This window comes from Brevundimonas bullata (assembly GCF_014207965.1).
Taxonomy (GTDB): domain Bacteria; phylum Pseudomonadota; class Alphaproteobacteria; order Caulobacterales; family Caulobacteraceae; genus Brevundimonas; species Brevundimonas bullata_A.
Genome location: NZ_JACHLM010000002.1, coordinates 1 through 807,892, shown reverse-complemented (window position 1 = coordinate 807,892; position 807,892 = coordinate 1). Strand labels below are relative to the sequence as shown.

At 66.3% G+C, this 807,892-nt stretch carries 829 protein-coding genes, 16 tRNA genes, 1 other RNA gene, 4 pseudogenes, 1 riboswitch and 1 other annotated feature; of the genes and pseudogenes, 440 read left to right on the top strand and 410 right to left on the bottom strand.

Going from position 1 to position 807,892, the window contains the following annotated elements:
• From HNP51_RS08650 to HNP51_RS08615, 8 genes are all read right to left on the bottom strand, one after another.
• Positions 1 to 392: hypothetical protein (locus tag HNP51_RS08650; RefSeq protein ID WP_221415773.1), on the bottom strand; the 392-nt coding region annotated here is incomplete at its 3' end.
• 46 nt (positions 393 to 438) lie between these two features.
• Positions 439 to 774, bottom strand: a complete 336-nt coding sequence (locus tag HNP51_RS08645; RefSeq protein ID WP_184269045.1) for a hypothetical protein — start codon at positions 772 to 774, stop codon at positions 439 to 441.
• 3 nt (positions 775 to 777) lie between these two features.
• On the bottom strand, positions 778 to 1,221 hold the full coding sequence (locus HNP51_RS08640) for a hypothetical protein (RefSeq protein ID WP_184269043.1): 444 nt from the start codon (positions 1,219 to 1,221) through the stop codon (positions 778 to 780).
• Positions 1,222 to 1,234: 13 nt separating this feature from the next.
• Positions 1,235 to 7,747, bottom strand: a complete 6,513-nt coding sequence (locus tag HNP51_RS08635) for a fibronectin type III domain-containing protein (protein WP_184269041.1) — start codon at positions 7,745 to 7,747, stop codon at positions 1,235 to 1,237.
• Positions 7,747 to 8,199, bottom strand: a complete 453-nt coding sequence (locus tag HNP51_RS08630) for a DUF6950 family protein (protein ID WP_184269039.1) — start codon at positions 8,197 to 8,199, stop codon at positions 7,747 to 7,749. Before HNP51_RS08630 ends, HNP51_RS08635 begins: the two co-directional genes overlap by 1 nt.
• Entirely contained in the window at positions 8,199 to 8,840 is a 642-nt protein-coding gene (locus tag HNP51_RS08625) for a hypothetical protein (protein ID WP_184269037.1), read from the bottom strand. The genes HNP51_RS08630 and HNP51_RS08625 overlap by 1 nt, the downstream gene beginning before the upstream one ends.
• A complete protein-coding gene (locus tag HNP51_RS08620; RefSeq protein ID WP_184269035.1) occupies positions 8,840 to 9,430 on the bottom strand; it encodes a hypothetical protein in 591 nt (196 codons plus the stop codon). Before HNP51_RS08620 ends, HNP51_RS08625 begins: the two co-directional genes overlap by 1 nt.
• Positions 9,430 to 11,835 (bottom strand): phage tail tape measure C-terminal domain-containing protein, encoded by a 2,406-nt coding sequence (locus HNP51_RS08615; protein WP_184269033.1) that lies wholly within the window; start codon positions 11,833 to 11,835, stop codon positions 9,430 to 9,432. Before HNP51_RS08615 ends, HNP51_RS08620 begins: the two co-directional genes overlap by 1 nt.
• Positions 11,836 to 11,944: 109 nt before the next feature.
• On the opposite strand from HNP51_RS08615, the gene HNP51_RS08610 reads away from it, so the two are divergent.
• Positions 11,945 to 12,283, top strand: coding sequence for a hypothetical protein (locus HNP51_RS08610; protein WP_184269031.1), 339 nt, complete (start codon positions 11,945 to 11,947; stop codon positions 12,281 to 12,283).
• 539 nt (positions 12,284 to 12,822) lie between these two features.
• Here the strand turns inward: HNP51_RS08610 and HNP51_RS08605 are convergent.
• The 16 genes from HNP51_RS08605 to HNP51_RS08530 all read right to left on the bottom strand — a co-directional run bounded on the left by HNP51_RS08605 (position 12,823) and on the right by HNP51_RS08530 (position 23,290).
• Positions 12,823 to 13,035, bottom strand: coding sequence for a hypothetical protein (locus HNP51_RS08605; protein ID WP_184269029.1), 213 nt, complete (start codon positions 13,033 to 13,035; stop codon positions 12,823 to 12,825).
• Between the two features lie 56 nt (positions 13,036 to 13,091).
• Positions 13,092 to 13,493 (bottom strand): hypothetical protein, encoded by a 402-nt coding sequence (locus tag HNP51_RS08600; protein WP_184269027.1) that lies wholly within the window; start codon positions 13,491 to 13,493, stop codon positions 13,092 to 13,094.
• On the bottom strand, positions 13,493 to 13,918 hold the full coding sequence (locus tag HNP51_RS08595; protein WP_184269025.1) for a hypothetical protein: 426 nt from the start codon (positions 13,916 to 13,918) through the stop codon (positions 13,493 to 13,495). The genes HNP51_RS08600 and HNP51_RS08595 overlap by 1 nt, the downstream gene beginning before the upstream one ends.
• A gap of 92 nt (positions 13,919 to 14,010) precedes the next feature.
• Positions 14,011 to 14,436 (bottom strand): hypothetical protein, encoded by a 426-nt coding sequence (locus HNP51_RS08590; protein WP_184269023.1) that lies wholly within the window; start codon positions 14,434 to 14,436, stop codon positions 14,011 to 14,013.
• Positions 14,433 to 14,831, bottom strand: a complete 399-nt coding sequence (locus tag HNP51_RS08585; RefSeq protein WP_184269022.1) for a hypothetical protein — start codon at positions 14,829 to 14,831, stop codon at positions 14,433 to 14,435. Before HNP51_RS08585 ends, HNP51_RS08590 begins: the two co-directional genes overlap by 4 nt.
• Positions 14,832 to 15,206 (bottom strand): hypothetical protein, encoded by a 375-nt coding sequence (locus tag HNP51_RS08580; RefSeq protein ID WP_184269020.1) that lies wholly within the window; start codon positions 15,204 to 15,206, stop codon positions 14,832 to 14,834.
• Positions 15,203 to 16,183 (bottom strand): head morphogenesis protein, encoded by a 981-nt coding sequence (locus HNP51_RS08575; protein ID WP_184269018.1) that lies wholly within the window; start codon positions 16,181 to 16,183, stop codon positions 15,203 to 15,205. The genes HNP51_RS08580 and HNP51_RS08575 overlap by 4 nt, the downstream gene beginning before the upstream one ends.
• 46 nt (positions 16,184 to 16,229) lie before the next feature.
• Complete coding sequence (locus HNP51_RS08570) at positions 16,230 to 16,463, bottom strand: hypothetical protein (RefSeq protein ID WP_184269016.1); 234 nt, start codon at positions 16,461 to 16,463, stop codon at positions 16,230 to 16,232.
• A 28-nt stretch (positions 16,464 to 16,491) separates the two neighbouring features.
• Positions 16,492 to 16,980, bottom strand: a complete 489-nt coding sequence (locus HNP51_RS08565) for a DnaT-like ssDNA-binding protein (protein ID WP_221415772.1) — start codon at positions 16,978 to 16,980, stop codon at positions 16,492 to 16,494.
• 2 nt (positions 16,981 to 16,982) lie between these two features.
• Positions 16,983 to 17,393: a hypothetical protein gene (locus HNP51_RS08560; protein ID WP_184269014.1), complete on the bottom strand. Its 411-nt coding sequence runs from the start codon at positions 17,391 to 17,393 to the stop codon at positions 16,983 to 16,985.
• A 56-nt stretch (positions 17,394 to 17,449) separates the two neighbouring features.
• Entirely contained in the window at positions 17,450 to 18,499 is a 1,050-nt protein-coding gene (locus HNP51_RS08555; RefSeq protein WP_184269012.1) for a major capsid protein, read from the bottom strand.
• Positions 18,500 to 18,513: 14 nt separating this feature from the next.
• The gene (locus HNP51_RS08550) at positions 18,514 to 18,963 is read right to left on the bottom strand and encodes a hypothetical protein (RefSeq protein WP_184269010.1); all 450 of its coding nucleotides are present in this window, start codon (positions 18,961 to 18,963) and stop codon (positions 18,514 to 18,516) included.
• Positions 18,963 to 20,234, bottom strand: coding sequence for a hypothetical protein (locus HNP51_RS08545; protein ID WP_221415771.1), 1,272 nt, complete (start codon positions 20,232 to 20,234; stop codon positions 18,963 to 18,965). Before HNP51_RS08545 ends, HNP51_RS08550 begins: the two co-directional genes overlap by 1 nt.
• A 29-nt stretch (positions 20,235 to 20,263) precedes the next feature.
• The gene (locus HNP51_RS08540; RefSeq protein ID WP_184269008.1) at positions 20,264 to 21,643 is read right to left on the bottom strand and encodes an anti-CBASS protein Acb1 family protein; all 1,380 of its coding nucleotides are present in this window, start codon (positions 21,641 to 21,643) and stop codon (positions 20,264 to 20,266) included.
• Positions 21,643 to 23,028: a PBSX family phage terminase large subunit gene (locus HNP51_RS08535; protein WP_184269007.1), complete on the bottom strand. Its 1,386-nt coding sequence runs from the start codon at positions 23,026 to 23,028 to the stop codon at positions 21,643 to 21,645. The genes HNP51_RS08540 and HNP51_RS08535 overlap by 1 nt, the downstream gene beginning before the upstream one ends.
• On the bottom strand, positions 23,012 to 23,290 hold the full coding sequence (locus HNP51_RS08530; RefSeq protein ID WP_184269005.1) for a hypothetical protein: 279 nt from the start codon (positions 23,288 to 23,290) through the stop codon (positions 23,012 to 23,014). Before HNP51_RS08530 ends, HNP51_RS08535 begins: the two co-directional genes overlap by 17 nt.
• 40 nt (positions 23,291 to 23,330) lie before the next feature.
• Between HNP51_RS08530 and HNP51_RS08525 the strand changes: the two genes are divergently transcribed.
• Positions 23,331 to 23,978, top strand: a complete 648-nt coding sequence (locus HNP51_RS08525; RefSeq protein WP_184269003.1) for a DUF4145 domain-containing protein — start codon at positions 23,331 to 23,333, stop codon at positions 23,976 to 23,978.
• Here HNP51_RS08525 and HNP51_RS08520 read toward each other — a convergent pair.
• From HNP51_RS08520 to HNP51_RS08460, 13 genes are all read right to left on the bottom strand, one after another.
• Positions 23,975 to 24,421: a hypothetical protein gene (locus HNP51_RS08520; protein ID WP_184269001.1), complete on the bottom strand. Its 447-nt coding sequence runs from the start codon at positions 24,419 to 24,421 to the stop codon at positions 23,975 to 23,977. The two genes, HNP51_RS08525 and HNP51_RS08520, sit on opposite strands and share 4 nt — an antisense overlap.
• 163 nt (positions 24,422 to 24,584) lie before the next feature.
• Positions 24,585 to 25,286: a hypothetical protein gene (locus HNP51_RS08515; RefSeq protein WP_184268999.1), complete on the bottom strand. Its 702-nt coding sequence runs from the start codon at positions 25,284 to 25,286 to the stop codon at positions 24,585 to 24,587.
• Positions 25,283 to 25,810, bottom strand: coding sequence for a hypothetical protein (locus HNP51_RS08510; protein WP_184268997.1), 528 nt, complete (start codon positions 25,808 to 25,810; stop codon positions 25,283 to 25,285). Before HNP51_RS08510 ends, HNP51_RS08515 begins: the two co-directional genes overlap by 4 nt.
• Positions 25,811 to 26,338: 528 nt before the next feature.
• On the bottom strand, positions 26,339 to 26,647 hold the full coding sequence (locus tag HNP51_RS18980) for an HNH endonuclease (protein WP_409360109.1): 309 nt from the start codon (positions 26,645 to 26,647) through the stop codon (positions 26,339 to 26,341).
• Positions 26,648 to 26,724: 77 nt separating this feature from the next.
• The gene (locus tag HNP51_RS08500; protein ID WP_184268993.1) at positions 26,725 to 27,057 is read right to left on the bottom strand and encodes a helix-turn-helix domain-containing protein; all 333 of its coding nucleotides are present in this window, start codon (positions 27,055 to 27,057) and stop codon (positions 26,725 to 26,727) included.
• On the bottom strand, positions 27,054 to 27,461 hold the full coding sequence (locus HNP51_RS18975) for a helix-turn-helix domain-containing protein (RefSeq protein WP_184268991.1): 408 nt from the start codon (positions 27,459 to 27,461) through the stop codon (positions 27,054 to 27,056). The genes HNP51_RS08500 and HNP51_RS18975 overlap by 4 nt, the downstream gene beginning before the upstream one ends.
• Complete coding sequence (locus HNP51_RS08490) at positions 27,458 to 27,874, bottom strand: hypothetical protein (RefSeq protein ID WP_184268989.1); 417 nt, start codon at positions 27,872 to 27,874, stop codon at positions 27,458 to 27,460. Before HNP51_RS08490 ends, HNP51_RS18975 begins: the two co-directional genes overlap by 4 nt.
• A complete protein-coding gene (locus HNP51_RS08485) occupies positions 27,871 to 28,029 on the bottom strand; it encodes a hypothetical protein (RefSeq protein WP_184268987.1) in 159 nt (52 codons plus the stop codon). Before HNP51_RS08485 ends, HNP51_RS08490 begins: the two co-directional genes overlap by 4 nt.
• A 10-nt stretch (positions 28,030 to 28,039) precedes the next feature.
• Positions 28,040 to 28,513: a single-stranded DNA-binding protein gene (ssb, locus tag HNP51_RS08480; protein ID WP_184268985.1), complete on the bottom strand. Its 474-nt coding sequence runs from the start codon at positions 28,511 to 28,513 to the stop codon at positions 28,040 to 28,042.
• A 2-nt stretch (positions 28,514 to 28,515) separates the two neighbouring features.
• Positions 28,516 to 28,788: a DUF2312 domain-containing protein gene (locus HNP51_RS08475; RefSeq protein WP_184268984.1), complete on the bottom strand. Its 273-nt coding sequence runs from the start codon at positions 28,786 to 28,788 to the stop codon at positions 28,516 to 28,518.
• A gap of 14 nt (positions 28,789 to 28,802) precedes the next feature.
• Positions 28,803 to 29,015 (bottom strand): hypothetical protein, encoded by a 213-nt coding sequence (locus HNP51_RS08470; protein ID WP_184268982.1) that lies wholly within the window; start codon positions 29,013 to 29,015, stop codon positions 28,803 to 28,805.
• On the bottom strand, positions 29,015 to 29,470 hold the full coding sequence (locus HNP51_RS08465) for a hypothetical protein (RefSeq protein ID WP_184268980.1): 456 nt from the start codon (positions 29,468 to 29,470) through the stop codon (positions 29,015 to 29,017). The genes HNP51_RS08470 and HNP51_RS08465 overlap by 1 nt, the downstream gene beginning before the upstream one ends.
• 203 nt (positions 29,471 to 29,673) lie before the next feature.
• Positions 29,674 to 29,874, bottom strand: a complete 201-nt coding sequence (locus HNP51_RS08460) for a hypothetical protein (RefSeq protein ID WP_184268978.1) — start codon at positions 29,872 to 29,874, stop codon at positions 29,674 to 29,676.
• A 374-nt stretch (positions 29,875 to 30,248) separates the two neighbouring features.
• Here HNP51_RS08460 and HNP51_RS08455 point away from each other — a divergent pair, with 374 nt between their 5' ends.
• The 5 genes from HNP51_RS08455 (at position 30,249) to HNP51_RS08435 (ending at position 33,629) form a co-directional block, all read left to right on the top strand.
• The gene (locus tag HNP51_RS08455) at positions 30,249 to 30,869 is read left to right on the top strand and encodes an XRE family transcriptional regulator (RefSeq protein WP_184268976.1); all 621 of its coding nucleotides are present in this window, start codon (positions 30,249 to 30,251) and stop codon (positions 30,867 to 30,869) included.
• Positions 30,870 to 30,911: 42 nt separating this feature from the next.
• On the top strand, positions 30,912 to 31,454 hold the full coding sequence (locus tag HNP51_RS08450) for a hypothetical protein (protein WP_184268974.1): 543 nt from the start codon (positions 30,912 to 30,914) through the stop codon (positions 31,452 to 31,454).
• 32 nt (positions 31,455 to 31,486) lie between these two features.
• A complete protein-coding gene (locus HNP51_RS08445) occupies positions 31,487 to 31,813 on the top strand; it encodes a hypothetical protein (RefSeq protein WP_184268972.1) in 327 nt (108 codons plus the stop codon).
• Positions 31,810 to 32,064 (top strand): hypothetical protein, encoded by a 255-nt coding sequence (locus tag HNP51_RS08440; RefSeq protein ID WP_184268970.1) that lies wholly within the window; start codon positions 31,810 to 31,812, stop codon positions 32,062 to 32,064. The genes HNP51_RS08445 and HNP51_RS08440 overlap by 4 nt, the downstream gene beginning before the upstream one ends.
• An 80-nt stretch (positions 32,065 to 32,144) precedes the next feature.
• On the top strand, positions 32,145 to 33,629 hold the full coding sequence (locus HNP51_RS08435) for an ATP-dependent endonuclease (RefSeq protein ID WP_184268968.1): 1,485 nt from the start codon (positions 32,145 to 32,147) through the stop codon (positions 33,627 to 33,629).
• 40 nt (positions 33,630 to 33,669) lie between these two features.
• Here HNP51_RS08435 and HNP51_RS08430 read toward each other — a convergent pair whose 3' ends face one another.
• The gene (locus tag HNP51_RS08430) at positions 33,670 to 33,840 is read right to left on the bottom strand and encodes a hypothetical protein (protein ID WP_184268966.1); all 171 of its coding nucleotides are present in this window, start codon (positions 33,838 to 33,840) and stop codon (positions 33,670 to 33,672) included.
• A gap of 197 nt (positions 33,841 to 34,037) precedes the next feature.
• On the opposite strand from HNP51_RS08430, the gene HNP51_RS08425 reads away from it, so the two are divergent.
• Positions 34,038 to 34,238, top strand: coding sequence for a hypothetical protein (locus HNP51_RS08425; protein WP_184268964.1), 201 nt, complete (start codon positions 34,038 to 34,040; stop codon positions 34,236 to 34,238).
• 54 nt (positions 34,239 to 34,292) lie between these two features.
• Here HNP51_RS08425 and HNP51_RS08420 read toward each other — a convergent pair whose 3' ends face one another.
• The gene (locus HNP51_RS08420; protein WP_184268962.1) at positions 34,293 to 34,640 is read right to left on the bottom strand and encodes a hypothetical protein; all 348 of its coding nucleotides are present in this window, start codon (positions 34,638 to 34,640) and stop codon (positions 34,293 to 34,295) included.
• A gap of 107 nt (positions 34,641 to 34,747) precedes the next feature.
• A complete protein-coding gene (locus tag HNP51_RS08415) occupies positions 34,748 to 35,815 on the bottom strand; it encodes a RelA/SpoT domain-containing protein (protein ID WP_184268960.1) in 1,068 nt (355 codons plus the stop codon).
• A 169-nt stretch (positions 35,816 to 35,984) separates the two neighbouring features.
• Here HNP51_RS08415 and HNP51_RS08410 point away from each other — a divergent pair, with 169 nt between their 5' ends.
• From HNP51_RS08410 to xerC, 18 genes are all read left to right on the top strand, one after another.
• Positions 35,985 to 36,293, top strand: coding sequence for a hypothetical protein (locus HNP51_RS08410; protein WP_184268958.1), 309 nt, complete (start codon positions 35,985 to 35,987; stop codon positions 36,291 to 36,293).
• A complete protein-coding gene (locus HNP51_RS08405; RefSeq protein WP_184268956.1) occupies positions 36,290 to 36,484 on the top strand; it encodes a hypothetical protein in 195 nt (64 codons plus the stop codon). The genes HNP51_RS08410 and HNP51_RS08405 overlap by 4 nt, the downstream gene beginning before the upstream one ends.
• Positions 36,481 to 36,756 carry a TetR/AcrR family transcriptional regulator gene (locus HNP51_RS08400; RefSeq protein WP_184268954.1) on the top strand — a complete coding sequence of 92 codons (276 nt, stop codon included), beginning with the start codon at positions 36,481 to 36,483 and terminating at the stop codon, positions 36,754 to 36,756. Before HNP51_RS08405 ends, HNP51_RS08400 begins: the two co-directional genes overlap by 4 nt.
• Entirely contained in the window at positions 36,756 to 36,983 is a 228-nt protein-coding gene (locus HNP51_RS08395; protein WP_184268952.1) for a hypothetical protein, read from the top strand. The genes HNP51_RS08400 and HNP51_RS08395 overlap by 1 nt, the downstream gene beginning before the upstream one ends.
• A gap of 86 nt (positions 36,984 to 37,069) precedes the next feature.
• Positions 37,070 to 37,804, top strand: a complete 735-nt coding sequence (locus HNP51_RS08390) for an ERF family protein (RefSeq protein ID WP_184268950.1) — start codon at positions 37,070 to 37,072, stop codon at positions 37,802 to 37,804.
• Positions 37,804 to 38,010, top strand: a complete 207-nt coding sequence (locus HNP51_RS08385) for a hypothetical protein (RefSeq protein WP_184268948.1) — start codon at positions 37,804 to 37,806, stop codon at positions 38,008 to 38,010. Before HNP51_RS08390 ends, HNP51_RS08385 begins: the two co-directional genes overlap by 1 nt.
• Positions 38,007 to 38,747 carry a hypothetical protein gene (locus tag HNP51_RS08380; RefSeq protein WP_184268946.1) on the top strand — a complete coding sequence of 247 codons (741 nt, stop codon included), beginning with the start codon at positions 38,007 to 38,009 and terminating at the stop codon, positions 38,745 to 38,747. The genes HNP51_RS08385 and HNP51_RS08380 overlap by 4 nt, the downstream gene beginning before the upstream one ends.
• Positions 38,747 to 39,175: a recombination protein NinB gene (locus HNP51_RS08375; RefSeq protein WP_184268944.1), complete on the top strand. Its 429-nt coding sequence runs from the start codon at positions 38,747 to 38,749 to the stop codon at positions 39,173 to 39,175. Before HNP51_RS08380 ends, HNP51_RS08375 begins: the two co-directional genes overlap by 1 nt.
• Positions 39,172 to 39,564 (top strand): hypothetical protein, encoded by a 393-nt coding sequence (locus HNP51_RS08370; RefSeq protein WP_184268942.1) that lies wholly within the window; start codon positions 39,172 to 39,174, stop codon positions 39,562 to 39,564. Before HNP51_RS08375 ends, HNP51_RS08370 begins: the two co-directional genes overlap by 4 nt.
• 130 nt (positions 39,565 to 39,694) lie before the next feature.
• Complete coding sequence (locus HNP51_RS08365; protein WP_184268941.1) at positions 39,695 to 40,078, top strand: hypothetical protein; 384 nt, start codon at positions 39,695 to 39,697, stop codon at positions 40,076 to 40,078.
• Complete coding sequence (locus HNP51_RS08360; protein WP_184268939.1) at positions 40,075 to 40,659, top strand: hypothetical protein; 585 nt, start codon at positions 40,075 to 40,077, stop codon at positions 40,657 to 40,659. The genes HNP51_RS08365 and HNP51_RS08360 overlap by 4 nt, the downstream gene beginning before the upstream one ends.
• Positions 40,656 to 40,985: a hypothetical protein gene (locus HNP51_RS08355; RefSeq protein WP_184268937.1), complete on the top strand. Its 330-nt coding sequence runs from the start codon at positions 40,656 to 40,658 to the stop codon at positions 40,983 to 40,985. Before HNP51_RS08360 ends, HNP51_RS08355 begins: the two co-directional genes overlap by 4 nt.
• A complete protein-coding gene (locus HNP51_RS08350; protein ID WP_184268935.1) occupies positions 40,982 to 41,218 on the top strand; it encodes a hypothetical protein in 237 nt (78 codons plus the stop codon). The genes HNP51_RS08355 and HNP51_RS08350 overlap by 4 nt, the downstream gene beginning before the upstream one ends.
• On the top strand, positions 41,215 to 42,066 hold the full coding sequence (locus tag HNP51_RS08345) for an HNH endonuclease (protein ID WP_221415770.1): 852 nt from the start codon (positions 41,215 to 41,217) through the stop codon (positions 42,064 to 42,066). The genes HNP51_RS08350 and HNP51_RS08345 overlap by 4 nt, the downstream gene beginning before the upstream one ends.
• Positions 42,063 to 42,803 (top strand): MazG-like family protein, encoded by a 741-nt coding sequence (locus HNP51_RS18345; protein ID WP_221415769.1) that lies wholly within the window; start codon positions 42,063 to 42,065, stop codon positions 42,801 to 42,803. Before HNP51_RS08345 ends, HNP51_RS18345 begins: the two co-directional genes overlap by 4 nt.
• A complete protein-coding gene (locus HNP51_RS08335; protein WP_184268933.1) occupies positions 42,800 to 43,219 on the top strand; it encodes a thermonuclease family protein in 420 nt (139 codons plus the stop codon). The genes HNP51_RS18345 and HNP51_RS08335 overlap by 4 nt, the downstream gene beginning before the upstream one ends.
• Positions 43,216 to 43,452, top strand: coding sequence for an AlpA family transcriptional regulator (locus HNP51_RS08330; RefSeq protein ID WP_184268931.1), 237 nt, complete (start codon positions 43,216 to 43,218; stop codon positions 43,450 to 43,452). Before HNP51_RS08335 ends, HNP51_RS08330 begins: the two co-directional genes overlap by 4 nt.
• A complete protein-coding gene (xerC, locus tag HNP51_RS18840; RefSeq protein WP_184268929.1) occupies positions 43,449 to 44,522 on the top strand; it encodes a tyrosine-type recombinase/integrase in 1,074 nt (357 codons plus the stop codon). The genes HNP51_RS08330 and xerC overlap by 4 nt, the downstream gene beginning before the upstream one ends.
• Positions 44,523 to 44,554: 32 nt before the next feature.
• Here the strand turns inward: xerC and HNP51_RS08320 are convergent.
• Positions 44,555 to 44,628: transfer RNA gene (locus HNP51_RS08320), tRNA-Cys, on the bottom strand.
• A 132-nt stretch (positions 44,629 to 44,760) separates the two neighbouring features.
• Between HNP51_RS08320 and HNP51_RS08315 the strand changes: the two genes are divergently transcribed.
• The 5 genes from HNP51_RS08315 to HNP51_RS08295 all read left to right on the top strand — a co-directional run bounded on the left by HNP51_RS08315 (position 44,761) and on the right by HNP51_RS08295 (position 51,422).
• Positions 44,761 to 45,390, top strand: coding sequence for a protein-L-isoaspartate O-methyltransferase (locus HNP51_RS08315; RefSeq protein WP_184268927.1), 630 nt, complete (start codon positions 44,761 to 44,763; stop codon positions 45,388 to 45,390).
• Positions 45,391 to 45,528: 138 nt separating this feature from the next.
• Positions 45,529 to 47,097, top strand: a complete 1,569-nt coding sequence (locus tag HNP51_RS08310; RefSeq protein ID WP_184268925.1) for a TolC family outer membrane protein — start codon at positions 45,529 to 45,531, stop codon at positions 47,095 to 47,097.
• Positions 47,098 to 47,266: 169 nt separating this feature from the next.
• Positions 47,267 to 47,827: a DUF2497 domain-containing protein gene (locus HNP51_RS08305; RefSeq protein ID WP_184268923.1), complete on the top strand. Its 561-nt coding sequence runs from the start codon at positions 47,267 to 47,269 to the stop codon at positions 47,825 to 47,827.
• Positions 47,828 to 47,958: 131 nt separating this feature from the next.
• Positions 47,959 to 50,691 carry a valine--tRNA ligase gene (locus HNP51_RS08300; RefSeq protein ID WP_184268921.1) on the top strand — a complete coding sequence of 911 codons (2,733 nt, stop codon included), beginning with the start codon at positions 47,959 to 47,961 and terminating at the stop codon, positions 50,689 to 50,691.
• Positions 50,688 to 51,422 carry a TlyA family RNA methyltransferase gene (locus tag HNP51_RS08295; protein WP_184268918.1) on the top strand — a complete coding sequence of 245 codons (735 nt, stop codon included), beginning with the start codon at positions 50,688 to 50,690 and terminating at the stop codon, positions 51,420 to 51,422. The genes HNP51_RS08300 and HNP51_RS08295 overlap by 4 nt, the downstream gene beginning before the upstream one ends.
• Positions 51,423 to 51,495: 73 nt before the next feature.
• Here HNP51_RS08295 and HNP51_RS08290 read toward each other — a convergent pair whose 3' ends face one another.
• Entirely contained in the window at positions 51,496 to 52,128 is a 633-nt protein-coding gene (locus tag HNP51_RS08290; protein WP_184268916.1) for a glycine zipper 2TM domain-containing protein, read from the bottom strand.
• 156 nt (positions 52,129 to 52,284) lie between these two features.
• On the opposite strand from HNP51_RS08290, the gene HNP51_RS08285 reads away from it, so the two are divergent.
• The 7 genes from HNP51_RS08285 (at position 52,285) to msrB (ending at position 58,043) form a co-directional block, all read left to right on the top strand.
• Positions 52,285 to 53,529, top strand: a complete 1,245-nt coding sequence (locus tag HNP51_RS08285) for a class I SAM-dependent RNA methyltransferase (protein ID WP_184268914.1) — start codon at positions 52,285 to 52,287, stop codon at positions 53,527 to 53,529.
• Positions 53,530 to 53,790: 261 nt separating this feature from the next.
• Positions 53,791 to 54,792, top strand: a complete 1,002-nt coding sequence (gene rsgA, locus HNP51_RS08280) for a ribosome small subunit-dependent GTPase A (protein WP_409360108.1) — start codon at positions 53,791 to 53,793, stop codon at positions 54,790 to 54,792.
• A gap of 92 nt (positions 54,793 to 54,884) precedes the next feature.
• Complete coding sequence (locus HNP51_RS08275) at positions 54,885 to 55,211, top strand: hypothetical protein (RefSeq protein ID WP_184268910.1); 327 nt, start codon at positions 54,885 to 54,887, stop codon at positions 55,209 to 55,211.
• A gap of 315 nt (positions 55,212 to 55,526) precedes the next feature.
• The gene (gene rplM, locus HNP51_RS08270) at positions 55,527 to 56,003 is read left to right on the top strand and encodes a 50S ribosomal protein L13 (RefSeq protein WP_114816264.1); all 477 of its coding nucleotides are present in this window, start codon (positions 55,527 to 55,529) and stop codon (positions 56,001 to 56,003) included.
• A 2-nt stretch (positions 56,004 to 56,005) separates the two neighbouring features.
• The gene (gene rpsI, locus HNP51_RS08265; RefSeq protein WP_184268909.1) at positions 56,006 to 56,491 is read left to right on the top strand and encodes a 30S ribosomal protein S9; all 486 of its coding nucleotides are present in this window, start codon (positions 56,006 to 56,008) and stop codon (positions 56,489 to 56,491) included.
• A gap of 86 nt (positions 56,492 to 56,577) precedes the next feature.
• On the top strand, positions 56,578 to 57,513 hold the full coding sequence (argC, locus tag HNP51_RS08260; RefSeq protein WP_184268906.1) for an N-acetyl-gamma-glutamyl-phosphate reductase: 936 nt from the start codon (positions 56,578 to 56,580) through the stop codon (positions 57,511 to 57,513).
• 32 nt (positions 57,514 to 57,545) lie between these two features.
• Positions 57,546 to 58,043, top strand: coding sequence for a peptide-methionine (R)-S-oxide reductase MsrB (gene msrB / locus HNP51_RS08255; protein ID WP_184268904.1), 498 nt, complete (start codon positions 57,546 to 57,548; stop codon positions 58,041 to 58,043).
• A gap of 6 nt (positions 58,044 to 58,049) precedes the next feature.
• On the opposite strand, the gene HNP51_RS08250 is transcribed toward msrB, so the two are convergent.
• Genes HNP51_RS08250 through phaC form a run of 3 tightly spaced genes read right to left on the bottom strand, consistent with a single transcriptional unit; the run spans position 58,050 to position 61,212 of the window.
• Positions 58,050 to 58,877, bottom strand: coding sequence for a rhamnogalacturonan acetylesterase (locus tag HNP51_RS08250; RefSeq protein ID WP_221415768.1), 828 nt, complete (start codon positions 58,875 to 58,877; stop codon positions 58,050 to 58,052).
• On the bottom strand, positions 58,874 to 59,251 hold the full coding sequence (locus HNP51_RS08245; RefSeq protein ID WP_184268902.1) for a hypothetical protein: 378 nt from the start codon (positions 59,249 to 59,251) through the stop codon (positions 58,874 to 58,876). The genes HNP51_RS08250 and HNP51_RS08245 overlap by 4 nt, the downstream gene beginning before the upstream one ends.
• The gene (phaC, locus tag HNP51_RS08240) at positions 59,248 to 61,212 is read right to left on the bottom strand and encodes a class I poly(R)-hydroxyalkanoic acid synthase (RefSeq protein WP_184268900.1); all 1,965 of its coding nucleotides are present in this window, start codon (positions 61,210 to 61,212) and stop codon (positions 59,248 to 59,250) included. Before phaC ends, HNP51_RS08245 begins: the two co-directional genes overlap by 4 nt.
• A 79-nt stretch (positions 61,213 to 61,291) precedes the next feature.
• Between phaC and HNP51_RS08235 the strand changes: the two genes are divergently transcribed.
• The 7 genes from HNP51_RS08235 to HNP51_RS08205 all read left to right on the top strand — a co-directional run bounded on the left by HNP51_RS08235 (position 61,292) and on the right by HNP51_RS08205 (position 65,380).
• Positions 61,292 to 61,741 carry a hypothetical protein gene (locus HNP51_RS08235; RefSeq protein WP_260398410.1) on the top strand — a complete coding sequence of 150 codons (450 nt, stop codon included), beginning with the start codon at positions 61,292 to 61,294 and terminating at the stop codon, positions 61,739 to 61,741.
• Between the two features lie 78 nt (positions 61,742 to 61,819).
• Positions 61,820 to 63,622: a single-stranded-DNA-specific exonuclease RecJ gene (recJ, locus tag HNP51_RS08230; RefSeq protein ID WP_184268896.1), complete on the top strand. Its 1,803-nt coding sequence runs from the start codon at positions 61,820 to 61,822 to the stop codon at positions 63,620 to 63,622.
• Positions 63,623 to 63,727: 105 nt separating this feature from the next.
• Positions 63,728 to 63,802: transfer RNA gene (locus HNP51_RS08225), tRNA-Glu, on the top strand.
• A gap of 159 nt (positions 63,803 to 63,961) precedes the next feature.
• A tRNA-Glu gene (locus tag HNP51_RS08220) sits at positions 63,962 to 64,036 on the top strand.
• A gap of 155 nt (positions 64,037 to 64,191) precedes the next feature.
• The gene (locus tag HNP51_RS08215) at positions 64,192 to 64,734 is read left to right on the top strand and encodes a cold-shock protein (RefSeq protein WP_184268894.1); all 543 of its coding nucleotides are present in this window, start codon (positions 64,192 to 64,194) and stop codon (positions 64,732 to 64,734) included.
• Positions 64,735 to 64,759: 25 nt separating this feature from the next.
• Positions 64,760 to 65,236, top strand: a complete 477-nt coding sequence (locus HNP51_RS08210) for a DUF192 domain-containing protein (protein ID WP_184268892.1) — start codon at positions 64,760 to 64,762, stop codon at positions 65,234 to 65,236.
• 67 nt (positions 65,237 to 65,303) lie between these two features.
• A tRNA-Pro gene (locus HNP51_RS08205) sits at positions 65,304 to 65,380 on the top strand.
• Positions 65,381 to 65,460: 80 nt separating this feature from the next.
• Here the strand turns inward: HNP51_RS08205 and HNP51_RS08200 are convergent.
• Both HNP51_RS08200 and HNP51_RS08195 read right to left on the bottom strand, forming a co-directional pair.
• Positions 65,461 to 65,988 carry a hypothetical protein gene (locus HNP51_RS08200; RefSeq protein WP_184268890.1) on the bottom strand — a complete coding sequence of 176 codons (528 nt, stop codon included), beginning with the start codon at positions 65,986 to 65,988 and terminating at the stop codon, positions 65,461 to 65,463.
• Positions 65,989 to 66,094: 106 nt separating this feature from the next.
• Complete coding sequence (locus HNP51_RS08195) at positions 66,095 to 66,814, bottom strand: polysaccharide biosynthesis/export family protein (protein ID WP_184268888.1); 720 nt, start codon at positions 66,812 to 66,814, stop codon at positions 66,095 to 66,097.
• A gap of 122 nt (positions 66,815 to 66,936) precedes the next feature.
• Here HNP51_RS08195 and HNP51_RS08190 point away from each other — a divergent pair, with 122 nt between their 5' ends.
• Both HNP51_RS08190 and HNP51_RS08185 read left to right on the top strand, forming a co-directional pair.
• The gene (locus HNP51_RS08190; RefSeq protein WP_184268886.1) at positions 66,937 to 68,382 is read left to right on the top strand and encodes a chain-length determining protein; all 1,446 of its coding nucleotides are present in this window, start codon (positions 66,937 to 66,939) and stop codon (positions 68,380 to 68,382) included.
• Between the two features lie 56 nt (positions 68,383 to 68,438).
• A complete protein-coding gene (locus HNP51_RS08185; RefSeq protein WP_184268884.1) occupies positions 68,439 to 69,140 on the top strand; it encodes a hfsB in 702 nt (233 codons plus the stop codon).
• On the opposite strand, the gene HNP51_RS08180 is transcribed toward HNP51_RS08185, so the two are convergent.
• The 5 genes from HNP51_RS08180 to HNP51_RS08160 are packed head-to-tail and all read right to left on the bottom strand — an operon-like array spanning position 69,137 to position 74,715.
• Positions 69,137 to 70,102, bottom strand: coding sequence for a glycosyltransferase family 2 protein (locus HNP51_RS08180; RefSeq protein ID WP_184268882.1), 966 nt, complete (start codon positions 70,100 to 70,102; stop codon positions 69,137 to 69,139). The genes HNP51_RS08185 and HNP51_RS08180 overlap by 4 nt on opposite strands.
• A complete protein-coding gene (locus HNP51_RS08175; RefSeq protein ID WP_184268880.1) occupies positions 70,099 to 70,842 on the bottom strand; it encodes a polysaccharide deacetylase family protein in 744 nt (247 codons plus the stop codon). The genes HNP51_RS08180 and HNP51_RS08175 overlap by 4 nt, the downstream gene beginning before the upstream one ends.
• On the bottom strand, positions 70,839 to 71,771 hold the full coding sequence (locus tag HNP51_RS08170) for a glycosyltransferase family 2 protein (RefSeq protein WP_184268878.1): 933 nt from the start codon (positions 71,769 to 71,771) through the stop codon (positions 70,839 to 70,841). The genes HNP51_RS08175 and HNP51_RS08170 overlap by 4 nt, the downstream gene beginning before the upstream one ends.
• Complete coding sequence (locus tag HNP51_RS08165; RefSeq protein ID WP_184268876.1) at positions 71,768 to 73,219, bottom strand: lipopolysaccharide biosynthesis protein; 1,452 nt, start codon at positions 73,217 to 73,219, stop codon at positions 71,768 to 71,770. Before HNP51_RS08165 ends, HNP51_RS08170 begins: the two co-directional genes overlap by 4 nt.
• Positions 73,219 to 74,715, bottom strand: coding sequence for an exopolysaccharide biosynthesis polyprenyl glycosylphosphotransferase (locus HNP51_RS08160; protein ID WP_311769917.1), 1,497 nt, complete (start codon positions 74,713 to 74,715; stop codon positions 73,219 to 73,221). Before HNP51_RS08160 ends, HNP51_RS08165 begins: the two co-directional genes overlap by 1 nt.
• A 195-nt stretch (positions 74,716 to 74,910) precedes the next feature.
• On the opposite strand from HNP51_RS08160, the gene HNP51_RS08155 reads away from it, so the two are divergent.
• Positions 74,911 to 75,002, top strand: a tRNA-Ser gene (locus tag HNP51_RS08155).
• A gap of 11 nt (positions 75,003 to 75,013) precedes the next feature.
• Here HNP51_RS08155 and HNP51_RS08150 read toward each other — a convergent pair.
• Positions 75,014 to 75,205, bottom strand: coding sequence for a hypothetical protein (locus HNP51_RS08150; RefSeq protein WP_260400760.1), 192 nt, complete (start codon positions 75,203 to 75,205; stop codon positions 75,014 to 75,016).
• Positions 75,206 to 75,498: 293 nt separating this feature from the next.
• Here HNP51_RS08150 and HNP51_RS08145 point away from each other — a divergent pair, with 293 nt between their 5' ends.
• From HNP51_RS08145 to HNP51_RS08130, 4 genes are all read left to right on the top strand, one after another.
• A complete protein-coding gene (locus HNP51_RS08145) occupies positions 75,499 to 76,896 on the top strand; it encodes an ammonium transporter (protein ID WP_184268870.1) in 1,398 nt (465 codons plus the stop codon).
• 138 nt (positions 76,897 to 77,034) lie between these two features.
• Entirely contained in the window at positions 77,035 to 77,709 is a 675-nt protein-coding gene (locus tag HNP51_RS08140; RefSeq protein ID WP_184268868.1) for a TorF family putative porin, read from the top strand.
• A gap of 116 nt (positions 77,710 to 77,825) precedes the next feature.
• Positions 77,826 to 78,128, top strand: coding sequence for an SCP2 sterol-binding domain-containing protein (locus tag HNP51_RS08135; RefSeq protein WP_184268866.1), 303 nt, complete (start codon positions 77,826 to 77,828; stop codon positions 78,126 to 78,128).
• A gap of 104 nt (positions 78,129 to 78,232) precedes the next feature.
• Positions 78,233 to 79,441 (top strand): acyl-CoA dehydrogenase family protein, encoded by a 1,209-nt coding sequence (locus HNP51_RS08130; protein ID WP_184268864.1) that lies wholly within the window; start codon positions 78,233 to 78,235, stop codon positions 79,439 to 79,441.
• Between the two features lie 67 nt (positions 79,442 to 79,508).
• Here the strand turns inward: HNP51_RS08130 and HNP51_RS08125 are convergent, their stop codons facing one another.
• On the bottom strand, positions 79,509 to 79,808 hold the full coding sequence (locus tag HNP51_RS08125) for a hypothetical protein (RefSeq protein WP_184268862.1): 300 nt from the start codon (positions 79,806 to 79,808) through the stop codon (positions 79,509 to 79,511).
• Positions 79,795 to 80,295 (bottom strand): sigma-70 family RNA polymerase sigma factor, encoded by a 501-nt coding sequence (locus HNP51_RS08120; RefSeq protein WP_260398383.1) that lies wholly within the window; start codon positions 80,293 to 80,295, stop codon positions 79,795 to 79,797. The genes HNP51_RS08125 and HNP51_RS08120 overlap by 14 nt, the downstream gene beginning before the upstream one ends.
• Before the next feature lie 278 nt (positions 80,296 to 80,573).
• Between HNP51_RS08120 and egtB the strand changes: the two genes are divergently transcribed.
• The gene (egtB, locus tag HNP51_RS08115) at positions 80,574 to 82,721 is read left to right on the top strand and encodes an ergothioneine biosynthesis protein EgtB (protein ID WP_184268860.1); all 2,148 of its coding nucleotides are present in this window, start codon (positions 80,574 to 80,576) and stop codon (positions 82,719 to 82,721) included.
• Between the two features lie 71 nt (positions 82,722 to 82,792).
• On the opposite strand, the gene HNP51_RS08110 is transcribed toward egtB, so the two are convergent.
• Together HNP51_RS08110 and HNP51_RS08105 are read right to left on the bottom strand one after the other, a co-directional pair.
• Positions 82,793 to 83,023 carry a general stress protein gene (locus tag HNP51_RS08110; RefSeq protein ID WP_105562276.1) on the bottom strand — a complete coding sequence of 77 codons (231 nt, stop codon included), beginning with the start codon at positions 83,021 to 83,023 and terminating at the stop codon, positions 82,793 to 82,795.
• A 97-nt stretch (positions 83,024 to 83,120) separates the two neighbouring features.
• The gene (locus HNP51_RS08105) at positions 83,121 to 83,276 is read right to left on the bottom strand and encodes a hypothetical protein (RefSeq protein ID WP_184269180.1); all 156 of its coding nucleotides are present in this window, start codon (positions 83,274 to 83,276) and stop codon (positions 83,121 to 83,123) included.
• 112 nt (positions 83,277 to 83,388) lie between these two features.
• Here HNP51_RS08105 and HNP51_RS08100 point away from each other — a divergent pair, with 112 nt between their 5' ends.
• Positions 83,389 to 83,664, top strand: a complete 276-nt coding sequence (locus HNP51_RS08100; RefSeq protein ID WP_184268858.1) for a hypothetical protein — start codon at positions 83,389 to 83,391, stop codon at positions 83,662 to 83,664.
• Between the two features lies 1 nt (position 83,665).
• Here HNP51_RS08100 and HNP51_RS08095 read toward each other — a convergent pair whose 3' ends face one another.
• The gene (locus tag HNP51_RS08095; RefSeq protein ID WP_221415767.1) at positions 83,666 to 84,367 is read right to left on the bottom strand and encodes an MBL fold metallo-hydrolase; all 702 of its coding nucleotides are present in this window, start codon (positions 84,365 to 84,367) and stop codon (positions 83,666 to 83,668) included.
• 170 nt (positions 84,368 to 84,537) lie between these two features.
• Between HNP51_RS08095 and tig the strand changes: the two genes are divergently transcribed.
• The 4 genes from tig to HNP51_RS08075 all read left to right on the top strand — a co-directional run bounded on the left by tig (position 84,538) and on the right by HNP51_RS08075 (position 88,128).
• Positions 84,538 to 85,881: a trigger factor gene (gene tig / locus HNP51_RS08090; RefSeq protein WP_184268856.1), complete on the top strand. Its 1,344-nt coding sequence runs from the start codon at positions 84,538 to 84,540 to the stop codon at positions 85,879 to 85,881.
• 161 nt (positions 85,882 to 86,042) lie between these two features.
• Positions 86,043 to 86,963, top strand: a complete 921-nt coding sequence (locus HNP51_RS08085) for a hypothetical protein (RefSeq protein WP_184268854.1) — start codon at positions 86,043 to 86,045, stop codon at positions 86,961 to 86,963.
• 112 nt (positions 86,964 to 87,075) lie between these two features.
• Complete coding sequence (locus HNP51_RS08080) at positions 87,076 to 87,717, top strand: ATP-dependent Clp protease proteolytic subunit (protein ID WP_184268852.1); 642 nt, start codon at positions 87,076 to 87,078, stop codon at positions 87,715 to 87,717.
• Positions 87,718 to 87,807: 90 nt separating this feature from the next.
• Positions 87,808 to 88,128: a hypothetical protein gene (locus HNP51_RS08075; protein WP_178827264.1), complete on the top strand. Its 321-nt coding sequence runs from the start codon at positions 87,808 to 87,810 to the stop codon at positions 88,126 to 88,128.
• 16 nt (positions 88,129 to 88,144) lie between these two features.
• Here HNP51_RS08075 and HNP51_RS08070 read toward each other — a convergent pair whose 3' ends face one another.
• On the bottom strand, positions 88,145 to 88,792 hold the full coding sequence (locus HNP51_RS08070) for an HAD-IB family hydrolase (RefSeq protein WP_184268850.1): 648 nt from the start codon (positions 88,790 to 88,792) through the stop codon (positions 88,145 to 88,147).
• Between the two features lie 194 nt (positions 88,793 to 88,986).
• Between HNP51_RS08070 and clpX the strand changes: the two genes are divergently transcribed.
• The 4 genes from clpX (at position 88,987) to HNP51_RS08050 (ending at position 93,549) form a co-directional block, all read left to right on the top strand.
• Positions 88,987 to 90,255 carry an ATP-dependent Clp protease ATP-binding subunit ClpX gene (gene clpX, locus HNP51_RS08065; protein ID WP_184268848.1) on the top strand — a complete coding sequence of 423 codons (1,269 nt, stop codon included), beginning with the start codon at positions 88,987 to 88,989 and terminating at the stop codon, positions 90,253 to 90,255.
• A gap of 362 nt (positions 90,256 to 90,617) precedes the next feature.
• On the top strand, positions 90,618 to 93,017 hold the full coding sequence (gene lon, locus HNP51_RS08060) for an endopeptidase La (RefSeq protein WP_184268846.1): 2,400 nt from the start codon (positions 90,618 to 90,620) through the stop codon (positions 93,015 to 93,017).
• Between the two features lie 138 nt (positions 93,018 to 93,155).
• On the top strand, positions 93,156 to 93,431 hold the full coding sequence (locus tag HNP51_RS08055; protein ID WP_184268844.1) for an HU family DNA-binding protein: 276 nt from the start codon (positions 93,156 to 93,158) through the stop codon (positions 93,429 to 93,431).
• 41 nt (positions 93,432 to 93,472) lie between these two features.
• A tRNA-Val gene (locus tag HNP51_RS08050) sits at positions 93,473 to 93,549 on the top strand.
• Between the two features lie 65 nt (positions 93,550 to 93,614).
• On the opposite strand, the gene cobU is transcribed toward HNP51_RS08050, so the two are convergent.
• Positions 93,615 to 94,136, bottom strand: a complete 522-nt coding sequence (gene cobU / locus HNP51_RS08045) for a bifunctional adenosylcobinamide kinase/adenosylcobinamide-phosphate guanylyltransferase (RefSeq protein WP_184268842.1) — start codon at positions 94,134 to 94,136, stop codon at positions 93,615 to 93,617.
• A 37-nt stretch (positions 94,137 to 94,173) separates the two neighbouring features.
• Positions 94,174 to 94,383: riboswitch (cobalamin riboswitch) on the top strand.
• A 135-nt stretch (positions 94,384 to 94,518) separates the two neighbouring features.
• On the opposite strand from cobU, the gene HNP51_RS08040 reads away from it, so the two are divergent.
• The 11 genes from HNP51_RS08040 to HNP51_RS07990 are packed head-to-tail and all read left to right on the top strand — an operon-like array spanning position 94,519 to position 104,328.
• Positions 94,519 to 96,474 carry a TonB-dependent siderophore receptor gene (locus HNP51_RS08040; RefSeq protein WP_184268840.1) on the top strand — a complete coding sequence of 652 codons (1,956 nt, stop codon included), beginning with the start codon at positions 94,519 to 94,521 and terminating at the stop codon, positions 96,472 to 96,474.
• 4 nt (positions 96,475 to 96,478) lie between these two features.
• The gene (cobD, locus tag HNP51_RS08035) at positions 96,479 to 97,489 is read left to right on the top strand and encodes a threonine-phosphate decarboxylase CobD (RefSeq protein WP_184268838.1); all 1,011 of its coding nucleotides are present in this window, start codon (positions 96,479 to 96,481) and stop codon (positions 97,487 to 97,489) included.
• Complete coding sequence (locus tag HNP51_RS08030; protein WP_311769916.1) at positions 97,486 to 98,334, top strand: ABC transporter substrate-binding protein; 849 nt, start codon at positions 97,486 to 97,488, stop codon at positions 98,332 to 98,334. The genes cobD and HNP51_RS08030 overlap by 4 nt, the downstream gene beginning before the upstream one ends.
• The gene (locus HNP51_RS08025) at positions 98,331 to 99,317 is read left to right on the top strand and encodes an iron ABC transporter permease (RefSeq protein ID WP_184268834.1); all 987 of its coding nucleotides are present in this window, start codon (positions 98,331 to 98,333) and stop codon (positions 99,315 to 99,317) included. The genes HNP51_RS08030 and HNP51_RS08025 overlap by 4 nt, the downstream gene beginning before the upstream one ends.
• Positions 99,314 to 100,090, top strand: a complete 777-nt coding sequence (locus HNP51_RS08020) for an ABC transporter ATP-binding protein (RefSeq protein ID WP_184268832.1) — start codon at positions 99,314 to 99,316, stop codon at positions 100,088 to 100,090. The genes HNP51_RS08025 and HNP51_RS08020 overlap by 4 nt, the downstream gene beginning before the upstream one ends.
• Entirely contained in the window at positions 100,080 to 101,024 is a 945-nt protein-coding gene (gene cbiB / locus HNP51_RS08015) for an adenosylcobinamide-phosphate synthase CbiB (protein WP_311769915.1), read from the top strand. Before HNP51_RS08020 ends, cbiB begins: the two co-directional genes overlap by 11 nt.
• Positions 101,012 to 102,061, top strand: coding sequence for a nicotinate-nucleotide--dimethylbenzimidazole phosphoribosyltransferase (gene cobT, locus HNP51_RS08010; RefSeq protein WP_184268828.1), 1,050 nt, complete (start codon positions 101,012 to 101,014; stop codon positions 102,059 to 102,061). Before cbiB ends, cobT begins: the two co-directional genes overlap by 13 nt.
• A complete protein-coding gene (locus HNP51_RS08005; RefSeq protein WP_184268826.1) occupies positions 102,055 to 102,825 on the top strand; it encodes an adenosylcobinamide-GDP ribazoletransferase in 771 nt (256 codons plus the stop codon). The genes cobT and HNP51_RS08005 overlap by 7 nt, the downstream gene beginning before the upstream one ends.
• Positions 102,822 to 103,349: a tyrosine phosphatase family protein gene (locus tag HNP51_RS08000; RefSeq protein ID WP_184268823.1), complete on the top strand. Its 528-nt coding sequence runs from the start codon at positions 102,822 to 102,824 to the stop codon at positions 103,347 to 103,349. The genes HNP51_RS08005 and HNP51_RS08000 overlap by 4 nt, the downstream gene beginning before the upstream one ends.
• Positions 103,346 to 103,954 (top strand): cob(I)yrinic acid a,c-diamide adenosyltransferase, encoded by a 609-nt coding sequence (gene cobO, locus HNP51_RS07995; protein WP_184268821.1) that lies wholly within the window; start codon positions 103,346 to 103,348, stop codon positions 103,952 to 103,954. The genes HNP51_RS08000 and cobO overlap by 4 nt, the downstream gene beginning before the upstream one ends.
• Positions 103,954 to 104,328, top strand: a complete 375-nt coding sequence (locus tag HNP51_RS07990) for a DUF1636 domain-containing protein (protein WP_184268819.1) — start codon at positions 103,954 to 103,956, stop codon at positions 104,326 to 104,328. Before cobO ends, HNP51_RS07990 begins: the two co-directional genes overlap by 1 nt.
• 84 nt (positions 104,329 to 104,412) lie before the next feature.
• On the opposite strand, the gene HNP51_RS07985 is transcribed toward HNP51_RS07990, so the two are convergent.
• The 4 genes from HNP51_RS07985 to HNP51_RS07970 form a co-directional block, all read right to left on the bottom strand.
• Positions 104,413 to 105,381 (bottom strand): DUF6607 family protein, encoded by a 969-nt coding sequence (locus tag HNP51_RS07985; RefSeq protein WP_184268817.1) that lies wholly within the window; start codon positions 105,379 to 105,381, stop codon positions 104,413 to 104,415.
• A 43-nt stretch (positions 105,382 to 105,424) separates the two neighbouring features.
• Entirely contained in the window at positions 105,425 to 107,617 is a 2,193-nt protein-coding gene (locus tag HNP51_RS07980) for a TonB-dependent hemoglobin/transferrin/lactoferrin family receptor (protein WP_184268815.1), read from the bottom strand.
• A 511-nt stretch (positions 107,618 to 108,128) separates the two neighbouring features.
• Positions 108,129 to 108,205, bottom strand: a tRNA-Asp gene (locus HNP51_RS07975).
• A gap of 111 nt (positions 108,206 to 108,316) precedes the next feature.
• Positions 108,317 to 109,927 carry an AbgT family transporter gene (locus HNP51_RS07970; RefSeq protein WP_184268813.1) on the bottom strand — a complete coding sequence of 537 codons (1,611 nt, stop codon included), beginning with the start codon at positions 109,925 to 109,927 and terminating at the stop codon, positions 108,317 to 108,319.
• 210 nt (positions 109,928 to 110,137) lie between these two features.
• On the opposite strand from HNP51_RS07970, the gene HNP51_RS07965 reads away from it, so the two are divergent.
• From HNP51_RS07965 to HNP51_RS07870, 20 genes are all read left to right on the top strand, one after another.
• Complete coding sequence (locus HNP51_RS07965; protein WP_184268811.1) at positions 110,138 to 110,515, top strand: NADH-quinone oxidoreductase subunit A; 378 nt, start codon at positions 110,138 to 110,140, stop codon at positions 110,513 to 110,515.
• Positions 110,516 to 110,592: 77 nt separating this feature from the next.
• Entirely contained in the window at positions 110,593 to 111,114 is a 522-nt protein-coding gene (locus HNP51_RS07960; protein ID WP_409360107.1) for a NuoB/complex I 20 kDa subunit family protein, read from the top strand.
• Between the two features lie 23 nt (positions 111,115 to 111,137).
• Entirely contained in the window at positions 111,138 to 111,737 is a 600-nt protein-coding gene (locus tag HNP51_RS07955; RefSeq protein ID WP_260398408.1) for an NADH-quinone oxidoreductase subunit C, read from the top strand.
• A 95-nt stretch (positions 111,738 to 111,832) separates the two neighbouring features.
• Positions 111,833 to 113,011 (top strand): NADH-quinone oxidoreductase subunit D, encoded by a 1,179-nt coding sequence (locus HNP51_RS07950; protein ID WP_221415827.1) that lies wholly within the window; start codon positions 111,833 to 111,835, stop codon positions 113,009 to 113,011.
• The gene (gene nuoE, locus HNP51_RS07945) at positions 113,008 to 113,682 is read left to right on the top strand and encodes an NADH-quinone oxidoreductase subunit NuoE (protein WP_184268803.1); all 675 of its coding nucleotides are present in this window, start codon (positions 113,008 to 113,010) and stop codon (positions 113,680 to 113,682) included. Before HNP51_RS07950 ends, nuoE begins: the two co-directional genes overlap by 4 nt.
• Entirely contained in the window at positions 113,682 to 113,951 is a 270-nt protein-coding gene (locus HNP51_RS07940) for a hypothetical protein (RefSeq protein WP_184268801.1), read from the top strand. The genes nuoE and HNP51_RS07940 overlap by 1 nt, the downstream gene beginning before the upstream one ends.
• Before the next feature lie 6 nt (positions 113,952 to 113,957).
• Complete coding sequence (gene nuoF, locus HNP51_RS07935) at positions 113,958 to 115,271, top strand: NADH-quinone oxidoreductase subunit NuoF (protein WP_184268799.1); 1,314 nt, start codon at positions 113,958 to 113,960, stop codon at positions 115,269 to 115,271.
• Positions 115,272 to 115,275: 4 nt separating this feature from the next.
• Positions 115,276 to 117,321 carry an NADH-quinone oxidoreductase subunit NuoG gene (gene nuoG, locus HNP51_RS07930; protein WP_184268796.1) on the top strand — a complete coding sequence of 682 codons (2,046 nt, stop codon included), beginning with the start codon at positions 115,276 to 115,278 and terminating at the stop codon, positions 117,319 to 117,321.
• A 3-nt stretch (positions 117,322 to 117,324) separates the two neighbouring features.
• On the top strand, positions 117,325 to 118,401 hold the full coding sequence (nuoH, locus tag HNP51_RS07925) for an NADH-quinone oxidoreductase subunit NuoH (RefSeq protein WP_184268794.1): 1,077 nt from the start codon (positions 117,325 to 117,327) through the stop codon (positions 118,399 to 118,401).
• Positions 118,401 to 118,613: a hypothetical protein gene (locus HNP51_RS07920; protein WP_184268792.1), complete on the top strand. Its 213-nt coding sequence runs from the start codon at positions 118,401 to 118,403 to the stop codon at positions 118,611 to 118,613. The genes nuoH and HNP51_RS07920 overlap by 1 nt, the downstream gene beginning before the upstream one ends.
• On the top strand, positions 118,613 to 119,104 hold the full coding sequence (gene nuoI / locus HNP51_RS07915) for an NADH-quinone oxidoreductase subunit NuoI (RefSeq protein ID WP_040345161.1): 492 nt from the start codon (positions 118,613 to 118,615) through the stop codon (positions 119,102 to 119,104). Before HNP51_RS07920 ends, nuoI begins: the two co-directional genes overlap by 1 nt.
• A gap of 63 nt (positions 119,105 to 119,167) precedes the next feature.
• Complete coding sequence (locus HNP51_RS07910; protein ID WP_184268790.1) at positions 119,168 to 119,794, top strand: NADH-quinone oxidoreductase subunit J; 627 nt, start codon at positions 119,168 to 119,170, stop codon at positions 119,792 to 119,794.
• The gene (nuoK, locus tag HNP51_RS07905; RefSeq protein WP_105563431.1) at positions 119,794 to 120,102 is read left to right on the top strand and encodes an NADH-quinone oxidoreductase subunit NuoK; all 309 of its coding nucleotides are present in this window, start codon (positions 119,794 to 119,796) and stop codon (positions 120,100 to 120,102) included. Before HNP51_RS07910 ends, nuoK begins: the two co-directional genes overlap by 1 nt.
• A 13-nt stretch (positions 120,103 to 120,115) precedes the next feature.
• Positions 120,116 to 122,185, top strand: a complete 2,070-nt coding sequence (nuoL, locus tag HNP51_RS07900; RefSeq protein ID WP_184269160.1) for an NADH-quinone oxidoreductase subunit L — start codon at positions 120,116 to 120,118, stop codon at positions 122,183 to 122,185.
• A gap of 5 nt (positions 122,186 to 122,190) precedes the next feature.
• Positions 122,191 to 123,678: an NADH-quinone oxidoreductase subunit M gene (locus HNP51_RS07895; RefSeq protein ID WP_184268788.1), complete on the top strand. Its 1,488-nt coding sequence runs from the start codon at positions 122,191 to 122,193 to the stop codon at positions 123,676 to 123,678.
• 7 nt (positions 123,679 to 123,685) lie between these two features.
• Entirely contained in the window at positions 123,686 to 125,128 is a 1,443-nt protein-coding gene (gene nuoN / locus HNP51_RS07890; protein WP_184268786.1) for an NADH-quinone oxidoreductase subunit NuoN, read from the top strand.
• 6 nt (positions 125,129 to 125,134) lie between these two features.
• Positions 125,135 to 125,896: a biotin--[acetyl-CoA-carboxylase] ligase gene (locus tag HNP51_RS07885; protein WP_184268784.1), complete on the top strand. Its 762-nt coding sequence runs from the start codon at positions 125,135 to 125,137 to the stop codon at positions 125,894 to 125,896.
• Positions 125,893 to 126,699 carry a type III pantothenate kinase gene (locus HNP51_RS07880; RefSeq protein ID WP_178826935.1) on the top strand — a complete coding sequence of 269 codons (807 nt, stop codon included), beginning with the start codon at positions 125,893 to 125,895 and terminating at the stop codon, positions 126,697 to 126,699. The genes HNP51_RS07885 and HNP51_RS07880 overlap by 4 nt, the downstream gene beginning before the upstream one ends.
• A 6-nt stretch (positions 126,700 to 126,705) precedes the next feature.
• The gene (locus HNP51_RS07875; RefSeq protein ID WP_184268782.1) at positions 126,706 to 128,379 is read left to right on the top strand and encodes a ribonuclease J; all 1,674 of its coding nucleotides are present in this window, start codon (positions 126,706 to 126,708) and stop codon (positions 128,377 to 128,379) included.
• Positions 128,379 to 128,717, top strand: coding sequence for a DUF3088 family protein (locus HNP51_RS07870; protein ID WP_184268779.1), 339 nt, complete (start codon positions 128,379 to 128,381; stop codon positions 128,715 to 128,717). The genes HNP51_RS07875 and HNP51_RS07870 overlap by 1 nt, the downstream gene beginning before the upstream one ends.
• A gap of 183 nt (positions 128,718 to 128,900) precedes the next feature.
• On the opposite strand, the gene HNP51_RS07865 is transcribed toward HNP51_RS07870, so the two are convergent.
• Entirely contained in the window at positions 128,901 to 129,260 is a 360-nt protein-coding gene (locus tag HNP51_RS07865) for a 5-carboxymethyl-2-hydroxymuconate Delta-isomerase (RefSeq protein ID WP_184268777.1), read from the bottom strand.
• 90 nt (positions 129,261 to 129,350) lie between these two features.
• Here HNP51_RS07865 and HNP51_RS07860 point away from each other — a divergent pair, with 90 nt between their 5' ends.
• From HNP51_RS07860 to HNP51_RS07845, 4 genes are read left to right on the top strand one after another with little or no spacing between them, the layout of a single operon-like run.
• Positions 129,351 to 129,617 carry a DUF1467 family protein gene (locus tag HNP51_RS07860; RefSeq protein WP_178826887.1) on the top strand — a complete coding sequence of 89 codons (267 nt, stop codon included), beginning with the start codon at positions 129,351 to 129,353 and terminating at the stop codon, positions 129,615 to 129,617.
• 58 nt (positions 129,618 to 129,675) lie between these two features.
• Positions 129,676 to 130,992 (top strand): proline--tRNA ligase, encoded by a 1,317-nt coding sequence (gene proS, locus HNP51_RS07855; RefSeq protein WP_184268775.1) that lies wholly within the window; start codon positions 129,676 to 129,678, stop codon positions 130,990 to 130,992.
• Positions 130,989 to 132,299 carry a lipoprotein-releasing ABC transporter permease subunit gene (locus HNP51_RS07850; protein WP_184268773.1) on the top strand — a complete coding sequence of 437 codons (1,311 nt, stop codon included), beginning with the start codon at positions 130,989 to 130,991 and terminating at the stop codon, positions 132,297 to 132,299. Before proS ends, HNP51_RS07850 begins: the two co-directional genes overlap by 4 nt.
• Positions 132,292 to 133,008 (top strand): ABC transporter ATP-binding protein, encoded by a 717-nt coding sequence (locus HNP51_RS07845; protein ID WP_260398382.1) that lies wholly within the window; start codon positions 132,292 to 132,294, stop codon positions 133,006 to 133,008. The genes HNP51_RS07850 and HNP51_RS07845 overlap by 8 nt, the downstream gene beginning before the upstream one ends.
• Positions 133,009 to 133,037: 29 nt before the next feature.
• Here HNP51_RS07845 and msrA read toward each other — a convergent pair whose 3' ends face one another.
• Positions 133,038 to 133,670, bottom strand: a complete 633-nt coding sequence (gene msrA / locus HNP51_RS07840) for a peptide-methionine (S)-S-oxide reductase MsrA (protein WP_184268771.1) — start codon at positions 133,668 to 133,670, stop codon at positions 133,038 to 133,040.
• Between the two features lie 317 nt (positions 133,671 to 133,987).
• Between msrA and dnaE the strand changes: the two genes are divergently transcribed.
• The 18 genes from dnaE to lpxB all read left to right on the top strand — a co-directional run bounded on the left by dnaE (position 133,988) and on the right by lpxB (position 153,149).
• On the top strand, positions 133,988 to 137,443 hold the full coding sequence (gene dnaE, locus HNP51_RS07835) for a DNA polymerase III subunit alpha (protein ID WP_184268769.1): 3,456 nt from the start codon (positions 133,988 to 133,990) through the stop codon (positions 137,441 to 137,443).
• Complete coding sequence (locus tag HNP51_RS07830) at positions 137,443 to 137,856, top strand: DUF3224 domain-containing protein (RefSeq protein ID WP_260398381.1); 414 nt, start codon at positions 137,443 to 137,445, stop codon at positions 137,854 to 137,856. The genes dnaE and HNP51_RS07830 overlap by 1 nt, the downstream gene beginning before the upstream one ends.
• A gap of 13 nt (positions 137,857 to 137,869) precedes the next feature.
• The gene (locus tag HNP51_RS07825; RefSeq protein ID WP_184268767.1) at positions 137,870 to 138,220 is read left to right on the top strand and encodes a GFA family protein; all 351 of its coding nucleotides are present in this window, start codon (positions 137,870 to 137,872) and stop codon (positions 138,218 to 138,220) included.
• A gap of 164 nt (positions 138,221 to 138,384) precedes the next feature.
• Positions 138,385 to 139,230 carry a 30S ribosomal protein S2 gene (gene rpsB, locus HNP51_RS07820; protein WP_184268765.1) on the top strand — a complete coding sequence of 282 codons (846 nt, stop codon included), beginning with the start codon at positions 138,385 to 138,387 and terminating at the stop codon, positions 139,228 to 139,230.
• Between the two features lie 102 nt (positions 139,231 to 139,332).
• Complete coding sequence (gene tsf / locus HNP51_RS07815) at positions 139,333 to 140,274, top strand: translation elongation factor Ts (protein ID WP_184268763.1); 942 nt, start codon at positions 139,333 to 139,335, stop codon at positions 140,272 to 140,274.
• 139 nt (positions 140,275 to 140,413) lie between these two features.
• Complete coding sequence (gene pyrH / locus HNP51_RS07810; protein ID WP_184268761.1) at positions 140,414 to 141,151, top strand: UMP kinase; 738 nt, start codon at positions 140,414 to 140,416, stop codon at positions 141,149 to 141,151.
• Between the two features lie 39 nt (positions 141,152 to 141,190).
• Positions 141,191 to 141,748: a ribosome recycling factor gene (gene frr / locus HNP51_RS07805; RefSeq protein ID WP_184268759.1), complete on the top strand. Its 558-nt coding sequence runs from the start codon at positions 141,191 to 141,193 to the stop codon at positions 141,746 to 141,748.
• Between the two features lie 30 nt (positions 141,749 to 141,778).
• On the top strand, positions 141,779 to 142,546 hold the full coding sequence (gene uppS, locus HNP51_RS07800; protein WP_184268757.1) for a polyprenyl diphosphate synthase: 768 nt from the start codon (positions 141,779 to 141,781) through the stop codon (positions 142,544 to 142,546).
• Positions 142,546 to 143,364 (top strand): phosphatidate cytidylyltransferase, encoded by an 819-nt coding sequence (locus tag HNP51_RS07795; protein WP_184268755.1) that lies wholly within the window; start codon positions 142,546 to 142,548, stop codon positions 143,362 to 143,364. The genes uppS and HNP51_RS07795 overlap by 1 nt, the downstream gene beginning before the upstream one ends.
• Entirely contained in the window at positions 143,361 to 144,557 is a 1,197-nt protein-coding gene (gene dxr / locus HNP51_RS07790) for a 1-deoxy-D-xylulose-5-phosphate reductoisomerase (RefSeq protein WP_184268753.1), read from the top strand. The genes HNP51_RS07795 and dxr overlap by 4 nt, the downstream gene beginning before the upstream one ends.
• Before the next feature lie 14 nt (positions 144,558 to 144,571).
• Entirely contained in the window at positions 144,572 to 145,798 is a 1,227-nt protein-coding gene (locus HNP51_RS07785) for an RIP metalloprotease (RefSeq protein ID WP_260398380.1), read from the top strand.
• 53 nt (positions 145,799 to 145,851) lie between these two features.
• Positions 145,852 to 148,251, top strand: coding sequence for an outer membrane protein assembly factor BamA (gene bamA, locus HNP51_RS07780; RefSeq protein WP_184268751.1), 2,400 nt, complete (start codon positions 145,852 to 145,854; stop codon positions 148,249 to 148,251).
• A 32-nt stretch (positions 148,252 to 148,283) separates the two neighbouring features.
• The gene (locus tag HNP51_RS07775; protein WP_184268749.1) at positions 148,284 to 148,868 is read left to right on the top strand and encodes an OmpH family outer membrane protein; all 585 of its coding nucleotides are present in this window, start codon (positions 148,284 to 148,286) and stop codon (positions 148,866 to 148,868) included.
• A 10-nt stretch (positions 148,869 to 148,878) separates the two neighbouring features.
• Entirely contained in the window at positions 148,879 to 149,892 is a 1,014-nt protein-coding gene (lpxD, locus tag HNP51_RS07770; RefSeq protein WP_184268747.1) for a UDP-3-O-(3-hydroxymyristoyl)glucosamine N-acyltransferase, read from the top strand.
• Entirely contained in the window at positions 149,889 to 150,353 is a 465-nt protein-coding gene (gene fabZ / locus HNP51_RS07765; protein ID WP_184268745.1) for a 3-hydroxyacyl-ACP dehydratase FabZ, read from the top strand. Before lpxD ends, fabZ begins: the two co-directional genes overlap by 4 nt.
• Positions 150,350 to 151,138, top strand: coding sequence for an acyl-ACP--UDP-N-acetylglucosamine O-acyltransferase (lpxA, locus tag HNP51_RS07760; protein WP_184268743.1), 789 nt, complete (start codon positions 150,350 to 150,352; stop codon positions 151,136 to 151,138). Before fabZ ends, lpxA begins: the two co-directional genes overlap by 4 nt.
• Positions 151,135 to 151,986, top strand: a complete 852-nt coding sequence (gene lpxI, locus HNP51_RS07755; RefSeq protein ID WP_184268741.1) for a UDP-2,3-diacylglucosamine diphosphatase — start codon at positions 151,135 to 151,137, stop codon at positions 151,984 to 151,986. Before lpxA ends, lpxI begins: the two co-directional genes overlap by 4 nt.
• Complete coding sequence (gene lpxB, locus HNP51_RS07750) at positions 151,983 to 153,149, top strand: lipid-A-disaccharide synthase (RefSeq protein WP_184268740.1); 1,167 nt, start codon at positions 151,983 to 151,985, stop codon at positions 153,147 to 153,149. Before lpxI ends, lpxB begins: the two co-directional genes overlap by 4 nt.
• A gap of 6 nt (positions 153,150 to 153,155) precedes the next feature.
• Here lpxB and HNP51_RS07745 read toward each other — a convergent pair whose 3' ends face one another.
• The 4 genes from HNP51_RS07745 to gltX all read right to left on the bottom strand — a co-directional run bounded on the left by HNP51_RS07745 (position 153,156) and on the right by gltX (position 156,775).
• The gene (locus tag HNP51_RS07745) at positions 153,156 to 153,575 is read right to left on the bottom strand and encodes a hypothetical protein (protein ID WP_184268738.1); all 420 of its coding nucleotides are present in this window, start codon (positions 153,573 to 153,575) and stop codon (positions 153,156 to 153,158) included.
• A gap of 106 nt (positions 153,576 to 153,681) precedes the next feature.
• A complete protein-coding gene (locus HNP51_RS07740; RefSeq protein ID WP_184268736.1) occupies positions 153,682 to 153,855 on the bottom strand; it encodes a hypothetical protein in 174 nt (57 codons plus the stop codon).
• A 137-nt stretch (positions 153,856 to 153,992) separates the two neighbouring features.
• The gene (gene gltA / locus HNP51_RS07735) at positions 153,993 to 155,294 is read right to left on the bottom strand and encodes a citrate synthase (RefSeq protein WP_184268735.1); all 1,302 of its coding nucleotides are present in this window, start codon (positions 155,292 to 155,294) and stop codon (positions 153,993 to 153,995) included.
• A 65-nt stretch (positions 155,295 to 155,359) separates the two neighbouring features.
• Complete coding sequence (gene gltX / locus HNP51_RS07730; protein ID WP_184268733.1) at positions 155,360 to 156,775, bottom strand: glutamate--tRNA ligase; 1,416 nt, start codon at positions 156,773 to 156,775, stop codon at positions 155,360 to 155,362.
• Positions 156,776 to 156,854: 79 nt separating this feature from the next.
• On the opposite strand from gltX, the gene HNP51_RS07725 reads away from it, so the two are divergent.
• On the top strand, positions 156,855 to 158,942 hold the full coding sequence (locus HNP51_RS07725) for a ComEC/Rec2 family competence protein (RefSeq protein WP_184268731.1): 2,088 nt from the start codon (positions 156,855 to 156,857) through the stop codon (positions 158,940 to 158,942).
• On the opposite strand, the gene lexA is transcribed toward HNP51_RS07725, so the two are convergent.
• Positions 158,923 to 159,615: a transcriptional repressor LexA gene (gene lexA / locus HNP51_RS07720; RefSeq protein ID WP_184268729.1), complete on the bottom strand. Its 693-nt coding sequence runs from the start codon at positions 159,613 to 159,615 to the stop codon at positions 158,923 to 158,925. The genes HNP51_RS07725 and lexA overlap by 20 nt on opposite strands.
• Before the next feature lie 63 nt (positions 159,616 to 159,678).
• Here lexA and HNP51_RS07715 point away from each other — a divergent pair, with 63 nt between their 5' ends.
• Genes HNP51_RS07715 through HNP51_RS07700 form a run of 4 tightly spaced genes read left to right on the top strand, consistent with a single transcriptional unit; the run spans position 159,679 to position 166,051 of the window.
• The gene (locus HNP51_RS07715; protein ID WP_184268727.1) at positions 159,679 to 161,079 is read left to right on the top strand and encodes a DcaP family trimeric outer membrane transporter; all 1,401 of its coding nucleotides are present in this window, start codon (positions 159,679 to 159,681) and stop codon (positions 161,077 to 161,079) included.
• Positions 161,076 to 162,743, top strand: coding sequence for an aspartate-alanine antiporter (gene aspT, locus HNP51_RS07710; protein ID WP_221415765.1), 1,668 nt, complete (start codon positions 161,076 to 161,078; stop codon positions 162,741 to 162,743). The genes HNP51_RS07715 and aspT (HNP51_RS07710) overlap by 4 nt, the downstream gene beginning before the upstream one ends.
• 15 nt (positions 162,744 to 162,758) lie before the next feature.
• Entirely contained in the window at positions 162,759 to 164,447 is a 1,689-nt protein-coding gene (aspT, locus tag HNP51_RS07705) for an aspartate-alanine antiporter (protein WP_184268725.1), read from the top strand.
• 20 nt (positions 164,448 to 164,467) lie between these two features.
• The gene (locus tag HNP51_RS07700; protein WP_184268720.1) at positions 164,468 to 166,051 is read left to right on the top strand and encodes a bifunctional aspartate transaminase/aspartate 4-decarboxylase; all 1,584 of its coding nucleotides are present in this window, start codon (positions 164,468 to 164,470) and stop codon (positions 166,049 to 166,051) included.
• Between the two features lie 23 nt (positions 166,052 to 166,074).
• Here the strand turns inward: HNP51_RS07700 and pelA are convergent, their stop codons facing one another.
• On the bottom strand, positions 166,075 to 167,112 hold the full coding sequence (gene pelA, locus HNP51_RS07695) for a pectate lyase (protein ID WP_311769914.1): 1,038 nt from the start codon (positions 167,110 to 167,112) through the stop codon (positions 166,075 to 166,077).
• A gap of 108 nt (positions 167,113 to 167,220) precedes the next feature.
• Positions 167,221 to 170,631 carry a TonB-dependent receptor gene (locus tag HNP51_RS07690; protein WP_184268717.1) on the bottom strand — a complete coding sequence of 1,137 codons (3,411 nt, stop codon included), beginning with the start codon at positions 170,629 to 170,631 and terminating at the stop codon, positions 167,221 to 167,223.
• Between the two features lie 379 nt (positions 170,632 to 171,010).
• On the opposite strand from HNP51_RS07690, the gene HNP51_RS07685 reads away from it, so the two are divergent.
• Entirely contained in the window at positions 171,011 to 172,042 is a 1,032-nt protein-coding gene (locus tag HNP51_RS07685) for a family 43 glycosylhydrolase (protein WP_221434174.1), read from the top strand.
• Positions 172,039 to 173,340 carry a polysaccharide lyase family 1 protein gene (locus HNP51_RS07680; RefSeq protein ID WP_184268715.1) on the top strand — a complete coding sequence of 434 codons (1,302 nt, stop codon included), beginning with the start codon at positions 172,039 to 172,041 and terminating at the stop codon, positions 173,338 to 173,340. Before HNP51_RS07685 ends, HNP51_RS07680 begins: the two co-directional genes overlap by 4 nt.
• Positions 173,341 to 173,377: 37 nt before the next feature.
• On the opposite strand, the gene HNP51_RS07675 is transcribed toward HNP51_RS07680, so the two are convergent.
• On the bottom strand, positions 173,378 to 175,003 hold the full coding sequence (locus tag HNP51_RS07675) for a family 43 glycosylhydrolase (protein ID WP_184268713.1): 1,626 nt from the start codon (positions 175,001 to 175,003) through the stop codon (positions 173,378 to 173,380).
• Between the two features lie 59 nt (positions 175,004 to 175,062).
• Positions 175,063 to 176,655 carry a pectate lyase gene (locus HNP51_RS07670; protein ID WP_184268711.1) on the bottom strand — a complete coding sequence of 531 codons (1,593 nt, stop codon included), beginning with the start codon at positions 176,653 to 176,655 and terminating at the stop codon, positions 175,063 to 175,065.
• Positions 176,656 to 176,777: 122 nt separating this feature from the next.
• On the opposite strand from HNP51_RS07670, the gene HNP51_RS07665 reads away from it, so the two are divergent.
• The 9 genes from HNP51_RS07665 (at position 176,778) to HNP51_RS07625 (ending at position 188,366) form a co-directional block, all read left to right on the top strand.
• Positions 176,778 to 179,765, top strand: coding sequence for a DUF6298 domain-containing protein (locus HNP51_RS07665; RefSeq protein WP_184268709.1), 2,988 nt, complete (start codon positions 176,778 to 176,780; stop codon positions 179,763 to 179,765).
• A gap of 31 nt (positions 179,766 to 179,796) precedes the next feature.
• Positions 179,797 to 180,801 (top strand): LacI family DNA-binding transcriptional regulator, encoded by a 1,005-nt coding sequence (locus HNP51_RS07660; RefSeq protein ID WP_184268707.1) that lies wholly within the window; start codon positions 179,797 to 179,799, stop codon positions 180,799 to 180,801.
• A 69-nt stretch (positions 180,802 to 180,870) separates the two neighbouring features.
• Complete coding sequence (locus HNP51_RS07655) at positions 180,871 to 182,010, top strand: fumarylacetoacetate hydrolase family protein (RefSeq protein ID WP_409360103.1); 1,140 nt, start codon at positions 180,871 to 180,873, stop codon at positions 182,008 to 182,010.
• Positions 182,007 to 182,765, top strand: a complete 759-nt coding sequence (locus tag HNP51_RS07650; protein ID WP_184268703.1) for an SDR family NAD(P)-dependent oxidoreductase — start codon at positions 182,007 to 182,009, stop codon at positions 182,763 to 182,765. Before HNP51_RS07655 ends, HNP51_RS07650 begins: the two co-directional genes overlap by 4 nt.
• A gap of 73 nt (positions 182,766 to 182,838) precedes the next feature.
• On the top strand, positions 182,839 to 184,269 hold the full coding sequence (locus HNP51_RS07645; RefSeq protein WP_184268701.1) for a sugar porter family MFS transporter: 1,431 nt from the start codon (positions 182,839 to 182,841) through the stop codon (positions 184,267 to 184,269).
• Positions 184,270 to 184,356: 87 nt separating this feature from the next.
• Positions 184,357 to 185,799 (top strand): aldehyde dehydrogenase family protein, encoded by a 1,443-nt coding sequence (locus HNP51_RS07640; protein ID WP_184268699.1) that lies wholly within the window; start codon positions 184,357 to 184,359, stop codon positions 185,797 to 185,799.
• 5 nt (positions 185,800 to 185,804) lie between these two features.
• A complete protein-coding gene (locus tag HNP51_RS07635) occupies positions 185,805 to 186,659 on the top strand; it encodes an SMP-30/gluconolactonase/LRE family protein (protein WP_184268697.1) in 855 nt (284 codons plus the stop codon).
• Positions 186,656 to 187,513: an aldose 1-epimerase gene (locus HNP51_RS07630; protein ID WP_311769913.1), complete on the top strand. Its 858-nt coding sequence runs from the start codon at positions 186,656 to 186,658 to the stop codon at positions 187,511 to 187,513. Before HNP51_RS07635 ends, HNP51_RS07630 begins: the two co-directional genes overlap by 4 nt.
• A 1-nt stretch (position 187,514) precedes the next feature.
• Complete coding sequence (locus HNP51_RS07625; protein ID WP_184268695.1) at positions 187,515 to 188,366, top strand: rhamnogalacturonan acetylesterase; 852 nt, start codon at positions 187,515 to 187,517, stop codon at positions 188,364 to 188,366.
• Positions 188,367 to 188,373: 7 nt separating this feature from the next.
• Here the strand turns inward: HNP51_RS07625 and HNP51_RS07620 are convergent, their stop codons facing one another.
• Positions 188,374 to 190,170, bottom strand: a complete 1,797-nt coding sequence (locus HNP51_RS07620) for an IlvD/Edd family dehydratase (RefSeq protein WP_184268693.1) — start codon at positions 190,168 to 190,170, stop codon at positions 188,374 to 188,376.
• Between the two features lie 115 nt (positions 190,171 to 190,285).
• Here HNP51_RS07620 and HNP51_RS07615 point away from each other — a divergent pair, with 115 nt between their 5' ends.
• On the top strand, positions 190,286 to 191,041 hold the full coding sequence (locus tag HNP51_RS07615; protein WP_184268691.1) for a FadR/GntR family transcriptional regulator: 756 nt from the start codon (positions 190,286 to 190,288) through the stop codon (positions 191,039 to 191,041).
• 111 nt (positions 191,042 to 191,152) lie between these two features.
• Here HNP51_RS07615 and HNP51_RS07610 read toward each other — a convergent pair whose 3' ends face one another.
• Together HNP51_RS07610 and HNP51_RS07605 are read right to left on the bottom strand one after the other, a co-directional pair.
• Entirely contained in the window at positions 191,153 to 191,806 is a 654-nt protein-coding gene (locus tag HNP51_RS07610) for a ChrR family anti-sigma-E factor (protein WP_184268689.1), read from the bottom strand.
• The gene (locus tag HNP51_RS07605) at positions 191,803 to 192,381 is read right to left on the bottom strand and encodes a sigma-70 family RNA polymerase sigma factor (protein ID WP_260398379.1); all 579 of its coding nucleotides are present in this window, start codon (positions 192,379 to 192,381) and stop codon (positions 191,803 to 191,805) included. The genes HNP51_RS07610 and HNP51_RS07605 overlap by 4 nt, the downstream gene beginning before the upstream one ends.
• 124 nt (positions 192,382 to 192,505) lie before the next feature.
• Between HNP51_RS07605 and HNP51_RS07600 the strand changes: the two genes are divergently transcribed.
• From HNP51_RS07600 to HNP51_RS07585, 4 genes are read left to right on the top strand one after another with little or no spacing between them, the layout of a single operon-like run.
• Complete coding sequence (locus HNP51_RS07600) at positions 192,506 to 193,831, top strand: NAD(P)/FAD-dependent oxidoreductase (RefSeq protein WP_184268684.1); 1,326 nt, start codon at positions 192,506 to 192,508, stop codon at positions 193,829 to 193,831.
• Complete coding sequence (locus HNP51_RS07595) at positions 193,828 to 194,631, top strand: DUF1365 family protein (protein ID WP_184268682.1); 804 nt, start codon at positions 193,828 to 193,830, stop codon at positions 194,629 to 194,631. Before HNP51_RS07600 ends, HNP51_RS07595 begins: the two co-directional genes overlap by 4 nt.
• The gene (locus HNP51_RS07590; protein WP_184268680.1) at positions 194,621 to 196,084 is read left to right on the top strand and encodes a deoxyribodipyrimidine photo-lyase; all 1,464 of its coding nucleotides are present in this window, start codon (positions 194,621 to 194,623) and stop codon (positions 196,082 to 196,084) included. The genes HNP51_RS07595 and HNP51_RS07590 overlap by 11 nt, the downstream gene beginning before the upstream one ends.
• Positions 196,085 to 196,115: 31 nt before the next feature.
• Positions 196,116 to 197,339 carry a cyclopropane-fatty-acyl-phospholipid synthase family protein gene (locus HNP51_RS07585; RefSeq protein ID WP_184268678.1) on the top strand — a complete coding sequence of 408 codons (1,224 nt, stop codon included), beginning with the start codon at positions 196,116 to 196,118 and terminating at the stop codon, positions 197,337 to 197,339.
• Between the two features lie 7 nt (positions 197,340 to 197,346).
• Here HNP51_RS07585 and HNP51_RS07580 read toward each other — a convergent pair whose 3' ends face one another.
• Genes HNP51_RS07580 through HNP51_RS07570 form a run of 3 tightly spaced genes read right to left on the bottom strand, consistent with a single transcriptional unit; the run spans position 197,347 to position 199,968 of the window.
• Positions 197,347 to 198,513, bottom strand: a complete 1,167-nt coding sequence (locus HNP51_RS07580) for a glutathionylspermidine synthase family protein (RefSeq protein ID WP_184268676.1) — start codon at positions 198,511 to 198,513, stop codon at positions 197,347 to 197,349.
• A gap of 3 nt (positions 198,514 to 198,516) precedes the next feature.
• Complete coding sequence (locus HNP51_RS07575; RefSeq protein WP_184268674.1) at positions 198,517 to 199,257, bottom strand: PspA/IM30 family protein; 741 nt, start codon at positions 199,255 to 199,257, stop codon at positions 198,517 to 198,519.
• Positions 199,258 to 199,272: 15 nt separating this feature from the next.
• Positions 199,273 to 199,968, bottom strand: a complete 696-nt coding sequence (locus HNP51_RS07570; protein ID WP_184268672.1) for a YjfI family protein — start codon at positions 199,966 to 199,968, stop codon at positions 199,273 to 199,275.
• 135 nt (positions 199,969 to 200,103) lie between these two features.
• On the opposite strand from HNP51_RS07570, the gene HNP51_RS07565 reads away from it, so the two are divergent.
• From HNP51_RS07565 to HNP51_RS07555, 3 genes are read left to right on the top strand one after another with little or no spacing between them, the layout of a single operon-like run.
• Positions 200,104 to 200,751, top strand: coding sequence for a YjfK family protein (locus tag HNP51_RS07565; RefSeq protein WP_184268670.1), 648 nt, complete (start codon positions 200,104 to 200,106; stop codon positions 200,749 to 200,751).
• Positions 200,752 to 200,774: 23 nt separating this feature from the next.
• Positions 200,775 to 201,188, top strand: coding sequence for a DUF350 domain-containing protein (locus HNP51_RS07560; RefSeq protein WP_184268668.1), 414 nt, complete (start codon positions 200,775 to 200,777; stop codon positions 201,186 to 201,188).
• A 5-nt stretch (positions 201,189 to 201,193) separates the two neighbouring features.
• The gene (locus HNP51_RS07555) at positions 201,194 to 201,808 is read left to right on the top strand and encodes a DUF1190 domain-containing protein (protein ID WP_260398378.1); all 615 of its coding nucleotides are present in this window, start codon (positions 201,194 to 201,196) and stop codon (positions 201,806 to 201,808) included.
• On the opposite strand, the gene HNP51_RS07550 is transcribed toward HNP51_RS07555, so the two are convergent.
• The 6 genes from HNP51_RS07550 to HNP51_RS07525 form a co-directional block, all read right to left on the bottom strand.
• On the bottom strand, positions 201,805 to 203,547 hold the full coding sequence (locus HNP51_RS07550) for an amidohydrolase (RefSeq protein ID WP_221415762.1): 1,743 nt from the start codon (positions 203,545 to 203,547) through the stop codon (positions 201,805 to 201,807). The genes HNP51_RS07555 and HNP51_RS07550 overlap by 4 nt on opposite strands.
• Before the next feature lie 16 nt (positions 203,548 to 203,563).
• The gene (locus HNP51_RS07545) at positions 203,564 to 204,994 is read right to left on the bottom strand and encodes an alginate export family protein (protein ID WP_184268665.1); all 1,431 of its coding nucleotides are present in this window, start codon (positions 204,992 to 204,994) and stop codon (positions 203,564 to 203,566) included.
• Positions 204,995 to 205,114: 120 nt separating this feature from the next.
• On the bottom strand, positions 205,115 to 205,549 hold the full coding sequence (locus HNP51_RS07540) for a hypothetical protein (RefSeq protein WP_184268664.1): 435 nt from the start codon (positions 205,547 to 205,549) through the stop codon (positions 205,115 to 205,117).
• Between the two features lie 306 nt (positions 205,550 to 205,855).
• Positions 205,856 to 209,245, bottom strand: a complete 3,390-nt coding sequence (locus tag HNP51_RS07535) for an error-prone DNA polymerase (RefSeq protein WP_184268662.1) — start codon at positions 209,243 to 209,245, stop codon at positions 205,856 to 205,858.
• A gap of 7 nt (positions 209,246 to 209,252) precedes the next feature.
• Positions 209,253 to 210,827, bottom strand: coding sequence for a DNA polymerase Y family protein (locus tag HNP51_RS07530; RefSeq protein ID WP_184268660.1), 1,575 nt, complete (start codon positions 210,825 to 210,827; stop codon positions 209,253 to 209,255).
• Entirely contained in the window at positions 210,718 to 211,506 is a 789-nt protein-coding gene (locus HNP51_RS07525) for an ImuA family protein (RefSeq protein WP_184268658.1), read from the bottom strand. Before HNP51_RS07525 ends, HNP51_RS07530 begins: the two co-directional genes overlap by 110 nt.
• Positions 211,507 to 211,601: 95 nt before the next feature.
• On the opposite strand from HNP51_RS07525, the gene HNP51_RS07520 reads away from it, so the two are divergent.
• The 4 genes and pseudogenes from HNP51_RS07520 to HNP51_RS07505 all read left to right on the top strand — a co-directional run bounded on the left by HNP51_RS07520 (position 211,602) and on the right by HNP51_RS07505 (position 217,695).
• Complete coding sequence (locus HNP51_RS07520; RefSeq protein ID WP_184268656.1) at positions 211,602 to 211,952, top strand: hypothetical protein; 351 nt, start codon at positions 211,602 to 211,604, stop codon at positions 211,950 to 211,952.
• A gap of 53 nt (positions 211,953 to 212,005) precedes the next feature.
• Complete coding sequence (locus tag HNP51_RS07515; RefSeq protein WP_184268654.1) at positions 212,006 to 213,259, top strand: TolC family protein; 1,254 nt, start codon at positions 212,006 to 212,008, stop codon at positions 213,257 to 213,259.
• Positions 213,256 to 214,431, top strand: coding sequence for an efflux RND transporter periplasmic adaptor subunit (locus tag HNP51_RS07510; RefSeq protein WP_184268652.1), 1,176 nt, complete (start codon positions 213,256 to 213,258; stop codon positions 214,429 to 214,431). The genes HNP51_RS07515 and HNP51_RS07510 overlap by 4 nt, the downstream gene beginning before the upstream one ends.
• 12 nt (positions 214,432 to 214,443) lie before the next feature.
• A pseudogene (locus HNP51_RS07505) lies at positions 214,444 to 217,695 on the top strand (efflux RND transporter permease subunit).
• 170 nt (positions 217,696 to 217,865) lie between these two features.
• Here HNP51_RS07505 and HNP51_RS07500 read toward each other — a convergent pair.
• Together HNP51_RS07500 and HNP51_RS07495 are read right to left on the bottom strand one after the other, a co-directional pair.
• Positions 217,866 to 217,955 (bottom strand) — tRNA-Ser (locus tag HNP51_RS07500).
• 120 nt (positions 217,956 to 218,075) lie between these two features.
• Complete coding sequence (locus tag HNP51_RS07495) at positions 218,076 to 219,005, bottom strand: DMT family transporter (protein ID WP_260398377.1); 930 nt, start codon at positions 219,003 to 219,005, stop codon at positions 218,076 to 218,078.
• A gap of 126 nt (positions 219,006 to 219,131) precedes the next feature.
• On the opposite strand from HNP51_RS07495, the gene HNP51_RS07490 reads away from it, so the two are divergent.
• From HNP51_RS07490 to HNP51_RS07470, 5 genes are read left to right on the top strand one after another with little or no spacing between them, the layout of a single operon-like run.
• A complete protein-coding gene (locus tag HNP51_RS07490) occupies positions 219,132 to 219,968 on the top strand; it encodes a septal ring lytic transglycosylase RlpA family protein (protein WP_311770663.1) in 837 nt (278 codons plus the stop codon).
• A gap of 37 nt (positions 219,969 to 220,005) precedes the next feature.
• Positions 220,006 to 220,632: a dTMP kinase gene (gene tmk / locus HNP51_RS07485; RefSeq protein ID WP_184268648.1), complete on the top strand. Its 627-nt coding sequence runs from the start codon at positions 220,006 to 220,008 to the stop codon at positions 220,630 to 220,632.
• On the top strand, positions 220,629 to 221,609 hold the full coding sequence (locus HNP51_RS07480; RefSeq protein ID WP_184268646.1) for a DNA polymerase III subunit delta': 981 nt from the start codon (positions 220,629 to 220,631) through the stop codon (positions 221,607 to 221,609). Before tmk ends, HNP51_RS07480 begins: the two co-directional genes overlap by 4 nt.
• On the top strand, positions 221,606 to 222,391 hold the full coding sequence (locus tag HNP51_RS07475) for a TatD family hydrolase (RefSeq protein ID WP_184268644.1): 786 nt from the start codon (positions 221,606 to 221,608) through the stop codon (positions 222,389 to 222,391). The genes HNP51_RS07480 and HNP51_RS07475 overlap by 4 nt, the downstream gene beginning before the upstream one ends.
• Positions 222,388 to 223,197: an MBL fold metallo-hydrolase gene (locus HNP51_RS07470; protein WP_184268643.1), complete on the top strand. Its 810-nt coding sequence runs from the start codon at positions 222,388 to 222,390 to the stop codon at positions 223,195 to 223,197. Before HNP51_RS07475 ends, HNP51_RS07470 begins: the two co-directional genes overlap by 4 nt.
• Positions 223,198 to 223,346: 149 nt before the next feature.
• On the opposite strand, the gene HNP51_RS07465 is transcribed toward HNP51_RS07470, so the two are convergent.
• Complete coding sequence (locus HNP51_RS07465) at positions 223,347 to 223,751, bottom strand: hypothetical protein (protein ID WP_184268641.1); 405 nt, start codon at positions 223,749 to 223,751, stop codon at positions 223,347 to 223,349.
• Positions 223,752 to 223,875: 124 nt separating this feature from the next.
• Positions 223,876 to 227,166, bottom strand: a complete 3,291-nt coding sequence (locus tag HNP51_RS07460; protein WP_184268639.1) for an autotransporter domain-containing protein — start codon at positions 227,164 to 227,166, stop codon at positions 223,876 to 223,878.
• A gap of 303 nt (positions 227,167 to 227,469) precedes the next feature.
• Between HNP51_RS07460 and HNP51_RS07455 the strand changes: the two genes are divergently transcribed.
• The gene (locus tag HNP51_RS07455; protein ID WP_184268637.1) at positions 227,470 to 228,720 is read left to right on the top strand and encodes a glycosyltransferase; all 1,251 of its coding nucleotides are present in this window, start codon (positions 227,470 to 227,472) and stop codon (positions 228,718 to 228,720) included.
• A gap of 95 nt (positions 228,721 to 228,815) precedes the next feature.
• Here the strand turns inward: HNP51_RS07455 and HNP51_RS07450 are convergent.
• The 4 genes from HNP51_RS07450 to HNP51_RS07435 form a co-directional block, all read right to left on the bottom strand.
• Positions 228,816 to 228,892 (bottom strand) — tRNA-Asp (locus HNP51_RS07450).
• 118 nt (positions 228,893 to 229,010) lie between these two features.
• Positions 229,011 to 229,808, bottom strand: coding sequence for an indole-3-glycerol phosphate synthase TrpC (gene trpC / locus HNP51_RS07445; protein ID WP_184268635.1), 798 nt, complete (start codon positions 229,806 to 229,808; stop codon positions 229,011 to 229,013).
• Positions 229,805 to 230,839: an anthranilate phosphoribosyltransferase gene (gene trpD, locus HNP51_RS07440; RefSeq protein ID WP_184268633.1), complete on the bottom strand. Its 1,035-nt coding sequence runs from the start codon at positions 230,837 to 230,839 to the stop codon at positions 229,805 to 229,807. Before trpD ends, trpC begins: the two co-directional genes overlap by 4 nt.
• Before the next feature lie 4 nt (positions 230,840 to 230,843).
• A complete protein-coding gene (locus tag HNP51_RS07435; protein WP_184268631.1) occupies positions 230,844 to 231,434 on the bottom strand; it encodes an aminodeoxychorismate/anthranilate synthase component II in 591 nt (196 codons plus the stop codon).
• 109 nt (positions 231,435 to 231,543) lie between these two features.
• On the opposite strand from HNP51_RS07435, the gene HNP51_RS07430 reads away from it, so the two are divergent.
• Positions 231,544 to 231,732 carry a hypothetical protein gene (locus HNP51_RS07430; RefSeq protein WP_184268629.1) on the top strand — a complete coding sequence of 63 codons (189 nt, stop codon included), beginning with the start codon at positions 231,544 to 231,546 and terminating at the stop codon, positions 231,730 to 231,732.
• On the opposite strand, the gene trpE is transcribed toward HNP51_RS07430, so the two are convergent.
• Both trpE and HNP51_RS07420 read right to left on the bottom strand, forming a co-directional pair.
• Complete coding sequence (trpE, locus tag HNP51_RS07425; protein ID WP_184268627.1) at positions 231,729 to 233,270, bottom strand: anthranilate synthase component I; 1,542 nt, start codon at positions 233,268 to 233,270, stop codon at positions 231,729 to 231,731. The two genes, HNP51_RS07430 and trpE, sit on opposite strands and share 4 nt — an antisense overlap.
• Positions 233,267 to 235,198, bottom strand: a complete 1,932-nt coding sequence (locus tag HNP51_RS07420) for a peptidylprolyl isomerase (RefSeq protein ID WP_184268625.1) — start codon at positions 235,196 to 235,198, stop codon at positions 233,267 to 233,269. Before HNP51_RS07420 ends, trpE begins: the two co-directional genes overlap by 4 nt.
• 131 nt (positions 235,199 to 235,329) lie before the next feature.
• On the opposite strand from HNP51_RS07420, the gene tpiA reads away from it, so the two are divergent.
• The 3 genes from tpiA to HNP51_RS07405 all read left to right on the top strand — a co-directional run bounded on the left by tpiA (position 235,330) and on the right by HNP51_RS07405 (position 238,375).
• The gene (gene tpiA / locus HNP51_RS07415) at positions 235,330 to 236,079 is read left to right on the top strand and encodes a triose-phosphate isomerase (RefSeq protein WP_184268623.1); all 750 of its coding nucleotides are present in this window, start codon (positions 235,330 to 235,332) and stop codon (positions 236,077 to 236,079) included.
• A 96-nt stretch (positions 236,080 to 236,175) separates the two neighbouring features.
• On the top strand, positions 236,176 to 236,601 hold the full coding sequence (secG, locus tag HNP51_RS07410; RefSeq protein WP_184268621.1) for a preprotein translocase subunit SecG: 426 nt from the start codon (positions 236,176 to 236,178) through the stop codon (positions 236,599 to 236,601).
• A gap of 121 nt (positions 236,602 to 236,722) precedes the next feature.
• Positions 236,723 to 238,375, top strand: coding sequence for a CTP synthase (locus HNP51_RS07405; RefSeq protein WP_184268619.1), 1,653 nt, complete (start codon positions 236,723 to 236,725; stop codon positions 238,373 to 238,375).
• Between the two features lie 218 nt (positions 238,376 to 238,593).
• On the opposite strand, the gene HNP51_RS07400 is transcribed toward HNP51_RS07405, so the two are convergent.
• From HNP51_RS07400 to HNP51_RS07385, 4 genes are read right to left on the bottom strand one after another with little or no spacing between them, the layout of a single operon-like run.
• Positions 238,594 to 239,082 carry a DUF411 domain-containing protein gene (locus HNP51_RS07400; RefSeq protein ID WP_184268617.1) on the bottom strand — a complete coding sequence of 163 codons (489 nt, stop codon included), beginning with the start codon at positions 239,080 to 239,082 and terminating at the stop codon, positions 238,594 to 238,596.
• 2 nt (positions 239,083 to 239,084) lie between these two features.
• On the bottom strand, positions 239,085 to 239,282 hold the full coding sequence (locus HNP51_RS07395; protein WP_184268615.1) for a heavy-metal-associated domain-containing protein: 198 nt from the start codon (positions 239,280 to 239,282) through the stop codon (positions 239,085 to 239,087).
• Positions 239,279 to 239,698, bottom strand: coding sequence for a Cu(I)-responsive transcriptional regulator (gene cueR, locus HNP51_RS07390; protein ID WP_184268613.1), 420 nt, complete (start codon positions 239,696 to 239,698; stop codon positions 239,279 to 239,281). Before cueR ends, HNP51_RS07395 begins: the two co-directional genes overlap by 4 nt.
• Complete coding sequence (locus HNP51_RS07385; RefSeq protein WP_184268612.1) at positions 239,698 to 242,178, bottom strand: heavy metal translocating P-type ATPase; 2,481 nt, start codon at positions 242,176 to 242,178, stop codon at positions 239,698 to 239,700. Before HNP51_RS07385 ends, cueR begins: the two co-directional genes overlap by 1 nt.
• Positions 242,179 to 242,300: 122 nt before the next feature.
• On the opposite strand from HNP51_RS07385, the gene HNP51_RS07380 reads away from it, so the two are divergent.
• Both HNP51_RS07380 and HNP51_RS07375 read left to right on the top strand, forming a co-directional pair.
• Positions 242,301 to 244,073 (top strand): copper resistance system multicopper oxidase, encoded by a 1,773-nt coding sequence (locus HNP51_RS07380; RefSeq protein WP_184268610.1) that lies wholly within the window; start codon positions 242,301 to 242,303, stop codon positions 244,071 to 244,073.
• Positions 244,070 to 245,284: a copper resistance protein B gene (locus HNP51_RS07375; RefSeq protein ID WP_184268608.1), complete on the top strand. Its 1,215-nt coding sequence runs from the start codon at positions 244,070 to 244,072 to the stop codon at positions 245,282 to 245,284. Before HNP51_RS07380 ends, HNP51_RS07375 begins: the two co-directional genes overlap by 4 nt.
• Positions 245,285 to 245,911: 627 nt before the next feature.
• Here HNP51_RS07375 and HNP51_RS07370 read toward each other — a convergent pair.
• Positions 245,912 to 246,889: a prolyl oligopeptidase family serine peptidase gene (locus HNP51_RS07370; protein WP_184268606.1), complete on the bottom strand. Its 978-nt coding sequence runs from the start codon at positions 246,887 to 246,889 to the stop codon at positions 245,912 to 245,914.
• 144 nt (positions 246,890 to 247,033) lie between these two features.
• Here HNP51_RS07370 and HNP51_RS07365 point away from each other — a divergent pair, with 144 nt between their 5' ends.
• Positions 247,034 to 247,807, top strand: a complete 774-nt coding sequence (locus HNP51_RS07365) for a LytTR family DNA-binding domain-containing protein (protein ID WP_184268604.1) — start codon at positions 247,034 to 247,036, stop codon at positions 247,805 to 247,807.
• Positions 247,808 to 247,976: 169 nt separating this feature from the next.
• Here HNP51_RS07365 and HNP51_RS07360 read toward each other — a convergent pair whose 3' ends face one another.
• From HNP51_RS07360 to HNP51_RS07350, 3 genes are all read right to left on the bottom strand, one after another.
• On the bottom strand, positions 247,977 to 251,027 hold the full coding sequence (locus HNP51_RS07360) for a TonB-dependent siderophore receptor (RefSeq protein WP_184268602.1): 3,051 nt from the start codon (positions 251,025 to 251,027) through the stop codon (positions 247,977 to 247,979).
• A gap of 211 nt (positions 251,028 to 251,238) precedes the next feature.
• A complete protein-coding gene (locus HNP51_RS07355) occupies positions 251,239 to 252,024 on the bottom strand; it encodes a LytTR family DNA-binding domain-containing protein (RefSeq protein ID WP_184268600.1) in 786 nt (261 codons plus the stop codon).
• Positions 252,021 to 253,133 carry a sensor histidine kinase gene (locus HNP51_RS07350; protein WP_184268598.1) on the bottom strand — a complete coding sequence of 371 codons (1,113 nt, stop codon included), beginning with the start codon at positions 253,131 to 253,133 and terminating at the stop codon, positions 252,021 to 252,023. The genes HNP51_RS07355 and HNP51_RS07350 overlap by 4 nt, the downstream gene beginning before the upstream one ends.
• A 134-nt stretch (positions 253,134 to 253,267) precedes the next feature.
• Between HNP51_RS07350 and HNP51_RS07345 the strand changes: the two genes are divergently transcribed.
• The 5 genes from HNP51_RS07345 (at position 253,268) to HNP51_RS07325 (ending at position 258,678) form a co-directional block, all read left to right on the top strand.
• Positions 253,268 to 253,696: a MarR family winged helix-turn-helix transcriptional regulator gene (locus tag HNP51_RS07345; RefSeq protein WP_184268596.1), complete on the top strand. Its 429-nt coding sequence runs from the start codon at positions 253,268 to 253,270 to the stop codon at positions 253,694 to 253,696.
• A gap of 385 nt (positions 253,697 to 254,081) precedes the next feature.
• Positions 254,082 to 254,549 carry a hypothetical protein gene (locus HNP51_RS07340; RefSeq protein WP_184268595.1) on the top strand — a complete coding sequence of 156 codons (468 nt, stop codon included), beginning with the start codon at positions 254,082 to 254,084 and terminating at the stop codon, positions 254,547 to 254,549.
• 1,332 nt (positions 254,550 to 255,881) lie between these two features.
• Positions 255,882 to 256,796 carry a hypothetical protein gene (locus HNP51_RS07335; protein WP_184268593.1) on the top strand — a complete coding sequence of 305 codons (915 nt, stop codon included), beginning with the start codon at positions 255,882 to 255,884 and terminating at the stop codon, positions 256,794 to 256,796.
• Positions 256,765 to 258,102, top strand: coding sequence for a S41 family peptidase (locus HNP51_RS18835; protein WP_184268591.1), 1,338 nt, complete (start codon positions 256,765 to 256,767; stop codon positions 258,100 to 258,102). Before HNP51_RS07335 ends, HNP51_RS18835 begins: the two co-directional genes overlap by 32 nt.
• A 231-nt stretch (positions 258,103 to 258,333) precedes the next feature.
• Entirely contained in the window at positions 258,334 to 258,678 is a 345-nt protein-coding gene (locus HNP51_RS07325) for an ATP-binding cassette domain-containing protein (protein ID WP_184268589.1), read from the top strand.
• A 438-nt stretch (positions 258,679 to 259,116) separates the two neighbouring features.
• Here the strand turns inward: HNP51_RS07325 and HNP51_RS07320 are convergent.
• From HNP51_RS07320 to HNP51_RS07290, 7 genes are all read right to left on the bottom strand, one after another.
• Positions 259,117 to 259,193: transfer RNA gene (locus HNP51_RS07320), tRNA-Pro, on the bottom strand.
• 71 nt (positions 259,194 to 259,264) lie between these two features.
• Complete coding sequence (locus HNP51_RS07315; protein ID WP_184268587.1) at positions 259,265 to 259,681, bottom strand: MerR family transcriptional regulator; 417 nt, start codon at positions 259,679 to 259,681, stop codon at positions 259,265 to 259,267.
• Positions 259,682 to 259,687: 6 nt separating this feature from the next.
• Positions 259,688 to 259,996 (bottom strand): integration host factor subunit alpha, encoded by a 309-nt coding sequence (locus HNP51_RS07310; protein WP_184268585.1) that lies wholly within the window; start codon positions 259,994 to 259,996, stop codon positions 259,688 to 259,690.
• Positions 259,997 to 260,067: 71 nt separating this feature from the next.
• Positions 260,068 to 261,045, bottom strand: a complete 978-nt coding sequence (locus HNP51_RS07305) for a beta-ketoacyl-ACP synthase III (RefSeq protein ID WP_184268583.1) — start codon at positions 261,043 to 261,045, stop codon at positions 260,068 to 260,070.
• Entirely contained in the window at positions 261,042 to 262,115 is a 1,074-nt protein-coding gene (plsX, locus tag HNP51_RS07300) for a phosphate acyltransferase PlsX (RefSeq protein ID WP_184268581.1), read from the bottom strand. Before plsX ends, HNP51_RS07305 begins: the two co-directional genes overlap by 4 nt.
• A 98-nt stretch (positions 262,116 to 262,213) precedes the next feature.
• Positions 262,214 to 262,747 carry a DUF177 domain-containing protein gene (locus HNP51_RS07295; RefSeq protein WP_184268579.1) on the bottom strand — a complete coding sequence of 178 codons (534 nt, stop codon included), beginning with the start codon at positions 262,745 to 262,747 and terminating at the stop codon, positions 262,214 to 262,216.
• Positions 262,744 to 263,271: a ubiquinol-cytochrome C chaperone family protein gene (locus tag HNP51_RS07290; RefSeq protein ID WP_184268577.1), complete on the bottom strand. Its 528-nt coding sequence runs from the start codon at positions 263,269 to 263,271 to the stop codon at positions 262,744 to 262,746. Before HNP51_RS07290 ends, HNP51_RS07295 begins: the two co-directional genes overlap by 4 nt.
• Positions 263,272 to 263,358: 87 nt before the next feature.
• On the opposite strand from HNP51_RS07290, the gene bamE reads away from it, so the two are divergent.
• Positions 263,359 to 263,838, top strand: coding sequence for an outer membrane protein assembly factor BamE (gene bamE / locus HNP51_RS07285; protein ID WP_184268575.1), 480 nt, complete (start codon positions 263,359 to 263,361; stop codon positions 263,836 to 263,838).
• 137 nt (positions 263,839 to 263,975) lie between these two features.
• Here the strand turns inward: bamE and HNP51_RS07280 are convergent, their stop codons facing one another.
• The 10 genes from HNP51_RS07280 to glyA all read right to left on the bottom strand — a co-directional run bounded on the left by HNP51_RS07280 (position 263,976) and on the right by glyA (position 272,939).
• On the bottom strand, positions 263,976 to 266,126 hold the full coding sequence (locus tag HNP51_RS07280; protein ID WP_184268573.1) for a sodium-translocating pyrophosphatase: 2,151 nt from the start codon (positions 266,124 to 266,126) through the stop codon (positions 263,976 to 263,978).
• A gap of 180 nt (positions 266,127 to 266,306) precedes the next feature.
• Complete coding sequence (locus HNP51_RS07275; RefSeq protein ID WP_184268571.1) at positions 266,307 to 266,735, bottom strand: hypothetical protein; 429 nt, start codon at positions 266,733 to 266,735, stop codon at positions 266,307 to 266,309.
• Positions 266,736 to 266,777: 42 nt separating this feature from the next.
• Complete coding sequence (gene thiL, locus HNP51_RS07270; RefSeq protein WP_184268569.1) at positions 266,778 to 267,767, bottom strand: thiamine-phosphate kinase; 990 nt, start codon at positions 267,765 to 267,767, stop codon at positions 266,778 to 266,780.
• Positions 267,754 to 268,248 carry a transcription antitermination factor NusB gene (gene nusB / locus HNP51_RS07265; RefSeq protein WP_184269138.1) on the bottom strand — a complete coding sequence of 165 codons (495 nt, stop codon included), beginning with the start codon at positions 268,246 to 268,248 and terminating at the stop codon, positions 267,754 to 267,756. The genes thiL and nusB overlap by 14 nt, the downstream gene beginning before the upstream one ends.
• A 41-nt stretch (positions 268,249 to 268,289) precedes the next feature.
• The gene (ribH, locus tag HNP51_RS07260; RefSeq protein ID WP_409360106.1) at positions 268,290 to 268,754 is read right to left on the bottom strand and encodes a 6,7-dimethyl-8-ribityllumazine synthase; all 465 of its coding nucleotides are present in this window, start codon (positions 268,752 to 268,754) and stop codon (positions 268,290 to 268,292) included.
• Positions 268,748 to 269,884 carry a 3,4-dihydroxy-2-butanone-4-phosphate synthase gene (gene ribB, locus HNP51_RS07255; protein ID WP_114818080.1) on the bottom strand — a complete coding sequence of 379 codons (1,137 nt, stop codon included), beginning with the start codon at positions 269,882 to 269,884 and terminating at the stop codon, positions 268,748 to 268,750. Before ribB ends, ribH begins: the two co-directional genes overlap by 7 nt.
• Positions 269,881 to 270,471: a riboflavin synthase gene (locus tag HNP51_RS07250; RefSeq protein WP_184268567.1), complete on the bottom strand. Its 591-nt coding sequence runs from the start codon at positions 270,469 to 270,471 to the stop codon at positions 269,881 to 269,883. Before HNP51_RS07250 ends, ribB begins: the two co-directional genes overlap by 4 nt.
• Positions 270,472 to 270,531: 60 nt before the next feature.
• Positions 270,532 to 271,164, bottom strand: coding sequence for a RibD family protein (locus HNP51_RS07245; protein ID WP_184268565.1), 633 nt, complete (start codon positions 271,162 to 271,164; stop codon positions 270,532 to 270,534).
• Complete coding sequence (nrdR, locus tag HNP51_RS07240; RefSeq protein WP_184268563.1) at positions 271,164 to 271,643, bottom strand: transcriptional regulator NrdR; 480 nt, start codon at positions 271,641 to 271,643, stop codon at positions 271,164 to 271,166. The genes HNP51_RS07245 and nrdR overlap by 1 nt, the downstream gene beginning before the upstream one ends.
• A gap of 12 nt (positions 271,644 to 271,655) precedes the next feature.
• On the bottom strand, positions 271,656 to 272,939 hold the full coding sequence (glyA, locus tag HNP51_RS07235) for a serine hydroxymethyltransferase (protein ID WP_184268561.1): 1,284 nt from the start codon (positions 272,937 to 272,939) through the stop codon (positions 271,656 to 271,658).
• Positions 272,940 to 273,121: 182 nt separating this feature from the next.
• Here glyA and HNP51_RS07230 point away from each other — a divergent pair, with 182 nt between their 5' ends.
• Positions 273,122 to 273,853 carry an IPTL-CTERM sorting domain-containing protein gene (locus HNP51_RS07230; RefSeq protein ID WP_184268559.1) on the top strand — a complete coding sequence of 244 codons (732 nt, stop codon included), beginning with the start codon at positions 273,122 to 273,124 and terminating at the stop codon, positions 273,851 to 273,853.
• A 9-nt stretch (positions 273,854 to 273,862) separates the two neighbouring features.
• Here the strand turns inward: HNP51_RS07230 and HNP51_RS07225 are convergent, their stop codons facing one another.
• The 6 genes from HNP51_RS07225 to gor form a co-directional block, all read right to left on the bottom strand.
• Entirely contained in the window at positions 273,863 to 274,048 is a 186-nt protein-coding gene (locus tag HNP51_RS07225; RefSeq protein WP_184268557.1) for a DUF6898 family protein, read from the bottom strand.
• On the bottom strand, positions 274,048 to 275,274 hold the full coding sequence (hemA, locus tag HNP51_RS07220; protein ID WP_260398375.1) for a 5-aminolevulinate synthase: 1,227 nt from the start codon (positions 275,272 to 275,274) through the stop codon (positions 274,048 to 274,050). Before hemA ends, HNP51_RS07225 begins: the two co-directional genes overlap by 1 nt.
• 324 nt (positions 275,275 to 275,598) lie before the next feature.
• A complete protein-coding gene (gene mmsB, locus HNP51_RS07215; protein WP_184268553.1) occupies positions 275,599 to 276,498 on the bottom strand; it encodes a 3-hydroxyisobutyrate dehydrogenase in 900 nt (299 codons plus the stop codon).
• Between the two features lie 79 nt (positions 276,499 to 276,577).
• Entirely contained in the window at positions 276,578 to 277,342 is a 765-nt protein-coding gene (locus HNP51_RS07210; protein WP_184268551.1) for a class I SAM-dependent methyltransferase, read from the bottom strand.
• 28 nt (positions 277,343 to 277,370) lie between these two features.
• Positions 277,371 to 278,117 (bottom strand): class I SAM-dependent methyltransferase, encoded by a 747-nt coding sequence (locus HNP51_RS07205; RefSeq protein ID WP_260398374.1) that lies wholly within the window; start codon positions 278,115 to 278,117, stop codon positions 277,371 to 277,373.
• A 76-nt stretch (positions 278,118 to 278,193) separates the two neighbouring features.
• Positions 278,194 to 279,579: a glutathione-disulfide reductase gene (gene gor / locus HNP51_RS07200; RefSeq protein WP_184268546.1), complete on the bottom strand. Its 1,386-nt coding sequence runs from the start codon at positions 279,577 to 279,579 to the stop codon at positions 278,194 to 278,196.
• Positions 279,580 to 279,839: 260 nt separating this feature from the next.
• On the opposite strand from gor, the gene HNP51_RS07195 reads away from it, so the two are divergent.
• The gene (locus tag HNP51_RS07195; RefSeq protein WP_184268544.1) at positions 279,840 to 280,820 is read left to right on the top strand and encodes a hypothetical protein; all 981 of its coding nucleotides are present in this window, start codon (positions 279,840 to 279,842) and stop codon (positions 280,818 to 280,820) included.
• On the opposite strand, the gene rpiA is transcribed toward HNP51_RS07195, so the two are convergent.
• Both rpiA and glmU read right to left on the bottom strand, forming a co-directional pair.
• Complete coding sequence (rpiA, locus tag HNP51_RS07190; protein ID WP_184268542.1) at positions 280,810 to 281,493, bottom strand: ribose-5-phosphate isomerase RpiA; 684 nt, start codon at positions 281,491 to 281,493, stop codon at positions 280,810 to 280,812. The genes HNP51_RS07195 and rpiA overlap by 11 nt on opposite strands.
• The gene (gene glmU / locus HNP51_RS07185) at positions 281,490 to 282,851 is read right to left on the bottom strand and encodes a bifunctional UDP-N-acetylglucosamine diphosphorylase/glucosamine-1-phosphate N-acetyltransferase GlmU (RefSeq protein WP_184268540.1); all 1,362 of its coding nucleotides are present in this window, start codon (positions 282,849 to 282,851) and stop codon (positions 281,490 to 281,492) included. The genes rpiA and glmU overlap by 4 nt, the downstream gene beginning before the upstream one ends.
• Positions 282,852 to 282,923: 72 nt before the next feature.
• Between glmU and HNP51_RS07180 the strand changes: the two genes are divergently transcribed.
• The 3 genes from HNP51_RS07180 to HNP51_RS07170 all read left to right on the top strand — a co-directional run bounded on the left by HNP51_RS07180 (position 282,924) and on the right by HNP51_RS07170 (position 285,338).
• Complete coding sequence (locus tag HNP51_RS07180) at positions 282,924 to 283,610, top strand: HAD-IA family hydrolase (RefSeq protein WP_184268538.1); 687 nt, start codon at positions 282,924 to 282,926, stop codon at positions 283,608 to 283,610.
• A 276-nt stretch (positions 283,611 to 283,886) separates the two neighbouring features.
• The gene (locus HNP51_RS07175) at positions 283,887 to 285,176 is read left to right on the top strand and encodes a dicarboxylate/amino acid:cation symporter (RefSeq protein ID WP_184268536.1); all 1,290 of its coding nucleotides are present in this window, start codon (positions 283,887 to 283,889) and stop codon (positions 285,174 to 285,176) included.
• Between the two features lie 87 nt (positions 285,177 to 285,263).
• Positions 285,264 to 285,338 (top strand) — tRNA-Val (locus tag HNP51_RS07170).
• Positions 285,339 to 286,015: 677 nt separating this feature from the next.
• Here the strand turns inward: HNP51_RS07170 and HNP51_RS07165 are convergent.
• The 4 genes from HNP51_RS07165 to HNP51_RS07155 all read right to left on the bottom strand — a co-directional run bounded on the left by HNP51_RS07165 (position 286,016) and on the right by HNP51_RS07155 (position 288,566).
• The gene (locus HNP51_RS07165) at positions 286,016 to 286,879 is read right to left on the bottom strand and encodes a Ku protein (protein WP_184268534.1); all 864 of its coding nucleotides are present in this window, start codon (positions 286,877 to 286,879) and stop codon (positions 286,016 to 286,018) included.
• Positions 286,880 to 286,975: 96 nt separating this feature from the next.
• Complete coding sequence (locus HNP51_RS07160) at positions 286,976 to 287,212, bottom strand: DUF5961 family protein (RefSeq protein WP_184268532.1); 237 nt, start codon at positions 287,210 to 287,212, stop codon at positions 286,976 to 286,978.
• Positions 287,213 to 287,317: 105 nt separating this feature from the next.
• Positions 287,318 to 287,443: a hypothetical protein gene (locus HNP51_RS18540; protein ID WP_260398373.1), complete on the bottom strand. Its 126-nt coding sequence runs from the start codon at positions 287,441 to 287,443 to the stop codon at positions 287,318 to 287,320.
• Between the two features lie 229 nt (positions 287,444 to 287,672).
• Positions 287,673 to 288,566 (bottom strand): SDR family oxidoreductase, encoded by an 894-nt coding sequence (locus HNP51_RS07155; RefSeq protein ID WP_184268530.1) that lies wholly within the window; start codon positions 288,564 to 288,566, stop codon positions 287,673 to 287,675.
• 842 nt (positions 288,567 to 289,408) lie between these two features.
• On the opposite strand from HNP51_RS07155, the gene HNP51_RS07150 reads away from it, so the two are divergent.
• Positions 289,409 to 289,831: a low affinity iron permease family protein gene (locus HNP51_RS07150; RefSeq protein WP_184268528.1), complete on the top strand. Its 423-nt coding sequence runs from the start codon at positions 289,409 to 289,411 to the stop codon at positions 289,829 to 289,831.
• 118 nt (positions 289,832 to 289,949) lie between these two features.
• On the opposite strand, the gene HNP51_RS07145 is transcribed toward HNP51_RS07150, so the two are convergent.
• Complete coding sequence (locus HNP51_RS07145) at positions 289,950 to 290,642, bottom strand: MgtC/SapB family protein (protein ID WP_184268526.1); 693 nt, start codon at positions 290,640 to 290,642, stop codon at positions 289,950 to 289,952.
• A 629-nt stretch (positions 290,643 to 291,271) separates the two neighbouring features.
• On the opposite strand from HNP51_RS07145, the gene HNP51_RS07140 reads away from it, so the two are divergent.
• The 7 genes from HNP51_RS07140 to xth all read left to right on the top strand — a co-directional run bounded on the left by HNP51_RS07140 (position 291,272) and on the right by xth (position 300,065).
• On the top strand, positions 291,272 to 293,713 hold the full coding sequence (locus HNP51_RS07140) for a membrane-bound PQQ-dependent dehydrogenase, glucose/quinate/shikimate family (RefSeq protein ID WP_184268524.1): 2,442 nt from the start codon (positions 291,272 to 291,274) through the stop codon (positions 293,711 to 293,713).
• Between the two features lie 362 nt (positions 293,714 to 294,075).
• The gene (locus tag HNP51_RS07135) at positions 294,076 to 294,684 is read left to right on the top strand and encodes a flavodoxin family protein (protein WP_184268523.1); all 609 of its coding nucleotides are present in this window, start codon (positions 294,076 to 294,078) and stop codon (positions 294,682 to 294,684) included.
• Between the two features lie 451 nt (positions 294,685 to 295,135).
• Positions 295,136 to 296,077, top strand: coding sequence for an NAD(P)/FAD-dependent oxidoreductase (locus HNP51_RS07130; RefSeq protein ID WP_184268522.1), 942 nt, complete (start codon positions 295,136 to 295,138; stop codon positions 296,075 to 296,077).
• 65 nt (positions 296,078 to 296,142) lie between these two features.
• Positions 296,143 to 296,430, top strand: coding sequence for a SemiSWEET family sugar transporter (locus HNP51_RS07125; protein WP_184268520.1), 288 nt, complete (start codon positions 296,143 to 296,145; stop codon positions 296,428 to 296,430).
• 344 nt (positions 296,431 to 296,774) lie between these two features.
• Positions 296,775 to 298,514, top strand: coding sequence for a hemerythrin domain-containing protein (locus HNP51_RS18970; RefSeq protein WP_221434173.1), 1,740 nt, complete (start codon positions 296,775 to 296,777; stop codon positions 298,512 to 298,514).
• 76 nt (positions 298,515 to 298,590) lie between these two features.
• Complete coding sequence (locus tag HNP51_RS07115; protein WP_184268514.1) at positions 298,591 to 298,782, top strand: hypothetical protein; 192 nt, start codon at positions 298,591 to 298,593, stop codon at positions 298,780 to 298,782.
• A gap of 509 nt (positions 298,783 to 299,291) precedes the next feature.
• Positions 299,292 to 300,065 (top strand): exodeoxyribonuclease III, encoded by a 774-nt coding sequence (xth, locus tag HNP51_RS07110; protein ID WP_184268512.1) that lies wholly within the window; start codon positions 299,292 to 299,294, stop codon positions 300,063 to 300,065.
• A gap of 18 nt (positions 300,066 to 300,083) precedes the next feature.
• Here xth and HNP51_RS07105 read toward each other — a convergent pair whose 3' ends face one another.
• From HNP51_RS07105 to HNP51_RS07090, 4 genes are all read right to left on the bottom strand, one after another.
• The gene (locus HNP51_RS07105) at positions 300,084 to 300,548 is read right to left on the bottom strand and encodes a hypothetical protein (protein ID WP_184268510.1); all 465 of its coding nucleotides are present in this window, start codon (positions 300,546 to 300,548) and stop codon (positions 300,084 to 300,086) included.
• A gap of 83 nt (positions 300,549 to 300,631) precedes the next feature.
• Positions 300,632 to 300,976 (bottom strand): hypothetical protein, encoded by a 345-nt coding sequence (locus tag HNP51_RS07100; protein WP_184268508.1) that lies wholly within the window; start codon positions 300,974 to 300,976, stop codon positions 300,632 to 300,634.
• A gap of 79 nt (positions 300,977 to 301,055) precedes the next feature.
• The gene (locus HNP51_RS07095; protein WP_184268506.1) at positions 301,056 to 301,328 is read right to left on the bottom strand and encodes a hypothetical protein; all 273 of its coding nucleotides are present in this window, start codon (positions 301,326 to 301,328) and stop codon (positions 301,056 to 301,058) included.
• Between the two features lie 32 nt (positions 301,329 to 301,360).
• A complete protein-coding gene (locus tag HNP51_RS07090; RefSeq protein WP_184268504.1) occupies positions 301,361 to 301,579 on the bottom strand; it encodes a hypothetical protein in 219 nt (72 codons plus the stop codon).
• 262 nt (positions 301,580 to 301,841) lie between these two features.
• Here HNP51_RS07090 and HNP51_RS07085 point away from each other — a divergent pair, with 262 nt between their 5' ends.
• Positions 301,842 to 301,943, top strand: coding sequence for a DUF378 domain-containing protein (locus tag HNP51_RS07085; RefSeq protein ID WP_184268502.1), 102 nt, complete (start codon positions 301,842 to 301,844; stop codon positions 301,941 to 301,943).
• On the opposite strand, the gene HNP51_RS07080 is transcribed toward HNP51_RS07085, so the two are convergent.
• Genes HNP51_RS07080 through HNP51_RS07070 form a run of 3 tightly spaced genes read right to left on the bottom strand, consistent with a single transcriptional unit; the run spans position 301,940 to position 304,313 of the window.
• Positions 301,940 to 302,680: a ParB N-terminal domain-containing protein gene (locus HNP51_RS07080; RefSeq protein ID WP_184268500.1), complete on the bottom strand. Its 741-nt coding sequence runs from the start codon at positions 302,678 to 302,680 to the stop codon at positions 301,940 to 301,942. The genes HNP51_RS07085 and HNP51_RS07080 overlap by 4 nt on opposite strands.
• A 27-nt stretch (positions 302,681 to 302,707) precedes the next feature.
• Positions 302,708 to 303,655 carry a toprim domain-containing protein gene (locus tag HNP51_RS07075; protein ID WP_184268498.1) on the bottom strand — a complete coding sequence of 316 codons (948 nt, stop codon included), beginning with the start codon at positions 303,653 to 303,655 and terminating at the stop codon, positions 302,708 to 302,710.
• Positions 303,656 to 303,662: 7 nt separating this feature from the next.
• Entirely contained in the window at positions 303,663 to 304,313 is a 651-nt protein-coding gene (locus HNP51_RS07070; protein WP_184268496.1) for a RadC family protein, read from the bottom strand.
• A 584-nt stretch (positions 304,314 to 304,897) separates the two neighbouring features.
• Here HNP51_RS07070 and HNP51_RS07065 point away from each other — a divergent pair.
• Together HNP51_RS07065 and HNP51_RS07060 are read left to right on the top strand one after the other, a co-directional pair.
• Entirely contained in the window at positions 304,898 to 305,134 is a 237-nt protein-coding gene (locus HNP51_RS07065) for a hypothetical protein (protein WP_184269178.1), read from the top strand.
• Complete coding sequence (locus HNP51_RS07060; protein ID WP_184268494.1) at positions 305,127 to 307,202, top strand: glycoside hydrolase family 65 protein; 2,076 nt, start codon at positions 305,127 to 305,129, stop codon at positions 307,200 to 307,202. The genes HNP51_RS07065 and HNP51_RS07060 overlap by 8 nt, the downstream gene beginning before the upstream one ends.
• Positions 307,203 to 307,235: 33 nt before the next feature.
• Here the strand turns inward: HNP51_RS07060 and HNP51_RS07055 are convergent, their stop codons facing one another.
• Positions 307,236 to 307,457, bottom strand: coding sequence for a hypothetical protein (locus tag HNP51_RS07055; RefSeq protein ID WP_184268492.1), 222 nt, complete (start codon positions 307,455 to 307,457; stop codon positions 307,236 to 307,238).
• A 313-nt stretch (positions 307,458 to 307,770) separates the two neighbouring features.
• Between HNP51_RS07055 and HNP51_RS07050 the strand changes: the two genes are divergently transcribed.
• Together HNP51_RS07050 and HNP51_RS07045 are read left to right on the top strand one after the other, a co-directional pair.
• Entirely contained in the window at positions 307,771 to 309,561 is a 1,791-nt protein-coding gene (locus tag HNP51_RS07050; protein ID WP_184268490.1) for a response regulator, read from the top strand.
• A gap of 166 nt (positions 309,562 to 309,727) precedes the next feature.
• Complete coding sequence (locus HNP51_RS07045) at positions 309,728 to 310,924, top strand: DUF6880 family protein (RefSeq protein WP_184268488.1); 1,197 nt, start codon at positions 309,728 to 309,730, stop codon at positions 310,922 to 310,924.
• Between the two features lie 9 nt (positions 310,925 to 310,933).
• Here the strand turns inward: HNP51_RS07045 and HNP51_RS07040 are convergent, their stop codons facing one another.
• Both HNP51_RS07040 and dinB (HNP51_RS07035) read right to left on the bottom strand, forming a co-directional pair.
• Complete coding sequence (locus tag HNP51_RS07040) at positions 310,934 to 311,503, bottom strand: alpha-ketoglutarate-dependent dioxygenase AlkB (protein WP_184269134.1); 570 nt, start codon at positions 311,501 to 311,503, stop codon at positions 310,934 to 310,936.
• A 5-nt stretch (positions 311,504 to 311,508) separates the two neighbouring features.
• Positions 311,509 to 312,597: a DNA polymerase IV gene (gene dinB, locus HNP51_RS07035; protein ID WP_184268486.1), complete on the bottom strand. Its 1,089-nt coding sequence runs from the start codon at positions 312,595 to 312,597 to the stop codon at positions 311,509 to 311,511.
• 206 nt (positions 312,598 to 312,803) lie between these two features.
• Here dinB (HNP51_RS07035) and HNP51_RS07030 point away from each other — a divergent pair, with 206 nt between their 5' ends.
• Positions 312,804 to 313,046 carry a hypothetical protein gene (locus tag HNP51_RS07030; RefSeq protein WP_184269176.1) on the top strand — a complete coding sequence of 81 codons (243 nt, stop codon included), beginning with the start codon at positions 312,804 to 312,806 and terminating at the stop codon, positions 313,044 to 313,046.
• Positions 313,047 to 313,222: 176 nt separating this feature from the next.
• Here HNP51_RS07030 and HNP51_RS07025 read toward each other — a convergent pair whose 3' ends face one another.
• From HNP51_RS07025 to HNP51_RS07005, 5 genes are all read right to left on the bottom strand, one after another.
• Positions 313,223 to 314,395 (bottom strand): zinc-dependent alcohol dehydrogenase, encoded by a 1,173-nt coding sequence (locus HNP51_RS07025; protein ID WP_184268484.1) that lies wholly within the window; start codon positions 314,393 to 314,395, stop codon positions 313,223 to 313,225.
• A gap of 18 nt (positions 314,396 to 314,413) precedes the next feature.
• A complete protein-coding gene (locus HNP51_RS07020) occupies positions 314,414 to 314,962 on the bottom strand; it encodes an SRPBCC family protein (RefSeq protein WP_184268482.1) in 549 nt (182 codons plus the stop codon).
• 41 nt (positions 314,963 to 315,003) lie between these two features.
• Positions 315,004 to 315,462: a hypothetical protein gene (locus HNP51_RS07015; protein ID WP_184268480.1), complete on the bottom strand. Its 459-nt coding sequence runs from the start codon at positions 315,460 to 315,462 to the stop codon at positions 315,004 to 315,006.
• Positions 315,463 to 315,467: 5 nt separating this feature from the next.
• Positions 315,468 to 316,058, bottom strand: coding sequence for a DUF4142 domain-containing protein (locus HNP51_RS07010; RefSeq protein ID WP_260398372.1), 591 nt, complete (start codon positions 316,056 to 316,058; stop codon positions 315,468 to 315,470).
• Between the two features lie 287 nt (positions 316,059 to 316,345).
• Complete coding sequence (locus HNP51_RS07005; RefSeq protein WP_184268478.1) at positions 316,346 to 316,561, bottom strand: hypothetical protein; 216 nt, start codon at positions 316,559 to 316,561, stop codon at positions 316,346 to 316,348.
• Between the two features lie 149 nt (positions 316,562 to 316,710).
• Here HNP51_RS07005 and HNP51_RS18965 point away from each other — a divergent pair.
• Together HNP51_RS18965 and HNP51_RS18830 are read left to right on the top strand one after the other, a co-directional pair.
• A pseudogene (locus tag HNP51_RS18965) lies at positions 316,711 to 316,884 on the top strand (DUF6766 family protein); the annotation flags it as partial.
• 61 nt (positions 316,885 to 316,945) lie between these two features.
• Positions 316,946 to 317,365 carry a DUF6766 family protein gene (locus HNP51_RS18830; RefSeq protein ID WP_311769920.1) on the top strand — a complete coding sequence of 140 codons (420 nt, stop codon included), beginning with the start codon at positions 316,946 to 316,948 and terminating at the stop codon, positions 317,363 to 317,365.
• On the opposite strand, the gene HNP51_RS06995 is transcribed toward HNP51_RS18830, so the two are convergent.
• Both HNP51_RS06995 and HNP51_RS06990 read right to left on the bottom strand, forming a co-directional pair.
• Positions 317,362 to 318,132 carry a DUF72 domain-containing protein gene (locus HNP51_RS06995; protein ID WP_311769911.1) on the bottom strand — a complete coding sequence of 257 codons (771 nt, stop codon included), beginning with the start codon at positions 318,130 to 318,132 and terminating at the stop codon, positions 317,362 to 317,364. The two genes, HNP51_RS18830 and HNP51_RS06995, sit on opposite strands and share 4 nt — an antisense overlap.
• Positions 318,129 to 318,377, bottom strand: a complete 249-nt coding sequence (locus tag HNP51_RS06990) for a hypothetical protein (RefSeq protein WP_184268476.1) — start codon at positions 318,375 to 318,377, stop codon at positions 318,129 to 318,131. The genes HNP51_RS06995 and HNP51_RS06990 overlap by 4 nt, the downstream gene beginning before the upstream one ends.
• A 214-nt stretch (positions 318,378 to 318,591) precedes the next feature.
• Between HNP51_RS06990 and HNP51_RS06985 the strand changes: the two genes are divergently transcribed.
• From HNP51_RS06985 to HNP51_RS18960, 3 genes are all read left to right on the top strand, one after another.
• Entirely contained in the window at positions 318,592 to 318,786 is a 195-nt protein-coding gene (locus HNP51_RS06985) for a hypothetical protein (protein WP_184268475.1), read from the top strand.
• A gap of 109 nt (positions 318,787 to 318,895) precedes the next feature.
• Positions 318,896 to 319,093 (top strand): hypothetical protein, encoded by a 198-nt coding sequence (locus HNP51_RS06980; RefSeq protein ID WP_184268473.1) that lies wholly within the window; start codon positions 318,896 to 318,898, stop codon positions 319,091 to 319,093.
• A gap of 94 nt (positions 319,094 to 319,187) precedes the next feature.
• Positions 319,188 to 320,000: a histidine phosphatase family protein gene (locus HNP51_RS18960; protein WP_184268471.1), complete on the top strand. Its 813-nt coding sequence runs from the start codon at positions 319,188 to 319,190 to the stop codon at positions 319,998 to 320,000.
• On the opposite strand, the gene HNP51_RS06970 is transcribed toward HNP51_RS18960, so the two are convergent.
• From HNP51_RS06970 to HNP51_RS06950, 5 genes are all read right to left on the bottom strand, one after another.
• Positions 319,933 to 320,838 (bottom strand): manganese catalase family protein, encoded by a 906-nt coding sequence (locus tag HNP51_RS06970; RefSeq protein ID WP_184268469.1) that lies wholly within the window; start codon positions 320,836 to 320,838, stop codon positions 319,933 to 319,935. The genes HNP51_RS18960 and HNP51_RS06970 overlap by 68 nt on opposite strands.
• A gap of 54 nt (positions 320,839 to 320,892) precedes the next feature.
• The gene (locus HNP51_RS06965) at positions 320,893 to 321,411 is read right to left on the bottom strand and encodes a ferritin-like domain-containing protein (protein WP_184268467.1); all 519 of its coding nucleotides are present in this window, start codon (positions 321,409 to 321,411) and stop codon (positions 320,893 to 320,895) included.
• Positions 321,412 to 321,488: 77 nt separating this feature from the next.
• Positions 321,489 to 322,313 carry a cyanophycinase gene (locus HNP51_RS06960; protein WP_260398370.1) on the bottom strand — a complete coding sequence of 275 codons (825 nt, stop codon included), beginning with the start codon at positions 322,311 to 322,313 and terminating at the stop codon, positions 321,489 to 321,491.
• Positions 322,306 to 325,086 carry a cyanophycin synthetase gene (gene cphA, locus HNP51_RS06955; RefSeq protein WP_184268463.1) on the bottom strand — a complete coding sequence of 927 codons (2,781 nt, stop codon included), beginning with the start codon at positions 325,084 to 325,086 and terminating at the stop codon, positions 322,306 to 322,308. Before cphA ends, HNP51_RS06960 begins: the two co-directional genes overlap by 8 nt.
• Positions 325,083 to 325,274, bottom strand: coding sequence for a hypothetical protein (locus HNP51_RS06950; protein ID WP_184268461.1), 192 nt, complete (start codon positions 325,272 to 325,274; stop codon positions 325,083 to 325,085). The genes cphA and HNP51_RS06950 overlap by 4 nt, the downstream gene beginning before the upstream one ends.
• A 158-nt stretch (positions 325,275 to 325,432) precedes the next feature.
• On the opposite strand from HNP51_RS06950, the gene HNP51_RS06945 reads away from it, so the two are divergent.
• The 3 genes from HNP51_RS06945 (at position 325,433) to HNP51_RS06935 (ending at position 327,892) form a co-directional block, all read left to right on the top strand.
• On the top strand, positions 325,433 to 326,347 hold the full coding sequence (locus HNP51_RS06945; RefSeq protein ID WP_260398369.1) for an iron-containing redox enzyme family protein: 915 nt from the start codon (positions 325,433 to 325,435) through the stop codon (positions 326,345 to 326,347).
• A complete protein-coding gene (locus tag HNP51_RS18825; RefSeq protein ID WP_184268459.1) occupies positions 326,344 to 327,270 on the top strand; it encodes a methyltransferase in 927 nt (308 codons plus the stop codon). The genes HNP51_RS06945 and HNP51_RS18825 overlap by 4 nt, the downstream gene beginning before the upstream one ends.
• 94 nt (positions 327,271 to 327,364) lie before the next feature.
• Positions 327,365 to 327,892, top strand: a complete 528-nt coding sequence (locus tag HNP51_RS06935; protein WP_184268457.1) for a hemerythrin domain-containing protein — start codon at positions 327,365 to 327,367, stop codon at positions 327,890 to 327,892.
• Between the two features lie 350 nt (positions 327,893 to 328,242).
• On the opposite strand, the gene trhA is transcribed toward HNP51_RS06935, so the two are convergent.
• Positions 328,243 to 328,896, bottom strand: a complete 654-nt coding sequence (gene trhA / locus HNP51_RS06930) for a PAQR family membrane homeostasis protein TrhA (protein ID WP_184269125.1) — start codon at positions 328,894 to 328,896, stop codon at positions 328,243 to 328,245.
• A 117-nt stretch (positions 328,897 to 329,013) separates the two neighbouring features.
• Between trhA and HNP51_RS06925 the strand changes: the two genes are divergently transcribed.
• Positions 329,014 to 329,754: a glutathione S-transferase gene (locus HNP51_RS06925; protein WP_184268455.1), complete on the top strand. Its 741-nt coding sequence runs from the start codon at positions 329,014 to 329,016 to the stop codon at positions 329,752 to 329,754.
• Positions 329,755 to 329,929: 175 nt separating this feature from the next.
• Here HNP51_RS06925 and HNP51_RS06920 read toward each other — a convergent pair whose 3' ends face one another.
• The 4 genes from HNP51_RS06920 to HNP51_RS06905 form a co-directional block, all read right to left on the bottom strand.
• On the bottom strand, positions 329,930 to 330,193 hold the full coding sequence (locus tag HNP51_RS06920; protein ID WP_184268453.1) for a DUF6894 family protein: 264 nt from the start codon (positions 330,191 to 330,193) through the stop codon (positions 329,930 to 329,932).
• Between the two features lie 229 nt (positions 330,194 to 330,422).
• Positions 330,423 to 331,514 carry a sensor histidine kinase gene (locus tag HNP51_RS06915; RefSeq protein WP_260398368.1) on the bottom strand — a complete coding sequence of 364 codons (1,092 nt, stop codon included), beginning with the start codon at positions 331,512 to 331,514 and terminating at the stop codon, positions 330,423 to 330,425.
• A gap of 129 nt (positions 331,515 to 331,643) precedes the next feature.
• Complete coding sequence (locus tag HNP51_RS06910) at positions 331,644 to 332,246, bottom strand: cysteine hydrolase (protein WP_184268449.1); 603 nt, start codon at positions 332,244 to 332,246, stop codon at positions 331,644 to 331,646.
• Positions 332,247 to 333,152: 906 nt separating this feature from the next.
• Complete coding sequence (locus HNP51_RS06905) at positions 333,153 to 333,380, bottom strand: hypothetical protein (protein WP_184268447.1); 228 nt, start codon at positions 333,378 to 333,380, stop codon at positions 333,153 to 333,155.
• 189 nt (positions 333,381 to 333,569) lie between these two features.
• Between HNP51_RS06905 and HNP51_RS06900 the strand changes: the two genes are divergently transcribed.
• Positions 333,570 to 334,367, top strand: coding sequence for a Crp/Fnr family transcriptional regulator (locus tag HNP51_RS06900; protein WP_184268445.1), 798 nt, complete (start codon positions 333,570 to 333,572; stop codon positions 334,365 to 334,367).
• Positions 334,368 to 334,889: 522 nt separating this feature from the next.
• Here HNP51_RS06900 and HNP51_RS06895 read toward each other — a convergent pair.
• Positions 334,890 to 335,126: a hypothetical protein gene (locus HNP51_RS06895; RefSeq protein WP_184268443.1), complete on the bottom strand. Its 237-nt coding sequence runs from the start codon at positions 335,124 to 335,126 to the stop codon at positions 334,890 to 334,892.
• Positions 335,127 to 335,368: 242 nt separating this feature from the next.
• Positions 335,369 to 335,432 (top strand) — a sequence feature (sul1 is cis-regulatory element that is thought to sense ions involved in sulfur or methionine metabolism; They are found in Alphaproteobacteria).
• Between the two features lie 64 nt (positions 335,433 to 335,496).
• Here HNP51_RS06895 and HNP51_RS06890 point away from each other — a divergent pair.
• The 4 genes from HNP51_RS06890 (at position 335,497) to HNP51_RS06880 (ending at position 337,792) form a co-directional block, all read left to right on the top strand.
• The gene (locus HNP51_RS06890; RefSeq protein WP_184268441.1) at positions 335,497 to 336,972 is read left to right on the top strand and encodes a SulP family inorganic anion transporter; all 1,476 of its coding nucleotides are present in this window, start codon (positions 335,497 to 335,499) and stop codon (positions 336,970 to 336,972) included.
• 79 nt (positions 336,973 to 337,051) lie between these two features.
• Entirely contained in the window at positions 337,052 to 337,348 is a 297-nt protein-coding gene (locus HNP51_RS18520) for a hypothetical protein (RefSeq protein WP_260398367.1), read from the top strand.
• Positions 337,349 to 337,392: 44 nt separating this feature from the next.
• On the top strand, positions 337,393 to 337,536 hold the full coding sequence (locus HNP51_RS18515; protein ID WP_260398366.1) for a hypothetical protein: 144 nt from the start codon (positions 337,393 to 337,395) through the stop codon (positions 337,534 to 337,536).
• A gap of 67 nt (positions 337,537 to 337,603) precedes the next feature.
• Complete coding sequence (locus HNP51_RS06880) at positions 337,604 to 337,792, top strand: hypothetical protein (protein ID WP_184268439.1); 189 nt, start codon at positions 337,604 to 337,606, stop codon at positions 337,790 to 337,792.
• 386 nt (positions 337,793 to 338,178) lie between these two features.
• Here the strand turns inward: HNP51_RS06880 and HNP51_RS06875 are convergent, their stop codons facing one another.
• On the bottom strand, positions 338,179 to 339,450 hold the full coding sequence (locus HNP51_RS06875; protein ID WP_184268437.1) for an NAD(P)/FAD-dependent oxidoreductase: 1,272 nt from the start codon (positions 339,448 to 339,450) through the stop codon (positions 338,179 to 338,181).
• A 178-nt stretch (positions 339,451 to 339,628) separates the two neighbouring features.
• On the opposite strand from HNP51_RS06875, the gene HNP51_RS06870 reads away from it, so the two are divergent.
• Positions 339,629 to 340,132 (top strand): hypothetical protein, encoded by a 504-nt coding sequence (locus tag HNP51_RS06870; RefSeq protein ID WP_184268435.1) that lies wholly within the window; start codon positions 339,629 to 339,631, stop codon positions 340,130 to 340,132.
• On the opposite strand, the gene HNP51_RS06865 is transcribed toward HNP51_RS06870, so the two are convergent.
• The gene (locus HNP51_RS06865; protein ID WP_311769910.1) at positions 340,129 to 340,758 is read right to left on the bottom strand and encodes a Crp/Fnr family transcriptional regulator; all 630 of its coding nucleotides are present in this window, start codon (positions 340,756 to 340,758) and stop codon (positions 340,129 to 340,131) included. The genes HNP51_RS06870 and HNP51_RS06865 overlap by 4 nt on opposite strands.
• 592 nt (positions 340,759 to 341,350) lie before the next feature.
• Here HNP51_RS06865 and HNP51_RS06860 point away from each other — a divergent pair.
• Together HNP51_RS06860 and HNP51_RS06855 are read left to right on the top strand one after the other, a co-directional pair.
• Positions 341,351 to 341,758, top strand: a complete 408-nt coding sequence (locus tag HNP51_RS06860) for a Crp/Fnr family transcriptional regulator (RefSeq protein WP_184268433.1) — start codon at positions 341,351 to 341,353, stop codon at positions 341,756 to 341,758.
• 61 nt (positions 341,759 to 341,819) lie between these two features.
• A complete protein-coding gene (locus HNP51_RS06855; protein ID WP_184268431.1) occupies positions 341,820 to 342,128 on the top strand; it encodes a helix-turn-helix domain-containing protein in 309 nt (102 codons plus the stop codon).
• A 341-nt stretch (positions 342,129 to 342,469) separates the two neighbouring features.
• On the opposite strand, the gene HNP51_RS06850 is transcribed toward HNP51_RS06855, so the two are convergent.
• The 5 genes from HNP51_RS06850 to HNP51_RS06830 form a co-directional block, all read right to left on the bottom strand.
• Complete coding sequence (locus HNP51_RS06850) at positions 342,470 to 343,114, bottom strand: hypothetical protein (protein ID WP_184268429.1); 645 nt, start codon at positions 343,112 to 343,114, stop codon at positions 342,470 to 342,472.
• A gap of 36 nt (positions 343,115 to 343,150) precedes the next feature.
• Positions 343,151 to 343,498: a hypothetical protein gene (locus HNP51_RS06845; protein WP_184268427.1), complete on the bottom strand. Its 348-nt coding sequence runs from the start codon at positions 343,496 to 343,498 to the stop codon at positions 343,151 to 343,153.
• A 191-nt stretch (positions 343,499 to 343,689) separates the two neighbouring features.
• Complete coding sequence (locus HNP51_RS06840; protein ID WP_184268425.1) at positions 343,690 to 343,884, bottom strand: hypothetical protein; 195 nt, start codon at positions 343,882 to 343,884, stop codon at positions 343,690 to 343,692.
• 582 nt (positions 343,885 to 344,466) lie between these two features.
• Positions 344,467 to 344,730 (bottom strand): DksA/TraR family C4-type zinc finger protein, encoded by a 264-nt coding sequence (locus HNP51_RS06835; RefSeq protein ID WP_184268423.1) that lies wholly within the window; start codon positions 344,728 to 344,730, stop codon positions 344,467 to 344,469.
• A 49-nt stretch (positions 344,731 to 344,779) separates the two neighbouring features.
• Positions 344,780 to 346,081 (bottom strand): site-specific integrase, encoded by a 1,302-nt coding sequence (locus HNP51_RS06830; protein ID WP_184268421.1) that lies wholly within the window; start codon positions 346,079 to 346,081, stop codon positions 344,780 to 344,782.
• A gap of 558 nt (positions 346,082 to 346,639) precedes the next feature.
• On the opposite strand from HNP51_RS06830, the gene HNP51_RS06825 reads away from it, so the two are divergent.
• Both HNP51_RS06825 and HNP51_RS06820 read left to right on the top strand, forming a co-directional pair.
• Complete coding sequence (locus tag HNP51_RS06825) at positions 346,640 to 347,167, top strand: hypothetical protein (RefSeq protein WP_184268419.1); 528 nt, start codon at positions 346,640 to 346,642, stop codon at positions 347,165 to 347,167.
• Positions 347,168 to 347,180: 13 nt separating this feature from the next.
• Positions 347,181 to 347,843 (top strand): hypothetical protein, encoded by a 663-nt coding sequence (locus HNP51_RS06820; protein WP_184268417.1) that lies wholly within the window; start codon positions 347,181 to 347,183, stop codon positions 347,841 to 347,843.
• 444 nt (positions 347,844 to 348,287) lie between these two features.
• Here HNP51_RS06820 and gcvA read toward each other — a convergent pair whose 3' ends face one another.
• From gcvA to rpmF, 13 genes are all read right to left on the bottom strand, one after another.
• Positions 348,288 to 349,238: a transcriptional regulator GcvA gene (gene gcvA / locus HNP51_RS06815; protein WP_184268415.1), complete on the bottom strand. Its 951-nt coding sequence runs from the start codon at positions 349,236 to 349,238 to the stop codon at positions 348,288 to 348,290.
• Positions 349,235 to 350,239, bottom strand: coding sequence for a cysteine synthase A (locus HNP51_RS06810; protein WP_184268413.1), 1,005 nt, complete (start codon positions 350,237 to 350,239; stop codon positions 349,235 to 349,237). Before HNP51_RS06810 ends, gcvA begins: the two co-directional genes overlap by 4 nt.
• Before the next feature lie 67 nt (positions 350,240 to 350,306).
• Positions 350,307 to 351,713 carry a dihydrolipoyl dehydrogenase gene (gene lpdA / locus HNP51_RS06805; protein ID WP_184268412.1) on the bottom strand — a complete coding sequence of 469 codons (1,407 nt, stop codon included), beginning with the start codon at positions 351,711 to 351,713 and terminating at the stop codon, positions 350,307 to 350,309.
• 2 nt (positions 351,714 to 351,715) lie between these two features.
• Positions 351,716 to 352,195 (bottom strand): glutathione peroxidase, encoded by a 480-nt coding sequence (locus HNP51_RS06800; protein WP_184268410.1) that lies wholly within the window; start codon positions 352,193 to 352,195, stop codon positions 351,716 to 351,718.
• Positions 352,196 to 352,210: 15 nt separating this feature from the next.
• Complete coding sequence (locus tag HNP51_RS06795; RefSeq protein WP_184268408.1) at positions 352,211 to 353,509, bottom strand: pyruvate dehydrogenase complex dihydrolipoamide acetyltransferase; 1,299 nt, start codon at positions 353,507 to 353,509, stop codon at positions 352,211 to 352,213.
• Positions 353,506 to 353,814, bottom strand: coding sequence for a DUF5076 domain-containing protein (locus HNP51_RS06790; RefSeq protein ID WP_184268406.1), 309 nt, complete (start codon positions 353,812 to 353,814; stop codon positions 353,506 to 353,508). The genes HNP51_RS06795 and HNP51_RS06790 overlap by 4 nt, the downstream gene beginning before the upstream one ends.
• Entirely contained in the window at positions 353,811 to 354,128 is a 318-nt protein-coding gene (locus tag HNP51_RS06785) for a DUF5076 domain-containing protein (RefSeq protein ID WP_184268404.1), read from the bottom strand. The genes HNP51_RS06790 and HNP51_RS06785 overlap by 4 nt, the downstream gene beginning before the upstream one ends.
• Positions 354,125 to 355,465: a pyruvate dehydrogenase complex E1 component subunit beta gene (locus HNP51_RS06780; protein ID WP_184268402.1), complete on the bottom strand. Its 1,341-nt coding sequence runs from the start codon at positions 355,463 to 355,465 to the stop codon at positions 354,125 to 354,127. The genes HNP51_RS06785 and HNP51_RS06780 overlap by 4 nt, the downstream gene beginning before the upstream one ends.
• 3 nt (positions 355,466 to 355,468) lie before the next feature.
• Positions 355,469 to 356,500, bottom strand: coding sequence for a pyruvate dehydrogenase (acetyl-transferring) E1 component subunit alpha (gene pdhA, locus HNP51_RS06775; protein WP_184268400.1), 1,032 nt, complete (start codon positions 356,498 to 356,500; stop codon positions 355,469 to 355,471).
• Positions 356,501 to 356,614: 114 nt separating this feature from the next.
• Complete coding sequence (locus HNP51_RS06770; protein ID WP_114816617.1) at positions 356,615 to 356,935, bottom strand: septum formation initiator family protein; 321 nt, start codon at positions 356,933 to 356,935, stop codon at positions 356,615 to 356,617.
• A 149-nt stretch (positions 356,936 to 357,084) separates the two neighbouring features.
• Positions 357,085 to 358,362 carry a phosphopyruvate hydratase gene (gene eno / locus HNP51_RS06765; RefSeq protein ID WP_184268398.1) on the bottom strand — a complete coding sequence of 426 codons (1,278 nt, stop codon included), beginning with the start codon at positions 358,360 to 358,362 and terminating at the stop codon, positions 357,085 to 357,087.
• A 98-nt stretch (positions 358,363 to 358,460) separates the two neighbouring features.
• The gene (locus HNP51_RS06760; protein WP_184268396.1) at positions 358,461 to 359,057 is read right to left on the bottom strand and encodes a hypothetical protein; all 597 of its coding nucleotides are present in this window, start codon (positions 359,055 to 359,057) and stop codon (positions 358,461 to 358,463) included.
• Positions 359,058 to 359,170: 113 nt separating this feature from the next.
• The gene (gene rpmF, locus HNP51_RS06755) at positions 359,171 to 359,353 is read right to left on the bottom strand and encodes a 50S ribosomal protein L32 (protein ID WP_114816620.1); all 183 of its coding nucleotides are present in this window, start codon (positions 359,351 to 359,353) and stop codon (positions 359,171 to 359,173) included.
• A 210-nt stretch (positions 359,354 to 359,563) separates the two neighbouring features.
• Between rpmF and HNP51_RS06750 the strand changes: the two genes are divergently transcribed.
• The gene (locus tag HNP51_RS06750; RefSeq protein ID WP_184268394.1) at positions 359,564 to 360,523 is read left to right on the top strand and encodes a hypothetical protein; all 960 of its coding nucleotides are present in this window, start codon (positions 359,564 to 359,566) and stop codon (positions 360,521 to 360,523) included.
• On the opposite strand, the gene HNP51_RS06745 is transcribed toward HNP51_RS06750, so the two are convergent.
• From HNP51_RS06745 to lipA, 3 genes are read right to left on the bottom strand one after another with little or no spacing between them, the layout of a single operon-like run.
• Positions 360,520 to 361,650, bottom strand: coding sequence for an NAD(P)/FAD-dependent oxidoreductase (locus HNP51_RS06745; RefSeq protein WP_184268392.1), 1,131 nt, complete (start codon positions 361,648 to 361,650; stop codon positions 360,520 to 360,522). The two genes, HNP51_RS06750 and HNP51_RS06745, sit on opposite strands and share 4 nt — an antisense overlap.
• A gap of 5 nt (positions 361,651 to 361,655) precedes the next feature.
• The gene (locus tag HNP51_RS06740) at positions 361,656 to 362,108 is read right to left on the bottom strand and encodes a type II toxin-antitoxin system RatA family toxin (RefSeq protein ID WP_184268390.1); all 453 of its coding nucleotides are present in this window, start codon (positions 362,106 to 362,108) and stop codon (positions 361,656 to 361,658) included.
• Between the two features lie 6 nt (positions 362,109 to 362,114).
• On the bottom strand, positions 362,115 to 363,086 hold the full coding sequence (gene lipA / locus HNP51_RS06735; RefSeq protein WP_184268388.1) for a lipoyl synthase: 972 nt from the start codon (positions 363,084 to 363,086) through the stop codon (positions 362,115 to 362,117).
• A 198-nt stretch (positions 363,087 to 363,284) separates the two neighbouring features.
• Here lipA and HNP51_RS06730 point away from each other — a divergent pair, with 198 nt between their 5' ends.
• Together HNP51_RS06730 and HNP51_RS06725 are read left to right on the top strand one after the other, a co-directional pair.
• Entirely contained in the window at positions 363,285 to 364,841 is a 1,557-nt protein-coding gene (locus HNP51_RS06730; protein WP_184268385.1) for an AMP-binding protein, read from the top strand.
• Positions 364,842 to 364,949: 108 nt separating this feature from the next.
• Positions 364,950 to 365,369 carry a DoxX family protein gene (locus tag HNP51_RS06725; RefSeq protein ID WP_184268383.1) on the top strand — a complete coding sequence of 140 codons (420 nt, stop codon included), beginning with the start codon at positions 364,950 to 364,952 and terminating at the stop codon, positions 365,367 to 365,369.
• A gap of 20 nt (positions 365,370 to 365,389) precedes the next feature.
• On the opposite strand, the gene ygiD is transcribed toward HNP51_RS06725, so the two are convergent.
• From ygiD to HNP51_RS06705, 4 genes are all read right to left on the bottom strand, one after another.
• The gene (gene ygiD / locus HNP51_RS06720) at positions 365,390 to 366,145 is read right to left on the bottom strand and encodes a 4,5-DOPA dioxygenase extradiol (protein ID WP_184268381.1); all 756 of its coding nucleotides are present in this window, start codon (positions 366,143 to 366,145) and stop codon (positions 365,390 to 365,392) included.
• Positions 366,146 to 366,149: 4 nt separating this feature from the next.
• A complete protein-coding gene (gene wrbA, locus HNP51_RS06715) occupies positions 366,150 to 366,752 on the bottom strand; it encodes an NAD(P)H:quinone oxidoreductase (RefSeq protein ID WP_184268379.1) in 603 nt (200 codons plus the stop codon).
• A gap of 88 nt (positions 366,753 to 366,840) precedes the next feature.
• Positions 366,841 to 367,308, bottom strand: coding sequence for a hypothetical protein (locus tag HNP51_RS06710; RefSeq protein WP_184268377.1), 468 nt, complete (start codon positions 367,306 to 367,308; stop codon positions 366,841 to 366,843).
• On the bottom strand, positions 367,283 to 368,146 hold the full coding sequence (locus tag HNP51_RS06705; RefSeq protein ID WP_184268375.1) for a D-alanyl-D-alanine carboxypeptidase family protein: 864 nt from the start codon (positions 368,144 to 368,146) through the stop codon (positions 367,283 to 367,285). Before HNP51_RS06705 ends, HNP51_RS06710 begins: the two co-directional genes overlap by 26 nt.
• 112 nt (positions 368,147 to 368,258) lie before the next feature.
• Here HNP51_RS06705 and HNP51_RS06700 point away from each other — a divergent pair, with 112 nt between their 5' ends.
• Genes HNP51_RS06700 through HNP51_RS06690 form a run of 3 tightly spaced genes read left to right on the top strand, consistent with a single transcriptional unit; the run spans position 368,259 to position 371,073 of the window.
• Complete coding sequence (locus HNP51_RS06700; protein ID WP_184268373.1) at positions 368,259 to 369,623, top strand: MFS transporter; 1,365 nt, start codon at positions 368,259 to 368,261, stop codon at positions 369,621 to 369,623.
• Positions 369,624 to 370,412, top strand: a complete 789-nt coding sequence (mazG, locus tag HNP51_RS06695; RefSeq protein WP_184268371.1) for a nucleoside triphosphate pyrophosphohydrolase — start codon at positions 369,624 to 369,626, stop codon at positions 370,410 to 370,412. It begins immediately after the preceding gene.
• 19 nt (positions 370,413 to 370,431) lie between these two features.
• Complete coding sequence (locus HNP51_RS06690; RefSeq protein ID WP_311769919.1) at positions 370,432 to 371,073, top strand: HAD family phosphatase; 642 nt, start codon at positions 370,432 to 370,434, stop codon at positions 371,071 to 371,073.
• 8 nt (positions 371,074 to 371,081) lie between these two features.
• Here HNP51_RS06690 and HNP51_RS06685 read toward each other — a convergent pair whose 3' ends face one another.
• The 7 genes from HNP51_RS06685 to dusB all read right to left on the bottom strand — a co-directional run bounded on the left by HNP51_RS06685 (position 371,082) and on the right by dusB (position 379,969).
• Positions 371,082 to 372,710, bottom strand: a complete 1,629-nt coding sequence (locus HNP51_RS06685) for a Na+/H+ antiporter (RefSeq protein ID WP_184268369.1) — start codon at positions 372,708 to 372,710, stop codon at positions 371,082 to 371,084.
• A 4-nt stretch (positions 372,711 to 372,714) separates the two neighbouring features.
• Positions 372,715 to 374,028: a GTPase HflX gene (gene hflX, locus HNP51_RS06680; protein WP_184268367.1), complete on the bottom strand. Its 1,314-nt coding sequence runs from the start codon at positions 374,026 to 374,028 to the stop codon at positions 372,715 to 372,717.
• Positions 374,029 to 374,274 (bottom strand): RNA chaperone Hfq, encoded by a 246-nt coding sequence (hfq, locus tag HNP51_RS06675; RefSeq protein ID WP_003164861.1) that lies wholly within the window; start codon positions 374,272 to 374,274, stop codon positions 374,029 to 374,031.
• A 108-nt stretch (positions 374,275 to 374,382) separates the two neighbouring features.
• The gene (locus tag HNP51_RS06670) at positions 374,383 to 375,243 is read right to left on the bottom strand and encodes a D-amino-acid transaminase (RefSeq protein WP_184268365.1); all 861 of its coding nucleotides are present in this window, start codon (positions 375,241 to 375,243) and stop codon (positions 374,383 to 374,385) included.
• On the bottom strand, positions 375,243 to 376,652 hold the full coding sequence (locus tag HNP51_RS06665) for a sigma-54 dependent transcriptional regulator (RefSeq protein ID WP_184268363.1): 1,410 nt from the start codon (positions 376,650 to 376,652) through the stop codon (positions 375,243 to 375,245). Before HNP51_RS06665 ends, HNP51_RS06670 begins: the two co-directional genes overlap by 1 nt.
• Positions 376,653 to 376,661: 9 nt before the next feature.
• Positions 376,662 to 378,914 (bottom strand): PAS domain-containing sensor histidine kinase, encoded by a 2,253-nt coding sequence (locus tag HNP51_RS06660; RefSeq protein WP_184268361.1) that lies wholly within the window; start codon positions 378,912 to 378,914, stop codon positions 376,662 to 376,664.
• On the bottom strand, positions 378,914 to 379,969 hold the full coding sequence (gene dusB, locus HNP51_RS06655) for a tRNA dihydrouridine synthase DusB (protein ID WP_184268359.1): 1,056 nt from the start codon (positions 379,967 to 379,969) through the stop codon (positions 378,914 to 378,916). The genes HNP51_RS06660 and dusB overlap by 1 nt, the downstream gene beginning before the upstream one ends.
• Positions 379,970 to 380,033: 64 nt before the next feature.
• Between dusB and HNP51_RS06650 the strand changes: the two genes are divergently transcribed.
• Positions 380,034 to 381,185 carry a bifunctional 2-C-methyl-D-erythritol 4-phosphate cytidylyltransferase/2-C-methyl-D-erythritol 2,4-cyclodiphosphate synthase gene (locus HNP51_RS06650; RefSeq protein ID WP_184268357.1) on the top strand — a complete coding sequence of 384 codons (1,152 nt, stop codon included), beginning with the start codon at positions 380,034 to 380,036 and terminating at the stop codon, positions 381,183 to 381,185.
• Here HNP51_RS06650 and HNP51_RS06645 read toward each other — a convergent pair.
• Positions 381,182 to 382,486, bottom strand: coding sequence for a diguanylate cyclase domain-containing protein (locus tag HNP51_RS06645; RefSeq protein ID WP_184268355.1), 1,305 nt, complete (start codon positions 382,484 to 382,486; stop codon positions 381,182 to 381,184). The two genes, HNP51_RS06650 and HNP51_RS06645, sit on opposite strands and share 4 nt — an antisense overlap.
• 196 nt (positions 382,487 to 382,682) lie before the next feature.
• Here HNP51_RS06645 and HNP51_RS06640 point away from each other — a divergent pair, with 196 nt between their 5' ends.
• Complete coding sequence (locus tag HNP51_RS06640) at positions 382,683 to 383,603, top strand: YihY/virulence factor BrkB family protein (RefSeq protein WP_260398364.1); 921 nt, start codon at positions 382,683 to 382,685, stop codon at positions 383,601 to 383,603.
• Here HNP51_RS06640 and HNP51_RS06635 read toward each other — a convergent pair.
• Both HNP51_RS06635 and HNP51_RS06630 read right to left on the bottom strand, forming a co-directional pair.
• Positions 383,569 to 383,811: a sulfurtransferase TusA family protein gene (locus HNP51_RS06635; RefSeq protein WP_184268353.1), complete on the bottom strand. Its 243-nt coding sequence runs from the start codon at positions 383,809 to 383,811 to the stop codon at positions 383,569 to 383,571. The two genes, HNP51_RS06640 and HNP51_RS06635, sit on opposite strands and share 35 nt — an antisense overlap.
• Entirely contained in the window at positions 383,808 to 384,302 is a 495-nt protein-coding gene (locus HNP51_RS06630; RefSeq protein WP_184268351.1) for a CinA family protein, read from the bottom strand. Before HNP51_RS06630 ends, HNP51_RS06635 begins: the two co-directional genes overlap by 4 nt.
• 83 nt (positions 384,303 to 384,385) lie before the next feature.
• Here HNP51_RS06630 and HNP51_RS06625 point away from each other — a divergent pair, with 83 nt between their 5' ends.
• Positions 384,386 to 386,662 carry a spermidine synthase gene (locus tag HNP51_RS06625; RefSeq protein ID WP_184268349.1) on the top strand — a complete coding sequence of 759 codons (2,277 nt, stop codon included), beginning with the start codon at positions 384,386 to 384,388 and terminating at the stop codon, positions 386,660 to 386,662.
• Between the two features lie 130 nt (positions 386,663 to 386,792).
• On the opposite strand, the gene mfd is transcribed toward HNP51_RS06625, so the two are convergent.
• Together mfd and HNP51_RS06615 are read right to left on the bottom strand one after the other, a co-directional pair.
• Positions 386,793 to 390,239, bottom strand: a complete 3,447-nt coding sequence (gene mfd, locus HNP51_RS06620; RefSeq protein ID WP_260398363.1) for a transcription-repair coupling factor — start codon at positions 390,237 to 390,239, stop codon at positions 386,793 to 386,795.
• A gap of 11 nt (positions 390,240 to 390,250) precedes the next feature.
• The gene (locus HNP51_RS06615; RefSeq protein WP_184268345.1) at positions 390,251 to 390,568 is read right to left on the bottom strand and encodes a succinate dehydrogenase assembly factor 2; all 318 of its coding nucleotides are present in this window, start codon (positions 390,566 to 390,568) and stop codon (positions 390,251 to 390,253) included.
• A gap of 83 nt (positions 390,569 to 390,651) precedes the next feature.
• Between HNP51_RS06615 and recG the strand changes: the two genes are divergently transcribed.
• A complete protein-coding gene (gene recG, locus HNP51_RS06610; RefSeq protein ID WP_184268343.1) occupies positions 390,652 to 392,742 on the top strand; it encodes an ATP-dependent DNA helicase RecG in 2,091 nt (696 codons plus the stop codon).
• On the opposite strand, the gene HNP51_RS06605 is transcribed toward recG, so the two are convergent.
• The 4 genes from HNP51_RS06605 to kdsA are packed head-to-tail and all read right to left on the bottom strand — an operon-like array spanning position 392,739 to position 397,221.
• Positions 392,739 to 393,842 (bottom strand): DUF3089 domain-containing protein, encoded by a 1,104-nt coding sequence (locus HNP51_RS06605; protein WP_184268341.1) that lies wholly within the window; start codon positions 393,840 to 393,842, stop codon positions 392,739 to 392,741. The two genes, recG and HNP51_RS06605, sit on opposite strands and share 4 nt — an antisense overlap.
• Positions 393,839 to 394,840 carry an ADP-glyceromanno-heptose 6-epimerase gene (gene rfaD / locus HNP51_RS06600; protein WP_260398362.1) on the bottom strand — a complete coding sequence of 334 codons (1,002 nt, stop codon included), beginning with the start codon at positions 394,838 to 394,840 and terminating at the stop codon, positions 393,839 to 393,841. Before rfaD ends, HNP51_RS06605 begins: the two co-directional genes overlap by 4 nt.
• Positions 394,837 to 396,300, bottom strand: a complete 1,464-nt coding sequence (gene rfaE2, locus HNP51_RS06595) for a D-glycero-beta-D-manno-heptose 1-phosphate adenylyltransferase (protein WP_184268339.1) — start codon at positions 396,298 to 396,300, stop codon at positions 394,837 to 394,839. The genes rfaD and rfaE2 overlap by 4 nt, the downstream gene beginning before the upstream one ends.
• A gap of 18 nt (positions 396,301 to 396,318) precedes the next feature.
• Positions 396,319 to 397,221: a 3-deoxy-8-phosphooctulonate synthase gene (gene kdsA, locus HNP51_RS06590; protein ID WP_184269114.1), complete on the bottom strand. Its 903-nt coding sequence runs from the start codon at positions 397,219 to 397,221 to the stop codon at positions 396,319 to 396,321.
• Positions 397,222 to 397,348: 127 nt separating this feature from the next.
• Here kdsA and sseA point away from each other — a divergent pair, with 127 nt between their 5' ends.
• Complete coding sequence (gene sseA, locus HNP51_RS06585; protein WP_184268337.1) at positions 397,349 to 398,191, top strand: 3-mercaptopyruvate sulfurtransferase; 843 nt, start codon at positions 397,349 to 397,351, stop codon at positions 398,189 to 398,191.
• A 3-nt stretch (positions 398,192 to 398,194) separates the two neighbouring features.
• On the opposite strand, the gene HNP51_RS06580 is transcribed toward sseA, so the two are convergent.
• Positions 398,195 to 399,499 (bottom strand): dicarboxylate/amino acid:cation symporter, encoded by a 1,305-nt coding sequence (locus HNP51_RS06580; RefSeq protein ID WP_184268335.1) that lies wholly within the window; start codon positions 399,497 to 399,499, stop codon positions 398,195 to 398,197.
• Between the two features lie 32 nt (positions 399,500 to 399,531).
• A complete protein-coding gene (locus tag HNP51_RS06575; RefSeq protein WP_184268332.1) occupies positions 399,532 to 400,635 on the bottom strand; it encodes an amino acid ABC transporter substrate-binding protein in 1,104 nt (367 codons plus the stop codon).
• Positions 400,636 to 400,713: 78 nt separating this feature from the next.
• Here HNP51_RS06575 and metC point away from each other — a divergent pair, with 78 nt between their 5' ends.
• The 3 genes from metC to HNP51_RS06560 all read left to right on the top strand — a co-directional run bounded on the left by metC (position 400,714) and on the right by HNP51_RS06560 (position 402,944).
• On the top strand, positions 400,714 to 401,907 hold the full coding sequence (gene metC / locus HNP51_RS06570) for a cystathionine beta-lyase (RefSeq protein WP_184268330.1): 1,194 nt from the start codon (positions 400,714 to 400,716) through the stop codon (positions 401,905 to 401,907).
• A gap of 98 nt (positions 401,908 to 402,005) precedes the next feature.
• A complete protein-coding gene (locus tag HNP51_RS06565; RefSeq protein ID WP_184268328.1) occupies positions 402,006 to 402,212 on the top strand; it encodes a hypothetical protein in 207 nt (68 codons plus the stop codon).
• Positions 402,213 to 402,533: 321 nt separating this feature from the next.
• Positions 402,534 to 402,944 carry an aspartyl protease family protein gene (locus HNP51_RS06560; RefSeq protein WP_184268326.1) on the top strand — a complete coding sequence of 137 codons (411 nt, stop codon included), beginning with the start codon at positions 402,534 to 402,536 and terminating at the stop codon, positions 402,942 to 402,944.
• 359 nt (positions 402,945 to 403,303) lie between these two features.
• Here HNP51_RS06560 and HNP51_RS06555 read toward each other — a convergent pair whose 3' ends face one another.
• Both HNP51_RS06555 and HNP51_RS06550 read right to left on the bottom strand, forming a co-directional pair.
• On the bottom strand, positions 403,304 to 404,566 hold the full coding sequence (locus tag HNP51_RS06555) for a Y-family DNA polymerase (protein WP_184268324.1): 1,263 nt from the start codon (positions 404,564 to 404,566) through the stop codon (positions 403,304 to 403,306).
• Positions 404,563 to 404,982 carry a LexA family transcriptional regulator gene (locus HNP51_RS06550; protein WP_221415760.1) on the bottom strand — a complete coding sequence of 140 codons (420 nt, stop codon included), beginning with the start codon at positions 404,980 to 404,982 and terminating at the stop codon, positions 404,563 to 404,565. The genes HNP51_RS06555 and HNP51_RS06550 overlap by 4 nt, the downstream gene beginning before the upstream one ends.
• 294 nt (positions 404,983 to 405,276) lie before the next feature.
• On the opposite strand from HNP51_RS06550, the gene HNP51_RS06545 reads away from it, so the two are divergent.
• Positions 405,277 to 405,564: a BrnT family toxin gene (locus HNP51_RS06545; protein WP_184268322.1), complete on the top strand. Its 288-nt coding sequence runs from the start codon at positions 405,277 to 405,279 to the stop codon at positions 405,562 to 405,564.
• Positions 405,515 to 405,796 (top strand): BrnA antitoxin family protein, encoded by a 282-nt coding sequence (locus HNP51_RS06540; protein WP_184268320.1) that lies wholly within the window; start codon positions 405,515 to 405,517, stop codon positions 405,794 to 405,796. The genes HNP51_RS06545 and HNP51_RS06540 overlap by 50 nt, the downstream gene beginning before the upstream one ends.
• 83 nt (positions 405,797 to 405,879) lie before the next feature.
• Here HNP51_RS06540 and HNP51_RS06535 read toward each other — a convergent pair whose 3' ends face one another.
• The gene (locus HNP51_RS06535) at positions 405,880 to 406,905 is read right to left on the bottom strand and encodes a phage portal protein (RefSeq protein ID WP_260398361.1); all 1,026 of its coding nucleotides are present in this window, start codon (positions 406,903 to 406,905) and stop codon (positions 405,880 to 405,882) included.
• A complete protein-coding gene (locus HNP51_RS06530) occupies positions 406,898 to 408,808 on the bottom strand; it encodes a terminase large subunit domain-containing protein (RefSeq protein WP_221415759.1) in 1,911 nt (636 codons plus the stop codon). The genes HNP51_RS06535 and HNP51_RS06530 overlap by 8 nt, the downstream gene beginning before the upstream one ends.
• 164 nt (positions 408,809 to 408,972) lie before the next feature.
• Here HNP51_RS06530 and HNP51_RS06525 point away from each other — a divergent pair, with 164 nt between their 5' ends.
• The 13 genes from HNP51_RS06525 to HNP51_RS06465 all read left to right on the top strand — a co-directional run bounded on the left by HNP51_RS06525 (position 408,973) and on the right by HNP51_RS06465 (position 416,329).
• Positions 408,973 to 409,872, top strand: coding sequence for a GPO family capsid scaffolding protein (locus HNP51_RS06525; RefSeq protein WP_184268316.1), 900 nt, complete (start codon positions 408,973 to 408,975; stop codon positions 409,870 to 409,872).
• A 62-nt stretch (positions 409,873 to 409,934) separates the two neighbouring features.
• On the top strand, positions 409,935 to 410,963 hold the full coding sequence (locus tag HNP51_RS06520) for a phage major capsid protein, P2 family (RefSeq protein WP_184268314.1): 1,029 nt from the start codon (positions 409,935 to 409,937) through the stop codon (positions 410,961 to 410,963).
• Between the two features lie 42 nt (positions 410,964 to 411,005).
• Positions 411,006 to 411,962, top strand: a complete 957-nt coding sequence (gene gpM, locus HNP51_RS06515) for a phage terminase small subunit (protein WP_184268312.1) — start codon at positions 411,006 to 411,008, stop codon at positions 411,960 to 411,962.
• A gap of 152 nt (positions 411,963 to 412,114) precedes the next feature.
• Positions 412,115 to 412,603, top strand: a complete 489-nt coding sequence (locus HNP51_RS06510; protein ID WP_184268310.1) for a head completion/stabilization protein — start codon at positions 412,115 to 412,117, stop codon at positions 412,601 to 412,603.
• Positions 412,603 to 412,830, top strand: a complete 228-nt coding sequence (locus tag HNP51_RS06505; RefSeq protein WP_260398360.1) for a tail protein X — start codon at positions 412,603 to 412,605, stop codon at positions 412,828 to 412,830. Before HNP51_RS06510 ends, HNP51_RS06505 begins: the two co-directional genes overlap by 1 nt.
• Positions 412,831 to 412,833: 3 nt before the next feature.
• Complete coding sequence (locus HNP51_RS06500) at positions 412,834 to 413,073, top strand: hypothetical protein (RefSeq protein ID WP_184268308.1); 240 nt, start codon at positions 412,834 to 412,836, stop codon at positions 413,071 to 413,073.
• Positions 413,070 to 413,312, top strand: coding sequence for a hypothetical protein (locus HNP51_RS06495; protein WP_184268306.1), 243 nt, complete (start codon positions 413,070 to 413,072; stop codon positions 413,310 to 413,312). Before HNP51_RS06500 ends, HNP51_RS06495 begins: the two co-directional genes overlap by 4 nt.
• Positions 413,309 to 413,773 carry an N-acetylmuramoyl-L-alanine amidase gene (locus tag HNP51_RS06490; RefSeq protein WP_221415758.1) on the top strand — a complete coding sequence of 155 codons (465 nt, stop codon included), beginning with the start codon at positions 413,309 to 413,311 and terminating at the stop codon, positions 413,771 to 413,773. The genes HNP51_RS06495 and HNP51_RS06490 overlap by 4 nt, the downstream gene beginning before the upstream one ends.
• Positions 413,773 to 414,258: a hypothetical protein gene (locus HNP51_RS06485; protein WP_184268304.1), complete on the top strand. Its 486-nt coding sequence runs from the start codon at positions 413,773 to 413,775 to the stop codon at positions 414,256 to 414,258. The genes HNP51_RS06490 and HNP51_RS06485 overlap by 1 nt, the downstream gene beginning before the upstream one ends.
• A gap of 179 nt (positions 414,259 to 414,437) precedes the next feature.
• Positions 414,438 to 414,923: a hypothetical protein gene (locus HNP51_RS06480; RefSeq protein ID WP_184268302.1), complete on the top strand. Its 486-nt coding sequence runs from the start codon at positions 414,438 to 414,440 to the stop codon at positions 414,921 to 414,923.
• The gene (locus HNP51_RS06475) at positions 414,920 to 415,105 is read left to right on the top strand and encodes a hypothetical protein (RefSeq protein ID WP_184268301.1); all 186 of its coding nucleotides are present in this window, start codon (positions 414,920 to 414,922) and stop codon (positions 415,103 to 415,105) included. The genes HNP51_RS06480 and HNP51_RS06475 overlap by 4 nt, the downstream gene beginning before the upstream one ends.
• A 44-nt stretch (positions 415,106 to 415,149) precedes the next feature.
• Positions 415,150 to 415,641: a phage tail protein gene (locus HNP51_RS06470; protein WP_184268299.1), complete on the top strand. Its 492-nt coding sequence runs from the start codon at positions 415,150 to 415,152 to the stop codon at positions 415,639 to 415,641.
• Between the two features lies 1 nt (position 415,642).
• A complete protein-coding gene (locus HNP51_RS06465) occupies positions 415,643 to 416,329 on the top strand; it encodes a phage virion morphogenesis protein (RefSeq protein ID WP_184268297.1) in 687 nt (228 codons plus the stop codon).
• On the opposite strand, the gene HNP51_RS06460 is transcribed toward HNP51_RS06465, so the two are convergent.
• Positions 416,326 to 416,529, bottom strand: a complete 204-nt coding sequence (locus HNP51_RS06460) for a hypothetical protein (protein ID WP_184268295.1) — start codon at positions 416,527 to 416,529, stop codon at positions 416,326 to 416,328. The two genes, HNP51_RS06465 and HNP51_RS06460, sit on opposite strands and share 4 nt — an antisense overlap.
• 90 nt (positions 416,530 to 416,619) lie before the next feature.
• On the opposite strand from HNP51_RS06460, the gene HNP51_RS06455 reads away from it, so the two are divergent.
• The 16 genes from HNP51_RS06455 (at position 416,620) to HNP51_RS06380 (ending at position 430,331) form a co-directional block, all read left to right on the top strand.
• A complete protein-coding gene (locus tag HNP51_RS06455; protein WP_311769909.1) occupies positions 416,620 to 417,561 on the top strand; it encodes a baseplate J/gp47 family protein in 942 nt (313 codons plus the stop codon).
• Complete coding sequence (locus HNP51_RS06450; RefSeq protein ID WP_184268293.1) at positions 417,558 to 418,556, top strand: phage tail protein I; 999 nt, start codon at positions 417,558 to 417,560, stop codon at positions 418,554 to 418,556. Before HNP51_RS06455 ends, HNP51_RS06450 begins: the two co-directional genes overlap by 4 nt.
• 24 nt (positions 418,557 to 418,580) lie before the next feature.
• Positions 418,581 to 419,702, top strand: coding sequence for a hypothetical protein (locus tag HNP51_RS06445; protein ID WP_184268291.1), 1,122 nt, complete (start codon positions 418,581 to 418,583; stop codon positions 419,700 to 419,702).
• Positions 419,699 to 419,971, top strand: a complete 273-nt coding sequence (locus HNP51_RS06440) for a hypothetical protein (RefSeq protein WP_184268289.1) — start codon at positions 419,699 to 419,701, stop codon at positions 419,969 to 419,971. The genes HNP51_RS06445 and HNP51_RS06440 overlap by 4 nt, the downstream gene beginning before the upstream one ends.
• Complete coding sequence (locus HNP51_RS06435; protein WP_184268287.1) at positions 419,968 to 421,938, top strand: gp53-like domain-containing protein; 1,971 nt, start codon at positions 419,968 to 419,970, stop codon at positions 421,936 to 421,938. The genes HNP51_RS06440 and HNP51_RS06435 overlap by 4 nt, the downstream gene beginning before the upstream one ends.
• Positions 421,939 to 421,947: 9 nt before the next feature.
• On the top strand, positions 421,948 to 422,382 hold the full coding sequence (locus HNP51_RS06430; RefSeq protein WP_184268285.1) for a phage tail assembly chaperone: 435 nt from the start codon (positions 421,948 to 421,950) through the stop codon (positions 422,380 to 422,382).
• Positions 422,383 to 422,466: 84 nt separating this feature from the next.
• The gene (locus HNP51_RS06425) at positions 422,467 to 423,045 is read left to right on the top strand and encodes a phage baseplate assembly protein V (protein WP_184268283.1); all 579 of its coding nucleotides are present in this window, start codon (positions 422,467 to 422,469) and stop codon (positions 423,043 to 423,045) included.
• A complete protein-coding gene (locus HNP51_RS06420; RefSeq protein WP_184268281.1) occupies positions 423,042 to 423,419 on the top strand; it encodes a GPW/gp25 family protein in 378 nt (125 codons plus the stop codon). The genes HNP51_RS06425 and HNP51_RS06420 overlap by 4 nt, the downstream gene beginning before the upstream one ends.
• 2 nt (positions 423,420 to 423,421) lie before the next feature.
• Positions 423,422 to 424,606, top strand: a complete 1,185-nt coding sequence (locus HNP51_RS06415) for a phage tail sheath subtilisin-like domain-containing protein (protein ID WP_184268279.1) — start codon at positions 423,422 to 423,424, stop codon at positions 424,604 to 424,606.
• 67 nt (positions 424,607 to 424,673) lie between these two features.
• Positions 424,674 to 425,186, top strand: coding sequence for a phage major tail tube protein (locus tag HNP51_RS06410; RefSeq protein WP_184268277.1), 513 nt, complete (start codon positions 424,674 to 424,676; stop codon positions 425,184 to 425,186).
• Positions 425,187 to 425,244: 58 nt separating this feature from the next.
• Positions 425,245 to 425,676: a phage tail assembly protein gene (locus HNP51_RS06405; protein WP_221415757.1), complete on the top strand. Its 432-nt coding sequence runs from the start codon at positions 425,245 to 425,247 to the stop codon at positions 425,674 to 425,676.
• Positions 425,677 to 425,684: 8 nt separating this feature from the next.
• Positions 425,685 to 425,822 carry a GpE family phage tail protein gene (locus HNP51_RS06400; RefSeq protein ID WP_184268275.1) on the top strand — a complete coding sequence of 46 codons (138 nt, stop codon included), beginning with the start codon at positions 425,685 to 425,687 and terminating at the stop codon, positions 425,820 to 425,822.
• Positions 425,823 to 425,831: 9 nt separating this feature from the next.
• Positions 425,832 to 428,381 carry a phage tail tape measure protein gene (locus HNP51_RS06395; RefSeq protein WP_184268273.1) on the top strand — a complete coding sequence of 850 codons (2,550 nt, stop codon included), beginning with the start codon at positions 425,832 to 425,834 and terminating at the stop codon, positions 428,379 to 428,381.
• A gap of 70 nt (positions 428,382 to 428,451) precedes the next feature.
• Complete coding sequence (locus tag HNP51_RS06390; RefSeq protein ID WP_260398359.1) at positions 428,452 to 428,859, top strand: phage tail protein; 408 nt, start codon at positions 428,452 to 428,454, stop codon at positions 428,857 to 428,859.
• Positions 428,856 to 429,893, top strand: coding sequence for a contractile injection system protein, VgrG/Pvc8 family (locus HNP51_RS06385; protein WP_311769908.1), 1,038 nt, complete (start codon positions 428,856 to 428,858; stop codon positions 429,891 to 429,893). Before HNP51_RS06390 ends, HNP51_RS06385 begins: the two co-directional genes overlap by 4 nt.
• A gap of 87 nt (positions 429,894 to 429,980) precedes the next feature.
• Positions 429,981 to 430,331, top strand: a complete 351-nt coding sequence (locus HNP51_RS06380) for an ogr/Delta-like zinc finger family protein (protein WP_221415756.1) — start codon at positions 429,981 to 429,983, stop codon at positions 430,329 to 430,331.
• A 27-nt stretch (positions 430,332 to 430,358) separates the two neighbouring features.
• On the opposite strand, the gene HNP51_RS18820 is transcribed toward HNP51_RS06380, so the two are convergent.
• The 4 genes from HNP51_RS18820 to HNP51_RS06360 form a co-directional block, all read right to left on the bottom strand.
• Positions 430,359 to 431,084 (bottom strand): hypothetical protein, encoded by a 726-nt coding sequence (locus tag HNP51_RS18820; RefSeq protein WP_184268272.1) that lies wholly within the window; start codon positions 431,082 to 431,084, stop codon positions 430,359 to 430,361.
• 538 nt (positions 431,085 to 431,622) lie between these two features.
• Positions 431,623 to 432,330 (bottom strand): hypothetical protein, encoded by a 708-nt coding sequence (locus tag HNP51_RS06370; protein WP_184268270.1) that lies wholly within the window; start codon positions 432,328 to 432,330, stop codon positions 431,623 to 431,625.
• Positions 432,327 to 432,752, bottom strand: coding sequence for a hypothetical protein (locus HNP51_RS06365; RefSeq protein WP_184268268.1), 426 nt, complete (start codon positions 432,750 to 432,752; stop codon positions 432,327 to 432,329). The genes HNP51_RS06370 and HNP51_RS06365 overlap by 4 nt, the downstream gene beginning before the upstream one ends.
• Before the next feature lie 661 nt (positions 432,753 to 433,413).
• Positions 433,414 to 433,689 (bottom strand): hypothetical protein, encoded by a 276-nt coding sequence (locus HNP51_RS06360; RefSeq protein WP_184268266.1) that lies wholly within the window; start codon positions 433,687 to 433,689, stop codon positions 433,414 to 433,416.
• 148 nt (positions 433,690 to 433,837) lie between these two features.
• Between HNP51_RS06360 and HNP51_RS06355 the strand changes: the two genes are divergently transcribed.
• Positions 433,838 to 434,383, top strand: coding sequence for a hypothetical protein (locus HNP51_RS06355; protein WP_184268264.1), 546 nt, complete (start codon positions 433,838 to 433,840; stop codon positions 434,381 to 434,383).
• Between the two features lie 8 nt (positions 434,384 to 434,391).
• On the opposite strand, the gene HNP51_RS06350 is transcribed toward HNP51_RS06355, so the two are convergent.
• A complete protein-coding gene (locus HNP51_RS06350) occupies positions 434,392 to 434,706 on the bottom strand; it encodes a hypothetical protein (RefSeq protein ID WP_184268262.1) in 315 nt (104 codons plus the stop codon).
• The gene (locus HNP51_RS18955) at positions 434,703 to 434,933 is read right to left on the bottom strand and encodes a helix-turn-helix transcriptional regulator (protein WP_221415755.1); all 231 of its coding nucleotides are present in this window, start codon (positions 434,931 to 434,933) and stop codon (positions 434,703 to 434,705) included. The genes HNP51_RS06350 and HNP51_RS18955 overlap by 4 nt, the downstream gene beginning before the upstream one ends.
• 143 nt (positions 434,934 to 435,076) lie before the next feature.
• Here HNP51_RS18955 and HNP51_RS06340 point away from each other — a divergent pair, with 143 nt between their 5' ends.
• Positions 435,077 to 435,310 (top strand): hypothetical protein, encoded by a 234-nt coding sequence (locus HNP51_RS06340; RefSeq protein ID WP_184268258.1) that lies wholly within the window; start codon positions 435,077 to 435,079, stop codon positions 435,308 to 435,310.
• Here HNP51_RS06340 and HNP51_RS06335 read toward each other — a convergent pair.
• Positions 435,299 to 435,946: a TerB family tellurite resistance protein gene (locus tag HNP51_RS06335; protein WP_184268256.1), complete on the bottom strand. Its 648-nt coding sequence runs from the start codon at positions 435,944 to 435,946 to the stop codon at positions 435,299 to 435,301. The genes HNP51_RS06340 and HNP51_RS06335 overlap by 12 nt on opposite strands.
• 277 nt (positions 435,947 to 436,223) lie before the next feature.
• Between HNP51_RS06335 and HNP51_RS06330 the strand changes: the two genes are divergently transcribed.
• The 11 genes from HNP51_RS06330 to HNP51_RS06280 all read left to right on the top strand — a co-directional run bounded on the left by HNP51_RS06330 (position 436,224) and on the right by HNP51_RS06280 (position 440,219).
• Positions 436,224 to 436,505, top strand: a complete 282-nt coding sequence (locus HNP51_RS06330) for a hypothetical protein (protein WP_184268254.1) — start codon at positions 436,224 to 436,226, stop codon at positions 436,503 to 436,505.
• The gene (locus HNP51_RS06325; protein ID WP_184268252.1) at positions 436,502 to 436,816 is read left to right on the top strand and encodes a hypothetical protein; all 315 of its coding nucleotides are present in this window, start codon (positions 436,502 to 436,504) and stop codon (positions 436,814 to 436,816) included. Before HNP51_RS06330 ends, HNP51_RS06325 begins: the two co-directional genes overlap by 4 nt.
• A complete protein-coding gene (locus HNP51_RS06320) occupies positions 436,813 to 437,094 on the top strand; it encodes a DUF2312 domain-containing protein (protein ID WP_184268250.1) in 282 nt (93 codons plus the stop codon). The genes HNP51_RS06325 and HNP51_RS06320 overlap by 4 nt, the downstream gene beginning before the upstream one ends.
• A complete protein-coding gene (locus HNP51_RS06315; RefSeq protein WP_184268248.1) occupies positions 437,094 to 437,321 on the top strand; it encodes a hypothetical protein in 228 nt (75 codons plus the stop codon). The genes HNP51_RS06320 and HNP51_RS06315 overlap by 1 nt, the downstream gene beginning before the upstream one ends.
• 88 nt (positions 437,322 to 437,409) lie before the next feature.
• The gene (locus HNP51_RS06310) at positions 437,410 to 437,808 is read left to right on the top strand and encodes a helix-turn-helix domain-containing protein (RefSeq protein ID WP_184268246.1); all 399 of its coding nucleotides are present in this window, start codon (positions 437,410 to 437,412) and stop codon (positions 437,806 to 437,808) included.
• Positions 437,808 to 437,960 (top strand): hypothetical protein, encoded by a 153-nt coding sequence (locus tag HNP51_RS06305; protein WP_184268244.1) that lies wholly within the window; start codon positions 437,808 to 437,810, stop codon positions 437,958 to 437,960. Before HNP51_RS06310 ends, HNP51_RS06305 begins: the two co-directional genes overlap by 1 nt.
• Positions 437,960 to 438,433, top strand: coding sequence for a TetR/AcrR family transcriptional regulator (locus HNP51_RS06300; protein WP_260398358.1), 474 nt, complete (start codon positions 437,960 to 437,962; stop codon positions 438,431 to 438,433). Before HNP51_RS06305 ends, HNP51_RS06300 begins: the two co-directional genes overlap by 1 nt.
• On the top strand, positions 438,430 to 438,648 hold the full coding sequence (locus tag HNP51_RS06295; protein WP_184268242.1) for a hypothetical protein: 219 nt from the start codon (positions 438,430 to 438,432) through the stop codon (positions 438,646 to 438,648). The genes HNP51_RS06300 and HNP51_RS06295 overlap by 4 nt, the downstream gene beginning before the upstream one ends.
• Before the next feature lie 23 nt (positions 438,649 to 438,671).
• Positions 438,672 to 438,989, top strand: coding sequence for a hypothetical protein (locus tag HNP51_RS06290; RefSeq protein ID WP_184268240.1), 318 nt, complete (start codon positions 438,672 to 438,674; stop codon positions 438,987 to 438,989).
• The gene (locus HNP51_RS06285; RefSeq protein WP_184268238.1) at positions 438,986 to 439,186 is read left to right on the top strand and encodes a hypothetical protein; all 201 of its coding nucleotides are present in this window, start codon (positions 438,986 to 438,988) and stop codon (positions 439,184 to 439,186) included. The genes HNP51_RS06290 and HNP51_RS06285 overlap by 4 nt, the downstream gene beginning before the upstream one ends.
• Positions 439,173 to 440,219, top strand: coding sequence for a tyrosine-type recombinase/integrase (locus HNP51_RS06280; protein ID WP_184268236.1), 1,047 nt, complete (start codon positions 439,173 to 439,175; stop codon positions 440,217 to 440,219). Before HNP51_RS06285 ends, HNP51_RS06280 begins: the two co-directional genes overlap by 14 nt.
• Before the next feature lie 22 nt (positions 440,220 to 440,241).
• Here HNP51_RS06280 and HNP51_RS06275 read toward each other — a convergent pair.
• From HNP51_RS06275 to HNP51_RS06260, 4 genes are all read right to left on the bottom strand, one after another.
• Positions 440,242 to 440,318: transfer RNA gene (locus HNP51_RS06275), tRNA-Arg, on the bottom strand.
• Positions 440,319 to 440,347: 29 nt separating this feature from the next.
• Positions 440,348 to 440,653 carry an ETC complex I subunit gene (locus HNP51_RS06270; RefSeq protein WP_184268234.1) on the bottom strand — a complete coding sequence of 102 codons (306 nt, stop codon included), beginning with the start codon at positions 440,651 to 440,653 and terminating at the stop codon, positions 440,348 to 440,350.
• An 84-nt stretch (positions 440,654 to 440,737) separates the two neighbouring features.
• Positions 440,738 to 441,040: a sel1 repeat family protein gene (locus HNP51_RS06265; RefSeq protein ID WP_184268231.1), complete on the bottom strand. Its 303-nt coding sequence runs from the start codon at positions 441,038 to 441,040 to the stop codon at positions 440,738 to 440,740.
• Positions 441,041 to 441,117: 77 nt separating this feature from the next.
• A complete protein-coding gene (locus HNP51_RS06260; protein ID WP_184268229.1) occupies positions 441,118 to 441,837 on the bottom strand; it encodes a glutathione S-transferase N-terminal domain-containing protein in 720 nt (239 codons plus the stop codon).
• Positions 441,838 to 442,016: 179 nt separating this feature from the next.
• Here HNP51_RS06260 and HNP51_RS06255 point away from each other — a divergent pair, with 179 nt between their 5' ends.
• Positions 442,017 to 442,568, top strand: a complete 552-nt coding sequence (locus tag HNP51_RS06255; RefSeq protein ID WP_184268228.1) for an RcnB family protein — start codon at positions 442,017 to 442,019, stop codon at positions 442,566 to 442,568.
• Positions 442,569 to 442,728: 160 nt separating this feature from the next.
• On the top strand, positions 442,729 to 443,652 hold the full coding sequence (locus HNP51_RS18505) for an RcnB family protein (protein ID WP_260398357.1): 924 nt from the start codon (positions 442,729 to 442,731) through the stop codon (positions 443,650 to 443,652).
• Between the two features lie 148 nt (positions 443,653 to 443,800).
• Here HNP51_RS18505 and gatB read toward each other — a convergent pair whose 3' ends face one another.
• The 4 genes from gatB to HNP51_RS18950 are packed head-to-tail and all read right to left on the bottom strand — an operon-like array spanning position 443,801 to position 447,165.
• Positions 443,801 to 445,294, bottom strand: a complete 1,494-nt coding sequence (gatB, locus tag HNP51_RS06245; RefSeq protein ID WP_184268226.1) for an Asp-tRNA(Asn)/Glu-tRNA(Gln) amidotransferase subunit GatB — start codon at positions 445,292 to 445,294, stop codon at positions 443,801 to 443,803.
• 2 nt (positions 445,295 to 445,296) lie between these two features.
• A complete protein-coding gene (gene gatA, locus HNP51_RS06240) occupies positions 445,297 to 446,775 on the bottom strand; it encodes an Asp-tRNA(Asn)/Glu-tRNA(Gln) amidotransferase subunit GatA (RefSeq protein ID WP_184268224.1) in 1,479 nt (492 codons plus the stop codon).
• On the bottom strand, positions 446,776 to 447,063 hold the full coding sequence (gatC, locus tag HNP51_RS06235) for an Asp-tRNA(Asn)/Glu-tRNA(Gln) amidotransferase subunit GatC (RefSeq protein WP_184268222.1): 288 nt from the start codon (positions 447,061 to 447,063) through the stop codon (positions 446,776 to 446,778).
• Positions 447,064 to 447,078: 15 nt separating this feature from the next.
• Positions 447,079 to 447,165, bottom strand: coding sequence for a hypothetical protein (locus HNP51_RS18950; protein ID WP_409360105.1), 87 nt, complete (start codon positions 447,163 to 447,165; stop codon positions 447,079 to 447,081).
• Between the two features lie 17 nt (positions 447,166 to 447,182).
• Here HNP51_RS18950 and ruvX point away from each other — a divergent pair, with 17 nt between their 5' ends.
• Genes ruvX through dprA form a run of 5 tightly spaced genes read left to right on the top strand, consistent with a single transcriptional unit; the run spans position 447,183 to position 451,699 of the window.
• The gene (ruvX, locus tag HNP51_RS06230) at positions 447,183 to 447,647 is read left to right on the top strand and encodes a Holliday junction resolvase RuvX (protein ID WP_184268220.1); all 465 of its coding nucleotides are present in this window, start codon (positions 447,183 to 447,185) and stop codon (positions 447,645 to 447,647) included.
• 40 nt (positions 447,648 to 447,687) lie between these two features.
• Positions 447,688 to 448,671 carry an aspartate carbamoyltransferase catalytic subunit gene (locus tag HNP51_RS06225; RefSeq protein WP_178823187.1) on the top strand — a complete coding sequence of 328 codons (984 nt, stop codon included), beginning with the start codon at positions 447,688 to 447,690 and terminating at the stop codon, positions 448,669 to 448,671.
• Positions 448,668 to 449,966: a dihydroorotase gene (gene pyrC, locus HNP51_RS06220; protein WP_184268217.1), complete on the top strand. Its 1,299-nt coding sequence runs from the start codon at positions 448,668 to 448,670 to the stop codon at positions 449,964 to 449,966. Before HNP51_RS06225 ends, pyrC begins: the two co-directional genes overlap by 4 nt.
• A 15-nt stretch (positions 449,967 to 449,981) precedes the next feature.
• Positions 449,982 to 450,617, top strand: coding sequence for a glycerol-3-phosphate 1-O-acyltransferase PlsY (plsY, locus tag HNP51_RS06215; protein ID WP_114816977.1), 636 nt, complete (start codon positions 449,982 to 449,984; stop codon positions 450,615 to 450,617).
• Positions 450,614 to 451,699 carry a DNA-processing protein DprA gene (gene dprA / locus HNP51_RS06210; protein WP_184268215.1) on the top strand — a complete coding sequence of 362 codons (1,086 nt, stop codon included), beginning with the start codon at positions 450,614 to 450,616 and terminating at the stop codon, positions 451,697 to 451,699. Before plsY ends, dprA begins: the two co-directional genes overlap by 4 nt.
• A 2-nt stretch (positions 451,700 to 451,701) precedes the next feature.
• On the opposite strand, the gene HNP51_RS06205 is transcribed toward dprA, so the two are convergent.
• Entirely contained in the window at positions 451,702 to 451,890 is a 189-nt protein-coding gene (locus tag HNP51_RS06205; protein ID WP_184268213.1) for a hypothetical protein, read from the bottom strand.
• Between the two features lie 152 nt (positions 451,891 to 452,042).
• Here HNP51_RS06205 and topA point away from each other — a divergent pair, with 152 nt between their 5' ends.
• Complete coding sequence (gene topA, locus HNP51_RS06200; protein ID WP_184268211.1) at positions 452,043 to 454,703, top strand: type I DNA topoisomerase; 2,661 nt, start codon at positions 452,043 to 452,045, stop codon at positions 454,701 to 454,703.
• A 59-nt stretch (positions 454,704 to 454,762) separates the two neighbouring features.
• Here topA and HNP51_RS06195 read toward each other — a convergent pair whose 3' ends face one another.
• Positions 454,763 to 455,119, bottom strand: a complete 357-nt coding sequence (locus HNP51_RS06195) for a hypothetical protein (RefSeq protein WP_184268209.1) — start codon at positions 455,117 to 455,119, stop codon at positions 454,763 to 454,765.
• 217 nt (positions 455,120 to 455,336) lie between these two features.
• Between HNP51_RS06195 and HNP51_RS06190 the strand changes: the two genes are divergently transcribed.
• From HNP51_RS06190 to HNP51_RS06180, 3 genes are all read left to right on the top strand, one after another.
• Entirely contained in the window at positions 455,337 to 456,923 is a 1,587-nt protein-coding gene (locus HNP51_RS06190; RefSeq protein ID WP_184268207.1) for a DEAD/DEAH box helicase, read from the top strand.
• Positions 456,924 to 457,010: 87 nt separating this feature from the next.
• A complete protein-coding gene (locus tag HNP51_RS06185; protein WP_184268205.1) occupies positions 457,011 to 458,069 on the top strand; it encodes a GGDEF domain-containing protein in 1,059 nt (352 codons plus the stop codon).
• Between the two features lie 41 nt (positions 458,070 to 458,110).
• Complete coding sequence (locus tag HNP51_RS06180) at positions 458,111 to 458,902, top strand: 1-acyl-sn-glycerol-3-phosphate acyltransferase (protein ID WP_184268203.1); 792 nt, start codon at positions 458,111 to 458,113, stop codon at positions 458,900 to 458,902.
• A gap of 6 nt (positions 458,903 to 458,908) precedes the next feature.
• Here HNP51_RS06180 and HNP51_RS06175 read toward each other — a convergent pair whose 3' ends face one another.
• From HNP51_RS06175 to HNP51_RS06120, 12 genes are all read right to left on the bottom strand, one after another.
• Positions 458,909 to 459,121: a hypothetical protein gene (locus HNP51_RS06175; RefSeq protein WP_184268201.1), complete on the bottom strand. Its 213-nt coding sequence runs from the start codon at positions 459,119 to 459,121 to the stop codon at positions 458,909 to 458,911.
• Positions 459,122 to 459,194: 73 nt separating this feature from the next.
• Positions 459,195 to 459,998, bottom strand: a complete 804-nt coding sequence (locus HNP51_RS06170; RefSeq protein ID WP_184268199.1) for a MetQ/NlpA family ABC transporter substrate-binding protein — start codon at positions 459,996 to 459,998, stop codon at positions 459,195 to 459,197.
• A 16-nt stretch (positions 459,999 to 460,014) separates the two neighbouring features.
• On the bottom strand, positions 460,015 to 460,671 hold the full coding sequence (locus HNP51_RS06165) for a methionine ABC transporter permease (RefSeq protein WP_184268197.1): 657 nt from the start codon (positions 460,669 to 460,671) through the stop codon (positions 460,015 to 460,017).
• The gene (locus HNP51_RS06160) at positions 460,671 to 461,660 is read right to left on the bottom strand and encodes a methionine ABC transporter ATP-binding protein (RefSeq protein ID WP_184268195.1); all 990 of its coding nucleotides are present in this window, start codon (positions 461,658 to 461,660) and stop codon (positions 460,671 to 460,673) included. The genes HNP51_RS06165 and HNP51_RS06160 overlap by 1 nt, the downstream gene beginning before the upstream one ends.
• Before the next feature lies 1 nt (position 461,661).
• A complete protein-coding gene (locus tag HNP51_RS06155; RefSeq protein WP_184268193.1) occupies positions 461,662 to 462,060 on the bottom strand; it encodes an iron-sulfur cluster assembly accessory protein in 399 nt (132 codons plus the stop codon).
• A 10-nt stretch (positions 462,061 to 462,070) separates the two neighbouring features.
• The gene (locus tag HNP51_RS06150; protein ID WP_114816506.1) at positions 462,071 to 462,469 is read right to left on the bottom strand and encodes an SUF system Fe-S cluster assembly protein; all 399 of its coding nucleotides are present in this window, start codon (positions 462,467 to 462,469) and stop codon (positions 462,071 to 462,073) included.
• Between the two features lie 5 nt (positions 462,470 to 462,474).
• Entirely contained in the window at positions 462,475 to 463,713 is a 1,239-nt protein-coding gene (locus HNP51_RS06145) for an aminotransferase class V-fold PLP-dependent enzyme (RefSeq protein ID WP_184268191.1), read from the bottom strand.
• Complete coding sequence (gene sufD / locus HNP51_RS06140; protein ID WP_184268189.1) at positions 463,692 to 464,714, bottom strand: Fe-S cluster assembly protein SufD; 1,023 nt, start codon at positions 464,712 to 464,714, stop codon at positions 463,692 to 463,694. Before sufD ends, HNP51_RS06145 begins: the two co-directional genes overlap by 22 nt.
• Positions 464,711 to 465,460 carry a Fe-S cluster assembly ATPase SufC gene (gene sufC / locus HNP51_RS06135; protein WP_105564941.1) on the bottom strand — a complete coding sequence of 250 codons (750 nt, stop codon included), beginning with the start codon at positions 465,458 to 465,460 and terminating at the stop codon, positions 464,711 to 464,713. Before sufC ends, sufD begins: the two co-directional genes overlap by 4 nt.
• Before the next feature lie 9 nt (positions 465,461 to 465,469).
• A complete protein-coding gene (gene sufB, locus HNP51_RS06130) occupies positions 465,470 to 466,936 on the bottom strand; it encodes a Fe-S cluster assembly protein SufB (RefSeq protein ID WP_184268187.1) in 1,467 nt (488 codons plus the stop codon).
• Positions 466,937 to 466,939: 3 nt separating this feature from the next.
• Complete coding sequence (locus tag HNP51_RS06125) at positions 466,940 to 468,076, bottom strand: cysteine desulfurase family protein (protein WP_184268185.1); 1,137 nt, start codon at positions 468,074 to 468,076, stop codon at positions 466,940 to 466,942.
• On the bottom strand, positions 468,073 to 468,543 hold the full coding sequence (locus HNP51_RS06120) for an Rrf2 family transcriptional regulator (RefSeq protein ID WP_184268183.1): 471 nt from the start codon (positions 468,541 to 468,543) through the stop codon (positions 468,073 to 468,075). The genes HNP51_RS06125 and HNP51_RS06120 overlap by 4 nt, the downstream gene beginning before the upstream one ends.
• 161 nt (positions 468,544 to 468,704) lie before the next feature.
• On the opposite strand from HNP51_RS06120, the gene HNP51_RS06115 reads away from it, so the two are divergent.
• The gene (locus HNP51_RS06115) at positions 468,705 to 469,355 is read left to right on the top strand and encodes an alpha/beta hydrolase (RefSeq protein ID WP_184268181.1); all 651 of its coding nucleotides are present in this window, start codon (positions 468,705 to 468,707) and stop codon (positions 469,353 to 469,355) included.
• A gap of 9 nt (positions 469,356 to 469,364) precedes the next feature.
• Here HNP51_RS06115 and HNP51_RS06110 read toward each other — a convergent pair whose 3' ends face one another.
• From HNP51_RS06110 to HNP51_RS06095, 4 genes are all read right to left on the bottom strand, one after another.
• Entirely contained in the window at positions 469,365 to 470,342 is a 978-nt protein-coding gene (locus HNP51_RS06110) for a TerC family protein (RefSeq protein WP_184268179.1), read from the bottom strand.
• Positions 470,343 to 470,482: 140 nt separating this feature from the next.
• A complete protein-coding gene (locus HNP51_RS06105; RefSeq protein WP_184268176.1) occupies positions 470,483 to 471,178 on the bottom strand; it encodes a DUF6624 domain-containing protein in 696 nt (231 codons plus the stop codon).
• A gap of 58 nt (positions 471,179 to 471,236) precedes the next feature.
• The gene (locus HNP51_RS06100; RefSeq protein ID WP_184268174.1) at positions 471,237 to 472,187 is read right to left on the bottom strand and encodes a DMT family transporter; all 951 of its coding nucleotides are present in this window, start codon (positions 472,185 to 472,187) and stop codon (positions 471,237 to 471,239) included.
• 5 nt (positions 472,188 to 472,192) lie between these two features.
• Positions 472,193 to 473,335, bottom strand: coding sequence for an anhydro-N-acetylmuramic acid kinase (locus HNP51_RS06095; protein ID WP_184268172.1), 1,143 nt, complete (start codon positions 473,333 to 473,335; stop codon positions 472,193 to 472,195).
• 184 nt (positions 473,336 to 473,519) lie between these two features.
• Here HNP51_RS06095 and tyrS point away from each other — a divergent pair, with 184 nt between their 5' ends.
• The 3 genes from tyrS (at position 473,520) to HNP51_RS06080 (ending at position 476,084) form a co-directional block, all read left to right on the top strand.
• On the top strand, positions 473,520 to 474,776 hold the full coding sequence (tyrS, locus tag HNP51_RS06090) for a tyrosine--tRNA ligase (RefSeq protein ID WP_184268170.1): 1,257 nt from the start codon (positions 473,520 to 473,522) through the stop codon (positions 474,774 to 474,776).
• 167 nt (positions 474,777 to 474,943) lie between these two features.
• A complete protein-coding gene (gene bcp, locus HNP51_RS06085; protein ID WP_184268167.1) occupies positions 474,944 to 475,411 on the top strand; it encodes a thioredoxin-dependent thiol peroxidase in 468 nt (155 codons plus the stop codon).
• Positions 475,412 to 475,526: 115 nt separating this feature from the next.
• Positions 475,527 to 476,084 (top strand): polymer-forming cytoskeletal protein, encoded by a 558-nt coding sequence (locus HNP51_RS06080; RefSeq protein WP_184268165.1) that lies wholly within the window; start codon positions 475,527 to 475,529, stop codon positions 476,082 to 476,084.
• Positions 476,085 to 476,135: 51 nt separating this feature from the next.
• Here the strand turns inward: HNP51_RS06080 and prfB are convergent.
• The 4 genes from prfB to dapA form a co-directional block, all read right to left on the bottom strand.
• Positions 476,136 to 477,252, bottom strand: a protein-coding gene (gene prfB, locus HNP51_RS06075; RefSeq protein ID WP_184268163.1) for a peptide chain release factor 2 whose coding sequence is annotated in 2 segments (ribosomal slippage) — positions 476,136 to 477,182 and positions 477,184 to 477,252 — 1,116 coding nt in all. Because the reading frame shifts where the segments join, the coding sequence is not laid out codon by codon here.
• A gap of 130 nt (positions 477,253 to 477,382) precedes the next feature.
• Positions 477,383 to 479,767 carry a penicillin-binding protein 1A gene (locus tag HNP51_RS06070; RefSeq protein WP_184269091.1) on the bottom strand — a complete coding sequence of 795 codons (2,385 nt, stop codon included), beginning with the start codon at positions 479,765 to 479,767 and terminating at the stop codon, positions 477,383 to 477,385.
• A gap of 104 nt (positions 479,768 to 479,871) precedes the next feature.
• Positions 479,872 to 480,339 carry an SsrA-binding protein SmpB gene (smpB, locus tag HNP51_RS06065; protein ID WP_184268161.1) on the bottom strand — a complete coding sequence of 156 codons (468 nt, stop codon included), beginning with the start codon at positions 480,337 to 480,339 and terminating at the stop codon, positions 479,872 to 479,874.
• The gene (gene dapA / locus HNP51_RS06060; RefSeq protein ID WP_184268159.1) at positions 480,339 to 481,223 is read right to left on the bottom strand and encodes a 4-hydroxy-tetrahydrodipicolinate synthase; all 885 of its coding nucleotides are present in this window, start codon (positions 481,221 to 481,223) and stop codon (positions 480,339 to 480,341) included. Before dapA ends, smpB begins: the two co-directional genes overlap by 1 nt.
• Before the next feature lie 115 nt (positions 481,224 to 481,338).
• Between dapA and HNP51_RS06055 the strand changes: the two genes are divergently transcribed.
• Positions 481,339 to 483,369 carry a lytic transglycosylase domain-containing protein gene (locus tag HNP51_RS06055; protein WP_260398356.1) on the top strand — a complete coding sequence of 677 codons (2,031 nt, stop codon included), beginning with the start codon at positions 481,339 to 481,341 and terminating at the stop codon, positions 483,367 to 483,369.
• Between the two features lie 38 nt (positions 483,370 to 483,407).
• On the opposite strand, the gene HNP51_RS06050 is transcribed toward HNP51_RS06055, so the two are convergent.
• The 4 genes from HNP51_RS06050 to HNP51_RS06035 are packed head-to-tail and all read right to left on the bottom strand — an operon-like array spanning position 483,408 to position 486,578.
• Positions 483,408 to 484,172: an ABC transporter ATP-binding protein gene (locus tag HNP51_RS06050; protein WP_409360102.1), complete on the bottom strand. Its 765-nt coding sequence runs from the start codon at positions 484,170 to 484,172 to the stop codon at positions 483,408 to 483,410.
• On the bottom strand, positions 484,169 to 485,158 hold the full coding sequence (locus HNP51_RS06045; protein WP_184268155.1) for an iron ABC transporter permease: 990 nt from the start codon (positions 485,156 to 485,158) through the stop codon (positions 484,169 to 484,171). The genes HNP51_RS06050 and HNP51_RS06045 overlap by 4 nt, the downstream gene beginning before the upstream one ends.
• Positions 485,155 to 485,928, bottom strand: a complete 774-nt coding sequence (locus HNP51_RS06040; RefSeq protein WP_221415754.1) for an ABC transporter substrate-binding protein — start codon at positions 485,926 to 485,928, stop codon at positions 485,155 to 485,157. The genes HNP51_RS06045 and HNP51_RS06040 overlap by 4 nt, the downstream gene beginning before the upstream one ends.
• Positions 485,929 to 485,945: 17 nt before the next feature.
• Positions 485,946 to 486,578 carry a TetR/AcrR family transcriptional regulator gene (locus HNP51_RS06035; protein WP_184268151.1) on the bottom strand — a complete coding sequence of 211 codons (633 nt, stop codon included), beginning with the start codon at positions 486,576 to 486,578 and terminating at the stop codon, positions 485,946 to 485,948.
• Positions 486,579 to 486,878: 300 nt separating this feature from the next.
• On the opposite strand from HNP51_RS06035, the gene HNP51_RS06030 reads away from it, so the two are divergent.
• Genes HNP51_RS06030 through HNP51_RS06020 form a run of 3 tightly spaced genes read left to right on the top strand, consistent with a single transcriptional unit; the run spans position 486,879 to position 489,876 of the window.
• Positions 486,879 to 488,150 (top strand): glycosyltransferase, encoded by a 1,272-nt coding sequence (locus HNP51_RS06030; protein WP_260398355.1) that lies wholly within the window; start codon positions 486,879 to 486,881, stop codon positions 488,148 to 488,150.
• Positions 488,151 to 488,167: 17 nt separating this feature from the next.
• Complete coding sequence (locus tag HNP51_RS06025) at positions 488,168 to 489,064, top strand: class I SAM-dependent methyltransferase (protein ID WP_184268146.1); 897 nt, start codon at positions 488,168 to 488,170, stop codon at positions 489,062 to 489,064.
• Entirely contained in the window at positions 489,064 to 489,876 is an 813-nt protein-coding gene (locus HNP51_RS06020) for an RNA methyltransferase (RefSeq protein ID WP_184268144.1), read from the top strand. Before HNP51_RS06025 ends, HNP51_RS06020 begins: the two co-directional genes overlap by 1 nt.
• Positions 489,877 to 489,879: 3 nt before the next feature.
• On the opposite strand, the gene HNP51_RS06015 is transcribed toward HNP51_RS06020, so the two are convergent.
• Positions 489,880 to 491,169, bottom strand: a complete 1,290-nt coding sequence (locus tag HNP51_RS06015; RefSeq protein ID WP_184268142.1) for an MFS transporter — start codon at positions 491,167 to 491,169, stop codon at positions 489,880 to 489,882.
• A 63-nt stretch (positions 491,170 to 491,232) separates the two neighbouring features.
• Positions 491,233 to 493,683 carry an ATP-dependent helicase HrpB gene (hrpB, locus tag HNP51_RS06010; protein ID WP_184269087.1) on the bottom strand — a complete coding sequence of 817 codons (2,451 nt, stop codon included), beginning with the start codon at positions 493,681 to 493,683 and terminating at the stop codon, positions 491,233 to 491,235.
• Between the two features lie 160 nt (positions 493,684 to 493,843).
• Between hrpB and HNP51_RS06005 the strand changes: the two genes are divergently transcribed.
• Positions 493,844 to 495,502: an amino acid permease gene (locus HNP51_RS06005; protein WP_184268140.1), complete on the top strand. Its 1,659-nt coding sequence runs from the start codon at positions 493,844 to 493,846 to the stop codon at positions 495,500 to 495,502.
• A 186-nt stretch (positions 495,503 to 495,688) separates the two neighbouring features.
• Positions 495,689 to 495,773: transfer RNA gene (locus HNP51_RS06000), tRNA-Leu, on the top strand.
• A gap of 7 nt (positions 495,774 to 495,780) precedes the next feature.
• Here the strand turns inward: HNP51_RS06000 and HNP51_RS05995 are convergent.
• The gene (locus tag HNP51_RS05995; RefSeq protein ID WP_184268138.1) at positions 495,781 to 496,605 is read right to left on the bottom strand and encodes an NAD(P)H-hydrate dehydratase; all 825 of its coding nucleotides are present in this window, start codon (positions 496,603 to 496,605) and stop codon (positions 495,781 to 495,783) included.
• A 119-nt stretch (positions 496,606 to 496,724) separates the two neighbouring features.
• Between HNP51_RS05995 and HNP51_RS05990 the strand changes: the two genes are divergently transcribed.
• From HNP51_RS05990 to HNP51_RS05980, 3 genes are all read left to right on the top strand, one after another.
• A complete protein-coding gene (locus HNP51_RS05990; protein ID WP_184268136.1) occupies positions 496,725 to 497,063 on the top strand; it encodes a P-II family nitrogen regulator in 339 nt (112 codons plus the stop codon).
• A gap of 75 nt (positions 497,064 to 497,138) precedes the next feature.
• Entirely contained in the window at positions 497,139 to 498,548 is a 1,410-nt protein-coding gene (gene glnA, locus HNP51_RS05985; protein ID WP_114817033.1) for a type I glutamate--ammonia ligase, read from the top strand.
• A gap of 122 nt (positions 498,549 to 498,670) precedes the next feature.
• Positions 498,671 to 498,916, top strand: coding sequence for a hypothetical protein (locus HNP51_RS05980; RefSeq protein WP_184268134.1), 246 nt, complete (start codon positions 498,671 to 498,673; stop codon positions 498,914 to 498,916).
• A 477-nt stretch (positions 498,917 to 499,393) separates the two neighbouring features.
• Here the strand turns inward: HNP51_RS05980 and tatC are convergent, their stop codons facing one another.
• The 3 genes from tatC to HNP51_RS05965 are packed head-to-tail and all read right to left on the bottom strand — an operon-like array spanning position 499,394 to position 501,083.
• Complete coding sequence (tatC, locus tag HNP51_RS05975; RefSeq protein WP_184268132.1) at positions 499,394 to 500,281, bottom strand: twin-arginine translocase subunit TatC; 888 nt, start codon at positions 500,279 to 500,281, stop codon at positions 499,394 to 499,396.
• Positions 500,278 to 500,838, bottom strand: coding sequence for a Sec-independent protein translocase protein TatB (gene tatB / locus HNP51_RS05970; protein ID WP_184268130.1), 561 nt, complete (start codon positions 500,836 to 500,838; stop codon positions 500,278 to 500,280). Before tatB ends, tatC begins: the two co-directional genes overlap by 4 nt.
• Positions 500,839 to 500,864: 26 nt before the next feature.
• Positions 500,865 to 501,083, bottom strand: coding sequence for a twin-arginine translocase TatA/TatE family subunit (locus tag HNP51_RS05965; protein ID WP_184268129.1), 219 nt, complete (start codon positions 501,081 to 501,083; stop codon positions 500,865 to 500,867).
• A 110-nt stretch (positions 501,084 to 501,193) separates the two neighbouring features.
• Here HNP51_RS05965 and rnhA point away from each other — a divergent pair, with 110 nt between their 5' ends.
• The gene (rnhA, locus tag HNP51_RS05960) at positions 501,194 to 501,646 is read left to right on the top strand and encodes a ribonuclease HI (RefSeq protein WP_184268126.1); all 453 of its coding nucleotides are present in this window, start codon (positions 501,194 to 501,196) and stop codon (positions 501,644 to 501,646) included.
• A 10-nt stretch (positions 501,647 to 501,656) separates the two neighbouring features.
• Here the strand turns inward: rnhA and HNP51_RS05955 are convergent, their stop codons facing one another.
• Genes HNP51_RS05955 through HNP51_RS05945 form a run of 3 tightly spaced genes read right to left on the bottom strand, consistent with a single transcriptional unit; the run spans position 501,657 to position 503,646 of the window.
• Entirely contained in the window at positions 501,657 to 502,115 is a 459-nt protein-coding gene (locus HNP51_RS05955; protein WP_114817398.1) for an NfeD family protein, read from the bottom strand.
• Between the two features lie 3 nt (positions 502,116 to 502,118).
• Entirely contained in the window at positions 502,119 to 503,156 is a 1,038-nt protein-coding gene (locus HNP51_RS05950; RefSeq protein WP_184268124.1) for an SPFH domain-containing protein, read from the bottom strand.
• A 25-nt stretch (positions 503,157 to 503,181) separates the two neighbouring features.
• The gene (locus HNP51_RS05945) at positions 503,182 to 503,646 is read right to left on the bottom strand and encodes an NUDIX hydrolase (protein WP_184268122.1); all 465 of its coding nucleotides are present in this window, start codon (positions 503,644 to 503,646) and stop codon (positions 503,182 to 503,184) included.
• Positions 503,647 to 503,723: 77 nt separating this feature from the next.
• Here HNP51_RS05945 and HNP51_RS05940 point away from each other — a divergent pair, with 77 nt between their 5' ends.
• From HNP51_RS05940 to HNP51_RS05925, 4 genes are all read left to right on the top strand, one after another.
• Positions 503,724 to 505,127, top strand: coding sequence for an FAD-binding oxidoreductase (locus HNP51_RS05940; protein ID WP_184268120.1), 1,404 nt, complete (start codon positions 503,724 to 503,726; stop codon positions 505,125 to 505,127).
• 94 nt (positions 505,128 to 505,221) lie between these two features.
• Complete coding sequence (yaaA, locus tag HNP51_RS05935; RefSeq protein ID WP_184269085.1) at positions 505,222 to 505,995, top strand: peroxide stress protein YaaA; 774 nt, start codon at positions 505,222 to 505,224, stop codon at positions 505,993 to 505,995.
• A gap of 65 nt (positions 505,996 to 506,060) precedes the next feature.
• Positions 506,061 to 506,858, top strand: a complete 798-nt coding sequence (locus HNP51_RS05930) for a 3-hydroxybutyrate dehydrogenase (RefSeq protein WP_184268118.1) — start codon at positions 506,061 to 506,063, stop codon at positions 506,856 to 506,858.
• A gap of 140 nt (positions 506,859 to 506,998) precedes the next feature.
• Positions 506,999 to 508,024 (top strand): patatin-like phospholipase family protein, encoded by a 1,026-nt coding sequence (locus HNP51_RS05925; RefSeq protein WP_184268116.1) that lies wholly within the window; start codon positions 506,999 to 507,001, stop codon positions 508,022 to 508,024.
• On the opposite strand, the gene HNP51_RS05920 is transcribed toward HNP51_RS05925, so the two are convergent.
• Together HNP51_RS05920 and HNP51_RS05915 are read right to left on the bottom strand one after the other, a co-directional pair.
• Entirely contained in the window at positions 508,021 to 508,941 is a 921-nt protein-coding gene (locus HNP51_RS05920) for an L-threonylcarbamoyladenylate synthase (RefSeq protein ID WP_184268114.1), read from the bottom strand. The two genes, HNP51_RS05925 and HNP51_RS05920, sit on opposite strands and share 4 nt — an antisense overlap.
• Positions 508,938 to 509,489 (bottom strand): cytochrome b, encoded by a 552-nt coding sequence (locus tag HNP51_RS05915; protein ID WP_184268112.1) that lies wholly within the window; start codon positions 509,487 to 509,489, stop codon positions 508,938 to 508,940. Before HNP51_RS05915 ends, HNP51_RS05920 begins: the two co-directional genes overlap by 4 nt.
• 122 nt (positions 509,490 to 509,611) lie before the next feature.
• Here HNP51_RS05915 and HNP51_RS05910 point away from each other — a divergent pair, with 122 nt between their 5' ends.
• The gene (locus HNP51_RS05910) at positions 509,612 to 511,396 is read left to right on the top strand and encodes an acyl-CoA dehydrogenase (RefSeq protein WP_184269083.1); all 1,785 of its coding nucleotides are present in this window, start codon (positions 509,612 to 509,614) and stop codon (positions 511,394 to 511,396) included.
• Between the two features lie 87 nt (positions 511,397 to 511,483).
• Here the strand turns inward: HNP51_RS05910 and HNP51_RS05905 are convergent, their stop codons facing one another.
• Complete coding sequence (locus HNP51_RS05905) at positions 511,484 to 512,284, bottom strand: serine protease (protein ID WP_184268110.1); 801 nt, start codon at positions 512,282 to 512,284, stop codon at positions 511,484 to 511,486.
• Positions 512,285 to 512,348: 64 nt separating this feature from the next.
• Between HNP51_RS05905 and HNP51_RS05900 the strand changes: the two genes are divergently transcribed.
• The 4 genes from HNP51_RS05900 to HNP51_RS05885 all read left to right on the top strand — a co-directional run bounded on the left by HNP51_RS05900 (position 512,349) and on the right by HNP51_RS05885 (position 516,174).
• On the top strand, positions 512,349 to 514,571 hold the full coding sequence (locus tag HNP51_RS05900) for a S9 family peptidase (protein ID WP_184268108.1): 2,223 nt from the start codon (positions 512,349 to 512,351) through the stop codon (positions 514,569 to 514,571).
• The gene (locus HNP51_RS05895; RefSeq protein ID WP_184268106.1) at positions 514,568 to 515,110 is read left to right on the top strand and encodes a GNAT family N-acetyltransferase; all 543 of its coding nucleotides are present in this window, start codon (positions 514,568 to 514,570) and stop codon (positions 515,108 to 515,110) included. The genes HNP51_RS05900 and HNP51_RS05895 overlap by 4 nt, the downstream gene beginning before the upstream one ends.
• Before the next feature lie 100 nt (positions 515,111 to 515,210).
• Positions 515,211 to 515,287: transfer RNA gene (locus HNP51_RS05890), tRNA-Asp, on the top strand.
• Between the two features lie 359 nt (positions 515,288 to 515,646).
• Positions 515,647 to 516,174, top strand: a complete 528-nt coding sequence (locus HNP51_RS05885; protein ID WP_184268104.1) for a helix-turn-helix transcriptional regulator — start codon at positions 515,647 to 515,649, stop codon at positions 516,172 to 516,174.
• A gap of 119 nt (positions 516,175 to 516,293) precedes the next feature.
• Here the strand turns inward: HNP51_RS05885 and HNP51_RS05880 are convergent, their stop codons facing one another.
• Genes HNP51_RS05880 through HNP51_RS05855 form a run of 6 tightly spaced genes read right to left on the bottom strand, consistent with a single transcriptional unit; the run spans position 516,294 to position 523,247 of the window.
• Positions 516,294 to 517,751 carry a UdgX family uracil-DNA binding protein gene (locus tag HNP51_RS05880; RefSeq protein ID WP_184268102.1) on the bottom strand — a complete coding sequence of 486 codons (1,458 nt, stop codon included), beginning with the start codon at positions 517,749 to 517,751 and terminating at the stop codon, positions 516,294 to 516,296.
• On the bottom strand, positions 517,751 to 518,992 hold the full coding sequence (locus tag HNP51_RS05875) for a putative DNA modification/repair radical SAM protein (RefSeq protein WP_184268100.1): 1,242 nt from the start codon (positions 518,990 to 518,992) through the stop codon (positions 517,751 to 517,753). The genes HNP51_RS05880 and HNP51_RS05875 overlap by 1 nt, the downstream gene beginning before the upstream one ends.
• A 56-nt stretch (positions 518,993 to 519,048) precedes the next feature.
• Positions 519,049 to 519,348, bottom strand: a complete 300-nt coding sequence (locus HNP51_RS05870; RefSeq protein ID WP_184268097.1) for a hypothetical protein — start codon at positions 519,346 to 519,348, stop codon at positions 519,049 to 519,051.
• Complete coding sequence (locus HNP51_RS05865) at positions 519,345 to 521,891, bottom strand: cbb3-type cytochrome c oxidase subunit I (RefSeq protein WP_184268095.1); 2,547 nt, start codon at positions 521,889 to 521,891, stop codon at positions 519,345 to 519,347. The genes HNP51_RS05870 and HNP51_RS05865 overlap by 4 nt, the downstream gene beginning before the upstream one ends.
• Complete coding sequence (gene coxB / locus HNP51_RS05860; RefSeq protein ID WP_260398354.1) at positions 521,888 to 522,817, bottom strand: cytochrome c oxidase subunit II; 930 nt, start codon at positions 522,815 to 522,817, stop codon at positions 521,888 to 521,890. The genes HNP51_RS05865 and coxB overlap by 4 nt, the downstream gene beginning before the upstream one ends.
• A gap of 10 nt (positions 522,818 to 522,827) precedes the next feature.
• Complete coding sequence (locus tag HNP51_RS05855; RefSeq protein ID WP_311769907.1) at positions 522,828 to 523,247, bottom strand: c-type cytochrome; 420 nt, start codon at positions 523,245 to 523,247, stop codon at positions 522,828 to 522,830.
• Between HNP51_RS05855 and HNP51_RS18945 the strand changes: the two are divergent.
• Positions 523,218 to 523,898, top strand: a pseudogene (locus tag HNP51_RS18945) (c-type cytochrome); the annotation flags it as partial. The gene HNP51_RS05855 and the pseudogene HNP51_RS18945 overlap by 30 nt on opposite strands.
• On the opposite strand, the gene HNP51_RS18500 reads toward HNP51_RS18945, so the two are convergent.
• The 4 genes from HNP51_RS18500 to HNP51_RS05835 form a co-directional block, all read right to left on the bottom strand.
• Positions 523,894 to 524,628 (bottom strand): cytochrome b, encoded by a 735-nt coding sequence (locus HNP51_RS18500; RefSeq protein WP_260398353.1) that lies wholly within the window; start codon positions 524,626 to 524,628, stop codon positions 523,894 to 523,896. The pseudogene HNP51_RS18945 and the gene HNP51_RS18500 overlap by 5 nt on opposite strands.
• Complete coding sequence (locus HNP51_RS05845; protein WP_260398352.1) at positions 524,625 to 525,350, bottom strand: cytochrome c oxidase assembly protein; 726 nt, start codon at positions 525,348 to 525,350, stop codon at positions 524,625 to 524,627. The genes HNP51_RS18500 and HNP51_RS05845 overlap by 4 nt, the downstream gene beginning before the upstream one ends.
• Positions 525,351 to 525,413: 63 nt before the next feature.
• Complete coding sequence (locus HNP51_RS05840; protein ID WP_184268086.1) at positions 525,414 to 526,721, bottom strand: sorbosone dehydrogenase family protein; 1,308 nt, start codon at positions 526,719 to 526,721, stop codon at positions 525,414 to 525,416.
• Positions 526,721 to 527,143: a DUF2231 domain-containing protein gene (locus tag HNP51_RS05835; RefSeq protein WP_184268084.1), complete on the bottom strand. Its 423-nt coding sequence runs from the start codon at positions 527,141 to 527,143 to the stop codon at positions 526,721 to 526,723. The genes HNP51_RS05840 and HNP51_RS05835 overlap by 1 nt, the downstream gene beginning before the upstream one ends.
• 179 nt (positions 527,144 to 527,322) lie before the next feature.
• Between HNP51_RS05835 and HNP51_RS05830 the strand changes: the two genes are divergently transcribed.
• Both HNP51_RS05830 and HNP51_RS05825 read left to right on the top strand, forming a co-directional pair.
• On the top strand, positions 527,323 to 528,342 hold the full coding sequence (locus HNP51_RS05830; RefSeq protein WP_184268082.1) for a ligase-associated DNA damage response exonuclease: 1,020 nt from the start codon (positions 527,323 to 527,325) through the stop codon (positions 528,340 to 528,342).
• Positions 528,342 to 529,958 carry a cisplatin damage response ATP-dependent DNA ligase gene (locus HNP51_RS05825; RefSeq protein WP_184268080.1) on the top strand — a complete coding sequence of 539 codons (1,617 nt, stop codon included), beginning with the start codon at positions 528,342 to 528,344 and terminating at the stop codon, positions 529,956 to 529,958. The genes HNP51_RS05830 and HNP51_RS05825 overlap by 1 nt, the downstream gene beginning before the upstream one ends.
• 18 nt (positions 529,959 to 529,976) lie before the next feature.
• Here the strand turns inward: HNP51_RS05825 and HNP51_RS18495 are convergent, their stop codons facing one another.
• Together HNP51_RS18495 and HNP51_RS05815 are read right to left on the bottom strand one after the other, a co-directional pair.
• Positions 529,977 to 530,234: a SemiSWEET family sugar transporter gene (locus tag HNP51_RS18495; protein ID WP_260398351.1), complete on the bottom strand. Its 258-nt coding sequence runs from the start codon at positions 530,232 to 530,234 to the stop codon at positions 529,977 to 529,979.
• A 50-nt stretch (positions 530,235 to 530,284) separates the two neighbouring features.
• Entirely contained in the window at positions 530,285 to 531,499 is a 1,215-nt protein-coding gene (locus HNP51_RS05815; protein ID WP_184268076.1) for an FAD-binding oxidoreductase, read from the bottom strand.
• A gap of 73 nt (positions 531,500 to 531,572) precedes the next feature.
• On the opposite strand from HNP51_RS05815, the gene HNP51_RS05810 reads away from it, so the two are divergent.
• Together HNP51_RS05810 and pdeM are read left to right on the top strand one after the other, a co-directional pair.
• Positions 531,573 to 534,035: a ligase-associated DNA damage response DEXH box helicase gene (locus HNP51_RS05810; RefSeq protein ID WP_184268074.1), complete on the top strand. Its 2,463-nt coding sequence runs from the start codon at positions 531,573 to 531,575 to the stop codon at positions 534,033 to 534,035.
• On the top strand, positions 534,032 to 534,754 hold the full coding sequence (pdeM, locus tag HNP51_RS05805) for a ligase-associated DNA damage response endonuclease PdeM (RefSeq protein WP_260398350.1): 723 nt from the start codon (positions 534,032 to 534,034) through the stop codon (positions 534,752 to 534,754). The genes HNP51_RS05810 and pdeM overlap by 4 nt, the downstream gene beginning before the upstream one ends.
• Positions 534,755 to 534,779: 25 nt before the next feature.
• Here the strand turns inward: pdeM and HNP51_RS05800 are convergent, their stop codons facing one another.
• The 9 genes from HNP51_RS05800 to HNP51_RS05760 form a co-directional block, all read right to left on the bottom strand.
• On the bottom strand, positions 534,780 to 536,561 hold the full coding sequence (locus HNP51_RS05800; protein ID WP_184268072.1) for an SLC13 family permease: 1,782 nt from the start codon (positions 536,559 to 536,561) through the stop codon (positions 534,780 to 534,782).
• Positions 536,562 to 536,659: 98 nt separating this feature from the next.
• A complete protein-coding gene (locus HNP51_RS05795; RefSeq protein ID WP_184268071.1) occupies positions 536,660 to 537,283 on the bottom strand; it encodes a hemerythrin domain-containing protein in 624 nt (207 codons plus the stop codon).
• A 125-nt stretch (positions 537,284 to 537,408) separates the two neighbouring features.
• A complete protein-coding gene (locus HNP51_RS05790; RefSeq protein WP_184268069.1) occupies positions 537,409 to 538,548 on the bottom strand; it encodes a hybrid sensor histidine kinase/response regulator in 1,140 nt (379 codons plus the stop codon).
• The gene (locus tag HNP51_RS05785; protein WP_184268067.1) at positions 538,545 to 539,120 is read right to left on the bottom strand and encodes a chemotaxis protein CheB; all 576 of its coding nucleotides are present in this window, start codon (positions 539,118 to 539,120) and stop codon (positions 538,545 to 538,547) included. The genes HNP51_RS05790 and HNP51_RS05785 overlap by 4 nt, the downstream gene beginning before the upstream one ends.
• Positions 539,117 to 539,953 carry a protein-glutamate O-methyltransferase CheR gene (locus tag HNP51_RS05780; RefSeq protein WP_260398349.1) on the bottom strand — a complete coding sequence of 279 codons (837 nt, stop codon included), beginning with the start codon at positions 539,951 to 539,953 and terminating at the stop codon, positions 539,117 to 539,119. The genes HNP51_RS05785 and HNP51_RS05780 overlap by 4 nt, the downstream gene beginning before the upstream one ends.
• Positions 539,950 to 543,375, bottom strand: a complete 3,426-nt coding sequence (locus tag HNP51_RS05775) for a response regulator (RefSeq protein WP_260398348.1) — start codon at positions 543,373 to 543,375, stop codon at positions 539,950 to 539,952. The genes HNP51_RS05780 and HNP51_RS05775 overlap by 4 nt, the downstream gene beginning before the upstream one ends.
• Before the next feature lie 145 nt (positions 543,376 to 543,520).
• Complete coding sequence (locus HNP51_RS05770) at positions 543,521 to 543,826, bottom strand: energy transducer TonB (RefSeq protein ID WP_184268065.1); 306 nt, start codon at positions 543,824 to 543,826, stop codon at positions 543,521 to 543,523.
• A 203-nt stretch (positions 543,827 to 544,029) separates the two neighbouring features.
• The gene (locus tag HNP51_RS05765; RefSeq protein ID WP_184268063.1) at positions 544,030 to 544,674 is read right to left on the bottom strand and encodes a hypothetical protein; all 645 of its coding nucleotides are present in this window, start codon (positions 544,672 to 544,674) and stop codon (positions 544,030 to 544,032) included.
• Between the two features lie 26 nt (positions 544,675 to 544,700).
• Positions 544,701 to 545,048, bottom strand: coding sequence for a hypothetical protein (locus HNP51_RS05760; RefSeq protein WP_184268061.1), 348 nt, complete (start codon positions 545,046 to 545,048; stop codon positions 544,701 to 544,703).
• 593 nt (positions 545,049 to 545,641) lie between these two features.
• Between HNP51_RS05760 and HNP51_RS05755 the strand changes: the two genes are divergently transcribed.
• Positions 545,642 to 545,815, top strand: coding sequence for a DUF1328 domain-containing protein (locus tag HNP51_RS05755; RefSeq protein WP_184268059.1), 174 nt, complete (start codon positions 545,642 to 545,644; stop codon positions 545,813 to 545,815).
• Positions 545,816 to 546,043: 228 nt separating this feature from the next.
• Positions 546,044 to 546,787 carry a Crp/Fnr family transcriptional regulator gene (locus HNP51_RS05750; RefSeq protein WP_184268057.1) on the top strand — a complete coding sequence of 248 codons (744 nt, stop codon included), beginning with the start codon at positions 546,044 to 546,046 and terminating at the stop codon, positions 546,785 to 546,787.
• A 31-nt stretch (positions 546,788 to 546,818) separates the two neighbouring features.
• On the opposite strand, the gene HNP51_RS05745 is transcribed toward HNP51_RS05750, so the two are convergent.
• Positions 546,819 to 547,694 (bottom strand): Crp/Fnr family transcriptional regulator, encoded by an 876-nt coding sequence (locus HNP51_RS05745; protein WP_184268055.1) that lies wholly within the window; start codon positions 547,692 to 547,694, stop codon positions 546,819 to 546,821.
• On the opposite strand from HNP51_RS05745, the gene HNP51_RS05740 reads away from it, so the two are divergent.
• Positions 547,693 to 548,481 carry a Crp/Fnr family transcriptional regulator gene (locus HNP51_RS05740; protein WP_184268053.1) on the top strand — a complete coding sequence of 263 codons (789 nt, stop codon included), beginning with the start codon at positions 547,693 to 547,695 and terminating at the stop codon, positions 548,479 to 548,481. The genes HNP51_RS05745 and HNP51_RS05740 overlap by 2 nt on opposite strands.
• 23 nt (positions 548,482 to 548,504) lie before the next feature.
• Here the strand turns inward: HNP51_RS05740 and HNP51_RS05735 are convergent, their stop codons facing one another.
• On the bottom strand, positions 548,505 to 548,717 hold the full coding sequence (locus HNP51_RS05735; RefSeq protein WP_184269073.1) for a hypothetical protein: 213 nt from the start codon (positions 548,715 to 548,717) through the stop codon (positions 548,505 to 548,507).
• A gap of 89 nt (positions 548,718 to 548,806) precedes the next feature.
• Positions 548,807 to 549,022: a hypothetical protein gene (locus HNP51_RS05730; protein WP_184268051.1), complete on the bottom strand. Its 216-nt coding sequence runs from the start codon at positions 549,020 to 549,022 to the stop codon at positions 548,807 to 548,809.
• Positions 549,023 to 549,228: 206 nt separating this feature from the next.
• Between HNP51_RS05730 and HNP51_RS05725 the strand changes: the two genes are divergently transcribed.
• The gene (locus HNP51_RS05725; protein WP_184268049.1) at positions 549,229 to 550,425 is read left to right on the top strand and encodes a DUF6880 family protein; all 1,197 of its coding nucleotides are present in this window, start codon (positions 549,229 to 549,231) and stop codon (positions 550,423 to 550,425) included.
• Between the two features lie 10 nt (positions 550,426 to 550,435).
• Here the strand turns inward: HNP51_RS05725 and HNP51_RS05720 are convergent, their stop codons facing one another.
• A complete protein-coding gene (locus tag HNP51_RS05720; RefSeq protein ID WP_184268047.1) occupies positions 550,436 to 551,011 on the bottom strand; it encodes an alpha-ketoglutarate-dependent dioxygenase AlkB in 576 nt (191 codons plus the stop codon).
• Positions 551,008 to 552,087: a DNA polymerase IV gene (gene dinB, locus HNP51_RS05715; RefSeq protein WP_184268045.1), complete on the bottom strand. Its 1,080-nt coding sequence runs from the start codon at positions 552,085 to 552,087 to the stop codon at positions 551,008 to 551,010. Before dinB (HNP51_RS05715) ends, HNP51_RS05720 begins: the two co-directional genes overlap by 4 nt.
• A 330-nt stretch (positions 552,088 to 552,417) precedes the next feature.
• Between dinB (HNP51_RS05715) and HNP51_RS18490 the strand changes: the two genes are divergently transcribed.
• Complete coding sequence (locus HNP51_RS18490; RefSeq protein WP_260398346.1) at positions 552,418 to 552,561, top strand: hypothetical protein; 144 nt, start codon at positions 552,418 to 552,420, stop codon at positions 552,559 to 552,561.
• 37 nt (positions 552,562 to 552,598) lie between these two features.
• On the opposite strand, the gene HNP51_RS05705 is transcribed toward HNP51_RS18490, so the two are convergent.
• Positions 552,599 to 554,683 (bottom strand): catalase, encoded by a 2,085-nt coding sequence (locus HNP51_RS05705; RefSeq protein WP_184268041.1) that lies wholly within the window; start codon positions 554,681 to 554,683, stop codon positions 552,599 to 552,601.
• 1,127 nt (positions 554,684 to 555,810) lie between these two features.
• Positions 555,811 to 555,884: transfer RNA gene (locus HNP51_RS05700), tRNA-Gln, on the bottom strand.
• A gap of 213 nt (positions 555,885 to 556,097) precedes the next feature.
• Between HNP51_RS05700 and HNP51_RS05695 the strand changes: the two genes are divergently transcribed.
• From HNP51_RS05695 to HNP51_RS05655, 9 genes are all read left to right on the top strand, one after another.
• Positions 556,098 to 556,174 (top strand) — tRNA-Pro (locus tag HNP51_RS05695).
• A 77-nt stretch (positions 556,175 to 556,251) separates the two neighbouring features.
• On the top strand, positions 556,252 to 556,800 hold the full coding sequence (locus HNP51_RS05690; protein ID WP_184268039.1) for a DUF924 family protein: 549 nt from the start codon (positions 556,252 to 556,254) through the stop codon (positions 556,798 to 556,800).
• A gap of 81 nt (positions 556,801 to 556,881) precedes the next feature.
• On the top strand, positions 556,882 to 558,036 hold the full coding sequence (locus HNP51_RS05685; RefSeq protein WP_184268038.1) for an SH3 domain-containing protein: 1,155 nt from the start codon (positions 556,882 to 556,884) through the stop codon (positions 558,034 to 558,036).
• 86 nt (positions 558,037 to 558,122) lie between these two features.
• Complete coding sequence (locus HNP51_RS05680) at positions 558,123 to 559,070, top strand: SH3 domain-containing protein (protein WP_311769906.1); 948 nt, start codon at positions 558,123 to 558,125, stop codon at positions 559,068 to 559,070.
• A gap of 265 nt (positions 559,071 to 559,335) precedes the next feature.
• Complete coding sequence (locus HNP51_RS05675) at positions 559,336 to 560,193, top strand: thymidylate synthase (RefSeq protein ID WP_184268036.1); 858 nt, start codon at positions 559,336 to 559,338, stop codon at positions 560,191 to 560,193.
• Between the two features lie 5 nt (positions 560,194 to 560,198).
• Positions 560,199 to 560,513, top strand: a complete 315-nt coding sequence (locus HNP51_RS05670; protein ID WP_184268034.1) for a phosphoribosyl-ATP pyrophosphohydrolase — start codon at positions 560,199 to 560,201, stop codon at positions 560,511 to 560,513.
• Positions 560,514 to 560,604: 91 nt separating this feature from the next.
• Entirely contained in the window at positions 560,605 to 561,276 is a 672-nt protein-coding gene (locus tag HNP51_RS05665) for an aquaporin (protein WP_184268032.1), read from the top strand.
• Between the two features lie 51 nt (positions 561,277 to 561,327).
• Positions 561,328 to 561,855, top strand: a complete 528-nt coding sequence (locus HNP51_RS05660; protein WP_184268030.1) for a dihydrofolate reductase — start codon at positions 561,328 to 561,330, stop codon at positions 561,853 to 561,855.
• A gap of 15 nt (positions 561,856 to 561,870) precedes the next feature.
• A complete protein-coding gene (locus HNP51_RS05655; protein WP_184268028.1) occupies positions 561,871 to 562,191 on the top strand; it encodes a YbjQ family protein in 321 nt (106 codons plus the stop codon).
• Here HNP51_RS05655 and HNP51_RS05650 read toward each other — a convergent pair.
• The gene (locus tag HNP51_RS05650; protein ID WP_184268025.1) at positions 562,188 to 563,258 is read right to left on the bottom strand and encodes an Mrp/NBP35 family ATP-binding protein; all 1,071 of its coding nucleotides are present in this window, start codon (positions 563,256 to 563,258) and stop codon (positions 562,188 to 562,190) included. The two genes, HNP51_RS05655 and HNP51_RS05650, sit on opposite strands and share 4 nt — an antisense overlap.
• 77 nt (positions 563,259 to 563,335) lie before the next feature.
• On the opposite strand from HNP51_RS05650, the gene miaA reads away from it, so the two are divergent.
• Positions 563,336 to 564,220: a tRNA (adenosine(37)-N6)-dimethylallyltransferase MiaA gene (gene miaA, locus HNP51_RS05645; protein WP_184268023.1), complete on the top strand. Its 885-nt coding sequence runs from the start codon at positions 563,336 to 563,338 to the stop codon at positions 564,218 to 564,220.
• Here miaA and HNP51_RS05640 read toward each other — a convergent pair.
• Complete coding sequence (locus HNP51_RS05640; protein ID WP_184268021.1) at positions 564,174 to 564,620, bottom strand: helix-turn-helix domain-containing protein; 447 nt, start codon at positions 564,618 to 564,620, stop codon at positions 564,174 to 564,176. The two genes, miaA and HNP51_RS05640, sit on opposite strands and share 47 nt — an antisense overlap.
• A gap of 67 nt (positions 564,621 to 564,687) precedes the next feature.
• On the opposite strand from HNP51_RS05640, the gene HNP51_RS05635 reads away from it, so the two are divergent.
• From HNP51_RS05635 to HNP51_RS05625, 3 genes are all read left to right on the top strand, one after another.
• Positions 564,688 to 565,536, top strand: coding sequence for a class I SAM-dependent methyltransferase (locus HNP51_RS05635; protein WP_184268019.1), 849 nt, complete (start codon positions 564,688 to 564,690; stop codon positions 565,534 to 565,536).
• A 46-nt stretch (positions 565,537 to 565,582) separates the two neighbouring features.
• Positions 565,583 to 565,949: a transfer-messenger RNA gene (gene ssrA, locus HNP51_RS05630) on the top strand.
• 74 nt (positions 565,950 to 566,023) lie between these two features.
• Positions 566,024 to 566,521 carry an SspB family protein gene (locus HNP51_RS05625; RefSeq protein WP_184268017.1) on the top strand — a complete coding sequence of 166 codons (498 nt, stop codon included), beginning with the start codon at positions 566,024 to 566,026 and terminating at the stop codon, positions 566,519 to 566,521.
• Between the two features lie 566 nt (positions 566,522 to 567,087).
• Here HNP51_RS05625 and HNP51_RS05620 read toward each other — a convergent pair.
• On the bottom strand, positions 567,088 to 567,438 hold the full coding sequence (locus HNP51_RS05620; RefSeq protein WP_184268015.1) for a RusA family crossover junction endodeoxyribonuclease: 351 nt from the start codon (positions 567,436 to 567,438) through the stop codon (positions 567,088 to 567,090).
• A 103-nt stretch (positions 567,439 to 567,541) separates the two neighbouring features.
• On the opposite strand from HNP51_RS05620, the gene fumC reads away from it, so the two are divergent.
• From fumC to HNP51_RS05605, 3 genes are read left to right on the top strand one after another with little or no spacing between them, the layout of a single operon-like run.
• Positions 567,542 to 568,933 (top strand): class II fumarate hydratase, encoded by a 1,392-nt coding sequence (gene fumC, locus HNP51_RS05615; RefSeq protein ID WP_184268013.1) that lies wholly within the window; start codon positions 567,542 to 567,544, stop codon positions 568,931 to 568,933.
• Positions 568,934 to 568,981: 48 nt separating this feature from the next.
• A complete protein-coding gene (locus tag HNP51_RS05610; RefSeq protein ID WP_184268010.1) occupies positions 568,982 to 569,224 on the top strand; it encodes a type II toxin-antitoxin system CcdA family antitoxin in 243 nt (80 codons plus the stop codon).
• The gene (locus tag HNP51_RS05605) at positions 569,221 to 569,535 is read left to right on the top strand and encodes a CcdB family protein (RefSeq protein ID WP_311769918.1); all 315 of its coding nucleotides are present in this window, start codon (positions 569,221 to 569,223) and stop codon (positions 569,533 to 569,535) included. Before HNP51_RS05610 ends, HNP51_RS05605 begins: the two co-directional genes overlap by 4 nt.
• Before the next feature lies 1 nt (position 569,536).
• Here the strand turns inward: HNP51_RS05605 and HNP51_RS05600 are convergent, their stop codons facing one another.
• Together HNP51_RS05600 and HNP51_RS05595 are read right to left on the bottom strand one after the other, a co-directional pair.
• Positions 569,537 to 569,932 (bottom strand): YccF domain-containing protein, encoded by a 396-nt coding sequence (locus tag HNP51_RS05600; protein WP_184268006.1) that lies wholly within the window; start codon positions 569,930 to 569,932, stop codon positions 569,537 to 569,539.
• 97 nt (positions 569,933 to 570,029) lie between these two features.
• Entirely contained in the window at positions 570,030 to 570,263 is a 234-nt protein-coding gene (locus HNP51_RS05595) for a DUF2171 domain-containing protein (protein ID WP_184268004.1), read from the bottom strand.
• An 87-nt stretch (positions 570,264 to 570,350) separates the two neighbouring features.
• Between HNP51_RS05595 and HNP51_RS05590 the strand changes: the two genes are divergently transcribed.
• Positions 570,351 to 570,944 carry a glutathione S-transferase family protein gene (locus HNP51_RS05590; RefSeq protein WP_184268003.1) on the top strand — a complete coding sequence of 198 codons (594 nt, stop codon included), beginning with the start codon at positions 570,351 to 570,353 and terminating at the stop codon, positions 570,942 to 570,944.
• The gene (locus tag HNP51_RS05585; protein WP_184268001.1) at positions 570,944 to 571,129 is read left to right on the top strand and encodes a DUF4169 family protein; all 186 of its coding nucleotides are present in this window, start codon (positions 570,944 to 570,946) and stop codon (positions 571,127 to 571,129) included. The genes HNP51_RS05590 and HNP51_RS05585 overlap by 1 nt, the downstream gene beginning before the upstream one ends.
• Here the strand turns inward: HNP51_RS05585 and HNP51_RS05580 are convergent.
• Positions 571,126 to 572,046 (bottom strand): EamA family transporter, encoded by a 921-nt coding sequence (locus HNP51_RS05580; protein WP_311769905.1) that lies wholly within the window; start codon positions 572,044 to 572,046, stop codon positions 571,126 to 571,128. The two genes, HNP51_RS05585 and HNP51_RS05580, sit on opposite strands and share 4 nt — an antisense overlap.
• 143 nt (positions 572,047 to 572,189) lie before the next feature.
• Between HNP51_RS05580 and HNP51_RS05575 the strand changes: the two genes are divergently transcribed.
• From HNP51_RS05575 to HNP51_RS05565, 3 genes are read left to right on the top strand one after another with little or no spacing between them, the layout of a single operon-like run.
• Positions 572,190 to 572,600 (top strand): YbaY family lipoprotein, encoded by a 411-nt coding sequence (locus HNP51_RS05575; protein ID WP_184267999.1) that lies wholly within the window; start codon positions 572,190 to 572,192, stop codon positions 572,598 to 572,600.
• Between the two features lie 3 nt (positions 572,601 to 572,603).
• Positions 572,604 to 572,840: a ribbon-helix-helix domain-containing protein gene (locus tag HNP51_RS05570; RefSeq protein WP_114816994.1), complete on the top strand. Its 237-nt coding sequence runs from the start codon at positions 572,604 to 572,606 to the stop codon at positions 572,838 to 572,840.
• Positions 572,837 to 573,556: an SIMPL domain-containing protein gene (locus HNP51_RS05565; RefSeq protein WP_184267997.1), complete on the top strand. Its 720-nt coding sequence runs from the start codon at positions 572,837 to 572,839 to the stop codon at positions 573,554 to 573,556. Before HNP51_RS05570 ends, HNP51_RS05565 begins: the two co-directional genes overlap by 4 nt.
• Positions 573,557 to 573,625: 69 nt before the next feature.
• Here HNP51_RS05565 and HNP51_RS05560 read toward each other — a convergent pair whose 3' ends face one another.
• Both HNP51_RS05560 and HNP51_RS05555 read right to left on the bottom strand, forming a co-directional pair.
• Complete coding sequence (locus HNP51_RS05560) at positions 573,626 to 573,937, bottom strand: hypothetical protein (protein WP_260398345.1); 312 nt, start codon at positions 573,935 to 573,937, stop codon at positions 573,626 to 573,628.
• A gap of 11 nt (positions 573,938 to 573,948) precedes the next feature.
• Positions 573,949 to 574,134 carry a hypothetical protein gene (locus HNP51_RS05555; protein ID WP_184267995.1) on the bottom strand — a complete coding sequence of 62 codons (186 nt, stop codon included), beginning with the start codon at positions 574,132 to 574,134 and terminating at the stop codon, positions 573,949 to 573,951.
• A 150-nt stretch (positions 574,135 to 574,284) separates the two neighbouring features.
• Here HNP51_RS05555 and HNP51_RS05550 point away from each other — a divergent pair, with 150 nt between their 5' ends.
• The 3 genes from HNP51_RS05550 (at position 574,285) to HNP51_RS05540 (ending at position 580,239) form a co-directional block, all read left to right on the top strand.
• Entirely contained in the window at positions 574,285 to 576,627 is a 2,343-nt protein-coding gene (locus tag HNP51_RS05550; RefSeq protein WP_184267993.1) for a UvrD-helicase domain-containing protein, read from the top strand.
• Positions 576,628 to 576,905: 278 nt separating this feature from the next.
• Positions 576,906 to 578,129, top strand: a complete 1,224-nt coding sequence (locus tag HNP51_RS05545) for an O-antigen ligase (RefSeq protein ID WP_260398344.1) — start codon at positions 576,906 to 576,908, stop codon at positions 578,127 to 578,129.
• A 4-nt stretch (positions 578,130 to 578,133) separates the two neighbouring features.
• Entirely contained in the window at positions 578,134 to 580,239 is a 2,106-nt protein-coding gene (locus tag HNP51_RS05540) for a DNA topoisomerase IV subunit B (RefSeq protein WP_221415750.1), read from the top strand.
• A 154-nt stretch (positions 580,240 to 580,393) separates the two neighbouring features.
• On the opposite strand, the gene HNP51_RS05535 is transcribed toward HNP51_RS05540, so the two are convergent.
• The 8 genes from HNP51_RS05535 to HNP51_RS05500 form a co-directional block, all read right to left on the bottom strand.
• Positions 580,394 to 580,822: a molecular chaperone DnaJ gene (locus tag HNP51_RS05535; protein WP_184267989.1), complete on the bottom strand. Its 429-nt coding sequence runs from the start codon at positions 580,820 to 580,822 to the stop codon at positions 580,394 to 580,396.
• A gap of 7 nt (positions 580,823 to 580,829) precedes the next feature.
• Positions 580,830 to 581,678, bottom strand: a complete 849-nt coding sequence (locus tag HNP51_RS05530) for a division plane positioning ATPase MipZ (RefSeq protein ID WP_184267987.1) — start codon at positions 581,676 to 581,678, stop codon at positions 580,830 to 580,832.
• A gap of 96 nt (positions 581,679 to 581,774) precedes the next feature.
• A complete protein-coding gene (locus tag HNP51_RS05525; RefSeq protein WP_184267985.1) occupies positions 581,775 to 582,416 on the bottom strand; it encodes an SPOR domain-containing protein in 642 nt (213 codons plus the stop codon).
• Between the two features lie 71 nt (positions 582,417 to 582,487).
• Positions 582,488 to 583,249 (bottom strand): chorismate mutase, encoded by a 762-nt coding sequence (locus HNP51_RS05520; RefSeq protein WP_184267983.1) that lies wholly within the window; start codon positions 583,247 to 583,249, stop codon positions 582,488 to 582,490.
• Positions 583,250 to 583,553: 304 nt separating this feature from the next.
• Positions 583,554 to 584,126 carry a prephenate dehydratase domain-containing protein gene (locus HNP51_RS05515; protein ID WP_184267981.1) on the bottom strand — a complete coding sequence of 191 codons (573 nt, stop codon included), beginning with the start codon at positions 584,124 to 584,126 and terminating at the stop codon, positions 583,554 to 583,556.
• Positions 584,123 to 585,493, bottom strand: coding sequence for a class II 3-deoxy-7-phosphoheptulonate synthase (locus tag HNP51_RS05510; RefSeq protein WP_184267979.1), 1,371 nt, complete (start codon positions 585,491 to 585,493; stop codon positions 584,123 to 584,125). The genes HNP51_RS05515 and HNP51_RS05510 overlap by 4 nt, the downstream gene beginning before the upstream one ends.
• Before the next feature lie 60 nt (positions 585,494 to 585,553).
• A complete protein-coding gene (locus HNP51_RS05505) occupies positions 585,554 to 586,600 on the bottom strand; it encodes an enoyl-CoA hydratase/isomerase family protein (RefSeq protein WP_184267977.1) in 1,047 nt (348 codons plus the stop codon).
• A 440-nt stretch (positions 586,601 to 587,040) separates the two neighbouring features.
• Complete coding sequence (locus HNP51_RS05500) at positions 587,041 to 588,180, bottom strand: isobutyryl-CoA dehydrogenase (protein ID WP_184267975.1); 1,140 nt, start codon at positions 588,178 to 588,180, stop codon at positions 587,041 to 587,043.
• Between the two features lie 258 nt (positions 588,181 to 588,438).
• Here HNP51_RS05500 and hemB point away from each other — a divergent pair, with 258 nt between their 5' ends.
• Complete coding sequence (gene hemB / locus HNP51_RS05495) at positions 588,439 to 589,443, top strand: porphobilinogen synthase (RefSeq protein WP_184267973.1); 1,005 nt, start codon at positions 588,439 to 588,441, stop codon at positions 589,441 to 589,443.
• A 172-nt stretch (positions 589,444 to 589,615) separates the two neighbouring features.
• Here hemB and HNP51_RS05490 read toward each other — a convergent pair whose 3' ends face one another.
• Positions 589,616 to 590,110 (bottom strand): flavin reductase family protein, encoded by a 495-nt coding sequence (locus tag HNP51_RS05490; RefSeq protein WP_184267971.1) that lies wholly within the window; start codon positions 590,108 to 590,110, stop codon positions 589,616 to 589,618.
• Between the two features lie 66 nt (positions 590,111 to 590,176).
• Positions 590,177 to 590,779: a DUF922 domain-containing protein gene (locus tag HNP51_RS05485; protein WP_184267969.1), complete on the bottom strand. Its 603-nt coding sequence runs from the start codon at positions 590,777 to 590,779 to the stop codon at positions 590,177 to 590,179.
• Between the two features lie 115 nt (positions 590,780 to 590,894).
• Here HNP51_RS05485 and HNP51_RS05480 point away from each other — a divergent pair, with 115 nt between their 5' ends.
• Entirely contained in the window at positions 590,895 to 591,794 is a 900-nt protein-coding gene (locus tag HNP51_RS05480; RefSeq protein WP_184267967.1) for a flagellar motor protein MotB, read from the top strand.
• 111 nt (positions 591,795 to 591,905) lie between these two features.
• The gene (locus tag HNP51_RS05475; RefSeq protein ID WP_184267965.1) at positions 591,906 to 592,643 is read left to right on the top strand and encodes an arginyltransferase; all 738 of its coding nucleotides are present in this window, start codon (positions 591,906 to 591,908) and stop codon (positions 592,641 to 592,643) included.
• Between the two features lie 162 nt (positions 592,644 to 592,805).
• Here HNP51_RS05475 and HNP51_RS05470 read toward each other — a convergent pair whose 3' ends face one another.
• The 3 genes from HNP51_RS05470 to parC form a co-directional block, all read right to left on the bottom strand.
• A complete protein-coding gene (locus tag HNP51_RS05470; RefSeq protein ID WP_184267963.1) occupies positions 592,806 to 593,822 on the bottom strand; it encodes a M48 family metallopeptidase in 1,017 nt (338 codons plus the stop codon).
• Positions 593,823 to 593,828: 6 nt separating this feature from the next.
• Entirely contained in the window at positions 593,829 to 594,398 is a 570-nt protein-coding gene (locus HNP51_RS05465; RefSeq protein WP_184267961.1) for a LemA family protein, read from the bottom strand.
• A 77-nt stretch (positions 594,399 to 594,475) separates the two neighbouring features.
• On the bottom strand, positions 594,476 to 596,677 hold the full coding sequence (gene parC / locus HNP51_RS05460; protein WP_114818061.1) for a DNA topoisomerase IV subunit A: 2,202 nt from the start codon (positions 596,675 to 596,677) through the stop codon (positions 594,476 to 594,478).
• 113 nt (positions 596,678 to 596,790) lie between these two features.
• Here parC and HNP51_RS05455 point away from each other — a divergent pair, with 113 nt between their 5' ends.
• Together HNP51_RS05455 and HNP51_RS05450 are read left to right on the top strand one after the other, a co-directional pair.
• A complete protein-coding gene (locus HNP51_RS05455) occupies positions 596,791 to 596,955 on the top strand; it encodes a nitronate monooxygenase (RefSeq protein ID WP_184267959.1) in 165 nt (54 codons plus the stop codon).
• Positions 596,956 to 597,051: 96 nt separating this feature from the next.
• A complete protein-coding gene (locus HNP51_RS05450) occupies positions 597,052 to 598,779 on the top strand; it encodes a cytochrome c biogenesis protein DipZ (RefSeq protein ID WP_184267957.1) in 1,728 nt (575 codons plus the stop codon).
• Here HNP51_RS05450 and recO read toward each other — a convergent pair.
• The 3 genes from recO to HNP51_RS18480 are packed head-to-tail and all read right to left on the bottom strand — an operon-like array spanning position 598,776 to position 599,985.
• A complete protein-coding gene (gene recO, locus HNP51_RS05445) occupies positions 598,776 to 599,507 on the bottom strand; it encodes a DNA repair protein RecO (RefSeq protein ID WP_184267955.1) in 732 nt (243 codons plus the stop codon). The genes HNP51_RS05450 and recO overlap by 4 nt on opposite strands.
• On the bottom strand, positions 599,507 to 599,704 hold the full coding sequence (locus HNP51_RS18485; protein ID WP_311769904.1) for a nuclear transport factor 2 family protein: 198 nt from the start codon (positions 599,702 to 599,704) through the stop codon (positions 599,507 to 599,509). Before HNP51_RS18485 ends, recO begins: the two co-directional genes overlap by 1 nt.
• The gene (locus HNP51_RS18480) at positions 599,704 to 599,985 is read right to left on the bottom strand and encodes a nuclear transport factor 2 family protein (protein ID WP_260398343.1); all 282 of its coding nucleotides are present in this window, start codon (positions 599,983 to 599,985) and stop codon (positions 599,704 to 599,706) included. The genes HNP51_RS18485 and HNP51_RS18480 overlap by 1 nt, the downstream gene beginning before the upstream one ends.
• Positions 599,986 to 600,293: 308 nt before the next feature.
• Here HNP51_RS18480 and HNP51_RS05435 point away from each other — a divergent pair, with 308 nt between their 5' ends.
• The 3 genes and pseudogenes from HNP51_RS05435 to HNP51_RS05425 all read left to right on the top strand — a co-directional run bounded on the left by HNP51_RS05435 (position 600,294) and on the right by HNP51_RS05425 (position 603,425).
• Complete coding sequence (locus HNP51_RS05435; RefSeq protein WP_184267953.1) at positions 600,294 to 600,734, top strand: VOC family protein; 441 nt, start codon at positions 600,294 to 600,296, stop codon at positions 600,732 to 600,734.
• A 155-nt stretch (positions 600,735 to 600,889) separates the two neighbouring features.
• Positions 600,890 to 602,360, top strand: a pseudogene (locus HNP51_RS05430) (acetyl-CoA hydrolase/transferase family protein).
• Positions 602,361 to 602,483: 123 nt separating this feature from the next.
• Positions 602,484 to 603,425: an MBL fold metallo-hydrolase gene (locus tag HNP51_RS05425; protein ID WP_184267951.1), complete on the top strand. Its 942-nt coding sequence runs from the start codon at positions 602,484 to 602,486 to the stop codon at positions 603,423 to 603,425.
• On the opposite strand, the gene HNP51_RS05420 is transcribed toward HNP51_RS05425, so the two are convergent.
• The 12 genes from HNP51_RS05420 to folK form a co-directional block, all read right to left on the bottom strand.
• A complete protein-coding gene (locus HNP51_RS05420; RefSeq protein ID WP_184267949.1) occupies positions 603,422 to 604,663 on the bottom strand; it encodes a serine hydrolase in 1,242 nt (413 codons plus the stop codon). The genes HNP51_RS05425 and HNP51_RS05420 overlap by 4 nt on opposite strands.
• Before the next feature lie 18 nt (positions 604,664 to 604,681).
• On the bottom strand, positions 604,682 to 605,635 hold the full coding sequence (gene era, locus HNP51_RS05415; protein WP_184267947.1) for a GTPase Era: 954 nt from the start codon (positions 605,633 to 605,635) through the stop codon (positions 604,682 to 604,684).
• A complete protein-coding gene (gene rnc, locus HNP51_RS05410) occupies positions 605,632 to 606,345 on the bottom strand; it encodes a ribonuclease III (RefSeq protein ID WP_184267944.1) in 714 nt (237 codons plus the stop codon). The genes era and rnc overlap by 4 nt, the downstream gene beginning before the upstream one ends.
• Positions 606,345 to 607,271: a signal peptidase I gene (lepB, locus tag HNP51_RS05405; RefSeq protein ID WP_184267942.1), complete on the bottom strand. Its 927-nt coding sequence runs from the start codon at positions 607,269 to 607,271 to the stop codon at positions 606,345 to 606,347. Before lepB ends, rnc begins: the two co-directional genes overlap by 1 nt.
• 57 nt (positions 607,272 to 607,328) lie before the next feature.
• A complete protein-coding gene (gene acpS, locus HNP51_RS05400; RefSeq protein ID WP_184267940.1) occupies positions 607,329 to 607,730 on the bottom strand; it encodes a holo-ACP synthase in 402 nt (133 codons plus the stop codon).
• Positions 607,727 to 608,485 carry a pyridoxine 5'-phosphate synthase gene (locus tag HNP51_RS05395; protein WP_184267938.1) on the bottom strand — a complete coding sequence of 253 codons (759 nt, stop codon included), beginning with the start codon at positions 608,483 to 608,485 and terminating at the stop codon, positions 607,727 to 607,729. The genes acpS and HNP51_RS05395 overlap by 4 nt, the downstream gene beginning before the upstream one ends.
• A gap of 15 nt (positions 608,486 to 608,500) precedes the next feature.
• The gene (gene pyrE / locus HNP51_RS05390) at positions 608,501 to 609,085 is read right to left on the bottom strand and encodes an orotate phosphoribosyltransferase (RefSeq protein ID WP_184267936.1); all 585 of its coding nucleotides are present in this window, start codon (positions 609,083 to 609,085) and stop codon (positions 608,501 to 608,503) included.
• 47 nt (positions 609,086 to 609,132) lie between these two features.
• Positions 609,133 to 609,912 carry a TIGR00730 family Rossman fold protein gene (locus HNP51_RS05385; RefSeq protein ID WP_178827798.1) on the bottom strand — a complete coding sequence of 260 codons (780 nt, stop codon included), beginning with the start codon at positions 609,910 to 609,912 and terminating at the stop codon, positions 609,133 to 609,135.
• A 30-nt stretch (positions 609,913 to 609,942) separates the two neighbouring features.
• Positions 609,943 to 612,096, bottom strand: coding sequence for a bifunctional (p)ppGpp synthetase/guanosine-3',5'-bis(diphosphate) 3'-pyrophosphohydrolase (locus tag HNP51_RS05380; protein WP_184267934.1), 2,154 nt, complete (start codon positions 612,094 to 612,096; stop codon positions 609,943 to 609,945).
• Between the two features lie 197 nt (positions 612,097 to 612,293).
• Entirely contained in the window at positions 612,294 to 612,653 is a 360-nt protein-coding gene (rpoZ, locus tag HNP51_RS05375) for a DNA-directed RNA polymerase subunit omega (RefSeq protein WP_184267932.1), read from the bottom strand.
• 93 nt (positions 612,654 to 612,746) lie between these two features.
• Positions 612,747 to 613,172 carry a cupin domain-containing protein gene (locus HNP51_RS05370; protein ID WP_184267930.1) on the bottom strand — a complete coding sequence of 142 codons (426 nt, stop codon included), beginning with the start codon at positions 613,170 to 613,172 and terminating at the stop codon, positions 612,747 to 612,749.
• A gap of 53 nt (positions 613,173 to 613,225) precedes the next feature.
• Complete coding sequence (gene folK / locus HNP51_RS05365) at positions 613,226 to 613,765, bottom strand: 2-amino-4-hydroxy-6-hydroxymethyldihydropteridine diphosphokinase (protein WP_260398342.1); 540 nt, start codon at positions 613,763 to 613,765, stop codon at positions 613,226 to 613,228.
• Between the two features lie 30 nt (positions 613,766 to 613,795).
• On the opposite strand from folK, the gene HNP51_RS05360 reads away from it, so the two are divergent.
• Both HNP51_RS05360 and HNP51_RS05355 read left to right on the top strand, forming a co-directional pair.
• On the top strand, positions 613,796 to 614,377 hold the full coding sequence (locus HNP51_RS05360) for an NYN domain-containing protein (RefSeq protein WP_184267928.1): 582 nt from the start codon (positions 613,796 to 613,798) through the stop codon (positions 614,375 to 614,377).
• Complete coding sequence (locus HNP51_RS05355; protein WP_184267926.1) at positions 614,374 to 615,018, top strand: uracil-DNA glycosylase; 645 nt, start codon at positions 614,374 to 614,376, stop codon at positions 615,016 to 615,018. The genes HNP51_RS05360 and HNP51_RS05355 overlap by 4 nt, the downstream gene beginning before the upstream one ends.
• Before the next feature lies 1 nt (position 615,019).
• Here the strand turns inward: HNP51_RS05355 and HNP51_RS05350 are convergent, their stop codons facing one another.
• On the bottom strand, positions 615,020 to 616,237 hold the full coding sequence (locus tag HNP51_RS05350) for an N-acetylmuramoyl-L-alanine amidase (RefSeq protein ID WP_184267924.1): 1,218 nt from the start codon (positions 616,235 to 616,237) through the stop codon (positions 615,020 to 615,022).
• A 453-nt stretch (positions 616,238 to 616,690) separates the two neighbouring features.
• On the opposite strand from HNP51_RS05350, the gene HNP51_RS05345 reads away from it, so the two are divergent.
• The 3 genes from HNP51_RS05345 to HNP51_RS05335 are packed head-to-tail and all read left to right on the top strand — an operon-like array spanning position 616,691 to position 621,705.
• Positions 616,691 to 619,387: a ribonuclease E/G gene (locus HNP51_RS05345; protein ID WP_184267922.1), complete on the top strand. Its 2,697-nt coding sequence runs from the start codon at positions 616,691 to 616,693 to the stop codon at positions 619,385 to 619,387.
• Between the two features lie 54 nt (positions 619,388 to 619,441).
• The gene (locus HNP51_RS05340; RefSeq protein WP_184267920.1) at positions 619,442 to 620,866 is read left to right on the top strand and encodes a M48 family metalloprotease; all 1,425 of its coding nucleotides are present in this window, start codon (positions 619,442 to 619,444) and stop codon (positions 620,864 to 620,866) included.
• Positions 620,867 to 620,895: 29 nt separating this feature from the next.
• Positions 620,896 to 621,705 carry a thioredoxin domain-containing protein gene (locus tag HNP51_RS05335; protein WP_184267918.1) on the top strand — a complete coding sequence of 270 codons (810 nt, stop codon included), beginning with the start codon at positions 620,896 to 620,898 and terminating at the stop codon, positions 621,703 to 621,705.
• A 60-nt stretch (positions 621,706 to 621,765) separates the two neighbouring features.
• Here HNP51_RS05335 and HNP51_RS05330 read toward each other — a convergent pair whose 3' ends face one another.
• The 3 genes from HNP51_RS05330 to thiS form a co-directional block, all read right to left on the bottom strand.
• Entirely contained in the window at positions 621,766 to 623,460 is a 1,695-nt protein-coding gene (locus HNP51_RS05330; RefSeq protein ID WP_184267916.1) for a lipopolysaccharide assembly protein LapB, read from the bottom strand.
• 73 nt (positions 623,461 to 623,533) lie between these two features.
• Positions 623,534 to 624,322, bottom strand: a complete 789-nt coding sequence (locus tag HNP51_RS05325) for a thiazole synthase (protein WP_184267914.1) — start codon at positions 624,320 to 624,322, stop codon at positions 623,534 to 623,536.
• Between the two features lie 196 nt (positions 624,323 to 624,518).
• Positions 624,519 to 624,716: a sulfur carrier protein ThiS gene (gene thiS / locus HNP51_RS05320; RefSeq protein WP_184267912.1), complete on the bottom strand. Its 198-nt coding sequence runs from the start codon at positions 624,714 to 624,716 to the stop codon at positions 624,519 to 624,521.
• A gap of 104 nt (positions 624,717 to 624,820) precedes the next feature.
• Between thiS and aroQ the strand changes: the two genes are divergently transcribed.
• Genes aroQ through aat form a run of 4 tightly spaced genes read left to right on the top strand, consistent with a single transcriptional unit; the run spans position 624,821 to position 627,856 of the window.
• Complete coding sequence (gene aroQ, locus HNP51_RS05315; RefSeq protein ID WP_184267911.1) at positions 624,821 to 625,294, top strand: type II 3-dehydroquinate dehydratase; 474 nt, start codon at positions 624,821 to 624,823, stop codon at positions 625,292 to 625,294.
• A gap of 13 nt (positions 625,295 to 625,307) precedes the next feature.
• Positions 625,308 to 625,793, top strand: coding sequence for an acetyl-CoA carboxylase biotin carboxyl carrier protein (gene accB, locus HNP51_RS05310; RefSeq protein ID WP_184267908.1), 486 nt, complete (start codon positions 625,308 to 625,310; stop codon positions 625,791 to 625,793).
• Positions 625,794 to 625,801: 8 nt separating this feature from the next.
• The gene (gene accC / locus HNP51_RS05305; protein WP_184267906.1) at positions 625,802 to 627,154 is read left to right on the top strand and encodes an acetyl-CoA carboxylase biotin carboxylase subunit; all 1,353 of its coding nucleotides are present in this window, start codon (positions 625,802 to 625,804) and stop codon (positions 627,152 to 627,154) included.
• Positions 627,155 to 627,160: 6 nt separating this feature from the next.
• Positions 627,161 to 627,856, top strand: coding sequence for a leucyl/phenylalanyl-tRNA--protein transferase (gene aat, locus HNP51_RS05300; RefSeq protein ID WP_184267904.1), 696 nt, complete (start codon positions 627,161 to 627,163; stop codon positions 627,854 to 627,856).
• On the opposite strand, the gene HNP51_RS05295 is transcribed toward aat, so the two are convergent.
• Entirely contained in the window at positions 627,823 to 628,518 is a 696-nt protein-coding gene (locus HNP51_RS05295) for a DUF2155 domain-containing protein (RefSeq protein ID WP_184267902.1), read from the bottom strand. The genes aat and HNP51_RS05295 overlap by 34 nt on opposite strands.
• On the bottom strand, positions 628,515 to 628,907 hold the full coding sequence (locus tag HNP51_RS05290; RefSeq protein ID WP_184267900.1) for an NADH:ubiquinone oxidoreductase subunit NDUFA12: 393 nt from the start codon (positions 628,905 to 628,907) through the stop codon (positions 628,515 to 628,517). Before HNP51_RS05290 ends, HNP51_RS05295 begins: the two co-directional genes overlap by 4 nt.
• Positions 628,908 to 629,126: 219 nt before the next feature.
• On the opposite strand from HNP51_RS05290, the gene HNP51_RS05285 reads away from it, so the two are divergent.
• The 3 genes from HNP51_RS05285 to HNP51_RS05275 all read left to right on the top strand — a co-directional run bounded on the left by HNP51_RS05285 (position 629,127) and on the right by HNP51_RS05275 (position 633,295).
• Positions 629,127 to 631,766 carry a TSCPD domain-containing protein gene (locus HNP51_RS05285; RefSeq protein ID WP_184267898.1) on the top strand — a complete coding sequence of 880 codons (2,640 nt, stop codon included), beginning with the start codon at positions 629,127 to 629,129 and terminating at the stop codon, positions 631,764 to 631,766.
• A gap of 57 nt (positions 631,767 to 631,823) precedes the next feature.
• Positions 631,824 to 632,315 carry a pentapeptide repeat-containing protein gene (locus tag HNP51_RS05280; RefSeq protein WP_184267896.1) on the top strand — a complete coding sequence of 164 codons (492 nt, stop codon included), beginning with the start codon at positions 631,824 to 631,826 and terminating at the stop codon, positions 632,313 to 632,315.
• A 65-nt stretch (positions 632,316 to 632,380) separates the two neighbouring features.
• Positions 632,381 to 633,295, top strand: a complete 915-nt coding sequence (locus HNP51_RS05275) for a pentapeptide repeat-containing protein (protein WP_184267894.1) — start codon at positions 632,381 to 632,383, stop codon at positions 633,293 to 633,295.
• Between the two features lie 74 nt (positions 633,296 to 633,369).
• Here the strand turns inward: HNP51_RS05275 and aspS are convergent, their stop codons facing one another.
• Positions 633,370 to 635,199: an aspartate--tRNA ligase gene (aspS, locus tag HNP51_RS05270; RefSeq protein ID WP_184267892.1), complete on the bottom strand. Its 1,830-nt coding sequence runs from the start codon at positions 635,197 to 635,199 to the stop codon at positions 633,370 to 633,372.
• Between the two features lie 175 nt (positions 635,200 to 635,374).
• On the opposite strand from aspS, the gene HNP51_RS05265 reads away from it, so the two are divergent.
• The 3 genes from HNP51_RS05265 to HNP51_RS05255 are packed head-to-tail and all read left to right on the top strand — an operon-like array spanning position 635,375 to position 639,870.
• On the top strand, positions 635,375 to 636,049 hold the full coding sequence (locus HNP51_RS05265) for a DnaA ATPase domain-containing protein (RefSeq protein WP_184267890.1): 675 nt from the start codon (positions 635,375 to 635,377) through the stop codon (positions 636,047 to 636,049).
• 51 nt (positions 636,050 to 636,100) lie between these two features.
• Complete coding sequence (locus tag HNP51_RS05260) at positions 636,101 to 638,332, top strand: RNA degradosome polyphosphate kinase (RefSeq protein ID WP_184267888.1); 2,232 nt, start codon at positions 636,101 to 636,103, stop codon at positions 638,330 to 638,332.
• Entirely contained in the window at positions 638,332 to 639,870 is a 1,539-nt protein-coding gene (locus HNP51_RS05255) for a Ppx/GppA phosphatase family protein (protein WP_184267886.1), read from the top strand. The genes HNP51_RS05260 and HNP51_RS05255 overlap by 1 nt, the downstream gene beginning before the upstream one ends.
• A 59-nt stretch (positions 639,871 to 639,929) precedes the next feature.
• Here HNP51_RS05255 and rnd read toward each other — a convergent pair whose 3' ends face one another.
• On the bottom strand, positions 639,930 to 641,081 hold the full coding sequence (gene rnd, locus HNP51_RS05250) for a ribonuclease D (protein WP_184267884.1): 1,152 nt from the start codon (positions 641,079 to 641,081) through the stop codon (positions 639,930 to 639,932).
• An 81-nt stretch (positions 641,082 to 641,162) separates the two neighbouring features.
• Here rnd and purM point away from each other — a divergent pair, with 81 nt between their 5' ends.
• On the top strand, positions 641,163 to 642,200 hold the full coding sequence (purM, locus tag HNP51_RS05245) for a phosphoribosylformylglycinamidine cyclo-ligase (RefSeq protein WP_184267882.1): 1,038 nt from the start codon (positions 641,163 to 641,165) through the stop codon (positions 642,198 to 642,200).
• 180 nt (positions 642,201 to 642,380) lie between these two features.
• On the opposite strand, the gene HNP51_RS05240 is transcribed toward purM, so the two are convergent.
• The gene (locus tag HNP51_RS05240) at positions 642,381 to 643,967 is read right to left on the bottom strand and encodes a S10 family peptidase (protein WP_184267880.1); all 1,587 of its coding nucleotides are present in this window, start codon (positions 643,965 to 643,967) and stop codon (positions 642,381 to 642,383) included.
• 168 nt (positions 643,968 to 644,135) lie between these two features.
• Between HNP51_RS05240 and purN the strand changes: the two genes are divergently transcribed.
• The gene (gene purN / locus HNP51_RS05235) at positions 644,136 to 644,738 is read left to right on the top strand and encodes a phosphoribosylglycinamide formyltransferase (protein WP_184267878.1); all 603 of its coding nucleotides are present in this window, start codon (positions 644,136 to 644,138) and stop codon (positions 644,736 to 644,738) included.
• Positions 644,739 to 644,847: 109 nt separating this feature from the next.
• Entirely contained in the window at positions 644,848 to 646,917 is a 2,070-nt protein-coding gene (locus HNP51_RS05230; protein ID WP_184267876.1) for a M13 family metallopeptidase, read from the top strand.
• Between the two features lie 82 nt (positions 646,918 to 646,999).
• Here HNP51_RS05230 and HNP51_RS05225 read toward each other — a convergent pair whose 3' ends face one another.
• Positions 647,000 to 647,209, bottom strand: coding sequence for a hypothetical protein (locus HNP51_RS05225; protein WP_178827508.1), 210 nt, complete (start codon positions 647,207 to 647,209; stop codon positions 647,000 to 647,002).
• 122 nt (positions 647,210 to 647,331) lie between these two features.
• Positions 647,332 to 647,751, bottom strand: coding sequence for a nucleoside-diphosphate kinase (ndk, locus tag HNP51_RS05220; RefSeq protein ID WP_114816655.1), 420 nt, complete (start codon positions 647,749 to 647,751; stop codon positions 647,332 to 647,334).
• A 96-nt stretch (positions 647,752 to 647,847) separates the two neighbouring features.
• Between ndk and HNP51_RS05215 the strand changes: the two genes are divergently transcribed.
• Both HNP51_RS05215 and HNP51_RS05210 read left to right on the top strand, forming a co-directional pair.
• Complete coding sequence (locus tag HNP51_RS05215) at positions 647,848 to 649,731, top strand: ABC-F family ATP-binding cassette domain-containing protein (protein ID WP_184267874.1); 1,884 nt, start codon at positions 647,848 to 647,850, stop codon at positions 649,729 to 649,731.
• Complete coding sequence (locus HNP51_RS05210) at positions 649,731 to 649,979, top strand: DUF2164 domain-containing protein (RefSeq protein ID WP_184267873.1); 249 nt, start codon at positions 649,731 to 649,733, stop codon at positions 649,977 to 649,979. The genes HNP51_RS05215 and HNP51_RS05210 overlap by 1 nt, the downstream gene beginning before the upstream one ends.
• Positions 649,980 to 650,139: 160 nt before the next feature.
• On the opposite strand, the gene HNP51_RS05205 is transcribed toward HNP51_RS05210, so the two are convergent.
• The 5 genes from HNP51_RS05205 to HNP51_RS05185 all read right to left on the bottom strand — a co-directional run bounded on the left by HNP51_RS05205 (position 650,140) and on the right by HNP51_RS05185 (position 653,003).
• Positions 650,140 to 650,418, bottom strand: a complete 279-nt coding sequence (locus HNP51_RS05205; RefSeq protein WP_184267871.1) for a hypothetical protein — start codon at positions 650,416 to 650,418, stop codon at positions 650,140 to 650,142.
• Complete coding sequence (locus HNP51_RS05200) at positions 650,409 to 650,696, bottom strand: hemolysin (protein WP_184267869.1); 288 nt, start codon at positions 650,694 to 650,696, stop codon at positions 650,409 to 650,411. The genes HNP51_RS05205 and HNP51_RS05200 overlap by 10 nt, the downstream gene beginning before the upstream one ends.
• 19 nt (positions 650,697 to 650,715) lie before the next feature.
• Positions 650,716 to 650,967 carry a hypothetical protein gene (locus HNP51_RS05195; RefSeq protein WP_311769903.1) on the bottom strand — a complete coding sequence of 84 codons (252 nt, stop codon included), beginning with the start codon at positions 650,965 to 650,967 and terminating at the stop codon, positions 650,716 to 650,718.
• Between the two features lie 71 nt (positions 650,968 to 651,038).
• The gene (locus HNP51_RS05190; protein WP_184267867.1) at positions 651,039 to 651,500 is read right to left on the bottom strand and encodes a DNA polymerase III subunit chi; all 462 of its coding nucleotides are present in this window, start codon (positions 651,498 to 651,500) and stop codon (positions 651,039 to 651,041) included.
• A 27-nt stretch (positions 651,501 to 651,527) separates the two neighbouring features.
• Positions 651,528 to 653,003 carry a leucyl aminopeptidase gene (locus HNP51_RS05185; protein ID WP_184267866.1) on the bottom strand — a complete coding sequence of 492 codons (1,476 nt, stop codon included), beginning with the start codon at positions 653,001 to 653,003 and terminating at the stop codon, positions 651,528 to 651,530.
• Positions 653,004 to 653,099: 96 nt separating this feature from the next.
• Here HNP51_RS05185 and HNP51_RS05180 point away from each other — a divergent pair, with 96 nt between their 5' ends.
• The 8 genes from HNP51_RS05180 (at position 653,100) to HNP51_RS05145 (ending at position 663,544) form a co-directional block, all read left to right on the top strand.
• A complete protein-coding gene (locus HNP51_RS05180; RefSeq protein ID WP_260398341.1) occupies positions 653,100 to 654,293 on the top strand; it encodes an LptF/LptG family permease in 1,194 nt (397 codons plus the stop codon).
• Positions 654,290 to 655,393 (top strand): LPS export ABC transporter permease LptG, encoded by a 1,104-nt coding sequence (gene lptG / locus HNP51_RS05175; protein WP_184267864.1) that lies wholly within the window; start codon positions 654,290 to 654,292, stop codon positions 655,391 to 655,393. Before HNP51_RS05180 ends, lptG begins: the two co-directional genes overlap by 4 nt.
• 40 nt (positions 655,394 to 655,433) lie before the next feature.
• Positions 655,434 to 657,875 (top strand): LPS-assembly protein LptD, encoded by a 2,442-nt coding sequence (locus HNP51_RS05170; RefSeq protein ID WP_184267862.1) that lies wholly within the window; start codon positions 655,434 to 655,436, stop codon positions 657,873 to 657,875.
• Between the two features lie 95 nt (positions 657,876 to 657,970).
• A complete protein-coding gene (locus HNP51_RS05165) occupies positions 657,971 to 659,323 on the top strand; it encodes a peptidylprolyl isomerase (protein ID WP_184267860.1) in 1,353 nt (450 codons plus the stop codon).
• Complete coding sequence (pdxA, locus tag HNP51_RS05160) at positions 659,323 to 660,339, top strand: 4-hydroxythreonine-4-phosphate dehydrogenase PdxA (RefSeq protein ID WP_184267858.1); 1,017 nt, start codon at positions 659,323 to 659,325, stop codon at positions 660,337 to 660,339. Before HNP51_RS05165 ends, pdxA begins: the two co-directional genes overlap by 1 nt.
• 147 nt (positions 660,340 to 660,486) lie before the next feature.
• Positions 660,487 to 661,299 (top strand): 16S rRNA (adenine(1518)-N(6)/adenine(1519)-N(6))-dimethyltransferase RsmA, encoded by an 813-nt coding sequence (rsmA, locus tag HNP51_RS05155; protein ID WP_311769902.1) that lies wholly within the window; start codon positions 660,487 to 660,489, stop codon positions 661,297 to 661,299.
• Between the two features lie 7 nt (positions 661,300 to 661,306).
• Positions 661,307 to 662,464, top strand: a complete 1,158-nt coding sequence (locus HNP51_RS05150; RefSeq protein ID WP_184267856.1) for a pyridoxal phosphate-dependent aminotransferase — start codon at positions 661,307 to 661,309, stop codon at positions 662,462 to 662,464.
• Positions 662,465 to 662,500: 36 nt separating this feature from the next.
• A complete protein-coding gene (locus HNP51_RS05145; RefSeq protein ID WP_184267854.1) occupies positions 662,501 to 663,544 on the top strand; it encodes a L,D-transpeptidase in 1,044 nt (347 codons plus the stop codon).
• Positions 663,545 to 663,676: 132 nt separating this feature from the next.
• On the opposite strand, the gene HNP51_RS05140 is transcribed toward HNP51_RS05145, so the two are convergent.
• From HNP51_RS05140 to HNP51_RS05100, 9 genes are all read right to left on the bottom strand, one after another.
• On the bottom strand, positions 663,677 to 664,129 hold the full coding sequence (locus tag HNP51_RS05140) for a nucleoside deaminase (protein WP_184267852.1): 453 nt from the start codon (positions 664,127 to 664,129) through the stop codon (positions 663,677 to 663,679).
• A 5-nt stretch (positions 664,130 to 664,134) separates the two neighbouring features.
• The gene (gene gmk, locus HNP51_RS05135) at positions 664,135 to 664,776 is read right to left on the bottom strand and encodes a guanylate kinase (RefSeq protein WP_114816669.1); all 642 of its coding nucleotides are present in this window, start codon (positions 664,774 to 664,776) and stop codon (positions 664,135 to 664,137) included.
• Positions 664,766 to 665,650, bottom strand: coding sequence for a YicC/YloC family endoribonuclease (locus HNP51_RS05130; RefSeq protein ID WP_184267850.1), 885 nt, complete (start codon positions 665,648 to 665,650; stop codon positions 664,766 to 664,768). The genes gmk and HNP51_RS05130 overlap by 11 nt, the downstream gene beginning before the upstream one ends.
• The gene (gene mltG / locus HNP51_RS05125) at positions 665,647 to 666,840 is read right to left on the bottom strand and encodes an endolytic transglycosylase MltG (protein ID WP_184267848.1); all 1,194 of its coding nucleotides are present in this window, start codon (positions 666,838 to 666,840) and stop codon (positions 665,647 to 665,649) included. The genes HNP51_RS05130 and mltG overlap by 4 nt, the downstream gene beginning before the upstream one ends.
• Position 666,841: 1 nt before the next feature.
• Positions 666,842 to 668,122 (bottom strand): beta-ketoacyl-ACP synthase II, encoded by a 1,281-nt coding sequence (fabF, locus tag HNP51_RS05120; protein WP_184267846.1) that lies wholly within the window; start codon positions 668,120 to 668,122, stop codon positions 666,842 to 666,844.
• A gap of 118 nt (positions 668,123 to 668,240) precedes the next feature.
• Complete coding sequence (locus tag HNP51_RS05115; RefSeq protein WP_105564338.1) at positions 668,241 to 668,480, bottom strand: acyl carrier protein; 240 nt, start codon at positions 668,478 to 668,480, stop codon at positions 668,241 to 668,243.
• 181 nt (positions 668,481 to 668,661) lie between these two features.
• Positions 668,662 to 669,402 (bottom strand): 3-oxoacyl-[acyl-carrier-protein] reductase, encoded by a 741-nt coding sequence (gene fabG / locus HNP51_RS05110; protein WP_184267844.1) that lies wholly within the window; start codon positions 669,400 to 669,402, stop codon positions 668,662 to 668,664.
• A gap of 107 nt (positions 669,403 to 669,509) precedes the next feature.
• On the bottom strand, positions 669,510 to 670,454 hold the full coding sequence (gene fabD, locus HNP51_RS05105; RefSeq protein ID WP_184267842.1) for an ACP S-malonyltransferase: 945 nt from the start codon (positions 670,452 to 670,454) through the stop codon (positions 669,510 to 669,512).
• Positions 670,455 to 670,792: 338 nt separating this feature from the next.
• Positions 670,793 to 672,076 (bottom strand): Nramp family divalent metal transporter, encoded by a 1,284-nt coding sequence (locus HNP51_RS05100; protein ID WP_184267840.1) that lies wholly within the window; start codon positions 672,074 to 672,076, stop codon positions 670,793 to 670,795.
• Between the two features lie 248 nt (positions 672,077 to 672,324).
• On the opposite strand from HNP51_RS05100, the gene rpsF reads away from it, so the two are divergent.
• The 7 genes from rpsF to alr all read left to right on the top strand — a co-directional run bounded on the left by rpsF (position 672,325) and on the right by alr (position 679,651).
• Positions 672,325 to 672,705 (top strand): 30S ribosomal protein S6, encoded by a 381-nt coding sequence (rpsF, locus tag HNP51_RS05095; RefSeq protein WP_114816676.1) that lies wholly within the window; start codon positions 672,325 to 672,327, stop codon positions 672,703 to 672,705.
• 11 nt (positions 672,706 to 672,716) lie between these two features.
• Positions 672,717 to 672,995, top strand: coding sequence for a 30S ribosomal protein S18 (rpsR, locus tag HNP51_RS05090; RefSeq protein ID WP_114816677.1), 279 nt, complete (start codon positions 672,717 to 672,719; stop codon positions 672,993 to 672,995).
• A gap of 1 nt (position 672,996) precedes the next feature.
• Positions 672,997 to 673,581 (top strand): 50S ribosomal protein L9, encoded by a 585-nt coding sequence (gene rplI, locus HNP51_RS05085; protein ID WP_184267838.1) that lies wholly within the window; start codon positions 672,997 to 672,999, stop codon positions 673,579 to 673,581.
• Between the two features lie 367 nt (positions 673,582 to 673,948).
• The gene (locus tag HNP51_RS05080; protein WP_184267836.1) at positions 673,949 to 676,393 is read left to right on the top strand and encodes a TonB-dependent siderophore receptor; all 2,445 of its coding nucleotides are present in this window, start codon (positions 673,949 to 673,951) and stop codon (positions 676,391 to 676,393) included.
• 182 nt (positions 676,394 to 676,575) lie between these two features.
• A complete protein-coding gene (locus tag HNP51_RS05075) occupies positions 676,576 to 676,941 on the top strand; it encodes a hypothetical protein (protein ID WP_184267834.1) in 366 nt (121 codons plus the stop codon).
• 124 nt (positions 676,942 to 677,065) lie between these two features.
• The gene (locus tag HNP51_RS05070; RefSeq protein ID WP_184267832.1) at positions 677,066 to 678,562 is read left to right on the top strand and encodes a replicative DNA helicase; all 1,497 of its coding nucleotides are present in this window, start codon (positions 677,066 to 677,068) and stop codon (positions 678,560 to 678,562) included.
• Between the two features lie 51 nt (positions 678,563 to 678,613).
• Positions 678,614 to 679,651: an alanine racemase gene (gene alr / locus HNP51_RS05065; protein ID WP_184267830.1), complete on the top strand. Its 1,038-nt coding sequence runs from the start codon at positions 678,614 to 678,616 to the stop codon at positions 679,649 to 679,651.
• Between the two features lie 3 nt (positions 679,652 to 679,654).
• On the opposite strand, the gene HNP51_RS05060 is transcribed toward alr, so the two are convergent.
• The gene (locus tag HNP51_RS05060; RefSeq protein WP_184267828.1) at positions 679,655 to 680,296 is read right to left on the bottom strand and encodes a Yip1 family protein; all 642 of its coding nucleotides are present in this window, start codon (positions 680,294 to 680,296) and stop codon (positions 679,655 to 679,657) included.
• A gap of 160 nt (positions 680,297 to 680,456) precedes the next feature.
• Here HNP51_RS05060 and radA point away from each other — a divergent pair, with 160 nt between their 5' ends.
• The 6 genes from radA to HNP51_RS05030 all read left to right on the top strand — a co-directional run bounded on the left by radA (position 680,457) and on the right by HNP51_RS05030 (position 686,575).
• Positions 680,457 to 681,830: a DNA repair protein RadA gene (gene radA / locus HNP51_RS05055; RefSeq protein WP_184267826.1), complete on the top strand. Its 1,374-nt coding sequence runs from the start codon at positions 680,457 to 680,459 to the stop codon at positions 681,828 to 681,830.
• Positions 681,831 to 681,864: 34 nt separating this feature from the next.
• Positions 681,865 to 682,401: a CvpA family protein gene (locus HNP51_RS05050; RefSeq protein WP_184267825.1), complete on the top strand. Its 537-nt coding sequence runs from the start codon at positions 681,865 to 681,867 to the stop codon at positions 682,399 to 682,401.
• Positions 682,402 to 682,483: 82 nt separating this feature from the next.
• On the top strand, positions 682,484 to 683,989 hold the full coding sequence (purF, locus tag HNP51_RS05045; RefSeq protein ID WP_184267823.1) for an amidophosphoribosyltransferase: 1,506 nt from the start codon (positions 682,484 to 682,486) through the stop codon (positions 683,987 to 683,989).
• Positions 683,990 to 683,995: 6 nt separating this feature from the next.
• Entirely contained in the window at positions 683,996 to 684,337 is a 342-nt protein-coding gene (locus tag HNP51_RS05040; protein WP_184267821.1) for a VOC family protein, read from the top strand.
• 83 nt (positions 684,338 to 684,420) lie between these two features.
• Entirely contained in the window at positions 684,421 to 685,182 is a 762-nt protein-coding gene (locus tag HNP51_RS05035) for an SDR family NAD(P)-dependent oxidoreductase (protein ID WP_184267818.1), read from the top strand.
• A 154-nt stretch (positions 685,183 to 685,336) separates the two neighbouring features.
• Entirely contained in the window at positions 685,337 to 686,575 is a 1,239-nt protein-coding gene (locus tag HNP51_RS05030; RefSeq protein ID WP_260398340.1) for an O-antigen ligase, read from the top strand.
• Positions 686,576 to 686,642: 67 nt separating this feature from the next.
• Here HNP51_RS05030 and der read toward each other — a convergent pair whose 3' ends face one another.
• From der to HNP51_RS04985, 9 genes are all read right to left on the bottom strand, one after another.
• Entirely contained in the window at positions 686,643 to 688,268 is a 1,626-nt protein-coding gene (der, locus tag HNP51_RS05025) for a ribosome biogenesis GTPase Der (RefSeq protein WP_184267814.1), read from the bottom strand.
• Between the two features lie 32 nt (positions 688,269 to 688,300).
• Positions 688,301 to 689,725 carry a PQQ-like beta-propeller repeat protein gene (locus tag HNP51_RS05020; protein ID WP_184267812.1) on the bottom strand — a complete coding sequence of 475 codons (1,425 nt, stop codon included), beginning with the start codon at positions 689,723 to 689,725 and terminating at the stop codon, positions 688,301 to 688,303.
• A gap of 23 nt (positions 689,726 to 689,748) precedes the next feature.
• Positions 689,749 to 690,465, bottom strand: a complete 717-nt coding sequence (locus HNP51_RS05015) for a tetratricopeptide repeat protein (protein WP_221415748.1) — start codon at positions 690,463 to 690,465, stop codon at positions 689,749 to 689,751.
• A 202-nt stretch (positions 690,466 to 690,667) separates the two neighbouring features.
• Positions 690,668 to 691,090, bottom strand: coding sequence for a hypothetical protein (locus HNP51_RS05010; RefSeq protein ID WP_184267808.1), 423 nt, complete (start codon positions 691,088 to 691,090; stop codon positions 690,668 to 690,670).
• Entirely contained in the window at positions 691,080 to 691,637 is a 558-nt protein-coding gene (locus HNP51_RS05005) for an RNA polymerase sigma factor (protein ID WP_184267806.1), read from the bottom strand. Before HNP51_RS05005 ends, HNP51_RS05010 begins: the two co-directional genes overlap by 11 nt.
• A 25-nt stretch (positions 691,638 to 691,662) precedes the next feature.
• On the bottom strand, positions 691,663 to 692,139 hold the full coding sequence (locus tag HNP51_RS05000; protein WP_311770660.1) for a DUF6249 domain-containing protein: 477 nt from the start codon (positions 692,137 to 692,139) through the stop codon (positions 691,663 to 691,665).
• Between the two features lie 19 nt (positions 692,140 to 692,158).
• Entirely contained in the window at positions 692,159 to 692,455 is a 297-nt protein-coding gene (locus HNP51_RS04995; protein WP_184267802.1) for a hypothetical protein, read from the bottom strand.
• Positions 692,445 to 692,972 (bottom strand): RNA polymerase sigma factor, encoded by a 528-nt coding sequence (locus HNP51_RS04990; RefSeq protein WP_184267800.1) that lies wholly within the window; start codon positions 692,970 to 692,972, stop codon positions 692,445 to 692,447. Before HNP51_RS04990 ends, HNP51_RS04995 begins: the two co-directional genes overlap by 11 nt.
• Before the next feature lie 27 nt (positions 692,973 to 692,999).
• The gene (locus HNP51_RS04985) at positions 693,000 to 693,419 is read right to left on the bottom strand and encodes a hypothetical protein (protein WP_184267798.1); all 420 of its coding nucleotides are present in this window, start codon (positions 693,417 to 693,419) and stop codon (positions 693,000 to 693,002) included.
• 170 nt (positions 693,420 to 693,589) lie between these two features.
• Between HNP51_RS04985 and HNP51_RS04980 the strand changes: the two genes are divergently transcribed.
• Entirely contained in the window at positions 693,590 to 693,829 is a 240-nt protein-coding gene (locus HNP51_RS04980) for a DUF2188 domain-containing protein (RefSeq protein ID WP_184267797.1), read from the top strand.
• Here HNP51_RS04980 and HNP51_RS04975 read toward each other — a convergent pair.
• The 3 genes from HNP51_RS04975 to HNP51_RS04965 form a co-directional block, all read right to left on the bottom strand.
• A complete protein-coding gene (locus tag HNP51_RS04975) occupies positions 693,826 to 694,179 on the bottom strand; it encodes an ArsC family reductase (protein WP_184267794.1) in 354 nt (117 codons plus the stop codon). The genes HNP51_RS04980 and HNP51_RS04975 overlap by 4 nt on opposite strands.
• A gap of 59 nt (positions 694,180 to 694,238) precedes the next feature.
• Complete coding sequence (locus tag HNP51_RS04970) at positions 694,239 to 694,718, bottom strand: hypothetical protein (RefSeq protein WP_184267792.1); 480 nt, start codon at positions 694,716 to 694,718, stop codon at positions 694,239 to 694,241.
• Positions 694,719 to 694,833: 115 nt separating this feature from the next.
• On the bottom strand, positions 694,834 to 696,153 hold the full coding sequence (locus tag HNP51_RS04965) for an Hsp70 family protein (RefSeq protein WP_184267790.1): 1,320 nt from the start codon (positions 696,151 to 696,153) through the stop codon (positions 694,834 to 694,836).
• A 120-nt stretch (positions 696,154 to 696,273) separates the two neighbouring features.
• Here HNP51_RS04965 and HNP51_RS04960 point away from each other — a divergent pair, with 120 nt between their 5' ends.
• The 8 genes from HNP51_RS04960 (at position 696,274) to HNP51_RS04925 (ending at position 705,763) form a co-directional block, all read left to right on the top strand.
• Positions 696,274 to 697,449: a DNA cytosine methyltransferase gene (locus tag HNP51_RS04960; RefSeq protein WP_184267788.1), complete on the top strand. Its 1,176-nt coding sequence runs from the start codon at positions 696,274 to 696,276 to the stop codon at positions 697,447 to 697,449.
• 435 nt (positions 697,450 to 697,884) lie between these two features.
• Positions 697,885 to 698,916 carry a UDP-glucuronic acid decarboxylase family protein gene (locus HNP51_RS04955; RefSeq protein WP_184267786.1) on the top strand — a complete coding sequence of 344 codons (1,032 nt, stop codon included), beginning with the start codon at positions 697,885 to 697,887 and terminating at the stop codon, positions 698,914 to 698,916.
• 180 nt (positions 698,917 to 699,096) lie between these two features.
• Positions 699,097 to 700,446: a glycosyltransferase family 2 protein gene (locus HNP51_RS04950; RefSeq protein ID WP_260398339.1), complete on the top strand. Its 1,350-nt coding sequence runs from the start codon at positions 699,097 to 699,099 to the stop codon at positions 700,444 to 700,446.
• Positions 700,447 to 700,459: 13 nt separating this feature from the next.
• On the top strand, positions 700,460 to 701,596 hold the full coding sequence (locus HNP51_RS04945) for an NAD-dependent epimerase/dehydratase family protein (protein WP_184267782.1): 1,137 nt from the start codon (positions 700,460 to 700,462) through the stop codon (positions 701,594 to 701,596).
• A 93-nt stretch (positions 701,597 to 701,689) separates the two neighbouring features.
• Positions 701,690 to 702,415: a cellulose biosynthesis protein BcsS gene (gene bcsS, locus HNP51_RS04940; protein ID WP_184267780.1), complete on the top strand. Its 726-nt coding sequence runs from the start codon at positions 701,690 to 701,692 to the stop codon at positions 702,413 to 702,415.
• Between the two features lie 218 nt (positions 702,416 to 702,633).
• The gene (locus HNP51_RS04935; RefSeq protein WP_184267778.1) at positions 702,634 to 703,749 is read left to right on the top strand and encodes an endo-1,4-beta-xylanase; all 1,116 of its coding nucleotides are present in this window, start codon (positions 702,634 to 702,636) and stop codon (positions 703,747 to 703,749) included.
• A gap of 122 nt (positions 703,750 to 703,871) precedes the next feature.
• Entirely contained in the window at positions 703,872 to 705,389 is a 1,518-nt protein-coding gene (locus HNP51_RS04930; protein WP_184267775.1) for a sensor histidine kinase, read from the top strand.
• Positions 705,386 to 705,763 (top strand): response regulator, encoded by a 378-nt coding sequence (locus HNP51_RS04925; RefSeq protein ID WP_184267773.1) that lies wholly within the window; start codon positions 705,386 to 705,388, stop codon positions 705,761 to 705,763. The genes HNP51_RS04930 and HNP51_RS04925 overlap by 4 nt, the downstream gene beginning before the upstream one ends.
• On the opposite strand, the gene HNP51_RS04920 is transcribed toward HNP51_RS04925, so the two are convergent.
• From HNP51_RS04920 to HNP51_RS04905, 5 genes are all read right to left on the bottom strand, one after another.
• The gene (locus tag HNP51_RS04920) at positions 705,750 to 707,336 is read right to left on the bottom strand and encodes an NAD(P)/FAD-dependent oxidoreductase (protein ID WP_184267771.1); all 1,587 of its coding nucleotides are present in this window, start codon (positions 707,334 to 707,336) and stop codon (positions 705,750 to 705,752) included. The genes HNP51_RS04925 and HNP51_RS04920 overlap by 14 nt on opposite strands.
• Positions 707,337 to 707,380: 44 nt before the next feature.
• Positions 707,381 to 707,512 carry a hypothetical protein gene (locus tag HNP51_RS18475; RefSeq protein WP_260398338.1) on the bottom strand — a complete coding sequence of 44 codons (132 nt, stop codon included), beginning with the start codon at positions 707,510 to 707,512 and terminating at the stop codon, positions 707,381 to 707,383.
• A 65-nt stretch (positions 707,513 to 707,577) separates the two neighbouring features.
• Positions 707,578 to 708,792 carry an imidazolonepropionase gene (gene hutI / locus HNP51_RS04915; protein ID WP_409360104.1) on the bottom strand — a complete coding sequence of 405 codons (1,215 nt, stop codon included), beginning with the start codon at positions 708,790 to 708,792 and terminating at the stop codon, positions 707,578 to 707,580.
• Between the two features lie 157 nt (positions 708,793 to 708,949).
• Positions 708,950 to 709,840 carry an agmatinase family protein gene (locus HNP51_RS04910; protein WP_260398337.1) on the bottom strand — a complete coding sequence of 297 codons (891 nt, stop codon included), beginning with the start codon at positions 709,838 to 709,840 and terminating at the stop codon, positions 708,950 to 708,952.
• 5 nt (positions 709,841 to 709,845) lie between these two features.
• On the bottom strand, positions 709,846 to 710,544 hold the full coding sequence (locus HNP51_RS04905; protein ID WP_221415747.1) for a UTRA domain-containing protein: 699 nt from the start codon (positions 710,542 to 710,544) through the stop codon (positions 709,846 to 709,848).
• A gap of 96 nt (positions 710,545 to 710,640) precedes the next feature.
• On the opposite strand from HNP51_RS04905, the gene hutU reads away from it, so the two are divergent.
• The 4 genes from hutU to HNP51_RS04885 all read left to right on the top strand — a co-directional run bounded on the left by hutU (position 710,641) and on the right by HNP51_RS04885 (position 715,246).
• Positions 710,641 to 712,305 carry a urocanate hydratase gene (hutU, locus tag HNP51_RS04900; protein WP_184267762.1) on the top strand — a complete coding sequence of 555 codons (1,665 nt, stop codon included), beginning with the start codon at positions 710,641 to 710,643 and terminating at the stop codon, positions 712,303 to 712,305.
• Positions 712,306 to 712,472: 167 nt separating this feature from the next.
• Positions 712,473 to 714,002 carry a histidine ammonia-lyase gene (gene hutH / locus HNP51_RS04895; RefSeq protein ID WP_184267760.1) on the top strand — a complete coding sequence of 510 codons (1,530 nt, stop codon included), beginning with the start codon at positions 712,473 to 712,475 and terminating at the stop codon, positions 714,000 to 714,002.
• Between the two features lie 19 nt (positions 714,003 to 714,021).
• The gene (locus HNP51_RS18940) at positions 714,022 to 714,663 is read left to right on the top strand and encodes a CatB-related O-acetyltransferase (protein ID WP_184267758.1); all 642 of its coding nucleotides are present in this window, start codon (positions 714,022 to 714,024) and stop codon (positions 714,661 to 714,663) included.
• A gap of 106 nt (positions 714,664 to 714,769) precedes the next feature.
• Entirely contained in the window at positions 714,770 to 715,246 is a 477-nt protein-coding gene (locus HNP51_RS04885) for a hypothetical protein (protein WP_184267756.1), read from the top strand.
• A 22-nt stretch (positions 715,247 to 715,268) separates the two neighbouring features.
• Here HNP51_RS04885 and HNP51_RS04880 read toward each other — a convergent pair whose 3' ends face one another.
• The 3 genes from HNP51_RS04880 to HNP51_RS04870 are packed head-to-tail and all read right to left on the bottom strand — an operon-like array spanning position 715,269 to position 718,959.
• Positions 715,269 to 716,030, bottom strand: coding sequence for a peptidase (locus HNP51_RS04880; RefSeq protein WP_184267754.1), 762 nt, complete (start codon positions 716,028 to 716,030; stop codon positions 715,269 to 715,271).
• 59 nt (positions 716,031 to 716,089) lie between these two features.
• On the bottom strand, positions 716,090 to 717,121 hold the full coding sequence (gene fni / locus HNP51_RS04875; protein WP_184267752.1) for a type 2 isopentenyl-diphosphate Delta-isomerase: 1,032 nt from the start codon (positions 717,119 to 717,121) through the stop codon (positions 716,090 to 716,092).
• A 2-nt stretch (positions 717,122 to 717,123) separates the two neighbouring features.
• Entirely contained in the window at positions 717,124 to 718,959 is a 1,836-nt protein-coding gene (locus HNP51_RS04870) for a PPC domain-containing protein (RefSeq protein WP_184267750.1), read from the bottom strand.
• A gap of 94 nt (positions 718,960 to 719,053) precedes the next feature.
• On the opposite strand from HNP51_RS04870, the gene folD reads away from it, so the two are divergent.
• The 5 genes from folD (at position 719,054) to HNP51_RS04845 (ending at position 723,145) form a co-directional block, all read left to right on the top strand.
• Entirely contained in the window at positions 719,054 to 719,977 is a 924-nt protein-coding gene (folD, locus tag HNP51_RS04865) for a bifunctional methylenetetrahydrofolate dehydrogenase/methenyltetrahydrofolate cyclohydrolase FolD (protein ID WP_184267748.1), read from the top strand.
• Positions 719,978 to 720,071: 94 nt separating this feature from the next.
• Entirely contained in the window at positions 720,072 to 720,776 is a 705-nt protein-coding gene (locus HNP51_RS04860; protein WP_184267746.1) for a LemA family protein, read from the top strand.
• Between the two features lie 10 nt (positions 720,777 to 720,786).
• Complete coding sequence (locus tag HNP51_RS04855) at positions 720,787 to 721,656, top strand: YgcG family protein (RefSeq protein WP_184267744.1); 870 nt, start codon at positions 720,787 to 720,789, stop codon at positions 721,654 to 721,656.
• Positions 721,656 to 722,354 carry a TPM domain-containing protein gene (locus tag HNP51_RS04850; RefSeq protein WP_311769901.1) on the top strand — a complete coding sequence of 233 codons (699 nt, stop codon included), beginning with the start codon at positions 721,656 to 721,658 and terminating at the stop codon, positions 722,352 to 722,354. The genes HNP51_RS04855 and HNP51_RS04850 overlap by 1 nt, the downstream gene beginning before the upstream one ends.
• A gap of 44 nt (positions 722,355 to 722,398) precedes the next feature.
• Positions 722,399 to 723,145, top strand: coding sequence for an endonuclease/exonuclease/phosphatase family protein (locus HNP51_RS04845; RefSeq protein WP_184267739.1), 747 nt, complete (start codon positions 722,399 to 722,401; stop codon positions 723,143 to 723,145).
• Here the strand turns inward: HNP51_RS04845 and HNP51_RS04840 are convergent.
• Positions 723,130 to 724,608 carry a phospholipase D-like domain-containing protein gene (locus HNP51_RS04840; RefSeq protein WP_184267737.1) on the bottom strand — a complete coding sequence of 493 codons (1,479 nt, stop codon included), beginning with the start codon at positions 724,606 to 724,608 and terminating at the stop codon, positions 723,130 to 723,132. The two genes, HNP51_RS04845 and HNP51_RS04840, sit on opposite strands and share 16 nt — an antisense overlap.
• Before the next feature lie 154 nt (positions 724,609 to 724,762).
• Between HNP51_RS04840 and HNP51_RS04835 the strand changes: the two genes are divergently transcribed.
• The 3 genes from HNP51_RS04835 (at position 724,763) to HNP51_RS04825 (ending at position 728,368) form a co-directional block, all read left to right on the top strand.
• Positions 724,763 to 724,942 carry a hypothetical protein gene (locus HNP51_RS04835; RefSeq protein WP_184267735.1) on the top strand — a complete coding sequence of 60 codons (180 nt, stop codon included), beginning with the start codon at positions 724,763 to 724,765 and terminating at the stop codon, positions 724,940 to 724,942.
• A 147-nt stretch (positions 724,943 to 725,089) separates the two neighbouring features.
• Positions 725,090 to 727,657 (top strand): tipN, encoded by a 2,568-nt coding sequence (locus tag HNP51_RS04830; RefSeq protein WP_184267733.1) that lies wholly within the window; start codon positions 725,090 to 725,092, stop codon positions 727,655 to 727,657.
• Positions 727,658 to 727,774: 117 nt separating this feature from the next.
• A complete protein-coding gene (locus tag HNP51_RS04825) occupies positions 727,775 to 728,368 on the top strand; it encodes a hypothetical protein (protein ID WP_184269057.1) in 594 nt (197 codons plus the stop codon).
• Here HNP51_RS04825 and HNP51_RS04820 read toward each other — a convergent pair.
• Entirely contained in the window at positions 728,365 to 729,528 is a 1,164-nt protein-coding gene (locus HNP51_RS04820) for an MFS transporter (RefSeq protein ID WP_184267732.1), read from the bottom strand. The two genes, HNP51_RS04825 and HNP51_RS04820, sit on opposite strands and share 4 nt — an antisense overlap.
• Before the next feature lie 49 nt (positions 729,529 to 729,577).
• On the opposite strand from HNP51_RS04820, the gene HNP51_RS04815 reads away from it, so the two are divergent.
• Positions 729,578 to 729,949 carry a DUF423 domain-containing protein gene (locus HNP51_RS04815; RefSeq protein WP_184267730.1) on the top strand — a complete coding sequence of 124 codons (372 nt, stop codon included), beginning with the start codon at positions 729,578 to 729,580 and terminating at the stop codon, positions 729,947 to 729,949.
• Between the two features lie 33 nt (positions 729,950 to 729,982).
• Positions 729,983 to 730,957 (top strand): prolyl aminopeptidase, encoded by a 975-nt coding sequence (gene pip / locus HNP51_RS04810; RefSeq protein ID WP_184267728.1) that lies wholly within the window; start codon positions 729,983 to 729,985, stop codon positions 730,955 to 730,957.
• Between the two features lie 113 nt (positions 730,958 to 731,070).
• Here the strand turns inward: pip and HNP51_RS04805 are convergent, their stop codons facing one another.
• The 7 genes from HNP51_RS04805 to HNP51_RS04775 form a co-directional block, all read right to left on the bottom strand.
• Entirely contained in the window at positions 731,071 to 731,553 is a 483-nt protein-coding gene (locus tag HNP51_RS04805; protein ID WP_184267726.1) for a DUF6173 family protein, read from the bottom strand.
• Between the two features lie 28 nt (positions 731,554 to 731,581).
• Complete coding sequence (gene rodA, locus HNP51_RS04800; protein WP_184267724.1) at positions 731,582 to 732,739, bottom strand: rod shape-determining protein RodA; 1,158 nt, start codon at positions 732,737 to 732,739, stop codon at positions 731,582 to 731,584.
• On the bottom strand, positions 732,736 to 734,727 hold the full coding sequence (gene mrdA, locus HNP51_RS04795; protein WP_184267722.1) for a penicillin-binding protein 2: 1,992 nt from the start codon (positions 734,725 to 734,727) through the stop codon (positions 732,736 to 732,738). Before mrdA ends, rodA begins: the two co-directional genes overlap by 4 nt.
• Positions 734,724 to 735,242 (bottom strand): hypothetical protein, encoded by a 519-nt coding sequence (locus HNP51_RS04790; protein WP_184267720.1) that lies wholly within the window; start codon positions 735,240 to 735,242, stop codon positions 734,724 to 734,726. The genes mrdA and HNP51_RS04790 overlap by 4 nt, the downstream gene beginning before the upstream one ends.
• The gene (gene mreC / locus HNP51_RS04785; protein WP_184267718.1) at positions 735,239 to 736,432 is read right to left on the bottom strand and encodes a rod shape-determining protein MreC; all 1,194 of its coding nucleotides are present in this window, start codon (positions 736,430 to 736,432) and stop codon (positions 735,239 to 735,241) included. Before mreC ends, HNP51_RS04790 begins: the two co-directional genes overlap by 4 nt.
• A 117-nt stretch (positions 736,433 to 736,549) precedes the next feature.
• Entirely contained in the window at positions 736,550 to 737,590 is a 1,041-nt protein-coding gene (locus HNP51_RS04780; RefSeq protein ID WP_114818699.1) for a rod shape-determining protein, read from the bottom strand.
• Positions 737,591 to 737,905: 315 nt separating this feature from the next.
• Positions 737,906 to 738,619 carry a TVP38/TMEM64 family protein gene (locus tag HNP51_RS04775; protein WP_184267716.1) on the bottom strand — a complete coding sequence of 238 codons (714 nt, stop codon included), beginning with the start codon at positions 738,617 to 738,619 and terminating at the stop codon, positions 737,906 to 737,908.
• 121 nt (positions 738,620 to 738,740) lie between these two features.
• Between HNP51_RS04775 and HNP51_RS04770 the strand changes: the two genes are divergently transcribed.
• Positions 738,741 to 739,946, top strand: a complete 1,206-nt coding sequence (locus tag HNP51_RS04770; RefSeq protein ID WP_184267714.1) for a pyridoxal phosphate-dependent aminotransferase — start codon at positions 738,741 to 738,743, stop codon at positions 739,944 to 739,946.
• 7 nt (positions 739,947 to 739,953) lie between these two features.
• Here HNP51_RS04770 and HNP51_RS04765 read toward each other — a convergent pair whose 3' ends face one another.
• Both HNP51_RS04765 and HNP51_RS04760 read right to left on the bottom strand, forming a co-directional pair.
• Positions 739,954 to 740,367 carry a hypothetical protein gene (locus HNP51_RS04765; protein ID WP_184267712.1) on the bottom strand — a complete coding sequence of 138 codons (414 nt, stop codon included), beginning with the start codon at positions 740,365 to 740,367 and terminating at the stop codon, positions 739,954 to 739,956.
• A complete protein-coding gene (locus HNP51_RS04760; RefSeq protein WP_184269055.1) occupies positions 740,367 to 741,341 on the bottom strand; it encodes a polyprenyl synthetase family protein in 975 nt (324 codons plus the stop codon). The genes HNP51_RS04765 and HNP51_RS04760 overlap by 1 nt, the downstream gene beginning before the upstream one ends.
• A 143-nt stretch (positions 741,342 to 741,484) precedes the next feature.
• Here HNP51_RS04760 and HNP51_RS04755 point away from each other — a divergent pair, with 143 nt between their 5' ends.
• The 3 genes from HNP51_RS04755 to HNP51_RS04745 all read left to right on the top strand — a co-directional run bounded on the left by HNP51_RS04755 (position 741,485) and on the right by HNP51_RS04745 (position 743,996).
• Positions 741,485 to 742,255 (top strand): tRNA1(Val) (adenine(37)-N6)-methyltransferase, encoded by a 771-nt coding sequence (locus HNP51_RS04755; RefSeq protein WP_184267710.1) that lies wholly within the window; start codon positions 741,485 to 741,487, stop codon positions 742,253 to 742,255.
• Positions 742,256 to 742,429: 174 nt separating this feature from the next.
• Positions 742,430 to 743,041 carry a TIGR02466 family protein gene (locus HNP51_RS04750; RefSeq protein ID WP_184267708.1) on the top strand — a complete coding sequence of 204 codons (612 nt, stop codon included), beginning with the start codon at positions 742,430 to 742,432 and terminating at the stop codon, positions 743,039 to 743,041.
• Positions 743,042 to 743,105: 64 nt separating this feature from the next.
• Complete coding sequence (locus HNP51_RS04745; protein WP_184267706.1) at positions 743,106 to 743,996, top strand: alpha/beta hydrolase; 891 nt, start codon at positions 743,106 to 743,108, stop codon at positions 743,994 to 743,996.
• On the opposite strand, the gene HNP51_RS04740 is transcribed toward HNP51_RS04745, so the two are convergent.
• Positions 743,993 to 745,501 carry a serine hydrolase gene (locus HNP51_RS04740; RefSeq protein ID WP_184267704.1) on the bottom strand — a complete coding sequence of 503 codons (1,509 nt, stop codon included), beginning with the start codon at positions 745,499 to 745,501 and terminating at the stop codon, positions 743,993 to 743,995. The two genes, HNP51_RS04745 and HNP51_RS04740, sit on opposite strands and share 4 nt — an antisense overlap.
• Before the next feature lie 178 nt (positions 745,502 to 745,679).
• Between HNP51_RS04740 and ettA the strand changes: the two genes are divergently transcribed.
• From ettA to metH, 6 genes are all read left to right on the top strand, one after another.
• A complete protein-coding gene (ettA, locus tag HNP51_RS04735) occupies positions 745,680 to 747,347 on the top strand; it encodes an energy-dependent translational throttle protein EttA (protein ID WP_178823659.1) in 1,668 nt (555 codons plus the stop codon).
• Positions 747,348 to 747,632: 285 nt separating this feature from the next.
• Complete coding sequence (locus tag HNP51_RS04730; RefSeq protein WP_184267702.1) at positions 747,633 to 748,562, top strand: 2-hydroxyacid dehydrogenase; 930 nt, start codon at positions 747,633 to 747,635, stop codon at positions 748,560 to 748,562.
• Between the two features lie 115 nt (positions 748,563 to 748,677).
• The gene (locus HNP51_RS04725; RefSeq protein ID WP_184267700.1) at positions 748,678 to 749,640 is read left to right on the top strand and encodes a metalloregulator ArsR/SmtB family transcription factor; all 963 of its coding nucleotides are present in this window, start codon (positions 748,678 to 748,680) and stop codon (positions 749,638 to 749,640) included.
• On the top strand, positions 749,640 to 750,587 hold the full coding sequence (gene metF / locus HNP51_RS04720; protein WP_184267699.1) for a methylenetetrahydrofolate reductase [NAD(P)H]: 948 nt from the start codon (positions 749,640 to 749,642) through the stop codon (positions 750,585 to 750,587). The genes HNP51_RS04725 and metF overlap by 1 nt, the downstream gene beginning before the upstream one ends.
• A gap of 189 nt (positions 750,588 to 750,776) precedes the next feature.
• Complete coding sequence (locus HNP51_RS04715) at positions 750,777 to 751,859, top strand: homocysteine S-methyltransferase family protein (protein ID WP_184267697.1); 1,083 nt, start codon at positions 750,777 to 750,779, stop codon at positions 751,857 to 751,859.
• A 127-nt stretch (positions 751,860 to 751,986) separates the two neighbouring features.
• Positions 751,987 to 754,653: a methionine synthase gene (metH, locus tag HNP51_RS04710; protein WP_184267695.1), complete on the top strand. Its 2,667-nt coding sequence runs from the start codon at positions 751,987 to 751,989 to the stop codon at positions 754,651 to 754,653.
• Between the two features lie 280 nt (positions 754,654 to 754,933).
• Here metH and HNP51_RS04705 read toward each other — a convergent pair whose 3' ends face one another.
• Complete coding sequence (locus tag HNP51_RS04705) at positions 754,934 to 757,891, bottom strand: TonB-dependent receptor domain-containing protein (RefSeq protein WP_260398336.1); 2,958 nt, start codon at positions 757,889 to 757,891, stop codon at positions 754,934 to 754,936.
• A 367-nt stretch (positions 757,892 to 758,258) separates the two neighbouring features.
• On the opposite strand from HNP51_RS04705, the gene HNP51_RS04700 reads away from it, so the two are divergent.
• The 3 genes from HNP51_RS04700 (at position 758,259) to HNP51_RS04690 (ending at position 760,355) form a co-directional block, all read left to right on the top strand.
• Entirely contained in the window at positions 758,259 to 758,780 is a 522-nt protein-coding gene (locus tag HNP51_RS04700; RefSeq protein ID WP_184267693.1) for a hypothetical protein, read from the top strand.
• Positions 758,781 to 758,786: 6 nt separating this feature from the next.
• Entirely contained in the window at positions 758,787 to 759,194 is a 408-nt protein-coding gene (locus HNP51_RS04695; protein ID WP_184267691.1) for a TIGR01244 family sulfur transferase, read from the top strand.
• A gap of 234 nt (positions 759,195 to 759,428) precedes the next feature.
• Positions 759,429 to 760,355: an MBL fold metallo-hydrolase gene (locus HNP51_RS04690; RefSeq protein ID WP_184267689.1), complete on the top strand. Its 927-nt coding sequence runs from the start codon at positions 759,429 to 759,431 to the stop codon at positions 760,353 to 760,355.
• A gap of 65 nt (positions 760,356 to 760,420) precedes the next feature.
• Here HNP51_RS04690 and HNP51_RS04685 read toward each other — a convergent pair whose 3' ends face one another.
• From HNP51_RS04685 to HNP51_RS04675, 3 genes are all read right to left on the bottom strand, one after another.
• Positions 760,421 to 761,065, bottom strand: a complete 645-nt coding sequence (locus HNP51_RS04685; RefSeq protein WP_184267687.1) for an IPTL-CTERM sorting domain-containing protein — start codon at positions 761,063 to 761,065, stop codon at positions 760,421 to 760,423.
• 268 nt (positions 761,066 to 761,333) lie between these two features.
• Complete coding sequence (locus HNP51_RS04680) at positions 761,334 to 762,035, bottom strand: DUF1499 domain-containing protein (RefSeq protein WP_184267685.1); 702 nt, start codon at positions 762,033 to 762,035, stop codon at positions 761,334 to 761,336.
• A gap of 18 nt (positions 762,036 to 762,053) precedes the next feature.
• On the bottom strand, positions 762,054 to 763,685 hold the full coding sequence (locus HNP51_RS04675) for a long-chain-fatty-acid--CoA ligase (RefSeq protein WP_184267683.1): 1,632 nt from the start codon (positions 763,683 to 763,685) through the stop codon (positions 762,054 to 762,056).
• Between the two features lie 272 nt (positions 763,686 to 763,957).
• Here HNP51_RS04675 and udk point away from each other — a divergent pair, with 272 nt between their 5' ends.
• Together udk and HNP51_RS04665 are read left to right on the top strand one after the other, a co-directional pair.
• Entirely contained in the window at positions 763,958 to 764,602 is a 645-nt protein-coding gene (gene udk / locus HNP51_RS04670; RefSeq protein WP_184267680.1) for a uridine kinase, read from the top strand.
• Positions 764,603 to 764,688: 86 nt separating this feature from the next.
• Positions 764,689 to 765,303, top strand: a complete 615-nt coding sequence (locus tag HNP51_RS04665) for a TetR/AcrR family transcriptional regulator (protein WP_184267678.1) — start codon at positions 764,689 to 764,691, stop codon at positions 765,301 to 765,303.
• A gap of 8 nt (positions 765,304 to 765,311) precedes the next feature.
• Here the strand turns inward: HNP51_RS04665 and pdxH are convergent, their stop codons facing one another.
• The gene (pdxH, locus tag HNP51_RS04660; protein WP_184267676.1) at positions 765,312 to 765,974 is read right to left on the bottom strand and encodes a pyridoxamine 5'-phosphate oxidase; all 663 of its coding nucleotides are present in this window, start codon (positions 765,972 to 765,974) and stop codon (positions 765,312 to 765,314) included.
• Between the two features lie 145 nt (positions 765,975 to 766,119).
• On the opposite strand from pdxH, the gene HNP51_RS04655 reads away from it, so the two are divergent.
• From HNP51_RS04655 to HNP51_RS18810, 6 genes are all read left to right on the top strand, one after another.
• A complete protein-coding gene (locus tag HNP51_RS04655) occupies positions 766,120 to 766,857 on the top strand; it encodes a DnaJ C-terminal domain-containing protein (protein ID WP_184267674.1) in 738 nt (245 codons plus the stop codon).
• Between the two features lie 10 nt (positions 766,858 to 766,867).
• On the top strand, positions 766,868 to 767,953 hold the full coding sequence (gene aroC, locus HNP51_RS04650; RefSeq protein WP_184267672.1) for a chorismate synthase: 1,086 nt from the start codon (positions 766,868 to 766,870) through the stop codon (positions 767,951 to 767,953).
• A gap of 214 nt (positions 767,954 to 768,167) precedes the next feature.
• Positions 768,168 to 768,863, top strand: a complete 696-nt coding sequence (locus HNP51_RS04645) for a pirin family protein (protein ID WP_184267670.1) — start codon at positions 768,168 to 768,170, stop codon at positions 768,861 to 768,863.
• Positions 768,864 to 769,092: 229 nt separating this feature from the next.
• Entirely contained in the window at positions 769,093 to 769,365 is a 273-nt protein-coding gene (locus HNP51_RS04640; RefSeq protein WP_184267668.1) for a hypothetical protein, read from the top strand.
• 83 nt (positions 769,366 to 769,448) lie between these two features.
• Positions 769,449 to 770,069 carry a DJ-1/PfpI family protein gene (locus HNP51_RS04635; protein WP_184267666.1) on the top strand — a complete coding sequence of 207 codons (621 nt, stop codon included), beginning with the start codon at positions 769,449 to 769,451 and terminating at the stop codon, positions 770,067 to 770,069.
• Positions 770,070 to 770,164: 95 nt separating this feature from the next.
• Positions 770,165 to 770,812 carry an AraC family transcriptional regulator gene (locus tag HNP51_RS18810; protein ID WP_184267664.1) on the top strand — a complete coding sequence of 216 codons (648 nt, stop codon included), beginning with the start codon at positions 770,165 to 770,167 and terminating at the stop codon, positions 770,810 to 770,812.
• On the opposite strand, the gene HNP51_RS04625 is transcribed toward HNP51_RS18810, so the two are convergent.
• The 3 genes from HNP51_RS04625 to queC all read right to left on the bottom strand — a co-directional run bounded on the left by HNP51_RS04625 (position 770,809) and on the right by queC (position 772,712).
• Positions 770,809 to 771,195 carry a VOC family protein gene (locus HNP51_RS04625; RefSeq protein ID WP_184269051.1) on the bottom strand — a complete coding sequence of 129 codons (387 nt, stop codon included), beginning with the start codon at positions 771,193 to 771,195 and terminating at the stop codon, positions 770,809 to 770,811. The two genes, HNP51_RS18810 and HNP51_RS04625, sit on opposite strands and share 4 nt — an antisense overlap.
• Positions 771,196 to 771,360: 165 nt before the next feature.
• The gene (queE, locus tag HNP51_RS04620; protein ID WP_184267662.1) at positions 771,361 to 771,996 is read right to left on the bottom strand and encodes a 7-carboxy-7-deazaguanine synthase; all 636 of its coding nucleotides are present in this window, start codon (positions 771,994 to 771,996) and stop codon (positions 771,361 to 771,363) included.
• Complete coding sequence (gene queC / locus HNP51_RS04615; RefSeq protein ID WP_184269049.1) at positions 771,993 to 772,712, bottom strand: 7-cyano-7-deazaguanine synthase QueC; 720 nt, start codon at positions 772,710 to 772,712, stop codon at positions 771,993 to 771,995. Before queC ends, queE begins: the two co-directional genes overlap by 4 nt.
• 207 nt (positions 772,713 to 772,919) lie before the next feature.
• Here queC and HNP51_RS04610 point away from each other — a divergent pair, with 207 nt between their 5' ends.
• The 6 genes from HNP51_RS04610 to HNP51_RS04585 all read left to right on the top strand — a co-directional run bounded on the left by HNP51_RS04610 (position 772,920) and on the right by HNP51_RS04585 (position 777,209).
• Complete coding sequence (locus HNP51_RS04610) at positions 772,920 to 774,536, top strand: response regulator (RefSeq protein WP_184267659.1); 1,617 nt, start codon at positions 772,920 to 772,922, stop codon at positions 774,534 to 774,536.
• Positions 774,537 to 774,637: 101 nt separating this feature from the next.
• On the top strand, positions 774,638 to 775,126 hold the full coding sequence (locus HNP51_RS04605) for a PaaI family thioesterase (protein ID WP_184267658.1): 489 nt from the start codon (positions 774,638 to 774,640) through the stop codon (positions 775,124 to 775,126).
• The gene (locus HNP51_RS04600) at positions 775,123 to 775,530 is read left to right on the top strand and encodes a PaaI family thioesterase (RefSeq protein WP_184267656.1); all 408 of its coding nucleotides are present in this window, start codon (positions 775,123 to 775,125) and stop codon (positions 775,528 to 775,530) included. The genes HNP51_RS04605 and HNP51_RS04600 overlap by 4 nt, the downstream gene beginning before the upstream one ends.
• Before the next feature lie 113 nt (positions 775,531 to 775,643).
• A complete protein-coding gene (locus tag HNP51_RS04595) occupies positions 775,644 to 775,991 on the top strand; it encodes a hypothetical protein (protein ID WP_184267654.1) in 348 nt (115 codons plus the stop codon).
• A gap of 90 nt (positions 775,992 to 776,081) precedes the next feature.
• On the top strand, positions 776,082 to 776,516 hold the full coding sequence (locus HNP51_RS04590; protein WP_184267652.1) for a hypothetical protein: 435 nt from the start codon (positions 776,082 to 776,084) through the stop codon (positions 776,514 to 776,516).
• A 57-nt stretch (positions 776,517 to 776,573) separates the two neighbouring features.
• The gene (locus HNP51_RS04585; RefSeq protein WP_184267650.1) at positions 776,574 to 777,209 is read left to right on the top strand and encodes a helix-turn-helix transcriptional regulator; all 636 of its coding nucleotides are present in this window, start codon (positions 776,574 to 776,576) and stop codon (positions 777,207 to 777,209) included.
• 63 nt (positions 777,210 to 777,272) lie between these two features.
• On the opposite strand, the gene HNP51_RS04580 is transcribed toward HNP51_RS04585, so the two are convergent.
• Together HNP51_RS04580 and HNP51_RS04575 are read right to left on the bottom strand one after the other, a co-directional pair.
• Positions 777,273 to 777,752, bottom strand: coding sequence for an SH3 domain-containing protein (locus HNP51_RS04580; protein ID WP_184267648.1), 480 nt, complete (start codon positions 777,750 to 777,752; stop codon positions 777,273 to 777,275).
• A 273-nt stretch (positions 777,753 to 778,025) separates the two neighbouring features.
• Entirely contained in the window at positions 778,026 to 779,696 is a 1,671-nt protein-coding gene (locus HNP51_RS04575) for a lysine--tRNA ligase (RefSeq protein ID WP_184267646.1), read from the bottom strand.
• Between the two features lie 120 nt (positions 779,697 to 779,816).
• On the opposite strand from HNP51_RS04575, the gene HNP51_RS04570 reads away from it, so the two are divergent.
• Positions 779,817 to 780,722, top strand: a complete 906-nt coding sequence (locus tag HNP51_RS04570; protein WP_184267644.1) for a hypothetical protein — start codon at positions 779,817 to 779,819, stop codon at positions 780,720 to 780,722.
• Here HNP51_RS04570 and HNP51_RS04565 read toward each other — a convergent pair.
• Positions 780,719 to 781,177, bottom strand: a complete 459-nt coding sequence (locus HNP51_RS04565; protein ID WP_184267642.1) for a MaoC family dehydratase — start codon at positions 781,175 to 781,177, stop codon at positions 780,719 to 780,721. The genes HNP51_RS04570 and HNP51_RS04565 overlap by 4 nt on opposite strands.
• A 107-nt stretch (positions 781,178 to 781,284) precedes the next feature.
• On the opposite strand from HNP51_RS04565, the gene queA reads away from it, so the two are divergent.
• From queA to tgt, 4 genes are all read left to right on the top strand, one after another.
• Positions 781,285 to 782,385, top strand: coding sequence for a tRNA preQ1(34) S-adenosylmethionine ribosyltransferase-isomerase QueA (queA, locus tag HNP51_RS04560; protein ID WP_184267640.1), 1,101 nt, complete (start codon positions 781,285 to 781,287; stop codon positions 782,383 to 782,385).
• A gap of 19 nt (positions 782,386 to 782,404) precedes the next feature.
• On the top strand, positions 782,405 to 782,689 hold the full coding sequence (locus tag HNP51_RS04555; protein WP_184267638.1) for a hypothetical protein: 285 nt from the start codon (positions 782,405 to 782,407) through the stop codon (positions 782,687 to 782,689).
• A 9-nt stretch (positions 782,690 to 782,698) separates the two neighbouring features.
• Positions 782,699 to 783,166, top strand: a complete 468-nt coding sequence (locus HNP51_RS04550) for a hypothetical protein (protein WP_260398335.1) — start codon at positions 782,699 to 782,701, stop codon at positions 783,164 to 783,166.
• A 265-nt stretch (positions 783,167 to 783,431) separates the two neighbouring features.
• Entirely contained in the window at positions 783,432 to 784,547 is a 1,116-nt protein-coding gene (gene tgt, locus HNP51_RS04545; RefSeq protein ID WP_184267634.1) for a tRNA guanosine(34) transglycosylase Tgt, read from the top strand.
• 3 nt (positions 784,548 to 784,550) lie between these two features.
• On the opposite strand, the gene HNP51_RS04540 is transcribed toward tgt, so the two are convergent.
• Positions 784,551 to 785,105, bottom strand: a complete 555-nt coding sequence (locus HNP51_RS04540) for a hypothetical protein (protein WP_184267632.1) — start codon at positions 785,103 to 785,105, stop codon at positions 784,551 to 784,553.
• A gap of 58 nt (positions 785,106 to 785,163) precedes the next feature.
• The gene (locus tag HNP51_RS04535) at positions 785,164 to 785,706 is read right to left on the bottom strand and encodes a hypothetical protein (RefSeq protein ID WP_184267630.1); all 543 of its coding nucleotides are present in this window, start codon (positions 785,704 to 785,706) and stop codon (positions 785,164 to 785,166) included.
• A gap of 302 nt (positions 785,707 to 786,008) precedes the next feature.
• Between HNP51_RS04535 and HNP51_RS04530 the strand changes: the two genes are divergently transcribed.
• The 3 genes from HNP51_RS04530 to HNP51_RS04520 all read left to right on the top strand — a co-directional run bounded on the left by HNP51_RS04530 (position 786,009) and on the right by HNP51_RS04520 (position 789,072).
• A complete protein-coding gene (locus HNP51_RS04530; RefSeq protein WP_184267628.1) occupies positions 786,009 to 786,281 on the top strand; it encodes a hypothetical protein in 273 nt (90 codons plus the stop codon).
• 352 nt (positions 786,282 to 786,633) lie between these two features.
• Entirely contained in the window at positions 786,634 to 787,323 is a 690-nt protein-coding gene (locus HNP51_RS04525; protein ID WP_184267626.1) for a VIT family protein, read from the top strand.
• A 426-nt stretch (positions 787,324 to 787,749) separates the two neighbouring features.
• Entirely contained in the window at positions 787,750 to 789,072 is a 1,323-nt protein-coding gene (locus HNP51_RS04520; RefSeq protein ID WP_184267624.1) for a site-specific integrase, read from the top strand.
• Between the two features lie 105 nt (positions 789,073 to 789,177).
• Here HNP51_RS04520 and HNP51_RS04515 read toward each other — a convergent pair whose 3' ends face one another.
• From HNP51_RS04515 to HNP51_RS04500, 4 genes are all read right to left on the bottom strand, one after another.
• A complete protein-coding gene (locus HNP51_RS04515) occupies positions 789,178 to 790,716 on the bottom strand; it encodes a Fic family protein (RefSeq protein ID WP_114818132.1) in 1,539 nt (512 codons plus the stop codon).
• Positions 790,717 to 790,991: 275 nt separating this feature from the next.
• The gene (locus HNP51_RS04510; protein WP_184267622.1) at positions 790,992 to 792,611 is read right to left on the bottom strand and encodes an FMN-binding glutamate synthase family protein; all 1,620 of its coding nucleotides are present in this window, start codon (positions 792,609 to 792,611) and stop codon (positions 790,992 to 790,994) included.
• 323 nt (positions 792,612 to 792,934) lie between these two features.
• Positions 792,935 to 794,617: an MDR family MFS transporter gene (locus tag HNP51_RS04505; RefSeq protein ID WP_260398334.1), complete on the bottom strand. Its 1,683-nt coding sequence runs from the start codon at positions 794,615 to 794,617 to the stop codon at positions 792,935 to 792,937.
• Between the two features lie 106 nt (positions 794,618 to 794,723).
• Entirely contained in the window at positions 794,724 to 795,158 is a 435-nt protein-coding gene (locus HNP51_RS04500; protein ID WP_184267620.1) for a hypothetical protein, read from the bottom strand.
• Between HNP51_RS04500 and HNP51_RS04495 the strand changes: the two genes are divergently transcribed.
• Both HNP51_RS04495 and HNP51_RS18935 read left to right on the top strand, forming a co-directional pair.
• Entirely contained in the window at positions 795,151 to 796,008 is an 858-nt protein-coding gene (locus HNP51_RS04495) for a CoA transferase (RefSeq protein ID WP_184267618.1), read from the top strand. The genes HNP51_RS04500 and HNP51_RS04495 overlap by 8 nt on opposite strands.
• Positions 795,915 to 796,124 (top strand): CoA transferase, encoded by a 210-nt coding sequence (locus HNP51_RS18935; RefSeq protein ID WP_221415775.1) that lies wholly within the window; start codon positions 795,915 to 795,917, stop codon positions 796,122 to 796,124. Before HNP51_RS04495 ends, HNP51_RS18935 begins: the two co-directional genes overlap by 94 nt.
• 182 nt (positions 796,125 to 796,306) lie before the next feature.
• On the opposite strand, the gene HNP51_RS04490 is transcribed toward HNP51_RS18935, so the two are convergent.
• The 5 genes from HNP51_RS04490 to HNP51_RS04470 all read right to left on the bottom strand — a co-directional run bounded on the left by HNP51_RS04490 (position 796,307) and on the right by HNP51_RS04470 (position 802,424).
• Positions 796,307 to 796,741 carry a MerR family transcriptional regulator gene (locus HNP51_RS04490; protein ID WP_184267616.1) on the bottom strand — a complete coding sequence of 145 codons (435 nt, stop codon included), beginning with the start codon at positions 796,739 to 796,741 and terminating at the stop codon, positions 796,307 to 796,309.
• A gap of 114 nt (positions 796,742 to 796,855) precedes the next feature.
• The gene (locus HNP51_RS04485; RefSeq protein WP_184267614.1) at positions 796,856 to 797,632 is read right to left on the bottom strand and encodes an NAD(P)-dependent oxidoreductase; all 777 of its coding nucleotides are present in this window, start codon (positions 797,630 to 797,632) and stop codon (positions 796,856 to 796,858) included.
• A gap of 37 nt (positions 797,633 to 797,669) precedes the next feature.
• A complete protein-coding gene (locus HNP51_RS04480) occupies positions 797,670 to 799,025 on the bottom strand; it encodes an MFS transporter (RefSeq protein WP_184267612.1) in 1,356 nt (451 codons plus the stop codon).
• Between the two features lie 235 nt (positions 799,026 to 799,260).
• Complete coding sequence (locus HNP51_RS04475) at positions 799,261 to 800,025, bottom strand: SDR family NAD(P)-dependent oxidoreductase (protein WP_184267610.1); 765 nt, start codon at positions 800,023 to 800,025, stop codon at positions 799,261 to 799,263.
• Between the two features lie 119 nt (positions 800,026 to 800,144).
• The gene (locus tag HNP51_RS04470) at positions 800,145 to 802,424 is read right to left on the bottom strand and encodes a TonB-dependent receptor (RefSeq protein ID WP_184267608.1); all 2,280 of its coding nucleotides are present in this window, start codon (positions 802,422 to 802,424) and stop codon (positions 800,145 to 800,147) included.
• A 440-nt stretch (positions 802,425 to 802,864) separates the two neighbouring features.
• On the opposite strand from HNP51_RS04470, the gene HNP51_RS04465 reads away from it, so the two are divergent.
• Genes HNP51_RS04465 through HNP51_RS04445 form a run of 5 tightly spaced genes read left to right on the top strand, consistent with a single transcriptional unit; the run spans position 802,865 to position 807,720 of the window.
• Positions 802,865 to 803,962 carry an acyl-CoA dehydrogenase family protein gene (locus HNP51_RS04465; RefSeq protein WP_221415774.1) on the top strand — a complete coding sequence of 366 codons (1,098 nt, stop codon included), beginning with the start codon at positions 802,865 to 802,867 and terminating at the stop codon, positions 803,960 to 803,962.
• Positions 803,962 to 804,978, top strand: coding sequence for an acyl-CoA dehydrogenase family protein (locus HNP51_RS04460; RefSeq protein WP_184267604.1), 1,017 nt, complete (start codon positions 803,962 to 803,964; stop codon positions 804,976 to 804,978). The genes HNP51_RS04465 and HNP51_RS04460 overlap by 1 nt, the downstream gene beginning before the upstream one ends.
• Positions 804,975 to 805,775, top strand: a complete 801-nt coding sequence (locus HNP51_RS04455; protein WP_184267602.1) for a crotonase/enoyl-CoA hydratase family protein — start codon at positions 804,975 to 804,977, stop codon at positions 805,773 to 805,775. Before HNP51_RS04460 ends, HNP51_RS04455 begins: the two co-directional genes overlap by 4 nt.
• Before the next feature lie 12 nt (positions 805,776 to 805,787).
• Positions 805,788 to 806,918: an acyl-CoA dehydrogenase family protein gene (locus tag HNP51_RS04450; RefSeq protein ID WP_184267600.1), complete on the top strand. Its 1,131-nt coding sequence runs from the start codon at positions 805,788 to 805,790 to the stop codon at positions 806,916 to 806,918.
• 22 nt (positions 806,919 to 806,940) lie between these two features.
• The gene (locus HNP51_RS04445) at positions 806,941 to 807,720 is read left to right on the top strand and encodes an SDR family oxidoreductase (protein ID WP_184267598.1); all 780 of its coding nucleotides are present in this window, start codon (positions 806,941 to 806,943) and stop codon (positions 807,718 to 807,720) included.
• The last annotated feature ends 172 nt before the right edge of the window (positions 807,721 to 807,892 follow it).

The following is an 807,892-nucleotide window of genomic DNA, read 5'->3' as shown; positions in this document are numbered from 1 at the left end:
TCGGTGCGCAGGCGGACGACATCGGCGTGGGAGATCTCGAGCTGCTTCCTCAGATCGGCCACCAGGCGCGCCTGTTCCGCCTCCCGCGCCACGGCGGCGCGCACCTCCGCCTCGGCTTCGGCCACGCGCTGGCGGAACTCGTTCAGCGTGTCCTGCATCCGCTCTATCTCTTCGCGAAGAGACGCCGTTGTCCCGGTCAGGGCGCTGGCGATGGCGGTGATGACGGCCGCTTCCCCCGTCGCCTCATCCTTGGCGGCCGTGGCGTCAACCGCTCGGCGTGATGGGCGTTGAACCCAGGCGGTCAGCACGCCCCCGAGACCAAGGGCGGTCAAGAGCGTGACGATGCCCTCCCACGACGCAAAGGGCGTGGAGATGTGGTGGCCTGCTGACATGCGGGCTCCTGCGAGATGGATTGAGGGAGGGGACGGCCCGGGGTCGTCAGACTTCCGGCGCCGCCGCGTTCTGCGCCGCCAGCGACCGAATGCGGTCGTTCATCGTTTCCAGCACCTGGGCCGTGCTGAAGGCGAGGTTGGGCAGGGTGGCGTCCATGTCGGCCAGAGCCATGGCGTTGGCGCGCAGGCATGCCGCCAGATCATTGGCCGAACAGGTCAGCGGCCCAGCGCCGCCGAGGCCGAGATCGAGCAGCGGCGACAGCTTGGCGCGGTTGGCGGACTTGCTCGCTTCAGCCGCAGCGGCGTCGGCCTGAGACACCATCAGGCGGGCCGCTTCGATTTCTTCCGGCGTGGGGACCGTGGGGGTTTGGTTCGTCGGCATGGGTCAGGCTCCTTCGATGTCGGCGTCGAGACGCGCGAGGTTTTCGGGGGTGTTGTTCACGTCCAGCGGGACCGCGTCGCCGTTCGGTCGCCCCCAGTAGATCCGCAGGCGCTCTTCGCTGATGGTCTCGTAACCGGGGACGCTGCCGGGCAGCAGGCGGGTGACGTCGTCGCCGCAGTCGAGCATCAGCCAGTCCTTGGGCTCCGGCGGGCGCTTTTTCCCGCCTCGCTTAGCCGCGCGGGCCTTCTCGATCTCGGTCGCCGCGTCGTCGGCGGTGTGCTGAAGGAAGTCGCCCGTCAGCCCCCGGAAAGTGGACATGACGACCGACCGAAGCATCGGCTTCTGTTCGTTTGGCGCGTCCAGGGCGGTGGCCAGGATGGCGACGACGCTGTCAGCGGGGATGCTGGTGATCGTGCCGTCGTGCTTGGTCAGGATGGCGTTAGGCATGGGGATCGCTCCTCTAGGTTTGATAATAGACGCCGCTCAGGCGAGCGTTGCTGGTGGAGGCGGCTGTCACGTCGTCCGTCCCGCTCATGCCCAGCTGCAGCAGCAGTTTGCGGTCGCCGCGTTGGCTGACGTGGCCCTCGACCAGGGTGTAGGGCTGGCCCATTGCGATGTTCGCGTTCGCGACCGGCGCCGTGACGTAGCCCGAGGCAACGATCCGCAGATCGCCGCCACTCTTGTTGGTCGAAACAACCCGCCAGTTCAGGCCATAGACCGGGGCCTCCGAAGGCGGGGCCTTAGGCGAAAGGATCGCCTGCCAATCGGCGCGGAAAAGGAATGACCCGGTGTTGTAGAGGTACTTGCTGGCGACGGTCGCCACCGTCGTCCACCCCGAACTCAGACCTATGGATGTCGCGCTCGGGGTGCCCGAGTCAAAAGGGCCGTTGGATACTTTACCTCCGAAGAAGCCCTCGGTGTCGCTGATCCCCAAGATGCCGTTGTCGTAGGTCTCAGCCCCATAGGCGACGGTATCGGGCCCCGACCACAGGTGCAGATTAGACCCGACACCAAAGCCGGGGCCGAGCGTAGTGCGGCGCCCGCCCTGCACGATGCTGATCGGGGCGGCGAACACGGCCCGGCCGCCCACCAGTTTAAGGGCGGTGACGACCGCGCCGCCGACCACGTTGGACAGCGACAGCTCGGTGGCGACAATCCCAGCCGCAGACCCGGAAGCATCCGCCCGCGCCCAGATCTGGAACGGATCGCCCCCCGCGCCGCCGGTCACGTCGAACCGCACCGTCGAGAGGCGGGTCTGGGCGTCAGCGACGGCGGCGGCGGTGATGTTCAGAGACGCCGACAGATCCGACAACGCGCCTCCACCTGCCGGAGCGCTAAAGACGGGCAGGTCGGTGGCGGTGGCGATCAGGCGGGCCAAAGTCGGGCGGCGCAACTCCATGTCGGCCACGCCGCTGGACCCGTCCCACCCGAGAATGACCGTAGCCTCAGCCCAGACAAAGCCATCGCCCGGCGCCGTGTTGATCACGCCGATGCGCTGCCATGCTGTTTCACCGTGGGCGCTCTGAGCATTTCCTAGCGAGGTGGAGCCGGTGCCGTCCTTGGCGCACCAGCGCACGTCGATGAACCAGCGGGCCGATCCCGCACGGGTGCGACCGTCCATGGCGAAGCCGATCTTTTCACCGGACGCCACAGGCCACATCTTGCGCGCCGGGGCGCCGCCCGCCGACTTCGACACCCCGCCGCCGTCCATGGCGATGATGCCGTAACGGGTGGACGATCCGTCGAACTCGCCGCCGGTCTTCAGGAAGCGGATCGCCTCGCCGCCCGGGGTGACGGACACAGACGGCAACGGACCGCCAAAGCCCCAGATCGGCGTGAAGCCATAGGTGCCCTGCGACAGGTCCGCGTTGGCGTACTCGTTCTGTTGACCGACCTTGGCCGCCAGGCTGGCGCTGATCGAGGCCGACGCCGCCGAAGCCGAGGCGCTGGAGGACTGGGCCACCGCCGTCGCCGCCGCCGCCTGGGCGTCGTTTCGGGCGCCGATGGCGGCGTCACGGGCTGTGACCGCCGTGCCCGACGCCTGAGACGCGGAGATAGCCGAGCCCGCCGCGCCAGACGCCGACGACGCCGCCTGATTGGCGAAGGTCGAAGCCTCGCCCGCCTTGGTCGCAGCCGTGGCCGCCGAGCCGCTGGCCGCCGTCGCCTTCTCTCCCGCCGTGGTGGCGGAGGCGCTGGCGCTGCTGGCCGAGGTGGCGGCGGCAGAGGCGCTGCTTTCGGCGGCCAGCTGCGTCGTCACGTTGCGGATGGTCAGCAGCTTCAGACGCGACTGGCGATCCGCCGCTGTGCCGAAGTTAAGGAGCGCGCCGAACCGGACGAAGGCGGCGTCGGCGTGAGCCGCGATTGTCTGAACCCCTCCACCGCTGAAGGCGGCAGGGGTCACGCCAAGACCGAAGCGGATGACGCGACGGGTCGTCTGGCCAACCGGACTATTGGCCCAGATGTAATATTCGTAGGGTGCCGGAGTGGCGTTGTAGTTCGCCGTCAGCCGCACCGCATAGGGAGAAGCTGTCGGAGCAACCGACCCCGCCAGCCCCTCGACATCAATCGTCACTTCATAGATTTCGCCCTGCTTCCACGGGACGACAGATTTGAAGAGCACGCTTTGGTTGGCGCCAACCAGAGAGGTGACCGTTCCGCTCGCGACCTGCGCTGACGGCAGGTTTGGCTTTGACGCGGGTGCACCAGCCCCGCCCGCACTAGTCAGCAAATCCGCCGCGATCACGTCCGGCATGAGCGCAACGGCCGCCGACACCGCCGCATCCTTGGCCGCCGACGCAGACACCTGAGACGCCGCTGCCGCCGCTGCAGAGTTGCCCGCCTCATTGGCCTTGGTCGAAGCGGTGGAGGCCGATCCCGAAGCCGCCGTGGCGAAGCCCGAAGCCTGATCGCGCGAGGTGGCCGCGTTCTGGGCGGCCGAGGACGCCGAAGCCGCCGATCCGGCCGAGTTGGTTTCGGACTGAGAGGCCTGGCTCGCCGCCGTCTGCGCTTGAGCGCGCGAGGTGTCCGCCGCCGTGGCGCTGGCCTGCGCCGCGATGGCCTTCTCACCGGCCAGGGTGGCGGATGCGGCCGCGTTGGCCGCCGACGTGGCCGAGGCCGTGGCTTGAGCCTTGGCCGCTTCGCTTTCGGTGACGTCCTCGATCCAGATGCCGTCGAGCGCGGCAAAAGCCCCTGTGACTGGCGCGTAGTTCAGGAGCGCGATCAGTCGGACAAACTTGGTTCCAAACCGGAACTTGTTGGTTTCGCCGTTGCCGCCTTCAGCAGACTCTCCAGTAATTATTCCGGACGTGCGCTCCACCCACCCAGTGCCGGCGGGGAAGGTGGTCCCGGTGACAACGTCGTAACCCAGTCCGGTGTTCAAGCCTGCAGCCGAGCCGTCAGCCAGTCGTGACGACTTGCCGACATAGACCTGCACGGGAGCATCTGGCCCGACGAAGAAGCGGGTGCGGATGCGATACTTCCTCGTCGTATCTACAGGGAACAGCTTCTCGGTGGCGATGTCACGACGGACGCCAGGAGTGGGAAGAAATACACCTGAGGCGCCATTATAGGACACATAGTAGGTGCCCTGGGCCGTGCTCAAAGGGGTCCCAGGAATAGTCGCAGACAAGCCAGACTGCCACCCCGTCAGCCCATCCTCGAACCCTTGGTTGCCACCGGTGATGATGGTGTTATCGCGGGCCTTTTCGGCGGCGACCAGCGCGGTCACATTCCGCAATGTAAGGCTGGAGATGCGCGACCTGGCACCGGTTAAGACGGTCGCGCCAGTAGGATTGCGGTTGACTAGTGAGCCGAAACGAACCCAGTCGCCCACTGCTCCGGTAATATTCCAAATACCTGTAACACCTGAAACGCCGAAACCGATACGACCAGTAATGGTCGTCTTGGTTCCAACGGGCGTAACCAAACTCGCAGAGCCGTTGCTTGCTGATTTCGACGTATAGTCGGGGTTCAGTGTATTGATGTATAGCCGCGCATGAGGCGGGCCATTGGTGTCCGTAAGGCCCTCGACAGCGATAGATAGCTCGTAGATCTCACCCTGTTTCCAGGGAACTACACCCTTGAAGGCGACAAAACTGTCCGCTGAAGTGACTGTGTTCCACACACCGTTGACGACATCGGACGGGGGAAGACTGGCCATAGAGGCAGGACTTCCAACGGACGCCCGCGACAACAAATCTGCCTGAATAACGTCCGGGAAGCCCGCGATGGCCGCCGCCAGCGAGGCGCCATAGGCCGCTTCCGCCGCCGTCTTCGACGTGTTCGCCGCCGAGGCGCTGTTGCCCGCCGCCGTGGCCGACCCTGCCGCGTTCTGGGCCGAGGTGTTGGCCGCATTGGCGAAGCCCTGCGACTGGTCGCGGGCCGTGGCGGATTGACTGGCGGCGCTGGACGCAGTGGCCGCAGACCCCGCCGCATTGGTGGCGCTGTCCGCCGCCTCGTTACGGAAGGTCTGGGCCTGGGCGCGTGCGGTTTCAGCTGCGAGTTTGGCGGTGTTCGCCGCGCTGGCCGAGGTTCCCGCCGCATCGGCCGAGGTCGCGGCGCTGGATGCGCTCGCCGCCGACGCCGTGGCCGAGCCTTGAGACGCGTCCCGAGCGCTTTCCGCAGCCACCTTGGAGGCGTTGGCCGCCGTGGCGCTGTTCCCGGCCTCATTGGCCTTCGTCGTCGCCTGAGAGGCGCTGCCCGCCGCCGCCGTGGCCGAGCCGCCCGCCGCCGTGGCGCTGCCCGCCGCAAGCCCGGCCTGTTGCGTCGCCGTGGCCGCCGCGTTCGTGGCGTCCTGCGCCTTGGTCGTCGCCGTGGCTGCGCTCGCCGCCGAGTCATTCTTGCTGGTCAGGGCCGACGCCGCCGAACCCGCCGCATCGCCCGCCTTGGTCGAGGCCACGTCGCGGGCCGCCTGGGCCGCGCCCTGGGCGATGACCGCGTCCGCCTTGGCCTGGTTCGCCGCCGCCGCGCTGTCCGCCGCCGCCGCCGCGCTCGCCGCCGCGCTGACCGTGTCGCCATAGACCGCTTCCAGATCGGCCACGCCCTGCTGCGCCGCCGACGCCACCGCCTCTACGGATTGCAGACGGTCGGTGATCTCGGTGACGGGCTTGCCGTTCAGGTGGGTGGTGTCTTCGGCGACGAGCCCAGGCGCCGTCTCCGGGCCGTAGATATGGCGGTCGGAGTAGTTCTGGTTCCGCTGATACTGGACCGCGACGTAGTAGGTCTGCCCCGGCTGCAGCGCGTCGATGGGAATGGTCTCGACCGTCGGCGGACCCTGATAGACCTGCTTCCAGGGACCGTCCGGCGTCGGCCCGTATTCCACGATGATGGCCGTGGCGGTCGAGTTGGAGACGATGCCCGTCAGATCGAAGCCAGGCAGTTGCGTGCCGCCCGGCGCCGGCGGACGGACGATGATGGTCCAGTCTTCGGGCAGGGGCGGGGAGACGAAGGTGGGGTCGGTCGGCGTTAGGACCGGGAAGGCAGGCAGCGTGGTCGTCTTGCCGAGCGCCAAGGCGTGCTTGCTGTCCGTCTCCGAGCGGAAGCCGATGCGGACCTGGGCCGTCTTCGGGTCGTAGGATCGGCTCAGGACGATGCACTTCACCCCGTCCATCAGGAAGCCGGGCTCGTCGATGTCGAAGGTGTCGCCGCGCTTGAGGTGGCGCATGTGCGCCTTGAGCGGGATCGTGCCGGAGAAGGGCTCTCGAGCATCGAGGATGTCGTAGGCCGCCAGTTCCGCCGCCTGCTTCAGCAGAGGCACGAACCGATAGTCGATCTGGTCGCCGTGCTTGCCACCATCGTCGGTGACGTACTGCGCGAAGGCCACGGGGTTGGCCGGCGTCAGCACCCAGCCGGCCGCCTCGCTCATGAAGCGTGGCGTGATGGTGTTCAGACGGTTGAACAGGCTGGGCGCCGTGTCCAGTTCGATGTCGCCAGCGGTGTCGCGCGCGGTGATGGTGGCGACCGAAGCGCGCGGGGCGCCCCGGCTGACGCAGCTGATCTTGCCCGCGTGGCGAGCCCGCACGGCGCCGGCCGCCTGAAGCAACTGGTCGAGGACGGCCGAAACGTCCTCAGACGTGTCGGGCCAGGCCGCGAGCTTCCAGCCATTGGCGTCGGCGATGTTGGCGACTTCGACAAAGGCCGGGACGTCGATGCCGTCGATCGATGCGCCGATGCCCCCGACAACCTGACCGTTCTCGACCAGGCCAAGAGCCCAGTTTAGGGCGCCGATGCCGCCGTCCTCGATCCAGCGATAGGTCGAGCGGACACCCAGGCGGCAAGGCCCGGCGCCGCCAGGATAGGTGTCATCGTATCGCGGGTCGTAACCGAAGATGCCCTCGGCCACATGGACCGGGTCTGGGATGCCAGCAGGGAAGGCCGTGCCCTTGGAGTTCTCGCCCAGCACCTGCAGGTAGCAGGCCTTGCCGGAGAGCCGCGCCGCGCTCGACCATTCAAACGAGGAGCCGCCGAGCTTCAGGCCGACCGGGACCGTGAGCGCGGTGTCAGGCTGCGCGCCCGACCGGCGCACCATCCACATCTCGCCCTGCCACTGCGACGAAACGGCGATGCCGTTGGCGCCGAAGGTGACGGGCTGCTTGTCGCCGGAGAAGCTCGTCACGCCCCGGATCGGCCCTGCGCCCGACAGGATGCCGACGATGCCCTGATACATGTTGTCGGGGCCGAACTCGTCGCGCTGGACGATCTTCCCCGCGACGCCCATGCGCCCCATCAGGAAGGGGATCGGCTGGTCCGGGTTGGAAGTCCACTCGTCCGGCGACGCGGAGCCCTGGCTCTTGGGCTTGTCCAGCATCCCTCCGACAGCCACGAGGCCCGAGCTGATGGTGTTCAGTGTGCCGACCGAAACCCCGAACAGGGTGGTCGTGCCTGCCAGCGCCGGCATGGCCAGGGCGCCGACGCCGGTGGCGATCAGGGCTGCGGCGCCAATGATGACGCCGACCGTCTTGAGGGCCTTACCCATTAGATGACCCTCCAGGCGCAGTAACCCAGCTCGTCGCGGGCAAAGTCGGTGACGTTCGTCAGGATCTCGGCGTCGGGGCTGGCCTCGGTGTAACCGAGCAGGGTCCGCCCGCCGTCGTCCTTCATGCAGATGGCCAAGGCGCCCAGCTTGTGGGTCGTCGGCAGAGCGACGATGTCGGCCGTGCGCGCCATGGCCGGGGCAATCCGGGCCAAGTCCAGGCTATCCAGCGCCTCGATCAGGTTGGCGAAGCCCAGCGCCTTGAGCGTCTTCAGGCCTTCGGCTTCGGACTTCCAGCGCAGGCCCTTGGCCCAAGGCACCGACACGCCGAGCTGACGAAGGTCATGCAGGGCCAGCAACGGACAATCGCGCGTGCCGGGCTTGTAGGGCTTGTGATGGAAGCGTTTGCGGCAGGCCTCGGCCGCGCGCTTGCGGCGTTCTCTCGGGTCGATCATCAGTAGGACGCCTGGTTTGCAAAGCCGCCGCCGCCGCCATTGCCGCCGCCGCTTACGTAGCCACCGCCGCCGCTGCCCGCCGGGGAGTTGGCGCGCCAATAGACCTTGCGGCCCAGGCCGGTGACGTAGGCGAGGCCCAGTTCGCCGGGCCAGACGGATTGATGGAAGGGGTTCGATAGGCGCCGGTCTTCGTTCGGCTCGTTCAGCAGCGCCTCTTCGGTGCCGCACTCCAGCACGACCTCCCAGCTTTCGCCGTTGATCACGCGCGGGAAGTCCACGATCCCCCGGAACAGCAGGTCGGGCGTGCCGATGAGCAGGCCAGTGTCGCCGTCGAGGGTCGCGTCCCACACCTGGATCAGGCTCTTGGCGTGCTTCCCATCCGCCACGGCTGCAAACCCGGCCTGGTCGGGGGGGATGATCGTCAGCGTCGCACGGGTCGTCTGGCTGTCGATGCCGTCTTCAAAGGTCGGCAGCTCGCCAAGCACGCCATAGGTCGGATCGCGGGCGAGGAAGACTTCGCTTCCCCAGGGGATGAAGCCGCCCGTCGACAGCCGCAGGGTGAAGTCTGCCGTTTCCCACTTCAGCAGCTGGACAATCCACGCGACGGGCTGCTTGCGGGCGGCGATAGAGGCGGCGTCCATTATTCGCGCTCCTCCAGGGTGAACCGCAGGCGGACCAAGCGATCCGTCCCGACTTCCAGAGATTGGGGATCGACCGTTGCGAAGCCCTCGGCGCGCGGCTGGGCCACGTCCACGACAGCGTTGTTCGCAGGCGGCAGGCGCAGCAGCGTCAGCAAGGGCAGGGCGACCTGGCCGTCACCGGCAACGGTCGTCAGCGTGCGCACCTTGTAGGCGAACAGCTGGCCCAGTACCGGGAAGCTGATCCACTGGCCCTTGCGGAAGACGTAGCCGGGCGTCAGCCCCTTCAGGTTCAGAGTCCGGCCGATCTGGTTGGCGCCGTCGATCAAGGGCGATCCCGGTGCGCCGGTGTCCAGACCGGGTTGATAGATCTTCATGATGACCGTGTCGGATTCCGACAGAAGGTCGTCCCACTCCAGGCTGGCCACGTAGGACTGCGGAGCCAGGGTGATGTCCCAGGCCCAGCGGGTGCCCGGCCGCATGTAGCGGTTAACCGGACCCTGCGACGCCGGGCGCTGCTCATTGCGCGAGCTGATGGGCCGCGGCGTCATGGAGGACGGCGCGGGACGGGTAGGCAGGACCAATGCGGCCATTATCGTCTCCGGCGGCCGACGGCGTGTTGCTGCTGCTTGGCGGTCTGGCTCTGGGCCAAGGCAGGGACGTCCTTCACGGCACGCCCGTAGGCTCGGTCTTCGCTTTGCGAGCCGATGGCGTTCATCTGGTCCAGCAGCTCCTGCGTCAGGACAGCGCCGCGCAGGTCGAAGTAGGGCGCGTTGCCGGGGCGAGGCCCGACGCTGCCGAATGAACCGCCCCCGACCAAGCCGCCGTTGGCGTAGCCGGGCAGGGTGCCGAGGCGCATGGCTTCCAGCTTCGGCAGGCCGATGCGGGACACGGCGCGCTGCGGTAGGACGAACTCGCCTTTGTGGACGATACCCGCAGGCTCCATGACGCCGCCGGCGCCGGTGTAACCGCCCTCCGAGAAGCCGAAGAGCGAGCGGCCGAAGCCGATGGCCTTGGACAGCCAGTCGGATGATCCGCCGCCCTTGGCCGCACGAGCCAGAGCCTTGGCGTCGCCGCCGCGCGAGGAGCCGCCGCCGAAGAGCATGTTGGCCAGCGGCTCGGTGATCGACTGGCGTACGGCGATAGAGGCCAGATCAGCGATGATCTGTTTGGCGACGTTGGAGAAGGTCTCGCCGAGGTCCTTGCTGTTCATGATCGCATCGACGATCCCATCATTCAGCGCATCGAGGCCGCGGGCCGCGACGTTCTCATAGGCTTCCGCGATCTCGCCGGCCGTCTTCAGGCTCTGGTCGCGCCAGGCCTCCAGCGGCGACATGGTCTGGCGGTTTACCGCGGCCGACTGAGCGGCCTGAACCTGCCCCAGCGCGTCACGGCGCGCCTGTTTGTCGCCGTCCGTCAGGCCCGGCGTGCGGCTGAGTTCCGTCTCCAGGTCTTCCCGGGCGCGGCGCTGAGCCATGGCCAGCAGCCGTAGCTCGATCTCCCGGCGCTCCTTGGCGGTGCGGGCGGCGCTGGACTGGAGCGACAGCAGGTCCGCCGTCAGGTCGGTGAGGGCGCGCTCCTTCGCCAACCGCTCGTCGGCCAGGTCGCGGGCGAGGATGTCTGCGGACACCCGATCCTCCAGGGTCGCCGTCTGGGTCTGGATCAGCTTGAACTGGTCGAACTCGGCCTGCTTGTATTCCCCGCGGGCAAGCTTGCTTTCCAGCTCAGAGGCCTCGGCTTCACGCTCCAGCTTCACCTGGGCCTGGGCAAGGTCGAAGCGCTCCTGGACGGTCATCACCTCTTCGTCGGCAATGCCTAGGGCGCGCTGGCGGGCGCGGAAGATCTCTTGCTCGACGCGTTCGGCGCGGCGGGCTTCGCGCTCGGCTGCGCGTTCAGCGTTGTTGTTGGTGGTCGAGCGGCCGGGCACACTCCCCAGCGTCGGGCTGCCGCTAGAGGAGGACCGGCGCGGAGTACGGGTTGGCGCATAGCGTCCCGTTCCGCTCGCCAAGTCTTCCAGGGCGTCGGTATTCACGAGGTTCGGGCCGTTCACAGCGAAACGACCCATCTTCCATAGGCCCTTTACCAGCCCCAGGGGCGAAGCAGCTGTGCCCAGGGCGTCGCCGAGCCCGAATCCAGTGACGCGTTTGGCGGCCTGCGACTTATCGATGAAATCGCTGAGCGCATTGATGGCGTCGGCGATTTGGGAGGTGAAGTTCAGCACTTCGTCGCTGAGGTTGATGAACGCCTCAGCCATCTGAATGCCGATGACCTGCGAAAGGTCCTCAAGCTGACCCTGTGCGTCGGCGCCCTTCTTGATGATGTCCGCGTCCATAACGAAGCCGAGCGCCGCAGCTTCATCGCGCAGGCGGGCAACCTCTTCTCCACCCTCGCGCGCCGCTGTGGCCAGCGATCCCAGCCCGATCTGTTCGGCAATAGCCTGACGATCGTTCGGGTTCTTCAGCGCCGAGATGCGGTCCATCACCTGCTCAAGAGCCTGATCTGCATCCTTGATCTTGCGGAGGTCATCCTCATCGAACATCAAGCGAGTGAAGGGCTTCATTGCCTCCTTCGAGATGCCGGCCTGCGCCTGGGCGAACTTCGTCGCAAACTTCTCCAGGTCGGCGTCGACGGCGGCCGCATCCTCGCCGGTCTTGCGGGCCACATAGCGCCACTCTTGAAGGGCGGTCGTGCCGATGCCGATCCGGCGGGCGCTGTTCGCCATGTCATCGGCCATCTTAAGGCTGGCTTGGCCCGCCTGAAATGCGAAGGTTGCCGCTGCTGCAAGTACGGCGGTCAGGGCAAGAACGCCGGCCGTTGCCGCGCGCGTCATCTTCTCAATGCCGGAGCCGATATTGCCCGCGCCGGTGCTGGCTTTCTTCTCTGCTCGATCGACGAACACGTCTAAGTCGCGCTCGGCGGCCTTGATGTCTTGACCCAATTTCTGGCGGGTCGCTCGAAGCTCGAATTCGGCCGAGCCGACTACGGTGCCGTCAGCCATGGAGCCTCCATAGAAAAAGGCCCGCCGAAGCGAGCCATGTTCGAATTCTGTTCAGGGTGACGGCGTTCTGCGAACCGGGCAGGGTGCCGCCTCATTCTGGGAGGGCGACATGGCTGGACGTTACGACGACCGAGCGATCGGACGGGTTTCCATTACCGCGCTGGAACCGGTCATCCTCGACCCGCTGGCCGGCGGCGAACCCGAAGAGGGCATCGGCGGAACCATATCGATCAACATACAGGCGTCAGACGGCTCGCCCTTTGGGCCGGGCCTTACCGTTGGCGTCGCTGTGGCGGCTTCGCCTGACATGAGCATGAGAGACGCTCAAAAGCTCGTTCTAGCCGCTGCACGCGACCTTCTAGTGCGGCTCGCGGAAGAGGAGCCGGATTCTCTTCAATGGCACTATGAGCAGGGTCAAAAAGAGATGCTGATGAAGCCGCGAGATTGAGGCTGGAATCCTCTCGCGGATCATAACCCTGAACGACGCGGCCCCCGTCGCTGAGCTGGACGGCCTCACCGGCCTGGATGGGTTGAAGGGAAACTTTCATAGCCAACTCCATGAAAAAGGGCGGCCCGAAAGAGCCGCCCTCGCTGTACTTTCGATGCGATCTATCGCTGGCTTGGAATAGACAGCTCCTCTGACGCCTCGTAGCCGACGACACGTACGCACCCTTCCCGCTCACTGTCGTTGCAAAGCACGTCCGCTGTTACCCAAGCCCGCGTATCGCGATTTCGAACCTCGCAGCGGAGCCTTAAACGGCCTTCAGGTGAGGCAGTGCTTGTGATGCGCCATGGGAACATCAGGGACGAACGTTCAGGATCGGCATTGCCTGCGGCGGCAGCGAGATAGAGGGCGTTTACGCAATGAGCCGCATTCGTGGCGTTCGCGGCATCCTTGGGAGGTGCCGCAGACGGCGAACACGAAGCCAAGGCCAGAATGGCTACCAGTGATCGAACTTTCATACGCCCTCCCGATTTACCGAAAGGCTATTCCGCATCCTCGGCCGGCTCAACCTCCAGCCCCCAATCGGCGGCCATCCGGTCGAATACGGCTGCGGCGAGGGCCTCATCGCCTTTCGGATCGGGCTTCTGAAACCACTCGCTGATGTAGTGGGCCGGGCCTCTCAGTTCCTTGGCGCGGGCGAACCGCTCACTGAACCATCCAGCATAGAGACCGGCCTCGACCCGGCCGCGCCCCATCTCTTGGAGCCGTAGCGAGAGGTTGTAGGGCGTCAGCCTCCAGAATTCGGCCTCAGTCAGACCTGCGCGGATCGCCGCCCGAAGATGCGCCTCGACCACGTCGGCCGGGCGCTCTTCTGAGGGTTGGCGGTGTCGGCTTCGACGGACCTCCCGGCGGGACCGTATTGCGCCAGTTCCCAAGCGCCCCAGGCAGCCTTGAGGCAGACGGCGAGGGGATACTCGGCCATGGGGGCGGCCAGCACTTCCGCAGCGCTGATCTCGCCGTCAGACAAGACGTCCAGCGCCTCGGCCATAGCCGTCGAGGAGCCGGCACGGCCGCGCTGCATGGCCTTGAACTGCTCCAGCAACCAGTCATGGCCCTTGGCGTCCAGCGCGGCGTAGGTCAGTTGCAGCGGAACCGTCCGCCCATCCGGCAGGGACAGGCGGACGATCCCGAGGCGTTCGTCGGTCGGCGTCATCAGGCAGCCGTGGCGCGAACCGGGGCGGCGACCGGCTCAAGGGTGCCCGAGTACATGACCTTGCCGTCAACCTGGGCGCCCAGCGTCAGGTTCGGGACAGCGTTGAAGCTGATCTGCTTCGCGCCAGCGCCAGCGCCGAGGACGACGCGGAACGGCAGGGGTGTGTTGGTCGCCTCGGCGGTGAACAGGGCTTCCTGCTGGGTGTCGCCCTGCTGGTAGTGCATTTCGAAGCTGTAGGCCGAGGGCTCGCGGGGGCCGTTGATGTACTCACGCGTGCCCGGCGTGGTGTCGAAGTCGGTGGCGTCGATCTTGTTCGGCGAGAAGCCGCCGCCGTTCAGGTTGGTGACGCCGGGGATCGCTGCATAGGTCGGGGTCTCGCCCGTGCCGAGGTGCAGCTTCAGGAAGCCTTGGACCAGAGTGGCCATGGGTGGTTCTCCTATCGAAAAGGCAGGGGATCAGGGCGCCGCGAGGGCGTGAAGCGCGCGAACCGCCTGCCACGGTCGCGGATGGGGGAAGGTCAGGTGTTGACGAGATCCAGGCGGATCGAAACGCGCCGGCCGATCAGGGACGGGTCGGTCGTCGGGGACTGCATGGGTCCGTTGACCCGGCAGACGTCGCACCTGCCGCCGGTCACGGTCAGTTCGCTGGGGCGGTTATGGAAGAGGTCGCGCACCGCCCGCATCAGCGTGTCGAGGTCGGCGCCGGAGCCGGTGTCCCGCTGATAGCCGCGCACGTCTTGGAGGATCAGGCGGCCGGTCTCGGTGAAGGTTTCCATAGGCTCGTCGCGCGTCGGCACGGCGATGATCAGGAACGGCTTGGTTGGCGGCGTGTCGAGGAAGTCGTCCGGCGCCCGCTCGGAGAAGATGGCCGGGGCGCCGTTGTACGTCGCCAGCGAGGACGCGAGGCCAGCCAGCCGGGCGAAAATGGTGGCGGTCGAGTTCATTCCTTGGCTCCAGCAATGAACGCGTCGCGCAGCTCGTCGGCGTAGTCGGTGGCCAGCAGGGTCAGGAAGGGGCGGGCGGCCATGCGTTCCGTGCCCTTCTCCAGAGCCTCTGCCTGGGCAGAGTTGGCGACGATGCGCCCGACCACGTCCTCGCCCTCGCGCCTGATCTGCTCGTCCGCGTTGGTGTTGGCCGAAAGTGCGCCGGTGTCTTTGGCGGGAGGCTCGCCCGGCGCTGAGGCCTGGTGCTTGCCGTAGACCTTGCCGCTGCCGGGCCGGTTGAGGATGTCGCCTTTGAGGATTTGCTCACCCTTGCCCAGCGCTCCCCGGAGGCCAGCCTCGCCCGCGTCGGTGGCGATCTTGGCGATGACCCCGTCGTAGAGCGTGACTTTGCCCATCTAGCGGCCCTGAAGCTCGTACAGGGCCGCGGCGGGATCGCCGGTCTTGGCGATGACTTCGAATGTGGATGGGGTCAGGCCCTTGGCGGGGTCCGGCGCGGTGATCTTGTGGCCTTTGGCCGGGATGACGCCGGCGGGGAGGCTGCCGCCGAGGACGAGAACCAGACGGTCAGTGCCAGGGATGCCCAGCGATGCGCGCCGGAAGTCGCTGTAGTCGGTCACCAGCGCCTTGCAGGGGTGCGAGGTCGGCGGGCCCGAGATGTAACCGCCCTGGCCGTCCGAGACCTGCGCGCCGGGCACGATCAGCGTGCCGTCTTCGAAGTCCTCGGCGAAGTCCTCATAGGCTTCAGCCTGAAGGCCGGTGATGATGCTCATGCGGCCCTCCGGACGGAAATGCTTTCATCGCAACGACATGCGACGATCTCTTCGGCTACCGCGCCTAGCGAGGTGTCGCCTGGGAACATCAGCAGCGCGCCGCTCGGGCTCTGGAAGGGCTGGGAGAGGCCGCGCACCGTCTGGCCGCCCATGGCGTCGTGCGTGTCCCGCTGGCGTCCGTCCTGGGTGGTGTGCCAGCCGCGTTCGATGTCGGTCTCGGCGACCCGGCCGTCGTCGACCAGCTGCTGATAGGCTTCGTGCTTGGCGGCGCGGATGGCCGGCAGACCCTCGGTGCGGGCGATGACCTCGCCGCGGAGTTGTACGAGGCGGGCGGAATAGCGGGTGACCATGAGCGAGGCGGTGTCGCGGTCGATGGCCTTGCCTTCCCGGATCGCCTTCAGAACCGTGCGATCATAGCGGCGGTCGCGGCGGGTGCGGGTCAGGTAGTGCTTCAGCAGCTTCCGATCGGCCGAGGCCAGTTCGATGCGAGCCGCCTGGACATAAGCCCGTTGCGGGGCGGATAAGCCAATGAGACCTCCAGTCCTTTGACCTGTCGCTCTTGAAATGCGCCCGACCAACTCAAGAGCGACCGAACGGGGATGCGCGCCGCGTGCCATGCCGTCGGCGATGAAATCTCTGGCCTGCTGGCGCTCCCCATCGACCAAGCCGGTGATCAGGTTGCCCGAGAACTGGCGGATCCAGCTGGCGGCGCGCTGATTGCCGGGGTCGAAGCGGAAGCCGATAGATACGGCGGCGGGCATGGATGCGACGGCGCCCTGGCCGCCAGCGATGAAGGCCTCGGTGATCTTTGCTTCCAGCCCGGCGAACGCGGCACGGCTTAGATGCAGGGCATCCATGGCGCCTTGTAAATCTCCGCGCTCCAGCGCTGCGATGACCTTCTGCAGCTCGACGTTGCTGCGCAGGTCGTTGATCGCCGCCATGAAGGCCTGCGCGACCTCCAGGCCATACTTCGCCATCAGCTCCCGGAAGAGCCGTTGTTGCGTCGGGCGTCTGGCCATTGGGTTAGGGCTTGAGGGCCCGAGTGAGGCGCGCGGCCTCGGCCATCAGGTCGAGGTAGGCTTCGAACTGCGCCTTTGCGGTCTCGATGATCTTTTGCTGCTGCTCGACAGGGTTGTCGTGCAGGATGGCTTTCTGCAGGAGGTCGGCCGACGAGATGATGTCGAGCAGCGTCTCCGTCGCCATGGCGGACGGCATCTTGTGCGCCGTGAAGCGCGGATCATCGCTGTTGCCGCTCATGGGGGGTAAGCTCGCACAGGACTGCATGTCAGCCAACCGCCCATAGGCCGAGGCTCGCCAAGGTGCCTTCCGGCTTCAGATAGGGCGCGAGCAGGCCTTCCACGGCGCTCAGCTTCAGGGTTCCGTCCGCGATCACGTCGCCAGACCCCTCGAAGAACTCCTTTTCGATGGGGCCGATCTTCTTGCGTTTCACGGCGCCGGTGGCGGTGGCAGACACAGACAGGCTGCCGGGCTTGATCGCTTCCTGATAGGCCGCAGCATACGAGGCGTTCTCGACCGCAACCGGGATGATGTCGTCAGGAATGTCTTGCCCGTAGGCCTTGGCGCCGGCACGCGGCCATGCGCGCTCCTGGGCAATGCCGAGGGTAGGAGCGCCCCAGAAGCGGGAGCTATACACCCCGTCGAGGTATTGGCTCCCGCGCTGGCGCAGGATGGCGGCGACGGGCGCGCCAGCAGGCAGGGTCAGCCCGTTGAGGGCCAGCCATGCCGTGAACCCGCTGTCGCTCCCGTAGGCCATGATCAGGCCGCAGCCTTGTCGAAAGCAGCCTTGGCGCTCTCGGTGGCGAAGGCCAGCTTGTCGTCGTCCGACAGGCTGTCGAAGCCGTCCAGGTCGTTCTTGCGAACCGACTTGCCGACGGGCTGGTCGGCGCCGTCGAAGATCGACCACCAGCCGGGCGACTTCTCCTTGGCGGTGAACGGGCCGACCGGGGGCACGAACTCGGCGGGGGGCTGGTCGTTGCCGGGCTTCTCGCCGGCCTTGGGATTGGTCACTGGGGTCTTGCCGGGCTTCTCGCCGGCCGAGATCGTCTCGTAGCGACCAGCCCAAGCCGTGGGCTCGCCCTGGACGGTCAGTTCGGTGCCGACCGGGATTTCCTTGCCTTCGCCGTCGTGGATGCCGCCGGCGGTGATCTTGATGCGGGTGTCGCTCATGGCGATCTCCTTCCATCAGGAGGAAGGGCCAAGGCCGGAGCCCTGGCCCCGCCGCCTTAGTTGATGACTGTCGAGGCGAAGACGCCCGACTTGCCGTTGTAGTCGCCGCGGACCTCGATCCCCATCGCGCCCATCACCAGGAATTGGTAGTTGTCGGTGGGGTTCAGGCGGGTCATCGCCGTGGTGTTGACCGCCATGCCGATCAGCGGGCGGACGTACCGAGCGTTCGGCACGAAGCCGAAGAACTGGTTGCCGGTCAGCTTCCAGGTCACCTCGATCTTCTTGATCCGGCGGTTGCGAGCGATGAACTCGCGGATCGTGCCGTCCTTGAAGCCGGCCGCGTTGGAATACGACTTGTCCCAGGCGCGGGCGATGTCCGGCGAGATGTAGAGGTTGACCGCCTCGGTGATCAGGTTGGCGTCCAGCATGGCGCCGAAGGGCCCCACGAAGAAGGCTTCCAGCTCGTCCGACGTGGCCGTTGTCAGGTCGATGTTGGCGCCGCCGGCAGCCGAGCCGAGGTTGATCAGCTTGGTCAGCGGCGAGTTGCGCAGGCCATAGGCGGTGTAGCCCTGGAACTTGATCGTCGCATCGCCGTCCAGCGCGTAGTCCGCCATGTTGCGATTGATCTTGTCCAGCGCGCCTTCCTGGTCGTCGGCCAGGGCGTCGAAGTTGGCAGAGCGGAGGGTGTTCCACTCGCGCCACTCGCGGCCATAGCCGTCGGCGAAGATCGGCACGACCGTCCCGCGGTAGTCGTAGATGGTCTTGTCCATCGCAACCGGGACCTGGCCCGACAGCGAGCGGTGGACCGGGTTGTTGGTGTCGGACGCCACGCGGGTCAGGTGTGCCATGGTGCCGATGTTGACCGGCTTGGCCAGGGCCATCAGGTCGGACATGAACACCTGACCGCCGTCGTCACGCATGACGCGGGTGGTGATGGTGTCCAGCTCCAGCCAGGCGTCGCGCGGCAGGATCGCCGAGGCGTTCGCCTGGAAGCTCGCGAAGTGGTCTTCCACGTGGTGGAAGTAGTCGCGCGAGACGCCAAGCTGGTCCCACCACTCGCCGTGGGGCCGGGAGTTGGCGATGAGGTTCTCATCGAAGTAGCGCATGTGCCGGGTCTCCCTTAGGCGACGGCCGTGTTCCGACGAGCAATGCGCACGCGCACCAGCTGGTCCGAACCGGAGGTGTTGTTGAAGGCTTCCTCGGCAACCACGGCCACGTTCTGGCCGGTCGTCGCGAGGACGAAGCGGCCGGTCGCGTTGGTGGTCAGTTTGGCGCCGCGAGCGACGTTGACGCCGGTGGGGACGCGGACGTTGAAGAACTGCTCGTCCAGCGCTTCCATGCCGATGATGGTGTCGCCGGCCGGCCAGGCGTCATCCGTGCCCTTGAGGGCCAGATAGTTGTCCTGAGCGATGTAGAGCTTCTCGCCCGAGTTGGCCCCGGCCTGAGCGAAGTTGGCGCCCGATTCCACCAGCGCCGTGCCCGGCAGGATCGCGGCGGCGCAGATGCGTTCCTGAACCTGCGGGGTGACCTCGGTGACGGGGCCGGCGTAGATCTTGTTGAGCCGGGCCATCAGTTCACCGCCTTCGGGGCGACGTGGCCCTTCTTCTCGCCGGTGCGCGGCTGGAAGCCGTTGACCAGCGGTGCGGCCTTGCCGGGTTCAGCCTGCTTGACCAGGGCGCGGGCGGCGTTGAGCGTCAGCTCTTTCGCCGTGGCCTCGTCCATCAGGTTGGCGGCGACGATCTTGCCGACCAGTTCGGTCAGCTCGGCTTCGTCTTTCGCCTTGGCGCTGTTGGCCTGCGCCTCCAGCTGGTCGTTGATCGGCTTCATAGCCGCCGCGACCGCGTTGCCGATGGCCGTTGCCAGGGCATCGGGCTTCATGCTCTCCGAGAGGGCGTCAACCTTCTGGGAAAGCGCGTCGAACTGGACCTTATCCATTTCGTCGTCATCCTTCGATTTGTTGGTGGAGGGTTGTTCCCGCTCGGTGCCTAGGGCCTCGATTAGGGCTGCTTTGATGCGCTCCATGAGCGAGGCCTTGCGGCTCTTCTCGATGGCGCGGACGGCGCTTTCGACCGCCCATCCAAGCTCGCGGTCCGCTTCTTCTTGGAAAACGGAGTTCACGACCTGAATCTCGTTGCCCGCCGAGTTGACCATCATGCCGACGCCCTGTTCCGGGGTGGCCGCGCCTTCCTCATCCAGAAGGATGGCGTCGTGGTCGAACTCGATGTCGCGAGCGGTGAACTTGTGGGCCACATCGCCGTTGGCCGCGTCCATGATGGCCAGCAGGCCGGTGGAGGTGTGGATGGGCCCCGCCGCCTCAATGGCCGCCAGCACGCGCTTGCCGCCCTCGGACTGGTTGGCTCGCTCGACGTCGATCACCTTGTCCAACAGCACCCGGCCGCCTTCCTGGCGGACGTTCTCGTTCCAGGCGCCGATCCAGCCTTGGTTCAGGCCTTCGGGGTCACGGGCCGACAGGAACTTGCCGTTGACCGAAGGGTGGCCCAGCGGTGCCGGGGTTCGCTCCAGGGTCTTGAACGACTTCGCGATCTCGGCTGCCGGATAGAGGATGTCGTTCATGACGACGTCGTCGGGCAGGGTGGCCGAGGGGACGATGATCACGTCGCGGCCGTTGCGCTTCTCGCGGCGGATCGCGGCGGTGTTGGCGAGGGTGCGGATGTTCACGCGCACCTGGTCGCCAGCGGCGAGGTCGCGGTTCACGACGAACGAACGGGCCGCAGGAACGGGGATGACGGGGCTATGCCCACGCTTGCGGCCCATCGTGCCGGCGCAGGCGCCACAGCCACACCAGACGATTGGCGTGTAGGCGTTCATGCTCTTGGGCATGGGCGGCCTCCTTAAGATTGTGGGAGTGGTCAGGCCTCGGCGGCCGGGTCGTTCTCAGGGTCGCCGAGGGCGTCCCGCTCATCGTCGGCGCCCGGCTCGTCGCGGAACCGCTCTGCGTCAGACAGTGGCTCCATCCCAACCACGGCGCGGATGTCGTCGCCGGTGAAGACGATCTCGCCGGTGGGCTGCTTGGAGTTCACGTCGGCCATCTTCACAGCGCGGTCGATCTTCTCGCCCATCGAGGACTCGGTGAGGTCGGTCCACGACAGGAACCAGTCCTTCGCGGGCAGGATGCCGAACTTCTCGAGCCGGTTGACGAAGGTCATGATGGCGGGGACCACGATGTTGGTCCGGCGCCCCATGTTGACCTTGGCCCACTCCTCGCTGTCCTCGGTCGAGGCGCGCTCGCCGGTCTGGGAGCCGATCAACACCTTCATGGGGATCGACCATGACGCGGCGAACGATTGCGCGGCCACGGCGAAGAAGTGCTCAGGCGAGGGCAGGGTGACCTGCATGGGCGTCGCCTTGATGCCTTGGAGCAGCAGCGACTTGTCAAAGCCCTTGTTGAAGCCCTCGACCTGCTCGTCGATCTTGTCGACCACGTCGGCCACGCCGACGCCCATGGCCGCAGCCATGCTCTCGATCTTGGCGTCCTTGTCGATCTCCAGGCTCAGACCGGACTTGGCGTTCTTCCAGAAGCCCTCGCCGCCGCCGCCGCGGATCTTCTCCATGTCCAGCAGGGCGTTGTAGCCGGGCTCCAGCGCGGATCGGCCGTTCAGCGTGCCGTCACGCGACCAGACGATGACCCGGTCGGGGTGGATTTCGAAGGTGCGGGGCTGCTTCTGCTGGCCGACCGCGCTCTCGGCGAAGCTGAACATCTTCGGCTGGCCGTAGGTGTCCGAAGTCTCGTCCGTGTCCCACTCGTTGACGGTCAGCTGGCCTTCCCAAGCTGGGATGACCTCGACCAGCCCCAGCAGGCCACCAGGCACGCGTGTCACCGGCGCCTTGAACGGCTGGTTGTCGGCAAAGCGCATGATCAGGCCCGAGTAGGCCCCGACGAGGCCGCGCCTGTCGCACTCGGCTAGGTGCTGCCAGATGCGCAGGTCGGCGAAGCGCTGGCGGATGTCAGTCTCGACCTTGGTCTCGCCCTGGTCACCGCCCTCGGTCCCGTCGCGCTGGAACTCCTGCAGGAAGGGGTTGTCCTCCCAGGTCTTGCCGACGGTCTTGTCCACGGCCGCGCGGGCCAGCGGGTTGCGGCAGTAGGCGTCGAAGGCCAGTTCGAAGCTGATCTGGTTGGGGTATCCGAAGTCAGCCGCGTGGTTGTGCTTCTGGGCGCCGAAGAAATAGCCGGGGAACATAGCCTGCAGCGAGCGCTGGGCCACGTTGACGAGTAGGTGGCGGGCGCTCATCAGCGGTGCCGGTTCTTCAAGAACATGGCGACGGTCGAGCCCTCGGCCCGAGGCGCAAACGCCATTACGAAGGCATCAGCCTTGTTGGTGGAGGGGATGTCCCGCTTGGCGAGGTCCTTCTTGCTTTCAACCTTCACTTTGCCGCTCCCGTCATAGTCGCGCCGTGGCGTCGAAAGCTCGTCGATCAGCAGGTCCAGGTGATCGCAGTCAGGGGCGATGCTGATCAGCTCGCCCTCATCGAACGTCATGCCCTTGGTCACGGCATTGAAGGTGTTCCGGAACCGGGCCGCGACTTCCCACCAGGCCTGCGCCTTGAGGTTGAGGTAGAAGTCCTCGTTGGCTGGGCTCTGCGGGTCCTTCGGATCAATCCGCGCCTTGGGGTTCAGGATCGCGCCCGAGGCGTTGAACTTGTGATAGGCGATCTGCGCTTTCTTCTGGTCGTTCAGGCTGGCGAAGTGGGCCCCGGCGAATGCGCCAACGCCGATGCTATCGTAGTCGATCTCGGCGCCGGCCTCGGCCGCCTGAGCATGAACTCGAGACGCTGACTTGAGAAGTTCGTCTTCCCCTGCCTTCCACTCGTCTACGCGGACAGCCTCAATGCCGTAGGCCTCGACCGTCGCGCACTTGTCGTCGCCACCGTCAGCGACATCGAAGCCGATCCGACGACGACCAGAGGAGGGCAGGTTGAGCACGGCTCGTGCGTTGATCGCGGCCATGATCCACGATCGCTTGATGATCACCGCCTCGTCGTCCTCCTTGGGCTCGCCCAGGTAGACGTGACGAAATTCCTCCTCGTCCTCAGCCTTTTTTGCCTCAATGACTTTCAGGATGGTGCGGGAGAGGAAGGGGTTCTCGGTGTAGTTGATGGTCCGGACTATGGTGTCCGGCGGAGTGTTTGTGACGAAGCGGCGATAGACGAAGTCCGTCACCAATCTCGGGTTGAAGATGATCCAGAACTGCGACCCGTCCTTCCGAACGGTCGGTTCCAGGATCTCCCACTGCGCGGCCGTGAGGTTGTGCGCCTCCTCGATCCAGCACACGTCGATGTCCTCGAGCGACTTGATCTCGTCGATTTGGCGCCAGAGGCCGTAGAAAATGAACTCGCCGCCAGTCGCGTTGTGGACGATCCGGTTGTTGGTGATCGTGAACTCGGCCTTCAGCCCAAAGCGTTCGATCTGGATCTTGAGGAGCGTGTAGACGCTCTCCTCGATCTTGTTCTGGAACTGGCGGGTGCAGAGGAAACGAACCCGGTAGTTCGCCGCCAGGAAGATCGCGAAGCCAGCGGCGTCCCAACTCTTTGACGATGACCGCCCGCCCTTCAGGACGCGGTTGCGGGCCGGCGTCTGCCAGAAGTCCCGCAGTGCTGGGTTAAGCGTCGCCGCCATAGAAGTCGTTCAGGGTCTTGGGTGTCGTCACTCGGGCGTCAATGTCGAGGGCCTGCTTCGGCTTGCCGTGGCCGCGATCAAGCAGGGCGTTGGCGGCCGCGACTCGGGCGGCCGCGGGCTGAAGGACGTCCTTCATAATCCCAGCGAGCGTTTCCAGAGCTTCGGCGGTGAAGGCCTGGGCCGCGTCCTTGACGATCACGGTCGCCTTGTTCGGTGCGCCCTTACGACGGCCAGCACCGGGACGTGCGCCTCCTCGGGCCATCGTTTGATTTCCTTTGATTGTTTTTCAGAGGCGCCTCAGCATGGCGCTCTTAGCCGTTCTGGGGGGAACGATGGCCGTCCATTCACACAACTGCCCGCACTGCGGAACTGACAGCGTGGCGTTCCATGTCGCTTGGAGCTACGCGATCAACGACGCGCATCGCGTAGCTGTTGGCATTTGCGGTAAGTGCCGACTGCCCCTGACCACCTACCTGTATGGCTACGAGACCAGTCCCGAGAAGTTCGCTGGAGATCTTACAGACCGATGGCAGGTGGTAGACGTTTGGCCTGCCCAGACCGAACTTTCAGCTCCTCGACACACGCCCCAAAATGTCGCGCGTCGATACCTAGAAGGCGAAGAGGCGTACCGACGTCAGAGCTGGAACGCCGCCGTAGCGATGTACCGATCAGCGCTTGATATCGGTACAAAAACGATGCCGGGTGTGCCGGAAGGGTTGAGCTTCTTCAATCGCCTGAAGTGGCTCCACGAACATCATCACATCACGCAGCAGATGAAAGACTGGGCCGATCACGTCCGGGTTGAAGGGAACGAAGCCCTCCACGATCCTGATGAGTTCGAGGAAGCTGATGCCAAACCCTTGCGTCTCTTCACTGAGACGTTCCTTCGGTACATCTATGAGCTTCCTGGGGAAGTAGCAGTTTTCCGGGGCGAGGTTCCGGCCGCTTAGTTTTTGGCAGAAGTTTTCGGTTCGGCCTTGGGTTCAGCCTTCACGCGCTCGGCAACACCAGCAGCTTCTAGGCGGTCGGCAGCCTTGGCGTCCGAAGCAGTGAACGGAGCGCCAGCAGCGGCAGCTCCGTCAGGCACGGAAAAGCCGACGAGGGCTTTCATGAGGACCAAGGGACACCCCTTTCGCAAACCATCGATCTGTGGTGAGAGTGGGTAGCCATTAACATGGAGGAAAGTATGGCTGTTGTGCTTGTTACGTACGACCTGAAAGCGCCAGGGCGAAACTACCAGCCCGTTTACGATTATCTGAAGTCGTTCACGTGGTGCAAAGACCTTGAGAGCGTTTGGTTGCTCGACACGACCACATCCACCCAAACGATCCGCGACGAATTGCAAAAGCGCGTTGACGGCAACGACAAGGTGTTCGTCGTCAGATTGAACCAAACCTGGAACTCGTTGAACTTCGGCTGCGCTGAGTGGCTGAACCGACCGGGCAGGGGCTGGTAACAAAAGGCCCCGCGCTCGAAAGAGGCGGGGCTTATCTTTTGGACGCGCGAAGCGACCCTGCCTTTTGGTACCCTGCGCCGACCGGTCGAACAAGGACCGCCTAGCCAAAATCTGGCCCCCTGAACCACGTCACCTTTTTCTGGTGAGGCTCGACCGGCTGCGCGTCGTTCGCGACCGTCTTCGGCTTGGCGCTGGCGACACAGCGAGCGTGGATCAAGTTCTCGCCCAAGGCGCGGATGCGCGCCGTCTGGCCCTCGTCCGCCGTCTCGCCCGTCTCAGCCTCCACGGTGGCGCGCCAGTTCTTCGCCAGCGCCTTCTCTCCAGTCATGAGGATGGAGAGCAGACGGGCATCCGAAGGGCAGAGGTGCTGGAGCGTCTTCTTCACGCGCGTTGCTGCGTCGATGGCCTCCTGGGTGATGTTCTGGCCGGGAGCGCCGTCGGTCGTGGCGCGGATGAAGTCGGGCCGGCGCTCACCACCTGAGGCGCCAGCAGCAAGCTGGATGTCCGTCTCATGGGCGCGGAACGCCTCATAGGCGCGCTGCGACAGGGACGGTTTGCCCTTCGGGTACTCGGCAGACGGCTTTCCCTTGCGGCTGCGCATGATGGTGAAGACATCCTGGCGCCAAGCGCCAAGGATCTCGCCAGTCCGCTTGTCGGCGTTCACCTCGGCGCCCTGGGCCTTGAGGCGAGCGGCCTCGGCGCGGCGGTCGCGCAGGACGTCGTTGGCCACGACCTGCGCGGATGGCGCTTCGGCGGCGCTGATCTTCCGAATGGTGACCTTGTGTTTCTTCTTCCGGCTCATGCTGCACTTCCTTGGATCGATGTGTCGTTGGCGGGGACCTGCTCAGCCAACACGCGGATGGCCAGGCGCACCAAGCCAAGGCCGACGCTGTGCGGCTCGGAATAGCGCTTGGCCTTCTCGAGGAACTGGCCGGGCGTCGGGGCGAACCGGGCGTTGCTGCGGCGCCAGTCGCGCGCAGTGGCTTCGATCACTGCAAGGGGCAGCCCTTCGAGATCGTCGTACCAGTCGTCCAGGCGCGTGGCGGCGGCGCTCTCGGGCAGATCGGGTCGAGGGTAGTGGGCGAACAGCCGCTCCATCACCGCCGCCGCATCCCACGTCTTGGCGGGCTCGTTGGCCGGTTGAAGCTGCGCCTCAAGCTGCCGCAGGGCGGGAAGGTCCGAGATCGTGAACTCCCCCGCCTTCACCCTGTCCCGGAAGAGCCCCCCGGCGAGCAAGGACGCGAAGAGCTGCTGATTGGTCACGCTCGGCACGGGAAGGCTGGGCGTAGGAAGCTGAGGAGCGGTGATCGTTTGCAGGGCGGTCATTGCGGTTCTCACGGATCGGAGGCGGTTCGTCGTCCCAGCGGCCGGCATTCAGCCAGGTGGCGGGGTGCGGAGTGAAATCAGGGTCGGTCCAGCCGGGCAGTGCGCGCTCAACCCCGGCGAGGATCACGGCCAGCGGGTCGTCCTCGGTGATCCGGCCCATGGCTTTCGCGAACGCCTTGGCTGCGGCGTCTTTGCCGACCTTCCGGGGGTAGGCCTGCCAGAACGCCAGGAAGCCTCTCGCCAAATCGACCTTGGAGGGGCCCTTACGCGCGGGGAGTCTCACACCAGGTGTGGGGGTGGGTTGTTGGGGGGTCTGGGGGGAAGAAGGGAGGGGGAGAGGTGAAGTGACGTCACCTGTTACGTCACCCGTTACGTCACAAGCGGCGACCTCAGCTTTGCGGGCACGGTAACGGGCCTGCCTTTCAGCGCCGGACGAGCGCGGTGTCTCGGCGTTCATGGCCTCCATGACCTCAATTGCCTGTTCGAGGGTCAGCCCGAAGTCGGCCATTTTTCGTAGCGCGGAGAGATTCATTGAACGCCCCCCCATTCGGACGCGGTCATGTCGCGCTTGCTGGAGTTGCAGGGCTTGCACGCCACACAGAGGTTCTTCAGACGGCTCGACCCTCCTCTCGACAAGGGCATGATGTGATCAATCTGGGGGACGGTCACCGAGACCCCGCAGTACCTGCAGCGGTAGCCGTCACGCTTGATGACTGCGCGCCGGATGACGCCCCAAGACTTGGCACTGACCCCCTGGGACCTCAGTTCATAATAGCGGCGGTTGCGCTCTTGGCGGGCGGTGCGCGCTGGGGGCGAGGGCGCAACTGCGGCCTCCATCTCGGCGACAGCGCGCACCAGGTCGTCTCCGGACACTCCGGCTGCGATCAGATGCTTCAATGCTGTCGCGATGACGCTCATCCCACCACCTCGACCAGACGAGCCAGAACGGCGGCGCGGCCGGGCTCGGGTAGGAAGTATCCGCCTTTGTCGCGTCCGCTGGCTGTGATGATCGGAGAGCCCAAGCCGACGTCATCCAGCGCCTCGCGCAGGAGGCAAATGCGGGTCTTGATGACGTTGCGGGCGTCGGTGATGTGCTGGTCCATCCAAGGACGAGCCCCGGCAAGTTGATCGACAGACAACGCACGACCGTTGGCATCGAGCAGCGCGCACAGCATCGCCGCCTTTGTGCGGCTCCCCAGAAGTTGGAAGGCCGCCACCTCGAGGCCGAGGCGTTCCAGCGGGCTCATGCCGCTCGCACCAGTTCAGTCCTGCGGGCATGCAGGAGCGCGCCGAGGTGCTTTGACGCGGCGTCGATCTGAACAGCCAGCAGGGTGTCCACCGGGTGCTCTGGCTCAGCGTAGAAATGCACCATGACCTCGTCCACCACGCGCGCGATACGGTCGTCGGTGTTCATGAGGCCTTCGATCTTGCGCACACCGTGCAAGACGGTCGTGTGATCGCGTCCGCCGAGCAGGCGACCGATGTGGGGCAAGCTCATGTGGGGGCAGAGCTGGCGGATAGCGTACATCGCGATCTGCCGAGGCCGTGCGAGCGAGCGGCGGTGACTGGAGACGCACAGGCGCTCAAATGTCATGCCGTGGCGCTCGGCCACGAAGTCCGCCACGTCGCGGGCTATAATGCGCCCGGTCATGCCGCCCGCTCCGCGGCTTCGTCGGCGCGCCGCTCAAGGCAGCGGCGCACTGTCTTGGTCGAGCAGTTCATGATCGCTGAGGCGGCAGCCTGGGTGATCTCGCCTTTTTCGACCAGGGCGAGGGTCCTGTGATCGGCCTCCGTCAATTCCCGGGGCGCCGCGCCGCTGGCGGGGCGACGTTCGGGTTGCACGGTCGGCGGCACGGCGGCGGGGGTCGCGTCGTTGGCCGGCGCAGGCGCCAGCACCCGGCGCACGTCCTCCATACTGAACCCGGTCTGTTGCGCGATATGCTGGGCGCCCAGACCCTTGGCCTTCATCCGGTGGATCAGGGGGGCGTCGACGATGGGGCGGCGCGACTTGGGGGCGTGGCCCATTGAGGACAGGCTTCCACCCGCGTTGGTGGCGCGGGTCATTGGATCACCCGCCCGTCGCGGATGCGCACGTCCTTCCCCTCGGGGATCGGATGCTCTGACACGGCATAGCCGGTGCCGCGCGCGTCTTTGTAGGCCACCATGTACTGGCCGTCGCGGCGTTGCGTGCAGGAGGCGACATTGACTGTTCGGGTCATGGTCCAGCCCTCAGAACGGAATGTCGTCGTTCAGGTCGTAGCTCTCGCGCTGACCTGAAGGTTTGCTGGCGCCGCCGGCGGAGAAGCCGGACGAATAGTCGTCGCCCTTGTTGCGCTCACCCTCATCCTGCGGCTTGCCGCCGAGCATGGTCAGGACGCCGCCGAACTTCTGGAGAATCACCTCGGTCGAGTATTTCTCGACGCCCTGTGCATCCGTGTATTTGCGGGTCTGGAGGGCCCCCTCGACGTAGATGGTCGAGCCTTTCTGCAGGTAGTTCTCGCATGTCTTCACGATGTGCTCGTTGAACACGACGACCTGATGCCACTCGGTTTTTTCCTTGCGCTCGCCCGACGCCTTGTCGCGCCAGCTTTCGGACGTGGCGATGCGCAGGTTGGCGACGCGGTCGCCGCTGTTCAAAGTGCGGATCTCCGGGTCACGGCCCAGGTTGCCGATGAGGATGACCTTGTTGACGCTGCCGGCCATGATCAGACCTCCCCGAGCGCGGAAAGGTAGAGGTCGAGGACGGCTTCGGCCTCTTGGCGCTTGGCCTTGTCGATGCGGCGCAGGCGGACGACCTGACGGATGATCTTCACGTCATAGCCTTCGCCCTTGGCTTCGCTCAGGACTTCCTTGATGTCGGTAAGGACAGCGGCCTTGTCTTCCTCAAGTCGCTCAACGCGCTCGATGATGGAGCGCAGACGGCCTTGGGCTGCGGATGTCAGAACATCGGATGATGCGTCGAATGTCGTATCGGTCATGGGGTTCTCTCGGATCAGGCGTGAAGGGGTTTCGGCGCGACCGCGGCGTAGGCCAGCTCGGCGGCCATCTGCTCGGCGCGGGCATGGATGAGCGCGGTGCGTGTTTCATGCATGCGACGGGTGTCGCCCCGGTCCTCAGCGGCCCGGCGAGCGGCATAGGCCTTGGCGAAGGCTCGGTTGGCCGCGTCGAGGCGCATGGCGGCGCGGGCTCTGCGAATGCCGAACATCAGCGAACCTCCCGCAGACGCGTGACGTTCGTGGCGACCGTGCGCAGCTCGCGCGCCTCATTCTTCAGGCGGTCCACGCCCTCCATCAGGGCGTCGAAAGCCTCGAAGTCACCAGCTTGCAGCGCGGCAGCAATCGGCAGGAGTGCCGCGGAGGCCTGAACTACGTCGTGCGTTTCCTTGAGGGGGCAGGCGGCCGGCGAAACCGTCGGCGGCTCGATCGACAGGGCCAGGGCGCCGAAGACGACTGACTGGCCGCACGCGTCCTCCAGCGTCCACACCTGTTCCCAGGTCGGGATGTCACGTGCGTGTTCGGGGTTGGCGCTGCCGAGTTGTGAGACGCGCTGGCGGCTTATGCCGAGATAGGCGGCTGCAGCGTCCTGACGACCGGCCCGGATCACCAGCTTGGCGAACAGGGCCTTGAGACGTCCGTAGTCGAATGTTCCATGTTCGTTCATTGCGGTTATCCAGAGGCATGCAAGGTGACGCTTCGTCGGCGCGGGCCTACTCAGGCGGCATGAAGCGGTGGGTCGGGTTCAGGATCGTTGGCGGGGACAGGGAGTGTTGCGGGCGCAGGGCGCAGCACGCTCGGGTGCAGCGTCTGGATCAGGACGGCCCGCACGATGTTTGCGATCTGGGCTTGGTCCGCGTCGGTCATGAGCTAGCCGGCCTTGCGAGCGCTGATGGCGTTAGCGGCTGCCTCGCGGCTGGGCGGCTTGCCGAGCCATGCGACGAAGAGATCGGCGACGGCCAAGGTTGCATCGGAACGACGAGAGATGTTCTCCCAGTTGCCATGTCCGCAAAGCTGAACGGCCAGCCGAAGAGCCTCGGCGCGAACCGGGTTCAGGTCGTGGTCAGCCATCGCAGACCCCACTTGATGATGTTCGCCCCCCATGGTCAGGCGGCTCGCTGTCGGACTTCGGGGTCTTCGGTGTCGTTGGCGGGGCAGAGGGGCGCGGTCAGTAGGTCTGCCGCCTTCACCTTGCCCTTCGTCAGTCTTTCGATCTGGAATGCCCGTGCTGGCGACGGGCGACTACGGCCTCGCCGGATGCGGGAGGCTTGCGAGCGGTCGCAGTCGATGACACTGGCTAGCCATCGGTCATCCCGACGATTGGCGTCCATCCAGGTATTGAGCTTGGTCATGGGTGGAAAGTGCATGATATGCACGATGGTAGTCAAGCTAGAATGTGCATATCGTGCGCTGGCGTGATATGCACGTTGGTGGCCACTAGGGGCATGGCGCGAAAAGCTAAGGCCCCCATTGAATCGCCCTTCAAGCTGAAGGCATGGCGCCAAGAGCGCGGCCTTACTCTTGACCAGGTCGGCGAAGCTTTGGGGATGACCGGGCAGAACTACGGCAAGATCGAACGGGGCGGCGTCGAGCTGCGCGAGACCTATCTAGAGCCTTTGGCGGATTTGTATGGGATCCCGAAGTCCGCACTTATGCAGATTCCCGGGCATGGAATTGCCGATACGACCGAAACTGTCCCTGTCGTTGGCTACGTCTCGGCGGGCGCCGAGCTGGCGCTGTACGACCAAGGGCAGGGGCCTTTCGACTACGTGTCACCGCCGCGAGACAGCAAGCCTTCGACCGTCGCCGCCTCGGTGAAGGGCGTCAGCCTCGGCCCCCTGCTGGACGAAGCGCTGATCTTTTATGACGACGTGCGCTCGCCGGTGACGGCAGACCTGCACGGCAAGATGTGCGTCGTTGGGTTGGAGGACGGGCGTGTCGTCGTGAAGCAGCTCATGCCTGGTGACAGTGGGCGGTTCCACCTACTTTCAAACTCGTCCGAGCCGCCGCTTCTGAATGAGACTGTGGCGTGGGCCGCCAAGGTCACAGATATACGTCCACGATGAATTAACAATCACAGCTGAATGTGAATGCCTTTGGGGGGCATAATGAATAAGCTATTTGTAGGTATTGCACTGGCCGCGTCGTTTGCGCTTCCAGCATCGGCTCAGTCCGTTAAGAGCGAGGTCACAGCGACGAATGGCGTGGTCGTGACTGTCTATTCTGACGATTTTGCAAATCGATATGAATATTCGGCCCCCGTGATCAATTTCCCTGACGGCTACGCCTTGGTCGCGAGGATCGTCCGCCCCGGAATCACCCCGAAGACCAACATCCAAGGGAGCCTCTCATATCGGGGTGAGTGGAGGCGCTACAGCACCGCCTTGTTCCGAGGCGGTGCAGAGGCCAGCTACAATGCCGGCAGCCGAGAGGTGGTAAGTTGCAGCGGCTCCAGATACGGCGGCGGCTGTAACTTGAGGGAGGGCTTCTCTATTGACCTCGCGCCCGCCCAAATCCGCGATCACACGCAAGACGGTGTCATCGACATCCAGGTGAGGGCGCAAGACACCTCGACGGCCCTTATTAAGATCCCAGCCAGCTACATCGAGGCCGTCAACGAAGTGGCCGGCCATAGGTCATCTGCCAAGTAGGGGCGGGCGGATAACCTCGGGGGAGGGGCAAAATGAACATAGCCGCCAGCGCCGGCGCCAACGCCGCGATCATCGCGACACTGGCTCGCAGCAAGGTCATTGAGCATTTCCAGAAGGCCGGGGCGCTGAGCCCTGAGACTGCCTTGCCGCTCCCGGCCAAGAGTTCTCGCTCCATTGTGGACGCTCTGATCAAGCAGAAGGTGCTGATCCCTGCCGGGGACGGGTTGTTCTACGTGGATCTGGACGCCGACAAGCAGTGGCTTCGCGCGCAGGGCAATGTGGCGGTCGCCGTGATCATCGGGCTGGCTGTTCTGCTGGGGATCGTGATGGTCATCGTGGCGGTGGGTTCAGCGGCATGAACCGCAAGCTCTTAATGCGCGAGGCGAGGAGCCTGGCCCACCGCATTGCCCAACTGAAGCCTTTCGACTGGGTCGCCAGCGGTGCGTTCGTAATTATCCTGTCTTGGCCGAAAAAGCTGATCTGGCGCCCTTGGCCTGACTGGCTGGTCGCGACCGCCATGGGGATAGGCGGGGCGCTGGTGGCCTATGGGGCGCTGCTCTGGCTGCTGAGCCTCCGCGCGGCCAAGGTGAATGCCTCGGGGGAGGGGTGATGATTGGATTAATGTGGCGATGCCACGACGTACCGGCGGCGCGAGGTCGTGCCGCCGGAAAATGGAAGCGGGGCACATAGATGGCAGCACAGTATCAATCTGAAATCCGCGAGAGCGTAGTCAGAGATCTGCTTGACAAGATCAAGAAGCAGAGCGTCGGGTCGTATCTTCGGCGTATTAAATTGAACAAGGTTCGAGCATTTGAAAATCAGTCCGTTGATCTTGATTTTCCGGTAACCGCGCTGATCGGGACGAACGGAGGCGGGAAGTCGACCATTCTCGGCGCGGCAGCCATCGCCCACAAGTCCGTCAAACCTGGGCTGTTTTTCCCAAAAAGTTCCATCGGCGACCAGTCGATGTCGAACTGGGGTATCGGGTATGAGATAATTGAAAAGAAAAAGAATCCCACTCAACCAATATCTCGCAATGCGAGATTTAGAAATTCGAAGTGGGTGCGGGACGATCTGATTGATCGGCCGGTCCTATATTTCGGAATCCAACGAACTGTTCCGGCGAGCGAGAGACGAGAATTCAAAAAATTCGCGACGTTCAGCTACAAGTTTAAGGGGGTTAGAACAGAACTTAGTGGGACCACCCAAGAGCAAGTCGCTAGAATATTGGGTAAAGACGTATCTAAGTTCGAGCAAGCTGCCGTCTCGACGACCCAAAGTTTCTACGTTGGTGGTGATGGGAATATCACCTATTCAGAGTTCCATTTTGGAGCCGGTGAATCTTCTATCCTGCGGATGGTAAGTGAAATTGAGGCCGCCCCCGAAAACGCAATTGTGTTGATCGAGGAAATCGAGAACGGACTTCATCCCGTCGCGACCCGGCGAATGGTCGAGTACCTCATTGATGTGGCAAGTCGTAGATCGATCCAGACCATTTTCACCACCCACTCTGAGGATGCGTTGACGCCGCTACCGCCCGAAGCGATTTGGTCATCCATTGACGGGCGAACTCGGCAAGGAAAGATATCGATTGAGGCGCTTCGCGCCATCACCGGTCGCGTGGACGAACGGCTAGCAATTTTCGTCGAGGACGATTTTGCTAAAGAGTGGGTCGAAGCCATTGTGAGGTTCAAGCTACCCCAAAACATGGAAGAAATTGGCGTTTATCCAGTAAGCGGGGACTCGCAAGCATTTGCGATACACACTTCGCATCGGAATAACCCTGCTATTGCAGACCGGTTAAAATCTCTGTGCGTCTTAGATGGTGACAGTGAAAAAATTGAAGACGGTGCGGCGGGGGTATTGAAGTTGCCTGGGCGGGTACCCGAGGCAGTGGTGTTTGATTACGTCCGAAACAACATCGATTCCCTCTCCATGAGACTCGCTGTGTCGATGCACCTTCCTCCGGACAAGGAGGGCACAGTGCGAAAGGTCGTGGAGGACGTGTCAAATACAAACCGGGACCCGCATCTCTTGTTTTCTCAAATCGGACTTCGCAGCGGTTTGGTTCCTACCAAAATCGTATCGTCGGCGTTTTTGTCGTTGTGGATTGATGGTAATCCTGTCGATTCCCAGAGAATAGCCGATGCTATAGTCGAAGTACTTACTTCGTAGCATTGGCTCCGCCCCGCCCCGCCCCGCCCCGCCCCGCCCCTCACCGGGCGGGGTTTTTGCTTTCCCGCTCCAGCGTGTCCGCCTCTTCCCGATACTCGTCGGCGATCCGGCCGAACCGCTCGCGATCTGCCTTGAAGGGTGAAAGCCTGGCCATGTTCTCGGCATTGCGCTGAAGCTGGCGAAGCTCCGATACTCGGGAGGGACGGGTCATTGTGAAGCGGAACTCGGCTACTGCGGTCGGGCACTGGCTCCAGGGCAAGTCCTGAGCCTGTCGCCGATACGGCCCGTCTGAGGGCTTGGATGACCTCGCAGTTCCCTAAAGTTGTTCAACATTATCGTGTAGCTCAGCCGTAGGAACGCCCGTTTCCGCAGCTGCTTCATCTCCCGTAACCAGCAGGGAGATGCGACATGACCGACGTTCAACCGAACCCGGATCGCGAACAGGATCTGGAAACCACGACGCCGCAGCCGGACGAGAACCCCCAGCAGCGGGAACACCTTCGGGAGCAGGCTCAGCGTCAGCCAGGTCAGGAAGATCCGGCGCCAGCATCGGGCGGCGAAGGCGCTGCCGGGGCAGGCGGTCCTGGTGGCTTCGGCACAGGAAGCTGAAGCCCAGCTCATTGAGCACATCGAACCCCGTCCGAAAGGGCGGGGTTTTTGCTGTCAGGCTAGTGCTAGTTGCTGCTTCAACGCCTCCACCGCCTCGCGCGTGAGGTGGAACGGCATCTGATGCGAGACGCCTTCGATGAGGAACGAGAGGACCACGCCGCCGGCGTCATCTGCCAATAGGTCGAAGCCGTCGATTTCGAGCGCGGTCACGTTACGCTCCTCTGTGGTCCCCGGCGTTTGCTTGGTCGAGTAGGCGATTGCCAGGCCAGCGAGACCGGGCAGCTTCTCGCGGGGTATGGCGAGGGCGATCCGGCCAGCCTCCTTAGTCTCGAACCTGAACAGGCCGTGGCTTTCATCCACGGTCGGGGCGGCGGCGAGGGACTTTACGGTCAGCGCTTCCATGGCTCGACCATATCACCGACTGGCGTGTTGTCAGGCCGCCTCTTCGTCTCGTCCGTCAGCAGCCAGCGGATCTATCTGGGTCCAGGTGTCGCCCTGGTCGGTGCAGGTTAAGCTGGTCGCCATTTCCAATAGCGCAGCCATGTGAGGTATGGCTTGCCCACCGACGCGCGTCCGAGCGCCCTGCGTATCTGATCGACAAAACTGCCGACATCCATGAAGTAGTTGGGATAGGCGGCGATCAGTCCTTGGACGCTGTCAGCCTCGACCACGACCGAGTCGGAACTCGCGCCTTCGGCCGCTGTGATGCCCAGCAGGATTGTGTCCAGGTTGTTGAGAGGCTTGACGGTGACCCTCATGGCCGACCGATCAAGGGTGATGACGTATCGTCCGCTGTATGAGCGCGCGCCCTGGTGCAGATGGTTTATCGCACTCCGATAGCTCTCCAGGGTTTTGATCGCCTCTACGCGCTCCTCAAGGTCCGCGACTTCTTCAAGGCGCGCCTTGGCGTCGTCCGGGGCACCTGACGGGATCGGTAGGCCTTCATGTGTCGCGATTTCCGCAGACATGAGAACAAAGAACCGGAGCCAATCAGCGCAGCCGACGCCCGCCTTCATGTCTTCGCCGCGCATGAACCCCACGGCTTCGAGCGCAGTGGCCCAGGCATGCTGCAACTGGGTGCGAATTTGGATTTCGACTGCTCGGTTTCTGAAAGCCTCGTCATCACCTTGATAGCGCATCATCAGGTGGGCGCTCCGGTAGCCTGAGGCCTTGGGCGATCCGATGTGGTCGTCGATCTTGGCGACCTTGTGCCGTGAGCGCCCTTCCTGAAACCGCCCTATGACGGCTTCAACAGCGGGCATGTCAGGCATAACGGCCCGGACCCCGGCGATGTCCTGAACGTCCCACAGGTTAATCCGCGACCGCTGTAGTTTCTTGCGGATCGACGCCATGCGCTTAATACGGCCCGCGACCACGGCCTCCGAGGCCACAGCCCTAGCTTGCTGATGCAGGCTCAGGCGCAGGCTGTGAAGCGGAAGTAAGTGCGAGGCGCGCCAGTCGTGCGCGGTCCTGAAGTGAGCGGCGGCCTCGTCGATCCGGTCGGTTGGAATGCTGGCACGCAGTACATCCCCCGCCGTGATGACGTCTGCGCGTAAAGGCGGCGCCGTCCAGGCCATGTCGTCCCCCAGGCAAGGGGCAACCCTATTCAAAGCCATCTCAGTGAGTCCAGTGTTCGGCTGGGTCATGAAGGTGGTGTAGCACAAAAGTGCATAACGCGCACATTTCCCCTTGACGATGAAAGTGCATAACGTGCACAGTCCTCCCAACACCAAGGGAGACCACCCGATGTCCCAAGACCCCAAGAGCCAAGCCCGCGAAGTCGCGCTGGCCCACGGTTCCGCCGCTCAGGCGCTGAACGTCCTCGGCCCGATCAATGGCGATGATGCCCACGATCTGCGCCACGAACTTTACCTGCTCCTGTCGCTCGAGAACGGCTCGGCGATCGCCGATTGCCAGAAGATCGTCGATGTCGCCAAGGGCGAGGGCCTGATCGCTTGGACGCAGCGCCGGGACGACACCCAGCGCGCCGCCGACCTCTGGAAACGCGACCTGCTGATCTGCAAGGCCGCCATGTTCACGACGGTGGCGGCATGATGGAAGTCATCATCTGCCCGGGCTTCAACAAGCTCTACCGCGTCGCCCTCGTGGATGACGCTGGCAGCTTTGAAGCCCTCTCCGAACACGACGCTCCTGAGCAGGCGATGGCCGCCAAGCTGCTGGCCCGCGCCGCGCAGGCGCGCGCCGATCTGATGCTCAACAAGATTTTCCGGGAGACTGCCAAGTGAACCGCCGCCAACTGGCTAAGGCGCAGACTCGCGCCCGCATCATCGCCGCCGCTCAGAAGGTCTGGGCTGAGCCCGGCTCCTACGAAGACGGCACCATACGGGTCATCGCCACTGCAGCCGGTATGTCTACCGGCGCCATCTTCGCCAACTTCGAGGGCAAGGAAGGCCTCTGGCGTGAGGCCATGGGGTACGAGCCTCCGATCGACAGCGCAGCGGTGCGTGCAGCCCTTCGCGCGGCTGCGCCCCGACCCGTCCTGGCTGAGGCCGCGTGATGGGATCGGTCGTCCCGTTCCGGCGCCCGGCGCACGCTCAGTCCCTGATCAAGCACACCGCGACGCTGTCGTGGCTGGATCGTCAGGGCGAACAGCGTCGCGAACGCCACGCCGCATGGACCTCCGTCGAGGCGGCTCAGATGGCCTGGAAGCGCGCTCGCTCGCTGCGCCTGTGCGGTGAGGCTCTGACCTTCCGCATCGACCATCGCTCGCAGGTGGTCCTGTGACCGACGCAACCCCTTCCTCCGCAGCCCAGAGCCCTCGCGTCGCCAATAACGGCGCGGGGGAGGGCGCGGGACAATCCGAGAGCATCATGACCGCAGTCACAACTACCGGGCCTGCCATCTACCGCGCCATCGCCTCTGTCATGGCTGACATGGCTGTGGAGGGCATCGGCAAGGACAAGCGGAACACCCAGCAGGGCTACAACTTCCGTGGGATCGACGACGTCTACAACGCGCTCGCGCCCATTCTGGCCAAGCGCGGCCTGATCATTCTGCCTCGCGTCGTAAGCCGTGAATGCGTGGAGCGCACCACGGCCAAGGGCGGCGCGATATTCTACACGACCGTCCAGGTCGAGTTCACGCTGGTTGCCGCCGAGGATGGGTCGTCGCACGTCGTCACCACCTACGGCGAAGCGATGGATAGCGCCGACAAATCCACGAACAAGGCGATGAGCGCCGCGTTCAAATACGCCGCCATGCAGGCTTTCTGCATCCCGACCGAGGGCGACAACGACGCCGACGCGACCACGCATGAAGTTCGGGGCCGCCAAGCCGACACCGGGCCGAGCGCAGCGGCTCAGTTTGCGGCCGACCAACTCCGCAACGCCAAGACCGGCGACGAGTTCAAGCACTTCTGGAACAGCCAAAAGGAAGGCCTGCGCCAGAGCCTGAACGACGGCGATTACGCCCACGTCGTGAAGGTCATGCAGACCGAAGCCAAGCGCTTCGCCGTCGACAAGCCAGCGGACACGTCCGCCGACCAGAAGACCGCCAACGACTTCCCCGGCGACACCCCCTTCGACAAGCAGGACGAGGCCGCCTGATGACCTTCTACGTCAACTCCAAGGGCCAGGACGTTGAGATCTCCTCCATGGCGTATCCGCACCTGTGCTCCGCTCACGCCAAGCTGGTTCGCGAACAGCGCGACGGCCTGCGCCAGAAAGAAATCGACGCCATGGCGGCAGAGATCGCCGCGCGCGATGTCCAGCGCGCCGAAGCCGAGGAAGCCGGCGAGGGGTTCCGCGCATGACCGCCGAAGTCATCCACCTCAAGAACGAGCCGCCGACGCCATTCGACGCGCACCGCATCAACCTCGACGACCTTCTGGTCGAGGCCCGTAACTGGGCCGACGGCGAACCAGCCGCTACCCAGGCGCAGGTCGATGAGATCGCCCGGCTGATCGATGATCTGAACGCTGGCGCCAAGGCCATGGAGGCCGAGCGCGTGGCGGAGAAGAAGCCGCTCGACGAAGCCGTCAAGGAAATCCAGGACCGCTACAACGTCTACCTCGCCCCGCTGTCGAACAAGACGGTCAAGGGCAAGGTGCCGCTAGCGATCGATGCGCTGAACGCCGCCAAGCGCCCCTTCCTGGTCGCCCGGGAAGCCGAACTGGAGGCGGCGCGCAGCGCGGCTCGTGCCGAAGCTGAGGCTGCTGCTCAGGCCGCCGCCGAAGCTGCACGAAAATCCAACGCCGCCGACCTGGAGCAGCGTGAGGCTGTCGACGCGAAGATCAAAGCCGCCGAGGACGCTCAACGCGCCGCCAAGATCGCGGACAACGCCAGGGCTCACGCTCATGGTGGCGGTCGGGCCCAAGGCTTGCGCACCCGCGTGCTGGCCGAAGTCACCGATCTGGACGCTGCTGTCCGCCACTACTGGACCGAGAGCCGTCCGGCCTTTGCTGACCTGATCCAGAAGCTGGCCGACGACGACGCGCGCCAGAACCGCCGCGCCGCCAAGGGCGTGACCTTCCGCGAGGAGCGTTACTGATGTCGCGCAACCTGCTCCGCTTGACGCCCGGCGCCCGCCGCGACGCCCATCTGTGGGTGGATAAGGCCTTGTCCCTCTGGACGCCCGGTAAGCCCTTCCTTCTCGAAATCCGGGAGCCGAAGCGCACCGACGAACAGAACGCCGCGCTCTGGTCATTGCTCGGCCAGATCACGAAGCAGCGCCCGCTCCACAACGGACGGAAAATGACCGCCGACCTCTGGAAGTCCGTCTTCATGGACGCTCTGGGCCACGAGGTTGACTACTGCGCCAGCCTGGACGGTGAGCGCATCTTCCCGCTCGGCCATCGGTCGTCGCACCTGAGTAAGGCGCAGTTCTCGGACCTGCTTGAGCTGATCCTGCATTGGACTGCAGAGCAGGGCCTGACGATCAAGCACTTCGACGCCGAGCCCGAACGGGTGGCCGCATGACCCGCGAACGCGTCGTCATCGAGAAGCGCAAGCCGCTGTCCCGCCGCGAAAGCCTCCACCTCATGCTGGAGCAAAAAGGCATCTGCGCCTGCGGCTGCGGAGAGAAGCTCCAGCCCATGACTGAGGGCGTCATCGATGAACACCGCGTCGCCCTGGCGCTCGGCGGCACCAACGACCTGTCCAACCGGCACCTGTTCCGCAAGCCCTGCGCCCGGAAGAAGACCGACCAGAAGGACACCCCGGCCATCGCCAAGGTGAAGCGCATCGAGGCGCGCCTGAACGGCACTCGCCGCCCTCGCAAGCCCATCCCGAGCCCCGGCTTCGACAAGACCATGACCAAGAAGTTCGACGGCTCAGTTGTCCGCCGCTCTCAAGAGGGGAAAGCCTGATGGGTGGTCAGCCCCAGAAGCGGCCGCTGCCGTGCTCTGAGCCCGGCTGCACCGCTCCCGGCGTCGTCCGCGTGCAGGGCAGCAAGTCCCTTTTCTGCTTCACCCACAAGCCAGTCGGAAGGAAGATCCTGTGAGCAGTACTGTTCAAATCGAAAGCCGCCTGTTTGACGGCGCCCGTCTGATCAAGACCATGGATGCCGACGCCGCCAAGGGCGTCACCTGGGCCTTTGAAGACGGGCGCATGGCTCGCGCCGATCTCTGCCAGAAGATGCTTGAAGACGGCGTGATCGCCCCCGAGGAAGACGGGCTGTTCCCCGGCCTTGGCCAGACTTTCCGTCTCGCACCTTATCCGAAGCCGCTGGAGGACTTCGTGTCCGAGCGGTGCGGACCTGACTGGGTCGTGGCGAAGCGCCGGAGCGCCAAGCTCAAGGCCGCCCATCGCACCGTCATCCTTCCTCGCGAGTTCGCTGCTGCTGAGCGCGAATGGGCTGCGCGCCATCGGGTGGCAGCATGACCTCCGTTCCTCACTCCGGCGCAAAGAGCGTGACCCCCGGCGGTTCTGTCGCTGGCGGGGCGGGCTGGAGGTGCTTCCATTGCGACGAGACCTTCACGGATCGCCGCTGCGCCGCCGCTCATTTCGGAGCGGATGAGGACGCCGCTCCGGCCTGCCAGATCAAGGGCAGCGAGGTGGGTCTGGTCGAGGCGTTGCGCCGGGCGGAGAAGGATGCGGGCGATGCGTGGTTCGCGATCCACAACGAAAGCACCGAGGCGGCCCAAGCCTACTACGCGCAGAACTCGCGCCATCGCGAGCAAATGGTAGCCGTTGAGCAAGCGGGCTATGATCGCGGCCTTGCTGACGCCAAGGCGCACCCCGAAACGCTCGGTCTGACCGCTGACGCGCCTGATCTGCTGGAGGCTCTGCGCGAAGCCCGCGACGCGCTCCACCAGCACTACGTCGATTGGGACGGCGAGCCAGAAGACGCCGTCTCGCTCCAGCTTGCCCGCGCGAAATGCGACGCAGCCATCGCCAAGGCTACGGCAGGCGAGACCCGCAACGCCGAACCCATCCACCGCCGGGACGGAGACGAGGGGTGACTTACATCCGCGTCGAGCAATCTGAACGGCTGGCCCTGCGCGACAAGGTGGGGGAGATCGCCGTCATCGCCCTCGGTCAGCACGGCGGGCGCTGGTTCTTCGCTCTGAGCCATCAGCAGCGCACCGGCGACATGTGGGGCTCATTTGGCGGGATCGGCTTCCGCGAAGGCGAGCCTGGCGCCGCCAGCCGTGACGAAGCCCTGAGCGCCGCTATCGCCTGTGCCCGCGTCCGCTGGGCCAAGCGCACCCGCGAAATGGCCGCGCACATCGCATGGCTCGACACCCTCATCCCCGAACAACGCGACCTCTTCGGAGCAGCAGCATGAAGAACAAGCTCTCAGACTTGAACAACCACCTGTTCGCTCAACTGGAGCGGCTAGGCGAGGAAGACCTGACCGCCGACCAGATTGACAAGGAGGTCAACCGCTCCAAGGCCATCATCGGCGTGGCGGCTCAGATCGTCAGCGCTCAGAACCTCAACCTTCGCGCCGTCGAACTGATCGCTGAACACGGCGAGCGTTTCCACGACAAACTGACGATGATCGAGGCCCCACGATGAGGGGCGCCAGGATCATCTACAGCGCCGCCGAGATGGCTTGGTTGGAAGCCAACCGGACGATGGTCATCAGCGACTTTCACCGGGCGTTCCAGGCGGCGTTTTCGCGCCCTGACATCTCGGCCATGAACCTGCACGGCCTTCGGAAGCGCAAGGGCTGGAAGACCGGGCGAGAGGGCGACCGCTACAAGGGGCGTCACCGGAAGTTCAGCGCGCCGGAGATGGCGTGGCTTGAGGCCAACCGCCTTCTGCCGATCTCGGACTATCACGGCGCCTTCATCGCCGCTTTCCCGCGCGAAGACGTGCGCCCTGCTAACCTCCACGCCCTGCGTAAGCGGATGGGCTGGAAGACGGGCAGGACCGGCCAGTTCGCCAAGGGGCAGACCCCGCCGAACAAGGGCCAGCGCTGCCCCGAGGGCGTCGGCGGGCGGCACCCGAACGCTCGAAAGACGCAGTTCAAGCGGGGCCAGGAGCCGCACAATACCAAGCACCTGGGCCATGAGCGGCTGAACGTCGACGGCTATGTCGAGATCAGTGTCGCCGAGACGAACCCGCACACCGGCTATGGCCGGCGCTACGTCCACAAGCACGTTCACCTCTGGGAGGCGCTGAACGGGCCGGTCCCTGAGGGCTTCTGCCTGAAGTGCCTGGATGGCGACAAGACGAACACCGATCCCGCCAACTGGACCGCCATCTCTCGCGGCGTGCTGCCTCGCCTCAACGGCGGCAGGGCCACGCGGATCATGGCCTACGACACGGCGCCCGACGAACTGAAGCCCGCGCTTCTCACCATCGCCAAGATCGATCACCGCGCCCGCGAACTGCGGCGCCAGCGGAAGGACGCAGCATGACCCGCGCCGCTGAACACACCCCATCCCCCCAGAGCGTCGTCGTGCCGGACCGCGCGATGGAGCAGATAGCCTTCAACCTGTGCTCGCTGCACGACTTCGATCCGGCTTTCGTGTCCGGTCAAGAGCGGTTTGCACGCGCCGTCATCACCGAGTTTCTGAGATCCGCCCCCGCCCCGTCATCTCTGGCGGGTGGGGAGGTGCTGTCCGCAGGAGAGCGCGCCTTCACAGCATGGGCTGCGACCAGCGGAGCGAATGGTACGTCCCTCATGTGGACGTGGGGCGAGATGCCCGCCTCCCAACAGGAACGATGGGCGAAAATCGCTCTCGCCGCCCTATCCCCGGAAGCCCCAGCGCGGGAGGCGACAGCCTTTGCTATGCACGACGGCATGACCACGCATCCGACGCTTCGATCCGCCAACCTCGCCCGCCAGAACGAGTGGGACCAGGACAACCAGATCACCGCCGCTTATCGGGGCAACGAGCTGGCGGGCGAAGTCGGAGAGGCGTGCAATGTCATCAAGAAGCTGGAGCGGGAGCGGCTGGACATCTTGGGATCGCGCGCGACGGTCGGCGAACTGGCTGACGAGCTCGCAGACGTCCTGATCTGCGCCGACCTGATCGCCATGCACTACGGCATCGATCTGGAAGCTGCAGTGGCGCGGAAGTTCAACGCGACCAGCGAGAAGGTCGGGCTTCAGACGCGTTTGGCGGCGCCGACCGATGGGGGTGAGGCATGAGCCCCATCGTCCTGATCTGCGCCACCCTCCTGATGAGCGACGGCGACAGCGGCCGCTGCGTCACCGACGACGGCACGCGCCACCGCGTCCGCCTTGCCGGGATCGACGCCGGGGAGGTCGCGCCGTTCACGCGGTGCCGCCAGCGGCCCGATGTCTGGGCCTGCTCGCCGGCCGCCCGGTCCACCGCGGACCGTGCGAAGGCTCGGGCTGTCCAACTCGCCGCCAGCGGCGCCCGCTGCACCATCACAGACACGGACCGCTATCGGCGGAACGTGGCGGTCTGCACGGTCAACGGGCGCGACCTGGGCTCCATCCTCGTCCGCGAAGGCCTGGCCATCTCGGAAACCAACTTTGGCGACCCCTATCGGCGCGAAGAGCGTCAGGCACGGGAGCAGGGAAGGGGTATCTGGCAATGACCAACCGCAACGTCCTGCCAATGAGCTGCCCGCCGCGCGGCCTGTCCCGCGTCGAGGGCGCGGCATACATCGGCATCAGCGTCAGCAAGTTCGACGAGATGGTCGCTGATGGCCGGATGCCGCCGCCGCGGCCGATCGACCGCCGCAAGGTCTGGGACCGCCTGGAGCTTGATGCCGCCTTCACCAACCTTCCCCACATCGAGGAAGACAACCCCTGGGATCAGGTTGCGTGAAGAAGCCGAAGTACGTCTCGGCCTATCGGGACCGACACGGCGTCCTGCGCTGGCGGTATCGGCGGCCCGGCCTTCCACAGAGCCAGAGCCGGGAGTTGTTCGGCTCTGAGGCGTGGTGGACCTGGTACGCGGCAGCCGAGGGCGCGAAGAAGGTCTCGGTGGGTGAGAAGCGCACGATCCCCGGAAGCCTCAGCGCTGTGGCCGTGGCCTATTACACCTCGGCCGACTTCAAGCTATTGGCGCCGGTCACGCAGAAGACCTACCGCAACATCATCGACCGGTTCCGCGACACGGCCGGTGCCCTGCCTGTCGCCAAGATCGCGCCCGCGCATGTGAGGAAGTGGGTCGACAACCGCGCTGATCGTCCCGCTGCGGCGAACACCTTCCTGAAGGTCTTCCGCGCCCTGATGCGCTTCGCCCTCGAGCGAGACATGGTGAAGGCGGATCCGACGATTGGCGTCCGCCCGGTCAAGAACAAGACCGAGGGGCATCACACCTGGTCCGAGGCCGAGATCGCGACCTATGAGGCGAAATGGCCGCTGGGCACCCGCGAGCGGCTGGCTTTCGACCTGCTGCTCTATACGGCGCAGCGGTCAGGCGATGTCCGCCAGATGGGCCGACAGCATATTTTGGACGGCCATGTCGTCGTTCGGCAGGAAAAGACCGGTCAGCCGCTCGAGATCCCGATCCATCCGCGGCTGAGCGAATCAATCAAGGCCTTCCACAGCGGTCAGCTGATCTTCATCGCCACCCAGCACGGCGACCCCTACACGGCTCGCGGCTTCGGCAACTGGTTCACCGATTCGGCGATCGCGGCGGGCCTTGAGAAGGGCAGGACGGCCCATGGCCTGAGGAAGTCAGCGGCACGGCGCCTGGCCGAAGCGGGCTGCACTTCGCACCAAATCGCCGCCATCACTGGACACAAGACGCTGAAGGAGGTGGAGCGATATACCCGCGCCGCAGCCCAGAAGGCGCTTGCTGGGGCGGCTATGGAACGGGTGAAGACCAGCACGGACGGGGAACAAGCGTGTCTAACCGAACCCGAAACGGTTAGACAATCGGCCCCCTAAGGGGTTGTTTTATTTTAGGGATATTCTCGCGATGGAGGCCTGACCGGGAATCGAACCCGGGTGCAAGGATTTGCAGTCCTCTGCGTCACCACTCCGCCATCAGGCCATTGAGTCTCGAAATCGAAACCCGAACCATCGCGAGGGGCGTCAGCTATCAGATCGGATTGTCGGCTGCAACGCACGGACCTATAAGCGCCGCAGATTTCTTCGCTTTAGTTGAACTTAAGGACCTCGGAACATGGATTTCGCCGCTGCGCGCAAGGTCATGGTGGACTCACAGGTCCGCGTGAACGACGTCACGGACCGTGACCTGCAAGCCGCCATGGGCGCTGTCGAGCGCGAGCGATTCTGCGCCGCTGAGCGCGCCTTCGCCGCCTATGCCGACATCGAACCCGAAATCACGGGCGACCGTCAGCTGATGCTGCCGCGCGATCTGGCCAAGCTGCTGCAGGCCGTGGACGCCCGTTCAGGCGAAACAGCGCTGGTCATGGCCGGGCCCTACGCCGCCGCCGTTCTGGCGCGCATGGGTCTGACGGTCACGGCCCAGGAGTCGGACGCGGCGGTGTTCGAGGTTGCGGGCGCGGCCCTGGCCGATGAGGGCGTTTCGACCGTGGTGGCCCCGCTGAGCGAGCCGCAGGGCGAAGGCTACGACCTGATCGTCAGCGAAGCGGCTGTGCCGGAGCGTCCCGAATCCTGGCTGGCGACGTTGCGTCCGGGCGGTCGCCTGGCCGTGGTCGAGCGTGCGGGTCCTGTGGGCAAGGCTGTGCTATATGTACGCGGTCGGGACGGCGTTTCGCGGCGAGAACTTTTCGATGCGATGCCGCCGGTTCTGGCTGAACTGATTCGTACCCCCGCCTTCGCTTTGTAGGTTTGCGGGCAGGGCGACGGAGTTCAACGTCGTCAGCGTGAAAAAATCTTAACTGGCGTAAAGCGAGGCTTGCCTCCAACTACGCCGTTCAAGGCACCACAGGCGCCCTCGTCGGGGGTGTCAGGCAGGAACAGGTTCATGTTGAAACGCTCGCGCGCGCTCGCTTCGGTCGCTCTCGTCACTCTCGTCATGGGAGCCGGTGCGGCGCCCGCGTGGGCGGAGACCCTGCAGGATGCGATCGGCCTGGCCTATCGCACCAATCCGACGCTGCTGGCCCAGCGCGCCAACCAGCGGGCGCTGGACGAGACCATCGTTCAGGCCCGTTCGGGGCTGCGCCCGACCATTAGCGCCTCGGCAGGCGTCGACTACAGCCGCACCCGCGCCGATCGCGTGACGACCGCAGGACAGTCGATTCCGATCGACACCAACGGCGACAGCATCCCGGACGCTTTCGGCGTGCTGCCCGGCGGAACGACTGGCGGCACGACGGAAAGCGACGGCGCCACCGCCAGCATCAGCCTGTCGCAGAATATCTGGACCGCCGGCCGCACGGCGCGCGGGATCGACGCCGCCGAGGCCAATGTCCGGGCGGGTCGTGAAAACCTGCGCGAAGTCGAGCAGCAGGTGATGGCCTCGGTTATTCAGGCCTATGCCGACGTGGTGCGGGACATGGAGATCCTGCGCATCCGTCAGGAGAACATCACCGTCCTGCGTCGCCAACTGGACGAATCCAACGCCCGCTTCGAAGTGGGCGAGATCACGCGCACCGACGTGGCCCAGTCCGAAGCGCGTCTGGCCCAGTCTGACGCCGATCTGGCCAACGCCCAGGCGCAACTGTCGGTGTCGCGCGCGGCCTATGCCGCCGTGGTGGGCCAGGCGCCCGCCAATATGGAAACCCTGCCGGTCCTGCCGGGTCTGCCCAGCGACTTCGATGCGGCTCTGGACGTGGCTCTGGTTGAGAATCCGGGCGTGCGGGCCGCCGCCTACGCTCTTCAGGCGGCTGAAGCCAACGTAGCCGCCGCTCGCGCAGAATATCTTCCGTCGGCGCGATTGCAGGCCTCCTATGGCGGCACGGCGAACGACCTGTCGGGCTTCGACCTGACCGACCGCACCAACTTCACCGCCGGCGCGACGGTGTCGGTGCCGCTGTTCACCGGCGGGCTGAACCGTTCGCGGGTGGCCCAGGCGCTTGAGCGCGCCAACGCCGCCCAGATCGGCGTCGAGGGCGAGCGTCGCGGCGTGTTGCAGAGCGTCAGCTCGGCCTATGCCCAGACTGTCGCCGCGAAATCCACGCTGCAAGCTGGCGAGCAGGCCGTTCGCGCGGCATCGGTCGCCGCCGAGGGCGTGCGTCAGGAAGCTCAGGTGGGCCTGCGCACCACCCTGGATGTGCTGAACCAGGAGCTGGAGCTGCGCTCGGCTCAGGTGACGCTGGCCAGCGCCCGGCGCAATCAGTACGTGGCCCAGGCTCAGCTGCTGGCCGCCATGGGGCGTCTGGGCGGGCCGAACCTGGACCCGACGATCGCCGCCTATGACGCCGAGGCCAACTATTCGTCCGTGCGCAATCGTGGCGGTCTGCCGTGGGACGGCGTGGTCGAGGCGCTGGATCGCGTGGCATCGCCTTCGATCCAGCCCGCAGCCGACGTCGAGGACGCCCCGATCGACGCCCAGCTGAAGAGCGAAATCGTCCGCACGGCGCCCGGCAACTAAGACCGGATTAGCCTGACAGGCGAAAAACGTCCGTTGATTCCGACGGTCGTTGGTGCGACGACAGGACAGGGGGAGGGCGAGTCTGCTTGTCCAGCCCCTGACCGTCGCGCGCCATTCGGCGCCTGTCGGCGGTCCCCAAGGTTAAGCCCCGCTCGCCCAAGGTTCTGCCATGACCGACCAGACCGCCCAAGAACCGACGATGGAAGAGATTCTGGCGTCGATTCGCCGGATCATCTCTGAAGACGACGCCCCGGCGGAAACCGCCGCCGCTGCGCCGGAGCCGGTCGTTGAGATCGCGCCCGAGCCGGAACCCATCTTCCCGGCTGCGGCCGAAGCGCCTGCGCTGGTCGAAGAAGAAGTTCTGGAACTGACTGAGCGCTATGAGGCGCCCGCGGCGGAATCGATCGGCGATCTGGAGGTCGCCGACGTGGCCCCGTTCCCAGCCGCCGCCGAGCCGGTTGCAGCACCCGTTTACGATTCCCTGGTCGGCGAAAGCGCCGCCGCGAGCGCCGCCTCGGCCTTCGCCGGTCTGGCCGCCACCTTCCAGAAGCCGGAAGCCCCGGTCGCCGCGCCGCAGGATATGCCCTTCGTCAGCGGCAATACGGTCGAGGCCATGGTCCAGGCCATGCTGCGCCCGATGCTGAAGGAGTGGCTGGACGCCAACCTGCCGGGCATCGTCGAGGCCCAGGTACGCAAGGAAGTAGAACGCATCGCCCGCAACGCCGGCTAGCCCTTCGCTTCACCAGACACTAAGTCATTGAGGGCGGCTCCGGCGGGGCCGCCCTTTTGCTTTTGAAGAAACCCACCCCTCATGCAGCGACGCACCGCGTGCGGAGCGGTAGGGACCTAAAGAGAAGACCCATGCTCGAGAAGACTTTCGAACCCCAGGCCGCCGAACCGCGTCTTTATGCCCAGTGGGAAGAGAGCGGCCTGTTCAAGCCGCGCGACGCCAAGGCCACGGATGGCGCGGCCGACGCCTATTCGATCGTCATCCCGCCGCCGAACGTGACGGGCTCGCTGCACATCGGCCACGCGCTGAACAATACGCTGCAGGACATCCTGGCCCGCTATCACCGGATGAAGGGCAAGGCCGTGCTGTGGCTGCCCGGCACGGACCACGCCGGCATCGCGACGCAGATGGTGGTCGAGCGTCAGCTGGCGGCTGCGGGTGCGCCGGGACGCCGCGACATGGGCCGCGACGCCTTTATCGAGAAGGTCTGGGAGTGGAAGGCGGAATCGGGCGGCACCATCGTGCGCCAGCTGCGCCGCCTGGGCGCGTCGTGCGACTGGTCGCGCGAACGCTTCACCCTGGACGAGGGGCTGAACGCCGCCGTCCGCAAGGTCTTCGTCAAGCTGCATCAGGACGGTCTGATCTATCGCGACAAGCGTCTGGTGAACTGGGATCCGCATTTCCAGACCGCCATTTCCGATCTGGAAGTCGAGCAGCGCGAGCAGGACGGCCACTACTGGCACTTCGCCTATCCGCTGGCTGATGGCGTGACCTATGAGCACCCGGTCGCCTTCGACGAGGACGGCAAGGCCACGGAGTTCGAGACGCGCGGCTTCATCGTCGTGGCCACCACGCGTCCCGAGACCATGCTGGGCGACACCGGTGTGGCGGTTCACCCCGAGGACGAGCGGTACGCGGGTCTGGTCGGTAAGGAAGTCATCCTGCCGATCACCGGCCGTCGCATCCCCATCGTCGCCGACGACTACGCCGATCCGACCAAGGGGTCGGGCGCGGTGAAGATCACCCCGGCGCACGACTTCAACGACTTCGGCGTCGGCAAGCGGGCCGGCCTGGCCGCGCTGAACGTGATGGACGCCTTCGCGCGCATCACCAACGAGGACGTGCCGGAAATCCCCGCCGATCTGGTCGGCCTGGACCGCTTCGCCGCGCGCAAGGCCATCGTCGCCCGCGCCGAGGAAGAGAACTGGCTGCGCGAGATCGAAAAGACCAGGCACGTGGTCCCGCACGGCGACCGCTCGGGCGTGGTCATCGAGCCGTGGTTGACGGACCAGTGGTACGTTGACGCTCATACACTCGCTCAACCAGCGCTGAAGGCGGTGGAGCAGGGCGACACGGTCTTCGAGCCCAAGAGCTACGAGAAGATCTATTTCGAATGGCTGCGCAACATCGAGCCCTGGTGTATCTCGCGTCAGTTGTGGTGGGGCCACCGCATTCCGGCCTGGTATGACGCTGACGGCCAGATCTACGTCGCCGAAACCGAGGAAGAGGCCATCGCCCAGGCGGGCGGCAAGGCCCTGACGCAGGACGAGGATGTTCTGGACACCTGGTTCAGCTCGGCCCTGTGGCCCTTCTCGACCATGGGCTGGCCCGAGAAGACCGAGGATCTGCAGCGCTTCTATCCGACCAGCGATCTGGTGACGGCGGCGGACATCATCTTCTTCTGGGTCGCCCGGATGATGATGATGGGCCAGCACTTCATGGGCGAGGTCCCGTTCAAGCGCGTTATCATCAATGGTCTGGTCCGCGACGAGAAGGGCCAGAAGATGTCGAAGTCCAAGGGCAACGTCATCGACCCCCTGGGCATCATCGACGAGCTGGGCGCCGACCCGCTGCGCTTCACCATGGCCATCCTGTCGGGCACGCGCGACATCAAGTTGTCGAAGCAGCGCATTGAAGGCTATCGCAATTTCGGCACCAAGCTGTGGAACGCCGCCCGCTTCAGCCAGATGAACGAGGCCAAGCGCGTCGAGGGCTTTGATCCCGCGACCGTCGAGCAGACCATCAACCGCTGGATCCGCGGCGAGCTGACCAAGGCCGAGCGCGCCGTGTCGGAAGCCATCGAGGGCGGTCGTTTCGACGACGCCGCCAGCGGCCTGTACCGCTTCGTCTGGAACGTCTTCTGCGACTGGTATCTGGAACTGGCCAAGCCGGTGTTCAACGGCGCCGATGAAGCGGCCAAGGCCGAGACGCGGGCTATGACGGCCTGGACCATCGACCAGACGCTGAAGCTGCTGCACCCGGTCATGCCCTACATCACCGAAGAACTGTGGGCTGAACTGGGCAAGGAAGGCCCGGCCCGCGACGGCCTGCTGATCGGCGCGGAATGGCCGGTGCTGCCGGACGCCTTTATTGACGCCTCGTCTGAGGCCGAGATCGGCTGGCTGGTCGATCTGGTCGGTGAAATCCGCGCACTGCGGGCCGAGATGAACGTGCCGCCGTCGGCCAAGCCGCCGCTGGCCTTCGTCGCGCCCGACGCCGTGACCGCCGAGCGGATTGCGCGGCACCGCGACCTGATCCTGACCCTGGGCCGCGTGTCCGAGGTTAACTCGGCCGAGGCCGCGCCCGCCGGGGCCGTGACCTTCGTCTCGGGCTCCACGACGGCGGCGCTGTCGCTGGCCGGGATCATCGACCTGACCGCCGAACGCGCGCGTCTGGAGAAGGAGATCGCCGTCTTTGAGAGCGACATCGGCCACGTGAACAAGAAGCTGGGCAATCCCAACTTCGTGTCGCGCGCCGCGCCGGAAGTCGTCGATGAGCAGCGCGCCAAGCTGGCCGAGGCCGAAGAGGGCAAGGTCAAGCTGCAGGCGGCGCTGGCCCGTCTGGATGCGATGGCCGGCGCATGAGGAAGGTCCGTCTGGACCAACTGTTGGTCACGCGGGGCCTGTCGGAAAGCCGGTCCAAGGCCAAGGCGGCCATTGAGGCGGGCGGCGTCACCGTGGACGGCGCGCCCGCCAAGTCGGCCTCGCAGTCGGTCAGTGACGACGTCGAGATCGGCTATGCCGCCGCCCACCGCTGGGTGGGACGCGGTGCGCTGAAGCTGGAACACGCGCTGGACCTGTGGCCGGTCGCGGTCGAGGGACGGACGGTTCTGGATGTCGGCGCCTCGACCGGCGGCTTTACCGAGGTCTGCCTGGATCGGGGCGCGCCGCAGGTCTTTGCGGTGGATGTCGGCTTCGGCCAGATGCACCCGAAGGTCGCCGCCGATCCGCGCGTGGTCAATCTGGAGCGGACGGATGCGCGCGATCTGACCACTGCGACCGTTACCGAAGCGCCGTCGCTGATCGTCTGCGACGTCAGCTTCATCGGCCTGTCCAAGGTGCTGTTGACGGCTCTGGACCTGGCGACGCCGGACGCGGACCTGATCACCCTGGTCAAGCCGCAGTTCGAAGGAGCGGGTCCTCAGGACGCGGGCAAGAAGGGCGTGGTCAAGGACCCCGAGGCTCATGCCGCGGCGGTCGACAGCGTCCGGGCGTGGCTGGAATTGGTCGGCTGGACCGTTCGTGAAACGACCGAAAGCCCCATCACTGGCGGTGACGGCAATATCGAGTTCCTGATGTGGGCGCGGCGAACCTGATCCCCAAATAATAGAGGGCCGCCGGATAACCGGCGGCCCTCTTCACGTCGTCGATCGACAGGGGGGCTGAAACTTAATCGACGACGCGATAGCGGCCGTTCTGGTCGGGGCAGGTGCGCACGTAGCGCGTTTCGCTGCGACCGTCGGGCAGACGAATGACGCTCTCGGCGAGGCGGCATTGGTCGTTGTTCTGATTCTGATAGCGATAGTCCGGGGCGGGCTGGGTGTAGCCCTGGTCGTACTCGCGATAGTCTCGGCCATAGTTGTCGTCGTAGCGACGGTCATAGCCCGAGTTGTCGTAGCCGTATGCCGGGGGGACATAGGTTCCGCCATAGGGCTGGCTGTAGCCCGAGTTCGACCGATAACGGCTGTCGCAGTTGGCGGAGCTGTTGCCCACGCCGGCGCCGATAGCCGCGCCGAGCACGCCGCCCAGGACGCTGCCCTCGGTGCGACGGCCACGCGCCGCCAACTGCGAGCCGGCCACGGCGCCAAGGGTGGCGCCGAGCACGCCGCCGGTCGTCGCGCGGTTCCGCGCATCGCCGACGCAGGGGTCATAGCGACCCTGCGAGCCGTAGCTGTTGTAGGCGGGCGGGTAGCCGTAGCCATAGGTCTGGGCGCTGACGACGCCCGGAGCCATGAGCGAACCGGCCACAGCGAGGGCGGCGACAGCAGCGGCGGATGCTTTTTTGGACAGATGACCGATCATCGTTCGTGTTCCTGTGACAGATCCCGAAGCTGAACGGCTTCGCTACGCTGTCTGTTGCATCGAGAAATAGGGGGGCGAAGCTGAACGGCTTTTGATCGTGTCGTTCATCTTCGTTCAGGTTTCAGATTTGGCGCGAGAGCGGGTAGAAGCCGCGCCATGACGCAAACGCTGACAATCGCCCGCATGGGCCACCAGGGCGACGGGATCGCCGAAACCCCCAATGGCCTCGTCTTCGTGCCGGGCGCCCTGCCGGGCGAGGTGATCTCGGCCGAGGTCAAGGACGGACGGGCCGAGCAGTTCGACCTGCTCGAACCCAGCCCTGACCGTCGCCCGATCCATTCCGAGACCTATGCTGAATGCGGCGTCGCGCCGATGCAGCATTGGGCGGACGAGCCGTATCTGGCGTGGAAGCGCGACGTCGTGATCCAGACGCTGGCGCGTGAAGGTATCGAAACCGAAGTCGAGGCGACCGTGGCCGTGCCGCAAGCGAGCCGCCGCCGTCTGGCGCTGCATGCGCGCAGCGGCCCGGGCGGGCGCGTCCTGCTGGGCTTCAAGGCGCGGCGGTCGTGGCGGCTGGTCGAACTGACCGACTGCCCTGTGTCTGATCCGGCGCTGATCGCCGCCCTGCCGGGTCTGGCCAAGGTGGCGGCGCCTTTCCTGGGGCATCCAAAGTCGGCGCCGACCCTGCATGTCACCCTGACTGACACCGGGCTGGATGTGGACGTGACCGGCGTCGAGAAGAAGTCGGGCGGACTGACGGCGGACGTGAAGGCGCGGGCCATCGCGGCGGCGCATGAGGCCGATCTGGCGCGGCTCAGCCTGGATGGCGACACCCTGGTGATGGCGCGTCAGCCGCGCATCACCTTTGGCCGGGCGACCGTGCCCCTGCCGCCCGCCGCCTTCCTGCAAGCCGCGCCAGCCGCTGAGGCGGCCATGGTCAGCCGGGCGGTGGAAGCGGTGAGGGGGGCCAAGAAGGTCGCTGACCTGTTCTGCGGCGCCGGCACCTTCACCTTCCCTCTGGCCGAAGTGGCCAGCGTCATCGCCGCGGATTCGTCGGCAGCGTCGATCGCCGCCCTGAAGGCGGGCGTGTCCACGGCCCAGGGGCTGAAGACCATCGACGCCCAGGCGCGTGACCTGTTCCGTCGGCCGCTGTCGCCCTTCGATCTGAAAGGCTGCGACGCCATTGTGTTTGACCCGCCCCGCGCCGGGGCTCTGGAGCAGACCCAGCAACTGCCGGGCACCAAGGCCAGCGTCGTCGTAGGCGTATCCTGCAATCCCCAGACCTTCGCCCGTGACGCCCGCATCCTGATCGACGCTGGTTTCCGGCTGGAGAAGGTAACGCCCATCGACCAGTTTCTGTGGTCGACCCACGTTGAATTGGTCGGCGTCTTCCGGCGCTGATCGCAGATCTGCTTCTGGGGGCGACGCCGGCTGCGCGCAGAGGGCCTTGCGAAGAGGTTCTGGGCAAGTCATTTGCAAGGCGTCCGTCACGTGGCTGGTCGTCGCGGGCTGGCAGCCTCATAGAGTGGTTCATGGCCAACTGGCGGCAGGTCGCCTGACGATAGGGATGCCCCTGACTTGATCGAGCAATATGGATGGTCCGATCCGCTGGCGGCGGCCTTTGCGCCGCATGCGCGAGCGGGCCACACGCCCGGACGGATCGTGCTGCAGCAGCGCGACGGCTATCTGGTCGTCACGGGTGCGGGCGAGGTGCGCGCCAAGGCGTCCGGGCGGCTTCTGCACGAGGCCAAGGAGCTGGGCCACCCCGCGGTGGGCGACTGGGTGGCGCTGTCGCAGAACCCGCACGAACGCACGGCCACCATCCACGCCATCCTGCCGCGCCGCACCGCCTTTGTGCGCCGGGCGGCGCACAGCACGCGCGGCCTGCAGATCATCGCCGCCAATATCGACGTGGCCTTTATCGTCACCTCGATGAACGCCGACCTTAATCCGCGTCGGATCCAGCGCTATCTCGCCGCCGCCTGGCAGAGCGGGGCGCGGCCCGTGGTGGTGCTGACCAAGTCCGACCTCAGCGACGACCCTCAGGCCGTGGCCGACGAACTGGCCGCCCAGATCGCCGCCCTGGAGACCGGCTGTCCGGTCCTGTTGGTCTCTGCGCGGGAGGGCGTGGGGCTGGAGGCCCTGCTGTCCGAGGTCAAGCCGGGCGAGACCTGCGTGCTGATCGGGTCGTCGGGTGTCGGCAAGTCGACCCTGGTCAATGCCTTCCTGAATGAAGATCGGATGGCGACCCAGGCTATTCGCGAGTCCGACGACCAGGGACGCCACACCACCAGTCACCGTGAGCTGATCCGGTTGCCCGGCGGCGGCATGATCGTGGACACGCCCGGCATCCGCGAAGTGGGTCTGATCGACGCCGACGAGGGGGTCAGCGCCGCGTTCGACGACATCGAAAACCTGCCGCAGAACTGCAAGTTCAGCGACTGCAGCCACGCCAACGAGCCGGGCTGCGCCGTACGCGCTGCGCTGGAAGGCGGAACACTGGACCCTGACCGCTGGGCGCATTTCCAGAAGCTGAAGCTGGAGCTGGCGGCAGCAGACGAGAAGGCGGATCGATTGGCCAAGGACGTCGAGCGCCGTCGTCTGGCGGGGCTGCAGAAACACTACCGCGCCACCAAGCGCAATGACCGGGGCTCGCGGGACTAATCGACCGCGATCACCGGATCGTTTGCCGAAATCAGGCGGCATCGGTCGGCAAACGGGTTAGGGGTGGGGCTCCACCCCCAAGAGAGATGACCATGCCTGCTTATACAATCGTCACCACCAGCGCGACCGAAGGCAGCGAGGCGGCCGAGGTCAACACGTTGACGGACGACTTCGCCAACGAGAGCGAAGCCGTAGGCTATTCGCGCCGCATGGCCGAAGAGATGATCGGCATGGCCGGCCAGCTGTTGCTGGACTTCGACTACAGCAATGTCAGCCTCTATGACGGCGACCTGCTGGAAGAAGATCTTGAGCCCGAACACGCCGCCTTCATCGGCATGTGGGTGTTGGATCTTGAGGGCGCCGCCTTCGTCTCCGCCGAGGAATACCGGGCCGAAGAAACCGAGGCCGAGCCCGCGTAACCGTGGGTTTGACGCCGGTTCGTCGCCTTCCAGGCGATGACCGGCGCTGCCACGGCGTGGAGCCCGATGGCGCCCTGTTTTGTGGCGTGCCGAGCGGCGGCGTTCGTCTTGCAGCAAGGGGTGGAAGGCTGATCACGCCTGCAAACGTTGGGTATTTTAATACCGTTTAATATAAATCGTTTTAAATCAATGCTTTGACCTGAAATGGTGTCGGGAACTGGTGTTGACCTGCTGTGGATGACCCTCTATCAGCACGCCTTCCGCTCATTCCTGCCTTGGGATGAGCCGCACCGTTCGTCTTTCAGGACCCTCAATATGCTGAAGAGCACTACGGCTTCGATGAAGCCGGCAGAGGTCGAAAAGAAGTGGATCCACATCGACGCCGAAGGCGTCGTGGTGGGCCGTCTTGCGACCTTCATCGCCAACCGTCTGCGCGGCAAGCACCTGCCGACCTACACCCCGCACGTTGACATGGGCGACTACGTCATCGTCACCAACGTCGACAAGGTGGTGTTCACCGGCAAGAAGAACACCGACAAGGTCTACTATCGCCACACCGGCCACCCGGGCGGCATCAAGCAGACGACCCCGGAGAAGGTCCTGAACGGCCGCTTCCCCGAGCGCGTGCTCGAGAAGGCCGTTGAGCGCATGCTGCCGAAGGAAAGCCCGCTGGCTCGCAAGCAGATGACGCACCTGCGTCTGTTCGCCGGCGCCGCCCACGAGCATGAAGCCCAACAGCCGCTGACCATCGACTTCAAGTCGGCGTCGCCCAAGAACACCCGGAGCGCCTGAGCATGACCGACGTGACTGCTGAAGCCACCGGCTTCGACGCCCTGAAGAGCCTGGGCACCGTCGAAAACGACGCCCCCGTCTATGAGCAAAAGCTGGACGCGCAAGGCCGCGCCTATTCGACCGGCAAGCGCAAGAACGCGATCGCTCGCGTCTGGATCAAACCGGGCACCGGCAAGATCACCATCAACGGCAAGGACCAGGAAGTTTACTTCGCTCGTCCCGTCCTGCGCATGATGATCGCCCAGCCGCTGACCGTTTCGGACCGCGCCACGCAATACGACGTGATCTGCACCGTCGAAGGTTCGGGCCTGTCGGGTCAAGCCGGCGCCATCCGCCACGGCCTGTCGCACGCTCTGACTCACTTTGAGCCGGAACTGCGCAAGGTCCTGAAGCCGCACGGCTTCCTGACCCGCGACAGCCGCGTCGTCGAGCGCAAGAAGTACGGCCGCGCCAAGGCACGCCGCAGCTTCCAGTTCTCGAAGCGCTAATCGCTTTCAGGCGATTTGGATTTGGGGCGCTTCGGGGAAACCCGGAGCGCCCTTTTTCTGTCCGAAAACAGGACCAGACCGACGACATGACCCACACCATCTTCATCGACGGCGAGGCCGGGACCACGGGGCTGGAGATCCGCGAGCGTCTGGAGGCGCGCACGGATCTTGAGCTGATCCTGCTGGGCGACCGTCGGCGCGACGTCGCGGCGCGGCGCGAGGCGCTGAACAGCGCCGATGCGGTCATCCTGTGTCTGCCTGACGATGCGGCCAAGGAGGCCGTGTCGATGATCGAGAACCCCAGCGTGCGGGTCATCGACGCCTCGACGGCGTTCCGGGTCGATCCGGCCTGGACCTATGGTTTCGCCGAGATGGACGCGGGTCAGCGCGCGGCCATCGCCGCCTCGACGCGGGTGTCTAACCCCGGCTGCTATCCGACGGGCTTCATCGGCCTGATGCGGCCGCTGGTGCGGGCGGGTCTGGTGCCGACCGGGCATGCGGTCACGGTCAATGCTGTGTCGGGCTATTCCGGCGGCGGCAAGGCGATGATCGCCGAGTTCGAGGCCGAGGGAGCATCGACCGCCTTCCGCGCCTATGGCCTGACGCTGAAGCACAAGCACGTGCCGGAGATGACCCTGCACACGGGTCTGTCGCGCAACGTCCTGTTCGCGCCCGCCGTCGGCGCCTATCGCCAGGGGATGCTGGTCGAGGTTCCGCTGCACCTTTCGGTCCTGCCGGAAACGCCCTCGGTCGAGCGGCTGCACGGCGCGCTGCTAGAGGCTTATGACGGTCAGCGCTTCGTCGAGGTCGCCGACCTGGATGAAACCGAGGCCATGACCGGCATCGAGCCGGAGGCCCTGAACGGCACCAACCGGATGAGGCTGCACGTCTTTGGCGACCGGGGAGGGGAGCAGGCGCGTTTGGTCGCCCTGCTCGACAACCTGGGCAAGGGCGCCTCGGGCGCGGCGGTGCAGAACCTGAACATCATGCTGGGTCTGGACGAAGCTACGAGCCTGGTCTGAACCAAAAGCGTCAGGCCACCGTATAGGGGGGCATGGACGCTGTATTCGATCGCCGATCCGTGCTGCTGGGCGGCGTCGCTGTCGCCTTGAGCGGCTGTGCGCCCGAGGCGGCGGACGCTTCGGAAGGGCAGTGGGCGACTTCACCGTTTCGCCGGATCAGCGACGCGGAGTGGCGGCGGCGGCTGGGCGACGCCTCGTGGCGGGTTCTGCGGCATGAGGGCACCGAGCAGCCCTTCAGCAGCCGTTTGAACGACGAGCGTCGGCGCGGGGTCTTTGTCTGCAAGGGCTGCGCTTTGCCGCTGTTCCAGTCGGCGTGGAAGTATGACAGCGGCACCGGCTGGCCGAGCTTCTTCCGCGTCATCGAGGTCAATATCGGGACCAAGACCGACCGCCGAATCGGCATCCCCAGGACCGAGTATCACTGCGCCCGCTGCCTGGGGCATCAGGGGCATCTGTTCATGGACGGGCCGCCGCCGACCGGGCGGCGCTACTGCAACAACGGCGCGGCGCTGACCTTTCGGCCGGCCTGACGCAGCTCAGGGGACGAGGCGGGGAGCCAGTTCCGGGGCGACGGCGATCAGGTCGCGGGCGACCAGAGCGGCGATGACGGCGGCGCCTTCGAGGCCGAGGTGAGTATAGTCGAAATCATCGACATGGCGACCATGCGCGGTCGCGGTCGCGGTCGCGGTCGCGGGCGGGGGTGAGGCGGGCGGCGTCGGGGGCGTGTTTCCGGCGAGCAGGGCAGGCGCGAAGTCTGGCGGCGGGGCGCCGGGGGATAGACGCGCGGCGTCCAGCGCGCCGAGGCGCTGGACCAGTTCGGCGCTGCTGGCGTTCAGGTCGATCAAGGGCGTGTTTGTCTCTGAGGCGACGGCGCGAATGGCGTCGGCCCAGGGGACGAGGGTGTTTTGAAGCTGACCGCTCTTGAAGTGGCGGCGGGTCAGCGGCGTCAGCAGGACCGGTCGAGCGCCGCGAGCGCGGGTTTCGGCCACATAGACGCGCAGGTTGGCGGGGAACTGGGTCGCCAGGTCTGTGGAACTGCGCTTGCCGGGCTGATCGTTGTGGCCGAACTGGATCAGCACCCAGACCGACTGATAGCCGGGCGTCGCCATCTCGTTCAGCGCCAGATCCCACGAGCCCTCGGCGCGATAGGTCGAGGTGCTGCGCCCCTGACGGCCAAGGTTGACGCAGGCCAGGGCCGACAGGACGTGCTGGCCGCAGAAGGCGCCGCCCCAGCCGCTGCCGACCGCCGTGGTGGAATCGCCGACCAGTATGATCTTGTCGGCCTGGATCGGCGTGTCCTGAGCGGAGGCCGCGTCGGCGGCCAGCATGAGGCCGGCCAGGGCCCCGACGACCAGACGCCTCATCCCGCCTGACGAGCCTTGAGCGCAGATTCCACGGTCACGCCGAACCACAGGCTGGCGATGATGACCAGCAGACCGTAGTCGTGGCCGGGCCAGAAGACGGGAATGGCCGCCGACATGATCACCATCATGGGAAACAGACTGGCCCAGGCGGCGGTCGAGGCGGCGTCTGAATGGATCATCGGCGGGCGAGCCCAGCCCATCTTCCGGGCGAGAAGGGCGTTCAGCGGGATGAAGGCGACGACCACCACCAGGACGATGATCCCGTATTTCAACGCACCGCCCGGCTGGCCGAAGACGCTGGCCGTCAGGATCAGCAGCAGCAGGGCGATGCCGGTCGTGATGGCCAGCAGCAGGTTGGGTTCGATACGCTTCAAGACTTTACTTTCACATAGGCGCCGGGCGCGGGCTCGAGGGGTTTGAGCGGGCCGGTCTTGGGGTCACGCGCCGGGATCTGATCGCCCGACTTTTCATGCAGCCAGGCGGACCAGTGGGTCCACCAACTGCCTGGATGCTGTTCCGCCTCCGCTTGCCAGTCCGCGAGCGTGTCGGGAAGGGCGGGGTTGGTCCAGTGCTGGTATTTGTTGGCGCTGGGCGGGTTGATGACCCCGGCGATATGGCCTGATCCGGCGAGGGTGTAGGTCACCTGCCCGCCGAACAGGCGCGCCGAGCGATAGACCGAGTTCATCGGCGCGATGTGGTCCTCGCGGCTTGCCTGGAAGTAGAGGGGAATGGTCACCTTCGACAGGTCGATGCGCTGGCCGCCAATCTCGAACTCGCCCTTTGCCAGGGCGTTGTGGCCGTACATCTGGCGCAGGTAGTCGAGATGCAGGCGCTTGGGCATCCGCGTCTGGTCAGCGTTCCAGAACAGTAGGTCAAAGGCCGCCGGCGCCTTGCCCATCAGATAGTTGGACACGAAGAAGGACCAGATCAGGTCGTTGGCGCGCAGGGCGTTGAAGGTGTCGGCCATGGCGGCGCCGGGCAGGACCCCGCCGGCGGCGTCCATTTGCTGTTCGATCTCGGCCAGCCAGTGTTCGTCGGTGAACAGCAGCAGATCGCCGGCCTCGGCGAAGTCATGCTGGGCGGCGAAGAAGGTGGCCGAGGCGACGCGGGCGTCCTTGCGCGCCGCCATATGGGCCAGGGCCGCGCCGAGCAGGGTGCCGCCGATGCAGTAGCCGACGGCGTTCAGCTGTTTCTGGCCGGTCTGTTCCAGCGTTTTTTCGATTGCGCGATAGATGCCCTTGTTCAGGTACTCTTCGAAGCCGAACTCGGCCTTGTCCTGATCCGGGTTGACCCAGGAGCAGACGAATACGGTGAAGCCCTGAGCCGACAGCCAGCGGATCAGCGAGTTCGCCGGCTGCAGGTCCATGATATAGAACTTGTTGATCCACGGCGGGATGATCAGCAACGGTATCGCGTGCTGGGCGTCCGTCGCGGCGTCGAACTGGATCAGTTCGAACAGCTCGTCGCGCCAGATCACCTGGCCGGGGGCGGTGGCGACGTTTTCGCCCACCTTGAACTGGCCGTAGTCGGCCTGACTGATCTTCAGCTTGCCGGCGCCGCGCTCCAGATCGGCGGCGAAGTTCTGCATTCCCTTGACCAGCGACTCGCCACCCGTCTCGGCCAGGGCCTTCAGCGCGGCGGGGTTGGAGGCCAGGAAGTTGGCGGGCGAGAAGGCGTCGGTCAGCAGTTTGGTGAAGAACTCGGCCTTGCGCTTCACGCGCGGATCGACGTCCTCGACGCTGGAGACCAGGCCGTTCATCCATTCCGACGTGACCAGATAGGATTGGCGCATGACGTCGAAGACGGGGTTTTCGCTCCAGGCCGGGTCGCGGAATCGCTTGTCTGTGGAAGGGGCGGGGGCGACCTCTTCGTCCATGGCGCGGCGCGAGGTGCTGGACCACAGGTCCATGTAGCGGCCGAACAGGTCGGCCTGGGCCTGGAACAGCTTTTCCGGGCGGGCGGCGAGGCTGGTCATGACCGAGGTCATGGCCGGGGCGACGTTGAACGGATCAGGCGACAGGGCGGCGGGACGGTCGGCTTGCGACAGGGCGGCCTCGGCGATGGCCGACTGGGCCGTCATGGCCGCCTTGGCCAGGTTCAGCGACAGGGTTTCCAGCAGATGGCGCTGATCGGCGCCGAAGGCGAAGGGATCGGCGGTCTCGGGTTGAGGCGGAGGCGCGGCCTCAGTCGGGGCTGCGGCGGGTGATTCGGTGGCGAGCGCGGGCTTAGCAGCCTTCTTCGGGCGGGGTTTGGCCGAGGTCGGGCGGCCCGATTTGCGTGGCGTGGCGGCGACCGCCAGCGGGGCGGGGGGAGCCTTGGTCGGGCGCTTGGCCATGGGCGAACCTCCGGAACCGGCGCGCGTGCGGCCGCGAGCCTTCCTCCGGGATCGATGATGGCATATGACCGGGGGTGAGATGAACGTGTTCCTGTCGAAAAAGACGATCCTGCCGGCGATGACCGGTCTGTTGTTGCTTACGGGCGGCTGTGTCGGCTCGTTTGACCCGGAGACGGACGCCACGTCGCCGTTGGCGCCGCGCATTCAGGAACTGGTCGAATCCCATCGGGAGTACCCGCGCTGGGCCGATTTCCCAGCCGCGCCGACGGACCTGCCGCAACCGGCCCAGGTGGCGGCCAATGTTCAGGCGCTGAACGCCGACAGCGGCGCTCTTGCCGGTCAGGTGGCGAAGATCGACTGGACCTTGGACAGGGATCCGACGGCCTTTATCGAATCGATCCGGCAACGCTTCGACCCGGTCAAGATGGCCCCCATCGGCGCCCAGACGCCGGAGGAGGTCGAGGCCTTCGCCGCAGCCTTACGTCGCCGCGCCGCTTCGCCGCCGCCGATCGACCGCCCGCGTCCCTGAAAGCACACCCTGTCGTCTGGCCAATGTCGTTTGGCCGACAGAATCCCGGAATGATGTTCGGGCCAATAAGGATTGCCCATGGCTGACGGTGGAAACGCTCCCGCCTTCCTCGACGTGTCGCGCTCGCTGTCGGGCCGTGCCTGGCGTCAGCGTCCGGCTGATGCGGGTACTATTCGAGCCCATATGCAGGCGCTCGATCTGGATGAGCCAATGGCGCGGGCCCTGGCCGCACGCGGCGTGGCGGCGGATCAGGGCGAGAACTTTTTGAGGCCCACACTTCGGGCCCTGTTCCCCGATCCGTCCAGCTTCATGGATATGGACACGGCGGCGACCGCCATCATCGACGCGCTTCAGGCCGGCAGCAGCATCCATGTCTTCGCCGACTACGACGTGGACGGGGCGTCCAGTGCGGCGCTGTTGGTGCGCTGGTTCCGCACGCTGGGCGCGGAACTGCCCATCTATGTCCCCGACCGTCTGACCGAGGGCTATGGCCCCAGCGCGCGGGCGTTCGATACGCTGAAATCGCGCGGCGCCGATCTGGTCATCACCGTCGATTGCGGGGCAGCGGCCAACGAGGCTGTGGCCCACGCCTCGGCCATCGGGCTGAACGTCGTGGTCATCGACCATCACATGATGCGCGAGGAGCCGCCGGCCTGTCTGGCTGTGGTCAATCCGAACCGGCCGGGCTGCAACTCGGGGCAGGGCAACCTGGCGGCGGCAGGGGTGGTTTTCGTCCTGCTGGCGGCGCTGAATCGTGAGGCGCGGGCGAGGAACCTGTTCGAGGGCAAGGCCGAGCCGGATATCCGCCAGTGGCTGGATCTGGCCGCCATGGGCGCCATCTGCGACGTGACCGGCCTGACGGGCTTCAACCGGGCCCTGACCAGTTTGGGACTCAAGGTCATGTCGGATTGGAAAAATCCGGGTCTGAAGGCCCTGCTGGCCGCCGCCGGGGCCGAGCCGGGACCGGCCAAGTCCAATCATGCGGGCTTTATCCTGGGCCCGCGCATCAATGCCGGCGGGCGGATCGGCAAGTCGGATCTGGGGGCGCGTCTGCTGTCCACCGACTTTGCCGACGAGGCGCGGGCGCTGGCGCAGGAACTGGACGCCCTCAACATCGCCCGGCGCGAGGTCGAGGCCCAGGTGACCGAACAGGCGGTGCGCCGGGTCGAGGCGACGGGCGCGCACGCGGACGAGTCGGCCTTGGTCGTCGTCTCGGGCGAGGACTGGCACCCCGGCGTGGTCGGCATCGTGGCCGGGCGTCTGCGCGAACGCTGGAGAAAGCCGGTGGTGGTGATCGGCGTCGACGCCATCAATGGTCTGGGCAAGGGTTCAGGTCGGTCGCAGCCGGGCATGAACCTGGGCCGCGCGGTGCAGGCGGCGTGGAACGAGGGCGTGCTGATCGCCGGGGGCGGGCACGCCATGGCGGCGGGCCTGACGGTGGCGGCTGATCGCATCGACGAACTGAGGGCCTTCCTCAATGATCGGCTGTCGGGCGAGCGGGCCGAGGCCGTAGCCCAGGACTGGGTCGAGGTGGACGCGCTGATCGACCCGAGCGCGGCGACGCGCGATCTGTTCGAGGCCTTCGAGCAACTGGCCCCCTATGGCCCGGCCAATCCCGAGCCCTTGTTCGCCCTGCAGGGCGTGCAGGCGCGCGAGCCGGTGGCGATGAACGGCGGTCATGTGCGGTGCCGTCTGGTCGGTGCGGACGGGGCCTCGGTGCGGGCGATCGCCTGGCGTTGCGCCGATCTGCCCAGCGGCAAGGCGCTGCTGGCGGGGCAGGGCGGGCTGAACCTGGTCGGGCGTCTCAAGGCGGACGACTGGAACGGCCGTCGCGGCGTGCAATTCGAGATCGAGGACGTGGCCGACCCGCGCATGGTCTAGATCTCGATCGTGACCGAGCGCAGGTCTTTGAAAAAATGCACAAACTGCGCAGCAGACGCTTGCAACCGCAGAAATCGGCGGCTAATACCCGGTCCTCCGCGCAGCGGTCCCTTCGTCTATCGGTTAGGACGTCAGGTTTTCAACCTGAAGAGAGGGGTTCGACTCCCCTAGGGACTGCCACGCGGAGCTTTCCTCTCCCGGACATCGTCATCATCTACGCGCCTGATCGGGCTCGCGTTTTCGCGCGTACGGCGTCGATGTGACGTGTTTGTTCGGAAAGTTGAAAAACAGGCTTGCGTCATCCGTCAGGGGTGCTAATAGGCCGCTCCTCCGCGCAGCGGTCCCTTCGTCTATCGGTTAGGACGTCAGGTTTTCAACCTGAAGAGAGGGGTTCGACTCCCCTAGGGACTGCCACGCGGAGCTATCCCCAAATCATTATTTTCGACATTCCCGCGACAAGCGCAGGCTTTGTTTGGCGTTGGGCTTAAAATTGTCATTTTTGATTTTCCGCGGTTCACAGAACCGTGTTAATCATAGCCGCTGTGCGCGTTGCAGGCGGGGGTTGTGAGTTGTCGGATTTCGACCAGATTGAAGCATCGGACATCGTTCTCATCGCCGGCACGGTGAAATGGTTCGATCCGGGCAAGGGCTATGGCTTCATCGTGCCGGATGAGCCCGACCTGACACAGCTGAAAGATGTGCTTCTGCACGTCAGCAGCCTGCGCGATGGCGGCCATGAGGCTGCCGCTGAGGGCGCTCCGATCACCTGCGAATGCGCGCGACGCGCCAAGGGCTGGCAGGTGGTGCGTGTTATCGATCTGGGGCAGGGAGCGCCTTCGCCGATCCGCCGTGAGGTCACGCGTTCGACTGCGGCGCCGCGCGCTGTTCTGGAGGCTGGCGGCCCGATGGAGGGCGCAGTGGTCAAGTGGTTCAATCGCACCAAGGGGTACGGTTTCGTGGTGCGCGACGGCGCGGCTGGCGATATCTTCGTCCATGTTGAAACGCTGCGGCGCTGCGGGCTGGATGATCTGGTTCCTGGTGATGCGGTGCAGGTGCGGTTCGCCGACGGCCCCAAGGGTCTTGTGGTGGCCGAGATCAGGCCGGGCGAATAGGTTTCGCCCTTTGAGGGGCGAAGTCATGGGTTTCTCGCGTCGTATTCTGCTTGCGGGCGTCCTTGCGGGCGCAGGCCTGGTCTCCGCCTGTGCGCAGAGCGGGCCGGTGGACGCCGCTGGACGCGCGCTGGAGCCGTTGAGCATCGTCACGGGCTCGGGCGAGCACAAGTTCCTGGTGGAGATCGCTGACGACGACGCAGAGCGCGCGCGGGGGTTGATGTATCGCCCACCGTTGGAAGCCGACCGGGGAATGCTGTTCCAGTTCCCGGCGGCGACCGAGCAGAGCTTCTGGATGAAGAACACGCCCAGCTCGTTGGACATCATCTACATCGACCCGCAAGGCCGGATCGTCTCGATCGCCAGCCACGCGACCCCCTATTCGGAAACGCCTCTGCCCTCGAACGGCGCGGCGAACGGCGTGCTGGAGCTGCGCGCGGGGCGAGCCGACGAGATCGGCGCCAAGCCAGGCGATCAGGTTAGGCACAGCTTCTTTCGACCGTAACGCAGATTAAGGCGTTGAATGCGTTGCGGCGCCGGGCCCGCCGTGCCAATAGAGCGCTCCATCGGTTCGGGGTGTAGCGCAGCCTGGTAGCGCATCTGGTTTGGGACCAGAGGGTCGGAGGTTCGAATCCTCTCGCCCCGACCATGGATTTAGCTTCGCGAGCCAGAGGCGTTCAACAACGCGGCGGCGAGGTAGCGGCATTTCTCAATGCACTGAGGCCTGCGTCAATCTTCGACATGAGGCGGGCATTTCGGGACGGTGTCGTCTGACCGTTCCAAGCTGCCGACCAAGACCTGAATGACGGGCTCTGACCAGTGCTCGAAGGTCGCCATGCCGGGCGGTACCGAGCAGACCGAAGTCGCGGCGGGGCCTCGTGACCGGCCGCCGACGAAGCGTACGACAAACCCGGCATACTTCAGGCCCTGATCCTGGCCGTTCTCGACCTTGAGCAGGGAGCCTACATCCTGCCGAGCGTGCAAACCGAAGCTTATGGTTCCCTGCTCGACCTTATCAAGGGTTTGGCGAGTGCCTTCTGCCGGGGGCAGGACGTCGCGAACCTGTATTCGGTCGACCTTGATCAGGTCATAGGTTCCATCCGGGTTCCGTCGAAGGGTCGCCCGCTCGCCAGCGGCGATGTTCAGTGTGCCTTGCACAAAGGTGGATCGGCGGCCGGAGAACTGCTGGGGCGTCGCGGGGTGGGCGAACTGGGCGACCTGAACCGCGATTCCGGCCATCAATGCGGTTAGAACCATAGCGCGTACCCCTTGGACGAAGCAGAAGTAGGCGGGTTGCTCTCGGTACTGTCAAGGCAGCGAGGGCGGAGCTGGAACCGCCAAGCCGCCAGTGGTCCGGATCGAATCAAGTCGAGGCGTAGCCGCCGTTCAGCGAGTAGCTGAATCCGATCGGCATGGCCGCTCTGACCTGGGTGAAGAAGGCGGCCAGTTCGCCCAGGGTGGTGCGCGGCAGGAAGATGATGTCGCCGCGGCGCAGGGCCACGACTTCGCTCTGACGGGGGCGCAGATCGACCACGCGCATCATCCGAACCCCGCCCGGCCCGCGCCGGATCAGCGCGGCTTGCTGGGTTTTGGCCGTGGGCAGGGCTCCGCCGGCCATGATGACGGCCTGATAGGCGTCGATGTCGCCAGGCATGTCGAAAACGCCGGGATTGCGAACCTCGCCATCGACCCAGACCTTGAGCGGGCCTGCGAGGCGCAGGGTGACCTCGACCTCGGGGCGACGCAGCTGTGTGGCGTAACCGGCGGAGATGTCTCCCTCGAGCTGCGAGAGCGTACGATCAGCCGCCATGACGTGGCCGAGCAGGGGAAGCGAGACGCGACCGTCGGGACCGACCTTGAGCTGGCGGGTCAGTTCGCCGGCCGTCGGGGTCGCCACCTCGATCTCGTCGCCGGGATAGAGGACGTATTCCGGCTCGATGTCGGTCCAGTCGGCGAAGGGAACCTCGGGGAACTGGCTGGCGGGCACGCCCTGAATGCGGCGCGCGTCACTGGAGGGCGCGCTGGCGCAACCGGTCAGGCCGGCGGCCAGACCCATCAGGACGAGGCGGCGATCAGGGATCATGGAGGCGACGACCGAGCTTGAATTCAGATTAGCGTGAAGCTGAACGCTTATGGGTAACGCGTGGTTAACGCCCGACCCGCAAAGGTGGCGGAACGATCGTTTCAATGGATTCGCCCGGTTTCATGCGTTCAACAGCCTATGCAGCAGCCCGGCCGCGATACGGCGTCATGGATGTCGTGGCGCTGCTGTTACGCGAGCTGTGGGTGATGGCGTTGGTGTTCGCGGTCCTGTTCGCCATTGGGGTGGCGGCGGCCCTGACCATGAAGAAGACCTATACCGCCGGAGCCAGCCTGTTCGTCGGCGTGGGCCAGGAATACGTCTATCAGCCGCGCGTGGGCGCTACGGATCGCGGGGCTCCGCCTGCAGCGGGGGAGGTGGCGCAGTCTGAAGCCGCCATCATCAACAGTCTTGAGGTCAAACAGCGGGTCGTCCGCGCCCTGGGCGTCGAGACCTTCCAGGACGGCGGGTCGGCCACCGGAACGCCTCTGGAGCAAGAGGCCGCCGCGGTGCGTGCGGTAGGGGCTGGCTTGGACGTGACAGCGGCGCCCTTGAGCCCGGTTGTAAGCCTGACCTACAAGAGCGACGATCCCGCCTTGTCGGCGAGGGTTCTGAACACGGTCATCGATCAGTATCTGACCTATCGGCGCGAGGTGTTTCAGGACCGCGCGACGCCCGCGATCCAGACCCAACGACAGACCTTTGAAGGCGAGCTGGCCGACGCTGACCGCGCCTATGAGGCCTTTTTGCGCAGCAACAACATTGGTGATTTCGCTACCGCCAAGGCGACCCTGGCCGGGACCTATCAGTCGATTTTTGGCGAGCGGATGAACGTGCAGGCGCAGTTGAACCAGGCGTCGCAACGGCTGACGACGCTGGTGGCGCAACAGAGCCGCACGCCGGCGGAAATTGCCCTGCAACAGGATCTGAACATCTCGGCCCAGGACCAGATCCTGCAGTTGCGCACTCAGCGTGAGAGCTTGCTGGCGCGCTATCAGCCCGATGCCCAGCCGGTGCGCGAGATCGAGAGCCAGATCGCGCAGCTGCAATCCTATGTCGGCACCGGAACGGCGGTCGGCGCCAAGGAGGTCCGCACGGGGCCGAACCCGGTCTGGGTCGAGCTGGAAACCACCCGCATCAACGCACAGGCAGAGCGGGACGCTCTGGCTGCGCGTTTGTCGGTTCTGGATCGGCAGGTTGTTGATCTGCGTGAGCGCCAGGCGCGGCTGACCGAGCTGGAATCGCGCAACGCAACCTTGGCCGGCAATCGCGAAGTGCTGTCCGCCTCGATCCGCGAGTTCCAACTGCGCGAGACGCAGAGCCGAGCTGACAATGAACTGGTCAAGGCCGGCGCCGACAATGTCACGGTCATCGAGCGCGCCCAGCCTCCGTCCAGGGGCAAGAGTATGAAGGCCCTTCTGTTGATCGCCGTGTTCCTGTTCGCCGGGTTCACGGCCCTGTGCGTCGGTCTGTTCCGCGTGTTCATGCGCAAGGGATTCGCGATGCCTTCCACCGCCAGTCGGACGTTGCAGCTGCCGGTGCTGGCGGTTGCGCCCATGAAGCGCGCCTGATCGACGAACGGCCATGCTAGGCTGAACCTCTGAGGGCGGACGCGTAACCGATTCGAATGGTCGATCTGACGACGGAAATGGCAGGACTGTGGGCGGCGCTGGGGCCAGCGCCGGCCCATCGCGGCCGCGTGATTCAGTTCGTTTCGGCGACGACCGGCGAGGGCGTCTCGACCGTGGCGCGTGAGTATGCACGGCTGGCGGCGGTGCGAGCCAGAAAGCCCGTCTGGTTGATCGACGGCGATCTGGCCCAGCAAGGCCAGATGGACGTGATCGCCGCAGAGCCAGAACGGTTCGGGCGATTGGCGGCGCCCGTTCAAGCGTCGCCGGATGGTTCAGCCTTCTATGCCGTGACACCCCCCATGCGCGGCCGCGACGGGAGACCGGTCGCGCCAGCGCGGCTCATGACGGCCCGGGCCTGTCTGGGGGGGCGGCTGTTCGTGACCCGTTTCCATATGGAACTGACGCGCGCCGGCCAGCGAGTCGAGCCGCTGGGCGAAGCTCGCTATTGGACTGGATTGCGGGCGCATGCGGATACCGTGGTCATCGATACGCCCGCCGCCGACCGCAGCGATATGGCGATCACCCTGGCGCCGTTCATCGATGCGACCATTCTGGTCATCGCGGCTGAAACCACCGCTGCCGGCGAGACGGTGAACCTGCGGGACGAGATTGACGCGGTGGGCGGGAATATCGCCGGTGTGGTGATGAACCGCTCGACCTGGGCGCCGCCGTCGATCCTGAGCCGTCTGGCGGGCTAGGCGACGGTCTTGGCGGCCGCTTGACGGTCCAGCCTAGCCAGCTCGCGAACGCCGTAAAAGTGCGGTTCAAAGCCCTTCATCCAGAAGAGTTTTCCTATTCCACGCGCGCAGCGATCCATCATGTCTGCGCGGCGCGGGCTGGCGGCCAGCGTCAGGCCGAGGGCGACGAGGCCCCACACGACAGCCTGAGCGGCGCCGATAGCCATCCAGCGGGCGACTGCGGGCCAGTCGCGCGCGGCGGCGGCGGTCTGACTGGGCCCCTGGCCATAGGCGAAGGCCCGCGTCAGGGCATAACGCAGGGTGGCGCGGTGTGGGGGCGCGAACTCATCGACCCAGGCGTCGGCGGCCCAGCCGAAGCGTCCGCCGCGGGCCGCTAGCCCAGCGAACAGGACGTCGTCCTCGCCGCCTGACTGATCGGCGTCGGTGCTGAAAGGGGCGTCGCCGGGCAGGGCGGTCGCCCGAACCAGAAGGGCGTTGCCGCAGCCGTAAGGCGCGTCGATCAAGCGGGCGCCGTCAGGGCCCTCTCGACCGAAGAAGCGTTCCAGATAGGCGCGGGTCCAGCCGGTCCCGTCCGGTACGCGGCCGCGAATGGGGCCGAAGACGGCGTCGGCGCCGGTCAGGGTCTGAGCTGCGAGCAGGGCGGCCAGCCAGCCGGGGGAGGCGGCTTCATCGTCGTCGAGAAAGGCGATCAGCGGCGCGGTCGTCGCCGCCAGCCCCTCGTTGCGGGCCGTCGCGACGCCGGGGCTTGGGGCGTGACGCCAGACGATCGGCGTCGAGGCCTCCGCAGCCAGCCGCGCGGTCGTGTCGCGCGAACTGGCCTGGGGGTCGTTATCGACGACGACGATCTCTCTCAGGCGATCCGACACGCCGGTCTGGGCGAGGGCCGAGCGGACAGCGCGCTCCAGGCTCTCGGGGCGACGCAGGGTGGGGATGATGATCGCGACGTCCGGTCGGGCGGTCATGCGCTCAGGACCTCGCCGATGGTCCGGACATCGCAGCCGGTGGAGCGCGCGTGGGCGATCAGCCGCGCCAGCGCGTCGGGCGTGCAGCCCCAAGAGGAGGGCGTTTCGCGCACGTCGTGGGTATAGAGGATGAGCCAGGCGTTCTCGGCCACGGCGCGATCGATCCAGGCGCGAGCGATCGCCTCGCCCTCCGCGCCCTCGATGCCGACGCCGGGCAACTGGTTGCGGTCGCCGCCGTCATGCACCAGGCCCTTATGGACGCCGCGCAGGGAGGCGTAGCGCGCGCCGAGCTGTTTCTTGGCGCGAGGCGAGACCTCGCCATAGGGGAAGGCGAAGTGGATCGGGGCGGCGCCGAGACCACGCAGGGCGGCGTCGTTGGCGTCCAGATCGAGGTCCAGATCCGTGGGCGAGGCGCGGTGGCAGTCCACATGGTTGAGAGTGTGGCCGGCGACCTCGTGCCCTTGCCGGATCAGAGCGCCGATCTCGGCGGCGTCGGCGAAGCGACCCATATGCCCCGTCTGCCCGAACAGGCCTGCGCAGACATAGAAGGTGCCGCGCACGCCGTGTTTCTCCAGCACCTCGGCCCCGGCGTGAGCGGCGCTGGCGGGAATGTCGTCGAAGGTGAAGCTGACGGTCGGCCGCGCCAGATCGAGCCGCGCCGGGCGTTGGTGGGTCAGTCGGGCGAAGCGCCGACGCAGCTTTCCCATCAGGCTGACATCAGGGGTGTAGGGCTGGATCATATCGCCTCCGCATAGAGGGCGACGCGATATAGGCGAAGGCTGAACGCCCTCAAGGCGACGGGCAGGAGCGGCAGGCGGGCCGCCTGTTTGAACAGGGGGCGGAAGGCCTTCAGACCCGGCACGCGCTTCAGCCGTCGCGCGACGCGATAACTGGGATAGGCGGCGACGAAATCGGGATGGCGGGCGACGACGCGGGCGAAGTTCGGCGCGGACTGTTCATATTTGGCGGCCAAGCTCTCGACCGTATCCAGGCCCATGTGGGTGGCCGGGTTGTCGATGTGCTCGACCTTGAACCGGCGCGAGACGCGCATGGCCCATTCCACGTCCTCCCAGCCCCAGCCGCTGAAGCCGGGATCGAAGGCTTCGGCCTCGAACACGTCGCGCCGGACCAGCAGATTGGAGGTGAAGACGTACTTCTCCGGCTGTAAAGCGCGCTGATCATGGGGGATGCAGTCCGAGCGCGTCGCCATGCTGCGGTGAACGGCGAAGCGGGCGTCGTGCGGCGCTTGCAAGAGGGAGAAGCCGCCGAAGGCCACGGCGGTCTCGCCCGTCGCCGCCAGGTCGGCCCAGGTCTTCAGGAACCGCTCGTGGTCAGGGCGCATGTCGCTGTCGAGGAACAGCAGGCTGGACCCGCGCGCCGAGGCGGCCAGCCGGTTGCGTCCGACCGAGCGGCCTTCGTTGTTCGCCAGGGTGATCAGGCGGATCGGCAGGGCGCTGTCCTCGATCCGGGCGGTCAGGCGCGCCGTCAGGTCGCTGTCGTTCGTGCCGTCATCCAGAAGGATCAATTCGGCCGCGCCCTTCAGAGTCGGAGCCTCCCGGTCGAGAAGGCCGATCAAGGCCTCGGGGTCATCGCGCAGGAAGGGGATCAGCACCGACAAGGCCGGTTGGGCCGAGCGCCAGGCGAGGTTGTCGTGGACGGCGGCGCTCATGCGGCGGCCCTGCGGGCCTGGACGGCGAGGCGAAGGCGCCGGGCCAGATCGCGGACCCCGCCAGCGTTGATCGCGAAGGCGCAGAGGCCATAGACCGTCGCCCCGACCGAGGCGTCCAGCATCAGCTCAGGGAAGCCGCCGATCGTCGGCAGGAACCAGACGGCGCAGGCCATGACGATGCAACACAGACCGGACTGGACCAGGGTCGTCCACGGCACCGGCAGGGGAAGGATGCGACGGCCGATCGCCCAGGAGGCGACAAGGCCTATGGCGAAGCTGGCTGCCGTGGCCCAGGCGGCGCCCAGAACGCCGAAGGGGGGAATGAGCAAGACGTTGAGCGCGATGTTGGACAGGGCTGGGACGCTCATGGCCGCCAGCAGCCAGCCGGTGCGGCGGCCGAGGGTGAAGGCCTGATGGAAGTAATAGACCGTCATGCCCGATAGTAGGGCGGACAAGGCGATCCAGGGCGTGACCAGGGTCGCGGCGTCGCGCAGATCCTCGCCGATCATGAACTCTGACAGGGGACGCGCGACCAGGGCCACGCCGACAGCGGCGGGCAGGCCGATCAGGATCAGGGTGGACGCCTGTTCACGCGCCGCCTTGACCAGTTGCTCGTGTCCGCCGCGCTCCAGGGCCATGACCAGGGCGGGCGCGCCCGCGCTCCCCAGCCAGATGAACATGACGTCCAGGGTCCGGTTAGCAATGCTGTAGCCCGCGTGATAGGCGCCGACCGCCGCCTCATCCATGAACAGGGCCAGCAGGAAACGGTCCGTGGAGGCGAGCACCAGCGCCAGGCCGAGCGAGGCGGCGATGGGATAGCCATAGGCGGCGTAGGTCTTCAGCCGCTCGCGATCGAGCCGGCCCTTGCGGGCTTCGCTGAGCTCGGCGGGCAGGATGAAGGGCAGGGCGAACAGGGGGGCGATCAACAGGCCCGCCAACGGGGATGTCGCGCCGCCGCCGGAGAGGGCGAAGGCGGCGCCGACGCCGAAGCCGGCAAGCGTATTCCAGATGTCGAGCGTGGCGGCCTTGCGCACCTCGCCGGCCGCTCGATAGCGTTCCTGCGCCAGCTTGGTCAGGCAGCGAACAGGGATGCCGAGCAGAGCGACGGCGATCGGCAGGCGGAAACCGTCCGGCATGGGCCAAAGCCAGATGACCAGACCCGCCAAAGGCAGAAACAGGCCGGTCATGATGAAGACGGTGCGATACAGGCTGGCGAAATGGCTAGCCATGTCGGCGCCGTCGCGCTGAGCGGCCCAGAACCGGGCCATGGCGGCCTCCAGCCAACTGAAAGTCGCCACGTGCGCCATGGTCATGACCGAGAAGGCCAAAGCGTAGCGGCCGAAATCCTCGGCGCTCAATAGTCGCGTATAGACGATAATCGCCAGGAAACCGACGACGCCCTGAATGATGTTCGCGGGCAGATAGCCCAGCACCCCACGCCAGAACATCAGCGCACCGACATCCGGTCGCCGAGCAGCACTGGAATGGTCGCGGCGATGATCCAGAGGTCGAGCCAGAAGGACTGGTGCTCGATATAGTCGATGTCGAGCTGGACGCGGCGGCGTACTTCGCTGGCGGTGTGCATGGGGCCGCGCGAACCCTTGATCGCGGCCCAGCCGGTCATGCCCGGCTTGATGCGGTGGCGATGGGCGTAGTCCGCCACCAGACGGGCTGACTCGACCGTGCCGGTCTTCATGCCGATGGCGTGAGGGCGAGGGCCGACCAGGGACATCTCGCCCCGGATGACGTTCAGCAGTTGCGGCAGCTCGTCCAGGCTGGTGGCGCGCAGGAAGCGACCGATGCGGGTGATGCGGTCGTCATCAGCCGTGACCTGACGGCTGGCGGTCGCGTCGGCGTCGGCGTGCCGCATGGTGCGGAACTTCCACACCACGATTTCTTCCTGATTGAAGCCGTGCCGGCGTTGGCGAAAGAGCGCAGGGCCCGGACTGTCCAGTCGGACCAACAGGGCGACGATCAGCAAGGCTGGCGACAGCAGCGTCAGGCCGATGGACGCCAGCACGACATCCTGTAGCCGCTTGTTGAAAGCGCGGCGCTCTGGATCAGCGGGCCCGTCCAGCGGGGCCATCGGCGCCTGGGCCAGGTCCTCCAGAGCGGCGTTGCGCTGCTCGGCTGTCTTGGGATCGATCAGCAAGGTCAAACGAATCGGCAGCGCGCCCAAGCGGGCGGTCAGGTCGCGCACGCGCGCCTCGGCCTTGGGATCGATGGCCAGGACGATACGGTCGACATAGGGCGTCAGCCGATGGTTCAGCAGGGCGTCGGCTTCCCCCAGAACCGGCACGCCCTCCACCGCGTCCGGCGAGCGCGCCAGACGGTCGTCGAACACGCCCAGCACGTTGAGGTCGCGGCGCTGCAGGGCTTCCTGGATCAGCCGTTCGGCATGACGGGTGGCGCCGACGACGACGATATTGGGCGTCAAAGCGCCCCTGCGCCGCCAATCTGAAACCAGAAGGCTCCACGCCGCATGGGTCGCCAGCAGCAGGGCCAGAACGCCCGCGGCCCAGCTGCCGTAGCTGCTCCATGGCGTCGATGCGCCGTGCCAGCCGAACCCCAGGCAGGCGGCGGCCGCCGCGCCGATGGCGACGACACAGGCCACGGACGCCAGATGGGACAGGAGGCCGTGACTCTTGTCGAACCTGTAAAGACCCAGCGATCGGAGCAGCACGAGAATGGCCAGGGCGCCCAAGCCGAGCGGGGCCGCATCGATCAGACGGGCGGACAGAGGCGCGCCGCCGGAGAGGACGGCGAACCCGGCAAGCGTGACGGCCCCGACGCCCAGAATGTCCAGTCCTCGGAAATAGAAGACGCGCCGCCGTGTGGCGTTGCGCTGACGTGTGTTCAGCCAGAGGTCGGGCCGGAAGGGACCGCGGCGGGCTCTCCCTGGAACGGCAGCCGAATCACGCGCCGAATGAGCCGAATCGCGCACGCGTTTCGCTCTGAGACGGGCGCTATCCGCTGCGGGAAGGAGGGTTTCGGCGGACGTCATGAGGCGAACGGTGTGATCCACTGGCTTAGATAATGGCTGTTTCCTCGCATACAGGCCGTCTATCCCCCGTTAACGTGACAGTTTGCGTTTCCCCGTTGCGCAGCGTCAAAGGACTCGCTATCCACGCCGCCTGCCGGAGACGTGGCCGAGTGGCTGAAGGCAACGGTTTGCTAAATCGTCGTACCCTGTAAGGGGTACCGAGGGTTCGAATCCCTCCGTCTCCGCCAGAATCTTCCCATTATTGCTGAACAGCAACGCCCTTCGGGGCATGCGTGGTCGCGGGTTCTGCGAGCGCGGGCTGAAGGTCGCGTGCGGACACGCCGTTCTGGCGAAGAATGCGTCGGGCGATCTCGGGCGCGCCGATGAGGGGCAGGGGCTGGCCGAAGGTTTCGAGCCACAGACGGTTCAGGTGGGCGTCGTCAGGGGACAACTGAGTTCTCATGGTGCGCCTCGCGTGTCGTGCGCAGCCATCCTAGGGCGGACAGCGCCGCGTCATCGTAAAAGGCTGTAACTTCGGCAGGCTGGCGCGTTGTGTCGCGGACATTGTGGATTACGGGTCGAATTTTCTAGGTTTGGCCAAGATTCGAGGTTCTCGTTTTTGTGTTGCCGACGGGTCGGTGACGTACGGGTGAAAAATTCTCAGCCAGCTGCATTTTTCCCCTTGCCGACTTCGCGGTTGCGATAAACAGTTCGCAACTGCGAAAAGCATGAGGGGATACAGGCATGACGCAGTTCAAACACAGCTTACCGGGGCTTCTGGCCCTTCTCTGTCTGACGGGCGGGTTATTCGCCGTCGGAGCGGCGCTTGCGGCGCCGGACGCCGCGCCAGTCGCCAACATCGCCAGTGCTGCTGTAACAGCGTCGGAGCCTGCTCCGGCGCTGTTTTCACATCAGGTTCCGCTGGAGCTGGATGCGGCGGGCACGGCCTGGCTGGGGACCTCCACCGCCCTGGTCCTGCTGATGACCTTGCCGGGTCTGGCGCTCTTCTATGGCGGCATGGTGCGACGCAAAAACGTGATCGCCACCATCACCCAGTCGGTCGCCGCCTTTGCGGTGGTGTCGCTGACCTGGTTTGTCGCCGGCTACACCATCGCTTTCGGCACGAACGGCGACGCGGGGATCAATCAGTATTTCGGTAGTCTGGACGCCCTGTTCCTGAACGGCGTGACGGTGGACACGGCCCACAGCCTGTTGCCGGGCATTCCAGAGTTCCTCTGGGTGTCCTTTCAACTGACCTTCGCCATCATTACCCCTGCGCTGATCACCGGGGCCTTTGCGGAGCGGCTGAAATATTCTGGGATGCTGCTGTTCACGGCCCTGTGGTCGCTGGTGGTCTATGCTCCCATCGCCCACTGGGTCTGGGGCGGCGGCTTCCTGGGGGCGCAAGGGGTGCTGGACTTCGCCGGGGGCGCGGTGGTTCACGTCAACTCGGGCGTGGCGGGTCTGGTCTGCGCCCTGTTCCTTGGGCCGAGGAAGGGTTACGGCGTCGAGCCCATCACGGCGCACAACCCGGTGCTGACCATGATCGGCGCCTCGCTCCTGCTGGTCGGCTGGATCGGCTTCAACGCCGGTTCGGCGGGGGCGGCCAACGGCCTGATGGGCGCGGCCCTGATCAACACCTTGCTGGCGGCGGCTGCGGCTTCGCTGACATGGAAGTTCGTCGAGGTCGTCTACAAGAAGAAGTGGTCGCTGATCGGGGCGCTGTCGGGCGTTGTGGCGGGCCTGGTCGCCATTACGCCGGCGGCGGGCTTCGTTGATCCCAAGGGAGCGGTCGTCATCGGCCTGATCGCCGGTCCGGCCTGCTATGTCTCGTCGGTCTGGCTGAAGAAGCTGCTCAAGTATGACGACAGCCTGGACGCCTTTGGCCTGCACGGGGCAGGCGGTCTGGTCGGCGCTCTGTTGACCGGGGTCTTCGCTTCCACCGCGATCAACAGCCTGTCGGAAGGGGCCAATATCGGGGTTCAGGCCCTGGGACTGGTCTGGACCATCCTGTGGAGCGCGGTCGGCACGCTGATTATCCTGCTGATCTGCAAATACACCACGGGCCTGCGGGTCACTGATGCGCAGGAAGAGGATGGTCTGGACGGACATCTGCACGGCGAAGTGCTGGACGGCGTCTGACAGCAGGAGGCGGGATGCGGCGCCTCCCCGCTGCATTCCGTCAGCCAGCCAATCCACCGGATAAGGCCCGATAGTCGCTTTTCATCAACGACTTGCGGGCAGACGTGCGGCAACAACCGACATTGAGGGGATCATGTCATGAAACTAGCTCTTATCGGCGCTTCGGCGCTGGCCCTGTTCGGCGCCGGTTCGGCCCAGGCGCAAAGCCAGCCTGAGGTGGCGTTCAACATCGGCGTGGTCAGCGACTACGTTTTCCGCGGGGCCACCCAGACCAACGGAGACCCAGCGATTCAGGGGGGGATCGACGCCACGTTCGGCAGCTTCTACGCCGGGACCTGGGCGTCCAACGTGGATTTCGGCGACGGAACCGACGCCGAGGTTGATCTGTACGGCGGCTATCGCACCGAGGCGGCGGGCTATGCGTTGGACGTCGGCGTGCTCGGTTATTTCTACGTCAACGAGCCGAGCGGCGCGGACTTCAACTACGTGGAGTTCAAGGCGGCGGCGTCGCGCGCCATCGGTCCGGCGACCCTGGGCGCAGCCCTCTACTATTCGCCCGACTTCTTCGGCGTGGACGACAAGGCCACCTATCTGGAGGCCAACGCCGCCTATGCTCTGGCCGACAAGTGGACGGTTTCGGGGGCAGTCGGCCAACAGTGGCTGGACGTGAACGACGACTACCTCTCCTGGAACCTGGGCGTCGCCTATGACCTGACCGATCATCTGGCGGTAGACGTGCGCTATCACGACTCGGACGTGGACGGGCCGCTGACCGATGACCGCTTTGTGGTGGGGCTGAAGGCCAACTTCTAGGAACTGCGGGGCGGCGACAGGGCGCGACCGGTCGCCGCTTTCCCTAGCGTGATCTTGGCGCCGTCCTCGGGGCGGGCTACGCCTTCGGATCAATCTTGCTCTTGGGAGAGACGCACTTGGATCTGAACGCTGTCACTGACCACATCCGTACCGCCGTCGGCGACAACTCGGGCCTCGGCAAGACCGTCAAGCTGGACCTGGGCGATGTCGGCAAGATCTTCATCGACGGCGCCTCGGTGCCCAACTCGGTGTCGAACGAAGACAAGCCCGCCGACGCTACGGTCTCGATGAAGTGGGACGACTTTGTCGCCCTGTCGGAAGGCAAGCTGGACCCGATGATGGCCTTCATGCAGGGCAAGCTGAAGATCGCTGGCGACATGATGATCGCCCAGAAGCTGGCGCCGCTGCTGAAGCGCTGATGCGTTTCTGACGACCAGAACAAGGACGGCGCGGCTCCCTCGGGGCCGCGCCGTTTTGCTATCGGCGCTCGCAGAAGCGCGGCTAAGAGTTTGAGGACAGGATCATGGATTTCGCCCCTTCCGAGCGCGGCCTGATGTGGCGCGAGCGTCTGTCGCGCTTCATCGAGGCGCATGTCGTCCCGGCCGAGGCGGAGTACCGCGCCCAGGTCCACGCCAATCCCAAGGTCCAGGCGCCGGTGATGGAGGCGCTGAAGGCCAAGGCCAAGGACGCCGGGTTGTGGAACATGTTCCTGCCGGGCGAGCACGGTGCGGGTCTGACCAATCTGGAATACGCGCCGCTGGCGGAGCTGATGGGACGGCGGCTGTGGTCGGCCGAGGTGTTCAACTGCAACGCCCCCGACACCGGCAATATGGAAGTCCTGCACATGTACGGCGACGCCGCCCAGCAGGAACGCTGGCTGAAACCGCTGATGGCGGGCGAGATCCGCTCGGCTTTCCTGATGACCGAGCCCGAGGTGGCCTCGTCCGACGCCACCAACATCCAGACCAGCATCGTCCGCGACGGCGACCACTATGTCGTCAACGGCCGCAAGTGGTGGTCGACCAATATGGCCCACCCCAACGTCGCCATGACCATCGTCATGGGTAAGACCGACCCAGACGCCGCCACCCACCAGCAGCAGAGCCAGATCATCGTGCCGGTGGACACGCCCGGCTTCCGCGTCGAGCGGATGCTGTCGGTGTTCGGCTATGACGAGGCGCCGATCGGCCACGCTGAGGTGGTGCTGGAGAACGTCCGCGTCCCGGTCGAGAACCTGATCGCGGGAGAGGGGCGAGGCTTCGAGATCGCGCAAGGGCGGCTTGGGCCGGGCCGTATCCACCACTGCATGCGCGTGATCGGCGCGGCGGAACGGTCGCTGGAGCTGATGGTCGAGCGGCTGCTGACGCGCACCGCCTTCCGAAAGACCTTGGCCGAGCATTCGGTTTGGGAGCAGCGCGTGGCCGAGGCGCGCACCAATATCGAGATGTGCCGCCTGCTGGTGCTGAAGGCCGCCTGGATGATGGACGAGGTGGGCGCCAAGAACGCCAAGTCCGAGATCGCCCAGATCAAGACGGCGGCGCCGAAGATGGCGCTGCAGGTCATCGACGACGCCATCCAGGCCTTCGGCGGGGCGGGCGTATCGGGCGATACGCCGTTGGCGGAACTCTACGCCACGGTTCGCACGCTGCGGATCGCCGATGGCCCGGACGAAGTCCACAACCGCACCATCGCGCGGCTGGAATACGCCAAGCACGGCGGCCTGCGTCGCTAAAAAGAACAGGGCCGTGGCGGTTCGCCATGGCCCCGTTGTTCACGACGCTGTGGGGTTGTTCAGGTCGTCAGTGCCGCTTGTCCTGACGGTGGTGATGGTGGGTGCCGACACCGCCGTCCGTGACATCGCTGACGAAGAAGTTGGCGCCCTGTCTGTGGGGATGTTCGCTGCCGAAATGGCGGTGAATCCATCCCATGAATCCACTTTCTCTGACCTGCCCCTCTTCGGAGGCTTCCATGGTCGGGCTGTCCTGATCGGACGGTTGGCGGGGTTGGGTATTCATTGGGTTCATCATGATCGACTCTCCCGGGTCTGTACCTAAAACCGGGTAGAAGAGACGCTGTTCCCCCTGCTCAGCTGCCTTCATCGATTACATTTTGGACAGCATCCAGAGGAACTTCCATGTCCAGTAGAATGGCCAACCGGTGACGTGCACGGTTGACGCGACTCTTGATCGTGCCGACCGCGCAGCCCGAGATATCGGCCGCTTCCTGATAGGAAAGGCCCACGGCGCCGACCATGACGATGGCCTCGCGATGTTCGGGCGGCAGTGCGTTCAGCGCCGCCTGAAGCGAAGTCAGTTCGGCGGTCCATTCCTGGCTGGCCTCGGCGGTCAGACCGGCGGCGTAGCGTCCTTCCTCATCAGCCACTTCGCGGCGGCGTTTGGCGGCGCCGGTGTACCAACTGTTGCGCAGGATGGTGAAAAGCCAAGCCCGCAGATTGCTGCCGGGTTCGAACCGCTCCCGATGCGCCCAGGCCTTGGTCAGGGTTTCCTGAACCAGGTCGTCGGCGTCGGCCGAATTGCGCGACAGGGAGAAGGCGAAGGCGCGCAGGGAGGGAAGAAAGCCAGCCATCGCGTCACGCCAATCCATGGAATCGACAATGCCGACAGGGCGGTGAGAGGCAGTGTGACGCGGGCCTTTGTCCTGCGGCCCGTCAGGCACGCGAACATGGGGCATGCAACGGGGGTCCTGAACTCTGGGCGGCGCTCCGACGATGGAACGCGCGTGGCAGGAACGCTGTCTCTGCATGACTGTTCCGCGCTGATGGGTCTTGTCTGACGGCGGAACCTGCGCCGTCAGGCGGCATTCAAAAGGATTGGCGGCCCCAATCTTCAGCGAGACCATAGCGAATGAGCCAACCTCTTCGGTCGTCCGATATCGTTGAGCAGGATGTTGAAACCTATCGGCGGGTCAGGGCCAGATTACCGCTGCTGGCCGCTGGCCTGTCTGCGGAGGATCTGACAGCCCAGGCCATGCCCGAGGCCAGTCCCGGCAAGTGGCATCTGGGACACGTCAGCTGGTTCTTCGAGACGATGATCCTGGGGCGCCGCCCGGACTATGTCGCCGTCGATGAGCGTCTGAACCGGCTGTTCAACTCCTACTACGAGGGGCTTGGCGAACGGGTTGATCGAGCAGAGCGCGGGCTGATGACGCGACCTTCATTGGATCAGGTCATGGCCTATCGCGACGAGATCGACCGCCGCATGGAGGCGCGGCTGGCGGAGGGGCTGGGAGATGGTCTGGAACGCTACCTGTTCGAGCTGGGCCTGCATCACGAGCAGCAGCATCAGGAGTTGTTCCTGATGGACATGCTGAACCTGATGGCGCGCTCTCCGCTGGACCCGGCGGCCTATGAGGCCGAGCCGCGAGCGGGCGCGGTTCAGGGGCGACGGGGCGGCTGGGGCTCTTTCGAGGGCGGGCTGACCGAGATCGGCGCCGGCGATGAAGGCTTCGCCTTCGACAATGAGCGGCCGGCGCACAGGGTCTGGCTGGAGCCGTATTCACTGGCTGCCGATCTGTCCACCAATGCCGACTGGATCGAGTTTATTGACGATGACGGCTATCGGCGGCCTGAGTTCTGGCTGTCGGACGGCTGGGCGCGGGTGAAGGCTGAGGGCTGGGCCGCGCCGCTGTATTGGCGCCAGGAAGCCGCGGGCTGGAGCGTCATGACGCTGGCCGGGCGGCGTCCCGTCGATCCCGCAGCGCCCGTGCGCCATGTCAGCTTCTATGAGGCCGACGCCTTTGCCCGGTGGTCGGGGCGGCGGCTGCCGACTGAGGGAGAGTGGGAGCACGCGGCCAGGAGCGACCCCGCCGCCTTTTCGAACCTGAGCGGCGAGGTCTGGCAGTGGACCGGCAGCGCCTACGCCCCCTACCCGGGATTTTGCCCGACCGAGGGGACGGCGGCTGAATACAACGGCAAGTTCATGGCCAATCAAATGGTCCTGCGCGGCGGGGCCTTCGCGACGCCTGAAGGCCATGCGCGGCCCAGCTATCGCAACTTCTACTACCCGCATCAGCGCTGGATGTTCGCCGGGGTGCGCTTGGCGGCGGACGGCGCCCTGATTGAGGAAACGGGCGCGCACGACGCTTTTCGCCAGGACATGATCGACGGCCTGTCGCGCCGGGTGAAGGCCCTGCCGCCCAAGTGGTTCTATGACGCCGAGGGTTCACGGCTGTTCGAGGAAATCACCCGCCTGCCGGAATATTATCCGACCCGGCAGGAGGCGGCCTTGCTGCGGCGGGTCGCGCCGAAATGGGCCGGGCGTTTCGGGCCGGACGCGGTGCTGGTGGAGCTGGGATCGGGGGCCAGCGAGAAGACGCGCATCGTGCTGGACGCGGCGCGGGATCTGGCGGCCTATGTCCCCATCGATATCAGCGCTTCGGCCCTGAACGAGGCGGCCGAGCGTATCTGCGCCGATTATCCGGGACTGAAGGTCCTGCCGGTGGTCGGGGATTTTGAGCATCTCTCGCCGCCGCCGCGCGAGGCGGGGCAGGGGCGACGGATCGGCTTCTTCCCCGGATCGACCATCGGCAATCTGATGCCCGAGGCGGCTATCGCCCTGTTGCGATCGGCGCGGGAGGTGTTGGGCGAGGGCAGCCTGTTCATCCTCGGCGTGGATCTGGTGAAGTCGCCCGAGGTGCTTGTCGCGGCCTATGACGACGCCCAGGGCGTGACGGCGGCCTTCAACCGCAACCTCCTAGTCCGCGCCAATCGAGACCTGGGCATGGATTTCGAGCCCGAGGCCTTTGACCATGTGGCGCTCTGGAATCCGGAGCATTCGCGGATGGAGATGCACCTGAAGGCGACGCGGCCCATGACGGTGCGGCTGGGCAAGCTGGCCTTCCGCTTCAATGCGGGAGAGACAGTCCATACCGAAAGCTCGCGCAAGTTCGATGAGGCGTCGGTGAAGGTGCTGGCGCAGGCGGCGGGGTGGGGTCTGGAGGCGTTCGAGGTTGGCCCCGACCCGGCGGTCGGTCTGGCTCTGTTGGTGGCCTGACGCTGGGCCAGGCGCAACAAAAAGGCGGCGCGCCGAAGGGCTGCGCCGCCTTGATGGCCGACGGGTGAAGCTTAACCCTTGGGCGGGGTGTCGCTGTCGGTCTTGTTGCGCGAGCCGTGCGAGGCTTCGCCGCCCTTGCGGCCGGCCTGGGCCGCCAGACTGCGATCCTGAGAGAAGCTGCGCTTCTCGCTGGGGACGCTGGCGCCGCCCTTGCGGGCGATCTCGCGTTGGCGTTCGGGGTCCATCGAGGCGAAGCCTCGTTTGGAAACACCGGAGCCGCGGGTGGGCTGACCTTCGGCCATTCGGCTGTTCCTTTCAAAGACGGTGGCGCTTGCCGGAAAGAACCCGGCGCCGCCGCCGTGGTTCCGAACAAGAACGATTTCCTTGTTCTGTGGACGGTCAGTCGTAGGGACGGGAATCGCCGGGCTGTCCGCCGCCCGGTTCGAGGGGAGGCAGTTCGTCGGGCGTCTGGCCGGGCTGGATGTCGGGCGCGGGCGTCGCGGGGGGCTCGATCTCGGGGGCGCCGTCAGGCGTATCGGGCTCGATATAGGTCATGCGTCTCTCCGTGTTGGCCCGGTCCAACGCACGGGCAGAGAAGACGGTTCGATCAGGAACCTGCGGCGGATCGACGGGTTGAAAAACGACCCCTCATCAATGGAGATCGCCCATGGCAGAGCCCCGCACGTCCGTCTTGCCTGAAGACATCATCAACGGCGCCGCGCCGGAAAGCCTGCGGCTCGAACGGGAAGCCGACGCGATACTCGCAAAGGGGGTGCAGCCGCGCCCGATCCACGAGGCCGTTCGCGAAGATGCGGCAGAGGCGCGGGCCTGGGCCGAGAGGCGCGTCAAAAGGGCGCGCGACGCCATTCGCGACGAGCCGACGAGGGCGACGCTTTACGCTTTGGGAATCGGCGTGATCATCGGCCTTCTGGCCGCGCGCTAGGTCAGGAGGGGCCGGACGCAGGTCGTGCGATGGGCGCCCGTGACATCGCCTGATCGGACACATAGGGGTTGGTGCGCCGCTCGGCCCCGAAGGTCGAGTGGGGGCCATGCCCGGGCACGAAGGTCACGTCGTCGCCCAGGGGCCAGAGCTTGGTGGTGATGGCGTGCAGGAGGGCGGCGTGGTCGCTGCGCGGAAAGTCCGTCCGACCGATCGAACCCTGGAACAGGACGTCGCCGACCTGAGCGAACCGGGCTTGACGGTTGAAGAAGATGACATGGCCGGGCGTGTGGCCGGGGCAGTGGACGACTTCCCAGGTCGTTTCGCCCAGAGTCAGAACGTCGCCGTCGGCCAGAAAGCGTGTGGGCGTGAAGGTGCGCACGTCGGGCAGGCCGTACTTCTGACCCTGGGTGGGAATCAGGTCGATCCAAAACTGGTCCTCGGCCTGGGGGCCGATGATGTCGACGCCGGTCTTATCCTGCATCTCGGCGGCGCCGCCGGCGTGGTCGAGGTGGCCGTGGGTGATCCAGATGGCTTCGAGCGTCAGGCCGCGCCGCGCGATTTCGCCCAGAATCGCATCCACCGACCCGCCGGGATCAATGACGGCGGCCTTGTTCGTCCGGGTGCACCAGACGGTGGTGCAGTTCTGCTGCAGAGGTGTGACGGGCGTGATGAAGACGCCGATGGGGGAGGCGGGCTGGCTCATGGTCCTCAGATAGCGAGGCGATGGCGGCAAAGGAACCCGCGCGCGTTGACCTTTCGGCCCCTTCTCGACATAAGAGCGGGCTTCGAGGAGCCGCTCCAAAAGGGCGGCCCTATTGCTTTATCCACCGCGCGCGCCGTTCGGCGTCGCCACAGAGCGTCAGAATCCCGACCATGCAAGTCGTCGAAAAGTCGAACGAAGGCCTCAGCCGCGTGCTCGCGGTGACCATCCCGGTAGCCGAGCTGAACGAAAAGCTGGAAGCGCGCATCAAGGAAGTTGCGCCCCAGATGAAGCTCAAGGGCTTCCGCCCGGGCAAGGTGCCGACCGCCCACGTCAAGAAGACCTTCGGCCGTGACTTCATGGGCGAAATCATCAACGCCGCGTTGAACGAAACCAGCCAGAAGGCTCTGGACGAAGCCAAGCTGCGCCCGGCCGCCCCGGCCGAGATGAAGCTGACCTCGGACATGGACAAGGTCATCGCCGGTCAGGAAGATCTGGCCTATGAAATGTCGCTGGAAGTCATGCCCGACTTCACCCCGGTCGACCCCAAGACCCTGAAGCTGGAGCGCCCGACCTACACCGCTTCGGACGAAGATCTGGAAGAAGCCCTGAAGGAATTGGCCTCGCAGGCCAAGTCCTACGAGGACAAGACGGGCAAGTCGGTCAAGGCCGCTGAAGGCGACCAGCTGACCATCGACTTCGTCGGCAAGCTGGACGGTGAAGTGTTCGAAGGCGGCTCGGCCGAGGACGCCGACCTGGTGATCGGCTCCAACCGCTTCATCCCGGGCTTCGAAGAGCAACTGAAGGGCGCCAAGGTCGGCGAAGAACGCACGATCGAAGTGAGTTTCCCGGAAGACTACCAGGCCAAGAACCTGGCCGGCAAAGCTGCGACCTTCGACGTCAAGGTCAAGGCCATCAAGGCCGAAGCCGAAGCCAAGATCGACGACGAGTTCGCCACTCGCATCGGCCTGGAATCGCTGGACAAGCTGAAAGAGCTGCTGAAGGCCAACTTGGACCAGCAGTACGCCGGCGCCGCCCGCTTCAAGCTGAAGCGCGCCCTGCTGGACCAACTGGACGAAGCCCACGACTTCGCCCTGCCGCCGAAGATGGTGGACGCCGAGTTCGAAGGCATCTGGGCCCAGGTGTCGGCTGACAAGGACGCCGGCCGTCTGCCGGAAGAAGACGCCAAGAAGTCGGAAGACGAACTGAAGGCCGAGTACCGCAAGATCGCCGAGCGCCGCGTGCGCCTGGGTCTGGTGCTGGCTGAAATCGGTCGCGCCAACAACGTCGGCGTGACGGACCAGGAGCTGTCGGGCGCCATCATGGCTGAAGCCCGCAACTACCCGGGCCAGGAAAAGATGGTCCTGGACTTCTACCGCCAGAACCCGAACGCCGCCGCCCAGCTGCGTGCGCCGATCTATGAAGAGAAGGTCGTCGACCTGATCGTCGGCGTCGCCGACGTCACCGACACGCCGATCTCGAAGGAAGAGCTGCTGAAGGAAGAAGACGAGGGTTAAGGTCCTTCTGGCCTTAAGCGCCTCGATGAAGGCCCCCGCACCTTGGTGCGGGGGCTTTTTTCATGAGCCGTTCAAGGGTTCACCTGACGCATGGCTTCGGCCTTATTCTTGCCGATATGCTGGGATCATTTGAATAACGACGATATTTTTAAGGGGGCGAGATGGGCGGAGTGTTTCCGGCGGGCTTGATGGGGCTGGCGATGTTGGCGTCGCTTCCCGAGCAAGGGCCATCGGGGTCTGTCAATAACGGGCAGGCGACGGAACTCGAAGATATCGTGGTTCAGGGGCGACGGATCGATGAGCGGGTTCGCGGCTTCATCGATGAGGTCGTGGCGGCCCCTGCGGGGCGAGGGCCGGCGCGTTGGCGTGACAATATTTGCGTGGGCGTCGCCAATCTACGGGGGGATGCCGCGCAATACCTCGCCGATCGCGTCTCCGAAGTCGCGCTGGACATCGGCCTGGAGCCGGGGGAGCCGGGATGTCAGCCCAACGTCCTGATAATCGGCACCGATGACGGCGCCGGCATGGCGCGTGGTTTGGTGGCGGCGCGACGGAGCGTGTTTTGGCCAGGCGGCTCTGGAATGAGCCGAAGCCGGTCGGCCCTGGAGGCCTTCCAGACCAATGATCATGCGATCCGTTGGTGGCATATCAGCCTGCCTGTCGATTCCCAGACTGGGGCGCTTGCCGTCCGATTGCCCGGCGAGGCCCCGCCAACCGTCGCCCGGACGACTTCAGGACGGCTGCGCACCACCATTCGCAATGATCTGGGCCGTGTCATCATCATCTTGGACGTGACCAAGATCGATGGTCTGGATCTGCGTCAGATCGCCGACTACGCGGCCATGGTCGCTTTTTCTCAGGTCGACCCTGATGCGGATACCCAAGACTACGACTCGATTCTAAGCTTGTTTGGCCGTCCGCAGACGACGCCGCACCTGACCGAGTGGGACATGACCTACTTGAAGGCTCTGTATAAGGCCGAGCTCAATCAGTCGGCGGCGAACCAGCAGGCGGGTGAGATACAGGGTCTGATGGCGCGGGCTCAGAAGCGTGCCCAAGAGACAGCCCCTGAGCCCGACTGATCGTCTGTTCTTATGAGGCTGTCGGCCTTGCGCCTTGCGGGTAGGGTGGTGATATCTTGCAGGTTAAGGTCGCGGCAGCGAGTCGCGCCGACAGAATTCGAAAAAGGCCTTCATGCGCGATCCGATCGACTACATCTCCAACAACCTGGTGCCGATGGTGGTGGAGCAATCCAGCCGCGGCGAACGGTCGTTCGACATCTTTTCGCGCCTGCTGCGCGAGCGGATCATCTTCCTGACCGGTCCGTTCGAGGACGGCATGGCCTCGCTGATCTGCGCCCAGCTGCTGTTCCTGGAATCGGAAAACCCGAAGAAGGAAATCAGCATGTACATCAACAGCCCCGGCGGTCAGGTGACCTCGGCGCTCGCGATCTACGACACCATGCAATACATCAAGTCGCCGGTCTCGACCGTGGTCATGGGCATGGCCGCCTCGGCCGGTTCGCTGATCCTGACGGCCGGTGAAGCGGGCCAGCGCATCGCCCTGCCGAACGCGCGCGTCATGGTGCACCAGCCCTCGGGCGGTTTCCGCGGCACGGCCTCGGACATCGAGCGCCACGCCGAGGACATCATCGCCACCAAGCGTCGCCTGAACGAAATCTACGTCCATCACACGGGGCGGACCTATGAAGAAGTCGAGCGCACCCTGGACCGCGACCACTTCATGACCGCCGAAGAAGCCAAGGCCTGGGGCATCGTCGACCACGTCTATGACAAGCGTACCCAAGCCGAAGACGACGGCGTGAAGACGGTCTGAGCCTAACAGCTAGGTCCTGAGATGAACGAGGCGGGGTCCGGTGACGGGCTCCGCCTCGAATCGTTTCAACGCCCGTGCTATCAGGCGGCCATGCAGTACACGCGCGATTCCAAAGGCTCCGTCGAAGTCGATGGCGACATCTATGAGTGGGAGATCCGTCGCCAGCCTCAGCCCAAGTCGGGCGGGAAGTGGGAGGGGATGGCCGTCACCCTGTGCCTGGTCGACTTCAAGCGGGAGGCCATCATCCAGTTTCCGCCGCCGCTGCGCCCCAACGGCCGGCCGGACGTGGAGAAGCAGCGGGTCAACGTCGATGCGGTCCGTAATGCCGTGGTCTCGGCGATGGAAGCGGGCTGGAACCCGACTTCGCGCGGTAAACCCATGGTCTTCGACGTGGACGCCGACGGTCACTGACCGCCCGTTCCGCGCGTCAGGGACGAGCGGTGAAGATCCGGAAGCCTTTTTCAGCGGCGATGGCGATCATTTCCGTGTCGCCCGAGGTGTCGCCATAGGCGGCGGCCAGCGACATGTCGTCGCCATAGGCGGCGCGCAGACGGCGCACTTTTTCCTCGCCCCGGCAGTTTTCGCCCGCAAAGGCGCCCGTGACGCGGTCCTGGGCGTCGAACACCAGCTGGGTGCCCAGCAGGCCTTCGGCCCCCAGGCGACGGGCGAAGGGGGCGACGGTCGTTTCCGGCGAGGCGGTGACGATGACGCGGTGCGCGCCCTTCTCGCCCCAGGCCTTCCAGCAGGCGAGGGCGTCGGGGCGCATGAAGCGGTCCCAGACCTGATCCGCATAGCGTTCGGCCTCGGCCTCCAGCGCCGCGCGCTCCACGCCGTGCAGGAATTCACGCACCGAGGCGGCCTTGATCCGGCCCCGGTCGCGGTCGCCGATGTAGGTCGCCAGCGCGGGGGCCATCCGGGCCAGACCGATGGCCCAGCCCGCCGCGCCCGCCCGCCAGCGCAGGAAGGCGGTGAAACTGTCGCGAATCGTCAGGGTGCCGTCGAAATCGAAAGCGACGATCTGACGGTCCCCGACGGGGGACTGGCGAAACGATTGTGCGGCGCCCATGTCTGCCATTAGCCGTGATCCCCTTAGAAACTGCATTGTCCGTCCGTGTTAGCGACATTGTCGTGTCGCAACAGGGTTGTGGCGGAACGTGTGATGGGTGATTGTCTTTTTTTGAAGACCTTCGTGCATAGATTCACGGATCAATGACGAGGTATGCGCCTTCCGTCCCATGTCGGGCCGGATCGCGGGAGTGAGAAGGGTCTATGACCAAAGCCGCCGGCACAGACGCTAAAAGTACGCTCTATTGCTCGTTCTGCGGCAAGAGCCAGCACGAAGTTCGCAAGCTGATTGCGGGACCGACCGTGTTCATCTGCGATGAATGCGTCGAACTGTGCATGGATATCATCCGCGAAGAGCACAAGATCGCCTTCAAGACGACCAAGGACGGCGTGCCGACTCCGAAGGAGATCCGCGACGTCCTGGACGACTATGTGATCGGCCAGAGCCACGCCAAGAAGGTGCTGAGCGTCGCCGTCCACAACCACTACAAGCGCCTGAACCACGCGACGAAGAACAACGACGTCGAACTGGCCAAGTCGAACATCATGCTGATCGGGCCGACCGGCTCGGGCAAGACGCTGCTGGCTCAGACGCTGGCGCGCATCATCGACGTGCCGTTCACCATGGCTGACGCCACGACCCTGACCGAAGCCGGTTATGTGGGCGAGGATGTCGAGAACATCATCCTGAAACTGCTTCAGGCGTCGGACTACAACGTCGAGCGGGCCCAGCGCGGCATCGTCTACATCGACGAAATCGACAAGATCTCGCGCAAGTCGGACAACCCGTCGATCACCCGCGACGTGTCGGGCGAAGGCGTGCAGCAGGCCCTGCTGAAGATCATGGAAGGCACCGTCGCCTCCGTGCCTCCGCAAGGCGGCCGTAAACATCCGCAGCAGGAGTTCCTGCAGGTCGACACCGCCAACATCCTGTTCATCGTCGGCGGCGCCTTCGCCGGCCTTGAAAAGGTGATCTCGGCCCGTGGGGCAGGGGCCTCGATCGGCTTCGGCGCCAAGGTCAAGGAAATCGACGAGCGCCGCACGGGCGACATCCTCAAGGGCGTCGAGCCGGACGATCTGATGCGCTTCGGCCTGATCCCCGAGTTCATCGGCCGTCTGCCGGTTCTGGCGACGCTGGAAGACCTGGACGAGGCGGCGCTGGTCACCATCCTGACCGAGCCCAAGAACGCTCTGGTCAAGCAGTACAAGCGCCTGTTCGAGATGGAGAATGTGACGCTGACCTTTACCGACGACGCGCTGAACGCCGTCGCCAAGAAGGCGATCACGCGCAAGACCGGCGCTCGCGGCCTGCGTTCCATACTGGAAGGCATCCTGCTGGAGACCATGTTCGAACTGCCGACCTATGAAGGCGTCGAAGAAGTCGTGGTCAACGCCGAGGTGATTGAAGGCAAGGCCCAGCCTCTGCTGATCTATTCGGAAACCAAGAAGAAGACGGCGGACGGCGCCGCCTGATCGGGCGATACGAAGTCTGAAGGGGGCGGCGCCGGCGACGGTCCGCCCCCTTTTCCATTCCGGACCTGATCTGCGGCCCTGGCGCCACAGCGGCGAGAGGGCGGGATTGCTGCGTTGGAGGCCAACGGAGCATGAACCAGTCTCAGGGCTGGTGAGGTCCGAACAGGTCGTCCACCGTGGCCGCTGAACCACGCTTCTGTGGGCCATCCGCCAGCCACGCTTGAACACCGCGTCGCACGAACCACATACTCACACGAAAGCCGCCGGAATCGGCGGGTCGTTCAGGAGGGTCTTGGCATTCGCGCCGGGGCGTTTCGGGGCGGCGGGCCGGAGATCTCCGATGGCCCAGGAAAGTACGCATCATGACCGAGAGCAAAATCCTCCCCGTCCTGCCGCTGAGAGACATCGTCGTCTTTCCGCACATGGTCGTGCCGCTGTTCGTAGGACGCGAGAAGTCCGTGCGGGCGCTGGACGAGATCATGAAGGGCGACAAGCAGATCCTGCTCGCCACCCAGAAGAACTCCGTCGACGATGATCCGGCGGCGGACGCCATCTATCAGACGGGCGTTCTGGCCACTGTCCTGCAACTGCTGAAGCTGCCCGACGGCACCGTGAAGGTGCTGGTCGAGGGCAAGGGGCGTGCGCGCCTTACCCGCTTCACCGACCGCGAGGACTACTACGAGGCCGAGGCCGTCGAGATCGCCGATGAAGAAGGCGACGCCTCACAGAGCGAAGCCCTGCTGCGCGCGGTGATCGAGCAGTTCGAAAACTATGTGAAGCTGAACAAGAAGGTCCCGCCCGAGGCCCTCAGCTCCATTCCCCAGATCAGCGACCCGTCCAAGCTGGCGGACAGCGTGGCCGCCCACCTGTCGGTGAAGATCGCCGACAAGCAGAGCCTGCTGGAAACCATCGACGTGCCGGCCCGCCTGGAGAAGGTCTATGGCCTGATGGAGGGCGAAATCAGCGTCCTCCAGGTCGAGAAGAAAATCCGCTCGCGCGTGAAGCGCCAGATGGAGAAGACCCAGCGCGAATATTATCTGAACGAGCAGATGAAGGCGATCCAGCGCGAGCTGGGTGAGACCGACGACACGCGCGACGAACTGCTGGAACTCGAAAAGCGTATCCGCAAGACCAAGCTGTCCAAGGAAGCCCGCACCAAGGCCGAGGCGGAGCTGAAGAAGCTGCGCAACATGTCGCCGATGTCGGCGGAATCGACCGTGGTGCGCAACTATCTCGACTGGCTGCTGTCAGTGCCGTGGGGCAAGGCCAAGACCAAGCCCATCGACCTGCAGAAGGCCGAGGACATCCTCGAGGAGGACCACTACGGCCTCGAAAAGGTCAAGGAACGGATCATCGAGTATTTGGCGGTTCAGGCGCGCACCGGCAGCCTCAAGGGCCCGATCCTGTGCCTGGTCGGCCCTCCGGGCGTCGGCAAGACCTCGCTGGCCCAGTCCATCGCCAAGGCGACGGGGCGTGAATACGTCCGTATGTCGCTGGGCGGCGTGCGCGACGAAAGCGAAATCCGCGGTCACCGCCGGACCTATATCGGCTCCATGCCCGGCAAGATCATCCAGTCGATGAAGAAGGCCAAGACGACCAACGCTTTCGTGCTGCTGGACGAGATCGACAAGCTGGGCTCCGACTGGCGCGGGGATCCGTCCTCGGCCCTGTTGGAAGTGCTGGACCCGGCCCAGAACTCGACCTTCGGCGATCACTATCTGGAGGTCGACTACGACCTGTCGCAGGTCATGTTCGTGACCACGGCCAACAGCCTGAACATGCCTCAGCCCCTGATGGACCGGATGGAGATCATCCGGGTCAGCGGCTACACCGAGGACGAAAAGGTCGAGATCGCCAAGCGTCACGTCCTGCCGAAACAGCTCAAGGATCACGGCCTGAAGGAAGGCGAACTGATCGTCCCGGAAGAGACGATCCGCGACCTGATCCGCTACTACACGCGTGAAGCCGGCGTGCGTTCGCTGGAACGCGCCCTGGGCGGACTGGCCCGTAAGGCGGTGCGCGAAATGGCCAAGACCAAGGCCGTCTCCATCACCGTCGATGCGGCCAAGCTGGCCGAATACGCGGGCGTGAAGAAGTTCCGCTATGGCGAGACGGACGCTGAGGATCAGGTGGGCATCGTCACCGGCCTGGCCTGGACCGAGTTCGGCGGCGACATTCTGACCATCGAGGCGATCAAGATGCCGGGCCGTGGTCGCATGACGGTGACTGGCAACCTGAAAGAGGTGATGAAGGAGTCGATCTCCGCCGCCGCCTCCTATGTCCGCAGCCGTGCGCTCAGCTTCGGCGTCAAGCCGCCGGTGTTCGAGAAGACCGACATCCACGTCCACGTGCCGGACGGAGCCACCCCCAAGGACGGCCCCTCGGCTGGCGTGGCCATGACCGTGGCCATGGTTTCGGTCCTGACGGGCATTCCGATCCGCAAGGACATCGCCATGACCGGCGAGATCACCCTGCGCGGACGGGTCACCGCCATCGGCGGTCTGAAGGAGAAGCTGCTCGCGGCTCTGCGCTCTGGCGTGAAGACGGTGCTGATCCCTCAGGAGAACGAGAAGGACCTGGAGGATGTGCCGGAGAATGTGAAGTCGGCGCTGGAGATCATCCCGATCTCGACCGCGGACGAGGCGCTGAAGTGGGCCCTGACCGGCACGCTGACGCCGGTGGAGTGGGACGAGGCGGCCGAGCCGCTGCTGCCCGCGCCGCAGGCGACGCCGGCGCAGGACGGAACCGCCGTCAGCCACTAGGCGGGTTTTCGCTACGATTAAGACGTGCGCGGCCCGGGGCGACCCGGGCCGCGTTTCTGTTTGCGCGCCCACGTTCTTTGACGAGCGGGGCCAGAAGCCTTTAAGTGCGCCCCGGGGAAATGCTGGGGAGCAGAACCAATGAACAAGACTGAGCTGATTGGCGTCATGGCCGAGGCGGCGGGCATCAGCCGCGATCAAGCCAAGCTGGCGCTGGAAGCCTTTACCGACAATGTGACCGCCTCGCTGACGAGGGGGCGCGACGTGCGCCTGGTCGGTTTTGGCAGTTTCATCGCCGTCGACCGCAAGGCCGGAACCGCACGCAATCCTCAGACCGGCGAGGCCATCGCCCGCCCGGCGTCGCGCACCGCCCGCTTCCGGGTTGGGGAAGGATTGAAAAGCGCCTTGAACGGCTGAGCGTACACGGGCATTAAGCGCGCCTGACGCACACGTCATGAGGGCGGCTAGCTCAGCTGGTCAGAGCATCTCGTTTACACCGAGAGGGTCGGCGGTTCGAACCCGTCGCCGCCTACCATTATTTTTTGATATCTTGGCGCTGCGCGGCTCTGCCGCTGGTCCAATCGGCTGATCGCCTGTGGTCTAGTATCTGTGCAGATCCAGCCGCATGCCTGCGACGATCAGGCAAGCCTTGTCGGCGACGGCCGCGATGCGCTGGTTAAGTCGTCCTGCGTCATCGCGGAAACGGCGCCCCAGGGCGTTTTCCGGGACCAGCGACCATCCAACCTCATTGCTGACGACCCATGCAGTGGCCGGGCAGGCGGAGAAGGCCTGGGCCAGTTCCTCAATGGCTGCATCCACGTCGTGATCTCCCAGCATCTGATTACTGAGCCACAGGGTCAGGCAGTCGACCACCACGATGTCCTCGGCCGTCAGGTCGCGGACCGCAGCGGCCAGGTCCAGCGGTGCTTCTAGCGTGCGCCAACCGTCGCCGCGTTCGTCTCGGTGTCGGTCGATGCGGTCGCGCATCTCGTCGTCGAAGGCTTCGGCTGTGGCGATCATCAGGGGAGGGCGGCCGGTCTTCGCCGCCGCCTGTTCGGCTTGCTTCTGAGCATAGGTGCTCTTGCCCGAACGGGCGCCGCCGAGGACCAGGGTTATGCTCATTGATCGTCTCCGGTTGACCTGAGGGGCGCGCGGTCCTACTGCCACGGTCGCGTCAGGTTCCCCGAAAGGGGATCAAAAGGGAACGGAGTGTGAAACTCCGGCTGTTCCCGCAACTGTAAGCGGCTAGCCCGCGCGTCATACGCCACTGGCGGTCCGGAAGGCCACGGCCTGAACGACTTCTGGGAAGGCGACGTGCACCGGCGTTGATCCGCGAGCCAGGAGACCTGCCTGTCGCCGTCGTTCTCCGCGCGGTCGGGATGTGCCGAGCGGTCGAGGTGACTCGTGTGACGACAAGTGGAAACCAGCCGCGCCAGCGGTCCCTTCCGCGTGTCCGATGGGCGTGTGGCAGGTCGTTGGCCGGCGTCGTCAAAGGAGCCGCCGGATGAACCGGATCGCCTATGCCTCTCTCGCTGCCGCCAGCCTGCTGGCCGCATTCCCCGCCGTTGCCGAGATCACCGACCAGCAGGCCGCCGCGCCTGACGTGGCGGGCCGCGCCGGCGCCACCGCCCTGGCCGACGTCATCGTCACCGCCAACCGCTCGGCCCAGCCGATCGAGCGCGTCGGCGCCTCCGTCACCGTCCTGACCCAGGCCGCCATCGAAGCGCGCCAGACTCCGGCCGTGGCAGAGCTTCTGGCCCAGACGCCGGGCGTCAGCTTCACCCGCAACGGCGGCGTCGGCACGTCCACGGGCGTCAATATTCGCGGCGCCGAGAGCCAGCACACCGTAGTCCTGATCGACGGGGTCAAGCTGAATGATCCGTCCTCGACCCAGGGCGGGTTTAACTTCGGCAACCTGCTGGTCGGCGACACGGCGCGCATCGAGGTGCTGCGCGGCGCCCAGTCGACCCTGTGGGGCAGCCAGGCCATCGGCGGCGTTGTCAACATCGTCACCGCCGAACCGACCGAAGCCCTGCAAGGCTCGCTCGACGCCGAGGCCGGCGCACGCGGCACCACCTATTTCCGCGGCGGGATCGGCGGGGCGAATGAGCGCCTGAGCTGGCGTCTGGCTGCCAGCCGCTATGACACCGACGGCTTCTCGGCCTTCGCCAAGGGAACCGAGGACGACGGCTACACCAACACCGGCCTGTCGGGCCGCCTGAATCTGAAGATCACGGACGCCGTGTCGCTGGACCTGCGCTCGGTCTGGTCGAACGGCCAGAACGACTTTGACGCCTTCAACGGCGACAGCCGCGAATACGGCAAGACCAAGGAACTGGTCGGCTACGCCGGGCTGAACTTCGACCTGCTGGACGGCCGTTTCCGCAACCGCGTCGGCTATGCCTACACCGACACGAACCGCCGTAACTACAACCCCGCGACCCTGGTCCAGCCGCTGACCTTCGACGCGGCCGGCGAAAATCGTCGCTGGGAATACCAGGGTACGTTCGCTGTCACCGAGACGCTGAACACCACCTTCGGCATCGAGAGCGAGCGTTCGGAAATGCGCACGCGTTCGCCGTCGGCCTTCAACCTGAACCCGGCCTTCGCACGCGGTCAGGCGGACCTCGACAGCGCCTATGCCCAGGTGCAGTGGACGGTGCTGGACGGCCTGACCCTGACCGGGGGCCTTCGTTACGACGATCACGCCCAATACGGGGACAACCTGCTGGGTCAGCTCGCGGCGGCCTGGGCCCTGAACGACGGCGACACCGTGGTGCGCGCCAGCTGGGGCCAGGGCTTCCGCGCGCCGGGCCTGTATGAGCTCTACAGCGAATACGGCAACCTGACGCTTCAACCGGAAGAGTTCGACAGCTGGGAGGTCGGCGTCGAACAGCGCCTGTTCGATCGCGCCGTGGTCTCGGCGACCTACTTCAACCGTCAGGCCGACAACGAGATCCGTTACAACGGCTGCTCGACGCCCTCGACCGATCCGCTGTGCACCGTCAACGGCGTCGGCCGTTGGGGCTACTACCGCAATGTCCAGAAGACCGAGGCGCAAGGCGTCGAACTGATCGGCCGCGTCAATGTGACCGAGCGCCTGAATGTCAGCGCCAACTATACTTGGACCGACGCAAAGAGCGCCTCGGGCGCGACGGACGGCAAGCGCCTGACGCGTCGTCCCGAGCATATGGGTAACTTCGCCGCCGACTACATCTGGCCGGTGGGCCTGAAGACGGGCGTCGCCGTGCGCTACGTCGGCGAGACGTTCAACAACGACGCCAACACCGTCGTCGTCGGCGAATACACCCTGGTCGACATCCGGGCCTCCTATCCGATCAGCGAGAACCTCGAAGTCTATGGTCGGGTCGAGAACGCCTTCGACGAGGCGTATCAGACGGTCCTGAACTACGGCACGGCGGATCGCGGCGTGTTCGGCGGCGTTCGCGTCCGGTTCTGATCCGATGCATGACGCCGCGTTTCTGACGACGGCGACCCGGCACGGCGGCGGTCTGATGAGGGCCGCCGCCGCCTATCCTGATGCGCCGAGGCCGTGGTTGGACCTGTCCACCGGGATCAACCCCGAGCCGTGGCGCGGGCCGCGTGCGGCGGAGGCGGAACTGAACCGCCTGCCCGATCCTGGCGCCCTGGCGGCGCTGGAGACGGCGGCGGCGTTGGCTTTCGGCGCGGCGCCTGAACGGACGGCGGCGACGGCCGGAGCCGAGACGGCGATACGCCTTCTGCCCCTGCTGCTGGGCGTGCGCTCGGTCGAGATCGTCGGTCCGACCTATGGCGCCCATGCCGAGGCCTGGCGGGCGGCGGGCGTGGCGACGCGCCTGATCGCTTCCGATCAGGCGGCGACGTCTCAGGCGGGCGTGCTGGTGATCGTCAACCCGAACAATCCCGACGGCTGCCTGACCCGGCGCGCCGACCTGATCGCCATGGCGCGTGCGCGCTCGGCGAAGGGGCGCTGGCTGGTGGTGGACGAGTCCTTCATCGAGTGCGCGCCCGACGACAGCGTTTCGGACGTGGTCGAACCGGGCCTGATCGTCTTGCGGTCGTTCGGCAAGTTCTATGGCCTGGCGGGGGTAAGACTGGGCTTCATGCTGGCCGCGCCGGACCTGATCTCACGCCTGGGCGCCCTGCTGGGCGACTGGCCGGTCGGCGCCGACGCCCTGACCATGGGGCGCGGGGCCTATGCCGATGCGGCGTGGCGGGCGCGGACCGAGGCGACGTTGTCTGAACGCGCCGCCCGGTTGGATGAGCAACTGACACAAGCGGGCTTCGACATCGTCGGCGGAACCAGCCTGTTCCGCATGACGCGCACGCCGCACGCGGCGCCCTGGTTCCAGCATCTGTGTCGGGCGGGCGTCCTGACCCGCCCGTTCGACCATACGCCGGACGCCTTGCGTTTCGGCGTGCCGACCGAACGCGATCTGGCTCGTTTGGCTCGTGCGTTGGAGACTTTCTCGTGAGGACGACGCGGCGGGGCGCAATGGTCGGTGCAGCAGCGGCCCTGATCGCCGCGCCCGCCGTGGCGCATCCTGCGCCCCGTCGCATCGTCTCGCTGAACGCCTGCCTCGACGCCATCCTGGTCCACGTCGCCGACCGAGGGCAGATCGCGGCCCTCAGCCACTATGCGCGCGAGCCGCTCGGCTCGACCATTTCCGAGGTGGCCAAGACCTTGCCCTTCACTTGGGAGACGGCGGAAGAGGTCATCGCCCTGCGCCCCGACCTGGTGCTGACCAGCCGCCACAGCGCCCTGGCCACCCGCAATGCTCTGGGCCGCATGAACATCCCGACCGAGCTGTTCGCCGTCCCCGACAGCGTGGCGGCCAGTCTGGATCAGGTGCGTGAGGTCGCCCGTCTGGTCGGTCGCCCGGCGCGAGGCGAGGCCCTGATCGCCCGCACCGAGGCCGCCATCGCCGCCGCCGCGCCGCCGCCTGGAGGGAAGCCGCTGAAGGCCCTGATCTATCAGCCCAACGGCTTCGCCGCCGGGCGGGGCACCCTGATGGACGAGATGATGACCCGCGCCGGGTTCGACAACGTGGCTGGGCGGTACGGCCTCCGCAAGTGGGGCAATGTCCCGGTCGAACGTCTGCTGGCCGATCCGCCGCAGGTCCTGCTCAGCGGCACACCCGCCCTGGGCTCGCGCACCTGGGCCGACCGGGTGATGCGCCACCCGGCGCTGGCCTCGCTGTCCGGTCGGATGGTCCAGGCGCAGCTGGACGAGAATCTGCTCTATTGCGGCGGCCCGGTGCTGATCCAGACCGCCGCCGCACTGGCTCAGGCGCGCCGCACGGCGCTGGAGGCCCTATGAAGATCTCGCCGCGACCCTTGATCATGCTGGGGCTGCTGGCCCTGATCGCCCTCCTGTCCGTCGCCAGCATGAGCGCTGGGCGCGTTTGGGTCCCGTGGAGCGGCTGGGCCGCCCAGCGTGGCGATCCGGCCTGGGCCATCCTGTTCGAACTGCGCCTGCCTCGCACCATCCTGGCCCTGATGGTCGGGGCGGTGCTGGGCCTGACCGGGGCGGCGCTGCAAGGCTATACGCGCAACCCTCTGGCCGATCCGGGGATGCTCGGCGTCTCGACCATGGCCGCCCTGGGGGCGGTGTTGACCTTCTATCTGGGTGCGGCGGCGAGCGCGCCCTGGGTGCTGCCCGGCGCGGCCATGGTCGGCGCGGGGCTGGGCGTGGTCCTGCTGCTGGCGCTGGCGGGGGCGACCAGCAGCGTCGTCACCTTCATCCTGGCCGGCGTGGTGATCCAGACCATGGCCGGGGCCGGGGTGGCCTTGGCGCTCAACCTCGCTCCCAACCCCTGGGCGGTGAACGAGATCGTCAACTGGCTGATGGGCTCTCTGGCCGACCGCAGCGTCGTCGAGCTGAAGTTGGCGGCGCCCGGCATGATCCTCGGCTGCCTGCTGCTGATGACCCAGGGGCGGACGCTGGACGCCCTGACCCTGGGCGAGGCCGGGGCGCGTTCGCTGGGGGTTCGTCTGGATATCGGGCGCTTGATGTTGGCGCTGGGCGCGGCGCTTGCGGTCGGGTCGGCGGTGTCGGTGACCGGGTCCATCGGTTTCGTGGGCCTGATCGTACCGCACCTGCTGCGGCCCCTGATCGGCACCCGGCCCGGCGGTCTGCTGCTGCCCTCGGCGCTGGGCGGGGCGGCCCTGGTGCTGGCGGCGGATATTCTGGTGCGGCTGACCCCGTCGGCGGCCGAGATCAAGCTGGGCGTGGCCATGGCGGCCCTGGGCGGGCCCTTCTTCCTGGCCCTGTTGATCAGCATGAGGAGGAAGCTGGCGTGAGCCTTCTGAGCGCGGAAAACCTGTCCGTCCGACTGGGCGACAAGACGGTTCTTAGCGGCGTCAGCGCGGCCTTTGCGCCGGGCCTGGTGACGGCGGTGGTCGGGCCGAACGGGGCGGGTAAGTCGACCCTGCTGGACTGTCTGGCGGCCCTGCGAAAGCCAGATGCGGGCCAGGTGACGCTGGATGGTCGGGCTCTGCGCGACCTGCCGTCGCGCGAACGGGCCCGCCGGATCGCTTATCTGCCGCAGAACGCCGAGATCGCCTGGGCGGTGAACGGGCGGACCTTCGTGGGTCTGGGCCGCACCCCCTATGTCGGCGCCTGGGGTTTGACCGCAGAGGACCGGACCGCCGTGGATCGCGCCCTGACCGTCACAGGCGTTCAGTCCTTCGCCGACCGTGTGGTTTCGACCTTGTCAGGCGGCGAGCGGGCGCGTGTCCTGATCGCCCGCGCCCTGGCCGGGGATCCGCAATGGCTGCTGGCGGACGAGCCTTTGGCGGGGCTGGACCCCGGCCATGTGCTGGACGCCTGCGACCTGTTCCGGCGGCTGGCGGATGAAGAGGGGCGCGGCGTCATCCTCACCCTGCATGACCTCGACGCCGCCCTGCGGGTTGCAGACCGCGTGATCGTTCTGGCCGAGGGGCGGGGGCTGGCCGACGCTGCGCCGGTCGAGGCCCTGTCGCCCGAGGTGCTGAGGGCGGCCTATGGCGTCGAGGCCCGCACGCTGGACGGCCTGCGTGGCCCGGTGCTGGAGATGGTCGGTCGTGCCCGCTAGCGTACCGACGCCCTGGATCGTCGCCGGCGCCCTGCTGGTCGAGGGGGCGATCGGCTGGCCGCGCCGCCTCAGCCATCCGGTCGTCTGGATCGGCGGTCTGATCGCGACCCTGGAACGGCGCTGGAACCGCGCGGCGTGGCCAGCGAAGTCACGGCGCGCGCTGGGCGTCCTGACGGTTCTGATCCTGATGGTCGTGGCAGGCGGCGCAGGCTGGGGCCTTGAACGCCTGGCCGCTAAGGCGCCCGTCTGGCCGGGACTGGCGATACTAGTGATCTGGGGAGCGACGGGGCTGGCGGCGCGCAGCCTGTTCGACCATGTCCGCGCCGTGGCTTGTCCGCTGGCGGCAGGCGACCTGCCCGCCGCGCGCCTGGCCGTCGGCATGATCGTCGGTCGCGACGTCGAGGCCATGGACGAAGGCGAGGTCGCGGCCGCCGCCCTGGAAAGTCTGGCCGAGAGCTTTTGCGACGGGGTGGTCGCGCCGGTCTTCTGGTTCGTGGTCGGCGGCCTGCCGGGGCTGTTCGTCTACAAGGCCGTCAACACCGCCGACAGCATGATCGGCCATATGGAGGCGCGCTGGCGGGCCTTCGGCTGGGCGGCGGCTCGGACCGACGATGTGATGAACTGGATCCCGGCCCGGATCGCCGGGGCGCTGATCGCGCTCGGCGGATGGCAGGGTTGGAGCATCATGTGGCGGGACGCCCGCAAGCACGCCTCGCCCAACGCCGGCTGGACGGAAGCGGCCATGGCGGGCGCATTGCGGGTGCGGCTGGGCGGGCCGGTTCGTTATGACGGCGAGATCACCTATCGCCCTGATATCGGCGACTGGGCGCCCCCGCGCGCCCATGACCTGCAACGGGGTCTTCGCGTCTATGGCGTCGCCTGCGCTGCACTGATGTTGATTTTGATCGTGGGAGGCTTCGTATGGCCGCGTTGACCCTGACTGACCTGTTCGCCGTGCCCGCGCTGGATCGGTCCCTCGCACCTGCCTTGCAGCAGGCGCTGGACGGCAAGGCCAAGCCCCCCGGCGCCTTGGGTCGGATCGAGGAACTGGCCCTGACGCTCGGCCTGATCCAGCGACGGTTGAAGCCGATCATGGAGCGCCCGGTCCTGCTGGTCTTCGCCGGGGACCACGGCCTGACGCGCTCGGGCGTGGCGGCCTTTCCGTCCGGCGTTACTGTGGCCATGGTCGATGCCCTGCTGACGGGCAAGGCCAGCGCCAACGCCTTCGCCCGCGTGGTCGGGGCCGAGGTTCGCGTGATCGACGCGGGCGTCGCCGCCGACCTATCGGACCGGGTCGGTCTGATCCAGGCCAAGGTCGCTTCGGGCACGCAGGACGCTTCGCTAGAGCCCGCCATGACGCCCGCTCAGGCCGAGGCCGCGCTGCTGGCGGGCGCGCGCGTGGCGCAAGGCGCGATCGCCGACGGCGCCGATCTAATCGCCTTGGGCGAAATGGGCATCGGCAACAGCGCCTCGGCGGCTCTGCTGATGCATCGGCTGGCTTCGGAGCCGCTGGACGCCTGCGTGGGACAGGGGGCCGGACATTCGGCCGAGGGGATGGCTAGGAAGCGCGCGGTTCTGGCCCAGGCGGCGGCGCGGTCGGACGTTACGGCGCCGTTCGAGGTCCTGACCCAGTTCGGCGGCTATGAGATCGCCATGATGGCCGGCGCCCTGCTGGCGGCGGCCAGGGCCGGGGTCCCGGTTCTGGTCGACGGCTTCATCGGCACGGCGGCGGTCCTGCTGGCGGTGCGTCTGGCCCCCGCCGCCCGCGACTATTGCCTGTTCGCCCACGCCTCGGCCGAGGCGGGGCATCGCCTGATGCTGGACGCGATGAACGCCCGGCCCCTTCTGGAACTGGACATGCGGCTGGGCGAGGGGACGGGCGCCCTTCTGGCTGTGCCGCTGGTCAAGGCGGCCTGCGCCCTGCTGTCCGAGGTCGCCGAACTGACCGACGTGCTGGAGGCCGCATGGTGATCCGGCATGAGGCGCGCCTGTTCGTCTGCGCGGTGCAGTTCCTGACCCGCATCCCGACGCCCCAACTGGCCGGGTTCCAGCCGGAATGGATCCAGCAGAGCGCGCGCTATTACTCCCTGGTGGGCCAACTCGTCGGAGGCATGTCGGCTCTGATCCTCTATGGCGCGGCCCAGGTCTGGAGCCCGTGGATCGCGGCCCTGCTGGCGGTGGCGGCGGGGGTCGTGCTGACCGGCGGCTTTCACGAGGACGGGCTGGCCGATACGGCGGACGGACTGGGCGGCGGCCTGACCCGTGCGCGGCGGCTGGAGATCATGAAGGACAGCCGGCTGGGCTCCTACGGGGCGCTGGCTCTGGGGCTGACCCTGGCCCTGCGCGTGGCGGCTCTGGCCATGCTGACCCAGACCTCGCCCCTGTTTGCGGCGGTTGCGCTGTTGGCCTCGCATGGTCTTGGGCGGGCGGCGGCGGTTGGGGCCATGACGATCATGCCCTATGGCGGCGACCCCGGCATGGCCAAGGAGGGGCGTCCGGATCGCGCCTCCTGGGTCGGGCTGACCGTGGCCGTTCTGATCGCCCTGTGGCCGCTGATCTTCTTCTCGCCGACCACGGGGGCAGGGGGTGTGGCGCTGGGACTGGCGGCAGCCGCCATTCCCGCCTGGCTGGCCTGGCGGCTGCTCGGCGGACGCACCGGAGATGTTCTGGGCGCGGTCGAGCAGGCGTTCGAGGTCGGCTTCCTGCTGGCCGTCGCCGGGCTGGCGGTGCGATGAAGCTGATCGTCGCGCCCTTGCATGAGGTGGCGGGTCTGGTCGCGCGTCATCAGCCGTCGCATCTGATCAGCCTGGCCTCGCCCGGCCAGGTTGATGCGCCCTTGACCAAGGCGCCGCCGTACCGCCTGGACCTGAGGTTCAACGACATCGTCGAGCCGCGTGAAAGCCTGACGCCGCCGACCGAGGCGGATGTCGCCGCCCTTCTGGCCTTTGCGGCAAGCTGGGACGGGACCCGGCCCCTGCTGGTCCATTGCTGGGCCGGGGTCAGCCGCTCGACGGCGGCGGCCTATGTGATCGCTTGCGACCGCACCGCGCCTGGCCGCGAGGCGCACTGGGCCGGTCGCCTGCGCAGCCTGGCCCCGACCGCCACGCCCAATCCGCTGATCGTGGCCCTGGCCGACCGTCTTCTGAACCGGGACGGCGCCATGACCCGCGCCGTCGCCGCCATCGGGCGCGGGGCCGAGACCGCCTGGGGCCAAGCCTTTGAACTCGACCTGTCGCCTGAAGAAGAATCGCGCCGATGACCGAAGCTGAACTGAACGCCCGCCACGCCGAGAAGATGAAGAAGGTTCAGGCCGCCCGCGCCCGGATGATGGCCGGCAAGACGGTCGAGCGTGGTCTGATCATCGTCCACACCGGGACCGGAAAGGGCAAGTCGACGGCGGCGCTGGGCATGGTCTGCCGCATGATCGGCCACGGCATGAAGACGTCGATCATCCAGTTCATCAAGGGGGCGATGGAGACGGGCGAACAGAACCTGTTCGACGCCTTTCCCGATCTGGTCGAGATGCGGCCCATGGGCGAGGGCTTCACGTGGGACACCCAGGACCGGGCTGCCGACATCGCCAATGTCCGCCGCGCCTGGGACGCCGCCAAGGCGCGGATCATGGACCCGGAGTGGAAGATGGTCGTCTGCGACGAGCTGAACATCGCCCTGCGCTATGATTACCTGCCGGTCGAAGAGGTGCTGACGGTGCTCGCCGCCCGCCCGGCCGACACGCACGTCGTCATCACCGGCCGCAATGCGCCGCCCGAGCTGATCGAGGCGGCGGATCTGGTCACTGACATGCAGATGGTGAAACATCCGTTCCGCAGCGGCGTGAAGGCCCAGGCCGGGGTCGAGTTCTGATGACGGCGCGTCTGGTGATCTGCACGACCTGTCGCTTCTCTAAAGAAGAAGCTGTGGACGCCGCAGGCCGATCCGGAGGGCAGGGATTGCTAGGTGCGGTCTCAACCTTGGTCGCGGGCGACAGCGCGCTGCGGGTCGAGGAGCAGGCCTGTCTGTGGGCCTGCAGCAGCTATTGTTCGGTGTATCTGGCTGAAGAAGGCAAGCCTGCCTATCTCGCTGGACAGTTTGCGCCGACCACAGAAAGCGCCGACGCGATTGTCGCCTTCGCTCGCCTGTATGCCGCAAGTCCGAGCGGCGCGGTGCCCTACCGGCAGTGGCCGGAAGGCGTGAAGGGCCACTTCATTGCACGGCTGCCTCACGGTCAGATTCAGTAGGCCGTGGGCGCGGGCGAGTTGCAGGAAACCAAGCAACCCCTCTGGCCCGGCAAGGGTCAGAGAGGTCGCTTTTCCTCCCAGTGCCTAGCGTTTGGTGGCTGTCTCGATGATGGCGCGGCCCTGAATGATCGCCGCCTCGGTTGTGATCTCGCCGTCCTGGATTCTCTGCGCCAACTCCATCAGGGGCGGGCCGGTGACGACGCCGGTCTGGGCTTCTTCCTCGACATAGACGCGACCACTGACGGCGATAGCGGCGTCCCAGGCGTCGCGGACAGCAGCCCAGTACTCCTGTGTCGCCGCCCAGTAGTCGTCGCCCGCCTTGGGCGAGTAGCTGGTGGAGCGGTCGTAGGTGTTGATGACGTCTTCCTGAACAATGGCGATGGGTTCCCCGCCGGCCCGGCCGTTCATCTTCATATTGTCCTGGATGTGGACCCAGCCGTTCGGCGTCAGGGCGTGGCGGTTGGTCCCGAGATAGCGGTCATAGACCGGGTTCAGCACGGCGTCGCGACGCGCCAGCGGACGCCAGGTCGGCTCAGAGGTCCACACCTTCATGCCGTTGGCGTAGGTCCAGCGACCCACGCCCCCGTAGCGAGGCGAATCGTCCGTCTGCCAAACGGTTTGCGACCAAGCGCCCGCGCGTTGGTCGGCAGTCACCGGCGTCAGCGCCCATTCGTTAGCGCCGACGTAGGCCAAAACCGCTTCCGGCTGATAGACCCAGTCCTGACGCCAGTGCTTGATGACGATGGCCTTGCCCTCGTGCTCCATGACTAGGATGTGCTGCAGGCTGATGCGGTCGCCCTGGTCATAGACGACGCGCACGATCTCGCTGCCGCCCGACAGCTTGCCTTCCATCGGATCGTAGTCGGCGTTGAAGCTGACGTTCTCGCGCATGTCGAAGTGGACGCGGTACTGGCCGGCCTGAGCCAGGATCGACTGGCGGTCCTGCTCGAACGCACTGGCGGGCGCCGTGACGCTTGAGGCGGTCTGCGCCGGGGCGGCAGCGGCGGGCGCAGCGCCCGCCAACAGGGCGGCGGCGATGAGGATGGCGCGCATGGAGCGGTCCTTTTTGGATGAGGTTGTCATCTGGCTTCCGGGGTCAGTAGCGGACGTTCAGCGAGGCGCCGAAATTGCGGCCCGGCTGAGTGAAGGCGTCCAGGGTGGTGCTGGTGCGCGACAGGCCGCGGATGTCGCTCCACCAAGCGTATTTCTCGTCGAAGACGTTGAAGACGCCGGTGCGCAGCGTGGCCTTCTCGGTCACGTTCCAGAAGGCGGTCAGGTCCAGGATGGCGAATTCCTCGCCTTGCCAGCAGTTTCCGCCGCCGCAGCCTGCGCGGGTCTTATTGTCCGACCAGGTGACGGTGGCCGAGCCGCCCCAGGCGCCCGAGGGCGCGGCGTAGTTCAGACCGCCCACGACCTTGACTGGATCAACGCTGGTCAGCTTGCCCTTGGCGCCGTCGGTTTCCTGATTCCCGTTGGCGAAAGAGGCGGCGACGATGGCCGAGAAGCCATTGTCCCAGTGAATGTCGCCGCGGGCTTCCAGCCCCCAGATCTTCACCTCGGTCAGGTTGACGTACTGATAGATCAGCGGATCGACCCCGGGCACACCGGTGCCCCGCACCACGATCTGATTGATGAAGTCGTCGTAGTCTGTGTGGAAGGCCGTGGTCGACAGCGACAGGTTTCCGCCGAACATGTCGAGGTTGCGGAAGCGCAAGCCCGCCTCGATGCTCTCGCTCGTTTCCGGCGTCAGGTTCGGGTTGGGAATGGATTCATAGCCGAAGACCGGGTTGGCGAAGAAGTTGTTCACCTGCATCGGCGAGGGCGCCTTGAAGCCCTGGGCGTAGTTGGCGAAGACGCTGAAGTGGTCGTCGACCCAGTAGATGGCGCCGATCTTGGGCGACAGGTGGCTGTCGCTCTGACCTGCCGACGGGGCCGGGAACAGGGCGTCGGCCTTGGGCGTCAGCTCGTACCAGTCGTAGCGCAGGGCCGGGATGATGCTGAGGCGCCCGCCCAGCAGTTCGATCTCGTCCTGGATAAACAGGCCCGCCAGATCATAGTCGGTCTTGGGGAAGGGGCGGGCAGGGAAGGGCTCGCCCATCGGCGGCGCCGTGCCGTCGCGGAGGCCTTCCTGGGTGGTGCGCGACCAGTCGCCGCCGACCGTGACGCGGTGCTGGACCGTCTCGCCGCCGAAGGTCTTGGACCCTTGCGCGGCCATTCCCCAGACGGAGTTGTCGAAGGTGACGTCGCGCGTGCGGTCCACGGCGGGCGTGCGATCTTCAAAGGTGAACTGACGCGTCGTGGCGTCCTGCCAATAGGAGGAGACCGAGCCGTCATCCAGACCGAAGACGTCGTTGAACCGCCAGTCCAGGCTGACGCGGTCGCGCTGGGTCTCGTCGTGGGCGGTCAGGCCGATCACCGTGGCCGAATAGCTGCTTAGCGCCTCGCCCTCCATGTTCTGATCGAAGTGGTCATAGGTCAGGCGAATCGTATGGTTGGCGTTGGCGTCCCAGACCAGCTTGGCCAGGATGGCGTTCGAGGCGAATTCCTGCGGGTTGGGCTGGGTGCGGGCAGAGCCGATGCCGCCGACCTCGGCCGTGTTTTCGGTCTCATGGGCGTCGCGGCGGGTGTAGGCCAGCAGGCCGGACAGAGAGCCCGTGCGACCCGCCAGTGCGAGGCCCTCGGTCCAGCCGTCGTCGGCCGAGTTGTAGCCGACCCGGGCGCGGGCGCCGAAGTTCTCGCCGCTGGCGATGAAGTCCGAAGGGTCCTTGGAGGTGAAGCTCACCGCGCCGGCGATGCCGTCCGAGCCATAGAGGGCCGAGGCCGGGCCGCGCAGGATTTCGACTGACTTGACCAGGTCCAGGTCGTTGTAGCCGCCGCGCCCTACACTCTGCGCGCCGAAGGCGAAGCCGTCGGGCACGCGGACGCCGTCCTGGATGATCAGCACGCGGTTGCCGCCCATGCCGCGAATGGTGAAGCCCGAGTTGCCGTCTCGACCGGCGCCCGACAGGGCGGCCGAGAAGCGGGCGGGGCTGGTCGGGACGCTGACGCCCGGCTCGAACCGGATCAGGTCCTTGATGTCGGTGACCAGATTGTTCTCGATGGTCTCGGCGGTGATGACGCTGACGCTGGCCGGGACATTGTCCACGCGGCGCTGGGTGCGGGTGCCGACCACGGTGATCGGGGCGACGGGAACGGCCTTCTGCAAATCGATGGCCTCTTCGGCGAACGCAGGGAAGGCGGCGGCCGAAAGGGCGGTCAGCCCAGCGGAAAACATCAGTATCGAGCGCATGGTTACAGCCCCGGTTGGAGAGGGCTGCGCAATTACTGCGAACGATTATCAGAATCAACCGCAATCGCGCCGCGCTGTTCGCATGGATCGACGAGAACCGCCTCGGCCGAGGCATGGCTGGCAGTCACGGCAGGTCGGCGGCTATGATTCACGACGAAAAAACCCGCCCAGAGGACTGGGCGGGAGGTCGAGAATTGCAGCAGGAACAGTACCTAACGTCACTGCAGAATACCGCGGTGCAGCGACGATCAAGTTCGGCAAATCTAGCCATACTGACAAAATGGTCAATATAATTTTGACAGAGAAGAACCTGGTTCGAAAGGGGCCGGGTCGCTCAGACACCGCGGGTCGGAAGCGGCGCCTTGGTAATGGGGGGATTATGGCGCTCGCCCACCCGCGCTCCGGACAAGGCTCCGCGCGTGCGTGATGCGAATGTGGGCCAGATAGGGATCAGAGCTGAACGAGAATGTCTGGGTGAAGCGGGGCGCGCCATTTTCTCTGCTGGAGAAAATGGCGCGAGTGACGGGACTCGAACCCGCGACCTCCGGCGTGACAGGCCGGCACTCTAACCAACTGAGCTACACCCGCGTCTCTCGCTGAGAAGCAATGCGTCTCGGCGAGGGCCGTCGTTTAGGCGGGCGGGCCGGTTACTGTCAAGCGGGCCGCCTGTGGATAAGTGAAAATACCGCGAGACCTCCGTTACTTGGCCGCAGCGGCGGCCTGCGGCGGGGCCGCGGGGCCGGTGATCCCGCCGTCGGTCGGCAGGTGCGAGGCTACGGACGGCGGGGGCGGGGTGTAGTGGACGCCCACGCCCGGCCCCAGCGGCAGGTCCAGCGCCACCCAGGCCGCCACCATGATCAGGCCCGCCACCAGGAAGGCCCCGGCGTAGGGCAGCATGGTGGCCATCAAGGAGCCCAGGCCGAACCGGGGATCCCAGCGCTGGGCGAAGGTCAGGATCAGGGGGAAGTAGCTCATCAGCGGGGTGGCGATGTTGGTGACGCTGTCGCCCATGCGATAGGCGGCGGTCGTCATCTCGGGGCTGATGCCCAGCAGCATGAACATGGGCACGACAATGGGGGCCAGAGCCGACCACTTGGCCGAGGCCGAACCGATGAACAGGTCGAAGATACAGGAGACCAGGACCACGACGATCAGCAGCAGGGGCGTGGGCAGGGCCAGCTCACGCAAGGAAGCGGCGGCGTTGACCGCCAGAATGGGACCCAGGCCCGACCAGTTGAACATGGCCACGAAGTGGGCGGCGAAGAACGCCAGGACGATATAGGGGGCCAGTTGGCTGATGCCCTCGCGCATCATGCGCACCAGGTCGCGGTGGCTCTTGATCGAGCCGGAGCCGACGCCGAAGGCCGCGCCCGCGCCGAAGAAGGTCAATGCGAAGAAGGCGACCAGCGAGCGATACAGGGGATTGAAGCGTTGGGCGGGCTCGGCGTCCGCGTCGACGAAAGGCGAGCCGGGCAGGAGGGTGATCAGGGTCCACAGGGCGATCATCGACAGAATGGTGAGGCCGGCGAACATCAGGCCGCGCTTTTCCATGCTGGAGAGGGGCTGTTTCTCTTCGGCGGTGGCTGGCGCGGCGGACGTTGGAACCCACGGCCCGAGGCGGGGCTCGATCACCCGGTCGGTCAGGAACCAGACGATGGGAGTGAACACGAAGACGACGCCGACGATGAAGAACCAGTTTCCGGCGATGCTGACGGCGTAGGACGGATCGATCAGGTGGGCGGCTGGCTCGGTGATGCCGAGAATCAGCGCGTCACTGGCGCCGGGGAAGAGATTGCCCGCATATCCGCCCGAGACGGCGGCGAATCCGGCGGCCAGACCGGCCAGGGGGTGGCGACCGGCTGCGGCGAAGATGACGGCGGCCAGAGGAATGACCACGACATAGGAGGCGTCAGAGGCGTGGTGCGACACCATGCCGGTCACGACGACGATGGGCGTCAGGATGAATCGCGGCGCATTCAGCAGGGCGCCGCGAATGGCGGTCGAGAACATGCCGGTCCGTTCGGCGACTGAGGCGCCGTAAATAATTGTGATCACGATCCCCAGGGGCGGGAAATCGGCCAGGGTGCGCGGCATGCCGATGAACAGCCGCTCCAGATTGGCGGGCGACAGCAGGCTCTCGGCCTGCAGCACGTCGCCGGTCACCGGGTTGACGGCGGACCAGCCCAGCCCTGCGCCGACGAGGCTCAGCGCGATCAGGCCCAGGATCAGCCACAGAAAGAGAAAAACGGGATCGGGCAGGCGATTGCCGACGCGCTCAATGGTGTTCAGCAAGCGGGCTGCCAGGCTCATGCTTAGACCTTCAATAGGGCGGTATGGGTAAGCTGCCATTTACGCGTATCATCGGTGCGGGCGCCAACGGCGGAGCCTGCGGCAAAACGCGCAAACGCTTGCGAACCATTCTCAATAAAAAACCTTTGCCGACATGGGTTTGAACCCCGGCGAGGTTGGGTCTAAGAAGCCCCGAATCCGCCCCCTCCCTCGGCGGGCGAGGCAGCTCGAATGAACGCATTTCTTTTGGAATACCTCCCGATCGTCGTTTTCCTGGCGATCGCCGCCGTCCTGGGCCTGGGCTTCATGCTGGCCGCCTGGGCGCTGGCGCCCAAGAACCCTGACAGTGAAAAGCTGTCGGCCTATGAGTGCGGCTTCAACGCCTTTGACGACGCACGGATGAAGTTCGACGTCCGGTTCTACCTGGTGTCGATCCTCTTCATCATCTTCGACCTGGAAGTGGCCTTCCTGTTCCCGTGGGCCGTGTCGATGTTCGACCTGTCGCACGCGGGCATGGTCTTCGCCTTCTGGTCGATGATGGTCTTCCTGGGCGTGCTGACGGTCGGCTTCATCTATGAGTGGAAGAAGGGAGCCCTGGAATGGGACTGATCACCCCCGCCAGCCCTCTGGCGCCCACCAGCACGGTTAACCTTGGCGCCAGCGCCTATGGTTCGGGCGCACGCTCGATGGTCGAAGGTTACGACCCCAAGCTGCACGACAAGTTCTTTGAAGCGGTCAATACCGAGCTGAGCGAGCAGGGCTTCCTGACGACCTCGCTGGACGACGTCATCACCTGGGCCCGCACCGGTTCGCTGATGTGGATGACCTTCGGTCTGGCCTGCTGCGCCGTCGAGATGATGCAGGCGTCGATGCCGCGCTTCGACATGGAGCGTTTCGGCATGGCCCCCCGCGCCAGTCCGCGTCAGTCGGACCTGATGATCGTGGCCGGCACCCTGACCAACAAGATGGCTCCGGCCCTGCGCAAGGTCTATGACCAGATGCCGGACCCGCGCTACGTCCTGTCGATGGGCAGCTGCGCCAACGGCGGCGGCTACTACCACTACAGCTACAGCGTCGTGCGCGGTTGCGACCGCGTGGTGCCGGTGGACGTTTATGTCCCGGGCTGCCCGCCGACCGCCGAGGCCCTGCTGTACGGCCTGTTGCAGCTGCAGAAGAAAATCCGTCGCACGGGGACGATCGAGCGATGAACGCCCTCGCCAAGATTGCTGAAATGGAAACGGCCCTGACGCCGCTGGGGGCCGAGATGGTCGCCGCGCTGGGCGTCGAGGCCCAGGTCGCCTACGGCGAACTGAACCTGGTCACCACGCGGGACCGGATCATTGAGGTTCTGACCACGCTGCGGGACCGCTTCGGGTTCCAGCAGCTGATCGACCTGTGCGGCGTGGACTATCCTGACCGCGCCGAGCGCTTCGAGGTGGTCTATCACCTGCTGTCGCTGACGCGGAACGCGCGCGTCCGGGTCAAGCTCACGACCGACGAAGTCCAGCCCGTGCCCAGCGCGATCCCGGTCTATCCGGCCGCTGACTGGTTCGAGCGCGAAGCCTTCGACATGTACGGCATGCTGTTCTCGGGCCACCCCGATCTGCGCCGTCTGCTGACCGACTACGGCTTCCAGGGGCACCCCCTGCGCAAGGACTTCCCGATGACGGGCTATGTCGAGGTCCGCTACGACGAAGAGCAGAAGCGCGTGGTCTATGAGCCGGTGAAGCTGGCTCAGGAGTATCGCAATTTCGACTTCCTCTCCCCGTGGGAAGGCGCCGAGTATCCGGCTCCGGTCCTGCCCGGCGATGAGAAAGCGGGAGCTAAGTAATGGCCGACGGCGCCAACACCCCCGCGACGGCGGCCCCCACGGGCGTCGATGCGTTTGAGGACTATGAAGACGGTCTGACCGCCCACGCCCGGGCCATGGACGACCGCACCTTCACGATCAACTTCGGCCCGCAACACCCGGCTGCGCACGGCGTGCTGCGTCTGGTGCTGGACCTGGACGGCGAAGTCGTGACCCGCGTCGATCCGCACATCGGCCTGCTGCACCGCGGCACCGAGAAGCTGATGGAGGCGCGCACCTACCTCCAGAACATCCCCTACCTGGACCGTCTCGACTATGTCGCGCCGATGAACCAGGAACACGCCTTCTGCCTGGCCATCGAAAAGCTGTTGGGCGTGGACGTGCCGTACCGCGCGCAGCTGATCCGCGTGCTGTACTCGGAAATTGGCCGCATCCTGTCGCACCTGCTGAACGTGACGACGCAGGCCATGGACGTCGGCGCCCTGACGCCCCCGCTGTGGGGCTTCGAGGAGCGCGAGAAGCTCATGGTCTTCTATGAGCGGGCTTGCGGCGCGCGTCTGCACGCCAACTACTTCCGTCCGGGCGGCGTTCATCAGGACCTGCCGATGGAGCTGGTCGACGATATCGGCCGCTGGTGTCTGGAATTCCCGGCGGCTTTGGCGGACATCGAGAGCCTGGTCACCGAGAACCGCATCTTCAAGCAGCGCAACGTCGACATTGGCGTGGTGTCCAAGGACCAGGCCATGGCCTGGGGCTTCAGCGGCGTGATGGTCCGCGGATCGGACATCGCCTGGGATCTGCGCAAGTCGCAGCCCTATGAGTGCTACGCCGACCTCGAGTTCGACATCGCCGTCGGCAAGAACGGCGACTGCTGGGACCGCTACCTGGTGCGCATCGAAGAGATGAAGCAGTCGGTGCGGATCATGGAGCAGTGCATCCACAAGCTGCGCAACTGCCCGGGCGAGCCGGTCATGGTCGAGAACAACAAGGTTGTTCCCCCGCGTCGTGGCGAGATGAAGCGGTCGATGGAAGCGCTGATCCACCACTTCAAACTTTATACCGAGGGCTTCAAGACGCCCGAGGGCGAGGTGTATGCCTCGGTCGAAGCGCCCAAGGGCGAGTTCGGCGTCTATGTCGTCTCGGACGGCACCAATAAACCTTACCGGGTCAAGATCTCGGCTCCCGGTTTCCGTCACTTGCAGGCGATGGACTGGATCAACCGCGGCCACATGCTGGCTGACGTGTCCGCCATCCTCGGCTCGCTCGACATCGTTTTCGGAGAAGTGGACCGATGAGCGTTCGTCGTCTCGCCAAAGAGCAACCTGAATCCTTCGCCTTTTCAACGGAGACGATGGAAAAGGCGCAGTGGTGGATCAAGAAGTATCCTGAGAGCCGCCGCCAATCAGCGGTGATCCCGATCCTGTGGCTGGTCCAGAAGCAGGAAGGCTGGGTCTCGGAACCCGCCATCCGCGCCATCGGCGAACTGCTGGGCATGGCCTACATCCGGGTGCTGGAGGTCGCGACCTTCTACACCATGTTCCAACTGGAGCCGGTCGGTAAGGTCGCCCTGATCCAGGTCTGCGGCACCACGCCGTGCATGCTGCGCGGCGCCAATGAGCTGATGCGCGTTTGCAAGGAGAAGATCGGCGACAAGGACGTGCTGTCCGCCGACGGTCGCTTCACCTGGCAGGAAGTCGAGTGCCTGGGCGCCTGCTCCAACGCGCCGATGGCCCAGATCAACGACTACTACTACGAAGACCTGACGCCCGAGACGATGGCCCAGATCATCGACGACTTCGCCGCCGGCCAGTCGCCGAAGCCGGGTTCGCGCGTGGGTCGTCACACCTCCGAGCCTGAGGGCGGCGCCAAGGTCCTGACGGACCCGACGCTGTACGACGGCTCGCGGGCCAAGAAGATCAAGTCGCTGCCGAACTCCCAGCCGGCGGCTGAGAAGGCTCCGGCCTGATGACAAGACCGAACCTCGACAGCGATGAGGGCAGGGCGGCCTACCGGGCCGAGCTGCGACGCGTCGGTTGGCCCCTGCGTTGGGGCGGACTGGCGTTGATCGTCGTTGCGGCGGGACTGGTGCTGGCGGTGAAGGACGGCAAGTTCGGGCTGTCCGAGGACCTTCTGCTGATCGCCTACGGCCTACTGGCCGCGGGCTGGGCGTTGGTCGTCACTGCTGTTTTCATGCGCACCCGCCACCACAAGCGCCGTCTGGCGGAAGGACTTTAAGGGCTCATGGTCGGAATCCTCGAAGACAAGGATCGCATCTTCACCAACCTCTATGGCTTCCATGACTGGGGCCTGGAGGGAGCGAAGCAGCGCGGCGCGTGGAACGCCACCAAGGACATGCTGGACCTTGGCGGTGAATGGATCATCACCAACGTCAAGAACTCGGGCCTGCGCGGACGCGGCGGCGCCGGTTTCTCGACGGGCCTGAAGTGGTCCTTCATGCCCAAGGAAGTGAAGGATCGCCCTCACTACCTGGTCATCAATGCCGATGAATCCGAGCCCGCGACCTGCAAGGACCGTGAGATCATGCGTCATGATCCGCACCTGCTGATCGAAGGCGCGCTGATCGCCTCCTTCGCCATGAAGGCCCACGCCTGCTACATCTATCTGCGCGGCGAGTACGTGCTGGAGCGCGAGCGCATGGAAGCCGCCGTCAAGCAGGCCTATGAGGCCAAGCTGATCGGCAAGAACAACGTCCACGGCTGGGACTTTGACGTCTATATCCACCACGGCGCCGGGGCCTATATCTGCGGCGAAGAGACCGCCCTGCTGGAATCTCTGGAAGGCAAGAAGGGCCAGCCGCGTCTGAAGCCGCCGTTCCCGGCCGGCGCCGGCCTCTATGGCTGCCCGACGACCGTGAACAACGTGGAATCGATCGCTGTCGTCGGCACCATCCTGCGTCGCGGCGCGGACTGGTTCGCCAGCTTCGGTCGTGCGAACAACACCGGCACCAAGTTGATGTCCCTGTCGGGTCACATCAACACGCCGTGCGTGGTCGAAGAAGCCATGTCGATCCCGCTGCGCCAGCTGATCGAGGATCACGGCGGCGGCGTTCGCGGCGGCTGGGGTAACCTGAAAGCCATCATCCCGGGCGGCGCATCCTGCCCGGTGATCACGCGCGAACAGGCCGAGACCGTGCTGATGGACTTCGACTCCATGCGCGAAATGCGTTCGTCGCTGGGCACCGCCGGCGTGACCGTGATGGACGAGTCCACGGACATCGTTAAGGCGATCGCCCGCATCAGCTACTTCTTCAAGCATGAGAGCTGCGGCCAGTGCACGCCGTGCCGCGAAGGCACGGGCTGGATGTGGCGCGTGCTGGAACGCATGGCTGTCGGCGATGCGGATCCGTCGGAAATCGACCTGCTGCTCGACGTGGCCGGTCAGGTCGAAGGCCACACCATTTGCGCCCTCGGCGACGCCGCGGCCTGGCCGGTTCAGGGCCTGATCCGCCACTTCCGTCACGAGATCGAAGACCGAATTCAAACCTACCGCAGCCGCCGCGCGAACTTCGCCGGCCACGCGATCGCGGCGGAGTAATCGTATGCCTATCGCCAAGGTCAACGGCGTCGAAACCGAGTTCGAACCCGGTATGACGGTTCTGCAGGTCGCAGAGCTGGCCGGACAAGAGATCCCGCGTTTCTGCTACCATGAGCGTCTGTCCATCGCCGGCAACTGCCGGATGTGCCTGGTTGAAGTGAAGCCCGGACCGCCGAAGCCGCAGGCTTCCTGCGCCCTGCCGGCTGCTGAGGGTCAGGAGATCTTCACCGACACGCCGATGGTCAAGAAGGCCCGCGAAGGGGTGATGGAGTTCCTGCTCATCAACCACCCGCTGGATTGCCCGATCTGCGACCAGGGCGGCGAGTGCGACCTGCAGGACCAGGCTGTCGGCTATGGCCGTGACGGCTCGCGCTACGGCGAGAACAAGCGCGCGGTCGAAGAAAAGAACATGGGCCCGACGGTTAAGACGTTCATGACGCGCTGCATCCAGTGCACGCGTTGCGTTCGTTTCATCACCGAAGTGGCCGGCGTGCCGGACATCGGCATGATCTCGCGCGGCGAAAGCGCCGAGATCACGACCTATCTGGAAAAGAACATCGACAGCGAACTGTCGGGCAACGTCAACGACCTGTGCCCGGTGGGCGCCCTGACGCACCGTCCCTGGCAGTACCACTATCGTCCGTGGGAGCTGAAGAAGACCGAGACCATCGACGTCATGGACGCCCTGGGCTCGAACATCCGTGCCGACGCGCGCGGCGCCGAGGTCATGCGCGTGCTGCCGCGCGTGAACGAGGGCGTCAACGAAGAGTGGCTGTCGGACAAGAGCCGCTATGCGGTCGACGGTCTGGCCCGTCAGCGTCTGGACCGTCCTTACGTTCGTGAGAACGGCAAGCTGCGCGTCGCCTCGTGGGACGAGGCGCTGAACGCGGTCGCGACCAAGATCAAGGCGGCTTCGGCTGACCGCATCGGCGTCATCGCCGGCGACCTGCAGGACGCCGAGTCGATGAAGGCGACGCTGGACCTGTTCCGCGCCCTGGGCTCGGCCAACACCGACTGCCGCCAGGACGGCGCTGCGATCGGGCAGGGGGCTCGCGAGGGCTGGCTGTTTAACTCCGGCCTGCAAGGCATTGAAAATGCTGACGCTATTCTGATCGTCGGGTCCAACCCGCGCGCGGAAGCGCCGCTGCTGAACACGCGTCTGCGCAAGATCTGGCTGAAGGGCGCCGCCGAGATCGGCGTCATCGGCCAACAGGTCGACCTCACCTATGACTACAACTACCTGGGCGCCGGCTCGAAGACCCTGGGCAAGCTGCCCAAGGCGGCCGTGGACTTCTTGACCAAGGCTGAACGCCCGGCGATCATCGTCGGCGCGGGCGCCCTGATCGGCGACGCCGGCGCGGCCGTGCTGAACGCCCTGGGCGCGCTGGCCAAGAAGGTCGGCGTGGTCAAGGACGGCTGGAACGGCTTCAACGTCCTGCACACGGCGGCCGCCCGGGTCGGCGGTCTGGACATGGGCTTCGTCCCGGCCGAGGGCGGACTGGACGTCGCCGGCATGCTGAAGCCGGGCGCGCTGGACGTGCTGTTCCTGCTGGGCGCCGACGAGGTCAATGCTGACGCTTCGGGCGCCTTCCGCGTCTATCTGGGCTCGCACGGCGACCGCGGCGCGCACGGCGCCGACGTGATCCTGCCGGGCGCCGCCTATACCGAGAAGTCGGGCCTTTACGTGAACACCGAGGGTCGGGTGCAGATGGCCGAACGCGTCGTCTTCCCCAAGGGCGAGGCCAAGGAAGACTGGGCCATCATCCGCGCCCTGTCGGAACGTGTCGGCCACAAGCTTCCCTTCGACACCCTGGAGCAACTGCGCGCCAAGCTGATGGGCGACCATCCGACCTTCGGCCGCATCGACTATCTGGCGCCGGCTCAGTCGTTCGACGTGGCGGCTCTGGGCGTCAAGGGCGACCTGGGCGACGTCGCCTTCGTCTCGACCATCGCTGATCACTATCTGACCAACCCGATTGCGCGCGCCAGCGAAACGATGGCCCAACTGTCCGCTGAGCGGACGGCGCCGGTCGCCCTGGCGGCGGAGTAAATCATGGACGCTGCGACCTCCTTCTGGACCACGCCCCTCGGCTGGACCCTCGTCACCATCGGCGGCATCCTTATCGTCACGGTCGGGATCCTGATCTCGCTCGCCTTCTTGCTGCTGGCGGACCGCAAGATCTGGGCCGGCGTGCAGATGCGCAAAGGCCCCAACGTGGTCGGCCCCTTCGGCCTGCTGCAGTCCTTCGCCGACTTCTTCAAGTTCGTGCTCAAGGAAATCGTCGTCCCGTCGGGTTCCGACAAGGTCGTCTTCCTGGCCGCGCCGCTGATCACCTTCATCCTGGCGTTCATCGTCTGGGCTGTGATCCCGTTCGCGCCGGGCTGGGTGATCTCTGATCTCAACGTCGGCATCCTCTACATCCTCGCGATCAGTTCGCTGGGTGTTTACGGCATCATCATGGGCGGCTGGGCTTCGAACTCGAAGTATCCGTTCCTGGGGGCGCTGCGTTCGGCGGCGCAGATGGTGTCCTATGAGGTCTCGATGGGCCTCATCATCATCAACGTCATCCTGCTGGCCGGGACGATGAACCTGACCGAGATCGTCACCCAGCAGAACGGGTGGATCTGGAACTGGAACATGTTCGGCGGCGGTCTTGAGACCCTGCCGACCATCATCGTCATGCTGCCGATGACCATCGTCTTCTTCATCTCGGCCCTGGCCGAGACCAACCGCCCGCCCTTCGACCTTCCCGAGGCGGAGTCGGAACTGGTGGCCGGTTATCAGGTCGAATATTCCTCGACCCCCTACCTGCTGTTCATGATCGGCGAATACGCCAACATCGTCTTCATGTGCGCCATGATCAGCCTTCTGTTCTGCGGCGGCTGGAACCCGGGCTTCCCGACGGACTTCCTGGACAGCTGGCCGACCTTCGTCGCCAACCTGTTCTACTTCCTGGTCTTCGCGGCCAAGATTGTCTTCTGGTTCTTCATGATCGCCCTGGTGAAGGCCTTCGTGCCTCGCTACCGCTATGACCAACTGATGCGCCTGGGCTGGAAGGTCTTCCTGCCCGCGTCGCTGGTGGCTGTGGTCGTCGTGGCGGCCTGGCGCGTGTTCGCGGTGGGTGCGTGATGGGCGTTCGCGCCACAGCACTGATCGCGCTGGTTCTCACGGGCGCGGCCGGCGGCTGCGCCTCTTATGAGGCCGAGCCGGTGTCCGTCTATCAGTGGGAGCGCAAGGTGGAGGAGGTGCAGCGGCAGGACGCCGAACGCCAGCGCCTTTGCCAGACCCTCGACAAGGAAAGCGCGCGCTATCAACGCGACTGCGCCGGAGTGAAATCGTAATGCTGACCCGTATCGTTCAGGCGGCCAAGGGCGCGATGCTGACCGACGTGTTCGGCGCCGTCGGCCTGTCGATGAAGTACATGATGAAGCCGAAGGCGACGGTGAACTATCCGTTCGAGCGCAACCCGCAGTCGCCGCGCTTCCGTGGTGAACACGCCCTGCGCCGCTATCCCAACGGTGAAGAACGCTGCATCGCCTGCAAGCTGTGCGAGGCCATCTGCCCGGCGCAAGCCATCACCATCGAGGCCGAACCGCGCGCGGACGGCAGCCGCCGCACGACGCGCTACGACATCGACATGGTCAAATGCATCTACTGCGGCCTGTGCCAGGAGGCCTGCCCGGTGGACGCCATCGTTGAGGGACCGAACAGCGAGTTCGCCACCGAAACGCGCGAAGAACTGCTCTATGACAAGGCCCGTTTGCTGGACAATGGCGACCGCTGGGAACGGCTGATCGCGAAGAATCTGGAACTCGACGCTCCGTATCGCTAAACCGAGCCGCGATTCCGCCATGGGATCGCAGCGCAAGATTTTGAAGGGGGCTTTGTCCCACCCATGCTGCAAGGCATAGCGTTTTATCTTCTGGCGACGGTCGCCGTGGTTTCGGGCCTTCTGGTCGTGACCGCGCGCAATCCCGTGCACTCCGTCCTGTGGTTGATCCTCAGCTTCTTCTCGGCCGCCGGCCTGTTCGTCCTGCTGGGCGCCGAGTTCCTGGCCATGCTGCTGGTCGTCGTCTACGTCGGCGCCGTCGCGGTGCTGTTCCTGTTCGTGGTCATGATGCTGGACGTCGACTTCGTCCGCCTCCGCGAAGGCTACGCCCGCTATCTGCCTCTGGCGGCCATTGTCGCCGGCGTCCTGCTGGCCGAGATGATCATGGTGTCGATCACCGTGGTTCAGGGCGGGGCCGCCAAGGCCGCGCTGGCCCCGGCTGTCGCGGGGCCTGACGCCACCAACATCGAGGCGATCGGTCGCGTGCTCTATACGGACTACGTCTACTTCTTCCAGGCTGCGGGCATCGTCCTGCTGATCGCCATGATCGGGGCCATCGTCCTGACCCTGCGTCACAAGCCGAACATTCGCCGCCAGGATCCGTCCTCGCAGGTCAACCGCGACCGCACCAAGTCGGTCGAGGTCAAGGCCGCGCCGACCGGGCAGGGCGTCACCCCCGAGGAGCTTCTGTGATGGACATCTCGCTCCAGCACTATCTGGCGGTCGCCGCCATGCTGTTCACCATCGGCGTGTTCGGCATCTTCGTGAACCGCAAGAACGTCATCATCATCCTGATGTCGGTCGAGCTGATCCTGCTCGCGGTGAACATCAACTTCGTCGCCTTCTCGACCTATCTCAACGATGTGTCGGGTCAGCTGATGGCCATGTTCGTTCTGACTGTCGCTGCGGCTGAAGCCGCCGTCGGCCTGGCGATCCTCGTGACCTTCTTCCGTAACCGCGGCGACATCGCGGTTGACGACGCCTCCGTGATGAAGGGCTGATCGGAACGTGACTATCCAGACTCTCGTCACTCTCGGCGTATTCGCCCCCCTTCTGGGGGCGATGATCGCTGGCTTCTTCGGTCGCAGGATCGGGAACATCGTCTCGCAGTCGGTCACGACCGGCCTGCTGTTCTTCTCGTGCGCGATCTCCTGGATCGTGTTCAGCCAGTGGACCTGGGGCGGGCTCGAAGCCTTCACCGTCCACATCGCGCCCTTCATCCACGTCGGCGACTTCCAGTCGAACTGGTCGATCCGCGTGGACGCCATGTCGGCCACGATGCTGATCGTGGTGACGACGGTGTCGTCGCTGGTTCACCTCTATTCCTGGGGCTACATGGCCGAGGACGACAGCCGGCCGCGCTTCTTCGCCTACCTGTCGCTGTTCACCTTCATGATGCTGGCGCTGGTGACGGCCGCCGACTTCCTGCAGATGTTCTTCGGCTGGGAAGGCGTTGGTCTGGCCTCCTATCTGCTGATCGGCTTCTGGTACAAGAAGGACACCGCCTCGGCCGCCGCCATCAAGGCCTTCGTGGTCAACCGCGTCGGCGACTTCGGCTTCCTGCTTGGCATGATGACCATCTTCTGGATGTTCGGCACGATCCAATTCGCCGAGCTGTTCCCGCAGATCGCCGGCAAGGTCGGCACGGGCTGGGAGTTCCTGGGTTACACCTGGTCGGCGCTGGACCTGGCGGGTCTGCTGCTCTTCATCGGCGCCATGGGCAAGTCGGCCCAGTTCTTCCTGCACACCTGGCTGCCGGACGCCATGGAAGGCCCCACGCCTGTGTCGGCCCTGATCCACGCGGCGACCATGGTCACGGCCGGCGTCTATATGGTCTGCCTGCTGTCGCCGCTCTATGAGCACGCGCCGACGGCGTCGCTGTTCATCGCCATCATCGGCGGCATCACGGCCATCTTCGCCGCCACCGTCGGCATGATGCAGAACGACATCAAGCGGGTGATCGCCTATTCGACCTGTTCGCAGCTGGGCTACATGTTCTTCGCCGCTGGCGTCGGCGCCTATCAGCCCGCCATGTTCCACTTGTTCACGCACGCCTTCTTCAAGGCCCTGCTCTTCCTGGGCGCCGGTTCGGTGATCCACGGCATGCACCACGAGCAGGACATGCGCAGCATGGGCGGCCTGTGGAAGCTGCTGCCGGTGACCTATGCGGTCATGATGATCGGCACCATCGCCATCACCGGCCTGGGTCTGCCCGGCGTCGGCGGCTTCGCCGGCTTCTATTCCAAGGACTCGATCATCGAGAGCGCCTATGCGGCGGCGACGTCGGGCCATTCGGCAGCGGGCATGTTCGCCTTCGTCATCGGTATCTCGGCGGCCCTGCTGACGGCCTACTACTCGTGGCGCCTGGTCTTCATGACCTTCCACGGCACGGCCAAGTGGAAAGACGACGGCCATCACGCCGCCGACGACCACGCCTCGCACGCCCAGCTGGAGACGCACTCCGAGCCGCTGGACGGTGATGATCATGCGCACGACGACCATCATCATGGTCCGCTGTCGCCGCATGAGAGCCCGCTGCCCATGGTTCTGCCGCTGCTGATCCTCTCGATCGGCGCCGTCTTCGCGGGCATGATCTTCGCCCCGCACTTCATCGGTCACCATGAGGCCGAGTTCTGGCGCGGCGCCATCTTTATCGGCGCGGACAACCACGTCCTGCACGAGAGCCACAACGTCCCGACCTGGGTGAAGTGGTCGCCGCTGGTCGTGACCCTGCTGGGCACCTTCGCCGCCTTCTGGATCTACGTCCTCAAGGAAGGCGTCGCCAAGCAGTGGGCCGACCGCAAGGGACCGCTGTGGACCTTCCTCTACAACAAGTGGTTCTTCGATGAGCTGTATGACGCCGTCTTCGTGAAGGGCGCCAAGGCGCTCGGCGACTTCTTCTGGAAGATCGGCGACGTGAAGATCATCGACGGCCTCGGCCCCAACGGCGCCGCCTGGGCGTCGATGAAGTCCGGCGGCTGGCTGGCCCGCTTCCAGTCCGGTTTTGTCTATTTCTATGCATTCGTGATGCTGATCGGCGTGGCTGCGTTCCTTGCCTTCGCCATCTTCACGTGGGGAGCCTGAGCCTCGTGCCTCACATTCTGAGCATCGTCACCTTCCTGCCGCTGGTCGGCGCCGGCCTGCTGTTGCTGGCCAGCCTGATGAACAAGGGCGGCCAGGACGCCGCGGCCCCGGCCGCGCGCTGGATCGCCCTGGGCACCACGCTTGTCGTGCTGGCCGTGTCCGTCCTGCTGGTCGCCCAGTTCGATCCGTCGAACCCGGCCTATCAGTTCGTTGAAAACTACGCCTGGTTCGCCGGCGCCGGTTATCACCTGGGCGTGGACGGGATCTCGATCCTGTTCGTCCTGCTGACGGCCTTCCTGATGCCGATCTGCATCGTGGCCAGCTGGAAGTCGATCGAGACGCGCGTCGTCGAATACATGATCGCCTTCCTGGTGCTGGAGACGCTGGTCATCGGCGTCTTCACGTCGCTGGACCTGTTCCTCTTCTACATCTTCTTCGAAGGCACCCTGGTGCCGATGTTCCTGATCATCGGTATCTGGGGCGGGGCGAACCGCATCTACGCCTCGTACAAGTTCTTCCTCTACACCCTGCTGGGGTCGGTGCTGATGCTGCTGGCCATGCTGTGGATGGCCCATGAGACGGGCACCACCAGCATCCCCGAGCTGAAGAAGTACGCCTTCGACCCCGCTGTTCAGCCCATCCTGTGGCTGGCCTTCTTCGCCTCGTTCGCGGTCAAGATGCCGATGTGGCCGGTGCACACCTGGCTGCCCGACGCCCACGTTCAGGCTCCGACGGCGGGTTCGGTCATCCTGGCCGGCATCCTGCTGAAGCTCGGCGGCTACGGTTTCATCCTGTTCAACCTGCCGATGTTCCCGGTCGCGTCGCAGATGTTCACGCCTCTGGTGCTGACGCTGTCGGTGATCGCCGTGGTTTACACCTCGCTGGTCGCCTTCCGTCAGACGGACATCAAGAAGCTGATCGCCTATTCGTCGGTCGCTCACATGGGCTTCGTGACCATGGGCATCTTCGCCGGCAACGACACCGGCGTTCAGGGCGCGGTCTTCCAGATGCTGAGCCACGGCTTGATCTCGGGCGCGCTCTTCCTCTGCGTCGGCGTCATCTATGACCGGATGCATACCCGTGAGATCGCCTTCTACGGCGGCCTGACGGCGCGCATGCCCTGGTACGCCGCCATCTTCCTGATGTTCACCATGGCCAACGTCGGCCTGCCGGGCACCTCGGGCTTCATCGGCGAAGTGCTGACGATGACCGGCGCCTATCAGGTCTCGACCTGGGCCGCCCTGATCGCCGCCTCGGGCGTCATCTTCTCGGCGGTCTACGCCCTGACGCTGTTCCGCAACGTCATGTACGGCGAGATCAAGAACCCGGCGCTGCAGACCATCATGGACATCGACAAGCGCGAGCTGCTGATCTTCGTGCCGCTGATCGTGGGCACCATCTGGCTGGGTCTCTATCCCAACGCCGTCCTCGACTACACCGGGCCGACCGTTGAGGCCCTGACGACCGCCTATCGCGCAGCCATTGGCGGGTGAGAGCATAATGACTGATCTATCGTCCGCCCTTCACCTTGCAGCCCCGGAAGCGGCCCTCGCGGCCGGCGGCCTGGTCCTGCTCCTCACCGGCGCCTTCATAGGCGAAAAGTCGGCTCGCCTGATCTCGGGCCTGTCGGTCCTGCTGCTGTTCGTGGTGGCCGCCCTGACGGCTGTCGGCCCTCTGGGTTCTGCCTTCAACGGCGCCTACGTGGCCGACCCGCTGGCCGTTTACGGCAAGGTCGTCATCTTCCTTTCAGCGGCGGTTGCCATCGTCCTGGGCGACGGCTGGATGCATCGCACCCGGATCGCCAAGTTCGAATATCCGATCCTGATCGTGCTGGCCTCGGCCGGCATGGGCATGATGGCGTCTTCGGGCGACCTGATCTCGCTCTACATCGGCATCGAGCTGCACTCCCTGGCGCTTTACGTCCTGGCCGCCTTCCACCGCGACAACCTGAAGGCCTCGGAAGCGGGCCTGAAGTATTTCGTCCTGGGCGCCCTGTCGTCGGGCCTGCTGCTCTACGGCGCGAGCCTGATCTACGGCTTCGCCGGTTCGATGCGTTTCGAGGACATCGCCGCCTTCGCCACCGCCAACCCCGGTCCGGGCCTGATCTTCGGCCTGGTCTTCCTGATCTGCGGTCTGGCGTTCAAGGTTTCGGCCGCGCCGTTCCACATGTGGACGCCCGACGTCTATGAAGGCGCCCCGACCCCGGTCGTGGCCCTGTTCGCCACGGCGCCCAAGGTCGCGGCCATGGTGCTGATCGTTCGCGTCCTGATCGAGGGCTTTGGCGTCGCGCACGCTCAGTGGGCCCAGGTCATCATCCTGATCTCGCTGATCAGCTTCGCCGTTGGTTCGTTCGGCGGTCTGATGCAGAAGGACATCCAGCGTCTGCTGGCCTATTCCTCGATCATCAACATCGGCTACGCCCTGCTGGGCGTGGCGGCGGGCACTGAAGCGGGGGTTCAAGCCACGCTGATGTTCATGACCCTGTACGTCATCGACCAGTTCGGCTTCTTCGCCGTCCTGCTGTCGCTGAGCCGCAATGGTCGTCCGATCCGCAAGATCGCCGATCTGGCCGGTCTGAAGAAGGATCGTCCGCTGATGGCGGTCGCCCTGACGATCCTGTCGCTGTCGGCTGTCGGCATTCCGCCGATGTCGGGCTTCTGGGGCAAGTTCTTCGTCTTCGGCGCCGCCGCCGACGCGGGTTACTGGATGGCCGGCGTTGCGGGTCTGGTCGCCTCGGTCGTGGCCGGCTTCTACTATCTGCGCATCATCAAGGTGATGTGGTTCGACGCCGCCGAAACCGAGGTCGCCACCGACAAGTCGCCGCTGGAAGCCAAGTGGGTCGCCCTCGCGGCCGCCGCCTTCTGCTTCCCGCTGGTGATCGTCGCCCTGACCTGGCTGGAGCCGCTGACCCGCGCCGCCGCCTCGGGCGTCGGGGCCGGGTAAGGGCGTTTGGCCGCCCCGGTTCTGATCCTCGACGAAACCGACTCCACCAACGCCGAGGCGCGACGCTGCGCCGAGGCGGGAGAGGTCGGGCCGCTGTGGATCGCGGCGCGACGTCAGACCGCCGGTCGTGGCCGTCGCGGGCGCAAGTGGGAGAGCGAGAGCGGCAACCTGGCCTCCAGTCTGCTGCTGCTGACGCAGAAGTCGCCTGCTGAGGCCGCGCAACTGACCTTCGCCGCCTCACTGGCGGTGGCCGACCTGCTGGACCGCTATGTCCCGCCGGCCCTGGTCACGATCAAATGGCCCAATGACGTGTTGCTGGATGGTCGCAAAACTTCGGGCATCCTGATCGAATCCGGGCCGGCGCCCGCGTTCGGGATGACGGCGGGGGGCCTGTGGCTGGCGATCGGCATCGGCGTGAACCTGAGCCGGACGCCGGGCGGCACCGAACGGCCCGCCACCTGCATCGCGGAACACCTTGGCCAGGGCGTCGCCGCCGCCCCGTCCGTCGATGAGGCGGCCCAGGCCCTGGCCGAGACCTTCGGCGTCTGGCTGGATCGCTGGATGACGTTCGGCTTCCAGCCCGTTCTCGACGCCTGGATCGCGCGAACTCCCAGTCTATATGGACCCTGCACGGCGCGGCTGACGAACGAGACCCTGACCGGCACGGCCGACGGGGTCGAGGCTGACGGATCGCTGCGTCTGAAACTGTCGGACGGATCGCTGCGCGTGATCTCGGCCGGCGACGTCTTTTTCGGAGAGGCCGCCTGATGCTGCTGGCGATCGAGCAAGGCAACACCAACACCCTGTTCGCCGTCCACGACGGCACGGAGTGGATCGCCCAGTGGCGCACTGCGACCGACGCCATGCGCACGGCCGACGAATACGCCGTCTGGCTGCACCAGTTGTTCGAGATGGGCGGGGCCAAGCTGAGCTCGGGCCTCAGCATGAAGGATCTCGACGGCTGCATCATCTCCAGCGTGGTGCCGCAGTCGATCTTCAACCTGCGCAACCTGGCGCGGCGCTATATTCATGTCGAACCCCTGGTGATCGGCGAGAACGTCAACCTCGGCATCGAGGTTCGCATCCCCAAGCCCAGCGAGGCCGGGGCCGATCGTCTGGTCAACGCCATCGGCGCGCTGCAGGTCTATGAGGGCGACCTCCTGCTGATCGACAGCGGCACGGCCACGACCTTTGACGTGGTGTCGGGCGGCGCCGAGCGGGGGCAGGGCGCCTTCGAGGGCGGACTGATCGCGCCGGGCATCAACCTGTCGCTGCAAGCCCTGCACGAGGCGGCGGCCAAGCTGCCGCGCATCGCCATTCAACGGCCCGAGGTCGTCATCGGGCGCGACACCGTCACCTCCATGCAATCCGGCGTCTTCTGGGGCTATATCGCCCTGATCGAAGGGCTGGTGGACCGCATCAAGGCCGAGTGGGGCAAGCCCATGACGGTCGTCGGCACCGGCGGCGTCGCCTCCCTCTTTGAGGGCTCTACACAATCAATCGACCGGTTCGATCCGGACCTGACCATCCGCGGCCTACTCGAAATCTGGCGGCGGAATACCCACCTTTAGGGCCATATGAAAAAATCTGACTCCAACGAACTCGTCTTCCTGCCGCTGGGCGGCTCGAACGAGATCGGCATGAACCTCAACGCCTATGGCTTCGGCCCGGCGCATGACCGCAAATGGATTCTCGTCGACGTCGGCGTGACCTTCGGCGATCCCTCCACGCCCGGCGTGGACGTGATCGTGCCCGATCCCTCCTTCCTGGAAGGCGAGACCATCCTGGGCATCGTGCTGACGCACGCCCACGAAGACCACATCGGCGCCCTGGGCTGGCTGTGGCCGCGCATTCAGGCGCCGCTGTATGCGACGCCCTTCACCGCCTATCTGATCCGTGAAAAGCTGCGCGACGCCAATATCCTCGACGACGTCGAACTGAACGAAGTGCCGCTGGGCGGCGAGGTGAACCTGGGTCCGTTCGACGTGACCTATGTGACGCTGACCCACTCGATCGCCGAGCCGAACGGTCTGGCGATCAAGACGCCGCTGGGCACGATCCTGCACACCGGCGACTGGAAGATCGACGATGATCCCGTCGTGGGCGACCGCACGGACGTGGAGGCCATCAAACGCCTCGGCGACGAGGGCGTGCTGGCCATGGTCTGCGACAGCACCAACGTCTTCGTGGAGGGCTCGGCCGGGTCCGAAGGCGATGTGAAGGTGGCGATCGCCGACCTGATCAAGGATTTGAAGGGGCGGGTCGCCGTCGGCTGCTTCGCCTCCAACGTCGCTCGGATGGACAGCGTGATCCGCGCCGCCGAGGCGGCTGGCCGTCGCGTGGCTCTGGCCGGTCGGTCCATGCACCGCATCACCGCAGCCGCCAAGTCGGTCGGCATGCTCAGCGACGTCAAACCCTTCCTCAGCGAGCAGGAAGCCCGCGTCTGGCCCGCCGACGAGATCCTGTATCTTTGCACCGGCAGCCAGGGCGAAGTCCGCGCCGCCCTGTCGCGCGTGGCCGAGGGAACCCACCCCTTCATCCGCCTGGGCAAGGGCGACCACTGCATCTTCTCGTCGCGGGTCATCCCCGGCAACGAACTGTCGATCGGCCGCCTGCAGGACAAGATGGCCGACAAGGGCGTCCGCCTCTACACCGAGAAGGACCATCCGGGCATCCACGTCTCCGGCCACCCGTGCCGTGACGAACTGCGCCAGATGTACAGCTGGGCCCGTCCGCAGATCGCGGTGCCGACCCACGGCATGCGCCGCCACCTGATGGAGCACGCCATCCTGGCCAAGGAGATGCTGGTCCCGGAAACCGTCACCCCGCGCAACGGCGACATGGTGCGTCTGGCCCCCGGACCCGCGGCCATCATCGACGAAGTGCCCTCGGGCCGTCTGTTCGTCGACGGCGGCATGCTGGTCGAGGAGGCGGGCGAGGCCCTGCGCGAGCGTAGGCACGCGGCCTCCAACGGCGTTCTGGTCGTCAGCTTCGCCATGGACAAGCGCGGCAAGATCGTCAGCGACATCGACGTGCGCGGCATCGGCCTGCCGGGCGACGAAGACCGTCCTCTGGGCGACATCCTCGATGATCTGGCCGAGCGCGCCGAACAGGCGGTGCGCAAGCTGAAGGGCGAGGCTCTGGACGATGAACTGGTGGTCGAACAGGCCGTCAGCCGCGTGCTGAAAAAGGCCAGCCAGCAGATCTGGGATCGCCGTCCCATCGTCGAAACCGTCATCCTGCGCCTGTAATGACGGACCGGCTTTATCTGCTGAACGCCGACTGGTTCGATGATCAGGGCGGGCCCTGGTACTGCCCGCCCGGCGCCCGGATCGAGGGCGTTCTGAGCCTCTATCCCCGTCTGCGGGAGCAGGTCCAGGTCACGCACCTGGACCACCCGCTTCCGCGCGCCGCCGTGGTGGCCGAGGTGGGGGAGGCCAACCAGAGCTGCCCCCTGCTGGTTCTGGATGGCGAGTTCGACTGGCCGGACGCTCAGGTCAGCGCAGAGACCGGCGCCCGCTTCCTGCAGGACGACGACATCCTGCCCTACTGGGCGGCCCGCTACGGCATCGGGCGACCGCATCCCTAACGCTGTCCTTCTCCCGATGGGAGAAGGTGGCCCGAAGGGCCGGATGAGGGTTGGCGATATCCGTCGGCGTAAGCCGCTGCGGCTGATTCCGACGGACGCCTTCTACCCTCACCCTTTCGCCTGACCAATCGCTACGCTCTTGGAGGCTCAAGCCCTCTCCCAGCGGGAGAGGGCTCTGTCTCGTCACCCGCCCAGCGTGACCTTCCGATAGTTGTCCTTGTCCAGCGCCCCGATCTCGACCGAGATCTGCGCCGGACCGTCATAGGGCTTCACCCCCGCCAGCAGCGCCGCCTGAACGGCCTCGCCCAGCGCCGTCTTCTGTTCCTGTGTCCGTCCGGTCAGGATGCGCAGGTCGCAGTGGACCATGGCCTGGGCCGGATCGCCGTCGGCGATGATCAGGTCGTCGCAGCGCACGATGCGCGTCTTGCAGGCCTGGGTCGTGGCGCCGACCACATCCACGCACAGCTGGTGGATCTCCAGCGCCAGGGCGCGCCAATCTGTCCCGTCGAAATGGGGGGAGTGTTCCAGGGTGATCTGTGGCATGAGGGCGTCCTTGTTTCGCGCCCCTCCTTAGCCTGCCGCCGTCGCGGGCGGAATGCGAAGGGCGCACGAACTGATGGATGGAATGCCCCGATGCCTCTTGGCCCCTTCACCCTGGTGGCGCTGTATCTGACCTCGTGGTGGATCGTGTTGTTCACGATCCTGCCGCTGGGCTCGTCCAAGCAGGTCGAGACGCCGCCGACCGACGGCAGCCAGTGGGGCGCGCCCGCCAATCCCCAGCTGAAGAAGAAGTTCATCACCACGACCTGGGTGTCGGCCATCGTCTGGGCCTTCATCGTCTTCATCGTCTGGACGGGGTGGATGCCGCTGCCGGACTTTTCGCGCGGACCTGCGCTCTAGCTTTCGCCCCATTCGCCCGGTTAACCTCGGGCCAGACTGATTTTGCAGAGATTCTCACATGCGCCTGTCGCGCTACTTCCTGCCGACCCTCAAAGAAGCCCCTTCCGACGCCCAGATCGTGTCGCACCAGCTGATGCTGCGCGCGGGGATGATCAAACAGGAGGCCGCCGGCATCTACGCCTGGCTGCCGCTGGGCCTGCGTGTCCTGCGCAAGATCGAAGGCATCGTGCGTCAGGAGCAGGAGCGGGCAGGGGCGGTCGAACTGCTGATGCCGACGCTGCAACTGGCCGACCTGTGGCGCGAGTCGGGGCGTTACGATGCCTACGGCCCGGAGATGCTGCGCATCACCGACCGTCATGAGCGCGAGCTGTTGTACGGACCGACCAACGAGGAAATGGTCACGGATATCTTCCGGGCCTATGTGAAGTCGTACAAGGCCCTGCCGCTGAACCTCTTCCACATCCAGTGGAAGTTCCGCGACGAGCGCCGCCCGCGCTTCGGCGTCATGCGCGGCCGCGAGTTCCTGATGAAGGACGCCTATTCCTTCGATCTGGACGAGGCCTCGGCCCGCATCGCCTACAAGCGGATGTTCGCCGCCTACCTGAACACCTTCTCGCGTCTGGGCCTGAAGGCCGTGCCGATGCGCGCCGACACCGGCCCCATCGGCGGCGACCTGAGCCACGAGTTCATCGTTCTGGCCGAGACCGGCGAGAGCGAGGTCTTCTGCGACCGCAAGCTGGTCGAGATGGACGCGCCGGGCCACAACCTCAGCGTCGAGCAGCTGGAAGGCGTGTTCGACGAGCGCACGGCTCTCTACGCCGCGACCGAGGAAATGCACGACGCGGCCCAGTTCGAGAGCCAGACCGCCGAGGGCGACCGCCTGTCGGCGCGCGGCATCGAGGTCGGTCACATCTTCTACTTCGGCACGAAATACTCGGCCCCGATGAAGGCCAAGGTCGCCGGACCGGACGGTCAGGACACCGAGGTCCACATGGGCAGCTACGGCGTCGGCGTGTCGCGTCTGATGGGGGCCATCATCGAGGCCAGCCATGACGCCGGCGGCATCATCTGGCCGGACTCGGTCGCCCCGTTCGACGTGGTGGTGATCAACCTGCGCGCCAACGACGAAGCCGTCTCGGCCGCCTGTGAAGAGGCCGTGGCCAAACTCGAAGCCCTGGGCAAGGACGTCCTCTACGACGACACCGACGAGCGTCCGGGCGGCAAGTTCGCCACCGCCGACCTGATCGGCGTGCCGTGGCAACTGACCATCGGTCCCAAGGGCCTGGCTGACGGCGTGGTCGAACTGAAGCGCCGCGCCACGGGCGAGAAGCAAACCCTGCCGCTGGACGCCGCCCTGGAGCTGCTGACGCAATGACCGACGCCGCGACGGCCTCAGCGCCGCCTGCCGTAAAGCCCGCCGGTCCCTTCTCCGCCTGGGAGATCGGACTGGCCCTTCGCTACCTGCGCGCCAAGCGCAAGGAGGGCGGGGTCGCCCTGATCGCCATCATCAGCTTCATCGGCATCATGCTGGCCGTGGCGGTGCTGATCAGCGTGATGAGCATCATGGCGGGCTTCCGCAGCGAACTGCTGGGGCGGATGCTGTCGTTCAACGGGCATATGTATGTGCAGGGGCCGGTGCTGACCTCGCCCGACCGCGAGGCGGCGCTGAAGCGTCTTAGCGATGTGCCGGGCGTGGTTTCGGTGTCGCCGCTGACGGAATCCCCGGCCATGTTCCGGGCTGGCGGTCAGATGACGGGCGGCGTCGTGCGCGGCGTGCGGCCCCAGGATCTGGCCTCGACCAAGTTCGTCTATGACAGCCTGACGCCCGAAATGCGCGCCTCCTTCGGTCAGGGGGCCTATGGCGGCGACAATATCCTGATCGGCAAGGCTTTGGCCGACCAGATGGGTCTGACCGTGGGTAGTGCCCTTTCTATCTATTCTCCGACCGGCGCCGACAGCGCCTTCGGCAATCTGGGCGGGCTGGAAAAGACCTACAGGATCGGCGGCATCTTCAGCTCCGGCACCGCCGACTTCGACCGAGCCTACATCTTCATGCCGCTGGAACAATCGCAGCTCTTCTTCGGCAAGGAAGGCGTCTGGGAGGTGATCGAGATGAAGGTCGCCGAGCCGGATCAGGTCGAGAAGATGCTAGCCCCCGTGCAACAGGCAGCCGGAGCGGGCAATGTCGTCACTGACTGGCGCACGCGCCTGGCCGCCTTCTGGGGCGCGCTGAAGGTCGAGCGTGTGGCCATGAGTATCATCCTGGGTCTGGTCGTCGCCATCGCCGCCATGAACATCATCAGCGGCATCGTCATGCTGGTGAAGAACAAGACCCGCGACATCGCCATCCTGCGCACCGTGGGGGCCAGCCCGTCGTCGATCCTGCGCATCTTCTTCGTCTCGGGCGCGGCCATCGGCATCGGCGGCACCATCGCTGGCCTGATTCTGGGTCTGCTGTTCTGCCTGAACATCGGCGCGATTCAGCACTTCCTCGAGGCTCTGCTGGGGGTCCAGCTGTTCAACGCCGACGTCTATATGCTGGACGGCATCCCGGCCCTGGTCGATCCGTGGGACGTGACCTGGGTGGCGGTCTTCTCCTTCCTCATGAGCTGCCTGGCCAGTCTGCCGCCGTCGTGGAACGCGTCGCGGATCGACCCGGTGGAGGCCCTGCGCTTTGAATAGTCCGCTGAACACCACGCCGACGCTTCGCCTGCGCGGCATCACCCGCACCTATCCGACCGCTTCCGGCGGCCTGACGGTGTTGAAGGGCGTCGACCTGGACATCATGCCGGGCGAGGTTGTCGGCCTGATCGGACCTTCGGGTTCGGGCAAGTCGAGCCTGCTGCACGCCGCCGGCCTGTTGGAGCGTCCGACCAGCGGCCAGGTCATGATCGACGGCGAGGACGTCGGCGGTCTGGACGAGCGGGCGCGCACGCGTCTGCGCCTGTCGCGGATCGGTTTCGTCTATCAATTCCACCACCTGCTGCCGGAATTTGATGCACGCGACAATGTCGCCCTGCCGATGCGCATCGCCGGTCATTCCGAGGCCGAAGCTCGCCGCCGGGCCGAGGCCCTGCTGACCAGCCTCGGTCTGGGCGAGCGCTTTACGCACCAACCAGCCCAGCTGTCGGGCGGCGAACAGCAGCGGGTCGCCATCGCCCGCTCCCTGGCCAACAGCCCGCGTCTGTTGCTGGCCGACGAGCCGACCGGCAACCTGGACCCGACCAACAGCCATGCGGTGTTTGAGTCCCTGCGCGAGTTGGCCAAGACCACGGGCGTGGCCGCCCTGATCGCCACCCACAACATGGAGCTGGCCGGCCATATGGACCGTGTCTTCGCCCTGAAGGACGGCCATCTGGAAGAACGCGCCGCGGAGGCCCAAGCCTACTGAGGCCAGCCTACTGAGACCAGGTTCGCTGATCAGCCGACGGCGGCGTCGCCCCACAGGGCGCGCAGCCTGACGCTGCGACGGCAACCGATGCGGTAGGCTTCGTACGCGGCCGGGTGTCGGCGGGCGTAGTCCTGATGCTCGGCTCCGGCGGGCCAGAAGCGCATAGCGGGATAGACCGGGGTTGTGAAGCGCGAACCCTTGGCGCCCAGCGCGGCCTGTGCCGCCGTGCGAGACGCTTGTGCGGTCGCCGTCTGGGCCTCTGTGGCATAGACCGCCGTGACATAGGACGGACCCTTGTCGCAGAACTGGCCGGTCTGATCGGTCGGATCGATGGTGCGCCAGTAGCGGTCGACCAGGGTACGATAGCTGACGACGGCGGGATCGAAGGTCACCTGCACGGCCTCGCGATAGCCGGTCCCGCCTCGGATCACCTGCTCATAGGTCGGGTTGGGTCGCGTGCCGCCGACAAAGCCCGACACCGCCGAGCGCACGCCGCGCAGGCCGTCGAACGCCTTTTCGCTGGACCAGAAACAGCCGCCGGCGAAGACCGCCGTCTGATAGCCCGGCGGCACGGGCTCCAGCGGCGCGGCGCTGGCGGGCGCTTCGCTGGGCGAGCAGGCCGCCGTCAGAATCAGGCCGATGAGAGGCAGAAGGCGCGACATAGGACACTCCCGGTCATTCCCTTCAACATACGCGCAAGCCGGGAAGACGGATGGCTGTGTGCATTTGAGGGGTCTTGCAATGAGAACAAACCGGGAATATAGAACGTTTCAGGAACACGCTAACTGGGGATAAGCCGATGTCGCGTTGGGTGAGGGATATGCTGTCGCTTGCGTCGTGCGGCGGCTTCGTCTGGATGATCTGGCAGGCGTCTTTCCTGGTGACGTGATCGCCGCATCGACTCCCTGCATGATCAAACTTCGGCCGTGCGGCGGTCGGATATGAGAGGTCCCGGTTTTCGGGATCAGCGGAGTAGATTTTGGCGGAAGCGGCGAACAGTCAGGGTTTTGTCCATCTGCGGGTCCGCAGCGCCTATTCCCTGCTGGAAGGGGCGATCAAGGCCAGCAAGATCGGCAAGATGGCTGCGGACGCGGGCATGCCCGCCGTCGCCGTGGCCGACCGCGCCAATCTGTTCGGCGCCCTTGAATTCAGCCAGACCGCCAAGGACGCGGGCGTACAGCCCATCGTCGCCTGCGCCTTGCCTGTGCTGGGCATCGGCGGCCAGGTCGCCGAGCGTTGGGCCAAGACCTCGACCGTGGTCCTGCTGGTCCAGAACGAGCAGGGCTGGCTCAACCTGTGCGCCCTGTCGTCCGCCGCCTATCTTGATGCGGGCGAGATGTCGGAGCCGGGCGTGCCCTGGGCGCAGGTTGTGGATAAGTCCGAGGGGCTGATCCTGCTGTCCGGCGGTCCCGACGGCCCGATCGACCCTCTGTTCGTCCAGAACAAGCGCGATGATGCGCTATCTTCTCTCGAAGAGATGAAGCGCGTCTTCGGTGATCGTTTCTACGTAGAGTTGCAGCGCCACGGTCTGCCGCAGGAGCCGGTCGCCGAGCGTGGCCTGGTCGACTGGGCCTACGCCAACGACGTGCCTTTGGTCGCCACCAACGACGTCTATTACGCCAAGGCCGCGCAGGCGAAGTCGCACGACGCCTTGCTGTGCATTTCCGACGGCGCCTTCACCGGCCAGGAAGACCGTCGCCGCATCACCGGGGAGCACTGGTTCAAGACGGCGGAGGCCATGCGCCAGCTGTTCGCGGACCTGCCCGAGGCTTGCGACAACACCATCGACATCGCGCGCCGCTGCGCCTTCCTGGTGCCCACGCGCGCGCCCATCCTGCCCCGCTTCGACACCGGCGCCGGTCGTTCCGAGCCCGACGAACTGGCGCACCAGGCGCGCGAGGGGCTTAAGGCCCGCCTGCAACAGGTCACGCCCGCCGCCCCGGAAGAAGAATACTGGACCCGCCTCGAATGGGAGGTCGGGATCATTCAGCAGATGGGGTTCCCCGGCTACTTCCTGATCGTGGCCGACTTCATCAAGTGGGCCAAGCTGCACGGCATTCCGGTCGGACCGGGGCGGGGCTCCGGCGCCGGCTCTCTGGTGGCCTGGTCGCTGACCATCACCGATCTGGACCCCTTGCGGTTCGGCCTGCTGTTCGAGCGCTTCCTGAACCCAGAACGGGTCTCCATGCCCGACTTCGACATCGACTTCTGCCAGGAGCGGCGGGAAGAGGTGATCGACTATGTGCAGGACCACTACGGCAAGGACCGGGTGGCCCAGATCATAACCTTCGGCACCCTGCAGGCGCGCGCCGTGCTGCGCGACGTCGGCCGGGTGCTGCAGATGCCGCTGGGCCAGGTGGACCGGCTCTGCAAGATGGTGCCGAACAACCCGGCTAACCCGGTGACTTTGGCGCAAGCGATTGATCTGGAGCCGCGGCTGAAGGAGGCGCGCGACGCCGAACCGGCGGTGCGGACCCTGTTGGAGACGGCGCTGGAACTGGAGGGGCTGTACCGCAACGCCTCTACCCACGCCGCCGGCATCGTCATCGGCGACCGACCGCTGACCGAACTGGTGCCGCTGTATCAGGACCCGCGCTCGACCATTCCGGCCAGCCAGTTCAACATGAAGTGGGTCGAGCCGGCGGGCCTGGTCAAGTTCGACTTCCTCGGCCTGAAGACCCTGACGGTGCTGGACCGGGCGCGGGAGTATCTGGAGCGGCGCGGCGCGGCGCCGGAATGGAACCTGCTGCCGCTGGACGACGCGAAGACCTATGAACTGATGGCCTCGGGCCAGACGGTCGGGGTGTTCCAGCTGGAATCCCAGGGCATGCGTGACACCCTGCGCAAGATGCGCTGCGGCTCCATCGAAGAAATCACCGCCCTGATCTCCCTCTATCGGCCGGGGCCCATGGAGATGATCGACACCTATATCGACCGGAAGTTCGGCCGGGCCGAGGTGGACTATCTGCACCCGTCCCTGACCGAGGTTCTGACCGAGACCTACGGCGTCATCATCTATCAGGAACAGGTGATGAAGATCGCCCAGGTCCTGGCGGGCTACAGCCTGGGTGAAGCCGACCTTCTGCGCCGCGCCATGGGCAAGAAGAAGAAGGAGGAGATGGATTTCCAGCGCCTTCGCTTCGTCAAGGGCGCGTCCGAGAAGTCCGTACCGGAGGCGCAGTCCGGTTCGATCTTCGACCTGGTGGCCAAGTTCGCGGGCTATGGCTTCAACAAGTCGCACGCCGCCGCCTATGCCCTGATCTCGTTCCAGACGGGCTGGCTGAAGGCCAATCATCCGGTCGAGTTCTTCGCGGCTTCCATGAGCCTCGACCTTTCGAACACTGACAAGCTGGCGGTCTTCTATCAGGACTGCCGTCGCTTCGAGGTGCCGGTCCTGGCCCCTGACATCAACCGATCCTCGGCCGACTTCGACGTGCAGTGGAAGGACGGGCAGGGCAGCGTCCTCTATGCTCTGGGCGCCATCCGCAACGTGGGTCTGGAGGCGATGAAGCACGTCGTCGAGGTGCGCGAGACGGGCGGACCGTTCGTCGACCTGTTCGACTTCCTGGAACGGGTTGATCCCAAGGCGGTCAACAAGCGGGCGCTTGAAGGGCTGGCCAAGGCGGGCGCCTTTGACAGCCTCAACCCCAACCGCCGGCAGTTGTTCGAACAGGCCGACATCCTGATCGCCTATTGCCAGAGCGTGGCCGCAGAACGGGCCTCGTCGCAGGTCAGCCTGTTCGGGGCGGATCAGGCGGGGGCCTCGCGTCCGCGTCTGCGCAGCGTCGAGCCCTGGGCCGGGCCGGACAAGCTGGATTATGAGCTCTCGGCGGTCGGCTTCTACCTGTCGGGTCACCCGCTGGAGGACCTGATGCCGGCGTTGCGGCGCAAGCGCGTGACCTTTGTTGCCGAGGCGCAGGGCCTGGCCGAGGCCGGGCACGAAGCCTTCATGATGGCGGGCGTCGTGCGCCGTCGTCAGGAGCGGGCCAGCGCCAAGAGCGGCGAGAAGTTCGCCTTTGTCACCTTCTCGGACCCGACAGGCGAGTTCGAATGCCTGTTCCCGCCGGAACAACTGCGGCGTTGCCGCGATATCCTGGAGGTCGGGACCTCGGTTCTGGTCAAGGTGCGTGCCAAGTCGGCGGACGGCGAGGTGCGCTTCTTTGGCGACGACGCCAGCCAGATGGAGACCTTGCTGGACGACACCCAGATCGGGCTGCGGGTGGTGCTGTCGGCGCAGTCGGCGGACGCCGAGGCGCTGAAGGCGCGACTGGACCGGGCGCGGGCGCAAGGGAAGGGCGGCGAGGTCTGGCTGCAGGCGACGCTGGGCGGTCGCACCGAGGTCGAGATCAAGCTGCCGGGGCGCTATCGCCTGGACGCGGCCCTGCGCGGGGCGCTGAAGTCGGCGCCTGGCGTGATCATTCTGGAGGATGCGTGATGAACGAGGGACAGATGGTGCGGCATGCGCGCGGAACATTCGATGTCGTCATCACCCCGGTTCAGCCGGCGGAAGGAGCGGCGTCGGACGCACCGGGCCGGATGCTGTTGGCCAAGACCTTTCATGGGGATCTGATCGGAACCGCCGCCGGCGAAATGCTGGCGACCATGAGCCCCGAGAGATCAGGCGCCTATGTGGCGCTCGACCGGGTGCGCGGCGTCATCGACGGTCGCGAAGGGGCATTCACCCTGGTGCATCGGGGTCTGATGGATCGAGGCGCGCAGGAACTGCTGATCACCATCGTGCCGGGGTCGGGGGCAGGAGATCTGACTGGGATCGCCGGGGTCTTTCACCTGACCATCACGGACGGTGTTCACAACTACGATCTGGAATACAGTCTGCCGACATCCTGAAGGAGGATCGACCATGGCCGTGCATAAGGGTTCCTGCCACTGCGGCGCAGTGGCCTATGAGGTCGAGGTCGGGCTGGAGGGCCTGATCGAGTGCAATTGCTCGCACTGCTATCGCAAAGGCTTCGTTCTTGCCTTCGCGCCGCGCGCCGCTTTTCAGCTGATGGCGGGCGAGGAGGCCACAACCTCCTACTTCTTCAACCAGCACAAGATCGACCATCGCTTCTGCAAGACCTGCGGCGTTCAGCCGTTCGGTTACGGCGTGGCGCCGGACGGGTCCGAGGTGGCGGCGATCAATGTGCGGACGCTGACGGACGTGGAGCCCTGGGGCTGGACCGCCAAGCGGGTGGACGGGCGCAGCTTCTGACTGATTGGCTTGCCTTTTCCGTTCAATCCGCCTAGAGAGCGCGCGCACTTCGCACGTGGGCGTGGCGCGGTCCGGGGAGACATCCCGGCCTGCACCGTTCCGAGGGACCGCAGGTCCTTTTACTCGCCCACGCTAGGTTTGATCGGAAAAAGGACACCACGATCATGGCACTGCCAGAATTCTCGATGCGTACGCTGCTGGAAGCCGGCGCTCACTTCGGTCACCAGACGCACCGCTGGAACCCGAAGATGGACCGCTACATCTTCGGCTCGCGCTCGAACATCCACATCATCGACCTGTCGCAGACGATGCCGCTGTTCCACCAGGCTCTGGTGGCTGTGCGTGACGTCGCCGCCAAGGGCGGTCGCGTTCTGTTCGTCGGCACCAAGCGTCAGGCTGCTGGCCCGGTGGCTGAAGCCGCCACGCGCTGCGCTCAATACTACATGAACAACCGCTGGCTCGGCGGCACGCTGACCAACTGGCGCACCGTCTCGGGCTCGATCGCTCGTCTGCGTGAACTGGAAGGCCTGCTGGCCAACGGCGGCGAAGGCCGCGTCAAGAAAGAACTGCTGACGCTGCAGCGCGAGAAGGACAAGCTTGAGCTGTCGCTGGGCGGCATCAAGGACATGGGTTCGATCCCGGACATCATGTTCGTGATCGACACCAACAAGGAAGCGATCGCGATCCAGGAAGCTCGCAAGCTGAACATTCCGATCATCGCTATCCTGGACACCAACTCGGATCCGGACGGCATCACCTACCCGGTCCCGGGCAATGACGACGCCGCCCGCGCCATCCAGACCTACTGCGACCTGATCGCCGATGCCGTCCTGGACGGTCTGGCTGCCGGCGCTTCGGCCTCGGGCATCGACCTGGGCGCTTCGGAAGCTCCGGTTGAGCCCATGCTGCGTGAAGCCGCTGCCGCTCCGGTTGAAGCCGAAGTTGCTCCGGCCGGTACGGAAGCTGTAGCCGCAGAAATGCTGGCGACTGAAGAAAAGGCCGAGGGCTAAGACGCTCTCCAGGCCCGGTCGGTGATCGGGCCTACCGCTAAACTGACATGCGGCCGGGCTATTCAAGCCCGGCCGCTCATCTGATTTTCCAGGAGACTGAACATGGCCGAGATCACTGCCGCCCTCGTGAAGGAACTTCGCGAGCGTTCGGGCGTCGGCATGATGGACTGCAAGAAGGCGCTGGTCGAAAACGACGGCAACATCGAAGCATCGATCGACTGGCTGCGCGCCAAGGGCCTGTCCAAGGCCGCCAAGAAGGCTGACCGCGTCGCCGCTGAAGGCCTGGTCGCCGTCGCTTCGAAGGAAGACGGCAAGGGTGAAGTCGCCGCCGCGATCGAATTCAACGCCGAAACCGACTTCGTCGCCCGTAACGACCTGTTCCAGAACGCCGCCAAGTCGTTCGCTCAGCACGGCCTGGACCACCACTCGGTCGAAGCCCTGCACGGCGCCGAACTGGAAGCCGGCAAGACGATCCAGGACGAAGTGACGAACATGATCGCCACCATCGGCGAGAACATGCAGCTGCGTCGCGCCGCCCGCCTGTCGGTGTCGGAAGGCGTCGTCGCCACCTACGTCCACAACGCTGTCTCGCCGGGCCTCGGCCGCATCGGCGTGCTGGTGGCTCTGGAAGGCGAGGGCGACAAGACTGCTCTGCGCGAACTGGGCCGCAAGATCGCCATGCACGTCGCCGCCACGGCGCCGCTGTCGCTGAACACCGACGACCTGGACCCGGCCGCCATCGAGAAGGAACGTACGGTCCTGACCGAAAAGGCCAAGGAAGAAGGCCGTCCGGAAAACATGATCGAGAAGATCGTGGAAGGTCAGATCAACAAGTTCCAGAAGGACGTGGTGCTGTCGAAGCAGCCGTTCGTGATGGACCCGGACGTGACCATCGAACAACTGGTCGCCAACTCGGCCAAGGAACTCGGCTCCTCGAACCTCAAGCTGGCCGGCTTCGTCCGTCTGGCTCTGGGCGAAGGCGTCGAGAAGGTTGAGGCTCTTGATTTCGCGGCCGAAGTGGCCTCGATGACGGGCGGCAACTAACACCGAAGTTTCTTCCTGAAAGGGAAGAATTTTCAAAAGGGCGCGTTCGGCTTTGATGGCTGACGCGCCCTTCGTCTATGATGAACCGCCGATTCACCTCGCGCGGATGCCTAACCCCAGTATCCACGGACCCAGACCCATGCCCGACGCCCCTTCCGAGTTCCGATATAAGCGCGTCCTGCTCAAGGTCTCGGGCGAGGTCCTGATGGGCGATCAAGCCTACGGCATCGACATGAAGACCGTCGACGTCGTGGCGGCGGCTGTAGCCCAGGTGGCGCGCGAAGGCGTCGAGATCTGCCTGGTCATCGGCGGCGGCAACATCTTCCGCGGCCTGTCGAAGGCCGCTGAAGGCATGGACCGCGCCAACGCCGACTACATGGGCATGCTGGCCACCATCATGAACGCCATGGCCATGCAGGGCGCGCTCGAGAAGATCGGCGTCGATACGCGGGTCCAGAGCGCCATTCCCATGGCCGCCATCGCCGAACCCTACATCCGTCGCCGCGCCATGCGGCATCTGGAAAAGGGCCGGGTGGTGATTTTCGCCGCCGGCGTGGGCGCGCCCTTCTTCACGACCGACTCGGGGGCCGCGTTGCGCGCCGCCGAAATGGGCTGCGACGCCCTTTTGAAGGGGACCAGCGTGGACGGCGTCTATACCGCCGACCCCAAGAAGGATGCGACCGCCACCCGTTACGAGACGTTGACCTATCAGGAAGTCCTGGCCAAGGACCTGCGCGTCATGGACGCCTCGGCCATCGCCCTGATGCGCGACAGCGACATTCCCATCGTTGTCTTCTCTATCCAGGAAGAAGACTCGCTGCGCCGGACGCTGCGCGGCGAGGGCACTTTCACCGTCATTACCAACAAGGCCGCTTAAGCGGCTCTCGACCCGAACGACAGACCAAGGACAATCACCATGGCCAAGCCCGACCTCAAGACCTATCGCGACCGGATGGAAAAAGCCGTCGCCTCGCTGAAGGAAGATTTCGGCGGTCTGCGCACGGGTCGGGCCAACTCGGGTCTGCTGGATCCGGTTCAGGTCGAAGCCTACGGCACCAGCTCGCCGCTGAACGCTGTGGCCGCCATCAGCGTGCCTGAACCGCGCATGATCTCGGTCAGCGTCTGGGACAAGGGCATGGTGGGGCCGGTCGAGAAGGCCATTCGCGCCGCCGGCCTGGGCCTGAACCCGATCGTCGACGGCCAGACCCTGCGCATTCCGGTGCCGCCGCTGACCGAAGAGCGCCGCAAGGACCTGGTCAAGCTGGCCGGCAAGTACGCCGAACAGCAGAAGATCGCTGTGCGCAACGTGCGTCGTGACGCCAACGACGACCTGAAAAAGGCCGAGAAGGCGACTGAGATCAGCCAGGACGAACAGAAGAAGATGGAAGCCGAGGTCCAGAAGGACACGGACGCCGCCATCAAGAAGATCGACGAGGCCTTGAAGGTCAAGGAAGTCGAGATCATGCAGGTCTGACGCAAGCTAGCGTCGGGAGGTAGCTAAGCAATGTCGGCCGAGACCGTCGCCATGGCGCCTGAGAAGGGGCCTCGTCACGTCGCCCTGATCATGGACGGCAACGGTCGCTGGGCCGAGCGTCGCGGCTTGCCGCGCGTCATGGGCCACCGTGAGGGGGTCCAGGCGCTGCGTCGTACGATCAAGGCGGCGCCGGATTTCGGCATCCGCTGCCTGACGGTGTTCGGGTTCTCGACCGAGAACTGGAGCCGTCCGGCGGACGAGGTGTCGGACCTTATGGGTCTGGTGCGTTCGTTTGTCGGCAGCGACCTGAAGCGGTTAGAGGCGGCGGGCGTGCGGGTGCGTGTCCTGGGCCGTCGCAAGGGTCTGCCCAGCGACATCGCCGCCATCGTGGATCGGGCCGAGGCGCAGACGGCGCACAATGAACGCTTCCTGCTGCAGGTGGCGTTCAACTACGGCGGTCGCGCCGATCTGGTGGACGCGGCTCAGCGGCTGGTCGATCAGGCGCATGCAGGGCAGCTCAGCCGCGACGTGACCGAGGATGACCTCGGCGCGGGTCTGTCGACCGCCGGCGCGCCGCCGGTCGATCTGATCGTGCGGACCTCGGGTGAGCAGCGGCTGTCCAACTTCCTGTTGTGGGAAGCCGCCTACGCTGAACTGGTGTTTCAGGACATCCTCTGGCCGGACTATGGCGCTGAGGCGCTGGGCGAGGCGGTGTCTCTCTATGGTAATCGCGAGCGGCGATACGGCGGACGCGAAGCGCTGCCAGACGCGGCTACAGCGAAGACGGCGGTAGGCTGATGGCGTTGAAGATCGGTGACATCGGCCTGAGAGCGGCCTCTGCCGTGGTGCTCGCACCCGCGGCGGTGCTGGCTACCTGGGCCGGCGGCGGCTGGTTCTGCGCTCTGGTTGTCGCGGCCTGCGGCCTGCTGGCGTTTGAGTGGGCGCGGATGAGCGCGCCGCGTTTCTGGCGCTCGGTGGGCGCTGCTGTCGCTCTGGCGCTGATTACCGCGGTGATCGCCGCCCATATCGGCCAGATGTCGCTGGCGCTGATCCTGTTGGTCTTCGGCGCTTTGGCGGCAGGCTTGTTCGCCCGGTCGCGCGGGGCCGAGGCTCTGGATGCGGCCTATGGCGTGCTCTACATCGGCTGGCCCTGCGTCCTGTTGATCTGGCTGCGCGATCTGAACGAGGCTCAGGGCCTCTATTGGACCGTGCTGGTCTTTGCTGTGGCCTGGTCGGCGGACATTCTGGCCTATCTGGTCGGCAGCGCCGTGGGCGGGCCCAAGCTGTGGCCGCGCTTTTCACCCAACAAGACCTGGTCGGGCTTCATCGGCGGCCTGGTCGCCGGGATGATCGCCGGGGCCGCCATGGCGGGCTGGCTTGAGATGGGCCGTCTGAACGCCTTCTGGGGCGGCGTCCTGGGCTTGACGGCGGCTCTGGCCACCATGGCGGGCGACCTGTGGGAGTCGGCGCTGAAGCGCCGCTTTGGGGTCAAGGACGCGGGCAACATCATTCCCGGCCACGGCGGCCTGCTGGACAGGGTCGACGGCCTGATGTTCGCGGTCGTGGTCGTGGCTGCTGGGCGCGTGATCGTCCTGATGCTGGGGCAGGGGACATGATCACCCGCAAGGTCAGCGTGCTGGGCTCGACCGGCTCGGTCGGGACTTCGACGCTGGACCTGATGGATCAGGCCGAGGCCGCCGGTTCCGGCGCGTTTCAGGTCGAGGTTCTGACCGGTGGAAATAATATCGCCCGTCTGGCCGAACAGGCCCGCCGCTGGCGACCCAAGCTGGCGGTGACGGCTGATCCCTCTCGGCTGTCGGAACTGCGTGAAGCCCTGGCCGGAACGGACGTCGAGATCGCCGCTGGACCCGAAGCCATCGTCGAGGCTGCGACGCGGCCCGTGGACTGGGTCATGGCCTCTATCGTCGGTTCCGCCGGCCTGCGCTCGGCCTGGGCTGCGGCTGGAACGGGCGCGACCTTGGCCTTGGCCAACAAGGAAAGCCTGGTCTGCTGCGGCCCGGCCCTGATCGAGCGGGTCAAGCGCAGCGGCGGCAAACTGATCCCGGTCGACTCCGAACATTCCGCGATCTTCCAGGTCTTTCCCGCCGAGTCGCCGGAACAGGTGTCGAAGCTGGTTCTGACCGCATCGGGCGGCCCCTTCCGCACCCTCCCGCGCGAGGCAATGGGCCGGATCACGCCGGAACAGGCCGTGGCTCATCCGAACTGGAGCATGGGCGCCAAGATCTCGGTCGACAGCGCCACCATGGCCAACAAGGGTCTGGAACTGATCGAGGCGGCCTATCTGTTCGCCATGTCGGGCGAGCGGATCGACGTGGTGGTCCATCCCGAATCAATCATCCACAGCCTTGTGGAATATGTGGACGGTTCGACCCTGGCCCAGATGGGCCCGCCTGACATGAAGACGCCGATCGCCTGCGCCCTGGCCTGGCCCGACCGGATGGCCTGGCCCGCGCCCAGGCTGGACCTTGCGGCGCTGGGTCGTCTGACCTTTGAGGCACCAGATATGGCGCGCTTCCCGGCGCTCAAGCTGGCGCGCGAAGCCCTGGCGGCGGGGGGCGCGGCGCCCATTGTTTTCAACGCGGCCAACGAAGTGGCGGCCCTGGCCTTCCTTGACCGGCGGCTGGGCTTTCTCAATATTGCCGCAGTCGTCGCCGACACCTTGGAACGCGCGACGATTTCGGGGGTGAGTTCCGGTTCCGACGACGCCTGCGATGCGGCCCTGGCCGTGGACGCGGCGGCCCGACGGATTGCGAACGACATCATCGCCTCGCTCGCGATTGCTGCCTGAGGGCGACAGGAGACATGACTGGGATGCTAGGTGTTCTTGGGCAGGCCCTGATCTATGTCGTGCCGTTCCTGCTGGTGCTGACCCTGGTCGTCACCATTCACGAACTGGGCCACTTCCTGACGGCGCGCGCCTTTGGCGTGAAGATGGAGCGGTTCTCCATCGGCTTTGGTCGAGCCATCTTCCAGCGCACGGACAAGCAGGGCGTCGAATGGCGTCTCGGCTGGCTTCCGCTGGGCGGCTACGTCAAGTTCGCCGGTGATCTGGATGCGACCGGCGTGCCGGACAAGGCGGGTCTGGATGCGCTGAAACAGGAGCTCGTGGCCGCTGACGGGCCTGGTGCTGAAAAAGACTACCTGTATTTCAAACCTTTGTGGCAACGCGCCTTGGTCGTTGCGGGCGGTCCGATCGCCAACTTCGTGCTGGCCATCGTCATCTTCACCCTGCTGTTCAGCCTGGTCGGGGTGGAGCTTCGTCCTGCTCGCGTCATGCAGGTTCAACCGGATTCTCCGGCTGCGACCGCGGGCTTCCAGCCTGGCGATCTCATCACTCACGTCAACGGCAAGCTGATCGCTGACGGAGGTGAGGTGACCCAGGTCGTGGCGCTGAGCAGCGGCGATCCAGTCCGCTTCACAGTCGAACGCGCGGGCGCCGACGTGCAGCTGACGGCGACGCCGGAACGCAAGATCGAAGAAAACCCCATCGCCGGACGGGTCTCGGTTGGCCGTATCGGTCTCGCCCTGGGATCCAGTCGCGATGAAGTGCGTCATGTCCGTTATGGGCCGATCGCCGCCGTCGGCCGTGGGTTCCAGGAGACTGGCAATATCCTCAGCACCACCTTCACCTACATCGGCCGCATCTTCACGGGGCGCGAATCGGGTGATCAGTTCAGCGGTCCGCTGGGAATCGCCAAGGCTTCTGGCGCTCTGACCAACGCGGCGGTGGCCGCGAACCCTGATCCGCTGGCTATGGTTGGAAATCTTCTGCTGACGCTGACCAGCTTCGCCGCCATACTTTCGGTCGGAATCGGTTTTTTAAATCTCATGCCCGTTCCGGTTTTGGATGGGGGGCATCTGATGTTCTATGCTTATGAGGCGGTGGCGCGCAGGCCGGTTGCGGCCAAGGTTCAGGAAGCGGGATATCGTGTCGGTCTTGCTTTGCTGGCCAGTTTAATGTTGTTCGCGACTTGGAACGACCTGCAGAAACTCAATCTCTTCAAATTCCTCGGCGGGCTCGTCTCGTGAGCCGACGCCAGCCCCCGATGGTTCCCCGAATGATTCAGAACGACAGTCGCCTCATGATCCGAACCCGTGGCCGTATCCTTGGACCCAGCGCATTGGCTCTGGTCGTCGCCGCCGGTCTGGCTGGACCCGCCCTGGCCCAGTCAGCGCCGGTCGCCACGCCGGCGGCTGCCCAGCAGGACCCGCAGGTGGTCGTTGCCGCTCCGGCCGAGGATCGCGCCGTCGTCAACCGCATCGTGGTGCGCGGCAATCAGCGCATCGATCAGACCACGGTCCTGTCCTATCTGCCGATCCAGCCGGGCGACACCATCGACGCTGCGACCATCGACGTCGCGGTCCGCACCCTTTCGCGCACCGGCCTGTTCGCTAACGTGCAACTGGGTCTTCAGCCCAACGGCGACCTGATTGTCGAGATCGCTGAAAACCCGATTATCAACCAGGTCACGTTCGAGGGTAACAAGGCCCTCGCCATCAAGAAATTGACTGACGAGGTCACGATCAAGCCGCGCGGCATCTACACGCGCGCTCGCGTCCAGGAGGACGTCGGCAAGATCGTCGAGCTTTACCGCCTGTCCGGCCGTATTTCAGCGACCGTCACGCCCAAGCTGGTTCAACTGGACCAGAACCGCGTCGATGTGGTGTTCGAGATCGACGAGGGGCCAGAGACCGGCGTCGCCGCCATCGCCTTCCTGGGCAATACGGCCTTCTCGGACAGTGATCTGCGTGAGGTCATGGTCACCAAGGAGTCCAGCTGGTGGCGTCTGTTCAGCTCTAACGACAACTACGACCCGAACCGTCTGGATTACGACCGCGAGCAACTGCGGAAATTCTATACGAACCGGGGCTATTACGATTTCCGCATCCTGTCGTCGGTGGCCGAATTGAAGCCTGACAACAGCGCCTTCGGCATGACGCTGACGCTGGATGAGGGCGACCGTTATAACTTTGGCGAAGTGAAGGTCGTCACCGAAAGCGACCGTCTGAACGCCGACTTCCTGACGCGTCTGCTGCCGATCCGTACGGGCGACCTGTATGAAAGCGACCGGATCCAAAGCGCAGTCGATACCCTGACCTTCGCGGCGGGCTCGGCTGGCTACGCCTTTGTCGAGATCAACCCGACCTATCGCGCCAATCCCGAAACGGACCAGGTCGACGTGACCTTCAACGTTAAGGAGGGCCAGCGGGTCTATATCGACCGTATCAACGTGGTCGGAAACACGCGGACTCTGGACTCGGTTATCCGTCGCGAGCTGATGGTCGGCGAGGGCGACGCCTTCAACCGCTCTTTGGTGGAGCGTTCGCGCAACAACCTACGCGCCCTGGGCTTCTTCAAGGACGTCAAGATCGAGGAGACGCGCGGCAGCGCGCCCGACCGTTCGATCGTGAACGTCACCGTCGAGGAACAGCCCACCGGCGAACTGTCCGTGGGCGCCGGGTTCAGCTCGGTCGACTCCTTCGTGCTGAACCTGGGCATCACCGAGCGCAACTTCCGCGGTCGTGGTCAGAACTTCGTGGCGCGGGCGGAATGGGGGTCGCTGCGTCAGCAGATCGACTTCCGTTTCACTGAGCCTAAGTTCCTGGGGCGCGATCTGCGGGCTGGCTTTGACCTGTTCCATACCCGCTACGACCTGAGTGAGTATTCCTCCTACGACTATCGTTCGACCGGCGGAGGTCTGCGTCTCAGCTACCCGTTGAACGGCTATTCGTCCTTTAGCGTGCGCTACTTCCTGAAGTCGGACGAAGTCATCATCCCGTCCGGCTACTGCAACGGGACCGGCTCGTCAGCGCTATGTGACCAGGCCGGGTCCTTCATGAACTCGTCGGCGGGCTATACGCTTCTGGTCAACCGGACGAACGATCCGGTCCGTCCGACGCGCGGCTGGTCGGCATCGCTTCGTCAGGACTTCGCCGGTATCGGCGGCGACGTGAACTATCTGAAGACCGAGGCGGACGCCTCCTGGTATCACGGCTTCAGCCCGCGCTGGGTGGTCAGCCTGCAAGGTTCGACGGGCTATGTCAGCGGCTGGAACGGCGACCCTATTCGCATCAACGACCGCTTCTTCAAGGGCGGAAACACCTTCCGCGGCTTCGAGACGGCCGGCATGGGCGCACGCGACCTGACGACGACTGACGCCTTGGGCGGCAACTTCTACGCCATCGGCACGGTTGAACTGACGGTGCCGAACTACCTGCCGGAAGAGTACGGCATCAAGACTTCGCTGTTCGCCGATGTCGGCACCCTGGGCATGCTGGACGACCGCTACATGGTCAACTCGGTCACCGGTCAGCCCAACCCGAACATCGTCGACAACCTGGCCCTGCGCGCAGCGGCCGGCGTCAGCATCCACTGGCGGTCGCCCATGGGACCGATCCGCTTCGACCTCTCCAAGGTTCTGTCGAAGGAAGACTACGACAAGACCGAGACCTTCCGCTTCTCCACCTCGACCCAGTTCTAACCGCAGCCTCCCAGACTGCTCAAAGGTTCAAGATGAAACTGTTTGCTATCGGCGCCTTCGCTATCGCTTCGCTCGCCGCGTCGTCGGCCTTGGCTCAGGCGCAAGGCCCCGCCAACCCCGGTCCGGTGATCCCCGGCGTCTGCGTCTATTTCAACCAGCAGGCCCTGGCTCAATCGACCGTCGGCCAGGCCGTTCAGACGCGAATGGAACAACTGGCCCAGGAAGTTCAGGGTGAGATCGCGCCCTACGCCACGCAGCTGCAGACCGAGTATCAGGCCCTGCAGCAAGGCGCGGCCACCATCCCGGCAGACCAACTGAACCAGCGCCGTCAGGCTCTGCAGCAGCGCGCCCAGGAAGCTCAACAGCTGGAACAGACCCGCGACAACGAGCTGCGCTACACTCTCGGTGAGCAGCGCAAGAAGATCTCGGAAGCCATCGAGCCGATTCTGGTCGCCGTCTATCAAGAAAAGGGCTGCGGCATCCTGGTTGACCGCGAAAGCGTCTTCATCATGAATCCAGCCATGGATGTGACGTCGCTGGTTATCCAGCGTCTGAATGCAGCCTTGCCGACGCTGAGCTTCAACCGCATGCCGGTTCCGGCTCAGCCGCAGTCGTAAGACGGGCCACATGCCCGATCCGAGGTTCTTTCAGACCCTGTCGCCCCTCACGGTCGCCGCCCTCGCCGAGCACATCGGCGAGGAGGTGGCTCGGGGCGGCGAAGTCGTCATCTCGGCCGTTGCGCCCCTGTCCACTGCGGACCGGGGCGCGATTGCGTTTTTGGGTGACCGCAAATTCGCGTCGGCCTTGGCTGAGACGCAAGCGGGATGCGTCATCGTGCCTTCGTCGGCCGTCGATGCGGCGCCTGCGGGTGCGGCGGTGATCGTGTCGGGCGAGGCCCAGGCCGCCTGGGCGCGCGCCTCGGCCCTGCTGCACCAACCGATCCGTCTGGATCGCGCCGCCAGCGTGGCCGATGCGGTCGAGGACGACAGCGTCGTCATTGAGCCCGGCGTCGTGCTGGGCGAGGGCGTTCGCATCGGTCGCGGCACGCGCATCGGCGCCAATACCGTGGTCGGTCCCGGCGTTCAGATCGGTCGCGACTGCCTGATCGGATCCAACGTTTCCATCGGCTTCGCCCTGCTGGGCGACCGGGTGAAGCTGCTGTCGGGCGCGCGGATCGGCGAGGCGGGCTTCGGCGCCGCCGCGTCCAGGGCTGGCCCGGTGGACATTCCGCAGCTCGGGCGCGTCATCCTGCAAGACGGCGTGACGGTCGGCGCCAACTCCTGCATCGACCGCGGCGCTTATGGCGACACGGTCATCGGCGAGAACACCAAGATCGATAATCTGGTCATGATCGGCCACAACTGCGTCATCGGCCGCAACAACCTGATGGCCGGCCACGCCGGCTTGGCGGGTTCGGTCACGACCGGCGACAACTGCATCTTTGGCGGGCGTGCCGGCGTGGGTGACCACATCACCATCGGCGAGGGCGCGCGCGTCGCCGCGGGCGGCGGCGTCCTGGCCGACATTCCGCCGGGCGAAACCTGGTCCGGCTATCCCGCAAAACCCCTGCGCCAATCCTTGCGCGAAGCCATCTGGCTGGCCAAACAGGCGTCCCAGAAAAAGGGCGCGAAAGAATCATGAGCGACGAAAACAAGATCGACTACGCCGAGGTGATGCGTCGCCTGCCGCATCGCTATCCCTTCCTGCTGGTCGACAAGGCCGAGGACTTCGTGGCGGCGACCTCGATCGTCGGCATCAAGAACGTCACGCACAACGAACCCTTCTTCCCCGGCCACTTCCCGATCGACCCGGTCATGCCGGGTGTCCTGATCGTCGAGGCCATGGCCCAGACGGGCGCCCTGCTGATGTCCAAGTCGCTGAACGTGGCGGTGGCCGACAAGGTCATCATGTTCATGTCGATCGACGGCGTGCGCTTCCGCAAGCCCGCCCGTCCGGGGGATCAGCTGCGCATGGAGGTCAAGGTGATCCGCGCGCGTGGCGACGCCTACAAGTTCCGTGGCGAGACCTTCATCGACGGCAAGCTGGCCGCCGAGGCCGAGTTCATGGCCATGGTCGTCACCGTGGCGGAACCCGCCCAGTGACCATCCACCCGACCGCCGTCGTCGACGCCTCGGCCCAGATCGCCGACGGTGTCGTGATTGGCCCCTGGTGCATCGTCGGCCCGGGCGTGACTTTGGCCGAGGGCGTCAAGCTGGTCAGCCATGTGGTTGTTCAGCAGGACACCAGCGTCGGCGCGCGGACGGTCATCCATCCCTTCGCCGTCATCGGCGGCGACCCGCAGCATAACGGCTACAAGGGCGAGCCGGTGCGGCTGGAGATCGGGGCGGACAACGTCATCCGCGAACACGCCACCTTCAACCGCGGCACGCCGCAGGGAACGGGCGTCACGCGGGTCGGCTCCAACGGCCTGTTCATGACCGGCGCCCACGTCGGTCACGACTGCGTCGTCGGCGATAATGTCGTCATGGCGAACAACGCCACCCTGGGCGGTCACGCCCACGTCGGCGACAAGGTCTTCCTGGGCGGCCTGTGCGCCGTGCACCAGAACGGTCGGGTGGGGCAGGGCGCCATCGTCGGCGGTCTGGCCGCCGTGACGCGCGACGTCATCCCCTATGGCTCGGCCTGGGGCAACCACGCCAGCCTGCACGGCCTCAACCTGATCGGGTTGAAGCGCAAGGGCTACGGCAAGGACGCGGTGCGTCGTCTGCTGGCCGCCTATCGCGACCTGTTCGAGGGCGAGGGCGTCTTCGCCGAGCGTCTGGACCGGGTCGAGACCGCCTATGCCGACCTGCCCGAGATCATGGAGATCGTCGCCTTCATTCGCGACGGCGCCAAGCGGCCGCTCTGCTTGCCGGACGCGGAATGACAAGCCCGGCTTCTGGGGCGCCCAAGCTGGCTCTGATCGCGGGTTCCGGTGATTTGCCGATCCGTATTGCGGCGCGGTGCGAAGCCGAGGGGCGGGCGGTCTTCATCATCCGTCTGGCGGGCTTCGCCGACGAGCATCTGGTGCGCTGGCCGGGCGAAGAGTTCGGCATGGCCGAGATCGGCCGTATCCTGAAGGCGATGAAGGCCGAGGGCTGTGAGGCGGTCTGTTTCGCGGGCTATGTGAACCGGCCTGATTTCAAGACCCTGAAGCCTGATTTCAAGGGGGCGACCCTGCTGCCTGGCATCGTGGCGGCGGCGACCAAGGGCGACGACGCCTTGTTGCGCAAGATCCTGTCGGTGTTCGAGGCCGAGGGTTATGCGGTCGAGGGCGCGGACGACATACTGGGCGGAGAGGCGCTGGCGGCGGGGGCCCTGGGCGCGGTCACGCCGACAGTCGAGCAGCTTCAAGACCTGAAGAAGGCGCTGCACGTCGCGGAAAAATCAGGTGAACTGGATATCGGCCAGGGTGCGGTCGTTTGCGACGGACTGGTGCTGGCGGTCGAGGCGCAGGAAGGCACCGACGAGATGCTGCGTCGGGTGGCGGGGCTGCCCGCTGACCTGCATGGCGCACCCGGGGCGCTGAAGGGGGCGCTGGGCAAGGCGCCCAAGCCGATCCAGGATTTGCGGGTGGACATGCCCGTCATCGGGCCGCGCACGGTCGAGCTGGCGGCCGCCGCCGGGCTGGCGGGCATTGGCGGTTTCGCCGGGCGGCTGATCATCATTGATCACGAGGCTCTGGTCGAGGCGGCTGACCGTCTGGGCCTGTTCGTCTGGGGCGTGGCGCAATGAGCCGTCCGCTGAAGATCATGCTGGTCGCCGCCGAGGCCTCGGGCGACGCCCTGGGCGCCGGTCTGGCGAAGGCCCTGAAGACACGGCTGGGCGCGGACGTCAGCTTCGTCGGCGTTGGCGGCCCCAAGATGGCGGCTGAAGGCGTCGCCAGCCCGTTCGACATCGCCGAACTGTCCATTCTGGGCTGGATCGAGGGTCTGAAGGCCTATGGTCTGGTCAAGCGGCGGGTGGCCGACACGGTCGCGCTGGCCAAGGCCGAGCAGCCGGACGCCGTCGTCCTGATCGACAGCTGGGGCTTCACCATCCGCGTGGCCAAGGCGCTGCGGGAAGTCCTGCCAGGCGTGCCGCTGATCAAATACGTCGGACCCCAGGTCTGGGCCTCGCGTCCGGGGCGGGCCAAGACCCTGGCCGCCAGCGTCGATCACCTGCTGTCGCTCTACAGCTTCGACGCGCCCTGGTTCGAGCGCGAGGGCCTGCCGACCACCGTCGTGGGGTCTCAGGCCCTGCACGTCGATATGGCCGGCGCTGACGGCGCCCGATTCCGCGCCGCGCGCGGCATCGCCGCCGATGCGCCTCTGCTGCTGGTCCTGCCGGGCAGTCGTCCTAGTGAAATCAGTCGGATGACGCCTGTTTTTGAGGCGACGGTGAAGCGACTAAAGGCGACGACGCCGTCCCTGGAAGTGGCTGTCGTCGCCGCCGGCACCGTCGCCGCCGATGTCGCCGGCCGTGTCGCCGCCTGGCCCTTCCGCGCCCACCTGGTGCAGGAGGCTGACAAGTACGACGCGATGAAGGCCGCCAATGTCGCCCTGGCCACCAGCGGCACGGTCTCGACCGAGCTGGCCCTGGCTGGCGCGCCCATGGTCATAGCCTACAAGATCGACGGGCTCAGCTATGCCCTTATGAAGAACCTGGTGACGGCCAAGCACATCACCCTGTTCAACATCGCCGCCGACGACCGCATCGCGCCTGAGTTCATCCAGAACGAGGCCACGCCCGAGAAATTGACCGAGGCTGTCGGTCGCCTGCTGTCCGACCCCCAGGCCGCCGCCGATCAGGCCGCGCGCCAGACGGCGGCGCTGGACCTGATGGGGCGCGGCGGACCTGATCCGTCCGAACTGGCGGCGGACGCGGTGCTGCGGGTGATCGCGGCCAGCGCCGTCTAAGGCAGTTTAGAGACTGTCCGAAACTGACCTGACTTCACCGACGAAGATGGGCAGGATTTCGCGGAAGCGGGGGAGGTATTCCTCAAGGCTGCCGTCAGCGAGCCCAAGGTAGGTTTTACACTTGGCTTCTGAAGCTTCTCCCTCGAAAGGGGGCGCTTGATTGGCGGACGCGGCGATCATCGTGTCGGCCATTTCAGCAAAACGCTGTTTTACATGAGCGATCTCGGCCAAGTCGGTCAGGCCAGATCGTAGATCATCGAGGGCGTTGGGCGCCACGAATCCTTCACATGCCCGAAGAATAGAGGCTTTCATGCTGATCGCCGCGATGTACTGCGAGATGGCTTGGATCTCCTCGACGGATTGAGGTCCACGAGGCGGCGTCACGACCTGAGTTTGGAGGGCCATGGCGGCGACTAGAACGATCATGAGCGGCTCTCCAGAAATGAACTAGGGTCAGCTTAGCAATGACCGATGAAGACCCTACAGCGATCGAGTCATCAAACCATTGCCCACGTTCGAGAGCTTCAGCGATCTAGCGCGTCATCCACGGCTTGTTGGAGCCGGACTTCACGGTGACCGACTGGTCACGCTTGAGGCCGCCTTTCTGGGGCGGGCCAGAGCGGGCTTTCAGGGCGGCCTGTTTCAGGCGGAGCGCCTTCTGGGCCGGGGTTTCTGCGGCGGGGGCGTCGTCGTTGTGGTCGCTCATCCGGGGTTCCTAGCACATCGCAGCCGCCTCGGCGGCGTGTTCCGAGAACAAAAAACGCCGGAGCTTTCGCCCCGGCGTTCTTGATTTTGTAGGGCCGTGGTCAGAAGGCTCAGCCTTCTCGACCCGACACGGCGTGATTAGCCGCGTTGTTCGATCGGCACATAATCGCGTTGCGTCGGGCCGGTGTAGAGCTGACGCGGGCGACCGATCTTCTGCGACGGGTCGGCCATCATTTCCTGCCATTGCGAGATCCAGCCCACGGTGCGGGCCAGGGCGAACAGGACGGTGAACATGGTGGTCGGGAAGCCCATGGCCGACAGGGTGATGCCCGAATAGAAGTCGACGTTCGGGAACAGCTTGCGCGAGGTGAAGTACTCGTCCGACAGGGCGACGCGCTCCAGTTCCTTGGCTACCTGGAACAGCGGATCGTTCTCGCGGCCCGTGGCGGCCAGCACTTCGTAGGCCGACTGCTGCATGACCTTGGCGCGCGGATCGTAGTTCTTGTACACGCGGTGGCCGAAGCCCATCAGCTTGTACTTCTTGTCCTTAACGCCCTGAATGAACTCGGGAATACGGTCCGGCGTACCGATTTCCTTGAGCATGTTCAGCGCCTCTTCGTTGGCGCCGCCGTGCGACGGGCCCCACAGGCAGGCGATGCCGGCGGCGATACAGGCGAACGGGTTGGCGCCCGACGAACCGGCCAGACGGACGGTCGAGGTCGAGGCGTTCTGCTCGTGGTCGGCGTGCAGGGTGAAGATGCGGTCCATGGCGCGAACCAGGGCCGGATCGACCACATAGTCCTCGGCCGGGACGGCGAAGCACATGCGCAGGAAGTTCTCGGCGTACGACAGGTCGTTGCGCGGCGAGATGAAGGGCTGGCCGACGTGGTACTTGTACGCACGGGCGGCGATTGTCGGCATCTTGGCGACCAGACGGATGGCCGAGATGTCGCGCTGCACCGGATCATGGATGTCGAGGCTGTCGTGGTAGAAGGCCGACAGGGCGCCGACGGTGCCGACCATGATCGACATCGGGTGGGCGTCGCGACGGAAGCCTTCGAAGAAGCGGTCGAACTGGGCGTGCAGCATGGTGTGCCGCGTGACGCTCTCTTCGAACTTCTCGAACTGGGCGGCGGTCGGCAGTTCGCCGTGCAGCAGCAGGTGGCAGACTTCCAGGAAGTTCGACTGCGACGCCAGTTGGTCGATCGGATAGCCGCGGTGCAGCAGAACGCCTTCGTCGCCGTCGATGAAGGTCAGGGCGCTTTCGCACGCCGCCGTCGACGTGAAGCCGGGGTCAAAGGTGAAGGCGCCGGTCGCGGCGTACAATTTGCGGATGTCGACGACGTCCGGTCCGGTGGAGCCCGAAAGGACGGGAAGTTCGACGTTCTTGTCGCCGTACGAGAAGGTCGCCGTACCGGCGGGTTTCGCTTGTTCAGTCATCTAGGCCCCTTATTTTTCTTCCGGCCGGGCGCGGGGAGGCGTCCAGCCTGCGTGGTTATGGGTGTTCACTTATCTTGTTGCAGCGCATCATCCAAGCGCCCGAGACTTTCGTCGCGCCCCAATGCCGCCAGAATTCGGGCGATGTCCGGCGAGACGGAACCGCCCGTGAGAGCGCCTCGCATTGAAGGCCCTATTTTTCCGAAGCCTACGCCTTCTTCTTCTGCAAAAACTTTAAGCTCGGTTTCAAGGGCGAAGACGTCCCAGCTCTGGAAAAGGCGTAGTCGCTCACGGAGTCGTGAAATTCTATCCCCCCCTTCGCCGTCCAGCAGACCGCGGGTTTTGTCGTCTAGCGCCAGCGGGCGGGCCTTCAGCACGAAATCGGTCTGGGTCGCCAGTTCCACGATGGTCTTGGCGCGATCCTTGACGAAGGGCATGGCACGCAACAGGCGGGCCTCGTCATCGGGTTGCAGGGCGCGCCCCTTAGTCAGGTGAGCGTCCAGGGTCAGCTTGGCCAGACGGTCGTCGTCGGCCAATCGGATCCAGTGGGCGTTGACGTGGGCCAGCTTGTCGAAGTCGAGGCGGGCCGGCGCCTTGCCGATGCCGGGAAGGTCGAACCATTCAATGGCCTGCTCGTCGCTGAACAGTTCATCGTCGCCATGGGCCCAGCCCAGGCGCGCCAGATAGTTGCGCATGGCCTCGGGCAGGTAGCCCATCTCGGCGTATTCATGCACCGCCTGCGCGCCGTGGCGCTTGGACAGCTTGGCGCCGTCGGGGCCGTGGATCAGCGGGATGTGGGCGAAGGTCGGCCGGGTCCAGCCGAGCGCGTCGTAGATCAGGCTCTGGCGGGCGGCGTTGTTCAGGTGGTCGTCGCCGCGAATGACGTGGGTCACGCCCATGTCGTGGTCGTCCACCACCACGGCGAGATTATAGGTCGGAGCGCCGTCCGAGCGCAGGATGACCAGATCGTCCAGAGAGCCTGAATCCCAGCGCACCGCGCCCTGAACCGCATCCTCGACCAGGACGGAGGTGTCCAGCGGGCGGCGGAAGCGGACGGTGAATGGCTTGACCAGGTCATCGACGCTCGGTTCACGGTCGCGCCAGGGCGAAACGAAGTCGCGGCCCTCGGCCTTGGCGGCGTCGCGCAGGGCGCCGGTTTCCTCGGCGCTTAGGTAGTCGCGGTAGGCATGGCCCGATGCCAGCAGTTGCTCGGCGACTTCGCGGTGACGGTCGGCGCGGGCGAACTGGAAGACGGGATCTTCGTCGCCGAACAGTTCCAGCCAGGACAGGCCGTCGAAGATGGCTTTCACGGCATCGTCGGTCGAGCGTTCACGGTCCGTGTCCTCGACGCGGATCAGGAATTTTCCGCCCCGACTCTTGGCGTACAGCCAGTTGAATAACGCGGTTCTCGCGCCGCCGATATGCAGGTAGCCTGTCGGCGAGGGGGCGAAGCGGGTGACGACTGTCGAAGAAGAGGAGGTCATAAACAAGGGGTCCGTTGCGGAGGTCCTTATACGCCCGCGCGCGCCAAAGCGAAGCCTTGCCTTAAGGGTTCTTGACGCCGTGCGCGCCGAAGCCGCGGCGCAGACGGATCGCTGGCGGTTGTGGGCGCCGGTCTTCTTTGGCGGCGGGTGCGCGGCCTATTTCGCCTTGAAGAGCGAACCGGCGCTCTGGCCGTTGATCGGGGCGGCGGGGCTGAGCGGCGGGGCCTGGCTGGCGGCGCGGCGGTTCGGTCTGGCGAGGCGCTGGACGCTGATCTTGCTGATGCTGGCCTGTCTGTGCGGCGGGGCGGCGGTGGCCAAGCTGAGGACCGAGGCGGTCAGCGGGCCGATTGCGCCGGCCTTGGCCGAGCCGACCGTCGTCGAGGCCTGGGTCATCGACGTCGATAGTCCGGGCGAACGCGGGGCGCGAATCGTCGTGGCGCCGGTGCGGATCAGAGGGCTGACGCCCGAGGCGACGCCAGTGCGCTTGCGGGCCACGGTGCGGGGCGAGCCGCCGGCGCCGGGGACGGCGGTGCGACTGTTTGGTATTCTGAACCCGCCGCCGTCGCCAGCCAGTCCGGGGGCCTATGACTTTGGCCGCAACGCCTATTTCCAAGGCATGAGCGGGACGCTGTTCGCTCTGGGGCAGACGCGGCCAACGGTCCTGCGCGAGCCGCCGTGGCGAGTGCGGATGACGATGAAAATCAATGCGGCGCGCTATGCTCTGGCGCAGCGTATCGTGGCTCGGTTGGGCGAGAGGACAGGCGGGATCGCCGCCGCCATGACCACGGGGCACGAGACCTGGATCGGGCGCGAGGATCTGGACGCCATGCGCGATTCCGGGCTGGCGCACATCCTGTCGATCTCGGGGCTGCACATGGCCATCGTCGGGGGCTTCGTCTTCTTCGCCGTTCGGCTGGGCGTGGCGGCCTGGCCCTGGCTGGCGCTGCGGGTGTCGGGCAAGAAGGTGGCGGCGGTCGCGGGCCTGATCGCGGTCGGGACCTATCTGGTGGTGTCGGGCGCGCCGCCGCCGGCGGAACGGTCGGCGATCACGGCCTCCATCGCCTTTGTCGCCATCCTGCTGGATCGGCAGGCGGTGACCATGCACGCTCTGGCGGTGGCGGCCTTCGCGGTGCTGTTGTTACAGCCCGAGGCCATCGTCACACCGGGGTTCCAGATGTCGTTCGCGGCGACGGCGGCCTTGGTGGCGCTGGTCGAGGTCTGGCCACGACGGATCAAGGAGATTTCGGCGCCATGGCCCATTGTGGCGACGCAGCGCCTGGGCAACTGGCTGGTGGTCGCCTGCACCGCCAGTCTGGTGGCGGGCATGGCGACGGGCCCATTCGCCATGCAGCATTTCAACCGGACGGCGGTCTATGGCTTGATCGCCAATCTGGGGACGGCCCCGATCGCGGACTTCATCCTGATGCCGGCGCTGGCGTTGGGGGCGGCGCTGGAGCCGTTGGGGCTGGGCGCGCCCTTCCTTTGGCTGGCGGGCAAGGGGGTGGAGATGATGCTGGCCATCGGCCACTGGACCGCGGGTCTGCCGGGCGCGGTGCAGACGGTGGCGAGCGCGCCGGCGGCGGCTCTGCCGGCGGCCTTCCTCGGCATCTTGTTCATCTGCCTGTGGCGCGGGCGGTTGAGGTGGCTGGGCCTGCCGCTGGCGGCGGCGGTGCTGATCTGGCCGAGGCCGGCGGCGCCCGACCTGTGGATCGGCGATGGAGGGACCAATGCGGCCTTTCATCAGGCAGGGGCGGCGGTCGTGGTGCGTCCTGGCGTGCGACAGTTCGCTGCGGACCTGTGGTCGCGGAGGCGCGGGCTGGACCTGACGCCAAGGCCGGAAGAAGGCTGGACCTGCAAGCGATCCTTCTGTGCGCCGGAAGCGGCTGGGCCGATCGCTCTGTGGTGGGGAAAGAAGGCGCCGACGGCCGAGCAACTGGACGCGATGTGCCGCTCGGCAGAGGTCGTCAGCAGCCGCGCTGAACTGGCGACGTTGCCATCGTCATGCATCGACCGGCTTGTGCTGGACGGCTTGGACTACGCCCGCGGCGGTTCGGTCGAACTGTGGCGCGTCGGGACGGGCTGGAGGGCGGTGTGGGCGGCCGACGTGCGGGGGCAGAGGCCCTGGACGCGTCAGGCCGATCCCGACTTCAGTGATAGCGGCGGATAAGGCCGACCAGCTTGCCCTGAACCGCGACCTGATCCGAGCCGTAGATCTTGGTCTCGTAGTTGCGGTTGGCGGGCTCCAGGGCGATGGAGGCGCCCTTCTTGCGCAGGCGCTTCAGCGTCGCCTGTTCGCCCTCGACCAGCGCCACCACGATCTCGCCCGACGAGGCGTCGGCGGTCGATTTGATGATGACCATGTCGCCGTTGAGGATGCCCGCCTCGATCATTGAGTCGCCCTCGATCTCCAGCAGGTAGTGTTCGCCCGCGCCCAGCATGGCTTCCGGCACCGGATAGCGGGCCGTTTCATGCTCGATGGCGTCGATGGGGGTGCCGGCGGCGATCTTGCCCATCAGGGCCAGGTCGCGGGTGTCGTTGGCCGGCTCGGCGGCTCGGGGGCGACCGCCGCCTTCGATCACGCCGGGCTTGAAGCCCGCATGCCCGCGCGGCGCACCGGCCGTGGCCTGTTCCGGCAACTTGACGACTTCCAGCGCGCGGGCGCGGTGGGCCAGACGGCGGATGAAGCCGCGTTCCTCCAGCGCCGTGATCAGGCGGTGGATGCCCGACTTGGACGCCAAATCCAGCGCCTCCTTCATTTCGTCGAAGGAGGGCGAGACGCCCGTTTCCTGAATGCGTTCGTGAATGAACATCAGGAGTTCGTGCTGCTTCTTGGTGAGCATGGGCGCAAGGCTTCCAGAACAAGGCGTGAACCGTTGAGGATGTTCTGTAAGTGTTCTTGCTCAATGTCAACTCAAACGCAGGCGCTTGGTCTGGAGCGTTCAAACCGCTGCACAGGCCCGCCTTGTTCGGGCAGACGGGCCCTGGCGACCGAAGTCGCGGCCCTGCGTCAGGCCGTCGCCGCCCTTCAGGCCCGCATCGACGCGATGGAGGCGGCGGGCCGATCATTGCCGTCAGCCTCGGATTCCGCCGCATCTGCGGTCGCGTCTCCCGGAGCGGCGCCGACGGCAAGCTGGACCACGTCCGCCTCGACGACGACCGGGCCGCCAGCCCGCAACACCATCGGGGACGAACTGACCGGGGCAGCCCGCGCCGACACGGCGGCGCCGCCGAACGACCCGCAACTTCGGGGTTTCATCCCCATTCCCGGCACCGGGACGATGGTGAAGCTGAGCGGGTTCGCCAAGGTCAACGCCATCTATGACTTGGGCCCGGCAGGGAACCCGGACAAGCTGATCACCTCGTCCATTCCGATTGGCGGCGGAGATGCGCACAACGCCAATCTGGACGCCACCGCCACTCGCTTCAGTTTCGATGTGCGGCGCCCCAGCGCCCTGGGGCCGTTGCGCTTCTATCTGGAGAACGACTTCTACGGCGGGGCGGGCAGCACGGCCTTTCGGTTGCGTCAGGCTCACGGCCAGGTCGGCAACACCTACGCCGGCTACGGCTACAGCGCCTTTACTGATTCCGACGCCCTGCCTGAGACCCTCGATGACGAGGGGCCTAATGCCGGGGCTCTGCTGCGCGTGGCGGCGATCCGCCAGATCTGGAAGCTGGGCGGCGGCGCGACGGCGACCCTGTCGGTCGAGGACCCGTCGTCAGAACTGATTCTGGGCGCGGGACAGGCCTCGGCGCAACCGGCGCCGGACGTGGTCGGCGCCGTGCGGCTGCAAGGCTCGTGGGGTCATGTCCAGACGTCGGCCGCGCTGCGCCGGCTGGGCTACAACCAAGGCGATCGGCATGACGGCGCCTTCGGCTATGGGCTGAACCTGTCGGGCCTGTTCAAGCTGGGCGGTGATTTCGCCATGGCGGGCTTCACCTATGGCGATGGCGCGGCGCGCTATTTCAACGACCTGGGCGGGAGCGGCTATGACGGTCTGATCCAGCCGGACGGTGATTTGCGCACCCTGTCCGTCTATGGCGGCTATCTCGGCTATACGCGCCACTGGAGCCCGCGCTGGCGATCCAATCTGGTCGGCGGGATGGTGGTGGTTGAGCGCGACGCCCTGCTGGCGCCGACAGCTTTCCGGTCCAGCGGCTATGGCGCGCTGAACCTGATCTGGGCGGTCAGCTCGACCTTCTCGGTCGGGGTCGAGGCCCTGTACGGGCGTCATGAGCTGCAGAACGGGCAGGACGCCGACGTCACCCGGCTGCAGGCCAGCCTCAAATACGATTTCGTCCGTTGAGCGCCCTGCTGGTTCAGAACCCGGAGATGGCGCTGTTCCTGGCGCTGGCGATCGGGCACCTGATCGGCAGGGTCAAGGTCGGGCCGATCCAGTTGGGCGGCGTTTGCGGCACCCTGATCGTGGCGCTGATCCTGGGGCAGAGCGGGGTCAAACTGGATGCTGACCTGAAGGCGGTGGCCTTCGCCCTGTTCATCTTCGCCCTGGGCTTCACAGGCGGGCCGCAGTTCTTCGCCAATGTTGGCAAGGGCTGGCGCTATGGGATGCTGTCGCTGGTCGAGGTCGTCGCCGTAATGGCCGTGGTGATGACGGCGACCGTGCTGTTGAGCCTGAATCCGGGCGCGGCGGCGGGGATGCTGGCGGGGTCGGCGACGGAGTCCGCCGTCATCGGCACGGCGTCCGAGGCGGTCAGCCGGCTGGCCTTGCCGCCGAGCCAGATCGAGGCCCTGCAAGGCGAGATCGCCACCGCCTACAGCGTCACCTACCTGTTCGGCCTGATCACCATCGTCCTGTTCACCAGCCAGTTGGCCCCGGCCATCCTGCGCATCGACCTGAAGAAGGAGGCGGCCGACCTGGCGCGCCGCATGGGCGGGGAGGGCGGGAGCGGGGCTCCGGCCCTGCCGCCCCTGGTCGGACGGGCTTTCGCCGCCGGGGCCGCCGCGGGCGAGACGGTCGCCGCCTTCGAGCAGCGTTTGGGCTATGACGCCACGGTCGAGCGTATCCGACGCGGCGATCAGGTCCGCGAGGCGGCGTCTGACGACGTGCTTCGGCCCTCCGACGTTCTGCTGATCGTGGGGCGGCGCGACGGGGTGTTGAGGGCCGCCGACGTGCTGGGGCCTGAGACCGTCGCGACCCATCTGGACATGCCGCTGGCGCGCCGGTCCTATGTGATGAACAGGGCCGAACTGGTCGGGAAGACGGTGGCGCAGTTGCGCGCCCTGGCTCCGCTTGAGTCCCATCGCGGCGTCTATATCGCGGGCATCCAGCGACTGGGCCACGCCGTCCCGGTCCTGCCTGGCACGAAGCTGGAGCGCGGCGACGTCATCGACCTGTATGGCGCCGATCGCGCGGTGGCCCGCGCCGGCGAGGAGTTGGGCCGGGCCATCCCCTTGGGCGACAAGACCGACTTCGTCATGCTGGGGCTGGGCGTCCTCGTCGGCATCCTGATCGGCATGCTTGGGGCGACGGTTGCGGGCATCAATGTAACCCTGGGCGCGGGGGGCGGCTGTCTGCTGTCGGGTCTGTTGTTCGGCTGGTACGCCTCGCGGCGCGCGGGATCGGCGGCCTTCCCGTCGTCAGCGGCCCAGATCCTGAAGGACTTCGGCCTGGCCACCTTCATCGCCGCTGTCGGCTTTTCCGCCGGGCCGGACGCGATTCGTCTGATCAAGGAATACGGCCTGGCCCTGCCGCTGGCGGGCATTCTGGCGGTCCTGATCCCGGCCTCGCTGTCGTTGTTCATCGGCCATCGCCTGTTGAAGATCGAGACGCCGATCCTGCTGGGGGCCATCGCCGGACAGCAGTGCAGCACGCCGGCGATCAGCGCCCTGGTCAGCGCCTCGGGCAACTCGACGCCGGTCGTCGGCTACACCGTCACCTACGCCATTTCCAACGTCCTGCTGCCTCTGCTGGGGCCGGTGGTCGTCGGGCTGGCGGCGCATCTGGGATAGAGGAGGAGAGGCGTCATGGACTGGCTGCATAACCTGTTCGCACGCTCGCCGGAGGCCGCGCTCTTCCTGACGCTGGCCATCGGCTATGCGATCGGCAAGATCAACTTCGGCCGGTTCCAGTTGGGCGGGGTCGGAGGCTCCCTGCTGGCGGCGGTCGTCGTCAGCCAGGTCGGAGTGCAGATCGACGAAGGGGTGAAGGCGGTGATGTTCGCCCTCTTCATCTATGCCGTCGGCTACAACAGCGGGCCGCAGTTCTTCAACTCGCTGAACAAGTCCAGCCTGCGCGAGATCATCCTGGCGGTCTTCCTGGCGATCACCGCCCTGGTGACCGTGGTGGTGCTGGCCAAGCTGTTCCACCTGGACAAGGGGCTGGCGGCCGGTCTGGCGGGCGGCGCCCTGACCCAGTCGGCCATCATAGGCACGGCGGGCGACGCCATCTCGCGTCTGCCCCTGTCGCCAGAAGCCATCAAGGCCCTGCAGGCCAATGTCGCCATCGGTTACGCCGTGACCTACGTCTTTGGCTCGCTGGGCGCCATCATCGTCTGCGTCAACATCCTGCCGCGCTTCATGAAGGGCGACCTCAAGGCCGACGCGGCCAAGGTCGAGGCGCAACTGCGCGGCGGCACGCCTGCGTTCGGCCCCGGCGCGACGCCGGCCCTGCCGCGTCTGGTCGGCCGCGCCTATCAGGTGCGCGAAGCCGAGGGGCGAACCGTGGCCGAGATCGAGACCGCGGCCCAGGACGCCATCACCATCGAGAGCGTCCTGAGGGCAGGTCAGGTCGTGCCGCTGAAACCCGACCTTAGGCTTCAGGCCGGGGATGTGGCGGTGGTCGTCGGGCGGCGTGATCAGGTGGTCGACATGGCCTCTGACATCGGTCCCGAGACCGTCCTGCCCGACGAGGGCGAAAACCCGGTCATGCAATCGCGTCAGGCGGTCTTCACCCGCAAGGACATGAACAACATGACCATCGCCGAGGTGCAGGCGGCGGTCGATCGCGACATGCGGCGCGGCGTCTATATCGAGGGCATCACGCGCATGGGGCGGCCTCTGCCCGTCTTGCCGGACACCAGGCTGGTCCACGGCGACGTGGTCACCTTCTACGGATCGGCCTCCGATACCCAGCGCGCGGCCAAGGCGGCGGGTTATGAACTGGTTCCCAGCGACAAGACTGACTTCGTCTATCTGGGGCTCGGGGTTCTGGTCGGCCTGCTGATTGGTCTGCTGAGCGTGCAGATCGGCAATGTCCCGCTGACTCTGGGGGCAGGGGGCGGCGCCCTGCTGTCCGGCCTGGTGTTCGGCTGGATGCGCGCCAAGCGGCCCATGTTCGGGGCCATGCCCCACGCGGCGGGGCAGCTGCTACAGGACTTCGGCCTGGCCGCCTTCGTGGCGGTGGTCGGTCTGAACTCGGGGCGTCAGGCCCTGCAGACGGTGCAGGAGCATGGGATCACCATCTTCATCCTTGGCGTGATCGTGACCCTGCTGCCGCTGCTGCTGACCATGCTCTTTGGCCGCTACGTCCTGCGTTACGACAACTCGGCCGTCTTCGCTGGCGCCCTGTCGGGATCGCGCAGCGCCAACCCCGCCTTCGGCGAGGTCCTGTCCAAATCCGAAAGTTCCGTGCCGACCGTCCCGTTCGCCATCACCTATGCCCTGGCCAACGTCCTTTTGACCCTGCTCGGCCCGCTCGTGGTCGGTTTGGTCTAGCCCCCCTGGAGACGTTTGAGATGCATTCCCACGATGACAAGCTCGCCCAGCTCAGCCCGTTTGAGCTGAAGGATGAACTGATCAAGCTGGCCTCCAGTGTCGAGAACCGGCTGATGCTGAACGCCGGGCGCGGCAACCCGAACTTCCTGGCCACGACGCCGCGACACGGCTTCTGGCGGCTGGGCCTGTTCGCCATGCGCGAGGCGGAACGGACCTTCGCCTACATGCCCGAGGGACTGGGCGGATTTCCTCGTCTAGCGGGGATCGAAGACCGCTTCGAGATCTATGCGCGCGAGCACGCCGGGGCCGAGGGCATGGCGTTTCTGGCCGGCGCCGTCTCCTATGTCCGCGACCAGCTGGGTCTGGACGCCTCGGCCTTCCTCTATGAGATGTGCGAGGGGATTCTGGGCTGCAACTATCCGGTGCCCGACCGGATGCTGAAGCAGTCAGAGGTCATCGTCGGCCACTATCTGCGCGATGAAATGGCCGGATCGCACAGTCTGGTCGGAGAGTTCGACATCTTCGCCACAGAGGGCGGGACGGCGGCGATGACCTATATCTTCAACACCCTGCGCGAGAACCATCTGGTGTCGCCGGGCGACAAGATCGCCATCGGCATGCCGATCTTCACCCCCTACATCGAGATCCCCGAGCTGAACGACTATCGGCTGGAGCAGGTCCATATCGAGGCCGATCCCGACCTGGGCTGGCAGTATCCGGCCTCCGAGATCGACAAGTTGAAGGACCCGTCGATCAAGGCCTTCTTCCTGGTCAATCCCAGCAACCCGCCGTCGGTGCGCATCGACGACGCGACGCTGGAGCGGATCGCCGCCATCGTGAAGGACCGGCCGGACCTGATCCTGCTGACCGACGATGTTTACGGGACCTTCGCCGACGACTTCGTCTCCCTGTTCGCGGTCGCGCCGCACAACACGATCCTGGTCTATTCCTACTCGAAGTATTTCGGGGCCACCGGCTGGAGGCTGGGGGCCGTCGCCACGCACAGGGATAATGTGCTGGACCGGCTGATCGCCAAGCTGCCCGAGGCGGCGAAGAAGGAGTTGGACGAGCGCTACGCGTCGATCACGACGACGCCGCGCGAGCTGAAATTCATCGACCGGCTGGTGGCCGACAGCCGCACCGTCGCCCTGAACCATACGGCGGGCCTGTCGACGCCGCAGCAGGTGCAGATGGTGCTGTTCTCGCTGTTCTCGCTGATGGACACGCCGCAGGCCTACAAGGCGGCGATGAAGCGGATGATCCGCCATCGCGAACATGCGCTCTATCGCGAGATCGGCGTGGCGCCCGATCCCAACCCGAACGACGTCGGCTACTACACCCTGCTGGATCTGGGCGACCTCAGCGAAAAGGCTTTCGGCAAGCCGTTCAGCGACTGGCTGCTGAAAACAGTCGAGCCGCGCTCCCTGCTCTTTGAGCTGGCCGAGGAATCGGGCGTCGTCCTGCTACCCGGCGGCGGCTTCGGGGCCCAGACCCCGGCGGGCCGGGTGTCCCTGGCCAACCTCAACGAGGCCGACTACGCCAAGATCGGCAAGGCCGCCCGTGCCCTGATCGAGAAATACTACAAGAAGTTCGACAAGCGCTGAGGAGGCGGTTGGCGACTCCCCGCTCAACGTTTGCGAAGTAGCACGCTGGGCCAGGTTCCGATGTAGGTGTAGCCCATGCGCCGTTCGCGCTCGATGTCCGCCAGATCGTCATGGGCGACGGAATCGCGGCCCATGAAGATCGGCGAATTGGTCTTCAGATCATAAAAGCGAGCCCATAGGGGATCAGCGCCGGGGGCGGAGATCAGGCGTCGGTCGGGCTGGCCTTCGGCGTTGGTGTAGGTCTCCAGTCGAACGTCGCGGATCGCAGATCGCTCGAACCAGGCGAGCGCGCCGTCGATAGCGAGGACGACTTCAGGCGAGGGATTGTCGATCGACATCAGGAAGCGGACGATGGCGACACTTTCGCTGCCCGACAGGGACGGCGGCTCAAACTTGCGCGCCCAGGCGGCGGCGAGGGTGACCGCGTCGTGCTGGGCGCACCAAGCGGTCAGCACCCCGTTCTGGCGCACCTGGGATTCAAGGATGACGTCGATCCCGCGCGATACTGCGGCGGCGGCGCGTGCGCGCTGGGCGGGATCGACAAAGCCATAGGGTTCGCTACCTGCTGCGATGTCCTGCAACAGGTCCAGGATCCTGATCATGGCGTCGTCGTTGAAGGTGACGTGGTCGTGGTAGCCGCCCCGCAGCGGATAATACTGGGGCCAGCCGCCGTTGGGATATTGGGCGGCCAAGGTGTAGTCGAGGCCACGTTGGAAAGCGGCGGCGTAGGCCGGATCTCCGGTCGCCGTCGTCACGCGCGCGAGAAAGGCCATGGGCAGCGTGGTGGCCTGATTGTCGAAGGTGTTGGCCAGGCCCGGGTCGGCGCCGCGACGGGCAGGGTCAGTCAACGGCGTGTTCTTGGGCCAGCCGCCCTCGCGCGACTGGTGACTGAGGACGCTGTCTGCAATGCGCCGCGCGTCGGGGCTCGCATACCAGTCCGCCGCCCGGGTCAGGACCGCCGCGTTCCAGGCGACAGGCGCGTCCGCCGCCAGCGCGGGCGGCGCGACGGTGGAAGACAAGGCCAGAGCAGCGGCGGCGGCGAGCCAGGAATGTGAAATCACGGCGACAACTCCTTGGGCGGCCTGGCAAGCGGACAAAAGGAAGCGCCGTGTCTCCACGGCGCTTCAAGTGCGACAGCTCTTCCGGGAGGAGGCTCTGTCGATTGGAAATCAGAAGGTGAACCGTGCGCCGACGAAGTACTGACGCCCGGTGCTGGCGTAGTTCTGGACAACGGGGTCGTTCTGATAGGCCCAGCGGCTGTCCGTCTGATTGGTCAGGTTCAGCGCCTCGGCGGTGAAGGTGACGTTATCGGTCAGCTTGTAGGAGATTGAGGCGTCGACGTTCAGGGTCTCGTCGCTGCCGACGAAGTCGTTGATCAGCGGCGAGTCGCAGACGCCCGGATCGCAGCCCCCCGATGCGAGCGGATAGGTGGTCTGATAAGCGGCGCGGTAAGCGGCCGAGACGCGAGCGCTGAGCTTCTGATCTTCATAGAAGACCGTGGCGTTGAACGATTCCGGCGAGGCTCCGAGGAAGGGCGCGGTGCCGGTCAGGCCGCGCGCCGGGTCCAGGATGTATTCCAGCTCGGAGTTGATCTTGGTGTAGTTGAGCTGCACGCCCGTATTTTCGAGCAGGCCCGGCAGGAAGGTGAAGTTCTGCTGATAGGCGATCTCGAAGCCGTCCAGCGTTCCGCCGGGCGCATCATTGTACTGGCGGATCTGGAACGGGCGGTCGCCGTCCAGGTAGGCGCGGCGGCTTTCCGAGGCCTCATCGACCAGGCCGTCCCATGTGGCGCGCAGGTTGGCGATGGCGGCTTCGTCGAACAGTTCGCTCAGCTTGGCTTCACGCAAGACGACCTGTGGGAAGCTCTCGATCTCCTTCCAGAAGTAGGCGAACGACAGGATGGCGTCGCGGGCGAAGTACCATTCGACGTTGAAGTCGAGGTTGGTGGCGCGGAAGGGCTTCAGCTTCGTGTTGCCCAGGGTGATGGCGGCGTTGCTGCCGTCGAAGTCGGCGGGGGCCGTGCCTATGCCGGCGGGCACGTTGAAGGCCGTGACGCCGGGATGCAGCGCCGTCATCTGCGGCCGCGCCATGACCTTGGCGGCGGCGAAGCGGACGATCAGTTGGTCTGTCGGCTCCCAGGCCAGGTTCAGCGAGGGCAGCCAGTCGTTATATTCGTTGGCGTTTTCGACCGGGCGACCGCTAGGCGAGCGCCCGCGAGCATCGACTTCGGTCTTGGCGTAGCGCACACCGGCGTTGCCGCGCAGATCGCCGATGAACAGCGGCAAGCTAAAATCGACCTGACCGTAGAGGCTGCTCGACTTTTCATCGACCCAGAAGGTGTTGACCCCGCCGTTGCGCAGGTCGGACAGGCGCCAGTCGCCCCACTCGTTGATGCAGTTGCAGTCAAAGCCGAAGCGGTTCTGGAAGGCCTGCAGGTTTGGCGCGAAGAACCGCGTTGGCATGCCGTCGGGAACGTTCAGGCCTTTGCCCCAATCGACGACCTGACCCATCTGGCCGACCGTGGTGGCCGCCGCCAGTCCAGAGCGTACGCCCTCCAGCAGGCTGGGGTTCATCGTGTCGCCGATCAGGCGCTCAAAGCGGGTGTAGTAGAAGTCGAATTCGCGCATGGCCCCGCCGAAGCGGAAGGTGATGTCGTCGTTATAGTCCCAGGCGAAGTCGAGCTTGGCCGTACGATAGCCGTTCTCGGTGATGGTCTTGAAGTGACGCAAGGCCGAGTAGCCCTTCACGAAGTCCCACTTTGTCGGATCGGCGACATCGAAGCCGAAGTCCATGAAGGGCATGTCGCCGCCGCCACGGGCGTCGAACACGAAGTAGTCGTTGCCCGCCACGCCCTGACCGGAATCCAGGCGGATGAAGTCAGCTAGAAGCCCGGTGTTCTCATTGGTGGATTTGGAGTCGCCGATCAGCGCCGTCATGCGGAAGCGGTCGTTGAAGTTGTGTTCGAAGTTGATCGAGTTCTGGCGGAATTCCGTGGTGTATCCGCCTTGGTCGACGCCCGAGCGCATGTCGACGTTGGCCAGTTTCAGATAGTCGGCGTTCTCGCCGTTGGGGCTGAGGGCCGCGTCCAGAACCCGCACCGACGGACGACCGATAAAGGCGCCGCGCATGGCCAGATAGTTGGGGTGGGCGACGTAGCCGACCGATCCGGGCTGGTTGTAGTAGTCGTAAACTTCGAGGTTGTTGGGGTTGAAGCTGCCTGTGCCCGCCAGCAGGTTGTTGACGTTGGCGCCCGGCGCCGTCGAGAAGACGGGTGTGTTGCCGTATAGGCTCTGGCCGCAGTCGATGGCGTCGCGGAATGCGTTCGCTTCCTGGGCGGCGCAGGTGGCGTAGATGCCGCGTCGGTTGCGGTAGCTGTTGTTCGCCGCGCTGGTTGTCGGATAGGTCTGATAGCTGAAGGCTGAGGTCGTGCGGTTGCCGTTGGTGTTGTTCCGGTTCAGGCCGACCGCGCCGATCTGGTAGTTGGTCGAGACCTGGGTCATCTCCGAATAGAGGTTGTCGAAGCTGATCGTGGTGCGATCCGTCGGGCGCCATTGGGCCGACAGGGTCACGCCGAGGCGTTCCTGCTCGACTTCGCGGTGGTTCAGGCTGGCCAACGACGGGATCTTGACCAGCGACCCACGGGTACCGGCGCCGTTCAGCAGGGCGTAGGCGGCGGGGTCCGACCCGATCAGATAGCCCAGAGCCTCGGGGTTGGTCACGCGCGGGAAGGCGGTGGCGGGGTTGGTGCCGGTCGGCAGAGCGAAGCCCTGATGGTCACCGGCGGCGTTGCTTCCGACGTTGTTGAACGTAGCCCCGCGATACAGATATTCATTCGATCCGACGCCGCGCGAGTAGCTGTCGATCGACTGATCACGCTTGTTGTAGGCGACCGAGCCCAGCAGGCCGAACTCGCCGATCTTGCTGCTCCAGCGATCGGAGGCGAGCAGGGCGACGCGAGGGTTATGGGTGCCGCCGTTCTCGTAGTAGGCGTCCTGCAGCGTCAGAGCCAAGCGCCGGTCGCCGAAGTTGAAGGGGCGGCCCGAGATCAGATCGACGGTCGCGCCCAGCGAGCCTTCGTCCGTCATGGCGTCGGCGGATTTCTGCACCTTCAACGAGTTGAACAGCTCAGACGCGAAGGTGTTGAAGGCGAAACCGCGGTCGCGCCGCAGGGCGCCGTCGGCGTTGCTGGCGCCCGAGGTCGACAGGGTCTCAAGACCGTTCAGGCGCACGCGGGTGAAGTCGCCGCCAAGGCCGCGCACCGAGATGCTGTTGCCTTCGCCATTCTCGCGGTCGATCGACACGCCGGGAATGCGCTGCAGGGATTCCGCCAGGTTGGCGTCGGGGAAGTCGGCGATGTCCTCGGCGTTGATGACGTCGACGATGGTGTTCGAGCGCCGCTTCTCGTTCAGGGCGCTGGCCAGAGAGGCGCGCAGGCCGGTGACCACGACCTCGTCCACAGTCGTGGCCTGATCGTTCGACTGCTCCTGCGCGACGGCAGGCGAGGCGGCCAGCATGGCGGCCAGGCAAAGCGCGATGGGCGATGCGGCTGCGCGCAACTGTAGCGTCGAGTTGTTCGTCATAGGTGTCCCTCCTCCTCGATCTCAGCGCCTCTGACGGGCCTGTCGATCATCCAGCCGCCAGGCGATCGCCCGGCTTCAATCGAAAAGTATTATAATATTTTTAGGTCGCCAAGCGTTTTCTGATACCGGTGTCATGTCATTGATGATCATGTCTGAATTGTATGCGCAAGAGGGGGAGGGCATGGCGATGCAGAATCGCAGAACATTGTTTGCGTGGGCTGGAGCCGCGATCGGGGCATTGCTTGCGTCGCGGGCGATTGGTCAGTCGGCGGATGATTCGGGGCGGCTGATCACCACGCCAGTGCGCAACCCATATCCCTATCGAGGCATCAGCGGGGCGGGCGCAACTGTGACCACTGCAAGTGCGCGGGGAGGCTGGATGTCTGGTCTGGCCGGGGTTCGCTATCGCGGCGAGCGCCCCATGGATTATCCGACCTTGCCCTGGGGCGAGGCGGCGACGGGTTCGGCGGTGGACAAGGGCCTGCTGCCGTCGATCCATCCCCTGATGGAGCTGCATCTGCGCGACACGCAAATCTGCATCGGCGGAGACGGCGCCTACTACATGACCGGCTCGACCGGCGACAACATCTGGGCCTTCAACGACGGGATCGAGCTGTGGCGCTCAACCGACCTGGTCGACTGGACCTATCTGGGTCTGGTCTGGAGCCTGGACCGTGAAGGCGGCTGGGCCAGGGAATGGCGGATGCGCCGGGGTGTGCCATTCCGCGCCATCTGGGCACCCGAAGTTCACTATGTCGCCGGCAACTACTTCCTCTGCTTCAGCGTCAGCCGCGCTGGCCTCGGCATCCTGCGCAGCACCACGGGCAGGCCGGAGGGGCCATACGTATACGCCTTCTCGCCTGAGGCCCATCTGCGCAGGGGCATCGACGCCACCCTGTTTCAGGACGACGACGGGGCCGTCTATCTGACCTACGGCTCGGGCGACGAGATCGTGCGGCTGAAGGACGATCTGTCCGGCTATGCCGAGGACTGGAAGCGGATCAGCTTCGCTGACACCCAGTGCGTCGTGGCGCGCGACCGCGCCCGCTGCCTGAAGGGCGAGAATACTCTGGGCTACGAAGGCGCGACCCTCTTCAGGAAGGACGGCCTCTACTATCTGGGCGCGGTCGGCAATGTGGAGGGGCGCTATTCCTTCGTCTTCGCGGTGTCTGAAAACCTGCACGGCCCCTATCGGATGAAGCACGAGGCCGCGCCCTGCGCCGGGGGCGGCAATGTCTTCAAGGACCGCGAGGGCCGATGGTGGTCCACCTTCTTCGGCAACGACGAGCAGAGCCATTTCCGCGAGAAGCCCGGCCTGATCCGCGTGGATTTCGACGCCGAGGGCCGCATCGTCGTCGCCGAGGATCAGCCCTTCGCCAAACCCCTGCCGCCGCTGGAGTCGTTGTCATGATCGATCGTCGGCGACTGATGCTGACCGCGGCTGCGGCCGGGGCTGTGCCCGTGCCCGCTTTTGGGAGCGCGACCGCCTTTCCCGGCGCCATGGGCTGGGCCGCTTCAACACCCGGCGGACGGGGCGGGCGGATCATCCGCGTCACCACCCTGGCGGGCGAGGGGCCGGGCTCGCTGCGGGCTGCGCTGGAGGCCGAGGGGCCGCGCATCGTCGTATTCGAGGTCGGCGGGATCATCGACTTGCAGCGCCGCGACATCCGGGTGTCCAACCCTTTCCTGACCATTGCCGGCCAGACGGCGCCCGAGCCGGGGATCAGCCTGATCCGGGGCGGGATCAGCCTGCGCACCCATGACGTCATCGCGCGCCACATCCGGATCCGCCCCGGCGTGGACGGCGCGGCCCCGAAAAGCGGCTGGGAGGTCGACGGCCTGACCACCTCGGGCGCGCACGACGTGATCGTGGACCAGTGCTCCTTCAGTTGGGCGACCGACGAGAACCTGTCGGCCTCAGGCCCGCGATTCGAGGGCGGCGCTACGGCCGAGCAATGGCGACAGCACACCTCGCGCCGCATCACCTTCAGCCGCAACATTGTGTCCGAAGGACTGTCGAACGCCAGCCACGCCAAGGGCGAACATTCCAAGGGGACGCTGATCCACGACAACGCCACCCAGGTGTTGATCGTCGGCAACCTCTACGCCCACGACCATGAGCGGAACCAGTTGTTCAAGGGCGGCGTCCACGCGGTCAGCGCCAACAACCTGATCTACAACCCCGGCAACCGCTGCATGCACTATGCGCTGAACGCCTCGGAATGGGGCGACCATCCGTGGGAGGTCGGCCAGTTGTCCATCGTCGGCAATGTGACGCGTGGCGGGCCGTCGACGCGGGCCGATCTGCCCTTCCTGATCGTGGAGGGGCAGGGGGACCTGGATCTCTACGCCCTCGACAATCCGGCCCGCCATGCCGACGGGCGGGCCATGCAGGAGATCGGCGTCATCTCTGACCGCGAGCCAAAGATCAGACGGCTGAACGCCTCACCGCACTGGCCCGCCGGGTTCGAGGCGCGGCCTTCGGATCAGGTGGAGGCCTGGGTCTTCTCCGAGGCTGGGGCGCGGCCTTGGGCGCGCGACGTCGTTGATCAGCGCATTCTGCGGGAGGTTCGGAACGGGACCGGCCGCATCATCGACGATGAGGCCGAGGTCGGCGGCTATCCGGTCATGGCCGAGACGCAGCGTCCCTTCGTCGAGGCCGACTGGGACTTGCCCACCCTGACGCGCAAGGACGGCGCGCCAGGCTGAAGGAAGGGGCGGAGCGCAGCCGCTCCGCCCCGTGGCATTACAGGGCGCGGAACTTGAAGTTCTTGAATCGCGCCTCGCCCTCGCCAGCGGCGTAGAGGCCCGGGCGCAGCATCATGAAGCCGCCGCGGACGTTCTGGTTGTAGCCGGACACCTCCATGCCGCGGTCGAACCGGTTCCAGTTCACCCCGTCGGCCGAGGTGTCGAAATAGACGTTCTGATAGGCGTTGGTCAGGCGCATGAACATGCGACGGCCGTGCGGATTGGCGGGCCGCCCGCGCTCGATGCCGTACTGGTGGGTCACGTAGCGCGTCGCATCGAATCCCAGCCCGGCATAGAGGGCGCGGTCGTAGAACAGGATCAGACCGGCCACGGCGCCGGGGTCGATCTCGATCTCGCACTCGATCTGATAGGCCTGCTCGCCCTGGACGAAGGTCAGGGGCGAGCAGTCGACCGGCGCCTTGCCCTTGGCCTTCATGTGCAGGACGCCGTTTTCGCGGCGCAGGCGGTCCTTCTCGTTCGGCTGCGGATCGTAGAAGCTCCACTGGACGCCGAACTTGTCGGTGGTGAAATCGTCCGACAGAGCCATGCCGTGCGGCACCGGCTGACCGCCGCGCGGCATGGCGATAGGCTTGGACAGGTCGCCGCCCTTGGCGCGGAACCAGCCGTCGTCGGTCCATTCGATGGGGTCCAACAGGGTCTGGCGGCCCAGGCTCCAGTAGGCGTTCTCATAGCCGTGATAGACCATCCACCAGTCGCCGTCGGTCGGGCCTTCGACCAGGGTGGCGTGGCCGCGCGACCACCACTTCTCGGCCCCGGTGCGGGTGCGGACGATGGGGTTGTGGGGGCATTCCTCCCAAGGGCCATGGATCGACTTGGAGCGGGCGGCGATGACCATGTGGCCGGTCGGCGGCCCAGCCGTGCCGCCGATGGCGGTGATCATGTAGAAGTAGTCGCCGTGGCGCAGCAGCTTGGGCCCTTCCTGGGCGTGGCCCTCGACGATCCAGTCCTCGGGATAGCGCCAGGCGTCATAGACCTGCTCCAGCGGCCCGTCGGTGGCCAGGCCATCGTCCGTCAGCCGCACCCGGTCGCCGCCGTTCAGGAACAGGTAGCGCTTGCCGTCCTCGCCGACGATGTGGCCCGGGTCGATGTTGGCCGGGATTTTCAGGTCGATCGGCTCGCTCCAAGGCCCTTCGATCTTGTCGGCCCAGATGACGTAGTTGGAGCGATAATTGGGGAAGCGCGCCGGGATATAGCAGTAGAAGCGGCCTTCATGCTTGATCAGCTCGGGCGCCCAGACGGAGCCGATGTTGGTGGTCAGGGCCGCCGTGATCGGTCGCCAGTTCACCAGGTCGCGCGAGTGCCAGATGTGGATGCCCGGCACCGACTCGAACGACGAGAAGGTCATGTAGTAGTCGCCGCCGTCCTTGAGGATCGACGGGTCCGGGTGGTCGCCCGACATGATGGGGTTCAGGAAGGTGCCGTCGCCCAGGTCGGCCATGCGTTGGCCCTCGACGCCTTTGCGCCACTTCATCCCGGCCCATTCACGGCCCAGGGGCGCGGCCTCTTCGTTCGTCTGGGCGAAGACGACGCCGACCGGCAGCGCCGAGGCGGCGACGCCGCCCAGCAGGCCGCTCAGGGCGGTGCGGCGATTGATGGGGCTCATGGACGGTTCCTCTTTGATTATGCGTTACGCAAACTGGAGCGGGATCAAGGGCGTGATGCTCACGGCGATTTCGCCTGGCGGACCCAGGCGATCAGCCAGGCCATGTTGTTGATATAGGCCCCGGTCGAGATCCCCATCGGTCCGCTGTCCTCGGTGAAGGGCGACGTGTCCCATTCATCCCCGACCTGGCCGCGATCAACGAAGCCGGGCGGCGGTGCGACGGGGCCGTCGCCGCGATAGGCATGACTGGTCGTTCGCAATTCCACCGGCCAATACCCCTCCGCGTTCAGCTCTTCGATCAGCAATGTAACCGGTGTCATTCCTGGCCGCGAGGCCGCAACGTTGAGGTCGGACCCGCCTTGCGGACGGGTGATGACGTAGTCGGGCAGCAGGCTGGGGCCGCGCCCCAGCAGGGCGGACTGGCGCACGGCGTCCTCCGGCGTCAGAGCGGCGACCTGTTCGACGCGACGGCGCAGGCGGGGCAGGTCTATATGCTTCTCGCCGCGCTGACCGGTGATGTCGTAGTCAACGTAGTATTCGCCGTTCTGAGCGTTGGAGCCGCGCCGATGCACGGCGATGAAGCGGTTGGTCTCCGGCTCGACATAGCGGAAATAGTTGCGGCCCTCGTGATGGGCGGCGGCCGGGGCCTCGACCTGCGCCAGCCAGTCCAGGGCCTCGTCCAGCCGGGTCAGGAAACCGCGGTCGCCGGTCAGGCGATAGAAGTCCAGCATCCGCTCGATCGCCACGGCGGTGACGTGGGGCGAGACGGCGGCGGGTTCATAGGTCCGGCCCCAGGCGGGCTTGAAGTCAGGGGTGTATTGCAGCGCCCAGCCGGGCGTCGGCGCCGGCTGCTGAAGGCCGCGATAGCAGGCCATGGCGCGACGGATCGCCGGCTCCACGTCCGCCCGGCCCCACTGCTGCAGGACCAGCAGCAGGAAGTCGATGTTCTCGTCCATCACCTCGTCGTTGAGAGTGATCAGGCCGGAATAATCGGGGCGACCGTGATTGTGGAACTCGTCCGCGCGCGGCCAACGCTGGGGCCAGCCGCCGCTGGGCAACTGGCTGTCCAGAACAAAGGCGATGGTCCGGTCCACGGCGGCGCGGACCCTTGGCAGGTGGGTCGCCAGGGCCAGCCGAAGCAGGAAGCGCCCGCACTCGACCGTGGCGTGATCGTCGAACGTGGCGTTGCCGTAGTAGTGCTGAAATTCCTCCAGCCGCCAGCCGTTCTTGCCGACGGTTTCGTACCAGCGGCGCAGCGAGGCCTCGCCGTCGAAGTCGATGACATAGTTCCAGCCGCCGCTGGGGTGCTGGCCCCGGATAAGGGCGTCGCCCGCCACGACGGCGGCGTCCAGATACTGGGCCTCGCCGGTGGCGCGCCAGGCGTCGAGGAAGATCTGGCCCATCTCGGGTGTGCCCGGCGCCTGGGTCCAGATCATGCTCGGCCAGGCCTCCATCTCGCCCCAGCGGCGCGAGAAGTCAGGCAGGTAGGACCAGACATAGCCGCCGTTGGTGGCCGCCTGCTCGGTCATGAAGCGGGTGGCGCGGCGCATGGCGCTACGCGCTGCCTCCACATCGGCCGCCACAGCGACGGGGGGGGCGGTCAGCAAGGGCGTCGCCGCGGCGGCGGCCAGACAGGCGCGTCGGGTCAGCATCCCTGAAAATTCTCCTCCCCCGGTCCTGCCGCTCTGATGTCGGCGCGGGTCGCCTGAGCGACCGCTGGACTCGTCAATCAATATAATAATACTTTTCAGGTCGTGCCTAGGGGGAGGAAAACATGGTCCGGTTCTGGATCGCGGGGCTGATCGTCGCAGCGTCGCTGGCGGGGGCGTCGCAGGCTCAGACGCAGGCGAACTTCGTCGCGCTGACGCCGACCATCGATTTTTCTCACGCGGGTTATCGAGGCGGGGGCGTGGCGCCGCCAGTCCTGCCGGTCGTGATCCGGGTCGAGCCGGGCGAGGGCGACGACACCGATCGCATCATGGCCGCGCTGGATCGCGCGGGGAAGGCCAAGCCGGACGCTGAGGGGCGACGCGGCGCGGTGCTGCTGGCGGCGGGCGAGTTTCAAGTCGAGGGGCAGATTCGACTCAAGGTGGGCGGGGTGGTCCTGCGCGGCGCGGGAGAGGGGAAGACCGTCGTCGTCGCCACCGGCGTGGACAGGCGGTCTCTGATCGCGATCGGCGCGCGTTCTTTCGCGCCCGAGGTTTCGCCTGTCGCGGCGCTTCGCATCGTGAGCGAGGCGCCGGTCGGGGCCGTGCGCCTGACCCTGGAAACGACCGAGGGGCTGGGCGTTGGCGACGCGGTGACCATTCGCCGTCCCAGCACCGCCGAATGGATCGCCGCGCTCGGCATGGACGCCTTTGTCGGCTGGCGGCCTGAAACCCGGTTGAACTGGAAGCCGGGCTCGCGCGACGTGATCTGGGATCGGCGCATCCTCGCCGTGGACGGGCGCAACGTGGTCTTGGACGCGCCCCTGACCATGGCTCTGACGGTCGGCGACGGCGCCACGTTGCGGCGCGTCGCCTCGACGCCACGTTTGCGCGAGGTCGGGGTCGAGATGCTGACGTTGATCTCGCGTCACGACCCCGCGCGGCCCGCCGACGAGGACCACAGCTGGACCGGGATCGCTGTGGATCGGGCTGAGGATGTCTGGCTGCGGAACCTCGCTTTCGAGGGCTTCGTCGGTTCGGTCATCGATCTGGGGGCGGATAGTCGCCGGGTCACGGTGCAGGACGTGGCCGCCAGCCGCCCCATATCCGAGATCGGCGGTCTGCGCCGTCGCACCTTCTACACGGCGGGCCAGCAGACCCTGTTCCAGCGCTGCGCCAGCGCTGACGGCATTCACGACTTTTCCATCGGCCACGCCGCCGCCGGGCCCAATGTCTTCCTCGACTGCACAGCGACCGATGCGCGCGGCGACAGCGGCACGCAGGAAAGCTGGGCCACCGGCGCCCTGTTCGACGGGGTCAAGGTGCGCGGCGGGGGCCTGACCCTGACCCATCGAGGGCGAGACGGGCAGGGCGTCGGCTGGTCGGCCGCCAACTCTGTCCTGTGGAACTGCGAGGCCACGGTCGTCGAGGTCCGCAGTCCGCCGGGCGCGGCCAATGTCGCCGTCGGCTGTCGCGGCGAGCGCGTCGGCGACGGGGTGCTGGAAGACGCCCGCGTCATGCCCGGCCGCGACTTTCACCGCGCCCAGCCGCAGGACCCGGCCAGTCTCTATCGGATGCAGTTGGAGCGGCGACTGGGCGCAGCCGGTCTGGAGGCGCTGGAACCCGCAGTCTATCCGGTTGAGGTTCACGCCCCGCGTCTGACCGAGGCCGAGGTCGTGGCCTGGCGCGCGGCGACGGCGGCGCCGGTCGCCAGCCATCCATTGACGGTCGTGGACGGCCGCTTCGTCATCGACGGCCAGCCGGCCTGGCGTCGTCGCATCGGCTTCGCCTTCTTCCAGGGCCAGATGATCCCGGCCCTGGCCGAGGCGTCCGGCCCTTTCATCACCCGCTTCGCGCCGGGGCTGGAAGGACGAGGCCTGACCGATGATCTGGACGCCTTCGCCGCCGGGCTGAAGACGGGCGACGTGGTTCACCATAACTATGGCCTCTGGTACGACCGCCGCCGCGTCGATCATGATTTCTACGGCTCGCCGGATCAGCGCGACGGCGAGGTCTGGGGGCCCTTCATGGAACTGCCCTGGGCGCGCAGCGGGCAAGGGCGGGCCTGGGACGGCCTCAGTAAGTTTGATCTGGAACGCTTTAACCCCTGGTTCTTCGACCGCATCGCCCGCTTCGCCGACCTGGCCGAGCAGCAGGGCGTGGTGCTCTATCACAAGCTCTATCTGCAGCACTGGCTGCTGGAGAGCCGGTCCCACTACGTCGACTTCCCCTGGCGGCCGGTCAACGCCCTGCAAGCGACGGAACTGCCCAACGAGGTTCCGGCGGCGGAGGTCTTCTGGGACGTGTCCGATCCGGTGCGCCGGGATCTGCATCGCCGCTACATCCGCCATACGCTGGACACGCTGAAGGGGCGGTCCAATGTCGTGATCGGTCTGGATCCCGAATACACTGGCCCCCTGTCCTTCGTGCGGTTCTGGCTGGACGAGATCGCCGACTGGGAGGCCGAGACCGGCGCCGAGGTCCGTGTGGCGCTGGAAATCCCCAAGGATCAGATGGACGCCATCCTGGATGATCCGGCGCGTTCGCGGGTCGTGGATGCGGTCGGCTTCCACCATTGGGTCTATCGCCCCGACGGCACGCTGTTCGCGGTGCGCGGCGGGCTGGACAAGGCGCCGCGTGAACAGGTGGACGGCATCGCCCGGCCGCAGGATCTGGCGGACAGAGCCGACGCGGGCGAGGTGCGGCGGGCCCTGTGGCGCTCGAGCCCGGCCATGCGCTGTCGCGCCTATCGAGAGTATCGCGACCGCCGGGCGGATCTGGTGGTCCTGAGCGACGACGCCTGTCCGGGGCTGGGGCGGGCGGTCGAGGCGACGGTCGGCGCTGAGGCGCGGGCGAGGTTGAGGCCGGATGGGGATCTGATCGCGCCGACCGATGCAGCCTGGGGCTTGTCAGGCCCGGACAGCGCGGCCCTGATCTACAGCTTCGACGGTGCGGCCGTTGAACTGGTGCGACCCGTTGCGGCCGGGCGCTCGCTCAAATGGATCGTGGAAGACGGCGTGAGTGAGGCGCACGTGCCGGCGGAGGGATCCCGTCTGGCCCCGCCGCCGGCCTTGGCGGGACGACCTTTGGCCTTGTGGATCGCGCCCGCGTCTTGACGGCGGCGGCGCTTGCCGCAACCACTGCGCCATGGCCGCAGACGACCGCAACCCGACGATTGACGACATTGCCCGCCGCGCGGGGGTGTCGGCCATGACGGTGTCGCGCGTCATCAACGGCGGGGTGCGGGTCAGCGCGGCGACGCGCGAACGGGTCCAGGCGGTGATCGATGCGGCGGGCTATGCGCCCGATCCGGCGGCGCGGATTCTGGCGCGGGGCGGGGCGGGGCGGATCGGTCTGCTCTACGCCAACCCCAGCAACGCCTATCTGGCCGAGGTCCTGTCAGGCGCTCTGGCCGGGGCGCGGGCGGCGGGGCTGTTGCTGATGATCGAGCCCTCGCAGGCGGGCGATCCGGCGCAGGAGGCCGAGGCCGTGCGGCGGCTGGCGGCGGGCGGGGCGCAGGGCCTGATCGTGCCGCCGCCGCTGGGCGAATCCGTCGCGACCCTGGACGCTATCCGGGGGGCGGGGCTCAAGGCCGTGCTGCTGGCCGCGCCGCCCGCCGAGGGCATGGCGGGCGCCCTGCGCGTGGATGACGTCAGCGCCGCGGCCGAGATGACGCAACGGCTGATCGATTTGGGCCATCGTCGCATCGGCCTGATCGAGGGCCGCGCCGACCAGAGCGCCAGCGCCGACCGCCGCCGGGGCGCGCAGGCCGCCGTCGACGCGGCGTCGGGCGTCGAACTGCTGGTCGATCACGGCGACTTCACCTATCGCTCAGGCTTCGAGGCGGCGCGGCGGCTGCTGGCGGCGCGCCCGCGCCCCACGGCCTTGTTCGCCGGCAACGACGACATGGCCGCCGGCGCCCTGGCGGCGGTCCACGCCGAGGGCTTTCAGACGCCCGCCGACGTTTCGGTGGCCGGGTTCGACGACACCTACCTGGCCGCCAGCGTCTGGCCCGCCCTGACGACCATCCGCCAGCCGGTGGCCGAGATGGCGCGCCGCGCGGTCCTGCGTCTGGCGAGCCGGGAGGAGATCGAAACAGAATTCGTCGAACATCGCCTGATTGAACGCGAAAGCACCGCGCCACCAGGTTGACACCGGTTTCCGGGTGGGGAATGTTAGCGCTAACACGATGGCAGATCGTGTGGGAGACGCGCCTTGGACATGACCGCCATTCTGCCGCGTGATTGGCGCGCGGCTGTCCTTCTGGGACGGATCGAGACCGCTGAGGGACCGACGCCCGTGCTGCTGCGGCGCGGCCGATTACTCGACATTTCCGCCTTCGCTCCGACGACGGCGATGGCTCTGGCGCGACCCGATCTCGCCGCCGCCGAGGGGCGCGATCTGGGCGCGGTCGAGGACCTGATGGTCGCCACGTCCTGGGGCGACGAGGGGCTGGCGCTGCTGTCGCCGTTGGACCTGCAATGCATCAAGGCCTCGGGTGTGACCTTCGCCGTTTCGGCGCTGGAACGCGTGATCGAAGAGAGGGCGCGCGGTGACGCCGCCGCCGCCAACGCCATTCGTCAGGGCCTGTTGGAGCGCATCGGCGGGGAGCTGAAGGACCTGAAGCCGGGCTCGGTTCAGGCTGAAGCCGTCAAGGCGCAATTGATCGCCGATGGCCTGTGGTCGCAGTATCTCGAGGTCGCCATCGGCCCCTATGCCGAAATCTTCACCAAGGCCCCGGTCCTGGCCTCGGTCGGCGCGGGCGCGGCGGTCGGGGTACGCGCGGACTCGGCGTGGAACAATCCCGAGCCCGAGGTGGTGATCGTCTGTGATCCGGCGGGGCGGCCGGTCGGCGCCAGCCTGGGCAATGACGTCAACCTGCGCGACATCGAGGGGCGCTCGGCCTTGCTGCTGGGCAAGGCCAAGGACAACAACGCCTCGGCGGCGGTCGGCCCTTTCATCCGCCTGTTCGATGAGGGCTTCAGCATGGACGACGTTCGCGCGGCCACGGTGCGGCTGGAGGTCGAGGGCGAGGACGGCTTCGTCATGACCGGCGAAAGCTCGATGCGCCTGATCAGCCGCGATCCCGAGGATTTGGCGGCCCAGACCCTGAGCGCCCACCAATACCCCGATGGTTTCGCTCTCTATCTCGGCACCATGTTCGCCCCGGTCGAGGATCGCGGCGAAGCAGGCAAGGGATTCACGCACAAGGTCGGCGACCGGGTGCGGGTCTCGTCGGACAGGCTGGGCGTGCTCGAAAACATCGTCGCCACCTGCGATCAGGCGCCGCCCTGGGCGCTGGGCGTCGGCGGCCTCATGCGGAATCTGGCCGGGCGCGGTCTGCTGGGCGGCGCGGCGTGAGCGGCGCGGTCTATCCTTCGCTAAAGGGGCGGCTGGTCGTCGTCACCGGCGGCGGTTCGGGCATAGGCGCGGGCCTGGTCGAGGCCTTCGCCCGACAAGGCGCGCGGGTGGTCTTCTTCGATGTGGCCGAGGCGGACTCGCGTGCGCTGGAGGCGTTGCTGGCGCATCTGGACCCGGCGCCGGTCTTCCATGCCTGCGACCTGACGCGGGTCGAGGCGATGCAGGCCTGTCTAACGGACGTGGCGGCGCGTCACGGTGCGATCGACGTTCTGATCAACAACGCCGCCAGCGACGACCGCCACGCCCTGGCCGATGTCACGCCCGCCTATTGGGACGAGCGGGTGGCGGTGAACCTGCGGCACCTCTATTTCGCGGCCCAGTCTGTGGCTCCCGCCATGCGCGCGCAGGGACGGGGGGTGATCCTGAACCTGGGCTCGATCAGCTGGCATCTGGGTCTGCCCGACCTGTCGATTTACGAAACCGCCAAGGCCGGCATCGAGGGCATGACGCGGGCGCTGGCGCGCGAGCTCGGGGCCGACGGGGTGCGGGTCGCCTGCATCGTGCCCGGCAACGTCAAAACCCCACGTCAGATGAAGTGGTACACGCCGGAGGGCGAGGCCGAGATCGTCGCCGCCCAGTGCCTGAAGGGCCGGATCGAGCCGCGTGACGTCGCGGCCCTGGCCCTCTTCCTGGCCTCCGACGACGCCCGTTTCATCACCGGGCACGAGTATTTCGTGGACGCGGGCTGGCGCTGACGCAAATCTGATTTCATCGCCGCCCGCGATCAACGACGGGCGGTCAACCACTCGGACCTGGGGAGGGACGAAAATGGCGGGACCGACAGGGGCTTCAGGCCCGGATATCGCGGGGAATGACCGGGTCAACATGGCCTTCATCGCCCTGATCGTGGCCGTGGCCACCATCGGCGGCTTCATGTTCGGCTATGACTCCGGCGTCATCAACGGCACGCAGGACGGGCTGGAGGCGGCCTTCAACCTGTCGGCGCTGGGGACCGGCTTCAACGTCGGCGCTATCCTGCTAGGCTGCGCCTTCGGGGCCTTCGCGGCGGGACGACTGGCGGACGCCGTCGGCCGCCGCACGGTGATGCAGATCGCCGCCGTCATGTTCATCATCTCGGCCGTCTGGGCCGGAGCGGCGGACAGTTCGGCTCACTTCATCATCGCCCGCTTCATCGGCGGCCTCGGCGTCGGCGCGGCCTCGGTGCTTTCGCCGGCCTATATTTCCGAAGTGACCCCGGCCTCGATCAGGGGGCGGCTGTCGTCGGTTCAGCAGATCATGATCATCACCGGCCTGACCGGGGCCTTCGTCGCCAACTATGCCTTGGCCAAGACGGCGGGCGGATCGACCGCCGAGTTCTGGCTCGGCTATCCGGCCTGGCGCTGGATGTTCTGGCTGCAGGTCGTGCCAGCCGCGATCTACTTCCTGGCCCTGTTGGCCATCCCTGAAAGCCCGCGCTTCCTGGTGGTCAAGAAGAAGGACGCCCAGGCCGAAGCCGTGCTGTCCAAGCTGTTCGGCCCCGACGCAGGCGCGCGCAAGGTCGCCGAAATTCGCGCCTCGCTGACCGCCGACCACAAGCCCCGCTTCGCCGATCTTCTGGACCCGGCGACGCGCAAGGTGCGCCCCATCGTCTGGGCCGGTCTGATCCTGGCGGTGTTCCAGCAACTGGTCGGCATCAACATTGTCTTCTACTATGGCGCGGTGCTGTGGCAGTCGGTCGGCTTCTCCGAGAGCGATGCCCTGCAGATCAACATCCTGTCCGGCGTCCTGTCGATCGCGGCTTGCCTCGGCGCCGTCGCGGTCATCGACAAGATCGGGCGCAAGCCCCTGCTGCTGATCGGCTCGGTCGGGATGTTCGTCACGTTGGGCGTCCTGGCCTGGTGCTTCTCCAAGGCGACCATGATCGACGGCTCCCTGCATCTGGACGACCAGACGGGCTTGACCGCGCTGATTTCGGCCAACGCCTATGTGGTCTTCTTCAACCTCAGCTGGGGCCCGGTCATGTGGGTCATGCTGGGTGAGATGTTCCCCAATCAGATGCGCGGTTCGGCCCTGGCCGTCGCCGGCTTCGCCCAGTGGATCGCCAACTTCGCCATCGCCGTCAGCTTTCCGTGGATGGCGGCCAGCCTCGGGCTGGTGGTGACCTACGGCTTCTACTCCGTCAGCGCCTTGATCTCCTTCTTCCTGGTCCAGGCCTGGGTGAAAGAGACGCGCGGACGCGAACTGGAAGACATGGGCTGACGCCCGAAAGCTCTGCTATCTGATCTCCCCGAAGGCGGGGGCGGCGCTCTCTTGTCGCCCCCGCAGCCTCTCTGAAAGGACTTTCCCATGACGGACACGCTTGAACTTTCGCACTGGATCGGCGGCGAGAAGGTGGGCGGCGATCTGTCGGGCGAGAGCCTGAACCCGTCCGACACGCGCGACGTCGTGGCCCGCACGCCCAAGGGCGGGGCCGCCGAGGTCGATCAGGCGGTGCAGGCGGCGCGGGCCGCCTTCCCGGGATGGGCCGACGCCTCGCCGGAGGTGCGCTTCGACGTGCTTGACCGGGCCGGATCCCTGCTGATGGAGCGCGCGCCGCAGATCGGCCGCCTGCTGTCGCGCGAGGAGGGCAAGACCCTGCCCGAAGGCATAGGCGAGACCATGCGCGCGGCGCGCGTTCTGAAGTATTTCGCCGGCGAGGCCTTGCGCGTGCACGGTCAGAACCTGGCCTCGACCCGTCCGGGGGTGGAGATCCAGACCTATCGCCAGCCGGTCGGGGTCTTCGGCCTGATCACGCCATGGAACTTCCCCATCGCCATTCCGGCCTGGAAGATCGCCCCCGCCATTGCCTTCGGCAACACGGTCGTCATCAAGCCCGCCGGTCCGACGCCAGCCACAGCCGAGGCCCTGATCGCCATCCTGCATGAGGCGGGCCTGCCCAAGGGCGTGGTCAACTTGGTCATCGGCGACGGCGACGTGGGCCGGGCCATCGTCGCCCATCCGGGCGTGGACGGCATTTCCTTCACCGGCTCGCAGGGCGTGGGAGCGGGCGTGGCCGAGGGCGCGATGAAGCGTCAGGCCCGCGTGCAGCTGGAGATGGGCGGCAAGAACCCGCTGATCGTCCTGGACGACGCCAATCTGGAGCGGGCGGTGAACATCGCACTCGACGGCAGCTTCTTCGCTACCGGCCAGCGCTGCACGGCGTCCAGCCGCCTGATCGTGCAGGACGGCATCCACGACCGCTTCGTGGCGCTGCTGGCCGAGAAGGTCGCGGCGCTTCGCGTCGGCGACGCGCTCGACCCCAACACCCAGATGGGGCCGGCGGTGACCGAGGCCCAGCGTGATGTGTCGTACAACTACATCGACATCGCCAAGGACGGCGGCGGCCGGATCGTTACTGGCGGCGAGCGGCTAAAGTTCGACAAGCCGGGCTGGTACGTCCAGCCGACCCTGATCGCCGACACCCTGCCGGACGCGCGCATCAACACCGAGGAAGTCTTCGGCCCCGTCGCCTCGACCATTCGCGTGGCCAGCTACGAAGAGGCCCTGGCTGTGGCCAACGGCGTTGAATTCGGCCTGTCGGCGGGCATCGTCACCCAGTCGCTCAAATACGCCCGCGACTTCCAGAGGAATGCCAAGGCCGGCATGACCATGGTCAACCTGGCCACCGCCGGGGTGGACTATCACGTGCCCTTCGGCGGCACGAAGAAGTCCAGCTACGGCCCCCGCGAACAGGGCTTCGCCGCCGTCGAATTCTACACCCAGATCAAGACCAGCTACTCGGCGAGCTGACCGGGATGAGCACGCCGACCCTCGTCTGGGACGTTCAGGCTGAACTGGGCGAGGGGCCGGTGTGGGACGCGGACCGCGCCTGCCTGTGGTTCGTCGATATCAAGGGGCGGCGGCTGCATCGCTATACCGCCTCGACGAATGACAAGGCGTCGTGGGAGGCGCCCGAGCAGATCGGTTTCGCCCTTCCAGCCGAGGACGGGTCGCTGATCTGCGGCGTCCGCGGCGGTCTCTATCGCTTCGACGTGGACATGGGCGACTTCTCCCTGTTCCAGCCCGTCGAGACGGACCGTCCGCAGAACCGGCTCAATGATGGTTTCGTGGCGCCCGACGGCTCGCTGTGGTTCGGCTCTATGGACGACAGTGAGGAAGGCAAGACCGGCGCCCTCTATCGCTGGTTCAGGGGCGAGCTGACGCGGCACGACGACGGTTACGGCGTCACTAACGGGCCTTGTCTAAGCCCGGACGGGCGAACCCTCTATCATCACGACACGCTGGAGAAGACGGTCCTGGCCTTCGACCATCAGGACGGCATGCTGTCGAACCGAAGGGTCTTCGCGACGACCGAGGACGGTTACTGTGACGGGCCGAGCATGGATGCGGACGGGGTGCTGCATGTCTGCCTGTTCAACGGCTGGGGCGTGGCGCGGTTTGCGCCGGACGGCCAGCGCCTCGGCACGATCCGCTTCCCCGTCCAGACGGTGACCAAGGCGGCCTTCGGCGGCGCTGACGGGCGCGACCTTTATTGCACTACGGCCTGGCTGGGGAACGCCGACAGGCGCGCAGCTCAGCCGACGCTGGGCGGCCTCTATCATCTGCGAGTCGAGACGCCGGGCCTGCCGCAACATCGGATCGCCCTGTGAGGATCGAACGCGGCGACTGGGCCCTCGGTCTGCGGCCCGATCTCGGGGCCTCGATCACGTCCCTGACCTGGCGCGGGCGCGACGTGCTGCGCCCGGCGCCGGACGATCTGGATAGTCCGCTGGCGGCGTCCAGCTTTCCGCTGGCGCCCTACGCCAACCGCATCGACGGCGGCGCCTTTGCGTTTGAGGGAAGGGCGGTGCGCCTTCCCGCCATGCCGGGCTTTGAGCCTCACGCTTTGCACGGCGTCGGTTGGCGTTCGCGCTGGACTGTCCTCCGCCTCGACGACCGGACGATCGAACTGGCCTTGGCCGCAGAGGCCGCGCCGGAATGGCCCTGGGCCTGGACGGCCACGCATCGGCTGACGCTGAGCGAGGACGGGCTGGAGATGAGCCTGGGCCTCGTCAACACGGATGCAGCCGCCATGCCCGCCGGACTGGGTCTGCATCCCTATTTCGCCGTCGAGGCGGCGACGCGGCTGCAGCTGTCGGCGCCCCGGGTCTGGCTGACCGATGCGCGTGAAATCCCGGAGCGGCTGGCGGCGGCTGGCGAATTGATCGACTGGCGCGAAGGTGTGGCCGTGGCTGAGGCGCCCCTCGTCGATCACGCCTATGCCGACTGGGCCGCGCGTGCGGCGCTGCTGCACGACGGCTGGCGGGTCGATCTGACCGCCTCGCCGAACGCGCGATGGGTCCAGATCTATGCGCCGCGAGCCGAAGCCTTCGTCTGCGTTGAGCCCGTGACTCACAGGCCGGACGCTCACAACGCACCCGCGACCGAAGATAGCGGTCTGAGGGTGCTCAAGCCCGGAGAGTCGCTGTCGATGACCGCCCGTATCACCGCCTCGGAGATTTGAGATGCTCGCCGCCCTGACCGCCGCCCTGACATTGGCCGCAGCCCAGACGACGACGGTTGAAGCGGCTGCTGTCCAGCCGATCCGCGCATCCAAGATCGTTCTGGTCGGAGACTCCACCACGGCGGTGATCGGCGGCTGGGGGCCGAGCTTCTGCGCCTATCACGTGACCTCGTTCGCGGCCTGCGTGAACCTGGCCCGCGGCGGGCGCAGTTCCGGCAGCTATATCGCCGAGGGCTCGTGGAATCTGGCCCTGGCCGAGATGGCGACGCCGGGTTTCAGCGAAACCTATGTGTTGATCCAGTTCGGTCACAACGACCAGCCGGGCAAGCCGGGACGCTCCACCGATCTGGCGACCGGGTTTCCCGCCAATCTGAAACGCTATGTGACCGAGACGCGGGCGCGCGGGGCCACGCCGATCCTGCTGACGCCCTTGACCCGACGCCAGTTTATCGACGGTCGTTTGCAAAACGATCTGGAGCCCTGGGCCGAGGCGGTGCGGGGCGTGGCGCGCGAGACCAACACGCCCCTGGTCGATCTGAACCGCGCCAGCGCTGAGACGGTGCAGGCCCTGGGCCCGGTCCTGTCGGCGCGCTTCGCCCAGGCGGCGCCGTCGCCCGAGGTCGCCGCCGCCCTGCTGACCGGCACGACCATCGCCGCGAACACCGGGGTCCCGGCTGCGCCCGGCGCTCCCGCTGTCGCCCCGAACAACGCCGCCGTCGAGCCTTTGGGACAGGCCCGGGTGGCGTTCGACTACACCCACCTCGGGCGAGAAGGGGCGGACTTCTTCTCGGCCCTGGTCACGCGCGACCTGATCGAGGTCGCGCCCGCCATGCGGCGGCTCCTGATCCCCTAAAAGCGGCTCAGTGGTTGTCGCGGGGCAGGCCCAGGGTGTCCACGATGCGGTGATATTTGACGGCGGGCTCCAGCACGGCGCCCGTTTCCAGCTCGCCGATCATGGAGCGCTGGAACTCCTGCCAGGGCGTCTGAGACGCCGGATACTGATAGCCGCCCGCCGCCTCGAAGACGGCGCGGCGCTCGGCCATTTCAGCCGCGTCGATCAGGACGTCCACACGGCGGGTGTTCAGGTCGATGCGCATCCGGTCGCCGGTCTTCAACAGGGCGATGGCGCCGCCCGTCGCCGCTTCGGGTGAAGCGTTCAGGATCGAGGGCGAGCCCGAGGTGCCGGACTGGCGCCCATCGCCGATGCAGGGCAGGGCATGAACCCCCTGCTTGATCAGATAGGCGGGCGGCCGCATGTTGACGACCTCGGCCGCCCCGGGGTGGCCGACGGGACCCGCGCCGCGCATCACCAGGATGCTGTCGGGGGTGATGCCTTCCGCCGGATCGTCGATGCGGCGGTGATAGTCCTCAGGTCCGTCGAAGACGACGACGCAGCCGGTGAAGGCGTCGGGGCTGGTCGGATCGGACAGGTAGCGGTCGCGGAACTCGGGGCTGATGACGCTGGTCTTCATGATGGCGCTGTCGAAGACATTGCCTGACAGGACCAGGAAGCCCGCGTCCTTTACCAGGGCCGTGTCGAAGTCGCGGATGACGTCGGGCAGCACGACTTTGGCCTCCCGGCAGTTGTCGCCGATGGTGCGGCCGTTGACCGTCAGGGCGTCCTCGTGGATCTGGCCGCGCCGCATCAGTTCCGCGACCACGGCGGGCACGCCGCCGGCCTGATGGAAGTCTTCGCCCAGATACTTGCCGGCGGGCTGCAGGTTCACCAGAAGCGGCGTCTTGTGACCGACCTCTTCCCAGGTCTGGAGCGGCAGATCGACGCCCGCATGGCGCGCCAGGGCCGTCAGGTGGATCGGGGCGTTGGTCGAGCCGCCGATGGCCGAGTTGACGACGATGGCGTTCTCGAACGCCTGGCGGGTCAGGATGTCCGATGGCTTCAGGTCTTCGTGGACCATGTCGACGATGCGCTTGCCGGTCAGGTAGGCGACCTGGGGCCGTTCGCGATAGGGGGCGGGGATGGCGGCCGAGCCGGGCAGGGACATGCCCAGGGCCTCGGCCAGCGAGTTCATCGTCGTCGCCGTGCCCATGGTGTTGCAGTAGCCGACCGAGGGCGCCGAGGTCGCCACCAGATCGATGAATTCCTCATAGCCGATCTCGCCGGCCGCCATCATCTCGCGGGCCTTCCAGATGATGGTGCCGGAACCGACGCGCTCGCCCCGGTGCCAGCCGTTCAGCATGGGGCCGACCGACAGGGCGATGGCGGGAATGTCGACGGTCGCCGCCGCCATCAGGCAGGCGGGCGTGGTCTTGTCGCAGCCGATAGTCAGGACCACGCCATCGATCGGATAGCCATAGAGAAGTTCGACCAGACCCATGTAGGCCAGGTTGCGGTCCAGTCCGGCGGTCGGGCGCTTGCCGGTTTCCTGGATCGGATGGACCGGAAATTCCAGAGCGATGCCGCCCGCCTCGCGGATGCCCTCGCGCACCCGCTTGGCCAGTTCGATGTGATGGCGGTTGCAGGGGCTCAGGTCAGATCCCGTCTGGGCGATGCCGATGATCGGCTTGCCCGAGCGCAATTCCTCCAGAGTCAGGCCGTAGTTCAAGTACCGCTCCAGATAGAGGGCGGTCATGTCGGGGTTCGATGGATTGTCGAACCAGGCCCGGCTGCGGAGCGGCTTGGGCGATGTCTGGGTCATGAGCGTGCGGCAAGATAAGCGCCGCCGATGGTGGCGACATATTTTGAATATCATAATACTAATGATTGGCCAGCGCCTTTGCGCCGACGCGACCGGCCCGCTAGAGGTTCAAGCTATGGACATGTCTTCTCACAATCCCCCATCGGCCCTGTCCCGGACCAGCGGTCATGTCATCTCGGCCCACGATCAGATTGTGCGCGCCTTGGCGCAGGAGATCCTCACGGGCGCTCTGGCGCCGGGCGACAAGCTGCCGCTGGAAGCCGACCTGCTGGAGCGGTTCGGCGTGTCGCGCACAGCTCTAAGAGAGGCGCTCAAGACTCTGTCTGCCAAGGGATTTCTGAACGTTAAAACCCGCGTGGGCACGCGGGTGAGCGACAGGGTTCACTGGAACTTCTTCGACAAGGAGGTCCTAGCCTGGCGCGTTGCGATTGGCATGGACGCCCAGTTCCGCCAGCATCTGGCCGAGGTGAGGCGCAGTCTGGAGCCCACAGCCGCCGCGCTGGCTGCCCGTCACCGCACGGCGGCGGACTTGGCGGCGATGCATGAAGCCCTGGCGTGGATGCGACGCGAAAGCGCTTCGGCTCATGATTTCGCACGCGCCGATCTGGCCCTGCATCTGGCCATTGGCGCAGCCTCGCAGAACCCGATGATCCGATCGGTGGCGGGCGTCATAGAGACGGCCCTGCTGGAGGCTTTCACACTCAGCCCTCCGACCAAGGCCCCGGACCTGCACCAGGAGACGGTCGAAGCTCACGCCAATATCGTCGACCGGATCGCCGCCGGCGACGAAGCGGGCGCCGCCCAAGCCATGCTCGCGGTCATCGAGGCGGGCTACCAGCGGGTCGAGGCGGAGCAGTCGCCCGTTAGCTGAAGGTCTTGCGCCATCTATTGGAAACAGCGCCACGCTGACCCCAGCCGCACCCAAGCCCAGCCATGACCACGGTCAAGAAGAACGCCGCGCCCTACAGCGGCAGCAGTTAGATCAGAGCTTCACGAAGGGCTGCATTAGCCGGCCCAGCCATCCGTCGAGCTCGATCTGGCCATCCAGGGCGACGACGCAGAGGCAGGCTTCATCCGACACCACGCGCGGCTGGTGCAGCACATCGGGATCGGCCTCTTCCAGATCGCCCACGTCGAACCGCTCGGTCTCGGTGGCGTAGGCGCCCGACAGCACGCAGGTCAGCTCGACCCCGCCGTGGGTGTGGCGCGGCGTCTCACGCCCGGGGCCGATTTCCAGCAGGATGACCCGGCAGTCGCCGTCGCGTGGCGCGTGGACGTCGCGCACCCGCATCCCTGGTCCGATCCAGCGCCACGGACCGAGCGCGTAGCGCCGCAGCGGTTCCGGCAGCTCGGGCATGTCGTTCAGCGGCGGCTGGGGCTTCACCTCGCCGGCATCGGTCTCGATCCGCGCCATCGCCCGCGTCAGGGCGTCCTCCGCCATCGGGGCGGGCGCGGCTTCGTCGAGGAACTCGCCGCCCACAGTCTGCAACTGGCGCACCCAAGCGTCGTTGACGGGGCGCAGAGCCAGATGGGCGGCGACAACCACAGCTTCGGGCGGGCTGAGATTGCCAGCGGCATAGGCGAGCAGGCGTTCTTCGGAGGGATTGCCCCCGGAGGAATGGAGACGCGCGTTCATCGCACGGCCTCTTCAGAGGGTTCGAGGATCAGGCGCAGTTTGATCATAGCGTTACGGATGCGGGATTTGACGGTGCCCAGCGGCAGGTCGAGCTGACGGGCGATTTCGGAATGGGGGCTGTCCATGAAGAAGGCGAGGCGCAGCACCTCGACCTGATCCGGCTTGAGTTGTGACAGGGCGTCGCGAACCCGTGCGGCGTCCTGGGACAAGGCCACAATGTCGTCGGGCCGCTCGACAGTCTGTTCCGCCAGTTCGATCTCTGGGACGGGCAACGGCCGGGCGTCGCGACGCAGCATGTCGAGACGACGATTGCGAGCGATGGTGAAAATCCATGTGGCGGCTCTCGCCTTGCGCGCGTCGAAAAGGTCGGCTTTGCGCCAGACCGTTAGCATGGCGTCCTGGGCGAAGTCCTCGGCCGCGCCGGGCGTCGCGCCCGACTTGATCAGCCAGGCCTTCAGCCGGGGCGCGAAATAGCTGAACAACTGAGCGAAGGCCTCGCGGTCGCGACGCAGCGCCACAGCCTCTATGAGACGATCGTGCGCGAACGGGTCGGGCGAAAGCGCGTCAGGGCTCATGCAGGCCGACCGCCGTTCAGGGTATATGGAAGTTGAAGCCTCAGCATGCATGAACCCTAGTACGCTTCGCGGAAATGTCTGGATCATTCGCAATCCGATACCGGTCCAGGTTCGTAATAGTTTCATGCCTCATTCCTCCCCCGATAGTCTGAAAATCGCCGTCATCGGCTCGGGCGTCGCCGCCCTGTCATCGGCCTGGCTGCTTTCGCAGCGCCATCGGGTGACGATCTATGAGAAGGCCGAGCGTCTGGGCGGTCACTCCAATACGGTGACGGCGGGGGCGGCGACCGGCGATGTCGCGGTGGATACGGGCTTCATCTGCTTTAATGACGCCACCTATCCCAATCTGATCGCCCTGTTCGGGCATCTGGGGGTCCAGACGCGCGCAACCGACATGTCCTTCGCCGTGTCGCTGGACGACGGTCGGTTCGAGTACGCCGCGCCCGGCCTCTTCGCCCAGCGCCGCAACCTCCTTCGTCCGCGTTTCTGGTCGATGCTGAGTGAGATCATGCGCTTCTATCGCACCGCGCCGATCGATCTGGGCGGGTTGACGGACCCCAACCTGACGCTGGGCGACTATCTGAAGCGCGAGGGCTTCAGCGAGGCCTTCCGCGACGACCACCTGTTGCCGATGGCGGCGGCGATCTGGTCCTCGCCGACTCATACGCTGATGGACTATCCCGCCGAGGCCTTCATCCGCTTCTGCGGCAACCACGGCCTGTTGAAACTGGTCGGACGCCCTCTGTGGCGCACCGTCGAGGGCGGTAGCCGGGTCTATGTCGAGCATCTGGCGCGGCAGATCGACGACGTGCGGCTGAACCACGGCGTAACGGCCGTGCGGCGCACCGATCAGGGCGTCGTGGTCCACGACAGCCAGGGCGGCGTCGAGCGCTTCGACCATGCCGTGATCGGCGCCCATGCCGATCAGGCCCTGGCCATGCTGGACGAGCCGACCGCGCGAGAGAAGGAGGTTCTGGGCGCCTTCCATTACAGCCGCAACCTTACCGTTCTGCACACCGACGCCGGCCTGATGCCGCAACGCCGTCGCGCCTGGGCCAGCTGGAACTACATCGGCGCCGATGACGGCCTGTGCGTCACCTACTGGATGAACAAGCTTCAGGGCCTGCCGGGCCAGGACCTGTTCGTCACCCTGAATCCGCCGCGTCCGCCAAAGCCCGACACCATCCTGCGCAGCGAACTGTACGAGCACCCCATCTTCAACCCCGCCGCCATTCAGGCGCAGAAGCAGTTGTGGAGCCTGCAAGGGCAGGGCGGGGTCTGGTTCTGCGGCGCCCATTTCGGCGCAGGCTTCCACGAGGACGGCCTGCAATCCGGCCTCGCCGTAGCCGAGCAACTGGGCGGGGTGCGCCGTCCCTGGACGGTGGAGAACGAGAGCGGCCGCATCCATCTGTCCGCCCCTACCGCCGACGCCATGGAGAAGGCTGCGTGACTCAGGCCTCGGCCCTCTATCGCGGCCAGGTCATGCACCGACGGGTGCGGCCCAAGGCGCATCGCTTGAACTATCGGGTCTTCTGGCTGCTGCTGGATCTGGACGAGATCGACGGGCTGGATCGTCGGCTGCGTCTGTTCTCGCGCAATCGTTTCAACCTTCTGTCCTTTCACGACCGGGATCATGGCGACGGCTCGTGCCTGGCCTTGCGATCGCAGTTAGAGGCCCTGCTGGCGCGCGCCGACATCGATATCGGTGACGGGCCGATCCGTCTGCTGACCATGCCGAGGGTCCTGGGCTACGTCTTCAATCCGATCAGCCTCTATTACTGCCATCAGGCCGACGGCCGGCTGGTCGCCATGGTCTATGAGGTGACCAGCACCTTCGGCGTGCGCCACGCCTATGTCATCCCCGTGCCGACCGAGGATCAGGCGGCGGGTCTGATCCGCCAGGGCGCGGCCAAGGCGCTCTATGTTTCGCCCTTCATGGGGATGGAAATGGACTATGCGTTCCGCGGCCATACGCCGGGTCAACGTCTGGATCTGACCATCGACGGCATCGACGCCGAAGGTCTGTTGATCACGGCGGCCCTGTCCGCTGAGCGTCGCCCGCTGGACGATGGCGACCTTCTGGCCGCCGCCGTCGCCTTGCCCCTCATGACCCTGAAGGTCGTGGCCGCAATCCATTGGGAGGCGCTGAAGCTGTGGATCAAGGGTGTGCGTCTGACGCGCCAGCCGCTTCCGGCGTCGGAGCCGTTCACGATCCAGCATCGCGCGCGGGAGAGCCGCCTTGGTCGATGACAGCGCGCGTCCGGTCATCCTGTGGTTCCGCCGCGACCTCAGACTGGAAGACAACCCCGCCCTGAACGCCGCCGCAGCGACCGGGCGGCCCCTGTTGCCGCTTTTCATCCTGGACGAGATGGGGGAGGGGCGTGCGCTCGGCGCCGCGTCCGCGTGGTGGCTGGACAAGTCGCTGCGGGCGTTGGACGCCGCCCTGCGCACACGCGGCGGGCGGCTCGTTCTGCGCCGGGGCGACTCCGAGGCTGAGCTGCGCCGTCTGATTGATCAGACGGGCGCCGATCAGGTCTTCATGAACCGTCGGTTCGAGCCTGACGCCTTCACGTGCGACGTCGATATCGCCCACGCCCTGCGTCACGATGGGGTCGAGTGTCATGGCTTCAACGCCAGCCTGCTGACCCGTCCGGGCTCCGTCGTGACCGGCGCGGAAAAACCCTACAAGGTGTTCACGCCCTTCATGAAGGCGCTGTTGCAGGCGATGCCGGACCGGCCCCCCGCACCCGCGCCCCAAGTCGTGTTCACGCCTTCAGACCCGGCCAGCGACGACATCGACGACTGGGGCCTGCATCCGACCGCCCCTGACTGGTCCGGGGGCTTCGACTGGTCTCCGGGCGAGGCGGGCGCGGCCTCCGCCCTGGCCGCCTTCCTTGAAAACGGCCTCAAAGACTACGCCGCCGGTCGCGATGTTCCGGGGCGACAGGGGACGTCGCGTCTGTCGTCGCATCTGCACTGGGGCGAGATCGGCCCCCGGCGCGCGGTGCAGGCTGCGCGTCAGGCGGCGGCGCAAGGGCGCGTCGCCCCCGCTCAGGCGGACAAGTTCGTCGCCGAGATCGGCTGGCGCGAGTTCTCGGCTCATCTGCTGCACCAGTTTCCCTACATCACCGACCGCGCCTTCCGGCCCGAGTTCGACGCCATGCCCTGGCGCGCTGATCCCGTCGCGCTGGCGGCCTGGAAGCAGGGGCGGACGGGCTATCCCCTGGTGGACGCCGGCATGCGCGAGCTGTGGGCGACCGGCTGGATGCACAACCGCGTGCGGATGGTGGTCGCCTCCTTCCTGGTCAAGCACCTGTTGATCGACTGGCGCGAGGGCGAGGCCTGGTTCTGGGACACGCTGGTGGATGCGGATCTGGCCAGCAATGTGCAGAATTGGCAGTGGGTTGCGGGTTCCGGGGCCGACGCCGCGCCCTATTTCCGCATCTTCAATCCCGTCATCCAGGGGCAGAAGTTCGACGCCGACGGCCGCTATGTCCGGCGCTGGGTTCCCGAGCTTCGGGCGCTCTCGGACCGTTGGATTCACGCCCCCTGGACCGCGCCGGCCGCCGTCCTGGCCGAGGCCGGCGTTCGATTGGGCAAGACCTACCCCCGACCCATTGTCGATCACGCCGAGGCGCGGCAGCGGGCGCTGGACGCCTTGAAAACCCTGGCCGGCCGCTCGCAGGATGAAGACCCGCAATGAACCTTTTCCCGAACAGAGACCTCTGCAAGCCATGACCACGACCTTCTACGGAGCCCGAGAAGCAGGACCGTCGTCGGCCGTATTCGGGCTGTTGCTGCGCCTTCTATCCTCCAACTGGACCTGGGGGCGGCTGACGCTGGTGCTGCCTGACGGTTCCAGTCGACAACTGAGCGGCAAGGAGCCCGGCCACGCGGCGGTGATGAACATCCGCAGCTACAACTTTGCCGCGCGCGTGCTGAAGGGCGGCGATATCGGCTTCGCCGAGGCCTATATGGCGGGCGAGTGGGACTCGCCCGAACTGCCGGTCCTGCTAGAGACCCTGGTCAACAACTACGATCACATCCGACGCCTGTTCGACGGCAATCCCCTTGTGAACGGGATCAACTGGCTGGGGCATCGGCTCAATCGCAACAGCCGTCGCGGGTCGCGCCGCAACATCCACGCCCACTACGATCTGGGCAACGCCTTCTATGCGGCGTGGCTGGATCCTTCGATGACCTATTCCGCCGCGCGTTTCGAACGGCCGGACCAGCCGCTGGAGGCGGCCCAGCGCGCCAAGTACGCGTCTCTGGCCCGTATGATGGACCTGCAGCCGGGCCATAGCGTGCTGGAGATCGGATGTGGCTGGGGTGGTTTCGCCGAGTTCGCCGCCCGCGAGATCGGGGCGACGGTCACCGGTGTGACAATCTCGCGGGAGCAATACGACTTCGCCCGTCGCCGCCTGTTCCAGGCCGGACTAGCGGACAAGACGGACATTCAACTGATCGATTATCGCGATGTCGCGGGGCAGTTTGATCGGGTGGCGTCGATCGAGATGTTCGAGGCGGTGGGACGGGAATACTGGCCGACCTATTTCGCCAAGGTCCGCAGCGCCCTGAAGCCCGGAGGACGCGCCGGGTTGCAGATCATCACCATCCAGGACGCGCTGTTTGAAGAGTACGACGCCCGAACCGACTTCATTCAGAAGTACGTCTTCCCTGGCGGTTCACTGCCTTCGGAGGCCAAGCTGGCGCCCGTGGTGGCCGGCGCCGGTCTGACTTGGGGCCAGACGGAGCGCTTTGGACGCGACTATGCCGACACCCTCGCCGAATGGGCCCGCCGTTTTGAGGCGGCCTGCAGCGAGATTGGCCGCGCCGGCGCCGGTTTTGACGAACGCTTCCACCGTCTGTGGCGCTTCTATCTGGCCTATTGCGAGGCGGGGTTCAGGTCCCGACGCACCGATGTGATCCAGTTGACCCTGGACAGGGCGGCGTGACGCCGACCTAGTCCCGGATGAAGTGCGGCACGAAGCGCGAGGTGTTGCGGGTGATCAGGCTGGTGTCCTCGCGCAGACTCATGCCGGCGGCCTCGACGCCGACGACCCAGGAGCCGACGATGACGTGGTTACCGTCGAAGCTGGGCGGGTTGCAGAGGGCCTGACGGATCCATCGTCCGCCGCCGTAGCCGCCATCCACGACCTCGGCGACGCTGCGGCCCTGGTCGATCAGTTCGACATTGGCGCCTTCTCGTGAAAACAAGGGCTTGCGGACGTAGGATGATCCAAGGGCTGAAGGGGCCGGATCGTCCTCGAAATAGGCCTCCAGCAGGTTTGGGTGGCCCGCGTGGCGTTCCCACAGCAGGGGCAGGATCGCCTTGTTGGACAGGATGCTCTTCCACGCCGGTTCCAGCACCGTCACCCCCGCCGTCGGCAGGGGCGCGGCGTAGTCGTCGCGCAGCATCTGCTCCCACGGATAGAGCTTGAACATCGCCTGGATGATCCAGTTCTCGTGGTCCACAAACTGGCCGTCGGCGTTCAGGCCGATCTGATCGATGGCCACGAACTGCGGGTCCAGTCCCGCCTGACGCGCCAGGTCCTCGAGAAAGCGCACGGTCTGGCGATCCTCGACGAAGTCGGCGTCGGAGCTGAAATGCACGAAGCCGCCGTTGGGGAAGATGGCCCGGAACCGGTCGACCAGCTTTTCGTGCAGGCTGTTGAACTGGTCGGCGTCGGCGGGCAGGACGCCGGCCTTGATCTGATCCTCCAGCCACAGCCACTGGAAGACGCCGGTCTCATAGATGCTGGTGGGGGTGTCGGCGTTGTATTCATAGAGCTTGGCCGGGCCTGTGCCGTCATAGGCGAAGTCGAAGCGGCCATAGAGCGACGGATCGCCCCGGTTCCAGCTGTCGGCGACGTAGTCACGCATCGGCTCGGGGATGTCGAGTTGCTCCATCAGCCGTTCGGACTGGACCGCCTCGGCGACCAGGTCCAGGCACATGGAGTGCAGTTCCTCGGTCGGCGCCTCGATCCCGTCCTCGACCTCGGCCATCGTAAACGCATGGGCGGCGGTTTCATCCCAATAGAGTTCGCCGCCGGTGTGACGCCAGGTGAAGCCGAGGCCTTCGGCCTGGGCGTCCCAGTCGGGACGGGGATCAAAGCGCAGACGTTGCATGGATCAGGCCGGGTCCTTGTCGGGCGTCGCTTGACCAATGCGCGGGGTGACGATGGTCACGTCCTTCTGGGTCAGGCGGGCCAGGACGTCGTCGGCCGAGGAATGGCCAGGCAGGATGCCGGCGTCGCGCAGCTTGGCGTCCAGGTCGGCGCCGGTGCGGCGGTCTTCCAGGGCCTGGTTCTCGCGCAGTTTTTCTTCCTGCACGGCCTGACGCTGCTTGATGCGCTGCAGGCTGTCGGCGGCCGAACCGATGCGCGAGTTGGCGCCGGCCGAGTTCAGCGCCACCGAGGTCTGGGCGCGCTGCACGGACTCGTTGACCTTGACGATGTCGATCTCGCGACGAAGCGTCTCGATCTTCTGGTCGGTCGAGGCGATGGCGGTGCGCAGTCGCGCCTCAGCCGTCTTCATGTCCTCGATCAGCGGGCCGCGGCTGTTGATCTCGACTTCCAGTTCGGCGATGCGGCCGGCGACTTCGCGCGCCAGATCGGTCTTGCCCTGACCAAGCGCCGAGCGCGCCGAGCTTTCATACTTGGCGATCTGGTCGTGGAAGCTGGCCATTTCGTTTTCGGCCATGCGACGGCGCGCCACCAGGCCGGCCAGGTCGTCGCGCGCCTTGCCCTGGGCGTTGTCGGCGTCGCGGATTTCCTGATCCAGGATCTTCAGCGCATTGGCGTCGACGACGCCCTGGGCCGCGTCGTGGGCGGTGCCGCGAAACAGGGCGGACAGTTTTCTGAGCATGGACATGGTGGGTCTCCGGGATCAGGCGGCGTCGGCGCCGAAGGTTTCACGCAGTTCGGTGGCGTCGATGGCGTTTTCCGCCAGGGTGCGCAACTCGATCAGGATGGTCTGCAGCGTCGTCTTGCACGACAGCTCGCCCATCAGCTCATAGACATCTTCGCCACCGACGTTGGTGATGGCGAAGTTCGACAGGGGCACCACGCGCTGGGCCTTCAGCAGGAACTCGTTGAAGGCGTGGCGGTCGGCCTGTTCGGCCACGGGCCACAGCAGCACCGAACAGACGATCTGCGCCCCGCCGACGCTGAGATAGACCGGCAGGTCGCCGTATTCGTGCATGGTGGCCAGCAGCACGGCGTCCGCGCCTTCCAGCACGCGCAGGGTCATCTCGCCCTCGCGGATCAGTGGCGAGGCGTCCATCGCCTCCTTGATGGCCGGCACGGTCCAGGGGGTTTCGATCACGGCGTCCATGTGGTGGTCGTCTCCAGAAGTGATGGGGTCAGAATTGGGGCGGCGCGCCCGGCCGGCAAGGTCTCTTCCGGCAAGATGGGGGCCGCGGGTCGAATCGGTGATGATGGCGCGGACGGCCGCCTTGACGTCGTCGCGCGCGGCCTCGGGCACCCAGAGCTCCAGCTTGACCAGCCCGGCCTCGCGGCGCGCCTGTCGCCACGCACGAATGCGCTCGGTCGCGGCGGAGGAAGGGGCGGGGGGCTTGGTCATGTTTCATGTAACGCGTAACATGAACGCTTGACATCGGGCAATGCAGGACGGAATTTCAGACCATGACCCGCATCATTCGGTCGCACCATCTGTGTTCGCTCGCAGTCGGCTCGCGGCAGGCCTAGATAGTCACCCATGTTCAAGAAGCTTTTCGGACAGTCGGACAAGGCCGCGCCCGCATCGCGCCTGGCGACGGTGCGCAATATCACCGTGGGCCGCACCGTGGCGCTGGACCCGCTGGCTTGGCGTCGACTGGGCGATGAGACTCATTTCACCCTGGACCGGGACGTGCTGGACATCACGGCCCAGGGTCTGGTCACGCTGGACGGCGGGCAGTTCGTCCACCGTTTCTATACCGACGACCACGTCATGCTTCAGGCCATGAGCGACGACGAGGCGGGGGCCGAAAGCTACGACTTCAGCCTGTTCATCCCCTGGACCTCGGCCTATCCGCCGGGCGAGCGCGAGCGTCGTATCTGGCGCGACCGCTTGTCGGCGCCGGTGTTTCATGGCGCGGCTGAGGACCTACCCGACTATCCGCGCTTCTGGTTCTCTGAAAGCGACGCCGTCCAGCCGCCCGTCACCCTGTGGGAGACCATCTGGGACGACCGCACGGCGGTTACGCCCTATGCGAAGATCTTCCAGACCTGCATGCTGTACGGCCGTGATCTGGCGGGCGGACGCGAACTGATGATCGCCCTGGAGCAGCAGCCCGAGGGCGGCGAGACGACACACGAAATCATGATCGGCATTCCGCTGGAAATGGCCGAGTTTCGCGCCTGACGGCGCCTGGGGAGATGCAGCAGATGTTCGACTGGTTCACGTTTCAGCAGGGGGCGATCGCCTTCCTGATCGCCTTCGCCATGGCCGGGGCCTTCACCCTGGCGTTCAAGCTGATCTACCAATGGGTCACGCCCTATCACGAGCATACGCTGATCCGGGAAGGCAACACCGCCGCTTCCATTGCTCTCGGGGGCGCTCTGATCGGCTACGTCCTGCCGTTGGCCTCGGCCCTGTCGCATACCGTCAGCCTGATGGAGTTCGCCGCCTGGGCCCTGCTGGCCGGCGTGATCCAGATCCTGGTCTTCGTCACCATCAGCCGCATGGCCTTTCGCAACCTGGTCGTTCGCATCGAGGCGGGCGAGATCGCGGCGGCGGTATATCTGGCCGCCATCTCCATCTGCGTCGGGCTGCTGAACGCCGCCTGCATGACGGCGTAAGCGCGATGACCGATCCCAAGGACCTGCCTCTGACCAAGACCATGCGCAAGCTCAAGCGATCGCGCGTCCTGCATGTCAGCAGCCTGATGGCCACCGCCAGCTTCTCGCTGGCCGCCTGCGGCGCGCCTCAGGTCGCGGCGCCCGAGCCCGAGCCGGTTCAGGCTTATACCTCGCTGGAAGAGTGCCGCGCCGCCAACGACATCTCGGACGCCGAGTGCGACGCCGCCCAGGCCGCCGCCCAGAAGGCCGCCGCCGAGACCGCGCCGCGCTACGCCACCCAGTCCGAGTGCGAAGGCCAGTGGGGCCCGTCGCAGTGCCAGCCCAACCAGAGCGGCGGCGGGTCCTTCTTCACGCCGCTGCTGACGGGCTTCATCATCGGTCAGATGCTGGACGGCGGGCGCTATCGCGGCGGGGGACCGCTGTATCGTGACCGTGACGGCCAGTATTCTAACGGCTACGGCGGCGGCTACACCTACCGCGACTACCGCACCGGCAAGACGCTGACCAACGGCCGTGAGCACGGCGACGTCGCCCGTCAGGCTCCTAGCCGGGTCCAGAGCCGCACGACGGTCGTCTCACGTGGCGGTTTCGGTGGCGGCGGGCGCGGCTACGGCGGCTAAGACCGGCGCCAGACTTCGCGGCCTTCCTTGTAGGTCGACTGGACCTTGATGTCGGCCAACTTGCCGGGATCGACGGTCATGGGGTTGTCGCCCAGCAGGGTCAGGTCGGCCAGTTTTCCGACCGCCAGAGAGCCCTTCCTGGCGTCTTCATAGTGCTGCCAGGCGGCCCACAGGGTCATGGCCTTCAAGGCGACCTCGACCGGCACGCATTCGTCGGGCCCCAGGATGTCGCCCGATCGGGTGCGGCGGGTGACCGTGGCCGACAGCACCCGCATGGCGTCGGGATTGGCCACCGGCGCGTCGTGGTGGCTGGTGAACCGCATGCCGCGCCGCACGACCGAGGCGCAGGGCGAAATGAACTCGGCCCGGCGCGGCCCCAGCACTGAGTCCCTGTGGAAATCGCCCCAGTAGAAGGTGTGCATGGGGAAGAGGGACGGGACGATGCCCAGGGTTTTGAGGTCATCCAACTGATCCATGCGGACGGTCTGGCCGTGGATGAGGACTGGGCGACGGTCCTTGGCGCCGTGCCGACGTGTGGCGTCACGCACCGCGCCGATCAGCAGATCGATCGCGGCGTCCCCATTGGCGTGGACCTCGATCTGCCAGTCATTTTTGAAGGCCAGTTCTACGGCGTCCAGAACCTGTTGCTCGGTCGCGGCGGGATAGCCGCGATAGGATGCGGGCTTGCCCTCGGGCGGGATGTAGTAGGGCTGCGATAGCCAGGCGGTCTTGCCCTGGGGCGAGCCGTCAATGGTCAGCTTGACCCCGCCGATGCGGTATTTGCCGACGTAGTTCTTGCGATACAGCGGCGTTGCCATGACGTCGGTCGAGGTCAGGATGTCGGGGAAGGACAGGATGTCGATGGGCAGCTCGCCACGCTCGGCCAGCATGGCCATCATGCGGCAGGTGTCGGTCGAGGAGCGCCCATCCTGTGCCGTGGTGTACCCAAAGCTGGAATAGAAGCGCGCGCCCTCGCGGATCATCTCGAGGTTGGCCTGAAGGTCCAGGCGGGTGAACAGGGCGCCCATGACCGCGAACAGGGCGGTTTCCTCCATGACTCCGTTGGGCTCCTGCGAGCCCTCTTCGCGGCGGAAGGCCCCACCGTCGGGGTTGGGTGTCGAGGCGCTGATCCCGGCGGCCTCAAGGGCCGCGCTGTTGGCCACGCCCAGGTGGCCGGACTGGTGCATGAACAGGATCGGAACGCTGTCGGAGATGGCGTCCAGTTCGGTCCGCGTTGGATGGCGATGCTCCTTCAGCTGGGAGTCGTCGTAGCCGAAGCCGATGACCAACTGGGTGTCGCGGACCAGCTGTTCATGGGCGTTCATCCAGTCGCGGGTGATGCCTTGCAGGGCCGGGATGTCGTCGCCCTGACCGTCCGGCGCGGGCAGCAGGTTGGCGTAGCGCGCCTGCAGCCCGACCATGGAGACGTGGCCGTGAGGATCGAAGAAGCCCGGGAGCAGGGTGCGGCCGTCCAGATTGACCACCTGGGCGTTGCGGCCCACAGCCGCGCGGGCGGCGTCCAGCGACCCGACGGCGACGATGACGCCGTTGCGCACGGCCATGGCCTCGGCCGTCGGCGTGGCGTCGTCGATGGTCAGGATGGGGCCGCCGGTGAAGATCATGGACGTCCCACCTGACTGGGCCATGGCGGAACGCCCCCCGATCAGTGTCGCCCCGGCCAGGGCGCCTGCGCCGGCCAGCAGATTGCGGCGATTGGTCGGCGGTGCGAGCAGGGTCATGGACGTCTCGTTCGGTTCAGTAATTTGCGATCAGATTGACGTAGGCGCCGGCCCAGATGGGCGCGTCCTCCACGATTGACTTGATCCCCGCGCCGGGCACGGAGACGGAAAAGCCCGCCGTCAGGAAGAGGTGGGACGACATCGCGCGGAAGTATTCGACGTAGAGGTCGTCAGACAGATGGTGGCGCGTGACGCCGGTAATGGGCGAGTTCACGCCGTTCTGAACTACGACCCGGGTGGCTTGGCCGAACTGGATGGGGCTGCGCAATTGATCGGCTTCAATCCGGTGCACGCGCGCGGTGAAGGTGTCCCGCGGCGTCGGCGCAATGCTGGCCGCGACCTGCCAGGAGTTCACATTGGAGTTGATGAAGACCATCGACGACTTGGTTCCGGTCGACCAGGCCGAGGGGTTGCCCTCGTAATAAAGGGGATCGAACCGTTCCAGCCGGGGGGTGTCCGGATCATCCCCGGAGAAGGTCTGATAGCCTAGTGTGAAGGTCGGCTTCCAGCGATGCTCGGCGAAGGTATAGCCGACCTGGGCGCGGCCCGCCCAGGCGCGCAGGTTGATGCGGTCGTTGCGCTCGAACGCCAGATCCGCCGCCATGAAGGCGTTGGGAGCGCCCATGAGCGGAGAGCGGATGTAGACATTGGCGAACTGCAGCCCGTCGCGCGCGCCGGGTATAATGGTCGGCACGCCGATCCCGCCGGGCGGGGCCTTGGGGTAGGGGGACTCGGATTCGAGCACCTTGCCCGCCGTAAGGCCGATGACGGCGTTGGGGTTCGAGTCATAGCGGAAATCCACGCCCGCCAGCCGGTTGTGGCCGTCGTTGTCCGGCGACTCATTAGGATCCAGATAGAAGGCCGTTCCCTTGAATTTGCCGCGAGTGACCGCGCCCAGGCCGGCGAAGCTCCAGGCCTTGCGCGGACCCAGCTTCAACGCCCCGCGCGAAAACCCGCTGGAGCCGCCCGCTTCGATCAGCATTCCTGTGCCAGCCTTGAAATCTCGAGGTCCGACGGACAGGTCGAAGGTGGTCTCGTCGACCTTGTAGCGCCAACCCAGATAGCCTTCCTCCAGCGTCACCCGCCCGGTGTCGCCCGCATCGAAGGCGTCTGTGCCGATGGTCATGGAGCCCACGCCTGACAAGCCGCCATAGAAGGTCGCCTGGTCGCCCATACGCCGCTCGAACGTCACGCCCGGCTTCACATAGGCCTCGAACCATTCAGCGTTCGGGTCGAAATCGGTGACGCCGGCCACCGTCTCTGCAAACTTCCAGAACAGATTATGCTCGGCGACCAGGTTCACCCCGCCCTGAAAATGGCCGGTGACCGTCAGGTCGTCGCTCTTGTGCAGGATTATGGGCTCTGGCGTCTGGGCAAACGCCGAGGAGGAGGCGAATCCCAAAAGGATGCAACTGATCAAATCAGCACGGAGAACGCTACGTCGCATAGACAGCTCCTCTCCCCCAACCGTGACGTTACAACGTTTGTTTTGAGGCCGATAGGGCGGCGCAATTAGAAACGGCGGCTCTGACTTGAGCCGCCGCTGTGGTCTACTGGTCTTGTCGCCCTATTGGGGCTGAGGCGTCGGCGCTTGCTGAGTGGGCGGCGTCAGCTCTGTTCGGTTGGAGTAGGCACTGGTTGACGCCTGCTGGTTCATGCACTGCTTTTGGACGGCTGCAGATTGGAGCGCGTCATATTCGCCCTTGAGACGACCGAGCTCTTCTTTTTTGTCGTTGCCGCCGGCGAGGAAGAAGAGAGCGGGCCAGAACAGGACCAGGCCAACCCCCATCGCCCAGGCGTCGTTGCTGGCTTGGCGACGTTGTTGCCCCGTGACCTCGTCGACACGCTGGCCGATGCGCACCAACTCCATTCGGATCTGGCCGCAGTCGTAGCTCTGATACTGGAGCGGCGAGACATAGGCCGCAGAAATCTTGTCCGGCGATGTGGCGCACGCTGCAAGGGACAGCGCCGCGCACGACGCTACGATGGCTTTGAGTTTCATGATCCCCCCGGATCGTATTTCGCTTAGCAAGTTGCTGAACGATGGCATTTTGATATCACAGCGTTCACTAACGTCGAGTGAAGCGAGGCGCCGCTTCTGTGACGTATCGTCGCATTGGCGGATCTGTGAGGGCGAAAGGCGGGTGCGTAGGTTCGCGCCATGAAGGCTTGGCCCTCGCGCACCAGCGAGATGCGAAGCCTGAGCACCATCCCGCGGCAGCCTGCACCATTGGTCCGGGCCTGTTCGCAAGTATGTTGGGGACATAGAGACCGAGATCTCCGGCCGAAAATGACGGACAATTTCCGTTCAATGGAAATCGCGCGAGCCGGGCAAGATGCGGACATCGCGCGGATGGCGGGGCGTTGCATGGCGCGGCGGTTGCGGGTGGGCGACAATGTCGGCGCGGGCCAGTTGGATGTCGGTGTCATGGTCCTCCGACAGGCGAGCCAGTTGCCCGCTGCGGTCGATGACGCGGCGGGCGACGACGTGAACTACGCCTTCGGGGCTCTTCTCGACCACGCCTTCGACCTGCATCAGCCGAGCGCTCATGACCTCGCGCCGGAACTGCTCCAGCATCCGCGCCCACAGGACGATGTTGGTGATGCCCGTTTCGTCTTCCAGGGTGATGAAGACTGCGTTGCCCTTGCCCGGCCGCTGACGCACCAGCACCACGCCGGCGACCTGCACGACAGAGCCGCCGCGCTTGGCCTCGGTCGCGGCGCAGGTCAGCACCCCTTCGGCGGCGAACATGGGGCGCAGGATACCCATCGGGTGCGCCTTAAGCGACAAGCGCGCGGTCTGGTAGTCGGCGGCGACATGCTCGCCCAGCGGCATCAAGGGCAACTGCGCGTCGGGCTCAGCCCCCAGTTCGCGGGCGCCGCGCTCGCGTGCTTCGGCGGCGGCGAACAGGGGCAGGGGATCGTCGTCGGGAAGGCGGCGCACCTCCCACAGAGCTTCGCGCCGATCCTGTCCCAATGAGCGAAAGGCGTCGGCGTCGGCCAGCTTGCGCATGGCGGCGGCGGGCAGTTCGGCGCGCCGGGCCAGGGTCTCGATATCGGCGAAGGGCGCCATGGCCCGCACCGCCGACATGGCCTTGGCCCAATCTTGCCTGAAGCCATCGATCTGGCGCAGGCCCAGACGCAGGGCGGGCGCTTTCTCAGGCCCTTCCAGACTGTTGTCCCAGTCGCTGTGCGAGACGTCGATCGGGCGCACCTCGACCCCGCCGACCTCCTGCGCATCGCGCACGATCTGGGCGGGCGCATAGAAGCCCATGGGCTGGCTGTTCAGCAGGGCGCAGGCGAAGGCCGCCGGGTGGCGGTGCTTGATCCAGGAAGAGACATAGACCAGTTGCGCGAAACTGGCCGCGTGGCTCTCGGGAAAGCCGTAGGAGCCGAAGCCCTTGATCTGGTCAAAGCAACGCTGGGCGAAGGCCGGATCATAGCCGCGTTCGACCATCCGCCCGACCATTCGCGTCTCATAGGTGTGGAGGCTGCCGTCGCCGCGGAAGGTGCCCATGGCCTTGCGCAGCCCGTTGGCCTCACCATCGCTGAACTCGGCGGCGACGATGGCCAGCTTCATCGCCTGCTCCTGGAACAGCGGCACGCCCAATGTCTTGTGCAGAACCTGTTCGAGTTCGTCGGGCGGGCCGTGTTCGGGCGAGGGCGAGGAATAGATGACCGCCTCTTCTCCATTGCGACGCCGCAGATAGGGATGAACCATGTCGCCCTGGATCGGGCCAGGGCGGACGATGGCGACCTGGATGACGAGGTCATAAAGGCAGCGAGGCCTCAGCCGGGGCAGCATGTTGATCTGAGCTCGGCTCTCGACCTGGAAGACGCCGATGGACTGGCCCCGGCACAGCATGTCGTAGACCGCGGGATCCTCGCGCGGGAGGGTGTGCAGTTCCCAATCCTCGTGCTCATGCGCCCGGATCAGGTCGAACGCCTTGCGGATGCAGGTCAGCATGCCGAGCGCCAGGATATCGACCTTCATCAGGCGCAGGGCGTCGATGTCGTCCTTGTCCCACTCGATGAAGGTGCGGTCCGGCATGGCGGCGTTGCCGATGGGGACCATCTCATCCAGCCTGTCCTGGGTCAGGACGAAGCCGCCGACATGCTGGCTGAGGTGGCGTGGGAAGTTCAGCAGTCGCACCGCCATTTCGACCGCGCGGGCGATCATAGGATTGGTCGCGTCCAGTCCCGCCTGCGCGACATGACGGTCGCCGATTTCGGTCCCCCAACTGCCCCATTGGGTCGAAGCCAGACGGGCTGTCACATCCTCGGTCAGGCTCAGAACCTTTCCCACCTCGCGGATGGCGCTGCGGGGGCGGAAGTGGATGACGGTGGCGGCGATGCCGGCCCGGTGTCGGCCATAGCGTTCGTAGATGTGCTGGATGATCTCTTCGCGCCGCTCGTGCTCGAAGTCGACGTCGATGTCGGGCGGTTCGTTACGGTCCTCGGACAGGAAGCGTTCGAACAGCAGATCGGACTCCATCGGGTCCACCGAGGTGATCTCCAGAACATAGCAGACCGCCGAGTTCGCCGCCGAACCCCGTCCTTGACACAGGATGCGCTTGTCGCGCGCCACGCGAACGATGTCGAAAATGGTCAGGAAGTAGGGGGCGATGCCCTTGCGAGCGATGAAGGCCAGCTCCTTGTCTAACAGGGCCTGAACCTTGTCGGGAACGCCGTTGGGATAGCGCATGGCGGCGTGACGGCTCGTCAGTTCTTCCAGCCATTCCTGCGGAAGCCGGTCGGGCGGGATCGGCTCCTCCGGGTATTGATAGCTGAGCTCAGACAGATCGAAGGCGGCGCGCGACAGGAAGGCGACGGTCTCGTTCATCGCCTCGGGCGCGTCGCGGAACAGGCGAGCCAGGTCGGGGACGGATTTCAGCCAGCGTTCGGCGTTGGCCTCCAATCGGCGGCCGGCGGTTTCGATGCTCACGCCTTCGCGGATACAGGTCAGGACATCTTGCAGGTCGCGATCCTTGGGCGCGGCGTAGAGGACGTCGTTGAGCGCCAGAATGGGAGCGCCTGTCCGAGCCGCCATGGCTTTCAATCGGGCCAGTCTGCGCCGGTCGTCGCCGCGCCTGTGCATGGCGGCGCCCAGCCAGACGGCGCCGGGCGCCGCCTCGATGATGCGGACCAGCGCGTCCTCAAGCCCGCTCAGCCGGTCCGATGGCACGAGGATCAACAGCAGGTCCTCGGGATCGGTCAGCAGGTCGCGCAGGCCGATCTCGCACTCGCCCTTCTTCGCCCGGCGATTGCCCAGGGTCAGCAGCCGGGTCAGTCGGCCCCAGCCCGCTCGCGTCTCGGGATAGGCGAGGATGTCGGGCGTGCCGTCGTTGAAAACCAGCCGGGCGCCGGTCAGAAGACGGAAATCCGTCGCCCGCTGTTTCACCTCTTCGGACAGGGCCGGATCGTTCAGCGGGTCCTCGATGAAGGCGACCTCGCCGGGACTACCGCCGTCGCGCACCTTTTCCGGCGGGTTCAGGCCCACGGCCCGCAGTTCTTTCAGCGCGCTCCAGGCCCGCACCACGCCCGCCACGGTGTTGCGGTCGGCCAGCCCGAGGCCGGCGTGACCCTGCAAAATGGCCGTCAGCACCAGGTCCTTGGGATGCGAGGCTCCGCGCAGGAAGGAAAAGTTACTGGCCGCCGCGAGCTCGGCGTAGGCGCTGCAAGGGGCCAAGGTGTTCATGGCGCGCTCATGCGAACAGACCGTGGATGAACCAGCGCGGTTCGGGCGTTTCCCCATAAAGGCCTTGACGGAACAGCCAGAAGCGGCGGCCGTCCCGGTCTTCGACCCGGTAATAGTCGCGGGTGCGTTGGTCCGGTGCGCGCCACCATTCGCCGCCGATCCGCTCGGGGCCTTCGGCGCGCGTCACCTCGTGCAGAACGCGGCGCCAGCGAAACTTCAGAGGGTAGCCGTGGGGCACCTCGGCCAAGGTCTCGACCGGCTGGGGCGGGGCGAACATCTGCAGCGGGCGCAAGGGCGGATCGTCGGGGTCGAGGTCGGGCCAGATCTCGCCGCTAGGGCGGGTCGAGGCCGGGATCAGCCGCGCCGCGCGTTCGGGAATATGCGAGGCGAAGGGCTCGAAGCGCAGCACCGCCTCAGGGCCTAGACGGGCCGTCAGGCGGTCGATCAGGCGGCTGAAGGCTTCCTCGCCCGGCGTCTCGCCTTCCAGCCCCTGCTGGGTCGGCGTCAGGGTCTGGGTCCAGGGAACCGACATCCGCATCTGGTCGAAGCCGAAGCCGGGGTCCAGTGGGTTGGACAGGGCCGCCATCCGTTCGCGAAACAGCCGCAAGGTGGCGGGCGCATCACGCATCGGGCGACCGGTGCGGACGACGACGCGGCGCACCTCGCCGTCCACACGATAGAAGCCGGCCTCGAAGGCCCGTCCCCCCAGGCCTGTTTGACCCAGCCGGTCCATGGTCTCGATCAACAGGTCGGACAGGACGCGCTCGATGTCCTCAGGCGCCGAGACGGGTTCGAAGAAGATGCGGTCCACGACGACGGGGGCGGGCGGGCGATGCGGGGTGATGCGCACGTCCTCGTCGCCCAGGACCCGCGCCAGGCGGGCGGGGAAGTCGGCGCCGAAGCGAGCGGCCAAGGGCGCGCGCGGGCGGTCGTCCAGATCGGCCAGACGTTTCAGCCCGGCGCGGCGCAGGGCCTGTTCCTCCTTGTCCGACAACTCCAGCGCCGCAACCGACAGACGCCGCGCTGCAGCGCGGTCCTGACCCTCTGAGAAGATCCCGCCGGGGCCAAAGCGGGCCAGAGCGCGCGCGACCTGAGGCGTTCCGGCCAAGGCGCTGCGGACTTGCAAGCCTATACGGCCCGCCCGCGTCTGGACCGCCCGCAATAGGCCCGTCTCCCCGCCGAACAGGTGGGCGCAGCCGGTCACGTCCAGCATCAGACCGTGCGGCAGGTCCAGGGCGATCATAGGAGTGAAGCGGCCGAAATCCTCCAGAACCCGCGCCAGCAGGGCGGCGTCGGCGTCGGGTCGGTGGGTGACGGCACACAGGGCAGGGGTACGCGCCTGGGCGTCGGCCAGGGTCAGGCCGGGCGTCAGTCCCGCCCGCGCCGCTGCGGGATCGACGGCGGCCAGACGCAGCGCGCCCTTGACCTTCTCAACCAGAACAACGTGCGGCCCTTCCGCTGGCGGCGCACCATCAGGCGGCGCGTCTCTGTCCTGTTCCTGACGCCGCAGCCGGTCGCTGGGCAGCCAGGGGAACCAGACCGCCAGATAGCGGCGCCGGTGCGCGGAATGTTCGCCCGTCACGATCCCACTCCATGATCCAGGTTCCGGTCGCCCCGCCGCCGCGTCGCCGCAGCAGGGTCGCGGAAAAACACGGTCGCCCCGGCGCTCCGCCTTCCAGAGGTTCCGAAGCGCAAGACCCTACCGACCAGCGGGTCTCGGCGGCGCTGGGACAGGGGGCCGCCCCCGCCCGCGCCAGAAAAAGGGTCGCCCCGCCGGTCTCCGCCGCCAGCGCCAGGCGCCGGCTGGCCGTCAGGCTAAAGGCCTTGGCCTCGCCCCAGGCGCTCAGCAGCACTGCCCCCACAGCGGAACTGCGCAGGGCCTCTTCGCCTATGGCCAGCAAGGACTGCGCGTCGCGCGCCCGCACCAGCAGCAGGTCGCGCGGCGCTAGGCCCATCTCGTGCAGGCCCGACCCGTGCGGACGACCCGCCTCCTGTCCCATCATCTCATGCAGAGCCCACACGATGGGTCGTCCCGACGCCGCCCGCAGCGCCATTCCCAGTCCAAAGGCGTTGACCGCCACGGCGTCTGCTGGCGTCGCCGCATAGAGGTCATGCAATACGCCCGCAGCCAGAGGCGAAAAGGCATTGTCGCGACCCTCGCGTGGAGCCGTATCGACCCGACGGCCGCCGGTGCGATCCAGCGCCTCCAGTCTGATCTTCAGCGCTGCGAGCGCGTCGGGCTGCGAACATTTGTTCCTCATTTGTTCCTTATGCGCTCTTCGCCCCGATGAGATCAAGCGGGGCTGCTGCGACAATCACGCGATTGTAGGGGGCAAGGAGCGTGCTAGAAGGCGCCATGGACTTCAACGCGATCAGGCGAGGGGTGTTGACGGCGTTCATGGCGTCGTTCCTGGCGCTCTTCGTGCTGGTTCCCACCGTTGACACCATGAGTTGCGGGACCGAAGGCGAGCCGTCAGAAGCCGCCGTACTGGTCATCGACGACCACAGCAGCGACCCTCATCCCGCAGACGCAGCAAACCATCCGGCTTGTTCCCACGGGCATTGTCATCATGGCGGCGTCTCGACGCCCGCGCGTCAGGACGCCACGCTTGATCGCGTGGTTGTGCGCGGAGTCTTGCTGACCCGTCCTTCCCATCGGCTGATCTCGCACCCGCCCGCCGGTCCAGAGCGCCCTCCCAGGGGCTGACGTGATCGCGCGCCTTCGCGCGCCCTTCACGTCAACATTCCGGGAAACAGGATATGCCATCCCCTTATCGTCGTCCGCCGCGTCTCGCGGCGGGCTGCGCCATGGTCGCCTTGGCGACCGCACTCGCCGGCCCGGCCTGGGCCGATCCCGCGCCCGCGTTCGAAATCCTGCTGCAGCAGGTGGGTGCCGCTCCTGCGACGGTAGAGGCCGACGCCCTACGTGACGCCGCCGAGGCCCGCGTCCGGCAGGCCCGCGTCCGCCCCAACCCCACCCTAGCTCTGGACGTCGAGAACGCGTTCGGCAGCGGGCCTTTCGAGGGCTTCGGCAACGCCGAAACGACGCTGGGCCTTACTCAGGAGCTCGAACTCTGGGGCCGCCGCGGTGCTCGGGTCGATGTCGCCCGAGCCGAGGCCGGGACGGCGGCGCTTCGTCGCGATCTCGCTCTGGTCGAAGCCGCCGGTCGCCTGGCTTTGGTCTATGCCGAGGCCGAGGCCGCCGAGCGCCGCTTCCATCTGGCCGAAGAGGCGTTGAGCGTCACCCTGGCCGACGCCCGTGCGGCCCTGACCCTGGTCGAAGAAGGCCGCGAGCCCATGGTTCGCGCCCTTCAGGGTGAGAGCGAAGCCGCCACGGCCCGCGCAAGTCTGGATGAAGCTCAGGCTGAACGCGACGCCGCCTTCGCGCGGTTGACGGCGATCGCCATGCTGCCGACGCCGGTGACGGGGATTGAGGCCAGCCTGATCGATCAGGTTCCGCCGGCTTCCATGGTCGGCGGCGACGCCACGCCCGTCGTGCGCGTCGCGGAGGCCGAACGCGACGCCGCCGAGCGGCGGATCGCCATCGAGCGCATTCAGTCCCGCCCGGACGTCAGCGCCTCGGTCGGCATGCGCCGCTATGAGGCTGAGGACGCCACGGCCCTGACCTTCGGGCTCAGCCTGACCTTGCCTCTGTTCGACCAGAACCGGGGCAATATCGACGCCGCCCAGGCGGAATATCGCGCCGCGGAGGCCCGCCTGATGAGCGCGCGCCAAGAGGCGCAGGCGGATCGCAACGCCGCCAAGGCCAGGCTGAACGCCTCGGCCAGCCGGGTCTCGGCCACAGACGCCGGGGTGGCGGCGGCGCAGGAAGCCTATCGCCTGTCGCGCATCGGCTTTGACGCCGGGCGTATCTCGCAACTGGAGCTGCGCTCATCGCGCGCCGCCCTGATCTCCGCCCGCAACGCCGCCGTCGACGCCCGCCTGGCGCGAGTCCGGGCGGAAATCGATCTGGCGCGCCTGCAAGGCCGCGCCCCGTTTGGAGCTGTTCAATGAAACGCGCCACTGGACTGAACAAGACCTGGCTGATGGCCGGAGCCGCCGCCGTCGTTCTGCTGGGCGGTGCGGGTCTCTATAGGCTCAACAGCCAACCGAAAGCCGCGCCTGTCGAGGCCACCGAAGGCAGCCATGCTGACGGACCTTCAGAGGACGTCGCAGAGGAGGGCGTCGTGGAACTGACGCCCGCTGAGATCGAGGCCGTGGGCATCACGGTCGTCGCCGTGGGCGGCGGCGGCGGGGGCGAGGTCCGCCTGTCCGGCCGGGTCGCGCCCATGGTGGACGCTCGCGCCGCCGTGGCGGCCGCCGTGGCTGGCCGTGTCGAGCGCGTGCTGGTGGCGCCAGGGCAGTCGGTGCGCGTGGGCCAGACGCTGGCCATCCTGGTCAGCGGCGACGCGGCCGCCTTGAGAGCTGACGCCGACGCGGCCCAGGCCACGGCGATCGCCGCCCAGCAGGCGCATCGCCGCGAAGAAGACCTGGCTGATCAGGGGGTGGTCGCACGGCGCGACGCCGAGGTCGCCCACGCCCAGGCCCTGAGCGCCGAGGCCGCCGCTCGCGCCGCTCGCGCCCGCTCCGTCGCGGCGGGATCGCCTGACGCCATGGGCCGCCTCAGCGTCGCCAGCCCCATTTCGGGCGTCGTCAGCAGCGTCTTGGTCGGCCCGGGAGGCTTTGCGGCCCAGGGCGGCGTGGTCGCCGAGATCACCAATCCAGCACGTCTTGAAATGGTGTTCAGCGCTCCACCGGCGGTGGCCGACCATGTTCGCGCGGGCAGCGCGATCCGCGTCACGACGCCCTCGGGCGAAGTGAGCGGCGTCGTGACCGGCGTGGCGGCGGGCGGCGGCGTCGAAAGCGGCGCCACCGTCATCCACGCACGCCCGACAGGCGGCGTCCTGCCGCCCGCTGGATCAGCGGTCACAGGTACGGTTCTGACCGGAGAAGCCGTCGGCGGCGTTACCGTGCCCGCCGAAGCCGTGCAGACCGTCGAGGGCGCGACCGTCGTCTTTGTGCGCACCGAGAGCGGCTTCCGTGCGACGCCGGTTCTGGTCGGTCGCCAGGCGGGCGGGCGATCCGAGATCGTACGCGGCCTCACCGGCGGCGAACGCATCGCCGGCGCCAACGCCTTCCTGCTGAAAGCCGAGCTCGCCAAGGGCGATGCCGAGCACGGCCACTAGGGGCGAAGGATCATGTTCAAGGCTCTCATCGAGGCGTCCATCCGCTTCCGCTGGTTCGTCGTCCTGGCCGTGGCGCTGGTCGCCGGGCTGGGTCTTTTCGAACTGACCAAGCTGCCGATCGACGCCGTTCCCGACATCACCAACCGACAGGTCCAGATCACGACCGTCGCCCCGGCTCTGGCGCCCGAACAGATCGAAAGACAGGTCACCTATCCGCTGGAAACAGCCATGTCCGGCATCCCCGGACTGGTCAGCACTCGGTCATTGTCGCGCAACGGCTTCAGCCAGGTCACCGTCGTTTTCACGGACCAGACCGACATCTATTTCGCCCGCCAGCAGGTGGCTGAGCGGATGCGACAGGCGTCCGACAGTTTGCCCGAAGGCGTCGAGCCCGACCTGTCGCCCATCACGACGGGTCTGGGCGAGGTGCTGATGTGGACGGTCGATTACGTCCCCTTCAGCCTCAAGACCACGGTCGCTGCCGGCAAGCCGGGCTGGCAGGCCGACGGTGCCTATCTGACGCCAGAAGGCGAGCGACTGACCACGCCGTAGCAGCGCGCCACCTATCTGCGCACCGTTCAGGACTGGATCATCGCTCCGCAAATGCGCACCGCGCCCGGTCTGGCCGGGATCGACGTCAACGGCGGCTATGTGAAGGAATACGCGGTTCGTCCCGACGCGGCGGCACTGACCCGCTATGGTCTGGGCATGAGCGATCTGGTGCTGGCGCTGGAACGCGCCAACACCCAGGCCGGGGCCGGCTATGTCCAGCGGGCGGGGGAGGCCCTGGTGGTTCGCACCGACGCGCTGGCCGCGACGGTCGAAGATTTGGCTCAGGCGCCGGTCGTCAACCGCGGCGGCTTGGTCGTTCGTGTCGCCGACGTGGCCACCGTCGAAATCGGCCAGGCGCCGCGTCTGGGCGCCGCCAGCCGCGACGGCCACGAGGCCGTGCTCGGCACGGCACTGATGCGGGCCGGAGAGAACAGCCGCACCGTGGCTCAGGCCGCCGCGAAGCAATTGGAACAGGTCGGGGCGTCCTTGCCGCCCAGTATTGTTGCAGCCCCCGTCCTGAACCGCAGCGACCTGGTCAACTCGACCATTTCAACGGTGGCCCGCAACCTGATCGAAGGGGCCCTGTTCGTCATTGTCGTGTTGTTCCTGCTGCTCGGAAACTTCCGGGCGGCGGCGATTACGGCGCTGATGATTCCGCTGTCCTTCCTGTTCGCCGTCATCGGCATGAACCGGTTCGGCATCAGCGGAAACCTGATGAGCCTGGGCGCGCTCGACTTCGGCCTGATGGTCGACGGCGGCGTGGTGGTGATCGAGAGCACCCTGCTGATGCTGACCCAGAAACGGGCCGAGCTGGGGCGCATGCTGACCCGCAACGAACGCCTTGGCGTGGCGATGCTGGCGGCGCGCCGGATGGTCAAGCCGGCGGCCTTTGGCCAGCTTATTATCCTCCTAGTCTTCACCCCGCTGCTGATGCTGGAAGGGGTCGAAGGCAAGACCTTCGTGCCCATGGGGGCGACGGTGATGCTGGCCCTGGTCGGCGCCTTCATCCTCTCCTTCACCTTCGTCCCGGCCATGGCGGCCCTGTTCGTGCGCGAACCGAAGACGGTTAATCTGGACCCGAAAGGTCAGGCCGTGGAGCACGAGACGCGGGTTCTGCGCTTCGCCCGCCGCTGGGTCCTGCCAGCCATCATCGCGGCGGTGGCGCGTCCCAAGGTGGTTCTGATCGCCGCTCTGGCGACGCTGGCTGTGGGCGCCGTCTCCTTCATCAGTTTGGGCCGGGAGTTCATCCCGACGCTGGACGAGGGCGACATCGCCATGCAGGCCCTGCGCGTGCCTTCCGCCTCGCTGGAGCAATCCCTGGCCATGCAGATGGCTCTGGAGCGCGCCATCAAGACGCAGCCCGAGGTCGAGACCGTCTTCTCGCGCACCGGCACGGCCGAGGCCGCCGTCGATCCCATGCCCGCCAACATCTCGGACGCGGTCATTATCCTGAAGGACCGCAAGGATTGGCCTGATCCCAGGTTGTCGAAGGAAGACCTGATCGCCCGCATCGACGCGGTAGCCAACCAGCAGATCGGCAACAGCTTTGAATTCAGCCAGCCGATCGAGTTACGCTTCAACGAACTGATCTCGGGGGTCCGCACCGACCTGGCCGTCATCGTCTATGGCGACGATTTCGCCACCCTTCAAAAAACGGCGGAGGCGGTGGCCGCCAAGCTGCGGGCCACGCCCGGATCAGCCGACGTGCGGGTGGAGCAGGCGTCCGGTCTGCCGACCCTGACCATCAGCGTCGACCGTTTCGCCGCCGCCAACTATGGCCTGTCCGCCGCGGATGTCTCCGAGACAGTCTCCACCGCCATAGGAGGAGCCGAGGCCGGTCGTATCTTTGAAGGCGACCGTCGCTTTGACGTCGTCGTGCGCCTGCCCGACGATGAGCGAAACGATCCGGCCACCCTGGCGGCCTTGCCGATTGTTTCCGGCTCGGGCGTCGTCGTGCCTCTATCTTCGGTGGCGCGCATCCACATCGCCGAAGGGCCGAACCAGATCAGCCGCGAGAACGGCAGCCGGCGCATGGTGGTCCAGGCCAATGTGCGTGACCGCGATCTGGGCGGCTTCATCACCGAGGCGCAAAGATCGGTCGCCGAAGTCGCTCTGCCGGTCGGATACCGCCTCAAGTGGGGCGGTCAGTTCGAGAACCTGAAGCGCGCGGAGCAACGCCTTGGTCTTGTCGTGCCCATCGTCTTCGTCCTGATCGGCGTCCTGCTGTTCATGGCGCTGGGGTCGCTCACTGAGGCGGGACTGGTCTTCGCCTGCGTGCCCCTGGCTCTGGTCGGAGGGGCGCTGGCCTTGTTGCTCAGAGGAATGCCGTTCTCGGTCTCGGCGGCGGTCGGCTTCATCGCCGTGTCCGGCGTCGCAACCCTGAACGGACTAGTGTTGATGCAGACGATCCAGGAACGGCTGCGGGCAGGCCAGCCCCCCGCGTCTGCGGCCATCGAGGGCGCGTCCAGCCGCCTTCGAGCCGTGCTGACCACAGCCTTGGTGGCCATCGTGGGCTTCATCCCTATGGCGCTGGCGCATGGGGCGGGCGCCGAGGTCCAGAAGCCTTTGGCCACCGTGGTCATCGGAGGTCTGCTGACCGCCACGGCCTTGACGCTTCTGGTGCTTCCGACGTTTTCAGCCTGGACGATGAAGCGCCGCGTTGTTCCTGATCTCGAAGTCATAGGAGGAGGGACGGGCAGCCCCACTGATTAAGCTGACTTCCTGGAGGAAGGCGGGCGTCAACCTCATCGGTTAGCGCCCGCCAGGCAAGGTTGGAGCGGCGGGTGGCGCTTCGCCATCTAGGGGCCCGTGAAGCTGTCGCTCGAGCTTGTGCTCAGACATGCCGGCGTCGATGCATCTCGATGCAGTTTTTCGAGTGGGAGTGGCGGAAGCGGTGGGATTCGAACCCACGGACGGCTCTCACCGTCGCTGGTTTTCAAGACCAGTGCCTTAAACCACTCGGCCACACTTCCACATCGAGCCGGTCTGGTTCTGGTGACCGGTCGGCGCGAGTCGAGACAGCGCGCGGAGGCGTGCATAGCGTCAAGTTCGCCGCCGCCCAAGCACAAAGCGCAGGCTATCCACGCAACATCTCAGGCCCTCGCAGGCGCCGGCGGGCGGGTCACCAACCAGATGCCTCCGCAGACCAGGGCCAGCGCCGCCAGATAGCTCCACCGCAACAGAGATTCTCCGAGGAAGATAGCCGACAGGGCCACGCCGAAGACCGGGACCAGGAAGTTGAAGGCGGCGATCATACCGACCGGGTTGTGCTTCAGCAGCAGACTCCACACTGCGAAGGCCACCGAGGAAAGCAGGGCCATATAGAGCAGCAGAGCGCCGGACTGGGGGTTGAACCCTTCCAGCCGCCCGCCGCCCGCCATGCCGACGCCGGTCAGAATCAGGCCGCCAACAAGAAGCTGCCAGCCCGTCATGACCATGGGGTCCATGCTGGCCGACAGGCGCTTGCCATAGATGGAGGCGGCCGCCAGCACGAAGGCGGCGATGATGACGAAGCCTTCGCCCAGCAGGCTGAAATCAAAACCCAGGGCGCCGCCGCCCAGATTGACCACCACCACGCCGAGAAAGCCGACGGCGCAGCCCAGCAGCTTGCGCGCACTGAGCCGGTCGTTCGCATAGATGAAGTGGGCGAGGACCACGCTGAAAAAGACGCCCGTGGCGTTCATGATGGACGACTTCACACCGCTGGCGTGGGCCAGGCCGATATAGAAGAAGACGTACTGGATCGCCGTCTGGGTCAGGCCCAGCAGGGCGACCTGGCCCATCTGCCGACGGCTCAGCGCCAGGATCTGCTTCTTCATCGCCGTGGCGACCATCAGCAGGATCGCGCCGGCCAGGGCGAAGCGCCAGCCAGCGAACAGCATCTGGCTGGCGATGTCGCTGGGGGCGATGTGCAGCAGGGCATAGCCGTTCTTGATGGCGGGATAGGCGCTGCCCCACAGGATGCAGCACAGGGTCGCCAAGGCGAAGACGCCCGAACGGGTCTGGTAGAGGGAGGGTTTCAAGGCGCTCGCTTCAAGAACAGGGCGCGGGCGCGAAGGCGTCGCCGCGACGTGCGGACGCATAGCCTCAAACACCTTGTTAACCAAACCGGAAACCTCCTCTGCGACGATCACTTTGAGTGAACCGGAGTGCGTACGACCATGATGTCGAGAATGCTGAAGGGCGCGGCGGCTGCCGTCGCCTTTTCCACCTTGGCGGCCTGCGCCAGTATCGGTGGCGGGCGCGACGCTCCACTGCGTCCGCCGGTCGTGACCGATCCCGCGCCCATCGTTTCCGGTACGATGCGGCCCTATCAGATCAAGGGCCGCTGGTACCGTCCGGTCGAACAGCCCAATTATGACGAGGTCGGCATGGCGTCGTGGTACGGGGCGCAGCACAACGGTCGCCCGACCTCGACGGGTGAGCGGTTCGACATGACCGCCCTGACGGCGGCGCACAAGACCCTGCCGTTGCCGAGCCTGGTGGAGGTGACCAATCGCGCCAATGGGCGCCGTGTCATCCTGCGCGTCAATGACCGGGGGCCGTTCGTGGACAGCCGGATCATCGACCTGTCGCGTGCAGCGGCAGAGGAGCTGGGCCTGTTGTCGCAGGGCGTAGGCGAGGTGAGGGTGCGCTATGTCGGTCGCGCGCCGAGGACAGGGGGCGGAATGGCGATGCGGCGAGCAGAAGTGGAGCCGGCGCCGCAGCCGAGGCCCTATATTCAACCCGTGACGACGGTGGCACCTGTGGTCTCGGGCGCATCCGCCTATTGGGTTCAGGCGGGAGCCTTTTCGGACCGTCGGGCCGCCAAGCGAATCGCTGACCGTCTGGGCGATCGCGCGACGGTTCAGGACCTGAACGGCGTCGGCCAGGCCCAGTTTCGGGTGATCGTTGGTCCCTGGCCCGACGCTAACGCCGCTGAACAGGCCCGTCAGGCGGTTATCGCACGCGGGTTTGGCGACGCCCTGTTGATATCAGGCGGTTAAGGCTTGCCTGACGCGCCGGGCTCGCCATTGTGCGCGGGTGCAGCGCGGTAAGTTCATCACATTCGAAGGCGGCGAGGGAGCTGGCAAGACCACGCAGGCGCGCCTGTTGGTCGAGCACCTTCGCTCGCTTGGAATCGACGTCATCCAAACGCGCGAGCCGGGTGGTTCGCCCGGCGCGGAGGTTATTCGCAACATTGTCGTGGCCGGGGACGCCGAGCGCTGGTCGCCGCGTACCGAGACCCTGCTGATGTACGCCGCGCGCTCGGATCATCTGGAGCGCACCATTCGTCCGGCTCTGGACGCCGGCAAGTGGGTAGTTTGCGATCGTTTCGCCGATTCCAGCCGTGTTTATCAGGGTGCGGGCGGCGGCGCGTCCGAAACCCTGATCGAGGCTCTGGACGCCGCCATCGTGGCCGAGGATCAACCGGATCTGACACTGGTGTTCGACTTGCCGGTCGAAGTCGGGCTGGAGCGCGCCTTCGGTCGCGGCCTGTTCGAGACCCGGTTCGAGTCCAAGGGGCTGGCCTTCCATCAGAAGCTCCGTGAAGGCTTCCTCGGCGTGGCGCGCCGCCACCCGGAACGCTGCGTCGTGATCGACGCCACGGGCGAGCTTGAGGCCGTTTCCGAACGCCTGCGGAGCGCCGTCGCCGAGCGGCTGCTGTGAGCGAACACCCGCGCGACCGGTTCGACCTGGTCCCGGACGTCGCCGCCGAAGAAGCCTTTCTTGACGCCCTGAGCCGGGGACGACTGCACCACGCCTGGCTGCTGTGCGGGGTCGAGGGCAGCGGAAAGGCGACCTTCGCCTATCGCGCCGCGCGCCGCCTGCTGGGGGCCGCGTCCGATCCGACGCGCGGGCCGCTGGGCGCCGCGCCCTATGATCCGGTCAGCCAGCTGGTTTCGGCCCAGTCCCATCCAGATCTGCTGGTGATGGAGCGGCTGGTCGAGGGTGGCAAGCAGAAGAAGACCATCTCGGTGGATCAGGCCCGCGACCTGCCGGGCTTCTTCGCCAAGAGCCCGTCCCAGGCTCAGTATCGTGTGGCCATTATCGACGCCGCCGACGACCTGAACATCAATGCCGCCAACGCCTTGTTGAAGATTCTTGAAGAGCCGCCTGAGCGCGGCGTCCTGCTGCTGGTGACCCATGCGCCGGGCCGCTTGCTGGCGACGATCCGCTCGCGCTGCCGCCGTCTAAGCTTCCCGATCTGGACCCCGGATCAGTTGGAGACCCTGGTGCGCAATCGCACCGGCGCCGATCCCGACGACGCACGACTGGCCGCCGACATGGCGGGCGGATCGCCCGGCGCGGCCCTGGCTCTGTCGTCGGGCGCCATGCAGGAAGTCGACGCTGTGGCGCGCAGTTGGGTTCTGGGCGACGCTGTCGATCGTGCCGAACAGCTGGCCGTCGCCGACGGTTTTCGCGGGGCTGAAGGCCAGGCGCGGTTCGAGGCCCTGATGGATCGGCTGATTGCGGCGGTCAAGGTGCGCGCGCTCGAGGCTCCGGCGGGGCAGGGCGCACGCTGGGCCGAGCTGTGGACCCGCCTGGCCGAGTTGCCGGACCGCACGGCGGCCATCAACCTTGACCGCGCCGACGTCTTGGCCGGCGCCCTGGCCGACATCGCCCGCACCAAGGCCCTGAGATGATCATCGACAGTCACGTCAATCTGCACGCCCCTCAGTTCGACGAGGACCGCGACGACGTCATCGCCCGCGCCCGCGAGGCGGGCGTGCGCCTGATGGTCGAGATTTCGGACAAGCTGTCGACCTTTGAGGCGACGCACGCCCTGGCCATGGCCCATGACGACATCTGGTGCACGGTCGGGGCCCACCCGCACGAAGCCAAGGACCACGTCGAAATGACCGCCGACGAACTGGTCGCCCTGGCCCAGCGGCCGCGCGTCATCGGCATCGGCGAGTGCGGCCTGGACTTCCACTACGACCTCAGCCCGCGCGACGAGCAGGCGGCGGTCTTCCGCCAGCACATCGACGCTGCGCGCCGAACTGGCCTGCCGCTGGTGGTGCATACGCGTGAGGCCGACGACGTCATGGCCGCCATCCTGCGCGAGGAGCACGCCAAGGGCCCCTTCAAGCTCCTGATGCACTGCTATACCAGCGGCATAGAACTGGCTGAAACCGCAGCGGAACTCGGCGCCTGGTTCTCCGTTTCGGGCATCGCCACCTTCAAGGCGGCGGAGGACGTGCGCGAGGTCATTCGCCGGATGCCCGAGGACCGGATCATCGTCGAAACCGACTGCCCCTATCTGGCGCCCATCCCCCATCGCGGGCGGCGCAATGAACCAGCCTATGTCGGCCTGGTGTTGCAGAAGCTGGCTGAAATCCGAGGCTGGTCGCTCGAAGAAGCTGACCGGCGCACGACCGACGCCTTCTTCGCCCTGTTCGACCGCATTCCCCGGCCCGCCGAATGAGCAAGCCGGGAGAACTAGAGATTGTCATCCTCGGTTGCGGCTCGTCCGGCGGCGTGCCGCGCGGCGACGGCGACTGGGGCGACTGCGATCCCAATGAGCCCAGAAACAGACGCACCCGCTGTTCCATGCTGGCGCGGCGTCATGGGCCGGATGGAACCACGAGCGTCCTGATCGACACCTCGCCTGACCTGCGAAGCCAAGCGCTGATGGCCGGGATCACCCATGTTGATGCTGTCCTCTACACCCACGACCACGCCGACCAGACGCACGGCATCGATGATCTGCGCGTCTTCGCCATCCATGCGCGACGACGTATCCAGGCCTGGATGGACCCCGCCACCCATCACGCCTTGACCAAGCGCTTCGACTACATCTTCGAGAGCCAGCACGGCTATCCGGCCATTCTAGAGGCCCATCGCATTCCGGCTCATGGCGAGGCTTGGGGTATCGACGGGGCGGGCGGCGAAATGCCCGTCGTGACCTTCGATCAGACGCATGGGCCGATCCGTTCGGTTGGCTATCGGGTCGGGCCGGTCGCCTATTCCAGCGACGTATCCGATCTGGATGAGGCGGCGTTGGGGGCGGTGCGCGGCGCCGACCTGTGGATCATCGACGCCCTGCGCTACACGCCCCATCCGACTCATGCTCATGTCGACAAGGCGCTGGAATGGGTCTCCCAGGCCGGGGTTGGTCGGGCAGTGCTGACAAACCTGCATATTGATCTGGATTACAATGCCTTGTCAGCATCTCTTCCTGACAACGTTGAAGTCGCTTTCGACGGCTGGAGCCGCCGTTTCGACCTCTAGCGCGCTCCTCTCGATCAGGTTCTGAACCGAGGCTCGGCTAACAGGCGTCGTATAAAGGAAAGACGAAGCGGTGAAGCTCGACCCCGGGTGGATCTCAGCCTTTACCCCCTGCTGTAAGTTTCGCAGGAGGGGGCTATCTGGCTAGAGACCTAGTCGTCAGCGTCGGATGCGTCGATTGCATTGGCGACAAGGTCGCGCCATGTCGGATCAGTGTCGTCCACGATATCGACGTCGTCCATCAAGGCCACAGCTCCGCTGCCATCGGGCAGGATCAGCCCCAGCACCTCCATGGGCTCTCCGTCGGATCCGATGTGACATTCGGCCTGAACGACCACTGCGGCCTGCTCCCCGTCATCTTCCCACCAGATGATGGGTTGGGGCAGGTCCATGTCGAGCGTGCGGGCGTCTTCCGTGTCGCCTAGGGCGAAAATAGCTCGGCGTGCTTGAACGTCCTCGAGCGTCGCCACGGCGCCAATGAAGGGCTTCAGGCGGGCCCAGTCGTCCACATCGAAGCCGCCGCCGTCTTCTTCGTTATCGTCATAGTCCTGGGCCATGCGCCGCTCCTCGGTTTGAAGAGGTGTCTAGCGCCGACAGGGACAAAAGTAACGACGCGGCTGTCGTTATTAAAAAGGCCGCCGGGCGAACCCAGCGGCCTCTTTGCTGTTCGACGTTGGCCGATCAGAACTTGAAGCTGGCGCGCAACAACAGAGTGTAGCGGACATAGTCTTCCAGCAGTTCGGCGTCTCCGGTGATCGACAACATGCCCAGGTCGTTGCCTACATTCAGGCGGAAGCCGAGGATGGGGCCGCCGCCCTCGATGCTGGCAGGATCCAAGGTGAAGGCGTCGCCGCCCGAGGCGAACCGAGCGATGGTGGTGCCGGCATCGACCGAGAAGTTCTGACGCCAGCCCGCACGGATTTCCGGGCGGATCCAGCCGTCCTTGCCAAAGCCGTAGCCGATGTTCACTGCGGCGACGCCGGAGAACATGTGACCGTCGCGTTCGTCGATCTTGAGATCGAAGCCATCGCCGCCGCCCTTTTCAGTGCGCGCGTCTTCGCTGAGCGAGAAGTACTCGGCGTAGATTTCAGGACGGACGTTCACGCGACCGAAGTTGCGCTCATACGAGGCGCCGCCCGCGGCAGCCAGAGTGAAGCCGTGCCAGTCAGATTCGTTCTTCAGGTTGATGCCGTCGGCGACCAGCTTGCGGGTCGCGTTGAATGAGGCGTAGCCGCCTGCGGCGCGGGCCCAGGTCGTCCAGTATTGGCCCTGAGCACGCCAATAGAGCCCCAGTTCCAGCAGGTTGGCTGACAGAACTTCTTCCGCTGCAGATTCGGGATCTTCCAGGTCCGACGAAGTGAAGGCGGCGGTAAGGCCGACCGCACCCATGTTGGTGCCACGCTCCACGCCGCCGGCGACGCCGAAGCCTTCCGAACGGAAGCCGTATGAGTCAGTTTTGTCCTTGTCGGCGTAGAAGTTGATTTCCTGGACCCAGGCGCTGGTCTCGCCCGGCGCGGCCGAGGCATTGCGGCCAGTCAGGGCGCGCGTCACGGCATCGACGCCGCTTGCGAGCGAAAGCAGAGGTCCGCCCGAGTGGTCAGGCAGCATCTGCTCGTAGATGTCGAAGAAGCCATCGCGGCCGGTCTGGTTCAGGATGGCGTTGCGGATAACTTCGTTCTGGCCGAGTGCGTCATAGATCGAGTCATAGGCCGAGGCCTCGACCTTGATCATGCCGGCCTCTTCCGCCGTCCGGCGACGTGCATCGACATAGATCTCGCCCGCAGCGGCGTCGGCTCCGGCCTTCACGACGAAGGCGTAGGGAGAGTTAGCCTGGACTGAGTCAGGATCGATCGCGCCTGTATTCAGAGTGTTGGCGTCGATGATGGTGAAGCGGGTGGGGTCCTGCAGCAGCGAGTTGAAACGCACGCCCAGGCCCGCGCCGGTCGCGATGTTGGCGACGCCGTCAACCTTAAAGCCGCTGTTCGTGCCCTTGGCCGGATCAAGCGTGACGATCAAGTCGCCGTCGGCGCCGATGTTGAGGTTGCTGATCGTCGTCACCCCGCCCTGGCGAGCGTCGAGCGTGCCTTTGGTAATGTCGATATCCAGCAGGCCGTCGGAGTTGGTGATGGCGCCGCGCACGACGGACCCGCCCGAGATCGAGAGGCGGTCGGCGCCTGCGCCGAACGAAATGTCGCCCACAACAACCCCGTTCTGGATGTCCAGAAGGTCCGCACCCGAACCCAACTTGATGTCGCCGAAGGTCGTGGGCTCGCGCGAATCCGTCACGCCGTCACCGTCAGTGTCCGGATCGGCAGTCGTGGCCGTCCCGGCGATGCCCTTTTGGGTGAAGGTGACGCCAGAAGTGTTGGCGCTGACGTCGATGGCGGTCGCCTTCCCGGTGATCGCGCTGCCATCAGCGTTGGCCGAAACATTGGCCTGGATCGACCGAGTGTTGGTGATCGAGGTCAGGCTGCCGCTCAGGTCCGCGATTGCTGTCGTGTTGGCCTTGCCGCCACCCGCCGTGGCCGCGATCACGCCATCATTGTTGAGTGAGGCGACATTCGCTCCGGCCTCAATCCGAACGGCCGTGACCTGGTTGGCGCCTTGCGTGGCCGAGGCCGCGCTGATGGTGCCAGTATTGATCATGGTTGGCGACGTAGCGCCCGCAGCGAAGCGAACGGCCGTAGCGTCGGCTTCGTTGGCCAGAACCGCGATAGAACCTTCGTTGCGGACGCCACCTTGGATGGTTACAGCCTGACCGCCAGCCACACCGAACTGCAGCGCTGTGGGTGCGACCTTGTCATAAACGCCGATGCCGAAGATTTCGCCGCGGTTGACGAATCCATAGGCATTGTTGCCCGTGCCAGCGACGCCGAGCGTGACAGCATTTGCGGTCGAGCCAACCACCACTGCCGGGGCGGCGCCATACGAGGTGACCTTGGCCACGCCTTCGTTGGCGTCCGGCAGACCGTCGCCGTCGCGATCCGTGTCATCGCGATTTTTGACGCCGTCGCCGTCATCATCCTCGTCGCCGTTCTTGACGCCGTTGCCGTTGTCGTCGCCGTCGATCCCCGCGGCGCTGTAAGCAGGGCCTGTGTCAAACAACACGCCTTTGGCGACGTTTGCGCCGATGCTTACGGCGGGACCGCCCTGCAGCAGGTCGTCAGCGTCCAGGTTTTCGAGGAACAGGACTTCGGCCGGAACCGTGCCGCTGGTCGGCTTGTTCTGCGGCCGGGTGGTATAGCGATAGCCCGTGGACGTGATCGTCCCCTGAATAGCAAGGCGGCCATCGACAGCGCCGTCAACGGCCACGCCCACAGCGTTCTCGCCACGGGCCGAGACTGAGCCCAGAAGACTTACGTTGCCGGTAACCGGCCCGGTGACGCTGACACCCTTGGTGTTATCGCCCGTGACACTCACGTTGCCGAAGCTGGTCAGGTTACCCACCAGCGGCGCCTCAATCGAAACCCCGTAGGAGTTATTGCCTTCGACGAGGATCGCCCCGCCCGTCTCAATCAGAATGTCGCCGGTCTTGGCGCCGGGGCCGGTTACCCGAAGACCGTAGCGTCCGGTGCCTGAAGCCAGCGGGCCGTCAGGGTCGCCGTCCTTGTCAGTGTCCTTGTATTCCTCGATGTCATCAGAAATCGAGATCGTGCCGCCGATGGTGATCGGACCAGTCGTGCCGCCCTGGGCAAGGATACCGGTTGCGCCGTCGGCGGCCTTGGTCATCGTGATCGAGGACCCGCCGTCCAGGTCCACACTATGGTTCGAATCAATGGTGACAGCGGCGCCGCTAGTCACTGAGATGGAACCACCACTGGCTAGCCTAATGCTGTCGGGCGTGCCGGCTGTTGTAGCCTTGGACGTCGCTATGGGTGTGGTGCGAGCAGTCGAGATCACTTCCTCGGCGTGAGCGCCGGCAGCAACCATCAAGGGGGCGATCGCCACAGCGGTCGCGAGTAGAATACGCATTAGATAGAAACCCCTCGAGGACACACGCGCAAGGACGCCAGTCGCCCGTTTAACAGGCTCGACGACACCATGCCCCAAGTTTCTCGAATTTGAGGCGAATGCAAGGCCGTGGTTAAGACCCCGAACCTGAACGGGAGATGAAAATCAGGATTTTCGTCGATATGGCCGCGCTTGGGTAAATGGGTGCTTGAGCGCAGGAGTTTCCGAGGCTAGGGCCGATTCATGGTCAATTCCAAACGCGCAAGTCGCATCCAATCCAGAGCCGGCCGCGTTGAGGGGGCGAACTCTGGTGGGGGCTTATCAATGAGAATCAGCGACATCGACGTCCAGGAAAGTGAACTGCGCTTGTTTCCTGGCTTGGACGAAGAGGTCGCGGAGACGCTACGCGTCTTGAAGGCTTCCACGGCTGATCCCCGACCGCGACTGGTTGACACCACCATGCTGTTCGCTCCTCGTTCGGGCGGGGTGAAGCGGTACCTGCTGTCCAAGAAGGCTTGGCTTGAGGCGAACCGCCCTTCGGTCGCGCATACCCTGGTCGTGCCGGGGGCCAAGCATCGGGCAGATAGCAGCGGAATCGTCCAGCTTCATGCGGCCAAGCTGCCATTCGGCGACGGCTATCGCTGGCCCAGTTCCGTGCGGCGCTGGGGTGCCTGGGTGGCGTCCATGAACCCGACCGTGATCGAGGCTGGTGATCCCTATACCCCCGGGCAGGGCGCACTGGAAGCCGGGCAACGCGCCGGTTGTCCAGTGGTCGGCTTCTGCCACTCTGACCCGGCGGGACTGGCGGCTCTGCATTTCGGCGAGTGGGCCAAGAAGCCGGTCGAGAAACGCTGGGCCAAGCTCTTTTCTCAATTCGACCGCGTCGTATCACCCAGCCGCTTCATCGCGCGACGGCTGGAAGAGGCAGGCGTAGGCGACATTGTAATTCGGCCTCTCGGGGTCGAGGTGGGCACCTTTCATCCCGATCGTCGGGACCGCGACTGGCTGTTGAAAAAGCTTGGCCTTGAGGCGGATGCTCGTCTGCTGTGTTTTGCGGGCCGTCCGGCCAAGGAAAAGAACGTCGACGTTCTGATCGACGCCGTTCAGCGGTTGGGCGCGCCCTATTATCTAGTCCTGGTCGGCGCCGGGGCGGGCATGCCGGCCGAAGATCGGGTAATCTCGCTGCCCTATGAAAAGGACCCCAAGGCTGTGGCCCGGATCATCGCCAGCTGCGACGCTTTTGTTCACGCCAATGACAAGGAGCCATTCGGTCTGATTGTGCTGGAGGCTATGGCCTGCGGACGCCCGGTCGTTGGCGTTGACGCCGGCGGGGTGGCCGAGACGGTCGACCTGAGTGTGGGGCAACTGGCGCGATCAGCAGATCCAGCCGACTACGCCGAGGCCGTCGAGGCGCTGTTCGCCCGCGACGTGGAGGCCTTGGGTCAGGCGGCGCGGGTCAAGACGGTCGAACAGTTCGCCTGGGGTCGGGTCTTTGAGGATCTGTCGATGCTTTATGGTGAGTTGAGCGGTCGTTCCGAGTTCGTCAGACCGCAAGAAACCGCGCCGCTGAACTAGCAGCAAAAAGCTAGCGGCGAGGGACTGATCAGTTTAAACAAGGGGCGACATCGCCATCCGCGGGCAGGGCGCGCCATTTTCTTCAGTGAAGAGAATGGCGCGAGTGACGGGACTCGAACCCGCGACCTCCGGCGTGACAGGCCGGCACTCTAACCAACTGAGCTACACCCGCATTCCCCTCCGCGAGGAGGAGAAGGGGCGAATAGGGGCGACTCACGCCGCGGTCAAGCGTCGAGCGCTCCTGGCGCTGAAAAAGCCCGAAAATCAGACTTCCGGATGCGCTGATGAAGTCAAATGAAGGACAGCAGAGCCCGGGTCGCCGCTTCCACATCCTCCTGACGCATCAGGCTTTCGCCGACGAGGATGGCCTGGGCGTGGGCGTCGGCGACGCGCTCGACGTCGTCGGGGGTGAAAATGCCGCTTTCGGCCACCAGCAGGGCCTTCACCGGGCTGAGCATGGACAGGCGCTCGGTGGCGTCGAGGTCGACCTCGAAGGTGCGAAGGCTGCGGTTGTTGATCCCGACCAGATCGCCGCCCAGCTTGCAGGCGCGGGCCATTTCGGCCTCGTCGTGGGTCTCGATCAGGGCGTCCATGCCGAAGCGCTCGGCCTCGGCCAGCAGGTCGGCGGCCAAAGCGTCGTCGACCATGGCCAGGATGATGAGGATACAGTCGGCGCCCAGGGCGCGGCTCTCGGCCACCTGCCAGGGGTCGACCAGGAAGTCCTTGCGCAGGCAGGGCAGGGCGACCGCGTCGCGGGCGGCGGCCAGGAAGGCGTCGTCGCCCTGGAAGCTGGGGCCGTCGGTCAGGACGGACAGGCAGGTGGCGCCGCCGCGCTCATAGGATTTGGCCAGCGCGGGCGGATCGAAGTCGGCGCGGATCAGGCCCTTGGACGGGCTGGCCTTCTTGATCTCGGCGATCAGGGCGGGGCGGCCGGTCTCCTCGGCGACCCGTTCAAGAGCGGCGCGGAAGCCGCGCGGGGCTGAGGCCTGCGCGGCAAGGGCCTCGACGGCGTCCTGAGGGGTCGCAATCTTGCGGGCGGCTACGTCGTCGCGCTTGTAGGCGGCGATTTTCGCCAGAACGTCGGTCATGCGGCCTCGGGTTCGATGGGGGTGTTGGTGACGCGCACCAGGGTTTCCAGCGCGGCGGCGGCGCGGCCGTCGTCGATGACGGCGGCGGCCAGTTCGGCGCCTTCACGCAGGTCGGCGGCGCGGTCGGCCACCACCAGGGCGGCGGCGGCGTTCAGCACGACGATGTCGCGATAGGGGCCGGGCGCCCCAGCCAGCAGGGCGGTTAGCGCGGCTGCATTATGCTCGGCGTCGCCGCCGCGCAGGTCGTCCAGGGTGGCCAGCGGCAATCCGGCGTCGGCGGGCATGACGGTGAAGCGGCGGACGGCGCCGTCCTTCCACTCGGCCACCTCGGTCGAACCTGTGGTGGTCAGCTCGTCCAGACCCTGACCGTGGACGGTCCAGGCTCGGCGCGCGCCGAGGCGGCCCAGAACCTCGGCCAGAGGCTCCAGCAGGGCGGGATCATAGACGCCCATGACCTGTCGGTTCGCATGCGCCGGATTACAAAGCGGCCCCAGAAGGTTGAAAACCGTGCGGAAACCGATCTCGGCGCGCACCGGCCCGACGTGGCGCATGGCCCCGTGATAGGTGGGGGCGAACAGGAAGGCGATGCCGGCCTGATCCAGGGCGAGGGCCTGTTGCGGGATGGTGGCGTCCAGGTTGACGCCCAGCGCCGCCAGGACGTCGGAGGAACCGGATTTGGAGCTGATGGCGCGGTTGCCGTGCTTGGCGACCTTGAGGCCGGCGCCCGCCAGGACGAAGGCGGCGGCCGTCGAGACGTTATAGGTGTGCTGGCCGTCGCCGCCTGTGCCGCAGGTGTCGATCACCTCGTCGAACGGATGATCCAGCGACAGGGCGGCGTCGCGCATGGCGGTGGCAAAGGCGACGATCTCGTCCACTGTCTCGCCGCGGATGCGCAGGGCGGTGACGGCGGCGGCGACCTGGGACGGGGTCGGCTCGCCGCGCAGGCAGGCGGAGAAGAAGGCGTGGGCTTCATCCGGCGTCAGGACGCGACCGTCGACCAGCTTGCCCAGCAAAGGTTTGAAACCGTCCATGGCCTCAGACCGTCGCCGCGCGTTTGACGCCCGCCAGGTCGAGGAAGTTGGCGATCATGGCGTGGCCGTGCTCGGTGGCGATGGATTCCGGGTGGAACTGAACGCCGTGGATCGGTCGGGTCCGGTGGGCCAGACCCATGATCTCGCCATCTGCGGTCCAGGCGGTGACTTCCAACTCATCCGGCAGGGTCTCGCGACGCACGGCCAGCGAGTGATAGCGGGTGGCGGTGAAGGGCGAGGGCAGGCCCTTGAACAGGCTGCGGCCCTCATGCTCGATCGGCGAGGTCTTGCCGTGCATCAGGGTCTTGGCGCGGATGACGTCGCCGCCGAAGGCTTGCCCTATGGCCTGGTGGCCCAGGCAGACGCCGAAGATGGGCATATCCAGCGGCGCGGTCGTGATCAGCGGCAGGCAGATGCCGGCCTGATCCGGGGCGCAGGGGCCGGGCGACAGCAGCACGGCCTCGGGCTTCAAGGCCCAGGCTTCGTCCACCGTCAGGTCGTCATTGCGGACGACGTGCGTCTGGGCGCCCAGCTCCGCGAGGTAGTGGACGAGGTTGTAGGTAAAGCTGTCGTAGTTATCGACGACGAGGATCATGGCAGGGTTCTTAGGACGGGAGGGACGACGCGCCAAGCGAAGGCGGGATGAAAGCGGACGTTAAGCAGTCCGCGCGATACAGGAGCATCGCCATCGGAAGAAATCCGTCTTGACCCGCTTAGAAGCCATCCGCGACGCCCAGGCCCTGTTGAACGAGCCGCCTGTCGAGCAGCCGAAACCGCTGCGCCTGCTGGCGGCAGCCGCCTTCGCCGCAACGGCGGCGGTGATGCTGGCGGGGACCATGGTCGTGGGCCCCGGCGTGTCGTTCGACCAGGGTTCCACGGTTTCCAATCCTTAGATCTTGCCGTCGGCGCCCTGGCCACGCGTGGTCGCGGTGAATCGCCACGCGTCCTCGGCCGCCTTCATAGGGGCGCGGGCCTTGGCCAGGGTTTCGGCGTATTCGGCGGCAGGATCGCTGTCGGCGACGACGCCGGCGCCGGCCTGAACGAAGATCTGGTTGTCGGCGAACATGGCGGTGCGCAGGACAATGCAGATGTCCGCCTCGCCGTTGGCCGAGATATAGCCCACGCCGCCGCCATAGCCGACGCCGCGCTTCTCGGTTTCCAGTTCGTCGATGATCTCCATGGCCCGGACCTTGGGCGCGCCGGACAGGGTGCCGGCGGGCAGGGCGGCCAGTAGCGTGTCCACGGCGTCCAGCTTGGGATCGGCGGCGCCGTGCACATTGGAAACGATGTGCATGACTTGGCTGTAGCGTTCGACGACGAAGCTTTCCGTCACCTCGACCGAGCCGGGCGATGAAACGCGGCCCACGTCGTTGCGGCCCAGATCGAGCAGCATCAGGTGTTCGGCGCGTTCCTTGGGATCGGCCAGAAGCTCGACCTCCAGCGCCTTGTCCAGTTCCTGCGTTGCGCCGCGCGGGCGGGTGCCGGCCAGCGGGCGGATGGTGACGCGACCATCCTTCAACCGGACCAGGATCTCAGGGCTGGAGCCCGCCAGCTGGAAGTCGACGTAGTCGAGGAAGAAGAGATAAGGCGACGGATTGCCGCGACGCAGCGAGCGATAAAAGGCGAACGGGTCCTGACTCCACGGCGCCGAGAAGCGGTGGGACAGCACGACCTGAAAGATGTCGCCGGCGGCGATGTAGTCCTTGGCCTTGGCCACCATGGCGTCGAAACCGGCGGCGTCGACGGGCGAGCGGAAGTCGGGGGCCGGGACCGGTTCGGTCTCACGCTGGATCGGCAGGGGCCCGCGCAGACGGTCCTCGAAATCGTCGAGGCGACCGATGGCCGCCGAGAATGCCGTGTCGGGATCGATGCCGCCGTCGGGATAGGCGGCGGCGATCAGGACGATCTCGTGCTTCACCGAATCGAAGATGGCGACCAGCGACGGGCGCGCCATGACGGCGTCCGGCAGGTTCAACGGGTCGGGGTTGGCCGGGCCCAGAGGCTCCAGCAGCCGGACCATGTCGTAGCCGAAGACACCGAACAGGCCGGCGGCCATGGGCGGCAGGTCATCGGGCAAATCGAACCGTGTAGCGGCGATCAGGGCGCGCAGGGATTCGAGCGCCGGGCGGTCTTCAGCGGTGAAACGGTCTGCCAGAACGGCCTCGCCGCGCGCCAGCTCGGCCTGACCGTCGCGGCAGCGCCAAACGACGTCGGGGGCCAGGGTGACGATCGAATAGCGGCCGTTGACGGCGCCGCCTTCGACCGACTCCAGCAGACTGGCGTAGGGCCGACCGTGCCCGACCTTGAGGAAGGCCGAGACGGGCGTCTCCAGGTCGTCGATCAAACGGCGAACGACGACCTGGGGGCGGCCTGATTTCAGGCCAGAGACAAACGCGGCGCGTTCAGCTTCCTGTCCGACGCCTGCGCTCATTTCTTGGCGGGCGCAGGGGCGGCAGGAGCCGCCGGGGCAGCTGCGGGAGCTTCGATGCCCAAGGCGGCGATGGCGGCGGCGGGGTCGTTCTTGGCCTTCACCTTGGCGGCGGCGGCGGCGAAGCTTTGCTCGACCATGGCGTTGGCCATCGCCTGGGTCAGGCGCGGACGGACCTGCTCGACCAGGGGCGCGGCCAGGGCCGGGACGGCGGCGTGGATGGCGTCGACGTGGCCGACCACGAAGCTGCTGGCCGACTGGGCGCCGGTGAAGACCTGGCCCTTGCCCTGACCGAACAGGCCGCGCAGGACGCCTTCGCCCAGTTCGGTCTGGCTGGCCTGGCTCTGCTGAACCCCGGTGCGGGCGGTCAGTTGAGCGCCAGCCGACGCGGCGACCTTGGCGATGTCCTCGCCAGCGCGGACGCGTCCGGCCAGTTCTTCGGCCTTGGCCGACAGGCGACGGGCGTTTTCACGCAGGGTCCATTGCTGGGCCAGCGGCGCGCGGACTTCGGCCAGGGTCGGCAGCGAAGCTGGGCGGATGTCGTCGACGCGGACGGCGAAGTACTGGCCGTCGCCGGCGTCGATGATGTCGCTCTCGCCGCCCTTGGACAGGGCGTAAGCCGACTCGAAGATCTGACGCGGAGCGTTCAGCGGCTGACCGTCGGGCAGACGGCCATCAGCGGTGAAGGGGGGCAGTTGCACCAGGCGGGCGCCGACCGATTGGGCGGCGTCGGCCAGGTTCTTACCTTCCTGGCGGGCCTTCTCGTACTTTTCGACCTTGGCGTAGGTTTCGCCCTTGGCGTCTTCAGCGCGCAGCTCCTGAACCAGGGCGTTGCGCACGCTTTCCAGGGTGGCGGGCGCGCCGGCGGTCACGTCGGTCACCTTGGCGACCGTGAAGCCCACGCGGCTCTGGATCGGGTTCGAGACCTGATTGGCCGGAAGGGCGAAGACAGCCGCGCCGACCGCCGGGTCGCCCAGGGCGCTTTGCGGCGTGTCGTTATAGGTGGCGGCTTCGATCTTGTTGGCGGCGGCGACTTCGGCCGGGGTCTTGCCGGCGCGCAGTTCGGCGGCGACGCGGTCGGCGGCGGCCTTGGTCGGGACGGTCAGCGTCACGAACGAACGCTTCTCGGCGTTCGACAGGGCGGCCTTGCGGAACTCGAAGCGTTCTTGGATGCGCTCCTCGCTGATCGGAGCCGGTTGGCTGTTGGGGGCCGGGTTGAACAGCACGATCGAGATCATGCGGAACTCGGGACGACGCAGTTGGGCGGCGTTCTCGTTCAGGAAGGCGGTCAGCTGTGCGTCGGTGGGGGCGCCGGCGGCGCCAGCCATCGCCTGGGTCACAGTGAACCAGCGGCCGTCGCGCGTTTCCAGCGCCTGGCCGGCGAGCAGGGCGCCATAGATGCGGGGCACGCGGGCGCCGGCGAAGACAGCGGCGCCGAACTGGCTGGCGACATACTGGTCGCGCAGGTCCTGCTCCAACATTTCGGACGTCAGACCCTGAGCGGCCAGGGCCTGCTCATAGCGGTCCTGGTCGAACTGGCCCGACACCTGGTTGAAGAAGGCCGGGATGCGGCGGATTTCCTTCAGCACCAGTTCCTTGCCAGGCCGGATGCCGGCGTCCCATGCCCAGGCGAGGAAGCCCATGCGCTGCGTCTGGCTTTCCAGATACTGGGTGTGGATGTTCTCCTTGACCATGTCGTCGAACGACACGGGGCGACCGGCCTGCTCTTGCAGATTGGCACGGACGCGCTCGAAATCAGAGCGGAACTGAGCGGCGCCGATGCTGCGTTCGCCCGCGTCGATGACGTGTTTCGGGCCGAAGCTCGAGAAGACATCCGACTGAGCGCCCACGATCAGGAAGCTGAGGATGATCAAGGCGAACAGGCCTGCAGCCCATTTCGACTTGGAGAAGTTGCGGAAGAGCGTGATCATCGAGACAGAACCTGACGAGGGCCGGCGTCAAAGGGGCGCCACGCTCGCCTATACGGGCAGTCCCTAGGGCGCCGCAAGCGGACGCACCCCAACATCTTGGCTTCCGCGACAACGGGACCTAAACAGGCCCTATGAAACAATCTGTGAAGCTGGTCGCCGGCAATTGGAAAATGAACGGTCTGGGCGCGAGCCTGGGCGAGGCTGAGGCTCTGGCGAAAGCCTTGCAGGAACAGGCCGCAGCGTGCCGCGTGGCTCTGTGCCCGCCAGCGACGCTGACGGAACGTATGGCGCGCGTCCTGGAGGGCAGCGCCGTCGAACTGGGCGGTCAGGACTGCCATGCCGAAGCCTCGGGCGCCTTCACGGGTTCCGTGTCCGCCGGCATGCTGGTCGACGCCGGCGCCGCCCTGGTGATTCTCGGGCATTCGGAACGCCGTGCTGGATTCGGGGAGACCGACGCCGATGTCGCCGCCAAGGTCGAAGCAGCTCTGGCCGCCGGTCTGGAGCCCATCATCTGCATCGGTGAGACCCTGGAGCAACGCGAAGCCGGGCAGGCCGTCGAGATCGTCAGCCGTCAGGTCGCTGGCTCGCTGCCCGACGGCCTGTCGGGCAAGGCCTTCGCCGTCGCTTATGAACCAGTGTGGGCCATCGGCACCGGCCTGACGCCGACGCTGGAGCAGATCGAAGAAGTCCATGCAGCCGTGCGCGCGGCCATGGTGGCCAAGCTGGGAGAGGGCGGTCGTGTCGCGCCGATCCTTTACGGCGGTTCGGTGAAGCCGTCGAACGCCGCGGAAATCCTGGCCGTGGCGGAAGTCGGCGGCGCTCTTGTCGGCGGCGCCTCGCTGAAGGCCGAAGACTTCCTGGGAATCATCCGCGCGGCCTAAGCGTCGCGATTTTGCAGCCCTGTTTCGTTCGGCGTTTGCCCCGGTCTCGCATCGGTGTTAGACGCCGCCGCTTGATCGGCGCATCTTCGCGCCCACATGATTGACACCATGCTCCAGACCATCTTGCTCGTCGCCATGATCCTGATCTCGGTCGCCCTGACGGCCGTGATCCTGCTGCAACGTTCCGAGGGCGGCGCCCTGGGCATGGGCGGCGGACCTTCGGGCTTCATGACCGCGCGGGGCGCAGGCAACCTGCTGACGCGGGCCACCTCGATTCTGGCGGTGCTGTTCTTCGTGTGCGCGATCAGCCTGACCATCGCGGGCAACTTCGCGCGCGGTTCGCGTTCGGTCATCGACGCCGACGCCGTGGGCGCTCTTGCCGTTGGTTCCGAGCAGGAAACCGCACCGGCCGAGCAAGCGGCCCCGACGCCGACGGCCCCGGTCGCGCCCTCGTTGGACGATCTGGAGGCCAGCCTCCCGGCCGCTTCCGCTCCGGCCCCGGCTCCTGCTCCGGCGCAGTAAACCGCCGACAGCCAAGAAATCCTCGAAAGCGCGCCGCAGGGCGCGCTTTCTTCTTATGTTCAACAGTTGTTTTGCGTCGGGCCATGCTCCCGCCGCGAATCATGGAGTAAGGTGACCCCCCATGGCTCGCTATGTGTTCATCACCGGCGGCGTGGTTTCCTCGCTAGGAAAAGGCCTCGCCTCCGCCGCTCTCGGCGCTCTTTTGCAGGCACGAGGTTACAAGGTCCGTCTGCGCAAGCTGGACCCTTATCTGAACGTCGATCCGGGGACGATGAGCCCCTATCAGCACGGCGAGGTCTTCGTGACCGACGACGGCGCTGAAACCGACCTCGATCTGGGCCACTATGAGCGCTTTACGGGCGTCTCCGCCGCCAAGTCTGACAACGTCACGACCGGCCGCATCTATTCGACCATCCTGGAGAAGGAGCGTCGCGGCGACTATCTGGGCGCGACCGTCCAGGTCATCCCGCACGTCACCGACCAGATCAAGCAGTTCTGCCTCAGCCCGGCCAAGACCGATGACGGTGACGACGTAGACTTCGTCCTGGTCGAAATCGGCGGCACCGTCGGCGACATCGAGGGTCTGCCCTTCTTCGAGGCCATCCGCCAGCTGGGCCAGGACCTGCCGCGCGGCCAGTCCTGTTTCGTCCACCTGACGCTGCTGCCGTTCATCAAGACCGCCGGCGAGATGAAGACCAAGCCGACGCAGCACTCGGTCAAGGAACTGCGCTCCATCGGCATCCAGCCCGACATCCTGCTGTGCCGCTGCGAGCAGCCGATTCCCGCTGAGGAGAAGCGCAAGATCGGTCAGTTCTGCAACGTGCGCGAGAGCGGCGTGATCCAGGCGATGGATTCGGCCGACATCTACGCCGTGCCGCTGGACTATCATAACGAAGGTCTGGACAGCGAAGTCCTGGCCCACTTCGGCATCACCGACGCCCCCGCGCCCGACCTGACAAGCTGGGAAGAGATCGTGCGTCGTCGCCTGCACCCGGATGGCGAAGTCACCATCGCCGTGGTCGGCAAGTACACGGTTTTGAAGGACGCCTATAAGTCCCTGATCGAGGCCCTGCAGCACGGCGGCGTGGCCAACAACGTCAAGGTCAATATCGACTGGGTCGAGGCCGACACCTTCGAGGGGGATCCGCAAGCCTGCGCCCAGCGGCTGGAAAGCGCCCATGCCATCCTGGTGCCCGGCGGCTTCGGCGAGCGCGGGGCCGAGGGCAAGATCGAGGCGGCGCGCTTCGCTCGTGAACGCAAGATTCCCTATTTCGGCATCTGCTTCGGCATGCAGATGGCGGTGATCGAGGCGGCGCGGAACCTGGCTGGTTTCCCCAAGGCAACCTCGACCGAGTTCGGCCCGGCGGAAGAACCCGTCGTCGGTCTGATGACCGAGTGGACCCAGGGCAATGAGCGCGTCAAGCGCGAGCAGGGCGGCGATCTGGGCGGCACCATGCGTCTGGGCGCCTATGACTCGACGCTCAAGGCCGGATCCAGGATCGCAGAGATCTATGGCTCCACCGAGATCAGCGAGCGCCACCGTCACCGCTACGAGGTGAACATCAACTATCGCGATGCGATCGAGCAGAAGGCGGGGTTGGTCTTCGCCGGCCTGTCGCCTGACGGCGTCCTGCCGGAAACGGTCGAGCGCGCGGACCATCCGTGGTTCATCGGCGTCCAGTACCACCCGGAACTGAAGAGCCGTCCGTTCGCACCGCACCCGCTGTTCGCCAGCTTCATCGGGGCCGCCGTGGTGCAGAGCCGTCTGGTTTAACACCCGGCGCCACGCACGCTTGTTGCTGCGTTTGTCCAGTGTTGTGCCAATCTGGGCCGCAAACACTGGACAGGCGCAAATGGCGGGTGAAATTCTCTATTTCCTGCATCGGCATTTCAAGGTCGTTCTGATCCTCGGAATGATCGTGAGCCTTGGCACGTTGTTCGCTGCTGCGAACTCCGTGCTTCGCCTTTTGCATATGGCTTAAACCGCCGACCTTATGATCTGACGGCCGTGCCTCCTACGAAGGTCATGAAGGGGACGGGGGCGCCGGGCCCGAAGCGCATGACATCGTAACGTTCGGGGGCGTAGCCGGGGGCCTCCATGCCCGGCGAGCCGGTGGGCATGCCGCCGACGCCGATCCCGCGCGAGGCGCCGGGCGCACGCAAGAAGGCGTTGACGGCGGCGGCGGGGACGTGGCCCTCGATCACCTTGCCATCGACGACGGCTGTGTGGCAGGACCACAGGGGTTCCGGTACGCCGAGGCGGATTTTGACCGGGACCAGGTCATCGGTCGGGACGACGCGGATGGCGTAGCCGGCCTTGCGCATATGTTCGACCCAGCCGCCGCAGCAGCCGCAGGAATCGCTCTTGTAGACGGTCATCTCCGAGGCCTCGGCCGAGGTGGGGAGGCCGTTCAGCAGGAAGCCCGCGCCGCCCAGGAAGGCGACCCCGGCGGCGAGAGCGGAAAGCTTGAGTTTGTTCATGGTCAGGCGGCCTCGGCCGGATAGCCCGCGGCGTCGAGCGCGGTCAGCAGGGTTTGACGGTCGGCGTCGGTCGTCACCTCGACGCGGCGGGCCTCGATGTCGGCGATGACCTGGGCCGAGGCGTCGATGGAGTGAATGGCCTTCTCGACGGAGGCGACGCAGCCGCCGCAGCGGATCTTGGGGATGGTCAGGGCGATCATGGGGTGTCTCCTTGGGAAGCGGCGGCAGGCGAACCCGCGAGGTCGGACAGGATGGGGCAGTCGGGGCGGTCGTCGCCGGCGCAGCAGTGCGACAGGTCGCGCAGGGCGTCGGCCATGGCCTGCATCTCCTTGATGCGGGCGTCGAGGTCGGCGACGTGCTTCTCGGCCATGGCCTTGACCTCGCGGCTGGGCCGGTTGCGGTCCCGCCATAGCGACAGCAGGCGTCCGATCTCCTCAACCGAAAAGCCCAGGCTGCGGGCGCGGCGGATGAATCGCAGGTCGTTCAGGTCGCGTTCGCTGAAGTCCCGATAATTGCTCTCGGTCCGCTCAGACGGTCGGATCAGGCCGACGGTTTCGTAGTAGCGGATCATCTTGGCCGAGACGCCGGTGGCGAGGGAGGCCTTGCCGATGTTCATTAGGCGGCTCCGTGGATGTGGGACTTGAAGGCGCGCAGGCGCAGGGCGTTCAGCACCACGCTGACGCTGGACAGGGCCATGGCCCCCGCCGCCAGCATGGGCGACAGCATGTAGCCGAGGGCCGGGTAGAGGACGCCCGCCGCGACCGGGATCAGCAGGACATTGTAGCCGAAGGCCCAGGCCAGGTTCTGGCGGATGTTGCTCATGGTGGCGCGCGACAGGCCGATGGCGCTGACCGCGCCGCGCAGGTCGCCGCCGGTCAGGACGACGTCGGCGCTTTCGATAGCCACATCGGCGCCGCCGCCGACCGCCAGACCGACATCGGCGGTGGCCAGAGCGGGGGCGTCGTTGACCCCGTCGCCGACGAAGGCGACGCGGCGACCGCCGGCCTTCAGGGCGTTGATGGCGGCGACCTTGCCATCGGGCATGACCTCGGCATGAACCTCGTCGATGCCCAGCAGGCGGGCGACGGCGGCGGCGGTGCGGCGGTTGTCCCCGGTGATCATCGCTACCTTCAACCCTAGGCCGTGCATGGCCTGAATGGCGGCGGCCGTGGTTGGCTTGATGGGGTCGGCGACGGCGATGATAGCGGCAAGCTTGCCGTCAATGGCGGCGTAGAGCGGCGTCTTGCCCTCGTCGCCCAGACGGGCGGCGTCTTCGGCGAAGACGGCGACATCGTGGCCCAGTTCGGCCATGTAGCGGTCGGCGCCGACCGCGATGCGACGGCCCGCGACCACGCCCGCCACGCCCTTGCCGGGTACAGAGTCAAAAGTGTCAGGGCGGATGACGGTGAGGCCGCGCGCAGCGGCGGCCTCGACCAGGGCGCGGGCCACGGGGTGCTCCGACTGGCCCTCGACGGCGGCGACCAGGGCCAGGACGTCGGCCTCCACGAAGCCTTCGGCTACGCTCAGGTCGGTCAGCTCGGGACGGCCGGCGGTGAGCGTGCCGGTCTTGTCGAAGGCGATGACCTGGACCCCTTGCAAGGCCTGCAGCGCCTCGCCTTTGCGGAACAGCACGCCTAGTTCGGCGGCGCGGCCCACACCGACCATGATGGAGGTCGGCGTCGCCAGACCCATGGCGCAGGGGCAGGCTATGATCAGCACCGACACGGCGGCGACCAGCGCCATGCCCAGCGCCGGCTCGGGCGCCAACAGATACCAGGCGGCGAAGGTCAGGACGGCGATGGCCATGACGGCAGGGACGAACCAGCCGGTGATGCGGTCGACCAGGGCCTGAATGGGCAGCTTGGCGCCCTGGGCCGTTTCGACCATGCGGACGATCTGGGCCAACACCGTCTCGGCGCCGACCTGCTGAGCCTCGAAGCGGAAGGCGCCGGTCGTGTTCAGGGTGCCGCCGACCACCTGGGCGCCCGCGCCCTTTTCGACCGGGATGGGTTCGCCGGTCAGCATGGATTCGTCGAGATACGAGGAACCCTCGGTCACCACGCCGTCGACGGGGACGCGCTCGCCGGGACGGACGACGACGATGTCGCCCGCCTGGACGCTGTCGATCGACACGTCTTGTTCGAAGCCGTCGCGCACGACGCGAGCGGTCTTGGCCTGCATCGACATCAGGCGGCGGATGGCCTGGCTGGTCTGGCCCTTGGCGCGGGCCTCGATCCAGCGGCCGACCAGGATCAGGGTGACGATCACCGCCGCCGCCTCGAAATAGACGTTGGCCGTGCCCTCGGGCAGCAGGGCGGGGGCGAAGGTCGCCACGGTCGAGAAGGCCCAGGCCGCGCTGGCGCCGAGCACCACCAGGGAGTTCATGTCCGGCGCGCGGCGCAGCAGGGCGGGCACGCCCTTGCGGAAGAAGATCAGGCCGGGTCCGAACAGGACGAAGGTGGCGAGGGCAAAGCTGATGATCCGCCAGTTCTGCACGCCGACGGTTTCGGCCAGCCAGTGGTGCATGCCGGGGATGAAGTGCGAACCCATCTCCAGCACGAACAGGGGAAGGGTGGCGATCCCGGCGATCAGGACGGCGCGGCCCAGGTTGCGGATCTCGGCGGCGCGGGCGGCCTGTTCGCGGTCGCCTGCCTCGGCGTCGCCCCGTTCGGGCTGTTCCAGCACATAGCCGGCCTGCTGCACGGCGGCGGCCAGATCGCGGAAGACGACGGCGCCGGACAGCAAGCGCACGTTGGCGCGTTCGGTCGCCAGGTTGACGCTGGCGCTCAGCACGCCGGGCACGGCGGCCAGGGCCTTTTCCACGCGACTGACGCAGCTGGCGCAGGTCATTTCCCGGACCGGATAGACGACTTCTTCCTCCAGCGGCTCATAGCCGGCGGTGCGGATGGCGGCGGCGACTGCGGCGGGCGAGCCATCGGCGTCCATGACCACGTGGGCCCGCTCCGTCGCTAGATTGACGTGCGCCCGATTGACGCGGGGCACAGCGCGAATGGCCTTCTCAACGCGACCGACACAGCTTGCGCAGGTCATGCCGACCACAGGCAGATCAAGGATTCTGGGGGAGGCGGCGGACATGGGCGGAGCCTTTCGTCATTGGAGCCTCTCCTCTCTAAACCTTCCTGTCATGGGAAGGTCAACGCCTGAGCATGATGGTTTATTCAGCCGGTCAGATTGCTTCCAGAAGGATGAGCCGAGACATGACCCAGAGCGTCCTTGATCGCAGGTCCCTGCTGCGCGGCGCCGCCCTGGGAGGCGGCATGCTCGGCCTTCAGGGCCTGCTGCCCGCCTGGGCGCAAACCGGATCGCCGGGCCTGCGCGCCGACCTGCCGACGCTGACGGGGCCGAACATCGACCTGACGGTGGGCCACTCGAACTTCACCGTCGGCGGCCGCACTGGCCACGCCTTCACCGTCAACGGCCTGCTGCCCGCGCCCCTGCTGCGGATGCGCGAGGGGCATAACGTGCGTCTGTCGGTGACCAACACCCTGGACGAGGACACCTCGATCCACTGGCACGGCCTGCTGCTGCCGTTCCAGATGGACGGCGTGCCGGGGATCAGCTTCCCCGGCATCAAGCCGCGCGAGACCTTCGTCTATGAGTTCCCGATCAAGCAGTCGGGCACGTACTGGTATCACAGCCATTCGGGGATGCAGGAGGCCATGGGCCACTATGGTCCCATCGTCATCGACCCGGCGGGCGTCGATCCGGTCGGTTATGACCGCGAGCATGTTCTGGTCCTGTCGGACTGGAGCTTCCTCCATCCGCACGAAATTCTGGCCAAGCTGAAGAAGAGCCCCGGCTACTTCAACATGCAAAAGACCACCCTGGCCGGCCTGCTGGACGGGTCGGACGGGATGGATCTGGCCGAGCGCCGGATGTGGGCGGGGATGAGGATGGACCCGCGCGACATCCTCGACGTCAACGGCACGACCTATACCTATCTGGTCAACGGCCACGGCCCGGAAGAGAACTGGACGGGCCTGTTCCGCCCCGGCGAGCGGGTGCGTCTGCGCGTCATCAACGCTTCGGCCATGTCGATCTTCAACGTCCGTATCCCCGGTCTGGCGATGACCGTGGTCCAGGCTGACGGCGAGCACGTGCGCCCGATCGAGATCGACGAGTTCCAGATTTCGGTGGCCGAGACCTATGACGTCATCGTCCGCCCGCTTGAGGACCGCGCCTATACCATCGTGTCCGAAGCCATCGACCGTTCGGGCATGGGCCGCGCGACCCTGGCGCCGCGTCTGGGCATGACGGCGGAGGTCCCGCCGCTGCGCAAGGTTCCCAACCTGACCATGGCCGACATGGGCATGGGGGGCATGGATCACGGCTCAATGGCGGGGATGGACCATTCGGCTCATGGTGCAGCGGCGGGAGCCGCCGCCGCCGCGCCGATGGACCACGACGCCATGAGCATGCGCGACCCGAACAAAGCCCCCGCCGACATGGCGGTCGGCGTCGGGGTGGACATGATTTCGCCAGCCCCGGCCAACCGACTGGGCGAACGGCCTCAGGGCCTTCAGGACGTCGATCACCGGGTGCTGGTCTATATCGACCTGCGATCCCTTGAACCCAACAAGGATGCGCGCCCGCCGTCCCGGTCGATGGAAATCCACCTGACCGGCAATATGGAACGGTTCATGTGGGGCTTTGACGGCCGCAAGTTCTCGGAGCTGGTCGAGCCGATCCGCTTCGAGCTGAACGAGCGGGTGCGTGTGACCCTAGTCAACGACACCATGATGGCCCACCCGATCCACCTGCATGGCCACTTCTTCGAGCTGGTCAACGGCCACGACGGCTATCAGCCGCTGAAGCACACGGTGAACGTCGCGCCTGGGGGCAAGGTGACGTTCGACCTGACCGCCAATGCGCCGGGCGACTGGGCCTTCCACTGCCACCTGCTGATGCACATGCACGCGGGGATGTTCAACGTCGTCACGGTTCGTCCGCTGGAAGGAGCCGCCAGATGAGCCGCGCCCTGTTCGCCGCTGTCGCGGTCCTACCCTTGATCCTGGCCGCCGGTTCGGCCGCCCAGAGCCACGGCGGTCATGCCGGTCACGGCGCCCACGTTGCGCCTGCGCGTCCGCCGCAAGCCCGACCCGCCCCCAAGCCCAAGCCGCGCGCAGCTGCGCCTCAGCCGCGCCGCGTCGCGCCTCCGGCTACGGCCCCGGCTCCTGCCGCCGACCCGCACGCCGGCCACGATATGGGCGCCATGCCGATGGCTCCGGCGCAGACTCCTGCTGACCCTCATGCTGGTCATGACATGAGCGGGATGCAGATGCCTCCGGCCCAGGCACCTGCTGATCCTCATGCAGGTCACAACATGGGCCAGACGCCCGCCGCTGATCCTCATGCGGGGCACGACATGTCGGCCATGACCGGCGGCCCGCCGAACATCCCGACCAGCGTGGACGCGATCGGAGGACGCATGGTCGAGACGCCGCCGCCCGCCGCCGCCCGCGCGGCGCCCGCCCATGCGGCGGACCTGCTGTTCGATCCCGCCGTCATGGCGGTGGCGCGCAAGCAGTTGCTGGCCGAGAACGGCGACGTGCGCACCACGGCGGTCCTGATCGACACGCTCGAAGCCAGCTTCGGCGACGGCGAGGAGGGCTACAGCTGGAACGCCCAGGGCTGGACCGGCGGCGACATCAACCGCTTCTGGTGGAAGACCGAGGGCGAGGGCGCGTTCGACGGCAAGCTGCACGACGCCGAGGTCCAGGCCCTCTACAGCCGCGCCGTAGCGCCCTTCTGGGACCTACAGGCCGGTGTGCGCCAGGACTTCCGCCCCGACGGCGACGACACGACCCACCTGACCGTCGGGGTCCAGGGCGTCGCGCCCTACTGGTTCGAGATGAGCGCCGCCGCCTTCCTGTCGACCCAGGGTGATCTGACCGCTCGCGTCGAGGCGGAATACGACCAGCGCATCACCCAGAAATGGATCCTGCAACCGGCGATCGAGGTGGCCTTTTCCGCCAGCGACATCCCCGAGCTGGAGATCGGTTCAGGCCTGACCTCGGTCACGGCAGGGTTGCGCCTGCGCTACGAGATCCGCAAGGAGTTCGCCCCCTATGTCGGGGTCGAGTGGAGCCGTTCGTTTGGCGACACCGCCGATTACGTCAAGGTTCGCGGCGACGACGTGGCTGCGACGAGCTTCGTTGTCGGCATCAAGGCCTGGTTCTAGATCATTGATTTGGAGGCGTCAGCAGGGGCATTGGAGCCTTCTTTGCGGGCGCTCACATTCGCCGGGGATCCCCTGCCGGGCGCGCCGGACTTGACGGCCACCACCTCGCTGAACCACTGGCTGATGCTTGCCAATGGCTGGCGTCTGGGCACACGGCTGTCGGTTTCGCACCACGGCGAGGAGAGTAACCGCCTGAACGCCGCGCCGGGGGCAATGCCGCCGAGGCCTACACCCTTGTGAACGCGCGCGTGGACCTGCAGGCGGCGGCCAAACGGGGCGGTCTTCGCCTATGGTCGCAACATCAGCGACGAGGTCTATTTCCCGCAGCTGAACGGCGCGTCGCGGCTGGTCGGCGCCCCGGCGACCTATGTCGTGGGGCTTCGATACAGCTTCTGATGCTGCGATTGCGCCGTCTCCCGCATGTCAGGGGGGGGCGCAATTTGGTTGAGGTTCGGATGCCTGGCTATGCAGTCCGGCCGACCTGGTCGCGATGGTGAACGGGTCAGCGCGGTTGAAGACCTGCAAGTCCATCGGCGGGGTGGCGGTCTCCCAGGCCTTTCACATGTCGATCCCCGCCGCCCTCTGTGTAGTTTGACACTACCTTCTCATGCCGCCGCCCAATATCGGTCAGAGATGGGTCTTGAAGAAGCGGATCATTTCGCGGTTCAGGGTCTCGTGAAACAGGGCGCGGTCGAAGCCTGGGGTGGGAGCGCAGATCATGGGGGCGTTGGCGGCCAGTTCCGGCGGGCAGGGCGGCATGAAGTCGAAATGGCCGGCGCCGTCGATACGCTTGTACTCAGGCGGGCGCGGCAGGGCGTCGCGCACCGGCTCGGCGTAGAAGGGCGAGGGCAGGATCTGGTCGGCCCCAGCCTGCCACAGCTGGATCGGCTGGGTCACCTTGGCCAGGCCTTCTCGGGTGAAGGTGAAGCCCAGAGCCGGGGCGGCGACGACCAGGGCCTTGAGGCGGGCGTCGTGCGGCAGGCGCGGCGCGCCCTGGCCATTGTTCATCGTCTCTGAGTAGCGGCCCACGAGGCGGCAATCATAGAAGGCCGGGTTGGCTCGGCAGTGATCGACCAGTCGCATCAGGTCGGGATCGCCGCCCGCCGCCGCCAGCACGGTGAAGCCGCCGGCGGAGAAGCCGAAGGCCCCGATCCGCTCTGCGTCGATCCCGGCTTTGCCTTCCCATTGGCCCAGCATGTGGTCGATCAGCACCGATAGCTGGCGGCCGCGGCCGACGACATCGGTGGCGCGGCTCTGGTCGCGCCAGTTGTCGCCGGTGTGGGTCAACGTCGCGACAACGAAACCGGCCCTTGCCAGGGCCTGGACCGTGTCGCGGTGACTGCGGAAATCGCCGCCGTTGCCATGGGAGACGACGATCAGCGGGCGCGGCGCCGTGGCCGTTTCGGCTGGATACCAGACCCCCGCCTCGATGGCAGGCTGATCGCCGTCGCTCACGGTCAGGCGAGAATAGGCCACGCCGTCGCGGATCGTCGGACCGGCTTGCGCGGTCGGCTGCGGAACGGCCTGAGGCAGGCTTGGCGTGGCGGCTGTGGCGCCGGGGGGCAGCAGGATGGAGGCGGCGGCGATCAGGGCGGCGGTGGACATTCGAACGAGCTTTCTAAGCGGCAGGTGATGAGGCTGTGTGAGGCCGCTCCCTGTCGTCGCGCCAGCTGAGATGGGCGAACGGGCGAACGGGTTCGTGGTCGGGCGAACGGCTGCAATAGCCCGCAACGCTTGCTAGGGTGGGGGATGGAATCGACGTGGCTGAAAGACAGGCGGTGGCGTGCGGCGGCGACGGGGTTCGCCGTCTCGACCGTCGTGGGCCTGACCCTGGGTGCGATCGGTCCGTTCGGCAGTTATCTGACTGGAACCCTGCCGGTGCGCACGGCCTATTGGGTGGTCTGTCTGTGGGGCGGATGGCTGGCCTTCGGCGTCAGCCTGCCGATCCTGACGCGGTGGGCGAACGGTCGGGGCGTTTCGGCCTGGCTGTGGACGCCGCCGGCCATCGCGGTTCTGACCCTTTTGCCCGCCGTGCTCAGCCGGGTTCTGGCGGTCAGGCTGTGGCCCGTAGTCGGTCAGGTCGGCTGGCTGGAATGGTATGGTCAGGGCCTGGTGATCAGCACCCTGGCGACCCTGGGCATGCTGTGGGCCACGCGATCGCGAGAGGCCGTCCCCGCAGGACCCGACACGTCGTCCGCCGACCCGCGTGACCGGCTGCCGCCCCGGCTTGGGCGGACCGTGCTGTGCCTGCAGATGGAGGATCACTATGTCCGGGTTCATACGCCGCAGGGTTCAGCCCTGGTGCTGATGTCCCTGTCCCAGGCCATGGCGGGTTTGAAGGACGTGGAGGGCGTGCAGACCCACCGCTCGTGGTGGGTGGCGCGTGAAGCCATCGCCGGCGTGGTCGAGGACGGTCGCAAGGTGCGACTGCGTCTGACTGGCGGTCTGGAGGCGCCCGTCTCGCGCGCGCGGATCGGAGCCTTGCGCGAAGAGGGCTGGCTGGCGGCGGCTCCCGCGAGTTGATCTGTGCTGGCGGGCCGGGCGAGACCCAGAATCCGACGGTGTCCGCGATCCGATCGCTTCGTCAATAGACCTAGTTGTCCAGCCCCGGATGCAAGCTTGGGGCGATCTCGTCAGACAATTAAGAGAGGGGGCAAGCAAAGCCTGCCCCCTCCTTGGCCCTCTCAGAGATTCAGAAGCTGAACCGGAAGCCGCCGTAGAAGCGCCGGCCCAGGCCGTCATAGACGTCGGGGAAGGTGGTCCAGCCCGTGGCTTGACCGATGTCGCCGTTGGTGCCCGCGACGAACATGTATTCGTCAAACAGGTTGTCGACGCCGGCGTAAATGCTGGCTCGGTCGTTCAGGTCGTAGCGGACCTGGGCGTTGACGAAGGTCATCGAGGGCAGCAGGGATTCCAGGTCGGGGTCAAAGAAGCCCACGTCCGCCTCTCCGACATATTGCACGCCCATCGTCACCTGCAGCGGGCCGCGCGCGTAGAGCAGGTTCAGCACTGCTTCATGGTCAGGCGCTCCGACCGTGCCGGAGAAGGTCTGCGGCGCCGCGCCGGGGAAGGCCGTCGAACTGAAATCGATGAGGTGGCTGTAGGTCAGGGAGGCCGAAAGGCTGCCCAGGTCCATCGACGGCGCCGAGAAGGCGTCATTGAGGGGCAGGCTGTAGCTGGCCTTGAGGTCCAGGCCTTCGACATTGATCTCGGCCAGGTTCAGGTTGCGGATGTTGACGTATTGCAGGGCCCCGACCGAGGCGCCGCCGCTGAAGCGCTGGATGCCGCCGCAGAAGGGCGAGGTGGGGTCGAACGACGCGGCGTTCTCGTAGCAGCGATCGACCGAAACCTGACGGCCGTAGGTGCCGACGCCGTCCTCGATCGAGATGTCATAGTAGTCGGCCGACACCGACAGGCGCGACCACCAGTCGTTCCAGCGCGGGTTGAACAACAGGCCGATGGTGAAGGTCTTGGACGTTTCCGGCGTCAGGTCCGGGTTGCCGGTGTTGAACCCCGACACGCCCTGGAACTCGGGCTGGGTCAGGGCGAAGCCGCCGTCGCGCGCGACACGAGCGGCGATCGCTGAGTCCAGCATGCAGGCCTGAGCCACGGCGTCGCCGATGGTCGAGGCGTCGACGCCGCTGTTCAGCACGACATCCGGATCGGCGATGTTGGAGCGGGTGTTGAGGAAGGCCGCCTTACCGCCGATGAGGGTCACGCCTTCGCAGGGATCTCCGACCTGTGGGAAGGTCTGGGAGCCGGGGTTGAACAGTTCGTTGATGTTGGGCGCTCGCACGGCGACCGCATACTGCGAGCGCAGCTTGAGCCAACTGGTGGGCAGGTATTCAACCGAAGCGGCCCAGGCGGTGGTCGATCCGACGGTGCTGTAGTTGGACACGCGGCCCGCCAGGTTCAGGTCCAGGGCCTGGGCGTAGGGCAGGTCGGCCAGCAGCGGGATGCGCAGTTCGGCGAAAGCTTCGCGGACATTGAAGGCGCCGCGCGTCTCGGGCGTGATGTTGCCAGTGGCCAGGCCGAGCTGGGTCAGGGGGTCAGGCGTCGAGCGGGCGGACTCTTCGCGGTATTCGCCGCCGATGACGAAGCCGATGTCGCCGGCCGGAGACACGTTCGGCAGCGATCCGCTGACGAAGCCGTTGACGATGTACTGCTCCTGGAAGGCGTCCAGCCCGGTCGCGGCGGTGAAGTAGGTCGCCGCCTCTTCGGAGATGCCGCCTTCCTCGAAGATGAAGATCGGCCGGCAACCCTGGGCGCGCGCGGCGGAGTCGCGGCAGACGGTTTCGCCGTCGATCACGACCGCGTCCAGCGCCTGACGAAAGCGCCCGGTCATGACGTCGCCGTTCGAGCGTTGGTCATAGTCGGAACGACCGTAGTTCAGGCTGAGCTCGTAGCTGAGATTCTTGGTCAGCTCGCCTTCGAAGCCGGCGACGAGGCGGGCCATCGAACGCTCGGACTCATTGCCGCGATTGCCCACATCGCTGATGCGGCGGCGGAAGCCGACCACCAGGTCTTCGTCGGCGATCCCCGGATGCTGGGCGCGCACAGCGGCGGCCAGAGCCGTCGGCACGATGGCGCTGGTGATTGGCACGCCGTAACGGCACTCGTTGTCGCCATCGCCGTCGAAGTCGCGGCAATCGGGCAACTGATCAATGCCGAACTGGTCCTGGTAGATGGCTTCAGAGCCCACCGGGTTGCCCTCGATCTCGCTCGAGGTTCGGCCGTGGAAGACCGACATCTCCGAGAAGAAGCGGTGATTGTCGTTGAAGTCGTAGGTCGCCTGTCCGTTGAAGCGGATCTGTTCCTCGGGAACATAGAGCTGACGCTCGGCGGACCGGTTATAGCCGAAGCCGGCGTTGGTGTAGGGCACGACCGCCCCGGCGTCATTGACTACGCGGGTCAGGTTGCCGGCGCCGACGCGAGGGACCAGGGCCGTGCCGCGCGGGATGAAGGACGAAAAGACGCCGACGGTCTGCTGACGTGCGGTGGTCGCGGCGGCGTCGATGCACATGTCGCGGTCGCAACGGTCTCGGCCATAGACCGAGCCGGTCCGCCGCCAGCCCAGCGAGCCGACGAAGTTGCCGCGATCATCTGAGAAGTTGGAGCCGAACTTCAGGCCGATCTTGTAGTTTTCATTATCGCCGCGTTCGGTGATCCCGCCCTGGGTCGACAGTTCCAGGCCCTCGAAATCCTTCTGCGTGATGATGTTGATCACCCCCGCCAGGGCGTCCGAGCCATAGACGGCCGAAGCCGCCCCCGTCACCACGTCGATACGGTCCACGAAGTCGGTGGGGATGGTGTTGAAGTCGACAATCTGGCTGCCGACGATGCCGGCGACATGACGGCGGCCGTTGACCAGCACCAGGGTCCGGTTCTCTCCCAGGTTCCGCAGGTCGACGGTAGTGACGCCGTTGTTGGCGGTCGAGAAGGTCGTCGTGGTCGGAGTGAAGGTCGAGACGCCGGCTTCCGGCAGGGTGCGCAGGATGTCCCCGGTGTTCATCTGGCCTGTGGCCTCGATCTGCTGGGCGGTGATCACCGACACCGGAACGGGCGAGTCCTGGTTGGGGCGCGCGATCCGCGAGCCGGTGACGACAACCTCTTCCAGGGCCGTGGGTTCGTCGGCGCTGGCGGGGGTATCGGCTATCTGGGCCATGACGGGCAAGGCTGAAGCCAGCGCGCCGCCGACAATGGTGGTGGCCAGCAGTCGCCGGCGGAACAGGTGATTTCGCAAGATGGTTTCCCTCCCGACGCGCCTGTGTGGGCGCGTATTCGTGTAAGAATATTCCCATGTCGCTAGACTGGACAGGGAATGACCGGACACTACTTATGAGGAGGCGTGCAACAACATCTATAGCCTGGACATTTAGAGAATGTCCTGTTCTAGGATCAAATTAAACACATGAAAACTAATTGCATGATCGCAAGTATATTTGCGATCATATTCAGGATTGGCGCCACGGGCGAACCTTCATGGCCAGGGTGACGCGATCAATGTGGCTGGGGCCGACCAGGATCTCCCTTCCATCGGTGAGGGTGAGGACCAGCTTGCGGCCGCTTCGGCGGCGCATCCCGCGCACGAAGCTCAGGTTGACGATGACCGACCTGTGACACCTGACGAACCGTGCGGGATCGATCCTCTGCTCCAGCGCGCTGATGGTGTCGCGCACGAGATGGGCGACGCCGCCGGCGTGAAGCTCGACATAATCGCCCTGGGCGAGGATGTGATCGACCTCCTCCAGAGGTTGACGGTGAAGACCGTCCGACCGCCGGACCCAGATCTCGGTCTCGTATGCGGAGGGCCCGGACGCCTGCTGTAAAGAGACGACGAGGGTCTGAAGCTCGGCGAAGCGTTGGTCGGAGTGACGCGCCTCCAGCCGCCCTTTCGCGCGCCTTATCGCCGCGCGCAGGCGTTCGAAATCGAAGGGCTTGGTCAGGTAGTCGGCCGCATCCAGTTCGAAGGCCTGGACGGCGTGGTGAGTGAAGGCGGTGACGAAGATGACCTCGGGGAGAGGATCGGTCGGGCGCAGCCGCGCCGCCACGGCCAGGCCATCGAGGCCTGGCATCTCGATGTCGAGAACGACGACGTCCGGCTTGAACTGACGAATCAAGCGCAGAGCCTCGTCGCCCGAGCGAGCCTCGGCGATGAGCTCGACCTCCGGAATGCAGGCCAGGGCCTGCCGCAGGCGCGCCACGGCTAGGGGTTCATCGTCGGCGATCAGGACCTTCACGCCACGACCTCGAACGGCAATTCCAGATCGACCCGCCATCCGCCGTCCGGGTCGGGCCCGTACGCCAAGGAGGCGGCGGGGCCATAGATGAGCGCCAGACGGCGGCCCGCATTCTCCAGGCTGCGACCAAGGCCTTCCTGACCTGGAGACGACGCCGCCAAGCTGTCGTCGCAAACCCAGAGATGCAGCCGGTCGCCCAGGCGGCGGGCGCCGACCTCCAACGTCACGGGTTCAATCGACCGCGCCAGCCCGTGCTTGACGGCGCTTTCGACGAAGGGCTGGAGGATGAGGCCAGGCACCATGGCGGGCGCCGTCTGCGGTTCCACCACAAGCCGCCGACGGAGGCGGTCCGGAAATCGAATCTCCTCGATATCAAGATAGCGGCCCTGACCCTCGAGCTCAGTGTCCAGTCTCACCAGTTCCCGGGGCGCCGCCGCCAGGGTATGTTTGAGGAAGGCGGACAGGCGCATCAGGACATCGTCCGCCTCGCGGGTGCGGCCCTGACCGATGAGGCTGGAGACTGCGTTCAGGGCGTTGAAAAGGAAGTGCGGCTGGATCTGCAGCCGGAGGGCTGAAAGCTGCGCCTGCTGGGCGGCAGCCTGGGCTTGGCTGGTGCGGACCTGCTGACGACGCAGGTTGTCGCCGGCGACCATGACGGCGCAAAGGGCGGCCCAGGTCATGATAGGGTAGAGGAAGGAAAGATATGTCGAGACGAACTTGCGCGGATCGAGGAAACGCTCGCCCGCCAGTTCGTGGTATTCGGTCAGGCTCCAGAAATAGACGGCGTTCAGCGTGGTGTGGATGAGGCAGACGCCTAGCCCCATGATCGCCGCGCGCCAGAACCAGGCCAAGGCCCGCGTCTCGCTCAGACGCCGCAGCATCAGCCACATGCCCAGGGTCAGGGTGATCCCCGTCAGAAGACTGGCCGTTCTGGCCAGGCCGACGCCGGCGAGCTGGTTGAACGCGTTCGGCGAGATGATCCCCCGAGCGGCGAGCTGCAGGGCGTTGAGCGTCCAGAAGACAATGGTCAGAACGACGACCATGCGGTCCAGGCTGTTAAAGCCGCGCGGCCGATTCCCCTCGTCGTCCAGCTCGTCGTTATCGATCATCAGCACCCCCTCACTGCACCAAAGCACTACCTGTCGCTCTATCGCAAAGCCTGATCGATGAAGCGGTGGGTTAGCGCGACGAAATCGCGACGTTCCCGGACAGACTTGGGGGTCATGTGGAGGGGACAAAGAACATGAACGACGCCGACCATGCCGCAGATCTTCTCCTTGCCGCCCTGGCCGAGGTTGAGCGCGTCGCGCCAGGCCTTACCCTGGGGCAGTTGACCATGCTTCTGCACGTGGTCCGCCGAGAAGGGGTTCGCATTTCCGACCTCTCCCGTCTCGGCGGGTGGAGCGAATCGCGCGTCTCACGCGGCGTACGGGCGATGACGATGGCAGGAGAACCGGGCTCCTTGCCCCCGGCCTATGGCCTGGTTGAGATTTTGAGAGGCGGCGACGCCCGGGCCAGACACCTGGTCCCGACGACCCTCGGAGCGGCTCTGGCGAAATCCCTGATTGGCGAAGGTCTGGGGTTCAGGCTCGTGGCCATGTCGCCTGAGGCGGCGCGGCGCGCGGCGCCAACCGGGGACGGCGATCAGCAAAGCGAATGTCGATCCTTTTGAAGTCAGCCTGCAACCTTGAGAGGACGCGGCGGATTTCTCCCTCCTGCGCCTGGGCGCAAAAATAGTCTTCGGCGTCGAATTCGACGGTTATGACCGCCTTGCGTCGTACAGGGCGCGGCTCCGGCCGGACCTTCGCGTCCGGACGGTTCGAAGCCGCCCGTGCGTTGTCGGCTTCAGCCTGTGAAACTCGATCCAGGCGCCTCATGTTCTGATCAGGGGGGCGTCGAAGCGATAGCCGCGGCCCCAAATGTTTTGAATAGGAAGCTCGAGGCCTGTGTTGCGGCGGACCTTGCGCCTCAGGCGGCTGATCGCCGTGCGAACGTCCCCTCTCGGATAGTCGTGATCGAGAATGAGACCTTCAAAGCTCTCTGCGAAGGCCGCCAGAATGGCTTCGTCTCCGCTGGACAGGTCTAGCCGCCGCCCCTCGGGCGAGACCAAGGCGCAAAACGCCGAGTTCAGCCGCCAGGCGCCGTCCTGGGGGGGGCGCTCGATCATCCTTTTCATCCTGTTCGATCCGACGTCGGCGCATCAAGCCATGAAGGCGCGTCAGCACTTCGCGCTCGGTCGCCTCCTCACCCACGAGATCGTCGGCGCCCATCTCCAGGGCGAGGACGCGCTCAAGGGACTCGCCCGACCGAGCGATAACGAGCAGGGGAGGGGCATTCAGATCCGTCATCCGACGTATGGCGGCCAAAGCGGTCGAATCCGGAAGGCAGGTGATCAGCACGACCGCGTCAAAGCCTTCTGTTTCAGGCCGGTCGGTTGTGACCGTCCTCGCCAAAGGCGCGTCGTGAACCGAAAGGCCCTGTTGATCGAGGTAGACCGCCAGATCGCGGTCGTCGCCATCACTTAGATCGACCAGCAAAATGGTCGGGCGTCGGGTTCTCGTTGAAGTGCGGCCGCCGGGGCGGGCACGCGCGGCGGCGATGCTGACCAGGCTCATGCCAGGCTGGCGGGCCGCTGGCCGACCCGAACGCCATTGAAGCGGGCGGCGGGACGGTTGAGTTGGGCGGTGCTAAGCGTCATGATGGGAACCCTTGTTCGCCTCGACAGAGTAGCGCCTGGCGGGGTTCTTGATCCCGCCCAGGGTTGAGGCGAGCGCATACAGATCCGATTGGTCGCAGCAATCGCCGACTTGGCCGCCGCTTTTCTCCCTGGAGGCGCGGCACCATGCACGGCGAGGACATTGAGGATGAGGGCTTTTCCAATGCCTTTGCCGTCTGGGCGCTGCGCCCGAAAGCGGCACACGCGCGCAATGGCAATGGCAATGGCTAGGCCGCTGGTGTTGCGCGTGAGAGCGATCGCCGATGAACGCGACGTCCTTATCAGCTCGGTCAGCCGCTGCGGCTTGTCTGATGCGAAAGATATCCCTTGGGCGTATTCGACCAGTCACAAATGTCCTGTCCCGGTATTCAATAGCCCAGTGAGCGCCTAAGATATATTATGCGAAGGGAGCGCCAGTTCGATAGTGTTGCACCACTCCATGCAACATAGCTCGATGCCCCGCTGCGCAGCCAAGCTTCCCTAGGCCTTAGCCGGGCCTTACTGCTCCGATCCAAGCGGACTGCCTCGCTACTGCTCCACGATATGGATTGATGTCCTTAAGGGGCATTTGGCTCCCTCCACACGAGACAAGTACGTCAGCGCTGCTCGAGCTCTCTATCGACAAGCCGAGAGCATGGTGCCTCCAATAGACCTTGACGCAGCGCTCATGGCTCCAAATTTTCCTGAAATTGAAGCCATTCTTTCAGCTAATTGCTCACGCGCCAAGCCGACCATGATCTACGGCGTTGGAAATTGTCCTGTAGTTTTGTCTTTTCGATCCTGAAAATATAGTCGGATCCGACAGCCAAGACATGGCGCAGCGCTTGCGCTTCATGCGTCAACGATTTTCGCAAATCAGCGTGCGACCACGGATTCCGTCAAGTGGAGTTCGGGCTATTCCGGCGCTAGCCCTGGAAGATCTCTACGACGTCTTTCACCCAGAGAGTGATCGAAATCCCTTTTTCGACCCGACACTCGGGGGCGGGGCCAAGGCGGCAGTAGAGCCTGGGGTCACCGCTGGATGAAAACTCGGAGGAACGTCAGAGATGGCGTCAAACTCCGCGGTAGGGGTTTGACAGTTCATGTCGCAACAGCACAACCTGATGATGCGCCTAGTCGTCTGGAGGTTCCTGTGCTTCGTATGTCGTTCGCCCGTGGGAATGTCGCCGGTCGGCTTCGTATACTCGCCTTGACGTTCGTCGTTCTGGTGATCGCAGCTCCATCGTACGCCCAGAACGCTGTTGGTCATCTCAGGAACCCTGATTTTGAACTGGCCCCCATGTCGGGCCTGGACGACTGGCGCGCCATTCCCGTCAACCTCGATGTGATCGCGGATACACAAGACCCTTACGAAGGCAGGTCCAGTTACAGGATCGCACGTAGCGGGGCACCAACGGGCTTTTCGGCGTTGGCTCAGGCGCTTGATGCCGCACCCTTCAGGGGTCAAGTGGTCCGCTTCCGCGCTGCGGTCAGGACAGGCGCCGGCACCGGAGGCGGTGGGGCGGGACTATGGTTCCGTGTCGATAGGTTAGGCGGGAGCCCCGGATTCTTCGACAACATGAGCGATCGGCCGATCCGATCCGGCGACTGGAGCATCTACGAGATTGTTGGTCCCGTCGCACACGACGCGACCAAACTGACTGTCGGACTTCTACTGCATGGCACAGGCTCGGCATGGATTGACGCGTCTAGCCTTCAGATTGTGGGCGAGATTCCCAGTGACGTGGATGATGGCGCAGCGCCGACACGCTCCGGACTCCGCAATCTCGCAGCCTTCACCAAGCTCTACGGTTATGTTCGCTGGTTTTCGCCCCTGTCAGAGCCGGACGATCCTCGTTGGGCAGCAATCGCAGCCCAGGGCGCGGTTGAGGCGGAAACTGCCGAATCCGAAAGGCAGTTGATCGACGTTCTGGAAAAAATGGTTCAGGCCGCTGGCGCCTGGCCTGACGTTCGCAGGATCAAACCAAGGCACGTCACAAACCGGATCCACGGACGGAAATTTCGTGCGCTGGCGACATACAGGCGTGAAGTTCTCCAGCTCAGTCTATCAGAGTGAACGGGTATCAACCGGTCAGTCGGCCGTCTGGACATCGGAACTCGCCGAGGGCCTTGTCATCTCGATGCCGCTCACAGCGCGCGCCGCCGACGTCAAACCTTCCCGAACCGCCCCTCTCCCCTCTACATCGACCTCGCTCGGATCTCAGGGTCGGGCGAGGCGCCTGGGCGCGGTGGTTATCGCATGGAACGTCTTTCGTCACTTCTATCCCGGCTTCGAAGATGAAGGCGCGGCGTGGGAAGCTGCCCTGCAGGACCGCCTCGCCGCTGGTGCGACGGAGGTGGACCCGGCGAGCTTCCGTAATGTGCTCAGACGGATGGTTGCAGACCTGCACGATGGACATGGGGATGTCAGCCTCCGACCCGAAACGCATCGGCTGCCGCTGGTCTGGCAGCCCATAGAGGGAGAGCTGGTGATAACCGGCCTTGCTGGTGAAGCGTCGTCCGGTCTCACCGTCGGCGACGTTGTACTTTCGGTGGACGGAACACCCACGGCAAGCGCACTGGATGCGACGGTTCCTTATGTATCAGCCTCCACCCCCGCTTTCCGCCAGTGGCGAGCTGCGGAAGACATGCTGTGGCGAGCAGACGACGCAGCGGTGCAATTGCGTCTGCGTTCTATCGACGGGACGGAACGTGATCAGGAGGTTTTACCATCTCCATCCGCCCAGATTCCTCATATTGATCGCGAGACTCGCCCTGCCCCGATCACCTGGTTTCCGGTCGGCGCGTGGTATTTCGATCTGACACGGCTCGATGACAACGCCTTGCAGAACGGTTTGAGACAAGTTGAGCCCGGTCAACCCGTGGTTTTTGACCTGCGGGGCTACCCGCGTGATATCCGGCCTGCGTTTCTGGGGCGCTTCACAGACCATGTGATCCAAACGCCTCCATTTCGCGTTCCAGTGCATATGCTGCCTGATGGACACGATCGCGACTGGAACTCTGTCGGATGGTCAGTCGCACCGCAGGCTCCCAATCTGGGATCACGGGTCGCCTTCCTCACCGACACGCGAGCAATCAGCTACTCGGAGACGTTGCTGGCGATGGTCCGGGGCAACGGGCTGGCCGACATCGTCGGAGAGCCTACGGCGGGGACAAACGGCAACTCCAATACCTTCGTCGTCCCGGGCGGCTACGCCCTGACCTGGACCGGAATGGAGGTTCTGAACCATGATGGGTCTGACCTCAGCGGTCACGGCGTGCAGCCGACCGTCCCAGCCTCGCGCACAATCGCCGGGGTGTCCGCCGGTCGCGACGAGATCCTCCAGCGCGGCCTCGAAAATGTCGCTGGTGCTCGTCCCTGAAACAGAGAGCGTTCGACCCCCACGACATTTAACCGCACCGCAAAGGCGTTCCAGCCTCCAGTGACAACTTGTCGGCACAACAATTGAACGTTGTGAAGCGGCCACTCTTGTATCGTCGTTCGGTCGAGTGCCGCGGGCATCAATGGCGATGGCCCGCTCGACGACCGCCTGTTAGCCGGATCCATCGCCGACAATATCACCCTGTTCAGTCCTGAAGCGGACGAAGCCCTCATGCGACAGGTCGCGAACCAGGCCGGGATCGACCGGGAGATCAGTCTGATGCCCAAAGGCTATCAAACCGAAATCGGGGAACTGGCCGATTCGATCTTCGCCGGGCAACGTCAGAGACTGTTGCTCGCGCGGGCTCTCTATCGGCAACCCGATGTCCTTGTCATGGATGAGGGCACTGCAAGCCTCGACGACGCGAACGAGAAGAGCATCACGAGCCTTGTCAGAGGTCTGTCGATCACGCGGCTGGTGGTCGCCCACCGGCCCGCCCTGCTGGAGGCGGCAGACAGCGTCTATCGACTTGAAAGCGGCCGCCTCGAGCAAGTCAGAACCCGATCCTCGGTGTGAACGGTGGCATGATCGGCACTGCCCTCTCTGTTCTTGATAGAGGTTCGGCTAAAGCGAGCATTGTAGTCCTTCACGAGACTGCCATCCGCCTTCGCTTCTGGCGTTTATCCACAACCTATCTACGCCTAGTGTTTCGGTAGCTAACGCGCCACCGCCCCCCCCAACGCTTTTGGGCTTGCAACAGAAGCGCTGTCGCCGAGCGCAACACCCGCCTATCTCCAATTGCATTGTTTTTATCGTTAAATCAGCCATTTATGGCTGCAACGATTTCCAAACCTGTGCAGTCTCGGTAAAAAACGTAGAGCTCCAATCGGTCTATGCTCGAGTTAGCTCCGGCCTACTTGAGGCCGGACCGCATTCATTCCGAGATAGCTCGCCGAATTGCAAAAGGGGCCGCTCGAAAGCGACCCCTTTAACCAACCAATTCCCTAGAGGAAATGGTCGGAGCGACAGGATTCGAACCTGCGACCCCTTGACCCCCAGTCAAGTGCGCTACCAGGCTGCGCCACGCTCCGAAGACGCTCCCTATAGAGGGCGATTTCGCTCTCCGCAAACGCTAAAACGCTCTTTGAACAACAAGTTCGCCTCAGCGCTGCAGAACGGCTTCAAGACGGGCCTTCGCCGACTCCAGGTCGGCCAAAACAGCGCCCAGACGCGCGGATGCGAAGGTTTGAGACGCCGCTGCGCCCAGCTCTTCCCGCTCGATATCCGAATCGATTTCCAGCGCCGTCGTCGGGTCGCCATAGGCGGCCAGACGGGCCATGCCCTGTTCCTTGTGCAGACGCTGGACGCCACGAATGGTCAGCCCCTCGTCGTGCAGGAGGCGCCGCACGGCCTTCAGGACGGTGATGTCCTCCGGGCGATAGAAACGACGCCCACCCGCGCGTTTCAGGGGGGCGATGAAGTCGAACTTTGTTTCCCAGAAGCGCAGGACGTGCTGCTGTGCGCCGACTTCGTCAGCGGCTTCGGAAATGGTGCGAAAGGCGTTCGGGCTTTTGGCCACTGCAGATCAGTCCTCGACGACCGCGTCGTGGACCCGGCTCTTCATGATTTGCGAAGCACGGAAGCTGATCACCCGACGCGGGTTGATCGCCGCCGGTTCGCCGGTCTTCGGGTTGCGGCCCATCCGGGCGCGCTTCTCGCGCACCTGAAAGACCCCGAAGCCAGACAGCTTCACCGTCTCGCCGCGCTCGAGTGATTCGACGACCAGTTCGAGCGTGCGCTCGACCAAGGTGGAGCATTCCTGGCGAGAAAGTCCCACCTCGTCATGCACCGCATCGCACAAATCCGCCCGGGTCAGGGTGTCTTGTCCCGTCACTGCGTCTCTCCGCTTTCAATCCGCACGCATAGAAGGGCAAAGTCGCCGCGAATCAAAGCCCTGAATGCAGATTAGAGACGGAAGGCGCAGGCGCCCCAGGTCAGACCGCCGCCCATGGCCTCGATCACCACCAGGTCGCCGCGCTTGATCCGCCCGTCCTTGATGGCCGCATCCATGGCCAGAGGGATCGACGCCGCCGAGGTGTTGGCGTGCAGAGCCACGGTCGAGACGACCTTGTTTTCGTCCAGTCCCAGTCGTTCGCCGACCCCGCGGATGATGCGCTGGTTGGCCTGGTGCGGCACGAACCAGTCGATCTCGGGGATCTCGACGCCCGCCGCTTCGGTCGCGCCAACAATGGCTTCGGCGATGTTGACGACCGCATGGCGGAAGACCTGATTGCCCAGCATCTTCAGATGGCCGACCGTGCCGGTCGTGGAAGGGCCGCCGTCGACATAGAGCATGTCCGACTTGGAGCCGTCGCAACGCAGGGCGAAGCCCAGCACGCCCTGATCGGCCTTGGTCCCCTGCCCTTCGCGCGGTTCGACGACGAAGGCGCCGGCGCCGTCGCCAAACAGAACGCAGGTGGTCCGGTCGCTCCAGTCCATCAGCCGGGTCATTTCCTCGGCGCCGATGACCAGGGCGCACTTGGCCATGCCGCGCGCGACGAAGCCGTCGGCCACGCTCATGGCGTAGACGAAGCCCGAGCAGACCGCCTGAACGTCGAAAGCGATGCCGACCGGCGCGCCCAGCTTGGCCTGCACGATGGCGGCGGTGGCGGGGAAGGTCTGGTCCGGGGTGGTGGTGGCGACGATGATCAGGTCGACGTCCGCTGCCGTCTTGCCCGCGTCAGCCAGGGCGCGGCGTGCGGCTTCGACGGCCAGATCGCTGGTCGGCTCGTCTTCGCGGGCCTGATGGCGTTGATGGATGCCGGTGCGCTCGACGATCCACTCGTCCGAGGTGTCGACGAACTTGGCCAGGTCGGCGTTGGTGACGACCTTCTCCGGCAGGAAGGAGCCGACGCCGGTCACGGCGCTACGGATGACGCTCACTGGTGGGTCTCCCCAAGGGTTTCGGCGGCGGGCGCGGGCTGCTCCAGGGCGGCGAGCCGTCCCAGGTTGGCCCCGACCTTGGCCATGTAGTCGCTGCGCGCCAGATCGACGGCGATGCGGATGGCGTTTCCATAGCCGCGCGGCGTGGCGCCGCCGTGGCTTTTCACGACGATGCCGTTCAGGCCCAGCAGAGGTCCCCCGTTGATGGCGTTGGGGTCGATCCTGGCGGCCATCCGCTTCAGCGCCGGCATGGCGATCAGGGCGCCCAGCTTGGCGATTGGACCGGAGGTCAGCGCCTCTTTCAGCAGACCCGAAATGAAGCGCGCCGTGCCTTCGGCGGTCTTCAGGGCGATATTGCCGGTAAAGCCGTCGGTGACGACCACGTCCACCGTGCCCTTGGCGATGTCATCGCCCTCGACAAAGCCGTGATAGTTCAGCGGAATACCGCCCTCGCGCAGGATGGCGTGGGCCTCGCGCACCTCGTCGTGGCCCTTCATGTCTTCGGAGCCGACGTTCAGCAGGCCTACCGTGGGCTTGGCCACGCCATGCACCGCCGACTGGAAGGCCTCGCCCATGATGGCGAATTCGATCAACTGCTTGGCGTCGCTGCCGATGTTGGCGCCGACATCCAGCACCGCCGTATAGCCGCGCGTCGTCGGCCAGCTGGCGACGATGGCCGGGCGTTCCAGCCCCGGCGCCGCCATGCGCAGCAGCAGCTTGGAGATGGCCATAAGGGCGCCGGTGTTGCCGGCGGAGACAGCCGCCGCCGCCTCGCCGGTCTTCACCGCCTCGATGGCGTTCCACAGGCTGGAGCCCTTGCCCCGGCGCATGGCCTGGGCCGGCTTTTCGTCCATAGCCACGACCTTGTCGGTGTGGCGCACGTCGCAGACGGCGTCGGTCAGGGCGCAGCGCGCCATCTCGGCGCGAATCGCCGCCTCGTCGCCATGCAGGAGGAAACGTACGCCCTCGCCGTCATGCCGCGAGAGATAGTCTTTCACGCCGCCGACCACGACCGAGGGACCGTGGTCCCCCCCCATGGCGTCAAGCGAGATCAGTGTTGGGGATGCCAAGTGGAAATGGACTCCGTCGCCGTCTTGTCGCGGCGCTTCATATAGGGATGCAGGACGCAAATGTCGCACCCTTGGGATGCTACCAGCCCGACGTCAGGTCAACCTTCGCCGGAACCGTCCTTGGATTTCAGGCTCTTAAGAACCGCGAAGGGCGAGATTTCGCCCGGCTCCTTGGGCTGTTCAAACACAGCTCCTGGCTTGCGCGGGAAGGGATCCAGGCTCAGCGCCAACTGTTCGACGGCGTATTGGCCCAAGTCCAGACTACCGCCTTCGATCTGATCCGCCGAATCGTCGTCCAGCTCCAGATCGATTTCGGCGTCCTCTTCGGGCTCGCGCTCGGTCGCCTCGACCATCTGCACAGAGAACTTGCGGTCAATGTGAACCGGCAGTGGGTCAAGGGTCAGACCGCAGGTCTGGACAGCGTCGGCCACGACGCGACCGTCAAGACGCCAGCCCGATACGGTAGGGACCAGGTTGATGTCCACTTCGAACAGGTCCAGCGCCTGTAAGTCCAGGGCGCGAACGATCCGCTTGATGGCGTCGGCGTCCGGCGTCAGGCGGCGCTGCACGCCCGCGCCGATGTGGTGCAGTCTCAGCGGCTCGCTGTAGGGCAGCGGGGGGAAGTCGTTCATGCGGTGATCTCCGCCCAGGCCGGAGCCTTGGACACGGTTTCAAACGACTGCGTCGACAGATTCTGACGCGAGGCCACGGCGTAACGCGCCAAAGCGTGTCCGGTCGCGGCGTCCTCGCTTTCATAGACGTTCTTGGCCAGGGCCGCAGCCATGGCGTCGACGTCCTCGGCGCGCAGTGGGCCTTCATAGGCGTTCATGCGGCCATAAAGAGACTCGCCCAGCTTGCGCATCTTCTTGCCGACCGACACGTCGCCAACGCCCAGTTCGCGCAGGGTGTTGTCCAGCGACGAGATATAGGTGTCGAACAGACGCTGCGCCGCCACCTCGCCACGCTCGCCGTCGCCCTTCAGGCGCAGAAACAGAATCAGGACGTGCAGGGTGTAGAGCTCGAACCGGGCATCGATCTGATCGGTCACGCCCAGCGAGGTGTAAAATTCAGGCTGGCGGGCCTGTCCGACCGCTAGGGCATACAGGGCGTCGCCCTGGCGTTCATCAGGTCGTTGTCGGAAGAGATTTCTAAGCATGAGCAACAGCCCCTTTTTCGCCGCGCCGTTGCACTAGGACGCAGCGCCGGTTAGGTCAAAGACCTTGTTATGCTGAGGCGGACGCGGATGCCCCGAATTACACCGATCTTCGCTGCTGTTGCGCTGGCCGCCGCTGCTGGCGCCTGCGCGCCGACCATCGCCACCCAGGGCTTCCAGGCGATCGACGCCAAGCCTCAGGATGTCGTGGCCGGCACGGACACCAAGGAAACCGTCCTGGCGCGCCTGGGCTCGCCCTCGACGACCTCGACCTTCGAACCCGACACAGTCTGGTACTATATGACCCAGATGACCGAGCGGTACACCTACAACAAGCCCCAGGTGTCGCAGCGCACGGTGACTGAGATCACCTTCAACAAGGCCGACGACAAGGTCGCCGCCGTCCGGACCCTGGGCCTGGAAGACGGTCGCCAGATCGCCATGGAGCGTCGCGAGACCCCGACCCGCGGTCGTCAGCTGACAATCCTGGAACAGCTGCTGGGCAACGTCGGTCGTGGCCAACTGCCCCGTACCGAGGACGACGTCCCCGGCCAGCGCCGCCCGGACTAAGGGCCGCCGCTTCACCCGCGCTGCCCTCTTCGGCCTCAAACCGCAGACGACCACGTCGCAGGCACAGGCCGCTAGGAATGACAAACGCCCCGGAGATTGCTCTCCGGGGCGTTCTTCGTTTCAGGCGAACCGAAGCCCTAGACGATCTTCCCGCTCGCCAGCACCGCCAGCAGCAGCAGGGCCACGATGTTGGTGATCTTGATCATCGGGTTCACCGCCGGGCCGGAGGTGTCCTTGTAGGGATCGCCCACAGTGTCGCCCGTGACCGCGGCCTTGTGTGCTTCAGAGCCCTTGCCGTGAACCACGCCGTTCTTGTCGGTGAAGCCTTCCTCGATCAGCTTCTTGGCGTTGTCCCAGGCCCCGCCGCCCGAGGTCATCGAGATGGCCACGAACAGGCCCGTCACGATCACCCCCATCAGCATGGCGCCCAGGGCGGCGAAGGCGTTGGCCTTGTCCGGCTGGATGAACAGCACCGCCACAAACAGGACGATCGGCGACAGCACCGGCAACAGGCTGGGCACGATCATCTCGCGGATGGCCGCACTGGTCAGGATGTCCACGGCCTTGCCGTATTCGGGCTTGGTCTCGAACGTCATGATGCCCGGGTTTTCGCGGAACTGACGGCGCACCTCGGCCACGACGGCCTCGGCGGCGCGTCCCACCGCCGTCATCGCCATGCCGCCGAACAGGAAGGGCAGCAGCCCCCCGAACAGCAGGCCGACCACGACGTAGGGGTTGGACAGGTCAAAGGCGACAGCGCCCAGTCCGTAGAAGAAGCTGCCCGGCGTCGCCTCGGCCGCAAAGTGCTTCAAGTCCTCCACATAGGCGGCGAACAGGACCAGCGCCCCCAGCCCGGCCGAACCGATGGCGTAGCCTTTGGTCACCGCCTTGGTGGTGTTGCCCACCGCATCCAGGGCATCGGTCGACACGCGAACGTCGGACGGAAGACCGGCCATTTCAGCGATGCCCCCGGCGTTGTCGGTGACAGGACCAAAGGCGTCCAGCGCCACGATCATCCCGGCCACGCCCAGCATGGTCGTGGTGGCGATGGCGATGCCGAACAGACCCGCCAGCTGGAAGGCCGCGATGATCCCAACGATGATGGTCAGCGCCGGCAGGGCCGTCGATTCCAGCGAAACCGCCAGACCCTGGATCACATTGGTGCCGTGCCCCGAGACCGAGGCGTTGGCCACCGACTTCACCGGCCGGAAGCCGGTGCCGGTATAGTATTCGGTGACGACCACGATGGCCGCCGTGACCAGCAGGCCGACCACGCCGGCCCAGAACAGGTTCATCGGCTGGATCAGCAGCCCGCTAGAGGTTTCTACCGCGCCCGGCACCAGTTGGTTGATGACCCACCAGACGGCGATGACAGACAGGACCCCTGTGACGATCAGGCCCTGATACAGGGCACCCATGATGTTGCCGCCCTTGCCCAGGCGGACAAAGAAGGAGCCGATGATCGAGGTCACGATGCAGATGCCGCAGATCGCCAGCGGCAGCAGCATCATCACTTCGACATAGGGCTGATTGCGGAAGAAGATGGCCGCCAGCACCATGGTCGCCACGGTCGTGACGGCATAGGTCTCGAACAGGTCGGCGGCCATGCCGGCGCAGTCGCCGACGTTGTCGCCCACATTGTCGGCAATGGTGGCGGCGTTGCGGGGATCGTCCTCGGGGATGCCCGCCTCGACCTTGCCGACCATGTCGCCGCCCACGTCGGCGCCCTTTGTGAAGATGCCGCCGCCCAGTCGCGCGAAGATGGAGATCAGCGAAGCGCCGAAGCCCAGGGCCACCAGACCGTCGACGACCGCGCGGCTGGTGGACTCAAAGCCCATGCCAAGCGTCATGAAGGCATAGTAGCCCGACACGCCCAGAAGCGCGCCGCCCGCCACGAACATGCCGGTGATGGCGCCCGAACGGAAGGCCAGGTCCAGCCCCTTGGCCAGGCTTTCAGACGCCGCCTGGGCCGTACGCACATTGGCCCGCACCGAAATCAGCATTCCGGCGAAACCGGCGGCGCCCGACAGCAGCGCCCCGATCAGGAACCCGAGCGCAGCCCAGGGCCCGATAAGCAAAAAGGCCGCGACCAAGATCACGACCCCCACCATACCAATCGTTGTGTACTGACGCTTCAGATAGGCCGAGGCCCCTTCCTGAATCGCCGCCGCGATTTCTCGCATCCTGTCGTTACCGGTACCGGCCTTCATCAGGACGGCGGTCTGGACAGCGCCGTACAGCACCCCCAGTACGCCAGCCGCGATGACCAGCCATAGATAGTTCGTCATGGCGTTTCCAAGCCCTTGTGCAACAAGCACACGGATCCTTGGCGCGGGCGGGCGTTTCGCCTCTCACCGCCTTCCGGTCCCCCCGTGCGCCTACGAACGCAACCTTACGTCCCCCGGGAATTGCGGCTCAACTGTGTCAAAAGCCAAGGCGTGACGCAACAGCGGTTTCCAAGTCTGGCTTTAGACGCCCTGCATCCCGGTCCGGCGACGGGGCGTTTGGCTGACGACCTCGACGCGAGTGACGGCGCCGCGCCCGATCAGGGTCGAGGCAGAGCGGATCAGGCTGGCGCTCAGCGCCGCCGTATCCAGCGCTACCCAGGTATTCGGCAGGACGAAGGGCGTGCGATGCCCGGCGCGGACCAGGGCGTCGCGCAGGTGAGCCTCCTTGGCCCGCACCGCCTCCACCGCATAGGCGGGGCCGAGGTGCAGTTTCAGCACGATAAAGACGTAGTTGCGCACCCGGCCGTCCGTGATGACAGGCAGCCCCATCCCTGGCAGGTTCAGGAAGGGGGCGGCGGCAGGTTCAGCCTTCTCGCTGGCGCGCGCGCCGCTGGCGACCGCCGAAACGGTCAGAAGGGCTCCAGCCTGGATCAGGGCGCGACGTTTCATGACGCCACCCTGCCCTCTCCCCGTTAGGATTCCGTTGCGGCCCTAGTCGTGGGTCCAGCCGATGCGCGTCGGTGTGATCGCCTGGCCGAGATGGCGCACCGCAATGCCCTTGCCTTCGACCACGCGGCCGATGCGGGTCAGGCGCAGATGGCGGCGCTCGGCCTCGCGACGCAGGACGTTCTCAGCCCCGGCGGGGACGGTCAGAATGATCTCATAATCGTCGCCGCCGGTGGCCAGCAGTTCCAGCGCGGCTTGAGTATCGACCCGGCTGTCCAACCAGGCCTGGGCGGCGGCCGACAGCGGCAGGACCTCGAGGTCGATCTCGACGCCGACCTTGCTGGCCTCGGCGATGTGACGCGCATCAGCCAGCAGGCCGTCAGAAACGTCGGCGCTGGCCGTGGCCAGTCCGCGTACGACCGTGGCGAACTCCACGCGCGGCATGGGGGTGCGATAAGCGGTCTCCAGCGCGTCCATCCGCTCCGGGTCCAACGTCAGCGTCGCCTGCGCCGCCTGAAGGCCCAGCCAGCCGTCGCCGATGGTGCCGGTGACGAAGACCAGGTCGCCCGGTCGCGCTCCGCCACGGCTGACGGTTGAGGAGGACGGCGCCCAGCCCATCATGGTGGCGGAAAAACTGGCCGGACCGGGCGTCTTGACCGTGTCGCCGCCCAGCAGGGCAATGTCGAAGATGGCTTGGTCGCGTCGCAGCCCGGCGACGAAGGCCTCGCGCTCGGGCCAGCCGCAGCGTTCGGACCAGTGGCAGGCCAGCAGATAGCCGAAGGGTTCGGCCCCCTTGGCGGCCAGGTCGGACAGGTTCACGCGCAGCAGCTTCTGCGCCACGGTGTCCAGAGGATCGTCGGGTAGGAAGTGGACGCCTTCGATGATGGCGTCCTTGGTCAGGATCAGATCATGCCCCGGACGCGAGGGCAGCACGGCCACGTCGTCGGCCAGCCCCCTCGCCCATTCCGGGTGCGCCAGCGGCTTCAGCAGCCGCTGGATGGTCTCGAATTCGCCAGCGACGTCAATCGCGGGCATCGCGCGCCACGCCGTCGAGCGCCGCGTTCACGAACTTCGCCTCTGCTTCATCGAAGAAGGCCTTAGCCAGCTCAACATACTCGTCGATCACGATCTCACGCGGCACGTCGGGCTTGAACTTCAACTCCCAGGCGCCGCAACGCAGCAGGGCGCGCAGGGTGGCGTCGAGGCGTTCCAGACGCCAGTTGGAGGCCAGACGCGCCTTGACGGCCTCGTCGATGCCGCGCTGATCCTCGACCACGCCGTGGACGATGTCCGAGAACCATTGCTCGTCAGCCTCGGCCAGGGGCGCGCCGTCGATATCGCCGTCGAAACGGTGATCACGGAATTCCTTGACGATGACGTCCACGCCCTCGCCCGCCAGTTCCATCTGGTACAGGGCCTGGACGGCGGCCAGACGGGCGACGGTGCGGGCCCGGCGCTGACGCGAGGTCAGTTGCGGCTCGGCGCGGGCTCTATCGGCCTCGGCCAGTTGGGCCATGACTTCGGCGACGGTGGCCGGGGTGGTGTTGGTCGGCTCGGTCACGAGGCCAGTCCTCCGCGCAAGCGCTTACGCAGCGCGATCAGGTCCAGACAGGCGCGAGCGGCGCCGCCGCCCTTGTCGCCTTCGCTCATCCGGGCGCGCGCCCAGGTTTGCTCTTCGTCCTCGGTCGTCAGGATGCCGTTGCCGATGGCCAGCCCCTTGAGGCCCAGATGCATGATGCCGGCGGCCGACTGATCCGAGACGATCTCGAAGTGGTAGGTCTCGCCGCGAATGATGCAGCCGAGCGCGACATAGCCGTCATAGCGCGGCGCGGTCGGGTAGCGGCCGGCCTCCTCGGCCAGAGCGATGGCGGTCGGAACCTCCAGGGCGCCGGGCACGGTGACGACGTCGAACTGCACGCCTTGCGCACGCAGGGCGTCCTTGGCCCCTTCCAGAAGGGCGTCAGCCAGATCGTCGTAGTAGCGCGCCTCTACGATGAGGACGCGGGTTGGGTCGTTCAGGATTGGTCTTCTCCGTCCATGTCGCGCCAGCCCACGATGCGCAGGCCGTAGCCTTCAAGCGCCGTCGGATTGGGCCGCGTCGAGCTCATCACGATCATATCTTTGACGCCGAGGTCGAGCAGAATCTGGGCGCCGACGCCATAGGCTTTCAGCGAACGATCCACCGCGGTCGGCTTGTCCGCCCCGCCCAGGCGCTCGGCCAGGCCATGCAGGCCGGGGTCGCGCAGGAAGACGACGACGCCGGGACCGTCGCTGGCGGCCAGGGCCTGCATCGCCTTGGGAATATAGTTCTGGCGCGCCTCGACATGGCCCAGCAGGTCGGCGGCGAAGTCGATCTGGTGCATGCGCACCACGGTCGGCTTGGTCGGGTCGATGTCGCCGCGCACCAGGGCGATGTGTTCGGCGCCCTCGATGGTGTTGCGGTAGAGGATCAGCTTGAACGGCCCGCCGTGGACGCTCTCGAACGGCGTCTCCAGCACCCGCTCGACAAAGCGCTCGGTGCGGCGGCGATAGGCGATCAGGTCGGCGATGGTGCCGATCTTCAGCCCATGCAGTTGGGCGAAGGCGATGAGGTCGGGCATCCGCGCCATCTCGCCATCGTCCTTGATGATCTCGCAGATCACGCCTGACGGATTCAGGCCGGCCATGCGGCTGATGTCGACAGCGGCCTCGGTGTGGCCGGCGCGGACCAGAACGCCGCCGTCTCGCGCGACCAGGGGGAAGATGTGACCCGGCGAGACGATGTCGTCCACGCCGCGCGTCGGGTCGGTCGCAACCTGGATCGTATGCGAACGGTCAGCGGCGGAGATGCCCGTGGTCACGCCCTCCTTGGCCTCGATCGAGACGGTGAAGGCGGTCTTCATGCTCTCGCGATTGTCGGCGGCCATCGGCGGCAGGCGCAGCTGTCGAGCCCGGTCGCCGGTCACGGCCAGGCAGACCAGGCCGCGCGCATAGCGGATCATGAAGTTGATCTGGTCCGGCGTGGCGAACTGGGCCGGAATGACGATGTCGCCCTCGTTCTCGCGATCCTCGGCGTCCACCAGGATGTAGGGGCGGCCGTTGCGGGCGTCCTCGAGAATGTCCTCGATCGGGCTGATCGGACTGTCGGTATTGTGGACGGCCAGTTTCATCATGCGGTCTCCTGCCACCGCGCGAGGTAGCGCGCCAGCATGTCGATCTCCAGGTTGACCTTGTCGCCGACCTTCAGGCCGCCGAGCGTGGTCGCATCCCACGTATGCGGAATGATGTTCAAGTCGAAGCGGCGCTCTTGCACCCCATTCACCGTCAGGGAAACCCCATCGACGGTGATTGAGCCCTTCGGCGCGATAAAACGGTGCAGAGGCGCCGGCGCCTCGACCACGATGCGGTGCGATCCGCCCTCGGGTGTGATCGAGATCACCTCGCCCAGACCATCGACGTGGCCAGAGACGATGTGGCCGCCCAGTTCGTCGCCCAGTTTCGCAGCGCGTTCCAGATTGACGCGGGTGTCCTCTGCCCAATCGCCCAGCTTGGTCTTGGACAGGGTCTCGCCGGAAACCTCGACAGCGAACCAGCCCTCGCCCTTTTCCGTGACGGTCAGGCAGCAGCCGGCGTGGCTGATGGAGGCCCCCAGGTCGATGGTCGCCGTGTCCCACACGGTTTCGATCTCATAGCGACGGTCGCGGTCGGTGTTGCGGACGCTGCGGACGCGGCCGATGTCGGTGACGATGCCGGTGAACATGAAAGCTCCGGTCCCTTCGGACCCAAAAAACAGAGTCTAATTAGTCTAATTCGTCTGAAATCAGCTGCCGAAGCGCGCGTAGCGTTCCCACAGATCGTCTCCGACAGGCTCGACGCCCAGACGACGGAACTTGGGGGCGTCGGCCAGCTTTGCAAGCGCCAGGGAGGCGACGCAGGGCCTGCCCTCCCCGCCCAGCAGGATCGGGGCGCGAAACCACTCGATAGCGTCCACCACGCCGGCCTGGATGAAGGAGGCGGCGACGCGACCGCCGCCCTCGATCAGCAGCGACGTGACGCCGCGCGCGGTCAGCGCGTCCAGAACGGCGGCGACGGCGGGACGGCCGTCATCGGATGCGACGACAACAACCTCGGCCTGGCCGACGGCGTGGGGCGCGGCGGTCGTCAGGATCAGGCTGTTTCCGGTCGCGACCTTGGCCGTCGAGGGGGTGCGCAGGCGACTGTCGAGGACGACGCGAAGCGGATGCGGCCCGGCATGGTCAGGCAGGCGCACCGTCAGTTTGGGATCGTCGGCCAGCACCGTCTCGACGCCGACCATGATGGCGTCATGGGTCGCGCGCAGGCGGTGTCCCTGTTGGCGAGCTTCAGGCCCGGTGATCCACTGGCTTTCGCCGGAGGCCGTGGCGATGCGCGCGTCGAGCGACGTCGCCAGCTTCAGGGTGACGCGCGGACGCATCAGGCCTTGCCGGTGTCGTCGGAGCTCCCGTCGAAACCCTCGTCGCCGAGGAATTTGGCGAAGTCGCCGGTGTGGCGGAAGTCCTTGTAGACCGAGGCGTAGCGGACGTAGGCGACCTCATCGACCGACTTCAGCGCCTTCATGATGAAGTCGCCGACGATGCTGGACGGGATCTCGGTCTCGCCCAGGCTTTCCAGCTGGCGCACGATGCGGCTGACCAGCAGCTCGACCTGATCGGGCTGCACCGGGCGCTTGCGCAGGGCGATGCCCAGCGAGCGTTCCAGCTTGTCGCGGTCGAAGGGGGTGCGGCGGCCGTTCCGTTTCAGGATGACCAGTTCGCGCAGCTGCACCCGCTCGAAGGTGGTGAAGCGCCCGTTGCATTGCGGACAGGACCGACGGCGGCGGATGGCCGCGCCGTCGTCAGACGGGCGGCTGTCCTTGACCTGGGTGTCGGCGTTTCCGCAGAAGGGGCACTTCATCCAGTCGGTCCCTTAGCGATAGATCGGGAAGCGTGCGGTCAGCTCGCGCACCTGGGCGGCGACGCCCCCGACGACGGCCGGATCGGCTTCATCGCCGCCGTTCATCGACGAGACGACGTCGGCGATCCAGTGGCCGATCTGCTTGAACTCGGCCTCGCCGAAGCCGCGCGTGGTGCCGGCCGGGGTGCCCAGACGGACGCCCGAGGTGACGGTGAAGGGCGCGGTGTCGAACGGCACGCCGTTCTTGTTGCAGGTCATCAGCGCCTTCTCGAGTTCATGCTCGGTGGCCTTGCCGGTCACGCCCATGGGACGCAGGTCGACCAGCATCAGGTGGCTGTCGGTGCCGCCCGAGACGATGGCCAGGCCGCGCTCGATGAGGACGCCGGACAGGGCCTGGGCGTTCTTCACGACCTGCTGGGCGTAGCCCTTGAACTCGGGCTTCAGCGCCTCGCCGAAGGCCACGGCCTTGGCGGCGATGACGTGCTCCAGCGGGCCGCCCTGCAGGCCGGGGAAGACGGCCGAGTTGATCTTCTTGGCGATGTCGCCGTCGTTGGTCAGGATCATGCCGCCGCGGGGACCGCGCAGGGTCTTGTGCGTCGTGGTGGTGACGACGTGGGCGTGCGGCACCGGGTCGGGATAGGCGCCGCCGGCGATCAGGCCGGCGTAGTGGGCCATGTCCACCATCAGATAGGCGCCGACGCTGTCAGCGATCTCGCGGAAACGCTTGAAGTCGATGTGCCGCGAATAGGCCGAGGCGCCGGCCAGGATCAGCTTGGGCTTCTCCTTCTGGGCCATTTCGGCGACGTGGTCATAGTCGATCAGGTGGGTGTCTTCCGACACCTTGTAGGTCACGGGACGGAACCACTTGCCCGACTGGTTGGCGGGCGAGCCGTGGGTCAGGTGCCCGCCGCAGGCCAGATCCATGCCCAGGAAGGTGTCGCCGGGCTGCAGCAGGGTGAAGAAGACGGCCTGGTTGGCCTGAGCGCCCGAGTGAGGCTGGACGTTGGCGAAGGCGGCGCCGAACAGCTCCTTGGCGCGCTCGCGAGCCAGATCCTCGGTGACGTCCACGAACTCGCAGCCGCCATAGTAGCGACGGCCCGGGTAGCCCTCGGCGTATTTGTTGGTCAGGACCGAGCCTTGCGCGTCCAGCACCGCCCGCGAGACGATGTTTTCAGAAGCGATCAGCTCGATCTGCTCCTTCTGGCGGCCCAGTTCGCCCTGGATGCCCTTGAAGATCGCCGGATCGGCGTCGGCGAGGCTCTTGGAGAAGTAGGAGTCATGGGTGAAGGCGGTCACTGGCGGGCATCCCGAAGGCTGAGGGCGGAAACGGCGCTCCCTTCTAGGCCGCGCCGCCAGAAGCCACAACATCTAGTGGTCGCTGCGACCGATCAGCCCAATGGGAAAACACCGTTCGAAAGTGCGTGCGCGACGCGTTGCGAACCGCTATCATTCTGGCAACTGGTGGGGAATGAAGCACGATGAAACAGTTGATCGGGTACGCCGTTGCGGCCCTTTGCCTTCTGGCGACCCAGGCGGCTGCGGCCCCGGTCACCTATTACATCCAGAGCGAACCGTATGAGTCCGTCAGTAACTTCACAGCCTGCCCTCTCGGGGGCTGCACGGCGACCTACACGACATCGCACCGCGTTTCGGGTTCGATTACCTTCGTCGCGCCCTTCGAACCGAATCTGGCCGATGAAGACGTTGATGTGCGGATCGACAGCTTCTCGATCAGCGACGGGCAGAACACCTATACCGATGCTCAGTTCTTTGTGGACGTGTTTGCGCAATCCGCGAGGGTTTCGACGGACAGCGCCGGGAACCTGACGGCGTTCGAGTTCAAATTCGATAAGACCAACGGACAGCCCTATGGCGAGCTTTCCTACGCCGATCCGAAGGCCAAGGTATCCTATATCTGGATCAGCAGCGCGCCAGCGCCCGGCATGGTGGTCGCTGCGAGCAATAGCACATGTCAGCTTCGCGGCGACAACGTCAACGGCAACACCGGGGGCGCGGGCTGCATGATGGCCTACGACACCGACAGTCAGGGCGCCTCGAGCGCATCGGCCACAGGCGTCACCCTGTCGCTGACCCCTCCGCCCTCGCCGGTTGCGGTGCCGACCATGTCGGAATGGGCGATGATCCTGCTGAGCGTCTTGCTGGCCGGCGGGGCGGCCCTGAGTCTGCACCGCCGCCGTCGGGCGGTCTGACAGCAAAGGTCAGCGGCGGGTCGCCAGGGCGCGTTTCAGCTTGGCGATGGCGACCCGCTCGACCGCGCGCGGCTCCAGCGCCGGACCCATGGCGGAGACCTCGACGCCCGTAGCTGTGTGGACGGCGTTGCACTTCACATAGGTGCCGTTGCGGACGAACTCGACGATGACTTCGCCCAGTTCTGCGTTCTGCATCAGGCGGCGACCGGCTGCCGGGCCACGTTGCAGTGCGACCAGAGCTTGTCCATCGCGTCGACCAGCTGGTCGATCATGCCGTCGTCATGGTTCGGCGACGGGGTGAAGCGCAGGCGCTCGGTGCCCTTGGGCACGGTCGGATAGTTGATCGGCTGGACGTAGATGCCGAAATCTTCCAGCAGCATGTCCGAGATCAGCTTGCAGTGGACCGGGTTGCCGACATGCACCGGCACGATGTGGCTGACGCTGGGGAGGACCGGGATGCCGGCCTGGGTCAGGCGGCGTTTCAGGGTCTCGGCGCGTTCCTGATGGGCGTCGCGCAGTTCGGAGTGGGCCTTCAGGTGGCGCACCGAGGCCAAGGCCCCGGCGGTCAGGGCGGGCGGCAGGCTGGTGGTGAAGATGAAACCCGAGGCCCAGCTGCGCACCGCGTCCACGATCACCGCGTCGGCGGCGATATAGCCGCCCATGACGCCGATGGCCTTGCCCAGGGTGCATTCGACGATGTCGATGCCGTCCAGCAGGCCGTCGCGCTCGGCCACGCCAGCCCCGGTCGCGCCGTACAGGCCGACCGCGTGGACTTCGTCCAGATAGGTCATGGCGCCGTATTTCTTGGCCAGGGCGATGGTGCCGGCGATGTCGGCGATGTCGCCATCCATCGAATAGACGCTCTCGAAGGCGACCAGCTTGGGCGCAGCCAGCGGCGCGGCGGCCAGCAGTTCTTCGAGGTGTTCCAGGTCGTTGTGGCGGAAGATGTGGCGCGGACCGCCGCCGTGACGGATGCCCTCGATCATCGAGGCGTGGTTCAGCGCGTCCGAAAAGATGATCAGGCCCGGCAGAATCTTCTGCAAGGTCGACAGCGTCGCCTCATTGGCCACATAGCCCGAGGTGAACAGCAGGGCCGCTTCCTTCTGGTGCCAGCTGGCCAGCTCGGCTTCCAGATCGACCGCCGAACGGGTGGTGCCGGAAATGTTGCGGGTGCCGCCGGCGCCGGCGCCCACGGCGTCGATCTCGGCCTTCATGGCGTCCAGAACCACCGGATGCTGGCCCATGCCCAGATAGTCGTTGGAGCACCAGACCACGACGTCCTGTTCGGAACCGTCGTCGCGGCGGCGCACCGCTTGCGGGAACTGGCCGCGCACGCGCTTCAGATCGGCGAAGACGCGATAGCGGCCTTCGCTGCGAACCTGCTCGACAGAGCTTTGAAAGGCGGACTTATAGTCGAACAAGGCGCTAGTTCTTTCGCTTATACAGCTTTCCGCGCCTAATTGCGCTCGCCGCTCAGCGTTGTCCATGTTCAGAGCCGGACAAAACGTCCCAACCCCTTAATTGATAACGGTTCTCATGTTGTGGCCCGCGGTCGTCGGCCCTGCGGGACCTCCCGACCCGACGCGGGCTGTTGCAGTCCTTTCCTCCCTGTCGCGCAGCGATGGGGAGGTGGCGCGGGCGCGAAGCGCACGTGACGGAGGGGGCGACTCGACGGCTGACGTCTGCGCCGCCCCCTCCACCGCTACGCGGTCCCCCTCCCCATGAAATGGGGAGGAAAGAAGACCCTACTGAGCCAGCGTATCCAGGCGCCCGCGCAGCATCTGCACCATGGCGGAGAAGTCCTTGCCGCCGTAGCCGAGGCCGTTGAACAGGGCGTAGAGGGCCTCGGCCTGGGCGCCGAGCGGGGTGGTGGCGCCGGCCTTGGCGGCGGCGTCCTGAGCCAGCTTCAGGTCCTTCAGCATCATGGCGGTGGCGAAACCGCCTTCATAGTCGCGGTTCGACGGGGCGGTCGGGACCGGGCCGGCCCAGGGGTAATAGTTGCTGACGCTCCAGCACTGGCCCGAGGACTTGGAGGCGATCTCGAAGAAGCGTTCCGGCTCCAGACCCAGCTTCTCGGCCAAGGCGATGGCCTCGCAGGTGCCAACCATCGAAATGCCCAGCAGCATGTTGTTGCAGATCTTGGCGGCTTGCCCGGCGCCGTGGTCGCCCGCGCGGATGGTGATGCGGCTCATCGGGTCCAGCGCCGGTTCGACGCGGGCGAAGTCGGCCTCGTCGCAGCCGACCATGAAGGCCAGGGTGCCCGCGTCGGCGGCGGCGGTGCCGCCCGAGACGGGGGCGTCGGCGAAGGCGTAGCCCGCCTCCTTGGCCAGACCGGCGACCTTGCGCGCCGTCTCCACGTCGATGGTCGAGCAGTCCAGCAGCAGGGCGGCGGACGGCGCCGCGCCGATGATCTGCTCGGAATAGACGCTCAGCACGTGCGGCCCGGCGGGCAGCATGGTGATGACGATCTCGGCGTCCTTGACCGCCTCGGCGACCGAGCTGACCGTGCGGCACCCGGCCTCGGCAGCGCGTTCCAGCGCGGCGGGCGACAGGTCGAAGGCGGCGACGTCATGCCCGGCCTTGGCCTGATTGGCGGCCATGCCGCCGCCCATGTTGCCGAGACCGATGAAGGCGATGCGAGTCATCTGAGGCGTTTCCCTTATGGATTTTGCGGCAGGGTTAGCGCCCCCCGCTCCGCTTCGCCAGTCACCAAATCGAGACGGTTCAGCCTGGCTTTCTGAAGCGCAGCATGAACTGGCTGGTGTGGCCGCGAATGGATGGATCGAAGACATTGGCGGTCAGCGGGTCGTCGGTGCGGACCAGCAGATCGCTGGACCCATCCAGCACGAAGCCCGCCGCCTCGACCTCGCGCCGAACCTGATCCACGTCGATACGGTGCAGGGTGTCGGGCGCGTAGGGTCCGGCCCCTGTCGCGGCGGCATGGTCGATGATGACGTAAAGGCCGCCCGGCTTCAGCGCCCGATAGGCCGCGGCGTTGACCTTGTCTGCCGTGTCCTCGGGGAAGGCCGCCAGATGGAGGTCGTGATAGTTCTGGGCGGTGAAGATCAGGTCCAGACCGCGCGGCCAGGCCGGATCGCCGATCGATCCGCTGAGCGCCTTGACGTTCTCCAGGGCGGCGGCGGCGGCCAGAGCCTCGGCGTAGCTGGCCTGGAAGCCGATGAACTCGGCCGGTTGCCAGGCGACGACCTGCCCCTCTGGCCCGACGGCCGCCGAGAACAGGCGGGTGAAGTAGCCGCCGCCCATGATCATGTCGCCGATCTTCTGACCCGGCTCGACCCGGGCGAAGGCCAGGGTTTGGGCGGCGTGGCGGGCCGCGTCGCGGTCCACATCGGCCGCGGTGCGGATCGGGCTGGCCAGGGCGTCTTCGTAGGCCTGCGACGCGGTCTGGGCGACGGCCCCCGAAGCGAAGATCATGGACGATGTCGCCGCCAATGAGGCGGCGACAATGAAAGCAAGGAAGGGACGCATGGCTGATCCTCCTGTGATTTCAGCCGGTTCAGCCCGGCTTGCGGAACCGATAGACGAACTGGTCGGTCTTGCCGCGAATGGCTTCGTCAAAGACGTTCAACGTGTGGTCGTCCGCCGGGTTCGCAACAGCCATGGTCTCGCCGTCGAAGACGAAGCCGGCGGCCTCGACTTCCTTGCGCAGTTGCGCGCCCTCGATGCGGTGCAGGGTCTCGACGGCGGTGTTGGCGGCGCCGGGCGCGGCCTGATGGTCGATGACCACGAACAGGCCGCCGGGCTTCAGCGCCTTGAAGATGTCGGCGTTCATCTTGGCCACGTCCACGCCGAAACGGGGGATGTGGAAGTCGTGGTATTCCTGACTCATGAAGACCACGTCCAGGGGCTGATCGAAGGCCATGGCGTCCAGGTCGCCGTTGACACGGCTGACGTTGGGATAGGCGGCGACCAGGGCGTCGGCGCGCGGGTTCTCGCGCTCGGCGGTGCGGTTGGGCACGAAAGCGTAGACGTGACCGCCCTCGCCCACCACGCGCGCGAACAGGCGGGTGAAATAGCCGGCGCCGGGGCGGATGTCGGCGATCTTCTGGCCCGGCTTCACCTGGGCGAAGGCCAGCATCTCGGCGGGATGACGCAGCGGATCGCGGGCGACCTCGTCGGCGGGGCGCAGGGGGTCAGCAACGGCGCTCTGATAGGCGGCGGGCGCGGCGTTCTGGGCCAGAACCGGCGGAGCGGCGGCGACCAGCAGGGCCGAAAGAGTAGCGGCGAGCAGGCGGGACTTCATGGGGCGACCTCCGGGAAAGCTGGGCCGCATAAGGCGCGTGTCCGGGACGGCTGACAAGCCATCCCGGACAGTCCGATCAGCCCGCCATCGACGTGGGCGACTGCTTCTCCTTAAGCGTCACTAGTTCCTCGGCCATGGTCGGGTGGACGGCGCAGGTGGCGTCCCACTGGGCCTTGGTCAGGCCGGCCTTCACGGCGATGGCGGCCAGCTGGATCATCTCCGGGCTTTCCGGGCCGACGATGTGGACGCCGACGACACGCTGGCTGTCGGCGTCGACCACCAGCTTCATCAGCACCCGCTCGTCCGAGCCGGTGAAGGCGTACTTCATCGGACGGAAGCGGGTCACATAGACATCGACGCCCGCCGAGCAGGCGCGGCGCGCCTCATGCTCAGTCAGGCCGACGACGCCGACCGGCGGCTGGCTGAAGACGGCGGTGGCGATGGCTTCGTAGTCGAAGTGCTGAGGGTTGTTCTTATAGACCGTCTCGTGGAAGGCGACGGCCTCGCGGATGGCGACGGGGGTCAGGTTCATGCGGTCGGTCACGTCGCCGATGGCCCAGATGTTGTCGGCCGAGGTCTTCGAATAGTCGTCGACCTTGATCGCGCCCTGGTCGTTCAGCTCGACGCCCGCGTTCTCCAAGCCCAGATCCTTGACATGGGGAACGCGACCCGTGGCGAACATGACCACGTCGGTTTCCAGCGTCATGCCGTTTTCCAGATGGTTGACCAGGCCGCTTTCGGTCTTCTCGATCGAGGCGTGCTGGCAGCCCAGGATGACCTTGACGCCGCGCTTCTCGATCTCGCCCGCCAGATGGGCGCGCACGTCGTCGTCGAAGCCGCGCAGGATGTTGGGGCCGCGATAGATCAGGGTCGTCTCGACGCCCAGACCGGCGAAGATGCCCGCGAACTCGACCGCGATATAACCGCCGCCCGCGATCAGGATGCGTTTCGGCAGTTCCGGCAGGTGGAAGGCTTCTTCGGAGGTGATGGCGTGTTCCACGCCCGGCAGATCCTCGGGCTTCCACGGACGGCCGCCGGTGGCGATCAGGATCTTCTCGGCGGTGAAGGTCTGATTCTTGCCGACAATCTCGACCGTGTGGGCGTCCTTCATCACGGCGCGACCGTGGACCAGATCAACGCCCGCCTTGCCCAGGTTGGCGGCGTAGATGCCCGACAGGCGGGCGATCTCGACGTCCTTGGCCTGCAGGAAGGTCGGCCAGTCGAACTTGGCGTTATCGAAGGACCAGCCATAGCCCTCGGCGATCTCCAGGGCGTGGCTGACCTCGGAGGCCATGACCATGAACTTCTTGGGCACGCAGCCGCGGATGACGCAGGTGCCGCCGACCCGATACTCCTCGGCCACGGCCACCTTCTTGCCGCCCAGAGCGGTCAGGCGCGCCGCCCGCACCCCGCCCGAACCGGCGCCGATGACAAAGAGGTCGTAGTCGTAGATCGTGGTCATCGGGGCTCCGGGATCGGACGAAAAAGCGGGTCTGAATGGTCTGAATGGTCTGAAAGCCGCACGGCTGAGCCGTAGCGCACGTCCGATTTAGGTGTCGCAGCGCTCCGGGGCAATCATCAGCTCGAGGCATGGTCGCGCGAGCATCAAAGCTTGATCGCGATTGACCACACGATCCGTTTCAAAAAACTCCGAGATATGAAATCTGTTTGGTTTGGGCTAAACAGATAGGCTCAAACGCCCCACTCTTGGAGAAGACGGTCATGATTGCTCAAGTGCTAGCCGCATTGTTCGCCACTGGAGCACTGTCCGAAAGCCAAGCCTCATCGCAACCGCAGATTTCAACTCCGGAAAGTGAACGGGCCGTTCAACTGGATGATCTCGAGGTGACAGGCAGGCGAATGGATTCGCTGATCCGGTCATTTGTTGATGAAGTCGCCGCTCCCAATGCAGGCCGTGGGATAGCGCGCTGGGACGGGAGCATCTGTGTCGGAGTAGCTAACCTTCGCGGCGATGCGGCACGTTATATCGTTGATCGTGTTTCCACTGTCGCTGAAGATGTCGGACTGACGCCGGGAACCCCTGGGTGCAGCCCGAATCTTATGATCATCGCTACGGACGACGGCGGTACACTGGCCGCTCATATGGTTGATAGCCATAAGCGCGCCCTTCGTATGGGGGGAACCGGAATGGATCGGGGCGGCGCCGCCCTGCGTCGTTTCCAGGAAACAGACCGGCCGGTCCGATGGTGGCAAGTCAGCATGCCCATCAACTCTGAAACCGGCCAACGGGCAATCAGTTTGCCGGGCGAGTGTCAGGCCCCATGCACCAGTCCAGTGGATTACGCGCCGGCAATCAGCACGTTCTCAGCTTCAAGACTGAGAACGCAGATCGTCGACAACATCTTCCGCACCATCGTCATTCTGGACGTCGATGACATCAGCCAAGTCAGCATTACCCAACTGGCGGATTATATCGCCATGGTCTCACTGGCGCAGATCGACCCCGAGGCTGACACTAGCGCCTACGCCTCGATCCTGAACGTCTTCGATGATGCGTCAATTTCGCTCGGCCTGACCGAATGGGACAAGGCTTATCTGAGCGGATTGTATAACGCTGAGCGATCACAGAAGAACATGCGTTCGGGTAAGACAGAAATCGCCGCCTCCATTCAACGAGCCCATACGCGACTGGTTGACCGCGCGGAACAAGAAGCCGCCCCTGAAGACGCGCCTAGGGATTAATCATCTCGAACCCGTCGTCCGTGCCGATGATGGCCAGGTCGGTGAGGTCGAGGAAGAGGCCATGCTCGACCACGCCGGTCAGGCTCTTGAGGTCGGCGGCGAGGCGGGCCGGGTCAGCGATGACCTTGCAGGCGGCGTCATAGATCAGGTTGCCGCCGTCGGTGCGGATCAGGCCGCGGTCGGCCTGGCGGACGCGGGCGGGCATGGGGATGTCGTGGTCGGCGAGGACGTCGGCGATGCGGTTGGCGGTCGTCTTGTGACCGAAGGCGACAACCTCGATCGGCAGGGGGAAGGTCCCCAGCGCCGGGACCACCTTGGCCGCGTCGGCGATGCAGATGCAGCGTTCCGACGCCTCCCACACCAGCTTCTCGCGCAACAGGGCCGCGCCGCCGCCCTTGATGAGGGCGAGGCCCGGGCCGATCTCGTCAGCGCCGTCGACGGTCAGGTCGATGCGGGGGGTGTCTTCCAGCGTCGACAGGGTCAGACCCAGCTCGCGCGCCAGATCGGCGGTGCGCTCCGATGTCGGGACGCAGCGCAGGTCCGGCAGGTTGCGCGCCGCCAGGGCCTTCACGAACCAGGCGGCGGTGGAACCGGTGCCCAGACCGACCACCATGCCGGCCTCGACATAGGCGGCGGCGGCTTCGCCGGCGTTCTTCTTCTGCAGGTCGCTCATTTCGCTGCCTTCTTTGCGCGCATCGTGGCCATGAAGCGGGCGGCCCAGCCCGCCTTCGTCGTCTGCTGACCGCGCGCCAGGGCCAGATCGCCCGGCGCCACGTCCTTCGTCACCACCGAGCCGGAGCCGACCATGGCGCCCGCGCCGATGGTCACAGGCGCGACCAGCGACGAGTTGGAGCCGACGAAGGCCCCCTCGCCCACCGTGGTCCGGTGTTTGAAGAAGCCGTCGTAATTACAGAAGATGGTCCCGGCGCCGATGTTGGCTTTCGCCCCGACATGACCGTCGCCGAGATAGGCCAGGTGGTTGGCCTTGGCGCCCGCGTCCATGCGGACGTTCTTGACCTCGACGAAGTTGCCGACCTTGACGCCCTCGCCCAGATCCGCGCCGGGGCGCAGACGGGCGTAGGGGCCGACCTCGGCCTTGGTCGCGACCTTGGCGCCCTCGATGTGGCTGAAGCTGCGGATGCGCGCGCCCTCGGCCACCACCGCGCCGGGACCGAAGACGACGAAGGGCTCGATGGTCGTGCCGGCGCCGATAGCCGTGTCCCAGGCGAAGTGGACGGTTTCTGGGGCCGACATGGTCACGCCCGCCGCGAGGAAATGCTCGCGCTGGGTCGACTGGAACAGGGCCTCGGCCTGAGCCAGTTCGCCTTGCGCGTTGACGCCCATGACCGAGTCCTCGGCGGCGAAGACGGCGCGGGTCGGGGCGCCGCGCTTGCGGGCCAGCTCGACCACGTCGGTCAGGTAGTATTCGCCCTTGGCGTTGTCGTTCTTCACCTCGGCCAGCAGGTCGAACAGCAGGCCGACCGGGGCGGCCATGACGCCGGAGTTGCAGGCGGTGATCGCCAGAACATCCTCGGACGCCTCCTTGGCCTCGGTGATGGCCAGAAGGTCGTCGCCGTCGAGGATCAGACGGCCGTAGGCGCCGGGGTCGCGCGCCTCGAAGCCGATGACGGTGACGCCTTCATGGCCATCAGCGAAGACCGGCTCGATGTCGGCGGCCTTCAGCAAGGGCACGTCGCCATAGGTCACGACCACATGGCCGATGAAGTCGCCCAGCACGGCCTCGGCGGCGCGCACGGCGTGGCCGGTGCCGAGCGGCGGGTCCTGAACGGCGATGGCGTCCTCGCCCAGACGGCGCACGACGTGGTCGCGGACTTCGGGCGAATGGCTCCCGACCACCACCACGATGCGCTCGCAGCCCAGGGCCTCGGCGGCGTCGATGGCGTGATCCAGCATGGCGCGCTGGCCGACCGGGTGCAGCACCTTGGGGAGCGGCGACTTCATCCGCGTGCCTTGGCCTGCGGCAAGGATGATGGCGGCCCTGGGATGACTGTGGGGATGGTGTGCGGTCATGAATCGATCCGGCGGCTTGTCGTCTAGCGCGATCTAGCCCATTGCCGGGGCCTGCGCGAGCCGGGAGACGACATGAGCATCGAACGCGATCTGGAAGGCTGGACCATCGCCTTCGACCTGGACGGGACACTGGTGGACTCGGCGCCCGATCTGATCGGCACGCTGAACCGGATGCTGGCGCAATATGAGTTGCCGCCCGTGCCCATGTCCTCGGCCCGGCATCTGGTCGGGCACGGGGCCATGGCCCTGTTGCGTCACGGCTTCATGGAGGCGGGCGCGGCCTGGGACGAAGCCCATGCGCCCGGCCTGTTCGAGCGCTTCATCGAAGACTATCTGGCCCACATCGCCGACGAGAGCACCGTGTTTGACGGCGTGGTCCCGGCGCTGGAGCGGCTGGCCGCGCGCGGCGCCATCCTGTGCGTCGCCACCAACAAGCGCACCGACCTGTCGGTGGCCTTGATCGAGGCGCTGGACCTGACGAAGCACTTCGCCTTCATCGCCGGACCGGACGCGGTCTCGGCCCGCAAGCCCAGCGGGACGCATATCCATGAGGCGGTGCAGAAGGCGGGCGGCGATCCGGCGCGCTGCGTCATGGTCGGCGACAGCACGACGGACACCAAGGCGGCCAAGGACGCCGGCGTGCCCTGCATCGTCGTCGGCTTTGGCTACAACGACGTGCCGCGCAGCGAGCTGGGCGGGGATGTCGTGATCGACCACTACGACGGGTTCGAGGCCGCGCTGGCCGAGGTGATGCCTTAAGCCCTCCCCCGCTCGCCCTCTTTCGTTCATCCCGGCGAAGGCCGGGATCCAGATGCCGAACGCCGTGGGTCGCAGCCCAGGGCGGGATTGCGCCAGCGGGCTCTGGCGTCGCGCCTTACAATCTGGATCCCGGCCTTCGCCGGGATGAGCGGGTTGGGTGTTGCCAGAAAACCTAAACAACCCGACAGAACTTCTACGCGCCATCTGCGCCCATCGCGGTTGCCGTCACGCGCGCATGCAAACACATAGACCGACCGCTCCTCCCCAAAGGTCGTCATGTTTCGTCGCTTCTTCGCCATTCCCCTCTGGCAGCGCACCGCCGCCGGTTTCGCCCTGGGCATTATCGCTGGCCTAATCCTGCGCGAGCAGGCCGTGGTCTGGTTGCAGCCGATAGGCGATGTCTATCTGAACCTGATCCGCATGGTGGTGGCGCCTCTGGTGCTGTTCACCATCGCCAGTTCCATCGCCAAGCTGGGCGAAGGGGTCGGCGCGGTGCGGCTGGGGGTGCGGACGCTGATGTGGTTCGCCATCACCTCCCTGTTGGCGGTGCTGGTCGGGTTTGCGTTCGGGCATCTGATCAATCCGGGCGTCGGCCTGTCCAACCTGCCGCTGGGCGAGGTGAAGGAACGGGTGATCCCGACGCCGCTGGACGTGCTGCTGGGCATTGTGCCGACCAATCCCTTTGCCGCGCTGAGCGAAGGCAAGGTGCTGCAGATCATCTTCTTCTCGGCGCTGGTTGGCGCGGCGCTGGTGGCGTTGGGCGACCGGGCGCAGACGGCGCGGCGGCTGGTGGACGAAGGCGCGGCGCTGGTCTTCCGCATCACCCGCTGGGTGATCCAGCTGACGCCGTTCGGGGTGTTCGGCCTGATCGGCTCGGTCGTCGGCGGCTATGGCTGGGAGGCCCTGCTGCCGCTGGGCAAGTTCATCTTCGCCATCTATGCGGCCTGCCTGTTCCACATCCTGATTGTCTATTCGGGCCTGCTGAAGCTGCACGGCCTGAAGATCAGCAGCTTCTTCCGCGGGGCGTTTGCGGCCCAGCAGACGGCCTTCGCCACATCATCCTCGCTGGGCACCCTGCCGATCACCCTGCGTCAGACGGTCGAGCGTCTGGGCGTGCCGCAGGCCTATGCCGCCTTCGCCGTGCCTCTGGGGGCCAATGTGAAGATGGACGGCTGCGGCGCCATCTATCCGGCCATCGCCTCGATTTTCATCGCCCAGTATTTCAGCATCGACCTGAGCCTGACCCAATACGTGCTGATCGGCCTGACGGCGGTGCTGGGGTCGCTGGGCACGGCGGGCGTGCCCGGCACCAGCATCGTCATGCTGACCCTGACCCTGTCGACGGCGGGCCTGCCGCTGGAAGGCATCGGCTATATCGTCGCCATCGACCGGATCATCGACATGATGCGCACGGCCACCAACGTCACCGGCCAGATGCTGGTCCCGGTCCTGGTGGCCAAGGAAGAAGGCATCCTGAACGAGGACATCTACAACGGTCACGTCGCCTGGCTGCCCGGAGATCCCGAGGTGGAAACGCCGGAAGGCGTGCGTGCCGCAGGTATTTGATCGAATGAGGCTTGCCGTCGTCGGAATCGCGGGCTACATCGCGCCTCCCGACGGCCCAAGCCTTTCTGATTTGGTCGTTACTGCGCTGGACGCGTAGCTCAGCGGGAGAGCACCTCGTTCACACCGAGGGGGTCACAGGTTCAATCCCTGTCGCGTCCACCATTTTTCCCCTTACCTTACAACAAGATAGAGCCCATCGACCGGCCCTTACCCTTGGATGTCTGAGGCCTGACCTCGTTAGGGGGGCGCTAGGGGGGCACCGAAAACCTCGCTCAAAACGGCGTTTCAGGCTGTTTCAAGCACGAATTCGCCACGAACAAGCATAGTAGCATTGCCGTCGCTTGCCCGGAACGCTCCAGCAAGGCCCCACAAAGGCCCCGTCGGTGAAAACGATCCAGGCTGACGCAGTTTCACTTAATCCGGAGCGGACGGAGGTGAACTGGTCGCAGCGGGCGGACTCGGATTGGTCGTGCTTCGGGACGGCGTAGTTGTCCCCGATCCTTGAAGCGCAGGAGAGCCCGGCGCCTCGGTCGCAACCGCGCCATTAACCGTTTCGCTGTATGACGACGCGGTCGGTCCAGTGGGAACATCAGTCAAGGTCCCCGCCTCCCCCACAGGCTCCCCTTCCGCCCCGGACGCTTCTCGCGCCCGCCGGTCGGCGTCCCTGCTGCAGGCGGCGGCCAGCAGACCAAGGACAGCCAGGCCCGCCGCGATCTTGATGTAGGTCTTCATGTCGAGCTCCCTTTTCGACAAAACGGAAAGAGCGAGGCCGAGGATTGTTGCGACTGTCGCCTTTCGGTCAATCGAGAGCGCCGAGCATCATAGGGTCCCGGCGAATCTCAGCCCGCCCGCCTCCGGGGTGTAGCCCTCTTCCCCTTTTCCGAAGCTGCAGGCCGCTTGACCGTCCGCGCGCCCCTGCGAGGTTCGGCGCCCGAACCTTTCAGGCTGGCGCGAAGCGCGGCCATCAGATCCACGACATTGGTGTCCTCCGGCTCGGCGGCGCGGACAGGCTTGTGACCCTTCTGTTTCGAGGCGATCAGAGCCTTGAGCGCCTCCTCGTACCGATCGACAAACTGATCGGGGTCGAACGGCCCAGCCTTCTGCTCGATGATCCGCCGCGCAATATCGACCATGGCCGGATCGGGCGCCTTGTCCGATATGGGTCCGAACACGTCGCGCATCGCGCGGACCTCCCCTCGCGTACGGAGAGAATAGGCGAGAATTCCCTGGTCCCGCGGCTCCAGCGCCAGCAGGCGTTCTCGTGTCGACAGGACCACGCGCCCCAGGGCGATCTTGCCCTCGGAACGCATGGCCTCACGGATAACGCCGAAGGCTTCCTCCGCCAGCGCCCCGGCCGGCGCGAGGTAGTAGGGATTATCCCAGTAGAGGCGGTCGATCTCCTCCTCTGGCACGAAGCGCTCGATATCGATCGTTTTCGTACTCTCCAGCTTGACGGATTTTATCTCCTCGTCGGTCAGGAGGATGTATTCGTCCTTGGCGACGGCATAGCCTTTGACCAGGGACGACCTCTCGACCGGGCCCGTGTCCGGGTCGGTGGTGATCATCCGGATACGGTTGTTGGTCTCGGGATTGATGAGATTGAAGTGAACCTCGCCCCCCGAACTGGTCGCAGTGTAAAGGGCGACGGGGCAGGTCACGAGGGACAGACGCAGATGTCCCTGCCAGGTGGGGCGATACGCCATTTCGAGCCTCCGGGACGGGCGCCGCGCCCGCCGCACCGAATCAACACCAGGAGGCGGTTTTCGCTCCCGCCCCAGCGCCCATTCAGAGGCGGCCGTTCAGCCGCAGGTTTCGGCCTGCCCGTCTTCCAGGTCGATAACGAAGCAGTGCTCCCGACCGCCCTCCATATCCGCCACAAAGAGGCGCACGTCGTTACCGGCGTCCACGGGAGGAAAATACAGCTCGGCGTACCCGACAGCCGCCGCCTCGAAACTGGAGGCCTCGATCACGTGGCCATGAGCCCTGCCTGCGCCTTCGGCATAGACGAAAAAGCGGTTGTGTCCGGTTCCGGTCATTGAGACCTCCTCAGCCAGGAAAACGCCTGATCGTATCCGACTGCACCTCAGCCGGTGTCAAAGGCCTGAAAGCCGTCTTGTCTCCGGTCGAACGCGCTTCTGCGGTCAGGCATCCGGCCGCGATTCATCGGCCTCCTTCCGTGGGCCGTCCGGATGACGACGGCTCCATCGGATCGCCGCGGCGGCGACGAGTGCGAAGACCACACCGAGAGCGAATAGCAGGAAGTTCATGACTGCTCCCCCGGTATCCAGCCCCGTCCAAGACGCCTGAACGCCCGGCTGATCAGGAATAGTCCCATGGAGACAGGAACGGCGACGAGAATGACCAGAAGGAAGGCGAAGAGCATCTGCATGACAAACCAGCGCCGGGCGAGGCCCGAAGGTTCCCGGCCGCATCACCGCTCCCGGCCCCCTCGATTTACGGCCTGCCGCCTTCGGTTCTCCTAGCCGCCCCGCGCGCTCAGCCGATCCCGGCCCCGCCAGTCACGCCCCAGACCTCGCCGGTGACGAAGCTGGCTTCCTGGGAGGCCAGCAGGACATAGACCGGAGCGATCTCCACCGGCTGCCCCGGCCGGCCGAAGGCGCTGTGGGCCCCGAACTGCTCGACCTTCTGCTGGGGCTGACCGCCGCTGGGTTGAAGCACGGTCCAGAAGGGCCCCGGCGCGACGGCGTTCACACGCACGCCCTTCTCGATCATCTGTTTGGCCAGGGCCTTGGTGTAGGCGACGATCCCCGCCTTGGTCGTGGCGTAGTCCAGAAGGATGTCCGAGGGCTCATAGGCCTGGATCGAGGCGGTGGTGATGATGGATGCGCCTGGCGGCAGATGGGGTTCGGCGGCCTTGCAGAGCCAGTGAAGCGCGTAGAGGTTGGTCTTCAGCGTCGCATCGAAATCCTCGGTAGAGACCTCCGACACCGCCTCCCGGTACTGCTGGTGGCCGGCGTTGACGACCAGGATGTCCAGGCTGCCGAAAACCTCCACCACCCGCGCGACCATGGCCGCATTCCACGCTTCGTCACTAACGTCGCCTGGCAAGGCCAGGGCCCTCACCCCGGCCTTCTCGATCAGGGCGACCACTTCTGCGGCGTCCGCCTCCTCGGACGGCAGATAGCCGATGGCGACATCTGCGCCCTCGCGCGCAAAGGCGATGGCGGTCGCCCGACCGATGCCGGAATCCCCGCCCGTGATCAGCGCCCGGCGTCCTTTCAGACGACCATGTCCGACATAGCTGTCCTCGCCATGGTCGGGCCGCGGGATCATCCGGCCCGCCAGGCCGGGTTCAGCCTGGGGCTGACGTGGAAAGGGCGGTCGGGGATACTGGTTGCGCGGATCCTGCATTGAGATGCGATCAGGCATTGGGGCATCCTTGGAAGGCGCGCGACCGTCATGAGAAGCGCTGGTATGCCGACCTAATGTCCCGGCCGCATGGCCCGTTCCTCTGTCGCGAAGGCGACGCTGGCTCGAAATCCTATCCTTGTAGGCTTCTGTCTTAGCTGTAGCCCGCCCTACGGTTCGCCCGGACAATCCGCGCGGCCAAGATGGATTCCAATCTTGGCCGGATGCTCTCTCCTGGCGACGCTCGGTGTCCGGAGCGGCGGCGTATCGATTATTCGGCAAGCTTCGGCCGTCAGGCCCCGATAACGACGCCCCCCGTAGCTACCCCGACGAAGATCAACTCCTTCCCGTCCGATGAGCAACTTGCCCTGACAGCCGCTCTGGCCAAGCCAGGCGCAGACTGCGTCGACGGCAGACAATCTTCGCCCTGCAAACTGGTCGAAGTAGAAATCGGAAACCTAGGGCTGCGCCGATCGAGATCGGCCGCTGCGTTCCAAGCTTGGTGAGGAAGCGCTCATACCGCGCCCTGTTGGAACCCTCGCGTGCATGGCTCATTGAAGAGAGGGAGCAGGATGCGCTCCACCGCTGATCCACAGCAGGCGTCCCTCGCCCCCCATCCGGCGAGGGGCGTTTGCGGGGAATGACGGCTGCGTGGGTCGCTCGCGGCGTTCAAGGGTGGCGTTGGCACTTGACCTGCCACCATGCCCCGGGAGGAGACGCTTCGTCCTCTGCGGCTCCGATGTTCCGGCCGATGGACCCAGGTCAGAGACACGCGACCAAGGTCGGAGAACACCTCGCATGGCTCCTGGGGCTACAAACTCGACACGCTGCACCCTCTGCTATTCATCAAGGCGCCGCCTCAAATGGAACATGTATTTGTCAAATTTTCAAACGCCGCCGCCAGCCTCGCAGGGCGTCCTTGGACCTTCATCGTCTGTCTCGGACTTGTTTTGATCTGGGCGGTTTCCGGTCCGTTGTTTGATTTCAGCGAGACATGGCAACTCGTCATCAACACTGGGACGACAATCATCACATTCTTGATGGTGTTTCTGATCCAGAACACCCAGAATCGCGATGGCGCGGCCATTCACGCGAAGCTCGATGAACTGATCCACGCGGTCGAGACGGCTGACGAACGATTCATCGGCCTAGAGCGCCTCACCGACAAGGATCTCCGGTCCATTCTCGAACAGGTCGAGGCGCGCGCCATCCGTCTTCAAGGCGCTGGACTGCCGGTCATCCGCACGCGTGAGGAGGATCGTCAGTTGGAAGCCGTCGAAACCTAGAGCGGGCCGCATCACCCCCTCCCCGGCGAACCTCTGCCCTGCGATCTTGCTCCGTTCCTCCGCTTCCGCTTTTCCCTTTCGCGCGAAGCGGAAACGTCATGGCCCCCGGAGCGCTTCGCTAGCGCATGGTATGGATGATGGAGTAGCTGACTACGTCCGTGCGTTTTTCAAGATCCGCCGCCAAGGCTTCAAGCCGCATGCCCCGCTCGCAACGCAGACGCAGCTTGTGAACCTTTTCACCAGCGGCGCAGTGTTGTTCCAGCGAATCCGCCACCACGCCATATCCTCTCAACCAGTGTCGGAACTCGTCTGATCGCGGTGCATCCGTAGCCCGGAACCGTACAACGAGATCGAGGTAGCGACGTTGGGGCACCAGGAGTTCGGTCAGGCTCACCGCGCCCAGAACAGCCACAGCGGCCAGGGTCCCAGCCGCGCCGAGACCGTAGAAGCCCACGCCGAAAAGCATTCCGAGAGCCGAGGTGATCCATAGGGACGCCGCCGTGGTCAGGCCGCGTATGCTTGCGCCCTCCCGAAAGATCACGCCGGCCCCGAGAAAGCCTATGCCGGTCAGGACACCGTGGGCCATTCGCACCGGGTCAATTCGGATCAAGTCCGTCGGCGTATCGCGAAGCCACGCGAGTTGTTGGACCGCCGCCAACATGAGCAGGGCTGAGGCAAGGGAGACGAGCATATGGGTTCTCAGACCAGCCGGGCTTCCCCGCCACTCCCTTTCCAGTCCGATCGCCGCACCAGCGGCCACGGCCCCGACCAATGGCCAGAGATCGCTCCACGAAAGGGACAGGGACGTCATGACGCCATGGCCATGACGCGCATCCGGTCTGCTTGACGGGAGGTCCTGACGCATACTTCTTTCATCCAGCGGTTCGTCGCAGACCATTCTTCGCCTTGAGCGGGCGGGCTGGCTTGTCCGGGGTTCGGGAGCACGAGCGGAACTGCGGGACATGCGCAGTCCAGCCTCAGGTCATGACCGGCCACTCGGAAAACGGCGACGCAGCAAGCTGAGGCGATATTCAGAAGCTTTTGAGAAGCGGGGCGCATGACTGAGCAACGCGAGGAATCGACGAAGGTTCGTTCGCGCAATCTCCTGTCTCCTCCGGTCATCTTGGAACGGTCCAAAACGCCCCGGGTGCCCGCCGCCGCTGCGCGTTAAAGTATCAGGTGAGGGCTCAAGAGATGAAAGTGGGCGATGCGAACGGTCGACCGACCGGCCCGATTAGTTGTTCCTGTCGACAATCGTCCGGCTCCGAGGTTGGTTTCTCCAGTGCGCCTTCGCCGAACTGGAAACCTTCCCCTTCTGCTTCTGAGCGGCCGCCAGCATATCACTTCTTTCCGCCACGACGGCAATTACGCCGTTCCTCGGGAACGGCCCGGTTTCGGGGGTGTTGAGCCAAGGCCAAGCTGAACCCCGGAGTCGTCGGCATGTCCTCCATTGAACGCGGGCGCGGAATCGGAAGCGTTCTGGTGCGATTGCTCGGGGTAGTCATCGCCCTGATCGGTCTGACGCTGACCATCGGCGGGGGGCAGCTGATCATGCTGGGCGGCTCGCCCTACTATCTGATCGTCGGCCTGCTGATGATCGTCGCCGGGGGGCTTCTGGCCCTCCTGAGGGCTGCGGGCGCCTGGCTCTACATTCTCATCTTCATCGGCACCGTGATCTGGGCGTTATGGGAGGTCGGCCTGAACGGTTGGGCCCTTGTGCCCCGGGTCATCGCGCCTCTGGTGCTGCTGATCCTCGTGGTTCTGTCCTTCCCTGCGCTGAAGCGTGAAGGCGGGGGCGGCAAGCTGGCCTTGGGGGGCATTGGCCTGATCCTCGTGCTGGGGCTGATCTCGGGCTTTGTGGTGGCCCAGGCCAACAGGGCGCGGGTGGACAGCCCGGTGCCGGCCATGGGGCGGGGAGGCATCGGTGATCCGGCCATGATCAAGACCGGGGCCGACTGGCCCGCCTGGGGCGGGACCGACAGCGGTCAGCGATATTCGCCGCTGAGCCAGATCAACAAGGACAATGTGAAGGGGCTGAAGCGGGCCTGGACCTTCCGCACCGGGGACCTGCCGGGCGAGCGCTGGGGGGCCGAAACGACGCCGCTGAAGATCGGCGACACCCTCTATCTTTGCTCGGGCCGCAACCGGCTGTTCGCTCTGGACGCCACGACCGGCAAGCAGAAGTGGACCTATGATCCCAAGGTCGCCGACGACCAGATACCCTATACCGCCGCCTGCCGGGGCGTGTCCTATTTCGCGCAACCGAATGTCGATGCGGCCCAGCCCTGCGCCATGCGCATCATCGAGGGCACGCTGGACGGTCGGCTGGTGGCGGTGGACGCGCGCACGGGCGTCCCTTGCGCCGGGTTCGGGACCAATGGCGCGGTCAGCATCAAGACCGGCATGGGCGATCCCTACCCGGGCATGGTCTCCATCACCTCGGCGCCCGTGATCGTGCGCGGCGTGGTGGTGACGGGGCATCAGGTGCTGGACGGACAGAAGCGCTGGAACGCTTCGGGCGTCATTCAGGGCTTTGATGCTGTAACCGGCCAGCTGCGCTTCGCCTGGGACATGATGCGGCCGGACATCACCGCCCTGCCGCCGGAAGGGCAGACCTATACGCCGGGAACGCCCAACATGTGGACCACGGCCACGGCGGACGAGGCTCAGGGTTTGGTGTTCCTGCCGATGGGCAACTCCTCGGCGGACTATTATTCGGGCCTGCGTCGTCCGGCCGAGAATGAATACTCGACCTCGCTGGTGGCGCTGGATGTCACGACTGGCAAGCCCCGCTGGCATTTCCAGACAGTGAGGAAGGATGTCTGGGACTATGACCTGGGCTCCCAGGCGACGCTGGTGGACATGCCGACGGCGGCGGGCTTGATCCCGGCGGTGGTCCTGCCGTCCAAGCAGGGCGACATCTATATCCTTGACCGCCGCACCGGCCAGCCGCTGCACAAGGTCGAGGAACGTCGCGTGCCCCAGGGCGGGGTGGAGCCCTCGCAACGCAGCCCGACCCAGCCCTTCTCGTTATTCCATACGCTCCGGAAGCCGGACCTGACGGAGCGCGACATGTGGGGCATGTCGCCCATCGACCAGATGTTCTGCCGCATCCAGTTCCGTCAGGCCAGCTACGAGGGCTATTTCACGCCGCCGACGACCCAGTATTACATCGAGTATCCCGGCTATAACGGCGGCTCGGATTGGGGCGGCGTCGCCGTTGATCCGGCGCGCGGCTTGATCGTCGCCAACTATAACGACATGCCCAACCATAATCGTCTGGTGCCGCGCGCCGAGGCCGATCGTTTGGGCTGGTTCCCGCGTGACGATCCCCGCTACATCGAGCGCGAAAAGGAGGCGGCCAACCGCGGCGGCGACCTGTCCAAGTCCAAGGCCGAGGGCGCCGGCGATCCGCAGATCGGGGTGCCATACGCCATCGATGTCAACGCTGGCTGGCGGGTGAAGTTTACCGGCCTGCTGTGCAAGCAGCCACCCTATGGCGGCATCCGCACCATCGACCTGAAGACCGGCCGCACCCTGTGGGATCGTCCGTTCGGCACGGCGCGCAAGAACGGGCCGTTCGGCATCCCCTCCATGCTGCCGGTTGAGATCGGTACGCCCAACAACGGCGGCTCGGCGGTGACGGCGGGCGGACTGATCTTCATCGCCGCCGCGACTGACGACCTGATCCGCGCCATCGACATTGAAACAGGCAAGACCGTCTGGTCGGACGTCCTGCCGGCGGGCGGCCAGGCCAACCCGATGATCTATGAGCAGAACGGTCGCCAGTATCTGGTCATCATGGCCGGCGGCCATCATTTCATGGAGACGCGTGAAGGGGACTACGTCATCGCCTATGCATTGCCCGAGGGACGCGCATAGGCACTGTTTTGGGCCAATCGGCGACCGGTACGGCTCCACCTCGTTATCCGCGATCGTCGCTTCCATCCGATGGCGGCCGATCCGGCCGTCGCCGAGGAAGCTGATCCGGACTGGCGAAGTCCCGCTTGGCATGCTTCGTACCGGCGGCCTTCTCGCCGCCGGTACGAACAGCGGCGCCGTGCGAACGCTCAGATCCACGTGCTGCACAGTCCGGGGCGGCAGCGGGCCGGCCGTTGTGGAAGCCATGGCGCGATGTCCGATCTCCGATCGAAATCTCGGGAACCTCGTCGGGGTCTGGACCTGAAGGGAACGTCGGTCCGATCGGAGCGTCTTCTTCTCATAACAGAGGAAGAAGTTTGAACATGACGCTCAAAGCACAGCCCATCAACTGCACCCTGAAGCGCAGCCGCGGTGAAGACAGCTCCACGGACGCGATGATAGCGACGATCTCGGAAGCCTTCCAACGGCTGGATGTCCTTATCGCTCCCACTCTGCGCATGGCGGATCATGACGTTTTTCCGGGCGTCACCTCGGACGAAGGCGAGGGCGACGCCTGGCCTTCGCTTCGTCAACAGATCCTCTCGGCCGACATCCTGATTTTCGGTACGCCCATCTGGCTCGGTCAGGCGTCTAGCATCGCCAAACGTGTCCTTGAACGCATGGACGCCTTCCTGGACGAGACGGACGATCAGGGACGAATGCCAAGCTACTCCAAAGTGGCCGTCGCCGCCATCGTCGGCAATGAGGACGGGGCGCACGCGACGTCAGCCCAGCTCTTTCAGGCGCTCAACGACCTTGGGTGGACGATTCCGGCCGTGGGAGCCTGTTATTGGGTGGGGGAAGCCATGGGATCCGTGAACTTCAAGGACCTCCCCCAGACGCCCGACAAGGTTGCTAAGACGGCAGAAATGCTCGCTGCAAACGCCGCTCACTTGGCAGGTGTGCTGAAGCAGGCGCCCTATCCCGGGTGAGACTTAGCGGGGAACCTTGAATCTGATGTCGAATGTTCATCGCGCTTCAACCTCGGTGTCTCCTCCGGTCCTTTTCGGTTCTGCCGGGTCGCGTACGGCAAGATCAGCGACGCAACGTCCACAGTAAAACTGCGCTACTCCCCGACCATGATAGAGGCGATACGGAAGGTCCTGGTGCATGGGCGCTGGTCGCGCTTCCAGGGGGGGGGCTGACGAGAAACCGCCGACCCCGACCGAGTTTTTCTCCAGCGGATCAGGGGATCACAGCTAGCGCCTTTCGGCCGTTGGCGCTCCACCGCCGCTGAGGGCTCCCTGTTCGGTCCCGGGATGCGGCGGGCCCGGACGCCGATGCGACTTTCGGAGTTTCCCGCGAGAGTTGTCAGACTGGATCGGAACGCTGCCGGGCGCCCGCCTGTTTGTAGGACGTTGAGAAGCGGGTTGATCCATAACCATGACGAATGAAGCGAGGCGCCGGTACGACGTCATTATCATCGGCGCCGGTCCCGCTGGCCTCACCGCGGCCCTATACCTGGCGCGATATCGCCGGAAGGTTCTCGTGCTGCATGACGGCAAGAGCCGGGCCCTGCGCATTCCCCTCACGCACAATGCTCCCGGTTTCCCGGAAGGCGTTCGCGGGCCCGACCTGATCGCACGCATGACACGCCACGCCGTTCAGTACGGCGCGGTCATCCAGGAGACGGAGGTGGCGGCCATCGAGGCCGTAGCCGGCGGCTTTAGCCTTGATCTCAAAGACGGGTCCACGCGCGGGAGCTGCGCCGTCGTCCTGGCGACCGGCGTGGATCTCAACCAGGTCGATCTGCCGGAAGCCGTCCATGAGGCGGCCATCCGGGCGGGGGTGCTGCGTTACTGCCCGGTCTGCGACGGATATGAGCACATCGGCAAACGGATAGGCGTGATCGGCTGCGACACCAATGGCGCCGCTGAAGCCCTCTTCCTGCGCGGCTATTCCCAAAACCTCACTCTCATGCCGCTCAACCGTCCCGAACTCTCCTCCGCCGAGGCCCGGGCCGTGGCCGATGCGGGGATCCGGCTGGAATCCGGCGCCCTGCTCGCTCTCCAACCCGGCGCCGATGACATCACCGTCCTGCTCGACATAGGCGCCTCGCTGACGTTCGACGTCATCTACCCGGCCCTGGGGTGCCGACCGCGGTCAATCCTGGCGGAGCAGCTCGGACTCGATCTCACCGAGGCAGGCTGCGTGACGTCCGGCTCCGTCTTCGAAAGCCGGGTGGAGGGCGTCTTCGCCGCAGGAGACCTTGTGGAAGGCCTGGATCAGATCAGCGTGGCCATGGGCCACGGCGCCGTGGCGGCCACCAGGGCCCATAACTGGCTGCGCGAGCAGGAGCAGGCCACGCTTCAGAGCCGGACCTAGAGGCCATGCCGCCGCGCACACGTCCGCCCCCAGGAACAGCAGATGACGCCTGACGTTGCGGCTCTATGAGCGAACTCGTCGCCAATATCGTCGGCTCGGCCGCCGCCGTCTGCTCCATCACCAGCTTCGCGCCCCAGGGCGTCAAGATCTGGAAAGAGAGGGACGCCTCGGCGGTGAGCCTGAAGACCTATGGGCTGACCGTCACCTGCTTCATCCTCTGGGTGATCTACGGCGTCATGACCGAGGCCTGGCCTGTGACGATCGCGAACGCCTGCGCCCTGGCCATGGCGTCGGGCGTGCTGTTCATGAAGTGGCGCTTCAGGGACAATGGTCCCCGCGCGGCGAAATCCTAACGCCCCCAGCCGACGCCCTCCTTCGCGACCGATCCGGATGAGACGCCTATGCGACATAAGGTCTCCATAGAGCGTCGCCGAAGGAATAATTTCGAAGCCGCCTCGGGGCGCGAGGCCCTGACGAGAACGCCGAAGTGCGAATGCCGAACGACGCCGTCAAGCTGCGGCCCGCGAGCCCGCCAGACCGGAATTCCACCGGCAAAGCCGCACATGCAGAGCAGAAAAGAAGCCGACTGATCGACTGAGCCTTGCCGTTGCGATCCTGGCCCGGGTCCTAAGGGCGAGGCCGGAACTCGCATCGGCAAGGCCGATTTGCCCCCTGTCCCCTTTCGACAGGAGCCGTCATGCAGACGCCGGAAGACAACGCCGCTTCTCCAGCCCCGAAACCGTCCACGGCCGCCGGCGCGGCTGATCCATCTCCGCCGTCCGGAAAGCCTGGTGCAGGCGCAAAAGCCTCTCCCGACGACACCGGGACGGGCGCCGGGTCATTGGCCGCCGCGAACCAGGAAAAACCCGCTCAGCCGCGAAAGACCAGCAAGACCCCGGACATCGCATCCGACCCGGGGGCCGACGCCATCGACCTGCTCAAGGCCGATCATCGCCGCGTGGAGGCCCTCTTCGCGGAGTTCGAATCCGCCTCCGACCAGCGCAAGGCCGCGATCATTCGCGAGGCCTGCACCGAACTGACGCTTCATACCCTGCTCGAAGAAGAAATCTTCTACCCCGCCTGCCGCGCGGCGGACGGCGAAGAGACCGAGGACGCCCTCGACGAAGCCCAGGTCGAGCACGACTGCGCCAAGCTGCTGATCATCGAACTGCTCGCCAGCAGCCAGGACGATCCGCTCCAGTCCGCCCGGTTCAAGGTCCTCGCCGAGCAGATCAAACACCATGTCGCCGAGGAGGAGGCGCCCCGGACGGGCGTCTTCGCCAAGGCGACGGCAGCCGGCGTCGACACCGCCGCGCTGGGCCGCCGACTTCAGGAACGGAAGCGACGGCTGTTGAAGGAGGCCGACCGGCTGCGCCCGTCGCACCTCGTGTCGTTTCATCAACTGCAAGGCGAAAATCGCCCAACCCAGGAGTATGGCATGCCCAGAAATCAAGGACCGGAACGAGACGAACGCGGCCGTTTCATCAGCGATGACGACGATGATCGCCGCGGCGGATCCTATTCGCGCTCTCGCGACGACGATCGCCGTGACGACAATGATAGAGGCGGTCGCGGCCGCGGCGGCTGGTTCGGAGACTCCGAGGGCCATTCCATGGCCGCGCGCAGCCGTGGCGAGGGACGCAGTTTCCGTGATGACGACGACGATGGGGACGGCCGTGGCTGGTACGGCGACTCCCGCGGTCACGCCCAGGCCGCCCGGCGCGGCGGGGACGAGCGCCGATCCACGCGCGGCGATGACGACCGCGACCGGGATGACCGGGGTCGTTTCATGAGAGACGATGACCGATCGGGTCGCGGCGGCGGCGGACGCAGTTCGTCCTCCGACCGCGACCGTGACGACCAGGGCCGCTTCATGAGCGACGACGACCGCTCGAGCCGCGGCGGCGGCGGCGGACGTGGACGCAGCTCGTCCTCCGATCGTGATCGTGACGACCAGGGCCGCTTCATGAGCGACGACGACCGTTCGGGCCGCGGCGGCGGCGGACGCGGACGCAGCTCGTCCTCGGACCGCGACCGTGACGACCAGGGCCGCTTCATGAGCGACGACGACCGTTCGGGCCGCGGCGGCGGCGGACGCGGACGCAGCTCGTCCTCGGACCGCGACCGTGACGACCAGGGCCGCTTCATGAGCGACGACGACCGATCGGGTCGCGGGGGCCGGAGCTCTTCCTCCGACCGGGATCGCGATGAGCGGTCGTCCCGCGGACGGGACGACGAGGATGGCGACGGCCGCGGCTGGTACGGGGACTCTCGCGGCCACGCCGAAGCAGCGCGGCGCGGCTGGGAGAGCAGAAGCCGTTCGGACCGTGACGACGACGATCGCTCGGGACGTTCGGATAGTGGACACGGCGGCTGGTTCGGAGATTCCCGCGGCCATTCCGAGGCCTCCCGCCGCGGATGGGAGAACCGTCGCTGAGAATCAGGGATGCGTCCGGCCGCCAGGCCGGGCGCTCCCGCTTCGCTGCCGTCAGCTCGGATCAGGGAGAAGCATCATGGCCGACAAGACCTTCCTCATCGACTACGAATGGCTGGGCAAAACCCTTTCCTGCCGCCTGCATGCGGGGGAATGGGATCAGGCTGAAGAGCGGCTGGACGCGCTGAGAAGCACTGGAAGGGTTGTTGGCGAGCTCCTGATGGAGGGCGACGCGACGCCGATGATGACGGACCGTGTCGGAAACTGTTGACGAGCCGACGTCGCCCGCACGTCGGCACGGTTCACGTGTACCGACGAGAGCCCGAGGCAGTCGGAAAAATCCTCTTGGCCGCCAGCCCCTTTTTCGGCGTCTGACCTGCATTTCGATGATCACGTTCCAGCGCACAGATGTCTATGCTGGCGTATATCGTCACGCAGCGGGCAAGGACCACGTGCTCGACAACGAGGTTCCCACAGCTGCCGTCGCCTGCCGCGAAGGGTCCGGTTGCCGCCGAATTGCCCGCCGACGTCTTCGTCTGGTCAGAGGCCGATCAGCTTCGGCCTGTTTCGTTCTGAACCCCGACGGTCGCGAAATCTGGCGCGTGGACGTCAAGGCCTCCGCCCCGCCAGACGCAGGTTCCTGAGTCGTCGCCAACTTGAACCCTGAGGAACGGCTTCGCGCCGTCCGCCTTTACAGGCCATGGCCTTCCTGTCCTTCCGTCAAACGGCCCCATCTGGCGATCGGCGCCGCCGCCCCTCCCCCTCCAAGCCAGGTCCGCGATGAGGATCGCCACCTATAACGTCAACGGGATCAACGGCCGGCTGCCCGTACTGCTCCGCTGGCTTGAGACGACCCGCCCGGACGTGGTCTGTCTGCAGGAGCTCAAGGTCCAACAGGCGAACTTCCCCGCCCAGGCCCTCCGCAACCTCGGCTATGTGGCGATCTGGCTGGGTCAGAAGAGTTGGAACGGCGTAGCCATCCTGGCGAGGGACGCCGCCATCCACGAGACCCGTCGGGGCCTTCCGGGCGACCCTGACCCGAGTCAAAGTCGCTATATCGAGGCGGCTATAAACGGCGTTCTCGTGGGCTGCCTCTATCTGCCGAACGGAAATCCGGCCCCTGGCGCCCGCTTCGATTACAAGCTCGCCTGGGCGGACGCTTTCATCGTCCACGCGGCCCGGCTGATCGAGACCGGCGCTCCGGTGGTGCTGGCGGGCGACTACAACATCATCCCGACCCCGGCGGACGTCTACAAGCCGGAGCGCTGGACGGACGACGCCCTCTTTCGCCCAGAGGCACGGCGCGTCTTCAGCCGTCTGCTCGACCAGGGATGGACGGACGCCCTGAGGCAGCACCACCCGCAGGAGATCCTCTATACCTTCTGGGACTATTTCCGGAACGCCTACGCCCGCAACGCCGGACTGCGCATCGACCATCTTCTGGTCAGCCCCTCCCTCGTCGATCGTCTCCGCGCCTCCAATGTCGATCGCGAAGTCAGAGGTTGGGAAAAATCGAGCGATCACGCTCCGACCTGGATAGAGATCGCAACCTGACGGCTCCACAGGCCTGGGTCAGACAGCCAGACTCTTCTCGATCCGGCGAAACAGCGTCGTGGCCTGGGCGTCGTCCAGGGCGTCGATATCGACACCCACGGTGAGATTAACCAGGAGATCGATCACAGCCCCGCAGGCCGCGCCGTCGGCCGGCGCCTCGGTCTGCACCCAGGCCGCTATGGCGGCCAGCGTGTGCAGCGCTTCCTGATCGCTCATGGGGCTGTCCTGAAGCGCCGCGGCGGCGGCGATCTCGCGCATTTCCCACAGGGCCTTGCGGCAGGCCTCCGGGTCCTCTTGTCGTTCGTCCCGAACAAGAGCGGCAAGGGCCGGCGTCCCCATCGAGCTCAACACCAGCTGGAACAGGATCTCGCCTTGCGGCGAAGAGACCGTCATCCGCGCCTCGGGCGAGCTCCAGAAAACGACTCCGTCGTCCCGGAGAAGCTCGCCCAGGGTGCGCACCGCCTCCACCTGGGCTTCCCGCACCGAGGCAAGGCTCGATTCCCACCTGATCCTTCTGCCCTCAGGCCCTGCGTCGGATTCGAAGACAAAGCTCTGCATCTTCAGCGTCAGCGTGACGGCGTGGACGCAGTCGGCTGTTCTTCGGCGATTGTCTCGGCGCGAGCGGAACGATCGGCCGATGTCGCCGAGGCTTCATCCGTCGATGTCTGGAGGGGCTCCTCCTGGAAGGCTGCGGCGTCTTCGACCTGAGCCCCGTTATCTGCGGGGGCGGAGGCGAATGGGCCCGCCCAGAAAGCCCAGACCAGGGCGAAGCCGACAGCCGTCAGCACCAGACCTCCCAGGAGGACCGCCATGATCCGCGACCCTTTTCGGCCCTGGCGCACGTACTGGGCCTCAACCGGTCGGTTGCTCCGCACGGCCTTGGCCGAGGCTTCATGGGGATTCCGGTGCATGTTGGTCCTTTTCATAGGGGATATGGGGGGCAGACGCCTCTGTGACGGATAGCCGACGCCTTTTACGGTCCGCCCCTGTTCACAGGCTCAAGAGGCCGAGTACGACCATGACCAGACCGATGGCGGCCGCGCATCCGTACCAGAAGGTCGGCGTGAGACGCGGTCCTCCTGGCTGGAATACAGGCTCCGTGGGCAAGGGGTCCTCAGGACCGTCTTCGGCAGGGGCGACCGAGCGTGCGCCTCCGGCCTCTTCATCGGCGCCGGCTGGCGCCGCGCCGGGATCGAAGATCGGCCTGGCGCCCTGGCCGCGTCGGCGCCACTGGGCGTCCTTTTCCTGGAGGGGATGGGGCATGGGATCTGAAACCATGGCCCGAGCCCGGGTTCCTAATCAGGAGGCGTGCGTCGGGAAGACGACACTGGGGCGACGCGCTCCTCGCCGACATGATGTTCGATCCGGCCGCTCTCGATTTCCGTTCGGGAAAACACCTCCTCCTGACCGTCGACAAGCAGTTCGTCCGCCCCGTCGTCGGCCATATCCGCGAGCGGCTTGGCCTGGCCTTGCTGAGCAGCGGCCTTCGGCGCGCCCTGGGCGGGTTCTTCCACCCCTCCTGGTCCCTCGCTGCGGGGCCCGGCCCCATCGGACTTTTGGTTCCTGATCATCGGTCTGCGCCTCCTTCGGCGTTCGGCCCCATGACATCAATCCCCGATCTCGTCCTCGGGTTCGAGCCGGGCGGAAGACAAGGCGCGCCGCCTCGCGAGGACGGGCAGCCCGGCGCGCTCATGCCCGCGTCTCTGACCGATACCGGTCTCGCCGGAACAGGGACGGGGTCCAGCCGGTTGATCGGCATCTTACGGAGGACAGACCATGAAAGCCGTCAATCTCGTCACCCTTCTCCTGGTCATCATCGGCGCCATGAACTGGGGTCTCGTCGGCGCCTTCGATTTCAACCTCGTCTCCGCCCTCTAGAGGGCGAGCGTCACCAGGCCGCAGCGGGGATCGCGGTCGGTGATGCGGCCCTGTCCGAGCTGTTCCTGGATGCGCCATTCCGGCAGGCCGTAGCCGTCCAGCACAGCCTGGGCCATCTCCGCCTGGGCCTCTGCGTCCTTCAGCCGGGCCAGGAGCCGGGCCTGACGCAGGGTGATGCGTCCGGTCTTGAGCGCCTCCAGCGCTACGGCCGGCAGGGCCGACAAGGCCGCCAGACGACGGATCTCGATCTCGCCATAGCCGAGCGCCCGGGCGATCGCCTTCACCCCGAGCCGCGCCTTCAACATGCGGCCGATGGCGGCGATGACGTCGGCCACATGGACGGGCACAGCCGTATTGGTCAGGACGACCGCCGCGGCCTGGCGCGCCCGGTCAGTCTCGACGAAGACCTCCACCGGATGCTCGTCGTTGATCGCGCCGCTGTCGCGCAAAAGCCTAAGAGCCAGAAGACGCCGGCGTCCGTCCAGAACCATGTGGGCGGCCTCGTCGCCCGTGCCCGGCCGGACGGTCGGGAACTGCAGCAGACCGGCGGCGGCTATGGTGTCGGCCAGTTGCGGGATGTCGTCGTCGGGCGCCTCGCCGTGGCGAAGGTTCTCCGGAGCGATATCCAGGTCGCCAAGGCATACGGTCATCTGGCGGCGCGACGGCGCAGAAGCGGCTGAAGCCGGGGTCGTCACCCCGCCTGGCGCGGCGGTCTTCCTTGAAGCGGAACGGGTCATGGGTCTTCTCCCGCCGGACGGCGAGGCCTATCCCCGCCCTGTCGGCGCGACGCCCCGCCCTTCCTCCTCCTCCAGGACGGTCGCCTCGTTCCAGTCGCCGCAGGACGACGGCGGCAGGCGGACCTCAGCCGCCAGCCCAGCGCCCCTGAGCCGTCCGCACAGTTCTGCAGAGGCCGCCTCTCCAGCCCGGCCGCGATCGCCGGCGATCAGGATGCGGCGCACGCCTGCTGGCGGCGACCAGCGGCCCAGGTTGTCCGCCGACAACAGGGCCCAGCCCGGCAGATCGAAGCGCGCCATGGCCGACAGCGTCGTCGCCACGCCCTCGCCCACGATCATCTCGGAGCCCAGGGAAGACAGGCGCACCGCCACGCCGGCCGGCGCCGACCCGACCATCTTGCGGGGCAGCCGAAGGTGACGGGCGGTCCGTCCGTCCGGGCCGAGATAGGCGATCTCCACGGCACTGAGCGCCCCGTCAGAGGTGCGGATGGCGGCGATCATGGCCGGACTGGTCAGTCCGGATCGCTGAAACACCGACACCGGCGCCGCCGGGTGGCGACGCAGTTCATCCGGCAAGGATCGAAGACGGACGCCCCTGAGCCCCAGATGGCGATGGCAGAGATCGCCGTCCACGAGCGGAAAGGCTTCGGACCAGAGCGCCCGGGCGGCGGCGATGCGGACATGGGGCGACGGCCGCGCCGGTGCGGCTTGCCCCAGGCCCGACCTCACCGCCCCGCCGGTCAGTCGGCCTGCGGCGTCGATCAGACCAAGCCCCAGCAACTGGGCGCGGACCTCGCGCCAGTCCGCCGCCCCGAAGCCATGGATCACCAGTCGGTCGCCGTCGAGCAGGAGGGAGACGGAGCGGTCCCCCGAACTGTGACCCGGCGCCGGCACATGGGCGCTGCCGCCGCCATGATGGAGGTCCCCGCCCAGGGCGGAGACGATGTCGCGGAGACTCCTGGTGCAAAGCCTGGTCATCGCCGCCTCACATCAGGCCCAGGGTGCGCAGGCTCTTTGTCCCCTCCGGCCCGACGATGACATGGTCGTGGACGGTGATGTCGAAGACCCTGGCGGCGTCGACGATCCGCTTGGTCATGTCGATGTCGGCCCGTGACGGGGTCGGATCGCCCGAGGGATGATTATGGACCAGGATCAGGGCCGTGGCCGACAGCTCCAGTGCTCGCCGCACCACTTCGCGGGGATAGACAGGAGCGTGATCGACAGTGCCGTCAGCCCTCAGCTCTTCGCGGATCAGGATATTGCGCTTGTTGAGATAGAGGGCCCGAAACTGTTCTCGCGGGGCATGGGCCAGGGAGATGCGCAGATAGGTCAGGAGCGCGCTCCAGGACGAGAGGACGGGTCGCCTGCAGGCCTCGGCCCGACCCATGGCCAGGGCCAAGGCCCTGACGCTGGCGAAACTGGCCACAGCCCCGGGCGGCAGACCCGTTCGCGCCAGGGCGGCGGCGTCCGCGGCCGCCACCCCCGCCAGACCCCCAAAGTCCGTGATCAGGGCGGCGGCGGCGTCCCGTCCCGACCCCGGCAGCTCCCGCTCCAGGAGAGCCGACAACAGGTCCAAATCCGCCGCCTCATAGGGCGTAGCCGGAATGGTGCAGTCGAAAGCGACGAGCGAAGTCATGGCGTAGTCCTCCCTGCGCTCCCGAGCGGAGCGCCCCAGAGCGCCCTTTCCTCCCTCCGGTCCGCGAAGACGCCTGGCCTGGCCAGGGCTGGATCAGACCCGGCGTACGCCCCGTTCACCTGTTCGCCCTAGGCTGGGCGCATGCGACGGAAGTAGAGGTTAGCCGCCGGAGATGATCATGGCGGACTTACGATCCTTCAGATGCAGGACACCCTCAGCGTCGATCAGGCCGATGTTGGGGGGATCGAGCGGACCACCTGGCTTGAATGCGCCCCGCCGCTACCGTCCCAAAGGCGCGTTCGCAGAAAACGCGTTATCCATGCAGGCGTGGACCTGCGCCTCGATCCAGGCGACGAAACCGGCCGCCGCCGAGCCGCCCGGCTCCGCCTGAAGCAGATAGAAGGCGCGCCCGCGGGACAGGGTATCGGGCGACAGACGGACGAGCCCCCTAGGTCGTCGTAGCAGACAATATCCGGGAGCAAGGCCACTGAGACCGGCGCCCGACACAAGCTGGGTCTGTCGCGTGGAAAGGAACCATTCCTGTCGGGAGGTCGTCTGTATGGGAGGCGGTCAGGAGCACGACCATGACATCCGAGCAATCCCGAGGACGGGCGCGCAACGCCGCGACGCCAGGCGGCAAGCCCGAGGCTGACGAATCCGACGAAGCCGTGGAGCGCGTGGGCCGTGAGTCCCGCAAGCGCGCCGGTCCGGACGGCCCGGACGCGAGGGTGGTCGGCGACATCTTCAAGAGGCCGCCTGATCGACGACGGTCGAAAGAGATCGGCCCCAAAAAGCCGGCGGAGCGTCCGCCGAATGGATGACCGTCCCGCGCCGCCCCTGAGCCCCGAACCCGTTTCCGGGCCGCGGGACGGCGATCTGCCGGCCTATCTCGGCAACGGCCTGATCGGCATCAGGGTTCGCGAGGTTCCCCTCTTCGTCGGCATGGTTCTCGTCAGCGGCCTGGCCGGCGCCCACCCGGAGCGCGGGATCGAGGCCGCCGCCGCAGCGCCCTACCCCCTGTCCGGGGACCTGGCGATCGACGGGGTTTGGATGAGCGAACAGCCCTGGGCCGTCGGCGATCTGCGACAGTCCTACGATTTCGCGACGGCCGAGCTCCACTCCGCCTTCACCTATCAGGTCGGGAGCCGGACCCTCTCGGTGGAGGTCGTGACCTTCGCCAGCCGCAACGCCCCCTCGATCGTCGCCCAGGAAGTCCGGGTCACGGCCGACGGCCCCTGTGACCTGAAGTTCCGGGCTGTCGTATCGATCGCCGGGCTGACCGGACGGATCGCACGACGACGCACGGACACGCCCGGCGAACCCGAGCCGGCCGGTGACGGCAGCCTCCTGTGGGAAACGGCCGAAGCGCTCGGTCAATGCGGCCTGGCCCTTGTCACCAAAGCCCCTGCGGCCGCCGGTCGCCAGGTCCTGACCTGGTCCGACGCCGGCCCCCTCTGCACGGAATATGAGATCCGGCTGGCTTCAGGAAGACCTGTGCGTCTCCGCCAACTGGCGGCTCTGGTCCCCTCCGTCCTCCATGCACGGCCGGACGAGGAGGCCGTCAGGCGCGTGGCGCGAGCGTCCCGGGAAGGCTTCGACGTCCTGAGACGCTGCAACCGCGCAGCCTGGGCGGAGATATGGGAGGGTCGGATCGTCCTTGTCGGCGCGAGCTCGCGGCACCAGGCGCTTGTCGACGCCGCCTTCTACTACCTGAACGCTTCCGCCCACCCCGCTTCGCCGGCCTCCACCTCGATCTTCGGCCTCGCGACCTGGCGGGACTACCACTACTACTACGGCCATGTGATGTGGGATGTGGACGCCTTCTGCCTCCCGCCCCTGATCCTCATGCAGCCGGACGCGGCGCGCGCCATGCTGGCCTTCCGGAGTCGGGGACGGCCTGCTGCGGCGGCCAATGCGCGCCTCTCCGATCGTCAGGGGCTGCAATATCCCTGGGAGGCCGCGCCCGGCACCGGCCAGGAGGCGGCGCCCGGTGCCGGCGACGCCGCTCATCATGAGGATCATGTCTCCTTGCATGTGGCTCGCGCCTTCTCCCTCTTCGCCGACGCCACGGGCGACCAGAGATTTCTGGAGGAAGAGGCCTGGCCGGTCCTCAGCGGAGTGGCGGACTGGTTCGTGAGCCGGGTAAGCCGGACAGGTCGGGGATTTGAGCTTCTGCGGTCCATGGGACCGGCCGAGGTCCCCTCGCCTCCGGACAACGACGCCTTCAGTCTCATGGCCGGCGCCGACGTGCTTCGGCGCGCCCTGCGGGTCGCCGAGCGCCTGCGAAAGACCGCGCCCGACGCCTGGAAGGCGGTTCTCGACGACCTCTACCTGCCGTTGCGCTCCGACGGGGTCATCGCCGCCCATGACGACTATGACCGCCGCGAGGAAAAGGGCGCCACGCCCTCCCCCCTGGCCGGACTGTTTCCCTATGACTATCCGGCCTCACCCTCTGTGAGCCGCAAAACGCTGGCCTTCTACCTCAAGCTCTGGCCCGACTATGTCGGATCGCCCATGCTGCCCGCTCTCTACTGCGTCTGGGCGACGATGGCCGGCGACCGGGACCTGGCGCTCAAGCTCTTTGAGGAGGGCTTCGCCGCCTACGACCGGCCCCGGTTTCACCAGTGTCTTGAATATCGGCTGGATCACGCCGAGGGACCCGCAGCCGGTCCCTTCTTCGCCAACCTCGGCGGCATGCTTCTCGGTCTCTGCTACGGCCTGACCGGACTGGTGGTGGACGATGGCGAGCCGGATACCTGGGCCCGCCGCCCTATCACCCTGCCGGCCGACTGGGAGGCTGTCAGGATCGACCGCCTCCGGGTGAGAGGCCGTTCGGCGCGCCTTGTCGCGCGGCAGGGCGCCGAGCGCGCCGAGCTTTCATTTTCCTGATGCCAGGGCGTCGTCGCCGGCGGGCCGTGCATGTCAAAGCCCTTTCAGTCCACGGCCCTGCATTCCTGCGTCCGGCCCGCATCGTAGGCGGAAGGCCAGGGGCGAAAACACTTCTCCAGTTCCCCCGTCCTGAATGGCCACGCCTGTCAGTCCCTGAGCCTCGAATAACGCCGCCAGGCGCAGGGCGGCGCGGTCGTCCGACACGCAGGTGGCGAGGTCTGTCGCGCCGGCTTCATACGTGACCAGATAGGGCATTGATCGCTCCCGGCTCCCGCCTCCTTCGTCAAGCGCCCTCGCCGGCCGCCGTCTCCCTGTGTCGGAAGCCCGACACAGGCGCGCGTCCCGGAATTGGCGGGGCGCCCCCGACCAGGAGCCGCAGGGCTTTTCCAAGGGCGGATGGCGGACGTGGCGCGCCCTGCGGCGGCCACGTCCGCCCGCCGAAGGACGGAGCGCATCACAGCTCCGTAGCCCCAATGTTCCACAGCCCTGCTCTGTTCCGCTTCCCGCAGACCTCAAACTTTTTGTTGAGGAAGAGCGTCCCACCATCCTCGCCATCAGGAGAGACCGCATGACCCCCATGGAGCGACGGTGGATTGGAGAGGCCCTGAGGCGGCGCGCGGAGCAGTGGCGCACGCGCATCGGGTTCGGCCTGCTTATCGCCCTGGTCTTCTGGCCCATGACGGGTCCGCTTTTCGCCCTGGCCTGGACCGGGACCTATCTTCTCATCCAGGCGGCCGAGCGCTTCCTGACCGCTTTGTGGAGCGCCTCCCCACGTCTCCGACGACGCCTGACGTTTCCGGCTCTGGCCCTCGTTCTGGTGAGCAACCTGGTCTTTGCCAGCTTCGCCCTGCGCCAGGCCATGACCCTGGACGCTCTGGGGCTGGTCTGCGCCGCGGTCCTGGCCGCGGGAGCCCTCATCAACGGGGCCATAGCGACCAGCGGCTCCCGCGCCGTCACCCTGGCGGCCCTGACGCCCCATCTCGGACTTCTCCTCAGCCTGCCGGTCTTCCTCTACCTCAGATATGACTCGCCGCTGGCGGCGGTGCAGCTCCTAGTGGCCGGCATGCTGCTGGCAGCCGCCACCGTGGCCGCCGTCAGGGGACTGTCCAGGACCATGGCGCGCCAGCGCGCCGCCGAGGCGGCGGCCGTCGCCGCGCGCCGTCAGGCGGAAGCGGCCAGCCGGGCCAAGAGCGCCTTCATCGCCAATATGAGCCATGAAATCAGGACGCCGCTCAATGGCGTCCTGGGCCTGGCGCGAGCGCTCGCGGGCGCGAACCTGCCGCCGCGCGAACGCGAGCAAAGTCTGCTCCTGCTGGAATCCGGAGAAGCCCTCACGGTCCTGCTCAACGACATGCTTGACCTGTCCAAGATCGAGGCCGGTCACTTCGTTCTGGATCGCCGCCCCTTCGTCCTGCACGACCTGCTCGACAGTCTGGTCCGCCTTTTCGAACCCGCAGCGGCGGCCAAGGGCCTGGAGCTGCGTCTGACCGCCGCGCCAGATCTCGCCGAGGTCTACGTCGGGGATGAAACGCGTGTGCGCCAGATCATGTCCAATCTCATCTCGAACGCGGTCAAGTTCACCGACCATGGCCGGATACTGGTTGAAGCCTGCGCCGACCCGCAGGGCCTGCGGCTGGCGGTGTCCGACACCGGACCCGGGGTGGCCGCCGACCAGATGGCGCTGCTCTTCCAGAAGTTCGTGCAACTCGACGAGTCCCCGACGCGCCGTCACGGAGGCGCAGGCCTGGGCCTTTCCCTCTGCGCCGATCTCGTCGCGCTGATGAAAGGCGACATCCACGCCGAACGTCTTCCGGACGCGGGCATGAGGTTCGACGTCGTCCTCCCGCTGCCGGAACGTCGGAACACGCCCCGGCCGCAGCAAGAGGCGGAACCGGCTCTGCCGGCGGCCGCCTTCAGCGAAGCCTCACCGGGCGACCCGCCCGCTGCGCTGCGAATTCTGGCGGCGGAGGATCATCCGATTAATCGCAAGGTCCTCGAGCTTCTTCTCGAACCGGCCGACGTGGAATGCCACTTTGTCGAAAACGGCCAGGAGGCCGTCGAGGCCTGGCGACAGCGTGACTGGGACCTGATCCTCATGGACATCCAGATGCCCGTCATGGACGGCATCGCCGCCACGCGCGCGATCCGCGCCGAAGAGGCCTTCCTGGGACGCAAGCGCACGCCGATCCTCGCCCTGACGGCCAACGCCCTGCAGCATCAACAGGACGAATATGCGGCGGCGGGGATGGATGATTTCATCGGCAAGCCAGTGCAACCCGAAACCCTCTACGCGGCGATCGAGCGGGCGGTCCACGCCGTCGAAGACGCAGCCCCGGAAAGGCCGGCGTTCCACGCTTGAAGCGCTGGCCCTCACTACGCGTCTTGCGGCATAGGGCCGTCGGAACGGAAACCTGGGTACGAGAGCCCCTGGAATAAGGCCGGGCCCGACGCCTCGGTTTCGACAGGCGTCAGGCTGAGCATGTTATAGGGGGTCGGGCAGGTTCGCCCGCCTCGCTAAGGACCCCATGGCGCGTCAAACAAGACTCTCGACCCGGCTTTCAGCCGCCAGCCTGGTCCATCTCGGCGCGCCGCGCCTGGCCGACCTGCTGATCGAGGCCGGCGGCGGAAACGCCAATCTGAAGCGCCGCCTTCGCCTTGAATTGGCGGCCGAGGCGGGTCCGGATGTCCTGGCCCTAGAGATCGACAAGCGCATCACGGCCCTCGCCGCAGCCCGCACCCGCGTGTCATGGCGCAAGCGCGGCGAGTTGATCGAGGACCTCAACGCCCACCTGCGGATGATCCTAGAGCGCCTGTCACCGGAGGCGCCCGTCGAGGCTCTCGCCGTCCTCATCCGCTGGTTCGATCTCTATCCCGGCCTGGCCGCCCGCGTGAAGGACACCAGGGGCGAACTTCCCGCCGCCTTCGAGGCGGCCGCGCCTGATCTCTTCGCGCTCGCCGAGGCCGGTGGCGACAAGGCCCTGCAAGACCTGGTCGCCGCCCTTGAACGGCGTCCGCAGGACTATGGGCGCTGGATTTCCGTTGCCGGCGAGACCTTGGGTCCACGCACAGCGCGCCGGCTGCTCGACGGCCTCGACGCCTCGGCCAGGAAGACTCCGGCAGGCCGTAACCTGCTGCGCCGCCTGGCGGACAAGGCCGGGGACCTCGACCTGTGGCTGTCGCTCGTCACCCCCGAACAGGCCGGATCGCCCGACATAGCCGCAGACATCGCCCGTCGCCTCCTGGACGCCGGTCGCATCGCCGAAGCCCGCGCCGCCCTGAAGGTCCCCTTGGCCCCCTCCCCGCTCAACCGGCGCTGGACCTTCGGCCACAACCCGAAAAACGGCGCACCCCGCCTGACCCCGGCCTGGGAAGCCGTCTCCATCGACGTGCTCGACGCCGAAGGTAACCGCCAGGAGGCCCAGGACCTGCGCTGGAGCCTGTTCGAGCGCGACCTGTCGGCGCCGGTCCTGCGCGACTACCTCTCGCGTCTGCCCGACTTCGACGACGTCGAGGCCCTGGACCGGGCCTTCGCCTACGCTTCCAGCTACCCGGACTTCGAGGCAGCCATGCGCCTCCTGATGGACTGGCCCGCTCACAGGGAGGCAGCCGCCCTCGTCCTGACGCGTCCCCGCGAAGCCCGGCAGCCTCGGCCGATCTCTGCGGACTGGGGCTCGCGCCTGGCCCAGCGTTATCCCGAAGCCGCTGACATCCTGGCGAGCTAGGCGCTCCGGTCAGGCCAGGGTCCTGAAGGTGATGGAATAGCGCAGGGCCGTCATCGGAGAGATCGAATGCTCCCAGTCTCTCCGCGCCTCGCCTGACAGCCGATAGGCCGATCCGGGCGCCAGCGGCGCCGCTGACCGACGCCATCCCGTCCCACTCTTCCGGCGCAGGCGCATCACGCAGGGCGCGAGAAAGGAGACGCCGAGGATCTCCCCGTAGACGGGCCTGTCGCGGTGCCAGCCGATCCCGGCGCCGGGGGCGTATTCATTGACCAGAGCCTGGACGAAGGCCGCTTCATCAAGGCCGAGCCGTCCGGTCAGACGCCCCAGGAGCCCCTTCAGGAAATCCGGCCAGGGATCGGCTGCTTCCAGCCTGCCCCGTTCCAGATCATAGCGGCGCCCGAAGGCGGCGATCTGCCGGAAGCCCTGGTAGCCCATGTGCTCATAGGGCCTGAAGCTCAACCGCTGCAGTTGCTCGACCACCGCCGCTTGCTCGAATGCCGACAGGACCTCCGGCCAATAGTCGAAGCCCGGAGGCACGGCAGGCTGAGGCGCGTGCCCGAACAGGTCCGCCTGGAGCATGGCGGTCACAGCGCCAGCTCGCCCAGAGAAGCCCTTGAGGGCGATCCCGGCGACGCCTTCTCCAGATTGGACAGGGTCACCCCGACAAGCCGTACGCCCCTGGTCGGCGGATAGAGGGATCGCACCAGCAGGCGGGCGATCTCGCGCAGGCGCGCCTTCGAGGCGACCGGCTCATTGAAGGAGCGGCTCCGGGTCGATTGCTGGAAGTCCGCCCACTTGACCTTCACCGTCACGGTCCGGCCCAGCGATCCGGCCTTTTCGCACCAGGCCCAGACATCGTCCGCCATCTCATCCAACCCGGCCTCGATCGCCGCCGGATCGTCCAGGTCGCTGGCGAAGGTCGTCTCCGATCCGCTCGACTTGCGTTCGCGATCTGGATTGACAGGGCGCTGATCCTCTCCCCGCGCCACGCCATGGTACCAGGCGCCGGACTTGCCGAAATGATGCTGAAGGAAGGCCAGAGACTGACGCTTCAGGTCCGCGCCGGTCTCTATGCCCAGGCGGTTCATCTTCTCCGCCGTGACCGGCCCCACGCCATGGAAGCGCTTGACCGGCAGGACCTCGACAAAGGCCTCTCCTCGCCCCGGCGCGACCACGAACTGGCCGTTCGGCTTGCGCTGGTCCGACGCCAGCTTGGCCAGGAACTTGTTGTAGGAAATCCCGGCCGAGGCCGTCAGTCCGGTCTCCTCGAGGATGCGCGCGCGTATCTCCTCCGCCGTCGCCGAGGCCGTCGGCAATCCCCGGATATTGGCGGTGACGTCGAGATAGGCCTCATCCAGCGACAGGGGTTCGACCAGATGGGTGTAGGCTGCGAAAATGGCGTGGATCTGCGCCGAGACGGCGCGATAGACCTCGAACCGGGGCGGCGTGAAGATAAGTTCCGGGCACTTCCGCAAGGCGGTGCTCGACGGCATGGCCGACCGCACGCCGAACTTGCGCGCCTCATAGCTGGCGGCGGCGACCACGCCGCGCGAAGCGGCGTGGCCTACGGCCACCGGTCGTCCAAGCAGGGCCGGATCATCCCTCTGCTCCACCGAGGCGAAGAAGGCGTCCATGTCCACATGGATGATCTTGCGAGGCGCGGCGACGTCCATGCGCCACGCCTAGCAGAAAGAGAACAAAGCCAGAACCGATATCCTGCCCGTCAGCACCGTTCAACACCACGCGACCAGGGCGCCCGCCCTGACAAGGGACCGAAACGGGTTCCGCCAAGGCTGCCAGGGCCCACTGCCGGACAGTAGGAACACGGCGTCATGCCGACGGTTCGACAGGCGTGGACCAACAAGAGGGAGACACGTCAATGGACCGAGACAAGGACGCCGACCGCTGGGGCGGCCCGGGCTCAAGTCACCAGAACCGGCAGGCCCCGCAGCCCGATCCCGTAGTGAAGGACGCCGAAGATCCCGATCATCTGTCGCCCCGCAGCCAGGTCTCGGGCGGCGGAGGCGAGAAGGATGTGCACAAGGGCCATTCGGCCGAGGCGCGTTCGACACGGCAGGCGTCCAGCGAGGAGAAGCGTCATGAACGCGACAATCGCCAGTGAGCGCCTCGGTCCTTCGAGCGACGAAGCCCGCTGGGCCCGTCGCCTGAGCCCGGACTAGCCCGACCGCGCGCCTTCATCCGACCGCGTCGAGCCGCAAGGCTCCGCCATCGAGGCCCGTCTCCACCGGAGACGGGCCTTCGTCCTGTCCGCCGCCGAGCAGGACACCCCGAGGCGGCTCAGGGTTTGAGGACGACCTTGGTCCACTCATTGGGATTGTCGTGGAAGTTCTTGTAGGCCGTCGCCGCCTCCTCGAGGGGAAGGCGATGGCTGATGAGGTCGGTCGTGTCGATCTGACCGTCCATCACCAGCTCCAGCAGCTTGGGCAGGTATTTCTGCACATGGGTCTGCCCCGTCTTCAGGGTCAGCCCCTTCTGCATGAAGGCGCCGATCGGCAGCTTGTCGCCGATGCCGCCATAGACGCCGGGCATGGAAATGCGGCCCCCCTTGCGGCAGGCCATGATGGCCTCGCGCAGGACATGCTGGCGATCAGTGCCCAGTTTGGTCTCCTGCTTGACCGCATCAATGATGTTGTCCGGAGCGAAACCGTGCGCCTCCATCCCTACGGCGTCGATGCAGGCGTCAGGTCCGATACCCGCCGTCATCTCCTTGAGCGCCTCCAGCACCTTGACCTCGTGATAGTTGAGCACCTCGGCGCCATTCTGTTTCGCCAGGGCGAGACGGCGCGGATGGTGGTCGATGGCGATCACCCGCGCCGCGCCCATGTGGATGGCGCTCTTGATCGTGAACAGGCCGACGGGCCCGCATCCCCAGACCACCACCGTGTCGCCCGGTTCGATCCCGGCGTTTTCCGCCGCCATCCAGCCGGTGGGGAAGATGTCCGACAGGAAGAGCACCCGCTCGTCTTCCATGCCGTCAGGCACGACTATGGGGCCGAAGTCCGAATAGGGAATGCGCGCATACTCGGCCTGCCCGCCGGCGTAACCGCCGGTCAGGTGCGAGTAGCCGAACAGCCCGGCGGCGGGATAGCCGTAGGCGACCTCGGAGGCGTCGGACTTGTCGGCGGGGTTGGAGTTGTCACAGGCCGAATACTGCTCCTTGCCGCAGAAGAAGCACTGGCCGCAGGCGATGACGAAGGGCACCACCACCTTCTGCCCGACCCTGAGGCTCGTATTGCCCCGCCCCACCTCGACGACCTCGCCCATGAACTCATGGCCGAGAATGTCGCCGCGGTGCATGCCGGGGATGACGCTGTCATAGAGGTGGAGGTCCGAGCCGCAGATGGCGGTGGCGGTGATCTTGATGATGGCGTCGCGAGGATTGACGATCTCGGGATCGGGGACCGTGTCCACCCGAACATCGTGTTTGCCGTGCCAGGTCAGTGCGCGCATGGAATTCGTCCTTGATGATCAGCCGCGGGGCGCGGCGGCGGGAGCCTGGGAGGTGGAAACCTCGCCCGTCTCCATCAGCTGTTTGAAGCGGCGAAGTTCGCGTCGGGCCTGGATGCGCGGTTCACGCTGCATCACCTTGGCCACGAGCTTGCCCACGGCTCCGGCGGGCGGGTCATAGCTGATCATGACCCGGACCTCGGTCCCCCGCCCGAAGGCGTTGTCGCGGAACTCGACCCAGCCCTCGTGATCGACGTCCGCCGCCTCCGTGGAGCGCCAGGCGATCTTCTCGCCCGGCCGGTCTTCGACGATCTCGGTTTCCAGTTCGACATCCATGCCGCCGGGCCCGGCTATGACCCAATCGCGTCCGTCGCTGCTGACGGACCGGACATTGGCCATGAAAAGAGGAAGGTTCCGGAACTCTCGCCCGAAGGCGTAGAGCTCGGATCGGGGGCGGTTGATCATGACGGCCTGGATGGACGAGGAGGCGTGGTCCCCGTCGTGGACGTCGTCGTTCAGAAATCCTGTCGACGCCATGTCCGCGTCAGTGCTTGTCGGCTGCGTCTGCATGGGTTCTCTCCGGTTCCGGGGAGGCGCGGCGCCTCCGCCCATCATAGTTTCTCGCGCACCCTGGCCAGATCGCGAACCAGCCTGGTCCGTGTCTGGTCAAACTGCGCCTTCTCTTCGGCGGCCCGCGCTTCAAGGTTTTTCATCTCGACGCGAACAGCCTCCGCGCGCTCGGCCTGTGCCCGATCGAGCGCCTCCAGTTCGTCAGCGAGACGCAGGACCCGACGCCGCTCGGCGGCGGTCGGTCCCTTGCGCGCCCTGGGTCGCGCCGCCCGGGGGCCGGCCTGGCCGATATCGACCGTCAGACCACGCTCGACCACCTCTCCAGGTCGCGCTCGCGCCGCCTCGGCGTCCTCCGCCTCGGGGGCCTCCCTTGCGAGGCCGGAAGCGAAGATGTCCTGCTGGATGCCCCAGGCGGCCAGGGCCTTGGGTCGGGAGGGGGCGGCCACCGTGAAACGATGGAAGCCGTCCGACCATTCAAAGACCTTCAGCCTGGGGGCCATGTCGATCAGGCGGAGATCGCGGCCTGGATCTCCTGCGCCTTCTGCAGGTGTGCCTCGATCTTCGGCAGCACAGTCCGGGCATGGGCCGCTAGGGCCGGCGCATCCGTATTGTCGGCGAAGCCGCGATGCAGGGTCACGGCCTCCTGGTGGGCCGCGACCTGCTGATCGATATAGACCTTGTCGAAATCCGCCACGCCCGCCGACCTCAGATTATCCAGCAGGCCCTTGCGCCTCTGGTCCAGTTCGCCCGTCAGGGCGACGTCCGGAGCGGCCGTGGCGGCCGCCGTCTTGAGAGCCGTGCTGGCGGCGGTGTGGTCCGTCTTGATCATCTCAGCCAGGGCCTTGACGTCAGCCCGCCCGGCCCGCTCGAGCGCGATGTCGGCGGCCTGGATTTCATACATGTCCCCCATGGCGGCGCCCGGCACATAGGCGCTGACCATATTGCTTCCCATGGTGGCGGCGGAGGTCTGACCGACCGGCGCTGAAACGGCGTCCTGGGCCTTGTCGACGGCCTCGTTCCCCCCTTGCGGACTGCAGGCGGACAGAAGCGCAGCGGCGGCTGAAGCGGCGATGATCGGGGCGTGGCGCATGGTCATGAGCTCCTCTTGGGTGTGATTGAGGAAGCGCGCCGGGCGTCCTCGCGTTTCCCGCCGCGGCCTTCCGGCGCGGCCAGGCCCGGGCAAGCCCGGCGCAGCGGGGCTGCGCGCCACTGTCGGGAAGGCGACACAAGCCCGACCACCTGCAGTTCTCGCCCTTGCGGAACCCGCAGTGGAGGATCTCCGTTCGGAAATCGCCGGCCGAGCGCTGGGGGTCTCGGTCCGCCGAGAGCGCCAAGGCGAAGCCTGCGCTCGCCCCGTCGCCCCGTCGAGCGGCGGCGGGGCTCCTACTCATGCTGGAGTCCCAGGTCGCGACGGAGATCGGCGAGAAATCCCTTGGTGACCCCCATGGTCGGACTCTCTTCGACCTTGGCGTCCGCCCGGAGCAGGAGGCGCCGCACCTCCTCCTGCTCAAGAAGCCCCTTCTCCACCAGGGTGTCGAGGAGGGTCAGCTGCAAGGCGATCGGGGCGAGCGAAAGCGCTCCGGACTGCTGGGCGTTCATGGGCGATGTCCTTCCGGTGAGACAGGCCCCCCCCTCGCCGCCGTCTGTTTCTCGCGCCCTCTACCCGACACAGGGAGCTTCCACGGCGCCTCTGCGTCAGAGGAGCCTTGACCGTAACACGACGTTTCAAAGGCGACCCGGAGGACATCATGCGGATCTTGCGCGACAACGGACTGACGCTCTTTCTTCTGCTTCTCTTCGCCGCCAGCATTATCGGGCACGCCCTGACAGGATGGCGGGTCGAGACGGCGGACGCCCTGCGTCACGGCCAGGACGGCGGCACGCTGATGGAATACCTCGGCAGCGCTCCCTTCCTGTCGACCGTCTTCGAGAACTGGGAGAGCGAGTTCCTGCAGATGGCGGCCTATGTGGTCCTGACCGCCCCTGATCCAGAAGGGTTCGTCGGAATCCCGGGACCCCGAGGCGCCGCCCCGCGACGCCGATCTTCAGGCCCAGGCCGACAAGGCGGGAGCGCCCGCGCCCCTGCGCTGGGGCGCCTTCGCACGGGCCGTCTATTCCCGTTCCCTGGGTCTGGCGCTTGTGGTCCTTTTCCTCGCCTCCTTCATCCTCCACTGGACCCAGAGCGCGCGAGCGGCCGCACAGGAGGCGCTGGAGCATGGCGAGGCGGCCACGGGGACCTTCGCCTATCTCGCCGACCCCCAGCTCTGGTTCGAGTCCTTCCAGAACTGGCAGAGCGAGTTTCTGTCGACGGCGGTCCTGGTGGTCCTGTCGATCTTCCTGCGGCAACGCGATTCGCCCGAGTCCAAGCCGGTCGCCGCGCCTCACGACCAGACCGGAGACTAGGCGGACCTTGCCATCCGCGCGAGCGCGAGCGCGTCCGCCGCCGCCGCGCCCGAGGCGGTATTGTCGAAAATGACCCAGCGCTCGGCCCCGACCTCACCCGCCGCCATGACCCGCTGAAGGATGGCCTTGAGCCGATCGCGCCCATAGGCCGAGCGATACATGTCCGGACTGCCGTGCAGCCGGAAGTAGACATGGGCCCCGGAGCCGCCGGGCAGGCCTGCCCCCGGCGCCGGTTCCGGATCGGCCGCAACACGCGCCACCCGGCGAGTGGAGAGCCAATGATCCGCCGAGGCCGTGAACCAGGAAGCGTGCCGGGGCTCCATCACGATCGCCGTCTCGATCTGGGCCTCGCAGGCGTCCAGAAAAGCGCCTGTCCGGGTCTCTTCAAAGGCCAGGCCCGGCGGCGTCTGGATCAGGACCGGTCCGAGGCGGTCTCCCAACCCGCGGAGATCGGCGGCCAGGTCCGCGAGCACGTCTTCGCAGTTCTCCAGCTTGCGGCGGTGCGTGATTTCACGCGGTGCCTTCACCGCGAAACGAAAGTCCGCAGGCGTGGCGGCGGCCCAGCGCTCAAAGGTCGAGACCCGGTGACGGCGGTAGAAGGTGGAGTTGATCTCCACGGCGCCGAGACGGCTGGCGTAGCGTTCGAGTCCGCCGCCCGCGACGGGAAACCGTTCTCTCACCCCTGCGGGAATGGCCCAGCCCGCCGTCCCGACGCGGAGCTTGATCTCGCCGGGGGCCGCGCTGCCGGCAAGGCCTTCAGGGTTCACGAAGGATCGCGACGGGCCGCCATGCCGGGCGTGGTCGGCGCGAGTTCCTCTGCCTGGGTCTTGGGGGGCGGACCGTCGGTTCTCTGAAGACCGTCGTCCGGCGTCTCGCGGATCGAGAGGATGGAGTCGCCGCTGTTCAACAGGGGTGCGGCGGCGTCCGCCGCCTGGGCATCCGTCGGAGAAGGAACCCTCAGCTTGCGCTCGGCGCCGTGGGCGTCGGCGACCACGATCTCATAGAATTTCATGTCCATTCCTCACCTGACCAAGGGTTGTCTCTTCGACCGCGAAGGACGGAGGGTCCGGCGGCCGGCTGCTCCCGGGTAGCGCTTCGGCGGCCGACGCGTTCCGGGCGCATCGCCGCTAAAAGGCGGATCGGCGACACATCGGCGCCCCCCGGGAACAGGCGGCGGCTCCGGGCGCTTGAACACCCGAACACCGAGCCTGAAGGAAAGCGCTCCGATGAAGTCCGCCGACAAGCCGCCAGTCCTGCGCAACCCCCGGCGGCTCCTGCAGTTCGGAGGCCTTCTCCTTCTGCTGCTGGCTCTTGTCTACCTCGGCACGGCGTTGACGGGGTTTCTGAGAAATCAGGAAAAGCAGCCTGACCCGCGGATGACGGGCGCCGAGGCGCCCCTTGAGCGAGCCGTAGGCGACTGAGGTCCCTGCGCCTTGCGCCGATCGAAGAGTCGGGAGCCGGACCCATGGAGCGCCGCCACGAGGGTCTCGTTACGCCCTCCCGATGACCGGAAAGGAGACCGTCAGTTCGATGTTTGCGGATCGCGTCTACGATCAGGACTTCTTCGCCGCCATGGCCGACCGCGGCTTCTATGTCTTCACATCCTCGCCTTGCCATGCGGCGGCGAGGCCCATGGCGCCGGTGTCTCCCCGCACGCCCCTGAACCAATGCGCTCCGGCCGCCGCAGACGCCATTCCGGCCGCCTCTCCGCTGGCGGAAGCGGCTTGAGCCTGGAGAGCGGCTGCGGCGTCCCTGCACGAGCAGGCGAGGCGCCGCCGGCGATATCCGAGCATGCCGGGCGCTGCCCGCCGCGAAATCCCACATGACCGCCGCCTCTCGCTGGCCAGCGGCCCTCTGGCTGGTCCGCCATGGGCAAAGCGCCGGCAATGTCGCGCTAGAGGCCGCCCATGCCGCGGGTCATGATCGTATCAAGCTGGAAATGCGGGACGCCGACGTCCCCCTGAGCGCCCAGGGCCTTGTCCAGGCCCAGGCCCTCGGGACCTGGTTCGCAAACCTCCCGGTCCATCAGCGTCCGGAAGTCGTCCTGGCTTCACCCTATCGGCGCGCTTGGGAAACCGCGGAAGCCATTCGAGCCGCCGGCGGTCTGGCGGGGGCAGCCACCGCCCTTTGCGAGGACGAGCGCCTTCGCGAACGGGAGTTCGGGGTCCTGGACCGGCTCACCACGTCAGGCGTGGCGGAGCTCTTTCCGGATCAGGCCGAAGCGCGTCGCCTCCTGGGAAAATTCTACCATCGGCCGCCCGGGGGCGAGAGCTGGTGCGACGTCATCCTGAGGCTTCGAAGCGCCCTGGACACCCTCAGCCTGCACCACGCGGGCAAGCGAGTCCTGATCATCGGCCATCAGGTCGTCGTCCTCTGTCTCCGCTATCCACGCTTCCGTCGCCAGGTCGACCTGCACGGCTTCCACGTTCGCGCCCACGGCTTCAAGACCCTCCCGAGCATCGGACAGGTCGGTCATGCTCTTGCTCCTCGTGCGTCTTGCAGCGCTCAGTCGCTCGGCGGCGGGACATGCGGGCGCCACGGAGCGCCCGCATGTCCCGCAATCCTCGTCAAGCCGGAGCCTCCATGGGCGTTGTGCGCCCGGCCCCGGGACCGGCGCCGAGGTCGGCCCCGGTGATCGGATTGGCTGAAGGATCGGACTGGGTGCGGGCCGCAAAGGCCTGAACCGTCTTCTTGTCAGCCGCCGACAGCTTGACCGAGGCGTCGCCCGCGCCGCCGTCCACCGCCGCCTGGGCTTCGCGGTCGTCCACGACCTCCCACTGCTCGCCCTCGTTCCAGGACCCGCTCGCATCCCCCTCCCCCTGGGACATGTTGTAGTATTTGTCGGCGAAGTCCGGATGACCGGGAAGCTTGCCGGGCGGGAAGTTGGCGGGGATGGCGTAGAGCGCCTTCTCGAAGGACTTCTGGTGGGCCACCTCCCGCGTCATGAGGAAGGTCAGGGCGTCCTTGATTCCCGCATCATCGGTGACGTTGATCAGTCGCTCATAGACGATCTTGGCCCGGGATTCGGCGGCGATATTGGAGCGCAGATCGCAAGCCGGATCGCCGATGGAGTCGATATAGGCCGCTGTCCAGGGCACGCCGGCGGAGTTGATCAGGGCCGTGCCGCCGCCATAGAGAATGGACATGGTGTGGCTTTCCCCGCCCGAGGTCATGCTGGCGTAGAGGTCCGCTTCCTCCTCCGCGGCTTCCGCGAGCTTCCCCTTGCCCCCCCGATTGAGCATGGCGACGATCGAGCCGATGATCTCTAGGTGGCTCAGTTCCTCCGTGGCGATGTCCATCAGCAGGTCGCGACGCCCCACGTCCTCGTCGGCCAACCCCTGGGTGAAGTAGCGCATCGCCGCGGCCAGTTCGCCCTGCGGACCGCCGAACTGTTCGAGCATGAGAGTGGCCAGGGCCGGATTAGGTTCGGCGACCGGAACCGTATACATCAGCTTCTTGTTATGCATGAACATGAAGATTCATCCTATTGACGATAATCAGAATATTGAAAAACTCGGCTAGAGGGCTCAGCGGCTGGCGTTTTCACCCGCGCGTCTGAGCTCGAGGTGTTTCTCGACCAGCATGGGCAGGCTTTCGTCGACCCAACGCGCCATGCGCAGCTCCTCCTCGAGGGTGGCGTTGAGGGGGTCATAGGCCGCCTCATAGCCCCCGCTGTGAGCCAGAAGGATCAGGGCCCGGTAGGAGGCCGCCTCGAAATTCTCGAAGGCGTAGTTGGCGAAGGCGTTCTTCAGGATCTCGTCTTCGGCGAAGCTGTGGCTCATGGCCGCCAGATGGCCGCCAAGCGAGAGGGCGGCGTCCTTGAGGCCCGACGGCTTCTCGTCGAAGCCGTCCAGCAGAGTCTCCAGACGGAGGATCTGTCCCTCGGTCTCGAGACGGTGGGCCTTCAGCCTGGCGGCGACCTCGGTGAAGTTCCGGGCCCGGTCGATCTGGCGATCCATCAGGGCCAGGGCCTGGTTTTCCACGGCGCGGGCGTTCTTGAGGCCTGTCACGAAGACGTCGCGCCAGACGTCGTCAGCATTGGTCATGTCGGCGTCCCTCCTTGCAGTCGGTTCAGGAGGCTAACCCCCGGGACCGACGCCGGGGCCGACGTGTCGGGTTCTGGTCACGGCGGATCGCCGCTCCCGCCCTTCGCTTGCGGACCCGCGCGCTGCGGACGACGGCGGTCAAGGTCGAAGCCGTCGTCCCGGGACAGGACGTGGAGGCGGACATCGAACATGGACAGGACGTCCTCGGCGCCGCCTTCCGAGATATTGGAATGGGTCGCGTCCTCCCCGTCCACGACATAGACGGCGCCGTCCCCGAGCACCCGCAGCCGCCCGTGCTCGACCACCACAGCCGTGTTTTCGTCGATGCCCAGGCCCATGAGCCGCGGATTGTGGGCCACCGCGCCCAGCAGCCGGCCGAACCGTCCCCTTTCGGCGAAATGCTGGTCGATGATGACATTGGAGAGCAGGCCCAGTCCTGGAGCCATGTGCACCTCGCCGATCCTATAGGTCTCCGCGCTCGGTCCCTTGACGAGCATGGTCTCGCTCATCACCGAAGCCCCCGCCGACGTGCCTGCGATCAGGCCCCCGCGCGCATGGAGATCGCGAATGCGTCGTTCGATTGGCGTGTCGCCGATCTGGCTGGCGAGCCTGAGCTGGTCGCCGCCGCTGAAGAAGACGCCCGCGGCGCCGTCAAGCCGGTCGAGAAGGTCCTGCTCATGGCTTTCGGCGCGGTCCTCGACGTAGAGCTCGATCAGTTCCCCGACGCCGAGGCCCTTGAAGCCTTCCCGATAGCTGTCGAAATAGCCTTCGGGTTCATGGGAGGCGATGGTCGCGATCACCAGCTTGCCGCCGTCGAGGCGCCGGGCGACCTCGCTGAGGATGACCCGCTCGCCGGTCTTGTCCTCATGCCCGCCGATGATGATCAGGGGGCCCTCACCCATGGGGAGGCTCCAGGATGACGCCGGGCGCATTCAGGCCCAGGGCCGAGGACGGGACGGAAGGACGGAAGGCCAGGATCTGCGCCCACACCGCTTCGATACGAGTCGGCGTGAGAACGACGAGGTCCCCGGGTCTCGCCGCTTCAAGGCATGCAGCCACGGCCTCCTCCTCCTTTTGCACGCCGCGGAAACGTGACGCGTCCGCGCCGCTGCGCAGCGCGCCTTCGGCGAGGAGGCGAATCACGTCGCCGGCGGGACGACCGCGGTTGTCGGGCGTCTCCCTGAAGACGACTTCGTCGAAGAAGCTTGCGCTGATCTCGCCCATGGCGACGATCTCCTGCGTCCGCCGGTCGCCGGGGATGCTGATCATGGCGATGGTCCGTCCCCCGGCGGGCCGGATGGCGGCCACGAGGGCGCCGAGCGCCCGAAGGCCATCCGGATTGTGGGCGTAGTCCATGATGACCCGGAAGCCGTGCTGATCACAGATGTTGAGGCGACCGGGATTTTGCTCATAGCTGGATGTGAAGCCGGCCAGGGCTCGGCCGATCCGCTCCGGAGGCACGCCCACGCCGTAGCAGGCCGCCGCAGCCGCCAGGCTGTTCGCCACATTGAAGGCCGCCGCCCCGCCCAGGGTCGAGGGCAGGTCGGCCGCATGGGCCAGCCGGCGGCGCTCGCCCCGGTCGTGAAGCTCGAACGCTCCGCTTGCGGCGTCATAGAGGACTGCGGCGCCGCCTTCGGCCACATGCTTCAGCAGGAAGCCCGGCGTCTCGGCGCCGCCCCGCATGGAGAACCAGCAGACCCGACCGCCGGCATGGCGCGCCATGCGCAGGGTCAGGGGATCATCGGCGTTGAGGACGCTCAATCCCCGTCGGGACACGGCCTCGGCCACCACCGACTTGACCTTCGCCAGATCCTCCAGCGTGTCCACCCCCTTGAGCCCCAGATGGTCGGGCTGGACGTTGAGGACGCAGCCGACGTCGCAGCGGTCGAAGGCCAGGCCCTCGCGCAGGATGCCCCCTCGGGCGCATTCCAGCACCGCGACATCGACGACGGGATCATTAAGCACCATCCGGGCGCTGCGCGGGCCGCTGGCGTCGCCGGCGCGGATCCTCTCCCCGTCGACATAGACGCCGCTGGTGTTGGTCAGGCCCACGACCCGTCCTTCCGCCTGAAGCACATGGGCGATCATCCGGCCCACGGTCGATTTCCCGTTGGTGCCCGTCACTGCGATCACCGGAATGCGGGACGGGACGCCCCGCGGAAACATCATGTCGATGATCGGCCGGGCGACGTCTCTCGTCTCGCCCTCCGAAGGCGACAGATGCATGCGCAGTCCCGGCGCCGCATTGACCTCGACCACGCCCCCGCCGGTGTCGCGCACCGAGCGGCGGATGTCCGGCGCCAGAAGATCCACCCCGGCCACGTCCAGGCCCAGGGCCAGGGCGGCCCGCCGGGCGATGGCGGCGTTGGCCGGATGAATCTCGTCGGTCCGGTCCGTCGCGGTCCCGCCCGAGGAGAGGTTGGCGGCGGTTCGCAGCAGGACCCTGGCGCCGGGCTGCGGGACGCTCTCGGGCGACAGGCCCTGGCGGGCGAGGAGAGTCAGCGCCTCCTCGTCGAGGCGGATCCGGGTCAGGCTGTTCTCATGGCCGACGCCCCGGCGCGGATCGGCGTTGACCTCTTCGACCAGCTCGGCCACCGACCGGCGGCCGTCGCCCTCGATGCAGGGCGGGCGGCGCTCGGCGACGGCGACGACCCTGCCGTCGACCACCAGGACCCGGTAATCCCGGCCCGGAAGCTCCTGCTCGACGATGACCCGCCGACTATGCGGCGCAGCGAGGGCGAAGGCCTTCCTGACGGCCTCGGACGTGTCCAGACCTGTGGTCACGCCGCGTCCGTGGTTGCTGTCTAGCGGCTTGACCACGACCCTGCCGCCCAGGCGCACGGCGGCGGCGGCGGCCTCGTCCGCAGTGCGCACCACCTCCCCGCGCGCGGTCGGACAGGCTACGGCCTCGAGCAGGGCCTTGGCCTGGGCCTTGTCGCCCGCCAGTTCGGCCGCGATCAGGCCCGTGCGGTCCGTCACGCTGGCGCGCAGGCGCCTCTGCCGCGCGCCCCATCCCAGGCGCAGAAGGCTCCCGGTGTTAAGGCGCTCCACAGGGATCCCCCGGCGTCGCGCGGCGTCGACCAGGGCCTGGGTCGAGGGGCCCAAGGCCGTCCGTCGGACCGCGTCACGGAGAATGTCCGCCGCCTCGTCAGCCTGGACGGCGCCCGCCAGGCGCGGATCCAGGCTGTCCGCGCAGATCCGGTCCAGACCGCCGACGCCGGCGAGGGCCTCCGGCAGCAAGCCGTTGCAGATTTGCAGGGCCAGCCGCCCGGCCAGGAGGGCCGTGGTCTCGTCGCGATAGGTGAAGAGGATGTCGTAGACCCCCGGCTGACCGCGAACCGAACGCGTCTTGCCGCGGGTGACAGGGGTTCCTGCGCGGGTCTGCAGTTCAAGCGCGACGTGCTCCACGACATGTCCGAACCAGGTCCCGTCGCGGAGACGACGGACAAATCCGCCCGGCTCGCCGTAGCAGCATCCATGCCGATCCAGACCGGGAAGGGCCTCCAGCAGGCGGGTCGTGAAGTCGCCGAGCCGGTCTGTCGGCCAGTCCTCCATCCGCCCCAGATCCAGGCGGATGCGCGCCATGGGTCGGGCGCTGTAAAGGTGGGGGCCGCGATAGAGGCTCCGCTCCAGGACCTGCATCGTCAGTTCTCCGGTCGCCGTCGTCGTGCTCATGCAGCCAGCTCGCGAGGCGCGTGTTCGGTCATGCCGCGCACCAGGGCGCGAACCACCATGGCGGCGGCCACGGCGCGAGACGGGGCCTGGCCGGCGACAAGGGCCGCCCCGGCTATCGGGTCCGCCACGGCCCAATTCCAGGTCTCCCCAACCCGGCTGATCGTCCAGCTAAATCCTGCGTCTTCCATTCGGCGCCTCCCTGAAGGACTGGATGAACCGACTGTCCCGGACCCAGTTCCACTGTCTGAAACCGGACACGCAGACAGGGATTTGGCCGCCTCCGGACCGAGCGGGAACCCGGGGTCGCGACGAGACGTATGGCAGTCCCAAGTCACAGGAGCCTTTCATGTCCCCAGAGGGTCCAGCCTCGCTACTCGCCGCCGATCCTTCGGACCCGGCAGGCTTTCATCGTCGGTTGGCGCACTGGAACCACCGTCGCCTCGCCCCGTCCACGCCTCGTCCCGCATGGCGCGACGATCTGCGCCGTGATGCGGAGATGATGCTGGTCGAAGGCGACTTCATCGAACGCGCCCGGGCCGAGGCAGCGCCCTGGCTCGCCGACCTGCCGACCACGGCCGACGCCTTCGTCGCCTGGTTCGAGGCGCTCAAGGGCTCCGGTCCCGGAGAGGCGGACCCGCTCTTCCCCTGGCTGGCCGAGACGGCGTCGATGGAGGAGATGCGCTGGTTCCTGCTGCAGGAGGTGGCGGGCGAGGCCGGCTTCGAGGACCTTGTGGCCATGGCCCAGGTCAAGATGCCGACCCGTCCCAAGCTCGAGCTGGCGCGCAACTATTGGGATGAGATGGGCCGCGGGTCGGAAGCCGGCATGCACGGTCCGATGCTGGACCGTCTCGCCGCGGCGCTCGACCTGAATCCCCGGATCGAGGAAACGGTCTGGCCGTCCCTCGCCCTCGGCAATACCCTCGTCGCCTTCTCAACCCAGAGACGCTACGCCTACCACGCCCTCGGGGCCCTGGGGGCGGTCGAGCTCACGGCCCCCTGGCGAGCCGCCCATGTGGCCGAGGGCCTGAAGCGGCTCGGCGTCGGGGTGGAGCGCAAGTATTTCGCCCTTCACGCCACCCTGGACATCGCCCATTCCGAGGCCTGGAACGAGGAGGTGCTTCGTCCGCTGGCGGCGGAGCGGCCCGAGTGCGTCCGCGCCCTGGCTGAAGGCGCGATCATGCGGCTCATGGCCGGCGCCCGCTGTTTCGACGCCTACCGGGCCCATCTCTGGGGTGCAGCCCCCCTGCGTCGCTCCGCGTGACGGCGCAGGTCCTTTCGCCCGGCGACGCCGCCCTCCTCGATCTTCTCTCCCGCCTGGACGCCGACGGATATGACTTCGTCTCGCCCACGCCGGCCGTTCATGGCCTGGTCGCGCGACGGCGACGGGCGGAAAAACCGGATATCCTTCGGGACATCCTCGGCTGGGGCCGCATCTTTGGTCCGGAGACGGCGCCTGCATGGCTTCTCCAGGCCCTGACCGTGGCCGAGGCGCTTACCGAGGAAGCCGACGGCCTGCGTGCGACGCTTCGCGTGAGCCGTCTGGACGGACGCCTGCACCTGCATTCCGCCTCATCCTCGTCCGAGCAGGCCGTCTTCCTGGGACCCGACAGCTACCGCTACGTCCGTTTCCTGCGCCAGGTCTTGTCCGGCGCCTCGTGGCGAAAAGCCCTCGAGATCGGGGTCGGCGCCGGGGCCGGAGCCCTGGCCATCGCCGGACTCCATCCGGAAGCCGATGTCGTCGCCACCGATATCAACCCCCGGGCCCTTCGCCTCAGCCGGCTCAACGCCCGGCATGCGGGCCTCCGTCTCGACCTCCGTCCGGGCGGCTTTCCGGCCCAGGGCGCCTGGAACCTGATCATCGCCAACCCGCCCTATATGGAAGGACGCAGCGGACGCCTGTATCGCGATGGCGGCAGTCAATATGGAGCCGAGGTCGCTTTGAACTGGGCGAGCGAAGCCTTTTCCCGCCTCGCGCCCGGCGGACGCTTCGTGCTCTACACCGGCGCCCCGGTCGTGGCGGGCGAGGATCTGGTGCGCGCCGCCCTCCTGACCCAGGCGCGCCGGCGCGGGGCGCAGCTGGTTTATGAGGAGATTGATCCTGACGTCTTCGGGGCCAGCCTCGCCCGGTCCTCCTACGCCGAGGTCGAACGCATCGCCGCCGTCGGCGCCGTCATCACCGTCTGACGGACGGTCCCGGGCTGTGTCGGCTTCAGGTCTCAGCCGACCGGCCTGTTCTCGGATCGTTAGGCCTGTCTGAAGCCATAGGGAGAAGAACGACATGTCCGTCATCGACAGGGCCATCGCCTCCATCACGCCCGTGCCCTCGGCGGAAAAGAGGGCGGAGGCCACGGCGGCCGCGCGGGACGCCGCTGTTCCCGGAGACTGGTTGTCGACAGCCCTGGATCATCATGAGGCGATCCGGGCGGCGTTCCGGTCCGGTCGAGACGCTGCTCCGGGCGAGGAGCGTCTGGCGGCGCGCGACGCTCTGGCCCTTGTCCTCAATGGTCACAGCCTGGCGGAGGAACTGGTGCTCTGTCCGGCCATGGCCCGCACGGCCACAAGAGCCAGGCCGGGCTGGCCTATGGCGAGCAGACCGCCGCCAAAGATGCAGATGGCCGAACTGGAGGCCATCGCGCCGGACTCGCAGGCATGGCTCGACAAGTGGGAGCATGTCGAGGGCGCCGTCCTGACCCATATGTATGAGGAAGAGCACGGCTGGTTTCTCCACCTGAAGGCCCATGCCAAGGACCAGGATCAACTGAAGACCCGCTATCTCCAGGAATTCGATCGCTACGTCGGCGGCTGACCCTGGAGGTCGCCCACGGCGCCCGGACACCTGCGGGAGACCGCCCTGTTGATCAGAGGTGCAATGGACAGTCTATGCGTTCGATTTAACGCGGCCCAACCTCGTGACCGCGCCACGAGTGAGGCGAGTGATCCTCGCACGCGAGGACCGAGCCGGGTCCGCCTCCTCTCGATGCGAGTCTGCAGGGTTGGATGCGTCTTCGAAGAGATAGAACCCCGCCGCCACGAGGTCTTCGCGAAGGACATCCGGGAGCGCCATGCCCAGACAAGTAGAACCGGGGTGCGGCGGTTGCAGCGCGCACGCCCTGTTGATGTCCGCGTGAAACCCGGCGATCAGCGCCAGCGCCCCTGTCAGGATGTCGTCAGCACCACGCCGACCAGGACCGCCGCCCAATGCACGCTGGCCGCCGCCACCACATGGCCATGCCAGACCGCCCGGAACCAGCCGAGCTTCTTGCGCACATAGAAGACCGCGCCGGACATGTAGAGGGCGCCGCCCACGGCGAGGAGCAGCAGGGCGATCCAGGAACCGTGAGCGATCATCGGCTTGAAGGCGATCACCACGAGCCAGCTCAGGGCGATGTAGAGGACGATCCAGAACCGGCGACCGACGCCCGGAAGGAACAGCTTCCCCAAGGCCCCCAGGATGGCCAGGCTCCACACCGCCGCCGTCATGCCCCAGGCCCAGGCGCCGGTGAGGTTGTGGGTGGTGAAGGGCGTGTAAGAGCCTGCGATCATCAGGAAGATGCCCGCATGATCGAGACGCCGCAGAAGCGGACGCCACCTGGGCGCTGCGAAATTATAGGCGGTCGAGAAGCCCAGCATGGCCAGCATGCCGACCGCATAGACGCAGACGGCCAGCACCAGACCAAGACTGCCCTTGGCGACGGACAGTCCGAGCAGCACGCCGCCGCCGAACAGGGCGAAGGCCAGGCCGACGATATGCACCACCAGGTCGGCGGACCTGGCGCGCGACGTCGGATAATGCCTCGGCGGAAGGGTCATCTGGGTCACATCTCGAACCTAACACATAATCCCGCCGACGAATGAACTCCTCACGCGCCCATTGAACGCCTCCCGGCTCCGACGCGTTGAGCGAGCCACGACCCATGGGAGGTCCAGATGGCCGACTATACCCTCTACTACTGGTCCGCGCCCTTTCGCGGCCAGTTCGTGCGCGCCGTTCTGGCCTATGCCGACAAGACCTGGACCGAGCCGGGCGACGACGCCATAGTCGCCCTCATGGAGGGGCCGATTGAGGCCATGCCGGTCCCCTTCATGGGTCCGCCCGTCCTGGTGGACGAAACCGCCGGCGTCGCCCTCTCGCAGACGCCGGCGATCCTCTTCTACCTGGGCGAAACGCTGGGCCTTCTCCCCGCCGCCCCTGCCCTACGCGCCCTGACGCTCAACGTGGCTATCGACGCCAACGACCTCATCGACGACCTCACCCTGGACGGCGGACGTCTGATGTGGACAGACGCGCGCTGGAGGGACTTCATCCCTCGCCTGCGAAAATGGATGGGCCTGTGGGAGGACCTGGGACGCCGCCATGGCCTCAGCGCTGACGCCGGCTATCTGCTGGGCGGCGACGCCCCGGGCGTGGCCGATGTCGTCACCGCGACCCTGTGGTCGACGCTGAACGAACGCTTCCCGCCGATCGCGGCGATGCTGGAGGACGCCGCTCCCGCGACAGCCGGATTGACCCGCCGCGTCTCGGCCCAGCCCGCACTCGCCGATCTAACCGCCCGCGCGCGTCGCGAATACGGCGACCTCTATTGCGGCGGCCGGATCGAACAGTCTCTTCGCCAGGTCTTGCGGACAGCCGGAGCTTCAGCCGCCTTTGCCCATGAAGGTCCGCCCTGATCCTCGCCGCCGTCAGACCCCGGCCCGCCATCCGGAACCGCCCTCCTCGATCACGGGAAATGATCCAGGGCGCTTCGCCGCCCCATCATTGCAAAGCTGAGCCGCAAGCCTCTTGAAACGCTGCCGCACCATTCTGGACTCGTCATGATGGAGGCCCGGAAAGGGAGGAAGGTCTTCACGAGCCGTCATCCGGCACCAGACCCCGAAGATGGGGAGCGAGGGTGGCGATTATCTCGAGGTTGCAGATCGCATGGCCCGCGGCGGTGTACACCGCCATGCAGGCCCTCCCGGTGCGCCAGATCTTCTGACCATCATCTGACAGCAACTCCCCGAGCGTTTGCGCGCCCTGTATCTGAGCCTGCTGCAACGAAGGCAATTCGTAGGTCCATTTCAGAGGCTCCCCGATGCCGTCGTCAGTTTCAAATATATAAACGGACATAGAAGTCGCCTTAAAAGCGGCCGACAAGCGGCCTACCCAAAACCGCCTTCAGTCCGCATTGTTGCGAAAAGTCGCCTGAGCGACTTTCGATCTGCGCCAGCGTCTCGCCTACCGGCCGTCGTGAATCCGGGATGCAAGCGTCTTCTCGGCCATGATGCTCTCTTTTGCGGGGTGGTGGGCCGAAAGACCGTCCCGCCAGGCGGGGGTCTCCTGAACGTCCGGGACAGCCCTATCTCTCCGTCAGGCCGGGGCTTTGCGCCCTCTGTCCAAAACCGGTTCCATCCATCCCGCCCCCCTTTCCGGGCTTCGCAAGACTGGCTCCCGGATCGGTCGCGGACATCCCTCCCGAACGCGCAGAACAACCCTCGACGAGTTGGAGAGAAAGAGAACACTGGAGACCCGCAGGACGGTAGTCGATACGGGCCTCGCCCTGGCCCCTCGAGAAGCTCTTCTCGATAAGTCGGGTCCCGAATCCCCGGCGTTCCGGAAGCGTCACCGGCGGCCCCCCGCTTTCACGCCAGAGCATGACCAGAGACCGGCGGCCCATCCCGTCAAATCCCAGGTTCCAGCTAAGATGGATGCGTCCTGACTCGGTGCTGAGCGCGCCGTACTTGGCCGCATTGGTGATCAGTTCGTGGAGCACTAACGACAGGGCCACGGCCTGAGACGGATGGAGCCGGGTCCTCAGCCCCGCCACCACAAAGGGCGAAGGCTGCCGATCATAGGGGCGGATCGCCTCAATCACGAGAGCGTCGAGGTCAGCGCCCGCCCAGTTTTCATCGACAAGGACGTTGTGGGCCCGGGACAGGGCTATGAACCTCTCCGCCAGTTCACGTCGGACGGCCTCGGTCACGCCGGCGTTGCGAAGGGTCTGTTCTGCGACGGACTGGACGGTGGCGAGGGTGTTTTTCACTCGATGATTCAATTCATTCAGAAGAAGCAGCCTCTGCTCTTCGGCCTGTTTCATCGGCGTCTCGTCGCGGAAGATCTTGACGAATTCGGCGCCGTTCACCTGCAGGGGCAGCACGGCGCCATTGGCCCAGAAGAGAGACCCGTCCTTGCGCCGATGCCAACGGCTGTCCTCCGCCGCGCCCAGCGCGCGAGCCGTCTCGATCTCATGCAGAGGCACGCCGGCCGCCCGGTCCGCTTCAGTGAAGATCAGCCCGATGTCAGCGCCGATGATCTCCGCAGCTTCATAACCGGTCACGGCCTCAGCGTCGGCCAGCCAGCGCGTCACCCGACCATCGGACCGGCATGTGACGATCCCGTAACCGCGAAGGCGCCGGATAATGCGTGCGGCCAGAGAGTCTTCATGGAGCATGAATCAGGGAACGCCCCAATGCGAATTTCACATGCTGTGTTCACCGCCCGACTCTTTCCCCATCCGCGTGTTTCGAGCTGAGCTGGACGCGTCTTCACGCAGACATGAGAGGAACCTGACCTTCGCCGTTCAGCGCCAGGCCTCCAGGACCTCCCCCGCCTCGGCCGTTTCGACCTGCTGGCTGTAACGATTGTGGTAGAGGCCGAGCAGGGCGTCATGGCTCTCGTCCGATGAACTGCAAAGCGCGTTCTCGACCACGACGACGCGATAGCCCAGGTCGACGGCTCCGAGCACCGTCGCCAGAACGCAGATGTCGGTTTCACCGCCCGTCACCACCAGGGTGTCCACCCCTCCCCGCGCCAGGGCTTCGTCCAGAAGCCCGCCTGACCAGGGCGAGTAAACCCGCTTGTCGAACAACCGCGCCGGCGGCGCAAAACCTTGCAGCGGCAGAGCCACTTCAACCGCTCCGGGGCCCAGTTGCTCAAGGGTCATGGCCGACCAGTGCTCCCAGTAGCCTCGCCAGCGGCCGCGCCCCTCTCCGGGATGGGCGGCCGGGATGAAGCGGGTGAAGCAGGTGCGCGCCGCTTGCCGTTCGCAGATCTCCACGATCACAGGCACGACCCGTTCCGCCCAGGGCATTCTCCATGGCGTGTCCTCCGCGAACATCCGCTGCATGTCGACGCACAGGTGCACGGCATTGCTCGGAATGATGTTGTTCAACCCCGAGCTCATCGTCAGTTCCGCCCCGTCATGACCCCCGCAAGGCGGGCGCCTGACGCCGCCCCCCGCCTCGACATCGTGCTCGATGTCTGCCTCGTCGTCATGCTCGTCTCCTCAAACCGCCAAACCCGGATCCTCTACCCAAAGCGGTCGCCCCGTCCGGCGTTCCCTAAGTTCTGGGACATCCAAGCCGTGTCGATGACCGTCTCCGACGAAGAGGGCCGCCTGCTCTTTCGTCTGGACCTGAGCGCGGTCACGCCTTCGAGAAGTGGCACGTCGATCGATTGATCTTCCAAAGAGCCGGGTTCAGAACCCGACTTTGGCATCCCGGCAAGCGTGACTGCTTCTCCCTGTCGGCGGCATGAGATGCTGGAAGACAGGTCGTCGCAGAACCGGATGGACAGGGCCAGACTTGCCGCCGCACTGGCGAACCGGGGCGTCTATCTTATTGCTCGGCAAAGTCCCTGCCACACGCCCTGGCTTCAGGCGTCGTCCCTTGCCCGGAGCAATCCGAAGCTCCGCACGATGGTCGCCTCCTCCAGAAATGACCCCGCCGACGCTCCTGGGGGTGGAGCGAAGCCAGGACCTTCAGACCGGAATCGCCGGGCGTTCACGGACGCCGTCGCAGAAGCAGTTCAGCGTTTGACTAACCCATGTTATCGCGCCGCTCGTGACGCCGCTCCAGTTTTGCCCCCTCCTGATCGGACAGGCGATGGAGTTCTGATATGTCCGTATGGCTCGCCCTGACGCGAAACCTGACGGCTATGGTCTTCGGCCGCGCGCCCAAGATGCGGACCAGGGTTCCGCGATCGGCTCCAGCCCAAGGCAAGCCAGACCTCGACGCCTCCAAGACGCCCGCCCCCCCGGACCGGCCCCGATCAGAGCCGGCGCTAGATGGGACTGGGCTCAAGGCAGGGCTCAATGCCGGGCGGCCTGCCGTCCCGACGTCGTTACGCCATCCCCCCCGGCCGTGACATTGAAGCGGAGTTCATCGTCCTCAAAAACGCGAGCCTCCTCGAAGACCCGGCTCGTCCCAAGGCGACGCTTGGCTTGAGCGGCCGCGGCCGAAGCGTCGGAGACGGCCACCGTCTCGGTCCGCAGCACGCCCGTGCCTCGGGCGCTGTAGCGGATGATGAACTGGGTCATGGGTCTCTCCTTGGATTTGCGGAAAATCCAAGACCTCACCTCCGCGTCGCGTTCCCAAAGACGCCTGCCCGACATTGGCCTCCACCATCTGGACGCCGGCGCGATGAAAGTTACATTCTCCTAACCTATGTAGGCGCGGCCTCTCCTCCAGGCGCGGATACTGACAGTGACAGTGACAGGGAGTACGATATGCAGACTTCGCAAAGCGTCACGCCTTTTCATACCGCCTCGCAGCGGGCGAACCTCGGCCTCCAGGATCACCCGGTCTTTCAGGCCTTGCCGCCCAGGGCCCAGGCGATCGCGGCCGAGAAAAGCATTCTGATTCATCTGGACTCCGGGGAGACGGCGCCGGGATCGGGCTGTCTCCATTTTGTTCTCGCCGGTGTTCTGGGTCTCTCTCCCGGAAACGAAAGGGTCTGCGTCTCCGCAGTCGTGGCGGGCGCCGTCTATGGATGGGATCGAGCGCTTGATCCGGATGCGCCCCTGCCCGTCGCGCGCGCCCTGATCGACACCCTCACCTGCCAAGTCCCGACGGCATGCATTGTCGATTCCATGGGGCGCGAATGGCTGACACGGCTGGTTGCGCGCCAGTCGCCCCGCCGTTTGCATTTTCTGGCCGAGGAGGCCGTCTGCAACGCCTCCCATCTGGTTGTCGAACGACTCGCCAAATGGCTCGTCCGGCTGCATTGCGGGGCCAATGGCGCGCCTCTTTCCCTGACCCAGGCCGATATCGGCGCCATGCTCGGGGTCCAGCGCACCAGCATCAACGCTGCAGCCGGTCGTCTTCAGACGGAAGGGCTCGTTCGTTTCGGTCGCGGCAAGGTGCAGATTCTCAATCTCGCCGGATTGCGCGCCGTTTCCTGCGGATGCGGCGAGGCCAGACCAGGCCAGCGCACGACCCTCGTGAAGCATAAGATGGAGGTTCCGTCCTGGTCGCCAGTCGCACACGGCGATGCCGCTGGCGTGCAACGAACCGTCGCTTCCTGAGACGTACGGCTCAGGCAATGTTCTTCGCGACGTTGGCGCAGCCTCGTCGAAGGCCAGACGATGAACGACCACCGGCCACCCTGCAGCTCATGAGGGCGGACGCAAAGGCGGCGCGGCATCTGCCGCCCGGTCCAAGGCCGATCGCTCGGCAGCCGCAAAAAAGGGCTGGGAGACCCGCCGCCGCTCCACGCATTGAGACCCGACAGGGTACGTGAACTATTCAAAGGCCGCGAGGACAACGCCGCCGCGCCGGGCGGCAAACAGTACGCCGCGACGTCCGACGAAGCGGTCAAACGCACAGATCTTAGCACGGCAGTCCCCTGGACCCGACGGCGAGGAAATCGGGAACACGTTCAAAAACCACTCGGGTGACCCGGGCTGTGGGCTGATCGATCCGGACACCGAAGACAAAGGGAAGACCTTTGTGCCCGGACCGTTTGCAAAGCTCATTCTCAGGAGAACGCGTCTGATGAACCTGTGACCTGAATCCGCCAAAGCCTCGAAAACTAAGGTAATAACGGATCAGAATCCCACCATCATCGGGGCGGTCTTCGGGACGACTGGGCGCGCCTGCAGACGTGCCGCCAGCGTCCTGGCAAAGGCGCGATGTGCCTCGCCTTCATCTTGGATCAAAAGCAGGACGCCGCGCCGGGCGTCAGAGACCCGGAAGCGGGGAAAATCTTTTCCGTTCTTCGTTGAACGGGGCAACCGCTCCAGTTGCACGCCGGCGCGGGAACGCAGCAGGGTCTTTTTCGGCATCGGAACCTCCTGAATCAACCATTCAGATCTGGACAGGCCAATGGGTTCCAGACGTCCGCTTTTCGACCCAGCGTTGCTAATCCGGGCCGTCTTGCAGCGGCTGGCCGTCTGTGTGGAACGGAATGACCGCCGGTCGCTCGGGCTTCACGCACCCGCCGCTGTCCTGAACGAAACGGCCGTCGCGGACATCCGGCGTCGCAGACTTGCCTTTTCAAGCGGCGGCCCGCATCAGACGTCCTCACCTCGGACCCGGACCTGCCTGCAGGCGACGGGTGGCTATCCCGTCCGCCGATCCGTCGGGAAACTTCGAGGCTGCCCATGACATCGGCCGAGCGCCGGGTCTTGCAGCCGACCTGAAGACGCAAATCCAATGACCCTCATCGCTTCCGCGCGTCAGCAATGGCTCGCCAGCCCCCGCCGTGACCTGCTGGCCGGGACCGTCGTGGCCCTGGCCCTCATCCCCGAGGCCATAGCCTTCTCCATCATCGCCGGGGTCGATCCGGCGGTCGGCCTCTACGCCAGCGTCATCATCGCTGTGACCATCTCCCTGGTCGGCGGGCGCCCGGCCATGATTTCCGCGGCTACCGGGGCCATGGCCCTGCTCATGGTCACGCTGGTGCGTGATCACGGGCTGGAATACCTGTTCGCCGCCTCGATCCTGTGCGGCCTATTCCAGATCGCCATCGGCCTGCTGAAACTGGGCCGCTATATCAAGTTCGTCAGTCGCAGCGTCATGACCGGCTTCGTCAACGCGCTCGCCATCCTCATCTTCCTGGCCCAGATGCCCGAGTTAATCGGAGGAGACTGGCGCACCTTCGCCCTCGTCGCCGCCGGCCTCGCCGTCATCTACGGCCTGCCGCGCCTCACTCGCGCCGTGCCGTCCGCCCTGGTCGCCATCCTCCTGCTCAGCGGCTTCGTCATCTGGACAGGCCTGGACGTCCGCACCGTCGGCGACATGGGCCAGATGCCCTCGACCCTGCCGATGTTCCACCTGCCCATGGTTCCCCTGACGTGGGAAACCTTCGCCATCATCGCCCCTGTTTCGGCCACCCTGGCCTTCGTCGGACTGCTGGAGAGCCTGCTGACCGCCAACCTGATCGACGACATCACCGACACCCCCTCAGACAAGGACCGGGAAACGCGGGGCCAGGGCATCGCCAACATCGCCTCCGGCTTTATGGGCGGCATGGCGGGTTGCGCCATGATCGGCCAGTCGATGATCAACGTCACCTCCGGCGCGCGAGGGCGACTGTCGACCCTGTGGGCGGGTCTCTTCCTCCTGTTCCTGATCCTGGTGCTGCAAGACTGGGTCGCGCGCATTCCCATGGCGGCCCTGGTGGCCGTCATGATCATGGTCTCGGTCGGCACCTTCGATTGGGGCTCGATCCGAAACCTGCGCACGACCCCGCTGCAATCCTCCGTGGTCATGATCGCCACGACCGGCACGGTGGTGGCCACCCATGACCTGTCCAAGGGCGTCGTCCTGGGGGTGGTCCTGTCGGCGATCTTCTTCATGCGCAAGATCGGCAAGACCCTGGTCGTGACCGAGGTCCCGACATCCGAACCAGGCGTGCTGCGCTACAGGGTTTCAGGCCAGGTCTTTTTTGCTTCCGCCGAGCTTTTCGCCGCCGGCTTCGAGCATCATGGACGTCCTGAACGGGTCGAGATCGACATGAGCGACGCTCATCTGTGGGACCTGACCGGCGTGGCCGCCCTGGACAAGGTGGTCTTCCGCTACCGTCGCCAAGGCGCCGTCGTCGAGGTCACGGGCCTGAACGCCGCCGGAAGCGCCCTGGTCGATCGGCTGGGCCGCTTCAACAAGGATAACCTGCCGTCGCAGGCGTGAGCCTGGCCGTGACCATTCCGCTTCGCCGTAGCCCCCGGCCCAGTGGAGGACAGGCCGGGAAAAGAGCCTGCCCGGCGACGTGATCGTGGCCTCGGGATCGGTGGACGCCGATCTCCAGGTCTGGGCCCTGACCGAGATCGTCACGGTGGACGCCACCGCCTTCTGGACCACGCTTTCCGAACCCGGGACCCAGGCCTCTCCCCTGAGAGAGGCCTGGCGGCGTTGCCGGACGGCCGAACGCCTGCGCATGGCGCGCCAGGTCATACGTCTTGGACACCTCAACGCCTACGAACGTACGGCCCACCTGCTCCTCGAACTGCACGAGCGACAGGTCCGGCTCGGGTCCGCGCGCGGCGGCGCTCTCCACCTTCCCTGACCCAGAACGTCCTCGCCGACATTCTCGGCCTCAGCGCGGTCCACATGAACCGCACCCTCCAGCAGCTTCGACGAAACGTTTTCGTCGACTACAGGACAGGACGCACCGTGCTGCAGGATCTCCCCGGCCTCGTCCAGGCGGCCAACCTCAGCGCCGTCTGCGGGCCGCTCATTCCCGCGGCCTTCTGAGGCCCGGCGCGACCGGAACCGGCCGGTCCCTCGACGGTTGACCTCAGGCCCTGCAAGCGAGGACGCCATGGACCGCCGCCCTGACAAACCGCCCCGACCGAACCCCGAGGACAATACCGACCCCACGGTGACAGCGCCGGCCCGTACGGACGGACGCTCCGACGGTCTCGAGGAAAAGAAGCCCATCCAGATCTTTCGCGCCGGCCAGAACGCGGGCGGCGACACCCGCTCCACGGCGGCCTCGACCCGGACCTAGAGCGCAATTGCGGCGGAGCTGTCGCCTGAGCGCCCTAACTCCAGAACAGGACAAGCTCCCAAAAGGCGCCTTGGAGGGGCCAGCCTGAATCCGGCTCGCCGGTCCGGAGCCCACGCGCGGTCGCTCGCGATGGGCCCCCGTCGTCCTAGCCCATGGTGTTTGGCGCCCCGTGCACAGGGTCAGGATGGCTTCATGTCGAGAGCGAGGATCCACACCGATAAAACCAGACGGCCTTCTTGGCCGTCTGCTGGGTTTCATCTTCGGCCGGACGCCCCTGATGCGTCGCTTCGGAATGATCCGAAGCCGGACTTCATCCCGGCGACGGTCGCCCACCCGGCGTGTGTGACCGCTTAGGCCCACTGATCTGACCGGGGTATGCCCCTTCGTCAGTGCAGCTTCAACCGCCCCGAAACCCGGCGGTGGATCAACCGGCTCAGGGCGAGCAGCACGGTTCTTCGCAGGCCGACGACGACGCGGTGGTGCTCCAGGTGAAGGGCCATATAGGCCCATCGGGCGACAAGCCCCTCAATCAGGAAGTCGGGTCCGGCCAGTCCCCCCATGAGTGAGCCCAGTCCATGACCCGGGCCGAGGGAGATGAGGGACCCCCTGTCGCGGTAATGATAGGGTTCGGGATCCCCGGGTCGCGTCAGGACCCTGGCCAGATAGGCGGCCTCCTGGGATGCCGCCTGGGCCCTGGCCGGCACCGGGCGTCCGTCGGGGCCGGGGGCTTCGGCGCAATCGCCCATGGCGTAGACACCGGGGGCGGAGGCGCGGAGCCGGTCGTCCACGACGAACTGGTTGAGGCGGCCCGTCGCCAGGCCGAAGGTCCTGTTGATCTCGCCCGCCTTAACCCCTGCGGCCCATACGATCAGATCGGCTGGAATCTCGCCGACGCTGGTTTCCAGGCTGTCGGCCCGCACCCGCGTTACGCGCGCGCCTACCGCGAGCCTGACGCCGCGCGCCTTCAGCGCGCGGGCTGCCTTGGCAGCGACCGCCTCGGGCAGGCCGCCGAGGATGCGGGGCGCTGCCTCCGCGACCGTGACCTCCAGCGTGAAGCGCTCGGTCGGGTCGAGCGCCGCCGACAGGACAGCGTGTCCTTCCAGAAGCTCCGTGGCGAGTTCGACCCCGGTCGCGCCGGCCCCGACGATGGCGATCCTGAGCAGTCGGCGACTGTCATAGGCGGATGACAGGAAGAGCGCGGCGAGCCGCCGGTGAAAGGCCTCCGCGTCCGCGACGTCCTCGAGCAGACAGGCGTGTTCAGCCGCGCCGGGCGTGTCGAACAGATGGCTTCCGGCGCCCGTCGCCAGGACCAGACGCTCATAGTTCAGCACGCGCGCGCCGATAAGGAGAGCGCCCTCGACGTCCCGGGTTTCAGCCAGACGAAGACGGCGCGCGACGGGGTCGAGGCCTTCGACCTCGCCCAGCATGAACCTGAAATGATTGCGGCGCGCGAGCATCAGATAGTCGAGGCCTTCCTGCCTAGAGTCCAGCGAGCCCGCCGCGACTTCATGAAGAGAAGGCTTCCACAGATGGAAGATCGCCCGGTCTATCAGGACCACCTTACGAGGTCCTTCGTGAGGGCCCAGCCGCCGGCCGAGAAGAGCGGCGAGCTCAAGCCCGCCTGCGCCGCCCCCCACGATCACGATCTGGTTCTGCATCCTGAAACAATCCCTGCCTCCGGCAGGGGTTGCGAAAAGACCGGCCCCCGCCTCCCGGTCCGGATTCACAGGTTTCGCCCATCCACTGCAAGTGACCAAAAGCGAACTCTGGGCGCCGGGGCGCAGACGATCGGGATTTAATCCCCGTCCGTGCTCTAGAAAGAAGGAGGTTTTGAACATGCTCGCCGAGCTCCGCTATCTCGACAGTCGTTTCAAGGACCATCTCGAGTCAGAGACAGGCGCGGACCGCCCTGCCGAACTCTGCAGGCTGTTCGCCATGGCCTCCATCATCCGCGAGGAACTGCTTTACCCCCGCTATGTCGATGTCGACCGCGCGGCCGTGGACGATCTGATCGCGATCATGGACCTGATGCGGGTCATCGCAGGCGAGGTGGAGACGGCGACGCCGTCCGAGATCCTGGCCACGCGCGCCTGGATCCGGCGATGGCGGCGGCTATGGCGGGACCACGCCGCTCTCGAAGAGGGTTTGAACGGCCTGCTCGAACGGCTAGACGCCCTGCCCCGCGACAAATATTGCGAGACAGACCTGAAAGAACGGCTGGTCGGGCTAGAGAGCCTCCCGGACGTGCCGGTTCCAGAGCCGGTCGCTCTATGGAAGTTCCGCAGCCATCGGCGCCCCTCGGGTCTTGTCCTCGACGGCTTCGAGCTGGACCGATCCTAGACCGGGGCCCTTGTCAGCCTCAGATAGGTGGGATCGAAGTCCGCCTGCCTTACAAGAGCGTCCCAGTCGCAGATCTCAATGGCGCGTCCTGTCCATTTCACCAGTTCCGCGCCCCGCAGTTGGGCGATGGAGCGATTGACGTGGACGTCCGACAGCCCGAGGACGTCTGCGAGCACGGCCTGACTGAGAGGAAGCTCCATCCTGCCGCTTCCTGCGCGATGGACGGTCTCCAGGCGGAGATAGAGTTCGCAAAGGAGATGGGCGAGCCGCGCCACGGCGGTCCGGCGCCCCAGGCCAGCGATCCATTGCCGGTGCACGGCGGCGTCGATCAGCGTGTCCATCCAGAGCAGCCGGGTCAGATGGGGTTCGCTCTCTGTCAGACGGCGCAGGCCGTCATGAGGCGACTGCGCGACCGTGCAGGTGGTGAGCGCCACCACCCCATGATCCATGGGGTTCATCATCAGACTGTGCAGATCGACAAAGTCGCCGGGCACATTCAGTTCCGTGATCTGCCTTGCGCCGTTCATCAGCACGACATACCGGGCGGCGAAGCCGTCGAGGATCAGGGTGCTGAACCCGGGCGATGAATGCTGCCGGACGATGTCTCTCCCCGCCGAAATGACCACTGGAGGCTGAAGAAGCTCTCCCAGAACCTCCTTCTCCCGGCCGGAGAGTTCATCACGACGCGACAGCTTCTGGATCAGGGGGCTGATCAGGACGGTCTCCTCGCCATAGGGTGCGTCGTGATAATCCCCCGGCGCCGGACGCGTTCCGTCGCTGGCGCGACTGTAGAGACATCACAATCTCGGGCTGGTTCCGCCGCCCGTCGTCGCCACGCCCCCTAGCGTCCGACGAGACGTTGAATCGCAGCTCCCCGTCCTCGAAAACCTTGGCTTTCTGGAAGGTCCGGCTCGCGCCCAGGCGACGTTCCACCAAGGCGATCGCTGACCGGGCCTCATCCGCGACGACGGCCTCGGTTCTCAGCACGCCTGTCCACGTGCGCTGTAGCAGACGGTGTAAAGGGTCATGTCGCCTCCTGTTCCAGAAGCTCAATTCAGCGTCTTGCCCCTCGTTCCCTGTGCACTGAGCCGGACATTGGCGGAAAACACGACGCCCGCTGCAAACGCCTTTCCAGTCTCCTCCCGCTTTTCCTAACCCATGTAAGTGCGGCTCGCGCCCGGTGCGTCACTCTGTGCTCAGGAGTCCGACATGCAAACTATGATCAGCCTCACCAATACAGGTTGCGGTCTTCATCGTCCGCACCTGGACCTGGTCGACCATCCTGTCTTCCAGGCGCTCCCGCGCAGCATCCAGTCGATCGCCCAGCCTCACAGCAGACTGATGACGATCCCTTCCGGCGAGCCCCTCGTGGAAACCGGCTTTCTCTCCTTTGTTCTCGCAGGCGTTCTGGGCCTCTTCCCCCACGGCGACCGCATCTGCGCCGCGACCGTCGTCGCCGGGTCGGTTCACGGTTGGGACCACGCCCTTGAGCCCGACGCCGACCGGCCAACGGCCAAGGCCCTGATCGACACCACATTTTGCCAAGTGCCGCCGCTTGCCTCGTCGATGGTCTCGGCCGCGAACGGCTCAACCGCCTTGTCGCCCGGCAGTCTTCCAGACGATTGAGCGGTCTGGTCGCCGAAGCGGCCTGCAACGCCTCCCACCTCGTTCAGGAGCGGCTGGCGAAGTGGCTGGTCCGGCTGCATTGCGGGGCCAATGGCGCCCCCTCCGCCTGACCCAGGCTGATTTCGGCGCCATGCTCGGCGTGCAAAGGACCAGCGTCAACGCCGCCGCGAGGCGTCTTCAGGCCCTGGGTCTGGTCCGGTTTGGACGTGGCGAGGTCCAGATTCTCGACCTGGCCGGTCTGCGCGCCGTGTCCTGCGGCTGCGGCGACAGCAGGACGCCCTCTGGGACCATGGTCGTCGCCCCGCAACGCCCTGCTGAACCTGCAAGCTGGGTCTCCAACGATGCTGATCAACGCGATACAGCCGCCTGATCAGGGATGACCGGAGCGACCGATGCTGAGCGGCCTGCCGCCTCCTTCAACAGGCCGCCCCGTCCTCCTCGAAGAAGATCCTGGCCCGCCAGGACGACGCCGGCCGCGACGAGCAAGCCAGCGCAGAGGCCGACAACCGCTAGCCTCCAGCCGCGCCGTCTGCGACCTGAACGGCCCCTGTCGGGAAAAGAAATGACGACGCCCATGTCTCCAGCCCTTGTCTGGACCGGGAACGCCGTAAGACGCCCGATGGGCGGAAATGTCGTCTGGGCGACACCGCCATCCGAATAAAAGAGGGCGCCGCTCCGGTCAGGAGAGACGCCCCGGGGTTTTGACCGGCGTCAGCGGTAGCGCGCGCGTTCGGCCCTGATCTGTTCCGGACTATAGGGTTCGCCACGCGGGTCGAACTCGGTCCAGCCCGCCTGACGATAGACGCCGCCTCGCGTGACAGCATCCAGGCCCCGGCGATTATCCAGGATGGTCTCGACCCGCGCGCGCTCCGCGTCCGTAGTCCTGACGCTCACGAGCGTGCCGCCGCGTCGAACGCCCTCTGCATAGACATGGGCGTCTTCATCGCCATGTCCCGCTTCCTTGAGCGCGCCGAGAAGACCGCCGGTCGCGCCCCCGGCCGTCGCGCCCACGGCGGCGCCCACGACTGTCGACGCCAGCCAACCGGCCGCAACGACTGGCCCCAGGCCCGGGATCGCCAGCATACCGAGGCCCGCCAGGACGCCGGCCCCGGCGCCCAGGGCGCCGCCTGCAGCCGCGCCCTTGCCCGCCCCTTCGCCGACGTCGTTGACGCCGTCGCCGTTCCTGTCGCCCAGGGCGGCGCCGGTACGGTCCTTGTGTTGATGGCCGTCATGCCACTCTTCCGCATTGTTGGAGACAATGCTGATGGCCGAATGATCAAAGCCTGCGGCCTCGAGTTCAGAAACGGCGGCCAAGGCCTCGGTATGGTGGTCGAACAGGCGGGTGACGGCGGGCATGAGAGCTCCTTTGAAAAATCAGATGTCGTTAAAGGGTCAGCGACCCGGTGCGGCGGCGCTCACGTCGCCCTTGTAGTCGACCGAGACCACGGCCTCGGCGCCGTCCTTGGTGGCGGGCGCGCTCCACAAACCCTGGGCGTCCTGGCTTAAAGGGCCCGAAATCACATAGCCCTGCTTCTCGATCGCCGAACGCGCCTGAGCCTCCGTGAAGGAGTTGGCTCCCGGTGTGAGCGTATCGCCGCCGCCTGTGTCGACGGCTGGATTGCGCGGTGCTTCAGACCCTGAAACCACGGGACCTTCGACCTGTCCGCGATCGGAAGAATTGTCTCCGCATGCGGTCAGCATCAGCGCCGTCACGGCGAGAGCGGGAATTATCAGCTTCATTCGAGCGCCTTTCGTTGTGAGCGATTTCAAGCGGTCACCCCCTGAAGGGTTGCCGGTCGAAATTTCAACACCTCCGGCGGAACCCAGAAATTCGCTCGCAAACCGGCCCAAATCAGCGATTAAGTCCGCCTTTCGAGGTTATGTCGGGTTTTGAACATTTCGCCGGAAACGCCGTGATCCGGAAACGGCGATCAGCCGAGCGGCTTCTGGTAGATGTCGCCGCCAGAAGGGCGATCGATAATACGCGCGATCTCCTGGAGCACGGTGCGTTCCCCGATCGCGGTTCCGGAGGATCTGGCCGCCTGTAGAAGAGCGTCGATTTCACCCAGTTTTCCCGGAAGCGCCGGGAGTTCCACAGTTCTGAAGGCTTGGTCGTGCATGCTCATGTCTCTGCTCCTGATGACTTTCGTAGCAACGCCGGGCCATCCGTCCCGCTCCACGCCGCACCGAAAAGCCCGCCAGCGCGCGCCTCTCTCCTGAAACCGCGTGATATGTCCGGAACACGACCGAGGGAGCGGCGCCCCAGACGCGACGTTGTCCGGATGCAGATTCTTCATGGGGAGAAGATCGGCAGACGGCCGGCTCCGCGATTGCCCCCCTTTGGCGTACCGGCCGTCTTCTTTTTCGCCTCTCCAGCGTAGGCTTTAATGAGCCGAAGCGCCCACCCGACATATTTCCCGACCTTTGTTCCGGACAATAACCTGAAGCGAAAAGGCGCCGCCTTCTCGAACAGGCTTCTCTCGCAACATTTCCGAAAGGAAGAGGATGGCCTCCCGCCACGCCTCGGCGTCCGTAGACGCCGCGCCCTCGAGGGCCATCTCGGGATCCATCCCGCTTACGATGAAATCATAGGTCGCCATGGAGCCTACTACGTTCAGGAGGCTAAGCGGGTGGCAAGTGGCCGATACCGGACACAGGGTTGGGCAGAGGGTATGCAGCACACAAGGTGTGGACCCCTCCCCCAAGCCCTAGCGCAACTGGCTGTCCTTGCTCCCGCGCCGGTTGATGCCGCCGGTCACAATCCGGGCATCCCTACCGGTCTGGCAGGACACACAGGTCACCGCGCCAGGCATGGCGCGGCGACGCGCTGCAGGAATGGGGTCTCCACACTCAAGACAGGTTTCTCGGCCTGGCCCGGTGGGCATCCGGGCGCGTGCGGTGAGGACGCCGTCGATGACAGTGTCATGAATCTGGTCGAGCACCGCGCCGTCTCGGGTCCAGCCTCCAGCCATGATGGGTGCCTCCTCTCGTAATCGAGGATGCGATATGGGGAAGCGACGTCTATTCCCAGCTTGGCTGACCCGCTTGATCGCGCTGTCCGGAGGGTTTCAGATTGGCGACATGGCTGGCCCAGGTCTGAAGGGCCGCCCGCTTCTCCGCCATGTAGCTATAACGGTCGTAGACGCCCGTGACGGTCGCGCCGTCCCGTACTGTATGGCCCAGCAGGTGACCGACGATGAAACGCCCTACCCCGTACCTGCCGGTCAGGGTCGTGGCTCCGGAGCGGCGCACGTCGTGAGGTGAACCCGCAGGCAGGTTGCGACGCGTGCAGGTGCGGACAACGGCCCGCGTCAAAGCGCGGGAGTCCACGGGACCCGTCCGGTTGCGCGGCGCCGGGAAGACCCAGGGGCTCTTCGGATACAGCGCTCGCGCGCGCCGCAGGATGGCCAGGGCTTCGTTTGGAAGGGGCACTACCTGAACATGTCGCGCCTTTGATCGATGCGAAGGAATCGTCCACACGGCGCTGTCCATGTCGATCTCGCTCCAGAGCACCTCGGCGGCTTCAGACCGTCGGGTCAGGGTCGTCATCAGGAACTGGATAGCCAGCCCGGTGGGGGCGTCGAGGCGGGCATGTTTGCCGGCCGTCTTTTCGCCTGGCGTCCGGGGGAGCGACGCCAACGAAGCCTCATTCCATAGAATCCGCAGCGCCTCGTCATCGAACATCCGTTCGCGGGGCATGAGCGCAAGGGGCCTGGTCAGTCCGTAGGCCGGATTGGCTTCTAGGCGGTCCTCGTAAACCGCAAAGCCCAGCACGCCCAGAAGGACGCCCCCGACTGAGGCCAGACTGGCGGGGGCAAGGCCGCTGTTCGCCGCCATGTCCCGCATGAAGATACGGATATCCGTGCGCCTGATGGCTGCAAATCTCATATCGCCGAGAGCCGGCTTTATGTAGCGACGGAACAGCGAACGTTCGGACTCTATGGTTCTCGCCTGCTTCGGACGTCGACGTCCGCCGTGCAGCCCCTTGCTCGCCGCCCTCCAGTAGGCCTCAGCCAGGTCTTCGAGCGTCTCTCCCGTCCTTGCTTCCTCCCGACGCGCACTGCGTTCGGCGACAGGATCTGTCCCGCCCAAGACAGCGACCCGGGCAGCAGCAGACAGACGACGAGCCTCCGCTAGGGTGACGTCCGGATAGGCGCCCAGCACATGACGACGGCGTTTGCCGTTCTCGGCGGTATAGCGAAGCTCGAAACCTTTTGCGCCCGTCGGCCAGACGCGAATATAGAGGCCTCGACTGTCCGCGACAGCCACTTCGTATCTCGCTTCGCGCGACCTGAGGGCGGCGATCTGACGATCGGTACGCACGGGATCCTGAGGCATCTTTTCCCCCAAATCACTTCTGACCCCCTCATAGTACATCAAGGGGGGCGCCAGGGGGGCGCCCAAAACGAAACTGCCTGAAATGGCCTGAAACCAAGATGGAACAATAAACCACATAAAAACAGTAATTTATAACAAGATTTGAAACGGTTTGAAAAAGCCTGAAACCGCTTGAATACAATTCACACCGAGTGGGTCACAGGTTCAATCCCTGTCGCGTCCACCATCCTTTTCAAAGACATACCGTTTTTGCGGGCTTCTGCGCTCTAGAATTCCTCCAAATTCGTCAGCGCTCTCGCGGGAAACCCGGTCAGCTTGCCAGTGCGCGCTATTGGCTTGGGGGCGTGGGCCCTTGCTGAAATCCATCACCACCACCTTGATGGCGTCGCGGCGAGGAGGTCTCACTCGGCTAAACCGTTTCACGAAAACAGAGCCTTGCCGCAAATTTCTATAAGTCCGAGAAGGCTGCGGAACCTTTGCCGCTCCTCCCGCGATACGGAGGATGCGGCAGATGCATCGCCTGCGGATCAGAGAGCGCGGATTATGAACTACGTCACCATTCTGGCGGCCGCCACAGTCGGCCTGGCCGCTTGCAGCCCGTCTCCATCCGAGCCAGCGCCCGCAGACGCGCCCTCCCCGACCGCTGCGCCGGCGGCGGCCGCGCCCCCGCCGAGCCAGGCCGCCGTCCTGCCCGCGGTCGACATGACCGCCGCCAAGGCGCGCGTGACGCCGGAGACGACCGTCGAAGCCGTGACCCTGTCCGGCGACGGCGAGACGACGGTAACGGGCGAAGTTCGCGGTTATGAGGCGCCGGCCTATGTCATCCCCGTGGCGGCGGGCCAGACCCTGAAGGTGACGTTCAAGCCCGGCAACACCAACCTCTACATGAATGTCTTCGACGTGGCGGATCAGGGTGTCGCCGCCCATCGGGGCGATGTCGATGGCGAAGAGGCTGTGATCGAGGCCAAGGCGGACGGGACCTATATGATCCAGCCCTATCAGGTCCGCGCCACGGCGCGCCGGGGCGAAACCGGTTCCTACTCCATCGTCATCAGCCGCACGTCCCGCTGAGAAGAGCGCCGCCATGACGCCTGCTAAATCCGCCTCCCTGCTGCTCGGTTCGGTGGCGGCCGTGAGCCTGGTCGCCTGCAGCCAGCCGGAACAGAGCAAGGCCACGGCGCCGATCTCGACGGCGGCGCCAACATCTACGCCCTTCGCCTGGCCCGCCGCGCTTCGCATCGTGGGTGACGGCTATCCGGCTGCGGGCGCTCCGTGCCGGCGCGTCGGCGAAACCGCCGCCACTGTCGAGTATCTGGACGACAGCGCCGACCTGGTGGGCTGCCCGGCCTCAGATCAAGCCGCCATTGCCGCACTCGGCGGGACATCGGTCGGCCAGGTGGACGGCGTCGCCCTGATCTCCGTCCCCCGCCGTGCGCGCCAGGTGACGGAGGCGGCCGACGCCCGCGTGCAAGGCACAGCGTTCAACGCCGTAGCCTCGATCGGGTGTCGTGGTCCCGGCCTGCCGCCCTCAGGCCAGTGTCAGGCCGGCGTCGTGCGCCGCGCCGACCGCAGCGCGGACGTCACCCTGCTGTTGGAAAACAGCAAGGGACGGACCCTCAGCTTCGACGCGGAGGGCCAGGCGCGGAACCCCGGCGCGCGCTCGGCCATGACCGGCGAGGACACCGTGACGGTGACAATCGGCCAGGAACGCTACGCCGTGCCGACCGCCTTCCTCTGGGGCGGCTGAGGTGTTCAGCCATAAGGCTTGAAACGGCGCCGCATCCGATTTCCGCCAGAACGAGATCGGCCCATGCCGTGCCTAAGGGTCATCCTGGAGAAGGCACCGGCCTCGTTCACCCTGACCAACGCCGCGATTACTGCCGGTCTTTCGCGAGCCGGCCTCGTCCAGGGCTAGCTGCAAGGCCGGATAAGCCGGCGCCCGCGCTGCCGCTTCAGGATTTCCGTGACTGCAAATCCGGACTGTTCACGCAAATGTTGTCGAGAGGCGGCTGACGGTCGTCAACAGGCACTTCAGGCATGTGCCCCCCGCCGCGTTTATACCCCATCGGCTATCGGTCACGATCCGAGGGCTGGGACCTGACGATTTTGGACGACGGTCTAGGCGCTCTCGGGCAAGGGGCGCCGGATTCAGAGGCGTATCCTGCCCGCGGCGCGCTCCCCGCAGGACAGACTAAAGATCGTCGATCGGATGTTCTGCTGTTCGCGTCTCGTCTTTCAGCCAGCGGACAAAGGCCCTCGCTGGCTCGGATACGCCGCTGCGGCGCGTCAGCACATGATAGGCCAGCGCCGTCGTCAGGGCGCCGTCGGCAAATGGCGCGACCAGACGACCGGAGGCGAGATCGTCGGCCACAAAGGCGTACGGGGCCAAGGCCACGCCCTGGCCATGGGCCGCCGCCTCGATCGCCAATGCCGTCTGATCGAAACGCGGACCGGCGGAGGCGTCGATCTGGGCCAACTTGCGCGACGCCAACCAGGCGGGCCAGTCGGGGCGCGGCTCCTCCAGCTCACTGGGACGCAGATGGATCAGGGTGTGATGCACCAGGTCTGCCGGGCGTTTGAGCGGATGCACACCCGCCAGTAAGGCCGGGCTGCAAACGGGGGTCACGTCGGCGTTCAGCAGTCGCTCGGACCGCACGCCGGCATAGTCGCCGCGTCCATAACGCACAGCCACGTCCACGCGCCCGCCGCCGACGTCGGCCAGGCGCATGTCCGCCGACATCCAGACCTCGACCTCGGGGTGGGCCGCGGAAAATCGGGCGATACGCGGGGCCAGCCACTTGGCGGCAAAAGACGGCGGCACGCTGATCGCCAAGGCGTGGCGGCGGTTGGGGCGATAGAGCATATCCCCTGCCCGTTTCAGATAGTCGAAGCCGTCGTGCAGCAGGGGATAGAGTTCCGCTCCCAGTTCGGTCAGGGCGATCTGCCGCCCCTCGCGGTGGAACAGGGGCGCCCCTGCGTGCTGTTCCAGAATGCGGATTTGCTGGCTGATGGCACCGGGCGTGACCGACAGTTCTTCGGCGGCACGAGTGATGTTCAGGCGCCGCGCGGCGGCCTCGAACGCCTTCAAGGCATTTAGCGGCGGGATGCGGCTCTCGACGGCGACGTCCTTCTTGCGGCTCATCGGTTCAGCCACTCCGGCGTCGGCAGGCCGCGCGCGGTCAGGAAGGCGGGATCGTAAACCTTGCTGGCGTAGCGCTGCCCGGCGTCGCACAGGACGGTGACGATAGTCTTGCCCGGCCCCAGGTCGCGCGCCATGCGGATGGCCCCGGCGATGTTGACGCCGCTGGACGGCCCCAGCGACAAGCCTTCATGCTGCACCAGGTCGAACAGGATGGGCAAAAACTCCTCGTCCTCGATCCGGTAGGGATGATCAACCGCGAGCCCGTCCAGATTGCCGGTGATGCGATTGACCCCGATGCCCTCGGTGATCGAGGAGCCTTCGCCCTTCAGGACGCCCTCGGTAAACCAACTGTAGAGGGCCGCGCCCGGCACGTCGGCCAGACCAATGGCGATCTCGGGCTTCTGTTCACGCAGATAGGCGGCGCAACCGGCCAGCGTCCCGCCGGAACCGACGGCGCAGATGAAGCCGTCGATCTCGCCGTCCGTCTGTTTCCAGATTTCCGGCGCGGTGCCTTCGTAGTGGGCTTCGCGATTGGCCAGGTTGTCGAACTGGTCGGCGTAGAAGGCGCCGTTCGGCTCGCTCTCGTTCAGTTCCTCGGCCAGACGGCGGGAATAGGCGACGAAGTGGTTGGGGCTGGCGAAGGGGGCCGGATCGACCTCGATCAGACGGGCGCCGTGCAGGCGGACCGCCCGCTTCTTCTCGTCCGTCTGGCTGCGCGGCATGACGATGACGACCGGGTGGCCCAGCGCCGCGCCGACCAGGGCCAGACCGATGCCGGTATTGCCCGCCGTGCCCTCGACGATGACGCCGCCGGGCTTCAGCGCGCCGGACGCCCGCGCCTTACGAATAATGCTGAGCGCCGCGCGGTCCTTGATCGAACCGCCGACGTTCATGAACTCGGCCTTGCCGAGGATTTCGCAGCCCGTCAGCTCTGAGGCGCGCTTGAGTCGCACCAGAGGCGTATTGCCGATCAGGCCGAGAACATCAGGCGCGACGATCATGGAACTTCCGAACCGTAGACAAGAGGGTGATCCTCTTAGCCACAGTTCAGATTTTCTAACAACTCGATCAGATGTGGATCACGCGTCCGTAGGCGTCCAGAGCCGCCTCATGCATGGCTTCAGACATGGTCGGGTGCGGATAGACGATGCCGTGGATGTCTTCTTCCGTCGCTTCCATGGTGATGGCGGTGACGTAGCCCTGGATCATCTCCGTGACTTCGTGGCCGATCATGTGAGCCCCGATCAGGGCGCCGGTCTGGGCGTCGAAGATGACCTTGACGAAGCCGTCGATCTCGCCGGCGGCCACGGCCTTGCCGTTCACACGGAACGGGAAGCGGCCGATCTTGACCTCGCGCTTCTCGGCGCGTGCGCCCTGCTCGGTGATGCCGACCGAGGCGACCTGAGGCTGGGCGTAGGTGCAGCCGGCGATGGGCGAATGGACGTTCGGCGTCTTGTAGGCCGCGATGTGCTCGGCGGCGTGGATGCCTTCGTGGCTGGCCTTGTGCGCCAGCCAGGGCGCGCCGGCGCAGTCGCCGATGGCGTAGAGGCCTTTGACGTTGGTCTGGCAGTGGCTGTCGGTCTTGATGTGGCCGCGGTCCAGCTCGACGCCCAGCGCCTCCAGGCCGATGCCGTCGGTGTTGGCGGTGATGCCGACGGCCGAGATGCAGACCTCGGCCTCCAGCGTCTCGGCATTGCCGTTCACTTCAACAGCGACCTTCACGCCCTTGGAATCCTTGGAGACTTTGGTGACCTTGGCGCCGACCTTGAACTTGATGCCGCGCTTCTCGAACGACTTCTGGGCGGCCTTGGACACCTCTTCGTCCTCGACCGGCATGATGCGGTCGACGGCTTCGACGACCGTCACCTCGGCGCCGAGGGCGCGATAGAAGCTGGCGAACTCGATGCCGATGGCGCCCGAGCCGATGACGACGAAGGTCTTGGGCAGTTTCTTGGGGGCAAGGGCGTCGCGATAGGCCCAGATTTTGTCGCCGTCCGCTTCCAGACCGATCTGCGGCAGGGCGCGGGCGCGGGCGCCGACGGCCAGCATGACGGTCTTGGCTTCGATGGCGCGCGTGCCGCCGGCCTTCAGAGCGACGACGACCTTGGGCGCCGCAGCGCCTTTCTCGAGCGTGGCCGAGCCTTCGATCACCTCGATCTTGTTCTTCTTCATCAGGTAGGCGACGCCCTTGTTCATCGTCGCCGCGACCCCGCGCGAGCGCTGGATGATGGCGTCGAAGTCAAAGGAGGCGCCCGAGGCGGACAGGCCGTATTCCTTGAGGTGCGACAGGCTCTCGAACTTTTCGCCCGACTTCAGCAGGGCCTTGGTCGGGATGCAGCCCCAGTTCAGGCAGATGCCGCCCAGGTTCTCGCGCTCGACGATGGCGACCTTCAGGCCCAGTTGGCTGGCGCGGATCGCCGCGACGTAACCGCCGGGGCCCGAACCGATGACGACGAGATCGAATTCAGCAGCCATGGTCAGATCAACTTCTCGATGTCGGCCTTGATGGCCTCAGGTTCAGTCTGGGGCGAATAGCGCGCGACGACGCGGCCTTCGCGGTCGGTCAGGAACTTGGTGAAGTTCCACTTGATGGTCTGGGAGCCCAGGAAGCCGCGCTTCTGCTGGGTCAGCCAGGCATAGAGCGGGTGCCGGTTCGGCCCATTCACGTCCACCTTGTCGAACAGGGGGAAGCTGACGTCGAAGCTGGTGGCGCAGAAGGCGGCGATTTCCGCCGCCCTGCCCGGCTCCTGCGCGCCGAACTGGTTGCAGGGAAAGCCCAGCACCTGGAACGGCGCGTCGGCGAAGTCGCGGTGCAGCTTCTCCAGGCCGTCATACTGACCGGTGAAGCCGCACTTGGACGCCGTATTGACGATCAGCAGCGCCTGACCGCGAAAGCGGTCCAGCGCCACGTCCGTGCCGTCGATGGCGCGGGCGGAGAAGTCATAAACCGAGGTCATGACTTCACCCTCCCCTTAGGCCAGCATCGCCACGGGATCTTCGATCAGCGGCTTGAACGCCTGCAGGAAGCGAGCGCCCGTTGCGCCGTCGACCACGCGGTGATCGCAGGTCAGGGTCACGGTCATGACGGTGGCCACGGCCAGTTGCCCGTCCTTGACGACCGGACGTTGCTCGCCGGCGCCGACGCTCATGATGCAGCCCTGCGGCTCGTTGATGATCGAGGTGAATTGCTTGATGCCGAACATGCCCAGGTTGGACACCGAGAAGGTGCCGCCCTGGAACTCTTCGGGCTTCAGCTTGCGTTCGCGGGCGCGCTTGGCCAGGTCCTTGGACTCGGTCGCGATCTGCGCCAGGCCCTTGGTCTCGGCCTTCTTGATGATCGGCGTGATCAGGCCGCCGTCGATCGCCACAGCCATCGAGACGTCGGCGTTGTGGTGCATGGCGATGCCTTCTGGGGTGTAAGAGGCGTTCGCCTCCGGCACCTGCTTCAGCGCCAGGGCTGCGGCCTTGATGACGAAGTCATTGACCGAGACCTTGATGCCTTGCGGCTCCAGCATCTTGTTCACCTTCGCGCGGACGGCCATCAGCTGGTCGATCTCGACGTCGATGAAGAGCGGGAAGTGCGGGACGTTCTGGATGCTGTCGACCATGCGACGCGCGACGGCCTTCTTCATCCCGTCCAGCGGGATCAGGTCGTAGCTGCCGTCCGGGATGCCCATCTGGGCCAGCGACTGAGCCTGACGCGGGGCGATGCCCGTGGGCGCAGCGGCGGTCGTGGTGGAGGCCGCCGGTTGAGCGGCGCCCTTTCCAGCGGCTTGGGTCGCGCCCTCGACGTCGCGCTTGACGATGCGGCCGTGGGGGCCGGTGCCCTTGATCGACTTCAGATCGACGCCGTTCTGGGCGGCGATGCGACGGGCCAGGGGCGAAGAGAAGATGCGCTCTCCGCTGTCCGACTTCGGCGCAGCGGGGGCAGGAGCGGCAGGCGCTGCAGCCTTGGGCGCTTCAGCCTTGGCCGGTGCGGCTTCGGCCTTCGGGGCTTCAGCCTTGGCGGCGGGCGCAGCGGCAGCGGCGCCGCCCTCGTCCTTCAGGCGAGCGATCGGGGTGTTGACCTTCACGCCTTCCGTGCCTTCGGCGACCAGGATGTCGGTGACTTCGCCCTCGTCGACGGCTTCGACTTCCATCGTCGCCTTGTCGGTTTCGATCTCGGCGATGACGTCGCCGGCGGAGACGACGTCCCCCACCTTGACGTGCCACTTGGCCAGGACGCCCTCTTCCATCGTCGGAGACAGGGCCGGCATCAGGATGTCGGTCATTGAGCGGACTCCGTGTTCGCAGCCTGGGCCTTGGCGTGGGCCGCATCCCAGCTGTCGCAGATAGCCTTGAACGCCACAGCTTGATCAAAGCCGTGATGCTCGGCGTAGGCGTGGGAATAGTGCCAGGCCAGTTCAGCCAGCACGACGCCGATGTTGCCCGGCTCAGCCAGGGCCGGGCGGATGTTCATGATCGGGCCGGCGCCGTTCCACCAGACGCGGGCCAGTTCGATGATCTGGTCCTCGGGGGCGTTCAGACCCTCGGGAATCGGCAGCGAGCGTTGTTCGAGCGCAGCGGCGTCCATCATGCGTTCCCCTTCGGCGCATCGACAGGCTCGGCGACGGTCTGAACGTTGTCCGCCTTCACGACCTCGGAAAGGCCCTGAAGGATGCGGTTGTAGGCTTCGCGTTCGTTGTGGCCGTGACGCAGGGCGTAGCCGTGCGCCATGTGACGCGCGGCATAGGCCAGCAGTTCGCCGAACTTGATAGGGTCGTTGAAGGCAGGCTTCACCGACATGACCGGCTCGTCCTTCGACCACCACATCCGCAGGATTTCGATGGCCTGGGGATCAGCGGCGACGCTTTCGGGCGTCGTCAATTGGAACTCGGACGGCTCGCTCACGCCATCACCTTCTTCACAGCAGCGATGATCTTGTCCACGCCCGGCAGCGACAGCACTTCCAGGTTGGCGGCGTAGGGCAGCGGCACGTCTTCCTGGTGCACGCGCAGCGGCGGCGCATCCAGATAGTCGAAGGCGTGTTCGATCACGCGGGCCACGACCTCAGCGCCAACGCCCATCGGACCCCAGCCTTCTTCGGCCGAGACCAGACGGCTGGTCTTCTTGACGCTTTCGACGATGGTTTCGTGGTCCAGCGGACGCAGGGTGCGCAGGTCGATGACCTCGGCCTCGATGCCTTCCTCGGCCAGCTTCTCAGCGGCCTGGAGGGCGAAGCCGACCATGCGGGCGTGAGCCGTGATGGTGACGTCCTTGCCTTCGCGACGGACCTTGGCCTTGCCGATCGGCAGGACGTAGTCGTCGCCTTCCGGCACGTCGAACTCGGTGCCGTAGAGCATTTCGTGTTCGAGGAAGACGACCGGGTTCGGATCGCGGATGGCGGCTTTCAGCAGGCCCTTCGCATCGGCAGCATCGTAGGGCGCGATGACCTTCAGGCCCGGGATCTGGGCGTACCAGGCCGAATAGTCCTGGCTGTGCTGGGCGCCGACGCGGCTGGCCGCGCCGTTGGGACCACGGAAGACGATGTCGGCGCGAATCTGACCGCCCGACATATAGAGCGTCTTGGCCGCCGAGTTGATGATGTGGTCGATCGCCTGCATGGCGAAGTTGAACGTCATGAACTCGACGATCGGCTTCAGGCCCGCCATGGCGGCGCCGACGCCGAGACCGGCGAAGCCGTGCTCGGTGATCGGGGTGTCGATGACGCGGCGCTCGCCGAACTCCTGCAGCAGGTCGCGGCTGACCTTGTAGGCGCCCTGATACTGGGCGACTTCCTCGCCGATCAGGAAGACGCGGTCGTCACGACGCATTTCCTCGGCCATGGCGTCGCGCAGGGCGTCGCGCACGGTCGTCTTGACCAGCTTGGCGTCAGCCGGGATTTCCGGATCGCGCAGTTCAACCTTGGGCGCAGCCGGAGCGGCAGCAGCGGCCGGAGCAGCCTCGGCCTTGGGGGCTTCAGCCTTGGGCGCGGGCGCAGGGGCGCTGTCTTCGCCGGCCAGACGGGCGATCGGCGTGTTGACCTTCACGTTCTCGGAACCCTCGGCGACGAGGATTTCCAGCACTTCGCCTTCATCGACGGCTTCGACTTCCATCGTCGCCTTGTCGGTTTCGATCTCGGCGATCACCTGGCCGGCCGACACGGTGTCGCCTGCCTTGATGTGCCACTTGGTCAGCGTGCCCTCTTCCATCGTGGGGGACAGCGCCGGCATCAGAATGTCGGTCACGGATCAGGCCTCCACGTAGACGTCAGTATAGAGCTCGGACGGATCCGGCTCAGGGCTTTCCTGTGCGAACTGCACGGCTTCGGCGACGATGGCTTTCACCTCGTTGTCGATGGCCTTCAGCTCTTCCTCGGTCGCCTTGGCGGCGGCGAGCAGCATTTTCAGGTGGTCGATCGGGTCGCGGGTCTTCTTGACCTCGTCGACCTCTTCCTTGGTGCGGTACTTGGCCGGGTCCGACATGGAGTGGCCGCGATAGCGGTAGGTCTTCACCTCAAGGATGTAGGGGCCGCCGCCTTCACGGGCGCGCTTCACGGCGCGGGCCGTGGCGTCGCGGACCGCCAGCACGTCCATGCCGTCGACCTGCTCGCCCGGAATGCCGAAGCTGGCGCCGCGCATGTAGAGCTCGGTCGTGGACGACGAGCGTTCAATGCTCGTGCCCATGGCGTACTGGTTGTTCTCGATGATGTAGATGGCCGGCAGCTTCCACAGCTGGGCCATGTTGAAGCTCTCGTAGACCTGACCCTGGTTCGAGGCGCCGTCGCCGAAGTAGACGAAGGAGACGCTGTCGTCGCCACGGTACTTGCCGGCGAAGGCCAGGCCGGTGCCCAGCGCCACCTGGGCGCCGACGATGCCGTGACCGCCGTAGAAGCCGGTCGCGGTGTCGAACATGTGCATCGAACCGCCCTTGCCCTTAGACGAGCCGCCGATACGGCCGGTCAGCTCGGCCATGACGGCGTTGGGGTCCATGCCCGCGGCCAGCATGTGGCCGTGGTCGCGGTAGCCGGTGATGATCTTGTCGTGGCCCTGCTTGACGCTCTCCTGAACGCCCACCGCCACGGCCTCCTGGCCGATGTAGAGGTGGCAGAAGCCGCCGATCAGGCCCATGCCGTAAAGCTGGCCCGCGCGCTCCTCGAAGCGGCGGATGAGGACCATTTCGCGGTAGAAGCGCAGCAGGTCTTCTTTCGAAGCCTGGGGCGTGTTCGGAATCTTGGTGTCGTCCGCGCTGGACGAGGATTTATGAGCGGCGGCTTTCGCCATCCGGCATCTCCCGGCTGCGCCCCCAGTTTCAGGGACTCTTATCGTTACGGAAAGGGGCTTTAGCAGCCTTCGTTCCCGAAACGCAAAGCGCGCCGGCCTAGCTGTAACAATAGTTCAGGAGGTCTGGATCGCGTCAGGATTGTGCGCGACCGGGGCGCTCAGGCGAACCACGTAGTCGCGCGGATCGGCAAAGCCGAGCACCGCCCTCGCCCGTTCTTCCAGGAGATCCTTGGACAGGCTCTCGGTCCGCAGGTAGCGCACGCGCACTTCCAGGTCGCGGCGTTGCTCCGTCAGGTGGGCCAGTTGAGCCTCGCGCTTGGCGAGAAGCGCGTCACGCTCGCCGCCGCTCAACAGGCCGCGCTGCCCCGTCAGGGCCTGGACCCCCAGATAAAGGATCAGGAACAGCAGGAAGGCGGACGGAAGGTAGGGCTTCATCTGCTCGGGCACGACGGACGCTCCTTCTGAGCGTGAACACAGTTTCCCGATCCTGACCGAAAATGCCTAACGAACCGTAGCTTGGCCGTAATTGCGAACGCCGCCTCCGAGGTTCGGAGACGGCGCTGCGCACATCTTTGTGAGGCGGTTTATTTCAGCAGCATGCCGTCGCCGAAATAGGCGGCCTGGTCGCCCAGCATCTCTTCGATGCGCAGCAGTTGGTTGTACTTGGCCGTCCGATCCGAACGAGCCAGCGAGCCGGTCTTGATCTGTCCGCAGTTGGTGGCGACCGCCAGGTCGGCGATGGTCGAGTCCTCGGTTTCGCCCGAACGGTGGCTCATCACGGAGGTGTAACCGGCGCGGTGCGCCATATCGACGGCGTCCAGGGTCTCGGACAGGGTGCCGATCTGGTTGACCTTGATCAGGATGGAGTTGGCCAGGCCTTCGCCGATCCCGGCGGCCAGACGACGCGGGTTGGTCACGAACAAGTCATCGCCGACCAGCTGAACGCGGTCGCCCAGACGGTCCGTCAGGAGCTTCCAGCCGTCGAAGTCATCCTCGGCGCAGCCGTCCTCGATCGAGACGATGGGGAAGCGCTCAACCAGGTCGGCCAGGTAACCGACCATGCCGTCGGCGTCGAAGGCCTTGCCCTCGCCCGTCAGGTTGTACTTGCCGTTCTTGAAGAACTCGGTCGAGGCGACGTCGAGGCCCAGGTGGAAGTCCTCGCCCGCCAGATAGCCGGCGGCCTGACCCGCCTTGGTGATGAAGGCCAGGGCTTCTTCGGCCGAGGCCAGGTTCGGGGCGAAGCCGCCCTCGTCGCCGACGTTGGTGTTGTGGCCGGCATCCTTCAGCGCCTTCTTCAGGGCGTGGAAGATTTCAGCGCCCATTCGCAGGGCGTCCGAGAAGCTGTCGGCGCCGGTCGGCAGGATCATGAACTCCTGAATGTCGATCGGATTGTCGGCGTGGGCGCCGCCGTTGATGATGTTCATCATCGGGGTCGGTAGGATGCGGGCCGAGACGCCGCCGATGTAGCGGTGCAGCGGCAGGTTGGAACTGATGGCGCTGGCCTTGGCCGCAGCCAGCGACACGCCGAGGATGGCGTTGGCGCCGAGACGGGCCTTGTTCTCGGTGCCGTCCAGCTCGATCAGGGCTTCGTCCAGACGGCGCTGGTCCTCGGCGTCCATGCCGCTGAGGGCGTCGAAGATCTCGCCGTTGACGGCGTCGACCGCCTTCTGGACGCCCTTGCCGCCCCACATGTCCATGTCGCCGTCGCGCAGTTCGACGGCTTCGTGCGCGCCGGTCGAGGCGCCCGACGGCACGGCGGCGCGTCCGAAGCTGCCGTCTTCCAGGGTCACATCGACTTCGACCGTCGGATTGCCCCGGCTGTCGATGATCTGGCGGGCGACGATGTCGGCGATGTCGGTCATGGGAAGGCGCTCTGTCAGGAGAAGAAAGGTGCAACGGCCGGTTTAGACCAGCCGTCGCCGAATCGCCACCGGGCGACGCGCCTTCCCTGATTTCGGCGTCAGCTGCAGCCTTCGACGTTCTGAATACTGGGTCCGCCCCCGTGGATGAAGGCGACTTTGCCGTCGTCACCGATCTCGAACATCAGACCGCGCGCGGTCGGATCGGTGACATAGGCTCCCTGCAGCTGAGGCCTGCCCGGCCAGAGGGTCACATAGGCCGAGGGCGCACCCTGATACTTGTGCGGCGTCACGGTGGCGGCCCCATAGCGAGCCTTCAACTGCTCGCCGTCAGCGCCGACGCCGACGCCGTCCTCAGTCTTGACGGTCGAATCCCTGGTGGCGGTCAGCCGCGTCAGGACCCCTTTCTCCACCATGACCAGCAGGCCCTCGGGGGCGTGGGGCGGATGGTAGTAGCGACACTCGGACGGTTCGGCTTCGGCCGCATTGGCGGGCGGCGGTCCGACCGCAGCGTCCGCCTCGGCCTGGGTCATGCCGATCTTCAGGGGGCCGTAGCCTAGCGGGGTCAGCACGTTGGCGGATGCGGCGTCGCCCATGACCGCCGGAGCGGCGGCATCGGGCGCCTTGGCGGATTCCGGGGCATCGCAAGCGGCCAGGGCCAGCAGGGCGACAGAACTGAGGACGGCGTTGCGGATCATGCGGAGCGCTCCAGTGATTTAGCTTCACCGCACACAACGCACGAAAACGGCGCGCGATGACATCGCGCGCCGTTAAATCTATCGTCCGGCCGAAGCCGAGGCCGTAATGAAGACTAGTCTTCCTTCGGCGTGATGACCTGACGGCCGCGATAGGTGCCGGTCTTCAGGTCGATGTGGTGCGGACGCTTCAGCTCGCCCGTGTCCTTGTCTTCGACATAGGAGTTGGCGCCGAGGGCGTCATGTGCGCGACGCATGTTGCGACGCGAGGGGGATACTTTGCGCTTCGGAACGGCCATGTCCGTCTCAATCTCATAAGTCGGTGCGCCGTGAAGACGCGAAAACATACAGTAGCGGCCCCCCGATAAGAGCCGCCACGCGAGGCCGGGCTTATGCATGAAGACGTTCCCGATTTCAAGCCGTGCCGCGACAATCTGGAAACCTATGCAGAGTGGCGCATCTGATCGACCTGCGCCAAGGTCCGGAAACCGATGTCACGGGAGGACTGGATGCGCAAATTCTGGATGGCGACTATGGTCGCAGGGCTCGCTGTCAGCACAGCAGGAGCCGCCCTGGCCAAGTCGGGCGTGACCGTTCTGGCCTTGCCCGAAGCCGCCGCCTATCCCGAAGGCGTGGCGGTCGATCCTGCCACCGGCGCCGTCTATACCAACAGCGCAAACACCGGCCTGGTGTTCAGAGTGGACCCAGACACTGGCAAGACCTCCCTTGTCGGCGACCCGCTGGATATGGCCGCTGCCCAGCCGAAATCCCCGGCATCAGTGGCTTTGGGCTTGAAGGCCGACGGCGAAGGACGTCTTTGGGTCGCTGGTGCGCGCACAGGCGCCATGCATGTGCTCGATATCGCGACGGGTCAGCGGCTGGCGCGCTTCACCACGCCCGAGGGGGCGGCGCTGATCAATGACGTGGCTCTGACATCCGACGCCGCCTTCTTCACAGACACCCTGCGCCCGGTCCTATGGCGAGCCGCGCGGGACGCCGTCGTGGATACGAAGCTGGAGCCTTGGCTGTCGTTTGACGGCACGCCCCTGCAGTACGGCGAAGAGCCGAACCTGAACGGCATCGTGGCCACGCCCGACGGTCGCTATCTGATCGTCATACAGATGAAGGCAGGGCGTCTGTTCCGAATCGACACCCGGACTCGTGAAGTCGCGATGATCGAGACGAGTGATTCGGCGCTGGACGGTGGCGACGGTCTGGCGCTGCTCGGTCAGCGGCTTTTCGTCGTGCGCCAGTGGTCGGAAGAGATTGTCGCCCTGGACCTCGCCGCAGACTTCACAACAGCGACCGAGGCGAAGCGGCTCAAGTTCGCCGAGCTGGCATGGCCGGCGACTGCGGCGGTGCGCGGTGATCAACTGATCGTCGCCAACAGCCAGTTGAACCGCCGAAGCTCTGGCGATCCTGCCCTGCCGTTCAGCCTGGTCTCGATCCCGCTGTCGGCGTTCGACTAGCCACGGATCAGTGCGTCCGCCACGGCCTCGCCGATGGCCAGCGAACTGGTCAGACCCGGGCTCTCGATCCCGAACAGGGCCATCAGGCCGTCGATGCCGTGATGCTGGCGCCCATGCAGCTGGAAGTCCGGCTGCGGCTCGCCCGGTCCGTGCAACTTGGGCCGGATGCCCGCGTAGTCGGGCGTCAGCCGCTCGACCGTCACGCCGGGCCAGAAGCGACGGATATAGCCTGCGAACGCCTCGGCCTGGGCCGGATCGACGGAATAGTCCTCAGTCTCGACATAGGCCAGGTCGGGGCCGAAAACCCCCTGCCCGCCCAAATCCTTGCGGTAGTGGGTGCCCAGCGCTCCGGGAATGGGCGGCGGGTATATCAGTCGGTTGAACGGCGCCGGACCCGTCAGACGGAAATAGACGCCCTTGCCCAGATGGCGCGCCGGAATGTCGGCGGCGGGATAGCCGTCGATGGCGGCGGCCACGGTCTGTGCCGACAGGCCGGGAGCCGTGACCAGCAGGCGCGTCGTCAGCACCGCCCCGCCCTCCCCCGAATCTGGGCCGCCCGCCGTGATCCTGAAACCGCCGTCGGGCAGCGGTTCGGCGCGCTCGAACGGCGTGGAGATGACGACCGATCCGCCCGCGTCTTCGATCTCGCCCTGCAGGGCCAGCATATAGCCGTGACTGTCGAACAGGCCGCTCTCCGGCGACAGGATGGCGGCGTGGGCGTTCAGTTCAGGCTCCAGCGCCCGCGCCTGGGCGCCGGTCAAATGCTCCAGCCCCTCGACGCCGTTGGTCGTGGCCTGCTGGAAGATGGCCTCGATGCGCTGGACCTCGGCTTCCTCGGTCGCCACGACCAGCTTGCCGCATTTCCAGTGGTCGATCTTGTGACTGGCCAGGAAATCATAGAGGGCCCGCCGCCCCTCGACGCAGAACTTCGCCTTCAGCGAGCTGGTCGGATAATAGAGTCCGCCGTGGATGACCTCCGAATTGCGCGAGGACACGCCCTGACCGATGTGGGCTTCCTTCTCCAGCACCAGAACCGACAGGCCACGCTTGGCCAAAGCGCGCCCACAGGCCAGCCCCACCGCACCCGCGCCCACGACCGTCGCATCGAAGTCGAAAGGCGCGCTCATGGGTCCTACCTTTTGCCGTACAGCGCCTTGGCGCGGCCTTCGAAACACTGGATCAGCTTGTCGACCGCTCGGTCGAAATTCGCGTGCAGCATCATGTCCAGCATCCGCGATTTGAAGGCGAAGTCGATGAAGAACTCCAGCCGCGCCCCGTCGGGATGGGGATGGAACTCCCAGCGGTTCTTCAGATGCTTGAACGGCCCGCGGATCAGACCGACCTCGACCTTGGGCGCATGGATGTCATGCCGCACCCAGGTCGAGAACCGCTCGTTCAGGAAGGCGAAGCCCACGCCCGCCTCGGCGTCCAGTAGGCGGACGCCCGGCGCCTCGTCCCGCTTATTCCAGACGCGCATGGACGTGATCCACGGCACGAAGGCGGGATAGGACTCCACATCCGCGACCAGCTTGGCCAGATCTTCGGGCGCATAGGGAAGAATGCGCGTAACGCGATGCACCGCCATTCAGGCTTAACGCGCCGAACGGCCTGCCTGCGCCAGACGCGCGGCCTTCAGGCGGGCGAAGTCGTCTCCGGCGTGGTGCGACGAGCGCGTCAGCGGCGACGACGACACCATCAGGAAGCCCTTGGCGCGGGCGATGGCCTCATAGGCCTTGAACTCTTCGGGCGTGATGAAGCGGTCGATGGCGGCGTGCTTGCGCGTCGGCTGCAGGTACTGGCCGATGGTGATGAAGTCGACGCCGGCGGAGCGCATGTCGTCCATCACCTGCATGACCTCTTCCTTGGTCTCGCCCAGACCGACCATGATGCCAGACTTGGTGAACTGGTTCGGGTCTCGCTCCTTGACCATCTGCAGCAGGCGCAGGGAATGGAAGTAGCGCGCGCCGGGGCGGATCTTCAGATAGAGGCGCGGAACCGTCTCGAGGTTGTGATTGAAGACATCGGGCGTGGCGTCGATCATCACCTCGGCCGCGCCGTCCTTGCGCAGGAAGTCGGGCGTCAGGATCTCGATGGTGGTGTTGGGCGCCTGGAGCCGGATTTGACGCACCACTTCGGCGAAGTGGGCGGCGCCGCCGTCGGCCACGTCGTCGCGGTCCACCGAGGTGATGACCACGTGGTTCAGACCCATTTGCTGCACGGCCAGGCCGACCTTGGCCGGCTCTTCCGGGTCCAGGGCCTGCGGCAGGCCGGTCTTGACGTTGCAGAAGGCGCAGGCCCGCGTGCAGGTGTCGCCCATGATCATCAGGGTGGCGTGCTTCTGGCTCCAGCACTCACCGATGTTGGGACAGGCCGCTTCCTCACAGACCGTCACCAGACCCTTGGAGCGGACGATCTCCTTGGTCGCATTATATTGGCCCGAACCAGGCGCCTTGACGCGCAGCCAGTCAGGCTTCTTCAGCACCGCCGATTCCGGGCGGTTCTGTTTTTCCGGGTGACGCAGCTCTGAAGGCTTCTTCGTCAGGGTATCGATCAGCGTGACCATAGCCGGCGGTCTGGCTCCTGTGCAGAAGGGCGGTATGTCGGCTTTCCGACCGCCGATGGCAAGCCACAGACGGTTTCAGTGAGGAAGATGCGACGTTCACGCGACGTTACGCATCTTTTCAAGGCGACCTTACGTCACTAGGTTCCGGCCTCTTGTAACCGAGAGGGCCGTGTCAGAGCTCTCCGAAGGAGGACGTGCTTGCGGGCTGCCCTGGACCCCAAGGTCTATGACGAATCCCTGTTCGACGCGCTGATCGACGCGCGCGCCCGCTATGGCGACAAGGAGATCCTGGAAGACCAGGATCGTCATCCCCTGACCTATACTGGCCTGATCCGCGCCGCCTTCGTGCTGGGCCGCAAGATCGCCGCCATGACCCAGCCGGGCGAGCGCGTCGGCGTTCTGCTGCCGTCCAGCGCGGGCGTGGTCGTGACCTTCTTCGGCCTGCACGCCTTTGGGCGGGTGCCGGTCATGCTGAACTTCACCTCGGGCGAGGCCAATCTGAAGGCGGCGCTGAAGACCGCGGGCGTCACCAAGATCCTGTCGGCCAAACGCTTCGTCACCCAGGCCAAGCTGGACGACCTGATGACGGCCCTGGGCGAGGTCGCCGAGATCATCTGGCTGGACGACGTGCGCAAGACCATCGGCCTGGCCGACAAGCTGTACGGTCTCAGCGCCGGCATGGCCCCGCGCCGCTTCCGCGTGAAGACCGATCCCGATTCGCCGGGCGTGGTCCTGTTCACCTCCGGCAGTTTCGGCGCGCCCAAGGGCGTGGTGCTGAGCCAGCGCAATCTGGTCGCCAACGCCCGTCAGGTCGCGACCCACATCGACCTGAAGCCCGAGTGGGTGATGTTCAACCCGCTACCGACCTTCCACTCCCTGGGCCTGACGGGCGGTGTCATCCTGCCGCTGCTGCAAGGGATGAAGGCGTTCGAATACCCCTCGCCCCTGCACGCCAAGCAGATCACCGACCTGCTGCCCCAGGTGAAGGCCTCGATCCTGTTCGCGACCGACACCTTCCTGAACCAGTACGCGCGTGTGGCCGAGCCGGACGATTTCGCCACCCTGCAATTCGTCGTCGCCGGGGCCGAGAAGGTACGCGACGAGACGCGTCAGATGTTCAACACCAAGTTCGGCGGCGTGGAACTGCTCGAAGGCTATGGCGCGACCGAGGCGGCGCCCGTCGTCGCCGTGAACCACCCCGACCGCAACCGCCCCGGCACGGTCGGCCAGATCATGCCCGGCATGGAATATCGTCTGGACACGGTTCCGGGCATTGAGGGCGGCGGCCAGTTGTTCCTGCGCGGGCCCAATGTCATGGCCGGCTATATCTCGCCGAACGACCCCAAGGGCATAGAGCCGCTGGCGGGCGGCTGGCATGACACCGGCGACATCGTCGACATCGACGACGAGGGCTACATCACCATCCTCGGTCGGGTGAAACGCTTCGCCAAGGTCGGCGGCGAAATGGTCTCTTTGCTGGCGGTCGAGGACATGGCCGGCGCCGTCTGGCCCGACAACCGCCACGCGGCGGTCTCGGTGCCGGACAGCAAGAGGGGCGAACGCCTGATCCTGGTCACAGACCACGAAGGCGCGGCCTCGGCCCAGTTGTCGGAATGGGCGCGCGACAACGGTGCGCCTGAGCTGGCGGTGCCCAAGAAGATCATCAAGATCGCCATCATTCCGGTCCTGGGCACTGGCAAGACCGACTATGTCGCCATCCAGAAACTGGTCGAGGACGCCCTGAAAGCCGTCTGATCAGGACGGCTTGCAGAGCGCACAGCTTGGCCTAACCTCCGCCTTTGCGCGCTGCGTCGGTCCAGTCCCTGGACCTGACGGACAGGCGTGATCGGGAGGAAAAAACGAATGGCGAGTTCAACGTCTCTTTCGGCCTGGGCTCCGCGCTTCCAGAGCATTCTGCGGATCGTGGCCGGTCTGCTGATCCTGCAGCATGGCGCGCAGAAGATCCTGGGCTTCCCGCCCGGCGGCCAGGACGGCGGCTTTGACGTCTCCAGCCTGTCCACGCTGGCCGGCTGGTCCGGGCCGATCGAACTGGTCGGCGGCGTCCTGATCGTGCTGGGTCTGTTCAGCCGCCCGACCGCCTTCATCCTGTCCGGCTTCACCGCTGTGGCCTACTGGATGGTGCATGCGCCGCAGAGCCCCTATCCGATCAACAATGGGGGCGAGCTGGCGGCGCTCTACTGCTTCGTCTTCCTGTATCTCTTCTTCGCGGGTCCCGGTCCGATCGCCCTGGACAACATGATGCGCGGCGGTCGTCGCCGCTGACGATCAGATCGGCGCCTGGATCAGCCGATCCGGGCGCCGGTCATCGAGATCGAACCGCCTTCGATGGCGTCGGTAAAGAAGCTGACCGCCTCGCCCGGCGCCTGCTGGGCCGCGACGTAGAGCAGCGGCAGATAGTGCTCGTCGGTCGGCACGCTGAGCTGAGCCTGTTCGGCCAGATGCACCCAGTCGATCAGGGCGTCGTGGTCCCCGGCGAGGAAGGCGCGCTTCACCGCCTCGTTGAAATCGACGGCCCAGTCGTAGGGCTCGCCGCCTGCCCGTTTCCACGTCCGCAGATTGTGCACGAAGTCGCCCGACCCGGCGATGAGGACGCCTTCGTCCCGCAGCGGGCGCAGCTTCTTCGCCAGCTGATAGTGCCCCCGCGCGTCGAGGTTACGATCCAGCGACAGCTGCACAATCGGCACATCTGCCTCAGGCCAGACGTGAGCCAGAACCGACCAGGTGCCGTGATCCAGTCCCCATTGAGTCGTCGCTTGCGCGCCCGTCAGTTCCGCCACCCGGGACGCCAGCGAAGGCGATCCGGGCGCGGGATACTGCATGGCGTGAAGCTCGGGCGGGAAGCCGCCGAAATCATGGATAGTTTCCGGCTGCTCCTGCGCCGTCACACCCAGTCCGCGCGTCTCCCAGTGGGCCGAGACCATGACCACGCCCTTGGGCTTGCCGATCTCTTCTCCCAGCGCGCGCCAGGCGTCCGCATAGGGACCGCCCAGGGCGTTCATCGGAGAACCGTGGCCAAAGAAGACAGCGGGCTGGCGCATGATCTTAACCGTGCAGCTTCTTGGCGATTTCAGCGATATGCTGACCCTGATAGCGGGCGCCGTCCAGTTCATTGTCGCTGGGCATGCGCGAGCCGTCGCCCTTGGTCAGGGTGGTCGCGCCATAGGGCGATCCGCCGGTGATCTCGTCCATGTTCATCTGCCCCTGGAAGCTGTAGGGCAGACCGGCGACGACCATGCCTTGATGCAGGAAGAAGTTGTGCAGGCCGCTGAAGGTGGTTTCCTGACCGCCGTGCTGGGTGGCGGATGCCGTGAAGGCGCCGCCGACCTTGCCGATCAGCTTGCCGGTGAACCACAGGCCGCCGGTCTGATCCAGGAAAGCGCGCATTTGCGAGGCGGCCGTGCCGAACCGCGTGCCGGCCCCAATGATGATGGCGTCGTAGTCGGCCAGTTCATCCACAGCGGCGATGGGCGCGGCCTGATCCAGCTTGTAGCCCGACTTCTGCGCCAATTCCGTCGGCACCGTTTCCGGCACCCGCTTGATGTCCACCACGGCGCCGTCCACACGACGCGCGCCTTCAGCGACGGCTTCGGCCATCTGCTCGATGTGGCCATAGGTCGAGTGATAGAGGACGAGAATCTTGGGCATCAAACGCTCCGCTAAATCTGACTGATACAAAAGCAACTGCATCAGTGTCTGATTTAACGCGATGTTGCGGCGCCGCAAGCCCCGGCGGTCAAATTTCCATGCGGCGCGCCAAGGGGCAGACCCGGTCGTAGAAGGCCTGCGTCGCGGGCGCCCGCCCGCCGCGCGACAGGATAAAGCGGTGCTCGACCACCATGGCCTGCTGCTCGATGTTCAGCCCGCCCCAGTCGCACAGGTCGTCCAGCGGATAGGCGTAGGCGGCGGGGCCGTCGCCCGCCCTTAGCTTGCTCAACAGCAGGTTCAGACCGTTCTGGGCCTGCCAGACATGGACCAGTTCATGAATGAAGACGGCCTGGGTCCGTAGAGGCGCGCGCGACAAGTCGGGCTCCAGCGTCTTCTTCGGCCAGACGATCCAGTCGCGTCCGAACCAGCGCCCCGGCACAAAGGCCCGGTCGAACGGCCAGGGCGAGGCCAGGAAGCGGATGTCGTCCAGCCTCAGGGCCGCGCCGAAGACCTCGCGGGCCAGCGCCGCCTCACCGTCCGCCAGCGGCCGTATCATCGCCAGTCCATTCCCAGTGCCAAGGCTCGAAAACATAGGGAGTGAAGCCGAACCGCGCAGCATTGGCCACCAGCCAGCGATAGGCCGGTCCCTGGGCCATATGGCGACGGCTCATCGGGTCGGTGGAATCCACCCCCATGCCGGCGACATGACCGACGTGAATGTCGATCGCGGTTCCCGTCCGATGCGGCGAACAGACCGCCCGACGAAGGCCATCGCAATTGCCTTGCGCAGCGCAACGGGCGGCGTCGGCTTCCGGGTCGCGGAAGCCGGAAAAGATCTGCATCAGTTCCGGGTCAGCAGCGATGGCCGGCACCTCGGCGCGAGCGGCGGCGGCCATGCGACGATAGGCTTCCAGCACGTCGCGGCGCAGCAGGCGGGTCATCCGTTCGGCGTGTTCCTCCTGCGGCGAGAGGTAGCCCAGCATGTTGATAGGCGGCGGCTCGGGGCATTCCCCCCTCACCCGCGCCATGACGAAGGGGCGCCGTTCCTGCCACAGGCCGCGAAACACCTGGAAGGTCGGCTGGTCGAACTGACCCGTCGCCATCAGGCCATAGCGCGCCTGAAACCCGGCCAGGGCCTCGGCGAAGGCCGGTGACGCCGGATCACACGGCGACCCGATCTCGCGCTGGATCAGGGGCGTATAGGTCTCCCATCCCCATTCCGGCGCCCCGAACGGCGACCATTCCAGGGTATAGAGTGAAATCCCGTTGGCCTGAGCCGCATTGTCCCAGGCGTTAGTGGGCCGATCACAAATCTGGGCGTCGGCCTTCGCCGCTCCGGCGCCGACGAGCGTTGCAAGAAACACTGCAGCAAGGATCGCAAATCGCACTGACATGGCGCCAGCAGGCCTCAGCTTGCCGGGAACCGCAAGGGCGTCTTCGCCTGTTCGTCGAAAACCGGCATGGTGACGCTGCGGCCGACTCAGGCCGACCATGTTCGGACGCCTGATGTCATCTGTCGCCGCCGCTGACGCGCCTCGCCGTTCCAATGCTGTTCTGGCCGCCTTTTCAGGGCCGTGCCTGCCGCTGGCGGCGTTCGGCGTGGCCCTGCCCGTCACCCTGCCCGAGTTCTACGCCACCCATGTCGGGATGGAGATGGGCATGGTGGCCGCCGTCTTCATGGCGGTGCGGGTGATCGACATCCTGTTCGATCCCTTCATCGGCTGGGGCATGGACAAGACCAAGACGCGGTTCGGCCGCTATCGTCCGTGGATGGCGGTCTCGACACCGATCCTGATGCTGTCGGCACTGATGATGTTCGTCCTGGTCCAGCCCGGCGCCGGGCCCGCCTATCTGTTCGCCTGGCTGCTGGTTCTCTACCTCGGCTTCTCGATCGGCACCCTGGGCCAGCTCGGCTGGGCGGCGGTTCTGGCGCCCCAGTATGACCAGCGAAGCCGCGTCTATGGCTGGTGGCAGGTGTTCAACATCATCGGCGTCATCCTGATCCTGATCCTGCCGACCGTGGTGGTGAAGTCGGGCATCGGCGACTATGCCGACGGCGTGCGGATCATGGGCTGGGCCATCCTGATCGCCCTGCCTGTCACCATCGGCCTGGCCATGATCGCCGTGCCCGAGCCGGTCAATGTCGGTGCCCCGCCTCATGGCGGCCCCAAGGCCTATCTGGCGCTATTCCGCATGAAAACGGTGCGCAAGCTGCTGATCGCCGACCTGCTTCTGGGCATTGCGCCGGGCATCACCGGCTCGCTGCTGTTCTTCTTCTTCGGCCAGATCAAGGGCTACGACCACAGCCAGGCCGGCCTGTTCATGCTGATCTATTTCATGGCTGGACTAGTCGGGGCGCCGATCTGGGCCTGGTTGGCGACCAGGATCGGCAAGGACAGGGCTCTGGCCGTCGCCAGCCTGATCTTCTCGGTCTTCTATGTCGGCGCGACCCTGGTTCCCGGCGGCAACTTCGCCCTGACGGCGACGGCCATGTTCATCGCCGGCCTGCCCTATGCGGCGGGCCTGTTCCTGCTGCGCGCCATGATGGCCGATGCAGGCGACGAGGTGCGGCTGGAAACGGGCGTGGACCGCACCGGCCTGATGTTCTCCATCCTGTCGGCGACGACCAAGCTGGGTCACGTCTTCGCCCTGCTGCCCTACGCCCTGCTGCCGCTGGCAGGGTTCAAGGCCCTGCCGGGACCGGAGGGCAACAGCGAGTTCTCGCTGCTGATCCTGCAAGTCCTGTTCATCGCCGTGCCCGGCCTGCTATTGGCCGCCACCGCCTGGGTATTGAAGGGCTATCCCCTGACGCCTAAGCGCCACGATGAAATCCGCGAGGCGCTTGCGCTGCGCGACGCCGGGACCGCCTGAATGACCCACTCCGTCGACCGCCTGAAAGAGATCATGGTTCGCCTGCGCGATCCGAACGGCGGTTGCCCCTGGGACGTCGAGCAGACCTTCGCGACCATCGCCCCCTATACGATCGAGGAAGCCTACGAGGTCGCCGACGCCATAGAGCGCGCCGACATGGAGGAGTTGAAGGTCGAACTGGGCGACCTGCTGTTCCAGGTCGTCTTCCACGCCCGCATGGCTGAGGAGGCCGGGCACTTCGCCTTTGACGACGTGGCCGACGCCATGGCCGACAAACTGGTCCGCCGCCACCCTCACGTCTTCGGCGAGGAAGCCGCCAAGCCCAGCGGCTCGGCCCAGAAGGCGCGCTGGGAGGACATCAAGGCCGCCGAGCGTCAGGCCAAGGCGCAACACGGCGTGCTGGACGATGTTCCGGTCGGCCTGCCCGCCCTGACCCGCGCCGCCAAGCTGACCAAGCGCGCGGGTCGCGTCGGTTTCGACTGGCCCTCGACCGACGAGGTCTTCGACAAGCTGGCCGAAGAGGTCGAGGAACTGCGCGTGGAGATCGCCGCCGGCGACAAGGAAAAGGCGCGCGAGGAACTGGGCGACCTGCTGTTCGTCGTCGCCAACCTGGCCCGCAAGCTGGAGGTCGAACCCGAAGACGCCCTGCGCGCCGCCAACGCCAAGTTCGTGCGCCGCTTCAGCTTCATCGAAGCCGAGCTGGCCAGGGACGGTCGCACCCCGGAACAGTCGGATCTGGCCGAAATGGACGCCCTTTGGGACGCCGCCAAGGCAGCGGAGAAGGGCTGATCCTGCGACGTTCGACCTCATCATCTTCGACTATGACGGCGTCGTCGCCGACAGCGAGCTGCTGAACAACGCCATCCTTGCGAACCTGCTGACGGAAGTCGGGATGCCGACCACGCTGGACGAGGCCCTGGCGACCTATGTGGGCAAGCGGTGGCTGGATTGCCTCGCCCTGATCGAGGCGCGGTTCGGCCCCTGCCCCGAGGGGCTGCACGCCGAGTGGACACGGCGCTGTCACGCCCGCGCGCCGCTGGAGCTCGCCCCGGTCACGGGAGCGCTTGAGTTCATGAGGTCGCGAAACGAGCGCCGGTGCATCGCCTCTTCAAGCCCGCTGGACTGGATCAAGATGGGGCTGAGCCGCTTCGGCCTTGCATCGACATTCGACGCCTTGGTCTTCAGCGCGACCGTCCACGTCACGCGCGGCAAGCCTCACCCGGACCTGTTCCTGCACGCCGCCGCCGAGATGCGCGTCGATCCCGCCAGAGCCCTGGTGATCGAGGACAGCCTCAGCGGCGTGACCGCGGGCGTCGCCGCCGGGATGACCGTGGTCGGGCTCTGCGCAGGCGGTCATATGCGCAACGGGGACGGCGAGCGTCTGCGAGACGCCGGGGCCCACCATGTCGTCGACGACTATGCGAAGATCAGCGCCATCCTGGACGCCTGATCGAGCGCTCACACGTAGCGCAGTTCCTGAAGGTCGATCTCGCGGATCAGCCGGCGCGCGGTTTCTTCGTCCACCAGACGTTGCCGGCCCAGACGGACCAGTTCGTCGCGCTCGGCGGCAAGGCCCGCCAGGCGCAGCTGGCGCTCGATCTCGTCGCCGCGCTGGGTGCGGACCAGATCATCGCCCTCGCTGTGGCTGCGGCTCTCGATGCGGCGGCGATAGACCTCCATCAGCCGTGTAGCGGTCTCGGCGTAGAGGTCGGGGTCCGACTTGCCCTCGGCCATGGCGTGTTGACGGTCCTCGATGGCGCGCAGAGCCGCCGTAGCCGCCGCCACGCGCGAACGGTCTTCTTCCTCGAGGTGCGACGGCTCGGGCGGCAGCTCGACGTTCTTGAGCAAACGCGGCAGGGCGATAGTCGCCAGCACCAGCGAAACAATGATCACCCCCGCCGCCAGGAAGATGGCCAGGTTGCGAGCGGGCATGGGCGTGCCGTCGCTCAGGACGAAAGGCAGGGTCAGGATGCCGGCGAGGGTGATGGCCCCGCGCACCCCGGCCAGCGACATGACGGCCACCAACCTCAGCCCGACCTTGGCCGGCGCGTTCGGCCCCCGCTTGCGATAAAGGGTCAGTTTCAGTGAGGTCCACACCCAGACGAAGCGCAGCGCCGCCAGCGCGGCGACGATGGCGAAGACATAGACCGCCAGCCACCAGACCTCTTTGTGCTGGGTCGTCTGGATGACCTCGGCGGCGCGCGCCATGATCGACGGCATCTGTTCGCCCAGGATGACGAAGATCAGGCCGTTGGCGACGAACTGCACCGTGTCCCAGACCACGGCCCGGCGGATGCGGGTGGCCGCCTGGGCCATGCCGCTGCGCTCGGTGAAGCTCATGGTCACACCCGCGGCGACGGCCGCCAGAATGCCCGATCCATGCACCGCTTCGGCGGCCAGATAGGCCGCGAAAGGGATCAGGAGGCTGATCAGGATCTGACCGCCGACGTCCTCGCCCCAGCGGCGGCTGATCCAGCCCTTGAGCAGGCCGATGGCCAGGGTCACGACAACCCCAACCGCGATCCCTGAGACGGCCAGCCAGGCGAAGGTCCCGACCGCATTGGTCAGGGAAAACGCCCCGGTCGTGGCCGCGACCACGGCGATGCGCATGCAGGTCAGGCCAGTCGCATCGTTGAGCAGCGATTCGCCCTCGAGGATATGCATCAGGCGCTTGGGGATCGGCGCCCGGGCCGCAACGGCCGACACTGCGATGGGATCGGTCGGCGACAGGATGGCCGCCAAGGCGAAGGCCACCGCCAGCGGCATGGAGGGAATCATCCAGTGGATCAGGAAGCCCAGCCCCAGGACAGTGAAGATCACCAGCCCCAGCGCCAGCTCCAGAATCACCACCCGGTCGCGGAACAAGGCCTCGTTGGGAATGCGCCAGCCGTCCACGAACAGCAGGGGCGGCAGGAACAGCAGGAAAAAGATATCGGGCTTCAGATCGACCGATTGCCCGGTGATCAGCACCACGCCCGCGCCAAGACCGATCTGCACCAGAGGCAGGGCGATCCGCGTCATCCGCGCCACCCAGCCCGAGACCACCACGGCCAGAAGCAGGAAGAGGATGGTCTCGATCAGGTGCATGGGACTAGTCGATGATGTCCGGGTAGAGGCGCTCCAGGCGTCCCAGAGCCGAGGGATGCAGTCGCACCACCATATGCGTCAGGCCGTCGGCGTCGGTATCGCGGAAGGTGACACGACCGTTCTCGTACAGCCAGGCCAGGGCTTCGCCCTGGTCCGGTTGCAGCGTCAGGCGCGTCTCGGGATCATCGTCGATCAGGGCGGCGATGGTCTCGCGCAGGGGTTCTATGCCTTCGCCTGTCCAGGCCGAGACGGCGACCGCCTTGCCCTCGCGCGCCAGACGCTCGGCCTGGCCCGTAACCGCTTCGCGCACGTCAGCGTCCAGCAGATCGATCTTGTTCCAGACTTCCAGAACGCGGCGTGTCTTGCCCTCTGGCGTCGGGATCTGCTCCAGCACCGCCTCGACGTCCTTGGCCTGGGCGTCGCTGTCGGTCGAGGCGATGTCGCGGACGTGCAGGATCAGGTCGGCCTCGCCCACCTCTTCCAGCGTGGCGCGGAAGCTCTCGACCAGTTCGTGCGGCAGATCGGAGATGAAGCCCACGGTGTCGGCGATGATGGCCGGGCGCCCCTGCGGCAATCGAATCGTGCGCTGGGTCGTGTCCAGGGTGGCGAACAGCAGGTCCTTGGCGAAGACCTCGGACCCCGTCAGCCGATTGAACAGCGTCGACTTGCCAGCGTTGGTGTAACCGACCAGCGCCACCGACGGGAACGGGACCTTCTTGCGGGCCTTGCGGTGCAGACCGCGCGTGCGGCGCACCTCTTCCAATTCGGCCTTCAGGCGCACGATGCGGTCGGCGATCAGGCGTCGGTCCAGTTCGATCTGGGTTTCGCCGGGACCGCCGGTCGAGCCGGTGCCGCCGCGCTGGCGCTCCAGGTGGGTCCAGGTGCGGACCAGACGCGACCGTTCGTAATCCAGCCGGGCCAGTTCGACCTGCAGCCGGCCTTCCTTGGTCCGCGCACGGCGGCCGAAGATTTCAAGGATCAGGCCGGTGCGGTCGATGACCTTCACCTCCCACGCCTTTTCCAGATTGCGCTGCTGCACCGGCGACAGGTCGTCGTCGATGACGACAGCCTCGGCGTCCGCGGCGCGGATCAGGGCGGCCAGTTCCTCGACCTTGCCCGAGCCGAACAGCGTCGCAGGCGTGGTGGAGCGCAGACGCACGATCTCTTCGGCGCGCACGTCGAGGTCAAGCGCGCGGGCCAGGCCCGCGGCTTCCTCAAGGCGCTCGCTCGCCAGCCTTGGGCTGTCCGAGCGGCGGTCGGGGTGGATGACAACCGCCCGGATCAGCGGAACGGTGTGGTCGATGTGTTTGGAGGTCAATCAGTCTTCTTCGGCATCCGGCTCGTACAACTGCACGGGCGCGGACGGCATGATGGTCGAGATGGCGTGCTTATAGACGAGCTGCGACTGGCCATCGCGACGCAGCAGCACACAGAAGTTGTCGAACCAGGTCACAATGCCCTGCAGCTTGACGCCATTGACCAGGAAAATGGTCAGCGGGGTCTTAGTCTTGCGGACGCTGTTGAGGAAGGTGTCCTGAAGGTTCTGGCGTTTGTCTTGCGACATGGCAGGTTGGTCCTGTTCTTGGTTCTTTTTCGCCGGCTGGATCAGCCGGTGCGGACTCGTCGGTCCACACCTGAACCTTAGACGCGCCGTCGCCGTCGCGGCAACGCCCTAAATGGCCTCTCGGCGCGCCTGTTCAAGATAGACCTCGCGCAAACGCGTCGCGACCGGACCGGGCTTACCGTCCGCGATCTTCGCGCCGTCCAACGACACGATGGGCATGACGAACGAACTGGCTGCGGTGACGAAGACCTCCCTGGCGCGCTTGGCTTCGTCCACACTGAACGGACGCTCGTCCAGTTCGATGCCCTCGGCCTCGGCCAGTTTCAGGATAGCCGTGCGGGTGATGCCACGCAGGATATTGGCCTGGGTGTCGCGCGTGCGCAGCTTACCATCCTCATCGACGATCCAGGCGTTGGTGGACGAACCTTCGGTCACCAGCCCCATCTCATCGACCATCAGGCACTCGTAGGCGCCCTTCTCGCGCGCCGCCTGCTTGGCCAGAACGTTGGGCAGCAGACCCACGGTCTTGATATCGCAACGCCCCCAGCGAATGTCGGGCATGGTCACGCCCGCTGCGCCCTTGGCGGCCAAGGCCTCGCCCTTGGCCAGGTCGATGGTCTTGGAGGTGACGATGACGCTGGGCGGCGTGTCCTGCGGGAAGGCGTGGTCGCGCGGCGAGGTCCCGCGCGTGACCTGCAGATAGACGATGCCGTTGCGCACCCGGTTGCGGCGGATGGTTTCCTTGAGCACGCGCTCCAGGGCCTGGGCGGTCATCGGAATCGGGATGCGAAGCTCGGTCAGGCTGCGGGCCAGCCGCGTCATGTGGCCCTCGAAATCCGCCAGCTTGCCGTCGAACACCGACCAGACTTCATAGACGCCGTCGGCGAACTGGAAGCCGCGATCCTCGATATGAACCGTGGCGCCGCTGTGCGGCTGATAGGTCCCGTTGACGTAGGCGATCCTGGACATCAGGCGCCCTCTCCTTCTTCGTCTTCGCCGCCGCGGGCGGGCGAAACGCCCAGCGACTTCAGTTTGCGGTGCAGTGCGGATCTTTCCATGCCGATGAAGGCGGCAGTGCGCGAGATATTTCCGCCGAAACGCATGATTTGCGCCGCCAGATAGTCCCGCTCGAACACTTCACGCGCCTCGCGCAACGGCAGGGCGATTATGCGATCCGCGCCCAGCGAGGACGCCCCGCCGGACGAGGCCACTTCCTGTGGCAGCATGTCGGCGGTGATGGCCTCGTCCGCATCGCCCGTCGCCAGGATCAGCAGGCGCTCGACGTTGTTGCGCAGCTGACGGACATTCCCTGGCCAAGGATGAACCTGAAGCACGGCCAAGGCGTCGTCGGCGATCCGACGATGCGGCAAGCCTTGAGACGCCGATAGGTTGTCGACGAAATACTCGATCAGTTCGGCGATATCCTCCCGGCGCTCGGACAGAGGCGGCACGCGGATCGGCACGACGTTCAGTCGATGGAACAGGTCCTCGCGGAACCGTCCTTCTGCGATCTCGACCTTCAGGTCGCGAGCGGTCGAGGTGACAACGCGGACATCGACCTGAACATCCTGTTCGCCCCCGACCCGGCGGAAACGCTGCTCGACCAGGACGCGCAGGATGCGGCTCTGGCTCTCGCGCGGCATGTCGCCGACATCGTCCAGATAGAGGGTGCCGTTGTGGGCGCGCTCGAACACGCCGATCTTGCGCGGACGGCCGTCGCCGCCCTCTTCGCCGAACAATTCGACGTCCAGGCGTTCCGGGGTCATGCCGGCGGCCGAGATAGCGACGAACTCGGACTTGGCGCGCGGGCTGGCGTCGTGGATCTGACGCGCCACTAGTTCCTTGCCCGAGCCGGGCGGACCCGAGATCAGCACGCGGCTGTTGGCGGGCGCGACCTTGGCGATGGTGCCGCGGAGCAACTGCGCCGCCGCTGACTTCCCGATCAGGCCTGTCGGGGCCATGGTCTGGGCGCGCAGACGGCGGTTCTCGCGCTTCAACGAAGCGGCTTCCAGCGCACGCTCGACCACCACCACCAGCCGGTCTGACTTGAACGGCTTTTCGATGAAGTCATAGGCGCCGCGCTTCAAGGCGCTGACGGCGGTTTCGATGTTGCCGTGCCCCGAAATCATGACGACCGGCAGGTCCTGGTCCAGTTCCTTGACCACGTCCAGCAGTTCCAGCCCGTCCAGCCCTCCGCCCTGCATCCAGATATCGAGCACCGCCAGCGACGGCTTGCGCGCCCGGATCGCGGCCAGGGCCTCGTCCGAGTTGGCGGCCGTACGGACCGAGTGGCCCTCGTCCTCGAGCAGGCCCGAGACCAGTTCGCGGATGTCCGCCTCGTCGTCCACGACCAGAATGTCGGCACCGGTAATGCGCATGACGCCTCTCTACTCCGCCGCTCGCGCCGCGCCGGGGGCACGGTGAGCAGCCTTGCTGTCTTGGGTCAGGGGGAAGGTCAGGCACACGCGCGCGCCTGACAGGGTTTCCGCGTCGGCCAGCTTCAGCTCGCCGCCGTGGTCTTCACAGATACGCTTGACGATGGCCAGGCCGAGGCCCGTGCCCTTCTCGCGCGTGGTGACATAGGGTTCGGTCAGCCGGTCGCGATCCTTGGCCGGAAGGCCGACGCCATCGTCCTCGATGACGAAGGTGGCGATCCCGCCCTCGACCGTCAGCCGGGCGATGATGCCGGTCGCGCCCGCCGGGACAGGCTCGCGCACCCGTTTGGCGGACACGGCTTCGCCGGCGTTCTTCAGGATATTGGCCAGAGCCTGCCCAACCATGCGTCCGTCGCACTGCAGGACCACGTCCGGCAGGGGTTCGATCAGTTCGACGCCGATGTCCGCTGCCGCCACACGCTGGGCGAAGACCGCTTCGCGCAGCATCTCGGCCGGGTTCTCACGGGTGAACCGCGGAGCCGGCATCCGGGCGAAGGACGAGAACTCGTCCACCATGCGGCCGATGTCGCCGACCTGACGGACAATGGTCTCGGTGCAGCGATCGAACACCTCGACGTCGTCGCCGATCTGGGAGCGGTATTTGCGACGCAGACGCTCGGCCGACAACTGGATCGGCGTCAGCGGGTTCTTGATTTCATGAGCGATGCGGCGCGCCACGTCGCGCCATGCGGCGTTGCGCTGGGCCGTCACCAGGCGGGTGATGTCGTCGAAGGTCAGCACCATCTCGCCGCCCTGCCCGCCCTCGATGCGGACGCGCAAACGCCGCGTCTCGCCGTCGCGGCTGACATCGATGTCTTCCTCGATATGGGCCTCGGCCCGCTCGGACAGTTCAGCCAGTTCCGGCGCGACCTCGGCCAGAAGCCGCCCCTGAACCTCGCTGTCGGTCATGGCCAAGAGTTGGCTGGCGCTGTCGTTGATGGCCGAGATCCGACCCATGCGATCCAGGCCGATCACCCCGGCGCTGACGCCCGACAGCACGGTTTCGATGAAGCGGCTGCGTCCCTGAGCGTCGTCGCTGGCGGCTTTCAGGGCCGCTTGCTGGGTCATGATGTCGCCGGTCATCCGATTGAAGGCTTCGGACAGGACGACCAGCTCGGATGGCGCGCCGGTATTGTCGACCCGGGCGTTCAGGTCGCCGCCTGCTACCTGGTCCGCCGCCTTCACCAGCCGCCCGATCGGCGCCGAAATCGAGCTGGCCGCCGACATGGCCAACCAGACCGCGCCGACCAGAACCAGCAGGGCGGTTTCCAGATAGCTGAGGGCGAAGGCGGCCTGAATCCGCGCCCGGCTTTCTTCGGCGGCGCGATAAGCGGCGATAGACTCTTCGCCATTGCGCATCCGCTGGATCAGACCCGGCGCAAGCGGTCGAACGACGTAGAGGTAGGCGTGACCATAGTCCGGCAGAGGATAGAGCGCTCGCACCATGTCTGGATTTTCGGTCACGGTCGTCGGCGCGACCTCGCCCGCCGCCACCGTCTCGAACGCTTCACGCGGCGGCGCGACATAGGGCGGCGCGCCGGGCTGCTCGCCACTGGCCAGAACCTCGCCGTCGCTGTTCAGTATGTAGAGCGCGGGATATCCGAAGAAGTCGCCGATCTGTGCCAGGGCGCGCGAAAACTGGATGCGGTTGTCGAACAGGCTGCGCACGCCGCCCAGTTCGGTCGACATGGTCTCCAGATCGACCTCCAGTCCCGCGCCGACGTCAGCGACATAGGCCCGACCGATCTCGGCGCCGTTTTCGACTGCGGATCGCACATTGGTGCTGAACCACTGATCCACGCCCCGGTTGACCAGAACCCCGAACACCAGGGCGATCAGAACCGCCGGAACGACCGCCACCAAAGAGAACAGGGTGACGAACCGTAGATGCAACCGCGCGCCGGGGTCGTTGCGGTTGCGCATCAGGCGCAGGACACGCCCGCCGATAACCGCCGCCAAACCGCCGATCAGCACCAGATTGGCCAGAAGAATGAAGAGGACCACCTGACTGGCCGCTGTACGCGCGTCTCCGCCCGCTGTGGCGCCCGGCGCAATAGCCACCAACCAGATGGCCGCCGCCGTAATCAGGAACGCAATGGCGTAAGCCGTGCCGAACAAGGCCCGAACACGACTGCCAGAAAGCCGCCCCCAGAGCGATCGCTCGGGGCCGTGACCTTCAGTCTGCGCGGCGGGGTGGTCCGTCATTACCCCGCAGCTTTGACCAGCTGTGGCAGGTTTTCAACACTAGAGTTGCTGAATTGATCCACCGCAGGTCGCCAAAGCGCGGAAAGCGCCCGCTCGACCTCTTCCACCGTCTCCAGCCGACACAGACGGGCCTTGGCGGCGCGCCGTTCCACCGGATCCTCGGGCCACGGCGCCTGCTCGACGTACCAGCCCAGATGCTTACGGAACATCTTCAGTCCCAGCGGCAGGCCATAGAAGGCGGCCGAGGCCCGCATGTGCTCGATGACAATGTCCAGACGTTCTTCGCGCCCAGGTTCCTGCAGCTGCGTTCCGTCGACCAACGCCCGCTCCAGATGCGCCGACAGCCAGGGACGGCCATAGACGCCGCGGCCCAGCATCAGGGCGTCGGCGCCCGACTGCGTCAGGGCTTCGCGCGCCTGTTCGGCCGTGATGATGTCGCCGTTGACGATGACCGGGATGGAGGACACCGCCGCCTTGACCTCGCCCACAGCGCCCCAGTCGGCCTGGCCGGTGTAGAACTGCTTGCGGGTGCGGCCGTGGACCGTGACCGCCTTGACGCCCAGGTCCTCAGCCCGGCGCGCCAGTTCGGCGGCGTTGCGGCAGTCATCGTCCCAGCCTAGCCGCATCTTGACGGTCACCGGGCGGCTGACCGCCTTCACCGCAGCCTCCATCAGACGACACGCCAGATCGGGCGTCCGCATCAGGGCCGAACCGCAGGCGGACCCAGTCACTTCCTTGGCCGGGCAGCCGAAATTCAGGTCGATGATGTCCGCGCCCGCCGCCTCAGCCATGCGCGCGCCCTCCGCCATGATCTCGGGATCCCGCCCGACCAACTGGATCACCGTCAGCGGCAGACCGCCGCCGACCGCGGCCCGGCGCACCACGTCCGGCCGCCCCCGCGCCAACTCCGCCGAGGCCACCATTTCGGTCGCGACATAGGCGGCGCCCAGCTTCGAGGCGAGCAGCCGGAAGGGCAGATCCGTGATCCCGGTCATCGGGGCCATCAGCACCCGCCCGGCGATCCGCACGTCTCCGATTTGCAATCCTGCGTTCATGCCGCCCTTACCGCCGACTGTTGAGCCTCTCGTCAAGCGGAACTGGGGCGCTTAGAAGGCCGACATGGCATTCTCAGCAATCGTAGTGGCCGCCGGTTCCGGTTCGCGGGCCGGTGGAGACAAGCAGTGGCGGGCCGTTGGCGGGCGGCCAATGGTCCGCTGGTCGGTGGAAAGCCTTTTGGCGGCGGGCGCCGAATCGGTCGTCGTTGTGGTGGCGCCAAGCGCCGAGCCGCGCGTGGCTGAGGCCCTCGCCGGCCTTTCTGGCTGGCGCTCGGTCGCGGGCGGAGACACGCGCGCCGCATCGGTTTGCGCCGGGCTCGCCGCACTCGACGGCGCTGATGACACGCCGGTCCTGATCCACGATGCAGCGCGTCCCTTCTTGAGCGCCGCCGTAATCAACCGTCTGCTCGAGGCGCTGCACGACGCCGACGGCGCCCTGCCCGCCCTGCCCGTGGCTGACAGCCTGCGTCGCGGCGTTGAAGGTCTGGTGGTCGGCGGGGTCGAGCGCGACGACCTGTGGCGCGCCCAGACCCCGCAAGCCTTTCGACTGAAGACCATTCGCGACGCCTACGCCGCCTGGACCGACGCCGACGCCCCCACCGACGAGGCCGCCGTGGTCGAACGCGCGGGCGGCCGGGTGCGCCTGGTCGACGGCGACGCTCGTTTGATGAAACTGACCTATCCTGAGGATTTCGCCATGGCCGAGGCCCTTTCTGTCACTGCAACGTCTCCCAAGACCATGCGCTTCGGCCAGGGCTATGACGTGCATCGCTGGGGGGCCGGAACCTCGGTCTGGCTGTGCGGCGTCGAGATCCCGCATGACCAGACCCTGATCGGCCACTCTGACGCCGACGCCGGGCTGCACGCCCTGACCGACGCCATCCTCGGCGCCATCGCCGACGGCGACATCGGCGACCACTTCCCGCCCAGCGATCCGCAGTGGAAGGGCGCCTCGTCCGACCGCTTCCTGGTCTACGCCGCTGAGCGCGTAGCTGCGCGCGGCGGACGGATCGTCAATGTCGATGTCACCCTGATCTGCGAACAGCCCAAGGTGAAGCCGCATCGCCAGGCCATGCGCGAACGCCTCGCCGAACTGCTGAAGCTTCCGCTCGACGCCGTAAGCGTCAAGGCGACGACGACCGAGGGCCTCGGCTTCACCGGGCGTGGCGAAGGCCTGGCGGCCCAGGCCGTGGTCTCGGTGGAACTGTCCGCCTAAGGCCTCGGCAGGTCCGCCGAGGCGCGTTCCAGAACAGCAGCGGGCGTTTCGCCCTGCTGCATCTCGGCCACGCCGACATCGAACTCGACCACGAAGGGCGAGCGATCCTTGCCGGCGTCAAAGGCGGTGCAGGCGATGACCGCCGAGATTCGCTCCGCCGCCAACCGCGCGGCGACGGCGCCGGTCGCCGGCAAGATCAGTGCGAACAGTTCCGGCCCCAAGCGCGCCGCTGTGTCTTCGACCCGCACCAGACGCGAGACCATGGCGCCGATCTGCGGCATGGCGCGATCCAGCCACCCCCCGCCGCGTGACTGTACGACGGGCTCGCTCTCGGACACCCGCAGGACACAGACCGACAAGGCGCGATTGCGCGACCGCGCCCCCTCGGCGACCCGCGCCAGATGTGAGGCGAACAGGTCGCGGGTAAACAGGCCCGTGGCCGAATCCATCAGGTCCGACCCGCGCACCGAATCCAGCGCCCGGCGAATGGCCTGACGGCGGCGATGGTTGCGCGCCAGAGCCAGAACCCGCTCGGCGGTTTCATCTTCGGGTGTCTCGGCTGCGGCGACGTCGGCGAAGCCCCGACGGAACAGATCCGCAAGTTCAACCTCTGCCGTTCCGCGCAGATAGAGGATCAGGGGAATGTGATAGAGCCGCGTGTTGCGCTTCATGCCCGAAGCGATCGACAACGCCGGGGCCTGATCCTGACCGCCCCACAGGACGGCGGCGTCGAAGGCGCGCTCATGCAGGTAGTCGAAGGCCGTATAGGGCGTGGGCGCGGCAACCACTTCCGCTCCAGCCGCCGCCAAGGCGTTGGCCATGGCCAGAAAACGTCGATCGGCGGCCCCTGCGGTCAAAATCTGCAGCGGGGTCTCGCCCAGGTCCGGCGCGTTCAACGTCACGCCGTGAGCGGCGAAAGTCGCCTGTCTCAAGCGGAATTCTTCTTCGGCGATGCCGGCCCGCGTCAGTTGTTCTAACCGGAGCGCGGCCTGGGCCGGATGCGGCGGCGACGACATCATCAGATCGACGTCGCGCCCCTCCGCCTGGCTGCTCCCGACCATGAGGATGGGCAGATAGCGCGGCGCAGCTGCTGCACGCAGTCGAGCGACAGCATCCTGTCCGTCCAGCCCTCGCGCGTCCACGACGGCGGCATCGACCGACAGATCCGACAGCACCAGCTCTGCGGCGTTCAGCGTGCGGGCCGTCATCGTGGGCCAACCCAACTGGTCCAGCCCCTCGCACAGGGGACCGATCAGGGCGTCATCAGCGGCGACGACCAATAGACGCGGATCGGAATCCAAACACTTCTCTCCCATGGCCTGGACGGCTCGCCCCCGACGCCGATGCTCCAGGCCAGGGTCATGATACTGATCACGTCCCCGATCTAGCAATGGGGACGGCAAGAGACAGCGTTGCAAAATCGCGCGGACCCTTGATGGGTTTCCCCATAGGCCAAATGAGGTTAATCGGTCGCTTTGACGTCTGCCGAGGCTCCGTTTGAATCAGCTCGCCCCCCTGTTGGCCCACCCTCTATTCCTGGGTCGCCTGGCGGTGCGCGCCTTTGCCCGCAGTTGGGGCCGTGACGTCATGCTCTACACTGGCGGCGTGTCCTTCTTCGCCCTGCTGGCTCTGTTCCCCGCCATCGCCATCCTGATCGGCTTCTACAAGGCGGTCCTGTCCATCGGCCAGGTCAGCGAACAGGCGACGGCCCTGGCCGATGTCTTGCCTCATGCCGCCCGCGCCATCTTCATCAACGAGATCGACCGCTTGGCCCATACGTCGGCGCGCACCGTCTCGGCACAGAGCGCCCTGGCCCTGGTGATTGGCGGATACGCCGCGCACCGGGGTTTCAAGGCCTTGTTGGCGGGTCTTAACCTCATTCACGATGAAGACGAGCCGCATGGCTTCTTCAAATTCAACATGCTGGCCTTCCTCGTTGCGATGGCGGCTTTCGTGCTGTTCACCGTTGTCTCGGGCGCGGTCGTGACCTCCCGGCTTCTGGAGCATACGCAGGAAGCGCGTCCCCTCGCCTGGCTGACGCTTCCGCTGGACGGGCTTTGGCCCTCGCTGGGGCTCTGGCTGGGACTGACGATGCTTTATCGCTACGCCATGTCCCACAAGACGCGAGTCGCCTGGCCGCCTGCCCTGCTGGGCGGACTGACGGCGACGGTCATGTCGTCGCTCTTTTCGTGGCTATGCGCCATCTACGTGGAGCAGATCGCCCAGCTTGGCGCCACCTATGGCTCAGTCGGCGCCGTAGTGGTGCTGCTGATCTGGCTCTCGTGGAACGTCAACGCCATCTTCTACGGCGGCGCCTTCGCCACCGAGCTGGAAATCGCCTGGAAACCGGAAGAGCCGGAAATCCAAAGCGGCGGTTCAGTGGTCAGCCTGTCGGAACGGCGCCAGTCTCGACCGTAATTCGCAAGGCCCCGTCCTGCTCCTCGACCGCGCAGACCATCCCGCCCAGATCTGCCATCAGATAGGGCACGTCGATCCGCGCCATCGGATCGCTGGCCAGCAGAGTCAGGCGGATGCCCGGCGCCAGGCCCTCCATGGCCTTTCGCAATCGCAGGCTGGGCACCGGACAGCGGTGCCCACGCGCATCGACAAGGATCGAATCACTCACGCCGTCACCGCATCCAGCAGCAGGCCAAGGGCGACACGGACGCTTTCCAGCCGCACCGCCTCGCGCCCAATGTCGCCAAAGCGCCGCTCGATGTGAACGACCGCCCCGCCGGGGCCGACGGCGGCGAAATGCACCAGGCCGACCGGCTTTTCCGGCGAACCGCCGCCGGGCCCGGCAACCCCTGTGATAGAGACCGAGGCTGACGCCCGCGACCGCTCAACCGCGCCTGACGCCATGGCTCGCGCCACGGGTTCCGACACCGCTCCGAACCGGGCCAGCAGATCGTCAGAGACGCCCAGCAGATCAACCTTGGCTTTATTACTGTAGGTGACAAAGCCCCGGTCCAGCACGGCCGACGAGCCCGCCACCGCCGTCAGCGCGCCTGATACCAGCCCGCCGGTGCAGCTTTCCGCTGTAGCGATCATGACGCCCGCTTTCAGCGCGGCCTGGATCAGGGCGGCGGCCGAGGCTTCAATATCATCCGGGAACATGGTTGTGGCTCCGTCTGCGAGTCGGTCTAACCTGCTGAACAGGGGGCGGGTCTTTCGACCATGCCGATGCCAGCGGATCGCGAATGACCGATTCCACCATGACCACGGCCCTTCGCAAGGCTGATGCGATAACACCCGCCTTGTTCGCCGTCGCCATTTTCACGTCGGCGTCTCTGGTTTTTATCGTCCAGCCCATGGTGACCAAGCTGGTCCTGCCCATGCTGGGTGGATCGCCGTCCGTCTGGAACACCTCGATGGTTTTCTTCCAAACGGCGCTGCTGGTCGGCTACGGCTATGCCCACCTGCTTCAGCGGATCCGGTCGTTGAAGTGGCAAGCCGCGATTCATCTAAGCTTGTTGTTGGCTGCGTCACTCTTCCTACCCCTGCAAATCAGCGGCATTCTAGGCGAGCCGAACCCCGCCGCCCCCACGGCCTGGCTGTTGGCCACCCTGGCTTTATCGGTCGGCGCGCCGTTCGCTGTGCTATCAGCCACCGCGCCGCTGCTTCAGGCTTGGTACGCGCGTGTGCGCGCCGGTCACGCTGACGGCCAGAATCCCTATGTTCTTTACGCCGCGTCCAACCTCGGCAGCTTCCTGGCCCTGCTCGCCTACCCCGCCCTGATCGAACCCCTGATGTCTCTCTCTGGCCAGCGGACGAGTTGGACCGGTGGATATGCCCTGTTCGTCCTGCTGGTGGTCGGGCTGGCCGTGGCGGTCTGGCGTCGCCGGGTTCAGGATGCGCCGGAACCCGCGCCGCTGGCTGTCAGCGCCCCGATCCCGTGGCGCGAGAAAGGCGTTCTAGTCCTGCTGGCCGCCGCGCCGTCCAGCCTGATGCTGGGCGTCACCGCCCACCTGTCGACCGACGTGGCCTCTGCCCCCTTCCTCTGGGTCGCGCCTCTTGCCCTCTATCTGCTGACCTTTGTGATCGCCTTCCAGGCCAGACCCTGGATATCTCTGCCCACAACCCTGATTCTCCAGGGCGCCCTCGGCGCCATCGTCGTCAGCCTCGTGGGGTTGAACACGGGGCAGTGGCTGCTTCTGCTACTGACGCACCTGGGGGCCTTCTTCTTGACCGCCCTGATGTGCCATCAACGGCTGGCTGAGCGACGACCGGCGCCTGACCGGCTGACCGAGTTCTACCTGCTGTTGTCGCTGGGCGGCGTCGTCGGCGGCGCGTTCAACGCCCTGATCGCGCCGACGATTTTCAACGGCGTCTGGGAGTATCCCCTCGTCATGGTGCTGGTCGGTCTTGCCCGGCCCTGGGGCGACGGTGCGCTGTCGCGCCGTGATGTCACCCTCCTGCTCATCGGCATCGCCATCGCCATCGCGCCGCCGATCATCCTTGAGTTCATGCGCTATAATCCCGACTTCCGCGCCCTGCTCAGCGATCAAGCGCGGTTGCAGGTCGTGCAGCTCATTCTGGGCGGAGCGGCGATCTGCGCCTTTCTGGTCAGAGACCGGGCAATCCTGTTCACTATCATCATCGGCATAATGACCCTGTCCGCGCACCATGTCGCGCGGGGCTATGACTGGAACCTGACCGAGCGCAGCTTCTTCGGCGTCATGCGCGTCGCCGTCACACAGGACCCGGGGATGGGGGGCGCTGTCCACGTCCTGATGCACGGCACCACGCTTCATGGGGCTCAGGCTCGCGCGCCGGGCTTCGCCTGCATGCCGACTATGTACTACGCTCCCGCCACACCATTGGGTCAGGCCGCACAGCGGATCCATCAGCGCACGCCGGCGGCCAAGATCGGCGTGGTGGGGCAAGGCTCGGGCGCGATGGCGGCCTATAAACGCGCCGAAGACGAACTGACCTTCTTCGAGATCGACCCCATGGTGGACCGCGTGTCGCGCGATCCCTCGTGGTTCACCTATATTTCGAGATGCGCCGACGGACCCGTTCGCACCGTTCTGGGCGACGCTCGCCTGACCATGGCGAAGGAGGCGCCCGGCACCTATGACCTGCTGGTCATCGACGCCTTCTCGTCGGACGCCGTGCCCACGCATCTGCTGACGGTCGAGGCGATCCAGGGCTACCTGAACCTGCTGAAGCCCGACGGCGTGGTCGTCCTGCACCTGTCGAACCGCAACCTCGAGATCACCATGCCGGCCGTCGCCGCCGCCCGTCAGTTGGGCGCGGCGGACCTGCATCAGATCTATATGGAACGGCCCAACAGCCCGGAAATGGCCGAGGCCTCGACCGAGGCCCTCGCCATCTCGCGCACGCCCGAAGGCCTGGCCGACTTCAAGGCCGACGGGCGTTGGCGCAAGCTGGCCCCGACCGAAGTGCGGCCCTGGACCGACGACTACGTCAACCTGTTCGGCGCCCTGATCCGGCAGATGAAGGGGCGCGGCTAGGACAGCGTCATCCCGGAAGCGGCGCAGCCGCTATCCGGGACAGCAAGAGACGCGGTGTTCAGACCATCTATCCAAACGATCGCGTCCTTGGCGGTCCCGGCTCTTCGGCCGGGATGACGTCTTCTGCTGGTTAAGCCGCCCCCGCCACCCGCGCCAGATCGGCGGTGATGCGCTCGGCGACCTTCAAACGGTCGCCGGGCGTGGGCCATTCGCCCTTCACCACGATCTTCTGATCGGGCCTCAGCTTCCAGAAGGCCTGATTCTTCTGGATCAGGCCGACCAGTCCCATCGGATTGGGGAAGCTGTTGTTGCGCAGGGTAAGCACCGCGCCCTTGGGACCGATGTCGATGCGTTCGATGCTGGCCGTGCGGCAGTTGGCCTTGATGCCGACGATCCGCAGGAGCTGTTGCGCCTCGTCCGGCAGCGGCCCGAACCGGTCGATCAGTTCCGCGGCCAGGGCTTCGCGATCCTCGCTGCGTTCGGCGTCTGACAGACGGCGATACAGGCTGAGACGAACGTTAAGGTCCGGCACGTAAACCTCTGGAATCAGGACCGCAGCCCCGACGTTGATCGATGGCGACCAGCCCCGATCCGCCACTTCCTCGCCCTGCTCGCGCAGTTCGGCGACGGCGTCTTCCAGCATCTGCTGATACAGCTCGACCCCGACCTCGCGGATATGGCCCGACTGTTCATCGCCCAGAAGGTTGCCGCCGCCGCGCTGATCCAGATCGTGGCTGGCCAGCTGGAAGCCGGCGCCCAGATTGTCCAGCGACTGCAGCACCTGCAGACGCTTCTCGGCCGACAGGCTCAGCGGCCGCTTGGGATCGGTCGTCAGATAGGCGAAGGCCCGCGCCTTGGACCGTCCGATACGGCCTCTGATCTGGTGCAGTTGCGCCAAACCGAACATATCCGCGCGGTGGACGATCAGGGTGTTGGCCGTCGGAATGTCGATGCCGCTCTCGACGATGGTGGTCGAGACCAGCACGTCATAGCTGCCGTCGTAGAAGGCGCTCATCACGTCTTCCAACTGGCTCGGGGTCATCTGGCCGTGGCCGACGACGAACTTCACCTCGGGCACCTGCTCGCGCAGGAACTTCTCGATTTCCGGCAGTTCCTTCAGGCGCGGCGCGACATAGAAGGCCTGACCGCCGCGGTATTTCTCGCGCAGCAGGGCCTCGCGCACCAGCACCGGGTCCCACGGCGTGACATAGGTCCGCACCGCCAGGCGGTCGACCGGCGGCGTGGCGATGATCGACATCTCGCGGATGCCCGACAGCGCCATCTGCAAGGTACGCGGAATGGGCGTGGCCGTCAGGGTCAGCAGGTGAACATCAGCCCGCAGCGACTTCAGCTTCTCCTTGTGCTTGACGCCGAAGTGCTGCTCCTCGTCGACGATCACCAGGCCCAGATCGCGGAAGCCGACCTGTTCGGCCAGCACGGCGTGGGTGCCGACGACGATCTCGAACGTGCCGTCCTTCAGGCCCGCGCGCGTCTCGTTGGCGTCCTTGGCCGTGACCATGCGCGACAGGTGCCGCACCGTGATCGGCCAGCCGGCGAAGCGCTCGCTGAAGGTCTTGAAGTGCTGACGCGCCAGCAGGGTCGTCGGGCAGACGACCGCAACCTGTTGCCCCGTCATGGCCACGACGAAGGCGGCGCGCAGCGCCACTTCCGTCTTGCCGAAGCCGACGTCGCCGCAGATCAGACGATCCATAGGCGTGCCCTTGCCCAGGTCCTCCAGCACGTCGCCGATGGCGTTCAACTGGTCGTCCGTCTCCTCATAGGGGAAGCGGGCGCAGAACTCGTCGAACAGGCCCGACGGCGGCACGATGGCGTCGGACACGCGCATGGCGCGCTTGGCGGCCAGGGCGATCAGGCCCTCGGCCATGGCGCGCAGACGCTCCTTGGCCTTGGCCTTGCGGCCCTGCCAGCCCGCGCCGCCCAGACGATCCAGTTGAACTCCGTCGGCGTCGGTGCCGTAGCGGGTCAGAAGATCAATATTTTCAACCGGCAAATAGAGTTTGCTGTCACCGGCGTAGAGCAGTTCCAGGCAGTCGTGCGGCGCCTCCTGGATCTCCAGCGTCTTCAGGCCCTCATAGCGCCCGATGCCGTGATCCAGGTGGACCACCAGATCGCCGGCCGTCAGGGCCGAGGCCTCGGCCAGGAAGTTGGAGGCCCGCCGCTTGCGCCGGGGCCGCGCCAGACGGTCGCCCAGGATGTCGGTCTCGGAAATGACCGCCACCTCATCGGTGACGAAGCCATGCTCGACCGGCAGAACCGCGCGCAGATAGATGTCCTTGGGCGAGGCCAGAACATCGGCCCAGTCGCGCACCGGCAGGACGTGCTCCAGGCCGTGATCCGACAGCATGGCCGCCAGACGCTCGGACGAGCCTTCGCTCCACGAGGCGAACAGGACGCGTTTGCCGTCGGCCTTCAGCCGCTCGGCGTGCTGAGCCACGGCGGCGAACAGATTGACGCTGTCCTGGGTGCGTTCGGCGGCGAAGCTGTGGCCCAGACGCCCGCCGGCGTCCTCGCCGCCCCGCGTCGCATCGGCGGCCAGCGGCGAGAGACGGCGCACGGCGCGACCGGCCAGGGCGCTGTTCCACTCGCCTTCGTCCAGATAGAGGCTCTGCGGCGCCGGAGCGCGATAGGCCGCCCCGCCCTTGCCCTTGGCCGCTTCCTTGCGCGCCTCATAGGCGTCGGTCGTCAAGCTCCAACGCTCGGCGCGCGCTTGCTCGACCTGACTGTCGAGGAAGACCGGAGCCGTATCCGGCAGAAAGTCGAACAGGGTGTCGAGCCGGTCGTAGAAGAGCGGCAGCCAGTGCTCCAGACCCTGACGACGCGCGCCCTCGCTGACCGCAGCGTACATGGGCTCGTCGCCCGCCGCGCCGAACAGGTTCAGATAGGCGGTGCGGAAGCGCGAGATCGACTCGGCGTCCAGCAGAATTTCTGACACCGGCAGCAGGGCGACCTGCTTCAACTGCCGGGTCGAGCGCTGGGTCTCGGGATCAAAGGCGCGGATCGATTCCAGTTCGCTGCCGAACAGATCGAGACGCACCGGCTCATCGAAGCCCGGGGGGAAGACGTCGATGACGCCGCCGCGAATGGCGTATTCGCCGCGCTCCGACACGGTCGAGGCGCGCACATAGCCGTTGGCCGAGACGTAGCGTTCCAGCGCCGCTGTATCCAGATCGCGGCCCACGCGGGCCTCGAACCCGGCCCCGGTGACGGCCTGTCGCGGCGGCGTGCGCTGGGTCACGGCGGCGATGGTGGCGACGACCAGCAGAGGCTTGGCGTCCGTCGGATCGCGCTGGGCCAGTCGGGTCAGGGTCGCCATGCGCTGGGCCGCGACCGAGGCGGTCGGGCTCAGCCGGTCATAGGGCAGGCAGTCCCAGGCGGGATATTCAAGAACTTCAATGTCCTTGGCGAAGAAGCCGAGTGTCTGGGTGAAATTACCCGCGCGCTGATAATCGCGCGCCACCAGCAGACCGACGCCGCCCTGGGCCTTCAGCCGTTCGGCGACGACCAGCGCGTCCAGCCCCTCGGGCGCGCCGCCCAGTTCGACGTCACGCCGCGCCATCGCCTCACTCATCAACCGATACCCTTGGCCACTTCCGCCGCGACGTGTTCGCGCATGAACGTCCGGATGCGCGCCAGCATCGGCCCGTCGAACTCAGGCGGGGTCGGCTCCTTCTCGATGATCCAGGCGTAGAGGTACTGATCCTCTTCATCCAGCAGGGTCTCGAGCTGATCCAGTTCCTCGTCGCTCAGCGTCGGTCCGACCTGATCGGTGAAGGGGCCCAGCACCATGTCGGCTTCGCGGAAGCCCCGTCGCCAGGCGCGATACGAGATCCGGCCAAGGCGTTGGTGCTTCAGATTGTCCTCTGGACGTGCGTCAATTTCGGCCACGCGTTTCCTTGCCCGGTCCGTTCATGTGAAGAGTTCGATCAGATAGCGTTCCCGTTCCGTTTTCGCCAGCTATGCTGAGGCTAATGCGGCCTGAGATTCTCTTTCCCCTTTTTGCGGACGTCTCCACCCTGAAGGGCGTGGGGCCCAGGAGCGCGCCCCTAGTGCACAAACTGGCGGGTCCGCTGGTGCGCGACGTGCTGTTCCTGTCGCCGTCCGGCATCATCCAGCGCCGCCGCACGACCGCCGCCGCCGCCGTCGAGGGTGAGATCGGCGTCTTCGACGTCCTGATCGACCGGCTGATCCCGCCGCACAAGATCGGCGCACCGCTAAAGATGCGAGCGTCGGACGAAACCGGCTTCGTCCATCTGATCTGGTTCGCCGGGTCGCCGCGCCATATCGAAAGTCTGGCTCCGCGCGGCGAGCGACGGCTGGTCACAGGCAAGGTCGAGCGCTTCAACAACGAGGTGCAGATCGCCCACCCCGACTACATCCTGCCGCTGGAAAAGGCGGACGAGATTCCTCTGTCCGAACCCGTCTATCCGGCGACGCAAGGACTGACCTCGCGTGTGGTGCGCAAACTGGCGCAGGGCGCGCTGGCCCTCGCTCCAGAGCTGGCCGAGTGGCAGGACGCCGCCTGGCTTGCGACGCGACGCTGGCCTGGTTGGCGCGCGGCGCTGGAGAGCCTGCATGCACCCACGTCCGAAATGGACCTGACCGCCGAGGCCCCCGCGCGTCAGCGTCTGGCCTATGACGAGCTGTTCGCCCACCAGTTGGCCCTGGCCCGTCGTCGTCGCACGCGACAGATCACACCAGCCGCACGGATCACGGCAGGCGAGGCCTCGCAGCGGATGCTGGCCGCCCTGCCCTTCACCTTGACCGGCGCCCAAGCGCGCGCCCTTCAAGAAATCCGCGCCGACCTGGCCACCGGCGAGCAGATGGGGCGCCTGCTGCAAGGCGACGTGGGCTCGGGCAAGACGGCTGTGGCGGCGCTCGCACTGGCCGACGCGGCTTCCAGCGGCTTCCAGTCCGCCCTGATGGCGCCAACGGAAATTCTTGCCCGCCAGCACTATCAGCGGCTCGCCCCCATGCTGGAAGAAGCCGGGATTTCGGCCGTCCTGCTGACAGGCCGCGATACCCAGGCCGAGCGGCGCAAACGGCTGGCCGCCCTGGCCTCGGGCGAGGCCCAGGTCGCCATCGGCACCCACGCCCTGTTCCAGGACGCGGTGCAGTTCAAACGCCTGGCCCTGGCCGTCATCGACGAACAGCACCGCTTCGGCGTCAACGAGCGCCAGCGGCTTCAGGCCAAGGGCGACCCCAGCCTCGGCGGCGTCCATCTACTGACCATGTCGGCCACGCCGATCCCGCGCACGCTGGAACTGACCCAGTATGGCGAGCTGGAAGTCAGCCGCCTGATGGAGAAACCGCCGGGCCGCACCCCCGTCGCCACCGCCGTCGTGCCTCTGGTCCGCATCGGCGAGGTGGCCAAACGGCTGAAGGCGGCGATCGACAGCGGGGCCCAAGCCTACTGGATATGTCCGCTGGTGGCCGAGTCAGAAGCCATCGATCTGGCGGCCGCCGAGGAACGCGCCAACGACCTGCGCCGCATCCTGCAAGTCGAGGTCGGCCTGGCCCACGGCCAGATGCCGGGCGCCGAGCGCGAGGCGGTGATGGCCGAGTTCGCAGAGGGCCGCATCCCGCTGCTGGTCGCCACCACGGTCGTCGAGGTCGGCGTCGATGTCCCCAACGCCTCCATCATGGTCATCGAACACGCCGACCGTTTCGGCCTGGCCCAGCTTCACCAACTGCGCGGCCGTGTCGGACGCGGGGCCAAGTCCAGCGCCTGCATCCTGCTGTACGGCGGTCAGGACGGCGCCTTGGGCGAGACGGCGCGCGAACGTCTGGAGACCTTGCGCCGCACCGAAGACGGCTTCGAGATCGCCGAGGAGGACTTCCGTCTGCGAGGCGGCGGCGACCCCCTAGGCCTAAAGCAGAGCGGCTTCCCCGCCTATCGCTTCGCCGATCCGATCAAGCACCGCTCGCTGATGCTGGCGGCGTCGGATGACGCCCGTCTGATCCTGGGCCGCGACCCCGACCTGACCAGTCCGCGCGGCGAGGCCGTGCGGGTGCTGGAAGCCCTGTTCGACTGGCGAACCGACCGAGCGAGCGCGGACTAGGAAGCTTGCCTGGCGTTCCAGGCCGCGAGCCGGGCCACCGCATCAGCCTCGATGTCGGCATAAAACAGGTTGTAGGGTCGCGCCTTGCGGCGGTCGGCCCAGCCACTGAACTCGCGGAAGGATTCCGACTTCAGTACTGTATGGCGCAGTAGGCCGTCCCGGCATTGCGTGGCGATCTGCCGATCGATGAAGGCGGGACGAAGCCCCCACTCCAGACCTGTGGCGTTGGCCGCGCCTAGATGTCGGCGCTGCGAAACCATCGCACCATCGTCGCTGCCGGACACGGGGTTTACGCACAGGGCCGGACGATCTCCCAATTCGACCAACTGCCCTCGATCATCCCATACCAGGGCGCGTCGAAGCCGCCGCTTGGCTGCGCCATCGTCGCCCTCACCCACCTGTGACCAGCCCACGACGCAACCAGCCTCATCTCTAACCTGACAGGCGGCGAGCGGGGTCATCTGATCCTGATCGACGAGAGCGTCCATTAGATAGACCGCGACCAGACGCTGTCTGAGTCTCGCATCAGACGCCACCCGCTCGTGAACTAATCGGGCGATCAGATCCGCACCCTGCTCAACACCGGCCAGGATGATCGGACCGCTCGGATGGGCGCCGAGCCATTGATCGAAAGCCTGTTCGACGTCGCCATAGGCGAAGGCGCGGGCTTCACGAGCATCCTCGCGCAAGGTCAGGCGCGTGTAGAGGCTGGCCTGCCGATAGCGCGGCGCGCTGATGGCGCCCGCGCGGGCGAAGGGCCCGGCGTAGTTAGGAATGACGACACGCTTCAGGTAGGCGTCGGCCTTGCCATCTCCGATCGGGCCGTTCCAGTCAGCCCCCCCGTTGTAGGTGGTCGAATGAACAAAAAAGATTGCGGCGTTTCCCGCTCCGGCAGCTCGGGCGTCAAGCAGGGCCCAGGCGGAGGCTTGGCGATAGTCCGGCGCGGGCGGCGGATCGTAAGTCTGGAAGGGAATTTGGGGATCCAGCGCCGCCTTCAGAATATCGCCGCGCCAGACCGCGACTGCAGCCACCAGAATGAAGACGAGCGCAAAGCCGATATAGCCGACCCACTGGCGCAAGGTCAGGCTTGGCGCCTTCATCGATAGGGATCCGGCTGCGACAGGAAGTCCTGAACATAGCGCCGCACGCCCTCTTCCAGCGGGGTCGACTGGCCGTTGAAACCGACCGCGCGGATGCGGTCCATGCTGGCCTCGGTGAAATACTGATACCGGTCGCGGATCGCCTCAGGCATGTCCACATAGGCGATGGAGGCTTCCTTGCCGGCGGCGGCGAAGGTCGCGCGCGCCAGGTCGGCGAAGGACCGCGCCTGGCCGGATCCGGCGTTGAACACCCCCGACACACCCGGCGTCTGGAGAAGCCAGTCGATGATGTTCACCACGTCATCGACATAGACGAAGTCGCGCAGTTGGCCGCCGTCGGGATAGTTGGGGTTGTGCGAACGGAACAGGCTGACCGTCTCGCCCGCCTGCACCTTGGGCCAGATCTGGGCCACGACCGACTTCATCCCACCCTTGTGGCCCTCGTTCGGGCCATAGACGTTGAAGAATTTCAGCCCCGCCCACTGACGCGGCGCCTGTCCGCGATCCGCCTGCCGCACGGCGTACTGATCGAACAGGTATTTCGAATAACCATAGGCGTTTAGAGGACGAAGCGCATTCAGGCTCTCAGGATCGTCGCGATCCTCGAATCCGGTCTCGCCGTCGCCGTAGGTGGCCGCCGACGAGGCGTAGATCATCCGCACGTCGCGAAGCGCACACCAGTCCCAGATGTCGCGCGACAGGCTGAAGTTGGTGCGCAGGATCAGGTCTGCGTCCGGCTCGGTCGTCGAGGAGATGGCGCCCATGTGCACCACGGCCTCGATCCGCTCGGCGTGGCGTTCCAGCTGCAGAAACAGCTCCTCGGGCGCCCACAGGTCGGCGATCGGGTGTTTGGCGATGTTCTTCCACTTGGCGAGATCGGCCGTTTCCAGCCGGTCGCAGACGACCACATCCCAGGCCTCGCTCTCACACAGGCGCGCCACGATGTTGGAGCCGATGAATCCGGCGCCGCCCGTCACCACGATCATGCGAGGGGTCATTCAGCAGCTCCGGAAGTCATCTTCTCAATCGTCTTGGTCGTCGAATAGCCGTCGGCGAACTCAGCCAGGCGAACCACGCCGCCCCAGCTTTCGACCTCGGCGGCGCCGACGACCTCGTCCTTGGTGTAGTCCGCACCCTTGATCAGAACGTCGGGCCGCAGTCGTTCGATCAGGGCGATGGGCGTCGGGTCGTCAAAGGCGGTGACGCGATCGACGCTGGCCAGTCCGCCGATCACGGCCGCGCGGCTGTCCAGATCATTGACCGGGCGGCCCTCGCCCTTCAGGCGACGAACCGAGGCGTCGGTGTTCAGCGCCACCACCAGCCGGTCGCACCAGCCGCGCGCCTGGGCCAGATAGGCCACATGGCCGCGATGCAGGATGTCGAAGCAACCGTTGGTGAAGCCGACCTTCAGGCCCTGACGCTTCCACACCTCGACCAGATCCGACAACTCGTCCAGCGGCGTGACCTTGGACTGGGCCAGGGCCGCGTGCTGGCTCATCTCGGCCTCGATCAGTTCGGCGGGCGTGACGACGGCGGTGCCGCTCTTACCCACCACCACGCCCGAGGCCAGGATGGCGAACTGCACCGCCTGCTCCAGCGTCGCGCCCGCGCCGAGCGCCAGCCCGAGCGCGGCAAGACAGGTGTCGCCTGCGCCCGAGACGTCGAACACCTCGCGCGCCCGGCCGGGGAAATGTGTGACGCCGCCGCCGCGCCGCGCCAGGGTCATGCCCTTACCGGCGCGCGTGACGATGACGGCCTTGGCCGTGGTGGCGGCCAACAGGGCGGCCAACGCCGCCTCGACCTGCTCGTCCGTCTCCGTCGGCAGACCGGTAGCGCCCGCCAGTTCGTTGGCGTTGGGCTTGATGACGTCGACCGCGCCATAACGGGCGAAGTCGCGGCCCTTGGGATCGACAATAACCGGCGCGCCATACTCGGCCCCGGACCATAGCGCCGCTTCAATGGTATCGTCGTCCACTACGCCCTTGGCGTAGTCTGACAGCAGGATAGCCCCTGCGCCTTGGAACACGCCTTTGTCACCATAGCCGGAATGCGGCGCGGCCTCGTCGTCCAGCCGGAGCAACTGCTGACCGGCGGCGACGAAGCGCGTCTTGACGATGGTGGCTGCGCCCTCGGGCCGGATCAGGGCGTCCTCGACCCGGACTTCGGCCGCGATCAGGTCTCCCAGTTCGGCTCCCGCAGCATCCTGACCGACGACTGCGCCCAGACGTGCCTGACCGCCCAAGGCCGCGACGTTGCGGGCCACATTGCCCACGCCGCCGGGCATGGCCACGGTGCGGCGCGCGCGCAGGACAGGGATGGGCGCCTCGGGCGAGATGCGGCTGACCTCGCCATAGACATAGCGGTCCAGCATCAGATCGCCGACGCAGGCGACCTTCAGTTCGCGCACCTGCGCCAGCAAACCTTGCAGCGCGCCCAAATCAAGTGATCGTTCAGCCATGGCGCCGAACTAGCGGATTCAGGCCAAGTTCGCCATCGGCGCCTTGGCTCCAACCTTGATGGCCAGATCGTCGAAGGCGATCAGTTCAGCGGCCAGGGCCTCAAACTGGTCCAGCGGCACCATGTTGGGGCCGTCCGACGGGGCGTTGTCGGGATCTTCGTGCGTCTCCAGGAAGACGGCGTCGACGCCCACGGCCACGGCGGCGCGCGCCAAGACCGGCACGAACTCGCGCTGGCCGCCCGAGGACGTGCCCTGCCCGCCCGGCTGCTGCACGCTGTGGGTCGCATCAAAGACGATGGGGCAGCCGATCTCACGCATGATCGGCAGGGACCGCATGTCGCTGACCAGGGTGTTGTAGCCGAAGCTGGCGCCGCGCTCGCAGGCCATGACATTGGGGTTGCCCGCGCCGACCACCTTGGCGATGACGTTCTTCATGTCCCAGGGGGCCAGGAACTGGCCCTTCTTGATGTTGATCGCCTTGCCGGTGGCGGCGGCGGCCAGCAGCAGATCAGTCTGACGCGACAGGAAGGCCGGGATCTGCAGCACGTCCACGGCCTCGGCCACGCCTTCGCACTGAGCCTCGGAGTGAACGTCGGTCAGGGTCGGCAGGCCGGTGACTTCACGGATTTCAGCAAAGATCGGCAGGGCGTCCTTCAGACCGATCCCGCGCGCGGCGGTGGCGCTGGTGCGGTTCGCCTTGTCGAAGCTGGTCTTGTAGATGATGCCCACGTCCAGCCGCTCGCCGATTTCCTTCAGCCGATGCGCCGTCTCCAGCGCGTGCTGGCGGCTTTCCATCTGGCAGGGGCCGGCGATGAAGACGATACGGCGGCCGCCGCCGATCACGACGGGCTTCTTCAGGCCAGCGGACAGTTCGATGACGGCGTTGGGACGGTTCACGGCGGCGCTTTCGTCTGTTTGAATCGATAAAGTCGCGGGTTAGTGCCGCAACTTTGCGTCCGACAGGTGGCGTCGAACCCTTGGCTTCGCAACCTACAGGGCGACTCAGCGCCTGACCACATAGCTGGGCAGCCTGTGTTATCGTAGCCCGATGCACACGCCCTCAGACAGCCCCCTGACCTCGACGCAAGACCTGGCGGTTCGCCTCAGCGCGCCGGACCTGCGGATCATCGACGCCAGTTGGTGGCTGGACGGACGCGACGCCCGAGCAGACTTCGAGGCCGAGCGCCTGCCCGGCGCGGTCTTCTTCGACATCGAGGCCGTCTCCGACCCCGCCAGCCCCTACCCGCACATGCTGCCGACGCCCCAGACCTTTGCCGTGGCCATGGGCGAGATGGGAATCAGCGAGCGCGACGACATCGTCGTCTATGACGCCCAAGGCCTGTTCTCGGCCGCTCGCGTCTGGTGGACGCTGCGCACCATGGGCGCGCAACGGGTCCGCGTGCTGGACGGCGGCCTGCCGAAATGGCGCGCCGAGGGACGGCCTCTGGAACACGGTCCTGCCACTCGAAGCAAGGCTGCGACCTTCAACGCCGCCTTGAACGCCGACCAAGTCGTCGATCTGGATCAGGTCCGTCAGGCGTTAGCCGACGAGGTTCAGGTCGTGGACGCGCGCGGGGCTCCGCGTTTCCGAGGTGAAGCCGCCGAACCACGCGCCGGTGTCCGCTCCGGCCATATGCCCGGCGCGCTCAACGTGCCCTTCGGCCAGTTACTGAACCCGGACGGCACACTGAAGCGCGGCACAGCGCTGGAAGCCGCCTTCCGCGACGCCGGGGTCGATCTGGATCGCCCCGTCATCACCAGTTGCGGGTCTGGCGTGACAGCCGCCATCCTGACCCTGGGCCTGGCCGAACTTGGACGCGCGTCACAGCTCTATGATGGTTCATGGGCCGAATGGGGCGCACGCGATGACGTGCCCGTCGCAGTCGGCTGATCCTCAGGCCGCAGCCGGAACCGGCGCGTCCGTATCTTCCTCGCCGCGCGACACCACGGTCGCAACGACCAGATCGCCAGTCACGTTCAGCGTCGTGCGGCACATATCCAGGAAGCGATCGACGCCCAGGATCAGGCCGATCCCTTCCGGCGGCACGCCCACCATGGCCAGGATCATGGCGATGACCGGCAGACTGCCCGCCGGAACGCCCGCCGTGCCGACGCCGCCCAGGATGCAGACCAGCATAACGATGAACTGCTGACCCAGGCTCAGATCCACGCCGAAGAACTGGGCCAGGAACAGCACCGTCACCCCCTCGAACAGGGCCGTGCCGTTCTGGTTGGCCGTGGCCCCGACCGTCAGGACAAAACGGGCGATCTTTCGCGGCAGGCCCAGGTTCTGTTCCGCCACACGCAGGGACACCGGCAGGCTGGCGTTGGACGAGGCGGTCGAGAAGGAGACCACCATGGCCTCGCGAATGTCCCTGAAGAACTTCAACGGCGACATCCCGCCCACCGTGGCGATGCAGATCGGATAGACCACGAACATATGGATCGCCATGGCCCCCACGGCGACGCCGACGAAGGCCGCCAGCCTCACCAGAAGTTCCCAACCGAACAGGGCGGCCAGATTGAACATCAGGCAGGCGATGGCGATGGGCGCCAGTCGGATGACCAGGTTGATCAGCTTCATCATCACCTCGAACAGACCCTCGATGGTCTGTTTCAGGCGCTCCGTCGCCGGGCTCTTGGTCATCACCAGCCCGATGCCGAACAACAGGGCGAAGACCATGACCGGCAGGATTTCGTTCTGCGCCGCCGCGGTGAAGACGTTGGACGGCACCAGATCGAGGAAGAAGTCGCCCGCCCGGACCGAGTCCGGCGCACTGCCGACGATGGAGGCCGCCCCGCTGCGCCCCTGCTCCAGCAGTTGCTGAGCCAGCGCCGGGTCCACCCCGTCGCCGGGCCGGAAGACGTTGACCATCACCAGGCCGATGATCACGGCGACCGCTGAGATAAAGACGGTGAACACCAGGCTCTTGGTCCCGGCCCGCCCGAGCGTCTTCAGATCGCCCATCTCCGCCACACCGACCACCAGGGCCGAAAACAGCAGCGGGAGGACCAGCATGAAGAGCAGCCGCAGGAATACCTGTCCCGCTGGACCAGTGATGTTCGAGGTCAGCCACTGAACCCAGGGCGTGTCGCCGCCGATCGTCAGATTGACCGCCAGACCACCCAGCAGCCCGACCAGAAAGCCGATCAACATCAGCACATGCAGCGGAAGCTTTGGTCTGGTCGTTGCGGTCATGCGTCCCCCCGATGAAGCGACCAGCCGACGCCCTAGCGGATCGGCAGGGCGTAGATCAGGCCGCTGGGCCGCGCGCTCCATTGCGCATTCAGGCCCCTGGCCAGATTCAGCGCCGATTGCTGGCCAAGGTTCCGCTCGAAGATCTCACCGTAGTTGCCGCCCGCCGCGATAGCGTCCCGCGCCCAGGTTCGCGGCAGACCGATCGACGGTCCGAATTCGCCATCTTCGCCTAGCAGACGCCGGATGCGCGGCTCCTGACTGTCACGCGCTAGACCCGGCACATTGGCCTTGGTCACGCCCAGCTCCTCGCCCAGCATCAGGGCGTTCAGGGTCCAGCGGATCACCGCCGTCCACTGATCGTCGCCATGACGCACGACCGGACCGAGCGGTTCCTTGGAGATCACATCCGGCAGGATGGCGTGCTGCTGCGGATTGGCCAGGGTCGTCCGCGCCGCCGCCAAGGCCGAGATGTCGGCGGTGAAGGCGTCGCATTCCTCACGGGCATAGGCCTGACGGGCCTCTTCCTCGGTCTTGACCATGACCGGGCGGAACTCGATCCCGCGCGTGCGGAAATAGTCCTCGACGTTCAGCTCGGTGGTCGAACCTGTCTGGACGCAGATACGGGCCCCGTTCAGTTCAGACGCGCTGTTCAGGTTCAGGGCACGGCGGACCAGGAAGCCCTGACCGTCGTAGTAGTTGATCCCGGCGAAGCTCAGCTCACCGCCGGTGTCGCGGCTCATCGTCCAGGACGTATTGCGCCACAGAACGTCCACCCGCCCGTCCCGCAGGGCGTCAAACCTCGCCTCGGCGGTCAGAGGCACGAATCGCACGGCGTCAGGATCGCCAAAGATGGCCGCCGCCGTCGCCCGACAGAAGTCGACGTCGAAGCCCCGCCAAGCCCCGCGATTGTCCGTATAGGCGAACCCGACCAGCCCCTGATTGACGCCGCAGTTCAGGTGGCCGCGCTGTTTGATCGCCGTCAGAGTGGGACTGACCCGATCCGCTGGCATGGCAGTCGTGGTCGGGCGTGCAGTCGGCGTAGTTTCGGCGTGATCGGTCTTCGCCTGCCGCTCGCAGGCGGAGGTCGCCAGCAGCAGCGCCAGCGATATTCCTGTCACGATCTTCGACGCCCGCATTCCGGCACCCTCTCCAGCTTGCGCCCCCGCCTTCTTTAGAGCCCTCTAGGGCCAGAACCGCAACCCGCCGGAGCCCTCATGCCCCCCCTTTCCGACCGCACCCGCCTGATCGCCTCCGCCACGCGGCGGGGTCAGGGGCGGCGTCCGGTCAATCCTCCGGTCGAGCGGGCGTCCACCATGCTCAGCGACGACCCCGCCTCGATGCAGGATTCGACGCGGGGTCCGGTCTACGGCCTGGACGGGACTAGCGCCGCGCGAGAACTGCGCGCCGCTCTGGCCGATCTGGAGGGGGCCAGCGACGCCTTCCTGCTGCCCTCGGGCCTCGCCGCCGTGACCGTCCCCCTGCTGGCCCTGCTGCGCCCCGGCGAGGAGGTGGTGACCAGCGACGCCGTCTATGGCCCCACCCGCCGCTTCCTGACCCGGCACCTGGCCGCGCGTGGGATCTCCACTCGGTTTCATCCCGCAGACGCCTCGACCGCGGAGATCCTGTCGCTCTGCGGTGAGCGGACCCGACTGCTGCTGATCGAATCCCCATCCTCTCTGACGTTCGAGGTGATCGATGTTCCCGCCCTGGCCACCGCTTGCAAGGCGCGCGGCGTGCTGACGGTGATGGACAACACCTGGGCGGCGGGGCTCGCCTTCCGCCCACTCCACCACGGCGTCGACGTCAGCGTCCAGGCGGTGACCAAGTACGCCGCCGGCCATTCCGACCTGGTGATGGGGGCCGTCGCGGTTCGGGATCCGGGGATCGCCCGCACTATCCTGCACACCATAGAGGACATGGGCTGGCACGTTTCACCCGACGACGCCTGGCTGGCGCTGCGCGGGCTTCGCACCCTGCCGCTGCGCTACAACGAGGCGCTCAAGTCCGCGCTTCAGGTCGCCGAATGGCTGCAAGCCCGGTCCGAGATCGAGCGTGTCCTCTTCCCGCCCCTGCCCGGCTCGGTCGGCCACGACCTGTGGCGACGCGATTATTTCGGCGGCGCGGCCCTGATGGGCGTGGTGATGAAGGGCGGCGACAAGGCCTCGGCCCACGCCCTGATGCAGGGGCTCAGCCTATTCGGCATGGGCTATTCCTGGGGCGGTTTCGAAAGCCTGATCACCCACGAGAGCCCGCAGTTGAGCCATCGTCTGCATACGCCCGCCCTGTCGGGCCAACTGCTACGTCTGCATATCGGTCTGGAAGATCCGACCGACCTGGTCTCGGATCTCGAAAAGGGCCTGGAGGCTTGGCGCGCCCTGCAGGACTCGAACCTGCAACATCCCGCTTAGAAGGCAGACACAAATCGTGTTGTTTCAAGGTTCTAGCTGTAAAACAGCCACACGGTGCCATCAACGCCATCAAGCGTTTGCGAGCAGAGCGTAAAACCATGGGCCGCCAATTCACTCAGCTGGAGCGGCGCATCGCCGGCGCCCAAGGTCTACTCTTGGCCAAGATGTCCGAGTTTGCCGCCCATGTGACCGCCGACAACCCCAAGGCGGCGGAGCGAACACGCGACGAAACTTCGGCGGCGTTAGAATCATACTTCGATCTAACCGACGAGTCCGTCACTGAGGCAATGAAGAAGGGATACTGAAATGCCCTGTACTTCGGTCGCCCTGCCCGGCGGCGGTCGCGCCATTGTCTGCTCCTCGAGCCGCCGCCAGAGGTGCGCTTGTGGTCGGCCCGCGAGTCAGCTGTGCGACTGGAAGGTTCCGTCCACTCGCAGCGGCACCTGCGACAAGCCTCTCTGCAGAAGCTGCTCGCACGTTCCGGCACCCGACAAGGATCTGTGTCCAGCCCATGCCGCTGAATGGCAAGCGCGCTAGATACCCAAATCGAGAACATAAATAGTGGCGCGGTCTATAGCCGACGTGAGAGGGTGGTTGCCCTTGTGATATATTGGCAGTGAGACGCGATGCCTACGCTGAACTACAATCGTCCCGACGGACTTCCTATAATCGAGGTAGGCGTGCGCTACCATCCTCTCAAAGGCGCCGCTCATCCTTCCGGCGCATGTCCGGAGAAAAGAGTTCTGGCCCTGATCGATACGGGCGCTACGCACGTAGTGCTGAAGCCAAACATTGTAGCTTCGTTGGAACTGCCATTCGCCGCCAATATGAACAACACTGTTGTAGGCGGTGGAAGACACCTAGTGCCGAGTTATGCGGCAGACATCATCTTCGGCACGACGACGTCATTTACGGTAACCGATGTTCTCGTCCTTTCCCAAGATCTACACGGGTTCGACATGCTGATTGGTTGGGATGTCCTGCGCTTCACGGACTGGCAGTTCAACCGTGACGGCAGCTTCAGCCAGACCTGGTGAGCAGGACGCTGGACGCCAGCATGTGCGGATGGTCAGCCGAACCAGAAAGGGCTGCGAGCCTGCAAGGAACCGCAAGCGCCGAACTCCTCCTGACCCTCTTCTTCAGCCCCGCCGGCCCAGGCCGATTTGGCGGCCGTAAAGTGCATGGAATGCGATCCACAAAGCCCGCGGGCGAGGCGGGGGGAAAAGCGCGGGCTTTGGGTGGCGGCCGCGCCGGCTGGGCCGGCGGGCCGCTCGCGCCGCGCAGGCGGGTTGAATGACCGGAGCCGGCTGATGCAGGTGGTGGCCCGGCAATATGCGCCACCTCGTTCCCCCATCGACTGAACCTCGGCCCCTCGCTTCCCCCAAGCTAGGGGCCTTCAGGCTGTCGCGATCGGGGTCTCTGACAGCCGGGTCGTGTAGGCGGGGCTCCTCATATCGGCCCGCACAGCCCAGGCTCGTCTGACGCCGGATTGTGCAGGCGACAACGCCCCGCGACCGAACCGGCTGTTCACGGCGTCCATGGCTGTCATCAACGCCTCACGCCTCGGGTCCATCAGCGTCAGGAGGGACCGTGGCGCCTGCGCAGGCGTGACCAGGTCCTCCATGATGATGCCCGCCTTGGCGTATCGATAGCCTGGCTGCCAGAGCCGACGCGTCGCGGCCGACGCGGCGCGCACCAGTTCCAGCGTGTCCGACGTCGCCTCAAGCATCGTGGCCACGCCGGACACGGACCGCCCGGGGCCATCGGCAAAGCGACTGGTATGGAAGAAGACCTGCATCTGGTGGGCCAGCATTCCATGCCGGCGCAGCTTCTCCCCCGCCCTGGTCGCGTAAAGGGCCGTCGCCTCAAGCATCTCGTCCAGGCGCGTGATCGGGGCGCCAAACGACCTGGTCACCGCGATGCCCTTACGCCCAGGCGGCTCGATCTCGAGCTCCTGGCACAACACGCCGTTCATCTCGCGCACCAGGCGCTCGCCCGTGACGGTCAGCAGCTGCCGAGCGACGCGGGCGTCCAGGCCGCGCAGATCTGCTGCCGTGTTCACCCCGATCGCGCGCAGCTTGCCGGCGGACGCCCGACCGACGCCCCACACGTCCTCGATCGCCAGCTGGGGCAGCAGCGCGTCTCGAGCGCCGGCCGACGTCAGATCGCACACCCCGTCGAGCACCGGCCGCTTTTTGGCCAGGTGATTGGCGGCCTTGGCCAGCACGCGCGTCGGACCGAGGCCGACACAGGTCGGGATGCCGGTCCACTGCCTGACCGTGTGCCGCATCGCGCGGGCATGGGCCGCAGGCTCCACTATGCCGGTGAAGTCGAGGAAGCTCTCATCGATGGAATAGACCTCAACGTCCTGGGCGTGGGCGCGGTAGATCTCGTTCATGCGCCGGCTCATGTCGCCGTAGAGGACGTAGTTCGAAGACCTGGCCACGACGCCGTTCGCCTCGCACAGCTTACGGATCTTGAACCAGGGCGCGCCCATCTCGATACCGAGCGCCTTGGCCTCAGGCGTCCGCGCCACGGCGCAGCCGTCGTTGTTCGACAGGACGATGACCGGGCGGCCCTCAAGGCGAGGATCGAACACCCGCTCGCAGCTGCAGTAGAAGCTGTTGCCGTCCGACAGCGCGAAGACGCGGTCGCTCATCGCGGCGCCGGCCGGTGCGGTGTCAACGACCAGGTCACCACGCCCCAGATCATCGCCTCGCTGGCCTCATCCAGAATCAACGGCCCCATCTCTGGGTTGGCGAAGTCCAGCGCCAGGCGCCCTCCCCGCAGTCTGATGACCCGCTTGGCGCTGGGCAGGCCGTCGATGATGGCCACAACGACGTCGTCGGCCTTCGGCGTCAACGAGCGATCGACCACGGCATAGTCGCCGTCATTGATGCCCATGCCGATCATGCTGCGGCCGACCACCCGCCACATGAAGGTCGAGGCGGGATTGGTGACGATCAGCCGCGCGGGATCCAGCGCTTCCTCGACATAGTCGTCCGCCGGCGATGGAAAGCCGGCGCACAGCGGACGCCCCATCAGCGGGACGAGTTCTTGTTTCAACGCACTCACGGTTTCGCTCCAGGAGCCGACCGACCCGCCGCCGCTCTAGGGCGCCGAGCCTGCTGGCCTCAAGCTATTTGTTCGCCATTTGTTCCAATGCTGTGGACGATTGGAACTATAGGGCTCCGTGGATTTATGTAGTGACAAAATCTCTTGACCGGCTCATTAAATGCCGCTACATAAATTCAGCCGGGAAAATTCCTGGTCCATCGACCGGGAAAATCCCCGGTATATTCATACGGATACAATGAGGGAAATCGCCAATGCACCACAGGCATCTAACTACCCCAGGATCAACAACCCATGCCGATCAGCTATGATGAAAACAAACGAGCCGAAACGCTCGAGCACAGAGGGCTAGATTTCGCCGACGCCGGCGAAACTCTTTTCAGCGATGAATCCCTCCTAACGGTCCAAGACGACCGAAAAGACTACGGCGAACAACGCTGGCAGACGATGGGCCCCTTCCGCGGGGACATCGTAATGATCGTTTGGACACTGCGGGACGGCGCACATCGCATCATTTCGATGAGAAAGTGCAATGACCGAGAGAAAGGACACTACCACGAAACCGTGGATCGATCCGGATGACGCTCCCGAATGGACCCCAGAGGTCTTTGAACGAGCAGAGATCCGGCGTGAGGGAAAGGTCGTCAGACCCGCCTCTGGCACGCTAACAAAACGGGGGCGCCCAAAGCTGGAACGCCCTAAAATCCAGGTCACGCTACGGCTGGACCAAGACATCGTAGAACGGTTTCGCGCCTCCGGCCCTGGCTGGCAGGGGCGAATGAACGAAGTTCTTAAAAAGGCGGCTCAGGCATAACCTGTGCCGCCTTTTACGTGTCGATAGGCTGCTCGCCTGTTCATCCAAGTTGAGGCTGGCACGGTCTCAACCTCAACTACCCATCAGCTGATGGCCAAGTCCCGATCACGGAACTTCACCACCTCCATGCCCAGCCAATCGTTGATCGCCAGGAACCGCTGCTGAAGCGGCTGGATCTCGTTGCGATAGAAGACCTGGTCCGCCTTTTCGACGTCGCCGAAGCCGCCGGCGTTGGCGGGCACCACGCCCAGCAGTTGGGGCGGCACGCGGTGCGCGGCCAGGACGTCATCCCGGGTCGTGTTCTTGATCCCGAGGAACTCGTCTTTCGCCGCCGCCTCACCCGGATGCAGCAGCTGCAGGCTGTCCTTCTTGCCGTTCGGCAGATGGAGGAACATCGAGCGGAAGTTGCCGACGCCCTTGGTGTTCTTCAGCGCGCCGCGCAGGGCCTCAGCGTCCTTCTCGCTTAGGCCGCCCTCGCCGACGTACATGATGAAGCCGGCATGGGCGCCATTGAGATAGTAGCGCCGGCGGAACAGGGTCGCGTTCTCGTTCAGAAACGCCGACTGCAGCGCGCTCAGGTACTCGGGCACGCCGTAGATCTCCTGATCGAGCCAGGGCTGCATGCCGTGGAAGACGGAGCCCTTCTTGAACCAGTGTTCCTTGTTCCAGCCCGACAGGAAGACGAACGCGCCCTCCTCCACCCCGCGCCGCGTGTAGCGCGACAGGCTGCGCTTCAGCTTCATCGGCTGGCCACGCAGGTTATCGACCCGCTCCAGGTAGAAGTTCGCCAGCACCAGGTGGTCCAGAACGATGCCCTCAAACGTCGCCAGGTCCAGCAGCGGGTGCGGGATGAAGTCCCGCATCAGCTGGTTTACCTTCACGCGGAAGGCGGACGAATGGTGCGAGGTGACGTTGGCCGTCTTCGACAGCACGTCCATCGGCAGCGGCGTCTGATAGTAGCGGCCGCCCGCCCCGGCGATGTCCCAGCACTCCAGGCCGTCCAGGAGCTCGCGGCGGTTCAGCACCGGCTCTGCGTCGCCCAAGGCGAAGGCTTGCGGCTTGGCCTCGACGACGCCCTTGAGGGGCTTCGCGGTCAGGGCTTTAGTCATGGTCGTAGATCTCCACGGTCGAGGATCCGCCATCGCCTCCGATGGCGGCCTGGATCGGCTCATTGAACAGGCATTGCAGGAGGGCCCAGCCCAGATCAGCGTGGCCGCTGTCCTTGGTCCGGCTGGCCTCATAGGTGACCTTGCGGCCCGAGGCGGTCATCGTGCGCCGGATCGACATCAGCGCGCCGGCCAGGTCCTTATGGTCCCGATCGAACTGAAGGCGGTGCTTCAGGATGACGTCGAGGGCCTTGTAGACCATCTGGGTTTTCAGGAAGGCGTCGTACTGGTGGCCCGTCACAGTCGGGAAGAAGGTCTGCACCAACTGGAACACGGCGTCGCCGATCCCGGTCTTGTCGATGTCGATCTTCGTGACGCGATAGCGCTTGGTGTATTTGCGGATCACCTCGGCCTGCTCATCGAAGCGGCTGCCCTTGAACTGGCGGCGCTCGAGCACGCGGAACTTCCCGCCCGGCGTCGTCGGCGGCGCCACGACAACCAGGCCGGCGGCGTCGGCGTTCTCGCCATCGCCGTTCGGGTCGTATGACAGCCAGACTTCGCCGGCGTATGGCCGGCCCATGCCGATCAGGATCCGCGCCTTGTCGACGTCCGGCCAGTCGTCCTCGGGATCGACCATGCAGGGCGCGAGCATCGCCATCGGGAAGACCGACAGGGTATCATCAACGAACCCGCACATCAGCAGGTTGTCGAACTCAGGGACCGAATACTCGTCGCGCAGCTCGTCCAGGTCGAACAGGTCGCAACCAAGGCGCTCGGCGTCCTCGATCGTCACCACATGGCGCCAGATCTTGTCTGCGCCCAGCGCGCCGTCGGCGTTCAGCGCCGCCCAGCTGACATCGAACTCGCGGCGCTTCTCCTTCGGCCGCTTCCTGTTCCACTCCTCGCCGGTCCAGAACTTGTAGGCCTCGTGCGTGACCGAGCTCGGCGTCGAGAAGTAGGTCTTCCGGTAGCGCTTCTGCATCGCGATGCCGGACGCGACCTTCTTCAGCGTGTCGAAGCCGAAGGTCCAGAAGAACTCATCGAAGTAAAAATCGCCGTGATAGCCCTGGGCCGTGCGGGCGTTGGTGCCGAGGAAATAGAGCGTCGGCTGCTCGAGGATCTTGCCCTCGTCGTCCTCGCCGCGATCGATCACGATCGGGTCGCCGCTGAGCTCGACGCCGATCTCCTTCATGACGAAGGCGCGGATATAGCCCTTGAAAACGTGGGCCTGGCTCTTCGACGCCGAAAGGAAGATCTGGTTCTTGCCGGTCTCCAGGGCGACGATAAGCGCCTCGAGCGCGAAGTAATAGGTCGCCCCGATCTGCCGGCTTTTCAGCAGCATGCGGTTGCGTAGTTCGCGCTTCGACCACCAGATCTCCTGATAGCCAAACAGCTGCTTCAGCAGCGCCGCCTTCAGGATTTCGGCCTGGTCCGCCGTAATGCGGTTGCGTTCGGGCTTCTTCTTCTCGCCGGCGTTGCGGGCGGCGACCTTGGGGTTCAGGTCGCCTTCATGGCCGCCCGGCTGCTGGTACCTGCGGATCCGCGCGAACCGCTCGGCCAGGCGCGCCAGTAGATCGAGCTCCTTGAAGTCCAGGCCGGTCTTGGCCGCCTTCATGGTCAGGGCGACGTATCGCGCCTCGGTGACGCCCTCCATTCTCTCGAGCGGTGTCGCCTTGTCCCACTCGTCGCGGCTCTTCCAGCTGGCGATCGTGCCTTCGGCCTGGCCCAGCAGCTTGGCGATGTCGGTCAGGCGCCACATCGACCAGTAGAGGAACTTGGCCGCGCGCCGTTCATCCAGCATGGCCGCGACAGGGAAACCGAAGCCGCCGCATGACGACAGCAGGGCGCCGAGGTCGTCGGCGCCGCCGGGCTCCGGCCCGTCCTGCTTCTTGGGTTTCTGTCTCATGGGCGCGGACGCTACCCGCGCGACCTCGCCCCCTCTGACGGGCGGCTGTTGTCAGGTCCGCCCCGCACAACAGCCGCGCCTTGAGAAAGAGCGGCCGGTGACGGTGATCTGCAGCCTCATTCGCTGGCGCGGCCAGCTGCCCTGCAGATCACGCCCGAGGCCCCATGTCCAAGAAGCGCACGACCAAGTTCACCCGCATCGCCGTCGCCGGCCTGACGGCATCGGATGGCCGCACGATCGAACCGCAATGGCTGCGCGACATGGCCGGCAACTACAATCCGGCCACCTACACCGCACGGGTCAACGTCGAGCACTACCGCAACGCCTCTGCGACCGGCCCCTTCCCCGCCCTGGGCGACGTCATCGCGCTGAAGGTTCAGGAAGACGACATCGAGATTGCCGGCAAGACCGAGAAGCGCGTCGCGCTCTACGCCCAGATCGAGGGCAACGAGACCCTGCAGGGCTACGTCGCCGCCGATCAGAAGAAGTTCACCTCGATTGAGGTCGAGCCCAACTTCTCCGGCTCGGGTAAGGCCTACCTCATGGGCCTGGCCGCGACCGACACCCCGGCGTCGCTGGGCACCGAGGCGCTGAAGTTCTCGACCCGCACCGATGACGCCTTCGCCAAGATCCGCAAGGACGACCTGGACAGCCGAAAGAAGCACGCCTCCTGCCTGTTCTCGGCCGCCCTGGAAACCACGATCGAGTTCGCGGAAGACCAAGCGTCGTCGGAGGACACCGACTCCGTCATCGACAAGATCGTCGCCAAGTTCAGCAAGGCGCTGAACCGCGAAGAGCCCAAGCCCAACATCCCGGCTGACAAGTCGGCCGCCGGCGGCGACGTCGCCGAACTGGCCACGGCCTTCACGACCGGCATGAAGGAACTCGGCCAGACCTTCAGCCTGGCTCTGACCCAGGCGACGGCCGCCACCAACGAGCGCTTCGCCAAGCTGGAAAGCGAACACGCCGCCCTGAAAGGCGACGTCGAGAAGACGCACGATCGCTCCTATTCCGCCCGCCCGGTCCATGCCGGCGGCGACGGCGTCGAACAGACCGACTGCTGATCCGCCTGCCCGACCCGCGCCGAACCCCAACGCCTTAGAGCCCGTCACGGAACCTGACCCCGATGAAGACGAAAACCCGCCTCCTCTACACCACCTGGCTGTCGCGCCAGGCCGAGCTCAACGGCGTCGCCGAAGGCACCGTCCACAGCGAGAAGCAGTTTGCGGTCGATCCGTCGATCCAGCAGGTGCTGATCGACAAGCAGCGCGAAAGCTCGGCCTTCCTGGGCCAGATCAACATCGTGCCGGTCGATGAGCAGTCGGGCGAGAAACTCGGCCTGGGCGTCGCCGGCACCCTCGCCGGTCGCACCGACACCAACGCCCGCGATCGCGAAACGCGCGATCCGACGTCGCTCGACGCCGACCGCTATGAGTGCAAGCAGACCAACTTCGACACGCACGTCACCTACGCCAAGCTGGACCTGTGGGCGAAGTTCAAGGACTTCCAGACCCGGCTGCGCAGCCAGACCGTGCAACAGCAGGCCCGCGACCGCATCATGATCGGCTGGAACGGCATCCGCGCCGACGTCCAGACGGACCGCGTCGCCAACCCGCTGCTGCAGGACGTCAATGTCGGCTGGCTGGAACAGATCCGGCAGAAGCGCCCGACCCACGTCTTCGACGAAGGCGCCACCCCCGGCAAGATCGTGGTGGCTCCGACCGGCGGCGACTATCGGAACCTGGACGCCCTGGTCTACGACGCCATCCAGAACTTCCTGCCCGAGTGGGCACGCGGCGACACCGAACTGGTGGTCATCGTCGGCAGCGGCCTGCTGCACGAGAAGTACTTCCCCATGGTCGATGGCGAGGACAAGCCGACCGAGAAGGTCGCAGCCGACATCCTGCTGTCCAAGAAGCAGCTGGGCGGCAAGCAGGCGGTGATGGTGCCGTTCTTCCCGGCCAACACCATGCTGATCACGCGCCTCGATAACCTGTCGATCTACGAGCAGGAAAACACGCGTCGGAAGACGATCGTGGACAACGCGAAGCGCAGCCGCGTCGAGACCTACGAGTCGGTCAACGAGGCCTACGTGGTCGAGAACTACGACTTCGCCCTCCTGATCGAAAACATCGAGATCGCCGGCGGCGAGTAATCGCCGCCTGGCCCCCGATCATCTGAAAACCGGAACCGAGACATGAGCATCGCCGCACAAGCGCGCGCCCGGGCGGAAGCCGCCGCCCAGAAGAAGGCTGAGGACGAAGCCTCGGCCGCCTCGGCCGCCATGGCCAAGCGCCGCCCGGCCAAGATCAAGCCCGCCTTGCGGCCTGCTCCCTCGGTTCCGGACATCAACCCCAACCGTGTATCGCCGGCGGCCCAGCGTCGCCGCTTCCTGATCGCCAGCTCGGCCGGCGCCGTGCTGGCCGCCTCTGGCATCGCCATCGACATCGACGGCGACAATGACGACACGCCGCTGTCGCCGGACGCGCAGAAAGTCGTCTTCCAGCTGCAACAAGACCGCCGCCGGCTGAAAGAGTTCAAGGCCACCGAACGCAAGGTCGAGGCCAAGATCGACATGCTCCCGGCCTATCGCGGCTGGTGCGATGGCGTCCTGGCGGCTGGCCAGGGCGAACGCGGCCCGCTCGATCAGATCTTCACCACCATCATGGCCTGGACCATCGACGTCGGCGACTACATGACCGCCCTGCCGATGCTCGAGCACGCGGTGAAGTACAAGCTCGAGATGCCGAGCGGCTTCAATCGCGACCCGATCACCTTCGCAATCGATCAGGTCTGCGAGGAAGCCATCCGGGTCTACGACCTGGGCGGCGACGCGGCCAAGGCCTTCGAGGCTGGCGTCCTGCCCATGCTGCAGGACCTGGTCGATGAACACGACATCGATCTTCACGACGAGGTCGAAGCCAAGCTCTTCAAGGCCATCGGCCGCGCGATCATGGCCGGCGCCGACATCGAGAACGAAGACGACCTTCGCCAGCGCCGGGAAGAGACGCTGAAATCATATCAGCGCGCCCTCGAGCTCCACGAACGCTGCGGCGTGAAGAAGGACATCGAGAAGCTGACCCGCGAACTCAAGAAGGCCGCCGGCGTGACCGAGCCGGCCGATCAGAACACGCCGCCCCCTGCGGGCGGCTAAACCCCTCGCCCCCCGGCGCTCGGGGCGGGGCTGGTCCGACAACAGCGGGTTCGCCCGTCTGTAGCGTCCGGCCAGCCCCCCACCCCGTAGCCGGGCGGCGGCGAAACGAAGGGCCAGCAGGCGGCCAATCAGGAACTCCTCGCTAAAGCGCCATGACTGGACCCTTCACTCCCACCACCTCGATCCCCGCGCCGAACACCACGGCCGCGCCTGCTGTCATGGCATGCGGCCCGTTCTGGCCGGAACTGGATCTTGGCCTGCTGCAGAAGTCGATTCGCGTCGACCAGGTCGTCACCGCCGAGCGCCTTCGCGAGGTCGCGCGCAGCGCCGTCCTGGACATCATGGACGAGCTCGACATCTGGCGTCGCGATCAGGTCGCCGCCGGCTTCAGCACTCTGGCCGATGTGCCCGGCCGGCACCAGGTTGATGAGCAGAGCGACTACCAGGTGCGCTGGATGCGCGCCGTCCAATCCGTGGTCGCCGCGGATCTTGCCGATCGGCAACTCGGACAGTCGGCCAGGTTGGCGGGCATGGACCGCGTCGAGGAGCTCGCCGCCGACATCGATGTCCACCGGCGCAACGTCACCTACGCCGTCCGCGACTTCCTGGGCCGGTCCCGCGTGATCGCCGAGGCCATCTGATGGCGCGCGGCAACGACATGATGCCGGTGGAGGCGGTCCAGGGCGAAACCCTCGATCAGCTGGTCTGGCGGGTGCTGCGTCAGGGCGCGCCGGCCGTCGAACGAGTGCTGGAAGCTAACCCGGGCCTCGCCGACGCCGGCCTTTTCCTAACGCGTGGACAGCAAGTCCTCGTTCCCGCCGGCGCGCGCAGCGCAGCGCCGGTTCCCATGACCCAACTCTGGACCTGAGCCGTGAACAAGAACCCCGTCACCTTCACGATCAGCCTGCTGCAGCTCTGCTTCGCCGTGGGCGTGCAGGTGATGATCGTCGCCGTCGCCTTCGGCAGCCTCTTCTCTCGGGTCGAGGCCATGGAGGCGGCCGTCGCGCCCATCACGCGCGGCGACTTTGCGCGTCTCGATGAGCGGGTAGAGCACATCCAGGGTGACATCGCCTGGATCCGCGCTCAGCTGGAGAAGGATCGCGCACGATGAACCGGCCGCTTCCCGAATCTCAATGGCTCTGGCGCCGCCTTATCACCTGGGTGGTGGCCGTCTGGGCCATGACCCAGCTGCATTTCCTGATTGCCCGGATCCCTGACGGCGATCTGCGGGTCATCGCCGATCGGCTGATCCTTCTGCTGGCCACCCTGATCGCCCTCTACCTGATCGGCCCCACGGCCGAGCACATCATCGCGCTTGTACGCGCCTGGCGAGGAGACAACCCCAAATGACGATCAAGTCCATCCGCTACCTGGTGGTGCACTGCGCGGCCACGCCGCCGACGCGCGACATCGGCGTGAAAGAGATCCGCGCCATGCACCTGCAGCGCGGCTTCAACGACGTCGGCTATCACTACGTCATCCGTCGCGATGGCCGCGTCGAGAAGGGCCGCGCCGACACCGTCGCCGGCGCCCACGTCTCCGGCTTCAACAGCGTCTCGCTCGGCGTCTGTCTAATCGGCGGCGTCGACGCCAAGGGGCAGCCGGACCAGAACTACACGCCAGCGCAATACGAGGCCCTGGAGCAGCAACTGCTCAAGCTGCAGGCCGCCTATCCGGCCGCGCAGATCCTAGGCCACCGCGACCTGTCGCCAGACAAGAACGGCGACGGCAAGATCTCACCAAACGAATGGCTGAAGGCCTGCCCCTGCTTCGACGTCCGCGCCTGGTGGAATGCCCGGGGCAGTCGCTGATGAAGGCCCTGACCCGCACCTTGAACTTTGCGACGCCCTTCGGCGGCGTGATCTCCGTGGTCACGTTGCTGGCCATCGCCGCTCTCGTCCTTTTCGCCCTTGGCGGCCTCGGCGTCCGCTTTGACCCGTTCAACACGGTCGGGCGCCGCGCCGAGCGTGCGGAGGCTTCGGCGGCGGTCGCCACGAACGGCGCCGCCGCGCGCCAGATCGAGGTCGCCGGCGCGCAGGACACCACAACCCGGGTTGAGGTCGTCCTGCAGCAGACCGACGCCGCCAGGCAGGCCGCCTTCTCCCTCACCTCCGACGCCAGGATCGCCATCGATGCGCGCAACCCTCTTGACCCTGACCGTACTCGCCGCTTGCGCGACGTTGATCAGCAGCTGTGCGACATCCGGCCAGCCATCTGCCCCGGTGATCCCGCCTCGTCGAGAAATGCCGGCGACGGCTATCCAGCCGTGCGTCCTGGTGGGCCGCCTCCCGGCTAGCCCCACCATGGCGGATCTGGAGATCGGCTACGCCGTGCGCGGCGCCGAGATCCTATCTTGCGATGCGCGGCGACAACTGGCTGTCGACGTCCACGGCGGGGAACACCGCGACCAGGACGCCTGGCTTGCTCTCATCTCACCTCGGCCCACCTGGTGGCGCCGTCTTCTCGGACGCTGACATGGACGCCTTTTCGAATAGCCCTGGGACCGACGCCGGCGTCCTGGCGTGGTGGTCTGGCCGTCGCCATGCCTGGGCGCGCGCTGCCGTGCTTTCCCTGGCCAAGCTGGTCAACGGCGAGTGGCGCGCCTTGCCCGTGGGATCCGATAACGCCGTATCGGTGCAGGGCGCGGACGCCGTCACGCTGGACACCACAATTCCGACCGGCCAGACCAAGGCCGTGCAACCGGTCGACCTGGGCGTGAAGCGCGCGGTCGCGCTGCGATCCCCGATCGGCATTGGCCCAACCGCCGTGAGTTTCGAGGTAGGTCCGGATCCAGCGGCGCTCCTGCCGCTGCAGTTCGGCGGCGCGCTTTACACGGTTACGGTAGGCGGCGGCGCCTGGACGCCGCTCGACCCGCTGCTCTTCGCCGGATTCCGCTGCGTCCGTCCCGTTCTCTCGGTAGCGCCGGCCGCCAACCGCGTCTTCGGCGTCCTGGCGCAGTGATCCTGTCCCTGCCCCTCGGACTGCGGGCTGCGCGGGGTGCTGTGGCGGGGCAGCCGCCCGGCCTGGTCCTGGACTTCACCGCTCAGGCCTATGTCATGGATGGCCGCCGCTACGGCGTCCTCGCCAACACCCCCTGGATGACATCGCTCCGCGTCATTCTGGCGGGTCGGTCAGCGGGTTGATCCCGCCGGCCACTGGTCCTCGTCCATCAAACTTCGGATAAGCCATGCGCAAGCTCGAGAGCCTGAAAGCCCATATGACCGCCGCGCTGTCGCATCGCGGCGCGCGCGACAACCCGGCTGATCTTCACTTCGCTATCCCAACTGGCAGCATGGTCGCCCAGGGCCGGCCCGGGCTGGCGTTTGAGTATCGCTACACCCTGGTCATGGGGATTCTGGACTGCGCCTACTCGATCGACGAGATCACCATTCCCCTCATGCTGTGGATCGCGCGCTGGCAGCCCGAGCTGCAGTCGCTCACGGCGGCCGCCGGCGGCGTGAACTGGGAAGTCGAACTCCTCGATGACGGCAAGGCCGACATCATGGCTCGCATCCCGCTGACCGAAACCCTCTATCTGACGCCGCGCGCCGAGGGCGGCTACGACCTGACCCGGCCGGAGGAGCCGCTGCCTTTCGCCCTCGAGGGAGGCGAGCCGCTGCACCGCATCTACCTGGGCGACGAACTGATCGTCAGCTGCACCGCCCACCCGCACGCCTGACATGGCCGACCGCGAGGACGAACTCGCCATCTACCGCGAAGCCGTCTCCGGCTACCTCGACCGGCTTTCCGCCGGCGAGCGATCGCGCCTCCTGCGCCGCGCCGCCTTCGCGCTGCGCCGATCCCAGCAGAAACGTATCCAGGCCCAGGTGGCGCCGGACGGCGCGCCCTGGCCGAAACGCAAACCCCGACAGGACCAGAAGCCCGCTAGCCGGGCGATCCGCTTCATCTATCGCAAGGGCGACGGCGAACGCCTGGTCGACATGCGCAGCTGGGTTCGGCGCGGGAACATGCTGACCGGATTCGACCGCGAGGCTGACGGTCTTCGCACGTTCAGAGCGGATCGCATCGCCCGCCATCTGCCCGCCGAGGGCGGCGCGGATCCTGGCCCGATCGCCGGCGCTATCCGGGGCCGCAAAGGCGGCGTGAAGCGCAAGGCCAAGGCGATGTTCGCCAAGCTGCGAACCCCGGCGCACATGCAGGCCGGGGCTACGACCGACGAAGCCTACGTCCAATTCACCAGTCGGGCGTCGCGCCTCGCCCGCATCCACCATTTCGGGCTGAAAGACCGCGTCGTCCCCGATGGACCCGAGACGCAATACCCGCAACGCGAACTGCTGGGCTTCAGTCAGGCAGATGACGAGGCAATGATGGCCCTACTGCTGGCGCACATGGAAGGCGCCGGCTAGTGCTCCGGCGCTGTATCCGATCGGTAGGGATAGGGCCAACCGAGGGCGCGATTGTAGATGCGCTTCTTGGCTTGGCGCCCGATCTGATCCCAACGCCCGCAACCAAGCTTCGCCATAATCAGCGCTGTATTTTCATCCCGCGACAGCGGGCGGTTGAGCTTCCTCTCCGCTCGTTTGATGAACCACTGATCGAATCCCATACGGATCTCCTCATGCCGATGCTCTCTATCTAACCATAGGTCGCCGTTTGTTGTGCGGGGCGGACCTGACAACAGCGGCCGGTCGCACTCGTGGCCCGGCCTCGGCCCTATCCGGCCATGACGCAGTATTCCGGACCTGCCGGCGGCACGACCGCCGTCGACCTTTCGCGGCTGCCCTTCCCAGCCGTGATCGAGGTGCTGAGCTTTGACCAGATCGTCGCCTCCGCCAAGGCGCGCCTGATCGAACTCGCCCCCGAGGTCGAGCCTGTGCTGCAGGACGAGAGCGAGGTCCTGGTCAAGCTGATCCAGCTGTTCGCCTATCGCGAGCTCAACCTACGCCAGCGCGTCAACGACGCCGCCAAGGCGATGACCTTGCCCTACGCCATCGGCGCAGATCTCGATGTCGCAGCTCAACCTTTCGCCACGCGCCTGGTGATCACGCCCGCCAACCCCCTGACCGGCGCGCCCGCTGTGATGGAAAGCGACGAAGCCTTGCGTGAGCGCGCCCTCCTGGGCCCCGAAGGCTATTCGGTGGCCGGCCCAGCTGGCGCCTACGTCAGCTTCGCCCGCGCCGCCTCGGGCGACGTCCTGGACGCCAGCTGCGTCAGCCCCGCGCCCGGCCAGGTCCTCGTCACCATCCTCGCCCGATCAGGCGACGGCACGCCCAGCCAGGCCTTGCTGGAAGAGGTGCGCGCCTATGTGGCGGCCGACGACGTCCGCCCACTGACCGATCAGGTCATGGTTCAGGCGGCCGAGGTTACGACCTTCACCGTCGATGCGGTGATCCGTACCTTTACCGGGCCCGATTCCGCTCTCGTGCTGACCGAAGCCCGCCGACGGCTGGATGCCTATCTGGCACGCAGCCGCCGGCTCGGCCGCGACGTCACCCGCGCGGCGCTGATCGCCGCCCTTTGCACCGACGGCGTCCAGGACGTGGATCTGATTGCGCCGGCGCAGACCATCGTGTGCTCGCCCACCGAGACCGCCCTTTGCACGGGGATTTTGATCAGCCATGGGGGCGCCGCCGAATGACGGACCTGCATGGCGCGGATCCCGCCTCCCTCCTGCCGCCCAACGCCACACGTCTCGAGCGCGCGATCGAGGTCCTGACCCAGCGCATCGACGCCATCCCCGTCCCCTTGCGCGACCTGATCAGCGTCGAGGCCTGCCCCGACGTCTTCCTGCCCTGGCTGGCCTTCACCCGTTCGGTTGACGCCTGGAACCCGGCCTGGTCGCCGAGCGTGAAACGCAACCTGATTGCGGCCTCGATCGAGGTCCACCGTCGGAAGGGCTCGGCCAAGTCGGTCCGCGACGTCATCGCGGCCTTCGGCGGTCAGATCGCCCTGCGCGAATGGTTTGACCACCAACCGCCGCGTGATCCCTACACCTTCGACCTGGTGCTGACGCTGAACGGTGCGGACGGCGCGCCGGCGACGGGGCAGTTCGTCCAGGAGGTCATCGACGAAGTCGAGCGCACCAAGCCTGTGCGGTCCCGCTTCACCCTGACCCAAGGGCTCAGCACGTCGGGAAGCGTCACCCTGGCCGGGGCGGCGCGCGTGTCGGCCTATCAGCGCATTGTCCTGACCGAGGACACCGACGACGTCCTGGCGCCGCTGATGATCCGCGCCGCCGGCGCCTATGACATCTCGGACCCGGCCCTAGCCACGGCCTTCGCCTGGGGCGGGGTCGAGCTCATGTTCGTGCCCGGCCATTATCGTATCGGCCTGTCCGGCGATGTCTCGCTGCGCACCGAGCTGATCGTGGATCGCGGCCGCCAGCTCTACGGCTTGTCTGGGCCCTTCGCGACGACCGACTTCGCCTTGCGCGGAGTCGAACTGATTTTCGACCGGTCGCGCTATCGCTCCTGCCTGATCGGCGACGGGATCGCCTTGCTCGAGAAGCTGATCCTGCGGGGACGGACCCTCTACGGCCTCACCAGTCGCTCCGATGCCGAAGCTTTCGCCGTCGTTGGCGTCGAGCTCCTCTTTGCCGACGGCGAATACCGCGTCGGCCTGACCGAGATCTGACATGACAACCCCACGGAACCCCGCATGACCGCCCTGCTGGACCTCCCCGGCGTCACCTACACGCGCGCCGGAACCGCGACCGCCTGGCGCGCGGACGGCACCCTGGCTGAGTTCGCGGCCAACGTCCCGCGCATTACGGACCTGGGCGTGCTGGTCGAGGGGCAGCGGACGAACTTGTTTGCCCGGTGGGATCCCACTGCGGCGCAAGTGGCTGTCGGCGGCACTGCTCTTAACTGCTCTGACGCCCCGGCCCCCGCCAATGCGCCGCTTTCTGGACGTAAGTGGATCGCTCTAGACAACTCGGACAGCACCGCCGCCGCTTGGGCGGCGTGTCAATCCATCCCGACCTCTACGGTCGTGATATGCTCGCTGCTGGTTGAGACGCCGGACGGGTCGCAGCCCGTGTTTGGCGTCAACGACGCAGGGGTTGATTTCCAGTTACGGTCGCAGAACGGGGCCGACTTGACCGCGCCGTCGGCCAAATACATCCGGCGCTCAGGGAATGTTTGGGAGGTTCAAGTCACCGGAACAACTCAAGCATCGGTGCCGACGACGCAGTTTGGCCCTCGCCGCCACCAGACCGCCAACAAACGCCCCCTAAAGTTCTCCGGGCTCCAACTCGAACAAGCCTCCATCGCCTCGTCCCCTATCATCACGACGGGCGCAGCGGCGACGCGGGGAGCGGATATCCTGTCGCTGGCGAAGACTATCGCGGCGGGGGAGGACTTTACCCTGCTGATTTCAGTGCGCCACCCCGCCTCGGCGGATGGCGTGCAACCGCAGCGGTACTTCCAGTTTGACGCGGGAGACAACAACAACCGACTTTACATGCAGCGCACCGGGCCCTCGCAAGCTGTCGAGGTCGGCCTCATGGTTGGCGGCGAGGCGGTGATGACGATACCCGGGCCGGTTGTCGCCGGAGCAGCGCAGGTCAAGGGGGCCGTGCGGCGCAAGGGCAACACCTATACCTTGGCTTTGAACGGAGTGATCTACCTCGCGAAGGCGCCGACTGTGCCGCCTCCAAACCTGACCACGCTATCCATAGGGCAAGGGCGCGGCGCTTCGCCGCTCAACGCGACCATCCAGTCTCTCCAGATCTTCCCTTTTGCGGTCTCCGACGCCCAGTTGGTGAGCCTGACCCAATGATCGACCTCATCGGCAAACTCTACGAACCGGAACCGACCAACCCTGATGGCCAGCCTGTCCTTCTGCACGGCTGGCACGTCAACGTCACCTCGGACTTCATGGACGAGCACCCTGAACTGGAAGCCTACCAGGTCGCTCCAGCGCCGCTGCTACGCGTCTGGGCCGGGGACGATCATCACGCGCCCGTCGAGACTATCCCGCTTCGCTTCGCAGACGAAGCCGCCGCCCGTCTCGCCGCGCCCGTCCTGTTCGGAGATCCCGCAAGATGAGCGGTCTGCCCTTCACCCTGACGACCGCCGGCCGCCGCGCCCTGGTCAACCCGTCCAACACCGGGGTCAACGCCCTGACCGTGTCCCACATCGGCGTCAGCGCTGTGGCCCTCCCCGGCGGATCGGCCGCGCAGGAGGCTCTGACGGGCCTGCCGAACGAGCGCAAACGCCTGACCACCTTCGGCGGCGCGGCTGTTAGCCCGGACACGATCCACGTCACCCTGCGCGACGAAACCGACGACGCCTACACCCTGCGCGCCTTCGGCCTCTACCTGTCGAACGGCGTCTTGCTGGCCGTCTACAGCCAGCCGGCGCCCATCGCGGAAAAGGTGGCGGCATCAATGCTGCTGCTCTCGGCTGACCTGATGGTCGCCAGCCCTATGCAGGCCGAGCTCAGCTTTGGGCCGGCCAACTTCATGAACCCGCCGGCCACCGATACCGTGCCTGGCATTGTCGAACTCGCCACGGACGCAGAGATCTCCACCGGCACGGACGGCACGCGCGCCGTCACGCCTCTCGGCCTGGCGCGCCGGCTCGCTGTCTGGGCCCAGGGGTTCGCCAAGGCCCTCCATAGTCACGCGATCGACGATATCACGGGCCTGGCTACGGCCCTGTCCGGCAAGGCCAACAGCGCCCACAGCCACGACGCCGCCGAGCTTGCGACGGGCGTCCTCGACGCCGCGCGCCTGCCGGATCTGGCCATGGCCAAGATCACCGGTCTGGTCGCCGCCCTGGCTGGCAAGGCCAACAGCACCCACAGCCACGCCGGTGAAGACATCACCACGGGCACGGTCCCCGTCGCGCGACTGCCGGATCTGGCCATGGCCAAGATCACCGGCCTGGTCGGGGCCTTGGCCGGCAAGGCCAACAGCGCCCACAGCCATGCCGGTGAAGACATCACCACAGGCACGGTCCCCGTCGCACGCCTGCCGGATCTGGCCATGGCCAAGATCACCGGCCTGGTCGCCGCTCTCGCCGGCAAGGCCAACAGCGCCCACAGCCATGCCGGCGAAGACATCACCACGGGCACGGTCCCCGTCGCGCGCCTGCCGGATCTGGCCATGGCCAAGATCACCGGCCTGGTCGCGGCCCTGGCCGGCAAGGCCAACAGCGCCCACAACCATGCTGGCGAAGACATCACCACAGGCACGGTCCCCGTTGCGCGCCTGCCGGACCTGGTCATGTCCAAGATCACCGGTCTGGTCGCCGCCCTGGCGGACAAGGCCAGCCTGTATAGCCCTGATTTCAGCGGCGCCGTGCGCCTGCCGACCGACACCCTGATCAAGAAGGACCAACCGAACACGGTTGAAGGCGGCCAGCTCCTTCTCGAACGTCCCGATATCTCGGATATGGGGGGGCATCTCGTACTCGACGTCGTCGGCTCTGCATTCCGCATCTGGGAGAACGGCGGCGCATACCGGGGCGCCTCGCTCGACCTGGCTAAACTGACGGGAAACGAGACGCCAATCCTGACCGCTGTGGATCTCGCCAACAATGTGGAGACAGCGGCCGGTGCGTCCGCGGCCAAAGCCGTCACCCCCGCATCGCTGTGGTCCTTCGCGCGCTCCATCGGAAAGACCGGCTATGCACAGATCCCGGGCACGCCTCTCATCATCCAGTGGGGCCGCCAGACCGGAACCATGTCGGAAGGCCAAAAGCAGGTGATGCTTCCCATCGCCTTCGGCGGTGGCTGCGTCGCCATGCTGGCCAATCCCTGGGTCAGTTCGAATACCGGGGACTATTACATGCAGATCTACGGACGCTTCCTCGACCGGTTGGTTTTCATGCTGAACAGCGCCGCCGGGTCCAGCGGCTTCGCCCAGGGCTTCGACTGGCTGGCCATCGGTTTCGCCACAGGAACGCCAGACCCCGTCTACGGCTCGGGTGAATCCGGCGGCGGGGCGCCCGGCAGCGGTGGCGGTGGCGGTGGCGGTGGCGGTGGCGGCGACAGTCAGGTCGAAGTCTAGGAACAGATCATGAGCATCGTTTTCAGCCCGTCCACGCGCGCCTTCTATCCGATCGACACCTGGCCCCACGACCTTCCCGACGACATCGTGGCGGTCGAGGCGAGGGTGCACGCCCGCCTTTTCGAGGACCTCGGCGCCGGCAAGATCCTGGATGTCGACGCCAACGGCTATCCGGTCGCCGTCGTAGCGCCCTCGCCGTCGGCGTCAGAACTCGCCTCGCAGGCGCGCCGTCGCCGTGACCGGGAGATCGCCGATCTGCAATGGCTGATCGAGCGTCACCGCGGCGAAGCGGCCCTGAACCTTTCGACGACCCTGACGCATGAGGACTATCTCCTCGTGCTTCGGCACGTCCAGGATCTGCGCGACGTGCCTGAGCAGGATCACTTCCCGTCCGTGATCGACTGGCCTGTCCTTCCCGAAGAGATCCTCGCCACCGGCGCCTGAGCCCACGCCCCGCTTGTTGTGCGGGGCGGACCTGACAACAGACCGCGCGGGAAAGCAGACAGGCGCTGCGCCATCGTCCGCGTCATGAACTCCGCCGCCCGCCCAGCTGCTGCAGCCGCCACCGATCGCGCCGTCGCCGATCTGGTACGCGAGGGCGTGGTCGATAGCGTGGACCTCGCCGCCGGCAAGGCGATCGTGCGCCTGGGGGACCTCTTCACCCCGCCGATCGATTGGGCCATGGCCGTCGGCGACACGACCATCTGGATACCCCCGACCGTGGGCCAGCCCGTCACCGTCACCTGTCCTGAGGGCGACATCGAGCGCGCCTTCATCAGCGGCAGCCTGCCCTCCTCGCAGATGGCTCCGCTCTTCCTCGGCGCCAGCGTCGGCATCCGTTTCAAAGACGGCGCGATCATCACCTATGATCCCCAGGCGCAGAAGCTGCACCTGCAGCTGACCGGCGCGGCCGAGCTCGTGGCCCCCGAAGGTCTCTCCCTCAAGGCCGACGTCGACATCGAGGGGGATGTCACCGTCAAAGGCGGCCTCAAGGCCAGCGGCGTCGTCGAGGGCGAACAGGACGTCGTCTTCGCCGGCACGAGCGCCAAGTCCCATACTCACGGCGGCGTCAGCGCCGGCACCGGATTCAGCGGGCCGCCCCGATGACCGGCCTGTCCGCTGCCTCCGGCCGCGCCGTTCCGCCCGCCAGCGACGAATACGTGCGCCGCTCGGTCGCCGATGTCCTGACGACGCCAATCGGCTCGCGCGTCATGCGCCGCGACTACGGTTCCTACCTGCCTGATCTGGTCGACCAGCCTTTGAACGACGCCACCCGCCTGAAGCTCTACGGCGCCACCGCCCTGGCCCTGATGCGATGGCACCGGCGCTCGCGCCTGAAGGCCGTGCGCCTCCTCGTCGATGGGTCGTCGGCCACCCTGCAGCTGGACCTGGTGCGAACCGACCTGCCCCGCCCCCAAGCCCTTACCCTGACCCTGCCGCTGGCGGGCGTCCGTCACAGACCTAGTCCTCAAGGATCCTGATCATGGCCATTTCGCCACGCCGCCACGGCGTCAAGATTGTCGAACTCAGCACGGGCGCCCTGCCGTTGTCCGTCGTGGCCACCGCGGTCTGGGGCCTGGTCGCGGTCGCGCCCAACGCCGATCCTCAAATGTTCCCGCTCGACAAGCCCGTCCTGGTGACGGACCTGGACGACGCCATCAGCAAGGCCGGCGCGGACGGCACCCTGGCCAAGTCGCTGAAAGCGATCGGCGACCAGGCCCGCGCGATCGGCATCGTTGTTCGCGTGGCGCCGGGCGCCGGCGGCAACCAGGCCGACATCACCACGTCGCAGAACGCCAACCTCATCGGTGGCGGCGCGGCGGGCGCCCGCACCGGCATGCAGGCGCTCCTCGATGCGCAGAGCGTGACGGGCATCCGGCCCCGCATCCTGGCCGTCCCCGGCTTCTCAGCTCAGACCGTGGGCGACGCCCTTGGTCTCCTGGCGGGCAAGCTCAACGCCATCGCCTACTTCGACGCGGGCCCCACGCGCACCATCGCCGCCGCCACCGCCTTCCGAGGCAACTTCGCCTATCGCGAACTCTTCCTGATGTTCGGCGACTTCCTGGCCGCCAACCCCTTCACCAAGGCGGTCGAGCCCTCATACGCCACGGCCCGAGCCGTGGGCCTGCGCGCCAAGATCGACCAGGAGATCGGCTACCACAAGACCATCTCCAACGTGCCCGTCTCCGGCGTCGTCGGCATGACGCCGGCGGTCGGCTGGGACCTGCAGGACGAAAACACCGAGGCCGGCCTGCTCAACGGCGCGGACGTCACCTGCCTGATCCGCCGCGACGGCTTCCGTTTCTGGGGCAACCGGGGTTGCGCCAGTGATCCGCGCTTCGCCTTCGAGAGCGCCGTGCGCACCAACCAGGTGCTGCGCGACACCATCGCCGAAGGCGTCTTCCCCTATATCGACCGCCCCCTGAACCCGGGCCTGGCGCGTGACATCGTCGAGAGCATCAACGCCCTGTTCCGGCGCGAGAAGGCGGCCGGACGCATCATCGGCGCCGAAGCCTTCCTGACCGAGGCCAATACGCCGGACCAGCTGGCCGCTGGCAAACTCCGCGTCGGCTACCGCTTCACCCCCGCCGCGCCGCTCGAGGACCTGGGCATCGACACCCTGATCACTGACGAGTTCTACGCCGACTTCAACCAGCTCGCCGCCTAAGCCGACCCGCCCTGAGCCTACGCCTGAGCATCGCCACTCAACCCATTCTGTTCCTTAGGAAACTTCGATGAACCTGCCCCGCAAGCTTAAGGACATGGTCGTCCACGGCAACGGCGAAGCCTACATCGGCGAGGCCAAGACATTCACCCGCCCCCCGCTGGAAATGGAGGCTGAAGACTGGCGCGGCTCCGGCATGATCGCCCCGGTCAAGATCTTCACCGGCCTGCAGGCCCTTGAGGTGGAGCACACCTATGGCGGCGAGATCCCGGGCCTGAACCGGACCTTCGCCGAGCACCAGGTCGACGCCTCCCAGCTGCGCTTCACCGGCGCCTATCAGAACGCCGCCTCAGGTGCCTATGACCATGTCGAGATCACCGTGCGCGGTCGCACCTATGCCATCGACGCCGGCGGCGACGAGGTCGGCGGGGACACCGAGGTCACCTACAAGACGACCTGCGTCTATTTCAAACAGGTCCGCAACAGCCGTGTCGAGTTCGAGATCGACGTGATGAACAAGGTTTTCATCGTCGACGGTGTCGATCGCCTGGCTGAAGAACGCCGCATCCTGGGCTTCGCCTGACGATGCGGCCTAGCCTGTCGACCATCCGACCAGCCCTGCTCGAGCGGCCTGATCGGCCATGCACCTGCCCGACACCGGCGCCTCGACAGTCGCCCTCTCCCACCCTTCCATTCCACGGCGTCAACCGGACGACGCCCATCTGCCTCACCGGGGATACAAGATGAATGCCGACGAAGAAGTCACTGAAAAGAAAGACCGCGTAACCGCCGTCGTGGACCTCGACACGCCCCTCAAGCGCGGCGATCAGACCTTCAACTCGATCACCCTGCGCAAGCCGCTTGGCGGCGCCTTGACCGGGGCCAAGGTCGTCGATCTGCTGAATCTTGACCTGGTCGCCGCGTCCAAGGTGGTCCGTCGGATCTCCACGCCCGCCATCACCGCCCAGGAGTTCCTGGCGATGGAAGCTGAGGACTGCACGGCCATCGCCGGAGAGATCGCCAATTTTTTGCTGCAGAAGCGCCAGAAGGCGGAAGCTGGCCTCGAAGCATAGACGACGCCATGGCCGACATCGCCGCCGTCTTCCACTGGCCCCCGGCGGCGATGGCCGAGATGACCTTCACCGAAATCCTCGACTGGCGCGACCGCGCTGTCGAACGCTGGAACCGCATGAACGCGGCGCCTGACAAGAACCGTTGAGCCCGCTTCATGGCCCGCAACCTTCGCCTTCAGCTGATCATGGACGCCGCCGGCAACGCCGTGCGGTTCCTGAAGGGCGTCCGCACCGACACCGACGCTACGTCGAAGGCCCTGCGCGCCGCCCGCGAGCGAGTCACCGAACTGCAGCGCGCGTCAAAGGACATCGCCGCCTATCGGCAACTGACCGACAAGCTGGGCCAGACCCGTGAAGCCCTGAAGGCGGCTCGGACAGAGGCCGCGCGACTGGCCCAGGCGCACAGCGCGGCCGAGAAGCCGACCAAGGCTCTGACCCGCGCGTTTGAACAGGCCAGGGATCGGGTCCGTTCGCTGAAGGCGTCCGAGGAAGGTCATTCCCGCACCCTGCAGGAGATACGCGGCCGACTGGATCGGGCGGGCCTGTCGACCAAGAACCTCAGTGGCGCCGAAGCCAAGCTGGCGCGAGACACGCGCCATGCCAATGACGCCTTGGAGCAGCAGCGCAACAAGCTCAAAGCCCTAGAGGACCGACAGAGTCGGATGAAGGCCGCGCGCGGCTCCTATGACCGGACGCAGCAGTTCGCGGGCAGTGCCGCTGGCGCAGGCGCCTCCGCCATCGGCGCAGGCATGGTGGCCGCCGCGCCGCTGGTCGCCGCCGCCAGCGCGGCCGTCACATTCCAGGACGCCATGCTGGACGTGAAGAAGGTCGTGGACTTCGACACGCCCCACCAGTTCGAACAGATGAACCGCGACGTCCTGCAGCTGTCGAAGGACCTCGGCCTGCCGGCGGAACGGGTCGCACAGATTATTGCGGCCGCTGGTCAGGCCAAGATCCCGCGCGCCGAGCTGAAGGGCTTCGCTGATGATGCGGGCCAGATGGCCGTCGCCTTTGGCATCTCGGCGGAAGACGCCGGCGGCAAGATGGCCACCTGGCGCACCGCCTTCGCCATGACCCAGCCCGAGGTCCGCGCCTTCGCCGATCAGGTCAACTACCTGGGCGACAACGGCAACGCGACTGCCCAAGCCATCTCGGACGTCGTGACCCGCGTCGGGCCGCTGGCCGGTGTCGCCGGCGCAGCCGCATCCGAGGTCGCAGCCCTGGGCTCGACCATCGTCGGCATGGGCGTTGCCGAAGAGATCGCCGCCACTGGCATCAAGAACACCATGCTTGCCCTGACCAAGGGCGAGGCCGCCACCAAGGGGCAGCAGAAGGCCTATGCCGCCCTGGGGCTAGAGGCCAAAGGCGTCGCCAAGGCGATGCAGATCGACGCTGGCGGCACCATCGTCGACGTGCTCGAGCGCGTGAAGAAGCTATCGCCCGATCGCCAGGCCTCGATCCTGACCCAGCTGTTCGGATCCGAATCCGTGGCGGCCATCGCGCCGATGCTGTCGCAGCTGGACGTGCTGAAGACCAACCTGAAGGCCGTCGCCGATACCCAGAAGACTGCCGGGTCGATGAGCAAAGAGTTCGCGAACCGCATGTCCGGCGCCAAGGGCGCCATGGATCAAGCGACCCAGGGCGTCAGGAACACCGCCATTGCTGCAGGGACGCAGTTCTTGCCGGTCATCCGTGAGGTTGCATTGCGCGTCGCCGCAACCTCAGAGCGCCTGACCAAGTTCGCCCAGGCCCACCCGCGCGTCATCCAGGTCGTCGGCGCCCTGGTCGCCATCGTCGCGGCGGGCCTGCTGGTCTTCGGCGGCCTGGCGCTGGCCGTCGCCGCGGTGCTTGGGCCCTTCGCCCTGCTGCAGTTTGCTCTTGCCGGCGCGGGCGCCTTCTTCGCTCCCCTGCTGGCCGGCCTGGGCAGCGCCATCGCCTCGACCTGGGCTTTCACCGCCGCCCTGCTGGCCAACCCGATTACCTGGGTTGTCGTGGGCATCGTCGCTCTCGCGACCGCCGCCTTCCTCATCTACCGCAACTGGGGCGCCATCAGCACCTGGTGGGCCGGGATATGGACGCGGATCAAGGAGATCGGCGGCGAGGCCGTGCGCGGGCTGATCAGCCTGTTCATGAACTTCAGCCCCGTCGGTATCCTGATCCAGGCCTTCCAGCGCGTTTGGCCGGCCTTGCAGGCGCTAGCGCCGCAGTTTCGACAGTTCGGAGGGCAGCTGATCACGGGCCTGATCAACGGCCTGCTGGGCGGCATCCCGAACCTGATCCGCGCCGTCATGGGCGCCGGCGGCAAACTGATCACCGCCTTCAAGGCGCGGCTCGGCATCCATTCGCCGTCGCGGGTCTTCGCCGGCCTGGGCGACGACACCGTCGCAGGGCTGACGCACGGCCTGACGCGATCCGCCGGCGACGCCGTGAACGCCGTGTCGCGCGTCGGCGCCGGAATGACGGCCGCGCTTGTCGTCGGTTCCGCCGGCGCGCCGGCCCTGGCCATCGATACCGGCCCCCGCATCGGCGTCGCTCCCGCGACAGCGACGGCGGCTGCGCCCCCGCGCCCGTCGATCGGCAGCGTGACCATCAATATCAACACCCAGCCCGGCCAGAGCGCAGACGAAATCGCCCGCAAGGTGGCCGAGATCCTGAACGCTCCCAACTTGGGATCCTTCGGGGACGAGCCCGGAGGGTTCGACTGATGTCCTCATGTAGCGCAGCGGTAGGACAGAGCATCATGTCCTCAAGAAGCGAAGCGTTAGGACATCGCCCATGGCCATGATGACCCTCGGTCTTTTCGTCTTCGACCTGCCGTCTCTCACCTATCAGCAACTGCAGCGCCGCACGACCTGGCGCCACGCCTTCAGCGACCGCGTCGGCGCTCGCCCGCTGGGGCAGTTTGTTGGCGAAGGCGATGACGACATCACCCTGACCGGCATGCTGGCCCCGGTGGCGTTCGGCGACGTCGGAAGCCTGGACGACCTGCGCGCCATGGGAAAGAGCGGCGAGGCATGGCCGTTGGTCGATGGCGCGGGGCGCGTCTATGGCGCCTTCGTCATCCTCAGCCTGGACGAAACCCAGCGCTCGATCATGGACAACGGCGTCCCCAGGATCTCGGACTTCTCCCTGGCGCTGAAGCGTGTCGATGACGAGGTCCCGGACGCCGAGGCCACGACGTGAGCGGCCAGTATGTTCATCGCCAGGCCGTCTATCGCCTGGTTGTCGACGGCGTCGACATCGGCGCCCAGGTGACGCCACGTCTGATCAGCCTGGACCTCACGGAAAAGCGCGGCGCCGATGCAGACGAGCTTACCATCGCGCTCAGCGACCACGACGGCCAGCTGGCCGTTCCGCCTACCGGCGCGATCATCACCCTTTCGATCGGCTGGCGGGACCTCGGCTCGGCCGCGCCGCCCCAGCTGTTCGACAAGGGGCGCTTCAAGGTCGATCAGCGGGGCCATGCAGGAACGCCCGACGTCCTGACCATCCGCGCTCGATCGGCCGACCTGACGCGCGGGTTTCGCAAACGTCGGGCGCAGTCCTGGAGCCAGACCACCCTGGGCGACGTCCTGGGCGAGATCGCCGGCCGGAACGGTCTGCAGCTGCGCTGCGCGCCGGAAAAGGCCGCCATCGCCGTCGCCCACCTGGCGCAGAGCAATGAGAGTGACGCCGCCCTGATCGCGCGCCTCGGCCGCCTGCACGACGCCGTCTCGACGGTGAAGGCCGAGAGCTTGGTCTTCATGGGCTGTGGCGCGGGCCAAAGTCCGGGCGGCGCGGATCTCGGCCTGGCGCGAATCACCCGCCGCGATGGCGACCGCCATAGCTGGGAGGAAGCCGAACGCGACGCCTATTCGGGCGTCATCGCCGACTGGCACGACCGCGCCGGCGGCGCGCGTCAGAAGGTGGTGGTCGGCAACGAGGACAACGCCAAGAAGCTGCCCCGGACCTACGCCAGCCTGGCCAGCGCCAGACGCGCGGCCGACACAGAGTTCAAGCGCCTGAAGCGGGCCGCCGCCAAGTTCTCCCTGACGCTTGCCCGAGGCCGGCCCGACATTTTCCCGGAGAAGTCCGTCAGCGTCTCCGGCTGGAAGCCCGAGATCGACGCCACCGGCTGGCTGGTGGTCGAGGCGCGCCACAACCTCAACGGTTCCGGAGGGCTGTCGACCGTCCTGCAGATGGAGCTCGGCGGCTCAGGTGATGACGACAGAACCTGACGTAGCACACGGTTTGCGCACAACAAAAAGGAGCGCCGTTTCATGAAATCTGATACTGATGTCCCTCGGGGGCTGTCGGGGAAAAACATGACGATCCAAGCTGCCGCGCCGGAACCGCGCGACACCCGTTTTGGCGGTGCTCAGGCCAACCGCAGCCACAGGGGCGGAGGCGCCATCCGCGTCCACTGCCCGCATTGCGAGAGCCTGGCCAAGGTCCGAACCACCAGGGAAGTCACGGCGCTTTACCGAGAGCTCCGCTTCCAGTGCATGAACGTCCACGGCGACGAACCCTGCGGGCACACCTTCGTCGCGTCCCTGGTCATCGAGCGCACGATCGTCGCATCCGCCCGACCGAACCCACGGATCCGCCTCCCGATCGCTACACCGCGGGTCCGACGCATGCCCTCAGGACAGCCGGCCGCCGCCAACGACACCTAGAAGTTTCCGACCAATCCTGGCCAGGCGTCAGCCGCCCGCCTTGGCGGCCGCCATTGCATCCTCAAGTTCTGGCAATACCAGGCCGGCTTTATCCGCGGCGCCCATGAAGCTCAGGATGCAGACGGTCGATCCCGCCTGCCCCCTCTGCATGCCGGTCTTGACGGCCTCCATCGCCGACGGGCGAGCATCCCCATCGAGCACCTTCAGCAGCGCCTCCAGCGCCTGGGTCTTCAGGAACATCGCGGTTTCGCAGTCGTCGACGCCCTTTTCCAGGGCTTTTCGGACGTCGCCTTTGGCCGACCTCGGCAGAGGGACTTCGTCGAGCGTTAGCCAGACATCCTTGCAGGCTTCGGCCGCCTGCTTCGTCGGCCCGTACGCCGCGTAAACGTCTCCGGTGCCCAACGCCGCGCCCGCCCGCCTCGTCGGCATATCGCACCGCTCCATGCGGTTCTTCACGCCGCTCCATAAGCCTTCGAACTCAACCTGGGTCATGCCTGCCTGCTGCGCCGGCTGAACGGCCGCAGGAGCCGCCGCCTTGCCCGTCTCGCCCTCAACCGCCGCCTGGGTCGACGCCGGCGCCGGCGGCACCATCGACGCGCCGGCGACGCACCCGCCCATCGAGCCCAGTATAATGAACAGTCCGACCAGCCGCTTGCGCACCTTCATCCAGGCCTGCGGCCGAATAACATTGACGACGCCCAGGATGAACGCCGCGAAACTGGCGAAGATGATGAAACCGCCGATTGCTTCCATGATAGCCCCCTATCTCTGGCAGTCGCCATGCCCGGAATTTTGAGTTCGCGCAACGACGATATTTCGAGCCGCCCCCGCCCGCGCGCCCCATACAACGCTTCTCCAGAACGCAGCATTTTCCAATCGAGGTCCGCGCCTTTCCGGTATCGAGGTCCGAAGGTTGCGTTTTAGAGGTCCGAAGGTTGCCCGATCGGCGGAAAAGGCCGCCCTGGTCCGGTTGGTGGCGTCACCGCCGCCCTCCCCCCGCGCGCGCAAATTCCGAACCCCTCTCACCCTCGATAAGCCAGCGACGCTGGCCCCATACACAAACGGCCGCCGTCCCTGCGGGCGGTAGCCGGGTAGATCCGGGGGCGAGCACTGCTCGCCCGCTCGATCATGAGCGGGTTATCGGCCGACATTTGCGGCCTCGATCGGGGTTCAATGTGGTCGCCCGACCAGGGCGACGCCTCATATCTGCCTGATCATGTTGTCTCGCGACCAGCGAGAAGCCTTCTAGATAGATATGGACTCCGGATTGTGAGCCCTGAGGGTATCCACGTTAATCCGGAACTTCGGGGGGCGTTTCGGCGGCTTCCCTCTTGGCGTTCATGGCCGCGAAGGCGGCCTCCAGGCGGGCCTTGTCCTTCGCGACCTGTTCCGCCAGCCGGTCTGCCTTTCGCCGCTCAGCGGGGCTCAGGACGGCCAGCTCGGCCTCGCTGACCACCCGGGGCTCCGGATCGAGGCCCATGCCCTTGCGGATCGCCTTGACCAGGTCGAGCGCTTTCTGCGGCAGCTTGGTGATGTAGGCGTTCGACGTCTGCGCCACCTGCGGGCCACGCACGCCCTGCCGGCCGGTTTCGACATAGCGACGGTCCCAGTCCAGGAAGCCGTGCTCCTGCAGCTGGGCCTTCCACTTGTGGATGACCTTCATCGGGACGTTCAGCACGCGCTCAGACGCCAGCCATGCGACGGACGGCTCGACGCGGCCGCCATGCTTGACCGCCATGTTGCACAGGATCCGGAACAGCTTCACGGCGCCGTCGCTGATCGTGCCCTCGGCGCCGAAGCGCTGGCCCGCCTTGCGGGTGGTGACCTGGTAGCGCTCGAGCGCGAAGATCCGCAGGTTCGCTTCCTTGCGGGACAGCGTCGCCCACCGTTCTCTGTGGTTGGTCCAGCGGCTGCCGCGGCGGACCGGCTGGAAGGTGCGGCGGCTCTCGGGCTCGGCCGCGCGGAACTTGCGCCCTGGCTGTGCGGTGATCGCCGTCATGTCGACGCCGCCATATTCAGCACCGCGCGAAGCTCGGCGTTCTCGCGATCGACGCGCTGCAGCAGGCGCTCCGCCTCCCGCTTCTCGGTTTCCGTGAGCTCTCTGCCTTCCGCGGCGGCATGACGGATGAAGCGCCAGACGTCGTTGGCCGCCTCGTCGACGTCGGCCGCCTCCTGGACGACGCAGGCGGTCTGCGGCTCGGCCTGCATCTGGCTGAACAGGAACTGCGAATAGACCGGATTCTTCGCCCGGGACTCCAGTACGTCGATGACGTCGGCGGGCATGTAAACGCCCGAGTTGAAGTCGCGGTAGGCGTAAAGCTGGCTCCGCTCTACGCGAGTGACGGGCTTGCAGCAGGCGTCAACGCCGCCATTGGCGTCGATAAGCGCCCGCGCCAGCAGCACGTGCTGGGTACGGTTCATTGCTGGATTCGCTCCCTGCGAATCCGCCTGACGATCACGGGTATCCGGGCGCAGAGATGCAGTCGCTCCGGCGGTTCAGGGCCGGGCGTTGGCAAAAGGCGTCCCGATGACCGCGAGTAAGACGGCCTCGTTTGGCTTTGATGGGGGCAAGGAGACCGGCGTCGCCGCGTCCGACGTCGTGGCGTCAGGCGGGTCGCTCTTGGGCCTTGCCGATTTGGGGCTGGCGCATCTCGCGCTGGGTCGCCCGGACGCGCTCGCGGTCCAGGGCGAGGCGCTTCAGCAGGTGTCGATGCAGGGAGATAAGGCGCGCGCACCAGGCGCGGCGCGGCAAGGCCTCGTTAAGCCTTGGAACGAATCGGAAACCGATTGGGGATGCTTCGGCCGACAGGGCCAGTACGGGAGCAAAGGAACGCGTCAGCACCGCATCCCTGCTTCGTCAAAAGAGAAGCCCGCCGACGCAGCTGGGGGGACGTTGAACGCTGCGCTGGCGGGGAACACCGCTGCAATACTCGCAGCGGCGACCTGGTCAGGCCTGCCCGGGCAGGGCGGGGCCGAGAAGGGGGAGGAACGCCCGGCACGACGCAGAGTCTGGCCGGTGGCGCCGGGCGTTCCAGCCTCGTCCCGCGAGGCGGCACGGGCGAGGCGTGGGGAGGGCGCGGCGCTAGTCATGCGTCACGACCCGATCATGGAGGATATGAGTGCCAGCGGGCAGTTCAGACGCCAGCTGCTCAAGCTCGACCGGCGTCAGATTGCGAGCCAGCACGGCGTGAATTCCGGGCCAGGAGACTGCGTCCAGGGCGAAGAACAGCGACCGGTCCAGCAGTTCGTTCGGATCAACGCCGCGCTCTGCGGCAACCGCCCGCAGGCATCCGGTCGCCTTGAAGCAGACCTGCCAGGCACAGTCGTCGCAGTCGGTGATGTTGCCCCCCGGCGCCATGGCTATGCCGCTCGCCGCAAGGGTTCGGACAGGCGCAACCCGCCGCCGCGACCAAGCTTGGCCGTGACAGCGGGCGCCTCTACCTTGGAGATTCTCACACCCACCAAGGACAGAACTGAATGGCTAAGAACACACGGGAAGCTCAGCATTGAGCGCTCCCCTGATCCAGCTGACCACGCAAGCGGCCCATACCTGGGCCGAGATCTTCGCTGCGTCGGGCTCGACGCTCGCGGTCGGATTTCTGGTCTGGGACCGCGTGATGCCGAAGCCGCTTCAGATCTCTGGCTACGTCACCCTCGGAACCTGGGGAGACCAGAAGGAAGCGACCGTTTACCTGTTCAGCGAAGCGGGCGAACGGCTGATTGCGACCTCCATCCGGCCGAGCATCCATTTCGAAATGGCGCTCATACCCGACCAGACACCTGCCGCCCGACATCGCGAACCTGCGCCTCTCAGTTGGTCGCAGGCACCGGTGAAGATGCGAGCGATCGCCGAGCGCGGCCACTCTGGCGACGCCCCAATGTTCAGGGTTCTGCTGCGCGAACGCGCGACCTACACCCCCTGGAATCGGGTTCTGCGCTGGGCTTTGCGTCCGGCGCTGATCACGAAGGGCGTTCTTCCCTACAGGCAGAAGTGCCGGTTTCGGCAACCCGTCACGTTGCCAGAAGGCGACCTGCTCAAGGCCATACGGTAGACTGCTCATCACCATCCGCCCCATTCACGCAGGGCGGTGGCGGGCGTCAGCACCCACTGGGTGATGGTGTATGGAGCTCCCGCCGGCTCTGGGGCGAGCAGGGCGATGACCTGAATGTCGAGCCAGAGGGTGGCCAGGAAGCCCAGTATCGCCACGGCGAGGACGTCACGCTCAGCAACCTGAGCCGCGACCACTGCGGTGCAGAAAAGACCGCTACCGACAGCAATCAATTGGCCGAGGAAGAACCGGCCCAATTCATCGAACAGCATGCGCAGGATCAGGACCGCTACGGCGCCGGCTGCGGTGTAGCCGATCCAGCTCACGCCGACGCCTCGCCATGGATGACGCGGACGTCGTGGAGGTCGGGGCGGAGTTCGGCGACAGGGACCGCGCCCTTCGACAGTCGATCGATGGCGATCGCGAGGTCTGTGGTCAGGCCTGTCCCGGACTCTAGGCGGCTGACGTGCCCCTTCGAACGCAAGCCAAGCTTGTGTGCAAGGTCCGCTTGGGACCAGCCTTGGGAACGGCGCCATGTTTCCAGATAAGACACAGCGCATAGGTTTCTCTACGGGAAACCGTGAGTCAATAGTTTCCCCAAAAGAAGTTTCTCCGCGAGGCGGCGACGTTTGGTGCGCACGTCATCAAGCTCAGCTGGTGAACACAGCTGAGCCGGACTGGCACCTACAGGATTGGATGCGCCATCTGGGCAAACGCCAGGCCGACCTGGTGAAGGAACTCGGCTGGGCTAAGGGGCGGGCGAACAAATTTTACCACGGACAGCACCCGTACCGGCGCGAGATCGTAAACGAGCTCTCCAAATGGCTCGAAATTTCGCCCTACGAACTACTCATGCCGCCCGAGGAAGCCTTGATGCTTAGGCGATTGCGGGACGCGGCGCTGGACGTAGCCGGCCTGTCAGCCCGCTGATGAGGCCGAAAGGTTCAGTCGAGCATTAATCTCTTCGGCAAAGGCGATCTCAGCCGCCGCAACGTGACCGTCAGCGTCGATCAGTTTGCGCATGCTGCGCATTAGCGCAACGCTATCTCCATCACGGAACCGACCCATTCGCCACATGGCTGCTTCGAACGCTGCGACGTCCGGGACCACCTTGGAGAGACGCCGACGTAGTTTTCCTTCGTCCAAAACCAGATGTGGAACCCTGTCGTAGACATGGACCAAGATCCGCTCTTGCTCGTCCTCATGAACCTCGCCATCGGCAGCAGCCAGAATGGTAAGGAGATTGACCTCATGGCGACACGTGGCAAGGGCGTACGCCTCAGGGTCGCGCGGGGCTGTTAGCATGGGGTGCTCAGCGAAGTAGTTGCCCGGCGCGTCAAAAACCTCGCCGGTCGCAACACAGAAGACCTCGCGAATCCGATCGGCCTTAAACTGCCGATTAGCCGAAGCTGCATGACACCAGCAGAACAGCTTCAGCCCGTCCCTGGTGGCATCAATGCGACGAAGCGTTACTACACGGAGCGATTCGCGACCCTCGCTGTCCGTGTAGGTCAGATGATAGACTAGGGACGCGTCACCCTGCGCTTGATTGTCAGGCACTGCCATATCGGCAGGATCTTGCTCCCAGACGCGGGCTGTCCCTAGCAACACCTCAGCTTTAGTCCACGCAGAGACACCTGCGAGCGCCTGACGCGCGAAGACAAACTGCTCACTAGCGACTGAACGATCGACCAACGAAACCCCCGGAGAGAAGGTCGAGCGTGGCTATCGTCGTTCGCCCATTCAAGGGTGATTTGAACGCGGTTTCCTAGTGAGAAACTTCCCACTTGACTCAAATGTTTCTTTTTTGGAAACTCCCCCTGACGTTGAACAGGGGGAGCGAATGCCCGCATCCGCAAATCTACAGGTTCAGGGAGGCCGCCACCGCGCTTCCCTCACCCACTACGCCCGCAAGACCGGCCCTTCCGGCTGGACCGTCGGCCAGCTGTCCACGCTGAAGGAAGTGCATCACAGCTTCCGCGGCGACCTGGTCGAAACCGCCGCCGCCCTCGGCCGCGAGCCCGCCGACTGCGACATCGCCCTCTGGCACCTGCTCGGCAAAACCCCGACCCAGGCCCTGCAGTCGCTGAACGCCGCCGCCACGCCCTTGAGGGCAGCGGCATGAGCCGCGCGAAAACCCTTCCGGTATCGCCGGCCGAGCTCTCGGCCCTCGCTGACCGCGTCGAGGTCCTGCTGAAATCGGCACAGGATCTCGTCCAGGACAAAGACCGTTATTCCGCCGTCGCGCGTGCCGAGCGCAGCACGGCGATGGCCAGCCTGAAGATCGTCCTCGAGGGCGAACTGAAGGCCAAGATCAACCCGGCGCATGACGCTTGCCGCATCCGCATTGCGGGCGTGTCCAGCAGCAGCACATCAGGCTTTGAGGGCGCCGTGCGCAACTGGATCAACGCGGCCCGCCGAAAGGCCGGCGCGTGACCGATCACCATCACCTTCCGAACGACGACAGCCCGGACGTCCTGACCGCCTCGGCTCAAGGCCGCCTCCGCTCCATCATCGAGCGCCTGGAGCGCCTCGAAGAGGACAAGCAGGCCGTCATGATCGACATGAAGGAGGTCTTCGCCGAAGCCAAAGGCGAGGGCTACGACGTCAAGATCCTGCGAAAGGTCCTGCGCCTGCGGAAGCAGGACAAGGCCAAGCGCCAGGAGGAAGAGGCGATCCTCGACCTCTACCTCTCCGCCTTGGGAGAGATCTGATGAGCCGCCCCCACAACATCGCCGGCACCGAGGCCTTCTCGCCCGGCCCTAAGGTCATGGTCCGCGAACTACCGCGCCGTCGCGCGCCCCTGCCGCTGATCTTTCGCAGGGCCCTGGGCATTTCGATTCTGGGCATCCTTGTCGGCCTGGTCGACGCCGCGATCGGCGCGCCAGTCGGCTTCGCCATCGTCGCCCTCGCCTTCCTGGTCGCGTGGCTACGCGGATGAAGCTCAGCCGACCAGTTCTCGCGTGCCTCTTCTTGGCGTTCGCCCTTGCTTACCTCGCCGCCTCCATCCTTCTGAAAGGTCGCCTTTCATGAACAAGAGATCCGCCACCGCGCTGGATGTCGAAATCGGCCAGCGCCTGCGTAAAGCCCGTATGCGCTGCAGCCTGACCCAAACGGGTCTGGCCGAAGCAGTGGGCCTGTCGTTCCAGCAGGTCCAGAAATACGAGAAGGGCGACAACCGCCTCGCCATCTCGACCCTCGCCCGTATGCGTCCTGTTCTCGGCATTGAGGCCGAGGACCTGCTGCCGCCGCTGCGCAATGACGGCAGCCCGATCGGCGACCCGCTCGCCGCCCAGGGCGGCACCATCACCGGCATCCAGTTGGCTCGCCTGTTCGGCCAGATGCGACCTGATCAGCAGCGCGCCATGCTCGACATCGCCAAGATCGTTGTCAGCGCCAGCGCCCCCGAAACCATGGCTGCCGCCTGATGCTGACCAACCCCATCTTGGCCGACCGCCACGAGCGCCTGCCCGCCTGGACGCGTGCCTTCCTCCGGGCGGGCTTCAAACCCGCATTTGTCGCTGAACTCTTCCGCATGGACGTCCACGACCTTCTGCAGATCACCAAGGAACCCTCCTGATGGACGGATCGACTTTCGCCCCCGGGCCCGCCTCCCCGATCGCCTCTGCCTTTGCCCTGGACGAGCAGCCAGAGCGCCGCATGAACAAGCGCGAGGCCGCCAAGGCCCTGACCAGGTCCAAGGTCAGGAATGCCGCAGAGGCCCTGTTCGACACGGTCGGTTACGACAAGGCCACTATCCGGGGCATCGCCGCCAAAGCCGGCATGTCGACCGGCGCCGTCTTCGCCAACTTCAAGGACAAGCTCGCCCTCTACGTCGACATCAAGGGCCACAAGCCGGTGACGGTCGAACAGGGACACGAGCTCTTCCACGTCATGCTCGACTTGATCCCCGAGCTCCAGGACGAGATCGAGCAACGCCAGACGGGCGGCAACGCCGAGACCTGGGCCTATCTGGACTCGCTCCTGCAACGCGCCGGTCCCGTCGTGGAAGCAATCAAGGCCACCGCCCCGGCCGAGGCCAAGGACGTATGACCCGCACGGCCGAGACAATCCGCACCGTTCGGGCCGGCTGCACCGTCTGCCACGGCTTGGCCGCGCATTGGCTCGGCCGGAACGCCGCCGGCGTCGCCGCCCGGCACCACGACGCGACCGGGCACCGCACCTGGGCCGAACAGTCGCTTCGAACCGTCTATGGCGCCGATAGCGCGCCGCCCCACCCCGACCTGTTCGCCGAGGTGCCGGCGTGATCATCGACCTTCGAACCGCAATCATGAACCGCGCCTGTGCGGCCCTGGAGGACCGGCGCGCCGAAGCGATAGCCAGGGCCTTCGGCTTGCCGATGAGCGCGTCGTGGATCCTCGCCCGCCTGGAAGAGGAGCCACAGGGCCTGACGCGCTTTGCAGTTCGGCGACGCCTTCCCCGATCCGACCTCGCCGTCCTGCGCAACGTCAGGGCCATCGGCCCGATGATGACCGAGATCCGCGACACCCTTGGCGCCGACGCCATCCTCACTGAGCCCGACGGCTACCGCCTGACCGCCCTCGGTCGCATCCGCATCCGCGTGGCTCTGAAGGAGCCGGTCATATGAACCGCTCGACGTCCAACCGCAGAAGCCTGACCGCCATCGTGCAGAAGGCTATCAACAGCGGTCAGCACCGCGTCGATATCACTCCCGATGGCAAGGTCACGATATTGCCTCTGGCGGTCCCACCTGCTCAGGCTGAAGACGCCGCGCTGGACGCGGAGATTCGCGAGCTCATCGACGGTGGCCATGCTCCCCATTAAGGGCGTCCATGTGGTGCAGGCTAAAGGCCGCACCTACACCTACGCCTGGCGCGGCGGCCCCCGAATCAAGAGCGAGCCGGGCACAGATGCGTTCGTTCAGGAACTGGCCGACCTACGAAAAGGACTGGTTGATGGAGATAGGTCGAAACTCCGTTTTCTGATCACCAGCTATAAGGCCAGCGACGACTGGAAGAGCCTTGCCGACAAGAGCCGGGCCAACTGGACGCCCTTCCTGAACAAGATCGACGAGCGCTTCGGGAACCTGAGCATTCTCGCTTTTGATCGTCCGCTCATTCGGGTGCCGATCCGGAAATGGCGGGACGAGATGAAGCACACGCCTCGTCAGGCCGACATGGCCCTGCAGGTTCTATCCAGGATCCTGTCGTTCGGGGTTGCTGAAGGTCGCCTGCAACACAATGCCTGCTCTGGCATTCCGCGCATCTACTCCAGCAACAGATCGCACATCATCTGGCTGCCAGACGACTTCGCCGCCCTGGAAAAAGTGGCATCCCGCGAGATCATGTGGGCCGTGCGCCTGGCCGCCGAGACTGGCCTTCGCAAGAGTGACGTCCTGCGCCTGACCTGGACGCACGTTAAGGCCCACTCCATCGAGATCCGGACCGGCAAGAGCGGCGAGACCAAGACGGCGATCGTTCCAATCCATGCCGGTCTTCGCTCGTTGCTGAACGAGATCCCCAAGCGAAAGGGCCGCGCTGTCGAATCCACCTCCATCCTGGTCAACACCGAAGGCCACCCTTGGAAGTCGGGCTTCAACGCCTCGTTCATCGCGGCAAAGAAGCGAGCAGGCGTCGACAAGCATTTTCACGACCTGCGTGGAACGGCGGCAACACGGATGTTTCTGGCTGGTCTGACCGTCCGCGAAATCTCGGAGATGTTCACTTGGTCAGAAGACCAGGTCGAGAAGCTCATCAACGTCTACGTGAAGAAGGATGAGCTTCTGCTCGATCGCATCCGTCGGATCGATGAGCACGCAGCGAGAACACCTGCTGTAAAACCGGGTGTAAAACCGTAGGGTCCGGATACCCCTAAAATGCTGGCGCGCCCTGCAGGACTCGAACCTGCAACATCCCGCTTAGAAGGCGGGTGCTCTATCCGGTTGAGCTAAGGGCGCCTCGGCCTGAGCCGCAGCGGTCCCCGAACCTAGTGGGTCCAGGACTGCTTGCGGTTGGTGGCGAAGTTGTCGGCATAGGCCTTGAGGATGATCGGCGCTTCCTGCGGTTCATGCAGCCGGAAAGCGATGCCGTGGCGTTCGGCGTACTCGATCGCCTCTTCCTTGGTCTCAAAGTTCAGGCGAACCTGGCCGTTCATGTCGGTCGAGCTGGTCCAGCCGGTCAGCGGGTCCTGGGTGCGGGCCGAGGCCGGTTCGAATTCCAGCCGCCAGTCCTTGGTCTTGGCCTTGCCCGACTGCATCGCGGTCTTGGCCGGGCGATAGATGCGAGCGAGCATGGGCAGGAATCCTTCGGCGACGTGTCTTGGCCGGGTCCATAGCCCGACCTCGCCGCCCGGTCCAGCCGTCCGCCGCGACAAGCTTCAGGCGGCGAGCGTGGTCGAGCCCGCATCGATCCAGCGGCGCGCAGCGCGCTGGGCCTCAGCGATCTCGTCGTGCTCCATTTCCGCGCTCATTTCGCGGCGATAGATGCGCGCTTCGAGCGAGCCCTTCATGGCCGCCAGATTGAAGATCATATGAGCCGAGACCCGATCGATCGGGCAGCCGTCCAGACCAGCCGAATAGGCCAGCCCCAGCCGGAACAGGGCGTCCCCGTCCATATCAAGGGTCGGCAGCGGCAGGGCCGCGGTTTCGATAGCCTCAGGCGCGGTTTCGTGCGCGGTCATAGCCAGTCCTCCAGGCCTTGGTCATTCTGACCCTGCCTTTCGAACCTCATTCAAATACCCCCGGTTTGAAATTAGAGTTAACGGCCCCGCTGGCCGAAAAGAACCCTGCGTGCGTCCTCAGCCGCCTTGCCCGACGCCGCCAGATTGGCGCGCCATTCCGCGCCGACCGCCCTGCCCGCCTGAACGGCCGGCCGCAAACCGACCCGCTCCAGCCAGGCGGCCAGATAGGGAAACTCGTTCAAATCTTGCCCCTGATGCGTCGGCAGGATCCACGGCCAGATCGCCATGTCGGCGATGGAATAGTCGCCCGCGACATAGTCCCGATCCTCCAGCCGGCGGTTGAGCACGCCGTAAAGCCGGTGGGTTTCGTTGGTGTAGCGGTTCACGCCATAGGCGATCTGGCGCTGGTCCTTGATCATGGCCGGGGCGTACTGGCGGAAATGATGGGTCTGACCCGCCATCGGACCCAGGCCGCCGACCTGCCAGAACAGCCATTGATCGACCTCGACGCGCGCCCGTACGTCGGACGGATAGAAGCGCCCCGATTTCGCGCCCAGATATTGCAGGATAGCGCCCGACTCGAAAATCGAAAGCGGCTGACCGTCGGGGCCATCAGGATCGACAATGGCCGGCATCCGCCCATTGGGGCTGAGCGCCTGAAACGTCGGCGCGAACTGCTCGCCCGCGCCGATGTTCACCGGCTTGACAACGTAGGGAAGCCCCATCTCCTCCAGGGCGATGGAGATTTTCCAGCCGTTGGGCGTGGGCCAGTACCAGAGCTCGATCGGCTGGGTCATCGCGGTCGCCTTCACTCGTGTCGGAGCGCCCAGAGATGGCGCGGCCAAGATGAACAGACAAGGCTGAAACCTGACGGAGCCGTTCAGGACGAGTTCATGCGCCGGGACCGACCTTGGCCTTCTGTTTCAACGGGCCGACCGCAGCATCCCTCCGGCGCCCAGACCATGGAGACGAACCGATGAACCGCCTCACCAAGGCCGCCATCGTCGCCCTGGCGCTGACCACCACGGCCGCGCCGTTGGCGGCTCAGGCCCAGAACCGCGATCACCGCGAGTATCGCCAGGAGCGCCGCGAAGACCGTCATGATCGTCGGGAAGACCGCCGTGAGTGGCGCGAGGATCGCCGTGAGGACCGTCGCGAATGGCGTGAAGATCGTCGGGACGACCGCCGCGACTATCGCCAGAGCCGCCATAATGATCGCTGGGACCGCAACAACCGCGACTGGTGGCGCGGTCGGCCCGAGTTCCGCGACTATCGCGGCGCCCGCAACGGCTACTGGTACGCGCCGGGGCGCGGCTATTATCGGGTCGATCCGCGCTATCAGAGCTATCGCTGGCGTCAGGGCGCCTATCTGCCCTCGGCCTATCGCGGCTACTACGTGAGCGACCCCTACTATTACAACCTGCGCCCGGCGCCGCGCGGTTATCGCTATGTCCACGCCAACAACGACATCCTGCTGATCGCGGTCGCCACCGGTCTGATCGCCAGCGTGCTGCACGACGTCTACTAGACCGCGAGCAGGACATAGGAATGGCCCCGCAGAGCTAGGCTTTGCGGGGCTTTTTCTTGGAAGCCTGCACGTTTCCAGCGATCAGCGTTCAGCCGTGGTTCATGGCGACGGCGCCAGATTGATGCTCAAGCCGCCATCTCGGCGTGCCAGGAAGAAGACCATGAAACGTTCCCTGATGGTGTTCACGGCGATCGCCAGTTTCGCCCTGCCCGCGCTCGCTCCCGTGGCGACGCTGGCCCAGGATCGACAGGCCCAGGCCGAAGACACGCCGCGCGCCCTAGGCAGGGCGCCGCGCGGGGATCAGGACGGAGCCCGACCAGCCCGTCCCGAGCGCCCGCAGACACGGCCCGATACACCGCGCCCTGAGCGCCCCCAGCGCCCCGACAGGCCCAGTCGTCCGGATCGCCCCGCCGATCAGGGACGCCCTGATACGCCGCGTCCGGGCCGACCCGACCGCCCGGATCGACCCAACGGTCAATGGCCGAGCCGTCCCGATCAGCCGGAACGGCCTGGCCAAGGCAGACCTGATCGACCCGGGACTCCGGACCGGCCCAACCGTCCGGAACGCCCTGACCGGCCCGACTGGAACCGGCCCGACCGCCCCGGATCGCAGCAACCCGGGCGTCCGAACCGGCCGGATTGGAACAGGCCAAACCGTCCCGATCAGCCTGGTCGCCCCAACCGCCCGGATCGTCCGAACTGGAACCATGACCGCGACTATCGCGACTTCCACAATCGCTGGAACCGCGACCAGTGGCGGCGTGACTGGGATCGTCGCCACCGCAGCGACTGGTGGCGCAACGACAGCCGCTTCCGGGGCTGGAACGGCGTGCGCCTCGGCTTCTATTTCGCGCCGGGCTACGGCTACTACAGCGTGCCGCGGACCTACTGGAACCGTCAGTACCAGGTCGGCCAATATCTGCCGGAGGTCTTCTGGCGCTATCAGGTCAACGACTGGCGGACCTATGGTCTCGGCTATCCGCCTCCGGGGACCCGCTGGGTCTATGTCGACAACACCATCTACCTGATCGACGACTACGACGGCTACATCATCGAAGTCGTCCGCGACGCCTGGAACTGGTAGCCGGGTAAACAGAAAGGCCCCGAGGATCGCACCTCGGGGCCTTTTTCATATCCGTCACCCATGTCGCTCAAGCAGCGAGCGACCGCGTCGCGAGCGTTAGCGACCAACGGGGGTCTGGGGGCCAAAGCTCCCAGGTAAGGCTCTTAAATCAAAGCCCAAGCTTTGATTTAAGGATGTCGTTGACGGCGGCGGGGTTGGCCTTGCCGCCGGTCGCCTTCATCACCTGACCGACGAACCAGCCCAGAGCTTGCGGTTTCTCGGCCACCGCCGCCGCCTTGTCCGGGTTGGCGGCGATGATGTCGTCGACGGCCTTCTCGATGGCGCCCGTATCCGTCACCTGCTTCAGGCCGTGCTTCTCGACCACCTCGGCGGGGCTGCCCTCGCCGTTCCAGACGTAGTCGAAGACCTCCTTGGCGATCTTTGACGAGATGACGTCGGTCTCGATCAGCTCGACCAGTTGGGCGACGTGCGCCGCCGGCAGCGGGTTTTCGCTGAAGTCCTTGCCGTCGGCAGCCAGACGCGCCGAGACCTCGTTGGTGACCCAGTTGGACACCAGCTTGGCGTCGCGGCCTTTCGCAGCGGCCTCGAAGTAGTCCGCCTTGGCCTGTTCCGAGATCAGCACCACGGCGTCGTATTGCGACAGGCCGTAGTCGGCCATCAGACGACGGCGCTTCTCGTCCGGCAGCTCGGGCAGGTTGGCCTTGATCTCGTCGATCCAGGCCTGTTCGATTTCCAGCGGCAGCAGGTCGGGGTCGGGGAAGTAGCGATAGTCCATCGCCTCTTCCTTGGACCGCATCGAACGCGTTTCGCCTGCCGTCGGGTCATACAGGCGGGTTTCCTGAATGATCGAACCGCCGTCCTCGAGGATCTCGATCTGGCGACGCGCCTCGTAATTGATCGCCTGAGAAATGAAGCGGAAGCTGTTGACATTCTTGATCTCGCAGCGCGTGCCCAGGAAGCCGAAGTCGCCGGTTTCCTTGAACTTGGCGTAGTTGCCGACGCGGCAGACCGAGACGTTGACGTCGGCGCGCAGGTTGCCCTTGTCCATGTCGCCGTCGCAAGTGCCGAGATAGATCAGGATAGTGCGGATCTTCTTGACGTAGGCGACCGCCTCTTCCGGCGTGCGGATGTCGGGACGCGAGACGATCTCCATCAGCGCCGTGCCCGCCCGGTTCAGGTCGACGTAGGATTCCGTCGGCGACAGGTCGTGGATCAGCTTGCCCGCGTCCTGCTCCAGGTGCAGGCGCTCGATGCCGACGTTGAAGAAGCTGCCGTCCTCCGCCTCCACCTCGACCACGCCCTCGCCCACGATCGGGTGATACAGCTGGCTGATCTGATAGCCGGTCGGCAGGTCGGGATAGAAGTAGTTCTTGCGGTCGAACTGGCTCTTCAGATTGATCTGCGCCTTCAGGCCCAGACCCGACTTCACCGCCTGCTCGACGCAGTGCTTGTTCAGGGTCGGCAGCATGCCGGGGAAGCCGGCGTCGACCAGCGACACCTGCTCGTTCGGCCCCGCGCCAAAGCCGACGGCCGCGCCCGAGAACAGCTTGGCCTTCGACGCCACCTGGGCGTGGATCTCCAAGCCCATGACGATTTCCCAGTCGCCGGTGCGACCTTTGATCAGTGTTTTGTTCTCAGACATGCTCACCACCACTTGGCCGGTTTGGCGACGAAACCGGCGGAGTCTTCCAGTGCGGCCGCGACCTGGAAGACGGTCGCCTCATCAAGGGCCTTGCCGATGACCTGAAGGCCCAGCGGCAGACCGTCGCTGCTCAGACCGGCGGGTACCGAGATGCCCGGCAGACCGGCCAGGTTGGTCGTCACCGTGAAGACGTCGTTCAGGTACATGGTCAGCGGGTCGATCTGCTTGTCGCCCAGCTTGAACGCCGCCGTCGGCGTGGACGGGGTCAGGATGGCGTCCACCTTGCCCCAGACATTGTCGAAGTCCTCGGCGATACGCCGACGCACCTTCAGCGCCTTGACGTAGTAGGCGTCATAGAAGCCCGCCGACAGGACATAGGTGCCGATGGTCAGGCGGCGCTGAACCTCCTTGCCGAAGCCCTCGGCGCGCGAGGCGGCATAGAGGTCGTCCAGCGACGAGAAGTCTTCGGCGCGATGACCGAAGCGCATCCCGTCATAGCGGGCCAGGTTCGACGAGGCCTCGGCCGGGGCCACGATGTAATAGGCCGGCAGGGCGTATTTGGTATGCGGCAGGCTGATCTCGACGATCTCGCAGCCGGAGGCCTTCAGCCACTCAACGCCCTGCTGCCACAGCGCCTTGATCTCTTCGGACATGCCGTCGATCAGGTATTCCGCCGGGACGCCGATGCGCAGACCCTTGACCGACTGGCCGACCGACTGGGTCCAGTCAGGCGTCGGGATGTCGAGGCTGGTCGAGTCCTTGGCGTCGAACGAGCACATGGACTTCAGCAGGATGGCGGCGTCGGTCACCGTCTTGGTGATCGGTCCGGCCTGATCCAGCGAGGAGGCGAAGGCCACCATGCCGAAACGGCTGGCGCGGCCATAGGTGGGCTTGATGCCGACCGTGCCGGTGAAGGCGGCGGGCTGACGGATCGAGCCGCCGGTATCCGAGGCCGTCGCGGCCAGGCACAGATCAGAGGCCACAGCCGAAGCCGAACCGCCCGACGAACCGCCCGGCGTCAGTTCAGCGTCCGAACCCTTGGCCTTCCACGGGTTCTTCACCGGACCGAATGCCGAGGTCTCGTTGGCCGAGCCCATGGCGAACTCGTCCATGTTGAGCTTGCCCAGCATGACCGCGCCTTCGCGCCACAGATTGGCGGTGACGGTGGACTCATAAGGCGGCACGAAGCCGCGCAGCATGTTGGAGCCCGCCGTCGTCTGCACGCCCTCGGTGCAGAACAGATCCTTGATGCCCAGCGGCGCGCCTTCCAGGTCGCCGCCCTCGCCCTTGGCCAGTTTGGCGTCCGACGCGCGCGCCTGTTCCAGCGCCTTGTCCGCCGTCACTTCGACATAGGCGTTCAGGCTCGGGTTCGAAGCCTCGATGTTGGTCAGGAAGGCGCGGGTCAGCTCTTCCGACGAGAAGGTCTTGGCCTTCAGGCCGTCGACGGCGTCTTTAAGCGTAAGCTTGGTGAGGTCAGACATCTATTCGACCACCTTGGGCACGACGAAGAAGCCGTCAGCGGCCTTGGGAGCGTTCGACAGGACGGCGTCCACCTTGGCGCCGTCGGTGACGACGTCTTCGCGCAGGCGCAGGGGCTGTGCGACGTTGGAGGTCATCGGCTCGACACCCTGCACATCGACCTCGTTCAGCTGTTCGATCCAGTTCAGGATGCCGTTCAGCTCCTGGGCCAGCGGCTCCAGGCGGTCCTCGGGGGTCTTGATGCGGGCGAGGTGGGCGACACGCCTCACCGTCGCGGCGTCGATAGCCATGGAAATCTCCGAAATTCATCCCGTCGGGGCGCAAGGGAGTCGCCCAGACTGACTCCTGTCGTGGGTTAACCGCCCGATGCGGCTTCGACAAGCGTTCCGCATTGCAATATGGGGAGGCCGTGCCCGTATTCGACCTCACCGACCTGCCCGCCGCCTGCCCGCCCGACACGCCCTGGATGGGGCTGGATCTGGGCGAGAACACCATTGGCGTGGCGGTGTCCGACACCAGCCGCATGATCGCCAGCCCGCTGCAGCTAATCCGCAAGGTGAAGTTCAGTCAGGACGCCGAGCAGCTGATCAAGCTGATGAACGGCCGCAACGTCTCGGCCCTGGTCATCGGCCTACCGCTGAACATGGACGGCTCCGAAGGCCCGCGCGCCCAGTCCTGCCGCGCCTTCGCCCGTAATCTGGAGCGTCTGCGTCCCGTCAACGTGGCCTTCCAGGACGAGCGTCTGTCGACCACGGCGGTCGAGCGCTTCCTGATCGAAGAACTGGACCTCAGCCGCAAGCGACGCGCCGACGTCGTGGACCGCACCGCCGCCGCCTGGATTTTGCAGGGCGCGCTGGACCGTCTGCGCGCCTGAGCTTCCCCTCGCGCAGACTCGGGCTTATAGCGGCGTCTCGATGACCCATGCCGCTTCCGTCACCGAAACCATCGAGGAGCGACTGACGCCGTTCCCCCGCGATCACTTCCTCGCCGCCGGCGATCTGAACCCGCCCGCCGCCCTGGCGCTGCTGGATCTCGCCGACGCCTTCGTCGACTTTAACCGACAGTCGGCCAAGGGCATCGACCTGATGCGCGGCCAGACGGTCGTGAACCTCTTCTTCGAGAATTCGACCCGCACCAGCTCCTCGTTCGAGATCGCCGCCAAGCGTCTGGGCGCCGACGTGGTGACCATGCCAGTCTCAGCCTCCTCGGTCGCCAAGGGCGAGACCCTGATCGACACGGCGGTGACGCTGAACGCCATGAAGCCGGAAATCCTGGTCGTCCGCCACGCCTCCTCGGGCGCCGTGGACCTGCTGTCGCAAAAGGTCGGCTGCGCCGTCGTCAACGCCGGCGACGGCCGGCATGAACACCCAACGCAAGCCCTGCTGGACCTGCTGTCCTTGCGCCGCGCCTTTGGCGACGTCGGCGGACTGACGGTCGCCATCTGCGGCGACATCGCACACAGCCGCGTGGCCCGTTCCAACGTCGCCCTGCTGTCGATGATGGGGGCGCGGGTGCGCCTGATCGGTCCGCCGACGCTCGTCCCCGGCGACGCTGACCGCTGGGGCTGCGAGGTCTTCCACGACATGAAGGAAGGCCTGGCCGGCTGCGACGTGGTCATGATGCTGCGCCTTCAGCTGGAACGCATGACCGGCGCCCTGATCCCTTCGACGCGCGAGTATTTCCGCTTCTGGGGTCTGGACCGCGAGAAGCTGGCCTGGGCTGCGCCGGGCGCCAGGGTCATGCACCCCGGCCCGATGAACCGGGGCGTGGAGATCGACTCCGACGTGGCCGACGACCTGACCGTCTCCCTGATTCAGGATCAGGTCGAGATGGGCGTCGCCGCCCGCATGGCCGTCCTGGCCGCCCTCGCCCACCGCCGCGCGGGAGCCGCCGCATGACCGCTGCTCCGAATACACTCGCGATTATCAACGCCCGTCTGCTCGATCCCGCCAGCGACTACGACGGCCCCGGCGCGGTCCTGATCCAGAACGGCCGCATCGTCGAGGTCGTCCACGGCCAGGCGACCCAGCGCCCCGACGGCGTCACCGTCATCGACGCCCAGGGCCGCTGCCTGGCCCCCGGCCTGATCGACATCCGGGTCAAGACCGGCGAGCCGGGCAATGAGCCCAAGGAAACCCTGAAGTCGGCCAGCCTGTCGGCGGCGGCGGGCGGCGTCACCACCATCGTGGTCCAGCCCGACACCGACCCGGCCATCGACGACCCCGCCCTGATCGACCACATCCAGCGGCGCGGCGCCGCCCTCGACCTGGTCAACGTCCGCGCGGCGGGCGCCGCCACGCAAGGCCGCGACGGCCAGCGCATGGCCGAGATCGGCCTGATGCACGAAGCCGGCGCCCTCTATTTCACCGACGGCGACCGGGTCATCGTCAACACCCGCACCCTGCAAAGGGTGATGAGCTACGCCGCCGCCTTCAACGCCCTGATCGCCTGCCGCCCGGCTGAGCCCTGGTTGTCGGAGGGTGCGGTGGCGACCTCGGGCGAACTGGCGACACGCCTGGGTCTGTCCGGCGCACCCGCCATCGCCGAGCGCATCCAGCTGGAACGCGACCTGGCCCTGGTCGAACAGACCGGCGCCCGCTTCCTGGTCGATCAGATCTCGACCGAGGGCGCGCTGCAGACCCTGGCGCGCGCCCGCGCTCGGGGCCTTGAGGTCTCGGCCTCGGTGTCGATCAACCATCTCTGCTTCAACGAGATCGACATCGGCGACTACCGGACTTTCTACCGGCTGGACCCGCCCCTGCGCGCCGAGAGCGACCGTCAGGCCCTGGTCGAGGCGGTCCGCGACGGCCTGATAGACGCCATCACCTCGGCCCATGCGCCCGAACCCGCCGAGAACAAGCGCCGCCCCTTCGCCGAGGCCGCGCCCGGCGCCGTGGGTCTGGAAACCCTGCTGCCGGCCGCCCTGATGCTGCACCACGAGCACGATTTGGACCTGCTGGACGTGCTGCGTCCGCTGACCCAAGGCCCGGCCGGTCTTCTGGGGCTGGACGCCGGACTGCTGGCGACCGGCGCGCCCGCCGACCTCGTCCTGTTCGACGCCGGCGCGCCGGTTGTGGTCGATGCGGCCACACTGCGTTCGAAATCGAAGAATTCGCCCTTCGATGGCCGCCGCCTGCAAGGGAAGGTCTTGCTCACGGTCGTTGGGGGACGCATCGTCCACGACGCACGCTAAACGGGAGCGAATCACTTGCAGGATCTGGCCGCACCGGCGCTTCTCACGCTCGGGCTTGTAGCGATTGGCGGATACCTGCTCGGTTCAATCCCGTTCGGGGTCATCCTGACCCGCGCGGCGGGCGCCGGGGACGTGCGCAATATCGGTTCAGGTAACATCGGCGCGACCAACGTCCTGCGCACGGGCCGCAAGGACCTGGCCATCGCCACACTGATCCTCGACGCCGGCAAGGGCGCGGTCGCCCTCCTGATCGCTCGCTATCTGTTTGGCGAAGTCGCGGGCGCCATCGCCGGCGGAGCCGCATTCATGGGCCATCTCTTCCCCGTCTGGCTGGGCTTCAAGGGCGGCAAGGGGGTCGCAACCTTCTTCGGCCTGATCCTGGCCGCCTGCTGGCCACTGGGCCTGATGGCGGCGGCGACCTGGCTGATCACAGCCTTCGCCCTGCGCTACTCCTCGCTGGCGGCCCTGGTGGCGGCGGCGGCGACGCCCTTCTATGCGCTTCTGCCCCTGGCCATGCTGGGCCTGCCCGCCCCTGCGCCCATCCTCATCCTGGCCGTCTTCACCGCCGTGCTGATCTATATCCGCCACCACGAGAACATCGCCCGGCTGCTGAAAGGCGCCGAGCCCAAGATCGGGGCCAAGAAGGCTTGACCCCGTTGTCCGACGCCGAGCGCTTCGCCCGGCTTCGGCTGGCACGCACCGACCGCGTCGGTCCCGTGGCCTTTTCCCAACTGTTGCAGCGGTTCGGCTCTGCCGTCCGTGCGGTCGAGGCCCTGCCTGATCTGGTGCGGCGCAGCGGCCGCGACGGCTACGCCCTGCCAGCCGTCGAGCGCGTCGAGGCCGAGCTGGCGGCGGGCGAGCGCGTCGGGGCGCGGCTGATACTGCTGGGCGACGCCGACTATCCGCCCGTGCTCGCCGCCGTCGATCCACCCCCGCCGGTGTTGTGGACGCTCGGCGACCCGACACTTCTATCGCGCCCCTGCATCGGCGTGGTCGGCGCGCGCATCGCCTCGGCGGGCGGCCAGCGCATCGCGCGCGGCCTGTCGCAGCAACTGGGCGAGGCCGGCCATGTCGTGGTCTCGGGTCTGGCGCGCGGCATCGACGCGGCCGCGCACATGGGCGCCCTGCCGACTGGCACGGTCGCGGTGCTCGGCGGCGGCGTGGACGACATCTATCCGTCCGAGAACGCCGACCTCTATCGCCAGATTGTCGAAAAGGGCTGCATCGTCTCGGAAAGCCCCGTCGGCGCCCGCGCCCAGGCCCGCGATTTCCCCCGCCGCAACCGCATCATCTCGGGCCTGTCGCGCGGCGTCATCGTGGTCGAGGCTGAAATCCGCTCCGGCTCCCTGATCACCGCCCGCCTGGCCAATGAACAGGGCCGCGACGTCTTCGCCGTGCCGGGTTCGCCGCTGGACCCGCGCTCCAAAGGCCCCAATGAACTGCTGCGTCAGGGCGCCATCCTGTGTGAGGGGCTGGAGGACGTCGAGCGCGCCTTCACCACCCTGCGAACCCTCCGAGAGCCGCCCGCCGATTCGCCCTTTGACGGCGCGCCGGACGATCTGGACGACGCCTTGATCGAACAGGTCGCCGCCCTGTTGTCGCCCGTCCCTACGCCGCGTGACGAACTGGCCCGGGCGCTCGACATGCCCATCGGCGTAGTCGCCGCGGCCTTGCTGGAGCTCAGCCTTGCTGGTCGCGCCAGCCTGCTGCCCGGCGGACTGGCCTCAGTCTGATCCTAAGCCGCTCGCATTTCCTTGCGCGCCATGTCGGCGGCGGTTTCCAGGGCGGACGCCAGCTTCTCGTCGCCGTCCCACCGCGCCATGCTCGCCAGCTCGACGGCCATGGCCGCCACATATTCTCGTACGGGATAGTCGGCTGCGTATCCGCCAGACCCCGGTTCGTGTGGTCCCTCTATATTCGGCACGCTCAGACCTCCTGACAACAATGAGAGTAGGCACAACTTTTGGTCGAATCGCAAGGCAAGAAAGCACCTTTAGGTCGCAACCCTCAATGTGCCGATTGACTTCCCCCTCGGCGCCAACCACGTTCGCGCCCCGATTTCCCGAATAGAGCGCCATGAATCTCGTCATCGTCGAGAGCCCCGCCAAGGCCAAGACCATCAATAAATACCTGGGTTCTGGCTACGAGGTGCTGGCTTCCTACGGCCACATCCGCGACCTGCCGTCCAAGGACGGCTCCGTCCTGCCCGACGACGATTTCGCCATGGTCTGGGAGGTCGACGCCAAGGCGTCCAAGCGCCTGTCCGAGATCGCTGAGGCGGCCAAGCGCGCCGACCGCGTCATCCTCGCAACCGACCCCGACCGTGAGGGAGAGGCGATCAGCTGGCACGTTCTGGAAGTCCTGAACAAGAAGAAGGCGCTGAAGGACACCGAGGTCCAGCGCGTCACCTTCAACGCCATCACCAAGGCCGCCGTGCTCGAAGCCATGGCCAATCCGCGTCAGCTGGATATGGAACTGGTCGAAGCCTATCTGGCCCGCCGCGCGCTGGACTATCTCGTGGGCTTCAACCTGTCGCCCGTCCTGTGGCGCAAGCTGCCCGGCGCCCGTTCGGCGGGCCGGGTGCAGTCGGTCGCCCTGCGCATCGTCGTCGATCGCGAAATGGAGATCGAGAAGTTCAAGGCCCAGGAATACTGGTCTGTCGAGGCCGACCTGGTCGCCGACAGCCCGCCCTTCACCACCCGCCTGGTCAAGCACGCCGGCAAGCGCATCCAACGCCTGGACATCCCGACCGAGGAGATGGCCTTCGCCGCCCGCGACGCCATCAAGGCCGGCGACTTCACCATCAAGTCGGTCGAGAAGAAGCCCGCCAAGCGCTCGCCCGCCCCGCCCTTCACCACCTCGACCCTGCAACAGGAAGCCTCGCGCAAGCTGGGCTTCACCGCCCAGCGCACCATGCAGGCGGCGCAGAAGCTGTATGAGGGCGTCGACGACACCGGCGGCCTGATCACCTACATGCGTACCGACGGCCTATTCGTCAGCCCCGAAGGCATCGCACAGGCGCGCGAGGTCATCGCCGACCGCTTCGGCCCCGCCTATGTCCCGGCCGAGCCGCGCTACTACAAGACCAAGGCCAAGAACGCCCAGGAAGCGCACGAAGCCATCCGTCCGACCAATATCGCGCGTCACCCGGAATCCCTGCGCCTCGAAGGCGACCTGCAGCGCCTCTATGAGCTGATCTGGAAGCGCATGGTCGCCTCGCAGATGGAGAGCGCCCGTCTGGACCGCACCACGGTCGAGATCGAGACGCCCGACGGCCAGACCGGCCTGCGCGCCACGGGTCAGGTCGTCGCCTTCGACGGCTTCATCGCCGCCTACGAAGAAGGACGCGACGAGAAGCAGAAGGGTGCTGACGACGAAGAGGACGAAGGCGGCCGCCTGCCCGCGCTGAAGGAAGGCGCCAAGGCCAAGGTCGAAGCCATCCGCACGGACCAGCACTTCACCGAGCCGCCGCCGCGCTTCTCGGAAGCCACCCTGGTCAAGAAGCTGGAAGAGCTGGGCATCGGTCGTCCCTCGACCTACGCCTCGATCCTGACGACCCTGCGCGACCGCGAATACGTCCGCATGGACAAGAACCGCTTCTATCCCGAGGATAAGGGACGGCTGGTCACGGCCTTCCTGGAGCAGTTCTTCACCCGCTGGGTCGAGTACGACTTCACCGCCGCGCTGGAGAGCCAGCTGGACGAGGTTTCGGCAGGCGAACTGGACTGGAAGGCGCTGCTGCGCAGCTTCTGGACCGACTTCCATGCCGCGACGCAAGCCGCCGGCGAACTGCGCACCACGGCGATCCTGGATCACCTGAACGACGCCCTGGGCGCCCACATCTTCCCGGACAAGGGCGATGGGTCTGATCCGCGCGAATGCCCCCTGTGCCATCAGGGCCAGCTCAGCCTGAAGACCAGCCGCTTCGGCGCCTTCATCGGCTGCTCGCGTTATCCTGACTGCAAATACACCCGCCCGGTCGCCTCGCCTGACGGCGCCGAAGGCGGCGCGGACGGCGGCGACCGCGAACTGGGCGTCGATCCGTCGACCGGTCAGCCGGTGCAGCTCAAGATCGGCCGCTTCGGTCCCTATGTCGAAACCACGCCTCCAGGCGAGGAAAAGCCCAAGCGCTCGTCCCTGCCCAAAGGCTGGAGCCCGGCGTCCCTGACGCTGGAGCAGGCCCTGCGCCTGCTGGCCCTACCGCGCGAAGTCGGCCCTCACCCCGAGGACGGCAAGATGATCACGGCAGGTCTGGGCCGCTACGGCCCGTTCGTCCTGCACGCCGGCACCTACGCCAATGTCTCGGACATCGACGAGGTGTTCGAGGTCGGCATCAACCGCGCCGTCGCCCTGCTGGCTGAAAAGCGCGCCGGTCGTCCCGGTCGCGGCTCGGCCACGGCCCCGCTCAAGGAACTGGGCGCGCACCCGGAAGACGAGGCCCCCGTTCAGGTCATGGCCGGTCGCTTCGGCCCCTACGTCAAATGGGGCAAGGTCAACGCCACCCTGCCCAAGGGCATGGCGCCGGAAGACCTGACGCTGGAAGACGCCCTGCCCCTGCTGGCCGCCAAGGCCGGCGCGGCGCCGAAGAAGAAGGCGGCTGCAGCCAAAAAACCCGCCGCGAAGAAGGCTCCGGCAAAGGTCGCTGCCGAGAAAAAGCCTGCTGCTGCGAAAAAGCCTGCCGCCAAGAAGCCGGCGGCCAAGAAAGCCGCCCCCAAGAAGGCGGCTGACGCCGAGTAGATCGCTAAACAGCTCCCGGTTCGCTCAGCGGATCGGGAGCGAGCTTGCTGGAATAGAGTCTAGCGTCCAGCCACCAGTTCGTTGCGTACCCGCCGTCCCAAGGGATCTCGTCCAGGCCAGGTCTGGCCAACCGATGCCTCGACCAAGGTCGTGCAGAACCGCGACAGCAGCATCCTTGGTCTGATACCGTTCAGGCAGACGCGCTCGCCCTCGACAGCCCAGCGCGCAGACAGTCGCCGCCCATCGGAGAATACCGCCTGATAGCTTCCGTCGCGGTTGAACCAGTGCTTGACCCACGCTCCATCAGGATAGTGTGAGATCACGGTATTGCCGAAAGCAGACTCCATGTCCGCCTGAGCCGGCAGCGCCACTGCGCAGCAAGCAGCCAAGGCGAACGCAAGCGTTTTCAATCGCATACGACAACCCTTCCCTTCCCCGCAGGCGACATTACAGGCGAGTAAGGTTTTGCCAACCGTCTGGTTCCCGAACGGAAATACTTGACTGAGGCGTAGGGGTTTCCATATACCGCCGCAGGCTCGGGATAGGACTGGCGATGCGCGCCGCCCACTCGCCCACGAGGGGCGGTTCCGTAAGCTGAAGACGTTACGACGTTTCCTCCGTCCTCAAGGTTGCATGACAGAATTCACCAAGCTGGGCCTTTCGGCCACGACCCTCAAAGCGGTCGCCGATACGGGCTACACCGAAGCTACCCCCATTCAAGCCGCCGCCATCCCGGTGGCCCTCGCGGGTCGCGACGTTCTGGGCATCGCCCAGACCGGCACTGGCAAGACCGCCGCATTCACCCTGCCGTTGATTGACCGCCTCGGCACCGGTCGCGCGCGCGCTCGTATGCCGCGCGCCCTGGTCCTGGCCCCGACCCGCGAACTGGCCGACCAGGTCGCCGAGAGCTTCGCCAAATACGCCAAGGGCACCAAGCTGAGCTGGGTTCTGCTGATCGGCGGCGTGTCCATGGGCGACCAGGTCGCCATGCTGAACAAGGGCGTCGACGTCCTGATCGCGACGCCGGGCCGTCTGTTGGACCTGTTCGAACGCGGCAAGATCCTGCTGACCGGCGTCGAGATGATGGTCATCGACGAAGCCGACCGTATGCTCGACATGGGCTTCATCCCCGACATCGAGCGTATCTTCAAGCTGACGCCACCCAAGCGCCAGACCCTGTTCTTCTCGGCCACCATGCCGCCCGAGATCACGCGCCTGACCACGCAGTTCCTCAAGGATCCGACCCGGATCGAGGCTTCGCGTCCGGCCATGACCGCCGACACCATCACCCAGTACATAGTCCGCATTCCGAGCTCGGACCCCAAGGCCAAGCGCACAGCCCTGCGCGCCCTGGTCGGCCGAGAGGACGTCAAGAACGGCATCGTCTTCTGCAATCGCAAGTCGGAAGTCGATATCGTCGCCAAGTCGCTGAAGACGCACGGCTTCGACGCAGCGCCGATCCACGGCGACCTGGACCAGTCGCTGCGCACCAAGACCCTCGCCGACTTCCGCTCGGGCGCGTTGAAGATCCTGGTGGCCTCGGACGTCGCCGCGCGCGGTCTGGACATCCCGGACGTCAGCCACGTCTTTAACTACGACGTCTCCCACCACGCCGACGACTACGTCCACCGCATCGGCCGCACCGGCCGTGCCGGCAAGCTGGGTCAGGCCTTCATGATCGTCACCCCGTCCGACGACAAGTCGCTGGATAAGGTGCTGAAGCTGATCAAGATGGACCCGCAGGAGCTGACGCTGGAAGGCATCGACTTCGCCTCCATCAAGGACCGCCCGCGCACCGACGACGCCAAGGGCCGTGGTCGCAGCCGCAGCGATCGTCCGCGTCCGATCCCCAAGAGCGACAACGTCGCCTCGATGGAGCCGATCACGCCTTCGGCCCCCAAGGCGCCCGCTCCCAAGGCCGAAGAAGCCCGCGAAGAGGCCCCGCGCCGTTCGCGCAGCCGTCGCTCGACCAAGCCGGAAGCCGCACCAGAGCCTATCGACGCGATCGTCGCCACGACGCCGGAAGTCGCTGTCGAAGCCGACGTCGTTGAAGTCAAGGCCGCGCCCCAGCGCCGCGACCGCAATCGCGGTCGTGAACAGGCCCCGCGTGAAGGCAAGAAGCCCGAGCCAGCCAAGGAACCGCGCCTTCAGGCGGCCCCTGGCGGCTTCGGCGACGACATCCCCGCCTTCTTGCGTCGTCCGATCGTCTTCCAGGACTAAGGGCGGCTTTCAGGCCTCAGCTTAACCGGTCATTACGCTTCCTCGTTCTAGTATCTACGTAACAATACTTGGGGCGCGAGAATCAGAATGACGGCGCAGGTCGAGACCTCCCTTCGTGGACCGGAGGCATATGCCTTGGCGCATCGCGTCATCGACGCGATGCAGCAGGCCTCCATCTGGCCGACGCCGCTGAACTTCGAGCTGTGGGTGCACTACGTCAGCGATCCGGATGGACTGCTGGGCCGCGAGTTGCACCGCCTGCTGTCCGGCGACACGCCCTTCACGGACGCGACGGCGGAAATGCTGGCCGCCGAGTTCCTGCCGCGCGGTCGTCTGTCCGAGGAAATCCGTGACGTCGGGGCCGTGCTCAACCGCGAACTTGCCGCTGTGGCCGAGGCCATCGACAACGCGCGGAAGACCCAGACCGCCTATGGCGAGACCCTCAGCACCGCCTCGGTCAAGATGCAGGAGGTGGCGGGTCCGACGGACCTGACGGCCATCGTCACCACCCTGTCCAGCGCCACCCGCAAGGTTCAGCGCCACACCTCGGCGCTCGAAAAGCGCCTGGAGTCCTCGAACCGCGAAGTCGTCCGTCTGCGCGAGCACCTGGAACAGGTGCGTCGCGACGCCATGACCGACGCCCTGACCAATCTGGCCAACCGCAAGACTTTCGACGAACAGTTGGCGCGTCTCTGCGAAGAAGCCGAAATCGAAGACAAGAGCCTGACCCTGGCCATTGTCGACATCGACCACTTCAAGCGCTTCAACGACACCTGGGGTCATCAGACCGGCGACCAAGTGCTGCGTTACGTCGCCAGCGTCCTGGGCCGGATCGCGCACAAGCCGCGTCTCGCCGCCCGCTACGGCGGCGAAGAGTTCGCGGTCATCTTCCCGGGCGAGACCCCAGGCACGGTCGAGGCCGCGCTGAACGCCATCCGAGAAGAGATAGGCTCGCGCTCGCTGCGTCGCCGCTCCACCAACGATGACCTGGGCGCCGTGACCATCTCGGTCGGGTTCGCCGAGCGTCGCCCGGGCGAGACCGCGCTGGGCGTGCTGGAACGCGCCGACGAAGCCCTCTACGCTTCCAAGCGCGGCGGCAGGAACTGCGTCACCAACGCCGACCTCAAGGAGCAGGCCGCCGCTTAAGTGGTTGCCGAACCGCCCCCTGCCCGTGTCATAACGACGGGATGAGAAGCTTCACCTTCAGTATCGCCTATTGGGCGCTCTCGATTGGCTACTTCCTTGTGGCGGCCTTCGCCGCCTTGGCGCCAGGCCGAGGCGCGACAACCTGGGTTATTCGTCGCTATGTGCGCCGCATGGTTCAGGCCATGGCCCTGTTCGCGGGCATCAAGTTGCAAGTGCGGGGCAAGGAGCGCCTGCCGCAGGGCGGCTTCATCGTCGCTTCCAAGCATCAGAGCTGGGGCGACGGCTTCGCCACCTATGACCAGTTCGATGACCTGGCCTTCGTCACCGGCGACCACCTCGAAAAGTTCCCGCTGCTCGGCACGGTGCTGAAGAAACTCGGCGCCATCGTGGTCAACAGTTGCGGCGGCCATACGGCCCGCGCCGCGCTCAAGGAGCGCGCCGCCGACGCCCACAAGGACGGCCGCAGGATTTTGATCTACCCCGAAGGCCATCTGGCCAAGGTGGGCGAGAAGTTCCGCTATCGCTCAGGCGTCTGGCACATGTACCGCGACTTCAACATGCCGGTTGTGCCTCTAGCTACGAACCTGGGCCTGTTCTGGCCTCAGGAATCGTCGCGCAAGACGCCAGGGACGGCCACATTGGAATTCCTCGACCCCATCCCGACCGGTCTGCCGAAAGAGGATTTTCTGGCCCGACTGGAAGCCGCCATAGAAGGCAAGACCGCCGAACTGATCGCCGAGGCCACAGGCGGCCCGATCATAGCGGCCGTTCAGGTTCCGACGCCGAGCGAAATGGCCAGAATGACCGAGCCGCAGCAAGCCGCCGCTGCTTGAGATAGCTTACCGAGGCTGAAGTCGGGCCATGAGCAGCTTCAGCAGCGCGCCAGCCATCGCTCCCATCAATCCGCACACGGCTGCTGCGGTCAGGGCGGCGACGATCCACCATTGACCGCTCCAGTCAGTCTCGGAACTGACCAGCGCATCTCTCAACACGACAAGCGGACCAACAGCGGCCCCGACGGTCGCGAAAAGCAGAATGATGTGGCGTTTCATGGACAGCACGACGTCTTCTCCCAACTGGAGATCAAAGCATACTGGAAAAACGTCGTTAGGGTAAATCTGCTTATCAAGCCGCCGGGATCACCGCGCCGTCGTATTTCCCGGCGATGAAATCCTTGACCGCCTGGCTGCGCAGAGCGGTGGCCAAGGCCTGAACCCGCGGGTCGTTCCGGTTGTCAGGCCGCGCCACCAGATAGTTGACATAGGGGCTGTCGGCGCCTTCCAGAGACAGAGCGTCCGTCTTGGGCTTCAGCCCGGCGTCCAGGGCATAGTTGGTGTTGATCACCGCCGCATCGACCTGGGGCAGGATGCGCGGAATGGTGGCGGCCTCGACCTCCTGGAACTTCAGGCCCTTGGGGTTGGTCGCGATGTCGCGGACGGTCTGTAGCGGGCTGGTCGGATCGCGCAGGGTGATCAGGCCGGCGCCTTGCAGCAGCAGCAGAGCCCGCCCTGTGTTGGACGCATCGTTCGGCAAAACCACCTGCGCCCCGTTCGGAATCGCCGCCAGCGTCGTGTGCTTCTTCGAGTAGATGCCCAGCGGTTCGACGTGGACGCCGGCGACCGTCACCAGATCGGCGCCGCGCGCGGTGTTGAACTCATCCAGATAGGGCTTGGTCTGAAAATAGTTCACATCCAGCCGCTTTTCAGCCAGTTGCACGTTAGGCTGGACGTAGTCGTTGAAGACCTTGATCTCGATCGGCACGCCCTCGGCGGCCAGGATCGGCTTCACCACCTCCAGAATTTCGGCGTGCGGCACGGCCGTCGCGCCGACCAGCAACGGGGCGACGCCCGCCTTCTCTTTCCCGCCCTGCCCGCACGCGCCGAGCATCAGGACGGCGGCGGCGGACAGCAGAAGCGAACGACGGATCATGGCGGGCCTTCTCAACTCAACGGTGCGAGACCTTAGCAACCAGCCGGTCGCCGATCATCTGCAGAATTTGTACGAGGATCAGCAGCAGAACTACGGTCACGACCATGACGTCGGTCTGGAAGCGCTGATAGCCGAAGCGCACGGCCAGGTCCCCCAGACCGCCCGCACCGACCACGCCCGCCATGGCGGTGTAGCTGACCAGGGCGATAGCCGTGACCGTGGCCCCGGCGATGATGCCCGGCATAGCCTCGGGCAACAAAGCCCGCGTCACGATCTGGAAGGTTGAACCGCCCATGGCCTGGGTCGCCTCGACCACGCCCTTGTCGACTTCGCGCAGGGCCGTCTCGACCAGTCGCGCATAGAAGGGCGCAGCGCCCACGACCAGCGGCGGAATGGCCCCCGCCACGCCCAGCGAGGTCCCGACCAGCAGCACCGTCACCGGCAGCATGACGATCAACAGGATGATGAAAGGCACCGACCGCAGCACGTTGACGATCAGCGACAGCACGGCGTTCAGCACCGGATTGGCCGCCAGCCGCCCCTTGCCCGACAGATAGAGCAGCACGCCCAGCGGCACACCCAGGATCACGGTCAGCACCAGCGACCCGCCCAGCATCAGCAGGGTGTCCACGGTCGCGCGGCCGATCTCGGCCCAATCGACATTTTCGAACATCAGGCCGCCTCCACCATGACGCCGCGCGCGGTCAGTTGCGCCACCGCCGCCTCGGCGTCGCCGCCGGTGAAGGCCACGACCAACTGGCCATAGGGCTCGCCCCGGATGCGGCTGATCCGACCCGATAGGATCGAATAGTCCACGCCGACCGAGCGCGCGACGCGGCTCAGTTCCGGCTCATAGGTCGAGGGACCGCGGAAGGTCAGTTTGGCCAACCGCGCACCGACCGGCACGACCGAGGCGTCGAACGCCTCCTCGCCCTCGGCCAGCATGGCGCGGGTCACGGGATGCTGCGGGTGCAGGAAGACGTCAGCGGTTGCGCCCTGCTCCACGATCTTGCCGTCCTTCAGCACCGCCACCCGGTCGCAGACGCGGCGCACCACCTCCATCTGGTGGGTGATCAGGACGATGGTCAGACCCAGATCGCGGTTCAGCCCGTCCAGCAGGGTCAGGATGTCCTCGGTCGTCTCCGGGTCGAGCGCGCTGGTCGCCTCGTCGCACAACAGGACGCTGGGACCGCAGGCCAGGGCGCGGGCGATGCCGACGCGCTGCTTCTGGCCGCCCGACAGCTGAGCCGGATGCTTCTTGGCGTGCTCCGCCAGACCCAGCTGCTCCAGCAGCTCGGCCGTGCGCGCCTTCACCTCGACCTCTGGCCGTCCCTCCAGCCGCAGGGGAAAGGCGACATTGTCCTCGATGGTCTTGGCGTTCAGCAGGTTGAAGTGCTGGAAGATCATGCCGATCCGACGCCGCGCGGCGCGCAGCTCTGCGGGCTTCAGCGCCGTGATTTCCTGGTCGTCGACAAAGATGCGGCCCGCGTCGGGCGTCTCCAGCCGGTTGATGGCGCGGATCAGGGTCGACTTGCCGGCGCCCGAGCGTCCGACCACGCCGAACACCTCGCCGCGCCCGATGGTCAAGTCAACAGCGTCCAGCGCCGTACGCTCGCCCGCCGCGCTGCGATAGCGCCGGGTCACACCCTCCAGTCGGATCATTTTAGTCTGCGTCCAGGGCGGCGGCGGGGATGATGGTCACGCTCTCACCGCAGCCGCAGGCGTCGGTCTCGTTCGGATTACGGAACACGAATTTCGAGGCCAGCTTGGTCGTCTCGTAATCGATCTCGGAGCCGATCAGGAACAGCACGGCCTTGGGCTCGATCAGGATGGTGACGCCCTTGTCCTCGACCACCTCGTCCAGCGGCTCGATCTGTTCGGCGTAGGCGAAGGTGTATTCCTGCCCGGCGCAGCCGCCGTTCTTCACCCCGACGCGCAGGGCGATGTAGTCTTTTTCGGCATTGGCCATGATCTCGCGCACGCGCGCGGCGGCGGCGTCAGTCAGGGTCACGGCCTTAGGCCGGGGCCGGCGTGGTCGGGCGGCGGTCTGAAGCTCGGTCATCGACGCATCCCTAGAACATGTTCAGGGCCAGCTTGGCCTCGTCGCTCATCTTGGAGGAGTCCCACGGCGGGTCGAACACCAGGTTGGCCCGCGCGGACTTCACGCCCTCGACCTTCTTCACCGCATCCTCGACCCAGCCCGGCATTTCGCCGGCCACGGGGCAGCCCGGCGCCGTCAGCGTCATCTCGATCAGGACGTCGCGGTCGTCGGAGACATCGACCTTGTAGATCAGGCCCAGCTCATAGATGTCGACCGGGATTTCCGGGTCGTACACCGTCTTCAGCGCCTCGATCAGGTCGTCGGTCAGCTTGTCCAGCTCGGCTTGCGACAAGGCGCTCTTCTGCGGCTCGTCCCAGGTCGCGGCGAAGGCGTCGCTGTCGCTGATGGCGTTGTCGGTCTTGGCGTCCATACTCATCACACGAAGAAGTTCCGCGCCTTGATCAGCGCATCCACGAAGGCGTCTGTATCCTCCACGGTGTTATATAGGGCGAAGGAGGCTCGCGTGCTCGAGGTCACGCCCAGTCTTTTCGCCAGCGGTTCGGCGCAGTGCAGACCGGCCCGCACGGCCACGCCGTAACGGTCCATGATCTGGGCCACGTCATGGGCGTGCGCGCCCTCGACGGAGAAGGTCAGCAGCGCGCCCTTCCCTTCGGCCTCGCCCAGGACCCGCAGCCAGTCCGCGTCGGCCAGCCGTGCGCGAGCGTGCTCATAAAGCGCCATCTCATGCGCAGCCACGGCCTGTCGATCAAAACCCGACAGCCATTCCAGCGCCGCGCCCAGACCAATAGCCTCCAGGATCGGCGGCGTGCCGGCTTCGAACCGATGCGGCGGCCGGGCGTAGGTCACGCGCTCCTTCTCGACTGTCTCGATCATCTCGCCCCCGCCCTGATAGGGCGGCAGGCTTTCCAGAGCCTCGGTCGTGCCGTACAGGGCGCCCACGCCGGTCGGGCCATACAGCTTGTGGCCGGTGATGACGTACCAGTCGCAGCCGACGGCCTGAACGTCCGGCGTCGCGTGAACCGCGCCCTGACACCCGTCGACCAGCACCCGCGCCCCGGCGGCGTGGGCCAGACGGGTGATCTCGGCGATCGGATTGATGGTCCCCAGCACGTTCGACATATGGGTGACGGCGACGACCTTGGTCTTCGGTCCCAGCAGCGCGGCGAAGGCTTCCATGTCCAGCGAGCCGTCGTCCTTGATCGGCGCCCACTTCAGCACCGCGCCCTTGCGCTCGCGCAGCAGGTGCCACGGAACGATGTTGGAGTGGTGCTCCATCTCGCTGACGATGATCTCGTCGCCCAGTTCGATGCTCAGGCCGATGCCGTTGGCGACCAAGTTGATCGCCTCGGTCCCGCCCTTGGTCCAGACGATGTTCTCAGCTGAGGGCGCGTTCAGGAAGCGGGCGACGATCTCGCGCGCCGCCTCGAAGGCCTCGGTCGCCTCGTTCGACAGGGTGTGCAGGCCGCGGTGGACGTTGGCGTAGCTGCCCTCCATCGACGCCACCAGGGCGTCGATCACCGCACGCGGCTTCTGCGCCGAGGCGGCGTTGTCCAGATAGACCAGCGGCTTGCCGTTCACCTGCCGCGACAGGATCGGGAACTGCGCCCGTGCGGCGTAGGGGTCGAAGGTTCTCACAAGCGAGCCGTCAGCCATGCGCGCACAACCTCCTTCGCCGCCTCATCCTCGATGCGGTCGATGACCTCGAACAGGAAGGCCTGGACCAGCAGGGCGCGGGCCTCGTCGGCCGGAATGCCGCGCTGCTGGATGTAGAAGAGCGCGCTCTCGTCCAGCGTCCCGACCGTGTTGCCGTGGGCGCACTGCACGTCGTCGGCATAGATGATCAGCTCGGGCTTGGCGTCGATCTCGCCGCGCTCGGACGCGATCAGGGCGTTGTGGGCCATGCGGGCGTCGGTGCCGTCAGCCCCGCGCTCGACGATGATCTTGCCCTGAAACACGCCGCGCGCGGTGTCGTGAACGACGCCCTTGGTCAGTTGGCTGGTCGTGCCGTCGGCGGCCCGATGATCGACCACGGTCGTCAGGTCCGTATGGCGCGAACCCTTCAACAGATAGAGACCGTCCAGACGCGCGTCAGCGCCTTCGGCGCCGTGGCTCAGTTGCGTCTCGATGCGTTGCAGCTTGGCTCCGGTCGTGACCACGGTCTGGCGATAGCGACCGCCGGCCTCCAGCCGCACCTCGGCGTTGGTCACCGAAATGGCGTCCTCGGGTTCCTCGATCAGGACGATGCGCGTGACCTCGGCGTCGCGAGCGACGTCGATCTCGACCTTGTTATGGGCCACATAGGCCGAGCCCTTGCCCTCATGCGTCTCCAGCAGCAGCAGGCGCGCGCCGGGGCGAGCGACGATGCGGGCCGCCGCCGTGTGGCCGGTGCCGACCGCGTCGGAAATGAAGCGCAGACGCAGGGTCTGGACGCCTGATGCGATGAAGTCCGTGACGCCGACCGGACGCCCGTTGGCGAAGACGATCGCCTCGCCGCCCAGGTCGTAGAACGGCCCCGGCGCCCCGACCAACGCCGTGCCGGATGGCTCAGGCGCTTCGCGAAGCCAGCGCTTCATGTCGCTGTATTTCCACGCTTCCGTGCGCCGCGAGGGAAAGGTCTCGGCGTTGGTCAGGTCGATCTGCGGCGCCGCGCTCATGCCGCGGTCGGCAGGAACTTGTCGTACCCTTCCGCCTCCAGCTCCAGCGCCAGTTCGGGCCCGCCCGAGGCGACGATGCGACCGGCGGCCAGCACGTGCACCTTGTCCGGTTTGATGTAGTCCAGCAGGCGCTGATAGTGGGTGATGACCAGCATCGACCGGTCGGCGCGGCGCAGGGCGTTCACCCCCTCCGACACGATGCGCAGGGCGTCGATGTCGAGGCCGGAATCCGTCTCATCCAGGATCAGCAGCGACGGCTCCAGCAGGGCCATCTGCAGGATCTCCATCCGCTTCTTCTCACCACCCGAGAAGCCGACATTTAAAGGACGTTTGAGCATGTCAAAGTCCATCTTCAGCGCCTGCGACGCCGCCTTGACCTGCTTCAGGAAGGCGGGGGCCGAGACCTCCTCCTCGCCGCGCGCCCGCTTCTGGGCGTTCAGCGCCGTGCGGATGAAGGTCATGGCCGGCACGCCGGGGATCTCCATCGGATACTGGAAGGACAAGAAGACGCCCGCCGCCGCGCGCTCGGCCGGATCCAGACCCAGCAGGTCCTGACCGTTCCACGAGGCGGAACCGTCCGTGACCTCATAGCCGGGACGACCCGACAGGCTGTAGCCCAGCGTCGACTTGCCGGCCCCGTTCGGCCCCATGACGGCATGGACTTCGCCCGCCGGCACTTCGAGCGTCAGGCCCTTGAGGATCGGCTTGTCAGCGACAGAGACATGAAGGTTATTGATCTTGAGCATTGTTCTTCTTTACCCGACCGAGCCTTCAAGGCTGATCGCCACTAGTTTTTGCGCCTCGACGGCGAACTCCATCGGCAGCTTCTGCATGACGTCGCGGACGAAGCCGTTGACCAGCAGGGCCACCGCCTCTTCCTCCGACAGGCCGCGCTGCTGGGCGTAGAAGAGCTGGTCTTCCGAAAGACGCGTCGTCGTCGCCTCATGCTCCAGTTGAGCCGAGCCGTTGCGGGCCTCGATGTAGGGGATGGTGTGCGAGCCGCACTCCTTGCCGATCAGCAGGCTGTCGCACTGGGTGAAGTTGCGCACGCCCGTCGCCTTGGGGTGCACCGAGACCAGGCCGCGATAGGTCGAGTCCGACTTGCCCGCCGAAACCGCCTTGGCGATGATCCGGCTCTTCGAGTTCTTGCCCAGGTGGATCATCTTGGTGCCGGTGTCGGCCTGCTGATGCCCGTTGGTGATGGCGATGGAATAGAACTCGCCCGAGCTTTCCTCGCCCTTCAGGATGCAGGACGGGTATTTCCAGGTGACGGCCGAGCCGGTCTCGACCTGGGTCCACGACACCTTCGAGCGATCACCGCGGCAGTCCGCGCGCTTGGTGACGAAGTTATAGATGCCGCCCTTGCCCTCGGCGTCGCCGGGATACCAGTTCTGAACCGTCGAGTATTTCACCTCGGCGTCGTCCAGCGCCACGATCTCCACGACCGCCGCGTGCAGCTGGTTCTCGTCGCGCATCGGCGCGGTGCAGCCTTCCAGATAGGAAACGTAACTGCCCTTGTCGGCGATGATCAGGGTCCGCTCGAACTGGCCGGTCTGGCTGGCGTTGATGCGGAAATAGGTCGACAGCTCCATCGGGCATTTCACGCCCGGCGGAATATAAACGAACGATCCGTCCGAAAAGACCGCGCTGTTCAGCGCCGCGAAATAGTTGTCCGACACGGGCACGACCGATCCCAGATATTGACGCACCAGATCAGGATATTCGCGCAAGGCCTCGGAAATAGGCATGAAAATCACGCCGACCTTGGCCAGTTCGGCCTTGAAGGTCGTGACCACGCTGACGCTGTCGAACACGGCGTCCACGGCATAACGCGGCGCGCCCTCGACGCCGGCCAGCACAGCCTGCTCGCCCAACGGAATGCCCAGCTTGGCGTAGACGGCCAGCAGTTCGGGATCGACCTCATCCAGCGACTTGGGACCCTCCTTCTGCTTCGGCGCGGCGTAGTAGAAGAGGTCCTGATAGTCGACCGGCTCATACTTCACCGCCGCCCAGGTCGGCTCCTCCATCGCCAGCCAGCGCTCATAGGCAGCCAGGCGCCATTCCAGCATCCATTCCGGCTCGCCCTTCTTCTCGGAGATGAAGCGGATGATGTCGGCGTTCAGGCCGCGCGGGGCATATTCCGTTTCGATGTCCGAGGTGAAGCCGTGCTCATATTTTTCCAGAGCGGCGACAGCTTCGACGGTTTCCTTAACAGCAGCCATGACTTACGCAACTTCCTTCACGCGCTCAGACAGGCGCGCTTGATGCTTGTTCCAGGCCGTGACCCAGGCCTCGGCGAACCGGTCCCAGTCGGCCTCGGTCGTGCCCCAGCCGCCGGAGATACGCACGCCCCCGGTCGCCAGATGGCCCAGGCCCATGGCGCTGATCGCCTTCGACGGCTTCACCTTGCCCGACGAACAGGCCGAGCCGGCCGAGACCATCACCCCGACCAGATCCAGCGTGATCAGCTGCTGCGGGCTATCCCAGCCCTCGACGGCCATGAACAGGGTGTTGGGCAGGCGCGCAACCGCGCCGCCGATGATCGTCGCGCCCGCGGCCTTGACCTTGGCCTCGGCAGCATCACGCCAGACGACGTGCGCCATGGCCGCGTCCAGATCGCGCGCGGCGCAATCCGCCGCTGCTCCAAATCCGGTAATGCCCGGCACGTTCTCGGTTCCGGCCCGCAGGCCGCGCTCCTGGCCCGCGCCATGCAGGATGCGCACGGCGGCGACGCCTTCCTTCAGCACCAGCGCGCCCACGCCCTGCGGTCCGCCCAGCTTGTGCGCCGACAGGGTCAGGCTGTCCGCATCCAGCGCCCGCATGTCGACCGGAACCTTGCCCGCCGACTGGATGGCGTCGACGTGCAGCCAGCCGCCCGCCGCGCGCACCAGAGCCGCCGCTTCGGCGATAGGCTGGATCACGCCGCTTTCATTGTTCGCATGATGGATGGCCACGACCGCCCGACCCGGACGCGCCAGCGCCTCGGCCAGCCAGACCAGATCGACCACGCCGTTTTCATCGACCGGCAGCACCTCGACCGGCGCGCCCGACATCGTCGCCGCCTCCGCCACGCACGGATGCTCGGTCGCGCCGACGATCAGCCGCTCGCAGCCCGCCGCCAAAGCGCTGACGATGGCCTGAGCATTGGATTCCGTCCCGCCCGAGGAAAAGACCACGGCGGTCGGATCTGCCCCGACCAGTTCAGCCACCTGCGCCCGCGCCGTTTCGATGCGCGCCCGCGCCCGACGTCCGGCGGCGTGGACCGCCGACGGATTGCCGTTGTCCGCCAGAGCCTTGGCCATGATTTCCTGCACTTCAGGCCGCACCAGACCCGAGGCGTTGTAGTCGAGGTAAATGCTCACGCCGCCGCCTCCATGCCCACCGCCGCGGGGGCGGCCCCCATGCGCGCCTGACCCGTGCGGTTCTGGATGACGTCATCCAGACTGACGCTGGCGAGATAGCGGTGGATCTCCTGCCCCAGGTCTTCCCACAGGTGGTGGGTGATGCAGCGTTCGCCCTTGATCATGCAGCCCTTGGGCGATCCGGCGCCGACGCAGCGGGTGGCGCGGATCGGCTCGTCCACCGCAAGGACGATCTCGGCCACAGCCGTTTCGCAGGCTTCGCGCGCCAGGCGATAACCGCCGCCGGGACCACGCACGCTCTTCACCAGGCCACTTTTGCGCAGCCGTGCAAACAGCTGTTCCAGATAGCTGAGCGAGATTTCCTGACGCGTCGCGATCTCGGCCAGCGACACCGCCCGGTCCGCGCCATTGCGCGCCAGATCGGCCATCGCCATCACGGCGTATCGTCCCTTTGTCGACAGGCGCATAGAAAGCCCTCAAAAATTTCACGCTTTTCGGGGCTCATGTGTTAGAACCCGCGCCCTTACAGACAAGTGCGCAACGCTGGCTCGACTTAGAAAGTCCTACTGCGTTGGTCAAGTATTGTCCGCTCGCGAAACGACAGTTGAAGACAGGATTCTGCTGACCCATGCCTGAAGTCATTCTTCCCGGCGCCTCGGGCCGCATCGAAGGCCGCTACTCGCCTGGCAAGCGCCCCAACGCGCCCATCGCCCTGATTCTGCATCCGCACCCCAAGGCGGGCGGGCATATGAACAACCCGGTGGCGGTCACCCTGCACCAGCTGTTCGTCCAGCGTGGCTTCGCCACCCTGCGCTACAACTCGCGCGGTGTCGGCAAGTCGCAGGGCGAGTTCGACAGCGGCATCGGCGAGCTGGCCGACGCGGCCACCGCCCTGGACTGGCTGCAGACCAACAACCCGGCCGCGACCCAGACCTGGGTCGCCGGTTATCAGTTCGGCGCCTATATCGGCATGCAGCTTCTGATGCGCCGCCCGGAAACGGACGGTTTCATCTCCGTGTCGCCGCCCTCGAACATGTATGATTTCAGCTTCCTGGCGCCCTGCCCGGCGTCCGGCCTCTTCCTGCACGGCACCGCCGACACCGTCGTTCCGCCGGTCGAGGTCGAGCGCGTGGTCAACAAGCTGCGCACCCAGAAGGGCATCGTCATCGACTACGAACTGGAAGAGGGCGCGACCCACTTCTGGCAGGATCATGTCGGCGCGGTCGAGCGTCGCGTCGGCGCCTATCTGGACAAGCGTCTGGAAGAAAAGCCGGCCTGATCCACGGCCTTATGTGTCGACCCGGGTTTCGGCCCGGGTCTTCCATACAGACCAAGCAATCCCTGCGGCCAGGATGGCGGCCGTCACGCCGAGCGATATCGCCGGCGGAAACTTCTCCAGCCCCAAAAACGGCGCGGCGATGACCTTCCCTCCGATAAAGACCAGCAGGATCGCCAGCGCCTGCTTCAGATAGGCGAAGCGGTGGATCACCGCCGCCAGCGCGAAATACAGCGCCCTCAGGCCCAGAATGGCGAAGATGTTGGACGTATAGACGATGTAGGGGTCTGTCGTGATGGCGAAGATCGCCGGCACCGAGTCCACCGCAAAGATCACGTCGGCGAACTCGATCGTCACGAGCGCCAGGAAGAGCGGCGTGGCGTGCCAGATCATGCGACCGGCCGAGTTCTTCTCTCGAACGAAAAATCGCGAGCCGTACAGTTGATCCGTCACCGGCATGTGACGCCTCAACCAGTTCACCAGACCTTGCCCGGTGGCCGCTTCCTCGGCAGGACTGGTGGCCATCATCCGCCCCCCGGTGAAGATCAGGAAGGCGGCGAAAACATAGAGCACCCACTCGTAGCGGCTGACCAAGGCCGCCCCCGCTGCGATCATCACCGCCCTCAGCACGATGACGCCCAGCACGCCCCAGAACAGCACGCGGTGCTGATGCAGGCGTGGAATGCCGAAGGCGCTGAAAATCATGGCGATGACGAAGACATTGTCCATCGCCAGACTCTTCTCGATGGCGAAGCCGGTCAGGTAGTCCAGCCCGCTGTCCGCTCCCAGCCGCACCCAGACCCAGGCGCCGAACAGCAGCGCGACCCCGATATAAAAGGCCGACAGCAGCAGGCTCTCGCGCACCCCGATCTCATGCGCCTTGCGGTGCAGGACGCCCAGATCAAAGGCCAGCAAGGCGACCACGACCGCCAGGAAGCCCGCCCACATCCACGCGGGCTTGCCCATCCACTCGACCGCCAGGAATTCCATCACCGCCTCTGGACCGCATGCGCCGCCGACGCCCGAACGGACGACCGGCGCGGCCCGACATCACGACCAGGGGTCGCCAGAGGGGCCCGGTCCGCTGTGCCTAGAACGCGAAACTGACCGGGACGTTCAGAACGCTGCCCTCAGGGGGTGCAGGGCGGATAGTGCGCGAAGTTGGTTTCGTACTCCGCCAGCGTCTGGCGGAAACCCATTTCGGCTCGCCGCTTGTCGGCGTTGACGGGGTCCTCAAGATTCTCGCGGTCAATGACCCAGCGGCCATCCTTGCACGCCATCTGCGTGCCGTAACGCTGGGGCCGGTTCTCGTTGATGGCCAGACGGTCGTACATCAGGCCGAACTGCTGCCCATCGACTTCGCCCGTCGCAACTAGCGGCTCGAGAACCGGCACGAAGCGACGCCATTGCTCAAGGTCAGAGTGTTGAATGATGAGAAAGGCGGTCTGCGACGGCCCTTCGCCATATAGGCTTTTATAGAACCACCCCTCGGAGGGCAGCATCTTCAGCAAGGCGTCGAGATTGGCGTCATCAACAGCACTTTGCGCCGCCCACATGGCGCCCTCAGCCGCCTTTGCCTGATCCAAAGGCAGGTCGCTCAGATCAACGTCTTGCATGGCCTTGCGGCCGATCTGATCCAACCGATACATCCGCAGGAAGCGTTCTGTATCGTCAGCTGGCGGCGGCGCTTCAGTCTGACGTTTTTGTTCGTCTGCGAGGACCGCCAAGACAGGCGCGATCTTGGCGCGTGCTTCGGCATCAAGCACGGTAGATGGCGCTGCTAGCCCGGCCTGAACCAAGGCCAGCACAAATACGAAAGCTATCATCAGCCTCTCCCCTTTCAGGATTGAAGCTGTAGATTTCAGGCAGAATTACGTCGTTCGACTAATGCTCGCCCTCCGCCGCAGCGATCGCCGCCGGGCGGTGCGCACGCACGCACCAGACGACGCTGACGACCATCAGGATCATGGCGATGATCTCGACCACAGTCGGCCCGCGCCCTTCCCACAGGAAGCCGTAGAGGAAGGCGAACAAGGTCTCAGCCACGATCATCTGGCCCAGCATGGTCAGGGGCAGAAGGCGGCTGGCCTGGTTCCAGAAGGCGTTGCCGATGATAGAGGCGAAAACGGCGACGGTGAAACTGACGCCGATGAAGCGCAGCCATCCTTCGCTCGACCAGACGCCCATGGTCAGGACCGCCGGGATGGCCAACAAAAGCGCGAACCCGCCGGTCACCACTCCGGTCAACAGCGACCAGTCATGTGGCGAGATTTCCGGCAAACGCCCCATCCAGCGGCTGTTGCCGACCGCAAAGGCGGACCACGACAGCAGGGCCGCCAGCGCGCAGCCCAAGCCGATCAGGGTCTGAACCCCGTCCTGACCCGCGCCGCCGCCTCGGCTGAGGGATTCCCAACCGATCAGGCCGACCGCCAGGGCCGCAATCGCGATGGGCGGGGCCACGCGCGCCAGCGGCGGCGAGTCCCTGTCCTTCAGCCCCCACAGCGCTACCACGACCGGCACCATGCCGACGATCAGGGCCGAGGCGCCGACCCCGGCGAAATGGACGCCGACCACCAGAAAGACGAAATAGACGATGTTGCCGGCCAGGCTCAACCAAGCCAGCGCCCGCCACGCCTTCCAGTCCAGCACTGTCGCGACCCGTCGCCAGCGTGGCGCGATCAACAGGGCCGCGATCAGGCCGTAGGCCAGATAGCGCCCCGCTGTCAGCATCATGGGCGAGGCTTCGGGCGCGACCTTGGGCGCCAGGAAGACCAGCCCCCACAAGGCGCCCGCCGCCATGCCGCTGGCGACGCCCCAGAAGCGCTGGGACTGCATCAGGTTCACTGTTCGCCGGGCTCCACGATGCGGCCGCCCGTCATCGGTTCAGGCACGCCCGTCGTGTCGGGGAAGCTGATCGGCAGGCCCAGCAGACAGCGCGCGGCCAGGAAGGCGAAGGCTTCGGCCTCGATGGAATCCCCGCGCCAGCCCTCGTCCTCGGCGGTCGTCACCGGCACGCCCGCGCGCTCGCGGATCGCCGCCAGCAGCACCGGATTATGCCGCCCGCCGCCGCAGACCACGACCTTGGTCGGTTTCTCGGAACAGCGCGCCACGCCCAGAGCCACGGCCTCGGCCGCAAAGGCCGTCAGCGTCGCCGCCGCGTCCTCCAGCGACAGCCCCGCCACCGGGTCCAGCGAGAAGTCGAACCGGTCCAGCGACTTCGGCCCCGTCGCTGCAAAATACGGATGCGCCAGATAGGCGGCCAGAACAGGCTGATCGACCGTCCCCGCCGCCGCCAGCTTGCCGCCCTCATCCATGCGCTTCTTGCCGCGCGACTGGACCAGCAAATCGACCATGCCGTTGGCCGGGCCGGTGTCGAAAGCTTCCAGACCGCCGTCAGCGCGGACCAAGGTGATGTTGCCGACCCCGCCCAGGTTCAGCACGGCGACCGGCCCGCTCAGGCCCGATTTCCGCACCAGAGCCGCGTGATAGACCGGCGCCAGGGGCGCACCCTGCCCGCCCGCCGCCACGTCCGCGCTGCGGAAATCATGGGCCGTGCGCACGCCCAGCCCCTCGGCCACGCTCAGGGCGTCGATCAGTTGCACCGTGCGCCCCGGCAAGTCCGGCGTCGGCGCCTCGTGCAGCACCGTCTGGCCATGCACCCCGATCAGATCCAGGGCGCTGGCCTTGACGCCGTTCACCGCCATGAAGCTGAGCGCCGCCGCCAGATGGGCGTCGGCCACCGCCATGCGGGCGTCCTCGAAGCTGTCGGGTTCTTCCTCGTCACGCTCCCAGTCCAGAGCGTCCTCGATAGCGTCCTCGATGATGGCGCGCGTCTCGGCGTCCAGCTTCATCTCGCCCGCGGGGCCGAAGCTGATGATGTTTTCGCCGTCGGTTTCGATCACCGCCATGTCGACGGCGTCGAGCGAGGTGCCGGTCATGAAACCGAGCACGCGAAGGGTCTTTGTCGAGGAGGTGGTCGTCATGGCGGGTTGACTGCCACGTCACGCACGCCGTAGCTAGCGCCCATGATCGCCGCCCGCGCCCTTTCCGGCCTGTATTACCGTTCGCTGAGCTAGCGAGCGGCCGCGATCTCGTGCCGCCTTCGCTGGCGGTGCGACTTCCTCGACAAGGAAGACGGCCGCCGGCATCCCTGCTACGGAGCCGTCCATGACCGACCAAGCCTTCAAGTCCGACTTCCTCAAAACCCTGCAATCGCGCGGCTATATCCATCAGGTGACCCACCCGGTGGAGCTGGACGAGGCCGCCTCGACGGGAATCGTGACGGCCTATATCGGCTTCGACGCCACGGCGCCGTCGCTGCACGTCGGCAGCCTGATCCAGATCATGATGCTGCGCCGCCTGCAGCAGGCCGGGCACAAGCCCGTGGTCCTCATGGGCGGCGGCACGACCAAGGTCGGCGACCCCACCGGCAAGGACGCCTCGCGCCCGCAACTGAACGACGAGACGATCCAGGCCAACATCGCTTCGATCAAGACCGTGTTCGAGAAGTTCCTGACCTTCGGCGATGGCCCGTCCGACGCCGTCATGGTCGATAACAACGACTGGCTGTCCAAGTTCGGCTACGTCGAGTTCCTGCGCGACTACGGCACGCATTTCACCATCAACCGGATGCTGAGCTTCGACTCGGTCAAGCTGCGCCTCGAGCGCGAGCAGCCGATGACCTTCCTCGAATTCAACTACATGCTGATGCAGTCGGTGGACTTCCTGGAGCTGAACCGTTCGCTGAACGTGACGCTGCAGATGGGCGGCTCGGACCAGTGGGGCAATATCACCTCGGGCGTCGATCTGGTGCGCCGCGTCGATCAGAAGGCCTCCTTCGGCCTGACCACGCCGCTGCTGACGACCGCTTCGGGCGGCAAGATGGGCAAGACCGCTCAGGGCGCGATCTGGCTGAACGCCGAGCAGCTCAGCCCCTATGACTACTGGCAGTTCTGGCGCAATGCCGAGGACGCGGACGTCGGTCGCTTCATGCGCCTGTTCACCGACCTGCCGCTGGACCAGATCGCGCTTTACGAAGCCATGGAAGGCGCCGGCATCAACGAGGCCAAGAAGGCCCTGGCCGACGCCGCGACCTCCATGCTGCACGGCTCGGAGGCCGCCCACGCCGCTCGCGCCGCCGCCGAAGCCGCCTTCGAAAAGGGCCAGCTTTCGGCTGACCTGCCGACCGTTGAGCTGCCGCGCGACGAGGTGATCGGCGCCATGATCGCCGCCGTCGTCACCAAGGCCGGTCTCAGCACTTCCAACGGCGAGGCTCGTCGCCTGGCCCAGGGCGGGGGCTTGCGTCTCAATGACGAAGCCATCGCTGACGGCGCGCGCCTGATCGAGGCCTCCGACGTCAACGCCGACGGCGTGCTGAAGCTGGCCGCCGGCAAGAAGAAGATCGTCCTGGTCAAGCCTGTCTAGGCCCGCCCCTACGGTTCGCGTCATCCCCGGCCTTGTGCCAGGGATCCAGACGCTCGCTGGTCGAGTAAAAGCCCGCAGCGGGCATAACGGCGTCGGTGCTTCTCGATGCTCGAAGCAGGCCCGAAAATGACGACAGACTTCACAGCGCCTCTACAGGGAGAACAACCGTGACCGACATCACCGAAGGCCAGACCGCTCCTGCGTTCGACCTCGCCACCGACGGCGACGCCCGCGTCACGCTGGCCGGCCTGAAGGGCAAGTCGGTCGTCCTCTACTTCTATCCCAAGGCCGACACCCCCGGCTGCACGACCGAGGGTCTGGACTTCTCGGCCCTGGCCGATGCGTTCGGCGCCGCCAATGCTGTCGTCATCGGCGTCTCACGCGATGCGGTTAAGAAGCTCGACCGCTTCAAGGCCAAGCACGATCTCAAGGTCATTCTCGGCTCGGACGAGGACGGCGTCGTCTGCGAGGCCTACGGCGTCTGGGTCATGAAGAAGCTCTATGGCCGGGAATATATGGGCGTCGAACGCGCCACATTCCTGATCGACGGCGCGGGTCTGGTCCGCCGCGTCTGGCGCAACGTCAAGGTCAAGGGCCACGCCGAACAGGTGCTGGAAGCGGCCCAGTCTCTCTGATCGGTGGAAATGCGTTCAGGCCAAGCTTGCCTCCTGCATCGACCTGACCCTAACTGCCCGCCAAGGGGCTACAGTAGGATTAGGCCGGCCTTGCTGGCGAGATGCGGAGAGCACCATGTTCAACAAGAGCAAGCCATTCGATAACAGCCCGTCCAGCGGCATGGGCATTCCGCCCGCACCGGAATCGACGCCCGCCGCCACGCCCTCAGTTGCACCGGCAGCGCCCCGCCCGACCGAGCCTTCGCGCCCGGCGGCCAGTTCGCGTTCGTCCAGCCTGTCGACCCTGTCGTCCGGCGTAAAATATGAAGGCAACATCTCGGGCGCAGGCGAGCTTCAGGTCGACGGCTCGCTCAAGGGCGACATCCGGGTCGTGCGCGTCACTATCGGTGAAGGCGGCTCGGTTGAAGGCACGGTCCACGCTGACGTTCTGGATGTGCGCGGTCGCGTCTCGGGCGCCATCGTCGCCAAGCAGGTCAAGCTGTTCGCCACCGCCCGCATTGAGGGCGACATCACCCAGGAGCAGTTGTCGATCGAACAGGGCGCCTGGTTCCAGGGCCGCTGCACCCAGGCCAAGCGCGACACCCCAGGCGCCAACATGCTGGACGCCCCGGAAAAGCCGGCGGCTCTCTCCGCGCCCAAGGCTGAGAAGGCGGAAGCCAAGCCCGCCGTCTGATCCGGCGCCTCGCACATATGAAAAGGGGCGGCCCGCCGGCCGCCCCTTTTTTTAGTTCCCGTCGCGGGTCTCGCCGACCCGGGCGGCCAGGGCTGCGCCCATGAAGGCGTCCAGATCGCCGTCCAGAACCCCTTGTGTATCCGAGGTCTCGACCTCGGTCCGCAGGTCCTTGACCATCTGATAGGGCTGCAGGACGTAGGATCGGATTTGGTGTCCCCATCCGATATCCGTCTTGGCGTCCGCCAGGGCCTGAGCCGCCGCCTCGCGCTTCTGCAGTTCCAGTTCGTACAGACGCGCTCGCAGCATCTTCCACGCCATGTCGCGGTTCTGGTGCTGCGAACGGCCGGCCTGACAGGCGACAACCGTATTGGTCGGAATGTGCGTCAGACGCACCGCTGAGTCGGTCTTGTTGATGTGCTGGCCGCCCGCGCCGGACGCGCGATAGGTGTCGGTGCGCACGTCTGACGGGTTGATGTCGATTTCGATCGTATCGTCCACGACCGGCGAGACGCCGATGGAGGCGAAGCTGGTGTGCCGCTTGGCCGCCGCGTCATAGGGGCTGATGCGGACCAGACGGTGCACGCCCGATTCCGACTTCAGCCATCCATAGGCGTTGGGGCCTTCGATCAAGATGGTGGCCGACTTGACCCCCGCCTGTTCACCCTCTTCCATGGCCTCGATGGTGACCTCATAGCCGTGGGCCTTGGCCCAGCGCGAATACATCCGCAGCAACATCCCGGCCCAGTCGTTGGACTCGGTGCCGCCGGCGCCGGAGTTCACTTCCAGATAGGCGTCATTGCCGTCGGCCTCGCCGGACAGCAGGGCTTCCAGTTCGGCGCGCGCGGCGCGGTCCTTGACGCCGCGCAGTTGCTCGCGGGCCTCCTCGAGGGTGGCCTCATCGCCCTCCTCGTCGGCCATTTCAGCCAGCATGACGCCCTCTTCCAGGGCGCTTTCCAGTTCACGGACGCTGTTGATCTGGGCTTCCAGACGCGAGCGGTCGCGGCTGACGGCCTGGGCCTGTTCGGGGTTGTCCCAAAGGGTCGGATCTTCGACCCGAGCGTTCAGCTCATCCAGTTTTCGAAGCGAGACATCCCAGTCAAAGACGCCTCCTGAGCAGAGCGGCGCTCTGCTCGATGTCGGCCTTCATGGCCTCGACATCCGGTCTCATCGCAATCTCCTGCGAAACAACGCCTTACCTTAAGCAGGGCCGCACCGCGTGCGGACCGACAGGGAAAGCAACGAAAATAAACGGCGCGCCTGCGAACAGGCGCGCCGGATTAATGGGCCTAACTAGAGGTTCAATAGAGCCCGCTCAAGTCCTCGGCGGGCTGCTTCTTCGGCGGCGGGGGTGCGACGACCGCCGGCGCGGCGGCCACAGGGGCCTGCGCAGCCTCCTGCTCGCGGCGGATCACGTCGTTATAGTTCAGCGGACCCACTGGCTGAACCGGACGCGGCGCCTCTTCACGGATCTGACGTTCGGTGCCCGGACGGAAGGCTTCCTCGATGCCGTTGACCGTGCGGAAGACGGCGTTCTTGGGGCGCACGAAGGGCCGCGCGGGGCGTTCCTTCAGGGCGACCGTCATGAAGTCGGTGAAGATCGGCACGGCGGTCGCTGCACCGGCTTCGCCGCCGCCGAGCGAGCGGTTGTCGTCAAAGCCGACGAAGACGCCAACCACGATGTCGCTGGAGAAGCCGACGAACCAGGCCGAGCGGTATTCGTTGGTCGTGCCGGTCTTGCCGCCGACCCAGGGGCCCAGGCTGCGCGCCCCGGCCCCGGTGCCGCGCTGGATGACGCCTTCCAACATCGAGCTCATCTGATAGGCAGTGATCGGGTCGATGACCTGGGTCCCGCGATCTTGCAGGCGAGGCGACTCCTGACCGCTGAAGCCACGGCTGCAATCGCGGCATTGGCGACGGTCGGCGCGGTGGATGGTCTGGCCGTTCCGGTCCTGAACCATCTCGATCAGATAGGGATCCACCCGGCGACCGCCGTTGACGAAGGCGGCGTAGGCGGCGGTGATGCGATAGGGCGTGGTTTCCCCTGCCCCCAGCGACATGGCCAGGTTCGGCGACATGTCGTCGACCACGCCCATCTTCTTGGACAGATCGACCACGTTCTTCATGCCGACCGCCTGCGCCAGGCGCACGGTCATGACGTTGCGCGACAGCTCCAAACCGCGACGCAGGGACTGCGGGCCATAATACTGGCGGCTGTAGTTCTCGGGCGTCCAGCGGCCGCCATTGGCCCCGCCGGGGAAGCTGATCGGCGCGTCCAGCACGATGCTGGCCGGGTTGAAATCGCCTTCCAGCGCCGCTGCATAGACGAAGGGCTTGTAGGCAGAGCCCGGCTGACGCTTGGCCTGGGTTGCGCGGTTGAAGCTGGACAGGGCGTAGGAATAGCCGCCGACCATGGCCAGGACGCGGCCAGACTGGGGTTCAATCGCCACCAGAGCCCCGTTCACGGCGGGCACCTGTTTCAACGCGAACTGACCGCCCTGCGGTTCGACGAAGATCAGATCGCCGCGCTTCAGCGGGCGGTTGGCGTTGGCCCAGGCTGCGTCAGAGACGATCAGAGAGCCGGTGCGGTCATCCTTGGCTGAACGGACGCGGACATTGTTGCCAACCACGCTCTCGACGGCCGCGGCCTGCCAGGTGCGACGTTCGGGCGGCGTGTTCTTCTTCAGCGCCTCGGCCTGCCAGCCCGGCGCAAAATCAGTCGTGCCCCAGGCGCCGCGCCAGCCGTGGCGGCGGTCATAGCGCTCCAGACCGTTCATCAGGGCGTCCCGCGCGGCGGACTGCAGCTTGGGGTCCAGCGTCGTGCGCATGTAGTAGCCGCCGCGGTTGACCTCTTCCTGACCGAACAGGCCGATGGCGCGACGACGGGCCTCTTCGACGAAGAAGTCGGCGTCGGCGTATTCGGCGCGACGCGGCGCCGCGCGGGTGTTCAGCGGGCGGGCCAGAGCCGTCGCCAGTTCTTCCTGCGTCAGCCACTTGTTGTCGGCCATCTCGCCCAGAACCCAGTCACGACGGCCTTTGGCCGCCTCGGGGTGACGTTTGGGATTGTAGTTGTTCGGGCCCTTCGGCAGGGCCGCCAGGAAGGCCGCCTCGTCCGGCGTCAGCTGGTTCAGCGACTTGCCGAAATAGTTGTAGGCTGCCGAAGCCACGCCGTAGGAGCGATAGCCCAGGTAGATCTCGTTCAGGTACAGTTCGAGGATCTGTTCCTTGGTCAGGGTCGCTTCCAGGCGGCTGGAAAGGATCGCCTCCTTCAGCTTGCGGTTCAGGCTGGATTCGTTGGTCAGCAGGACGTTCTTGGCCACCTGCTGGGTGATGGTCGAACCGCCCTCCAGCCGCCGCCCCGACACGACATTGAAGACGTTCTTGAACATGGCCCGGCCGATACCGGACACGTCGATGCCGCCGTGCTGGAAGAAGTGGCTGTCTTCCGCCGCCAGGAAAGCGTGGATCACCTGATCCGGCACCTGATCATAGGTGACATAGATGCGCCGCTCGTCCGAGAACTCGCCGATCAAGGTCCCGTCGCCCGCAAACACGCGTGTCGCCGTCGCCGGACGGTAATCCGCCAGCTCTGACGCATCCGGCATGTCATGCAGCACCCACGCCGCATAGATGGCCACGACCAGACCGGCCACAGCGATGCCGCCAAGCAAGGCGACGCCCGCCATAACGAACCAGCGTTCGGCTATCTTCACCGTGAACTCCGCAAGACGCGCCCCATGAAATCGTCGTTTATCGCGCGTCGGTCCCGCCGCAAAGCGGAACCGCAAACTCAGCCCTTGTCGCGCATCAGGCGGGCCTTGTCGCGCTGCCAGTCGCGCTCGGCCGAGGCCTCGCGCTTGTCGTGCAGCTTCTTGCCCTTGGCCAGAGCGATCTCCAGCTTGGCCTTGCCCTTTTCGTTCAGATACAGGCGCACCGGGATGATCGTCCGCCCGTCGCGCTGGACGGCGCCGATCAGCTTGTCGATCTGCTTGCGGTGCAGCAGCAGCTTCCGGTGGCGGCGCGGCTCGTGGTTGAAGCGGTTAGCCTGCTTGTAGGGCGGGATGTCCGAGTTGATCAGGACGATCTCGCGTCCCTCCACCGCCGCATAGCTCTCGGCGATATTGGCCCGACCGTCGCGCAGCGCCTTGATCTCGGTGCCCAGCAACTGGATCCCGGCCTCGATGTAGTCTTCGAGGAAGTAGTCGAAGCGTGCGCGCCGGTTTTCGGCGATCACCTTCCTGGGCGCATCAGCGGACATCAGGCGACTCCGGCTTCCACCATGGCCTGATCGATCTGCGGCTTGACGGCGTCACGGGTCAGCGACAGCGGCAGGCGGACCTCCTCGCTGCACAGACCCAACTTCGCCAGGGCGTACTTGGCCGGCGACGGGGAGTTGTCGAGGAACAGGGCCTTGTGCAGGTTGATCAGGCGGTCCTGCCAGGTTCGCGCCGTGGCGTAATCGCCGGCGGCGACCGCATTGTACATGGCGACCATGGCTTCCGGCGCGACATTGGACGTCACCGAGATCACGCCCACGCCCCCGCTGGCGGCATAGCCCAGCCAGGTGGCGTCGTCGCCGCTGATCAGGTCGAACGGCCCGTTGATATGGCTGCGCATCCAGCTGACCCGCGAGATGTCGCTGGTGGCGTCCTTGATGCCGACGATGTTCGGATTGTTGGCCAGATGCGCGACCGCCTCGTTCGACAGATCGACGCCGCAACGGCTGGGAACATTATACAGCAGCATGGGGATCTGAACGGCGTCGGAAATCGCCTCGAAATGGGCTATCATGCCTTCCTGAGACGGCTTGTTGTAATAGGGCGTCACCACCAGGGTCGCGTCGGCGCCGACCTCTTTGGCGAAGGCCGACAGCTCGATTGCCTCATGCGTGGCGTTCGAACCGGCGCCGGCGATCACGCGCACGCGGCCGGCCGCGATGGTTACGCACTGCTCGATGACGCGCTTATGCTCGTCCATCTTCAGGGTGGCGCTTTCGCCGGTCGTGCCGACCGGGACCACGCCATGGACGCCAGCAGCGATCTGACGTTCCAGAAGTTTTTCAAAAGCCCCTTCGTCCACGTTTCCGTCACGAAGAGGTGTGATCAAGGCGGTGATCACGCCCTTGAACAAGGGGGCGGTCATTGAAACAAGTTACCTGCGCGGAGTTTCGGGCGGCACGCCGCCCTTTGAAGAGGCAGGGAGCGTAGGTTGCCCGCCGCTCGGCCGCAACCAGTGATGAATGAGGATCGGACATCTAATGATCGCGACGACCGTGGCCGCCGCCCTGGCGATTCTGACTCCGCCGACCCAGGACGTGCTGAACAGTACGCCTGCGCCCTATGCGTCCAGCCAGAATGGCGTCATCAGCGGCCAGGACATGGCCCTGTTCCAGCAAGGCCTGGCCTCGGCCCGCGCTCGCGACGTGATTGGCACGCAGTCGGTCATGAGCCGCATTTCCGACCCCACGGCGAAGAAGCTGGTCGAATGGGCCCTGGTCGACACCTCCGACAGCCAACTTTCCTACGCCGACCTGGCGCGCGCCCAGACCGACCTCGCCAACTGGCCGCGCGGTGATTCGCGTCGTGCGGCGGGCGAGCGCGCGCTGAATCTGGCCAACGCCTCGCCCGACACCATCATCGCCTTCTTCAACGGCACGGCGCCGACGACGGCTGAGGGCGCCATCGCCCTGGCCGGTGCTCTGGAGCAGAAGGGCCAGCGTCGCGAAGCGCAGGACCTGATCCGCGACTGGTGGCGCAACCGCTCCTTTGAAGAAGCCCAGCAGTCCGTCATCGCCAATCGCTGGGGCGGCTGGCTGAACGCGGACGACCACGTCGCGCGCCTGAACATGCTGCTGCTCGGCCCGCACGGTCCAGCGACGCGCGCCATGGTCTATATGGTCCCTGCCGACCGTCAGGGCGTGGCCAACGCCGTCATGGCTCTCCGCACCGCCTATTCGCCCGACGCCCTCGTGGCCGGCCTCAGCCCTGCCGTCGCCAACGACCCGGCCGTAGTGCTTGAGCGCGTGCGCCTGCTGCGCTCGGCCGGCCGCCAGTCCGAGGCCTTCCCCCTGCTGTCCGCCCTCCCCGCCGCGCCCTCACACAAGGAGGGTCAGGACACGCTGTGGACCGAGCGCCGCAACTACTTCCTGGACGCCCTGCAGCAGGGAAATCCCCGCGCCGCCTACGCCGCCATGAACGGTCACGGTTTCCCCTCAGGTGAGCGCAAGGTGGACGCCGAGTTCTTCGCCGGCTGGGTCGCCCTGACCAAGCTGAACGACCCCGCGACCGCGGCCCAACACTTCGAGGTCCTGCGCAACAGCTCCTCCACACCGATCACCCAGGGGCGCGCCCTCTACTGGCTGGGCCGCGCCGCCGAGGGCCGCGGCGACCGCGCGGGCGCCCAGCGCTGGTATCAGGCCGGGGCCGAGCACTGGCAGACCTTCTATGGCCAACTGGCCGCTGAAAAGGCGGGGATCACCACCCTGACCCTGCCCGGCGAACCCGCCCCAACGCCGGAAGACGTCAACCGCTTCGAGGGCAATGAGGTCGTCCGCGCCACCCTCATCCTGGGCGCGGCGGGCGAAAAGACCCTGATGCGGGTCTTCGCCTACCATCTCGACGACACCCTTCCCTCGCCCTACGACCTGACCCAGTTGTTCGACCTGATGCAGGGCTATGGCGACCAGTTCGGCTCCATGATGGTCGGCCGCGCCGCCAGCCAGCGCGGCTTCGTCATGCCCGAGCGCATGTATCCCATCCGTATTCCACCTCAGGCCTCAGGCGCCGCCCCGCTGGAGTTCACCCTGGCCATCACGCGCCAGGAATCCAGCTTCGACCCCTTGGCGCGTTCTGGCGCCGACGCGCGCGGCATGATGCAGTTCCTGCCCGCCACCGCACAGGGCGTGGCCCGCCGCATGGGGATCCCCTTTTCTCCCGAACAGCTGTGGGATCCGGACGTCAATATGCGCCTGGGCAGCTACCACCTGGGCGAGTTGATCAACAACTTCGGCGGTTCGCCTCTGCTGGCGACGGTCGGCTACAACGCCGGTCCCGCCCGTCCGCCGCAATGGGTGGCCCGCTGCGGCGACCCGCGCAGCAATCAGGTCGACCCCATCGACTTCATCGAATGCGCGCCCTTCACCGAGACGCGCAACTACATGATGCGGGTGATGGAAAACATGCAGGTCTATCGCGCCCGCCTGAACGGCGGCTCAGCCCCGCTCACGCCGTCCGCCGACCTTGCGCGCGGCACGCCGCCCAACAGCGGTCCGCGCTCCTATCAGCCCTGAGACAAGGATGGCGGGCCACTATCATAGTGGTCCGCCAATCAGACTTGGAGAAGTCTCCGCGCCGCCAGCAGCGGCCCGTCCGGCGCCTCGACCCAGATCCCGTCCAGATGGAAGGCCGAGCGCAACACGGCGGGCGACAGGGCCTCGATAGGCGAGCCGTCGGCGACAACGCGTCCGGCGTTCAGCACGATCACCCGGTCCGCCACCCGCGCCGCCAGCGTCAGGTCGTGCAGGCTGACCAGGACGCCACCGCCAGCATCGGCTCGCGCCCTCAGACGCTCCAGCACCAGCAACTGCGCGTCCGGGTCCAGCCCCGCGATGGGCTCGTCCGCCAGCAACAACGGCGCCTGAACCACCAGCGCCCGCGCCAGCAGCACCCGCGCCCGCTCGCCGCCCGACATCTCGGCCACGCCGCGCTCGGCCAGATGCCCGGCCCCGACCTCGTCCAGCGCCTTGCGCGCCCGATCCAGCGCGTCGGCGCCTGACAGGAAGGGCGCACCCAAGGCCGCCACCTCGATGGCCGGCAGGTTCCAGGCAATATGCCGTTCCTGCGGCAGATAGGCCGCCCGCGCGCCCCGCTCGCGTTCTGACAAGCGGTCTACGTCCTCACCGCCCAGCTTCGCCGCGCCACCATGCAGAGGCATTAGCCCCAGCGCCGCACGCACCGCGCTGGACTTGCCCGCCCCGTTGGGCCCGCAAAGGGCGACCATTTCGCCCGCGCGGACCGACAGGCTGACTCCGTCCAGCACCGTCGCCGCTCCCATGCGCGCCACGGCGCCGTCCAGCTCCAGCAAGGCGCTCACAACCGCCACTCCCGCGCCGCGCGCCAGGCGATCAAGGCGAACAGCGGCGCTCCGACCAGAGCCGTGAACACGCCTAGCTTCAATTCCTGATCGGTCGGCATCAGCCGCGCCGCCAGATCGGCCAGCACCAGCATCAGTCCGCCCGCCAGCGCCGAGGGCCACAACAGCCGCCCGGGATCGCCGCGAACCGCCGCCCGCACCAGATGCGGCGCCGCCAGACCGACGAAGCCGATTACGCCGGCCACGGCCACCGCCGCCCCCGCCGCGACCGCCGATGCGATCAGGGCCAGAATCCGCATCCGACCCATCGACAGGCCCGACGCCCGCGCCGCCTCTTCGCCCAGGGTCAGCATTCTCAGGCCCGGCGACGCCCCCGCCGCAAAGACAGCGGCCACGACCAGCGCCGGCGTGACCCAGGCCACGTCGATCCAGCTGCGGTTCTGCACCGAGCCGAGCAGCCAGTTCATTACCTCCGCCGAGGCGATGGGCGACGGCGACAGGTTGAAAATGAGGGCCGTCAGCGCCCCGGCAAAGCTCGACAGCGCCACCCCGAACAGGATCAGCGCCTCGGGCGCCCGCACCCTGGCGGCGACGGCGACCAGCAGCAAGCCCGCCAGCGCCGCACCGACCAGAGCCGCGCTCTCGACCAGCCCGGGTATGGCCGCCGCTCCCAGCACAATGGCCCCCGCCGCGCCCAGCGCCGCCGTCGCCGATACGCCCAGCACGCCCGGATCGGCGAGCGGGTTCCGCAACAGACCCTGCAGCACCGCCCCCGCCAGCCCCAGGGCCGCCCCGACCATCAGGGCGCAGACCGCGCGCGGCGCCCGCACCTGCCACAGCACCTCGCCCGGCCCGGATGCGGGATCGGCCAGGGCTTGCCCATATTGGGCCGCCGACAGAGCCGTCTCGCCGAACAGCACCGCCCCCACCAGGGCCAGCAGGATCGTCGCCCCCAGCCCCAGGTTCAGGCTCAAATGCCGCTTCATCGCGCGGCCTCCGCCAGCAGGGCGGCCGCGTCCGCCGCGAACCAGGCGGGGCAGCTCAGCGTCGAGGCTGGCAGGTCCGCCACCGTCCGCCCCTGCGCGGCGCGCGCCACCACGGGGTGCCGCCCCGGCCCGCGCCAGTCGGCCCGCCATTGTTGGAAGAACCCCCGCACGAACAGCGCTGGCGGCGCCAAGGCGATCCTCTCGATCCCCAGCGGCTGGTAGCCCGGCCCGGTCACGCCGTTGCGGAACCCCGCCGCCTTCAGGATGGAATCGATCAGCGACCCTGACCCGGTCGTATAGCCGCCCGGGGTGACATAGACGGCTTCGCGCCCGCGCCCACCACCGGCCGCCTGGGCCAGCCGCCGATCCATATGGGCGATCAGCGCCGCGCCCCGCGCCTCCTGCCCCAGACCCTGCGATACGGCCCTCAGGTTCTCGCGGACCCCGGCCATGTCCGTGGCGTCGTCAATGTTCAGCACCCGCGCCCCGCGCTTTTCCAAGGCGGCCAACAGGCGCGGCTCCCCGCCCCAGTAGCGAACCACGACGTCAGGCTGGAACCCGATCGCCGCCTCCAGCGTCGGCCGAACCCGAGGCCGGCCGCGCGCCGCCTCACGCATCCAGGAATCCGGATCGTCTGCACGCGACGACAGGGCCAGTTCGGCCTCGGACGCCAGGGCCAGAACATACTGGTCCGCGCACTGATCCAGCGACAGCACCCGCAGCGGCCGCGCCTCGGCCGCAGCCGGCGTCAGTACCAGAAGAGCCGCCAAGGCCCCGCCTACCGCCCTCACGGCCTGAGCAGGCCCGCGAACAGGGCGTCCAGCATCGTCCGGGTCAGCTCGTCCCGATCCGCCCATTCGAAATAGGGCTTGGTGATCCGCAGCGAGACAATGCCGTGGCCCGACGCCCAGATGACCTGAGCAATGGTCACGGGATCGCCCCGCATCCGACCCGCCTCTACCGCTTCTTCGACCACGGCGACGAAGGCCCGGAACAGCTCGGAGCCTGTTTCCTGCGCCACCGTCTGCGCCCCCTCGCGCGCCTCGACGGGTCGCGTCAAATAGGTCAGGCGATAGGCGTTCGGGTTCTCGAAGCCGAACTTGATATAGGCCTCAATCATCCGCCGCAGACGTATTTCGGGCGGCTCGTCCTCGACCAATATCTGCTGATGAGAGGCGATCAGCGCCTCGAACGCCCCCCGGCAGATCTCATGCAGCATCTCGCTCTTGTCGGCGAAATGCATGTAGAGCGCCGTCGAAGACAAGCCGACCTCATCGGCGATCTTGCGGATCGTCGCGCCCTCATAGCCATGCTCGACGAAGATGCGCTCCGCCGCGGTCAGTATCTCTGCGCGCCGGATGTGGCCCTCGCCCTTGGGCTTGCGGGCCGAACGTGGCGTGGGGGTCGAGTCGCCGGGCAATCCAGAACTCCATGACGGGACGCCACTGCATAGCCGCAACCTCAGCGAATCGCCAATCACTTGCCATTCGAAGAACGTTGGTCTTAATAACGTCAACCTTAATACGGGTTAACTTTTTACGCCTCAGGGGGAAGACCGGGTATGCATGGACGTTTCCCCAAGGGCCTCAACGCCGCCCCGACGGCTGACGCGGCGAAGATCACAGCGACGTCCACCCAAATATTGGCGGGGGGCTCAATCTTCGCCGCCTTGACGGCTTCCATCCTGGCATGGCCGCTCGTTGGGGCGGTTCTCCTCCTGTTGGGCCAGATCGCCTTTTTAGGCATCGCAGCCTGGCGGCTTTTAACGGTGATGGTCAGACTGCGTCATCTCGCTGAGGCAGTTGAAACGCCCGCGGCATCCGTTCTTCCCCGCTATTCCATCGTCGTCGCCCTCTATGACGAAGCCGCCATCCTGCCGCATCTGGTCGAACGCTTGGCGAACATCGACTATCCGCCAGAGCTCCTGGATGGTTATCTGGCCCTGGAGGCTCATGATCACGCGACCATCAGGGCCGCAAGGGCGCTGACGCTGCCCGACTGGCTTCACATACTTGTGGTGCCGCCCGGCTCGCCGACGACCAAGCCTCGAGCCCTGAACCATGCCCTGAGCATCGCGCGGGGTGAGCTTCTGACCGTTTACGACGCTGAGGACGCCCCCGATCCACTCCAACGCCGCGAAGCCGCGGCTCGGTTCGCGGTTGAAGACGGCGAGCTTGTCTGTTTACACGCGCCGCTGCGTATCCGACGCGTGCACAAGGGGCGAGACAGGTCGCCTTTTCTCGATCGTCAGTTCGCCGCCGAATATGCGGCCCTGTTCGACATCACCCTGCCGGCCATGGCCCGAATGGGCCTGCCGTTTCCGCTCGGCGGCACAAGCAATCATTTCCGGGTATCCGCCTTGCGCGCTCTCGGCGGCTGGGATGCATGGAATGTGACTGAGGACGCGGACCTGGGCTTTCGCATCTGGCGGCGTGGCTGGCGGCTCGGCGTGCTGAGCCGTCCGACCTACGAAACGCCGCCCGGCGAGTTGGCGCATTGGCTGCCGCAACGGACCCGCTGGCTGAAGGGCTACATGCAGACCTTGTCAGTCCACACTCGCTCAGCCTCTGGCATGGGGTGGCGCGGTTGGGCCGCTCTGGCCCTGACCATCGGCTCGGCGCTGGCGTCGGCAGCGCTGCACGCGCTTTCCGTTGCCTGGATCGGCATATTCTTCCTGATCGCTCTACTGGCGCAGCACCTGCCGTCAACGCCGTGGTTTGGGCTCGGTGTTCTGCTGAGTGGAGCAGCCGCTTCCATTCTGACGACCGCCATTGGGGCGCGTCTCGCCAACACGCCCTTCGGTCCAAGGGACATGCTGAGCGCTCCCCTCTACTGGTCGCTTCTCAGCCTCGCCTTCGCCCACGCCTTCGTCCGGCTGATCGCGGAGCCCCATCGCTGGGACAAGACCGCCCATCGCCCGGATGTCGCACGCGAAGAATCCGCAATGATCCTTGAGCCCTTGGTCGCCGACGCTGGACGAGCAGCCGCCTGAGCGCCTATCAGCCGCAGATGGCTCCCGTTCTCTCCTCCACGCCCGAAACCCTCGTCACGCGAGGCTGGTCCGACTATGCGCTGCTCGACAGCGGACACGGTCGCAAGCTGGAGCGGTATGGCCGCTTCACCGTGGTCAGGCCCGAGCCGCAATGCTTCTGGGCGCCGCGCGATCCAGCGGCCTTCGAGCGCGCCACGGCCGTCTTCGATCCTCAACAGGAAGAAGAGGACGCCGGCCGCTGGCGCTTCGACGCCCACGGCCCCATCGACGCCTTCCCGCTGAAATGGCGGGACGTGCGCTTCACCGGCCGTTTCACCCCCTTCCGCCACCTGGCCTTCTTCCCAGAGCAGGCGGCCAACTGGGAGTGGATGGACGCGCGCGTCCGCACGCTGAAGCAGCCCAAGATCCTGAACCTGTTCGGCTATACCGGCGTGGCCAGCCTGGCCGCCGCTGCGGCGGGCGCGCACGTCACCCACGTCGACGCCTCCAAGAAGTCCGTCGCCTACGCCCGCGAGAACGCTGAGCAATCGGGCCTCTCGGATCACCCCATCCGCTGGATCGTCGAGGACGCCCGCAAGTTCGTCGCCCGCGAGGTGCGTCGCGGTTCGAAGTACGACGGCATCATTCTGGACCCGCCGAAGTACGGTCGCGGCGCCAACGGCGAGGTCTGGCGCCTGTTCGAAGACATGCCCGAGCTGCTGAAGGACTGCGCGGCTCTGCTGTCCGAAGACGCCTCCTTCCTGCTGCTGAACGCCTATGCCGCGCGGATTTCCGGCCTATCTCTGGCGCACGCCATGGCCGAGGCCACCCATGATCGCGGCGGGCGCATCGACTGGGGCGAACTGGCCCTGTCGGAAGACGGCCCGAACGCCCGCGCCATCGGCCTCAGCTTCTTCGCCCGGTGGAGCGCCTGATGTACGAGCGCGTCATCACCTCTCTGACCAACGACACCATCAAGTCGGTCCGCGCCCTGCACATGCGCAAGGAACGCGACCTGACCGGCCGTTTCCTTGCCGAGGGCCTGAAATTCATCGGCGAAGCTCTGGATCAGGGCCGCGCTCCGGTCATGCTGCTGGTCGGTGAAGAGGCCCGCCCGCACCCCCTGCTGGACCGCGCCAAGGCCGAGACAATCAGGGCCGGCGGCCAGATCATCGTCGTGACCCACGCCATCCTCGAAAAGATCAGCCGTCGCGACAATCCCCAGACGGTGCTGGGCGTGTTCGAGCAGGTCTATACCCCGCTGGACGCCATCAAGCCGGACGCCAAGCCCTGCTGGGTGGCGCTGGAGCAGGTGCGTGATCCGGGCAATCTGGGCACCATCATCCGCACGGCGGATTCCGCCGGTTGCGGCGGCGTCATCCTGATCGGCGACTGCGTCGATCCCTTCTCGGTCGAGGCCGTGCGCGCCACCATGGGCTCGGTCTTCGCCGTCACCATCAGTAAGGCCTCGCGCGAGGAATTCCTGGCCTGGCGCGCTCAGTGGCCCGGCAGCGTCATCGGCACCCGTCTGGACGCCCAGCACGGCTATCGCGACAGCCCCGTGCGCCACCCGGCCCTGATCATGATGGGCAATGAACAAGCTGGCCTGACTGACGAACTAGCCGCCGCCTGCGACCTGAACGTCAAGATTCCCATGCGCGGCCGGGCCGACAGCCTGAACCTGGCCATCGCCACCGGCATCATGGTTTATGCCGTGACCGACGCGGCCTACGGCACGGATATCTAGGCCCTAAACCTCGCCGTCCGTCTTGATCCGGTTCATGCCCAACAGGGCCAGGATGGTCAGGACGGCGGCGACGGCCAGATAGGCGCCCACCGCCTGCAAGCCGTAATGCCCTGCAAGCCATGTCGCCGCGAAGGGCGCAAGCGACGCGCCGAGAATACCCGCCAGATTGAAGGTCATCGACGCCCCGGTGTAGCGCACCGCTGTCGGGAAGGGCCGCGCCAGGGCTGCGCCCAGAGGCCCATAGGTGCAGCCCATCAGGCTGAAGCCGATGATGAAGAAGGCTACCACGCCGACCAGCCCGCCGCCGCCGAAGAGCGGGGCCAGCACCAGACCGAACAAGGCGATGGCGATCGACGTGACCAGCAGCGTTCGCCCCTGCCCCCAGCGATCCGCCGCCAGGGCCGACAGTGGAATGAACAGGCCGAAGAAGCAGACGCCCAGCAACTGGATCGGCAGGAACTGCTCGCGGGTATAGCCCATGGCCGTCGTGCCCCAGCCCAGGGCGAAGACGGTCATCAGATAGAAGAGGACGAAGGTCGCCATCCCCGCCAGCGTCCCGGTCAGCAGGGCGAACTTGTGCTGCGCCAGCAGGGTCAGGATCGGCGTCTCGACCCGCTCGGCCTTGTCGATGGTCTTCTTGAATTCGGGCGTCTCGGTGATGCGCAGGCGGACCCACAGGCCGACGATGACCAGCAGCGAGCTGGCGATGAAGGGAATGCGCCAGCCCCAGGCCAAGAACTGCTCGTTCGGCAGGGTCGCCGTCAGGATGATGAAACTCAGGGTCGACAGGATGAAGCCGATCGGCGCGCCCAACTGAGGGAACATGCCGTACCAGGCCTTCTTGCCCGGAGGCGCGTTTTCGGTCGCCAGCAGCACCGCCCCGCCCCATTCGCCGCCCAGACCCAGTCCCTGCCCGAACCGGCAAAGGGCCAGCAGCAGGGGCGCGATCACGCCGACGGATTGGTAGGTCGGCAGCAGGCCGATGGCCACCGTCGACAGCCCCATGGTCATCAGCGCAGCGACCAGGGTGGCCTTGCGCCCCACCTTGTCGCCGAAGTGGCCGAAGACGACGGCGCCCACGGGCCGCGCGAAGAAGGCGATGGAGAAGGTGGCGAACGACGCCAGCATGGCCGTCGTGGCGTCCTCGCCCGGGAAGAAAAGGGTGGGAAACACCAGCACCGCCGCCGTAGCGTAGATGTAGAAGTCGAAGAACTCGATCGTGGTGCCGATCAGGCTGGCGAACAGAATTCTCCGTTTGGAGGCGGCAGGCGGTGAAATAGCAGCGTTGGCCACACGAAATCCTTGCGTTGATGCAAGGTCATTGCGGTGCGCCGCCAACCGCCGTCAAGCGGAGCCTCAGGTCCCGCGCGGTTTGACCCGGTTTGTGGGCGCGGCATGGGCGGGGTCTTCCGGCCAGGGATGACGCGGATAGCGCCCGCGCATCTCGCTGCGCACCGCCGCCCAGGACCCTGTCCAGAACCCCGGAAGGTCCTTCGTCACCTGCACTGGCCGCCGCGCCGGCGACAGCAGGGACAGCGTCAGCGGAACCCGCCCGCCGCCGACCGTGGGATGGGTCTTCACCCCGAACAGCTCCTGCACCCTGATTTCGACGCGCGGGCCGCCTTCAGCGGCGTAGTCGATACTGGCCGAACCCAGCGGCGTGGTCAGGCGCGGCGGGGCCAGGTCGTCCAGCCTGCGCTGCAAATCCCACGGGATCAGGCCGCGCAGGGCCTCGGCCAGCTTGGGGTCGCCGATGTCGGCCAGCGACCGCGCCCCGTCCAGCAGCGGCCAAAGCCAGTCCTCACGCAGGGCAAACAGTCCCTCGTCCGACACATCCGGCCAGGTCGCATCCAGCCCATGCAGGAAGGCCAGCCGCGCCCGCAGCGCCGACGCCTGCTCGCCCCAGTTCAGGGTCTTCAGCCCGCCCGCCTCGACTTCGGATTTCAGCGCCGCCGTCATGGTCGCCCGATCCGGCGCGCCGACGACCTTCTCGTCCAGCACCAACGCCCCGATGCGGCGGATGCGGCGGATCACCGGTTTGCCGGAGGGCTCGCGCACTAAGCGGTCCTCGACCTCGATCCGGTGCGCCAGAGCGGCCTCCAGCGTCGCCGCGTCCAGCGCCGCCGCCAGACGAATGCGGTCGCGCGCGTCGCCGCCGCCGAGTTCCGCCACCGCCAGCCAGGGCTCGCGCGCCATATGTTCCGTCGGATCGACGAAGGCTCCACGCCCGGAGGCCAGCAGCACCTCACCCGGCTTGCCGCGCGCCCGCGCGATACGCTCGGGGAAGGCCTCAGCCAGCAGCAGGCCCGCATCCGCCTCGCCGCCATTTCCGCCGCCCGCCGCCCGCGCCCAACGCTCGGCCAGCTTCATGGCGTCGCGCGCCCGCGGCGAACGGTCCCGCTCCAGCCCTTTCAGTCTGTCATGCAGGTCGACGGCGTTGCCGCCCAGCCCCGGTTCGCTGAGAATCGCCGCGATCTTAGCCCCGCCCAGAGCATCGTCCTGATCCGAGGCCACGGCGACCATGTGCGCCAGTCGCGGCGGTAGAGGTATCCGCGTCAGCCGTCGTCCATGCGCCGTCAGGTCGCCCTTCCCATCCAGCACCCCCAGCCGGGTCAGCACCTTCCGCGCCTCGGCCAGCGCCCCGGCGGGCGGCGGGTCCAACAGGGCCAGCCCATCGGCCGACTTCGTCCCCCAACGCGCCAAATCGAGAGCAAAGGCAGTCAGATCAGCTTCCTGAATCTCCGGCCGTTGATGGGGGACCAGTCCCCGCGTCTGTTCTTCGTCCCACAGGCGATAGCAGACGCCCGGCTCGACGCGACCGGCGCGCCCTCGCCGCTGCTCGGCGGAAGACCGACTGACCTTGACCGTCGCCAGTCGGGTCAGGCCGCTGGACGGCTCAAACCGAGGCACGCGCGACAGACCGCCGTCGATCACGACGCGCACGCCCTCAATGGTCAGACTGGTTTCCGCCACCGAGGTCGCCAGCACCACCTTGCGCCGTCCGGGCGGCGCCGGCTCAATGGCGCGATCCTGCTCGCCCTTGTCCAAGGCGCCGTAGAGGGCGACCACATCGACCGAGGGATCGCGCAACCGTTCGTTCAGCCGCTGGACCGTGCGGTGAATCTCGCCCTGCCCCGGCAGAAAGACCAGCACCGAGCCGGTCTGGTCGCCCAGCGCCAGCATGACCGCCCGCGCCACGGCGTCCTCGAATCGCTCGGCGACGTTGCGTCCCAGATAGAGGGTCTCGACCGGGAACATCCGCCCCTCGGCCTCGATCACCGGCGCCCATTCTCCAGATGGATTGGCGAGCAGCCGCGACACCCCCGCGATATCCAACGTGGCCGACATGACCAGCAGACGCAGATCGTCGCGCAGCACCGATTGGCTCTCGCGCGCCAGGGCCAGGCCCAGATCAGCGTCCAGACTCCGTTCGTGGAACTCGTCGAACAGAACCGCGCCGACGCCCTCCAACGCCGGATCGTCGAGAATCATCCGGGTGAAGACGCCCTCGGTGATGACTTCGATCCGCGTCTCGGGGCCGATGCGGCTTTGCAGGCGGGTGCGATAGCCGACGGTCCCGCCCGCCTTCTGCCCCAGGGTCGCCGCCATCCGGTCCGCCGCCGCCCGCGCCGCCAGCCGGCGTGGTTCCAGCACCAGCACCTTCTGGTCGCCCAGCCAGGGCTGATCCAGCAGGGCCAGAGGCACGACAGTCGTCTTGCCGGCCCCCGGCGGGGCGGCCAGAACGACCGCGTTGGTGGCGGCCAAGGCCGCTTTCAGCGGCTCCAGTACGGCGTGAATCGGCAGCATCACATGGGCCTTAGCCTCTAGTTCACGGTTCACGAAAGCGTCGTCTGCGCTTCATCCAATCGAAACCGCGTTGCGCGCAGCCGCTCAGATGGTTAGCGTCCGCCCCCAAGAAGGCAGCCCGGGGAGGGCCTGCCGTGTGTATCGATGGGGGCGCGACTACATGTCCGCAAACGGCGTAAAGCCAACTGGCAACCAGCTATTTCTCAAGAAATCTATTGCCCAGATCCAGAAGGAAGCCGCCAAGAGCGAGCTGAAACGGACCTTGGGCCCCATGAATCTGATGAGCCTGGGCATCGGGGCCATTATTGGCGCCGGTATCTTCGTTCTGACGGGTCAGGTCGCCTCGGCGCACGCCGGACCGGCCATCATGTTCTCCTTCGTCATCGCCGGCATCGCCTGCGGTCTGGCGGGGCTCTGCTACGCTGAACTGGCCTCGACTATGCCGGTTTCGGGTTCGGCCTATACCTATGCCTATGGCACCCTGGGCGAAGTCTTCGCCTGGATCATGGGTTGGCTGCTCGTGTTGGAATACGGCGTCGCCGCCTCGACCGTCGCGGTCGGTTGGTCCGGCTATGTCGTGTCGATCCTCAACGATTTCGGCCTAAGCGCCAGTCTATTCCCGACGATAAGTTTCGCCGGCGGCGAAGGCCCTCAGTGGGCGACGCCCCTGATCCAGTACATCGCCAGCGGTCCTGACGCGGGCTTCCCGATGACGGGCACGTTCAACCTGGTCGCCGCCGTCGGCATCGCCGCCGTTTGCGGTCTGCTGGTGCTCGGCGTGTCGGAATCGGCCAACATCAACAACGCCATCGTCGTCATCAAGATCATCGTTCTTCTGACCTTCATCGCGGTCGGCATCCAGTATATCAATCCCGCCAACTGGCAGCCCTTCATCCCGGCTCAAGGCGCGACCTGGGACCAGTTCGGCGTCGGCGGCATCTTCCGCGGCGCGTCGATCATCTTCTTCGCCTACGTCGGCTTTGAGGCTGTCTCAACCGCAGCAGCCGAAGCCAAGAACCCGTCCAAGGACGTGCCGGTCGGCATTCTGGGCGCCCTGTTCGTCTGCACCCTGATCTATATGGCTGTGGCTGCTGTCATGACCGGCGTGGTTCCCTATCTGGAACTGGCCTCGCCGGCTCCGATCGCCGTCGCCATCGACCGCATGGGTCTGGAATGGGCCAATGTGCCGCTGGCCGCCGCGCCTAGCGGTCAACTGAACCTGATCGCCTTCCTGATCAAGATCGGCGCAGTCACCGGCCTGTCCTCAGTCATGCTGGTGCTCTGCTACGGCCAGACGCGCATCTTCTACACCATGGCCCGCGACGGCCTGCTGCCCAAGGTGTTCGCCACCATCCACCCCAAGTTCCGCACCCCGTGGATCGGCACCATACTGCTGGGCATCGTGATCGCGATCGCGGCCTCCTTCCTGCCGATCTCGATCCTGGGCGACCTGGTGTCGCTGGGCACGGCGACGGCCTTCGCCATCGTCTGCCTGTCGGTCATCGTGCTGCGTATCAAGCACCCTGAGATGGAGCGTCCGTTCAAGGTCCCCGGGGGCATCGTCACCGCGGTCCTGGGCATCCTGGCCTGCCTGGCGCTGGCCTCGTTCAACTTCATCCCGATGATCCAGCACGCCATGAACGACAATCCGCTGCCGCTGACCATCCTCGGCATCTATGCGGTCGTCGGCGCCCTGATCTACGCCCTCTACGGTTTCGCTCACTCGAAGCTGGCCAAGGGCATCGACATCACCGAGGACACCACGCTGGAAACGGCTGTGGAGGCTCTCGGCCACGGCGTCGACAACAAGAAGGACTGATCCCCGGATCAGCTCCGGCCTTAAGCAGCGTAGCGATAGGCAACAAAGAATGGCCTCAAGCAGCGCAAGCGCGATAGGCCACAAGAAATGGAAGGCCCCGGAGAAATCCGGGGCCTTTTTCTATCCGCACCAACCTTGTCGGTTGCCCAATTCCGCGCCCTCGCCTACAGGCTTCCGCCTACCTATGCGGATGTGGCGGAACTGGTAGACGCACCAGATTTAGGTTCTGGCGCCGAGAGGCGTGGAGGTTCGAGTCCTCTCATCCGCACCACTGGTCTTCAGCCGCGATAGAGGCTGGCCAGCACCGCCGGGATCAGATCCGGCAAATCCTCAGCGATCAGCCCCGGCCCAAAGCGATGCGCGGCATCCGCGTGCATCCAGACGGCCGCACAGGCTGCGGCGAAGCTGTCCATACGCTGCGCCCGCAGTCCGCCGATCATGCCCGCCAGAACGTCGCCGCTACCTGCCGTCGCGAGCCAGGGCGAACCATTGCCGTTGACCACACAGCGTCCATCAGGCGCGGCGAGGACTGTGGCGCTCCCCTTCAGCACAAGGACGCACCCCGCCCGCTCAGCGGCCTCTATCGCCGCCGTCTCGCGCCCCTTGGCCAGCAGGCCCGGAAACAGCCGCTCGAACTCGCCTTCATGCGGGGTCAGGACGTCGTCGCCATCCAGACAGGCGAACAGGTCGCCCGGCCGGTCGCGGAACAGGGTCAGGGCGTCCGCATCGACCACCAGGGCTGCACCCGTCCGGGCGAGCGCCGCGACATTGGCCGCTGTTGCGCCTGTAAGGCCTGCTGCAGGCCCGATGACCACGGCGTCCATCGCCTGGGCCAGCTCCGCCAGTTCATCGGCTGTGGCGAAGCTGGCCAGCATGACCGCCTCCAGCGCCGGCGCCAGCACGGGCGCTGCGTCCGGCGGGCAAAAGACCTTCACCAGCCCCGCGCCGACTCTCAATCCGGCGCGCGCCGCCAGCCGCGCCGCGCCGGTCGACAAGGCGCCGCCGGACACCACGCCCAGCCGGCCGCGCGCGTGCTTGTGCGCCTCGGCGCCGGGCCAGGGCAACAGGCTCTGCCATGTCATGGGGTCGTTGATCGGGTTCATGATCGAATTCCGTTCACGGATGGCCTGTAAGCACGAAAATTGCTTGCCTTATTGTGCGATGCAATGTCCCTTTACCCCCCGAGCGTCGGACCAACCAGGGAGCCGGCTCGGGACTCGCCATGAAGAAGATTGAAGCCGTCATCAAGCCGTTCAAGCTGGATGAAGTGAAAGACGCTCTCCAGGACATCGGGGTGCAGGGCATGACCGTCTTGGAAGCCAAGGGATATGGCCGCCAAAAGGGTCATTCCGAGCTTTATCGCGGCGCCGAGTACGTCATCGACTTCCTGCCCAAGATCAAGATCGAGGTCGTCGTGGCTGATGATCTGGCTCCCGCCGTGATCGACGCCATCCAGACCGCAGCCCGCACCGGCAAGATCGGTGACGGCAAGATCTTCGTATCCACCCTGGAAGACGTGATCCGCATCCGCACCGGCGAAACCGGCGCCCAGGCTATCTGACCACCCTACGGCCGTCCCTTCCGGGCGGCCGCTTTTCGTTCCTCCTCTCCTCCCCGAACCAACAGGACTTCGAGCATGAGCGCCGCCCAAAAGATCCTTCAAGAGATCAAGGACAAGGACGTCCAGTACGTCGACGTCCGCTTCACCGACACCCGTGGTCGCCTGCAGCACGTCACCTTCGATATCGATCTTGTCGACGAAGAGTTCCTTGAAGAAGGCACCATGTTCGACGGCTCGTCGATCGCGGGCTGGAAGGCCATCAACGAAAGCGACATGCTGCTGAAGCCGGATCTGGAGCGGGCCTATATCGACCCCTTCTACCAGCAGACCACCCTCTTCCTTTTCTGCGACGTCGTCAGCCCCGACACGGGCGAGCCCTACAACCGCGACAGCCGCTCGATGGCCAAGAAGGCCCTGGCCTATGTCCAGTCGTCGGGCGTGGGCGACGTGGTCTATTTCGGCCCGGAAGCCGAGTTCTTCATCTTCGACGACGTGCGCTGGAACACGGCTCCCCACAACACCGGCTACAGCTTCGATTCGACCGAACTGCCGGCCAACACCGGCGCTGAATACGCCGAGGGCAACCTGGGCCACCGTCCGGGTCACAAGGGCGGCTACTTCCCGGTCAACCCGGTCGACTCCGCCCAGGACCTGCGCGGCGAAATGCTGGCCGTGATGAAGGACCTCGGCATGCAGCCCGAGAAGCATCACCACGAGGTGGCCCCGGCGCAGCACGAACTGGGCCTGAAGTTCAGCGACCTGCTGACCATGGCCGACCGCCTGCAGCTCTACAAATACGTAATCCACAACGTGGCCGCGGCCTACGGCAAGTCAGCGACCTTCATGGCCAAGCCCATGTTCGCCGACAACGGCTCGGGCATGCACGTCCACATGTCGATCTGGAAGGACGGCAAGCCCCAGTTCGCCGGCGACAAGTACGCCGGCCTATCGCAGGAATGTCTGTGGTACATCGGCGGCGTCATCAAGCACGCCAAGGCCATCAACGCCTTCGCCAATTCGACCACCAACTCCTACAAGCGCCTGGTGCCCGGCTATGAAGCTCCGGTGAAGCTGGCCTACTCGGCCAGCAACCGTTCGGCCTCGATCCGCATCCCGCACGTCTCCTCGCCCAAGGCCAAGCGTCTGGAAGCCCGCTTCCCCGACCCGATGGGCAACCCCTACCTGACCTTCGTCGCCCTTCTGATGGCCGGTCTGGACGGGATCGAGAACCGCATCGATCCGGGCGCGCCCGCCGACAAGAACCTCTACGACCTGCCGCCGGAAGAGCGTGGCTCGATCCCGGAAGTCGCCGGTTCGCTGAAGGAAGCTCTCGACGCTCTCGACGCGGACCGCGCCTTCCTCAAGAAGGGCGGCGTCATGGATGACGACTTCATCGACAGCTACATCGCGCTGAAGTCTGAAGAAGTCGCCCGCCTGCAACTGCATCCGCACCCGGTCGAATTCGACATGTACTACAGCTGCTGATCCCCGGATCGGCCTGACGATCAAGGCGCCGGGCGGCAACGTCCGGCGCCTTTTTCATGGGCCGGAACCGGCGGGAACATCCTCCGCCGAGCGCGGTTGCCCTCCCGAAGGAGAAACCCGCCATGCCCAACAAACACGCCGACACCGACCGCTGGGGCGGTCCGGGAGCTAGCCATGAGAACCGAGACAAGCCCAAGCCTGACCCACGGGTCAAGGACGCCGACGCGCCTGATCACCTGTCGCCGCGCAGTCAGGTCTCGGGCGGCGGCGGCGAGAACGATATTCACAAGGGCCACTCAGCCAAGGCCAAGCACGCCAAACACTCGACCTCGCAGGAAAAGAAGCACGAGCGGGACGGTCGGCACTAACGGTCTGCTCCGCCCCTTAGGAGCGTTGCCCTCACCATCTCATCGACTATGGTTCGGTCAAGACTGGGTACGGGGGCGGTGATGGACCACGCGATGACGGCCGTTCTGGCCATAGGCTTGACTGCGATGGTTTCCAGCGCTTCCGGCCAGACCAACGTGGGACAAAACCACGGCGGGGGGCTTCACTGGTCCGTGGCGGCGCCTCAGGGAGCGAGCTGGTCCCTGTCCTGCGGGTTCAGCCCCGTCACACTCGACATGGGCCGGTATGATCGCGAGCACTGGGCGAACCGCCTGAACCGAGCTGGACAGGGGCCTCAGCGAGGCCGACTGCCAGGCGACAACGGAAGCTGCACTCTCACCAAGACAGGCGGCGCGGGTCCGGTCGGTGTCGCCTTGGTCAAGAACGACCTGGCTGCCGCCGCCGGCACGAACCACCCAGCCAGACCCGCTCAGATCAACGTCTTCTAGGCTGCAGTTTTAGCTGGCCAGTTCCTCGGCCGCATCCGCCTTCTTGCGGCGCAGTTCGATGATGCGGACGCACCAGATCGAAACTTCGTAGAGCAGCACCATCGGCACGGCGAGCATCAGCTGGCTGATAGGGTCCGGCGGGGTGACGATGGCGGCGACCACGACCACGGCGACGATGGCGTAGCGCCGCCCCTTGGCCATGACCTGGGAGCTGATCATTCCGGCCAGGCCTAGCAGGGTCATGACGACCGGAAGCTGGAAGCAAAGACCGAAGGCCAGGATCAGCGCCGTTACCAGGTTCAGATAGTCCGACACCTTGGGTAGCAGTTCCGCCGAGACGCCCTGCCCGATGATCTGCTGGCTCAGCGAAAACCACATCACGAAGGGCAGCATGACGAAATAGACCAGGGCCGCGCCCAACAGGAAAAGCAAAGGCGCCGCCACCAGGAAGGGCAGGAAGGCGCCCTTCTCGTTGCGATAGAGACCCGGCGCGACGAAGCGATACAGCTGCCAGGCCAGAACCGGGAAGGCCACGATGACCGCGCCCAGACCCGCCAGCTTCATCTTGGTGAACAGGATCTCCAGCGGCGCCGTGTAGATCAACTTGACGCTCTGGTGGTCTACATCGGGCACCGGGATCAGGCGCGCCGTGCCCAGGATCAGGTCAAACGGCGACACATGGCCGTGCGCCCCCACCGTCTGGTGGAAGGCAGCCGACACCACATAGGGCTGGACAAGGAAAAGATAGAGTTTCTCGGAGAAGGCGAAACAGCCGATGAAGGCGACGATGAAGGCCACGACGCAGATCAGCAGCCGCCCGCGCAGCTCGATCAGATGATCCATCAGGGGCGCGCGCGAGGCCTCGATCTCAGCCTCATCCCGGTCGAACGACGTCATTGATCGACCTTCTTCTTACGCACGGCTTTAGGCTTGGCAGTCCCGGCGACGGCGCCGCTGGCCTTGGACGTAGCCTTGGCAGTGCGCTTTGCCGGCGTACGAGCCGTCTTGGGCTTCGAAGCCGCCTCGGCCTCGGGTTCAGCGGCGACGGTCACCGCGACCGGTTCCACAGCAGGCTGGATCGCGTCGGGCCATTCGTCCACGCCAGTGGCCACCGGTCCCTCCTGCGCGGGCGCAGCCAGAGCCGGCGCATCAAGCGGCGCTTCCAGATCCTTCCGGATATCCTTGAACGCCGCCTCGGCCTCGGCGCCGAGCGGGTGCATGCCCTGCCCGGTCCGCAGAGCCTCGACCTCCTTGCGAAGGTCGTCCAGCTCGGACTGCCGAGCCATTTCGTCGAAGCTGGCGCGGAATTCGTTGGCCATTCCGCGCGCCTTGGCGACGAACTGACCGACCTTGCGCATCAGCATCGGCAAATCCTTTGGCCCCACGACCAGCAGGGCCACCAGACCGATGACAAGGATTTCGAACCCGCCGATTCCGGGGCCAAGACCACCCATGATTCAGCGTCTCTCCGCGAACGCGATCAGCGGTTCAGGTCTTCTTTTTCGGCCTCGGTGCGCGGCAGCGAGCTGACGCCGTCCTTCGGGCCCTTGGAATCCGTATCGTCTTTCAGGCCGTCCTTGAAGGCGCGGATGCCCTTGGCCGCGTCGCCCATGATGCCGGACAGCTTGCCGCGTCCGCCGAACAGAAGCGCGATCACGACAATGACGATGGCCCAGTGCCAGATGCTCATGGAGCCCATGGCGTTACCTCCTCAAAGGGACCACGAAAGCGGTCCCGTCCGACTGATTGTTGTGCGTCATATAGGCTGACTGATGGCGGCGCGCCAAGGGACGCTGTAGGGACGCGGCCATGAGTCTCGTTGATCACGTCATCATCCATACCGACGGCGCCTGCAAGGGCAATCCCGGTCCCGGCGGCTGGGGCGCCATTCTGCAAACCGGCGGCGGCCTGGAGAAGGAACTCTGGGGCGGAGAGCCCAACACCACCAACAACCGCATGGAGTTGATGGCCGCCATCGCCGCGCTGGAGGCCCTCAAGCGCCCGTGCCGCGTCGACCTGCATACCGACAGCAAATACGTCATGCAGGGCATCACGGAATGGATCCGGGGGTGGAAGGCGCGCGGCTGGAAAACCGCCGACAAGAAGCCGGTCAAGAACGACGACCTGTGGCGACGCCTGGACGAAGCCCGCAGCCGCCACGAGGTCAAGTGGCACTGGGTCAAGGGTCACGCCGGCCACGTCCTGAACGAACGGGCCGACGCCCTGGCGAATCGCGGCGTCGACGAGATGCGCCGCCGCTAGGCCGAAGGGCTCAGATCGCGCGCACCTTCAGGCGCGGACCGGCCACTGATTCGACCACCACGCTCTCGCCCGCCAGCGGGGCGGCGCCTTCGATCTCGGCCGGCCATTCGGCGCCCGAGACGAAGACCCGGCCGCGACCATCGACGAAGGCCTCGACCACCCGCGCCCGCTCGCCCACCAGACGCAGGTCGCGGTCGTTGATGTCCGGCTCGTCGGTCGGATTGACCCGTTTGATCAGGGTCCGCGACGCCAGGGTGGCGATGACGGTCAGGGCCGCGAAAATTCCCGCCTCGACCGGCAGGCCAAGGTTCGGCGCAATCGCCGCGATCAGGGCGACGACGCCCGCCGCGACCGCCGGCCACAGCAGCCACTCGGTCGACGCCGCCGCCTCAATGGCCAGCAGGACCACGCCGACGGCCAGCCACAGCCAGAAGGGCTGGGAAGCATAGAGGTTCTGGATGAAGTCCATGACCTACTCCGTGGTCGGCACAGCGCCGCCGGGGCGACGCGGCGCGACCGTGCGGGCCGGCGGCGTCGAGGCGGGCGAAGGCGTGGCGGCCTGACGGGGCTCGCGGCGAACGTCGGTGCGCCCCTGCTGCTGCTCCTTGGCCAGACCGACCAGTTCGCCGAGACCTGCAATGGTGCCGACCAGACCGCTCATCTCGGCCGGGACGATGACCGTCTTGGCCGTCGGATTGCGCGCCAGTTCGGCGAAGGCCTCGACGTATTTCTGGGCCACGAAGTAGTTGATGGCGTTGACGTCGCCGCGGGCGATGGCTTCGGACACCATGGCCGTAGCCTTGGCCTCGGCCTCCGCTTCACGTTCGCGCGCCTCGGCGTCACGGAAGGCGGCTTCGCGACGGCCCTCAGCCTGCAGGATGGCCGACTGCTTGGCGCCCTCGGCGCGGGCGATGGCGGCCTGCTTCTCGCCCTCGGCCTCCGTGATCACCGCGCGCTTCTCACGCTCGGCCTTCATCTGGCGCGCCATGGCGTTGGTGATGTCGGCGGGCGGGGTCAGATCCTTGATCTCGATCCGGTTGACCTTGACGCCCCACGGCTCGGTCGCCGCGTCGATGACGGTCAGCAGGCGCGAGTTGATGCTGTCGCGCTGGAACAGGACCTCGTCCAGCTCCATCGAACCGACCACGGTGCGCAGGTTGGTCATGCACAGCTGGGTGATAGCGTAGGGCAGGTTTTCAACGCGATAGGCGGCGGCCGAGGCCTCCATCACCTGGATGAAGACGATGGCATCGACCTTCACCATGGCGTTGTCCTTGGTGATGACCTCCTGCTGAGGCACGTCCAGGACCTGCTCCATCATGTTCATGCGCCGACCGACCCGTTCAACGAAGGGGGTCAGGATGCTGATGCCGGGCTTCAGCGTCTTGGTGTATTTGCCAAAGCGTTCCACCGTAAATTCACGGCCTTGCGGCACGATCTTGATGACGCTGAACAGGAAGATGATCGCGAAGGCTGCGAACACCACAAAGAAGAAAATCGAGAAATCCATAAGCCCCTCCGGTTGAGCGCGGAGCTTAACGGTCGCCCCGCCCTCGCGCCACCGAATCCGGTTCACCGGCGATGACAAGGCCGTCAGCACGGCGTGCAGCCATGACCCGCGCCTGCCGGATGATCCGCCGCGTCTCGGACCAGCCCACCCGGCGCAACGCCTCCTCGAACGGCACAAAGACGGCCTCTGCGGCGTCGTCGCCCGCTGTCGGCTCGCCGCCGGTCCACACCGCAGCGTAGTCGATCAGGACGTAGTGTCGCTTGGCTTCGGGAAACAGACCGTCCACCACGTCGATCAGACCGATCAGTTGGGCCTCCACGCCCGTCTCCTCGCGCAGTTCACGCAAGGCCGCATCGGCAAGCCGCTCGCCAGGCTCGATGCGTCCGCCCGGAAGGCTCCATTCGCCCTGACGCGGCGGCGTGCCGCGACGGATCAGCAGGACTTCGTCGCCTTTCAGGCAGACCACGCCCACAGCCGGGACCGGAATCATGTTTTCTCCGCGAATTGAGCGCCTGGAGGCAGGGTTTTGCGCTTCCACCACGCCACGCCTTTTGCCACAAGGCGGATATGACCCTCCCCACGCCCGCCGCCATCGAAGACCTCAAGGCCGCCCTGCCCGGCGCCTGGACCGCGGACGCCGATGACATGGCCCCCTGGCTGACCGAATGGCGCGGGCGCTGGACGGGCGAAACCCCCATCCTGCTGCAGCCGCGCACGACCGAAGAAGTCGCCACAGCCGTCGCGATCTGCGCCCGACACGGCGTCGCGGTCGTCACCCAAGGCGGCGGCACCGGCCTGGTCGGCGGCCAGATCCCCTTTGGCGAGGTTCTGCTGTCCACGCGCAAGCTGCGCACCGTGCGCGACGTGACCCCGCTCGACGACGCCATGACGCTGGAGGCTGGGGTCACCCTGCTGGAGGCCCAGCAATTGGCCAAGGAAAAGGACCGCTTTTTCCCGCTCAGCCTCGCGGCCGAAGGCTCGGCCACCATCGGCGGCGTCATCTCCACCAACGCCGGCGGCACGGCCGTCCTGCGCTACGGCATGATGCGCGATCTGGTGCTGGGTATCGAAGCCGTCATGCCCGACGGCCAGGTGTTCAACGGCCTGAAGCGCCTGCGCAAGGACAACACCGGCTATGACCTGAAGCAGCTATTCATCGGCGCCGAAGGCACCCTCGGCGTCGTCACGGCGGCGACGCTGAAACTCTTCCCCATCATGCGCAGCCGCGCCACGGCCATCGTCGGGCTGGAAAGCCACCACGCCGCTGTCGCCCTGCTGGCCCGCGCCAAGGCCGAGACCGGCGGCGGGGTCGAGGCCTTCGAGCTGATGAAACGCCTGGGCATGGCCCTGGTGCTCAAGAACATTCCCGACACCCGCGAGCCGCTGGAGTCTACCCCGCCCTGGTACGTCCTGATCGAGCTAACCTCGGGCGAGCCCGGCGGCGCTGATTCGGCCATGGAACGGCTGCTGACCGGCGCCTTCGAGGAAGGGCTGATCATCGACGCCGCCATAGCCCAGAACGACGCCCAGAAGGCCGCCTTCTGGCGTCTGCGCGAAGAACACTCGGCGGGGCTCAAGCCTGAGGGCGGCGGCTGGAAACACGACGTCTCGGTGCCGGTGTCGCAGATCGCCGACTTCATCGACGAGGCCACGGCGGCGGTGGAGAAATTCCACCCCGGCTGCCGCGTCTCGGTCTTCGGCCACGTCGGCGACGGCAACCTTCACTATGACGTGATCCCCGGCGTCGGCGAGGACGTGCCCACCTTCATCGCCCGCTGGATGGAAGGCTCCGAAATCGTCCACGACGTGGTGGCCCGCTACAACGGCTCCATCTCGGCGGAACACGGACTGGGACGGCTCAAAACCGACGAGGCGCGGCGCTACAAGTCGCCGTTGGAGATCGCGACAATGCAGACCGTCCGTCAGGCCATCGACCCCCAGCGGATCATGAATCCAGCGGTCCTCTTCTAGGCCTCACGACCGCATGTGACGCCGCCGACGGTTCAAATCGTCACGGAAGCGGCCTATGAGGCCCGCTTCCCGATGCTTCGGAGTCTATGTCGCCTTGCTGATCGTCCTGTCCCCGGCCAAACGGCTGGACTTCACGCCCCCTGCCCTCGACGTGGCCTCGACCCCGCGCCGCTGCGCCGACGAGACCGCCGAACTGGCCAAGGTGACGCGCAAGCTGAGCCGCGCCGACCTGCGCCGCCTGATGTCGATTTCCGACGCCCTGGCCGACCTGAACTACGAGCGCTTCCAGGCCTTCGACAACGAGACGACCGAGGGCGCGCTACAGGCCGTCTTCGCCTTCGCCGGCGACGTCTATGACGGGCTGGACGCCCGCTCGCTGGCCCCTGCCGATCTGGCCTGGGCGCAAGACCACCTGCGCATCCTGTCGGGCTTCTACGGCCTGCTGCGGCCGCTGGACGCCATCCAGCCCTACCGCCTGGAAATGGGCACGCGGCTGAAGACCCCGCGCGGCGCCACCCTCTATGACTTCTGGGGCGAGCGTATTTCGCAGCGCCTGAACGACGACGCCGCCCCCCTACCCGACCGCACCCTGGTCAACCTGGCGAGCCAGGAATACTTCGGCGCCGTCGACGCCAAGGCGCTGAAGCTGCCGGTCATCACGCCCCACTTCAAGGAGCGCAAGGACGGCGAGGCTCGCATCATCTCCTTCTTCGCCAAGAAGGCGCGCGGCGCCATGGCCCGCTACGCCATCGAAAACCGTATCGAGAAAGCTTCTGATCTCAAGGCCTTCGACCGCGACGGCTATCGCTTCGACAAGACGCTTTCGACCGACGCGGACTGGATATTCATCAGAGAGGGAAATTCCTGATCGCCAGATTGAACGACTGCGGCTAGGCTGCGTTGCAGCATAGCTAATTCACGGGTTCTCTCCGCATGTTCGCCATGAACGATCTCAAGGGCCAGGTCGCCGTCGTCTCCGGCTCGACCTCCGGCATTGGCCTGGCTTTGGCGCGCGCCGTTGCACAGTGCGGCGGCGACGTGGTGCTGAACGGTCTGGGCGACCCCGCCGTTATCGAACAGACCCGCGCTGGTCTGGCGGCCGAGACGGGCGTTCGCGTCCTCTACCATCCGGCCGACATGACCCAGCCGGACCAGATCGCCGACATGGTCGCCACGGCGCATCGCGAGCTGGGTCGCCTGGACATCCTGGTCAACAACGCCGGCATCCAGCACGTCGAGGCCGTAGAGAACTTCCCCGCCGAGGCGTGGGAGAAGATCATCGCCATCAACCTGTCCTCGACCTTCTACGCCACCAAGGCGGCCATCCCGATCATGAAGGCGCAGGGGCGCGGCCGGATCGTCAACATCGCCTCAGCACACGGCCTGGTCGCCAGCCCGTTCAAGTCGGCCTATGTCGCTGCAAAGCACGGCGTGATCGGCTTCACCAAGACGGTGGCGCTGGAACTGGCCCAGCAGAACATCACCTGCAACGCCATCTGCCCCGGCTTCGTCGAGACCCCCATCGTCGCCAAGCAGATCGAGGATCAGGCCCGCACGCGCGGCATGACGCCCGACGACGTGATGAAGAACGTCATCCTCGGCTCGCAGCCGACCAAACGCTTCGTCACGACCGACGAACTGGCGGGCCTCTTCCTCTATCTGGTGTCCGACCTCGGGGCCTCAGCCAACGGCTCGCACTTCTCCGTCGATGGCGGCTGGACCGCTCAGTAGGCCGCTAGAGCTTTTCATGCGTCATCCCGGAAACGGCGCCGCCGTTATCCGGGACAGCTCAAGACACGACTGTTCCGGCGACGGCGCTTCCGGCGGTCCCGGCTCTTCGCTACGCTGCGGCCGGGATGACGGAGTGAGGTATGGCGACTAAGCGCAAACCCATCTGCCTCGCGCTGCAAGGCGGCGGCTCGCACGGCGCTTTTCAGTGGGGCGTGCTGGATCGGCTGCTGGAAGCGGACATCCTCGACATCCGCGTCGTCACCGCCGCCTCGGCGGGAGCGATGAACGCTGCGGCCCTGATCACCGGACTGGAACAGGGCGGCGCCGAGGGCGGCCGCGCCGCGCTGGACAAGCTGTGGCGCGAGGTCAATCAATCCGGCGGCCGCAACGTCTTCGGCGATAGCGCCATCTGGTCCAAGGCCCTGACGCCCGGCTGGCTCAAGGACAGCCCGATGTGGAAGGCCGGCGAGACCCTGGCCATGTCGATGAGCCCCTACTCGTTCAATCCCTTCAACCTGAATCCGCTGAAGCGCGTTCTGGAAACCGCCGTCGATTTCGAGGCTGTGCGGGGGTCCAGGGTCCAACTGATCGTCTCGACCACGGCGGTCCGCGCCGGCCGTTCGCGCCTGTTCCGCTCACCCGAGATCACGCCCGACGTCCTGCTGGCCTCGGCCTGTCTGCCCCACCTCTTCCACGCGGTCGAGATCGAGGGCGAGCCCTATTGGGACGGCGGCTATCTGGCCAATCCGGCGCTGTGGCCGCTGTTCTACGCTGATACGCCGGACGACATCCTGCTGCTGCCGCTCAACCCCTTCGTTCGCGACGAAGCGCCGCGTGAAGCGGGCGAGATCATGGATCGGCTGAACGAGATCCTGTTCAACGCCCCTCTGGTCGCCGAGTTGCGCGCCGTCGCCTTCGTTCAGGACCTGATCGCCGAGGGCAAGCTGAGCCGCAACGAAGACCGCCATCGCGCCGTCCGAATGCACGCGATCGAAGCCGACGACTGGCTGGGCAGCCTGTCGCTGTCGACCAAGTTCGACACCGAATGGAGCTTCCTCAACGACCTGAAGTCGCGCGGACGTCAGGCGGCCGAACACTGGCTGGAAACCTGCGCGCCCCAGGTGGGTCAAGCCTCCAGCGTCGATCTCAAAGCCCGCTTCCTCTAGCCGACAAAGCCCGCCGCGCGGCGCAGGCGGTCGTTGATCGCCTCGCCCAGCCCCTTGTGCGGGATCGACGACACGGCGATGCCCGCAGGCTTGGTCCGGTCCGCTTCGCGCAGCAGCCGGAACAGATTGGCCGCCGCTTCGCGCAGATCGCCAGTCGGGCTCAGGCTCCAGCGCGGTTCGCCGACGCCGGGGCCGAACCCCAGCAGGATCTCGCCCGCCTTCGCCGCCTCGGCCTCGATCCGCACGGGGGCGTCCGGGGCATAGTGTAGTGCCAACCGTCCGGGCGAGCGGTGGCCCTGCCCGTTCTCGGCCAATGGCCCGACCACGGCCTCGATCTCCTCGCGCGTCACCGAACCGGGACGCAGCAGGGCGACGACGCCGTCCAGCACCGAAACGACCGTGCTTTCCACCCCGACCGCGCAAGGCCCGCCATCGACGGCGGCGCCGACCGCATGACCCGTTTCCTCCAGCGCGTCGCTAAAGGTCGTGGGGCTGGGTCGCCCTGAGCGATTGGCCGAGGGCGCCACCACGGCCCCGCCAAAGGCGGCGATCACGGCCCGCGCTCTTGGATGCCCCGGCACGCGCACAGCCACGCTGTCCAGGCCGGCGCGGGCCAGATCGCAGACCCGCTCGCGGTCCCGAACCGGCGCCACGATGGTCAGCGGACCGGGCCAGAAGGCCTCGGCCAACGCCCGCGCCCGCTCGTCGAAGACGGCGATACTCTCGGCGTCCAGGCCATTGGCGACGTGGGCAATCAAGGGGTTGAAGCGCGGTCTTCCCTTGGCCTCGAAGATGCGGGCCACCGCCTGTGGGTTCGAGGCGTCGGCCGCCAGCCCATAGACTGTCTCGGTCGGCAGCGTGACCAGCCGCCCGGTCTTCAGCGCCTCGGCGGCGATTTCGGGGGTGTCGCCTTTCATGGCCGGCGCGGGATCATCGGGATCATGCGGTGCAGCACATTGTCCCGGTTGATGAACTGATGCTTCAGCGCCCCAGCGATGTGCAGGACGATCAGCACATAGAGCAGCTTCGCCACCATCTCATGCGTATCCATAAACTGTCCCGCCGCCTCGCGCCCGCCGCCGACCGGCAGCAGCGGCCACTGAAACAGGCCGAACCAGCTTATCTCGCGACCGCCCGCCGACGACGCCAGCCAGCCGGTCAGCGGCATGGCCAACAGCACGACGTAGAAGGCGATCTGCGTCGTCCGCGCCAGGACGCGCTCCCACCTCGGCATCTCGACCGGCAGGGCGATCAGGGGATTGGCCAGCCGCCAGCCGATTCGTCCCAAGGTCAGGGCCAGGATGGTCAGCCCGACCGCCTTGTGAACCTGCACGAACTCGCGCGACAGCGGCCCCTCGGTCGCATCGTGCGCCATGATCAACGCCACCTGCGCGACGACGGCCAGAGCGATAACCCAGTGCAGGATCAGGGAAACGGTCGAATAGCGGTTCCGAGGTTCGGCCATGGGTCTTTCCTTCCGCGACGGCACAGGTCCATAGCTTGGCGGAACCTCGACCAAAGTCCAAGCGCCCTTGCATCACCCACGCCTCGGGCGTCAGAAGCATGTTGAAGATTCTGGAGACCGCCATGAGCTACCGCGCCCCCGTCCGTGACCTCGCCTTCGCCCTGGAAGCCGTCGCCGGCATTGATCAGGTCGCCGCCACCGGCGCATTCGCCGACTATGACGCCGACGTCATGGGCGCGGTGCTGGAGGCCGCGGGCCAGTTCTCGGAACAGGTTCTGGCCCCCCTGAACCGCCCTGGCGACCTGGCCGGCGCCAAGTACGCTGACGGCGCCGTCACCGCCGCTCCCGGCTTCGTGGACGCCTACAAGCAGTTCGCCGAAGGCGGCTGGACCAGCCTGACCGCCTCGGTCGAGGCCGGCGGCCAGGCCCTGCCCAAGGCGCTGGAACTGGCGGCCTATGAAACCGTCCACGCCGCCAACATGGCCTTCGGTCTCTGCCCCATGCTGTCGCTGGCCTCGATCGAGGCGCTGGAAGCCGTCGGCACAGACCATCAGAAGACCACCTATCTGACCAAGCTGGTCAGCGGCGAATGGACCGGGGCCATGGTCCTGACCGAGCCGCACGCCGGTTCGGACCTGGGCGCCCTGACCACCACGGCCACGCCGAACGGCGACGGGACCTATGCCCTGAACGGCCAGAAGATCTTCATCACCTGGGGCGACCACGACGCCACGGACAACATCATCCACCTGGTCCTGGCCCGCCTGCCCGACGCCCCTGCGGGTCCCAAGGGCATCAGCCTGTTCCTGACGCCCAAGTTCGCCGTCAACGCCGACGGGTCGCTGGGCGAACGCAACGCCTTCCACCCGGTCGGCGTCGAGCACAAGCTGGGCATCCACGCCTCGCCCACCTGCGTCATGGCGTATGAAGGCGCTCGCGCCGAACTGGTCGGCCGTCCGAACGAGGGCCTGGCCCATATGTTCGTGATGATGAACGCCGCCCGCCTGGCCGTTGGCGTCGAGGGCGTCGGCATCGCCGAGCGCGCCTATCAGCACGCCCTCGCCTATGCTCTGGACCGCCGTCAGGGGCGCAGCGTCTGGACCGGCGAGAAGAACGCCCCGATCTTCGACCATCCCGACGTGCGCCGCACCCTGGGCGTCATGAAGGCCAAGATCGCCGCCGCCCGCGCCATCTGCCTGTCCACCGGCGTCGCCGCCGACCTGGCCAAGCACGCCGCCACCGAGGCCGAGCGCAAGGCCTGGAAGGGCCGCGAGGACCTGTTCACCCCTATCGCCAAGGCCTGGTCCACCGACATCGGCTGCGAAGTCGCCTCGCTGGGCGTCCAGGTCCACGGCGGCATGGGCTTCATCGAGGAGACCGGCGCGGCCCAATACTACCGCGACTCCCGCATCGCCCCGATCTACGAAGGCACCAACGGCATTCAGGCCATGGACCTGGTCGGCCGCAAGCTGTCGATGGACGGCGGCGAGTCGGCCCACGCCCTGATCGCCGACATGAAGGCGACCCTGATCGAGATCGACCGCCTCTATGTCGGCAAGCCGGTCGAACGTCTCGCCACGGCCATCGAGGCCGTCGAGGACGCCACCCTTTGGCTGCTGGACGCCAAGGCCGACGCGACGCGGGCCGCCGACGTCCTGGCCGGCGCGGACGCCTATCTGAAGCTGATGGGCGACGTGGTCGGCGGCTGGATGCTGGCCAAGGGCGCGCTGGCCGCCAAGGCCCGCCTGGACGCCGGAAACGGCGACCCCGTCTGGCTGCAAGGCAAGCTGGACCTCTACGAACTCTACGCCGCCAACGTCCTCGGTCACGTCTCCAGCCGCCTCGCTGCGGTGGGCCAAGGCGGCGACCTGCTTCAGGGGCTGAGCGTGGAAGCTCTGGCGGGCTAACGCTCACCGTCCCCCCGGAAGGCGCGCAGCGCCTATCCGGGGCCGCTGGAAGCGCCGGGCCAGAAGTGCTCCGGGCTTTCCGTTTCGCTACGGCGCGACAGGCGTATCCAGCAGCGCAATCGCCTCGCGCACATACTGGGCGTGGGCCACGACGCCGAGCTCCAGCCCCTCGCCGCCGCCCTGGACCTCCTGCACCAGCACCCCGGCGATGTAGGGGTGATCCGGCGTCGGCGCGCCCGGCAGACGGTCGACGGCGGGCGTCCAGAACACCGGCCCGCCCGAGTTGCCTTGTGACACCGCGAAATCCAGCAGGAAGATGGGGAAGTGGCGGATCGGCGTCAGCGGCCAGGAACTGATCCGGCCGAGACGCAGGATCGGAAAGCCCGCCTTGTTGGCCGACAGCCCATGAGGATAGCCCAGCGCCATCAGTTCGTCGCCCGGCCCCACACGCCACTGGTCGAAGGTATTCTCATCAGCCAGCCAGCCCATGGGGATCGCGGCCTGAGCGAACGCAACGGGCGCCGTGATCTCCATAACCGCCACGTCCCGCTCGGGGTGTTGGGTCCACAACGGCGTTCCGGCGGCGTCGCGGATCGGCAAATTCGCGGGCGTGAACTTCCACGCGCCGTCAGCCTCAGCCGTACGCCAGCCGATGCGCGCCTCGGCGCTCGGCATGACATTCAGGACATGGGCGGCCGTGACCAGGACCACGCGAGGGGCCCCGTCGGGTCGAGGGGCGGAAATCAGGAAGCCGGTGCCGACCTTGCGCGTGCTCTGGTCCAAAGGCTGGTCGATCTGCACCGTGGCGTTGATCAGGCCGACAGTCAGATCCCAAGGCGCAGGGGCGACGGCGGCGGGCGGTGCGGGCGGAACATCCTGATCGATCATCCCGCCATTTGACGCCGCACGTCGGCGGGCACAAGGTCCGCCCGAACCATTGGGGAGCCTATTGATGAATCGCCGCGAACTGATCGCCTCGACCGCCGCCGTCGGCCTCGCCGCCGCCTCCCCTGCACTCGCCCGTTCGACTACCGGAGCCTCGATGTCCCTGCCCCAACCGCCCGTCGCCAAGAAGGTCCCCGTCCGCATCGAGCAGTTGGGCCGCGTCCGCGTCGATGACTATCAATGGATGAAGGACGACAACTGGCAGGCCGTCCTGCGCGATCCCTCGCTGATCAAGGCGGACGTCAAGGAGCACCTGACCGCCGAGAACGCCTATCGCGAGGCGGTCATGGCCTCGACCCTGCCGCTGCAGGCCGCGATGTTCGAGGAGATGAAGGGCCGCATCAAGGAGGACGACAGCTCCGTCCCCGCCGCCGACGGCGCGTGGGAGTACTACACAGAGTACCGCACCGGCGAGCAGCACCCGCGCTACATGCGGGTTGAGCGCCAGGGGACCTGGATGGTTGACGGCCAGCCCGTGACCAAGACCTTCATCAAGGCCCCGACGCCTCAGCTCCTGCTGGACTGCAACGCTCTGGCCGAGGGCAAGGCCTATTCCGAGGTGTCGGCTGTCGAGCACAGCCCCGACCACGCCCTGTTCGCCTATGCCGAGGACGCGCAAGGCTCCGAGGTCTTCAAGATCTATGTCAAGGACCTTGCGACCGGCGAGGTCCTGCCCGACCCCATCGAATCGGCTACCGAGAACTTCACCTTCTCGCCGGACAGCCAGTGGATCTTCTGGACCAACCGCGACGACAACGGCCGCCCGGACAAGATCTTCCGCCGCCCCGCACGCGGAGGCGAGACCACCCTGGTCTATGAGGAAACCGACGACGGCATGTTCCAGAGCGTCGGCCGCACCTCCGACGACGCCTTCATCATCATCGGCATCGGCAATCAGGAAACCTCGGAAGGCCGCATCATTCCGGGCTCGGACCCGACCGCGACGCCGGTGGTGGTCGAGCCGCGTCATACCGGCCGCCTGTACGACCTCGACCACTGGGGCGACCGCTGGGTGATCCGCACCAACGCCGACGACGCCATCGACTTCAAGGTGGTCGAGGCCCCGACCGACGCCCCGGCCAAGGCCAACTGGAAGGATCTGATCCCGCACACGCCGGGCCGTTTCATCGAGGGCGTGGCCCTGGTGAAGGACTATCTGGGCCGTCAGGAGCGCGCCGAGGCCAATACGAAGATCGTCATTCGCGACCGGGCCGGCGCCGAGCACGAGATCGCCGTGGACGAGCCCGCCTACGCCCTGTCGCTGGGCGGGGCGTCGGAGTTCGACACTACGGTCATGCGCTATGGCTACAACTCGCCGTCCACGCCGACCTCAACCTATGACTACGACCTGAAGACGCGCGAGCGAACCCTGCGCAAGGTTCAGGAAGTGCCCTCGGGCCATAACCCCGCCGACTATGTGGTCGAGCGGCTGAACGCCCCGGCCTCGGACGGTCAGCTGGTGCCGGTGACGGTGCTGCGCCGCAAGGACACGCCGGTCGACGGCTCGGCGCCCCTGCTGCTCTACGGCTACGGCTCCTACGGCATCCCCATGGCGGCCAGCTTCTCGACCAACCGGCTGTCGCTGGTGGATCGCGGCTTCATCTACGCCATCGCCCATATCCGCGGCGGCTCGGACAAGGGCTGGGGCTGGTTCCTGGACGCCCGTCGGATGACCAAGAAGAACACCTTCACCGACTTCATCGCCTGCGCCGAACACCTGATCGAGCGCAACTATGCGACGGCGGGCAAGATCGTGGCCCAGGGCGGGTCGGCGGGCGGTCTGCTGGTGGGCGCCGTCACCAATATGCGTCCTGACCTATGGGCCGGGGTGATCGGCAGCGTGCCCTTCGTCGATGTGATCAACACCATGAGCGACACCAGCCTTCCGCTGACGCCGCCGGAGTGGCCCGAGTGGGGCAATCCGATCGAGGACGCCGCGGCCTACGACTACATGTACAGCTACAGCCCCTACGACCAGATCGAGGCCAAGCCCTATCCGGCGGTGCTGGCCACCGGCGGCCTGTCCGACCCGCGCGTCACCTACTGGGAGCCCGAGAAGTGGGTGGCCAAGCTGCGGCCCGCGACCACGTCGGGCAATCCGGTTCTGCTGAAAATCAACATGACCGCTGGCCACTTCAGCTCGTCGGGCCGCTTCGACTATCTGAAGGACGTAGCCCACGACTACGCCTTCGCCGTCTGGGCCGTCGACAAGGGCTGGCTGAAGGCGTGATCGTTCGGCCGTTTGGAGAAGCCGATCTGGCGGCCGTTACCGCCATCTATGCCGCCAGCGTGCTGAACGGCACCGGGACGTTCGAACTGGACGTCCCGTCTGCCGATGAAATGCGGGGGCGTCTGGCCGCGCCCGCCGCGCTGGGCTTGCCCGTGCTGGTCGCCGAGATCGACGGTCAGGTGGCGGGCTATGCCTATGCCGGCCCCTACCGCCTACGCGCCGCCTATCGCTTTCTCGTCGAGGATTCGATCTACGTCGCCAAGGCGTTTCGCGGGCGCGGCTTCGGCAAGGCCCTGCTCGACGCCCTGCTGAGCGCCTGTGAGGCCCTAGGCATGCGTCAGATGGTGGCGGTGATCGGCGACAGCGCCAACGCTGGTTCCATCGCGCTGCACGCCGCCGCTGGGTTCGAGCACGTCGGGGTCTTCCATGCGGCAGGATGGAAGTTCGACGCCTGGCGCGACGTGGTCTTCATGCAGAAGGCCCTGGGCCTTGGCGCCGCCGCCGCGCCGGACGCCGATGGTCTGGATTGTGGACGCTAGAAGCTGAATTCCCAGATATTTTTGGTGTTCTTAGACATTGCGCTTGACCGCATCGTGAGACGCCCTTATTCGCCCTCTTCTCCTCCTCGCGGAGGGGAATGCGGGTGTAGCTCAGTTGGTTAGAGTGCCGGCCTGTCACGCCGGAGGTCGCGGGTTCGAGTCCCGTCACTCGCGCCATTCTCTTTTAAAGCCTTATCAGAGAATGGCGCGCTCCCCGCCCGCCCGGCAGCGACCCTCACAAATCACTACGATCCGGATACAGCAGGACCGCTCGGAGTTTATCGCCGCCGAACGCCGTCATGGCGCCATCCGTGCGCACTGGATGCTACCGTGAGCGCACTTCTACATTCGCCATTCGAGGTCTGAACAGTAGCCCCCTCAGGTCGAACGCGCCGCGGCCATCTCTGCCTTTGAAACGAAAAATGCCGCCGGGCTTTACCGTTTTCATATTTCAGATATCAACGCTAGACAAAGATACCCTTCTGTTCAAGGTATTGGACGGCGAGCGAAAATGCATCGCGTCGGGGGAGAGCGTGATGCGCAAGTCCGCACAAACAAAGATGATCGAAGCCATTACCGCGCAGCGACGCCCTCAGCGCGACAGCAGGACACGGCTAGCCAAGCCCCCAGACGAAATGCTGGACCATCCGCCGCCCGCGCCGACCGGCGGGGACGCGCAGGTCAAACATTCAACGACGACACCCCCTGCAAGGCCCGGCCAAATGCTAAGAGCATTCCGGATCGCTCGGGGGCTAGATCAAGTTCAGTTGGCAGAGACACTGGGTTGCACCCAGCAAATGGTCGACCTGCTGGAAAAGGACCGACGCCCGCTTCAACCTCATCACGCCTTTGCCCTCGCCGAGGCTTTCGATCTCCACCTTACCCTTGTCGAGGGCAGAGGAATGCCATTGCCCGAGCTCACCCTCGCTGCCAGCGTCGTCAGCGACCGCCTCGGCCGCCAGATGATCGAAGCCTTCCTTCACCTGGAACACGCTGATCGATACCGGATTGTCAGCCTCACCGAGCGACTGGCAAGGGACAGCAGGAGCGCCCCCCCTCACTAGGCAGAGAGAAGGCGCCGTGGACCTCCTCCTCGACGATCCAGCCGACGAGCACCGCTACACGGGTCTGCATGGACACCCGCCACGCCCTCATAGAGAGACGGGATGCGGTTCGTCCGTGACTAGGCCAGCTCTGCTTCTGTCCGGGCAATCCTGAGGTCATCAACAAGGATCGCACGCGCCCGTCGCCGCTCTTCGACATCGGGCAGACGCAGCACATAGGAGGGATGAAGCGTAAGTAGAACGCGCGCGCCATCCGGCGTTTCGATCACCTCGCCTCGCTCAGCCAAAATGGAAGGCTTTCGCCCCAGGACCGCCAGGCCAGCTGTCGCCCCCATTGCAACAATCAGCCGCGGTTTGACGAGGTTTCGTTCCTGATCAAGCCACCAGCGGCAGGCTTGAACCTCGCCCGCGTTCGGCGTCCTGTGAAGGCGGCGCTTGCCGCGCGGCTCATGCTTGAAGTGCTTGACCGCGTTGGTCAGGTAGATCTCCGCGCGATGGACGCCCGCCTCTGTCAGGGCCGCGTCGAAAACCTGTCCCGCAGGGCCGACGAAGGGCTGGCCAGCCAGGTCTTCATGATCGCCCGGCTGCTCGCCGACGATCATCAGACGAGCTTCTCGCGGTCCCTGCCCGCAGACGCCCTGGGTCGCATCTCGCCACAGGGGGCAACGTCGGCAATTCTGTATGCCGCGATCCAGCTCGACAGGGTTCGAAGTGATCAGCTCATCTGTCGACGATCGGTCCACCGTGGGTGCGCGCAGACGCTGAAACTTCTCGTTTGGCGGCGGGGCCGGCTCAGACACCATGATCTCCGTGCGGAGCGACGCAGACGCCACAAGTTCTGAGATTAGAGACGCTTCGGGCAGGTTCTTCCAATACCGCTTCGGCATTTCCGACTGCATCATCCTGGTGCGAAGACGCGCAGGATTGAAGGTCGAGGCATAATAGGTGCGCCAGAAGTCCTCGATCTCGTCCTCTTGTGGCGCCTCTTCCTGACGCCCCGGAGGACCGAATGACAACGCGTCGCCATCCCAATGAGCCGTCCCATCGGGCGTCAGGATCGACCACCGCATGGTGCTGAACCGCCGCGCGAAGAAGGGCGCAGTCTTCTCCAGCACGCGATGCGCCGGCTCGAACCAGGCCACCCAGCGATCACCGTCCGCATCGCTGGTCTCGCGAAACCGGACGAAGGCCTTCATCTTGTGGCTGGCGCGGTGCACGTTCTTCACCCGTTCAGCCGCCGTCGCCACGTCGGGGTCAGAGACCACCCTCATGAGATCGGGCTCCTCCCTCAGCCTCCACAGCAGCCGATACATCAGGTCGAAGCGGTCGGGCGAGCGATGCAGGATCAGGTCGCTTGCCATTTCGACGAAGGCTCGCGGGACGACGAAAGCAACGTCAGCAGGAACCGGCTCCGCTTCAGCTTCAGCCTCCGCTTCAGCCTCGAAAAGCCCTGCCTGGACAGATTCAGCTGTGACAAAACATGTACTCGCGGGTTCGACGCCCGCCATGCGCAAACGGCGCGCCGCCGCCTTCCATCCGGCGAAATCAGTCTCGCTCGTCAGGACAACAGTGCGCATCAGAACAGGCTCAACTGTTCCGGCGCCCGCTTCGGCGCCAGCCGGGCGCGCAGGTCGGCGGCGTCGGTCAGCCCACCAGGGGTCCAGTCCAGGGCGACGATCCAGGGCCGCACCTTGTCGATCGACCGCGTCAGACGCGCCACGTCTTCCAGGCGCAGCGTGCGATAGCGCCGGACCGACAGGATACGATCCACCGCCTTCACGCCCAGTCCGGGCACACGCAACAGGTCTTCGCGCGTGGCCAGATTGACGTCTGTCGGGAAGACATCGCGTCGCTTCAACGCCCAGGCCAGCTTGGGATCGACCGCCAGGTCCAGCATGCCGTCCGACGCCCCCTCCCCGATCTCGGGTGCGGTGAAACCGTAGAAGCGCATCAGCCAGTCGGCCTGATAGAGACGATGCTCCCGCATCAGCGGCGGTTTCGACAGCGGCAGGATGCTGGAACTGTCGGGAATGGGGCTGAAGGCCGAATAATAAACCCGACGCAGGCCATAGCCGCCATAGAGAGAGGCGCTGCGGTCCAGGATTTCCGTGTCCGGCGCTCCATCTGCGCCGACGATTAGTTGGGTCGACTGTCCAGCCGGCGCGAAGGCCGGCGGACGCGCCCGGTCCCGCTTCTCGGGCTTAGCCGCCTCCAGCCGCAGCCGCACCTGCCCCATGGTCTTGCGGATCAGGCGGGCGTCTTTCTCGGGCGCCAAACGCCCCAGGGCCTCGTCGCGCGGCAGCTCGATATTGGCCGACAGCCGGTCGGCATAGCGCCCCGCCAGCGCCACCAGCCGCTCATCCGCCTCGGGGATCAGCTTGAGATGGATATAGCCGCGAAAGTCATGGTCTTCACGCAGGCGACGCGCAACTTCGACCAGTTGCTCCATCGTATAGTCGCCCGAACGGACGACGCCGGACGACAGGAACAGCCCCTCGATATAGTTGCGCTTGTAGAAGGCCAGGGTCAGATCGACGACCTCCTCGACCGTGAACCGCGCCCGCTCGACGTTCGAGGATGACCGGTTGATGCAGTAGACGCAGTCGTAGATGCAGAAGTTGGTGAGCAGGATCTTCAGCAGACTGACGCAGCGCCCGTCGGGCGTATAGGCGTGACAAATGCCCATCCCCTCGGTCGAGCCCACGCCCTTGCCGTTGAGGGAGTTGCGCTTGGGCGCGCCGGACGATGCGCACGAGGCGTCATACTTGGCCGCATCAGACAGGATGGAGAGCTTTCGTCGGAGGTCGATACGCGCCATGTGTTCATGATACGTTCCAAATTCAAATCGGTACAGCGTGGCCGTAAACTATGGGTTCAGAAGGCCATCGGCGCCGTCTGCCAGAGGACGCCGATCGCGGCGACCAGAACACCAGTCAGGCCCACCCGCCGCTCCCACGCCTCCGGACCGAAGACCTCGCGTCGCCCTCTCGAGAGCCACACCGCCATGGCGATGTCGGCGAGCAGACAACCCATGCTGAAGGCCAGCCCTATCCAGCGCGCGCTCGCCGCCTCGCTGGACGACCAGACGTCGGCGGCGCTGGAAATCAGATAGACGCCGATGAAGTGTACGGCCCAGATCAGCAGGCCGCCGGTCATCCTCAGCCAGCGCCTCATATCCCGCTGCCCGGAAAAAGGCGGACCAGCAGCATGACGCCAATCGACTGCGCAGCGGTGAAGGCCAGAAAGAGGCTGATCAGGTCCACCGTCGAGGGGCGTTCCGACGCCAAGCGACCGAACAGACGCCTCAGCAAGACATAAAGCCCCATCAGGCCGCCGATGGCTGCGAAGGTTCCAGCCCAGCTCAGCAAGGCATAGACCGAAGCGCCCTGGCTGGAGACCTCCGGCCGCAAGCCCGTCGTCCACCACGCCCGACCCTCCACGATTGAAGCCGCGATCACCCCGGCGGAGGCCAGCACCAGCAATCCTGTTGCGGCTGAGACCGCGCCGTCGCGCGCCATTCTCACGGCCCGCGGCGCGGCGAGCGCGCAAACGCCGGCCACGGCCAGCAAGCCGACGGAAACCAGGAGCGAACTGATCGGCGGCGGAGCCTCCCACAGATCCGGCCGTCGGCTCCACAGGAAGACATAGGAGAACCCCGCCAGCAGGCAGACCATCCCCCCGACGATCAGGACGATCACCATGGCCCACCAGCCGTGGCTGGACGGACCAGATACATAGTTGGGCACGCGGATGCCCGCACCGATCTCCGTCGTCTTGCGCGCATGCGGCGCGTCCAGGAACCAGCACCAGCGCATGATGCAATAGATGGCCAGCACGCCGCTAATGACGGCGGCGGCATAGGCCTGGATGGTCAGGATCAGGAAGAAGCCCGCCGTGAAGACCGCGCCGAACAGATGCCAGCCTGAAGGACGGGGGATGCGCAGCACATACTGCGGCTCCGCGTTCAATGGGCTGGTCACGAGAGTCTGCCGCTCGCCCCGGGCCGCGCCCGGCAGGAAATAGCGGCCCGCTGCGACGTCCCCCGCCAGCCACTTCTGATCCCACAAGGGATAGAGGCTCTTCACCACCGGGATCGACCGGACCGAATAGAAGCCGCTGGGCAGCCACTCCAGCCCTGGACCGTCGTGGATGTTGCCGGCCTCGCGGGGGCCGAATGGCCGGAAGTTGCGGATCATGTCGATGACCCACAGCAGGACGGCCAGACCGAACATGAAGGCGCCGATGGTCGAGATGAAGTTGGGCAGATCCCAGCCTCGGCCCGGCAGGTAGGTATAGACCCGCCTCGGCATCCCCATCAGCCCCGTCAGGTGCATGGGCATGAAGGCCAGGTTGTGCCCGGCGAACATCAGCCAGAAGATCCACTTCCCCCAACGTTCGCTCAATGGCCGCGCGCTGGACATGGGCAGCCAATAGTAGATGGCGGCGAACAGAGGGAAGACCATGCCGCCGATCAGGACGTAATGCAGGTGAGCGACGATGAAATAGCTGTCGTGGGCCTGCCAGTCGAAGGGCACCATGGCCACCATGACCCCGGTCAGCCCGCCCATGACGAAGATGACCATGCCGCCGACGGCGAACAGGCCCGGCGTCGAGAACCGCATCCTGCCCGCCGCTATGGTCGCGATCCAGGCGAAGACCTGCACCCCGGCCGGAACGCTGACCGCCATCGAGGCCGCGCTGAAATAGTTGATGCTGATCTGCGGCATGCCCGTGGTGAACATGTGGTGGGCCCAGACGCCGAAGCTGATGAAGCCCGTCGCCAGCATAGCCATGACCACCAGCGGGTGTCCGACCAGAGGCGTCCGCGCCATGGCCGGAATGATGGTCGACATGGCCCCCGCCGCCGGCAGGAAGATGATGTAAACCTCCGGGTGGCCGAAGAACCAGAAGAGGTGCTGCCACAGCATCGGGTCGCCGCCCTTGAGCGGGTCGAAGAAGGGCCAGCCGAGCGCCCTTTCCAGCTCGAGCAACAGGGTCGCCAGGATGATGGACGGGAAGGCGATGATGATCATGGAGGCGAAGATCAGCATGGCCCAGGCGAAGACCGGCAGCTTGTCCAGGGTCATGCTCGGCGCCCGCGTCTTCAATACCCCGACGATGATCTCGATGGCCCCCGCGATCGCCGAAATCTCGATGAAGCCGATGCCCAGCAGCCAGAAGTCGGCGTTGATGCCGGGTGAATAGGTCATGCTGGTGAGCGGCGGGTACATGAACCAGCCCCCGTCCGGGGCCAGACCGAAGAACAGGGAGCAGAAGAAGGCCAGCCCCCCGATCAGATAGGCCCAGAAGGCATAGGCCCCCAGCCGCGGGAACGGCAGGTCACGCGCGCCCAGCATCTGGGGCAACAGCAGGACGCCCAGAGCCTCAACCGCCGGAACGGCAAACAGGAACATCATCACCGTGCCATGCATGGTGAAGATCTGGTTGTAGGTGTCCTGCGGCAGGAACCCTGTCATCGGCAGGGCCAGCTGCGTCCGCATCAGCAGGGCCAGGACCCCCGCCAGCACGAAGAAGAGCATGGCCGCGCCGACGTAATAGACGCCGATGATGTTGTTATTGGTGGCCGTGATCCATTCCCACGGCGAGCGCGGCCCGCACCAGGCCTGCTCAAGCTGCTCCAGCTCGCCCTCGGGTCTGGGCTCCGTGGTCGGAAAGCGATCGTACTTGTCGACGTCGAAGCCCGTTTCCGACGTCATTTGAGGCTTTCCAGATAGGCCGCGACATCACGCAGCTCCTGTCCGTTCAGGACGGAATAGGAGGGCATGCGGTTGCCGGGCTTGATGCCCTGGCTGTCGGCGATCCACCCGGCCATCGTGCCCTGATTATTGGGCAGGATGCCCGCGCCCAGGGTCTGGCGCGACCCGACGTGGGTCAGGTCCGGCCCGGCCAGACCATTGGCCTCGGTTCCCCGGATCGTATGGCAGGCGCCGCAGCCCGAGGCCGTGAACACCGCCGCGCCAGGCAAGCCCGACACCGCCGCCGGAGCGGCCTGCTTGACACGCCACGCCGCAAAATCAGCAGGCGAATGGGCCACCACCACCAGTCCCATCAGGGCGTGGGGGCCGCCGCAGTATTCGGCGCACTGGCCCGCATAGACGCCGGGCTCGTCGGCCTGCAGACGCATGAAGTTGCGCCGTCCGGGGATCATGTCGGTCTTGCCGCCCAGACGCGGAATCCAGACGCTGTGGATCACATCCGCGCTTTCCAGTTCCAGCACCACCGGACGACCGGCGGGAATGTGGACCTCATTGGCGTCCTGAACGATTTCACGTCCCTGACCATCGAGATAGGCCACCCGCCACCACCACATCTCGCCGGTGACGCGGACCCGCATCTCGCCCGGGCGAGGTGTATCGGCCACGCGGGCTGTCACGCTCAGCCCGTAAATCAGCAGGCCGGTCAGCACGACGACGGGAAAGGCCAGGCCGCCGATCCACACCAGCTTCTCGCCCGCGACACGACGTTTCCACCGACGCGGGCCGAACAGGGCGACGCCGAGCGCGACCAGCACAAGGGTCAGCACCACGGCTCCCATGATGAACAGGACCCAGGCGACCGTCGTCACCGGTCCGGCGAAGGGACCGGCCGGATCCAGCACCGGCGGCGGCCAACCGCTCAGCATGGCGGGCGTCTCAATCGTCATCGAGCGTATAGAGATAGGCCGCCACGTCGCGGGCTTCGGCGTCCGTCAAAGGCATGGGCGGCATTCCCGTATCGGGCAGCAGGGCCGGTGCGTCCCGCACAAAGGCCGCCATCACTGCGGGCTGATTGGGCAGCCGACCGGCGATCAGCGGTCGCGCCGCCATTCCAGCCAGATCGCCGCCCGTACGGCCCTGCGGCCAGCGAACGCCGGGGATGGCGTGACAGGCGGCGCATCCATGATGCCCGATCAGCCTCAGCCCTTCGGCGGCGTCGGTCTGGGCCAGCGGGCGCGGCGCATTCGCCTTGTCTGCGCAGGCCATCAAGGCGACGCACAGCCCCGCCGACAGCAGCAAGGCCCCTATGGTCCGCATCGTCGGTACATGATCGCATCCGCCCCTCTCCAGCTTCACCAGAACCCAATCCTTCGCAGCCTGAGGAGTTCCCCGTCTGGAACCGGGACCATAAGGCGGTGTTGGAACAGGGTGCGCGCCCTCCCTTCCCTCACGCTTCTCGGCCTAATTCTTGTCGGCCCCGGGCTCGTCGCGTGCGACGCCAAGCCCGGCGAGACCGACCGCGCCTTCTCGGCGTCTGGCCAGGTCATCGCCATGGGTGGCGGGGCTGGCGGAGCGGCCAATGCCTGCTTCACCTGTCATGGACTGCAGGGGCAGGGCGACGGCGTCTCGACCCCGCTCCTGGCCGGGCTGGACGCCGGCTATCTGCAAAAACAGATGGAAGACTACGCCAGCGGCCTGCGGCCGGACGACGTCATGAGCCGCATCGCCAAGGATCTGGACGGCGACAGCCGTCGTGCCGTCGCGGTCTTTTACGCCGGTCTGCCCTCCTCAACGTCAACCATCGCGACTCATTCCGCCTCGCCGCCGATCTGGCGGACGGGCGACGTTTCGCGCGGGATCACGGCCTGCGCATCCTGTCACGGCTCCAATGGCCAGGGCGCCGGTGAAGGCCAGCCGATCGTGGCCGGCCAGCCTGTCGCCTATACGCTGGAGCAGATCGACCGCTGGAAATCCGGCAAGCGCCGCAACGATCCACGCGGCGTCATGGCTGCCGCCGTCCAGAGGCTGACGGACGCAGAAGCGCGCGCCATAGCCCAGTGGCTGTCCGACCAACCCGTTTCTCCAACGCCCGCCAGCGCCTCTGCCAGCGCGTCCGTTTCGGCCGCAGCTGCGGCGCGACCGGCAGCATCGCGTGAAACACGTCGTCCCGATCGATCAGATGGTGCTTGAGCGCCGCCCCCGCATGGATCGGGATCATCAGCAGCAGCGCCGCGACCATGGCCCAATGCATCCATTCGGCGCCGGCCTCGATCGCCCATAGCTGGGTGTTCGAGACGTCCTGCATCGGCAGCAAGGGCCAAGGGATAAAACCCGCCGCCGCCAGCTGGGTATCTCGCGCGGTGGCCGAGATCATCGCCCATCCCGACAGCGGCAGGCCGAACAGACAGATGTAAAAGACATAGTGGGTGATGTGCGCCGCCAGGCTCTCCCAGCCGGGCTTGTCCGCGTCATTGATCAGATTGGGCGCCGCCAGCCGCCAGGACAGGCGGCCGATGACCAGCAACAACATCAGCAGGCCGATGGCGAAATGCACGTCATAGGCCGCTGCCTTGGCCCCGCCGACCGGCAGCCGCCCCATCCACCAGCCCCAACCGAGCTGGAAGAAAACCAGGCCCGCCATGGTCCAGTGGAAGACGATGGCGACCGGCGAATAGCGGCCTTCGTCGTGGTGGCCCGCCGCCCATTCCAGCGCCTGTGCGATCAGCCGGTCGATCATGCCGGACGCGCCGCCTCCCCGCCGCTGAACAGGCCGCTGATCCGCCATAGGGCGACGAGGAGATAGGCCGCCGCCGCCGGGGCCCACATGATCAGGCCCGCCGCCTGCTGGTCTTCAAGCGGGGTCATGCCCCAGGCCAGGGTCGTGGCGAAGTGAGGCGAATAGAGCGGCTGACCCGCAAACAGGATGAGCGCCCCCAGCAAGCCCATCAACAGCATGGCCGCCAGCAGGCCTGCCACCGCCGCTGCGGCGTTCGACGCGCGCACAGCCGCCCAGAACCAGACGGCGCTGCCCAGAATGGTCAGCTGCATGACCCAATAGACCAGGTCGTTCGAGAGAGCCGCAGCATAGAGATCAGGCGCGTGCCAGGCCCAGAAGACGACGGCCTGGACAGCCGTCGCCAAGGCCAGTCGCGGCGCCCTCAGCCTGGGCAGCCCCAGAGCCAGCAAAGGCGCCGCAGCGAGCAGGAGCAACAGATGGTGCAGCGTACGGGCCGTAAACAGGGCTGAACTCAACGCGCACAGCGGCGAGATGAAGACAAGAACCAGCACCCCCGCCGCGCCCAGCAAGAACGGTGATCCGGGGCGCCGCTTCATCGTCAGGAAGACTCCAGCCGCGATGAAAAAGCCCAGCGCCACCAGAAGCACCGGATCGCCGTTCCAGCGTCCCAGCACATCCACTGGATCGGGCGCGGGTCCGCAATAGGGCGTCCAGGGCGTCATCGTCATAGTCGGCTAACGACCCGGAACGGCGACGGTTCAATCATGCTTCGCGACCGTGACGCCTCAACGCGAGGGGGCGATCCGCCAGACCGTGTTGGACAGGTCGTCAGCGACCAGCAGAATTCTTTTCGCCGGATCAAAGGCCACGCCGACCGGGCGGCCACGGGCCTCGCCGTCCTTGAGGAAGCCGGTGGCGAAATCGATGGGCTGTCCCACGGGGCGGCCGCCGCTGAACGGCACCCAAGCCACCTTGTAGCCGGACGGATCCTCGCGGTTCCAACTGCCGTGCATGCCGATGAAGGCCCCGTCAGCGTACTGGCCGCCAAAGCCGCCGCTGCGCGCGAAATCAAGACCAAGCGCCGCGACGTGCGAGCCCAGGGCGTAGTCGGGCTTGACGGCCTTGGCGACCACGTCCGGCTTCTGCGGCCTCACGCGCGGATCGACGTTCTGGCCCCAATAGCTATAGGGCCAGCCATAGAAGGCGCCGTCGCGAACCTGCGTCAGATAGTCGGGCACCAGTTGCGGGCCCAGTTCGTCACGCTCGTTGACCACCGACCACAGGAGACCGGTGGTCGGCTCGATCGCCAGGGCTGTCGGGTTGCGGATGCCGGTAGCGATCGTGCGACGCGCGCCGGTTGCGCGGTCGATTTCCCAGACCACGGCCCGCTCTTCCTCCACGGCCAGGCCGCGTTCGCCGATATTGGAGTTGGAGCCGATGCCGACATAGAACTTGGTCCCGTCCGCACTGACAGTCAGGGACTTGGTCCAGTGATGGTTTATACGAGAGGGCAGTGCTGTGACCCGCTCCCCCCGCGTCGCTATACCGGTCTGCCCCGGCTGGAAGGCGAAGCGGGTCAGCGCGCCCTGTTCGGCGACGTAGAGGTAGCCCTCCACATAGGCCAGACCGTATGGCGCATCCAGATTCTCGACCAGAACAGCGCGAAGTTCGGGGACCCCGTCGTTATCGGCGTCGCGCAGCAGGGTGATGCGGTTGCCGCCGCTGATCTTGGTGTTGCCCTGCTTCTTGATGAAACCGGCGATCACGTCCTTGGGGCGCAGCGGCGGCGCGTGACCGCCGCGCCCCTCGGCCACCAGCACGTCGCCGTTCGGCAGGACCAGCATCTGACGCGGGATTTTCAGGTCGGTCGCAAAGGCGCTGACGGTAAAGCCCTGCGGAACGGTCGGCGCCTCGCCGTTCCAGCCGGCTGGCGGACTGATCTTCATCGCTGGGACCAGGGTCTCGTTTATTCTTGGCAGGTCGGGGGCGCCGCCCGTCTGGTTGAGCTTGGGATCGCTGGCGTTACCGCAGGAGGCCACGGTGAACGCCATCGCAAAGGTCGCGGCGCTGGCGGCAAGCAGGTTCTTGTTCATCAGATGGTCTCCCGCGCAGAATAGGCGATCCAGCCGGCGACGAAGACCAGCAAGGTGCATAGGAGGGACAGGATCAGGCCGAAAACGCCGACCGAGCTCCACGCGTCCTGGCTGTGCTTGAAGGCGTTGACCAGCCCCAGCATCCAGGCCAGGGCAAGCGCAACCAGATGAATCAGGCTGAGGCGCGACCGACCGCGCCGCGCACCAACGACAAAATCGATGATGGAGAAGACGCCCGCGATCCCGCCGAACACCAGCGCCCCGGTGATCAGCCAGGCTGAGAAGTTCGTCCACTGGATCTCCGCCGTCTTCAGATAGGCGATGTCGGTGAACAGGGCGAAGGTGAAGAGGCTGATCGGAAACGCCAGCAACATGCGGTGTAGTGGTCGAACCAACCCGCCGGATAGTCCATGGATGGTCATGTCGCCCTCTCCCTAAAGCCTGGCTTTGGCTAACTGCTTAGCAGCGAGATGGTTCACCGGCTTGCGTTGTGCCGTCGAACGCTTGCAACGCTGGCGACCGTACGACGTTCTCCCTTCCCATAATCGACCCCGCTCTCAGCCCCGACGCATGACGTCCCTCAGGAGACACCCGAACGCGCATGCGCCCGCCTGATCACGGTCCCGCCTCGGTCCTCCGACCAACGCCCGCCGGCCTATGGTGCCCGGAGGGCGATTTCTACATCGATCCGCCGCGCCCCGTAGATCGAGCCGTCATCACTCACGGTCACGCCGACCATGCGCGTGCCGGCCACGGCTCCGTTCTGGCCACGCCTGAGACCCTGGCCATCATGGGCGAACGTTACGGCGTGGACTTCGCGGGTCAGACCCAAGCTCTGACCTATGGCGAACGGCTGAAGGTGGGCGGCGTCGAGGTCTCGCTGGCCCCCGCTGGGCACGTCCTAGGCTCGGCTCAGGCGACCGTGAGACAGGCAGGCCTGACCATCACCGCCTCGGGCGACTACAAGCGTCGCCGCGACCCGACCTGCGCCGCCTTCGAACCCGTGCCCAGCGATGTCTTCATCACCGAGGCCACCTTTGGCCTGCCGGTCTTTCGCCATCCCCCCGACACGCAGGAGATCGGTCGCCTGCTGCGTTCAGTCCAGCAGTTTCCGGAACGCGCCCACTTGGTGGGGGCCTATGCGCTCGGCAAGGCGCAACGGGTGATCCGCATGCTGCGCGAGGCGGGCTATGACGAAACCATCTATGTGCATGGGGCGCTTGAACGCCTCAATCGGCTCTATGAGCATTTCGGCGTCGATCTGGGACCGCTGGCCCCGGCGACCGGATCAAAGGCCGACTTCGCCGGGCGCATCGTCATCGCCCCGCCGTCCGCCATCGCCGACCGCTGGAGCCGACGCTTCCCCGATCCAGTGACGGCCTTCGCCTCGGGCTGGATGAGCGTGCGGGCGCGGGTGCGCCAGCGCGGCGTCGAACTGCCGCTGATCCTTTCCGACCACGCCGACTGGGACGAACTGACCGCTACCCTGACCGAACTCTCGCCACAGGAGATCTGGATCACTCACGGCCGCGACGACGCCCTGCGCCGCTGGGCCGAACTACAGGGACTGACGGCTCGCGCCCTGCACCTGGTCGGCTATGAAGACGAGGATGACGACTAATGCGCGCCTTCGCCGCCCTGCTGGATCGTTTGTCGTTCACGGCGTCGCGCAACGCCAAGCTGCGGCTGATCCGCGACCACCTGGCCGACGCTCCCGATCCCGACCGGGGCTGGGCCCTGGCGGCTCTGACCGGCGCCCTGTCCTTCACCGCCGCCAAGCCTGCTATGATCCGTCAGGTGGTCGAGGGACGCGTCGATGCCGAACTGTTCCGCCTGTCGTACGACTATGTCGGCGATCTTGCTGAGACGGCCGCCCTGATCTGGCCGGCCCGTCACGGGGCCAACCGCGAGCCGGAACTGTCCGAGGTCATCGACACCCTGAACACCGCCAAGCGCGGCGAGGTTCAGGGCCTGCTGGAAGGCTGGCTCGACGCCCTGGACGCCGACGGCCGCTGGGCCTTGCTGAAGCTGGTGACGGGCGGTCTGCGCGTCGGCGTCTCGGCGCGGCTAGCCTGGCAGGCGGCGGCGGATTACGGCGGCGTCGAGGTCGCGGACATCCAAGAGGTCTGGCACGCGCAAAGCCCGCCCTACGCCGACCTTCTGGCCTGGCTGGACGGCAAGACCGAGCGCCCCTCGGCCATGGCGCATGGACGCTTTCGCCCCGTCATGCTGGCCCAGCCGATCGACGAGGCCGTCGACCTGCCCCGCCTCGGCCCCGCCGCCTACGCCGCCGAATGGAAATGGGACGGTATCCGGGTTCAGGCCGTCAGCGAGGCCGGGGTGAAACGCCTCTACAGTCGCACCGGCGAGGACGTGTCCGACGCCTTTCCCGATGTCCTCGCCGCATTGGACTATGAGGGGGCAATCGACGGCGAGCTTCTGGTGCTGCGCGAGGGTCGAGTCGCCCCTTTCGGCGACCTGCAACAAAGGCTGAACCGCAAGACCGCTGAAGCCAAGCTGATGGCCAGCCACCCGGCGGGCATACGCGCCTACGACCTGCTGGCTGCCGAGGGCGAGGACCTGCGCGCCCTGCCCTTCGCCGAGCGCCGCGCGCGGTTGGAGACCTTCGTCGCCGCCGTCGGGTCAGACCGCATCGACCTGTCACCCCTGGTGCCGTTCGAGACCTGGGACGAGCTGGCCGCCCGCCGCGCCGAACCCCCGCCCGGCGATCCGCAGTCGGCCGAGGGTCTGATGCTGAAGCGGCTGGACAGCGTCTATGAGGCGGGCCGCCCCAAGGGGCCGTGGTTCAAGTGGAAGCGTGATCCGCACCTGATCGACGCCGTGCTGATGTACGCCCAGCGGGGCCACGGCAAGCGATCCAGCTTCTATTCCGACTACACCTTCGGCGTCTGGACCGAGGACGCGGATGGCATCCATGTGCTGACCCCGGTAGGCAAGGCCTACTTCGGCTTCACCGACGAAGAGCTGAAACAGCTCGACAAGTTCGTGCGCGACCACACGCTGGAACGCTTCGGCCCCGTGCGTTCCGTCACCGCCACACGCGAGTTCGGGCTGGTTCTGGAGGTCGCCTTCGAAGGCCTGCAGAGATCGAAACGCCACAAGTCCGGCGTCGCCATGCGCTTTCCCCGCATCAGCCGCATCCGCTGGGACAAGCCGGCCAAGGAGGCCGATGAACTGGCCACCCTTGAGCGGTTGCTGGAACAGGCTTCTGCCTGATCGAAGGTCGCAGGTCGATCAACCGGTTCGCTCGAAACGCCACTTCATGATCAAGACGCCGCTGGCCATCACCAGCGCGCAGGCATTGGCGATCGTGACCGGCCAGGCCTCGGTCAGAACGCCATAGGCCACCCACAGGATGAAACAGGTCACGGTCAGACCATAGGTTTTGAAAGAGACGCTGGACGCGTCGCGCTCCTTCCAGATCTTGAAGATCTGGGGTGCGAAGCTCGTGATGGAGCAGAGTGCTGCCGCCGTCCCGATGATGTCCGCCAATGAGAACAAGCCTAGCTCCGAAGGTGTTCGACGCCGTCCACCGATCAGCCTCAAAGGCGATAGAGGTCGGCGTCCGGGTCGGGGGTTCCACGAACAGCAGCGGCGACGACCTGGCTTGCGATCACCGAAGACGTAATGCCATTGCCGCCGAAGCCCATGACAGTCCATGCGTGCTCCATGCCCGGCACGGGCGCGATATGGGGCAGACCGGTGACGCTCTCGCCGAAGGCTCCGGCCCAGGCGTAATCGACCTCGAACTCCACCTCAGGAAGAAGTTGTTTCAGCTTCGTCGTGATGCGTGCGGTCTTGCGTTCGAGAAGCGCTCGGCTCGCGTGCGCCGTAGGTGAATCCTCATCCTCGCCGCCGACGATCAACCGCCCGTCATTGCTCATGCGCATGTAGAGGTAGGGGTCAGAGCCTTCCCAGACCATGGTGTCACCTAACCAGGCCGGGCCCGCGAAGCCCGGCGTAGAGGCCAGAGCCCAAGTCGAGACTACGTTGGAATCGGGCGCCGTCACCCCCTTCGGACGTTCATAACCACAGCAGAAAACCACGGCCGATGCCCGTACGGCGAAACCGGTGTTTGTCAGCAGCGTCACCCCGTCCGGGTCGGACACGGCTTCGATCACATCGACTGGGGAGTAGATCCGAGCGCCATTGGCCTCGGCGCGCCGCAGAAGCCCCGCGGTCAGCTGAGCGGGATCGGCGCTGGCGGAACCGACGCTGAGGATGGCCCCAGTGCGGTCGATCCCGAACTGATCACGAACCTCCGCAGCTTTCAGGAAGCGGCTCCCGAGTCCGATCCGGGCCCTCGCTTCGGCCTCGTCTTCGAGCGCTCTGCGGCCATAGGCGTCACCGGCCAGATAAAGGGCGCTACGATCCTGAAAGCCGCAACGGATACGCTCCGCGACAACGATGTTTTTCAGGTCATCGACCGCACGTCGTGACCGCAGATAGGCGCGGCGCGCCTTCGACCAACCCATATGGTCGGCCAGGGCAGTCAGCGGCAGATCGATCTCCCATTGCAGAAGAGCGGTCGATGCGAGGGTCGATCCCGTCAGAGGCGGCCTACGATCAAGGACGGCGACCTCGTGGTCGCGCGACAGCTCATGCGCCATCAGGGCGCCGCTGATCCCCGCCCCGACGATGGCGACATCAACCGATATGGCCTGCTTCAGAGGACGAACGGGCGCCCCCGTGAACGGACTGTCAGCCCAAAGCGAACGACCGCTTCTCAGGTCGCGTTTCTGAGTCAGACCTGTCATTCCTTCCCCCATCAAGCGCAGCCTTTGCATGCGCCTCCCGGAACGCGCGCGCCTGTCGAGGGTTGCTCAAACCATGGCCAAGCCTCTTCGGATCGCGACTTCTGAAACTGATCCGACGCGCCAGCTTCCACCGCTTTTTCAGGACTGGTTCGTCAAACGCGGCTGGGCGCTTCGCGCTCATCAACTGGGCATGATCGACAAGGCCAAGGCCGGCGCCGATGTTCTGCTGGTGGCGCCGACCGGCGGCGGCAAGACCCTGTCCGGTTTCCTGCCCAGCCTGATCGACCTGGCCGAACGCGGTCCGCGCGAAGGCCGACAATCGCTTCACACGCTCTACATTTCTCCCTTGAAAGCCTTGGCGGTCGACGTGGAGCGCAACCTGCTCACGCCGGTTCGGGAAATGGATCTGCCGATCGTGGTCGAATCCCGCACGGGCGATACCGGGCAGGCTCGCCGCCAACGCCAGAAGGTCGCCCCTCCGGACATTCTGCTGACCACGCCGGAACAACTGGCCCTGTTCTGCGCCTGGGAAGGCGCGCGCGACTATTTTCAGGACCTGGAATGCGTGATCATCGACGAGATCCACGCCATTCACGGTTCGAAGCGGGGTGACCTGCTGTCATTGGGGCTGGCGCGGCTAAGGACCTTTGCACCCGGCGTGCGCTGCGTCGGGCTGTCAGCGACGGTGGACGACCCGACCCGTGTAAGGCGCTGGCTGTCGGATAGAGGCGATGACATCGTCCTGGGTCAGGCGGGCGCGCCGGCGCAGGTCGAGGTTCTACTGTCCGAAAACCGGGTGCCCTGGGCCGGTCACACCGCCCAGCACGCGATGGCCGAGGTCTATGAGACCATCAAGACGGCGCGCACGACCCTGGTCTTCGTCAACACCCGCTGGCAGGCGGAATTCGCGTTTCAGGAGCTATGGCGGCTGAATGAGGACAACCTGCCGATCGCCCTTCATCACGGCAGCCTGTCCGCAGAGCAAAGGCGCAAGGTGGAAGCCGCGATGTCGCGCCAGGAACTGAGAGCGGTGGTCTGCACCTCCACGCTGGATCTGGGCATCGACTGGGGCGCGGTTGATCTGGTCATCCAACTGGCGGCTCCCAAAGGAGCCTCGCGATTGGTGCAACGGATCGGACGGGCTAACCACCGCCTTGACGAGGCCTCGCGCGCGGTCCTCGTGCCCGCAAGCCGGTTCGAGATGCTGGAGTGCCAGGCGGCGGTGGAAGCGGTGGCGGAAAATGCGCTCGACGGCGATCCGCCCAGGACCGGGGCACGCGATGTTCTGGCCCAGCACATCATGGGCTGCGCCTGTTCCGAGCCCTTCGACCTGGTGGAGTTGTACGAAGAGGTGCGCCGGGCCGCACCCTATGCAGGACTTTCCTGGGAGGCCTTTGAGCAGGTCGTCGATTTCGTCTCGACCGGCGGCTACGCGCTCAGAAGCTATGATCGTTTCCGACGGATCATTCGCGGTCGCGACGGCCGCTGGCGCGTGCTCAATGAAGAGACAGCAAGACGGCATAGGATGAATGTCGGCGTCATCGTCACGGCCCAGACCCTCAACATCCGCCTGCCCGGTCGCCACGGGTCCGGTCGCAAGATCGGTCAGGCCGAGGAGTGGTATTTCGAACAGCTGACCCCAGGCGACAGCTTCCTGTTTGCGGGCGAGATATGGCGCTTCGAGGGGGTCAGGGGGACGGACGCCATCGTCACCCGTTCGACCGAAAAAGAGCCCAGGGTTCCCAGCTGGGGCGGTTCGAAATTCGCGCTGTCCACCTTTCTGGCCAAGCGCGTTCGTCGAATGATGAGCGACGAAACCTCATGGTCCCGCCTGCCGCACGACGTCTGCGAGTGGCTGTACGCGCAAAAAGCGCACTCCAGCCTGCCCGGCGAAGATGATCTTCTGGTCGAGACCTTCAGCCGGGGCAAACGCCACTACATGGTCTGCTATCCGTTCGAGGGGCGACTGGCGCACGCCACCCTGGCCATGCTGGTCACGCGTCGGCTGGACCGCGCCGGGGTCGGGCCGATCGGCTATCTGGCCAACGACTATGCCCTATGCGTCTGGTCCCTGCGGCCAATGGACAGCCTCGATTTCGACGCCCTGTTCCAGCAGGACATGCTGGGCGACGATCTGGAAGCCTGGCTGGACGAGAGTTTCATGGTGAAACGCGCCTTCAAGGAATGCGCCCTGATCAGCGGCTTGATCGAGCGCCGTATGCCGGGGCATGAGAAGAATGGCCGACAGGTGACCTTCTCCGCCGACCTGATCTACGACACCCTGCGTCGGCACGACCCCGACCATCTGCTGCTGTCCTGCGCCCGCGAGGACGCGGCGCGCGGCCTTCTGGACTTGGCGCGTCTGGGTGAACTGCTGGCCCGCATCTCAGGCCGTATCAGGGTTGAGCGGCTCCGGCATGTTTCACCCTTCGCCGTGCCCCTGTTGATGGAAATCGGCAAGGAGCGCGCGCCCGGAACCTCGGCCGCGGACATGATGCTGGAAGACGCGGCTCTGATCGGCGAGGCCATGTCTTGAGCGTCGCAAAGCTGGAGGCCGCCGACGGCGCCTTCGCCACCCGCCTGGCCGGGGCTGATGTCGTGTTTCGCGTGTCTGGCGCCCTCTGGTTGCCGGGGGAGCGCATGCTGGTGGTCGCCGACTTGCACCTCGAAAAGGGATCCGCCTATGCCGCCCGCGGGCAGCTCCTGCCGCCCTACGACACGCGAGAGACCCTGAACCGGCTCGAGCGCGAGATCGCGACCCTCGCCCCCCGGTCCGTCGTCCTGCTCGGCGACACTCTCCATGACCACGGCGCATCAGCGCGTATCGCCCCTGATGAGCGCGCGCGCCTCGCCGCTCTGGCTGAAAAGCTCCGACTGATCTGGGTCGCCGGCAATCATGATCCCGACGGTGCGGGCGACCTGGGCGGCGAGACCGCGCAGGTGATCAAGGTCGCCGGGCTGTCGCTGCGGCACGAGCCCTCCCCCGGCCCCGCCGATGGCGAGGTGTCGGGACACCTGCACCCCTGCGCACGCATCAGCGGCCCGGCAGGAAGCATTCGCCGTCGCTGCTTTGCCTCCGACGGTAGCCGCCTGATCCTGCCCGCCTTCGGCGCCTATGCCGGGGGACTTAATCTGCGAGATCCTGCATTCACCGGACTTTTTCGCGCGCCCCCGACCGGCTACCTGCTGGCCCGGCGCGTTGCGGCCGTCGCCTATGAAAAGATGCGGCCAGACCACCGCTCCCCAGCCGGCTGATCAAAGCCCTCCCCGTTTGACAGCCCTAGACATGCAGGGGCCAGAACAACAGGATCAGCGGCGGACCGGCCAGAAGCACCAGCAGGCTGAGAGGCGCGCCCAATCTGGGATAGTCGGAGAACTTATAGCCGCCCGGCCCCATCACCAGGGTGTTGCACTGGTGTCCGATGGGGGTGAGGAAATCACAGGCCGCCCCCACCGCCACCGCCATCAGGAAGGGATCGGGATTGAACCCGAGCTGCCTGGCCAGGGTGGCGCCGATCGGCGCGACGATCAGGACCGTCGCCGCGTTGTTCAGGAAGGGGGTCACCGCCATTGAGGCCAACATGACCCCGCAGATCGCCAGCACCCCGGGCAGGCCGCTGAAGACATGTCTCAACAGACCCGCAATCAGCTCGGAACCTCCGGTCTGCTGGATCGCGTCCGAAACCGGGATCAAGGCGGCGATGAGGACCAGAAGCGGTCCGTCCAGAGCGGCGTAGGCCTCCCGCATTTTCAGCCCGCCCATAGCCACGATCACCACGGCCGCGCCAAAGAAGGCCACGGCGACCGGGACAAGGCCGAAACCGACAAGGATCATGGCGATCGCAAGGACGATGGCGGGCAGGAAGCGCTTGCGCCGACTGCCCAGTCGCACCTCCCGCTCAGCCAGGGGCAGCAGATCGAGGGCTTTCAACGCGGTCGGCAAGCCCTGCTCCGCCCCCTGAAGCAGAAGGATGTCGCCCGACGCCAGTTTGGCCGTCCGAAGATGCTGGGTCAGCTCGTAACCGCTGCGCGAGACGCCCAGCAGGTTGATGCCATGCTGCCCGTAGAGGTCCGACTGTCGAACCGACTGGCCCTGCAAAGGCGAGTTACGGCCGACGACGGCTTCGATGACCGCAATCTCCTCGGCGGCGCTCTCCGTGGCGATGGGACGGTTTTCCCGGACCAACTTCAGACGCGCCCTTGCCAAGAAGGCTTCAAGCCCCTGCTGTTCGCCCTCTACAAGCAGGATGTCCCCGGCCTTGACGACCACGTTTCCACGCGGGTTAGGCCGGCGCCGGCCGTTGCGGATCAGGGCCATGATCCGAACCTCCCCCTCCCCGCTTTTCATCAGGGCTGACACCGTCATGGATCCGGGCGCCCAGTCGTCCGGAGCGCTGACCTCGGTGACGTAGGCGTTCGCATCAAGAGCCGCATTCATCACAGCGGCGCTTTGGCGTTCGCGGGGCAGCAGACGATAGCCGAACGCGAGAAAGGCCAGGGCGATGGCCGTCAGGCCGAGACCGACTGGCGCAAAATCATACATGCCGAACGGCTGGCCCACGACCTCCTGGCGCACCTGGGCGACGATGATGTTCGGCGCGGTTCCGACCAGAGTCACCATCCCTCCCGCCATGGCCCCGAAGGCCATAGGCATCAGCAGTCGTGACGGCGCTGACCCGGTGCGGCGGGCCACCTGCAGGGCTACGGGCATCATAATGGCCAGCGCTCCGACGTTCTTGGTGGCCATGGACAGCAGGGTGACGACCCCGGTCAGCACCGGAACCTGGCTCCGCTCGGTCTTCAACAGCGGCAGAACCCGGCGCATCGCCGCTTCGACAATGCCCGAGCGGGCAAAGGCCGCGGAGACGATCAGCGCACAGGCGATGATGACCGTGACGTCGTTCTTGAACCCGTCAAAGGCGGCCTCCGCCGGAACCACCCCAAGGACGAGGCCCGCCACGAGGGCGACCGCCGCCACCAGATCGTAGCGAAACCGGCCCCAGATGAAGGCGCCGATCGTCAGCGCAATCAGTCCGAACGCCAGTCCTTGTTGCAATGTCACGTGTCGCCGCCCCCTCAGTTTCGTCAGTCAACGTCGCGGCCGCACAATCAATTCCGGCTGGCCCCTCGGGAGCGACTGCCCGCCCCGGAGCAAGGACATCAGGCCTTGAGGCGGATCTTCTTTTCGACCTCGACGGCCGCCTTCTCTTCCTTCTTCCGCCTGTTGAAGACGGTGCGCATGTGGCGGAGATCAGCCGGGCTCAACGCCTTTTCAGCCGCGACAAACTGCTCCTGCTCTTCCTCGCGAATGTGATGGAGGTATTCTTCTCGCAGGGCGGCGAAGCGCCGTATCCAGCCGGGAGAGGCCATGTCCCGCGCGGCCAGATCCGCCAGGAGATCATCGATCTCCTTGTGCTCGGCGACGGCGTGGCGGGCGAAATCCGTCGTGGCGGGATTTCTCAGCACGCTGGACCACAGCGCCTGCTCCTCGGCGGCGGCGTGAGCCTTCAATTCATGAACCAGTTCGTCGAAAAGACGCACGCGGTCGGGAGACTTACCCTCTGTCTCCTCCATCATGGCCAGAAGCGCACGGTGGCGGTCATGGTCCTCGACCAACCGACCGAAGATGACAGGGTCCCCCCGGAACTTGGTGGCCGGCGTGCTGCCGATGCGCGCGGCGAGATCAGGTGCGACGGAACGCGCCTTCGCCACGGCTTCAGCCTTGGCCTTTTCAGGCGCCGTGGGCTGTGCCCGTTTCTCGCTCGCCGAAACCGATTTCTGCACGCCCTGCGCCTCCAAAAGCGTCGACCGGCCAGCGGCAGGCGACAAGCTCTACATTCGCAGTACGAACCGTCAGCTGCTTAGCTGGTTCCCTAGCGTACGAAAGCAAGCTTAACGTCGCAGAGCCCCTAGCCGACGACCGGGAACCAGACCGTGAAGCGGCTTCCTGACCCCGCCCCGTTGCTTTCCAACTCAACGGCGCCCTCATGCATTTCGACGAGTTCGCGAACCAGGGCGAGCCCGATGCCGAGGCCTTCACGCGACCGGTCGTCCGGCCCTTTCGACTGCGTGAACAGGTCGAAGACACGGACTTGCATCTCTTCCGGCACGCCGACGCCGTTATCGGCGACATCGATCCGCACACGGTCCGCGACCCGGTTGGCCGACACCTGGATGCGGCCCTCCGATGGCGTGTATTTGGCCGCATTGGTCAGCAGGTTGCTCACCACTTGGGAAAGACGCGTGAAGTCGCCGTCGAGCCAGATCGGGGTCCCCGGCATCTCGACCGTCAGGTCGTGACCCCCTGCGTCGATCTTGGGCCGACTGGTGTCTACCGCCGAGTCGATGATGCTCTGCACGGTCACCCGCTCGCGCTTCAGCGATATTTTTCCCTGGTCGATGCGCGCCACGTCCAGCAGATCCTCGATCAGCCGGGACAGATGGTGGGCCTGGACCTCCATGCGGGCGTGGATCAGGGCGCTCTTCTCCGGTTCCTTCTGCCTCTCAAGCAGATGGAGGCCCGCCTGGAGGGCCATGACCGGATTGCGCAGCTCGTGACCCAGCATGGCGATGAAGTCGTTCTTGCGGCGGTCGGCGGCGCTGAGGGCCGCGGCATAGGCCTTGAGCTCGTCTCGATGGGAGAGAATCTCCTGTCTCTGACGATACAGCTCGATGAAGACGTTCGCCTTGCTCTTCAGGACGTCCGTCTCGACCGGCTTCTGGATGAAATCCACCGCCCCGGCCTCATAGCCCCTGAAGCGGCGCTGCTGGTCGGCGCTGCCCGCCGTGACGAAGATGATCGGAATGTGCCGCGCATTGGCGTTGCCGCGCATGAATTCCGCGAGCTGAAAACCGTCCATGCCCGGCATCTGCACGTCGACCAGGGCAAGGGCGAAGTCATGCACCAGGAGAAGCTCGAGAGCCTCATCGCCGGAGCGGGCCTTGAGACAGACCACGCCGTCACGCTTCAGCAGAGCTTCCAGGGCGAGGAGGTTCTCCTCGAGATCGTCCACAAGCAGGAGATGGATCGGCTTCTCCGGGCTAGTCATGCTTGTCCAAGGCCTTTCAGGAATTCTTCAATGCGCGGCAGCGACATCACTTGTGCGGCCGGACAGGCGCGAAGGGCAGCCTCCGGCATGGGGCGGGCATAGGCGGAGGTCGGGTCTTCAACGAGAGCGAGACCGCCGGCGTCGGCGACTGCCTTCAGTCCTGCCGCCCCATCCGCATTGGCGCCGGTCAGAACCAAGCCGATCAGCCCCGCGCCATAGGCGTCAGCGGCGCTTTCGAACAGGACGTCGATGGAAGGGCGGGAGTAGTTGACCGGCTCGTCGGATGAGAGGGCCAGAGCGCCGTCCGCCTCGACCAGAAGATGATAATCGGATGGGGCGAAATAGACGACGCCCGGCCGCGTGGGCTCCTTGTCCTCCGCCTCCTTCACGATGAGCGCGCATTTGGACGCGAACAGGGGCGCCAGAACATTGCTGCGGTCGGCGGGCACATGCAGGACGACCATGATCGGCAGAGGAAGATCGGCGGGCAGAGCCGGCAGGATGGTGAGCAGCGCCTGCACGCCTCCGGCCGAGGCGCCGATCACGATGGCTCGGGCAGGAACAGGGTTCATGGCTCGCGCCTGCGATAGATCTTCTCTTCCGGCACGAAGTCGGCAAAGGCGCCGGCATGCCGCGAGAAACGCAAACTCTCCTTGGATCCGATGCCCAGGAAGCCGTTGCGAGCCAGCGAGTCTTTGAACAGGCCGACAGCGCGATCCTGTAGCGGACGATCAAAGTAGATCATCACATTGCGGCACGAGATCAGCTGCATCTCGCCGAAGACCGCATCCGACACCAGGCTATGGTCCGAGAAGACGACATTGGTCCTCAGGGACTTGTCGAACACCGCCCGACCGTAGTCGGCGGTGTAATAGTCCGACAGCGAGGTGCGACCGCCTGACTTCTGGTGGTTTTCGGTGAACTTGCGGATGCGATCCAGCGAATAGACGCCGGCCTCCGCCGCGCGCAGCGCGTCAGGATTGATGTCCGTGGCGTAGAACATCGTCCTGTCGAACAGACCTTCCTCACGGAAAAGGATGGCCAGCGAATAGACCTCTTCGCCGGCGCTGCATCCCGCGATCCACACCTTCAGGGACGGATAGGTCCTCAGATGCGGCAGCACCTGCTCGCGCAGAGCCCGGAAATAGGCGGGGTCACGGAACATCTCGCTGACCTGGACCGTCAGGAAACCCAAAAGCTGCGGCAGCATCTCCGGGTCGTGCAGGACGCGCTCCTGAAGCGCCGTCAGGCTCGGCAGCCCGAAATGGGTGCGGGCCTGGAGCAGGCGGCGCTTGATCGAGGCTCGCGCATAATGACGAAAGTCATAGTGGTAGCGCTGGAATAACGCCTCCAGCAGCAGCTGGATCTCTATGTCTTCCACCTCGTGGGGCGCGACCGGACTCAACGGGGCATCCAGACACGCACGAGCGACAGCAGCTTGTCCACGTCCAGGGGCTTGGCCATGTAGTCGTTCGCTCCTGCAGCGATGCAGCGTTCCTGGTCGTCGGGCATGGCCTTGGCCGTCAGCATCAGCACCGGCAGGTCGCGCCAGCGTGGATCCTTCCTCAGCTCGCGCGTGGCGGTCAGGCCGTCCATAACCGGCATCATGACGTCCATCAGCACCAGATCGATGGTTTGAGCCGGATCTTCAGCCGACCGCTCCAGACGTTCGAGCGCCTCCTTGCCGTTGCGCGCGATCTCGATGCGGGCGCCGCGGGGTTCCAGCACATTGGTCAGGGAGTAGATGTTGCGCACATCGTCCTCGACAATGAGGATCCGCCGTCCTTCCAGCACGGCGTCGCGATGGCGGGCCTTGCGGATCATCTTCTGCTGCTCGGGCGGCAGTTCCGACACCACCTGGTGCAGGAACAGGGAAACCTCGTCGAGCAGCCGCTCAGGCGACTTGGCGCCCTTGATGATGATGGAGCTGGAATAGCGACGAAGCTGCTGCTCGTGTTCCGGCGACAGGTCGCGTCCAGTATAGACGATGACCGGCGGATAGCCCTGCCCGCCCTCGCGGCTGAGGGTCTCCAGCAGGGAGAAGCCGGAAGCGTCCGGCAGACTCAGGTCAAGAACCATGCAGTCAAAGGTCTGGCTCTTGAGTTGTTCGAGGCATTCCGCCGCCGTGCCGACGCCCACTGTCTCGACATCGCTGGATTCCAGCAGCTTGCTGACCGCCTCGCGCTGAACCCTATCGTCCTCGACGATGAGAACGCGCCGCACTGTTCGCGTCAGCTTCTCCTCCAGCGATCGGAGCACGTCGGCCAGGGCCTCGCGCGCGACCGGCTTCATCACATAGCCGATCGCCCCGAGCGACAGGGCGGTCTGGCTGTGATCGTCGGCAGAGACGACGTGGATGGGAATATGGCGGGTGTCGTCGTCGCGTTTGAGCACGTCCAGCACCGTGAGGCCGGACTGATCCGGCAGGCCGACATCGAGCACCACGGCGTTGGGCCGATAGCGCTTGGCCAGCTTGAGCGCCTCCTCCGCGGTGCCTGCCAGAATGCACTGGAACCCCATCTCACGCGACAGGTCACGGACAATGGCGGCGAAGCGGTCATCATCCTCGACGACCAGAAGCAGGCGACGCGTCCCCGCCAGATGATCGCGGTCGTCCTCCAGCGTCCTTGGCAGCGAGGCCGGTTCCGCCGCACGAGGGGTTGCAACCCGCTCCGACTGGACTTGAGCGGGCGCGCTGGAGGCCGCCTCTCTCGGCGCCACGCGCGAAGCATCATAGATCCGAGGAAGGATCAGGGTGAAGACGCTGCCTTCGCCAACTCGGCTTTCGAGTCGAATTCGGCCGCCAAGAAGGCGCGCGAGTTCGCGCGAGATGGACAAGCCCAGGCCGGTCCCGCCATAGCGCCGGCTGATGGTGCCGTCCGCCTGCTGGAAGGCTTCGAACACGCCTTTCTGCTGCTCCGGGGCGATGCCGATGCCCGTATCCGAAACCGCGAAGGCCACCTCGTCTGATCCGACGGCCGAGACCGACAGGGTCACCTTGCCCTTCTCGGTGAATTTGAAGGCGTTCGACAGAAGGTTCTTCAGGATCTGCTCAAGCCTTTGGCGATCCGTCTCAAGCACGTCATGGCCCGCTCCCAGGTCGATCTCGAAGGCGAGGCCGCGATCATCAGCCACCGGCTGGAACATCTGACGGAGGTCGTCGCCCAGACGCTGCAAGGACACCGCCTCAGGGCGCGCCTGGATATGGCCGGCCTCGATCTTGGACAGGTCGAGGATGTCATTGATCAGGGTCAGCAGATCATTGCCCGAAGACTGAATGGTGCGCGCGTATTTGACCTGCTCCTCCGACAGGGTCTCGTCGGGGTTATCGGCCAACAGCTTCGACAGGATCAGCAGCGAATTGAGCGGCGTGCGCAGCTCATGGGACATGTTGGCGAGGAAGTCGGACTTGTATTGGCTGGCCTGCTCCAGCTCCCGCGCCTTGAGCCCCAGCGCAGCCGAGCCGCGCTCCAGATCATCACGCTGGGTTTCCAGCACCTGAGCCTGTTCTTCGAGCTGGCTATTGGTCTGTTCCAGTTCCGCCTGCTGCTGTTCCAGACGCACTTGCGATTCCTTGAGGGCGCGCCCCTGCTCTTCAAGTTCCTCGTTGGAGACCCGGAGCTCCTCGCTCTGGACCTGAAGCTCTTCGGACTGCCGTTGGGTCTCCTCAAGCATGTCCTGAAGTCGGGCGCGGTAGCGAGCCGATCTCAATCCCGTGCCGATCAGCGGCGCGGTTTCCTCGAGAAGCGCGAGGAGACGGTCGTCGGGAAGGCGAAGGAAGCCCAGTTCCAGAACGGCATTGATCTCGCCGTCAGCGCGCCCCGGAGCGATGACGAGGTGCCTGGGCTTATCGCGTCCCAAGGCCGAGCCAATCGTCAGATAGCCCTCCGGCACATCCGGCACTTCCAGCACGCGGCCCTCGGCGGCGACCTGACCCAACAGACCCTCGCGCGGACCAAAACGCTCCGGGATCGACGCGTCAGCTGGCACGCCAAGCGCGGCGACACGCCGGAAAACGCCCCCCTCCCCTTTGAATAGGGCCGCAGCCTGAACATCGGCATAACGCGCCAGGTAGCTGAGGATGCTGTCCCCCAGCTGTTCAACTGACTGATCGCCCATCATGGCGTCAGACAGACCGACCTGACCCTTGTGGATCCACTCCTGGCGGGCCCTTTGACGGGCGCTGCGGCGGATAAGAGCGAAGATCACCAGAGTAAGGGCGGCGCCCAATAGGCCAGAAAGCACGCCGCTGACGAGCGCCGTTCCATAGGCCGCGTCCATCTCATCGAGGCGCGCCAGGCGGAGCTTCTGCTCCTCCTGCCTCATCAGATTCACCTCGTTTCGAATGGCGTCCATCTCCGCCTTGCCGCGATCCGTGTTCATCCTGGCTACAGCGGCCTGCAGGCCTTCAGCGCGTCGCGCCTGAATAGTGGCGTCCAGCTCGCTCATCTTGGCGTCGATGTGTCTGCGGACCTGGCTCAGGTGGGCTTGCTGCACCGGATTGTCCCGGGTGAGGCGCGCCACATCCTCCAGACGACGCGTCACGGCGGCTGCGGCCATGTCGTAGGGCTGAAGGTAGAGAGGGTTGCCGGTGAGCAGATATCCACGCTGGCCCGTCTCTGCGTCCTGAACGGTCAAGAGAAGGTCATCGACGGCGACGATGACCTGGTGGGTGTGAATGATCTGCTGATTATTCGCCCTGAGCACCTGGACGTTGAACCAGGCCACAGCGCTCGTCGCGAGAAAGAAGGCCAGAACCAGGCCCAGGCCTGCTGCGGACCAGGCTTCGCTCTTCGAACCCGCGGACGGGCGACGGAACAACATCATCAGCAGTCTGACCTCAGGTGAACGACGGGAGCCCCCTGCCTAGAGGTCGCAGCGACCAGCGCAATAACCTGTGCTTGTTTTTTCGACCCGAGCCGGAATCATAGGTCGCACCGCGCTGCGGCGGCGGCGTGGCAAGCCCGGGGACCTAGGGGGTAAATTGGATCGTGCGGGCGAACTGATAATCCTCGGGTCCCGGCTCAACCTCGGCATCGCGCATCAAGGTGATGGCCGCCTCTGCGAAACCGAGACCGGGATGAGTCTCGCCGAGCACCCGGCAATCCTCCACTCGTCCGGCCGCCCGCGCCGTACACTCCAGGGTCACAGCGACAGTCAGCAGTGGGGCGGGCGCAGCGGATTGATCAGCCGCGGTGGGGTTTTCATCCCTAGGCAAACGGTCTGTCTTTGGTTTCGCATCCAACAGGATGGCGGCGGTCAAGGCCAAGATCATCATTGTAACACCCTCCCCTTTCTCAACATGGCGGGTCGCGATCTGTTCCCTAAAAGCCGCTGCAAACACCAAGGGATGGAAGAATCCTCCGAGCGCACCTTAAAGGCATCGGCCCCCCGTCTTGCGACGGAGGGCCGAGCTTCGATCCTACAGCAGCGCATCACCGCTCAGCAGGTTCGATCGAGTGGACCGGACAGTCAGAAGGCCTATCGGTTGTAGCGCGCCCGTTCCTGGGCGATCTGCTCAGGCGTCCAAGGCTCTGCTGCGGCGTCAAACCCCGACCAACCGTTCTCGCGATAGGCCGCGCCGCGCGAGAGGGAGTCGAAACCCCGACGATCGTTAAGGATCGTCTCCACCCGAACGCGATCAGGTTCGTCCGTCCTGACGCCAACCAATGTCCCGCCGCGACGGACGCCCTCTGCATAGACCTGAGCGTCCGCTTCGTCGTGACCAGCCTCTTTCAACGCGCCCAAGAGCCCGCCGGCGGCCCCGCCGACCGCAGCGCCCGCCGCAGCAGCCACAGCAGTCGAGGCGAGCCATCCCGCGGCGACCACGGGGCCCAACCCGGGTATCGCGAGCATGCCAAGCCCGGCGAGCACGCCCGCGCCAGCACCCAGGACGCCCCCGGTCGCTGCACCCTTCCCGGCGCCTTCGGCGACTTCATTCTCTCCGTCGCCGTTCATGTCGCCAAGCTGGCGCCCATCCCCGGAATGGGCATGTCCGTCATGCCAGTTATCGGAATTATTGGAGATAAGGCTGATCCGATCAGCCTCGACGCCAGCCCGCTCAAGGGCGGAGACGGCGTCAAGGGCGTCGCTGTGATTGTCAAAAAGTCGCGTAACTACGGTCATTCGAAGCACCTTTTTTATTCTGTTTCTTACTTGGCCGAGGCGCTGACTGCGCCCTTGTAGTCGACCGACACCTTGCTTTCAGCGCCGTTCCGGGTGGCTGTAGCGCTCCAGATGCCCTGGGCGTCCTGGCTCAACGGACCCACGACGGCGTAGCCCTGCTTCTCGATCGCCGAGCGCGCCTGAGCCTCGGTGAAGGAGTTCGCGCCTGGCGTCAGGGCGGCATCCCCGCCCGGCGCAGTGTCGACAGCAGGATTGCGAGGCGCTTCGGATTCCGAAACGACAGGCCCTTCCACACGGCCCTCGTCCGCCTTGTTGTCTCCACAGGCAGCCAACAAAAATACTGTCGCACCCAAGGCGATGATCGCTCTCGTCATTCCGCTTGTCCCTTTTGGTGATGGCAGGAAAACAAGCCTTCCGCGTCGAAGAGGGTTCCCAACTTCTAGTTTTTTAATAGCGATGACCGACCCGTCAGCGCCGACACCCAAGACTTAGAGCGAGATGTGACGTCTATCCGACACAATACCCGCAATATCATCAGGACGCATGATAGAATGGCCAATGTCGATAGGACGCAGCCCAATCTGCTTAGACTCTGGCTAGTTCAAAGATTCGTCTTCGGACTAAGTCTATAGTCTACGGCAAGCCTTGGAGCGGAGTTAGTCTGCTGAAGCGCGGAATTGAAGCGACCCGATCCGTCGCGGTGCGGGTCGCGACAAACCGGGCCGTCAAGCATGTCTCCCCCCCGGGAGACTGCATCCAACCAACCCGACGGCCTTGGAGCGGGTTCCACGGCCCAGCATCAAGGTCGGGAATCCGACCCAGACCTGATCGTTCGCAGCCGTTTCACACAAGCGGCTTCGGAGATGCAGGGCTCAACGCCCGGGGCAGCGGATGACCAGCGAAGCCTTGGAACCCCTGTCGAACGGGCGACGTTGGGCTGGCTTCCGGCAATGAGAGGAAAATTCACATGCTGAAATGGGCCCTTATCTTCGCCGTCATCGCCATCGTCGCCGGCCTTCTCGGATTCGGCGGGATCGCGGGCGCGGCGGCGGGGATCGCCAAAATCCTCGCGATTCTCGCCCTGATCGTTTTTGCGATCTTCCTGGTTCTGGGCTTCACGGCGGCCAAGAAGATCACCTGAAGGACAGCCCGGCCGCCGACAGAGCTCTCTTCCTGTTGTGCGGGGAGCGGGGCTGGGCGGCCGGGCTGACCCGCGGCGTCGTTTCGAAGTCGGCATAATTAGACGCGCGCGCCCGGGATCGGTTGGCGCCGCCCTGCGCTTCCGCGCCCCAGAACCGCGCGCCAACTGTCCCGAAACCAACCTATGTGAAGAACAAAAGCGCCGAAGCCATGCTGTTGGTCTAAGGCCATGAAGAATCAGTCGGAAACCCATTTCGAAACCCGGCACACCGAGTCGCTGGAGCGGATGCTGTCTAGTTTTGGACCGCTGGGCGCGGACGACATCGCCTATATCCGTGATTGCTTCACCGGCGCCCAGCAGACCCATGCGGCGGGAACGCCTGTCCCCCTGGCTCCGGAGCGCAATGAAGCGCGACTGGTCTTCAAGGGCTGGGCCGCGCGCGGCGCCATGCTGGAGGACGGACGTCGCCAGATCGTGGGTCTCAATCTACCCGGCGAGATAATCGTCGCTTCGGGTGCGGTCGATGCCGACATGCTGGTCTGGGCCCTCACCGATGCTGTGACAATAGACGCCACCGCCTTCTGGACCGCCATGTCCCAACCGCCGACGCAGAGCGCGCGCCTGCTGGAGGCCTGGAGGCATTTCCGTACAGCCGAACGTCTGCGTATGGCGCGTCAGGTCATAAGACTGGGGCGACTCAATGCTTACGAGCGCACAGCTCATCTTCTGCTGGAACTTCATGAGAGGCAGGCCCGCCTGGGCCCTGTCGTCGCCGGAGTTCTCCACCTTCCGCTGACCCAGGACATGTTGGCCGACATTCTAGGTTTGAGCGCCGTCCACATGAATCGGACGTTGCAACAACTGCGACGCAACGCCCTCGTCGACTACCGCGCAGGGCGCGCCGTGCTACAGAACCTCACGAGCCTGGCACAGGCCGCCAATTTGAGTGCGGACTGCGGACCCAGCCTCTGACCGCGGGCATACTATCCGCAACTGCGTGGGCTCAGACCGGGTCGCGCCCCAGGCGCAGATAGGTCGGATCGAACTCCGCCACCCGCACCAGCCGATCCCAGTCCAGAATTCTGATCATACGTCCGCTCCATTCGACAAGCCCATCGGCGCGCAACTGGGCCACGGACCTGTTGACGTGGACCGCCGAGAGCCCAAGCACATCGGCGAGGATCGCCTGGCTCAGGGGCAGTTCCATCCGATGGCCCTCCGCTCTCTCCACCGAAGCAAGACGGAGATAGACCTCGCAAAGGAAGTGGGCGAAGCGACCGAAGGCGGTGCGCCGCCCCAGACCCGCCAGCCATTGCCGATGCACCGCGGCGTCTATCAGAGTTTCAAGCCACAGAAGCCGCGTCAGGTGGGGCTGAGTCTGGGAAATGAAACGGAGCGCCTCGTGGGGACAATAACCGACCTTGCAGTCCGTCAGGCAGACCACCCCGTGATCCATAGGGCTCATCAAAAGGCTGTGCAGATCGACGAAGTCGCCGGGGACGTTGAGTTCCGTAATCTGGCGCGCGCCGTTCATCAGCACGACGTATCGAGCCGCGAAACCGTCCAGCAAAAGCGTGCTGCGGGACGGACGATCATATTGTTCGACGATGTTCTGACCGGCCTTCAGGGTGACCGGCGGCGCGACCACATCCGCCAGAACGGCCTTCTCCTCCTCAGAGATGAAGTCTCGACGCGACAGCTTTTCGATCAACGGGCTGATCAGGGCAACCTCCAGGCGACGCGCCGCTAACAGCGGCAACGCTTGCGAAACTGTCCAGCCTTCGCACGGTTCCGTCGCCGACCGCCGCCGAACGCCTAACCCATGTAAGTGGCGACCGCGCCACGAGGCGCCACATTCGCCCTCCCAGGAGCGCGACATGCAGACGACGACTGGCCTCACAGCCCTTGCCTCCAGTTTTCGCGTTCCTCTCGAAATCCGGGATCACCCCGTATTCCAGGCCCTGCCCCTCGACGCCCAGGCCCGGATAGAGGCGAGCGGTCGTCGGGTGGCGCTCTCGGCAGGCGATGTCCTCCCGAACGATGACGGGCTCTATTTCATTCTCTCGGGCGTGGCGGGCCTGTTTCCCGACGGCGGGCGTATTTGCGTGACGGCCGTGACGGCAGGATCTGTCCACGGCTGGGATCAGGCTCTGGAGCCAGGCGCCCGACGCCCGCAGGCCAGAGCCCTGATTGACACCGTCGTCTACCGCGCCGCCGCCGCTCCCCTCATCGAGGCCATGGGATGGGTATGGCTGACCCGTCTCGTGGCGCTTCACGCAATGACGCGGCTTGACGCCCTCGCCACAGAGGCAGCGTGCAACGCCTCCCATCTGGTGCCTGAAAGGCTCGCTAAATGGCTTGTTCGTCTCCACTGTGGCGGAAACGGCGCGCCGCTCTTTCTCACCCAGGCGGATTTCGGGGGGATGCTCGGCGTGCAGAGAACAAGCGTCAACGCGGCAGCTGCGCGTCTTCAAGCTCAGGATCTGGTGCGCTTCGGGCGAGGAAAGGTCCAGGTGCTAGACCTCGCCGGCCTGCGTCAGGCCTCCTGCCGTTGCGGCGAGGCGGTCATGCCGGTGTCCGCACACATCCAGCCGGCGGCTCCGAGCACAGACATCGCGCCTGAGTGGTCGCCTTCGTTCAGGACCGCACGCGCAGCCTCGTCATAGAAGATTGATGCTGGAGGGTGACCTCAGGGCCGGCGGCGGACTTCCCAGTCGAGCGTCCACCGCCCGGGCCCGGCGGACTTGAGCTCGGAAACCTCAGCGGGGGCGGGGCGATCAAAGCCGTCCAGCAAAAGGGAGGTTCCGCTCACCGAAGCAATGACCGCATTGGTCTGCCAGAACGGTCCGGGCACGCCGCGCATGGAAAAGCGGATATGGACCGTGTCATCGACCTTTGGCATGGAACTCTCTTCATGGACCTGGCGCCGACGGCCGTCGGCGGTGGCCTTTTGCACGGTCGGGAGACGTCTGTCGCCCTGTCGGTACGACGTCAGGCGGTCGCGGTTTGCAGCCGCGCGCTCGTCGCCCCACGCGTCCTCATTCGAGTCCGCAACTGCTCCCGGATGCTCCAACCCTGCAGATGCATGAGATCGGTGATCGTGTAGCCCTCACGCGCCAGGGCTTCATGGAGGTCACTGATCTTCAGGCAGGCGCGGTTCTCGTCGGCGATCTGAAAGGCGCGCTCGATGACATGGGTCTGGTTCATGCTTCCTCCGTGGCCAGAGAGAGAGCGAAAGCCGACGGCTACGGTTCCCGAACCTGATGACTCAGGCCCCCAAGGTCGGATTCCGGTCTTGCGGAACAGGTCGGGACGCCCCGGTCAAAGAGGTTCGGGACGAGAAGGCGGCGGTCCTCGGTTCCCGGCCGTGCTATGAGGCCCGACAAAGACCGCCCGTCCGAACAAGGGATTTCATGGCGCGACAATCCAGGATTTCGACGCGGCTTTCCGCCGCGAGCCTTGTCCATCTCGGCGCGCCTCGTCTCGCTGACCTTCTTATCGAGGCGGGCGCCGGAAACGCCAATCTCAAGCGCCGCCTGCGCCTTGAACTGGCGGCTGAAGTCGGCGCTGATGCGCTGGCCCTGGAGATCGACAAACGCCTCAGTGCGCTCGCCGCCGCCCGCACCCGTGTGTCATGGCGCAAACGCGGCGAGTTGATCGACGATCTGAACGTCCACCGCCTGATGATCGTCGAGCGCTTGGCGCGCGAGGCGCCCGGCGAGGCCTTGGCCGTCCTTGTCCGCTGGTTTGATCTCTACCCGGGCCTGGTCGCACGCGTAAAGGACACCAAGGGCGAACTCGCAGCCGCCTTCGAGGCGGCTGCGCCTGATCTCTTCACTCTGGCTGAGGCGACCAACGACGGCTCGTTTCGGGATCTTGCTGACGCGCTTGCTCGACACCCCCAGGATTACAGCCGCTGGATCGCTGCCGCAGGCGAAGCCCTGGCCCCTGATACGGCGCGGCGGATGATCGATCATCTGGAGGTCTCTGCCACAAAGAGCCCTGCGGGTCGCAACCTTGTGCGCCGCCTTGCAGACAGGGCCCAGGATCTCGACCTCTGGCTTTCGCTTGTCACCCCTGAGCAGGCCGCCTCCCCCGACATCGCCGCCGACATCGCCCGTCGCCTCCTTGGCGCGGGCCGCACAGCGGAGGCCCGCGCCGCCCTTGAAGCCGCGCTCAGCCCCTCCCCGCTCAATCGCCGCTGGACCTTGGGCGGGAAGCCGAAGGACGGCGCCCCGCGCCTGACCACGGCCTGGGAAGCCGCCTCCATCGACCTTCTGGACGCTGAGGGCAGCCGACAGGAGGCCCAGGACCTGCGTTGGAGCCTGTTCGAGCGCGACCTGTCGGCGTCCGTTCTGCGCGACTTCCTTTCCCGCCTGCCCGATTTCGATGACGTCGAGGCTCTGGACCGGGCGTTCGCATACGCCGCCAAACACCCGGACTTCGAGGCGGCCATGCGCCTGTTGATGGACTGGCCAGCCCACCGCGAGGCCGCCGCCCTCGTCCTGTCGCGCCCCCGTGAAGCCCGACAGACCCGCGCCATGTCCGGCGACTGGGCGTCGCGACTGGTCCAACGTTTTCCAGAGGCCTCCGAAATCCTGTCAGGCTGACTCTCGCGCCTCAGGCCAGGGTTCGGAAGGTGATCGAATAGCGCAGTGCCGCCATCGGCGGGATCGAATGCTCCCAGTCCCGTCGGGCGGCGCCGGACAGCCGATAGGCGGAGCCCGGCTCCAATGGCGCGCCGGCGCGACGCCACCCGCCCCCTTCCTTGTGGCGCAAACGCATGACGCAGGGCGCCAGGAAGGAGACCCCGAGGATCTCGCCATAGACGGGCCGGTCCCTATGCCAGCCAATCCCCGCGCCCGGCGCATACTCGTTGACAAGCGCCTGCTCAAAGGCTTCGGCCTCCAGGCCAAGCCGCTCCGTCAACCGCGAGAGCAGGCGCTGCAAGAAGTCTGGCCAGGGGTCTGCCGCCTCCAACCCTTGTCGCGCCACATCATATCGGCGTCCGAAGGCGGCGATACGTCGAAAGCCTTGATAGCCCAGATGTTCATAGGGCCTGACCTCAAGGCGCTGGAGCGACGCCACCACCTCATCCTGTTCCGAAGCGGACAGAAGATTCGGCCAATAGTCGAAGCCTGAAGGAAGGACAGGACCGGGCGCCGCGCCGAAAAGATCACCCTGGACAAGGCTCATGACAGCGCCAGTTCGTCAGGCCCCGCCCTGGACGACCCCTGCTCCAGGTTGGACAGGGTGACCCCGACCAGACGCACGCCCTTGCTCGGGGGATAGAGCGACCGCACCAGAAGGCGGGAGATCTCCCTCAACCTCGCCCTTGAGGCGACGGGAGCGTCGAAGGAACGGCTTCGGGTGGACTGGCGGAAGTCGGCCCACTTGACCTTCACCGTCACTGTCCGACCCAGCGCCCCGGCCTTCTCGCACCAGGCCCAGACCTCGTCCGCCATTTGGTCCACCCCCGCCTCAATCGCCGCGGGTTCGACCAGATCGCTGGCGAAGGTGGTTTCCGAACCGCTCGACTTGCGCTCACGATCGGGATTGACCGGCCTATGGTCCTCCCCGCGCGCCACGCCGTAATACCAGGCGCCCGACTTGCCGAAATGGTGCTGGAGGAAGGGCAGAGATTGGCGGCGCAGATCTGCGCCCGTCTGGATCCCCAATCGGCTCATCTTCTCCGCCGTCACGGGTCCCACGCCGTGGAAGCGCTTGACCGGCAGCGCCTCGACAAAGGCCTCTCCCCTTCCCGGCGGCACCACATACTGGCCGTCAGGCTTGCGTTGATCGGAAGCCAGCTTGGCCAGGAACTTGTTGTAGGAGACGCCGGCCGAAGCGGTCAGGTCAGTCTCCTGTAGAATGCGCGCCCTTATCTCTTCGGCTGTGGCCGAGGCCGTCGGCAGCCCTCGGATGTTGGCGGTCACGTCAAGATAAGCCTCGTCGAGGGAGAGCGGCTCAATCAGGTTCGTATAGTCGGCGAAGATGGCGTGGATCTGAGCAGACACCGCGCGATAGACCTCAAAGCGCGGCGGGGTGAAAATGAGCTCCGGACACTTCCTGAGGGCCGTGCTGGACGGCATGGCCGAGCGCACTCCGAAGCGACGCGCCTCATAGCTGGCCGCCGCGACCACGCCGCGTGAGGCCGCGTGGCCGACCGCGACCGGTCGCCCCCGCAGCCGGGCATCATCCCTCTGCTCCACCGAGGCGAAGAAGGCGTCCATATCGACGTGGATGATCTTGCGCGACGAAGGGGCTGGCATGGGGCGAAGCCCTAGCAGAGATCGAACAAAACAGGAACATAAGACGCGATCTCCCTGGCGATTTGTACCCGAGCACCGCTCGCCAGCCGCTCTACGACCCACGCAAACGAAATCGCGCGCGAACGGGCGACTGCGAAATTGCGGGTGAGACCAAGCTTTGACCGTCCAGGGCGGAACTCTTCCATCCCAAGGCCGTTTGAGCGCCAACTTAAGGAAAGTGGCGTGATTTCATACTATTGCATCGTTAACATGCCCGGCGTTCCCGCCGGGGAAATTCGCGTTCTGAAAGCGAGCGACGACGCCTCGGCGCGAAAGGCGCTTGAACCCGTCATGACCGAGTGGTTCGGCTTCTCCACCCTGTGCCTCTATCACGGCGAACGCCTGATCGAGGTGCGGAGCAATCCCGATCTCGGCTTTCCGCCCGAGCCTCTCCTGCCGCCCTCGATGCAGGAAAGGCTGGACATCGCCGCCTGACGCCCAACCTTTCCGCATCAAGGCAACAAGACCGCGATCAGGCCAGGGTTCGCACGCCCGGTTCTCTCGCCCACTGACGCGTGCGGGCCGGCGGCAAGAAGTCCGCCGCCTTCGCCGTCGACAGATCGACAACCCCCTCGTCAGGCTTGATTCCCGCTCGGTCCAGAAGCGGTCGAGCCTCGGACGTATGGCCGATGGCCTTGAGGTGGCCGAAGGCGTCCCTGAGGAAGTCCACGGCCGCCGCCTCGTTCAGAAGCTGGGCGCATCCGTCGTCTGACAGGACGACCGCGACCGCATCGAAGAGCACCGATGGGCTCCCCGCCAACTGACCGTCGGCGGCCATCGTGGAGCCGTCAGCCAGCGTCGCTCCGCCCACCCTGGGCGCGACGATAAACACGGCGCCGCCGTCGCCTTCCACCGCCTTGCGGACACTCGCGACCACGGCGCCGTCAGACCCGTCAGCGACCAGGATCGCGACCTTGCGCCCCTTCAGCGTGTCCGGATATTTGCCGACGATCCTGAGGGCGGGCGACGGCTCCAGATCGATCGGATCGACCGCGGGTTTCGCGGCCTTGGGCAGCGGCAGGTTCAGCCCGTTCGCCACCCGTTTCGCCAGGTCTTCATCGACATTGCGCAGATTGGCCACGACCCGGTTTCGCACATGGTCAAGCGACACCTTCGAGAGCTCGAACACGATGGCGCTGGCCAGGTGGGCCTGCTCGATCTCGGTCTGCGAGCGGAAGAAGAGCCGCGCCTGGCTGTAGTGGTCGGCGAAACTCTCAGCGCGCAGGCGGACCTTCTCGCCGTCCATCGCCACGGCGGCGGTGCGGAAGCCGCCTTGCGGGTCCTCGCGCGGCCCGCCCTCCTCGCCCGCCTCGGCCAGGCTGTTGGGCTCGTAGTTGGCACGTCCCTTGAAGACCTGGGTCTGCATGTGGCCGTCGCGCTGGAAGTTCTGGAAGGGACAACCCTTGGCCTGATTGATCGGAATCTGATGGAAGTTGACCGTCCCCAGGCGCGACAGCTGCGTGTCCTGATAGGAGAAGAGCCGGCCCTGCAGCAGAGGATCTTCCGAAAAGTCGATGCCGGGCACGATGTTGGTCGGCAGGAAGGCCGCCTGTTCGGTTTCAGCGAAGAAGTTGTCCGGGTTGCGGTTCAGCACCATGCGGCCAATGACCCGAAGCGGGTGCGTCTCCTCGGGGATCAGCTTGGTCGCGTCCAGAATATCGAACGGCAGGGCGTCCGCCTCAGCCTGACTCAGCAACTGAACCGCGAACTCCCACTCCGGGAAATCGCCCTGGTCGATGGCCTCGAACAGGTCGCGGCGGTGGTAATCCGGGTCGGCGCCGGCGATCTTGACCGCCTCGTCCCAGCAGGTCGACTGGGTTCCCAGCTTCGGGCGCCAGTGAAACTTGACGAAGGTCGCCTCCCCCTTGGCGTTGATCAGTCTGAAGGTGTTGACCCCGAAACCCTCGATCATGCGCAGGGACCGCGGAATCGCCCGGTCGGACATGGCCCACATCACCATGTGCGTGCTCTCCGGCATCAGGCCGATGAAGTCCCAGAAGGTGTCATGGGCGCTGGCCGCCTGGGGATAGCCGCGGTCCGCCTCCATCTTCACCGCGTGGATCAGATCCGGGAACTTGATCGCGTCCTGGATGAAGAAGACGGGGATGTTGTTGCCCACCAGATCCCAATTTCCCTCGGTCGTGTAGAACTTCACGGCGAAGCCCCGCACGTCGCGCGGCGTGTCCACCGACCCCGCGCCCCCGGCCACCGTCGAGAAGCGCGTGAAGACCTCGGTCTTCTTTCCAACCTCGGTCAGGATCTTGGCCGTGGTGTAGTCTTCCAGACTCTCGGTCAGTTCAAAGAAGCCATGGGCGGCCGATCCCCGCGCGTGGACGATGCGCTCCGGAATGCGCTCATGGTCGAAGTGCTGGATCTTTTCGCGCAGCACGAAATCCTCGAGCAAGGTCGAGCCGCGGCGGCCGGACTTCAGCGAGTTCTGGTCGTCGCTGACCGGCACGCCGTGGTTGGTCGTAAGGCGCGTGTCAGGCGTAGAGGCGGTCTGGTGGAGTTCGCCGCCCTCACCGGGCTGGGCGTTTGCAGGGGGTGGATTGGCCATGGCGTATCCTTCAGCTGACTTGTCTGGGGCTTGAAACTGCAGGGCCTGGAGCGCGGCGGGCGCTGTAAGCGCCGAGAGCGGGACGTGGAACCGCCCAAACCGCCATTGCAACACCAGGCTTCATATTGTTCTCCCTGCTGAACAACGACGAGGGCCTTCGGGCGTTGCAACGGAAGAGCGGCGAGGCTGGGTCTTGCTCAGAATTTCGCGGCGGTCGCCGAAACCTGAAGCACCCTTTCAGACCACAGCCCGGGCGGCAGAGGCGGTCCCAGGCCCTATCCCAGCGCGATCAGACCTTGAGCGAGGACAAGGAGACTCAGGAGGGTGAACATGGCGGTGGCGCCGATCACCAGAATTAGGATCCTGCTTCCAAGCCACTTTTTCATCGGCGCGTCTGTGGGTTGGCGAATAGGCAGGGCGGGATCGACCACAGCCTGCCTGGCCGACCGTTGGCGCTTTGACCCGCTGCGCAGCAAAAACCTGACCCCGAGCCCACGCCGCCTAGCCAACGGCGGCGAGACTGAAACACGGAAGACCAATACAGCGACTAACATAGGTTAGGATCATAACCCTGGGCTTCAGTATAAGGTCAGGCCATTGCGATCCAAGATAATCTGAATGCCATTGGCTGCAAGAGGCCGGCAGTGCACGCGCAAACTATCGCCTTATAGTTTGGGAGAAATTTCGTGGTCTATTTCTGCTTGATCGAAAATGGTGGCCCAATCGCCTCGCACCTCGAGGTGCTCGAGTCCGAATGCCCCCAGGCCGCAACCAACGAAGCCAGGCGATTGATGGCGCGGCACGCCAGCGCTGTTATGGCCCACGTGATGCACGGGGATGAGACGGTAGCCTCGATCCCAGCGTCAATGGCCACTGCCGAGTCGGGCGGAGCCGCTGGATCAAGCTCCGACGTCTAGTTCGAAAGACAAGCGCCCGCCGCTCCGTGCCCTAGACCATCCTCAATGGGAACCGAAGCGGATGAAAAGAAGTCGCCAGATATTATCTTGGTTGTTCGAACTCACTGGGCATGGGCGCGAGATGCCGCGAGGCCCAACCAAGAAGAGCACCTGTAAAACATAATAACCGAGGGAGGCGGCGACTAAATCGCTCATGCCCTTATGCATCGGTGGCTGGGGAACTAGGACTCGAACCTAGAATGACGGTACCAAAAACCGTAGTGTTACCATTACACCATTCCCCAGCAGGACCAGTGCGCCGCCGCAGTTCGTTGCGGCGAGGAGCGGTGAAATACGCCAAGCTTTTCTGGGATGCAACACCTGAAAACAAAAGAATTTTCATCGAGCGGCGACTTTTTAAAAACCGCAAATTCCCCGCTTGCGAGGTCCGGAACTGGTGGCTATAAGCCCCCTCCTCGACGCAAAGACGGCCTCCGGCCTGCGTCGAGAAGAAATGTCGGAGTGTGGCTCAGTCTGGTAGAGCACTGCGTTCGGGACGCAGGGGTCGGAGGTTCGAATCCTCTCACTCCGACCATTTTTCCTTACATCCTCAGATGATTTCCCCCTCGCGGGGCAGGTGCATTCGCCCGTGTGCGCGCTAAGCTGCGCAGCATGACCACGCTGCTTTCCCCTGCCGAAATCGTCGCCTTCTGGATCGAAGCCGGACCTGAGAAATGGTTCGCCAAGGATCCCGCCTTCGACACCGCCTTCACCGAACTGTGCCGTGAAACCCACTTCGCCGCCGCGCGCCGCGAACTGGACGCCTGGGCTGAGACGCCCGAAGGCGCTCTGGCCCTGATCCTCCTGCTCGACCAACTGCCGCGAAACGCCTTCCGCGACACCGCCCATATGTTCGCCACCGACGCCTTGGCCCTGATGTTCGCCAAGGCGGCGATTGCGCGGGGCGACGACCGCCGCGTGGCCGACGACCTGCGCCCCTTCATCCTGATGCCCCTGATGCATTCGGAATTACTGGCTGATCAGGACGCGCTTCTGGCCCTGCTGGACGAGACCGAGAGCCCCGACACCTATAAGTTCGCCGTTATCCATCGCGACATCATCGCCCGCTTCGGACGATACCCGCACCGAAACGCCAGTCTCGGGCGCGAAACCACGACGGAAGAAGCGCTCTTCCTGGAATCCGGTGGCTTTGCAGGCTGATCCGTCGCCCGCTGTAGTTGCGCTTTGCATATGGTGAAGCTAGAGAAACGAGGCTTTTTTAAACAACCATAAGCTTGAATTATGCCTCATTTTGCACGCGGCCTGACCGCTGTGGCCGCCTTAAGCCTCATGCTGACGACACCGGCCGAAGCGCAGATCTTCGGCCGCCGCGGCAATGATTCAGCTGTGTCGGTCATCAACGAGACGCCGCGTTGCACGCAGAACCTGGGCACGGTGACGATCGCCGACACCCAGGGCGCTCTGTTCAATCAGTTGGGCGTGGGCGCGCCGTCCGAGCTGCTGCGCTATCTGGTCCGCGAGTCGGGCTGCTTCACCTTGATCGAACGCGGTCCGGGCATGGACGTGGTTGAGCGCGAGCGCGGTCTGGGCGCCGCCGGGCGCATCCGCACCGCTGATTTCGTCCTGGTCGCCGAACTGGCCAACCCGATCGAGGCGGACAGCGGCGACAGCCGCCGCGGACTGCTGGGGTCGCTGGCGTCCAGCGGCGGGCGCTTGCTGCTGCAAGCCGGGGTTGCGGCGGTCACCCAGGGCCAAGGAGCCGACATGGGCGCCGGCATGGCCCAGATGCTGTCCTCGGGCGCCAATCTCGCCGGGAATCAGCTGGATCAGGCGCTAAGCAGTCGCACGGTCGATTCCATCAAGGACCTGAAGAAGGACATCGCCAAGGGCAAGGAAGACGCCCAGGTCGTCTTTTCCCTGTCCAGCGTGCCCCTGGCCGAGACGGTGGGCTACACCCGCGCCGTCGCCAACAAGGACGACTGGCGCCGCCTGCGCATCCGCGACAATCATTTCGGCGGCCGTGTCGGCGCCGGCTATGAGACTGAGGACGAGGGCAAGACCCTGGCCCTGGCCTTCGTGCGCGGCTACGCCGACCTCGTGACCAGCCTGGGCGGCACCGGCTCGACCGTCCCGGAAGTCACCCTCGCCAATCGCGAAGCGCTCCGCGCCGAGGCGGCGGCGCAAGAAGCCAAGACCGCCCGCCCGGCCCGCGAACGTCAGGAACAGCGCGGCTCCGCGCGTCCCGCCGTCACGCGCTACACCCTGGCCAGGGCGTCGGTCCTGCGCAGCGCGCCAGACGGCGATGTCGTTCGCACCATGGCCGCCGAGGACACCGTCTTCCCGACGGGCAATCAGGATGGCGACTGGGTCGAGGTTCTGGACGCAGACGACAACGTCGGCTGGCTGCAGCGCGACCGCCTGTCGACCGAAGACTGAACACCAAGCACCAAGCACCAAGCACTGAACACCGTCCTGCCCTCTCGCATGAGAGCGGCAGCGCCTGATCTCCCAGGAGTTTTCCCTTGAATATCCGCATGATGGCCCCTGCCCTGGCCGTGCTCATGGCCGCCTCCGTCCTGCCGACCGCCTCTGAAGCCCAGGCGCGTCGCAGCGGCGCCCAACGCACCCAGGACGCACAGATGGCGCAGATCCCGCGTTGCGCCCGCAGCCTGGGCACGGTCACCCTGGCCGACGGCCAGTCCGACTACTGGCGTGAGCTGCAGCTTTCGCCGCCGCAAAGCCTGCTGCGCGTGGTGATCCAGCGTTCGGGCTGCTTCACCCTGGTGGACCGCGGCATGGGCATGAGCGTCGCGCAGCGCGAGCGTGAACTGGCCTCCGGCGGCGACCTGCAACGCGGCTCCAATGTCGGCGGCGGCCAGGTGCGGGCGGCGGACTTTGTCCTGGTCGGCGAGATCGCCAGCCAGAACGCCAACTCGGGCGGCAGCGCCCTGGCCGGCTTGGCCGGCGCCGCCATCGGCGGACGCGCCGGCGCCATCGTCGGCGGTCTGCGCACACGCCGGATGGAGGCCAACACGGTCCTGTCCCTGACCAATGTCCGCACCTCGGAAACCGCCGCCGTGACCGAGGGCTACGCCTCCAAGAGCGACATGAGCTGGGGTCTGGGCGCCGGCGGCTTCGGCGCGGGCGCTCTCGGCGGCGGCAGCTACGAGAACACCGAGATCGGCCGCATCGTGTCGCAGGCCTTCATTCAGGCCTACACCGACATGGTCATGCAGATGGGCGGACTGGAAGGCGGCTCGCCGGCTCAGGAAGCGCCGGTCCAGACCTATACGGTCCAGCAGGCCGCCACCCTGCGCTCGCGACCCAACGGCGGCTCGGTCGTGCGCGCCCTGCCCGCGGGCCTGCGCCTCTATCCGACCGGAAATCGCGACGGCGTCTGGTGGGAGGTGCTCGACGACAACGACAACCTGGGCTGGGTGCTGAACGAGCGTCTCGCGCCCGGTCGCTGATCCTGGCCGAACCGACTAAATGGAAGAGCGCCCGCCGACCCAATCGGCGGGCGCTTTTCTGTTGCCCTCTCACAACCGCTCATCCCGGCGGACGCCGGGATCCAGTCCTTTGGCTGCATCCAGGTTATTTCGGCTCAGTGTGCAGTGGCTCTTACTGGATCCCGGCGTCCGCCGGGATGAGCGGGGATAAGGAACCCGACTTTTCTGTGAGCAAGCGAATCGGACGTCTGCCCAGCGACACGAATCAGAGGCATCCTCCCTCCCCATGACCGCCGCTCTCGCCCTCGCCGATCTGGAAACCCGCAGCGGGGCGGCCCCGGCTGATCACCCCGAGTGGCAGTATCTCAACCTGCTGCGCGACATTCTCGACAACGGCGTTCGTCGAGACGACCGCACCGGCACAGGCACGCTCGGCGTCTTCGGTCGCCAGATCCGCTTTGACCTGTCCAAGGGCTTTCCGCTTCTGACCACCAAGAAGCTGCACACGCGCTCGATCTTCATCGAGCTGCTGTGGTTCCTTCGCGGCGAGACCAATATCGGCTGGCTCAAGGACAACGGCGTCGGCATCTGGGACGAATGGGCGGACGTCAACGGCGACCTCGGCCCCGTCTATGGCAAGCAGTGGCGCTCCTGGGCCGCCCCAAACGGCCAGAGCATCGACCAGATTCAGAAGCTGATCCACGGTCTCAAGACCAACCCCAACAGCCGCCGCCACATCGTCAGCGCCTGGAACCCGGCCGACGTCGATGACATGGCCCTGCCGCCCTGCCACTGCCTGTTCCAGTTCTTCGTCGCGGACGGAAAGCTCAGCTGCCAGCTTTATCAACGCAGCGCCGACGTCTTCCTCGGCGTGCCCTTCAACATCGCCTCCTACGCCCTGCTGACCTTGATGCTGGCCCAGGTTCTGGGACTGGAGCCCGGCGACTTCGTCCACACGTTCGGCGACGCCCACCTGTATCTGAACCATCTGGAGCAGGCCGAGCTGCAACTGACCCGCGCGCCCCTGCCCCTGCCGACCCTGACCGTCGCGCCCAAGTCCGACCTGTTCGCCTATGAGCTGTCGGACTTCGTGCTGAGCGACTACACGCCCTGGCCGCACATCAAGGCCGCCGTCGCGGTCTGACCTCCATGAAGATCGCTGACCTCAAGGCGGACGTCCTCCGCATCTCCGACATCTATGCGCGCGAGCATTCCATCGACCGCGACCGCGACTGGGCTCTGCTCAAGCTGCAGGAAGAACTGGGCGAACTGACCAAGGAGCACCTGAACCTTTCGGGTCGCGCGCGCGGCAAGCCCGACGCCGAAGCCCTGGCCGACGAAGCCGCCGATGTCCTGGGGATGCTGCTCATCTACTGCGAGCGCGCCGGGATCGACATTGAAACCGCCATGCAGCGCAAATGGCTGAAGTGGCTGGAGCCTGAAGCGCTCAAGGCCGAAGCGTAAACTCCCGTAACGCCGTCTGGCGAGCACCAGAGACTCGGCGCACCCTCCCCTGATCCGCGTCGATGCGGGCGCATGAAACGGGAGGGTTGTCATGTTGAGGAAGTTTGCGGCCGAACTGGTCGGGACGATGGTGCTGGTGCTGTTCGGGTGCGGCGCCGCCGTGCTGGGCGGGTTTGATCATGTGGGGCAGTTGGGCATCGCCCTGGCCTTCGGCTTCGCCATCATCGCCATGGCCTATGGCATCGGGCCGGTGTCGGGCTGCCACGTCAATCCTGCGGTCAGCCTGGGCGTCTTCGTCGCCGGACGGATGAGCGCCAAGGATATGCTCATTTACTGGGCGGCCCAGTTCATCGGGGCCATCGTCGGCGCCGCCATTCTCGGCCTGATCGCCAAGACCGGCTTCGCCAGCCTGGGTCAGAACGGCTTCGACGCCGGGTCGCCCGGGGGATACGGCCTGCACGCCGCGCTGATCTTCGAGATCGTGGCCACCGCCATCTTCATCATCGCCATCCTGGGCGTGACAGGGGCCAAGGGACACGGCGCCTTCGCCGGCGTCGCCATCGGCATCACCCTGGCCGTCATCCACATCGTCGGCATCCAGGTGACAGGCGTCTCGGTCAATCCGGCCCGAAGCTTCGGCCCGGCCTTGCTAGTCGGCGGTCAGGCCCTGAGCCAGGTCTGGGTCTTCTTCCTGGCTCCGGCGATCGGCGCGGTGATCGGCGCGCTCTTCTTCCGCTTGAAACTGTTGGAGCCAGAGGCCTAAGTCCGATTAGGGGGCGGTGTTCATCCGCCCCCGTCTTTCGGAGCCTGCCCAGTGTCTATTCCCAAGATCGCCCTCGTCGTCGCCCGCGCCCGTAACGGCGTCATTGGCAACAAAGGCGACCTGCCCTGGCGGCTGCGGTCAGACCTGCAACGCTTCAAGGCCGTCACCGTCGGCAAGCCCTGCATCATGGGCCGCAAGACCTGGGAAAGCCTGCCGCTCAAGCCCCTGCCCGGTCGGCTGAACATCGTCCTGACCAAGGACGGCTCCTATGAGACAGAAGGCATGTCCAAGGGCGCGCTGGTCTGTTCCAACCTGGGCGAGGCCCTTTCCATCGCGCGCGAGACGGCGGAAGAGGACGGCGTGGACGAGGTCTGCATCATCGGCGGCACCGCCTTGTTCGAAATGGCCCTGCCCCGCGCCCAACGCCTCTACATCACCGAGGTCGAGGCCGAGCCCGAGGGCGACGCCCACTTCCCGACCTTTGACGAGAGCGCCTTCATCGAGGTCGCGTCCGAGCCCCATACGGCGGGCGAGAAGGACGACCACGCCTTCACCTTCCGCATCCTCGACCGCCGCTGAACCGGAGACACGACCATGCTCGTCGCCACCACCAACGACCTGCCCGGCCACCGCATCGTCCGCCATATCGGCATGGTGCGCGGCGTCACCGTGCGCTCGCGCAACGTCATCTCGGACGCCATCGGCGGGGTGCAGTCGATGATCGGCGGCCGCGTCGGGGCCTATGTCAAACTGGCCGAGGCCGCGCGTCAGGAAGCCTATGACGAACTGGTCGCCCATGCGCGCGACATGGGCGCCAACGCCATCCTGGCCATGCGCTACGACGCCAACGAGATCATGCCGGGCGTGACCGAGGTCCTGGCCTATGGCACCGCCGTTGTGGTCGAGCCGGCCTAGAGACCTAGGCTCGCCGCCACCCGCGCCGCCACCGCCGCGAAGCGCTGCGCGACATCGCCGTCGGGTTCGGCCGAAACCAGCGGCCGGCCCGCGTCGCCCGCCTGACGCAGAGCCGCGTCCAAGGGCAGGTCGCCGAGGAAGGCCACGCCCAGCCGGGCAGCTTCGGCCTCGGCGCCGCCGCGCCCGAACACGTCTCCGCTCATGTTCTCGATCAGGCCCAGCGTCGGCACGTTGACGCGCTGGAACAGGGTGTGCGCCCGCCGCGCATCGGCCAGCGCCACCTCCTGCGGTGTCGAGACGATGACCGCCCCGTCCAGCGGCGTCTTCTGGATCAGGGTCAGCTGCACGTCGCCGGTGCCCGGCGGCAGGTCGACCACCAGCACGTCCAGCGGCGCGTCTTCCGTGCCCCAGCGCGTCTGGGTCAGCATCTGGGTGATGGCCTGCGACGCCATCGGCCCGCGCCAGATCATGGCGTCGTCAGCCTTGGTCAACAGGCCGACCGACATCGCCTTCAGCCCATGGGCGACATGGGGCACAATGGCCCCGTCCACATAATCCGGCTGCCCCGACAGCCCCAGCATGGTCGGCAGCGACGGGCCATAGACGTCCGCGTCCAGAATCCCGACCGACAGGCCGCGAGCCGCCAGCGCCGCCGCCAGATTGACCGCCACCGTCGACTTGCCGACCCCGCCCTTGCCGCTGGCCACGGCCAGAACCCGCTTCACATGGGCTGGACGCTCGGTCGCAACCGGCGCCTTGGCCCGCCCCTGATCGGTCGCGGCCTTCGACAGGCCCGCCGTGCGGCGCGGCGCGGCGGCGGGCGCCGTCTCGGCGGTCAGCACCACGGACACCCGCGCCATGCCCGGAATTGATTTCAGCGCCGCCTCGGCCGCGTCGCGCACGGGGGCGTAGATGGCCGTCTCGCCTGCCGGAACCTCCATGACGAAGCCGGCTCGGTCCTCGGCCACCGTCAGCCCCTGAACCAGACCGGCGGCGACCAGCCCCTGTCCCGATTTCGGGTCCACAACGGCGTCGAGGGCGGCGATTACGGCGGTGCGGTCGATCAAGGCTCTGCTCCTTGGCCCTTGCCGGGCCGGTCGCGGGCGTTCTATCGCCCTCTGGTCCTGTTCGCGAGCCTGTTCCTTTGACCAAAACGCCCCGCCTCACCCTGATCGCCGGCCCCACAGCCTCGGGCAAGTCGCGTCTGGCGCTGGACATGGCCGAGAAGCCCGGCGCCGTCATCATCAACGCCGACAGCCAGCAGCTCTACACCGACCTGCGCATCCTCACCGCCCGCCCCTCTGTCGAGGACGAAGCCCGCGCCGAACACCGTCTTTATGGCGTGGCCGACGCCGCCGAATCCTGGTCGGTCGGTCGCTGGACCCGCGCCGTCATGCCGCTGCTGGAGGAACTGGCGGCGCAAGATCGCCCGGCCCTGCTGGTCGGCGGCACCGGCCTCTATTTCAACGCCCTGACGCGCGGTCTGGCCGACATTCCCGCCGTGCCGGATGCCGTACGCGACGCCGTCCAGACCGACTATGACGCCGAGGGCGAGGCCGCCTTCCGCCGCCGCCTGGCCGAGGTCGATCCCGTCGCAGCCGCCGCCATCACCCCCGGCGACCGCCAGCGCCTGATCCGCGCCCTCGCCGTGGCTCAGTCCACCGGCCGCTCGCTCAGTGACTGGAAGGCTGACACCCGGCCCCTGCTGGCGCAGGGTTCCTATGACGCCCTGGTGGTCGAGCCCTCGCGTGACCGCCTCTACGCCGCCTGCGACGCCCGGGTCAGCCAGATGATCGACAACGGCGCCCTGGACGAAGTCCGCGCCCTGCTGGCCCGCAACCTCGACCCGACCCTCCCCGCCATGAAGGCCGTCGGCGTCCCCGAACTGGCCGCCCATCTGACCGGCGCCACAACCCTGGACCAGGCCGTCGCCGCTATCCGCCTGTCCACCCGCCACTACGCCAAGCGCCAACTGACCTGGTTCAGGAACCAGACCTCGAACTGGGCGCGCGTTTCGCCGGGGGCCTAGCCTCACGACCGCGCGCCACCGCCGCCTGCCGAAGACGATTGAACGTCGGACACTCCATATGGCTGGGCGTCGGGCATTCCGCCGCGTGTCGAAGGGCGTTGCGCAGGGCGGTCAGCCGCCGGATCGTCTGATCCAGCTCATCCGCCTTGTCCGCCAGCCGCGCCCGATCAATCCGCGGCGGACCGTCGAGGCCCAGCATGTCGCCGATCTCGTCCAGCGAGAAACCCGCTGAACGCCCCAGGGCGATCAGCGACAGCCGATCCAGCGCCTCAACATCGAACAACCGCCTCAAGCCACGCCGCCCGACCGAGGCGATCAGCCCCTTTTCCTCATAGAATCTCAGCGTCGAGGCCGGCAGTCCCGACCGCTGAACCACCTCGCCTATATCCAGGAACTTCACGCTTGACCTCAAGTTGACTTGAAGTCGTACCGTCGCGCGGACAAAGGCCAGATACAAGGACGCCGCCATGACCCAGCCCCACACCCAGCCTAATCAGGCGCAGTCGGCCCTTTGGAATTCACGCGGCGGCGAGGTCTGGGTCGAGCAGCAGCAACTGCTGGACCGCCTGTTCCTGCCGTTTGAACGCCTTCTGTCGGAAGCCGTCGCAGCCAGCGGCGCCCGTAGCATCCTCGATATCGGCTGCGGTGCAGGCGCGACGACCCTGGCCGCCGCCCGACGACTGGCGCCCGAGGGGCGATGCACCGGACTGGATATCTCGGGGCCCCTGATCACCGCCGCCCGCCGTCGCGCCGAGACCGAGGGCCTGACCAACGCCCATTTCATCGCCGGCGACGCGCAAGACCATGCGTTCGCGCCGCACAGCTTCGACGCGGTCATCTCGCGCTTCGGCGTCATGTTCTTCGACGACCCGACGGCGGCCTTCGCCAATCTTCGGCGGGCCGCTCGTGACGGGGGCGACCTGACCTTCATCGCCTGGCGCGGCATGGCGGAAAATCCCTTCATGGTCGCGGCCGAGCAGGCTTCAGACCCCTACCTGCCCGCACTGGCGCCGCGCGAACCCGCCGCCCCAGGCCAGTTCGCCTTCGCCGACGCCCAACGCATACGCGACATTCTGAAGCCGGAATGGAGCGACATCGACATTCAGCCGCTCGACGTGCCCTGCACCCTGTCGCCGGACGATCTCACCACCTACGCCGGCCGGATGGGGCGCGTCGGCCAGATGTTGCCCGACCTTGATGAGGCGACCAGGACCACCGTGATGCAAGCGGTCAATCAGGCTTTCGAGCCCTTCATGATTGATGGTGTCGCCCGCTTCACCGCCGCCTGCTGGCTGGTTCGCGCCCGAGCAGGATAGGACCGCAACAACTATCCCACTGGAAAATCGACGCAGACGGCGCTGCGCCCTTGGAACGCGCGGGATCAGGGCCTATATTGATCCTGCTCGGGTTCGCCCGGGCTATGGCAATAAACGCGCTTGTAATAAGCGGACCGGACCCGGGTGCGATTCCCGGCGGCTCCACCAATCTCTTCCTCCGCGTTATCGGCGGGAAGTGCGGGGCCGACTAGCATCGACGGACGTGTAAAGAAGATGCTTTTGCCCGTCTTGGCCCACCGTATCGGGCCATTTTATAACTGCGAACGATAACTTCGCTGGAGAAGTCCGCCTCGCCGCGTAATGCGGTTCGGTAGATTTCGAACACTTAAGTCCTGAGGGATCAGTTCCTCAGGCGGGGCCCGGAGGGCGCCTGCCAACAGAAGCCCTCCACTTTCCTCAAATCCGCATCTTCCGTCGCTCGCCTGTCGCGGGTAACAGTCGCGCGTACCCAGTTTTGAGGCTCCCGATGACGGATCAATCTCCCCCGGTCGACGAGATGTTCTATGAGCAGCTCGCCCAGGACGCCCTGCGCGGCGTGATCCGCTCTGCGCTGGAACGCGCGGCTGAGCCTGCCGGCATCCCCGGCGCGCACCATTTCTACATCACGTTCAAGACGCGGGCGCCCGGCGTCTCGGTGCCGCCGGACGTCCTGGCCAAATACCCCGACGAAATGACCATCGTCCTCCAGCACCAATATTGGGACCTCGACGTCCAGCACGACCGCTTCTCGATCATGCTGAAGTTCGGCGGCATGCCCAAGGTCCTGGCCATGCCCTATTCCGCCGTGACCCGCTTCTACGACCCCAGCGTCCAGTTCCTGCTGCAGTTCGAAGAGCCGGAAATCGTCGAGGCCGAGATCGCCCCCCTGACGCCCCCGGCACGCGACCCGAACGCCGCCCCGCCCCCCTCCGGCGACGACGACGGCCCCAAGGTGGTTTCGCTGGACCAGTTCCGGAAGAAGTAAGGCGTTCAGGCGGTGGCGTGGGTCTCGCCCCGCCTACCACCGCGACTGCCAACGGTGGAATTGCGCGGTAGGGCCCTGCCTACCCCTGCCCTGATATGGGCGGACAAGTCGGTTCGTTCAGACCTTGTTCGGCAGCACGATAGCCATCGACAGTGGCGACGATACGAATAGCCGACGCGGCCCTATAGGAGCCGCCGTTCTGCGCCCTGTCGTAAAAGCACCCGACGATTCCCTCGGGGCTTCGACGAATGATCCGAAGACCGATAGTCCAGTCATCTCGACCGTCCTCTCGGCGCGTCAGAAACGTCCAATCCTTATCAGTCGCGGAATGGAGAAAGTTCCATTCCCGTGGATGCTTGCGACCCGGCAGACGCGAAGGTCCTGTCGAGTTTGGAAATGACGTAAGATCAAGATCCTGCAGCACTGCCGACGCGGTCGGTTCGGCAATCTGGAGCGCAGCGACTAAAGCGATCGAGGCCAACATTTGCGTCTCTGCCTTTTCGGAGTTTGCGCTCAACCAAGACCATAAAATTCGGGTCTGTCCATCACAAGATACGGACGCACCTCTACCGCCTCGGAAACACCCGGATCGTGATCCGCTCGCGCTCGCCCTCGTTTCGCTCGACCAGCAGGCGCGCGACCTGGCTGTCGTCGTGGAACAGATAGCCCTTGATGGCGTCCAGCAGGGCCTTGGCCAGGTTATCGAGGTCCATCCACGGCGCGTCGCCGACGTGTTCCATGCGGATCTCGACGACGTAGTCGCCCCAGGACGGGCGCGACGCCCATTCCTTGCGGAAGAACTCATAGGCCAGCGGCTTGTAGTATTTGGCCTGGGTGGTCAGGCCGTCGATGGTGATCTCGACCACGTCGCCGACTTCGCGTCCGCGCACCTTGCCTGTGCCGATCCAGCCTTCCACGCGCGCCTCGTTCTTATAGCCAATGGTCGGGCCGCCTTGCCCCGCCGTGTCTGCGTGCTACACCGCCCGGCATCTTCCCGCCACGTCTGAGAACGAGCCTGCGATGACCAGCTTCCGCACAGAAACCGACACCTTCGGCCCCATCGAGGTCGCCTCGGACCGCTACTGGGGCGCGCAAGCCCAGCGCTCGCTCGGCAACTTCAAGATCGGGTGGGAAAAGATGCCCCTGCCCGTCGTCCGCGCCCTGGGCATCGTCAAGCGCGCCGCCGCCGAGACCAACCGCGACCTGGGCAAGCTGGACGCCAAGCTGGCCGAGGCCATCATCGCCGCCGCCAATGAAGTGATCGAAGGCAAGCTGAACGACCACTTCCCGCTGGTCGTCTGGCAGACGGGTTCGGGCACCCAGTCGAACATGAACGCCAACGAAGTGATCTCGAACCGCGCCATCGAGATGCTGGGCGGCGAGATGGGCTCCAAGAAGCCGGTCCACCCCAACGACCACGTCAACATGAGCCAGTCGTCGAACGACACCTATCCGACGGCCATGCACGTCGCCTGCGCCGAGCAGGTGGTCAACGACCTGTTGCCCGCGTTGAAGCACCTGCACGCCGCCCTGGACGCCAAGTCCAAGGCCTGGGCCCACATCATCAAGATCGGCCGCACCCACACCCAGGACGCCACGCCCCTGACCCTCGGTCAGGAGTTCGGCGGCTATGCGCAACAGGTCGCCAACGGTATCGAGCGCATTGAGCAGACCCTGCCCAAGCTGATGGAACTGGCCCAGGGCGGCACCGCCGTCGGCACCGGCCTGAACGCCCCGGTCGGCTTTGCCGAGAAGGTCGCAGAGAACATCGCCGCCATCACCGGCCTGCCCTTCACCACCGCCCCGAACAAGTTCGAGGCCCTGGCCGCCCACGACGCCATGGTCTTCAGCCACGGCGCGATCAACACGGTCGCCGCCTCGCTGTTCAAGATCGCCAACGACATCCGCTTCCTCGGCTCCGGCCCGCGTTCGGGTCTGGGCGAACTGGCCCTGCCGGAAAACGAGCCCGGCTCCTCGATCATGCCGGGCAAGGTCAACCCGACCCAGTGCGAAGCCCTGACCCAGGTCTGCGCCCAGGTGTTCGGCAACAACGCCGCCCTGTCGTTCGCCGGCTCGCAAGGCCACTTCGAGTTGAACGTCTACAACCCGGTCATGGCCTACAACTTCCTGCAGTCGGTCCGTCTGGTCGCCGACGCGGCCATCAGCTTCACCGACAACTGCGTCGTCGGCATCGAAGCCCGCGAAGACAACATCGCGCGCGGCCTCAACAACTCGCTGATGCTGGTCACGGCCCTGAACGGCCGCCTCGGCTACGACACCTGCGCCAAGATCGCCAAGACCGCCCACAAGAACGGCACCACCCTGCGTCAGGAAACCGTCGGCGGCGGCTACCTGACCGACGCCGAGTTCGACGAAGCCGTCCGCCCCGAGAAGATGATCTCGCCGGGCTGAGATTGACCCAATCTGGCGGAGCCTGCCTTTTCAAGGTAGGCTCCGCGGATGGGCAAGGTCGAACTGAATATCGGCGTCGATCCCGAGTTGATCGAACAGGCGCGACAGCTCGGCGTGTCCATCACCGGCATGGATGAGCGCGCCCTGCGCCTGCACTTGCAAAAGATCGACCCTGCCGGGGCCGAAGCCCGGGCGAAACGCTGGGCCGACGACAATGCCGAAGCCATCCGGGCCTATAATGATCGTATCGCCCGCGACGGCTGCTTCGGCGAAGAATTCCGCACTTGGTGATCCGCCAGTTCGACGTCTTCGCTAACCCTAGCGCTGCCTCCCAGGGCCGAACGCCGTTTATCGCGGTCTTGCAGTCGCACTACCTGAGCCAGATCGACACGGTCGTTATTGCGCCCCTGCACCGTGGCGAGACCACCGAACGTCTCGGCGCCTTCTCGTTCGAACTTGAGGTTGCGGGGCAAACGGTGGTCCTCGTCGTCAGCGAGCTCGCGAATATTTCGGTTCATCGGCTCAAATCGCCCGTAGCCAGTCTGCAAGCCCATGAGGACGCCATTCGCCGCGCGTTGGACCGCGTATTCACCGGCTTCTGACCTAGCGCCTGTCCCGGATCGTCCGCCCCACCGGCGCCAGCGACAGCTTGGCCAGCTCGACGTTCTTCAGCGCAAACGGGATGCCGATCAGGCTGACGAACTGCGGCACGGCGATCAGGATATGGGCCAGGGCGATATACCAGCCGGCCAGCACCAGCCAGATCACGTTCAACCCGACGCCCAGACAGCCGACACCCAGATCGGCCGGATTAGGCTCACGCCAGGCGATCTCGCGCCCGAACGGCCAGAAGGAATAGCTGGCGATCCGCCACGCTGAGAACGCCCACGGCAGCCCCACCACCGTCAGGGCCAGCAACAACCCGCCGACCAGCCAGGCCAGGCCCGAAACAAAGCCGCCCAGGACAAACCACAGCAGGTTCAGGATCAGTCGGATCAAGGTCGTCCCTCCACACGCAAACCTGCGCGACGTCCCTGATATGGCGAAAGGCCCCGCCTGTGACAGCGGGGCCCGGGTGAATTCGCGGTAAGGCGGCTTAGTGCTTCACGACCCAGCGCGCCTTGGCTTCGTCCTTCGTCAGGTTCAGATGGACGTGTTCATCGACGTGATCGACCCAGCTGACCGGGATCATGTGGTGCTTCAGGCCGGAGCCGAGATCCATCTTGGCCAGCTCGATCTGATCGCCCATCACATGGTCCACCCGGCCGACGTGCCCGCCGTCGGACCCCACGACTTCGAGATGTTCCTTGATCATCGAGGCGCTTACCATGGTTGTCTCCATTGCTGATTGCGGGAGATGGTGAAACGAGGCACGCCGCTTTCGGGTTCATCACAATGACCCTCCAGGGAGTTCACGATGTCGCTGATCATCCATCACGCCCCTCAATCCCGCTCCACCCGCCTGCTCTGGCTGTTGGAGGAATTGGGCGCTGACTATGACATCCACTACGTCGAGATCGAGCGACAGGGCGGCCAGGGTCACGCCGATCCGACCAACCCCCACCCGCTGAAGCAGGCCCCCTCGGTCAGCGTCGACGGTCAGTTGCTGATCGAGTCGGTGCTGATCTTCCTGTTCCTGACCGACCGCTTCCCCGCGGCGAAGATGGCGCCCCGCCCCGATGATCCGCGCCGGGCCGAGTACCTGTCGTGGCTGGGCCTCTACAACAATGTGCTGGAAAGCGTCCTGACCTCGGGCCCGCCCGACAGCTGGAACGACCTGAGGAAGGCCGGCTACGCGGCGCTGGATCAGCGCTGGCGCGCGGCCATCAAGGATGGAGGCTATATCCTGGGCGAGTTCTCGGCGCTCGACATCCTGTACGGCAGCCTGCTGCAGTGGTTCCGCGCCGCCATGCCGCCGGGCGAGCCCTATGACTCCTACGCTCAGCGCATCGGCGGTCGCCCGGCCCTCAAGCGCGCCTGGGCCAAGGACAGCCCCGAGGGCCACGTCTGATGGGCGAGATCGTCAACCTGAACAAGGCGCGCAAGGCCCGCGACAAGGCCGAGGCCAAACGCGCCGCCGACGCCAACCGCCTGACCTTCGGTCGCACCAAGGCGGAACGCCTGACCACGCAGAAAGAGCGCGACCGCGACGCCGCCCGCCTGGACGGCCACAAGCGGGACGAGCCGGAGCGCTAGGCCGCCGACCGCTTCGGCGCGCGGATCAGGAACAACTGCCCCGCCAGCACAAGCGCCAGCCCGACAAAGGCGATCAGGCCAAACGTCGCCCCCTCGAACAGCACCGACACCAGCATGGCGATCGGCGGCGTCAGGGCCGAAACATAGCTGGCCAGGGCGAACCCCCTCGCCCGGGCGATGGTGAAATAGAGGCCAAACGCGATCACCGAGCCGAACAGGGACAGGTACAGCAGGGAGATCACATAGGCCGGGCTCCACGCCACCGACCAAGACACCCCGGTCGCCAGGCCATAGAGCGCCAGCGCTCCCGTGCCGTAGGCCATGGCCCAGGCCGTGCCGGGCAAGACCTGCGCGCCCGCCTGCTGCCCTTTCCAGGCGAACCAGTTGCCGAAGGCGGAGGCCACGACGGCGATGACGGCGAAGGTCACGCCCTCGACCGCGTGCAGTCCCAGCCCTGCCCCCATGACCTCGCCGCCCGATAGGACCGCCACGCCGATCACGCCCATGCCCGCGCCCAGCCAGGCCGCCGGCGCCGCCTTCTGCTTCGAAGCCACGCGGAACAGTATCAGGTTGAGGAAGGCCAGGGCGGCGAAGATCACCGCCACCACGGCCGAGGCGATCTTCTCTTCCGCCGCATAGACAAAGGCGTAGCTGATCGCGAAGGCGAACAGCCCCTGCCCCATGGCCGCCAGATGCTGCGGCCGGGTCATGGACAGCTTGCCGCCGGTCGCCTTGACCACCAGGGCCAGCACCGCCGCCGCGATGGCGAAGCGCATCACCACCGACACCACGGCATCGACCGCGCCCAGCTGGAAGGTGATGGCGTACCAGGTCGTGCCCCAGATCAGGGCGCAGACGCCGATCCCCCCGATCGCCAGAGCGGCCGGAGACAGAGGGCTTTTAGCAGACTGGGTCACGGACGGGGCCTCAAGGCGACTCAACGGAAACGAAACCGGAACCTCCGTTATCACCGGTTTTCAAACGGCGCCGCCATGATCTTGCAGCCTTATGTCTTCATTGGGCGTTCTGCTAAGCTATCCCCCTCAAAGGACACCCCGTCATGCGCTTCCTTCCGCTGATCGCCCCGCTCGCCCTCGTGGTCGCCGCCTGCTCCAGCATGCCTGGCGACGAGGCCGCCTCGACCCAGGTCGAGGTCACCGCCGCCTATCGCGAGCGCATCATGCTGACGCCGGGCCACGTCCTGACCGTCAAGGTCGAGGACGTCAGCCTGATGGACGCCCCCGCCCGCGTCATGGCCGAAACCACTCAGCCGCTGGATGGCCGCGGCCCGCCCTACGCCGTCACCCTGTCGGTGCCGAACGCCCGGATTGACCCGCGCCACACCTATGCTGTTCGCGCCGAGATCCGCGACCCGGCCGGCGCCCTGCGCTTCACCACCGACACCCGCCATTCGGTCCTGACCAACGGCGCGCCGAACAAGGCCGACATCATGATGGTCGGCGTCCGCTAAACCGTGAGCAGCCTCGCCAAGCGTTCCGTCCTCCTGTCCGGCCACGCCACCTCGGTGGCGCTGGAGCCGGAGTTCTGGGCCGTGCTGGACGCCATCGGGGCTGAACTGAACCTCGGCCGCGCTGCCCTGTTGATCCGTATCGACGCCTGGCGCGGCCGTCGCCCCCTCGCCTCGGCCTGCCGCGTCCTGGCCCTGCAATGGGCCGGCGGCGACCACAGCTTTGCAGGAACCGAGACATGACCACCGACAGCCGCCTGATCCCCGCCGCCGTCATCGGCGGTCTGCTGGCCGTCGGCCTGATCGGCGCCGGCGCCCTGATCGGCCAGGGCGTGGTCAACGCCCGCGCCGGCGACCGGTCCGTCACCGTGCGCGGCCTGGCGGAAAAGGACGTGAAGGCCGACCTCGCCGTCCTGCCGATCCGTTTTACCGCCTCGGGCGATGTCCTCTCAGACGTTCAGGCCCGCATCGACGGCGACCTGACCATCGTGCGTCAGTTCCTCAAGGCTCAGGGCTATCCAGACGCCTCGGTCGATCTGGGCCAGCTCGGCGTCGCCGACACCCGCTCTCGCGAATACGCCAGCCAGACCGGCGGGCCCCGCTTCATTCTGACCCAGACCGTCATCGTGCGCACCAACGACGTGGATCGGGTCCAGACCACCACCCGCAATCTGAACGATCTGGTGCGTCAGGGCGTGGTGCTGCAGGACTTCCAGGGGCCGTCCTACATCTTCACCAAGCTCAACGACGTCCGCCCCGCCATGATCGCCGAAGCCACCGCCGCCGCCCGCACCGGCGCCGTCCAGTTCGCCAAGGATTCAGGCGCGCCTTTGGGGCCGATTAAGTCGGCCGGTCAGGGTTCTTTCGAAATCCTGCCCCGCGACGGTTTCGGCGACGAAGCCACCTCGCTGAACAAGAAAGTGCGGGTCGTCACCACCATCAGCTACCGGCTGAAATAGCCGCCAGACCCCGATGTCCCGACAAGCAAAAACCCGCCGACCCTTGCGGGCACGGCGGGCTTCACGGCGTCAGCCCTGCGGCTCAGCCGCAGGCGTGGTCACGGTCGGCGGTTCGGCCGGGCGCGGCACATCCGGCAGACGCGGCGTATCCGGCAGTTTGGGCGCAGGAACATTGATGTCCAGATTGACCTCCGGCGCCTCCGGCACGGCGGGAGCACGCCCGCCGGAATAGAGGAACCAGCCGATCACGGCGACGGCGACGATCAGCCCCCCGACGACGAAGGCCAGCATGCCGCCGCCTCCCTTTCGTTCCGGTGCGGCGGTGTTGATCGTCGTCTGATGCACGACGCGTTCAGGCGGCGGTATATTAGGATCCGTCATTCAGCATCTCCTCACTGACTGCTCGGTACGGCCGGAGCCGACACCTCGGGCAGCTTCACGTCCACGTCGATGTTCTTGGTCTCCGGCGCCACGCCTCGGCCGAACAGAAACCAGGCCAGCACCGCCACCACGACCACCAGGCCGCCGACGATGAACGCCAGTCCGGCGTTTCCGCCTCCGCTTGAACTCTCGGCCATTGGCTTTCCCTTCCATTGCTTCCCTTGAGGTCGTGAGAACGAGGGTCAGGCTTGGCGGTTCCCTTCGGCCATTTTCAATCGGGGCCTGACTTTGGCCTCTGTGCTGCTTATGTTCTCCTCCGAATCCGCCCTGCGTGAGCCGCTTATCCTGTGACCGACCTGCCCTCTCCCCGCATTTCCGACCTCGCGCGCGGCCAGTCGCCGCAAGGCGCGGCCGACTACCTGTCCGGTCTGAACCCCGAACAGAGGCTGGCGGTCGAAACGACCGAGGGGCCGGTTCTGGTCCTCGCCGGCGCCGGCACCGGCAAGACCCGCGTCCTGACCACCCGTCTGGCGCATATCCTGGCGACGGGTCGGGCCAAGCCCTGGGAACTGCTGGTCGTCACCTTCACCAACAAGGCCGCGCGCGAGATGCGCGAGCGGATCACCCACCTGATCGGCCCCTCGGCCGAGGGCCTGCGCTGGCTCGGCACCTTCCACTCGGTCGCGGCCCAGATCCTGCGCCGTCACGCCGAACTGGTGGGGCTGAAGTCCAGCTTCACCATCCTGGACACCGACGATCAGGAACGGCTGCTGAAACAGCTGCTCGAAGCCGCCAACATCGACACCAAGAAGCACACGCCCAAGTCGCTGGCCCACCTGATCGACCACTGGAAGAACCGCGGCTGGACGCCCGAGAAGCTGCCGCCGGGCGAGGACTTCGCCAACGGCAAGGGCCACGCCCTCTACGCCGCCTATCAGAAGCGGCTGGCCACGCTGAACGCCTGCGATTTCGGCGACCTCCTGCTGCACAACCTCACCATTCTTTCGCAACACGCTGATCTTGCGGCGGAATATCGCAATCGCTTCCGCTACATCCTAGTGGACGAGTATCAGGACACCAACGTCGCCCAGTATCTGTGGCTGCGTCTCCTGACCTCCTCGACCGGCAACGTCTGCTGCGTCGGCGACGACGATCAGTCGATCTACGGCTGGCGCGGGGCCGAGGTGGACAACATCCTGCGCTTCGAACGCGACTTCCCCGGCGCCAAGATCGTCAAGCTGGAGCGCAACTACCGCTCGACCAAGCATATCCTCGGCGCCGCCTCGGCCCTGATCGCCACCAATAAGGATCGTCTGGGCAAGACCCTGTGGACCGAGGACGACAGCGGCGACAAGGTGCGCGTGCGCGGCGTCTGGGACGGCGAGGCCGAGGCCCGCCTGATCGCCGACGAGATCGAGACCGCCCGCAAGCAGGGCATGAAGTACAAGGACATGGCCGTCCTGGTCCGCGCCTCCTTCCAGATGCGGGCGTTCGAAGAGCGCTTCCTGATGCTGGCCATCCCCTATCAGGTCATCGGCGGCCCCCGCTTCTTCGAGCGCGCCGAGATCCGCGACGCCCACGCCTATCTGCGCCTGATCCAGTCCGAGGACGACGATCTGGCCTTCGAGCGCATCGTCAACGTGCCCAAGCGCGGCATCGGCGAGACCAGCGTCCAGAAGATCCTGCACATCGCCCGTGAAAACGGCGTCTCGGCCATGCAGGCGGTCCGCCACCTGCTGACCACGGACGAGCTTCAGGCCCGCACCCGCACGCCCCTGGCCAACTTCGTGCGCGACCTCGACCGCTGGCGCCTGCTGGCCGCTGACATGCCGCACTGGGAGGTGACCGAGACCCTGCTGGACGAGAGCGGCTACACCGCCATGCAGAAGGCCGACCGCACCAGCGGCCAGACGCGTCTGGACAACCTCAAGGAACTGACCCAGGCCATGCAGGCGTTCGAGACGCTGCAGGCCTATCTGGAGCACGTCTCCCTGGTCATGGACCTGGAACGTAACGCCGGTCAGGATTCCGAGACGGGTTCGGTGCAGATCATGACCCTGCACGGCGCCAAGGGGCTGGAGTTCCCGCTGGTCTTCCTGCCGGGCTGGGAGGAAGGCGTCTTCCCCAGCCAGCGCAGCATCGACGAGAAGGGCGTGAAGGGCCTGGAGGAGGAACGCCGCCTCGCCTACGTCGGCGTCACCCGCGCCAAGCGCGACGCTCGCATCAGCTTCGCCGCCAACCGACTGGTCTATGGTCGCTGGACCTCGCAACTGCCCAGCCGCTTCGTCGACGAACTGCCCCTCGCCCACGTCGAGCCCCAGTCGGACACCGGCTACTACGGCGCCTCGACCGGCATGAAGGAGGCCAAGAGCCGCTGGGACGACGCCCCTTCCTTCGGCAGCGGTTACTCCAGCCCCGGCTGGAAACGCGCCCAGAGCTTCACCTCAGGCCAGCCGGCGCGTTCCGCCTCTACGCCCGCCCGCAAGGCCATCATCGAAGGCGACGGCCGCTTGATCGCCACCGCCGTCCCCAAGGCCGGCAGCGACTGGTCCCGCGGCGACCGCGTCTTCCACCAGAAGTTCGGCTATGGCGCCGTCCGCGCGGTCGAGGGCAACAAGCTGGTCGTCGCCTTTGAAAAGGCCGGCGAGAAGAAGGTTATCGACAGCTTCGTGGAAAAGGTGGTCGCCTAGACCCTGCGCTTGCTTGCTACCCCTTCTGACCCCGGTCTGGACCAGAACGGCGGTCGTGGGCGACGGCGGACACGAAGGCCAGATCGAAGAACAGCCCCACCAAGCCGAACCTCGCGTGTTCTCCGGGGCGGCGAACGCGCATCAAACTGTTCATGATCCACTCATTTTTAACCCCGCACCCCGAGCGTGCCGCTGTGCGCGTCTTTCGTACAGAGCTTGAAGCGATCCGATCCGGCCCGCCTCTGTGGGAGCAGGTCGCGGCCGGATTCATCATCTGCATGCTGACCGGCGCCCTGATCGGTCCGGTTCTGGCGCCCGACCAATCGGAAACGCCAATCCTCCGCCTCTTTTGGCTGCCCGCCTACGCCCTGACGGCGGGCCTGCTCCTGCTACGCTTCGAAACCGTCGTCAAAGCCTGGCCCGCCTGGCTGGCCCTAGGCTCCCTCGTTGTACTGGCCTTTGCCTCCACCCAATGGTCAATTGACGCCGCGACGACGCAGCGGCGGGTCGTCGCCATGACCATAAACGGCTCATTCGCCATCTATCTGGGCTCGCGTTTTCACGACATCCACCTGCCACGACTGCTGGCCTGTTGCGCCCTGATCATGGGGATCCTCAGCGTCTTCATCGTTTTCGCCGTGCCTTCAATCGGCGTCCATAGCGACGTCAACGCCGGCATGTGGCGCGGCATCTGGTACGAGAAGAACCAGATGGGCATAGCCATGGCAGCTGGAGCGACCGCCGCCGCCGCCTGGATCGCCGCCAAAGACCGACTGAGCATCACGCCTATCGCCACCATCCTCCTGTGCCTCTGCCTGGTTCTGGCGACGCAATCCAAGACATCCCTGCTCTGCGCCTTGATCGGCATCAGCATCGTCGTCGCCCTGTCGGTCCTGAAAAGGGCGGGCCCCGCCCTTATCATCGTAGCCATATGGCTCGGCGTGATCTGCCTGGCTTTCGGCTGGTGGCTGTGGAGCACAGAATCCGGGGAAATTCTCCAGGCTCTAGGCAAGGACCCAACCCTCACCGGGCGCACCGCGATCTGGGACGCCCTGTTCCGCAAGATCGATGAGCGCCCCTGGACCGGCTATGGCTACAACGCCTTCTGGGGCAAGGGGTCTGAACCCGCCGCCTGGATACGTCATCAGACGGGCTGGTCCGTGCCTTCGGCCCACAACGGCTGGATTGACCTTCTGGCGCAACTGGGGTGGCCGGGCGCCGTTCTGGTCGGAACGATCGTCGCGTCGTCGTATCTGCTGACCCTGATCCGCCTGCCCGCAGCAGGCCTGCGCGAAGGCTTCTGGGGCGTAGCCTACCTCACAGTCTATCTCCTGCTCACCCTGTCAGAGAGTGTTCTTCTCAGCGCCCAGAGCATGCCCTGGACCCTGTGTTTGGCGATCCTGGCGCGCGCTGTATATCCTGAGCCGAGACCGCAACGGGCAATGCTTGCGCCAAGCCGGCGCGCGGCCTACCAGACCGGCTCCCGAATCGCCTCAGACTGAACCGATGGCTGACCTGTTTTCTACGCTCGACGACGCTGAACCGACCCGCCCAGACGTGGCCGGGCAAGCCCCTGCTTCGCCTCAGCCTGTCCCTGCGCCGATTCCGACCGCGTCTGCGCCCGTCGCGCATGAGCCCAAGGTCGAGCTGGCGACCCACGCCAGCACGGCGACGGCCGCCGCCACCGGGTATTCCGCCTCCTCGATCGAAGTGCTGGAGGGGCTGGAGCCCGTCCGCAAACGCCCCGGCATGTATATCGGCGGCACCGACGAACGCGCCCTGCACCACCTCTTCGCCGAAGTCCTCGACAACGCGATGGACGAAGCCGTGGCCCGCCACGCCAAGCTGATCACCGTTGATCTGGACGCCGACGGCTTCCTGTCGGTTCGCGACGACGGCCGCGGCATCCCGGTCGATCCCCACCCCAAGCACCCCGGCAAGTCGGCCCTGGAAGTCGTCATGACCGTGCTGCACTCGGGCGGCAAGTTCTCGGGCAAGGCCTATGAGACCTCGGGCGGCTTGCACGGCGTCGGCGTCTCGGTCGTCAACGCCCTGTCGGACCAGTTGGACGTCACCGTCTGGCGCGACGGCTTCGAATGGCGCCAGTCCTTCAGCCGCGGCCTGGTCCAGGCCCCCATCCAGCAGGTCGGCCCCTCCAAGAAGAAGGGCACGCGTATCCGCTTCCATCCGGATGAGCAGATCTTCGGCGTCGGCGCGGCCTTCAAGCCCGCCCGCCTCTACCGTATGGCCCGCGCCAAGGCCTATCTGTTCCGCGGCGTCGAAATCAAATGGACCTGCGCGCCGGAACGCATCACCGACGCCACCCCGGCCGAGGCCACCCTGCACTTCCCCGGCGGTCTGGCCGACGCCCTGGCCGAACGCGTGGGCGAGCTGGAAACCGTCACCCCCGTCTTCGCTGGCCGCGCCGAGCGCAAGGGCGAGGCGGGCGCGCTGGAATGGGCCGTCACCTGGTCGCCCATCGGCTTCGGCGACGCCGACAGCTTCATCGCCTCCTACTGCAACACCGTCTCGACCCCCGACGGCGGCACGCACGAGGCCGGCTTCCGTTCGGCCCTGGTCAAGGGCCTGAAGGCCTATGGCGAGCTGACCAACGAGAAGCGCGCCGCCCAGATCACCGCCGAGGACGTGATCGCCAACGCCGGCGCCATGATTTCGGTCTTCATCCGCAACCCCGAATTCCAGGGCCAGACCAAGGACCGCCTGTCCTCGCCCGAGGGCCAGCGTCTGACCGAACAGCTGCTGCGCGACCCCTTCGACCACTGGCTGACCGAAAGCCCGAAGCAGGCCAACGCCCTGCTCGGCTTCGTCATCGACCGCGCCGAGGACCGCCTGCGCCGCCGCAAGGACAAGGAAGTCCAGCGCGCCGCCGCCACCCGCAAGCTGCGCCTGCCGGGCAAGCTGTCGGACTGCTCGCGTCAATCGGCGCAAGGCACCGAACTGTTTATCGTCGAAGGCGACTCGGCCGGCGGCTCGGCCAAACAGGCGCGCGACCGCACCACCCAGGCCATCCTGCCCCTGCGCGGCAAGATCCTGAACATCGCTTCGGCCACGGCGGACAAGCTGCGTCAGAATATCGAACTGTCGGACCTGGCCCTGGCCCTGGGCGTCCAGCCCGGCAGCCGCTTCAACATCGAAGACCTGCGCTACGAGCGTATCGTCATCATGACCGACGCCGACGTCGACGGCGCCCACATTGCGGCCCTGCTGATCACCTTCTTCTATCGCGCCATGCCCGAGACGATCCGCCAGGGTCGCCTCTTCATGGCCCTGCCGCCGCTCTATCGCATTTCGGCCGGCCCCCTGTCGGAATACGCCCGCGACGACGCCCACCGCGACGAGCTGCTGGCCACCGTCTTCAAGGGCAAGAAGGTCGAGATCGGCCGCTTCAAGGGCCTGGGCGAGATGATGGCCTCGCAACTGAAAGAGACCACCATGGACCCGAAGAAGCGGACCCTGGCGCGCGTCTCCCTGCCCGACAGCGAGGAAGAGATCGAGGACCTGGTCGAACGCCTGATGGGCCGCAAGGCCGAGGCCCGCTACCAGTTCATCCAGGAAAACGCCCGCTTCGCCGTGGCGGACCTGGACGTTTAAGGCCAAACCATAACCCGCTCATCCCCGCGGAAGCGGGAACCCAGTAAGTGCCTCAAGCGCTACGTCCCGAACAGCGCCCCTCTGATTTCCGCGCAGCGTTTTTGGCCAAAGCACTAGGTCCCGGCCTCCGCGGGGATGAGCGGGTAGAGATAGTTCAGCCCTTCAGCAGCCGATCCCGCGCCGCATTGACGCGCGCGGCCAGCCCTTCTGTCCCGCCCTGGTCGGGATGCGCTCGCGCCATCAGACGACGCCAGGCGGCCTGCACCGCCTCGGGCGTCGCGTCGGCGGTCACCCCCAGAATGGCCCGCGCCTCGGCTTCCGTCAGACGTTCAGCAACGGACGCACGCGGCGGCACGGTCCGAACCCGCGACTGCACCGCCAGCCACAGCCCTGCCCCCGCCAGCCCTATCGCCGCCAGCCACACGCCGCGCGACGCAGCCAGAACCGCCCCCGCGAACAGGGCCGTGCTGAGGATGGTCGCGGAAATGCGCCAGTGGCCGCGCCGCGCGCGCTCTGTCTGCCGCCCCAGACGGGCCAGCGCCCACACCGCCACGGCGGCCAGCGCCAGCCAGATCAGGCCCATGCGACGATCAGGCCGCCGCCGCGTCCAGCGGCGCCAACGAACCGCCTTGCGCGTCGTCCAGACCCAGGGACTGCATCAGATTGCGCAGTTCCTGACGCGCCGCCACGTGGGCCAGGGACACCGACACCGGACGGATATCGTTCGACAGGTCGGCCACGGTCAGGCCGAAGGGGAACAGCTCGCGATAGATGACCCGGTCGCGCAGACCCGGCCCGACGCGGAAGCCGACGCGCTTGGCCAACTTCAGCATCTTCTCTTCCAGACGACGACGGTTGCGCGCCTCGGCCACGGCCAGGCGATTGGTGACGACGACCCAGTCGATCGTCACCTGACGCCCCTCGGTGATGGCGCGGTGCTTGCGCGCCTCCCAGACGCTCTCGGAATAGATGGAGGGCTTTTTCAGATCCAGCGTCACCGGATCGACCTCGCCCAGCAGGTCGAAGTCGACGAAGCTGTCGTTCATCGGCGTGACGATCTGGTCGGCGCGGCCGTGCGCGGCGCGCGACAGGGCCGTGTCGCCCCCGGGCGTGTCGATCAGGATGATGTCCGCCACGCCTTGCGCCTCGGCATAGGCGGCGTCGAAACGCGCCAGCTGCTCGGCTTCGTCGGCCTTGGCCAGGGCCTTGCCGTCTCCCATGTCCGGCACGATCGGCATGGGCAGAGGCTGTTCGTTGGCCGCCGTCCACGCCCCACGGTTGGAGAAGAACCGCTCCATCGACCGCTGACGCAGGTCCAGGTCGATGATGGCGACCTTCTTGCCCGCGTGCAGCAGGCCGGTGACGATGTGAATGGCCAGGGTGGACTTGCCCGCCCCGCCCTTTTCATTGCCGATGACGATGACCTGAGGCTGCGCCATGATGAGTCCCGATGTTTCGACGGGCGCGACTCAATCGTTCGCTCCCCGTCCAAGACGCCCTAGATCGGGCCAAGGACGCCAGTCGTCAACGAAACCTTAAGCCGCGCCTGTGGACGACGTCGCCTCTGCGGCCCGAACGCACCAGGGATCGGACGCCGCCGCACGCTCGCACAGCGCCTTGGCCTGGGCCGATCCGGCCCGAACCTTCAGACGAACCAGACGCCGACCTTGAACCTCGACCGGCTCGAACACCGGCTTCAGGCCATGGCTCCCCTGCCCCAGACGCTCCCACGCCGCCTGAGCCGAGGCCTGGCTGGCGTAGGCGCCGAGCTGGATCAGCACGGCGTTCGAAGGCGAGGCGACCGCCTGCGGCCGCGCGGGCTTGGCGGCGGCTTGCTGTGCGGCCTGCACCTCCGGCGGCGCTTCAGGATCAATGAACACAGACGGCAGGGCGGGCAACACAGCCGCCGCCTTGCTCGTCAGCCCGTCGCGGGCGTCCCATAGCTGATGCGGCGTCAAAAGCTCGACCTTCAGCGGACGCAGCCCCGCCTCTTCGGCGTTACGCGGTCCCGACGGTTCACGCCGAGCCTCGCCGTCGCGAGTCGACAGCGGAATGGCCGCGATGTTCTTGGCCACGCCTTCGAAGCGATGAGGATCGGCCTCCGCCATGCCGCAGCCGGCCAGCAGCACCGCGAGGGCGCCGACCGATCCGAGCCGCAGGATGACGGAAGCGTTCATGCCACCATGCTGAACGCAGTCTTTTGAGACAGGGTTGAGGAACAGGCTTAACGCGCGTTAAGCCCTCGCCTTCAGCCGATGGCGCCGACGCAGCCTTCAACATCGCCCGGCGCCACGTCGGCGTCGGTCAGAGCCAGGGTCCAGCCGTGGTTGGTGTTCAGGCCCCAGCGCCGCGCGCCCGAGCCGTCGCCGGCGTCGCCGCCGACCGTCACCACCACGCGGCGGCCCATCGGCAGGGCCGGCGGATCGATCTTGCCCACGGCCAGCGAGGTCGGGGTGTCGCCGCCGTAGCCGTCGAAGACGCTCAGCATCGACCATTCGCGACGCAGGCCCATCCACCAGGCGTCGTCGGTGTTGATCGACAGGACGGCCACGCCATGGCCTTCAGCCGCATGGGCCAAGGCGGCCTGCGGATCGCGGACCAGTTTGATGTCGGCGGCGGCGCCGAAGCGCAGACGGGCGCCGTCCACGGCCTTGGCCGGGTCGATGGGGGCCCATACGTGGACCTGCAACCGGCCCTGGCGGGCCAGGCCCCAGCCGACGATCTCGCGCCACAGGTGCTCGACCGCCTCGCGGTTCTCGGGTTCGCACTGCTTCAGGACGCGAGCCTGAACGGCCTGCTCGCGGTCGGGACGCAGCTTGGTGTGCGGGCCGGTCGGCGCGTCCTTGGCCTTGCCCACCTGGGCGGCGACGGCGAGACGGCGCTCGAACAGCTCAAGAATCTGGTCGTCCAGGCTGTCGATCTCGGCGCGCAGCGCGGCCAGCGCCTTCTGCTCGGGGCTCAGCTCGGCGGATTCAGCGGGCCAGACTTGCTGGATATTGGAATTGGGCATGTGATCAGGCTTTCGGCATGGAATTTCGATGAGGAGATCGCGTCCGCCGAACATCAGGCAGGAACGCGTGCAGAGGCCGCTCGGGTTAAGCGGTCGCCAGCGAGACTGTCAGGGTTGGTTAGAAGCCCGACGCCTCAGCCGGCGTATCGAAAGCCGTAATAGCCGTAGCCAAAATAAAAGCCGGCCACCGCGCGCGTGGTGGTTTCAAGGGTCAGTTGTGCGCGCAGCGAGGACATGAATCCGGTCCGGTTTCAGGATCAGGGTCGATCCGATCTCTTCTTAAGCGCGCAAACTCTGTGCGCGGTCAAGCCCCAGGTGCACTGAGGAGGACAAATCGCGTCCGATTGTCGCTGAAATCCTGCAAATCGTTGCGCAGAACCGCCAGGCCATAAACCTCGGCGGCACGCGCCGGGGCCACGGCGGCGCGGGTCAGATCGCCGGCTTCGGCCACCGCGGCGGCAGCCCCGCCCGTGTCGAAGACCTCGACCGAGGCGATCTTCAGCTCGCCCAGAGCCTTCGAGCATTGTTGCAAGGCGACCGGATGGCTCTCCGCCGTCCGGATGTCCGACAGCCGCGCCTCGGGCAAACCGAGCAAGGCCAGCCGGATCGGCCGCCAGGCCTCGCTGACTACGACCAGCCCCGCCTCGCGCACCAGGGTGGCGGCGGGCTCGACCACGCCCACTGTCGAGTTCTCGACCGGGATCAGGGCGAACTGGCACTGCCCGGACAGCAGGGCGTCAATCGCCCCCTGGAAGGTCTCGAACCCGACCGCCTCGTCCCACGGGCGCAGGTCGAGGCAGGCTTCATGGCTGAAGGCGCCGGGCGCGCCCTGATAGGCGACGCAGCCCGAGCCTTCGTTTTCAACTGCCGAGGTCACGCGGCCTCGGCGCGGGCCTGACGCCCGGCCTTGAGGCGCTCGGCGACCAGGAAGGCCAGCTCCAGCGCCTGATCCGCATTCAGACGCGGATCGCAGTGGGTGTGATAGCGGCTCGACAGATCGTCCTCGGTCACCGCCTGGGCGCCGCCCAGGCATTCGGTGACGTTCTGACCGGTCATTTCCAGGTGAACGCCGCCGGGGTGGACGCCCTCGGCCTCCGCCACGTCGATGAAGGTACGGACCTCGCCCATGACGCGGTCGAACGGCCGGGTCTTGTAGCCGTTGGCGGCCTTCAGCGTATTGCCGTGCATCGGGTCGATCGACCAGATGACGCGCTTACCCTCGGCCTTCACCGCCCGCATCAGGGCGGGCAGTCGATCGCCGACCTTGTCGTGACCGAAGCGGCCGATGAGGGTCAGCCGGCCGGGGATGTTGTTCGGGTTCAGGGCGTCGATCAGCGGCAGGATATCCTCCGCCGTCATGGTCGGCCCGCACTTCACGCCGATGGGGTTCGAGATCCCGCGCATGAACTCGATGTGCGCCCCGTCCAGCTGACGGGTGCGCTCGCCGATCCACAGCATGTGGGCCGAGGTGTCGAACCATTCGCCCGACGAACCTTCCAGGCGCGTCAGGGCGCTCTCGACGTTCAGCAGCAGGGCTTCGTGGCTGGTGAAGACCTCGACGCGCGACAGGTCGGGATGGGTCTCGGGCGTGACGCCGACCGCCTCCATGAAGGCCAGGGCCTCGGTGATCTTGTCGGCCAGCTCGCGATAGGCCGCGCCCGCGCCATTGTCGGCGAAGCCCAGGGTCCAGCGGTGGATGTTGTACAGGTCGGCATAGCCGCCGCCCGCAAAGGCGCGCAGCAGGTTCAGCGTCGAGGCCGACTGATTGTAGGCCTTCAGCAGGCGCTGCGGATCGGGCACACGCTCTTCGGGCGTGAAGCCCATGCCGTTGATGATGTCGCCGCGATAGGACGGCAGCTCGACCCCGCCGATTTCCTCCAGCGGCGACGAGCGCGGCTTGGCGAACTGACCGGCGATGCGGCCGACCTTCACCACCGGCTTGCGCCCGGCGAAGGTCAGGACCACCGCCATCTGCAAGATCAGACGGAAGGTGTCGCGGATGTTGTCGGTCGAGAACTCCTTGAAGCTCTCGGCGCAGTCGCCGCCCTGAAGCAGGAAGGCGTTGCCCGCCTCCACCTGCGCGAGGTGCTGGGTCAGTTTGCGGGCTTCGCCGGCAAACACCAGGGGCGGCATGGCCCGCAGCTCGTCTTCGACACGGGCCAGTTCGGCCATGTCAGGATAGTCCGTCGGCATATGCACGACGGGCTTGTTTCTCCAGGATTCAGGGGTCCAGCGCTTACTCATGCCGCCTAGATAGCCCTACAGGCGTTCCGGAACAACAAATGTTGCGCCGCAGCGACCTTTTCAGAGCGGCGACCAGGCCTCGTCGGCGAGCAAGGGCGCAAACAGGGCGTCCAGCGTCGCATCACTGACGCCCGCCAGGTCGGCGGGCGACCACTTCGGCGCATTGTCCTTGTCGACGATGACGGCGCGCACGCCTTCCTGGAAGTCATGGGTCTGCACGACCCGACCGCCCAGGGCATATTCCATCGCCATGTTCGCGGCGAAGGACGCCAGCGTCGCCCCGGTGCGGATCTGGCGCAGCGACACCTTCAGCGACTGCGGCGACTTGGTCTTCAGCGTCTCCAGCTGCTTCAGCGCCCAGTCCGAGCCGTCTGCCTCCAGCGCGGCGAATATCTCCTCGACCGTGTCAAAGACGAACAGCCGGTCGATGGCCTCGCGATGCGCGTCCAGCGGCGCCGGACCTGCCTCGCCCGAAACGCGGTCGGCCACGGCCTTGGGATCAGACGGATTGGCGAGAAGTTCATCCTTCAAAGCCGCCGTCGCGCCGCTCTCGACGAAATGCGTGTGGATGCCCAGTGCCACCGTATCCGCCGCCTTCAGCCGCGCCCCCGTCAGCGCCAGCCAGACCCCCGTTTGCCCCGGCAGGCGCGGCAGGAACCAGCCCCCGCCCACATCAGGGAACAGGCCGATGCCCGTTTCCGGCATGGCGTAGGTGGTGCGCTCGGTGGCGATGCGGACATCCGCCGGCTCGCTGATGCCCACGCCGCCACCCATGACGATGCCGTCGACGATGGCCGAGATCGGCTTGGGGTATTCGAACATCAGATGGTTCAGCTGATACTCGGTCTTGAAGAAGGCCCTGGCTTCCGACGCATCCCCTGCCCCGCTCTCGGCGATCATGCGGATGTCGCCCCCGGCGCAGAAGCCGCGCTCGCCTGCATGGTCGACCAGCACCGAGCGTACGGCGTCGTCGCCGCGCCAAGCCAGCAGCGCCGCGATCATCGCCTCGCACATGCCCCGGTTCAGCGCATGGATCGCCTTGGGCCGGTTCAGGGTGATGCGACCGACGCCGTTCTCGACGCGGGTGATAACTTCAGCTTCGCTCATTTCCATACCCCACCAGTCGCTGACAGCGCCTGAGCATATTCAGATTTCTAATGTTCGTTCGGCCAAGGAAGCTTTTTGCAGCCTCCGCTCGGCACGGGATCCATGCACAACCAAACCGCGAAGGTCACAGTGTCACCCGGCTGCATCTGATCTCCACGCGTTCGAGCATCCCGCAAGCTTCTCAGAACATTGCGCCCAAAACGACCGTCCGTCGGAAGCTGCCTCTCCAGGCGGCAGGAAGAGAGGCGATTCCGCTCCGCCGCCACGCAGGTGACTTCCGCTTGCATAACTCCGTGTGCGCCCTGCGGAGCTTCAGGCAAGGGCATCTTGGACCAAGACACCGTGTCCCAGTGTCGTGGGGCGGGTTGCTGGGCTGCCTCCTGATGAGAGAACATCACAGTCGCCGCCAGTAGGGCAATCAACATACCACCGCTTCCGTTTTAGGCTCTCGCCAGCTCCCGCGCGATGATCACGCGCATGATCTCGTTGGTGCCTTCAAGAATGCGGTGGACCCGCAGATCGCGCACGATCCGCTCCAGCGGATAGTCCTTCAGATAGCCGTAGCCGCCGTGGATCTGCAGCGCCTCGTCGGCGATCTGGAAGCAGGCGTCAGTGGCCAGGCGCTTGGCCATGGCGCACCACTTGGTCTTTTCCGGGTGGTCGTTATCGATGGCCCAGGCCCCGCGCAGCACCATCAGGCGCGCCGCCTCCAGGTCCGTCGCCATGTCGGCCAGACGGAACTGCAGCGCCTGGAACTGGCCGATGGCCTGCCCGAACTGCTTGCGCGTGGCGACGTAGTCCTGCGCCGTCTCCAGCGCCAGCCGCGCCCCGCCCAGCGAGCAGGCGGCGATGTTCAGACGTCCGCCGTCCAGGCCGGCCATGGCGTATTTGAAGCCCGCGCCCTCTTCACCCAGCAGGTTGGCGACCGGGATGCGGCAATCGTCGAAGCTGACGATGGCGGTCGGCTGGGCGTTCCAGCCCATCTTCTTTTCCTGCGCCCCAAACGACAGGCCGGGCGTCCCCGCCTCGACCACCACGGCGCTGATTCCCTTGGCCCCTTCGCCGCCCGTGCGGACCATGACGACATAGACGTCCGACGTCCCCGCGCCCGAAATGAAGGCCTTGGACCCATTCAGGACGAAATGATCGCCGTCACGCACCGCCGTGGTCCGCAGCGCCGCCGCGTCAGAGCCCGAACCCGGCTCGGTCAGGCAGTAGCTGGCGATCTTGTCCATCGTCACCAGCGACGGCACGAAGCGCGAGCGCAGGTCGTCAGACCCGAACTTGTCGATCATCCACGTCGCCATGTTGTGGATCGAGATAAAGGCCGCCGTCGCCACGTCCCCGCGCGACAGCTCCTCGAATATCACCGCCGCCTCGACCCGGCCCAGGGCCATGCCGCCGTGTTCTTCGCCGGTATAGATGCCGCAAAAGCCCATCTCTGCCGCCGATTTCATCACATCGACCGGGAAATGCTTGTCCTCGTCCCACCGGGCCGAATGCGGCGCCAACTCGGCGTCGGCGAAGGCCCGCGCCGCGTCCTGAATCGCGCGCTGGTCGTCGTTGAGGGCGAAGTCCATGATCTATGCTCCCGACTCTGGCCCTCTGACGGGGCGTTCATGCTGCTTCTATCCAAGCGCTTGGGATACGTCACCCCGCCAGCGCCATGCGCCGCATCTTGTGTCCGCCAATGACGCAGGCACGCGCTAGTCTCTGCCTCTGGACGCCGCGATTTCAGACTCATTAGACGAATTGGACTCTGTTTTTTCCCGACCGGGGTCCGATATGCGACCTCCAAGGCCGTTTCCCTGCCTCGTCTACCGGACTATGAGCCCTGCATGACCATGCCGTTCCAGCCCGCCGCCTTCCCCTACGCCCGCCCGCGTCGCCTGCGCTCGCAGCCCTGGGTGCGCCGTCTGGTCGCCGAGACGACCCTGACGCCAGCCGACCTCATCTGGCCGATCATAGTCCACGACGGGGCCGAAGATCGCGTGCCGGTCGCCTCCATGCCCGGCGTCTTCCGCCTGTCGCCGAAAGAAGCCGCCAAGGCCGCCGTCGAGGCGCGCGACCTGGGCATCCCCATGATCGCCCTCTTCCCGAACGTGGACGGCGCCATCAAGGACAGCGTCGGTACGGCCGCCAGCGACCCCGACGGTCTGATCCCCGACTGCATCAAGGCCATCAAGGACGCCGCGCCCGAGATCGGCGTCATGACCGACGTGGCGCTCGACTGCTACACTGACCACGGTCACGACGGCGTCATGGAGAACGGCCGCATCCTTAACGACGTCAGCATCGAACGTCTGGTGGAACAGGCCTTCATCCACGCCCACGCCGGCGCCGACGCCGTGGCGCCGTCCGACATGATGGACGGCCGGGTCCAGGCCATCCGCGAGGCGCTGGAAGCCAACAGCCTGCCGGACACCCTGATCATCAGCTACGCCGCCAAGTACGCCTCGGCCTTCTACGGCCCCTATCGCGACGCCGTGGGCTCGTCCAAGTCCCTGACCGGCGACAAGAAGACCTATCAGATGGACTACGCCAACGCCGACGAGGCCCTGCGCGAGGTGGCGATGGACATTTCCGAAGGCGCCGACGCCCTGATCGTCAAGCCGGGCCTGCCCTATCTCGACATCGTCCGCCTGGTCTCGGACACCTTCAAGATCCCGACCTTCGCCTATCAGGTGTCCGGCGAGTACGCGATGATGCAGGCCTCCATCGCCAACGGCTGGCTGGAGGAAGACCGCGCCATCCTGGAAACCCTGCACGCCTTCAAGCGCGCCGGCGCCTCAGGCGTCCTCAGCTACTTCGCCCCCAAGGCAGCAAGGCTTCTGGGGGCGTAGGGCCCACCTGTTCCGCTCATCCCGGCGAAGGCCGGGATCCAGATTATATGGCGCAAGCTCAGAACACGCGGGCGCTGCACCGGCTCTTCAAACTGCCGATGTCGCGTCTGCATCTGGATCCCGGCCTTCGCCGGGATGAGCGAAATATTCAGAAGGCGCGGAAAGTTAGGCCTCACGCCGTCGGATCGACCGCCCGTCCGTACTTGCCCCGGAAATAGGTCAGGGCGTCGCCGGGATGGGTCTCGAAGGCGGCGACCCGCCCGACGATGACCAGGTGGTCCCCCATGACGATGCGGTCGTGGGTCGCGCAGTCCAGCCGCGTCACGGCGTTGCGCAGACGCGGCGGCGCCGGGTCCCCAACTTCGAACTCGTCGTCCGACAGGGTGCAGACGCCCCAGGCGAAACGATCCGACATGGCCTGATCCTCGACCGGCAGCATGTGCACGGCGAAGCGCTCGGCTCCGGCGAAGGCGTCGTGGCGGTCCGACTTCACGTCCAGGCACCACAGCACCAGCGGCGGGTCCAGCGACACCGAGGTGAAGCTGTTCACTGTAATGCCCAGCGGCCCCTCGGCCGTATGGGCCGTCACCACGCAGACGCCGGTGGCGAAGCCGCCCAGCGCCTTGCGATAGGCCTTGGCGTCGAATTCGGAAGGAGATGGGGTCATGATCACAGGCCTGACCTAAGCCGTGGGTCGTCGCCGGGCAAGGCCGCCGCGCCCCGAACGAGCCTCCTAAGGGAAGACCGCCCCTTCGCGCTTTCCATGCTCTGTCAGGCGATCATATTCCCGGCTTGCCGCGGCCACGTCGTTTGAAACACGGTCCGCAGCCGCCTGCATGTCCTCGCAATTGGCTGCGGCGCGCATGGCCTTCTCCATCTCCTGCCGTCCGTGCAAGGCGATGCGGGCGTGGTTCATCTCGTGGGTCGCCAGGGCCTTGAAATAGCGCCCCCAGGCCTCTCGGTCCCTGCGCCCCAGCTTTTCAGGCTCCGTCAAGTCGGGGAGAATTACGGTGATGGCCACGCTGGTGACGGTCGTCTCCGGCAAGCATTGCTGGCCCCCACGCCGCTGCCATCGGCTTGAATACCGCCAGCGCGTCACGCCGTCGAAGCGCTCGCCGCCGTCGCTTTCGGCAGGCCGCGCCGCATTCATGGCCGTCCTGACGGCGCGCGATGTCCGCCCGCTCACCGGATAGGCGACCAGGACCACATCCGGCAGAGCCGACAGTTCCGGCGCCGCCTCACGCAATCGCAACTCCCCTTCCGAAGGGGCCGTCACGACGGCCACTTCGTCCGAAGCGACGACCAAGGTCGCGATCGTCAGAAACTCAAAAAACATCATTCCCCCACCCTGACAAAATCGCTTGAACACCGAAGCCCCCGGCCAAGGCAACCGCTTCTTAAGGCGCCTGTGAGATTCACGGCTAACAGACGACGTTAAGATTGGCCTGCCCATGTCCGTGAGCGATCGCCCGATCCTCATCAAGAAGGTGAAGAAGGTGGTCGCCGGCGGCCACCACGGCGGCGCGTGGAAAGTCGCCTACGCCGACTTCGTGACGGCCATGATGGCCTTCTTCCTGTTGATGTGGCTGATCAACACGACCGACCCGGAGCAGAAGCGCGGCATCGCCGAATACTTCGCCCCGGCCAACGTCTCGGCCTCGACCTCCGGGTCCGGCGGCATCCTGGGCGGCACCGCCCTGGGCGACGACGGCGCCAAGAGCTCCGGCTCCATGGCCATGGTCGAGCAACTGGCCCCCGAGGCGCCTCAATCGCCTGAAGAAGCCGGCCAGAGCACCAATCTGGCTGCCGCCAGCGAATCCGCCCTGCGCGCTGAGATCGCCAAACGCGAAGCCGCCGACTTCGCCAGCGCCGCCGAAAGCCTGCGTCAGGCCATGCAGGCCATGCCCGAACTGGCCGAGCTCTCGAAGCAGCTGATCATCGACCAGACGCCCGAGGGTCTGCGGATCCAGCTGGTCGACCAGGAAGGCCGCTCGATGTTCGAGAACGGCTCCTCGCGCCCCAACCCGCGCGCCCAGATGCTGCTGCGGGCCATCGCCAAGGTCATCAACCAGCTGCCCAACCGCATCTCGATCACCGGCCACACCAGTGCCGTCGCCGGCTCCAGCCGCGCCAGCAGCGCCGGGGACTGGTCGCTGTCGTCCGCTCGCGCAGACGCCTCGCGCCTGACGCTGCAAGGTGCGGGCGTGAATGCCGACCGGGTCTATTCGGTCGCGGGCAAGGCGGGGTCCGACCCCCTCTATCCCGACGATCCTTCGCTGGCCGGCAATCGCCGCATCGCCATCGTCCTGCTGCGCGAAGCGCCGGTCCTGCCCACGGACACCAGCCTGTGACCGCAAGCGCCGCACTCACGGCGCTTGCGAAATCCCCCGGTTGCGCGCCAAATCGGCGCATGATGACCCGCGCGCAAACCTGCCGAAACGATTGGAAACGGACGTAAGGCCGTGACCCAGCATTTCCCGACCCGGCAGCTGCGGTTCTTCATGACCGCCAACGCGCCCTGCCCCTATCTGCCCGGTCAGTTCGAGCGCAAGGTCTTCGCCAACCTGCCCTTCAGCGACGGCGCCGACGTCAACGACGCCCTGACCCAGGCCGGTTTCCGCCGCAGCCAGAACATCGCCTATCGCCCGGCCTGCGAGACCTGCGCGGCCTGTGTCTCCGTCCGCATCCCGGTGGCCGAGTTCGCCTTCTCGCGTTCGCAGCGCAAGATCCTGAACCGCAACGCCGACCTGTCGCGCGATCTGGTCGAAGCCGAGGCGACGATGGAGCAGTTCGACCTGCTGCGCCGCTACCTGGCCGCGCGCCACCCCGGCGGCGGCATGAGCGACATGGGCTGGTCCGACTATGTGTCTATGGTCGAGGACACGGCCGTCCGCACCCACCTGATCGAATACCGCATGCCCGCCGACGACGACGGCCCCGGCGATCTGGTCGGCGTCTGCCTGGCGGATCTGCTGCATGACGGCCTGTCGATGGTTTACAGCTTCTTCGACCCCGATCTGGAGCGTCGCAGCCTGGGCCAGTTCGCCATCATGGATCACCTGCGCCAGGCGGCGCTGGTCGGCCTGCCCTACGTCTATCTGGGCTACTGGGTCCAGGGTTCGCCCAAGATGGACTACAAGGCCAGGTTCAGGCCCATGGAGGCCCTACGTCCTCTGGGTTGGGAACGCCTAAAAGATTAGCGCCGCGCCTCTCCCTCCCCTTCAGGGGGAGGGTGGCTGAGGCCCAAGGCCGAAGTCGGGTGGGGCGGCCAAGCTATTCAAGCGCGACACCCAGGATCAACTCGCCTCCCCACCCGGTCGCTTCGCGACCACCCTCCCCATGAAGGGGAGGGAGAAGCTGCGTTAGGTCGTCGGAACCGCAGTGCGCTCCTCGCCCCACGCCCCCTCGTCTCGCCCGCCGGCGAACTTCACCAGGGCCGCGATCCGCTTCTCGATCGGCGGGTGGGTGGCGAACAATCCAGAAAACCCCGCCTTGTCCGCCGTATTGTCCAGGAACATGCCGCGCAGTTCGTCAGGCGCCTCGATCTTCGACTGCCCTGACACCTTCCTCAGCGCCGAGATCATGGCGTCCGGGTTCTTGGTCAGCTCGACCGCCCCCGCATCGGCCACATATTCCCGCGTCCGCGACAGGGTCATGCGGATGACCGCCGCCAGGCCGAAGCCGATCACCCCGATGGCCAGGCCGATCAGGATCAGCGGCATAGCGTTCTTGTTATTCCCCCCGCGACCGCCGCGCACATAGAACAGGCTGCGGAACACCAGTTCGGCCACCACGCTGATGATCCCCGCAAAGATCGAGGCGATCACCATGGTCCGCACGTCCTTGTTGATGACGTGGGTCAGTTCATGGGCCAGGACGCACTCCATCTCATCGCGGCTCAGCGCCTGCATCAGGCCGCGCGTGACGGTGACGCTGTAGTTCCCCTCATGCAGCCCTGACGCATAGGCGTTCAGCGACGGGCTCTCGATGATCCGCAGCGTCGGCGTCCGCAGCCCGCGCGAGATCGCCAGATTTTCCAGCAGGTTGTAGAGCTCGGGCTCGACCCGCCGCTCGACCTTGCGGGCGCCGGTCATGGCGTCGATCATCGCCTGATTGCCGAAAAAGGCGATGACGAACCAGATGGCGGCGACGACCAGGGCCGTCGGCACGGTCCAGCCCAGCATGGACGCCGCCAGCGCCAGGTCCTGACCCAAGTCGCCGCCCGAGTTGGGCAGCAGACCGAACCCCATCATCAGCACCTGAATGCCGAATAGGATCAGCACGAGCAGCACCGGGAACCCGGCCAGCAGGATCGCCGACCGGGTGTTGTTCTGCCAGATATGGGTCTTGAGGCCGACGGCCTGACCGAACACCGCCATTGGGGCTTAGAACTTCACCGTCGGCGGCGCCGCATTCAGAGCCGCGCGTTCACCCTCTCCCACGTCGAAGAAGGGCTTGTCCGAGGCAAAGCCGAACATGCCGGCGAACAGGACAGTCGGGAACTGACGGCGCACGGCGTTGAACTCGCTGACCGCATTGTTGAAGAACCGACGCGCGGCGGCCAGCTTGTTCTCGATGTCCGACAGGTCCATCTGCAGCTGCTGGAAGTTGGCGTTGGCCTTGAGGTCCGGGTAGGCCTCCGACACCGCGAACAGACGGCCCAAGGCCCCGGTCAGCATGTTCTCGGCCTGCACCTTCTCATCAACGGTGCGCGCTCCAGCGGCGGCGGCGCGGGCCTGGGTTACGGCGTCCAGGGTGCCGCGCTCGTGCGTGGCGTAGCCCTTCACCGTCTCAACCAGGTTGGGGATCAGGTCCTGACGCTGCTTCAGCTGCACGTCGATGTCGGCGAACGACTGATTGGCCGTCTGATCCAGCGCCACCAGCTTGTTGTAGGCCCCGACGACGACGAACAGCAGAACGACGACGATAACGGCGAGAATAATCAGGGCGATCATGGGGCCTCCTCCAGCATTTCGCGAGGAATATGGGGGGCCGCAGCCCCCCGGCCAAATGACAATCCTGACAGGTTAGATCAGCGGAACTTGCGCATCCCGCGCGGCCCCTGACGCCCGGCGCTGGCGCGCTTGCCCAGCCAGTCCTTCCAGTCGGGCCAGTTGCGGCGACGACCGCCGCCGTCGGCCCATTCCGGCCCCGTCTCGGCGTTGAACACCGCCACGTCGGCCAGACCGCCCTGCTTGTAGCCCTGCAGCTTGACCCCCTTGCCCCGGCCCATTTCGGGCAGCTCGGCGATGGGGAAGATCAGCGCCTTGATGTTCTCGCCTATGGTGGCGACGTGGTCGCCGGTGACGCGCAGCATGGCCAGCATCTCGCCGTTCAGCACCTGCTTGCCGCCGCGCTTCTGCGCCAGAAGCTCGTTCTCGGGAGCGACGAAGCCGTAACCGGCCTTGGACGCGACCAGAAGCTTCGCATTCGGTTCGTGCGCCAGGACATTGATAATCTCGGCTTTTTCATCGAGGTCAATCATCAGACGCAGCGGCTCGCCGTGGCCTCGCCCGGAGGCCAGCTTGTCGGCCCCGATGGTGAAGATACGCCCGTCAGACGCCCCTACCAGCAGCTTGTCGGTGGTGAAGGTCGGCACCAGGAAGGCCAGGCTGTCGCCCTCCTTGAACTTCAGTTCCGACGGATCCTCGACCTTGCCCTTGGCGGCGCGGATCCAGCCGCGTTCCGACAGGATGACGGTGATGGCCTCGCGCGGGATGAAGGCTTCGGGCGCCACGAAGGCCGAGGCGTCCACCGCCTCGCCGATGGTCGTGCGGCGCGGCGAGATCAGCGCCTTGCGCACGACCTCCAGCTCCTTGGAAATGGCTTTCCACTGCTTGCCTTCCGAAGACGTCAGCGCCTTCAGCGCCGCAAGTTCTTCCGACAGAGCATTGAATTCCTTCTCGATCGCCATTTCCTCGATCCGCGCCAGCTGACGCAGACGGGTGTCGAGGATGTAGTCGGCTTGCGGCTCGCTCAGACCAAAGCGCGCGATCAGAACCGCCTTCGGCTGCTCCTCCTCGCGAACGATGCGGATCACCTCGTCCAGGTTGAGGAAGACGATGCGCAGGCCTTCCAACAGGTGCAGTCGCTTCTCGACCCGCTCGATACGCCATTGCGACCGGCGGTTCAGCACCACGCGGCGGTGATCCAGGAAGGCTTGCAGGCAGTCCTTCAGGCCCATGACGCGCGGCGTGCCCGTGGCGTCCAGCACGTTCATGTTGATCGGGAAGCGGACCTCCAGATCGGACAGCTTGAACAGGCTCTCCATCAGCATCTCGGGCTCGATGGTGCGGTTCTTGGGTTCCAGAATCAGGCGGATGTCTTCCGCCGACTCGTCGCGCACGTCGCCCAGCAGCGGCGCCTTCTTGTTCTCGATCAGGTCGGCCAGGGCCTCGATCAGGCGGCTCTTCTGCACCTGATAGGGCATCTCGGTGACGATGATGCGCCAGACGCCGCGCCCCAGGTCCTCGGTCTCCCAGCGCGCGCGCAGCCGCACCCCGCCCCGGCCCGTTTCATAGGCGTCCAGGATCGAGGCATGACCTTCGACCGACACACCGCCGGTCGGGAAGTCCGGCCCCGGCACGATCTGCACCAGTTCCTCGGTGGTCGCCTCGGGCCGTTCCAGCAGCAGCTGACAGGCGTCGATCAGTTCACCGACGTTGTGCGGCGGGATCGAGGTCGCCATGCCCACGGCGATGCCCGACGACCCATTGGCCAGCAGGTTGGGGAAGCCGGCCGGCAGGACCACCGGCTCTTCGTCCTGATCGTCATAGGTGGCGCGGAAGTCGACCGAGTCCTGGTCGATGCCGTCCAGCAGCAGGACGGCGGCGGGCGTCAGCTTGCACTCGGTATAGCGCATGGCCGCGGCGCTATCGCCGTCGATGTTGCCGAAGTTCCCCTGACCGTCGACCAGCGGATAACGCTGGGCGAAATCCTGCGCCAGACGCACCAGGGCCTCATAGATGGAGGCGTCGCCGTGCGGGTGATAGCCGCCCATGACCTCGCCGACGACCTTGGCGCATTTGCGCGCCGCCGCCTGCGGGTTCAGCCGCATCTGGTGCATGGCGTACATGATGCGGCGGTGCACCGGCTTGAAGCCGTCGCGCACGTCGGGCAGGGCCCGGTTGGTGATCGTGGACAGGGCGTAGGCGAGATAGCGCTTCGACAGCGCCTCGCTCATCGGCTCTTCGACGATGCGGCCGCCTTCAGGCGTCGGGGTGTGGATGGTCATGTGTTTTCGAATCGGTGATCTGAACGACAAAGTCTAGCGCAGCCTGCGGCTGACGCGGGGACGATCGGCGCCTATCTGTGGAGCGCCGCCGCCGAACAGGTCAGGACCCCGCCATGAAGACCGCCCTCACCGACCGCCTGGGCCTCGATCTGCCGATCATTCAGGCCCCGATGGCCGGGACCTCCACGCCCGAGCTGGCGGCGGCCGTGTCGAACGCCGGGGCGCTGGGCTCCATCTCCATCGCCTCGGTCGATGGCTCTGGCGCAGGAAACCCGTGACGCCGTCAGCCGTCTGCAACGCCTCCTGTAACCCGGTGCCATCCGCGGCGTTGTTCGCAACGTAACATCAGGGTCTGAGCCCCGAGGACTGACACGATGCTCCTGATCCTGCTGTCCTATCTGGCCGGGGCGCTGACCATTCTCAGCCCCTGCATCCTGCCGGTCCTGCCCTTTGTTTTCGCACGCGCGGGCCAGCCTTTCATGAAAAGCGGCCTGCCCCTGTTGCTCGGCATGGCCCTGACCTTTGCGGGCGTAGCGACGCTGGCGGCGGTCGGCGGCGGCTGGGCGGTGCAGGCCAATCAGGTCGGGCGCTGGATCGCCCTGGCGGTGATGGCGGTGCTGGGATTGACCCTGATCATGCCCTCGCTGGCGGACCGGCTGACCAGACCCTTAGTGGCGCTCGGCTCGCGCCTGACCGAGAAGGCCAGCGCGGAGCAGCAATCCGGCGGCGGCGTCTGGCCTTCCTTCCTGCTGGGCGTGGCCACCGGTCTGCTGTGGGCGCCCTGCGCGGGCCCGATCCTGGGCCTGATCCTGACGGGCGCCGCGCTGCAAGGGGCCAGCGTCGGCACGACCCTTTTGCTGGCCGCCTACGCCGCCGGGGCCGCCACCTCCCTGGCCATGGCCCTGCTGATCGGCGGCAAGGTCTTCCAGACGATGAAGCGGTCGCTCGGCGTCGGCGAATGGCTGCGAAAAGGTCTGGGCGTTCTGGTCCTGATCGGCGTCGCGGCCATTGCGCTTGGCCTCGACACCGGCCTGCTGACCCGCCTGTCCAGCGGCGGCACCAACCGCATCGAGCAGAGCCTGCTCAGCCGCTTCGGCGCCGCCCAGCCCATGAACGCCGCCCGCGCCCCGCTGAACGCCCTGCCTGTCGAAGGCGCCATGCCGCCGCTGACCGGCGCGACCGAGTGGATCAACAGCCCGCCCCTGACCACCGAACAGCTGCGTGGCAAGGTGGTGCTGGTCGATTTCTGGACCTACTCCTGCATCAACTGCGTGCGGACCATCCCCTATGTCCGCGCCTGGGCCGAGAAATACCGTGATCAGGGCCTGGTGGTGATCGGCGTCCACACGCCCGAGTTCGCCTTCGAGAAGTCGCCCGCCAATGTCCGCGACGCCGTGCGCCGGTTTGGCGTCACCTATCCCGTGGCCATGGACAATGACTTCGCCATCTGGCGCGCCTTCGACAACCGCTACTGGCCGGCCCACTACTTCATCGATGCCAAGGGAAACATCCGCTACCACCACTTCGGCGAGGGCGACTACGAGCACTCGGAGCGGGTCATCCAGCAACTGCTGAAGGAGGCCGGCGCCGCCAATGTTGATCAGGCCGTGGTCCAGGTCCGTGCCCAAGGGGCCGAGGCCGCCGCCACCGCCGAGGTCGCCTCCCCCGAAACCTACGTCGGCTACGCCCGCGCCAAGCACTTCGTCTCGCCCGGCGGCTTCGGCTTCGACGAGCGCAAGACCTATGCGGCCGCGCCCCTGAAACTGAACGACTGGAGCCTGTCCGGCGACTGGATCGTGCGCTCCGAACACGCCGACCTTCAGGGCACGGGCGGACGCCTGGCCTTCCGCTTCAAGGCCCGCGACCTGCATCTGGTCATGGGACCCAGCAGCATGGGCCAGCCCGTGCGCTTCCGCATCCGCATCGATGGTCAGGCGCCGGGCGCCGACGCCGGCGTGGACATCGACGCGCAGGGTCTGGGCCAGATCGACAGCCAGCGCCTGTATCAACTGGTGCGTCAGTCGGGCGGCGCGCGCGAACGCACCTTCGAGATCGAGTTCCTCGACCCCGGGGTTCAGGTCTTCGCCTTCACCTTCGGCTAGAGCCGCCCGGCCTCGGCCAGCCGCTCGATCATCCACACCCGCGCGGGCGGCAGCGGCTTGTTCAGGGCGTGGAAGACGAACTGCTCCAGGAAATGCCCGGTCAGGTCCAGCCCGGCCTTCACGTCGCCTTCGCTCAAGCCCGCCTGCGCCCCCAGCATGAAGGGCGGCAGGTTCAGCAGCTTATCGGCATAGGGCGCGCCCGCCTCGCGGCTGACGGCGCGTCCCGTGCGCGGGCTGACATAGATCAGGTCGTCCATCGACCCGGTGGCGGCGCAGCGCGACAGGTCGAGGCCAAAGCCCAGGTCTTCCAGCAGCCCTGCCTCGAACCGCACGAAAATGGCGGGCCAGACTTCGGGCAAAGCAAATGCCCCCATCATGGCCTCGAAAGCCAGAAAGGCCCCCGGATGCGGTTCACGCTCCGGCAGAGCCCCTTGCGCCACCGCCGCCGCAGCGTTCAGCCCGACCAGGGCCAGGGGATCGTCGAACAGGGCCGCCGGCCCCTCGCCCACCGGCTCCAGCCGCGCCGACCCCAGCTGGTCCGAGGTCCGCGACCGCAAATCCGCCACCACCCGCGCCCCCGCCTGCAAGAAGGGCCGCATCTTCCTCGACGCCCCGCCCGCGACATAGGCCGCGCGACGGCCGTGCCGCTCGGTCAGCAGTTCGACCACCGCCCCCGTATCCCCATGCGCCCGCGCCGACAGGACAAAGGCGTCGTCCTGAACCTCCATCAGTCGGCCTTGATCGCATCAACGACAGCGCGCGCCCTGTCGTTCGGCACGGCGAAGCTGAGGACATATTGCTCGATCTTCCAGCCATCCTCGGTCAGACGCAGCACGCCCGAGCCACGCGTGGTGCCATAGGCGTCATTGTCCAGCACCTCGTCGAACCATGCGACACAGCGGCAGTCTATGGGCGCGATCGTCACTACCGCGCCGACGGACGATAGGTCCAGCCCTTGCCTTGCGAGAAGTAGGGCATGGCATAGGCCCTGAACTCCGGCAGGGTCCACCGCTCGGTCGCGTCCGTGCCGATGAAGCGGCCGTCCGCCGTAAAGCTCGCGAAATAGGCCTCGCCGTCAGCGGCTGAGGCCGCAGCGTGCATGGCGTCCAGCGTGCGTTCGGCGGGAGCGGTTTCAGCTTCGGCGGCAGGCGCGGCCTGAACCGGAGCGGCCGACAGGTGGAGCATCATCAGGGCGGCGGTGATCATGCAGATGTTCTAGTCCTGTTCTATCGCAGACAAAAGCGGCGGCTTCCGATCCCTTGCGATATGGCTACAGTCTGGGCGCACTCACCCCAAATCCGCTCATCCCGGCGAAGGCCGGGATCCAGATTGTAAGGCACGTCGCCCATTCTGGATGGAGTAGCCCCCGCCCTTTGGAAACAGCCGTTCCGTCATATGATCTGGATACCGGCCTTCGCCGGGATGAGCGGAGAAAAGTCTCCCTCCCTGAGAGAAAGGAAACGACGGCCGCCCCGCGCGTTCAGACCTCCAACCCGACAGCCCGGAGTGGTCCCATGAAGATCGTCACCAGTCTCAGCTTCCAGGGCCAGTGCCGCGAGGCGCTGGACTTCTACGCCCGCGTTCTGGGCGGCAAGGTCACCGCCGCCTTCCCCTTTGGCGACGGCCCGCCCGACATGCCTGTCGATCCCAAGTACAAGGACTGGCTGATGCACGGATGGCTGGAGGTCGGAGATCAAGCCATCATGGGGTCCGACATGCCGCCCGAATTCGCGCCGAACATCGACAAGCCCAAGAACGGCTTCGACGTCTCCTATCACACAGACGACCTCGCCAAGGCGCGGCAGGTCTTCGACGCCCTGTCCGAAGGCGGCAAGGTGTCGATGCCCTTCTCCGAAACCTTCTGGTCGCCCGGTTTCGGCAGTCTGACGGATAAGTTCGGCATCCCCTGGATGATCAACACCAACCCGGCGGCGGACTGGAAGCCCGGCGGCTGACGCCTTTGTGATCACGGACTGTTACGACCAAAGCCGTATTGGAATCAGGGTGATGCGGCGCCTATGTCCGCTCCGTCCCCCCGCGCCCTCACTGGGCCGCAGCCGTCAGGTTTCCGATGTCCCGCGTCCGCAACGCCGCCCTGCAGTCGAAGATCATGTCCGCCCAGGACGCCGCCGCCCTGATCCCGGCCAACTCGACCGTGGGCATGAGCGGCTTCACCGGCTCGGGCTATCCCCAGGGTCGTGCCCATGGCCCTGGCCGAGCGGATCGAGGCCGAGCACGCGGCGGGCAATCCCTTCAAGCTGAAGGTCTGGACCGGCGCCTCGACCGGGCCCGAGCTGGACGGCGCCCTGGCCAAGGCCGACGGCATCGAGTTCCGCCTGCCCTACAACTCCGACCCCATCGCCCGCGAGAAGATCAACAAGGGCGAGATGGAATACCTGGACATGCACCTGTCGCAGGTGGCGCCGGTCGCCTGGCAAGGCTTCCTCGGCCCGCTGGAGACCGCGGTGGTCGAGGTCTCCGGCATCCGCGAGGACGGCTCGCTGATCCCCTCGTCGTCGATCGGCAACAACAAGACCTGGCTGGACCGCGCCGACCGCATCATCCTGGAGGTCAACAGCTGGCAGAACCCGGCGCTGGAGGGGATGCACGACATCTACTACGGCACGGCCCTGCCGCCCGCCCGCGTGCCGATCCCGCTGACCAAGCCGACGGACCTGATCGGCGAGACGGTGTTCCGCGTCGATCCGTCCAAGATCGCCGCCATCGTCGAGACCGACAGTCCCGACCGCAACCTGCCCTTCGCCGCGCCCGACGCCAGCGCCACGGCCATCGCCGGGCATCTGATCGAGTTCCTGCAGCACGAGGTGAAGCTGGGCCGTCTGCCCGCCCATCTGCTGCCGCTGCAATCAGGCGTCGGCAATGTCGCCAACGCCGTGCTGGCGGGCCTTCAGAACAGCCCGTTCGAGAACCTGACCGCCTATACCGAAGTGCTGCAGGACGGGATGCTGGACCTGCTGGACTCCGGCAAGCTGACCGTCGCCTCGGCCACCGCCTTCTCGCTCAGCCCCGAGGCCGCCGCCGACCTGAATAGCCGCATGGAGCAGTTCCGCGGCAAGATCATCCTGCGTCCGCAGGAGATCTCGAACCACCCGGAGATCATCCGCCGCCTGGGCTGCATCGCCATGAACGGCCTGATCGAGGCCGACATCTACGGCAACGTCAACTCGACCCACGTCATGGGGTCGCGCATCCAGAACGGCATCGGCGGCTCCGGCGACTTCGCCCGCAACGCCTACATCTCCTGCTTCGTCACGCCGTCGACGGCTAAGGGCGGCAAGATTTCCGCCATCGTCCCCATGGCCAGCCACGTCGATCACATCACCCAGGACGTGCAGGTCATCGTCACCGAACAGGGCCTGGCCGACCTGCGCGGCCTGTCGCCCAAGCAGCGCGCCCAGGTCATCATCGCCAACTGCGCCCACCCCGACTATCGCGACGCGCTGAAGGACTACTACGCCCGCGCGCTGAAGGGCTCCTACGGCCTGCAATCGCCCCACCTGCTGACCGAGGCCCTGTCCTGGCACCAGCGCTTCATCGAAACCGGCTCGATGAAGCCCTAAGCTTCGCCTTGCCCCTCGCCGCATGACGCGTATCGTCGCTCTCCAAACGGAGGGCGGGCATGCGGCGGGGATCATCGAAACGGCGGTTGAGCCACGCCGCGCTTGCCTTTGGGGGGCTGGCGCTTGCAGGACTGGTCGCCGCCTTCACCCTGCGCCCCTCGGCTGAAGCCTATCCGTCGCTCGCAGTCCCGGGCCGAGCCCGCCAAACCGGGCCAACTGACCGTCCGCTTCCTCGGAACCTCGACCCTGACCTTCGACGACGGCCGGGATGTCGTCATGATCGACGGCTACCTCAGCCGCCCCGGCGTCGTCGCCCTGCTTACCCAGCCCCTGCGCCCGGATCAGGCCGCCATCGCCCGGCATCTGAAGCACGCCGACATCCGCCGCATCTCGGCCCTCTATGTCGCCCACACCCATTTCGACCATGCTCTGGACTCGGCCAGTCTGGCCAAGGCCTACGGCGCGGCCCTGCACGGCAGCGACACGATGGCGGTCATCGCCGCAGCCGAGGGCGTCACGGCCCCCGTGCATCCCATGACGTCAGGCCAGCCCTCGACGGTCGGCGCATTTCGGGTCACGCCCTTCCGCACGCCCCACTCGCCCGGCGACGTCGCTGCGGGCGCCACGGCGGCGGCTTTCCGCATCCCCGCCCGCGCCCGCACCTACCCCGAGGGCGGCGCCCATTCCTTCCTGATCCAGCATGGAACGTGCCGCATCCTGATCGTGCCCAGCGCCGGCCATCCGGGAGACGCCTTCCACGGGCTGCGCGCCGATGTGGTCATGCTGGGCGTGGGCCACCTGTCACGGCAAGGCCCTGAGGCCGTCGCCGCCTACTGGCGCGACACCGTGGCGGCGACCGGCGCGCGGCTGGTCGTCCCGATCCACTGGGACGACTTTTCGCGTTCGCTGGATGAGCCGCTGAAGCCCTTCCCCTATGCGATTGATCGCTTCGATCAGACGATGAAGCAGCTGGCCGCGCTGGCCGGAGATCGGATCGCCCTGCGCCTGCCCCGCGCCTTCGTGCCCATGGACTGGTCAGGCCTGCCCGCCGGGGGCTGCGCCTAGCGGTTCAAGCCCGTCGGGAAGGGGCGGCCCAGAGCCTCGGCCATGGCCTGCTGGCTCAGCATGAAGACTAGGTCGCGCTGGTGGTAGTTGTTCGACAGAACCACCACGGTCACGTCGGCCTCGGGCTGATAGAGGACCAGGTTGCGGAACCCGGCCCAGCTGCCCGTGTGATAGATTTGCTTGTCGTCAAAGGCGGGCTTCACCTGCTCGCCCAGACTGTTGACGTAGATGCCGTAGCCATAGGCCCGGTGCGCCCGGCCTCGCTCCTTGGGCGTACCCTCGGGCGCGTGGTCCGCGATCATCTGGGCGTAGGAGGCGTCGCTGAGGACGTGGCCCTTATGCAGGGCCTGGTTCCACACCAGCATGTCGTCCAGCGTCGAATACAGGGCGCCGGCGCCATAGACGACGCTCACGTTGGCGATGGGCTGGGCCGCCAGACCGCCGGGGAAGTTGGCGTAGCCCATGGCCAGACCTTGCGCGTCAGCGTGAGCGTCCGACCCCGTGTCCTTCAGGCCCAGGGGCTTCAGGATGGCGTCGTTCAGATAGATCTCGAACGGCTTGCCGCTGGCCTTAGCGACGATCTCGGCGGCCAGATTATAGGCGGCGTTGTCATAGCGGATCTTGGTGCCCGGCTCGAACTGCAGACCATAGCGGGCCGAGGTCTCGGTCAGCTCCTTCGGCGTGCGCGGCGTGACGCGGATGCGTCCCCACTCGGACTGGGCCATCAGGTCGGGAATGCCCGAGGTGTGCGACAACAGGTGGTGGATGCGCAGCGGCTTCCACGCATCCGGGCAGGTCTCGATCCATTGGCAGACGGGGTCGTTGACCGACAGCCTGCCCTCGTCCTGAAGCTTCAGGATGGCGGCGGCGGTGAACTGCTTGGACACCGAGGCCAGGCGGAATCGGGTGTCCAGCTTCAGCGGTTGATCGTTTTCGTAGTTCGCCTTGCCATAGACCTGCCGGAACAGGACCTGATCTCCCTTGGCCACCAGTATGGCGCCCATGAACTGCTTGCGCTCTCCCAGATAGTCCAGCCGCGCCTTCAGTTGCGGCAGGGCCTCGACCACCTCGACCGGCGGCCGCTCGGGCAGCCGGACCTTGGTCGCCGTCGCCGCTTGGGTCTCCGGCGCAATGGCGTGCACGATCCAGGCGCCGGCGCCGGCGCAAACCAGGGCGACCGCGGCCAGGGATCCGAGGAACCAGGGCCGCCCGCCAGCGGACTTGGGAACTACAAACACGATACTAAACCACGTTTTTTAGACGTCGAAATCCAACCCGAACTGGGCGTAAAGGGCGCGGCTGTCCTGCCATTTGGGGTCGACCTTGACGGTCAGGAACAGATGGACGGGGCGGTCGAGCAGCTCGATCAGTTCCTCGCGCGACTTCTGACCGATCCATTTCAGGGTCTGGCCGCCCTTGCCCAGAACGATAGGACGTTGGCTTTCGCGCTCGACATAGATGGTCTGCTCGATGCGGGCCGAACCGTCGGCCTTTTCCTCGAACGAGGTCGTCTCGACAGCCGCCGAATAGGGCAGTTCCTCGTGAACGCGCAGATAGACCTTCTCGCGGGTGATCTCGGCGGCCAGAACGCGCACCGGCACGTCGGCGGACTGATCTTCCGGGTAGAGCCACGGACCGGCGGGCATGGAACGCGCCAGACGCTTTTTCAGGTCGTCCACGCCGTCGCCGCTGAGGGCCGAGATCATATAGACCTCTTCATAGACGCCGGTTTCAAACAGGCGCTGCGACAAGGCCAGCAAGGTGTCGCGACGCATGCCGTCGATCTTGTTCAGGCCCAGAAGGACCTTGGTCCCCGTCGCCTTCAGATTGGCGATGATGGTCTCGGTGTCCTCGGCGGACTTGCGGTCGGCGGGAGTGCCGTCACGACCTTCCGACGCGATATGCGAAGGCGCGTCGATCAGGTGCAGCACCACGTCGGCGTCCTGCGCCCCGCCCCAGGCCGAGGCGACCATGGCGCGGTCCAGACGACGGCGCGGCGTGAAGATGCCGGGCGTGTCCACCAGAACGATCTGGGCGTCACCCTCGATGGCGATGCCGCGCACGGGGAAGCGCGTGGTCTGGACCTTCTGGGTCACGATCGAGACCTTGGAGCCCGTCAGGCGGTTCACCAGCGTCGACTTGCCGGCGTTGGGCGCGCCAATGATGGCGGCGAAGCCCGCGCGCTGGTTCGGGTTGAGGGTCTCGGTCAAATTACGCCTTCTCGTTTCAACAACGCCGTGGCTGCGGCTTTTTCCGCTTCCTGACGTGAACGTCCTGTTTGTTTCTCGGGGTCGAAACCGACCACCGTCGCTTCGACCACGAAGGTCGGAGCATGATCTGATCCGGTACGTTCCACCACCCGATAGGTCGGCAGCGGACGCCCTTGGGCTTGGGCCCACTCCTGCAGAGCGGACTTGGGATTGCTCAGGGCCGCAGCCGGGGGAGACGCAAACTCCTCGGCCCAGGCGATATCGAACATGGCCTTGGCCGCCGTCAGGCCCCCGTCGCGATAGACGGCCGCCAGAATAGCCTCGACAGCATCGGCGATGACTCCGGCCTTTCTGCGGCCGCCCGACTTGGTCTCGCCCGCCGACAGGCGCAGCGCCGCGCCGACGCCCAGCCGCTCGCCGACGCGGGCGCAGGCGCTCTTGTCCACCAGGGCGTGCAGTCGCGCCGACAGTTGCCCCTCGTCCGCCGAGGGGAAGTCCCGCGTCAGGCGGTCGGCGACCAACAGACCCAGCACCCGATCGCCCAGGAACTCAAGCCGCTCATTGTCGGCGATGGTGCGACCGTCAACCTGTCCCCCGCCCTCACCCACGCTGGCGTGGGTCAGGGCGCGTTCCAGCAAGGTCGGATCGGCGAAATCATGGCCCAGCCGACGCCGGAGCGCGGCGACGGCCTCGGCCCGTACGTTCGCCATCAGTCGAGGATCTTGAAGAACCGGCTGGGACGCAGGTTGGCGAACCAGCTGACCGGATTGAACAGCGACGCGCCCGGCGACCAGGAGAACATGATGATCTCGGCCTTGCCGACCAGGTTCTCGGCAGGGACCATGCCCACGCCCGAGGACATCTCGACGCGGCTGTCGATCGAATTGTCGCGGTTGTCGCCCATCATGAAGAAGTGGCCGGCCGGCACCTCATAGACCGGGGTGTCGTCCAGATCGCCGCCGGGACCAAAGTCCTGGATCATGAAGCTCTTGTCGTTGGGCAGGGTCTCGCGCAGTTGCGTCACTGGACGCGGGCCGAACATGTCAGCCATCTCGGCGCGGCTGACGATAACGTCCTTCACCGGGGCGCCGTTGATGTACAGCTTGTTGGCGATCATCTGCACCTTGTCGCCCGGCAGGCCGATCACGCGCTTGATGTAGTCGGTCTTGTTGTCGCGCGGCAGCTTGAACACCACGATGTCCCCGCGCGTCGGGTCCTTGCCCAGGATGCGGCCGTCGAACAGCGGCGGGCTGAACGGGATCGAGTGCTTGGAGTAGCCATAGGACCATTTCGACACGACGATGTAGTCGCCCTCATAGAGGTTGGGCTCCATCGAGGCCGAGGGGATGGTGAAGGGCTGGAACAGCAGCACCCGCAGCACGAAGGCGATCAGCAGTGCGAAGACGACGGTCTTGATGATCTCGACCGTCTCGTTGGTCTCGGACTTCTCTTTTTTCACACGTTTGGCTTTCTTGGGACGCGGCGTGGCGTAGATCGGCTTGTCGCTGTCGAGGGCTTCGGGATCGTCGCCCATGTCGAAGGGGGCGTCGCCGTCGTCGCTCCAGATCGGGCGCTGCTCGGTGGGGTCTATGGCAGGATTGCCGGCGCCGCCGTTCGCCTTGGGGTCGTCGCTCATGGTCTGCTCGAATCCCCCGCCGAACGCGGGGTTTGAAGCTTGAGGCGTAAAGGCTGATTACGCCACGGGCAAGGCTTCGATGACCACGAAAGCGAGAGCATAAGGGTGTTCGTCGCTGAGGGTCAGGTGGATGCGCGGCTCATGCCCCGGCGGGATCAGCCGGGCCAGGTGCTCGGCGGCATGTCCGGTCAGGGCCAGGGTCGGCTGCCCCGACTTCAGGTTCACCACACCCATGTCGCGCCAATAGACGTCGGCGCGCATCCCTGTGCCCAAGGCCTTGGCGCAGGCCTCCTTGGCCGCGAACCGCTTGGCGTAGCTCCAGGCCGGGTCCGGCTTGCGATCCGAACGGGTGCGCTCGATCTCGGTGAAGACGCGGTTCTTGAACCGGTCGCCAAATCGATTCAGCGACGCCTCGATCCGCCGGATGTCCGACATATCGGCGCCGATGCCGATGATCACCGACTCGCTCCCGCCACCGCCTCGTCCATCGCCGTCCGCATCCGGCGGATGGCGGCGTCCAGACCGACGAAGACCGCTTCGCCGATCAGGAAGTGGCCGATGTTCAGCTCCTTGATCTCGGGAATGGCCAGAACCACGCTGGCCGTGGCGTAGTCCAGACCGTGCCCGGCATGGACCTCCAGCCCCAGAATATCCGCCTGGGCGGCGGCGGCGGCCAGACGGTCCAGCTCGAAGGCGCGTTCCGCCGGATCGGTCAGATGGCAATAGCGGCCGGTGTGGAACTCGACCACCTGGGCGCCCACGGCGGCGGCGGCCTCGACCTGGGCTTCGGACGGCTCGATGAACAGGCTGACGCGAATCCCCGCGTCCGACAAAGCCTTCACCACGGGGGCGATGCGGGCCTCATGACCGGCGACGGCCAGACCGCCCTCGGTCGTGACCTCCTCGCGCCGTTCCGGCACCAGACAGGCGGCGTGCGGACGGTGACGCAGGGCGATGGCCAGCATTTCTTCCGTCACCGCCATCTCGAAGTTCAGCGGCTTGCCCGCGCGGCGGCACAGGGCCGTCAGCACGTCGATGTCGGCGTCCGTGATGTGACGGCGATCCTCGCGCAGGTGGGCGGTGATGCCGTCCGCTCCCGCCGCCAGCGCCGCCTCGGCCGCGCGGGCCGGATCGGGATGAGCGCCGCCGCGCGCGTTACGAACCGTGGCGACGTGGTCGATGTTGACGCCCAGACGAACCCGCTCGCGCTTCATCCCGTTCTCTTTCTCTTACTTCGACAGCCGACGGCTGCCCGGGTCCTCGACCGGCAAGGCGGCCAGTTCAGGCGGCAAGGCGTCGGCCGGATAGGCCGGCACGTCCAGCGTCGCCAGGGCGATCAAAGGCACGGCCACGTCGGCGCGACCGCCCGAGCGGTCGACGATGCAGGCGGCGGCGACGACTTCGCCCCCCGCCTTCTGGATGGCGGCGATGCATTCGCGCGACGACAGACCGGTCGTGACGATGTCCTCGACCATAACGACCTTCTCGCCCGGCTCGACGGTGAAGCCGCGGCGCAGCTTGAACTCGCCGCCTTCGCGCTCGACGTAGAGCGAGCGCACGTTCAGGTGGCGCGCCGTCTCATAGCCGGGAATGATGCCGCCGACGGCGGGCGAGATGGCCACGTCGACCGGTCCGACTGTGGCGACGATCTTGTCGGCCAGAGCCTTGCACAGGCGCTCGCAGCGGCGCGTGTCCATGAAGACCAGGTTCTTCTGCAGGAAGACCGGGCTGTGCAGGCCGGACGACAGGACAAAATGGCCTTCGCGCAGGGCGCCGGCGTCGCGGAATTCGTTGAGGACGTCTTCAGTGTTCATGGAAGGCTCCCTTAGACCCTGCATCCCCGCCCCTCAAGCCGAGCGACCTACTTGATGTCGCAGTTTGGCTTCAGCCCGCCTTCCAGCAGCTTGGCCCACACCGTCTCGGCGTCGTCCGCGAAGGCGAACAGTTCCATGTCCGAGGCCTTGACCATGCCGTGCTCGATCAGGGTGTCGAAGTTGATGACCGAGCGCCAATAGGCCTCGTCGAACAGGACAATGGGAATCGGCGGCGCCTTGTCGGTCTGACGCAGGGTCAGGATTTCGAACAACTCATCCAGCGTGCCGAACCCGCCGGGGAAGACCACCAGACCATTGGCGCGCATGGCCAGATGCATCTTGCGCATGGCGAAGTAGTGGAACTGGAAGGTCAGCTCCGGCGTCGACCAGGGGTTCGGGACCTGCTCGTGCGGCAGGGTGACGTTGAAGCCGATGGACGGCGCCCCGGCTTCGTGCGCGCCCTGGTTAGCCGCTTGCATGATGCCCGGGCCGCCGCCCGTGGCGATGACATTGTCGCGCACCTCGCCCGGCGAGCCGCGGAAGGCCCCGCCCCGCTCCGAGGCGATGCGGCCGAACTGTCGCGCCTGTTCGTACCAGTGAGCGTGACGCCCATCGCCGTTGACGCCGACGCGAGCGCTACCGAACACCACGATGGTCGAGCGCACGCCCCAGGCCTTCAGCGCCTCCTCGGCCTTTTCGTACTCCATCAGGAAGCGCACGCCGCGCATCGATTCGCCGAGCAGAAAATCCCGATCCAGGGCGGCTAGACGATAGGAGGGCGACGCCAGTTGAGCGGCGTTGGCGAGTGCTTGTTGTTCGGGAGACATTTCGGCCTTCAAAATCAGACGCGCAGGCGATCAGCCGCGCGCGCGGTCCACGGTATCGACGGACGGATTGGCGCGCAGCGCCGCGATGATCATGGTCGCGTGGCGCGCGTCCTCGACCTCCACGTCGATGTCGACGTCGAAGAAGTCCTGCTGACGGTGGGCCATAGACAGGTTCAGGATGTTGCCGCCAGCCTCGCCGATGATGGTGGCCACCTGCCCCAGCACGCCGGGCGCGTTGCGGATGGTGGCGCGCAAACGAGCCGCCGCCACCGCGTCCTGCTCGGCCTGCGGCGTCCATTGCAGGTCCTGCCAGACGCTGTCGTCGTCGGCGAAGTCCGCCAAGGTCTGACAGTCGATGGTGTGGACCGTCAGCCCCTTGTCAGGTTCCAGAATGCCGACGATGCGGTCGCCCGGCACCGGGCTGCAACAGGCGCCGAAGTGGATGCTGACGCCGGGCGTCAGGCCGCTGCCGCGCACGAACAGGCGCGCCTGCTCATTGCCGATCCGCTTGCGTTCCGGCCCGGCTTTCAACTGCCCCTTCAGCGCGGGGAAGATGGTTTCGGCGATCTTGGTCGCGGCCAAACGGCCCCGGCCGATGGCGTCGAACAGATCCTCTTCCGTGGCGATGGCGAAGGTCTTCAGCGTCTCGGTCAGCTTGACGTCCGCCAGCGACTTGCCCGCCCGCTCCAGGGTCTGCTCCAGCGTGGCCTTGCCCAGACGCACGAACTCGTCGCGCTCGGACGTGCGGATATGGCGGCGGATGGCCGAGCGGGCGCGGCCCGTGACGGTCAGGCTGCGCCAGTCGGTCGGCACCTCGCGCTTGGTTCCGCGAATGATCTCGACCACGTCCCCGTTTTGCAGCGCCGTACGCATCGGCTTCAGTTCGCCGTTGATCTTGACGCCCACCGCCGTGTCGCCGACCTCGGTGTGGACCGCATAGGCGAAGTCCAGCGCCATGCCGCCGCGCGGCAAAGTGATCAGCGCCCCCTTCGGCGTGAAGACGAAGACCTGATCCAGGTACATTTCGAGCTTGGCGTGCTCGACCCAGTCCTCGCCGCCCTCGCCGTGTTCGATGACCTGAACCAGATGGCGCAGGTTCAGCAGCGGATCGCGTCCGCCGTCGGCCTCCATCGCCTCGCGGTCGAAGCCATAGGAGTGGTTCTTGTAGGCCCAGTGCGCCGCGACGCCGTCCTCGGCCACGCGGTCCATGATCTCGGTGCGGATCTGCATCTCGATGCGCAGCCCCCCCGGACCGACGACCGTGGTGTGCAGCGAGCGATAGTTGTTCGACTTGGGCGTCGAGATGAAGTCCTTGAACCGCTCCGGCACCATGGGCCAGGCGCGGTGGATGACGCCCAAGGCGCGGTAACAGTCGTCTTCGGCCTCGACGATGACGCGGAAGCCATAGATGTCCGACAGGGACGAGAAGCCCACCGACTTGCGCTGCAGCTTACGCCAGATCGAATAGGGCGTTTTCTCTCGGCCCTTTACGTGGGCTGTAATGCCGGCCTCGCTGAGAACCGTTTCGATCTCACGCGATACGCCCTCGATGGCGCGGCCATGCTCCAGCTTCAGCGCCTCAAGACGCCGCTGGATGGCGACCCGAGCCGTGGCGTTCAGATGCTCGAACGCCAGCTCTTCCAGTTCCGACGCGATGGAGTGGATGCCGATGGAGCGGCCCAGCGGGGCATAGACTTCCAGCGTCTCGCGGCTGATGCGCTCGCGCTTCTCCGGCTTGACGTACTGGAGCGTGCGCATGTTGTGCAGACGGTCGGCCAGCTTGACCAGCAGGACGCGCACGTCCTTGGAAATCGCCAGAATGAACTTGCGCAGGTTCTCGGCCTGACGCGTGTGCTCTGCCTGAAGCTCCAGCCGCGACAGCTTGGTCACGCCCTCGACCAGGACGGCGACCTCCTCGCCGAACATGGCGGCGATGTCGTCGCGCGTGGCCGAGGTGTCCTCGACCACGTCGTGCAGCAGGGCCGTGACGATGGTCGCCGTATCCAGCTTGTAGTCGGTCAGGATGCCCGCGACCTGGATCGGATGCGCGAAATAGGGATCGCCCGAGGCCCGCAACTGCGAGCCATGCATCTTCATCGCATAGACATAGGCGCGATTCAGCTGCGCCTCGTCTGCGGTCGGGTCATAGGCCTTGACCGCCTCGATCAGTTCGAACTGGCGCATGATCGGGGCGCGTTTGGCTTCGGACGCTTGGGACACAGACTGGGAAGACTCGAACTCGGAGGGGGCTTCAGACGACAACGGCGCCGCCCCGGTAGGGAGCGACGCCGTCTGGTCTATCTGATTCGCGACTTGGTCCGACGACGGGTCCGCGAGGGATCGCGCCGGAAGAATAATTACGCCGTTGACAGGCTCAGCCGTCAGTAGCGTTCCTCCTGGCCGCCGTCCCGATCGCTTTGCAGCGCGCGGATCAGTTCGGCCTCGGCCATGTTCATGTGCTGCGGCTCAGCCAGCAGCGCCACGATCTCGGCTTCGTCCTCGGCTTCGGTGCGCTCATCGACGCGTTGCAGCGTGGTGATGATGTTCTCGCGCAGTTCTTCCGGCACGACGGTGTCGTCGGCGATTTCGCGCAGAGCCACGACGGGGTTCTTGTCGTTGTCGCGATCAACCGTCAGCGCTGCGCCATTGGCGATGTTGCGGGCGCGGTGGCCGGCCAGCAGAACCAGACCAAAGCGGTTCGGCACCTTCTCGATGCAGTCTTCGACAGTGACGCGGGCCATGAAATTCCTCTGGCGGCAGGGAGAACCGCACAAAATATAGGGTTAGGCGTGATTGTGCAACGCCGCGAAGGCTGGAATGCGGCGCGAAACGCCTCAGTTCTTCCTTTGGGCCAGCGGATAGCTGATGATCAGCACCAGGTCCACCTCTCCCGTTTGACGAATGCCGACGACATTGCCGTCGAAGAGATAGGCCGCATCGCCCGCCCGCACCGGCGTGGTCACCCCGTCCGACGTCACCTCGCCCTCCCCGCTGACCACATAATAGACTTCGTCGTGGGCGATCGGGTGCAGGCCGATAGCCGCGCCTGGATGCATGACCCGTTTGCGAAACTCCATCGCCCGGTTCGGCACGCCGTCCGAGATTCGATAGGCGGTGCTCATGCCCTCGCCGTTATGTGGCGGAACCTGACGCACCATGGTCGAGGCCTCGCGGATCACCACTCCCGTCCCCGCAGGCGGCGAGGCCGGCGCCGGAGACGTTTGAACCAGAGCGATTACGGCCAAGGCGGGCAGGAACATGATCTTGTCTCCCGGTGTCATTCGGACAGACCCTAACGGCCCGCCCAGCGGGGTCAACGGGACAGAGGCCGCGCGTCCGTTGCAACGGTCGCCTGGGCCGCCAGCGTCGCCGCGTCGCCTGCTAAAGTCGGATGCCGCCACTCTGGCGCGATCTCAGCCAGCGGCCCCATGACGAACAACCGCTCGGCCGCGCGCGGATGCGGCAGGATCAGTCCCTCGAGGTCGCCGTTCAGCCGGCCATAGGCGATCAGGTCCAGATCCAGGGTTCGCGGCGCGTTGCGTGCGCTGCGACGACGATCAAACACATCCTCCATGCGGGACAGCTTGCTCATCAAGACGGCGGGATCGTGCGCCGTACGCACAATGACCACGCCATTCAAAAACGGCGGATCAGTCGGATCGGGCCAGGCCTTTGAAGTCCACCACGACGATCGCGCCAGAATATCGACGCCCTCGGCGCGAAAGCGCGCTAGCGCAGCCTCCAGGGCTTGTTCACAAGAAGCCCAGACGCCCTTGTCATTACAGCCCAGCGCGACGATGACTGCGCCGTCCAGATCAAGGTCGCCATCGGGGATTTCGGTCGGGACGCTCATATTCTCGACCATTTCCACGGACTCATATTCATGACTGGCCACACGGGCGACCGCATCGCCTTGTTCATCGACGGCGCCAACCTCTACTCGGCGGCTCGCGCGCTCAACGTCGATCTCGACTTCAGAAAGCTGTCCGACTGGTTCGGCCAGAAGGGTCAGCTGGTGCGCGCCTATTATTACACGGCGATCGTCGAGGGCGAAGAGTTCTCGCCCGTCCGCCCGCTGGTCGACTGGCTCGATTACAACGGCTTCACCGTGACGACCAAGCCCGCCAAACGCTTCACCGACGCCCAGGGCCACAGCCGCACCAAGGGCAATATGGACATCGAGATCGCGGTCGACATGTTGGAGCTGGCCCCGCGGCTGGACCACATCTTCCTGTTCTCGGGCGACGGCGACTTCCGCCGACTGGTCGAGGCCATTCAAGCCAAGGGCGTCCGCGTGACCGTTGTTTCGACCACCCGCTGCCAGCCACCCCAGATCGCCGACGAACTGCGTCGTCAGGCTGACGCCTTCATCGACCTGTCCGATGTCATGACCCATTTCAGCAAACCCAAGACCGCCATGAACCAGGGCGTCGCCCGCACCCTGGACCGGAGCGACCGCACGTGAGCCGCCTCCTGAACCCTGAACCGACGCGCGACTGCCCCCTGTGCCCGCGCCTGGTCGCCTATCGTCAGGAGAACATCCGCCAGAACCCGGACTGGTGGAACGGTCCCGCCCCCTCCTTCGGCGATCCCAACGCCCGCCTCTTGATCGCAGGCTTGGCGCCCGGCCGTATGGGGGCCAACCGCACCGGCCGCCCCTTCACCGGCGACCACGCCGGCTGGCTGCTGTTCGACACCCTGAGGAAGACCGGCTTCGCGCAAGGCAGCTATGATCCCGACGGTCACGACGACCTGACGCTGGTGGATTGCATGATCACCAACGCCGTGCGCTGCGCCCCGCCGCAGAACAAGCCGACCGGCGACGAGGAAAACACCTGCCGCCCCTTCCTGATTGACCGTCTGGCCGCCCTGCCCCGGCTGAAGGTGATCGTGACGCTAGGCGACGTGTCGCGACGCAGCATCCTGCGAACCCTGGGCTATCCCGGCACAGCCATCCCCGCCGGCCACGGCGTCGAGGGCAAGGCCGGCGCCTATACCATCATCAACAGCTATCACTGCTCGCGACTGAACACGAATACGGGCCGTCTAACGCCGGAAATGTTCGAGGAGATATTCCACCGCGCCAAGGCGGCGCTGAAGGAATAGGTCAGCCGCCGCCGGCGACCTCGCCGGCCACCATCACCGGCGCCGAGGGCTCGCGGAAGTAGCGGTCGATACCCTCGGCGACCGAGCGCATGAGGCGGCGACGGGCGCGTTCGTCGGTCAGGACGCGCTCGTCCTCGGGATTGGTGATGAAGCCCATCTCCAGCAGAATGGCCGGAACGTCTGGCGCCAGCAGGACGGCCAGGCCGGCGTCGCGGTGGCTGCGGCGCAACAGCGGATGGTTGTCGCCTTCCAGGTGGGTCAGCAGCACGCGCGCGAACTGGGCCGAGCGGTTCTGGGTGGCGCGCTGGGTCATGTCCAGAAGGATACGGTCGACCGAGGGGTCACGCCCCGGAAGGCGCAGGTCGCGCTGCCAATCCTCGCCACGCGTATACTCACGCACAGCTCGACCCGCGCCCTGCTCCGACAGGGTATAGACGCTGGCCCCGCGCAGGGCCGGATCGGTCCCGGCGTCGGCGTGCAGAGAAATAAAGAGATCAGCCCCCGCGTCGCGCGCGATCTGCACCCGACGACCGTGAATGACATAGACGTCGCTGTCGCGCGTCAGACGTACGCGATAGCGGCCGGTGCGCTCGATTGCTGCTTTCAGTTCGCGCGCAGCGGCCAGGGTGACGGCCTTTTCCTGCATGTGCTGGCCTTGCGCACCTGGATCGCGACCGCCGTGACCGGCGTCGATGACGATCAGCGGCTTTTCCTTGCGGGCCTGCTCGCGACGCGGCGGCGTGCTGGCGGCGACAGCGGCGGCAGCGCCCGTGGCCTTCAGGTCGATGACGTAGCGATAGTTCTGAACCCCGTCGCCAGGCGGCAGCAGGAAGCGGCGCTCGATCTCGGCGCCGCGCGCCAAATCCAGACGAACGCGTGACGACGTGCCCGCAGACGTCACCTCATAGCCGCGCACCAGCCCCGAGCCATTGCCGTCCAGGCCTCGGCCTGGCGCCACGTCCGACAGGGCCACGACGACGCGACCGGTCGTGCCGTCCTCGATCACCTGTCCGCGCGTGGTCTTGCCCAGGTCCAGCACGACCCGCGTGCGCTGGGCGTCGCCGCCGAAACGGATTCCCGAAATTTGCCCGTCCGGCCCAAAGGCCAGCCCCCGCCCAGCCGTCAACACAACGGCGCAAATCACGACGAAGGCCAGGCCCGTCATCGCCCATTCGCGCACGCCCCAACGGGACAGATTGTTACGCCACCGGCCATACATGGACGGACTTCACCCTTCTGGTTCAGGGCCGAGCATGGGCCTACGTGCTAAGGATTTCGTTAACTCATGTAACGGCGGCGGTTCTTTTATTTTCCACAAGTTAGGCCTATGGTGTGATCCGTTCGCGAACGATCGCGCCCTCTGCATGGTTTTGCAGGGCGGGCGCGCCCTCCTCGCAACGCTGACTTTCACCTCATTCCGAGGATCGCCCGGCCTGGCCGACGATCTGACGAACGGATCCGGGATGCGGCCTTGAACGGCGCGTTCGGATCCAGGACCGACAGAACCTCATGGGCCGACCCGCCTGCGCTCCCGACCGGCAGACCACTGCCGCTCTCGCAACTTGCGAGGGGATGACGCGCGCCCTGGCCCCCATTTCCATTCGGCGAGCCGCCCCCTTGTCCGCGGATGTATCCGCAGGGCCCGGCCTGGCGCGCCAGAGAGAGACCATCAATGTCAAAAACAATGCTGATCGATGCGGCGCACGCGGAAGAAACCCGCGTCGCCATCGTGGACGGACGCCAGGTTGAGGAATTCGATTTCGAATCCACGGCCCGCCGCCAGCTTCGCGGCAACATCTATCTCGCCAAGGTCACCCGCGTAGAGCCCAGCCTGCAGGCGGCCTTCATCGAGTACGGCGGAAATCGTCACGGCTTCCTGGCCTTCAACGAAATCCACCCCGACTACTATCAGATCCCGGTCGCCGATCGCGAAGCCATCATGGCCGAAGCGCATTCGGACGACGACGATCACGATGATCTGGGCCGTGAAGGCGACGACGAGTCCGAAGGCGGTCTGGCCGACGAGGAGCGTCTGAAGCGTCGCCTGATGCGTCGCTACAAGATCCAGGACGTCATCAAGCGCCGTCAGATCCTGCTGGTGCAGGTCGTCAAGGACGAGCGCGGCGCCAAGGGCGCGGCCCTGACCACCTGGCTGTCGCTGGCTGGCCGCTACTGCGTCCTGATGCCCAACACGGGCAAGGGCGGCGGCATCAGCCGCAAGATCACCAATACCTCCGACCGTCGCCGCCTGAAGGCCGCCGCCTCGGCGCTGAAGGTGCCCAAGGGCATGGGCCTGATCATCCGCACGGCCGGGGCCAAGCGCACCAAGGCCGAGATCAAGCGCGACTATGAATACCTGCTGCGCCTGTGGGAGACGATCCGCGAGAACACGCTGAAGTCGAACGCCCCGGCCGTCATCTACGAAGAAGAGAACCTGGTCCGCCGCGCCGTGCGCGACATGTATGACAAGGACTTCGACGGCATTCAGGTCGAAGGCCTGGAAGGCTTCAAGGAAGCCCGCGACTTCATGCGCGTGCTGATGCCGTCGCAGGCCAAGAAGATCCACCTTTACCAAGGCTCCAAGCCCCTGTTCGCCGCCAACGGCATCGAAGAGGTCCTGACCCAGATTCACCAGCCGGTCGTGCCGCTGAAGTCGGGCGGCTATCTGGTCATCAACCAGACCGAGGCCCTGGTCGCCATCGACGTGAACTCGGGGCGTTCCACCAAGGAACGCAATGTCGAGGCCACCGCCACCAAGACCAACCTGGAAGCCGCCGTCGAGGCCGCCCGCCAGCTGCGTCTGCGCGACCTCGCTGGCCTGATCGTCATCGACTTCATCGACATGGATGAAGGCAAGAACAACCGCGCCGTCGAGAAGGCGCTGAAGGACGCGCTGGCCAAGGATCGCGCCCGCATCCAGATGGGCCGCATCTCGGGCTTCGGCCTGATGGAAATCAGCCGCCAGCGCCGCCGCCTGGGCGTGATCGAAGGCGCCACCGAGGTCTGCCCGCACTGCCAGGGCGCCGGTCGTATCCGCTCGGCGGAATCGGCGGCTCTGGTGACCCTGCGCGCCGTGGACATCGAGGCGGGCCGCAACGGCGCCGGTTCGGTCAACCTGCGCGTCTCGACCGCCGTCGCCCTCTACATCCTGAACCACAAGCGCGATTATCTTCAGCGTCTGCTGGAACAGCGCGGCCTGAACGTCGTCATCCTGATCGACGATACCCTGGCCCAAGGCGAGCACGCCATCGAGCGCACCTCGACCAACGAGGACTTTGTTCCGACCGTCACCCACATCTCGGCGGCCGAGCTGGACGACGGCTTCGACGACAGCGCCTTCGACCATGAGGACGAAGACGAGGACGACGAGGTCATCGCCGGCGACGACGAGGACGACGCCGATCTGGATCGCGAAGACAACGATGACGACGAGCCCCGCGAGCGCTCGGAATCGCACGACGGCGAAGGCCGTGGTCGTGGTCGCCGCCGCCGCCGCCGTGGCGGTCGCCCGGAAGAGGGTTCGGACGAAGCCGCCGCCGTCGATGTTGTCGCCGCTGACGACGAAGACGACGACAGCGAGGCCGGCCGTCGCCGCCGTCGTGGCCGTCGTGGCGGACGCCGCATGCGTGAAGACGGCGAGCGCGACGCCTTCACCTGGGTGCGCGGCCGCACGCCGTCTCTGGACGACCCTTACGTCTGGTTCGATCCGATCAACCCCACGTCTTCGCCCCGCAGCGAACGCGCCCCGACCGAAGCCTCGGACGCCCGCGACGTCACGGAGGTCGTCGGCGAACGTCCCGAAGGCGAGCGCGCTGAACGCGAGGGCGGCCGTTCGCGCCGTCGTCGTGGTCGCGGTCGCGGCCGTGATCGCGCCGGCCTGCCGCATGACGCCAAGGTCGAAGACCGCGCCGTCAACGAGGGCCTGCCCCCCGTCGGCTCGCCGGACACGCCCATCGCCACGGTCATCTCTGCGAATGACGCCGTTGCTCCGGACGCCCCTGAAGCGGTCGTTGAAGCGGCTGAAGCGCCCAAGCGTCGCCGCGTGCGCCGCAAGGTCAGCGCCGATGTCGCTGGCGAGGCCGTGATCGAAGCGCCCGAAACTGAGGTCGAAGCTGAGGCTGAGGCTGAAGTCGTGGCCGAAGCCGCAGTGGTCCCCGCCGAACTGGATGTGGCGCCTGTGGTCGCAGCCAAGATCGAGGCCGCCATCGAACAGGCTATGGCTCCTGAGCCCGCCCCGGAGCCGGTCGTCATCGCTGAACCCGCGCCTGCGCCGACGCCCGAAGTCGATGTGGCCGCGCTTATCGCCGAAGACCCCAACCAGATCGGCGCCGCCCCCGCCAAGCCGAAGCGCGGCTGGTGGCGCCGTTGATCGGACACGATTAGGCTTGAAGACACGGGGGAGACTGCCGCTCTGGAGTACGTCATGACCAGGCTTCCCCGTGTCGCTTCACGTGTCGCAACCCGCATTCTTGTCTCCGCCACGGCTGCCGTGGCGGTCTTGGCTGCGGCCGGATCAGCCTCCGCTCAGAGTCTTATCCGCGACACCGAGATCGAGGGCATCATCCATGACTGGTCCGAGCCGGTCTTCGTCGCCATGGGGCTGGATCCGACGGAAGTCGAGATTCTGCTGGTCAACGACCAGGACCTGAACGCCTTCGCCACGCGCGGGCGGATCATGGGCCTGAACACCGGCCTGATCCTTCAGACCAAGACACCGAACCAGCTTCTGGGCGTGATCGCCCACGAAGCCGGGCACATCAAGAATCGCCACACCCTGCGCGACGGGGCCCAGAACGCCGGAATGCAGCCCATGATCATGACCATGGCGCTGGGCGCCCTGGCCGCGATCGCGGGCGCGCCTGATGCGGGCGCAGCCCTGCTGGCCTCCAGCCAGTATTTCGGCACCCTGGGCGCCCTGCGCTATATGCAGAGCCAGGAAGGCGAGGCCGACATCACGGGGGCCCGCGCCCTGGAACGCGCCGGTGAATCCGGCAAGGGCATGATCGAGTTCTTCGAGAATTTCCGCTCGCAGGAAATCTTCTCGGATCAGCGCCGCTATCCCTACTTCCGCAGCCACCCACTGTCGTCGCAGCGGATCGAAGCCCTGCGCGGACCGGTCGAGAGCGCCGCCCACTTCAGTCATCGAGACAGCTCGGAACGAATGGCTCAGCACGCGCTGGTGGTCGCCAAGATCCGCTCCTTCATGGAGTCGCCGAACGCGACGCTGCGCGACTATCCGTCATCGAACACCTCCCTGCCCGCCCGCTATGCCCGCGCCATCGCCTGGTATCGCGACGGTCAGACGGAAAAGGCCTTGAGCGCCGTCGACGATCTGCTGACCGATCAACCCGAGAATCCCTACTTCTGGGAGTTGAAGGGTCAGATCCTGTTCGAGGAAGGCCGCCCGGCCGAAGCCATCGGCGCCCACCAGAAGGCGGTCGAACTGAAGCCCGCCGCCCCCCTGCTGCGCATCAACCTGGCCCACGCCCTGATCGAGACCAGCGACGCCGCCAATCTGGACGCCGCCGTCGATCAGTTGAAGCGCGCCATCGCGCTGGAGAAGGACAATACCCTGGCCTGGCGCCTGCTAGGACAGGCCTACGCCAGCCAAGGCAAGGAGGGCGAGGCGCGTCTGGCCTCGGCGGAATACTGGTTCGCTCTGGGCCGCACAGAACAGGCCAACCAGTTCGCCATGCGCGCCCGCGACATGCTGGACCGCAACTCCATCGAATGGCGCCGCGCCACCGACATCGTCCTGTCTTCAGGCGCCTCGGAAAAAGACATCACTGACGCCGAGCGCCGCAACGAGCAGCGCAACAGCCGCGGCGTCATCCTGCCCAATACCTGACGCCCCGATATACTGATACCGAGACCCGCATGACCGACGCCGCACGCCCCGCTCCCGAGAACCCGACGCCGGCCTCGCCTGCTCCGAAAGGCAGCGCCCTGTCGCGTCTGTCCGGCAAGACGCTGGGCGGCGCGGCTCTAGCGGTTTCGGTCCTGGCGCTGGGCCTGTCCGCCGTCCCCTATCTGAACGGCGGTGATTTCGGCGGACGGGTCCGCGCCTATCTGATCGAGAACCCTCAGGTGCTGGACGAGTTGCTGGCCGCGCGTCAGGCGCACGAAGAGCAGTCCCGCGTCCAGACCATCAATGCCGCCGCCAAGGCCAATCCCGCCCTGCTGGCGCCCGACGCGCGCGATCCCAGCTTCGGCCCCGCCGACGCCAAGGTGACGGTGATCGAGTTCTTCGATTTCCGCTGCCCGGGCTGCAAGGCCGTGGCCCACGACTACCGCGCCCTGATGGCCGCCCACCCGGAAGTCCGCTTCGTCTTCAAGGACTGGCCCATCCTGGACCGTGGCGACGACGTCACCTCACAATACGCGGCTCGCGCTGCGCTCGCCGCGCATCAGCAGGGCAAGTATCTGGAGGTCTATGATGCGCTGATGACCGAGCGTGCCCTGGACCGCGCCGCCATCGACGGCATCCTGGTCGCCCACGGCGTGGACATGGCCAAGGCCCAGGCGGCCATCGCCTCGCCCGAGATGACCCGCCACGTCACCGATATCCACACCACGGCGGCGACCCTGGGCCTGCAGGGCACCCCGACCTTCTTCATCAACGGCAAGGCCAGCGCCAGCATCGAGCCCGCAGCCGTCGCCAAGCTGATCGAAGAGGCCAAGCGCTAAACGCCTTCATCACCCTCCGGCTTGTCCCCAAGGTGACGCCGTTCGGAGAGCGATAGGGCTTTAAGCCGCAGCCAAGCTCCGTTCGCCGCCGATCCACTCGACGTTCGAACGTCGGGTCGCTTCGGCGGCGGCTTCGGCGTTGCCCAGCTTCCGCTCGGCCTCGGCCAGAACAAAGTAGCTGTAGGGATCGCCGGGCCAGTCCTTCAGCAGCTCCTCGATCTTGGCCTTGGCTCCGGCGGCGTCGCCGCTGACCAGCAGAGCCGCCGCCAGACTGCGGCGCGTCGGATACCAGATGATCGGCGGATCACCGCCCTCGTCGTCCATGGCCTGGATCTGCGCGGCGCGAGTGAAGGCGGCGACGGCGGCAGTCGCATTCCCCTCGATCATGGCCGCCCGGCCCTCCAGAATGCGCTGGGACAGTTCGGTGAAAACGGCGCGCTGCTCGGCCATCGGTCCGGCGAAGGTCGTCGCCTCGCGCAGGGTCTTGATGGCGTTCGCTTCGGCCCGGACAGCCACAGCGTCGCCGGCCCTCGCCGCTGCTTCACCGCGGGCATAGCGCCAACTGATGCGCAGCAAGGGATGGCTCGCGGGCGGTTCCTTGAGCGCCGCCACCTGCTCCGGCGTGCCGAACCGGCCATAGAGAGCATAGGCGTTGTTGGCGACGATCTGACGCCAGTATTCCTGGGCGCCGATGTTCGGATAGGTGGCCAGGAACCAATCGGCCAGTTTCAGCCCCTCCTCGTCGCCCCCGGCCATCAGGGCGCCGCCCATGCCGAAGTGGATGTTGTGCGCGTGCAACCGCATCGCCGGCACGCCGCCCGGGGGCTTGGCCAGGGCGTCATAGCGCCGGTCCAGCGCCACGGCGTTGACGTTGCTCTGCATCGCGTCCCGATAGCGGCCGACGCGGTAGTAGGTATGCGACGGCATATGCACCAGATGGCTGGCCGCCGGGGCCAGCAGGGCCAGCTTCTCGCCGTAGGGAATGGCCTTGTGCGGGTCGTCCGACCACTCGGTCAGGTGGATATAGAGGTGGATCGCCCCCGGATCGTTGGGGTCCTTGGCCAGCGCTTGTTCCAACAGGCCCATGGCGCGGGGGATGGCCGGATCAGCCGCCTTCCCGTCGTCGTCCCACCATTCGTCGGCGGCCAACAGCCAGGCGTCAGCGGTGATGTTGGCGATGGCGCCGTCGTCGGGGTTCTGACGCGCGATCCGGTCCATGCGCTGGGCGAAGCGGTCCGCGCGGCTCTTTTCCGAACCGGAATAACGCTGGATCAGGGCGTCGATCATCTGGCGCTGCACCGGTGTGGCGTCGCGGGCCAGACGGCGGGCGTCGCGGGCGGCTTTTAGGGCTGCTTCGATCGAGGCCTTGTCCTGTCCCCCGCCGTTCAGATTGGGGCCGATGGCCCAGGCCTCGCCCCAGGCGCACATGCCGCAGGTCGGATCCAGCGCCCGCGCCTTGCGGAAGGCGCGCACCGATTCGGTATGCTCGAACGCCCAGCGCAGCCGCACGCCGTGGTCGAACCAGGCCTGGGCCTCGGGGTTGGCCGTGTCGATCTTGAAGCCGCCGGTTCCAAAGCCCTCGACCATGACGATGTCGTTGGTCGGGATGGCTTCGATGGCCGAGCCGCCGGGGCCGCAGACCTGCGGCTGATCCAGCAGGTCGCGCACGGCCTTGTCCGCCGTCGCGTCCGCCACCGCCATCGGGCCGAACATACAGGCCGCCACAGCCGTACAGGCCATCCATCCGAAACGCATCGTCCCCTCCCAGAGCTGGGGCGAGAGTGCGCGGTCAACGGCGGCCGGGCAAGCCGCCGTGACGTCGCGGCGCCTAGATCAGGCCCGCCAGCGGCGAGGACGGATCAGCATAGAGGCGCTTCTTCATGCGCCCGGCCAGATAGGATTCCCGCCCGGCGATCACCGCATGCTTCATGGCGCTGGCCATCAGGATCGGGTCGCGCGCCTCGGCGATGGCGGTGTTCATCAGCACGCCGTCGCAGCCCAGTTCCATGGCGATGGCGGCGTCCGAGGCCGTGCCGACGCCCGCGTCGACCAGGACCGGCACCTTAGACTGCTCGACGATCAGGCGGATGTTGATGGGGTTCTGCACGCCCAGGCCCGAGCCGATCGGCGCGCCCAGCGGCATGATGGCCACCGCACCGGCGTCCTCCAGCTTGCGCGCATAGACGGGGTCGTCGGTGCAATAGACCATGACCTCGAAGCCCTCGGCGGTCAGCAGCTTGAGCGACCGCAGGGTCTCTTCCATGTCGGGGAACAGGGTGCGCTGGTCCGCCAGAACCTCCAGCTTCACCAGAGTCCAACCGCCCGCCTCGCGCGCCAGACGCAGGGTCCGCACCGCGTCCTCGCCGGTGAAGCAGCCCGCCGTATTGGGCAGATAGGTGTACTTCTTGGGGTCCAGGAAGTCGGTCAGCACCGGCTGGCTGGGATCGGTCAGGTTTACCCGGCGCACGGCCACGGTGACGATCTCGGCGCCCGAGGCCTCGGCGGCGGCCGCATTCTGGGCGTAGTCGCGGTACTTGCCGGTGCCCACGATCAGGCGCGAGTTGAAGGTGCGGCCGGCGACGGTCCAGCTGTCGGTGCGGGGGGCTGTATCGGTCATGCTCCTGACCTAGCGCCACGCTGCGCCGGGGGGAAGCGCCGTTGCCGGATTTGATAACCGCGCCATACCCTTCCGCTCATCCCCGCGGAGGCGGGGACCCAGTTCTTTGGCGACAAGCCTGACGGGTCCACGGGGGGAGGATGGGGTTCTTGCTGGGTCCCCGCCTCCTCGGGGATGAGCGGGCTTTAGGGAAACGTCAGCCGCCCCCGACGAACTGCACCAGCTCGATCCTGTCGCCCTCGGCCAGCACCGTTTCGCCATGCAGCGAGCGCGGCACGATCTCCAGATTGCGCTCGACCGCCACCTTCTTGGGGTCCAGCGACAGCTCCTGAACCAGACCCAGAATGGTCGTGGCGGCGGTGTCCCGCACCTCGCCGTTGACTTCGATACGCATGACGTTAGGTCAACCTCTTCATCGACGCACTTTGCGCCGCGCCTTACCTGAGCTACAACGCCCGACCGAATCCGCGCGGTCGTGAGCGCCAATTTTCCGAGCGAATGCCCGAAGCCCCTGTCCTCTACGTCCTGAACGGCCCTAATCTCAACCTCTTGGGGGTTCGGGAACCGGACATCTATGGCCACGAGACCATGGCCGACGTCCAGGCCCTGTGCGAGGTTGCAGCCGGCGACACCCGCGTCGTATTCCGCCAATCGAATCACGAAGGCCAGTTGGTCGACTGGATTCATGAGGCGCGCAACGAGGCCTGCGCCCTGGTGATCAATCCCGCCGCCTTCACCCATACCTCGGTCGCCCTGCTGGACGCGTTGAAGACGCTCAGCGTGCCGGTCGTCGAGTGTCACTTGTCGAACCCCGCTGCGCGCGAGGACTTCCGGCGTCATTCCTATGTTTCGCTGGTCGCGACCGGCGTCATTTCGGGCTTCGGCCCCCACAGCTACGAACTGGCCGTCACGGCCGCCCTTCGGCTGGCGCGGGAACGCGCTGTGGCCGGGGCTCGTTCGCCCAAGACCTGAAGAGAGACACACCATGTCCGACGACAAGCACAAGAACCAAGGCATCGACGCCGGCCTGATCCGCAGCCTGGCTGACATCCTGAACGAAACCGATCTGACCGAGATCGAAGTCGAACAGGGCGAACTGCGCATCCGCGTCGCCCGCGAGATCACCATGACCGCCGCTGCGCCGGTCCAGTACGCCGCCGCCCCGGTCGCGCAGGCTGCACCCGCCGCCCCAGCCTCGATGCCGTCGGATCCGGCCACCATCGTGTCGCGCAAGGGTGAAGAGGTGAAGTCGCCGATGGTCGGCACCGTCTATCTGCAGCCCTCGCCGGAAGCGCCGCAGTTCGTGAAGCCGGGCGACAAGGTCAAGAAGGGCCAGACCCTGCTGATCGTCGAAGCCATGAAGACCATGAACCCGATCCAGGCTCCGCGCGACGGCGTTGTGTCGGAAATCCTGGTCGGCGACGCCCAGCCCGTCGAATACGGCGAAGCTCTGGTTATGCTGGAAGTCTGAGACCCGACATGTTCACCAAGGTCCTGATCGCTAACCGCGGCGAAATCGCCCTGCGCATCCACCGGGCGTGCAAGGAAATGGGTATCTCCACCGTCGCCGTGCACTCCGAAGCCGACCGCGGCGCCATGTGGGTGCGCCTGGCCGACGAAAGCGTCTGCATCGGCCCCGCGCCGGCGGCCAAGTCCTATCTGAACATCCCGTCGATCATCGCGGCGGCCGAAATCACCGGCGCCCAGGCGATCCACCCGGGCTATGGCTTCCTGTCCGAGAACGCCCGCTTCGCCGAGATCGTCGAGGCCCATGGCCTGACCTTCATCGGCCCCAAGCCTGACCACATCCGGGTCATGGGCGACAAGATCAGCGCCAAGCAGACCGTCATGGACGCCGGCATTCCGGTCGTTCCGGGGTCGGCGGGCGAGGTCGAAACCGTCGAGGCCGCCATCGAGGCGTCCAAGACCATCGGCTTCCCGCTGATCGTCAAGGCGGCCGCCGGCGGCGGCGGACGCGGCATGAAGGTCGCCCTGACCGCCGATGATCTGGTCGAGGCCGTGCAAACGGCCCAGACCGAGGCCAAGGCCGCCTTCGGCAACGGCGCCGTCTATATGGAGCGCTACCTCCAGAAGCCGCGCCACATCGAGATTCAGGTCATCGCCGACAGCCACGGCAACGTTGTCCATCTGGGCGAACGCGACTGCTCGCTGCAGCGCCGCCACCAGAAGGTGCTGGAAGAGGCCCCCTCGCCCGCGCTTTCCGCTGAAGGCCGCAAGGCCATCGGCGAGACGGTCAACAAGGCCATCGCCGCTATCGGCTATCTGGGCGTCGGCACCATCGAGTTCCTGTGGGAAGACGGCGAGTTCTTCTTCATCGAGATGAACACGCGCCTGCAGGTCGAACACCCGGTCACGGAAATGATCACGGGCGTCGATCTGGTCCGCGAGCAGATCCGAATCGCCGCCGGTCTGCCCCTGTCCTTCACACAAGAGGACATCCATTTCGAAGGCCACGCCATCGAGGTGCGGATCAACGCTGAAAACGCCGAGACCTTCACACCGTCGCCCGGCACCATCACGGACTTCCACGCTCCGGGCGGTCTGGGCGTGCGTCTGGATAGCGCCATCTACGCCGGCTATTCGATCCCGCCCTACTACGACAGCCTGATCGGCAAGCTGATCGTCCACGGTCGCGACCGCGAGGAGTGCCTGGCGCGCCTCAAGCGTTCGCTGGGCGAGATCGTCATCGGCGGCGTCGACACCACCATCCCCCTGTTCCAGAAGCTGTTGCAGGAGCCCGATATTCTATCGGGCGACTATGACATCCACTGGCTGGAGAAGTGGGCCGCCGCCCAGAAGGCCAAGGCCTAACCCCTCTTGGACGAACCCGAGTTCAGCGCCAGCAGCCTCTCCGGCGTCTTCGGACCCGAGGAGCTGCTGGCCTGCTATGCTCAGGGCGTATTTCCCATGGCGGAAGCGCGCGACGATCCGCGCGTCTTCCTGGTCGAGCCGGACCAGCGGGGCGTCATCCCGCTCAACCGATTCCATATTCCCACGCGTCTGCGCCGCACCGTACGCGGCGAACCGTTTCAGGTGCGCGTGGATACGGCTTTCGCCGCCGTGCTGGACGCCTGCGCGGCCTCGATGCCGGGGCGCGAGGACACCTGGATCAACGATCCGATCCGCCGCCTGTATCTGGAACTGCACGCGCGCGGCCACGCCCACAGCATCGAATGTTGGCAGGACGAGGTTCTGGTCGGCGGGCTCTATGGGGTGACGCTGGGCGGCGCCTTCTTCGGCGAGAGCATGTTCAGCCGGGCGCGCGATGCGTCAAAGGTCGCCCTGGTGCATCTGGTGGCGCGGCTGCGACTGGGGGGCTGGGGCCTGCTGGACGCCCAGTTCCTGACGGAGCATCTCAGCCAGTTCGGGGCGGTGGAGACGCCGCAGGCGGCCTATCTGCGGCTGCTCAAGCCCGCGTTGCGTCTGACCCCCGACAAGTCGGTTCTGTCCGCGCCTCTGACGGGCGCGGAGGCCGTGACCTATGCCTTACAGCCGACCACCCAGGCGTCGTAGATCGGGTGCTGCAGACCGCTGACGGCGGGCGATGAGGCGAACATCCAGCCCTTGAAGATCTGGCGGGCCTCGGTCGGCACGGCGATCCCGCGCGGCTGAACCCCGACATCCAGATAGGCGATAGCGTCTTCAGTCTGTTCGTCCGAGGCCGAGACCTCGCAGGCGCGGGCGCTGAAGATCAGGGTCTTGTTGAAGCGCACCGGACGACCGCCGACCTCGACCTCGAATAGCATGGATTCAGCCGTGACCTTGTCGATGGCGTGCACGATGGCGATCGGACGACGCTGACGGCGGCCGGGCGTGGCCACTGGCGCAGCTTCAACCTTGGTCGGTGCGACCTCGGCCTCGGCCGGCGCTTCTTCCTGAATGGCGGCGACTTCGGTTCCGGGCACAATGACGGGCGCGCCTGGAACCGGCGCCGGAACGCCTTCAGGCGTCGTCGCGGTAGGCACGGGTTGAGCGGTCGGCGGCGTACTGGCCGGGGGCGACGCCGCCGGCGTCGTCTGCAACGGCGCGCGATTGGTGTCGCGCAAAAGGTCGCCTACCGGGTCCCGGGCCGGGACCGCGTCCTGCGGCAGGTCCATAAGGGCGCTGGTCATGCCGGCGCCAGCGACCGTCAGTCCCGCTACGGCCACGCCGATCAGCAGGACACGTCGCGTCATTCCGGGCTCCAGGCCTGGTAGTCGCCAGTGGCGGCCGGGCGCTTGCCCTCGTTCAGCAGCGAGCCCTGCGGACGCCAGGCCATCGGCGTGCCGGTCAGGTTCGGCAAATGATCCTTCTCCCACGAGCGCCGCGGCAGCGGCTTCTCGACGGGCGTTTCATCATAGGTGTAGCGCATCCAGCCCTGCCATTCCGGCGGCACCTTGGAGGCGTCGGCATAGCCGTCATAGATGACCCAGCGGCGCTGACGACCGTCATAGCTGACGTGGTCGCGCGACTGATAATAGCGGTTGCCGAACTCGTCCGTGCCGACCAGTTGGCCGCGGCGGGCCACGGTGAACAGGGTGCCGATCGTGGCGCCGTTCCACCAAGCGAAAATCTTGTTCAGCACGTCTTCGTACTCACTTGAATTCCACCGCCCAGGGAGGTCCGGCGGCGCAGCACGATCATAGAAACCGCAGCCGCCCGCGTCCAGCCCGAGACGACCATCGAGCGCCTCGGCCCACCATCAACATCTTGGGGGTAACCCCAACTCTAACCGCAAGATTTATTGAAACGCCTCGCGCGCCGTCGTTAGTGTCAGGATCAGGACACGCGCGGAGACGTTGTGATGCGCATCAAGCCCCGATTTGCCGACCTCGCCGCCTTCGTCGTGCTCGACCCTCGCGCGGTCGAGCGCCCCGGCGTAGTGACGTCGACCCTGGCCCCCGCCGACTGGACGGACGTCCGCGTCGAGGCCTGGCTCGACTGGGCCGAAGACCTGCCGACTGACCTGCCGCACGGCGCCGCCGCCCCGGACGAAGACCACGGTGCCTGGCTTGGCGGCGCCCCTGATCGTTGGGCGCATCGTCTCGCCGCCTGGGGCCGCGCGCAGGGTCTGTTCACAACCGACGAAGACGCCGCCGCCTTCGCTGACGAACTGTCGGCCTCGCTGCTGCTGGGCGTCGCCGCGCCAAGCGTTACCAGCGAGCACGGACTGTCTGCCCCCGTCATTTCGCTCAGCGAGCCCGGCGCCGCGCGGCGTCTGGCCGATCTGACCGCCGCCCGTCGCGGCGAACGATTGGCTGAACGCGCCGCCGAGGCCCTGTCCGACGCCCTTCGCGCCGTCGCCGACGCTGTGGATCGCTGCGAAGGCCCGCGCGAGACCTGCGCCGATCCTGCTCGCAACCCGGCCTTGGCCCGCGCCGCCCTAACCGCCCGCCGCTGCGGCGCGACCGACGCCGACATCATACACGCCGCCGAGGGCGAAAGCCCGGCCATCGCACTGCCTGGCCTGGCGACGCGCTCGGTTCAGCCCATCTTGGCCCAGCGCGACGCCGTCGCCTCGGGTGGTCCCGAAGCTCAGGCCGTGGCCGAGGCCGCGCTGGAAGGCGATCTCGCGCTGATCTTCACCCCGCACGACGCCGAAACCCTGGCCGACGCCGGGCTGGAAGCGCGCGCCGCGCTTCACCTGCCTTCCCTCGCCGCCCTAACCGGCGACCGCTTCGATGAGGCCCTGGACGACCTGACCCGGCTTTGGGTCATCGCCCTGGAGATCGAAATCGCCAGCGCCCCCGCATCGCCCCGTCGCGACGCCGCTCGCCCAATCGCACTGGGCCTGTCCGGCCTGGCGGACTGGACCGTGGCGACGGACGCCGGGAAGGCGACCGCCCTCGCCGCGACGGCCGGCGCCCGCGTCTCCGTCGCCGCCAGCGCCACGTCCAGCGAGCTCGCCGCCCGCCTCGGCCCCTGCGCAGAATGGGACGTGGTCAAGGATGAAGCCGCCGATCTTGCCGCCCAGCGCGGTCAGGACACCGAGGCCTTGACCCGCCACGGTCGCCGTCACGCCGCCATCAACCTGTTCGTGCGCGATGCAGAGCTTGAACTCCGCCTCGGCGCCTCCCCCTTCGCCGCCACCGACCTGTTCCAGACCGAGGACGGCGAGACGCAGCGTCGACTGCGCCCCGCCCTGGCCCGCGCCATCGCCCGCGCCGGGGGCGACGTCGAGGACGCCGAGCGCCGCCTGTTCGGTCGCCGGACCCTGATAGGCGCGCCGGGCGTCAACCATTCGGCCCTGCGCGAGCTGGGCTTCACCGATGTCGAGCTTGAGGCCGTCGAGGACGCCCTGAGCCAGACCGACCGGTTGTCGGCCGTCTTCGCGCCGCCCGTGCTGGACGCGGGCTTCGTCGGCGACGTTCTGGGTCTGACGGTCGAAAACGGGGCGGACCTGCTGCCCCGCCTGAGCTTCGACGCCGCCGCTATCGAAGCCGCGCGCGCCGTCGCCTTCGGCCATCCTGACCTGTCCGACTGGAACGCCGCGCCCGAGGCTCTGAACCACCTGCTGTCCAGCCCCCCGGCTGCGTTCGAGGCTGGCCTGCGCCGCGCCATCGAGCCCTTCAGCGATGTGCCCGACATCTCGCCGGACGTGATCGACTGGCGCGCGGGTTCGCTTCAGGGCGCCCGCGCCCTGGGCCAGGCCGCTCGCGATGGTCGCCGCGCCGTCGTCCTGCACCGCGCAGCGCCGCCAGCCGACTTTCAGCTGGACCTGACCGAAACCGAAGCCCCCGTACAGCGCCGCATGGAGCCCGAGACCAGACCGGTCGAACGGGTGGTCGAGAAGGTCGTCGAGCGCGACCGCACCCGTCGCAAGCTGCCCGACCGCCGCAAGGGCTATATCCAGAAGGCGGCCGTCGGCGGCCACAAGGTCTATATCCACACCGGCGAATACGAAGACGGCGAGCTGGGCGAGATATTCATCGACATGCACAAGGAAGGCGCCGCCTTCCGCAGCCTGATGAACAACTTCGCCATCGCCATCTCGATCGGCCTGCAATACGGCGTGCCGCTGGACGAGTTCGTCGACGCCTTCGTCTTCACCCGATTTGAACCCGCCGGTCGCGTCACCGGCAATGATTCGATCCGCTCCGCGACCTCGATCCTCGACTATATCTTCCGCGAACTGGGCGTCTCCTATCTGGAGCGTCAGGAGTTGGCCAACGCCGAGCCCGAGGGAAATCCCGACGGTCTGGGCACAGCGACCAATGACGCCGAGCCGGTGCCCGCCGCCCGCTTCATCTCCAAGGGCTTTGCGCGCGGGGCCGCCCCCGACAACCTCGTCGTCGTCCCATTTGGGCGCAAGGCCGATACGCCGCGCGACGCCGCCCCGACCGAAGCCGTCGCCTGTCCGGCCTGTGGCGATCTCAGCCTGCAAAACCGCGGCGGCGGCTGGATTTGCGACACCTGCGGTGCGGCGCCTCAGATGCAGGGCTAGACAAGGCGTCTGCGGCCCGCTTCTTGCTGAGATGGCGTCAAATCCCGGAGCCTTCGCATGAACCGTCTCGCAATCGCACTTGTCGCCTCGCTGATCGCGGCTACGGCCCTGCCGGCTGTCGCCCAGAACGCCTCGCAGATCAGCCGGGTGCGCGGCGGCGCCAGTTGCCCCGGCTGCAACCTGTTCCAGGGGGATTTCTCGGGCATGGAGGTGCGCGGCCTCAACCTGGCCGGCGCCCGCCTGCGTCAGGCCGACCTCAGCCTGGCCGTCATGAACCGCACCCGCTTCTCGCGCGCCGACATGCGCGACGTCGAGGCCTACGGCGGCGTCTTCTCCAGCTCGAACTTCGCCGGCGCCGATCTGACCAACGCCAGCTTCGTCGGCGCCTATCTGGACGGATCGATCATGTCCGGCGCCAAGCTCAACGGGACCAATCTGTCGGGCGCCCGACTGGCGCGCGCGGTCGGCCTGACCCAGAGCCAACTCAATCAGGCCTGCGGCGACGACGCCACCGTCCTGCCGTCAGGCCTGCGCATTCCGGCCTGCTGAAGGTCGCCATCGTTACCACGATTTAAGTAGGGTTTTTCAGGCGACAGGCGCATCTAGACAGCGTGATGAAACGCCCGCTCGCCCTCCTCCGCCGCCTGGCCCCCGCCGCCGCCGCCCTTACCGGCGGACTCGCCGGCGTGCTGGTCGCCGCCCCCGCCTTCGCAGGGGTGGTGAACCTCTCGCAGATGCAGGATCGCGACGTTGCGCGCATGGTGTCGCTGGGCGGCAGCTGCAATCGCTGCGAACTGTCCGGCCGCGACCTGTCGGGCGCCACCTTCACCGGCGCCAGCTTCACCAACGCCACCCTGGTCGGCGCCACCTTGCGCGGGGCAGAGTTGCTCGGCTCGAACTTCGCCGGCAGCGACTTCAGCCGCGCCGACATGCGCGGCGTCGAGATGATGGGCGCCAACTTCACCAACGCCGTCTTCGCCAGCGCCAATCTGACCGGCGCCGAGGCCACCGGCGCCAATCTGATTGGCACGAATTTTCAGGACGCCAATCTGTCCTCGGCAGAGCTGAATGGGGCCAACTTCAACCGCGCCGTCCTGACCCGCACCCGGTTCAACAGCAGCGAGATGTTCGGCTCTACCCTGGCCAATGTCCGCGCTGTCGGCGCCGATTTCTCCAACGCCGAGATCAACGCCTCCAACCTGACCAACGGCGTGTTCGACAGCGCCAAGTTCAACAACGCCTCGCTGGACAGCGCCCGCCTGACCGGCGCCAGTTTTGACCGCGCCAACTTCTCGGGCGCCTCAATGAACCGGACCGACATTCGCGGCGCCGATCTGTCGGGTGCGCGCGGCCTGACCCAGGATCAGGTGCATGACGCCTGTGGTGACGGCGCGACCCGTCTGCCCAGCGGCCTGACCGTGCGTTCGTGCGGCGGCGCCAGCATCCGCGTCATCCGCACGCCCCCGGCTCCGCCTGTGCCGCCTATCCCGCCGCGCCAGCGCAACCTGGTCGTCGCCTCGGGCCACTAAGGCTCCAGGATCATCCAGACAAAAAGGGCGGCCCGCGAAGGCCGCCCTTTTCCAATTCAACTGACTGTCGCCGCCTACTTGAGCGGCAGGGCCGTACGGATCGACAGTTCCTTCAGCTGCCGCTCGGCGACCTCGGCGGGCGCGCTCATCAGCAGGTCCTGACCCTGCTGGTTCAGCGGGAAGGCGATGACCTCGCGGATGGCCGTCTGGTTGGCCAGCAGCATGACGATGCGGTCGATGCCCGGGGCCAGACCGCCGTGCGGCGGGGCGCCAAAGCGGAAGGCGTTCAGCATGCCGCCGAACTGCTCCTCGACCACCGAGGCGTCGTAGCCGGCGATCTCGAAGGCCTTCAGCATGATCTCGGCCTTGTGGTTCCGGATCGCGCCCGAGCACAGCTCATAGCCGTTGCAGACGATGTCGTACTGATAGGCGCGGATGGTCAGCGGGTCCTGGGTCTCCAGCGCTTCCATACCGCCCTGTGGCATCGAGAACGGGTTGTGCGAGAAGTCGACCTTTTTCTCTTCTTCCGACCATTCGAACATCGGGAAGTCGACGATCCAGCAGAACTTGAACTGCTCCTCGTCCACCAGCTTCAGCTCCGTGCCGACGCGGGTGCGGGCCAGACCGGCGAACTTGGCGAAGACGGCGGGGTCGCCGGCGGTGAAGAAGGCGGCGTCGCCCTTGCCGAGGCCCAGCGAGGCCATCAGGGCCTCGGTCGGCTCCTGGCCCAGGTTCTTGGCGATGGGGCCGCCCCAGGCCTGCTGATCGTCCGACCAGAAGATGTAGCCGAGGCCCGGCTGGCCCTCGCCCTGCGCCCACGAGTTCATGCGGTCGCAGAAGGCGCGCGAACCACCGGTCGGCGCCGGAACGGCCCAGACGGCGTTCTTGGCGTCAGCGCCCAGGATCTTGGCGAACAGGCCGAAGCCGCCGTCGCGGAAGTGGTCCGACACGTCCTGCATCTTGATCGGGTTGCGCAGGTCCGGCTTGTCGGAGCCATACCACTTCATCGACTGGGCGTAGGTCAGACGCTCAAAGCCCTTGTGCTCGAACGTGTCGCCGAAATCGTTGGTGAAGGTGTGGACGCCGTCGATCGGCGACACTGGCTTGCCGTCGCCGAACTCGTTGAAGACGCCGTTCATCAGCGGCTCGATCGCGGCGAAGACGTCTTCCTGGGTGACGAAGCTCATCTCGACGTCGAGCTGGTAGAATTCCAGCGAACGGTCGGCGCGCAGGTCTTCGTCGCGGAAACAGGGCGCGATCTGGAAGTAGCGATCGAAGCCCGAGACCATCAGCAGTTGCTTGAACTGCTGCGGGGCTTGCGGCAGGGCGTAGAACTTGCCCGGGTGCATGCGCGACGGCACCAGGAAGTCGCGTGCGCCTTCCGGCGAGGAGGCCGTCAGGATCGGGGTTTGGTACTCAAGGAAGCCCTGCTCGACCATGCGCTGGCGGATCGAGTGGATCACCTTGGAGCGCAGGACGATGTTCTTGTGCAGGGTCTCGCGACGCAGGTCGAGGAAGCGGTTCTTGAGGCGGATTTCCTCAGGATATTCCGGCTCGCCAAAGACCGGCAACGGCAGCTCGGCGGCTTCCGACAGGACCTCGACCGACAGGACGCGCACTTCGATCTCGCCGGTCGGCAGGTTGGCGTTGGTGGTTTCGGCCGAGCGGGCCACGACTTCGCCGTCGATCTTGATGACGCTTTCGGCGCGCAGACGCTCAACGGCTTCAAAGCCCGGCGTCTCGGGGTGCAGCACCAGTTGGGTCAGGCCGTAGTGGTCACGCAGGTCGATGAACAGCAGGCCGCCGTGGTCGCGCTTGCGGTGAACCCAGCCGGACAGACGAACATTCGAGCCCGCATCCGTCGAACGGAGGGCGCCGCAGGTATGGGTGCGATAGGCGTGCATGATCGGATATCGTCTGAAAACGGCTGTAGAACAGCGTGAATTAGGAGGAGCGAAAGGCCCATCATCGCCCCGGAAAGTCAAGGCTGGCGGCTAAATCCACAGCGTCTCGCGGTTGTCCACCGCCCCAGAGAACCTGCCCACAGCGCTTCTGACGGCCTCTGCTATGGTTCAGGTCATGACCGCCCTCGGGACCGACATCCATCAACTGCGCCTGCCCCTGCGGCAGGAGGCGTCGCAACGCGCGACGGATTTTGTGGTGTCCGAATCCAATTCGAGGGCCACCTCAGTGCTGGCGACCTGGCCCGAGATGGCCGGCTCAATCCTGTCGATCTTCGGCCCGCCCGGCAGCGGCAAGAGCCATCTGGCCGCCGCCTGGGTCGAACGCACCGGCGCCGTCGCCCTGCACGGCGCCGAGGCCGCCCTGGTCGATCCGCTGGAGCTCGAGGGTCAGTTCGTCCTTCTGGACCGCGCCCAGGACGCAGACGACGAGAGTCTGTTCCACCTGATCAACCTGACCCAGTCGGGCGGCGGCGCTCTGCTGCTGGTGTCGCGCGATCCGCCGGCGGCTTGGGCCTGCGACCTGCCCGACCTGCGCTCGCGCCTGAACGCCATCCGCACCGTGGGCATAGACGCGCCCGACGACGCTGTGCTGGGCGCCATGCTGAAACGCGCCTTCGCCACGCGCAACATCACCCCGGGCGACGAGGTCATCGACTATCTGGCCCGCCGAATCGACCGCTCGGCCGCCGCCGTCGAGCGCATCGTCGATCAACTGGACGCCTATCATCGTCCCGTCACACGGGTTCTGGCGCGTCAGGTTCTCGGCGACAGCGACGAACTGTCTGACTGATCAGGCCAGATCGCGGTTGCAGCCGTCACAGGCCCGCGCGACAACAGTCAAATGACTGAAATCGCGCCCATCGCCGTCGACACCACCGGCGAGGAAGTCCCCTCCTCGCGAGCGCCCCAGCTAGAGCTGTCCGAGGCGCTGATGACCTCGCCCGACCGCTTTATCAACCGCGAGCTGTCGTGGCTGGCCTTCAACGGGCGCGTGCTGGAGGAAGCCGCCAACGAGGGCCATCCGCTGCTGGAGCGGGTTCGCTTCCTGTCCATCTCGGCCAACAATCTGGATGAGTTCTTCATGACCCGCGTGGCGGGGCTGAAGGGTCAGGTGCGCGAGCGGGTCCGCGTCGTCTCCCCCGACGGCCTGACGCCTGCCGAACAGCTGGAACAGGTCAACGCCGCCGCTGGGGGCCTGATGGCCGAGCAGCAGCGCCGCTGGCGCGTCCTGCGCAAGGAGATGGCGGCCGCGGGGATCGAAGTCGTCGAAGGCTCCAAGATCACCCGCACCGAGCGCGAGCGGCTGGAGCCGGAGTTCCTCAACCAACTTTTCGCCGTGCTGACTCCTATGGCGATCGACCCGGCCCACCCCTTCCCCTTCCTGCCCAACCTCGGCTTCTCGCTGGCGCTGAAGCTGCGTCGCAACAGCGACCATCGCATCCTCTACGCCCTGGTGCCCGTGCCGACCCAGGTGCGGCGCTTCTGGGCGCTGGCGACCGACGGGCGTTCGGCGCCGGGCCGCAAGCGGTTCGTCTCGCTGGAAAACCTGCTGCTTCTTTTCATCGACCACCTCTTCCCAGGCTGCGAAATTCTGGAGAAGGGCCTGTTCCGCCTGATCCGCGACTCGGACATCGAGATCGAGGAAGAGGCCGAAGACCTGGTCATGGAGTTCGAGGAGGCGTTGAAACAGCGCCGCATGGGTTCGGTCGTCCGCATCAAGATTCAGGCCTCCATGCCCGAGGACCTCCGCAACTTCATCATCGCCGAGTTGCACGCCCAGCCGCAGGACGTGGTTCTGGTCGAGGGCATGCTGGGACTGGCGCAACTGGCCGAACTGATCCCCGGCGGTCACCCGGATCTGAAATTCAAGGGCTATGAACCCCGCTACCCTGAACGCGTCCGTGACAACGGCGGCGACATCTTCGCGGCGGTGCGCGAAAAGGACATGCTGATCCATCACCCGTTCGAGAGCTTCGACGTGGTGGTGCAGTTCCTGCGTCAGGCGGCGCGCGACCCGCACGTCATCGCCATCAAGCAGACCCTGTACCGGACCTCCAAGGACAGCCCCATCGTCGCCGCCCTGATCGAGGCGGCCGAGAACGGCAAGAACGTCACCGCCCTGATCGAGCTGAAGGCGCGCTTTGACGAAGAGGCCAACCTGCGCTGGGCGCGGCAGATGGAACGGGCCGGCGTCCACGTCGTCTTCGGCTTCGTGGAATACAAGACCCACGCCAAGCTGAGCGTGGTCGTGCGCCGCGAAGGCGAGGCCCTGCGCACCTACTGCCATTTCGGCACCGGCAACTATCACCCCACGACGGCCAAGATTTACACCGACCTCAGCCTGTTCACCTGCGAGCCGGTGCTGGGCCGCGATGCGACGCGGGTGTTCAACTACATCACCGGCTATGCCGCCCCGGACGAGCTTGAGGCCCTGGTGGTCTCGCCGCTGAACATGAAGACCAGCCTGATCGAGATGATCGGCAAGGAGATGTCGGCCGCCGCCAAGGGCAAGCCCGCCGCCATCTGGGCCAAGATGAACGCCCTGGTCGATCCCGAGATCATCGACGCCTTGTATCGCGCCAGCCAGCAGGGCGTACGGATCGAATTGGTCATCCGCGGCATCTGCTGCCTGCGCCCCGGCGTGCAGGGCCTGTCCGAGAACATCCGGGTCAAGTCGATCGTCGGCCGCTTCCTGGAGCACAGCCGAATCATCGCCTTCGCCAACGGTCACGACCTGCCCAGCAACAAGGCCAAGCTCTACATCTCGTCCGCCGACTGGATGCCGCGCAATCTGGACCGTCGTGTCGAACTGATGACGCCGATCCTGAACGCCACCGTCCACGATCAGGTTCTGGATCAGATCATGGTCGCCAACCTGAAGGACGACGCCCAGAGCTGGGTGCTGGAAGCCGACGGAACCTATCGTCGCGTCACGCCCTCCGGTTCTGACCGTCCCTTCTCGGCGCACAAGTATTTCATGACCAACCCCAGCCTGTCGGGCCGCGGCCGCAAGGTGAAGACCCTGCCCGGCGCCCTGTCCTATTCGGGCCTCAAGCCCCGGAAGCGCCGCTGATGGGCGTCGAGGCCGAGTATCCGTCGCGTCAGATCGCCGTCATCGACATCGGCTCCAATTCGGTGCGCCTGGTGCTCTACCGGTTGGAAGGTCGGGCCGTATGGACCATGTTCAACGAGAAGGTTCTGGCGGGCCTCGGGCGTGATCTGGCGGCGACCAAGCGCCTGTCCGTCCCCGGCGTCGCCTCGGCCATGACGGCGCTGCGCCGCTTCGCCGCCGTGATCGAGGGCGTCCAGCCGGACCAGACCATCATCGCCGCCACCGCCGCCGTGCGCGAGGCCGAGGACGGACCCGAGTTCTGCGCCCGCGTAGCCGCCGAAACAGGCCTGCAGGTCCGCGTCCTCAGCGGCGAGGAAGAGGCCCGCTATTCCGCGCTCGGCGTCCTGGCCGGCGCCCCCGGATCGCAGGGCGTGGCCGCCGACATGGGCGGCGCCAGCCTGGAACTGACCCGTATCGGCAACGGGGGTCGCAACCGACCGCTCGACAAGGGCGTGACCCTGCCGCTGGGCCCCTTCGCCCTGACCGACCCCAAGGGGTTTGACGCCGACCGTCTGCGCGCCCGCATCGCCAAGCGCCTGGCCCCGGTCGCCGACGCCTATGCCACGACCGACCTGCACGCCGTCGGCGGGGCGTGGCGCAGTCTGGCCCAGATGCACATGGCCATGACCGACCATCCGCTGCGGATTGTCCATGAATACGCCATGACCGCCGCCGACGTGCGTGATCTGACCCGCCTGGTGGCGCGGCAGTCCAAGGCCTCGCTGGAAAAGCTTCCGGGCGTGTCCAAGCGGCGGGCCGAGACCCTGCCCTACGCCGCCCTCGTGCTGGACGGCCTGATCGAGGCCCTCGGGCTGAAGTCCGTGACCTTCTCGGCCTGGGGCGTGCGCGAGGGTCTGCTCTACGCCGGTATGTCGCCCGAAATGGCGGCGGTCGATCCCTTGCTGGCCGGCTGTTCCGCCTGGGGCGGACGCCAGGGCGTCGATCCGGCCCTGCCGCGCGCTCTGGACGGCTGGCTACAGCCCGTTGTTTCAGCCATGCCCGAGGCCTTCGGCGAAGAACGCGACGCCGTTCTGACCTCGTCAGTCTGTCGTCTGGCCGATCTCGGTGCTCGCCTACACCCCGACCACCGGGTCGATCTGGTCTTTGATCAGGTGCTACGCTCGCCCATTCCGGGCCAGACCCACGCCGAGCGCGCCTTCCTGGCCGTGGCCATGAACGCCCGCTACGGCGGCGAGGCCAAGACGCCGTCGCCCGTCGCCGTGGATCGCCTGTTGTCGGAAACCGGCCAGAAGCGCGCCCGCGCCCTGGGCCTGGCCATGCGCCTGGCCTGCGACCTCTCGGGCCGCTCGCCGCAACTCTTGGCCAACGCCGCCGCCACCGTCGAAAAGGGCGCGCTGCGCCTCACGGCGGCCGAGGGCTACGCCGACATGCTGCTGGGCGAACAGACGCGGCGCCGCGCCAAGGCTCTGGCTGAGGCCATGGGTCTGAGTCTGAGTCTGAGTCTGAGTCTGAAAATGCAGGAAGCCACGCCGCACTGAATGTCCGAAACGAAAAAAGGCCGGCGTTTCCGCCGGCCTTGTCTTCTCAGGTATGAAACTCAGCCTTCGATTTCGACGACTTCGACCCGCGAGCCGTTCAGCACCAGGGCGATCTCGCCCTTCTTGAGCTTCAGCGCGTCTTCGCCGAACAGCTGGCGACGCCAGCCCTTCATGGCCTCCACGTCCGCATTGTCGTCGTTGGCGATCTTCTCCAGATCGGCGACGTTGGCGATCAGCTTGGTGGCTACGCCAGCGTTGTCGCTCTTGGCCTTCAGCAGCACCTTCAGCAGTTCGACCACCGAGGGCGGGGCCGGCTGACTGTGGGCCGGACGTTCCAGCTTGGGCGCATGGGCTTCCGGATCGGCCAGGACGCGCTTCAGCTCTGCGGCCAGTTCAATACCCAATCGCGAGCCGCCAAAGCCCTTGGGCACCGAACGCAGACGGTTGAAAGCCTCGGGGTCGGTCGGGGCCTGGGTCGCGACCTCATCGATGGCCTCGTCCTTCAGAATGCGCCCGCGCGGCTGGTCGCGTTCCTGCGCCGCGCGCTCGCGCCAGACGGCGGTAGCGACGAAGGCGGCCAGATACTTGGCGCTGAACTTCTTGGGCTTCAGACGCTTCCACGCATTCTCGGGCGTGGTGTCGTACAGGGCCGGGTCGGTCAGGGCGGCCATTTCCGACATCACCCAGTCAAGACGACCTTCCTTCTGCAGCCGATCCAGCAGCTTGGGATAGAGGGCGGCCAGATGGGTCACGTCGCCCAAGGCATAGACCAGTTGCGCGTCCGACAGCGGACGGCGCGCCCAGTCGGTGAAGCGGCTGCCCTTGTCCAGTTCCTGGCGCAGCATCTGGCGGACCAGCTGCTCATAGCTGACCTGATCGCCAAAGCCGGCGGCCATGGCTGCAACCTGACTGTCGAACATGGGCTTGGGCATGGCGCCCAGGCGGTTGAAGATTTCCACGTCCTGACGGGCGGCGTGGAAAACCTTGATGATCGATTCGTCGCGCAACAGATCGAGGAAGGGCTCAAGGTCCAGATCCTCGGCCAGCGGGTCGATGATCGCTGCGTCCGTGGGCGAAGCAGCCTGGATCAGGCACAGCTTGGGCCAGTAGGTCGTCTCGCGCATGAATTCGGTATCGACCGTGATAAACGGGGCCTTGGCCAGACGTTCACAGAACTCGATCAGCGCGTCATTGGTGGTGATTGGCGTCATTCCGATGCTATAGCCCCGCGCGACGCCGTCGTGGCAAGAGCGCTTCGACAGATTTTCGCCCCCGATTTCGAGCCGTGACCGATGAGCGACACCCCTGAAACCCTGAAAAACGGCCTTACCTACGCCGATGCAGGCGTGGATATCGACGTCGGAGAAATGTTGGTCGATGCGATCAAACCCCTGGCCAAGTCGACTCGCCGCCCTGGCGCCGAGGCTTCGCTGGGCGGATTCGGCGCCCTGTTCGACCTGAAGGCCGCCGGTTTTGTCGATCCGCTGATCGTCACCACCACGGACGGCGTCGGCACCAAGCTGAAAATCGCCATCGAGACCGGCCGTCATGACGGCGTGGGCGTCGATCTGGTCGCCATGTGCGTCAACGACCTGCTGGCGCAGGGCGCCGAGCCGCTGATGTTCCTGGACTACTACGCCACCGGCAAGCTGGACGTGGACGCCGCGCGTCGCGTCGTCGCCGGCATAGCCGAAGGCTGCCGTCAGTCGGGCAGCGCCCTGGTCGGCGGCGAGACGGCCGAAATGCCGGGCATGTATTCTGGCGGCGACTATGATCTGGCCGGCTTCTCGGTCGGCGCGGTCGAGCGTGGTCAGGTCCTGCCCTATCTGGACCAGCAAAAGGCCGGCGACATCATCATCGGCCTGGCCTCGTCGGGTCCGCACTCGAACGGCTATTCGCTGATCCGCAAGGTGGTCGAGAAGTCCGGCCTGGCCTGGGGCGACGACGCCCCCTTCGCCAAGGACCGCACCCTCGCCCAGGCCCTGATGGAGCCGACCCGGATCTATGTGAAGCCGGTCCTGCCGCTGATGAAGGCCGGTCTGGTCAAGGGCGCGGCCCACATCACGGGCGGCGGCCTGATCGAAAACCCGCCGCGCTGCATCGCCGAGGGCCTGCAGGCCGCGTTCGACTGGAACGCCTGGGCTCTGCCGCCCGTCTTCGAATGGCTGGGTCAGGTGGGCGGCATCTCCGACCACGAACTGCGCCGCACCTTCAACTGCGGCGTCGGCTTCATGCTGATCGTTTCGCCCGAGAACGCCGAGCCGGTCCTGGCCGCCCTGCTGAACGCTGGCGAGGAAGCCTTCATCTGCGGACAGCTGGAAGCCGCCTGAGCGTCCAACGTCTGAAACGACAAAGGCCCCGGTCGCGAGACCGGGGCCTTTTTGTTTGGTGCGCCACCCTAAAATCCCGCTCACCCCGGCGGACGCCGGGGTCCAGTGCGAACCTCAGACACCGAAGCCTGAAGCCAAAGAACTGGATCCCGGCGTCCGCCGGGATGAGCGGGAGGGTTGTTACCGAACCCCGCCGTTCTGGGTCTCCTCGTAGAACTTGGCCAGATCGACGTGCAGTTCCTCCAGCGCCTTGCGGCTCGTGTACATCATGTGTCCGCCCTCATAGTAGGTGAACTCCAGGTTCTGAAGCAGCCTGGGCTCCAGCATCATCTGGGCCAGGTCGAACTCGGTCGAGAAGAAGGGCGTGGCGGCGTCGTAATAGCCGTTCAGCGCCAGCACCTTCAGATGCGGGTTGCGCCGCATGGTCGTGGCCAGGTCTACCGCCGTGTTCGGCGTGGTCTGCGGACCGCCGACCGGGGGACGGTGGCTCCAGTTCCAGTTAAAGCCCGGCAGGCCGCGCGCCGACTGGCGATAATCCATGTCCGTCCGGTAGTTCAGCGTATTGGCGATGTAGTCGTGGAAGACGCCGAAATAGGCCCCGGTGATGGCGCTGCTCGACGGATCCTCCTCGGGCGATCCGCCCACGGCGTCGGCGTCCATGCCCAGATAGCGGGTGTCCAGGCGCCCGATGGTCTCGCGACGATCCCGCAGCAATTCCTTCCTGAACGGCGACAGTTCGACACGCAGGTTGGCGTTGTCGATGAAGGTCGGTGAAACGCCGATCAGTTCGCTCATCTGCCGGGCGATCTGGGCGCGCTCGGCGTCCGGGATCATATGCCCCTTGGCCAGAGCCGCCGCATAGGGCCCCATGGCGAAATCGCGCGCCCGCTGGACGTGCTCCTCGACCGTGGCGGTGCGATTGGGCACCTTGTTGTGATACCAGGCCGTCGCGGCATAGGTCGGCAGCAGGGTGAGGAAGTTCTGCGCATAACCCGGCTGGCGCACGCCGTAGTTCATGATCGAGGACAGCAGGATGACGCCGTTCAGCGACATCCCACGGTCTTCCAACTGATGGGCCACCGCGCCGGTCCGCAGGGTGCCGTAGCTTTCGCCCAGCACGTATTTCGGGCTGGACCAGCGATTGAACTTGGTGGTGTAGCGCATGATTGCGCGCGTAAAGGCGTCGGCGTCCTGATCCACGCCCCAGAAGGCCGAACCCGGCGTCTCGCCCAGCGGACGCGAATAGCCGGCGCCGACCATGTCGATGAAGACCAGATCGCTCTTGTCCAGCAGGGTCATGTCGTTGGGGCCGACATTGAACGGCGCGGGGCGCTCGACCACCGGATCATCCGTCAGCACCCGCACCGGACCGAAAGCGCCCATGTGCAGCCACACCGTCGGCGAGCCCGGCCCGCCATTGTAGAGATAGGTCACCGGGCGGCGGCCGACCGGCTGCCCGTCCAGGGTATAGGCGACGTAGAACAGGCTGGCCGTCGGCATGCCCGCATCGTCGCGAATAGTCAGGGTGCCGGCCGTGGCCTTGTAGCGCATGGTCCGGCCGTGGGCGGTGATCGAATGGCTGGTCGTCACCTCCTTCTCTTCCGGGGTCGCGCGCGCCCAATTGCGCTCCACCTGCTCGGCGGTGACGTTACGCAGACGGTCCGAAGCCGAGCGAACCGGGCCGCCGCCGGACGCTTCTTGACCCATGGAAACCATCGGCACAGCCAAGATCGCAGCCGCACAGGCAGCGGAAAGCAGATGACGCATTGTGAACTCCCCCTCACGCGCCGGACATCCCGGCGCCGGGACGCTAACGCCAAGCGGAGCCGTCGGGCAACGGACTTTATAACGCCCTGATCAGCAGCATGGGCTTGCCAAGGAGCTGCCGTCGCCGCATCCCTCGCCTCCTCCTCGATCTATCGCCCGAGCCGCTCCATGACTGATACCTGCAAGCCCAAGACGCGCGTGGCCGTGCTGATCTCAGGCTCCGGCACCAACATGGCCTCGCTGATCGCCGCGGGTCAGGCGGCGGACGCCCCCTATGAGGTCGTGGTGGTCATTTCCAACGTCGCCGACGTGGCGGGACTGGAAAAGGCCCGCGCCGCAGGCGTCGAGGCCCTGACCGTCGAGCACAAGCCGTTCGGCAAGGACCGCGAGGCGCATGAGCGCGCGATCAACGCCCTGCTGGTCGAGCGGGACGTCGAGGTCATCGCCCTGGCCGGCTATATGCGCCTGCTGACGCCCTGGCTGGTGCAGAAATGGGCGGGGCGGATGCTGAACATCCACCCGTCGCTGCTGCCCCTCTATCCCGGCCTGAACACCCACGCCCGCGCCATCGAGGCGGGCGACGCCGAGGCGGGCTGCACCGTCCATGTGGTCACTGAAGGCGTCGATGAAGGTCCTGTCCTGGGCCAGGCCCGCGTGCCGATCCTGCCTGGGGACACGCCCGACGCCCTTGCCGAACGGGTCAAGGCGGCGGAGCACACGCTGTATCCTCAGGCGCTGGCAGCCTTCGTCACGCACCGACGCGCAGCCTAACCTTAACGATTTTTAATGCGACAGGCCGCCGCAGGCGGGAGCAGTTTCCCCGCCAAGATCGGCCCGGCTCGCCCGGAGCTGCTCGCCTGTTTCCATATGGGAAGACCCGATGTCCAAGACCCGCCTGATGGGCGCCGCCGGCCTGGCGCTCGCCTTCGCGCTCTCCGCTCAAGCCGCCTCGGCCCAAGACGCCCACGCCGGCCACGCAGCGCCGGCATCCGCCGCTGACGCGCCGCAGATTCATCCCTGGGGCTTTGACCTGAACGGTCGCGACCTGACCGTGAAGCCGGGCGACGACTTCAACGCATACGCCAACGGGACCTATCTGCGGGATACCGAGATCCCCTCGGACAAGGCCCGTTTCGGCCCGTTCGACGTCCTGTACGAAAACGCCCAGAGCCAGCTTAAGTCCATCATCGAGACCAGCACCGCCAACCCGACCAACGCCAATGCGCAAAAGGTCGGCGCCCTCTACGCCAGCTTCATGGACGAGGCCCGCGTCAACCAGCTGGGCGCCCAGCCCCTGGCCGCTGACCTGGCCGCCGTCCGCGCCGTCGCCGACCACAGCGGCATGGCTCGCCTGATGGGCGAAACCCACGCCGGTTTCGGCGGCTCGCTATTCGGCGTCGATGTCTTCGAGGACCTGCAGAACCCCAACCTGAACTCGGCCTATATGGGTCAGGGCGGCCTCGGCCTGCCCGACCGCGACTACTACCTGAAGGCCGACTTCGCGCCTCAGCGTGAAGCCTATGTCGCTTACATCACCCGCGCCCTGACGGCCGCCGGGTGGTCCAACCCGGCCCAGGCCGCCGCAGACATCCTGGCCTTCGAGACCAAGGTGGCCGAAAAGCACTGGACCACGGTCGAGCGTCGCCAGATCGACAAGATCTACAACCCGGCCCCGACCGCCGACCTGGCCCGTCTGGCCCCCGGCTTTGACTGGACCGCCTTCCTGCAAGGCGCCCAGATCGGTGACGTGAAAGCCATCGTCCTGATGGAAAACACCGCCTTCCCCGGCATAGCCCAGGTCTTTGCCGACACCTCGCTGGACACGCTGAAAGCGTGGGAAGCCTTCCAGATCGTCGATCAGGCCGGACCCTATCTGTCCGACGCCTTCATCGACTCGCGCTTCGAGTTCCGCGGCAAGACCCTGCGCGGTCAGCCCGAAAACCGTCCGCGCTGGAACCGCGGCGTGGCCCTCGTCGACGGCCAGCTGGGCGAGGTTCTGGGCCAGGAATACGTGCGCCTGCACTTCCCAGCCTCGTCCAAGACCCAGATGGAGGCTCTGGTCGCCAACCTCAGCGCCGCCATGACCGAGCGCCTGAAGAAGCTGGACTGGATGAGCGAGCCGACGCGCGAGCAGGCCCTGCTCAAGATGTCCAAGTTCGGCGTCAAGATCGGCTATCCTGAGAAATGGCGCAGCTATGACGGCCTGGAGCTGTCGGCTGGCGACCTCTACGGCAACGTCGAACGCTCTTCGGCCTTCGACTGGGCCTGGAAGCGCAGCAAGATCGGCCAGCCGGTCGATCCGCTGGAATGGGGCATGACGCCCCAGACGGTGAACGCCTACTACAACCCGCCGCGCAACGAGATCGTCTTCCCGGCCGCCATCCTGCAACCGCCCTTCTTCGACCCGAAGGCCGACCCGGCGGTCAACTACGGCGGCATCGGCGCCGTCATCGGCCACGAGATCACCCACGGCTTCGACGATCAGGGCCGCAAGTCGGACGCCAACGGCGTCCTGCGTGACTGGTGGACGCCTGAAGACGCCGCCCGCTTCGAAGCCCGCGCCAAGGTGCTGGGGGCCATCTACGACGCCCAGGAGCCTATTCCCGGCACGCCCATCAACGGCGAGCTGACCATGGGCGAGAACATCGCCGACCTGGGCGGTCTGCTGATGGCGCTGGATGCCTATCACCGCAGTCTGAACGGCCAGCCGGCCCCGGTCATCGACGGCCTGACGGGCGAACAACGCGTCTTCCTCGGCTGGGCTCAGGTCTGGCGCGAGAAGTCGCGTGAAGCGGCGCTGAAGGAGCAACTGACGACCGACCCGCATTCGCCGGGCGCCGCCCGCGCCTCGACCCCGCCGCGCAACATCGACGCCTGGTACGCCGCCTTCGGCGTCACGCCGGATCAAGCCCAGTACATCGCCCCGGAAAGCCGCGCCCGCATCTGGTAAGCGGCTCGGTCCTATCGGACACGAAAACGGCGTCAGCTTCGCAGCTGACGCCGTTCTTGTATCCGGGGACGCCCGGATAAAGTCAGTTCGGCTTCTTCGGCGTGGTCACAGCACCGCCGATCGCGCCGATGGCGGCGCCGGCGACCGTCGCGCCAGTATTGCCGCCGATGGCCTGACCGGCGACCGCGCCGCCGATGGCGCCCGTGGCGGCGCGTTGTTCCGTGGTCGTGCCGCAAGCGGCCAGCAGGCCCACGAGGCCGATAACCGGAGCCAGTTTGAGGATCGTCTTCATGGCGGTCTTCCTTGATGGCTGAACAGGTAACAGGACCGTGAAAACGAAACGGCCCGCCTCCGGTTCCGGAGGCGGGCCGCTTTATTGCAGAGCTAGGCCGCGCCAGGCGGCCCGCTCAACATTTAGCCAACGATATCGGCGTCCGTGAAGAACTGCGCGATTTCGATGCCCGCGTTTTCCAGCGAGTCCGAACCGTGGACCGAGTTCTCGCCGATCGACAGGGCGAACAGCTTGCGGATCGTGCCTTCGGCGGCGTCGTTCGGGTTGGTGGCGCCCATGACTTCGCGGTACTTGGCGACAGCGTTGTCGCCTTCCAGCACCTGCACGACGACCGGCTCAGCGATCATCTGCGAAACCAGTTCGCCGTAGAAGGGACGCTCGGCGTGCACTTCGTAGAATTTCTTGGCTTGCTCTTCGGTCAGCTTGATGCGGCGCTGAGCGACGATGCGCAGGCCAGCGCCTTCGATGACGGCGTTGATTGCGCCGGTCAGGTTGCGGCGCGTGGCGTCGGGTTTGATGATCGAGAAAGTGCGTTCGGTCATGGGAAGACTCTTTGCGGTTTGGTAGTTTGAGGGTCGCGGGCTTATAGCGGCGCCCTCCCCGCTTTCCAACCGCCACCTCAACGTCAGTCGTTTTACATGCTCCAGATCACCAACCTGACGTTCAACGCCTGGGGCCGCCAGTTCCTCGACGACGCCTCCGTCAGCCTGCCGCCCGGTGCGAAAGTGGGCCTGGTCGGCCGCAACGGCATCGGCAAATCGACCCTGTTCAAGCTGATTCTGGGCGAACTGGCCGCCAACGGCGACGAGGTCAGCCTGCCCAAGACCGCCCGCGTCGGCTCGGTGGATCAGGAACACCCGGCCACGCCCGACAGCGTGCTGGACACCATTCTGGAAGCGGATGCTGAGCGTCATACCCTGCTGACCCGGCTGGAAACCGCTCCGCCGGAGGAGATGGGCGAGATCTGGGCGCGCCTGATCGACATCGATGCCGACTCGGCCCCCGCCCGCGCCGGTGAAATCCTGGCCGGTCTGGGCTTCAGCCAGGAGGACCAGCAGCGCCCCATGTCCGAGTTCTCGGGCGGCTGGCGGATGCGCGTGGCCCTGGCCGCCGCCCTGTTCTCCGAGCCGGACATGCTGCTGCTCGACGAACCGACCAACTACCTCGACCTTGAAGGCGCGCTCTGGCTGGAAAGCCGCCTGCAGAAATATCCGCACACGGCCCTGATCATCAGCCACGACCGCGAACTGCTGAACAACAGCTGCACCCACACCCTGCACCTGGCGAACCGCAAGCTGGAGCTCTACACCGGCGGCTACGACATGTTCGAGAAGGCGCGCGCCGAGAAGGCCCGCCTGCAACTGTCGGCCAAGGCCAAGCAGGACGCCGAGCGCGCCCACCTTCAGGCCTTCGTGGACCGCTTCAAGGCCAAGGCCTCCAAGGCCGCCCAGGCCCAGTCGCGGATGAAGCGCCTGGCCAAGATGGAGCCGGTCTCGACCACCATCGAGGAACGCGTCGCCCCCTTCACCCTGCCCTCGCCGCCGCGCCCGCTGGCGCCGCCGCTGATCCGTCTGGAACGCGCCAACGTCGGCTATGAGACCGGCAAGCCCATCCTGCGGAATCTGAACCTGCGCATGGACCTGGACGACCGCATCGGTCTGCTGGGCGTCAACGGCGCCGGCAAGTCGACCTTCGCCAAGATGATCGCCGGCGCCCTGAACGTCTCCGAGGGTGAACTGCACCGCGACAAGAAGATGCGCGTGGGCTGGTTCCACCAGCATCAAATCGAGGCCATGGACCCCACCGACACGCCCCTGGAGATCATCCGCCGGGCCATGCCGGACGCCAACGAGAGCAGCCGCCGTTCCAAGCTGGCCCAGTTCGGCCTAGGCTATGAAAAACAGGAAACCACGGTCGACAGCCTGTCGGGCGGCGAACGCGCGCGCCTGCTGCTCAACATGGTGGCGATGGATGCGCCCCACGTCCTGATCCTCGACGAACCGACCAACCACCTGGACATCGACAGCCGCCGCGCCCTGCTGGACGCGCTGAACGACTACAACGGCGCAGTCATCCTGATCACCCACGACCGCTCGCTGATGGAGATGGTCGCCGACCGCCTGTGGCTGGCCGCCGACGGCACGGTGAAGCCCTATGACGGCGACATGGACGACTATCAGAAGTTCGTCCTCGACCGCGCCAAGGCCGCCGCCGTCAAACCCAGCCAGATCAAGCAGGAGGCCGCAGCCGCCGCCCCCGCTCCAGGCGGCAAGAAGAAGAACGACAAGAAGTCCGGCCCCTCCCCCTCAACCCTGCGTCACGCGGTGAAGAAGGCCGAAGAGCGGATGGCCGCTCTGGCCGCCGAGGTCGCCCGCATCGACGACGATCTGGCCAACGCCGCCGTCTCAAACCCCAAGGCGCTGGAAGGCCTGACGCGCGCCCGCGCCAAGACCCAGACCGATCTGGAAGCCGCCGAGGCTGCCTGGGTCGAGGCCGAAGAAGCCCTGGCCGCCGTGTCCTGATGAGCAAGAAGGCCCAGCCCTCGGCCCTGACCCGCGACGAAATGCAGGAGGCCGCCAGCCGCCTACGGACCTACTTGCGCGAGGAAATGGACATCGAGGCGGGCCAACTGCCCACGGAAATGCTGGTCGAGTTCATCGAACGCGACATAGGCAGGCTGTTCTACAATCGGGGTCTTCGTGACGCCGAGACCGTGGTGCGCCAGAAGGTCGAGGACATCGCCGACACCCTCTACGGCCTTGAACGCTAACGAAGGACGTCATCCCGGCCGAAGCCTCGCGGCGCGAGGCGTAGAGCCGGGACCGCCCAGGACGCAGACGTCAGACCGGATAGCGGCTTCGCCGCTTCCGGGATGACGATCCGTTCAGCCCCGCTCCCTGAACCCGCGTCGTCGGACCGTCGCAGACAGCTTAGCCGCAATCGACCTTTTCGATGATCCCGGTCTTCTCGCTGAAGCGGATGTTGGTTCGCTCGGCCCGATAGTCCGTCGTCGCCGGGCAGGTCGTGCAAATGATCCGAACATTGGCGTTGGAAGCGAAATCCACCGCCCCCACATGACTGCCGATCAGCGACTGGCCTGCCGTTGGATCGCAACGCTGGGCCAGATCACCCGGCTCGACTGTCTTTGGAGCGCAAGCCCCAAGGGTGACGAACGCCGCCCCCAGGATCGGGAAGAACCTTATCCGCACGAAACGCGCGTCACGACATTGGTCTTGTCGTCGTAGGTGAAGGTCACGCGGTTATCGCGATAGTCCATCGTCGCGGCGCAGCTGCTGCACAGGACGCGGAAGATCCGGCCCGCCGGGGCCGCCGGGATCGTCGAGCGATTGCGACCGACATATTCCTGATAGTCGCCGGCCTTGCACATGACCGGCGTAGGCTCGCCGCCAGGCGCGGTCATGCTCGGCGCACAGGCCGAGAGCGCCACGGCGCCGGCAAATGCCGTCAGCATCAGAATCGTCTTCATGGCGTCTCTCCGTTTCGGCCTAGCCGCAGCTCACACGCTCGACGATGCCGGTCTGCTGATTATAGAAAATATTCAGTCGGTAAGGCGAATAATCTTCGGTGACAGGACAGGTGCTGCACACTACGCGACGGTTCACCACATCCACCGGAACGGGGATCTCGCTTCTAGGTTTCCCGACCAGCCACTGAAGCTCGCCCGCCTTGCAGACGTCAGCGTCATTCTGCGGCATGCGCGTGCCGACCGGTTGGCTCTGGCGCGCCTGTTCCACCACGGCCGGCGCCGAGGGGCGCGTGGACGGCGACGAGGACGAGCAGCCGGCGATGGCCAGCAGCCCCAGGACGATCAGGCCGCCTTTTCCCAGCGTCCTTCGTCCGTCTGTTTCCAGTAAGCCAAATTGGCGTTGGACGCCTTCAGCGTGCGCCAGCGCTCGCGCGCCTGTTGCAGCGCCTGTTCGTTGCGACCGTCGAAAATTATGAAGCACCGCTCGTACCCTTCCGTGGCCCCCAGCTCTGACTCATCCACGATGAACAGCGCCTGAGCACCATTCAGGTTCTCGCCCGATTCGGACAGGAGGATCGGTTGCCGAACCGCGTGAGCCCCCGACGCCAGACCGTGCGGCAGGAAGCTGTCGGCGCGATAGGTCCACAGGTGTTCATCGATATCATCGAGGCGGTGGGACGCCGCCCCACGCACCAGGGCGCGCCAGCCCCGCTGGAGAGTTTTCTCCAGCAGGCCCGGCAGCACCTGATCCAGCGTCGATCGCTCCAGGTGGTAGAACCAGATTTCCGGCTTTGCGTCAGACACCGGGTCCTACCCTCTGAATGCGTTGGATCAGGCTTCGTATTTGTCGGCGACCATGCGGTCGAGCAGACGCACGCCATAGCCCACGGCGCCGTCCGGCACCGTCGGGTTCTTGCTGTCCTTGACCCAGGCGGTCGAGGCGATGTCGATGTGCGCCCACGGCACGCCGTTGGTGAAGCGTTGCAGGAACAGGGCGGCGGTGATCGAGCCCCCGGCGCGACCGTTTCCGGTGTTCTTCACATCGGCGATCGGGCTGTCGATGTGACGCTCGTAGGCGGCCGGGATCGGCAGGCGCCAGACGTTCTCGCCGACCTTGGGACCAGCCGCCAGGATGCCGTTGGCCAGGTCGTCGTCGTTCGAGAAGACGCCGGCGTATTCCAGACCCAGCGAGATGATGATGGCGCCCGTCAGGGTGGCCAGGTCGATCATGAATTTCGGCTTGAAGCGCTCCTGCGTGTACCAGAGCGCGTCGGCCAGAACGAGGCGGCCTTCGGCGTCGGTGTTGAGGATCTCGACCGTCTGGCCCGACATCGAGGTGACCACGTCGCCCGGACGCTGGGCCTTGCCGTCAGGCATGTTCTCGACCAGGCCGAGGACGCCGACCACGTTGACCTTGGCCTTGCGGCCCGCCAGGGCGTGCATCAGACCGGCCACGGCGGCGGCGCCGCCCATGTCCCACTTCATCTCTTCCATGCCGTCAGCCGGCTTCAGCGAAATGCCGCCGGTGTCGAAGCAGACGCCCTTGCCGACGAAGGCGATGGGGGCCTCGCCTTCCTTGCCGCCGTTCCACTGGATGACGGCCAGCTGGCTTTCACGCTCTGAGCCCATGCCGACGCCCAGCAGGGTGTGCATGCCCAGCTTTTCCATCTCGGCTTCGCCCAGGATCTCGACCTTGGCGCCCAGGGCTTCCAGTTCCTTCACGCGGCGCGCAAACTCGGCCGGGTAAAGGACGTTGGCGGGCTCGGCGACCAGATCGCGCGAGAACAGAACCGCGTCGGCCACAGCCGAAAGCGGACCAAAGGCGGCCTCAGCCGCAGCCACGTCAGACGTCACGACGCGGACGGTCGTTACCGACGGAATCTTGTCGGCCTTCTGCTTCGTCAGGTATTTGGCGAAACGATAGGCGGCCAGGCGCACGGCGAAACCGACGCGGGCAGCCTGTTCAGCCGACAGGTGGGCGGCGTCGATGGTCAGGACTTCCGCGCCCGACAGCTTGGCGGCGTGATAGGCGGCGGCGCCGGCGGTCTCGACCGCCAGATCGTCGAACTTGTCCGCCGCGCCCGCGCCGACCAGCAGCACCGAATTGGCGTCGACGCCTGCCGGGGCCGCAACCGTCAGGTGGCTGTTGGCGGCGCCGGTGAAGCGGCTATTGGCCATGGCCTTTGTCAAAGCGCCCGAGGCGGCGGCGTCCAGGGCCGAGCCCGTGCCCGCCAGCGCCCGGCCGTCATGGACCAGGACGGCAAGGATTTGAGCGGCGCTGGGGGAAGCGACGAACTCGATTTTCATGAAACCTACTCCAGGCCGAGGTTCTATGCCCCGGTCGTGCTTGAATCAGACATGGGCGCACCGGCTGTTTCGCCGTTGCGCTCGGATGTGTATTACATGGCCCGCATCGCTCGCGGCTGCAACTCGCTCGCCCCCGAAACCCTTTCTTTCCAGACCATGACGCTGATTCAGGGCTATCTTTTCCGCCAGATCGGCCTGCCCGTCGTGGCGGCGTGCGCGGCCCTGGCCGGAATCGGCCTGCTGAGCCAGAGCCTCGATCAGCTCGAGGTCATCGTCGAGCGCGGGCAAAGCGTCTGGGTGATGGCCAAGCTGACGCTGCTGGCCCTGCCGCAACTGGTCGCCGTCATCCTGCCCATCGGCCTGTTCGTCGGGGCATTGATCGCCCTGACGCGGCTGCAGCGCGAACAGGAACTGACCGCTGCCTATGCTGCGGGCGTCAGCCGCTGGTCGCTGATCCGACCTGCGATCCAGATCGCCGTCATCGTCGCCGTGGTCGCCCTGATCACCAACGTCTTCGTTCAGCCCTGGGCGCAACGCGAGGCGCGCCGTCAGGCCTTCGCCATCCGCACCGACCTCGCCGCCCTGCTGGTCGAGGAAGGCCGCTTCGTTCAAGGCCCGGGCGGCCTGACCGTCTATGTCCAGCAGATCGAGCAGAACGGCCTGCTGAAGAACCTTTTCGTCTATCTGGACAACGGCAAGACGGTGACGACCTGGGACGCTGACACCGCCCGGTTCGGCCGTATCGATGGCGTGCCGGTCCTGACCATGCAGAACGGCTCGATGCAGCGCTATTCGTCACGCGACGTGCTGAACCAGCTGTCGTTCGACCAGCAGGTGTTCGACCTGTCCCCCTATACCAAGACGACCGAACGCATCCGCTTCAAGCCGTCGGACCTGTGGCTGACTGAACTGTTCAACCCCACGCCCGCCCTGTTGGAAAGCGCCGGGACGCGCGGCGAACTCCTGGCCGAGGCCCATTCGCGGCTGGCCTCGCCCCTCTATGCGCTGGCGGCCATGACCCTGGCCCTGACGGCCATCCTCGGCGGCTCCTTCAGCCGCACCGGCTACAGCGGCCGCATCGCCAAGGCGGCGGGCGTGTTTCTGGTCGTGCGCGTGATCGGCTACGGCCTGGTCGCCGCCAGCGCCTGGAACGGCGCCATGAACCTGCTTCAGTATCTGTTGCCGCTCGGCGTCAGCTTCGTGGCCTTGCGCCTGCTGTTCCGCGCCCTCAAGCCGCATCGACGGCGCGTCTGGGCGCCCTATGAGCGTTTCAAGGCGAGGTTCGCATGAGGCTCCGTCTCGGCCGCATTCAACGCTATGTTCTGGTCCAGCAGGCCCGCGCCCTGGCCGTGGCTCTGGCTGTCATCTCGGCCCTGGTGATGCTGATCGACTTTGTCGAGGTGTCGCGGGGGCTGAACTCGTCCGGCGAGTTGTCCAGCGCGCGTATCTTCGGCCTGGTGCTCCTGAAATCACCCAGCGTCATCGTCCAGTTACTGCCCTTCGTCTTCCTGTTCGGAACCCTGGCGGCCTTTGTCGGGCTGAACCGGCGCAGCGAGCTCATCGCCATGCGCGCGGCGGGCGTGTCGGCTTGGCGCTTCGTCCTGCCCGCAGCTGCAGCCGCCCTGGTGCTGGGCGTGTTGACCGTCACCGTCTTCGGCCCCATGGCCGCCGCTGGCGACGGGCTGTGGCAGCTGGAACGCGGTCGGATTTCCGGCTCGACCCCCGGCGCCGGCGCCCAGGACGCTGTCTGGCTGCGCGAGGGCGACGCCTCCCGGCAGATGATTATTCGCGGCGAACGCCAGGACCCGGCCAGCGGGCGCCTGCTGGACGCCAGCTTCTTCATCTATACGACCACGCCGGAAGGGCGGCGGACCTTCACCGAACGGATCGACGCGGCCACCGCCTCCCTGACCGCAGGACGCTGGCGCCTGACAGACGCCACAGGCGCCCAGACGGGCCAGCGGGCGGTGCGCTACGCCACGCTCGATCTGCCCTCGAACCTGGCCGACGAAGAAGCCTTCCAGCGTTTCGCCCGACCGCAGTCGACGCCCTTCTGGTCGCTGCCGAATCAGATCCAGCGCATTGAGGACGCCGGTTTCGCCTCGACCGCCTATCGTCTGCGCCTGCAGCAGCTGCTGGCCACGCCGCTGATGTTCGCCGCCATGTCGATTTTGGCCGCCGCCTTTTCGCTGCGCCTCATGCGTCTCGGTGATCTGGCGCGGATGGCGGTGGCGGCCGTGGTGCTGGGCTTCGCCTTCTTCTTCGTGAACCAGTTCTCGTCGGCCATGGGCTCGGCCGAGGTCGTGCCGCCCTTCCTGGCGGCCTGGTTGCCGCCTGTGCTAACGGCGCTCGCCGCCTTTACCTTGCTGTTCTATACCGAAGACGGCTAATCGGACGGTTTCCGGTCGCCCGGCAATGAGTGGATTCCGCATGAGTGATCGCCGCATTCCCCGAGAGGGAGCCCTGCGCGTCCGGCTCCTGGCCGGAGCGGCCATGATCGCCTGCATGCCGGCTTTGCCCGCGTTGGCGCAGGTCGCGCCCGCGCCGGCGCAAACCGCCACGCCCCCCGCCTCAGACGGCCTGACGCCCGGCAGCCTTTACGTCAACGCCGATGCGGCCCAGCGCCAGGGCGACGTGGTGACGGCCAGCGGCACGGCGGAAGATCGCGTCTTCGCCCGGACTCGCGACCACAGCATTCGCGCCGAAGAGGTGACCTACGACCTGAAAAGCGGCGTCGCCACCGCCGTCGGCCATGCCGAACTGGTCGCCCCTGACGGCACGGTCGCCCATGCCAGCCGAATCGAGCTCGATGCCGACTTCAAGGCAGGCGTCGCCACAGATCTGGCCCTGCGCCTCGCCAACGGCGCCAGCCTGATGGCCGCCACTGCCGTGCGCCGCTCGGAAAACGTCAGCGAGCTGAACCGCGTCATCTTCACGCCCTGCCCGATCTGCGACGTGAACGGCCCCAAGCAACCCAGCATTTCCATTCAGGCCGACAAGGCGGTTCAGGACCAGGACCTGCGCGCCATCCTGTATCGCAACGTTGTCTTCCGCGTCGGTGGCGTGCCTGTCTTCTACCTGCCCGCCTTCGCCCACCCCGACGCCAGCGTCGACCGGGCGTCCGGCGTCCTTACCCCCTTCCTCGACTATGACGAGGGGCGCGGGGTCTCGGTTGAGGTCCCCTATCTTCGCGTCGTCTCCCCTTCGGAAGACTGGTTGATCAGTCCGCAGATCAACACCAGGGTCGCGCCCTTCGTGAACCTGCAATGGCGGCGGCGGTTCGACAGCGGCTCGCTCGTCGTGCGCGGCGGCTACACCTATGAGCGCAATTTCGGCGACTTCGACCAGGACGGCGATGGCGACGCAGAGAGCAATGTCCGATTTGGCGACCGCACCAGCCGCAGCTATCTGCTGGCGCACGGCAAGTTCGACCTTGAAGGCCCCTGGCGCTGGGGCTTCACGGCGGAACGCACCTCGGACAAGACCCTGTTCGACCGCTACAATGTGCGTGACGCCTATCAGGACAACGGCCTCTACTACGGCGATAGCCGTCGCCTGATCAGCCAGATCTACGCCGAGCGTCAGACAGAGAGGTCCTACCTTTCAGTCGCCGCCTTCTCGATCCAGAGCCTGAGAGTGGCCCAGTTCAATCCGGTGACCCCGGCTCTGAACATCTTTGAAGACGACAAGACCCTGCCCTTGGTGGCGCCCCTGATCGACGCGCGCTGGGAACCGGAAGGCCCCGTGTTCGGCGGACGCCTGCGTCTGCGCGGCTCCGCTGTGGCGCTGACGCGGGACGCCTATGTCGGCTTCCCGACCCTGTCTCCTGACCTGATCCCGTCCGGGCCGACTGAAGGCCTCCCGGGCGTCGACAGCCGTCGCCTCACGGGCCAGGTCGACTGGCGCCGCACCATCATTTCTCCGCTAGGCCTGCGTTGGGAGCCCTTCGTCGACGCCCGCCTCGACGTCTATTCGGTTGACGATCTGCCGCCGATGATGGGCGTTGATTCGAATGTCTTTACCCGCGGCCGCGCCAGCGCCGGGGTGGATGTCAGCTATCCGCTCTACCGCCGCCTCAGCGCCAGTTCCGACCTGATCCTGGAGCCGATGGCCCAGTTGTCGGCCTCGACCGACGCCGATCTGGACCCACGCATTCCCAACGAAGACAGCCAGACGATGGAGCTGGATCACAGCTCCCTGTTCCGCATGGACCGCTTCCCTGGCTACGATCTGATGGAAGGCGGACTGCGGTTTACCGCGGGCGCGCGCGCTACCTTCCGTTGGGATGACAAGCGTTCGGCCAGCCTGTTCATCGGCCGCAGCATGCGCGCCGAGGACCAGCGTGAGTTCCTGACGCCGATCCCGGATGATCCCACGCGACTGTACGACCCCTCCGGCCTGGCCGATCGCCCATCCGACTGGGTGGTTCAGGCGACCTTTTCGCCCTCCGACCGTATTCGCGGCTGGGCCCACGCCACCATTGACGGCAACGGCGACGTTCGTCGCGGCGAGACCACGGTCGACGGACGCTGGGGCCGCCGCAACCTGGCCAGCCTGAGCTACATCATCGACCGCTCCAATCCTCTCCCCGGCCCGATGAACCGCAACTATGAATTCGTCCAGCTGTCCGGTCACCAGTTCGTCTATGGCAACTGGGGCGTGGCGGTGAGCGGCATCGCCGATCTGGAGCGCGACATCATCACGCGCTCGGAAGTCGGCCTGCTGTTCGACGACGATTGCTTCCGAATCGAGTTGGGATGGCGTCGCGACAACACGCGCGTCCGCCCTACCGGACCCTCAGAAGGGGTCTATATTCGTCTTAACCTCGCCACGTTTGGAGGTTCAGGCTATGATCGTAATGATATGCGCTAAGCATGGCGTGCAGGGGCGTGCGCCCTCCATGGCTCAGGATCGTCGATGACGCTGCTGGACCGGGACGAGACGGCTTTAGGGAATCAGGACTGACGATGCGTTTGATGCGTTATACGACGGGCGTGGCCATGGCCGCCCTCATGGCCGGCACGGCTGTCGGTCAGTCCGTGGCCCAGACGGCGCCCGCTCAACCGGCTCCGGCTGCCGGGACACTGAACCCCGCCGCCGAAGAGGCGCCGCAGCGCGCAGCCGCCACCCCGCAGTTTCGACTGGCTGACGGCATTATCGCCACGGTCAACGATCGGATCATCACCGGCTATGACCTGCGTCAGCGGATGCTGGTCATCATGGCCATGGCCCAGGTCCAGCCCACCGAAGAAAACATCGCCGGCATCCAGCAGCAGGCGCTGAACGATCTCATCGAAAAGCACCTGCAAGACGCCGAGATCGCCAAGTTCGAAACGCTCAGAATCAGCGATCAGGAAGTCGACGAAGAGATCGCCGGCATGGCCCGTGAAGCCGGTACGACCGCCGCGAACTACATGGCCTTCCTGGAACAGGGCGGCATCCGTCCTCAGCCGTTCCGGGAACAGATTCGGACCGAAATCGGCTGGCGTGAACTGGTTGGCGGACGCTTCCGCGATCGCGCCAAGGTCAGCCGCACCCAGGTCGAACAGGCCATGCGCCAGCTGACGGAATCGGCCACCAAGCCCCAGTATCTGGTCGGTGAAATCTACCTTGAGGCCAGCCGCGTCGGCGGCATGCAGGAAGCCATGAACGGCGCCCGCCAACTGGTGCAGCAGATGGTTCAGGGCGCGCCCTTCATGGCCGTCGCCCGCCAGTTCTCGGCCGCGCCTTCGGCAGCGCGCGGCGGCGACGCCGGCTGGGTGGTGCAGGGGACGGTCCAGCCCGCACTGGAGCAGGCTATGGAAGCCTTGGCCGTCGGCCAGTTGTCCAACCCGATCCCGGTCGAGGGCGGGGTCTATATCCTTTACATGCGCGACAAGCGCTCCGGCGCGGCCACCAGCCTGGTTCAGATGAAGCAGGTCATGATCGAGCTGCCGGAAACGGCCAGCGAAGCAGACGTCGCCGCCGCGACCCAGCGCCTCGAAGCCCTGCGCAACGGCACGACCTGCGACAACATCCTGCAACGCGCCCGCGCCGAGCAAGGCATGCAGGGCGCCGATCTGGGCGAAAGCGATGTGGCCAACCTGCTGCCGCAGTTCCAGCAAGTGGCCCGTTCGGCTGACGTCGGCACGGTCAGCAGCGTCGTTCGCACCCCGCTGGGCGTGCACATCCTGGCCGTCTGCGGTCGCCGCCTCGGCGGACCCGAGGCGCCCTCAGCGCAACAGGTCGAAGCGCGTTTGCAGAATCAGAACTACGCCATGCTGGGCCGCCGCTATCTGCGCGACCTGCGGGCCGACGCCCTGATCGAAATCAAGCAGTGATGAGCGGGCGGCCGCTCATCGTCACGATGGGCGACCCCGCCGGCGTGGGGCCGGAGATCATCGCCAAGGCGTGGCCTATTCTGGCCACGCCCCCCGGCCCGCTCGCCCCCGTCACCTCCTTCGCCGTCATCGGCGACGGCGATGTGCTAGCGGCGCTCGGCGCGCCGGTGCAGCAAATCTTCAGCCCGTCCGAGGCCGCCGCTGTCTTCAGCCGCGCCATCCCCGTCCTGCACCACCCGGCCCCCGCGCCGGTGACGCCGGGCCAGCCCGACCCCCGCAACGCCGTCGCCGTGGCCGACTGGATCGAGCGCACCGTCGATCTGGTCATCTCGGGCGAAGGCTCCGGCGTCGTCACCGCCCCCATCGCCAAGGCGCCCATGTACGCCTCGGGCTTCCGCTTCCCCGGCCACACCGAGTTCATCGCCGAACTGACCGCCGACATGCCGTTTTCCGGCACGCGCGGCCCGGTCATGATGCTGACGGCCAAGGACCTGCGCGCCTGTCTGGTGACCATCCACGTCGCCATCGACCAACTGCCCGAGCTTGTGACCGCCGAGCGCGTCATGCGCGTCGCCCGCGTCGTCCACGAATCGATGAAGCGCGATTTCGGCATCCAGGCCCCGCGTCTGGCCATGGCCGCCCTCAACCCCCACGCGGGCGAAGGCGGATCGATTGGCCTGCAGGAAATCGAGATCCTGCGCCCCGCCGCCGCCTCCCTGCGCGCCGAGGGGCTGAACATCACCGACCCCCTGCCCGCCGACACCCTGTTCCACGACGAGGCCCGGGCCCGCTACGACGCCGTCGTCTGTCTCTATCACGATCAGGCCCTGATCCCGGTCAAGACCCTGGACTTCTGGGGCGGGGTCAACGCCACCCTCGGTCTGCCCATCGTCCGCACCTCGCCCGACCACGGCACCGGCTTCGACATCGCCGGCAAGGGCGTCGCCCGCGCCGACAGCTTCATCGCCGCCGTGCGCCTGGCTTCAGAGATGGCGGCGGCGCGCGCCACGCGTTGATCTCCGCTCATCCCCGCGGAGGCGGGGACCCAGTGAGAGCCTCATTCGCTCCGTCCTGCCATTCCAGCGGACAAACACTCAACGTTTGAGTATGAAGCCCAAGCACTGGGTCCCCGCCTCCGCGGGGATGAGCGGATTGGAGTTTCAGTGGCTGACGCCCTGCCGAGTTTACGCGAAACGCTCGACGCCCACGGCCTGCTGGCCAAGAAGAGCTTCGGCCAGCACTTCCTGCTGGACCTCAATGTGACGCGCAAGATCGTCCGCTACGCCGGTCCTTTCGAGGGCCGCGCCGTGATCGAGGTCGGCCCCGGCCCCGGCGGCCTGACCCGCGCCATCCTGGAAAGCGACGCAGGCAAGGTGGTGCTGGTCGAGAAGGACCCCCGCTTCATCCCCCTTCTGTCCGAACTGGACGACGGTTCGGGCCGCCTGACCATCGTCGAGGGCGACGCCCTGAACGTTCGGGAGGCGCAACTGGTCGAGGGGCCGGCCCATCTGGTGTCGAACCTGCCCTACAACGTTGGCACGCCGCTGTTGATCAAGTGGCTGACCGGCCCGTGGACCCCCTGCGCCCTGACCCTGATGTTCCAGAAGGAGGTGGCCGAGCGCATCGTGGCCGCCCCCGGCGACGACGCCTACGGCCGCCTGGCCGTCATCACCCAGGCCGTGGCCGAGGCCCGCATCGTCATGCACCTGCCCGCCGCCGCCTTCACCCCGCCGCCCAAGGTGGCCTCGGCGGTCGTCCATGTGGTGCCTCTGGCCGATCGTCCGTCGCCCGAACGGCTGAAAAAGCTGGAACGCGTCACCGCCGCCGCCTTCGGCCAGCGCCGCAAGATGCTGCGCTCCAGCCTGAAACAGCTCGGCGGCGGCGATCTGTGCGAAGCCGCCGGCATCGAACCCGACGCCCGCGCCGAAGTCATCGACATCGCCGGCTTCCTCCGCCTGGCCGACGCCCTGAAGTAAGCTTGCCATGACCGTTGAAATCGAACCCTTCCGCGCCATCAGCGTCAGCCGACTGGCCCATGAACTGAAGGCGCAGGGCCGCTCCATCATCCACATGGAGTTCGGCCAGCCCTCGACCGGCGCGCCCGACGCCGCCATCGCCGAGGCGCACCGCATTCTGGACTCAGAGCCCGGCGGCTACTGGGAAAGCCCGGCCCTGCGCGCTCGCATCGCCAAGCTTTACGACGGCCGCTACGGCGTGACCGTCGATCCCGAGCGGATCGTCATGACCGCCGGCGCCTCGCCCGCCCTGGTGCTGGCCTTAATGATGCGGTTCCAGCCCGGCGACCGCGTGGCCATCGCCCGCCCCGGCTATGTCGCCTACCGCAACACCCTGAAGGCCCTGCACATGGAGCCGGTCGAGATCGACTGCGGCCCCGAGGTGCGCTTCCAGCTGACCGCCGAGGCCCTGCGCGCCCTCGATCCCGCGCCCGCTGGCGTCATCATCGCCAGCCCCGCCAACCCGACCGGCACCATCATCCCCGAGGCCGAGCTGAAGGCCATCGCCGAGGTCTGCCGAGAGCGAAACATCTCGGTCATCTCGGACGAGATCTACCACGGCCTGTCCTACACCGGCCCGACGCCGTCGATGCTGCAGTTCGAGCCGAACGCATTGATCGTCAACAGCTTCTCCAAATACTGGAGCATGGCCGGCTGGCGTCTGGGCTGGCTGCTGCTGCCCGAGGCTGAGGTGCCGCAGGCCCGCGCCCGCGTCGGCAACATGTTCCTGACCCCCGCCACCCTCAGCCAGCACGCCGGCCTGATCGCCATGGACTGCGAGGTCGAGCTGGAGGCCAACATCGACGTCTATCGCGCCAACCGCGCCCTGATGCTGGACGCCCTGCCGGCCATGGGCCTGCGCTCCATCGCCCCGCCCGACGGCGCCTTCTACATCTACGCCGACATCGGTCACCTGACCGACGACAGCATCGGTTTCTGCGAGGCCCTGTTGCGCGAAACCGGCGTGGCGACGGCGCCCGGCGTCGACTTCGACCCGGTCAACGGCCACCGCTTCATCCGCTTCAGCTTCGCCGTCTCAACGGCGCAGGTCGAGGACGCCTTGGCCCGCATCAAGCCCTTCTTCGCGGCACGAACGGCGGCTGCCGAGGAACGTCTCAGCGCCTAGGGGCGTTCGACAGGTCCCGAAACCTTCGGAGCCTTCATGTCGAAATCGCGTCTCGTTGCTTCCGCCGCCCTGCCCTTCGCCTTGGTCTTTCTGACCGCCTGCGGATCACCCGCCGAGACGCCAAAGCCCGAACAGCCATCCGCCGCCTCACCCGCGCCTGCGCTCACGCGAGAGGCGATTGAAGCGGCGGTGTTCGAGGCCGCACCGTCCGCCAACGGCCAGACGGCGCCCGTCGCACCTGATCCCGCCATAGCCCGCGCGCAGATCCTGCTGGACCGCGCCAACTTCTCGCCCGGCGTCATCGACGGCCTGGGCGGCGACAACACGCGTCAGGCCATCGCCGCCTTCGAGAAGGCCGCCGGCTTGCCCGAGGATGGCGTGCTGGACGCCGAGGTTTTCGGTCGCCTGACGGCGGGCGACGCGGGCAAGGTGCTGGCCGACTACACGATCACCGCCGCCGATCTGGCAGGCCCCTTCATCGGTCAGGTCCCGTCCGACCTTCAGGCCATGTCGAAGTTGCCGACCGTCGGCTACGCCACGCCGCTGGAAGCCTTCGCCGAGAAGTTCCACATGACGGAGGGCCTGCTGCGGGCTCTCAACCCCGGCGTCGATTTCGGCAAGGCAGGCCAGAGCATCATCGTCGCCGCTGTCGCCCAGACCGAACTGGCCGGCGACGTGGCCCGCATCGTGGTGGACAAGACCGAACGCTCGGTTCGCGCCTATGACGCCAATGACCGGCTGCTGGCCTTCTATCCCGCCACCATCGGCAGTTCAGCGCGTCCCGCGCCATCGGGCGATCTGAGCGTCGTGGGCGTCGCGCCCGAGCCCAACTACACCTACGATCCCGACCGGGTCAGCTATGACCGGGGCGATCGCAAGGTCATCGTGCCGGCAGGGCCGAACAATCCGGTCGGTTCGGTATGGATCGACCTGTCGCGCGACACCTATGGCATCCACGGCACGCCTGACCCGTCCAAGGTCGGCAAGACCTTTTCCAGCGGCTGCGTGCGCTTGACCAACTGGGACGCCGAACAGCTGGCGTCCAAAGTCAAACCGGGCGTGCGCGTGGTGTTCCGCTAGAGACGCCCCGCCCCGTCATCCCGGAAGCGGCGTAGCCGCTATCCGGGACCGCAGAGAGCATAATGGTCAGGGTCTTGGGCGGTCCCGGATCTCCGGCTCGCAAGCGAGCCTTCGTCCGGGATGACGATGAGGTCAGCCCCCGTAAAGGTCAGCCGCCGTGCGGCCCGGCACGTCCAACTGCTTCAACGGCAGGGGCGCCGGGTCGGTACGGACGCCCAGTGCGGCATAGGCGGCCGCGCTGGAGAAACCGTAGGGCTCGGCGTCAGAGTTGGTGAAAGCGTAGTAGACCGCCGCCACCCGCGTCATCACCGCCGCCGCCAGACACATGGGGCAAGGATGACCGCTGGCGTAGAGGACGCTGCCCGACAGATCGACCGTCCCCAGCGCCGGCCCGGCCTGACGCAGGGCCTCCATCTCGGCATGGGAACTGGGATCGCAGGTGGCCAGCATCCGGTTGACGCCGGTGGCCACGACGACGCCGTCCTTGACCAGAACCGCGCCGAAGGGACGCCCGCCGGCGCGGAGGTTCTCCAGCGCCAGATCCACCGCCTGAGCCAGCCAGCGCCTATGGTCGGCGTCGCTCATGGACCTCAGACCACTTCCTTCAGCAAGGCGTCCTTGTAACCCTCAACCCAGAGGTTGCGCGTCCGGCAACTGCGCTCGGCGTGATAGATGTGCGCCAGCTCCGCATAGCTGCTGTCAAAATCCTCGTTGACCAGGACGTAGTCGAACTCGTCGCAATGTTCGATCTCGCCCTTGGCGTTGGCGACGCGGCGTTCGATCACGTCGTCGGCGTCCTGCGAGCGCGTCACCAGGCGGCGGCGCAGTTCTTCCAGGCTAGGCGGCAGGACGAAGACGCGCACGGCGTCGCCGGGGCATTTCTCGGCCACGTCGCGGGCGCCCTGCCAGTCGATGTCGAACAGGACGTCGCGGCCTTCGGCCAGGGCGCGGTTCACCGGCGCAGCGGGCGAGCCGTAGCGGTTGCCGTGCACGTCGGCCCATTCCAGGAAGGCGTCCGCGTCGATCAGACGCTGGAATTCCTCCTGGCTGACGAAGTTGTAGTCACGGCCGTCGACCTCGCCCGGACGAATGCCCCGCGTCGTCATGGAGACCGACAGTTCCAGCCCCTTGTGATCGGCCATCAGGCGGCGGCACAGAGACGTCTTCCCGGCCCCCGACGGACTGGCGACTATCAGCAGGACGCCACGGCGGGGGGTGCGGTTATTCGACATTCTGAACTTGTTCTCGAAGCTGCTCGATGACGGCCTTCAGTTCGAGGCCGATTCCGGTGAGCGGCGTGGTAGCGGATTTCGAGCAGAGCGTGTTCGCTTCCCGCATGAATTCCTGCATCAGGAAGTCGAGTTTTCGTCCGGCGGGGGGTTGCTGCAACAGTGTCCGGGCGGAATCGACGTGGGCGGTCAGGCGATCCAGTTCCTCGCGCACGTCTGCCTTGGTCGCCAGGGCCGCCGCTTCAAGGAAAATTCGCTCCTCCAGACCCGGCGCATCGGGGGCCAGTTCGCTGATCCGGCGGGTGAAACGTTCGCGGATCGCCTCGGTTTGGCTCGAAGCTTCCAGTTCCGCCCGCGCGACCAGGGCCTCGATGGTCCCGACAAAGTCGCGGATCACCGGCGTCAGTTGCTCGCCCTCGCGCTGACGCGACAGCTTCAGGGCGTCCAGCGCCTGTTCGATGGTGGCGGCGATGGCCGCCTCGACGGCGGCGTGAGCCTCCAGGTCCTCGACCTCCTCGGCGACCTCGATGACCCCGCGCAGGGCCAACAGACCGTCAGCCGAGGGCGGAACCGCCCCTTCTTCCGCCAACTGGTTCGCCAGTTTCAGATAGTTGGCCAGCACCGCCTCGTTGACGCGCGGGGCGGGCTCACTGCCCTCAGCCCGCTTGGCCTGAACGCCCAGCGTCACCTGGCCCCGGTTCAGCCGTCCTTGCGCCGCCGCCTTGGTCAGCCGCTCCAGATTGTCGAAGCCGCCGGGTCCGCGATAGCGCACCTCCAGCGACCGCCCGTTGACCGAACGCGCCTCGACCGTCCAGGTCCAGCCGTCCAGCGCCCCGTCGGCCCGACCGAAGCCGGTCATGCCTGAGATGGGGCTCATCGCGCTGCCGCCGGATTCATGGTGATGACGGCGGCGCCCGCAGGCGTCTCGACCACAGCCCCCTCGCCCATCGGCGTCGTCGCAGCGCCCGCAACAGAGGCTGTCTGGCCGGGCGGCAGGCCCGCCTTGCGGCGCTCGATCTCGCGCCAGCGCGCCACGTTCAGCAGGTGCTCGGGATAGGTCCGCGCGAAGACGTGACCGCCTGTGCCGTCCGCGACGAAGAAGACGTATTCCGAACGCGGCGGGTTCAGCACCGCCTTCAGCGCCTCCTCGCCGGGATTGGCGATGGGCGTCGGCGGCAGGCCGTCGATCAGATAGGTGTTCCACGGCGTCTGGGCCCGCAGTTCCGAGGCGCGGATGCCGCGTCCCAGCGGCCGCCCCTTGGTCACGCCGTAGACGATGGTCGGATCGCTCTCCAGCCGCATTCCCAGCCGCAGACGGTTGGTGAAGACCGCCGCCACCTGGGGCCGTTCCGCGGCCAGGCCGGTTTCCTTTTCGACGATGGAGGCCAGCACCATGGCCTCCTCCGGCGTCGTGACGATGGTGTTGGGCGAGCGCTGCGCCCACAGGGCGGCCAGCTTGCTCGTGGCGGCGCGCTGCATCCGGGCGACGACCGAGGCGCGGGTTTCGCCGCGCGACACCTCATAGGTGTCGGGCCACAGGCTGCCCTCAGGCGGAACCTCGACCTCGCCGGTCAGGACCGGCTGCTTCATCAGGATATCGACCGCCTGGGCGGAGGACCAACCCTCCGGCAGGGTCACGTAATGGCGCACCGCCTTGCCGTCGACCAGCAGGCCGACCACGGTGGCCAGCGACGCGCCCGACGGCACCTCATACTCGCCCGCGCGGATCTTGCGGTCGGCGCCGCTCAGGCTGACGGCGGCGCGGAACAGGTCGGTCGAGCGGATCACGCCCGCCGATTTCAGATTGGCGGCGATGGCCGAGACACCCGCACCCGACGGCAGGGTGACGATGGTCGCCTCGCCTTCCCTGGCTGACGGTCCAGGTCCCCAATAGACCACCCACAGGCCGATCAGGGCCGCCGCCACGAAGACGCCCAGCGTCCCGGCGGCGGTGATCAGGCCGACGCCGAGGCTGGATTTAGCCCCGCCGCCGCCGCCCCGCTTCGGTACGCGCGACTTGGGGATGCGAACCTTGGGCGTGGGACGACGCGACGGAGCCTTGGCCAAATCAGTCGACCTTCTTGAAGATCACGGCGGCATTGGTGCCGCCGAAGCCGAAGCTGTTGGACATGGCGACATCGATCTTCATCGGCTTGCCCTTGTGCGGCACCAGGTCGATGGCCGTCTCGTGCTCGGGGTCGTCCAGGTTGATGGTCGGCGGCGCGATCTGGTCGCGGATGGCCAGGACCGAGAAGATGCTCTCGATCGCCCCGGCGGCGCCCAGCAGGTGCCCCGTCATCGACTTGGTCGAGGACACCGCCACATCCTTGGCGTGATCGCCGACCAGACGCTCAATGGCCCGCAGTTCGATCCAGTCGGCCATGGTCGAGGTGCCGTGGGCGTTGACGTAGTCAAGATCCGACGGCTCCATGCCCGCGCGCTTCAGCGCCATCTTCATGGCCCGCAGACCGCCGTCGCCGTCCTCGGACGGGGCGGTGATGTGATAGGCGTCGCCGCTCATGCCATAGCCGACGACCTCGGCGTAGATCTTGGCGCCGCGCGCCTTGGCGTGTTCGTATTCCTCCAGCACCATGATGCCGGCGCCCTCGCCCATGATGAAGCCGGCGTGGCCGCGGTCATAGGGACGCGAGGCCTTCTCGGGCGTATCGTTGTAGGCTGTGCACAGGGCCTTGCAGGCCAGGAAGCCGGCGATGCCGATCGGCACGACCGAGCTTTCAGCGCCGCCCGCCACCATGACGTCCGCGTCGCCCAGAGCGATCATGCGGGCCGCGTCGCCGATGGCGTGGGCGCCGGTGGCGCAGGCGGTGACGACCGAGTGATTCGGTCCCTTCAGCCCGTGGCGGATCGAGATCTGACCCGAGGCCAGGTTGATCAGGGCCGAGGGAATGAAGAAGGGGCTGACGCGACGGACGCCCTGTTCCTTCAGCACGATGGCCGTCTCGGCGATGGGGCCCAGGCCGCCGATGCCGGAGCCGACCATGACGCCGGTCGCTTCCTTGTCGTCCTCGCTCTCGGGCTTCCAGTTCGCATCGGCCAGAGCCTCGTCGGCGGCGGCGATGGCGTACAGGATGAAGTCGTCGACGCGCTTCCTGTCCTTGGCCGACATCACCTGATCGGGATCGAAGACGCCCGGCTGATCCGGCGCGCCGCGTCCACGACCGTCCACGGACGGCACTTCACCCGCGATGGTGCAGCCATAGCCCTCGGTGTCGAAGCAGGTGATCGGACCAATGCCCGAGCGGCCCTCGACGATGCCCTTCCAGACATGCTCCACGCCCGAACCGAGCGGGGTGACAAGGCCGAGGCCCGTGATGACGACGCGGCGCATGGTTCGCGCTCCTTGGACTATAAGAATCGTGACCGAAAACAATAATGGCCGCCGGACGGTCCCGCTAGGGTCCCGTCACGGCGGCCATCATTTGGAAGTGCGACGGATCGCAGCTGGATTAACCAGCCAGCTTCTCGTCGATGAACTTCACAGCGTCGCCGACGGTCTGGATGTGCTCAGCGGCGTCATCCGGGATTTCGACGTCGAATTCTTCTTCGAAGGCCATGACCAGCTCGACGTTGTCGAGCGAGTCAGCGCCCAGGTCGTCGATGAAGGAGGCTTTTTCCGTGACCTTGTCCGGATCGGCGTCCAGGTGGTCGATAACGATCTTGCGGACGCGTTCGAGGGTGTCGGACATGAGTGTCTCTCTGCCAGTTGTTTATCGCCGTGAAGGCGGGGTCTCAGTGTTCGCCGTGTCACGGCAGCCTGTGGGAAGCAAGACCCGAGGGACTCACCGCCGCGAAGCATTCCCGCCCTTTAGCACAGCCATCGGGGCGGGAAATAGATTGTTGCGCGTCGTGATCGTGACGCGCAACGCTTTAAATCATCGCCATGCCGCCGTTCACGTGCAGGGTTTGGCCCGTGACATAGGCGGCTTCGTTGGACGACAGATAGACGGCGGCGGCGGCGATTTCCTCGCCCGTGCCCAGTCGGCCTGACGGAATCTTGGTCAGAATGGCCTCGCGCTGCTGATCGTTCAGCACGTCGGTCATCGGCGAGGCGATGAAACCGGGCGCGATGCAATTCACCGTGATCCCGCGCGAACCGACTTCCTGGGCCAGGGATTTGGAGAAGCCGATCATGCCGGCCTTGGACGCCGAGTAGTTGGTCTGGCCCGGGTTGCCGGTCACGCCGACCACCGAGGTCACGCCGATGATGCGGCCCGAACGGCGCTTCATCATCCCCTTCACCGCCGCGCGGGTCAGGCGGAAATAGCTCTCCAGATTGATTTGGATGACGGACTGGAAGTCCTCGTCCTTCATCCGCATCAGCAGACCGTCCTTGGTGATGCCGGCGTTGGCGACCAGGATGTCCAGCGGGCCGCCGGCGGCTTCTTCAGCCCGCGCCACCAGCCCATCGACCGATTCCGGGTCCGACAGGTTGGCGGCGGCGAAGAATGCGCGCTCACCCAGTTCCTTGGCCAAATCAGCCAGCACCGCTTCCCGCGTGCCCGACAGCACGACGGTCGCGCCCTGAGCGTGCAGCGAGCGCGCAATGGCCCCGCCTATGCCGCCGGTCGCGCCGGTCACCAGGGCGATCTTTCCCGAAAGGTTGAACATTGAAATCTCCGCTCATCCCCGCGGAGGCGGGGACCTAGGCTTTAGCTTCAAACGCCGCATCTCGTTCCCAAAGAACTGGGTCCCCGCCTCCGCGGGGATGAGCGGCTTCAGATGGACTTCGCGAACGCTTCCAGGTCTTCCGGCGTGTTCAGCGCCAGGCTCTCGGCGTCGGGCGCGATACGCTTGGCCATGCCGGTCAGGACCTTGCCCGAGCCGATCTCGGCGAAGCGGGTCACGCCGCCTTCCGTGGCCATCCACTCCATGCTCTCGCGCCAGCGCACGCGGCCCGTGACCTGCTCGACCAGCAGACGGCGCAGGACCTCAGGGTCCGTTTCCGGGCGGGCGGTGACGTTGGCCACCACGGCGACCGAGGGCGCAACGATCTTCGCCTCCCCCAGGGCATCAGCCATTTCATCGGCGGCGGGCTGCATCAGCGGGCAGTGGAAGGGCGCCGAGACGTTCAGCGGGATCGCCCGCGCGCCCAGTTCCTTGGCCTTCTCGATGGCGCGGTCCACGGCGGCCTTGTCGCCCGAGATGACGACGTTGCCATTGTTGTTGTCGTTGGCGACGACGCAGACGCCGACTTCCGAACCCGCCGCAGCAGCGGCTTCGGCCAAGGCCAGGTCCGTCTTGGGGCCGATCAGCGAGGCCATCGCCCCCTTGCCCACCGGCACGGCGCGCTGCATGGCCTGACCGCGCAGCTTCAGCAGACGCGCCGTGTCCGACAGGCTGATCGCGCCGACAGCGGCCAGAGCCGAATATTCGCCCAGCGAGTGCCCGGCGACGAAGCCGGCCTTGGTCACGTCCACGCCGAACTCGACCTTCAGCACCCGCGCCGCTGCGGCGGATACCGCCATCAGGGCCGGCTGGGCGTTCTCGGTCAGGGTCAGCTGGTCTTCCGGGCCTTCGCGCATCAGATCGAACAGCTTCTGGTTCAGCGCGTCGTCGACCTCGGCGAAGACCTCGCGAGCGCTGGCGAAGGCGTCCGCCAATGCAGCGCCCATGCCGACGCTCTGGCTGCCCTGGCCGGGAAAGAGAAGCGCGAGGGTCATGCGAAACGATCCGTGGTCCGTTGATTCAAGGCGCCGAGGCGTAGGCGAAACCCGCCCCTACGGCAAGAAGTGGCCCTCTCGAACCGGCACCTTGCGCATGATCGAACGCGCCGGTCCCAATGAATTGCCGGGATTGAACGGCTCTGGCGTCGATCAACGCACCCCACCGAAACCCCAGCCACAATGGCCTCGTGACCCGTCGCACCGCCGCTCATTCAAAAGCCTCCCCCGCTGCGCAAGGAGGATCACCTTCCCGCCTCGGCGCACCCCGGGAAAAGCGATGCGGACGCCTCCGCCAATTGCACTGTTTTTTCGTCGTGCAGTGCAATCGCCGCCCTTCAGAACAGCCCCGCCAGCTCCTTGCCGGCCAGCACGGCGAACAGCAGGCCACCGGCCGCCAGCAGCGTGTTCGACAGCCCATGACTGCGCCATTCCCTCGGCACTCGGTCGCTGTTCAATAGCCACAGCAGCGTCCCCGCCAGGAAGGGCATGAACAGGCTGCCCAGCACCCCATAGGCGACGATCAGGCCGAACGGTCGATCCATGAACAGCAGAGCCATGGGCGGGAAGGTCAGCCACAGGGCGAACCCTCTGAACGCCCGGCTGCGGTCGCCGCACACAGCCTCCTCGCCCGCCCTGCCCCGCACATGGGCGGTGAAGTCGGCGAACATCAGGCTGACGCCCTGCCAGACGCCCAGTAGGCTTGAGAAGCTGGTCGCCCAGAAGCCGACCAGGAACAGAATCGAGATCGGCCGCCCGAACCGCTCTCGCAGCACCTGATCCAGGTCCAGCAGCCCCCGCTCGCCGCCCTGCAAGGCTATGCCCGCCGCGTGCAGCAGTTCGGCCCCGACGATCAGCATGGCCACGACAAAGACCCCGGTGACGACATAGGCGACCCGGTTGTCCAGCCGCATCACCGACATCCAGCCCGGCCCCTTCCAGCCCTTGGCGTTCAGCCAATAGCCATAGGCCGCCATGGTGATGGTCCCGCCCACCCCGCCGATCAGGCCCAGGGTATAGAAGACCGACCCCTGCGGCAGGCTGGGCCACAGTCCAGTCATCATGGCCGGAAGGTCCGGCGTCACGATCACGGCCAGCCCCACCACGGTGACGAACATCACCCCGACGCAGGCCGTCATCACCTTCTCGAACACGCCGTATCCGCCGAACCAGACGAAGCTCAGCCCCGCGATCCCGCTCAGCATCCCCCAGACCTTCAGGTCCAGCACCGGGAACAGGGCGGCCAGCGGAAGGGCCGTGGCCGTCATGGCCGCCGCCCCGTACACAAAGCCCCAGATGACGACATAGAGGCCGAAATAGAGGCCGGCCCAGTTCAGCCGCCCGCCAATGGCGCCCGGCAGCAGCCCCCGCCCCAGACTGGACCAGCCGTCAAAGATCGTCCGCTCGCTGGCCAGGGTCCAGCGCCCCACCGCCTCGGCCAGGGCGATCTTCAGCACCGTGCCGATGATGGCCGCCCACAATAGAGCGTAGCCGAAGCGCGAGCCGGCGATCAGGGTCGCCACCAGATCCCCCGCCCCCACGCCCGTCGCCGCCACGACGATGCCCGGCCCGATCAGGGACCAGCGTCTTTTCAGGACAGCGTTCGGCTCGGACGTGGTCATGCAGCGTCTCCAGTCAGGCGAAAACCCTCCCCTGCTTCGGCCCCGCTTGGCAATGCAGACCCGCGCGCGCCGCGCCATCCTTGCCCTGTCGGCCTTTTTCCCCTATACGCGCCGCCTTTCCAGGGCTTCGGTCCTGATGCGGAACGCCAAAGGGTTCGGGAAGTCATTCCGGCCGCCGCTTCAGGAGCCATCGTGGATAGGACTTACCCGGTCCGTTTCACGCCGATGCCCACAAGGGAGACTACCGCATGGCTCTTTACGAGCACACGGTCATGACGCGCCAGGATATCTCGGCGCAACAGGCCGAAGCGCTGAACGACACCATCAAGGCTCTGATCGAAGAAGGCGGCGGCGCCGTCGCCAAGATCGAGTACTGGGGTCTGCGCAACCTGACCTACCGGGTCAAGAAGAACCGCAAGGCTCATTATTCCCTGCTCGCCATCGACGCCCCGGCTGCCGCCGTGGCCGAAGTCGAGCGTCAGCTGTCGCTGAACGAAGACGTTCTGCGTTGGTTGACCGTCCGCGTCGAGGAACTCGACCTGGAACTGTCGCCCCTGCTGGCCCGTCGTGAACGTGAGCGCGATCGTGATCGCCCCGCGCGCACTGACGAAGCTGCGGCTTCGGAATAAGGAACCGGATCATGACCGACACCACCGCACCCTCCCCGGGCGCCCCGGCCGGCTCCGGCGCCGCCGGACGTCGTCCCTTCTATCGCCGCCGCAAGGTCTGCCCGTTCTCGGGCGCCAACGCGCCGAAGATCGACTACAAGGACGTGAAGCTGCTGCAGCGTTACGTTTCCGAACGCGGCAAGATCGTGCCCTCGCGCATCACCGCCGTTTCCGCCAAGAAGCAACGCGAACTGGCCAAGGCCATCAAGCGCGCCCGCTACCTGGCCCTCCTGCCGTACGTGGTGAAGTAAGATGAAGGTCGTTCTGCTGGAACGCGTCGAGAACCTCGGCGCCATCGGCGACGTCGTCACCGTCAAGGACGGCTTCGCTCGTAACTACCTGCTGCCGCGCGACAAGGCTCGTCGCGCGACCTCGGCCAACCTGAAAGCGTTCGAACTCGACCGCGTCGCCATCGAGCAACGCAACGAGAAGAACAAGGCTGACGCACAGAAGATCGCCGACAAGATCGACGGTCAGACCTACGTCATGATCCGTCAGGCCGGTGAAACCGGTCACCTGTACGGTTCGGTCGCTGCCCGCGACGTGGCTGAAGTCGTTCAGTCCGAAGGCGGCAAGATTGAGCGTTCGCAAGTCGTGCTGAACGTCGCAATCAAGGCCCTGGGCGTCCACGAAGTGCCGGTTCGCCTGCACCCCGAGGTCCGCGCCACGGTCAAGATCAACATCGCTCGTTCGGCCGAAGAAGCCGAGCGTCAAGCCAAGGGCGAGGATGTCATCCGCGCCCAGTTCGACGACGAGCGTAACGCAGCCGAGCAGTCCGCCAAGGAACTGATCGAAGGCGGCGCTGGTCAGCAAGAAGGCTTCGGCGACGAAGCCTGATCTGTCGACTGACGTATCGATCAAGGGGCGCGTCCTTCGGGACGCGCCCCTTTTTCTTGGTCGAATGGTTTAGATTTTCTGCATGGTCCGCGCGATAATCTCGATATCCCGCGCCGCTTTCGCACCGCAATATCGCCATGCCTCATCCTCGCTGATGAGCGGGGAGACGATGATGCGAATGCGCTTTTATGCCGACATACACCGCCCGGTCGTTCGGCCAGCGCGATGTCCAGCCCGCGGCTGACCCTACCAAGGTCGATCCCCCGCCGGCCTTGACGACCATTGTTACTGACGCACTCTTCCATCGTCGCTGCTCAACGGCGCGGCGCGATTCCTTGCGTCCAATCAGAAAAGCAGACCTCTCGAGATGACCCGTACCCCAGCCTCCCGTTCCGCCCTCTTCCTGGCCGCCTCCAACGCCGCCCTGTTGATCGCCGGCGCCGCCTCCGCCCAGGAGGCTGCGCCTCAATCGACGGTCGTCGACGACATCGTCGTGACGGGAACGCGCGTCGCCAACCGCTCGCGCCTCGACACCGTCGCGCCCGTGGACGTGGTCACAGCCGAAACCCTGGAGCAACGCGGCACGACCGAGTTGGCGGCTCAACTTGCGGCCTCGGTCCCCGCCCTGAACTTCCCGCGCCCCTCGGCGACGGACGGCACGGACTCCATCCGCCCCGCGACGTTGCGCGGACAGGGCCCGGACCAGACCCTGGTGCTGGTCAACGGCGTGCGTCGACATCAGACGGCCCTGGTCAACCTCAACGGTTCGGTCGGACGCGGCTCCTCCGCGGTGGATTTGAACGCCATCCCGTCCTCGGCGGTCGAGCGCATCGAAGTGCTGCGCGACGGCGCAGCGGCCCAGTACGGCTCAGACGCCATCGCGGGCGTCCTGAACCTGCGTCTGCGCGAAGCCCGGGAAGGCGGCGGCGCGACCGTCACCTACGGCCAATACGTCACCGACTATACCGGCTTCTATGGCCGCAAGGGTGACATCCGCGACGGCGACACCCTGACGGTATCGGGATGGCAGGGCTTCGCTCTGGGCGAGGAAGGCTTCCTGACCGCCTCGGTCGAGTATCGTGACCGCGACCGCACCAACCGCTCGGACATCAACCCGACCCTGGGTCGTATCACCGGCGGTCAGGGCGACGCCCAGGCCGAGGACCTGTCGGTCTATCTCAACGCCGGCGTCCCGCTGGCCGCCGGCTGGGAAGCCTATGGCTGGGCCGGCTATCAGAAGCGCGACGCCTCGGCCGCCGCCTTCTATCGCACCCCGACCGACGCCACCCAGAACCCGGACTACGGTGCGGGTCGCAAGTATCCGGACGGCTACCTGCCCGAGATCCTGACCGACACGACAGACTGGACCGCCGCGGGCGGCGTGCGCGGTTCGCTGGGCGAATGGGGCATCGACATCAACCTCGGCTACGGCTCGAACAAGATCGAGTTCGGCGCCGAGAACACCATGAACCCGACCTATGGCATCAACGGCCCGACCGAGTTCTACGCGGGCTCGCTGCAATACGACCAGCTCGTCTTCAGCACAGACGCCAGCCGAGAATACGACCTGGGTTGGGCTGGTCCTCTGAACGTCGCCGTGGGCCTTGAGGCCCGCCGCGAAAACTATCAGATCGGCGCGGGGGAAGAGGCCTCCTACGCCCGCGGGCCGGTCCTGGCCGCCGGCGGCGCCACCCTCGCCTTCGGTTCCCGCGGCTTCACCGGCTTCACCCCCGGCAACGAGGTGGACGAAGATCGCAGCAACGTCGGCGTCTATCTGGACCTGGAAGGCGAAGTCATCGACGGCCTGACCCTGTCGGGAGCGCTCCGTTACGAGAACTACTCGGATTTCGGCGACAATGTCTCGGGCAAGCTCGCGGGCCGCTACGACTTCAACCCTCACTTCGCCGTACGCGGCGCGGTCTCGACCGGGTTCCGAGCCCCCAGTCTGCAACAGCAGTACTATACCCAGACGTCGATCCTCTACATCAACAACGTCGCCTATGAGACCGGCACCTATCCGTCGATCAGCGAGGTCGGCCTGGCGCTGGGCGGCACGCCGCTCGATGCCGAAACCTCGGTCAACTACTCGCTGGGCTTCGTGGCCCGCAACGGCCCGTTCGAGCTGACGGCTGACGCCTATCGCATCGACATCAAGGACCGCATCATCCTGTCGGAAACCCTGACGGGCAGCGCCACGGCCGCCGTGGGCACGAACGCCCGCACCATCTTCGACCTGCTGGCGCCCTATGGCGCATCGGCCGCGCGTTTCTTCATCAACGGCGTGGACACCGAAACCACGGGACTGGACGTCGTCGCCCGGTATCGCGCCGAGACCGCTGTCGGCCACCGCCTGGACTTCACCCTGGCGGGCAACGTCAACGACTTCAAAGTCACCAAGACGCCGGTGACCGAGACCGGCGTCCTGCCCACGCCGACCAGCCTGTTCGGGCGCCAGGCCGTAGCTCGCTTTGAAGAAGGCTCGCCGCCGTGGAAGGTCGTGTTCCAGACCGATTGGGAAGCCCAGCGCCTGGGCGGCACGGTGCGCCTGACCGGCTATGGCGACGTGCTGGCGGCCGGCGCGACCGAAGCCACAGACCTGAAGTTGGGCGCCGCCCTGGTGACAGACATTGAGGCGCGCTACCGCATCACCGACAAGGTCATCCTCTCGGTGGGTGCTGACAACATCCTGGACCAGTATCCGCGCCAGAGCCTGCGCGCCAACAACACGACCGGCGCCTTCCCCTTCTCGAACTTCTCGCCCTACGGCTTCAACGGGCGCTTCGTCTATGGCCGCATCGCGGTGAAGTGGTGATCGAAACCTCTGCCTAGGCGGCAGTCCCCGCGAGGAGGGGCCTTCTTCCTCCTCGCGCCGGACGCTGCTGCTGAGGGAACGACGTCGCGGCTACGGCGGGCCGCCGCCATGGCCGCCTCGGCAGCCATTGTTCCGCCACAGACATCGAACCAAGCTGGGCCATTCCAATCGGAGGGGTCCGTATGAAAAAAGCCACGCTTATCCTCGCCGTCGCCGCCAGCCTTTGGGCGGGCAGCGCCAGCGCCATGACGGTTCAGGAATTCCTGACCTCGGCCAATCGCATCCCGCGCAATCCGACCGCCCTGCTGCGGTCGGACACGCGGCGGCTGATGAACGAGACCAAGCAGGCCTTCGCCGCCGTCCGCAGCGAGCAGACCGCGGCGCAGGCAGCAGGCCGCCGCCCAGCCACCTGTATGCCCGAAAAGGTCGGTGTTTCCGCTGATGCCCTGCTGGCGCGCTTCAACGCCATCCCGGCGGCGCGGCGCAACATCAGCGTGACCCAGGCCGTGCGGGAATGGATGGCGGCGGAGCATCCCTGCCCCGCCTGAAGTCACGGCCGCGCCGCTGATCCGACGGGGATTTTCGGGACCGTCCACAGGCGCCGTCGGATGTCCACGACCAAGGCGGCGCCCGCGTCTGACGCAGGCGTCGCTTAGGGCTATGCCTAGTCCCATGAACGCCTTCGCCCCCATGCCCTACGGAACCGATCAGGTCACCGTCTCGTCCATGCCCCACAACCTGGAGGCGGAGCAGGCGCTGCTGGGCTCGTTGATGTTCGACAACGCCGTGTTCGAGCGGCTGAGCGACCGGCTGCGTGGCTCGCATATGTACGAGCCCTTCCACCAGCGGCTGTTCGAGGCGATCGAGGATCACATCCGCCAAGGGATGCTGGCCGAGCCGACCATCCTGATGGAGCGGTTCAAGCAGGACCCGGCTTTCCATGAGTTCGGCGGTCTGCGCTACCTCGCCGACCTCGTCGACCGCGCCCCGCCGGCGGCCAACGCCCCCGACTACGCCCGCGTCATCTATGACCTGGCCCTGCGCCGCGACCTGATCCGTATCGGCGGCGAGATGATCAAGCAGGCGCCCAACCCCGAGACGCCCGCCGACGAACAGATCGAACAGGCGGAACAGACCCTCTATTCGCTGGCCGAGACGGGCAAGCCGTCGTCGGGCTTCGTCAGCTTCTCGACCGCCCTGGCCGGCGCCGTCGAAATGGCGGGCGAGGCCTATCAGCGCGAGGGCAAGCTGGCCGGTCTGGCCACCGGCCTGAACGACCTGGACCGCAAGCTGGGCGGCCTGCACCCGTCCGACCTTCTGATCCTCGCGGGTCGTCCGTCGATGGGTAAGACGGCGCTCGCCACCAACATGGCCTTCAACGTGGCCCGCGCCTATCAGTGGGAACCGACGCCCGAGGGCCGCAAGACCGTCAACGGCGGCGTCGTGGCCTTCTACTCTCTGGAAATGAGCGCCGAACAGCTGGCCATGCGTATTCTGGCCGATGCGTCGGGCGTGTCCTCGGACAAGCTGCGCAAGGGCGAGATCGACGCCTCGGACTTCGGCAAGCTGCGCGACGCGGCGGTCGAGATCGGCGAGAGCCCCCTCTATATCGACGCCACCGGCGGCATCTCCATCTCCAAGCTGGCGGCGCGCGCGCGACGCCTGAAGCGGATGGAGCATGGCCTGGACCTGATCATCGTCGACTACCTGCAACTGGTGACGACCGGCGAAGGCGGCGGTCAGAAGAACCGGGTGCAGGAAGTGTCCGAGATCACCGGCGGCCTGAAGGCCCTGGCCAAGGAACTGGGCGTGCCGATCATCGCCCTGTCGCAGCTGTCGCGTCAGGTCGAACAGCGTGAAGACAAGCGCCCGCAACTGTCCGACCTGCGTGAATCCGGCTCGATCGAGCAGGACGCCGACTGCGTCATGTTCGTCTATCGCGAGAGCTACTATCTGGGCCGCGCCGAACCACGCGAGGGGTCCGAGGAGCACCTTCAATGGCAGCAGGACATGGACCGGCTGCAGGGTCAGGCCGAGGTCGTCATCGGCAAGCAGCGTCACGGCCCCATCGGCATCGTCAAGCTGGCCTTCGACGCGGACACCGTCCGCTTCGGCAACCTGGCCCACGACGATCGCTACGGCGGCGCCTTCGCCGATATTCCCGAGTAATTCGGCCCAAGGGTCGTGGCGCCGCATGAATCTTGCGGCATAAGGGCGTCTATGTCCCTCCCCGCCTCCCTCACCGTCGACCTCGGCGCCCTGGCGCGCAATTTCCACACCCTGCAGGGCCTGATCGGCGTGCCGGTCAATCCGGTCGTCAAGGCCGACGGCTACGGCCTGGGCGCCGCCGCAGTGGCCAAGCGGCTGATGACCGAGGGGGCGCGGACCTTCTTCGTGGCGCGGGCGGCCGAGGGCGTGCTGCTGCGCGAGGCCATCGGACCCGAGCCGGTCATCTATGTGCTGGACGGCTGCCACGGATCGTCTGCGGCCATGATCAAGGCGGCCAACCTGCGGCCCGTGCTGAACCAACCCGGCCAGATCTCGGCCTGGACGGCGGCGGGCGGCGGCGCCTGCGGTCTGCAACTGGATACCGGCATGAACCGGTTGGGTTTCCGCGTCGAGGACGCACCCGAGCCGTTCGAAGGGCTGGAGCTGATCATGACGCATCTGGCCTGCGCCGACGAACCGGCCCATCCGCTGAACCGGGCCCAGCGCGACGCCTATGCCGCCGCAGTCACGCGCTATCCGGGGGTGACGCGGTCCTTCGCCAACTCGGGCGGCTGTTTCCTGGGACCGGACTTCGCCTTTGACGCCGCGCGCCCCGGCATCTGCCTGTTCGGCGGCGGGCCTGAGGGCAAGCCCGACAGCCGCATCGCCCCGGTGGCCACGCTGAACGCCCAGATCATGCAGGTGCGCGACGTGCCGGCGGGCGAGACGGTCGGTTATTCGCAGGGCTATCGCGCCGAGTCGCCCATGCGCGTGGCGACCTGCGGGACCGGCTATGCTGACGGGGTCATGCGCAGCAACAGCCCGCGCGGTCAGGTCTGGGTCGCTGGCGAACTTCGCCCCATCATCGGCCGGGTGTCGATGGACGTGCTGGCGGTGGACGTCACCGGCCTGGACGTGGCGGCCGGCGACACGGTCGAGATCTTCGGCGCCCATCGTCTGGTGGACGACGCGGCGACGGCGGCGGGAACCATCAGCTATGAGATGCTGACCTCGATCACGCCGCGCGTGCCGCGCCTCTACGTGGGCTAGGCCTTAGCTCAGCGCCAGCGCGCCCAGGCCGACCGTTCCGATCACGAAGCTGGCGACCACGCCAGCGGCGATAGCACTGACCACCATGGCCAGCACAATGGCGGCGATAACCACGACGACGGTGTAGCCCAGGGCCTTGTCCTGAGGCGTTTTCATCAGCGTCGGCAGGCCAAGGTAGAGCAGGTAGAAGCCGTACAGGCCCAGCAGGCCGCCCAGCCAGGCCAGCGCGGGGAACAGGTTGAAGATCGACGCGACCCAGGCCGCCGTCATCGAATAGACGGCCACCTTCATCGACTGGACCTTGTCCTTGGTCCCGTTGAAGGTCGGGGCCAGGGCGTCGATGATCAGGGCCAGCACGAAGACCGAGAGCAGCGACAAGCCCCAGGAGACGATGGCGCCCAGAAGTCCGCCAACCGCCGGGGTTCGCATTACTGAACCGAAGATGTGAATCGGGAACAACTGGCCGCCGATCAAGCCCGCGACCGGGCCGATCGCCGCCAGGATCATGGCGTAGCGTGCGAACAGGCTGCGCGGCGTGGCGTATTCGGCCGCAATGACCGGCCATTCCAGCTTGGGCCGCATCAGGATGTTCTGCACCCGGGCGACGAGGCCCGGATCGATGGCGGGCGGGTTGGGAGCGGTCATGGGCGGCCTCGGCGGGGGTTGAGTCGTATCGGCGCTATAGCTTGGCAGGATGACGGGGATATGAGGTTCAATGCAACCCGCGCGCGACCCTGCGTCAGGTCCGGTCGCAGGCCATAGGATCCCCACTCGCCCGCGCCGCGATTCCTGCTAGGTCAGGGTCATGGCGCGCGATACCCTTCTCTATGTCTGTCAGTCCTGCGGGGCGGTTCACAACAAGTGGGCGGGGCAATGCTCCGGCTGCGGCGAGTGGAATTGCCTGTCCGAGGAGTCCAAGTCGGCCCCGCCAGGGGCGATGAAGCCGACCTCGACCGCGCGCGGACGCGGGCTGCAGTTCGAGACCCTGCAATCCGACACGCCCGAGCCGCCGCGAATCGTCACCGGCGTGACCGAGTTCGACCGCGTCTGCGGCGGCGGCGTGGTGCCCGGCTCGGCCATCCTGCTGGGCGGCGACCCTGGCGTGGGCAAGTCCACCCTGCTGCTGGAAGTCACGGCCAAGGCGGCGCGCAACGGCGCGCGGGTGGCCTATATCTCGGGCGAAGAGGCCATCGAGCAGATCCGCGCCCGCGCCAAGCGCATGGGCGTGGCCGACGCCGCCGTGTCGCTGGCCTCGGCCACGGCGCTTCGCGAAATCCTGACGACGCTGAAGCGCGACAAGTTCGACATCGTCATCATCGATTCCATCCAGACCCTGTGGTCCGACGCCCACGAGGCCGGACCCGGCTCGGTCACCCAGGTCCGCGCCTGCGCCGCCGAACTGGTGCGGCTGGCCAAGGACGGCGGCCCGGCCATCGTTCTGGTCGGCCACGTCACCAAGGACGGCCAGATCGCCGGGCCGCGCGTGGTCGAGCACATGGTCGACGCGGTCCTCAGCTTTGAGGGCGAGCGCGGCTATCCCTTCCGCATCCTGCGCGCCGGCAAGAACCGTTTCGGGGCCACCGACGAAATCGGCGTCTTCGAAATGAGCGACGTCGGCCTGCGCGAAGTCACCAACCCGTCCGCCCTCTTCCTCGGCGAAGGCAAGGAGCGGGCGCCCGGCGCCGCGGTCTTTGCGGGCATTGAAGGGTCTCGACCTGTTCTGGTGGAAATACAGGCGCTTGTGGCCCCTTCGGCATACGGCACGCCAAGACGCGCGGTCGTGGGTTGGGACAATGGTCGCCTCGCCATGCTGCTGGCCGTGCTGGAGGCGCGCTGCGGTCTCGGCTTTGGAGACAAGGACGTCTATCTGAATATCGCCGGTGGCCTGCGGATCAGCGAGCCCGCCGCCGACCTGGCCGCCGCCGCCGCCCTGATTTCCTCGGCGCTGGATATGCCCCTGCCCCAGGGCTGCGTCGTCTTCGGCGAGATCGGCCTGTCGGGCGAGGTCCGCGCCGTCAATCGCGCCGAGGCCCGGCTGAGAGAGGCGCAGAAGCTGGGCTTCGACCGCGCCCTGGCCCCGGCCCAGGCCAAGGGCAAGGTCAAGAAGGGTGACGTCGTCGTCACCGCCGCCGGCCTGCTGACCGAGGTGGTCGAGCGAATCTCCCAAAACCGCTATTGAGGCCACCTCTCTTCCTCCAGCGATTGCAGCGCGTGTGACCGGTTACGACGTCTTCGTCATCCTTGTGCTTCTAGCTTCCGGCGCCGCCGGCTGGTTCCGGGGCGGCGTGCGCGAGCTGACGGCCCTGTTCAGCTTCTTCCTGGCCGGGCTTCTGGCCCTGATCACCCTGCCCTGGACCGCGCCGTTCGGGCGGTCGCTGGTCGATCCCGACTGGGCCGGCTCGGTGCTGGCCGTGGGGCTGACATTTCTGATTCTCTATTTCGGCCTGCGCTTCCTGGGGTCGGCTATTTCCAAGGGCGCGCGCGGGAATGCGCTGGGCGCCTTTGACCAGACCTTCGGTCTGGCGCTCGGGCTGGTGCGGGCCCTGGCCCTGATCGGCGCGGCGCATCTGACCATCATGGGCGTCATGACCGACAATCCTCCGCACTGGCTGACCCAAGCCGCCCTGGCCCCGGTCAGCGCCAAGGCTGCGGAGACCATCCAGATGGTGCTGCCGACCCTCGGAAAGGGCGCTGACGCCCTGACGCCGGTCGTCGGTTCGTCCGTCCGCGAAGGGTTTTCGGATCAATGAGCCTTGCCCTCGACGCAATGGCGGACTACGTGCGCGGCGCCACCGCCTGAGTTACCCTGTTCCCGGTCATCGGAGCCTGACGATGCGCCACCATATCGCCGATCCCATCGTTCACCGCGAACACTGGCGCGAGCCGGAGGACGACCAGCTACGGCTGGAATGCGGCGTCTGCGGCGTCTGGGGCGCACCCGACAACGAAGCCTCCTCCATCGTCGCCCTGGGCCTGCACGCCCTGCAGCATCGTGGACAGGAAGCCTGCGGCATCGCCAGCGTCCATGACGAACGCTTCTACACCGAGCGCCATCAGGGCCTCGTCGGCGAGGCCTTCGGCAACGCCGAACTGACCACCCGCCTGCCCGGCGGCGCCGCGGTCGGCCACACCCGCTATTCCACCGCCGGCGGCAGCTTCCTGCGCAACATCCAGCCGATGTTCGCCGATCTGGACCAGGGCGGCATCGCCATCGCCCACAATGGCAACCTGACGAATTTCAAGCACCTGCACGGCCAGTTGGTGTCGGAAGGCGCGATCTTCCAGTCCACCTCGGACTCCGAGGCCATCCTCCACCTGATCGCCCGCAGCCGTAAGGCCAAGATCGTCGAGCGCTTCATCGACGCCCTGGGCCGCATCGAAGGCGGCTACGCCCTGGTCGCCCAGACCCGCTACAAGATGATCGGCGCCCGCGACCCCCTGGGCATCCGGCCTCTGGTGCTGGGCAAGGTCGGAGAGGCCTGGGTTCTGGCGTCCGAGACCTGCGCTCTGGACACCATCGGCGCCACCTTCATCCGCGATATCGAACATGGCGAAGTCGTCGTGATCGACGAAGAAGGCCTGACCTCGATCAAGCCCTTCCCGGCCCGCGCCGCCCGTCCCTGCCTGTTCGAGTATGTCTATTTCGCCCGCCCCGACAGCGTCGTGAACGGCCACTCGGTCTATAATGTCCGCAAGGAAATGGGCCGCCGTCTGGCGCGCGAGTTCCAGGTCGAGGCTGACATCGTCGTGCCGGTGCCGGACTCCGGCGTGCCTGCAGCCCTGGGCTATGCTCAGGAAAGCGGCATCCCCTACGAAGTGGGCATCATCCGCAGCCACTACCTCGGTCGCACCTTCATCCAGCCCAGCCAGGGCGCCCGGCAGAAGGGCGTGCGCATGAAGCACAGCCCCAACCGCTCTGCGCTGGAAGGCAAGCGCGTCGTCCTGATCGACGATTCGATCGTGCGCGGCACCACCTCGCTGAAGCTGGTCCGCGCCGTCCGCGCAGCGGGCGCCAAGGAGGTTCACCTGCGCTCGGCCAGCCCGCAGATCCTCTTCCCCGACTTCTACGGCATCGACATGCCCGAGCGGACGCAGCTGATGGCCGCGACCCACACGATGGACGAGATGCGCGCCATCCTGGAGGTCGACTCGCTGGGCTTCCTGTCGATCGACGGCCTGTACGACGCCCTGGGCGTGGGGCCGCGTGATCCCGAGCAGCCGCAGTTCACGGACCACTATTTCACAGGCGACTATCCGACCCGTCTGGTGGACCGCGAAATCGAAGAAGGCGGTCGCGACGCGCGGGGTTCGCAACTTTCCCTGCTGGTGACCGCTTAAGGCGGGATGATCCAGCTCGGCTACTTCACCATCGATACGCCTGACGTCGAAAAGGCCCGCGCCTTCTATGCGGGTCTGTTCGGCTGGTCCTTCGACGAAGACGCCTCGCATCCGACCTACGCCCACGTAAAGGGATCGGATCCGGCCTTTGGCATCACGAAGGGCGAGCACAAGGCCTTTCCCCATCTCTATTTCCGCGTGGACGACATCCACGCCGTCTGCGCCCGCGTGCGCGAACTGGGCGGACACGCCGCCATCCCCGCCGAAAGCCCGTCTGGCCTGTCCGCGATCGTCGCCGACGATCAGGGCGTCAGCTTCAGCCTGTGGCAGCCCGCGCCGGGTTACTAAGAGCACCTCACCTCTCCCGGCGGGAGAGGGTCCACCGTAGCGCTCCCCTTTCAACCCACGCCGGGGCGCGCTATCAGCGCACCATGTCCGAACACGCTTCTCTTCCCCTCGCCAACCGTATTGCTCTGGTCGTCGGCGCCTCGCGCGGCATCGGCTATGAGACCGCCCTGGCCCTGGCCAAGGCCGGCGCCCACGTCGTGGCGACCGCCCGCACCCAAGGCGGCTTGGAAGAGCTGGATGACGCCATCTTCGCCGCTACCGGCCAGCACGCCACCCTGGTCCCGTTCGACCTGGTGGACGGCGGCGCCATCGACCGTCTGGGCGGCGCCCTGTTCGAGCGTTTCGGCAAGCTGGACATCTGGGTTCAGGCCGCCGCCACCATGGGCCCCTCGGGCTTGACCCCAGTGGCCCACGCCGAGCCGCGCGAGTTCGCCAAGATCGAGAAGATCAACTTCACCGGCGTCTATCGCCTGATCCGCTCGCTGGAGCCGCTGCTGCGCGCCTCGGACGCCGGTCGCGCCATCTACCTGACCACCAGCGTCGCCGCCAATCCCCGCGCCTTCTGGGGGATGTACGCCGCCACCAAGGCCGGCGCCGAGGCCCTGGTCAAATGCTGGGCCGACGAGATCGAGAGCACACCCGTCCGCGCCTGTATCGTCGATCCCGGCCGGATGCGTACACAGTTGCGCGCGCAAGCTTTTCCGGGCGAAGATCCCGAAGTTCTGACCCATCCTTCGGAGATCGGCCCCCTGATGGTCGAACTGGCCCGCCCTGACCTCACTCCGCCGCTGACCGTCAGCTTCAAGGACTGGAAGCATGGTCTGTCGGCGGACGCCCTGGCCTAAGGGAACGCCAATGTCGATCCAGTCGCCGGGGGGCCGACTTTCAGGACCGACTGCACAATCCGTTCGGTTGGCGGCTGACGCGGCGTCGAGACCCGCGGCTCCCCTCGTCCGCGCGACCCCGTATGGCGACATCCTGGCCTTTCTGGCCTCAGTGATGATCGTCCTGATCTATTCCCAGTCCTGGGCCGCGCCCATGACGGGCTATGGCGTTCGGTCCGCCGACTTCCTGCGCAACGGATTCTACCCCGCCTACGCCCTGGCGATCGGCCTGGTCCTGACCCGGCCAGGGACGGCGTTGAAGGCGCTGGCCGGCGCACCGCTGCTGATCCTGTTGCTGGTCCTTACCGCCGTCTCACTCAGTTGGTCGATCCTTCCGGATGTGACGCTGCGGCGCGTGATGGCCTTGCTGGCCACCACGCTCGGCGGCGTCGCCCTGGCTGCGCGCTGGCGCTGGACCACCCTGACCGAGATCTTCGCCACGGCGATGGCGGTCATGATGATCCTGTCGCTCCTGCTCGCCGTTCTGCTTCCAGACTGGGGCCGGATGCAGGAACTGTTTCCCGGCGCCTGGCGCGGCCTGTGGCTGGAAAAGAACGCCCTGGGCGAGAACATGGGGCTGGCGGCCATCTGCATGACCGCAGCGGCCATCATGGTCCCGCAACGACGCCGATTGTGGCTGGTCGGCGCGGCTGTCGCGGCGGCCATGGTGCTCATGTCCACCTCCAAGACCAGCCTGGTGGTGCTGGTCCTTTCCTTCGCCAGCATGGGCTTTGTGGCTCTGGTTCAAGGGGGACCAAAACGGGCGATCATCGGCACATGGCTGGCCATCGTGGTGTTCTGCGCCGCCCTGTTGGTGATCGCCACCCGCAGCGACCTGATCTTCGACCTGCTGGGAAAGGACGCCACCCTGACCGGCCGCACCGAGATCTGGAGCGGCATCCTGCATCAGATGCAGCAGCGACCGTGGACGGGCTTCGGCTACGGCGTGGTCTGGAACGACGAGTCGGCTGGCGGCCCCCAGGCCTGGATCGCTCATGAAGCCCGGTTCAGCGCGGCACATGCCCACAGCGGATGGCTGGAGGTCTATCTGGCGCTCGGCCTTCCCGGCGTCATCCTGCTGGCGGCCTGGATGATCGAGATGTGGGGCCGGTCGCTGTGGGCCGCCTACGCCCGACCCTCGGGCTGGCTGCTGATGCCGATGATGACGGCCTATACCCTGACCATGCTCACCGAGAGCATCACCATGAACTGGCACAATATCCGGTGGGTCCTGTTCGTCGCCCTCGCCCTGAAGGCGGTCATCGGAGATCAGGACGACCCGGCTCGCGTCGTTCGGTCGATTGCACGGACGCGGAGACCCGCCAGGACCGTGCCGGCTCCGCATCGCCTCTGACAAAGAGAAAGGGCGAGCTGTCGTCGCCGACCGCTCGCCCTTCAACCTAGCTGCCTGTGACGGCGCCCTACTTTTTCGGCGCGTGCTTCTGGCCGGTGCGGACCCGGCCCGAGCGCGAGACCTGACGTGCCCCGCCGCGGGCGCCCTTCTGGATTGCGATGCTCTGACCGGCCTTCTTGCTGGAGCTGGCCTTCAGACCGCCCAGTGCCTTCACCTTGGGCTTGATGCCCGACTTCTTCTGCTCCAGCGCCTTGCCGGGCAGATTGGACAGGGCCTCGGCGGCCTTCTCGGCCTTCAGCACCTTGCGCGGGGCAGTCTTGGCCGTGCCCTTGTAGCGTTCGGGACCGGACTTGGCGCCGCCCTCGGCATAGGGGTTCGGCGCGCCGGACTTGACCGTCAGGCGGATCGGCGTGCCGGGCAGGTCGAAGCTTTCACGCAGGCTGTTCACCAGATAGCGCTGATAGTGCTCAGGCATGTCCGAGGCGCGGCTGGCCATCAGCACGAAGGTGGGCGGACGAGCCTTGGTCTGGGCCATGTATTTCGGTTTGACGCGCTTGCCGTTGACGGCGGGCGGCGGGTGCCTCTGGGTGGCCATGGCCAGCCAGGTGTTCAGGTCCTTGGTCTTGACCTTCACCGACCAGGTTTCATAGGCCTTGATGATGGCCGGCATCAGCCGCTCGATGCCGCGACCATTGTGCGACGACAGAGCGACGAAGGGCGAGCCCTTCAACTGCGGCAGCTTGTTCTCGGCCAGGGACTTGAGCTCGGCCATCTTGGCCTGCGGCTCTTCTTCCAGATCCCACTTGGACGCGACATAGACCAGGGCGCGACCTTCGCGCTCGACCAGGTCAGCCAGTTGCAGGTCCTGGGTGTCGAAGGCGTCGTCCTTGTCCATGACCAACACGACCACCTCGGCGAAGGTGATGGCGCGGATGGTGTCGGCGACCGACAGCTTTTCCAGCTTTTCCTGGACGCGAGCCTTGCGGCGCATCCCGGCGGTGTCGACGAAGCGGATCGCCTGGCCTTCGTATTCCCAGTCGACCGAGATCGAGTCGCGGGTGATGCCGGCCTCGGGGCCGGTCAGCAGCCGGTCTTCGCCCAGCATACGGTTGATCAGCGTCGACTTGCCCGCATTGGGGCGGCCGATGATGGCGATGCGGATCGGCTTGTCCGGTTCGTCGATCTCTTCGATGAAGATGTCGGCGGAGGCGGCCAGCAGGGCCTGATACAGGTCGGCCATGCCCTCGCCGTGCTCGGCCGAGATGGCGACCGGCTCGCCGAAGCCCAGGGCGTGGGCTTCGCCGACGCCGCCGCCGCTCTCGCGACTTTCGGACTTGTTGGCCAGCAGGATGATCGGCTTGTGCACCTTACGCAGGCGTTCGGCGAAGATGCGGTCCAGCGACGTCACGCCTTCGCGGGCGTCCATCATGAACATGACCACTTCGGCGTCGTCGAGCGCGGCCTCGGTCTGCTCGCGCATGCGCGCTTCCAGGCTGTCGTCGGTGACGTCTTCGTAGCCGGCCGTGTCGATCAGCGTCAGATCCATGTCGCCGATATTGCCGTCGGCATAGCGACGGTCACGGGTCACGCCCGGGCGATCATCGACAAGCGCCAAACGCTTGCCGACGAGTCGGTTGAACAGTGTCGACTTGCCCACGTTGGGCCGGCCGACGATGGCGACTTTTAGAGCCATGTCGGCTTTCTAACTCAAAAACAGGAAAAAAGTCAGCGGATGCTGACCAGCTCGCCCTTGTCCGTCAGGACATAGAGGGCGCCGTTATAGGCGGACGGCGCTACAAACGCCGCCGCACCCAGCTTGATGCTGGACTGTTGTGCGCCGGTTTTCGGATCAAAGGCCACAGCCTCGCCGTCCGAATTGACCAGCACCAGGCGGTTAGAGGCCAGGATCGGCCCGGACCAAACCGGACGCACGGTGCGCTTGCCAAAGCCGAGGATACCGCCCTCCTTGCGGACGCGGCCCTCGTTCAGATCGCGGGTCCAGTAAACCTGGCCGGTGTCGCGGTTGACCACGGTCAACTCGCCAGCCTTGGACACGACATAGACGACATCGCCGACCGGCAGGGGCGCGTTAACGCCCGCGACCGGCAGCGACCACTTGGCCTGGCCCGAACGAATGTCCATCGACTGAAGGACGCCCGACTGGCTGATGGCATAGACGAAGCCGCGGCTGATGACGGGGCGTCCAGCGATGTCGCGAATCTCGGACAGGGCGCTGGTGCGGCTGGTCCGAGACAGGACCTCCTGCCACACGGGCTGGCCGTTCGAGGCGCGCAGGGCGACCAGTTCACCCGAGGAGAAGGGCGCGATCACCGTGTCGCCGCTGACCGCCGGACTGGAGGCGCGCATGATGCGGGCCGGCTCGGTGATGCCGCGATAGGACCAGTCCTGCTTGCCCGTGCTGACGTTGAAAGCGACCAGTTGGTTATCGACGTCGATCACGAACACGCGCTGCCCCGACACCGTCGGCGCCCCGTGAATCGGCACTTCAACGCTGGTGCGCCAGACTTCGGAGCCCGTGGCGGCGTCCAGCGCCGTCATGCTGCGATAGCCGGAAGAGACAAAGACCTTGCCGCCGCTTACAGCGACGCCGCCGCCGAAGCCGCCGCCAACCGAGCCGCCGCCGCCCAGGCCGATGCCCATGAAGCGCCGACCGCGGTCGCGTTCGTCGACCTTGACGCTGGCCTTCCACAGGATAGCGCCCGTTCCGGCGTCGACCGCCGTCACGCCGGCTTCACCGTCGAGGACGAAAATCTTGCCGTCGTCGGCGACGACCGGCGCCATGACCTGGCGCGTGCGGCTGGAGCCGACGCCGATGTCACGTTTCCAGCCGATCGAGAAGTTTTGAGCCGCGATGACGTGCTCGATCGAGTTTTCAGCGTTTCCGCCGGGCTGGGTCCAGGCCGTGGCGGCCTGAGGTCCCGGCAGGAAGAAGTCACGGCCCGACAGGGCGGCCGATGGCGCCAGCTGCTGTTCGAACTCGAGGATCGAGATGCGCTGGCCCTCAGTGGCCTTGGCGACGTCTTCCTTTTGACCGCCCAGGCCGAACGGCAGGGCGTTGCGCACCGTGCCACACGAAGCGACGGTCATGGCCAGACCGCACAACAGGGCGACTTTCAGCGTTCGGTTCATGCAGGGCGTCCTGAAAGCGTCGATTACGGGCGAGCGGCGGCGGAAGCCGCTTCTGCTTGTGCGGGAGCCGGCGTTGCAGCCGGAGCGGCGGCGGTCGGCGCTGCAGCCGGAAGAGCGACTGCGGCGCGAACAATGGCGGGCAGACCGGCAGCCGTGCCCGAATCAATCGCCTGCACGCCAGCCTGGGCGCGCTGACGGACGTCGTCCGGCACGTCCTGTCCCAGTTGCAATTGAACAAAGGCCTGACGGGCCTCGGCGGTCTTGCCGTGCTGAAGTTGAGCCATGGCCAGTGCTTCCTGTGCGAAGGCGCGCAGCGGACGCTTGTCGCCGGCCAGCGGCTCCAGGCGCTTCTGGATGTCGGCCAGCGGAGCCGTATCCATCAACAGGAAGACGGCCTTCAGTGCTGCAGCATCGCCGATGATCGGATCGCCCGCGACCTTGGCGGCCTCGTCGAACAGCTTGACCGCGTCGTCGGTCTTGTTCGCCGTCACAGCGATGCCAGCCTGCTGCATCAGGGCCAGGGCCTTATAGGCGGCGTTGCCCGACTTCACAGCTTCGGCGAAGGCGGCGTCCGCGCCCGACGGGTTGTTGGCCTCCAGCGCGATCATGCCGCGATCATAGGCGGCAGAAGCCTTGTCAGCCTGGTTCGTCACATAGCTTTGCCAGCCCCACCAGGCCAGGGCGGCGACGAGGGCGACCGCCAGCAGACCGGCGCCGATCGGCAGCCAGGTGCGAGCCATACGCTTGTATCGATCGGAGCGAAGCTCCTCCTCGACTTGTTCGAAGACATCAACCACGAAACGTCGCCCCAAAAACCGCTGCCAAGACTGGTCGCTAAACCGGCGCGACCCTAGAGGGTCGTCGCCGCGCCCGCAACGCAGGCATTACGCCGCGACCGGCTTTTTGCAGCAGTAGGTCGCGACTTCGTCAGGAAAACGGCGGTCAGATTTCCTGAGACAGCTTCACGACCCCCGCCGCCAACAGGGCGACCAGCACGCCCGCGGTGGCCCAGAACATCTGCATGCCGCCCATGGTGCCCAGGTCCAGACCAGCCAAACCCAGCCGATCCAGCAAGGATTGAACCGCCTGGGCGGCATCCACCCCAGCCATACTCAACCCTTGCGTTGCGCCCCCACCGGCCGATGCCGACGCAGACGACGAACCAATGTTAAAATCAACGTTCAGGACTTCGCGTACGGCGATCAACCCACCGACCAGACCCGCGACTGACAGCGCCACGGTGCGGAAGCGCGACGACTTGTTGAGCTTCGCAGCCACGCCAGCCTCGAACTGGGCCGAATCGGCAAAGGCCGGAGCGCGCGCGAACAGGCGCTCGATGGCAGGGTCGAATTCATCAACCGACATGGGACGCGCTCCCGTGAGCAACCGGTTCCGACTGGAGCCGGGCCCGAAGTTTATCCAGACCACGCTTGACATGAGATTTCACCGTTCCAAGCGGCAAATTAATGGCGGCCGCGATTTCGGGGTGGGACAGGCCCGCCCCGTGACAAAGGGAGACGCACAGCCTCTCTGGCTCGGTTAGCCCCTTCATCGCCTCGTCCAGGTCCATGCGTCCGGCGCTGTCGACATTGGGCGCGACTTCGTCGTTCTCGACCTCGGCCACATAGCGGGCGTCCTTCGAGCGGCGCTTTAGATAGATGCGCGCGGCGATCCGCTTGATCCAGGCGCCGAAGGTCCCCTCGCCCCGAAACTCGGCGCATTTCTCGAACGCCAGCAGAAAGGCGTCCTGGGCCACGTCGTCGGCGAGCGCGGGTTGCGCCCCCATCCGACGCAGCAGACCGCGCACCGCCGGACTGTGGCGACGCACCAGCTCCCCGAACTCGCGACGCCCGCCCGCCGCCGACAGGGCGGCGAGCTCGACATCGTGCAGTTCGCGTAAAGGCTTGGCCATGACGGTTTCCCCTCCCCGTCGCCCCTCAGCCCTTGTTCTTGTTGAAGATGCTCAGGACGATGAAGGCCAGACCGATCATGCCCGGAACCGCGGCGCTGCCGGCGATGGGATAGAAGGCGTCCATCTCGGCGAAGCTGACCATATAGCCAAAGAGCGCGACGCCCAGGCTGACGGCCAGCAGGATGACGCCGACGCGCAGGTCGCGGGCAGCCGTCGCCGGAGCCTTGATGTTGTCCTTGCTCAGCGAATCAATGACCTCGGGCGGCAGCGGCTGCCCCTTCTCGATAGCCGAGCGCAGGGTGGCCTGCATCTCCTTGCGTTCCTTGCTCTTCAGCCAGGCCGGCACAAGCACGATCGCGCCGATCATGATGAAAAACGCGATGGGAATGAATTCTTCCGCCATGGGTTTCGCCCCTTCTTGAATAGTGGAGCCGAGCGTGACGCTGCGGCCTTCTGATAACAAGAGGCTGTGACCGCGCCGATCAGATGCAGGCCCCGGCATGAACTCTTTGTAAGGTGGCTCAGCCCGGCGTCAGACGGCGCACAGCCCCGAAGGCCGCCGCCAGGGCGAAGGCGCTCAGACCCAGCAGCCCCAGGACCGGTTCCAGTGCGCCGCCCCCGGTCCAGACCCTTTGCAACACGGGTTGTAGGGCCCACAGCACCACCGCCGCCACCAGCGCCCAGGGCAGACCCGCCAAAACCGACAGGACGGCGCGACGCCGCGCGATCCTCTGGGCGACGACCGTCATGAAGACCAGGTCCCGCGCGGGCGCGGCCTGTTGGGCGAAGATCGCCGCCAGCTTCTGTTCAGGCGTCATCGGAGCCTCCCAGCGCCTCGAACAGGCGCGCGCGACCGCGTGCAACATGGGACTTCACCGTGCCCAGAGGCAAGGACAGGGCCAACGCCGCCTCGGCGTGCGACCAACCGTCGGCCAGGCACAGGGCGACGCAGGCCCGCACGTCCGGCGTCAATCCCGCCATGGCCTGGGCCAGGGCCACCCGTTCGGCGGGCGAGACGCCGGTCGGCGCCTCCAGAGTCTCCAGCCACGCGGCGTCCCGCGCTGCGCCGCGCCGGGAGGCGCGAATGCGGTCCCGCGCCCGCCGCCAGGCTATGCCCAACAACCAACTGCGAAAACTCGAAACGTCCTTCAGTCGATGCAGGGAACGCCAAGCGGTCAGGATGGCCTCCTGAGCCACATCGTCCGCCTCGGCCCAACCGCCGCCCAGGGTGCGGCGCAGGAACCCCCGCATCGCCGCCTGATGCCGCTCGATCAGGCGGGCGAAGGCCGCGTCCGACCCCGCCCGCGCCTGCGCGGCCAGTTCCGCGTCGGTCATGGTCGCCCGCCCCCCGGCGCGCGCCGCTCAGGACCGTCCGTCCTGCCGTGCGATGGCGTTGATCAGCGCCCAGATCGCCACGGCGCCCATGGTGACGCCCACGACCATGAAGGCGCCGCTGCCGCCGTCGATGCCGGTGAAATATCCGGTCGCCGCAAAACCGACCGCCAGGGCGAAGAACAGCCCAAACAGCGACCAGTAGTTCGCCGGCCGACGACCACAAGACGACGACCGCCCGGTCGTGTCCCAGAGATCGACGTCCTCCTCCGCCTCACCGACCATCTTCAACAAGACCTCGGGCGGTTCCTGCCCGCGCTCGGCATAGGTGCGCATCAGGTCCAGCGCGCCCTTCTGTCGGCGATAACGAAAGAAGCTCGACACGCCCCCGCCGACGATCCACGCCAGCGGAAACATCAACCACCAGAAGTCACGAAACAGGCTTTCCATCGCTCTTACCCCTGCGCCCCGGCGACCATCGCCCCTGCGCTTTCATAGAGTAGTCGTCGCCGAACGACGAAATGGATGCGTCGGTCAAAATATTCTCGTCACCACAGCGTGACTCGACTTCGGGCGTGCGGAGGCCAAGCGTCAGGCCACTTCAACCGACAGAGTAGCCCATGACCAGAATCACGTATCGCATCGTCCCCCATGACGGCGGCTGGGCCTACAAGCTGGACGACAGCTTCTCCGAGACCTTCGCCACCCACGACGCCGCGCGCGCGGCCGCCATCGCTGTCTCACGCGAGCAGCAGGTGCCGGACCGCACCTCTTGGATCGAGTTCGAAGACGCCTCGGGCCAGTGGATCACCGAGCGCGCGGACGGCCACGACCGCCCGGAAACCGCCGTCGAGGACTAGGCCGCAAACGCCTCGGCGTAACGCTCGGGCTTGAAGCCGACCAGGGTCCGCCCGTCGCCGAGGTCCAGCACCGGCCGCTTGATCATCGACGGCTGGGCCAGCATCAGGGCGATGGCCTTGTCGGCGTTCAGGTCGGCCTTGTCGGCGTCCGACAGCTTGCGGAAGGTGGTCCCGGCGCGGTTCAGCACCGTCTCCCAGCCATGCTCGGCCACCCAGCGTTCCAGATCGGGCTTGTTCGCGCCCGCAACCTTGTAGTCATGGAAGACGTAGTCCACGCCCTGCCCGTCCAGCCAGACGCGCGCCTTCTTCATCGTGTCACAGGCCTTGATGCCGTACAGGGTGATGGTCATGGGGCGCTCCCTCGCTTGCGGAGGCCGCGATCTGGCATCGCGAGGCGGAGGGGTCAAATTCAGGTTTTGATGTCGCCGAGGCGCTTATGAGCCAGGCAGGCCCTCAGCAGCATTATCGACGTCACGACGCTGAGGACGCCAAAGCTGATCGGCATGGAGCCGGAAAACAGCCAGATCGACACCGGGAACAACAGGAACAGGGTCGCCCAAAGCACGACAAGCCAAGCCAAAATCAGGGATCGCGTCCTGCGAACCCGAAAGAACAGCAGGGCCGCAAGCAGGCTCAGACCGACATTGACCCAGCCGACAAGCCCTCTATCGCTTCCAAGCGCGCCGGCTGAGCCTATGCCGTTGAAGGCGCCCATGGCGATGAAGGCATGGAACAGGCCGATGAGAAAAAGCGACGCCGATCCCGAGTTGATCGCCACATCCACCTTATGAAGCGTGTCGAGACGGGCAAACGGGTTCCAATCCGCTTCAGGGATGCGAGGCCTTGGCCGCTCCCAGACAGGCACTGACTTGTGGTCTTCAGTCGTCATGTGCCCCCCCGTCGCCGTTGATCGTACTGGCAGAACATTAATCGACAAGCAGACCCAACGTCACCGCACACGCAGGCTAGAGAGCCGCCCGTGAAGCTCTACGCCCATCCCAGGATCAGGCGGCCTTCTGGCTCCACAGGTCCAGATCGGCTTCGCGGCCGATCAGGGCCAGGCCGGAGGCGATGGATTCGAACTCGCCGCCGGTCTCGATGCGGTCGGCGCCGAAGCGGCGGATGAAGATGTCGCGCACCGCCGGCACGAAGGAGGTGCCGCCGGTCAGGAAGACGCGGTCGATCTGCGTCCCTTCCAGCCCCGACTGGGCCATGGCCTCGTCGACGGCGGCCTCCATGGCCTGCAGCTCCGGCGCGATCCAGCCCTCGAAGTCCGTGCGCTTGACTGGCTTCTCGATCCGCACCGATCCGGCGACGAAGGAGAAGACCGCCTCTTCATCCCGCGACAGGGCCTCTTTCAGACCGGAGACGGCGCGGTACAGGGCGTAGCCGTGGTTGTCGTCCAGCACCTCGATCAGACGCTCGATCTTCTCGGGCTCCAGCGCCGTCGAGGCCAGGCCGCGAATGTCGCGCATATCCTTGGACGCCCGCAGCAAGGCCAGTTGGTCCCAGCGGGCAAAGGCGCTGTAGTAGCGTTGAGGGATCGGCAGACGGTTATCAAAGGCCCGGTACAGGCTGCCCTTGCCCAGTTCCGGCGAAACCAGCTGGTCGATGATCCGATAGTCGAAGGCGTCGCCCGCCACGCCCACGCCCGAGCGCGCCAGCGGCGTGGACTTCAGCGCGCCGTCGGCCCGCTCGAACCGCACGATGGAAAAGTCGCTGGTGCCGCCGCCGAAGTCGGCGACCAGGACATTGGCGTCCTGTTTCAGCTCGCGCGCAAAGAAGAAGGCGGCGCCGACGGGCTCGTAGGCGTAGCGGATGTCGGTGAAGCCCAGCCGGGCAAACGCCGCCTCGTACCGCTCCAGCGCCAGGGCCTCGTTGGGATTGCCGCCGGCGAAGGTCACGGGTCGTCCGACGATGATGCGCGGCGGCAGGTCGTTCATCGCCCCGTCGGCGTGGTGCTTCAGCCGCAGCAGGAAGGCCGACAACAGGTCCTCGAAGCGATAGCGGCGGTTGTCGATGCGGGTCTCGGTGAAGGCGGCGCTGGCGGCGAAGGTCTTGAACGACTGGATGAAACGGGTGTCCAGCGGGTCTTCGACATAGGCGTCGATGGCCCAGGGCCCGGCCTCGATGACCCGCTCGGGCGAGCCGCCGTCGCGAGCCTCATGCAGCTGGAAGCTCAGCGCCGAGCGGAAGGCGAACAGGTCTTTCTCCTCCGCCTGGAAGCGCACCAGGGTCGCGGGGCCGTCGCCGTGGGTCAGCGACACCACCGTATTGGTCGTGCCGAAGTCGATGCCGATGGTGGCGGGCGTCGCGGACGTCATGGGGGAGAACCTGCGGGGAGAGGGGCCGGGGTTCGTAGTCCCCTGCCCGCTCACGTCAAGGCCGTGCATGACTTGTCACGGGAAATGGACCGCGCGGCCCGCCTGCGTCACAGTCCCCGCATGCGCGATTCGTCCCCGTCGGCCCCCAGCTTCTATGAGTTCTTCGCCGGCGGCGGCATGGTGCGCGCTGGTCTGGGGCCCGACTGGACCTGCCTGTTCGCCAATGATTTCGACGCCAAGAAGGGCTTTTCCTATCAGGCCAATTGGGGCACGGGCGGCGAGCTGACGGTCGGCGACATCCGCGCGCTGAAGGCGACGCAGCTGCCGGGCACGGCCGACATGGTCTGGGGCTCCTTCCCCTGTCAGGATCTGTCGCTGGCGGGCGCCGGCGCGGGCCTGAAGGGCGAGCGATCCGGCACCTTCTATGCCTTCTGGGACTTGATCCACGGCCTGATCGCCGATGGCCGGGCGCCGCGCATGGTGGCGGTCGAGAACGTCTGCGGCGCGCTGACGTCGCACGGCGGCAAGGACTTCCAGGCCATCTGCCGCACCTTCGCCGAGGCCGGCTATCGCTACGGCGCCCTGGTCATCAACGCCGACCTGTTCGTGCCGCAGTCGCGCCCGCGCCTGTTCGTCATCGGTGTTCACGCCGAGGTGGAGGTCGCGCCCGAGCTGCTGTCCCCCGAACCCATCGAGCCCTTCCACACCCGCGCCCTGCGCCGCGCAGTGGAAAACCTGCCCGACGATGTGCGTGACAGCCTGCTGTGGTGGAACGTGCCGACGCCCGAGCGACGCATCACCACCTTCGCCGACATCATCGAGGACCGCCCGACCAGCGTCGCCTGGCACACCCAGGCCGAGACGAAGAAGCTGCTCGACATGATGTCGCCGGTCCATCTGGCCAAGGTCGCCGCCGCCAAGCGCGCCGGGCGCCGCATGGTCGGCGGCGTCTATCGCCGGACCCGCGTCGATGAGACCGGCGCCAAGGTCCAGCGCGCCGAGGTCCGCTTCGACGATGTGGCCGGCTGCCTGCGCACGCCCTCGGGCGGCTCCAGCCGACAGGTCATTCTGGTGGTCGAGGGCCGGCGCATCCGCTCGCGCCTGATCTCGGCCCGCGAAACGGCGCGGCTAATGGGGCTGAAGGACAGCTATGTCCTGCCCCGGCAATACAGCGACGCCTATCATCTGACCGGCGACGGGGTGGCGGCGCCGGTCGTGCGGCACCTTGCCGAACACATATTCGAGCCGCTGGTTCACGGCGCAGCCACGACTCTCGACGAGGTTCAGGCCGCCTGACCGCCGCTTGCCGTCGAACAAGCACACGAGCGTTCTTGATCGATCTGCGCCCCCTCCACCAGCGCCGCGGTAAGAGCCACGTCCTGCGCGTCACCGCCGACGGGTGATAAACACCTAGCTGCGAGTGGACCCTGGTCTGCGCGCCGTCGGGGCGGTTGAAGACCGTGGCCGCCTAGCCCCCCACTCTGAACAAGACCCGTCCCGCTAACGCACACCAGGGTCTGCCGGAGCGCCCCCTCCTGCGGTCGCCGCAATCGCCTGCCCGGCGCCGCGCCGCGAAACGTAGCCAAAATATGGCGGAACCCTCGGACGCCATATTGGTTAAAGGATTCCTAACGCTTGATGTGGATTTCCCTCGTTCGCCTAATAGACGAAAACAGAAATAAGTACCAGATGGATCGATTATAGCTAAACGGAAGTTCGGGATCGTAAGAGATGGTTAAAAATACTCATTTCTACAATCGTCATGAAAACTACGCTGAGCCAAGCGCGGCAATAGTTGCTGTCGCTGGAGGCGCTGGATTTCTTGGGTCCCATCTCTGCACTCAATTGATTGAAAACGGGCACACCGTTTTTTGCATCGACAACTTCCATACAGGCAGGCCAGATAACGTCGAACATTTGAATTCGTCAGACCGTTTCGTGCTTGTCCATCATGACATCAACGACCCGATGCCGACAGAAATGCCAAAGTTTGATCAGATCTATAACCTGGCCTGCCCGGCATCTCCCGTTCATTATCAGTATGACCGCGTCAAGACGGCGCTGACCTGTTCTCACGGCACGCTCAATCTTCTGCAAAAGGCCGCCGCTGACAGAGCGCGCTTCTTCCAGGCCTCAACGTCAGAGATCTACGGCGACCCCGAGGTCCATCCGCAAACCGAAAACTACCGCGGCAACGTCAATACGGTCGGCCCCCGCTCCTGCTACGACGAGGGCAAGCGCTTCGCTGAAACCCTGGTGACGGACTTTGGCGCCCAGCACGGCCTGACGACGCGGATCGTGCGCATCTTCAATACCTACGGCCCCCGCATGCACCCCGACGACGGGCGCGTGGTCTCGAACTTCATCGTTCAGGCCCTGCTGGGCGAGGACATCACCATCTACGGCAGCGGCGAGCAGACTCGCTCCTTCTGCTTCGTCGACGATCTGGTCGAAGGCTTCGTCCGCCTGATGAATGCGGATTCAGGCATCGACGGCCCGGTCAACATCGGCAACCCCAACGAAACCACTGTCAATCAGTTGGCGGAACAGATCCTCGAGATGGTCGGATCCAAATCCAAGATCGTCCATCATCCGCTGCCAGTGGACGATCCCCGTCGGCGCAAGCCGGACATATCGAACGCCCTGGCGCGCCTGAACTGGTCTCCGCAAGTGTCCTTGCACGACGGACTGGCCGAGACCATCGCCTACTTCATCGAGGAAATGAGCACCAGCGGGCGCAGATCCAGCGCGCTGGCGTCCTGATACCACCAAGACCAAGACCAAGATCCGAAACGAAACCCTAGTCGCGAACGCAAGAAATAAGATCCAACACGTACATTCTGGGCGGGCTAATCCATGGAAACCTACCAAAACAGCATACCTGCGCTCATAGCGCTGGTCGGAATATCCCAACTGCTATACTTTGGAAGCTTCCTCCTGGAGATGTACTTCCTTACCCTGCGCGTCCATCGGGTCGACATGAACGATCCGCTGCCCGCCGAGAAGGAACTCCCCTACATCGTTCTGCTCTACCCCGTGCTGCGCGAACTCGAGCGCACGATGGAGACGACGTTCACCTCGCTGGCCAAGCTCGACTATCCGCGCGACCGCTACCGCGTCTTGGCCATTCCAAACTCCAGCGATACCGAGACCATCGCCAGCCTGCAGCGACTGACCCGAAAATTCCCCTTCGTCGAGATTCTGGAGGTGCCGCCCACCACCGACCCCAGCTGGGACGCCGTGTGGAACTCATGGGACGCCAACCCCAAGGTCTATTGGTGGCACAACGGCAAGCGAGCCGGCTCCAAGGCGCTGCCGCCCAAGAAGACCCGCCAGCTGAACTACGCCCTGTATCAGGTCGCCGAGACCCACCGCGACAAGACCAATCTGACGATTGACTATATCGACGCGGACAGCTGCCCGCCGGCCGACCACTTCAAGGCCGCCGCCATTGGTCTGCAGAAGTTCGACGTACTCCAAGCGCGCAACGTCGCGGGCAATCTGATCGCCAGCCTGCCCGCCGCCTTCCACGCCTTCGATCACATCACCTGGGACGGCGGCAAGTACGGCCACCTATCGGATCCCAGACAGCCCTACTGGGTGCTGGGCAAGGGCCTGTTCTTCAAGGTCGACGACCTGATCAGCCTGGGCGGGTTCAACCCCTGGATCGCTATTGAAGACCCCGAAATCGGCGAGCGGTTCTGGAAGAACGGCAAGACCCTCGGCATCATTGAAAACCCTCTGATCGAAGAGGTGCCGGAAACCTTCGCAGAGGGCATCACCCAGAGAAAGCGCTGGGTCGCCGGCTTCTTCCAGAGCCTCAGCAAGCCGCTCACCGAAATGGGCTTCACCTTCAGCGAACGTCTCCGCGCCTGGGCCAACTTCATGCCCTGCATGTCGTTGTGGCTGAACACCCTGGGCATCCCTCTGGGGATCTGGACGGCCTGGCGCTTCTATAACGGCGACAACTTCCTGCCCATGTGGCTGATCGTGCTGTCGATCTTCAACATCGTCGCCTTCGGCTTCATGATGATCAACCTCTACATCCGGACCTGGAAACGGACAGGTCTCGTGCTGGAGCATACGGGCGACCGCATGCGCTACATGCTGATGGTCAATCCGGTGTTCCTGATGGTCTGGTGGTGCATCTGGATCATCCCGCTGATGCTCGGCTTCGTCATGTACCTGAAGGACAGCGGCCAGGTCTGGCAGCGCACCGAGAAGATCGACGCCAACAATACGCTCGTGCGGTCCAAGCTGGACCAGTTCGGCGTCCTTCCCCACCACCACTGAGCGGAACACGTTCATGGACAAGCACATCCTGATCACGGGCGGGGCCGGCTTCATCGGCTCTCACCTCGTCGACGCCATGCTGGCGCGCGGATACCGCGTCAGCATCCTCGACAACCTGTCGCCGCAGGTCCACGCCGACGGCGAAATGGATGCCGAGGGATGGCCCACCTACCTTGATCGGCGCGCGCGCCGGATCAGGGGCGACATCCTGGACGAAGGCGTATTCGAGGTCGCCCTGGAAGGCGTCACCCATCTGGCGCACCTGGCGGCCTCGGTGGGCGTCGGCCAGAGCATGACCAACATCGTCGACTATACGCGCAACAACGTCATGGCCGCCGCTGTGATGCTGGAGGTCCTGTCGCAAAAGCCGCATACCGTCGAACGGATCGCCGTGGCCTCGTCGATGTCGATCTATGGCGAGGGCGACTACATCCGCCCTTCGACCCACGCCCATGTCACAGCCGACGTTCGCCCCCACGCCCAACTGGAGGCGCGACAGTGGGAGATCATGGTCGACGGAGAGGCACTGGAGCCTGTCCCGACCACGGAAGAGAAGCTGCTGCAGCCGAATTCCATCTATGCCGTGAACAAGCGCGACCATGAGGAGATGTTCCTCTCGGTCGGGCGGGCCCTGCAAATTCCGACCGTGGCCCTGCGCCTGTTCAACGCCTACGGCTCGCGTCAGGCGTTGAGCAATCCCTACACCGGCGTGGCCGCCATCTTCATCTCACGCCTGCTCAACGACCAACCGCCACTGGTGTTCGAGGACGGCCGGCAAATGCGCGACTTCGTCCATGTCCAGGACGTGGCGCGAGCCTTCGCCACCGTTCTGGACAGTGATCGCGAGACCTGGGACGTCTTCAATGTCGGCAGCGGCTCTCCGGTCTCAGTCAACGAGATCGCGGGCGTCCTGGCTCGGCTCCTGGGCAAGAACATCGCCCCGGAGGTGCTCAACCGCTATCGGGTCGGCGACATCCGTCACTGCTTTGGCGACATCGCCAAGATCGAGCAGGCCTACAACTTCAGGCCCGAACGCGACATGGAGACCGGCATGGAGGAGCTGATCGCCTGGGTTTCACGCACCAAGCCCCCTGTTGACCGCAGTGCGGAATGCCTGGCCGAGCTGACAAGAGGAAAACTGGTCGTCTGAAAGTATTAACCAAAATCATCCAGCGTATCTGAAGCGCCTTCCTCGGCGTCGTCAAACAGGCGGCGCGCTCGATACTATCGCTAGGGAATGTTCATGACCGACCGCCCCCGCCGCCTCGCATCGAAGACATCGCTCGTAGCCGCCCTGATCGCTATGGGCGCGGTCGGCTGGTCGGGTACCGCCGCAGCGCAGAGCGACTTCACGGTTTTCGCCGGCGGCAAGCTGGATGTCGCCGATTCCGCCTACGTCGGCGCCACGGTTGGGGTTCCGGGCTCAGCCGACAACAAGGGCTGGGCCGTGCGAGGCGTCGTCTATACCGGCGGCTACGACTACAAGAACGGCCCCACGACCATTGACGCCGACTTCACCGGCGGCCAGGCGGAACTGATCTATCGCTTCGGGACAGGCCCGACGTGGGGCAGCGTGGGCCTCGGCTATCGGTACGTCGATACAGACCTCAGCCCCGGCGACCCCGGCAACCGCCGCGACGGCGGACAGGGCGAAATGATGGTCAGCCTGGACGGCGGCCACGTCGCCGGTCCCTGGCGGGTCGATTGGTACGGCTCCTACGGTTTCCGCCTCGATGACTATGACGCCCTGGCCAGCGTGACGCACACGGTCGGCGCATCCGGCCGTCTGCGCGCGGGCCTGGAAATCGCGGCCGATGGGGATTCCAACTACAGCGCCTATCACGTCGGCCCGGTTCTGGGCGTGAAGGTCGGCGACCAGTCGGAGTTCCAGATCTCGGCGGGCCTCAGCGATGGGGATGACCGTGGATCCAGCGGCTATGTCCGCGTCGCCTTCTATCGTAGCTTCTGACATCAGAGAAATCGCCAGTTCTGCGCGACCCAATGCGTTTCATCTAAGCCTGGGTATAAATAATAGACCCACGAAGACGACCAGACAGCCCTTGCTCGTCACGCCCAAAACCACCGTTAACGTCTAATTATAACCTACCGACTTTACATTCTGCCCTCGCTTCTCGAGAACCTGAGAAGGTTAGGCGCAGTATGCTCAAGCTTCCTTCACGGCGACAAATGCTATCCGGACTCGCGCTTGCGCCGGCTCTCGCCCTCACGCCTCACGGCGTCTGGGCTCTACCCGAGGGGGAAGGCGCCGCCCTGCCCGACGCTGCGACCGCACGCTCGTCCCTGTCACGCGCCGCGCGCAGCCGGGGTCGCTACTACGGCGCCGCCGCCCGCGCCGACCACCTACGCGACGACAAGGCCTTGCGCGCCGCCGTGTTGCGCGATTGCGAGGTTTTGACGCCCGAGATCCATCTCAAGTGGAACTCGCTGGAATGGCGCAAGGGCCAGTTCCACTTCACCCCCGTCGACGACCTGCTGACCTTCGCGGACGAAAACAGTCTGAGCGTACGCGGCCACACCCTGCTGTGGGACCAGAGCACGCCGGATTGGGCCAAGCATGAGATGCTGAAGCATCGCGACTGGCGGCTGGTGTCCGAGCATTTCTCACGCGTGTTGGGTCGCTACGGTTCGCGCATCAAGGAATGGGACGTGATCAACGAGCCCATCGACACCGAAGCCGGCGCCCGGTCCCTGCGCCGCAACACCTTCTTCCGCGCCTTTGGCCCCACCTATATCGAACGGGCGATGGAAGAGGCGCGCAGCCATGCGCCGGACGCCCACCTGGTCATCAACGACTATGGATTCGAATACGGCAACCCTGTCGACAAGGCGCGACGCCAAGCCTTTGTCGCCCTGGCGAGTCGCTTGCGCGCCGCCAAGGTTCCCCTCGACGGGATCGGCGTTCAGGCCCACCTCGACCTGTCCAAGGGTCCGATCGACAAGGCCGGACTGCAGGATATGACCAGGGCGCTGATCGACCTGGGACTCGACATCACCGTGACGGAACTGGACGTCAAGGAAGCCGGCGGCGCCGCTTCCCACGCCGCCCGCGATCAAATGGTCGCCGACGAAACCCGGCGCTACCTCGACGTCATGCTGGCCTTCCCCGAAGTGCGCGGGGTTGTGACCTGGGGCCTGACCGATAAATTCTCCTGGCTGACCGAACACGCCGACAGCCGGGTTCGCGCCGTCCAGGGCGTCAATCGCGGCCTGCCCTACGACGACGCCTACAGCCCCAAACCCATGTACTGGGCCCTGTCCGACACGCTTGGCGCCGACGCCTAGGTCAAATTCGCGAAATCTGGATTTCCCCTTAGTCGCGACGCCGCTAGACATCTCCAGAACTTTCGCAACAGCGACACGCACCCTTTCCGTGTGGCTGGCGTTAGGGTCGAATAAAATGGGGGATGGGGTTGCGCACACTCGCCAAGACAATCGATCTGGTCGCGGCGTTCGATGCATCGCCCAACCCTTATATGCTGTTAGACGCAGACCTTCGCTACGCAGGGATGAACCAGGCCTATCTGGACGTAACGCACCGGCGCCGTGAAGACCTGCTTGGCCAGCCCGTCATGCAAGAATATGATGCCGGCCCGGGCGAAGATGCATCGGAGAACGCCCGTCAACTGGCCGCCTCGTTCGCCAAGGTGTTGAAGACCGGGAAGCCGGACCATCTGGCCGTGCTCCATTATCCGATCCCGATCGAGCAGCCTGACGGTACAGTGCTTTACGACGACCGCTACTGGAGCTGCACCCACACCCCCATCAAGGATGCGTCGGGGTCCGTCACCCATATCCTGCAGCACACCAGCGACATCACTGAACTTGAGCGGCTACGCCGTCAGGTTGGTCGGTTGAGACCCGAGGAAGCCAGCTCCGCGCTGGACAGCTTGATTGGCGGCGGCATGTTCCGTCGCGCCATGAGCGTGCAGGCTGACAACCGGCGTCTGGAATCCGAGCGACGACAGTTGCTGGACATATTCATGCAGACGCCGGGCTTCGTCGCCGTGCTGAACGGCCCGGAGCACGTGATCCAGTTGCACAACGGCGCCTACGGCCAGCTGATCGGTCATCGCGACGTGGTCGGAAAGCCGATCCGCGAAGCCCTGCCCGAACTGGCCGGGCAAGGCTTCTACGATTGCCTGGACGAGGTGCTGGCGACCGGCGAGCCCTTCCAGGGTCGACAAAGTCCCGTCCAATTGCAGCACATGCCCAACGGATCTTTGACAACCCGCTACCTGAATTTCATCTACCAGCCGATCCGGAACGACACGGGCGCGATCATGGGCGTCTTCGTCCAGGGACATGACGTCACCGATACCGTCCTGGCCGCCGAACGCCAGAAGCTGATGATCGACGAGCTGAACCACCGGGTGAAGAACACCCTGGCCACGGTCCAGTCCATCGCCATGCAGACGGCGCGCTCGCACGAGGACCCCCGCTCTTTCGCCGAAACCTTCCAGTCGCGCATCCTGTCGCTGTCGCACACCCACGACCTGCTGACGCGCAGTCACTGGGAAGGCGCCGATCTGCGCGAGGTTCTGGAACACGAGACAGCGGCCCACGGCCTGCACCGCCTGACCCTGAATGGGCCTAGCGTGTCGCTGGACCCGGCTATGGCCGTATCGCTGGGCATGATTTTTCACGAGTTGGCGACCAATGCCGCCAAATACGGCGCGCTGACGCCGGGTGAAGGCCGGGTGCTGGTCGACTGGTCAGTCGCGGACCTGAACAATCCCCACCTCGCCATCCTCTGGCGTGAAACCGGCGGCCCCTCTGTCGCTCAACCGGAACGTCGCGGCTTCGGCAGTCGTTTGATCGAGCGCAACGTCCGGCATGATCTGGCGGGCACAGCGCAGATGCACTACCGCGATAACGGCCTCTCAGCCGAAATAACCATTCCACTGAACAAGGAAGCCGCATGACCAACGCTTTGCAGGGCCGTCGCGTACTGGTGATTGAAGACGAGTCCCTGGTAGCCATGCTGCTGGAAACCATCCTGGAAGACATGGGCTGCGCCGTGGTGGGGCCGGAGGCCAATATCGACGACGGGTTGATCGCCGCCACGACCGAAGCCTCGCTGGACGCCGCCCTGCTGGACGTCAACGTGGCGGGCCGCGAGGTCTTCCCGGTGGCCGAAGCCCTGCGCGCGCGCGGCGTGCCCTTCGTCTTTTCGACCGGCTATGGCGAGGCGGGCCTGCCCGAACACTGGCGCGGCAACCCCACGATCCAGAAGCCCTTTACCGAAGGCGCCATCCGTGACGCCCTGATGAAGGTGATGAACATCAGCCTGGCTTGAGATCCTTCACCACTGCGCGGGCTGCATTGTGGCCCGGCGCGCCCGTCACGCCGCCGCCGGGATGGGCGCCGGAACCGCACAGATAGAGCCCTGGAACCGGCATCCGGTGATCGGCGTGGCCCAGAACCGGCCTGGCGCTGAACAGCTGATCCAGCGTCAGCCGCCCGTGGAAGATGTCGCCGCCGATCAGGCCGAAGCGCCGCTCCAGATCGCGCGGTCCCAGCGCCAGTCGCCCGACCACCGAGGCCTTGAACCCCGGCGCATGGGCCTCGACCGTCTCGATCATCAGGTCGGCCACCGTGTCGCGATGTTCGTCGGCCAGATCGGGCGAGACGTGCTGACAGAACAGGCTGGCGGCGTGCAGGCCGTCAGGCGCCAGGCTGTCGTCCAGGGTCGAGGGGATCAGCATCTCGACGATCGGCTTTGACGACCAGCCGTTCAGCCGCGCCTCGGCATGGGCGCGGTCCATATAGGCCAGGGTCGGCGCAATGATGATGCCTGCGGTCAGATGGTCCCCCGCCCCCGGCAAGGCGGTGAAGCGCGGCAGTTCGGACAGGGCCACATTCATGCGGAAGGTTCCTGAGCCCGAGGCGTAACGGCTCATCCGCTCGGTGAAGTCGGCAGGAACCACCGCCGGATCAACCAGCCGATCGAACAGCAAGCGCGGGTGCAGATTCGACACCACGGCACGGGCGCGGATGACGTCGCCCGCCTCGGTCACCGCGCCGACCGCCCTGCCCCGCTCGGTCAGCACCTCGGCGACGGGCGCATCGAGGCGAATGTCGACGCCCTGCTCGGCGCAGGCGGCGGCCATGGCCTGGGTGATGGCGCCCATGCCGCCGATGGCGTGGCCCCAGACGCCCTTCTTGCCATTCACCTCGCCAAAGACGTGGTGCAGCAGGACATAGGCCGAACCCGGCGTATAGGGGCTGGCGTAGTGGCCGACGACGCTGTCGAAGCCGAACAGGGCCTTGATCGGATCGCTCTCGAACCAGCCGTCCAGCCAGTCGCCCGCCGACTTGGCGAACAGGTCCAGCAGGTCGCGCTGCGCCGCCAGACCCAGACCCGAGACGCGCCGCCCCAGCGACGCCGCCTTCAGCATTTCCGGCAGGGCCGTCAGCCAGCCGCCTTCCACCACGTTCGGCGGGGTGGTCAGGATCAGGTCGCGCAGGACGGCGGCGACCGTCTCAAGCCGCGCCTCATAGTCAGGCAGGCGTTCGGCGTCGCGGGCCGAGAACTTGGCCACCTCGGCCTGGGTCCGCCCCTCGCCCGTCAGCAGGTAGCGCCCGTCATCGAAGGGCAGGAAGTTGGCCGCCCGTCGCTCGACCACCCGCAGCCCGTGACGCGCCAGTTCCATATCGGCGATCACGCGCGGGTTCAGCAGACTGACGGTGTAGCTGGCGGTCGAGTTGCGGAAACCCGGATGGAATTCCTCGGTCACCGCCGCCCCGCCGACGACGCCGCGCCGCTCCAGCACCGTCACTTTCAGCCCAGCGCGCGCCAGATAAAAGGCGCAGACCAGCCCATTGTGGCCCCCGCCCAGAATGACGATGTCCGTACTCGCTTGCGCCATGCCGCCCCTCCGCTGAGCGAGGCTAGCACCGGAAATCCGCGGCGTCAGGACGCCGAGAACAGCGCCATGACGCCTTTGGCGATCAGATAGATTTGCCCGGCCATGGCGGCAGCGCTCAGCAGGATCAGAGCGACGATCATGGATCGGGGTGTGGACGCGTCAGGACTGTGCGGCATCACCGGGGTCTCCACCTTGGATCACCCGGTTATACAACCGCCGAAATCGTTAACACAACCTTAAGTTAGGAAGCCGCCTGCCCCGCCAGATAGCGACGATCCAGCAAAGGCGCGCCCAGCCAGTAGCAGAGCTCGGCCGGGCGGCTGATGTCCCAGACGGCCAGGTCGGCGGCCTTGCCGGGCTCGATCGTGCCGACCTCATCCTGCAACCCCAGGGCGCGGGCGGCGTGGCGGGTGGCGCCAGCGATGGCCTCTTCCGGCGTCAGGCGGAACTGGACGCAGGCCAGGTTCAACGCCGCCGTCATCGAGGCGACAGGCGAGGTGCCGGGGTTGCAGTCGGTGGCCACCGCCATGCGCACGCCGTGCTGGCGCAGCAGGGCGACGGGCGGCGCCTTGGTCTCGCGCAGCATCAGGAAGGCGCCGGGCAGCAGGACCCCGACCACGCCTGCCTCGGCCATGGCCTGAACCCCCGGCTCGGTCGTGTGCTCGATATGGTCGGCGGACAGGGCGTGATAGCGGGCAGCCAAAGCCGCGCCGCCACCGTCGGACAATTGGTCCGCGTGCAGCTTGACCGGCAGGCCCAGAGCCTCGGCCTTATCGAACAGGCGCGCCACCTCGTCCGTGGTGAAGGCGATGGGCTCGCAATAGGCGTCCACGGCATCGACCAGACCCTCGGCATGGGCGGCGGGCAGGATTTGATCCACAGCCTTGTCCACATAGGCGGCGCGGTCGCCTTTGTGCTCGGGCGGCACGGCGTGCAGGCCCAGGTAGGAGGTGCGAACCCGCACCCCGGCCTCGCGCCCGATGCGGCGGGCGACGCTCAGCATCTTCAGCTCGCTGTCGTGATCCAGACCATAGCCGGACTTGATCTCGACCGTGGTGACGCCGGTGGCCTTCAGCCCCTCCAGACGCTTGCAGGCCGAGTCGTAGAGGGCGTCCTCGGACGCCTCGCGCGTCGCCTTGACCGAGGAAACGATGCCGCCCCCGCCGCGCGCGATCTCCTCATAGGTCGCGCCCTCCAGCCGCCGCTCGAACTCGCCCGAGCGGTCGCCGCCGAAGACCAGATGAGTGTGACAGTCGATCAGGCCCGGCGTGACCCAACGCCCGCTCAGACGGTCGGTTTCCACAGCCTTGTGCACAGGCAGGTCCGCGCGCGGCCCGACCCAGGCGATGCGCCCGCCCTGGATCAGGATGGCGGCGTCCTCGATCGCGCCATAGGGGGCGCCGCCCTCGGTCATGGCGGCGACGTGGCAGTCGGTGAGAAGGCGGTCAGCGAGGATCATTTGCTTTCTCCGCTCATCCCCGCGGAGGCGGGCACCCAGTTCTGTCCAGCGAGGCGCAGAGGTTTCAGGATAGTCGAACGCACAATCTCAATGGCTGCGTCTGCAAGCCAAAGCACTGGGTCCCCGCCTCCGCGGGGATGAGCGGAAGGGGAGATCATCGTGCGGCCAATCCGCTGAGGATTTCACAGAACCAGCGTCCTGCCGTCAGGGAGCCGAGGTCGCCGACTTCCAGCGAGGGGTCGTATTCGGTCAGGTCCACGGCGCGGGCCTTGGGGCAAGCGCCGATGGCGCGGGCGGCGTCGAAGAAGTCGTGGACCGACACTCCGCCGGGCCGTGCGCCGGGGCTGGCGGGCCACTGACTGCGGTCGATGACGTCGATGTCGAAGTCGACGTAGATGACCTCGCACAGCGACGACAGGCGCTCCAACTCCTCGACCACGACGGTGGCCAGACCGCGCTGGCGGCACTCGCGAGCGGTGCGGACGCTGATGCCGGCGGCCTCGGCCTTTTCGTGGGCGCGGCGGGTGTTGGCGAAGGGGGCGAGGCCGATCTGGCTGATGCGCTGTCCGTCCAGACCATCGTCCAGCAGGGCCTGAATCGGGTTGCCGTTGGTCAGGCCCTGATCCGTGTCACGCAGGTCGAAATGGGCGTCCAGCGTCAGGACGCCGACGCGGTCCAAGCCGAGGGCATGAACGCCCGGCCGGGTGATGGCATTGTTGCCGCCGACGAGAATGGTCAGGGCGCGGTGGGCCTGAGCGGCGACCGCGTCGCGCACCGGCTCGAAGGCGTCGAACGGCGAGACGGCCTTCAGCGCCACATCGCCCGCGTCGTGGACCAGAAGGTCCAGTTCCAGCCCGGTCTCGACGTCATAGGTGGACAGGCGCGGAAGGACGGCGCGCAGGGTCTTGGGCCCCAGATCGCAGCGGCCCGGCGTCAGCGAACGCTCGTTCAGCGGCGCGCCGATCAGGGCGACGGGGGCGTCGGGATGGTTCCCCACCAGATCCGCGACAGAGCGCCAGCCGAGGGCTTCAGACGGTTCGTTCATCGGGGTCATCCTTTGGTCGGAGAGAAGCGGGCGACCAAATCATAGGCCGCGCCGGGAAAGGTCTGCCACGCCCAGGTCACGCCCTGACCGTCGCGCCAGGTGCGGCGCTCTAGCCTAAGACAAGGCGCGCCGTCGGCCAGACCCAGATGGGTCGCGGTTTCGGGGTCGGCGCCGACGGCGGAGATGCGGTGCTCGGCCTCGGTCCATGGCATATGGGCCAGCAGCCAGCCGCCCGGCGGCTGGGCGGTGAAGTCGGCGGCCTCGGCCTCGGGCGCGGCGGTCAGAGAGATCAGGCGACGCTCGAAGACGAAGGGCAGGTCGTCGGCCAGATGCAGGGTTTCCAGCTCGACCACCCGCTCGCCCAACCCCTCGTCAGGCCGCGCCGGGCGGACGATGCGGCCCAGCAAGCGATGGGAATAGGCCAGGCCCCTGCCCTCGACCTCGGACTGGATGTCGGGGATGGCGACCAGGGCCGAGGAATGCACCGGCGGATGGGCCACCACCGTCCCGGCGCGCCGGCGCCGCACCACCAGGGCCCGCGCCGACAGGTCCGACATGGCGCGCGACACGGTCATCCGGGCGCAGCCGTACTCGGCCATCAGCTCGGCCTCGGTCGGGATGCGGAAGCCGGGCCGCCATTCGCCCGAGGCGATGCGGCGCTCGATGTCGCCGGCGATCCGTCGATGAAGCGGCTCATGATCCATGAATCGAAACTGCCTCTTGCACGCGATAATGTCTAGACATAACACTCCCCCAAACACGACGGTCTAAGCCGCAAGCTGGGCCGCATGGAGGAATCGATGAGCGCCACGCCCAACACCCGCATCATCCGCAGCCCGCACGGGCCTGAAAAGACCGCCAAGACCTGGGCCGCCGAGGCGGCCATGCGGATGCTGATGAACAACCTCGACCCCGAGGTGGCTGAGCGCCCCGAGGACCTGGTCGTCTATGGCGGCATCGGCAAGGCGGCGCGCAACTGGCAGGCCTTCGACACCATCGTCGAGCAGCTGAAGACGCTGGAAGCCGACGAGACCCTGCTGGTCCAGTCAGGCAAGCCGGTCGGCGTCTTCCGCACCCACGCCGACGCCCCGCGCGTGCTGATCGCCAACTCCAACCTGGTGCCGAAATGGGCGACCTGGGAGCATTTCAACGAGCTCGATAAGAAGGGTCTGGCCATGTACGGCCAGATGACCGCCGGGTCGTGGATCTACATCGGCACCCAGGGCATCGTCCAAGGCACCTATGAGACCTTCATGGAGGCGGGTCGTCAGCACTATGACGGCGACTGGTCGGGCAAGTGGATCCTGACGGCGGGCCTGGGCGGCATGGGCGGCGCCCAGCCCCTGGCCGCGACCATGGCCGGTGCCTCCTGCATCACCATCGAGTGCCAGCGCAGCCGCATCGAGTTCCGCCAGCGCACCCGCTACGTCGACGTCATGGCCGAGACACTGGACGAGGCCCTGGCCCTGCTGGAGCAGTCCTTCAAGGACAAGAAGGCCTTGTCGATCGGCCTCTTGGGTAATGCAGCTGACCTTCTGCCTGAAATGGTCAAGCGCGGCGTTCGCCCCGATCTGGTGACCGACCAGACCAGCGCCCACGATCCGGTCAACGGCTACCTGCCCTCCGGCTGGACCGTCGCCGAGTGGGAAGAAAAACGCATCAGCGACCCCGCCGCCGTCGAGGCCGCCGCGCGTCAGTCGATGGCCGTCCACGTTCAGGCCATGCTCGACTTCCACGCCATGGGCATCCCCACGGTCGACTATGGCAACAACATCCGTCAGGTCGCCTTCGATGAAGGCGTGACCAACGCCTTCGACTTCCCCGGCTTCGTGCCCGCCTATATCCGCCCCCTGTTCTGCCGCGGGATCGGCCCGTTCCGCTGGGCCGCCCTGTCGGGTGATCCTGAGGACATCCGCAAGACGGATGCGGCGATGAAGAAACTCTTCCCCGACAACGCCGGCCTGCACCGCTGGCTGGACATGGCGGGCGAGCGCATCGCCTTCCAGGGCCTGCCGGCGCGCATCTGCTGGATCGGTCTGGGCGACCGTCACCGCGCCGGCCTGATGTTCAACGAGATGGTGGCCTCGGGTGAGCTCAAGGCCCCCATCGTCATCGGTCGCGACCATCTGGACTCAGGCTCCGTCGCCAGCCCGAACCGCGAGACCGAGGCCATGATGGACGGCTCGGACGCCGTGTCCGACTGGCCCCTGCTGAACGCCCTGCTGAACACGGCGTCGGGCGCCAGCTGGGTGTCGCTGCACCACGGCGGCGGGGTCGGCATGGGCTACTCCCAGCACTCGGGCGTCGTCATCGTCGCCGACGGCACGCCGGAAGCCGCCAAGCGTCTGGAGCGAGTCCTGTGGAACGACCCGGCCACCGGCGTCATGCGCCACGCCGACGCCGGATACGAAATCGCCAAGGACGCCGCGCGCGAACACGGCCTGAACCTGCCGAGCCTGACGTGACCTGAAAGCCCTCCCCCTCGAGGGGGGAGGGTTGGGTGGGGGTGAACCCTCCGCCCTTTCCGTTGAATGGCTCTGGAGGCGCCGCCTCCTGCGCCTAAATTTCAGGCACGCTGCCTACACCCCATCCCCGGCCCCTCCCCCTCGAGGGGAAGGGAGGAGAAGAAGAAATGACGAAGATCCTTATCGGCCAAGATCCGCTGACTCTTAATCAGCTTCGCCAAGTCCTGAACGGACCTTGTCAGGTCGAACTCACGCCCGCCGCCTGGGCCAATGTCGAGAAGGGCGCGGCGGTCGTCGCCGCCATCCTGGCCGAGGGGCGCACGGTCTATGGCATCAACACCGGTTTCGGCCTGCTGGCCAACACCAGCATTGCGTCGGAAGACCTTGAAACCCTTCAGAAGAACCTGGTGCTCAGCCACGCCTGCGGCGTCGGCGAACCGCTGAGCGAAAACATCACCCGCCTGCTGATGGTGCTGAAGATCGCCAGCCTGTCCAAGGGCGCCTCGGGCGTTCGGCGACACACGCTGGAAACCCTGATCGGCATGGTCAACGCCGAGGTCCTGCCGCTGATCCCAGCCAAGGGCTCGGTCGGCGCCTCAGGCGATCTGGCGCCCCTGGCCCACATGAGCTGCGTCCTGATCGGTGTCAGCGAGGCCCGCTATCAGGGTCAGACGCTGGACGCCGTGACGGCTCTGGCCAAGGCCGGGCTGAAGCCCGTCGTCCTGGGCCCCAAGGAGGGTCTAGCCCTGCTGAACGGCACCCAGTGCTCGACAGCCCTGGCCCTGGCCGGTCTGTTCGCGACCGAGGACGTCTTCGCCGCCGCCGTCGCCGCCGGCGCCCTGTCGGTCGATGCGCTTCTGGGTTCGGACGCGCCCTTCGATCCCCGCATCCACGCCCTGCGCGGCCAGCCGGGTCAGATCGACGTGGCCCGCCGTCTGCGCGAACTGCTGGCCGATAGCGCCATCCGCGACAGCCACCGCCACGACTGCGCCAAGGTGCAGGACCCCTACTCGCTGCGTTGCCAGCCGCAGGTCATGGGCGCGACGCTGGACGTTCTGCGCAACGCCGCCGCCATGCTGGAGCGGGAAGCCAACGCCGTGACCGACAATCCGCTGGTCTTCATCGAGGATGGCGACGTGATCTCGGGCGGCAACTTCCACGCAGAACCTGTTGCTTATGCAGCAGATATGATCGCCATGACCCTGTGCGAGATCGGCAATATCTCTGAGCGCCGCACCTCCATCCTGGTCGATCCCAAGATGACCGACCTGCCCGCCTTCCTGGTCAAGGACAGCGGCGTGAACTCGGGCTTCATGATCGCCCAGGTGACGGCGGCAGCTCTGGTGGCCGAGAACCGCATGGTCGCCCACCCCTGCGTCATCGACACTGTGCCGACCAGCGCCAATCAGGAAGACCACGTGTCGATGGCCACCCATGGCGCGCGCCGCCTGCTGGACATGGCCGCCAACACGGCGACCGTGGTCGGCATCGAACTGCTGGCGGCGGCGCAAGGCATCGACTTCCGTCGCCCCCTGACCTCGTCGCCGGAACTGGAGCAGACCTACGCCATCGTGCGCGAGGCGGCCGGGCCCTATTCCTCCGATCGCTACTTCGCGCCGGACATCGCACGGGCGACGGAGGGGGTGCGGGCCGGTCGTTACCGGGCGTTCGCCGGCGACCTGCTGCCCTCAGCGTAAACCACGGAGAGCCTCGCACATGGACGACGTCAAACACTGGTCGAAGGTGGAGTATCTCCACCAGAGCGTGACCAACCCGAACATCCATGTGCGGGGCCAGCACTCCTATTACAGCGACGCCTGGACCGGCGATTTCCAGTCCAGCGTCGTGCGCTACCTCTATGGCGACGCCTACAGTCTGGCCGCCTGGGAGTCGCAGTGGCCGGTCGATCAGTTGCACGTGGGCGACTATGTCTGCATCGGCGCCGAGGCCGTCATCCTGATGGGCGGCAACCACACCCACCGCACCGACTGGTTCAGCCTTTATCCCTTCCTTGAGGTCATCGGCGACGCCTATGTCGGCAAGGGCGACACCCGGATCGAGGACGGCGCCTGGATCGGCATGCGGGCCATGATCATGCCCGGCGTCACCATCGGCGAAGGGGCCGTGGTGGCCTCGGGCGCCATCGTCACGCGGGACGTCGAGCCCTACACCATCGTCGCCGGCAATCCGGCCAAGCCAGTCCGCGCGCGGTTCGATGCGGAGACGACGGCCCTGTTGCTGGCCTTGCGCATCTACGACTGGCCGCGCGATAAGTTCGAGACCCTGCGCCCCTTGCTGACGGCGTCGGACCCGCAGGCGCTGCGTGACGCAGTCGCCACCTACGACGCAGGGCGCTGACCGCCCCGCGGCGCAGAAATCTGCAGCCGTCGGTGTGAACTCGTGAGCCTCTGGTTGGTTTAGGAAGCGCGCGGCGCTTGGGTCGCGTGCGACCGGAGCCTTGCGTATGAAAGCCGTTGTTGTCAGCGGACTGGCGCTCGGCCTCACGGCGATGGCGGCCGGAGGTTGGGCGGCGTGGAGCTCCACCGCCATCGCCCATCGCAACACGGTCGGCCCAAGCCTGCATATAGAGGTGGTCGCTCCCAGGGAGCCCGACCTCCCCGCCAGCTCGATCATGACGGTTGGTGACTTGCGTGACGGCTACGTCCATGACCCGCAGAAGCTGCAACCACCCGCTGTCCTCGACGTGGAATACGCCTATCTCGATGCGGCCTTGATCGAACCCGACCCGTGGATCGCGGCGCCTCAGCAACGCGAGGGCGAGCTGGTGTGGACAAGCTTGAAACCGCCCGCTCCGCCTCGGCTGGAGCCCCATGATTACAGCTATGGCTTCGATCAGCCCCTGCCCGACGCAGGAGATGCGGCCCTGACATCGAATGCGTCCGCCGAGACGCCCTCATGGGACGAACGCGGCCTCGACTAGGGCTGTCGAGGCCGCTGCATCATCAACGACGCGAGGTGACGCTCAGCGTGTAGTCGCCCTCTTCGGACGAGCCGAGCGTGTTGGCGCGAACGGAGTAGGTTCCGGGACGCAGGTCCTGGACGATCTGGGCGCTGGTGCCGCCGCCGCTGTCGTCGTCCGAAGCAATCGAGTCGCCGTCGCATTGCGGCCCCTCATAGAGGCCCAGGTAGGCGTCGAAGTCGCCTGAATCGAGGCGGATAGCGACGCTGCCCGCGCGCGCGATCGTCAGGGCGTAGCAATCGTAGAAGGAGCCGTCGTCAGCGCGGCGGTCGCTGAACTCCAGACGGCCCGAGCGGCTTTCGCCGACGGAAACCGGCAGAACCTGGGTGGTCGGACGGATGCGCTCGCCGGCAGAAACACGCAGCTCATAGCGACCGGTCTCGCCTTCGCTCAGCGTATTGGCCTTGATGATCCACAGGCCGCCGCTGGAGGCGAAACGCAGTTGCGAGTTGGTGCCCATGTCAGGGCCGTCGTCGTTGGTGATCGAGGTGTCGTCGCAGTCCGCGCCCGCCCCCGCCGACAGATAGGTGTCGAAGTCCGACGAGCTGAGCGTGACCGTATAGGCCTCGTCCGGGTTGGTCTGAACGACGTAGCAACGGTAGTGCGAGCCGTCGCCCATGCGGGCGTCCTTGGCGCTGAAATTGCCCTGAATGGTCTGACCGGGGCGGATGGTGCTCTGGGCCGAGGCCGCGCCGGCGACAGCCAGCGCCGAGGCCAGCACGGTGGTCATCAGAAGGGTACGCATTGAGGGGTCTCCGTGGGGTTCCGAACCAGCGCCCTAGCCCGAGCGCCTAAACAGTTGATTTATTTTACACTTAACAAGGGAACGCGTTTCAGCGCCGCCACGCTGGCGGCGTTGGTGCAGAAGCAGACGGTGCGCAGCTGCCGGATCACGGTCTGGAAGTGGGCGACCACCGCCTCGGTGGACTCCGTCGCCGCCTGAATGACGCCCGAGGCCATGCCGACCACGTCGGCGCCCAGTCGGACGGCCTTGGCCACATCGACGCCGTCACGCACCCCGCCGGAGCCGATGATCAGGGCCTCAGGCAGGGCGTTGCGCGCCTCGGCGATGGCGCGGGCGCTGGGAATGCCCCAGGCGGCGAAGGCGGCGGCGTGGGCCTTGTCCGCGACATCGGTCGCACGCTCGCCCTCGATCAGGCCCCAGTTGGCGCCCCCCGCCCCGGCCACGTCTATGCCCGCCACGCCCATGGCGATCAGACGCTGGGCGGTGACTGCGGATATCCCCGCCCCCGTCTCCTTGACGATGACGGGCGCGTCCAGATCGCGGATCAGGGCCTGAAGGGCTGCGCCGACGCCCCACCAGTCGCGATCGCCCTCGGGCTGACAGGCTTCCTGTAGGGGGTTCAGATGCACAACCAGGGCGTCGGCCCCGATCATGTCCAGCGACCGCCTGGCCTGCTCGACCCCAAACCCCCTCGTCAGCTGGGCGGCGCCGATATTGGCCAAGATCGGCGTGTCTGGCGCCCGGTCGCGTAAGGACCGATCCAGCCCTCCGGTCGCCCCGCCCTCGATGGCCGCGCGCTGAGACCCGACCGCCAGGGCGATGCCCAGATGCTGGGCCGCCTCGGCCAGACGGGCGTTGATGGCCTCGGCGCGGGCCGGTCCGCCGGTCATGGCGCTGATCAACAGGGGCGCCTGCAGACGCCGCCCCAGGAAGTCGGCGCCGAGGTCGATCTTGGCGTGATCCAGATCCGGCAGGGCCTCATGCACGAAGCGCCAGTCGTCGAAGCCCGACGCCAGGGCGTGCCGCCCGCCGCCGGACAGCACCACGTCGAGGTGCTGGTCCTTACGGCCCAGGATCAGGTCGTCGCTCACGATCAGGGCTGACGCTCGACGATCAGGACATAGTCGCCGGTCGAGCCGGGCGCGAAGCTGCGGGCCCGCACGACGTAGGTTCCGTCGCGCGGCGCGGTCCAGTCCAGGCGGGCATGGGTGTCCGACAGGCTGTCGTCGTCCTCGGCCAGGCTGCGGAAGTCGCCCTCCTTGTCCTCGCCCACCTCCACCACCGCGTCGAAGGCGGGCGAGATCAGGGTGAAGCGCAGCTTCTCGTCGGCCTTGACCTTGAAGCTGTAGGCGTCGAACGAGACCCCTTCATCGGTCAGGGCGTCGTTGTCCGTCAGACTGCCGCGCGCGGTCGAACCGACCAGCAGACTGCCGGGGCCCGGCTCTGGCCCGCGGTCAGAGAACTCAAGAGAATACAGCCCCTTGCCCGCACTTGCATAAGGCAGAGCACGAAGAATATAGTCGCCATCTTCAGGCAGGGTGAAGGTCAGGCGCGCGTCCGTGCCCTGACGCAGGCCGTCGTCGTCCGAAGCCAGTTCCTCGAACTCCTCACCCGCCTTGCCGATCTGCAGCAGGGCGTCGAAGTCGCCAGAGCGCAGGATGGCCTGAACCCGCTGGCCCTCGGTTCCGCTGAAGGCGTAGCCGTCATAGAGACGGCCTTCGTCATCGACTGCGCCGCCCTCCGTCAGCTCGCCCTGCACCGTCTGGCCAAAGCTGATGGCGGCGGGCGGCGGCGGGGGGGCCACCTCTTCGACCTTCAGGTCATAGCGCCCCTCGGCGTCCGAGAAGCCGCGCGCCTCGATCAGATAGTCTCCGTCCTCGGGCAAGACGAAGGTCAGGCGCGCGTTCAGCTCGCCGCCGCTGTCGTCGTCGGTGGCCAGGCTGTTGTGGTTGGCGTCGAACAGTTCGAGGTAGCTGTCGAAATCATCGGCCTTCAGGCTGATGGCCAGGCGCTGCCCCGCGCGACCGGTGAAGCGGTAGAGATCGGCCGGGGCGCCGGAATCGCTCTGGGCGCTGTCTTCGCCAAGACGGCCGCTGATCTCGTCGCCGATGGCGATGCTGCGCGCCTCGGGCGCGGGCGGGCCCTGTTCCAGCGACAGGCGATAGCCGCCCTCGGCCTCGCTGCTCACTGACGAGGCCTGAATCACATATTCGCCCGCTTGAGGGGCGGTGAAGACGAGGTAGGAGTTCAGCCCCTTGCCCGCGCCGTCGTCATTCTCGGCCAGCTTGACGAAGGAGCCGCCGACGATGCGGCCGATGCGCACCATAGGATCGAAGTCATCCGCCTCCAGCAGGACGGCGACGCGGTCCCCGGCGTTGGCGCGGAAGGCGTAGGCGTCGAAGATCTTGCCGTCCTCGTCCTCGGCGTCGCCGCTGGTCAGGCGGCCCGAGACGTCGCCGCCGACCGAAATCCGACCCGGACGCGGATGACGCGGCGCCACCCGCTCGCTGAGCGCCAGGGTGTAGGCGCCGGTCGCCAATCCCGAGTAGGGGCGCGCGCGGATGATATAGACGCCGTCGCTTTGGGGCGTGAAGCGCAGACGGGCGTTCATGCCGCTGCCGGCGCCGTCGTCGTCCGTCGCCAGCGGCTCGCCCGAGGTGCGGCCCTCGGCGTAGATGGCCAGGAAGGAATCGAAGTCGCTGCTGCGCAGTTCGGCCTGCAACCGCTGACCGGCGCTCAATTGCACGCGGTAGTCGTCGTAACGATAGGCGTCGCCGCCGCGGGTGCGCGCGTCACTCTCTTCCAGCCGTCCGCGGACTTCAGCGCCGATGCGCGTGTCGACGGCTGTCTGGGCGAAAACGGAGCCGGACGACAGCAGGGCGATAACGCTGGCCGCCGTGAACAGGGCCCCGAACTGAGAATGACGCATGAAAACCTCTTTGCTGGCGCTATCATAGACGCCGAACCGCAGCGGCTGTAAATCGCGCCCACGCTTTCACGTTCCCGACCCCATGGAGCCGATCATGGCTGACGAACCCGCCCGCGCCTCGCTCATCGACGGCAAGGCCTTCTCGCAGACCCTGGTCGAGCGCGTCGCCGCCGCCGCCGCGCGGCTGGAAGCTACCCACGGGGTCAAGCCGGGTCTGGCCGTGGTCATCGTGGGCGAGGATCCCGCCAGCCAGATCTACGTCCGTAACAAGGGCGAGACGACGCAGAAGGCCGGGATGCGGTCCGACACCCACCGCCTGCCCGACACCACGACACAAGAAGAGCTACTGGCCCTGATCGCGGCGCTGAACGCCGACGCGGGCATCCACGGCATTCTGGTGCAGCTGCCCCTGCCCAAGCATATTGATTCGGCGGCGGTTCTGGACGCCATCGACCCGGACAAGGACGTGGACGGCTTCCACGTCGTCAACGTCGGGCGTCTGGCGGTCGGCCTGCCCGGCATGATCCCCTGCACGCCGCTGGGCAGCCTAATGATGCTGAAGGATCAGCTGGGCGACCTGTCGGGCCTGAACGCCGTCATCGTCGGCCGCTCCAACATCGTCGGCAAGCCGATGGCGCAACTGCTGCTGGGCGAAAGCTGCACCGTCACCATCGCCCACTCGCGCACCCGCGACCTGCCCGCCCTGTGCCGCACCGCCGACATTCTGGTCGCCGCCGTGGGCCGCCCGGAAATGATCAAAGGCGACTGGATCAAACCGGGCGCCACCGTCATCGACGTGGGCATCAACCGCGTCCCCTCCAAGGACCCGGTCAAGGCCGCCGAGGGCAAGACCCGCGTCGTCGGCGACGTGGACTTCGCTGAGGCGGTCGAGGTCGCCGGCCGCATCACCCCCGTCCCGGGCGGCGTCGGTCCCATGACCATCGCCTGTCTGCTGGCCAACACCTACACCGCCGCCTGCCGCTCGGTCGGCGTCACGCCGGACGACCTGAACAGCTAGAGCTCCGCCGAAAAATCCAGCCTTGAAGCGGAGCCTTTCCGCTCCGATAGTCTTTACCGGATCAGTGGTCATCAGGACCGCCCGGAGGAACTTCATGGCTGGATTCTCGCCCCGTCTCGCGGCCGTCGCCGCCGTCGTCGTCCTGACGCCCGCCGTGGCGGGTTGCGGCTACAACACCATTCCGACCAAGCAGGAGCGGGCCGAGGCCGCCTGGGCCGACGTCCAGAGCCAGTATCAACGCCGGGCCGATCTGGTGCCGAATCTGGTCGCCACCGTTCAGGGCGCGGCCATTCAGGAACGCACCACCCTGACCCAGGTGATCGAGGCTCGCGCCAAGGCCACCAGCGTCAACATCGACGCCTCCAAGCTGGACGACCCGGCCGCCTTCCAGCAGTACCAGCAGGCGCAAGGCGAGCTGTCCAGCGCCCTGTCGCGACTGCTGGTGACGGTCGAGGCCTATCCCCAACTTCAGGCCAATCAGAACTTCCTGACCCTGCAATCGCAACTGGAAGGCACCGAGAACCGCATCGCCGTCGCGCGCCGCGACTACAATGAGGCCGTGCGCGACTACAACACGACCTTGCGCACCTTCCCGACCGTTATCTGGGCCAAGACCCTGCATGGCGGCTCCAAGCCCATGCAGCTGTTCACCGCCACCGCCGAGGCCCAGAGCGCCCCGACCGTGAACTTCAACCTCGGCGTTCCCGGCGCCCAACCGGGTGGCGGCGCGCCCGCGACCACGCCGGGGGCCGCTCCCGGTTCCACGCCGCCTGCCGCAGCCCCGGCTCCGGCGGCGTAGTCAGCCCGTCATGACCCCCTCCGCCCTCATTGCGAGGGACAGGCGAGCGCCGGGCCTGATCCCGGCGCTGCTGCTCGGCCTTGTCCTGTGGCTGGCGGCGCTGCCCGCCTTCGCCGCCGAGATCAACTTCCCTACCCTGACCGGGCGGGTGGTTGACGACGCCCAGCTGCTGACGCCGCAACAGGAACAGGCCCTGACCGACAAGCTGGCCACGCTGGAACAGCAGACCGGAGATCAACTGGTCGTCGTCACCCTGCCTTCGCTTCAGGATCAGGAGATCGAGGACTTCGGCTATCAGCTGGGTCGTCACTGGGGCATCGGGCAGAAGGAAAACGACGGCGGTGCCCTGCTGATCGTCGCGCCGAACGAGCGCAAGGTGCGCATCGAGGTCGGTTATGGGCTGGAGGGCGTGCTGACCGACGCCTGTTCGTCCATGATCATCCGCGACGACATCCTGCCGGCCTTCCGCACGGGCGACTATGCCGCCGGCATCATCGCCGGGACCGACGCCATCATCGCCCAGTTGACCGCCGATCCCGCCGAGGCTCAGGCCCGCGCGGCCGAGGCCAAGACCGCCGCGAGCGAGCGCGAGGCGCCGATTCTGCCCGCCATCATCATCTTCCTGATCTTCTTCTTCCTGTTCATCAGCCTGGTCGGGGCGGCGGCGGGCGGACGGCGTCGACGTGGCGGGCGCGGAGGCGGCAAAGGCGACGGCCTGACCCCCATCCTGATCTGGGCCGCCAGCGAGGCGCTGAAGAACCAGGGTCGCGGCGGCGGACGCGGCGGCTGGGGCGGCGGTGGCGGCTTCGGTGGAGGCGGCGGCGGATTTGGCGGGGGCGGCGGCGGCTTCGGCGGCGGCGGCGCCTCGGGGGGATGGTGATGCAGTTCACTCAGCAGGACCACGCGCAGGTGGCCGAGGCCATCGCCCGCGCCGAGGAAAACACCTCGGGCGAAATCTTCTGCGTCGTGGCGCGGCAGGTATCCTCCTATCGCGACGTCAGCCTGGCCTGGGCTGCGGCGGCGGCCCTGCTGCTGCCTCTGACCCTGATCCCGCTGGGCTTCGGCGCCCACTGGCTGCCCAATCTCAGCAACCTCGGCAGCGCCGACTGGCAGGCAGCCCACGCCGCCGCGCGCGACGCCGAGATCGGACAGGCTCTGGCCGCCTATGCCCTGGTGCAGGCGGCGGTCTTCCTCGGCGTCTTTCTGCTGAGCCTGATCCCGGCGGTGCGGCGGCTGCTGACCCCCGCCCCCCTGCGCCGCACCCGCGTGCGTCGCGCGGCCATGCAACAGTTCCTGGCCCACGGCCTCCACGTCACCGAAGCGCGGACCGGGGTGCTGATCTTCGCCGCCCTGGCCGATCATCAGGTCGAGGTCATCGCCGACGAAGGCATCCACGCCTGCGTCAGTCCCGAGGTCTGGGCCGACGCCGTCGCCGCCCTCACCGAGGGTCTGCGCCGCAATCAGCCGGTCGAGGGGATGCAACAGGCCATCGCCCTGTGCGGAAATGTGCTGGCGGAACAGTTTCCGCCGCGATCCGCTGATATCAACGAGGTCCCCGACCGTCTGGTTGTCATCTAGAGCGGATAGACAGGCTGCGGGATCGACCGCGCCTATAAGGACCCATGCCCAGACTCGTCACCTATAATGTGCACCGCTGCGTCGGCGTCGACCGCAAGCTGGACGTGGCGCGCGTCGCCGCCGTGATCGCCGAACTGGAACCGGACATCGTCTGTCTGCAGGAACTGGACGTCGGCCGCGCCCGCACCGACGGCGTCGATCAGGCCAGCGCCATCGCCGAACTTCTATCGATGAGCTTCCGCTTTCATCCGGCCATGCAGGTCGAGGCGGAGCTGTACGGCGACGCCATCCTGACCCCGCACCCGGAACGCCTGATGCGAGCCGGCGCCCTGCCGACCCTGCCCAACCTTCGTGGTCTGGAACCGCGCGGGGCCCTGTGGTCGGCCATCGACTTCAACGGGACCATCCTGAACGTCTTCAACACCCATTTCGGCCTGGTGCCGCGCGAGCAGCGGATGCAGGCGGCGGCCCTGGTCGGGCCGGACTGGCTGGGCGATCCCCGCTGCACCGGACCGACGCTGCTGACAGGCGACTTCAACGCCACCTCCATCACCCGTCCCTATCAAGCCCTGACGCGACGACTGGCCGACGCCCAGCGCGAACTGGGGCTGAAGCCCTCGGTGAAGACCTTCCCCTCCAGCTTCCCGGCCATCCGCATCGACCACTGCTTCGTCAGCCCCGAGATCCGGGTGACGGGGGCCATGACGCCGCTGCATCCCCTGGCGCGGTCCGCGTCCGATCACCTGCCGCTGGCCATCGACTTCGAGTTCCGGGATCAGCCCGGGGCCTGACCGCCTTCCGAACGGGGCCGGGTGCGGTGCGTACGGTTCAGCCGTTTCCATGGCCGCCAGGCGTCCATTGACGACATGGGATCGCCCAGCTGCCATTCGGCGAACAGGCGCTCTATCGGCGAGGGCAGGGTCGATCCCAGCAGGCTCATGCGCTCGGAGCCGAAGGTCATGATGGCCTGCCCCACCGAGCCCATGATGGCCTCGGCCTGAGCGAAGGTGTCGCCCGACACCCCGATAAAATGCCCCAGGGAGCGCTGACGGAACCGCCGCACCACCTCCCGTCCCTCGTCCGTCGTCGGTTCGACGGCGACGTCGCATTCGGTGTCCAGCCCCTGCGAGCGGTTGTTCAGATTGGTCGAGCCGATCCGCAGCAACTGGTCGTCGATGATCGACACCTTGGCGTGGACGATGATGCGGTCGCCCTCCGCCGTCCTGGGACTGAAGGCGCTGAAGCGATTGTAGGCGTCGGCCTGTTCCAGTCGGTACAGGACCTCGGCGCGGGCTGTGTCCATGGTCAGGCCGTCGAACCAGCTGGGACTGCGCCCGGTCGAGACCAGCACGATCTCAGGTCCATCAGGCTCTGCCAGGCGCTCGGCCAGGGCGGCGGCGATGATCGGCGAGGTGAAATACTGGTTCTCCAGATAGATCAGTCGCTTGGCCCGGCGGATGGATTCCAGATGCAGGGCCTCGTTCTCGCGCACCTCGGGCCGTCCGCGGACGCGCGGTTCTGTGCGGGCGATGCCGACAGGCACGTCCGTCAGGGCCGGCTCGACCCCGTCGGGCCACGGATCGCCCGCCACTTCTTCCGGCACGGTGCGTTCCCATGTGGCGCGATACCAACGCTCGCGCGCCAGATCGCCCAGCGCCTTGGCCGCCGGGCCGTCCATCACGCACATGACCTCGTGCCGGGGCGCGCTGAACAGGCCCGAGGGCTGGCAGCGGCGCGGATCATTGTCGAGGTGCTCAGCCGTGTCCCAGCGATCCGTGGCGATGTCGCCACCGCCGCAGAAGGCCACCTTGTCGTCAATGATAACCACCTTCTGATGGTGGCAAGCCCCAAGGATGCCGGGCTGATCGAGGCGGAACTCGACCGTCCGCTTTCTGAACCAGCGCTGCGCCTTGTGGGGATAGAAACCCTGCGAGGCGGCGATCAGCAGCGGCGACTTCCAGATCAGCAGCCGCACGTCCAGATCGGGCTTTTCGCGCACCAGCATCCGCAACTGATGACCGATCTCGCCGCGACGGTCGGTCAGAGGGGATTCCGGGTCCAGCCGCGTCCTGGGGTCGAACTGCCAGCCCAGGACGACGATTGAGGTTTTCGCCTTCTTCAGCGCCGAAGCCAGGGCGTCGAAGTAGGCATTATTCTCCATCAGGGGCGTAAAACGATGCGCCATGTCCACGCGCCAGCAGTCACGCCCGGGGTCGAGCAAGCTGCCTTCATAGGTGTCGCCCTGATCGTGCATACGGCCTTAGCTGTCTGATTCGCGTGACGATCCGCCACGCGCTTGACGTTACAGTGACGCTCCGAGGGTTTTCGTTCCAAGTCGAGGCTCTACAGCCCCGCTTCATATTGCCGCCTCATTGTAAATCCGCCCTGCGTCTGCCATAACGCCGACCATGCAAATGCTGCTGGACATGCTGGCTGGACTGATTGCGATGCTCGCTGCGGCGGCGTTGTCGCAGTTTGGCGTCGATCTGCACGCCCCGCGCCACGCTGATCGTGAGATCCAGCGCGTGCAGGACTGCAAGGACAAGCCCGCTGGCGCCATCGCCGTCGCCGCGCCTCGCGACTGCTGACACCGCGTTTTCCGCGGCGATCTTCCCAATCTTCCCACTGAATCCCTCTGCCCGAGCCTTTGCGCAGCCGGATCGAGCCGCTAGGGTTCAAACCCTCCGCGCGCCCTCGCCGCGTTTCCGGCGAATAGTGATCGAGATCGACGCCCCATGAAGTCCAGCCATCGGCCGCCGCTCAACCTCTCCGACCCGGAACCGGGCGAGGGTCATGACGACTCCGCCTCCGTCGTCACGCCCGACGATGCGCTGGCGCTTGATCGCGCCCCCCTGTCTGAGAAGCCGATGTCCGAACGCCGCCGTCGGCGGCTGCTGGAGGAACAGCGGCTGGCCGAGGAGCGCGCAGCCGCCCTGCACGCCCAGCCCGCGTCCGACCTGCCCCCATTCGCCGTTTCGGCCGATGCGCCCCCCGCCGTCGTCGACGAAGCGCCGCCGCCTGCTACAGTCTCGGCCCCGATCGCCGCGCGGCGCGCGCCCGCTCAGAAGCCCGGCGGCAACGCCTATCTGATCGCCGGCATAGCCTCGGCCCTGTGGATCGGCGGCGTCGCCTCCTGGTTCGCCTATGAGTTCGGATCGGGCGCCGTTCAGCTGGAGCCCCTGCGACTGGCCGTTTACGCCCTGATCGCCCTGGCCCCTGCGGGTCTGGCGATCATGTTGGCCCATGCTGTCCGTCAAGGCGCCAATCTGGCGCTCGAGACCCGCCGCGCCCGCGACATGGCCGAGGCCATGGTCGGCCCGACGGCGCTTGCCGCTCATCAAACCGGTCAGGTGCTGACGGCCCTGCGCGGCGACATTGATCAGGCGGCGCTTGCCGCAGAGCGCGCCCGTAACGACATGGCCCTGCTGCGCGAAGCCCTGGTCGAGGAAACCGTCCGCCTGAACGAAGCCGCCGACGGCGCCGGTCGCATGGCCCGTCGTCTGAGCGATCAGTTGGGCCGCGAGCGTGAACAGATGGGCGCCCTCGGCGTTCAACTGGACAGTCAGGCTGCCGGCGTGGTCGACGCCGTCGAGCGCCAGTCGCGCATGGTGGTGGACGCCTCGGACCTGGCACAGACCCAGTTGCGCGAAGCCGAGGCCGCCCTGGCCGCCCGCGCCGCCGATCTGGCCGCCGCCGCCAATGAAGCCCAGGACGCCGCTCGCGCCGCCGCCGACGACCTGGCTCGCCAGACCCTGCGTCTGGAAACCGCCGGGACCGGCGTCGCCGAGCAGATTCAGTCGGTTGAGGAAGGCCTGAGCCAGCAGCGCGCCTCGCTCGTCACCGCCGCCTACGCCCTGCGCACCGATCAGGAAGACTTCTCGGCCCAGATCGAGAGCCAGCGCGCCCGGTTCACCGAGCAACTGTCCCTGACCCGCACAGCCGCCGGCGAACTCAGCCAGACGACCGGCGATGTGAGCGAGGCCATGAAGGCCCAGATCGAGGCCGCCGCCGATCAGTTCCGCGCCCTGGTGGACCTGTCGCAGCGCGAGGCCGACGGCTTCGACCACGCCACCAAGCTGGCGCTGGACCGCTTCGAAGCCCTGGCCGCCGAAGCCCGCGACCTGCTGGTCGAGGAAACCCGTCGCGCCCTCTCGGCCCTGCAAGCCACCGCCGAAGATCAGCGCGCCGCCGCCGCCGCCGCCATAGAACAGGCCCAGATCCGCGCAGACCGTCTGGGCGAGTCCCTGTTCGACGCCGCCCAGAAAGCCGATGAAGCCGCCGAAGCCCGCATCGACGGCGCGCGCAAGATCGTCAACCAGACCGCCGACATGGTCGATCTGACCGGCGAAAAGGTCATCGAGCGTCTGGAAGGCACCCTGCACCGGATGACCGCCGCCCTGGCCCAGGTCGAGACCGCCGTCGCCGGGATGGACGACCGCGCCAGCCGCCTGCCGCAAGAAGCCGCCGCCCGCGTCGACGCCGTGCGCGCCTCGGTCGAGGACGGTCTGGCCGCCCTTTCGGCCGCGTCGAAGAAAGCCGCCGACGACACTGTGGCTCTCGAGGCCGGCTTCCAGGAGCGGGTGCGCCGCAACTACGAGATGCTGACCGAAACGGTCCGCGTCATGGGCGTGGTTTCGGGCGAGGGCGCGAACGGTCGCCGTCGCGAGCCGCTGTTGTCCACCCCAGCGCCCGAGACGCCGCGCTACAAGGCGCGTCCTGTCGAGCCGAAGCCGGAGTCGAAGCCCGAACCCGCCGCCAAGCGTGCCGAGGAGCGCGGCTTTGGCCTGCGTGGTCGCCTGCGCCTTGAACCGACCGGTGATGAAACTGCCCCCCTGGCTCCCGCCAAGGATGAAGTCCTGGACTGGAGCGATCTGGCCAGCGACCACGATCAGGACGCCTATGAAGCGCCGTTGGAACTGGACGCGCCTTTCTCTGCGCCGGTCGACGCCGCCGCCCTGGCCAACCGCGTGACCGCCGCCATCCGCCGCATGGGAGTCGATCCCAACGCCCTGCTGCCCCGCGCCCGCATCGAGGAAGCCGCTCGCGCCCTTTCGGCCCAGGACCCGGACCGCGCCCGTCAGATCGTGCGCCGCGTCGCCCCCGCCGCCGTTCGCAGCGTCTCGCGCCGCATCCTGGCCGACGCCGAACTGCGCGCCGACGCCGACGCCTATGTCCGCGCCTTCGCCCATGAAATGGCGGATCACGCCCGTCACGGCGACGTCCATAATGTGCAGGGCCGTCTGGCCACCGACGAGGGCCGCGCCTTCATGCTGCTGGACGCCGCCATCGGCGACCTGGGCTAGAAGCTAGCCGCAAAGTCGCCCTATTTCACCCCTGTGGGCTTGACCTCCCACGGGGTTTGACCGCACCGTCCGGTCGCTGTCGCGTTAGTGTCACACAGGGTGGACTCCTTGCTGGATATGGATACCGGGCTACGTCCCGACCGACGCCCCGCCATCGCCATCTGCGCCTGGAACCCGGACTTCACCGCCTGGGACCCGGTCGAGGATCTGTCGGGCGATCCGTGGCACCCGGTCGGCGCCCGCACCCTGCCCGTGTCCGGCGACGCCTCCGCCGAAACCTTGGCCGCCCGGCTGAGCGCCATGATCGCCAAGGGTGAGTGCGGCGCCCTTCTGCTGGTCGGGCGCACTATCCATCCCGGCGCCTTCCGCCTACAGACACGCGCGGAGAACAAGCGCCTGGTCGGAACCGAGCGTCTGGATCACACCGGCCCCGGCGTGGTTCGCGCCACCGCCGCCGCCGCCGAGATCGTGCGCGACCTGACCGCCGTCGGCCTGAACGCCATCGCCGCCTCGGACGCCGAGGAGGATGCAGGCAGCTATATCCTGTATCGCATCCTCAACGATCTGCCGGACGGCCCTGCCTCGCCCGCCATCGGCCTGATCCGCGCGCCTTCAGATGCGCCAAACGCCAAGGTCCAGCAGGCGGTCAAGACGGCGGCCTCGGCCATCGCCCGTCACCTGGCGCCCCTGCCCCGCCCGAACGCGGCTTAGCCCTTCTTCGCCAACCGCGACTGCAGGATCAGACCGGCCAGACCGCCGCTCGCGGCCAGAACCGCCATGGCCAGATAGCCCTTCAGCCCGATGGCGTCGTACAGCGGCCCCGACGCAGCCGTGGCCAGACCGATCAATACGCCCGCCGACACCACGGAACTGAGGGTCTGCGCCGCCGTATGACTGTCGGACGGCGACAGGCGCTCGACGATCTGCACCCCGGCCAGATAGGTGGCCGCAAAGCTGAGCGCGTGCAGGGTCTGCAAGGGCCACAGCGCCCAGAGCGGCGGCGAAAAGGCCATCAGCGTCCAGCGCACGACGGCCGCGCCCGCGCCTATGGACAGCATCAGCCACGGCCCGACGCCGGCCCGCCGCCGCCACGGCTCGACCACCCACATGAAGCCGATCTCGACCAGGACGGAGAAGGCCCACAGCAAGCCGGTCATGCTCTCGGGAATGCCCTGCGCCTTCCAGGCGATGGCCGAGAATCCGTAGTAGAAGGCGTGCGCCGCCTGGACCGCGCCAACGGCGAAGATGGCGGTCATGAAGACCGGATCGACCACCAGTCGCCCCAGGCCCTTGAACCGTTCCAGCCCCGGTACGCGCGGGCCGTCCGTCACCGGTTCTGGCGGCAGGACGCGCCAGGCCGTCACGGCGATCAGCAGCGCCGCCGTCCCGATCCAGAGGATGATCGCGTGAGGCGAGGCCCGCGTCAGCAGCATCCCCATGACCACATTGGCCACCACGAAAGCCGCTGAACCGCAGCCGCGCGGCAGGGAGAAGGCGAACCCGTCGCGTTTGGCCACCCGAAGAGTCATCACGTCGCTGAGCGGGATCAGCGCCGCCGCCGCCGTGGCCCCGACGAACCAGCAGACGGCCCAGGCCGCAAAGCCCTGAACCAGCCCGGCCCCGCCGTAGCCCACGGCCATGGCCAGCCCCAGCAGGGCGATCGGCGTGCGGCGGTATTGGAAGCCATCGGCCCAGACGGCCAGCAAAGGCCCAGTGACCATCCGCCCCAGCATGGGGATGGCCAGCAGGGCGCCGATCTCGGCCCCGCTCAGCCCCTGTTCGCGAAACCACAGGCCCGCGAACGGTAGGGTCACCCCGCTGGCGGCGAACAGCAGGACGTATTGCAGGGCCATGCGCGGGGCGGATTTCATGGCCGCTCCGATAGCAGACTCACAGCGTCTTGTGGTCTAGACATTAGCCATGGGCCATGACCGCAACCTGCTCGTTTTCGCCGCCTTCAACGGCGCCATGGCCGTCGCGCTGGGCGCCTTCGCCGCCCACGGGGCCGGCCCGGCGGTCAAGAGCCTGCTCACCACGGGCGCCCAGTATCAGATGGTCCACGCCGTTCTGGCCGTGGCCTGTGCGATCTGGACGACAGGCGGCAGGACGGCGCGCATCGCCGGCTGGCTGGCCGCCGGCGGCGGGCTGATCTTTTGTCTGGCCCTGGCCATGATCGGCCTGCTCAGCCTGCCCGTCATGGGCGCCGTCGCCCCCGTCGGCGGCGTCTTGATGATCGCCGGCTGGATCGTGCTGGCCGTCGCCGCGTTCCGCTCACACATCGTCAACGCCTGACCGACCAATCTGAAAACCCCTCATTTCCCTGACATGGCTTTTCCTGTGACCGACACTCTGCGACGCGACCTCTACCCCGAGTTGGAAGCCTATGCCTCGGGCTGGATGCAGACCGACAGCGTCCACGAGATCTATTACGAGGAAAGCGGCAACCCGCAGGGCGTGCCGGTCATCGTCCTGCACGGCGGCCCCGGCGGCGCGGTCAATCCGGGCATGCGGCGCTATTTCGACCCGGCGAAATACCGCATCGTCATGTTCGACCAGCGCGGCTGCGGCCTGTCGCGGCCCAACGCCTCGCTGGAAAACAACACGACCTGGGATCTGGTCGCCGACATCGAGCGCCTGCGCGAGAAGCTGGGCATCGACAAATGGGTGGTGTTCGGCGGCTCCTGGGGGTCCACCCTGTCGATGACCTATGCGATCAAGCACCCGGATCGCTGCCTGGCCCTGATCCTGCGCGGCATCTTCCTGCTGACGAAGAAGGAACTGCACTGGTTCTATCAGGACGGCGCCTCGATGATCTTCCCTGACGCCTGGGAGCGCTTCCTGGCCCCCATCCCCGAGGCCGAGCGCGGCGACCTGATGGCCGCCTACAACAGGCGCCTGATGGGCGACGACATCGAGGAACGGAACCGCTGCGCCGTGGCCTGGTCGACCTGGGAGGGCGAGACGGTCAGCGTCCAGGGGCCGTCGAGCAAGCCGGACAAGTTCGCCGACCCCGAGTTCGCCGTGGCCTTCGCCCGGATCGAGAACTGGTACTTCACCAACGGCGGCTTCTTCGACAGCGAGCACTGGATCCTCGAGAACATCGAGACTATCCGCCACATCCCCTGCTGGATCGCGCAGGGCCGCTTTGACGTGGTGACGCCGATCTCGGGCGCCTGGGCCCTGCACCGCGCCTGGCCCGAGGCCAAGCTGGACATCGTCGGCGACGCCGGCCACGCCTCCAGCGAGCCGGGCATCATCGACAGCCTGATAAAAGGCACGGATTGGGCGGCGACTTTGTAAACCCGTCATCCCGGCCCAGCGGCGAAGCCGCGCCGAGCCGGGACCGCCCGAGACGCCGACGCTTCCTGCGGTCCCGGATAACGGCTGCGCCGTTTCCGGGATGACGGACAGGTTCAGGCGCCCGCAGTCGGCGGATTGGTCTTCATCACCATCTCATTCAGCTGAAAGCCGATGCGGCGCGCCTCGCGCTCCTCGGGCTTCTTGATCGCGGCCAGCACGACGTTGAGCTGGGTGTAGTGCTGGATCAGCCGCACCGGCTTGCCGTCGGCGTTGCGCCCGAAAAAGATGATCAGGTCCGGCCCCCAGAAGCCGACATCGACGATCTGCATCGTGCCCTCTCCGGGCAGGCCCACGACGCGAGCGCCGATCTCCTCGTCCTTGTCCAGCTTGGCCTCAAACTCCTCGATCAGCTTGGACAGGCGGACAAAGGCCCATTCGGCGGGATTGTTGCGCATCCGCACCCCCTCGGCCATGGCCGCCGCCTGGTTCTTGGGGTCGGCCATGACCGGCTGCGGACAGGGCGTGTCGCCGCAGTCCGAGAACATGGCTGGATCAGCTTTAGGGATGGTGTCGGGTTCGGGCGCTTTGTCAGTCATGATCTCAGCCTAACGCCTGAAACCGCGATCAGAACAGCCCCTGCCCCTTCGGCAGTTCGACGTAGCGGTGGACGTGGGTCGACAGGATCAGGCCGAAGCCGATCATCACCGTCATCATGGTCGAGCCGCCATAGGACAACAGCGGCATGGGCACGCCCACGACCGGGGCCAAACCCATCACCATGGCCCCGTTGATTAGGACGAACAGGGCCAGGAAGGCCGTCATGCCCGCCGCGCTGATGCGGCCGAAATGGCTATGTGACAGGGCCGCGATCCGCAGCGAGATCAGGATCAGCGCCAGATAGCAGGCCAGAACAGTGAAGGAGCCGAGGAAGCCGAACTCTTCGGACACGGTCGAGAAGATGAAGTCGGTGTGGCGTTCCGGCAGGAACTCCAGCTGGCTCTGACTGCCCAGACCATAGCCCTTGCCCATCAGGCCGCCCGAGCCTAGGGCGATCTTGGACTGGATGATGTTGTAGCCGGTGCCGGACGGGTCGGCTTCCGGGTTCAGGAAGGTCAGCACGCGGTTGCGCTGGTAGTCGTGCATGACGAACATGACGAAGGGCGGAATGACGGCCACGGCGGCGGCGGCGGCGGCGGCGATCACGCGCCAGCTGAGCCCCGCCATGAACATGACGGCGGCGCCGGTCAGGCCGATGATCATGGCCGAACCCAGGTCGGGCTGCTTGGCCACCAGCAGGAAGGGCACCCCGATCATGCCCAGGGGGAAGAGCAGCTTCCACGACCAGCGGGCGTCCTGGGCTGAATGGCCATGGTACCAACGCGCCAGCGCCAGGACGAGGCCGATCTTCATGAACTCCGCGGGCTGGATGCGGACAAAGCCCAGGTTCAGCCAGTTCTTGGCGCCCCCAGCCACATAGCCCATCGGCGTGAACTCGATCAGCAACACCATGAAGAGCAGGAGACCATAGACCGGATAGGCGGCGTGGAACCACCACTTCGGATGGACCATGGCCAGGCCGATCATGGCGATCAGCAGCAGGCCGAAACGCAGCAGATGCTTCCATGCCCAGGGCGACCAGCTGCCGCCCGCGATCGAGTAAAGCATGGCCGTGCCGATGCCCGCCAGGACGCAAAGCAGGCCGATGACCCGCCAGTCCAGTTCAGCCAGCTTGCTGGAAATCCGGTCGCGTTCGCCGGGGCGTGTCAGGGCGGAAGCGGTCACTGGATGGGCTCCGGCGCGGGCGCAGCGATGTCGGTGGGCAAGGCGTCAACGGGCTCGCCGCGAGCCTCGGCCTCGCGGGCCCCGGCGTCCTCGGGAGCCTCAAAGCCCGCCTGTTCGATGCGGGCGCGGATCTCGGGGTCTTTCAGCAGGGCGACCTTCATCACTTCACGCGCACGCGGCGCGCCGGCCGTGCCGCCGCCCAGACCGCCGTGCTGGACGATCACCGACACGGCGTAGCGCGGGTTGTCGGTCGGGGCATAGGCGATGAAGAGGTTGTGGTCCTTCTGGGCCCAGGGGCGGCCCGCGCCCTTGCGCGATCCCGCGCCATAGTTCTGGGCCTGGGCCGTGCCGGTCTTGCCCGCCATGCGCACGGCGCCTAGCCCCAACTGGCTGTTGCGGAAACCCGTACCGCCCACGTCCGTCACCGCCTCCATGCCGTCGCGCAGCACCTTCAGCATGGCCGGATCAAACGGCAGGTCGGCGAAGGCCGTGCCCGATGTCTGCTCGACGCCGCCGATTGACTTGATCAGGCGCGGCGTCACCGCCTTCTGGCCATTGGCGATGCGGGCCGTATAGACCGCCAGTTGCAGGGCGTTGACGTTCAGGGCGCCCTGCCCGATGCCATAGCTGGGCGTCTCGCCCGGATACCATTTGCCGTCGCCGCGCACGGGGTTCCGACGCCGCCATTCGCGGTCCGGCACCAGGCCCGCCTTCTGACCGGTCAGGCCGATGTCGAAACTCTGGCCAAAGCCCATGTCGCGCGCCGTTTCTGCGATGGCGTCAGGCCCGAACTCGGTGGCGATGGTCATGAAGTAGACGTTGCACGAGGCCTTGATCGCGCCGCGCAGATCCAGTGCGCCGTGGCGACCCAGACAGGCAAAACGACGCCCCAGGAAGAAGCTGCCGTTGCAGACCACGCGGCGGTTGGGGTCCCAGCCCCGCTTCATGGCCGCCAGGCCGACGATCGGCTTGAAGGTCGAGCCCGGCGCGAAGGTGCCGCCCAGGGCCTTGTCCAGCAGGGGACGCCGCTCATAGTCGGCCAGCGCCCGATAAATCTTCGACGGCACGCCCGACACGAACAGGTTGGGATCGAACGACGGCGATGAAACCATGGCCAGGATGTCGCCGTTGCGCACATCCATGACGACGCAACTGCCTGCCTCCTCGCCGAACACTTCCAGCGCCCGGTTCTGGACGTCGTTATCCAGGGTCAGCATGATCTCCGAACCCTGAACGGGCGCCTTGGAGCCTGCGGCGTCCTCGGCGACGACCCGGCCGCGGGCGTCCACCTCGACCCGCTTGCCGCCGGCCTCGCCGCGCAGATCGGTGTCCAGCGCCTTTTCAATGCCCTGACGACCGATGCGAAAGCCGGGATTGAACAGGATCGAGGCCGGCTGCTCGCCCTTGTCCCTAATCGCCTTGATGTCGCGGTCCGACACCTTGGCCACATAGCCGATCACATGGGCGTAGGCCCCGCCGAACGGATAGTAGCGGGCCTCGTTCATATCGGCCATGACGCCCGGCAGCTCGGCGGCGTGCAGATTGACCTTCGAAAACTCTTCCCAGCTCAGGTCGCTCTTGACCGGCACAGGCGAGAAGCGCGGCGCGGCGTTGACCTCGCGGATGATGGTGCGGCGGCGCTCAAGCGTATCAGGCAGCAGTTGGCCCAGCAGGTCCAGCGTCTGGTCCAGGTCCTTGGTCTCGTCGCGAACGACCAGGACGCGAAAGCTGGGCCGGTTGCCGGCGATGACGACGCCGTTGCGGTCCTTGATCAGGCCGCGCGGCGGCGGGACCAGACGGAAGTTGAACTGGTTGTTGGTCGCGAGGGTGGCGTATTCCTCGGACTTGAAGATCTGAAGCTGGGCCAGACGGCCGACCAGGGCCACTGTCCCCAGCGCCATCCCGCCGCCCAGCAGGAAGGTGCGCCGCAGGAACGATCCCTGCCGCTCGTTGACGTCCGAGAAGAAGATGTGAGGTTCGCTGCTCATCGGAAGCGCACGTCGGCGTCGTCAAATCTCTGGATCAGCCAGTCGGCCAGGGGGAAGAGCAGCAGCGTCGGGACGACCTGTCCCATGACGGCCAGGATGCTCGGCGCATTGCCCAGGCTCAGCGTAGTGATCATGTAGGCCAGGAAGAAGGCCAAGCCGGTCGAGGCGACATAGAGGGCGAACAGCACAATGGTCGCCTGCCCCGCCAGGAAATTCGACGCCAGCAGGATCGAACCATAGACGGCCATCAGGCTCAACGGCCACAGACCCAGCGGCCCGCCCCAGAACAGGTCAAGGAACAGCCCCAGTCCGAACAGGACGGCGGGCGCCAGCATCGATGGGCGGATCAGCGGCCAGGCGAAGGCCAGCACCATCGGCAGCACCGGCTCGGGCAGGTTCAGCCCAAACAGCCGGAACGGGATCGCCAGCAGGATGGTGACGGCGATCGCGGACAGGGCCGGATAGATGATCCATTGCAGCGGGCCGACGACGCGGACCGTGATGGCCCGTCTCACTCTGCCGCTCCCGCAGGCGTGGGTTCGGCCTCAGGCGTAGCGGCGGGCTGAACCGGCGCAGGGGCGGTCGGCCTCGGCGCGGCGGGACGCGGTTGAGCCGTCGCCGGACGCGCCGCGGCGGGACGGGTCGTCGTTGAGGCCGGAGCCGTCGTGGCGGCGACCGGCGCCGCGACAGGCGCCGGCGGCGGGGCGGCGTTGGCGGCGCGCACCCGTTCGGCAGTCGCGGCGGCGGCGGCCGCGCGGCGCGTGGCCACGTCCTGAATGACGGCGGCCTGAGCCGGGGTCGGCGGCGGGGCGGCGGCCAGGCTGGCCAGCGGCGGCGCGTTCAGGGCGTTCTGATCAGCCAGCTGGCTGAAGTCCTGGAACAGCAGCACCCGGACGTAGTCGATGGCGCTGCGGTCACTGAACAGCTTCACGCGCCAGCTCCCGTCAACGCCCTTGGCCGCGATGCCGATAGGCAGACCGCGCGGGAACCCGCCGCCGTCGCCGGACGTCAGAATCCGGTCGCCTTCCTGAATGGACCCGGCGCCGCGTACGTAATCCATACGCGGACTGCCGCTGCCGTCGCCGGTCAGCATGGCGCGAGCGTCGGTCCGTTCGACCAGCACCGGCGTGCGCGAGGCCACGTCGGTCAGCAGCAGCATGCGGCTGTGGCCCGAGGACGCGCCCATGATACGGCCCACCAGGCCATGCTCGCTGAGAACCGGGTTGCCGACGCGGACGCCCTTGGCGGCGCCGATGTTCAGCAGGCGGGACCGCGCGAAGGGGCCGCGCGCATCGGTGATGGCCAGGCCCGTCACCATAGGCACCGGCGGCTCGGTCTTCACGCCCAGCATCTGTTCGTAGCGGCCGTTGAGGTTCTTCAGCGCCAGGGCATCGTCGCGCCAGGCGCTCAGTTCCAAGACCTGCTGCCGCAGACGCCGATTCTCCGACACGGCGAAGAAGTAGCCTTTGACGTAGTCGACGGCGTTGCCGGTCCAGCGGACGGGCGCAGACAAGGCGCCGCCCACAGGGGCCGCGCCGGTCTCGAAGCCGGCTCTCGCCGCGCCATAGTCGTCGGGATTGGATTGTCCTCGGCTGTCGCCGAGCAGAAGCATGACCGCGCCGATGATGCCGACGATGACCACGACCGCAGCCGTCCAGGCCAGCGGCACCTTCAGATTCTCGAACGGTCCGTCGCGAAACGCCACGGCCAGCCTTCCTACCTAGAGATTCGGGACCGGCGGGGTCAGGCCCCGCCAGCGGTGAGAGCCTATCGCAAAAACCGATTCTCGAAGAAGGCGGTCGTTACGACAGGCTTTTCAGCCTCAGAGCGAGGACTCGAGGACGCCCTTCATCCAAGACGGGTGCTCCAACACCTTGCCGCAGCCGATGGCGACGCAGGACAGCGGATCATCAGCCACCTGAACCGGCAGGCCGGTGTGATCGCGGATCTCGACGTCCAGGCCGCGCAGCAATGCGCCGCCGCCCGTCAGCATGATGCCCTTGTCGGCGATGTCGGCGGCCAGTTCCGGCGGCGTGGCTTCCAGGGCGACCTTGACGGCCTCGACGATCTGCGAGACCGGCTCGGCCAGAGCTTCAGCCGCCTGACGCTCGCTCATCTTCACTTCGCGCGGCACGCCCTGCATCAGGTCGCGGCCCTTGACCTCGATCGACAGGCCTTCGCCGTCGGCCGGGATGCGGGCGGTCCCGATGTCCTTCTTGATGCGCTCAGCGGTCGTTTCGCCGATCAGCAGGTTATGGTTGCGGCGCATGTAGCTGATGATGGCGTCGTCCATCATGTCGCCGCCGACGCGGACCGAACGCGAATAGACGATGCCCGACAGCGACAGGACGGCCACTTCGGTCGTGCCGCCGCCGATGTCGACGACCATCGAGCCGGTCGGCTCGTGGATCGGCAGACCGGCGCCGATCGCGGCGGCCATGGGCTCGTCGATCAGGCCCACGCGACGGGCCGAGGCGTTCAGGCAAGAATCATTGATGGCGCGGCGCTCGACGGCCGTGGCGCCCGAGGGGACGCAGACGATCATCTTGGGGTTCACGAAGCCCTTGCGGTTATGAACCTTGCGGATGAAGTGCTTGATCATCTCTTCGGCGACTTCGAAGTCAGCGATGACCCCGTCGCGCATCGGGCGGATGGCTTCCATGTGGCCGGGCGTGCGGCCCAGCATCTGCTTGGCTTCCAGACCGACGGCGTGGACGATCTTGCGACCGCCGACGTTGCGCAGGGCGACGACCGAAGGCTCGTTCAGAACGATGCCCTTGCCGCGCATGTAGATCAGGGTGTTGGCGGTCCCGAGATCCATCGCGATGTCGTTGGAAAACATGCCGAAGAGGGGTGAAAGCATGGGCGTCGGTTACCGCTTGTTCGGGCCTGCTAGGGCGTGAGTCTTGTTTGTCTGCTCTGGCGATGCCCCGCCCCTGCGCACCCATGTGCGCCGAACCGTCCTGATCGTCCTCGCCTAGCCGACTACAGGCCCGTTTGCCCGCATGGCGCGTCGATTGCAAGCGCCTATGACTCACCGATCACAGCCTTGTCACAGCAAGGCTTGAAAGCCCGTCCGCTCAAGCTTTTCCGGCCCCGCTTGCCCCCTCTGCTCGATCCGATGGGCCGGGCTTGCGTGTCCGCCATTAGGTGAACGTCGGCGGACCGCGAAATCGGGTCAGTCCGTCCGCGCCGCCTCGCGCCGCTTCACGATCTCGCGCACGGCCAGCATCAGACCCAGCCAGACCACAGCGACCCCGGCCAGGATCAGCGAGGTCCACACCCCGTCGCCCGAAACCGCCGCCATGAAGGAGCCGCCGAAGAAGGCGACCAGGGCGGTCTTGGGCAGAACCCCCAGAGCGCAGCCGGCCAGATAGCCTGGAAACGACGCCCGCACCGCGCCAAACGCCATGTTGACGACGATGAAGGGCGCCGAGGGCACATTGCGGATGATGAAGCTGGCGGAAAAGGCGTTGCGCCCGACGAACCGCTGCAGCCGCTCCGTCACCCCGCCGCCGAAGCGCTCCAGCGCCCGCGCCGTGGGGCCGCGCCCCAGCCAGTAGGTGACCGCCGCCGAGACTACCGTCGCGATCCAGCTGTAGAGAAAACCGAACCACGGCCCGAAGGCCACCACGCAGGCCGCGATCAGGATGAACTGCGGTATGCCGACGAAGGCCGACAGGGTGAAGACGACGATGGCCGCCACCAGACCCCACGGCCCGACCCGGTAGCCCGCCAGCCAGGCTTCCAGCTTTTCCTCGGCGCCGAGGGTGAAGTGGGTCTTGCCGAAGGCGAACAGGGCGATGATTCCGCCAAGCAGCAACAGGCTGACCAGCAGGGTCCGCCACCGCTGCGCCTCCATATTCAGCAGAAAATCGACGATCCGCCGCATTAATTTCGCCCAAATCGCCTTTTGATCGTCCGAAAGACGCACAAACGTTGTGCGCCTTCGCAGGGTTGCGTATCAAGCCTCGCCTCCCCGGCTCTCACCACATCCACCAGACGGGATAGTCATGTCCAGCCTTCAGTCCGCCTCCCTCGCCCGCGTCAAGCCTTCGGCCACCCTGGCCGTGACCGCCCGGGCCCGGGAACTGAAACGCGAGGGCCGCGACGTGATCGGCCTGGGCGCCGGCGAGCCGGACTTCGACACGCCCGACAACATCAAGGCGGCGGCCATCGAGGCCATCCACCGCGGCGAGACCAAGTACACCGACGCCGACGGCATGCCGGAACTGAAAGCCGCCATCGTCGCCAAGTTCGCGCGCGAAAACGGCCTGACCTACGCCGCCAACCAGATCCACGTCGCCTCGGGCGGCAAGCCGGTGATCTTCAACGCCTTCGTGGCCACGCTGAACCCCGGCGACGAAGTCATCGTGCCGGCCCCCTACTGGGTGTCCTACCCGGACATGGTGCTGCTGGCCGGCGGCGAGCCCGTCACCGTGATCGGCGAGGAAGCCGACGGCTTCAAGCTGCGCCCTGAGGTTCTGGACGCCGCTATAACGCCACGCACCAAGTGGCTGATCCTCAACTCGCCTTCGAACCCGACCGGCGCCGCCTATACCCGCGCCGAGCTGGAAGCTCTGGCCGTGGTGCTGCGCAAGCACCCGCAGGTCTGGATCCTGACCGACGACATGTATGAGCACCTCGTCTATGGCGGCTTCGACTACGTCACCATCGCCCAGGTCGCGCCCGACCTCTACGACCGCACCCTGACCTGCAACGGCGTGTCCAAGGCCTATGCCATGACCGGCTGGCGCATCGGCTATGCCGGCGGCCCCAAGCCGCTGATCGATCTGATGCGCAAGGTGGCCAGCCAGACGACGTCCAACCCGTCGTCCATCAGCCAGTGGGCCGCCGTCGAAGCCCTGAACGGCCCGCAGGACTTCCTGGCCGAGCGTTCCGCCGCCTTCGAGAAGCGCCGCGACCTGGTCGTGTCGATGCTGAACCAGGCCACGGGCATCCGCTGCCCTACGCCTGAGGGAGCTTTCTACGTCTATCCCTCGATCGAGGGCGTGATCGGCAAGACGACGCCATCGGGCGTGGTCATCACCGACGACGAGGTCTTCACCGCCGAGTTGCTGGATCAGGAAGGCGTGGCCGTGGTTCAGGGCGCAGCCTTCGGCCTCAGCCCCTATTTCCGCATCAGCTACGCCACCTCGGAAGCCGTGCTGGAAGAAGGCTGCCGCCGCATCCAGACGTTCTGCGCGTCGCTGAAGTAAGAACCGCCTAGAGCGGCGCCGGCGGAATGTTCAACGTCGGCGCCGTCTTCAGGATGAAGGACAGGCACCATTCCGTGGCGCGACGTGAGTTGTTGTGCTCGCCGTCAGGATTGCGCGTCAGCAGGCAGGCGGCGTCTGGCCTATGGTCGGCTTCGGGCCCGGCGTAGAGCACCAGCCCGCCCGCCGGACCGACGGCCGCGCGATACATCATCATCAGGGGGCCGGCGGCTTGAACGCTGAAAGCCTCGGCGTCGGCCTCATCTGCGCCCAGCAGAACGCGGACCTGCGCCTCGGGATCATCCGGCGTCAGGCGGAAAAGCTCGGCCTTCAGCGCGTCGCCGGGTTCAGGCGTCATGGTGAATCGCGGCAGGTCTTGCGGGGCCGCCGTCAGCATCCCCGCGATGACGAGCCCAAGCAGCATCAGGCCGCGCGGCTGACCGCGAAGTCGGCCAGATCTTCCAGCGCCGACCGCCAGTCGCTGGCCGGCAGGACCGACAGCGCCGCCTTGGCCCGGTCGGCATAGTCGCCGGCGGCGTCCAGCGTGGCTTCGACCGCGCCCGTGCCCAGGATCAGTTCACGCGCCCGGGCGAAATCTTCGGGCGTACGTTCGCCCTTGGTGATGACGCGGTCCCAGAACAGGTCTTCCTTGCCCTTGGTGCGCTGGACGGCCAGCAACAGCGGCAGGGTGGCCTTGCCCTCATTGAAGTCGTCGCCCGCGTTCTTACCCAGGGTGGCGGTGTCGCTGCCGTAATCCAGCGCGTCGTCGGCCAGCTGGAAGGCGATGCCGAGCGCCATGCCGTAGTCGCGTAGCGCCTTCACCTGTTCCTCGGTCGCGCCGGCCCCCACCGCGCCCGACTCGGCGGCGGCGGCGAACAGTTCGGCGGTCTTGGCCCGGATGATCTGCAGATAGGTGGCCTGATCCAGGTTCAGGTCGTGTGCGCGGGTCAGTTGCAGCACCTCGCCCTCGGCGATGACGCTGGACGCCGTGGCCAGAATGCCCAGGGCGCGCAGGGAATCCGTCTCGACCATCAGTTCAAAGGCGCGCGCGAACAGGAAGTCGCCGACCAGCACCGACGAGGCCGCGCCCCAGATCAGGTGCGCCGCCACCTTGCCGCGCCGCATCTCCGAGCCGTCGACGATGTCGTCGTGCAGCAGGGTGGCGGTGTGGATGAACTCGACCGAGGCGGCCAGCTTTGTCGCGGCGGCGATGTCGCCCTGAGCCCCGATGGCGCGGGCGGCGGCGACGGTCAGCAGGGGACGCAGGCGCTTGCCGCCCGCAGAGATCAGATGCTCGGCCAGCATGGGGATCACCGGCACGTCGGACTGCATCCGGGCGATGATCAGGGCGTCAACCGCCGCCATGTCGTCCTTCGCCAGACGAACAAGAGCGTCCACATCGCCCTTGGGGCGGGGAGCGGCGACGAGAGCTGCGTCCACGAAAATCTCTTTCAACTCAGGGGGCGAAGGGGGAGATTCGCCCGGAAATCACACGCATCCGCTTGCTCGAACGCGATGCGGCGCACAATGGTGGCGGCGTCATGATGGGTCAAGCCGGGTCAACCCTTACCGCCGCAGCGGATGTTGCGGAATCCGCCCTGCTGGGCGGCCGCGTCCGGCTGCGCCAACCGGTGAAGGGCTATCGCGCCGGCATGGACGCCGCCCTGCTGGCCGCCGCCGTGGACGCCAAGCCGGGCGAACGGCTGATCGAAGCGGGCTGCGGCGCCGGCGCGGTCTTGATGCAGGTGGCCGCTCGACGCCCCGGGGTGAGCCTGACCGGGCTGGAGCGCGATGCCACCGCCGCCGAACTGGCGCGCGAGAACACCGCCCTGAACGGCGTCGAGGACCGAACCACTATCGTCAGCGGCGACGTGGCGCAGGGCTTTCGCGCGCTGAACCTGCCGACCTTCGACTGGGCCGTCAGCAATCCGCCCTTCTTCGACGACCCCGGCGCGCTGCGGCCGCCCGGTCCCGGCAAGATGGGGGCCTGGATGGCCGACGACGGCTTGAAGGCCTGGACCGGCTTCCTGCTGAAGGCGGTGCGCGAGGGCGGCAAGATCGTGGTCATCCACCGCGCCGACCGTCTGGCCGACCTGCTGGCCCTGCTGGGCGACAAGGCCGGCTCCTTCGCCATCCGCCCGATCCATCCCTACGCCGACCAGCCCGCCAAGCGGGTGCTGGTCCAGGCCACCAAGACCGGCAAGGCGCCGTTGCGGCTTCTCCCCCCCCTGATCCTGCACGACCGCACCGACGCCAAGCACAGCCCCGAGGCCGAGGCGATCCTGCGCGGCGAGGCGGCGTTAAGCTGGTGACGCCCCTCTCCCTCCCCTTCATGGGGAGGGTGGCTGACGCGCAGCGTCAGACGGGTGGGGAGGGCTTGGCGATACGGAACGCGGCGCCTGCCTCACCCAAGCGCCCCCACCCGGTCTCGCCCTTCGGGCTCAACCACCCTCCCCAAAATGGGGAGGGAGAGGTATGACCGCCTCATGTCTCTGCGCGCCCTCTTCCCGACCCAAGTGTACGAAGCCTCGCTGGCCGACCTGCCCGCCTGGCCCGAACTGCACGAGGAGATCCTCGACCTCTGCCTGGTCATGGCCGAGGAGGACGAGGCCGGGATCGAATGGTGCAAGACCAACCACTATCCGGGCTACACGTCGTATGGCTCGATCAACGACCTGCCGCACCGCTTCCCCGAGTTCGCCGAGCTGAAGAAGCAGTTGGACAAGCACGCCGCCGCCTACGCCAAGGCGCTGCACTTCGACCTGGCGAGGAAGCCCAAGCTGGACAACCTGTGGGTCAACGTCCTGATGCCCGGCGGCGGCCACACCGGCCATATCCACCCTCACGCCATCATTTCGGGCACCATCTATATCCACGTCCCCGACGGCGCCTCGTCGCTGAAGATCGAGGACCCGCGTCTGGTCATGATGATGGCCCGCCCCGGCCTGACCGCCGCAGCGACCGAGGCCGAGAAGCCCTTCGTCTATCTGAAGCCCGCCTCAGGCACGATCCTGATGTGGGAAAGCTGGCTGCGCCACGAGGTCCCGGCCAACCGCGCCGAAGAACAGCGTATCTCCATCAGCTTCAACTACGCCTGACCGCCCTCTCAGCGCCGCATTTGCCCTGAAGTCTGCCGTTCTGGTGAAGCTTGAGGGGGCCTCCATGCGGGCATTGGGACTGGCGACGATTCTGCTGGCGGCGAGCCTCGCCGCAGGCTGCGGCGAACAGGCGGACGCTCAAACCACCGCCGAATCCGCCGCCGAGGGCGCGCCCTATGTGCTGAAAGGCACCCAGGTCTGGTCGGTGCCCGACCCCGCCTCGGGCCGGAACTACGAGGTCTTCGTCAGCCTGCCCGCCAGCTATGAGGCCGAGCCCAACCGCCGCTATCCGGTCCTCTATGTCACCGACGCCGACTACGCCTTCCCCATCATCCGCCAGATCGCCCGGCGGGTGAATCTGGATGGTGCGGTGATCGAGGAGTTCATTCTGGTCGGCCTGTCCTACGCGGTGGGCGAAGGCGGCATGAGCAGCCGCACCCGCGACTACACCCCCGTCCGTATCAATGACCGCACAGGCGGCGGCGCGGCCTATCAGGCCTATCTGAAAACTGAGGCCCTGCCCTTCATTGAGGACCGGTTCCGGGCGGACCCAGAGCGCCGCATCCTGCTGGGCCATTCCTATGGCGGGCTGCTGGGCGCGCAGATCCTGTTCAGCGAGCCGGAGCTGTTCGATGGCTATATTCTGGGCAGTCCGTCCTTCTGGTTCGGCGATCACGCCATGATGCAGACTGAAGCTGATTATGCCCGCGCCCACAGGGACCTTCCGGCGCGGGTCCATATGTATATCGGCGAGTACGAATTTCCGGGGTCAGGTCGCCTCAACACTCGCTATGACATGGTCGGAGACAACGCCCGCTTCGAGAAGCGCCTCCGGTCGCGCGGCTATCAGGGCCTGACCTTGACCAGCGAAGTCCTGAACGAGGAGGACCACCTGACGGTCGCGCCACGCGGCTTCACGCGGGCGCTGATGGCGGTCCTGCCCGCCAAGCCTTAATCCCGCACGAAGACCGCGTCCTGATAGACCAGCGTAGTCGGGCGACCTTCCGCGTCCAGCTTGAACACCACACCTTCTCCCCGGAACGGGGTCAGTTCGACGCGAAGCCCCTCCGGCTCGGTCAGGTAGTCCGCCAGGGCTTGCTGCACGCCGATAGCGACCGACAGGCGCTCCCCAGCTTCACGGATCGCCAGGCTTCCATAGGCCGGATTGACGTAATCCCCGACATAGGCGGCGTTTGGCAGCGACAGGGTGCGCGGTCGTTTCGCGCGCCCTTCCACCGTTGCGGCGACGCCCGCCCGACGGCGGTCGCGCTCGGCGATCAGGGCGTCGAGCCTGGCGTCATAGACCGCCTCGATGTCGGGCAGGCCAGCGAACCAGTCATAGGCGTAGTTGGCGACCACATCGGCCAGATCGCCGGCGAAGGCGTCCTCATTGACCATCACCGCCACGCCCAGACGTCGCTCCGGCATGAAGGAGACATGGGCGCGCGAACCCGAGAAGTTGCCGAAGTGGTGGATCAACACGTCTTCGCCATAGCGCCCGACCTGCCAGCCCAGACCGTAGCCGGTGCGGACATAGGGGCCGAAGGTCGCGGCCTGCGTCACCTGCGAGACATGGGTCGAGGCGACCAGCCCTGCCGGAAACACCTGACGCCCGCCCACGCGGCCGTCATTGATCTGGGCCTCCAGCCAGAGAGCCATATCGCTGGCGGTGGAGATCAACCCGCCCGCCGATTGCATCGTCGCATCGGTCTTTTGCAACGGTGAGCGTTCCGGCTGGCCGGGGACGCGCCCGAAATGACCGGCGGCGACCACGGCGCCCGCCGCCCGCGCCGCGTCGATGCGCGCGGTCGTGGCGGTCATGCCCAGCGGCGTCAGGACCTCGTCCTCGACCCTCTCGTGCCAGTCGCGGCCCCAGCGGCGCTCGCTCAGGACGGTCGCGAGATTATAGCCGGCGTTGGCATAGACGAATTGGCCATAGGGGGTGGCGCGCGGTCGCGTCTCCGCCGTCAGCCCCCACAGGACCTCGGGGCTCCAGTCGCCGGAATAGGCGACACGAAACGCGATGGGATCATTGTCCACGCCCGAACGGTGGCTGAGCAGGTCGGTCAGGGTGATCCGGGCGGCGATGTCCGCCGGCACGCCGGACGGCGGCGCCCAGTCGGCCAGGGGCGCGTCCAGATCGACCTCGCCCCGCCGCGCCATGGCGGCCAGCGACAGGGCGGTGAAGCTCTTGGTGGCCGAGGCGATGTAGAATCGCGTCTCCGTCGTTACGGCCGCGCCCGTCGCCACGTCCGCCACGCCGAAGCCCGCCGCATGCACAAGCCCGTCCCGGTCCACCACGGCGACGGCTAGACCGGGCGCCGCCTCGACCCGCTGCATCGCCCGGCGGGCAAAGGCGTCCATCGCCGCGCCGAAGGCCGCGCGGTCCTGAGCGCTCGCCTCGCCAGCGGCGCAGACCAGCGCGGCCGCCAGCAGCGCCTCCATCGACCGTGATTTCATGAACCTCGCTCCCCTGCCCCCAGCGGGCTGACGGGTAGAGGCCGCGACGGGCGCGAACGGATGCAGCGCCTTCAAACCGCCCTGCGTTACGTCTAGAGATTTGCTCAAAGGGTCCGCGACGGCTACATCCCGCGCCAACCTCCCCATCAGATCAGACGACAGGGCGAAACCGCACCTCATGGCGCAGCAATATATTTTCCAGATGCAGGGTCTGACCAAGACCTTCCCCGGCGGCAAGAAGATCTTCGAGAACATCTGGCTGAGCTTCTACAACGACGCCAAGATCGGCGTTGTCGGGGTCAACGGCTCGGGTAAATCCACCCTGCTGAAGATCATGGCCGGCCTGGACACCGAGTTCACGGGTGAAGCCCGCGCCGCCGACGGCATCAAGCGTGGCTACCTGGAACAGGAGCCCAAGCTCGACGACAGCCTGAACGTTCGTCAGAACGTCGAGTCGTGGTGCGAAGAGAAGCAGTGGGTCAACCGCTTCAACGAAGTCGCCAACGAGCTGGGCGAAAACTACACCGACGAGCTGATGGAGGAGATGACCGCCCTTCAGGAGAAGATCGACGCCGGCGACGTCTGGGACATCGACAGCCGCATCGAAATGGCCATGGGCGCCCTGCGCTGCCCGCCGGACGATTGGGAAGTCACCAACCTGTCGGGGGGTGAAAAGCGCCGCGTGGCCCTGGCCCGCCTGCTGCTGTCCAAGCCCGACATGCTGCTGCTCGACGAACCGACCAACCACCTGGACGCCGAATCCGTCGCCTGGCTGCAGCACCACCTGGAGAACTTCCCCGGCTGCGTCATCCTGGTGACCCACGACCGTTACTTCCTGGACCTGGTGACCAAGTGGACGCTGGAGCTGGACCGCGGCAAGGGCCACCCGCACGAGGGCAACTACTCCTCGTGGCTGGAAGCCAAGCAGAAGCGCGTCGTTCAGGAGAACTCTGAATCCGAAGCCCGCCAGCGCGCCCTTACCCGCGAACTGGAATGGGTCCGTTCGGGCGCCAAGGCCCGTCAGGCCAAGTCCAAGGCCCGTCTGGCCGCCTATGAGCGCATGGTGGACGAACAGGAATCGATGCGCGGCGCCCAGACGCACGCTCACATCCAGATCCCGCCTGGCCCGCGCCTGGGCAACGTCGTTCTGGAAGTCGAGGGCCTGAAGAAGTCCTATGGCGACAAGGTCCTGTTCGACAACCTGACCTTCAAGCTGCCGCCCAACGGCATCGTCGGCGTCATCGGCCCCAACGGCGCCGGCAAGTCGACCATGTTCAAGCTGATCACCGGCCAGGAAACCCCCGACGGCGGCACCATCAAGGTCGGCGAAACCGTCAAGCTGGCCTATGTCGACCAGTCGCGCGACGACCTGAAGCCGGACGAAACCATCTGGCAGGCTATCTCGGGCGGCACCGACGTGATGATGGTCGGCAAGCGCGAGATCAACACCCGCGCCTATGTCGGCAGCTTCAACTTCAAGGGCGGCGACCAGCAGAAGAAGGTCGGCCAACTGTCCGGCGGTGAGCGTAACCGCGTGCACCTGGCCAAGACCCTGGCCTCGGGCGGCAACCTGATCCTGCTCGATGAACCGACCAACGACCTGGACATCGAGACGCTGCAGAACCTCGAAGAGGCTCTGGAGGAGTTCGCCGGCTGCGCCGTGGTCATCTCCCACGACCGCTGGTTCCTGGACCGTCTGGCCACCCACATCCTCGCCTTCGAAGGTGACGGCCACGTGGAATGGTTCGAGGGCAACTTCGAAGCCTATGAACAGGACAAGATGCGCCGCCTGGGTGCGGACAGCATCATTCCCAAGCGCATCCAGCACCAGAAGTTCGGTCGCTGATCAAACTGCCAGAATGACGAGCGGCCCTCCGAGCAATCGGGGGGCCGTTTTTCTTTGAAAGACTCCCCCTGCCGTCATTCCGGGGCGCGAAGCGAACCCGGAACCCAGGCGCCTGATGCGTCTCCGCCCAAGCGAGTAAATCCGCCGCCTGGGCCCCGGATCGTCCCTTCGGGCCGTCCGGGGTGACGGCGAAGGGGGGAGCGCGAACGGCCCGAGGCCAGATGGCCGCCCAGTCTTCATCTTTGCCCGCTGGCGCTCCTGCGGAACCGGGGTAGTCTGCCGCCTATGACCCAGCGCCCCGCCATCCTGATCATGCAGCGGCACCTCGGACCGCTCAGCGCCTTCCTCGAAGGCGCCTACGACGTCTATCGCTTCTGGGAGGGACCGCCGATCGAGGCGGCGCACGACGTGCGCGTCCTGGTCGTGGCGGGCGAGTTCGAGTTGGACAAGGACCTTATCGAGCGCCTGCCCAACCTGTCGCTGATCGCCTGTTTCACCTCGGGCTATGACGGCATCGACGTCGAGTGGTGCCGTGCGCGCGGCCTGCCCGTCACCCACGCCCCCGCCATCAACCACGAGGACGTGGCCGACCACGCCCTCGGCCTGATCCTGGCCGCGCGGCGTCAGATCGCCGAGGGCGACCGTCAGGTCCGCGCCGGCGGCTGGACCCCGGCGTCGAAGACCATCACCCCGTCGCTGGGCGGGCAAACGATCGGCATCGTCGGCCTGGGCGCAATCGGCGAGGCGATCGCCCGGCGCGCCGAGGTCATGCGGATGAATGTCCAGTGGTGGGCGCCGCGCGCCAAGGAGGCCGCCTGGCCCCGCGCTGACAGCCTGATCGACCTGGCCCGCGCTTCGGACGTGCTGGTCGTCGCTTGCCGCGCGGACGAAACCAATCGCGGCCTGATCTCGGCCGAGGTGATCGAGGCGCTCGGCCCCTCGGGTTTGCTGGTCAATGTCGCGCGCGGTCAGTTGGTGGACGAGGACGCCGTCATCGCCGCCCTGCGCGACGGGCGCCTAGGCGGGGCTGCGCTGGATGTGTTCGAGACCGAGCCGACCGACGCCGCGCGCTGGGCCACCGTGCCGAACACCGTGCTGACGCCCCACACCGCCGGGGCCACGACCGAGGCGGTGCAGGGGATGCTGATGCTGCTGTTGCAGAACCTGACAGCCCATTTTGCAGGCGAGCCGCTGAAAACGCCTGTCACGACCTGAGTCGACGTGATTCCACGGGTCGCTGAATGATCCGTGCGGCTTGACCGTCGCATCGCACCCACGCGCGGTCAGTTTTTGCTTGCATAATCGTATAAGGATATCTTTATACGACCTCATGACGTTGACTGCCGACCAGACTGTCGAGGCCCTGCGCGCTGCAGGCGAACCCACCCGTTTACGGGTGCTGTCGCTGCTCGCCGCCGAAGAACTGTCGGTCATGGAGCTGTCGCGGGTTCTGGATCAGAGCCAGCCCCGCGTGTCGCGCCACCTGAAGCTGATGGCCGACGCCGGCCTGATCGAACGATTCCCCGATGGGGCGCGAGTCTTCTATCGCCTGTCGCACGACGCCCTTTCGCGCCGCCTGATCGACACGGTGCTGGACCTGCTGGACGACGCCGAGGGCGAGGCCGACCATCGCCGTCTGGACGAGGTGCGCAAGGAGCGCGCCGTCGACGCCGCCCGCTATTTCGAACAGGTCGCGCCCCAGTGGGACCAGATGCGCAGCCTCTATGTCTGTGAAACTGCGGTCGAAACCGCCGTCGAACAGGCGGCCGGTCCCGGCCCGTTCGAGCGTGTTGTCGATCTGGGCACCGGCTCGGGCCGGATGCTGACCCTGTTCGGGAAGAAGGCGAAGATGTCGGTCGGGCTGGATCTCAGCCAGAACATGCTCAACATCGCCCGCGCCAATGTCTCCAAGGCTGGCCTGGACAAGGTCGAACTGCGCCACGGCGACATCTTCTCGACCCGCCTGCCCCACGCCAGCGCCGATCTGGTGATCGTGCATCAGGTCCTGCACTACCTGGCCGATCCCGCCGCCGCGGTGGCCGAGGCCGCGCGTCTGGTCATGCCGGGCGGCAAGCTGCTGATCGTCGACTTCGCCCCGCACCAGCTGGAGCAGCTGCGCGAAGAGCACCAGCACCGCCGCCTCGGTTTCGCCGACGAGGAAATCCAGGAATGGCTCGACAAGGCGGGTCTGACCGCCGACGCGCCGATCGCCCTGCCGCCCGACACCGAAGGCCTGACCGTCCACATCTGGGCCGCCGAACGCCCCGCCGCCTCTGTTCGAAAGACCGCTTGATGGCCCCCTCCTCTCTCGCTGAAGCCCGCGCCCTGCTGCTGTCGCCGCTCGGCCCTGTGGCGCGCGCCGGTTCCAACCAGAACGCGGTCAACGTCTCCTTTGAGTTCTTCCCGCCCAAGTCGGACGAGGCCGAGGCCAACCTGTGGTCCGCCATTCGTCGGCTGGAGCCGCTGAACCCAGCCTTCGTCTCCGTCACCTATGGCGCGGGCGGCTCGACGCGCGAACGCACCCACCGCACGGTCCAGCGGATCATCAGCGAGACCACCCTGCGGCCCGCCGCTCACCTGACCTGCGTCGAGGCCAGCCGTGCCGAGGTCGATGAGGTCATCGAGGGCTACAAGGCCATCGGCGTCGATCACATCGTCGCCCTGCGCGGCGATCCGCCGGGCGGAGACGGCATCGGCGGCGCCTACGTCCCGCGCACCGACGGCTACGCCAACGCCACTGAACTGTCCCGCGCCATCAACAGCGTCGGCGGCTTCGACATCACCGTCGGCGCCTATCCCGAAAAGCACCCCGAAAGCCCGTCGATCGACCACGACATAGACGTGCTGAAGGCCAAGGTGGACGCTGGCGCCACGCGCGCGGTCAGCCAGTTCTTCTTCGACATTGAGGCCTTCCTTCGCTTCCGCGACCGTGTGCGGGCGGCGGGCGTGACCATCCCCCTGATCCCCGGCATCATGCCCGTGTCCAACTTCAAGGGCCTGAGCCGGATGAGCGCGGCCTGCGGCGCCGCCATCCCCGACTGGCTGGCGGCCCACTTCGACGGGCTGGACGACGACCCCGAGACCCGCAAGCTGCTGGCCGCCTCCATCGCCGCCGAGACCTGCGCGCGCCTGCAGGAAGAGGGCTTCTCGGACTTCCACTTCTACACCCTGAACCGCGCCGAGCTGGTCTATGCCATCTGCCGGGTGCTGGGCGTGCGTGAGGCGCGAGCCGATGCCTAGCCCAATTCATCTCCCCTTCCCCTCGAGGGGGAAGGGGCCGGGGGATGGGGTGATCGCACGCCGTCTTCAGGCCATGACGCTTGAGGCGTCGCCCTCGCAGCGCCTCCCGCTGATCAACACCACGCTCAGCGTGCACACCCCCACCCAACCCTCCCCCCTCGAGGGGGAGGGCTTCGGAAGAGTCTGCGTATGACCCGCCAAGACCGTATCGCCGCCCTGCACGCGGCGGCCAAGGAACGCATCCTGGTCCTCGACGGCTCCTGGGGCGTGATGATCCAGCGGCGCGGGCTGGAGGAGGCCGACTTCCGCGGCGACCGCTTCGTCGCAGCCAACGGCTATGACGAAAAGCATCAGATGAAGGGGAACAACGACATCCTCTGCATCACCCGCCCCGACATCATTTCCGACCTGCACGACCAGTATTACGGCGCGGGCGCGGACATCAGCGAGACCAACACCTTCTCCGGCACGGTGCTGGCCCAAGACGACTATCATCTGGACGCCCAGGCCGTCTGGGACATCAATCTGGAAGGCGCCAGGCTGGCCCGCGCCGCCGCCGACCGCTGGACGGCCAAGGAACCGCACAAGCCGCGCTTCGCCGCCGGCTCCATCGGCCCGCTGACCAAGATGCTGTCCATGTCGTCGGACGTGAACGATCCCGGCGCGCGCAGCGTCACCTTCGATCAGGTCTATGAGGCCTATCGTCATCAGGTGAAGGCCCTGAACGAGGGCGGCGTCGACCTCTATCTGATCGAAACCATCACCGACACGCTGAACTGCAAGGCCTGCATCAAGGCCATCAAGGACCTTGAGGACGAGGGCCTGCCCGCCCTGCCCATCTGGATTTCCGGCACCATCACCGACCGTTCGGGCCGGACGCTGTCGGGCCAAACCGCCGAGGCCTTCTGGAACTCCGTGCGCCACGCCAAGCCGTTCGCGGTCGGCTTCAACTGCGCCCTCGGCGCCGATCTGATGCGGCCCTTCATCGCCGAACTGAGCCGGGTCGCCGACACCCTGGTCGCCGCCTACCCCAACGCCGGCCTGCCCAACGCCATGGGCCAGTACGACGAGCAGCCGCACGAAACCGCCCACTTCATCGAGGAGTGGGCCGCCTCGGGCCTGGTCAACATCGTCGGCGGATGCTGCGGCACCACCCCCGACCACATCCGCCACGTCGCCGAAGAAGTCGCCCCGCTGAAGCCGCGCGAAATCCCTGAACGCCCGGTGGCCATGCGCCTGGCCGGGCTGGAACCCTTCGAGCTGGTGGCGTGATGCGTCCCCACCCGCTCATCCCCGCGGAGGCGGGGACCCAGTGCTTTGAAGACATCCAGAATGCTGACCGCCTGCGCGCGGCTCAAGCCTGGGTCCCCGCCTCCGCGGGGATGAGCGGAGAATTGCGTTGAGACCCATCTTCATCAACGTCGGCGAGCGGACCAACGTCACCGGCTCGGCCAAGTTCCGCAAACTGGTGGTGGACGGCGACTACGCCGCCGCCCTCGACGTCGCCCGCCAGCAGGTCGAGGCCGGCGCCCAGATCATCGACATCAACATGGACGAGGGGCTGCTGGACGGCGCCGTCGCCATGCGCACCTTCCTTAATCTCATTGCTGCGGAACCGGACATCGCCCGCGTCCCCGTCATGATCGACAGCTCCAAGTGGGAGGTCATCGAGGCGGGTCTGAAGTGCGTTCAGGGCAAGCCGATCGTCAACTCGATCAGCATGAAGGAGGGCGAGGCCGCCTTCCGCGAGCACGCCGTGAAATGCCTGCGCTACGGCGCCGCCGTCGTGGTCATGGCCTTCGACGAGGTGGGCCAGGCCGACACCGCCGCGCGCAAGATCGAAATCTGCACCCGCGCCTACAAGATCCTGGTCAACGAGGTCGGTTTCCCGCCCGAGGACATCATCTTCGACCCCAATATCTTCGCCGTGGCGACGGGGATCGAGGAACACGACAACTACGCCGTCGACTTCATCGAGGCGGTCAAGGTCATCAAGGCCACCCTGCCCTACGCCCGCATCTCGGGCGGGGTGTCGAACGTCTCGTTCTCGTTCCGCGGCAACGAGCCGGTGCGCCGGGCCATTCACAGCGTCTTCCTGTACCACGCCATCAACGCCGGCATGGATATGGGCATCGTCAACGCTGGCGACCTGCCGGTCTATGACGACATCGACGCCGAACTGCGTGAGGCCGTCGAGGACGTGATCCTCAATCGGCCGCAGCGGACCAATGTCTCCAACACCGAGCGGCTGGTGGACATGGCGCCCCGCTACAAGGGCGAAAAAGGCGCGGCGCGCGTCGTCGATCTGAAATGGCGCGAGCAGCCCGTCGCGGCCCGCATCGCCCACGCCCTGGTCCACGGCATCACCGAGTTCATCGAGGCCGACACCGAAGAGGCCCGCCTGTCGGTCGAGCGCCCCCTGCACGTCATCGAAGGTCCGCTGATGGACGGGATGAACGTGGTCGGCGACCTGTTCGGTTCGGGCAAGATGTTCCTGCCGCAGGTGGTCAAGTCGGCCCGCGTGATGAAGCAGGCCGTGGCCTGGCTGGAACCCTTCATGGAGGCCGAGAAGGCCGGCAAGCCGCGCGAACAGGCGGGCCGCATCCTGATGGCCACGGTCAAGGGCGACGTCCACGACATCGGCAAGAACATCGTCGGCGTCGTGCTGCAGTGTAACAACTACGAGGTCATCGACCTGGGCGTCATGGTCCCCGCTGACCGCATTCTGGACGCCGCCATCGAACACAAGGTGGACATAGTCGGCCTCAGCGGCCTGATCACCCCCTCGCTGGACGAGATGGTCTTCGTCGCACGCGAAATGGAGCGGCGCGGCTTTGACATCCCCCTGCTGATCGGCGGAGCCACCACCAGCCGCACCCACACGGCGGTCAAGATCGAGCCTGGCTATCGCCAGGGTTCGACCACCTATGTCATCGACGCCAGCCGCGCCGTCGGCGTCGTCTCGGGCCTGCTGTCGCCCACCGAAAAGGCGAAGAACGAGGCCGCCACCCGCGACGAATACATCCGCATCCGCGAGCAGTACGCACGGGGGCAAGAGGTGAAGGCCCGCGCCACGCTGCAGCAGGCGCGCGAAAACCGCTTCAACGCCGATCCCACCGCGACCATGCCAGGCAAGCCGTCCTTCCTCGGCGTGCGGGCGTTTGACGCCTGGGACCTGGCCGATCTGGCCGACCACATCGACTGGACGCCCTTCTTCGCCAGCTGGGAGCTGATCGGCCGCTATCCGCTGATCCTTGAAGACGAGATCGTCGGCGAGGCGGCGCAGGACCTGTTCAAGGACGCGCAGGCCATGCTGAAGCGGATCATCGACGAGAAGTGGTTCACGGCGAAAGGCGTCGTCGGTTTCTGGCCCGCTCAGGCCGTGGGCGACGACATCGCCGTCTATGCCGACGAGAGCCGCGCCGAAGAGATCGCCCGCTTCCACACCCTGCGCCAGCAGATCAAGAAGTCGAACGGCAAGCCCAACCTGGCCCTGTCGGACTTCATCGCGGAAGAAGGCCAGGACTATGTCGGCGCCTTCGCCGTCACGGCGGGTCATGGCGAGCTGGAAATCGCCAAGCGCTTCAAGGACGCCGGCGACGACTATTCCTCGATCATGGCGACCGCCCTGGCCGACCGCCTGGCCGAAGCCTTCGCCGAGGCCCTGCACAAGAAGGTGCGGACCGAGCTTTGGGGCTACGCCGCAGACGAAGCCACGACCACGCAGGACCTGATCGAAGAGAAGTACCAAGGCATCCGCCCCGCTCCCGGCTATCCGGCCCAGCCCGATCACACGGAAAAGGCCACCCTGTTCCGCCTGCTGGACGCCGGGAACAACGCCGGCATGGCCCTGACCGAAAGCTACGCCATGACGCCCCCGGCGTCCGTCAGCGGCCTCTATTTCGGCCACCCCGGCAGCCACTATTTCGGCGTTGGCAAGATCGACCGCGATCAGGTCGAGGACTACGCCCGCCGCAAGGGCTGGGACGTCGAGACCGCCGAGCGCTGGCTGGCCCCCATCCTCAACTACGACCCCGGCGCAATCGCGCGCGAAACGGCGGCCTGAGCCAAGGCCCCGTATTGAGTGAAGCGCCCGCCGCCTCGCCCGCCCCAGCCCGGCCTTCTGTACGGACGCCGGGGGCGATAGCTCGGTCGCGGGTACCGGCGCCACTCCGTGAGCAAACGCTCGCCTAAAACACTAGCGACATTAGCGTCACGCTACGGGAAATCCGTGGCCCTTGTCCGTCACGCTGGCCGGAAGCGACTGACTTCCCGCAAGCTCAACGCCCCAAAAGAAAGGGCGGCGGACCCGAAAGCCCGCCGCCCCATTCCATGATCGCTTGTTCTTAGAAGCGAGCGCGTGCGCCCACGTAGAAGTAGCGGCCGATCACGTCGTAGGTCGACGGGTCGGTTTGGTACTGGAAGCCGCTGGCATAACGCGGCGGCGCCTTATCGAAGAGGTTATCAACGCCACCGAAGACTTCGAGGGTGTCGTTAACCGACCACGATCCGTTCAGGTAGAAGTAGTTGTAGGCGTCGATCTCACCGATGTCGCGCGGACCGGCGGCGTCATCAACGACCGAGTCGATGTAGCTCCAACGGAGCGAAACCGAGACGTCTTCGTATGCCCAGCTGAAGCGGGTGTTGAACTTGTACTCAGGCAGAGTGGTTTCACCCGGCGTACCGTCGCCGATGCCGCCCACGAAGTTTTCGCTGAACGGATCGCCCGGCAGGTTCTGGGATTGCTGGTTCTTGTACCAGGTGCCCTGGGTGCTGAAGCCCAGACGCCCAGCCCAAGCCGGCATGCCGTAGTCGGCCAGGTTCAGGTTGTAGCTGACCGACAGGTCAACGCCCGAAGCCTTGAAGGTCGCCAGGTTGGCGGCCTGAGCCGAGATCGAACCATTGATGCCTGCACTGGTCAGATAGCCGGTGTCGGTGTCACGCTTGATCGCCGCGCAGTAGATGTTCGTATTGTTGAACGACGAGTTGTAGGTCGGATCGAAGCAACGCGACAGAGACGTCGAGAAACCAACAGAGCTGATGACGTTTTCAATTTCAATGTTGAAATAGTCAACCGTTGCGGTCAGCGACGACATCCACGTCGGGAAGTTGGACGGAGAACGGAAGACAGCACCGATGGTGGTGGAGTCCGCAACTTCAGGCGCCAGGTTCTGATTGCCGCCCGTGAAGGTGCGATACTGCGTACCGACCGAGTCCCAGGTCGCGGTGATCTGGCTGGACTGCAGCTGGCAGAGCTGAAGCACTTGGGCGGCATTGGCGCCTGTGCGCTGAGCGCTGTCCTTGTCGCAGGGGTCCAGGTTACCGCTCGTGACGCCCGGGAAGCCTTCGGCTTGGGTGGCGAACAGTTCACCCACCGACGGCGCACGAACGGCACGCTGCTTCAGAGCCCGGAAACGCAACCAGTCAACCGGCGCATACTCACCGCCATATTTCCACGTGTCGGTCGTCTGGTTGATGGAATAGTCGGAAGCACGATAGCCGCCTTCCAGACCCAGATATTTGACGAAGGGCATGTCAGCCAGCAGCGGGACGCGCAGCTCGGTGAAGACTTCCCAGACATCATAGCCGCCGGACACGGGGCCTGCCGAGTTGCCGCCCAGAAGCGAGCCGGTCTGAACGCCTTCCGGCGGCAGATCGTCATAAGCGATGTCGCGGTATTCCAGACCCAGAGCGAAGCTGACAGCGCCAGCGGGAAGCTTGAACAGGTCGCCCGTCACAGAGCCGACGACGTTCTTCTGCTCGATCGCCGTGACCTGGAACTGGCCCTTGGCCATGATGTAGTCGACTTGGGCTTGCGTGATGTTGTTCGCGCCGAACGGGTTCAGCGGAACGCAAACGCTAGGCGTGCCGCTGGAACCGACCGGCCCCGTCGGCGAGCCCGTCGGGCAACCCGCCAGAGCAGCACGGATGCGGTTCCCCTCGGGGAAGCCGACGAACTCCTGACGGCTCTCGTAGCGGCCGAACGAGCCGTAGACGTCATAGTGCCATTCATTGCCGAAGATCGGCGGCAGATCGCCACGGAAGCCACCGGTCGCCTGGTAGGCCGTGGTGTTGTAGTTGTAGGTACGCGGGCCCAATTCAACTGAACGACGCGAAAGCGTGAAGTTCGACACGCCGGCGCTGGTCAGCAGCGCCTTCACTGCGGGCGAAAGCGTGCCCGTTGTGGCGACGGGGATCGAGAAGGCGGCAGGCGATTCGGCCAGCTGGTTCGAGCTTTGATAGGTGCTGAACAGCGCATCACCGTAGAACTCGATCCGATCCGTGATGTCGTACTTCAACGTGGTGTAGAAGTTCGTACGCTCATACGGCGACTGAAGCAGATTGACCGGGTTGAAGTCGTAGAGGAAGACCTCGTCGGGATTCCAACCATTGGTGTTCGGACCGGTGTAGCCGAAGGTGCCGTCGCCCGTGCCCGCGATGAACAGCGAACCATCGGGATTGAAGCCGAGACGCTGGCCCGCATAGATCAGGCTGGGATCAGTCAGACCGCGACCGGTGAAGTAGGTGCGATAGGTGGCGAGTTGCGCGTCGGTGGCGGACGGCGAGATGGAGAAGGTGCCGTCACCGGTGGTGAAGCTGCCGTTGGGATAGCAGCCGTCCAGATCGCAGTATTCCGCCGTACGCGAGATATCACGCGCCGTCTGGGCGATGCCGTCACGGGTGTTGTGCGACGCGGCGAAGGTCATGTGACCGCGACCGTCAGCGAACGCGCCGCCCATGAGCAGGCCGTACTGGCGCTCTTCGCCGTCGTTCTCGCCTGAGATGCCGTACTGGCCCGAGACCTGCAGACCCTCGAAATCGTCCTTCAGGATGAAGTTGACGACCCCCGAAACGGCGTCGGCGCCGTACACGGCCGATGCGCCGCCGGTGATGATCTCGACACGATCCATCAGGCCGCCAGGCAAGATCGAAATATCGACCGCGCCGTTGGACGAACCCGGAACCAGTCGGCGGCCGTTGACCAGGGTCAGGCCGCGCGAGGTGCCAAGCTGGCGCAGGTCCAGGAAGGCCGCACCACCCGAAGACGGGTTGTTGTTGGTCTTCGTCAGGCTGGGCGACAGCTGCGGCAGTGAGTTGAGGTAGGTTTCGATCGTCGCGGTGCCGATCTCTTCCAGCTGCTCAGCGCCCACGGTGACGATCGGGCTGGTGCCCGTCGTATCGCGGACGCGAATCCGCGAACCGGTAACCACGATCTCTTCCACCTGCGTCGCCGGTTGCGCAGTATCCTGCTGCGCGGCAGCGGGCGTCGCCGCCATGGCCAACAATGCGGCGCTGCCGATCATCGTTGACGCCAGCAAGCGTTGCCGAACGGTCTTCGTTTCCAAAAGATATCCTCCCGAATTCGCCGCGAGCGAAGAGATAGACGCTCGCTGCTCCACGCCCCCAATGTGCGCAGATTGACTCTACGATATCCCGCAAGCCGTAGAGGTCCAGATGGCTTACACGATCGATACCTAATTGGACTCTAAATGTCTCAATCTCGTCACACTCTTGCCTCCAGTTGTAATGAGTTCGCTTTCCCCCGCCACATTTCAAACGCTAAGCGGAGCCATTCACTTTTCATGGTGTAAAGTCGTGAAATAGAATGCTTATTCGATTTTTGGCCGAGTGACGTTCAGCTACCGACCTGCAACTTCAGAGAGGACAACCATGCCGCTCCGCTGGACATTTCGTGGAGGCGTCGCCGCCCTGGCCTGCACGCTCGCCACCCCTTGCATCGCGCAGGTTTCCATCCCGGATCCTGCTGCCAAGCTTCTTGAGTGCCGCAATATCCAGTCAGAATCTGAGCGATTGGCCTGTTTTGATTCTGCCGCCGCTGCTTTCATCGCCGCCCGCGAAGACGGCGCTATAGTCGTGCTTGACCGCGAGGAAGTGGAGCAGGCGCGGCGACAAACCTTTGGCTTCAACATCAATGTATTGAACCCCTTCGACCGACAAGAAAGGCCCGGCGCGCTTCAGTCGATCACCTCTACCGTTTCGTCGGCACGGCAGGTTGCGGGCGGGAAATGGCTCGTAGCGCTGGAAGACGGGTCGACCTGGCTACAGATCGATACAGAGACGGTGTACATACGCCCAACACCCAATTTGGAAGCTCAGGTAAGGCGCGCGGCTCTAGGCAGCTATATGATGTCGGTAGGCGGCGCCCGTTCGATGCGCGTTAAACGTCAGTAATTGATCATGAACATCAGAAATTTAAGCACGACCATCGGGGTTTGCGGCCAGCCGACCCTCGCCGATGTCGCACAACTGGTTCGTGACGGCGTGACCGTGCTGGTCTCGCACAGGCCGGACGATGAAGAGCCCGGTCAACCTGATCACGCAGAACTGGCGTCCGTCGCCGAAGCCGGCGGCGCCCGCTTTATCGCCATCCCGGTGTCCGGACTGCCTTCGACGGAAGCCGTTAGGGAGACAGCGGCCGTCATCACTTCGCTGGGCCCCGACGACCGCGCTGTCTTCTTCTGCCGCTCAGGCATGCGCTCGGCTGCGACCTGGGCCATGGCTGAACGCCTCAAAGGCGCGGACGCCGACGCCCTGCGCGATCAGGCTCTGGCCGCCGGCTACGACCTCAGCCGTCTGCCCCTCTAGCGGACGACAGCGGCCCGCGCGGCATAGGGCGCGGCGGGTTCAGGCGTGCACGAAGCAGCCACCCATTGCGTCGCCGCAAGACATATCAAAGCGGCGATCACGGCCGGAAGCCGATTTGGGACATGAAAAACAGCAGTTCGGATCACGGCGACGGCTCCCGAATAGGTTACAGGCGTTGAACGCAAGCTCGGCGCCACGCCGACCGCCGCCGTTGCTCGCCAAGGACACCCGCCCGTGATCCCCTATGTTCGCCAGTTCGACTTCACCTACGGTCATCGCGATCAGGTCTCGCCACTGATCCAGCGGGTGATCGCCGACAATCCGGGACCGTTCACCTTCACGGGAACGGGGACCTATATCGTCGGGCGCGACATGCCGGGCGCCCATGTGGCGGTGATCGATCCTGGACCCGAAGACGAGGCCCACCTGCACGCCCTGCTGCGAGCGGTGAAGGGGCGGACCGTCAGCCATATCCTGGTGACCCATACCCACCGCGACCACGCGCCCCTTGCTCGCCCCCTGGCCGAGGCCGTCGGCGGCGCGCCGATCCTGGCGGCCAAGCCGCACGGGCCGACCATCCACGCCTCGGACGCCATCGATCAGGCCTCGATGGATGAGGACGACGACGCGGACTTCAAGGCCGACGTCATCCTGAGCGACGGCGACAGGATCGAGGGCGACGGCTGGACGCTGGAGGCCATGGCCACGCCCGGCCATGCCTCCAACCACATGGCCTTCGTCCTACGCGAGGAGAACGCCCTGTTCAGCGGCGATCACGTCATGGGCTGGTCGACCACGGTCGTCGCCCCGCCCGACGGGGACATGACGGCCTATATGACCAGCCTGGAGCGGGTGCTGGCTCGCGGATTCTCGACGATCTGGCCGACGCACGGCCCAGCCATCACCCAGGTCGTCCCCTTCCTGAAGGCCTACCGCGACCACCGACTGGAGCGCGAGGCGCAGATCATGGCGCGGCTGGCGGCGGGCGACCAAACCATCGCTCAGATGGTGCCGGTCCTCTACACCGCCGTCGATCCACGGCTTTGGCCCGCCGCCAGCCTGTCGGTGCTGTCACACCTGATCAAGCTGGTGCAGGAGGGCCGCGCCGCCGCCGCGCCGGAAGCGACGATGGCCGCGCGCTACACCCTGATCGCCGACTAGGGTCCTTGCTCATCAGGTCCGGCGACCGGAGGGGCTAAAGGGCGGGCCAGATTATATGGCGCCGCCTATGCCGTCCGGCGCCGATGAAGCGTCAGCGCCGCGCCGCCCGCCAGCAGGACGCCAAGCAGGATCAGGGCCCATTCGGACAAGGTCGGGATTGGGGCGGGAGCCGGAGCAGCTGGCCCAATAAGCCGAAGGCTGAACTTTTCCGAACCAGATCCGACAACCATAGGGGCAGCATAGCTGCTAACAAATACAGTTCCGGTCATGGCTATGTCGTTCTGGGCTGGAACTGGTCCAGTTAAGTACCGCACAGACTGAAGGCCCTCAGAGATAATGCCGATAGAATAAACCACGCCTGGCTGAAGGGTAATATTAGAAAACACATCCGACTGCTTAAACGTATAGACCCCAGACGCGTCAGCACCAAAGACCTTGGGCTGGCTCACATACATGTTCGTTCCATTAGTTTGGTTTCGAACAATAAACTTCACATTTACCGAACTTGTCGCGTTAGATTGCTGAGCGATAGCAGAAATCGTTGTCGGCACAGTTACAGAAACGCGCGCGAGATACCCGCCATCGTTAATTGTTACTCCATAGCCGTTAGGGGAATATTCAAATACGGCCTGAGCCGACGCCCCACCGGCCCCTGTTAGAGTGAAGGCGATGATCGCGCCGATCAGCAGCGCCTGAAGTCTCTGAAACATATTCGCCCCCTGTTGATCTGCCGTGCCTACCCGATAGGCGAACGCAGGTCGATGTCCGTGCGTCTCAATTGGAGACGCACGGATCACGCAAACGCCCCGCCCCCTACGACATCGTCGCCTGCCGGCCGCGCAACCTCGTCAAACGCTCTAGGCCAGCGCTCAAGGACGACCGACTCGTCACAACTCGTGGCGGCAAGCTCGCCGCCAACCTCGTCTCCGGCGTGCTGATCGCTGCAACCGCCATCGACCGGGCCAATAAGTCCGGCCCCTAGGGCTGCAACCCCGCCGCAATGGCGCGGGCCAGACGGCAAGCCTCGTCGCCGACCCTTACGCCCTCGCGCTGAGCCACGCGCACGTCGGTGCGGCCGGGCCGAATACGAATGGCGGCGTCATGGGTCAGGCCGAACCAGAATCCCTCCTTGGCTCCGTCGGCCCGGAAGGGCGCGGCGCCGCGCACCGTGAAGCCCGCCGCCGACAGCGCCGCCGCCGCCGTTTCCGGCGCCACCTGACGCGGCACGGAAGCCAGACCGGGACAGGCGACGGAAGCCCCGCCGTGCCCGCCGGCTTGGCCACCGCGCATTGCGACCACCGCGCGCGAGAAGGCGGGCGCTTCGGCGGCGTCTGTCGTCACATCATTGTCAGCCGGAACCGCGAAGCGCCGCTCCTGGATCAGGAACAGGCCCACGGTCGCCCCGGCCACGACCAGAGACACGACCGCATAAAGCCCCCGACGCCGCACGTCCTTCAGCGCAATGATGACTGCAACCAGCGCCGCCGCCAGCCCGGCGAAGGCCAGGATGCGGCCGATCTTCAGCGTCAGCACCTCCAGTCCGAAACCGGCGCTCCACAGACCGAGCCGCGTCCCGAAGACGGCGACCAGCACCAGCAAAGGCGCCGCGAACGCCGCCAGCGTCAGCCAGCGCAGACGAATTTCCGCGGTTCGCGCCTGCGTCCGGGTCGGTTCAGCCATTGCGGCCCTCCTGAAAGATCAGCCTGCGGTCGGCAGACGGTAATCCTTCATCTGCTCGCGCAGCAGCTTCTTGTCGATCTTGCCCGTGGCGCCCAGCGGAATCTCGGCCAGGAAGACCACGTCATCCGGCATCCACCACTTGGCGATCTTGCCGACCAGGAAGTCGAGGTGCTCCTGCTTGTCCTCGGCCTCGCCTTCCTTGAGCTTGATCAGCAGAACCGGGCGCTCATCCCATTTCGGGTGGGCCGAGCCGATGACGGCGGCCAGGGCGACCTTGGGATGGCCGACGGCCAGGTTCTCGATCTCGATGGAGCTGATCCATTCGCCGCCGGACTTGATGACGTCCTTGGCGCGGTCGGTGATCTGCATGAAGCCGTGATCGTCGATGGTCGAAACGTCGCCGGTGTCGAAGAAACCTTCGTTGTCCAGGATCTCGCCGCCCTCGTCGCGGAAGTAGGCGCGGGCGATGGTCGGCCCCTTGATCATCAGGCGGCCATAGGTCGAGCCGTCGTGCGGCATTTCCTGACCGGCGTAGTTCTTCAGTTTCAGCTCGACGCCCAGCGGCGGCGTGCCCTGCTTGACCCGCCACTTCAACTGCTCCTCGAACGGCAGGGCGGCCAGTTCGGGCGTCATGTTCGACAGGGTGCCGATGGGCGAGGTCTCGGTCATGCCCCAGCCCTGCAGCACCTCGACGCCGAACTCGTCGTGAAAGGCGCGGATCATGCTCTCCGGCACGGCGGCGCCGCCGATCAGCACGCGCTTGACCGTCGAGAGCTTCAGATTGTTCTCACGCAGGTGGTTCAGCAGGCCCTGCCAGACGGTCGGCACTGCGGCCGAGAAGGTGACGCCCTCGCTCTCCAGCAGTTCATAGATGGCCGGGCCGTCCATGCGCGCGCCCGGCATGACCAGCTTGGACCCCGCCGCTGGCCCGCCGAAGGCGATGCCCCAGGCGTTGGCGTGGAACATGGGCACCACCGGCAGGATGACTTCCTTGGGCGTCGCGCCCAGGACCGTCGATTGCAGACCCAGAAGGGTATGGATGAAGTTCGAGCGGTGCGAATAGAGGACGCCCTTGGGGTTTCCCGTCGTGCCCGAGGTGTAGCAAAGGCCGCAGGCGGTGTTCTCCTCGAACCCGCCCCACTCCACGTCTTCCGACGACTGCTCCAGCACGGTCTCATAGCATTCGACCACCGGCAGCTTGGTCTGCGGCATGTGGCCGGGGTCGGTCATGACGACCACACGCTCGACCGAGGGACAGTGCGGCAGGATGGCGTCCAGCAACGGCACGAAGGTCAGATCGACGAAGATGATCCGGTCGGCCGCGTGGTTGATGATATAGACCAGCTGCTCCGGGAACAGGCGCGGGTTCAGGGTGTGGCAGACGGCGCCGATGCCCATGATGCCGTACCAGGTCTCGATATGGTCGGCGGTGTTCCAGGCCAGGGTGGCGATACGGTCGCTGGGCTGCACGCCCCAGGCTTTCAGGGCGTTAGACACCCGCTTGGCCCGACCGTGGATGGCTCCATAGGTAGTGCGCTCGATCGGCCCCTCGACTGAACGGGTCACGACCTCGCGGTTCGGGTGCCAATTCTTGGCGTGATCGAGAATCTTGTCGACCGTCAGCGGCCAGTCCTGCATCAATCCCAGCATCGCATTCCCTCGCTTGCGCCCTCTGTGCGTGGCGCTTTCTAGCGACGCTATCTAGGTGATCAGCGATAAGCAACGGCGCCGTAAGGGAAACAAATCCACCGCCCAGAGCTTCTGCGACACCCTGCCGCGCATGGCGCCGCTACCGATCACCCGCCCCACGCAACTCCTTGCCACGGAGACGCCAAACCGGGCCGCCCCCTCCTTCATCCTGCGCATGGTCAATCGCCAGCGCCCGGCATAAAAGCGCCTCCGACCACGCACGGAGACCGCCCATGACCATCCTCATCGCCATCACTGGAGGCTCCGGCTCCGGCAAGAGCACCCTGGCCGAAGCCCTGGTGACCTCCCTGCCCGCCGGCGTCGCCGTGCTGATGCGCGAGGATTCCTATTATCTGGACGCCGCCAGCGTGCCGGGCTTTGACGCCGACACCCACGACTTTGACGACGTGGCCGCGCGCGACCACGACCTGCTGATCGAACATCTGTCAGAACTGAAGGCCGGGCGGCCCGTCGTCGCCCCCCTCTATTCCTTCATTCACCACGGCCGCGATCCCGGCGGCGAACCGATTCCCGCCGCCGAGGTGGTGATTCTGGAAGGCACCCACGTCCTGTGCACCCCGGCGCTAACCGCCCTGTTCGACATCAAGGTCTTCGTCGACACCCCTGCCGACATCCGCTTCATCCGCCGCCTTCTGCGCGACCAGACCGAGCGCGGCCGCACCGCAGACTCTGTCATCCATCAGTATCTATCGACCGTGCGCCCTGGCCATGAGCGCCTGACCGAACCGTCGCGCACACATGCCGACTTCATCATCGCCGACGCCACGGCGGCTGTGCGGCTGGAAGATCCGCAGGCGGTCATTCGTCTGGCAGCGCCGGTTCTGGCCCACCCCCTGCTAGAATCTTGGCATCGTTGATGATTTGCATTTGCAGAACTTGGTTACTTGTTGCAATCAAGGCAATATAAAGGCACGTTAGCCATACTCTTTCCGGGTATGCACCGATGACCACGCCGGTCCACGACTTCGACGACCCTCGACGCGCCGCCATTGTGCGACAGGCGAGATTGCACTTCATCTCAGAGGGCTACGCTGGCACCCGTATGGAGCCGATCGCCCGAGAGTCGGGAGTTTCGACAGCCACCCTCTACGCCTTCTTCGACAGCAAGGCGGTCCTGTTCGAAGCGGTCATCGACAACGCCTCGGAAGACTTCGCCCGCCATATGGCGGCGGTGCATACGACCTCGGGTACGCCGCGCGAACGCCTGACCGAATTTCTCAGCGGCTACGCCGAGTTCATGAGCAACAGCTTCGTCCGCTCGGTGTTTCGGCTGGTTCTGGCCGAGCGTCCGCGCTTTGAAGCCATCGCCATGCGGTTCTTCGAACGCGGACGTAACGATTTCGGCGCCGTCCTCATGGGCATGCTGACCGAAATGACCGAAGCGGGTCAGATGAAGGTCGAAAAGCCGTCCTGGGCGGCTGGCCAACTGATGGGCATGATCGAGCACCCGGTCTTCTTCGTACCCCTGGTGACAGGCGACGACGTCCTCGCCGAAAGGACGCCGCGCGCCATCGCTGAGGACGCGGTCGAGACCTTCCTGGCCCGCTACGCCACCTAGATTGCCGCCTAGGGCCAGAGACGGGTGCGCTTCCAGACGTCGCCGTCGCGCTCAAACCGAAGCCGGTCGTGCAGACGGAAGGCCCGATCGCGCCAGAACTCGATCTGCTGCGGCACGACCCGCCAGCCCGTCCAGCGGTCGGGACGCGGCACGTCCTGCCCGTCAAAGCTCGCCGTCTTCTCGGCCACGCGCGCTTCCAGCATGGCCCGGCTGTCCAGCGGGCGCGACTGGTCCGACGCCCAGGCGCCGATACGGCTTTCTCGCGCCCGGCTGGCGAAATAGGCGTCGGCCTCAGCGGCGCTGACCTGTTCCACGACGCCGCGCACCCGCACCTGACGGCGCAGGCTCTTCCAATGGAACACCAGGGCCGCCGACGGATGGGCCCACAGTTGCTCGCCCTTGGCGCTCTCCTGGTTGGAGAAGAAGGTGAAGCCGCGCGCATCCACGTCCTTCAGCAGGACGATCCGCGCATCCGGCATCCCCTCGGCGTCGATGGTCGCCAAGGTCATGGCGTTGGCGTCGTTCGGCTCAGACGCCTTGGCCGCTTCCAGCCAGTCGACAAACAGGCCGAAGGGCTCGGCGCGCTCGAACATGGTCTCGTCTGCATTGGCCGCCAGTTGCGCGGCATAGTCTTGAGCAGACGGGCTGGGCGGGATCACGGACTGGGTCATGAGACGAATCCCTACACCCGCATTTCCCTAACGTCATCAGGTGTGGACTAGACTGCGACATCAAGCTTCACCTTAAAACTGAAATTGCCGCTTCATTCGGCAGGGTTAACCAGGTCTTGACCATATTGGTCCGAGGCTGACGGCTATGTGCGCGGACGCCCTCACCCTCGAAAACGCCAGGTCGCTCTTGGGCCTGACAGGCCCGGTCGGCGCCGAGGGCCTGACGCTGGCGTTTCGTGCGGCGGTCAAGGCCGCCCGCCCCGATGCGCCCGGCGGCGACGCCGAGACCTTCCGCCGCGTCATCGCCGCCTATCGCCTGTTGCAGGCCCAGACCCTGGCCCTGCCCGCGCCCGCTTCGCACGCGAAGCCGACGCATTTCACGCCGCCGCCCGCGCCCGCCCCCTTGCTGGTCCTGACGCCGATGCATGCGATCAGCGGCGGCTGCGTCCGCACGATCGTCGGCGCCCGAACCCTGCTGGTTCACGCCCCGTCAGGCGTCCGCACCGGCGACAAGATCCGTCTGAAGGGCGGCGGCCCGAACGGGGCCGACGCCCTGCTGCCTGTGTTGATCCGCCCCGCTGATGGCCTGTCGGTGCTGGGCGGCGACCTGTTCATGACCTGGGCCGTGCCGCAGCGGATGATGGACGACGGCGGCCGCATCGAGATCATGACCCACGCCGGTCTGCGCTCGTCCTGGCTGGTCCCCGACATGGTCGAGCCGGTGCGCCTGCGCCTGAAAGGCCTGGGCCTGCCCGCGCGCGGAAATCGCCCCGCCGGCGACCTGTTTGTCAAGCTGGAAGCCTCCGCCGACCTGCCTTCGGCGGCCGAAGACCTGCTGCTGCGCTTCACGCGGGTCTGGACGCCGGAGCGCATCGCGGCCTAAGCGGTAAGCCATGTCGCACAACACCTTCGGTCACCTGTTCCGTGTCACCACCTGGGGCGAAAGCCACGGCCCGGCCATCGGCTGCGTCGTCGACGGCTGCCCGCCGCTGATCGCCCTGACCGAGGCCGACATCCAGCCCCTGCTTGATCTGCGCAAGCCCGGCGGCAGCCGCTTCGTCACCCAGCGGCAGGAGGCCGATCAGGTCCGCATCCTGTCCGGCGTCTTCGACGACGGAAACGGCCCCGTCACCACCGGAACCCCGATCAGCCTGATGATCGAGAACACCGACCAGCGCTCCAAGGATTACGGCGAGATCGCCCGCGCCTTCCGCCCCGGCCACGCCGACTACGCCTATCAGGCCAAGTACGGCGTGCGCGACCATCGCGGCGGCGGGCGCTCCTCGGCCCGCGAAACCGCCAGCCGCGTCGCGGCGGGGGCCGTGGCCCGCAAGGTTCTGGGCGAGACCATCCGCATCCGCGCCGGCGTGGTCCAGCTGGGCCCGCACCGCATCGCCGACGAGGCCCTCGACTTCGACGCCGTCTATGACAACGCCCTGTTCGCCGCCTCTGCGGACGTGGTCCCGGCTTGGGAAGCCTACCTGGACGGCGTCCGCAAGGCCGGCTCCTCCATCGGCGCCGTTGTGGCGCTGGAGGTCACGGGGGTCCCCGCCGGCTGGGGCGCGCCCCTTTACGCCAAGCTGGACGCCGAACTGGCCTCGGGCCTGATGTCCATCAACGCCGTCAAGGGCGTCGAGATCGGCGCGGGCTTCGGCGCCGCCGAACTGACGGGCGAGGACAACGCCGACGAGATGCGTCTGGGCGACGACGGCCTGCCGGTCTTCCTGTCCAACAGGGCGGGCGGGGTTCTGGGCGGCATCTCGACCGGCCAGCCGCTGACGGCGCGCGTGGCGTTCAAGCCCACCTCCTCCATCCTGACCCTGCGCCAGACCATCAACCGCGACGGCGCCCAGGTCGACCTGCGCACCAAGGGCCGCCACGACCCCTGCGTCGCCCTGCGCGGCGTGCCCGTGGTCGAAGCCATGGCCGCCATCGTCCTGGCCGACGCCATGCTGCGCCACCGGGCGCAGGTGGGGTAAGCTTCACCGTCATCCCGGCCGAAGCCTCGCACCGCGAGGCGCAGAGCCGGGACCGCCCAAGACGCCGCCCTCAGCATTTCTGGCGGTCCCGGATAGCGGCTGCGCCGCTTCCGGGATGACGTACCCTGCACGACACCCCTTTTCGCAACAGTTATTGTTACCTATATAGGTCTCGAACGGCGCGGCATAGGCTGCGCCACAGGGAGACCGCATCATGATCGACGTCAGACCTTTCAACACCCTCGGCGGCGCCAACCACGGCTGGCTGAACGCCAAACACCACTTCTCGTTCGCCAACTACTATGATCCCAAGCGCATGGGATGGGGCCGTCTGCGCGTCTGGAACGACGACGAGATCGGCGCCCGATCGGGCTTCCCGCCCCACCCCCACGCCGACATGGAGATCATCACCTATGTCCGCACCGGCGCCATCACCCACGAGGACTCGATGGGCAACAAGGGCCGCACAGGCGCGGGCGACGTTCAGGTGATGAGCGCAGGGACCGGCGTGCGTCACTCCGAGTTCAACCTGGAAAACGAGACGACCACCCTGTTCCAGATCTGGATCGAGACGGACAAACCGGGCGCCCCGCCGTCCTGGGGCCAGCGTGAGTTCCCCAAGAACGACCGCTCAGGCCGCTTCACCGTCGTCGCCTCCGGCGATCCGGCGGACGAGGCCCTGTCGATCAACGCCGACGCCAGGATTCTGGCCGCCACGCTGAAGGCGGGCGAAAGCCTGACCTATGACCTGGCCGCCGGTCGCCGCGCCTATCTGGTCCCCGCCGTGGGCCGGGTGGACGTCAACGGCGTGACGCTGAACGCCCGCGACGGGGCCGGCATCATCGACGAGGCTGTGATCACCATCACGGCCAGCGAAGATGCCGAACTGGTCATGGTCGACAGTTTGTAAGAACGGCCCTTCTCCCCTCCGGGGGAGAAGGTGGGCCGCGCCAGCGGCTCGGATGAGGGGGACCGCTGCCCCAATTTCAACATTGCAGCCCAAAGCTGACCGCCCCCTCATCCGTCATGCTTCGCACGACACCTTCTCCCCCGAGGGGAGAAGGATTCCCCAGGCCATGATCCCGCCGTCAGCCTCTGTTCACTTCCGTCGCGCAGAATAGGCGCCTCGGGAGATTCTCATGACCAAACCCTTCACGCGGGCGACCGCCCTTCTGGCCGTCGTCGGCGGTTCGCTGCTGCTGCAGGGCTGCATCGTCGGGGCCGTGGTCGGAACCGGCGCGGCCGTCGTCGGCGGCACGGTCAAGGCCACCGGGGCCGTGGTCGGCGCGGGCTTCGACGCCGTCACCACCTCGGACGAGGAAACCAAGGCCAAGCGCGAGCGCGAGCAGCGCGAATACGAACGCGAACAGCGTCGCTGCGAACAACGCCAGCGCCAAGGCAAGGACTGCTAAGGCCGCTCACACGCCAACTGGCCCTGTCGCGCCGCGCCGTTATCGGCCTAGGGTAGCGCCCCCCCTCCCCTGACGAGCCCGCCATGCAGATCGCCATCCTGACCCTCGACGGCTTCAACGAGTTGGACAGCTTCATCGCGGCGGGCATCCTGAACCGGATGAAGAGCCAAGGCTGGGCGGCCCACATCACCTGCCCCACGCCCGAAGTCACCTCCATGGCCGGCGTCACCATCCAACGCCAGATGCCGCTGGACTTCCTGGCCGAGGCCGACGCCGTTCTGATCGGCAGCGGGATCAAGACCCGCGACTACGCCGCCGATCCCGCCTTCCTGTCACGCCTGAACCTGGACCCGTCGCGCCAGCTGATCGGCGCCCAGTGCTCGGGAACCCTGCTGCTGGCCAAACTGGGGCTGATTGGCGACCTGCCCGCCTGCACCGACCTGACCACCAAGCCCTGGGTCATCGAGGCCGGCGTCAACGTCGTGGACGCCCCCTTCGTCGCCCATGGCAATGTCGCCACGGCGGGCGGCTGCCTCGCCTCCCAATACCTCGCCGCCTGGATGATCGCCCGCCTGGCGACCGTTCAGGACGCCGAAGACGCCATCCACTACGTCGCCCCCGTGGGCGAAAAGGCCGAATACGTCGCGCGCGCCATGGCGGCGGTGGGGCCGTATCTGGCGGATGGGAAGACGCTGGCGGCTTAGGGCTGCTCTCGCCCCGTAGGCGTCAAAAGGAACGTCCACTATGACTCGTGAGGGGGCCTGAGCGACCGCCCTTCAGAGCGGGTGGAGCAACAGGGGTGGCGGCAGTGGAAGGCGTTCTCGATCTTTGGGAACACTATCAGGTTTCGGCCTGTAGGGTGGACATACCCCCGGACGGTTGCCGCGACATCATCGTAAGTCTGCCATCGAGCGGTCCCAACTCCTGGACTTTATTTGCTCTGGCCGACACCACCGAGCGCAAGGTTGTCGCGTCAGATACGACCCTGTTGGGGGCCAGACTCAGGCCTGGCGCGATCCTGGACGCCGAGAATTTCCTTGGTCTTGCGCAGCAGAGCACTTCTCCTCCCGACGACATGCTCAAGCGCCTGGAGGAGTTCGTCCGGGTCGATAGCCATGTCGAGGAAGCTCTGGCCCTGCTCGCCCAGTCAGAGATACGCATGGGACAGTGCGCGCGGCAGGCGGGCGTGTCGGAGCGTTCTTTCCAGCGGCTGGTGGTGGAGAACACCGGCAAAACGCCGGTGTTCTGGCGGCAATTGGCGCGTGCGCGACGTGCCGCAAAATCTCTTTTCAGCACGGACGACATGGCGGCGGTCGCCTACGAGAACGGCTTCTCGGATCAGGCGCACTTGAGCCGTGAGATGCGTCGATGGTTCGGCTGTTCGCCATCGACCATCAGGCAGGATGCACAGTTGAATGCGGCCCTGTCGCAGAGCGGCTACGCTTAGGGCGGACTGACAGGGCTGCAGATCTCGACCAGGTAGCCATTGATGTCCGCGACATAGCTGACGGTTTGCCCCCAAGGCATCTTTTCAGGTGCGCTGATCGGGCGGGCTCCATTTGTCACCGCTCTCTGAAAGGCGCCCTCCACGTCATCGGTCTCGAAGGCGATCTCGAATACAGGCGCGTCCACCTCCGGACTTGCGGTACGCTTGCCCAGCTGATCCATGAGCTTTCTGGAACAGAAGGAAAGGCTCGTCGTCCCGGTGTCCAGTTCCGCGTAATCACCCTCACCATGGACCATGCGAACGTCCAGCCCGAATGCCGATTTATAGAAGTCGACACTGGCCGCGACATCATCGACATAGAATATGGTGTACCGCAATTTCATCATGCATTTCCTTATCTACTGCGGAATGCATACGACCTATGCAGCAGCGGCGTCTTGAAGAAATGCGACAGGATTTTGGCTAACCGCCTGCGCCCACGTTAACGGCGCCTAGGTCCAAGATCCCCTTTTCAACCCTAGCGGACGGTCAGCGGCCCGCTCCGCCCCCTACCTTACCCCGATATACTTGTGCGTCTGGACGCTGAGCCGCCATTGCGGGTGGGTCAGGCAGTATTCGATGGCGGCGGCGGTGTTGGCGGCCTGGTCGGGGCCGTCCATGGGTTGCAGCCAGAAACGCTCGAAATCGAGGCCCTCGAACCGCTCAGGCATGGCAAGGGCTTGCGGATAGACCAGCTTCAGTTCCTGGCCCGAGGTCTGGACCACGGGAGCGTCGGCCTTGGGACTGATGCAGATCCAGTCGATGCCCTCGGGCGCGGCCAGGGTGCCGTTGCTCTCGATGGCCACCTCGAACCCGCGCGCGTGCAGGGCCTCGATCAGGGGGGCGTCCAGTTGCATCAGGGGCTCGCCGCCGGTGCAGACCACCAGCTTGGGATCGCCCTCACGACCCCGCCACATGCCGGCGACATGGTCGGCCATCAGGTCGGCGGTCTTGAACTTGCCGCCGCCGTCGCCGTTCACGCCAACGAAATCCGTGTCGCAGAAGGTGCAGACGGCGGTGGCGCGGTCCCGCTCCAGCCCGCTCCACAGGTTGCAGCCGGCGAAGCGCAGGAAGACGGCGGGCCGTCCGGCCTGACCGCCCTCGCCCTGCACCGTCAGAAAGACTTCCTTGGCGGAATAGGTCACGCGCGCGCCGCCCACTCGTTATAGCCCGCCGCGCGCAGTTCGCAGGCCGGGCAGGTTCCGCAGCCGTAACCCCAGTCGTGGCGCTGCGTCCGGTCGCCCAGATAGCAGGTGTGGCTGGCCTCCACGATCATCTGAACCAGCGCCGCCCCTCCGATCCGCTCGGCCAGGGCCCAGGTCTCGGCCTTGGTCAGGAACATCAGCGGCGTCTCGATCGGCGACGGCTTGGCCAGACCCAGGGTCAGGGCCTGGCTCATGGCCTGGATGGTGTCGTTGCGGCAGTCGGGATAGCCCGAGAAGTCGGTCTCGCACATGCCGCCGATCAGAACCTCCAGTCCCCGACGATCCGCCAGCGCCGCCGCCGCGACCAGAAAGATCAGGTTACGCCCCGGCACGAAGGTGTTGGGCAGGCCGCGTGCGTCGGCTTCGATGGCGCGATCCGTGGTCATGGCCGTCTCGCCGATGGCCCCGAAACCGGTCAGGTCGACCACGTGATCCGGCCCCAGCCGGTCGGCCCATTGCGGCAGGACGTTCACCATCTCCGACCGCACGGCCTGGCGCGCCTGCATCTCGACCGCATGACGCTGGCCATAGTCGAAGCCGATGGTCTCGACCCGATCATAACGCTCCAGCGCCCAGGCCAGGCAGGTGGCGCTGTCCTGACCACCAGAAAACAGGACAAGGGCAGAGGTTTCAGAAGCTTGCGGCGTAACGCTCATGACGAACCTGCGGTCGGCCAAGGGCCGCGCGCATCCAAAAGGAACAGGGAAAGATCGGATCAGAGCCACCCTATACGCCAGTCCGCGCCGGGCCGCAAAAGCTGCATCTCTCGGCTTTTCATCAATGTGAGCATTTCCAGCTTCGCCTTAACCCTTTCGCAAAGCGTTCTCAGCAAATGTAAAAATCCATATTGGAGTGCCGGCCGTATGCCGACGATCGAAGTGCTGACCGAGCGCGTAGAGCCGGTGACCGCCGCCACCATGGCGAGCGCGGTCTTTGCGCGTTTCGAGCGCGAGCCGGACACTCTGGTCATCCCCGTTGTCGACGGCGACCGGCCTCTGGGCCTGATCGAACGCAGTGACTTCCTGATGAAGCTGGCCGGCCCGCTGGGCCAGAGCCTGTACGGCGCTCGCGAAGTCACCCACATCATGGACGACGAGCCCGCCGTGGTCGAAGCCGGCGTCCGGATCGACGCCTTTTCCGACATCATCCTGAAGAGCGGCCCCGGCGCCCTGATGCGCGGCTTCATCGTCACCCGCAACGGCGCCTATCGCGGCGTCGGCACGGCGGTGTCCCTGCTGCGCGCCGTCAACGCCATCCAGCGCCAACAGACCCACGACCTGACCGAGCAGGTGCGCGCCCTCGGCGACGCTGAAATTCAGGCCGCCGCCTCCATCCGCGCCAAAAGCCAGTTCATGGGTCTGATGAACCGCGAACTGCGCACGCCCATGAACGGGGTGCTGGCAGTGGCCGAACTGCTGCGCCGCCAACCGCTGAATGACGCGGCCCTGGCCCATGTCCAGACCATCATCGATTCTTCCGAGGCCCTGCTGGGCACCCTGCAGGACGCACTCGACCTGGCCCGCGCCGAGGCCGGCGAACTGGAGCTGTCGCCCGCGCCGACGCCGCTACGCGCCGTGATGGACGAGGTCCAGTCCCTGTGGGCGCCCCGCGCAGCCCAGGACGGCGTCGCCCTTATGATCGGTTATGAGGGCGACACCGAACTGGCCGGCGTTCTGGACGGCGCGCGCCTGACCCAGGTGTTCAACAACCTGATCGGCCACGCCCTGAAATTCGCCCGCAACGGCATGGTGGAAGCCAGCCTGAAGGCCGTTGTCATTGGCGATCAGGTCCGCCTGGAGGCCCGAGTCCGCGACGACGGCCCCGGTATCGATCCCGCCCGCATCGACCAGATCTTCGACCACGCCGCCGGCCCCGACGGCGGGGGCCTCGGCCTGTCGATCTGCCGCCACCTGGTCGAACAGATGGACGGCCGCATCTGGGCCGAGAACAACACGGGTCGCGGCGCCACCTTCGCCTTTGATCTGTCGGCGCCGCGCGCCGTGATCCAGCAGGAAGAACCGTCCAATGTCTCTACCTTGGACGAACTGGACTTGCAGGCCCGCCCCCACGTCCTGATCGCCGACGACAACGCCACCAACCGCGTCGTGGCCCAGGCCCTGTGCGAGATGTTCGGCTGCACCTCGGAAACCGTCGAGGATGGTCAGGAAGCCCTGGAGGCCGTTCAGGTCCGCTCGTTCGACCTGATCCTGATGGATATCAAGATGCCCCGCATGGACGGGGTTCAGGCCACCCTCGCCATTCGCGCCCTGTCCAGTGACAGCCGCAACATCCCCATCGTGGCCCTGACCGCCAACGCCGATCCCGAGGACGCCACGCACTATCTGGCCGTCGGCATGGCCGCCGTGGTCGAAAAGCCGATCAAGCCGGAGCGGCTGCGCATGGCGATGAACGCGGCCCTCGCCGCCGAACCAGCAGCCGCAGCGGATACGTCTGCGGCGCGGAAACGTCCCGCCGCCTGATCGGCCAAGCGCCACTGGACAAGACCCCGAACCGCAGGCCACCAAGGCAGGCGCTGTCGCGATCGGCACGATCGTAGCCAGCCTCAGCCAAAGGCGTGTCAATGACGGATCAATTTCTGACCACCCTGTTGCCCCAACTCGCCTCTGGCGCGGCGCACACTCATGCTTTGGGCTTTCAGTATGAAGGACTGGACGCCGACAGGGTGCGTCTGCGCGTGCCCTACCGCGCCGATCTGGTCGGCGATCCGGAGACCGGCGTCCTGGCAGGGGGCCTGGTCACGACCTTGCTTGATCATGTCGGCGGCCTGGCCGTCTGGGTCGGGCTGAAGACCTATCAACCGATCGCCACCTTGGACCTGCGCGTTGACTATATGCGCGCGGCCATCCCGGGGCGCGATCTGATCGCCGAGGCGCGCTGCTACCGGCTGACGCGCAGCATCGGCTTTGTCCGCGCCTGGGCCTTTGAGGACGACCCCGCCGATCCCGTGGCCGCCGCCCAGTCCGCCTATGTCATCAGCGCCGAGGGCGACCACCGCGCCGGCGCCAATCTGCGCGCCAAGTCTAGCCGCACCGCAGGAGACGCCGCATGACCGCCCCCCTGCTGGACAGCCTGCCCTACGCCCGCTTCCTCGGTCTGCGGACCCAGCTGAACGGCGACGCCCTGACCGTCGTCATGCCCTTCGCGGACCATCTGATCGGCAATCCCATGCTGCCGGCCCTGCACGGCGGATCGACCGCCGCCCTGCTGGAGATGACCGCCGTCGCCCAGGTCTCGCTCAGCTATCCGCGCCTGCGCCTGCCCCGCCCGATCAATGTCACCGTGGCCTATTTGCGCTCAGGCAAGCCCGCGGACGTCTTCGCCCATGCCCGCATCAACAAGGCCGGGCGGCGCGTCGCCTACGTCGTCGCCGAAGCCTGGCAGGAAACGCGCGACCAACCCATCGCCTCCCTGACCGCCCACTTCCTGCTCGACGACAATGACAACGCCACTTAAGGTAGTTAACACATCCTCAGGTTGAAACGTAACCATTGGTAAACAAAACGCTACCAGACACCCTTAATACGCGTTAAGAAATGACGGGATTTTCTTTATTGAGGGGTAAAGTCATGGACCGCACCGAAGTCATCGCCAGCGTCGCCGGCGACCTGTACGCCACCGAAAAAGCGGTGGATGACGCCATCACCCACGCCACCACCCTGGTTCAGTCGATGATCGGCGCCCGCGCCGCCCTGTCGATCTCGCCGGTGTCCGGCGCCGCTTCGCAGGCCAAGGCCGTCGAGGCCATCATGGCCCTCAGCACCGCGCGCGACGCCGTCGTCGCCTGCCACGCCGAGCTGCAAAAAGACCACCGTCGCCTCGGCTACGGCACCTACGCCGCTGGCCCGCTGAACAAGCCGGAAGAGTGGGACGACCGTCCGATGACCCGCAAGGCCGACCACCTGCGCGTCGCGTGAAATAATCGTAACCTAGAGGATCGGCTCTCCGGTTCTCGGTGACACTGCGATATGCTCGCCCCCATTGTCAGACGACAGTGGGGGCGATTCATGTTTGACACTTGGCCGGCATTAGTCGGCGCCGCCTTCATGGTCGTTGTGGGGATGTTCGCCTTGCTCCAGGGCGGACGACCGGAACGCATCGGCGCGGGCGCATACTTGTTCGCCTGGTTCGCGTCCCTGATGGCCCAAACCTCAGGCAGCTATTTTGGGGTGCAGTGGGGCGTTTTCGCCATCGACGTCGCGCTCCTCATCATCTTCGGCGCCATGGTCTGGAAGGCGCCGCGGTCCTGGCCCGTCTGGGCCTGCGCCCTGCAACTATTGGCCGTCACCAGCCACGTGATGATCATGTTGGACCTGCGCACGCCGATCTCGGCCTTCTACACCGTGGTCAACATGACCGGCTACGGCATCATGCTGGCCATCGCCATCGGAACCTTTTGGGCCTGGCAGGAACGCCGCGCCATCGGTGCTGACGCGGACTAGGTGGATATTCCTATCGACGCACGATAGACTACGGACGTCGCCGCTAGGGAAACGCTCGTGCCCCTCTCTCACGCCAAGCTCTGGAAGGCCCTGGACGCCCTGGCCCATCGCGAGGGAACCTCGCCCTCCGGTCTCGCGCGGCGAGCTGGCCTGGACGCGACCAGCTTCAACCCCTCGAAACGCTTTGGCCCCGGGGAACCGCCGCGTCCGCGTTGGCCCTCCACCGAGAGCCTGACTCGGGTGCTGGAGGCGACAGGCCTATCGCTGGGCGGCTTTGCAGCGCTGGCCGATGACGCGCCGCCCGAATCCGCCTCCATTCCCCTGCTAGGCTTGGCTCAGGCGGGCGTCGACGGTTTCTTCGACGACGCCGGGTTGCCGCTGGCCGAGGGCTGGGAACTGACCGACCTGCCACGCGTGAAGGACAGCCTGCTAAGCCTTCAGATCGCCGGCGATTCGATGACGCCTCTCTATCGCGAAGGCGACAAGGTCATCGTCGACCGCGAGGCGACCGATGTGCGCAAGGGCGACCGTGTCGTGGTCCGCACCACCGGCGGCGAGACCCTGGCCAAGGAAATCGCCGCCCTGAAAGCCCGCGAAGTGACCTTGGCTTCGATCAATCCCGCCTATCCGCCACGCGCCCTGCCCCGCCGCGACATCCTGTGGATGGCCCGCATCCTGTGGGTCAGTCAGTAAGGCGCTAAACGAAAAAGAGCCGCCCCACCGGGGCGGCCCTCATCAGATTCAGGTTTGGAGTCTTTAGTTCTGCGCGACGTAGCGGGCGTTCACCCAGCCGCCGCCGGCGATCTGCACCCACTCGCCCTGCGAACCCACAGCGGTGAAGGGCTGGCCGGCCGACAGGCTGCCGGTCTGGCGATAGTTGGCGCCAGGGCCCGTGCGGATACGCAGGTTCGAGGTGGCGCGGTACGAGTTGGCGGCGGCCTGGTTGGCCGAACGCGCGCGCTGCTGGTTGCAGCCGATATAGGAACCGGCGGCGGCGCCGGCGCCCGCGCCGACCACGGCGCCGAGGGCGCGCTCATTCTTGGACACCTGGCTGCCGGCCAGGCCGCCCAGCACGGCGCCGATCGCGGCGCCCGCTTGCTGGCGACCGCCCGGGGCGTCGCAGTTGGTGATGCCGTTGGCTTGAGGCATGGCGCTGGCGGTCATCGGCACGGCGGCCGAACCCAGAGCGGCGAGCATTGCGGTGGCGGCAAGGCCCGTTTTGAAGAACTTCGACATGTCTCTCTCCTGTCATCGACTATCGTGAGGAGGACAATGCGCCAGCGAAGCTGAAGGCTCCCCCGGCCTCGCCGTTATATTCGGTTCATGTTTGTTTGGGCCTACCGCACATTTTTTGGGCCTACCGCCCTTCGGGCTACTTGAGGCCAGCTAGACACCCGCGTCATCCCGGAAACGGCAAAGCCGTTATCCGGGACCGCAAGAAGCGCCACCGTCGGTGTCCTGGGCGGTCCCGGCTCTTCGCCTGCGGCTCCGGCCGGGATGACGGAGCCGTTAAGCCGCCAGTTCGCCGTTCGCGCCCGCTTCGATCAGGACGATGGTCTGGGGCAGACCATAGATGGCCGCGAACGACCCGAAGCGCGGCCCCTGCGAAGCGCCCAGCAGCACCTCGTAGAGCGCCTGGAACCAGGCCCGCAGCGGCTCGAACTCATGTGCCTTGCCCACCGCATAGACCTCGCCCTGGATGGCCTCGCCGTCGGTCGTGTCGGCCGGAAGAGCCTTCAAGCGTCCGGCCAGGTCCAGCAGCGCCGCCTTCTCCTTGTCGTCGGGCAGACGATAGGTCTTCGAGGGCTTCACGAAGTCCTCGTAGTAGTTCAACGCATAGCCCATCAGACGGTCCAGCACCGGCTCGTTCTCGGGCGCGGCGTCCGGCAGGTATTTGGCGAAATAGGCCCACAGCTGGTCCTTGCTGGAGGCGTTGGCCACGCCCACCAGGTTCAGCAGCAGGGCGAAGGACACCGGCGAGGCGCTCTCGGGCGGTTGACCCGAGTGAATGTGCCAGACGGCGTTGTCGATCTGCTTGGCCGGTTCCTGCGTCTTGTACTGCTCGATGAAGGACAGATAGTCGTCCGTCGCGCGCGGAATGACGTTGAAGTGCAGGCTCTTGGCCGACTTCGGCGACTGGAACATGTACCAGCTCAGGCTCTCGGGCGTGCCGTAGCGCAGCCACTCGTCCATCGTCAGGCCGTTGCCCTTGGACTTGGAGATCTTCTTGCCCTCAACGTCGAGGAAGAGCTCGTAGTTGAAGCCTTCCGGCGGCGTGCCGCCCAGGGCGCGACAGATCTTGCCGCTCTCGCGCACGCTCTCGATCAGGTCCTTGCCCGACATCTCATAGTCGACGTCCAGCGCGGTCCAGCGCATGGCCCAGTCGGGCTTCCACTGCAGCTTCACATGCCCGCCGGTGACGGGCAGCTCGGTGCGGCCGCCAGCCGGATCGTCAAAGACGATGGTGCCGCGCTCGACGTTGCGTTCCAGCGTCGGCACCTGCAGCACATGGCCGGTGATCGGGCTGATCGGCAGGAAGGGCGAATAGGTGGCGCGGCGCTCCTCGCCCAGGGTCGGCAGCATGATGCCCATGACCTTGTCGAAGCGTTCCAGCAGGGTCAGCAAGGTCGCGTCGAACCGGCCCGAGCGATAGGTCTCGGTCGAGGACATGAACTCGTACTCGAAGCCGAAGCTGTCGAGAAAGGCGCGCAGGCGGGCGTTGTTGTGCGCGCCGAAGCTGTCGTGCGTGCCGAACGGATCGCGCACCTTGGTCAGCGGCAGATGCAGGTCTTCGCGCAGCATCTCCGGGTTCGGCACCCCCTCGGGCACCTTCCTCAGACCGTCCATGTCGTCGCTGAAGGCGATCAGGCGCGTGCGCCAGTGGTCGCCGGTCAGGGCGCGAAACGCATTGCGCACCATGGTCGTACGCGCGACCTCGCCGAAGGTGCCCATGTGCGGCAGGCCCGACGGTCCGTAGCCCGTCTCCAGGATCACCGGCCGGTTCAGCGCCTCGAAGGTCGCCAGAGCCTCATCCGCCTTGCCAGCGTCGATCAGCAGCTTCGCCGCATCGCGCTCCGCATCCGACAGCCGTTTTTTGAGCACGTGGGCCAGCAGGTTGCGCGCTTGCTCAAACGGCCACGAACGGGCCTCACGGGACAGGGTTTCAAGGTTCTGAAGCATGAACCGGCTTTGCAGCCTTGAACGCCCGCGGTCAACCGCAGCGGGCGGATCAGAGCCGCAGCGGCTCGCATGACAGGCATTTAAGTAGGCGCGGCCCACCCGCCGTGTTCATCCTGCGCCATGATCAAGCTGAACCGCAGATTGGCGCTTTTCGGGGGGCTCTCAGCCGCCGGATGCACCACCGCTCCCTCGCACCCCGAAGGCGTATCCGAGTTCAGCCTCGCGCTACAGGCTCGCCTGCCGCGCCAACCGCCTTTCCTGGCCGTGTTCGAGCGCGGCGACAGGACACTGGGCTTCGTGGCGACGGAGCACTCGATCAATGGCGAGCATCCGACTTTTGCCCTGGTGCGAACCGCCTTCCAGGCGGTTCAGCCTGGCGCTGTCATCGTCGAGGGCGTGAAGACGGCGCTCGGGGAATGGCCGCGCCCAATCACCGAGGGGGCGCGGCGACTGAAGGCCTCAGCCGACCCCTATGCCAGCGGAGAAGCGCTCTACACGGCGCAGTTGGCGATGGATCACAACATCCCCCTATGGGGCGGCGAGCCGTCCGACCAGGACATCTACGCCGCCCTTCTGGCGACAGGCAGAGACCCGCAGGACGCCTTCTATGCCTTCCTTTTCGGGCCGCTCGCCCAGAGCATGATGGAGGGCCACATCACAGGGCCCGCCGATCCCCGCTTCGATCCTTGTTTCGAGCGTTGGGCTCGATGGATCGCACGCGACCTGGCCCCCACGCCTGACGTCAGCGCCCTCGCCTTCCGCGCATGGTATCGCGACCGGACGGGCCTAGACTTGAACGCCGATCCAAACTGGCTGGCGAACAATGATCCCGACCATGCTGGGCCGGTTCAAAAGGAGCTCAAACAGCACTCGCGGATCAGGGATCAGCACCTGTTCGACCTGATCCGGTCACGGATGGACACGCATGGCCGCGTCCTCGTGGTCTATGGCGGCAGCCATATCGCCACGATGTGGAGCCCTCTTGTCCGCCAACTGGGCCGCCCTCGCCTGATCGGAGGCGCCTAGAGCCGCGCCGAGGCGTCCTTCGGCAGTTGCATCAGGTTCTCGAAGGTCATGACCAAATCGCCGTCCTGATTGCGGACCCAGGTCTTGGTCTTGACCGTGCCACGGTCGGGGCGGCTCTGCGACGGAGTGACGGCCAGGATTTCGCGGCGCGCCGTCAGGGTGTCGCCAGGCCGCACCGGGCGCAGCCAGCGCAGGTCGTCGATGCTGAGGCCCAGCATGGGCGTGGCGCCGAAATAGGCGGCGTCGACATATTCGCGCATCACTCGTGAGGCGACGTGCCAACCGCTGGCGATCAGGCCGCCGAACCGGCCCTCGGCGGCGGCGGCGGCGTCGATATGCATGGGCTGGGGGTCGAACTGCTGGGCGAAGGCGATGATCTCAGCCTCGGTGATGGTGAAGGGCGCGCCTTCCCAGCTCTCGCCGACGGCCAGGTCATCCAGATAGCGATCGGCCATGTCGTCTTCCTCATGCAAACTGGGGGCTCAGATAGACGCTTCATACGACGCGGCCAACCGCTGCGTGCCTTGACCGGGCGGCGCGGGCATGGCCTTTGCCCCACCTCATGCTGACCTCAGATTTCGATTTCGACCTGCCCGATGACTGCATCGCGCTGCGCCCCGCCGAGCCGCGCGATTCCGCGCGCCTGCTGGTGGTCAGGGACGGCGCGCTGGACGACCGGATCATCCGCGACCTGCCGGACTTCCTGCAACCCGGCGACGCCCTGGTGTTCAACGACACGCGGGTGATCCCGGCGCGCCTGTCGGGCGTGCGCCAGCGGCCCAACCCCGTGGTCGGCGGGCCAGAGGGCGACACCCTGACCGTCGAGGTCGAGGCCACCTTGCACCACCGCGACGCCCCCGACGTCTGGTCTGCCTTCATGAAGCCGGGCAAGCGGCTGAAGGTCGGCGACCGGGTGCGCTTCGGGCGACAGTTTGACGGCGCCTGCGAATTGGGCCGTCTCGACGCTACGGTCGAGGCCAAGGACGAGGACGGCCTGATCACCCTGCGCTTCGACCTGGCCGGGCCGGCGCTGGACGACGCCATCCGCGACGTCGGGGTCATGCCCCTGCCCCCCTATATCGCGGCCAAGCGGCCCGAGGACGATCGCGACCTGAAGGACTATCAGACGGTCTTTGCGACCTATGACGGCTCGGTGGCCGCCCCCACGGCGGGCCTGCACTTCACCCCGGCCCTGCTGGAGGCGATCCGCGCGCGCGGCGTCAGCACCCATGCCGTGACCCTGCACGTCGGCGCCGGCACCTTCCTGCCGGTCAAGGCCGACGACACCGCCGACCACAAGATGCACTCCGAGTGGGGCGAGGTCTCGCCCGAGACCGCCGCCGCCCTTAACGCCGTGCGCGCGGCGGGCGGCCGCATCGTCTGCGTCGGCACCACCTCGCTTCGCCTGCTGGAAAGCGCCACCACCGAGGACGGCGTGGTCCAGCCCTTCCACGGCGACACCGCCATCTTCATCACGCCCGGCTACCGTTTCCGCGCCTGCGACGTGCTGATGACCAACTTCCACCTGCCCAAGTCGACCCTCTTCATGCTGGTCTCGGCGTTTGCGGGCATCGGCACGATGCGCGCCGCCTACGCCCACGCCATCGACAGCGGCTATCGTTTCTATTCCTATGGCGACGGGAGCCTGCTGTTCCGTCAGTAGGTCGATAAGGGGGAAGATCATGCACTATCTGAAGACCGCCTCGTTCGGCGGCCTGTTCACCGTCGCCTTCGGCGTCGCCGCCGCCTTCCAGATCACCTTTTCGATTCTGGGCGTGGTGCTGGCGTTTCTGGCGCCCGGCCTGTTCTACATGAACGGCGCCGCCGCGACTTCGGCCATGGGCGCGATCGGCGTCCTTATCTTCCTGCTGGTGGTCGGTCTGTGCGTGAACGCCGCCATGTCAGCGCTCGGCGCCCTGGCCGTCATGAGCGTGCGCCGCTTCCTGCCCGCCGCCAAAACGGTCTAAATGAGCCCCATGGACGATCTGCCTGACGATTTCGCCGCCTCGCTCGACATCCTCGCCTCGGCGGCGAGCGAGATGCAGGACCCGTGGTGGATATTCGGCGGCGCGGCCATGGTGCTGTGGGGTCTGCGCGACTGGCGCGCGCCCGACATCGACGTACTGTGCAGCCCGCGCGACGCGCGTCGCCTGATCGAGGCCCTGCATGGCGAAGTCACTCCGGACCCTGGCGAGGGCCTGTTCCGTTCACAAGTCTTCGGCCAGATCCTGACGACGCCGGTGCCGCTGGACGTCATGGCCAACATGGACGTGCGCGCGGGCGGCGACTGGGTTCCGGTGACCTTCTCGACCCGCGTGCCGATCGCGCTGGAGGACTTCACCGTCTTCACTCCCTCGATCAACGAGCAGATCGAAACCTGCCGCCTGTTCGGCCGCCCCAAGGACCTGCTGCGCGCCGAAATGCTGGAAAGTCTGCGGGGCTGAGGCCGCACTTCATCCTCCCCCGTTCACGGGGGAGGGGGACCGCGTAGCGGTGGAGGGGGCGGCTGCACGCACACCTTCGACCCCGCGACACATGAGCAAAGCCAGAATTTTTAGCCGCAACGCTGGTTCCGCCCCCTCCACCATGCTCCGCATGGTCCCCCTCCCCCGCTTCGCAGGGGAGGATCGCATCCAAGCCTGATGACAGACGCGCCGTTCCGTGGTTGAGCACTCAGAAATTCCGGCGCGCCGGGATGAGCGGAGTTCAATGTTGCCCTTTCCCTTCCAGATCAACGCCACCGAAGGCCGCGCCCGCACCGGGGTGCTGAAGACCACGCGCGGCGACATCCGCACCCCCGCCTTCATGCCCGTCGGCACCGCCGCCACGGTCAAGGCGATGACGGTGGATCAGGTCAAGCAGACCGGCGCGGACATCCTGCTGGGCAACACCTATCACCTGATGCTGCGCCCCGGCCCGGAGCGGATGGAGCGCCTCGGCGGCCTTCACAACTTCATGCGCTGGGACAAGCCGATCCTGACGGACTCCGGCGGCTTCCAGGTCATGTCCCTGTCGGGCATCTCCAAGCTGACCGAGGAGGCCGTGACCTTCTCCAGCCATATCGACGGGTCCAAGCACGTCCTGACCCCGGAACGCTCGATCCAGATTCAGGCCGACCGTCTGGGATCCGACATCGTCATGCAGCTGGACGAATGCGTCGCCTGGCCCGCCGAGGAAAAGCGCGCCCGTCAGGGCATGGAGCTGTCCGCTCGCTGGGCGCTGCGGTCGAAGAACGCCTTCGGCACGCGCGACACGCAGGCCCTGTTCGGCATCCAGCAGGGCTCGACCTATGAAAACCTGCGCCGCGAATCCTCGGAACGCCTGCAAGAGATCGGCTTCGACGGCTATGCGCTTGGCGGCCTGGCCGTCGGCGAAGGCCACGAAGCCATGTGCGAGGTGCTGGATTTCGCCCCCGAGTTCCTGCCCAAGGACCGCCCCCGCTATCTGATGGGCGTCGGCAAGCCGATCGATCTGGTCGAGGCGGTCTATCGCGGCGTCGATATGTTCGACTGCGTCCTGCCTACCCGCGCCGGCCGCCACGGTCAGGCCTGGACCTGGGACGGGCCGATCAACCTGAAGAACGCCCGCTTCGCCGAGGACCAAGACCCATTAGACATGGGCGTGATCTGCCCGGCGTCCAACGACTACTCAAAGGCCTATCTGCACCACCTGATCCGCGCCGACGAGATTCTCGGCAAGGTGCTGCTGAGCTGGCACAACATCGCCTTCTTCCAGGCCCTGACGGCGGCGATGCGCGAAGCCATCAGCGAGGGCCGTTTCGAGCAGTTCCGGCGCGACTTCCGCGCCCGGCACATCAAGGCCTAGGCGTCAGCCTCGACGCGGCACGAACCCCGCCGGAGCCGCCGGCGGGGCGCAGTTGCGCTGCATCCCCACCCCCTTCAGGAAGGCGCGGCGTCGCAGCCCCGCCTGAATCGCCGACTGCACATGCTTGCTGTGGGCGTCCGCGCCGGTCAGGCGTCGCACCCAGCTGCGCGCCGGGATGAAGTCCGTCACCGCGTCCCGCACCGCGCCCAAGGTGGCCGAGGCTGCGGCATCCGCCGCCCGCTCGCTCAGATAGGAGCCGTCCTGCGACGGCGGCGCGTCCGTATCCGGCCCCAGGGCCTCGTCCAGCCGCGCGATCTCCGCGGCGATGGTGCGGCAGTGGTTCAGGTTGCGCAGGTCGTAGGGGTTGGACTCCGCCTGCAGCAGGACGGTCGGTATCTCCTGACGACGCAGGTTCAGGTCATCCAGCGGCGCCGTGACGGCGTCACCCAGCCCCGCGCCCACCTGTTCAACCCCGCCCCGCGCCGAGGCTCCGGCGTTGCATCCAGCCAGGACAAGCGAAAGGGCGGCGGCGGAAACGAGGAGGGCAATTTGGCGCATCCGGCCTTAGACCACGACGCGCCGCGATGGTGAAGGCTGATGCGGCCCGCCGCTGTCCTCAGCCCGACTGAAGCGCGTTCTTGTAGATGCGCCCGCCCTTCATGATCAGCCGCAGATTGGCTTCCGGGTCCGCCACCAGGGCGATGTTGGTCAGGGGATCGCCATCGACGATCAGGAGATCGGCGTAGGCCCCGGCTTCGATGACCCCGAGCTTGCCCGGATAGGGATTGCGTTCGCCCGAAAGGGCCAGGAGCTCGGCGTTCCGGCCCGTCGCCATGAGCAGGACCTCGCCGCTGGAATACCAGCGCGTCATCTGGGCCAGGATGGCGCCCTGGTTCTTCGTCGCCGCCAGGGTGATCAGACCCAGATCGGCGGTCATCAGCTCCATCATCGACATGGCGCACAGCATCGAATGCCAGTGGGCGTCGATCAGCCCGGGCATCAAGGTCCGGCCGCCGCAGTCGATGATCTGGACGCCTTCGATCGGACGGTCGGCGCCGCTCAGCACCGCAGTGATCCTGCCGCCTTCGACCAGCACGCTGCGACCGCCGTGCAACCGAGCCGTAACGCCGTCGAAGAGACGAAGATTGGTGAAAAGCACCGGCTGACCTGTCGCCTGCGGCCGACCATAGGCTCGACCCGCAGCGAATGCAGCTGCCCCCGCCCCTGCGGCGATGAGCATATGCCGACGCGACAGCGGTCCTGCAGACGCCGAACTGCTCCTGGACCTATCCATCTTGCCTGCCTCCACCCTTGAAGAACGACGTTTGCGCAACCTACACCCTCGGCCGCACAATCGGAAATCACCTGAGACCTCCATTCAAACCCTGCCTGTTCCGGGCGAGGGCGGCAGGGGCGTCCCGATCGCCCTCAACGATCAGGGATCGCCTCGGACGCCTGAGGGTGAAGCTGCAGGATCGCAGCTTCATGTTCAGCGATGAGGGCGAAGAGCGCGGCCCTGGCGCGATCATCCGCCACAAGCCCTCTCAGCCTGCGGAAGCGGACGACCTCTCCCTGGTGTTCGTCGCAGGCCTTGCACATCCACACGCAACCTCCAGGATCAATGGTTGTTCGACGCAGTTGAAAAGAAATATTCGCGCGACGGGACCGCGCAGCAGCCTTGAAGGGATCGCTAGACCGGTCTCCAGCCGTGGAGTTGTCCTGGCCCAAGCGTGACCGAACGGAACCAACCGCAGTCAGCGCCGCTTCAAGGGCCAGGAGACGTCGAAGGTCGTTTTCTTCCCGCCCCTCAAACGCGACGTTCCCTAGCAGATTGGCATTGATGCGCTCCCACGATCACCTGGCCGCCTTGAGAGCGCTCCAGCAGAACGCTCTGAACATGGCCCGCCTTACGCCCTTTCCCGCTGACCGCGATCGATTTCAAAGGATCGCAGAGCGCTATCGCGAAGAGGCCGCCCGGCTGGATCAGGCCGTCCGCCCACCCCGGACCTGACGCTGTCCAGGCGTCGCCCCTTGTCTCTTCGACATATCGAGCGTCTTCTCGCCCATGGGTCAGGAGAAGAGGGCGATGGTCCACCGAGAAGCTCACCGTGTTGATCGCATCGGCTGGCTGCGCGCCGCCGTGCTCGGCGCCAACGACGGTCTGGTCTCGACCGCCAGCCTGGTCGTCGGCGTCGCGGCGGCCTCAACCGGCCACAGCAGCGTCCTGATCGCGGGCGTCGCCGGACTGGCGGCCGGCGCCATGTCGATGGCGGCGGGCGAATATGTCTCGGTCAGTTCCCAGTCGGACACCGAGAAGGCTGACCTCGCGCGTGAAACTTCCGAACTGGCGGGCGACCACGAGGCCGAGTTGCGCGAACTGGCCGGCATCTATGTCGGGCGCGGCGTGGCGCCCGACCTGGCCGCCGAAGTGGCTCAACAGATGATGAGCCACGACGCCCTGGGCGCCCATGCCAGGGATGAGCTGGGCATCTCCGAGATCACCACTGCGCGTCCGATCCAGGCGGCGCTCACCTCCGCCGTCACCTTCTCGGCCGGCGCCGCCCTGCCGCTGGTCGTGGCGGCCGTCGCTCCCATGTCGGGACTGGTCGTCTGGGTCGCCGGTTCGGCTCTGGCCGGTCTGGCCGCACTGGGCGCCCTGGGCGCCAGGGCAGGCGGCGCGCCCATGGGCCGATCTGTCGTGCGGGTCGTCTTCTGGGGCGCCCTGGCCATGGCCATCACCGCCGGGGTGGGCCGCCTCTTCGACGTCGCCGTCTGACCAGAAGCGCGCCACCAGGGCGAGGCGCCCGGTGATCTGCCGCTGCGGCGTGCGAATGCCCCCTTGCCGGAGTTCGCAGGTCGAAAACGCCGCAAAGTCGACGCGCCGCCGCAACCAAGCCTCAGGACGACCCGTCCGAATCGGACTGAAGACGCCTGGAAACCGGGATAAATTATAAGGGGAAGATGGTACGCCCCCTCGGGCTCGAACCGAGGACCCTCTGATTAAAAGTCAGACGAAATATTGATTTCATTGGGTTTCAGGCCATTTCACGAGAATCCATTACTCACTGTTTTTATTAGATTTTCAAATTCAAATATCGTCAGGGGTGTTCAGGCTGCTTCTGCTTTCTGTGTCCCATATGTGTCCCAAATCGCTTTGGGACACAGACAAATCTGGCATACTCGTCGGATGCCCAAAGTCAGATTGACAGACAAGTTCGTCGCTTCGGTCGTCGCGCCGGCCAGGGCACGCATTGAGATCTATGATGAAAACCCGATTGGCGCGGGTCTCATGCTGAGAGTCAGCGAGACGGGGAGAAAAACCTGGGCGATCCGCTACCGGACGGAAGACGGCGACGAGCGCCGCTTCAGTCTGGGCCTCTACCCCGACCTTTCGCTCGCCGATGCCCGAAAACGCTGCGCTCAAGCTCGCCTTCAGGCCTTGGATGGGGTGGATCCCGCAGGAGAGAAGCGCCGCAAGAAGGTCGAGCGCCGCTCCCAAACCATCAAGACATTTCGGGACCTCAGCCTCGCCTATTTCGAGGCCACCGAGCGCGGCGAATGGAAGCCGCGCGGAAAGCGCAAGCGGGCGTCCACGATCGCTGGCGAGAAATGGCTTTGGACCAAGCACATAGAGCCGGCCCTGGGGTCGCTTCGCCTTGAGGACGTCACTCCAGCCGCGATCAAGACGCTCCTGCGCGCGCTGATCACAAAGGGCCAGGACACGAGCTCCAATCGAGTCCGCGCCCAGATCCGTCAGATGTTCAACTACGCGATCCTCGAGGCCGAAGCCGTAACCGCGAACCCTGTCGCAAGAGTGCCGGCCCTGGGTGACGAGTCCCCTCGTGAACGCGTATTGCGCGATGCGGAGATCGGCGCGATCTGGCGAGCCTTGGATGACCCCACTGCGCTGACGTGCGCGAAAAGCGCACGTCGCAAGAACCAGCGCGTCTACGTCAGCCGTCCGGTCGGCATTGCGATCAAGCTGCTGCTGCTCACCCTGCAACGCCGCCACGAGGTCGCATGCATGACCCGAGCGGAGGTCGACCTCGAACAGGCGGTCTGGACCATACCGGGATCGAGAACCAAGAACGGCCGACCTACGCTGGTGCCGCTGTCGCCGGGGGCCGTGGCGCTCATTCGGGAGGCCATGAGCCTCGTCAACGAACCCACGCAGTTTATCTTCCCTGCCCGCTGGGACCGTGAGAAATCCCTGACGCCCGCCGCATTGAGCCGCGCCCTGCGCGATGTGAGAAGCGCTCTTTCGTTGCCCGCCCTGACCCCGCATGACCTGAGACGCACGGCGGCGACCAGCATGGCGAGCGAACGCCTGCGGATCTCACCTTTCGTCATCGGTCGAATCCTCAATCACACGAGCGAAAAGGGCGGAGCCGCCGCCGTCACCCTGTCGACCTACGCCCTCTATGATTTCATGGCGGAGAAGCGATCAGCGCTGGCAGCATGGAGCGTGTTAGTCGGTGAGATCGTGGCCAAGCAGCCTCTGAATGCACCAAGCTCTCCTGGCTGAGACTTCGAGATGTGACGCGCTCGCGCAAGCCCCTCCCCCAACGAGCAGCCTGACCCGGCGCCTCCACCGCGGTATCACACAGGAATGATCGGCGTCGGCAGCCCATCACGCCGGAGCGGCGGGCGGCGTCTCGCCGATCAGACCCGCGAGAAAGTCGGCGAAGGGGCCGATGTTCTGATCGACGCTCGCCTGTTCCAGCGCAGCCATATAGGCCTGACGCCGTTGAACCGGGATGACGGTCCACGGATAGCCGCCCGAGGCGAACATCAGGTTCATCAGAAACCGCCCCATCCGGCCGTTCCCGTCCAGATAGGGGTGAATATAGACGAAGATGAAATGACCCAGCACTACGCGCACGCTGGGCTCGGCCTCTTCATCGAGCAGTTCGAATAGCGTCCCCATGGCGTCTCTCACCGCATCAGGGTTCAGCGGCGTGTGGCGCGACCCGCGAATATAGACCGGCCCGTTGCGATAACCGGCGAGCGCGCCGGCAGGAATAAGCCCGGCCGTGACGCTCGGACCGAAGAGTTGGCGATACCAGCCTCTATGGTCCTCATCGGCGATGCGCCCGGCGTTCTGGCCCTCCAGCACCCGCGCGACGCTGGCTTTCACCGCCTGGAAGGCGTCATGGTAGCCCCTTGCCGCCAGAGCGTCGCGTTGCCGACGGTCTTCATCATTTGACTCGGGATTCCAGTCTCCGCGCCGCACCCGATCGATCAGGGCCGCATCGACCCGGTAGCCCTCGATCGAGAGCGAATGATAGGCGTCGGTGACGTAAAGGTCCTCCACCGCCTGGAGATAGTCCCTGGGGGCGACGGCTTGGTGGGCAGGCGCCGGAAAACGCGCGGGTATGTCGTCCCGCAAGGTTTGCCACATCAACCTGATCCGTCGGGAAGCCGGCGGCTCGTCACGGCGATAGACAAAGCCGGGCAATCGTCCGGCAAAGGGATCGGTCTCCCTGACATCATAGCCGGCGGCGCGCATGGTTTCGAGAATTTCGACGGCTTCGCCATCACGGCCGATATTTCGGCACGCGCCCGCGAGGCGACCGGCGATGACGGAATGCCCCCCGTTCAACAGCCTCTCAAGCACGGCGGAGAAATCGCGCTGGCCAGCCAGAACGGTCCTCATCTCCGTCGGATGGGTTGCGTAGACGCCGGGCCCAGCGGCGATGAGCGCCGCCTCCACCTTGTAGACCCGCAGGTTTCTCAGAACCGTCTGGTCACGGTCCTGAGCCCCCGGCAAGCGGAGATCGTACACGCTTGAGCCGTGAATGAACTGCGTGACCTGACCGCGGCCACGTGGAGACCGGACCAGAAGCTGCTCAGGCACCCTCCACTGCTCTGCATGCAGCAGCAGGGATTGTTCCGGGGAAAGCGACCAGGCGTCTCCAAAGCGGTCTTCCAGATAGGCGCTGACGAAATCCCAGTAGGAGGCATACCAGGCGGTGGTTTCTCCAACAGTCTCGTCTGGACGAGCCGGAATGTACCAGCCGTTGATGACCGGGCGGATGAAACCCTGCCTGGTGAGACGTTCGCGCTGAACCCGCGTGAGATCCTGCGTGCGAATGACGGTTCGCCCCTGCTCCTGAAGCGCGTGCAGCGCCTCCAGGGCGTCAGCTAGCTTTTCCTGCGGCGTGGCCAAGGGGTCTGCGTCCTTCGTCCAAAACGTGCGCTTCGATCGCTGAATCAAGCTACGCGCTATTTTTCGCTTTTTATGCTGTATCAAATTTCGCTTTTAATGTCGTTTTATATTTCGCTTTTTTGGCTGCGTTAAATTTCGCTTTTCTTGTTGCGCCAAATTTCGCTTTTTATGTCATTAAAAATTCCAGGACGGTTTCGGTCCGATGCCCAAGACCAAAATCAACCCGTTGGGACGGCGTTCAAGAACGTAGATTGGCAAACCGTGGGGCCGCCCTGCTAGACCCGCGCTGTCGCGGGCTCTTCGAGATCGAAACGGTCGGCCCGGGCCAGGCGCCAGCTCTCGGAATAGAAGCTGCGGCCCTCTTCGCCAGTCAGGAGTTCGCCCGGGCGAAGGAAGACGTGAAGCTGTGAAAACAGCTTGATCTCGGTCTGGCTGATGCGACGCGCCAGATGGTGGGGGCGCAGGTCGCTGGGGTGGCGGATGCCCGCCGCCGCCAGCATTTCCGACAAGGCCTTCAGGGTGGTGCGGTGGAACTGGTGCACCCGCTCGGCCTTGTCCGGCACGACGAGGGCGCGCTGGCGCAGGGGGTCCTGGGTCGCAACCCCGGTGGGGCAGCGGTTGGTGCCGCAACTCAGAGACTGGACGCAGCCAAGGGCGAACATGAAGCCGCGCGCGGCATTGGCCCAGTCAGCGCCTATGGCCAGAACGCTGGCGATGTCGAAGGCGCTGGTGATCTTGCCGGCCGCGCCGATGCGGATCTGGTCGCGCAGGCCGGCGCCGACGAGCGTATTGTGGACGAACAGCAGACCCTCGCGCATCGGCGTGCCCAGATGGTCGGTGAACTCCACGGGCGCCGCGCCGGTGCCGCCCTCGCCGCCGTCGACGACGATGAAGTCGGGACGGATGCCCGTCGCCAGCATGGCCTTGACGATGCCCATGAACTCCCACGGCTGGCCGATGCACAGCTTGAAGCCCACCGGCTTGCCGCCCGACAGTTCACGCAAGCGAGCGATGAATTCCATCATCTGCAGCGGGGTCGAAAAGGCGCTGTGGCTTGCGGGAGAGACACAGTCCTGCCCCATGGGCACGCCGCGCGTGGCCGCGATCTCGGCGCTGACCTTTTGAGCGGGCAGTATCCCGCCGTGGCCCGGCTTGGCGCCCTGGCTCAGCTTGATTTCGATCATCTTGATCTGGGGGTTCGCCGCCTGGGCCGCGAACCTTTCGGGGTCGAAGGCCCCGGTCTCCGTGCGGCAGCCGAAATAGCCGCTGCCCAGCTCCCAGATGATGTCACCGCCGTTTTCGCGGTGATGGGGGCTATAGCCGCCCTCTCCCGTATCATGGGCGAACCCGCCCATGGCCGCGCCCTTGTTCAGGGCGCGGATGGCGTTGGCGCTGAGCGAACCGAAGCTCATGGCCGAAATGTTGAAAACCGAGCCCAAGTAGGGCTGGGCGCACTGGTCGCCGCCGATCAGGATGCGGAAGGTGGCGGGGTCCGCAGCGGGCGCGGGCCGGATCGAATGGCCCATGAAGTCATAGCCGACGCTATAGACATCCATCTGGGTGCCGAACGATCGTTCCGAACCTTCCTTCTTGGCCCGGGCATAGACCAGCGAGCGCTGGTTGCGGGAAAAGGGCGCAGCCTCCTGATCGGCCTCAATCAGATACTGCCGGATTTCCGGTCGGACCATCTCGGCCAACCAGCGGACGTGGCCCAGGACCGGATAGTTGCGGCGGATCGAGTGTTGCGGCTGGATCAGGTCGACGACGCCCAGCAGGACCAGCGCGCCGGCGATCACGGGCACAAACCACAGCCACGGATAATACAGGGCCAACGCCACGCCGACGATTAGAACGAGGATGCAGAGGCCAAAGGCCGAATACTGATTTAACCGCATGTTGCTGAGGTCCCTGTCGCCAGCGACCCGAATGCTCGGCCGGGTCTCATAGTCCCGCAACTATGGCGGCTGGATTGCGCCGAGACCAGCGTCAGCTTCCCCGACGACGCCCGCACGGCGCGCCGTCGTCTGGCCTAGATAGGCATCTCAATGCCAGATCAACGAGACCCCTCCTCCGATGGTCGCACCGCCTGGGCGGCGCAGGCGATCTGGGGGCGCCTTCCCTCTCACCAGGCCTTCTGCATGTCTGCTTCGAAGCAATAGGGCTTGGGTCCAGTTTCGAGACCTATGTCATGATCTGAAATCTTCCCCTCCGAACCGCCTCAACCGGCGCCGCGATCAGGCTGAGGCGGTTCGCCGGGCGCTTCGCCCAGCGCGCGGACATCCAGAGGTTCTGGCTTGCGGCTGGCCTGGAGCGGCAGGTCGGGGACCAGCAGCGTCGACGCCAATCCCAGAAGGCAGACGAGGAATCCCGTGAATACCACGCCCAGAATGGCCGAGGTCACCGCAGCGCGAACCTCCGGCTGGACGACAGCGACCGCGCCCTCCCCCGCCGCGCCCTGATGCGCGCCCACCGCCATCTTCTCGATCTCCGCCAGCGACAGGCTGCGAACCTGAGCCGTCGGCTCAGCAGCGGGCGCGCTCTTCATGGGAGCGGCCAGATTGTGGGTCAGGACCGCGCCGAAAACCGCCACGCCGACGGTTGAGCCGACCTGGCGGAAGAACTGACCCGCGCTGGTGGCCACGCCCAACTGGTCCCGCGGCACGGCGTTCTGGGACGCCAGGTTGAACACGCTCTGCGCCGGGCCGAGCCCCAGCCCCAGAAGCGTCACCCGCCACATCAGGTCCGGCAGTTCAGCGTCTGGGGGCGTCTGAGACAGAAGGAAGGCGGCCAGGGCCGTGAGGGCCGCGCCGGCCACCATCACGATCTTGTAGCGGCCGATACGGTTGACCAGAAAGCCGCTCGCCGTCGCCGCCACGATCAGGCCGATCGTCAGGGGCGTCATCGCCAGGCCGCTGGTCGTGGCGGGAAGGCCCAGCCCCATCTGCATGTAGAGCGGCAGGTAGGACACCATCCCCATGAAGGCCATGAACATCAGGAAGGCCGAGAGGTTGGCGGTGGCGAAGGTCCGGTTCTTGAACAGCGACAGGGAAATGATCGGGTTTTCGACCCTGGCTTCGACGACAAGGAAGGCGATCAGCGAAAGCGCCGCCAGAGCGAACAGACCCAACACGTGCGGCGCCGCCCAGCCGGCCGTACCGCCCAGGCTCAGCGCCAACAACAGCGGCACGAAACAGGTCAGCAACAGGGCCGCGCCGACGAAGTCGATACGCCCGCCCGTGCGATGGGTCAGGCGCGGCGTCTTCACCAGGATCATAAACAGGGCCAGGCCCGCAAGCGGCAGGTTGATGTAGAAGACCCAGCGCCAGCCGGCGATTTCATAGCCCAGCAGATGGACGGTCGGCAGATCGGTGAGGAAGCCGCCGACCAGCGGGCCGACGACGCTCGCCAGACCGAAGGTGGACCCGAACAGTCCGCCCAGCTTGGCCCGCTCGCGCGGCGGATAGAGGTCGGCGATGACGGCGAAGGCGGAGGTGATCAGAGCCGCGCCGCCGAGACCCTGAATGGCGCGAAAGACGATCAACTGGACCATGCCGCCGCCCAGCAGCGGCAGGTCGCCGAACTCTCCCGACAGCCCGCACAGGGCCGATCCGACGATGAAGATGACGATGCCGATCACCAGGATCGGTTTGCGGCCATAGATGTCCGACAGCTTGCCGTAGATCGGCACCATGACGGTGGAGGCCAGCAGATAGGCCGTCGTCACCCAGGGGTAGAGATCCAACCCCGACAACTGCCCCACGATGCGCGGCATGGCCGTGGCGACGATGGTCTGGTCCAGCGCCGACAGAAGAAAGACGATCATCAGAGCGATCAGGGTCACGCGCTTTTCAAGGGACGTGAAGGTCTGCGGCTGGCTCTGCGTCATGGCGTGAGAGTGCATCGTGATTCCGTCCGCTGTCCACGCACAACACGGACGCTTGCCGGGACTGGGGGCGGCGGCGCCTCCCGACGCCTTGACGCCGCCCCCGCCCGGCCGCGCGGGGAGGTTAATAGAAGCGATTCAGCTTTGTGGGCGACCGTTCGAAAACCTCTTCGGGCACGAAATAATCGGCCAGGAGGTCCGCCGCAGGATCATGCGCATAGGCCGAGAAGTCCGTCACTCCCGCTTCACGAAGCACTTCCTCGTCAATGAAGAAGTTGCCCGTGCAGGACAGCGCGGGCTTTTGGAAGATGACATAGGCGGCGTCGGCCACGATCTCGGCCTTGCGCGCCGCCCCGCGCTCCGTACCGATCACGTTTCGCACCGCCGCCGTATCGATAGCGGTCAATGGCCACAGGGAATTCACCGCGACGCCCCTGTCGGCGTACTCGGCCGCATGGCCCAGGGTGCACAGGCTCATGTTGAACTTCGCGATGGTGTAGGCCACGTGCGGCGCGAACCATTTCGCCTTCATGTCCAGCGGTGGCGACAGGTTGAGCACGTGGGGATTTTTCGCCGCCACGAGATACGGCCCTGACGCCCTGACGGATGCGACCGGAGCCCGCACCCTGGAATCCGCCTTCCATCTCTGCGCCAACCGCAACAAGCGCTCCATCCTCGTGGACCTCGCCTCCGCCGAGGGACAGGCGCGCGTTCGCTCGCTGGCGGCTGAAGCCGACGTGCTGATCGAAAACTTCATCGCCGGCAACCTGGCGCGCTTTGATCTCGACGCGGCCAGCCTGACGACGCTCAATCCCCGGCTGATCTATGTTTCTCTCACCGGCTATGGCCAGTTCGGTCCCTATGCCGGCAGACCCGGCTACGACGCTGTGTTCCAGGCGCAGGGCGGCCTGATGGCCATGACGGGGCGTCCCGACGGCGAGCCGGGAGGCGGCCCTTTGAAGACGGGTCCCAGCCTGATGGACGTTTCCACCGGCCAGTTCGCCGCCCTGGCGGCGGTCGCCGCCCTCCATCAGCGCTGCGCAGACGCCGCCCCCGGGCAGCATGTGGACGTCGCCCTGCTCGACGTGGCGGTCGCCATGCAGGCCGGCAGTCTTCAGGCCTATCTCGAGACCGGGGTCCAGCCGCCGAGACGCGGCAATCGGGTCGGTCCATCGCCAACGGATCTCTACCAGTGCGTGGACGGACCCATCTTCCTGTCCGCGAGCCGCCCCCGCCACCTCGACGCCCTGACAATCCTGGGCGAAGAGCTCGCGGGCGAACCTCCCGCGTCCGACGCCCCCCCGGCGCATCGCCTCTGGAAACCGCCCTGCGAGACGGGTTCCGGCGTCTGCCCCGGGCGCGCCTGCTCGAACGCCTGGTGGCCCTTGGCGTGCCCAGCGCCGCTGTGAACAGCTACGAAGGGGTCATGGCTGATCCTCAGGTCTGCGCCCGAAATCTGGTTCAAAGCCTCCCCCATCCGGCGACCGCGGGGGGGGGTCCGTCAGGATTCTCGCTTCACCGATAAGGCTAGGCGACGGGAGACCGCCGCTCCAGCGCCCGCCGATGCTGGGCGAGCACGAGGCTGCGGGCGGTTTTCGAACTTCGACAGGGCCGGGTCGGGCCTGAAGGCGGCGTCGCCGGCCCTCACACTCCGGCCCACGCCCTTCCTCTCGTTGGTACCTGCGCCAGGCTTGGCGTGACGAGGCGTCAACCCAGGGCGACGTCCGACGCCTCTCGAAACGCAAGATCGACGCCTCGGGGGGCGGCCTCCCGCATCCAGCCCGCCGTTTCGTCGGTCTTGAGCCGGTCCAACAGGGCCGAAAGCTGTTCGCGCTGGCTCTCCACGTCGGCCAGCCTCTCCTCGATGATCCGCCTGAGGCCGCCCGTGTCGCCCTCCTTCACGATCCTGGCGATATCCGCCAGAGGGACGCCGAGGCGTCGCATCCTCACCACCTGCAGAGCCTTGCCCGCTGAAGCAGGCGAATAGAAACGCTCCTGGCGCCCGCCGCGATGCGGCGTCAGGAGGCCGAACTCCTCATAATACCTCAGGGCGCGCGCCGTCGTGCCGGCGAGTCTCGCAAGCTCCGTGATCGTAAGCCCTTGAAGGTCTCGCCTGCGCGAGGGGCGGCGCGTCCCGGCCATGAAATCGTCCTGATGCAAGACCGGCCGGCTTGCGGCGCGGACGGTTTGAAATTCACCAGCCCCACTCATCGCCCGCCGCGGAGCGACGCCGACGACGAAGGCGGGGTGTGCGGCCTAACCCCAGGCTCCTGCCGCCGCGAGCGTGAGCGGAAGCCTGTGATCGTCTCCGAGGGCGGCGCAGGCCATCGCGACGTCCTTGTCGAGATAGGGCTTGATCCGCTCGAGGGCCGCGGCGCCGCCCTGAAACCGGGACATGGCGTAGCTGGCGCCGCTGGAGGTCATGACGGCCTGAACCGTCAGGTCCGGATCCAGGCCCCAATGATCGGCCTGGATCCGGACCTCAGCCGCCAACGACATCTGGGCGGCGAACAGGAGATTGTTCAGAAGCTTCGCCCGACGCCCGTCGCCCAGAGCCCCCACGTGAAGGATGCGCGAGGCATAGGACTCGAGAACAGGTCTCGCCGCCGCGAGGGCCTGGGCTTCCCCGCCAGCCATGACAGCGATACGACCGGCCAGGACGGCGTCCCTATCGCCGCTGAAAGCGACGTCCAGCAGCCTCACGCCGGCGGGCGCATGGGCGGACAGTCGCCCAAAGAGTTCAGGATCTCCGGTCGTGTGGACCATGACCACGCTGTCCGCCCGCATCGCCGCCAGCGCGCCATCAAGGATCAAGGCCTGGTGGATCTGATGATCGTCGAACAGACAGACGCCGAGGATATCGACATCGATCGCCGCCTCCGCGCCGGACCCGCACGCGATAGCCCCTGCGGCTCGAACGTCTTCGCCCTCCGCCGGCTTTCGGACAAAGGCTTTCAGGTCATGGCCGGACTGTAGAATTCGCAGCGCCATCGGGACGCCGATCTGCCCGAGGCCGATCCAGCCGACCTTCATCCCGGACCTCGTACGCCGCCGCCCAGAGCCGTCATCTCTAGTCCTCCGCGCGCAAGGCCCGGGCCGTACGCTCATAGGGCTTGAGCCCCGACCAGGTCAGCCACAGGCCGAGCAGGGAAACCGGCGCCCCGACCAGGGCCAGCGCATAGGGCAAGGCGGCGTCGCTCTTGAACACATGGTCGGTGACCAGGGCGATGGACATCGGGCCAAAACCGATGCCCACCAGACCGCCGAACAGGAGATAGAGCGCCACGGCCTTGCCGCGCATGCGATTGGGCGTGATTTCCTGAACCGCCGTCGGCGCCGCCGCCTGGGCCATACCAAAGCCGGTGACGACGAGGGTCAGCAGGAGGAAGCTCAGCCAGGGCGTTCCCACCAGGGACCAGGCGCAGACCGTCGGCAGCACCAGCAGCCAGGCCAGCATGGCGACCCGCAGGCGGGCCGCCGGCACGCCCTTCGCCGCCCAGCGGTCGCTGATGTAGCCGCTCGCCAGGGTGCCGGCGAGCCCGCCGACAGCCACCAGGACGCCGATAATCAGACCCGAGGTCTTGGTCGGGATGTCGAAGCGTCGATCGAAGAAGGTCGGGGCCCAGGCCAGGTTGCCGTAACCGATGATGGCGACAACGCCCGGATAGGTCAGCACGCGGCTATAGGTGGACTTGAAGCGCCCCAGATGACGAAGGAACTCCATCCAGGTGCCTTCCGCCTTGCTCTTGCCCGTCGCCTGATCGCGTCGGACCGGCTCGCGGATGGTCAGGACGATCAAGGCCAGGAGCACCCCCGGAGCGCCGGCGATGAGGAAAGTCATCCGCCATTGCTCCATCTGTCCCACGAACGGCAGGGCCAGGCCGGCTTCAGGCACCAGATGGGCGATCAGGGCGCCGAGGATCAGGGACGCGCCCGAGCCGATGGCCAGGGCGAGATAATAGACGCTGAAGGCGCGGCCCCGCCGATGAGGCGCGACATAGTCGGCGATGATGGAATAGGCGGCGGGGGCCAGAACGGCTTCCCCGATGCCGACGCCCATGCGGGCCAGAACCAGATGGTTGTAGTTCTGCGCAAAGCCCGAGAGGACCGTCATGACGCTCCAGACGACCATGCCGACGATGATCAGGTTGCGCCGCACGGTCCGGTCGATCAGCCATCCGAACGGAAGGCCCGCGACCGTATAAAAGAGGGCGAAGGCATAGCCCTGGAGGAAGCTGAATTGGGTGTCGGAGATGCCGAACTCGGCGCGAATGGGCTTGACCAGGAGGGCCGGAAGCTGTCGATCCAGCTGCGACAGCAGGGTGGCGACGAACAGGACCCCGATCACATACCAGGCGTATTTGAGCGGCGGATACGGCGGCTCGACGCCGGACCGCTCGCCTGGCTTGTGTGTGGTCCCGACCATCAATCTCTCCCTCGTCTCTTGTCCGGTCGATCCCGGCTGACAGCGCCTTCTCCTGCAGCAGGCGGCGCGTTTCTTTCCTGGCCGCCAGCGTCCGCAGCAGCGGACAGAATACCTGCGTCGTCACAGGGGCTGTCAAGAAGTGTTTTGATATCGGAATATTGTTCGCACAACAGAATACACACAAACACCGCCAGGCGAGGTGCGTCTTTCCCTGAAGCGCTGACGGCCCTGATCCCTAGCGGACCATGAGCATGCCGCCGTCGACGGCGATCACCTGGCCGTTGATGAAGCGGGCGCCGTCTGAGGCCAGGAAGGCGAGCACGGGCACGAAGTCGCGCTCGACGTCGCCCAGTCGCCCCCCGAGCGGGATGGTCTGCGCCTTGACGGCGTCGTGCGCCGCCAACTGGTCCTCGTCCATCGCAGCGCGGGTCTGGTCGTACATCGGGGTCCAGATGGCCGGCGCCACGGCGTTGGCGCTGACCCCCTCCCGCCCCCACTCGACGGCGATGGTTCGCGTCCAGGCCAGGACAGCGCCCTTGGCGGCCGCATAGGCCGCCTTGCCGGGATGCCCCTTCACGCCGGCGGCGGACGCGAAGTTGAGGATCGTCCCGCCTTGCGCTCTCAGATGCGGGTAGGCGGCGCGATTGGTCAGGAAGGCGCCGGTCGCATTGACCGCCATGACATGGTTCCAGAGATCCAGCGTGGTCTCGGCGGCGGCGGCGAAGGGCGCGACGCCGGCGGCATGGATGAGGACGTCCAGCCCGCCCAGAACCCCGACGGCGGCCTCCACGGCCGCGATCACCGAGGCTTCCGAGGCCACGTCGACCTGAAAGAAGGCCGCAGCCCCGGCTTCATCGACGATCCGCGCGCCTTCAGCCGACTGGAGATCCAGCGACGCCACCCGCGCGCCCATGGCGGGAAAGGCGCGAACCATGGCGGCCCCCATGCCGCTGGCGCCGCCGGTGATGATGATGCGGCGTCCGTCCAGCGATGCCGACATGGCCATGCTCCTCGCGAAGGCCGCCCCTGGGGTCGGCCGAAGCAGAAAAAGGCGGGGCGCGGTCGGACTGAACCGCGCCCCGAGGATAGAGGGCTGGAACCCCCAGACGTACGCGCGCCTCAGAAGGCGTAGGACACCGACATTCCGTAGGTGCGCGGGCTGCCGACGACGATGCTGTTGAAGTTCGAGGCTGCAAACGAGCCCGACCTCGCGGCGAAATACTCGTCCGTCAGGTTCTTGCCGTAGAGGGCGACCGTGATCGGCCGGGCGTCGAAGGTCCACGACACCTGGGCGTTGAGCAGGCCGTAGGCGTCCTGGCGGATCGACTTCCGCTGGAACTCAGACAGGTCCACCGGTCCGGCTGCGGTGATCGACACCGTGTTCAGGAAGTAGACGTCCGAACGCCAGTTGTAGTCGAGATGCAGGTCAAGACGTCCGGCGTTGAACTGGACGGGATAGTCGGCGCTGACCGACCAGGTCGTCTTGGCCACCGTCGGCACCTCGCTGCCCTTGTAGGGGCCGTCGGTGAACTTGGGCTCGATCAGGCCAAGCGACCCGTGCAGGCGCAGGTCGCCCAACAGGGCCGTGGCTTCAAACTCCGCGCCGTAGATTTCCGCAGTGCCCGAGTTGAGCACGGCGATGACGACCGGCGACGTCTGCAGGATGGCGTTCTGCTGGATGTCGTCGAAGGTGGAGAAGAAGCTGCTGGCGGAAAACCGCAGCCGGTTCTCGAACAGGGCCAGCTTCGCGCCGATCTCGTAGCTGCCGACGCTCTCCTCGTTGAAGGGCGTGAAGAAGGCCGCCGTCGTGCCGCTGGCCTGCTGGAAGCCGCCGGTGCGGAAGCCCTTGGAGTATTTGGCGTACAGCAGGCCGTCGCCGGGAAGCCGGTAGTCCAGGCCGACGGTGAAGGGCACGGTCTCGAAGCTGATGTCGTCCGGCGTGTAGAGGCAGCTCCCCGGCGCTTCATTCAGGCCCATGGCCGTGAAGGGACAGGGCCCCGGCGTGATCGCCGAAGCCGGCGGTTCGGCGTTGGTCGGATAGCCCGTCACGACATAGCGCGCAGGCGTATAGGTCATGCCGCGGGTGTCCTTGACGGCGCGGACGCCGGCCGTGAAGCGCAGGCTCGGGAGGATCTCGTAGCTCGCCTGGGCGAAGACGCTGACCGACTTGTTGTCAGGCCGGATCGTATTGTCCTGGATGGCGGCGGGGATGCGCGTCAGGGGCGTATTGCGCACCTGTTCGTGGAAATAGTAGGCGCCCACCGTCCAGTTCAGACGATCGGACAGGCTCGCGCCCGAGAGCTGCAACTCCTGGGAGACCTGTTCGCCGTCGAGGACGAACTCGCGGGTGTCCGCCGTCGGCAGGGGCGTGCCGTCCAGGTCGGTCGCGCCTTCGAAATAGACGTTGCGATAGGCGGAGATCGACTTCAGCACGCCGAACGGCAGTTCGGCCGTGATGGTCCCGTTGAAGTCATAGACCCTGGAGTCGTTGACCGGATTGATGCCGGCCTGGCTGATCCGTGACCCGGGCTCGGCCACATAGGGGGCGTACATGGCCGGGCTCAGACCGGCCTGATAAGAGTTCAGCACCCACAGAGGCTGGTGGTTCGAGCCCCAGTAGTGATCGAAGCTCAGATCCACCCGCAGCTCGGGGGCGATGTCGGCCCGCACCGAGGCGCGAACGAAGTCGTCGTTCTGGTCGGCGACGTCGCTGCCCAGCGTCGGATTGCGGCCGTAGCCGGAATGCTCGACATGGCCGTAGACCAGGCGGGCCGCCAGCTTGTCTTCGACGAGCGGCAGGTTGACGATGGCCGTGGCGCTCAGCGCGTCGTAGTTGCCGTAGCCGACCTTCAGCGAGCCCCCGAACTCATAGTTCGGCTTGTTCGTGGTGATGTTCAGCGCGCCGCCGATCGTATTGCGTCCGAACAGGGTCCCCTGGGGGCCGCGCAGGACCTCGGCCGAGGCGACGTCCACCAGGGCGAAATTACTGCCTTCGGGACGGGCGTAGTACAGACCGTCGACATAGGTGCCGACCGCCTGGTCGACGTTGGGGAGGACGCCGCCCGGCGCGACGCCGCGGATCGCCAGGATCAGGTCGTTGTTGCCGTAGGGGGTGGCCGTAAAGGTGATGGACGGCGCATTCTCGGTCAGGGCGCGCACGTCGGTGATCTGCCGACGCTCCAGCTCCCGGACGCCGAAGGCGGTCACGGCGACCGGCACGTCCTGCAAACGCTGCTCGCGCCGTTGGGCGGTCACGATCACATCCTCAAGACCCGTCGGTCCGCTTGCAGGCGCCTCAGGCTCGGGCGCCGCGCCCGTCGTCTGGGCCAGGGCGGCGGAGGGCAGAACCAGCACGGATGCGCTAGCGCAAAGCAGGGCTTTCCAATGAACAGCGGTCAACGACACTCTCCCTAATGTCCGGCGTGACGGGTGAGGCCCGCCATGCCCGCAACCTTTGCCGCGAGGTCGCCTCGCCGACACGGCCGCTTGTCATTTCCCACTCGGTTATGGACTTCGCCGAGTCAACAAATTTTCTCACACTGAAATATCATTCTGAATCTAGTCCAATCCTCGACGCCACGCGAGACGGAAGCCTCGTCCGCCTCCGGAGCATCGGGACGCCGCCCTTCTCAACCCCTCGCCTCGACGCCCCCTCCCGCGCATCCCGGGCCGGGACCCGGTCGAGGCACCGCCCGCCTGGTCAAAATTCTCTGGTCAGAACTACATTCTCGGATGTATGGATTTAGGGCTTCCCAGGGAAGCGGGCCACCATCCCGGAATCACCAGTGAATCTCCTTGATCAGTTCGGCGCGCCAGCGCTTCCCCCCGGCCTTGAGCCACTGAGAGACCAGGTCCGCGCCTTCCTGGCGCAGCGGCTGGCCGACTATCCTGCTCAAGAACGCGCCCTCTCCTGGATGGGATTCGACCCCGAATTCAGCCGGGCCCTGGCCAGGCAGGGCTGGGTCGGCCTCACCCTGCCCAAACAATACGGCGGACACGACGCGACGTCGTTCGAGCGGTTTGTCGTCAGCGAGGAGCTGCTGGCCGCCGGAGCGCCGGTCTCGGCGCACTGGATCGCGGATCGACAAAGCGCGCCCCTGATCCTGCGTCATGGCGCCGAGAGCCAGAAGCAGCGCTATCTTCCGGCCATCGCCGCCGGGGAGATGTACTTCTGCATCGGTATGAGCGAACCCGATTCCGGTTCCGACCTCGCCTCCGTCCGGACCCGCGCCGACCGTCAGTCGGACGGCCGCTGGCGGCTGAACGGCCGCAAGGTCTGGACCACGAACGCCGATCGGTGCCACGCCATGATCGCCCTGGTTCGCACGGATCCGGCCAGCGAACGACACGCCGGCCTGTCCCAGGTGATCGTCGACCTCGACCTGCCCGGCGTGACCATCCGTCCCATCCGCGACATTTCCGGCCATGAACATTTCAACGAAGTCACCTTTGACGACGTGATCCTGGAGGCTGACGCTTTGGTGGGAACCGCAGGCGAAGGCTGGGCGCAGGCGACCTCGGAGCTGGCCTTCGAACGCAGCGGCCCCGAACGGTTCCTGAGCGCCCTGACGCTGTTCCGGTGCCTGACGGAGGCGGTCGGCCGCTCCCCCGACGCCCGCCAGGCGGTGGAGATCGGCCGCCTGGGCGCCTGGCTGGTCGCTCTGCGCGCCATGTCCATCTCCGTCACCGGACAATTGGCCGGCGGACAGGATCCGGTCTGGGCCGCGTCCTGCGTCAAAGACCTGGGCACAGGATACGAGCAGGACACCGTCGAGACCGCGATACGCCTGATCGATTCCCTGCCCGAGACCGATCAGGCGCGAACCACGCGCCGGGTCCTGGCCGTCACCCAGGGCATGGCGCCCTCGTTTTCTTTGCGGGGCGGCACCCGCGAAATCCTGCGCGGCATTCTTGCGCGCGGTCTGGGAGTCCGCTGATGCGCGCCATGTTCCAGGAGAGCGTCGAGCGCCTGTTCGCGGACGCGGTCGACGCCGAGACGCTGCGCCTTGCCGAGACCGGCGCCTGGTCCGACAGCCTGTGGGCGCAGATGGAGGCGCTCGGCCTGCCCCTGGCCGCCGTTTCCGAGGACCTGGGAGGAATCGGCGCAAGCTGGACCGACCTCTTTCCCGTCATCCGGGCCTGCGGCTCCAGCGCCGTCCCCGCCCCCCTGCCGGAAACCCTCGTCGCCAACGCCCTTCTGTCCGCCTGCGGCATCGCCCCGCCGGAGAGCGGCGTGACCGTCTTCGCGGCGGGCGACGCTGTCTCGGTCCTGCGCGGCCTGCCCTGGGGGCGTCAGGCGCGCTGGCTGGTCCTGCATGACACGACGCGCGGACGCCTGGGCCTGCACGACATGACGGGCGCCGCCGTAGAGCACGACGTGAACGTCGCAGGCGAGCCGCGCGACGCCGTCATCCTCGCGTCCGGCTCCCTGGTCTCGGACGCGGCCTTCGACGGCCCGCCCGACACGGTGCGCCTGAGCGGTGCCCTGATCCGCTCCGCCCAGATAGCCGGCGCACTCGGACGGCTGACCGAGATGAGCGCCCAGTACGCCAACGAACGCATCCAGTTCGGCCGCCCGATCGGCAAGTTCCAGGCGGTCCAGCAGCAGCTCGCCCTGCTTGCGACCCAGGCGGCCGCGGCCGGCGCCGTCGCCGAGGCCGCCTTCATGCAGGCCCGGCGGACGCCGCATTTCGCGACCACGGCCTCGGCCAAGGCCGTAGCCGGCGAAGCCGCCGGCCGGGGCGCGGCCATCGCCCATGCCGTTCACGGCGCCCTGGGCTTCACCCACGAACACAGCCTGCACTTCCTGACACGACGCCTCTGGGCCTGGCGGACGGAGTACGGATCGGACGCGCGATGGTCCGAACGGCTCGGTCGCCTCATCGCCGACGCTGGCGAGGACGGCCTGTGGCCCTTCATCACCGAAACCCTCAAGGAGCGCCCTCAGCCATGAGCGACTTTCTTCTGAAGTCTCGCGACGGCCCCGTGGCCGTCTGGACCCTGAACCGACCGGAACAACGCAACGCCTTCAGCCGCCCCGAGGACATGTACGCCTTCGAGGAAGCCTGCGAGGAGGTCCGCGCCGATCCCTCCATCCGCGTCGTGGTCCTGACCGGAGCAGGCTCTGCCTTCTGCGCGGGCGGCGACGTCAAGGCCATGCGCGACCGCACCGGTCTTTTCGAAGGCTCCCCCTACCAGCTGCGCAATCGCTATCGCGACGGCATCCAGCGAATCCCCACGGCCCTCTACGAGCTGGAGACGCCGATCGTCGCCGCCGTCAACGGGCCGGCGATCGGCGCGGGCCTGGACCTGGCCTGCATGTGCGACATCCGGATCGCTTCGGAGACGGCCACGTTTGCGGAAAGCTTCGTCAAGCTCGGCATCGTCCCGGGCGATGGCGGCGCCTGGCTGCTTCCGCGCATCGTGGGCATGCCGCGCGCCAGCCACATGGCCCTGACGGGCGACGCCCTGGACGCCAAGACTGCGCTGGACTGGACCCTGGTCACCCAACTGACGGCGCCGGAGGCGCTGATGGAGACGGCAATGGCCCTGGCGCACCGCATCGCCGGCAATCCCGGCCACGCCCTGCGCCTCACCAAGCGGCTGCTTCACGAAGGGCAGCACATGCGGCTCGGCGCCCTGCTGGAATTGTCTGCAGCCTATCAGGCGCTGGCGCACCATACCTCCGATCATGCAGAAGCCGTGGCGGCCATGCTTGAAAAGCGTCCCGCGCGCTTCACTGACAGCTAGACGGAGCTCAAAATGCGCAAGGTCTTCCGCGAGGACCACGAGATGTTCCGCGATCAGGTCCGACGCTTCGTCGAGACCGAGATCGCGCCGCATCACGCCCAATGGGAACGGGACGGGATCGTGCCCAAATCCCTCTGGCTCCGGGCCGGAGAGGAAGGCTTGCTCTGCGTGACGGCTCCCGAGGCCTTCGGCGGCGCCGGCGGCGACTTCGGCCACAGCGCCGTGCTGATCGAGGAACTGGCGCGGGTCAATGCGACCGCTGTGGGCTTCACGACCCATTCCGACATCGCCGTGCCCTATCTGGTGAACTACGGCTCCGAGGACCAGAAGGCGCGCTGGCTGCCGAGGCTGATCAGCGGCGAACTCATCGCCGTCATCGCCATGTCGGAGCCGCAGATCGGCAGCGATCTGCGGGGCATGCGGACCAAGGCGCGCCGCGAGGGCGACCACTACATCCTGTCCGGCCAGAAGACCTTCATCACCAACGGCATCAACAGCGGGCTCGCCATTGTCGCCGCCAAGGTGGAGGGGCAGGCCAATCCCAAGGACATCACCCTCTTCTGCGTCGAGGAGGGCACGCCGGGCTTCACCAAGGGCGCCAAGTTCGAGAAGATCGGCCTGCGCGGCCAGGACACCTCCGAACTCTTCTTCTCCGACGTGCGGGTGCCGGTGGAGAACCGCCTGGGCGAGGAGGGCCAGGGCTTCGCCTGCCTGATGACAGAGCTGGCGAAGGAACGTCTGGTCATCGCCATCCGGGCCGCCGCCTCTCTGGAGGCCATGCTGGACAAGACGATCGCCTATACCCGCGAGCGCGTCGTCTTCGGCAAGCCCCTGCTGGAGTTCCAGAACACCCGCTTCAAGCTGGCCGATGTGAAGGCGCGCACGACCATGCTGCGGGTCTTCGTCGACGACTGTCTGCAGAAGCTCCTGGACGGAGAGCTAACGCCCGAGACCGCCGCCATGGCCAAGTTGACGGGGGCCGAGCTGCACGGCCAGCTGCTGGACGAACTGCTGCAGCTGCACGGCGGCTACGGATACATGAGCGAATACGACGTCGGCCGCGCCTGGGTCGACGCCCGCGTCGCGCGCATCTACGCCGGCACGTCCGAGATCATGAAGGAAATCATCGCCCGCACCCTTTGAGGGCGGTCGTCGGAGCAGAACCATGGACCTTGGCCTCCAGGGCAAACGCGCCTTCGTCAGCGCCTCATCCACGGGACTGGGCAAGGCCTGCGCCCTGTCGCTGGCGCGCGAGGGGGCCGAGGTCTGGCTCAACGGGCGCGATGAAGAGCGGCTGGTCCGCACGGCGGACGAGATCCAGAACGCCGTCGGCCGCCGCCCGCATACGGTGGTCGGAGACATCGACGCCGCCGAAGGCCGCGCTGCGGCGCTTGCGGCCTGCCCTGCCCCGGACATCCTGGTCTGCAACAGCGGGGGGCCCAAGCCTGGCCGCATGGACCAGTGGGATGAAGCCGTCTGGAACGAAGCCGTCACGGCCAAGATGGTCTCCCCGATCCTGCTCATCCAGAGCGTGGTCGGCGGCATGCGCGCCCGAGGATCGGGGCGGATCATCGTCATCACCTCCGCCATGGTGAAGACGCCGCAACTGGCGATGGCCCTATCAACCGGACCGCGCGCGGGCCTGACGGCCTTTTGCAAGGCCCTGGCCCGGGAGGTCGCCGCCGACGGCGTCACGGTGAACTGCCTTCTCCCCGAAAAGATCGACACGGATCGCCTTGAGCGGATGACCCGGTCGCTGGCGCGCCTGCGCCAGATCGACGAGGTGGCCGCCCGGGCGGAAATGGCCAGCACGGTCCCGGCGGGGCGTTTCGGCCGGCCTGAAGAGGTCGGGGACGCCTGCGCCTTCCTCTGTTCGTCACGGGCGGGCTACATCACCGGCCAGAACCTCCAGCTCGACGGCGGGGCCTACGCCGGCCTCGTCTAGACGAACAGCCCCGCTCGACGTTCTCGTCCGGGACACTCCCCCGGCGCCGACCGATCCTTCATCGTCCAAGGCCGCCAGGCGAGCGCCTGCATGCCAATGCGGTGCGGCTGCTGGGCCGCGCCGGACGCTGGCTTAATGAGGCCCGGTCATGAAAAACGCCCGCCGGAGGGTT

Excerpts from the sequence above, each read along its gene's own strand:
- HNP51_RS18500 (WP_260398353.1), bottom strand. The coding sequence starts at position 524,628 with ATGATCGACCGGCTGATCGCACAGGCGCTGGAATGGGCGGCGGGCCAC.
- HNP51_RS06485 (WP_184268304.1), top strand. The coding sequence starts at position 413,773 with ATGAAGGCCCTGACCCGCACCTTGAACTTTGCGACGCCCTTCGGCGGC.
- HNP51_RS05325 (WP_184267914.1), bottom strand. The coding sequence starts at position 624,322 with ATGACCGATACAGCCCCCCGCACCGACAGCTGGACCGTCGCCGGCCGC.
- sufC (WP_105564941.1), bottom strand. The coding sequence starts at position 465,460 with ATGCTCAAGATCAATAACCTTCATGTCTCTGTCGCTGACAAGCCGATC.
- HNP51_RS08185 (WP_184268884.1), top strand. The coding sequence starts at position 68,439 with ATGGTCGATCTGACGACGGAAATGGCAGGACTGTGGGCGGCGCTGGGG.
- HNP51_RS18475 (WP_260398338.1), bottom strand. The coding sequence starts at position 707,512 with ATGCCGCACAGTCCTGACGCGTCCACACCCCGATCCATGATCGTCGCT.
- tpiA (WP_184268623.1), top strand. The coding sequence starts at position 235,330 with ATGAAACAATCTGTGAAGCTGGTCGCCGGCAATTGGAAAATGAACGGT.
- HNP51_RS05130 (WP_184267850.1), bottom strand. The coding sequence starts at position 665,650 with ATGAGCCCCATCTCAGGCATGACCGGCTTCGGTCGGGCCGACGGGGCG.
- HNP51_RS07085 (WP_184268502.1), top strand. The coding sequence starts at position 301,842 with ATGAAAGCCGTCAATCTCGTCACCCTTCTCCTGGTCATCATCGGCGCC.
- HNP51_RS07245 (WP_184268565.1), bottom strand. The coding sequence starts at position 271,164 with ATGCGTCCGCGCGTCACCCTGAAGCTGGCGACGTCGCTCGACGCGCGC.
- HNP51_RS04460 (WP_184267604.1), top strand. The coding sequence starts at position 803,962 with ATGCGCGCCATGTTCCAGGAGAGCGTCGAGCGCCTGTTCGCGGACGCG.
- HNP51_RS06180 (WP_184268203.1), top strand. The coding sequence starts at position 458,111 with ATGAGAAGCTTCACCTTCAGTATCGCCTATTGGGCGCTCTCGATTGGC.
- HNP51_RS04835 (WP_184267735.1), top strand. The coding sequence starts at position 724,763 with ATGCAAATGCTGCTGGACATGCTGGCTGGACTGATTGCGATGCTCGCT.
- HNP51_RS04490 (WP_184267616.1), bottom strand. The coding sequence starts at position 796,741 with ATGGCCGGGACGCGCCGCCCCTCGCGCAGGCGAGACCTTCAAGGGCTT.
- HNP51_RS05940 (WP_184268120.1), top strand. The coding sequence starts at position 503,724 with ATGACCCTCCCCACGCCCGCCGCCATCGAAGACCTCAAGGCCGCCCTG.
- HNP51_RS07385 (WP_184268612.1), bottom strand. The coding sequence starts at position 242,178 with ATGTCCGCCGCCTCCCCCAGAATCCTTGATCTGCCTGTGGTCGGCATG.
- HNP51_RS05000 (WP_311770660.1), bottom strand. The coding sequence starts at position 692,139 with ATGCCGGGGCCTGCATCTGATCGGCGCGGTCACAGCCTCTTGTTATCA.
- HNP51_RS06490 (WP_221415758.1), top strand. The coding sequence starts at position 413,309 with ATGACGATCAAGTCCATCCGCTACCTGGTGGTGCACTGCGCGGCCACG.
- HNP51_RS08640 (WP_184269043.1), bottom strand. The coding sequence starts at position 1,221 with ATGCCTAACGCCATCCTGACCAAGCACGACGGCACGATCACCAGCATC.
- HNP51_RS06760 (WP_184268396.1), bottom strand. The coding sequence starts at position 359,057 with ATGATCCGCAACGCCGTCCTCAGTTCTGTCGCCCTGCTGGCCCTGGCC.
- HNP51_RS06045 (WP_184268155.1), bottom strand. The coding sequence starts at position 485,158 with ATGAAGCGGCATTTGAGCCTGAACCTGGGGCTGGGGGCGACGATCCTG.
- HNP51_RS06740 (WP_184268390.1), bottom strand. The coding sequence starts at position 362,108 with ATGGCGGTGCATCGCGTTACGCGCATTCTTCCCTATGCGCCCGAAGAT.
- pip (WP_184267728.1), top strand. The coding sequence starts at position 729,983 with ATGGCTTTTCCTGTGACCGACACTCTGCGACGCGACCTCTACCCCGAG.
- rfaE2 (WP_184268339.1), bottom strand. The coding sequence starts at position 396,300 with ATGGCTGAACGATCACTTGATTTGGGCGCGCTGCAAGGTTTGCTGGCG.
- HNP51_RS05965 (WP_184268129.1), bottom strand. The coding sequence starts at position 501,083 with ATGGGCTCCATGAGCATCTGGCACTGGGCCATCGTCATTGTCGTGATC.
- HNP51_RS06980 (WP_184268473.1), top strand. The coding sequence starts at position 318,896 with ATGTTTGCGGATCGCGTCTACGATCAGGACTTCTTCGCCGCCATGGCC.
- HNP51_RS08275 (WP_184268910.1), top strand. The coding sequence starts at position 54,885 with ATGCCTGCTTATACAATCGTCACCACCAGCGCGACCGAAGGCAGCGAG.
- HNP51_RS04730 (WP_184267702.1), top strand. The coding sequence starts at position 747,633 with ATGACCCAGCGCCCCGCCATCCTGATCATGCAGCGGCACCTCGGACCG.
- HNP51_RS08315 (WP_184268927.1), top strand. The coding sequence starts at position 44,761 with ATGGATTTCGCCGCTGCGCGCAAGGTCATGGTGGACTCACAGGTCCGC.
- HNP51_RS08125 (WP_184268862.1), bottom strand. The coding sequence starts at position 79,808 with ATGAAGGCAGCTGAGCAGGGGGAACAGCGTCTCTTCTACCCGGTTTTA.
- HNP51_RS08415 (WP_184268960.1), bottom strand. The coding sequence starts at position 35,815 with ATGGCCTGGACGGCGCCGCCTTTACGCGCAGACGTCATCACGGCGGGG.
- HNP51_RS05455 (WP_184267959.1), top strand. The coding sequence starts at position 596,791 with ATGAAGACCGCCCTCACCGACCGCCTGGGCCTCGATCTGCCGATCATT.
- HNP51_RS08175 (WP_184268880.1), bottom strand. The coding sequence starts at position 70,842 with ATGATCCAGCCCTACACCCCTGATGTCAGCCTGATGGGAAAGCTGCGT.
- HNP51_RS08500 (WP_184268993.1), bottom strand. The coding sequence starts at position 27,057 with ATGAGCCCGCTGGAACGCCTCGGCCTCGAGGTGGCGGCCTTCCAACTT.
- HNP51_RS05015 (WP_221415748.1), bottom strand. The coding sequence starts at position 690,465 with ATGGCTCGCACCTGGCTGCCGATCGGCGCCGGTCTGCTGGCGGTCGCC.
- HNP51_RS05075 (WP_184267834.1), top strand. The coding sequence starts at position 676,576 with ATGAAAAAAGCCACGCTTATCCTCGCCGTCGCCGCCAGCCTTTGGGCG.
- folD (WP_184267748.1), top strand. The coding sequence starts at position 719,054 with ATGGCTGACGAACCCGCCCGCGCCTCGCTCATCGACGGCAAGGCCTTC.
- HNP51_RS08440 (WP_184268970.1), top strand. The coding sequence starts at position 31,810 with ATGAACCGCAAGCTCTTAATGCGCGAGGCGAGGAGCCTGGCCCACCGC.
- HNP51_RS07515 (WP_184268654.1), top strand. The coding sequence starts at position 212,006 with ATGCCATCCCCTTATCGTCGTCCGCCGCGTCTCGCGGCGGGCTGCGCC.
- HNP51_RS07555 (WP_260398378.1), top strand. The coding sequence starts at position 201,194 with ATGACCGATCCCAAGGACCTGCCTCTGACCAAGACCATGCGCAAGCTC.
- HNP51_RS07545 (WP_184268665.1), bottom strand. The coding sequence starts at position 204,994 with ATGCGACGTAGCGTTCTCCGTGCTGATTTGATCAGTTGCATCCTTTTG.
- HNP51_RS07830 (WP_260398381.1), top strand. The coding sequence starts at position 137,443 with ATGAACGAGGGACAGATGGTGCGGCATGCGCGCGGAACATTCGATGTC.
- HNP51_RS05705 (WP_184268041.1), bottom strand. The coding sequence starts at position 554,683 with ATGGCCAATCCACCCCCTGCAAACGCCCAGCCCGGTGAGGGCGGCGAA.
- HNP51_RS08025 (WP_184268834.1), top strand. The coding sequence starts at position 98,331 with ATGAAGATCTCGCCGCGACCCTTGATCATGCTGGGGCTGCTGGCCCTG.
- udk (WP_184267680.1), top strand. The coding sequence starts at position 763,958 with ATGACCATCCTCATCGCCATCACTGGAGGCTCCGGCTCCGGCAAGAGC.
- tsf (WP_184268763.1), top strand. The coding sequence starts at position 139,333 with ATGGCCGAGATCACTGCCGCCCTCGTGAAGGAACTTCGCGAGCGTTCG.
- HNP51_RS07955 (WP_260398408.1), top strand. The coding sequence starts at position 111,138 with ATGGAAACGGCCCTGACGCCGCTGGGGGCCGAGATGGTCGCCGCGCTG.
- HNP51_RS06800 (WP_184268410.1), bottom strand. The coding sequence starts at position 352,195 with ATGACCTCGGTTTATGACTTCTCCGCCCGCGCCATCGACGGCACGGAC.
- HNP51_RS05525 (WP_184267985.1), bottom strand. The coding sequence starts at position 582,416 with ATGAACGCTTCCGTCATCCTGCGGCTCGGATCGGTCGGCGCCCTCGCG.
- metF (WP_184267699.1), top strand. The coding sequence starts at position 749,640 with ATGGCCCCCTCCTCTCTCGCTGAAGCCCGCGCCCTGCTGCTGTCGCCG.
- HNP51_RS08390 (WP_184268950.1), top strand. The coding sequence starts at position 37,070 with ATGACCGCAGTCACAACTACCGGGCCTGCCATCTACCGCGCCATCGCC.
- HNP51_RS05765 (WP_184268063.1), bottom strand. The coding sequence starts at position 544,674 with ATGACCGTAGTTACGCGACTTTTTGACAATCACAGCGACGCCCTTGAC.
- topA (WP_184268211.1), top strand. The coding sequence starts at position 452,043 with ATGAATCTCGTCATCGTCGAGAGCCCCGCCAAGGCCAAGACCATCAAT.
- HNP51_RS07150 (WP_184268528.1), top strand. The coding sequence starts at position 289,409 with ATGGAACATGTATTTGTCAAATTTTCAAACGCCGCCGCCAGCCTCGCA.
- HNP51_RS07015 (WP_184268480.1), bottom strand. The coding sequence starts at position 315,462 with ATGGCCCCCAGGCTGAAGGTCTTTGAATGGTCGGACGGCTTCCATCGT.
- HNP51_RS08005 (WP_184268826.1), top strand. The coding sequence starts at position 102,055 with ATGGTGATCCGGCATGAGGCGCGCCTGTTCGTCTGCGCGGTGCAGTTC.
- nuoN (WP_184268786.1), top strand. The coding sequence starts at position 123,686 with ATGACTGATCTATCGTCCGCCCTTCACCTTGCAGCCCCGGAAGCGGCC.
- HNP51_RS07280 (WP_184268573.1), bottom strand. The coding sequence starts at position 266,126 with ATGACGAACTATCTATGGCTGGTCATCGCGGCTGGCGTACTGGGGGTG.
- ribB (WP_114818080.1), bottom strand. The coding sequence starts at position 269,884 with ATGATGAAACTGGCCGTCCACAATACCGACAGTCCGATCAGCCCGATC.
- HNP51_RS08450 (WP_184268974.1), top strand. The coding sequence starts at position 30,912 with ATGAATAAGCTATTTGTAGGTATTGCACTGGCCGCGTCGTTTGCGCTT.
- HNP51_RS07140 (WP_184268524.1), top strand. The coding sequence starts at position 291,272 with ATGTCCTCCATTGAACGCGGGCGCGGAATCGGAAGCGTTCTGGTGCGA.
- mmsB (WP_184268553.1), bottom strand. The coding sequence starts at position 276,498 with ATGACTCGCATCGCCTTCATCGGTCTCGGCAACATGGGCGGCGGCATG.
- HNP51_RS08575 (WP_184269018.1), bottom strand. The coding sequence starts at position 16,183 with ATGGCGAAGTATGGCCTGGAGGTCGCGCAGGCCTTCATGGCGGCGATC.
- HNP51_RS06925 (WP_184268455.1), top strand. The coding sequence starts at position 329,014 with ATGGCCGACTATACCCTCTACTACTGGTCCGCGCCCTTTCGCGGCCAG.
- HNP51_RS08370 (WP_184268942.1), top strand. The coding sequence starts at position 39,172 with ATGACCCGCGAACGCGTCGTCATCGAGAAGCGCAAGCCGCTGTCCCGC.
- HNP51_RS04455 (WP_184267602.1), top strand. The coding sequence starts at position 804,975 with ATGAGCGACTTTCTTCTGAAGTCTCGCGACGGCCCCGTGGCCGTCTGG.
- HNP51_RS05745 (WP_184268055.1), bottom strand. The coding sequence starts at position 547,694 with ATGTCGCGCTCCTGGGAGGGCGAATGTGGCGCCTCGTGGCGCGGTCGC.
- HNP51_RS07135 (WP_184268523.1), top strand. The coding sequence starts at position 294,076 with ATGACGCTCAAAGCACAGCCCATCAACTGCACCCTGAAGCGCAGCCGC.
- HNP51_RS08335 (WP_184268933.1), top strand. The coding sequence starts at position 42,800 with ATGAGCCCCATCGTCCTGATCTGCGCCACCCTCCTGATGAGCGACGGC.
- HNP51_RS07115 (WP_184268514.1), top strand. The coding sequence starts at position 298,591 with ATGGCCGACAAGACCTTCCTCATCGACTACGAATGGCTGGGCAAAACC.
- HNP51_RS05490 (WP_184267971.1), bottom strand. The coding sequence starts at position 590,110 with ATGACCCCATCTCCTTCCGAATTCGACGCCAAGGCCTATCGCAAGGCG.
- HNP51_RS06445 (WP_184268291.1), top strand. The coding sequence starts at position 418,581 with ATGACCGCCCTGCTGGACCTCCCCGGCGTCACCTACACGCGCGCCGGA.
- HNP51_RS06390 (WP_260398359.1), top strand. The coding sequence starts at position 428,452 with ATGGCCATGATGACCCTCGGTCTTTTCGTCTTCGACCTGCCGTCTCTC.
- trpD (WP_184268633.1), bottom strand. The coding sequence starts at position 230,839 with ATGGACGGTTTCAAACCTTTGCTGGGCAAGCTGGTCGACGGTCGCGTC.
- rnd (WP_184267884.1), bottom strand. The coding sequence starts at position 641,081 with ATGACGCCAATCACCACCAATGACGCGCTGATCGAGTTCTGTGAACGT.
- HNP51_RS07875 (WP_184268782.1), top strand. The coding sequence starts at position 126,706 with ATGAAAAAATCTGACTCCAACGAACTCGTCTTCCTGCCGCTGGGCGGC.
- HNP51_RS08590 (WP_184269023.1), bottom strand. The coding sequence starts at position 14,436 with ATGAACTCGACCGCCACCATTTTCGCCCGGCTGGCTGGCCTCGCGTCC.
- HNP51_RS07180 (WP_184268538.1), top strand. The coding sequence starts at position 282,924 with ATGAGCATCGAACGCGATCTGGAAGGCTGGACCATCGCCTTCGACCTG.
- HNP51_RS08595 (WP_184269025.1), bottom strand. The coding sequence starts at position 13,918 with ATGGCCACTCTGGTCCAAGGCTTCCTGAAGCTGCACCTCGGCACGGGC.
- HNP51_RS07380 (WP_184268610.1), top strand. The coding sequence starts at position 242,301 with ATGACCCAGAGCGTCCTTGATCGCAGGTCCCTGCTGCGCGGCGCCGCC.
- HNP51_RS04925 (WP_184267773.1), top strand. The coding sequence starts at position 705,386 with ATGACCAACGCTTTGCAGGGCCGTCGCGTACTGGTGATTGAAGACGAG.
- lepB (WP_184267942.1), bottom strand. The coding sequence starts at position 607,271 with ATGAGCGACGACCCCAAGGCGAACGGCGGCGCCGGCAATCCTGCCATA.
- HNP51_RS06435 (WP_184268287.1), top strand. The coding sequence starts at position 419,968 with ATGAGCGGTCTGCCCTTCACCCTGACGACCGCCGGCCGCCGCGCCCTG.
- fumC (WP_184268013.1), top strand. The coding sequence starts at position 567,542 with ATGACCAGCTTCCGCACAGAAACCGACACCTTCGGCCCCATCGAGGTC.
- nuoK (WP_105563431.1), top strand. The coding sequence starts at position 119,794 with ATGGACATCTCGCTCCAGCACTATCTGGCGGTCGCCGCCATGCTGTTC.
- HNP51_RS07580 (WP_184268676.1), bottom strand. The coding sequence starts at position 198,513 with ATGCAACGTCTGCGCTTTGATCCCCGTCCCGACTGGGACGCCCAGGCC.
- HNP51_RS07225 (WP_184268557.1), bottom strand. The coding sequence starts at position 274,048 with ATGCAGAACGCAGAACTGGGCGAAGTCATCGTCGAGTTCGTCCGCAAC.
- HNP51_RS04880 (WP_184267754.1), bottom strand. The coding sequence starts at position 716,030 with ATGCGTACCCTTCTGATGACCACCGTGCTGGCCTCGGCGCTGGCTGTC.
- HNP51_RS05335 (WP_184267918.1), top strand. The coding sequence starts at position 620,896 with ATGACCGACGCCGCACGCCCCGCTCCCGAGAACCCGACGCCGGCCTCG.
- HNP51_RS05990 (WP_184268136.1), top strand. The coding sequence starts at position 496,725 with ATGAAGAAGATTGAAGCCGTCATCAAGCCGTTCAAGCTGGATGAAGTG.
- HNP51_RS05145 (WP_184267854.1), top strand. The coding sequence starts at position 662,501 with ATGTCGAAATCGCGTCTCGTTGCTTCCGCCGCCCTGCCCTTCGCCTTG.
- HNP51_RS05720 (WP_184268047.1), bottom strand. The coding sequence starts at position 551,011 with ATGAGCCTTGTCCAGGGTGATCTTTTCGGCGCGGCGCCCGGTCCTGTC.
- HNP51_RS08195 (WP_184268888.1), bottom strand. The coding sequence starts at position 66,814 with ATGATCCCTGATCGCCGCCTCGTCCTGATGGGTCTGGCCGCCGGCCTG.
- HNP51_RS18490 (WP_260398346.1), top strand. The coding sequence starts at position 552,418 with ATGACCGAGTGGTTCGGCTTCTCCACCCTGTGCCTCTATCACGGCGAA.
- HNP51_RS06670 (WP_184268365.1), bottom strand. The coding sequence starts at position 375,243 with ATGTCCAGGATCGCCTACGTCAACGGGACCTATCAGCCGCACAGCGGC.
- HNP51_RS05775 (WP_260398348.1), bottom strand. The coding sequence starts at position 543,375 with ATGATGTTGTTCCGTCGCCCGTCCGCGGGTTCGAAGAGCGAAGCCTGG.
- queC (WP_184269049.1), bottom strand. The coding sequence starts at position 772,712 with ATGAGCGTTACGCCGCAAGCTTCTGAAACCTCTGCCCTTGTCCTGTTT.
- wrbA (WP_184268379.1), bottom strand. The coding sequence starts at position 366,752 with ATGCCCAAGATTCTCGTCCTCTATCACTCGACCTATGGCCACATCGAG.
- HNP51_RS05865 (WP_184268095.1), bottom strand. The coding sequence starts at position 521,891 with ATGACGTCGGAAACGGGCTTCGACGTCGACAAGTACGATCGCTTTCCG.
- HNP51_RS05910 (WP_184269083.1), top strand. The coding sequence starts at position 509,612 with ATGAGCTACCGCGCCCCCGTCCGTGACCTCGCCTTCGCCCTGGAAGCC.
- HNP51_RS05285 (WP_184267898.1), top strand. The coding sequence starts at position 629,127 with ATGCGCATCAAGCCCCGATTTGCCGACCTCGCCGCCTTCGTCGTGCTC.
- hutH (WP_184267760.1), top strand. The coding sequence starts at position 712,473 with ATGACGAAGATCCTTATCGGCCAAGATCCGCTGACTCTTAATCAGCTT.
- HNP51_RS06270 (WP_184268234.1), bottom strand. The coding sequence starts at position 440,653 with ATGCTCGCTCGCATCTATCGCCCGGCCAAGACCGCGATGCAGTCGGGC.
- HNP51_RS18950 (WP_409360105.1), bottom strand. The coding sequence starts at position 447,165 with ATGCGGAACGCTTGTCGAAGCCGCATCGGGCGGTTAACCCACGACAGG.
- purF (WP_184267823.1), top strand. The coding sequence starts at position 682,484 with ATGCGCCACCATATCGCCGATCCCATCGTTCACCGCGAACACTGGCGC.
- HNP51_RS05070 (WP_184267832.1), top strand. The coding sequence starts at position 677,066 with ATGAACGCCTTCGCCCCCATGCCCTACGGAACCGATCAGGTCACCGTC.
- HNP51_RS06080 (WP_184268165.1), top strand. The coding sequence starts at position 475,527 with ATGTTCAACAAGAGCAAGCCATTCGATAACAGCCCGTCCAGCGGCATG.
- HNP51_RS05725 (WP_184268049.1), top strand. The coding sequence starts at position 549,229 with ATGGCGCGACAATCCAGGATTTCGACGCGGCTTTCCGCCGCGAGCCTT.
- HNP51_RS07560 (WP_184268668.1), top strand. The coding sequence starts at position 200,775 with ATGTTCGACTGGTTCACGTTTCAGCAGGGGGCGATCGCCTTCCTGATC.
- HNP51_RS08310 (WP_184268925.1), top strand. The coding sequence starts at position 45,529 with ATGTTGAAACGCTCGCGCGCGCTCGCTTCGGTCGCTCTCGTCACTCTC.
- HNP51_RS08140 (WP_184268868.1), top strand. The coding sequence starts at position 77,035 with ATGAAACTAGCTCTTATCGGCGCTTCGGCGCTGGCCCTGTTCGGCGCC.
- HNP51_RS07100 (WP_184268508.1), bottom strand. The coding sequence starts at position 300,976 with ATGCACCGGAATCCCCATGAAGCCTCGGCCAAGGCCGTGCGGAGCAAC.
- HNP51_RS06440 (WP_184268289.1), top strand. The coding sequence starts at position 419,699 with ATGATCGACCTCATCGGCAAACTCTACGAACCGGAACCGACCAACCCT.
- HNP51_RS07980 (WP_184268815.1), bottom strand. The coding sequence starts at position 107,617 with ATGCGCTCGATACTGATGTTTTCCGCTGGGCTGACCGCCCTTTCGGCC.
- HNP51_RS06145 (WP_184268191.1), bottom strand. The coding sequence starts at position 463,713 with ATGGCTGACGGCTCGCTTGTGAGAACCTTCGACCCCTACGCCGCACGG.
- HNP51_RS06505 (WP_260398360.1), top strand. The coding sequence starts at position 412,603 with ATGGCGCGCGGCAACGACATGATGCCGGTGGAGGCGGTCCAGGGCGAA.
- HNP51_RS08190 (WP_184268886.1), top strand. The coding sequence starts at position 66,937 with ATGCGTTCAACAGCCTATGCAGCAGCCCGGCCGCGATACGGCGTCATG.
- HNP51_RS07050 (WP_184268490.1), top strand. The coding sequence starts at position 307,771 with ATGACCCCCATGGAGCGACGGTGGATTGGAGAGGCCCTGAGGCGGCGC.
- HNP51_RS05060 (WP_184267828.1), bottom strand. The coding sequence starts at position 680,296 with ATGACCGCTCCCAACCCGCCCGCCATCGATCCGGGCCTCGTCGCCCGG.
- HNP51_RS04665 (WP_184267678.1), top strand. The coding sequence starts at position 764,689 with ATGACCACGCCGGTCCACGACTTCGACGACCCTCGACGCGCCGCCATT.
- HNP51_RS05835 (WP_184268084.1), bottom strand. The coding sequence starts at position 527,143 with ATGACCATCCATGGACTATCCGGCGGGTTGGTTCGACCACTACACCGC.
- HNP51_RS06565 (WP_184268328.1), top strand. The coding sequence starts at position 402,006 with ATGGGCCGCCAATTCACTCAGCTGGAGCGGCGCATCGCCGGCGCCCAA.
- HNP51_RS06265 (WP_184268231.1), bottom strand. The coding sequence starts at position 441,040 with ATGACCGCGCACGAAACCGCGCCTGAGGCTATCGAAACCGCGGCCCTG.
- HNP51_RS18820 (WP_184268272.1), bottom strand. The coding sequence starts at position 431,084 with ATGGAAGCAATCGGCGGTTTCATCATCTTCGCCAGTTTCGCGGCGTTC.
- HNP51_RS18960 (WP_184268471.1), top strand. The coding sequence starts at position 319,188 with ATGACCGCCGCCTCTCGCTGGCCAGCGGCCCTCTGGCTGGTCCGCCAT.
- HNP51_RS08560 (WP_184269014.1), bottom strand. The coding sequence starts at position 17,393 with ATGAGCGACACCCGCATCAAGATCACCGCCGGCGGCATCCACGACGGC.
- HNP51_RS05575 (WP_184267999.1), top strand. The coding sequence starts at position 572,190 with ATGCGCTTCCTTCCGCTGATCGCCCCGCTCGCCCTCGTGGTCGCCGCC.
- HNP51_RS05265 (WP_184267890.1), top strand. The coding sequence starts at position 635,375 with ATGACCGCCCTCGGGACCGACATCCATCAACTGCGCCTGCCCCTGCGG.
- HNP51_RS05825 (WP_184268080.1), top strand. The coding sequence starts at position 528,342 with ATGCGCGCCTTCGCCGCCCTGCTGGATCGTTTGTCGTTCACGGCGTCG.
- HNP51_RS04575 (WP_184267646.1), bottom strand. The coding sequence starts at position 779,696 with ATGCTTCAGAACCTTGAAACCCTGTCCCGTGAGGCCCGTTCGTGGCCG.
- HNP51_RS07125 (WP_184268520.1), top strand. The coding sequence starts at position 296,143 with ATGAGCGAACTCGTCGCCAATATCGTCGGCTCGGCCGCCGCCGTCTGC.
- HNP51_RS05690 (WP_184268039.1), top strand. The coding sequence starts at position 556,252 with ATGACCACGCTGCTTTCCCCTGCCGAAATCGTCGCCTTCTGGATCGAA.
- HNP51_RS07525 (WP_184268658.1), bottom strand. The coding sequence starts at position 211,506 with ATGAGGAACAAATGTTCGCAGCCCGACGCGCTCGCAGCGCTGAAGATC.
- HNP51_RS08470 (WP_184268982.1), bottom strand. The coding sequence starts at position 29,015 with ATGTTCGGCATTCGCAGAGCCCGCGCCGCCATGCGCCTCGACGCGGCC.
- HNP51_RS06580 (WP_184268335.1), bottom strand. The coding sequence starts at position 399,499 with ATGACCGCAACGACCAGACCAAAGCTTCCGCTGCATGTGCTGATGTTG.
- mazG (WP_184268371.1), top strand. The coding sequence starts at position 369,624 with ATGACCCACTCCGTCGACCGCCTGAAAGAGATCATGGTTCGCCTGCGC.
- HNP51_RS05385 (WP_178827798.1), bottom strand. The coding sequence starts at position 609,912 with ATGTCTCCCGAACAACAAGCACTCGCCAACGCCGCTCAACTGGCGTCG.
- HNP51_RS07990 (WP_184268819.1), top strand. The coding sequence starts at position 103,954 with ATGACGGCGCGTCTGGTGATCTGCACGACCTGTCGCTTCTCTAAAGAA.
- HNP51_RS04625 (WP_184269051.1), bottom strand. The coding sequence starts at position 771,195 with ATGAAATTGCGGTACACCATATTCTATGTCGATGATGTCGCGGCCAGT.
- cobT (WP_184268828.1), top strand. The coding sequence starts at position 101,012 with ATGGCCGCGTTGACCCTGACTGACCTGTTCGCCGTGCCCGCGCTGGAT.
- HNP51_RS06260 (WP_184268229.1), bottom strand. The coding sequence starts at position 441,837 with ATGACCCAGCCGATCGAGCTCTGGTACTGGCCCACGCCCAACGGCTGG.
- HNP51_RS05035 (WP_184267818.1), top strand. The coding sequence starts at position 684,421 with ATGTCCGAACACGCTTCTCTTCCCCTCGCCAACCGTATTGCTCTGGTC.
- HNP51_RS07365 (WP_184268604.1), top strand. The coding sequence starts at position 247,034 with ATGGAATCGACGTGGCTGAAAGACAGGCGGTGGCGTGCGGCGGCGACG.
- thiL (WP_184268569.1), bottom strand. The coding sequence starts at position 267,767 with ATGCCCGCGATTGACGTCGCTGGCGAATTCGAGACCATCCAGCGGCTG.
- dinB (WP_184268045.1), bottom strand. The coding sequence starts at position 552,087 with ATGCCAGCCCCTTCGTCGCGCAAGATCATCCACGTCGATATGGACGCC.
- HNP51_RS05150 (WP_184267856.1), top strand. The coding sequence starts at position 661,307 with ATGACCGTTGAAATCGAACCCTTCCGCGCCATCAGCGTCAGCCGACTG.
- gmk (WP_114816669.1), bottom strand. The coding sequence starts at position 664,776 with ATGTCGAATAACCGCACCCCCCGCCGTGGCGTCCTGCTGATAGTCGCC.
- HNP51_RS08130 (WP_184268864.1), top strand. The coding sequence starts at position 78,233 with ATGGATTTCGCCCCTTCCGAGCGCGGCCTGATGTGGCGCGAGCGTCTG.
- HNP51_RS08100 (WP_184268858.1), top strand. The coding sequence starts at position 83,389 with ATGGCAGAGCCCCGCACGTCCGTCTTGCCTGAAGACATCATCAACGGC.
- recJ (WP_184268896.1), top strand. The coding sequence starts at position 61,820 with ATGGCTGACGGTGGAAACGCTCCCGCCTTCCTCGACGTGTCGCGCTCG.
- HNP51_RS08630 (WP_184269039.1), bottom strand. The coding sequence starts at position 8,199 with ATGATCGACCCGAGAGAACGCCGCAAGCGCGCGGCCGAGGCCTGCCGC.
- cobD (WP_184268838.1), top strand. The coding sequence starts at position 96,479 with ATGCATGACGCCGCGTTTCTGACGACGGCGACCCGGCACGGCGGCGGT.
- parC (WP_114818061.1), bottom strand. The coding sequence starts at position 596,677 with ATGACCATCCACACCCCGACGCCTGAAGGCGGCCGCATCGTCGAAGAG.
- sseA (WP_184268337.1), top strand. The coding sequence starts at position 397,349 with ATGCACACGCCCTCAGACAGCCCCCTGACCTCGACGCAAGACCTGGCG.
- HNP51_RS05345 (WP_184267922.1), top strand. The coding sequence starts at position 616,691 with ATGTCAAAAACAATGCTGATCGATGCGGCGCACGCGGAAGAAACCCGC.
- HNP51_RS04950 (WP_260398339.1), top strand. The coding sequence starts at position 699,097 with ATGTACTTCCTTACCCTGCGCGTCCATCGGGTCGACATGAACGATCCG.
- HNP51_RS04845 (WP_184267739.1), top strand. The coding sequence starts at position 722,399 with ATGCCCAGACTCGTCACCTATAATGTGCACCGCTGCGTCGGCGTCGAC.
- HNP51_RS08475 (WP_184268984.1), bottom strand. The coding sequence starts at position 28,788 with ATGACCGATACGACATTCGACGCATCATCCGATGTTCTGACATCCGCA.
- purM (WP_184267882.1), top strand. The coding sequence starts at position 641,163 with ATGAGCGACACCCCTGAAACCCTGAAAAACGGCCTTACCTACGCCGAT.
- HNP51_RS06520 (WP_184268314.1), top strand. The coding sequence starts at position 409,935 with ATGAAGACGAAAACCCGCCTCCTCTACACCACCTGGCTGTCGCGCCAG.
- HNP51_RS06460 (WP_184268295.1), bottom strand. The coding sequence starts at position 416,529 with ATGGGATTCGATCAGTGGTTCATCAAACGAGCGGAGAGGAAGCTCAAC.
- HNP51_RS07700 (WP_184268720.1), top strand. The coding sequence starts at position 164,468 with ATGCATTCCCACGATGACAAGCTCGCCCAGCTCAGCCCGTTTGAGCTG.
- HNP51_RS07165 (WP_184268534.1), bottom strand. The coding sequence starts at position 286,879 with ATGGCGTATCGCCCCACCTGGCAGGGACATCTGCGTCTGTCCCTCGTG.
- HNP51_RS08580 (WP_184269020.1), bottom strand. The coding sequence starts at position 15,206 with ATGAGCATCATCACCGGCCTTCAGGCTGAAGCCTATGAGGACTTCGCC.
- HNP51_RS07540 (WP_184268664.1), bottom strand. The coding sequence starts at position 205,549 with ATGAAACTCAAAGCCATCGTAGCGTCGTGCGCGGCGCTGTCCCTTGCA.
- HNP51_RS05560 (WP_260398345.1), bottom strand. The coding sequence starts at position 573,937 with ATGACGGATCCTAATATACCGCCGCCTGAACGCGTCGTGCATCAGACG.
- HNP51_RS08085 (WP_184268854.1), top strand. The coding sequence starts at position 86,043 with ATGGGCGGAGTGTTTCCGGCGGGCTTGATGGGGCTGGCGATGTTGGCG.
- HNP51_RS08235 (WP_260398410.1), top strand. The coding sequence starts at position 61,292 with ATGAACGTGTTCCTGTCGAAAAAGACGATCCTGCCGGCGATGACCGGT.
- HNP51_RS06920 (WP_184268453.1), bottom strand. The coding sequence starts at position 330,193 with ATGTCCGTTTATATATTTGAAACTGACGACGGCATCGGGGAGCCTCTG.
- HNP51_RS06810 (WP_184268413.1), bottom strand. The coding sequence starts at position 350,239 with ATGATCGTCGCGCCTGATGTTCTCGGCCTGATCGGCAATACGCCTCTG.
- HNP51_RS07640 (WP_184268699.1), top strand. The coding sequence starts at position 184,357 with ATGACGGACACGCTTGAACTTTCGCACTGGATCGGCGGCGAGAAGGTG.
- HNP51_RS07030 (WP_184269176.1), top strand. The coding sequence starts at position 312,804 with ATGGACCGAGACAAGGACGCCGACCGCTGGGGCGGCCCGGGCTCAAGT.
- cobO (WP_184268821.1), top strand. The coding sequence starts at position 103,346 with ATGACCGAAGCTGAACTGAACGCCCGCCACGCCGAGAAGATGAAGAAG.
- HNP51_RS08530 (WP_184269005.1), bottom strand. The coding sequence starts at position 23,290 with ATGGCCCGAGGAGGCGCACGTCCCGGTGCTGGCCGTCGTAAGGGCGCA.
- HNP51_RS06965 (WP_184268467.1), bottom strand. The coding sequence starts at position 321,411 with ATGACCAATGCTGACGACGTCTGGCGCGACGTCTTCGTGACAGGCCTC.
- HNP51_RS04600 (WP_184267656.1), top strand. The coding sequence starts at position 775,123 with ATGACCGCCCCCCTGCTGGACAGCCTGCCCTACGCCCGCTTCCTCGGT.
- HNP51_RS07145 (WP_184268526.1), bottom strand. The coding sequence starts at position 290,642 with ATGACGTCCCTGTCCCTTTCGTGGAGCGATCTCTGGCCATTGGTCGGG.
- HNP51_RS18540 (WP_260398373.1), bottom strand. The coding sequence starts at position 287,443 with ATGAACTTCCTGCTATTCGCTCTCGGTGTGGTCTTCGCACTCGTCGCC.
- pyrE (WP_184267936.1), bottom strand. The coding sequence starts at position 609,085 with ATGAACACTGAAGACGTCCTCAACGAATTCCGCGACGCCGGCGCCCTG.
- HNP51_RS04540 (WP_184267632.1), bottom strand. The coding sequence starts at position 785,105 with ATGCGCCAAATTGCCCTCCTCGTTTCCGCCGCCGCCCTTTCGCTTGTC.
- HNP51_RS06470 (WP_184268299.1), top strand. The coding sequence starts at position 415,150 with ATGCGCAAGCTCGAGAGCCTGAAAGCCCATATGACCGCCGCGCTGTCG.
- HNP51_RS05275 (WP_184267894.1), top strand. The coding sequence starts at position 632,381 with ATGAAACGCCCGCTCGCCCTCCTCCGCCGCCTGGCCCCCGCCGCCGCC.
- HNP51_RS06315 (WP_184268248.1), top strand. The coding sequence starts at position 437,094 with ATGAGCCGCCCCCACAACATCGCCGGCACCGAGGCCTTCTCGCCCGGC.
- HNP51_RS05785 (WP_184268067.1), bottom strand. The coding sequence starts at position 539,120 with ATGAACCCTGTTCCTGCCCGAGCCATCGTGATCGGCGCCTCGGCCGGA.
- HNP51_RS08295 (WP_184268918.1), top strand. The coding sequence starts at position 50,688 with ATGAGGAAGGTCCGTCTGGACCAACTGTTGGTCACGCGGGGCCTGTCG.
- gltX (WP_184268733.1), bottom strand. The coding sequence starts at position 156,775 with ATGACCTCCTCTTCTTCGACAGTCGTCACCCGCTTCGCCCCCTCGCCG.
- ndk (WP_114816655.1), bottom strand. The coding sequence starts at position 647,751 with ATGACCGAACGCACTTTCTCGATCATCAAACCCGACGCCACGCGCCGC.
- HNP51_RS07295 (WP_184268579.1), bottom strand. The coding sequence starts at position 262,747 with ATGAACGACTTCCCCCCGCTGCCCTACAGCGAGCCGCTGAGACTGCAC.
- HNP51_RS04635 (WP_184267666.1), top strand. The coding sequence starts at position 769,449 with ATGCAGATCGCCATCCTGACCCTCGACGGCTTCAACGAGTTGGACAGC.
- HNP51_RS07510 (WP_184268652.1), top strand. The coding sequence starts at position 213,256 with ATGAAACGCGCCACTGGACTGAACAAGACCTGGCTGATGGCCGGAGCC.
- HNP51_RS05685 (WP_184268038.1), top strand. The coding sequence starts at position 556,882 with ATGCCTCATTTTGCACGCGGCCTGACCGCTGTGGCCGCCTTAAGCCTC.
- HNP51_RS04970 (WP_184267792.1), bottom strand. The coding sequence starts at position 694,718 with ATGACGACTGAAGACCACAAGTCAGTGCCTGTCTGGGAGCGGCCAAGG.
- HNP51_RS06305 (WP_184268244.1), top strand. The coding sequence starts at position 437,808 with ATGCTGACCAACCCCATCTTGGCCGACCGCCACGAGCGCCTGCCCGCC.
- lipA (WP_184268388.1), bottom strand. The coding sequence starts at position 363,086 with ATGGTCACGCTGATCGATACCCTGACGAAGAAGCCTTCAGAGCTGCGT.
- HNP51_RS05740 (WP_184268053.1), top strand. The coding sequence starts at position 547,693 with ATGCAGACGACGACTGGCCTCACAGCCCTTGCCTCCAGTTTTCGCGTT.
- HNP51_RS06420 (WP_184268281.1), top strand. The coding sequence starts at position 423,042 with ATGACCGGCCTGTCCGCTGCCTCCGGCCGCGCCGTTCCGCCCGCCAGC.
- HNP51_RS07095 (WP_184268506.1), bottom strand. The coding sequence starts at position 301,328 with ATGCCCCATCCCCTCCAGGAAAAGGACGCCCAGTGGCGCCGACGCGGC.
- HNP51_RS07825 (WP_184268767.1), top strand. The coding sequence starts at position 137,870 with ATGGCCGTGCATAAGGGTTCCTGCCACTGCGGCGCAGTGGCCTATGAG.
- HNP51_RS04450 (WP_184267600.1), top strand. The coding sequence starts at position 805,788 with ATGCGCAAGGTCTTCCGCGAGGACCACGAGATGTTCCGCGATCAGGTC.
- dapA (WP_184268159.1), bottom strand. The coding sequence starts at position 481,223 with ATGACCGCCCCCTTGTTCAAGGGCGTGATCACCGCCTTGATCACACCT.
- HNP51_RS08515 (WP_184268999.1), bottom strand. The coding sequence starts at position 25,286 with ATGAGCCGGAAGAAGAAACACAAGGTCACCATTCGGAAGATCAGCGCC.
- nuoG (WP_184268796.1), top strand. The coding sequence starts at position 115,276 with ATGCCTATCGCCAAGGTCAACGGCGTCGAAACCGAGTTCGAACCCGGT.
- HNP51_RS06400 (WP_184268275.1), top strand. The coding sequence starts at position 425,685 with ATGGCCGACATCGCCGCCGTCTTCCACTGGCCCCCGGCGGCGATGGCC.
- HNP51_RS18345 (WP_221415769.1), top strand. The coding sequence starts at position 42,063 with ATGACCCGCGCCGCTGAACACACCCCATCCCCCCAGAGCGTCGTCGTG.
- pdxA (WP_184267858.1), top strand. The coding sequence starts at position 659,323 with ATGAGCGGGCGGCCGCTCATCGTCACGATGGGCGACCCCGCCGGCGTG.
- HNP51_RS06155 (WP_184268193.1), bottom strand. The coding sequence starts at position 462,060 with ATGACCGAGCTTCAGACCGCCGCCCGACCACGCCGGCCCCGGCCTAAG.
- HNP51_RS04850 (WP_311769901.1), top strand. The coding sequence starts at position 721,656 with ATGCAGTTCACTCAGCAGGACCACGCGCAGGTGGCCGAGGCCATCGCC.
- rnhA (WP_184268126.1), top strand. The coding sequence starts at position 501,194 with ATGAGTCTCGTTGATCACGTCATCATCCATACCGACGGCGCCTGCAAG.
- HNP51_RS06405 (WP_221415757.1), top strand. The coding sequence starts at position 425,245 with ATGCACCTGCCCGACACCGGCGCCTCGACAGTCGCCCTCTCCCACCCT.
- HNP51_RS05185 (WP_184267866.1), bottom strand. The coding sequence starts at position 653,003 with ATGAAAATCGAGTTCGTCGCTTCCCCCAGCGCCGCTCAAATCCTTGCC.
- HNP51_RS08465 (WP_184268980.1), bottom strand. The coding sequence starts at position 29,470 with ATGAACGAACATGGAACATTCGACTACGGACGTCTCAAGGCCCTGTTC.
- HNP51_RS05395 (WP_184267938.1), bottom strand. The coding sequence starts at position 608,485 with ATGAAGCGCGAGCGGGTTCGTCTGGGCGTCAACATCGACCACGTCGCC.
- HNP51_RS05840 (WP_184268086.1), bottom strand. The coding sequence starts at position 526,721 with ATGAACAAGAACCTGCTTGCCGCCAGCGCCGCGACCTTTGCGATGGCG.
- HNP51_RS07275 (WP_184268571.1), bottom strand. The coding sequence starts at position 266,735 with ATGAAACGTCGCGCCCTGATCCAGGCTGGAGCCCTTCTGACCGTTTCG.
- HNP51_RS07020 (WP_184268482.1), bottom strand. The coding sequence starts at position 314,962 with ATGCAGACGCAGCCGACAAGCACTGACGCGGACATGGCGTCGACAGGA.
- HNP51_RS04680 (WP_184267685.1), bottom strand. The coding sequence starts at position 762,035 with ATGGCTGAACCGACCCGGACGCAGGCGCGAACCGCGGAAATTCGTCTG.
- HNP51_RS06850 (WP_184268429.1), bottom strand. The coding sequence starts at position 343,114 with ATGCCCGCCGTCACCCGCCTGTTCGACCACCATACCGAGGCCTTGGCC.
- HNP51_RS08420 (WP_184268962.1), bottom strand. The coding sequence starts at position 34,640 with ATGGAAGCGCTGACCGTAAAGTCCCTCGCCGCCGCCCCGACCGTGGAT.
- secG (WP_184268621.1), top strand. The coding sequence starts at position 236,176 with ATGATTGACACCATGCTCCAGACCATCTTGCTCGTCGCCATGATCCTG.
- HNP51_RS07715 (WP_184268727.1), top strand. The coding sequence starts at position 159,679 with ATGTCAACTCAAACGCAGGCGCTTGGTCTGGAGCGTTCAAACCGCTGC.
- HNP51_RS06890 (WP_184268441.1), top strand. The coding sequence starts at position 335,497 with ATGACCCTCATCGCTTCCGCGCGTCAGCAATGGCTCGCCAGCCCCCGC.
- HNP51_RS08165 (WP_184268876.1), bottom strand. The coding sequence starts at position 73,219 with ATGTTCTGGCGTGGGGTGCTGGGCTATCTGCCCGCGAACATCATTCAG.
- HNP51_RS06225 (WP_178823187.1), top strand. The coding sequence starts at position 447,688 with ATGACCCATGCCGCTTCCGTCACCGAAACCATCGAGGAGCGACTGACG.
- queA (WP_184267640.1), top strand. The coding sequence starts at position 781,285 with ATGCTGACCTCAGATTTCGATTTCGACCTGCCCGATGACTGCATCGCG.
- HNP51_RS07615 (WP_184268691.1), top strand. The coding sequence starts at position 190,286 with ATGGACATGTCTTCTCACAATCCCCCATCGGCCCTGTCCCGGACCAGC.
- cobU (WP_184268842.1), bottom strand. The coding sequence starts at position 94,136 with ATGAGCATAACCCTGGTCCTCGGCGGCGCCCGTTCGGGCAAGAGCACC.
- ssb (WP_184268985.1), bottom strand. The coding sequence starts at position 28,513 with ATGGCCGGCAGCGTCAACAAGGTCATCCTCATCGGCAACCTGGGCCGT.
- HNP51_RS05875 (WP_184268100.1), bottom strand. The coding sequence starts at position 518,992 with ATGGCGCGTATCGACCTCCGACGAAAGCTCTCCATCCTGTCTGATGCG.
- HNP51_RS18980 (WP_409360109.1), bottom strand. The coding sequence starts at position 26,647 with ATGGAGGCCGCAGTTGCGCCCTCGCCCCCAGCGCGCACCGCCCGCCAA.
- HNP51_RS05770 (WP_184268065.1), bottom strand. The coding sequence starts at position 543,826 with ATGATGATCTTGGCCTTGACCGCCGCCATCCTGTTGGATGCGAAACCA.
- HNP51_RS08410 (WP_184268958.1), top strand. The coding sequence starts at position 35,985 with ATGTCCCAAGACCCCAAGAGCCAAGCCCGCGAAGTCGCGCTGGCCCAC.
- HNP51_RS05675 (WP_184268036.1), top strand. The coding sequence starts at position 559,336 with ATGACCGCCGCTCTCGCCCTCGCCGATCTGGAAACCCGCAGCGGGGCG.
- HNP51_RS05915 (WP_184268112.1), bottom strand. The coding sequence starts at position 509,489 with ATGGCCGAACCTCGGAACCGCTATTCGACCGTTTCCCTGATCCTGCAC.
- HNP51_RS07585 (WP_184268678.1), top strand. The coding sequence starts at position 196,116 with ATGACCACGACCTTCTACGGAGCCCGAGAAGCAGGACCGTCGTCGGCC.
- HNP51_RS04965 (WP_184267790.1), bottom strand. The coding sequence starts at position 696,153 with ATGACGTCCGCGACGCCCGCCACCATCGGCATCGACTTCGGCACGACC.
- HNP51_RS04685 (WP_184267687.1), bottom strand. The coding sequence starts at position 761,065 with ATGTTTCAGAGACTTCAGGCGCTGCTGATCGGCGCGATCATCGCCTTC.
- HNP51_RS07940 (WP_184268801.1), top strand. The coding sequence starts at position 113,682 with ATGACAAGACCGAACCTCGACAGCGATGAGGGCAGGGCGGCCTACCGG.
- glmU (WP_184268540.1), bottom strand. The coding sequence starts at position 282,851 with ATGACCGCACACCATCCCCACAGTCATCCCAGGGCCGCCATCATCCTT.
- HNP51_RS05920 (WP_184268114.1), bottom strand. The coding sequence starts at position 508,941 with ATGAAAGGCGACACCCCCGAAATCGCCGCCGAGGCGCTGAAGACCGGG.
- recO (WP_184267955.1), bottom strand. The coding sequence starts at position 599,507 with ATGGAGGTTCAGGACGACGCCTTTGTCCTGTCGGCGCGGGCGCATGGG.
- HNP51_RS04445 (WP_184267598.1), top strand. The coding sequence starts at position 806,941 with ATGGACCTTGGCCTCCAGGGCAAACGCGCCTTCGTCAGCGCCTCATCC.
- HNP51_RS05545 (WP_260398344.1), top strand. The coding sequence starts at position 576,906 with ATGCTGACCGGCGCCCTGATCGGTCCGGTTCTGGCGCCCGACCAATCG.
- HNP51_RS06905 (WP_184268447.1), bottom strand. The coding sequence starts at position 333,380 with ATGACCCAGTTCATCATCCGCTACAGCGCCCGAGGCACGGGCGTGCTG.
- HNP51_RS06725 (WP_184268383.1), top strand. The coding sequence starts at position 364,950 with ATGGCGAGTTCAACGTCTCTTTCGGCCTGGGCTCCGCGCTTCCAGAGC.
- phaC (WP_184268900.1), bottom strand. The coding sequence starts at position 61,212 with ATGGCCAAGCGCCCGACCAAGGCTCCCCCCGCCCCGCTGGCGGTCGCC.
- HNP51_RS05995 (WP_184268138.1), bottom strand. The coding sequence starts at position 496,605 with ATGAACCCGATCAACGACCCCATGACATGGCAGAGCCTGTTGCCCTGG.
- HNP51_RS08485 (WP_184268987.1), bottom strand. The coding sequence starts at position 28,029 with ATGACCCGAACAGTCAATGTCGCCTCCTGCACGCAACGCCGCGACGGC.
- HNP51_RS05210 (WP_184267873.1), top strand. The coding sequence starts at position 649,731 with ATGAGCAAGAAGGCCCAGCCCTCGGCCCTGACCCGCGACGAAATGCAG.
- HNP51_RS04640 (WP_184267668.1), top strand. The coding sequence starts at position 769,093 with ATGACCAAACCCTTCACGCGGGCGACCGCCCTTCTGGCCGTCGTCGGC.
- HNP51_RS07025 (WP_184268484.1), bottom strand. The coding sequence starts at position 314,395 with ATGCGCGCACTGACCTGGCACGGCAAACACGATGTTCGGGTGGACACG.
- HNP51_RS05930 (WP_184268118.1), top strand. The coding sequence starts at position 506,061 with ATGTTCGCCATGAACGATCTCAAGGGCCAGGTCGCCGTCGTCTCCGGC.
- HNP51_RS05170 (WP_184267862.1), top strand. The coding sequence starts at position 655,434 with ATGAGTGATCGCCGCATTCCCCGAGAGGGAGCCCTGCGCGTCCGGCTC.
- HNP51_RS07195 (WP_184268544.1), top strand. The coding sequence starts at position 279,840 with ATGATTGCTCAAGTGCTAGCCGCATTGTTCGCCACTGGAGCACTGTCC.
- HNP51_RS05535 (WP_184267989.1), bottom strand. The coding sequence starts at position 580,822 with ATGGGCCTGATCTGGCTGGCGCTGGCCGCCGTGGCGGTGTGGGCGCTG.
- HNP51_RS07435 (WP_184268631.1), bottom strand. The coding sequence starts at position 231,434 with ATGATCCTCGTCGTCGATAACTACGACAGCTTTACCTACAACCTCGTC.
- HNP51_RS07520 (WP_184268656.1), top strand. The coding sequence starts at position 211,602 with ATGGACTTCAACGCGATCAGGCGAGGGGTGTTGACGGCGTTCATGGCG.
- HNP51_RS07175 (WP_184268536.1), top strand. The coding sequence starts at position 283,887 with ATGTTTCGTCGCTTCTTCGCCATTCCCCTCTGGCAGCGCACCGCCGCC.
- rpmF (WP_114816620.1), bottom strand. The coding sequence starts at position 359,353 with ATGGCCGTTCCGAAGCGCAAAGTATCCCCCTCGCGTCGCAACATGCGT.
- HNP51_RS05830 (WP_184268082.1), top strand. The coding sequence starts at position 527,323 with ATGCGCCCGCCTGATCACGGTCCCGCCTCGGTCCTCCGACCAACGCCC.
- HNP51_RS08040 (WP_184268840.1), top strand. The coding sequence starts at position 94,519 with ATGAACCGGATCGCCTATGCCTCTCTCGCTGCCGCCAGCCTGCTGGCC.
- HNP51_RS04605 (WP_184267658.1), top strand. The coding sequence starts at position 774,638 with ATGACGGATCAATTTCTGACCACCCTGTTGCCCCAACTCGCCTCTGGC.
- alr (WP_184267830.1), top strand. The coding sequence starts at position 678,614 with ATGTCCCTCCCCGCCTCCCTCACCGTCGACCTCGGCGCCCTGGCGCGC.
- HNP51_RS04700 (WP_184267693.1), top strand. The coding sequence starts at position 758,259 with ATGCCGCTCCGCTGGACATTTCGTGGAGGCGTCGCCGCCCTGGCCTGC.
- HNP51_RS08070 (WP_184268850.1), bottom strand. The coding sequence starts at position 88,792 with ATGGCAGACATGGGCGCCGCACAATCGTTTCGCCAGTCCCCCGTCGGG.
- HNP51_RS05790 (WP_184268069.1), bottom strand. The coding sequence starts at position 538,548 with ATGACTAGCCCGGAGAAGCCGATCCATCTCCTGCTTGTGGACGATCTC.
- HNP51_RS06255 (WP_184268228.1), top strand. The coding sequence starts at position 442,017 with ATGAACCGCCTCACCAAGGCCGCCATCGTCGCCCTGGCGCTGACCACC.
- HNP51_RS06650 (WP_184268357.1), top strand. The coding sequence starts at position 380,034 with ATGGCATTCTCAGCAATCGTAGTGGCCGCCGGTTCCGGTTCGCGGGCC.
- HNP51_RS06770 (WP_114816617.1), bottom strand. The coding sequence starts at position 356,935 with ATGAAGCCCTACCTTCCGTCCGCCTTCCTGCTGTTCCTGATCCTTTAT.
- HNP51_RS04750 (WP_184267708.1), top strand. The coding sequence starts at position 742,430 with ATGTCTCTGCGCGCCCTCTTCCCGACCCAAGTGTACGAAGCCTCGCTG.
- HNP51_RS05900 (WP_184268108.1), top strand. The coding sequence starts at position 512,349 with ATGAATCGCCGCGAACTGATCGCCTCGACCGCCGCCGTCGGCCTCGCC.
- HNP51_RS07795 (WP_184268755.1), top strand. The coding sequence starts at position 142,546 with ATGGCGTTGAAGATCGGTGACATCGGCCTGAGAGCGGCCTCTGCCGTG.
- gatC (WP_184268222.1), bottom strand. The coding sequence starts at position 447,063 with ATGGCTATCGACGCCGCGACGGTGAGGCGTGTCGCCCACCTCGCCCGC.
- HNP51_RS08055 (WP_184268844.1), top strand. The coding sequence starts at position 93,156 with ATGAACAAGACTGAGCTGATTGGCGTCATGGCCGAGGCGGCGGGCATC.
- HNP51_RS05360 (WP_184267928.1), top strand. The coding sequence starts at position 613,796 with ATGACTGGCCACACGGGCGACCGCATCGCCTTGTTCATCGACGGCGCC.
- HNP51_RS04705 (WP_260398336.1), bottom strand. The coding sequence starts at position 757,891 with ATGATCGGCAGCGCCGCATTGTTGGCCATGGCGGCGACGCCCGCTGCC.
- HNP51_RS07740 (WP_184268736.1), bottom strand. The coding sequence starts at position 153,855 with ATGAGCGACCACAACGACGACGCCCCCGCCGCAGAAACCCCGGCCCAG.
- glnA (WP_114817033.1), top strand. The coding sequence starts at position 497,139 with ATGAGCGCCGCCCAAAAGATCCTTCAAGAGATCAAGGACAAGGACGTC.
- HNP51_RS07350 (WP_184268598.1), bottom strand. The coding sequence starts at position 253,133 with ATGATCGATAACGACGAGCTGGACGACGAGGGGAATCGGCCGCGCGGC.
- radA (WP_184267826.1), top strand. The coding sequence starts at position 680,457 with ATGGCGCGCGATACCCTTCTCTATGTCTGTCAGTCCTGCGGGGCGGTT.
- HNP51_RS18940 (WP_184267758.1), top strand. The coding sequence starts at position 714,022 with ATGGACGACGTCAAACACTGGTCGAAGGTGGAGTATCTCCACCAGAGC.
- HNP51_RS05635 (WP_184268019.1), top strand. The coding sequence starts at position 564,688 with ATGACCCAGCCCCACACCCAGCCTAATCAGGCGCAGTCGGCCCTTTGG.
- HNP51_RS04995 (WP_184267802.1), bottom strand. The coding sequence starts at position 692,455 with ATGACGCCTGAACAGAAGCTGGCGGCGATCTTCGCCCAACAGGCCGCG.
- HNP51_RS06795 (WP_184268408.1), bottom strand. The coding sequence starts at position 353,509 with ATGACCGACATCCTGATGCCGGCCCTGTCTCCGACGATGGAAGAGGGC.
- lexA (WP_184268729.1), bottom strand. The coding sequence starts at position 159,615 with ATGCTCACCAAGAAGCAGCACGAACTCCTGATGTTCATTCACGAACGC.
- HNP51_RS07375 (WP_184268608.1), top strand. The coding sequence starts at position 244,070 with ATGAGCCGCGCCCTGTTCGCCGCTGTCGCGGTCCTACCCTTGATCCTG.
- HNP51_RS06915 (WP_260398368.1), bottom strand. The coding sequence starts at position 331,514 with ATGCTCCATGAAGACTCTCTGGCCGCACGCATTATCCGGCGCCTTCGC.
- HNP51_RS08615 (WP_184269033.1), bottom strand. The coding sequence starts at position 11,835 with ATGGCTGACGGCACCGTAGTCGGCTCGGCCGAATTCGAGCTTCGAGCG.
- HNP51_RS06020 (WP_184268144.1), top strand. The coding sequence starts at position 489,064 with ATGTACGAGCGCGTCATCACCTCTCTGACCAACGACACCATCAAGTCG.
- HNP51_RS07460 (WP_184268639.1), bottom strand. The coding sequence starts at position 227,166 with ATGCGTATTCTACTCGCGACCGCTGTGGCGATCGCCCCCTTGATGGTT.
- HNP51_RS07205 (WP_260398374.1), bottom strand. The coding sequence starts at position 278,117 with ATGAAGTCCCGCCTGCTCGCCGCTACTCTTTCGGCCCTGCTGGTCGCC.
- HNP51_RS06095 (WP_184268172.1), bottom strand. The coding sequence starts at position 473,335 with ATGACGACCACCTCCTCGACAAAGACCCTTCGCGTGCTCGGTTTCATG.
- HNP51_RS05565 (WP_184267997.1), top strand. The coding sequence starts at position 572,837 with ATGACCACCGACAGCCGCCTGATCCCCGCCGCCGTCATCGGCGGTCTG.
- HNP51_RS07325 (WP_184268589.1), top strand. The coding sequence starts at position 258,334 with ATGCGACAGGTCGCGAACCAGGCCGGGATCGACCGGGAGATCAGTCTG.
- HNP51_RS06495 (WP_184268306.1), top strand. The coding sequence starts at position 413,070 with ATGAACCGGCCGCTTCCCGAATCTCAATGGCTCTGGCGCCGCCTTATC.
- HNP51_RS06450 (WP_184268293.1), top strand. The coding sequence starts at position 417,558 with ATGACGGACCTGCATGGCGCGGATCCCGCCTCCCTCCTGCCGCCCAAC.
- HNP51_RS05950 (WP_184268124.1), bottom strand. The coding sequence starts at position 503,156 with ATGGATTTCTCGATTTTCTTCTTTGTGGTGTTCGCAGCCTTCGCGATC.
- HNP51_RS05485 (WP_184267969.1), bottom strand. The coding sequence starts at position 590,779 with ATGTTTTTTGAGTTTCTGACGATCGCGACCTTGGTCGTCGCTTCGGAC.
- HNP51_RS06545 (WP_184268322.1), top strand. The coding sequence starts at position 405,277 with ATGCCGATCAGCTATGATGAAAACAAACGAGCCGAAACGCTCGAGCAC.
- egtB (WP_184268860.1), top strand. The coding sequence starts at position 80,574 with ATGAGCCAACCTCTTCGGTCGTCCGATATCGTTGAGCAGGATGTTGAA.
- sufB (WP_184268187.1), bottom strand. The coding sequence starts at position 466,936 with ATGGCTGCTGTTAAGGAAACCGTCGAAGCTGTCGCCGCTCTGGAAAAA.
- HNP51_RS04870 (WP_184267750.1), bottom strand. The coding sequence starts at position 718,959 with ATGCGTCATTCTCAGTTCGGGGCCCTGTTCACGGCGGCCAGCGTTATC.
- HNP51_RS06685 (WP_184268369.1), bottom strand. The coding sequence starts at position 372,710 with ATGCACCTGATCGAGACCATCCTCTTCCTGCTTCTGGCCGTGGTGGTC.
- HNP51_RS07455 (WP_184268637.1), top strand. The coding sequence starts at position 227,470 with ATGAGAATCAGCGACATCGACGTCCAGGAAAGTGAACTGCGCTTGTTT.
- HNP51_RS07340 (WP_184268595.1), top strand. The coding sequence starts at position 254,082 with ATGGCTTCGTCTCCGCTGGACAGGTCTAGCCGCCGCCCCTCGGGCGAG.
- rfaD (WP_260398362.1), bottom strand. The coding sequence starts at position 394,840 with ATGACCCCTCGCATGATCGTGGTGACGGGCGGCGCCGGATTCATCGGC.
- gor (WP_184268546.1), bottom strand. The coding sequence starts at position 279,579 with ATGACCACGATCTACGACTACGACCTCTTTGTCATCGGCGCCGGTTCG.
- HNP51_RS04990 (WP_184267800.1), bottom strand. The coding sequence starts at position 692,972 with ATGACCGACGCGGAACTGGCCGCGCAGGCGCGGGCGGGGTCGGACGCG.
- HNP51_RS06835 (WP_184268423.1), bottom strand. The coding sequence starts at position 344,730 with ATGGCTGGAGGCTGGACCCGAGACGGCGCGGTGCTCGACCAGATTCAT.
- pdxH (WP_184267676.1), bottom strand. The coding sequence starts at position 765,974 with ATGACCCAGTCCGTGATCCCGCCCAGCCCGTCTGCTCAAGACTATGCC.
- trhA (WP_184269125.1), bottom strand. The coding sequence starts at position 328,896 with ATGACCCTTCCGCCGAGGCATTATCCGACGTCGCGCGCCAGGTCCGCC.
- dusB (WP_184268359.1), bottom strand. The coding sequence starts at position 379,969 with ATGAACGCAGGATTGCAAATCGGAGACGTGCGGATCGCCGGGCGGGTG.
- HNP51_RS05100 (WP_184267840.1), bottom strand. The coding sequence starts at position 672,076 with ATGACCACGTCCGAGCCGAACGCTGTCCTGAAAAGACGCTGGTCCCTG.
- HNP51_RS06285 (WP_184268238.1), top strand. The coding sequence starts at position 438,986 with ATGAACCGCTCGACGTCCAACCGCAGAAGCCTGACCGCCATCGTGCAG.
- HNP51_RS07605 (WP_260398379.1), bottom strand. The coding sequence starts at position 192,381 with ATGAGCCCTGACGCGCTTTCGCCCGACCCGTTCGCGCACGATCGTCTC.
- HNP51_RS06025 (WP_184268146.1), top strand. The coding sequence starts at position 488,168 with ATGGCTCCCGTTCTCTCCTCCACGCCCGAAACCCTCGTCACGCGAGGC.
- HNP51_RS05905 (WP_184268110.1), bottom strand. The coding sequence starts at position 512,284 with ATGATCGATCAGGATGTTCCGCCCGCACCGCCCGCCGCCGTCGCCCCT.
- HNP51_RS08380 (WP_184268946.1), top strand. The coding sequence starts at position 38,007 with ATGACCGCCGAAGTCATCCACCTCAAGAACGAGCCGCCGACGCCATTC.
- der (WP_184267814.1), bottom strand. The coding sequence starts at position 688,268 with ATGGCTCTAAAAGTCGCCATCGTCGGCCGGCCCAACGTGGGCAAGTCG.
- HNP51_RS04910 (WP_260398337.1), bottom strand. The coding sequence starts at position 709,840 with ATGAACGAACCGTCTGAAGCCCTCGGCTGGCGCTCTGTCGCGGATCTG.
- HNP51_RS06100 (WP_184268174.1), bottom strand. The coding sequence starts at position 472,187 with ATGCAGTCCCAGCGCTTCTGGGGCGTCGCCAGCGGCATGGCGGCGGGC.
- HNP51_RS08585 (WP_184269022.1), bottom strand. The coding sequence starts at position 14,831 with ATGGGCAAAGTCACGCTCTACGACGGGGTCATCGCCAAGATCGCCACC.
- HNP51_RS06070 (WP_184269091.1), bottom strand. The coding sequence starts at position 479,767 with ATGGCGGGCGTCGCCTTGCTTGGCGGCATCGCTGTGGCCGGTCTGGTC.
- tyrS (WP_184268170.1), top strand. The coding sequence starts at position 473,520 with ATGACCGACCAAGCCTTCAAGTCCGACTTCCTCAAAACCCTGCAATCG.
- msrA (WP_184268771.1), bottom strand. The coding sequence starts at position 133,670 with ATGTCGCGCCTTCTGCCTCTCATCGGCCTGATTCTGACGGCGGCCTGC.
- HNP51_RS05230 (WP_184267876.1), top strand. The coding sequence starts at position 644,848 with ATGTCCAAGACCCGCCTGATGGGCGCCGCCGGCCTGGCGCTCGCCTTC.
- HNP51_RS08540 (WP_184269008.1), bottom strand. The coding sequence starts at position 21,643 with ATGAGCGCCCGCCACCTACTCGTCAACGTGGCCCAGCGCTCGCTGCAG.
- argC (WP_184268906.1), top strand. The coding sequence starts at position 56,578 with ATGACCCACACCATCTTCATCGACGGCGAGGCCGGGACCACGGGGCTG.
- HNP51_RS06395 (WP_184268273.1), top strand. The coding sequence starts at position 425,832 with ATGGCCCGCAACCTTCGCCTTCAGCTGATCATGGACGCCGCCGGCAAC.
- HNP51_RS06660 (WP_184268361.1), bottom strand. The coding sequence starts at position 378,914 with ATGACGGACCACCCCGCCGCGCAGACTGAAGGTCACGGCCCCGAGCGA.
- HNP51_RS06360 (WP_184268266.1), bottom strand. The coding sequence starts at position 433,689 with ATGGCGCCGGGGGGCAACATCACCGACTGCGACGACTGTGCCTGGCAG.
- lpxB (WP_184268740.1), top strand. The coding sequence starts at position 151,983 with ATGAGCCGTCCGCTGAAGATCATGCTGGTCGCCGCCGAGGCCTCGGGC.
- tgt (WP_184267634.1), top strand. The coding sequence starts at position 783,432 with ATGTTGCCCTTTCCCTTCCAGATCAACGCCACCGAAGGCCGCGCCCGC.
- HNP51_RS08250 (WP_221415768.1), bottom strand. The coding sequence starts at position 58,877 with ATGAGGCGTCTGGTCGTCGGGGCCCTGGCCGGCCTCATGCTGGCCGCC.
- HNP51_RS06365 (WP_184268268.1), bottom strand. The coding sequence starts at position 432,752 with ATGAACCGTACCCAGCACGTGCTGCTGGCGCGGGCGCTTATCGACGCC.
- HNP51_RS07400 (WP_184268617.1), bottom strand. The coding sequence starts at position 239,082 with ATGAACAAACTCAAGCTTTCCGCTCTCGCCGCCGGGGTCGCCTTCCTG.
- HNP51_RS18970 (WP_221434173.1), top strand. The coding sequence starts at position 296,775 with ATGCAGACGCCGGAAGACAACGCCGCTTCTCCAGCCCCGAAACCGTCC.
- HNP51_RS06310 (WP_184268246.1), top strand. The coding sequence starts at position 437,410 with ATGAACAAGAGATCCGCCACCGCGCTGGATGTCGAAATCGGCCAGCGC.
- HNP51_RS06875 (WP_184268437.1), bottom strand. The coding sequence starts at position 339,450 with ATGCAGAACCAGATCGTGATCGTGGGGGGCGGCGCAGGCGGGCTTGAG.
- HNP51_RS05730 (WP_184268051.1), bottom strand. The coding sequence starts at position 549,022 with ATGAACCAGACCCATGTCATCGAGCGCGCCTTTCAGATCGCCGACGAG.
- tatB (WP_184268130.1), bottom strand. The coding sequence starts at position 500,838 with ATGGGTGGTCTTGGCCCCGGAATCGGCGGGTTCGAAATCCTTGTCATC.
- HNP51_RS06105 (WP_184268176.1), bottom strand. The coding sequence starts at position 471,178 with ATGATAGCTTTCGTATTTGTGCTGGCCTTGGTTCAGGCCGGGCTAGCA.
- HNP51_RS06370 (WP_184268270.1), bottom strand. The coding sequence starts at position 432,330 with ATGACGGCGATCACCGCACAGCCAGGGCGCAAGTTCCGCGCGGCCGAG.
- HNP51_RS04505 (WP_260398334.1), bottom strand. The coding sequence starts at position 794,617 with ATGCACTCTCACGCCATGACGCAGAGCCAGCCGCAGACCTTCACGTCC.
- HNP51_RS06710 (WP_184268377.1), bottom strand. The coding sequence starts at position 367,308 with ATGATACGGCCGCTGGCGGACGGTGAGGCGGCGCTGGCCCGCGAGGTC.
- nuoF (WP_184268799.1), top strand. The coding sequence starts at position 113,958 with ATGGTCGGAATCCTCGAAGACAAGGATCGCATCTTCACCAACCTCTAT.
- HNP51_RS04985 (WP_184267798.1), bottom strand. The coding sequence starts at position 693,419 with ATGGAAAGCCTGTTTCGTGACTTCTGGTGGTTGATGTTTCCGCTGGCG.
- lpdA (WP_184268412.1), bottom strand. The coding sequence starts at position 351,713 with ATGGCTGCTGAATTCGATCTCGTCGTCATCGGTTCGGGCCCCGGCGGT.
- HNP51_RS06120 (WP_184268183.1), bottom strand. The coding sequence starts at position 468,543 with ATGCGCCTGTCGACAAAGGGACGATACGCCGTGATGGCGATGGCCGAT.
- HNP51_RS08425 (WP_184268964.1), top strand. The coding sequence starts at position 34,038 with ATGACCGACGTTCAACCGAACCCGGATCGCGAACAGGATCTGGAAACC.
- HNP51_RS05735 (WP_184269073.1), bottom strand. The coding sequence starts at position 548,717 with ATGCCAAAGGTCGATGACACGGTCCATATCCGCTTTTCCATGCGCGGC.
- aroC (WP_184267672.1), top strand. The coding sequence starts at position 766,868 with ATGTCGCACAACACCTTCGGTCACCTGTTCCGTGTCACCACCTGGGGC.
- purN (WP_184267878.1), top strand. The coding sequence starts at position 644,136 with ATGACTGATACCTGCAAGCCCAAGACGCGCGTGGCCGTGCTGATCTCA.
- rnc (WP_184267944.1), bottom strand. The coding sequence starts at position 606,345 with ATGGCGAACGTACGGGCCGAGGCCGTCGCCGCGCTCCGGCGTCGGCTG.
- HNP51_RS07075 (WP_184268498.1), bottom strand. The coding sequence starts at position 303,655 with ATGACCAGGCTTTGCACCAGGAGTCTCCGCGACATCGTCTCCGCCCTG.
- HNP51_RS04960 (WP_184267788.1), top strand. The coding sequence starts at position 696,274 with ATGCGCGATTCGTCCCCGTCGGCCCCCAGCTTCTATGAGTTCTTCGCC.
- dinB (WP_184268486.1), bottom strand. The coding sequence starts at position 312,597 with ATGGACGTCGCCGCGCCTCGCAAGATCATCCATGTGGACATGGACGCC.
- HNP51_RS08375 (WP_184268944.1), top strand. The coding sequence starts at position 38,747 with ATGTCGCGCAACCTGCTCCGCTTGACGCCCGGCGCCCGCCGCGACGCC.
- hrpB (WP_184269087.1), bottom strand. The coding sequence starts at position 493,683 with ATGCTGCCGATTCACGCCGTACTGGAGCCGCTGAAAGCGGCCTTGGCC.
- HNP51_RS06845 (WP_184268427.1), bottom strand. The coding sequence starts at position 343,498 with ATGAAGCTGATAATTCCCGCTCTCGCCGTGACGGCGCTGATGCTGACC.
- gcvA (WP_184268415.1), bottom strand. The coding sequence starts at position 349,238 with ATGAGCCGCAAGAAGGACGTCGCCGTCGAGAGCCGCATCCCGCCGCTA.
- HNP51_RS07070 (WP_184268496.1), bottom strand. The coding sequence starts at position 304,313 with ATGACTTCGCTCGTCGCTTTCGACTGCACCATTCCGGCTACGCCCTAT.
- HNP51_RS05595 (WP_184268004.1), bottom strand. The coding sequence starts at position 570,263 with ATGGTAAGCGCCTCGATGATCAAGGAACATCTCGAAGTCGTGGGGTCC.
- HNP51_RS07565 (WP_184268670.1), top strand. The coding sequence starts at position 200,104 with ATGTTCAAGAAGCTTTTCGGACAGTCGGACAAGGCCGCGCCCGCATCG.
- HNP51_RS07370 (WP_184268606.1), bottom strand. The coding sequence starts at position 246,889 with ATGTCCACCGCCGCCCTGATCGCCGCCGCCTCCATCCTGCTGCCCCCC.
- HNP51_RS05480 (WP_184267967.1), top strand. The coding sequence starts at position 590,895 with ATGTCCGTGAGCGATCGCCCGATCCTCATCAAGAAGGTGAAGAAGGTG.
- HNP51_RS05815 (WP_184268076.1), bottom strand. The coding sequence starts at position 531,499 with ATGACAGGTCTGACTCAGAAACGCGACCTGAGAAGCGGTCGTTCGCTT.
- rplM (WP_114816264.1), top strand. The coding sequence starts at position 55,527 with ATGCTGAAGAGCACTACGGCTTCGATGAAGCCGGCAGAGGTCGAAAAG.
- HNP51_RS06745 (WP_184268392.1), bottom strand. The coding sequence starts at position 361,650 with ATGAGCGCGCCTTTCGACTTCGATGCGACGGTCGTGGGCGCGGGTGCG.
- aspT (WP_184268725.1), top strand. The coding sequence starts at position 162,759 with ATGGACTGGCTGCATAACCTGTTCGCACGCTCGCCGGAGGCCGCGCTC.
- HNP51_RS05280 (WP_184267896.1), top strand. The coding sequence starts at position 631,824 with ATGAACCGTCTCGCAATCGCACTTGTCGCCTCGCTGATCGCGGCTACG.
- HNP51_RS04480 (WP_184267612.1), bottom strand. The coding sequence starts at position 799,025 with ATGGTCGGGACCACACACAAGCCAGGCGAGCGGTCCGGCGTCGAGCCG.
- HNP51_RS04510 (WP_184267622.1), bottom strand. The coding sequence starts at position 792,611 with ATGCGGTTAAATCAGTATTCGGCCTTTGGCCTCTGCATCCTCGTTCTA.
- HNP51_RS08360 (WP_184268939.1), top strand. The coding sequence starts at position 40,075 with ATGACCTCCGTTCCTCACTCCGGCGCAAAGAGCGTGACCCCCGGCGGT.
- HNP51_RS05080 (WP_184267836.1), top strand. The coding sequence starts at position 673,949 with ATGACCCGTACCCCAGCCTCCCGTTCCGCCCTCTTCCTGGCCGCCTCC.
- HNP51_RS05945 (WP_184268122.1), bottom strand. The coding sequence starts at position 503,646 with ATGATTCCGGTCCCGGCTGTGGGCGTGGTCTGCCTGAAAGGCGACGAA.
- HNP51_RS05500 (WP_184267975.1), bottom strand. The coding sequence starts at position 588,180 with ATGGACTTCGCCCTCAACGACGACCAGCGCGCGATTCAGGACGCGGCG.
- pyrC (WP_184268217.1), top strand. The coding sequence starts at position 448,668 with ATGACCGCTGCTCCGAATACACTCGCGATTATCAACGCCCGTCTGCTC.
- HNP51_RS06700 (WP_184268373.1), top strand. The coding sequence starts at position 368,259 with ATGTCATCTGTCGCCGCCGCTGACGCGCCTCGCCGTTCCAATGCTGTT.
- HNP51_RS04945 (WP_184267782.1), top strand. The coding sequence starts at position 700,460 with ATGGACAAGCACATCCTGATCACGGGCGGGGCCGGCTTCATCGGCTCT.
- HNP51_RS06820 (WP_184268417.1), top strand. The coding sequence starts at position 347,181 with ATGACGCCTGCTAAATCCGCCTCCCTGCTGCTCGGTTCGGTGGCGGCC.
- HNP51_RS06860 (WP_184268433.1), top strand. The coding sequence starts at position 341,351 with ATGATCAGCCTCACCAATACAGGTTGCGGTCTTCATCGTCCGCACCTG.
- HNP51_RS04610 (WP_184267659.1), top strand. The coding sequence starts at position 772,920 with ATGCCGACGATCGAAGTGCTGACCGAGCGCGTAGAGCCGGTGACCGCC.
- HNP51_RS07065 (WP_184269178.1), top strand. The coding sequence starts at position 304,898 with ATGACATCCGAGCAATCCCGAGGACGGGCGCGCAACGCCGCGACGCCA.
- HNP51_RS07045 (WP_184268488.1), top strand. The coding sequence starts at position 309,728 with ATGGCGCGTCAAACAAGACTCTCGACCCGGCTTTCAGCCGCCAGCCTG.
- HNP51_RS04745 (WP_184267706.1), top strand. The coding sequence starts at position 743,106 with ATGCGGGCATTGGGACTGGCGACGATTCTGCTGGCGGCGAGCCTCGCC.
- HNP51_RS07040 (WP_184269134.1), bottom strand. The coding sequence starts at position 311,503 with ATGCTCCAGGCGGACCTGTTCGGGCACGCGCCTCAGCCTGCCGTGCCT.
- HNP51_RS06150 (WP_114816506.1), bottom strand. The coding sequence starts at position 462,469 with ATGGACGCCAAGACCGACAACGCCATCAGCGACAGCGACGCCTTCGCC.
- HNP51_RS05225 (WP_178827508.1), bottom strand. The coding sequence starts at position 647,209 with ATGAAGACGATCCTCAAACTGGCTCCGGTTATCGGCCTCGTGGGCCTG.
- HNP51_RS18505 (WP_260398357.1), top strand. The coding sequence starts at position 442,729 with ATGAAACGTTCCCTGATGGTGTTCACGGCGATCGCCAGTTTCGCCCTG.
- gatB (WP_184268226.1), bottom strand. The coding sequence starts at position 445,294 with ATGTCTGAGAACAAAACACTGATCAAAGGTCGCACCGGCGACTGGGAA.
- HNP51_RS07675 (WP_184268713.1), bottom strand. The coding sequence starts at position 175,003 with ATGAGCCCCATCAATCGCCGCACCGCCCTGAGCGGCCTGCTGGGCGGC.
- HNP51_RS06985 (WP_184268475.1), top strand. The coding sequence starts at position 318,592 with ATGAAGTCCGCCGACAAGCCGCCAGTCCTGCGCAACCCCCGGCGGCTC.
- HNP51_RS08285 (WP_184268914.1), top strand. The coding sequence starts at position 52,285 with ATGACGCAAACGCTGACAATCGCCCGCATGGGCCACCAGGGCGACGGG.
- HNP51_RS06895 (WP_184268443.1), bottom strand. The coding sequence starts at position 335,126 with ATGCCGAAAAAGACCCTGCTGCGTTCCCGCGCCGGCGTGCAACTGGAG.
- HNP51_RS07465 (WP_184268641.1), bottom strand. The coding sequence starts at position 223,751 with ATGGCCCAGGACTATGACGATAACGAAGAAGACGGCGGCGGCTTCGAT.
- rpsR (WP_114816677.1), top strand. The coding sequence starts at position 672,717 with ATGACCGACACCACCGCACCCTCCCCGGGCGCCCCGGCCGGCTCCGGC.
- HNP51_RS08625 (WP_184269037.1), bottom strand. The coding sequence starts at position 8,840 with ATGGACGCCGCCTCTATCGCCGCCCGCAAGCAGCCCGTCGCGTGGATT.
- HNP51_RS06295 (WP_184268242.1), top strand. The coding sequence starts at position 438,430 with ATGACCCGCACGGCCGAGACAATCCGCACCGTTCGGGCCGGCTGCACC.
- HNP51_RS05510 (WP_184267979.1), bottom strand. The coding sequence starts at position 585,493 with ATGAGTAAGCGCTGGACCCCTGAATCCTGGAGAAACAAGCCCGTCGTG.
- HNP51_RS04820 (WP_184267732.1), bottom strand. The coding sequence starts at position 729,528 with ATGAAATCCGCCCCGCGCATGGCCCTGCAATACGTCCTGCTGTTCGCC.
- HNP51_RS06330 (WP_184268254.1), top strand. The coding sequence starts at position 436,224 with ATGCCCGCATCCGCAAATCTACAGGTTCAGGGAGGCCGCCACCGCGCT.
- HNP51_RS04590 (WP_184267652.1), top strand. The coding sequence starts at position 776,082 with ATGTTTGACACTTGGCCGGCATTAGTCGGCGCCGCCTTCATGGTCGTT.
- HNP51_RS06950 (WP_184268461.1), bottom strand. The coding sequence starts at position 325,274 with ATGGAAGACGCAGGATTTAGCTGGACGATCAGCCGGGTTGGGGAGACC.
- nusB (WP_184269138.1), bottom strand. The coding sequence starts at position 268,248 with ATGGCCCAACTGGCCGAGGCCGATAGAGCCCGCGCCGAGCCGCAACTG.
- tig (WP_184268856.1), top strand. The coding sequence starts at position 84,538 with ATGCAAGTCGTCGAAAAGTCGAACGAAGGCCTCAGCCGCGTGCTCGCG.
- HNP51_RS07250 (WP_184268567.1), bottom strand. The coding sequence starts at position 270,471 with ATGTTCACCGGCATCGTCACCGACATCGGCCGCGTCCGCAGCGTCCGC.
- HNP51_RS04980 (WP_184267797.1), top strand. The coding sequence starts at position 693,590 with ATGACCAGAATCACGTATCGCATCGTCCCCCATGACGGCGGCTGGGCC.
- HNP51_RS08210 (WP_184268892.1), top strand. The coding sequence starts at position 64,760 with ATGGGTTTCTCGCGTCGTATTCTGCTTGCGGGCGTCCTTGCGGGCGCA.
- HNP51_RS08605 (WP_184269029.1), bottom strand. The coding sequence starts at position 13,035 with ATGGGGCGCGGCCGGGTCGAGGCCGGTCTCTATGCTGGATGGTTCAGT.
- HNP51_RS06165 (WP_184268197.1), bottom strand. The coding sequence starts at position 460,671 with ATGTTCGAAAATGTCGATTGGGCCGAGATCGGCCGCGCGACCGTGGAC.
- HNP51_RS05585 (WP_184268001.1), top strand. The coding sequence starts at position 570,944 with ATGGGCGAGATCGTCAACCTGAACAAGGCGCGCAAGGCCCGCGACAAG.
- aspS (WP_184267892.1), bottom strand. The coding sequence starts at position 635,199 with ATGCACGCCTATCGCACCCATACCTGCGGCGCCCTCCGTTCGACGGAT.
- HNP51_RS04555 (WP_184267638.1), top strand. The coding sequence starts at position 782,405 with ATGCACTATCTGAAGACCGCCTCGTTCGGCGGCCTGTTCACCGTCGCC.
- HNP51_RS06705 (WP_184268375.1), bottom strand. The coding sequence starts at position 368,146 with ATGTCAGTGCGATTTGCGATCCTTGCTGCAGTGTTTCTTGCAACGCTC.
- HNP51_RS05435 (WP_184267953.1), top strand. The coding sequence starts at position 600,294 with ATGAAGATCGTCACCAGTCTCAGCTTCCAGGGCCAGTGCCGCGAGGCG.
- HNP51_RS05665 (WP_184268032.1), top strand. The coding sequence starts at position 560,605 with ATGTTGAGGAAGTTTGCGGCCGAACTGGTCGGGACGATGGTGCTGGTG.
- HNP51_RS06115 (WP_184268181.1), top strand. The coding sequence starts at position 468,705 with ATGCCTGAAGTCATTCTTCCCGGCGCCTCGGGCCGCATCGAAGGCCGC.
- HNP51_RS06300 (WP_260398358.1), top strand. The coding sequence starts at position 437,960 with ATGGACGGATCGACTTTCGCCCCCGGGCCCGCCTCCCCGATCGCCTCT.
- trpC (WP_184268635.1), bottom strand. The coding sequence starts at position 229,808 with ATGACCGACGTTCTGGCGAAAATCGCCGCCTACAAGCGCGACGACGTA.
- accC (WP_184267906.1), top strand. The coding sequence starts at position 625,802 with ATGTTCACCAAGGTCCTGATCGCTAACCGCGGCGAAATCGCCCTGCGC.
- HNP51_RS08620 (WP_184269035.1), bottom strand. The coding sequence starts at position 9,430 with ATGGCCGCATTGGTCCTGCCTACCCGTCCCGCGCCGTCCTCCATGACG.
- HNP51_RS06415 (WP_184268279.1), top strand. The coding sequence starts at position 423,422 with ATGGCCATTTCGCCACGCCGCCACGGCGTCAAGATTGTCGAACTCAGC.
- HNP51_RS08075 (WP_178827264.1), top strand. The coding sequence starts at position 87,808 with ATGCAGTACACGCGCGATTCCAAAGGCTCCGTCGAAGTCGATGGCGAC.
- HNP51_RS06935 (WP_184268457.1), top strand. The coding sequence starts at position 327,365 with ATGTCCGTCATCGACAGGGCCATCGCCTCCATCACGCCCGTGCCCTCG.
- HNP51_RS05880 (WP_184268102.1), bottom strand. The coding sequence starts at position 517,751 with ATGCGCACTGTTGTCCTGACGAGCGAGACTGATTTCGCCGGATGGAAG.
- HNP51_RS05845 (WP_260398352.1), bottom strand. The coding sequence starts at position 525,350 with ATGACGCCCTGGACGCCCTATTGCGGACCCGCGCCCGATCCAGTGGAT.
- HNP51_RS05340 (WP_184267920.1), top strand. The coding sequence starts at position 619,442 with ATGACCAGGCTTCCCCGTGTCGCTTCACGTGTCGCAACCCGCATTCTT.
- HNP51_RS06160 (WP_184268195.1), bottom strand. The coding sequence starts at position 461,660 with ATGATCCGACTGGAGGGTGTGACCCGGCGCTATCGCAGCGCGGCGGGC.
- HNP51_RS06880 (WP_184268439.1), top strand. The coding sequence starts at position 337,604 with ATGGACCGCCGCCCTGACAAACCGCCCCGACCGAACCCCGAGGACAAT.
- aroQ (WP_184267911.1), top strand. The coding sequence starts at position 624,821 with ATGCCCGAAGCCCCTGTCCTCTACGTCCTGAACGGCCCTAATCTCAAC.
- HNP51_RS04830 (WP_184267733.1), top strand. The coding sequence starts at position 725,090 with ATGAAGTCCAGCCATCGGCCGCCGCTCAACCTCTCCGACCCGGAACCG.
- HNP51_RS05020 (WP_184267812.1), bottom strand. The coding sequence starts at position 689,725 with ATGAACCGAACGCTGAAAGTCGCCCTGTTGTGCGGTCTGGCCATGACC.
- HNP51_RS08170 (WP_184268878.1), bottom strand. The coding sequence starts at position 71,771 with ATGAGCGCCGCCGTCCACGACAACCTCGCCTGGCGCTCGGCCCAACCG.
- rpsI (WP_184268909.1), top strand. The coding sequence starts at position 56,006 with ATGACCGACGTGACTGCTGAAGCCACCGGCTTCGACGCCCTGAAGAGC.
- HNP51_RS08110 (WP_105562276.1), bottom strand. The coding sequence starts at position 83,023 with ATGGCCGAAGGTCAGCCCACCCGCGGCTCCGGTGTTTCCAAACGAGGC.
- HNP51_RS06960 (WP_260398370.1), bottom strand. The coding sequence starts at position 322,313 with ATGGGTGAGGGCCCCCTGATCATCATCGGCGGGCATGAGGACAAGACC.
- HNP51_RS07985 (WP_184268817.1), bottom strand. The coding sequence starts at position 105,381 with ATGCGCGCCATCCTCATCGCCGCCGCCCTGTTGGCGGGCGCTGCGCCC.
- HNP51_RS06535 (WP_260398361.1), bottom strand. The coding sequence starts at position 406,905 with ATGACTAAAGCCCTGACCGCGAAGCCCCTCAAGGGCGTCGTCGAGGCC.
- HNP51_RS05755 (WP_184268059.1), top strand. The coding sequence starts at position 545,642 with ATGCTGAAATGGGCCCTTATCTTCGCCGTCATCGCCATCGTCGCCGGC.
- HNP51_RS08385 (WP_184268948.1), top strand. The coding sequence starts at position 37,804 with ATGACCTTCTACGTCAACTCCAAGGGCCAGGACGTTGAGATCTCCTCC.
- coxB (WP_260398354.1), bottom strand. The coding sequence starts at position 522,817 with ATGCTGAGCGGTTGGCCGCCGCCGGTGCTGGATCCGGCCGGTCCCTTC.
- HNP51_RS04525 (WP_184267626.1), top strand. The coding sequence starts at position 786,634 with ATGGTCCACCGAGAAGCTCACCGTGTTGATCGCATCGGCTGGCTGCGC.
- HNP51_RS07670 (WP_184268711.1), bottom strand. The coding sequence starts at position 176,655 with ATGCTGACCCGACGCGCCTGTCTGGCCGCCGCCGCGGCGACGCCCTTG.
- HNP51_RS07680 (WP_184268715.1), top strand. The coding sequence starts at position 172,039 with ATGATCGATCGTCGGCGACTGATGCTGACCGCGGCTGCGGCCGGGGCT.
- HNP51_RS07155 (WP_184268530.1), bottom strand. The coding sequence starts at position 288,566 with ATGCCTGATCGCATCTCAATGCAGGATCCGCGCAACCAGTATCCCCGA.
- folK (WP_260398342.1), bottom strand. The coding sequence starts at position 613,765 with ATGAGCGTCCCGACCGAAATCCCCGATGGCGACCTTGATCTGGACGGC.
- HNP51_RS08435 (WP_184268968.1), top strand. The coding sequence starts at position 32,145 with ATGGCAGCACAGTATCAATCTGAAATCCGCGAGAGCGTAGTCAGAGAT.
- HNP51_RS06110 (WP_184268179.1), bottom strand. The coding sequence starts at position 470,342 with ATGGAATTCCTGGCGGTCGAGTGGATGGGCAAGCCCGCGTGGATGTGG.
- msrB (WP_184268904.1), top strand. The coding sequence starts at position 57,546 with ATGGACGCTGTATTCGATCGCCGATCCGTGCTGCTGGGCGGCGTCGCT.
- HNP51_RS05925 (WP_184268116.1), top strand. The coding sequence starts at position 506,999 with ATGGCGACTAAGCGCAAACCCATCTGCCTCGCGCTGCAAGGCGGCGGC.
- HNP51_RS06425 (WP_184268283.1), top strand. The coding sequence starts at position 422,467 with ATGAACTCCGCCGCCCGCCCAGCTGCTGCAGCCGCCACCGATCGCGCC.
- HNP51_RS06510 (WP_184268310.1), top strand. The coding sequence starts at position 412,115 with ATGACTGGACCCTTCACTCCCACCACCTCGATCCCCGCGCCGAACACC.
- HNP51_RS06005 (WP_184268140.1), top strand. The coding sequence starts at position 493,844 with ATGTCCGCAAACGGCGTAAAGCCAACTGGCAACCAGCTATTTCTCAAG.
- gatA (WP_184268224.1), bottom strand. The coding sequence starts at position 446,775 with ATGTCTGACCTCACCAAGCTTACGCTTAAAGACGCCGTCGACGGCCTG.
- HNP51_RS07130 (WP_184268522.1), top strand. The coding sequence starts at position 295,136 with ATGACGAATGAAGCGAGGCGCCGGTACGACGTCATTATCATCGGCGCC.
- HNP51_RS05165 (WP_184267860.1), top strand. The coding sequence starts at position 657,971 with ATGCGTTTGATGCGTTATACGACGGGCGTGGCCATGGCCGCCCTCATG.
- HNP51_RS07860 (WP_178826887.1), top strand. The coding sequence starts at position 129,351 with ATGCCTCTTGGCCCCTTCACCCTGGTGGCGCTGTATCTGACCTCGTGG.
- HNP51_RS05750 (WP_184268057.1), top strand. The coding sequence starts at position 546,044 with ATGAAGAATCAGTCGGAAACCCATTTCGAAACCCGGCACACCGAGTCG.
- HNP51_RS05760 (WP_184268061.1), bottom strand. The coding sequence starts at position 545,048 with ATGACGAGAGCGATCATCGCCTTGGGTGCGACAGTATTTTTGTTGGCT.
- HNP51_RS06465 (WP_184268297.1), top strand. The coding sequence starts at position 415,643 with ATGGCCGACCGCGAGGACGAACTCGCCATCTACCGCGAAGCCGTCTCC.
- HNP51_RS08000 (WP_184268823.1), top strand. The coding sequence starts at position 102,822 with ATGAAGCTGATCGTCGCGCCCTTGCATGAGGTGGCGGGTCTGGTCGCG.
- nuoI (WP_040345161.1), top strand. The coding sequence starts at position 118,613 with ATGCTGACCCGTATCGTTCAGGCGGCCAAGGGCGCGATGCTGACCGAC.
- HNP51_RS08080 (WP_184268852.1), top strand. The coding sequence starts at position 87,076 with ATGCGCGATCCGATCGACTACATCTCCAACAACCTGGTGCCGATGGTG.
- HNP51_RS07345 (WP_184268596.1), top strand. The coding sequence starts at position 253,268 with ATGAACGACGCCGACCATGCCGCAGATCTTCTCCTTGCCGCCCTGGCC.
- HNP51_RS04475 (WP_184267610.1), bottom strand. The coding sequence starts at position 800,025 with ATGTCGGCATCGCTGGACGGACGCCGCATCATCATCACCGGCGGCGCC.
- HNP51_RS05005 (WP_184267806.1), bottom strand. The coding sequence starts at position 691,637 with ATGGCCAAGCCTTTACGCGAACTGCACGATGTCGAGCTCGCCGCCCTG.
- ygiD (WP_184268381.1), bottom strand. The coding sequence starts at position 366,145 with ATGCGCCAGCCCGCTGTCTTCTTTGGCCACGGTTCTCCGATGAACGCC.
- lon (WP_184268846.1), top strand. The coding sequence starts at position 90,618 with ATGACCGAGAGCAAAATCCTCCCCGTCCTGCCGCTGAGAGACATCGTC.
- HNP51_RS07060 (WP_184268494.1), top strand. The coding sequence starts at position 305,127 with ATGGATGACCGTCCCGCGCCGCCCCTGAGCCCCGAACCCGTTTCCGGG.
- HNP51_RS08635 (WP_184269041.1), bottom strand. The coding sequence starts at position 7,747 with ATGGGTAAGGCCCTCAAGACGGTCGGCGTCATCATTGGCGCCGCAGCC.
- HNP51_RS07005 (WP_184268478.1), bottom strand. The coding sequence starts at position 316,561 with ATGAACGCCCAGCAGTCCGGAGCGCTTTCGCTCGCCCCGATCGCCTTG.
- bamA (WP_184268751.1), top strand. The coding sequence starts at position 145,852 with ATGATCCGAACCCGTGGCCGTATCCTTGGACCCAGCGCATTGGCTCTG.
- HNP51_RS05260 (WP_184267888.1), top strand. The coding sequence starts at position 636,101 with ATGACTGAAATCGCGCCCATCGCCGTCGACACCACCGGCGAGGAAGTC.
- HNP51_RS06175 (WP_184268201.1), bottom strand. The coding sequence starts at position 459,121 with ATGAAACGCCACATCATTCTGCTTTTCGCGACCGTCGGGGCCGCTGTT.
- HNP51_RS04920 (WP_184267771.1), bottom strand. The coding sequence starts at position 707,336 with ATGGCGCAAGCGAGTACGGACATCGTCATTCTGGGCGGGGGCCACAAT.
- hemB (WP_184267973.1), top strand. The coding sequence starts at position 588,439 with ATGACCATGCCGTTCCAGCCCGCCGCCTTCCCCTACGCCCGCCCGCGT.
- HNP51_RS07625 (WP_184268695.1), top strand. The coding sequence starts at position 187,515 with ATGCTCGCCGCCCTGACCGCCGCCCTGACATTGGCCGCAGCCCAGACG.
- HNP51_RS04775 (WP_184267716.1), bottom strand. The coding sequence starts at position 738,619 with ATGCGGCGGATCGTCGATTTTCTGCTGAATATGGAGGCGCAGCGGTGG.
- HNP51_RS07290 (WP_184268577.1), bottom strand. The coding sequence starts at position 263,271 with ATGCTTAGAAATCTCTTCCGACAACGACCTGATGAACGCCAGGGCGAC.
- HNP51_RS08525 (WP_184269003.1), top strand. The coding sequence starts at position 23,331 with ATGGCGCTCTTAGCCGTTCTGGGGGGAACGATGGCCGTCCATTCACAC.
- hfq (WP_003164861.1), bottom strand. The coding sequence starts at position 374,274 with ATGTCGCAAGACAAACGCCAGAACCTTCAGGACACCTTCCTCAACAGC.
- HNP51_RS06560 (WP_184268326.1), top strand. The coding sequence starts at position 402,534 with ATGCCTACGCTGAACTACAATCGTCCCGACGGACTTCCTATAATCGAG.
- HNP51_RS08645 (WP_184269045.1), bottom strand. The coding sequence starts at position 774 with ATGCCGACGAACCAAACCCCCACGGTCCCCACGCCGGAAGAAATCGAA.
- HNP51_RS07570 (WP_184268672.1), bottom strand. The coding sequence starts at position 199,968 with ATGACCAAGCCCCCCGCCCCTTCCTCCGCCGCGACCGAGCGCATTCGT.
- HNP51_RS06900 (WP_184268445.1), top strand. The coding sequence starts at position 333,570 with ATGCAGACTTCGCAAAGCGTCACGCCTTTTCATACCGCCTCGCAGCGG.
- uppS (WP_184268757.1), top strand. The coding sequence starts at position 141,779 with ATGTCGGCCGAGACCGTCGCCATGGCGCCTGAGAAGGGGCCTCGTCAC.
- HNP51_RS04935 (WP_184267778.1), top strand. The coding sequence starts at position 702,634 with ATGCTATCCGGACTCGCGCTTGCGCCGGCTCTCGCCCTCACGCCTCAC.
- HNP51_RS08405 (WP_184268956.1), top strand. The coding sequence starts at position 36,290 with ATGATGGAAGTCATCATCTGCCCGGGCTTCAACAAGCTCTACCGCGTC.
- HNP51_RS18480 (WP_260398343.1), bottom strand. The coding sequence starts at position 599,985 with ATGATCACCGCCGCCCTGATGATGCTCCACCTGTCGGCCGCTCCGGTT.
- HNP51_RS06575 (WP_184268332.1), bottom strand. The coding sequence starts at position 400,635 with ATGCGGGCGTCGAAGATCGTGACAGGAATATCGCTGGCGCTGCTGCTG.
- frr (WP_184268759.1), top strand. The coding sequence starts at position 141,191 with ATGGCCAAGCCCGACCTCAAGACCTATCGCGACCGGATGGAAAAAGCC.
- HNP51_RS07405 (WP_184268619.1), top strand. The coding sequence starts at position 236,723 with ATGGCTCGCTATGTGTTCATCACCGGCGGCGTGGTTTCCTCGCTAGGA.
- HNP51_RS04565 (WP_184267642.1), bottom strand. The coding sequence starts at position 781,177 with ATGGCCGATCGCTATCTGGATGACCTGGCCGTCGGCGAGAGCTGGGAA.
- HNP51_RS08455 (WP_184268976.1), top strand. The coding sequence starts at position 30,249 with ATGGCGCGAAAAGCTAAGGCCCCCATTGAATCGCCCTTCAAGCTGAAG.
- HNP51_RS08510 (WP_184268997.1), bottom strand. The coding sequence starts at position 25,810 with ATGACCGCCCTGCAAACGATCACCGCTCCTCAGCTTCCTACGCCCAGC.
- HNP51_RS07665 (WP_184268709.1), top strand. The coding sequence starts at position 176,778 with ATGGTCCGGTTCTGGATCGCGGGGCTGATCGTCGCAGCGTCGCTGGCG.
- nuoH (WP_184268794.1), top strand. The coding sequence starts at position 117,325 with ATGGACGCTGCGACCTCCTTCTGGACCACGCCCCTCGGCTGGACCCTC.
- bamE (WP_184268575.1), top strand. The coding sequence starts at position 263,359 with ATGCCCCGAATTACACCGATCTTCGCTGCTGTTGCGCTGGCCGCCGCT.
- HNP51_RS06870 (WP_184268435.1), top strand. The coding sequence starts at position 339,629 with ATGCTCGCCGAGCTCCGCTATCTCGACAGTCGTTTCAAGGACCATCTC.
- HNP51_RS07690 (WP_184268717.1), bottom strand. The coding sequence starts at position 170,631 with ATGACGAACAACTCGACGCTACAGTTGCGCGCAGCCGCATCGCCCATC.
- HNP51_RS05610 (WP_184268010.1), top strand. The coding sequence starts at position 568,982 with ATGGGCAAGGTCGAACTGAATATCGGCGTCGATCCCGAGTTGATCGAA.
- HNP51_RS07785 (WP_260398380.1), top strand. The coding sequence starts at position 144,572 with ATGACTGGGATGCTAGGTGTTCTTGGGCAGGCCCTGATCTATGTCGTG.
- HNP51_RS06750 (WP_184268394.1), top strand. The coding sequence starts at position 359,564 with ATGCGCAAATTCTGGATGGCGACTATGGTCGCAGGGCTCGCTGTCAGC.
- cueR (WP_184268613.1), bottom strand. The coding sequence starts at position 239,698 with ATGAACATCGGCAAGGCCTCCCTCGCCACCGGCGTCTCGGCCAAGATG.
- HNP51_RS06185 (WP_184268205.1), top strand. The coding sequence starts at position 457,011 with ATGACGGCGCAGGTCGAGACCTCCCTTCGTGGACCGGAGGCATATGCC.
- gltA (WP_184268735.1), bottom strand. The coding sequence starts at position 155,294 with ATGACTGAACAAGCGAAACCCGCCGGTACGGCGACCTTCTCGTACGGC.
- HNP51_RS08120 (WP_260398383.1), bottom strand. The coding sequence starts at position 80,295 with ATGGCTGGCTTTCTTCCCTCCCTGCGCGCCTTCGCCTTCTCCCTGTCG.
- HNP51_RS08445 (WP_184268972.1), top strand. The coding sequence starts at position 31,487 with ATGAACATAGCCGCCAGCGCCGGCGCCAACGCCGCGATCATCGCGACA.
- HNP51_RS06555 (WP_184268324.1), bottom strand. The coding sequence starts at position 404,566 with ATGAGCGACCGCGTCTTCGCGCTGTCGGACGGCAACAGCTTCTACTGC.
- HNP51_RS07635 (WP_184268697.1), top strand. The coding sequence starts at position 185,805 with ATGAGCACGCCGACCCTCGTCTGGGACGTTCAGGCTGAACTGGGCGAG.
- smpB (WP_184268161.1), bottom strand. The coding sequence starts at position 480,339 with ATGTCCGCTGATGCGCCCAGGAAGGTGATCGCCGAAAACCGGCGCGCA.
- HNP51_RS04570 (WP_184267644.1), top strand. The coding sequence starts at position 779,817 with ATGATCAAGCTGAACCGCAGATTGGCGCTTTTCGGGGGGCTCTCAGCC.
- HNP51_RS05200 (WP_184267869.1), bottom strand. The coding sequence starts at position 650,696 with ATGAAGACGATTCTGATGCTGACGGCATTTGCCGGCGCCGTGGCGCTC.
- HNP51_RS07745 (WP_184268738.1), bottom strand. The coding sequence starts at position 153,575 with ATGATCGTTCTAGTCGCCGCCATGGCCCTCCAAACTCAGGTCGTGACG.
- HNP51_RS07335 (WP_184268593.1), top strand. The coding sequence starts at position 255,882 with ATGTCGTTCGCCCGTGGGAATGTCGCCGGTCGGCTTCGTATACTCGCC.
- HNP51_RS05655 (WP_184268028.1), top strand. The coding sequence starts at position 561,871 with ATGCTCGTCGCCACCACCAACGACCTGCCCGGCCACCGCATCGTCCGC.
- HNP51_RS05530 (WP_184267987.1), bottom strand. The coding sequence starts at position 581,678 with ATGGCGCAGCCTCAGGTCATCGTCATCGGCAATGAAAAGGGCGGGGCG.
- ettA (WP_178823659.1), top strand. The coding sequence starts at position 745,680 with ATGGCGCAGCAATATATTTTCCAGATGCAGGGTCTGACCAAGACCTTC.
- HNP51_RS04780 (WP_114818699.1), bottom strand. The coding sequence starts at position 737,590 with ATGCTTTCACCCCTCTTCGGCATGTTTTCCAACGACATCGCGATGGAT.
- tatC (WP_184268132.1), bottom strand. The coding sequence starts at position 500,281 with ATGACGTCGTTCGACCGGGATGAGGCTGAGATCGAGGCCTCGCGCGCG.
- HNP51_RS04695 (WP_184267691.1), top strand. The coding sequence starts at position 758,787 with ATGAACATCAGAAATTTAAGCACGACCATCGGGGTTTGCGGCCAGCCG.
- HNP51_RS06190 (WP_184268207.1), top strand. The coding sequence starts at position 455,337 with ATGACAGAATTCACCAAGCTGGGCCTTTCGGCCACGACCCTCAAAGCG.
- HNP51_RS08300 (WP_184268921.1), top strand. The coding sequence starts at position 47,959 with ATGCTCGAGAAGACTTTCGAACCCCAGGCCGCCGAACCGCGTCTTTAT.
- HNP51_RS08330 (WP_184268931.1), top strand. The coding sequence starts at position 43,216 with ATGACCAACCGCAACGTCCTGCCAATGAGCTGCCCGCCGCGCGGCCTG.
- HNP51_RS04765 (WP_184267712.1), bottom strand. The coding sequence starts at position 740,367 with ATGCTGCTTGGGCTCGTCATCGCGGGGATGCTGACGGCGGCCCCGCAA.
- HNP51_RS07970 (WP_184268813.1), bottom strand. The coding sequence starts at position 109,927 with ATGAGCCTGGCAGCCCGCTTGCTGAACACCATTGAGCGCGTCGGCAAT.
- accB (WP_184267908.1), top strand. The coding sequence starts at position 625,308 with ATGTCCGACGACAAGCACAAGAACCAAGGCATCGACGCCGGCCTGATC.
- HNP51_RS06525 (WP_184268316.1), top strand. The coding sequence starts at position 408,973 with ATGTCCAAGAAGCGCACGACCAAGTTCACCCGCATCGCCGTCGCCGGC.
- HNP51_RS04755 (WP_184267710.1), top strand. The coding sequence starts at position 741,485 with ATGATGGGTCAAGCCGGGTCAACCCTTACCGCCGCAGCGGATGTTGCG.
- HNP51_RS07850 (WP_184268773.1), top strand. The coding sequence starts at position 130,989 with ATGACCGACGCCGCGACGGCCTCAGCGCCGCCTGCCGTAAAGCCCGCC.
- HNP51_RS06430 (WP_184268285.1), top strand. The coding sequence starts at position 421,948 with ATGAGCATCGTTTTCAGCCCGTCCACGCGCGCCTTCTATCCGATCGAC.
- thiS (WP_184267912.1), bottom strand. The coding sequence starts at position 624,716 with ATGCGTATCGAAGTCAACGGCGAGGTGCGGGACACCGCCGCCACGACC.
- recG (WP_184268343.1), top strand. The coding sequence starts at position 390,652 with ATGCGGCCTGAGATTCTCTTTCCCCTTTTTGCGGACGTCTCCACCCTG.
- HNP51_RS08430 (WP_184268966.1), bottom strand. The coding sequence starts at position 33,840 with ATGACCCGTCCCTCCCGAGTATCGGAGCTTCGCCAGCTTCAGCGCAAT.
- clpX (WP_184268848.1), top strand. The coding sequence starts at position 88,987 with ATGACCAAAGCCGCCGGCACAGACGCTAAAAGTACGCTCTATTGCTCG.
- cphA (WP_184268463.1), bottom strand. The coding sequence starts at position 325,086 with ATGAGCACGACGACGGCGACCGGAGAACTGACGATGCAGGTCCTGGAG.
- HNP51_RS18515 (WP_260398366.1), top strand. The coding sequence starts at position 337,393 with ATGAACCGCACCCTCCAGCAGCTTCGACGAAACGTTTTCGTCGACTAC.
- HNP51_RS07600 (WP_184268684.1), top strand. The coding sequence starts at position 192,506 with ATGCCTCATTCCTCCCCCGATAGTCTGAAAATCGCCGTCATCGGCTCG.
- HNP51_RS07865 (WP_184268777.1), bottom strand. The coding sequence starts at position 129,260 with ATGCCACAGATCACCCTGGAACACTCCCCCCATTTCGACGGGACAGAT.
- HNP51_RS08395 (WP_184268952.1), top strand. The coding sequence starts at position 36,756 with ATGGGATCGGTCGTCCCGTTCCGGCGCCCGGCGCACGCTCAGTCCCTG.
- HNP51_RS05520 (WP_184267983.1), bottom strand. The coding sequence starts at position 583,249 with ATGCCCAATTCCAATATCCAGCAAGTCTGGCCCGCTGAATCCGCCGAG.
- HNP51_RS08105 (WP_184269180.1), bottom strand. The coding sequence starts at position 83,276 with ATGACCTATATCGAGCCCGATACGCCTGACGGCGCCCCCGAGATCGAG.
- HNP51_RS05295 (WP_184267902.1), bottom strand. The coding sequence starts at position 628,518 with ATGACGCGACGTGTCCTGCTGATCGGCGTGGCCGTAGCGGGACTGACG.
- HNP51_RS05140 (WP_184267852.1), bottom strand. The coding sequence starts at position 664,129 with ATGAGCGACGCCGACCATAGGCGCTGGCTGGCTCAGGCGGTGGATCTG.
- HNP51_RS08555 (WP_184269012.1), bottom strand. The coding sequence starts at position 18,499 with ATGCGCTACTTCGATGAGAACCTCATCGCCAACTCCCGGCCCCACGGC.
- bcsS (WP_184267780.1), top strand. The coding sequence starts at position 701,690 with ATGACCGACCGCCCCCGCCGCCTCGCATCGAAGACATCGCTCGTAGCC.
- HNP51_RS06665 (WP_184268363.1), bottom strand. The coding sequence starts at position 376,652 with ATGCGCATTACCGGTGCCGACATTCTGGTCGTGGACGACGAGGCGGAC.
- HNP51_RS05955 (WP_114817398.1), bottom strand. The coding sequence starts at position 502,115 with ATGGACTTCATCCAGAACCTCTATGCTTCCCAGCCCTTCTGGCTGTGG.
- HNP51_RS04930 (WP_184267775.1), top strand. The coding sequence starts at position 703,872 with ATGGGGTTGCGCACACTCGCCAAGACAATCGATCTGGTCGCGGCGTTC.
- HNP51_RS04805 (WP_184267726.1), bottom strand. The coding sequence starts at position 731,553 with ATGACTGACAAAGCGCCCGAACCCGACACCATCCCTAAAGCTGATCCA.
- HNP51_RS07230 (WP_184268559.1), top strand. The coding sequence starts at position 273,122 with ATGAAACAGTTGATCGGGTACGCCGTTGCGGCCCTTTGCCTTCTGGCG.
- HNP51_RS05370 (WP_184267930.1), bottom strand. The coding sequence starts at position 613,172 with ATGTTCCTGCCCGCCTTGGCCGTAATCGCTCTGGTTCAAACGTCTCCG.
- HNP51_RS07420 (WP_184268625.1), bottom strand. The coding sequence starts at position 235,198 with ATGATCACGCTCTTCCGCAACTTCTCCAAGTCGAAATGGGCTGCAGGC.
- fabF (WP_184267846.1), bottom strand. The coding sequence starts at position 668,122 with ATGCGCCGCGTCGTCATCACGGGCCTCGGCCTTGTCACCCCGCTCGGT.
- HNP51_RS05040 (WP_184267821.1), top strand. The coding sequence starts at position 683,996 with ATGATCCAGCTCGGCTACTTCACCATCGATACGCCTGACGTCGAAAAG.
- HNP51_RS05240 (WP_184267880.1), bottom strand. The coding sequence starts at position 643,967 with ATGCGTCATCTGCTTTCCGCTGCCTGTGCGGCTGCGATCTTGGCTGTG.
- HNP51_RS07645 (WP_184268701.1), top strand. The coding sequence starts at position 182,839 with ATGGCGGGACCGACAGGGGCTTCAGGCCCGGATATCGCGGGGAATGAC.
- HNP51_RS06970 (WP_184268469.1), bottom strand. The coding sequence starts at position 320,838 with ATGTTCATGCATAACAAGAAGCTGATGTATACGGTTCCGGTCGCCGAA.
- HNP51_RS06290 (WP_184268240.1), top strand. The coding sequence starts at position 438,672 with ATGAACCGCGCCTGTGCGGCCCTGGAGGACCGGCGCGCCGAAGCGATA.
- HNP51_RS04860 (WP_184267746.1), top strand. The coding sequence starts at position 720,072 with ATGGCTGGATTCTCGCCCCGTCTCGCGGCCGTCGCCGCCGTCGTCGTC.
- HNP51_RS05010 (WP_184267808.1), bottom strand. The coding sequence starts at position 691,090 with ATGTCGGTTGATGAATTCGACCCTGCCATCGAGCGCCTGTTCGCGCGC.
- mrdA (WP_184267722.1), bottom strand. The coding sequence starts at position 734,727 with ATGAGCAGCGAACCTCACATCTTCTTCTCGGACGTCAACGAGCGGCAG.
- HNP51_RS06945 (WP_260398369.1), top strand. The coding sequence starts at position 325,433 with ATGTCCCCAGAGGGTCCAGCCTCGCTACTCGCCGCCGATCCTTCGGAC.
- HNP51_RS05470 (WP_184267963.1), bottom strand. The coding sequence starts at position 593,822 with ATGGCGGTGTTCGGTCAGGCCGTCGGCCTCAAGACCCATATCTGGCAG.
- HNP51_RS06195 (WP_184268209.1), bottom strand. The coding sequence starts at position 455,119 with ATGCGATTGAAAACGCTTGCGTTCGCCTTGGCTGCTTGCTGCGCAGTG.
- HNP51_RS05590 (WP_184268003.1), top strand. The coding sequence starts at position 570,351 with ATGTCGCTGATCATCCATCACGCCCCTCAATCCCGCTCCACCCGCCTG.
- HNP51_RS08095 (WP_221415767.1), bottom strand. The coding sequence starts at position 84,367 with ATGAGCCAGCCCGCCTCCCCCATCGGCGTCTTCATCACGCCCGTCACA.
- lpxD (WP_184268747.1), top strand. The coding sequence starts at position 148,879 with ATGCCCGATCCGAGGTTCTTTCAGACCCTGTCGCCCCTCACGGTCGCC.
- HNP51_RS06790 (WP_184268406.1), bottom strand. The coding sequence starts at position 353,814 with ATGATGGACGCCGCTGCGCTCGAACAACGCTCGCTGCCGATTCCCGAG.
- HNP51_RS05180 (WP_260398341.1), top strand. The coding sequence starts at position 653,100 with ATGGCCCGCATCGCTCGCGGCTGCAACTCGCTCGCCCCCGAAACCCTT.
- dxr (WP_184268753.1), top strand. The coding sequence starts at position 143,361 with ATGATCACCCGCAAGGTCAGCGTGCTGGGCTCGACCGGCTCGGTCGGG.
- HNP51_RS07660 (WP_184268707.1), top strand. The coding sequence starts at position 179,797 with ATGGCCGCAGACGACCGCAACCCGACGATTGACGACATTGCCCGCCGC.
- rpiA (WP_184268542.1), bottom strand. The coding sequence starts at position 281,493 with ATGAGCGACCTGCAGAAGAAGAACGCCGGCGAAGCCGCCGCCGCCTAT.
- HNP51_RS07470 (WP_184268643.1), top strand. The coding sequence starts at position 222,388 with ATGAGCAAGCCGGGAGAACTAGAGATTGTCATCCTCGGTTGCGGCTCG.
- HNP51_RS07610 (WP_184268689.1), bottom strand. The coding sequence starts at position 191,806 with ATGAACGCGCGTCTCCATTCCTCCGGGGGCAATCCCTCCGAAGAACGC.
- hutU (WP_184267762.1), top strand. The coding sequence starts at position 710,641 with ATGAGCGCCACGCCCAACACCCGCATCATCCGCAGCCCGCACGGGCCT.
- HNP51_RS06825 (WP_184268419.1), top strand. The coding sequence starts at position 346,640 with ATGAACTACGTCACCATTCTGGCGGCCGCCACAGTCGGCCTGGCCGCT.
- HNP51_RS05450 (WP_184267957.1), top strand. The coding sequence starts at position 597,052 with ATGCTCCTGATCCTGCTGTCCTATCTGGCCGGGGCGCTGACCATTCTC.
- mfd (WP_260398363.1), bottom strand. The coding sequence starts at position 390,239 with ATGGCGCGGCGTGACGTCGAACTGGGCGGCGCGCCCGAGGGGCTGGAC.
- HNP51_RS06335 (WP_184268256.1), bottom strand. The coding sequence starts at position 435,946 with ATGGCAGTGCCTGACAATCAAGCGCAGGGTGACGCGTCCCTAGTCTAT.
- HNP51_RS05980 (WP_184268134.1), top strand. The coding sequence starts at position 498,671 with ATGCCCAACAAACACGCCGACACCGACCGCTGGGGCGGTCCGGGAGCT.
- HNP51_RS04815 (WP_184267730.1), top strand. The coding sequence starts at position 729,578 with ATGGGCCATGACCGCAACCTGCTCGTTTTCGCCGCCTTCAACGGCGCC.
- HNP51_RS07010 (WP_260398372.1), bottom strand. The coding sequence starts at position 316,058 with ATGACCATGCGCCACGCCCCGATCATCGCCGCTTCAGCCGCCGCTGCG.
- HNP51_RS07535 (WP_184268662.1), bottom strand. The coding sequence starts at position 209,245 with ATGAACACCTTGGCCCCTTGCAGCGCCTACGCCGAGCTCGCGGCGGCC.
- HNP51_RS08200 (WP_184268890.1), bottom strand. The coding sequence starts at position 65,988 with ATGGTTCTAACCGCATTGATGGCCGGAATCGCGGTTCAGGTCGCCCAG.
- HNP51_RS07920 (WP_184268792.1), top strand. The coding sequence starts at position 118,401 with ATGGGCGTTCGCGCCACAGCACTGATCGCGCTGGTTCTCACGGGCGCG.
- HNP51_RS06325 (WP_184268252.1), top strand. The coding sequence starts at position 436,502 with ATGAGCCGCGCGAAAACCCTTCCGGTATCGCCGGCCGAGCTCTCGGCC.
- HNP51_RS06380 (WP_221415756.1), top strand. The coding sequence starts at position 429,981 with ATGACGATCCAAGCTGCCGCGCCGGAACCGCGCGACACCCGTTTTGGC.
- HNP51_RS04645 (WP_184267670.1), top strand. The coding sequence starts at position 768,168 with ATGATCGACGTCAGACCTTTCAACACCCTCGGCGGCGCCAACCACGGC.
- HNP51_RS05030 (WP_260398340.1), top strand. The coding sequence starts at position 685,337 with ATGATCGTCCTGATCTATTCCCAGTCCTGGGCCGCGCCCATGACGGGC.
- HNP51_RS05540 (WP_221415750.1), top strand. The coding sequence starts at position 578,134 with ATGGCTGACCTGTTTTCTACGCTCGACGACGCTGAACCGACCCGCCCA.
- HNP51_RS05380 (WP_184267934.1), bottom strand. The coding sequence starts at position 612,096 with ATGCGCCAGTTCGAACTGATCGAGGCGGTCAAGGCCTATGACCCGACC.
- HNP51_RS08610 (WP_184269031.1), top strand. The coding sequence starts at position 11,945 with ATGGCTGGACGTTACGACGACCGAGCGATCGGACGGGTTTCCATTACC.
- lpxI (WP_184268741.1), top strand. The coding sequence starts at position 151,135 with ATGACAAGCCCGGCTTCTGGGGCGCCCAAGCTGGCTCTGATCGCGGGT.
- pdhA (WP_184268400.1), bottom strand. The coding sequence starts at position 356,500 with ATGGCGAAAGCCGCCGCTCATAAATCCTCGTCCAGCGCGGACGACACC.
- HNP51_RS07210 (WP_184268551.1), bottom strand. The coding sequence starts at position 277,342 with ATGCGTCCCTTCCTTGCTTTCATTGTCGCCGCCTCATTGGCGGCGACA.
- HNP51_RS08490 (WP_184268989.1), bottom strand. The coding sequence starts at position 27,874 with ATGACCCGCGCCACCAACGCGGGTGGAAGCCTGTCCTCAATGGGCCAC.
- HNP51_RS08180 (WP_184268882.1), bottom strand. The coding sequence starts at position 70,102 with ATGACCGCCCGACCGGACGTCGCGATCATCATCCCCACCCTGCGTCGC.
- HNP51_RS04655 (WP_184267674.1), top strand. The coding sequence starts at position 766,120 with ATGTGCGCGGACGCCCTCACCCTCGAAAACGCCAGGTCGCTCTTGGGC.
- HNP51_RS05465 (WP_184267961.1), bottom strand. The coding sequence starts at position 594,398 with ATGATCGCCCTGATTATTCTCGCCGTTATCGTCGTCGTTCTGCTGTTC.
- HNP51_RS07655 (WP_409360103.1), top strand. The coding sequence starts at position 180,871 with ATGACCGCCATTCTGCCGCGTGATTGGCGCGCGGCTGTCCTTCTGGGA.
- HNP51_RS06055 (WP_260398356.1), top strand. The coding sequence starts at position 481,339 with ATGATCGCGACGACCGTGGCCGCCGCCCTGGCGATTCTGACTCCGCCG.
- HNP51_RS05505 (WP_184267977.1), bottom strand. The coding sequence starts at position 586,600 with ATGAGCGAAGCTGAAGTTATCACCCGCGTCGAGAACGGCGTCGGTCGC.
- HNP51_RS07575 (WP_184268674.1), bottom strand. The coding sequence starts at position 199,257 with ATGTCCATGCTCAGAAAACTGTCCGCCCTGTTTCGCGGCACCGCCCAC.
- HNP51_RS06990 (WP_184268476.1), bottom strand. The coding sequence starts at position 318,377 with ATGAAATTCTATGAGATCGTGGTCGCCGACGCCCACGGCGCCGAGCGC.
- HNP51_RS07950 (WP_221415827.1), top strand. The coding sequence starts at position 111,833 with ATGGACGACCGCACCTTCACGATCAACTTCGGCCCGCAACACCCGGCT.
- HNP51_RS08600 (WP_184269027.1), bottom strand. The coding sequence starts at position 13,493 with ATGACGCCGACCGACGAACGCCTCGGGATCGTCCGCCTGTCCCTGCCG.
- HNP51_RS08145 (WP_184268870.1), top strand. The coding sequence starts at position 75,499 with ATGACGCAGTTCAAACACAGCTTACCGGGGCTTCTGGCCCTTCTCTGT.
- HNP51_RS08305 (WP_184268923.1), top strand. The coding sequence starts at position 47,267 with ATGACCGACCAGACCGCCCAAGAACCGACGATGGAAGAGATTCTGGCG.
- HNP51_RS04485 (WP_184267614.1), bottom strand. The coding sequence starts at position 797,632 with ATGAAGGTCGGCTGGATCGGCCTCGGGCAGATCGGCGTCCCGATGGCG.
- nuoE (WP_184268803.1), top strand. The coding sequence starts at position 113,008 with ATGAGCGTTCGTCGTCTCGCCAAAGAGCAACCTGAATCCTTCGCCTTT.
- HNP51_RS04715 (WP_184267697.1), top strand. The coding sequence starts at position 750,777 with ATGACCCGCCAAGACCGTATCGCCGCCCTGCACGCGGCGGCCAAGGAA.
- HNP51_RS04580 (WP_184267648.1), bottom strand. The coding sequence starts at position 777,752 with ATGTCGAAGTTCTTCAAAACGGGCCTTGCCGCCACCGCAATGCTCGCC.
- fabD (WP_184267842.1), bottom strand. The coding sequence starts at position 670,454 with ATGACCCTCGCGCTTCTCTTTCCCGGCCAGGGCAGCCAGAGCGTCGGC.
- HNP51_RS07475 (WP_184268644.1), top strand. The coding sequence starts at position 221,606 with ATGATCATCGACAGTCACGTCAATCTGCACGCCCCTCAGTTCGACGAG.
- HNP51_RS04675 (WP_184267683.1), bottom strand. The coding sequence starts at position 763,685 with ATGCTGGGATTGATGCAGGACTGGCCGCTGACGGTCGACAAGATTCTC.
- HNP51_RS04825 (WP_184269057.1), top strand. The coding sequence starts at position 727,775 with ATGGATACCGGGCTACGTCCCGACCGACGCCCCGCCATCGCCATCTGC.
- proS (WP_184268775.1), top strand. The coding sequence starts at position 129,676 with ATGCGCCTGTCGCGCTACTTCCTGCCGACCCTCAAAGAAGCCCCTTCC.
- HNP51_RS08570 (WP_184269016.1), bottom strand. The coding sequence starts at position 16,463 with ATGAGCGGCAACAGCGATGATCCGCGCTTCACGGCGCACAAGATGCCG.
- HNP51_RS06910 (WP_184268449.1), bottom strand. The coding sequence starts at position 332,246 with ATGAGCTCGGGGTTGAACAACATCATTCCGAGCAATGCCGTGCACCTG.
- HNP51_RS06630 (WP_184268351.1), bottom strand. The coding sequence starts at position 384,302 with ATGTTCCCGGATGATATTGAAGCCTCGGCCGCCGCCCTGATCCAGGCC.
- HNP51_RS04550 (WP_260398335.1), top strand. The coding sequence starts at position 782,699 with ATGGACGATCTGCCTGACGATTTCGCCGCCTCGCTCGACATCCTCGCC.
- HNP51_RS06605 (WP_184268341.1), bottom strand. The coding sequence starts at position 393,842 with ATGAAGGCGCCAAGCCTGACCTTGCGCCAGTGGGTCGGCTATATCGGC.
- fabG (WP_184267844.1), bottom strand. The coding sequence starts at position 669,402 with ATGTTCAACCTTTCGGGAAAGATCGCCCTGGTGACCGGCGCGACCGGC.
- HNP51_RS04770 (WP_184267714.1), top strand. The coding sequence starts at position 738,741 with ATGTCCAGCCTTCAGTCCGCCTCCCTCGCCCGCGTCAAGCCTTCGGCC.
- HNP51_RS05670 (WP_184268034.1), top strand. The coding sequence starts at position 560,199 with ATGAAGATCGCTGACCTCAAGGCGGACGTCCTCCGCATCTCCGACATC.
- lptG (WP_184267864.1), top strand. The coding sequence starts at position 654,290 with ATGAGGCTCCGTCTCGGCCGCATTCAACGCTATGTTCTGGTCCAGCAG.
- HNP51_RS07395 (WP_184268615.1), bottom strand. The coding sequence starts at position 239,282 with ATGATCGCCCTGACCATCCCCAAGATCCGCTGCGGCGGCTGCGTCGCC.
- HNP51_RS05350 (WP_184267924.1), bottom strand. The coding sequence starts at position 616,237 with ATGTATGGCCGGTGGCGTAACAATCTGTCCCGTTGGGGCGTGCGCGAA.
- HNP51_RS07775 (WP_184268749.1), top strand. The coding sequence starts at position 148,284 with ATGAAACTGTTTGCTATCGGCGCCTTCGCTATCGCTTCGCTCGCCGCG.
- HNP51_RS04725 (WP_184267700.1), top strand. The coding sequence starts at position 748,678 with ATGACGTTGACTGCCGACCAGACTGTCGAGGCCCTGCGCGCTGCAGGC.
- HNP51_RS06280 (WP_184268236.1), top strand. The coding sequence starts at position 439,173 with ATGCTCCCCATTAAGGGCGTCCATGTGGTGCAGGCTAAAGGCCGCACC.
- HNP51_RS08345 (WP_221415770.1), top strand. The coding sequence starts at position 41,215 with ATGAGGGGCGCCAGGATCATCTACAGCGCCGCCGAGATGGCTTGGTTG.
- HNP51_RS08535 (WP_184269007.1), bottom strand. The coding sequence starts at position 23,028 with ATGGCGGCGACGCTTAACCCAGCACTGCGGGACTTCTGGCAGACGCCG.
- HNP51_RS05885 (WP_184268104.1), top strand. The coding sequence starts at position 515,647 with ATGCGCAAGTCCGCACAAACAAAGATGATCGAAGCCATTACCGCGCAG.
- eno (WP_184268398.1), bottom strand. The coding sequence starts at position 358,362 with ATGACCGACATCGCCGACATCGTCGCCCGCCAGATCATCGACAGCCGG.
- HNP51_RS04885 (WP_184267756.1), top strand. The coding sequence starts at position 714,770 with ATGAAAGCCGTTGTTGTCAGCGGACTGGCGCTCGGCCTCACGGCGATG.
- HNP51_RS07685 (WP_221434174.1), top strand. The coding sequence starts at position 171,011 with ATGTCTGGTCTGGCCGGGGTTCGCTATCGCGGCGAGCGCCCCATGGAT.
- HNP51_RS04855 (WP_184267744.1), top strand. The coding sequence starts at position 720,787 with ATGACCCCCTCCGCCCTCATTGCGAGGGACAGGCGAGCGCCGGGCCTG.
- HNP51_RS07965 (WP_184268811.1), top strand. The coding sequence starts at position 110,138 with ATGAACGCATTTCTTTTGGAATACCTCCCGATCGTCGTTTTCCTGGCG.
- HNP51_RS04840 (WP_184267737.1), bottom strand. The coding sequence starts at position 724,608 with ATGCACGATCAGGGCGACACCTATGAAGGCAGCTTGCTCGACCCCGGG.
- metC (WP_184268330.1), top strand. The coding sequence starts at position 400,714 with ATGCCCCCCCTTTCCGACCGCACCCGCCTGATCGCCTCCGCCACGCGG.
- HNP51_RS04595 (WP_184267654.1), top strand. The coding sequence starts at position 775,644 with ATGGACCGCACCGAAGTCATCGCCAGCGTCGCCGGCGACCTGTACGCC.
- HNP51_RS08460 (WP_184268978.1), bottom strand. The coding sequence starts at position 29,874 with ATGGCTGACCACGACCTGAACCCGGTTCGCGCCGAGGCTCTTCGGCTG.
- HNP51_RS08350 (WP_184268935.1), top strand. The coding sequence starts at position 40,982 with ATGAAGAACAAGCTCTCAGACTTGAACAACCACCTGTTCGCTCAACTG.
- fabZ (WP_184268745.1), top strand. The coding sequence starts at position 149,889 with ATGAGCGACGAAAACAAGATCGACTACGCCGAGGTGATGCGTCGCCTG.
- HNP51_RS07550 (WP_221415762.1), bottom strand. The coding sequence starts at position 203,547 with ATGACCCTGCTCGCACCGCCGACCAATCGCCGCAATCTGCTGGCCGGC.
- HNP51_RS04955 (WP_184267786.1), top strand. The coding sequence starts at position 697,885 with ATGGTTAAAAATACTCATTTCTACAATCGTCATGAAAACTACGCTGAG.
- rplI (WP_184267838.1), top strand. The coding sequence starts at position 672,997 with ATGAAGGTCGTTCTGCTGGAACGCGTCGAGAACCTCGGCGCCATCGGC.
- HNP51_RS06540 (WP_184268320.1), top strand. The coding sequence starts at position 405,515 with ATGACCGAGAGAAAGGACACTACCACGAAACCGTGGATCGATCCGGAT.
- HNP51_RS05330 (WP_184267916.1), bottom strand. The coding sequence starts at position 623,460 with ATGCGTTTCGGATGGATGGCCTGTACGGCTGTGGCGGCCTGTATGTTC.
- HNP51_RS18975 (WP_184268991.1), bottom strand. The coding sequence starts at position 27,461 with ATGACCGGGCGCATTATAGCCCGCGACGTGGCGGACTTCGTGGCCGAG.
- pyrH (WP_184268761.1), top strand. The coding sequence starts at position 140,414 with ATGCCCGACGCCCCTTCCGAGTTCCGATATAAGCGCGTCCTGCTCAAG.
- HNP51_RS07870 (WP_184268779.1), top strand. The coding sequence starts at position 128,379 with ATGACGGACCGGCTTTATCTGCTGAACGCCGACTGGTTCGATGATCAG.
- HNP51_RS06480 (WP_184268302.1), top strand. The coding sequence starts at position 414,438 with ATGGACGCCTTTTCGAATAGCCCTGGGACCGACGCCGGCGTCCTGGCG.
- HNP51_RS05625 (WP_184268017.1), top strand. The coding sequence starts at position 566,024 with ATGACGGATCAATCTCCCCCGGTCGACGAGATGTTCTATGAGCAGCTC.
- HNP51_RS05870 (WP_184268097.1), bottom strand. The coding sequence starts at position 519,348 with ATGAGGCGCTGGCTGAGGATGACCGGCGGCCTGCTGATCTGGGCCGTA.
- HNP51_RS06840 (WP_184268425.1), bottom strand. The coding sequence starts at position 343,884 with ATGAGCATGCACGACCAAGCCTTCAGAACTGTGGAACTCCCGGCGCTT.
- HNP51_RS04905 (WP_221415747.1), bottom strand. The coding sequence starts at position 710,544 with ATGGATCATGAGCCGCTTCATCGACGGATCGCCGGCGACATCGAGCGC.
- HNP51_RS06530 (WP_221415759.1), bottom strand. The coding sequence starts at position 408,808 with ATGAGACAGAAACCCAAGAAGCAGGACGGGCCGGAGCCCGGCGGCGCC.
- xth (WP_184268512.1), top strand. The coding sequence starts at position 299,292 with ATGAGGATCGCCACCTATAACGTCAACGGGATCAACGGCCGGCTGCCC.
- HNP51_RS04975 (WP_184267794.1), bottom strand. The coding sequence starts at position 694,179 with ATGACCATCACCCTGTACGGCATCAAGGCCTGTGACACGATGAAGAAG.
- HNP51_RS07960 (WP_409360107.1), top strand. The coding sequence starts at position 110,593 with ATGGTCGAAGGTTACGACCCCAAGCTGCACGACAAGTTCTTTGAAGCG.
- HNP51_RS05810 (WP_184268074.1), top strand. The coding sequence starts at position 531,573 with ATGGCCAAGCCTCTTCGGATCGCGACTTCTGAAACTGATCCGACGCGC.
- trpE (WP_184268627.1), bottom strand. The coding sequence starts at position 233,270 with ATGAGCGCAGGCGTCGGACAGGAAGCTGAACGCGCCGCGTTTGTCTCT.
- HNP51_RS04740 (WP_184267704.1), bottom strand. The coding sequence starts at position 745,501 with ATGAAATCACGGTCGATGGAGGCGCTGCTGGCGGCCGCGCTGGTCTGC.
- sufD (WP_184268189.1), bottom strand. The coding sequence starts at position 464,714 with ATGAGCGCGGCGCCGCAGATCGACCTGACCAACGCCGAGACCTTTCCC.
- HNP51_RS05555 (WP_184267995.1), bottom strand. The coding sequence starts at position 574,134 with ATGGCCGAGAGTTCAAGCGGAGGCGGAAACGCCGGACTGGCGTTCATC.
- rpsF (WP_114816676.1), top strand. The coding sequence starts at position 672,325 with ATGGCTCTTTACGAGCACACGGTCATGACGCGCCAGGATATCTCGGCG.
- HNP51_RS06410 (WP_184268277.1), top strand. The coding sequence starts at position 424,674 with ATGAACCTGCCCCGCAAGCTTAAGGACATGGTCGTCCACGGCAACGGC.
- HNP51_RS05255 (WP_184267886.1), top strand. The coding sequence starts at position 638,332 with ATGGGCGTCGAGGCCGAGTATCCGTCGCGTCAGATCGCCGTCATCGAC.
- HNP51_RS07910 (WP_184268790.1), top strand. The coding sequence starts at position 119,168 with ATGCTGCAAGGCATAGCGTTTTATCTTCTGGCGACGGTCGCCGTGGTT.
- rpsB (WP_184268765.1), top strand. The coding sequence starts at position 138,385 with ATGGCACTGCCAGAATTCTCGATGCGTACGCTGCTGGAAGCCGGCGCT.
- gpM (WP_184268312.1), top strand. The coding sequence starts at position 411,006 with ATGAGCATCGCCGCACAAGCGCGCGCCCGGGCGGAAGCCGCCGCCCAG.
- HNP51_RS05115 (WP_105564338.1), bottom strand. The coding sequence starts at position 668,480 with ATGTCCGACACCCTCGAACGCGTCCGCAAGATCGTTATCGACCACCTG.
- HNP51_RS07620 (WP_184268693.1), bottom strand. The coding sequence starts at position 190,170 with ATGACCCAGACATCGCCCAAGCCGCTCCGCAGCCGGGCCTGGTTCGAC.
- HNP51_RS07055 (WP_184268492.1), bottom strand. The coding sequence starts at position 307,457 with ATGCCCTATCTGGTCACGTATGAAGCCGGCGCGACAGACCTCGCCACC.
- HNP51_RS08545 (WP_221415771.1), bottom strand. The coding sequence starts at position 20,234 with ATGCCCAAGAGCATGAACGCCTACACGCCAATCGTCTGGTGTGGCTGT.
- HNP51_RS08290 (WP_184268916.1), bottom strand. The coding sequence starts at position 52,128 with ATGATCGGTCATCTGTCCAAAAAAGCATCCGCCGCTGCTGTCGCCGCC.
- HNP51_RS08550 (WP_184269010.1), bottom strand. The coding sequence starts at position 18,963 with ATGGCCCGGCTCAACAAGATCTACGCCGGCCCCGTCACCGAGGTCACC.
- rpoZ (WP_184267932.1), bottom strand. The coding sequence starts at position 612,653 with ATGGCCCGCGTCACTGTCGAAGACTGCATCGAGAAGGTGCCGAACCGC.
- HNP51_RS05215 (WP_184267874.1), top strand. The coding sequence starts at position 647,848 with ATGCTCCAGATCACCAACCTGACGTTCAACGCCTGGGGCCGCCAGTTC.
- HNP51_RS06170 (WP_184268199.1), bottom strand. The coding sequence starts at position 459,998 with ATGATCCGTCGTTCGCTTCTGCTGTCCGCCGCCGCCGTCCTGATGCTC.
- HNP51_RS07160 (WP_184268532.1), bottom strand. The coding sequence starts at position 287,212 with ATGACCGGAACCGGACACAACCGCTTTTTCGTCTATGCCGAAGGCGCA.
- HNP51_RS08565 (WP_221415772.1), bottom strand. The coding sequence starts at position 16,980 with ATGGCCTACGGGAGCGACAGCGGGTTCACGGCATGGCTGGCCCTCAAC.
- HNP51_RS06340 (WP_184268258.1), top strand. The coding sequence starts at position 435,077 with ATGCGCCATCTGGGCAAACGCCAGGCCGACCTGGTGAAGGAACTCGGC.
- HNP51_RS07080 (WP_184268500.1), bottom strand. The coding sequence starts at position 302,680 with ATGACCCGTTCCGCTTCAAGGAAGACCGCCGCGCCAGGCGGGGTGACG.
- nrdR (WP_184268563.1), bottom strand. The coding sequence starts at position 271,643 with ATGAAGTGCCCCTTCTGCGGAAACGCCGACACCCAGGTCAAGGACAGC.
- HNP51_RS06625 (WP_184268349.1), top strand. The coding sequence starts at position 384,386 with ATGACCGATTCCACCATGACCACGGCCCTTCGCAAGGCTGATGCGATA.